Source organism: Salipiger sp. CCB-MM3 (genome assembly GCF_001687105.1).
Taxonomy (GTDB): Bacteria; Pseudomonadota; Alphaproteobacteria; order Rhodobacterales; family Rhodobacteraceae; genus Salipiger.
Genome location: NZ_CP014595.1, coordinates 725,573 through 1,616,186 on the forward strand (window position 1 = coordinate 725,573; position 890,614 = coordinate 1,616,186).

Below are 890,614 nucleotides of genomic sequence, written 5' to 3' on the forward strand. Positions count from 1 at the left end.
CGCCTCGAGCCGCATCGCCGCCTCGCCCTCGAAACTCTGCCCCTCGGCGCAAATCCCCAAGGCCGCCGCGAAAGCGTCAAACAGCCGCCCGGCGCTCGACGACAGCGGCGCGTTCACGCCGCGCTCGGCCATCTGCCGCAGCAGCGCCAGCGGCCGCCCCGGCAACAGGCATTCCGCCTCCGCCCCCAGCCCCGCCTGATCGAGCCGCATCACGAGGTTGCGCCAAGGCTCGCGGCTCGCCGCATCACCCCCCGGCAGCGGCGCGGGCCGCAGCCATCCACGCCGCTCGAAACCGTGATAATCGCCCAGCAAGAGCTCGCCGCCCCAGACCGTGCCATCGCTGCCCAGCCCCAGCCCGTCGAGCACGATCCCCGCCACGCGCCCGCCCGCCAGCGGCCAGAGGTTTTCGCCCAGACAGGCGGCGAGATGCGCGTGATGGTGCTGCACTTCGATCAGCGGCAGGCCGGTGGCGCGGGCGTGGAGGGAGGCGCGGAACTCGGGATGCAGGTCGCAGGCCGCCGCCTCGGGGCGGTGATCGAACAGCGCCGCATAATCCCGATCCGCCTGCAGAAACGCCTCCCATGTCAGCGCCTCGTCAAGCTCCCCTAGGTGATGCCCCAGCAGCGCAGCGCGGTTCTTCACAAGGCAGATCGCCGCCTTCATCTGCCCGCCATAGGCCACCACCTGCCGGTCCGCGAAGCCCTCGGGCAGCGGCAAAGTGCCCGGCACCCGCCCGCGCGCCCGGCGCAGCACAATGGGCCCCTGCGGCGTGATCCGCTCGACACTGTCGTCGAGCCGCCGGGCGATCTGCCGGTCATGCATCACGAAGGCGTCGGCAAAGCTTGAGAGTTTCTCGCGCGCCTCAGCATTGCCGATGACCTGCGGCTCCCCCGAAAAATTGCCCGAGGTCATCACCAGCGGGCGGCCCACCGCGGCGCAGAGCAGATGGTGCAGCGGCGTATAGGGCAGCATCCAGCCAAGCTGCGCCTGCCCCGGCGCCAACGCCTCGGGCAGGCTCTCCCCCAGCTTGGGCAGCAGCACAATCGGCGCGGCGGGATCTTGCAGCAGCGCCGCCTCCTCGGCGCTCGGGTGGGCGAACCGCTCCAGCACGTCGAGAGGCGCCATCAGCGCCAGCGGCTTGCCCGGACGCCGCTTGCGCCTCCGCAAGCGCGCCACCGCCTCCGCTTGCGTCGCATCGCAGCACAGATGAAAGCCGCCCAGCCCCTTCACCGCAAGGATCTCTCCCGCCAGCAGCGCCTTTGCCGCCAGCGCGACCCCATCGCCCAAAACCTCCGCGCCGCCGCGCTCAATCGAGAGCCGCGGCCCGCAGGCCGGACAAGCGACGGGCTGGGCGTGAAAGCGGCGGTCGCCCGGGTCCTCATATTCCGCGCGGCAGGCGTCGCAGAGCGCAAAGCCCGCCATGGTGGTCTGCGCCCGATCATAGGGCAGCCCCTGCAGGATCGTGTAGCGCGGCCCGCAGTTGGTGCAATTGGTGAAGGCATAGCCCTGCCGCCGGCCCGTGCCAAAGATCTCCGCCACGCAGTCTTTGCAGGTCGCGGCATCCGGCGCCACCCGCGTCTCGGCCCCCGCCGCCCCCGAGGCAGCGATGACAAAGCCCTCCGCGCGCCCGGACCAGTCAGAGACCTCGATCGTATCCACCCGCGCCAGAGGCGGCGCCTCATCGCGCAGCGCGGCCATGAAGCGCTCGAGATCGCCGCCGCAGGCCAGCACCAGCACGCCCTCGGCATCGTTGGACACTTCGCCCGAAACGCCAAAGCGCCGCGCCAGCGCCCAGACGAAGGGCCGGAACCCCACCCCCTGCACCTGCCCGCGGACCCGAATGCGCCGCCCGCTCATGTCTTCCTCTTGGCAAAAATATCCCGGGGGGTGCGGCGCGCAGGCGCCGCAGGGGGCAGCGCCCCCAAAACCCTCACCCCGCCGGACCTCAATGCACCGTGCAGACCATGCATGGATCGAAACTCCGCACCACATGCTGCACCGACACCGGCGTGTCCTCCGCCTCGCCCACCGGGCAGCCGACCAGCGCCGCCTCCACCGGCCCCGCCGCGCCGCCCGCGTCGCGCGGCGAGAAGTTCCATGTGGTCGGCGCGACGATCTGATAGCTGGCGATCTTGCCACCCTCAATCCGCAGCCAATGGCCCAGCGTGCCGCGCGCCGCCTCGACCAGCCCGACACCCGTGCCTGTACCTGAGCCCGCCTCGGGCAGCGTCCATGCGCCCATGAAACACGCCGCGGGGTCGAGCCGAGCCGCCCAATCCTCAAGCCAGATCTGCAACCGCGCGATCTCCAGCAGCCGCCCGGTGATGCGCGCCCGCACGCCGCCCTCGGCGGCCAGCGCCTGCGCCAGTGGATGGCCGTCCACCGCCTGCCGTGCCAGCGCGCCCACTTCCACCGGCTGCCCACCGAGGCGCGGCGCCTTGCACCAGCTGTAGGCCTCCTCGCGCATCTCTTCGTCGGGGGCGGTGACGCCTTGCGCCGGATGCGCCGCACCGCCCAGCATCCACGCGTGGCTGACATCCTCGACGATCTGCGCCGGATCGAACGCCGTGACCGCGCCGCCTTGCCAGACCCCGGCGCGGCTCACCCGGCCCGAAGGCATCGGATAGGCCCCTGCCGACAGATAGCGCCCCGGCCCGCGCCCAAGGCTGGCCAGATCGAGATCGCCTGCGATCTCGAGGAACAGCCCCGCATCGCCCGTGCTCCAGACGTCGAGATCGCGCAGCGAGGACAGGCCAACGAAGGCCTCCAGCGGCGCGCCAAAGAGGCTGGTCTCAAGAAACCGCCGGAACGCCCGCAGCAGCGTCTGGATGCGCACCTTGTCGCGCGCATCCGGCGCGCGGGTGACACCGCCGGGCTGGATCGCCAGCGTGTGCGGCCACTTGCCGCCCAGCATCCCGACGATGTGCAAAAGCCGCGCCCGCGCCTCCACCATGGTTTTGGCCGCCGAGCCCTCCATGGCCGTAAAGCGCTGCAGCGCGCGCTGGTGCCACGCGCGGCCCGCATAGGACGGGCGGCAGAAGTCGGGCATGAAGAAGAGATGAAAATGCGTCACATGGTCGGCCATATTCTCGACCCCATGCAGGATCGAGGCGGCCAGCGCCCCCTGCTCGGGCATCTCGGCGCGTCCCGCATCCGCCAGCGCAAAGGCCGCCGCCGCCGACTGGCTGATCGAGCAGATGCCGCAGATGCGCGGCGTCAGGGTCAGCGCGTCGCGCGGGTCCTTGCCGGGCAGCATCATCTCGAAGCCGCGAAACAGCGGCGAGTTGGCATAGGCCGCGCGCACTGCCCCGCCCTCGATGTCGAGCCGTATCTCCAGATCGCCCTCGACCCGGTTGAACGGGCCGACCAGAAGCTGTCGTTCACTCATCTCTCACTCACCCGCGGCACTTACTTGCGTTTCACCCGCAGCGTCGGCGCCACGCGGATGCGGTCGGAATGGGCGTTCACGTCGATCCGCTTGGGGGTGGCCGCCTTGCTCAGCGAGGCCAGCGCCATGAACCACGCCTTGGGCATGTCCGAGGGCAGCCCCACCGGGATCCCGGCGATGGTCGGCGTCTCGGTGAACGGATGGTTCGGCTCTTCGAACTCGGGGCTGGTGCAGGCGATGCAGGGATAGCCACCACGGGTGCACGACCCCTCGCCATTCCACGGGCGGATGTTGCAATCGCCCACCGCCTGCGTGCCGACGCAGCCCAGATGCTCCATCATGCAGCCCATCTCGGACAGGCTGCGGGCGCTAGCCTTATACTCATAGAACTCGTTCTTGGTGCAGCCGTGGTGCACCAGATGATCGGCGTAGAAGCGCGGGCGGCGGAACGGGTCGAGATCACCCTCACTCATCGCCTCCCCGGCGAGCAGCAGCAGCGTCTCGGTGACCCATGCCGGATGCGTCGGGCAGCCCGCCACATTGATCACCGGCAGGCCCGAGGCCGAGCGGAACGCTCCGGGCAGCGCCCCGCCTTCGAGCGTGCCATCCCATTGCAGGCCAAGCGCGCCCGCCGGGTTGCCGCCCGCCGCGGTGATCCCGCCGAAGGCCGCGCAGCTGCCCACCGCCACCACATGCCGCGCCTTGGGCGCCAGCGACTGCACCCAGTCGAGCATCGAGCGCCCAGTGCCTGCGAGCATGTGGTATTTGCCGGTGCCGCGCGGGCCGGTGACGATCGAGCCCTCGACGCAGAGCACGTCGAGCGGGGTCTCTCCGGCCTCGACGCTTTCAAGGATGCGCCGCGCCTCGGCGCCGGTTTCCAGCGAGAAGGACGGGTGCCACAGAAAGCGGATGCCCGCGTCGCCCAGCGTGTCAAAGACATTGGGGTTCTCGGCGCAGAGCAGCGACATGGTGCAGCCGCCGCAGCCCGCCGATTGCAGCCAGAGCACGTTCATTGCGGGGGCTCCCTCTTGTCTGCTGGCCTCTCTGCTGGCCCCTCCGCAGGCGCGTCCAGCGGCAGCTCCAGCCGGAACGAGCTGCCCGGCCCGTCCTCCAGCACCAGCCGCCCGCCGTGCTCCTGCGCGATCTTGGCGCTGATGGCGAGGCCGAGGCCGGTGCCCTGCCCCACGGGCTTGGTGGTGAAGAACGGATCAAAGATCGCCGCCCGCACCTCCTGCGGCACACCGGGGCCATTGTCGGACAGGGTGAGCAGCGCCCTGCCACCCTCGGTCGCGACGCGCATCACCAGTTCCGGCGCCGCATGGCCTTTCAAAGCGTCCATGGCGTTCTGCACGAGGTTCATGACGATCTGCTGCACATGACCGGGGGCGCCCCAGATCTCCAGATGCTCGGGCCCCTCGTAGCGCACGGCGATGCCGCTTTTCGAACCGCGCTCGACCCAGCGCGCGGCGACCTTGGCGGTCTCCACCAGATCAAAGCGCACACGCTCGCCCGAGCCATCCGCCGACAGCCGCCGCAGATCGGCGACGATGTCGCGCACCCGCTCGGCGCCTTCGCGGGCACCATGGATCGCCTCGCGCAGATTGCGCAGGTCGCGCTCCAGCTTCAGGTCTTCGCGCAGCGCCACAAGCTCTTCGCGCGTGGCCCCGGCCTGCACCCGCTCGAAATAGGTCTCAAAGCGAGTGACATATTTCTGCAGCGCATGGGTCGAGGCGTAGACAAAGCTGATCGGGTTGTTGAGTTCATGCGCCACCCCCGCCAGCAGACGGCCCAGCGTCGCCAGCTTTTCGTTGCGCACCAGCTGGCCCTGCGCTTCCTTGAGTTGCCGGTGCGAGCGTTCAAGCTCCGCATAAGCGCGGCGCAGCTCACCCAATGGCCGCCCGGTGAGCACCGCACCCACATAGCGCCCCCGATCCGACAGCCGCGCCGACAGCGCGATGTCGAAGGGCTGCGCGCCCGAGGGCGAGACCAGATCGGCCTCGAAAGACGCGGTCTCACGCGAGAGCCGCAGATCGGCCAGCGCGCCTTCGATCCGCGCCGCGCCCTCGGCGGTGAAAAGCTCGGCCACACGCCGCCCCGCCAGTGCGCCGGGCTCTGCCTCGGCAGCGCGCATGAGCGAGGCGCTGACCTCTTCGATCACCCCGTCGCGGCCGACCACCGCCATGATGTCGCTGACCGAGCCCAGCACCGAGCCGATGAAGCGCCGCGCCTCGTGCAGCGCTTCGTTCTGGCGCTCGAGCCGTTCCTGATATTCCACCAATTCGGCATAGGTCCGGTCGACCGCCGAGAGCACATCGCCCCAGCTGTCCTCGGTAAATCCGCCGCTTGTGGTATGGCTCTGGCCCATGGCGCCTCCTGACCTGACGATAGGGCCGGGTATCGGCGGCGGCAAGGGGCGCGCCGATCCCGGGGCGCGCGGCGGGTGGAGAGTGCGGGACCGCCTCCGGCGGGCGTATTTTCAAAGAGAAGAAGCGGGCGGCGGCGCGCCTCAGGCCTGCGCCTTCTCGCGTCCTGCCGAGAGCGATTTCACCGCCGAGGAGGCGATCACCTCGCCGGTGGCGGCAAAACGGTCGTGGTAGGTCTCGACCTTCGGCAGATCGTAGAGATAGTTGACCATCGCCCCGCCGGACTGGCGCTGACCGTTCTCGGACGTGTCTGCCCCGGCATGCACCGCATGCACCATGGCGCCATTGCCGAGGTGAAACCGCGCCACCGGATCGCGCGGCCGCCCGTCGCCGCGTTTGGCGGTCAGCAGGTAATGCGCGGCCAGCTGGCTCATCCGTTTGGCGTCCTGCGGATCGAAGGCGGTGCCCTGCTCGTCGAGCCAGGCCACCAGCCCCGGGATCGGCGAGAGCGTGACGAAGGTCTTCAGCCCCGGCAGCGCGCTGGAGAGATCCGAGGCCACCTGCTTGATCAGCGAATTGCCAAAGGAGATGCCCGCCAGACCCGGCTGGCAATTGGAGATCGAGTAGAACACGGCGGTGTCGGCGCTGGCCGCCTCCATAGGTTCGCGGTCCTCGCTGAGCAGCGCCTGCACCGAGCCGGGCACGCCGCGGGTCAGCGCCACCTCGACGAAGATCAGCGGCTCGTCGGGCATCGCCGGGTGGAAGAAGGCAAAGCAGCGCCGGTCCGGCGGCGCGAGGCGGCGGCGCAGATCGTCCCAGCTGTGGATCGCATGCACCGCCTCATAGGCGATGATCTTTTCCAACACATGCGCCGGGCTTTCCCAGCTGATCGGCCGCAGCACCAGAAAGCCGCGATTGAACCAGCTTTTGAACAGATGGCGGAAATCCTCGTCGAGCGCCTGCAATTCGGGCTCGTCGCGGCTGCGCCGCAGCAGGTCCGAGCGCATCCGCACCAGCCGCTCGGTCGCCCCGGGCACCATGTTGAGGCGGCGCAGAAGCTCGGCCCGCGGCGGCTCGGCAGCCCCCATGAACGCGCGGTAGCTGCCGCCCGAGGGCGCGGCCTCATAGGCGTCGAGCGCGCTGCGCAGGGCGGCGGCGTCGATGTTGAGCGCCGCCAGCCCGCGGAAGGCTTCGAGCTTTTCCGGCCCCGACATGCTGTCGTAGCGCTGCAGCACCTGCCGGGCGAGCGCGGTCACCACGCCCTCGCTGCGCGCCTCCAGCAGGTCCGAGACAAGCGTCGGCAACGGGCGCGGATCGCGGCGCAGGCGCGGCGCGGCGCCCATCCGGCGCTCGAAGATCGTGGTCAGCAGATCGGCAAAGAGACTCATGGCAGGCTCCTGCGGTTCTCTATCAGCGGTGCGTGCCCCCCGGCCCTGCCAAGGGTGCGCAGCGCCGCGCCGCAAGGCAAGCCTGTTCGCGCCAACGCCCCGCACACGCGGCACTCCGCCGCGCCGCACCCGCCGTTGCTGCCCGGCGCCGCTTTGCCCAATTCCTAGGCAGCGCGCCGCCTCCGGGCCATCCGGCGGGCGAATAGTGCAAGCTGGCGCCCGCCCACCGATTGCCCGAATCGGCGCATTCCTTACCGGTTGGTAAAAAAACCAAACAATGCACAGGGATGGATAAGGACCGAAGATGAAATTCACCAACACCTACGGGCAGATGACCCGCAGACAGATGCTGCTCAGCACCGGCGGGCTCGCCGCCCTCGCCAGCACCGGCCTCGCTGGCAAGCTGATGGCGCAGGAGCCGATCAGCGTTGCGGGCATCTACACGGTGCCGGTCGAGCAGCAATGGGTGAGCCGCATCCATGTCGCCGCTGAGGCCGCCAAGGAGGCCGGGCTGATCAGCTACAGCTTCTCGGAGAACACCGCCAACACCGATTATCCGCGCGTCATGCGCGAATATGCCGAGAGCGGCGCGCAGCTGATCATCGGCGAGATCTTCGGCGTCGAGCAGGAGGCCCGCGAGGTGGTGCTCGACTATCCCGAGACCGCCTTCCTCATGGGTTCGAGCTTCATGCCCGACGAGGATTATCCGAACCTCGGGGTTTTCGACAATTACATCCAAGACGCCTCGTACCTCTCGGGCATCATCGCCGGCGCGATGAGCGAGAGCGGCAATATCGGCATGGTCGGCGGCTTCCCGATCCCCGAGGTGAACCGGCTGATGCATGCCTTCATGGCGGGCGTGAAGGAAGTGAAGCCCGAGGCCACCTTCCAGGTCAGCTTCATCGGCTCGTGGTTCGATCCGCCCAAGGCCAAGGAGACGGCCTTTGCGATGATCGAAAGCGGCGCTGACATGCTCTATGCCGAGCGCTTCGGCGTCTCGGACGCGGCGCAGGAGAAGGGCGTTCTGGCGATCGGCAACGTCATCGACACGCAGGCCGACTACCCCGAGACCGTGGTCGCCTCGGCGCTCTGGGACTTCGGCCCGACGCTGGCGGCGGCACTGGCCAAGGTCGGCGACGGCAGCTTCTCGGCAGAGAACTACGGCATCTACAGCTTCATGAAGGAAGGCGGCTGCTCGCTGGCCCCGCTCGGCACCTTCGAGGGCAACGTCCCGCAAGAGGCGCTCGATCTGGTGGCCGAGAAGGAAGCGGCGATCAAGGACGGGTCCTTCACCGTAGAGATCAACGACGAAGAGCCGACCTCCTCCTGATGACACAGACACAAGAGGCGCAGGAGATCGTCCTGCGCCTTTCCGGCATCACCAAGCGGTTCGGCGCGCTCACCGCCAATGACGGCATCAACGTCGCGCTGGCGCGCGGCGAGGTCGTGGCGCTCTTGGGCGAGAACGGCGCGGGCAAGACCACGCTGATGAACATCCTCTTCGGCCATTACACCGCCGACGCGGGCACGGTGGAGGTGTTCGGCCAAACCCTGCCCCCCGGCCTTCCCGGCGCGGCGCTGGCGGCGGGCGTGGGCATGGTGCACCAGCATTTCACCCTCGCGGGCAATATGACGGTGCTGGAGAACATCCTGCTCGGCACCGAGCCACTGTGGCGCCCCAGCCTTGGGCGCGGCGCGGCCCGGCAGCGCGTGCAACAGCTGTCGCGCGATTTCGGCCTTGCGGTGCATCCCGATGCGCGCGTCGCATCGCTCTCGGTGGGCGAGCGGCAGCGGGTCGAGATCCTCAAAGCGCTCTACCGCGACGCCCGCATTCTCATCCTCGACGAGCCCACCGCCGTGCTCACCCCGCAGGAAAGCGAGGCGCTCTTCGAGACGCTGCGCAAGGCGGTGGCGCAGGGGCTGTCGGTGATCTTCATCTCGCACAAGCTGCATGAGGTCATGGCGGTCTCGTCGCGGGTGCTGGTGCTGCGTCACGGCAGGCTCGTGGGCGAAGTCGCCACCGCCAAGACCGACCGCCATCAGCTTGCCGAACTGATGGTCGGGGCCGAGATCACGCCCCCCGCCCCCGCCGAGGCCCGCCCCGGTGCCACGCTTATGAAACTGCAAGCGGTCTCGACCCCGGCGCGCGGCAACCGCACCGGGCTGCGCGGCGTCGATCTGGAACTCAGGGCAGGCCAGATCCTCGGCCTCGCAGGCGTCTCGGGCAATGGTCAGGGCGCGCTGGCGGACCTTCTGTCGGGCCTCGAGACGCCCAGCGCGGGCGTCATGGTTCTGGCCGATGAGACCGTCACCAACTGGTCACCGCAGAGCGCGCTCAAAGCCCGCATCGGGCGCATCCCCGAAGACCGCCACAAGACCGGCACGATCGCCGATTTCAGCCTCACCGAGAACGCTGTGCTGGAAAGCTATGCCGAGCCCCCGATGGCCCGCCGCGGCTGGATGGACTGGTCCGCCGCGCGCCGCGCCGCCGAGCAGATCATCGAGACCTACGACGTGCGCTGCCCCGGCCCCGACACCCGCATCCGGCTGCTGTCGGGCGGCAATATGCAAAAGCTCATCCTTGGCCGGGTGCTCGACGCGCAGCCGCGGATCATCCTCGCCAACCAGCCGGTGCGCGGCCTCGACATCGGCGCGGTCACCTATGTGCAAGAGCGTCTCATCGCCGCCCGCGACGCCGGTGCCGCCGTGCTGCTGATCTCAGAAGATCTCGACGAGGTGCTGAGCCTTTCGGATGTGGTGCGGGTGATCTGCGAGGGCCGCCTCTCGCCGGAATTCCCGCGCGGCAGCAAGACCCCCGCCGAACTGGGCCAATGGATGGCCGGACAGGGGTTCGACGATGCCGCCTAAAATAGCCCCCGAGATCCTTCCCGAGAATACGCGCCACCTCCCGCCTTCTTCTCTTTCCAAATACGCATATCCCGCGCCCTCCGCCCACGCCTCAGGCTGGGCAAAGGCACCCTTCATCAGAGCCCCCTATGCGCCTTGATCCCATCACCGCCCCCTCGCCCGCCCGCACTTTGGGGCTGCCCGCGCTGGCGCTCGGCGCCACGGTGCTGGTCGCCATGGGGCTGGCGCTCATCGCCGGGGCCGATCCGCTGGCCACGCTGGGGCTGATCATCAAAGGCGCCGCTGGCTCGAAATTTGCCCTGCTGGAAACGCTCAACCGCGCCACGCCGCTTATCTTCACCGGCCTCGCCATCTCGGTCGCCTTCCGCGCCAAGCTCTGGAACATCGGCGCCGAAGCGCAGCTCTACGCGGGCGCGCTGGTCACCGTGGTGATCGGCACGCAGCTTGGCCTGCCGGGGCCTCTCGCGCTGCCGCTCATGGCGCTTGGGGCCATTCTGGCAGGGGCGCTGGTGCTGCTCGGCCCGGTGCTGCTGAAGACACGGCTCGGCGTCGACGAGGTGGTCACCACGCTGCTGATCAACTTCATCATGGCGCTGTTCATCTCCTACCTGCTCGAAGGCCCGCTGAAGGATCCCATGGGCATGGGCTGGCCCAAGTCCCCAGCCCTGCCGCGCGACGCGCGCCTGCCGCGCATCGTCGAGGGGCTGCGGCTGCACTGGGGGTTCGGGCTGGCGCTCCTCTCGGCACTCGCGGTCTGGGTCATGCAGACCCGCAGCACGCTCGGCTATGAGATCCGTGCCACCGGCCTGAACCCGGAGGCGGCACGTTTCGCGGGCATTCCGGTGGGCCGCGTGCTGGTGAAGACCGCGCTGATCTCCGGCGGGCTCGCCGCGCTCGCGGGCTTTTCCGAGGTCGCGGGGATGAAGGGCAATCTCACCGCCGATCTCTCGCCCGGTTTCGGCTATACCGGCATCGTCGTCGCCATGCTGGCACTGCTGCACCCCTTGGGGGTCGTCGTCTCTGCGCTCTTCGTGGCGGGGGTCTTCGTCGGCGCCGACAGCATGTCGCGCGCCGCGGGCGTGCCGACGTACATTGCCGACATCCTGCTCGCCACGGCGCTCCTGTTCATGGTGCTGGCGATCCTGCTCACAAAAGTCCGGGTGGTGCGCGGATGACCGAGATCATCGACATTCTCATCTCCGCCAGCTTCTGGGCCGCCGTGCTGCGCATCGCCTCGCCGCTGATCTTCGCCACGCTCGGAGAGCTGATCTGCGAGCGGGCGGGCGTTCTGAACCTCGGCATCGAGGGCATCATGGTCTTTGGTGCCTTCGCGGGCTGGATGGCGGTCTACGCCGGACTCGGCCTCTGGCCCGGCGTGCTGGTGGCGCTGCTGGCAGGCATGGGGTTTGGTGCGCTCCATGCGCTGCTGACCGTGCCCTTCGGGCTGTCGCAGCATGTGGTGGGGCTTGGCATCACCATGCTCGCCACCTCCTCGGCCTATTACGCCTACCGCCTCGCCCTGCCCGAGGTCACCAGCCCGCCGCGCATCGACCCCTTCCAGCCGCTGCACATCCCGGTGCTGTCGGACATCCCGTGGCTCGGGCAGGCGCTGTTCTCGCAGACCGCGCTCACATGGGCTGCCTTCGGCTGCGCGGCGCTGGTGGCGCTGGTGCTCTACCGTACGCCGCTGGGCCTTGCGGTGCGCGCCGCCGGAGAGAACCCGCAGGCGGTCGAGGCGCAGGGGCTTTCGGTCGCCGCGATCCGCATGGGCGCCGTCATAGTGGGCTCCGGCCTGATGGCCGTGGGCGGCGCTTTCCTGACCATGTCGGCCTTCTCGTCCTTCTTCTTCGAGATGGTCAACGGGCGCGGCTGGATCTGCATCGCGCTGGTGGTCTTCGGTGCGTGGAAGCCGGGCAAGGCGCTGCTCGGCGCGCTGCTCTTCGCCGGGTTCGATGCGCTGCAGATCCGCCTGCAGCAGACGCCCATGGGACAGCTCGTGCCCTATCAGGTTTTCCTGATGATCCCCTATGTGCTGTCGATCCTCGCGCTTATCCTCATGTCGCGCCGGGCCGAGGTGCCCGCAGCGCTGATGACCCCCTTCAACCGCGGAGAGCGCTGAATGGCCACTTTCGACATCCTCGTCACCGGCGGCACCCTGCCGGACGGGACCATTGCCGACATCGGCATCACCAGCGGCCGCATCGCCGCCATCGGCGATCTTGCGGGCTCCGACGCAGGCGAGACGATCGATGCCACGGGTGACCTCGTGTCGCCGCCCTTTGTCGATCCGCATTTCCACATGGACGCCACGCTCAGCTATGGCACACCCCGGATCAACGCCAGCGGCACCCTGCTCGAGGGCATCGACCTCTGGGGCGAGCTGCGCGAAGAGGCGACCATAGACGAGATGGTCGCGCGCGCACTGGAGTATTGCGACTGGGCGGTCTCTCTGGGCCTTCTGGCGATCCGCAGCCATGTGGACACCACCCCTGATCACCTCAACACCGTGACGGCGATGCTGGAGGTGCAGGAAAAGGTGAAACCCTATCTCGACCTGCAACTCGTCGCCTTCCCGCAGGACGGCTTCTTGCGCAGCCCCACGGGGCGCGAGAACCTGATCCGCGCGCTCGACATGGGCGTCGAGGTGGTCGGCGGCATCCCCCACTTCGAGCGCACCATGGCGGACGGTGCCGCCTCGCTGAAAGAGCTTTGCGAGATCGCCGCAGACCGGAGCCTGCTGGTGGACATCCACTGCGACGAGACCGACGACCCCCTGTCGCGCCATATCGAGGCGCTGGCCTATGAGACACAGCGGCTTGGCCTGCATGGGCGGGTGGCGGGCAGCCATCTGACCTCGATGCACTCCATGGACAACTATTACGTGTCCAAGCTTCTACCACTGATCGCAGAGGCGGAAATCTCTGCCATCCCCAACCCGCTGATCAACATCACCCTGCAGGGACGGCACGACAGCTACCCCAAACGCCGGGGCCTCACCCGGGTGAAAGAAATGCAGGCCATGGGCATCCGCGTCGGCTGGGGACAGGACTGCGTGCGCGACCCGTGGTATTCGCTCGGCACCGGAGACATGCTCGACGTGGCCTTCATGGGGCTGCATGTGGCGCAGATGACCTCGCCGCAGGAGATGGCGCGCTGCTTCACCATGGTGACCGAGGAGAACGCCAAGATCCTGCATCAGGATGGCTACGGGCTGGCGGTCGGCAATATGGCCTCGCTGGTGGTGCTCGACGCGGGCGATCCGATCGAGGCACTGCGGCTTCGGCCCGACCGGCTCTGCGTGATCTCAAAGGGCAAGGTGGTCTCGAAACAGGCCCGCAACGACGCGCGCCTCGCCCTGCCCGGCCGCCCCGCCAGCGTGCGGCGGCGACACAAGGTTCCAACCTGAGCACGCGCGAAGCGCTGTCCCTGCGGGGACAGCAGCTTTCGCATGCCCAACGGCAGTGCCCACAAACGCAAAAAGGCACACGGAAATACGTATGCCTTCGGCGTATGGTTCATGGTGGCTGGTGCGTGAGTGGTGGAATGGCAGCCCGTAGGGGAATCGAACCCCTCTTTCCAGGTTGAAAACCTGGCGTCCTAACCGATAGACGAACGGGCCATTGCAACGCGACCGCCGAAAACTCTATCCGACGGAGAGGCTGTTGCGAACCTCATGAACCCCAGCTGACCCGGTCTCTGACCCCTGATTTTGTCTGTCCCCGCGGGGACAGAAACAAAACCAGTGGCAGCCCGTAGGGGAATCGAACCCCTCTTTCCAGGTTGAAAACCTGGCGTCCTAACCGATAGACGAACGGGCCGTGCCGGCTGGTGAGGGGCGTTCTAGTCAAAGCGCCCCCCCCTTGCAAGCGGAATTTTACGGTTTTTTGAGCCTCAGGTGATTTTTTCTCAAGCACCTGACAAAAAACAAAAATTCCTCTCGAAACTCATTTACCCTGCGGCAGGCGCGGCATCCTCCAGGCGCATCTGCACGGTGCGCCGCCCGTTCCACTCGTTGATCTCGAAACGACCCGCGAGGTGGAATCGTGCGCCCTTATGCTGGCTCAGCGCCTGCCCCATGGGCGTGTCGAAAGCGCCAAAGCAGATCGCGTCGACCTTGGCCCCCATGCCGTCCCCGGCAGTGATCTTGAGGTGCCCCGTGCCGACCTCCTTGGCAAAGAGGATCTGCGCATCGGGCATGGCAAAGCGCGGCCCCGGCGCGCCCGCGCCGAAGGGTCCGGCCTGCTCCATCCGGTCGCAAAGCTCGGTGCTGGCCACCCCGGGCATCATCAGCCCGTCGAGCCGCAGATCCGCCGCACCGCCCTGCCCCGCGCCCTGTTTCGCCAACAGTTCCGCCAGCCGCTCCATGGCCGCTTCCAGCTTGTCCTCGGCCACGGTGAGACCCGCCGCCATCTTGTGCCCGCCGCCCTTGATCAGCAGCCCCTCGGCGGCCAGCTTCTGGATGCTCGCGCCCAGATCGACGCCCGAGACAGAGCGGCCCGAGCCCTTGCCCTCGCCGCCGTCGAAGCCGATGACGACCGACGGGCGGTTGGTCATTTCCTTGAGGCGCGAGGCGACGATGCCCACCACGCCCGGATGCCAGCCCTCGCCCGCCGCCCAGACCAGCGGCGCGTCGAGCCCGCGCTCTTCGGCCTGCGCCAGCGCCGAGGCGCGCACCGCCTCCTCGACCTCGCGGCGCTCGGAGTTGAGCTTGTCGAGACGCTCGGCCAGCGCTTCGGCCTCATGCCGGTCGCGGGTGGCGAGCAGCCGCGCGCCAAGGTCGGCCTGCCCGATCCGCCCGCCGGCGTTGATCCGCGGCCCCAGCACATAGCCAAGGTGATAGGACGAGGGCGCCGTGTCGAGCCGCGCCACATCCGACAGCGCCACAAGGCCCGGGCGCTCGCGCCGCGCCATGACCTGCAGACCCGAGCGCACGAAGGCGCGGTTGACCCCGCGCAGCGGCGCCACATCGGCAACGGTGGCCAGCGCCACCAGATCGAGCAGCGACATGAGGTTGGGCCCGGGCGTGCCGGCCTCGCGCATCAGCCGCCCGCAATCGACCAGCACCATGAAGACCACGGCGGCGGCACAAAGATGCGCAAGCGCACCATCCTCGTCCTGCCGGTTGGGGTTCACCACCGCGACACAATCTGGCAGCGTCTCGCCGCCAAGGTGGTGGTCGAGCACCACCACATCGGCGCCCTTGGCCGCCGCGATGGGCTCATGCGAGAGCGTGCCGCAGTCGACGCAGATGATCAGATCATGCGCGCTGGCAAGCTGCTGCATGGCGGGCACATTCGGGCCATAGCCCTCGTCGATCCGGTCGGGCACATAAAGCGTCGCCTCCAGCCCCAGCTGGCGCAGCCAGTCGATGAGCAGCGCCGCAGAGCTGCCGCCATCCACGTCGTAATCGGCAAAGATCGCGATGCGCTCGCGCCGCTGCACCGCCTGCAGAATCCGCCCCGAGGCCTTTTCCATGTCGCGCATGCTGCGCGGGTCGGGCATGAGGTCGCGCAGTTTCGGCTCGAGAAACCCCGGCACCTCTTCGCCCGCCACGCCAAGCCGCGCCAGCACCGCGCAGAGCGGGCGCGGCAGATGAGTCATCTGCGCCAGCGCCTCGGCCTGCCGCTCGACCTCCACCGCCGGACCAACCCAGCGCCGCCCGGTCAGCGACTGCTCCACACCCAGATAGCTCATGCGCCCCTCGCGTCTTTTCATTCTGCCCGCAATCGGCCCCCTCGTAGCGCGAAACGGCGGGAAACGGAACGGGGCGCGCCTGCCCGGCGTCACATGGGCGGCACGGGCGCGGCGGCGTATTTGGAAAGAGAAGAAGCCGGGACCTCTCGAAAACGAAAAAGGGCCCGCGCCGCGAGCCCTCTTCTTCTCTTTGAAAATACGCAAATCCGGCGCTGGCCGGCCCGCGCTCAGCCCTCGAAGGGGTTGCGGTATTGCACGCGACGCACCGAGCCGGTCTTCGAGCGCATCAGGATGGTCTCGGTCTCGATCCAGCCCGGCTGACGCTTGATGCCCGACAGGATCGAGCCGTTGGTCACGCCGGTGGCGGCGAAGATCACATCGGCGGTGACCAGTTCGTCGCGCTTGTAGACCTTGTCGAGATCGGTGATCCCGGCCTTGGCGGCGCGGCCGCGCTCGTCGTCGTTGCGGAACAGCAGCTTGCCGTACATCTGGCCGCCCATGCACTTCAGCGCAGCGGCTGCCAGAACGCCTTCCGGCGCGCCGCCCGAGCCCATGTACATGTCGATGCCGGTGATCTCGGACTCGGCGCAATGCATGACCCCCGCCACGTCGCCATCGGTGATCAGCCGGATGCCGGCGCCGGTGGCGCGCACTTCGGCGATCAGATCTTCGTGGCGCGGACGTTCGAGGATGCACACGGTGATGTCGGTCATCGCGCAGCCCTTGGCCTTGGCCAGCGCCGCGACCCGCTCGGAGGGGCTCATCTCGAGGGTGACGGTGTCTTCCGCATAGCCCGGCCCGATCGCCAGCTTTTCCATGTAGACGTCGGGCGCGTGCAGCATCGAGCCGCGCGGGCCCATGGCGATCACGGTGAGCGCGTTCGGCATGTCCTTGGCGGTGAGCGTGGTGCCTTCGAGCGGGTCGAGCGCGATGTCCACGCCCGGGCCGTTGCCGGTGCCCACTTCTTCGCCGATGTAGAGCATCGGCGCCTCGTCGCGCTCGCCCTCGCCGATCACCACCACGCCGGCGATGTCCAGCATGTTCAGCTGGTCGCGCATGGCGTTGACCGCAGCTTGGTCCGCGGCCTTCTCATCGCCGCGCCCGATCAGGCTTGCGGAGGCGATGGCGGCCTGCTCGGCGACCCGGGCGAGGCCCAGCGAAAGCATACGGTCATTAAAATCTGTGGGAGCCGACATGGAGTCTTCCTTGAAAAATTTACCGTTGGGAAGGGTGTAGCGCGCGCGGTTGCCGAAGGGCAAGCCCGCTCGCGCTAACCGCCGCCGCGCAGGACAGCGCGGCGGCGGCTCGGTGTCAGCGCGGTATCAGCCCGGTATCAGCGGGATGACAGAGCGCTCCTTTGGGACGCAGAGCGCGGTCAGACTGCCTCGATTCGCAGCGCCACGGGGGTGCCATGCACCACGCCGGTCTCTGCCATCGCCGCGAGGGCCGAATCGAGCGATGCGCGCGTCGTCTTATGGGTCACGATCAGCACCGGCGCGGTGTCCGCGGTGGTGCTCTGCCCGTATTGACGCAGGCGGTTGATCGACACGCCCGCCTCGCCGAGCGCCGCGGCGACCTTGGCCAGCGCGCCCGGGCGATCGGCCAGCGCCATGCGCAGATAATAGGGTGCGGGCGTGGTGGCCTGCGCCGAGGGCGCCGCCACCAGCGCAGAGGCCGGGGCGCCGAAGGTCGACAGCCGGGTGCCGCGAGCAATGTCCATGACGTCGCCCATCACCGCAGAGGCGGTCGGCCCCTCGCCCGCACCGGCGCCGCGCAGCACGATCTGGCCCACGTCATCGCCCTCGATCACCACCATATTGGTGCCGCCTTCAAGCTGGCCCAGCGGCGAGGTCGCGGGCACGAGGCTCGGTGCCATCGACTGCTCGAGGCCGCGCTCGGTGAGGCGGCAGACGCCCAGCAGCTTGATGCGGTAGCCCATGTCGGCGGCCTGACGGATGTCGTCGATGGACACGCGGCCGATGCCTTCAAGCTCCACCGCGTCAAAGGCCACCTGCGTGCCGAAGGCGATGGACGACAGCAGCGAGAGCTTGTGGCCCGCGTCGATGCCGCCCACGTCAAGCTCGGGATCGGCTTCGAGATAGCCCAGACCATCGGCCTCGGCGAAGGCTTCCTGATAGGACAGACCCGCGCCTTCCATCCGGGTCAGGATGTAGTTGCAGGTGCCGTTCATCACGCCCATGACGCGGGTGATGCGGTTGGCGGCGAGCCCTTCGGTCAGCGCCTTGATCACCGGGATGCCGCCCGCCACGGCGGCCTCGAAGCGCAGCACCGCGCCGGTGCTTTCGGCCAGTTCGGCCAGCGCCTGACCGTGGTGGGCCAGCAGCGCCTTGTTGGCGGTGACCACATCCTTGCCCGCCTTCAGCGCGGCCTCGGTGGCGGCCTTGGCCGGGCCGTCCGAGCCGCCCATCAGTTCGACCAGCAGATCGACGTCGTCGCGCTTGGCCAGCGCCACCGGATCGTCTTCCCATGCGTAGTCGGCGAGCGAAACGCCGCGGTCCTTGTCACGGTTGCGCGCCGAAACCGCGCTGATCACGATCTTGCGGCCCGAGCGGGTCTGCAGAAGATCGGCCTTCTGCTGGACGATCTTCACGACGCCGGCGCCGACAGTGCCAAGGCCCGCAATCCCCAGGCGCAGAGGTTCAGACATATGCGGGATCCTTCTATCTTCGAAACGAGGTTTGTGGCTGTGATTTGGTGTGCGCTGCCTTAGCCGTAACGTCGCGGCTGTGCAACGGCGTCTGGCTGGGGAATGGCTGGGGAATGGACCGGAGAGCGGGCTGGTCTGGGCGGCGGCGGCGCGCTTGGCGGAGCGGCGGGGCGCGCGGGGCAAGCCTATTGGCCGGTCTGGTCGCCCGTCTGATCGCCCACCTGCTCTTCCGTCTCGGAGATGCTTTCGGTGGCGCTTGGGTCTGCGCTTTCGGGCGCGATCAGCAGATCCGTCCGCACGCCTTGATCCATGCGCGTGCGGGCGCTGGACTGGACCACATCGCCCTGCAGGCTGCTCGCACGGCGGCGCAGCGCTTCGGCCCGCGCCGAAACGGTCTCGGTCACTTCGGGCTCTGCGCGGATCGGCGCCGGGGCGGCAAGAAGCCCGGACAGAGGCACCAGATCGGGGAACGGCGCGGTGGCGACGCCGGGGCTCTGCGCGCCGTCGAATTCGGGAAAGTTGGTGCAGGCCACCAGCAGGGCGCTAAGGCAGATAGGCACGAGGCTGTACGAGAGCACGGGGCGCATGGCGGTAAGACGTCTTTCGCTGGACACTGTGCCCGTCTTGCCGCAAGCGGTGGCGCAGGGCAAGGGCACGGCGTATCGCGCTTGATCTGAACAACCGTTCAGATAATAGTGATCGCATGGCCCGTACCGCTGGATCGCATTCCGACATCACCGGGCCGCGGATCCGCGAGGCGGCGCTGCGGCTCTTTGCCAAGCACGGCTATGCCGCCGTTTCGATGCGCAAGATCGCGTCGGATGTGGGCGTGCAGGCCGGGGCGCTTTACAATTACATCCCCGACAAGCAGGCGCTGCTGGTCTCGCTGTTGAAGGGCCATATGGATGAGCTGCTCGAGGCGTGGCAGGCCGAGCCGCGGCCTAACGATCCGCTGGCGCGGCTCGAGGCCTTCGTGCGGTTCCACATCGGCTTCACCCTGCGGCACCCGGAGTCGATCTTCATCTCCTATATGGAGCTGCGCAATCTCGAGCCCGAGAACTTCGCGGTGATCGAGGCGCTGCGCGGGCGCTATGAGGCGGTGCTGGAAGAGATCCTGCGCGACGGGCGCGCCGCCGGACAGCTGTCGGTGCCGGATACGCGGATCGCCGCCTTTGCGCTGATCGCCATGCTGACCGGGGTCAACACGTGGTACCGCGAGGGCGGGCGCCTGTCGGAAGAGGAAGTGGCGACGCTTTACTGGGACATGGCGCGGAAGGCGGTGGGCGCCTAGGTCTGCCCCTGCCCCGCGGACCGGAGGCAGGAGACCGGAGACTGGGAACCGCCGCGCGTGTTCAGCGCGGCGGGGACAAAAGCCTTCGAAGGCTTTTACAACGTCCTTCGAAGGACGTTGGCCTTAGTCAGCCACCTGAATCGATTCGAGGTATTCGAGCAGCGCCACCATCTTGCGCGGCGTCGGCGTCAGCACCCCGTCGCCGGTGTCGAGCGGCAGTTCGTCCCCTTTCAGCAATTCGCCGAACTCGGGCATGCCGGGACCATCGAGATCAGCGCTCGTGTAGCCGTCGATCTTCGACAGCACCTCGGCGCGCGGAAAGCTGCCCCCGCGATGCGCGGCGATCAGCGTCAGATCCGCCGGCACCACCCCAAGATCGGTCGCCAGCGGGCCGTCGCCCTTGGCCGAGTTGCCATGGCAGGCCGCACAATATTCCACGAAGAGCGCCTGCCCGTCCGCCGGTTCCGGCATCGCGGCCTCCATGCAGGCGCCGAGCGCCAGCAGCGCCGCCGCGCCCAGTGCCCAGACCCGCGGTTTCAGCGGCGCGCCCGTGGTTTGATCTGTTATTTGGCCCGTAGTTTGATCTGTGGTTTCTGTCAGTTCGGTGCTCATCGGCGTATCCCTCGTCTTGCCTGTCGCCTCATGTCTCGCCCGCCGCGCCCGGCGGATCAAGGCCGCAGCGCCGCTTCGCGGGTCGACAGGCGGCGGGGCGACCTGCAACATGGCGCTCTGCGGTGGGGTGACATTCGCGCCGCGCCGGGCCAGTGTCGCGCGGAATCTGACGTTCCCGGAGATCCCCATGCCATCCCAAGCCCTCATCATGCTCGCAGCCGGGATCGGCATTCCGGTGCTCGCGGCGCTCAATGCGCGGCTCGGGGGCTGGCTGGGCTCGCCCGCGGCGGCGGCGGTGATCCTGTTCTGCGTGGCGCTGAGCGCCAGCCTGATCGTGCTCTTCTCGCTTGATCCGCGGCCCATCGCGCGCGCGGCGGATGCGCCCAAGCACCTGTTTCTTGCCGGGCTTTTCGTCGCTTTCTACGTGCTGAGCATCACCTATGTGGCGCCCACTTTCGGCGTCGGGCGGGCGGTGTTTTTCGTGCTGCTGGGGCAATTGATCAGCGCCGCGCTGATCGACCATTTCGGTCTGCTCGGCGTGAAACCCGCGCCGATCTCGGCGCAGCGCGGGCTTGGGATCGCGATGATGGCGGCGGGCGTTTTCCTCGCGCAGCGTTGAGCGCGCGGCTCAGCTTTCGGCGATGAAGGCGAGGCTGGCCGAGGTGATCGGCGCGCTGCGCCCGATCAGCGTCACCGAGGCGCCATTGTCGAGCGTCACCACCAGACCGCTGGAGCTTGCCACCTGCGAGGCGATGCCGGGCGCGGTGCTGCCGCTGTAGCTGAAGACGATGAGGTCTTCCTCCTCGTCGAAATCCTCGACGATCGCGCCATCTTCGAGCGTGAAGGTATCGGCCCCGGCACCGCCAAGCCCAATGTCACCTTCGCCGAGCATCAGCGTGTCGTCGCCGGTGCCGCCGATCAGCAGATCGCTCTCGCCATCGTCCTCATCCTCGTCCGAGCCCCAGAGCAGATCGTCGCCCGAGCCGCCGAGCAGCGTGTCGGCACCGGTGCCGCCTTCGAGCGTGTCGCCGCCACTGCCGCCTTCGGCGTAATCGTCGCCCGCCTCGCCCGACAGGCTGTCGGAGCCACCGCCGCCGCTGAGCACATCCGCACCATCGCCCGCCGCGAGAATGTCGCCGATATCGGTGCCGGTGAGCGTGTCGTCTCCGGACGTGGCGCCAGAGGTGGTGTCGTCGGAGGTGTCTTCGGTGGTCTCGTCAGCAGTGTCATCAGTGGCACCCGAGGTGCCGCTGTCCTCGCCCGCCGTCTCGTCCACTGTGTCGTCCGCCGCATCGTCCCCGATCAAGTCCGCGGGTGTGCCGGTCTCTTCGTCCGAAGTCTCTTCATCTGTGCTGTCTTCGTCGGCATCGGACGCATCCGCGTCGGTCGCGTCTTCGGCAACGTCGCCGGTGCTGTCGTCGGTGGTTTCTTCGGTGGGTTCTTCGGTGGGTTCTTCGGTGCTGTCGTCGGTCAGACCGTCTTCGGTGTCGGTCTCCTCCTCCACCGGCAGGATCATCCCATCGCCGAGGTCAAGCTCGTCGCTGTCGTCCGAGGTGTCCTCTTCGTCATCATCATCGCCCATGGGAAAGGCGACGGCGGCGAAGGGGAAAAGCGCCGCGAGCGCGACAAGAAGTTCCAGCGGCATGAAAGCGGCTCCAGAGGGTTAGTCCCCGGAACCCTGACGCTCAAAATTGACAAAAATCAGGCGGGGCCGCGGCCCCGCCGGGGTCTTCTCGCGGCGCTCAGAGCGGCACGAGCTGGCCGTCACGCATCTCGACCTGCCGGTCCATACGGCCCGCAAGTTCAAGGTTGTGCGTGGCGATCAGCGCCGAGAGCCCGGTCTCGCGCACCAGCGTCATCAGCGCGCCGAACACCCGGTCCGAGGTGGTCGGATCGAGGTTGCCGGTGGGCTCGTCGGCCAGCAGCAGCTTGGGCGCATTGGCCATGGCGCGGCAGAAGGCGACGCGCTGTTGCTCGCCGCCCGACATCGCGGCGGGGCGATGCGCCACCCGGTCCTGAAGCTCGACGCTGGCGAGCAGATCCTTGGCCCGCGCCTCGGCCTCGGCGGCGGGCACCCCATTGGCCAGTTGCGGCAGGGTGATGTTCTCGAGCGCGGTGAACTCGGGAAGCAGGTGGTGGAACTGATAGACAAAGCCCACCTCCTGACGGCGCACGATGGTGCGGCGGCGGTCGGACTTGCCGCCCAGCACCTCGCCCGCGATCGCGACCTCGCCCGCGTCGGCGGTGTCGAGCAGCCCGGCGATATGAAGCAGCGTCGACTTGCCCGCCCCCGAGGGCGCGACCAGAGCCACCACCTCGCCGCGCGCCACCTCGAGCGAGGCCCCGCGCAGCACCTGCACCTCATTGGGCGCGCCGCGGTTGTAGAATTTCTCGATGCCCGACAGGCGCAGAACGGGATCACTCATAACGCAGCGCCTCCACGGGGTTCATGCGCGCGGCGCGGCGCGCGGGAAAGATCGTCACGATGAAGCTGAGGCCGAGCGACAGCGCCATGGCGCTGAACACATCGCCCCACTGCAGCTTGGCGGGCAGCGCATAGATGCCGCGCACCGCCGGGTCCCAGACGCCGCCGCCCGCGACGTAGTTCACAAAGGAAAAGATCGGGTCGATGTAGATGGCGAAAAGGCAGCCCAGCACCACGCCCATGATGGTACCGATCACCCCGGTGAAGGCGCCGCAGATGAAGAAGACGCGCAGCACCGAGCCTTCGGTGAGGCCCATGGTGCGCAGGATGCCGATGTCGCGGCCCTTGTTCTTCACCAGCATGATCAGCCCCGAGACGATGTTCATCGTGGCGATCAGCACCAGCACCGAGAGGATCACGAACATCACATTGTCCTCGACCTCCAGCGCGCGCAGGAAGCCGCCCGAGGCGTCCTGCCACGTCCAGACCAGCGCCCCCTGCCCGGCGGCCTGCTGGATCGCCGTGGCCATGCCGTCGACCTGCTCGGGGTCTTCGACCATCACTTCAAGCTCGTCCGCCACGCCTTCGCGATTGAAATAAAGCTGCGCCTCCTCGAAGGGCATATAGGCGCGGGTGCGGTCGATGTCGTAGCGCCCGGCGGTGAAGATCCATGTCACCTCATAGGCTTTGACGCGCGGCGAGACGCCGAAGGCGGTCTTCACCCCGTCGGGCGAGATCAGCTTGATCTCGTCGCCCACATCCACGCCCAGTTCACGCGCCACGCCCGAGCCGAGCGCAATGCCCTCGCCAAAGCGCGCCAGATCGCCGCGGCCGGTCTCGGGATCGACGATGCGGCGGATGCCCTGCAGATCGTCCGCCGAGATGCCAAAGACCTCGATCCCGGCGTTGCGGCCATTGGCGTTGCCCATGACCTGCCCCTTCACCAGCGGTGCGGCGCGGGTGACGCCCGGCACTTCGGCCACCGCGTCGGCGCGCTCGGCGTAATCGGGGAAGGTGCGCGCGGTGCGGCCAAACTCATCCTCGCGCGCGGCGGCATAGACGGTGACATGGGCGTTCGAGCCAAGGATCGTATCGACGAACTCGGCCCGAAAGCCCGACCGCACGGCCAGCGTGGCGATCAGCGCAAAGACGGCCAGAGTGATGCCAATCAGGCTGATCCAGGTCATCACGCTGACCCCGCCCTCGGCGCGCCGGGCACGCAAGTAGCGCCAGGCGATCATCCATTCGAACGGGGCAAAGGGTGGCGGGGTACGGGCCATCGGCAATCTTTCCGGGTGATCTCTTCGCGGCGGAACCTGACCTCAACCCATGGCGGGGTCAATCCCTCGCTCCATGCTAGGGCTGCGCCGCGGCATATCCAGCACCGGTGCACATCCGCAGAAGTCCAGTGTTCGATTTTCAACAGACCCTGTGGGCGCAGGCCGAATTGCCGCGACGCAGCGCTTGCCCCCATGTTCAGGGCATCGAAAACGCAAAACCCCAGCGGAGTTATCCGATATGAAATCCCTTCTGCTTGCCGGCGCCGTCGCGCTCGCCCCGATCGCCGCAGTTGCAGCGCCCGAAAGCTATGTCTTCGACGCCAGCCACACGCAGATCGTGTTCTCTTACAACCACCTCGGCTTCTCGACCGGCTACGGCATGTTCGGCGGCTTCGAGGGCGAGATCGAGTATGACGCCGAAGACCCCGCCGCGTCGACCGTGACCACGTCGTTCGACGTCACCTCGATGATCACCGGCTGGCAGGGCCGTTACGACCACTTCATGAGCGAAGATTTCTTCGGCGCGTCGGACGACAAAACCGTCTCGTTCACCTCGAAGTCGATCGAAGTGACCGGCGACGACACCGGCCTGATCACCGGCGATCTGACGCTGAACGGCGTGACCAAGGAAATCGTACTCGACGCGGTTCTGACCCAAGCCGGCGAGCACCCGATGGAAGGCAAGCCGTGGCTCGGCTTCCACGCCACCACCACGCTGATCCGCTCGGACTACAACCTCGGCATGTTCGCCCCCTACGTCAGCGACGAGGTCGAAGTTGAGATCTCGGTCGAGGCGATGAAAGCCGAGTAATCCCTCATTCCGGCCTCCGCCCCGCGCGGGGGCCAGAACGGTAACGAGTGACGCGTCAAGATCGTTTTACCTGTACGCCCCCGGAGCCCACGGCTCCGGGGGTTTTCCTTGGCCCGTGCACCGCACGCGCAGGCTCTTGCCAGAACCCGGACGCTACGGCATATCTCCGGCCCATGACTGGACCTCGCTACACCCCGCTCGTTGCCTCCCTTCCCGAGACCGTGCCCTTCGTCGGCCCGGAAACGCAGGAGCGTGAGCGCGGCGCGCCCTTCCGCGCCCGCATCGGCGCCAATGAGAACGTCTTTGGCCCCTCGCCCCGCGCGATCGAGGCGATGCAAAGCGAGGCGGCGGAGATCTGGAAATACGGCGACTCGACCAGCTTTGATCTGCGCAACGCCATCGCCGCGCATCACGGCGTCGCACCCGAGAACGTCATGGTCGGCGAAGGCATCGACGGGCTCTTGGGCTATCTGACCCGGCTTGTGGTGGCGCAGGGCGATGCGGTGGTCACCTCCGACGGCGCTTATCCCACCTTCAACTACCATGTGGCGGGCTTTGGCGGCGTGCTGCACAAGGTGCCTTATCAGGACGACGCCGAGGATCTGCCCGCGCTGCTGGCCAAGGCCGCCGAGGTAGACGCCAAGCTGGTCTATTTCGCCAACCCCGACAATCCCATGGGCTCGTGGAAGACCGGCGCCGAGATCGCGGCGCAGCTGGATGCCGTGCCCGAGGGGACGCTGCTGGTGCTCGACGAGGCCTATGTGGAGTTCGCCCCGGACGGCACGGCTCCTAAGATCGACATCGAAGACCCGCGGGTGATCCGCTTCCGCACCTTCTCGAAGGCCTACGCCATGGCGGGCGCGCGTGTCGGCTACGCGCTGGCGGCGGCACCGCTCATTCGCGCCTTCGACAAGATCCGCAACCACTTCGGCATGAACCGCACGGCGCAGGCCGGGGCGCTGGCGGCGCTGGAAGACGGTGCATGGCTGGCGCAGACCATCGACAAGGTCGCACAGGCCCGCCTGCGCATTGCCGAGATCGCCAAGGACAACGGGCTGACCGCCCTGCCCTCGGCCACCAATTTCGTCGCGGTGGATTGCGGCGGCGATGGCGCCTTTGCCAAGGCGGTGCTGGAGGGTCTCGGCAAGCGCGGCGTCTTTGTGCGCATGCCCTTCGTGACCCCGCAGAACCGCTGCATCCGCATCGGCGCGGGCACGCCCGCAGACCTCGACGCGCTGGCCGAGGCGCTGCCCGGCGCGCTGGCAGAGGCGCGCGGCAGCAGCGCCGCCTGACCCCCGATCATCTGCACAAATTTTGCGCCGGAGTGTGGCAGCACTTCGCCGCGCAACGATTTGGAAACAAGTTTTGAGCAGCCTGATGCGTGACCCAAGGGAAGGTTGCGCTACCCTTCCTTTATTGACCTTTGTCTTTGTGCCCGTCTCCGACATGGCCCGTCCGAGGAACGCATCATGGCCCCCTATTCCGAACCGCCGCGCCCCGACTTCTTCAGCGCCAATCTCGTCCTGCTCTTTGTGGTGATCTTTTCCCTGCTGCTGCTTTTGTGGATCAGCTATGGCCTTGGAATCGCTATGATTGCCGGGGTTGCGATGAACCACGTGATCTCGGTGATCGACCATCGCCGCAATGGCAGCGAGACACCGCCGCAGACCTGAGCGCGCAGGCCATTTCGAAAAGAAAACGCCAGCCCGTAGGAACGGGCCGGCGCTCTGTATCTGAGAATCGCAGCGCTTGCCGCGTGTAAGGCTCAGCCCTTGGCGATCTCGGCCGCGGCGGCGGACATGGCGCCTTGCCCGTGCGGGATGCCCAGCGAGGTGAACCCCGCCTCCAGCACACCGAGCAGGCCAAGGATCATATGCGCGTTGACGTGGCCCATGTGACCCAGCCGGAAAAAGCCGGTGCCCGCGGGATCATCGGGCTCTGCCATGCCAAGACCAATGCCCAGCGTCACGCCCGCCTCGGTCTCGCACCATTTGCGCAGCTGTGCGCCATAGGGCTTGCCGAGCCGCAGCGCGGTGACCGCATGGCTGCGCAGCGCCCGATCCTCGATGTTCAGTGTCAGCGGACCGCCCTCGCCCCAAGCCTCTGCGGCGGCCCAGATCGCGCGCGCCAGCACCGCGTGGCGGTGCCAGACCTGTTCGATGCTCTCTTCGCGGATCATGTCGAGCGCGGTGCGCAGGCCGAACAGGTGATGCGTCGGCGCGGTGCCGCCAAAGTACTGATAGAAGAAATCGGGCGCGCCGCGCGCCGTCCAGTCCCAATAGAGGCTGACGCGCTTCATCTCGGCGCGCCGCGCCTCGGCCTTCTCGTTGAAGAAGACAAAGCCCAGACCCGGCGGCACCATCAGGCCCTTCTGCGAGCCGGTGACCATCACGTCGACGCCCCAAGCGTCCATGCGAAACTCTTCGACGCCCAGCGAAGCGACGCAATCGGCCATCAGCAGCGCCGGGTGGCCGGTGCTGTCCATCGCCGCGCGCAGGCTGGCGATGTCGTTGCGCACCGAGCTTGCGGTATCCACGTGGCTGACCAGCACAGCCTTGATCTCGCGCGCCGTATCCGCGCGTAGCGCCGCAGCGACCAGTTCAGGATCATAGGTGGATTTCGTGCCGAACTCGATGATCTCGGGCTCGACCCCAAGGCCGCGGGCCATCTCGGCCCAGCCATGCGCGAACCGGCCCGTCGCGGGCACCAGCACCTTGTCGCCCTCGCCCACCACATTGGCCAGCGCCGCTTCCCACGCACCGTGGCCGTTGGCGATATAGATCGCCACTTTGGCCACCTCGGTCTGCGCCACATAGCGCAGGTCGGGGATCAGCCCGGCGACCATCTCGACAATCGCGCCCTCGTAGATATTGGGCGAGGCGCGGTGCATCGCACGCAGCACCGCGTCGGGCATGACGGACGGACCGGGAATGGCCAGATAGGGGCGGCCGTGGGCTAGAGACATGGGGAAACTCCGAAAGCACCCCTTGAAATTCCGGGGCGAGAGCCAACCTAACGGCGGTTGCGCCGAGGTCAATCACCCCCGGACCGCAAGACGCGCGGCGCTTGCCAGCAGGGGCCTTAGCCCGTAAACCGCCGCCCGACAGCTACAGGAAGTGAGCAATGCTGACCAAGCTCTGGGAGAAGATCGAGAGCGCCGAGCGGCGTTTCCGCCGGTCCTTCGGAAAGGATATCTCGACGCCCCGCGCCCGGGCGCTGTCGAAACTGCACTACCATGTGTTCGACCACGCTTTCCTGCGCATGTTCTGGACCAACTTCTGGCAGCTCGCCCCCGGGGTCTGGCGCTCGAACCAGCCGACGCACGGGCGCTTCGAGAAATATGCCGCCATGGGCATCAAGACCGTGATCACCCTGCGCGGCGAAGAGAAATACGCCCATTATCTCTTCGAGAAAGAGAGCTGCGAGAAGCTTGGGCTGACGCTGCTGCATGCCAAGCTTTGGGCCCGCATGGCGCCCAAGCGGGAGCGGGTGATCGATCTGATCGACACACTGCGCAGTGCCGAGCGGCCGATGATCTTTCACTGCAAATCGGGTGCCGACCGCGCCGGTTTCGCCTCTGCCGTCTACCTGATGGTGTTCGAGGGCGTGCCGGTCGAGGAGGCGCGCAAGCAGATGGGCCTGAAATACGTCCACCTTGAATTCACCAAGACCGGTATTCAGGGTTACATTCTGGACACTTACGCCGCACGCAACCGGCGCGATCCGATCTCTTTCGAGGATTGGATCCGCACCGAGTATGATGCCAAGAAACTGCAGACGGGCTTTGACGCAAAGCGTCCGCCGGAAGAGATGGCATGAGCGCAGACAGTAGCAACAGCGACGTCACTGAAACCCAGCCGCCGCGCACCGCCAGCGGAAATTCGCGACACCTGCTGGTCTGGCTTGGGCGCAATTACCTGTGGCGCTACCGCTGGCAGATCTCCATCGCGCTGGTTTTCATGATTCTCGAAGGCTCGATGTTCGGCTTTCTGAGTTACATGATGAAGCCGATGTTCGACGACGTGCTGGTCGGTGGAAGCCGCGCCGCGCTGTTTGGCGTCGGGATGGCGATCTTTGCCATTTTTGCGGTCCGGGCCATCGCGAGCATCCTGCAGAAAGTGGTGCTGACGCGGGTCTCGCAGCTGACCGTGGCGGATATCCGCAACGATCTGCTGGCGCATCTCATGACGCTCGATGGCAGCTTTCACCAAAAATACGGCCCCGGCTATCTGATGCAGCGGGTCGAGGGCGACGTCGACTCGATCAACAAGGTCTGGCGTATCCTGATCACCGGCGCCGGGCGTGACGTGATCGCGCTGGTCTCGCTGTTTGGCGTGGCGCTGGGGATGGACTGGCGCTGGACGCTGGTGGCGATGATCGGCGTGCCGATCATGGTGGCGCCCTCGATCGTGCTGCAGCGCTACGTGCGCAAATACGCCCGCCGCGCGCGCGACATTTCGGCGGGCCTGTCGACGCGCCTCAACGAGGTGTTCCACGGCATCGTCCCGATCAAGCTCAACCGTCTCGAAGGCTATCAGGCTGCGCGCTACAAGGCGCTGACCAAAGAGCGCATCCGCACCACCGTCGCCTCCAGCCTCGGCCAGTCGGCGATCCCCGGGCTGATCGACATCATGTCGGGCATCGGCATCCTTGGCGTGCTGATCTACGGCGGGGGCGAGATCATCTCTGGCCAAAAAACCGTCGGCGACTTCATGGCCTTCTTCACCGCCATCGGCCTTGCCTTCGAGCCGCTGCGCCGTCTGGGCGCGATCAGCGGCACGTGGCAGATCGCTGCGGCCTCGATCGAGCGGATCAAGGAATTGCTCGACATGCAGCCCGAGCTGCGCGACCCGCCGCATCCCCTGCCCGCGCCGCAGGGCGTGCCCGAGATCGTGCTGGACGATGTGGCGCTGTCTTACTCCGGCTCTGCGGTTCTGCGCGGCACCAGCTTTACCGCCGAGGCGGGCAAGACCACCGCATTGGTGGGGGCCTCGGGCGCCGGGAAGTCCACCGTGTTCAACGTGCTCACCAGGCTTGTCGATCCCGAGACCGGCGCAGTCACCATCGGCGGCATGGGCACCGACGCGATGCGGCTGGCGGATCTGCGCGGCATGTTCTCGGTGGTCAGTCAGGACGCGCTGCTGTTCGAGGACAGCCTGCGCGAGAACATCCTGCTGGGCCGCGAGGATGTCTCGGAAGAGCAGCTTCAGGAGGTGCTAGAGGCGGCGCATGTGTCGGACTTCCTGCCGCGTCTGCCGCAGGGGCTCGACAGCCCCGCCGGGACGCGGGGCAGCAACCTTTCGGGCGGCCAGCGCCAGCGCGTCGCCATCGCCCGCGCGCTGCTGCGCGACACGCCCATCCTGCTGCTCGACGAGGCCACCTCAGCGCTTGATGCAGCGTCCGAGCAGGTGGTGCAGGCGGCGCTGGACCGGCTCTCGACCGGGCGCACCACGCTGGTCATCGCGCACCGGCTGTCGACCATCCGCAACGCCGACAAGATCGTGGTGATGGATGCAGGCCGCGTGGTCGAACAGGGCACACATGATGAGTTAATCGCCCGCGAAGGTGCCTATGCGCGGCTGCACGCCATGCAGTTCGAGGATGAACAGCCGGGCTGAGCCTCGCCCCCTGTCACCCACCGCGCGTCACGCCTATACTCTGGCTGAAAGATTCAGGTCCCAAAGCCTCGTGGCCGCAGCCTGCGGTGGCGAGGCAGTCACGACGGAGTTCCCATGACCGCCACCAATGGAACAGAGCGCAGCGTCCTGCGCGTCAGCGGCCCCGAGGCGCGCGACTTTCTGCAAAACCTCGTCACCAATGACCTTGGCAAACTCAGCGGCGGACTGGTCTATACCGCGCTGCTGACACCGCAGGGCAAGTACCGGGCGGATTTCTTCCTTGTTCCGCGCACGGATGGCTCGATCCTCATCGACGTGGCCGAACCGCTGGCCGCCGATCTGACCAAGGCGCTGACGCTCTACAAGCTGCGCGCCAAGGTCGATCTGGAGCCCACCGACATCACCGTCAGCCGCGGCACCGGCGCCGCGCCCGAGGGGGCCTTCGCCGATCCGCGCGACGCCTCGCTGGGCTGGCGCGGCTATGACGGGCAGCCCTCGACCGAGGCCGACTGGGACGCGCTGCGCGTCGCCGCCTGCGTGCCGGAAAGCGGTGTCGAGCTGACCCCGGATACCTTCATCCTCGAGGCCGGGTTCGAACGTCTCAACGGCGTCGATTTCAAGAAGGGCTGCTATGTCGGGCAGGAAGTCACCGCCCGGATGAAGCACAAGACCGAGCTGCGCAAAGGGCTGGCGACCGTCGAAGTGTCGGGCGGCGCGCCGGTCGGCACCGCGATCGAGTCCAGTGGCAAGCCGGCAGGCACGCTCTACACCCAGTCGGGCGGGATGGGCATCGCCTATCTGCGCTTTGATCGTGCGGATGGCGAGATGACCGCTGGCGAGGCAACCCTGCGCCGCGCCTCTTGAGCCGCGAGGCGATTGAGGCTGCGCTTGGCGCGTCCATCACCGGCAGCCGTGCCCTGCATGGCGGCGATCTGTCGGAAGTGGCGCTGGCCGCCCTCTCCGATGGCCGCCAGATCGTGCTGAAACGCGGCGCGCTGGTCGCCGCCGAGGCCCGGATGCTGCGCGCGATCACCGCCGCCGGCGCGCGGGCGCCGCGGGTGCTGGCACAGTCAGGCGATCTTCTCGCCATGGAGGCGCTGCCCGAGACCGGTGCCAGCCCAGCCGGATGGCACGCACTGGGGCGCGAATTGCGCACACTGCATGGCGCGCCGGGCGAGACCTACGGATGGCCGGAGCCCTACGGCTTTGGCGCCCTGCCCCTCGACAACGCGCCGCGCCCTGACTGGCCCAGTTTCTGGGCCGAGGCGCGGCTGCTGCCCTTCGTTCCGCATCTGCCCGCTGCGCTTGCCGCGCGGGTCGAGGGCCTTGCAGCGCGCCTGCCCGATCTGCTGCCCATGTCCCCGCCCAGAGCACTGCTGCACGGCGATCTCTGGACCGGCAACGCGCTCTTTATGGAGGGCGATGCGGCGCTGATCGACCCGGCTTGCTATTTTGGGCACGGCGAGGTCGATCTGGCCCTGCTGGAGCTTTTCGGCACGCCGCCCGCCGCCTTCTGGCAGGGCTACGGCGAGACCGAGCCCGGCCGCAACGCCCGCCGTCCGATCTACCAGCTGTTTCCGGCGCTGGTGCATCTGCGGCTCTTTGGGGGCGGCTATGCCGGGATGGTGCGCGGGCTTCTGGATCAGACGGGCTGCTGAAAACGCTTCTCCAGCCGCTCAGAACACGCACAGGCGCCAGCGCGGCGCATCAGCGCCCCTGACGCGGCGCTCATCCCCTCCCGCTGCGCTGACCAGCCACAGGCGCCCTGCGCGGCGATCTCTGCCTCGAAGGCCGCGATCAGCCGCCGAGCGAGCCCGCGCCGCCGCCATGAAGGCTCGACCCAGATGTGATCAAGCTGCGCGCGCAGCGCCGCCGAGCGCTCCTTGGGGCCTTCCGTGGAGCTTTCCTTGCGCCAGCGCCACATCAGAACCCCGCGCGGCACCGCCTCGGCGCGATAGGCCAGCAGGCGCGCGCCTTCGGACAGCGCAGAGGCGAAGACCACCTCGGGGATGCCTCTACCGCCGCAGGGCAGGCGCGGCGCCTGCACGCCGCGCATTAGACCCGCGAGCGCGGGAATATCGGCCTCGGTGCAGACGGTGATCGGGGGATGGAACATGAAAAGGGCCTCCTGGCTTTTGCGCCGGAGGCCCTTTGGATCATCTATAGCTCGCCCCCGGATCGCACGGGGACGGAAGTGGTCGGCGCGCGGGTTATGCGCGTTCCGAATACTCCATGGTTTCGGTGTTAACGACGATGTCCTCGTCCTGCCCGACGAAGGGCGGCACCGAGACGCGCACGCCGTTGTCGAGCACGGCGGGTTTGAAGCTGTTGGCAGCGGTCTGACCTTTGACGACCGGCTCGGTCTCGACGACCTTGCACACCACCTTCTGCGGCAGCGTCGCGTTCAGCGCCTCTTCTTCGTGGAATTCGACCACGATGGTCATGCCGTCCTGCAGGAACGGGCGACGCTCGCCGAGGATCTCGGCGTCGAGTTGCACCTGCTCGTAGGTCTCGGTGTCCATGAAGATCAGCTGGCCGGCGTCCTCATAGAGGAACTGCATGTCCTTCTGCTCGAGGCGCACGCGCTCGACCTTGTCCGCCGAGCGGAAACGCTCGTTCAGCTTGGAGCCGTTGCGCAGGTTCTTCATCTCGACCTGAGCGAAGGCGCCGCCCTTGCCGGGCTTCACGTGATCGACCTTCACCGCGGCCCACAGGCCACCTTCATGCTCGAGCACGTTCCCGGGGCGGATCTCGTTACCGTTGATCTTGGGCATGGTCAGAAAACTTTACAGTAAGGTTGAAGGGGTTTTGCGGCCTCCTATATATGGCCGGTTCGCCCCGTGCAAGACAACGTATCTCGTGTTCCCAACAAGCCGAGATATGCGCGAGATGCAACGACGCTATGCGTTTGTGATGTATCCGAATCGAATGGAATGGTCCATAACGCCGCGTACGCCAGAAAAGACAAGAGCAATAATCATAAAGGTCGAAAGATGAAGGATTTCGTGGACAGCACAGCCTACCATGCCGAACAAGGCAACCGCGCGCGGAAACTTTTCGCCGCTGTGGTTCTGGCTGCGCTCGACGATGCAATCGCCGATGACAAGAAATATGGCAACGGCCCCGAGCAGATCGCCCGCTGGGCACGCTCGCGCGATGGTCGTGAAGTTCTCAGCTGCGCCGGTATCGACCCCAACGAACGGGTTGTCTCGGGCCTGATGGAATTTGTGTCGAAAGGTGTTCGTACCTCTGTTGCGCTGTCGCGCGAAGAGAGCGAGCGTCGTCACGCAGCCGCAGCCGCGGAACAGGCCGAAGCCGCCTGATCCCGGTCCGGGGGGGTTCCCCCGAACAGTCGAAGGCGCGCCCCTGCCAGGGCGCGCCTTCGTCGTTTCCAAGCGCCGCATTGGCAAAAGCCCGCCGGTTTGGGCATTGCGCGCAGGCCAAAATCCGCACAACCCAAGGATGAAAAACCCCGCGCAGCTGGGCTGGCGGGGCTTCTTGATGTGGGTTTGTGCTGCGGATCAGTCGAGATCGGCACTCATGGCGATGCGCTGGATCTCGTTCCGCACCAGCTTGCGCAGATTGCGCGAGACACGCTCGCCAATCGCGCCCTGCAGTTCTTCGCGCACCACTTCGGCGACCAGCTTGCGCAGGGTCTCCTGATCCAAAGCCGCGAGCAGATCAGCCCCTTCTTCAACTTTCCGGGCCTCGGTCACGGGCTCCTGAATGGGCTCGGGTGCAGACGCCACCTCAGCCACCTCAGCTTCCACTTGCGCAGGCGCGGCAGCCTCTTCCGGTTCGGGCGCTGGAGCTTCCGCGCTCGGCGCAGCGGCAAGCTCTTCAGCCTCGCGGCGCAGGTTGCTCTGGCTGCGTTGCCAAACCGGGTTGCGCAAAATCTTTACCGGGCGGCGCGCCGACGGCTTCGGCATCTCCGGCACGTCGCTCGCAAGCTCCGGCTCAGCGGCGCTTTCGGCGTCGGGCTCTGCAATCTCGAGCTGAGGGGCACGCTCGGACGACGAGCGGCGGAAGGCAAAGGGCGCATCCTCTTCCTCGTCGAGGTCCGGCTCGCCGGTCACATCGGTCTCGAACGGGCGGTCGACAAGCTCGGGCTCGGGCATGGGACGGCTCGCCAGTTCGGCGTCGTCCTCATCAAGCTCGGCTTGCGGAGCTTGCGGGGCCTCTGCGACGGGCGCGGACTCAGGCGAGATCACGGGCTGGTGGCGGAAGATCGCCTCGGGGGCCGCCTCGCCGGTTTCCGGCTCAAACTCGGTGGTGCTGCGCGCGATCATCTCTTCAAGCTCGGCGATCTTGCGCGCCAGACTGCCCTCTTTCGGGGTGATCTCGGCGACCGGCTCGGGCGGGGTGGCGCGCGGCGTATCGCGCAGCTTTGCCGCAAAGAAATCGGCGATCGACGCGCCCTGATCTTCGGGCTCGTCCTCTTCTGCGACCTCGATGAAGGGGGCCTCTTCGGACTCTGCCATCTCCTCGGGCGCGGGCTCAGCGGCCAGCGGCGGTTCAGAGAGGGCTCCGGGCGCGAGAAGGCTGGACGGCAGCTCAGCGGTTTCGGGCGCGTCGTCGAGGTGCGCCTCCTCCGGCTCTTGGCGCTCTTCGGTCCGCACGGTTTCGAAAGAAGCGCGGCGCCACGCCGGGGTCGACGTCTCTTCTTCGGAAGGTCTCAGCCGACGGGTGAGGCGCATCTCGTCCGGTCCCGGTTCCTCGCTGAGGGCGGGATGCACCGGGGTCGCGGGGGTCGCGGCGGGCTGCTTGGGCTCGGCAGCCGCGTCGGGAACCCGTAGCGCGGGCGTCAGCACCAGCCGTTCGGGGGCCGCGGGCCGGGTTTCGGCCTGCGGTTGGGGCGCACGGGAATCCTCGGAAACCAGCCTCCGGATGGAGGAAAGAACGTCCTCGATTTCCACATTGGTCACGGGATCGGACATATGTTTACCACTCTTGCCTGTCCCTGAAGTGTAGACGCTGATCGCGGCTCCGACAACGGTCGAGCCACGATCAACGCGCCTGTGTGGCGGGCAAGCTTACTTGCCCATCGCCTTCAGGATGCGGTTCAGGTCTGCGCCCTGACGGGACTGGACCGGAGCGGTCTTGACGAGGTTGTAGTACTCGGCCGGGTCGTAACGCGGCACGTTCAGCGCGAGGTCTTCGGTGGTCAGCTGGCCCATCGCGTAAAGCACCGTATAGGCGGCGATGGTTTCGTCGACCACAGCCGAGATCTGCGTGTTGCGCGCGTCCAGCAGTTCCTGTTCGGCGTCGAGCACGTCAAGCGTGGTCCGGGCACCGAGGGTTGCCTCTTCGCGGGTGCCGCGGAAGGCGACGGTGGCGGCGCGGACCTGCTCGTCCGAGGCATCCCGCGCGGCCTGTGCGACACGCAGGTTGGCGTAGGCATTGGCCACGGTCTGGGGCACCGATTTGGTCAGCTGAAGCAGCGACGCACGGTTCTGGTCACGGGTCGCCATCGACTGGCGCTTGGCCGAGCTGAGCGCGCCGCCGCTGTAGATCGGGCCGCTGAAGTTCAGACCGACGGTGCCGCCGCGCGAGCTTGCCTCGCTGTCGAAGCTTTCGTCATAGCCATAGGTGCCCTGCAGCGAGACCGTGGGGCTCATCTGCGCCTGCGCGATGGCGATGCCGATCTCGGAGGCAGTCACCTGATGCTGCACCTGAATGATGTCGGGGTGGTTGCGCAGCGCGATGGCCTTGGCCTCATCGGCGGTGGCCGGAATGCGCGGCAGCGAGGCGGGCGACACGAGGTTGCCCGGCAGGCGACCGACCGACGCGCGGTATTCTTCGCGGGCCTGCGCCAGCGCGCCTTCGGCGGCGGCGAGCAGCGAGCGTGCCGCGGCGCTGCGCGCTTCGGCAGAGGCCACATCGGTGCGGGTCACTTCACCCACTTCGAAACGGTCGTTCGCGGCGCGGAGTTCCTCGCCGATCACCCGCACGTTGTTCTGGCGCAGGGTCAGGGTTTCGATGGCGCGGCGCACTTCCATGAAGGCCTGCACGCCCCGCAGAAGCACGTCCTGCTCGACCGAGACGAGGCCCGAGCGGGTCGCCAGCACGGCCTCTTTCGCGGCATCGACCGACAGGCGGTTGCTGCCGCCGTCAAACAGCGTCAGCGTCGCGCTGAGGCCGATCGAGGCGGTGTCGGTGGCCGAGCCGGTGCGTTCAAAGCCGGTGGAGAGGCTTTTGGTGGTGCCGTAGCTGCGGCTGATGTCGCCGGTCCATGCCACCACTGGACGCAGCGCCGCGATGGCCTGCGCCACATCTTCGTCTGCCGCGCGCAGCACGGCGCGGTTCTGCTCGAGCAGACCGCTGGTGTTGTAGGCACCGGCAAGCGCCTCTGCCAGAGATTCCGCCGAGGCGGGCATTGCAAGCCCTGCCGCGAGGCAGACACCGGTCATCCATGTCTTGAGCGTTTTACGCGCCATCTTCCTGCCCTCTCAATCCTTTGTCCTGCACCCCTGCCCTGCGGGTCAGAGTGCGAAGGCCACCTCTTTTTCGAACCCGGTCAGCACCGGTGCGGTGGCGTTAAAAGAAAACCGCCAGGTGATGGCTCCGTCGATCTTCCAGCCGACTTTTACCGTCCCCAGCGCCCCATCCATGAAAATACAGGCAATGCGCCCGCCGTCCTTGAGTTGCCCGGCAATGGTCTCGGGCAGCTGCTCGATCCCGCCTTCGATGACGATCGCATCATAGGGGCCGTGCTGCGGCGCGCCCTCGGCGAGCGGGCCGGTGTGCTGGATCACGTTGTCCGCATGTTCCATCAGCAGCGGCAGCGCTTCACCGGCAAGTTCCTCATCATCCTCGACGGCCACCACGGCCTCGGCGATGCGGGCGATGACCGCCGCGCTGTAACCCTGCGCCGAGCCGATATCGAGCACCAGATCGTCGCCATCAACGTTCAGCGCATCCAGCATCTTGGCGAAGGTTCGGGCATCCAGCACCACGCGTCCGCCACCAAGCTCGATATTGCGCCCCACATAGGCCGCATCCTTCACTTCGTCGGGGACGAAAAGCTCACGCGGGACACGCAGCATCGCGTCGATAATGGGAAATTTGGTGACGTCCGACGGACGAACCTGTGTATCAACCATCATACGGCGAAGGGCGACGAAATCGGTCATCCGCTAAACTCTTCCGTTCAGATATCCTGTCTAAGTTTTTGCCACAGTTGCCTCTGCGGGGCAATGACCGGCTGCCGACAAATGAATGCAGCAACGCCCGACTGTGGCGCGGGCGCTTCGAAAACAGGAAAATTCCGGCGCTTCGAAATGTATCGGGAAAAAATCGTTGGGCCAAGCGATCACGCCTGCGTGTGCCCGAATGCACATTGATCGGACGGGCCCGAAAGGCCCATCCGTCATCGCCCAAAGGCTACGCCCCTACTCTTTGCGCATTGCCTCTCCCGCGGCGCGACCGGCGAGAAACGCCTCGATCATCGAGCCAACCGGGGCCGAAGCGGGCACCGGGGTCACCGGCACGCGCGGGCGCACCGGCACGTAGAAAAGCAGCAGGGCCAGCACCAGATAGATGCCGCCAAACGCCAGCGCGGCATGGATCGTGCCGTACATCTCGACCAGCGTCAGCCAGCCTGCGATGGAAAGGAAAACTGCCGCGACGGCCAAACAGACCGCCCCGGCAATGTTACGGCCGGCCCGTGTCAGGCCGGCTCTCAGTCTTGCCTCGAACAGGGCGAACAAACGCGATTACCTCCGGCTGCCGATGTAACCGATCAGGAAGCCGACGGCGGCAGCAAGTCCGATGGCTTGGAACGGGTTGGCCTGAATCTGGCCGCGAGCGTCGTTTTCAAGCTGCGCCACGCGCATGCCCGCTTCGTGCAGGGCATCCTCGCCCTTGCCGCGCATCTCTTGCGCCTTGGCCTCACCGGCTGCCTTGTATTCGGCGCCGCGGCGCTTGCCGATGTCGCCGACCAGTTCCGCCAGCGCCGACACATCGCCGCGCAGCGTCTTGATCTGTTCGCTCAGCGCCTCGCTGTCGCTGGGGGCGCTGGGCTCGGGGGTTTTGGTGGTGCCGTTCGTCTTGGTTGCAGTCTGGGCCATGGGGACGTCCTCCGTCTGCGATTGCCTTTGATAAAGCAACACTGGAAGTCTGCGCGAAGTTCCGCTCTCCGCGCAAGTTTCCTTACCATGCGGCAGGCGATCTAGCCTTGCGCCATATCAATTTCGCCGCTCGCCCCTATGCTTACTCCCCCAATGCGATCCCCTCGCGGCGCGGATCGGCGCCCCCACGGAGCGTTTCGCCCACCGCAATGACGTGAAGCCCCGAGTTGAGACCGCGGAGCTCCGTCTCAAATCCGATCTCGCCCAATGGGGCCGCCAGCGCCTCGGCCTCGGTGCCCGCCTCGATGTCCATCGTGCCAAAACGGTTGAGCACATGCGGCGCCGCCACCGCGGCCTGCGGGTCCATGCCCCAGTCGATTTGGTTGATCACCGCCTGCGCCACATAGCCGATAATCCGGCTGCCGCCCGGCGAGCCCACCACCATCACCGGCGCGCCCTCTTGCATCACGATGGTCGGCGCCATCGACGAGCGCGGACGCTTGCCCGGCTCCAGCCGGTTGGCGATGGGCCGCCCCTCGTCATGGGTGGCAAAGCTGAAATCGGTCAGCTCGTTGTTGAGCAGAAAGCCCCGCACGAAGAGCCGCGAGCCAAAGCCGTTCTCGATGGTGGTGGTCATCGACAGCGCGTTGCCCTGCCCGTCGACGATCGAGATGTGGCTGGTCGAGGGAAACTCGATGGAGCGGTCATCGGCCCAGACCTGCGCGTGGTCCCACTTCGGCTCGCCGGGGGCCACCTCGGTCAGCGCGGTCTCGCCCGACAAAAGCTCGGCGCGGTGCTGCAGATAGACCGGATCCGCCAGCCCCTCGGTCGGCATCGGGACAAAATCGCTGTCCGCCATGTAGCGGCCCCGGTCGGCGAAGGCGAGCCGCGAGGCATCGCCGATCAGCCGCCATGCTTCGGCACTGTCCGGCCCAAGGGCGGCCAGATCATAGGGCTCGAGCATCCCGAGGATCTGCCCGACGGTCAGCGCGCCCGAGGATGGCGGTCCCATGCCGCAGACCTCATGGGCACGGTAAGGCACACAGACGGGCGCACGCTCGATCACGTCATACAGCGCCAGATCGGCGCTGCTGAGCTTGCCGGGGTTGCCCTCGGCCTCGCGCACGGTCCGCACGATATCCTCGGCGATCTCGCCGGTGTAGAAGGCGCGGCTGCCCTCTGCGGCGATGGCCTTCAGCGTATCCGCGTAGGGCTGGTTGGTGATCTTCTGCCCCGCCTGCAGCGGCGTGCCGCCGGGGAAGAAATACGCCTCGGTCTCGGGAAAGCGGCGCAGGCGCTCATCGTCGCCCGCGACCAGTTCGGCCAGACGCGGCGAGACGGCAAAGCCCTCTTCTGCCAGCGTGATCGCCTCGTCGAAGAGGCCCGCCCAATTCGCCGTACCCCAGCGCCGGTGCGCCTCTTCCATCAGGCGCGGCGTGCCGGGGGTGCCGACCGAGAGCCCGCCGACCACCGCGTCAAAGAACCCAAGAGGCGCGCCAGCTTCATCCTGAAAATGCGTCGGGCGCGCATCCAGCGGCGCGGTCTCGCGCCCGTCGAGCGTGGTCAGGCTCTGGGTCTTGGCGTCATACCAGACAAGGAAGGCCCCGCCGCCAAGCCCCGAGCTTTGCGGCTCGACCAGCCCCAGCACCGCCTGCACCGCCACCATGGCATCCGCCGCGCTGCCGCCCTCGCGCAGCACCCGCGCCGCGGCCTCTACCGCGAGCGGGTTCGCCGCGGCAACCATCCAGTCGTCGGCCTCGGTGGGCACGCCCTGCGCCTTGGCATCGAGCGCCGCCTGAGCCGCCGGAGAGAGCGTCTCGAACGCCGCGCCAGTGGTGGCCGCTTCGGGCGCAACGGCATCCGCCGCCTGCTGCGCCGCGAGGGGCCCGGAGAAGGGCGGCGCAAGCGTCAGCAGCAGGGCGGCAGCGAGACCGGCGGAATATAGGGTGGCGCGCATCGGGATCCTCCAAGCTGGGCGCCTGACACGTCATTTTGCATCAGCGCTCGATGAAGGATGGTATCGCGCGCGGCGCGTTTCGCAACCGCGCGCGGGTTATCCGCAGCAGGCTCAGCCCAGCGGCGCGACCTCGACCAGCGTGGTATGCGCCGAGCAGCCCTGCCCCAGCGACGAGGTCCCCTTGTCGCGGGTCAGCACGTTGGGGTTGCCATGCGGGTCAATGTTTTCCGACGCATCTCCGTACCACGCGCCGGTCGGCAGGGCGACGACGCCAAGCCGAATGTCATCGCTGACCACCGCCCGCGCCCGCACCGCGCCTCGGGCATTGCGCAGCATCACCAGATCGCCCGACGCAATGCCGCGCGGGCGCGCGTCCTCGGGGTGCATCAGCACCCGCTCGGGCCGCGCGTCTGGCTGATCGGCCAGCGCCGCCTCAAGCTGGCTGTGCAGTTTGTCACCCGGCTGCGGCGAGACGAGATGCAGCGGCGTCTGCGCGCTGGCCGTGCCAAGCCATTCGGTGGGCGGCAGCCAGACCGGATGCCCCGGACAATCGGCGTAGCCAAAGCTATCCACCGTCTCGGAAAACACCTCGATCCTGCCCGACGGCGTGTTCAGCGCGTGCCCCTCGGGGTCGGCGCGGAAGCGGGCAAGGAAGGACGGCAGCGGCGGCTCCTGCACGATCGGCAGCTTGACCCAGTTGCGCGCGCGCAGATCGTCAAATTCGGGCACCTCGATGCCCGCCTCGGCGCCGCTGGCGCGGTAGCCCTCGTAGAGATGGCGCAGCCATTCCTCGCTGCTGCGCCCCTCGGTGAAGCGCGCGCCCGCGTCCATCCGCTCGGCCAGCCCGGCGAATATGTCGTAATCGTCGCGCGCCTCGCCGACCGGCGGGATCAGCGCGGGCATGTTGAAGAGATACTCGTCGAGATCGGTGCGCCCGATGTCCTCGCGCTCATAGCTGGTGGTGGCCGGAAACACGATGTCGGCGCGCTTGGCGGTGGCGGTCCACCACGGCTCGTTGACGATCACCGTCTCGGGGCATTTCCACGCTTCATGCAGGTGGTTGAGATCCTGATGGTGGTGGAACGGGTTGCCGCCGGCCCAGTAGACGAGGCGGATGTCGGGATACGGCGCGCGCCGCCCGTTGAAATCATAGGGCACGCCGGGGTTTTCCAGCATGTCGGCGATCCGTGCCACGGGGATGAAGGTGCCGACCGGGTTCTGCCCCTGATCGAGCGTCACGCCGCGCAGCGATTTCATTGATTTGCCGATGCCGCCGATGGCGCCATAGCCATAGCCGACACCGCCGCCCGGCAGGCCGATCTGCCCGAGCATCGCCGCCAGCACCGCCGACATCCAATAGGGCTGCTCGCCGTGCTCGGCGCGCTGCAGCGACCAGGCGACGGTGATCAGCGTGCGGGTCGAGGCCATGCGGCGGGCCAGCGCGCGGATCGTCTCGGGGTCGGCGCCGCAGATCGGGCTGGCCCATTCCGGCGTCTTCGGCAGCCCGTCGCTTTCGCCCATCAGATAGGGGCGGAATCGCTCGAAACCGACCGAGTAGCGCGCGAGGAACGCGTGATCCGTCAGCCCTTCCTGCTCCAGCACGAAGGCCAGCGCCAGCATCAGCGCGGCGTCAGAGCCGGGGCGCACCGGCAGCCATTCGCAGCCCTCGGGCGCGTCGCGGCGCTGCGGGCCGATGTTGACGCAGCGCATGCCTTTATCGTGGAACCGTTCGAACCAGCTTTGCGTGTCGTGGCGGGTGATGCCGCCCATGCTCACTTGCGCGTTCTTGCGGTTGATGCCGCCGAACATCACCAGCGTATCGGTGTTCTCGGCGATGGTCTGCCAGCTGTCCTGCGAGTTGTAGAGATAACGCAGGAAGGGCACGCCGAAGACATGCGGCATGATCGCCTGCGCGCAGCCGGTCGAGTAGCTGCCGAAGGAGGCGACATAGCCACCGATGCTGTTCAGGAAGCGGTGCACCTGACTTTGCGCATGGTGAAAGCGCCCGGCGGAGGACCAGCCGTAGGAGCCGCCAAAGATCGCTTCATTGCCGTGGGTCTTGCGGATGCGGTCGATCTCGGCGGCGGCGATGTCCAGCGCCTCGTCCCACGGCAGTTCGACAAACTCATCGTGGCCGCGGCTGCTGCGGTCGCGGCGCTCAAGCCAGCCGCGGCGGATCGAGGGACGGGCGACGCGGCTGCTGTGATGCACGGCGGCGGGCACGGCTTGCGGGATGTCGCTGGGCTCGGGATCGCCCGTAAAGGGCGCGGTGCCGGTGATGCGGTCGCCTTCGGTCGTCACCTCGAAAGCGCCCCAGTGGCTGGTGGTGACGCGGGTCTGGCGCGCGGCGCGGGGGATGTCGTTGGCGGTCATGACGGCGGGCTCCAAAGCGAAGTGTCTTGGAGGCAGAGTAACACGATATGGCGCGGCAAATGACAAGGGAGGTCGGGCGGCGCGCGGGCGCTCGGTTCGGCTTCCCTGTGGGCAAGTCGCTCCCTTCTCGCTGCCGAGAGGCCCGGCGGTCACGGATCGTCGGACATCCGGGCGGCGGAGAAGTCGAAATCGAAATCCCCGGCCTCCTCTCCCTCCTCGGGCATGGCGGCGGCGGCGTCAAAGCCGCCTGCGAAATCCGCCGCGAAATCATCCGCCCCGCCGAGCGCCGGAAGATCGGGCAGCCCCGAAGCGATCTCGTCGAGCCCAAACTCCGCCGCCTCGGAGGGGGCAGGCGCAGCATCCACCATCGGCGATGCCGCCGGTGCGGAGGCCGCCTGGGCCGGTGCGGCCGGTGCCGCGCTCGCTGCCGCGCCCTGTCCTTTCGGCCAACTGAGGCGGATCGCCCGCATGCCGTTCATCTGGCCCAGTCGCCCGCCCGCCACCGGCTTTGCCGTCACCGGCGACGCCCCGGCGTAGAGCGTCACCCGGTCGAGTACGTCGGGCGGAAGCGGCAGGATATCCCCGGGCTTCAGCGCCTGCGCCTTGCCCAGCGGCATCCGCAAAGCCCCGAGCACCGCCCGCAGCTGCGCCGGCAGCAGCTCCATCTTGCGGGCGTTGCCGCCGGTTTCGGCCTCGGCCCCCGCGCGCTGTGCGCCCGGCCTTTCGGGCAGGAAGAGGCGCAGCCCCCCCTTGCGGCGGCCAAGCGCAAGGTCGATCTCGGCCCGGAAACCCAGATAGCCCGGCGCGTCCAGCAACATCCCTGCGGCGCGGGCATCTTCGAGCATCGCCCCAAAGCGGAACCCTTCGAGTTGCGCGCGCAAAGGGTGATCTTCCAGAAACCTTGGAAACCGCTCAAGCATCCCCTCAAGCAGTGGCGCGCTCATGGCAGCGTCGGTGGCGGTATAGGGGCGCGGATCGGCGGGCATCTGTGTGACCTGCAGCATGGTCTGCACCTCGGTCAGGCCGACCACCAGATCACGTTCCAGCGACACCAGACCGACCACGCCATCGGGGCCATAAAGAAGCACCAGCAGCGCATCGGGACGCAGCTGCGCCACAACGCCATCCTGATCGAAGTGATCGAGATCGACCGCCCGTGTGACCAGCGCGAGATCCCATAGCACATCGGCGGTGCGCGAGAGCGCCCGCCGCAGCGCCTTGGCGGGCGACATGGCGCGCGCCTCAAACGCGCGGCGCGCGGCGTCCGCCTTGCGGCTGAGGACATTTCCGGCCCCCATAGGCCCGGCACCCTCAGGCCCGGAACCCTGCGGCCCGGACCCAATCGGCGATCTAGCAGCATCCTGAGGTCTGTCGGCGTCTGGCATCTTCCCTTTCGGCCCGATCTGCGGCGCACTCCCGGCACCGCTTATGGGCCAAATTGGTTACCATCGGCTTTAGCCCGGCTTCAGCCGCAGCCACTATTGCGCCGCGATCGCCAGATCGGCGGGCAGGCTCACCCGGAAAGAGGCGCCGCCCCGCCCCGGCACATAGCTGATCTCGCCGCCCAGCCGCGTGACGATCTGCCGACAGATCGCCAGCCCGAGCCCCGCGCCGCCCGCCTTCTGATCGCTGACCCGGCTGAACTTTTCAAAGATGAAATCCTGCGCCTCTGCCGACACGCCAGAGCCGTTGTCGGTGAAATCGATGGCCAGCCGCGCGCCGGGCCGCACCGAGATCTCGAGCACCGGCTTTGCCGCGTCACAGTACTTGCGGGCATTGGCGACCAGATTGATGAAAACCTGGCTGAGCCGGTCAAGATCGGTGTGCAGCATGATCTGCTCCGCCGCAGGGTCGCGGCGTATCTCCAGCCGCGCGCCCGCCTCATCCGCCGCCGCCGCAGCCACCGCCCGGTCGAGCAAGTCCGACAGCAGGCCGCTGCGCAGGTTGAGGCTGACCTGCCCGTTTTCAAGCACCGAGAGATCCAGCAGATCATCGAGCAGCCGCGTGAGGCGGATCGCCTCGTCGTGGATGATCGAGGCGTATTTGGTCTTTTCCTCGGGCTTCATGCCGCCGGTGTCGCGCAAGATCTCTGAAAAGGCGCGGATCGACGTCATCGGGGTGCGCAGCTCATGGCTGATCTGGCTGAGGAAAGCATCCTTCTGCACCGACAGCCGGGTGAGCTTGGCGTTGGCCTCGCGCAGCTGCGCGGCGGTGCGCGCCAGTTCCTGAGACTGCGCCTCGAGCCGGGCCGAATATTCCATCATCTGCGCGGTCTCATCGGCCACGGCCATCAGGTCCTCGACCGAGACCGACATGCCGCCGACGATCTGCCCGACCATGGCGTGCGCCGTTGCCGCGCCCACCGACCCGGCCAGTTCGCGCTCGAGCGTTTCCAGAAACCGCGGCGTCACATCGGGCAGCGGGCCCCGAGCGCCCTGCCGCTCGGCCTCGCGCTCGAACAGCCGCTGCGCGTCGCGCGCGCCCAGGATGCGCTGCGCCATGATCATCAGATCCTCGCTCTGCGCGACGTTGCCGGTCCAGCTGCGGGGGGAGGTAGAATGCTCGAAGACATTGACGAATTGCGCCCCCTGCAGCCGTTCGATGGGCTGCGGGAAGCTAAGCAGCGAGGCGAGGACGAAACCGCCGGTGTTCAGCGTCATCGACCAGAAAAAGGCATGCAGCAGCGGGTCCATGCCCGACAGGCCGAACATGCCCTGCGGGCGCAGCCAGCCGATGCCGAACGGCCCGTCGAGCAGCCACGCCTCGGGCAGGAAGACCCCCGGTCCGAAGGACGGCAGGAACAAAGAATAGCCCCAGCAGCAGAAGCCGAGTAGTAGGCCGGTGACCGCCCCGAGCCGGGACCCGCCGCGCCAGAAGATGCCGCCCAGCATCGACGGCAGCACCTGCGCGAGCCCCACGAAAGAGACGAAACCGATGGTGGCCAGCGCCTCGCCCCCGCCCGACAGGCGGTAGTAGAGATAGCCCAGCATCACCACGCCGATGATCGACAGCCGCCGCGCCAGCAACACCACGTGCCGTACGTCGCCCGAGACCGTCGCGCCGGTCTGCGCAAAGCGCAGCCAGAGCGGCATCACCACATGGTTCGACACCATGGTCGACAGTGCGATGGCGGCGACGATGACCATCGAGGTGGCCGAGCTGAAACCGCCGAGGAACGACAGCACCGCCAGCCCGCCCTGCCCCTGCGACAGCGGCAGGGTCAGCACGAAGAGATCGGGGTTCGACCCCTCGGGCAGCAGATCGAGACCAATCACCGCGATCGGCACCACGAAAAGGCTGATCAGCCCCAGATAGAGCGGAAAGGCCCAGCTTGCGGTGCGCAGGTGGGTCTCATTGTCGTTCTCCACCACCAGCACCTGAAAGATGCGTGGCAGGCAGAGGAAGGCCGCCGCTGAGAGCATGATCACCCCGGCCCAGCGGCCGCCGTCGATGCGCCACTGGCCAAGTTCCGAGGCGTCGATCCGCGCCAATGTCTCGGTCAGCCCGCCGCCCAGTCCCCAGACCACGAAGACCCCGACCGCCAGCAGCGCGAAGAGCTTCACCACCGCCTCGACAGCGATGGCCATGACCACACCGTTGTGGCGCTCGTTGGCGTCGAGGTTGCGGGTGCCGAAGATCACCGTGAAGAGCGCCAGCCCGGCGGCGAGCCAGAGCGCGGTATGCCCCTGCCCATCGCCCGACGCCGGATCGCCCGCCGAGAAGACCTCGAAGCTGAGCGTCACCGACTGCAATTGCAGCGCGATATAGGGCGTGGTGCCGATGACCGCGAGGATGGTCACGCCCACGGCGAGCGAGTTGGACTTGCCATAGCGCGACGAGATGAGGTCGGCCACCGAGGTGATGCGCTGCGAGCGGCCAATGCGCACCAGCTTGCGCAGGATCCACCACCAGCCGACCAGCACCAGCGACGGGCCGAGGTAGATGGCAAGATATTCGAACCCGGTGCGCACCGCAGAGCCGACCGCGCCGTAAAAGGTCCAGGCGGTGCAATAGATCGACAGCGACAAGGTGTAGACCAGCGGCGAGCGCAGCCAGCGGGCCTGCCCGCGCAGGGCGATGCGCTCGGCGGCAAAGGCGATGACAAAGAGGAACAGCGCATAGCCAAGACAGACGGCGACCAGCGTGTTGAGCATCGCCTAGTCTCCCCCGTCTCCCGGCCCCGGACGCCCCAGCGCCCAGGCGATGCCCGCGGCAAACAGCACCAGCGCCAGCCAGACACCAAAGAGATAGACGATCACCGCCGAACTGCGCACGCCCTCGGTTGGGTCTTCCTGCCAGAGCAGCGGCACCAGCCACAAAAGCGCCCCCAGGAAGGGGAGCACGCGCGCCCCGTCCATCACCCGGCGGCGGCGATAGGATTGCCGCTCGAGAAAGACCGGCGGTGTGCCGCGGCGGGGCGCCTCTTCGCTCATGCCTCTTTCGGCGCGCCGCTCAGCAGGGCGCGCACCGTCTCGAGCATTTCGCTATTGGCGAATGGCTTTGACATGAAGGCGCTGACCCCTTCGCGTTCGGCCATCTCGCGGTCGCGGGTCTGGCCGCGCGCGGTCAGCATCAGCACCGGCAATTCGGCGGTGGCCGGATCGGCGCGCAGATCGCGCAGGATGTCGTAGCCGCTCTTTCCGGGCAGCATGACATCAAGGATCAGCAGATCGGGATTCACATCGCGCAGCCGGTCATTGGCTGTGGTGCCGTCGGAATGGGTCTCTACGTCGAGCCCTTCGCGCGACAGGATGAAGCTGATCGCTTCGATGATATTTGGCTCATCCTCGATCAGCAGCACGTGTTTGGACATGCACCCCTCTCTCCATGGCCCCAGCCACTCCCCTGCCCGGCGCCATGGTTTTCTCCCCCATGAGCTTTTGTTATCGCCAATGTTTCACCCCCTGTCAAAAAGAGACGCCGCCTAAAGCACCTGCTCCGCTGCGTCACCCAGAAGCGACGGCTCGCGCCGCGCCGGGCATTGGGCACGCGGACAGATACGGCAGGTGGCGCCCACCAGTTCGGTCTCTTCGCCGCCGCGCTCGGGCCCGGCCGGGGTGATCATCATATGCGCCTCGAAGATCGGGTCGCGGTTGGCCTGCGGCAGACCCGCGGGCTGCGCCACCGCCCAGGCCCGCACCGCGCCGCCCTGCCGCCCGGCAAGCCGCACCCGGCGCGAGAGCACCGCCATGGGGCGGCTGAGCGCCGGGAACAGCGGCCAGAGCGGGCAGTCGGCACCAAAGCGCGGGATCGGGAAATCCGGCAGCGGCTTGCGGAAGGTGAGCGCGCCCGAGGCGTCGCAGATCGCCAGCCCCACCGGGCCGCAGGCCGCCTCTGCGGGCAGCGCCGCAAGCCGCCGCATGGCCCGCGCCGGATCGCAGCCGAACCGTTGCAGCAGCGCCAGCGGGTCCGCCCCATCCTGCGAGACGGCCGCGAGCAAGGGCTTCAGCGGCAGCGCGAGCGCGTCCTCGGCATAGGTGGAAAGCGCCTGCCGCAGCAGGATCCGCGCATTGCCCGACAGCTCCGCCCCAAGCTCCTCTGCCAGCGTTTCGGGGTCTTGCCCCTTTTCCAGCGCCGCAAAGTGATAGCCCGCCGCCTCAAAGACGGCGGTCACCTCTTCCTGCGGCGTGCCGCTTTCGCGCGCCGCCTTGCCCTCGGCCTCGAGATAGCTGACGAGGCTGCGGCTGCTCTCTGCAAGCCGGGCGCTGTCTTCGTGGATGTTGCGGTGAAAGCGGCGCTGCCAGTCGGGGTCGATCGCCTCGGGCTCGTTGAGGATGGTGGCCGCCGAGCGGATCGCGGTGACGGTCGAGAGCATCTCGTGCAACGCCCCGGCAAGCTGCGGGTCATGGGCGAGCCGGTCGCTGAGGGTCTCGACGCTGCGCTCCAGCGTTTCGACACGGGCATGTGCCTCGGCCAGAAGCCGCGCCCAGCCGGGAAATCTCCCGGCGAATTCATCAACCCGGTCCAATTCCGCCGCGTTGCCACGCAGGGTGCCCGCCGCCTCGCGCAGCGCGGCAATCAGCGCGGCCTCTGCGCCCTCGGTCAGGATCGACGGTTCGACCTTGAGTATTTCCGCCAGATCGAGCAGCAATTTTCCGCCGATTCTGCGGCGATTGTGTTCGATCAGGTTGAGATAAGATGCAGAAATGCCCGCCTGACGTGCAAGATCGGCCTGTTTCAAGCCCAGAATCGTGCGTCTTTCGCGGATTCGACTGCCGGTCAGCGTATCGCGGGGCATAGTGGTTCCTGAACCCTTTCAAGGCCTTTCTGCGGCGCCAAATAAATTTCTTTACACTATACCCTAATGCTTTGTGCATTTGTTGACAAAAAAATCGTTAACTCAAAAGCAGTTGTTGCGTGATTTTCTTTCGTGGCCCGATACTGATTTTGCACGGGAATGTGTTTTGCGCCCTAGGGAAGAGGAGCCCGACGGCGCAAATATCCAAATGGGAGGAAATTCATGTCCAAGTCGACTCTGACACGCCGTGGCGTGCTGAGAACTGGTGCCGTGGCGGGAGCCGGTGTGGCCCTGCCGACGATCTTTACCAGCTCGTCCGCGTCCGCCTTCACCAATGAGCCCACCGGCGGTTCGGTCACCCTCGGCTTCAACGTGCCGCAGACCGGCCCCTATGCCGATGAAGGCGCCGACGAGCTGCGCGCTTTCGAACTGGCGGTCGAGCATCTGAACGGCGGCGGTGACGGCGGCATGCTGAACACCTTCAGCTCGAAGACGCTGGATGGCACCGGCATCCTCGGCAAGAAAGTCGAATTTGTCACCGGCGACACGCAGACCAAATCCGACGCCGCCCGCGCCAGCGCCAAATCGATGATCGAAAAGGACGGCGCGGTGATGATCTCGGGCGGCTCGTCCTCGGGCGTCGCCGTAGCCGTGCAGGGCCTGTGCCAAGAGGCAGGCGTGATCTTCATGGCGGGCCTCACCCACTCCAACGACACCACCGGCAAGGACAAGAAGGCCAACGGTTTCCGCCACTTCTTCAACGCTTACATGTCGGGCGCGGCGCTGGCGCCGGTGCTGGCCAAACAATATGGCACCGACCGCAAGGCCTATCACCTGACCGCCGACTACACATGGGGCTGGACGCAGGAAGAGTCGATCAAGGCGGCCACCGAGGCGCTTGGCTGGGAGACCGTGAACACGGTCAAGACCCCGCTCGCCCAGACCGACTTCTCGTCCTACATCGCGCCGGTGTTGAACTCGGGCGCCGACGTGCTGATCCTGAACCACTACGGCGGAAACATGGTCAACTCGCTGACCAACGCCGTGCAGTTCGGTCTGCGCGACAAGCTGGTTAACGACAAGAACTTCGAGATCGTCGTGCCGCTCTACTCGCGTCTGATGGCGCGCGGTGCGGGCGAGAACGTGAAGGGCATCTTCGGCTCCACCAACTGGCACTGGTCGCTGCAGGACGAGGGCTCGAAAGCCTTCGTGCAGAGCTTTGGCACCAAATACGGCTTCCCGCCGAGCCAGGCCGCGCACACCTGCTATGTGCAGACGCTGCTCTATGCCGATGCCGTGCAGCGCGCGGGCTCGTTCAACCCCTGCGAGGTTGCGGCGGCGCTCGAGGGCTTCGAGTTCGACGGTCTGGGCAATGGCCCGACCCTCTACCGCGCCGACGATCATCAGTGCTTCAAGGACGTTCTGGTGGTGCGCGGCAAGGAGAACCCGGAGTCGGAGTTCGACCTGCTGGAAGTGGTCGAGGTCACCCCGCGTGCGCAGGTGGAATATGCCCCCGATCACCCGATGTTCGCTGGCGGCAGCCTCGGGTCCTGCAACCCGGGCGCCTGAGCCCAACCAGACAGCGGGCCGCGTCGCGTTGCGCGGCCCCCATCCAAGCGTTCCCGGCCCCGCGCCGGGAGCGCCCGCACTTCCTTTGACCTGAAGGCCGGGACATGGACGCAATCATTCTTCAAATCCTGAACGGGCTCGACAAGGGCTCGGCCTATGCGCTGATCGCGCTGGGGCTCACGCTCATCTTCGGCACGCTCGGGGTGGTCAACTTCGCCCATGGCGCGCTCTTCATGATCGGCGCCTTCTGCGCCGTCACCCTCAACCGCATCCTGACCATGTCGCATCAGGTGGTCGACGAAAGCCGCAAGGACTTCCTCGGCAACCCGCTGAAGGTCGACGTGCCCTATGTGAACGACTGGTTCGGAGAGGCCGCGGGCGCCGCGATCATCGACTGGTCGGTGCCGCTCGCCATCCTCTTCTCGATCCCGGTGATGATCGCCATCGGTGTGATCATGGAGCGCGGGCTGATCAAGCATTTCTACCGCCGTCCCCACGCCGACCAGATCCTCGTGACCTTCGGCCTCGCCATCGTGCTGCAAGAGATCATCAAGTATTTCTATGGCGCCAACCCGATCCCGACGCCCGCCCCCGACGTCTTCCGCGGGTCTTTCGATTTCGGCGTGCTGCTGGGCTTTGATCCCAATGTGATCATCTACCCCTACTGGCGCCTCGTCTACTTCGGCTTCGCCGCGCTGATCGTCGGTGCCGTCTTTGCCTTCCTGCAGTTCACCACCTTCGGCATGGTGGTGCGTGCCGGCATGGCCGACCGCGAGACCGTGGGCCTGCTGGGCATCAACATCGACCGCCGCTTCACCATCATGTTCGGCCTTGCCGCCGCCGTGGCGGGGCTTGCGGGGGTGATGTACGCGCCGATCAATTCGCCCAACTACCACATGGGGATGGATTTTCTGGTGCTGAGCTTCGTCGTGGTGGTCGTCGGCGGCATGGGCTCGCTGCCCGGTGCGGTGCTGGCGGGCTTCGTTCTGGGCGTGCTCGAGAGCTTTGCGTCGATGAACGAGATCAAGTCGATCCTGCCCGGCATCGACCAGATCATCATCTACCTCGTCGCCATCATCATTCTGCTGACCCGTCCTCGGGGCCTCATGGGCCGCAAGGGCGTGATGGAGGACTAAGACCATGTTCGGACTTGGCAAAAAAGATACCACCGTCTTCGTGGTCGTCATCATTCTGGCGCTCTGCGCGCCGTTCATCCTCAACCCTTTCCCCACCGGCAGCTCGCTGGCGCAGTTCAACGCGGGCTATCCCGACCTGATGCAGCGCTTCGTGATCTTCGGCATCTTCGCCATCGGCTTTAACCTGCTTTTCGGCCTCACCGGCTATCTCAGCTTTGGTCACGCCGCCTTCCTCGGCATGGGATCTTACGCCGCGGTGTGGATGTTCAAACTGCTGAGCATGAACGTCATCCCGGCGATCCTGCTGTCGATGATCGTGGCGGGGCTGTTCGCGGTGGTGATCGGCTACGTCAGCCTGCGCCGCTCGGGCATCTACTTCTCGATCCTGACGCTGGCCTTCGCGCAGATGAGCTACAACCTCGCCTATTCGGTGCTCACCCCGATCACCAATGGCGAGACCGGCCTGCAGATCACCCTCGACGATCCGCGCATCCTGGGCAGTTCGGCCACCGCCGACGGCGGCATCCCGGTGACCAATCTCTTCGGGCTGGAGATGCGCAACTTCACCACGCTCGACATCGCCGGGTGGAGCTTCAACTTCTCGGTCGGCTACTACCTCTGCGCCGCCATCATGATCATCGCTTTCTATGTGGCGATCCGCATCTTCCGCTCGCCCTTTGGCATGATGCTGCGCGCGATCAAGTCGAACCAACAGCGGCTTTACTACACCGGCCTCAACGCCCGCCCCTACACGCTCGCCGTCTTCGTGATCTCGGGCATGTATGCGGGGCTCGCGGGCGGGCTCATGGCCTCGATGGACCCGCTGGCCGGCCCCGAGCGGATGCAGTGGACCGCTTCCGGCGAGGTGGTGCTGATGACCATCCTCGGCGGCGCGGGAACCCTGATCGGCCCGGTGCTGGGCGCGGGCTTCATCAAGTATTTCGAGAACATCTTCTCGAAGATCAACGACAGCGTGCTGCACGGCTGGTTCGCCTTCCTGCCCGACGGGCTGGAGAATTTCATCGTGACGCTTGTCCACCCCTTCGTGGGCAAGGGCTGGCACCTGACGCTGGGCCTGCTGTTCATGCTGGTGGTGATCTTCCTGCCCGGCGGGCTGGTGGAAGGCGGTCAGCGCATCGCGAAGGCGCTCAAGCGTGACAAACCCGAAGACAATGGCGCGGCCCGCAAGGCCAGCCAAGAACCCGCAGAGTAAGGAGGCGCAGATGGGCATTCTTGAAGTCAAAGACGTCAACAAGCGCTTCGGCGGGCTCAAGGCGCTGTCGGAGGTGAACCTCAGCGTTGCCGAGAACACCGTGCACGCCATTATCGGCCCCAACGGCGCGGGCAAATCGACCCTGCTCAACTGCCTCGTTGGCAAGCTGATCCCCGACACTGGATCGGTGCTGTTCGACGGGCAGTCGGTGCTCGGCCGCAAGCCCTTCGAGATCAACCAGATGGGCATCTCCCGCGTGTTTCAGACGCCCGAGATCTTCGGCGATCTGACGGTGATGGAGAACATGATGATCCCGCTCTTCGCGCGGCGGGACGGGGCCTACCGGCTGCACGCCTTCCGCTCCGTCGACAGCGAGGCGGAGCTGCGCAGCCGTGCCGAGGCCATGCTCGAGGACGTGAAGATGCTCGACAAGCGGCACATGCATTCGGCGTCGATGTCGCGCGGCGACAAGCGGCGGCTCGAGATGGCCATGTGTCTCGTGCAGGAGCCGCGCCTCTTGCTGCTCGACGAGCCCACCGCCGGCATGGCCCGCGCCGATACCAACAACACGATCGACCTGCTCAAGGAGATCAAGGAGAAGCGCGACATTACCATGGCGATCATCGAGCACGACATGCACGTGGTCTTCAGCCTCGCGGACCGGATCACCGTGCTCGCCCAGGGCACGCCGCTGGTCGAGGACAGCCCCGAGAACATCAAGGGCCACCCCAAGGTGCGCGAAGCCTACCTCGGCGAAGCGGCGTAAGGAGAGAACCAGATGAACGTCAGACCGGATTTTTCCAAGAACGCCAACATGGCCGAAACGGCCCCGGCCTTCCTGTCGGTGTGGGACATGCATTCCTACTACGGCGAAAGCTACATCGTGCAGGGCATCAGCTTCAACGTGCATGAGGGCGAGATCGTCGCCCTGCTTGGCCGCAACGGCGCTGGCAAGACGACGACGCTGCGCTCCATTGCCCGGCTCAACTCGCCGCAGGTCCAGCGCGGCGAGATCTGGCTCGATCACAAGCCGCTGCACACGATGTCCTCTTACGAGGCGGCGACCGCCGGGCTTGGCCTCGTGCCCGAAGACCGGCGGATCATCCCCGGGCTGACGGTCGAGGAGAACCTGCAACTGGCGCAGATCGCCCCGCCCATCGGCTGGTCGATCGAGCGGCTTTATGATCTCTTCCCGCGCCTCGGCGAGCGCCGCAAGCAGGAGGGCGTGACGCTCTCGGGCGGCGAGCAGCAGATGCTGGCCATCGCCCGGGCGCTGGCGCGGGACATCAAGGTGCTGCTGCTCGACGAGCCCTATGAGGGGCTGGCCCCGGTGATCGTCGACGAGATCGAAAAGACCCTGCGCCACATCAAGGAACAAGGGATGACCACGATCTTGGTTGAACAGAACGCAGTGCGTGCGCTGCAACTGGCGGACCGGGCGATCATCCTCGACACGGGCTCGATCGTCTTTGACGGCACCGCCGCCGAAGTGCTCGAGAACGAAGAGTTGCGGGCGGAATATCTGGCGATCTGAACGCCATCCGCCCCGGGCCTTCCGCGGAAGGCCCCGCGCGCGGGTCGATGGGGACCGGCCCGCGCGCATTTCCAATCAGGGCGCCTTATCCGGGCTGCTCCGGTTGCCGCAGACCCCTCGCCATAGAGCCTGCGATCTCTCCCGCCCCTCCGCCCGCACACGCGCCTCCGTGATCCGCTTTCACGCAAAGTGCCCTTGCTTTCGCCGCCGCAAGGCGCATCCTGCTCCGCAAAACAGGAGGAGACATCATGACGGACCCTGTCCTTCACGCCCCGTCCGAGGAGTTCGCCGAGAACGCTCTGATCGGCGCCGAGCAATACGACGAGATGTACGCGCAATCGGTTTCGGACCCGGATGGGTTCTGGGCCGCGGCGGCGCAGCGTCTGGAGTGGATGGCGCGGCCGACGAAGATCAAGAACACCTGCTTTGACTTCGGCAAGGTCGACATCAAGTGGTTCGAGGACGGCGTGCTGAACGTCGCGCACAACTGCATCGACCGCCACCTGCCCGAGCGCGCCAACCAGACTGCCATCATCTTCGAGCCCGACGAGCCTTCGGACCCGGCCCAGCACATCACCTATGCCGAGCTTTACGACAAGGTGAACCGCATGGCCAACGTCCTGCTCTCGCAGGGTGTCATGCGCGGCGACCGCGTCGTCATCTACCTGCCGATGATCCCCGAGGCCGCCTATGCCATGCTGGCCTGCGCGCGCATCGGCGCCATCCATTCCATCGTCTTCGCCGGCTTTTCGCCCGACGCGCTGGCCAACCGCATCAACGATTGCGGCGCCAAGATCGTCATCACCTCGGACACCGCGCCGCGCGGCGGCCGCCGCACCGCGCTGAAATCCAACACCGACGCAGCCCTCCTGCACTGCTCGGACAAGGTGCGCTGCCTCGTCGTCAAACACACCGGCGACCAGACCAGCTGGATCGACGGGCGCGATGTAGACGTGAAAGCGCTGATGGAAACCGCCGGCCCCGACTGTCCGCCGCGGCCGATGAATGCCGAAGATCCCCTTTTCATCCTTTACACCTCGGGCTCGACCGGCAAGCCCAAGGGGGTTGTGCACACAAGTGGTGGATATTTGGTTTACGCCGCCCTCACCCATGAGATCGTGTTCGATTACCACGAGGGCGACGTCTATTGGTGCACCGCCGACGTGGGCTGGGTCACCGGGCATTCCTACATTGTTTACGGGCCCTTGGCCAATGGCGCCACGACGCTGATGTTCGAGGGCGTGCCGACCTATCCCGACGCCAGCCGGTTCTGGCAGGTTTGTGAAAAACACAAAGTAAATCAGTTCTACACCGCCCCCACCGCGATCCGCGCGCTCATGGGCCAAGGTGACGATTTCGTAACCAAATGCGATCTATCCTCGCTCAAGCTGCTGGGCACCGTGGGCGAGCCGATCAACCCCGAGGCCTGGAACTGGTACAACGACAAGGTCGGTCAGGGCCGCTGCCCGATCGTTGACACCTGGTGGCAGACCGAAACCGGCGGCCACCTGATGACCCCGCTGCCCGGTGCGCATGCCACCAAGCCGGGCGCGGCGATGAAGCCTTTCTTCGGCGTGCAGCCGGTGGTGCTCGAGCCCACCTCGGGCGTCGAGATCTCCGAGCGTCCGACCGAGGGCGTGCTGGCGATCAAGGACAGCTGGCCGGGCCAGATGCGCACCGTCTGGGGCGACCACGAGCGTTTTGAGCAGACCTATTTCCAGCAGTACAAAGGCTATTACTTCTCGGGCGACGGCTGCCGCGCCGATGAGGATGGCGACTATTGGATCACCGGACGGGTCGACGATGTGATCAACGTCTCGGGCCACCGCATGGGCACCGCCGAGGTGGAAAGCGCGCTTGTGGCCCACGCCAAGGTCGCCGAGGCCGCCGTGGTCGGCTACCCGCATGCGGTGAAGGGTCAGGGCATCTATTGCTACATCACTCTGATGAACGGCATCGAGCCCAGCGAGGAGCTCAAGAAAGAACTCCGCACCTGGGTGCGCACCGAGATCGGCCCGATCGCCAGCCCCGACCTCATCCAATGGGCCCCCGGCCTGCCAAAGACCCGCTCGGGCAAGATCATGCGCCGCATCCTGCGCAAGATCGCCGAGAACGACTATGGCGCGCTTGGCGACACCTCCACCCTCGCCGATCCCTCGGTCGTCGATGACCTCATCGAAAACCGCGCCAACAAAGGGTGAGCCGTAGAACGGCCCTTATGTCTTGTGAAGGGTCCCTCCGGGGACCCTTTGCATTCTGTCTTAAATCCGCAGTTAACCCCTTTGCCGAAAACTCCCTAAAATCCGCCGGATCCTGCTGCCGTGCGCCCTGCGCTGTGCTAATCTAGGGCCGTGGGGACCGACAGCAGACGGAGCATTTCGATGCAGTTCACCGGTGTTCCCCAAGTGGTGGCACCTCTGGCCACCGGGCATCCCCTCGGCTTGCCCGGCGCCCCGGTCAGAACGGCCGAGGAGACCAAGGTGCAACCGGTCAAAGAGCAATCGACCACCGACACGGATCAGGGCGGCGAATATGGCGCCGACGGCCAGCCGCCCGCCAGCTTCTGGCGCAGCCTGACGGGAATGCCCGATCCCTCCAGCCATGTCGCGCCGCCCTCGATCATGCAACTGCGCATTACGGCCCTGCTCGAGGAACAGGCCGAGGCGCTGCTGAAGGAATTGCACGGCAAGGCGCTCGCAGAGGGGACCGTAAGCCGAGAGCCTGCGGAACCGGAGCGCAGCGCGAAGGCGTCCAAGGGCGCCACTCAGCGAGAGACCGACGCAGAAACCGAGGTGCGGCCCGACCTGCCGCAGCCGAAGTTCGCGGCGGGCTCAAACCCTCGCGGGGGTGCAGGGGCGCAAGAGCCTTCGATCCCTTCAGGCGAACCGGGGCGCGGCGCATCGGCGATCTCCGAGCCGCCCTCGTTTACCGCACCCGCCACGCACGAGAGCACCGTAGCCAAAGCCCCGCCGCGGCCCGAACGTCTGCCCGCTGTGCCCGACAAAACCGCCGAGCGATCCGCGCCTGCCCGTCCCAGCCCCTCGGGGTCCGAGGGAACAAACGGCACCGCCGGGCCGACCACCGGCTACGGCGCTGATTCGCACGGCACTGCACCCCACACGCCAGCCGAGAGTATGGCTTAGTCGCGACGCCAGAGGTTGAGCGTCGGCTCAGCTCACGCACCGCAGCGAAGATCGCGAACCCGTCATTTGCCGGCCGTCATGGCCGGTTTTCCCGCCTCGCCTCGCTTTTCATGCGCCAAAGCATGGCCTATAAGCGCGAAATCATCAGGCCCCGCAGAGACCGGGACCAGCATAACACCGGCGAGGACCGCATGAGCAAAGATAACCATGAAGCGGACGTGGCCTTCATCAAGGCCCTGGCAGAGCTTCTGCGCGAAAACGATCTGACCGAACTGCAGGTCAAGCGTGAATATGGCGAAGAGGACAGCCTGAACGTCCGCGTCAGCCGCGCCCTGCCGCAGGCGCCGGTGGCCGCCCCGGTCGCCGTTCCCGCCGCAGCTCCCGCGGCCGCACCGGCCGCCGCAGCCGCCCCCGCCGCTGCCGAGGCCGCGCCCGAGGATCCGGCCGCGCATCCCGGCGCCGTCACCTCGCCGATGGTCGGCACCGTCTACATGCAGCCCGAGCCCGGCGCGCCGGCCTTCATCTCGGTCGGAACACAGGTCAAAGAGGGCGACACGCTGATCATCGTCGAAGCGATGAAGACCATGAACCACATCCCCGCTCCGCGCGCGGGCACCGTCAAGCGCATCCTCGTCGAGGACGGCGCCCCGGTCGAATACGGCGCCCCGCTGGTCATCCTCGAGTAAGAGGCTGCCATGTTCGATAAAATTCTCATCGCCAACCGTGGCGAGATCGCGCTCCGCGTGATCCGCGCCTGCCGCGAGATGGGCATCGCCTCTGTGGCTGTGCACTCGACCGCGGATTCCGACGCCATGCACGTGCGCATGGCCGATGAAACCATCTGCATCGGCCCTGCCTCCTCGACCGACAGCTACCTGTCGCCGCCCGCGATCATCTCGGCCTGCGAAGTGACCGGCGCGCAGGCGATCCACCCCGGCTACGGCTTCCTGTCGGAAAACGCCCGCTTCGTGCAGATGGTCGAGGATCATGACCTCACCTTCATCGGCCCCACCGCCGAGCACATCCGGGTGATGGGCGACAAGATCACCGCCAAGGACACGATGAAGGCGCTCGGCGTGCCCTGCGTGCCCGGCTCGGACGGCGGCGTCCCCGATCTCGAGACCGCCAAGCAGGTGGGCCGCGACATCGGCTATCCGGTGATCATCAAGGCCACCGCCGGCGGCGGCGGGCGCGGCATGAAGGTCGCGCTCAACGAGGCTGAGATGGAGCGCGCCTTCCAGACCGCGCGTGCAGAGGGCAAAGCCGCCTTCGGCAACGACGAGGTCTATATCGAGAAGTACCTGCAGAAGCCGCGCCACATCGAGATTCAGGTCTTTGGCGACGGCAAGGGCAAGGCGGTTCACCTCGGCGAGCGCGACTGCTCGCTGCAGCGCCGCCACCAGAAGGTCTTTGAAGAGGCGCCCGGCCCCTGCATCACCCCCGAAGAGCGCGCGCGCATCGGCAAGGTCTGCGCGGATGCCGTGGCCAAGATCAACTACACCGGCGCGGGCACCATCGAGTTCCTCTACGAAGATGGCGAATTCTACTTCATCGAGATGAACACCCGACTTCAGGTGGAGCACCCGGTAACCGAGGCGATCTTTGGTGTCGACCTCGTGCGCGAGCAAATCCGCGTCGCCTCCGGCATGGACCTGTCGTTCACGCAAGAAGAGCTCGAGATCAACGGCCACGCCATCGAGGTGCGGATCAACGCCGAGCGTCTGCCCACCTTCGCGCCCTGCCCCGGCAAGATCACCCAGTATCACGCGCCGGGCGGTCTGGGCGTGCGCATGGACAGCGCGCTCTATCAGGGCTACTCGATCCCGCCCTATTACGACAGCCTCATCGGCAAGCTGATCGTGCATGGCCGCGACCGCAAAGAGGCACTGTCGCGCCTTGACCGGGCGCTTGGCGAGCTGATCGTCGATGGCGTGGACACCACGTTGCCGCTGTTCTCAGCGCTGCTGCAGGAAGAGGATATCCTCACCGGCAACTACTCGATCCACTGGCTCGAGAAGTGGCTGGCCAGCAAGCTGGCCGACGCCTGACCCGCACGTGAGAAGAGCGGACGCACACCATTTTGCGGCCCCTTCCCAGCTTTGGGGAGGGGCCGCATGACTCTGACACCCGAGATCCTGATGCAGGCCTATCGCGCAGGCATCTTCCCCATGGCCGAGCATCGCGACGACCCCGAGATTTTCTGGGTCGATCCGCGCCAGCGGGGCGTGATCCCGATGAAAGGCTTCCGCATCTCGCGCAGCCTTGCGCGGCGTTTGCGCAAGGATGACTACGAGGTCACCTTCGACCGCGATTTCGAGGGGGTGATCGACGCCTGCGCCGACCGGCGCGAGACGTGGATCAACTCGGAAATCCGCGCGCTGTTCACCGAGCTGCACCGCCGCGGCATCGCGCATTCGATCGAGGTCTGGATGGAGGGGGAACTTGTGGGCGGGGTCTACGGGCTCGAGATCGGCGGCGCCTTCTGCGGCGAGTCGATGTTCTCGCGGCGCCGGGATGGCTCCAAGATCGCGCTGGCGTGGCTCATTGACCTGTTGCGCCGTGCGGGCTTCACGCTTTTCGACACGCAGTTCCTGACCACGCATCTCGCCTCTCTGGGCGCGGTGGAAATCCCGCGGCACCAGTACCGGGCGCAGCTTGCCATGGCCTTGGAGGTAGCGCCCGATCTAGCCGGAACACCACTGGCCGCGTCAGGTCAGGAGGTGGTGCAGCGCAGCACCCAGACGTCGTAACGCTGGTGATCCATCGGATTGAGCGCAGGCGACGAGGCGATCATCCAGCCGCGAAAGGCCGGATCGGGCTTGCCCGCTTCACGGATGGTCAGGAAAGCAAAAGCGTCGCCCGCCCGATCCCCTTCGGGGTAGCGGCATTCGCCAAGCGCGATCTCGATGCGGCCAAACTGCGTGCTGTCGCCGCTGGCCAGTTGGATATCGGTGACCTTGCCGGTGAGCTTGTCGAGCCCGCGCAGCGTGGCGCCGGTGCCCGTCTCGGTGGCTTCCTGCTGCGCAGTTGCAGCGCCCGCGGCCGCAAGCCCCAGCGCCATGATCATTGCAAATACACGCGTCATTCACTGCCTCCGGCCACATATTTGAACAGCAGCGACATCAGGCTGACCGAGCCTTGCGTGTCGAGGATTTCATCACCCGCGCCATAATAGAAGGGCGAGCCGCCGGGGCTGATTTCGACGAAATTGCCGCCAAGCAGCCCCTCGGAAGAGATCACGATCGCGCTGTCATCGGGCACCTGCACGCCACCGTTCATCGCAAGCGTCATGTCGGCGCGGTAGGTTTCGGGATTGAGCGAGATGCCGGTCACCGAGCCCACTTTGACCCCGGCAAGCCGCACGTCGCTGCCCACCGACACCCCCTCAAGCGAGCGGAAAGAGGCGCTGAGCGGGTAGCCATCGGCGCCGCCAAAGGCAAAGCCCGTAGCGCTGACCGCATAGGCGCCAAAGGCGATGGCGCCGGCAAGCACCACGCCGCCGACCAAGACCTCGGTGGCAGTGTGCGTCATGGGGTTATTCCGGGCTCCATGCCTCGTAGTCCCGGCGCGGGGCCGGTTCCGGGCGGCGGATCGAGCCCTTGGGAGCGTAGGCCAGCGCGGTGCCGGTCAGGTTCTCGATATGGGGCTTTTCCCAGCTCTTGTGCGCCAGCGGCTTTTCCGTCGGCGGGTGCGGGAAGGTATGATGCAGCCAGCCGTGCCAGTCGGGGCTGACGCGCGTGGCCTCGGCCTCGCCGTTGTACATCACCCAGCGGCGCTTGCCGTCCTTGGTCTGGTAGAACACGTTGCCCTGCTCATCCTCGCCGACGCGCTGGCCCTTGCGAGAGGTATAGAGCTGCGTGTTCAGCGTTGCCCCGTTCCACCAGGTAACGGCCCGCAGCAGCGTGTTGAGAATGCCCATGGACGACTCCTCGCTTAGTCCTGACACGTGTATGACCAAAAGCGCCGCCGAGGTCCAGCCGCGACGGCGCGGGGCAACGGCTCAGGCCGGTGCCAATGCGGTCAATTCGATCTCGATCCGATATTTCGCATCGATCAGCGCCGTCTCGATCATCGTCGCCGCCGGAGGGTTGGCTCCGAAGGCTTCGCGCAGCAGCGGCCAGCAGGGCTCGAACTCGGATGCGTCGGGCAGGTAGTAGGTCACCCGCACCGCGTCGGCAAAGCTTGCTCCAGCCTCGGCCAGCGCCTTTTCGATGGTGGCCAGCGCCGCGCGGCACTGATCGACCACCGTGTCGCCCTGCCCCACCGTTCCAGCCACATGCACGAAACCGCCGGCGACCACCGCGCGGCAATACCCAATCTTCGCCTCGAACTCGCCGCCGGACGAAATACGCCTGATTGTCATGATCTGTCAGTCTCCATACCGGATGCGCGCGGCGATCCGGTCGGTTGCGGAATAGATGTGGAGATCCGTCCCCACGCCATCGCGCATATACCAATTGCCCGGCGCGTCCAGGGCCTGCCGCAATTCTTCGGCCAATGCGACATCCCACTCACCGCTGCAGGCATCAAGAGGCTCACGACCTGTGCCAATCGACGGGGTCTGCCGCCAGTCGCCGCCGAAGCGCTCCCACCATGCGCTGCCGACCCCCGAGGTCGGCGGGGTCTGGGCGATGCCGCCGCCGGTCCGAATGATCGCATAGGTGCAGCCGCCATCCATGGCATCGGCATAGGGTTTGCTGGCCAGCACCGCCTCGACCGGCAGGAGGCCACCAAAGAGCTTGCCCGCAAGGATGTCTTCATCCGAGGACGAAGGCCCCGCGCCTGCCGTGCCCTTGCCGCCGCCCTGCGTGTGCAGGCCCGCGCCCGCCATGGGCAGGCTGCGTGCTTCGGCCTCTCGGCCTGCGAAATAGGCGAACCACGCCCATCCCCCCAAAAAGAAGATGCCTGCCACGACGGCAAGCATCCTCAAAGCGTTCTGAACAAGCTGGGCTACGATCCAGGCCATGAACTGATACCGGTGTTACCTCATCACACTGCCTTACCCGGCCGACGCAGGTTCTTTCTTGGGATCTGCGTAGATCAGGAGCGGCTTGGCATCAGCATTGACCGATTCCTCGTTCACCACCACCTCGGTCACGTCATCCATGCCCGGAAGCTCGAACATCGTGTCCAGAAGGATACCCTCGAGGATCGAACGCAGGCCACGCGCACCCGTCTTGCGGGCAATCGCTTTCTTGGCGATGGCCAGCAGCGCGTCGTCGGTGAAGGTCAGCTGGCTGTCCTCCATCTCGAACAGGCGCTGGTACTGTTTGACCAGAGCGTTCTTGGGCTGAGTCAGGATGGTGACCAGCGCGTCCTCGTCGAGGTCTTCCAGCGTTGCGATCACCGGCAGACGGCCAACGAATTCCGGGATCAGGCCGAATTTCAGCAGATCCTCGGGCTCGAGGTCCTTGAACACCTCGCCGACGCCCCGCTCCTCGGGATCGCGGACATCGGCGCCGAAGCCCATGGCCGAGCCCTTGCCGCGCTGCGCGATGATCCGGTCGAGACCGGCAAAGGCGCCACCGCAGATGAACAGGATGTTCGTGGTGTCCACCTGCAGGAATTCCTGCTGCGGATGCTTACGGCCGCCCTGCGGCGGAACCGAAGCCACGGTGCCTTCCATCAGCTTCAGCAGCGCCTGCTGCACACCCTCGCCCGACACGTCGCGGGTGATCGAGGGGTTTTCGGACTTGCGGGTGATCTTGTCGACCTCGTCGATGTAGACGATGCCGCGCTGCGCGCGTTCGACGTTATACTCGCTCGCCTGAAGCAGCTTCAGGATGATGTTCTCGACATCCTCGCCCACATAGCCCGCTTCGGTCAGCGTGGTCGCGTCAGCCATGGTGAAGGGCACGTCAAGAATGCGCGCCAGCGTCTGTGCCAGCAGCGTCTTGCCGCAGCCGGTCGGGCCAATCAGCAGGATGTTGGATTTCGCCAGCTCGATATCACCGCTTTTCTGCGAGTGGTTGAGCCGTTTGTAGTGGTTGTGCACTGCCACCGAGAGCACGCGCTTGGCCTTCATCTGGCCGATCACGTAGTCATCGAGCACGTCGCAAATCTCGCGCGGCGTGGGCACACCTTCGGAGGATTTCAGGCCAGCGCCCTTTGTTTCCTCGCGAATGATGTCCATGCAGAGCTCGACACATTCGTCGCAGATGAAGACGGTCGGTCCCGCGATCAGCTTGCGTACCTCGTGCTGGCTCTTGCCGCAGAAGCTGCAATACAGGGTGTTCTTGCTGTCGCCGCCGGAGTTCGTCGCCATATCACACCTTTCCAGGCCTTTGGGTTTCAAGCGTCAGGGCCGTTGCCCCAACAAGGCCTATCGTCTCTGCCTAGTCCGGAAAGTCTAAGACAGGGCTTTCCGGTCCACAATGTCAAAATTGCCGCGCGCGGGATCGCGCGCGGCAAAGGGTAAAGCTTACGCTTCGTCAGTGCCGCCGCGCTTTTCGACGATCTCGTCGATCAGGCCCCAAGCCTTTGCGTCCTCGGGCGACATGAAGTTGTCGCGCTCGAGCGCCCGCTCGACTTCCTCGAGGGTGCGGCCGCAATGCTTCACGTAAATCTCGTTGAGGCGCTTCTTCAGCTTCAGCGTCTCTTCGGCGTGGATCATGATGTCCGTGGCCTGGCCCTGGTAGCCGCCCGAGGGCTGGTGCACCATGACGCGGCTGTTGGGCAGCGAGAAGCGCATGCCCGGCTCACCGGCGGCCAGCAGCAGCGAGCCCATCGAGGCCGCCTGACCGATCACCAGCGTCGAGACCTTCGGCTTGATGTACTGCATCGTGTCATAGATCGACAGGCCCGAGGTCACAACGCCGCCCGGGCTGTTGATATACATCGAGATTTCCTTGCTCGGGTTTTCCGCTTCGAGGTGCAGCAGCTGCGCCACGATCAGCGAGGACATCCCGTCATGCACGGGCCCCGAAAGGAAGATGATCCGCTCCTTCAGCAGGCGCGAGAAAATGTCGTAGGCCCGTTCGCCGCGGCTGGTCTGTTCGACAACCATGGGAACGAGGGTGTTCATGTATGTCTCAAAAGGATCTTTCATCGTCGCCTGCCTGCTGTGTCTTTTCCAAATGGTGCCTATCGCGCGCGCGTTAAGCGAGTCTTAGTATCGGGTCTGGGGGGCTGCAAGGGCCGGAGCAGCAATTCGCCGCCTCAGGCCCCGCCCCAGTCCTGCGGAGCCGCACAACTGTGCCGGCTGCATTCGAGTTCAAGTGTTACCTGTGTCAGTCCGAAGCGGGTTTGCATCTCGTCCTTCACAGCACGTTTTATGCCATCCGCCCGCGCCCATGCGCCCTCGTCGACCACCAGATGCGCCTGCAGCGCGGTGGTGTGCTCGTCGATCTGCCAAAGATGGGCCTTGTGCAGCCCCGCCACGCCGTCGATGCCCTGCGCCGCCTCAAGCACCGCCGAGGGCACCATATCCGGCGGGCTGCCCAGCATGAGCACGCGGATCACCGATCCGATCTCGGCCAGCGCCATCCACAGGATGTAGCCCGCGATCAGCAGCGTCACCAGCGGATCGACCCATGTCCAGCCGAAGAGCAGGATCAGCGTGCCCGCGAGGATCACCGCCAGAGAGCCCATGGCGTCGGCCACATTGTGCAAAAAGGCCGCGCGGATGTTCTGGCTGTCCTTCGACATCGCATAGGTCAGCATCGCGGTGATCACGTCGATGACCAGCGCGACCCCGGCGATCACGATGACCATCCAGCCGGTCACCGGCTCGGGCGAGAGGAAGCGCAGGATCGCCTCGATCATCAGGTAGATGCCGATGACGATCAGCGTGGTGTAGTTGATCAGCGCCGCCACCGTCTCGGCGCGGGCGTAACCAAAGGGCATCTCGGCATTCGCCGGGCGGCGCGCGATCTTGCGCGCCAGCGCCGCGATGACCAGCGAGATCGCGTCCGAGAAATTGTGCAGCGCGTCGGCGATCATCGCGAGGCTGCCCGAGAGGATCCCCCCGACGACCTGCGCGACGGTCAGCAGCATGTTCACCCCGACCGCGATCGCCATACGCGCGTCGCCAGCCTCGGGGTCTACATGGTGATGATGGTGGTGGTGGTGGTGACCGTGACTCATGCCTGCATCAGGGACCGCTGCGGTGCCGAGGTCAAGCAGATCACAGGCGCGCGCCGCTCTCGGTCGGCGCGTCCACATGCAGAACGCGGGTTATCTCGAAGCTGGGATCACGCCTGTCGCCCTCCGGAAACAGCCCGAGCGCCGCAGTCAGCGCCAGAAGCGCGGCGATACAGACAATCCAGTGGCGAAAATTCATGCGTCATCTTCCTTGGTCAGTTCTGCCCGGGGGCTGCCAAGGATATGGAGCGCGATGGCGCGATGACCAGACGAGGGCGGAAAAAGACGTAAGGACAAGGCCTCACGTTCGCGCGACCGCCCGATCAGATGGCACCGAAAGGGCCACGCCGATGTGGCCCTGTGACGGTCATCTTACGGAGAGTCAGCTCATCTCCTGCAGGCGGGCGACGTAGCGCGCCATCGTATCGATCTCGAGATTGACGCTGTCGCCAAGCTTCACCCCGCCCCATGTGGTCACTTCCTTGGTGTGGGGGATGAAGTTGATGCCAAAGACCGAGCCCTGCACCTCGTTGACCGTCAGCGAGGTGCCGTTGAGCGCGACCGAGCCCTTGGGCGCGATGAATTTCGCCAGTTCGTCCGGCGCGCGCAGTTGCACGCGGGTGCTGTCGCCCTCGTCCTGAATCGAGACCACCTCGGCCAGCCCATCCACGTGGCCCGACACGATGTGCCCGCCAAGCTCGTCGCCGACCTTCAGCGCGCGCTCCAGATTGACACGCTTGCCCTGCAGCCAGGTGCCAAGGTTGGTCTTCGACAGGGTCTCGGCGCTGATCTGCACGTCGAACCAATCATCGCCCAGCGTCACCACCGTCAGGCAGACGCCGTCGCAAGCGATCGACGCGCCGATCTCGATGCCCGCAGTGTCGTAGGAGGTGCCGATGCGCGCGGTCAGATCGCCCGCCTGCTCCAGCGTGCGGATTTCCCCCATGTCGGTGACGATACCGGTGAACATCAGCAGATCCTCTTATGACCCAAGGGCTCTGGCCACGGGCCTTATTTTGGTCAAACAATCACGATACGGAGAGCTGTCCGGCCAGTTGGCTGGCATCCCCGATGACGAGTAGGCCGATCCTTAACGAGTGCCCATGACCATGGCAACCGCAGAGCCCCACCCCGTACAGGCCGGGCGCGTCTTCCTGTTCCTGCAGGGGCCGCACGGGCCATTCTTTCATCGCCTCGGTGCCATGCTGCGCCGCGCTGGTGCCGAGATCTGGCGTGTTGGCTTCAACGCCGGCGACCGCGCCTTCTGGTTCGACGGTGCCAGCTATCTGCCCTTCACCGAAGCGCCCGAGGACTGGCCTGCGCATCTGCGCGGCCTGCTCGACGAAAAGCGGGTGACGGATATCGTGCTCTATGGCGACACCCGCGCGATCCACGCCGAGGCCATCGCCGAGGCGCGCCGCCGCGGGCTGCGCGTGCATGTTTTCGAGGAAGGCTACATGCGCCCCTATTGGGTGACCTACGAGCGCGGCGGTGCCAATGGCCATTCGCGGCTGATGGACATGGACGTGGCGGACATGCGCAGCGCGCTCGAGCGGTCCGACATGGAAGCGCCGCTGCCGCCCGGCCATTGGGGCGACATGCGCCAGCACATCTTCTATGGCGCGCTCTACCATTGGTTCGTGATGTTCCGGAACGGCGACTACCGCAACTTCCGCGCCCACCGCGATCTGCCTGTGGCGCGCGAGTTCCAGCTTTACCTCAAACGCCTGCTTCTGATGCCGCTGACACGGGTCGAACGCTTTGTCGAAAGCCTGCGCATCCGGCGCGGCGGCTTCCCCTATCACCTCGCGCTGCTGCAGCTCGAGCACGACTCGAGCTTCCGCCAGCATTCGCCCTTCGAGTCCATGTCAGAGTTCGTTGATCTGGTGCTCGAAGGATTTGCCAAAGGCGCGCCCGGACATCACCACCTCGTCTTCAAGGCGCATCCGCTGGAGAACGGGCAGGTTCCGCTGCGCCGGATGATCGCCGCCTCGGCGCGCCGCCTTGGCACTGAGGGCCGGGTGCATTTCGTGCCCGGCGGCAAGCTGGCGCAACTGCTGAACGACGCGCGCAGCGCGGTCACGGTCAATTCCACCGCCGGTCAGCAGGTGCTCTGGCGCGGAATTCCGCTGCGCACCTTCGGCCGCGCGGTTTACGCCAAACCCGAGTTCGTGTCGGAACAGCCGCTGGCCGAGTTCTTTGCTTTGCCGACCCGCCCCGACAGCCGCGCCTATAAGGATTACCGCCGGTATCTGCTTGAAACGAGCCAGCTTCCGGGCGGGTTCTACGCCTCTCGCGGGCGCCGCCAGTTGCTGCGGCAGGTGGTCGACATGATGCTCTCGCCGCATGATCCCTATGATGCGCTGCGCAATGGCACCGCGGCACCTCGGCAACAGTTGCGCGTGGTCCGCTGACGCCGCGCGAACCCCGGACTGGTTTTTGAATCCGGATTCTCGTACCTTACGCCAAAAAGCTCAGGCAGATAAGAACAGGTCGAGGAGACCGAGCAGTGAAACAGTCCCGCTCCCGATGGGCGAAATCCGCCGCCCTTCTGGCCGCAGTGTCGATTCTGGCATCCTGCGCCCTGCCCCGCGTCGGTCCCAACAAAGATGAAATTTACGCCGGTTCGGTGATGCGCGAGGGCGATGCCTTCGTCGTCAGCGTCAATGATCGCGTGACCCGCGCCACCGCCGTCGTCCCCGCCCTCGGCTTTTCCGAACAGTTCCAGAGCGCCGGTGTCGTCGGCTCCGACACGATCCAGCCCGGCGATACGCTGGGGCTGACGATCTGGGAGAACGTCGACGACGGGCTGCTTGCCGCCGCCGAGACCAATGCCACCTCGCTCGAGGAAGTGCAGGTCGACGGTTCGGGCTTCATCTTCGTGCCCTATGCGGGCCGCATCAAGGCCTCGGGCAACTCGCCCGAAACCGTGCGCCGCATCATCACCGACAAGCTTTCGGAACAGACCCCCGACCCGCAGGTCGAAGTGCGCCGCCTTGCCGGTGACGGCTCGACCGTGAGCCTCGTCGGCTCTGTCGGCGGTCAGGGCGTCTATGCCATCGAGCGCCCCACCCGCACGCTGTCGTCGATGCTGGCGCGTGCCGGCGGCATCACCATCCAGCCCGAGATCGCCCAGATCACCGTTCTGCGCGGCGGCCAGCAGGGCAAGATCTGGTTCCAAGACCTCTACAAAGACCCGCGCTATGACATCGCGCTGCGCGGCGGCGACCGTATCCTCGTCGAGGAAGACACCCGCGCCTTCACCGCGCTCGGCGCCACCGGCACGCAGGCGCGCGTCCCCTTCGAGACGCAGACGCTGTCGGCGGTCGAGGCGATCGCGCAGGTTGGCGGCCTCGTGCCCACCTCTTCGGACCCCACCGGCGTCTTCGTCTTCCGCAACGAGCCCGCGGACATCGCCAATCAGGTTCTGGGCCGCAGCGATCTGATCGGCGCGCAGCGCATGGTCTATGTGCTCGACCTGACCAAACCCAACGGCATGTTCATGGCGCGCGACTTCGTGGTGCGCGATCAGGACACGCTCTACGTCACCGAAGCGCCCTACGCACAGTGGAGCAAGGTGATCTCGGCGCTGACCGGCACGCTGACCGCCATCGCCACCGTCTCGACCGTGCAGGACGCGGTTTCGGGCGGCTGATCCGGATAAAAGCCCTGAATACATATAACGAGGGACAGGGCAGCGCCGGGGGAGAAATCCCCCGGCGTCTCTATGTGCGCTCCGCGGGTTTCTTCACCCAAGGGCGGCTGCGCCGCATGCTTGCGCAGGCGGGCTGGAGGCTGTCGCTGGGCACACCGGGGCCTGAAGATCACATCGGTGTCTGGGGTCAGTCACCCTATGCCGCACGCGGCGAGGCTTTGGCCGCAAAGACCGGCGCGCAGATCATCCGCATCGAAGACGCCTTCCTGCGCTCGCTGCACCCCGGTCGTAAGGGCGAGCCGCCGCTCGGCCTGCTGATCGACCGCAGCGGTGTGCATTTCGACGCCTCCCAGCCGTCGGATCTGGAGGTGCTTCTGGCCACCCACCCGCTCGACGATCACGCGTTGCTGGAACGCGCGCGGGGCGGCATGGCGCGGATGCAGGAGCATCACTTAAGCAAATATTCCGGCTTTGACCCCGGCGCGCCCGTGCCCGAGCCCGGCTATGTGCTGATCATCGACCAGACGCAGCGCGACGCCTCGGTCCGCGCCTCCGGCGGCGACCGCAACCGATTTCTCGAGATGCTCTACTGGGCGCAGGACGAAAACCCCGGTGCCCGCATCCTCATCAAGACCCACCCTGAAACCGCGCAGGGCCTGCGCGGCGGCCACTACGGACCCGAGGACGCGCAGGGCCGCGTCAGCCTGTGCGCCGATGCGGTCTCGCCTTGGGCGCTGCTCGAAGGTGCGGTGGCAGTCTACACGCTCAGCTCGCAAATGGGGTTCGAGGCGATCCTCGCCGGGCACAGGCCGCGGGTTTTCGGCACGCCCTTTTATGCGGGCTGGGGGCTGACGCAGGATGAAGCGCCGCTGCCGCGCCGGGGCCGCAGCCTGACCCGGGCCCAGCTTTTCGCCGCCGCCATGATCCTCTACCCCACATGGTACGATCCCTGCCGCGCGCAGCTATGTCCTTTCGAAGACGCGCTCGGGGCCTTCGAGGCGCAGACGCGGGCGTGGCGCGAGGACCGTCAGGGCTGGGTCGCCTCGGGCATGCGCCTGTGGAAACGCCGCCCGCTGCAGGGGTTCTTCGGCGGGCAGAAGGCGATGGTCTTTGCCGAAAGCGCGACGGCGGATAAGCACCGCGAGGAGGGCCGCCGCCATATGGCATGGGCGGGCAAGGCAAGCGGCAAGGAGGTGCGGGTGGAAGACGGCTTCCTGCGCTCGCGCGGGCTTGGCGCCGAACTGGTGCCGCCGCTGTCGCTGGTGCTGGACGATCTGGGTATCTACTACGATCCCACCCGGCCCTCGCGGTTAGAGGCGCTGATCACCGGCACGCCCGACCTGCGCCCCGATCAGCGCCTGCGGAGCGAGAAGCTGATCGAGCGGCTGACCGCGGGCGGGCTGACCAAATACAACCTCGGCACGCCGCCGCCCGCCCTGCCCGAGGGGCACCGTATTCTTGTGGTCGGGCAGGTCGAGGACGACGCCTCGATCCTGCGCGGCAGCCCGGACTGCCGCAGCAATGCCGATCTGCTCGCCCGCGCCCGCGCCGCCAACCCCGAGGCGGTGCTGCTGTGGAAGCCGCATCCCGATGTCAGCGCCGGATTGCGCCAAGGCGCGGTGGAGGCGCCCGAGCGATGGGCCGATGTGACCGTCGAGGGCGCCGACATGGGGGCGCTGCTGCGCGAGGTGCAGGAGGTCTGGACGATGACCTCGCTCACCGGGTTCGAGGCGCTGCTGCGCGGCGTGAAGGTGACGACACTGGGCGCGCCCTTTTATGCCGGTTGGGGGCTGACCCGAGACCTTGGTCCGGTGCCCGCGCGGCGGCTCTCAGGCCCGCGCCCCGACCTTGCCGCGCTGGTCCACGCCACGCTCATCGCCTATCCGCGCTACCGCGATCCGGTCAGCGGCCTGCCCTGCACCCCCGAAGTGATCGCCGAGCGGCTGGAGCAGGGCACGATCCCCCATCCCGGCCTGCCGAACCGCCTGCTGTCGAAACTGCAGGGCCTTCTGGCCTCGCAGGCTCACATTTGGCGCTGACGCGCCGGGCGCACCTTTAGCGCTGAAGCTCAGCGACGGGCCTTCAGCCCGTGCAGGCTGGCGGTCACTGCGAAAATCAGCGTCGCGGCGCAGACCATGCTCGGCCCCGCCGGCGTGTCGAAAAGCAACGCGCCCTGCAGCCCCGCCAACGCCGACACAGCGCCGATGCCCGTGGCCAGCAGCGCCATCGCCTCGGGCGTGCGGGCGAAGGGCCGCGCGGCGGCGGCGGGGATCAGCAGCATCGCCCCGATCAGCAGCACGCCCACCACCTTGATCGCCACCGCCACGGTCAGCGCTAGCGCCACCGTCAGCACCCGGCTCTCGAGCCGTGGGTCGATGCCGCTGGCATGGGCGAGATCGGGCGACAGCGTCGCGGTCAGCAGCGCTTGCCAGCGCCAAACCAGCAGCGCTAGTACCAGCGCCGCGCCGCCCCAGATCGCCAGCAGGTCGGACCTCGTCACCGCGAGGATGTCGCCAAAGAGATAGGCCGACAGATCAAGCCGCGCGCCCGGCACGAAGGTGATCGCAACAAGGCCGATCGCCAGCGCGCCATGGGCCAGCACCCCCAGCACCGTGTCGATGCCAAGACCGCGCTCGCTCAGCGCGCCGACCAGCATCGCCATGATCAGCGCCACTGCCAGCGTTCCCGCGAAAACCGGCAACGACAGGGCCAGCGACAGCGCGACCCCGAGGATGGCCGCATGGGCGGTCGCATCGCCGAAATTGGCCATCCGCCGCCACGAAACGAAACAGCCCAAAGGCGCCGCGGCCAGCGCAAGACCCAGCCCCGCCAGCGCCGCGCGCACAAGAAAATCGTCCAACATCAGTGCCCCGCGTGGGATTGGTGAGAGTGATCGTGGTGCCCGTGCCCGTGTTCGTGGTCATGATCGTGATCATGATCGTGGCTATGGCTGTGCTCGTGCCGGTAGAGCGCCAGCGCCCCATGCGTGCCCGTCCCAAAGAGCGCCCGATACTCCGCCGCCTGCGCGACGGTCTCGGGGTGGCCCTGACAGCAGACATGGCCGTTGAGGCAGACCACCCGGTCGCTCGCGCTCATCACCACATGCAACTCGTGGCTGACCATCACCACCGCGCAGCCGAGCCGCGCGCGGATTTGCTCGATCTGCCGATAGAAGGCGGCGGACCCGGGCTGGTCCAACCCCTGCGTCGGCTCGTCGAGCAGCAGCACCTCCGGACGGCTGAGGATCGCCCGCGCCAGCAGCACGCGCTGGAACTGCCCGCCCGAGAGCCCCGCCATGGGCCGGTCTTCGAGCGTGCCCGCCCCGGCCTCGTCCAGCGCGGCGCGACGCGCGGCGCGGTCCACCCGATGCGGCAGCGACAGAAAACGCCCGACGGTCAGCGGCAGCGTCGCGTCGATCTGCAGCTTCTGCGGCACATAGCCCAGCCGCAGCCCCGCCTTGCGCGTCACCTTGCCCGACTGCGGCTTCACCGCGCCGATGAGCGTGCGCAGCAGCGTCGATTTGCCCGAGCCGTTCGGCCCGACGATGGTGACGATCTCGCCCGGATCCACATGGAAATCCACGCCCTGCAGCACCGGGTGCTCTCCCAGCGTGACCTGCAGGCCGTTTGCTTCGATGAGGCTCACGCCGCAGCCTCACGGCAGAGCGGGCAAAGGCCCTCGGCCTCGACCACCATGCGCTCGAGTTCGAAATCCAGCCCTTCGGCGGCCTCGCGCACCGCCTCGCCGATCGCCTGCGAGGGCATCTCGGCTACCGCGCCGCAGGCGCGGCAGAGCAGGAAGGCGGGCTTGTGGCGCTCCCCCGGATGAGCACAGGCGACAAAAGCATTCAGACGCTCGATCTTGTGCGCGAAGCCGTTGCTCACCAGAAAATCGAGCGCGCGATAAACGGTGGGCGGCTGCGCGCCCTGACCCTCGCCCCGCAGGACATCAAGCAGTTCATAGGCCCCCATGGCCCGGTGCTTGCGCAGCAGAATTTCCAGCACCCGGCGGCGCTGTTTGGTCAGCGACAGCCCCTCGCGGGCGCAGGTCTCCTCGGCGGCCTGCAAAGCATGCTCGCGGCAATGTGCGTGGTCGTGCTGGGTGAACCCAAGCGCGTCGGAATGTACGGCCATGTCGCTTCCCCTGATACCAGTCTTGCCGAACGCGTGATCAAGCACGCGTCCGATGGGGGTTGATATGTTATAGTGTTCAAAGTATCAAGCCCGCCTATTGTTATGCTATAACATCTACACTCCCCGAATTCGAGACGCATGAGGCCCCGATGTACCGTTCCCTCCTCCCTGCCCTGCTGCTTGCCAGCCCTGCCTTTGCCGAAGTGCCGAAGGTGGTCACCGACATCGCCCCCGTGCAGGGGCTGGTGGCCAGCGTGATGGGCGATCTGGGCGAGCCGGAGTTGCTGATCCCGCCGGGCGCCTCACCGCACAGCCACGCGCTCAAACCCTCCGAAGCGCGCGCCCTGCAGAACGCCGATCTGGTGTTCTGGATCGGCGGCGAACTGAGCCCCGACCTCGGGCGCAAGATCGACTCGATTGCTGCGGATGGTGCCGCCGTCTCGCTGTTCGACGCCCCCGGCACGGTACATCTGCAGGCACGCAACGACGTGCTCTTTGCCGAGCCCGGCGCGGAGGCGCATGAGCATGGACATGAGGGCCATGATGAGCACGGTGACGACGACCATGATGAGCACGAGCACGACGAGCATGGTCATGACGAAGCGCATGACGACCACGATGAACACGAGCACGAAGCGGGCCACGCGCACCATCATGACGGCGACGATCCGCATGTCTGGCTGTCGGTGGACAACGCCACCACATGGCTGCCGCTGATCGCGCAGAAGCTGTCCGAGGCCGACCCCGAGCATGCCGACACCTATGCCGCCAATGCCGAGGCCGCTGCCGCCCGCATCGCCGAGGCGCGCGCCGAAGCCCAAGATCTGCTCGCTGGCGCCACGGATAAGAACTTCGTCGTCTTCCACGATGCGTTTCAATATTTCGAGGTCAGCTTTGGGCTGAAGGTCCTCGGTGCGATCTCTCTGTCGGACGCCACGGCGCCCAGCCCCGCGCGTCTGGATGCGCTGCGCGACGCACTGCAGGGGGCCGATGCCGCCTGTGTCTTTGCCGAGCCGCAGTTCGATCCGCGCCTCATCGCCGCCGTGACCGAAGGTGCGGATACGCCGGTGGCCGAGCTTGACCCGCTGGGCCAGACGCTCGACCTCGGCGCAGAGTTCTACCCGGCGCTGATCACGTCGCTGGCACAAAGCGTGGCCGACTGCGCAGCGCAGTAAGCTCCGCGCCCCGAAACGAAGCAGCCCCCTTTGCCTTGACGGCAAAGGGGGTTTTCCTTTCCATAAATCCCGACTAATTACCTTGGATAAAGCGCGAAGCGGCGGTTTTGAAAGCCGTGCCCCTCTCCTGCCGCGCGCCCGATCCAAGGAGTTCCCATGCGAGCCCGCCTTATCGATTTCAGCCGTCGCGGCTTTCTGGGCGGCGCTTTGGGCAGCACTCTTGTCGGGACGGGCAGCCTGCTCGCCGCGCCGCAACTGCGCGCGGGCGAAGACACGCTCCGCTTCGAGCATGCTTATGGAGAGACCGTGCTCAAGGCCCCGGCCCGGCGTGTCGTCTCGCTAGGCTATACGACGCAGGACAGCCTGCTGGCGCTTGGGATCGTGCCGCAAGCGATCCGCTATTGGTATGGCGATTACCCCCACGGCGTCTGGCCCTGGGCGCAGCCGCTTCTCGGAGAGGCAACTCCGGCGCTGATGACCGGCGAAGTGTCTATCGAAACCGTCGCTGGCCTCGCGCCCGATCTCATCGTCGCCATCGGCTCGGGCATCTCCGAGGCGGAATACGCACTGCTGTCGCAGATCGCGCCGGTGCTGATGCAGGCGCCGGAGTATCCGACCTATGGCATGCCCTGGGACGCCGAGTTGCTGATGATCGCCCGCGCGACCGGCACCGAGGCGAAAGCCGAGGCGCTGATCGCCAGCGTCGCGGACGGTTTTGCCGCCTTCCGCGACCGGCACCCCGACTGGCAGGGACAGACCGCCGCCTGCGCGGCACATGACGGCGGTCAGACGAGCGCCTTCACCGGCGGCGACGCCCGCGTGCAGTTCCTGCAAGAGATGGGCTTTCGCCAGCCGCAGGCGCTCGAGGCGATCAGCTCGGCCGACGGCTTTTACACCGCGCTCTCGCCCGAAGATCTGTCGCCGCTGGACGCGGATTTGCTGATCTGGCTCTCGAGCCAAGCAAAGGCCGCCGACCTCGCCTCTCTCGCCATGCGGCGGACGCTGCGCGCCAACGCCGAGGGACGCGAAGTGTTCTGCGGCGAGGTGCTGGCGGGCGCTTTGTCCTTTGGCAGCGTGCTGTCGATGCCCTTCGCGCTGGCCCAGCTTGAGCCAGAGCTCATCGCCGCACTTGACGGCGACCCCAGCACCGCCGTGCCGAGCGCGGCAAAGGCTGGTCTGCTCTGATGCTACGCCTGTTCGGGCTCTTGGCGCTGCTGCTGCTTGCGCTGGCTCTGGCGCTTTCGGTGGGCGCGCGGCCGGTCAGCCTCGCCATGGCGCTCGAGGCCTTGCACAGCTTTGACCCCACCAACCCCGATCACGTGACACTGGCCGCGATCCGCCTGCCGCGCATGGCCGCCGGGCTGATCGCCGGTGCGGCGCTGGGGATCGCCGGGACGATCATGCAGGTGATGACCCGCAACCCGCTGGCCGACCCCGGCATTTTGGGAGTGAACTCCGGCGCCGCCTTTGCGCTGCTGCTTGGCGCGACGCTGCTCGGCCGCTCAGATCAGGCCTCGGTCGCGCTGCTGAGCCTTCCGGGCGCGGCGCTGGCCTCGGCGCTGGTGTTCATCCTCGGCGGCGGGCTGCGCGGTGACGTCGGGCCGGTGCGGCTGACGCTGGCGGGCGCGGCGCTCAATGCGCTGCTGCTGTCGCTGGTCACCGCCATCGTGCTGATCCGGCAGGACACGCTCGATCTCTTCCGCTTCTGGGTCGCGGGCTCGCTGACTCAAGCCGCAAGCCGCCCGCTGGCAGAAATGGCGCTGCTCGCCGCTGCTGGCGGTGCGCTCGCGCTGGCCATGGCGCCGCAGATCGAGGCCCTCTCGCTGGGCTCGGCCCTGTCGCGCGGGCTGGGCACCAAGCCGCGCCGGGTTCAGACAGCGGCGCTGGCGGTGGTCACGCTCTGCACCGGGGCGGCGGTGGCCGTCGCCGGGCCGATCGCCTTCCTCGGGCTGATGGTGCCGCCGCTGGCGCGGATCGTCGCAGGCCATTCCCTGCGCCGCGCGCTGATCGCCTCGGCGCTGATGGGCGCGACGCTGCTGTTGCTGGCCGACACGCTGGGCCGGGTGGTGATGCCGCCCGCCGAAGTGCGCGCCGGGATCATGACGGCGCTGATCGGCGGCCCGGTCTTCATGTGGGTCGCCCGCCGCCTGCGCCCCGGAGCCAGCGCATGAAGGGCGCGCTGACCCTTGGCCTGCTGCTGCTTGCCGCCACGCTGGCTGCGCTGGCGCTTGGGCAGGTGCGCCTGAGCCCGGCGCTGCTCTGGCAGGGGCTGAGCACCGGCGAGGGACCGGGCGCGCTGGTGTTGGGCACGATCCGCGGCCCGCGGGTGCTGACCGCGCTTGGCGCGGGGGCGGTTCTGGGCATGTCGGGCGCGCTGTTCCAGAGCCTTTTTCGCAATCCGCTGGCGGCGCCCGACGTCATGGGCTTCACCTCGGGCGCCGGGCTGACGATCATCGCCGCCATCGCGCTTGGCCTCAGCCTGCCGCTGCCCCTGATCGCGGCGGGCGGCGGTCTCTTGGCGGCGCTTTTGGTGGTGGCGCTGTCGCACCGACGCGGCCATGCGACGCCGCCGCTGACGATGATCCTCGTTGGTCTCGGCGTCGGCTTTGTCGCCTCGGCGCTGTCGAGCTTTCTGCTCACACTGCTGCCGCACACCCAGGCCGCCGAGGCGCAGCGCTGGCTCACCGGCTCGCTGGCGGCGCGCGACTGGAGCCATGCACTGCAGGTCTGGGCGGTGGGCGGCGTTCTGGGCGCGCTGGCCTTGGCGCAGATGCGCAGACTGGCGGCGCTGCAACTGGGCGAGGACTTGGCGGCGGGACTTGGCCTGAGGGTCGGAGCCGCTCGGCTGGCGCTGGCGGGTACAGGCGTACTGCTCGCCGCGGCGGGCGTCGCGGTCGCCGGCCCCGTGCCCTTTGTCGCGCTGATGGCCGGGCCGCTGGGCATACGCCTTGTCGCTGCGCGCCAGCTCCATGCCCGGCTTCTGGCCGCGGCCGCCACAGGCGCCCTTGTGCTGGTGCTGGGAGACCTCGCCGCCCGCGCCGCCCTGCCCGGCATCCAGCTGCCCACTGGCGTGATGACCGGCCTTCTGGGCGCCCCCTATCTGCTCTGGCGCCTGTCGCGCGAAATGGAGAAAGGCGAGCTATGACCTCACCTGCCGCCCCCGCCTGCCTGCAGGCCGAGGCCCTGTCGCTGGGCTATGCCGAGCGCCCGGTCATCCGCGAGCTGTCGCTCGATCTGCCCCGCGGCGAGATGACCGCGATCCTCGGCCCGAACGGCTGCGGCAAATCCACCCTGCTGCGCGCCATGGCCCGGCTGCTGCAGCCAAGCGCCGGGCGCGTCCTGCTCGACGGCGAAGACATCCACCGCCGCGACACCCGCGCGCTGGCCCGCGAACTGGCGATCCTCCCGCAAGCGCCGATTGCCCCCGAGGGGATCACCGTTGCCGATCTGGTGAAACGCGGGCGGACCCCATGGCGCGGCCTCTTCACCCCATGGCGCGACGCGGATGCCCGCGCCTGCGCCGAGGCGCTGGAGGCGGTGCAGATGACCGCCCTTGCCGAGCGCCCGCTCAGCGAGCTTTCCGGCGGGCAGCGGCAGCGGGCATGGATCGCGCTGGTTCTGGCGCAGAGCGCGCCGCTGCTGCTGCTCGACGAGCCGACCACCTATCTCGACCTGGTGCATCAGATCGACGTTCTGTCGCTACTGCGGCGGCGCAACCGCGAGGCTGGGCTGACGGTGATCTCGGTGCTGCATGATCTCAACCTTGCCGCACGTTTCTCGGACCGGCTGGTGCTGCTCGGGCGCGCGGGGCTCGTGGCCACCGGCACGCCTTGGGAGGTGCTGACCCCAGCCAATCTGCAGACCGCCTTCGGCCTTGCCGCCCGCGTCGATCCCGACCCGGTGACCGGCACGCCGATGATCATCCCGCTCTGAGCCGAAAGGAGATCGCCTCATGGCCACCGCTTCCCGCGCCGTCTCATCGAGCCGTTTTGACGGCCCGCTTCCCGCGCAGTTCGTGCCGGATCTGCGTGCCCGCCTCGATGAATACGGCATCCCCTACGAGCACAAAGGCCGCCGCCTGAAGGTCAACGCCACCGGCGCCGAGGTTGCCTTGCGGCTGGACCGGCGCGGTTTCGATGTCGAGATCGCCGCCGATGGGGATGTGCCGCTGCACCAGTGGCGCGAGACGGTGAACTATATGCTCGACGAGCTGCTGCCCGATGCCGGTGCGCGCATGGCGTGGAGCGGCGTCGGCGAGGCGAAGACCCCGCCCAATTTCCACCTCGCCACGGTGATCGGCACGCGGCGCATCACACCGAACTTCCTGCGTATCAAGATGGCCTGCGACGGCATTGACGCACTCTCTGAAGGCGGGATGCATTTCTCGTTGCTGCTGCCCCCCGAGGACACGCAGCCGCGCTGGCCGGAACTGACCGCGCAGGGGCGGACGATCTGGCCCGATGGTGCCTGCGCCCTGCACCGCGCCGCCTATACGTTCGTCTGGCTCGATGCCGCGCGCGGGCGCTTTGCCTTCGACATTTTCGAACATGAGGGCGGGCGCACAACCAACTGGGCGCGGCAGGCGCAGCCCGGTGCCACCGTCGGCGTCATGGGGCCGGGCGGCGGCGATTTTCCGGTAAGCGAGCGGCTTCTGCTCGCCGGGGATGAGACCGCCCTGCCCGCCATCCGTCGCATCCTCGAAAGGGCACCCGCGGGCACTCAAGGTCGGGTGATGATCGAGACCGGATCGCAGGCCGACCGGCCTGAACTGGCCTGCCCTTCGGGCATGGACCTCAGCTGGATCCCTCGCGGCGCAGAGGGCGGCCTCGGCGCCGCACTGGCGCGGATCACCGAGATCGAGGATGGGCTCTTCGTCTGGGTCGCCGCGGAAAAATCCATCGTCCGCGCGGCGAAGGCGCAGTTCAAAGACCTCGGGCTTCCGCGCGAGCGTGGCTATTTCTCGGCCTATTGGATCAGCGGCTAAGGTCCGGTCCGTAAGGGCGCAGAGCGGGTCAGACCCCGCCGGTCCGCCCCGGGAACACCTCCAGCGCGACGCCCGCCTCTTCCAGCGCCGCGCGCACGGCGCGGGCGATCTGCAGCGCGGTCTTGCCGTCGCCATGCAGGCAGATGGTATCCACCGCCGCCGGAATGTGCTTGCCACTTTCGGTGATGATCGCTCCGGCCTGCACCATCTTCACCATGCGCGCAGCGGCCAGTTCGGCATCATGGATCACCGCCCCCGACAGCGCGCGATCAACCAGCGTGGCATCGTCGTTATAAGCGCGGTCGGCGAAAATCTCGCCCGCCCAGCGGCAGCCCAACTCCTCGACCGCCGCCTGCTGCTGCGTCGCGGCCAGCACCATGATGATGATCTCGGGATCGACCGAAAGCGCACCCTCATAGGCGGCCAGCGCCATGGCCTTGTCCTCGGCGCACATATTGGCCAGCGCGCCGTGCAGCTTCAGATGCCGCACCTTGCCACCCGCAGCCCCGGCCATCGCCTGTGCCGCACCCAGCTGGTAGGCGGTGAGATTGCGCAGACTGGCATGCGAAAGCTGCATCCGCCGCCGCCCGAACCCCTGCAGATCAGGAAAACCGGGATGCGCGCCGATGCCAGTGCCGCGTTCCGCCGCCAGCTTCATCGTCGCCGCCATGACGTCAGGGTCGCTGGCGTGAAACCCGCAGGCGATATTGGCCGAGGTGATCACCTCGAGCAGCGCCGCGTCCTGCCCCATGACCCAAGGGCCATAGCTTTCGCCCATATCCGCGTTGAGATCGACGCTGGTCATCCCTCTGTCTCCTTCTGTCAAAGCCTGCCCGGCTCAGTGGTCGTGATAGTCGCCGTTGGAAAACCCGCTGACCAGCTTGTGACTGAGCAGATCGGCCACATCCGCCGGGTCGCGCACCAGCGGCTCGATGCGGCGCGGCAGATCTCTGAGGGCCGCGCGATAGGCGCTCTCGGCGGCCAGCGCCTCGTCCATCGACACGAAGCTGAAGCGCAATTCGGCACCCGCTGGCGCCTGCGCCACGCGCGGCAGATCGGCGGGAATGACGGTGGCAAGGCGCGGGTAGCCCCCGGTGGTCTGGCATTCGGCCATAAGCACGAAAGGCGCGCCATCGCCGGTCATCTGGATATCGCCCGGTGTGATGATCTCGGACACTACCGAGAGCCCGCCGTCGACGCCGAAGGGAGCGCCATCCGGCACAAGCTTCACCCCCATGCGGTTGGCGCGGGAGTCGCGGGTGAATGTGGTCTCGCCCAACCGGCGGCGCTGCTCTTCGGGGAAGAGGCGGGTCTGCAGGCTTTCCACCACGCGCAACGCACCGCCCGAAAAACGGTCGTCCACCGCCAGCTTGCGCGCCACCGGTCCGCCTCTGTCGGCCCCGACCGGCAGCCGGTCGCCCGCCGCGACAGCCCGGCCCAACCCGGCGGTCAGATGCGCCGAGCGCGCGCCCAGCAGTTCCTCGGGCTCCAGCCCGCCGCCCAGCGAAAGATAACCATAGGCCCCCGATTGCACCGGTCCGATCTCGAGCACCGCGCCCTTGGGCAGAGAATGCGCGGCGTTCCACACCACTGGCGCGCCGTCGATGCTGGCCCGCATGGCACCGCCGGTCAGCGCGATGCGCAGATCGCAGCCCGCCTCGAACCGCCCGCCGACACCGCCCATCTCGAGCGCAGCTGTTTCGCCCTGCCCCAGCAGCGCCGCACCCTCGGCCAGCGCCAGCCGATCCATCGCGCCGCCGCGCGAGAGCCCAAAGGCAATCCAGCCCGGACGGCCGCCATCCTGCACGGTCACCGCAGGCCCTGCGCGATGCACGATCAATTCGCGGCTCATGGCAGATCCTCCCAGCTTGCGCCGCCTTCGGGGTCGTTCTGCATCCGGGCAAAGACCTCTTCGGAGACCTGCGGGAATTCCACCTCATCGCCGGGCGCCAAAAGGAAGGGCCGCTCGGCGCCCATACGGAACAACGGCGCCGCGGTCTGGCCCACATGGCGCCAGCCGGTCGGCGCGGTGACCGAGAAGATCACGAATTGCCGGATCGCCAGCACCAGCGCGCCCTTCGGCACGCGCGGCGTAAGTCCCTGCTGGCGCGGAATGTTCCACGTCTCGGGCAACTCGCCAAGATAGGGCTGCCCCGGTGCAAAGCCAAGCGCCGTCACCCGCACCCGCGCCGTCGACAGCGAGGTCACCGCATCGGCTGCGCTCATCCCCGCCTCGGCGGCGGCTTCGGCGAGTTGCGGCGCGAGCGTGCCGCCATAAACGGTGGGGATACGGTGCAACCGGCGGCCATGCGGCAGATCGGCCTGCAGCCAGTCGCGCGACGCCATGAGCCCGCGCAGCTTGCTCTCCAACGCGGCGTGGCTCAGCGCCAAGGGATCGAAGCGCAGATAGGCCGAGACCAGCGACGAGGAAATCTCTTCGACCCCCTCGGGCGGATCGCTCTCAAGCGCGGCTCGGAAGGCCAGCGCGGCGCGGTTGGCGGGCTCGCTCAGCTTGTCGCCGAAGCTCACCAGCATCCCGTCGATACCGGCGGTGCGAAGCAGAGGGTAGGACGCCATCAGGGCCAAATCGTCAGTCATGCGCCGGACGTTAGCGCAGCCACCGGCGGCTGCAACCGGCAATCCGCCGCCGCCGTGTCCGCGCCGCCCCGTTCGCTCAGAGACCGCCCGTCCGTGCCCATCCACCGTTCCTTTTGCGCGCGGCGCGGATTACACCTGAGCCCGAGGCAGACGACAGGAGAAAACGATGCGCAGACCAATCCTTCTTGCGCTGGCGCTGGCGGCGCTGGCCGGATGCGGCGCCCCCTCGGGCAGCAATGTCTGGGGCGCCCGCTATGAGGTCTTTGGGGTCGACGAAGGCGACATGCTGAAATTGCGCGGCGGGCCGGGCACCGGTTTCGACGTGCTGGCCGGGCTGCCGAACGGCACGGTGGTGAAAGTCTATGAATGCACGCAAACCGGCGGCACCCGCTGGTGCGAGGTCACGCTGGACCGCGACGGCGGCATGAAAGGCTATGCGTCCTTCGCCTATCTGCGCGAGCTTTGAGCGCGCACAGGACCGGCCGTAGAGCCTTCGTCTAGACGAAAATATCCCGGGGGCGCCGCGCCACGCGCGGCGGGGGCAGCGCCCCCCAGATCAAATAAGGATCAGTGCCGCGTCGGGTTGTTGAGCTCGCGCTCGGCGGCCTCGATGGCCTCTTCCACATCCTGCGGATCGGTCGAGGGCACGGCGTAGCTGCCGGTCATCCATTTCGCCAGATCCACATCGGCGCAGCGCTTCGAGCAGAACGGGCGGTACTTCGGGTCGGTCGGCTTGGCGCAGATCGGGCAGCTCATGACAGCATCCCCGGCTTCAGCACCTCGCTTAGCGGCACGCGCTCGCGCTTGCGCTGCAACTCCATGAGGCCAAGCTGGGTCCAGCCGGCAAGAATGGTTTCCGTCGGATCCTGTTTCAACGCCGCACGCAGCACCGATTCCACCTGACGGCGTTCCTTCTTCGGCATCGGGGCCAGATCGACGATGATCTGCCCGCCAAGCCCGCGCAGACGCAGCTGCCGGGGCAACTCGCGCAGGGCCGCGACATTGGCCTTGAGGCCCGCCGCGGGCGAAGTGTCCCCGCCGGTGTTGATGTCCACGGCCACCAGCGCGCGGGTCGGCTCGATGCTCATCGAGCCGCCACCGGGCAGCGGCACCAGAGGACGCGCCAGCGCCTCGATCATCTCGTGCACGTTGTGGCGCTCAAAACTGCCCGCCTCGGCGTCGACATCGCCTTCGTCCCACTCGCGCCATGCCAGCGCATGCGGCCCGTCGCCCTCGACCAGCACTTCGGCCTCGCCCGAGACGTCGGCCATCACCTGCTCGCAGAGCTGCGCCATGGCGGCGACATCTTCGGCGATCTCGTCGGGGTCACCTTCCGCGCAGGACGAGCGCAGGATCAGGCCGTTTTCGGCCTCTTTCGCTCCCGGCATCACCTCATGGGCGATCTCGAGCAGGCTTTCGCGGATGTCCTCATCCTTGATCCGGCGCGAGATGTTGAGCCCCGGCGCACCGGGCGTGACGATGGCGAAACGCGATTTGAAGAGCACGCGGGTGGTCACGGGGATCGCCTTGCCCGGCTCGGCAAAGCCGGTGACCTGCACCACCAGCGGCTGGCCCGGGGACAAGCCCTTCACCTGCCGCAGGAAGGCAGAGCCTTCGGGCGTGTCGAGGAACATCCCGCCCTGCCCCTTCATCGGACGCTGCGCGATGCCGCGATAGATGGTGCCGGGGCGCGCGTGGTCGCTGTCGATCAGCAGGTCTTCGAGCTTGCCATCGACGATCAGCGCCGCCGCTTCGGCCTCGCCGAGATGGTCGAGCGCAATGGTGCGTCCCTTCATGCGACTTCTCCGAACTTGTAGAGCGGGTATCCTGCGGCGAGCAGCAGGTTCGCGGTTTCCGCCAGCGGCAGGCCGACCACCGAGGTGAAGCTGCCGTTGATCCACGGGATGAACGCGCCAGCCATGCCCTGAATGCCGTAGCCGCCGGCTTTGCCCTGCCAGTCGTTCGACGCGAGATAGGCGTTCAGTTCCTCGTTCGAGAGGTCCTTCATCTTCACCTGAGTGACCACGTCGCGCTCCCACAGCTGGTCGCCGCGACGCACGGCAACCGCCGTGATCACACGGTGACGGCGCCCCGAAAGCTTGGTGAGGAACTCCGCCGCCTCGCCCGCATCCCGGGGCTTGCCCAGAATCCGGCGTCCCAGCGCGACAGTGGTGTCGGCCGAGAGAACGATTTCATCAGCGGTGGAGGGAATCGCCTGCGCCTTCTCGCGCGCGAGCCGCACGCAGTAAGGGCGGGGCAGCTCGCCCGGCATCGGATCTTCGTCGATGTCGGGCGGGCGGATATCGTCTGCTGTCACACCCAGTTGCGCGAGCAAATCGCGCCGCCGGGGCGAACCGGAGCCGAGAACGAGCTTCATGCGCAGACCTCGCAGGTCCGGCCCCGTGCAGCGGGAACCGCCATGAGTTTCGGGACCATGCGGCGCTTACTTGAAGCGATAGTTGATCCGGCCTTTGGTCAGATCATAGGGGGTCATCTCGACCTGAACCTTGTCGCCTGCAAGAACACGGATGCGGTTCTTGCGCATCTTGCCTGCCGTATGCGCGATGATCTCATGGCCGTTCTCAAGCTCGACCCGAAACGTCGCGTTGGGCAGGAGTTCCTTCACGACACCGGGAAATTCGAGCGTATCTTCCTTGGCCATGCTTTCTCCTGAAAATGCCGTTCCGCCTCTAGGTCGCGGAACGCGCATGGATATGCGCCCAATCGCGGCGTTTTTCAAGGGTGCAATTGCAGATTGTCGGGAATAGCCGTCAGCACAGCGCCCGCAATGCAACGGGGCCGTCGCGCCCGGACTGATCGTCCCAATGGGTGCGGTTCAGCACAACGCCATCGTTACGGACCCGAGCGACGGCGTCAAGGTCCACCTCGGCATAGGTCCAGCCAGCCTTGCCCAGCACCCCTTCGGCGATCACGCCGGTGGCAGGGAAGCCCGTGTCGGGCGGGCAGAAAACCCCGCCCATGCCGGTGTTGGTGTCCACCGCTTCGGACCAGTCGCAATCGCCCACGGTCGAGGCCATCACCGCGATGCACTGCTGCTCCAGCGCGCGGGCCATGGCACCGATGCGCACGCGGGAATAGCCGGCCTGCGCCTCGGTGCACGACGGCACCAGCAAAAGATCGGCATCGCGCAGCGCGCGGCCCAGCAGCGGGTATTCCGAATCGTAGCAGATCAAGATGCCGATCTTGCCCAGAGCCGTGTCGAAAAGCTGCAGCGGCGCGCCGCCCACCACGTCCCAATCCTCGCGCTCGAAGCGGGTCATAATCTGTTTGTCCTGAAACCCCATGGCGCCGCCCGGCGTGAAGAGCCGCGCGCGGTTCACCGGGCGCGGCCCGAGGGTGTCGTCAAAGACCGGCGCCGAGGCCGCGAGAATATGCGCGCCATATTTGCCCGCGAGATCCGCATGCAGCGCATCGACCTGCGGGATACGCTCGGAAATGGCGTGGAGCGACCCTTCGAGATCTGCCGCGGCCGCTGCCCCGGCGAGCGTGGCAATCTCCATCGCGCCATATTCGGGGAACACCAGAAGCTCGGCGCCCTGCCCCGCCGCCTCGGCCACCCAAGCCTCGATCTTGGTGGCATAGGCGTCCCAGCTGGTGAGAAAATCCATCGGGTAGGCGGCGGTGGCGATCTTCATTAGGGGGCTTCCGTGATGTGTGGGTGGGGCGCGTGATGGTGCAGGCTGGGAGGGGGCGCTGCCCCCGTCGCGCGCGGCGCGACTCCCCCGGGATATTTTTGCCAAGAGGAAGTGTCTAGGACGCGGCCTCTGGAGGCTGGCTGAGGTCGCGCAGCCAGAATTGCAGGCGGTGGTCGGTTTCCTCGGGCTGATCCACGTCTTTCCAGTTGAACCGGGCGGCAACGCCTTCGACCGGCGCGTAGCCGCGCTTTTTCCAGAACGGGTCGAGCGGCGCGTAATGCGGCGGGCGCAGCGGGTGATCGAGCGGGCGTTCGACGGCGCAGAAGGTGGACCATTTGCGGCCAAGGCTGCGGGCATGGGCCTCGCGCAGGTCGAAGAAGCGATGGCCGATCCCCTGCCCGCGGGCGCTGCGCAGCAGCACCGACTCGGCGCAGTAGAAAATGTCACTCAGCGCCAGCCCGATGGCGGCGAAGGGCGCGGCGAAATCACTGGCGTGATCCTCCATCGGCGTGCCGGTGGCGGCGCCGACCAGCTGCGTGCCCTCGAAGGCACCGACCAGCACCGCGCCTTCGCTCTGGCGGTAGCTCTCGAGGTAGCGCCGCTCGTAGTCGAGATCGCCGTCGTAGAGATAGGGAAAGTCCCGGAAGACGGTGATGCGCAGCCGGGCGACATCGTCGAGCGCGGCGTCGAGCGCCGCGCCGGTGAGGACCCGGACCTCGGTCACGAGACCTGCCGGATCCAGTCGGCAAGGTTATAGTAGGTGACCACGCGGGTGATCTTGCCGCCTTCGAGCGAGAAGAACGACCCGGCTGGCAGGCGGTAGGTCTGGCCCTTGGCCTCGGGCAGGCCCGCGTCGGTGTTGAGATAGGTGCCGTTCACGATGAACTCGGCGGCGGCGCGGGTGCCACCTTCGGCCTCGAAGATCACCATGTCGGTCAGCTGCTCGCGGTAGCAGTGGGACATATGGGCGCTGAATTCGGCGAATTTGGTCTTGCCCGAGCGGATCTGCCCTTCGTTCACGTGATGCGCGATATCCGCGGACAGCAGGTCGAGCATCGCCTCGGTGTCGCCGCCGTTGAACGCGTCGAAATAGGCCTGAATGGTTTCGGTGGCGGTCATTTTTCTCCCCATCGGGTCTTGAGCTTATCGTAGATCTGGTCGCGGGTCTGGCGGTAGGCGTTGAGCTTGGTCTCGCGGGTCTCGCCGAGCCCCGTGGGATCCATGATCGGCCAGTATTCCACCGTGAGATGAAAGAAGCGGGTGAGCTCCAGCGCGGCGCGCTGCGAGGCGGGCGACATGGCGACGATGAGATCGAAGCCCGAGAGCGTCTCGCCCATCTCTTCAAGCTCCTCGAAGCTGCGTGAGCGGTGCTTGGACAGCTCGACGCCGATCTCCTGGCAGACGGAAATGGCAAACCCGTCGATCTCGAGATCATTCACCACGCCGACGGACTGCACATAGGTGCCCTGCCCGTAGAGCTTTTTCATGATCCCCTCGGCCATGGGCGAGCGCACGGCGTTGTGGTCGCAACAAAACAGAACCGATTGCGGCAGTTTCGGCACCAGGTCAGCCCCCGAAATGCAGCACGCAGATAAGGGTGAAGAGGCGGCGCGCCGTATCTGTGTCGACCTCGGCCTTGCCCTCGAGCCGCTCCTGCAGGATGCGCGCGCCTTCGTTATGGATGCCGCGCCGGGCCATGTCGATGGTCTCGATCTGGCTGGGGGCGGCGGATTTCACCGCGTCGAAATAGCTTTTGCAGATCTGGAAGTAGTCCTTCACCACCTGCCGGAAGGGCGCCAGCGAGAGGTGAAACTCCGCCGCCGGATCGCCGCCCTCGGTAGAGATGTCGAAGACCAGCCGTTTGTCGCGGATCGACAGGCCAAGCGCATAGGGCCCCTGCGGCACCTCGCGGCCCTCGCGCGGGGGCAGCGTGAAGCTGTTTTCTTCCATGAGATCGAACATCGCAACGCGGCGCTCCTGCTCGATCTCCGGGGTCGGAGGCGGCAGGTTGGCGTCGTCCAGCTCGATACGGGCGATATGGCTCATGGGCGCGTCCTCGGCTTCGGCTCCGGAATCTGTAGCCAATGCGCGGGGATGGGGCAATGCGCCTTACGCCGGAGGCATAGCAAAGTCCTGCGCCGGAGGCGAAGTAATGTCCTGCGCCGGAGGCGTTGTGACCGCAGGCGCAACGATGCACCTGCGGCCAAGTTCAGCCGTTGAGTTTGCGCAGGCGCGCCGTCACCGAAAGGCCGTGCGCCTGCAGGCTCTCGGAGGTGGCCAGCACCTCTGCCGCCGGACCGATGGCGCGCAGCGCCTCGGGCGACATCTTGGCCAGCGTGGTGCGCTTGAGGAAATCGAGCACCGACAGGCCCGAAGAGAAGCGCGCCGAGCGGGCGGTGGGCAGCACGTGGTTCGGACCGCCGACGTAATCGCCGATGGCCTCGGGCGTCCACTGACCAAGGAAGATCGCGCCGGCGTGGCGGATCTGCTGCGACAGCGCCTCAGGGTCGGCGACGCAAAGCTCGAGGTGCTCGGGTGCCACGCGGTTCGACAGCGCGGCGGCCTCGGAAAGATCACGGCAGACAATCACCGCGCCGAAATCGCGCCAGCTGGCCCCGGCGATACCGCGACGTTCGAGCACCTGAAGCTGCCGTTCCACCTCCTCGGTCACGGCGCGGCCAAAGGCGGCATCCGGGGTGATCAGGATCGACTGTGCGCTTTCGTCGTGCTCGGCCTGGCTCAGCAGATCGAGGGCGATGAACTCGGGATCATTTTCCGCATCGGCGATGACGAGAATTTCCGACGGCCCCGCGATCATGTCGATGCCGACCTTGCCGAACACCCGGCGCTTGGCGGCGGCGACAAAGGCGTTGCCCGGCCCGGTGATCTTGTCGACCGGGGCGATGCTCTCGGTGCCATAGGCCAGCGCGGCGATCGCCTGCGCACCGCCCATGCGGTAGATCTCGTCGACCCCGGCGATCTTTGCCGCCAGCAGCACCAGCGGGTTCACCACACCGTCGGGCGTGGGCACGGTGATACAGAGCCGCTCGACCCCCGCCACCTTGGCGGGAATGGCGTTCATCAGCACCGAGGAAGGATAGCTCGCCAGCCCGCCCGGCACGTAAAGGCCCGCTGCGGCGACCGCCGTCCAGCGCCAGCCCAGAGTGGCGCCATCGGGATCGGTCCATTGCTGATCCTCGGGCATCTGCCGCACGTGATAGGCGCGGATGCGTTCGGCGGCGGTCTCGAGCGCGTCGCGCTCGGTCTGCGGCACCTGCGCGCAATAGCTGTCGATCTCTTCGGCGGTGAAGCGCAGCCCCGAAGCAGCCAATTCCAACCGGTCGAATTTCGCGGTCAGTTCGAGCACCGCCGCGTCGCCGCGCGCCCGCACATCGGCGATGATGCCGCCGACGGTATCGTCCACATCGGGGCTGTCCTCGCGCTTGGCGCTGAGCAGCTGGGCGAACTGCAGCTCGAAATCCGGCTCGGTGGTGTCGAGAAAGACGGGCATGGGCGATCTCCTTGTCGCGCCCGTGCTTAGAGACAAGCCGGGCGCGGCTCAAGTGGTGCGAGAGGGGATTCGCCCCTCTCCACGATGACGTGGATCAGCGAGTGACACATGCGAATCGCCTAATATGGGGAAATCGGCACGGGAGAGCCGATGTATTTTGGAGGAGCAAAGATGTTTAAGAACAATATTACCGCGCTCGGACTGGCGCTTGGCATGGCTGGGCTGTGCATGAGTGGCAGCGCCTCGGCGCAAAGCGCCGGAGAGACCGAATATATGAACGCCTGCGCCGCCTGTCATGGCGAGAGCGGCGTCGGTGACGGGCCGCTGGCGGAACTGATGACGGTCGATCTGCCGGACCTGACGCAGATCTCTGCGAACAACGACGGCGAATTCCCGATGCTTGAAGTCATCCAGATCATCGACGGGCGCAGCGGCATTCGTGGCCACGGGTATCCGATGCCGGTCTGGGGGCAGCGCTTCAAAGAGGCCCTGTCGGTCGAGATCGGCGCCTATGCCAGCGAGATCGTGACGCGAGGACGCATTCTCGCCCTCGCGCAGCATCTAGAATCAATGCAGCAGTGAGCCGCTGATCAGTCCTTGTGATCCGGCATCTGCCCCGAAATGGCGCGGTAGGGCCGGGTCACATCCTTGAGGCGCAGTTCCAGCGCCTCAACCTCGCAGCGGAGCGCACCGTCACCGGCGAAGGTCAGTTCGACATATCCCGCGCCATCCTCGCCGGGCTCGAAACCGACAGACAGCAGCGAGAGCACCGTGTCCTTGTCGTCGCGGCTGATTCCCTGTGCCGCCACCTTCAGCACGTTCTCGACCACCAGCAGCGCGCGGACCCGCTCGGGCGGGTCCTGATGCACGCCATCTTCGCGGCGCAGGCGATTCACCAAAAGCGCCAGCCGGTGGTGGCGCTTCTCCCATGCGACATCCGCGACGGTCAGAACCGCATCCTGCGCCAGCGCCGACAGCACCTGCAGATCCTCGGGGTCCATTGCCCCGAGGTTGAGGGGCTGGCCGCCCGCGTCTTCGAATTTTGCGTCCTCGGTCACTCGCCCTTCACCCGTTCGATCTTGGCGCCCACGCCGCGCAGTTTGCGCACCACGTGCTCATAGCCACGGTCGAGATGGTAGACTCGGCTGACCACCGTGTCGCCCTCTGCCGCAAGACCGGCAAGAATCAGCGACACCGAGGCGCGCAGGTCGGTGGCCATCACCGGGGCGCCCTTCAGTTTCTCGACACCGCGCACGCGGGCGGTGCCGCCCGACACGTCGATATTCGCGCCCATGCGCAGAAGCTCGGGCGCGTGCATGAACCTATTCTCGAAAATCTTTTCTTCCAGCACGCTTTCGCCATCGGCGGTGCAAAGCAGCGCCATCATCTGCGCCTGAAGGTCGGTGGGGAAGCCGGGGAACGGCTCGGTGGTCACATCGACAGCCTTCACCCGACCATTCTTGCGCGCGACCTTGAGGCCGGTGGGCGTTTCCTCGACCGCGATTCCCGCCTCGTCGAGCTTTTCGCAGAAGCTTTTGACCAGTTCGATCGTACCGCCGAGGCATTCGACCTCGCCGCCGCAAATCGCCGGGGCCAGCATATAGGTGCCCAGTTCGATCCGGTCGGTCACCACGCGGTGCGTCGCCCCGCCCAGCGTCTCGACGCCCTGAATCTCGATGGTGCTGCTGCCCTCGCCTTCGATCTGTGCGCCCATCTTGCGCAGGCATTGCGCCAGATCGACGATCTCGGGCTCGCGCGCCGCGTTGCGGATCACCGTTGTGCCCTTGGCGAGCGTGGCGGCCATCAGCGCGTTTTCTGTGGCCCCGACCGAGGCAAAGGGAAACTCCACGATGCCGCCCTTGAGGCCACCCGACGGCGCCTTGGCGTGCACATAGCCCTCGCGCAGATCAAGCTCCGCGCCCATCGCTTCCAGCGCTCTGAGATGCAGGTCCACGGGACGCGCGCCGATGGCGCAGCCGCCGGGCAGCGACACTTCGGCATGGCCGAATCGCGCCAGCAGCGGACCAAGCACGAGAATCGACGCGCGCATCTTGCGCACGATGTCATAGTCGGCGCGGGTCGAGGTCAGCGCGTGGCTCGACATGGCCAGCACCTGCCCGTCGTTCAGCGCCTGCACTTCCGCACCCAGCGACTGCAGCAGCAGCGTCATCGTGCGGATATCGGACAGCCGCGGCGCATTGGTCAGCGTCAGCGGCTGATCCGACAAAAGCGTCGCGGGCATGAGGGTGAGGCAGGCATTCTTCGCGCCGGCGATGGGAATCTGTCCCGATAGCGGGCCATTGCCCGTGACGACGATCGAATCCATTAGCTGTCCTTTTCACTGCTCGGCCCGTCTTCGGGCTTTTTGTCGTCTTTCGAGGCGTCGCGCGCCTTCGCCTGTGCCTTGCGCCGACCCAGATTCGCCTTCAGCGCCGCCTTGAGGCGGGCATCGCGGTCCTGTGCCGGGGATTTTTGGGGGCTCGTTTTGGGCTTCATGAACTTTCTTTACCGGAGAGGCAAAAAACCGTCCAGATTGCGCTTGCACCCCCCGGCGTTTGCCCTTAGACACCGCGCCACGCCACGAGGCACACCGACGCAACCTAGCGCGGACGCCTCGAAAGGCACACCGGCGCTGCTGTAGCTCAGAGGTAGAGCACTCCCTTGGTAAGGGAGAGGTCGAGAGTTCAATTCTCTCCAGCAGCACCACTTACCTCCCTGAAAATAGATGTTTTATTCTTAGGGCGCGCCGCGTGCGCCGCGCCGTCGATGGCGGGTCACGCTTTGCTATCCTTGAGTTAAAAACATGCCGCACGCCCCAAACGAGCGCCTGGAAGAATGCTCTTTCGCTCAAGCCTCTGACCGCGCGTGGTCCGCCCGATTGTTCAGCATCGCGGCGCAAGAGAGCTGCCCCCCTGCGCCGGGATCGGCGTTCAGCTGTAGCCAAGCCGCGCAGACATTTCCGCAAAGCTCGTGGTCTTGCCCGCCACGGTCCAGCGAACCACCTGACGCAGCGCGTCTTCATTCGCCTCGCCGACGCCAAGCCCCTCCAGCTTGTCCTTATGTGACGCGCGATGCACCTCGGCGCCGCTGAAATGGCTGAGGGTCACATCATCGGGCACATCGAAGGATTCGCGGAAGTAGTCCTCTTCGGAAACCAGCCGTTCCATCTGCAGAATCTCGCAGCCCGCCTCGAGCGCTTCGATATTAAATTGCATCACATGCGACAGCGCTGCCGCATAGGCCGCGTTCGGGAAGTTTCGCGGGATCGGCAGTTTCGAGAGCAGATGCTCGTCGAGAGTGACCATCTTGCGATAGCCCACCTGATCGCCGCCAAGCGTCTTTTTCACCCACCAGGCAAAGCAGCTGCGCACGTGGCGCACGGGCTCGCGGACGATGATGCGGTGCTTGACGCCATTGGCCAGACAGACCTCCCGCCCCTGCGGCGCACTATAGAGGCAATGTACGGCATAGACCCGCTTGCCCGAGGCCGCGCTCTGCTTCATCTCGGCCACGAACTGATCGACCGGCGTGTCCTCCTCGCCCACGGCACCGCCTTTGGCAAAGTTGCGGGTGCCGTGGCGCACCTCCGCATTCGGAATGCCCGAGAGAATTTCGCTGATCGTATGCGTCGCCGCAAAGCCGATGGAATCCGCGAGGATCATCTTGCTGCCCCTGCCTGTGCTGCCGTTTCCTTATAGACATGGGTAGCAGCCGCCGGGTCCGGACCCCAGCCGCCCACCGCAGAGCCGCGCCAGTTTGGCGCAAGAGCGCCACAGCACGCGGGCGCGCACAACGAAACAGGCGGCGCGAAGGCCCGCGCCGCCTGTGCGTGTGTTCGGCCAATGAGGCGTTTGTAGCGCCTCAGCCGCGCCGCTCGGGACGCCCCGGCACGCCATCATCGGCCAGCGCGCGATTGCGGTAGCGGCGGTCTTCGGTGACATCCGCTCCGAACCAGTCAGGCGGCGTGAAGGCCCCTGCCGCCTCTGCGCTGTCGAACTCGACCTCCACCAGCACCAGCGGCGCCAGCGTCCCGGTGAAGACATCAAGCTCGAACCCCGTTCCATCGGGCAGCGCACCCACATAACGTGTCTTTTCGAGCCGTCGCCCCTCGGTCGCGGGCCAGAGCGCCTCGAACTGCGCGGCGTCGATCTCGATCTCACGCTCCATGCGCACCAGCCCGCCTTCGGACTTCAGCGTCAGAAAGAAAGCCCCGCCCTTCTCGCGCAGGCGTAGTTCCACCGAGTCGCCCGCCTGCGTGACATAGCCCTGCCGGACCGGCTTTGCTTTCAGCTCCTCCAGCACCGGCAATTGCGCCACCAGAAACTTGCGCTCGATCTCCACGGCTTCGGTTGCGTCGGTCATTTCAGGACCCTCTTGCTCAATTCGTCATGCAGTGCCGTATAGGCCGCGCTGGCGGCGCTCGACGGCGCGGTCGCCATCACCGGCGCACGATGCACGCCCATGCGTTCGACATCCGAGGTGAAGGGGATGCTCGACTTCATCAGACGCTTGCCGTGCTCGGCGCGCATCTCGTCCATGGTCTCGCCATGCAGCGACTTCACCCCCTGCACCATCGAAAAGAACCCGTGCAGCTTTTTCGGGCTCAGGTCATGGTCGCGGAAGAACTCCTGCAACTGCTCGAACGTGCGCTGCGACAGGGTCGTGGGAATGACCGGCACGACGATCGCGTCGGACGCGCGAAAGACATTTTCGGAAAGGGTCGAGATGTTCGGCGGGCAGTCCAGCAGGATCACGTCGTAATCGCCCTTCACCGCCTTCAACGCCTTCTTAAGCCGCGAGCGCGAATTGCGCATGCGGGCGAGGAACACATCGAAGTCGCGGAAGGTCATATTGGCGGGCAGAATGTCGAGATTGTCGAAATCGCTGCCCCGGATCGCCTTGGTGAAGCGCTGCACGTCTTCAAAGAACTTCGCCTCGGTCAGCTTCTTCGAGGGTTTCACGCGAAAGTAGAAGCTCGACGCGCCCTGCGGGTCGAGATCGCACAGCAGCACCCGGCGGCCACCCTGCGCCAGCGCATAGGCAAGGTTCACCGAGGTCGCGGTTTTCCCGACGCCCCCTTTGTTGGAATAGCAGGCGATGATCTTCATTTCTTTCCTCCGTGAAACAGCTCGCGGAACGTCATTTGGGTCTCGGCACTGTTGAACGTCGCGAAGCTGCCGACGACCTTGGCGCGCTCTGCAAGCTGCCGCTCGTGCAGCACGAGGATCAGAGCGCCAACGCTTTGCGCCACCTGCAGGTTGCCGCTCTCGCCGCTGTCCTCGAGCCGCCTCAGGAAGTCGATAAGGCTGCCCTGCTGCACCGAGTAATCGTTAAAAAGACCAAGGTTGTCCTGCAGGCGCTTGAGCGGCTTGATCAGCTTTTTGAACGGCCCTGCGGGGAACAGCGGGCCGAAGAACTCCATGAGATAGCGCAGCTTCTTGCAGTGTATGCGCAGCTCATGCACCTCGTGGTCGGGCGTCGCATCATCAATCGCCTCGGCGATGGTGCAGATCTTGCGGTAGCGTTTCCAGATCAGCTTGCAGGCGAAATCATAGGCCGGAAGGTCCGCGCGTTCGCCGCGCTGCAACGCCTTGCGCTTGTGGAAAATCTTGCCAAGCGCGGTGATCTCCTTGCGGTAGCCGGTGCTGCGCAGATGTTTCGCCAGCCCCGCCTGCGCGGCGGTGCGTTCCTCGGCGAACAAGGCGAACATCCGGTCGAGCCCTTCGTGCAGGTTCGCCGGCAGCATAGTATAATAGGCATCCTTCTCGAGCAGGTAGACATCGAGGTCACGCAGCCGCCCGGTCGGTTCCATCAATGCCGAAAAGCGCGCTTTCAGCTCGGCGGTCTGCTCGTCCGCATAAACGCCTTTGAACAGGCTCAGCACCGAGCGGATTTTTCGCAGGGCGATGCGGTAGTCGTGCAGAAACTCGGTGTCGTCGTCGGCGATCACCCCGGCCTCATTGGCGCGCGCCACGGGAAGATAGGCGGCGATGATATCGCTGGCGGCATCAAAGGCCTCTTCCTGCCCGTCCATCGGCACATCGGGCTTGGCCACATAGGCCGACTGGCCGGGGAACAGCAGATCATAAAGCGCGCCGTCCTCCAGCGCTGCGCCGCCCAGCCCTTCGACCAGCTTCTGCAGCCGGGTCAGCGCCTTGTCATAGCCGCGCAGCCCCTGCAGGCGGGCGATCGTCACACGCCCCCCCTCAGCCGCTTCGAGCACCCACAAAAACGCCCGCGCCTGCGTCTTTTCTTCGTCATCGAGCAGCGCCAGCTCGCCCCGGCGCATTTCGCCCGCGCCCACCGGCAGCAGGCAGCGCAGCGGCGAAAGGTCCGACAGCGCATGCTTTACCGAGCCCTCGGAGAACTCGGCGACAAAGCGCCCCGCCCCCGCCGAAGACTGGCCAAGCACCCGCCCATCGGGCTCAAGCAATTCAAACTGCTCCGCCACTTCGATAAGCACACGGCCACTCAGGCGCAATTCCTGATCGAAGGTATCGCGGATCAGGAAGGCGCTGCTCGCCTCCTGCCAGCTAAGCTGGGGTTTAAGACCGCCCAGATCGGCGGCATCGACCAGCGATGCCCCCTCTGCGGCCATGTCGGGGAGGAGGTAAAAGGCACCCTCGCCTTGAGTCATCTGGATTTCTTTCCGGTCTTGCGCAGGTAATCCTCGATCAGCGTCTCGACGATCTTCTGCACACTGCGATCCTCTTCGATGGCGCGCATCTTGAGCGCCTTGAGTGTCTTGCTGTTAAGCCGCAGGGACGTGTTCTTCTTTTCGTCCTTGGGCTTGATTTCCTTGGTCTTCGCCATGGCTGATACCCGCTAAAAGTGACGTCATGATTTCACTTTGAACCAGCAAGCGCAACGCGATTTCCCGGCACTGGCGCAACGACAAAGCCATAGCGCTCTCCAAGCCGTGATCGCAGCCCGCCTCATGGGTGACACTTTCCCCGCAAAGGATTACATAAGCGCCTTGGCTGACACAGGAGATGCAGACCATGCGGAATCTTGTAGTATTTTTCGGGCTGGTGCTCGCCGCCGCCACCCCGGCCTCCGCGCAAAGTGACAAGGCGGCACGCTGCGAAACCTCGGCCAAGATGGTCATGGAAGCAGTGCAGGCGCGTAAGGACGGCATTCCGCAAAAGCGGACCGAGCGCGAATTGCGCCGGGCGCTGGATCGCGACTCGGGCGAGATGCTGGCGCAATGGATTTATTCGCTGCCCGAAAACCAGCTCACCCTTGATGTGGGCCGCAGCTGGGAACAGCAGTGTCTCTCGCAATGACGCCGCGCTGAGGCGCGCATGACGTGACCCGCACCCGCCCGCGTCGCCCTTCCGGTCGGCGCAGGCATCGGCTATCTGACAGAAACACCAACGCGCGTGCCGAGCCGCATGGACTCGGCCTCCCTCTGCATTGATACTCCGAGCATGAGTCTACCACCCGGCTTCCTTGACGAATTGCGCACCCGTACGAGCCTGAGCCAGGTCGTCGGTCGCAAAGTCATGTGGGACACCCGCAAGTCCAATCAGGCCAAGGGCGACATGTGGGCGCCCTGCCCGTTCCATCAGGAAAAGTCCGCCTCTTTCCACGTCGATGACCGCAAGGGGTTCTACTACTGCTTCGGCTGCCACGCGAAGGGCGATGCAATCTCCTTCGTGCGCGAAAGCGAGAACGTCGACTTCATGGAAGCGGTCGAGATTCTCGCCCGTGAGGCAGGCATGCAGATGCCCGCGCGCGACCCGCAGGCCGCGCAGAAGGCCGACCGCCGCAGCCAGCTTGCCGAGGTGATGGAACAGGCGGTGCGGTTCTTCAGGATGCAGCTGCGCACCGGCGCCGCCTCTGAGGCGCGCGCCTATCTCGACCGGCGCGGGCTGACGCAGCCGGTGCAGGACCGTTTCGAGCTTGGGTTTGCGCCCGAGGGTTGGCAGCACCTTTGGGACCATCTGCGCGGACAGGGTGTCGCCGAGGATCTGATCATGGCGGCGGGGCTGGCCAAGCCCTCGCAGAAGGGCCGCGCGCCCTATGACGTGTTCCGCAATCGCATCATGTTCCCGATCCGCGATGGCCGCGGCCGCGCCATCGCCTTTGGCGGGCGCGCCATGGACCCGCGCGACAACGCCAAATATCTCAACTCGCCCGAGACCGAACTCTTCGACAAGGGCCGCAACCTTTACAACCACGCGCCCGCGCGCGAGGCGGCGGGCAAGGGCCAGCCGCTGATCGTCGCCGAAGGCTATATGGATGTGATCGCGCTCAGCGAGGCCGGGTTCGAGGCGGCGGTGGCGCCGCTTGGCACCGCCGTCACCGAGCATCAGATCGCGCTGCTCTGGCGCATCGCCGACGAGCCGGTGATCGCGCTCGACGGCGACAAGGCCGGTCTGCGCGCCGCCTATCGGGTGATCGACACCGCGCTGCCGCTGCTGATGCCGGGCAAGGGGCTGCGGTTCGCGATCATGCCCGAAGGTCAGGACCCGGACGACCTGCTGCGCGCCAAAGGGCCGCAGGCGGTCAAGGCGGTGCTCGATCAGGCGCAGCCCATGGTGCAGCTTCTGTGGCGGCGCGAGACCGAGGACAAGGTCTTTGACAGCCCCGAGCGCAAAGCGGCGCTCGACGCGACGCTGCGCGCGGCGATCAAGCGCATCCAGCACCCCGACCTGCGCCATCACTACGGCAATGAGATCAAGGAACTCCGCTGGCAGCTCTTCCGCAGCAAGCGCAGCGGCGATGGCGGAAACGGAGGCGGCAACTGGGGCGGCAAATCCGGCCAGCGCAGCCCGTTCCGCAGCGGCCAGCGCACCCAGAAATGGGGTCAGGCGGTCACCATCGCCCCCAGCGCCGCGGCGAAATCCTCGCTGCTGGTCTCGGCTGGCGAGGCCGCAGAGACGCGGCTGCGCGAGACCGTCATCCTCGCCGTTCTGCTGCGCTACCCGGCGCTGCTGCCCGAGTTCGAAGGCCCGCTCGAGACCCTGCCCTGCAGCGATCCCGATCACGCCGCGCTGCGCGACCTGTTCCTGAGCGCAGGAACGACCGACCCGGAAATCCTTCAGGAAGACGCGGCGCAGAGAATCGGACCCGAGGCCCTTGATTCCCTCCTCGGGGCACGCCATGTGGCAGTGGTACCCTGCTTGCGACAGATCGGTGACGTTGAACTCGCCCGCCTTACGGTGGCCGAGGAATTCGCCAAGATCGCCGCGCAGGCGGGACTCGTGGCCGAACTCGCAGAGGCGCTGGAGGATATGGAGAGCCTCGCGGATGAAGCCCTGACCTGGAGGCTGGGACAGGCGGCACAGGCGCGCAATCAGGCGGTTATGAACCGTTCTGAAGACGATGTGGAATTCGAAACCGGGGCCAATGGGGCCCGGGTGGACAAAGAAGAACGCAGCGCTTTCGACGCGCTGCTGCAACAGATTCGCTTTTCCAAGGGTCAGAACTAGATGACCATTTAGGGAAACTGGAGGAAAAACGGGTACACGGGTGGCCGAATCATTTGATTCCCCCCATGATTCGCAGAAACGAATCACTTCACTTGCGCGAGTGCCGGCCAGAACCGGCCCCTCCCTTTGACGGAGCACTTCATGGCAGCCAAAGACAACGACGACGCCAAGCCGGAAACTCAGGACGACGCACATAGCCTCGACATGAGCCAGGCCGCGGTCAAGAAGATGATCGCCGAGGCGCGCGAGCGTGGCTTTATCACCTATGACCAGCTGAACCAGGTTCTGCCGCCGGATCAGGTCAGTTCCGACCAGATCGAAGACGTGATGTCGATGCTTTCCGAAATGGGCATCCAAGTCACCGAAGAGGACGAGGAAGCCGAGGAAGACGCGGACAAGAACAAGGGCTCGACCGATCTGGTCGACGCCTCCAAAGGTCGTGACGTCGCGCTGTCGTCGGGCGGCTCGGAAAAGCTCGACCGTACCGATGACCCGGTGCGCATGTACCTGCGCGAGATGGGCTCGGTCGAACTGCTGTCGCGCGAGGGCGAGATCGCCATCGCCAAGCGGATCGAGGCTGGCCGCAACACGATGATCGCGGGCCTGTGCGAAAGCCCCCTGACCTTTCAGGCGATCACCATCTGGCGCGAGGAACTTCTCAGCGAAGAGATTCTGCTGCGCGATGTGATCGACCTCGAGGCGACTTTCGGCAATCAGCTCGACGAAGACGGTGAGCTGAACGAGCCGGTGGTGGACGCCGGTGCCGGCGCTGGTGGCGAGGCCGCGCAGAAGCCCAAGAGCAACGAGCCCGAGCTCGACGCCGACGGCAACCCGATCCGCAAGGATGACGACGAGGACGAGGACGATCAGGCCAACATGTCGCTGGCCGCGATGGAGACCGCGCTGAAACCGCGCGTGCTCGAAACCCTCGATCTCATCGCTGCCGACTACGAAGCCCTGTCGGAAATGCAGGACGCCCGGATCAGCGCCACGCTGAACGAGGACGGCACCTTCTCGGACGCCGACGAAGCGCAGTACCAGAAGCTGCGCTCCGAGATCGTTGTGATGGTCAACGGCCTGCACCTGCATAACAATCGCATTGAGGCGCTGATCGACCAGCTCTACGGCATCAACAAGCGCATCATGTCGATCGACAGCGCGATGGTGAAGCTGGCCGATCAGGCCCGCATCAACCGCCGCGAGTTCGTCGCCGAGTATCGTGGCCGCGAGCTCGAGCCGAACTGGATGGACCGCATGGCCGAGAAAGACGGTCGTGGCTGGCAGATGTTCATCGAGCGTTTCTCGGACAAGGCCGACGAACTGCGCGCCGATATGGCGCAGGTCGGTCAGTATGTGGGCCTCGACATCAGCGAATTCCGCCGCATCGTCCAGCAGGTGCAGAAGGGTGAGAAAGAGGCGCGTCAGGCCAAGAAGGAAATGGTCGAAGCCAACCTTCGCCTCGTGATCTCGATCGCCAAGAAATACACCAACCGCGGGCTGCAGTTCCTCGACCTCATTCAGGAAGGCAACATCGGCCTGATGAAGGCGGTGGACAAGTTCGAGTATCGTCGCGGCTACAAGTTCTCGACCTATGCGACCTGGTGGATCCGTCAGGCGATCACCCGCTCGATCGCCGATCAGGCGCGCACCATCCGTATCCCGGTGCATATGATCGAGACGATCAACAAGCTGGTCCGCACCGGCCGTCAGATGCTGCACGAGATCGGCCGCGAGCCGACCCCGGAAGAGCTGGCGGAAAAGCTGCAGATGCCGCTCGAAAAGGTCCGCAAGGTGATGAAAATCGCCAAGGAGCCGATCTCGCTCGAAACGCCGATCGGCGACGAGGAAGATTCGCAGCTCGGCGATTTCATCGAGGACAAGAACGCCATCCTGCCGCTCGACAGCGCGATCCAAGAGAACCTCAAAGAGACCACCACCCGCGTGCTCTCCTCGCTCACCCCGCGTGAGGAACGGGTTCTGCGGATGCGCTTCGGCATCGGCATGAACACCGACCACACGCTCGAAGAGGTCGGCCAGCAGTTCTCGGTGACGCGCGAGCGGATCCGTCAGATCGAGGCGAAGGCGCTGCGCAAGCTCAAGCACCCGAGCCGGTCGCGCAAGCTGCGCTCGTTCCTCGACCAGTAAGCGCAAGGAGAGAGCCATGTCCTTCTGGTCACGTCTCTTTGGCGGCGGCGGTTCCGACACCGGCGCTGCCGCGCAGTCTCAGGCCGAAGCAGTGGAATACAAGGGGTTCGTGATTTTCCCCGAGCCGCAGCCGACCGACGGTCAGTTCCGCATCGCCGCCCGGATCGAGGGCGAGGTGAACGGCGAGGTGAAGGTGCACGAGTTGATCCGCGCCGATGTCATCCGCGACCGCGACGAGGCGGTCGCCGCCTCGCTGCGCAAGGCGCAACAGATGATCGACGAACAGGGCGCGCGGATCTTCAGCTGATCCCGCCTTCCAAGACTATAAAACGCCGCCCTTCGGGGCGGCGTTTTTGCGTTCCGGGCGATGCGACGAAGTTCACTCGCGCAGGTCCCGCCGCATTCGCCAGAGCCGGTGCAGCGCGAAGATCGCCACCAACAGCACCGGGAGCGCCAGCAGCAGTTCGGTCCGGTCCATATGACCCCAGAGGCGCCGGATCACCTCGCCGATCCCATGGCCGACCAGCACCATCACCCCTGCCCAAAGCAGCGCTGAAAGACAGGTCACCGGCAGGTAGAGTGCCGCCCGCAGAGAGGTGCCGGTGGCCAGCAGCACTGGCGAGACGGTGCGCATCCCGGGGATGAAGCGAAACACCGCCGCAAGCAGCAGCGGTCGCCCGAGCAGGCGCCGCGCCACGCCCTGCGATACCGGATGAGAGAGAATACGCAGCACCCTCGGATGCGCGCGGTAGCGCCGCGCGAGCAGGAAGATCAACACATCTGCCGTCCAGCCTCCGGCCCACGCGACCGCCAGCGTCGGCCATAGCGGCAGAAGGTGGTGATGCGCCAACAGGCCCGATGTCACGGCAACCGTATCGCCTTCGAGCGCGCAGCCCAGAAAGACGATGATCAGACCGTATTTGGCAATGAGCGCGTCGATCATTGCCGCAACCGCCTCACAGACCGTAGTCCGATACCATCCGCGCCAGCCCCTCCTCGAGCGAGACCTGCGGGCTCCAGCCGAGCAGTTGCCGCACGCGCGTGATGTCGAGAACGCTCGATTTCACCTCAAGGTCCGACGGTTTGCTCAAGAGATTGAGGCTGCGCCCGGTGGCCGCCTCCATGCGCGCGATCAGACCGTTGAGCGTTGTCCCCTCCCCGGCCCCGAGGTTCAGGCGGGTGATCTGCTCGGGCAAATCTCGGGTCACCACCTGCGACACCGCACGGGTGAAATCATCCATATGCAGATAATCGCGCGAGGTCTCGCCGCTGCCGTAGACGGTGAACTCCGCGCCGGTGGCCAGCGCATCCAGCAAGAGCCGCATCACCCCCCGCTCGCGTCCGGGCATCGCCGTGCCATAGGGGTTGCCGAGGCGCAGCAGGGTCAGGCGAAAGCCATGTTGCGCGGCGAGAAACAGCAGCGCGTTTTCCACCGATAGCTTGTGCAGCGCGTAGTACCCCTTCGGCTGCGGCTCGCGCGTCTCGGCAATGGGCAAATCCTCGGTGTCGCCATAGACGGCGGCGGTCGACAGATACACTAGATGCCCGCGCCAGCCCCGCGCCAGCAGCGCCTCGACGAAATCGGTCTGCGGCTCTGTCACCTCTCGGTTCAGCGCGGCGATGCTGTCGAACCTGCGCCGTGCGTCCGACAGACCCGCGCAATGCACGATGGTCGCCCCCTCGTCCCCCGGAGCCAGCCAGCCCGGATGCAGCGCATCGCTCACCTGCACATGCGGCAGCGCCGGTGCGCCCTCGGGCAGCGCGCTGCGCGAAATACCGGTGACCTCATGCCCCTCGGCATGCATGCGGCACAGGATTTCATAGCCCAGAATGCCCGCACAGCCCGTCACGTAAATGCGCATCGCAAATCCTTACCGTCGCCTCTGCGGCCTGCACCCTGCGCGGCCGCTTCCTGCCTTCCGGGATAAAGGCCGCCGCCTGCTCCGACAAGACGGGCCGCACAGACCGAGACGTATGGGCAAGCCCCCGATGCCGCGCGCGGCTTCACAGTTTCGCGGGCGTGACCCGATCCCCACGAAACCGCGCGAAATCAACCGGCAGGCCGCGCTTCTTCGCGCAGCGCCTAGCCGCGTGAATTCCGCTGCGTTAAGGTGCAGCCATAGTTTCGCGAAAGGACAGTTCATTGCGCCTTCGGCATCATTCCATTGCCCTGAGCCTCGCCCTGAGCGCCGCCGCCCTGCCGGCCTCTGCCTTCGAGACGCTCAGCTTTGCATTTCCCGGTCTGAGCGAGGACATGCAGACCCAGATCACCAATTATTCGCAGTTGGTGGCCACCAAATCCGAGGGCAAGACCGAAGGCCCCGATGTGATGGCCGCAGCTCTGTCCGACTATGGGATCATCGTCGAGACGCTCTATGCGTCCGGGTTTTATGGGCCCGAGGTGTCGATCCGCATCGACGGGCGCGAGGCGTCGGAGATTCCGCTGCTGTCCACACCGCAAAGCGTGAACCGTGTCGATGTGCTGGTGCGCCCCGGCCCGCGTTTTCAGTTTGGCCGCACCGATGTCACGCCGCTGGCGCCCGAGACCGATCTGCCCAGCGATTTCAAACCCGGCGAGCGCGCCAAGGCGACCACGATCACCAGCGCCGCGCAGGCTGCGGTGGATGGCTGGCGCAACGTCGGCTACCCCAAGGCAGAGCTGACCCGCGAAGATGTCACCGCCAACCACGCCGCGCGCCGCGTCGATGTGGATATGGGCGTGACCACCGGCCCGCGCCTACGCTTCGGACGGATCGACACCGATGGCACCAGCAAGGTGCGCACCGCCGCGCAGCGCCGCATCGCAGGCATGCCGACAGGCGAGATTTACGACCCCGAGGAGGTTGAGGACGTGGTTGACCGGCTGACCCGCACCGGTGCCTTCGCCACGGTCACCCTGCGCGAGAAAGACACGCCGAACCCAGACGGCACGCTGGATTACACGCTCGACGTGGTCGACTCCAAGCCGCGCCGCATCGGCTTTGGTGCCGAGATCAGCTCGCTCGAAGGTCTGTCGGTGACCAGCTACTGGTTGCATCGCAACATCTTTGGCGGTGCCGAGCGGTTGCGCTTCGATGCCGAGATCACCGACATCACCGACCAGAGTGACACGCTCGATTACACGCTGACCGGCAGGCTCGACGTTCCTGCCGCCGTCGGCCCGGACACCGACGCTTACTTTCAGACCGAGCTTCAGCACCTGCAAGAGCCCGCCTATGACCTCGACAGCATCGAGCTGACCACCGGTCTCACCCGGCAGCTGACCGACAATCTCTATACCGAGATCGGCATCGGCTATCTCTACTCGGAAACCACCGACGACCTTGGCGAGCGCACCTTCGAGCTGCTCACCCTGCCGGTCGAGGTGGAATACGACCGCCGCGATGACGAGTTCGATCCGCGCAAGGGCTACTACATCCTTGCCGATGCCACGCCCTTCCTGAACCTGCGCGACGATCCCAATGGCGCGCGGCTCTACGGCGATTTCCGCGGGTACTATGCCTTTGGCGAACGCCAGCGCACGGTGCTGGCCGGACGGCTGCAACTCGGCTCGGTGATCGGGCCGGACATCGACGAGACGCCTCCCGACTATCTGTTCTACTCCGGCGGCGCTGGCACGGTTCGCGGCCAGCCCTACCAGTCGCTGGACATCGACCTCGGCGACGGCGACTCGATCGGCGGGCGCAGCTTTGCCGGCATCTCCGGCGAGCTTCGGCAGGACATCGGCGAAAGCCTCGGCGCAGTGATCTTCTACGACGCAGGCTATGTCGGGCGTGACAGCACGCCCGGCGGCGATGATGGCGAATGGCACGCGGGCGCTGGCATCGGCGTGCGCTACAAAACCGGGATCGGCCCGCTACGTTTTGATGTAGCCATGCCCGCCGGTGGCGACACCGGTGACGGCGTGCAGATCTACCTCGGCATAGGACAGGCATTTTGACCCTTCTCAAGCGTTTTTCCCTGCTGCTGCTCCTGCCGCTCATTCTGGCGGCACCCCCTGCCCTCGCGCAGGAAGAGGATGAGGACAGCGGCGGCTTTCTCGAGCGTCTGATCGAGGACTCGCTCTCTGGCGCGGGCCGCGACGTTTCGATCACCGGGTTCCGCGGCGCGCTCAGCTCTGAGGCGACGCTGGAACGTATGACAATCTCGGATGACGAGGGGGTCTGGCTGGTGCTGGAGAATGCGACGCTGAACTGGCGCCGCACCGCGCTGCTGCGCGGCGCGCTGGTGGTCAACGAGCTGAGCGCCGAGCGGCTGGTGGTCGAACGCGCCCCGGCGGCGGGCGAAGAGGCCCCCGCGCCCGAGGCGTCGGGCGATTTCGCCCTGCCCGACCTGCCCGTGTCGGTAAACGTAGGCGAGCTGAGCATCGCACGCGTCGAGCTGGGCGCTTCGCTGCTCGGCGAGGAAGTGGCGCTTGAGGTCAACGGTTCTGCCCAACTGGCCGATGGCGAAGGCGAGGCCGACATTTCGATCAACCGCCTCGACGGGCCGCAGGATTCGCTGAAACTGGCCGGCAGCTACGCCAATGAGAGCGGCGCGCTGTCGCTCGATGTCTCGCTGGAAGAGGAGAGCGGCGGCATCGTCACCACCAAGATGGGTCTGCCCGGCGCGCCCTCGCTGAGCCTTGCGCTGCAGGGCGACGGCGAGCTTGACGATTTCACCGCCGATCTGCAGCTCGCCACCGATGGCGAAGAGCGCCTTGGCGGCCAGATCACCCTGCTCGGCAGCGCCGAAGAGGGCCGCCGCTTTACCGCCGACGTCTCGGGCGATCTGCGCCCGCTGCTGCCCGAGCAGCACCGCGAGTTCTTTGGCCCCGAGCAGTCGCTGCAGGTCGCGGGCCTGCAGGGTGCCGACGGGGTGCTCGATCTCGAAACGCTGGATCTGCAGACCGCCATGGTCTCGCTCACCGGCGCCGCGCGCATCGGTGCCGACGGCTGGCCGGAACTGCTGCAGCTTGATGGCGAGATCGCCTCGGACGACGGCAGCCCGGTGCGGCTGGCCATGTCGGGCGATGTGACCATGGTCGATCAGGCGACAATCAATCTCGACTACGATGCCTCGCAGGGTGAGGCCTTCACCCTCGACGTGATCGCGGAAGGCATCGACCGCCCCGACATGTCGCTCGAACGTGCCGATATCGCAGGCCGTGGCACCATCCGCCGCAGCGCGGGCAATTCGCTTCCGGGCGGGGTCGAGGCACAGCTGACCTTCGATGCCACCGGGCTCGATTTTGCCGACGCCTCCATGGCCGACGCCGCGGGCGAGGAGCTCAAGGGCGTCATGCAGATCGACTGGCAGGCGGGCGATCCGCTGTATCTGCGCCAGATCGACTTTGGCGGCGCGGGACTTGCGCTTGCGGGCGACGTGACCTTCTCGGGCATTGGCAACAGCGGCAACATCATCATCGAGCCCGACCTGCAGATGCGCGCCGAGGACATCGGGCGCTTTTCAGGTCTGGCCGGACGCGAACTTGGCGGCGACGCCAATGTCGCCGTCAAAGGCACGCTGGAGCCGGTCGCCGGGCGCTTCGACGTCACCGTCGATGGCCTGACCCGCGATCTTAAGACCGGCGTCGCGCAGGCGGACGGGCTGCTTGCTGGCGAGGTGGAGCTTTTCGCCTCTGCCGTGCGTAATGAAGCAGGCACCGAACTGCGGCGGCTCGACCTGTCGGGCGATGGACTCAAAGCGGTGGCCGAGGCCAAGCTGCAGACCGGTGGCAGCACCGGCAGCTTCGACATTTCGCTGCCCGACCTGTCGCTGGTCGAGGCGGATATGGCCGGCGCGGCCCAGCTTTCGGGCACGCTGACCGAAACCCCGGACGCCTATCTTCTCGATTTCACCGGCAGCGCACCGGGCGGCACCGACCTTGATGGTCTGCTGACCGCCAGCAAGCTCGAGGATGGCACCATCGGCAGCATCGGCTTTGAGGGCGATGCGGCGGCAGAGGATCTCGCCGCCTACGCCCCGCTCGCCGGGCGTCCTCTGGCGGGCGCAGTCGATCTGAACACAGATGTTACCTACATGCTCGACGGCGGCGCGATCGACGCGGTACTCGACGGCACTGTCGCCAATATCGAGACCGGCATCGAACAGCTCGACGGGCTGCTGACCGGCAGTGTCGATCTCGACGCCTCGGTGAACTACGACAGCGACCGCGTGCTGATCCGCGAGCTGACCGTCGACGGTCAGGCCGTGCAGGTCAACGCCGAGGGCGAGGTCTATACCGCCGCCCTGCTGGGCGGCACCCCCTCTGCCAATGCGGGCCTCAGCAACGCCAACTTTGACATTCGCCTGCCCGATATGTCGCTGATCCAGCCCGGCATCACCGGACCCTTCGCGGCCACCGGCACCCTGCAGGAAGAGGCCAACAGCTACCGGCTCGACATCGACGCCAACGGCCCCGGCGGCGTGGCGATCAACGGCCTCGCTGAAGCGGGCAAAGAGGCGGATGGCAGCATCGGCACCGTGTCGTTCGACGGCGACGTGGCGGCGGATGATCTGTCGGTCTACGCCGGGCTTGCGGACCGCCCGCTGGCGGGCGCGCTCGATCTAACCGCCGATGTGACCTACGACATGCAAAGCGGCGCCATCGACGCGGTGCTTGACGGCACGACCCGCGATATCGGCACCGGTATTGCACAGGTGGACGGGCTGTTGACCGGAACCGTCGATCTCGACATCTCGGCCGCCTATGACACCGAGAAGGTCGAGATCCGCCAGCTTGAGGTGAACGGTCAGGCGATCCGCGCCACCGCCGAGGGCGAGGTCTATACCGCGGCCCTCATGGGCGGCACCCCCTCCCCCGACGCGGGCCAGAGCAACGCGAGCTTTGACATTACCCTGCCCGACATGTCGCTGATCCAATCCGGCGTGACCGGCAGCGCCAATGTGAACGGCCAGCTGCAAGAGACCGATGGCACCTACCAACTCGACTTCACCGCCTCCGGCCCCGGCGAGACCACGGCGCAGGGCCGTGTCACCGCCGAGAAACTGGATGACGGCAGCGTCGGCACGGTGGCCTTTGACGGCAACGCCTCGGTCGCCTCGCTGGCGGCCTACGCGCCGCTGGTTGGTCAGCCGCTGTCGGGCGGCGTCAGCTTCGATGGCGATGTGTCCTACAACCTGCCCGACGGCAGCCTCTCGGCGAATGGGCAGCTCAACTCCAGCAACCTGCGCCTTGGCATCCCCACCGCAGATCAGCTTGTCGGCGGCGATGGCAGCGCGACGGTGCAAGTCACCCGCGACGCCAATGGCGTGCTGACCATCCAGCAGCTTGATGTGCAGACCGGCGAGGTCACCGCTTCGGCCTCGGGCAGCTACGGCGGCGAAGGCTCGAGCATCAGCTATGAGGTGGCGCTGCGCGACCTCGGGCTGATCGTGCCGCAGCTTCCGGGCCGCGCTACCGCGCAGGGCACGCTTGCGGCGAACGGCGGGCAGTACCAGTTGCAGACTTCGCTCACCGCGCCCGGCGGCACGCAGGCGCAAGTCTCGGGCAGCATCGCGCAGGACTTCGGCACCGCCGATCTGGCGATCACCGGCAATGCGCCGCTGGCGCTGGCCAATCAGGTCGCCGCGCCGAACCTGCTGTCGGGCAATGCCAATATCGACATGCGGCTCAGCGGGCCGCTGGCGGTGAACTCGCTGTCGGGCAATGTCACGGTGAATGGCGCGCAGGTGATCCTGCCCGGTCCGGGGCTCGAACTGACCGGGCTGAACCTCAACGCCAATGTCGGTGGCGGGCAGACCACGCTCACCGCCTCCACCGCGCTGGCCACCGGCGGGCGCATCGAGGTGAACGGCACCATCGGCATGAGCGGCAACTACCCGGCCGATCTGGCCATCGCGCTCAACCAACTGGTGCTGGAGGATCAGCGGCTCTATCAGGTGCAGCTTGGCGGCAACGTCAGCATCTCTGGCCCGCTGCTCACCGGGCCTACGATCGGCGGCGACATCCTCATCGACAACGCCGAGATCCGCATCCCCGAGACCGGCCTTGGCCCGAGCAGCCGTGGCTTTGTGCTGCACCACATTCAGGAACCCGCCGGATCGCGTATCACCCGCGCCCGTGCCGGGCTGCTGGACGAGGCCGATGGCGCTGACGGCGGGTCGAGCTATTCGATCCCGCTCGATGTGGTGATCCGCGCGCCGCAGCAGATCTTCGTGCGCGGTCGTGGTCTCGACATGGAGCTTGGCGGCGCGCTCCGCGTGACCGGCACCTCGAACGATATCATCACGCAGGGCCGGTTCGACCTGATCCGCGGCCGGTTGGACATCCTCGGCCAGCGCCTGACGCTCGACACCGCGTCCATGGCGCTGACCGGCGATTTCATCCCGACACTGGATATCGCCGCCACCTCGCAGGTGGAAAGCACCACCGTGACGGTCAGCATCACCGGGCTGGCGACCTCGCCCGAGGTCGATTTTACCTCCGACCCCTCGCGCCCCGAGGAAGAGGTTCTGGCGCTGCTGCTGTTCGGACGCGACCTGACCGAGATCTCTGGCTTCCAAGCGTTGCAGATTGCCGCGGCGATCAACACGCTGGCGGGCGGCGGCTCGGGCGCGGTGGACAACTTGCGGCAGGGCTTCGGGCTGGATGACCTTGACGTTACCACCAATGACGAGGGCGAGGCCGGGCTGCGCTTGGGCAAATACATCTCGGACAACATCTATACCGATGTCGAGGTGGATTCCGGCGGCGACAGCGCGGTGAATCTCAACATCAAGATCACCCCGAGCCTGAAGGCCAAGGGCAGCGTCACCTCGGATGGTGACAGCACGCTCGGCATGTATTTCGAGCGCGATTACTGAGCCGCGTCGAAAAAAAGCACCAAAAGCAAAGGGGCGCCCGCAAGGACGCCCCTTTTCGTTTCCAGACCGCATCGGGTTACGGGTGGTCTAAAGCGCCAGAGCCGCCTTCACGTCATCCAGCGTCACTGCACCCGGTGCGGCGCCCTCGCGCACCAGCCGCGCCGCCAGCGCATTGAACCAGTCGTTGCCCGGTGTCGGCACGCCGTGCAAACGACCCAAAAGAGAGACCTGCCCATTGAGGTAGTCGGTCTCGACCGAGCCCGCGCCGCGCGCGAGGCTCTGCGCGGTGGAACTGCCGACGCGGGTGACGCCCGGAACATCGACGATCTTTAGCTGCGCATCGCGCGCCTCATCGCCCTTGGCCGGGTCCGCCCAAGCGATCCCCGCCGCGGCAAAGACCGCCTCGGCTTCGGCCTTCAGCGCCGCGTTGATGGCAGCGGCGTCGGCCTCCTGTCCAAGCGCGGCGCCGACGATGTTGCTAAGGTTCATCAGCAGCTTGCCGTATTTGAACGTCATCACCCCATCGCGCACCGCCGAGGGAAAGCCAGCTGCCTCCAGCCGTGCCACCAGCGCCGCATCCGCATCATCCGAGCCCGAGGGATAGCGCCCCACATCGAAGGATCCGCAGACCGGCGCGCCGTAGCAGACCACTTCGCCGGGCTGCACGAAATCGGCAGGCAGCATCACGGTGACGCCATGCACATTGGGGAAGTAGCGCAGCGCCAGCCGCTCGTTCTCGACCCCGTTCTGGAAGCAGAAGATGTGCTGTCCCTGCGCCCCGGCCTCGCGCAGTTGCGCCAGCGCAGCCTCAGTGTGCTGGGTCTTCACGCACAGGATGATCACGTCATCCTCGCGCAGCCCCGCCTCCTGCGGCGTCGCCACACAGGGGAAATTGGCGTGACGCGGCCCTTCGGGCGTGCGCAGCGTCAGCCCGCCCGCCTTGATCGCCGCCAGTTGCGCGCCGCGCGCGATGCCGATCACATCCTCTCCGGCTTCGATCAGCGCGACGGCGAGCGTGCCGCCCACCGCGCCGACCCCAAGAATGACGAAGCGGCTCATTCCACCGCCTCGGCCAGCGGCAGCCCCCCGATCTGCGCCAGCAGCGTGACGATCTCATCGACGCCCTTGCCGTGCTTGACCTGCGCAAAGACGAAGGGCTTGCCCGCGCGCATCCGCGTGGCATCGCGCTCCATCACCTCGAGCGAGGCACCCACATAGGGCGCGAGGTCGGTCTTGTTGATGACGAGAATGTCGGACTTGGTGATGGCCGGGCCGCCCTTGCGCGGGATTTCCTCGCCCGCAGCGGTGTCGATCACATAGATGGTCACATCGGCCAGTTCCGGCGAGAAGGTCGCCGAGAGATTGTCACCGCCGCTTTCGATCAGGATCAGGTCGAGGTCGGGGAAGGTCTCGTTCAGCTCGGCGATGGCGGCAAGGTTGATCGAGGCATCCTCGCGGATCGCCGTGTGCGGGCAGCCGCCGGTTTCGACCCCCTTGATCCGGTCGAGCGGCAGGATCTGCTGGCGCATCAGCTCTTCGGCGTCTTCGCGGGTGTAGATGTCATTGGTCACCACGGCCATCGACAGCCGGTCGCGCAGCGCGCGGGCAAGGGCTGCGGTGAGGCTGGTCTTGCCGGCGCCCACGGGGCCGCCGAGACCGACGCGAAGGGGTCCGTTGGGGGAAGTCATGTCGTCTCCGTCACAATTGGTGTCACGATCTGAAGATACGGGAGTAGAGCGCCTCATGGCGCTGGCTGGCAATGTCCGAGACCGGGGAGAAGCCGCCGATCTCGTCGAGCGAGGCGGTCACCGCCTGCGCCGCCAATGCCTCGCAGAGCGGCGAGAGCGCGCGCACGACGCCCTGCCCCTCGGTCTGGCCAAGCGGGATCAGGCGGATGCCGGCGGCGGCAAGGTTCGAAGCGAAGGCCTGCAGGTAAAGCTGCGCGGCGGGCAGCAGCGGCAGGTCCAGCGCGCGCACCGCCTGCCCCACGGCGACCGGATAGGGCGCGGGCAGGATGTCCACCTGCCACAGATCGCGCACCGTGCTGGCAAAGGCCTCGCCCTGTTTCACCGTCTCGAGCCTCCGCTCGGCCGACGGCGAGAGCGCGGTGGCAAACTCGGCCAGTTCCGCCGCGTCGCCGCCCTGCGCCACCTGCGCGAGCAGCACCGCATCGCTCCAGCCCGCGCCGTGGCGCAGCACCGCCTCGAGCCAGCCCTGAAGCTGCGCGGCACTGGTGATGCGCCCCTCCTGCACCAAGGTCTCGAGCCCGTGCGAATAGGCAAAAGCCCCCACCGGGAAGGAGGGCGAGAACAGCTGGTGCAGCGTCAGCAGCGGATCAGTGGTCATGCGTGTGCGCGGAACCGTGAGAGTGGGACTGCTCGTGGGAGTGATCATGAGAATGATCATGCCCGTGGCTGTGCGCATGCGAATGGCTGTGAGAATGGCTATGAGAGTGGCTGTGCGAATGCCCCTCGGGGCCATGCGCGTGGGAATGGTCGTGGCCATGGGTGCGCCCATGCCCATAGGCGCCGCCCTCGGGGGTGAACGGTTCGAGCACCTCCTCCACCGTGGCACCGATATGGGCCAGCATGTCGCGGATCACGTGGTCGCGCTGGATCAGCAGCCGCGCCGCTTCGATCTGGCAAGGCGTGTGACGGTTGCCGATGTGCCATGCGAGGCGCGGCAGGTCGGCGCCGCTCACCGCCAGAAGCGGCTCTGCCGCCGCCGCGACGCGCACCGCCCGCCCATCGGTCAGCACGAAGGCGTCGCCCTCGTCGAGGCTTTCGGTATGCGCCAGATCCACAAGGAAGCTTTCTCCCTGATCGCTCTTCAGCACCTTGCGGCGCAGGAAGCGGTCTTCGTAGCTGAGCGTGACGCTCAGCGGTGCATCGGGATGCGCCTCGGACGCGGCGCCCTTCCGGGCGATCTCGTGGGACACGGGCAGTGCAGACGCGGGGGCGGGCGCGGGGGAGGTCATGGGAAGGCTCCGTCGGTCTTCAGGATTGCGCCAGCAACCTCGTCCCAACCGCCGGAAAAGGCAAGGCCACGCGCCGGGTTCTCCGGGGCGTGGCCTTGAGATGCCGAGTTCTGCAGCGCCCGAGAGGCGCCGAGACACTCAGAGATAGAAGACGTCTTGGAAGACGTGGCGCACGATGTCTTCGCGGCGGATGCCACGCTCGGCCAGCTGCTCGTCCGACAGACGCTGCAGGGCTTCGATTTTGCGCAGGCGCGGGTTCGATTCACCGATCGAGACAAGGCCGTTGCCGATGGCTGCGAAGAAACGCGAAAAGAACGGTGCTTGTTCGTTGCGTGCGGTTGCAGTCAGAAATGCCATTTGGAAACCTATCCTAGCTTCAGTGTTGGTTTCCTCCCTTGCCATCCAATTTAGGGCACCCCCCGCAGAACAACAAATGCTGCAACTGCATAACCGGCCTTCAAGCCATGCAGAGATCACAGATATTTTTGTTGCCGAGATCGCCCGCGAGACGAAGCAAAATAATTAGGCGCCCAAATGAGCGACAGTTTGCGAACGAAGCGTGGTTAAAATCCTTTAAGACACGGCATTTAGCTTTGGGCTGCCATGCGCGGGGGGAAAGGCTGCCCAGAATCTTGGCGATTTGCAAAGATGGGGATTTCGGCGCTGTCATGCGCGCGGCGCAGCCCTTGCGCGGCGGTCATGGCGTGAGTCTGCAGTCCTGATACGCCAAGCGCCGGCCCCATGGAAGGGACCGGCGCCAGCAAGTTTGGACCCGCCGCAGGACCGGCGGGATGCTCTCAGTAGAGGAAGTAGCGCTGCGCCATCGGCAGCTCTTTCGCGGGCTCGCAGGTCAGCAGCTCGCCATTGGCGCGCACCTCGTAGGTTTCCGGGTTCACCTCGACCTCGGGCAGCGCGTCGTTGAGGATGAGGTCCTTCTTGCCGATACCGCGGGTGTTCTTCACCGCCACGGTCTGTTTCGCGAGGCCCAGCTTGTCACGCAGCCCGTCGGCCTGCGCCGCCTCCGACACGAAGATCACCGCCGAGTTCTCGACCGAGCGGCCATAGGCGCCCCACATCGGGCGGGTGTAGACCGGCTGCGGCGTCGGGATCGAAGCGTTCGGATCGCCCATCTGCGCGCAGACAATGGTGCCGCCCATCAGAACCATCTCGGGCTTCACGCCAAAGAAGGCCGGGTTCCACAGCACCAGATCAGCGCGCTTGCCCTCTTCGATCGAGCCGATGTGCTGGCTGATGCCATGGGCGATGGCGGGGTTGATGGTGTATTTGGCGATGTAGCGGCGGACTCGGAAGTTGTCGTTGTCGCCGGTTTCCTCGGCCAGCTTGCCGCGCTGCTTCTTCATCTTGTCGGCGGTCTGCCAGGTACGGATGATCACCTCGCCGACGCGGCCCATGGCCTGACTGTCCGAGGCGATGATCGAGAAGGCGCCCATGTCGTGCAGGATGTCCTCGGCGGCGATGGTCTCGCGGCGGATGCGGCTTTCGGCAAAGGCCACATCCTCGGGGATCGACTTGTCGAGGTGGTGGCAGACCATCAGCATGTCGAGGTGTTCCTCGAGCGTGTTGGTGGTGAACGGGCGGGTCGGGTTGGTCGAGCTGGGCAGCACGAACTCTTCGCCGCAGATCTTGATGATGTCCGGCGCATGGCCGCCGCCCGCGCCCTCGGTGTGGAAGGCGTGGATGGTGCGGCCCTTCATCGCCGCGACGGTGTTCTCGACAAAGCCCGATTCATTGAGCGTGTCGGTATGGATCATCACCTGCACGTCCCAAGCGTCGGCGACGCTCATGCAGTTGTCGATGGTGGCGGGCGTGGTGCCCCAGTCCTCGTGCAGCTTGAGGCAGCAAGCGCCGCCCTTGATCTGCTCTTCCAGCGCCGCGGGCAGCGCCGCGTTGCCCTTGCCCGCGAAGGCAAGGTTCATCGGGAAGGCATCGGCGGCCTGCATCATCCGGCCAAGGTGCCACGGCCCCGGCGTGCAGGTGGTCGCCAGCGTGCCATGCGCCGGGCCGGTGCCGCCGCCGAGCATGGTGGTCAGACCCGAGTGCAGCGCGTCCTCGATCTGCTGCGGACAGATATAGTGAATGTGGCTGTCCATGCCGCCCGCGGTGAGGATGCGCCCCTCGCCCGCGATCACCTCGGTGCCCGGGCCGACGATGATGTCGACGCCCGGCTGGGTGTCGGGGTTGCCCGCCTTGCCGATCTTGGCGATGCGCCCGTCCTTGAGCCCCACGTCGGCCTTGTAGATGCCGGTGTGGTCGACGATCAGCGCGTTGGTCACCACGGTGTCGACCGCCCCTTCGGCGCGGGTGTATTGCGACTGGCCCATGCCGTCGCGGATCACCTTGCCGCCGCCGAATTTCACCTCTTCGCCGTAGATGGCGCCATTGCCGCCCTGCCCGGCCCCGGCCAGCGAAGCGGTGAGGTCGCGCTCGACCTCGATGATCAGGTCGGTGTCGGCAAGGCGCAGCTTGTCACCCGTGGTCGGGCCGAACATGGCGGCGTAGTCGCGGCGGGAAATCGTTGCGGGCATGTGGGTCTTCCTCGGATGGTCAGTTCGACAGCAGCGTGCGCAGGTCTTCGCTGCGACGCCGGGTAAGTTTGGTCAGGCAGGACACCTGCGCGATGGGTTGCAGCGAGCCGCCCTCGTAAAGCGCGCCTTCGGCTTCGCAGGCGGCGTCGCGGAACGGGATCCACGCGCGCTGTGCGTCGCGGACCTTGGCCATGAAGGCTGTGTCCCGCGCGTCCTTCAGCTGCGCATAGACGCGGTTCAGTTCGAGATCCGCCGCTTCATATTCGCCGCGGACGCAATCGCCCATTTCGATGGTGGTCTTCGCCTCGTTGCAGGCGGCAGATGCGGCGCCCGCCATGCCAAAGAGCAGCAGCGCCAGCGCGGCGGCCCTGCTTGCGGCGGGCCGAAATATTCCAGTTCGGTAATTTTTCTTGGTGCGGCAGCCTGCCGCAGGTAACGTACCCGTGAACTTAGTCATGGCCAGTCCCTCCTCCCAGCGATTTCACAGCAAGGAGCTCACGATGCGTAACAAGTTCTTTTCCACCCTGTCTTGCACGGTGCTCGTTTGCGGCGGCGCCCTTGCCGACGAAAGCGAGATCGCGCGCGGCGAATATCTCGTCCGCGGCCCCGCCGGATGCGGCAACTGCCATACGCCCTTTGGCGAGGCGGGCTTTGACATGAGCATGGAACTGGCCGGGCGGCTGGTCGAGGACAATCCGATGTTCACCGCTTATGCGCCCAACATCACGCCCGCCGGGCGCATAGCCGATTGGAGCGACGCCGAGCTTGCCCGCGCGATCCGCGAAGGGATCCGCCCGGACGGCTCGGTGATCGGCCCGCCGATGCCCTTTGCCATGTATCGCGATCTGGGGGATGCGGATCTCTCCGCGATCGTCGCCTTCCTGCGCACGCTCGATCCGGTCGAGAACGAGGTTCCGGCTTCGGTCTACAACATTCCCCTGCCCCCGGCCTATGGGCCGCCGGTCGAAAGCGTCACCGCGCCCGCGCGCGGCGTCACGGTGGAGTACGGCGAATACCTCGCGCGGGCGGTCAGCCATTGCATGGAGTGTCACTCGCCGATGGGCGAGACCGGCCCGATGCTGGACGGCGACCATCTCGGCAAGGGCGGATTCGAATTCCACGGACCGTGGGGCAGTGTCACCGCGCCCAATCTGACCAGTTCCGAGGACGGGCTGGCGGGATACAGCGACGACGAACTGAAGGCCATGATCACCGAGGGCAAGCGGCCCGACGGCGCACCGATGCTGCCGCCCATGCCCTATGGCTATCTGGCGCGGATGACGGCTGAGGACCTCGACGCGGTGATCCTCTACCTGCGCAGCCTGCCGCCGCTGCCCGACGCCTGAGCGGGCGCTTTGGCAACGGTGCGGCGCGGCAACTGCCGAGCGCCGACCAAAGGGCCGCGCGAGGATATGACGACGGGCGATCAAGCGAGATCCCGGCTCACAGCTGCGCCCGCGCGGGCGCAGGTTTCGCAGGCGTCGTGGGTTTCACCAGCGACAGGCGCACTGGACCGCAGATGCCCATGGCGGCAGGTGCGGCGGGCCGGGCCATGGGCGCAAACGCTGCGCCCTGCTGGCGTGAGAAAGCAGCGAGGCTCTGCGCCATCTGCAGTTGCAGGGCGTAGAACTGCGCGGCATTGCGCATGGTGATCGCGGCCCAGTCCATCGGTGTCATGAAAAACATCGTCTCGCTCCCCTTACACAAAATCCCTGAACGTAGGGCCCGGCGCGCCTGTCGCGCCGCGCCTCACCAGCCCGAGCGCTGGCCCGGGCGGAACTGCGGCCCGCGGCGGCTCAGCCGTTTGCGGTTGCTGCGCGCCTTGCGCTCGAGCGGCGCGGAAAAGGCGGTGATCACCGTGCCCGCGGGAGCCCCCATCATCATCGCCTGACTGGCGCGCATCCATCCTTGGACAAAGGCCGGGCCTTTCTCTGCGGTCATGCGATACGCCTCGGTCGAGGGCACCGACCACATGCCGGCAAAGCCCAGCATCCTAAGGGCGATCACGCTCTGCGCCTCGGCGCTGAGCATCCCCAGTCGCATCATGCTTCCCGTTAGTGCCCCGAATGCCTCGAACATGGCCATCGCCCCTATGCTGAAAGATAAGCGCCGTTCAGAGCGCCCCCATGACGTGCTGGTTGAAACCGTAGATCTTGCGCGCGCCCGAGATCGGGATCAGCTGCACCTCGCGGCGCTGGCCGGGCTCGAAGCGCACGGCCGTGCCCGCCGCGATATCAAGCCGCATGCCGCGCGCGGCGGCGCGGTCGAAATCGAGCGCGGGGTTGGTCTCGGCGAAATGATAATGCGAGCCGACCTGCACCGGGCGGTCGCCGGTATTGGCGACCATCAGCGTGATCGCCTCGCGCCCTTCGTTGAGCGTCAGCTCGCCCTCTGCCGGAAAGAGCTCGCCGGGGATCATTTGCGGCCACCGCCATAGAGGCGATAGGCGCCATACGCCGCCGCGCCCAGCACCGCCACCGCGGTCAGCCAGCTTTCGGCGCCATGCGGATGCATATGGGCGCCCGGATGCGCGAAGGCGGGGGTGGCAAGCGGCAGCGCCATGATCGGAAGGAGGTATTTCATCGTCTCACCTGTGGTCTTTGTCGTGTTGGGTCGCCCGGTCAGGCGGCTATGTCCGCGGATCGGTCAGCGAATAGGATTGTGCACGGTCACCAGCTTGGTGCCGTCCGGGAAGGTGGCCTCGACCTGCACCTCGTGCACCATCTCGGGCACCCCTTCCATGCATTGCTCTGCGGTGATGACCTGCGCGCCCGCTTCCATCATCTCGGCCACAGACCGGCCGTCGCGGGCGCCTTCGACCACCGCGTCGGTGATCAGCGCAATCGCTTCGGGGTAGTTGAGCTTCACGCCGCGCGCGAGGCGCTTGCGGGCCACCTCGGCGGCCATCGCCACCAGAAGCTTGTCCTTTTCGCGGGGGGTCAGTTGCATGGGTCAGATCATCCAGGGTCTTGGGAGTTCGGCGCCCGACAGGCGCCGCAGTACAGGGCAAAGGTGACGGCGCAGCTCGAACCCGTCAATGGCGAGCATGCGCAGCACAATAAGATCGGGGTCGAGCGCCGAGACTCCGGCGGAAAACACCCCTTCGGTTTCGGGCAGCATCTCGCGCAGCGCCTCGACGCGCGCGCCAGCGCCGGGCGCGGCCAGAACAACCGTCGCCATGGCCTGCGCGCCGCGCGCGATGGCCGGATCGGCAAGCCGCGCGAAGGCATCGCCAAAAAGACGCAGCCGGTCGGCCCAGACCAGCTTGCCGCCGCGCCGGATGTCGATCCGGTCGGCGTGGCGCAGATCGGTGACGCGCTCGCCCATGGCGGCCCGCCCGAAGATCAGCGGCTCGCACAGCAAAAAGCGAGCATCCGGGGCCATCTCCACCGACAGCCGCCGGTCAAGCGCCGCGCCGTCGAACACGATGGTCTCCTGCGGCAGCCAGTCGAGCCGGGCGCCCGCCTCGATCTGCAGCCGCGTCGCCACCCGCCCAACCTCGCCGGGCAGCGCGCGGTAGACGCGCTCCGCCGCCTGCGTGGTCAGCGCCAGATGAGCGCCTTCGCGCGCGGTCGCCTCGATGTCGAAGGCATCGCCGCCGGTCACGCCGCCAGAGCTGTTGAGATAGACCGCCTGCAGCGCGTCCTGCGCGCGCGGGAACAGAAGTTTCGAGCTGCCGGACATGTGCAGATCGCCGATGACGCTGGCCGCGTTACGCCGCCGCGCGGCGATCCGGGCCTTCCCGCGCGCGCGGTTCGCCGAGCCCGCAGTCGGGGCACTTCCGGCGGCGCTCATCTGCGGCTGATCATAGGGAATGGACCTGTCCTCCGGTTGCCTCGCGGACCCTCTTTCAGGGCTTCGGAAACCACAAGCAATCGGCGCCCGAGCGGGCTGCCCCAAGCGCGCGCATGAGACGCAAATGCGCACTTTGAATGCGAAAATCTGACATCCGCACAAAATATGTACGAAACTGAATCACGCCCCATGAGGCCGCGTTCCATGCGCGCAGCGGTCCGGTTTAATGTCGAGCAGCGGCGTGCCGTCGACGCAATCGAGGCCGCGCACAACCAGCACCGTGCCCTCGCGCCGCAGCAGTTTCACCGAGGAGATGCCGATCGGATTGGGCCGCACCGGAGAGCGCAGCGAAAAGGTGCCACGGGTGCCGTCGCTGCCGCGCGGGCTCTGGGTCAGCAGGTCGCGGCGGGCGCGGTCGAGCCAGTAGAGCACCTGCAGCCGTTCGGCCCGCTCCACCCCGTCGAGCGCGGGCGCCCACTCGGGATCGAGCTCGATGCGGCACTCGGGGCCGTCGGGATCGCCCTGCCGCGGGCAATCGGCGCGGCTGGCAAAGGGTGTTCTGATGCGCCCGATGAAGCGCAGCTGCGCGTCCTGAGCAGGTGGCTGGTCTATCGCAGTTTCGCCCGGACGGATGTCATCCTCGGTGGATTGCCCGGTGGCTTGCTGGGTGGCCTGGCTCATTGCGCGTCCTTCCTTGCCGTCTTGCAAGGAAGGTAACGCGCGCGCCGTCAGCCCGCCAGTTCCGTCTTTTGCGCCGCGTCATAGGCGGCGACCACCTCTCGTGCGCGGGCGGTCAGGTCATCGAGGCTGCGCCCCGGCTTGTAGAGCCATGTGCCGATGCCGAAGCCTGTGACGCCCGCCGCCAGCCACTCACCCATGTTGCCCGCGCTGACACCGCCCACCGCATAGGTCGCCGTGCCCTCTGGCAGCACCGCTTTCATCGCCTTGAGCCCATCCGGACCGATCAGCGACGCCGGGAAGAACTTCAGCCCGTCCGCGCCGGTGCGCAGCGCGGTGAACGCTTCGGTCGGGGTCAGCACGCCGGGATAGCTGAGCATGCCCGCCTTCTTAGTGGCCATGATCACCCGCTGGTTCATGTCCGGCGAGACCACCATACGCGCGCCGATCTGCTGCAGGCGCAGCACGTCTTCGGGGGCAAGCACCGTGCCTGCGCCGATGATCGCCTGCGTGCCAAAGCCCTGCACCATGGCGGCGATGGAGTCGAACGGCTGCGGCGAGTTCAGCGGCACTTCGATCTTGGTGATGCCAGCGCCGATCAGCGCCTCGGTCACGGCGGGCGCTTCCTCGGGCGTGAGGCCGCGCAGGATGGCGATGATCTCGCGGGTCATGCTTGTGTCTCCTCTTTGCGGGCCGCCTTCAGCCCTTCCAGCGTCATGCGGTCGGCATCGGCGATGAGCACCGGCACCGCCTGCGCCTCGAGCGCTTTGCGGTAATGCGCCACCAGCTTGCTCGCCCCCAGAAGGGCGACGCTCGTGCCCAGCCAGTAGGGTTTCGCCGCCGAAAGCTCCATGCCGATCAGCAGACCCGAGAGCCGCGCGGCGGCCGCATCCGGCGACAGCCCGTGCAGCAGCCCCTCGGCGCGCAGGGTGAAAAGCTCTGCCGCGAACCCGGCGGGGCGGCCCATGGCCTGATCCACCGCCGCGGCAAAGGCCGCATCGTCCCAGCCCTGCCCCAGCCCGTGCCGCAGCACCGAGCGCTGACTCAGCAGCTCGAAGATCTCGCCGGTCATGAAGCTGCGGAACGAGATGATCTCACCCGCGCTCACATGCACCCATTTGCTGTGCGTGCCGGGCAGGCAGATCACCCCGTCGAACCGGGGGTTGAGCGCCAGAAAGCCCGCGACCTGCGTTTCCTCGCCCCGCATGACGTCGGCAGGGCTGTTTTGCGACACGCCGGGCAGGATGCGCACGTCGAGCCGGCTGTCCTCGGTGGGCACGGCGATGCCCTCGGCCGCTTTCGGCGGCGCGCAGGGGACCGAGAGATAGGGCGCTTCGATCCAGCCCTGCCGCGCTCCGGCCATGCCGCAGACCAGCACCGTGGTCCGCGCCTTGAGATCCGGCAGGAGGCTCAGGAGGGTCGGCTCGAAATCTTCGGGGGATAGGCGGCCCATGCCCGCGTCGCCCTCGACGCGCTCCAGCACCGTGCCATCCGCCGCCATGCGCCACAGGCGCAGGTTCGACGTGCCCCAGTCCACCGCGATCCAGTCGGTTGCCGCTGCGTCGGTCATGTGCCCTCCTCGGCCCATCTTGGAATGCCGGTTGGTGTTAGCGCCCGCCCCCGCGCGGTGCAAGCGCGGAGACCCGCAGAGCATATGGGGGCGCTGCCCCCGCCGCGCTGCGCGCGCCTCCCCCGGCGTATTTATGAAAGAGAAGAAGGCCCTAGAGCCAGCCCCAAGCGGTGGCCACCTCCCACAAAAGGCGCAGGGTGAGCAGCGCCAGCGCGGTGTTGATCGCCGCAAAGAAGGCGCGCTCGGGCAGCCAGCGCACCAGCCGGTGGCCGGACCACGCACCGAAAAGCGCCACCGGGGCGAGCAGCGCCACATGGCCGAGGCTACCCCATGTCACCTGCCCGGCGAGCACATAGGGCGGCAGTTTCATCCAGTTGATGCAGGCGAACAGGATGGCCGCGGTTCCGGCAAAGCGCATCTTCGAGAGCTTTTGCGGCAGGGTGTAGGCCTGAAACGGCGGGCCGCCGGCGTGGGAGACATAGCTGGTGAACCCCGCCAGCGCGCCCCAGAAGAGCCCGCGCGGCACATCGGCGGGGCGCGCGCGGCTGTCGCGCACCAAGCGCCGCCGCAGTGCGTCACCCAGGTAGTAGACGCCCACCAGCGCGACGAGCAGCTTGCCCGCCTCGGGCGGCACGCGGGAGATGCAGAGGAAGGCGAGCAGGATGCCCAAAGCGGCGGCCGGGATCAGGATGGTGAGGTTGCGGCGGGAAAACTCGCCGCGAAAGAGCCAGAGCGCGTAGAGATCGGCGAGGATATACATCGGCAGCAAGAGCCCCGCCGCGGCGGCAGGCGTGGTGAAGAGCGACAGGATCGGCACGCCGAGCATGGCGATCATCGGCAGCCCGCCCTTCGAGGCGCCGACGCAATAGGTGGCGAGCGCCGCTGCGATCCAGAACCCGCTGCCGTCGTCCATATTCTGCGTCCCCGCCGTCCTCTTTGCGCCGCCCTTTCTGGACATATCGGAGGGTGGGGGAAAGCAGAAAGCGCAGCGCCCGGCCCCATCAGCGCCTTGCCCCTACAGCACCCCCCGGCCCATCCAGCGCGGCATCAAAGGCTACGCTCGTGCCTTACCGTGCAAGGCTTGGATCGCGGCGGGCGGCAGAGCCCCGTCAGGCGGCGCGGGTCTGGTTGCGGCTGAGCAGCGGCACCGTCAGTTCGATATCCTCCTTGAGCGGGCGCAGCGGAGTCAGCCCCGCCTTCTCCAGATCGCCGTGATAGGCCTGTGCCGCTTCGAGAGAGCTGACTCCCTCGCGGACCACGCGGCGCATGGCGCGCATCATCAGCACCGGGTCTTCGCATTGGAAATCGGCGCGGCTGAAACTGGCGACGCGGGCACCGTGGCGTTCGGCCTGCGCGAGCCGTTCGAGGCAGTCGCGCGTCGTGCCTTCGCCGCAGCCGGTGAGGCCGAAGATGACCCTTGCCGGATCCCAATCCGCCAGTTCCTCCATCGCGCGAGGGCCGTGGTAACCGACCTCGATGAAGAGCGGGCGCTCCTTGCGGGCGATGCCCGAGAGGCTGCGGGTCAGCACGTCGTTGCGATAGGCGGCATACTCCGCCTCGAGTGTATCGACCGGGATCGGCGGGTCGGCGACGCGCAGGAAATGGCGCAGACCGATGGCGGTGGCCTGCTCGCGAAACTCAGTATAGGCGCGCAGCGTGGCATGGTCGATGTCGATATCATTGTAGAAATTCAGCGCGTAGAGCCCGAGGTTGGCCACCGGGCGCACGTTCTCGAGCCGTGAGGAGCGGAAAGGCAGCGCCGGAAACAGCGCGTAGCGCCCGCCGCGCACCAGCCAGATGTCGGTATTGTCGCTGAGCCGCACCGCCGGGGTGACGTTGGAGCGCGCGTAAATCCCCTCTTCGCTGAAGACCTCTGCGGAGGACAGCGAGGTCAGCACGATATCGGCCAGATCGCTTTCGATGACCCGCCGCATGTCGGCGCGGTAGTCCGGCGCGCTGCGCAGCCGCCCGTCAGGCAGGCGCCCGGCGGCCGAGCAGCCGCGGATCAGGTCGGCATCCTTGCAGAAGGTAAGGATGAAATCCCGCGGCCCGTAGCGACCGCGCGCGATCTTCGCCAGTTTCTCGTCGATCCGTCGCATGGCGCATCCTTGCCCGCTGCCCGTTGCGCTGGAGGATAACGGCAAAGAGGTTGAGCAAACGTCAACGACGCTGGATCGGAACGGCCGCTACACCGGCACCACATCCACCTGATGGGTGGTCACATGGCTGCCTTCCGACCGCAGCGAGCCACGCGTCGGCGCCACATCCGAATAGTCGCGCCCGTAGGCGACGGTGACGTGATCCGCCCCGGCGAGCATGTCGTTGGTCGGGTCGATCTCGATCCAGCCGGTCTCGGCCCCGCACCACGCCCGCACCCACGCATGCATGGCGTCGGCACCTTCGAGGCGGGGCTGGCCTTCGGGCGGCAGCGTGCGCAGGAAGCCCGAAACATAGCCTGCAGGAATGCCCACCGCGCGCAGCGCCGTGATCATCACATGGCTGATGTCCTGACAGACCCCGCGGCGGGCTCGGAAGGCCTCGATCGCGGTGGTGGTGACCTCGGTGGCCTCGGGATCGAAGGCGAAATCCGCATGCAGCCGCGCGCTGATCGCCTCGACCGCCGCCTGCGCCGACATCGCCTCGGTGACCGTCTCGCGCGCGAAGGCGGCGATCTCTGGCGCGGCGGGCAGACGCGGCGAGGGTCCGAGGAAATGATGCGGGCTCTCCGGGGCGATGCTGCGCAGCGCGGCGAGGTCCTGCGCCAGCGCCTGCCAGCTGCCCGACAGATCGAGCCCGGCGATGGGCCGCGCCCGGCGCACCCGGCCCGCGAAGGCAAAGGTGATCACGCTCAGGCGCATGTCGTGGGCCATCTCGCAGGTGGGATTGCCGAAGAAATCCATCCCGTCGCGACGCCAGTTTGGCGCGGGCGTGGCGCTGACCCGGCCCGAGATCAGCTGCTGGCCCGGCAGATCGCGCGGCAGCATGCGCAGCAGCGTCCGGCTGGCACCGGCAGGGCTCGCGTATTCGTAGGTGATCTTCAGCGAGATATCGTAGGTCTGAGACATGCCGCGCCTCCGTTGGCTGGGGTGTCAGCTGAGGTATTGCGCCGTCAGCGCGTGCGAGATCGCCGCCAGATCGCTGCGGAAGCCGCGCAGCCGAGCCGGGGTGATCTCTGCCGGTTCCGCCACCGCAAGCGCGGTGCGCAGCATCAGGATGCGCCGCCCCGCCTCTTCCATCTGATGTCCGCTGGCGGCGCGTATGCGCTCTTCCTCGGCCAGAAGCACATCCATCTGGAACAACATCGAACGCGGGTTGCCCGCGTCCAGCGCAAGCAGGTCGATCACCGTCTCGCGCGAGGTCTCGACCGAATAGCGGCGGCGGTGGGTCATCACGCTGTCGCCCACTTCGACCGTCAGATCGAGCCCGCCCTGCGGGGCTTTCGCATCGGTGAATGTGGCAAGGAAGGCCGCCATCTGATCCGTACGTTCCAGCGCGCGCCCGGCGGTGAGAAAGCGCCAGCCAAGGAAGCGGAACATGTTTTCGTGCACCAGACCCGAGAAGCCCGCGATGCGCCGCAGCAGCAGGCTCATGGCGCGGGCGGCATCGTCGCCGGGGTGGCAGCCTTCGGCGACCTCGCGCGCGGTGGCGGCCAGATCGGACAGCGCGTTCCAGCCGTCGGTGGAGAAACGGTCGCGCACCTTAGAGGCGCAGCCGCGCGAGACGTCAAAGAGCTGCAGCAGGCCCGGCGGAACCGGCTCTTCCGACGGATCGAGCCCGAAGCCTGCGAGGAATTTGGCGAGGCTTTCGACCAGCGGCAGCGCGTCGGGCCCGTAATCTTCGAGCCGCAGGTGATAGGCGCGGATCTGGCGCACACCGATCTCGGCGCGCTCGACGTAGCGGCCCAGCCAGTAAAGGTTGTCCGCGGCACGCGCGGGCAGCTGCGCGGGCTGGCGGCGCAGGAACGGCCCCTTGTCGCGCGGCGCAAGCGTCTCGCTGGTGACCGGGGCGTCGGCGGTGATCCAGACATCGGCGACCGAGCCGCCCGCCTGCATCGCCAGCGCGGTCGGATCGTCGCTGCGCCCGATGCGGGCGTAGCCGCCGGGCATCACCGTCCAACCCTCGGGCGTGCGGGCGGCAAACACCCGCACCACCATCGGGCGCGGCACCAGATGCCCCTCGACCATCGCGGGCGTGGTCGAGAGCGTCACCGCCTCTTGGCCCACCAGCCCCTCGCCCTCGCGCTCCAGCCACTCCGAGACCGAGCCATCGGCGCCGCAGCGGAACTGTCCGCCAAGCGCGGTTCCTGCATCTATGTCGAAGGGCAGCTTGGTGGATTGGGCCGGGCCGATCATCATGCGCTGCAGGTTGTCGCGCACATAGGCGCGCTCGGACGATTGTCCGCACCACCATGTGGCAATGTTGGGCAGTTTCAGCGGTGCGCCGGTCAGCGCCTCGCAGATGCGCGGCAGGAAGGCCATGAGCGCGCGCGACTCCAGCGCCCCGGACCCGAGGCAATTGACCATGGTGATCGCGCCCGAGCGCAGCGCCGAGACCATGCCGGGCGTGCCGAGCGCCGAGCTTTCGTCCAGTTCCAGCGGGTCGGCGAAACGCGCATCGAGCCGCCGCCACAGCACCGAGACCGGCTCGTCGCCTGCCACGGTCCGCACCTTGAGCTGCCCCTGCTTGACCGCCATGTCCTCGCATTCGAGCAGCATGAAACCGAGGTAGCGGGCGATATAGGCGTGCTCGTAGTAGGTGTCTGTGTGCTGCCCCGGTGTGAGGATGGCGACCCGGCCACCCTCATTCGCGCGCAGGTCGATCATCGCGTCGCGGAAGCTGCGGAAAAACCCCGCCAGCCGCTCTACATTGGCCTTGGGAAAGAGGTCGTGAAACACCCGCCCCGTCGCCATGCGGTTCTCCAGCGCAAAGCCTGCGCCCGAGGGGGCCTGCGTCCGGTCGCCCAGCACCAGCCACGAGCCGTCGGGCGAGCGGCCGATCTCGAAGGCGAGGAAATGCAGGAAATGCCCCGAGCGCGGCTGGATGCCCACCACCGGGCGCAGCCACTCGGGATTGCGCGCCACAAGGTCCGCCGGAAGGTGCCCGTCTTTCACCAGCTGCCCTGGTCCGTAGAGATCGGCCATCACTTTCTCGAGCAGTTCGGCGCGCTGTACGATGCCTTCCGAGAGCTTCTCCCATTCGCTGGATGAGATCACCACGGGCACATGGCTCAGCGGCCAGCGGCGCTCGGTCGAGCCCTCGCCAATGTGCTGACGGAAATAGACGCCGGTGTCGTCGAGATACTGATCGCCGCGCGCAAAGGCGCGGGCGCGTGTCTCGGCGCTCTGCCCGGCGAGGTGGCGGATCAGCGGCTGCCACGCGGGCCGCAGCGAGCCGTCGCGGCGCAACAGCTCATCGGCCACGCCCGGCGGCGGGCTGTAGCCTTGCAGAAGTTTCGCCACCCGTTCCGGCAGCGGCTGTGTCGTCTTTGCCTCCACGGCATCAGATCCCCGGCAGGCGGCGCAGATCGAGGGTCATCGGGAACTCCGGATGGGGCGTCTCGGGCGCGGGCCAATAGCTGCCCGGCGTGTGCCCCAGTTTCTCGAACCGGGCAAGCCTGCGTGCATCGGCCTCGTTGGTATTGACCGGGAAGGTGTCGTAATTGCGCCCGCCCGGATGCGCCACGTGATAGCGGCAGCCGCCCAGCGCCCGCCCGGTCCACGTATCGAAGATGTCGAAGGTCAGCGGCGCGTTCACCGGCAGCGTCGGGTGCAGCGCCTCGGCGGGCTGCCACGCCTTGAAGCGCACGCCCCCCACATTGACGCCCGAGGCCCCCGTGGCGGCCATTGGCACCTGCCGCCCATTGCAGGCGACGATGTAGCGGCCCGGCTCGGTCGCCGTCAGTTGCACTTGCATGCGCTCGACCGAACTGTCGGTGTAACGCACGGTGCCGCCGATGGCGCCGCGCTCGCCCAGCACATGCCAAGGCTCCAGCGCCTGCCGCAATTCTAGGTGCACGCCCTCGTAGTCGACCTCGCCCGCGAAGGGGAAGCGGAACTCGCGCTGCGCTTCGTACCATTCGGGACGGAAGGTGAAACCGTGATCGCCAAGGTCGCGCAGCACGTCGAGGAAGTCTTCCCAGACGAAATGCGGCAGCATGAAACGGTCATGCAGCGTGGTGCCCCAGCGCACCGGTTTGCCCTGAATGGGCGACTTCCAGAACCGCGCCAGCAGCGCCCGGATGAGCACCTGCTGCGCAAGGCTCATCTTGGCGTCGGGCGGCATCTCGAAGCCGCGGAATTCCACCAGACCGAGGCGTCCGGTGGGACCATCGGGGGAGTAGAGCTTGTCGATGCAGATCTCGGCCCGGTGGGTGTTGCCGGTCACGTCGATCAGCATGTTGCGCAGCAGCCGGTCGGTGAGCCACGGCAGCGGCGGCTCGCCCTGCCCCGGCGCTGGGAAATGCGCGAGCGCGATCTCCAGCTCGTAAAGACTGTCATGCCGCGCCTCATCGATGCGCGGGGCCTGCGAGGTCGGGCCGATGAAGAGGCCGGAGAAGAGATAGCTCAGCGACGGATGCCGCAGCCAATGCAGGATCATCGAGCGCATCAGGTCGGGGCGGCGCAGGAAGGGCGAGTCGTTCGGTGTCTCGCCGCCGACCACCACGTGGTTGCCGCCGCCCGTACCGGTGTGCTTGCCGTCGATCATGAACTTGTCGGCACCAAGGCGGCACTCACGGGCCTCTTCATAGACCGCGCTGGTGATCTCCTTGCAGTCCTCCCAGCTGTGCGCGGGGTGGATGTTCACCTCGATCACGCCCGGATCGGGTGCGACGCGGATCACATTCATCCGCGCATCATGCGGCGGGGTATAGCCCTCGATATGGATCGGCAGGCCCAGATCTTCGGCGGTCGCCTCGGCGGCGGCCAAAAGATCGAGATAATCTTCGAGATCCTCGACCGGCGGCATGAAGAGGCAGAGCCGCCCGTCGCGCGGTTCGATGGCGATGGCGGTGCGCACGGCGCCGCCCGCCGGGTCCACGCCCTGCTCCATGATCTTCTGCCGCCGCCCCACGTCGCGCGCTTCAGACACCGGCTGGCTGTGCTCGGGCGTCACCTCGGGCAGCATCGAAGCAGCCTCGCGCTCTTCGGCGGCGATGCGCTCCAGCTCTTCCATCAGCCGCGCGCGCCGGTCGGCCTGCGCCGCGTGGAAATCCGGCAGGTCGGTCTGCGGCACGCTGGGATCGGTGGGATAGACATAAGGATACGCCGAGGGCGGCACGAAGGGCAGCGCGCCCAGCGGCAGGCGGAAGCCTACGGGGCTGTCGCCGGGGATCAGGAAAAGATGGCCGCGCCGGGTCTTCCAATGTTCCGAGCGCCACTTGGGCCCCGTCGCCTTCGACTGCCAACGCTGCAGCGGCAGGATGAATCCCGCGGGCCGGTCGAGCCCTCGATTGAAGACGCGGGCGATGCGGGCGCGGGTCTCGGGATCCTTGAGCTTGGAATCCTCAGGCGTGACGTTCATCGGAAGGTCGGCTTCTTTGAGGATCCACTCCACCGGGTCCTCATAAGCGGGATGCACGTAGTCCCCTCCAAGCCCGAGGTTCTCGGCAAAGCGCGTCATATAGGCGTCGGCTTTCTCGGCATCGGCGCCGGTGGCGCTTTCCTGTGCGACCAGATCGGGGTTCTTCCACACCGGCTTGCCATCGCGCCGCCAGTAGAGCGAGAAGGTCCAGCGCGGCAGCGTCTCGCCCGGATACCATTTGCCCTGCCCGTAATGCAGAAAACCACCCGGCGCAAAACGCTCGCGCAGGCGGCGGATCAGCGTGTCGGCAAGCCCGCGTTTCTGCGGGCCGACGGCGGCGGTGTTCCACTCGGCGCTCTCGAAATCATCGATCGACACGAAGGTGGGCTCGCCGCCCATGGTCAGCCGCATGTCCTGCTTCTGCAGTTCAGCGTCCACCTCATGCCCCAGCTTGTCGAGCGCCTGCCACGCCTCGTCGGAGAAGGGTTTGGTGATGCGCGGGTGCTCGGCCATGCGATGCACCTGCATGTCGAAGGCGAACTCGGTCTGGGTGTCGGGCGGCGCGGAATATCCGCCGACGATCGGAGCGGCATTGCGGTAATGCGGCGTGGCGGCAAGCGGGATGTGGCTTTCGCCGGTGAGCAGCCCCGAGGTCGGATCGAGACCGATCCAGCCCGCGCCGGGAATATAGACCTCGCACCAAGCATGCAGGTCGGTGAAGTCGTGATCGGTGCCCGCAGGCCCGTCGAGGGAGACCAGATCGGGCTTCAGCTGGATCAGATAGCCCGACACGAAGCGCGCCGCGAAGCCGAGGTGGCGCAGGATCTGCACCAGCAGCCACGAGGTGTCGCGGCACGAGCCTTTGGCCAGTTGGAGCGTTTCCTCGGGGGTCTGCACCCCCGGCTCCATGCGGACGATATAGCCGATGTCCTGCTCCAGCCGCGCGTTCAGCCCGACGAGGAAATCCACTGTGCGCGGCGCGCTCTTTTCGATCTTGTCGAGATAGGCCTGCAGGCGCGGACCGGCCTGCTCGGGCGTGCGGTAGATCGACAGGTCTTCGGAGAAATCCTGCGAATACTCGAAGGGAAAGGCTTCGGCGCTCTCGTCGACGAAGAAATCGAACGGGTTGTAGACCGTCATATCGGCAACCAGATCGACCTCGATTTTGAACTCGGTCACCGGCTCGGGAAAGACGAAACGCGCCAGCCAGTTGCCGTAAGGGTCTTGCTGGTGATTGACGAAATGCGCCGAGGGCGAGACCCGCAGCGAATGCGAGATGACCCGCGTGCGAGAGTGTGGCGCCGGGCGAAGGCGAATGATCTGTGGCCCGAGGCTGACCGGGCGGTCGTATTTGTAATGCGTCAGGTGGTAGATGCTTGCCGTAATCGCCATTCGCAAAGGTCCGCTACGTGAGGGAAACTTCCCACACCTGAGCGGCTTGGCCGGTTATTGTAAAGCCTTGCGTGAGGCCTTGCGCCGGAGCGGACCGGCTGCTGTGACCGCACCGCCCGTTCGGCGGGCGCTGCGGCGGCATCGCTTAGGGCGGCATATCCGCGCCAGATCGCCGTCAGTTTACCCTCAGTTCACCGGCATCACAAAGACCTCGCGCACGTCGGCGCGCGGGTCCGCATTCATCGCGAAGATGACCGAACGCGCGATGTCCTCGGGCTTTAGCTTGTCCGGCTTGCCCTCGTCAAAGAACGGCGTGTCGACCATGCCCGGCGCGATAACCGTCACCCGCGCGCCCCACTCGCGGAACTCCTCGGCGAGATTGCCGCCGTAGCCATGCACGAACCATTTGCTCGCACCGTATACAGAGCCTTTGATATGCGTGCGCCCCGCCGCCGAGCCGGTCAGTAGAAGGTGCCCCCGATTCTTCACGAAATAGGCAGAGGCGGCCTTGGCGGTCCACAGCACACCCAGCACGTTGAGCCGCACCAGCAGCTCCCACTCCTCGGGGTCGCCCTTGCGCGTGCCTGACTGAGACAGCCCCATGCCCGCATTGGCGAAGGCCGCGTTCACGTCCCCGAAATGTTCGGCAAGCTTAGCCATCGCCTCGGTCTGCTCCTCCAGTGAGGAAGCATCGCCAGGCAGCGCCAACGCATATGCGCCGAGCTCTTTTTCGAGATCTGCCAATTTGTCAGCCGAGCGCGCGAAAAGCCCGACGTTCCAGCCATTCTCGACCGCCGCGCGGGCGGTTTCGGCGCCGATGCCCGAGGAGGCACCGGTGATGAAGAGGGTCTTGCGCGTCATGATTAATCCTCCCTTAGCAATTTCGTCTCACACTCAAAGTGCCGGCGGGCTCGCGGTGCGTTCAGACCGGCTGGGGCGCCCGGCGGGCTGATCGGCAAGCTAGGGCGTTTCACCGCCGCGCCCATGAACGCCGGTGCTGTGGCCGCCCGCCTTGAGGAACCGCTGGCGCAAGATCACGCGGCACCCGAACGGCGACCCGAGGCTGCCGGGAAACCGCCCGGTGGAACGATTTGCCGATGTCGGCGTTTTATTGCCGAGCAGCCTTTACTTGTTGACCAGTCAAGGAGACTTACGATGACCCGCCTCGCCGTGCTGACCGCCGCCGCTATCTGCAGTGCCGTTGCCGCCTATGCCGCAAACGAGGCGCTGTCCTCCGACGGCCCCACGGTGATCGAGATCGAAGTTGCTCCGAACGAACTGGCCGCCTGCAAGGCGCAGCTGAAACAGGTGGGGTCCATGCCCGCGGTGGCCGACGATGGCACGCCGCTCCTCTTCGGTGGCAATGATGACCTGCCGCAGGTGCGTTGCGTCGCTGACACCGTTTGATCGGACCCATTTCCGCATAACCACCTTCCCCGCGCTAGCCATGATAGGCACCACTTGCTAGGCAAGAAGCGCCCGGCCCAGTCTGATCGGGTGCGCTCGGGTGCGATCGGGCGGCCGCCCAAGCAGAGGGGAGCGCCATGCAGACAAGTTTTACCATCCAGACGAGCGGTCAGGGCCTCTATGAATTCACCCGCGACGTCGCCGCGTGGGTGCATGGCACCGGACTGCTGACCCTCTTTATCCGGCACACCTCGGCCTCGCTGCTGATCCAAGAGAATGCCGACCCCGAGGTGCGCAGCGACCTCACCGCCTATTTCCACCGCCTCGTCCCGCCCAGCACTGATCCTTCGATGCAGTATCTGACGCATACCTACGAGGGGCCCGACGACATGCCCGCGCATATCAAGGCCGCGATGATGCCCGTGTCGCTGTCGATCCCGGTGAGCGATGGGCGGCTCGGGCTGGGGAAATGGCAGGGCATCTATGTGTTCGAGCACCGCGAGCGGCCGCACCGGCGCGAGGTGATCGCCCATATGGGGCCGTGAAAAATCGCTCCGAAAGCGTCCCGGCAGCGGCGGATTTTACTTCTGCAGAACGTTTTCGCGGCATTTTCCCCACGGAAACCGCTTTTTCCACGCCCTTCATCTTGCGGGTGAAATTGACCTCTACCCAATTTCTGGGCGCTCCCCTATAGTGGCTGTGGATAAATGGGGGATAACCTCATACCTACGGCGGAACGAAGTGATGGGGGACTGCGATGCGCTGCCCGTTTTGTGGAAATATCGACACCCAGGTGAAGGACTCGCGCCCTGCTGAGGATCACGTCTCGATCCGCCGGCGGCGCTTTTGCCCGGCCTGCGGCGGACGGTTCACCACCTACGAGCGAGTGCAGCTGCGCGACCTCGTGGTGATCAAATCCAATGGCCGACGCGAAGATTTCGACCGCGACAAGCTCGAGCGCTCGATCCGCATCGCCCTGCAGAAACGCCCGATCGAGCCCGAGCGCGTCGATCAGATGATCTCGGGTGTGGTGCGCCGCCTCGAAAGCCTTGGCGAGACCGACATCCAGTCCAAGCAGATCGGCGAGATCGTGATGGAAACGCTGGCCCGGATCGACACCGTGGCCTATGTGCGCTTTGCCAGCGTCTACAAGAACTTCCAGGCTGCGGACGATTTCGACAAATTCGTCAGCGAACTGCGCCCCGGCGCCGCGTCTGACAAGTGAACAGCGCAAGGGTGAGAGCGCGCAGGTGACCGACGACGCCCGACACATGGCCCATGCCCTGCGCCTCGGGCGGCGGGGAATGGGCAAGTGCTGGCCCAATCCGGCGGTCGGCTGCGTGCTGGTGCGCGAGGGCCGTGTGGTCGGGCGCGGCTGGACCCAGCCCGGCGGTCGGCCCCATGCCGAGGCCATGGCGCTGGGTGATGCCGGGCCTCTCGCCAAAGGCGCCACCGCCTATGTCACGCTCGAACCCTGTTCCCACCATGGCAAGACCCCGCCCTGCGCCTCGGCGCTGATCGCCGCGGGCGTGGCGCGGGTCGTCGCACCGCTGGCCGACAGCGATCCGCGCGTCGCGGGGGCTGGATTTGAGATGCTGCGCCGGGCGGGGATTGAGGTCACCACGGGCGTCATGGCCGCAGAGGCGGCGCATGACCACGCGGGCTTTTTCCTCAAGACCGAACAGGGCCGCCCCTGGGTCACGCTGAAACTGGCGAGCAGTTTTGACGGGCGCATCGCCACCGCCACCGGCGAGAGCCGCTGGATCACCGGCCCCGAGGCGCGGCGCGCCGTGCATGGGCTGCGCGCCAGCCATGACGCGGTGATGGTCGGCGCAGGCACCGCGCGCTCTGACGATCCCGACCTAACCGTGCGAGGCTGGGGCGAAGTGCAGCAGCCGGTGCGGGTGATCGCCTCGCGGCTGATCGACGTGCCGCTGATGAGCCGTCTCGCCTCGACCGCGCGCGAGGTGCCGGTGTGGATCGTGCATGGCTCCGAGGCGGCAACGGAAACCCGCCGCGCCTGGAATAGCTGCGGCGCGACCTTGCTACAAAGCCGCGTCGCCGCCGGGCGGCTCGAGCCGAATGCGCTGCTGTCCGCGCTTGGCGCCAAGGGGCTGACGCGCGTGTTCTGCGAGGGCGGCGGTCAGCTTGCCGCGTCGCTGCTGGCTGCTGACATGGTCGATGAGCTGGTCGGGTTCACCGCCGGTATGGCGCTTGGCGCCGAAGGGCGGCCGGGCATCGGCGCGATGGGCGTCGACACGCTAGCCGAAGCGCCGCGCTTCCGGCTGGTGGAAACGCGGGTGCTGGGCAACGACGTGATGCACCGCTGGCTGAGGTAAAAGGCCGGGGGCGCTGCCCCCGAACCCCCCGGCGTATTTTGGGAACAATGAAAGCAGGGAGCGTGCGGGCCGGATCCGGCGCCTAGAGTCCCTTGGCCCTGTAGCTTTTGGCGACGCGGTCGATGGCGACGATGAAGCCTGCGGTGCGCAGATCGGTGACATCGTCGCGCCCGTGCCAGATCTCGCGCATCGACTGGTAGGCCGTGCGCATCGTGTCATCGAGGCCCGAGCGCACCAGCTCAAGCTCGTCGGCGCCGCGCAGGTAGCGCGCCTTGAACGCCGGATCGAGGTTCCAGGTCTCCCCAAGCGCGGTGTCGAGCCGTTCAAGCTCATCGACCACAAGCTGGTGCCGCGCCTCTTCCTGACGGCGCTGCATCCGGCCGAAGCGGATGTGGCTGAGGTTCTTCACCCATTCGAAATAGGAGACGGTGACGCCGCCCGCATTGGCGAAAAGATCGGGGATGATCACCACACCCCGCGTGCGCAGGATGTCATCGGCGCCGGCGGTGATCGGGCCATTCGCCGCCTCGATGATCAGCCGCGCCTTGATGGCGTGGGCGTTGGTGAGATTGATCACCCCCTCCAGCGCGGCGGGGATGAGGATGTCGCAATCCTCAGTCAGCACCGCGCCGCCATCGGCGGTATGGGTCGCATCAGGAAATTCCGCCAGCCCGCCGTGGCGCTGCATCCAGTCCTTCACCGCATCGACGTCGAGCCCCTCGGCATTGTAAAGCGCGCCGTCGCGTTCGATGATGCCGGTGACGATGGCGCCATCCTCTTGCGACAGGAACCGCGCCGCGTGCGAGCCGACGTTGCCGAGGCCCTGCACAATCACCCGCTTCCCCCCGAGACTGCCCGAGAGACCCGCCGCCGCCACATCCTCGGGATGGCGGAAGAACTCGCGCAGCGCATATTGCACGCCGCGCCCAGTGGCCTCGACCCGGCCCGCGATGCCGCCTGCGTTGAGCGGCTTGCCAGTGACGCAGGCGCGCGAGTTGATGTCCGTGGTGTTCATCCGGGCGTATTGATCGGCGATCCACGCCATCTCGCGCTCGCCGGTTCCCATGTCGGGCGCGGGCACGTTCTGGCTGGGATGGATCAGGTCGCGCTTGCAGAGCTCATAGGCAAAGCGGCGGGTGATCAGTTCGAGCTCATGCTCTTCGTATTGCGTCGGGTCAATCCGCAGCCCGCCCTTTGAGCCGCCGAAAGGGGCCTCGACCAGCGCGCATTTGTAGGTCATCAGCGCCGCCAGCGCCTCGACCTCGTCCTGATCGACCGCGATGGCGTAGCGGATGCCGCCCTTCACCGGCTCCATATGTTCCGAGTGTACCGATCGGTAGCCGGTGAAGGTCTCGATCTTACCGCGCAGGCGGACGCCGAAGCGGACCGTGTAGGTGGCGTTGCAGACCCGGATCTTCTCCTCAAGACCGGGCGGCAAATCCATCAGCGCCACGGCGCGGTTGAACATCAAATCCACGCTCTGGCGGAATGTCGGCTCGTTGGATGGCAAGACGTTCATCGGTTCTCCTCCTGACCAATGGCATCTGGCTGGGGCACGCCGGGGGCGTTCCCAGCCGCGTGGCGCAATCTGGGCGCTGAAACAGCCCGATGTGCCACCTCTTCTTTCTGAACGATTTCGCCTCCTCGCGAAACCGTCTGATAACCCTCAACCAAGCGATTGTTCTCGCTTTGGAACTGGAAATAGCGCGCGCTTTCGCTTTGTCCCCGACTCCACAGGGTAAGTCCCACTTTTGCCGCAAGACGCGCCGCATTTTAGCCATCATGGAGCGAAATACATTCCAACATTGTGTGGTGAGTACGAACGGCCCTGTATTTGCAGCGGTCATAACGAGGGTATTGAAGCATGGAAAAGCAGACTGCTTTCCGCCGGGCGCGTGCCGGGCGGTGCAGGAACCCTGTTGCCGCGCTGAAGCGCAGCACGGCGGGGTTCCTCCGTGACGAAAACGGCAGCTTGGCCTATATGGCCTTGGCGATGTCGCTGGTGATGATGGTGTTCGGCGGCATTGGCGTCGACATGATTTATGCCGAGCTAAACCGAACGAAAGTTCAGAACACCCTCGACCGCGCCGTTCTCGCCGCAGCCGATCTCGACCAGACGCTGGATGCCGAGGGTGTGGTTGCCGATTACATGGCCAAGATGGGCCTTGCCGACGCGCTGGTATCCTCCGACGTCGACGAGGGTCTCAACTACAAGACGGTGACCGCCGACGGGCATGTGGATATGCCCTCGCAGTTCCTCAAGCTTTTGGGCATCGCCGAAACGCAGGCCTCGGGCCATGCGCAGGCCAGCGAGCGTTTCAACAAGGTCGAAGTGTCGCTTGTGGTCGACATCTCGGGCTCGATGGAAAGCAACAGCAAGATGGACAACCTGAAGGACGCAGCGGGCGATTTCGTCGACACGCTGCTGGCGGACGGCAGCGAGGACCTCGTGTCGATCTCGCTGGTCCCCTACTCCGAGCAGGTCAACGCCGGCCCCGAGATCCTGAGCTATCTGCCGGTGAACTGGAAGCATGGCTATTCGCACTGCCTCGAGTTCTCCGAGGATGCCTTCGAAACCACCGAGATCGACCGCAGCATCACCTACGACCAGATGCAGCACTTTCAGTGGAACTATTCGGGCCAGAACTCGCTGACCGACACGGTCTGCCCGCGCTACGACTACGAGCGGATCACCCCGTTCAGCCAAGATGCCAGTGCGCTTAAGAGGCAGATCAACAAGCTGACCCCGCGCGCGGGCACTTCGATCTTTCTCGGGATGAAATGGGGCGCGGCGCTGCTTGATCCGTCGAGCCAGGACATCACCGACGGGCTGATTAGCGACGGCGAGGTCGATACGGTCTTTTCGGGCCGCCCGGTCGCCTATGACGACAGCGATGTGTTGAAGACCGTGGTTCTGATGACCGACGGCCAGCACGACCGCTCGTTCCGCATCCGCGACGGGTATTACAACTCGGAATCCGAATACGTTCACTGGAACAAGTACAATCTCTGGTACTACCTCTACCGGAACGTGGATTCCTACCAGCGCGGCAATTTCTATTACCAGAAGTATGACGCCGACACCGGCGACCGGCTGCTCGACAACATCTGCACCGCCGCCAAGGAAAAGGGCGTCATCATCTGGTCCATCGGCTTCGAGGTCGAAGACCACGGCGCCGACGTCATGGAAAGCTGCGCCTCCTCGCCCTCGCATTTCTTCCGCGTCGAAGGGGTGGAGATCGCCGAGGCCTTCTCGACCATCGCGCATACGCTCAACCAGCTGAGGCTGACCCAATGATCGGCTCTGTGAAAACTGCCCTGCGGCGCTTCCGCAGCGATGAGTCCGGCTCGATGCTCGTACCCTTCGCCCTCTGGACACCCTTCTTCCTCGGACTGGCGGTGGCCAGCGTCGAGCTTGGCACGGCGACCATGCGCCAGACCACGCTGGACCGCGCGCTCGATCAGGCCGTGCGTGAGGTGAAGATCGGCACCGGTGAGCAGTATACCTCGGACGAGATCAAAGAGATGATCTGCACCCGCGCGCCGATCCTGCCCGACTGCGCCGATACGCTGCAGCTGGAGATGATCGGTCTTGATATGCGCGAGTGGGAAGCTCCGCCGATGAGCGCCGATTGCGTCGACACGACGCTGTCCGTGACTCCGCAGCGCAACTTCGTAAACGGCGGCACGCATGAGACCATGTTGCTGCGCGCCTGCTACAAGTACCGCCCGATCAGCCCCGCCGGCATGTTGGCCGGTCACATGCACAAGGATGACGAAGGCTACACCGCACTGGTGGCCACCTCGGCATTCGTGCACGAGCCGATGTGAGGAGCGATGTCATGACCATCAAGAATTTGATCTTCAAGCGCCTGCCGCATCTGTCGCGATTTGCCCTCCGCAACGATGGCTATGTGACCCTCGAGGCGATGATCGTGCTGCCGGCACTGGTGCTGATCTTCACCGGCTGCTGGGTGTATTTCGACGTGTTCCGCCAGCAGGGTGTGAACCAAAAGGCCAACTACGTGATCGGCGACATGTTGTCGCGCGAGACGGACGAGGTCGACGCGACCTACATCGACAACAGCTACAACCTGCTCAAGGTGCTGACCCGCACTGGCGACGGCACCTATTCCGAAGAGCAGGTGTCGGAGATCTCGACCGAGGACACCTATCCGACCGACCTGCGGATCACCGTGGTGAGCTACAAGTCGGCCAACAGCAAATACTCGGTCGAATGGTCCGAGGCGCGCGGCGACCCCGAGCCGCTGACCGACTCGGACGTGCAGGACTATAGCGACCGGCTTCCGGTGCTGGCCGATGGCGCGCAGGTGATCATCGTCGAGACATGGGACGACTATTACCCGCTATTCCGGGTCGGCCTCGATGCCTTCACCATCCGCGCCTACAGCTTCACCCAGCCGCGCTATGCGCCGCAGCTTCTCTTTGCCGGTGAAGAAGGCGAGAACAACGGTTGGGGCAATGGCGATCAGGACGCTCCGGGCGGATCGCTGTGCAACAACAATGCAGAGAACGCCACCGACTGCGACAACTCGGATGGCTCTTACAACAACGAACCGACGTCGGGCCTCGACTCCTAAGGCCCGCCTACCCCACCCTCACCCATGGGAACGCCCGCCGCATCACGCGGCGGGCGTTTCGCTTTGCAAAGACCGCGGGAGCGCCGGTGTCCTGCCCGCGCTCCTGACTTCGAACCGCGGCAGTCCAGACAGAAAAAAGGCCGCGGCAGGTGCCGCGGCCTCAATCTTGAACCTGCCCTAAACCTGCGCCTCAGGGCTTAGACCTCGGGAGGGAGCTCTCCCTCGCGGCGCATGATCATCACCGAGAGGATATCGGCCATGGGCTTGGTGTCGCGCGCAGCGGTAACGCCGCCCACCGCGACCCGCTTGCCGGTGCGCCACCAGAGGCCCGGCAGCCATGCGCGCTGACCCGCCTCTTTCAGCGTGAGGGCAAAGCCATTCGACGGTTTCATCGCAAAGGCACCGCGGTCGACCTTGGCGACGTTTTCGATCCGCGCGATCACCGCGCCGGAACTGTCGGTCAGCGCCTCTTCGGTCAGCAGCAGCTCGCGCGAAGTGACCCGCCACATGATCTGCGCCACCCACAGGGCCGCGACACCGAGCACGATCAGGAACACCAGCCAGATCACCGCCGCCGGAGGCTGCGTCACCGCGAGATAAATCAACAGCAAGCCCAGCCCGGCCAGCGTGCCGACGCCGATCAGCCGCCGCGGCATGGTCGCCGAGGCGCGCGCGAGGATCTTGTCGTCGTGAGTGTCTTCCATGGGGTCTCCCTGCCTGTCTCCCTGCCCCGGATGCTGCGGATCCGGCCAGCCTCAGTCGCGCCGCGGATCGCGCGGGTAGACCCCGAGGATCTCGACGTTTTCTGTGAAATAATCCAGCTCATCCAGCGCCCGCTGCACCGCCGGATCATCGGGATGCCCCTCGATATCCGCGTAGAACTGCGTGGCGGTGAACGAGCCGCCAACCATGTAGCTTTCGAGCTTGGTCATGTTGACGCCATTGGTGGCGAAACCGCCCATCGCCTTGTAGAGCGCGGCGGGAATGTTGCGCACTTGGAACACGAAGGTGGTGATCATCCCATGATCGCCCCGAGGCGCGTGATTCGCTTGCGGCGACATCACCAAAAAGCGGGTGGTGTTGTTGCTCTGGTCCTCGATATGGCGCGCCAGAACGTCGAGACCGTAGATTTCGCCCGCCAGTTCCGAGGCGAGCGCGGCGATCTCGGGCTTGCCCATCTCGGCCACCTGCCGCGCCGAGCCCGCGGTGTCGGCACCGGTCAGCCGCTTGATGCCATGCTCGCTGAGGAAGCTGCGGCACTGACCCAGCAGCACCGTGTGGCTCATCGCCTTCTCGACCTTCTCCAGCGGCGTGCCGGGCATGGCCAGAAGGTTGATATGCACCCGCACAAAGGCTTCGTCGATGATGTGCAGACCCGAATGCGGCAGCAGCGAATGGATGTCGGCAACCCGCCCGTAGGTGGAGTTCTCGACCGGCAGCATGGCCAGATCCGCCTCGCCGCTGCGCACCGCCTCGATGGCGTCTTCGAAGGTGCGGCACGGCAGTGCCTCCATGTCCGGACGGGCGTCGCGGCAGGCCTGATGCGAATAGGCGCCAAGCTCTCCCTGGAAGGCAATGCGGTTGGTCATGTCAGTCTCGCGTCGTTTTAGAAACACTTGAGCCTTGTGGGCATTTGGTCGCGGCTACTATACCTTGCCAGAGGCCAAGGGAAGCCGTAGACCACTTTGCGACGGTTATCTTTCGACGCCCGGACCTGGGGAGGACACGCGAGACATGTTTGATACCATGACCTTGACCAAGATAGTGGGCGGCGTCTGCGGCACGTTCCTGATCTTTCTGCTCGGCGGATGGGTCGGCGAAAGCCTGTACCACGTCGGCGGCAGCCACGGCGAGGAAGTCGCCTCCTATGTGATCGAGGTCGAAGAGAGCGGCGGCGGCGGCGCAGAGGAAGAGGTCGACTTCGAGACGCTCATGGCCTCGGCGGACGCAGGCAAAGGCGAGCGGGTCTTCGGCAAATGCCGCGCCTGCCACAAGATCGATGGCAGCAACGCCACCGGCCCGCATCTGGACGGCGTCGTGGGCCGCGAGATCGACGCGGTGGACGGCTTCAGCTACTCCGGCGCGCTTGAGCAGGTCGGTGAGGTCTGGACCCCCGAGAACCTGTTCCACTTCCTCGAGAACCCTAAGGGTGTGGCGCCCGGCACCGCGATGTCCTTCGCTGGCCTGAAGAGCGCAGAGGACCGGGTGAACCTGATCGCCTATCTGGACTCGCTGGGCGGCTGAGCCGGACAGCCACGCTGAAACACGCTGAATTTCAAAGGCCACGGCAGCGCGCCGTGGCCTTTTTCGTTTTTCCCGCCTGCCCAGGCCAGAGGGGGCTCTGCCCCCGGCCGCTGCGCGGCCTCCCCCGGGATATTTTCGCCAAGAGGAAGAGGCAGATGAGCGCGGACCTGTGCGAACCCACAGGCACCCTCGCGCCGAAATCGCGGGCGCTCACGTAAACTCCAGCAAGTTCGGCTTGAATGTGGTCACACCAGACCCTTAGCTTACATCAAGCGACACATCTCATGTCGCACAGAACAGGGGAGACCTCATGATCCGGACGACGCGCCCTGCCGCGGCCGCCACACGCAGCCTCGATCCGACCGCCTTCCGCCCCCTTCTTGGCGCGCTGACCGCGCTGGGGATTGCCCTTGCCGCCCAAGCCGGCTGGGCGCAGGAGGCCAGCCCCGAGAAGGTCGAAGCCGCCGCCACCAGCGAGGCATCCGATCAGCAGATCATCACCTCCCACGGCTATTCCTACTTCGGCAATCTCGACTACCCGGCCGATTTCGACCATTTCGATTTTGCCAATGCCGACGCCCCCAAGGGCGGCGAGATCGTGCTTGGAGCCTCGGGCACCTTCGACAGCATGAACCCCTACTCTCGCAAGGGCCGCGCGGGCGCGCTGACCACACTGCAATATGACAGCCTGATCGAAAGCGCCGAGGATTCCGTCGGCCAGTATTACGGCCTGCTCGCAGAGAGCCTCGAATACCCCGAGGACAAATCGTGGGTGATCTTCCACATCCGGCCCGAGGCGAAATTCTGGGACGGCACGCCGGTCACCGCCGAGGACGTGGTCTATTCCCACAAGCTTTTCATCACGCAGGGCCTGCCGTCTTATGCCGCCGCCGTGGGCGAGATGGTGACAGACGCCGAGGCGCTGGACGAGCGCACGGTGAAATTCACTTTCAACACCGAGTTGACCAAGCGTTCGCGGATCGAGACCGTGGGTGCCACACCGGTATTCAAAAAGGCTTGGTTCGAGGAAGACCCGGAGAAGCGTCGCCTTGACGAGCCGCGTATGGAAGTCGCCGTCGGCTCTGGTCCCTATAAGCTCGACAGCTACGAGGTGAACCGCCGCATCGTCTACAAGCTGCGCGACGATTACTGGGGCAAGGACATCCCCTTCAACAAGGGTCGGCACAACTACGGCACGGTGCGCGTGGAATATTTCGCAGACCAGACCGCGTCTTTCGAGGCGTTCAAGGCGGGCGAGTATACCTTCCGGGTGGAAAGCGATCCGCGTCTCTGGGCCACCGCCTATGATTTCCCGCGCATCCAGCAGGGCACGGTGAAGAAGGAAGAGATCGCCGACGGCAGCCCGCCCAACCCCACCGGGTTCGTCTTCAACCTCGCCAAGCCGCAGCTCAAGGACAAGAACGTGCGCGAAGCGATCTCGCTGGCGTTCAACTTCGAATGGACCAACGAGAGCCTGCGCTACGGGCTCTACAGCCCGCGCTCGTCCTTCGTCGAGGGCACGCCGGTCGAGGCCAAGGGCCTGCCCGAAGGCAAGGAGCTTGAGTTCCTGCAATCGCTCGGCGACGTGGTGCCCGAGGATCTCTACACCACCGACGTGTGGACGATGCACGAGAGCGACCCAGAGGATCTGATCAGCCGCCGCACCCGCCGCGAGGCGACGCGCCTGCTGCAGGAGGCGGGCTGGACCGTGGGTGAGGACGGGCTGGCGCGCAACGAAGCGGGCAAGACGCTCGATCTTGCGATGATCATCCCGTCGAACATCGAAAGCTCGGTCGAAGCGATGCACGAGACCTATGTGCAGAACCTGCGCGCGATCGGCGTCAACGCCAGCTACGAGAAGGTCGATCCGTCGCAATACACGCTGCGCCAGCGCGAGCGCGATTACGACATGATCTATTCGAGCCGCTATGGCGCCTTCCTGTCGACGGGTGGCGGGCTGAGCCAGATGTATGGCTCGCGCGAGGCCGAGTTCTCGCTGTTCAACCCCGCAGGCCTTGCCAGCCCGCTGGTCGATGCGATCATCGCCGCCAGCTTCGAGGCCGGCAGTCAGGAAGAAACCGACGTGGCGCTGATGGCGCTCGACCGCGCGCTGCGCTACGAGTTCTTCATCGTGCCAGACGGCTATATCGCGGACTATTGGGTCGCCTATTACGACATGTATGAACATCCCGAGACCATCCCGCCCTACGATCTGGGCTATCTCAGCCTGTGGTGGGTGAACCCCGACAAGGAAAAGGCCCTCAAAGAGGCCGGCGTGCTGAACTGATATGGGCGCCTATATTCTTCGCCGACTACTGCTCATCATCCCCACGCTGCTGGGGATCATGATCATCAACTTTGCGCTGGTGCAATTTGTGCCCGGCGGCCCGATCGAACAGATCATCGCCCAGATCGAAGGTCAGGGCGATGTCTTCGGCGGCTTCTCGGGCGGCAATGGCGGCGCGCCCGACACCGGCATGAACGACATGGGCGCTGGCATGGGCGGCGGCGGCAACGAGAAATACGTTGGCGCCCGCGGCCTGCCGCCGGAATTCATCGAGAGCCTCGAAAAGGAGTTCGGCTTCGACAAGCCGCCGCTGCAGCGCTTCCTCGACATGATGTGGAACTACATGCGGCTCGACTTCGGCGAGAGCTACTTCCGCTCGATCTCGGTGATCGATCTGGTGCTGGAGAAAATGCCGGTGTCGATCTCGCTCGGGCTCTGGTCGACGATCATCGCCTATATCGTCTCGATCCCGCTCGGCATCCGCAAGGCGGTCAAGGACGGCAGCAGCTTTGACACATGGACCTCCGGCGTGATCATCGTGGCCTACGCCATTCCCGGGTTCCTGTTCGCGATCCTGCTGCTCGTGCTTTTTGCGGGCGGCTCGTTCTGGCAGATCTTCCCGCTGCGGGGGCTGACCTCGGACAATTGGGAGATGATGAGTTGGCCGATGAAGATCGCCGATTACTTCTGGCACATCGCGCTGCCGGTGATCGCCTCGACGATCTCGGCCTTTGCCACGCTGACACTGCTGACCAAGAACTCCTTCCTCGACGAGATCAAGAAGCACTACGTGATGACCGCCCGCGCCAAGGGTCTGACCGAGAGCCGCGTGCTCTATGGCCATATCTTCCGCAACGCCATGCTGATCGTCATCGCGGGCTTCCCGGCGGTGTTCATCGGCGTCTTCTTCTCGGGCTCGCTGATCATCGAGACCATCTTCTCGCTCGACGGGCTTGGGCGGCTCGGCTTCGAGGCAGCGGTGGCGCGGGATTACCCGGTGATCTTCGGCACGCTCTTCATCTTCGGCCTCATCGGTCTCGTTGTCGGGATCATCTCGGACATGATGTACGTTCTTGTCGATCCGCGCATCGACTTCGAAAAGCGGGAGGGCTGAGATGAGCTTTGAGCCCGATCCCCGCCTGCCCGACGCGAACGGCATCCGCCCGCAGCCCGAGCCCGCCGCGCCTGTGGCGCCGCAGCCGAAACCCGGCCGCTTTGCCCTGTCGCCGCTGAACCAGCGGCGCTGGCGCAACTTCAAGCGCAACCGCCGCGCCTTCTGGTCGCTGTGGATTTTCATCCTGCTGTTCGGCCTGTCGCTGTTCGCCGAGTTCATCGCCAACGACAAGCCGATCCTCGTCAGCTATCGCGGCGATCTGCGCATGCCGATCTTCAACTTCTATCCCGAGACGGCCTTTGGCGGCGACTTCCGCACCGAGGCTGCCTATCGCGATCCCGAGGTGCAGTGCCTCATCCGCACCGGCGGACTGGAGGAATGTTTCGACGACCCCGAGGGGCTGATCGAAACAGTCGACGGCGGCGGCACGCCCGAGGGCGATTTCGTCAAGGGCTGGAGCATCTGGCCGCCGATCCCCTACACGTTCAACACTCCCGTCGACCGCCCCGGCGCAGCCCCCCTGCCCCCGAACGGGCAGAACCTGCTGGGCACCGACGATACCAAACGCGACGTGCTGGCGCGGGTGATCTATGGCTTCCGCCTGTCGATCCTGTTTACGCTGGTGGTCACCGTGGTCTCGTCGATCATCGGGGTCATCGCGGGGGCGCTGCAGGGCTTCTTTGGCGGCTGGCTCGACCTCATCTTCCAGCGGCTGATCGAGATATGGTCGGCGACGCCATCGCTTTACGTGATCATCATCCTGTTCGCCATTCTGGGCCGAAGTTTCTGGCTATTGGTGTTTCTCACCGTGCTCTTCGGCTGGACCGCGCTGGTGGGCGTGGTGCGCGCCGAGTTCCTGCGCGCGCGCAACCTGGAATATGTGCGCGCCGCTAAGGCGCTGGGGGTCAGCAACTGGACCATCATGTTCCGCCACATGCTGCCCAACGCCATGGTGGCGACGCTGACCATGCTGCCCTTCATCGTCACCGGCACGATCAGCACCCTCGCCGGGCTCGACTTCCTCGGCTTCGGCCTGCCCTCCTCGGCACCGTCGCTGGGCGAGCTGACGCTGCAGGCCAAGCAGAACCTGCAGGCACCGTGGCTGGCCTTCACCGCCTTCACCGTCTTCGCCCTGATGCTGTCGCTGCTGGTCTTCATCTTCGAAGGCGTGCGCGACGCGTTTGACCCCAGAAAGACCTTCTCATGAGCGACAATATCCTCGAGGTCCGCGACCTGAAGGTCAGCTTCACCCAAGACGGCAAGCGCAGCCTTGCTGTCAAAGGCGTTAGCTTCGACATCCCGCGCGGCGAGACCGTGGCGCTGGTGGGCGAGTCTGGCTCCGGCAAGTCGGTCACCGCGCTCTCGACCGTTTCGCTGCTTGGGGACGCGGCACATGTCGAGGGGTCGGTGCGCTACAACGATCAGGAGATGATCGGCGCCGATCTCAAACGCCTCCGCAAAGTGCGCGGCAATGACATCAGCTTCATCTTCCAGGAGCCGATGACCTCGCTCAACCCGTTGCATACGCTGGAAAAGCAGCTGGGTGAGAGCCTTGCGCTGCACCAGGGGCTGACCGGCGACAAGGCGCGCGAGCGCATTCTCGATCTGCTCAACAAGGTCGGCATCCGCGACCCCGAAAGCCGCCTTTCCGCCTATCCGCACCAGCTTTCGGGCGGGCAGCGGCAGCGGGTGATGATCGCCATGGCGCTGGCCAACGGACCCGACCTGCTGATCGCCGATGAGCCGACCACGGCGCTTGACGTGACCATTCAGGCGCAAATCCTCGAGCTCTTGGCGGACCTCAAGACGGCCGAGCAGATGAGCCTGCTGTTCATCACCCACGACCTCAACATCGTGCGCAAATTCGCCGACCGGGTCTGCGTGATGAAAGACGGCGAGATCGTCGAGCACGGCCCCACCGCCGAGCTTTTCGCCAACCCGCAGCACCCCTATACGCTCAAGCTCATCTCGGCCGAGAGCACCGGCATCCCCCGCCCCGTAGAGGCGGGCGCGAAAGAGGTGGCGCGGGCCGACAACCTGAAGATCTGGTTCCCCATCCAGAAGGGCTTTCTGAAAAAGACCGTCGGCTATGTAAAGGCGGTCAACGACGCGTCGTTCTCGGTGCGCGCGGGCGAGACCGTGGGCATCGTCGGCGAGTCTGGCTCGGGCAAGACGACGCTGGCGCTGGCGATCATGCGGCTCATCCAGTCGCAGGGCGGCATCACCTTCGACGGGCGCGACGTGCGCGACCTCGCGACCCGGCAGCTGCGCAAGCTGCGCTCGGAGATGCAGATCGTCTTTCAGGACCCCTTCGGCTCGCTCAGCCCGCGCATGACGTGCGAGCAGATCATCGCCGAAGGGCTTGGCGTGCACGGCTCTCCCGATGGGCGGCCCGCGAAAGAGGTGGTGGCGGCGATCATGGCCGAGGTCGGGCTCGACCCGGCCACCATGCACCGCTACCCGCATGAGTTTTCCGGCGGTCAGCGCCAGCGCATCGCCATCGCCCGCGCCATGGTGCTGCGGCCCAAGCTGGTGGTGCTGGACGAGCCGACCTCGGCGCTCGACATGACGGTGCAGGTGCAGATCGTCGAACTGCTGCGCGAGTTGCAGCGCAAATACGATCTGGCCTATCTCTTCATCAGCCACGACCTGAAGGTGGTGCGCGCGATGAGCCACAAGGTCATCGTGATGAAGCAGGGCGACGTGGTGGAAATGGGCGACGCGGAGGAGATTTTCACCGCGCCTAAGACCGAGTACACCCAGAAACTGTTCAACGCGGCCTTCGAACTGGCGGGATAGCGCTGGCAAAAGGTTGCCCGGGGCGACCAGCCCCGGGCCGCGCCCGACCCTCCCTCGGGAGGGCGCATTTGCGATGTGGCGCACCACTCGGCCCTCGTGCGGGCCGACGCGATAAAGCGCTTTGCTTAACCGCTGGACTGCGCCCACCCGAGGGTCAGGCGCGGCCCTATGCACGACCTCAGATCGCCGAACTGTGGCCCGCCTTCGACAGTTCGTAAGCGTCGAAGCTGCGCGCCACCATGCGGGTCAGCGGGCGCGCGCCCATGGGGACAAAGAGCCCGTCCTCGGTGATCTCCAGCAGGCCATCGAACCGCGCGTTGGCGGCGCGATACATCTCGGCCAGCCCGCCCTCTTCCGCGCCATAGTCGCGCACCAGTTCTTCTGTCCGGATGCGGAAGTCGCACATCAGCATCTCGATCATCCGCGAGCGCAGCTTGTCCTCGCCACGGAACGTGTGGCCCCGCGTGGTCGAGAAGCGTCCCTCGCGGATCGCCGACACATGCACCGAGGTGGCGGGCGCATTCTGCGCAAAGCCCTGCGGGAAGCGCGAAATCGACGAGGCACCAACGCCGATCAGCACTTCCGACGTATCGTCGGTGTAGCCTTGGAAGTTGCGCCGCAGTTTGCCGGTCTTGCGCGCGATGGCCAGCCCGTCGTCGGGCACGGCGAAATGGTCGATGCCGATCTCGTCGTAACCATCCCATGCGAAAAGCTGCCGCGCGGTCTCGAAGAGGTCCAGCCGCTCATCCGGCGTCGGCAGCGCGTCCGAGGGGATCATCTGCTGGCGCTTGGCCATCCACGGCACATGCGCATAACCGTAAAGCGCCACGCGGTCCGGTCCGAGCGACAGCAGCTTTTGCACCGACTCGGTGATCTTGGTCTTCGACTGATGCGGCAACCCGTAGAGGATATCTGCGTTGAGGCTGGCGACGCCGCGCTCTCGGATTATCTCGATGGCGCGGCGGGTGACGTCATAGCCCTGCTCGCGCCCAATGGTCTGTTGAATCTCGGGATCGAAATCCTGCACCCCGATAGACGCGCGATTCATGCCGCCTGCGGCCAGCACGGCGAGCCGTTCGCCGTCGATCTCATTTGGGTCGATCTCGACCGAGAACTCGGCGTGTTCGGCAAACTCCGCGACCTCGCCGATCTTGTCGATCAGCGCGCGCATGAGGTCCGGCGTCAGCAGCGTCGGCGTGCCCCCACCCCAATGCAGACGTGAAAGTTTCACGCCGCGCGGCAACTGCCGTTTCAGCAGCTCAAGCTCGGCTTTCAGCGTCTCGACGTAGCTTTCCACCGGCCCCAGCGTGGCGGTGCCCTGCGTGCGGCAGGCGCAAAACCAGCAGAGCCTGCGACAGAAAGGCACGTGCAGGTAGAGTGAGATCGTGCCATTTTCCGGCACGCTTCCGATCCATTCGGCAAATCGATCCGGCGTCACATCCCCCGAGAAATGAGGGGCCGTCGGATAGCTGGTGTAACGGGGCACCTTGGCGTCGAAGAGGCCGAGTCGGGAGAGTTGTGTTCGCGTAATCATACGCGTAGGCTTACAAATATTCCCCTCCGCGAGACTTTGACGCAGATCAATAATTTGGAACCGGTATGCTGAACGAGAAAAGCCTCGCAGTCTCTCCTGATTGTAACGACTGTCCGATTCGCCATCGCGCCGTCTGTGCGCGCTGCGAGACGGACGAGCTCGAGCGGCTGGAAGAGATCAAGTATTACCGCAAGTTCGAAGCCGGGCAGACGGTGATCTGGTCCGGCGACCGGATGGAATTCGTCGGATCCGTGGTTTCGGGAATCGCCACGCTGACCCAAACGATGGAAGACGGGCGCACGCAAATGGTCGGCCTTTTATTGCCGTCCGATTTCGTTGGGCGCCCGGGGCGGTCCTCGGCTGCCTATGATGTGGTCGCCACCACCGATCTGGTGATGTGCTGCTTCCGCAAAACTCCCTTCGAAGAGATGATGACCCGCACGCCGCATATCGCGCAGCGCCTGCTGGAAATGACGCTGGACGAGCTTGATGCCGCGCGCGAATGGATGCTGGTGCTTGGCCGCAAAACCGCGCGCGAAAAGATCGCCTCGCTGCTGTCGATCATCGCCCGCCGCGATGCCTCGATCAACATGCGCGACGTCGGCGATCAGCTCGCCTTTGACCTGCCGCTCACCCGTGAGGCCATGGCCGATTACCTCGGCCTGACGCTGGAGACGGTGAGCCGCCAGATCTCGGCCCTGAAAAAAGAGGGCGTGATCGAACTTCAGGGCAAGCGCCATGTGACCATTCCGGACATGGGGCGCCTGCTCGAAGAAGCCGGGGACGATGCGGACGGCGGCGTCTTCGCCTGATCAGCTGCCCTCGAACACCGGCTCGAAGCCGCCCCACATCATCCGCTTGCCGTCAAAAGGCATGGACATCATCTCCTGCCATCGCTCGTCGCTTTCGAACGAGCCAAAGCAGCGGTCGGCGGTCTCCTTGTCGGGCCAAACCATCCAGCTAAAAACCACCGCCTCGCCCTCTTTGCGTTTCACCGCCATGGGAAAAGAGGTGTGCTCGCCGTCGGGCACATCGGCCCCCCAGCATTCGCGCATCTCGGTGGCACCATATTCCTTGAACAGCGTCCACGCCTTGCGGGCGCTCTCGATATAGGCCGCCTTGTTTTCCTGCGGCACCGGGGTGAGAAAGCCGGAAACATACGTCATGGGACATCTCTCTGTTGCGTGTGACCAGAGTAGGCGCATAATTAAGTTGATATCAACGTGAATGGAAAGATGAGCCAGAAACTGCCGATGACCAGCACGCTTGAGGTGCGTGACCGTTGCCTCTGCTTTCGCGCTCAGCGCGCGGCGCGGGCGCTGGGGCGGCGCTTCGATGCGGCGCTGAAACCGGTGGGGCTGACCAACGGGCAGTTCTCGATTCTGATGTCGCTGAACCGCCCCGAGCCGCCGCGCATATCCGATCTCGCGCCCTTCCTTGCCATGGACCGCACCACGCTGACCGCCGCGCTCAAGGTGCTGGAACGGCGCGGGCTGGTGGTGTTCGCGCTTGAGCCGGGCGACAAGCGCAACAAGCTGCTGCGTCTGAGCGATGCGGGCCATGCGCTGCTGATGCGCGCGCTGCCGCTCTGGAGGCAGGAGCATGACGCCGTCGATGCCGCGCTTGGCGAGATCGACCTAGACGCGTTGAAGGCGGCGCTGCTGAAGCTCGGCGAGGTCTGAGCCCACAGGCACAGAACGACCAAGTCTCCACAAGAAAAGAGCGGGCCCTCCCAGACCCGCTCTCCGGCGGCAGAGCCGCCTTCCGATCCCCCACGCAGAAGCCTCTTCTCCTTGGCCTCAATGCGCGAGGAAGACCGGTACCTCAGCCAGTTCCAGCATGTTGCGCGTGGCGCCCCCAAGGATCGCCTCGCGGAAGCGGGAATGGCCATATGCCCCCATCACCACCATATCGGCATCCACATCCTGCACGTGGCGGTTCAGGATGTCCGAGATGCGCGGCATCGTCTTGGTCAGCACGTCGATCTCGGCGTTGACGCCGTGGCGCGACAGATATTGCGACAGCATGCCGCCCGGGTCCGACCGGTTCGGGCCGTGCTGCGGCGGGTCGATGACCACCACATGAACCGTATCGGCGGATTGGAGGATCGGCATCGCCGCCCGCACCGAGCGCAGCGCTTCGGCGCTTTCGTTCCAGCCCAGCACCACGCGCTTGGGCTTGCTCGAAGGATTGATCGCCTGCGGCACCACCAGCACCGGGGCCTGACCTTCGAAAAGACCGCCCTCGACGATCGGCTCAAGCTCGACGCCGCGCTCTTTGCCGTAGGGCTTGGGCAGCACGACCATGTCGGCAAAGCGCGCCCGTCCGGCCACGTGACGTCCGATGTCGGCCAGTTGCGCCACGCCTTCCTCGATCGACCAGCGGCCCTCGATCTGGCCCAGCCGCACGCGCGCGGCGTTGGCAAGCTCTGCCGCATCCTTGGAGGCCCGGTCGAGCGTTTCCTGAAGAATGATCGCGTCGGCCCCGGCGTAGTAATAGCCGGTCTGGGTGCGATCCACGCCGAAGGCCAGAACCTCGAGATGGGCATCCCAGCACGCCGCAACGGCGGCTGCATGGTCGATGGTCGAATTCAGCAAGGATTCGTCCGTTACAACCGTAAGTATTGTTTTGTAGCCCATGTTCGTCTCCTTGGTATTGTCCGGAGAGCCGGATGGCGGCACTCTACCCCCGAGAGGCAATTCTCAGAATGACTTAAGGCAAGACTTCGCAGCCAAAGCCTTGATGCAGATCAAGGTTGGGCGGGGCCATTCACTTCACAACCCCGTCAGTCAAACCGCTCGCGCGGTCAACGAATCGTGCGAGTCAGACGAAGGGACGAACGATGCTGAATTATATCAAGCTCATCGTGCTGGGGGTCGTCGCAGTCTTTGCGCTGGTGGCCGCCAACTACGCACGAGATGTGGCTTACATGGTCAATGCGCTGACCATTTTCCTCATCGCGGCCGGTCTTTTCCTTTGGACCCTCCGCAATACCGACGAGCCGGTCCCCGCCAAGGTGCGGGAACTGAGTTATATGGATGATGTGGTGCGCGCTGGCGTGATTGCAACCGCCTTCTGGGGCGTAATCGGCTTTGCGGCAGGTGTTTTCATCGCCGCGCAGCTGGCGTTCCCCGCGCTCAACTTCGAATGGGCGCAGGGCCACATGAATTTCGGGCGGCTGCGGCCGCTGCACACTTCGGCGGTGATTTTTGCCTTTGGCGGCAACGCGCTGATCTGCACATCGTTCTATGTCGTTCAGCGCACCTCGGCGGCGCGCCTCTGGGGCGGCAACCTCGCGTGGTGGGTGTTCTGGGGCTACCAGCTGTTCATCGTTCTGGCGGCCACCGGCTACATCCTCGGCGCCACCCAGTCGAAGGAATACGCCGAGCCTGAATGGTACGTTGATTGGCTGCTGACCATCGTCTGGGTTGCCTATCTGCTGGTTTTCGTCGGCACGATCATCAAGCGCAAGGAACCCCACATCTATGTGGCGAACTGGTTCTACCTGAGCTTCATCATCACCGTCGCCATGCTGCACATCGTCAACAACCTGAGCATCCCCGTGTCGATCTGGGGCTCCAAGTCGGTGCAGGTGTTCTCGGGTGTGCAGGACGCGATGACGCAATGGTGGTACGGCCACAACGCCGTGGGCTTCTTCCTGACCGCCGGCTTCCTTGGCATGATGTATTACTTCGTGCCCAAGCAGGCCGAGCGCCCGGTGTTCAGCTACAAGCTGTCGATCGTGCACTTCTGGGCACTGATCTTCATCTACATCTGGGCCGGTCCGCACCACCTGCATTACACCGCCCTGCCCGACTGGGCCTCGACCCTTGGCATGGTGTTCTCGATCATCCTGTGGATGCCCAGCTGGGGCGGCATGATCAACGGCCTGATGACCCTCTCGGGGGCATGGGACAAGCTGCGCACCGACCCGATCATGCGCATGCTGGTGATCTCCATCGGCTTCTACGGCATGTCGACCTTCGAAGGCCCGATGATGTCGATCCGCGCGGTGAACTCGCTGTCGCATTACACCGACTGGACCATCGGCCACGTGCACTCCGGCGCGCTTGGCTGGAACGGCATGATCACCTTCGGCGCGCTCTACTTCCTGACGCCGAAACTGTGGAACCGTGAGCGTCTCTACAGCCTCAGCCTCGTCAGCTGGCACTTCTGGCTCGCCACCATCGGCATCGTGCTCTACGCCGCGTCGATGTGGGTCACGGGCATCATGGAAGGCCTGATGTGGCGCGAGGTGGATGCCAACGGCTTCCTCGTCAACAGCTTCGCCGACACCGTGTCTGCCAAGTTCCCGATGTATGTGGTGCGTGCCCTTGGCGGCCTGCTCTACATCTCCGGCGCGATTATCATGTGCTACAACCTGTGGATGACCGTTAAGCGGGCTCCGGCCATCGAGGCCGAGGCTGCCACGGCGCATGCCACTCCGGCCGAATAAGGAGGGCCGAAGATGAGCATTCTCGACAAACACGGGATCCTTGAGAAGAACGTAACCCTGCTGGCCATCTTCGCCTTTCTGGTGGTGACCATCGGCGGGCTGGTGCAGATCGTGCCGCTGTTCTACCTGGAAAACACCATCGAAGACGTAGAGGGTATGCGCCCCTACACCCCGCTGGAACTGGCCGGGCGCGACATCTACATCCGCGAGGGCTGCTATGTCTGCCACAGCCAGATGATCCGCCCGATGCGCGACGAGGTGGAACGCTACGGCCACTACAGCCTCGCGGCGGAATCGCAGTACGACCACCCGTTCCAATGGGGCTCGAAGCGGACGGGGCCCGACCTCGCCCGCGTCGGCGGCCGCTATTCGGATGAGTGGCACGTGGATCACCTGACCGACCCGCAGTCGGTGGTGCCCGAGTCCGTCATGCCCAAATATGGCTTCCTCTCGCACCGTCTGGTCGAGGGCGAGCACATGGGCGAGCTGATGGAAACGCACCGCATGGTCGGCGTGCCCTACACCGAAGAGATGATCGCCAGTGCCTCGGCCGACTTCCGCGTCCAGCACGATCCCTTCGGCGATATCGACGGGCTGATGGAGCGCTACGGCGAGACGGTGAACATCCGCAACTTCGACGGCGAGCCGGGCATCTCTGAGATGGATGCGCTGGTGGCCTACCTGCAGATGCTCGGCACGCTGGTCGATTTCTCGACCTTCACGCCCGACGCAAGCCGGTAAGGGGGACGCAATGGACACCTATTCCGCCCTGCGCCACTTCGCCGACAGCTGGGGCCTTCTGGCGATGTTCGTCTTCTTCGTGGGCATGCTGATCTGGCTTTTCCGGCCCGGCAGCAAGCACTCGCACGACAACGCCGCCAGCATCCCGCTGCGCAATGACGACGCTCCGGCCGCCGCGCGCGCGCCCGAAGCACCCGCCCAGAATTGAGGAGGCGAGGATCATGAGCGACAACAAAGACACCAAGAGAGACGATCTCGACTACGAAACGACCGGCCATTCCTGGGACGGCATCGAAGAGTACAACAAGCCTCTGCCGAAATGGTGGCTGATGGTCTTCTACGCCTGCATCGTCTGGGGCGTCGGCTACACCATCGCCTACCCCGCATGGCCGGGCGTACGCTCGGCCACGGCGGGCCTGCTGGGCTATTCGACGCGCGGTGCCGTTGCCGAGGAGATCGCCGAGCAGGAAGCCAAGCTCGCACCGATCAACGAGGAGCTTGCATCGGTCGAACTGACAGCGATCGCCGAGAGCCCCGAGCTGAACAGCTACGCGCAGAACGCCGGGGCCGCTGTGTTCCGCACATGGTGCGCGCAGTGCCACGGCTCGGGCGCGGCGGGCGCGGTGGGCTATCCCAACCTGCTGGACGACGACTGGCTCTGGGGCGGCTCGATCGAGGACATCCACTTCACGGTGACCCACGGCATCCGCAACGAGGATGATCCCGACGCGCGCTATTCGGAAATGCCCGCCTTTGGGCGCGATGGGCTGCTCGACCGCGAACAGGTCTCGGCTGTGGCGAACTACGTGATGACCCTGTCGGGCGAAGAGCCGCAGAACGCCGAGGCGGTCTCTGAAGGCGAGACGCTGTTCATGGACAACTGCTCGGCCTGTCACGCAGAGGATGGCACCGGCGACCGCTTCCAGGGTGCGCCGAACCTGACCGACGCGATCTGGCTCTATGGCGGTGATTACGAGACCATCTATGAGACGGTCTACAACGCCCGCTTCGGCGTCATGCCGAACTGGAACGCCCGTCTGTCCGAGGCGGAAATTCGCGCCGTGGCCAGCTACGTGCACGGGCTTGGCGGCGGCGAAGCCTCCGAGCAATAACCCTTAACGCGAAAACCTCCGGACCCGATGGCCCGGAGGCAGAACGCCGCACCCCGTCCTGTTCGCGCGTTTCCGGGGGGCGGCGTTCTTTTTGTGCGGTTTTTGTTGGGCAGGCCTCGTCCAAGCGAATTAACCCTCGCAATGTGTGACAACGCCCATTCCGCTCTTGGCAGGCCGAAATTTTGCACCGATCATCCGCAGCAGACCAAATCTTTGTTTTTTGACCCGCCGAGGTGCAATTTTCGCCTCGGGCAACACATCATGCGCCATACGCGACAGTTCCGAAGAGGGCGGCATATTTTCCATTCGCGCCGCTGTCATGAAAGTTTTTGAGTAGATTCCTAGCATTTTCATTCTCCTGATCACCGTGCTCTTGCCCCTCTCATATTGACCAAAGGGCAATTTCAGGCCAGTCAGGAACAATTCAGACATGTAAGATTGATTGACATATGGATTGGACCTCCCTGCCCCCTCTGCCCGCGCTGCGGGCTTTTGCCGCCTACGCAGAGACCGGCTCTGTTCAGCGTGCCGGCGCCGCGCTCAACGTCAGCCATGCCGCGATCAGCCAGCAGATCCGCAATCTCGAGTCCCATCTCGGGCTCGGGCTGCTCGACCGCTCGCGGCGCTCGATGGCGCTCACCGAAGAAGGCGCGCGTCTGGCGCAGGCGCTGAGCGATGGTTTTGGCCGGATCGCGCAGGAGCTTTCGGCCCTCACCGGTGCCGAGGCCGAGCGCCCGCTGATGATCACCACGACGCCCAGCTTCGCCTCGTCATGGCTGATGCCGCGGCTCGCGCGGTTTCGCGAGGCGCATCCCGAGATCAGCCTGATGATCGACCCTTCGGCAAAGGTCGCGCCGCTGGAACCGGGCGGCGTCGATCTGGCGCTGCGCTATGGCTCGGGTCAATGGCCGGGCCTCGAGGCGGAACTTCTGGTGGAATCCCCCATCGCGCTGGTCGGCTCGCCGCGGTTGGTGGGCGACCGCGAGATCAGCGATCCCTCGGACCTCACCGAGTACCACTGGCTGCAGGAGCTTGGCACCAATGAAGCCAGCGAATGGTTCTCGCAGTTCGGCATCGACCGCGACGCCCGCCGCGGCATCAGTTCACTGCCCGGCAACCTGATGCTCGAGGCGGCGCGGCAGGGCCATGGCATCGCCATCACCGCCCGCGTCTTTGCCGATGACGACATCGCCGCCGGACGTCTGCGGCTTTTGTTCGAGGACACACGCAAAAAGGGCTATTATCTGGTGATCCGCCCCGGCGTCATGCGGCCTCCGCTGCGCCTCTTCGCCACTTGGCTGCGACGAGAAGCCGCGAAAGCTAAGTGAAAGATATGTATATTGATGCATGTCAAAGTTCGAAAGCGGCCGCGGCGTCAGAACGGGCGACAAAGGCAGATTCGAACCGGAGTATGCACGGTGTCCGATACCCAACCAGGCGCGCCCTCTCTTTACGCGGCGCGCGAGCCGATCTTCCCCCGCCGCGTGCGCGGCCATTTCCGCAACCTCAAGTGGGTGCTGATGATCGTGCTTCTGGGGATCTACTACGTCACCCCGTGGATCCGCTGGGACCGGGGGCCCGAACTGCCTGATCAGGCGGTGCTGGTCGATATGGCCGGCCGCCGGTTCTTTTTCTTCTTCATCGAGATCTGGCCGCATGAATTCTATTTCGTCGCCGGCCTGCTGATCATGGCGGGCCTCGGCCTGTTCCTCTTCACCTCGGCGCTTGGGCGGGTCTGGTGCGGCTACGCCTGCCCGCAGACCGTCTGGACCGATCTGTTCATCCTCGTCGAGCGCTGGATCGAGGGCGACCGCAACGCCCGCCTGCGCCTGCACCGGCAAAAGAAGTGGGACGCCCGCAAGGTCCGCCTGCGCGTGACAAAATGGGTGGCATGGTTCCTCATCGCGCTCGCCACGGGGGGCGCATGGGTGTTCTATTTCACCGACGCCCCGACGCTTCTGGTCGATCTGGTGACCGGCAACGCCCACCCGGTGGCCTACACCACCATGCTGCTGCTCACCGCCACAACCTTCGCCTTCGGCGGCTTCGCCCGCGAGCAGATCTGCATCTACGCCTGCCCCTGGCCACGCATTCAGGCGGCGATGATGGATGAGGACACGCTCACCGTCGGCTATCGCGACTGGCGCGGCGAGCCGCGCGGCAAGCACCGCAAGGCCGAGGGGGCCGAGAACCTTGGCGACTGCATCGACTGCAATGCCTGCGTCAACGTCTGCCCCATGGGGATCGACATCCGTGACGGTCAGCAACTGGCCTGCATCACCTGCGCGCTTTGCATCGATGCCTGCGACGACGTGATGGCAAAGATCGGCAAGCCGCGCGGTCTGATCGATTACCTCGCCCTGTCGGACGAAACCCGCGAGCGCGAAGGGCACCCGCCGCGCGCCGTGTGGAAGCACATCTTCCGCCCGCGCGTGATCCTTTATACAGCGCTGTGGTCGCTGGTGGGCCTCGGCCTGCTCGTGGCGCTGGTGATGCGCCCCGAGATCGAACTGACCGTCGCGCCAGTGCGCAACCCCACCTTCGTGGTGCTCTCCGACGGGTCGATCCGCAACACCTACGACGTGCGCCTGCTCAACAAGCATGGCGAGGACCGCCCCTTCCAGCTCACCCTTTCGGATGATGCCAACCTGCAGATCACGCTCGAGGGCGAGGACGACGACACCGTTGACGTGCCCGCCAACGAGACGCACCTTCAACGGGTCTATGTGACCGCCCCTGCAGACACCTCCGAGGCTCAGGCCGAGCGCACCCCGTTCCATATCTGGGTCGAGGACCTCACCACCGGCGACCGCGCTGGCAAAGAAACCATCTTCAACGGACGGGACAACTGATGACCGAAGCTCAGGATAGTGGACGCAAGCTCACCGGCTGGCACGTGCTGGCCATCTTCGGCGGCGCGTTCGGGGTGATCATCGCGGTGAACATCGCGCTGGCGTGGAACGCCATCGCCACCTTCCCCGGCCTTGAGGTAAAGAACTCCTATGTCGCCAGCCAGACCTTCGACGTGCGCCGCGCCGAGCAGGAGGCGCTGGGATGGACCGCGCAGGCAGAATTGCGCGAAGAGGCGGTGGTGCTGCGCTTCACCGACGTCGACGGCCAGCCGGTGAAGCCCGCGGATCTGTCGGTCAAGCTGGGCCGGTCGACCCATGTGAAGGACGACCACACGCCCGAGTTCTTCTGGGACGGCCGCCAGTTCGTTGCCGCCGACGCACTCGACCCCGGGCATTGGAACGTCTGGGTCAACGCCCATGCCGACGATGGCACGCTCTTCGAGCAGCGACTGGAATTCTTCGTCAAGGACTGAGCCAATGACCGCCGCCCTGCGCCCGCAGGCTTCAGCCTGCCCCGCCTGTGTCGCCGCCCCCGCCGCCGAGGCGCTGGCCGAACGCGCGGGCGCAACCGAGGCCAAGCTGGCGCTCTCACTGCCCACCATCCATTGCGCCGCCTGCATGACGGCGGTGGAAAGCGCGCTCGAAGCCGCGCCCGGCGTGCACAGCGCGCGGGTCAACCTCAGCCAGAAACGCGTGCGCATCGAGGCCGCGCCCGAGATCACCGCCGCAGATCTGATCCCCGTGGTCGAGGCGGCGGGATACGAGGCGCATGAGCTTGACGCCGGCACGCTGGCCGCCACCGCCACCGACAAGGCCGGGCGCGATCTGCTGATGCGCCTCGCCGTGGCGGGCTTTGCCGCGATGAATGTCATGCTGCTGTCGATCGCCGTCTGGTCCGGCGCCGAAGGACCGACGCGCGATCTCTTCCACTGGGTCTCGGCGGCCATCGTGCTGCCGACCATCGCCTTCTCGGCCCAGCCCTTCTTCCGCAACGCTTGGACCGCGCTGCGCGCCGGGCATCTCAATATGGATGTGCCGATCTCGCTGGCGATCCTGCTGGCCATCGCCACCTCGCTCTGGGAGACCATGCTGTCGGGCGAGCACGCCTATTTCGACGCCGCCATCGCGCTGACCTTCTTCCTGCTCACCGGGCGCTATCTCGACCACCGCACCCGCGCCATCGCCCGCTCCGCCGCCGAGGAGCTTTCGGCGCTCGAAGTGCCGCGCGCCTGGCGCGTGACCGAGACCGGCGAAGAGCAGGTCGCCGCCAGCGAGCTGCGCGTCGGCGATCTCATCCGCGTGCGCCCCGGCGGCCGGATGCCGGTGGATGGCGAGATCACCGAAGGCACCTCCGAGCTGGACCGCGCCCTGCTCACCGGCGAGACGCGCCCGGTCTATGCCGAGCCGGGCAGGCAGGTCAGCGCTGGCGAGATCAACCTCACCGGCCCGCTGGTGATCCGCGCCAGCGCCGTGGGGCGCGACACCTCGCTGCACCGTATGGCCGATCTCGTCGCCGTGGCGGAATCCGGCCGCGAGAATTACACCCCGCTCGCCGACAAGGCCGCCAAGCTCTACGCGCCCGGCGTGCATATCCTGTCGGCTCTGGCCTTCCTTGGCTGGCTCGCGTGGTCCGGCGATCTGCGCGTGGCGCTCAATATCGCCGCGGCGGTGCTGATCATCACCTGCCCCTGCGCACTCGGCCTTGCGGTGCCCGCAGTCACCACCGCCGCCTCGGGACGGCTGTTCAAACGCGGCCTGCTGATCAAGGACGGCACCGCGCTGGAGCGTCTGGCGGATGTGGACACGGTGGTTTTCGACAAGACCGGCACGCTGACCAGCGGCACGCCGACGCTGACCAACCTTGATGCGTTCACCCGCCACGACCTGTCGCTCGCCCTTGCCCTCGCCGAAGGCTCGGCCCACCCGCTTTCCGCCGCGCTGACCCACGCCCTGCGCGCCGCTGGCATTCCCGCCGCCGAGGTCACCGGCATCACCGAAGTTCCCGGCTATGGCACGCAAGGTATCTGGCAGGGCCGCGAAATCCGCCTCGGCCGAGCCGCCTGGACCGGCGGCGGCCAGAGCGCCATGACCGCCAGCTGGCTGCGCGTCGGCAATGGCCCGGCGCAGGCGTTCACCTTCGAGGACAGCCTGCGCGCCGGGGCCGAAGAGGCGGTGCACGCGCTGAAGGAGGCGGGCAAGGAGGTGATCCTGATCTCTGGCGATGGCACTGCGGCGGTCGAAGCGCTGGCCCGCCGGCTCGGCATCCCTCAGTGGATTGCCGAGGCCTTGCCGCAGGACAAGGCCGCGCGGATCAAGGCGCTGTCCGAGCAGGGCGCGCATGTGCTGATGGTCGGCGACGGGCTCAACGACACGGCGGCGCTTGCTGTCGCGCATGTCTCGATCTCGCCGGCCTCGGCGCTCGATGCTGCGCGGGTCGCCTCGGACATCGTGCTGCTGGGCTCCTCGCTCGCGCCGATCCCCGGCGCGCTGGAGGTGGCAGGCAAGGCAACCCGCCGCATCCGCCAGAATTTCGCCATCGCCACATGGTACAATGTGATCGCCGTGCCGCTGGCCATCGCCGGGCTCTGCTCGCCGCTTATCGCGGCGCTGGCGATGTCGGCCTCTTCGATCACCGTGTCGCTGAACGCGCTGAGACTGAAAGCATCCCGATGAATATCCTCGCCTATCTGATCCCGATCTCGCTGATCCTCGGCGGTCTCGGCCTCGCCTTCTTCGTCTTCACAGTGAAGACCCGTCAGTACGACGACCCCGAAGGCGACGCGCAGCGCATCCTTTCGGGCAAATATGACGACCATCCAAAGCAGGACTGACCGCGCGCGTCACGAAGGCCCTGACGGGCCTGCCTCCGGCGGGCGTATTTGGAAAGAGAAGAAGAGCAGGACCCGCGTCCTTCTTCTCTTTTCAAATACGCCCGGGGGTGAGGCGCGCAGCGCCGAGGGGGCAGAGCCCCCTCACCTGCAGCCCGTCAGCCGCGCACGCTTTCATGCAGCAAGCCAGCCGGGCCGCCGGTGCCAAGATCGCCATAAGCGCGCATCTCGTTGCGGGTGAGCTGCCAGTCGGCATTGGCGTCGAAGGCCATGATCGCATCAAACGCGCCATCGCCAAAAGCCGCGACGATCTCCGAGCGGGTCAGCACGCCGTTGCGATCCAGATCCATCTGGCTGAAATAGAGCGCGCCCTCGGGATCGCGGTTCTCCGGCAGCACGTCCTCATAAACCTCATAGTCCCCGGCGAAGGCTGGTGCGGCGAGGCTGAGCAGAAGCGCGGGGGCGGTCAGGGCGGAAAGAAGGTTCATCGGCTGTCTCCATAAGCATGTGACATGCAGGGGCAAAGGACTTGAGTCTCAAACACCTTGGAGCTTAGCACGGTTCCGCCTCAGCCGTGCAGCATCATGTCCGCAGCCTTCTCGGCGATCATGATGGTGGGCGAGTTGGTGTTGCCCGAGACGATCCGCGGCATCACGCTGGCATCCACCACCCGCAGGTTCGAAAGCCCCCGGAAGCGCAGGTCCGCGTCCAGCGGCGCGCTCTCTTCGGTGCCCATGCGCACCGTGCCCACCGGATGGAAGATGGTGGTGCCCACCTCGCCCGCCGCGCATTGCAACTCCTCCTCGGTCTGGAACTGTGGCCCCGGCTTCAACTCCTCGGGCCGGTAGCGCGCCATGGCCTGCTGCGCCATGATCCGGCGCACCTGCCGGATGGCATCCGCCGCAACCCGCCGGTCGCCCTCGGTCGACAGGTAGTTGGGCGCGATCACCGGCGCTTCGCGCGCATCGCGCGAGGCCAGCCGCACCGTGCCGCGGCTTTCAGGGCGCAGGTTGCACACGCTCGCGGTCATCGCGGGGAAATTATGCAGCGGCTGGCCGAAGGCCTCGAGCGAGAGCGGCTGCACATGGTATTCGAGATCCGCCGATGCCAGCCCCTCCCGCGAGCGCGAGAAGGCGCCAAGCTGCGAGGGCGCCATGGACATCGGCCCGCGCCGCCGCAGCACGTAATCGAGCCCGATCTTGCCCTTGCCGAAAAGCGTGCTGGCCAGAGTGTTGAGCGTCTTGGCCCCGGTGAGCCGCCACGCGCAGCGCAGTTGCAGATGGTCCTGAAGGTTGCCGCCCACCTCGGGCGCGTCCAGCGCCACCTCGATCCCATGCTGCCGCAGATGCTCCGCCGGACCCACCCCCGAGACCTGCAGCAGATGCGGCGAGTTCACCGCGCCCGCCGAGAGGATCACCTCGCCTTCGGGACGCAGCTGATGGATCTGCCCGCCTCGCTCGTATTCGACGCCCACCACGCGCCGCTCCTCGATCAGCAGCCGCGTCACATGGGCGTTCGTCTCGACCTTCAGCCGGTCGCTGCGGGTGGTGCGCAGGAAGGCTTTGGCGGTGTTCATCCGCCAGCCGTTGCGCTGGTTCACCCGGAAATAGCTGACGCCCTCGTTGTCGCCGGTGTTGAAATCATCGACCCTCGGGATGCCCTCGGCCTCGGCGGCTTTGATCCAATCGTCAAGGATGTCCCAGTGCAGGCGCTGGTTTTCCACGCGCCACTCGCCGCCCGCGCCATGCGCCGCGCTTTCGCCCTCGACGTAATCCTCGGACTTGCGGAAATAGGGCAGAACGTCGTCCCAGCCCCAGCCCTGCAGGCCCATCTGACGCCAGCCATCGTAATCTGCCGCCTGCCCGCGCAGATAAAGCATGCCGTTGATCGATGAGCAGCCGCCCAGCACCTTGCCGCGTGGGTAGAGCAGCGAGCGCCCGTTGAGCCCCTTCTCCTCGGCGGTGCGGTAGCACCAGTCGGTGCGCGGGTTGCCGATGCAGTAGAGATACCCCATCGGGATATGGATCCAGTGGTAGCTGTCGCGCCCGCCCGCCTCGAGCAGCAGCACGCGGCGCCCGCCCTCGGCCAGCCGTTTGGCCAGCACGCATCCGGCGCTTCCCGCCCCGACAATCACATGATCGAACGCCATTTTCCCCTCCGCGACGGTCCCGCCTTCGGGCCTCCCTGCCCGCCTGAATTTATGTCAGGGCGTGCGGGGCCGGGCAAGCGACATAGGGAAGCAGGCTATGGGATCGCAAGCGATGGGGCCGCGCGGCGCAGGGCAGGCCCGCGCGGGATCACACCGGCAGCGCAGTGGTCTTGAACACGGTGCGCAGGGCAAAGCTCGACTGCATCTGCGCCACCCCCGGCAGCCGGGTGAGATACTGGCGGTGGATGCGGGCGAAATCCTCGGTGTCTTCGGCCACCACCTTCAGGATGTAATCCGCCGTGCCCGCCATGAGGTGACACTCCAGCACCGCAGGCACCCGCGCCACCGCCTTCTCGAAGGCCTCCAGCACCTCGTCGGCCTGCGCGCTGAGCCGGATCTCGACAAAGACCGTGCTCGCCAGACCCATCTTGCGGGCGTTGAGCAGCGCCACGTAATCCTTCACATAGCCCTCGGCCTCCAGCCGCTGCACCCGCCGATGGCAGGCCGAGGCCGAAAGGTTCACCTTCTCCGACAGTTCCGCGTTGGACATGCGCCCCTGCTTTTGCAGCGCACGCAGGATACGGCGGTCGGTGTCGTCGAGGGTCATGCTCAGGTCTTTCGAAAAAATCGGGCTTGGGTCGAAGATTCTCCCCCCAATAGCGATTTGGTCGCGGCAAATCAGCAAGGAAATTGCACGGCCAGAGGCGCATCCTCAAAGCAGGATAACGCGCCCGAAGGGGCCGGAAGGAGGAGCTAGCATGAAAATCGGTTGCCCGACAGAGATCAAACCGCAGGAATTCCGCGTCGGCCTGACGCCCAATGCCGCGCGTGAGGCGGCGGCGCATGGCCATGAGGTGATCGTGCAGCAGGGCGCCGGGCTCGGCGCAGGCTTCACCGACGAGGATTACACCGCCGCCGGTGCCCGCATCGCCGCCACCGCCGAGGAAATCTGGGCCGAGGCCGAGATGATCGTGAAGGTGAAAGAGCCGCAGGCGGTCGAGCGCAAGCAACTGGGACGCGGCCAGCTGCTCTTCACCTATCTGCACCTCGCCCCCGATCCCGAGCAGACGCAGGACCTACTGGCCTCCGGCGCCACCTGCATCGCCTATGAGACGGTCACCGACGCGCGCGGCGGGCTGCCGCTGCTGGCGCCCATGTCCGAGGTGGCGGGCCGTCTCGCGCCGCAGATGGGCGCATGGTCGCTGCAGAAGGCCAACGGTGGCCGCGGCGTGCTGATGGGCGGCGTGCCCGGCGTCGGCCCGGCCAATGTGCTGGTTCTGGGCGGCGGCGTCGTCGGCACCCATGCGGCGCGCATCGCCGCGGGCATGGGTGCGGATGTAACCGTGCTCGACCGCTCGCTGCCGCGTCTGCGCCAGCTCGACGAGACCTTCGGCGGCACCTTCAAGAACCGCTACTCCACCGAAGGCGCCGTGGCCGAACTGCTGACCGAGGCCGACATGGTGATCGGCGCAGTGCTGATCCCCGGCGCCGAAGCGCCGAAACTGGTGAGCCGCGGGCAGCTGTCGACCATGAAGCCCGGCGCGGTGCTGGTGGATGTGGCCATCGACCAGGGCGGCTGCTTCGAGACCTCCAAGGCGACCACTCATCAGGACCCGGTCTATACCGTCGACGGCATCCAGCATTACTGCGTCGCCAATATGCCCGGCGCGGTGCCGCGCAGCTCGACGCTGGCGCTCGGCAATGCCACGCTGCCCTTCATGCTGGCGCTGGCGGGCAAGGGCTGGCGCGTGGCCTGCGCCGAGGACCCGCATCTCGGCAACGGGCTCAACGTGCACGACGGCCAGATCACCAATGCCGCCGTCGCTCGCGCGCTGAACCTGCCGCTGCAAAGCACCGAAAAGGCCATCGCCGCCTGATCACGCCGCAAAGACAAAAGAAGGGCGGGCCCCATCACGGCGCCCGCCCCTTCTTCTCTTTGAAAATACGCCCAGGGAAAACAGGCCGGGGAAGCTGCCGCAGGCAGCTGGGGGCAGCGCCCCCTCACGCTCCAGCTTTCAGAGCACCACGATCCCAGAGTGCTTTGCCTTATGCTCCGGCTCCACGTGGATGGTGACACGGCAGCCCTCAATGGCGTCCTGCAGCGCGTGTTCGATCCGGTCGCAGATGTCATGCGCCGCGACCACGCTCATCTCTCCCGGCACCACCAGATGGAACTCCAGAAACACCGCCTGCCCCGCCCGGCGCGAGCGCAGGTCATGCGCCTCGACCGCACCCTCGGCATTGGCCGAGATGATCGTGCGCATCTCCGACAGGTCTTCCTCGGGCACCGCCTCATCCATCAGCCCGCCCACCGACGAGCGGATCACCTGCCAGCCCGACCACAGGATGTTGACCGCCACCAGCGCCGCCAGCAGCGCGTCGAGCCAGAGCCAGCCGGTGAGCACAGCCGCGCCCACGCCAAGCGCCACGCCCGCCGAGGAGAAAACATCGGTCAGCAGATGCTTGCCATCGGCGACGAGCGCGGGCGACTTCAGCTTGCGCCCCTCGCGCAGCAGCACCCAGCACCAGACCGCGTTGAGCACCCCTGCCGAGAGGTTGATGATGAGCCCCAGCCCCGCCTGCTCGATCGGCGCGGGCTCCTGCCACGCGCCCCAAGCCTCGCGCAGGATCAGCACCGCCGCGACAACGATCAGCACCCCTTCCAACACGGCGCTGAAATACTCGGCCTTGTGGTGGCCGAAAGGATGATCCTCGTCGGGCGGCTGCGACGAGATATGCACCGCCATCAGCGCCGCCAGCGCAGTGGCCACGTTCACGATGCTTTCCAGCGCGTCCGACAGCAGCGCCACCGAGCCGGTCAGCCACCAGGCAAGCGTCTTGATCGCCAGAACGAGAATACCGACGAATACGCTGCCAATGGCGATTTTCACGCTGCGGTTCATGACGAGTCTCCGGGGGGTTGGTCCGGGCGATTTACAAAGCCGCTCAAAGGGCCGCAACCCGCATATGGCGCGTGGCAGCCGGATGCATGCTGCTATGCATCCGGCGCCGTGGCTGGCGCCCTCAGCCTAGGGTCGCTTCAGGGTTATTTCTTCAACGCGTCGCGGATCTCGATGAGGATATCTAGCTCCGAAGGGCCAGTTTTCACCTCGGGCGCCACCTCATCGGGCTTTTCGGCAGCCGATTTGATGCGGTTCACCATCTTCACCAGCATGAAGACCACGAAGGCGATGATGAAGAAGTTGATCACCGCCATCAGGAAGCTGCCGATGGCAAAGACCGAGGCCCCGGCCTCCTGCGCTGCCGCCAGCGAGGCATACTCGCCGCCGTCCAGCGCGTAGAACCAGCCCGAGAAGTCGATGCCGCCGGTGAAGAGGGCGATGATCGGGTTGAAAATGTCGCCCACCAGCGATTTGACGATCGCGGTGAAAGCGGCGCCGATAATGATGCCAACCGCCATATCCATGACGTTGCCCTTGGCGATAAAATCCTTGAATTCCTGAATCATGTCTCGTGTCCCTCTGGCCCGCCAATCGCGGGTGTCCTGTTCGTTACCGGTGCCAGAGGTTGCATAGATGGCGCGATGACGCCACGGAAAATGCGCCGCGTGCACGGCACGGCGCACACCAATGCGCGCCCTGCCCTTCTTCTCTTCAAAAATACGTCGGGGGTGAGCCGCGCAGCGGCGAGGGGGCAGCGCCCCCTCCCCTTAATATCACGCCGCGAATTACCCCGGCAGCGCGCCGGTCAGCACATAGCGCAGGATCGACACCACCTCGCCCGGTGCACGCGCCACCGCCAGCGCCGCGGCGTCGACCTCCTTCAGCGCGTGGTCATGCTCGGGCTGCTGCAGGATGATCAGCGACTTGCCCAGCGCTGCGGCGTAGCCCGCATCGAAGGCGGCATTCCACTGTTTGTATTTCTCGCCGAAGCGCACAACCACCACATCGGCGTCGGCGATGGCCTTGCGGGTGCGGATCGCGTTCACCTGCGCGCCCTTGCGGTCGTGCCAGAACTTGCTCTCCTCGCTGCCGAGGATCGACACGCCGCAATCGTCGCTCGCCGCGTGATCGGTGACCGGGGCGCTGAAGGTCACGTCCAGCCCCTGCGCGCCTTCGATGATCTGCTCGCGCCAGTCGGTGTGAATTTCTCCCGAGAGATAGACGTTGAGGCCCATGCCGCTTTCCTTCCGTGTGCGTCCTTGCCGCGCAACCTATGCACTGCAGGGCATATGACAACCGCAAAGGACCGGCGGCAGATGGCGACAGATGTCAGAACTCGTGCCGGTAAGAGACCCCGAGCTTCTGCTCCTCGCCGAAATCATTGTCGATGTAAGATCCGAAGAGCGCCACCGTGTCGTTCTCGCCAAGGTGATACGACAGCCCCGCGCCCAGCGAGACACCTTGAAAATCATCCGATCCGCGGGTGTAGATGCCGCCCGAGAGGAAGGTCAGCCGCTCATTGAACGGGCGGATGCCGAAGAGGCCCACGTAGCCGCTGTTGTTGCTGACCTCAACGTTGAAGGTTTCCTGTAAGGCAACATCGGTTACCGCCACTTCCCCCTCGCTGTAGGTGTAGCCGAAGGGAGAGAACAGCTGCCACTTGCCGGTCTTGAGGCCCATGGCGGTCAGCGGCACGAAGCCTCCCAGCGAATAGCGTGTCTGCACCGAACCATTGTCGAACTCATTCTCCGACGCCGAGAAGGTCAGAATGGCGAAGGAAAAGAGATATGAGGCACCGATCGACCACTGCCCGCTCTCCGACACCCGCGCGTTCAGCTTGGTCACCGGACCGAAGGCCAGCGAGCCCGAGATCGACAGCTCGTCAGAGTAAGAGACTCCGGCCTTGGTGGCGATCTTCGTGGGATCTTCGGGGTTCTTTTCCTCCTGCGCCAGCGCGGGCGCTGCGAGGCTAAGCAAAAGCAGGCAGGCACAAAGCCCCGCGCGATATCGGCTGGTTGGAAAATCCAAGGCGCTGTCCTTTTGAAATATGCTCAAAAATACCGCGCCAGCCCGCTGCAGGCGTTGAAAAGGCCGTGACGCTCAACCTCATAGTATACGCGCGAATTTTTGCGGCAAGCACCAGTTTTAGGAGAGTAGTCCACCGCGCGCACCACCGCTTACAGGCCAGTTGCGGGCCGAAGAGTCAAAAGAAAACCGGCCGACGCAGAAGCGCCGACCGGTCGGTCTTTGTCAGGTGAGGCCTAGGATCAGCCGTCGATGCGGATCTTGGCGTTGGTGGGATCGTAGGGGCTGTCTTCGGTCACCTCGGCGTCCCAAAGCTTGCCCTGCATCTTCACCTTCAGCTTGGTGCCCGCAACCGCCTGCTCGGGCTTCACATAGCCCATGCCGATCGACTTGCCGAAGGCCACCGAATAGCCGCCCGAGGTCAGACGCCCGACGCGGGTCTCGCCGTCGAACAGCGCCTCGCGGCCCCAAGGATCGGCGTCTTCCGGCCCGTCGATCAGGACGGTGACGCATTTCGAGCGCACGCCCGTCGCTTCCATCGCGGCCTTGCCGGCGAAGTCTTTCGACAGGTCGATGAAGCGCGGCAGGTCCGCCTCCATCGGGGTGGCGTCGCGGCCAAGCTCGTGGCCATAAGCGCGGTAGCTCTTCTCCTGACGCAGCCAGTTCTGCGCGCGGGTACCAACCGGCTTGAGCCCGTGCTTCTCGCCTGCGGCCATCAGCTGATCCCACAGGTAGAGGCCCATCTCCACCGGCACGTGCAACTCCCAGCCAAGCTCGCCGGTATAGGCGACGCGGATGGCGCGGACCGGGCACATGCCCAGCTCGATGTTGCGCATCGACAGCCACGGGAAGCGCTTGTTGCTGAGCACGGTTTCCGGCTCGGCATCGCGCACCAGCTCGTTCAGCAGATCGCGCGACTTGGGGCCAGCGACAGCATAGACCGCCCATTGCGTGGTCACGTCCTGAATGTGGAAATAGCCCTGATCGAAGCCGAAGTCCTCGGCAGCCTTGAGCAGGAAATCCTCATCGTAGGCGTGCAGCGCACCGGCGCTGACGAGATAGTACTCATCCTCGGCCAGACGCACGATGGTGTATTCGGTGCGGGTCGTGCCCTTGACCGACAGCGCGTAGGTCAGGTTGATCCGCCCGACCTTGGGCAGCTTGTTGCAGGTCAGGTGATCGAGGAAGGCGGTGGCGCCGGGGCCCTTGACCACATGCTTGGCAAAGGCGCTGGCGTCGATGATGCCGACACCCTCGCGGATCGCCTTGGCCTCTTCCATGGCGTATTGCCACCAGCCGCCGCGCCGGAAGCTGCGGGCGTCATGGTCGAAATTGTCATCGGCGTCGAGCGGACCATAGTAGTTCGGACGCTCCCAGCCGTTGACGCAGCCGAACTGCGCGCCAAGCGCTTTCTGCCGCTCGTAGGCGGGGGCGGTGCGCAGCGGACGGGCGCGCGGACGCTCTTCGTCGGGGTGGTGCAGGATGTAGACGTGCTCGTAGGCCTCCTCGTTCTTGGCCACGGCGTAGTCGGTCGTCATCCAGTCCTGACCGTACCGCTTGGGATCGAGGCTGCCCATGTCGATCTCGGCCTCGCCCTCGGTCATCAGCTGCGCAAGGTAGTAGCCCGCGCCGCCCGCGGCGGTGATGCCGAACGAGAACCCCTCGGCCAGCCACATGTTGCGCAGGCCGGGTGCCGGGCCGATCAGCGGGTTGCCGTCGGGCGTGTAGCAGATCGGGCCGTTGAAATCGTCCTTCAGGCCCACCGTCTCGGAGGTCGGGATGCGGTGGATCATGCTCATGTACTCTTCCTCGATCCGCTCGAGATCGAGCGGGAAGAGGTCGGCACGGAAGCTGTCGGGCACGCCGTATTTGAAGCAGGCCGGGGCGCCAAGCTCATAGGGGCCGAGGATCCAGCCGCCGCGCTCTTCGCGGACGTACCATTTGGCGTCGGCATCGCGCAGCACCGGGTGCTCGGGGTTGCCCGCCTTGCGGTATTCGACCAGCGCCGGATCGGGCTCGGTGACGATGAACTGGTGCTCGACCGGGATCGCCGGGGTCTTGATGCCCAGCAGCTTGGCGGTGCGCTGCGCGTGGTTGCCGGTGGCGGTGACCACATGCTCGGCCTTGATCACCACGGTCTCGTCGGTGGAGATGAGGTTGCCACCCTTCTCGGCGGTCTTGGTGACGGTCACCTCCCAGTGATCGCCCTTCCACGCGTAGCCGTCGACTTGCCACTTGCGTTCGATCATGACGCCGCGCTGACGCGCGCCCTTGGCCATCGCCATGGTGACGTCGGCGGGGTTAATGTAGCCGTCGGTCGGGTGATAGAGCGCGCCGAGCAGGTCGTCGGTGTTGACCAGCGGCCAGCGCTCCTTGATCTGCGCGGGGGTCATGAACTCATAGGGCACGCCGCAGGTGTCTGCGGTGGTGGCATAAAGCTCGTATTCGTCCATCCGCGCCTGCGTCTGGGCCATGCGCAGGTTGCCGACCACCGAGAAACCGGCGTTCAGCCCGGTCTCTTCCTCGAGCGTCTTGTAGAACTTGATCGAGTAGTCGTGGATATGCGTGGTGGCATAGCTCATGTTAAAATAAGGCAGCAGGCCGGCGGCGTGCCAAGTCGAGCCCGAGGTCAGCTCGTCACGTTCGAGCAGCATCACGTCGGACCAGCCCGCCTTGGCGAGATGGTAGGCAATTGAGGTTCCGACGGCACCGCCGCCAACCACCAGGGCTTTCACGTCTGTCTTCATTTATCCGCATCTCCCGCAGGCATTTGCCGGATCCATAGCGGGCGATGCTGCAGCGCCGAAGGATCGCCCCGACTTTCCATGGTTGGAAAGCGACATGCGAAGCGAAGGGGGCGCTGCCCCCTCGGCGCGGCGCGCCTCACCCCCGGGATATTTTCGCCAAGAGGAAGGGAACTTTCCCGCCATCTCCTTGGTTTGGGGGCTGTTACCGCCTTCGCCGGCAGCCCGGAGCGATGTTTTCAAACCGCCCGATTCCCGGGCAGCGGCCGTGCACACGCGATTTCACGCGCATTTGCGTAAGGGGGGGGCTTTTTTGCTCGCCCGTCCGGCCTTATAAGACCCCGGCCTTCGCTCGCAGGGAGTCGAGGGCCAAAATGCGTATTTCTGGGGCGGGACTACTTAATGTTTGGACTGGACAGACTCATGGGCGCCTTCTCGGCGGACATGGCCATCGACCTCGGCACGGCGAACACGCTGGTCTACGTGAAAGGTCGCGGGATCATTCTGTCCGAGCCGTCGGTTGTGGCCTATCACGTCAAGGACGGCGTCAAGAAGGTGCTGGCCGTTGGCGAGGATGCAAAGCTGATGCTGGGGCGCACCCCCGGCTCGATCGAAGCGATCCGGCCGATGCGCGAAGGCGTCATCGCGGACTTCGACACAGCGGAAGAGATGATCAAGCATTTCATCCGCAAGGTGCACAAGCGCTCGACCTTCTCGAAGCCGAAGATCATCGTCTGCGTGCCGCATGGCGCCACGCCGGTGGAAAAGCGGGCGATCCGCCAGTCGGTGCTGAGCGCCGGCGCGCGCAAGGCCGGGCTGATTGCCGAGCCGATCGCCGCGGCCATCGGTGCGGGCATGCCGATCACCGATCCGACCGGCAATATGGTCGTCGACATCGGCGGCGGCACCACCGAGGTGGCGGTTCTGTCGCTGGGCGACATCGTCTATGCGCGCTCGATCCGCGTCGGCGGCGACCGTATGGACGAGGCCATCGTCAACTATCTGCGCCGTCAGCAGAACCTTCTGGTGGGCGAAGCCACCGCCGAGCGGATCAAGACCTCGATCGGCACCGCGCGCATGCCCGACGACGGGCGTGGCAGCTCGATGCAGATCCGTGGCCGCGACCTGCTGAACGGCGTGCCGAAGGAAACCGAGATCAGCCAGGCCCAAGTGGCCGAGGCGCTGGCCGAGCCGGTGCAGGCGATCTGCGAGGCGGTGATGTCGGCGCTTGAGGCGACCCCGCCGGATCTGGCGGCGGATATCGTCGATCGCGGCGTCATGCTCACCGGCGGCGGCGCGCTGCTGGGCGATCTCGATCTGGCGCTGCGCGAGCAGACCGGTCTTGCCGTCTCCATCGCCGAAGAGAGCCTGAACTGCGTGGCACTCGGCACCGGCAAGGCGCTCGAGTACGAAAAGCAGCTGCAGCACGCGATCGATTACGACAGCTGATCGCTTTGCGGACGGCTGCGACTGCGGCAGAACTGTTGGAGGGCGCGCGGCACGGCTATGCGCCCTCCTCCGCGGCCTGTAGGACACAGGCTCCGAAGGCGGCTCCAAGGCACGCTCCGGCGTGAAGAACATGGCGAAGAACGGCAGCAATGGCGAAGACTATTCCGGCCCGCTGAAGCGCCTGCTTCTGGCGGTGCTGATCCTGTGCCTTGCGGGGCTGTTCATCCTGTGGCGGATCGACAGCCCGCGGGTCGAACGCTTTCGCGCGCAGGTGATCGACACGGTGATGCCGGGCTTCGACTGGGCGATGGCGCCGGTGACCGGCGCAGTGAAGATCCTGCGCGACTTCCAATCCTACCAGCGCATCCACGAGCAAAATCAGGAACTCCGGCGCGAATTGCGCCAGATGACCGCGTGGAAAGAGGCGGCGCTGCAGCTCGAGCAGGAGAACGCCAAGCTGCGCGACCTGAACAATGTGCAGCTTGATCCCCGTCTGACCTATATCACCGGCGTGGTGCTGGCCGACAGCGGCTCGCCGTTCCGGCAGTCGGTGCTGATCAACGTGGGCTCGCGCGATGGCATCGTCGATGGCTGGGCCACGATGGACGGCATCGGGCTTGTCGGGCGCATCTCGGGCGTCGGCAATAACACCGCGCGGGTGATCCTGCTCACCGACGCCACCAGCCGCATCCCGGCGACGATCCAGCCCTCGGGCCAGCGCGCCATGGTGGTGGGCGACAACAGCGCCAACCCGCCGATCGACTTTCTCGAGAACCCCGATCTGGTGAAGCCCGGCGACCGTATCGTCACCTCGGGCGACGGCGAGGTCTTTCCACCGGGCATCCTGATCGGACAGGTGGCGCAGGATCCGGGCGGACGTCTGCGGGTCCGGCTCGCCGCCGACTACGAGCGGCTGGAGTTCCTGCGGGTGCTGCGCGACCATGGCGCACGCCGGGTGAATGCCCCCTCTGGGTTGATCCTGCCCGAGCATCCGCCCGAAAGCCGCGCCCCCGAGGCCGAGACCGATCCCACCGTGCCGCCGCTCAGCGACGTGCAGGAGGACGGGGCGGAGGCCGGAAATGGCTGAAAGCAGCCGCCCGGCCAAGGTCTGGATGATGCGCGCCACCTTTGTCGCACTGGCTTTTGCGCTGATCTTCTACCATCTGCTGCCGCTTGACCTCATGCCCGCGAGCTATGCCGGTCCCGACGTGCTGACCGCCCTGTGCTTTGCCTGGGCGCTGCGCCGGCCTGACTATGTGCCCGCGCTGCTGGTGGCGGCGGTGATGCTGCTGGGCGATCTTCTGTTCCAGCGCCCGCCCGGTCTCTGGGCGCTGCTGGTGCTGATGGCCACGGAGTTTCTCAAGTCCCGCGACCGCCCGCGCCGCGAAACCACCTTCTTGCAAGAGTGGATCGCCGTGGCGGTGGTGCTTGCGGTCATCACGATCCTGTTCCGGCTGGCGCTGGCCCTCTTGATCGTGCCCGAGGGAACGTCTTTCCTAGCGCTCATGCGATACGCCATGACGGTGATCTGCTATCCTTTGATCGTCCTGCTGTCGCAGGGGCTGTTCGGCGTCCGCCGCATGGCGCCGGGCGATTTCGACCACGCGGGGAGGCCGATGTGAAACGCACCCAGAAGGACAGCGCCGACAGCTGGCGCAGGATTTCGCGCCGCGCGCTGCTGCTGGGCGGCGCGCAGCTTGGTTTTGCCGGGATGCTCGGGCTGCGCATGCACCACATGCAGGTCGATCAGGCCGATGAGTTCCGCCTGCTGGCCGAAGAGAACCGGATCAACATCCGCCTGATCCCGCCGAGCCGGGGCCGCATCTTCGACCGCAAAGGCAAGGTCGTCGCCGAGAACACGCCGACCTACCGCATCACCATCGTCCGCGAGGATGCCGGCGACGTCGAGGATGTGATCGCCAAGCTCTCGGCACTGGTCGAACTGGACGAGGACGAGCTTAACCGCGCGCTGGCCGAGATGCGCCGCTCGGCGCCCTTCCTGCCGATCACCATCGCCGACCGCGTGAGCTGGGAAGCAATCAGCCGCGTCGCGGTCAATGCCCCCGCCCTGCCCGGCGTCACGCCCGAAGTCGGCCTTTCGCGTTTCTATCCGCAGCACGGCAACTTCGCCCATGTGGTGGGCTATGTCGGCCCGGTCTCCGAGCGCGATCTTGCCAAATATGAGGACCCCGAGCCGGTGCTGCGCATCCCGCGCTTCCAGATCGGCAAGGTTGGGGTCGAGTCGAAATACGAGGAACAGCTGCGCGGCAAGGCCGGTGCTAAGCGCGTCGAAGTGAACGCCGTGGGCCGCGTCATGCGCGAGCTTGACCGCCGCGAGGGCGACAGCGGCGCAGACATCCAGCTGACCATCGATGCCGATCTGCAGGACTATGTGCAGGCTCGTCTGGGGCATGAATCCGCCTCCTGCGTGGTTATGGACGTGGAAAAGGGCGATCTGCTGGCGATTGCCTCGGCCCCCTCTTACGATCCCAACAAATTCGTGCGCGGCATCTCGGTGGGCGACTATTCGATCCTACGCGAGAACGATCACCGCCCGCTGGCGTCGAAAACCGTGCAGGACGCCTACCCGCCCGGCTCGACCTTCAAGATGGTCACCGCGCTGGCGGCGCTCGAGGCTGGCGTGCTCTCGCCCGACGACACGGTCTGGTGCCCGGGTCACATGGAGGTCGGCTCGCGCCGGTTCCACTGCTGGAAGCGCCGCGGCCACGGCCACCTGAACCTCGAACAGGCGCTGCAGCAAAGCTGCGACGTGTTCTTCTACGACGTGGCTTTGAAGGTTGGCATCGACCGTATCGCCGACGTCGGGCGGCGGCTGGGCCTTGGTGCCTCGCCGGATGTGCCCATGTCGGCGGTCACCTCGGGCATCATGCCCGACAAAGACTGGAAACAGCGTGAGCGCGGCAAGGGCTGGCTGATCGGCGATACGGTCAACGCCTCGATCGGACAGGGCTTCGTGCTGACCTCGCCGCTGCAGCTGGCGATCATGACCGCGCGCATCTCGACCGGGCGCGAGATCCACCCGCGGCTGGTGAAGACAATCGACGGCGTCGAAACCGAAGTTGTCGGCGGGCAGGACCTCGACATCAACCCCAACCACCTGCGCTGGGTACGCAAGGGCATGTCGTCGGTGATGAACACCTCCCGCGGCACCGGCTATCGCTCGCGTTCGGTGGCCGAGGGCTACGAACTCGCGGGCAAGTCCGGCACGGCTCAGGTGCGCAACCGCGTGGTCAGCAACGAAGACGTGCCATGGGTCGAGCGAGATCACGCGCTCTTTGTGGGCTATGGGCCGGTCAACGCGCCGCGCATCGCGGTCTCGGTCGTCGTCGAACACGGCGGCGGCGGCTCCTCGGCGGGGGCCCCCATCCTGCGCGATGTGGCGCTGCAGGCGCTCTATGGCGGCACGCCGCCGCTTGATGCCTACCCTTCGTCCGACCACGAGAAGATCAAGGAACTGCAGGAACGGCTCGATCGCGAGCGCCGGGAACGCGCGGAACAGGTCCGGGGGCGCGCGTGAGCTATCTCGAATATAACGTCAAGACCACGCCCACGGGCTGGCGCAAGGTCCTCTATATCAACTGGCCGCTGGTGATCCTGCTGACCGCCGTGGCCTGCGTCGGCTTTTTGATGCTCTACTCGGTGGCGGGCGGACGGCTCGACACATGGGCCGAGCCGCAGATGAAGCGCTTTGGCCTCGGCCTCGCGGCGATGTTCGTCGTCGCGATGGTGCCGATCTGGCTCTGGCGCAACCTGTCGGTGCTCGCCTACCTCGGCTCGCTGGCGCTGCTCGTGGCGGTGGAACTTTTCGGCACCGTGGGCATGGGCGCGCAGCGCTGGATCGACATCGGCTTCATGCGGCTGCAGCCCTCCGAGCTGATGAAAATCTCGCTGGTGATGGTGCTGGCGGCCTATTACGACTGGCTGCCGCTGAAGAAGACCTCGCGCCCCCTCTGGGTGTTCTTGCCGATCCTGCTGATCCTCGCACCCACCGGGCTGACGCTGATCCAGCCCGACCTCGGCACCGCGCTGCTGCTGATGATCGGCGGCGGTCTGATCATGTTCCTCGCCGGGGTACATTGGGCCTATTTCGCGGTGGTGATCGCCGCGGGCGTGGGCACGATCTACACGGTCTTTGAGTCGCGCGGCACCGATTGGCAGCTGCTCAAGGACTATCAGTTCAAGCGCATCGACACGTTCCTCGATCCCTCGACCGATCCGCTTGGCGCGGGCTATCACATCACGCAGGCCAAGATCGCCATGGGCTCGGGCGGCTGGACCGGGCGCGGCTTCATGCAGGGCACCCAGTCACGGCTAAACTTCCTGCCCGAAAAACACACCGATTTCATCTTCAACACGCTGGCCGAGGAGTTCGGCTTTGTCGGAGGCATGTCGCTGCTGACGCTCTACGTGCTGATCCTGCTGTTCTGCATCTTTGCCGCGCTGCGCAACCGCGACCGCTTCTCCTCGCTGCTGACGCTGGGCATCGGGCTGACCTTCTTCCTCTATTTCGCGGTCAACATGTCGATGGTCATGGGCCTCGCGCCGGTGGTCGGCGTGCCGCTGCCGATGGTCAGCTATGGCGGCTCGGCGATGCTGGTGTTGATGATCGCCTTCGGACTGGTACAGAGTGCCTGTATCCATCGGCCCCGCTGAGAACTATCAAGGACTTCCATGACCACCACCATCCTCTTCGCCGCCCCGGAAGACGCCTGGGACGCCTATCGCGCGCCGCTGACCGAGGCGCTGGACGCCACCGGGATCGACTACCGCCTCGCCCGCGACATTCCCGCCGAAGAGGTCGATTACGTGGTCTACGCGCCCTCCTCGGGCCTGACGGACTTCACGCCCTTTCCACGCCTCAAGGCGGTGCTGAGCCTCTGGGCCGGGGTCGAAAAGATCGTCGGCAATCCCAAGCTCACCGTGCCGCTGGCGCGGATGGTCGATGACGAAGGGCTGACTCAGGGCATGGTGGAATATGTCACCGGACATGTGCTGCGCCACCACCTTGGGATGGACGCGCATATCGTGAACCCGGCGCATGCCTGGGTGAACAAGGCGCCGCCACTGGCGCGCGAGCGTCCCGTCACGGTGCTGGGCCTCGGCATGCTGGGCCGCGCCTGCGCCCGGCAACTGGCGCAGATCGGCTTTCCGGTCACCGGCTGGAGCCGAACCCCGCGCGAGATCGAAGGCCTGCGCTGCCTGTCGGGCTCCGAGGGGCTGAGCGAGGCACTGGCGGGCGCGCAGATCGTCGTCACGCTGCTGCCCTTCACCCCGCAGACCGAGAACACGCTGGGGGCCACAGAGCTTGCGCAGCTGGCGGAGGGGGCCTGCATCGTCAACCCCGGCCGCGGCCAGCTGATCGACGACGAGGCCCTGCTGGCAGCGCTGGACAGCGGCCGTTTGGGCCACGCCACGCTCGACGTGTTCCGGATCGAACCGCTGCCGCAGGACCATCCGTTCTGGGATCACCCCAAGGTCACCGTCACGCCGCATATCGCCGCCGAGACGCGCGCGGACTCGGCCTCGCGGGTCATCGCCGAGAACGTGCGGCGCGGCGTCACAGGCGAGCCCTTGCTGCATCTTGTGGACCGGGACGCGGGATACTGATAAGGCGCGGCGCATCTGAACTGGAGATGCTGCCGCCATGCCCCTGCCCGAGACCTTCGATCGCTCGCTGAAGATCGCCCCGTCCATCCTGTCCGCCGATTTCGCCAACTTCGGCGCCGAGATCCGCGCCGTCGAGGCGCAGGGCGCCGACTGGATCCATGTCGATGTGATGGACGGGCATTTCGTCCCCAACCTCACCTTCGGCCCGCCGCTGGTCAAAGCGATCCGCCCGCATATCTCGACGGTGATGGATGTGCACCTGATGATCGCGCCGGTGGATCCGTACATCGAGGCCTTCGCCGACGCCGGTGCCGACATCATCACCGCCCATCTCGAAGCGGGTGCACACACCCACCGCACGCTTCAGGCGATCCGCGCCACCGGTGCCAAGGCGGGACTCGCGCTCAACCCCGGCACGCCGGTCGAAGCTGCCGCCCCGCTGCTTGATCTGTGTGATCTCGTCTGCCTGATGACCGTGAACCCCGGCTTCGGCGGGCAGAAGTTCATCCACAGCCAAGTGGCACAGGTGCGCAAACTGCGCGAGATGATCGGCGATCGCGAGATCCACATCGAGATCGACGGCGGTGTCGATCCCAGCACAGCGCCGCTGGTTTTCGAAGCTGGCGCCGATGTGCTGGTCGCAGGCTCTGCCGTGTTCCGCGGCGGCTCAGTCGAGAACCCCGCGCCCTACGGCGAAAACATCCGCGCCATCCGCGCCAGCGTCGGCGCCTGAGCCGTCTTCTCGAACCTCCCGCTGGCGGCGCGCTCCGGCCTGCCTCCGGCGGCGATATTTACTCCAAAAGGAAGCCCGAGATTCGCTCCTTCCTCTTGGCAGAAGTATCCCGGGGGGAGGCGCGCAGCGCCTTGGGGGCAGAGCCCCTCTCCTCTCTGACCCTCTATCGGACATAAAAAGGGCGCCGCGATCTCTCGCAGCGCCCTTTTTCGTGCCTGGCTTTCAGAGCTCAGTGCCCGCCGAGGATGCCCGTACGCACGTGATAATCGGCGGCCAGCGCATAATCGGGATCGTCATCGCTGTCGACCACCAGATGCCCGGCCTTGGTCAGCAGGCGGTGGCAGTCGCGCGACAGGTGGCGCAGCTGCAGCTTCTTGCCCGCGGCTTCGTATTTCGCCGCCAGCGCCTCGATCGCCTGCAGCGCCGACTGGTCGACCACGCGGCTGTCGGCAAAATCTACGATCACCGACTTGGGGTCGCCGTCGACGTCGAAGATCTCGGCAAAGCCATCGGTCGAGCCAAAGAACAGCGGGCCCTGGATCTGGTAGACTCGCGCGCCCTCGGGCGTGGTGTAGCTCTTGGCATGGATGCGCCGCGCGTTGTTCCACGCATAGGCCAGCGCCGAGACGATGACGCCGACGACCACCGCCACCGCAAGGTCTTCAAAGACCGTCACCACGGTCACCAGCACGATGACGAACGCGTCGGTCAGCGGCACGCGGAACAGAATGCGCAGCGAGTTCCACGCGAAGGTGCCGATCACCACCATGAACATCACGCCAACAAGCGCTGCCAGCGGAATGATCTCGATCAGCGGTGAGGCGAAGAGGATGAAGGACAGCAGGAACAGCGCCGCGACAATACCGGCGATGCGGGTGCGTCCGCCGGAGTTCACGTTGATCATCGACTGGCCGATCATCGCGCAGCCGCCCATGCCGCCGAAGAAGCCGGTGACCACATTGGCGGTGCCCTGCGCGATGCACTCTTGGCTGGCGCCGCCGCGCTGGCCGGTCATCTCGCCCACGAGGTTGAGCGTCAGCAGGCTCTCGATCAGGCCGATCGCCGCAAGGATCACCGCGTAGGGCAGGATGATGTGCAGCGTCTCCAGATTCAGCGGCACCGCCGGAATGTGGAACGGCGGGAAGCTGCCCTCGATCGAGGCCATATCCCCCACCCGCGGCACATCGAGGCCGAAGGCGATGACGATGGCAGCGGTCACCGCGATGCCCGCCAGCGGCGCGGGAATGATCTTGGTCACCTTGGGCAGCAGCCAGATGACCGCCATGGTCAGCGCCACAAGCGCCAGCATGGTCCAAAGCTGCAGACCCGAAAGCCATTCGCCGGGCGACACGCCGGGCTGCGCGGTGCCCGGCACCTTGAACTGGGTCAACTGCGCCATGAATATCACGATGGCCAGCCCGTTGACGAAGCCGAGCATCACCGGATGCGGCACCAGACGGATGAACTTGCCCCAATGCAGCGCCCCGGCGATGATCTGCAGGATGCCCATCAGCACCACGGTGGCAAACAGATATTCGATGCCGTGATCGGCGACCAGCGCCACCATGACCACAGCAAGCGCCCCGGTGGCCCCCGAGATCATCCCCGGACGGCCCCCGAGCACTGCGGTGATCAGACCGACGAGGAAGGCGGCATAAAGGCCGACCAGCGGGTGCACCCCGGCGACGAAGGCAAAGGCCACCGCCTCGGGCACCAGCGCCAGCGCCACCGTCAGCCCCGACAGCACATCGGTGCGGATCTGGGCGGGGGTGAGCCGAGTGGTTGGCGAGAGGCTCAGGTCGGGTTTCGAAATGCGGCTGGCGTATCGCGCCAGGAGGGCTTTGGCCATGGAGAGCTATCCGTTCAAACTGTTGCGCGCGGCCTTGCCCATAAGGCACCTCGGCGCATTTCGCCACCCGCGCGCGCGATTTTTCACCAGATGAACGAGGGATGATGCGGATGCGCCAGCGGATCTCGCGCCTCGCGCGAGTGTGAGCCCGTCAAACGGGCAATCCTCGGCCCGCGCCACATGTTGCCCCCACAGGGAGGTCACGTTGCGTCAAGGAGTATCCCGTGAACGAAACCCTCCTTCTGGTCATCGCCGCGCTGATCGTCGGCCTGTCGAAAGGCGGGCTGGCCTCTGCCGCCGCCATCGCGGTGCCGATGCTGGCGCTCTTCATGAGCCCGGTGAAGGCGGCGGCGACGCTGCTGCCGGTCTATATCGTCACCGACTGGATCGGCGTCTGGCTCTATCGGCACAATTACTCCAAGCGCAACCTCGCCATCCTGACCCCGTCGATCGTCCTCGGCGTCGGCATCGCGACGCTCATCACCCCCTACACGCCCGAAAGCGTGCTGCTGCTCTTCACCGGCGCGATCGGCCTTTGGTACTGCCTGCGCACATGGTTCGCGCGCGGCAGCGGCGAAAAGGCCGAGCCCCGCGTCGCCCCCGGCGTGTTCTGGGGCGCCACCACCGGCATCGCCAGTTTCATCACCCACAGCGGCGCGCCGCCCGCGCAGGCCTATCTGTTGCCGCAGCAGCTTCCGAAGCTGCAGTTCGCCGGGACTATCGCCATCTCCTTCGCCGTGGGCAATCTGGTGAAACTGCCGGCCTATTACGCCATCGGCCAGCTTGACGGGCTGAACTGGGGGCTGATCGCCGGGCTGGCGGTGGCGGGGATCATTGGCACCATAGCGGGCCGCAAGCTCACCGCATGGCTGCCCGAGGCGCTCTATATGCGGATCATTCAGGGCTTTCTCTTTCTGCTCTCAGTGATCCTGCTGTTCCGCGGCGCGCGCGAACTCATCGCCTGAGCCGAGCCCCCTTTTCTTCCGCGCGCCGCCAAGGCAGGCTGCGCCCGAAAGGAGAGCAGGCATGACGCAGACGATGATCGGAGTGATCGGCGGCTCGGGGGTCTATGACCTCGACGCATTGGAAGACCGCGCGTGGGTCACCGTCGAGACGCCTTGGGGCGCGCCGTCGGATCAGGTGCTGACCGGCACGCTGGCGGGCGTGAAGATGGCGTTCCTGCCGCGGCACGGACGTGGCCACCGTCTGTCGCCCTCCAGCGTGCCCTATCGCGCCAATATCGACGCGCTGAAGCGGCTCGGGGTGACCGATGTGATCTCGGTCTCCGCCTGCGGCTCGTTCCGCGAGGAGATGGCGCCGGGCGATTTCGTCATCGTCGATCAGTTCATCGACCGGACCTTCGCGCGGGACAAAAGCTTTTTCGGCAGCGGCTGCGTGGCGCATGTCTCGCTGGCCCATCCCACCTGCGCGCGGCTCGGCGCCCATGTGCTGGCCGCCGCCATCGACGCCGGGATCACCGTGCATGACGGCGGCACCTATCTGGCGATGGAAGGGCCGCAGTTCTCCACGCTGGCGGAGTCGCGGATGTACCGCACGCAATGGGGCGCGGATGTCATCGGCATGACGAATATGCCCGAGGCCAAGCTCGCCCGCGAGGCCGAGCTTTGCTATGCCTCGGTCGCCATGGTCACCGACTATGATTGCTGGCACGAAGAACACGGCGCGGTGCAGGTCTCGGACATCGTCAAAGTGCTGCATGGCAACGCCGAAAAGGCGCGCGCGCTGGTCTCGCGCCTGCCCGCGCTGCTGGGCACCGAGCGCGCGCCCTGCCCGCATGGCTGCGACCGGGCGCTCGAGCATGCGCTGATCACCGCCCCGGATGCGCGCGATCCGGCGGTGCTGGCAAAGCTCGACGCGGTGGCGGGGAGGCTGCTGTGAGCTTTGATCTCTGGCTGACCTTCGTCGCGGCCTCGACCGCGCTGCTGCTCATCCCCGGCCCGACGGTGCTGCTGGTGCTCAGCTACGCGCTCTCCAAGGGACGGTCGGTCGCGCTGGCCTCGGCGGCGGGCGTGGCGCTGGGGGATTTCACCGCCATGTCGCTGTCGCTGGCGGGGCTTGGCGCGCTGGTGCTGACCTCGGCCATGCTCTTCACCGCGCTGAAATGGCTCGGCGCCGCCTATCTGGTCTGGCTCGGGATCAAGCTGCTGCGCTCCGCCCCCGGCGCCGGGCTGCGCCTGCCGCACACCGAGATCACCGCCCGCGGCGTATTCCGCCATGCCGCCGCGGTGACCGCGCTCAACCCCAAGAGCATCGCCTTCTTCATCGCCTTCGTGCCGCAGTTCGTCGACCCGGGCGCGGCGCTTTTGCCGCAGTTTGCTTTGCTGATCAGCACCTTCGTGACACTTGCCGCGCTGAATGTGCTGGCCTATGCCCTCGCGGCGGACCGGCTGCGCCGGATGATCGACCGCCCCGCCGTGCTTGCATGGATCACCCGCTCCGGTGGCGCGGCGCTGATCGCCATGGGAGTGCTCACCGCAACGCTGCGCCGCGCCGCCTAAGGCCCGACAGGAACCGACGACCGATGAAACCGCCCAAGAGCATCCCCGACTATATCCGCACCATCCCCGATTACCCGCATGCGGGCATCCTGTTCCGCGACGTGACGCCGCTCTGCGCCGACCCGCAGGGGTTCCGCCTCGCGGTGGACCAGCTTGCGCTGCCCTTCACCGGGCAGAAATACGACAAGGTGCTGGGCCCGGAAGCGCGCGGCTTCCTGCTCGGCGGCGCGGTGGCGCATCAGCTTTCGGTGGGCTTTGCCGCGCTGCGCAAGGCGGGCAAGCTGCCGCCGCCGGTGATCTCGCAAAGCTACGCACTGGAGTATGGCGAGGCGACGGTCGAACTCTCCGAGCATGCGATCACCCCGGGCGATCAGGTGCTGCTGGTCGATGATCTCATCGCCACCGGCGGCACCGCCGAAGCGGCGGTCTCGCTGGTCGAGCGGCTTGGCGGCAATGTCACCGCCGCCGCCTTCATCGTCGATCTGCCCGACCTCGGTGGCCGCAAGCGGCTCGAAGCGATGGGCGTGACGGTGCACACGCTCTGCGCCTATGAGGGTCTCTGAGCGCCTGCCCGCGCGCCTGGCCCGCGCGCTCGGGTCTTCTTCTCTTTAAAAATACGCCGGGGGTGAGCCGCACAGCGGCGAGGGGGCGGCGCCCCCTCTCTACACCCCTGCCGCCACCGACCGCTCCAGCGCCGGGTAGCGCAGCGCCAGCGTCAGCCCGCGCGCAAGGAAAGAGACCTGAAACGCCAGCCACAGACCGTGGTTGCCCATGGGGCCAAGGCTCAGCACCAGCACCGCGGCATAGATCAGCGTCGAGACCGCCATCATATTGCGCATGTCCCCGGCCCGTGTCGCGCCGATGAAGATGCCGTCGAACATGAAGGCCATGATCTGCAGCACCGGCGTCGCCACCATCCACGGCAGGAAGGCCAGCGCCATGCTGCGCACCTGCGGATCCACGGTCATCAGGCTGACGAGCGCGGGCCCGCCGACCCAGAACACCGCCGAGAGCAGCAGCGCAACGAGGCTGCACCAGATCGCCGCCAGTTGCGCGCCGCGGCGCAGCCGCGCCAGATCGCGCGCGCCGACTGCCTGCCCGACCAACGCCTCGGCGGCAAAGGCAAAGCCGTCGAGCGCATAGGTGGTGATCAGCAGGAACTGCATCAGCACCTGATTGGCCGCCAGCGTCACATCGCCAAAGCGTGCGCCGACGAACATGAACGAGACCATAATGCCCTGCAGCATCAGCGAGCGCAGCAGGATGTCGCCGTTGAGCGCCGCCATGTGACGCAAGCGCGCCGGATCGAAGACCCGCGCCCGATTGCGCCAGCCCGCGCCGAGAAACCCGTCGCGGCACAGCCAGATGCCAAGCGCCAGCCCGGTCCATTCGGCGGCGAAGGTGGCGATGGCCACGCCCTCCACTCCCATATGCGCCCAAAGCACCAGCGCCACGTCGAGCACCACATTGACGAGGTTCATGCCCAGTTGCAGCGCCAGCACCGCCCGCGTCCGCTCCTGCGCAATGAGCCAGCCGGTCAGCCCGTAGATCGCCACCGCGGCGGGGGCCGACCAGATGCGGATCTGCATATAGCTGCGCGCCATGGCTTCGACCTCTGCCGAGGCTGGCGACAGCGCGAAGGCGCCGCGGAAAATCAGCGCTTGCAGCGCGATCAGCAGGACCCCGCCCGCAAGGCCGATCAGCAGCGAGCGGGCCAGCAGCGCCGAGACCTCGCAGGCGTCATTCTCGCCCCGCGCCTGCGCGGTCAGCCCGACGGTGCCCATGCGCAGAAAGCCGAACACCCAATAGACCGACGACAGCACCACCGCGCCCACGGCGACGGCGGCGATCGGCTCGGGCTGCGGGATCTGCCCGACCACTGCCGTGTCCACCGCGCCGAGGATCGGCACGGTGATATTCGACAGCAGGATCGGCACGGCGATCTGCAGCACTCGGGAATGGCTCAGCGGGGGCGCCTTGGGCGTGGCTTCAGCGGTCATGATGGCGGATCGCTAGCACCTGCGCGCGGCGGGCGGAAGGGGCCATGACCGCGCAGAGCGAGCGCAGCTGAGGCCCCGGGCGCGATGCGCCCTCAGCCCTCGCTCAGCCCTCGTCCCACGGCATCAGGAAATGCCCGACCGCCTGCACGATGGGCCGGTCGCGGTTGTCCTGCCACGCTTCGGCGTGGACCGAGGCGTAGCGCCGCCCCGAGCGGGTGACCCGGGCGCGCGCATAGGCATCGCGCGGCAGACCGGGACGCAGGTAATCCGTGGTGAAATCGATGGTCTTGGGCAGGCGCGGCAGCCGCCCCTCTTCGAGATCGCCCAGATCGAGGCGCCCCGACTCGACATCGTCCCAAAGGCTCATCCAGCTCAGCGTGATGATTGAGGTCACCTCGAGAAAGGCCGAGGTCACCCCGCCGTGCAGCGCCGGAAGGTCGGGGTTGCCGATGAGCTTCTCATCGTAGTTGAGCACGCCGGTCAGTTCGTCGCCGCGACGGTCGAAGGTGATGCCGAGAAAATTCACATAGGGCACACCGCCCGCCAGCGCCCGCAGCGCGGTGTCGCGGCGCTGCTTGACCACCTGCACAGGTTCGGGACGGGACCGGCTCATGAGCGCGCCTCGCGCAGCTGCGGCACGGTGAAGGTGCCGGTGGCCATGGCGACCGGGTTCTCTTCGTCCTCGTCCAGCGCCAGCGCGCGCACAAAGGCGACCGAGCGGGTCACATGATGGCATTCGGCGCGCGCGGTGATCCCCTGCCCCGGCGTCGCGGCACGCAGATAGTCGATGCGCAGGCTGATCGTCGCCGTGGCGCCCGCAACCAGCGGATGCGCCATGACCGCGGCACCGCCGCAGGTGTCCATCAGGGTCGAGACCGCGCCGCCATGGATCACCCCGGTTTCGGGATCGCCCACGAGCTGCGCGTGAAACGGCATGTGGATCTCGGCGCGGCCCTCACCCAAAGCGGTGATCCTCAGCCCCAGCGCCCGCGCCTGCGGCAGACGCTGGATCAGCGCCTCAGACTGGGTCAGATCCTGGGCCAATTCCCGGACCGGTTCCGCGCCCGGCTCTTGCTTGGTGGACATGCCGAATTCCTTTCCGTCTTGCGTCTTTATGCGGCGGCGCGCCGCCCATCGCAAGGCGCCCCCTGCGTGGCCCCATGCGCGGCCCGTGCGCGGCTCATGTGCCGGGTGCCGCTGGCTGTCACCGGGTGCCATTGCCCTCGCCGCAGTGCCGCATTACCTTTCCGGTACGTCAGGAGGACCCATGAGCGAGACACCTCTCAGCTTCAAGGACATGTGCGCGCGCTTCGACGTGACGCCGCGAACCTTGCGCTATTACGAATACATCGAGTTGCTCAGCCCCGAGCGCGAGGGCCGCTCGCGCTGGTATGGCGCCCGCGAGATCGCCCGGATGACGCTGATCCTGCGCGGCCGCAAGTTCGGCTTCCAGCTCGAAGAGATCCGGCAATGGCTGCAGATGTACGAACGCGAGGGCACCGAGGCGCAAATGCGCACTTGGGTGGAGATGGCCGACCGGCAGTTAACCCAGCTTACAGAACAGCGCGCGCAGCTCGAAGAGGCCATCGACGAGCTCAAAGCGCTTCGGGATCTGACGGCCCGGCAACTCGGCGAATAACCCGAATCAGGTAAACAGCGCGATCTGAACCGCTTTGGCTGTTTCGCCCGATGACACATTCCGGGCTTCGCATGGCTGAATCCCCTCTCAACCAGAGAAAGAAAATTCCCGCTTCGGTCGCGTGACCTGTAAGGAAGTTACGTAAATCCAAAAATGACGCCGCGTCCCGGTCTCAAAAGGATAGGGGGCAGTTGTAGGATTGTCATGAAAGGCGCAGGTCACCCGTCATCTTGACGCGAAGTGAGGTAGAAGACCTGACATGAGTGACGACCAACTTTTGACCATCCGCGAAATGTGCGACCTCTTTGAGGTGACCCCGCGGACCCTGCGTTTCTACGAGCAGAAAGAGCTGCTCTTTCCCATCCGTGAGGGACAGAAACGTCTGTTTACCCGGCGCGACCGCGCCCGGCTCAAGCTGATCCTGCGCGGCAAGCGCTTTGGATTCAGCCTTGAGGAAATCCGCCAGCTTCTGGAGCTCTATGACAAGGGCGACCAGCAGCGCACGCAGATCGCGCGCAGCCACGAGATCGGTCAGCAACGTCTCGCCGACATGATCCGTCAGCGCGATGACCTGTCGATGGCGATCGAAGAGCTGAAAGAGCAACTCGCCTGGGGAGAGCGGATGCTCGGGGAAATGGAACAGCGCAAGGCCGGCTGATCCCGCAAGGATCACGGCAGGCCTTGGCGGACGGGAGGAGGAGACCCGATGCCAGGGACATATCAGGGCGCAACGCCCGCCATGACCGCCCCGGATGCGGATCCGCTATGCGTCGCTTGCGACGGGCCGCGGATCCACCGGGGCGGTTTTGTATTTGGCATAGTTTTGCGTCTGGCATAGCGGGCCGCTTGCCCACCGCCCGCGCCACGACCGCCCGTGAGCACCATCAAGCCGGAAACCCCAGTAAGCCGTAAGTACCAATCGCGCGCGGTTCCAGCGCCCACCGGTCCCCCCTCGGACGCGCGCGCCTGCGGGCTATGCCCCTCGATCCGGCGCGAGATCCTCCGGGTGCCAAGGCCCATTGCCGCTGGACGCCGCGGCTGTGGAATGAAACGCTACGGCCAAATGCCCATTCCGGCAAGGACAGCTGACCATGCCGAAACGCTTCCGCCTCACCCGCCGAGTGCCGCTGGCGATGACCGAGGACGGCTACCGCGGGTTGCGCAGCTTCGCCGCTGCCGCCGGGCTCGACGAGGGCGAGGCGCTGTCGTTCCTCTTTGAAAACTTCGACAGCGTCACCGACAGCGAGGTACTGGCGCATCGGCTGCGGCTGTTCAATTCCGAGCTCGAGGCGCGCAAGCGATGAGGCCCTTGGTGTCGAGGGTCTTGGTGTCATTCCCGCGAAACCTCCGACCCGCCGCTTACTCCCCGCAAGGAACCGGGGGTTTCATACCCCCGGACCCCCGTGGGATATTTGTACCAAGAGGAAGCGGAACGACCGCTTTCGGGTCCACATCACGAGGGACTGCATCCGGTCCGCCCCACCTTCGCAGAAGCTAGAACGCTTGCGAGGGTGGGGCTTCCCCTTGGACGGCCATCGGCTTCCCAGCCTGTACCGCGATCCCAAGCTACCGCGAGGATGGTTAAGACGAAGTTATGCCTAGATGAGACAGCCTGCTTCCTCTTGGCGTAAATATCCCGCGGGGGTGCGGGGGCGCGAAGCCCCCGCTCCGACACGCCCCACCAGACCAACGGAAAGAGACGACGCATGACCATCAAGCTCTACTGTTTCGGAGAATCCGGAAATGCCTATAAGGCGGCGCTGCCACTGGAACTCTCCGGGCTGGACTGGCAGCCGGTAAAGGTGGATTTCTTTTCCGGCGAGACCCGCGGCGGCACGTACCGAAGCGAACTCAACGAGATGGGCGAAGCGCCGGTGATGATCGACGGCGATGTAAAGCTCAGCCAATCGGGGGTGATCCAGACCTATATCACCGAGAAGACCGGGCGCTTCGGCGGCACCACGCCCGAAGAGGCCCGCGAAGTGCTGCGCTGGCAGTTCTGGGACAATCATAAGCTCAGCAGTCAGGCCGGGATGACGCGCTTTTTGATGAACTTCCTGCCGCCGGAAAAGCGCCCGACGGAGGTGATCTCTTTTATGCAGGCACGCCTCAAGGCCGTCTACGACGTGCTGAACACCCATCTTGCGGGCCGCGACTGGATCGTTGGTGCCGGGCCGACCCATGCCGATTTCTGCTGTTGCGGCTATCTGTTCTACCCCGAGCCCTTCGGCTTCACCCGCGCAGACTGGCCCGAGATCGACCGCTGGCTCAGCGGCATCGAAGCTCTGCCGGGCTGGAAACATCCCTATGATCTGATGCCCGGCTCGCCTGCCGACAGGGCGTAAGGTCGCAAGCGCCCCCTCAGGGTACGTCGCCCCGGTGAATAGCCCGCGCTATAGGGGGCAGACTCAGGGGACATGCAATGAGGTGCCCGCCCTCAGAGCACCCCCATAAGGACCGCGCCGCCCCAAAGGATCAGCAGCGCTCCGGCCGCCTTGCTGACCAGATCGCCGCGCGGCAGGTATTTCTCTGCCGCGACCCAAAGCGCCAGCCCGACGATCCAATAGAGGTTCATGATCCCGCCAACAAAGAGCAGCGCCATCAGAAACCAACAGCAGCCGAGGCAATAGGTGCCATGCGATATCCCCATCCGCAGCGCCCCGATAGCGCCGGGGCGGCGGTGGGCGGTGAGGAACTCGGCCGGGGCGCGGCAATGGTTCAGACAGCTTTGCTTGAGCGGCGTGAACTGGAACACCCCAGCGGCGATCAGCAGCAGCGCGCCGGCGGTGCTGCCCGTCAGCGTCATCATCGACACCAAACCCTGCCGCTCCAGAGTCCATTGCGCAAAGGCGGCGATGGCGCTGAACACCCCCCAGATCAGCAGATACCCCGCGACAAAAGCGGCGGCCCTGCGCGGCACCGCCTGCGCGGCGACGCCCCGGCGCCCCAGTGCCGCGTAGAGCAGCACCACCGGTGCCACGCTGGGCAGCATCATGGCGATCATCATCACCCACCACATGAGGAAGACCAGCAGCGCATAGCCTACGGACCAGCCCCCCGCTGCGCCGCCCATCTCCATACCCTGGACCATTCCCTGGCCCGGCATCGTCGGCGGCTCTGCCGCGCCCGCGCCTTCGGGGGCGCCGGGCATGTCGTTCATGCCGGGCATGTCGCGTGTCGAGGGCATGTCGCCCGGCATCGCGGGCATCTGCTCAGTGCCGCCCATACCGGTCATCTCGATGGCGCTCATCTCCATGCCAACGCCAAAGAGCGTGTAGAGCCCCGCCAGCACGAAAAGCACCAGCAGCAGCATGGCAACGATCATGCGGTCGCGCCGCAGCAGGCGCTCCGCGAGGCCGGTATCGGTCATCGCTCGGGACCTTTCGGATGGCTGATCCTCAGGGTGCAGATCGACGTGCCAACCCTCAGGCGGCGTCGAGCACCCCCTGCCCGGTCATATGGATCTCGACCATATGCACGTGACTGTCGGTGGTGTTGCTCAGCCTGATCTCGCCGCTGGTCTTTGTGGTGCCCTTGCCGATCTCGGCGACGCGGAATTCAAACCCATGCGGCAAGTCGATGCGGGCGCGGTGCTCGGCCCCGGTCACCGGATTGGTGATCGGCCCGGCCTCGGTCTCAAAGACACCCGGCACCGAAATGCTGCCCTTGCGCGCCGCCATATCCATCGACAGGGAAATCGGCTTCACCAGCGTCTCGAGCTTATGCGGCGCCATCGCCGAAAAGACCCACCACATGGTGGCCATCTCTTCGGTGTCCTCGCCCGTCATGATCTTGAAGAGCGCATCGCGCTGTTCGGGGCTGGCGGCCTCGTCGACGATGATCTGCATCTTGCCATCGCCCTCGTGGATCGGGCCGGGCCATTGCACCACCATCGCAGCCTTGGTGCCGGAAAGATCGACACTGCCGAAATGGCCAGAATCGATCGCGAAGGCCGCCACGGCCTCGCAATTGCCATGGGTCGGCAGCGACATGAACTGGCACGGGCAGCCGGTCGCGCAATTGCAATTGGCGAGCTCAACGCCATGAATTTCCCAAGGGGTCATGCTTTCCTCCTCCAAATTCTCTGAAACGAATGTCTTGGAAAACGGAAAAGTCGGAAAAATACATGCTCACTCTAGCATATTATGGGGCCTGCGCCGACCGCCCTCCCCCAGCTGACACAAAAAGGGACAGCGCCGCGCGCCGTCCCTTCTTCTCTTTCCAAATACGCCGGGGGTGAGGCGCATCGCGCCGAGGGGGCAGCGCCCCCCTCTCCCCGCCCAAGATCAGCCGCCTGCGAGCGCCTCTTCGAAAGTGCGCAGCCCGGTGCGCGGAGCCTGAACCAGCACCGCCATATTGCCCGGCTTATGCTCGTTGCGCAGCATCTTCATATGCGCCGCCGGGATCTCGTCCCAGCCGAACACTTCGGACATGCAAGGGTCCAGCCGCCGCTCGATCATCAGCTTGTTGGCCGCCGAGGCCTGCTTGAGATGGGCGAAATGCGAGCCCTGCAGGCGCTTCTGGTGCATCCACATATAGCGCACGTCGAAAGTGCAGTTGAAGCCCGAGGTGCCGGCGCAGATCACCACCATGCCGCCCTTTTTGCACACCAGCGCCGAGACCGGGAAGGTCGCCTCGCCCGGATGTTCGAACACCATGTCGACGCTGACGCCCTTGCCGGTTATCTCCCAGATCGCCTTGCCGAACTTGCGCGCCTCGGCGAGCCATTCGTTGTACTCGGGCGTGTTGACCTTGGGCAGCTGGCCCCAGCACTTGAAGTCGCGCCGGTTGATCACCCCTTTGGCGCCCATGGACATGACGAACTCGCGCTTGTCCTCGTCCGAGATCACCCCGATGGCATTGGCGCCCGCGGTGTTGATCAGCTGGATAGCATAGGATCCAAGACCGCCGGACGCGCCCCAGACCAGCACGTTCTGGCCGGGCTTGAGCTCATGCGGGTGATGGCCAAAGAGCATCCGGTAAGCGGTGGCCAGCGTCAGCGTGTAGCAGGCGCTCTCTTCCCAGGTCAGGTGCTTGGGGCGCGGCATCAGCTGCTGCGCCTGCACGCGGGTGAATTGGGCGAAGCTGCCGTCATGGGTCTCATAGCCCCAGATGCGCTGACTGGGCGAGAACATCGGATCGCCGCCGTTGCACTCCTCATCGTCGCCATCGTCCTGATTGCAGTGGATGACCACCTCGTCGCCAACCTTCCAGCGGGTGACCTTGTCGCCCACCTTCCAGACGATGCCCGACGCGTCCGAGCCCGCGATATGATAGGGCTGCTTGTGGCCGTCGAACGGGCTGATCGGCACGCCAAGACCGGCCCAGACGCCATTATAGTTGACGCCCGCCGCCATCACGAGAACCAGCACCTCGCCGCTGTCGATCTCCCACGTGTCGACCACCTCCTTCTGGAACGACTGATCGGGCTCGCCGTGACGCTCGCGGCGGATCGCCCAAGCGTACATCTGCTTCGGCACATGGCCGAGGGGCGGCATCTCGCCGATCTCGTAAAGGTCCTTCTCCGGCGCGTCGTAGGGCGCGATCTCGGTCTTGCTGTCCAGCGCCATCATGGCCTCCTTCCTCACTCCAGCCTGCCCCGCGCTGCAGTGCAGAATCGCGGGTCTCTGCTCACCGGAATACAGATCACCGCGCAACTTTGCAACTTCTGTTATCTCTATTGAGTAATTTTATGTCGCGATGGATTTTGCTGTTTTCTCACCGCCTTCGCGCAAAGCCCATGTATACTTGTGCGGAAGCGGCGCTCCGCCGGTCGCCAGCCCCCGGTTGTTGCGACGCGGCGTCACCGCCGCGACGCAGCGAATTGACGAGACATTTTATTTCTCATATCCACATCACTGCGCAAGAAGATTGCCATCTGGATTCGCGCCGCCATGGGAGGACGACATGACCGACACTGCAAGCCGCCGCCAGCCCGACCGGCCCTGGCTGATCCGGACATACGCCGGACATTCCACCGCCGAGGCCTCGAACGCCCTTTACCGGTCGAACCTCGCGCGCGGTCAGACCGGCCTTTCGGTGGCCTTCGACCTGCCCACCCAGACCGGCTATGACAGCGATCACGTGCTGGCGCGCGGCGAGGTCGGCAAGGTCGGTGTTCCGGTCTGCCACCTTGGCGACATGCGCACGCTGTTCGACCAGATCCCGCTCGAACAGATGAACACCTCGATGACGATCAACGCCACGGCGCCTTGGCTGCTGTCGCTGTATATCGCGGTGGCCGAGGAACAGGGCGCGGATGTCGCGAAGCTGCAGGGCACGGTGCAGAACGACCTGATCAAGGAATACCTCAGCCGCGGCACCTATATCTGCCCGCCGAAACCCTCGCTGAAGATGATCGGGGATGTGGCCGAGTATTGCTATACCCATGTGCCCAAGTGGAACCCGATGAACGTCTGCTCCTACCACCTGCAGGAAGCGGGCGCGACGCCCGAGCAGGAGCTGGCCTTCGCGCTGGCCACCGCCTGCGCGGTGCTTGATGAATTGCAGCCGCGCGTGCCGCCCGAGGATTTCCCCGCGCTCTGCGGCCGTATCAGCTTCTTCGTGAACGCCGGCATCCGTTTCGTCACCGAGATGTGCAAGATGCGCGCCTTCGTCGATCTCTGGGACGAGATCCTGCAAGAGCGCTACGGCGTCGCGGATCCCAAGTTCCGCCGCTTCCGCTATGGCGTGCAGGTGAACTCGCTTGGCCTGACCGAGCAGCAGCCCGAGAACAACGTCTACCGTATCCTGATCGAGATGCTGGCGGTGACGCTTTCGAAAAAGGCCCGCGCCCGCGCCGTGCAGCTTCCGGCGTGGAACGAGGCGCTTGGCCTGCCCCGGCCTTGGGACCAGCAGTGGTCGATGCGGATGCAGCAGATCCTCGCCTATGAGACCGATCTTCTGGAATTCGACGATCTCTTCGACGGCAACCCGGCGGTCGACCGCAAGGTCGAGGCGCTGAAGGACGGCGCCCGCGCCGAACTGGCCAATATCGACTCCATGGGCGGCGCCATTGGCGCGATCGACTATATGAAGTCGCGGCTGGTGGATGCCAATGCTGACCGTCTGGGCCGGATCGAGCGGAACGAGACCGTGGTCGTCGGCGTCAATCGCTGGACCGAAGGAGAGCCCTCGCCACTGGTGGGCGAGGATGGCGGCATCATGGTGGTGGATCCGGCGGTGGAAGCGCAGCAGATCGCCCGGCTGAACGATTGGCGGGCGGCGCGCGATGCCGCCGCTGTCGACAGCGCGCTGAGCGAGCTGCGCCGTGCCGCCGCCGCTGGCGAGAATATTATGCCCGCCTCGATCGCCTGCGCCAAAGCGGGCGTCACCACCGGCGAATGGGCTCAGCAGATGCGCGCTGTCCACGGCGAATTCCGCGGCCCAACCGGCGTGGCGAAGGCGGTGTCGAACCGCACAGAGGGGCTGGAGGACATTCGCGCCGCTGTGGATGCGGTCAGTGACCGCCTCGGTCGCCGTCTGCGTTTCCTTGTCGGCAAGCCCGGTCTCGACGGCCATTCCAACGGCGCCGAGCAGATCGCCTTCCGTGCGCGGGACTGCGGAATGGAAATCGATTACGAGGGTATTCGGCTAACGCCGCAACAGATTGTCGAGCATGCGCGCAATGGCGCCCATGTCGTCGGCTTGTCAATTCTCTCGGGAAGTCACATTCCGTTGATTGAGGATATGATGCGGCGGATGCAAGACGAGGGTCTGGGCCATATTCCAATTGTGGTAGGCGGCATCATTCCGGACGAGGATGCGCGCCGCTTGACGGACCTTGGCGTCGCCCGCGTCTACACGCCTAAAGACTTCGAACTCAACGAGATCATGAAAGATATCGTCGCGTTAGCCGACCCAAAGCGTGTTGCCGCGGAATAACATTTAGCGTATCCGGAACCTTGCAAGAAATAGACGCTGTTCATCCAAAGGATGAGCAGCCCATTGCCTGTTTCTAAAAAATATCCAATTGACACAAAGCTAAGACTTGCAGAAATGCTCCGGTTGCCAAATTTTATAGGCACAGAAAACGGAGACGAACGTGAATATTGACCTTGATACCCTGTCGAAAGATGAGTTGAAGCAACTCAAGGCGGATGTAGAAAAGGCTCTGGTAACGATTGACGCGCGCCGCAAGGCCGAAGCCAAACGTGCAGCAGAGCAGATCGCGAAAGAATTCGGATACTCGCTGGATGAAATCATCGCCGCGGGCGGCACCAAGGGCTCCAAAGGCGCCCCGAAATACGCCAACCCGGCAGACCCGGCCCAGACATGGACCGGCCGTGGACGCAAACCCAACTGGGTGATCGAAGCGCTTGACGAGGGCAAATCGCTCGAAGACCTCGCTCTCTGATGACCGTCCATATCGGAGCAAAGCCCGGCGAAATCGCCGAGACCGTCCTGATGCCCGGAGATCCGCTGCGCGCCGAATGGGTCGCGCAGACGTTTCTTGAGAACGCAGAATGCGTGAACCGGGTGCGGGGCATGTACGGATACACCGGAACCTGGAAAGGCAACCGGGTGAGCGTACATGGCTCCGGCATGGGTATGCCCAGCCTGTCTATCTACGCCAACGAGTTGATCCGGGATTACGGGGCAAAGACCCTGATCCGGATCGGCTCCTGCGGCGCGATGCAGGAAAAGGTCGCGCTGAGGGACGTCATCCTTGCGATGAGCGCCAGCAGCCTGTCCACCCCCTCGCGTGGTATCTTCCGCGAGTTGAACTTTGCGCCCTGCGCCGATTACGGCCTGTTGCGCGCCGCCGCCGATGCGGCAGAGCGCATGGGCGCCAACACCCATGTCGGCAACATCTACTCTGCCGACGTGTTCTATGACGAACGCCCCGATCTCAACGAGATCATGACCCGCCACGGGATCTTGGGCGTGGAGATGGAGGCGGCCGAGCTTTACAACCTCGCCGCCCGGCATGGGGTCCGCGCGCTTGCGGTGCTGACCGTGTCGGACCACCTGATGACGCATGAGGCGCTGCCGGCAGAAGACCGGCAAAGCTCTTTTGCGGAGATGGTCGAGATCGCACTCCACGCGGCGTTCGACTGAGACACCGGGCGGGGCAGAAGCCCCGCTCGTCTTCTCGCCACCCTACCCTCTTACAGACCGTGGCTTCCGTCGTAGCCGTTGCGCGCGGGCGGCTGCCAGCCGCGCAGCGCGTCCTTGGGCGCCTTGAGGATGTCGACCTCCAGCGGCGAGCAAAGCGCCGTGTCAGAGCTGTGCTCGGCGCTGCAATCGCCGCCCGGACAGGCGCTGATCGCGCCCAGCAGGTCGATCTCGGCAAAGAAGGTCAGCGTATCGCCGGGGCGCACCGGGCTGGCCTTCATGAAATACTGACCGGTGTCGCGGGTGAAACCGGTGCACATGAAGACGTTCAGCACGTCATGCACATGACGCGCTGCCTCTTCGGCGGACATGCCGGTCTCCGCAGCAAGCGCCCGCGTCAGGTTCGAATGGCAGCAATGGTGATATTGGCCGCCGCCGCTCAGCAGGTGATGCGTATGGGGATCGCAGCGCGTGCCGATCACATCATGCACCGAGCCGCCGAACTCATCGATGCCATACCATGCAAGGCTGTCCTGCACGATCGTCGCCATGGGACGCAGATAGGGGAAGCTGGACCACATGCGCTCGCCCACCGTCAGATGCGTGCCGTGCAAGGCGCGCGTCTTGCCGGAATAGAAGCGCTCGGAGAGGTCTTCGGCGTTCCAGATGTTGAGGTCCCCGACCTGCGGCGCGCCGACACAGCGCACGCGGAAAAAGCCCCCCGCTGGCACGCGGAAGCTGCAGGCTTCGCGCGGCGCGGCGACGATGGTCTCGACCAGCTCCGCCCGTTCGAGCGCTTGGCCGTAGAGCGCCATGTCAGGTACCGGCAGCGTCTCATTGGGATAGCAGACCACCGGCGGGATCGCACGGCGCGCTGCGGCGTCCTCGGGCGCGCTGACGGGGCTTGTGGCGGCTTGGGTCGGCGGTAATGTCATGGGCTCTCTCCTTTGCGCCAGATGGCCCTCTGGCCGCGCTCAGCGCAAGCCCCTCCTGCCGCGTCAGATCAGCCTTCTGCCATGCGCTCGGCCCCAGCGCTGCGCGGCGGCTGCAAGCGCCGAAGGGCGCGCAGCATCGGGCGCTCCACCAGCAGATGCGCCAGCACGCCCGCCAGTACGCCGCCACACACCAACACCAGCAGCGCCAGCCCGGGCGTCAGCCCCTGACCAAGCCCCAGAGCCGCCATCGTCCGCGCCGTCATGGCCAGCGCGATGCCGTGCACGAGATAGATGGCGTAGGAGGCGTAGGAGGCGTCGCCGAGAAAGACCATCCACCGCCCCGCCCGCAGCTTTCCCGCGCATTCACATGCCGCCAGACCGGCGATTGCAAGCGCCGCGAAGGCACCGAACAGACCCGTGCGCAAAGCCGAAGGGATCGCCGTGACGCCATAGGCGCCCAGAAGCCCGACACCGAAAAAGCCGAAAATGCCAACCAGCAGAACGCAGATCGCCGGTATCAAGGCAAGCCGGCGAAAGCTCCACGCGGCGCAGATGCCAAAGGCAAAGAGCAGATTGTGCGGCGCAAGCAGCAGGTCGACCGGATAGGCGCGGATTTCAAACGGCAGCGCGATCACAATCGCGGCCTGCCAGACTGCAAACACCAGCCCCCCTAGGCGCGGCGTGAAGATCACCAACGTAAAGAATGCGTAGAGCAGCATCTCGTGACTCAACGTCCACGCCTGCTCGAGCAGAAAGGGACTGCCATCAGGCAGAGGGACGAGCGATAGGGCGTAGAGAAATTGCTCTCGCGAGACCCTGTCCGCGCCAATGCCAGCGAGCATCAGCAGCGCGAGGCCGGACAGGATGCACCAGTAAAACGGCAAAATGCGCAGCGCCCGCTTTTGCATGAACCGCCCAGCTGCAGACCGGTCCCCGATATCGCGCCGGTGCAATAGCCACATGAGAAAGCCGCTCAGCACAAAGAAGAAGTCGACCCCGGCATATCCCATGTCGAACGCAGGGCTGACGATCTCTCCCGGCTTGACCCATCCCGGCAGAAAGAACGCATGGGCATGAAAGGCGACAACCGCAATGGCGGCAATCGCGCGACCAGCCTGCAGCGTCGTGAGCCTTTGGGCGCTGGGAACACACCCAAAGCCATTCCTCCCGTGTGCGCTATCTCGCGAAGGGTCGATGATCGCCTCCCGAAGTCTAATCGACCGGGTGAAATCATCTTCCGGCGCCAGGGCTGTACCTTGGGCGCCCCTACGCACATCAATTGCGTAGATTTGTTCAGATTTGGTTAACCGCGAAACAGCAGCCGATAGCCCTATCGGCAAACGCTGATGCGCCTTGCGTATCGCAAGCACTGTCCAATCAAATTGACGATCTCAGGGTGCGGCCTATGCCTGCGAACCGGGGCCCGGCTGACTTTCAGTCCGAAAGCAGCGCTCTGGCGTTTGTCCCTGCGGTCCGCGCGTGGTTGCGCCGCATTGGACGCAAATCCATTGGCTGTCTGCCGCGCTGCGCCGTTCGCGCCAGCGGCATTTGCGCGTCTCCCCATGCCGGTAATTGAACACCAGCAGCAGGATGATCGCGACGAGAAAGAGCCCCGCGAAGATCATCGGGGGCTCTTTTCGCAAATTCGTGTCGGGTGCAAAGCGCGCATGTGCCTTGAGCTAGCGCGCAAAGCCGCCGGAGGCCAGTCTGGCGACGGGTCAGGCGGCCTGATAATAGTCCAGCGTGCCCAGATCGGCGGTCGCGTCCTTCTGGGAGGCGTGCACCAGAGCGGGCTCGGGCTGGTAGTAGGCGAAGGCCTGCTCGAGCGCGTCGAGGGCTTCACGGGCGGCGGTGTCGGTCTTTGCAGCAGTCGCGGTCATTGCGTTCATCCTTGATCTCACGATCTCCTCCCGTCTGCCCTCCTAAATAGGTCTTTCTGCGCCGCAGCACACCCGCCTATCGTGCATGTGCGCCTTGCGCTCACTGCAAGCGTACGGGGCAATCGTAGGGCGCAAACGTAGGGCGCGTCACCCAAACCAAAGCGCCGCCCCCAAAAGGGAGCGGCGCCAAATCTTGTGCTGTCGCTGCGGATCAGACGTGCCGTTCCAGCATCATCTTCTTGATCTCGCCGATCGCCTTCGCCGGGTTCAGACCCTTCGGGCAGGTCTTGGCGCAGTTCATGATGGTGTGGCAGCGATAGAGCTTGAACGGATCCTCAAGCTCGTCGAGACGCTCGCCGGTGGCTTCGTCGCGGCTGTCGATGATCCAGCGGTAGGCGTGCAGCAGCGCGGCCGGGCCGAGGTAGCGGTCGGAGTTCCACCAGTAGCTCGGGCAGGAGGTCGAGCAGGAGGCGCACATCACGCACTCATAAAGACCGTCGAGCTTTTTGCGGTCCTCGATGGACTGCTTCCACTCTTTCTGCGGACGGTTGGTCTTGGTCTCCAGCCACGGCATGATCGACGCGTGCTGCGCGTAGAAATGCGTGAGGTCGGGGATCAGGTCTTTCACCACCGGCATGTGCGGCAGCGGGTAGATCTTCACGTCGCCCTTCACCTCGTCGAGGCCGTAGATACAGGCCAGCGTGTTGATCCCGTCGATGTTCATCGCGCAGGACCCGCAGATGCCTTCCCGGCACGAGCGGCGGAAGGTCAGCGTGGGGTCGATCTCGTTCTTGATCTTGATCAGCGCGTCCAGGACCATCGGACCGCATTTGTCCATGTCGAGGAAATAGGTGTCGACCCGCGGGTTCTCACCGTCATCCGGGCTCCAGCGGTAGATCTTGAACGCCCGCACATTGGTCGCGCCCTCGGGCTTCGGCCAGGTCTTGCCGGTGCGGATTTTAGAGTTCTTGGGAAGTGTAAATTGAACCATGTCTCTCTCCTATCGGACGAGGGCCGGCAGCCCCTCGGCTGCCAAGCAGGTCAGGGTCTCGGGTTTCGAGACGATATCGGTCACGACTTCGACCGTGCTGGCCGTGGGCCCTGTGACGCTGTCGGCGGCCAGCGCATAGATCTGCGTGGAGGACGCATTGTCGATCACGCAGTCCAGCGCCGGTTCCACCGGCACACCGGGGTACCTGTCGGCCACGACGCGAGCGACCGTGGATTTCGCGGCTTGCCGCGCAATCTGGTCCTGCGTCTGGGCCGAACAGGCCGCCAGCACAACAACAAGGCCAAGGGCTGCCCGCATCAGAACGTCCGTGCCTTCGGCGCGATCTTCTTCAGCGAGATGCCGCCCTGCTCTTCTTTGGTGAGCGGGTCCAGAACCACCGGACGGTAGCTCAGGTCGACCTTGTTGCCTTCGACGCGGCTGATCGTGTGCACACGCCAGTTCTCGTCGTCACGCTCGGCGAAGTCCTCATGCGCGTGGGCGCCGCGGCTTTCGTGGCGCGCTTCGGCGCCGACGATGGTCGCGATGGCGTTCGGCATCAGGTTGGTCAGCTCGAGGCTTTCCATCAGGTCCGAGTTCCAGATCAGCGAGCGGTCGGTGACCTTGATGTCGCCCAGCTTGCCGGCGATCTCGGTCATCTTCTCTTTGCCGTCCTTCAGCGTCTCGGAGGCACGGAACACCGCCGCATCCGCCTGCATGGTGCGCTGCATCTCGAGGCGCAGCTCGGCGGTCGGGATCGCGCCCGAGGCGTTGCGCACGCTGTCGAAACGGTCGAAGGCCTTGTCGATCTGCGACTTCGGCGCGGTCGGCACGGCGGACGCGCGGTCGATCACCTCACCGGCGCGGATCGCGGCGGCGCGGCCAAAGACCACGAGGTCAATGAGCGAGTTCGAGCCCAGACGGTTGGCCCCATGCACCGAGGCACAGCCGGCCTCGCCCACGGCCATCAGGCCCGGCACGACGGCGTTGGGATCCTCGGCGGTCGGGTTCAGCACCTCGCCCCAGTAGTTGGTCGGGATGCCGCCCATGTTGTAGTGCACGGTCGGCAGAACCGGGATCGGCTCTTTGGTCACGTCCACACCGGCGAAGATCTTCGCGCTCTCGGAGATGCCCGGCAGACGCTCGGCGAGCGCTTCTTTGGGCAGGTGCGAGAGGTTCAGGTGGATGTGATCGCCATGCTCGCCCACGCCGCGGCCTTCGCGGATTTCCATGGTCATGCAGCGCGAGACATAGTCGCGGGGCGCGAGGTCTTTGTACTGGGGCGCATAACGCTCCATGAACCGCTCGCCGTCCTTGTTGGTCAGGTACCCGCCTTCACCGCGGGCCCCCTCGGTGATCAGGCAGCCCGAGCCGTAGATGCCGGTGGGGTGGAACTGCACGAATTCCATATCCTGCAGCGGCAGCCCCGCACGGGCCACCATGCCGCCGCCGTCGCCGGTGCAGGTGTGCGCCGAGGTCGCCGAGAAATAGGCACGGCCGTAGCCGCCGGTAGCGAGCACAACGGTCTTGGCGTTGAACACGTGGAAGGTGCCGTCGTCCAGCTTCCAGCACAGCACGCCCTTGCAGACGCCGTCTTCCATCAGCAGGTCGATGGCGAAATACTCGATGTAGAACTCTGCGTTGTTCTTCAGCGACTGGCCGTAGAGCGTGTGCAGGATCGCGTGGCCGGTCCGGTCGGCGGCGGCGCAGGTGCGCTGCACGGCGGGGCCTTCACCAAACTCGGTGGTGTGGCCGCCGAACGGGCGCTGGTAGATCTTGCCCTCTTCGGTCCGCGAGAACGGCACGCCGTAGTGCTCGAGTTCATAGACCGCGGCGGGTGCCGAACGGGCGAGGTATTCCATGGCGTCGGTGTCGCCGAGCCAGTCGGAGCCCTTCACCGTGTCGTACATGTGCCACTGCCAGTTGTCGGGGCCCATGTTGGCCAGCGAGGCGGCAATGCCGCCCTGCGCCGCAACGGTGTGCGAGCGGGTCGGGAACACCTTGGAGATACATGCGGTGCGAAGGCCCTGCTCCGCCATGCCGAGGGTCGCGCGCAGACCGGCACCGCCGGCACCGACGACCACGACGTCATAGTCATGCGTCTCGTATTCGTAAGCTGCTGTCATTTTCGTTTTTCCTCGAGCCGCGAAGTCAGAGTGCCAGTTTCACCAGCGCGAAGAGCGCGCCCGCAATCATCGCCCAGGACAGGGCCTGCACCGCGACAAGCAGCAGCTTGCCGGTCGTGCCGTGGACATAGTCGATGAGGGCTTCGTCAATCTCGCCCTTGCAGTGTAGGATCACGACCACGGCGGTCAGCGCCGTGACGATCGCTGGGAAGGGGCGCGCGAAATAGGCCAGAACGTCCTCGTGGCTGCTGCCAAGCGCGAGGCCGAAGGTGATGACGAAGAGCGGAACAAGCACCACCAGCGCGGCCGAGGTGATGATAGCGTTCCAATGGTGGTGGGTGCCGGTGTGACCCGCGCCCAGTCCCTGCGCAAGTTTGCGGTCGGTCAGAAATCGCATGGGTCTCTCCTTACACCACGATGATGGTCAGCAGGGTCAGCACGGTGGCGCCGATGAACATGCCCCATCCAAGCTTTGTCGCGATCTCGACTTCCATGAGGTAGCCCAGATCCCAGATCACGTGACGCAGACGGCCCAGCATGTGATACCAGATTGCCCAAGTCGCCAGCAGCATCAGCAGATCACCGATGAAGCTGGTCAGAATGCCATCGACGACCGCAAAAGCTTCGGGGGAGGAGGCTGCGGCGATCAGCCAGCACACCACAAGAAACGCAAAGCCGAATGTCGCGATTCCGGTGATCCTGACCATGATGGAAGAGATCGACGTCATCTGGGGGCGGTAGTACTGCCCGATCATGAAGGGTGAAAGCGGGCGACTGCCCCGGTTCACATCGGCCATGGCTTGTCCTTTTCGGTTCCCTTGTGGGCGCGTTCTAGCGCCTCTTGCCCCGCTCTGTCACGCGGCACCAAAGCCCTTGGGGGTGTTTTTTCTGCCGAAAACCAAAAAATGATCGGAATATGTGATCACACCAGAAAAAGCGTGATCACATTTACGGCGCTAACAGCCGCAGGAGTGAGACTCGCCTTATTCCTAAGTATTTATGTCGGATTTCTGCGCCGCAGCGGCCCGACTCAGAGCCTTGCGCGGAATTCAACATGCGTCAGATCAGCGCGGGATCAGCGCCCAGTAATCGAGGTCCAGAAGCACCTCAGGGCGGTATTTTCCATCCTCGCCCTTCAGCGCGAACGGCGCCCCGCCCTTGGTTGCGACCAGCCGCAGCCGCAGCGCGCCGACACCCGGCGCGGCGGTCTCGGCGCGGTCCAGCACCTCGGACCAGACCTTGATGGTATCGCCCGCAAAACAAGGGTTTGCATGCGCGCCCCCGTTGAGCCCGACGATCATTTGCGCATTCGCCAGCCCGTTGAAGCTCAGCGCCCGCGCCATGGAGATCACATGCCCGCCGTAGATCAGCCGCTTGCCGTCTTCGCGGAAAGTGGCGTCGAAATGCACCTTGGCGGTGTTCTGCCACAGCCGCGTCGCCAGCATGTGCTCGGCCTCCTCGATGGTCACCCCATCGACGTGGTCGATCTGCTCGCCGATCTCGTAATCGCCCCAGCGGTGCGGCTCGCCCGCGAGGGTGAAATCGTAATTCGTAAAGTCGAGCCCCTCTGGGATCACCAGATCTTCGGGGGCCAGCACCGTCTTGAGGTCCGGCAGCACCGTCTCCGGCGCGGGGGCGTCTATGTTCTTTTTGCGCACCATCACCCAGCGGCAATAGTCCAGCACGGTCTCGCCGCGCTGGTTGGTGCCACGGGTGCGCACATAGACCACCCCCGATTTGCCGTTCGAGTTCTGCTTGAGCCCGATCACCTCGGACGAGGACCGCAGCGTGTCTCCGGCATAGATTGGCTTCAGCCAGCGCCCCTCGGCATAGCCAAGATTGGCCACGGCGTTGAGCGAGACATCCGGCACGGTCTTGCCAAAGACGATATGGAAGGCCGCCAGATCATCCAGCGGCGATGCGGGCAGACCAACGCTCCGGGCAAACTCATCCGAGGAGTAAAGCGCATGCCGGGCCGGGTAGAGCGCGTGATAAAGCGCTCTCTCCCCGCCCGAGACGGTGCGCGGCACGGCGTGGTCGATGACCTGCCCGATGCTGTAATCCTCGAAGAACCGTCCGGGGTTGGTCTTGGCCATCACTGCGCTCCCAGCTTCATGTCCGGCGTGTAGGGCGTGTCGATCTCCTTGGTGACGGCCTGACCGCAGCGCATGACGCCATTGGCGCTGTCGAAGGCATAAGTCGGGCTGCCGTGCAGTTCCCAGCCTTTGCTCAGCGCCTCAGAGACCTTGTGGCAGAAGGCCGAGGTGTCGTCCTCGGAGAGAAAGCGATAGATTTTCATGCGTGTATTCCGGAAGTTTTAACCAAAGGTGGGGTAGCCGAGCCACGTGTGGATCGCCCCGATGACAAGCAGCAGCACCACGCTCGCGGCAAGGAAGATCAGGTCTTTCTTGATCGGCCCTTTCGCGGGCGGCACCCATTCAGGCTCGGCACGGTTGATCGTGCTCATCTCGACCAGCGCCCAGATGCCAAGGCCGCCGAACAGCACGAAGGACGGCGTGTCGCCGTTCACCAGCAGGTGCGCGATGGTCCACAGCAGAAACCCAGTGAGCATCGGGTGGCGCATCTTGTAGAAAAGCGCGCCCTTCTTCGGTCCCGGCGAGGTGAAGTAGAGCGCCGCCAGCATCAGCAGGTTGTTGATGCCGCGCGTCGCCGAGGTGGGTCCATAGAAAGCGGCCTCGTCGGCCATGCGGTAGCCGAAGATCATCAGCAGCACGCTGGCAAAAAGGACGAGCGCAACGACGCCCTTGCCCTTGTCGCCCATCTTCGCCCGCGCCTCGGGGGCGAGGCGTTTAAACAAATGCGCCGCCCACCAGAGCGCGACGCCGAGAATCAGAAGCAGCATTGGGGGTCTCCTCTTGCCGGGTCTGTCCCGACCCTGCCCTCAAGCCCCCATGGCGGCAATGGCATCCGCCTTCGCCAGCACGGATTTCGCCGTGACCACATGCAGGTTCTCGACGATCTTGCCGTCGACGACGGCAACCCCCTGCCCCTCGGCCTCGGCGGCCTCGAAGGCGGCGATCTGCCGCTGCGCCAGTTCGATCTCGCCCTCGCTGGGCGCAAAGGCGGCATTGGCGATCTCGACCTGCGCCGGGTGGATCAGCGTCTTGCCATCAAAGCCCATGTCGCGGCCCTGCGCGCATTCGGCCTGCAGCCCCGCGTCGTCCTTGAAGGCGTTGTAGACGCCATCGACGATGATGCAGCCGCTCGCCTTGGCGGCCAGCAGGCACAACTGCAGCGAGGTGAGCATCGGCAGCCGGTCGGCGCGGAACCGCGCATTCAGTTCCTTGGCCAGATCATTGGTGCCCATGACCATGCCCGCCAGCCGCGGATGCGCACCGATGGCCGCCGCGTTGAGCATGCCCTTCGGCGTCTCCATCATCGCCCAGAGCGGCTTGTCGGTGAGTTTCGCCAGCGCATCGAGCTGCGCCGGATCCTCGACCTTCGGCAGCAGCACCGCGTCGCAGTCCATGGCATCCGCGGCCTTGGCATCGGCCTCGCCCCATTCGGTGTCGAGCCCGTTGATCCGCACGATCCGCGTCCGGAGGCCATAGCCCCCCGCGCCCAGCGCCGCGCCCAGCGCCTCACGCGCGGCGGGTTTTTCCGCCGGGGACACCGCGTCTTCCAGATCGAAGATGATCGCATCCACCGGCAGCCCGCGCGCCTTGTCCAGCGCCCGCTCTTTCGAGCCGGGGATATAGAGAACCGAACGGTAGGGCCGAAGCGCGAGATCCATGCCTTCCTCCATCAAGCAATAATCTTGCGCCAGTGATGCAATTCTTTTTCAAAAACTGCAAGCCCAATCATGCCGCAGCGCAGAAGACGTTTAAATCTCCAGAATTTTAACCGGACTCGGTCGCTTAACCAATCCTTTGGACATGCCGCGCAGGCTTTGAAGACAAGGCACTGACCTCGCGCCAAGGCGACGCGCCCGCCGTCCGCACGATACGTTCGAACGAAATAAGGGGAAACAAGATGACCCTATACAGACGCCTCCCGCTTTCTGGCCTTCCGCTTTCTGGCCTCCTGCTCTTGCTGGGCCTGCCCGCCGCTGCAGACCAGTCCGCCTGTGGCCCGCGCGATCAGATCGTCGCCCGACTCGCGGCGACCTATGGCGAGACGCGGCAGTCCATCGGCATTGGCAACAACAATGCGGTGATGGAGCTTTTCGCCTCGGATGAAACCGGCAGCTGGACGATCACGGTCACCGGCACCGATGGCGTCACCTGCCTTGTTGCCAGCGGCCTCGCCTTCGAGGCGCTGCACGAGCCGCTGCCTCCCGCGGACAGCGACGCCTGAAAACGCGATCCTCAAAAACCGAGCCTGCCCCCGCGCCCAACGACCCAATTCAGCCCGCCAAACCCTACCCCGCGCAGCAATTTCGCCGCGCACCTTGGCCCGCCGCCTTCGCCGCCTAGTTTCTGTGCAGAACTCTGTCATACTCGACGGGACGCCACGGAAAGGGAGCCGGAAGCGCCATGCTGACCCACAAATTTCTCACCGCCACCAGCCTTGCCGCCGCACTCGCCGCTCTGGCAGGTGCCGCACAGGCCGATATCACAGTCTCTTCGAAGATCGACACCGAGGGCGGGCTGCTCGGCAATGTCATCGCCCTCGCGCTCGAGGACGCGGGCCTGCCGGTCGAGCGGCGCCTGCAACTGGGCGGCACCCAAGTGGTGCGCGAGGCGATCCTCGCCGATCAGATCGACATCTACCCCGAGTACACCGGCAACGCCGCCTTCTTCTTCAACGAGGCCGACAGCGATGTCTGGAAGGATGCAGACAAAGCCCACGCCCGCGCCAAGGAACTCGATGCCGAGAATGGCATCACCTGGCTCAGCTCTGCCCCCGCCAACAACACTTGGGCCATCGCGGTCACCGGCCCGGTCGCCGAGGAAAACAACCTCTCGACCATGTCCGACTTCGGCGCTTGGATCGCGGATGGCGGCGAGGTGAAGCTGGCCGCCTCCACCGAGTTCGTCTCCTCCCCCGCCGTTCTGCCTGCAATGCAGACGACCTATGGCTTCGAGCTGTCCGAGGATCAGACGGTGATCCTGTCGGGCGGCGACACCGCTGCCACCATCCAGGCCGCCGCGCGCGGCACCTCGGGCGTGAATGCCGCGATGGTCTACGGCACCGATGGCGGCGTCGGCGCCACCGGCCTCAAGGTAATGGAAGACGACAAGGGCGTGCAGCCGGTCTATGAGCCCACGCCCATCGTGCGGGACGCCGTGCTCGAGGAATATCCCTCGATCCCCGACGTACTGAACCCGATCTTCGAAGGGCTCGACATGGAAACCCTGCAAGAGCTCAACGGCCGCATTCAGGTCGGCGGCGAGCCTGCCGAGGCCGTTGCGCGTGACTATCTCACGCAAACCGGGGTGCTGGACTGATCCTCGGTCGCAGCGTGCAGATGTCTGATGCCGGGCGGGGCCTGTCTCCGCCCGGCGTGCTCTTTGCCGGGATGGGTCTGGCCGCGTTGGCCCTGCCCTTCCTGACCCTGCGCGCCAACCGCATCGTCGCGGGCGATGGCGTGATGCTTTGGGACAGCGCGCCGCTCTCGCATGTGCTCCCCGGCCTGCTGGCGATGGCCGCCGGTCTCGCGCTCGGCATTCCCGCCTCTGCCCCGCTGCGCCGCTTCGGCGGTAGCCTGCTTGGCCTTGCCGGGCTGCTTTGGCTACTGGCGACCGGCGCTGGCGCGCTGCTGGTCGATGCCGGAGATCTGGCCCGCGTCTCGCCCGCCGCCGGGTTCTGGTGCTTGCTGCTGACGCTCATGCTGCTGATGGCCGACGCGCTGGCGCAGATGAAGCCCGGCCCCAAAGCCCGCGCCGGGCTGCTGATCTTGCTGCTGGCGGCCCTCGCCGCCGTGCTCTGGTCCGGCATGCTGTCGGATCTGTCGATCGCGCAGGAATACGCCAGCCGCCGCGATGCCTTCCGCTCCGCCACCCTCCGCCACACCGGCCTTGCCTTTGGTTCGCTGGCCGCCGCAGCCGCCACCGGCTTTCCGCTCGGCATCCTGTGCCATCGCCGCCCCGGCCTGCGCGGCGCGACGCTGCCGGTGCTGAGCTTCCTGCAAACCATCCCCTCGCTTGCCATGTTCGGCATCATGATCCCGATCCTCGGATGGGTCGGCAGCAGCTTTCCCGCCGCGCAGGCGCTCGGCATCGCGGGCATCGGCTTTGCCCCGGCGTTTCTTGCGCTGGTGCTCTATTCGCTGCTGCCGGTGGTCTCGAACACCGTCGCCGGGCTCGACGCCGCGCCACCCGCCGCCACCGAGGCAGCGCGCGGCATGGGCATGACCCCGGCCCAGCGTCTGTGGAAGGTCGAACTGCCGCTCGGCATGCCGGTGATCCTCGCCGGGCTGCGCATCGTGCTGGTGCAGAACATCGGGCTGGCGGTGATCGCCGGGCTGATCGGCGGCGGCGGCTACGGAACATTCGTCTTTCAGGGCCTCAATCAGACCGCCACGGACCTCATCTTGCTGGGCGCCGTGCCCACGGTTCTGATGGCGCTCGTCTCTGCCGTCGTCATGGACATCCTCGTGGACCTCACCCGCCGCACCCCGGAGCGCCCCGCATGATCGAGATCGACAAGCTCACCAAGACCTATGGCGAAACCCGCGCCGTCGATGCCGTCTCGATGACCGTCGAGACCGGCACGATCACCGCCATCGTCGGCACCTCCGGCTCGGGCAAGACCACGCTGCTGCGGATGATCAACCGGCTGGTCGAGCCCACCTCTGGCGAGGTCCGGATCAATGGCGAGCCCACCCACGCGCTCAAACCCCATATCCTGCGCCGCCGCATCGGCTATGCCATTCAGGGCCACGGGCTCTTTCCCCACCACTCGGTCGCGCGCAACATCGCCGCCGTCCCCGATCTGCTGGGCTGGCCCAAGGACAAAACCGCCGCGCGGGTCGACGAGTTGCTCACCCTCTTCGGCATGGAGCCCGCCGACTTCCGCGAGCGTTTCCCCGCCGAGCTTTCGGGTGGCCAGCAGCAGCGCGTCGGCGTCGCCCGCGCGCTGGCCTCGCGCCCCGACCTTCTGCTGATGGACGAGCCCTTTGGCGCGCTCGATCCGATCATCCGCACCCGCGCGCAGGCCGACCTCAAGGACATACAGCGCAAGCTCGGCTCGACGATCATGCTGGTGACCCACGACATGGACGAGGCGATCAGCCTCGGCGACCGGGTCGCGGTGATGGATGGCGGCAAGCTGGTGCAATACGGCCCGCCCGATGAGATCGTCGCCAGCCCCGCGACGCGCTTCGTCGCCGATATGGTGGGCGATGCCGAGCGGCCCATGCGGCTGCTGTCGCTGATCCCCGCCGCAGACCTGGCCGAGGACGGCCCCGCCGAGGGCAGCCCCCTGCCCGCCGGTGCCAGCCTGCGCGAGGCGCTGTCGGCCTGCCTCTGGAGCGGGCGCGAGGCGGTGCCGGTCGAACGTGAGGGCCAGCCCGCGGGCCGGGTCACGCTGGCCGCGATCCGGGCCCGTGCGGAGCGGCACGCGTGAAACCGGGGCTGATCCTGCGCGCGGCGCTCGTTCTGCTGCTGCTGGCATTGGTGCTGAAGCCCGGCCTCTTCGAGCCGGTCTTTGCGCCTTTCGCACCGGAAAACGGCCCGGTGATCTACACCCGCAGCTCGCTGCTGTCGCTCTCGCTGAGCCACCTTGGCCTTGTCGCCGCCGCCTCGCTGGCGGCCACGCTGGTGGCGGTGACGCTGGCGATCCTCGTCACCCGCCCCGCGGGCGCGGCCTTCCGCCCATTGTCGCGCACCATCACCAATGTCGGCCAGACCTTCCCGCCGGTCGCGGTGCTGGCGCTGGCGGTCCCGGCGCTCGGCTTCGGCGCCGGGCCGACATTGGTGGCGCTGTTTCTCTATGGGCTGCTGCCGATCTTCGAGAACGCCATGACCGGGCTCTCGACCCTGCCGCCCACCACCATGGAGGCGGCGCGCGGCATCGGGCTCGACCGGCGGCAACGTCTGCTGCGGGTCGAACTGCCGCTGGCCGCGCCGGTGATCCTTGCGGGCATCCGCCTGTCGGTGGTCATCGCCCTCGGCACCGCCACCATCGGCTCGACCGTGGCGGCGCGGACCCTCGGCGAGGTGATCATCGCCGGGCTGCTGACCAGCAACACCGCCTTTGTGCTGCAGGGCGGGCTGATCGTCGGGCTGTTCGCAGTGCTGATCTATGACGCGCTGGTGCAGCTTGAGAAGCATCTGGCCCGCCGCATGGGCCGCGGATGACCCCCGCGAAATAACAAGCGGCCCAACCGGCCATCTGACAAAAAGAATCGCCCATCTGCCTGTGAATGCGGCAAGTTGCACCCCCGGCCAGCCCCGATCACGTCGATGGGAAAGCCGCTTTGTGGCAAAAAGCATACGCTGGCATACATCCACCAATTCACTGAGATTTAACAACTTTATCGCAACCATGCCGCGTGGTCAGGCGGGGCGGCATGAAATTGCTGCCGCGCAGCGCCCTTGCGCGCCGGCGGCAGAGACCTTACGCAAACGTCGGACTTCACAAATGGAGCGGAGAACAGATCCATGGCCAGACCCAAGATCGCCCTCATCGGCGCGGGACAGATTGGCGGCACGCTTGCACACCTCGCGGCCCTGAAGGAACTCGGCGACGTCGTGCTCTTCGACATCTCGGAAGGCACTCCCGAAGGCAAAGCCCTCGACATCGCAGAGTCGGGCCCCTCGGAAGGCTTCGACGCCAAGCTCAAGGGCACCCAGGACTACGCTGACATCGCCGGCGCCGACGTCTGCATCGTGACCGCGGGCGTTCCGCGCAAGCCGGGCATGAGCCGCGACGACCTGCTGGGCATCAACCTCAAGGTGATGAAATCGGTCGGCGAAGGCATCCGCGACAACGCCCCCGACGCTTTCGTCATCTGCATCACCAACCCGCTCGACGCGATGGTCTGGGCGCTGCAGAAGTTCTCGGGCCTGCCCGCGCACAAGGTCTGCGGCATGGCTGGCGTGCTCGACTCGGCCCGCTTCCGCCACTTCCTGTCGGTGGAATTCGACGTGTCGATGAAAGACGTCACCGCCTTCGTTCTGGGCGGCCACGGCGACACGATGGTTCCCTCGGTGCGTTACTCGACCGTTGCCGGCATCCCGCTGCCGGATCTGGTCGACATGGGCTGGACCACGCAGGAGAAGCTGGACGCCATCGTGCAGCGCACCCGTGACGGCGGCGCAGAGATCGTTGGACTGCTGAAGACCGGCTCGGCCTTCTACGCACCGGCAACCTCGGCGATCGAGATGGCCGAAGCCTACCTCAAAGACCAGAAGCGCGTCCTGCCCTGCGCGGCGATGTGCGACGGCGAGTTCGGCCTCGACGGCATGTATGTGGGCGTGCCCACCGTGATCGGCGCCGGCGGCATCGAGAAGATCGTCAACATCAAGCTCACCAAAGAAGAGCAAGAGATGTTCGACAAGTCGGTCGCAGCCGTGAAGGGCCTCGTCGAGGCCTGCAAAGGCATCGACGGCTCGCTGGCGTAAGCCATCCGGCCCGCCCAAGGGCCAGAGCAGACAGTCCAAGCCCCGGCGCGTTCGCGTGCCGGGGCTTTTTCGTTGCGCCTCCCCTCAAATGACGCGGAGCAGAGCGGGCCATTTCGGTCCATTTAAAGCGTGATCCACAGCCAAAGCGCGACGATCCGCCGCTTCGCTGGCGCTTGACCTCCCCCCGCGCGCCGGGTGGCCAGCCATGCTATCCTGCCCATCAAACGGGCACCGCGCTGATTCCCGCGACGCACGGCGCTAACAGGATCCCACATTCCCGAGATTTGTGATCACGCTTTTTCCGGGCGTGATCACAACGGCGAAAAAATCTCGCAAATCTTCGCCGAAAGGCAAAAATCCCTTCGCGTGCTGCGATATGCGGGCGTATACCCACCCCGAAATCGCAGCAAGACGGGAAGAGTCTTCCATGAACATCCATGAATATCAGGCGAAAGCGCTCCTGCGCGAATACGGCTGCCCGGTTTCGGACGGCCGTGTCGTGCTCAGCGCCAACGAAGCCAAGACCGCTGCAGGCGAGCTCGACGGTCCGCTCTGGGTCGTCAAGGCGCAGATCCACGCCGGCGGCCGCGGCAAGGGCTCGTTCAAGGAAGCCGAAGCTGGTGAGAAGGGCGGCGTCCGTCTTGCCAAGTCGGTGGAAGAGGCGGCCGAAGAGGCCAAGAAGATGCTCGGCAAGACGCTGGTGACCCACCAGACCGGCCCCGCCGGCAAGCAGGTCAACCGCATCTACATCGAAGATGGTTCGGACATCGAGCGCGAGCTCTATCTCGCCCTGCTCGTCGACCGAGTGACCAGCCGCGTCTCCTTCGTCTGCTCGACCGAGGGCGGCATGGACATCGAGGAGGTCGCAGCCTCGACCCCCGAGAAAATCCTCTCCTTCTCCGTCGACCCGGCCACCGGCTACCAGCCGTTCCACGGCCGCCGCGTCGCTTTTGCCCTCGGCCTTGAAGGCGCTGCCATGAAGCAGTGCGTCAAGCTGATGGGCCAGCTCTACAAGGCCTTCATCGAGAAGGACATGGAGATGCTGGAGATCAACCCGCTGATCCTCATGCCCGGTGGCAGCCTCAAGGTGCTCGACGCGAAGCTCGGCTTCGACGGCAACGCCATGTACCGCCAGCCCGACATCGCCAACCTGCGCGACGAGACCGAGGAAGACGCCAAGGAACTCGAAGCCTCCAAGTACGACCTCAACTACATCGCTCTGGATGGTGAGATCGGCTGCATGGTGAACGGTGCGGGCCTCGCGATGGCCACCATGGACATCATCAAGCTCTACGGCGCAGAACCGGCCAACTTCCTCGACGTGGGTGGCGGCGCCACCAAAGAGAAAGTGACCGAGGCGTTCAAGATCATCACCTCTGACGACAACGTCAAAGGCATCCTCGTGAACATCTTCGGCGGCATCATGCGCTGCGACGTGATCGCCGAGGGCGTCATCGCCGCGGTGAAAGAAGTGGGCCTGCAGGTTCCGCTCGTCGTCCGCCTCGAAGGCACCAACGTGGAGCTCGGCAAGAAGATCATAAACGAGTCCGGTCTCGACGTGATCGCCGCCGACAACCTCTCCGACGGCGCCGAGAAGATCGTGAAAGCGGTCAAGGGCTGATGCGTCTGGGGGCGCTGCGGCGCTCCCTCCCCGGAATTTTGGCTGCGCCCGTCGCAGCGACAATAGGAGAACGCCACAATGGCAGTCCTCGTTGACGAAAATACCAAAGTCATCTGTCAGGGCCTGACCGGCTCGCAGGGCACCTTCCACACCGAGCAGGCCATCGCCTACGGCACCAAGATGGTCGGCGGCGTGACCCCCGGCAAAGGCGGCCAAGAGCACCTCGGCCTGCCCGTGTTCAACTCGGTCCACGAAGCCAAGCACGTGACCGAAGCCAACGCGTCGGTGATCTACGTGCCCCCGCCCTTCGCCGCGGACTCGATCCTCGAGGCGATCGACGCTGGCATCGAGCTGATCATCTGCATCACCGAGGGCATCCCGGTGCTCGACATGATGAAGGTGAAGCGCGCGCTGGTGGACAGCAAGTCGCGCCTCATCGGCCCGAACTGCCCGGGTGTGATCACCCCGGACGCCTGCAAGATCGGCATCATGCCCGGCCACATCCACAAGCGTGGCTCGGTCGGCGTTGTGTCGCGCTCGGGCACGCTCACCTATGAAGCCGTGAAGCAGACCACCGACATGGGCCTCGGCCAGTCGTCGGCTGTCGGCATCGGCGGCGACCCCATCAAGGGCACCGAACACATCGACGTGCTCGACATGTTCCTCGACGATCCGGAAACCGAATCCATCATCATGATCGGTGAGATCGGTGGCTCGGCCGAAGAAGAAGCCGCCGAGTTCCTCAAGGAGCAGAAGAAAAAAGGCCGCTGGAAGCCGACCGCTGGCTTCATCGCGGGCCGCACGGCCCCTCCGGGCCGCCGCATGGGCCACGCTGGCGCGATCGTCGCCGGTGGCAAGGGCGGCGCCGAGGACAAGATCGAAGCGATGAAATCGGCAGGTATCGTCGTGGCAGACAGCCCGGCGACGCTTGGTGAGGCTGTCATGAAAGCCATCAAGGGCTAAATAGCACTCAGCAGGGCGGGTCCGCCCGCCCTGCGCCCCCGAAAGTTCCGCTCAAGGGTTCCGACCCGCAGAGCATCCGGAGCATCATGACGGGGGCCTTTACCCAAGGCCCCCCTCCTGCTGCTTCAACGATCGGTCAGAAAGGAATGCGCGCGATGACGGATCAAGGCTCGAATGACCAGTTCCACGCCCTCAGCTTTATGCAGGGCGCGAACGCGGAATATCTCGAACAGATGTATGCTCGCTATGCCGATGACCCCAATGCGGTCGACGAGGCATGGAGCGAGTTCTTCAAACAACTTGGCGACGACGAGACCAGCGTGAAGGCCGAGGCGAAAGGCGCGTCTTGGGAGCGTGCCGATTGGCCGCCGACCCCGAACGACGACCTGACCGCCGCGATCACCGGCGAATGGCCGATGGTGCCCGCCGCCGAGGCAAAGGGCGCGGGCAAGAAGATCGCCGCCAAGGCCGCCGAAAAGGGCGTCGAGGTCACCGACGATCAGGTCAAGCGCGCCGTGCTCGACTCGATCCGTGCGCTGATGATCATCCGCGCGCACCGTATCCGCGGCCACCTCGCCGCCGATCTCGACCCGCTGGGCCTGCACGGCCGCGAGCCGCACCCCGAGCTCGATCCCAAGGCATACGGCTTCACCGACGCCGACATGGATCGCCCGATCTTCATCGACAACGTGCTCGGCCTGCAGGTCGCCTCGATGCGCGAGATCATGGGCGTGCTGAAGCGCACCTATTGCGGCACCTTCGCGCTGCAGTACATGCACATCTCGGACCCCGAGCAGTCGGCATGGCTGAAAGAGCGGATCGAGGGCTACGGCAAGGAAGTGAAGTTCACCCGTGAAGGGCGCCGCGCCATCCTCAACAAGATGGTCGAGGCAGAGGGCTTCGAGAAATTCCTGCACGTCAAATACATGGGCACCAAGCGCTTCGGCCTCGACGGCGGCGAGAGCTTGATCCCGGCGCTCGAGCAGATCATCAAGCGCGGCGGCGCGCTCGGCATCCAAGAGATCGTCTTCGGCATGCCGCACCGCGGTCGCCTGTCGGTGCTCGCCAACGTGCTGCAAAAGCCCTACCGCGCGATCTTCAACGAATTCCAGGGCGGCTCGTTCAAGCCCGAGGACGTTGATGGCTCGGGCGACGTGAAATACCACCTCGGCGCGTCCTCGGACCGCGAGTTCGACGGCAACAAGGTGCACCTGTCGCTGACCGCCAACCCCTCGCACCTCGAGGCAGTGAACCCGGTGGTTCTGGGCAAGGTCCGCGCCAAGCAGGACCAGCTCGGCGACACCGAGCGCACGCAGGTTCTGCCGGTGCTGCTGCACGGTGACGCGGCCTTCGCGGGTCAGGGCGTCGTGGCCGAATGCTTCGCGCTTTCGGGTCTGCGCGGCCACCGCACCGGCGGCACCATTCACGTCGTGGTGAACAACCAGATCGGCTTCACCACCGCGCCGCACTTCTCGCGCTCCTCGCCCTACCCCACCGACAACGCACTGGTGGTCGAGGCGCCGATCTTCCACGTCAACGGCGACGATCCCGAAGCCGTGGTGCACGCTGCCAAGGTCGCGACCGAGTTCCGCCAGAAGTTCGGCAAGGACGTGGTCATCGACATCTTCTGCTACCGCCGGTTTGGTCACAACGAGGGCGACGAGCCCATGTTCACCAACCCGATCATGTACAAGAAGATCAAGCAGCAGAAGACCACGCTGACGCTCTACACCGATCGCCTCGTCAAGGACGGGCTGATCCCCGAGGGCGAGATCGAAGACATGAAGGCGGCCTTCCAGTCGCACCTCAACGAAGAGTTCGAGGCGGGCAAGACCTACAAGCCGAACAAGGCCGACTGGCTCGATGGCCGCTGGTCGCATCTCGACGCGCAGAAGGAAGGCAACTACCAGCGCGGCGAAACGGCCCTGAAGGAAGAGACGCTCGCCGAGATCGGCACCGGGCTGACCACCGTCCCCGAGGGCTTCCCGCTGCACAAGACCGTGGGCCGTTTCCTCGACGCCCGCTCGAAGATGTTCGAAAGCGGCAAGGGCTTTGACTGGGCGACCGGCGAAGCGCTGGCCTTCGGCTCGCTGCTCACCGAGGGCTACCCGGTGCGCCTTGCCGGTCAGGACAGCACGCGCGGCACCTTCTCGCAGCGCCACTCGGGCCTGATCAACCAAGACAACGAAGACCGTTACTACCCGCTCAACAACATCCGCGAAGGTCAGGCCCGTTACGAGGTCATCGACTCCGCGCTGTCGGAATATGCGGTTTCGGGCTTCGAATATGGCTACTCGCTGGCCGAGCCCAACGCGCTCGTGCTGTGGGAAGCGCAGTTCGGCGACTTCGCCAACGGCGCGCAGATCATGTTCGACCAGTTCATCTCGTCGGGCGAAAGCAAGTGGCTGCGCATGTCGGGCCTCGTGTGCCTGCTGCCGCATGGCTACGAGGGTCAGGGCCCCGAGCACTCCTCGGCCCGTCTCGAGCGCTTCCTGCAGATGTGCGGTCAGGACAACTGGATCGTGGCCAACGTCTCGACCCCGGCCAACTACTTCCACATCCTGCGCCGCCAGCTGCACCGCAGCTACCGCAAGCCGCTGATCATGATGACGCCGAAATCGCTTCTGCGTCACAAGCTGGCGGTCTCCGAGGCCAAGGACTTCACCACCGGCTCCTCGTTCCACCGCGTCCTCTGGGACAGCGCGGAGTCGGGCGAGAGCAGCACCAAGCTGGCAGCCGACGACAAGATCAAGCGCGTCGTGATGTGCTCGGGCAAGGTCTACTACGACCTGCTCGAAGAGCGCGACGCCCGCGGCATCGACGATGTCTACCTGCTGCGGATCGAGCAGTTCTACCCCTTCCCGGCGATCTCGCTGGTCAAGGAGTTGGAACGCTTCAAGGGCGCCGAGATGATCTGGTGTCAGGAAGAGCCCAAGAACCAGGGCGCCTGGACCTTCATCGAGCCCAACATCGAATGGGTGCTGGGGCGTATCGACGCCACGCACAAGCGGCCGGTCTACGTCGGTCGCGCCACCTCGGCCTCGCCCGCAACGGGTCTGGCCAGCCAGCACAAGGCACAGCAAGAGGCGCTTGTGAACGAAGCGCTGACCATCGAAGGGAAATGAAGCGATGACGACCGAAGTGCGCGTCCCCACGCTGGGCGAATCCGTGACCGAAGCCACGGTGGCCACCTGGTTCAAGAAACCCGGCGATTCCGTCGCCGTTGACGAGATGCTCTGCGAGCTCGAGACCGACAAGGTGACCGTCGAGGTCCCCTCGCCCGTCGCTGGCGTGCTCGAAGACATCGTCGCCAAGGAAGGTGACACCGTGGGCGTGGACGCCCTGCTGGCCAATGTCGCCCCCGCTGGCGAAGCTGGCTCGACCACCGTCGAAGAGCGTCCCTCGGCCAAGGCCGAAGCGGCGCCCGCCGCCTCGGGCGGCGGCGAAGAGGTCAAGGTGATGGTCCCCACGCTGGGCGAGTCGGTCTCCGAGGCCACCGTCGCCACCTGGTTCAAGAAGGTCGGTGACAGCGTCGCCGCCGACGAGATGCTCTGCGAGCTGGAAACCGACAAGGTGTCGGTCGAGGTTCCCGCGCCCGCCGCTGGCACGCTGACCGCGATCCTCGCCGAGGAAGGCGCCACCGTTCAGGCTGGCGGCCAGCTCGCCGTGCTCGGCGGCGCATCGGGTGCCGCGGCCCCCGCCGCAGAGGCGCCGACGCAATACGACACCCCGCCCGCAGGCGACGCCAACGGCTCCAAGGACATCGAGGACGCTCCGGCGGCCAAGAAAGCCATGGCCGAGGCTGGCATCAGCCGCGATCAGGTTCAGGGCTCGGGCAAAGACGGCCGCGTCATGAAGCATGACGTCTCCGCCGCGCTTTCGGCTGCCAAATCGGCACCGGCTCCGGCCGCCCCGGCTCAGGCCAAGCGCGCCCCGAGCCCGGCAGAGGACGCCGCCCGCGAAGAGCGCGTCAAGATGACCCGCCTGCGCCAGACCATCGCCAAGCGCCTCAAGGACGCGCAGAACACCGCGGCCATGCTGACCACCTACAACGAGGTGGACATGACCGAGGTGATGGCGCTGCGCTCGCAGTACAAGGACCTCTTCGAGAAGAAGCATGGCGCCCGTCTCGGCTTCATGTCCTTCTTCACCAAGGCCTGCGTGCACGCGCTGAAGGAAGTCCCCGAGGTGAACGCCGAGATCGACGGCACCGACGTGGTCTACAAGAACTTCGTGCACATGGGCATCGCCGCCGGCACGCCGCAGGGCCTCGTGGTTCCGGTGCTGCGCGACGTCGACCAGAAGTCCTTCGCCGAGATCGAGCTGGAGATCGCCGAAAAGGGCAAGCGCGCCCGTGACGGCAAGCTCTCCATGGCCGAGATGCAGGGCGGCACCTTCACCATCTCCAACGGTGGTGTCTACGGCTCGCTGATGTCCTCGCCGATCCTCAACCCCCCGCAGTCGGGCATCCTCGGCATGCACAAGATCCAGGACCGTCCGATGGTCGTCAACGGCGAGATCAAGATCCGCCCGATGATGTATCTCGCGCTCAGCTACGATCACCGCATCGTCGACGGCAAGGGCGCCGTGACCTTCCTGGTCCGCATCAAGGAAGCCCTCGAGGATCCGCGCCGCCTGCTGATGGATCTCTGATCCAGCCCCGGGGCGCCCGCCAGACGCGGCGCGCCCCGAAAGACATTCGTCCCGCCCGGATCCCCGGATCCACGCATCCCCGGGCGGGACCCACAGCGCCGATATATCTGCGATGGAGGTCCCGATGAGCCAGCAGCTCCTGCTCCGCTACGACAGTTTCGACCGCACCCGCTTTGACGACGAGGCGGAAAACCGCGCCAACGCCGGGCTCACCCTGCTGCAGCTCTGGCTTGAGGACAGCGCGGCGCATTGGGCGCTTTTCTCCGTCAACGACATCGACAAGGCCAAGAGCTGGCTCAAGCAGGACGAGGCCCTCGGCCACGGTCCCGCCGTAGCGCATTTCCTGAGCACCGCCTGAGCCGCCGATGACGCCCGAACTTTTCGCACTCACCCTCGCCGCATTGCTGCAGGTCGCGCAGATGGCGCTCTATTCCGTGCTCGCGCAACGTCAGGTCGGCCGCGACTACGCGGTTTCGCCGCGCGACGAGGGCCGCGAGCTGAGCGGCCTTGCCGCCCGCGCGCAGCGCGCCATGAACAACCATTTCGAAGGGCTGATCCTCTTCACCATCGCCGTTGTGGTGGTGACCTATTCCGATCAGGGCGGCAGCGGCTCCGCGCTCTGCGCGCTGACCTATCTTGTCGCCCGCGTGCTCTATGTCCCCGCCTATCTCTACGGCTGGGCGCCGTGGCGCTCGCTGATCTGGGCGGTGGGCCTGCTGGCCACCGTGCTGATGCTGCTCGGAGCGCTGCTATGACCGCGCCCCGCCCCGCTCTTCGTCTAGAGAAAAATATCCCGGGGGACGTCCACCGCAGGTGGACGGGGGGCAGCGCCCCCGCCGCCCCCACCGCTTTCGAATATGCATGGATTGTGCATGCGATGTGCATGCCCCGTGCCCCCAGAATTACCCGATAGGAGACCCCAATGGCACAATACGACGTCATCGTGATCGGCGCCGGCCCGGGCGGCTATGTGGCCGCCATCCGCTGCGCCCAGCTCGGCCTGAAAACCGCCTGCGTGGAGGGCCGCGAGACCCTCGGCGGCACCTGCCTCAACGTGGGCTGCATCCCCTCCAAGGCGCTGCTGCACGCCTCGCACCAGCTGCATGAGGCAGAGCATAACTTCGCCAAGATGGGCCTCAAGGGCGCCGCGCCCAAAGTCGATTGGAAGCAGATGCTCGCCTATAAGGACGACGTGATCGGCCAGAACACCAAGGGCATCGAGTTCCTGTTCAAGAAGAACAAGGTCGACTGGCTCAAGGGCTGGGGCTCGATCCCCGAGGCCGGCAAGGTCAAGGTCGGTGACGAAGTGCACGAGGCCAAAAACATCATCATCGCCACCGGCTCAGTGCCCGCTTCCGTGCCGGGCGCAGAGGTCGAGGTCGACGAAAAGATCGTCGTCACCTCCACCGGCGCGCTGGAACTTGGCAAGATTCCCAAGAAGATGGTCGTCATCGGCGCTGGCGTGATCGGTCTCGAGATGGGCTCGGTCTACGCCCGCCTCGGCACCGAGGTCGAGGTGATCGAATTCCTCGACGCCATCACCCCCGGCATGGACGCCGAGGTGCAGAAGACCTTCCAGCGCATGCTGTCGAAGCAGGGCCTGAAGTTCACCATGGGCGCGGCTGTCTCCAAGGTCGAGACCAAGGGCGGCAAGGCCACGGTCAGCTACAAGCTGCGCAAGGACGACAGTGAGCACACCACCGAAGCCGACGTGGTGCTCTGCGCCACCGGCCGCGCGCCCTACACCGACGGGCTTGGCCTCGAGGCGCTCGGCGTGAAGCTGACCAAGCGCGGCCAGATCGAGACAGACGGCCACTGGCAGACCGCCGTGAAGGGCGTCTACGCCATCGGCGACGCCATCGAAGGCCCGATGCTGGCCCATAAGGCCGAAGACGAAGGCATGGCCTGCGCCGAGGTCATCGCCGGCAAGGCGGGCCATGTGAACTACGAGGTCATCCCGGGCGTGATCTACACCCACCCCGAGGTCGCCACGGTCGGCAAGACCGAGCAGCAGCTCAAGGAAGAAGGCCGCGCCTATAAGGTCGGCAAGTTCTCCTTCATGGGCAATGGCCGCGCCAAGGCCGTGTTTGCGGGCGAGGGCTTCGTGAAGCTGATCGTCGACAAGGAAACCGACCGCGTGCTCGGCTGCCACATCATCGGCCCGTCGGCTGGTGACCTGATCCACGAGATCTGCGTGGCGATGGAATTCGGCGCCTCCGCCGAGGATGTCGCGCTGACCTGCCACGCCCACCCGACCTTCTCGGAAGCGGTGCGCGAGGCGGCGCTGGCCTGCGGCGACGGCGCCATCCACGCCTGATCCCCTCGCCTGAGAAATGCAAAGGCCCCCGAGCACTGCTCGGGGGCCTTTTGCTTTGGGCTCCCCAAAAGCGAAACCGAAGGCGACCCGGAATTCGAACCGGAAAGCCACGGTTTCAACCTCTAATTGCCGCCACGTCACAGTGTCCTTGCCGGATCGTGAAAACGGGGAGTAAGCTCAACCTAGGAACGATTATTTCTCGCTATTTCGCGCCATCCGGACCCGATCTTTTCCGGTCATTCAGCAGGGAACCGATTTCATGTCCAAACTCGCCCTCACCTCCGCCCTGGCCCTCACCCTCGCCGCGCCCGCTGCCTTTGCGCAAAGCGGCGATCAGGATCTCTCGACAGCGGCCAGCGACCCGACAGCCTCTCTCACTGCATATGTGTTCCAGAATTTCTACACGTCGCAGTATCACGGGCTCGACGACGAAGACGGCAATAAGCTGCAATTCCGCATGGCGGTGCCCTATGAGCTGGGCGGCACCAGCAACATCTTCCGCCTGACCCTGCCCTATCTAACCAGCAGTCCCAGCGACAACACCGGCTTTTCCGACGCGACGGTGTTCAACCTGACCACGTTCAACCAAAGCTGGGGGCGTTTTGGCGTCGGTGCCGTTGCGCTCATTCCCAGCGGCGACGAAGACCTCAGCACCGAACGCTGGGGGCTTGGTCCGGCGGCGGGTTTCATCGCGCAGGCGAACTGGGGCATCTGGGGCGTGTTCAACCAGAACATCATCGACATGGGCGGCGACGCCGACCGCGATCCGGTCGACCTGTCGATCATCCAGCCCATCGTCAACGTCTCGATGGCTGACGGCTGGTCGGTTGGCACCTCGGATATGTCGATCACCTACGACTGGGACGCCGAGGAATGGGTGAGCCTGCCGCTTGGTGTGCAGCTCAACAAGCTGGTCACCATGGGCACCACGCCGGTGCAATTCGGCCTGAGCTACGAGTATAACTTCTACGACGACGGCAATGGCCCCGAGGACACCTTCGGCTTCACCATGAAGATCCTCGTCCCTTAAGCCCAGTGCCCTGAACCCTGAGCCCTGTCTGCTGCCCCGCGCCTACCAGAGCGTGGCGGCGGCCCGAGCGGGCCATTCGCGATCATAGGCCTCGCCGTCGGTGGCGCCCTGCGTCGCTTCGGCGAGGAACTGGCCGATGGTCGGCAGATCGGCGCTTTCGTCTTTGCCCGACCATGTGCCTGCCCGCATCAGCGCACGGGCGCATTGGGTGTAAATCTCGGAAATCTCGATGATCGCCACGGTGGCGGGCAGCCGGCCCTTCTTTTCGAAGCGTCCCCGCATCCCCTCGTCATCGGTCAGCCAAGCGGTGCCGTTCACCCGCACCACATTGGTGCTGCCGGGGACGAAGAACATCAGCGACACGCGCCCGTCCTCGACGATGTTGCGCAGCGAGTCTAGCCGGTTGTTGCCGCGCCAGTCGGGCATCGCCAGCGTGCCGGGGTCAAGCTCCAGTACCACCGGGCCATCGTCGCCGCGCGGCGAGCCATCGGTGCCACCCGCGCCGACGGTGGTCAGCACGCAAAGTTTCGACGCCTCGATCCAGCGCCGATAAAGCGGCGTCATCCGCCGCACCACCTTGTCCAGCGCCGCCCCCGCAGGCGTGCCGTAAAGCGCCTCGAGCCCTTCGATCGTGTCAATCCTGCGCAAATCCCGCCTCCTTCAGCAAACGGTCGGAGGCCGCCTCGACCTCGGCTTCGAGCTTGGCAAGAAACGCCTTGTTCGGCATCCCGGGCTCGATCACCGGCAGAAACTCCACCACCGCCGTGCCGGGCTTGCGGTAGATGCCGCGCTTGGGCCAGAACACACCGACATTGGTCGCCACCGGCACGCAGGCCTCGCCGCTTTGGCCATAAAGGATCGCGGTGCCCACCTTGTAAGGCAGCTTCACGCCGGGCGGCACGCGGGTGCCCTGCGGGTAGATGATCAGCTGTCCGGGGTGCTCTTCGGCGCTTTTCTTCACATCCGCAACCATCTTCGAGATCGCCGCCCCGCGCTTGCCGCGGTTGACCGGCACGCAGCCGATGCGGGTGGCATATTGGCCAAGGACCGGGGTGAACAGAAGCTCGCGCTTCATCACGAATTTGCCCGCGGGCACCGCGCCGAACAGCAAGATGATGTCGAAAAAGCTCTGGTGCTTGGCGGCGATGATCAGCTCGCCCTGCGGGATCGGGCCGCGAACCTCGCTCTTGAGGCCAACCATCCACGCCGCCGTCCAGCGCACCCAGCGGCACCAGCTGACGCAGGCGACGCGCGCACCGCGGCTTGAAAACAGCGCCCATGGAAAGAGCAGCAGACCGATCACCGCCATGGCGAAATAGGCTTGCCCGATGAATATCAGCGAGCGGGTCCATTGCAGCGCGTAGGCCATCAACTCAAATCTCCAAGCACCCGGCGCGCGGCGATCGCCGTCGCGGCAAAGGCCACTGCCGCCGTCAGCACGGGCACCAAGAGCGGGAACACCCAGTGCCAGCCAACGAAGGACAGGCCGGTCAGAAAGCCCGCGGTCTCATCGCTCGCAGGCATCAGCAGCAGCGCGCCGGTGCCGAGCGCCGCGCCCACCGCCGCGCCGCCAAGCGCCCGCAGGGTGAAGCGGCGCACGAAAGCGCGCGCGATATAGGCATCGGTGGCGCCGACCAGACGCAGCACGGTGATCACCTGCGCATTGGCGGCCAGCGCGGCATTGGCCGCCAGCGTCACCATCGCCGCCACCGCGCCCGCGATCAGCAGGATCGACACCGCGCCCAGCAGCCGCAGCCGCCCCGCAGCCGCCACCAGCGGGCGGCGCCAGCGGGTGTGGTCATCCAGAACCGCGCCGGGCACTTCGGCCTGCAGGCGCAGGCGCAGACCGGCGGGCTCGTACCCCTCGGCGTCCTCGATCACCTCGATCAACTGCGGCACCGGCAGATCGGCCAGCGGCAGATCGGGCCCAAACCACGGCTCGAGCAGCGCCTGCTGCTCCTCTTCGGTCAGCGCCCGCGCCGAGGCCACGCCCGGCGTCTGCGCCAGCAGCCGCAGCGCCGCCTCGGTCTGCTGCGCCTGTTGCCCCGCCGGGGCCGAGATGCGTACGGTGGAGGCGCGCGCCAGTTCCTCGCCCCAGCTGTCGGCGAGCCGCCCCGCCGCCAGCGAGAGCGCCAGCGCAAAGACCGCCAGAAACGCCATGGCGGCGGCGGCGAACAGCGTCAGCCGCGCGGTGAAGCCGGTCGGCGGCACGACCCGGTCCGCGCCTTTGTCGCCGTGGGTCAGCGCCCCGAGGGAATCCCGCACCAGCCTCACAGATCGGCCCCCGCGGCCTGCAGCCGCCGGTTCGAGATGCGCAGCACCCGCGCCTGCACCTGGCTCTTGGCCGAGCGGATCAGGCCAAGATCGTGCGTGGCGATGAGAATGGTCTTGCCCATCCGGTTCAGCTCCACCAGCAGCCGCAGCAAACGCTGCGACATTTCCCAGTCGACGTTGCCGGTGGGCTCGTCGGCAAGGATCACTTCGGGCGACATGATCACTGCGCGCGCCAGCGCGGCACGCTGCCGCTCACCGCCCGACAGTTCCGGCGGCAGCGCCTCGGCGCGGCTCTTCAGCCCGACCCATGTCATCAGTTCCACGAGGTTCTGCGTCAGATCCGGGCCACCCTCGCCCGCCACGGTCAGCGGCAGCGCGACATTCTCCGCCACCGACAGATGGTCGAGAAACTGGCAGTCCTGATGCACCACGCCGATGCGGCGGCGGCTCATCGCGATGGCGTCGCGGTCCATGCGCCGCACGTCCTCGCCAAACAGCCGCGCATGGCCGGAGGTGGGCACAAGCGCGCCGTAGCAGAGCTTCAGCAGCGTGGTCTTGCCGGCGCCCGACGGCCCTGTCAGAAAGTGGAACGACCCGGGTGCCAGCTGCAGCGTGAGCCCGCTCAGCAGCTCGCCCCCGCCGTAGCTGTAGGCCACATTGTCCAGTTCGATCACGCCCGCGCGCCCCCGGTAAAAACGATGCCCTGTTGTGCCCGAGCCGCGACGCAGTTGCAATCCGCCGTTCCCCGGGAAATTTGGCTTTCGCGCTCGCCCACAGCAACCTATTGTCAGCAAAGGGATGTGGCCAGAACAGATGGAAAGCTCAAGATAATATGCGGCTGATTTGCCCCAATTGCGGCGCGCAATACGAGGTGCCGGTCGACGTGATCCCAACCGGCGGTCGCGACGTGCAATGCTCCGACTGCGGCCACACTTGGTTTCAGCTTCACCCCGACGATGCGCCCGATGATCCGGGTAGTGATCTGGGCGATGATCTTTCCGGTGATCCGGTCGCCGAGAAGGCGTCGGCGGACGAGACGCAGAGCGCCCCGGCGGGTTATGACGATGCTCTGGACGACAGCGCCGAGCCAGCGGACTTGGGCGAAGCGCCCGACGAAGAGCCCGAGCACGCGGCGGAGGACGACACAGCGGAAGTCGACCATTCCGAGATCGACCACGCCGGGATCAACGAATTTGCCGCCGAACTGCGCGCCGCGCTCGCCGCGCGAGATGGCTATGACGTTGAAGACCGCCCCGCGCCGCAGCTAGAGGCACGCGCCGCAGAGCCGGTGCTCGACCCGCCGCTGCCCCCCGAAGAAGTTCCCGTGCCGCGCCGGCCGTCGCGCGCTGCCCGCGGCCTCGATCCGTCGGTGGCCGAGGTGCTGCGTCAGGAAGCCGCCCGCGAAGCGCGCCGCCGCACCGACGCCGATCCGCTGGAAAGCCAGCCCGAGCTTGGCCTCGGCGCGCCCGAGGAGGATGAGGCCGCCCGCCGCGCCCGCGACGCGCGCACCCATATGGCCCGCATCCGCGGCGACGCGCCGCTGAGCGGCGCAGAGGACATCGACCCCGACCTCGACCCGGGCACCGAGGAGGAGTCTGCCGCCGAGACGGCCCACGACCCCTTCGCCCCCGAACCTGAACATCCCGCGCTCGGCAACTCACGGCGTGAGTTGCTGCCGGACATCGAAGAGGTCAACCAGACCCTGCGCGTCTCCACCGAGCCGCGCCGAATGGAAACCGCACAGGGCCGCGCGCTCGACGCCGAGGAGGAAGAGCAACAGGGCAGCAACTTTGCCCGCGGCTTCGGTCTGATGCTGATCCTCGCGGTGCTGGCGGTGCTGATCTATGCGCTCGCGCCAGTGATCACCGGCGCCGTCCCGGCGCTCGCCCCGCTGATCGACCCATATGTCGCGGCGGTGGACGGCCTGCGGCTCTGGCTCGGCGGGCAGCTTGCCGCGCTGATCGGCTGAGGCGCCGCGCGCCCCTTCGTCTAGATGAAAATATCCTCGGGGGAGTTCGAGGGGGCAGACAGCCCCCTCGTTAACCGCCCTCGTTCAGCAGCGCGGACTTCGCGTCAGCCGCGGCCCTTCCACGGCACCAGCTTGCGCTCGGCCAGCCGCATCAGCATGTCGATGCCAAAGCCGATCACCCCGATCAGGATGATCCCCATGATCACGATGTCGGTCAGCTGGAACTTCGACGCGACCATGATCATCATCCCCGCGCCTTTTTCTGCAGCCACCAGTTCCGCGGCCACCACGGTGCCCCAGCAGACGCCCATGGCGACCCGCGCGCCGGTGAAGATATCGGGCAGCGAGTTGGGGATAATCACATGGCGCAGGATCTGCACCTTGCTGGCGCCCAGCGAATAGGCCGCGTGGACCTTCGAGATCTTCACCCCCGACACCCCCGAGCGCGCCGCGATCGCCATGATCCAGAGCGCCGCGAGGAACAGCAGGATGATCTTGCCCGCCTCGCCGATGCCGGCCCAGATGATCACCAGCGGGATCAGCGCCAAGGGCGGCACCGGCCGCATGAACTCGACAATCGGATCGAACCAGCCGCGGAACCAGTCCGAGAGGCCCATGGCATAGCCCAGCGGAATGCCGATCAGCGCGCCAAAGAAGAAGCCCGCGATCACCCGGAACAGCGACCAGCCAAGGTGCTCCCAGAGCGTGCTGTCGCGGTAGCCGTCGCGGGCGATCTCGACCAGCCTAGACAGCACCGCCTCGGGCGCGGGCAGCCAGATCGGCTCCATCTGCCAGCCCTTGGCGGGCTCAAAGTTCAGCGTGCCCTTGGGCGACATGCCGACACGGCCGAACTCGGTCATGACCTCTCCGCCCGGCGCAATGGGCGTGCCGTTGACCGCCACGATGGTGTGGCCCTCGTCGCGTCCGTACTCGTCGTTGCGGTCCACCCGCACCAGCCCCGAGCGCCACGCGCCGACGCTTGCCGCGTCATCCTTGGCCCAGCCGGTGCCGGGGTCGACCTCGGGGTCTTCGCTCTCCTCGCCCACCGGGAAGACGCGCACGGTGACGGTGGCGTCATCGGGCGCCACCCCCTCGGCTTCGGCGGTGTAGGTGAACGTGGCATCGCCCACGAACGGCCCCGGCGCATGCAGGAACTTCGGCACCCAAGTCGAGCCGGTGAACGCCCCCCAGAGCAGGAAGATGGTCAGGATCGAGATCACGCTGGCAATGCGGCTCGGGCGCACGGCGCTCTCGTCGCCGAAGGTCACGGTCTTGCGGGCGGTGAAATCGTTGAGCGCGCGGTGCACCAGCAGTTTCACCAACAGCCAGCTGACCACGAAGATGGCGATATAGAGGGCAAAGACGATCATGACGCGGCCCCCGCTTCGCTGCGGCCCATGATCTCTTCTTCCATGTTCCAGATCATTCCCAGAATCTCTTCGCGCGTGGTGGCGAACTCGGGGTGTTTCTTGACCCCGCGCAGGTCCTGCCCAGCGCCAAGCTCGGCAAAGGGCAGACGGTATTCGCGGTGGATGCGGCCCGGACGCGGCGCCATGACCAGCAGGCGCTCGCCCAGCAGCAGCGCCTCTTCGACCGAGTGGGTGATCAGGATGATCGTCTTGCCGGTCTCTTTCCAGAGCTTCAGCACGAGGCTCTGCATCTTCTCGCGGGTGAGCGCGTCAAGCGCCCCCAGGGGCTCGTCCATCAAGATCACGTCGGGATCATTGGCAAGGCAACGGGCCAGCGCCACGCGCTGCTGCATGCCGCCCGAAAGCTCGTAGACCGCCTTTTCCTTGAAGTCGCGCAGGCCCACCACATCGAGCAGGTGATCGACGTTGGCGCCGTAATCCCGCTCGCGCTGCCCAGCCATGCGCGGGCCAAAGCTGACGTTGTCGCGCACGTTCATCCATTCGAAAAGCGCGCCCTGCTGGAACACCATGCCGCGCTCGGCGGCGGGACCGCGCACGTCGTGACCATTGAGCACGATCTTCCCCTCAGTCGGCGCAAGAAAGCCCGCGACGATGTTGAGCAGCGTGGTCTTGCCGCAACCCGAGGGCCCCAGCACCGACAGCAACTCGCCCTGCGCGAGGTCCAGCGACACGTCCTTCAGCGCTTGCACCGAACTGCCATTGGGCAGGTCGAAGCGCATCGACAGGTTCTGGATGGATAATCCGCTCATGGTCCGCCTTTCGCAGCCTGGCGCTGCGGTTTGGGGCAGATGCCCCGTCTTGTATTTCTGTAAAGAGCGTCCCGGCGGCAGCCCCCCACCGCCGGGACAAAAGACCTGAGGGCCTTACATCGAGCCCGCCGAGGACAGCGGGCCGGTGTTCACATGCTCGGCGTAGCTGTCGAGCGAGGCGTCGATCGAGCCCGCCTCGACGAAGACATCCGCCACACCCTTCATGAACTCGGCAGCGGCGCCGCCAAGCCACTTGTCGGAAAGCTGGGTCTCGGCGTCGGGGAAGACGAAGGTGGCCAGCGTCTCGGCGGTGGCGTCCTCGTCCATGCCCGCGTCCTTGGCGATCACCGGCAGCATCTCCGCGTGGTTGGCCTCATCGGCCCACATGGCGTTCGCCTCGGCGGTCACCTTCAGGAAAGAGGACACGAGATCAGAGTTCTCGGCCACCCAAGACGCCGGGCCCGAGGTCACGTCGAACACAAGGATGCCGAGGTCTTCTTTCTCAGCCCCGGTCAGCAGCACGTTGCCGTGCTCGAGCATCCGGCGCAGCGAGCCGCCCCAGCCGCAGGCCATATCGACCGAGCCCTGCGCGATGGCCGCCGCGCCATCCGGCGGCGCCATGTCGACGATCTCGAGGCTGTCGAGCGGCACGCCGAAGTGGTCCATCTGCTTGAGGAAGCCATAGTGCGCGGCGGTGCCCAGCGGCACGGCGACTTTCTTGCCTTCAAGCTCGTCGGCGCTGTCCTTGTCGATCTCCAGATCGGAACGCACCACGCAATTGTCGTTGTCGGCATAGCTCACCGCGACGTCGAGCGCCTGCAGGTCCTGCCCCGCCGAGACGGCGACCACGAAGGGCGGCACGCCTTGGCTGACCGACAATTGCACGTCGCCCGAGGCCATGGCGGCGGACATCGCGGTGCCGGTGTCGAAGCTCACCCAGTTGATGTCGACACCCATTTCCTCTTCGTAGGTGCCCATCGCCTTGGCGTATTCGAAAGGCATCGGCCATTCGAGGAAATAGCCCACGGTGATGGTCTCGGCGCTGGCAGCGCCAGCCAGCAGCGCCGCGGCCCCGGCCGCCCCAAGCAGACTTTTCTTGATCGTCATCTGGTTTCTCCCGTTGTCCCGCCCCGTCTGTTCCCGCGAGGCATTTATTCGGCCCACCCCAAGGGGCGACCGGCTCGGCCCGATCCGAACGGAAATCCTCCGCTCAATCAATGGGCAATGCCCGCATATGCAGCACTGACCCTTGGTTCGCTCAAGGCCGCTGCTCAAAACGCAGGCACCAGCGGTCGGAATTTCCCCAATAAATTCGGCCCTTCGCGCCAACTGGCCTTAATCCGCGCGAACTGGCCTTACACATGGGTGAAATCTGGCACTAAGACTTCGCTGGACTTCGGGCGCATGTGCTAGCATCCCGCATCGCGGTTCATCGCCTCTTCGCGCCGCTCCGGCGCCCGATTTGTCAGGAGACACCCCATGGATGGCACCCTCACCCAGAACGACCTGAGCCACGTGGTCGAGGCCGACAAGGCCCACGTCTGGCACCACCTGATGCAGCACAAGCAGTTCGAGACCAGCGACCCCAAGATCATCGTCGAGGGCAAGGGCATGCGCGTCTGGGACCAGACCGGACGCGAGCAACTGGATGCGGTCTCGGGCGCTGTCTGGACGGTGAACGTGGGCTATGGCCGCAAGAGCATCGTCGATGCGATCTCCGAGCAGCTGATGAAGCTGAACTACTACGCCGGTGCCGCGGGCTCGATCCCCGGCGCGTTGTTTGCCGAGCGCCTGATCGAGAAGATGCCGGGCATGAGCCGCGTCTACTACACCAACTCGGGGTCTGAGGCGAACGAGAAGGCCTTCAAGATGGTCCGCCAGATCGCGCACAAGCGCTACGGCGGCAAGAAGCACAAAATCCTCTACCGCGAGCGCGACTACCACGGCACCACCATCGGCGCGCTCTCGGCAGGCGGCCAGTTCGAGCGCAACGCGCAATACGGCCCCTTTGCCCCCGGCTTCGTGTCGGTGCCGCATTGCCTTGAGTACCGCGCTGGCGATCAGGGCTGGGGCGATCTGTCGGGCGAGGCCTACGGCCAGCGCGCCGCCGACGCCATCGAAGAGGTGATCCTGCGCGAAGGCCCCGACACCGTGGGCGCGCTCTGCCTCGAGCCGGTGACCGCGGGCGGCGGCGTGATCGTTCCCCCGGCGGGCTACTGGCAGCGCGTTCAGGAGATCTGCCGCAAGTATGACGTGCTGCTGCACATCGACGAGGTGGTCTGCGGCGTGGGCCGCACCGGCACATGGTTCGGCTACCAGCATTACGGCGTCGAGCCCGATTTCGTGACCATGGCCAAAGGCGTCGCCTCGGGCTATGCCGCCATCGCCTGTTGCGTCACCTCCGAGCGCGTCTTCGACCTCTTTAAGGACGATGCCACGGACCCGATGAACTACTTCCGCGACATCTCGACCTTCGGCGGCTGCACCGCTGGCCCGGCTGCGGCGCTCGAGAACATGCGCATCATCGAAGACGAGAACCTGCTCGAGAACACCACCAACATGGGTGAGTATATGCTCGGCCAGCTCGAGGCGCTGAAGGACAAGCACGCCGTCGTTGGCGAGGCGCGCGGCAAGGGCCTCTTCCTTGGCGCAGAACTGGTGACCGACCGCGGCACCCGCGAGCCGATGGACGAGAAGCGCACCGCCGCCGTCGTGGCAGAGGTGGGCAAGCGCGGCGTCATCATCGGCATGACCAACCGCTCGATCCCCGGCTACAACAACACGCTGTGCTTCGCCCCGGCGCTGATCGCCACCAAGGACGACATCGACCAGATCGTCGAGGCCGTGGACGGCGCGCTCGGAACGGTCTTCGGCTGAAATGACCGACCATCGCATAAATGAACACGGGCAGCCCATTGGGTTGCCCGCCGAGGGTTCTTTTCCCCGCCCCTTCCCTCCGCACAAGCCGATGCAGGGCCGCACCGTCCGCCTCGAGCCCACCCAGCCCGCGCATGCCGCCGCGCTTTATGAGGCGCTCAGCAAGGACGAGAGCGGTCGCAGTTGGACCTACCTGCCTGGCAGCCCGCTAACCTCACTGGAGGATGCACAAAAATGGGTCGAAGCCTGCGCCGCCAGTCGCGATCCGCAGTTCTACACGCTTTGCGATGCCGATGGCACGCCGGTGGGAATCGCCTCCTACCTGCGGATTGACCCGAACAATGGCGTCATCGAAGTGGGTCATATCCACTTCAGCCCCGCCCTGCAGCGCAGCGCCGCAGCCACCGAAGCCATGTATCTGATGATGCGTAACGCCTTCGACGAGCTGGGTTATCGCCGCTACGAATGGAAATGCGACGCGCTCAACGCCCCGTCGCGCAGGGCCGCCGAGCGGCTAGGGTTCACCTATGAGGGCACCTTCCGGCAATCGGTGGTGACCAAGGGGCGGAACCGCGACACCGCGTGGTTCTCGATCCTCGACAGCGAATGGCCCAAGCTGAAGGCCCGGTTCGAGGCATGGCTCTCGCCCGCGAACTTCGGGGCGGACGGGCAGCAGATCACCCGCCTTAACGACATCTAAATACCTGAAAACAATAAAAAAGGGCCGCGAAATTCGCGGCCCTGATGCTCAGTCGAGCAGGAAAGATCAGCCGTTGACGCTGTCCTTCAGCGCCTTCGCGATGGTCATCTTGACCACTTTGTCGGCTTCTTTCTTGAACTGCTCGCCGGTGGCGGGGTTGCGCACCATGCGCTCGGGACGCTCACGGCAGTAGATTTTGCCCACGCCCGGAAGGGTCACGGCACCGCCGTCTGCAACTTCCTTGGTGATGATGCCGGTGATCGCTTCCAGAGCGGTCGACGCGGTCTTCTTGTCTGCGCCCATCTCTTCTGCCAGTGCGGCCACGAGTTGGGTTTTGGTCATCGGCTTCGCCATTTCATGGTCTCCTTGAACTGCCCGAGTACTTGGGCCCCATTGAGGTCACTTAACTCTATGTAGAGTCGAAACACAACGAATAGTGGCTTTTTGCAAGCGAAAACTACGCTATTTGCGCTGGAAAACGCCGGTTCAGAGGAAGGCTGTTTCGTCGAAGCTACGCAATTTGCGGCTATGGATCCTCTCAAGGGGCATTGAGCGGAGATGTTCCATGGCTCTTATCCCGATCATCAGGTGGCGCGCCACCTGAGTCTTATAGAAATCCGACGCCATTCCCGGCAGCTTCAACTCGCCATGCAGGGGCTTGTCGCTGACGCACAGCAAGGTGCCGTAGGGCACGCGGAAGCGGAACCCATTGGCCGCGATGGTGGCGCTCTCCATGTCGAGCGCGACAGCCCGGCTCTGGCTGAGCCGCTGCACCGGGCCGCGCTGGTCGCGCAGTTCCCAGTTGCGGTTGTCCACCGAGGCGACGGTGCCGGTGCGCATCACCCGCTTGAGGTCATAGCCGGAAAGCTGCGTCTCTTCCTCGACCGCATCCTCAAGCGCCACCTGAATCTCGGCCAGCGCCGGGATCGGCACCCAGACCGGCAGATCGTCGTCGAGCACCTTGTCCTCGCGCAGATAGGCGTGGGCCAGCACGAAGTCTCCAAGGCTCTGCGAGTTGCGCAGCCCCGCGCAATGCCCGACCATCAGCCACGCATGTGGGCGCAGCACCGCGATATGGTCGGTCGCGGTCTTGGCGTTCGACGGCCCCACCCCGATGTTGACCAGCGTGATCCCCGAGCCGTCCTTGCGCTTGAGGTGGTAGGTCGGCATCTGCGGCATCTTCGCGGTCAGCGGGATCTCTGTCTCGGCATCGGTGATCTCGACATTCCCGGTCGACACGAAAGAGGTATAGCCACTCTCGGGGTCCGCCAGTTGCGCCCGCGCGTAGGCTTCGAACTCGCTGACGTAGAACTGGTAGTTGGTGAACAGCACGTGGTTCTGGAAATGCGCCGGATCGGTGGCGGTGTAATGCGCCAGCCGCGCCAGCGAGTAATCCACCCGCTGCGCGGTGAACGGCGCCAGCGGCTCCGCCCCATCAGCAGCCGGGCGCGCCACGCCGTTGACGATGTCGTCATTGGTGGTGGTCAGATCCGGCACGTCGAAGACATCGCGCAGGATGAAGCTGCCCGCGCCTTCCTGCGGCACCGTCAGTTCGGGATAATTGGCGACCGCGAAATGCACCGGCATCGGCGTCTCCGAAAGGCCGATCTGTACCGGCACGCCGTGGTTCTCGAGCAGCAGGCCGATCTGCTGTTTCAGGTAATGCCGAAACAGGTCGGGCCGGGTGATCGACGTGGCATGGGTGCCGGGCTGCGAGACGTGACCAAAGCTGAGGCGGCTGTCGATTTTGGCAAAGCTCGTCGTGGTGATCCGCACCTCGGGATAGAACGCCCGATAGCGCACGCCGGGATGGCCCTCGGACATCGACGACAGGAACCGCTCCTTGAGGAACTCCGCGGCCTGCGCATAGAGCGCACAAAGCCGCTCGACCGCCGCCTCGGCATTGTCGAAAAGCTCGGGGCCCAGGGCCTCGGGGGAAACGATCTGCAATTTCGCCTGCATGTCCTGCATCTGCGGCTCCTTCCGCTATTTTGCCGGGCAGCGTGGCAGGAAGATGTGACGGGTTCAAGACCGGCTGAACCGCCCGCACCGGAACCGCGCCGCAGCGCCCGGCGTTCGCAGGCATGAGCCCGACGCCAGACCTCACCTATTACCCCGACAGCCGCCCCGGCATCCGCCGCAGGCGCTGTGGCCGCGGCTTTTCCTACACCGCTCCCGATGGCACCCGGATCGATGACAGCACCGAGCGTGCGCGCATCGGTGCTCTCGCCGTGCCCCCGGCCTATGAGGACGTTTGGATCTGCCCGCGGGCCAACGGCCACCTTCAGGCCACGGGCCGCGACGCACGCGCGCGCAAGCAATACCGCTACCACCCCGAGTGGACGGCATTTCGGGCCGAGCGGAAATACGGTCACCTCGCCATATTCGGGGCCGCGCTGCCGGGGGTGCGCCGGGCGATCCTCACGCAACTGCGCGAGCGCGATCCCGGAGACAAGGCCTTCGCCCTCGCCGCAACGCTGGCGCTGCTCGACCGCGCCGGGCTGCGCGTGGGCAATGCCGATTACGCCAAGGAGAACGGCAGCTATGGGGCCACCACTCTGCGCGGCACGCATTTGCGGCTCGACGGGGGCACTCTGCGGCTGAATTTCCCCGGCAAGGGCGGCAAGCGCGTGCGCAAGGTGCTGAAGGATCGGACGCTCGAGCGCGCGCTGTCCCGCCTCGACGACCTGCCGGGGCGCGCGTTGATCGCATGGCTGGATGAGGAGGGCGTGCCGCACACGCTGCACTCTGAAGAAATCAACCTCTGGCTGGCCGAGCGCACCGGCGACGCGCAGATCACCGCCAAGACCTTCCGCACATGGAATGGCAGCGTCGCGGCGCTGGAGGCCGCGCAGAGCGCCCAGAAGTCCAGCGCGACGATCAGCATCAAGACCATGGCCGAAGCCGCCGCCGAGCGGCTGGCCAACACGCCCACGGTGGCGCGCAATTCCTACATCCATCCAGAGGTGATCGCGCTGGCCGAGAGCGGCCTGCCGCCGCGGCTCGACAAAGCGCCAGAGCGCGCCGGGCTGCGCCGTACCGAAGCGCAGCTTTTGGCGCTGCTCGGCGGCTGAGCCTCAGCCGGGCCGCAGCCCGGTCTCGACCAGCATGCCGCGCCGTTTGGCCTCGTAGTAATAGCCCCGCGCGTACCAGCCGATCGCCCGGTCCTGACTGCCATCGGACAGCAGCCAAGCGCCGCGCAGGTATTTCACCCCATAGCGAAGGTTGGTGTCGGCATCGTAAAGATCGCTGGGCGCACCGCGAAACCCCATGCTGCGTGCGGTTGCTGGCAGAATCTGCAGCAGGCCGTAATAAGGCCCGTTGCGCGCCTCGGGATTATGCGTGCTCTCGCGGATGGCAAGCCGGTGCACCAGCTTTCGCGGCACCTCGTAGTAATCCGCCCAGCGGTTGATCGAGGCCCGCAGCTCTGGCGTCTCATTGGGATAGAGCGGCGGGTTGAAGCGCTGAACCGGCTGGGCCTCTTCCTGCTGCGCAGAGCAGGCGGCCAAAGGCGACACAAGCAGCGCAAGCACCGTCGCGCGGCGGGTCATTTCGGTCTTTCGGGACATGCGGGAATACCGGCTGTTTCACGACGGTGACTAATTAACGCGATCTTAAAGCGCTGCCTATCGCCAAGAGCGCCTGCCGTCGCGGCGCGGCCGCTCTTCGGCGAAAGCTTGCCGGCCCGCGGGGCACCTGACAGGCCTTGCCAAGCCCCGTGCCGCGCCCCAGTTTGCGCCGCATGACAGGAACACTCCTCACCCTCGGCCATGGCTATTGCGCATGCGCCCTTTCACGGCGCCTGCAGGCGCAGGGCTGGCGCATCCTCGGCACCCACCGCGACCCCTCGAAAGCGGATGACTTGCGGGTACAGGGCGTCGAGCCGGTGCTGTGGGAAGCCGCCGCGCTCGAGGCCGCGCTGGCCGAGGCCAGCCATGTGCTCGTCTCCGCAGGCCCGCGCGACGGCGGCGATCCGGCTCTGGCCGAAATAGGCTCCGCAATCAAGGCGCGCGCCGCCGATCTCACTTGGGTCGGCTACCTGTCGACCACAGGCGTCTATGGCGATCACGGCGGCGGCTGGGTCGATGAGGCAACGCCCCTGACCCCCAGCACCGCCCGCGGCAAGGCCCGCAAGCAGGCCGAGGAGGCGTGGCAAGCCATCGACGGGCTGGCGCTGCACATCTTCCGCCTCGCGGGCATCTACGGCCCCGGGCGCGGCCCCTTCGAGAAGGTAAGGCAAGGTACGGCGCGGCGCATCATCAAGCCAGGCCAAGTGTTCAGCCGCATCCATGTGGAGGATATTGCGCAGGTGCTCGAGGCGTCGATCCGCAAGCCCCGCCCCGGCGCAATCTACAATCTCTGCGACGATAACCCGGCCCCGCCAGAAGACGTATTGCTGCACGCCGCCGAACTGCTGGGCATGCCGCCGCCGCCCGCCGTGAACTTCGACGAGGCCGACATGAGCCCCATGGCGCGCAGTTTCTACGCGGAAAACAAGCGCGTGCGGAACGACCGCATCAAGCAGGAACTGGGCATCGAGCTTCTCTACCCGGACTATCGAAAAGGCCTCGCCGCCCTGCTCGCAGAGGAAAGCTGAGGCCTTCCTCTTGGCAAAAATATCCCGGGGGAGCCCGCCAAAGGCGGGCGGGGGGCAGCGCCCCCAACCACCAGTGCTCTCGCGTTAGCCGCGTCCACGGTAGGGCGGCACGCCCTGATCGGGGATCCACACGCCCTCAGGCATCGGCCCGGTCTGGTAGAAGACGTCGATCGGGATGCCGCCGCGCGGATACCAATAGCCGCCAATGCGCAGCCATTGCGGATCGAGAAACTCCGCCAGCCGCCGCGCGATGGAAATGGTGCAATCCTCGTGGAAGGCGCCATGGTTGCGGAACGCGCCGAGGTAGAGTTTCAGCGCCTTGCTCTCGACCAGCCATTGCCCCGGCACATAGTCGATCACCAGATGTGCAAAATCGGGCTGTCCGGTCATCGGGCAGAGCGAAGTGAACTCGGGCGCGGTGAAGCGCACGTTGTAGGCCACATCGGCCTGCGGGTTGGGCACGCGCTCGAGCTCCGCCTCTTCGGGCGAGGCGGGCAGGACTGTGGCGCCGCCGAGTTGCTTGAGGTTGCTGTAAATGCTGTCGGTCATTTCGGGATCTCCGGAAATGGAAATTCAGACGCCGCGCTTGTTGCCCCAGAGGAGCACATGCAGCTGCGGAAGGATGCGGGGCGTGAACCAACCGTCGGCGGTGGCACATTCGGTGAGCCACAGGAGGCGATCGGCGAGGCTTTGCGGGTCGACCGGCACGTCGGGGTCGACCTCAGGGTTGCCGGGCTGCAGGTAGAGCGGCAGATCGGGGTGACGGGCATGGGCGTCCTTCGCCCAGGCATAGTCAGCCTCGTCGAAGATGACGATCTTCATGACGGTTTGCCGCGCGCCCTGCCCCGCCTGCACGCAGTCCGCGAAGGCACTCCAGTCCACGGTCTCACCGCTCGAGGGCGGCTTGGGGCTGAGCACCAGCGTGTCGAGCCGCCCGAACCAGCCCCGCGCCACCGAGCCCTGCGTTTCGCAGGCAAAACGATAGCCCTCGGCCCGACCCATCTCGATCACCGGACCGAAGTCCTGAATCGCCGGATTGCCGCCGCTCAGCGAGACGGTGATCGGACGCCCGCCCGAAAGCCGCGTGACCTCGGCCCAGACCTCGGCGTCGCTCATCGGCGTCCACGTGTGGCGAAAGGCGCTGTCCACCGCGTGCAGACTGTCACACCAGCTACAGCGGTAATCGCAGCCACCGGCACGGACAAAAACCGTGGGCTCGCCGATCAGCGCGCCCTCGCCCTGGATCGTCGGGCCGAAAATCTCGGCAATGCGCAGACCCATGTCAGGCCGCCAGCGGCGCGGGCCGATATTCGGCCCATGTCTTCGGCGTTTCGCTGACCTTGACCGAGGCGGTCTCGGGCCAGCGCGCGGCGCACCACTCGTAGAAATGCCGAGCGAGGTTCTCGGCGGTGGAGGCCACGTTCAGCACATCGTTGAGATGCCGGTGATCGAAGCTCTCGTCGATATAGGCCTTGAGCGGCGCCAGCTCGTGATAGTCGCGCACGAAACCGTCGGCGTTCAGTTCGTGCGCCGCCAGCTCGACCACGACGATGTAATTGTGCCCATGCATCCGGGCGCATTGGTGATCTTCGGGCAGATGCACAAGCTGATGCGAGGCGGAGAAGTGAAACTCCTTGCTGATGCGATACATCACGCCTCCTCCCGCGCTGCGATGGCCTGCTGCCAGAAGTCCGGATCGGCGTAGATTGTGGGATCGGCGACGCCCGCCAGATGGAAGGCCTCACGACGCTCGACACAGGTGCCGCAGCGCCCGCAATGGGTCTCGCCGCCCTTGTAGCAGGACCATGTCTGCGCGAAGGGCGTGCCGTGCTTGGCGCCTTCGGTGACAATGTCGGCCTTGGTCCGCTCGACGAAGGGCGTGTAGAGCGACACATCCGCGTAACCGTCGAGCGCATGCCGCTGCATGGTCTCGAAGGCACGGGTGAAGCCGGGACGGCAGTCGGGGTAGATGAAATGATCGCCGCCATGCACGGCGGTAGCGACCGCCTCGTCGCCATTGGCCGCGGCAACGCCGAAGGCGATGGCCAGCATGATGGCGTTGCGGTTCGGGACCACGGTGATGCGCATGGTCTCTTCGGCATAATGCCCGTCGGGCACGTCGATGTCGGAGGTCAGCGCAGAGCCGGTGAGCGCGGCGCCGATGGTGCGCATGTCGATGCGGTGGAACGGCACGCCGAGGCGTTCGGCGGCGGCCTTGGCGAAGTCCAGTTCCTTGGCATGGCGCTGGCCATAGTCGAAGGACACAAGGCGGGTGAGGTCGTGCCGTGCTGCGACCATATGGGCGAGCGAGACAGAATCCAGCCCGCCGGAGCAGATAACGATAGTCTTCATGGTTTAACCCTTGTTTTGATGACCGGGTAGGCTGCGACCGGTGTGGGCGGGTCCATAAAGGCTCGGCTGCCATGGGGCAAGGGCTTTGGCGGCGCGGACACGGGAGCGTGCGCGCCGCCACGCGCGAGGCATGGCCGGGCCCTTGCAGGGTTGGGGGGCGCTGCCCCCGTCCGCTGGCGCGGACTCCCCCGGCGTATTTTGAAAGAGAAGAAGGACCTTTGCGGGGTCAGGCGCGCTTGTTCAGCACATCGACGCCGAGGGTGGTGAGGACTTTTTCTTCGATCTGCTCGGCGTTGAGACCCGCCGTGGCATACATATCCGCCGGGCTCGAATGGTCGATGAACGTGTCGGGCAGCACCATGGAGCGGAATTTCAGACCGTGGTCAAAGACCCCTTCGTCCGACAGAAGCTGCGCCACATGGCTGCCGAAACCGCCGACGGCGCCCTCTTCGATGGTGATCAGCGCCTCGTGGTCCTGCGCCAGTTGCAGGATCAGATCGCGGTCGAGCGGCTTGGCGAAACGGGCGTCGGCGACGGTGGGCGAGATGCCGCGCGCTTCGAGCTTTTCGCAGGCCTTCAGCACCTCGGCGAGGCGCGTGCCGAAGCTGAGGATGGCCACGGTCTTGCCCTCGCGGATCATCCGGCCCTTTCCGATGGCAAGGATCTCGGGCGTCTCGGGCATCTCGACGCCAACCCCCTCGCCGCGCGGGTAGCGGAAGGCGATGGGGCCCTCGTCATGCGCCGCAGCCGTGGCGGTCATATGCACCAGTTCCGCCTCATCGGCGGCGGCCATCACCACCATGCCCGGCAGATTGGCCATGAAGGCGATGTCATAGGCGCCCGCATGGGTGGCACCATCAGCGCCCACGAGGCCCGCACGGTCGATGGCGAAGCGCACCGGTAGGCGCTGGATCGCCACGTCATGCACCACCTGATCGTAGCCACGCTGCAGGAAGGTGGAATACATGGCGCAGAAGGGCTTCATCCCGCCCGCGGCGAGGCCGGCGGCGAAGGTGACGCCATGCTGCTCGGCGATGCCCACGTCGAACACCCGCTCGGGGAAGCGCTCGGCCATCAGGTCGAGCCCGGTGCCATCGGGCATGGCGGCGGTCACCGCGCAGACGCGGGGGTCCTGCGCCGCGAGCCTCGTCAGCTCCTTGGCAAAGACCTTGGTGTAGGCGGGCGCGTTGGACGGCGCCTTTTTCTGCTCGCCGGTGACCACATCGAACTTGGCGCGGGCATGGCCGCGGTCGGCGGAATGCTCGGCGGGGCCATAGCCCTTGCCCTTCTTGGTCAGCACATGGATCAGGATCGGCCCGTCGGCGCGCGCCTTGACCGCGCGCAGCACCGGCAGCAGCTGGTCCATGTCGTGGCCGTCGATCGGGCCAAGATATGAAAAGCCCAACTCCTCGAACAGCGTGCCGCCGACGGCCATGCTCTTGAGCATTTCCTTGGCGCGTTTCGCCCCTTCCCGAAACGGCGGCGGCAGCAGGCTCACCGCGCCCTTGGCGGCGGCCTTGAGATCGTGGAACGGCGCCTCGGCATAGAGGCGGCTGAGATAGGAGGACATGGCGCCGGTGGGCGGCGCGATGGACATCTCGTTGTCGTTGAGGATGACAATCAGCCGCTTGCCCAGATGCCCGGCGTTGTTCATCGCCTCATAGGCCATGCCCGCCGACATCGACCCGTCGCCAATCACCGCGATGGCATCGCCGAGGCCGGTCTCGCAGGCGCCGCCCAGTTCGCGCGCCATGGCAAAGCCGAGCGCGGCGCTGATCGAGGTCGAGCTGTGGCCCGCGCCGAAGGGATCATAGGGGCTTTCGGAGCGTTTGGCGAAGCCCGAAAGACCCTCTTTCATGCGCAGCGTGCGGATGCGGTCACGGCGTCCAGTGAGGATCTTATGCGGGTAGCACTGGTGCGAGACGTCCCAGATCAGCTTGTCGCGCGGCGTGTCAAAGACTGCGTGCAGCGCAACGGTCAGTTCCACCACACCCAGCCCCGCACCGAGGTGACCGCCCGTTTCGGACACAGCCGAAATGGTTTCGGCGCGCAATTCATGCGCCAGCCGGTGCAGCTCGTCGTCGGAAAGCCGCTTGAGATCAGCAGGAGTTGCCACGCGGTCGAGAACGGGCGTTTCGGGGCGGGAGGACATAGGGTGCACCTCTGGCGTCAATTGCTGCGGGAGATAACGAAGCGGGCTGCAGCCCGCAAGTTTTCCGCCCGGTCTGCATAGGGAGATAGTGCGTCACAGGCCTCGTCCACCAGATCCTGCGCGCGGCGCTTGGCGGCCTCCAGCCCAAGCAGCGACACGAAAGTGGCCTTGCCACGGCCCGCGTCCTTGCCGACGGCCTTGCCCATCATCGCGGCATCGCCCTCGACATCCAGAATGTCATCGGCGATCTGGAAGGCCAGCCCGAGCCGGTCGGCATAGGCCGAGACCGGCGCCGGGTCGACCTCTGCCAGCCGCGCGCCAGCCTCGGCGGACCAGCGGATCAGCGCCCCGGTCTTGCCGGCCTGCAGCGCGGTGATCTGCGCCAGATCGAGCGGCACATCGGTGCGTTCGGCGGCCATGTCGAGCGCCTGCCCCTTCACCATGCCACGCGCGCCCGCAGCGCGGGCCAGCGACAGCACCAGATCGGCGCGCACCTCGCCCGAGGGATGGCAGCGCGGATCGCTGACCAGCTCGAAGCCAAGCGACTGCAGCGCGTCGCCCGCCAGAACCGCGGTGGCCTCATCCCATTTGCGATGCACCGTGGGCAGGCCGCGGCGCAGGTCGTCGTCATCCATGCAGGGCAGATCGTCATGCACCAGCGAATAGGCATGCACCGCCTCGATGGCGCAGGCGGGCCAGATGGCATGGCCCTCGGGCACGCCATGCAGCCGCGCGCTCTCGAGCACCAGATAGCCGCGCAGCGCCTTGCCGCCGCGGGTGGCATAGCCCATGGCCTCGACAACCGGCAGCGCGTCATGCTCGTCCAGAACGGCCTCGAGATGCGCCGCGACCGACGCCGCGGCGCTGACTAGGGATTCGGCAAACATCGAGGCTCAGAGCCCTTCGACAGGCTTGGTACCCGCGGGCTCGCCATTCGCGTCGAGGGTGATCGCGGCGACCTTTTCCTCGGCTGCCTTGAGCTTTTCCTCGCAATGTTTCCGCAGCTCGCTGCCGCGCTGGTAGAGCGTGATCGACTCCTCCAACGGCACCTCGCCGCGCTCGAGCTGGGTCACCACCTGCTCGAGCTCGCCCATTGCCTGTTCAAAGCTCATCTCCGCGACGGGGGTCTCACTCATCTGCCTGCCTCGATCAATTCTTGTACATGCGCCCGGGCCGAGTCCGCGAGCGCGCGCAGATCATAGCCACCTTCGAGAACCGAGACCACCCGCCCCCGCGCGCTGCCCTGCGCGGCGCGGCACAGCTGCTGTGTGATCCAGCGAAAGTCTTCTTCGGTCCAGTTCAGCTCGGCCAGCGGATCGTCGGCATGGGCATCAAACCCCGCTGAGATGATGACCAGCTCCGGCTCGAAGGCCGCGAGCCGGGGGAAGACCTGTTCGGTGTAAGCGGCGCGCATCTCGGCCCCGCCGCTGCCCGGCGGCAGCGGGATGTTGAGCACATTGTCGTGACCCCCGCGCTCGGCCGCGGCCCCGGTGCCGGGCCAGAGCGGATATTGCTGCGAGCTGATCAGCAGCGCGCGGGGCTCGTCCCAGAGCAGCGCCTGCGTGCCATTGCCATGGTGCACGTCGAAATCCACCACGGCCACGCGATCGAGACCATGCCGGTCGAGCGCGTGTTTGGCGGCGATGGCGGCGTTGCCGAAAAGACAAAAGCCCATGGGCGTCTCGGCCTCGGCATGGTGCCCCGGCGGGCGGGTGGCACAGAACGCATTGCGCGCCTCACCCGCCATCACCGCATCCACCGCGCGCACGGCGGCGCCGACCGCGCGGCGCGCCGCCTCCATCGAACGTGGCGAAAGCCATGTATCCTCGTCGAGCCGGTGCAGGCCACTGCCCGGCACCTCCGCGACCAGACGGTCGAGGTAGCGCTGCGGATGGGCGCGCAGGATGTCGCGATCCTCGCAGCGCGGCGCGGCAAGGCGCAGCAGGTCGAGCCCCTGCAGCCCGTGCAGGACGTGATCGAGCCGGGCCACCTGTTCGGGGTGGCCCTCTGGCGTCAGGTGGTCAAGACAGTCGGCATGGGTGATCAGTGCGGTGCCCATCGCAGCCCTCCTCCGGTTGCAAATTCACCGCAGGAGACCGCGATTCCCCAGTCAGAACAAGGGGGCCAGCAAAAGAGAGGGGCGTCAGTCCGGCGCCAGCATGTAGCCCGCGCCGCGCACCGTCTGCAGGTAGCGCGGCTGTTTCGGATCGCTTTCGATCTTGCGGCGCAGGCGGGTGATTTGCACATCCACCGCGCGTTCCTGCGCCTGCCCTTTGTCGCGGCCCAGTTCCTCAACCAGCTTCGTGCGGCTCAGCGCCTCCCCCGGCTTGGCCGAGAAGATGCGCATGAGCTGGCTTTCCGTTGCGGTCAGTCGCACCAGATCGTCACCGCGCCACATCTCGCCCCGCTCGATATCATAGCGGATGGGGCCGAGCGTCAGCAGCTTGGGCTGGGCGGCATCGGTCACGATGGTTTCCGGCATCCGCCGCAGGATGGCGTTGATCCGCAGCAAAAGCTCCTTCGGCTCGAAGGGCTTGGCGAGGTAATCGTCCGCCCCGGCCTCGAGCCCGGCAATGCGGTCCTCGGTCTCGCCACGCGCGGTCAGCAGCAGCACCGGCGTCTGCCGCTCGGCGCGGATCGCGCGGGTGAAGCTGATGCCATCCTCGCCCGGCATCATCACATCCAGCACGATGAGATCGAAATCGAGCCCGGCCATGATGCGCCGCGCATGCGCCGCGTCACGTGCGGCACTCACGAGAAAGCCATTGCGGATCAGGAACTTCTGCAAAAGGCTGCGGATCCGCTCATCGTCATCGACGATCAGCAGATGTGCGTCGGGATCACTCATCCGCGGTTCTCCCGCAGCTTCTGGTACTGGCGCTGCATCTCGGGGTCCATCATCGCCTCGAGCACCTGCTTGAAGCCCGCCACGGCCTCTGGGCCGACCTGCCGGTAAGCGGCGCGCATCCGCGCGCGCTGCGCGTCGGAAAGCTGCTTTTCCAGCGCGTCGCCGGCCTCGGTCAGATAGAGGTGCCGCTCGCGTTTGTCGGCGCGGCCAACGCGGCTTTCCACCAAACCGTCCTCGACCAAAGTCCGCAGCACCCGGTTCAGCGACTGTTTGGTCACCCCCAGAATGGCCAGAAGATTGTTGACCGTGGTGCCCGGTGCGCAATGGATGAAATGGATGGCGCGATGATGCGCGCGGCCGTAGCTCAGCGTTTGCAGAATGCGGTCCGGATCGGCGGTGAACCCGCGATAGGCGAAGAACATCGCCTCGATCCCCTGCCTGAGCTGCTCATCCGTCAGATAGAGCAGGGATTCTCCGCCCTGAACCTGACTTGCCGTCGCGTCTGCCATCGCTCCCCCAAAAGTTCGTTTTCTGCACTTTAAGTCAGCGTTGTTGACATTCCAATAGCGAACTGTTAGCGAGTCGCAGTTTTTGCGCAACTTTATGCCCGGATCGGACGTAATAAACGCAATTTATGCAAAGCGCCCAATTGAAGGAGATGACCCATGGACGGAGCTTTCGACGATCGCGACGGCAAGATCTGGATGGATGGCCAGATGCTGGACTGGCGGGATGCTCAGGTACATGTCCTGACCCACGCGCTGCATTATGCAAGCTCGGTGTTCGAAGGGGAGCGCGCCTACAATGGCAAGATCTTCCTCGGCCACGAGCACTCGAAGCGCCTGCATTTCTCCGCCGGTGAGCTGGATATGCAAATCCCCTACAGCGCCGAAGAGATCGATGCCGCCAAAGATGCCGTGCTGAAGGCCAATGGTTTCACCGACGCCTATGTGCGCGCCATCGCATGGCGCGGTGCGGGCCAGGACATGGGTGTCGCCTCGGCACGCAACCCGGTGCGGCTGGCCATCGCGGCCTGGGCCTGGGGCAACTACTATGGCGACGCGAAGATGAAGGGCGCCAAGCTCGACATCGCGAAATGGAAGCGCCCGAGCCCCGAGACCATCCCGGTCCATGCCAAAGCCGCGGGCCTCTACATGATCTGCACCACCTCCAAGCATGCGGCTGAAGCCAAGGGCTGCTCGGACGCGCTGTTCATGGACTACCGCGGGTATGTGGCCGAAGCGACCGGCGCCAACATCTTCTTCGTCAAGGACGGCGAAGTGCACACGCCGCTGCCCGACTGCTTCCTCAACGGCCTGACCCGTCAGACGGTGATCAAGCTGCTGAAGGAGAAGGGCATCACCGTGCACGAACGCCACATCATGCCCGAAGAAATGGAAGGCTTCGAGCAGTGCTGGCTGACCGGCACCGCGGCAGAGGTCACCCCGGTGGGGCAGATCGGCGATTACACCTTTGAGGTTGGCGCGCTGACCCGCGACATCGCCGCGACCTACGAAAAGCTGGTCCGCTCCTGAGCGATCCAGCCGGGGCCCTGCGCCCCACCCCGGGTTTCGCATCCCGACCACGGCCCGCGCATCGCGCGGGCCGTTTGTGTCTCAACCCTTCCTGTATCAACCCTTAGTGTCTCAACTTATCTAGTGTCTCAACTCATCGCGCGCAGCATGGCGGTGTTGGACTGGATCACGGTGTTCAGCTCGACGATCCGCGCCAGCCGCGCCTCGATCTCGTCCTGCCCGGCATCCAATTGATCGACGATCCCCGCCAGCGAGTCGCCCGTGCCGGAGAGTGCCGCGCTTTCGATCTTGCACATCATGCGGGTGGAACTGAGGCCCGTGACATAGCGCTTCATGTCGAGCACCGAGCGGCCTAGGCGGGTCGCTTCGATCTCGACGACTTTCAGCGCGTCGATGGCCGCTTTCTGAAAGGCGATTTCTTCGGCGATGAGCGTCTCTTTATCGCGAAGCACATCCTCCTTGGCGGCGGCATGGCGCACATCCTCTTGGAAGATCGCCGACATTTCCGCCTGCAAGCTGCCTGCGTAGACGAGGAACTGCCCCTGCTGGATCGTGGTCAGCATACGCATGTAGGTGCTGTCCTCCCCTTCGACAAAGGCCCGCACCCAAGCCGCCATCTCATCGAGCATAGAGCCGTAGTTCACTGAGATCGCGCTGATCGGCCCGCCGGCGTTTTCGAGCCGCGAGGCGAGGATACGCATGTTCATCGGCACCGTGCGGATCGCCTTGATGATCTCGGTCATCCGGTCGGTTTCCTCGCGGATTTGCAGGATCGTCTTGGCCATCGTCATGAAGCGCTGCTGGCGCTGGCCCAGCTTCACGCCCATGCGCCGCGAACGCTCTTCAAGCTCCTGCGCCAGCGCGGCGGTCATGAAACCCTCGTAGGAGGTATAGCCTTCCTCGGCCAGCAGGGTGATCAACTGCTCCATGCTGCGCACGGGGCTGACGCCCTGTTCGGTCTCGCCCTCGCGCAGCTTTGCGTAAATCTCTTTCACCTTCTCGAGCAGGCCGCAGCAGGGCTTCACCCGCACCGAGATATAGCCGCCCTCGATCGGCCAGGCGACGGCGAGCACCCAGTAATAGCGCCCGTCCTTGGCCTTGTTCTTGACATAGGCGGCGACGTAATCCCCGGCCTTCAGCTTATCCCAATACAGCTGGAACACGCCTTTGGGCATGTCGGGATGGCGCACCACCTTATGCGGGGCGCCCTTCAGCTCCTCCCACATATAGCCAGAGATTTTGCGGAAGACGCTGTTGCCGTGGATGATCACCCCGCGCCCGTCGGTGCGTGAGAAGAACAGGTCCTTCAGCTCGAACGGCACCTCGCCGACATTGCTGTTGCGCGTCTGCGCGATGAGCTGGGAATCGTGCTGGGACATGGGAACCACGCGAGTTGGACAGCGACCGTTCTGCGCAGCATGACCGATGCGGGGTTTCCGAATGATGAAGAGCCGCGGAATTCCGCGGCTCTTCGAAGCTCTGTCTCTGCGTGATGCCTCAGCCCGGCGACATCCCGCGCAGGCGCTCGGACCGGCGGCGCAGCATCTCGACCGTCGCCAGAAGCAGGATCGAGATCGACACCAAGACCGTCGCAGCCGCAAGGATGGTCGGCGACAGCTGCTCACGCAGGCCGGTGAACATCTGCCATGGCAGGGTCTGCAATTCGGCCGAGCCGATGAACAGCACCACTACAACCTCGTCGAAAGAGGTGATGAAGGCAAAGAGCCCGCCCGAGATCACGCCGGGCAGGATCAGCGGCATCTGCACCTTGAAGAAGGTGGTCACCGGATTCGCCCCCATGTTCGCCGCCGCCCGCACGAGGCTGCGGTCAAAGCCCACAAGCGTCGCGGTGACGGTGATGATCACAAAGGGAATGCCCAGCACCGCATGCGCCAGCACCACACCGGTCAGCGTGCCGACGATGTTGATCTTCGAGTAGAAGAAATACATGCCGGTGGCCGAGATGATCAGCGGCACGATCATCGGCGAGATCAGGATCGCCATGATCGCGCGCTTGCCGGGCACATGGCTCTGGGACAGGCCGATGGCCGCCAGCGTGCCGAGGCTGACCGAGATGATCGTCGCCAGCGGCGCGATGATCAGCGAGTTCTTCACCGCACTGGTCCACTCGGGGTTGGTGAAGAAGTCACGGTAGTGCTTCAGCGAGTAGCCCGCCGGATCGAAGCGCAGCATCTCGGGCGTGAAGGTGAAGAAGTCCTGCGAGTTGAACGACAGCGGCATGATCACGAGGATCGGCGTGATCAGGAACACGAAGATCGCACCGCAGAGCACCCGGAAGCTGTAGTGCCAAAGCACTTGGTTCGCGGTCAGATAAGGCACCAGCGGCACGCGGTAGCGGCCATAGCCGATCCAGTAGATGAACCATCCGAAGAACCAGCCAAAGAGCGCGCCGACCAGCGCGCCTGAGACGCCCCCCGTGACAAAGCCGAGCACGGCCAGCACGATGATCAGCCCCCAGCGCACCAGCTTCTCTTGCTCCTTGGGCAGCACCTGCAGCGCCAGATAGGCGACGCCGGCCATCACCAGCGCGACGATGATGATGCCCAGCAGCACCGAGCCGTTGGCCGCGCCGATGAACACCCCGGCGAAGGCCCCGGCGGCGGCAACCACCGGGAGGGTGAAGTTGAGGGGTTTCTTGACGGCGGGTGTGAGAATGACAGCACTCATGTCGTTACCCCAGCTTCACGTTGTCGATGCCGACGATACGGTCGTAGGCCCAGTAGAGGATCAGAACCACCGCCAGCAGGATCGAGCCGAGCGCGGCCGCGAGGCCCCAGTTCAGCGAGGTCGAGATGTGGTAGGCGATCCGGTTCGAGATGAAGGTACCGGTGGTACCACCGACGATCTCGGGCGTGATGTAGTAGCCGATCGACAGGATGAACACGAGGATCGAGCCCGCGCCGATGCCCGGCACCGACTGCGGGAAGTAGACCCGCCAGAACGTCGTCCAGTCGGTCGCACCCAGCGACTTCGAGGCGCGCACATAGGAATGCGGGATCGTCGACATCACCGAATACATCGGCAGGATCATGAACGGCAGCAGGATGTGGGTCATCGCCACGATCGTGCCGAACTGGTTGTTGATCATGGTCAGGCGCCCGTCGTCCGAGACCAGCCCGATCCACACCAGCACGTCGTTGATGACGCCCTGTTGCTGCAGCATGATCTTCCACGCCGAGGTCCGCACCAGAAGCGAGGTCCAGAACGGCAGCAGCACGAGGATCATCAGCAGGTTCGCCTTGCGCGCCGGCAGGTTCGACAGGATGTAGGCCACCGGGTAGCCCAGCAGGATACAGCTGCAGGTGATCACAAGGCTCATGAACAGCGTGCGCTTGAACAGCATGATGTAGATGCGTTCGTTCTCGGGGCGGGCTTCGGCGCCCTCGGGCGTCAGCTTCATGTCCACCGAGTTGAGGAAGTACCCCGAGGTGTATTTCGGCGCGTAGAGCTTCAGCGTGCGCCAGATTTCCGGCTCCAGCCAGTCCTTGTCGATCTCGCCGAAGCCGTCCTTGAAGCCGACAGTCTCGAAATCGGGGCTGGCGACCAGCTGGTCGGCGGCCTTCAGCATGTCCGCATGGGGGCCGCTGTAGCTCGAATAATCATTGGCTGTGAGGTCTTGGTAAAGCGCGGTATGCACCGCCGACCAAGGCTCTTCCTCGAGCAGCGAGTCGCCCTCTTCGCGGTGGGTGTAATTGGCGAAAATCTCGTATTGCTCGGCGGTGCGCGGCAGCAGGTCTTCGACACCGTCACGCAGGGCGAACTTCGGCAGGCGGTCGCCCTTTTCCCAGGCGGCTTCCTTTTCCAGCCAGTCGTCCGAGCCCATCATTTCGGCCCAGGGCTGCGCCTCGTCCCAATTCTCGTCGAGGTCTTCGAACTGGTCCTGATAGACCTCGCCGATATCGTCGAGCCCGCGGCCCGACTTGCGGAACAGCGAGGACGCGCCGGTCTGCTCATAGTTCAAGCGGCTGCCGAGACGGGTGTGCAGCTTGCGTTCCGCCGCGACGAAAAGATCGTAATAGGCGTCTTCGAACACCTGATCGGACGGCAGCCCGGTGCCATCCCAGTCGGCCAGTGCCTGCGTCGTTTTGGGCATGGTGTCCGAGACGATCTGGTTCTCGACCGAGCGGAACAGCATGTCCCCGATCGGCGCGATGAAGGTGACCAGAACGAAGATCAGCAGCGGCGCGATCAGCGCCAGCGCCCGCATCTTCTGCACGCGCAAGGCCCGCGACAGGCTCTTTTTCAGCGGCGTGCCGTCGGCGGCCAGCATGGGCCCGTTGGCTTCTTTCTCCGGGACGTCGGTCGAAGCTGTCATCCTACCCCCTGCGGGTCTGTTATTCTTTGATTTTATATCTTTATTGGCAGAGAGGGGCCGCGCGGCCCCTCTCCATCATGCAACTGCGCTTATTGCGCGAGCCAGGACTGGAACTTCGCGTCGATGTCGTCGCGATAGTCGGCCCAGAACTCGTAGTTGTAGAGCAGCGTGTTTTTGGCGTTCTCCGGGTCGGTCGGCATGTGCGGCGCCATGTCGATGCCCAGTTCGGCGTGCTGGCCAACCAGCGGAGCCGAGGATTCGCGCGCCGGACCGTAGGAGATGTAGGCCGCCTGATCAGCCAGACGCTGGGTGTCGGTGGCGAACATCACGAAGTCCTTCACGCGCGCCAGAGCGGCATCGTCGAGACCTTCGGGAATGATCCAGCCGTCGAGGTCGAACACCTGCATGTCCCACATCATGGCGACCGGCTGGTCCTGCTCCTCGATCACCGAGAACAGACGGCCGTTGTAGGTCGAGCCCATGAAGACTTCGCCGTCAGCCAGCAGCTGCGGGGTGTCGGCACCGGCGGACCACCAGATCACGTCGTCCTTGATGGTGTCGAGCTTGGCGAGGGCCTGATCCTGACCTTCCGGGGTTGCCAGAACGTCGTAGATCTCATCCTTGGCCACGCCGTCGCAATAGAGCGCCCATTCCATGTTGTTGATCGGACGCTTCTCGAGCGAGCGCTTGCCCGGGTAGGCTTCGAGATCGAAGATCGAGCAGATGTCGGACGGCGGCTCGGTGCCTTCGGGCACCATGTCGGTGCGATAGCCGAAGGTGGTCGAATAGACGATCTGCGGGATGAAGCAATCCGACACGATCATGTCGCCAAAGTCATCCTCGGCCGAGGAGCCGTCGTCGCCTTCGGCGAGCAGGTCTTCGGGGTCGTATTCCATCGCCAGGCCTTCGTCGCAGAGACGGATGGCGTCTGCGGCCACGACGTCGACGAGGTCCCAGGTGATGTTGCCAGCTTCGTTCATGGCGCGCAGCTTTGCGACCGCCTCAGCCGAGCTCTCATCCCAAGAGATGTTCACCTCGGGGTGCATCTCTTTGTAGGGGTCGGCATATGCCTTGATCTGGCTCGTCTGATAGGCACCGCCCCACGACACGAGGGTCATGTCATCGGCCATGTCCTGCGCGGAGACGGCGCCAGCGGCAACCGTAAGCGCGGTCGTGGCCAGGAGGGTCTTGGTCAGTTTCATCTGGTACTCCCTAAAATGCCCGTTCTGTCTTGCGGCTCTGTGGCACGGGCACCCCGCCAGAGCCTTTCCGGTCCGCACCGCCCGCCCCTGCCGGAGGGGCGGCGCGGGCAGAGTCTCGTCAGTTGGCGTCGAGCGCGCGGCAGTCTTCGGGCAGCCAGCCGATCTCGATCTCGGTGCCCGGCGTCAGCCGCACCTGGTCCGGCGCGTTGCGCGTCTTGATGACGAACTCGCGGTTGCCGGCCACTTCCAGACGGGTGCGGAAAATGTCGCCCATGTAGATGAACTCAAGCACCTTGGCCTTGAGCGTATGGGCGCCTTCCTGCAGACGGTCTTTGTTGTATTCGACGCGCTCTGGGCGGATCGACACGCGGGTGCGCTCGCCGACTTTGGTCACATTGACCGGCTTGGCGTCGATCACCTCGCCGCCGTCGAGCTTGACCACGCAATTGTCGCCCTTGATCTCGGCGATGGTGCCTTCGAGCGTGTTGTTCTCGCCAATGAACTGCGCCACGAAGCTGTTCTCGGGCTGCTCATAAAGCTGGTCCGGCGGCGCAAGCTGCTGGATGCGCCCGTCGTTGAACACGGCGACGCGGTCCGACATGGTCAGCGCCTCGGTCTGGTCGTGGGTCACATAGACCACGGTGATCCCAAGGCGGTGCGCCAGATCGGTAATCTCGAACTGCATCTTCTCGCGCAGCTGCTTGTCGAGCGCGCCGAGCGGCTCGTCCATCAGCACCAGCTCGGGCTCGAACACCAGCGCGCGCGCCAGCGCGATCCGCTGCTGCTGACCGCCCGAAAGCTGCGCCGGGCGGCGACCGCCGAAGGCCCCCATCTCGACCATATCAAGCGCGTGCTTGACCTTGGCCTCGCGGTCCGACTTGCCGATCTTGCGCACCTCGAGCGGAAAGCTGAGGTTCTCGGCGACGGTCATATGCGGGAACAGCGCGTAGTTCTGGAAGACCATCCCAATGCCGCGCTTGTGCGGCGGGATGTTGTTGATCGACACGCCATCCAGCTTGATCTCGCCGTGCGTGGCTGTCTCGAAACCCGCCAGCATCATCAGGCAGGTTGTCTTGCCCGAGCCCGACGGCCCCAGCATGGTCAGGAACTCGCCCTTAGGCAGGCTCAGGTTCAGGTCTTTGACGACAAGTGTCTCGCCATCATAGCTTTTCTGCACGCGCTCGAAGGCGACGAATGCGTCGCTTGCTCCGGTATCTGGCAAATCCGGCTCCCCGTTGTGTGTTCCGCGGATTTTTCTCCGCTGTCTTGCGCAAGATAAAACCGCGTCGCGACCCGTGTTGCAACCGTGTAGCGGAAATCGCGAAGAGATTCGCCACCCTGCAGGACGTCTGGGCAGAAATGCGGCGCTTCACGGTACAAATTCGCCATCGAAAAAGTTCTCGCAGGTCGATCGTCCGAGCGATTCCCTGCGTCAGCCAACCGTCCAAACCGGCGAAACTGCCAATTTTGCGCGCAGAATCGCCCGAGATGCGGCTCAAGACCCTCGCGAACGCCCATTTCTGAGGCAGCGGCGCCAAATTCCCCGTCGAAACCTGCGAGGCACGAAGATCCGGCGCCGCTCCGCCATGAACCGCGGCGCCAGAGGCGCGTTTCAGCCCGCAGCCCCCCTTTCATCCGGGCCCATTGCGCGGCATCAATGGCGGACGCGCGCCGCGCCCACCCAGCAAGAAGGACCCCGCCGCATGTTCCTGCGCCCGTCCGAGCCTCACATCAGCGACACCGCCGGCCTGCTGGCCGCCACCGAAGAGCATCTGTCGCATCTGATCGCCTGCCCGACCGTCTCGAGCGAGAGCAATCTGGCGATGATCACCATGATGGCCGATTTCCTCGACCACCTCGGCGCGAAGGTCGAGATCTTCCGTGATCCCGGCGGCGGCAAGGCCAATCTCTTCGCCACCATCGGCCCCGACGTGCCGGGCGGCGTGGTTCTGTCGGGCCATTCCGACGTGGTGCCGGTGACCGATCAGGACTGGGCCAGCGATCCTTTCACCCTCGTCGAGCGGCAGGATCACCTCTATGGCCGCGGCACCTGCGACATGAAGGGCTTCATCGCCGCCGCGCTGGCGCTGGCCGAACCGGTCTCGAAGATGCAGCTCAAGCGCCCGCTGCACCTGTGCTTCACTCATGACGAAGAGGTCGGCTGCCTCGGCGCCCGCGCGCTGGTGCCCGAGTTGCAGCGCCTCGGCTATGCGCCGCGCATGGCCATCATCGGCGAGCCAACGGGCATGCGGCTGATCGAGGGCCACAAGGGCTGCTGCGAATACACCACCCGGTTCCACGGGCTCGAGGGCCATGGCTCGGCGCCGGATCGGGGCGTCAACGCGGTGCTTTACGCGCTGCGCTACACCAACAGGCTGATGGAACTGGCCGAGGCGCTGAAGGTGCGCGCGCCGCAGGGCAGCCGCTTTGATCCGCCGTGGACCACCGTGAACGTCGGGCGTCTCGCGGGCGGCGCCGCGCATAACGTCATCCCCGGCAAGGCCGAGATCGACTGGGAGATGCGCCCGGTGCAGCCCGGCGACGCCGCATTCGTCAAAGAGGCGCTCGCCCATTGCGTCGAGAATGAATTGCTGCCCGCGATGCGCGCTGTGCACCCGAACGCCGAGATCACCACCGAGGTGATCGGCGAGGTGGTGGGCCTGATGCCCCTGCCCGACAATGAGGCGCGCGATCTCATCTCCCGGCTCACCGGCAGCAATTCCGCCGACGTCGTGCCCTTCGGCACCGAAGCGGGCCTCTTCCAGCAGATGGGCATGTCGGTGGTGGTCTGCGGCCCCGGCGAGATTGCACAGGCGCATAAGCCTGACGAATTCGTCACCCGCGGCCAGTTGGCGCAATGCCTCGGTCTGCTCGAGGGCGTAGCTCAAAGCCTGCGCGCCTGAGCCGCCCCTTCCTCTTGGCAAAAATATCCCACGGGGGTGCGGGGGTGTGAAACCCCCGCTGCTGACCTCTCAGCCCACGCGCCACCCATCAAGCGCCTCGGGTACGACCAGCCGCGCCCCCGGCCTCAGCCGCGCCGCGATGCGCCGCAGATCGCTGGGATCAAAGCCGATACACCCGGCCGTCGGATAGCCCGGCCGCCGCCATTGATGCAGGAAGATCGCCGAGCCGCGCCCGGGCTCCGCCTCGGGCCAGTTCCAATCGGTGATCAGCACAAGATCATACAGCGGATCGGCACGGCGCAGGGTTTCATGGCTGGGCGCGAAAGGCGCTTCGACCAGTTGGTTGTAGGCCGGAGAGGCGACATCATCGCACCACAGATCACGCAGACCGATGGGCGTGGCCCAGGGCGCGGGCTGCGCCATGCGGTCGGGCCGATAGAGCATCGCAACGATCCGATGTACCCCCACCGGGGTCGCGCCATCGCCCTCACGCTTGCCGGCACGCACCCCGCCGCGCCCGATGACGCAGGGCCAGAGCCGCCCGTCGAACCGCAGTCCGGCGCGGGTCAGCAGCAGGTCCGAGGCGCTCACAGCAGGTGGCCCGATTTCGCGGCCTTGGTGGCAAGGTAGCGCTCGTTGAAGGCGTTCTCGCCCACCTTCAGCGGCACACGCTCGGCGACGGTGATGCCGCAGCGCTCCATCATCGCCATCTTGGCGGGGTTGTTGGTCAGCAGCCGCACCGCGCCAAAGCCCATCTTGCGCAGGATCTCGGCTCCGAGCCGGAAGTCGCGCTCGTCATCCTCGAAGCCGAGGCGGTGGTTCGCCTCAACCGTGTCGAACCCCTGATCCTGCAGCGCATAGGCGCGCATCTTGTTGGCCAGCCCGATGCCCCGGCCTTCTTGGTTGAGGTAAAGCAGCACACCCGACCCCTCGGCCCCCATCTGCGCCAGCGCCGCATTGAGCTGCGGGCCGCAGTCGCATTTCAGCGAGCCCAGAAGGTCGCCGGTGAAACAGGCCGAATGCAGCCGCGACAGCACCGGCAGCGAACGGTCCGGGCGGCCGATCTCGATGGCGTAATGTTCGTCCGAGCCATCCTCGGGGCGGAAGATGTGCAGCCGGGCGTTCTGTGCCGCGCGCAGCGGCACCTTGGCGGCGACCACGTGGTCTAGCCGCGCCAGCGTCAGCATGTAGGGTCCGGCGGGGTCGGCCTCGACCACGGTCAGGCATTCGCCCTGCGCAAATCCCTCGGGGTCGTCCAGCGGCAGGATCAGCGCGGCGGGCAGCAGCCGGGCCGATTTGACCAGCGTGATCGCCAGCCGGTGCAGCCCGGTATCGCCGCCGCGGCGGGTGGCGAGCGGGCCCTTCATCGGCTTGGCGAGGTCATCGGCGGGATCGGCGATCGCCTGCACCCAGTCCAGCCCCGCGTCCTGCGGCAGGATCACCCGCGCCAGATCGCCATCATAGGCCCGCGCTTTCAGCGTCTCGGCGCGGCGCGCGGTGACAGTCAGGTCAAGGTCCCCCGGCAGCGCGCGCAGCACCGCCAGCCGCGCCGCCGAGACCGTCTCGGCCGCGACCACCAGCGCACCGGCACCGCTGGCCGTGCGCAGGACTACCGGCACGCCCATGCGCAGATCCGCACGGGCGCGGGCGAGGAGTTCTCCGAGATCGGGCGCGAGGGTCATCTGCATCTTCCTGTCTTGGCCCGGCGGGCCGGGCAGAGGGTACACCCGGGCAGGCCCGCCCGGGAAGGCGCTGAAACAAAGCAGCTTCAATCCTGTAACAAAAGCCCGCGCGCAACACGAGAGCGTGACATTGCTGCAGCAAAACTTGTCTGTACGCCTCTGCGGTTACATGTGATCCACCAACACGAAGACGGAGAGGCAGATGGCCCAGATCAAGAATATCCTGCTGGTAGACGATGACGACGACCTGCGCGAGGCGCTGGCAGAGCAATTGGTCATGACCGAGGATTTCGAGGTGTTCGAGGCCGAGACCGGCGCCGCCGCAATGGCCCGCGCAAAGGAACAGGTCTACGATCTTCTCATTCTCGACGTCGGCCTGCCCGACACCGATGGCCGCGAGCTGTGCAAGCTGATGCGCAAGCAGGGGGTCAAATCGCCGATCCTTATGCTGACCGGCCATGACACCGATGCGGACACGATCCTTGGCCTCGACGCGGGCGCCAACGACTACGTGACCAAACCCTTCAAATTCCCGGTGCTGCTGGCCCGCATCCGCGCGCAGCTGCGCCAGCACGAACAGTCCGAGGACGCGGTTTTCACCGTTGGGCCTTACACGTTCAAACCCTCGATGAAGCTGCTGGTGACGGAAGACGATCGCAAAATCCGCCTGACCGAGAAAGAGACGAACATCCTCAAGTTCCTCTACCGCTCGACCGAAGGCGTGGTGCCGCGCGAGATCCTGCTGCACGAGGTTTGGGGCTATAACGCCGGTGTGACGACCCACACGCTGGAGACGCACATTTACCGCCTGCGCCAGAAAATCGAGCCCGATCCTTCGAACGCCCGAATTTTGGTCACTGAATCCGGGGGATACAGACTGGTTGCCTGACAAATCGGCGGAAATGTCACGTCCACGCGGTTTTCCGCCAACCCCGCCTCACTCGCCCATTGGTTGACATTGGACTTGGTGATAGGGTAACCTAGCCTTTCGGATAGGAGGCTGACTGGCCTCCTCGAAAGACACAGAGTTCCCGTTGCATGTGCGGGTTATCACATGCACCTCCCTGTTGGACCTGGCCGGGCTTTGTGCCCGGCCTTTTTTCATCACAAGCAGCGTCGCCGCTGCGCTTTCCCATCTGTAACTCTCGTTGACGGCATGCCGCCTTACTCCTGCCGGGCCGCTCTGGCTTTGTGATACACGCGGCGTGTAAGCCGTGCCGGAATCGGCGCTCCGGCTGCGGCATCCCCTCCGCGAAGCCGAAGCGCCCACAAACCCCGTCCGTTCCTTCCGTGAGCGGTGGCCGATCGGCTTGCACTTCCGATCTGTGCGGAAAATCGTTAACAAATCGGAAAAGTGACAGAAGATTCCCGGCTTTTCGCGCCGGCCTGTCTGCGGTGCTTGCCGTTGCCGCAACAGATGGTAGAAGCCCGGCGCCCCTGCCGGAAAGGACTGAGCTTGACCGACACGCCCCGACGCCTCGAACACCCGAGCATGAACGCACCGCTGCTGGATTGGTGGATGCGCGACTACGACCATGTCTTCGTCGTGCTCAACCCGTTCTTCAGCGTCCCCGGCTTTGCGCCGGATACTGCCGCTTGGGGGCCTTTGCGCAGCGAGGCCACCACGCAGCAAGAGCTTGAGGCGCTGATCGAAAGCCTTGGCGACGGCCAGCCCAACCAACCGCCCGACGCCTTCGACGAGATCATCAAGACCACCGGCCAGCCGATCCGCTGGGACATGGTGGCGCAGGCGCTTGGCGTCGCGGACTTCGAGCATTTTGCGCATATGGTCTGGCTCTGGGTCATCGGCGCGGAGCCGCCCGAAGCGGATGTGACGCTGATATCGCGCATCGCCCGGCACTGCCGCAACGAAGGGCTCTACAAGCCCGAGGAAGACTGGCTGCCGCTGGTGGTCGAGCCAATGCTGCTGCCCTATTTTGAGGCCCTGCGGCTCGATGAGGTGACGCTCTGGGACGAGACGCGAACCTCCTCGCTGGAGTGCCCGATAGACGCGTTCCACCGCGACGAGCCGCCCGTGGCACTGATGGATGCGCCGATCTCGGCGATCTCGGCTCCGGGGATGCTGCTTAGCTGGTCGCAGGATCAGGTGACCGGCCTGCTGGCGATGACCGAAGAGATGCGACAGAAGGCCGACCCCGCCCGCTTCCTCGAAGGCTTCTGGGCCGGCACCCGCACCTCCTCGCTGGTGCTCGACCCAACCCATGCGCGGACCCCTGCCCTGCTGCACTGAGCCGCACGACACCCGCCAATACAAAACGCCCCGACCGAAAGGCCGGGGCGTTCGCGTTTTCAGAGGTGGCCGAGGCCGCGGATCACTCCGCGGTCTCTTCCTTCTTCTCAGCAGAGATCTCTTCGCCGGTCTCTTGGTCGACCATCTTCATGGCGAGGCGCACCTTGCCGCGATCGTCGAAGCCCAGAAGCTTCACGTAGACTTCCTGACCTTCCTTCAGCACATCCGACGGATGGTTCAGGCGGCGGTTCTCGATCTGGCTGACGTGCACGAGGCCGTCGCGCTTGCCGAAGAAGTTCACGAAGGCACCGAAATCGACGATCTTCACGACCTTGCCTTTGTAGATCGAACCCTCTTCCGGCTCTGCCACGATCGAGTAGATCATGTCATAGGCCTTCTGGATGGCTTCACCGTTGGCCGAGGCGATCTTGATCACGCCATCGTCGTTGATGTCGACCTTGGCGCCCGACACTTCGACGATCTCGCGGATCACCTTGCCGCCCGAACCGATCACTTCACGGATCTTGTCGGTCGGGATCTGCATGGTCTCGATGCGCGGCGCGTGAACCGAGAACTCTGCCGCTTCGGTCAGAGCCTTGGCCATCTCGCCGAGGATGTGCATCCGGCCTTCTTTCGCCTGCGACAAAGCCTGCTTCATGATCTCGGGAGTGATGCCCGCGACCTTGATGTCCATCTGCAGCGAGGTGATGCCGTTTTCGGTGCCTGCGACTTTGAAGTCCATGTCGCCGAGGTGGTCTTCGTCGCCGAGGATGTCGGTCAGAACCGCATACTCACCGTCGTCTTCCAGCACGAGGCCCATGGCCACACCGGCCACCGGCGCCTTCAGCGGAACGCCTGCATCCATCATCGACAGCGAGCCGCCGCAGACGGAGGCCATCGAGGACGAGCCGTTGGATTCGGTGATCTCCGACACCACGCGAATGGTGTAGGGGAAGTCGGTCGGAGCGGGCAGCACGGCCTGCAGCGCGCGCCATGCCAGCTTGCCGTGGCCGATTTCACGGCGACCCGGCGAGCCAACGCGGCCCACTTCACCAACCGAATACGGCGGGAAGTTGTAGTGCAGCAGGAAGTTGCTGCGGAAGTTGCCGTGCAGCGCGTCGATGATCTGCTCATCGTCGCCGGTGCCCAGCGTGGTCACGACCAGCGCCTGCGTTTCACCGCGGGTGAACAGCGACGAGCCGTGGGTCCGCGGCAGAACGCCGGTTTCCGACACGATCGAGCGAACCTGATCGAGGGCACGACCGTCGATGCGACGCTTGTTCTTGACCACGTCCGAGCGCAGCACAACCGACTCGAGCTTCTTGATCGCCGAACCGAGGTTCGCGTCTTCAAGCTGCTCTTCGCTCAGTTCTGCCTTGATCGCTTCCTTGGCGGCCGACACGGCGGCGACGCGCGCCTGCTTATCGGTGATCGCGTAGGCTTCTTTCATCTTGGCTTCGCCAAGACCCTTCACCACGTCGAACAGCTCGGAGTAATCCGGTGCCTGGAAGTCGAAAGGCTCTTTCGCGGCGGATTCGGCCAGATCGATGATCAGGTCGACAACCGGCTGGATCTGCTCGTGCGCGAAGGTCACGGCGCCCAGCATCTCTTCTTCGGTCAGCTCGTAAGCTTCCGATTCCACCATCATCACGGCGTCTTTGGTGCCGGCGACGACGAGGTCGAGACGCTGCTCGGGGTTGTTGCGCAGCCCCTGCATGTCGTCGACGGTCGGGTTCAGCACGTATTCGCCATCGGTGTAACCGACGCGGCAGCCTGCGATCGGGCCCATGAAGGGCACGCCCGAGATGGTCAGCGCAGCCGAGGCAGCGATCATCGCAACGACATCAGGGTCGTTGACGAGGTCGTGCGACAGCACGGTGCACATCACCAGCACTTCATGCTTGAAGCCGGGGACGAAGAGCGGACGGATCGGACGGTCGATCAGGCGTGCGGTCAGCGTCTCTTTCTCGGTCGGACGCGCCTCGCGCTTGAAGAAGCCACCGGGCACCTTGCCCGCGGCGTAGTATTTTTCTTGGTAGTGAACGGTCAGCGGGAAGAAATCCTGACCCGGCTTCGGTTCCTTCGCGAAGGTCACGTTGGCCATGACCGAGGTCTCGCCGAGCGTCGCGATGACGGTGCCATCTGCCTGGCGGGCGACTTTCCCGGTCTCGAGGGTGAGGGTTTCCTCGCCCCACTGCATGGATTTCGTCGTTACGTTGAACATGTAGCGTATCCTGTAAGGGAGCACTCCCGGCCCTCCGGGTCTCCCGTTTGCATGGTGGCCCCATTGCCACCGCTCCCTATCCTCTTGCATGTGCCCGGGAGCCAAAGGCGTCACGTCTCAGATGGGGGGCGCATACATGAGAATCCGGCTTTTGGGAAGCAATAAGCGCGGAGCCGCCCGGACGGGCCATTGCAGGCCGACGATGACCCGGCGGGCCGCATCGGGTTTTCCTGCGCGGGCGTCAGGGGTTCCGTGAAATCGCTTCTGCAAATGCCTGAGGTACGCCTTGCCGCGCGAAATGACGCGCGTCAGATGTGGATGCGCCCTGCCGGAAACGCAAAACGCCCGCTCCAATGGAGCGGGCGCTGCGAATTCCGTATCCGGAGCGGATCAGCGGCGGATGCCGAGGCGCTGGATCAGGGCGGTGTAACGCGCCTCTTCCTTGCCCTTCAGGTAGTCCAGCAGCTTGCGGCGCTGAGCCACGAGCTTCAGAAGGCCACGACGCGAGTGGTTGTCCTTCTTGTGGGTCTTGAAGTGCTCGGTCAGGGTCGAGATGCGGCTGGTGAGGATAGCAACCTGAACTTCGGGCGAACCGGTGTCGCCTTCTTTGGTTGCGAATTCCTTCATCAGGCGGTTCTTTTCTTCAACGGTGATCGACATCGGGGTCTCCTTCAGGGTTAGAGGGATGGCACAAGCCGGGATGTCGTCCAGCAGGGCCCGTGGAGAAATCCGGCCCGCATGGCCGGATGCGGGCGTATAGGGCGATTCAGCGTAAAAGGAAAGCCCGAAGTTGCCGGGGCCGCTGTGGCTCACGTCCCCGCAAGATCGGGCGCGCCACCATTCAGCAGGGCGATACTGTCAAGCGTTGGGACAGCGTCGCTGGGCAGATGCGCAAGCACTTCGCCATCTACCACAAGCTCGGTCACCCCCGCCACCTCTGCGCTTTCACGAAGCTCCAACTCCGGCGCATCCGCATCCCCGCCCGCACCATCGTAGAAGACGATCAATTGATCTTGCGACGGATCGAAATCCACCAGTTCGGCCGCCGCCTCCCCGGCACTCCATTCGCCAAGGATAAAACCGTCCGCCCCGGCACCGCCGCTCGCCAGATCGCCCGCGCCGATCCAGAGCGTGTCGCTGCCCGAGCCGCCGTTGAGAAAATCCGCATCGTCCTGATCGTGCCCCCCGGCATCCGCCTCGACCCCCGACAGCAGGTCGTCGCCCCAACCGCCAAACAGCGTATCGGCGCCGCTTCCACCGATCAGCGTGTCATCGCCCTCGCGCCCCAAAAGCGCGTCCTGCCCTGCGCCCCCTAGGAGCAGATCGGCGCCAAGCCCGCCCTGCGCCTCGTCATCGCCCGCGCCCCCGTCGAGCGCGCCGCCACCGTCATGGGCAAAGAGCAGATCATCCCCCTCCGCCCCGCGCAGCACATCGCTGCCTGCGTCGCCGTGCAGCGTGTCATTGCCCTCGCCCCCCAGCACCGTGTCGTTGCCATCCCCGCCGAGCAGTTCGTCATCGCTGCCGCGCCCGTCGAGAAAATCCTCGCCCGCACCGCCGCCAAGAAGATCGGTCAGCGGCGTGCCAATCAGAATGTCCGCCCCGTCACTTCCCGCGTCGATACGGCCCGTCTCGATCTGGCTCGTCTCGATCTGGCCGGGATCACTCTGGCCCGTATCACTCTGCGCCGCGTTCCAATCCGTGTCGAAACTGGCGCTGACTTGGTCGAGCAGGCTGGTGTCCAGCGGCACATCCTCCTCGCCCCCTTCTGCGGGCCCTGAGGCCGCGTCATCGCCGCCGCTCTCGTCCGCGCCCTCGCCGCCCGGCGACGCGAAGATTGCCAGCGAGCCCAACAGCGCCATGCCCATTAGTCCGGTCAGAAACAGCATCCCTTAGCTCCCAAGGCGAGAAGCCGGAAGTCTGAGTGACACCCCGCGCGGTAACCAAGCGCATTCGCCCGCGAAGGTTAACGCGAGCGCTGCCAAATTTGCGGCTGCTGGCTGTAGGACACGTAAAGCGGGTGACGCGGATGGCCGTCCTTGGTCAGCCCAAGCACATGCAGATCCCCCGAAAGCACCCCCGCGATCTCCGCCCCGCGTCCCAGATGCACGCCATGCACGCCCCAGCCCGCCAGCGTCAGCCCCGCCTCGGCGTGCCAGCGCAGCAATAGCGCGTCATTCTCCGCACCCACCGGGGCGGGCGCGCGGCGCAGATCGGCGGGTTTGGTGGCGCGATAGCCAAAGAGATTGGCGATCCGCATGCCGCCGAAGCCAAGCGCCTGCGCGCGGCGCTGGCAGCGTTCGATGGTGGGATCGTTCTGCCGTTCGTCGGCGGTGGAGGGGTTGAGCATGATCCACAGCAGCAGCCCGCCCGGATGCGCCGGGTCCCAGACCCGCTCGAGCCCATAGCGATAGGCCTCGCAGGGCGAGTAGAGCGCCCGCGAGCGCATGCCGTTCTCTTCGTGCCGCCGCTCGATCATGGCGCCCTTCTGGCGCGCTTGGCGGCGCGGGACAAGTCCCCGCCCGGCTCACCGGCGCCGTTGACTTGCTCCGCATCGCGGCTCAGGGTCCGCCAAAGACCGAGACAGCAAGGACATTCCCCAGATGGACATCACCCGGATCGAAGCCGCCGCCGCGCGGCTCAAGGGCCACGCGCGCCGCACGCCGCTGCTTTCCTCCCCGTTTCTCGACGAGATCGCCGGGCGCCGCGTGCTGATAAAGGCCGAGTGCCTGCAGCACACCGGCAGCTTCAAGTTCCGCGGCGCGTGGTCGGCACTTTCGGCGCTCGATCCGGAGGTGCGTGCCAAAGGGGTGATCGCCTTTTCCTCGGGCAACCATGCGCAGGGCATCGCCGCCGCCGCCAAGGGGTTTGGCGTTCCGGCGGTGATCATCATGCCCGCTGACGCCCCCGCCGCCAAGGTCGCGGGCACCAAGGGGCTGGGCGCCGAGGTGGTACCCTATGACCGCGAGACCGAAGACCGCGACGCGCTTGGCGCGCAGCTCGCTGCCGAGCGCGGGCTGACGCTGGTCAAACCCTTCGACGAGCCCGAAGTGATCGCCGGACAAGGCACCTGCGGGCTGGAGATCGCCGAACAGGCCGCCGAGGCGGGCGTGACACAGGCCGACGTCATCGTCTGCTGCGGCGGCGGTGGTCTGACCTCGGGCATCGCGCTGGCGCTGGAGGCGAAGGCTCCCGGCCTGCGCGTGCGCCCCGCCGAGCCCGAGGGCTTTGACGACGTGAAGCGCTCGCTGGAGGCGGGCGCGATCCAGCGCAACGCCGCCATGGGGGGCAACATCTGCGATGCAATCGTCACGCCGCAGCCCGGCGATCTCACCTTCCCGATCATCAACCGGCTCTGCGGCCCCGGGCTGGCGGTGAGCGAGGAAGAGGCGCTGAAGGCGATGCAACTTGCCGTGCGCCACCTCAAAATCGTCGCCGAGCCGGGTGGCGCGGTGGCGCTGGCCTCGGCGCTCTTCCGCCCTGGGCAGATCGAAGGCGACGCGGTGATCTGCACCGTCTCGGGCGGCAATGTCGATCCGGCGATCCTCGCCCGCGCCCTTGCGCTGGACATCTGACGCGAAAGAGGCGCGGCCCTCCCCGGACCGCGCCCCTTCTTCTCTTTCCAAATACGCCGGGGAGCGCGAGGGGCTGGCCCCTCGCTATCTTCCAGACCTGCGCATCAATCCAATGCGTTCAGCCGTCGATCCGCCGCGCCTCGTCGAGCAGCATCACCGGAATGCCCTCGCGGATCGGGAAGGCCAGCGCAGCGTTCTTGCTGATCAGCTCCTGCTGCTCGGCGTCATATTCCAGCACCCCATGGGTGACCGGGCAGACCAGCGCCTCAAGCATGCGGCGGTCGAAGACAAAGGTCTCTTCGGCGGAAGCTTCACTCATTGAATCAGGTCCTCTTCACCGCCACGCAGGGCGAATTCGATCAGGGTCACAAGCGTTTCGCGGCGCGACGCCAGTCGCGGCGCCTCAAGCAGCGCCTGCTTTTCCTCGGGCACGAAATCCAGCAGCATCGACAGCGAATTGATCAGCAACTCGTCTTCCGCTTCCTTGAGCGTATCCCAATCCGCCGACAGGCCGCGCGCTTCGAAATAGCGGTCGAGCAGACGCAGGAAAGCACCGCGATCAAAGCTGTCATCGCTGTCGGCATGGGCGTCGAGATCATGCTCGAACCCGTTCCAGTCCACCTCGCAGCGGCGATAGGGCGTGAACCCTTCCACCTCTTTCTGGATGCGGAAGCGCGACAGGCCCGACAGGGTGATCATGTAGCGCCCGTCCTCGGTCTCCGAGAACTGCGTGATCCGCCCGGCGCAGCCGATGCGCTGCAGCGCGGGCGTTTCGCTTTCGTCGTGGCCCAGCGGCTGCACCATGCCAATCAGGCGTGTGTCGGTCTTCAGCGCGTCATCCAGCATCGCCAGATAACGCGGCTCGAAGATGTGCAGCGGCAGGCGCGAGCGCGGCAGCAGCAGGGCACCGGGAAGCGGGAAAACCGGGATCATCCCCGGGAGATCAGTTCGTCTCACCATGACCTGCGAGCTAGAGCGCCGCGGCGCTCAGGCAAATATCATCGAGCTAAGTTTACGGCGCCCGTTGAGAACAACCGGATCGTTCGGCTTCAGCGCCTCGAAGATGGTGAAAAGCTGCGCCTTGGCGGCGCCGTCGTTCCACTCGCGGTCGCGGCGGAAAAGCTCCAGCAACTGGGTCACCGCGTCTTCGGTCTCGCCATGGGCATAGAGCGCCTGCGCCAGATCGAAACGGGCTTGCAGGTCCGCCGGGTCGGCCTCGACTTTCGCGGTCAGTTCGGCGACCGGGCCGGCGTTGCTGGCCTGTTTGGCAAGCTCGATCTTGGCATGAGCTGCTTCCAGCTCAGGCGCTTTGGAGATCTCGACCGGCGCGCCGTTGAGCACGGCTTCGGCCTGATCGAGGTCATCGAGCGCGAGATAGCAGGACACCAGACCGGCATAGGCCTTGGCGTTCTGCGGGTCTTCTTCGAGGATCGCGGCAAAGACCTGCGCGGCGTCGGCAGCGGCGCCCTGCTCCAGCATCTCTTCTGCGGTGGCGATCGCTTCATCGAGCCCGCCCGACGCATCACCGCCCGAGGCCTGCACCACGCGGTCGATGAAGCTTTTCAGTTCCGACGGCGGCAGCGCGCCCTGAAAGCCGTCGATCGGCTGGCCCTTGTAGAAGGCATAGACGGTGGGGATCGACTGGATGCGCAGCTGACCGGCGATCATCTGCGCCTCGTCGACGTTGACCTTGGCCATCTTCACCGCGCCCTTGGCCTCGGTGACGGCGGCTTCCAGCGCCGGTCCAAGCTGCTTGCACGGGCCGCACCAGGGCGCCCAGAAATCCACGATCACCGGCACTTCCTGCGAGGCGTCGATCACCTCTGCCATGAAGTCGGCTTCGCTGACGTCCTTGATGAGATCGGCCTTGGGGGCCTCGGTCTTGCCCAGTTCCAGCATGCTGTGTCCTCCGCTGCGGCGGTTTGCTTGGCGTGTTACATGGCGCAGGCGGGGGCGCGATGCAAGGGCGCGGCCCCCTGCCCGCCGCCGCTCAGGCGTGGCGGGTCAGCTCTGCCCAGATCGGAAGATGGTCCGAGGCGCGCCGCGCAGCGCCCGACTGTTCGACCCCGGCGGCATGCAGCGTCAGGCTGCTGCCATAGGCCACGCCATCAAGCGCGACGAAGGGTCGCGAGGCGTGATAGCTGCGGCCCGGCAGGGTGAGTGTGAAGTCGCGCTCCCACGGCTCATAGCCGCGCACGTCCGACCATTCGTTGAAATCGCCGAAGATGGCCGCCTCGGCGCGCAGATCGCCCAAGTGATCCCGGATTTCCGACATCTGCTTGAGCCGGTAGCGGCGCAGCAACCCAAGGTGAGCGCCCACGACATTCACCCCCTCGACCCGCGCCATGACCGCGCCGCGTGGCTCCAGCCCGGGCAGTTCGATGCGCGCGGTCTGGGTGACCTCGAGCCCCCTGCGCACAAAGATCGCATTGCCGTGCCAGCCGAGGCTGACCTCGTTGCGTGCCAGCGGCACAACCTCATAGTCGGTCTCTTGCGCGATCAGAAAGCGCGGGATTGCAGCGGGGCGCGGACCAAGCCGCAGATCGGCCTCCTGCAGCACCACGACGTCGGCGTCGATCTGCCCCAAAACCTGCAGGATGCGCGCCGGATCGCGGCGGCGGTCGATCCCCATGGCCTTGCGGATGTTGTAGCTTGCGATCTTCAGCGGGGCACTCATACGGGTCTTCCTCAGAGGATTGGCGCCAGCAGCCGGGCGAACGGCGCGGCCAGACGGATCCAGCGCGGGTGTTCGCTCAGCGGCTTCTCCATGATGTAGGCGCTGGTGAAATCAGCCTCCAGCATCTTTGCCACCCGCTGCGCGAAACCCCGGTCAAAAATCAGTGCCATTGTCTCGAAATTGAGCCGGAACGAGCGGTTATCCAGATTGGCCGACCCGACGGCCGCGAAATCATCGTCCACGAGCACCACCTTTTGGTGCACGAAGCCGCCCTTGTAGCGCAGCACATCGACACCCGCGGCGCGCACCTCGTCGAAAAACGCGTGTGCGGCCAGCCACGGCAGGTAGTGGTCGATGCTGTCGGGCACCAGCACCTTCACGTCGCAGCCGCGCAGCGCGGCGCAGACCAGCGCCGAGAGCACATCTTGGTCCGGCACGAAATAGGGCGAGGCGATCCACACCCGCTCGCGCGCTTCGGCCATGGCGGAGATGAAGAACATCGCGCCGGTGTCCATGTCGTCGGCGGGTCCGGTGGGCAGCACCAGCCCGGTCAGATCCTCGGGCGCGCGGTCGGGGTGCCAATTGAGCTCTTCGCCGATGCTTTCCAGCGTGGCCCAGTGCCAGTCTTCGGCAAAGACCAGTTGCAACTGCGCCACCATCGGCCCGCGCAGGTGCAGATGCGTGTCGCGCCACGGCCCGAACGAGGGGTTCTTGCCAAGGTAGTCGTCCTTGACGTTGTGACCGCCGATAAACCCCTCGTGGCCGTCGATGATCACCGTTTTGCGGTGGTTGCGGAAGTTGATCTGAAAGCGCGAGGTGGGCCCCGGCGCATTCTTTGGATCGACCACCTGCACCCCCGCTTCGCGCAGCCGCGTCAGATAGCCGCCGGGCAGACCGTAGCTGCCGACACCGTCGAAGATCAGCCGCACCGAAACACCACGCTGCGCGGCGGCGATCATGTGGTCGGCCAGCTCATCCCCCAGATCATCGTCGGCAATCGTGTAGAATTGCACCAAAAGGTAGTTATGCGCCCGGTCCATGGCGGCAAAGACAGCGTCGAAGGTCTCGGCGCCATCGACCAGCAGATCTGCCGAGTTGCCCCCGACCACGGGCATCGCCGCCAGCTTCTCGAAAGAATGGTAGCGGGCCGGATCGCTGTTGTCGGGCGGATAATGCGCACAGAAGGCATCGAGCTCGCGGCGCACCCTGCGGCTGCTGCGACGGGTGATGCGGTAGCCGCGGAGTTTGTGCTGGCCGAAAAAGAGATAGGACGGCAGGGCGAACCACGGTGCCGCCAGCAGGAAGACGGTCCAAGCCGCTGCGCCCTGCGGCGTGCGCGCCGTCGAGACCGCGCGCCAGACGGCGTAGGCCACCGCCAGCGGCAGGAGCACCGCCAGAAAGACGGCAAAAATCGTGGTGTTGGAGCCCATGCGCGCTCTCCGCTGTTGCGCGCCGGAGAGTGTCTACCGGCCCGCCTCAACCAGAGCGCATCGCGAATTGTTCCGCAAGTGCCCGGCCTTGCAGCAGCCGGCCACGGAAATTTATCGCTTGGGTCTCAGGGATCGCCTCAGAGGTCGAAGGTGGCGAAGACCGGCGCGTGATCCGACGGTTTCTCCCAGCCGCGCGCGGTGCGCAGCACCCGCGAGCCGTGTCCGGCGCTCGCGATATCCGGCGTTGCCCAGACGTGATCGAGCCGCCGTCCCTTGTCCGCCGCATCCCAGTCGCGGGCGCGGTAGGACCACCACGAATAGAGCAGCCCCTCGGGGATGTCCTGCCGAGTGATGTCGACCCATTTGCCCGCGTCTTGCACCTGCGCCAGTTGCTCGACCTCGATGGGCGTGTGCGAGACCACCTTGAGCAGCTTTTTGTGGCTCCAGACGTCATCCTCACGCGGAGCGATGTTGAGATCGCCCACAAGGATGGACTTTTGCGGTGCCTCGGCGTGGAACCAGTCGCGCATCTCGGTGAGGTAGTCGAGCTTTTGCCCGAACTTCACGTTCACCTCGCGGTTGGGCTCGTCGCCGCCTGCGGGCACATAGAAGTTCTGGATGGTCACGCCGTTCTCGAGCGTCGCCGAGACATGGCGGGCATGGCCAAGCGCGGCGAAATCGCGGTCGCCGGCATCGACGATCGGCAGCTTCGACAGGATCGCTACGCCGTTGTAGCCCTTCTGCCCGCGCGCCACGATGTGGTGATAGCCAAGCGCCGCGAATTGCTCGAGCGGGATCTTCTCCACCGGGCTCTTGGTCTCCTGCAGGCACAGCACGTCCGGCCCTTCCTCGGCCAGCAGCTTGAGGACGATGGGCTCGCGCAGGCGGACCGAGTTGATGTTCCAGGTGGCAAGGGTGAAGGACATGAGGCGGGCTCCTTTTCTCGCGCGGAAAATGTCAGCCTGCCGGCACGGGCGCAACCCGGATCCCGGCGTTATGGCCCGCCCGGAGCATCCCTTTAGAGCACAAGCGCGAGGATCAGCACCGACAGGCACAAAAACCCGATGCCGGTGAGTTCGCGCCGCGTGATGCGCTCCTTGAAGAACAGCGCCGAGGCCATGAGCGAGAACACCAGTTCGACCTGCCCCAATGCCTGAACATAGGCGGCGGTCTGCAGGGTGAAGGCGGTGAACCACGACAGGCTTCCGGCCATGGAGGTGAGGCCGAGCCAGAGCGCTGTGCGCCGTGCCGCCCAGACGGCGGTGATCTGCCCCGGCTCGAAGACCCGCAGCCAGAGCGCCATGCCGATGGCCTGAGACACCACGACGCAGACCAGCGTGACACCGGCGCGCAGGACCGGCGCGGCCGAGGCGATCTCCAGCGAAGCGCCGCGATAGCCCACGCCCGACACCGCAAAGAACATCCCCGAGGCCAGCCCCAAGGCCACCGCCCGGCTGCCCATACGGCGCAGCAGCCCGCCCGGTCCCGGCGTGTCCGACAGCAGCAGCACCCCGACGAGGCCGATCAGGATCGCACCCCAACCGGCAGCCGAGATATGCTCTCCCAGCACCAAAAGGCCGAGCAGCGCGGTCTGGATCACCTCGGTCTTCTTGAAGGTGATGCCCACGGCGAAGTTGCGCTGCCGGAACAGCGCCACGACACAGACCGTGGCGAGGATCTGCCCCAGCGCGCCGAAAAGCGCATAGGCCCAGAACAGCGGGCTCAGATCCGGCCAGCCCTGCCCGGTTCCGATGAGGTACCCGCCGACCACCAGCACCGCCGCCGGCGCGGCATAGGCGAAGCGCGCAAAGGTCGAACTGGTGGCGGTGAGCGCGCCGCCGCTCAGCACCTTGTGCAGCATGAAGCGCAGGGTCTGAAAGAAGGCCGCGCTGAGGGTGACGATGATCCATAAATCCATGGCGTTGCCATGGCATGCGGCGAGAGGATTGACCATAGGTCAGCGCCGGAACGCGAAACGGGCCGGAGGTTTCCCACCGGCCCGTCGTGTGACAGCCAAATTCGACGTGTCGAATTTGCAAATCTCTTCGAAGAGATTTGCCCGGCCTCAGACCTCGCTTTTCAGCGCCTCTGCCAGATCGGTGCGCTCCCACGAGAAGCCGCCGTCGACGTCGGGCTCGCGGCCAAAGTGGCCATAAGCGGCGGTGCGCTCGTAGATCGGCTTGTTGAGGTCGAGATGGGTCCGGATGCCGCGCGGCGTCAGGTCCATGACCTTGGGGATCGCCCGTTCGATCGCCTCGGCAGCCAGATCGCCCGTGCCATGGGTGTCGACGTAGATCGACAGCGGCTTGGCCACGCCGATGGCATAGGACAGCTGCACCGTGCAGCGGTCGGCGAGCCCGGCGGCCACGACGTTCTTGGCCAGATAGCGTGCCGCGTAAGCTGCAGACCGGTCGACCTTGCTGGGGTCCTTGCCCGAGAAGGCACCGCCGCCATGCGGGGCGGCCCCACCATAGGTGTCGACGATGATCTTGCGGCCCGTCAGACCCGCATCCCCGTCCGGCCCGCCGATGACGAATTTGCCGGTGGGGTTCACCCACCATTCGGTCTCGGGCGAGATCCAGCCTTCGGGCAAGGTCTTGCGGATGTAGGGCTCGACGATGGCGCGGATGTCGTCCGAGCTTTGCCCCTCGTCGGTGTGCTGGGTCGAGAGCACGATCTGCGTCACGCCCACCGGCTTGCCATCCCTGTAGCGCACGGTGACTTGGCTTTTGGCGTCCGGTCCGAGCATCGGCTCGGCGCCGGTTTTGCGCGCCTCAGCCAGCCGCTTGAGGATGGCATGCGAGTAGAGGATCGGCGCCGGCATCAGTTCCGGCGTTTCGTTCGTGGCGTAACCGAACATGATGCCCTGATCGCCCGCGCCCTCGTCACGGTTGCCGCCGCCGGTCACACCTTGTGCGATATGCGCCGACTGCTCGTGCAGCAGGTTGGTGATCTTGACGGTCTCGTGGTGGAACTTGTCCTGCTCGTATCCGATATCTTTGATGCAGGCCCGCACGATGTCGGGAATATGCGCCATGTAATCATGCAGCTTTTCCTGATCGGTCAGACCGATCTCGCCGCCGATCACCACGCGGTTGGTGGTGGCGAAGGTTTCGCAGGCGACGCGCGCCAGCGGGTCCTCTGCCAGCAGCGCGTCGAGCACCGCATCGGAAATCCGGTCGCACACCTTGTCGGGATGCCCTTCGGAGACCGATTCCGAAGTGAAGATATAGTTCTGTCGGGACATAAGCGCTCCATTAGGTACCAGCTGTCACGCCAGGAAGCCGTTGTGACAGGGATATGAATATCTCTCGCTACGCCGCTGAGATAGCGGCGTCAATCCAAATTGCGGCGGCGCGGCCAGAAGGCCCACAGCATAAGCAGCGCCAGAAAGCCCAGAAGCGGCAGGTCTCCGGTGCGGCTGTAGAGCGTGGCGCGTAGCGGCGGCGGCAGACGGGCGTCAAGGAAACCTGCCTCATTAAGCGGCAGTTCCTCCAGCACCCGCCCTGCCCCGTCGATCACCGCCGAGACGCCGGTGTTGGCCGCGCGCACCATCGGCAGCCCCTGCTCGATCGTGCGGATGCGCGCCTGCGCGAGATGCTGGTACGGTCCCGAGAAGCTGCCAAACCACGCGTCATTGGTGATCTGTAGCAGCAGATCGGGTCGCGCAGCGGCGCGCAGGTCCTGCGGGAAAACCGCCTCATAGCAGATCAGCGGCAGCGCGTGGCCCATGGCCCCGCCAAGATCGAGCAATTCAGGCCCCGGCCCAGCAGCGTAGCCACCCTCGGCACGGGCGGCGAGGCCGCTGATGTTGATGCGCCGGAACAGCCACTTGAAGGGCATATACTCGCCGAAGGGCACGAGGTGGTGCTTGTCGTAGACCGCCTCGACCTTTGGCCCCTGAGAGATCAGCGCCAGCGAGTTATAGTAGTCGAGCCCCTCGCTGCGCTGGATGCCCAGAACCACCTGCGCGGGCAGCGCCGCATCGATGATGACCCGCAGCGCGTCCTCGGCGTTTTCCAGCAGCGTCGGCACGGCGGTCTCGGGCCAGACGATCAGATCGGGGCGCGGCAGGCCCTGTTTCGCCGGAGCGGCGGTGTAATCGACCTGCCGCTCGAAGAAGAGCGGGATGTAATCGCGGTTCCATTTCTGGGTCTGCGCGGCGTTGGGTTGGACGAGCCGGACCACGGGCCGATCCGCCAGATCCTGCAGCGGCGGCAGCAGTTGCGCGCCCCCGACCAGCAAAGCCGCCAGCACGGCCGCAGCGGCGCCTGCAGACGGAACCGCTCCGCGCAGCCCGTGCGCGGCCAAAGCCGCCAGTGCGAGCGTCACGAGGGTGAGCCCGTAAGAGCCGATCACAGAGACCCATTGAATGGCCGAGGTCGGCTCCCAGAGGTAGCCCACCATCGCCCACGGAAAGCCGGTGAACACAAAGCCGCGCAGCAGCTCCGCCAGCGTCCATGTCACCACCAACGCAAAGAGCGGGCGGCGCGGCGCCTGCGCAGCGCCCCAGAAGGCCACGCCCCAGAACAGCGCCAGCCCGGCGGCCATCAGCACCAGTGCGAAAGGCGCCATCCATGCGGTGGTCGCCGCATCCACCTGAAAGGGTTCGGTCAGCCAGTTCAGCGCCAGACCGAAATAGCCGGTCCCCGTCGCCCAGCCCACCGCGAGCGCGGCGCGGGGCGTGCGCTGAAGGGCAAAGAGCGCCATCGACAGCACCAGACCGGCAAGCGCCAGATACCAAAGGCCCCAAGGCGCCTGCCCCAGAGCCATCAGCCCGCCGCAGAGCAGCGCCGGGATCAGCCGCGCCCGACCGGTCAGCACGCGCAAACCAAGGGGCGCCGGATCACGCCGCCGCCCCAGTTTACACTCATCGGCTCCGGAAGCCCGCGTGTCAGCCACGCCCGGCCCCTGCTTCGCTGCCGTTCACCTGTTGCGGCGCCTCGGGCTTGACCGGAGGCAGCAGCGCCGGTGCGGGGGTCGCAATCGTGCCCTCGGGCAGCGGCGGACGCACCCGCAGCCGCTTGATGCGGCGCGGATCGGCGTCGACCACCTCGAAATCGATGCCGTCGGGATGGGGGATCACCTCGCCGCGCGCGGGCACATGCCCGGCCAGCATGAAGACCAGCCCGCCCAGCGTGTCGATCTCTTCCTCGTCGATCTCTTCGGGATCGGTGAGCGCCAGCCCGGTCTCGGCCTCGAATTCTTCGAGCGGAGTTTTGGCCAGCGCCAGCCAGCTGCCCGCCTTCTCGCGGAAGAAGTTGCGGCCCTCGGCGGTGTCGTGCTCGTCCTCGATCTCGCCGATCACCTGTTCGATCAGATCCTCGATGGTCACAAGCCCGTCGACCCCGCCGTATTCGTCGATCACCAGAGCCATATGGCGACGCTCGGTCTGCATCTTGGTGAGCAGAACCCCCAAAGGCATCGACGGCGGCACGAAGAGCAGCGGGCGCAGCATCTTCTTCATGTCGAAGTCTTCGCCGTGGCCGTTGAACCCGTGCAGCAGGGCAAAATCCTTGAGGTGCACCATGCCCACGGGGGTATCGAGCGTGCCGGAATAGACCGGCAGGCGGGTCATGCCGCTGTCGCGGAACACCGCCACAAGCTCGTCCTGGGTGAGGGTGTCTGGCACGGCGACGATTTCCGCCTTGGGAATCACCACATCCTCCACGCGCATACGGCGGAGGTTCATCATGCCATGCGTCGGCCGCTCATGGGCTGCCAAGATATCCTGCTCCGGATCGCCATCTTCATCCATGCCATTGGCACGGTTAGAGAAAATGCGCTTAAAAAAGCCCGGAGGCCGTTCTATCTGCTCGTTTTCCTGCGCGCTGTGCGCTGCGTTAGACGAGTCGTCGTTATCTCCCATCGGTCCTTGTGATCCTGTTTCTCTCAGATGTCAGAGGAATATGGGTCCGCGATACCCATTTTGCCAAGTATTTCCGTCTCAATATTTTCCATCAGCGTCGCATCGCCGTCGCGCAGGTGATCATAGCCCAGAAGATGCAAGGTTCCATGAACGACGAGATGGGTCACATGCTCGGCGAAGGGCTTGCCCGCCGCCTGTGCCTCGCGCGCGCAGGTCTCATAGGCGATGGCCAGATCGCCAAGCTCGGTGGCAAAGGGCCCCGCTTCGGCCTCGGGCAGATCGGGGCTCGCGCCCTCGACCTCGGCGCCGCGCTCTTCGGAGGGCCACGAAAGCACATTGGTCGGCGTGGGCTTTTCGCGGAATTCGGCGTTCAACTCGGCGATACGGGCATCGTCGCAGGCCAGAACCGCGATCTCGAACCCATCGGGATCAAGCCCGAGGTGATCGAGCGCCGCGCGGGCCGCGGTTTCGGCGAGATCCTCGAGGCCCGCCGCCTCCCAGCGGTCGTCTTCAAGGATGGTGTCGGTGAGCTGTGCCATGGGTGACGCCTCTTGAGGGCCGGGGGCGCTGCCCCCGGACCCCCGGGATATTTTTCTCTAGACGAAGAGAGGGGACGGTTCAGGCCCCGCTTTCCGCGTCCTTGTCGTAGGCGTCGATGATCTTGGCCACAAGGGGGTGGCGCACCACATCCGCTGCGGTGAAATAATTGAAGCTGATGTCGGGGATGTGGCTCAGCAGACGCTCGGCATCGCGCAGACCCGACTGCACGCCGCGCGGCAGGTCGACCTGACTGCGGTCGCCGGTGATCACCATGCGGCTGCCCTCGCCAAGACGGGTGAGGAACATCTTCATTTGCATGGTGGTGGCGTTCTGCGCCTCGTCGAGCACGACGAAGGCATTGGCCAGCGTGCGGCCGCGCATGAAGGCCAGCGGCGCGATCTCGATGGTCTTTTCTTCCATCATCTTCGCCAGCTGCTTGCCGGGCAGGAAGTCGTTCAGCGCGTCATAGAGCGGCTGCATATAGGGATCGACCTTGTCCTTCATGTCGCCGGGCAGATAGCCGAGCTTCTCGCCCGCCTCGACCGCCGGGCGGCTCAGGATGATCTTGTCGACCTGTCCGGTGATGAAGAGGTTCACGCCGACGGCGACGGCGAGATAGGTCTTGCCGGTGCCCGCCGGGCCGATGCCAAAGCCAAGCTCATGCTCGAAGAGCGCGCGCACATAGGCCTTCTGCGCATCGGTGCGCGGCTCGATGAGCTTCTTGCGGGTCTTGATCTCGACCTTGCCGCCCGAGAACATCTCGAGCTGGCTTTCCGGCTCGCTCTCCTCGGGGGCGAGACGGAACTCGCGGTCGATGTCACCGCGGCCGACGCTGCGGCCCTGTTCGAGCCGCTGGTAGAGGGCGTTGAGCACCTCGCGCGCGGCGTCCTGCGCTTCGGCCGGACCGTGTAGCGCCAGTTGGTTGCCACGGCGAAGAATCTGCACGCCGGTGCGGGTCTCGATGTCGGTGAGGTTTCGGTCGTATTCGCCGCACAGATCGATGAGGAGGCGATTGTCCGGGAATTCCAGGATGGCTTCGGTCAGAATGCCTGTGTTCACGCATGTCTCCTGCGCTTGAGTGCATCTTCATGGTGCCAAGGCGTGGGGGCTCAGGTCAAGCAGCTTTGGCCCGACACCGGGAGGAAAGAAGCAAAACGGCCGCGCGGTGAGCACCGCGCGGCCGTTGGCATTGGTATGTGGGAGCGCCGCTCAGAGCGGGTCTCCGATCACCGAAGTGGCGCCCTGCTTGAAGTCGCCGGTGGCCACGGTCGGTGGGGCGACGCCGGAACAGACCGGCTTGCCGTATTTGTCGAGACGGCGGGCCAGATAGCCCTCGACACCGTCGTCGGCGATCCAGTTGTCGCAGCCGTCGGGATCGACCCAGACGCCCCAGCGAATCTGCGAAAGATCGTTGCGGTCGATCAGGTTGCGGTCGGCGCTCTTGTCCGGGCCGATCGGCACGTCACAGGCGGCGAGCGCAGAAGCGGCGAGGAGCCCAAAGGCGAGTTTTGCGAAGTTCATTCTGCCAGCCCCCTCAGCGCACGCACAGGATTTCGACGCGGCGGTTCTTCGCCATGCCTTCGGCGGTGCGGTTGCTCGCTACCGGATAATTCTCGCCATAGCCGCGCACGTCGATCACCCGCGCGCCGTTGGCATTGGCCACCGCCGCGACCGAATTTGCACGGTTCAGGCTGAGGCGATCATTGTAGGCATTGCTGGCCCGCGCGTCGGTGTGGCCGACGATGATGTAGCCAAAGGCTTTCGAGTCGCGGAAGAACTCCTCGAGCCGGTAGCGGCTCTGCGGATAGATCTTGTAGCTGTCGGTGGCGAAATACTGATCCGCCTTGAGCGTGCCGCAGATGTTGATCTCGTGGCAGACCGGGCGCCCGTCACGGGTCACGCGCGAGACCGCATAGCCTTCGGCGCCGTCGTCCATGACCCAGATCTCGCAGCCGTCAGGCGACAGCGAAATGCCCGGAATATACTGCTGCCCGCGGATCGTGCGGGTGTTCTGCGTCGAGATCACCGGAGTGTTGTAGCCTTCCGCGGCCGAGGCCGCCGGGGCGGCGATCCCGGTGAGGGCGAGCGCCGATACAGCTGCCACCCCCAGAACGCCGCGAAGGGCCTTGGAAAAGCGTTTCACCACAGCCTCTGTCCCCTTCAATCTGATACCCAATGAGACGAGGGGCGGCACATCCGGCCCTCCCCGCGCAAACCTATTACGGTTCGCGAGAGTATCAGCAATTTCTCGCCTGTGAAGGGAAAACCACCAGATATTGTGTCCGCAGCGACACCACCGGCGGCTCTGAGGCCGAACTGTCGCGGATCTGGGGTCAGTCAGACAAGTTAACCCGGCCCTGTGACAAAAATACGCCGCATTTTCCGCGCCGGAGGTGGCGGGCGATGCTTACAGCAATTCGCCCTTCAGCGAGTTGGGGCCAGACTCGACGATGCGCACCCGGCGCAGATCGCCCGGCTGCAGCCCCTCGCCCATCACATGCACCGCATGCAGATAGTCGGACTTGCCTCCCATCTGCCCCGGCAGGCGGCCCGGCTTTTCAAAAAGCACCCCGACCTCTCGTCCGACCATCGCGTCCTGAAGCGCGCGCTGCTGTTTGGTGAGCAAAGCCTGCAGGCGCTGCAGGCGGTCGTCCTTTTCATCCTCGGGCACCTGCGGGCGCTCTGCCGCCGGCGTGCCGGGACGTTCGGAGTATTTGAACGAGAAGGCCGAGCCGTATTGCACCGCCTCGACCAGATCGAGCGTGGCCTGAAAATCCGCCTCGGTTTCTTCCGGGAAGCCGACGATGAAATCCCCCGACATATGCAGATCGGGGCGCGCCGCGCGCAGCCGTTCGATGAGCTTGAGATAGCTCTCGGCGGTGTGCTGGCGGTTCATCCGCTTGAGAATCTTGTCCGAGCCCGCCTGCACCGGCAGGTGCAGATAAGGCATCAGCTTTTCGACCTCGCCATGGGCGGCGATCAGGTCATCGTCCATGTCGTTGGGATGCGAGGTGGTGAAGCGGATGCGCTCCAGCCCGTCGATCTTTGCCAGATCGCGGATGATCCCGGCCAGCCCCTTGTCGTGACCGTGGTAGGCGTTGACGTTCTGGCCCAGCAGGGTGATCTCGCGCACGCCGCGTTCGACCAGATCGCGCGCCTCGGCCATTACCCGCTCGGCGGGGCGCGACACCTCGGCACCGCGGGTATAGGGCACGACGCAGAAGGCACAGAACTTGTCGCAGCCTTCCTGCACCGTCAGAAACGCGGTCGGGCCACGCTTGGCCTTGGGGCGCGACTTCAGCTTCTCGAATTTGTCTTCCTCGGGAAAATCGGTGTCGAGCGCCTTCACCCCTGCCCCTGCCTTCGCCTCCATCTCCGGCAGGCGGTGATAGCTCTGCGGGCCGACCACCAGATCGACCATGGGCTGGCGCCGGATGATCTCTTCGCCCTCGGCCTGCGCCACGCAGCCCGCAACGCCGATCTTCAGGTCAGGCTTCTCGGCCTTCAGCCCTTTGTAGCGGCCCAATTCCGAATAGACCTTCTCGGCGGCCTTTTCGCGGATGTGGCAGGTGTTGAGCAGGATCATATCCGCATCATCGGGGCTCTGCGTCTCCACATAGCCCTGACCGCCGAGCGCTTCGACCATGCGCTCGCTGTCGTAGACATTCATCTGACAGCCATAGGTCTTGATGTAGAGCTTCTTGGGCTGGGACATGAGGGCGACTCCGGTTCCGCGGTTCAAGGCGTGCGCATACCGCAAACAGGCCCCGACTTGCAATGCATCCGCTTTTCCCCGACTGTCGCGAAAAACGCCGGGCAAAGAGCGGATGCAGTATAGCGGGTTGAATGAGGCGCTGAAACAGGGCGTGACCGGGTCGGGCAAGCGCCCACTGGGGATGATCTTCTGCGAGGATCAGACCGAGGTGAACACCACCGCGCGCCACCTGATGCAGCTTGGCTTTTCTCCGGTGCTGCTGTTCATGCCGCCGCATCTGACGCTGTCGCCGGATGTCGCCGAACGCACCGCACGTATCGATTTCGAGCCGCACCACCCCGGGGCCGTGCAGCGCGCCGTGAGCCGCGTCGCCGCCGCTGCGCCGCGGCGCTGGATGCACTACTGTTACAACGCCGAGTTCCTGTTCTACCCGTTCTGCGAGACGCGCAGCGTCGGCGAGATGCTCGCCTTCCACACCGAAGAGCGGCGCGATGCCATGCTCACCTATGTGGTCGATCTTTATGCCGGTGACCTGAAGCACGCGCCGGACGCGGTGTCGCTTGACGACGCATGGCTGGACCGCTCGGGCTATTACGCGCTGGCGCGCAGCGATGCGCCGCGCGGCGGGGCGCCCAAGGAGCGGCAACTGGATTTCTTCGGTGGTCTGCGTTGGCGCTACGAGGAGCATGTGCCGCCCGAGCGGCGCAAGATCGACCGGATCGCCCTCTTCCGTGCCAAGCGCGGGCTGGTGCTGCGCGAGGATCACACCTTCTCGGATGAGGAATACAACACCTACGCCTGTCCGTGGCACAACAACCTGACCGCTGCGCTGGCCTCATTCCGCACCGCCAAGGCGCTGAAACGAAATCCCGGCTCCAGCCACGACATCGCAAGCTTCCGCTGGCACAATTCGGCGCGTTTCGAATGGCACTCGCGGCAGCTGCTGGATCTGGGGCTGATGGAGCCGGGACAGTGGTTCTGAGCGTCAGTCGAACTCTTCCATGACGATCCGGTCTTCGGACACGCCGATCGACTTCAGCGCCGCGGCCATGTCATCCAGCATCGGGTCCGGCCCGCAGACATAGCAAACATCGCGATCGGCAGAAACCACGCCCGCAAGCAAGTCCGCGTCGATCTTTTCGCGGTGCAGCGGGCTTTGCTCTTCATCGGTGACGATGAAACGAGTGTCGAGCCCGGCCATCTGCTCGAAGCTTTCGCGCAGGATGATGTCGGCCTCGATCTTGTTGGAAAACACCAGCGTGTTGCCCGCAAGCGTGCCATTCTCGGCCAGCTTCTTGCGCAGGATGGCGATGAAGGGCGTGACCCCGGCGCCGCCCGCGATGAACACGCCATCCCCCTGGTCTTCGATCGCGCCCCAAGGCTCCTCGACCAGCACCGTATCGCCGGGTTGCATCTTGCCGATGCGCTCGGTCACCCCGTCATGGCCATCGGCGCTTTCGGGATAGGATTTGATGACGAACTCAAGAGCGCCTTCGCCGGGCAGCGAGGTGAAGGTGAAGGGGCGCTTCTCTTCGCGCCAGCCGTCACGGTCGAGCGCCATGTCGATGGCCTGTCCTGGGGTGAACTCCAGCCCCTCCGGCTTGTCGAACACCAGGTGGTGCACGTCGTGGGTCAGCGGCTCGATGGATTGCAGCGTAAGCTTGCGGCTCATGATGGGCCTCCTTTCTCGGTTACCCGAAAAACGCCCATGCCGGGCGCCAGGTTCCCGCCCAAAGCTTCGCCCTTCCCACCTTCTTCTCTTCAAAAGTACGCCGGGGTGAATTGGCCGCAGGCCAAGAGGGGCAGCGCCCCTCCCTTCACGTCAACTACGACCGCTCACTTCTTGCGCAGGCGGATCACCACATCGACCGACGCAATCTCGGCACCTTCGGGGGCCTGCGGCAGCTTCGAGATCACCAGTTCCTCCGACGGCGCGTCGGTCAGATGCCCCTCGCCTTCCCAGAAGAAATGCGGGTGGTCATGGGTGTTGGTGTCGAAATAGCTGCGATTGCCGTCGACGGTCACTTCCTGAATCAGCCCCGCTTCGCAGAAGGCGCGCAGCGTGTTGTAGACCGTGGCGAGCGACACGCTCTCGCCCTGCGACTGCGCCGCGGCGAAGAGGCTCTCTGCGGTGACGTGCCGATCTTTGCCGTCGCCGACGAGAAGCGCCGCCAGCGCAACGCGCTGCCGGGTGGGCCGGAGCCCTGCCTGGTTCAACCAGTCACTGCCTCTCTGGATGGCTTCGGAAGTCATTCGTTGGTCCGCTCGGCTGTCTGTGCCTGCCATATATAGAGGACCAGCCCCCCCTATTTCAAACGGAAAACCTACGTGCCAAGTGCGCGGGCCCCAACGCGCCGCGTCGACGCGCAGGCTTGCATGGCGCGGTTTCGCGGTGATAGAGGGGGCGCAACTTGACACAAAGGACAAAGGGGCGCGCCTGCATGGCCGACTATCCGACCAGCTTCGGCAAGGAAGATCTTCTGAAATGCGCGCGCGGCGAGCTCTTCGGAGAGGGCAATGCCCAGCTTCCGGCGCCGCCCATGCTGATGATGGACCGCATCACCGAGATCTCCGGCGACGGTGGCCTGCATGGCAAGGGCCACGTGGTGGCGGAATTCGACATCACCCCGGACCTGTGGTTCTTCGACTGCCATTTCCCCGGCAACCCGATCATGCCCGGCTGCCTCGGCCTCGACGGCCTGTGGCAGCTGACCGGCTTCAACCTCGGCTGGCGCGGCTGGCTGGGCCGCGGCTACGCGCTTGGCGTGGGTGAGGTGAAGCTGACCGGCATGGTGCGCCCGGATCGCAAGATGCTGACCTACAAGGTCGATTTCACCAAGGCCGTGCAGACCCGCCGCCTGACCATGGGCGTTGCTGACGGCATCGTCGAGGCAGATGGCGAAGTCATCTACCAAGTCAAAGACATGAAAGTCGCTCTCTCCGAGAGCTGAGAGGGAGGGTTCCCATGCGTCGAGTCGTCGTCACCGGACTGGGCATCGTATCGTCCATCGGCAACAACGCCGAAGAAGTTCTCGCCTCGCTGAAGGCGGGCCGCTCCGGCATCAGCGCCAACGCGCAGATGCAAGAGCACGGGTTCCGCAGCCAGATCGCCGGTGCGGTCGATCTGGACGTGGCAGAGCACGTGGACAAGCGCACCCTGCGCTTCATGGGCCCGGGTGCGGCCTATGCCCATATCGCCATGACGCAGGCCATCGCCGATGCGGGGCTTGAGGAGTCGGATGTGGTCAACCCGCGCACCGGCCTCGTCGCCGGGTCGGGCGGCCCGTCGACCTCGGCGCTGCTGACCGCGCATCAGACCGTTCTGAAGACCGGCGGCACCAAGCGCGTCGGCCCCTTCGCGGTGCCCAAAGCGATGTGCTCGACGATCTCGGCGAACCTGTCGACCGCGTTCAAGATCAAGGGCATCAACTACTCGATCACCTCGGCCTGCTCGACCTCGCTGCACTGTATCGGCAACGCCGCCGAGCAGATCATGATGGGCAAGCAGGACGTGATGTTCGCCGGCGGCGGGGAAGAGCTCGACTGGACCCTGTCGTGCCTCTTCGACGCCATGGGCGCGATGAGCTCGAAGTACAACGACACCCCCGAGAAGGCCTCGCGCGCCTTCGACGCGGGCCGCGACGGTTTCGTCATCTCGGCGGGCGGCGGCATCGTCGTGCTCGAAGAGTTGGAGCACGCCAAGGCACGCGGTGCCAAGATTTATGCGGAAGTGACCGGCTACGCCGCCACCTCCGACGGCCATGACATGGTCGCCCCTTCAGGCGAGGGCGGCGAGCGCGCCATGCGCCTTGCGCTGCAGACCCTGCCCGAGCACCGCAAGGTCGGCTACATCAACGCGCATGGCACCTCGACCCCGGTCGGCGACGTGGGCGAGATCGAGGCGGTGCGCCGCGTCTTCGGCGATGGCAGCACGCCGCTGGTCTCCTCGACCAAGTCGATGACCGGTCACAGCCAGGGTGCAACTGGCGCGCAAGAGGCGATCTATTGTCTGCTGATGTTGCAGAACGACTTCATCGCCCCTTCGATCAACGTCGAGACGCTGGACCCGGCGCTGAAACCCGCAGAGATTGCCACCAGCCTCGTCGAGAACGCAGGTCTCGATACGGTGATGACCAACTCCTTCGGCTTCGGCGGCACCAACGGGTCGATGCTGCTCAGCAAATATCAAGAATAACAGGCGAGAGACGGACATGGGCGAGCTTCTCAAGGGCAAGCGCGGGCTGATCATGGGGGTGGCGAACGACCGCTCCATCGCGTGGGGCATCGCCAAGGCGCTGCACGAGGCGGGGGCGGAGCTTGCCTTCACCTATCAGGGCGAGGCTTTCGGCAAGCGGCTGGAGCCGCTGGCGCAGAGCGTCGGCTCGGATTTCATGGTCGATGTGGACGTCACCGACGACGCCTCGCTCGACGCCGCCTTCGAACAGCTTGGCGCGCGCTGGCCGACCATCGACTTCGTGGTCCACGCCATCGCGTTCTCGGACAAATCCGAGCTGACCGGCCGGTTCCTCAACACCAGCCGCTCGAACTTCAAGAACTCGATGGACATCTCCTGCTACTCGTTCATCGAAGTGGCGCGCCGCGCGCATCCGCTGATGGTCGAGAACGGCGGCACGCTGCTGACGCTCACCTACGACGGCTCGATCAAGGTCGTGCCGAATTACAACGTCATGGGCGTGGCCAAGGCGGCGCTGGAATCGGCGACCCGTTATCTGGCGAACGACCTCGGCCCCGAGGGCATCCGCGTGAACGCGATCTCCCCCGGCCCGATGAAGACCCTCGCGGGCGCGGCCATCGGCGGCGCGCGCAAGACCTACAAGTTCACCGAGCAGAACACCCCGCTGCGCTCCAACGCGACGCTCGAGGCGGTGGGCGGCACGGCGGTCTATCTGGTCTCCGACGCGGGCGCCTGCACCACGGGCGAGATCCTGCATGTGGACGGCGGCTTCCATATCCTCGGCATGCCGCAGGCCGAGAACATCTGAGGCCCTGCCCTCTTTTGAGATGCAAAAGCCCGGCCATTGGCCGGGCTTTTTTCATTTCATCGAGCACTGAACGCCCGGAGCAAGGCGAAGCCGCCGGGCCAGCGCCTGCCCTACTTCATCGACCCCGTCTCGACGAACCGCTGGTGCCAGCTGAGCGACTCGTTCAGCAGTGTCGGTGCGTGCTTGCCAAAGGAGCCCTGCAGCGCCCGCGCATAGTAGTCCCGCAGCATCGGCTTGTAGTCGGGATGGGCGCAGCGGTCGATGATCACCCCGGCGCGCTGTCGCGGTGCCAGCCCGCGCAGGTCCGCGAGCCCGTGCTCGGTGACGATCACCTGCACGTCCTGCGAGATGTGATCCACATGTGCCACCTGCGGCACGATGGCAGAAATCTTGCCGCCCTTCGCCGTGGAAGGCGTCATGAAGATCGACAGATAGGCGTTGCGGGCAAAATCCCCCGAGCCGCCGATGCCGTTCTGGATGCGCGAGCCCATGACATGCGTCGAGTTGACGTTGCCGTAGATGTCCGCCTCGATCAGCCCGTTCATCGCGATGCACCCAAGGCGGCGCACCAGTTCGGGATGGTTCGAGATCTCCTGCGGACGCAGGATCAGCTTGTCCCGGTAGCGCATCGCATCATTGTTGAAGCGCTCCGCCGCATCGGGGCTGAGCGAGAAGGCCGTGGCCGAGGCCATGCGCAGCTTGCCCGCGTCCAGCAGGTCGAGCATCCCGTCCTGCACCACTTCGGTGTAGGCGGTCAGATCGTGGTAGGGCGAGTCCAACAGCCCCGAGAGCACCGCGTTGGTGACATTGCCCACGCCCGACTGAAGCGGCAGAAGGTTCGCAGGCAGGCGGCCATGCGCCACCTCATGGGCAAGGAAATCCAGCAGGTGCCCGGCAATGGCTGTGGCCACCGCGTCGGGCTCGGCGAAGGGCAGGTTGCGGTCCGGCGCCTCGGTCTCGACCACGGCGACCACCTTCTCGGGGTCGATGCGGAAATGGCGCTGGCCGATGCGGTCGTCGGGCCGCACCAGCGGGATCGGCACACGGTTCGGCGGCAGCGCGGTGCCATAGTAGATATCGTGCATCCCATTGAGCGCATCGCTCTGCCAGCGGTTCACCTCGAGGATCACCTTCTCGGCCTGATCGAGCCACGTCTTGTTGTTGCCGATCGAGCTGGAGGGGATCAGATCGCCATCGGCGGTGATGCCCGAGATTTCGACCACCGCAACGTCGAGTTTGCCGAGGAACCCTTCCCAGACCACCGGCGCCACCTGACTGAGGTGCATGTCCACATAGTTCATTTCGCCCGAGTTGATCTGCTCGCGGGCGATCGGGTCCGAGTTGTAGGGCATGCGAAACTCGATGCCATGGGCACGGGCCAATGCACCGTCGAGTTCGGGGCCGGTCGACGCGCCGGTCCAGACCTTCACGCGGAACGGGTTCCCGGCGGCATGGGCGGCATCAATCCGCGCGGCCAGCGCCGTGGGTACGGACTTTGGATAGCCCGAGCCGGTGAAGCCGCTCATGCCAATGGTCATACCGTCGTGGATCAGCGCCGCGGCATCCTCGGCGCTCATGGTCTTGGCGCGAAGATCGGGAAAGGCGATACGGGCGTGGGTGTTCATTTGTGCTCCTCCGCTGCGCGCCCCACCCGCCGCGCCGCAAGGGGCGCACGCCCGTGCCGCAGCGCCGGGGCGCCTTACCCACCATCTATGCAAGTCTGGCTCCGCCCTTCCAGACCGAGATCCGCCCTGCAGCCCGGATATGCACCAAGCGCATACCTTATGGCAAAAGCCATCACCTGAGCGACTAGCTCTTTGGGCGCGCGACAGCCTGCCTGCCCGTGACTTAGGCAAGACGGTCCCGCCGCGACGCCACGCAGCGACCACCCAAAGCGCATTCGTTGACACTATGCCGTCGCGCCGCTCAATTTGTACGGACTTTTGCAGGAGACCCACGCCATGGACACGCACAGCCGCTACGCCTCTCTGGGCTTCGACAGCACGAAGATCGGCTTTGGTCGGCGCTGCGGCATCGTCGTGGTGGACTTCCAGCGCAGCCTCACCGACCCCAGCTTTCCGATGGGCGGCGGCGCCCGCATCGACGCGGCGGTGGAGGCCACGGCGCGACTGCTGGCCCCGGCCCGCGCCGCCGGGCTGCCGGTGGCAAGCTGCGTGACCGGCTACAGCTCTGCCCGCGACGCGCTGCGCTGGAAGATCGCCGATGTCGAGAACTGGATCCTCGGCACACCGGGGTGCGATCTAGACCCGCGCATCCACGATCCGGCCTATGACACGCTGGTGATCAAGCGCGCGCCCTCGATCTTCTTCCAGACCGGCGTGTCGAGTTTCTTCACGCAAGAGGGCGTCGACACAGTGATCGTCACCGGCTGCGCGACCTCGGGCTGCATCCGCGCCTCGGTGATCGACGCCTTCTCGCATGGGTTCCGGGTGATCCTGCCCGAGGAGTGCAGCGGCGACCACGACGCGCAGACCCATGCCGCCAACCTCTGCGACATGGGAAGGCGCTATGCCGATGTGATGCCGCTCGCCGAGGTGCTGGCGCATCTCGAGAGCCTGCCGCAGGCGAAGACCGAGGCCCCCGTCCTGCCCTGATCTGCCCCTGATCGGACCTGCCCTGACCGCGCGCCGGTTCCAGTGGCCTCAGTGGCCGCCCGAAAACACCAGTGTCTGCACCGGCAGGAACAGCATCCGCAGCCGCAGCCCCGCCGCGTGCACGACGCCAATCGTGTCCACCACATGCAGGAAGACGCGCTTGCCGGTGCTCATCTCCTCATGTTCGAGCCGGTGGTGATTGTCGGTATAGAGCATCACGGTGCAGCTGCTGCCCGGTGGCACATTGGTGGGCTGATCCGAATAAAGCGGCTCGAGATAGACCAGCACGCTGCCCGGTCGCACGTCGTCCTGCGGATCGACAAGCCGATCCGAGGGACGCAACTGACCGGACGGAATCACGTCCTGCACTTCGGTCACCACCAGCGGAATGATGTCGAGCGGTTTGCTCATGCAGCCCATCTCTCCGACCATGCCGGGATGGATCACCTGTGCGGCGATCTGGTTGAACGCGCCCTGAAAGCGCTCCTTTCCAGCCTCGGTCGGCACGAAGATCCCCGCGGGCCGCGCAAGCGGGCTGATGAAATCCCCCACCTGCAGGGCCAGTTGCTCGATCCGCCCATCGACCCCGGCAGAGATCAGCGTCTTGTCAAACTCGGCCTTGGCCAGCGCCAGCTGCGCCCGCGCGCTTTCGAGCTTGGCGGGCAGCACCTCGTCGATCTGCTGCTGCGCGCTTTCCTTCTGCAGTTCGGCCGCCCGCAACTGCGCCTCGCGCTGATCGACGATATTCTCGTAGCGCTCGATCTCCACAAGCCGCACCGCGCTCGAGCCCTGATCGCGCAGCTGCTCGTTTCGTGCCAACTCTTCCTGCGCCTGAACCAAGGCCGCGCGCGCCTGCGCGATACCCGCGTCGGCCTGCGCCAAATCGGTCTGCGCCAGCTTCGCCGAAGCCTCGGTCTCGGCCAGCAGCGCCTGCGCCGCATCCACCTGCGCCTGTTGCGACAGCCCGTCGAGCCGCACCAGCGGATCGCCCGCCGACACCCTCTCATTGTTCTCGACGTAAATCTCCGACACCCGCCCGCTCACCTGCGGCAGGATCGTCACCGTGCGGAAGTAGGACGACACCGAGATGCTGGCGGGGTGATAGTAGAACAGCACGGTGATCAGCGAGACGGTGAGGAAAATCCACAGCGTCAGCCCCCAGCGCAATTCGTACCAGACCGAAAACAGCGTCAGTTCGTGCCCAAAGCGTTTGCCCTGCGCGTAGCGGCGATAGAGGTAGTCCGGCACGAGCGAGACCAGCGAACAAAGGATGGCTTCAAGCATGCTCAGCCCTCCCCGTCATGATGGCGGAAGGCCGGCTGTGGGGCGTCGCCCTCTGGGACATTCTCGTTGATGGGACGGCCGGCAAGCTTTGCCAAGGAGCGGGCGATGGACTGCAGCGGCGAGAGCATGTCTGGAAACTGAAAGCCCGCCACCAGAACCGCCGCGACCCAGAACAGGTTGTTGTGGGTGAACAGCGCCAGCAGCGCGAGGATCCCGACGATCTGCAACTGCGGATGGCTCGACTTATGCGCCATGCGCTCGGGGATCGAATGGAGCGTCAGATAAAGAACACCAAGGCCGATGATCAGCACGATCCCGAAGATCGCCATCGCCGTGAACAATACATCACTGCCATCCGCGCCGGCCACATATCCAGGAATGTGCTCCGGAGCCAATGGGTGGATCGCTTGTGACTCCACCGCCAACTCCATGAAAATTAATCAATTGCCTCACGATAGGCAGATTCGCGCGCCTGTCGTTAGCTTTTTCAGACCCGCGTGGAGATTGCCGAGGGAGGCGGCTCTGGCAGAGCAAGCGGCGCGCTGGCACGACCTCAGAGAAGGGGAGCTCTCGGGCGGATCGTGGCGCAAAGGGCCAGATGGACCTTGGCGAACGAACTAGGCGCTGCCGCCCTGGTATGAGTTCAAAGTCCGGATGTGCGCGCCAAAATACGCTACGCCTCGGCTGCCCATGGACAAAAGCCGATGCAAAACAATGCTTTGGGATTGATCAGTGGTACCCGCGGCCGGACTCGAACCGGCACGCCATAAAGGCTAGGGATTTTAAGTCCCCTGTGTCTACCATTCCACCACGCGGGCCCGCGCCCTCTGTGCCGGATTTCGGCACGCTTGGCCAGAGGGCGCGACGCAGCAGATCAGCGCGTCGCGGTCGCTCTCGTGACGTCATCAGCGATCAACTGAAGCTCTCCTTCCGGGCCGAAGCGCAGGTCGGACAGCGCGCCCATGAACGCCAGAAACGCATCCTCTTGCGCCATCACGCCGGGCTCGCAGGCCTTCCGCGTGGTGGCGAGCGGGCTGATTTCCAGCATGCCCTCTTCCGTCGCCCAAGTGCCGGTGAACGTGTTGCACCCGGCGCTGCCGCTCAGGGTGCCATCCTCGCCAAAGCTGATCTCGGGCGCCGGATCGGTGACCGGCGCGCCATCAAGCGTGGCCAAGGTCCATGGGGTGCCGGTCACCTCGGATGTCGTGGCGACCGTGCAATTGCTCAGGTCCTGCCCGGCGATGCGCATCATCGCGTCCTCGCCCTTGGTCCAGACGAAGGTTTCCGGGTCGTCGATCGACTCCAGCTTCACGCCAGAGGCCGCCTGCACCCGCGCCATGGGCATTTCCGCGCCACTATAGTGCAGCGTGCCGCTTTCGCCCTGCAGGGTCAGCGACGCCGCCCCTTCGTCGCAGGAAAGCTCCACATGCACCGGAAGTTCCTGTGCCGCCAGCGGCCCCGCCACAAGGCACAGCGCCATGATCGTCAAACCTCGCATCGGACGTCCTCCTTTGCCGCTATGGGCCGCCGCTCAGCCAGAGATTTCGGCCAGCCCGTCTTCTTTGACCGCCTGCATCGCAACATAGGTCGATGTGGTCGAGACATGCGGCAGGGTCGAAAGCTTTTCGGCCAGAACCCGCCGGTAGCTGCGCATATCCGAGGTGCGGACCTTGAGAAGATAGTCAAAATTTCCTGCAATCAGATGGACCTGCTCGATCTCGGGAATCGCCGCCACCGCCGCGTTGAAGGCGTCGAGAGAGCTTTCGCGCGTGTCGGACATGCGCACTTCGACGAAGGCCACATGGTCGAGCCCAAGTTGGATCGGGTCGAGAATGGCGCGATAACCACGGATCACGCCAAGGTCCTCAAGCCGCCGGAGACGCGCCTGCGTCGGGCTTTTCGACAGCCCGATGCGCCGCGCCAGTTCGGTGATCGACAGCCGCCCCTCCTCGGCCAGCGTGGTGAGAATCGCCCGGTCGAACCTATCGAATTCGTCCGTGACGTTTTGCATCGTGACTTCCATCATTTTCGGATCACTCGCCCCCTAGAAATACCCTTTTAAGGAAATTCGACTGCCAGACCTGCTGTATCTTAGAGCAAACGCCCGGAGAGAACCATGCCCTACGACACCCTGCACGACCTGCGCGCCGAAATGGATGCCGCCACCTATGCCGATGAGGCTCTGACCATTGCCCGCCTGCGCGAGCTTGCCGCGCTGAGCGAGGCCGACCGCGCCAAGATCGGCGCCCGCGGCGCAGACCTCGTGCGCGCCATCCGTGGCAGCGCCAAGCCGGGACTGATGGAGGTCTTCCTCGCCGAATACGGTCTCTCGACCGACGAGGGCATCGCGCTGATGTGCCTTGCCGAGGCGCTGCTGCGTGTGCCCGATGCCGAGACTATCGACGCGCTGATCGAGGATAAGATCGCGCCCTCGGACTGGGGCAAGCACATGGGCCGGTCGACCTCTCCGCTGGTCAATGCCTCGACCTGGGCGCTGCTGCTCACCGGCAAGGTGCTCGATCCGAACCAGCGCCCCGGCCCCGTCGGCCACCTGCGCTCGGCCATGCGCCGTCTGGGCGAGCCGGTGATCCGCAAGGCCGTGGGCCGCGCGATGAAGGAAATGGGCGCGCAATTCGTGCTGGGCGAGACCATCCAGAGCGCGATGAAGCGTGGGTCGCAGCAGGAGGCCAAGGGCTACACCTACAGCTACGACATGCTGGGCGAAGCCGCGCGCACCGAGCCCGACGCGCTGCGCTATTTCACCGCCTATGCCGACGCGATCCGCGCCATCGGCAAAGCCGCCAAAAAGGACGATCTGCGCGACAACCCCGGCATCTCGGTCAAGCTCTCGGCGCTCTACCCGCGCTATGAAGAGGCCAAGCATGCCGACGTGATGCGCGTGCTGGTGCCGCGTCTGGTGGAACTGTGCGAAATGGCCGCCCAGTCGAAGATCGGCCTCAACATCGACGCCGAAGAGGCTGACCGCCTCGCCATCTCGCTCGACGTGATCGAGGCGGCGCTGGCCGCGCGCAGCCTCGACGGTTGGGACGGTTTTGGCGTGGTGGTGCAGGCCTACGGCAAGCGCGCCAGCCAGACGCTCGACTGGCTCTATGCCACCGCCCAGCGGCTCGACCGCAAGATCATGGTCCGCCTCGTGAAAGGCGCCTATTGGGACATGGAAATCAAGCGCGCGCAGGTCATGGGCCTGACCGATTTCCCGGTGTTCACCGCCAAGCACAACACCGACATTTCCTACATCGCCAACGCCCGCAAGCTGCTGGGCATGACCGACCGCATTTACCCGCAATTCGCCGGACACAACGCCCACACGGTGGCGGCGATTCTGCACATGGCTGGCGATGACCGCGACAGCTTTGAATTCCAGCGTCTGCACGGCATGGGCGAGCGGCTGCACGAGATCGTCCACGACAAGGAAAAGACCCGCTGCCGCATCTACGCGCCCGTCGGCGCGCACCGCGACCTGCTGGCCTATCTCGTCCGCCGTCTGCTGGAGAATGGCGCCAACAGTTCCTTCGTGAACCAGATCGTCGATGAAAGCGTCGCGCCCGAGACCGTGGCCGCCGATCCTTTCGCCGCCAAGGATGATCGCACGCTCGCCCGCGGCCCCGAGCTGTTCCAGCCCGAGCGCGCCAACTCCGAAGGCTTCGATCTCACCGACCGACCCACCATCGCCCGTATCGAGGCGGCGCGCGCGCCTTTCGCAGGCCATGTCTGGCAGGCCGGCCCGCTGCTCGCCTGTGACGCGCCCGTGGGCGCCACCGAGGACGTGGTAAACCCCGCCACCCTGCAAAAGACCGGCGAGATCACATGGGCCACCCCCGAGACCGTCGCCGCCGCTGCGACCGCCGCGCAGCCGTGGAGCGCCTCGCCCGCCGAGCGCGCTGCGGTGCTGAACAAGGCCGCCGATCTCTATGAGGCCAACTTCGGCGAGTTCTTCGCCGTGCTCGCCCGCGAGGCTGGCAAGACCCAGCTTGATGCGGTCGCCGAACTGCGCGAGGCGGTGGACTTCCTGCGCTATTACGCGGCCCGCACCGAAGGCGCTGCGCCGCAGGGCGTGTTTGCCTGCATCAGCCCGTGGAACTTCCCGCTGGCGATCTTCACCGGCCAGCTCAGCGCCGCGCTTGCGGCGGGCAACGCCGTGCTTGCCAAACCCGCCGAGCAGACGCTGCTCATCGCCTATCGCGCCATCCAGCTTCTGCACGAGGCCGGGGTGCCGAAAACCGCGCTGCAACTGCTGCCCGGTGCCGGAGACGTGGGCGCGGCGCTCACCTCGAACCCGGCGGTGAACGGCGTCGCCTTCACCGGCTCCACCGAGACCGCGCAGATCATCCATAAGTCCATCGCCAAACATCTCGCCCCCGGCACGCCCTTCATCGCCGAGACCGGCGGGCTCAACGCGATGATCGTCGACAGCACCGCCCTGCCCGAGCAGGCCGTGCAGGCGATCGTCGAGTCGGCCTTCCAGTCGGCGGGCCAGCGCTGCTCGGCGCTGCGCTGCCTCTACGTGCAGGAAGACATCGCGCCGCATTTCATCGAAATGCTGAAGGGCGCCATGGATGCGCTCAACCCGGCAGACCCGTGGCACCTCTCGACCGACCTCGGCCCGGTGATCGACGCCGAGGCGCAGGACGGCATCGACGCCCATGTGCAGGCAGCCCGGGCGGATGGTCGCCTGATCAAACAGATCAGCGTGCCCGGAACCGGGTATTTCGTGCCGCCGACGCTCATCAAGGTAAAGGGCATCGACGATCTGGAGCGTGAGATTTTCGGCCCGGTGCTGCATGTCGCCACCTTCCGCTCGGAAGAGCTCGACAAGGTGATCGACGCGATCAACGCGCGTGGCTACGGCCTCACCTTCGGGCTGCAGACGCGGATCGACGACCGGGTGCAGCACGTCACCGAGCGCGTGCACGCGGGCAATATCTACGTCAACCGCAACCAGATCGGCGCCATCGTCGGCAGCCAGCCCTTCGGCGGCGAGGGGCTCTCGGGCACCGGGCCGAAGGCGGGCGGGCCGCTCTATGTCGACCGCTTCCGCGCGCATCCCGCGCCCATGGCGGGCGGCACTTGGAGCACTGATGAGGTTGCCGCCCGGCTGGAGGAGGCGCTGAAGACCGCTGGCTGCGCCCCCCAGCCCGAGCGCCGCGACCTGCCCGGCCCGACCGGTGAGGCGAACCAGTACATGACGCTGGCGCGCGAGCCGGTGCTCTGCATGGGCCCCGGTCAGGAGGCCGCCGAGGCGCAGGCCGACGCGATCCGCGCGCTTGGCGGCGTGGCGATCACCGCGCACGGCAAGGTCGCCCCCGAAACGCTGGCCACGCTGAGCGGCATCTCTGCGGCGCTCTGGTGGGGCGATGCCGGTGCGGCCAGCGCCTACCGGCAGGCGCTGGCCGGACGCGAGGGCCCGATCCTGACACTGATCACCGGCGCCCCCGACAAGGGCCACGCCCGCGCCGAGCGTCACGTCTGCATCGACACCACCGCCTCGGGAGGCAACGCCGCGCTGCTCGGCGGCAATATGTAAAAGCAACGGGCCGCCCTTCGGGGCGGCCCTTTTCCTGCGCACCGCGGTGCCAGCGACGATCCGCCCTCGAGATCCGCCCTTGACGCCGCCCGCCGCCGCGTCACTCTTTGCGCGATGTTTCCGATCCGCGATCACAACCCCTCGGGCCGCACGCCCTATGTCACCTACGGGCTGATCCTCGCCAATGTGGCGATCTTTCTCAGCTATTGGGGGCTCTTCGGCGATCCACGCGCGCTCAACGCCTTCTTCGACCGCTGGGCGCTGTTCCCGGCGCATATTGCCGAAGGCTATGGCTACAGCGGCATCCTGACCTCGATGTTCCTGCATGGCGGGCTGATGCACCTGCTGGGCAACATGCTGTTCCTGTTCATCTTCGGCGACAATATCGAGGACGCGCTGGGGCATGTGCGCTATCTGCTCTTCTATCTCGCCGCGGGCGTCGCGGCGGCGCTGCTGCAATTCGTCGCCGATCCGACCTCGACCGTGCCCACCGTCGGCGCCTCGGGCGCCATCGCCGGGGTGATGGGCGCCTATCTGCTGATGTTCCCCAAGGCGCGGGTCGATATCCTCATCATCCTGATCATCATCTTCAAGGTGCTGCCCGTGCCCGCGTGGCTGCTACTGGCGGTGTGGTTCGGCATGCAGATCTTCAGCGGCATCGGCAGCGCCGGGGCCGAGGGCGGCGTCGCCTATTGGGCGCATGTGGGCGGTTTCCTCGCGGGTATCGCGATGATCGCGCCGGTCTGGCTGGCGCGCGGCGGCCCGGCCTTCTGGAGCCGCACCCACGGCACCCCTCCCCACCCCGAGGCACGCTATGTTATGAGCCGGACGCATGTCCCGCGCGCCGGGCGCCGGAACAATGGAAGCGGAAGGAAGGGTCCATGGTCACGTCACTGAACGATCCCGCATTCAAAGACGGCCCCGTTAGGGTCACCTGCCACTGCGGCGCCTGCGAGCTGTCGGTGACGCTGGTCGATGGGCTGAGCACCGCCCGCCGCTGCGACTGCTCCTTCTGCCGCCGCCGCGGCGCGCCCGCAGTCTCGGCGCCGCTTGATGGCGTGACGGTGGTGAAAGGCGCGGACCGGCTGACGCTCTACCAATTTGGCACCAACACCGCGCAACACTATTTCTGCTCGGTCTGCGGCATCTACATGTACCACCGCCGCCGCTCGAACCCCAATGAGTATGGCGTCAATATGGGCGCAATCGACGGCGTGAACCCGTCGCAATACGAGATCCCCTGGACCGATGGGGTCAACCATCCGTCCGACCGCTGAGCGGGCGGCAGGTGCCGGACCGCCTCCGGCGGGCGTATTTGGAAAGAGAAGAAGCGCAAAGAAAAAGGGAAGCCGTGCGGCTCCCCTTTCATTGTTCCGATAAATACGCGGCGCGGCGTCAGATTTCGCGGATCACCTTGGCAAAGGGATCGAAGATGTTGTTGCTGGCGCAGAGGATCGAACCGGTTTCCATCGGGTCCTGATCTTCGCGCACGCCCTCGACCATCGCCCCGGCTTCGAGCGCAATGAGCGAGCCCGCGGCGATGTCCCAGATGTTCAGCTCACGCTCCCAGTAGCCGTCGTAGCGGCCCGCGGCCACATAGGCCAGATCGAGCGCCGCCGAGCCCCAGCGCCGCACACCGGCGCATTCCGGCATCAGGCGGGCAAAGTCCTTCAGCGTGGCGGGAAGGGTCTTTTTGGCGGCAAAGGGCACGCCGGTGGCGAAGATCGCCTCGATCATCCGGTGACGGCCCGAGACGCGCAGGCGGCGCGAGTCGTTGAGCCATGCGCCAGCGCCCTTCTCGGCGTAGAACATCTCGTCCTTGGCCGGGTCAAAGACCACACCCGCGACGATCTTGCCCTTGTGCTCGAGCGCGATGGAGATCGCCCAATGCGGCAGCCCGTGCAGGAAGTTGGTGGTGCCATCCAGCGGATCGACGATCCAGCGCCGGGTCGGATCCTCGCCGTCTTGACCGCCGCCCTCTTCACCCAGCCAGCCGTAGGTCGGGCGCGCGCCCAGAAGCTCTTCTTTGAGAATCTTCTCGGCGGCGATATCGGCGCGGGACACGAAATCGCCCGCCCCTTTCATCGAGACCTGAAGGTTTTCGACCTCGCGAAAGTCCTTGACCAGCGAGCGGCCCGCCTTGCGCGCGGCCTTGATCATGATGTTGAGGTTGGCACTGCCCTGCATGGCGATGGTTCCCGGAATTGGTTCAAGCCGCGCGTATACGCGGCTCGCCGGAAAAAGCCAAGCCACTAAGGGCCCCTTCAGAGTCCCTATCTGCGGCCCTCCCCGGTGCCGCCCGTTATTGGTAGGCGACGCCCTTCTCGCCGACCGGCGCATAGGCGCGCGGCAGGGGCACCGCAGCGGCGCGCGGCGCCACATAGTTGGCCGGGTTGTAATAGGTGCCACCGGTGGGCACGTCGCACCAGATCTGCCCGCCCGCAATCACCGGCTGCTTGCCTTGGGTGCACATATTGGGGCCGGGATAGGCTTGAATGAGCGGCTGGTCGCTGCCGCCGACGGCAAAGCCCGCCTGACCGGGAAGATACATATCGCCCGGATAGCCCTGGCTGCCGGCCATAACCGTGCCCGCCGAAATCGTCACCGCCGCCAGCGCGGCACAAAGCTCGAGAACTCGCATCTTATTCCTCACACACGGAAAATCCGGACTGCTTTAGGGTCAGGCTAGCATCGGCGGAGAGCAAGTCAAACTTTCGCCGCATTTTACCGAAGCACCCGCGCATAGGGAAACAATCCGGTCAGAGCGCACTCGTTGGCACCGCTTTGCGGACATTCGAACAAAGCCAACGCACGCAAAAGGAAACCGGCCGGCGCATCGCTGCACCGGCCGGCTCCCCATCGTGCCGCTTTGGATCACTCCGCGGGCGGCAGCTCAACAGTGACCGAAGGCACCCCGTGGCGGGCGCGCAGCCCGTCGCGGTAGATCGCCTTGAAGAGGCCAAAGCACATCAGCAGCATCACCACCGAGAAGGGCAGCGCGCCGATGACCATGGCGGTCTGGATCGCGGTCAGCCCGCCGACCAGCAGCAGCGCCCCGACGACGACGCCCAGCGTGACGCCCCAGAAAATGATGTGGGGCCGCGCCTTCGGACCTTCGTCGCCCGCTGCGTTGATCGTGTTGACGATCAGCACCGCCGAGTCCGCCGAGGTGACGAGATAGGTCATCAGCAGGATCACGATGATCACCGCCATGCCCCAGCCCAGCACATCGCCGAGCATGATGCCGGTCATGGTGAAGATCTTGCCGCCATCGGTGGAGGCGAAGATCGCCCCATCGGCGAGGCCCGAAAGCTCCATGTCGATCGCCGTGCCGCCCGCGAAGGAGAACCAGACGAAGCACATGATCGACGGCACGATCATCGCGCCTAGCACGAACTCGCGGATGGTGCGGCCGCGCGAGATACGGGCGAGGAACAGACCTACGAAGGGCGCGAAGGCCACCCACCATGCCCAGTAGAACACCGTCCAGGCGCCCTGCCAGCCCGAGAGCGCGTCACCGGTCTCGGTGCCATCGGGGCGGTAGACGGTGAACAGCATCTTCGGCAGCGCGATGATGTAATCGACCATACCCATGAACAGCGCCTGCAGGCCGAACCATGTGGAGCCGAAGATCATCAGGAAGGCGAGCAGGAAGATCGACAGCGCCATGTTGAGGTTCGACAGCCACTTGATGCCCTTGCCCACGCCCGACAGCGCCGAGAGCGTCGAGGCCCCCATGATCACCACCAGTGCCACGACGATGCCCGCCGGGGAGGCGTTGCCCTCTTCGGTCACCAGCCAGTCGCCGATGCCGATCTTGCTCATGCCCGCGACGAACTGCTCGACGCCGAAGCCCAGCGTCTGCGCCACGCCGAGGATGGTGGCGATCACCGCCACGATGTCGACTAGGTGGCCGAGCGGGCCAGAGAGCGCCTTGCCGAAGAGCGGCGTCAGCGACGAGCGGATGGTCAGCGGCAACCCGCGACGATAGGTGAAATACCCCAGCGCCAGCCCGGCGATGGCATAGGAGGACCACGCCGAGAAGCCCCAATGCAGGTAGCTGTACTTATAGGCGTTCATGAAGTTGTTCATGCTCTCGCCGTCGGCCAGCCCCTGGATCACCTCGGGGTTGTTGCGGAAGTGGTAGATCGGCTCTGCCACCGCCCATGTCAGCATGCCGACGCCGATGCCCGCGCCGAACATCATCGAGAACCACGAGAAGTTGTCGAACTCCGGTGTCTCGTCGTCATGGCCCAGCTTCAGCTTGCCCGCCGCCGGCCAGGCCGCCAGCGCGAGGCAGACGATCACGAAGAAGGCCATCACGTAGATGTACCACGTGGCGAAGTTGGCGAGGATGAAGGTGTTGAGCCCGCCAAGCACGTTTCCGGCCTGATCGGGGAAGGCGACGGCCCAGAGCACCAGCCCGCCCACGGCGAGCTTGGAGGTCACGGTCACATCGAGCGAGAAGCCGTTGTAAAAGCCTTTGTCGGCGGTCTTGATCGGCAGATCTGAGAGGGGAGGTTCAATCTTTGCCATCGGCATGTGTCCCTGTTGTGCGGGCTTTGATGTCTCCCGGTCGTGGCGCCCTTTGAACGTCCGGGTTGGGCGCGCGGGTGGGCCGCGCGCCAGTTCTGTCACTGCGGCTTATTCGCCGCGCGGGAAACGCGCGTTTTCCTCGACCACGTTGAGGTCCATGTGGTTGCGCATGTAGCGTTCCGACGCCTTCTGCAGCGGCTGGAAATCCCACGGGAAATACGAGCCGTTGCGCAGCGCCTCGTAGACGATCCAGCGTTGCGCCTGGCTTTTGCGCACCTCTGCGTCGAAGCGGTCGAGATCCCAACGCGCATCGGCCATGGCGCTGAAATGCGCCAGCGTCTCGGCGTGCGCGGGATCGCCCGCGAGATTGGTCAGCTCATGCGGGTCGGCCTCTAGGTCGAACAGCTGATCGGGGTCGAGCGCGCAGCGGGTGTATTTCCAGCGCCCTTCGCGCAGGCAGACCAGCGGCGCGTAAGAGGCCTCGGCGGCATATTCCATCGCCACCGGCGTCTCGCGCGCCCGACCCTGCCCCAGCGGCACGAGGCTTTCGCCATCGGTCCAGGGGGTGATCTCGTCCATCGGCACGCCCGCCAGATCGCAGAGCGTCGGGCAAACGTCGATGTTGCTGACCGGAGTGTCGACCCGCCCCGGCATCATCTGCGGCGCGGCGATCATCATCGGCACCCGCGCCGAGCCCTCGAAGAAGGACATCTTGAACCACAATCCACGGTTGCCCAGCATGTCGCCGTGGTCCGACACCAGCAGGATGATCGTGTTGTCTTCCTGCCGGGTGCCGCGCAGCGCCTCCATGACCTCGCCGATCTTGTCGTCGAGATAGGAGATATTGGCGAAATAAGCCCGGCGCGAGCGACGCACATCTTCTTCGGTGATGTTGAAGCTGCGCCAGTCGTTGGCGTCGAAGATGCGCTTGGAATGCGGGTCGTGATCCTCGTAGGGGATCGGCCCGACCTCGGGCACGAGGTGCTCACAGTCCTCGTAGAGGTCCCAGTATTTGCGCCGCGCCACATAGGGATCATGCGGGTGGGTGAAGCTCACCGTCAGGCACCACGGGCGGTCATCCTTGCCGCGGCCAAGGTCGTAGACCTTGCGCGTGGCGTTATAGGCAACCTCGTCGTCATACTCCATCTGGTTGGAGATCTCGGCGACGCCCGAGCCGGTGACCGAGCCCATGTTGTGATACCACCAGTCGATGCGCTCGCCCGGCTTGCGGTAGTCCGGCGTCCAGCCGAAATCGGGCGGGTAAATGTCGGTGGTCAGCCGCTCTTCAAAGCCGTGCAACTGGTCCGGACCCACAAAGTGCATCTTGCCCGACAGGCAGGTCTGATAGCCCGCGCGGCGCAGATGGTGCGCATAGGTGGGGATCGACGAGGCGAACTCGGCGGCGTTGTCATAGACCCCGGTGCGCGAGGGCAACTGGCCGGACATATAGCTCGCCCGTCCCGGCGCGCAGAGCGGCGAGGCGGTATAGGCATTGCGAAACCGGGTCGAGCGCGCGGCCAGCGCCTTGAGGTTCGGGGCGTGCAGCCAGTCGGCGGGACCGTCGGGAAAGAACGTGCCGTTCAGCTGGTCGACCATGAAGATCAGAATATTGGGGCGGCCTTGAGTGCTCATTCGGGGCGCAGTCCTTTCCGTGTCATGGGGCGACACCCGGCAAGCGAACAGACCGGCGGGTCCGTCATCGCCACAGATCGCCCCCGGTCCCGCATAGGGCCAGGGTCGTGACGCGATCGCCTTTGGTGTCGTGATATAAGTTTCCGAGACAGTAGTTGACTTTTGCCCCGATGAACCGCGAAATCTGCTTATGTCTGATATTGGCAATTCTTATAGCACATTCAGCCGCTACAGCGCCGACCTCTGCCTCTTCCTTTTGGTTGCGCAGACTGGGCAGCTGTCGCGCGCGGCGGAGCTTGCCGGGCTCTCGCAGCCGCGGCTCAGCCAGCGCATGAAGGCGCTTGAGGAGTCTTTGGGCCAACCGCTGCTGCACCGCGAGCGGCGCGGCGTCAGCCTGACCCGCGCCGGGCAGGACCTGCATGATGCCATCGCGCCGCATCTCGGCGAGGCGGCCTCTGCCTTTGCCCGGCTGCAACGCCCGGCACGCCGCCGCACCGTGGTGATCGAGACCGATCTGGCCTTTGCCGGGCTACGCTTTCTGCCGGTCTTCCCCTCGCTCTGCGCCGCCTTCCCCGATCTCGGGATCTCGCTGCTGACCCGGCAGCTGCCCGACAGCGCCCCCGGCCCCGAGGTCGATCTGATGGTGCGGATGGAGACCCGGCAGCAAGACACCGAGGCCCTTCGCTGCCTCTTTCCCGAGCGGGTGCAGGCGGTCTGCAGCCCCGCCTTTCTGGAGCAGCACCCCGATCTCGCGCGACCCGACCAATTGCGGGCGCTGCCGCTGATCGAGCTGACCGCCGCGGTCAACGCGCCGTGGTTCACCTGGAGCAGTTGGCTGTCGCAGCTTGATCCCGGCGGCGCGCAGACACGCGGCGAGCGCATCAGCTTCAACAGCTACGATCACGTCATCCAATCAGCCGAGCGCGGCCTCGGCATCGCGCTGGGATGGCGCGGCCTCACCGACAGCCGGATCGAGGCCGGCACGCTGGTCCCTGCCCTGCCTGTCGAGTTGCAGAGCCCGCGCGGCTATATGGTGAGAATGCTGTCGCGCGCGCCCTCCAGCGAGGTGCGCGAGGTGTTCGACTGGATTTGCGCGCAGTTCGGCGAGTAGCCAAGCCGCGGCACCGGCTCAGTCCTTCTGGGCCGCGCCTTTGAGGATCCGGTCCGCCCGCCGCCGCACCAGCACGCTGCGCAGGTCGTGCATCGCCAGCAGCAGCGCATCGGTCACCTCGTCGAGGTCATCATCGCTGGCCTTCGACTGCGCCCATTGCGCGGTGACATTGAGCCCATCCACCGTGCGGTGAATGTCGTCGAGCGCCCGCCGCGCCAGCAGCGCCTGCCGCGCCTCCATCCACGCGGTGATCTCGGCGGTCTCCTCATCCGAGAGCACATGCTCGCCATGCGGCTTGATCTCGCCCTTGTTGAGATTGACCACGGCGATCTGGTCCATCTCGATGCGGCGCTGCCGGTTCTCGCCGTCCACGCGGAACACCATGGCCCCGTTGTCGCGAACCCGGTAGTAGAAGTCCGGCAGCGCCCCGTTCATCAGCTCAGCCCTTCGCAGAAGGCCGCGATGCGCTTGCACGCCTCGGTCAGCGCCTCATCCGAGGTGGCGTAAGAGATGCGGAACGCCGGCGACAGACCGAAGGCCGCGCCAAACACCACCGCGACGCCCTGCTCTTCGAGCAGCGCCTTGGCGAAGGCCTCGTCGTTCTCGATCTTGGTGCCACCCGCCGAGGTCTTGCCCAGCAGGCCGTCGATCGTCGGGTAGACGTAGAACGCGCCTTCGGGGGTCGGGCATTCGATACCGTCCACCGCGTTGAGCGCGTTCACCACCAGATCACGGCGGCGCTTGAAGACCTCGACCCATTCGCCAAGGAACTCCTGCGGCCCGTTCAGTGCCTCGACCGCCGCCCATTGGCTGATCGAGCAGGGGTTGGTGGTGCTCTGCGACTGGATCTTGCGCATCGCGGCGATCAGATGCTCGGGGCCGCCGGCATAGCCGATGCGCCAGCCGGTCATCGCATAGGCTTTCGACACACCGTTGACCGTCAGCGTGCGCTCGTAAAGCGCCGGCTCCACCTCTGCGGGGGTGCAGAATTCGAAGTCGTCATAGGCGAGGTGCTCATACATGTCGTCGGACAGCACCCAGACGTGCGGGTACTTCATCAGCACGTCGGTCAGCGCCTTCAACTCGGCGCGCGAATAGCCCGCACCCGAGGGGTTGGACGGCGAGTTGAACAGGAACCACTTGGTCTTCGGCGTGATCGCCGCGTCAAGCTGCTCGGGGGTGATCTTGTAGCCGCGCTCGGGCGCGCCGTCGATGAACACCGGCTCGCCCTGCCCCAGCTTGACCATATCCGGGTAGCTCACCCAATAGGGCGCCGGGATGATCACCTCGTCGCCCGGGTTCAACGTCGCCAGCAGCGCGTTGAACAGAACCTGCTTGCCGCCGGTGCTGACCGAGATCTGCGACGGCGTGTAGGTCAGCCCGTTGTCGCGCTTGAACTTGGCACAGATCGCCTGCTTCAGCTCGATGATGCCGTCGGGCGCGGTGTATTTCGTCTTGCCCGCGTCGAGCGCGGCGATGGCGGCGGCCTTGATGTGATCGGGCGTGTCGAAATCCGGCTCGCCCGAGCCAAGACCGATAACGTCCTTGCCCGCGGCCTTCAGCTCGTTGGCAAGCTGTGTCACCGCCACGGTCGGCGAAGGTTTCACGCGAGAGAGAGTGTCGGAAAGAAAGGACATTATGCCACCGTTTGTATTGCTGCGCCTCATGTCATAGGCTGCGGCCCGACACCGTTCAAGCGACTTCCCCTAGGTCGCGACAGGAGATGTCATGGAAGACGAGAACGACTGGTACGGCCCCGAGGCCGCAACCTTCGGCGACCGCCTCGCCGCCGCCCGCGAAGCCGCCGGGATGGAGCAGGAGACGCTGGCCAAACGCCTCGGCGTGCGCCTCAAGACGCTGCAAGGATGGGAAAATGATCTCTCCGAGCCGCGCGCCAACCGGCTGCAGATGCTGGCCGGGCTGCTCAACGTGCCGATGGTCTGGCTGATCACCGGCGAAGGCGACGGTGTTTCGGCCCCGGGCGAGGAAGAGCCGCAGATTTCACCCGACCTTGATGAAACGCTGCTTGAACTCCGCACGCTGCGCGGCGAAATGCGCGCTGCGGGCGAACGTCTCGGCCGCCTCGAGAAGAAACTGCGCAAGCTCTTGAAGGAAGGGGCGTGAGATGACGGCTCAGACAACCGGGGAAACCCATGAGCATCGGCTCAAGCGGCTGCGGATGCGCTCGATGCGCCGCGGCACCAAGGAAATGGATATCCTGCTGGTGCGCTACTGCGACGCCAAGCTCGACCAGATGAACGCCGCAGAGCTCGACGCTTTCGAGGCGCTGCTCGAAGAATACGACCCCGATCTCTATCAGTGGATCTCCGGCCAGCGCCCCGCGCCCGAAGAGCTGCGCCCGCTGATCGCCGACATCGCGCGCGTCGCCTCCGCTGGCTGATCTGCGAGCGGATCGGGCCGGGCCGGAAAGCGCGACATTCGCGCTTTTCGGCGCATCTGACTAGATTTAACGCATTCTTGGTCTTTTCCCGCCAGAACCATTGCTCATTCGGTACTGGCGGAGACGGTCATGAGCATTCACGCTTCCTTGGGAAACCGGCCGGTCACGGGCTTTGTGGCCGGCTATCTGGAAACCCTATCGCTGCTCGAGCGGCTGCACCGATTGCTGCTCGACGTGATCAAAGACGAGTTCGAGCGCGTCGGCATCCTAGAGATCAACGCGGTGCAGGCGCTGCTGCTGTTCAACATCGGCGACAATGAGGTCACCGCGGGTGAGCTGAAATCGCGCGGCTACTATCAGGGCTCGAACGTCAGCTACAATCTCAAGAAACTCGTCGAGATGGGCTATATGCACCACCAGAGGTGCGAGATCGATCGCCGCTCGGTGCGCGTGCGGCTCACCGATCAGGGCCGTCACATCCGCGATCTGGTGGACGAATTGTTCCGCCGCCACTCCGAAGGGCTGGAGGCGCGTCAGATCGTCGATCTCGAAGGGCTGGAGGATGTGAACACAGGTCTGCGCCGGCTTGAGCGGTTCTGGACCGACCAGATCAGGTACATCTACTAGGCTGGATGTTGGGGGCCCGGCGTTCGGTCAGCTCTCGCGATCAACTCTCGATCAACTCCAAGGCCCCTCGTCGCGGTCGCGCCGTTTGCGCGGCACCGGGCGCGGACGCCCCGCAACGCTCGGGCGGCTCTGCTCCTCACCGTCAAACTCGGCACCCGCGCCGGACCAATCGGCCGTTCCTGCCCCACGCGCGGCGCTGCTCTGCGGATGGGCGCTCTGACGAGGTCCGCCCTGCCCGAGGCCGCCCTGACCAAAACCACCCTGCGCCGCAAGATCCTTCAGCGCAGCGATCCGGTTCTCGGTCGCCGGGTGCGTGGCAAAGAGGTTGTCGCGCTTGTGCATATGCAGCGGGTTGATGATGAACATATGCGCCGTGGCCGGGTTCGCCTCGGCTCGCAGATTGTCGATCCGCGCCGCGCCGCGTTGGATCTGCCCCAGCGCCGAGGCCAGCCACAGCGGATTGCCGCAGATCTCGGCCCCCGCCTTGTCGGCGGCATATTCCCGCGTCCGGCTGATCGCCATCTGCACCAGCCCCGCCGCCATCGGCGCAAGGAACATCATGGCCAGCGTGCCCACCAGCCCCATGCGGTTCTCGTCGCGCGAGCCGCCAAAGAAGAAGGCGAAGTTGGCCAGCATCGAGATCGCCCCGGCAAACGTCGCCGTCACCGTCATGATCGCCGTGTCGCGGTTGCGGATATGCGCCAACTCATGCGCCACCACCCCGGCCAGTTCCTCGCGCGAAAGGCTGCGCATCAGCCCGGTGGTCACCGCCACCGCCGCATTCTGCGGGTTGCGCCCGGTGGCAAAGGCGTTGGGCTGCGGGTTGTCCATCAGATAGACCTTGGGCACCGGCAGCCCCGCATTGCGCGACAGCTGCGCCACCATCTCATGCAGGCCAAAGCGGTCGCCCGGTGCCAGCGGCTGCGCGCCATGCATGCGCAGCACCATCTTGTCGGAGTTCCACCACGAAAAGGCGTTCATCCCGCCAGCAAAGATCAGCGCGATCACCATGCCGGTGCTGCCCCCGATCAGATAGCCCAGCCCCATGAACAGGGCGGTCATCGCGGCCATCAGCAGGGCCGTCTTTGCATATCCCATGGATCACACTCCGCGCAGATGCTCTTGCGCCCGATATAGGGTCGCGGCCCCTGCGCGCCAAGCGCGGCCTAGCGCAGTTCCGTCTCTAAGGGACCCGGCAGCGCAGGCATGGGCACCAATTCGCCCACCATCATATCATTGAGCTCACGAAACAGCTTGCGCGTCATCGCGCGAAGAAAATCCTCGTAGCCCGCGGCGATCTCGACAAAAGCGCCCGGCCCGTGCCGCACCTCACCTTCGAAATATTCCACCACGCGCGGGTCCGAGCCCATCACCGCCAGCCCGTTCACCGTCACCCCCTCAAAGGGGAAATGGGTGTAGGCCTGCTGCGGACGAAAGCCGTCATTGGTGATACCATCGCCCGACACGTCGATCACCCGCCGCTCGCAAACCGGCGCGGTTTCCAGAATGCCCGCGCCAAATCCCAGCGCATAGCCCATCGCCGTGGGGTAGCGGTTGTAGCTGCGCGGCGCGCTCAGCAGCCGGACGACCGCAGCGTCGATCGACGCTTCATCGCTCAGCATCACCCAGTCCATCACAAGCTGCGACTGGTTGCGCCCGCTCCATTCATAGGCCGAAAGGGCGACGGTGCCGCCGCCCTCGAGGATCGCGCGCCGCACGTCGGGATCGCGCAGCGCGCCGGCCAATCCCTCTTTCTGCAGCCGGTACTCGCTGTCATCCACCGAAGAGGAGACATCGAGCGCCAAAAGCAGCGCCAGTCGGCAATGCGTCTGCTGCGCCAGAGCGCCGGTGCCGAAAAAGCCCAACCCGAGACTCAGCCCGAGGCTCAGCCCGACACTCAGAACGGCAGAGAGACGCACCCCCACCGGCTCGGCTCACCAGTGGCCGGTGTTGGGCATGCTCGCCCAAGGTTCGGCGGGGTCCTTCGCATCGCCCTGCTGCAGCAGCTCGATCGACACATTGTCGGGCGAGCGCACAAAGGCCATGTGGCCGTCGCGCGGCGGGCGGTTGATCGTCACGCCCGCGTCCATCAGCGTCTGGCAGGCGGCGTAGATATCGGGCACCGAATAGGCCAGATGGCCGAAGTGGCGCGAATCCGACGGCAGCCCGTCGTCGCCATCCCAATTGTAGGTCAGTTCGATATCGGCGGTGCCATCGTCCTGCTCGGGCGGGCAGAGGAAGACCAGCGTGAAGCGGCCCTTCTCGTTCTCGATCCGGCGGCGCTCTTTCAGGCCGAGCAGTTCGTAGAAGGCGATGGATTTATCGAGATCCTTCACGCGAACCATGGTGTGCAGATAGCGGATCGGCATTTCTTGCCCTTTCGTCTTAATCGTATGCTCTTCGAGTCGGGCCAAGGATCGTGGCCGCAGCCGGCGCTCTGTGGCAGGTCCGTCGCGGGACCGGCAAGGCGCATCCAGCACCCCGGCAGCCCGGCAAAGCACGCCGCGCCACGGACCACCGGCCGGAACCCGGGCCCGGACCAACAGGCTAGCAGGCCCGGCCCGCTTGTCGAGACTTCACATTCAGAAGCGCGACTTGAAGCCGAGGCTGAAAGACAGGGTTTCCGTTTCGAACCGGCTCACGTTGCTGTCCGAGCGCGCGCCGCTGATATTGAGCACCGGCATGAAGCCAGCGTAGTCGAGCTTGGTAAACGCGACGTCGACATCGGCGCGGAATGTCTTGTCTTCGCGCCCGCCCGGCACCGGCAGCAGAACGCTGTAATCGGGATAGTGGCTTTTGTAGGCGGACAGCGACAGATCAAGCTCGACCGGCCCCAAGGCTTCGGCAGGCGTATAGGCCAGCTGCGCGCCGCGCGTGGTGCGGGCGATCTGGCCATTGTCCGACTCGGCCTCGCCGCCCATCAGCATCAGCGTCACCTTGCCCGGCGCGCCGAAATCATGGCTCAGGCCCAGCTGTGCGCCGCGGGTCTGAACGTCGTTGAACTCGGTGTCCGCGTCGCTCTGCCCCTGCCAAGACACCCCGGCGATCAGCGCGCTGCGCGTGCCCACGGGCTGGATCAGGCTGAACGCCGCACGGCGGTAATCATAAGCGCGCTCGCCGCCCTGCCATGCGCGGCCAAGCGTGGCGCTCGCGCCCAGCACCGGCCCCGTGTCGCCGAGCCTTCGCCGGTGCTGCACGCCAAACTCCAGCGCCGACGACCCAAAATCACCGTTGTCCACATCCGGCGCCTTGTCCTGCGCCTCGGGGGTGAGCCAGATCCGCCGGACCGAGCTGAAACCACGCAGCCGGGTTTCGGACCGCGCATCGCGCTGGATCGCGTAGCTCAGCGCCAGTTCGCCCTGCGCCTCGGTGCCCGCAAGCGCCTGCGCCGAGGGCGAGAGGATGCCAACCACCGGCAGCCCGTCCACCGTGCTGATCTCTTCCGAAGCGCCGCCATTGACGTTCGACGAAGGCGCGATGCCCAGATTGGCCGACAACCGCAGCCGGGACGCGCCGCGCAGCGCCTGAAACTCGCGCCCTGCCCGCGCCTCCAGCGCCTCGCTCGGCGCCACCATCAGCGCCCGGCGCATCCAGATCTGCGACAGGAAATACCGCTCGTCGCGCGCATAGGCTGCCGCGATGACCCGCGCCGCCTCGTGTTTCTGCACATCGGTCTCGGCATAGCGCAGCGCCTGCCGCGCGGCCCGGCGGGCCTGCTCGGTATCCCCGCCCCGCAGCTCCGCCTGCGCGATGACGAAATGGCCATAGGCGTCTTCAGGATCGGCGCGCAGCAACAACCCCCCGAGCTCCGCCGCCAGTTCGAAATGGCCGAGCTGCACGGCCCGCAGCGCCGCGATGCGCAATTGCGCCGCGTTCAGGGTCATGCCGGCAAACGCAGAGGCGGCCTCGGAAGACACCGAAGCGGTTCTGTCCGCCGCGGCGGGATCGGCCAGCGCCCCATCCTGACAAGTCAGAAACAGGGCGCCGGAAACGGCAAGCGCCGCGTGGCGCAAGCAAGTCAGTAGCATCGTTGCGTCTTAATGATCTACAAGGCTGCAGATGTCTTCCCGCGCGCCGGATTTACCGCACTGGGTCAGGACGAACATGCCGACTTCTTTCACGTCGTAGTCGCCTTCTTCTCCAAAGAGCGAAGAGATCGACCACGAAAGCTCGGTATTGCCTGCCGCATAGGCTGCGCCTTCGCCGCCGAAGACACCGGAGAAGGTACCAGCGAGAGACTCGTCCTCGAATACGCCATTGCCTGCAAACTCACCGATCTCGTCGATCGTGCCTTCCTCAAGGATGATGTTGCTGGCACCGGTGATCCCACCGACCCCTTGTGGTTGGGCGTCGCGCGGATCGTACATCTTTCGATTCAGGATTTGTCCGTTGAGCGCGGCTTCCGCAAAATTGACATTTAGGAAAATCACGCCGGTCATCGGAACCGGCTGCCCCGGCTGGTCAAGTTCTGCGTAATCATCCGGCAGCGTGCCCACCGGTTTCAGGTCCAGACCCTCGCGCGTGACCACATTCGTCACCGCAGCATAGTTCCCGACGTAGGAAACCTGCCCCGAGGCCGGGTCGTTCTCAAAATCGGGCGGATCAAACGCTCCGACACGCCGGTAGTAGCCGTCCTGGAAAACCGTATTGAATTGGCCGCCATCCCCGACGGCCACAGCGGATACACTTCCGTCCGTGCTCATGCCCCCAAGCGCAAGGAAGAACCTATCAAGAGGGTCCTCCTGCACCGAGTAGGCCACATAATCTTCAAGACCCATCACATTGGTGAGCCGGTCATTGCGTTCATAGAGCGCACTGACAGGGCTGGAGTCCAATCCATTGATCTGAACGGTGAGCGCGCTCATGTCAGAGGCAAAGCTGAAGCTGGCCACCGCCCCTTCGATCTCCTCCATGGTCGTCGGAGTTCCGCCGATTACGTCATCGCCTCCTGCCGCGCCACCGTCGCTGCCGCCGCTCCCGGAGTCGCCATCGGTCCCGCCTTCGGTGCTGCCATCACCGGAATCGTCCTCATCCGACCCATCGTCGCTCCCTGACGAAGACTGACATTCCTGCAGCGGATTATCCCGGACACAATCATCATCGCTATCGCTGGTGGCCCCACACCCGGCCAGAAGCGCGGCAACAGCCGCAAAAACCCAAATCCGTTCCATTAACTTCTCCGAAACCCCAATACCTCGCTCGATTGCAATGACAATGCTGATATATTCAGCGCCATTCAACGCCATGATTCACCCAATATACGAGTTCTTAACAAAGTGAGGCAATTCTGCCGCCACAGCATCTCGGCCTGCAGACGCACCTCACCCCCACATCTGGGGGATTTTTCGCCGCAACCGCCCTAAACCTGCTTTGCCTCCGCGCCGTGATCCGCTATCTCCGAAGGGCACCACGACCAGCCCGGAGGCCCCATGCGCCAGTATCTCGACGCCCTGCGCACCGTGCGCGATCTCGGCACCCGTTCGACCGACCGCACCGGCACCGGCACGATCTCGTATTTCGGGATGCAGTGCCGCTATCCGCTGTCCGAGGGCTTCCCGCTGGTCACCACCAAGAAGCTGCACCTGCGCTCGATCATCCACGAGCTGCTGTGGTTCCTCGCCGGCGACACCAACATCAAGTATCTCAAGGACAATGGCGTCTCGATCTGGGACGAATGGGCCGATGAGAACGGCGATCTCGGCCCGGTCTACGGCCACCAGTGGCGCCACTTCCCCACCATCCGCGAAGAGATGGGCGACGATGGCGCAAGCCGCGTGCTGCTCGGCGAGGTCGACCAGATCGCGCAGCTGGTCGAGATGATCAAGACCACCCCCGACAGCCGCCGCCTCATCGTCTCGGCGTGGAACCCCGGCGAGATCGGCGAGATGGCCCTGCCCCCCTGCCACACGCTCTGGCAGGTGCGGGTGATCGGCGGCAAGCTGCACCTGCAGCTTTATCAGCGCTCGGCGGATATGTTCCTCGGGGTGCCGTTCAACATCGCCTCTTATGCGCTGCTCACGGTGATGCTGGCGCATGTCACCGGCTATGAGCCCGGCGATTTCATCCATTCGATCGGCGACGCGCATATCTACCTCAACCACCTCGATCAGGTAGAGACGCAGCTCGCCCGCGATCCGCGCCCGCTGCCGACGCTGAAGCTCGCGCGCGACGTGCCCTCGCTCTTCGACTTCAAATTCGAGGATTTCATCTTCGAGAACTACGATCCCGCCCCGGCCATCAAGGCCCCGGTGGCCGTCTGAGGCCCGCCCATGCTGACCCTGATCGTCGCCCGCGCCCGCAATGGCGCTATTGGCCGTGACAATGACATCCCGTGGTTCAAGCCCGAGGATCTCAAGATGTTCCAGCGCGAGACCTCCGGCGGCGCGCTCATCATGGGCCGCCGCACATGGCAGAGCCTGCCGGTCAAGCCGCTGAAAAACCGCCTGAATATCGTCGTCTCACGCGACACATCGCTGACCGAGCACGTCGTCGCCTCGCTCGATGAGGCGCTGAATTTGGCAAAATCCGAGGGCTACTTCCGCGTCTACGGCATGGGCGGCACGTCGGTATACGAGGGGCTGCTGCCCAAGGCCGACCGCCTGCTGGTCACCGAGGTCGATCTGGAGGTCGACGGCGCAGACGCCTTCTTCCCGGCTTTTGATGAGGCCGCGTGGCGCGAGCTGGGGCGGAAGGAACTGGGCGGAGACGGACCGCAGTGTGTGGTGCGGGAATTGGTGCGCTCACCCTAAGCCAAGATCACAACCTGCGCCTGGAACTATTTCGCCTTCATGCTCGCGCCGCGAATTCAGAGCTGAACTCGAGCCGCACCTCCGCTCGCAACGCTTTTTCGAAAAACCCCTAGCATGTCTCCATCACGAACCGTTGAAAATTTGACACCATCATCGGTCATCCTAATTCGGATGAGACGCAAATTATAGAAAACTGGCGCTCTACCTTCTACTGCCTGAATATCTATGGAAGCCGCGTCAGATATTGAAAACTTCAAGTTTCCCCAAAACTTCTTTATCGCCGATTCGAATTGTCCGCCCGCAGCTGCTTTCTGATCCACCTGTATACGCAACCGGCTCGCTAGCGTCTGCTCGTAGACCATCGCAACATACAATGGAGCGCCATCCTCCGGCCAACCACGATCGGAGATGCCGAGCTCATTTAGCCAAAAATCCGGCCTCTTCCGCCAATCATTTATAAGCAAGTTAATCAGACCATCGTCGGCGAAGCTTTGCGTAATAGCGTCTTCAAGATTTGCGGATGTGCGGGCCGAAACCTCAGCAACGAGATTCGCCTTTTCAGTTCCAGAGAGCTGCGCACCACCCGCGAACTCCACACCCGATTTCAACCTCATTTTCAGGTTAGCAGGGGCGTTGTGAATTTTATTCACGCCACTGACCGAGGCCAAAGTAAGTAGTTCACCTCCTTGCGGAAGCCAATGGAAAACTTGACCCAAGGAGGGATCATTCTTAGCGACAAAGCCCCGCTCAGTTAATGCGTTGCCCACCTTCATTTTAGCCGTACACCCGCAGACCAAAACTGATGCGGCCATCAATAGCACCAAAATCCTCATCGTATACTCCGCTTTTTGACGTAGTGCATTTGGCGAATTGTTTCTTAAATTAAGGTTAATGATGACCAATTGAAATCGAGGGGGCTATCATGCAACCCCCTCACCCCTTCAAATGCCGCGTCGGGTCCGGTGCCACGTCGGTCCGCACGATATCATTCTGAGTGTCGCCCCAGCGGGTCCGCTCTTTGCGGGCCTGCTCCTCGACCAGCTCCGGGCGCATGATGAAGTCCGACGTGTCCGGCCCGTCGAGCACTTTGGCCAGCCGGTAGTGCATGAAGGCGCGCAGCACCCGGTTGATGCGCCTCTGATAGCCCGGGCCCAGCGCCTTGAAGAATTTCACCACATCCGCGTCGAGCGCGATGGTGCAGCGCGTGCGCCGCAGATCGCGCCGGTCGGTCTCGCGGCAGATCGCGTGCCACTCGGCCGGACAGCCGCGGCGATCCCACATACGGTCGAGCAGATCGCGCTCGACCATCTCCATCGCGTCGACCGCGTACTGAAAGTGCATCCGCTCGGTCTTGGTCATCTCGGTCAGCTTGCGTCGCATGGGGGCTCCTGCGTGGATGTCTGCCTCCCACTGTTGCGCTGGGTGGTTAACGCCAGCCCAGCGCTCCGTGCGCATGGAATGTGCATGCGCTGTGCATCACTTGTGCCCCACTCATACGCGGCCCTCTGAGTCTGCCCGGCTGAGTCTTTCCGGCGCGGATTTCCCACGCGTCACCCACTCACCAAAGGGTTCCGAAATCTTTCAAACGTAAGCCAAAAATTGCCATCCCCCGCTCACGCGACGGCTGCATTTGGCCGAGACCCCATCCCGCTGGCGATTTTCGTGGTGGTTCCGCCACAGCACGTTCATGTGACCAACATGTGTGGATCAATCCGACCGAAAGTTTGGTTGTACCCTCAGTCACACGCTCCAGAGCGAGCTTGGACAACACATGATGAACCATAAAGAATATATGGAGCAGACCCGATGAAATTCGCAAAAATTGCCCTCCCGGCAGTCCTCGCCAGCGCAGTTGCAGTCCCCGCATTCGCCGGCAGCCTCGAGCCGACCGTCGTCGAGCCCGTCGTGACCCCGGCCCCCGTGCCCGTCGCACCGGCACGTGACTGGACCGGCTTCTCCGGCGGTATCCAGCTGGGCTACGGCTCGTTCGACACCGATGGCACGCCCGACGACTACGACGAGGCGATGACCTACGGCCTGAAGTCCTACTATGACTACGACTTCGGCACCTGGGTGCTGGGTGGCGGCGTCCAGTACGACTGGAGCGACGCTGACCTCGGCGCGGCTGGCGATCTCGACGGCATCCTGCGCGTTGGCGCACGTGCCGGCTACGACATGGGCGACACCATGGTCTACGGCACCGGCGGTTACGCCCGCGCTTACACCAGCGGCGGCGAGATCGACGGCGGCGACTCCGACGGTTACTTCGCAGGGATCGGCACCGAGACCTTCCTGACCGACAACTGGACCGTCGGCACCGAGCTCACCTACAACGAGTTCACCGACTTCGACGCAGACGACATGGAACTGAAAAACACCCAGTTCAACGTCTCGCTGAACTACCGCTTCTGATTGCGGACGTCTGAAGCTGCCAAGCTTTGGACGCGCGCCCGGCCTCTTTCCGAGGCCGGGCGTTTTCATTTGCGCGCGGCCTCCGCGCCGTTAGGGATTTCGTCATGAAGACGTTACACTCTTTTGCATGTGGCGCATGTTCTCGATTCCCCGCCGGGACGCCTGCATCCCGGCTGCTTTGGCCCTCGCATTCTGCGGGCTCGCTCTCTGCGGGTTTTGCCTGAGCGGCCAGCCAGCAGCGGCCGCCTCGCCCATCGCCGACGCGCTGTGCGAGCCCTCGGCACATATGACCAAGCGTTTGAAACGCCAGCAGGGTGCGTCCCTCGCCTCCACCGGCCTGCGCAGCCCCGACGAGGTTGTCGAGCTCTGGCTCGATGCGCGCGACAACTGGACCATGGTCATCAGCTACGCCTCTGGCACGTCGTGCATCGTCGCCATGGGCGCCCATTGGTCCAGCATCAAACCACAAGATCCGGCCTGATTCACAGCGTCATCCCCATGATGATGGGGTGCGGGGCTTTTCCCGCCCACTTCGCTCTGCCATACTCGGGTCCAATCAGAATCCGGGAACGAGCAGCAACCACATGGCAGACGATCTTCTCGCCGCGACCGAAGCCGCCTCTTACGACGCCTCCTCGATCGAGGTTCTCGAAGGGCTTGAACCGGTGCGCAAGCGCCCCGGCATGTATATCGGCGGCACCGACGAGCGCGCGCTGCACCACATGGTGGCGGAGATCCTCGACAACTCCATGGACGAGGCGGTGGCCGGTCACGCCAACCGCATCGAGGTGGAGCTTCTGGCGGATTACTCGATCACCATCCGCGACAATGGCCGCGGCATCCCGATCGACCCGCACCCCAAGTTTCCCGGCAAGTCCGCGCTCGAGGTGATCCTCTGCACGCTGCACGCGGGCGGCAAATTCTCGGGCGACGCCTATGAGACCTCGGGCGGCCTGCACGGCGTGGGCGCCTCGGTGGTGAACGCGCTGTCGGACTCGATGGTCGTGCAGGTGGCCCGCAACAAGGAGCTGTTCGAGCAACGCTTCTCGCGCGGCATTCCGCAGGGCCCGGCTGAAAAGATCGGCGCCGCGCCCAACCGCCGCGGCACCACCGTCACCTTCCATGCCGACGAAGAAATCTTCGGCCACCACCGCTTCAAACCTTCGCGCCTGCTCAAGATGGTGCGCTCCAAGGCCTATCTCTTCTCGGGCGTCGAGATCCGCTGGAAGTCCGCCATCGAGGATGGCGACACGCCGATGGAGGCGACCTTCCACTTCCCCGGCGGTCTGGCCGATTACCTGACCGAGACACTGGGCACGGCGAGCACCTACGCCGAGAAGCCCTTCTCGGGCACCGTCGACTTCCGCGAGAAGTTCAATGCACCGGGCAAGGTGGAATGGGCGATCAACTGGACGCCCTCGCGCGACGGCTTCATCCAGTCCTACTGTAACACCGTCCCCACCCCCGAGGGCGGCACCCATGAGGCGGGCTTCTGGTCGGCGATCCTCAAGGGCATCCGCGCCTATGGCGAGCTGGTGAACAACAAGAAGGCGGGCCAGATCACCCGCGATGACCTGATGACCGGCGGCTGCGCGCTGGTGTCCTGCTTCATCCGCGAGCCGGAATTCGTTGGCCAGACCAAGGACCGCCTCGCCACCACCGAAGCGCAGCGCCTCGTCGAAGGCGCGGTGCGCGACCACTTCGACAACTGGCTGGCCTCCGACACCAAATCGGCGGGCGCGATCCTCGATTTCCTCGTGCTGCGCGCCGAAGAACGCCTGCGCCGCCGTCAGGAAAAAGAGACCGCGCGCAAATCGGCCACAAAGAAGCTGCGCCTGCCGGGCAAGCTGACCGATTGTACCGCCAAGAGCCGCGAGGGCACCGAGCTGTTCATCGTCGAGGGCGACTCGGCGGGGGGGTCGGCCAAGGGCGCGCGCTTCCGCGAGACGCAGGCGCTGCTGCCGCTGAAGGGTAAAATCCTCAACGTGCTGGGCGCGGCCTCCAACAAGCTCAGCTCGAACGCCGAGATTCGTGACCTTTGCGAAGCGCTCGGTGTCGGCCTCGGCACCAAGTTCAACATCGACGATCTGCGTTACGAGAAGATCATCATCATGACCGACGCCGACGTCGACGGCGCGCATATCGCATCGCTTCTGATGACCTTCTTCTTCACGCAGATGCGCCCGCTGATCGACGGCGGCCACCTCTATCTCGCCTGTCCGCCGCTCTACCGGCTGACGCAGGGCGCGCGCCGCATCTATGTGGCCGACGACGCCGAGAAAGATGTGATGATGGCCAAGGGCCTGGGCGGCAAGGGCAAGATCGACGTGCAGCGCTTCAAGGGTCTGGGCGAAATGGACGCCAAGGACCTGAAAGAGACGACGATGGATCCGGCAACCCGCAAGCTGATCCGCGTCACCATCGACGAGGACGAGCCCGGCGAAACCGGTGATCTGGTCGAGCGGTTGATGGGCAAGAAGCCCGAACTGCGCTTCCAGTACATCCAAGAGAATGCCCGTTTCGTCGAAGAACTGGACGTGTAAGCGGGGGAATGTGCCTCGCCGCGTCCGCGACGCTGCGAAATGTGAGTGTAAATCTGTTGTTTTCCGAAGGCGGATGTCTCACCCTATGGGTGTAGACCTCAGACACGACCGGCGAGCCATGACCAAAACGATGCTTCTGCGCTTACAGATCACCAGCTTTGTACTGGTGCATATCCCGCTGATTGCCGTTGCGCTCTACGCCCTGAAAGACGGGGTGAGCGGCCGGCTGGACCTGCTGCTCGTGGCGCTTCTGGCAACCGTGGTCGCGGCGATTGCGATCTGGATGACCCTTGGCCGCGCCCTTGGCGACACGTCCCAGCCCGCTCAGAAGAGCGCGTAAACCAGCAGGGCGATCACGCCCAGCTTCACCGCGACGGCAAGGATCAGCCAGCCACGGTTCTCCGGAGCGAGCATTTCCTGCCAGAAGCTGCGCGGCTCTTCCTCGTCGAAAAGCCGGTTTTGGATCGCGTTGAACACCCGCGGCGGCGGGGCGACCTCATCAACGGGTCCGGCAAAGCCGATCAGGCGGCTCTCCCAGAAATCCATCTCGGCGCTGAGTTCGGGGTCACCGGCAGCGGCGCGCATGCCCTCGTCCTGCTCCTGCGGCGGCAGGAGCCCGAGGGCAAGTTCAGCAGCAAGTAACGACTTTTCCGAGATAGCCACGAAGTGACCCCCTAGTGCTGCGGCAGCGTACGCATCCCCTCTGACGTGCCATCGACTGTCCGTCGACTCTGACGCATCCTGAGCCGCAGCGCAATCATAGCGTTAAGGTCTGCCTGCCACGTCAGGCTAGGCAGAGCGGATGCAAGATGGCACCCTGTCACGATCCCTGCCTCTACATGGAGATGCCTGTGCGTTCTCTGGTGTTGATCGTAGCTTTCGTGACCTGCCTTTCCATCCCTGCGCAAGCGCAGGACACGGACCTTGAACTTGTGCTCTTGGCGGATGCCTCAGGCTCCATCTCTCACGAGGAGCTGCAGTTTCAGCGCGAAGGCTACGCCGCGGCGATCACCGATCCCGAGGTTTTGGCGGTCATCGCCGGGACAGCTTACGGCCACATCGCGGTGACCTATGTGGAATGGGCTGCCAATCAGGCGCAGGTGGTGGATTGGACGCTGATCGACGGACCCGAGGCGGCCCAAGGATTTGCCGCCGCCCTGCTGGACGAGCCGCGTCTGGCCTTCGGGCGCAACGCCATCGGTGCGGCGCTGCTCGAAGGGCTGCGGCAGATGGAGGAGAATGACATCGAGGGTTGGCGGCGGGTCATAGATTTCTCCGGCGACAGCGCCAACAACTGGGCAGGCCCCCCGATCGCCGAGGCCCGCGCCAAAGTGCTGGAGGCTGGCGTCACCATCAACGCCCTGCCGATCCTCAGCCCTGATGACCCCGGTCGCGCGCATGGCGGGCTCGAGGCGCTTTATGAAGAGCAGATCATCGGCGGCATCGGGGCCTTTGTGGTCACCGCCGCGACGCGGGGCAGTTTCGCCGAGGCGGTGAAGAAGAAACTCATCCTCGAGATCTCGGGTCTGCCTCCGGGCAATTTCGCCGTTGCGCGCCAAACCCCTTGAACACTTGCCGAAAAGCGGCTCAGTCTTTGGTCATGCGCCGCCTCACACAGTCCCTTCTCTGCCTCGTCCTGCTGCTGGGCCTCGCCGCCTGCGGCCGTCCTCTGACACCCAATGAGGTGGCCTTCCTGCAGGCCATGCAGGGCCCGCAGATCAATACGGGAAAGGTTCGCTTTCATGACGGCCTCGCCTCAAAGGCGGTCACCTTCGAGCGGCCCGTGCGTCCGCGCCTGACCTGTATGGAACGCATCTGGCCGCCGTCGAAAGGTGGAACCGTCACCGTCTCTCCGGCGGCGCTGACGCTGTTCAATCACATCTTCTACCGCGAGGATGTCTACCTCGACGACTATATGGCCAGCTACCCCGAGCGCCTGAACCTCTACGGCGCGATGCTGTTTGCCCATGAGATGACCCACGTCTGGCAATGGCAGAACCGCGCCCGCACCGGCTACACGCCGCTGAAGGCGGCCACCGAGCATCAGGTCTCAGCCGACCCCTATCTCTTCGATCCCGAGGGCAATGCGAGCTTCCTCAGCCACGGCTACGAGCAGCAGGGCGCCATCGTCGAGGAATATGTCTGCTGCCAAGTGCTTGACCCCAGCGCCCCGCGCACTTCGCGGCTGCGCGCGATGATTTCTAAGGAGATGCCTATCGGCGGGCTCGACGAGATACTCGACAAGGCCGATGTGATCATCCCGTGGAAAGGCGCCGAGACGCGCAACATCTGCCACTGAGCGCCCCCCAAAAACCCCCTGCCCGCGCAGCAAAAAGCGGGACCGAATGGGCCCCGCCGATCGTCGTTTTCGCTGCGGTCAGAGGTTGTTCTGCCACTCCGAGACCTGCTTTTCGGCCTCTTCTTTGGCGATCCCGTATTTCTTCTGGATCAGCCCGGCAAGCTGCTCACGGTTGCCTTTGGCCTGCTGCACCTCGTCATCGGTCAGCTCGCCCCATTGCGCGCGTGCCTTGCCTTTGAATTCCGTCCAATTGCCTTCGATCTGGTCCCAGTTCATAACCGGTCCTCCTGAGGTTGCTTATGGGAAAGAAACCCACGGGAAGAGTGTGCGGTTCCTGCATCCGCTGACGAAGTTTTCGTGACGGCAGGTGAGCGCCTATTCCGCGCGCTGCAGGCTGGTGAGATAGGCCACGAGGTCGGCAACCGGCTGCGTCGTCGCCAGATCATCCTCCAGCTTCACCTCATCCGTGCGATAGCTGAAGAAATCGCCATAGACCGGCATTGGGGACCCGTGGCTGACCAGAGGGTCGCGCCCGTCGATGCGTTTCACCACGCGCTCGAGCGGAAAGCTTCCGCCATTGGCGGCGCTCAATTCGCTCAGGTTCACCGGCTTGATCATCAGCACACCCGCCATCGGGCCATCGCCGCGCCCTTCGAGGCCGTGGCATGTTGCGCAATGCTTGGCGTATAGCGCCTGCCCCGCGTCGGCGTCCTGCGGTCCGGCGGCAACCGCACCCGCCATCAACAGCAGGGCGGCGGCGATCAGCGGTAGCGTCATGGCGACGGGATGGATCCGGGAACGGCTGCGCGCAACCACGCGGCTCTCTGCTCTGGGTCTGGCGATGAACATGGCGACCTCCTGTGACTGAGGACAGACTGCCCCGCCCAGAAGGTCGCCACCTTGATCGGCATCAAGCCGGGCTCAGATCACCGCCAGATGCGCATCGGGACGATCCGCCACCAACGGGAAGCGCGCCGGGCGCCCGTCACGGCGCAGCGCCACCTCCGGCGCACCCAAGCGGCCGATGTGGCTTTCGATCCGCAGCGGCTTACCGTCGAAGTTGGTAAGATCCATCGAGGCCCGTTGCGGCAGTTGCGCCAGCCAGCCGCGCAGCACCTGCAGGGCCAGCGCCTCGCCAATGCGCAGGTTCTGATGGCTCTCGGCCTGAAACTGCGCCCCGCTCGCGGCGGCGGACAGCGCCACATCGGCAGCCAGTTGGTCCGCTTCCACTGCCAGATCGAACCCGGGTGCAGGATCGGTCGCCATACGCAGGTGCGGCGCCGGACGGGTGTTGAAAAGCGCCTTGAACAGCGTCGAGAGCGCCCCGGCCACCACCACCTGCAGCGCGGCGTCGGAAGGGTGCCGCCGCAGGCCGCCCACCTCAAGCTCGGACAGCATGTAGGGCGCATTGGCCCGGCGCGTCTGCGCCTGTGCGGCGTTCCAGCGGGTCACCCAGTGCAGCAGGTTCGGCGCATAGGTCTGCAGATCTTCCGCCGCGCCGCGCAACTCGGGCGCGGTGCCTGCCGGAATTTCGTCGCGGCCAAGGATCGACGCCAGCCGCGCCGCCGTCGTGGCGGGCGGACTGCTGCGATCATCGCGGCCCCGGAGCCGCATCGCGGCCTCGAACGCCCGTTCGGCTCCCTCCGCCATGAGCGACAGAAGCCGCTGGGCACTCACCGGATCCTCGCTCCCCTGCGGCTCGAGCCCCGGATCGAACTCGCTGCCTCGGGCAAGAAGCATCAGCGCGGCATTGTAATAGACGCGGCAAGGATGGCTGTCCTGCATGCGGAACGCCAGATCGCGCGGTGTCACCAGCGGCGACATCGCCGAAGGCTCCGCCGTCGCCAGAGCAAGAGCTGCCCCCGATTGTGCGCCGATCCAGTCGACCCACGCCGACATCGGAGCCTCCGCATCCGGCGCGGCACCGGGCTCTGCCACAAGGTCCGGCGCACAGCGATCGATCCAGTGGAACAGCGACAGCGGCTGCCCGCCGGGGGCCGCCGGAGCAAGCGTCCCGCGATACATGCTGGCAAGCGTCAACTGACCTTCCCGGTTCAGCCGAAGCTGGCGCCGCCGCGCGCCGGGCTCACCGGGGGCGGCCGTGCGCCGCTCATGATCGTACCAGCTGAGGCTGCGCATCTCGCACAGAAGCTCATGCAGGGTGAACCGGGTGCGGCCATCGATCCAGATCGCGTGATGCGGGTCGGTCATCGCCGAGAACGGCGTGTCCCGCAGCAGCATCATGGCATAAAGCTCGGCCATCTCCGCAGCCAGTTCCGCCGAACCCATCTGAGGCGGCGGTGGCAGTTGCACGCAGGGTGGCACCGCGCCTTTGGGGCCGCGACCGCCCTCAATGACTTGAAAACGCTCTCTGTCGGTGTCGATTCGCCCAATCATCGCAAATCCCCTCTTCGGTGCTCCGCCGTGCAGGCGTTCTTGCTTTACTAAACGTAAACTAAATCTGCCGACGCAGCGTGAAGCAGGCGTGATTGGCACAAGATTTCGCAGTGACGCGGTCGTGAAATGTTAATTTTTGTTTTACTTCCCTAGGGCTGGGAGCGTGAAAACAGCACAAATTCCAAAACACCTATGGGTTTATTGGCGCAAACTGACTCGCCCTGCCCTAATTTCGAGCAAGTTTGAGGGCCTGTGCGGCTCTAGCCGCTGGCTTTTTGATGGTGCTGAGGGAAAAACTGGCGACCCCTGAAGGACTCGAACCCTCAACCTGCTGATTAGAAGTCAGCTGCTCTATCCAGTTGAGCTAAGGGGCCGCGCGCGACAGCGATAGCGCAAGTCGTCAGGCTTGCCCAGAGCCTAGCGGCCCTCGAAAGGAAGGCCCGCGGCTGACGTTGCACCGACGCCAGAGTGCGCAGAGCCGCTGCGGCGCGAATGCCGCGCCTTCGCACCGAAGCGGGTAGTGACCCAGCATTGGACTTGCCGCAAAGGCGCCTCTGGCCCAGCCTGCCCTGCACAATCGCACCATTACAGACGCGAGGCCGCAAATGTTCCGGTTCCTGCCCGTTCTGCTCGTGACATGCCTTGGCCTTATGGCCTGCACCAGCGCGCCGCCGCAGGTTCCCAAACGGATGAGTCTGGTGCAGCCCAGTTCGGCCTCCGCGCCGCTGGCGCAGATGACGCGGCGCTGGCAGGGCAGATCCGATGGCATGTCGGGGGTCCAGATCGTCGGCGATGGCATTGACGCGCTGGCGCTGCGCATTGCCCTTTCAGACCTCGCGCAGACCAGCATCGACGCGCAATATTACCTGCTCCACAACGACGTTTCGGGCGGCCTCTTTGCCGATGCGCTGCTGCGCGCCGCCGATCGCGGTGTGCGCGTGCGCCTGCTGCTCGACGATATGGACACGCGCGGCTATGACGCCGCGACCCGCGCGCTGGAGACCCATCCCAATATCGAGATCCGGCTCTACAACCCGTTCCTGCGCTCGCGCAGCAAGGCGCTGTCGGCGCTGCTGGAGTTCGGGCGCATCAACCGGCGGATGCACAACAAGTCGATGAGTTTCGACGGGCGGATCACCATCGTCGGCGGGCGCAACATCGGCGACGAGTATTTCTCGGCGCGCGAGGATTCCAACTACGATGACCTCGACCTGCTCGCCGCAGGCCCGGTCGTCCGCGAGGTCGGCAAGAGTTTCGACGGCTATTGGAACAGCCCCTACGCGGTGCCAGCCCTGGCGCTCATCACCACCCATGAGGATGATCTCGATCTCGCCACCACCCGCGCCCGTCTGGCGCAGCATGCTGAGCAAAGCCGCAACACGCCCTATGGCGCAGCACTTGCCGCGCGGATCGCGCAGACCAAACGCGCGCCCAGACCGCTCGAGCCCGCGCGCGCGACGCTGATCGCCGATCCGCCCGAGAAGGCCGCCGGAGACCTGCCCCCCGAGGCCACGCTCAGCGGCGCCATGCTGCCGCATATCGCCGCGCTTGAGCATCAGTTCCTCGTGGTTTCCGCCTATTTCGTGCCCCGCGACAGCGGCGTGGCGCTGCTGCACGGGCTGGAAGAGCGCGGCGTCGAGGTGACGGTGCTGACCAACTCGCTCGACGCCACCGACGTGCCTGCGGTCTACGCGCATTACACCCGCTCGCGGCCCGATTTACTCGACGCGGGCGTCGACCTTTGGGAATTGCGCGCCGAGAAGGAGCGCCCCGACCGGACTCTCTCGGGGCTCGGGCTGTCGCGCTCGGCGCTGCATGCCAAAGCCTTCGTTCTGGATGAGCAGAAGCTCTTCATCGGCTCTTTCAACTGGGACCCGCGATCGGTGCGCATCAACTCCGAGATGGGCATTCTGGTCGAGTCGCCGCGCCTTGCCACGCAGGCGGCACGCAACTTCAAGGCCATGCTGCCCGAGGCCGCCTTTCATCTGAGACGCGATGACCGGGGGGGCCTCGACTGGCTCGAGCATGACGAGGGCAATCGCTGGCGGCTTTATCGCAGTGCGCCGGTGCTGTCGCGCACCCGTGCCCTCACCGTGCCCATTCTAGCGGTGCTGCCGATCGGCGGGCAACTGTGATCCCGCGTGCGTTGACATGCCCTGCGGGATCGGTCCCACTGCGGGGATGACCCGCCAAGGACCTCCATGCCACCGATGAAGGACATCACCTTCCAGACGCTCGTTCTTGCGACCGTCTTCGTACTGGCGCTGGGGACGATCCTTGTGCTGGGGCGCGTGGTGCTGCTGCCCATCGTCACCGCGGCGATCCTCGTCTATCTGCTGGAATCCGCTGCCGCGGGCATCCGCCGCGTGCCGGTGCTGCATCTGCTGCCGCACCGCGTGCTGCGCCTGCTGCTGCTGGTCACCGTGGCCGCTCTGGTGCTGGTGCTGGCGGCGGTGATCTCGGCCACGGTGCGCGAGATCCTCGCCGTCGCCCCCAGCTACGAAGACAACCTGCGCAGCATGGTCGAAGGGCTTGCGGTGCAATTCCATTTCGAAGGCGACGCGCTCTGGGAAAAGATCAGCGACGAGACGCTCGGGCAGATCAACCTGCGCGCGCTGTCGCTGGCGGTGCTGGGCGGGTTTACCAACCTCGGCTCGGTGGTGCTGCTGGTGATCATCTATGCCGCCTTCATCACTGTCGAGCGCGGGTCCTTCCAACGCCGCCTTGCAGCTGCGCTCAAGAGCCCCGAGCAGACCGAGAACGTGCTGCACGTATTGGGCGCGATCAACGAGAAGATCAGCCGATACCTCGCCTATAAGACGCTGATCAACGTGGTGCTCGGCACGATCTCTTATGGGGTGCTCTGGGCCTTTGGCGTGGATTTCGCGCTGTTCTGGGCCGTGGTGATCGGGGTGCTGAACTACATCCCCTACGTCGGCTCACTGCTGGCGGTGCTGTTTCCCGTGGCGCTGTCGCTGGCGCAATTCGCCTCGATCGGGACGACGGTTGCGCTCTGCGCCGCGCTGACCGCGGTACAGGTCACGCTCGGCAATATCATCGAGCCGCGACTGATCGGGCGACAGCTCAATCTTAGCCCTTTCGTGGTGCTGCTGGCACTGGCGCTCTGGACGACCCTATGGGGGATCCCTGGCGCGATCCTTGCCGTGCCGCTGACCTCGATCCTCACCATCGTGCTGTCGAGCTTCGAGGCGACGCGCTGGCTGGCGCTGCTGCTGGCCGAGCGCGTCGACACGAGCGACATGCCGGGGCCGGCTGGACCGCAGTCCCAAAGCTGAGCCGCTCCTTTCGCCACAAGGCAGGCCGCAGGCCGGGCACAGGCAGGCGAGTGGCGGCGAGACTTTGTCGCGTTACCCGAGAGTTGACAGATGGCGGGGCCTCGGCGCACCGTCATGTCACCGGCAGCGGTATGTCGGATGACACTCAAGGATTTGCAAAATGTCTCATTGGCTCTGGTGGATTGTCATTGGTATCGCGAGCATCCTCGGCGGGATCATCGCACTGCTTAACCCTTTCGCCGCCTCGGTGGCGGCGCAGACCTTGGTGGCTTGGTTCCTGATCATCCTCGGCGTGATCCAAGCGATCAGCATCTTCCGCGTGACCCGCATGCGCGAGCGGCTGGTGGCCATCCTGCTGACCATCATCTACCTCGGCCTCGGCATCATCTTTGTGAGGGAACCGCTCGAAGGGCTGTTCTGGCTGACGCTGGTGGCCGCGATCATGTTCCTCGTGAGCGGCATCACCAAGGTGATCTATGCGTTTTCGGTGACCGACAGCCGGTTCAAGCTGGCAATGATCATCAGCGGCGCGGTTTCGGTGATCCTCGCGATCATGATCTTCACCGAATTCCCTTCTTCGGCGGCGGTGGTGCTGGGCGTACTTCTGTCGGTCGAACTGCTGTCGACCGGCGTTGCGCTGGTGATCTTTGGCTTGGTGCTGAAGGCGCACCCCGAGCTGCGCAAGAAACCCGTCTGAGCTCATAAGGGGCGGCGCCCTCGGCGCGGCCCCTTACCCCTCGCTGGGTCCCTACCCGTCGCTGGGCCCCTACCCCTCGCTAGGCACGGCCTCGACCTCGACAGGATAGCGCTGGCGGCAGATCGCCTGTGCCTGAGCGGCCTCGTGGCGCAACTGCGGAAGCTGCTGCTCGATCTCGGCGTCACGGGTGCGCAGCGCCTCGGCATTGATCGGCACCCGGCGCGTCACCGGCTCGGTGTCCCGCCGCCAGCAATAGTGCAGCCTGCCGTTGTAGCTGCCGCAGACGTCCCAGCGCATGCGGGTTTCCCAGTCGGTGCTATAGGTGAAGCCGCGCGCCAGATCCTTGGCGATGCGCGCGCGCTCGTTCAAGGCATCGCGATAGGGCTCCGCCGCATCGCGGTTGCACCGCTCGTAAGGCGTGCCGCAGGCCGCGAGGGCCACAAGGGGTATGAGAAACCACATACGCATAACAACAGCCTAGCGCCCTTCCCTGCATCGGTCGAGATCGACCTTTGCCGCAACGGAGAGTTGAGCCACACCATCGCGTGACCTATCTATGAGCGGATCGCATCGCGCAGGAGAAGAGACATGATGAAACCCGTTGCCCTGATCGCCGGTCTTTGTAGCGCTCTGGCCGCATGTAGCGAGGCCGAGACCAAGGCTGAGGACGACACCTGCGGCGCCACCGTCTATCAGACCCGCATCGGTCAGCCGGTTGAAGAGCTTGGCCTCACCGCCGGTGACAAGCTGCGCATCCTCGGCCCCGGTCAGCCGATGACGATGGATTTCCGCCCCGACCGTCTCAACATCGAGACCGACAGCACCGGCCAGATCATGCGGGTGTTCTGCAGCTGAGCGCCTGCTGCGCAAACCCGAGCTAACGCGGCTGACAACACATTGGTTCCGGGAAATATTTCCGGAACCAAGCTGACAATCTCACAGTTCCTTTACCGAAGACTGCGGCGCTGGCCGCAAGAAAAACAGTCATACGGAAGGGAAGAGTTATGCGTAAAGGACCCGTTATTGCCGCCGTTGCCGTGGCCGCTGTCGTTGTCGGCTTTGGTGCCTATATGATCGACTTTGACGTCACCGACGAAGGCGCCCTGCCCGACGTGGATGTGGCCGTCGAAGGCGGTGAAATGCCCGAGGTTGAGGCCGATGTGGGCAGCATCGATGTTGGTACCCAGGAAGAGACCGTTGAGGTGCCGGACGTCGATGTAGAGGTGGACACCAAGGAAGCTGAGGTGACCCTGCCGGATATCGACGTGAACCCGCCGGAAGACGACAACGGCTAAGCTCACACGGGCTTACCCCCCCTGCCCCCAAAGTAAGCCCCTTCCAGCACCGGCCGGAGGGGGCTTTTTCATGCGGCGCTGAAGCGCACCCTCGAAGCCTATCTTTTGCGCCGCTTCACGTTGCCGCCGCGCTGCCCCGGACGTCCCGCGGTCGACCGACCCTTGGAATTCACCGCCGCTTCCGACGCCGCCTCTACCGCCGACTGGCGCGCCAGAGGATCGTCGTGGATGGCCAGATCCACCGCCTCCAGCCGCTTCACCTCGTCCCGCAGACGCGCCGCTTCCTCGAACTCGAGGTTCTCGGCGGCCTTGCGCATCTCGGCACGCAGCCCCTCCAGCACCGTTTCGAGGTTCGAACCTTGCTGCTTGGGATCGATCTTCGCGGTGACGCGGTTCATGTCCACGTCGCCCTGATAGAGCCCGGCCAGAATGTCATCGACGTTCTTCTTCACCGTCGCCGGGGTGATGCCATGCTCTTCGTTGTAGGCGATCTGCTTCTCGCGGCGGCGCTCGGTTTCGGCCAGCGCCCGCTCCATCGAGCCGGTGACCCGGTCGGCATACATGATCACCCGGCCCTCGGCGTTCCGCGCGGCCCGTCCGATGGTCTGGATCAGCGAGGTCTCGGAGCGCAGGAAGCCTTCCTTGTCCGCATCGAGAATGGCCACCAGCCCACACTCGGGAATATCGAGCCCCTCGCGCAGCAGGTTGATCCCGATCAGCACGTCGAAAGCGCCGAGCCGCAGGTCGCGCAGGATCTCGATCCGCTCGATCGTGTCGATATCGGAGTGCATGTAGCGCACCTTGATGCCCTGCTCGTGCAGATATTCGGTCAGATCCTCGGCCATGCGCTTGGTGAGCACGGTGCAAAGCGTGCGATAGCCGTCTGCGGTCACCTTGCGGATTTCGTCCAAAAGGTCGTCCACCTGCATCTTCACCGGACGGATCTCGACCTGCGGATCCAAAAGACCCGTCGGGCGAATGACCTGCTCGGCAAAGACGCCGCCCGCCTGCTCCATCTCCCAGTTCGCCGGGGTTGCCGAAACAAAGACCGACTGCGGGCGCATGGCGTCCCATTCCTCGAACTTGAGGGGGCGGTTGTCCATGCAGGACGGCAGCCGGAAGCCATGCTCGGCCAGCGTGAACTTGCGTCGGTAGTCGCCCTTATACATGGCCCCGATCTGCGGCACCGAGACGTGGCTTTCGTCGGCGAAGACGATGGCATGGTCGGGGATGAACTCGAAAAGCGTGGGCGGCGGCTCGCCCGGCGCGCGCCCCGTCAGATAGCGCGAGTAGTTCTCAATACCGTTGCAGACCCCGGTGGCCTCCAGCATCTCGATGTCGAAATTGGTACGCTGCTCGAGCCGCTGCGCTTCCAGCAGCTTGCCCTCGGCCACCAGTTGATCGAGCCGCTGGCGCAGCTCTTTTTTGATATGAATGACCGCCTGCTGCATCGTCGGCTTCGGCGTCACATAGTGCGAGTTCGCATAGACACGGATACGGTCGAAGCTGCCGGTTTTCTCGCCGGTGAGCGGATCGAACTCGGTGATGCTCTCCAACTCCTCACCGAAGAACGACAGCTTCCACGCCCGGTCCTCAAGGTGGGCGGGCCAAATCTCGAGGCTGTCGCCGCGCACCCGGAACGCCCCGCGCGAGAAGCCCGCGTCGTTGCGCTTGTACTGCTGCGCCACGAGGTCGGCCATGATCTTGCGCTGGTCATACTCCTGCCCGGCGTGCAGGTCCTGCGTCATCGCGCCGTAGGTTTCGACCGAACCGATACCGTAGATACAGGACACCGAGGCCACGATGATCACGTCATCACGCTCGAGCAGAGCGCGGGTGGCCGAGTGGCGCATCCGGTCGATCTGCTCGTTGATCTGGCTTTCTTTCTCGATGTAAGTGTCCGACCGCGCCACATATGCCTCGGGCTGGTAGTAGTCGTAATAAGAGACGAAATACTCGACCGCGTTGTCCGGGAAGAAGCCTTTGAACTCGCCGTAGAGCTGCGCCGCCAGGGTCTTGTTCGGCGCAAGAATGATCGACGGGCGCTGCGTCTCCTCGATGATCTTGGCCATGGTGAAGGTCTTGCCGGTGCCGGTGGCGCCCAGCAGCACCTGACTGCGCTCGCCGTCATTCACCCCCTGCGCCAGTTCGGCGATCGCCGTGGGCTGGTCACCCGCCGGAGCGAACTCGGTCTGCATGCGAAAGCGGATGCCACCCTCGAGCTTTTCCCGCGTCCGCACGTCCGGCGCGGGGGAATGCATTAGGGCATCTGACTTGTCGGAATGGGCATAGGGCATGAACGGACCTCCGGGCGCCCGCAAAACGTGTCGCGCGGCGCGGCGGTTTCAAGGGGTGCCGGACCGGGCGGCGGGGACTCGGGCCTGCGGGCAAGGCATTTTCACGGAATGTTCCCTTTCTGCAGGCAAGACGCAAGGGGTCGAGAAGATTTGACGCAGTGCCGCGCCGCGATCTCTTGCCCTGGCAGCATAAATTCCCGATAACGCCAAAGAACGTCAGGAGGGATTTCATGCGCGCACGGATTTTCCAGCCGGCCAAGACGGCCATGTCGTCGGGCCAGGCAAAGACCAAAGACTGGTATCTCGAGTTCTTTCCCGCCTCGCCGCGCGAGGTCGATCCGCTGATGGGCTGGACCTCCTCTTCCGACACCCAAAGCCAAGTGCGCCTGAAGTTCGACAGCAAGGAAGCCGCGCTTGCCTATGCCGCCGAACACGGCATCGACGCGCAGGTGAACGAGCCCAACAAGCGCAAGCCCAACGTCCGCGCCCGCGGCTACGCCGAGAATTTCGCCGTCGATCGCCGCGCGGTCTGGACGCACTGATCTTGTAAATCGGGGCAAAGTTGTCTCGAAATCGGATCAAAGATCCCGCGAAGCCAAGCTTTGATCAAGATATAGGGCGCCCAACGGGCGCCTTTTACTACATGTTGCCTTTGGCGTTCACTTACGTCTGAAACCGTAAGCCGCCACAATACCACTCATTCCTCGAGTGCTGATGTAGGCTCTTCTGTAGTATCTTCATTGCCTTCTGACGCGCCTGCCGCAACGGAAGGGCTACTCTGCGAATTCTGATACGTTCTCCACCCGAATGAAACTGGGGTCCAAAGTACGACGGCAATACCCACGACACTCGCGACGAGCCCTACTGCCTTTGCGGTCCTGCTTTCGAAGACCCTGTCCAAGAAGATACCAAAACCGCGTGACGCTGTTTTCAGTTTTCCAGATGCGGCTTTGCGAATAACTTGATGAAAGAACCCGAGCTTACACAGTGTGGAATTGTGCATTCGGATGAACTCGTTGTTTTGAAAAGCTTGGAGCTCCTCCGCCCCGGAGAGAAAATGACGATGAATGCCACCGTTCAACTCCATCAAGCTGGTCATTTTGGGGTGCTTTGCGTAACCGGGTCCATATTTCCGGGACAGCATATCATTCAAGTTTATCCGGCGCTCAACCGGTATGACAGGTGCATCCGCTCCACCAAGGACGCGATATCTATGCTCCAGATGCTCAAAACCATAGGTCAAATTACGCATATTCCAATGCACCCAAAATTTGTCACGCCTGTCTCGAACAAAGCTGTAAAAGTCCCGAAGAAGCTTCAATTCAATTTCATCGAAGTTCTCCTGAACATTCTCCCTTTGAATACCCAGCTCCTCAGCGATAGCATGCGTGGAGAAACTGACAGTTTGCTCAGTAGCGAAATGGGTAACGCCGATTGAGGTAATGCGAGGGGATAGGCCTTCATTGTCATCATTCAGACTTTGACATGAATAGTGTACAATATAGAAATTTTCAGGTGACTTCTTCACTTGCGCGAAGAATTTGGAGCTGCGGGAGAAATCCATGCCGTTCCTTGCGATACTACTTCAAGCTGCCGACGTGACGCGCCGACACATTCACATTCGAGCCATGCTCTTTGGGAACATGCTTTCCCTCAAAATACATGCCTCATGAAAATTACAAACCCTCAACCTGAATTCCATTCTCGGCGAGCCAAGTTTTCCTCCAGCGCCAGTCCGGCAGATGTTGCTCCACCTTGATCCAGAAGCTGGCTGAATGATCCCGATGGTGAGCATGTGCCAATTCATGTACCACAACGTACTGGGCAATCCGAGGAGGCAGGAGGATAGCTTTCCAGTGGAACGAAACGCGGCCATCGGAACCGAAAGAGCCCCACCTGAAGCCAAGATCCTGAACTTTAACCTCTTGCACAGTCACACCCATACGATTGGAGAACTCGGCGACTTGCTTTTCGAACCATTGCTGAGCTCTCTGCGTATACCATGAGACGAAGATATCACGCCCCCGGTGGATAGAGTGGCGCCTCAGGCAGAACCTGCCGTTCTTAAGGCTGAGATCTACCAGCTGGCTTTCCACAAGGCGCAGTCGGTGGCTCCGGCCAAGGTACAAAAAGCCTTCACCCTCGACGAACTCCTTCATCGGAGCTCGCTGTTGCAGCCTGGCTTTCTCTTCCACCTTGGTATGGATCCAGACCAACTTCTCTTCGACGAAGCTCACCAGCTGTTCAGCCGCAACGGCTGACGGCGCCACGATCGAAAGGTCTCCGGAGCGTTCCACGGTAATCTGCATGGTTTTACGGCGATCACTGCGATGGACGTCGAAGGCAAGACCATCAATCTCCAGTCGATGCTCGCTCACTCGAGCGGGCTTTCCGCCGGTGCGGATTGGTGTCATGGGAAGCTTGGACATCAGGCCGCCCGCAGCTTGTCATCATTGGCTTTCGCCTGCTGCATCAGCTGATCAGCCAAGGCTTCCGCCTCATCAACGCCAAACCCTTGGATCTGCGCGTCGAAAATGACCTCAAAAATCTCTGATCTGAGATTTTCCTGATCCGCCATCTTGAAGCTGCTCCACAATGAGCGGTTCGCGCTGATTTCCTCGATAATTCGGTCCACCACAATCCGTGTCACTTCGTGCAATGCGCGAAGCTGATCGGCTGAGGTAGTTTGGTCTGCAGAGCTCGCCGCCAGGACCGTGCGGAGGAAAGGCAGATAAACCTCAGGGATCTCCGGGGTGGTTTCGTCAGGGTCGGTGGCTCCGCCTCGAAGCTCGTCGATGATAGCCTGCAACTGCTCGATGATCTGGTCCCACTGCTCGCCAAAGCCTTTCAGAATGTCGTTCAGTCGCTCCGACATCTTCCTGAAGCGAACTGGATCGGTTTCGAGGTTTTTGCGTATATGAGAACGGATCGCGTGTTCCATCTCTGATGCCTTCGCTCGGCCGCCTGCGGCATGCTCAACTTGATTTTCGAACTCTGCATCGGTCAATTGCACCGGCGGAATCTTCGGATCAATGCCGAGGGAAATGACGTGATCGTCGATCAGCTTCCGCACCTTGGCACCGACATCCGCCCCGATGACTGGCATGTCGCGATACCGATTGCGGGCCCGTGCCTGCAGATATGCAAGTCTCTTGGCGTCATGCACGAAGGGCAAGCCCTCAGGGCGTGGAAGGATGATCTCGAGCGACTTCAGGAAATCCTTTAGCTTGACGGTAAACTCCGCTCTGGCCTTCTCTGTGGAGAGCACCTGCAGACAGTCCTCGTCATTCGATAGATCATCAAGGCCGGCGCGCCGGAAAATGTCCACGACCCGAATATGCCGATCCTGAAGCACAGGGATCTGATCATTCAGACTGACCAAGGCCCCATCGATATCTTCATCGGAATAGGCTTTCAGAGCGGCTTTCAGGTGATGGGCGACGCCGAAATAATCGACTACGATGCCGCAGGTCTTCCCGAAACCCGTCCTGTTCACACGCGCGATTGCCTGGAGAAGCTCGGCTTCCCGGATGGAACGATCAAGGTACATAACCCCTTCGATCGGGGCATCGAACCCTGTCAGGAGCATCGACTTGACGATCAGGAAGGCCAGAGGGTCCGATTTCGTGGCGTCCTTATGGAACAAGGGCTTCTTGAAGCGCTTGATCCGGGTCTCCTGTGCAGCCCCCTCCGTCCAGTGCTTCCATGTGGCATCATCATTGTTGCCCCCCGACATGATCGCCGCAAACTCGATCTTTCCCAAGGTGTCGCGATACCGCCAAGCCTGCACCAACGCCTGGAGCGCGGCAGGCTTGGTGCAGAGCACCTCGTCATCCATCGCCTTGTCGTGGTCGGAGAGCGCGGCTGCCTCTGCCATCAACTCGTCGCGGGCAACAAGGAACGCAGCCTGATACCGGATCACCGCCGTGCGGCTGTAGGCCACCACCTGCGCCTTGTATCCGTTCGGCAAAAGGTTGGTCACGTAATGCCGCAGCATGTCGCGGGCCTTTTCCGCGATCAGGGCGGGGGCTTCGAGGATGTTGCCCTTGGTGGCGTATTTCTTGCGGATCGCTTCAAGTTCTTCATCCGTACGGCCACGGAACATATCCTCGAACAGACCGTCCAGCGTAGCGCCGTCCTTCACCGCGCCCTCGGCCGTCCGGCCTTCGTAGAGAACTGGCACCGTTGCACCATCGGCCTCGGCTTCCTTGATCGTGTATTTGTCGATGAAGTCACCGAAGATCTGGGTGGTACGCTTCTTCTCGCCCATGATGATCGGCGTGCCAGTGAAGCCGATACGGGCGCAGTTTGGCAGAGCGGCCAACAGGTTCGCGTGCAGATCGCCCGCCTGCGTCCGGTGCGCCTCGTCCACCACGACGACGATCGTCTCGTCCTCGTTCAGCACCTCGAAGGCCGGCCCCTTGGTGACCTCGGCCACGTCTTCGTCGGTCCGGTACTTCTGGATAGTGGCAAAAACGAGGCCCGGCCCCTTGCGCTTGGCCAGTTTCTTCAACGATCCATTGCTCGTCGCCATCTCGACCACATCACCCGACATGGTTGCCGTCTCCGACAACTGCCGCTGCAGGTCCTTGCGGTCGGTGACCATGATCACCTTGAACTTCCGTAGCGCCAGATCCGTCCTCATCTTGCGGATCATGAACACCATGGTCAGGCTCTTGCCCGAGCCTTGCGTGTGCCAAACGATGCCGCCACGGCGGTCATACTCGCCATCCTGTAGCCGCGTCTCGCCGCTGCGCAGCCGTTCCAGCGCGCGGTTCACGGCGCGGTATTGCTGATATCGGCAGACGGTCTTGATGGTCTGGCCGCCCACATTCATGAACAGCAGGTAATGCCGCAGGATATCCAGCAGATGCGCCGGGCGCAGTATCCCCGCGACAAGACGTTCCTGCTCCGACAGGCCCTTTTTGCCCAAGGTCTTGATCACGTCGTCTTCCGACCCCGTGCCATCCGGCCCCACAACCGTTTTCCACTGGCCGTAATGTTCTAGCCCCGCGCCAATGCAGCCCACGCGCGCCTGGTCGAAGCTGGTGGCGATCAGCAGCTGGACACTGGCGAACAGCGCAGGCGTGCCCTCGTTCTCCTCGACCTCCAGCGCGGCCTTGCGGGCGTTGTGATACCGGCGCAGCTGCTTGACCGCCTCGGCCAGCGGTTCGGGAATGGCGGGGCTTTTCGCCTCGACCACCACCACGGGGATGCCGTTCACCAGCAGCACCACATCGGGGATGATGAAACCCTTGCCCACGTCATGGCCGGGTGGGCAGTCGACGCGGAACTGGTTCGCGACGGTGAAGCTGTTGGCCCCCACGTCATCCCAGGCGATGTAGCGGATGGTCTGGCCGCGCCCGCCGTCCCATCCCGGCAGGCCCTCGACCGTCAGGCCCTTGAGCAGCAGTTCGGTGACCGCCTGATTGGCCTCCATCAACCCGCGATGGCCGTGGCGGGTGAGCGCGCTGACGGCCTCGGACAAGCGGGCCTCGTCGAGCCAGGGCTGGCCGTCCGGGCCGAGATTGATCGCGCGCAGACGCTCACGCAAGCAGGCCTCGGCAATGACCTCCTTAAAGCTGGTGCGGCCCGTCAGGGCGGGGTCATCCTTGCTGCCGGTCTGCGCGGTCCAGCCCATGGCGACGCATTGGTCGATGAAGGGTTTTTCGACATCTTTGTATTCGTGTCCCATGGGCAGACCCTTCGGTTACAACAGAGCGGTGACGGGCGTCCTGCCGGTGAGCAGGTCATCCATCAGGCCGGATTTTTGGAGGCGGAGCTTGTCGAGCAACTTCTGCTCTCGCAAGATCGCCTCATCCTGAGCGGAAAGGCGCCGCGCGATCTCGTCTTGTTCATCTCTCGACTTGGGCATTCCAATCGGAACTACTCGAAGCGCTCCAAGAGAGATTTCCATGAAAGTCGATCCTTTGACTTCCTTCATGATCGCATCTTGACCGCGCCGATGTCGAATTGCCCACATCAGGCAGGTTGCATTGACAGACGCCTTGGGTGCGATGCGAGCCGTACCCTGAGTGAGGTTTGCGCCGTCGAGATTGTCAGGCACAGGCAAGACTTTACCCAAGGTCGCCCTGATCGCGATAACCAACTCGCCCGCTCGAACTTCGGACCGACGATAGCTGCGAGCAATCCTTTCCGACGTGCAGAGCATGGTGTCTCGAACCAGTTCGTCCCCAGACATGTCGCCGGTGCGCACATAAGGAATGCCGCCTTCGATGTGAGGACCCGCTTGAACGATACCATAGGTGATATCGTGCTGGGTGTGATCACCCAACGGGAGCGCCTCCCACTCCTTCGGCAGCCAGCCGAGCGGGGTTTGTTTGTAGAGGTGGGGGGCCTCGGGCTGTGGGGGGCGGAGGTCTCCGTTGGCGTTGATGCCGCGGGTCAGCAGGTCATGCAGCAGCCCCTGCTTCATCGCCTTCAACTTGGCCACCACCGCCTCGGTCCCCCGTATCGCCGCATCCAACGTATCGAGGATCTCGGCGATTTTGGATTGCTCATCTAATGGAGGAAGCTCAATTGGGGTTGAAAGAAGGGCACCATTCGCAAAGTTGACCTGCGACTCCGCCATCCCTGTCGTTCGATCATGAATGTACTTTTGAGCCCGTGGTTGCGCGATCATTCCCGCAAGAATCTGCGGAACCACTCGGTCTTCTCGAGGTCGTAGACCAATCATTTTGCCGGAAACGATCAGCCGCTCTGGTTGTGTATCCACATGGCAGGTAACAGCGACGCGATGACGCGGACCAGCTTTGGTGACAAGAACATCACTCTGACGGACTGCCAAATGCTCCTGTCCCCAATATGCCTTTGGGAGAACTTTATGAGCGTACTCGTTCCAGCCACTCCAAGTGATCGCTGTGGTTTTCAGAACGCCCCATTCGTCAGACGAACTGATGTTACGCTCCTCACAATCGGGGCTCGGCCCCGAGAAATGACCATAAACAAGATCACCGACTGTCCATTGGCTCCAAGGCCCGACACTCTTAGACATACCCCAACCCCTTCAGGAATCCGGCCAGCTTGTCGGTGGCCTGCGCCCGTGCGCCTTCGATTTCGGTCAGGGTGACGCGATACTTGTCCCACCAGTTTTCGAAGGCCGCCACGATCTGCCCGCGCTGCGCGGCGATGTAGCGGGTCAGGATCTTCTGCATATCATCGTGGAGGATCGTCAGCAGCAGTTCCGCCGCGCCTTCCTCGGTCAGGTCATCGACGCCCTTGTTCAGCTCGGCGGTGAACTGGTCCTTCTTCGCCTTCAGGGTCTTCTTGACCTCGGCCAGCTCCTTCTTCCACGCCTTGATCTGCGCCTCGTCCACGGGATCGGCATCATCCTCTTCCTCCTCGCCCTCTTCGGGCTTGGCGGTCGCGGCCTTGATCTTCGCGTCCAGCTCGGTCTTTTCGGCCTCCAGCTCGGCGATCTGGGTGACGAAGCCGCCCATCAGGAAGCCGACCAGCTTGTGGTCCAGCGGGTTCTCCTTGTTGCCCTTGTCCTCCAGCGCGGTGACTATGGAGGTGCGCCATGCGTCGGCCACGCCCTTGGTCCCGCGCGCCATGAGGGTGAGGAAGTCGAAGCGCGACTGGTTCCAGAACTGCGCGATGATCCCGCGCACGGTGAACGGGTCCAGCATGGCGAGGCTTTCGAGCGTGGTCGAGAAGCTGGACAGAAGCTCGTCGCGCAGGGCGATCAGCGCGGTCGCGCTGTCATCCCCTGCCAGCGCGGTGATTTCATCGGTGTGGGCGTCCCACCAGCCGTTGAAATTGTCCCAGATCTCGGCCTCACGCGCCATGAGGCCCGCGTTGGTCTCAATGGCCGGTTTGATGTCGGCCTTGGCGGTGATCGTTGCTGCGAAGTCGAGGTAACTTTCGTCGCGCGGGGTCAGCATGTCCATCGGGTTCAGGCCGTGGGACTTGAACAGTTCGGCCTTGGCCTCGACCTCGGTCTTCGGGATTCCGCCGACAAGATGGGCGCGCACATCATGCGGTTCAGGCGGCGGCGCGTTGTCGGCGTAGCGGCGGATGTTCAAGTTCCAGTCGTTCTCTTTCAGCCTGTCGATATCGACGATGGTCGAGAAGCCGGGGATTTCGCGGTATTCCTCGAAGGTGGTGACGATTTTCTCGATATGCTCGGGCATCAGGTGGTTCTGCGCGCGGCCCTCGAAATATTCCCGGTCGGCGTTGATGAAGAGCACCTTGCCCCGGCGGTCGCCGGGCTTGCCGGAGATGAGCTTCGCACCGTCGTGCTTCTGCTGACGCAGGACGATGACGCAGGCGGGGATGCCGGTGCCGTAGAAGAGCTGCGGGCCGAGGCCGATGACCGCCTCGATCTGGTCGCGTTCGATGATCTTCTGGCGGATCTTGGCCTCATCGCCGCCGCGGAAGAGGACGCCGTGCGGCATAACCGTCGCGATCATGCCGCCGTCACGGGTGACGTGCAGCATGTGCTGGAGGAACATGAGGTCAGCCTTCTTCGAGCCGCGCGGGACCTCGTGGAAGAAACGTTCGGGGAACTTGGGCTCCCAGACGTAATTGCCGGACTTGTCCTTGTCTTTGGAACCCCAGTTAATCGAAAACGGCGGGTTGGTCAGGATCCGGTCGAAGCGGCGCAGTTCGCCATTCTCGACGTGCTGCGGCTCGCCCAAGGTGTCCTCGTTGCGCAGGTCGGGACTGCTCATCCCATGGAGCAGCATGTTCATCTTGGCGATGGACCAAACGGTGCCGGCGAATTCCTGTCCGAAGAGGTTGGCCTTGCTTCCGTCCTGACCGTTCTCGTCGATGTAATCCTTGGCCGCGATGAGCATACCTCCCGACCCGCAGCAGGGGTCATAGATGTCATGCTCGAGTGTCGGCTTCAAAAGCCGTACCATCATTCGGACGACAGATCGGGGAGTATAGAATTCGCCGCCCTTTTTACCGGCGGAATCCGCAAACTCCCCGATGAGGTATTCGTATGCAGCACCCAGAAGATCTGGGAACTCGAAGTCCTCGTTTCGAAGACGGATTTCACCGAAGTGGTTGATCAATTGCCGGAGTTTCTGATCGCTGATCTTGCTCTGACCGACCTTTCGGGTGAAATCGATGTGATCGAGGACACCTTCGAGAGCAATGTTCTCGGATTCAACACCGCCTAGTGCCTTGTTGAGCTTGTCGCCAATGTTTTCATGAGCTTCGTCGACGAGATAGCTGAAGCGAGATTGAGGGGGCACCCAGAATGCACCCGTCTTTCCGTACCAGACCTTATTCTCCGCATCCTGCGCAGCTTGTTTTTCGGGAACGCCATTTCCGATGCGTTTCTTGATAACGTCGCTTCGCGCCTGGTCGAATACGTCAGAGCACCTTTTCAGGAACAGCATTCCAAAGATGTATTCTTTGAATTCGGACGCGTCCATCTTCCCACGAAGAATATCGGCGGCGCTGAACAGGTGGCGCTCGAGTTGCGCAAGTGTCAAAGGCATTTATATTTTCTCGTCTAGTTTGCCCGCACCCTGAGGTATTTCGATGTCGAGGGCAACGGGCAAGCAGCGCGTCCGAAAGCGACGGTTGCAGTTTCGCACTGCCAAGAAACGCCAGAGTCTTCACGGCACCTGGTGAAGACCATGCAGGGCGAACGATTCTCCGGACACCTCTCGAAACACAACTTTAGCGAATGACCTGAGGTAAGCGCGCATCCCATGCGTTCTCTCGCGACCTTCCGCCGTACTGGGGGCCAGTCTTATCAGCAAAAAAGTCTGCCCCGGCACCTATGCGAAAACGTCACTCGAAGTCGCGAGTTGCCCCGGTCTCGTTGCGGAAAGCGCTCTTCGAATGAATCGAACCTCCCTGTTTTCGCAAGACTTTCTGCTTTTCACCCCTTGCGGGTGTACCTAAAGGGCCCCCTCCGAACACGCGCGTTCATCCTGCCCCCAATACACCCCGCCTGGCGCATCTTCGATGCAGCCGGAAGGGGACGTTTATGCACTGGACCTGAACATGCATCCTGCCACCCGCCCGCTTCGCACTCTCGTCGAAACATACCTGACCGCATTCCGTGCCGTGCGACACGGACCTGAACCAGCGCATTCCGAACCAGATGCGCCCTGTCTAACGAACTGGACAGCCGCGATGCGCGGCCGGGAGATCGTCCTCGTCGGCAGCGTCTCGAGGCACCCGCTCCTCGGCGACACAAGGATCCAGACATCGACCCTGATCTACGTTTCCCAGGACCGGCAGTGGGCCCGAACCCTATCGCGGTGGTATCGGCTCGGGGCAGCCTTCGTGCCCACTCTCCCAGCCGAGCATACGGGTGATCTTCTCCCAGGCTTCTTTGTCTCCATCGACGAAGGCATCATCAGCCTACCGCTACACATGGCCCTCAAGTTCACCGCACGGCGTCCGCAGGAGGTTGCGGACGTGGCCTTCAGGGCGGGCCTGGATGACCTCGTTCCCGAGCTGATCCGGCTCGCGAGGGCGTGGCCCAGTATGCCAAAAGAAATCTCCTTTCAAGGCGCTCAAGCCATTTAAAAATTTGAATTTTCTCACCTCCAGGCACTGACGGCGCAATTTTTTCCTCCTACGTCGCCTTCATCATCAAGGAGCGCGGCGAATGCCTCCCCTTCGCGAGCAGGACAAACAGGACACGACGACCAGCAGGTACCCAAAGGAGAGGCCATGACAGTATCGGAAAGTAGCTGACCCTGACGGGATACCTCGCGGCCGGTGCTGGGGTCTGAGCCCGAGGGCCCCTTCAGCGCAGGATGCGCTCCCATCCGACACAGCACGACATCACCTGACCGCAGTGCGGATCGGGACAGAGAAAGTCATGCCGAAAGGCAAAAGATTATGCAGAACGAACACCCGACACCCGAAAGCCCCCATACCTCCCGGACCGTCATGCCCCCTGCGGAAAGTACCTCCGCGAACGACGTGACCAACGAAATGACCGCAGACCCTCGGCGCTCCGCACGCCGCAAGCCTCTGCCGAGCCGCGCGAAACGCAAAATCCCGAAATCTTCGAAAGGGCACTTCGTCGGAGAGCTCGTCTTCAACCGTGGCGAAGTGCGCCAGCGTCTGGGCTTCGCCAGCATGACCGAACACAACGCCGCGCTATGCCTGATTTACCGGCCGGATTTTCTCGACATCGAAGAGCAGTTGGCATCGCTGCCCTTCATCCTCCCGAACGGGAAGGCCTCGCAGCACTTCTTTGACTTCCGTGTCACCTTTCGGGGCGGTCGCCGCATCTGCATCTCCGTAAAGCCCGAGCGCATCGCCCAGACTTACCTCTACCAGGCGACGATGGCCCGCATCAGGCAGGCGGCGATCGGCAGCATCTGTGACGACGTCCGAACGATCACCGAGCGCAATATCGATCCGGTTGAGTTGCACAACGCGAAACTTTTCCACTCGGCCCGCGATCCAGAGCCTCAGCTCGACGCCCAAATCCTCGACGGCCTCACGAAGATCGAGAGCCCCGTCAGCATTGGTGAATTCCTTGAAGGGCTCGGCATCGGGGCGCGCGGTTTCCGCAGCGTGGCCCGGGCAATCCGGTTCGGGCATGCGAAGCTCTTCACGAGGGAGAAGATCACCGGACCGACCCTCATCATCTGCGGAGAGACCTGCTGATGGCCGCCCCGTTCAAGAAGAAGGTCAAGGTCCTTCTCGAGAAGGACTGCGAGTTCCAGATCGGCGTGCGCAAGGGGCGCGTGCTGGAACTGCGTCCGGAGGGATATTTCGTCTTCTGGGAAGAATGGACCGACCCGGAAAGCGGCGAATGCCATGAAAGCATTGCAGGCATCTTCAGCTACGACGCGGTGGTGACCGAGAACAACTACGGCACCCTCAAGATCCTCAAGCGGCCTCTGGCCAAGCCATTCGACGCCAAGGCTGTCCGCCGTAGCCACCGCGTTCAGACCGAGATCGCCCGACAACGGTTCCGCAAGCAGTTCGTCCTTGCGATCCAGGACATGTTGGACAGAGGCCAACTCGAGCCGATCCGGGACGACTTTGGCGACAAGATTGTCAGCATCGTCGCCAAAGGCTCGCAGCGATATCGCGAGTATCTGGCCGCACAGTCCATGCGGGCCGCCAAGCGTGGAGGGACCAGGGTTCAGAAGCGCAGAAAAGAGAAGGAACGCGCCGCCGAATTCCACCAAGGCTTCAAGTCAGGCCACACGATGTGGAAATGGTACTGGCAGTGGAAGATCCACGGCGATGATGGCCTCTTCGATCAGTACCGTAACTGCGGTCGCTACAAGCGATATGACGACGAGACGGCCAGTTTCATCGAGCGGCAGCTCGACATGCTGTGGGATGACGAACGTCCGACGATCAAGTCTTTCGTGGAGAGCGTGCAGGCCGCGATCGATGCCGAGAACGATCGCCGGGAGCGCCTGCCCGTCCCCGCCCCCAAGCTCAAGCGCCCTGGCTACGATCATCTCGCCAGCAAGATCCGGGAACTTGCGCCAATCGACCATGCCCTGCGCAAACACGGACGAGACAAGGCGTACAAGGATCTTCACACGCTGGGGATGGGGATCGAGACCTCGAGGCTGCTCGAACGGGTAGAGGTGGATGAATACACGGTCGATCTTTTCGTCCTCATGCGGGACACAGGCCTCTTCGATCATCTGCCGGAGTCGATCAAGCAGGTGATCGGCTTGGACGGTAAGGCATGCAGGGTCACGCTCTCCGGTGCAATCGATGTTCACACCCGGTGCTTCCTCGCCCTGCAGATCGTGCCTCAGGCAACCGACAGTCCGCTCGCCCGGACGCTCGAGATGATCTACATGGACAAGTCGCCGATCGCCGATGCGGCTGGCGCAAAGTTCGGTTGGCCCATGTCCGGAGCCGCTGAGGCAATCGTCTTCGACCGCGGTGACAAATACATCACCGATGACGCATATGATATCCTTGCGGATCTAGGCATCACCAACCTCGGGGCTCCCGCGGGGAAACCATGGCTAAAGCCGTACATCGAGCGTGTTTTCAGGACAGTCCACAGTGACCTCCTGCTCCGCTTCTCGGGCCGCGCGTTCAGCAACGTGGTCGAGCGCGGAGAGAACGACGCTGGAGCACGTGCCACCCTGACCCTTGAGGCCTTTCTCTGCTGGCTCGTTCGATGGGTCGTAGACGCCTATCATACCAAACATCACACCGCCCTTGGCATGTCGCCGGCCAAAGCCTGGGAGAAAGCGAGCCGCGAATGCCCACCCCGATCGCTGACCAGCACTGAAATGCGCGAGGTCTTCGGCGTGAAGTCACGCCGCAAGCTCTCCCGGAAAGGCCTCCGGGTGCAGCATATCGACTACCAGTCCGACGCCGCTATGCAGACGTTCCTCCGCGAGAAGGTCAACGATGTCGAGGTCCTCCGCTGGGACGGCGACATCGGGGCCATTTCAGTACGTGCCGACAATGGCCCCTGGCACACCGTGCCCGCCTGCGACCCTCAATGGATCGGCAAGACGGATACGGATCTGCGGGTCTGGCTGGCAGAACGCGCAGAAGAAGATGAGGCCGAGCGTGTTGCGCGGCGCGATTTCATCAATGCCGCCAACGCAGAAGCCTACCGGCTGAAGCGCCTTTCCGGGCTGATCTCCCTTCCGCGGACCTCCGAAGATCTGGATGCCGAAGCGGTGCGCTTCATGCGCCATACCGATACCGCCGAGCGCCGTCACGCTGCCGGTCCGCATCGCCCGCTCCTGGGAGATCTCGATGGTGCAGAGCCCGCGAGCTTCGAGGGCGCGCATCCACACTTCCGCAACGACCCCGACGTCGAGGCAGACGTCCGAGACGACGACGATACAGACACCATGGAGTGATGCACATGACGACTCAGACCGGCGAAACCGCCCCGACCACCATTTCCCAGAAGACTAAGTGGCTGAAGGATCGCTACTGGCGGTTTGGCATGGAAGAGGTCATCGACGATCACCTTTTCGACCTTTTCGAGATCGATGACGACGGCGAAATGACCGCACAGCCGCGGATTGACCCGCTGACAGGGGAAAGCCGTGGTTTGATGGTTATCGGCCGCTCCGGCGACGGCAAGACCGCATTGCTGAAACGGACCCTCAGGACCAGCTCCGTACTGACCGAGATGACCGATCAGCAGGAGGGCAATACGCTCTACATCACGGTCCGCCCGGATGCCACGATCAAGAAGCTGGCTGAAGTCATCCTCGCCGCGACAGGGTATCAGCGCGTCGATGCCAAGCTTCGCTCTGCCGACGCCTGGGAGATGGTCATGCACCGCCTGTCCCTGGTCGGCGTCCAGCTTGTGGTGATCGATGAGTGCCACCACCTGTTCCGCCCCGGGGCCGGTCGCGACAAGCTTGGCGCTATCCAGTCCATGAAGCACCTTCTCCAGTCGGCGGGCGGCCTATCCATCATCATCGCCGGGGTCGCAGACCTGCGCGAAGCCATCCTCTCTGAAACTTCAGGAGAAACCTACCGGCGCCTGCAGGAGCTGGACCTCGACGATATTCGCCCCGGAAGCCGCGAAACTAAGGTCTTCGCCACAAATTTCCGGAAGTCCGCGGAGATCCTCGGCATCGAAGTCTCCGAGGGGGACGCCTTTGTCGAACGTATCCTGTTTGCCAGGAACGGGCAGATTGGTCGGAGCGTCGCTTTGGCCAAGGCGATCCTGCATGATGCCGTCACCCGGCGGCGTACCATGCTGTCACTTGAACGCGCCGAAGCGGTCTATCGCAAGAATCGGCAAGGTTCCGACATGACGCCCTTCCATGCGGCCGAATGGGGGACCGTGAAGCGGGAACTGGAAGCCATCGGGTGGAAGGCATGACGATGTTGCGTCCCGTACTCCAGTTCGACCCGACAGAGACCCTGACCTCCTACGCCGACCGTCTGTCGATGTTCCATACCGGTCGCGGTATGGAACGGCTTCTGCGTGACTGCGGGATCAACCACGAGCACTTCAGGGCCGGGCGCCCCGAAGCCATTGTACATTTCGCCGAAGCTACCGGCCACGGGTCGCCTGACCTGCAGCGAAACGCCATTCGTGTTCTCCAGCGCGGTGGCGAGTTTCGAGGTGAAGCGATCTCGAAACCGTTCCTGTCGCCTCAGGCAAAATGCTACTGCTCGGCATGTCTCGCGGAAGACGGCGGCCCCACAGAGTGGCGTTTCCGCCTGATGTGGGGCTTCCGTCACATTCATCGCTGCGACCGGCACGGGCTGTGGTTGTCATCGACACCCGAGGGCACGGCGACGAGTCTTCGGGTCGCGTTGAACGACGTGACCTTGGCAACGGCGCAGGAGCCTAAGGCTGAAGTCCCAGAGTACCTCTCGTGGCTCCGCGGCCGCGTTCATGGGGGTGGTGTCTCGGAGCCCCACTGGATGGCAAGCCAGACGCTGGAGCAGGTTCTGGCGGCCTCCGAGATGATTGGTGGCATCCTGCAGCACGGCCACAAAGTAACCCTGACGAAACTGTCTTCCGCCGAGTCCGAAGAGGCCACCGACATCGGGTTTTCCATCTACCGTGAGGGACCAGAAGCGGTCGAAGAAGCGCTGGACACAATCCGCCGGACGTCTCCTGCCACGGCGGTGCAGGCCGGGCCTCTCGCCTACTACGGCCGGCTTTTCGATTGGCTCGACCGCCGGGCCAACTCCATCGACCCCGGCCCGATCCGTGATATCTTGCGCGACCACATCGTGAAGCATTCGGCTGTGGAGCCCGGCACGACGGTCCTCGGTGTCGAGATCACCGAGCGGCGATACCACACCCTCTACAGCCTCTCCGATGCGGTTGGCATCGATCGGTCGCGGATGGCCCGCCTCCTCAAGAAACTTGGTGAAATCCCGGATGAGGCGACTGAGGTCGAAAGCGGGAACATGGTGTTTGACGCAGCAACAAGCGTTTCGCTCATCGAAGCGTTTCAGACGGCAGTTCCCCTGCGAGACCTCCCGGATTACCTGGGAACGACAAAGCGGCAAGTCGAAATCCTGTATCGCGAAGGTATCGTGCTGCCCTTGGTTCCGAGATCCGGCCGCGGATCGGTCCGCCACGTCGTTTTCGCCCGCTCCCACCTAGACGAACTCTTGAAGAAGATAGCCCGCTTGCCGATGTTGCAGCCTTCGAACGACGAAGGCTTCCACCCCATCTCCTACGCGTGCCAGCGTGGCGCGGGCCGGTTCGAACACCTGTTCATCGAGATTCTCGAAGGCAAGATCCCGGCGGTCCGACATCCCGACAGGACCGGAATCGGGTCCATTCTCGTCGAGGTCCAGCCCTTGGTTGCCACGCAATCCGCAGCCTGATCCTTCCCCGCAGAACGGATGATCAAGCCCGCTTCGGCGGGCTTTTCCTTTTTTATTTCCGAAACTTCGCGGGATCTTACCCTGATTTTCGCGAAATCTTTGCTCCGAGGTCAAAACGAGGAGAAATAAGCCATTGAAACTGTGAAGATTTTCACGCCATCTGGAGACAACTTTGCTCCGATTCACAGATCTGTGTAAGAGACACCTGAGTTTTTCCCGTGGAAGGCTAAGTTTTTCCCGGGATCTACATTTAGGGCGCCCACTGGGCGCCCTTTCCATATCTAGCGCATGCTTGCAAAGCGCGCGGCCAAGCGCATGATCCGGCGCAAGGATGCTTCACCCGAGGAGGACCCCGATGGCAGGCAAGGCTCTGAACAAGAATAACCTCCTCGAACTAGGTGCAGACACGCTGGCCGACCTGCTGCTCGAGGCGGTAAAGGGCGACGCGGCACGCCAGCGGCGGGTGCGCATGGCGCTTTCCGCCGACCTGGGCCCCGAGGCGATCACCGCCGACGTGCGCAAGCGCTTCGCCTCCATCCGCCGCGGCCGCAGCTTCATCTCCCGCAAGGCGCAGAAGAAGCTGGCGCAGGAACTTACGGAGCTGACGACGCTCGTCGAGACCAGCATCGCGCCCGATGCACCGGACGCGGCCTTCGATCTGCTCTGGGCGCAGCTGCAGCTCGCCGCCGGCATCCATGAGCGCACCGACGACAGCTGGGGCACCATCGGCGACGTCATGCGCGAGGCGATGGCGGCGATCAGTGAATTGGCTCCCAAGCTGAGCAAAGACCCCGAAGCGCTGGCCGACAGCGTCTTCGAGGCGATCTCGGACGATGGCTACGGTGCCTTTGACCATGCCGTACCCGCGCTGTCTGAGGCGCTCGGGGACGCGGGTCTGTCCCACCTCAAGGCGCTGGCCGAAGCGGCCTGCGAAGCGCCGCTGACCGATGCCGACCTCGCCCGCTACGATTTCATCTCGGACCGCGATGCCCGCGTCGAGCGCGCGCTTGCCGGGCGCAACCGCACGGCGGAGATGATCCTGCAGGACGTGGCCGACGCCGAGGGCGACGTGGACAGCTGGCTCGCGCAATACAGCCCCGAGCAGCTGACCTACTCGACGATCGCCCCCTCCGCCGCGACCCGGCTGCTGGCGGCGGGTCGCCCCGAGGACGCGCGACGTCTGATCGAGGCCGCCCTGCCCGGCGAAAGCGGCGATCCGTGGTTCGACACGCCCGAACTGGACGCAGCGCATTTCGCCTGCCTTGAGGCGCTCGGCCGGAAGGACGACCTGCGCGCCGCGCTCTGGTCCCGCTTCGAGCGGAGGCTCTGCCCCGACGCTCTGCGCCGTCACCTCAGGCTGCTGCCCGACTTCGAGGACATCGAGGCCGAGGATGAAGCGCGCCGGATCGTCCTCGCTTACCAACCGGTCGAGAAGGCGCTGGCCTATTGCCTGCAGGCCCCCGACCTGCCGCTGGCGGCTGACTTGATCGACGCCCGCAGCGAGGAGATCGACGGCGACGCCTATGAAATCCTCGCTCCGCTGGCCGACGCCCTCGCCCCCGGCCACCCGCTCGCCGCCGTGCTGCTGTGGCGCGCGATGATCGACTTCGCGCTGGGTAGGGCCCGCTCCGGGCGCTATGGCCACGCCGCCCGGCACCTGATGGACTGTGCCGCCGCGGACGCCGAGATCCTCGACTACGGCAGTCATCTGTCGCATGCGGACTACCTTGAAACGCTGCGCAAAGCCCATGCGAGGAAATCGGCCTTCTGGGAGCGCGTCGGGGACAGGTAGCGCGGCTAAGCCCATCTCTGCGCCATCCGCGGGCACAAGACAGACGAGACAGGGCGGGCGTAATAGGGCACACGCTCTGCCGCTCCGCTTGCAATACCCCCGCCTGACGGCTCCAACGCGCATGAAAGAGGGCGGCCCCGCCGGAACCGCCCTCTCGTATCAGGTCTCGAAGATCAGCGCGCGTCGCCGTTCTCCGCCTCGTCGATCATCCGCGCATCCTCGCGCAGTTCCAGCCACATCGCGTTCAGCACCGCAAAGAGCGCCGCCAGCGGCAGGCCAAGCATCCAGGCAAAATACCACATGGTCTTGTCTCCTTTCTCAATAGGCGCTGTGCGAGCTGGTCACGTCGTCTTCGGTGACCTTGCCCCAGAGCACTTTGTAGACCCATGCCGTGTAGGCGAGGATCAGCGGCAGGAAGATCACCGTCGCGACCAGCATCACAAAGAGCGTCAGATGCGAGGACGAGCTGTCCCAGACCGTCAGCGAACTGCGCGGGTCTACCGTCGACGGCAGGATGAAGGGGAACATGGTCAGCCCGACGCTGGCGATCACCCCGAAGATGCCGAGCTTCGACCACAGCAGGGTCGAGACCTCCATCCCGTCGCGCAGCCCGCGCACCGCCATGAGAATGCCCGCGAAGCCGAGCAGCGGCGCGACGATGATCCACGGGCGCTCCACATAGGCCATCAGCCAAGAGCCCTCGTGCAGCACATCCTTGAAGAGCGGGTTGGACGGGCCGTCGGTCACGATCTGAGACGTGATGTGGAACCCATCGATGCCAACGGCCAGCCAGAGGCCAGCCAGCGCGTAGCCTGCCGCGGCGATCAGCCCCGCGACGGTGCCGATGCGCTGCGCGCGGAAGGCGATCATGCCTTGGGTCTTTACCGACAGCCACGCCGCGCCATGCATGATCAGCATGGACAGCGACACCACCCCGCAGAGCAGCGCGAAGGGACGCAGGAGCCCGAGGAACTTGCCGTAGAAGGTGCCGTCATACATCGGCATCAGGTCTTCGGTCAGATGGAAGGGCACGCCCAGCAGCACATTGCCCACCGCCACGCCAAAGAGCAGCGCCGGAGCCGCACCGCCGACAAAGAGCGCCCAGTCCCAGCTACTCCGCCATTTGGCGCTGTCGCGCTTAGAGCGGTACTTGAAGCCCACGGGGCGCAGGATCAGCGCCGCGAGGATCGCGAACATCGCAAGGTAGAACCCCGAGAAGCTGACCGCATAGAGCGGCGGCCACGCGGCAAAGATCGCGCCGCCGCCGAGGATGAACCAAACCTGGTTGCCCTCCCAGACCGGGCCGATGGTGTTGATCACCACGCGGCGCTCGGTGTCGGTCTGTCCGACGAAGGGCAGCAGCGCGCCGACGCCCATGTCGAACCCGTCGGTGAGGGCAAACCCAATCAGCAGCACGCCCAGAAGCGCCCACCAGATCAGCCGGAGGATTTCGAAGCTGATAAGCTCATGCAAAATCATGACAATTACTCCGCGGGCATTTCGGCAAAGGGACCCTTGCCGTCATGGGTGCGCAGACGGTGCTCGTGGCGCGCCATCCATTTCTCGGTTTCTTCGACGTCTTCCTGCGGCCCCTTGCGGATGTATTTCAGCATCAGGCCCATCTCGACGATGAAGAGCACGGTGTAGAAGAGCGCAAAGCCCGCCAGCGTGAACAGCAGATCGCCAACGCTCAGGTGAGAGGCCGAGAGCGCGGTGGGTAGGATGCCGTCCACGGTCCACGGCTGACGGCCAAACTCGGCGACGATCCAGCCCATCTCTGCGGCGATCCACGGCATCGGGATCCACGCCACCGCGATCATCAGCGCCCAACGCGGGTAAGCGCCGCGGCGGAAGTTGCTGAGCACGAAGAAGAGGCCGGTCAGCGCGATGAAGGAGAAGCCGAGCGCGACCATGATACGGAACGACCAGAACAGCGGGAAGACGCCGGGCACCGTGTCATCTGCCGCCATCTTGATCTGCGCCTCGGTGGCCTCGCGCGGGTCATCCACATAGCGCTTGAGCAGCATCGCATAGCCAAGATCGGCGGAATGCGCCTCGAAGCTCGCGCGCACGTCCGCCGGGGTGGCGTCGCGCTGCTCGCGGATGGTCATCAGCTCGTCATAGGCGGTGATGCCCGAGCGGATGCGCGCCTCGGATTCAGCCACCAACTCGTTGATGCCGGGGATTTCCTGCGTCAGAGAGCGCGTGCCGATCAGGCCCATGACCCACGGGATATGCACCGCGTAATGGGTCTCGCGCGCTTCCTGATCCGGGAAGCCGATCAGGGTGAAGGGCGCGGGCGCGGGTTCGGTCTCCCACATGGCCTCGATCGCGGCGAGCTTCATCTTCTGCGTGTGGCTGGCCGAGTAGCCGGACTCGTCGCCCAGCACGACCACCGACAGCGAGGCGGCAAGGCCAAAGGAGGCGGCGACAGAGATCGACCGGCGCGCCAGTTCCACATGGCGGCCCTTCAGCATATACCAAGCCGAAACGCCCAGCACGAAAATAGACGCGGTGATGTATCCCGCCGAGACGGTGTGCACGAATTTCGCCTGCGCCACCTCGTTGAAGACCACCTCGAAGAAGTTGGTCATCTCCATGCGCATGGTCTCGGGGTTGAACTCCGCGCCCACCGGATTGACCATCCAGCCGTTGGCGATGAGGATCCACAGCGCCGAGAAGTTCGAGCCGATCGCCACCAGCCATGCCACAACACAGTGCGCCACACGCGACAGCCGGTCCCAGCCGAAGAAGAAGAGGCCGACGAAAGTCGCCTCAAGGAAGAAGGCCATCAGCCCCTCGACCGCCAGCGGCGCGCCGAAGATGTCGCCCACGTAGTGGCTGTAATAGCTCCAGTTCATGCCGAACTGGAATTCCATGGTGATCCCCGTGGCCACGCCAAGAACAAAGTTGATCCCGAACAGCGTGCCCCAGAATTTCGTCATCTGCCGCCAGATCGGACGCCCTGTCATCACATAGACCGTCTCCATGATCGCCACGAGGATCGACAGACCCAGCGTCAGCGGCACGAAGAGGAAGTGATAGAGCGCCGTCATTGCAAATTGCAGGCGCGACAGCTCGACAACATCGAGCTCCATGTCAGTACTCCTCAGGTTTTGCGGCCGGGCGGCGTGTGATCACGCGTGTGGTCCCCTGCCTCTCGGCCTGCACATTAAAAGTCGAGGTGGGCGGATACTCTTGACCAAGCGACACCTTTCCGGTGCCCTGCTACACCCGGCGATCGGGCCAGCGTTTTGATCTGCATCAAGTCCATCATATTTCTGGGATATATCTTTTCAGATCGATGACATGATCAGCAGCTTCAAGCTCTGCGCTGCGATGTGAGGCCGTGATGATTGACGCCTCCGGCAAGAATTCTCGTATGCCTGCAATGACTTGCCGCGCCATCTGCCCATCGAGCCCCTCGGTCGGCTCATCCAGCAGCAACAGCTTTGGGCGGCGCAAAATCGCACGCGCCAGCACCAGCCGCCTTGCCTGTCCGCCCGACAAACCGGCCCCGCCCTCACCCAAAGGTGAACGCACACCGCCGCGCGCGTCGATGGTTTCAGCAAGCTGCACAGCACCGAGCGCGGCCATCGCCTCTGGCTCGCTCAGACCGGGACGCGCCAGTGCGAGGTTCTCCAGAACCGTGCCCGACACCAAAGCCGCGCGTTGCGGCACGAGGGTCATCACCTCGCGCAGTTCCGGCTCTGCCCATGCCGCCAGCGGACGCCCCAGCAGCAGCACATCCCCGGCGGTGACCGGCTCCAGTCCGGCGATCACGTCGAGCAAGGTGGATTTGCCCAATCCCGAGGCCCCGCGCAGCGCCAGCATCTCGCCGGGGCGCAGTGCGAAGGAAAGATCATGCAGCAGCAGGCGGCTCCAGCCCGGCCGTGCGAGCGACAGATGCCGCAGGTCGAGCACCACATCCGCGGGCCCTTCCACGGCGGCGGCACGGGCCCGGGCCGCGCGCTCGGGCGGCTCGGCCAGCACCCGCTCGGCGGCGTCGCGCATCCGGCCGATCTCGGCCATGCCCCGGCGCAGCGGTACGAGCGTCTCGCCAAGCGCCAACGCCACGAAGACGCCGATCGCCGCCAGCGCCGGATCGAGGTCGCTGGCGCTCACCAGCCAGCCGCCCAGCACGAAGGCCAGCGCCACCACCAGCGTCACCAGCGCAGACAAAACCATACCGGCCCCGGTGTCGATGGCATCGAGTCGGTCCATCGCGCCCCGTGCCTCGGTCTCTGCCGCATCGAGCCCCGCCCGCCAGCGCGGCAGCGCGCCCTGCAGGATCGCCTCGCGGCGGCCTCGGAACAGGCCGATGGCGCGGCGGCGCAGGTCCTGCGAGGCGGTCTCGGCCCGCGCCGAAAGACCCAGCGTCGCGCGCCCGACCCGCCAGAGCACCACGCCGCCGCCCAGCAGATAGCCCGCCGCCACCGAGATCGCGACCGCATGCGAGGTCAGCGCCCAGAGCCCGAGGAACACCGCCGCATGGGTGACCAGCGCCGCCGCCACCGGCAGCGCCAGCCGCAGCACCACGCCATCGAGCGCGTCCACATCGGCGGTGATCCGGGTCAGCGCGGACGCCCCGCGCAGCCGCCGCAGATCCGCCACCGGGAACCGTTCGAGCCGCTGCAGCAGAGTCACCCGCAGCGAGGCCAGCGCGCGCAGCGTGGCGTCATGGGTCAGCAGTCGCTCGCCGTAGCGCGCCGCCGCACGGCCAAGCGCCAGCCCGCGCACCCCGGCGCTCGGGCGGAAGACGTCAAAGGCGATGCCGATACCGGCGATGCCCGCCAGCCCGGTGGCGGTGATGAACCAGCCCGACAGCCCCAGCAGCGCCGCGCCCATCAGCAGCACCAGCACCGCCAGCAGCGCGCCGCGCCACATGGCAAAGGGATGCGCGCGCCACAGCAGGCGCAGAACCTTCCAGAGCTTCAGCATGCGCCCGCCTCCAGATCAATGCGCTGCGCCATCGCCTCGGCCAGCACCGGGTCGTGCGTCGCGACGATCACCGTGCGGCCCTCGGCGGCCAGATCGTGCAGCACCTCGATGATCGCGGCCCCCGTCGCCGCGTCGAGATCGGCAGTGGGCTCGTCGGCAAGGATCACATCGGCGCCGCGGATCAGCGCCCGCGCCAGCAGCAGCCGCCGCGCCTCGCCGCCCGAAACCCCGGCACCGCTTTCGCCAAGCACCGTCTCGAGCCCGACCGGCAGCGCCTCCACGATCCGCTCGGCCCTTGCTCGGCGCAGCGCCTCCGGCGGCACATCGCCGTCCGGCGCGCCGCTGAGAAAGCCGCGCAGCGTGGTGTCCGGGATGTGCACCTGCTGCGGCACATAGGCGAGCCGCGCGCGCCACGCGTCGGCGCGCTCGCTGCTCAGGAACTCGCCAGCAACCCGCACCTCGCCGGCGCTCGGCACCAGCAGCCCGGCGATAAGGTCGAGCGCGGTGGATTTGCCCACCCCGCTCGGTCCGCAAAGCGCCAGCGAGGCCCCCGGACCGACCGCAATATCAGGCAGCGCTATCTCCTGCGCCCCGCGCTGCACGCGCACGCCTTGCAGCGCCACCGAGGCCGGGCCAGAAAGCGGCGCGGCGCTGCCTCCTTGCCCGAGCACGGCAACGCCGGGCGCGGCCGCGACCTGCGCCAGTTCCTCTGCCACCGCCTCGGCGGCGGCCTTGTCGTGCCACGCCGCAGCCAGATCGCGCAGCGGCTGAAAGAAATCCGGGGCGAGCAGCAGCAGAAAGAGTCCCTGAAACAGCGTCAGCTGCGGCCCGAACAGCCCCCATGTGCCGATGGTGATCTCACCAAGCAGCGAAAAGCCGACGTAGACCGCCACCATCGCCACCCCGAGCGCCGAGAAAAGCTCGAGCACCGTCGACGACAGGAAAGCCACCCGCAGCACCGCCATGGTCCGCTCGCGCAGCCCGTCGGCGCGGGCTTCGAACTCGGCGCGCGAGGCTTCGGCGGCGTTGAGCAACAGCAGATCCGGCAAGGCCGAGATGCGGTCGATCAGCAGCGTGTTCATCGCGCCCACCTCGACCATCTGCTTTTCGCTGGCGTCCTTGGCCGCCATCCCCACCAGCGCCATGAACAGCGGGATCAGCGGCCCGGCCACCAGCAGCACCAGCCCCGCCGCCCAAGAGATCGGCAGGATCACCGCCAGATACAGCAGCGGCAGCAGCCGCGCCCGCGCCATCGCGGGCCGGTAGCGGGTGATCCAAGGGCCCAGCACCGCCAGCTTCTCGGTCAGCAGCGCCGCCAGCGCAGCCGACGACGCACCGCCGCTGCGCAGCGCCTCGCGATCCAGCAGTGCCTGCCGCCGCGCATGGATGGTCTCGTCGGCGGCGGCATAGGCCAGCCGCGCCGCGCGCCGCTCGATCCCGGCGCGGAGCACCCCAAAGAGCGCAAAGGCCAGAGCCGCCCAAAGCGTGCGCGACAGCGGGGCTGCTTTGGCCCAGCCGGCAATGCCCCAAGACAGCGCCGCCGCCTGCGGCAGCCAGAGCGCCGCCGCAAAGGCCGAGAGCCGCGCCGCGCTGCGCAGGCGCCGCTGCGCCTCTGGCTCGAGCAGGTCTTCGGCCCGGGTCCGGTCGGTGTCGGGGGATTTTGCCATGACGGCTCCGCATCGAAATTCGCGTCGGCTCAATGAGATACATGCAGCGCATAGGTTTCAACCGCATTTGGCCCTGCGCGTCACTCTGCCGCCGCCCACTAGGTGCGAAGCGTTGCGCCCGTGGCACGGCCATGCGACTTTGGCCGCGCGCACCCCGCGCATCGCAGATTTTCGAAGGAGCCCGATCATGAGCGCACTGCAAGACGTCCTCGACGAGATCGATGCCGCGAACGCCAAGGATCCGACCCAGGAAGACGGGCGCCCGGCGGCGCAGATTTACGGCGAACGGATGAGCTCGGAACTGGCGCGGCTGTTTCCCGATGCGTCGGAAGTGTTGCAGATCGCGGCGCGCGGGCAGCATGTGGAGCGTTGGCTTCTGCCCCGCGACAGCTATCCGATGGACCGCCCCGGCTATTTCGCGTGGCGTAAGGAACAGGGCCGCCGACACGGTGCGCGGCTGGCGGGCATGATGTCCAAGGCGGGCTACCCGAGCGCCGAACAAGAGCGCATCGGCGTGCTGCTGCGCAAGGAAGGCATCAAGCGTGACGCCGAGGTGCAGGCGCTGGAGGACGTGATCTGCTTTACCTTCCTGAAGTGGTATTTCTCGCCCTTCGCCGAGGGCCGCGACGCCGACGGTCTGCAGCGCATCGTCGAGAAGACCGCGCTGAAGATGTCGCCCGAGGGCCGCGCCCGCGTGCTGGAGGAGTTCGACCTGCCCGAGCCTTTCGCAAGCGCCTTCCGCGACTAGCGGCCAAGCTCCTTCGAAGGAGCTTGCAAGAGTTTTCCAAAACTCTTGCGGCGCTATGTTCGAAGCCATCCGCAGCAGTGAAAAGACCGAGCCACATGACACGAACCGCGCTGATCGTCGCCCATGGCAGCCCCTCCGACCCCGACCCGCAGGAGGCCGCGCTGACCGAGCTTGCCGCCCGCGTCGCCGCCCGCCTGCCCGGCTGGCGCGTCGGCGGGGCGACGCTGGCCAAGGAAGGCGCTTTCGATGCGGCTGTGGCGGATCTCGGCGCGCCGTGGATCTACCCCTATTTCATGGCGCGCGGCTATTTCACCAAGAAGGTTCTGGCCGAGCGCGCTGCGCCTTTGGGCCTGCGGGTGCTCGAACCGTTCGGCACCGAAACCAGTCTTGTTGCGAGCGCCGCGCAGGCGCTGCGCCGCACGCTCTCCGAGAAAGGCTGGGACGCCGCGCAGACCACGCTTCTGATCGCCGCCCATGGCAGCGCGGTCTCGCGCACCAGTGCCGAGAGCGCCCGTGATTTCGCCGCCGCGCTCAAGGGCGCTCTGGGCTTTGCCGAGGCCCGCGCGGGCTATGTCGAAGAGCCGCCCTTCCTGCGCGATCAGGCCGAGGGGCTGGGACAGGCGATCTGCCTGCCGCAGTTCGCGCTCAACGCCGGGCATATGCTCGAAGACGTGCCCGAGGCGCTGAGCGAGGCAAGCTTTGAGGGTCCGGTGCTGCCCGCCTTCATCGACTGGCCCGAAACGCCCGAGCTTATCGCCCGCAGCCTCGAGCAGCAGGCGGCGCTGGCCTGAGGTTCAGCCGGTCTGCAGCAGCGCCTTGCGCAGCCGCCCGTGCACGCCCTTTTCCTGGTTCACCGACTGGGTGATGGCGAAATCCGCCGCCAGAGAGCACAGCTGATAGGCCTCGGTCTCGCTGATCTCCACGCGCTCGCGGATCATCGCGATCATCTGGCGCAGCGCGATCTGCAGCGCCGTGTCGAGACTGGCGTGGAAGCCCATCGAAATCAGCTCGGTCGGGGTCTCGGCCCGCGGCAGGTCGATGCGCTCGCCGGCGCCCTTGAGCAGATCGAAGCGGAAGGTGCCGGTCAGTGAGGTTTCCAGCGCGGTGATGCAGACCTCGCCATCGCCCTGACAGCCGTGGCCATCGCCGCAGGAAAAGAGCGCCCCCTCGGTGTGGATGGGCAGATAGAGCGTGGTGCCCTCGGTCAGCAATTTGAGGTCCATATTGCCCCCGTGCAGGCGCGGCTGGATCGAGGTCAGTTCGCCCCACTCACGCGGCGGCGCCACGCCCATGACCCCGAAGAACGGCGCAAGCGGCAGGGTCGCGCCCCATGGCAGCTTGCCCGTGCGCGCCTCGCGGTCGATGGGGATGAGCGTGACGGTGGATTGCGAGACCGGGAACTCTCCCGGCAGCGTTCCCGACGCCGGGCGCACGGCGTTGAACCCCCAGTCGGCGCCCAGCTCGATACGCGCGATCTCTACCTTCAGCACGTCGCCGGGCATGGCGCCCCCGATGGCCACCGGCCCGGTCAGCAGATGCGCCTGCCCTTTGATGTCGGCGGCGAGGATGTCGCGATGCGCGGGCGCCACGGTCATTCCCGAGCCCTCCGCGGGCAGCACCTCTTGGCGGCCCGAAAAGGTCTCGATGGTCACCCGGTCGCCCGGCGCCACATGCATCACCGGCGGCAGGTCGGACCAGAAGCGGCCCCAGTGGACGGTCTGCGGGGTGGCGGCAAGCGTGTGATCGGTCATGGAGACGGCCTTATATTTGAGACGGGTGCAGCTTTGCGGGGCAAAGCCGGAAGGTAAAGTGCCCATCTGCACACGCGCACCCTCTGCCCGGACTCAAGGCGAAGCCGCCGGGCGAGCGCTGGCCCGTCCCGGCGGGCTGGCGCTTTGTCTCCGGTGAAAACCGCTCGGGGGTCGTCCGGATTTGGCAGACATAAACGGCAGACCACCAAGAGTGCTGCGCCATCCCACGGGCCAGCGCGCGCCCGGCTCCCGTCGCGAGGCACTTTCCCCCCGCAATGCAAAAGAGCGGACCCGAAGGCCCGCTCTCTTTGTCTCGCAGGATGCTGCGCTCAGCTTGCCATTTCGGCCCGCTTCGCGGCCAGTTCGCGCTCTTTCTTGCGACCGAAGACCTTCATCACCACGACGAAGAACAGCGGCACGAAGAGCACGCCCAGCACGGTGCCGGTGATCGTCCCGCCAAGCACCGCCGAGCCCACCGCCTGACGCCCGCCAGCGCCCGCGCCGGTGGACAGCACCAGCGGCACAACGCCAAGGCTGAAGGCCAGCGAGGTCATGATGATCGGACGGAAGCGCTGCCGCGCCGCCTCTTTCACCGCAACCAACAATGGCTCGCCATGCTCTTCGTAGCGTTCGCGGGCGAACTCCACGATCAGAATGGCGTTCTTGCCGGTGAGGCCGATCACGGTCAGCAGGCCGACCTGGAAGAACACGCCGTTTTCGAAGCCGAACCAATAGGCCGCGCCCATGGTGCCGAGCACGCCGATCGGCATTGCCAGCATCACCGAGAACGGAATTGTCCAGCTCTCGTAGAGCGCCGCGAGGCAGAGGAAGATCGCCGCCAGCGACAGCCCATAGAGCAGCGGGGCTGAGCCGCCGGAGTCGCGTTCTTCCAGCGACAGACCGGTCCAGGCGATCTGGTAGCCCGGCGGCAGCTGGCTGGCGAGACGCTCGATCTCGGCCATTGCCTCACCGGTGGTCACACCCGGCGCGGGCGAGCCCTGAATCTGCATCGCCGGCACACCGTTGTAGCGGTTGAGACCCTGCGGGCCATAGGTCCAGTCTTCGGTGGTGAAGTTGGCGAAGGGCACCAGATCACCGTTCGCGTTGCGCACCCGCCACTTCTCGAGGTCCGAGGGGGTGGCGCGGCTGTCGGCTTCGCCCTGCACGTAAACGCGCTTGATCCGCCCGTTGTCGTTGAAGTCGTTCACATACTGACCTGCCCAAGCGATCGACAGCGTGTTGCCGACATTGGTCGGGGTCACGCCCATCGCACCGGCGGCACGCCAGTCGATGTCGAGATTGAACTGCGCCGCGTCTTCCAGACCCGAAGGACGGGCCGAGGCGATCAGATCGCTCTGCGCCGCCATGCCCAGCATCTGGTTGCGCGCGTTGAGGAGCTGTTCGTGGGTCTGACCACCCTGCGCCTGCAGGTAGAAGTCAAAGCCCGAGACGTTGCCCAGTTCGATCACCGCCGGCGGCACGATCGGGAAGACCATGGCGTCGCGGATGCCCATGAACGCCGGGAAGGCACGGCCCGCCACCGCCTGCACGCTCTGCGCGGGCGAGGGCCGGTCTTCCCAGTCCTTCATCCGCACAAAGGCCAGACCCATGTTCTGCCCCTGCCCCGCGAAGGAGAAGCCGACCACACCAAAGACCGAGTCGACTGCTTCCGCCTCATTCTCGATGAAATGGCTCTGCACCTGTTCCACCACGTCGAGCGTGCGCTCGGCGGTGGCACCGGTCGGGCCTTGGATCAGGGTCATCAGGATGCCTTGGTCTTCGTCGGGCAAGAACCCGGTCGGCGTGCTGTTGAACAGAAACACCATGCCGTAGCCAAGCGCGCCATAGACCACCAGCATCCTCAGCGGACGCTTGATGATGTGGCCCACGGTGCCAGCGTAGCCGCCGGTCAGCTTGTCAAAGCCCTTGTTGAACCACCCAAGAGGACCGCGCGCGTTCCCATGGCCGTGCTTGGGTTTGAGGATGGTGGCGCAGAGCGCCGGGGTCAGCGTCAGCGCGACCAGCACCGAAAGGCCCATGGCCGAAACGATGGTGATCGAGAACTGCCGGTAGATGATCCCGGTCGAGCCGCCAAAGAAGGCCATTGGCACGAACACCGCCGAAAGCACCAGCGCGATGCCGACGAGCGCGCCGGTGATCTGACCCATCGACTTGCGGGTCGCCTCGCGCGGGCCAAGGCCCTCTTCTTCCATGATCCGCTCGACGTTCTCCACCACCACGATGGCGTCGTCGACGAGCAGGCCGATGGCCAGCACCATGGCCAGCATGGTCAGCGTGTTGATGGTGAAGCCCGCCATGGCGAGGATCGCGAACGTGCCGAGGATAACCACGGGCACCGCCAGCGTCGGAATGATCGTGGCACGGATGTTCTGCAAGAACAGCAGCATCACGAAGAACACCAGCACGATGGCTTCCATCAGCGTCTTCTGCACCTCGTGGATCGAGATCTCGATGAACGGGGTGGTGTCATAGGGAATGACGTAGCTGACGCCCTCGGGGAAGAACTCGGAATATTCCTCGATCCGCTGTTTCACCCGCTCTGCCGTATCGAGCGCGTTGGCGCCCGACGCAAGCTGCAGCGCCATGCCCGAGGAGGGCTTGCCGTTGTAGCGCGCGATGGTCGAGTAGTTCTCGGCACCGATTTCCACCCGCGCCACATCCTGCAGCAGCACAAGGCCGCCGTCGGTTTCCGAGCGCAGCACGATGTTGCGGAAATCTTCGGGGGTGCGCAGCAGCGACTGCGCGGTGATCGTGGCGTTGAGTTGCTGGCCCTCGGGCGCGGGCAGCGTGCCGAACGCCCCGGCCGAGATCTGCGCGTTCTGCGCCGAGACGGCACTCACCACATCCGACGGGGTCATCTCGAAGGCCGAGAGTTTCGACGGATCGAGCCAGATGCGCATCGCGTATTGCGCACCAAACACCTGCGCGCCGCCGACACCCTCGATGCGGCTGAATTCATCCACGAGGTTGGAGTTCAGGTAGTCCGACAGGTCGGCCTGATCCATCGTGCCGTCGTTGGAGATGAGGCCAATCACCATCATGAAGGACGACGAGGCCTTCTCGACGGTCACGCCCTGCCGCTGCACCGTCTCGGGCAGCAGCGCGGTGGCCTGTGATAGTTTGTTCTGCACCTGCACCTGCGCCACGTCCGGATCGGTGCCCGACTCGAAGGTCAGGGTGATCGAGGCCGTGCCCGCCGAGGTCGACGAGGAGGTCATGTAGCGCATGCCGTCGAGGCCGGTCATCTGCTGCTCGACGATCTGCGTGACCGTATTGGCGACAGTCTCGGCCGAGGCACCGGGGTATTGCGCGCTGATGCGCACCGACGGCGGCGCGATCTCGGGATATTGCGCGATGGGAAGGTTGAGGATCGAGAGCACCCCGATCCCCATGATCAGGATCGAAATGACCCATGCAAAGACCGGACGGTCAATGAAGAAACGTGCCATCAGAAGGCTCCTTGTCCGGGGGTCACTCGGTCGCCGCGCCGGGGTCGGCGGCGGCGGTTTCGGTCGCGTCGCGCTCCTCGGGGGTCACGGTCTGGCCGGGGGCGATCTTTTGCAGGCCCGCGACGATCACGCGATCCCCGGCGTCCAGACCCTCGGTCACCACCCATGTATTCTCGAGATCACGCTGGATGGTGATCTGGCGGCTTTCCACTTGGTTGTCGGCGTTCACCACCATGGCGACCGGGCGACCGCGGCGGTCGCGGGTTACGCCTTCCTGCGGCACAAGAACGGCATCGCTGACGCTGCCCTGCGGCAGTTCGACCTGCACATACATGCCGGGCAGCAGGAAGTGATCGGGGTTGGGGAATTCCAGACGCAGCACGACCACGCCGGTCTGCTCGTTCACATGCGGCTCGGCGGCGGCCAGACGGCCGGTGTGCTCATAGACCTCGCCATCGGCAAGGCGCAGGCTGACCCGCGCCTCGCTCTCTTCGGCGGCGGCCTGCCCCGAGCGGCGCCAGCGCAGCATCTCGGCCGCCGATTGCGTCACGTCCACATTCACCGTGTCGAGCGCGCGGATGGTGGTCAGCGCGGTCGACTGACCAGCGGTGACCAGCGCGCCCTGCGTCGCGTCCGACAGGCCCACGACACCGGTCAGGGGCGCGCGGATCGTGGTGCGCTCGAGGTCGATGTTGGACGACAGAAGCTGCGCCTCGGCAACCTTCACCGCCGCCTCGGCAACGTCGCGCGCCGCCAACGCATCATCCAGCGTCTGCTGGCTGGTGACCGAGCGGTCGCGCAGTTCCTGCTGACGCTTGAGCTCGCGCTCGGCAGAGGCCGCCTGAGCCTGAGCCTGCGCAAGGCTGGCTTCCGCCGACGCCTTGGCCGCCTCATAGGTCGCCGGGTCGATGCGGTAGAGCGGGTCGCCGCGGCTGACGTCCGTGCCTTCGTCAAACAGGCGCTCGACGATGATGCCGCCCACCTGCGGACGCACTTCGGCCTCGCCCGAGGCCTGCACACGGCCCGGCAGTTTCGTGGTCAGCGTCACGTCCTGCGCCTCGAGGGTCACTACCGTGACCGGCTGCGGCGGGGCTTCGCCTTGCTGCTGCGCGGAAACGGCAGGCGCGAAGAAAACAGCGCCAAGCAGGGCAAGACGCCGCATCAGGCTGGAAGCGGGGCGGTTCGACATGGAAGGGCTCCGGAAACAAAAGAAGGCGCGTCTTGCGCGCAGGTCCTGAATCGCGATAAGGAAACGCATCCGTTTTGTAAAGCGCCCAGATGTGCCAGTGATACGATTTAGAATGCCTGATGTGACCCAAGGACACCAATGACCGATTCGAGCACTCCCGCCGACGACGAGTCCGCACCGCGCCGCCGTGGCCGCCCGGTTCAGATGGACCAGAAAACCCGCGAGGAACTGGTGCTGTCGACGGCGACCCAGATGATCGCCGAGCATGGGCTGGAAGACGTCTCGGTCGCCGCGATCGCGCGGCAGGTGCATATGTCGAAACGGACGATCTACACGATGTTCGACAGTCGCGAAGAACTTCTGGGGGCCTGTTTCGCGCGCATCGGGGCGCGGCTGTTCCGCAGCCGTGACAGCGAGAACGCCGGTGCGCCGCTGGAAGAGCGCCTGCGCCATCTGCTCACGCTGAACGAAGAGCCCAGCCTCAACGCCGCGCCGCTGGAACTGCTGCGCGCGGTGATCACCTCGGCCCCCACCTACCCCAAACTGGCGTGCAGCATTCTCGAGAGTGGCGCGCTGACGCTGCGCCGCCATATCGCGCGCGAACTGGCCGATGCGGCGGAAGCGGGCGAACTGGCGCTAAAGCCCGAATGCTATGAGCCGGCGGCGGAGATGTTGATGGACATGGCTTTCGGCAATGGTCTGCATAAGCTGCTCGACCCCGCGCGCTATTGCTCGACCCCAGAGGTGCGCGCCGCGCGCCGTGACCGTGCCATTGCCTTGTTCCTCGACGGGGCCCGACCGCGCTGACCCTCAGGGCAGCGAAGGCGTGAAGCGGGCGCTCAGGCGATTGGCGGCACCGGGATAGGTCAGCCGCACCTCGGTCACTGTCTCGCCCTGCCGCCAAGTCCGGCGCTCCATCACCAGACAGGGGCTGCCAGTCGACAAATCCAGCAGTTCCGCCACCCGCGCCGACGCGCCGACCGCGGCGATCGTGTGCTCGGCCTCGCTCCAAGGGATGTGGCGAAGCAGCCAGACACCGGGCGCCAGATCGGTGAAACTCTCGGCCTCGGCATCCGGCGCCACTTCAAGATTGATCACCCGGTCTTCAAGGCAGAACGGTGCCTCATCGGCATAATGCAGACAGGTCAGCGCCAGCACCTGCGTGCCGGGCTCGACCCCAAGCTCGTCGGCCTCGGTCGCTTTCGCGGCGCGCAGCACCCGCGCCACCACCTCGTGGCGGTAGGCGGCCCCCTGCGCGGTGACCTCGTCCTTGATGTCCTTGATCTCCAGAACCGCATTCTGGCTCTGCTGCGGCATGACGATCGAGCCGGTCTTGCGCCGCCGCAGCACCAGCCCGGCGTTGGCAAGCTGGGTCATGACCTTGTTCACGGTCATCCGCGAACACCCATACTCCAGCCGCAACTCCTGCTCGGTGGGCACGCGGTGGCCTGGAGGCCACGCACCAGAGAGGATCTTACCCTCCAGATCGCTGCGAATGCGCTCGTGCAGCGATTGTCGGGAAGCGCCCTCCTTGATCATCCGCGCCCCTCCCTCAGACCAGCGTCGAGGCGCCGCGGTCGAGATAGGTGTCGAGGAACTGCTCGAGCCGCGGATGGCGCGGCTTGGCGAACGCTTTCGACGGCGCATCGGTGAACAGCAGCTTGCCCTGATCGAGGAAGCTGATCTGGTTGCCCACCGTGGCGGCAAAGCCGATTTCATGGGTCACCACGACCATGGTCATCCCCTCGGCGGCAAGGCTGCGCATCACGTTCAGCACTTCGCCGGTAAGCTCGGGGTCGAGCGCCGAGGTGGGCTCGTCGAACAGCATGATCTTCGGCTCCAGCGCGAGCGAGCGGGCGATGGCCACGCGCTGCTGCTGGCCGCCGGAAAGCTGGCTGGGGTAGTGCCCGGCGCGGTTCTCGAGCCCCACCTTGCGCAGCTGCACCATGGCCTTCTCTTCGGCCTCGGCCTTGCTCATCTTGCGCACCCGGCGCAGCGCGGCGGACACGTTGCCGAGCGCAGTCATATGCGGCCAGAGGTTGAACTGCTGGAACACCATGCCGATCTGCGAGCGCACCTTGCGCAGCTCGTTGGCGCTCTGACGCTGGCGCTTGCCCGCGCCGTCGTAGACGAAGCCGAGCGGGCTGCCTTCGATGAAGATTGAGCCGTCGGTGGCCTCTTCAAGGAACGCCATGCAGCGCAGCAGCGTCGACTTGCCCGAGCCCGAGGGACCGATCAGGCAGGACACCTGCCCGCGCGGGATTTCCAGCGAGATGTCGTCGAGCACGGTCGTCGTGCCGAAGCGTTTCACCAGATGCTGAACGGAGATCGCGTTGTCGCTCATGCCTTGGCCAGCCTGTATCTTGAGAGTTTCTTTTCCGCGAGCCGCCCAAGCAGGCCCGCCAGTTCGACCAGCACCCAATAGACGAGCGCGATCAGTACCATTGCCTCGACGAAGGCATATTCCTGCGAGCCGATGGCACTGGCGGTCATTGTCATCTCGGGGACCGTGATGAGCGACAGCAGCGCCGTCTCCTTCAGCAGGATGATCGCCATGTTCACCGAGGGCGGGATCACCAGCAGCGCCATCTCGGGCAGCAGGATGTTTCGGATCACCTGCATCCGCGTGAAGCCAAGGCATTCCGCCGCTTCCACATGGCCCGGCGGCACCGACTGGTAACCGGCGCGGAAGATCTCGGCGAAATAGGCCGAGCCGTAGATGCTCAGCGCGATCAGACCCGCGGGCAGCGCGTCGAGCGACAGGCCAATGTAAGGGCCGCCGAAATAGAGCAGGAAGAGCTGCACGAGGAAGGGTGTGCCGCGGATCACTTCGATCGGCACGGTCAGCGCCTTGTCGATCAGCGTGCCGCCGTAGCGCCGCGCCGTGGCGATGATGAAGCCCAGCAGCGCGCCGGCCAGCGTGCCGACGACCCAGACGAAGACCGTCATCGCGATGCCGGAGATCAGCGCGTCCTGTTTCGACAGGATGACGTTGAAATCAAAACCCATCACTTGCCTCCCACGCCCGGAAGGCGACGTTCGAGCTGGCGGCCAGCGGTGGCGACCACGAGGTTGATGACGAGGTAGATGAGGCCGGCGCTGGCGTAAATCTCAAGCGGCATGAAGGTCGATGCCACGAGGTTCTGCGCCATGCGGGTCAGCTCGATCAGCCCGACCACCGAGACCAGCGACGACGCCTTGAGGATCAGGATCGCCTCGTTAATCAGCGCGGGCAGGGTCAGCCGCAGCGCGATCGGGACGCGGATGTGCCAGAAGGTCTGGCTCTTGGTGAAGCCCGCCATGTCGGCGCTTTCGACCAGACCGGTGGGCACGCCTTCGAAACCGCCGCGCAGGTTCTCGGCCTGATAAGCGGCGGTACAGATCGACAGGCCGATCACCGCGGTCACCATCGAGGGTATCTGAACCCCGATCACCGGCAGCAGGTTATAAAGCAACAGCAGCTGCACCAGCAGCGGTGTGCCGCGGAAGAAGGAAATGAAGAATTTCGCGAACCATTGCAGCGGGCGGATGCCCGAGAGGTTCGCTGCCGACAGCAGGATCGCCAGCGCAAGGCCGATTGCGATCGACAGCGCACTGACCCAGATGGTCATCAGCGAGGCTTCGAGCAGCAGGTTGAAGAGTTTCCAGCTCATTGTCCGGGATGGGCCTCGGGCTTGGCGTCAGGTGCGGGTGAAGAAAACCGGCTGAAAAAGACCGGCTGAAAAAGACCGGCGGTGGTCGGATGACCCTCCGCCGGTCAGGCCGAAAGGGCCGGCCCGCGTAGCACGGACCGGCAGGGAAAGCCTTAGATGTTGGGCTCGGTCACCGCGTCGGGCGTTTCGAAGGTCTGGCCGAACCACTTCTGCTGCATCTCGCCGAGACGGCCGTCGGCCTTCATCTTCAGCAGAGCTGCGTCGATGGCGTCCATCAGCGAAGCGTGGTCGTCGTCCTTCAGGCCCGGGAAGCCGAAGTAGGTCTTGGTGCCGAAGGGTGCGACCACTTCAAAGACCTCGGGACGCTGCTGCGCCACGAAGGCGATGTTCGGCAGCGAGTTGGCGACACCGGCGATACGGCCAGCGGCGAGGTCGGCATAGGCCTCGTTGAACGAGACGTAGTCCTTGGTTTCCGGTGCCGGGTCGAGCGTCGCGCCGAACTCTTCAAGCTGGGCGAGCTGCGCGGTGGCGTGGCCGGAACCGATGGTCTTGCCAGCGATGTCCTCGGGCTTGGTGATCGAATCATCCTTGGCCGATTTCAGCAGGGCGACGGTGGCCTCGGCGATCGGCGGAGTGAAGCGGTAGCGCTCCATACGTGCCTTGGTGATGGTTGCGGGGCCCGCGACCACGTCGAACTGACCCGCTTCGAGACCCGGCAGAACGCCAGCCCAGTCGAGGGTGATCCATTCGATCTCGACGCCCAGTTCTTCACCGATCGCGGCGAAAACGTCCATGTTGAGGCCCACGTGATCGCCCGCGTCGATGTAATCGAAGGGGGCGAAGGCGGTCTCGGTGCCGACCTTCATGACGCCAGCTTCCTTGATGCGAGCCAGCGCGTCCTGCGCTTGGGCCGCGACGGCCCCACCCATCAGAAGCGCGGCACCCGCCAGTGCGGAGATGACTTTGTTGCGCATATCCAGTAGTCTCCCTGTTGTCGGTCCCGGCCAGTTTGGGGGCTGGGTTCCGATTTTGACTAGACAAAAGGGACCACGCTGAGCCCCTGTGTCAATCCCTGCCGTTGGCCCTTCTCACGCGGGTTTGTGACAGGCAAGAGCAAGCGCCCAAAAATCAGGCACCTGCCCTTTGGTTACCGGGCCTCAAAGATCGAAGATCTTGCCCGGGTTCATCAGATTGGCCGGATCCACCGCGCGCTTGAGCGTTTTCATCAACGCCAGCGCCGCACCGTGTTCGGCCTCCATATAGCTCTTCTTGCCCAGCCCGACGCCATGTTCGCCGGTGGCCGTGCCGCCCAGTTCGATGGCGCGCGCGACCAGTTGGCCGTGCACCTTCTGCACCCGCGCCTTCTCTTCCACACTCTCGGGATCGAACAGCATCACGAGGTGGAAATTGCCGTCGCCCACATGGCCATGCATCGGCGCGACGATCCCTTCGTCCTGCAGCACCGCCTCGATTTCTGTCAGGATGCGCGGCAGTTCGGAAACCGGCACGCAGACATCCGTCGACAGTGAACTGCAGCCGGGCCGCAGACCACGCGCGGCATAAAGCGCCGAATGCCGCAGCGCCCAGGCCTTGGCGTATTGCTCGGGCGTGTCCACCGGATGAACCTCAGCGCCATTCTCATCGGCCAGCGCATCGAAGGTGTCACGGTCGGCCTCCACTTGGCCTTGCGACCCGGCAAGATCGACCAGCAGCGTCGGCTGCTCGGGCAGCGAGACCTTGTTGTAGGCGTTGATCGCCTTGACCTGCAGCGTGTCCATCAGCTCGATGCGGTTCAGGCACAGGCCGAACTGCAGCGCCTCGACCACGGTCTGCGTCGCCGCCTCGATCGAGGCGAAACTGTAGAGCCCGGCCTTCGACGCCTCGGGGATGCCGGTCAGGCGCAGGGTCAGCTCGGTGATGATCCCAAGCGTGCCCTCTGCCCCGATGAAGAGATGCGTCAGATCGTAGCCCGACGAGGATTTCCGCGCCCGCCCGCCGGTGCGGACGATCTGCCCGTCGGGCAGCACCACGGTCAGCCCCATCACCAGATCGGCCATAGTGCCATGGCGCACCGTCATCGTTCCCGACGCGCGGGTCGAGGCCATGCCGCCAAGCGTGGCATGGGCACCGATGTCGATGGGCAGAAAGAGCCCCGTCGCCCGAAGGTCTTCATTCAGGCGCTGCCGGGTGAGCCCCGCCTGCACGCTGCAATCCATGTCCTCGGGGCTGACGCGCAGCACCTTGTCCATCGACGACAGGTCGATGCAGAGCCCGCCTTGGGTGGCGTTCACCTGTCCCTCGATGCAGCTGCCCGCGCCGAAGGGCACGATCGGGCAGCCATGGGCGGCGCAGATCCTGACCGCCTGCGCCACCTCTTCCGTGCTCTGCGCCATGAACACCGCGTCGGGCAGCGCCGCCGGATGCCAACTGTCCCCTGCCCCATGCTGCGCGCGAACCGCCTCGCTGCGTTCGATCCGGCCCGGAAAGGCTGCGTCTAGTTCGGCGAAGGCGGTCTCGTGCTGTGTCACCCCAGGATCCCCGGCAGGTTGAGTTGATGCTCGCGGGCGCAGTCGAGAGCGATCTCATAGCCCGCATCCGCATGCCGCATAACGCCTGTCGCAGGGTCATTCCAGAGCACCCGCGCCAGACGCTTGTCGGCCGCCTCGGTGCCGTCGCAGCAGATCACCATGCCGGAGTGCTGCGAGAAGCCCATGCCGACGCCGCCGCCGTGGTGCAGCGAGACCCATGTCGCGCCCGAGGCGGTGTTGAGCAGCGCGTTGAGCAGCGGCCAGTCAGACACCGCGTCCGAGCCGTCCTTCATCGCCTCGGTCTCGCGGTTCGGCGAAGCCACCGAGCCGCTGTCGAGGTGATCGCGGCCAATGACGATCGGCGCCTTCAGCTCGCCATTGCGGACCATCTCGTTGAACGCGAGGCCCAGCTTGTGACGCAGCCCGAGGCCGACCCAGCAGATGCGCGCAGGAAGACCTTGGAACGCGATGCGCTCGCGCGCCATGTCGAGCCAGTTGTGCAGATGCGGATCGTCGATCAGCTCTTTCACCTTCTGGTCGGTCTTGTAGATGTCCTCGGGATCGCCCGAAAGCGCCGCCCAGCGGAACGGGCCGACGCCGCGGCAGAACAGCGGACGGATGTAGGCGGGCACGAAGCCGGGGAAGGCAAAGGCGTTGTCCAGCCCCTCTTCCAGCGCCATCTGGCGGATGTTGTTGCCGTAATCCAGCGTCGGCACACCGGCGTTCCAGAAGTCCACCATCGCGGCGACATGGTCGCGCATCGAGGCTTTGGCGGCCTTGGCCACGCCCTTGGGATCGCTCTCTTGCTTCTGGCGCCATTCGGCAACGCTCCAGCCCTTGGGCAGGTAGCCGTGCACCGGGTCATGCGCCGAGGTCTGGTCGGTCACGATATCGGGGCGTCCGTTCGGCATCGGCTCGCCCGCCTGCATGCGGCGCACCAGTTCGGGGAAGACATCGGCGGCGTTGGCGATCAGCGCGACCGACTTGGCCTCGCCCGCCTTGGTCCAGCGGTCGATCATCTCGAGCGCCTCGTCCAGCGAATGGGTCTTCTCGTCGCAATAGCGGGTGCGGATGCGGAAGTCGGCGCGGGTCTCGTCGCATTCCACCGCAAGGCAGCAGGCCCCGGCCATCACCGCCGCCAGCGGCTGCGCGCCGCCCATGCCGCCAAGGCCGCCGGTCAGGATCCACTTGCCCTTGAGGTTGCCGTCATAGTGCTGGCGGCCCGCTTCGACGAAGGTCTCATAGGTGCCCTGCACGATGCCCTGCGCGCCGATGTAGATCCACGAGCCCGCGGTCATCTGGCCGTACATCGCCAGACCCTTCTTATCGAGCTCGTTGAAGTGATCCCAGTTGGCCCAATGCGGCACGAGGTTGGAGTTGGCGATCAGCACGCGCGGCGCGTCGGGATGGGTGCGGAACACGCCCACGGGCTTGCCCGATTGCACCAGCAACGTCTCGTCCTCTTCGAGCTTCTGCAGCGACGCGACGATCTGGTCGAAGTCGTCCCATGTCCGGGCGGCGCGGCCAATGCCGCCATAGACCACCAGTTCGTGCGGGTTCTCGGCCACATCGGGGTGCAGGTTGTTCATCAGCATGCGCATCGGCGCTTCGGTCAGCCAGCTTTTCGCGGTGATCTCGGTGCCGGTGGCGGGATAGACGTCGCGCTGGTTGTGACAGGGGTTGGTCATGTCAGTGTCCTCTAATCGGCCGGATTACTTGGCAAGCGAAGGCGCCAGCGCCTCGATCCGGTGCAACAGATCGGAAAGCGGGGCGCGGAGCCGCGCCGCCTTGGTCTCGTCATAGGCATAGGGGGCCACCTCGCTCTCGAGATGCGTGTCCTGCGCCAGTTCCATCTGGATGGCGTGGAACCCCTCTTCGGGGCGGCCGTAGTTGCGCGTCGTCCAGCCGCCTTTAAAGCGGCCATTGAGCGTGGAGGTGTAGCCCTCGGCAGCGGCACAGACCTCGGCCACCGCCGCCTCGATGGCGGGATCGCAGGTGGTGCCCCCGGCGGTGCCGATGTTGAAATCGGGCAGCTTGCCGTCGAACAGGAACGGGATGTGCGAGCGGATCGAGTGGCAGTCGTAGAGAATCGCCACGCCGTGCTTCGCCCGCACCCGCTCCATCTCGGCCATCAGCGCCGCATGATAGGGCGCGTGAAAAGCGTCGCGGCGGGCGGCAATCTCGGCCTCGTCCGGCTCTTCGAGCCAGATCGGCGTGCCGTCAAAATCGGTCAGCGGTACAAGGCCCGTGGTGTTCTGGCCGGGATAGAGGCTGGCGCCATCCGGCGGGCGGTTGGCGTCGATCACATAGCGGTGGAAGGTCGCGCGCACCATGGTCGCACCGGGCAGCAGCCCTTCGTAGAGCGTGTGGATGTGCCAGTCGGTATCGCTCAGTTCCTGCCCGCGCGGGGTGAGCTTGCGAAAGATCTCGTCGGGCAGATAGGTGCCGGTGTGCGGCAGCCCCAGAACGATGGGACTGTCGCCCCGCGTGACGGTGACGGGTTCGTTTCTCACAGCGCTTCCTCCAGATCCGCAGCCACCAGCAACGCGCCCGAGCGCACCAGCGCAGCCCCTTCTTCGAGGTCGGGCGCGAGGTAGCGGTCATTCTCCAGCGGCGCGACGCGCGTGCGGATCTTCGCGACCACCCGCGCCAGACGGTGCGAGGTCTTGAGCGGCGCGCGGAAATCCACGCCCTGCGCGGCACACAGCGCCTCAACCCCAAGGATCACCGACAGGTTGCGGTTCATCAGACCAAGGCGGCGCGCGCCATGAGCGGCCATCGACACATGGTCTTCTTGGTTGGCAGAGGTCGGCGTGCTGTCGGTCGAGCAGGGATTGGCGAGATGCTTGTTCTCGGACATCAGCGCGGCGGTGGTCACCTCGGCGATCATATAGCCCGAGTTCAGCCCCGGCGCGGGCGTCAGGAAGGGCGGCAGATCGTGGTTCATCGCCGGGTCGACCATCAGCGCCACGCGGCGCTGCGCGATGGTCCCGATCTCCGAGAGCGCCAGCGCGATCTGGTCGGCGGCGAAGGCGACCGGCTCGGCGTGGAAGTTGCCGCCCGAGACGATGTTCCCCGGCCCCAGCACCAGCGGGTTGTCGGTGACCGCGTTGGCCTCGATCTCCAGCGTCGTCGCGGCGTAGCGCAGCAGGTCGATCGCCGCGCCCGCCACCTGCGGCTGACAGCGGATGCAATAGGGATCCTGCACGCGGGAGTCGCCCTCGCGGTGGCTCTCGCGGATCTCCGAGCCCTCCATCAGTTCGCGGATGCCCGCGGCGACCTTGATCTGCCCGCGATGGCCGCGCAGCGTGTGGATCTCGGCACGGGTGGGCGCGGTGGAGCCCATGATCGCGTCGGTGGTGAGGCTGGCGGTGACGATCGAGGTCTGTGCATTGCGCCAGCCCTCGAACAGCCCGACCAGCGCCAGCGCAGTGGAAAACTGCGTGCCGTTGATCAGCGCGAGGCCTTCCTTGGGCCCCAGCACCACCGGCTCCAGCCCGGCCTTGGCCAGCGCCTCGGCGCCGTGATGCACAGCGCCCTCAAACTCCGCCTGCCCTGCCCCAAGCAGCACGGCGGTCATATGCGCCAGCGGCGCCAGATCGCCCGACGCGCCGACCGAGCCCTGACAGGGCACCACCGGGGTCACGCCCTTTTCGAGCATCGCTTCGAGCAGATCGACCGTCTGCACCTGCACGCCCGACGCGCCGCGGCCGAGGCTCAGCAGCTTGAGCGCCATCATCAGGCGCGTGGTGGCGCGGGGCAGCGGCTCACCGACGCCACAGCAATGCGACAGGATCAGGTTGCGCTGCAGCGTTGCCGTATCCTCGGGCGCGATCTTGATCGAGGCGAGCTTGCCGAAGCCGGTGTTGACGCCATAGATCGCCTCCGACCCGGCGGCGGCATCGGCGACGACCTTGGCCGAAGCGGCGATGGCCGGGCGCGCCGCGTCATCGAGACGGGCGGGCGCGTCGGTGCGCCAGAGCTGTTCAAGCTGCGCCAGCGTGGCGGCGCCGGGGGTGAGGATCATGCGTGGCCTCCAAAGATACGGGCATGAAGCGGGTTGAACCCGATGCGATAGGACAGCTCTGCGGGGCTGTCGGTGTTCCATATACCAAGATCGGCGCGCTGACCGGCGGCAATGCGGCCCCTGTCGGTCAGGCCAAGCGCCTTGGCCGCATTGACCGTCACACCGCGCAGCGCCTCTTCCGGCGTCATGCGAAAGAGCGTGCAGCCCATGTTCATGGTCAGCAACAGCGAGGTCAGCGGCGAGGTGCCGGGGTTTGCGTCGGTCGACAGCGCCATGGGCACGTTGTGCGCGCGGAAGGCCGCGACGGGCGGCGCCTGCGTCTCGTGGATGGCGTAGAAAGCGCCGGGCAGCAGCACCGCCACCATCCCCGCCTCTGCCATCGCCGCGGCGTCGGCCTCGGTGGCGTATTCCACGTGATCGGCCGAAAGCGCGCCGTATTTGGCCGCAAGCTGGATGCCGCCTTGATGCGACAGCTGCTCGGCGTGCAGCTTGACCGGCAGGCCCAGCTTTTGCGCCTCGGCAAAGACCGGCTCCATCTCGGCGGCGGAAAAGGCGATGCCCTCGCAGAAGCCGTCGACCGCATCCACCAGCCCCTCGGCATGAGCGGCGCGCAGGGTCGGCAGGCAGATCTGCGCGATATACTCGGCCTTGGTCCCCTGCCACTCGGGCGGCAGCGCGTGGGCACCGAGGAAGGTGGTCACCACATGCACCGGGCGCAGCTCGGCCAGCTTGCGCGCGACGCGCAGCAGCCGCAGCTCGGTGTCGCGGTCGAGGCCGTAACCCGATTTGATCTCCACCGTGGTCACGCCTTCGGCCAACAGCGCGTCGAGCCGCGGCAGGGATTGCGCGATCAGCGCGCCCTCGTCCGCCGCGCGGGTGTGGCGCACGGTCGAGGCGATGCCGCCTCCGGCGCGGGCGATCTCTTCGTAGCTGGCGCCTTCGAGCCGCATCTCGAACTCGCGGGCGCGCGAGCCGCCGTAGACGAGGTGGGTGTGGCAGTCGGTGAGCGCGGGCGTCACGAGGCGCCCTTGGAGGTCAGTCACCTGCCAAGCCGCATAGGCCTCGGGGAGGTCGGCCATAGGCCCGACCCAAGCGATGGTCTCGCCGTCGATGGCCACGGCGCCGCCTTCGAGCAGCCCATAGCCCTTCTCCCCTTCCAGCGTCACCAGAGTCCCGCCGCGCAGCACCTGTTGCTTTGTCATCTCGATTCTCCCGGTCGTTGCGCCTTTATGTCTATACAATTGATCACCTGTCAATCGAGCCGTTGGGAAAAGCAGGACGCAAGCGCCGAGGTGCTCAACAACCAAGCACCACGCGAGACGGGCGGACAGGCGCCTCACTCACACCTCTTCACTTTAGAAAAACTAAACCAATGCGCAGCCCCACCCCGCTTGTCCAAAACCCCGCCAAGCGACATTCTCGCTGCATCTTTCGCTTGCCAGAGGACTTCCCATGTCGCGCCCCGACCAGCTCAAACTCGGTACGTTCGTCTATACCTTCGGCTTCCACCCGGCGGCCTGGCTGCACCCGGGCAGCGACGTGCATGGCGCCAACGACCTGTCGCACCTGAAGAAGGTCGCGCAGATCTCTGAGGCGGCAAAACTGGACTTCATGTTCTTCGCCGACAGCCCTGCCGCGGCCATTGGCGATCCCGCCGCCCTCGCCCGCCAGCCCACCAAGATGAACCGCTTCGAGCCGATCACCGCGATCACCGCGCTGTCGCAGCACACCGAGAAGCTGGGCTTCGTCGCCACCGCCTCGACCTCTTACTATGAACCCTACAACATCGCGCGGCTCTACGCCTCGGCGGACCATATGTCGGGCGGGCGGATGTGCTGGAACGTAGTGACTTCGGACCATGACGAGACCGGCTACAACTACAACCGCGAGGGGCTGCCGCCGCATTCCGAGCGCTACGAGCGCTGCGAGGAGTTCGTCGATGTGGTCTTCGGCCTGTGGGACAGCTACGAGCCCGATGCGCTGCTGCTCGACCGCGACAGCGGCATCTACCACGACCAGCACAAGCTCCATGAGCTGAACCACCACGGCAAGCACTTCCAGGTGCGCGGCCCGCTCAACATTGCGCGCACCCCGCAGGGCCGCCCGGTGATCGCGCAGGCGGGCGGGTCGGAGCCCGGCATGGAACTGGCCGCCCGCACCGCCGAGATGGTGTTCTCGCTGGCCTCCAACATCGACAAGAACCGCGCCTTCTATGCCAATGTGAAGGGCCGGATGGCCAAATACGGACGGCATGAGGACGATCTGAAGATCATGCCCGGCATTGTCATCAACGTCGGCGAGACCGAGGAAGAGGCCAGAGCCAAAGAGCAGCAGCTTGTCGACCTGATGCACCCGGACGTCGGGCTGCTGATGCTGCAGGAATTCCTCGAGGCGGACCTGCGCGGCGTCGATCTCGACAAGCCCTTCCCGATGGAGCGGATGCCGGAGAAGGCCAAGGGCTCGAAGGCGCTCTTCGACGAGTTGAAGGAGTTCGTCACCCAAGGCCACACGATGCGCGAGCTGATCACGCATTATGCCCGCCGCCACACCGGCAACGGGCTGACCGGCACGCCGACGCAGATCGCCGATTTCATGCAGGAATGGTTCGAGACCCGCGCCGCCGACGGTTTCATCCTTATGTTCCCCACCCTGCCCTCCTCGCTGGAGGATTTCACCCGGCTGGTGGTGCCCGAACTGCGCCGCCGTGGGCTGTTCCGCGAGGAGTATGAAGCCAGCACCCTGCGCGGCAATCTCGGCATCTCGGAGCCCGCCAACCGCTACACGCTGGCCCGCGCGGCGGAGTGAGCCACAGACGGTGGACCGGGGCTCTGCCCCGGACCCCGAAGTATTTTGTGAAAGATGAAAGGATACCGCGCGGGGCGAGGAACCAAATCACCGCCTCGCGGTTGAGGGGCATGATCCCATATTCGAGACCTTGCATTACATGAATCGCGCGCCCAGCCACGATCCCGTTCTCCGAGTCAGCGCAGCGATCCTCGCCGGTCTCGCCCTGCTCGTCGGCCTCAAACTCGCCGAAGACATCTTTGCACCGCTTCTGCTCGCCATCACCGTCGGCGTGATTTTCGCGCCGGTGGTGGACCGGCTCGCCAAATTCGGCCTGCCGCGCGGCCTCGTGGCCATCGCGCTCATTGTGCTGATCTTCTTTGTCGTCATCGCGCTCGGCTTTCTGGTCGAACCCTATGTGACCTCGGCAATCGACCGCATCCCCACGGTGAAATACGAGATCCGCAAGTTCCTCTTCGAATATCGCGACCTCATTCGCGGCATAGACGAGGTGGAGCAGGCGCTTGGCGCGGCCAAGGAAAAGAGCGACGAGGCCGGGGGCATGCCCACGGTCAGCGATGCGCTCTACCTCGCGCCGGTCATCGTTGCGCAATCGCTGGTGTTCTTCGGCGGGCTGTTCTTTTTCCTGCTGACGCGCTGGAACATCTACAACTGGATGTCGCGCCGCATCGGCGACACCACCACCACGGCGGTGATGCTGGATCGCTTCTGTTCCGCCGAGAACGCGGTCTCGCGCTATTTCGCGACGATCACCGCGATCAACATCGGCCTCGGCTTTGCGGTCACCGGCGGGCTGATGGCCATCGGCATGTCCGGCGCGCCGATCTGGGGCATCGCCGCGGCACTGCTGAACTTTGTGCTCTATGTCGGGCCGGCGGCGATGGCGGCGGGGCTGCTGCTCAACGGGCTGGTGGCCTTTGACGGGCTGATGAGCTTTGCGCCCATGGCGATCTATCTCGCGCTCAACATGTGCGAGGCGCAGTTCGTCACCCCCGGCCTCGTCGGCAAGCACATCCAGATCAACCCCTTCATGATCTTCGTGTCACTGGTGTTCTGGCTCTGGCTCTGGGGTCCCTTGGGCGGCATCGTCGCCATCCCGACCACGGTGATCGTGCTCAACCTCTTCAACATCCTCGGCGAAGGCCGCCGGACCCAGAGCGCACGGCGTACACCGGACTGAGCGCCCCCTGCTGAGACCGCCCGTGCTGGCGGTAGACAGGGGCTAGGTGCAAAGAATGCTTTGAGAAAAGCGCCGGATGAGTGATCATCATCCGGCGGAGGAGACGCGCCCCCGGCCGGAGGCCACCGTAGATCCTGCGTGGCCCCATTTATGTCGGGTGTATCCGGTGAGCATTGCAGCACATCCTATTCCGTTCTGGCTGGTCATCGTCATTCTTCTGTTGGCCCTGCCCGCCTGCGCCTACGCGGGCTTTCGCTTCGGCAGTTTCGAGTTGCGCCGCCACGCGGCGGGCGATGCCAGCGTTCCGCTCGCTGGCGAGGCCTCTCTTGGTGCGCTCCTCGCGCTGCTGGGCCTTCTGCTTGGCTTCACCTTCAGCGCCACATTGAACTGGCGCGAGGCCAGCACCGCCGCCGTGGTCGAGGAAGGCGCGGCACTCGGCACCGCCTTCCTGCGTGCCGATCTTCTGCCCGAGGGCGCGGGCCGCCCCCTGCAGGAGGCGCTGCTGGAGTACACCCGCACGCGGGTCATCCCGGCGGGCCACCGCGCCACCCGCGCGCAGATCGACGCGGTGCTTGCCCGCTCCGCCGAGGCGCAGGCCAAACTCTGGCCCGCGGTCACCTCTGCGCTGACCCCGGACGTGCCCGGCCCCGTGCAGACCTTCGTTGCAGGCGGCGTGACCGAAGTGCTGGACGCGCACAGCCGCCGCGTGGCCGCTGCCTCAAAGTCGATCTCGGTCGGTATCTGGGGGCTTCTGGCCTTTTCGGCCGGGGCGGGCGTCTTCATCCTCGGCAACCGCACCGCGCTGCAGGGGCGCCGCCTGACGTGGCGCACCATGGTGTTCTCGCTGGTGCTGACCAGCGTTCTTGTCACCATCAACGATCTGTCCCGCGCGTCGGACGGGTTCACCACAGTGCGTCAGGACGCGATCCTCGCGACGATCGCCGATATGGAAGCCGCGCTTGGCGGCGCCGCCTTGGCCAGCGCCCGGCAGCCTTGAGGAACCGGTAACCCTGAGACTTTGGCCCCGAGACAAGAGAAAAGGCTCCACCCGGGGAAGGTGGAGCCTTGGTAGGGCCCGGGCCACATGAGGGAAGTCGGGACAGGTGGCAGCCCGGGAACAGGGACAGGACTGATCGTGCGTCCTTGCATCCCCAACACCCCGGAAAAAGAAAGGTTCCGCAAAAAGTTCAGTTTTTTTCGGGAAGTGCGTCCGGCGTCTCGGGGGCAGCCTCTGCGCGCTTCTCAGCGGCTGCTTTTTCTGCTGCCTTGCGCGCCGTGAGCACCCGCAAAAGCTCGGTATTGAGCTGCGCGCCCAGCAAGGTCACCAGCGCGCTGATGTAGAACCACAGCAGCAGGGCGACCACCGCACCAAGCGAGCCGTAGACCTCGTTGAGCCGGTCGAAGTTGCGCAGATAGCTGGCCAGCGCGAAAGACCCGAAGGCCCATGCGATCACCGCAATCGCCGCCCCCGGCGTCAGCCAGGGCATGCGCGAATGACGCTTGTTGGGGCCGAAGCGGTAGACAAGCGCCACGGCGAGATAGACCACGCACAAAAGCACGATCCATTTCGCCCCTTCCACCGCGATCTCGATCGAGGTGGGCAGCCCGACAAAGGCCAGCGCCACGGGGATCACCACCACCGCCGCGAAGGCCAGCAGCGCCACCAGCACCAGCAGCGCGGTCATCCCGTAGGCGACGACGACGCGGCGCACGGGGTTCATCCGATGCGGCGCCTCGGTCACCGTGTTCAGCCCGCGGATCAGCGCCGCGACCGACGCCCGCGCCGACCAGATCGCCAGCACGATCGACAGGATCGAGGCCCATTGCAGCGTCGAGCGGTTGGTCGAGATGAGCTGGGTAATCTGCGTGTCGATCAGCTGATAGGCGACCTCGGGGATCATTTCCGTGAGCAGGTCCATCTGCTCGGAAATGGCGATCGGATCGGCCCAATAGCCCCAGATCGCGATCACCGCCGCCATCGCCGGAAAGATCGACAGAAAAGCGTAAAAGGCCACACCGGCGGCAATCAGACCGAGGTTACGCTCGTCCATGCGCTGCCATGTGCGCCAGAGCGCGTGCAGCCAGCCGCGCAGACCGACAAAGCGCAGATGCAGTCGATCCTCTTCGGAAGAAGCGCGCTTTTTCTGTGTGGAAGGGCTGGAGGAGGTGCTCTGCGTCATGCGGGCAACCTGCGCAGAAGCCGCCGCAACGTCAATCCACGGCAAGCGCATGGCGCGTAAGAAATGGGCAGCCGTGGCAGATAAACCGAACCTTAGGCCCTGACGGCTATCGCTGCGGCAGTCCGCCAAAGCCGAGGCTGCCCTTGCCCATGTCACGCCCCTCCCGCCTGCGCTGCCTTCTGGCCTCTCTGCTCTGCCTCAGCGTGCCCTGCCCCGGTCTGCAGGCGGCGGACCAGACGCCGGATTTTGGCCCGGCCCTCGTGCTGCGGCGCGGCCCCGAGCCACCCGCCGCTTCTGCCAGCGCGGCGCCGGACCCCCGCGTGGTGGTGCGCGACGATGCCGGTGGGCCGCTGCGTCCGCGGCTGCGACAGGTGCAGCGGCTGCGCGCGCAAGGCGCGCGGGTCGAACTGCGCGGGCGCTTCTGCAACTCCGCCTGCACACTTCTGCTTGGCGCGGGCAATGTCTGCGTCTCGTCGCAAACGCAGTTCGGCTTTCACGGCCCGCACTATCTTGCCGGAACGATGAGCGCTGATCGCTTCGACCATTGGTCCACCCGCATGGCAGAGACCTACCCGCCCCCGCTGCGCGGCTGGTTCCTGTCTCGCGCACGCTTTGCAGGCCCGGTCCCGCTCACACTCACCGGGGCCGAGCTGATCGCCATGGGGGTCGCGCCGTGCTGACCGGGGATCGCAGCGCCGCGGGAACCACGCCCAAGGCCGCCGCGTTTACCGGATGAACCCCGATGGAGGCTGCGCCGGTGCCGGAACAACGCAAGATCTGTGTGATTCTGAACGAACATTCCGGGGACCACCCCGACAAGCAAAGCCGCCGAAAGACGCTCAACGCGCTTTTCGAGCGCTACGGGCTGGAGGCTGAACTGATCGGTCTGACCCCCGAGAAATCCATTCTCGACACTGCGCGCAAGGCCGCGAACAACGGCTGCGGCATCCTTGTGGCCGCGGGCGGCGACGGCACCATCGGCGCGGTCGCCACTGCCGCCCATGAGGCCGGTGTCACCATGGGGGTGATCCCGCAGGGCACGTTCAACTATTTCGCCCGGGGCCTCGACATCCCCGAGGAACCCGAAGGCGCCGTCGCGGTGCTGGCCACGGGCCGCATGCGCGAGATCAGCCTCGGCGAGGTCAACGGCGAGGTGTTCCTCAACAACGCCAGCCTTGGGATCTATCCGCTGATCCTGCGCACGCGCGAGGGTGTCTATCAGCGCTGGGGCCGGTCGCGCGTCGCCGCCTATTGGTCGGTGATCCTCGCGCTCGCCGGCTTCCGCCACCCGCTGCGCATGGAGGTCACCGTGGATGGCCGCAAAAGCCGCATCCGCACGCCGCTCGCCTTCGTGGCCAACAGCGCCTATCAGCTTGACCAGTTCAATCTCGACGGCGGCGATGCGATCCGCGACGGGGATTTCGTGCTCTTCACCTCCAAAGGCAGCAGCCGCTGGGACCTGATCCGCGCCTCGGTGCGCCTCGCCATGGGCAAGGCGCAGAAGGGCGAGGAGTTTGGCTTTGTCACCGGGCGCGACATCACGCTGCGCACCGATCGCCCGCGCGCGCTGGTCGCCCGCGATGGCGAAAAGGAACTGATGGAGACCCCGATCCGCTTCTGCCGCCGCGAGGCACCGCTGCGCGTCATGGTCCCGTCCGACAATACCCCCACCGAGAATACCCCGACCGAGAATACCCCGACCGAGCAAACTGCGGCATGACCCGACTGATCCACATCTCTGACCTGCATTTTGGCCGCGACGCGCCCGAGCTTCTTGATCCGCTGCTGCGCGCGGTCAACCGCGCCAAGCCAGACCTCGTTGCAGTCACCGGCGATTTCACACAGCGCGCCCGTCGCAGCCAGTACCGCGAGGCCCGCGCGTTTCTGCGCAAGCTGAGCGCGCCTTGGATGGCGGTGCCCGGAAACCACGACGTCTCGCTCGACAATCTCTGGCTGCGCTTCGTTCGCCCCTACCGCCGCTACCGCCGGTTCATCACCGAAGACATGATGCCGGTGAAACAGCTGCCGGGGCTCACCGTCGTGGGCTTCAACACCGTCGACCGCTTCCGCTGGCAGCGCGGCAAGATCCGCTGGCTGCAGATGCGCAATGCCTGCCGCATCTTCTCGGAAAGCAAGGGGCTTAACGTGGTGCTCGCCCACCACCCGTTCGAACAGGATGCGGATGTGGACAAATCGCTGATGCGCGATGCCGATCAGGCGATCGAACGGCTGTCGGAATGCGGCGCGCATCTGGTGCTGTCGGGCCATCTGCATCGCTGGCGGACAGAGCCGTTCCTGTCGCGCAAACATGGCGCGCAGGTGCTTCAGGTGCATGTGGGCACGGGGCTGTCGACCCGGCGGCGCGGGCAAGAGAATGATTTCGCCATCCTCGATCTGCAGAGCCACAGCGCCGAGATCCGCCGCATGGTCGCCCGCCATGGCCATTTCGACGAGGCCGAGCGGCGGCTCTACCACTTCGGCGAGCAAGGCTGGGCGCGCGCCGAGGCCTGAGCGTGCCGCCTCGGAACCGCTGCGCCGCAGCGACGTTGGTCCGGCAAGAGCATGGCACACATGCGCCACCGTCAGGAGAGGCCGAGATGAGCCAAGAGACGCAAGACCGCACGCATCAACATGACGTCGCCCACCCGCATGACGTGCGCGCCGGGCCGGGCGACGCGGGCGCTTGGGATCGCCCGGCGCCCCTGCCCCGAGACCCCGAGCCGCGCAGCCGTGGGTGGAAATCGCTGGTCCTGTTCTGCGCCCTCGCGCTGGTCGCGCTGCTGATCATCAGCGTCTTTGGCGCGGCCCCCTGAAGGGGCCGCCTGACAGGGCCACCCGACAGAGCCTCCGCGCTCCTCAGATCACGCCCGCGACCATCAGCGGCACCAGCACCGCCGCCGCCAGCGTGACGCAGCCCACCGTCGCGAAGAGCCCATCCCGCACCAGCATCGCCGTGGCAAAGCACAGCACCGTCACGCCGAGGATCGACGACGAGAAGGGCACCAGTTCCAGAAACGGCATCGCCAGCCCGCAGAGCACGCAGATCAGCTGCAGCACCTTGCGCATCGGCCCCGAAGTCATCACCCGCAGGCGCCGTTTGGCATGTTTGTCGAGCCAGTCGCTCAGCTTCCGCAGCTTATCCATCGCCTTGCGCGCTTTGGCGCCGTCGAAACTGCGGCTCATCAAGAAATCGGGCAGCCACAGATAGCGCCGCGAGATCAGCATTTGCCCCGCGATGAAGGCGATGAGCAGGCCGCAGAACGTCGAGAACAGCGGAATCCCCGACAGCGGCGAGACCACCAGCAGCGCCGGCACCATCAGCGCCGGCAGGAACGAGCTTTCGCCAAAGCTCTCAACCAGATCGCGCAGCGAAACCTTATCGCCCGAGGCCGCGTCCCGCAGCCGGTCGACGATCTCGCCCACCGGTCGCGAGGATTGCTCGACGGGCGCCTCCTGCACCGCGCTGCTGCTGCTCATGTTGCGCCGTCCTTCGTCGCTAGCCTCGGTAAATGGTCACCCGGCAAACGCGAACGCCCACACTGCGGTTCCCCGAAAGGTTCCGCGGCGCGGGCCCCGCAGAGCGCGCCCAGCACGCTCATTCCGCCGCGTCGCGTCGCGGCAGCACCCAATCGGGGCGTGGGAAGTGGCAGGTGTAGCCGCCAGGATAGCGCACAAGGTAATCCTGATGCTCCGGCTCGGCCTCCCAGAAGTCGCCCACCGGCTCTACCTCGGTCACCACCTTGCCCGGCCAGATGCCAGAGGCCTCGACATCGGCGATGGTCTCCAGCGCCTCTGCCTTCTGCGCCTCATCGACGTAATAGATCGCCGAGCGATAGCTCATCCCCAGATCATTGCCCTGACGGTTCAGCGTGGTCGGATCGTGGATCTGAAAGAAGAACTCCAGCAGGCGGCGATAGGAGGTCTTCTCGGTATCAAACCAGATCTCAATCCCTTCGGCATGGGTGCCGTGATTGCGGTAAGTGGCGTTGGGCACGTCACCCCCAGTATAGCCGACACGGGTTTCGGCCACCCCCGGCAGCTTGCGGATCAGATCCTGCATGCCCCAGAAACACCCACCTGCGAGAACTGCGCGCTGCAAGCTCATGCCACATCCTCCACCTGATCGAGGTAAGCGCCGTAGCCCTCGGCCTCCATGTCATCGCGATGCACAAAGCGCAGCGAGGCCGAGTTGATGCAATAGCGCAGCCCGCCGCGGTCCACTGGTCCGTCGGGGAACACATGCCCAAGGTGCGAGTCGCCGTGAGTCGAGCGCACCTCGGTGCGGATCATCCCGTGGGTGGTGTCACGCAGCTCGGCCACATGCGCGGGCTCGACCGGCTTGGTGAAGCTCGGCCAGCCGCAGCCGCTTTCGTATTTGTCGGACGAGGCAAAGAGCGGCTCGCCAGAGACGACATCGACGTAGATGCCCGGCTCTTTGTTGTCGAGATACTTGCCGGTGCCCGGCCGTTCGGTGCCGTTTTCCTGCGTGATGCGATACTGCTCGGGATCGAGCGTCGCGATCACGTCGGGATTGCGTTCATAGGTCGCCATGGAATGTCTCCGCTCGTGGTCTTGCCTCTAAGATGGGGCCCGTTGCCGCCAATGCAAAGCCCCCCTGAACAAGCGCCTGACCAAGCGGCTGCCCGCCTGCCCGTCCCTGCGCCCATCCTTGACGGCGCCGATTGCCGTAAGGGCAGCCGGAACCGGCGCTCCGCCGCCGCCCCTGCCCCATGGGTTCCGGCAATCCCCCGCCGGTTGGCACCTGCGGTGCGGCCGCAGGGATCCGAACCCCGCCCTCGCGCATTATCTGCATGACCGGCGCCGTGAAACGCGCCATCGCAACCGACCAAAGGATGCTTAGGAGACCGCCATGACCCTGCGTTCCACCACGAAATTCGGCCTCGCCGTTCTCACCGCCGCCTCGCTTTCGGGCGCGGCCCTTGCGCAGTCTTCCGGCACCGAAGACCCCGCGACGCAAAGCGAGACGCCGCTCGCCAGCAATGAGATGACCGAAAGCACCGGCGCCAGCGGCTCGGGCGTGACCGACACCACGCCGACCGCGACCACCACCACCGCCGACCTCGACGCCGAGGTGCCGCAAAGCTACGGGCAGGTGATCTCCTCGCTGCACAACGCCGATCTGGCGATGGCCGACCCCGAGACCGTGACCGAAGCCACGCGGCTCAACATCCACGCGCTGAGCGAACTCAAGGGGCAGGCCAACGAAAGCGCCGTGGCACTGGATGACGCGCTGGCCGAGGCCGGGCCGCAACTGCGGGCGTTGCGCGAGCTGATGTCGGGCAATGACGAGCTGACCGCGCAACTGGACGCCGAAGGCTATGATGTGGACGATGTGATCGGGGTCTACGCGGGCAGCGACAGCATCGAGCTGCTGGTCGACGACCGCGACTGATCAGCGCCACAGAAATCCGCGCTTCGGCGCGGCCACCGGGACTTACCTCAAGAGCCCGGCGGCCCTCCATGCCCATGGCGTGGGGGGCCGATTTTTGCACCCGAGGCTCGCACAGGCACGCTGCAAACACCCCCGTTCACACACCGTGTGTCGCGATCCCGTGAGCGTCCTTGCGCCGTATCGCCCCGCTGCCCATCTTTCCCGGCAGGAGGCACGTACCAATCCTGTCAGAGCCTCCGGAACCAAGACCCTCGTGGGCGTCGGTGCCATCCCTCGGCACCGGCGCTTCCGGGTCCTTCAGAGCCCCTGCAACCGCATCGCCGCCCATCGCGCCGCGTCCCGCACGGTCTCGTCCGGATCGTCGCAGAGCGCCAGCGCAGAGCCCCGCAGATCCCCCCGCCCGGAATTGCCGATGGCATAAAGCACATTGCGCACGAAGCGGTCGCGCCCGATCCGCTTGATCGGCGAGCCGGAAAACCGCGCTCGGAACCCCGCATCGTCCAGCGCCGCAAGCTCGGCCAGCGGCGGCGCCAGCAGGTCCTCGCGGGCGTGATATTTCACCTCCGCCGCGCGCTCGGCAAATTTGTTCCACGGACAGGCCGCGAGGCAATCGTCGCAGCCGTAGATGCGGTTGCCCATGAGCGCGCGCAGGTCTTCATCCACCGGGCCGTGATGCTCGATGGTCAGGTAGGAGATGCAGCGCCGCGCGTCGATCTGATAGGGCGCGGGAAAGGCCTGCGTCGGGCAAGCATCCAGACAGGCCCGGCACGAGCCACAATGGTCGCGCTCGGCAGCATCCGCCGGCAGATCCAGCGTGGTGAAGATCGAGCCCAGAAAGAACCACGAGCCCAGCTCGCGGCTCACAAGATTGGTGTGCTTGCCCTGCCAGCCCAAGCCCGCCGCCTGCCCCAGCGGCTTTTCCATCACCGGCGCAGTGTCGACAAAGACCTTGATCTGCGGCGCATCGCCCTCGCGCCCCGCCGCGTCGATGAGCCAGCGCCCCAGCCGCTTCAGCCGCTTCTTCACCACGTCATGATAATCGCGGTTCTGCGCGTAGACCGAGATCGCCGCCTGCTCCGGGCACTCCAGCACCGCCCGCGGATCATGCTCCGGCCCATAGTTCTCGGCCAGCATGATCACCGACCGCGCCTCAGGCCAGAGCGCCGAAGGATCGCCGCGCCAATGGGTGCGCTCGGCCATCCAGCCCATCTGCCCGTGACGCCCCGCCTCGAGAAACTCCGCCAGCCGTCCGGCCGCCTCCGGCACATCCCACGGGCGGCAGATGCGGCAGGCGGCAAAGCCCACCTCCGACGCCTCCGCCAGCAGCCGTGCCTTCAGATCATCCAAGCGTCCGCCCTTCCTCTTGGCGAAAATATCCCGGGGGTGAGGCGCGCCAGCGCCGAGGGGGCAGCGCCCCCTCCTCGATGCCCCTCCCAACAAGCCTCGGTAATCCGGCCTCAGAAGTCGAGATCGGCGTAATGCGCGGGCTGCGGGAAGCCGGGGATTTGATCGGCGAGGATCGAGCGGAAGGCCGGGCGCGATTTGATCTTGGCGTACCAATCCTTCACCGCCGCCGAGCGGTTCCAATCCACGTCCGAGATATAGTCGAGCGACGACAGATGCGCCGCGGCGGCGAAATCCGCCAGCGTCATCACGTCTCCCGCCAGCCAGCGCCGGTGGTCGAGCAGCCACGCCATGTAATCGAGGTGATATTTGATCGCCTTGGCCCCGGCCTTCACGTTCTTGCTGTCGGGAAAGCCGGTCTTCATGATCTTCTTGTTCACCCGCTCGTAGAGCAGCTTCGAAGTGACCTCATTGTGGAACTTGTCGTCGAACCAGCCGACGAGGCGGCGCACCTCGTAGCGCGCATCGGGCGAACGCGGCAGCAGCGCGGGCTCGGGGTATTTCTCTTCGAGCCATTCGCAGATGGCGGCGCTTTCGGACATGGTCTTGCCGTCGATGCGCAGCACCGGGACCTTGGCCGCCGGGTTGCGGCGCAGGAAATCCGCGTCCTGCTCCCAGTAGCGCTCTTCGACCAGCTCACATTCGATCTTCTTTTCTGCGAGGCTCAGGCGGACCTTGCGGCAGAACGGCGAAAGCGGCACGTGGTAAAGCTTGGCCATATAAGACTGCGGCTCCGAATGCTGTGGGAAATCTCTCGCCTGTTTGCCGTGAAAGCGGCGGCGTTTCAACAGGGCATGAGGACACGGGCGGGTGATGGCCGGATGTGGCCCCGGTTGGGAGGCGGTTTCGGGGGCGCTGCCCCCGCCGCGCTCTGCGCGGCTCCCCCGGCGTATTTTTAAAGAGAAGAAGCCCCTGGCGGCGAAACCCTGCGCGGCGGCTTATTCGAAACAGGCCGCGCGCCCGTCACGGGCGATGGTGGCGGCGCCGTCGCGGATCTGCGCGGCGCGGCGCTGCACGAAGTTCGACGGGCGCGACGCCGAGCGGTCCTTGGGATCGGGCAGGATCGCCGCGAGCCGGGCCGCCTGCGTCGAGCTGAGATCGGCTGGCGCCACGCCGAAGTAATGCCGCGCGGCGGCCTCGACCCCGAAGACGCCCTCATCGAACTCGGCGACATTCATATAGACCTCGAGGATCCGGCGTTTCGGCCAGAGCGCCTCCATCAGCGGGGTGATCGAAGCCTCCAGCGCCTTGCGCGGCCAGCTGCGCCCCTGCCAGAGGAAGGCGTTCTTCACCACCTGCTGGCTGATCGTCGAGGCGCCGCGGTTGCCGCCCTCGGCGATGGCGGCGCGGATCGCCCGCATGTCAAAGCCCCAATGGGTGCAGAAATTCGCATCCTCGGCGGCGACCAGCGCGCGCATCATCACCGGCGCCACATCCTCGGCATCGACCCAATCATAGGCCACCGGCTGGCCGAGCCTGCGGCCCTCGCTCCACATGTAGAACGTGCCGGGCGGGTTGATGAAACGGTAGCTCAGCACCGCCAGCACGGTCAGCGCCACCAGCAGCAGCGCCGCCTGCACCGCGCGCCGCACCAGCCCGCCGAGGGGCTTTGACCGCGATGCGGCCCCGCCCGCCTTGCCGGGTTTGCCAGACTTGCCGGTCTTTCTCGATTTGCCTGCGGTGTTTTTTGCTGCGCGCGCCATGGCGCCAGACTTACACGTCGCGGCGGGCATGGAAAAGCATCTCGCGCATCCAGCAAAGGGAAACGCCCGGACCTATGGCCCGGGCGCTGCGATCTTTGCGATGGCGGTGGCGGTGGCGGATCACTCCGCCGGAACCGCCATGTCCTGCTCGATGCCCAGCGGGTGGGCGATTTTGTCGAGCATCTCGCGCGGGCAGACCTGCAGGAACTTGTCCTTCTCGGTCACCCAGTTCTGCAGGATGTCCAGCGCCTTGCGGCTGCCGGTCTCTTGCGCATGGCGCTCGACCATGCCCTTGAGTTCCGCTTCCCAATGCTCTTCGGCCACCGGGCAGGTCACGAGGCTCTCCATGTTCATCAGGTCGGGCGCCAGCCCTTCGGGATCATAGAGATAGGCCATGCCGCCGGTCATGCCCGCGCCGAAGTTGGCGCCGATCGGGCCGAGGATCACCGCAAGACCGCCGGTCATATACTCGCAGCCGTTGGTGCCGCAGCCTTCGACCACCACTGTCGCGCCGGAGTTGCGGACCGCGAAACGCTCGCCCGCCTTGCCCGCGGCGAAGAGATAGCCGTCGGTCGCACCGTAGAGCACCGTGTTGCCGATGATCGTGTTCTCGGACGCGGTGAGCGGCGACATCATCGGCGGACGCACCACGATGGTGCCGCCCGACAGACCCTTGCCCACGTAGTCGTTGGCATCGCCCGACACTTCCAGCTTCAGACCCGGAGCCGCGAAGGCGCCCAGCGACTGGCCGGCAGAGCCGGTGAGCTTCACGTGCAGGTGGTCGGGCTGCAGCGCGTTGCGCATGCCGAACTTGCTGACGATATGGCTCGAGGTGCGCGTGCCCACGGTGCGGTGCGTGTTCTGCACCGCGTAGGACAGCTGCATCTTCTCGCCGTCTTCGAGGAAGCGGCTGCCGTCGCGAACGATCTCGGCGTCGAGCGTGTCGGGCACCACATTGCGGCCCTTCGAGCGGTCGTAGACGATGTCGTCGGCCCCATCCACGCGGATCAGCAGCGGGTTGAGGTCGAGATCGTCGAGATGCTCGGCCCCGCGGCTGACCTGGCTCAGCAGGTCGGCACGGCCGATCACGTCGTTCAGCGAGCGCGCACCGATGGAGGCGAGGATCTCGCGCACTTCGGTGGCGTAGAAGGTGATCAGGTTCACCACCTTCTCGGCGTTGCCGGTGAACTTGTCACGCAGCTCCGGATCCTGGGTACAGACGCCCACCGGGCAGGTGTTCGACTGACACTGGCGGACCATGATGCAGCCCATGGCGATCAGCGCGGCGGTGCCGATGCCGAACTCCTCGGCGCCCAGCATCGCGGCCATGACGATGTCACGCCCGGTGCGCAGGCCACCGTCGGTGCGCAGCGTCACGCGGTCGCGCAGCTTGTTCATCGCCAGCACCTGATGCGCCTCGGTGAGACCCATCTCCCACGGCAGACCCGCGTATTTGATCGAGGTCGCCGGCGAGGCACCGGTGCCGCCGTTGTGGCCCGAGATCAGGATGACGTCGGCCTTGGCCTTCGCCACGCCCGCAGCGATCGTGCCGACGCCCGAGGAGGCCACCAGCTTCACCGTCACCTTGCAGCGCGGGTTGATCTGCTTGAGGTCGTAGATCAGCTGCGCCAGATCCTCGATCGAATAGATGTCGTGGTGCGGCGGCGGCGAGATCAGCGTCACGCCCTTGGTCGAATGGCGCAGCTTGGCGATCAGCTCGGTGACCTTCATGCCGGGCAGCTGGCCACCCTCGCCGGGCTTGGCGCCCTGCGCGACCTTGATCTCAAGCTCTTCGCAGTGGTTCAGGTATTCGGCAGTGACGCCGAACCGGCCCGAGGCCACCTGCTTGATCTTCGCCGAGGGGTTGTCGCCGTTGGGCTCGGGCACGAAATGTGCCGGATCCTCGCCGCCCTCGCCGCTGTCGGACTTGGCGCCGATGCGGTTCATCGCGACGTTCAGCGTCTTATGCGCCTCGGGCGACAGCGCGCCGAGCGACATGCCGGGGGTGACGAAGCGCTTGCGGATCGAGGTGATGCTTTCCACCTCTTCCAGCGGGATCGCATTGCCCATCGGCTTGAAGTCCAGCAGGTCGCGCAGGTGGATCGGCGGGTTGGCCCGCATCGCCTTGGAGTAGGTCTTCCACAGCTCGTAGCTCGACTTGTTGCAGGCCGCCTGCATCAGGTGCATCGACTGCGCACCCCATGCGTGGGTCTCGCCCGACTTGCGCGCCTTGTAGAAGCCGCCGATCGGCAGCACGTCGCGGCCACCCTTGAAGCCAAGCGCGTGCACCTCTTCCGCCTTCTGCTGGATGCCGTGCACACCGATGCCCGAGATCCGCGACAGCATGCCGGGGAAATACTCGGCGCACATGGCGCGCGACAGGCCCACGGCCTCGAAGTTGAGACCGCCGCGGTAGGACGAGATCACCGAGATGCCCATCTTGGACATGATCTTCAGCAGGCCCTGATCGATCGCCTCGCGATAGCGCGCGACGTTCTCGGTCAGCGAGCCGTCCAGCAGGCCGCGCTCGATACGGTCGGCAATGCTGTCCTCGGCCAGATAGGGGTTCACGATGGTCGCGCCGCAGCCGACGAGAACCGCGAAGTAATGCGGGTCGATACATTCCGCCGAGCGCACACCCAGCGAGCAGAACGTCCGCAGACCCTTCTTGGTGAGCCAGCTGTGCACCGCCGACGTGGCGAGGATCATCGGCATGGCGACCTTGCCTTCGCCCTGATGATGATCGGTCAGCACGATGTGGCCGCCGCCCGAGCGCACGGCATCCTCTGCCTCGGCCCGGATGCGGGCCAGACCGTCACGCAGCGCGCCCTCACCGGCACCGGCGGGGAAGGTACAGTCGATCTCGACCAGCCCGGCGTTGAAGTGCTGGGTCAGCTCGTCGAACTGCGCGTTGGCCACGAAGGGCGTGTCCAGAACGAGGATCTCGGTCTGCGCCGAGCTCTCGTCGAGCACGTTCTTGAGGTTACCGAAGCGGGTCTTCAGCGACATCACTCGGAATTCGCGCAGGCTGTCGATCGGCGGGTTGGTCACCTGGCTGAAGTTCTGGCGGAAGAAGTGGCTCAGCGGCCGGTACTTCTTGGACAGAACCGCAGACGGCGTGTCGTCGCCCATCGAGGCGAGCATTTCCTTGCCGTCCTCGGCCATCGCCGAAAGCGACTGCTCGAGTTCCTCGATGCTGTAGCCTGCCGCGATCTGGCGCTTGCGCAGCTCACCACCGGTGAACAGCGGCTTCTCGGCGACTTTGCCAAGGCTCTCGTCCAGTTCGGTGATCTTGCCGACCCATTCGCCGAAGGGCTGGCTGGCGGCCAGACGGTCCTTGATCTCGGTGTCGTGGTAGAGCTTGCCCTCTTCCATGTCGACGGCGATCAGCTGGCCCGGGCCAAGCGCGCCCTTTTCGCGCACCGTCGACTCGTCGACCGGCACCATGCCCGCTTCGGAGCCCGCGATCAGCAGCCCGTCGCCGGTGACGACATAGCGCATCGGACGCAGGCCGTTGCGGTCGAGACCGCCGCAGACCCAGCGGCCATCGGTCATCGCCAGCGCGGCGGGGCCGTCCCACGGCTCCATCACCGAGTTGACGTAGGAATACATGTCGAGCCACGCCTGCGGCAGTTCCACCGCCTGCTTCGACCACGCCTCGGGGATCAGCATGGTCTTGGCCATCGGCGCGTTGCGCCCGGCGCGGACCAGCACTTCGAACACCGCGTCCAGCGCGGCGGAGTCCGACGCCCCATGCGCGATGATCGGCTTGATGTCCTCGGCCATCTCTCCGAAGGTCGCCGAGGCCATGCGGATCTCATGCGACTTCATCCAGTTGGTGTTGCCCTTGATGGTGTTGATCTCGCCGTTGTGGGCAAGCATCCGGAAGGGCTGCGCCAGCCACCATTGCGGGAAGGTGTTGGTGGAATAGCGCTGGTGGTAGATCGCGAAGGCAGACTCGAACCGCTCGTCCTGCAGGTCCGGGTAGAACACGGCGACCTGCTCGGCCAGCATCATGCCCTTGTAGATGATCGACCGGCACGACAGCGACGCGATATAAAGCCCGTTGATGCCCGCGGCAGCCGCAGCCTTCTCGATCCGGCGACGGATGACGTAAAGCTCACGCTCAAAGGTTTCCTCGTCCACGCCCTTGGCGTTGGAGATGAGGATCTGCTCGATCTCCGGGCGCGTCGCATTGGCCTTCTCGCCAAGGCACTCGACGCTCACCGGCACGTGGCGCCAGCCGTAGATGTAGTGCCCCATGCGCAGCACTTCGGTCTCGACGATGGTCCGGCAGGTCTCTTGCGCGCCAAAGTCGGTACGCGGCAGGAACACCTGACCCACGGCCATCAGCTCGCCCTTGCGCGGCGCGTGGCCGGTGCGCTCGATCTGATCGTAGAAGAAGCTGACAGGGATCTGCACGTGGATGCCCGCGCCGTCGCCGGTCTTGCCATCTGCGTCCACAGCGCCACGGTGCCAGATCGCCTTCAGCGCGGTGATGCCCGCCTCGACAACCTTGCGCGACGGCTTCCCGTCGATGGAGACAACAAGGCCGACGCCGCAGGAAGAGTGTTCATGCTCTTCGCGGAACAGGCCGTTCTCCTCCATCCACTTGCGCTTGGCTTCCTCTGCGGCAACCCAGTTTGCGTCGAAAGTGGTCATGGCTTAGCACCTCCATGGAAGGCCGCGCTGCGGCCGGGATACGTGGCTGGCGCGCGAGGCGCCGAATGAGATGGCGCGGGACCGCGCCGGAATGAAGTTGCGGCTCAGGCGCCGCGGGTCAGTCGTGCGGCTCAGGCGCCGCTGACAAGCTCTTGCGGCTCAAGCGCCGCTGACGTCCGAGCCGAATTTCTTCAGCGTCTCGACGCGGGTGTATGTCGGGTGGCCCCCGGAAAGCGCCCAGCTGTCCGGCTTTTCGTCCGAGAAGATTTCGCTCTTCATCTCGAACCCGTTGCCGTCATCCAGAAGCCCGAGGCAGACCTCGTACTCCCCTGCCCCGTCGACCCCCTTGTCGTAGCGGTACCAGAGCACCGAACCGCAGGTGCCGCAGAAGTGGCGCGAGGCCCAACTCGAGCTGCGGAAGCTGCGGATCGCCTCGGCCCCCTCGATCTGCATCGCCGCCTCGGGCACGTTCACCGCGAACAGCGCGGATCCGGCCCAGCGGCGGCACTGCTCGCAATGGCAGACGCCGAAATTGCCGAACTCGGTCACGGTGAAGCGCACCGCGCCACAGAGGCAATGTCCGGTCTTCTGCGTCATGCTCCGATCCTTTTCTCGGCGAAGGTCGGCAGGGCTGACCTTTCTTTGCGGCTCTCTTCGGGGGCTGCACGCCCCATGCGTATGGATTGTGCATGGGATGTGCATCGGTTGTGCAGGGCTTACTCGGCGGCGATCGCCGCGAGCTTGTCGAAGTCCTTGAGCACGTGTTCGGCGCAATCGCGGCCGTCACGGATCGCCCAGACCACGAGGCTTGCGCCACGCACGATGTCACCCACCGCATAGACGCCCGGAAGACCGGTGCGGCCCGAGGTGAACTCGGCTTTGATGGTGCCCCAGCGGGTCACTTCCAGCTCGGGCGCGCCCCACAGCGTCGGCAGCTCTTCCGGCTCGAAGCCAAGCGCCTTGATCACCAGATCGGCGGGCTCTTCGTAGTCGGCACCCTCGATCACTTCGGGCGACTGGCGGCCCGTTGCATCAGGCAGGCCAAGGCGCATCTTCTGGACCATCACGGCCTCGACAGACGCATCCCCCTTGAAGCCCTTGGGCGCGGTCAGCCATTCGAACTGCACGCCTTCTTCCTCGGCGTTGGCGGTCTCGCGCTGCGAGCCCGGCATGTTGGCACGGTCGCGGCGATAGAGACATTTCACGCTTTCGGCGCCCTGACGGATCGCGGTGCGCAGGCAGTCCATGGCGGTGTCACCGCCGCCGATGACCACGACCTTCTTGCCCTTGGCGTTCAGCTCGCCGCTTTCGAACTCGGGCACGGTGTCGCCGAAGTTGGCGGTGCGGTTCGAGGCGGTGAGATAGTCGATCGCCTTGACGATGCCCTTGGCACCCGCGCCGGGGCCGCGCAGGTCGCGCGACTTGTAGACGCCGGTGGCGATGATCACCGCGTCATGCTGATCGCGGATCTCGTCAAAGCTCATGTCCTCGCCGACGTTGCAGTTGTAGACGAAGCGCACGCCGCCGTCCTCAAGCTGCTTGATACGGCGCATCACCACGTCTTTCTCGAGCTTGAAGCCCGGAATGCCGTAGGTCAGCAGGCCGCCGCCACGGTCGTAGCGGTCATAGACTGTGACCTGCACGCCCGCGCGGCGCAGCATGTCGGCGGCCGCAAGGCCGCCGGGGCCCGCGCCAATGATGCCAACGCTTTCGTCACGTTCCGAAACCGGCGCGGCGGGCTTCACCCAGCCCTGCTCCCACGCGGTGTCGGTGATGTATTTTTCGACAGAGCCGATGGTCACGGTTCCGTGACCAGACTGCTCGATCACGCAGTTGCCTTCGCACAGACGGTCCTGCGGGCAGATGCGACCGCAGATCTCGGGGAAGGTGTTGGTGGCCTGGCTGATCTCGTAGGCTTCTTCCAGACGGCCGGTCGCGGTGAGGCGCAGCCAGTCGGGAATATTGTTGTGCAGAGGGCAGTGCGACTGGCAGTAGGGCACACCGCATTGGCTGCAGCGGCTCGCCTGCTCCTCGGCCTTGGCCTTTGCGAACTCAGCATAAATTTCGTCGAAGTCGTGGCTGCGGACACTGGCCTCCCGCTTCTCGGGCATGTCGCGCTCGATCTTCACGAATTTCAGCATGGGTTGCTTTGCCATGATGCCTTGTCTCCAAGCAAATCAATCGGTCGGGCTTCATTACAGAAGGTCGAAACCGAATAAAAGTCAGACATACTGACCTATATTGATAAAAATTTGACTGAAGGCGTCTCGCGCACCCATTCTTGATCAAAAAATAGGTCCGAAACCGGACCAATTTCACTCTTTCCCCCTGAAAACCAAGGGCCTATAGCGGAAGAGGTTATTTCAGCGGAGACCAGAGTATATGCCCCTGTCTCAACTTATTCTCCTCGCCCTGATCCAGGGCATTACCGAGTTTCTCCCCATTTCCTCCTCCGGTCACCTGATTCTTCTGCCGAATCTCACGGGCATGGACGATCAGGGGCAGGTCATCGACGTGGCGGTCCATGTGGGCACGCTTTTTGCTGTGGTGCTGTATTTCTGGTCAGACGTGAGAACCGGTCTCGCGGGTGTGCCGCGGATGCTCACCGGCAAGATCGACACTCCCGGCTCCAAGCTCGCCTTCCTGCTCGCGGTCGCCACTGTGCCGGTGATCCTGATCGGGCTGATCCTCAATCTCACCGGCCTTTCGGACATGCTGCGCTCGGTCGCGGTAATCGGCTGGACGATGCTGGTCTTTGGCATCGTGCTGTGGTGGGCCGACCAGAAGGGCCCGCAGATGAAGACCGAAGAGGATTGGAACCTTGGCGACGCGATCAAGCTGGGCCTCTGGCAGGCCGTCGCGCTGATCCCCGGCACCTCGCGGTCGGGCATCACCATCACCGGCGCGCGGCAGATGGGCTACACGCGGCACGACGCCGCCAAGATCTCGATGCTGATGTCGATCCCCACGATCTTCGCCTCTGGCGTGCTGCTGGGCGCAGAGGTGGTCGGCACCGCCGACGCGCAGGCTGCCAAGGACGGCGCCATTGCCGCCGCCTTCGCCTTCGTCTCTGCCCTGCTTGCGCTGACGCTGATGATGCGGCTGCTGCGATCGGTCAGCTTCACCCCCTATGTGATCTACCGCGTGATCCTTGGGGTCATCCTGCTGGTCTACGCTTACAGCTGAGCCCCTGCCCCTGATCCTTCCCCCTAAACCCTGCCCCCTGAAAATGGGGAGCCCCGGAGTTCGGGGAAACTCCGGGGCTGTTGACCTACCCGGGACCGGCGGGGGAGCCGGCAGGGACAGATAATGGGCACGTCAACCTCGCTCGTCTTCACAGCTGCGCGACGGCGCGATAACTTGCAGCTAATTCAGGGTTTTCCGCCTTTGCAACGAACGGGTTGTGTCCGCGCGGATTCCCGCCAAGGTCGAGTCGCCCTAACGGCGAAAACCCGCCGATAGAGTGACTTCAGACGCGATGATAAGGACTTCCGGCCAGAATCGAGGCTGCGCGGTAGAGCTGTTCTGACAGCATCACCCGCACCAGCATATGCGGCCAGACCATCTGCCCGAAAGACAGCGCCATATCCGCCTCGGCCCGCAGTGACGGGTCAATCCCGTCCGCACCGCCGATGACGAAGGCCAGATCCCCCACCCCCTGATCGCGGAAATCCGCGACCTGCCGGGAGAAGTCGGGGGAGCTCATCAGCCTGCCGCGCTCATCCAGCACACACAGTTTGGCCCCCGAAGGGATCGCCTTGCGCAGCAGCACGGCTTCGGCGGCCATACCGCCGCCCTTGCGGTCTTCGACTTCTGAAACGCTCACCGGGCCGAGGCCAAGCGCCCGCCCGGTGCGGTCGAACCGCTTAAGATAATCGTCAATAAGGTCGCGCTCGGGGCCAGACCGAAGCCGGCCCACGACGCAGAGATGCACGCGCATGAACGCTCCGGATCAGGTCGCGCTCTGGGTCACCTTGCCCAGCGGCATCCACATCTTCTCGAGCTGGTAGAACTCGCGCACTTCGGGGCGGAACACATGGACAATCACATCGCCAGTGTCGATCAGCACCCAGTCACCGGTCTCTTCGCCCTCGGTTTTGGCAAGGACGCCCAGCTCGTGTTTCAGATCCTCGGCAACCTTCTCGGCGATCGAAGCCACCTGCCGCGAGGAGCGCCCCGAGCAGATTACCATGTGATCGCAGACAGAGGTCTTGCCGCGCAGGTCGATCTGCACGATTTCCTCGGCCTTGTTGTCGTCGAGAGACTTGAGGACGGCGGCAAGGATCTGCTCGCTCGTGACCTCGGTATGGGGCAGTGCCGTCATGGGCATCCCCGCATCAGCGGCACCAGCCGCATCGGCAGTAACAGACAGGACAGTGTCCTCCTTGGTTGCGCGCGCCGAATGTAACCCCGGCGCAGGGCATGCTCTAAAGATAGCATCGCGGGGCCGTTTTCTCAACGCCGCGGCGAAAGACAGCCCTTTAGACAAGGCAGCCGCCTGAATCAACGATGAATCATCAGCGGAATTGGCGGGGCGCCATGCGCCCCGCGCAAGCCGACTCAGCGCGCGTCACGCGCCCCAGGGGATCCAGACGGTCTGCACCTCGGTCGCCGCCTCGAGGAAGGGCTCGCCCTCCCCCGCCGCCGCGGACCAGTCGCGCGCCTTGCCGTCGTTGACCCATGTGCGCTTGAGGTTGCCCGCAGCGCCCGCCTCGATGGCTTTCGACAGGTCCGACGAGGAAAAGCTCCACACCGCCTCCACATCCATGTGGCTGGCAAGGGTCGAGGCAAGCTCTTCATGCGGACCGGTCAGGATGTTGACCACCCCGCCCGGCAGGTCCGACGTGTCGAGCACCTGATAGAAATCCGTCGCCGCCAACGGGAAGGGCTCGGAGGCGACCAGCACCACGCGGTTACCCATAGCGATAGCGGGCGCCATCACCGACACCAGCCCCAGCAGCGGCGCCTCGTCCGGGCAGAAGGCACCGATCACACCGGTGGGCTTGCGCAGAGCCAGCGCGGTGCCGCGCAGCGGGACGGGCTTCACCGCACCCTCGTATTTGTCGGCCCAAGCGGCATAGGTGAACAGCCGGTCGACCGAGGCCTCGACCTCTGCCGCGCCTCCCTTGCCGCCGGTCATCGCGTCGATCCGCGCCGCGAACTCGCCCGCCCGCGCCTGCAGGTTCTCGGCGATGAAATAGATCACCTGCGCGCGGTTGTGTGCCGTGGCCGACGACCAGCCCGCCGCCCCCCGCGCCGCCTCGACGGCGTTGCGGATGTCCTTGCGCGACGAGATCGGCGCCTGCCCCAGCAGACGGCCCTTCTTGTCGTAGATGTTCTGCGCGTAGCCCCCATCGGGCCGCGCCTGCTTGCCGCCGATGTAGAGCTTGGCTGTGCGGTCCACATCCTGCGGCTCGGCGCTCTCACCGGCGAAGGGCTCAACCTTCTTCAGCGCCTTCGCCTTGCCCGCCGGCCGCGTGTAGGCGCCAAGCCCTTCCCAGCCGCCCTCGCGGCCAAAGCCGCTCTCGCGCAACCCGCCAAAGGGCGCCGCCGCATCGAACATATTGCTGCCGTTGATCCAGACCACCCCGGCCTCGAGCTTCGGCGCCACGTCGAGGGCGGTGTTGATGTTTTCCGACCAGACCGAGGCCGCGAGGCCATAGCGCGTGTTGTTGGCGATCTGCACCGCCTCGGACGGGGTGCGGAAGGTGGTCGAGACCAGCACCGGGCCGAAGATCTCTTCCTGCATCAGCAGCGATGCGGGCGAGAGACCCGTCACCAGCGTCGGCGCGATGAAACAGCCCTCGGGCGCGGCGCAACCGGTGTAGACCTCGCCCTCACCCGCGGCCTTCTGCATCAGCGCCTCAATCCGGCCCTTCTGCTCGGGATCGACGATGGCGCCGATGTCGATGCACTTGTCGAGCGGATCGCCAAGGCGCAGCTTGTCCATCCGTGCCTTGAGCTTGTCGTGGAAGCGCTCGGCGATGCCCTCCTGTACCAGCAGGCGCGAGCCCGCGCAGCAGACCTGCCCCTGGTTGAACCAGATGGCGTCCACCAGCCCTTCGACCGCGCTGTCGAGGTCTGCGTCTTCAAAGACCACATAGGCCGATTTGCCGCCCAGCTCGAGCGTCAGCGACTTGCCGCTGCCCGCGGTGGCGGCGCGGATCTTGCGCCCCACCTCGGTCGAGCCGGTGAAGGCGATCTTGTCGACCTCGGCGCCGGTGATCATCTCGCCCACGGCACCGTCGCCGGTGACGATGTTCACGACGCCCTTCGGCAGCCCGGCCTGCTGGCAGAGATCGGCAAAGCAGAGCGCGGTGAGCGAGGTCCACTCGGCGGGTTTCAGCACCACCGTATTGCCCATCGCCAGCGCCGGAGCGATTTTCCAGGCCAGCATCAGCAGCGGGAAGTTCCACGGCACGATCTGGCCGCAGACGCCCAGCGCCTCCCGCCCCGGAAGCTCCGCGTCCATCAGCTGCGCACAGCCCGCGTGGTAGTAGAAATGCCGCGCCACGAGCGGCACGTCGATGTCGCGGCTCTCGCGGATCGGCTTGCCGTTGTCCAGCGTCTCCAGCACCGCCATCAGCCGCGCATGTTTCTGCAGCAGCCGCGCCAGCGCATAGAGGAAGCGCGCCCGGCCCTTGCCGCCCAGCTTCGCCCAGCCCGGCTGCGCCGCGCGCGCGGCTTTCACCGCTGCGTCGACGTCGCCCTGCGTGGCCTGCGTGACCTCGGCCAGCACCTCGCCGGTGGCGGGGTTGCGGCTCTCGAAGGTCGCGCCCGGCTTGGTGAAGCCGCCGTCGATATAGCAGCCAAAACGCGAGCCCTGATCGACAATCCAAGTCAGCGCATCCGCGGCGCTCTCGGGGGCCGGTCCGTAGTCCATGCTCTCGAAAATCTCTTTCACGCCCATGTCATTGTTCTCCAAATACGCAGACGCGCCATCAGCTCGTGGCGTGGCGCCAGGAGGCCGAGTAGGCCCCGGTCACGTGGTGTTCCAGCTGGCGCTCGATGTCGCCCAGCAGCGAAGAGGCCCCGAAGCGGTAAAGGTCGGGCTGCAGCCAGCGGTCGCCCAGCTCTTCCTTGACCAGCGCCAGATAAGTCACCGCATCCTTGGCCTTGGAAATCCCGCCCGCAGGCTTGTAACCGACGCGATAGCCGGTCTCTTCGAAATATTCGCGGATCGCCCGCATCATCACGAGACTCACGGGCAGGGTCGCGTTGACGCTTTCCTTGCCGGTCGAGGTCTTGATGAAATCGGCGCCCGCCATCATGCAGACCATCGAGGCGCGCGCAACGTTCTGCAGCGTGCCCAGCTCGCCGGTGGCGAGGATCGCCTTAACATGCGCCTCGCCGCAGGCCTCGCGGAAGGCGCGCATCTCGTCATAGAGCGCCTGCCAGTCGCCGGTCAGCACGTGACGGCGCGAGATGACGATGTCGATCTCCCGCGCGCCCGCCTTCACGCTCTCGGTGATCTCGGCAACGCGCAGATGGAAGGGCGAGAGCCCCGCCGGGAAGCCGGTGGAGACCGCGGCCACGGGAATGCCGGTGCCCTCCAGCGCCGCGACGGCGGGGGCGATCATATCGTGATAAACGCAGACCGCGCCGGTGGTCAGCCCTTCGAGCCCCAGCGCCTCGAGGATATCGGCCCGCACCGGCTGGCGCGCCTTGGCGCAGAGCCGCGCGACGCGGCCCGGCGTGTCGTCGCCCGCCAGCGTGGTCAGGTCGATGCAGCTGATGGCGCGCGCGAGCCACGCCGCCTGATAGTCCTTCTTCACCGAGCGGCGGCCCGGCAGCGTCGCGGCGCGGCGCTCGATCGCCGAGCGGTTGGCGGTGCAGCGCATGACCACATCCATATCGAGCGGCATGCCGGGGTTGCGCGGCTCGTGAACCTGCGGCAGCAGGCGGGTCTCGTCTCGGGTCATCGTGTCAGACATGGATCACATCCTCCGGGATGAAGGGTCGCATGAGCCTCTCCTGCGGGCAAGCTGGCGCAGGAGCGGGCCGGGTCAGCGGATACGGTTGGACAGCCAGCGCAGAAAACCGTTCTTCTGCGGGCGCAAAAGTTCAAGGTGCAGGATGCGCGGTTTCGGCGCGTCGGACCAGATCAGTTCCGACGCCTCAAAGACGCGCTTGTTGAATTGCGGCGGCAGCACGTAGAAATTCACATCCGACTGCCACAGCGCCTCGCGGAAGGCGGGCTGGTCGATCTTCATCCCCGAGGCGAGATAGCGGCGCACCCAATCGTCAAAAAAGGCGTCGGTGCGCGGCGTCTTGCGATAGAGCAGCACGCCGCAGTTGATCTCGGGGAAGCTCTCGGGCAGGTCGAGTTCGATTTTCTTGAGGTGCCGTTTGCGGTGCCACAGGATCACCTGCGCGCCGCAGAGCTCATACTTGCGCAGCAGCCCGAACATCGGGCCAAGATCGCTGCGGATGATCGTGTCGTTGTCGAGATAGAGGGTCTCGTCATAGGGCGACTGCGAGAGCAGCTCAATTTTCGGACGTTTCATCCCCTCGGGGATGATGAACCCGGCGTCGAAGCCCGAGGTATCATCCCCCTCCTTGCACCAGATCGCCGTCTCGATTTCCGGGTTCCAGCGCTTGACGCTCGCCGCCGACCGCCGCGCGACATCGACATGCTCGCGGCCCCAGGCGGTATAGATCACTCCGCGGCGCGGCGCGGTCTCATTTTGCGTCATGCAAACCTCCGATACTGCTGGGGGACATAGGGCTTTGGCAACGGTCTGTAAATCCGCCGCCCCGCGCTGACCCTGCGGCAGTGCAGGGGCCACCACGCCGCGCCATTGCGTATTTGGAAAGAGAAGAAGCGGGAGACCGCCAAGGGCCCATCCCTTCTTCTCTTTAAAAATACGCATGGCGAAAGGCTGCCGCCCCGCGGCCGCTTGCCATTTCCCGGCGCCGCGGCGACACCTGCAGGCAAGGAGGACAGAACCATGATCGCCATCATCTTCGAGGTCATCCCCGCAGCGGGGCGCAAGGATGACTATCTCGACATCGCCGCCGCCATGCGCCCCATGGCCGAAGAGATCGAGGGGTTCATCTCGGTCGAGCGCTTTCAGAGCCTCACCAACCCCGGCAAGCTTCTGTCGATCAGCTTTTTCGAAGACGAAGCGGCGGTGGCGCGGTGGCGCAGCCTGGCCGAGCACCGCGGCGCGCAGAAGGCCGGGCGCGAGGGGATTTTCGCGGACTACCGGCTGCGGGTGTGCCATGTGCTGCGCGATTACGGCATGGAGGACCGGGCCGAGGCGCCGCAGGACAGTCTCGCCGTGCACGGCTGAGGCAGACATGAAAACGCGGGCCAAAAGGCCCGCGTCTCGCTTTTCAGAGTACCCGCGCTCAGACGCCAGATTTGATGATCGCCTCGGCGAGGATCGGCACGGTGGTCTCGTTCAGCCCGGCGATGTTCAGACGCGAGTCGCCCACCATGTAGACACCGTGGTCGCGGCGCATGGTCTCGACCTGCTCGGGCGTGGCACCGAGGCGCGAGAACATGCCGCGGTGCTGGGCGATAAAACCGAAGCGGTCGGAACCCGACAGGCGCTGCAGCTCCGACGCCAGTTGCTCGCGCAGGCGCAGCATCGACAGGCGCACCGCTTCGAGTTCCGCCGCCCAATCGGCGCGCAGCTCGGGATCGGCCAGAACCATCGACACCAGACGCGCGCCGTGATCCGGCGGGAAGGAATAGTTCTGACGGTTGAGGTAGTTCAGCGTGCTCTGGTTCAGCTTCTGCGCGCCAGCATCCTTGGCCACCGCCATCAGCAGGCCGGTGCGCTCGCGGTAGATGCCGAAGTTCTTCGAGCAGGAGGCGGCGATCAGGCACTCGGGCACCGAGGAGGCCACGAGACGCACGCCCGCCGCATCCTCTTCCAGCCCGTCGCCAAAGCCCTGATAGGCGATGTCGATCATCGGCGTGCCCTCTTTCTCGAGCAGCAGTTCGGTGACCGCCTTCCACTGCGCGAGGTTGAGGTTGGCGCCGGTGGGGTTGTGGCAGCAGCCGTGCAGCAGCACCACGTCCCCCGGCATCACCTGATGCAGGTCGGCGATCATGCCGACGAAATCGACGGCGCGGGTCTCATTGTCGAAATAGCGGTAGGGGACGATCTCGAGCCCCATGTGCTTGAGGATCGACAGGTGGTTCGGCCAGGTCGGGTCGGACACGAAGACGCGGGCCTTGGGGTTGGCCTGCTTGATCATGTCAAAGCCCTGACGCACCGCGCCGGTGCCGCCCGGCGTCGCTGCCGCGGCCACAGTCTCACGCGGGACGGCATCGCCCAGCACCAGCTCGATCATAGCGTTCGAGAAAGCCGGATCGCCCGCCAGACCGGTATAGGCCTTGGTGGTCTCACTCTCCCAGAGCTGCTTTTCCGCGGCCTTGATGGCATGCATGACGGGCGTGTTGCCGCTGGCGTCCTTGTAGACGCCGACCCCGAGGTCGATCTTCTGCTCCCGCGGGTCTTCGCGGTAGGCCTGCATCAGCATCAGGATCTTGTCGGCGGGTTGCTCTTTCAGAGTCTCGAACATCAGTCCTCTCCGGTGGCGACGGGCAGCGTGGGGAATTGCCCCCACTCGCTCCAGGACCCGTCATAAAGGGCATGGTCGGTCTTTCCCATGCGTGTCAGGGCAAGGCTCAGGATCGCCGCGGTGACGCCCGAGCCGCAGGTGGTGATCGCGGGTTTGCTCAGATCGACCCCGGCGGCCTCGAAGGCGGCGCGCAGCGCATCGGGCGCCTTCAGCGTCTGATCGCCATTGAGCAGCACCGAGAAAGGCACGTTCTTCGATCCGGGGATGTGCCCCGCGCGCAGACCCGGCCGCGGCTCGGGCACGGCGCCGCGAAAGCGCTCGGCGCCGCGGGCATCGATGATCTCGTGATCGCGCAGCTTGGCAGCGGCAGAGACCTGCGTGACATCCTTCACCAGATGATTCTGGCGGCGCACCATCATGTGGCGGTCGCGGATGATGGGCGGCAGGTCCTCGATCTCGCGGCCCTCGGCCTGCCATTTCGGCAGACCGCCGTCGAGCACCGCGATATCGTCATGGCCCATAAGCTTGAACAGCCACCACACGCGGGCGGCGGAAAACAGGCCAGCGCCATCGTAGACCACGATCTGATGGCCATCGCCGACGCCCAAGGCGCGCATCCGGGACATGAACTTGTCCACCGGCGGCACCATATGCGGCAGCTCCGAGCGCAGGTCGGAAATCTCGTCAATGTCGAAGAAGCGCGCGCCGGGAATATGCGCGGCCTCATATTCGGCTTTCGGATCGCGGCCCGAGCCCGGCAGGTACCAGCTCGCATCGAGCAGGCGCAGGTCCGGGTCCTTCAGGTGGCGCGCCAGCCAGTCGGTCGACACCAGCGTCTTGGGATCGTCACTTGCCATCACCTCTCCCCGGGGCAGTCAGCATCGTGTCGTCTCTAAGGTGCTCGCCGCGGACTGGCAACCCTGAGCCGCCCGGCCCCGCGAGTTGCTGGGCTTCCCGCGTCTCAGCCACGCTCCTTGAGCAAACGCTGTTTCTGGCGGTTCCAGTCGCGCTTGGCCTCGGTCTCGCGCTTGTCGTGGTTCTTCTTGCCCTTGGCGATGCCGATCTTCAGCTTCACCACGCCCTTGTGGTTGAAATACATGACCAGCGGCACGATCGTCATGCCCTTGCGCTGGGTCTCGTTCCACAGCCGGGCCAGCTCTTTCTTTGAGACCAGCAGCTTGCGGCGGCGGCGTTCCTCATGCGGGAACATGGCGCGGGTGTAGGGCGCGATATAAGAGTTCACCAGCCACAGCTCGCTCTCTTCCACCGCGGCGTAACTCTCGGCGATGTTGGAGCTGTTCTCGCGCAGGCTTTTGACCTCCGAGCCGGTGAGCACGATACCGCATTCGATGTCGTCCTCGATCGCGTAATCGAAGCGCGCGCGCCGGTTCTCGGCGATGATCTTGTAGTTCGGGTCGGACTTCTGCTTGGCCATGATGGGTGCACATAGGGTCTGAGGGGCGCTCTGTCCATATGGTGCCGCGCTAAAGGGCCTCTGGCAGGACAGTCTCGAAGTGCGGAAAAGAGGGGGGGCGCTGCGCCCGAGCCGCTGCGCGCCTCTCCCCCGGGATATTTTCGCCAAGAGGAAGACCGCGCCGCTTCCTCTTGGCAAAAATATCCCCGCCGGAGGCTCTGGCGGCACCGCAGGCGCGGGGTCGGGCGATGGCGCCGCGGAGGCCGCAAGAACTTGCTCCTTTTTTCAGCGGTGCTAACAGAAGAGGCAAGACGCGCGCGAAGAGCGGCCGCTTTGCGGTTCCGCCCCGCCCGGCGCGCCAGTATCGACAGGAGAAAGACCCATGCCAGAGGACCGGCAGATGCAGCGCTATCCCCGCAATATGATTGGCCACGGCCCCGACCGCCCCGACGCGAAATGGCCCGGCGGCGCGAAGATCGCAGTGCAATTCGTGCTCAACTACGAAGAGGGTGGCGAGAACAACATCCTGCATGGCGATGCCGCCTCGGAGGCCTTCCTGTCGGACATCGCCGGCGCGGCGCAATGGCAGGGCCAGCGGCACTGGAACATGGAGTCGATCTATGAGTACGGCGCCCGCGCCGGGTTCTGGCGGCTGCATCGCCTCTTCACCGGCTATGATATCCCGCTGACCATCTATGGTGTCGCCACGGCCCTCGCCCGCTCGCCCGAGCAGGTCGAGGCGATGAAGGACGCGGGCTGGGAGATTGCCTCGCATGGGCTGAAGTGGGTCGAGCACAAGGACATGCCCGAGGAGGAGGAACGCGCCGCCATCGCCGAGGCGATCCGCCTGCACAGCGAGGTCGTCGGCGAGGCGCCGCGCGGCTGGTACACCGGGCGCTGCAGCGCCAATACCGTGCGTCTGGTCGCCGAAACCGGCCAGTTCGACTATGTCTCCGACACCTATGACGACGACCTGCCCTACTGGCTCGAGGGGGACGGTCGCGACCAGCTGATCATCCCCTACACGCTCGAGGCCAACGACATGCGCTTCGCCACCTCGCCCGGCTGGATCGAGGGCGAGATGTTCTACACCTACCTCAAGGACGCGTTCGACACGCTGATCGTCGAGGGCGAAGCGGGCAAGCCTGCGATGATGTCGGTGGGGCTGCACTGCCGGCTCATTGGCCGCCCGGGCAAAATGGCCGGGCTCAAGCGGTTCCTCGACTACATTGGCGGTTTCGAAGGGGTCTGGACCCCGACCCGGCTGGAGATCGCCGAGCATTGGGCCAAGACCCACCCGCCGAAGAAGGGCCCGCGCCCGTCGACCATGGACCGCGAGACTTTTGTCGGCACCTTCGGCGGCATCGTCGAGCATTCGCCTTGGGTCGCCGAGCGCGCCTTTGATCTCGAGCTTGGCGCCGCACATGACCGTCCGGCGGGGCTGGCCAACGCCCTCGCCCGCGTGCTGCGCACCGCCAGCCACGAAGAACGGCTGGGCGTGCTGCAGGCCCACCCCGACCTCGCAGGCAAGCTCGCCGGGGCCAAGCGCCTGACCGAGGACAGCACCGCCGAACAGGCCAGCGCCGGGCTCGACGCGCTGACCGACGCCGAGCGGGCGCGGTTCACCGAGTTGAACACCGCCTATGTGGACAAGCACGGGTTTCCGTTCATCATCGCGGTGCGCGACCATGACAAGGCGGGCATCCTCGCCGCCTTCGAGCGGCGCATCGCCAATGACACCGAGACCGAGTTCGCCGAGGCCTGCCGGCAGGTCGAGCGCATTGCGCGCCTGCGGCTGGAGGCGGTGCTGTGAGCGTGATGTCCCCGTCCCGCACCTACGCCTTTCCGCCCGCCGGAATGCCCCCGCGCGAGGATGACCCGCATGGCGCGGCGGTCTTCACCACCGCCTATGCCTTCATCCCGGCGGGCACCATGCGCGACATCGTCACCTCGCTGCTGCCGGGCTGGCAGCAGGCCCGCGCGTGGATCATCGCAAAGCCGCTCTCGGGCTTTGCCGAGAGCTTTGCGCAATATGCGGTCGAACTGGCCCCGGGCGGCGGCAGCGACGCCCCCGAGCCCGACCCGCAGGCGCAAGCGGCGCTGCTGATCACCGAAGGCACGGCGCGGCTGACTGTTGCCGGAGAGACCTTTGATCTGCGCGCGGGCCATGTGGTCTACCTGCCGCCGAGCTCGGGCTGGACGCTGTGGAACGCTGGCGAGACGCCCTGCAAATTTCACTGGATCCGCAAGCGCTGGGAAGCGGCGCCCGGTGTGTCGGTGCCGCCGGTGATCGTCACCCATGACGACGAGGTGCCGGTCAACTGGATGAAGGGTTGCGAAGAGCTTTGGGGCACGCAGCGCTTTTTCGACCCCGAGGACATCCGCCACGACTTTCACGCCAATATCGTCACCTTCGGCAAGGGCGGGCGCATCCCCTTTGCCGAGACCCATGTGATGGAGCACGGGCTTTACGTGTTGGAGGGCCGCGCGCGTTACCTGCTCAATCAGGACTGGGTCGATGTCGGCCCGGGCGATTTCATGTGGCTGCGCGCCTTCTGCCCGCAGGCCTGCATCGTCGATGACAGCGCGCGCTTTCGCTACCTGCTCTACAAGGACGTCAACCGCCACGTCTCGCTGGCCCCGGTAGGAGCGGCACGATGAAAGGGATCGCCATCAAGCCGCTGACCGCCGAAGCCTTTGCTCCGTTTGGCGAAGTGCTGGAGATTAAGGGCGCGCCCGACAAGATCATCAATCAGGGTCTATGCGGGCGGCATCACGACCGCGCCGAGATGGACTTCGGTCCCGGCGGACGTGCGGGCATCAGCCTTTTCGACGCCGAGCCGCGCGCCCTTCCCTACACGCTGGCCCTGGTCGAGCGGCACCCCGAGGGCAGTCAGGCCTTCCTGCCCATGCATCAGAACGAATGGCTGGTGATCGTGGCCGAGCCCGGCGCGGACGGCAACGCGGCACCGGGGGCGATCCACGCCTTCCTCGCGGCGCCCGGACAGGGGATCAACTTCCACCGCGGCACATGGCACGGGGTGCTGACGCCGCTGCATGCGCCCGGGCTTTTCGCCGTGGTCGACCGGATCGGCGAGACGCCCAACCTTGAAGAACACTGGCTGGAGGAGCCGCTGCTTATCACCCGGGGCTGACGCGCCCCAACGCCCCGCGCAAACGCCCGGTAGAGGCGGCGGGTCATCTCATGACCTTGGAAAGAGGGAGACTATGGAATGACTGACGCAACCGCCGCCAAGGGCCACCCGATCGGCACGCCCGAACAGCTGAGCGACCCCAATTACATGCCGCCGCTCGGCAAGGCCGTGCCGCTGGGGCTGCAGCACGTGCTGGCGATGTTCGCCTCGAACGTCACCCCGGCGATCATCATCGCCGGGGCTGCGGGCTTCGGCTACGGCTCGAACAGCCCCGATTTTCCCAATATGATTTACATGATCCAGATGGTGATGCTGTTTGCCGGGATCGCCACGCTGTTCCAGTCCATCGGCTTCGGCCCGGTGGGCGCGCGGCTGCCGATCGTGCAGGGCACCTCTTTCGCCTTCCTGCCGGTGATGATCCCGGCGGTGGCCGGACAGGGCGTTGCGGGCATGGCCGGGCTGATGACCGGCATCGTGATCGGCGGGCTGTTCCACTTCTCGCTCGGCTTCATCGTCACCAAGATCCGCCACGCGCTGCCGCCGCTGGTCACCGGGCTTATCGTGCTGATGATCGGCCTCGCGCTGCTGAAGGTCGGCATCCAATATGCGGCGGGCGGTGTGCCGAAGCTGGGCACGCCGGAGTTCGGCAGCCTCGCCATGTGGCTCCCGGCGCTGGTGGTGATCATCGTGACGCTCTGCGTGAAGTTCTTCACCCAAGGGCTGCTGTCGCTCTCGGCGGTGCTTGTGGGGCTGGTCGCGGGCTATCTCGTCGCCTTCTTCATGGGGCAGGTCAGTTTTGCCAGCGTCGGCAATGCGCCGGTCTTCGAGCTGCCCATGCCGTTCCGCTGGGGCATCGAGTTCAATGCCGCGATCATCATCGGCATGTGCTTCATGGCGATCATCTCGGCGATTGAGACCGTGGGCGACGTCTCGGGCATCACCAAGGGCGGCGCCGGGCGCGAAGCGACCGACCGCGAGGTTGGCGGCGCGACCTTCGCCGACGGGCTGGGCTCGGCGGTGGCGGGTGTTTTCGGTGGGCTGCCCAACACGTCCTTCAGCCAGAACGTCGGGCTCATTTCGATGACCGGGGTGATGAGCCGCCATGTGGTGACCATCGGCGCGCTCTTCCTGATCGTCTGCGGGCTGGTGCCCAAGGTCGGCGCCGCGGTCTCGACCGTGCCGATCAACGTGCTGGGCGGAGCGGTGATCGTGATGTTCGGCATGGTCTGCGCGGCGGGGGTCAATATGCTGTCGGAGGTGGTCTGGAACCGCCGCAACATGGTGATCTTTGCGATCTCGCTGTCGGTCGGCTTTGGGCTGCAGCTCGAGCCTTCGGCGCTGCAGCACCTGCCCCAGACGGCGCAGGTGCTGCTGACATCCGGCCTTCTGCCGGCGGCGGGCCTGTCGATCGCGCTGAACCTGCTGCTGCCGCAGGACATGCACTAGGACCTCGGCCCAGGCGGTGCGCTCAGTCGCGCCGCCCCCCGTACTGCCCGTCGTGCCGCCAGTCCCGCTTCCAATCGCGGTTCCAATCGCGGTTGCGATCATGGTCGCGCACGGACCGAGCGCCAGCCACACGCCAGCCCGATGTCTCGAGGCATTGCACCGAGAAGGCGCGCTCGCGGTCATTGCCGACGCGCACATCGCTTTTGCAGCGATCCGGCAGCGCTTCGGTGCGCACCGCCGCGCTGCGCAGGCAAGAGCGCAGCATCACCTCGCCGCGCGCGCCACGAACCTCCCGCGCGCAGGTCCCGGGCAGCACGCCCCGAACCTGCGGCCCCGGCTGCTCGAACTGATAAGGGCGCGGCAGATAGGGGGTGGGATCCGCGGCGTGGATCTGGGCCCGCTCTTTGTCGCGCTTCTTGCGGTCTTTCTCTTTCTCGCGCGCGTCGGCCCGCGCCTCACTGACCGCCTTGCCGATCATGTAGACGACAGCGGCGGTGCCCAGCACTTTGGCCACGTCCTTTGCATCGGCGGCCCGGGCGGAGGCTGCGGAAAATCCGGTGACGACAAGCGAGCCGGCAAGAATGGCGGCGATGAACTTCCTGGACATGGGCTGTCTCCTTCGGGGATGAACCTGGGGGCTAGCACGGCAGGTGCCGCGATCGAGCCAACCCTCGGCCTCACCCGGCAAAACAGGCAATATCCCTCCGATGATATCGGATATCCGCCGCCTATCCGTCTGGGGCTATTGAATTGCCGCCGCGGCGCGCTCAGTCTTTGGGTATGAAAACGCCGCTCCTTGCCCTTGCTCTTCTCGCCTCGTTCGCCGCCTCGGCGGCGCAGGCCGACTGCTATGCCGAGTACAAGGCAAAACAGGACGACCCGCTGCGTCTGCAGTATGGGATCGCACTGCTCCCCACCCCCGAATGCCCGACGAAGAACACCGCCGCCGCGCAGCTTGAAATCCGGCTCGACCGGAACGGCTGGACGCTGCTGAGCATCGTCGGCCTGTCGGAACAGGAGCCCTCGGACAAGAAGAAGAAAAATGCCGGTGACTTCTACCTCCGCTACTGACGCGCGCCGCACCGGCGGGCGGATCGTCACCTTCGGCATCGTCGCCATCGTCGCATTGCTGGCTTTTGCGGGCGGCCTCTTGATGCTCACCCTGCCCGACGGCAACGCCTTCAATGCCCGCGTCGAGCGCATCTTTGTCGAGCAGGACCTGACCGCGCAGGCCGAGGTCAAGCTGCTGGAGATCCTTGCCCAGTCGGGGACCGCCTTTGCCGACACGCTGGCGAGCTATCGCATGGTGATCTTCGTGCTGCTGATTTTCGCCGCGGCGATGCTGGTGGCGGCCTTGGTGTTCCTTGTCATGCTGGCGGGAATGAACCGCCGCATGGCGCAGATCGAGCGCTCGGGCATTCAGGTCAGCTCGCTGATCATCAGCCGCGAAGAGAATATGGTCTATCTCAACACCATGGGCTTCAAGTTGACGGCGGCGATGATCGAGACGCTGTCGGTGCTGGCCGAAGCCCGGATGGACGACGAGATGCTGACCGGCGCGCAGATCGAAGCGGTGATCTCGGGGCGCGATGCGAGCGATTGCGAAGAGGCGGCGGGCGCCACCCGCATCAAGCGGCTGCGCGACGGGCTCGGCAACCAGATGGTGAGCGAGCTTTTGGTGCGCAACATCGCGCGCAAGGGCTATCATCTGGCCATCGACAAGGACGTGATCGAAGTCGTCTAGGCCAAGCTTCCTCCACCCATAGTCACCAAGGCAGGTCGGCGGAAAACCGACCACCGGCAGCCGTTTGACCGGCCAAAGCGCGGCGCAGCTAGATTGCACGTTTAGGTTGCGATACACTCCGTAGACCATCACCGATGGCTTACCCGCCTGCCCCCCGGACTTCCCGGCAGCGTTTTTCGGCAGCGCGGATCATTTGAGACCCCTGCGGGCCGGTTTTTGGAGCCCGCGCCACGCCCGACCACGGTCCGACCGTGGCGCACGACTTTGCAACTGAGCGGAGGCTCTCATGGCACTCAAGGAAAAATTCACCGAAACCGACTGGGCTGCGGTTCTCGAGGCACCGATGCTGGCGGGTCTCGCGATCACCGCCGCCGATCCCGGCGGTCTCATCGGCGCGGTACAGGAAAGCGCGGCCATGGCTGGCTCGCTGAAGGATGCCTCGACCGAGGATGGCACCGGCACGCTCGCCGCAGAGGTGGCCGAGGCTTACAAGACCTCGGAGGGCCGCTCGGCGGCGCTGGACGGGGTCAAGGCGCTGGTGAAGGGCAAGAAGCCGCCCGAGATCACCGATGCTGCCGTCGCGCGGCTGAGCGAGATCCTCGGGTTGATCAAGACGAGCGCCCCCGAAGAGGCCCCCGCCTTTGCCGAGTTCCTTGTCGAGACCGCCACCCGCACCGCCGAAGCGGCGAAGGAAGGCGGCTTTCTCGGCTTCGGCGGCGAGGCGGTGTCGGAGGCCGAGAAGAAGACCTTGGGCGACATCAAAGCCGCGCTTACCGGCGGCACCGCAACCGTCTGACGCCCGGGTCTGAGTTCGCATAGGCGGCGCGGATCACCCGCGCCGCAGCCGGGATAGCAGTGCCTGCGAGGGCTCGCCGGTCACCGGCAGCCCATTGCGCGCCTGATAGCCTTGGATCGCCGCCTCCGTCTTGCTTCCCAGCACCCCGTCGGGCGTACCCGCGTCGAAGCCCGCGCCGGTGAGGCGCCGCTGCAACTCACGGCGATCGTCGATGGTCAGCCCATAGCGGTCGGGCGGAAAGCCGCCGCGCAGCGGACCCGCGCCCAGCAGACGGTCCGACAGGTGGCCCACGCCGATCCCGTATTTCTGCGCGTTGTTGTAGCGCAGGATGACGTTGAAGTTCCGATAGACGAGGAACGCCGGACCAGCCGCGCCCTCGGGCAGCAAGAGCTTGCCCGAGCCAGACGGGATCGAGCCCCCGGACGCGGGACGCACGCCTGCCGAAGTCCAGCCCGCGCCGCTGCGCGTGCCGCCCGCCATCGAGGCGCCGCCCGCAGGCAGCACCACTTCCAGACCCCAGGGCTCGCCACGCCGCCAGCCGCTGCGCGACAGGTAGTTGGCGGTGGAGGCCAGCCCGTCCGTCGGATCGTCGGACCAGATGTCGCGCCGCCCATCGCCGCGGAAATCCACCGCGTAGCTCTGGTAGGTGGTGGGAATGAACTGCGTATGGCCCATGGCCCCCGCCCAACTGCCGGTCAGCTGCGAGGGGCTGGTGTCGCCGCGCTGCAGGATGCGCAGGGCAGCCAGCGTCTGCGCCTCGAAGAACGCGCCGCGCCGCCCCTCGTAGGCCAGCGTCGAACAGGCAGAGATCACCGGGATATTGCCGCGCCGGGTGCCATAGCTGCTTTCCATCCCCCAGACCGCGCAGACCACATGCGGCGGAACACCGTAGCGCGCCTCGATCTCGCGCAGCACGCCCATGTTGCGGCGCAGTTCAGCCCGGCCTTGCAAGACCTTCTGCTCGCTTGCGGTGATCGCGAGGTAATCCTCGAGCGTGCGGGTGAACTCTGTCTGGCTGCGGTCCCGCTCGATCACGCCGGGAAGAAAGCCCGCAGAGCGGAAGGCCGCATCGAACGTGCCGCCAGAGATGCCCTGCGATTGCGCGCGACCGCGGAAGGCGGCGACCCACGCATCCCAGCCGGGATTGGGCTGGGGCAGCAGCATCGGATCAAGCGGCGCATCGGCACTGGTGTAGCCGCCCCCGCCGCCGCCACAGCCGGCGAGCAGCGCCATCGCGCCGCCGGTGAAAAGAAAATTCCGTCTGGTACTGCCCAGTCTGGTACTGCCCATCTGCCCGCTCCGCCTCTTGTGTGCTTTACGTGAAGAGTGGCGCGCGCCACCCCATCCGGCAAGGGGCGGCGCAAGATTTCGGCAAGGCCCTGCCGTCAGCCTCCCGCGACCAGCGCCTGCAGCTTGCCGAGCGCCCGGTCGTAGTCCTCTTGATAGTTGATCAGCCCGGCGTAATCGCCGCGCGCATCGAACAGAAGCACCATGGCCGAATGATCCATCGTGTAACCGCCATCGTCGAGCGGCACGCGCCGGGCGTAGATGCGGAACGCCTTGAGCGCCTTGTCGATATCCGCGCGAGACCCCGAGACCCCGCGCACCTCGGGCACCCATGACACATAGTCGCGAAGCTGCTCGACCGTATCGCGCTCGGGATCGACAGTGACGAAGAAGACGCGCAGCGCAGCGGCGTCACTGCCCAGCCCCTCCTCCCATGTGGCGATGTCTCCCAAGGTCGTCGGGCAGACCTCGGGGCAATGGGTGAAGCCGAAGAACACCGCCGAGGGCGCGCCCTTCAGGCTGTCTTCGGTGAAAGCGCTGCCGTCGGTGGCTGTCAGTTGGTAGTCACCCCGCCCGAGCGACGCGGTGACGTCCTGCTCGAGCCGCGGCGCAAGCACACGGACCCACAGCAGCACGATGAGGGCCAGCAGCACCAGCCCCCAAAGCGCCAGACGGATCGCGGAAATCCCTGATTTTGTCATGCCGCAGCCCTCACCCGCCGTGCTTCATCTGGCCTTGGCCGTGAGCACTGCCGTGGCCCATACCGCCCTTGGCGTTGGGCGCGCCGATCGCCAGCGGAACCTCGATGCTGCCCGCCTTTTCGAACGTCAGCGTCACCGCCACGGTCTCGCCCTCGACCAGCGGCTGCTTCAGTCCCATGAGCATCAGGTGATAGCCGCCGGGCTTGAGCTGCACCGTCTCACCTGCGGCGATGGGCAGACCATCCGCCAGTTCGCGCATCTTCATCACCTGCCCGTCCATCGCCATCTCGTGGATTTCCATATGATCCGCCATTTCGGGCGCGACGCTCGCGGCGATCAGCCGGTCATCCTCGGTGCCGGTGTTGGTGACGGTGAAAAACCCTCCACCAACTGGCTGGTTGGGCAGAGAGGCGCGCGAGAACGGGTTCTCGATCACCAGCGCGCCAAGCTCGAAACGCGCCTCCGCAGGGACGGTGGCGGACATCTCGCCCTGTTTCATCTGGTGGGTCATCTGGCCTTCGGCATGGGCGGCACCGGTTGCGAGAACGGCAAGGCCAAGGGCGGCAATCAGAGTGGTCTTCATCTTCGGTCTCCTTGCGCGCGCGGACGCACCGCTGCCTGCGCATGATCAGGGGCGAGGGCATCCCTCGCAAAATCGGGGAAATCTGGCTCAGCGCGCCCCGAACAGGCAGCGCGCGATCAGACGAGGACCGGGGGTGCTCGGGGTGAGCGATGCGGATCGCCGCGCTGCGGGCGTGTCGCCAGATCGCGCAGGACACGCGCGTTGATGGCGCGGGCGATCCGCTGCGCCGGGCGATCCGACGCGATGCGCGGTGCCTCGGGCAGCAGATGGCAGACCGGACAATGATGCGCGTGGTGATGCGTCCCTTCGCCGTCGCAGATCTCGTCCAGCGTCCCGCCCATGGCGAGATAGCTCTCAAGCGAGGCTTCCTGCACAACCTCGGGCGCCATGCGGGCCGCGAAGACGACGCTCGCCAAGGCCACCGTCAACACGGTGGCGAACAGCATGAGGCGATGGGCGAGCGCGCGGGTCATGGCGACATGTAACGGGGTTTCTTCGCGCTTGGAAAGGGACGTGGCGTCGCATATGCAGGCAACCACAAGCGCAATGGCCCTGACCCTGCGATAACCCCGATTAACCTTACGTTATCTTTTGTCCGACTATCTGGCTTCGTGTAAGCTTTGTTTTAACGGTGCTGCCGCGTGCCTGCAGCGCCCGCCATCAGGAGCGCGCCCTGCCGCGGCTGCAACCCGCCCGGCCTTGAAGGCGTTGACCCGACCATGACCACCGAAACGCCCGCCCGCCGGACCAAACACCCGGCCGAAAAACCCTCGCCCCGGACGTTGGGCCGGATGATGGGCGTGGTGCGCAAGGACCGCATCGCGCAGGTGATCCGCGAAAAGGGCTTCATGTCCTCTGCCGATCTCGCCGAGATGTTCGGCGTCTCCGAGATGACCGTGCGCCGCGACCTCAGCGATCTGGAAGAACGCGGCGATCTGCGCCGCACCCACGGCGGCGCCATCCTCAGCGAAACCTGCCCGCCAGAGCCCGCGCCCGCGCCCTTCTTCAGCGATCGGCAGCGCGAGAATGCCGAGGCCAAGGCGCGCATCGCCCGCAAGGCCCTGTCACTGGCCCGCCCGCAGGAGATGGTGGCCCTCGATATCGGCACGACGGTGCTGGAACTGGCGCGTCTGATGGTTGGCGATCCGGCGCGGCGCATCTTCAGCAACAACCTGCGCGTCGCGGCGCTGGAGACGCGCGCCGAGGTTTACATGCTGGGCGGCAAGATGCGGCCCGCCGCCATGTCACTGGTCGGCCCGGTGACCATGGAGCAGGCGGGCAAACTGTGGTTCGACGTGGCGTTTCTGGGCGTGTCCTCGATCACCGAGGGCGGCATCTTCGACTTCTGCATCGAGGATGCCGAGATCAAGCGGGTCTATGCCGCGCGCGCCTCGCGCTGCGTGGTGCTGGCCGATCAGAGCAAGTTCGACGTCAACGCGCTGGTGCAGGTGGCCGGGCTCGAACGGATCCACACGCTGGTCACCGATGCGGCCCCGACCGGCGCGCTCGCCGAGGCGCTGCAGGCCGCCGGCGTCGAGGTGATCGTCGCCGGCTGAGCGCTTCGGGATGTCAGTCGCGGAAGCCCGGCGAGGTGACGTCAAGCTGGCGTTTGATGCTCTCAAGATGCATCCGCGCGCTTTCGGGATCGCCCTCGCGCATCAGCTTCGCGGTTTTCTCCGCAAGTTCTTCTGAGACCGGGATCAACGGGCGGCCCGAGCTCATCGCCTTCAGCTGCACCTCGGCGGCGCGTTCGAGGTAGTAAAGATCGTCCCACGCTTCGGCGATATTGGGCGCGCAGACCATGACGCCATGGTTGCGCATGAAGATCACGTCGGCCTCGCCCATGGCCGCGGCGATGCGGTCGCCCTCGTCATTGTCGAGCGCGAGCCCGTTGTAATCCTCATCCACCACGGTGCGGCCATAGAATTTCAGCGCGGTCTGACCTGCCCAGACCAGCGGCTCGCCCTCGATCATCGTCAGGGCGGTGGCATTGGGCATATGGGTGTGAAAGGCGGCACCGACGCGCGGGTGCTGCTTGTGCAGCCGGGCGTGAATGTAAAAGGCCGTCGCCTCAGGCTCCCCCTCCCCCTGCAGCACATGCCCGTCGAAGTCGCAGATCAGCAGGCTCGAGGCCTTGGCTTCGGCAAAGGCATCACCGAGCCGGTTGACCAGAAAGAGGTCGGGATGGCCCGGAACCACAGCCGAGAAGTGATTGCAGATACCTTCTTCGAGCCCGTAATGCGCCGCCATACGCAGCGTAGCGGCCAGATCGACGCGGGCCTGCTGGATCTCATCGGTGTCGAGATTCACGTTGCGCAGCGGCGCCGGGGCAGAAGGTTTCAGCATCTCATGGGCCATGGGGGCAGTCCTTTCCTTAAAGTCAGGCGGAAGGTGAGCGGCGCCTTCCGGTTTGTCCAGCGAGGGTAGACCTGTTCCGCCCGGATCGGGGGGATGGAATGCCCGAACGCGCTAAATTTTCGGCATTCAGTCATACTGCTTGCAGCCAAGGCCAAGGCGGGCGCAGACATGAAAGACGCCAGCCCGACCAGGCGGGCTGGCGTGATCGATGCAGAGCCATTGCGCGGCAATGACGGTTCAGATCACTCCGCCGTCAGGAAGGGCAGCACCTCAGCCTCGAACGCATCGCGCTTGGTCAGGTTCATGGCGTGGCCGCCTTGCGTGAAGATCACCAGCTTGGACCCCGGCAGGCGCTCGGCGAGCCGTTCAGACTGCGCCACATCCACCAGCGCATCATCCTTGCTGGCGACCAGCAGAATGCCCTTGCCGTCGAGCTGTTCGGGCAGGCGGAAATCGCGCAGCGCGCCGATGCGGTGGGTGATATTGGCGGCGCCTTGGAAATGCGCCACGGCATGGGCCTCTTCGGCGGCGATCTTTTCGGGATGTGCGGCGATCCAGAACGGCGGGTAGAGGAAATTCATCTGCAATGCGGCAAAAGCCTCGAGCCCCTGCCCCGCCAGCGTCGCCAGCCGGATGTCGAAGCAGCGCGCGGTATGGGCGTCGATCTCGGGCCAAGCGTTGATCGCCACCACCCGCTCGACGCGGCGTTGCGCGCGCGCGGCCAGATCGAAGCCGACCAGCCCGCCAAGCGCGTGCCCCATGAGATCGAAGCGATCGACCCCGGCCGCGTCGCAGACCTCGAGCACGTCGTCGGCCATATCCGCGATGGTGGTCGGACCAAGATCGCAGGCATTCGCGCCGGTGCCGCGCTGATCGTAGAGAATGAGATCGAACTGCGGCTTCAGCGCGTCCAGATGCGGCGTCCAATAGCCCTGCGCCCCGCCGAGCCCCGAACACAGAACAAGCGTGCGGGCGCCCTCGCGCCCGCACCGAAGATGGGTGAATTCCATTACTTGATGACCGCGACCGTGGCGATCTCGACCAGCGCGTCGGGCTTCACAAGGCCGCACTGGATGCAGTAGCGCGCCGGCTTGTCGCCCGGGAAATAGGTGGCATAGACCTCGTTCACCGCCGCGTAGTTGGCCCAGTCGGTGACGAAGATATGGTTCATCACCACGTCGTCCATCGTGCCACCCGCCTTTTCGACGACGGACTTGATGGTCTCGAGCACATGCTTGGTCTGCGCCGCCGCGTCGCCCACGTGCACGACGTTGTTCTCCTTGTCGAAGGGCAATGTGCCCGACACATAGACCACCCCGTCGGCCAGCACGCCCGGCAGATAGGGTGCGAGCGGCTTGCCGGTGCCTTCGGGGATCACGGGAGTCTTAGGCATTCGAGAGTTCCTTTTCTTCCTTGGAGATAAGCGCGGCGCAGAAGTCGTCGGTCTTGGCGACCCAGCCGAAGAAGGTGGCGACGTTGTAGACCGAGGCCTTCTGGATGAAGTCCGGGCCGAGGTGGTTGGTCGCATCCTCGAGCATCAGGCAGTGGTACTCGAGATGGAACGCATCGCGCAGCGAGCTTTCCACGCAGACGTTGGTGGCGATGCCGGTGAAGACCAGCGTCTTGATTCCGCGCGAGCGCAGCGCGCTGTCGAGGTAGGAGTTGAAAAAGCCCGAGTAGCGCGGCTTGGGGATCAGCAGATCGCCCTCCTGCGGATCAAGCTCGTCGATGATGTCATAATCCCAGCCGCCCTTGGCCAGAAGCTGACCCCAAAGCTCGGGGCGCTTCTTCATCGTCTTGATGGCGTTGGATTTCTTGACGTTCGGCGAATCCGGGCCACCGGCCTCGACATAGGCCGGATCCCAGCCGTTCTGCAGGAAGGTGACCAGCACGCCCGCGTCGCGGCAGGCCTTGGTGACCTTGCAGATGTTCTCGATGCACGAGCGCGCGCCCGAGACGTCGAAACCGGCGAGGTCGACGTAGCCGCCCTTGGTGGCATAGGCGTTCTGCATGTCCACCACGATCAGCGCGGTGGTCTCGGGATCGAAGGGGAAATTTTCGGGTTGGGCTGTAACGTCCATTTTCTGCCTCATGCGGGTTCGGAGACCTGAACCGACTTGCGGCAGGCCATGAGCGGCTGAATCTTGGAGCCGAAATCTTCGACGCCCTGCACGAAATCGTCGAATGTCAGCAGAACGCCGCCGGTGCCGGGCACTTCTGCCACTTCGTCGAGCATCTTGGCGACGGTTTCATAGGACCCCACCAGCGTGCCCATGTTGATGTTCACCGCCGAGACGGGGTCGGACATCTGCCGCACATTGGTGTCGGCGCCCGATTTCGTGTCGGCCGCGCTCTGCAGGCCAAGCCACGCCAGCGCCTCTTCGTCGGCCCCTTCCTTGTAGAGCTCCCACTTGGCGCGGGCCTTCTCGTCGGTCTCGTCGGCGATGATCATGAAGAGCGCATAGGTCGACACGTCGCGCCCGGTCTTGGCGATGGCTTCCTTCAGTCGCTCGGCATTGGGCGCGAAGGCCTGCGGCGTGTTCACCCCCTTGCCAAAGCAGAAGTTGTAGTCGGCGTATTGCGCCGAGAAGGCCATGCCCGCGTCGGACGAGCCGGCGCAGATCACCTTCATGTCGGCCTGCGGCTGCGGGCTGAGGCGGCAGTCGTCCATCTGGAAGAACTCCCCCTTGAGATCGCTCTTGCCGGTCTCCCACAGATCGCGCAGCACCTGCGCATACTCGCCAAGATACTTATAGCGGGTGCCGAAAAACTCGTCGCCCGGCCACATGCCCATCTGGCTGTACTCGGGCTTTTGCCAGCCGGTCACCAGGTTCACCCCGAAGCGCCCGCCCGAGATCGAGTCGATGGTCGAGGCCATGCGCGCAACGATCGCCGGCGGCATCACCAGCGAGGCGGCGGTGGCATAGAGCTTGATCTTGCTGGTGCAGGCCGCGAGCCCGGCCATCAGCGTGAAGCTCTCAAGGTTGTGGTCCCAGAACTCAGTCTTGCCGCCAAAGCCGCGCAGTTTGATCATGGTGAGCACGAAATCGAGCCCGTATTTCTCGGCGCTCAGCGTGATCTCCTTGTTGAGCTCGAAGCTCGGCTTGTACTGCGGCGCGGTCTCGGAGATGAGCCAGCCGTTGTTGCCGATGGGAAGAAATACCCCGATTTCCATGCGTGCCTCCATGTGCGGACAGATGTGGGCCGGCTTGCGCGCCGGGCTGTCACCATGAAGATTTTTTTGACCAAACGGTAAAATAAAAATCCACGCATTTCCGTCCCGCATGCATGAATGCGCTCAAGATACAGGCAGTTTCGGCGTCAGGCGCCAAAAGCTGATCATAATATGTATCGCGGAAGCGGGTTTCCTTGCGCGCCCAACGCTCAGGGTTCGCGGGGCACAAGCCACACGAAGACCTCCGCGAGAGCGAAGCTTTGTGGTGTCGAAATGTGTGAGGGTATTTGGAGGCGAGTACCGGAATCGAACCGGTGTACACGGATTTGCAATCCGCTGCGTCACCACTCCGCCAACTCGCCGGGGGTGTGGCACTCCATAAGTTTCTTACGGAGTGCCGTCAAGCAGGTTTCCGAAGCGATGCGCGGCTTTGCTCCGGCACTTCGCGTCAGCCCAAAGCGGCGGGAGCCAGATAGCCGAACCGCTCCATCACCGCAGCGCAGTTCTTCTGCACCAGCCCCGCCACCTCGGGGGCCAGTTCGGCGCGGGCAGCGTCGTTGATATCGGCCCGCATGTGGCGATTGACGTGGTCGAACGTATAGAAAGTGTCGACCTTGCGGGTGCCGATCACCCGGCCAGCCGCATCGGTGATCCGCTCCTTGCTTTGCAGGCAGAGGCCCTGCGTCGCATTCGGAGCGAGACCGCAGAGGTCGAAGACCTCGTCGACACATTGGCGGAAATCACCAACCATATCTTCCAGCCGCACCACCTTAAGCGGCAGCCCGCGCTGTTCGAGCCGCAGCAGGGTCTCGCCGAAATAGCGGTAGAGTTCGAGGATCTTGGTGGGGTTGCCGCCACGGGCCATCATACTCTCGCAGATGCCATAGGGATCGCGCACGAGGCCAATGAAGCGGGCGCCGGGGTAGATGCGGTCCAGATCAGTGGCGAGGCCGATGTTGTAGTTCATCACCTTCAGCACCATGCGAGCACGCCCCGAGGGGACAGCCGGACCAAGCCCCTGCGCGGCCAGCGCGCGCTTGAAGCGCCGCACTTCGGGCAGGTTCCGTTCCGTGGCACGGGCCAGCTCGCGGGCGATCCACGCCCGATCGCGCGGACGCAATGGTCCCGGTGCCCGGCGCGGGTTCATGATGTCGCCGCTGCGCAGAGCAGTGGGCAAATAGCCCGCGAGGGTCTTTGCCGTGGCGCCGCGCAGCGCCGGTTTGGGGCGCAGCACCTCGTGCATCTCGCCGTCGGGCCAGATGGTATCGGGATGCGAGCGCAGCGCGTTGAGCAATTGGTTGGTCCCCCCGCGCTGAAGGCCGAGGATGAAGATGGGTGCACTGTCGGTCATCTCATGCCTCCCCTGCCCCGCTCGCGCGGGCACCAGCACCCAGCTCGACGTATTGACCCAGCAGCGCGCGCGCGGTCTGACGAATGTCGTAGTCGCGGGCAACGGTGCGCAGGGCATTCACACCGAGGCGACCGCGCATGTCTGGGTCCGCCGCCAGCGCTTCGAGCGCAGCGCCAAGCGCATCGCGGTCGTCGACGTCAAAGAGCATGCCATTTTCCCCATCCAGGACGAAATCCATCGCGCCGCCGGTGCGCGCGGTGACGCAGGCAAGCCCAGAAGCACAGGCCTCCAGCAGCGCATTCGACAGTCCCTCGCGCGCCGAGGGCAGCACAAAGACATCCACCGCGCGCAGCAGATTCGGCATGTCGGCCACATGACCCAGCATCCGCACTCCGGGCTGCTGCATCAGTGCCTCGGGGATCTCGTCCGCATTGCCGAAGGTGGCCTGATAGCCGCCGCCCGAGACGCGGTTCGCCCCGGCGATCGCCAGCGTCGCCTGCGGAATGCGTTCGCGGATGTCGGACCACGCCTCGAGCAGCAGCGGCAGGCGCTTCTGCGCCGCGAGCCGCCCGGCAAAGAGGAACAGCGGCCCGGACGGCAGACCAAAGCGCAAGCGCAGCGTGTCCTTCTCGACCTGCGTGCGAGCCGGGCGGAACCGCTCGCCGTCGACGCCATTGGGGATGAAGCGCAGCTTGCTTTCCGGAATGCCAAGCTTGGACAGTTCGGCCTCTATCTCGTGGCTCACCATTGGAAAGCGATCCACCGCACGCCCCAAATACGCGAGGCGGCGTCGCCCGAAAGGCTTTCGTGCAATCTTGGTGGCCTCGCCGCCGCACATTGGCTTCGACAAAAGCGGCGCGCCGGTGAGACGCTTGCCGAGCGCCCCCGCCAGCGAGGGCGTGAACATCGAATGGCAATGGATGACGTCCGGGTTCAACTTACGCACCATGCGCGCCGCCCCCAGAACGAACCCCACACCTGTGACCGGCTTGCGCATCGCGATGCGGCGCACTTCGACACCGTCGATGGTTTCGCTTGCTGCAAGGCCGGGATAGCGGCGCGTCAGGATATAGACCTTGTGACCCTGCGCGGTCATCAGACCCGCAAGCTGAGCCACCTGTTTTTCCGCCCCACCCACGATCGGATGGTAGGACGAGATGATCATGCAGATCCGCAGCGATTGGCCCGCAGCGGGCTCGGCAACGCCGGGTTTTTGCGGCAGCGAGGAAGATGAGCCGATCATTGTCCGCCCTCCGACGCCGTCTTCCCCTGCTCCACGACGGGAAGCGTGGCCGTGCCTGCGGTCAGGCTCGACAGCAGGTCCACCCATTTCGCCACCATGGTTTCCTTGTCGAACAGGGTCACCGCGCGGTGCCTGCCAGCCTCGGCGTATTGCTCGCGCAGGTCGGGGTCTTGCAGAACGCCCTCCAAAGCCTGCCCGAGCGCGCCCGTGTCGCCAGCGCTCACCAGCCGACCGCTGATCCCATCCTCAAGCGCATCCGAACAGCCATCGACATCCGTCGAGATACAGCAGCACCCGCTGGCCATGGCTTCGAGCAGAGTGATCGGAAGACCCTCCCAATGCGAGCTGAGCACATAGACGTCGAAGGTCTGCAGGGCGCGCACCGGATCGGACTGCCATCCCAGCATTTTGACGCGCTCTGACAGGCCTGCGGCGGACAGCGCCTGCGCAACCTCGCGCTCCATGCGGCCCTCACCGGCCATAACGAATTGAACATGCGGGTGGCGCGCCACGACGTCGCGCAATGACTGCACATAGTCGAGCGGGGCCTTCTGCGGCTCCATCCGCCCCATCCAGCCGACCACGGGCCGATCCGGATCGAGCCCCAGCGCGGCGCGTGCCGCTGCCCGATCTGTGGCGGGTTTGAAGCGCGCCACATCGACGCCGGTCCGGATCACGCTGATCCGGTCCGCCGACATCAGCTTGGCGGTCAATGTTTGCTGCCGGGCATATTCGGTGAGCGTCACGATGTGTCCGCCGAACCCTCGCGCGGCAAAGTCGAGCGCCCAGTAAAGCGGAGCCTTGGCCCCCTGCACCCGGCGCTGGAACGGCATCGAGGCCTGACGATAGACCACCGGCCGCCCGGTCAGCCGCCCCGCAGCGCGGCCGATAAAGCCGGATTTGCTGCCATGACAGACGATCACATCCGCCGCGTGCTCGCGGCTTGCCGAGACGACGCGGCGCAACACGCGTGCGTCTCCGCGCGGATCTATACTGTAGCGGGCCATCTCGACCGGCTCTGCGCCCAGCCCCCGCTTGGCCAAATCAGCCGCATAGGCTTCGGCGTTTTCAGACAGGCAAAGCGTATGAGACCGCACCCCGATCCGTCGGAGTTCGGTCAGTAGAAGCTTGTTGTAGAGGGCAATGCCACCTGTCGACTTCGTCAAGGCGAGTAGACTGATCTGTCGCATGGGAATCCACGAATAAGAAACAAAAAGACTTTAGTGTTCAAAAATCCGCGCCACGGGTGGGCTCCGGCGGAGGTGTTGATTCGGCCTCAAATGACCGTCACCACCGCGTCTGCACGCGACGCTTGTGACGATTATGCCGCAGCGCAACGGCACCGAACAGGGCTAACTGGGGGCGCGCCTAAATTTTAGGCAAGTAGCTCCCGGCATTTTTCCGCGTCTTCCGGCCTCTGATCAATTTGGGTCCATTACGTGAGGTTAACTTAACGTTAACGTACAAAACACATTCAAACTCAACTGTCTCTGTACCGACACACTGCGAATGGTCGCCGCAATTGGACAGAATTCCGCCATTTTTAGCCCCTGATCGATCGCTTTGATCGGCCTGAAATCCCGATCTGAGCGGGAAACCCCGCTCCGGGGGTCGGCGGAAATTCACTCAGTAACCACGGGGAAACTTTCAAGAGCGATGCGTCTTGGGGCGTCTGGAGCTATCCAATTAGCACCGCAAGAAGACACTCACACACAACATAAGACAGAAAGTCGGGACACAGGTACACATGGTAGTAGAAAATTCGGAACTCCTTGCGTTTGAGGGGGCGCAAGGGTTTGGAGCAAGTGCGACCGGGGGACGTGGTGGTGAAGTTGTTAAAGTTACAAATCTGAACGACTCCGGCGAAGGTTCTTTGCGTTGGGCTCTGGAAGATTTGGATTATCCGCGCATTGTAGTTTTCGAAGTTGGCGGACAAATTGACCTCGAAAGCCAAATCCAAATTAACGGTGATGTAACCTTGGCAGGCCAAACGGCCCCGGGTGGCATCACGGTCACCGGCGCGCGCCTGCGCGTGGTGGACAGCAACGTGATCATCCGCGGCATGACCGTGCGTCCGGGTGATGAAACCGATGGGCAAGACCCCGATAGCCGCGATGGTGTCTCCATCGGCAAGTCGGGCGAGACCGTCGAAAACGTTATTCTCGATAGCAACTCGCTGAGCTGGTCGATCGACGAGGTCGCCTCGACCTGGGGCGCGCCCAGCAATATCACGATCTCGAACAATATCGTCGCCGAGGCCCTGCAGGACTCGATTCACCCCAAGGGTGACCACAGCATGGGGATGCTGATTGGTGACGGGAGCTCGAATATCAGCATCATCGGCAACCTGTTTGCCAGCAACCAGTTCCGCAACGCGCTCGTGAAGGATGACGCCAAGAACATCGAGTTCATCAACAACGTCATCTACAACTGGGGCCAAGAAGGCCTTGTCGTTGCCGAAGCGTCCACCGTGCATGTGATCGGCAACGTTTTCATCAGAGGTCAAGACACCGACGGCCGTGAAGCGATCCGCTTCATCGGGAATGACGGCGGCGCCGCCTACTATGTGCTCGACAACGACGGTGACATCGGCGGCACCAACACCGGCGAGATCGTCAGCGATTTCGTCTTCGATCCGGCCACGACCGAAGTTCTGTCCTCGGGCGCCGTGGTTGACTGGGTGCTTTCGAACGTCGGCGCACGCATCGATGGCGAATTGAGCGAGATCGACCAGCGGATCATCGACACCGTGCTCAACGACACCGGCAAGATCATCGACTCGCCTGACGAAGTGGGTGGCTATGGCGACGGCTCGCAGACCGCGGCGCTGACCGATACCGACGATGACGGCATCCCGGATTTCTACGAGTACATCATCGGCTCGGACGCCAAGACCGCCGATGCCCAACTGGACGCCGACGGCGACGGCTATGCCAACATCGAGGACTACATCAACGGCCTGCTCGACGGGTTTGATGAGACCACCGATGGCGGCAACACCGGCACGGAGACCGGCGACAAGACCGAGGAAGATGGTGACGACACGGCCACCCTGCTTCCTGAAACCGGCGACAACACCGGTGCGGCAGTCGGCACCGTGATCACCCTCGAGGCCGAAGACCTCGTGCTTTCCGAAGGCTTCGCCGTTAAGAGCATCGGTCCGGCATCGGGCGGAACGGTGATCCAGAACAGCACCGGCGAAGCCCAAACCGCATCTTATGCCTTCGACGGCGATGCGGGCGTCTACGCGCTCACGCTGAACTACTTCGACGAGAACGATGGCGTCAGCACCCTGCGTGTCCTGATCAACGGCGAGGAAGTCACAAGCTGGGATTGGGATGCGGAGCTTGGCAGCAGCAACGCCGACACGTCGACGCAGACCTCGAAGCTGATCGACGGGCTGGAACTGCAGGCGGGCGATGTTCTGTCGCTGCAGGGCGTGAACGACTCCGGCGAACCGCTGCGCATCGACAGCCTCAGCCTCGAGATGACCGGCACGCTCGACTCGGGCTCGACCGACAGCGATCTTGACGCAGGTACTGAGATCGGCACCGGAACCGAGACCGGGACCGAGACTGGCAACAGCGACGCCATCGGCACCGTGATCAGCTACGAGGCCGAAGACCTCGACCTGTCCGACGGTTTCGCGGTGAAGAAGATCGGCCCCGCCTCGGGCAATGCCGTGATCCAGAACCAGACCGACGAGGCGCAGACCGCGTCCCTCGACTTCGACGGGGATGCTGGCGTCTACGACCTGACCGTGAACTACTTCGACGAGAACGATGGCGTGAGCTCGCTCAGCGTTCTGGTCAACGGTGAGGAAGTGGCAAGCTGGGACTGGGATGCCAAGCTGGGCAGCAGCAACGCCGACACGTCGACGCAGACCGCGAAGCTCATCGAAGGGCTGGAACTGCAGGCGGGCGACACTGTCACCCTGCAGGGCATCAACGATGCACGCGAACCGCTGCGCATCGACAGCCTCAGCCTCGAAATGACCGGCACCCTTGGGTCCACCGGCTCCACCGGGTCCACGGACACCACCGAAGAGGTCGATCAGCCGGTGGCCAACACCGCTGAGTGGGTCTTCATGGAAGCCGAGGAGTTCGTCTTCGACGCAGGCGTGCGCAAAGGCTTCAAAGTCGCCAGCCTGATGGCGGCGTCCGGCGGCGAGGTTCTCAGCGCTGCGGGTGATGCCGAAGCCTCCGCCGACTTCGAGGGCACCTCGGGCACCTACGACGTGGGCATCGACTACTTCGACGAAACCGATGGCGTTTCCTATCTGGAATTCCGCGTTAACGGCGAAGTGATGGACGCGTGGCACTGGGACGCCGACCTTGGCGACAACCTCGCGAACAAGTCCACGCTGACCCGTCATGTGATCGAGAATGTCGATATCGACGCGGGCGACCAGCTTGTCCTTGCCGGTTACGGCGACGGCGGCAGCGAGCCCCTGCGTATCGACGCGCTCGAATTCATGCCGAGCGACACAGTCCTGGGCTGAACCAGGCAAAGCTGTCGAGCAGCTTCTGGCCGGGCGGTGCGCTTCCTGCACCGCCCGGTTTTTCATGTCGGGCTGGGGTCAGGCCCCCGCGGGATCGCCGCGCCCAACGCTTTCGTAATCGCTAAAGCCCGCGGCCAGCGCATCCTCGTAGGTGTAGATGTTGCGCAGGTCCGCCATCCGCGGCGTCGACATCTTCTTTGCGAGCACCGAGAGGTCCAGCGCGCGGAACTCGTTCCACTCGGTGAGGATAACCAGCAGATCGGCGCCCTCGGCCGCCGCGTAGGGGTCTTCCTCCCAGGTCACGCCCGGCAGCAGCGCCTCGCCTTCGCGCTTGCCCTGCGGATCGACCACCGACACCGAGGCCCCGCCGCCGACCAGCGACGGCACGATGGTCAGCGCCGGCGCGTCGCGCATGTCGTCGGTGTTGGGCTTGAAGGTGACGCCCAGCACCGCGACCTTCTTGCCGTTGAACGAGCCGTCGCAGAGGTCGAGCAGCTTGTCGGTCATCCGCCGCTTGGTGTCCTCGTTCACCTTGATCACCGTCTCGACGATGGAGATCGGCGAAGCGAACTCCTGCCCGATGCGGGCCAGCGCCTTGGTATCTTTCGGGAAGCACGAGCCGCCGTAGCCGGGGCCAGCGTGCAGGAACTTGTTGCCGATGCGCCCGTCGAGCCCCATGCCTTTCGACACGCTTTTCACGTCCGCGCCGACCTTCTCGCAAAGCGCGGCGATCTCGTTGATGAAGGTGATCTTCGTCGCGAGGAAGGCGTTGGCGGCGTATTTGATCATCTCGGCGCTCTCCAGATCGGTGGTGACGATCGGGAAATCGCGCAGGTAGAGCGGGCGGTAGATGTCTTCCATCACCTTGGCGGCGCGGTCGGTCTCGACGCCGACAACGACCCGGTCTGGCTTCATGAAATCGTCGATCGCGGCGCCCTCGCGCAGGAACTCGGGGTTGGAGGCGACGTCGAACTCAAGGTCCGGATTTGCGGCGGCGACCACCTGCTGCACCTTGCGGTTCGTCCCCACGGGGACGGTCGATTTCGTGACCACGACGATGTAATGATCGGCGGTCTTGGCGATCTCTTCGGCGGCGGCCATGACGTAGGTAAGATCGGCATGACCATCGCCGCGGCGGGTCGGCGTGCCGACGGCGATGAACACCGCCTCGGCGCCATCGATGGCCGACTTCAGATCGAGGATGAACGACAGTCGCCCGGCCTCGACGTTCTTGGCCATCAGCGTGTCGAGCCCCGGCTCGTAGATCGGCACCTCACCGCGCTCCAGCATCTCGATCTTGCGCGGGTCCTTGTCCACACAAACCACCTCGTGGCCGAAGTCGGAAAAACAGACGCCAGACACAAGCCCCACGTAGCCGGTGCCGATAATCGCAATTTTCATTTCGGGTAATCCTCAAAGAACAATCAATATTTACGGTCTACTGCGACAAAGTCACAACTCAAAGAAGAAACGCGGAGCGGTGCCCGTTTCGGCAAATGCCGCCAAAGTTTGAGCATTGGACAGGCAGAAACGAGCGCATCGCCTCAGCGGCTCAGAGATGCTTCATTCGGGTGTAGAAGGGTTTCACCAGCGCCCACTCAGCCTCGCCGAGCCGCGGATACCGCGCCTTCAGAAGACGCCGCCGATGCAGCAGCGCGGTGAGCGGGGATATCTTGAACGGCAAGGTGCGCCGCATCCCGAAAAGCTCGTGCAGCATCAGCATCTGCAGATCGAAGGCGAGGCGAAACCTTCGGTCGCGGCGCAATTTCAAGAGCCAAGGCCAGTCCAGCGCGGCCTCGTCCTGCAGTTGCTCGCGCAGCGGCAGAAGGTAGCGCAGGCTGATGCCCCCGCGCGCAAGGCCGGAGTGATGCAGCATGTCGTGGCTGACGTTGATCAGCAGCCGGAAAGAGGGGTCAGGAATGTAGAACCGCAGCCCGTCCCGCTCGCAAAGGATCCGCCGCCTCTGCCAGTCGTCGCCCGAAAGGAACCGCGCGATGTCCTCTTGCAGCCCAGCGTGCAGATCGAGCGTTCCGGCATAGCCCTCTTTCCAAAAACACCCCGGAGAATGCGCATATTCGCTGTCTTCGAGGCACTCGAACCCGGCCTCTGCCAGAAGGCTTTGCGCCTTGGCGGCCTCGTCGCGCTCGACCACCATGTCGACGTCGATCATCAGCCGGTAAAAGCTGGCGGGATCCTCCTGCAGCGCCATCTCGCTGGCGCCCTTGATCAGCGTCGGGACAATTCCGGCGCCATTGAGCAGCGCGGTGATTTCAGACACCAGCGCCCAGAGGCTGAGGTTGCGCTGACAGTTGAGCGTGTCGATCTCGCCGAGATAGGCCATGGCCTCGGGCTCGGCGGCGCTTGCAGGCACCTCGCGCAGTCGGTGAAACAAGGCGGGGGTGACAAATTCGTCGTTCGCCGTGCGGATGAGATCGGCCCAGTTCGGAGCCCGTTCCTTCAGTTGCTCGACGTCCCCCTGAAGAATGCGGCCGAGCGTTTCGAGGGGAGAGGAGGCCAGAGCGCCTGCTTTCATGTCCTTCTCCAATACCAATAAAAATGGAGGCTAACGCCGTTACGCGCGCAGAAAAAATTGCGCTCGAAAGAATATATGAAAAATCACTTAGACAAAAATCACTTACCAAATTGAATTCAGAACTCACGACCTCCGTAAGATCAGATCACTCTTCGCAGAACCGCGACACCACTTCGAGCGCGCGCGGCAAATCGGAATAGGTCAGGCGACCAAACTTCGCACCGTGCAGACAGGCCGCCATGGCCTCAAACACATCGGGCGACATGGCGTCTTCTCCTGACCACGCGGCGCGCAATAGCGCCCCAAAGACGTCGGACAGGCTCAACTCACTGATCGAGGCTGGCCCACTCTCCTGCCGGTCCAGCACCAGAATCCAGCCCGCCTTCATCCAGCTGCTGTCTCCCGTCAGCCCCACGTAACGCACGCTCAGCGCGTCGGGTCTGAGATGCTGCGCCGCACCGTCGATCTCATCGCGGCGATGCTCCAGCAGCCGCCACGACCCTTCTTTCAGAGTCACCGGAAACGGCAGCGCGCCAAGTTTCCCGGTCTGCGACATCACCACGATGTCGTCGCTCTGCAACCGGAACCCGGCAGGCTCCAGCGCCGTCGCGAGGGTGCTTTTCCCCGCTCCGGCATCACCGAGCAGCAAAAGGCAGCGCCCAGCCCTTTCGAGCTGCGCCGCATGCAGCATCACATGATCGGTGTGATCAAAGAGGACCTCGGTCATCTTGATCTTCAGAAGCGGCACCGCCTCATGCGGAGCCACCCAGTCAATGTCTTCATCGCGTCGCCCGATGCCGATAATTCCGGCACCGTCGTTGGCATCGCGCTGGATCACCACATGGTCATCACCGCGCCGCGGCGCGGTGGCGAGATGCGCGAAACTCGGCATGAGTGCGTCGCGCAGGTCTGCGTCCTCGAAGGCGAGCACCACACAAAGCCCGGCCAGTTCGAGTGTTTCGCAACAAGCGACCCGTGCAGGACCCTCCGAGGTGGACAAAGCCTCGAGCGCGCCGATCTGCAACAAATCGCTGAGGATGCCGCCGTCTGGGACGTCGGCGGCATCCGGTCGCACGGTCGTAACGCCGAGCTCGAACCCGGCCCAAGCCTCTGCCACCGGGGGTGTGGCTGAAAACAGAAGTTCCTTCTCTGGGACCAAGAGAAGATGCTGGCTGTTCACTTCAGCCAGCGTGACCCCTGCTGCGGGGAGGACGAAAAGGTTTTCACTCAACGAAATACGTCAGATTAAAGAAAGTAAGACCTAAAGGCCGGGAAATCGGCCTTCAGCGGCTCAGTGGTAGTCACCACCGTGCTTTTTCATCTTCATCTTCATCTTGTGCTTATGCTTGTGCTTCATGCCACCCGAACGGAAGATGCCACCGGCATCGGCCTTCATCGAGGTGGACAGAAGTGCAGTCACTGCCAGCGGCGTAACGGCGGCATACTTGCCCGCCTTGCCCAGCAGCTCGCGGCGGCCCGGGGATTCCAGGGACTCACCTTGGGTGGTCTTATCCGTCATCGTTAAAAACTCCTTTTTACAATGAGTCGGACTATAGCCCAGCGAATGGGGTCTGCCAATTATCTTTAACCACGAGTTAACCTACGAATCTTCGGAATCTTTGTGACGCTAGAACCGCCCTCGGCTTGGCATCACCAAGAGTTGTGATTTTATCAAAATAAAACAGATATTTGACTTAATCCTGCCGGTTCGCCCCGTGACAAGGGCGCGTCAACATACCGGCGCAGGGCGCCCAAGTTTAATGCTAATTGATGTTGCAGGCCCTAGCCGAAAGTCGCCTAGCTTACTCTGCTTTAAGCCAAGCCACGCCATCGCGCTCCTAGTCGGCTACCCCTTACGGTGATCCGCCTTCAGCTCAAGATAGTAGCGCTCACAAGGCGCAGCCATTGACTCGGGCGCCCGCCGCGAAAAAGTGGAGAATACGCCACCGGATTGAGCCAGCGCCAGAAGCCGAAGGGCGATTGCGATGACGCCAGACAGAAAGATCTTGCTTTGGCACCATCCAGGCCACAAGACATGCTATATTACATTTATTGTCTTATACATTTTTGTAGGAGTTCATTGATGCGCACCGCTCTGGTCACGGGCTCTTCAGGCTTCATTGGGTATCACCTTTGTCAACGACTGCTGGAGGACGGGTTTCGCGTAATCGGCATTGATAATCTCTCCGACTACTACGATGTGGGGCTCAAACGGCGGCGGCAGGCGATGTTGCTGCAATCGCCGGGGTTCAGCGTCATCAACCAGTCCATCGAGACCGAAGGTTTTCTGGGCGAGGTCTTTGAACGGGAACGCCCCGATGTGGTGGTGCATCTGGCCGCGCAGGCTGGTGTCCGCCACTCTTTGACGGACCCGCGCAGCTACCTTTGCAGCAACATGCGCGGCACTTTCGAGCTGCTCGAAGCCGCGCGAGCCACAAAGCCCGCTCATATGCTTCTGGCGTCCACCTCCTCGGTCTATGGCGCCAACGAGACGATGCCCTACTCCGAGACGGATCGCACTGATCACCAGATGTCCTTCTACGCCGCCACCAAGAAGGCGACGGAATGCATGGCGCACAGCTATGCCCACCTCTACGATCTGCCAGCCACGATGTTTCGCTTTTTCACGGTCTACGGCCCGTGGGGACGCCCGGACATGGCGCTCTTCAAGTTCACCAAGGCGATCCTCAACGGCGAGCCGATCGACGTCTACAACCACGGTCACATGATGCGCGACTTCACCTATGTCACCGATCTGGTGCAGGGCATCCGTCTGCTCATCGACGTGGTGCCCGAGCGTCCGGAAGAAGGTGTCGTGCCGGTCGAAGACTCGCTCTCGCCCGTGGCCCCGTGGCGGGTGGTGAACATCGGCAATTCGCAGGCCATCCCGCTGTCCGAATTCATCTCGGCCATCGAAGAGGCCACCGGCCTGCAGGCTTTGCGCAATCCGATGAACATGCAGCCCGGAGACGTGCCCGCGACTTGGGCCGATGCCTCGCTGCTGCATGAGCTGACCGGCTACCGCCCGCGCACCAGCCTTCGTGAGGGGGTTCAGGCCTTCGTCGACTGGTACCGCGACTATTACGACATCGCGGGCTGGCCCGGCACCTCGCTCAACTCAGGTGACCTGCGCCGTATTTCAGGATGACCGGAACGATCAGATCCTCCTCATCCTCGAGGTGACGAGACAGCAACCGCTCGAACCGCAGAAGCTCGTCCCGGTATCGACCGGTCTCAAGCTGGCTCTGTAGCACGCCGTTCGCGGCCCCGATGAAGCCGTCGATCAACCCGTCCAGCGCGTGGTGATCGCGGTCCAGAATGTCGAAACCTGCCTGCAGCCGAGGATCGAACCCCTGCAGCACGGGAAAATAATGCGTGTCCTCGATCTCGTGATGCCCGTGCAACTGCTGCACCAGCATCCCGCCCTGACGCGACAGCCGCGCCTGCAGCGCGGCCGTCTCCATTCTGGCATCCATCTCCGCCTCGGCGTCACGGCGCAGACCGTCCATCAGCCGGCGGAACATCAGATGCCGGTCGAGCCAGAAGGACACCAGCCCATGAAACTGCGGGTGATGCTCCCACGTCTCGCGCGGCAGGCTGTGCAAGAGCACGCGCAGCGCCTCCGGCAGGCCGTCACGCTCTTTCAGTGACAGCGCATCGCGCATGCTCTTCGGGGTGCTGTCGTCCTTGCGGGGCACGGGACCTCGTCATCAAGGGCCCTTCGGGGCCGTTACCGCAGCACGTGTACCGCACAATGAGCATGGCGCACCACCAGCGTCGCGGTGGAGCCGAGGAGATAGTCGCTCATCGCGGGCTGATGCGACGCGATGACGATCAGATCGTGACCGTTCTCCTTGGCGTACTCGAGGATGGTCCGACCGGAATGCCCTTCGACCACCAGCCCTTTGCCCTTCGGCAGGTCGGCCGCCATGCCCTGCAGCTCCTTCTCCACCGCTGCGCGGGACTGCACCAGATAGTCCGGCGGCATGTAGGTGGCCGCGTAGCCCGGCACATGCTCCATGACGTGCAGCAAGGTGATCTGCGCCTCGGGCGATGCCAGAGCACGGGCAACCTCGATTGCCTTCTTCGATTTGGAGTCGCTGTCAAACGCGATGGGCACGAGAATGTTCTTATACATGCGAGGCCTCCTTTACTGACCTGCCGCGATCTTGCGCCCCTCGAACGTATAGCGCCTTGATACAAATCATCTCGCGCTGCCCCTGATGCCAACACATTTCGGGCACAATTGGCCCCTATCCCTGTTGGCGGGCTGCAGTATGCGCCGCCTCTCCAAAAGCCTGACGCTAACCAAGCCGGGCCGCGACGGAGAGCGCCCGGCCTCCTTGGATCCGCGTCGATCCGCAAGGAGCGCTGGCTGACCCGAAAGAACGGTCACCCTCGCCTTGCAGAACGGATTTGCCGCCCGCGCCGCGCTGGTGGCACTTGGAGGAGCGCGCCCATGCGATACCTGATTGCTGAAACCACTTGGAAAATGATGAGCCTCAGCCACGCGCTGGCCCAGACCGGCACCCTGCTGACCAGCTGCGAAGCCGCAGAGGACATCGAGGAATTTCACCGGATCGGCGCCCATGACCTGCTGCTGATCGATGCGGGCGTGCTGCGCCAGCAGACCACGCTCACCCGGCTGCGCGAGTTGAACCCCGAGGTGCCGATCGCCCTGATCGCCCGCGGCGCCGATGGCGCGCAGATCGCCACATGGCTCATGGGGGGCGCCGACACGGTGCTTGCCGAGGATACGCCCGCCGATGAGATCATCGCCCGCCTAGGCGCGGTGGCGCGGCGCGCGCATGGCATCTCGGTGCCGGTCTCCGACTGCGGCCCGCTGCGGATCGACCTTGAAAAGCGCCGCGTCCATATGGGCGCTGCCGTTCTCTCGCTCTCGCCCAAACTCTACGAAATCCTCGAATTTCTCGCGCTCCGGCCCGGACGGCTTGCGACGCGCGAGAAGCTGATGAGCCATGTCTACGGCTTCGAGAATGAACCGGCGCCGCGGGTGTTCGACGTCTACATGTGCAACCTGCGCGCCCATCTCGCCTCGCTCGAAGGCGCGCTGACCATCGACACGGTGCGCGGCGAAGGCTACCGCCTGCGTGTCACCGAGCGCCGCAGCGACACGCGAACCATCGCTGCCTGAGCCAAAACGTGTGAGGTGACGGCGTCAGTAGACCGCCGACACCTCGTACATCACCGGCTCGAAGCTGCGGCAAAGGTCGTTGAACCGCCGGTTCCACGCCCGCATCTCGTCGCTGCGCAGCATGGCCTGAAAGTCTTCGCGCCGCTCCCATTGCGAGTAATTGGCGATCCGGGTCTGCGCGTCGTTCACATGCAGGCCCGCCCCGATGAAACCGGCCTGTTTCGAGATGAACCCGGCATAGGCCTCTTCCAGCGCCTCGAGCAAATCCTGACAGGTGCCGGGGCTTGTCTCGAAGGTGGTGATGACCGTCTGGGCGGGGCTTGGATGGCTGATTGTGGGCATGGGCTCTCCTCCTCTGCCCGGGCCAGTGTGCCAGAAAACCCCATTTCGCCAAAGCCTTCCCTTCAAAGGCCGATCCTGTGGCCACAGCGCGCGGAAACCGGCCTGCAGCGCCAGAAAAGGGGGCGCATTCGTATCGCGGACCTGTTAGGCTCTGCGGCAAAACACCGATCACCGCACGGATAGACCGGAACAGGCATGAGCAGTCCCCGAATTGACGAGACGCTGCGCGAGCAGCTCCTCTCGCGTCCCGACATGATTCTCGACGACCGCGATCTGATGCAGGCGCTCATCGCCTCGAATGAGAGCGCCATGGGCAGCAATATCGTCGACCTGCGCGGGCTGGCGATGGAGCGGCTGGAGACGCGGCTCGATCGCCTCGAAGACACCCACCGCAGCGTCATCGCCGCCGCCTACGAGAATCTCGCGGGCACCAACCAGATCCACCGCGCCATCCTGCGCATGCTGGACCCGGTGGATTTCGAACCTTTCCTGCGCGATCTCAACGGCGAGGTCGCCGCGATCCTGCGCGTCGACGTCATGCGGCTGGTTCTGGAGACGGGCCACCCCGATGACACGCGCACCGTCAGCCGCCTTGGCGATGTGCTGTCGCTGGCCGAGCCGGGCTTTGTCGCCAGCTATCTGACCGAGCGCACCGACGCACCGCTGCGGCAGGTCACTCTGCGCCAGCTTGGGACCGGAGACAGCCGCATCTATGGCCCCAAGGCCGACTGGATCCGCTCCGAAGCCTGTCTGCGGCTTGATTTCGGCCCGCGCCGCCTGCCCGGCCTGCTCGTCATGGGCTCGGAAGACAGCAATATGTTCACCCCGCAGCAAGGCACCGATCTTCTGGCCTTCTTCGGCGGCGTCTTCGAGCGCACCATGCGCCGCTGGCTGTCGTGAGCCTCGCGATCACACCCGCTGCGCGCGACGCGCTCGAGGGATGGCTGGATCATGCCCGCGCGCTGAAGAACGCGTCAGAGAACACCATCACCGCCTATCGCGCCGATGTGGCGGAGTTCATTACCTTCCTCACCCGCCACCATGCCGAGCCTCAGGGACTGAAACCCCTCGCCCGCGTCACCACGCCCGACATGCGCGCCTTCATGGCGCATCTGCACGCAGGCGGCGCCGCACCGCGCTCCATGGCGCGCAAGCTGTCGGCGGTAAAGAGCTTCTACCGCTGGCTGGCCGAGCGCGAGGGGTTCGAGCCCACCGCCGTGCTCTCGGCCCGGGCACCCAAGTTCCAGAAGAAACTGCCGCGCCCACTGACCGAGGATGCCGCCCGCGCGATGATCGACACCGTCGAGATGCAGGCCACCCAAGGCTGGATCGGCGCTCGCGACGCGGCGGTGGTCACGCTGCTCTACGGCTGCGGGCTGCGGATCTCCGAGGCGCTGGGGCTGACCGGCGCCGACTGGCCCTTTGGCGAGTCGCTGCGCATTCTCGGCAAGGGCGGCAAGGAACGCATCGTCCCGGTCATCCCGGTGGCCCGCCGCGCGGTCGAGACCTATTTGCAGGTCTGCCCCTTCGAAATCACACCCGAGAGCCCGATGTTCCGCGGCGCGCGTGGCGGCAAGCTGAACCCGCGCCTCATTCAGGCGGTCACCGAAAAGGCCCGCATGCAGCTCGGCCTGCCCGCCAGCGCCACCCCCCACGCCATGCGCCACAGCTTCGCCACACATCTGCTCTCTGCGGGCGGCGATCTGCGGGCCATTCAGGAACTTCTGGGCCACGCCTCACTCTCGACCACGCAGGCCTACACCTCGGTCGACAGCGTGCATCTGATGAAGGTCTATGAGGCGAGTCACCCCAAGGCCCGCTAGCCTATTGCCCCGCCATCGCTGCGCGCGCAGAACAGGGGCATGACTGGACCTGACACTTCCCTCGAATCGCCGTTCTGGGCCGAAGGCAAGCGCGTGGCCGGGGTCGACGAGGTGGGCCGCGGCCCGCTCGCCGGCCCGGTCGTCGCCGCCGCCGTGATCCTCGATCCCGCGCTGATCCCCGCTGGCCTGAACGACTCCAAGAAACTCACGCTCAAGCGCCGCGAAGCGCTGGAGCCGATCATCCGCGCACAAGCCATGGTAGGGCTCGGCGTCGCCTCGGTGGAGGAGATTGACGAGATCAACATCCTGCAGGCCACCTATCTGGCCATGCGCCGTGCCGTCGCGGCTCTGCCCCAGAAACCCGACCATCTCCTGATCGACGGCAACCGTCTGCCCACCGATCTGCCCTGCCCCGCCACCCCTGTGGTTAAGGGAGATGGTAAGTCTGTGAGTATCTCGGCCGCATCCATCATCGCCAAGACATGGCGCGACGCACTGATGCGGGACTTGGCGCAACACCACCCGGGTTATGGCTGGGAAACGAACGCTGGGTACGGCTCAAAAAGCCACATGCAGGCGCTCCGAGATTTCGGTGTGACCCCACACCATAGAAGATCCTTCGCCCCCATACACAATATCTTGTATCAAGACGGAAACGTAAGGTCCTGATTTAAAAAAACAAATTGACCCCGATTCGCCATTCCCGCATTTTATCCCCAATCCAAGAGCGCAAAAATGCGCCGGGGCAGAGGCAGAGAATGACAGCGATGACCAAGACAAAGGGCGCAACTGCGCTCCCACTCAACACGATTCTTTCCGGCGACTGCATCGAGCAGATGAACGCCCTGCCGGAGGCGTCGGTGGACCTCATCTTCGCCGATCCGCCATACAACCTGCAGCTGAAGGGTGATCTGCATCGCCCCGACAACTCGCGGGTCGATGCGGTCGATGATCACTGGGATCAATTCGACAGTTTCGCCGTCTACGACCGGTTCACCCGCGCGTGGCTGAAGGCCGCCAAGCGGCTTCTGAAGCCCAACGGCGCGCTCTGGGTGATCGGGTCCTACCACAACATCTTCCGCGTCGGCGCGGCGCTGCAGGACGAGGGCTACTGGATCCTCAACGACGTCGTGTGGCGCAAGTCCAACCCGATGCCGAACTTCCGCGGCAAGCGCTTCACCAACGCTCATGAGACGATGATCTGGGCGTCGAAGAGCGAGGGTGCCAAATACACCTTCAACTACGAGGCGCTGAAGGCGCTGAACGAAGGCGTTCAGATGCGCTCGGATTGGGTTCTGCCGATCTGCAACGGCGGCGAACGCCTCAAGGACGCGAATGGCGACAAGGCGCATCCGACGCAGAAGCCCGCCTCGCTGCTGCATCGCGTGCTGGTCGGCTCGACCAACCCCGGCGATGTGGTGCTCGACCCGTTCTTCGGCACCGGCACCACCGGCGCTGTGGCCAAGATGCTGGGCCGCGACTTCATCGGTATCGAGCGCGAGGAAAGCTACCGCGAGGTGGCACAAAAGCGCATCGATGCCATCCGCCCGTTCGACCGCTCCTCGCTGGAAGTGACCCGCGCCAAGCGCGCCGAGCCGCGTGTGCCCTTCGGCCAAGTGGTCGAACGCGGCATGCTCAGCCCCGGCGAACTGCTGGTCTCCTCCTCCGGCAAAAGCGCCAAGGTCCGTGCCGACGGCACGCTGGTGGGCGACACCGTGAAGGGCTCGATCCATCAGGTCGGCGCGCAGCTCGAGGGGGCCCCCTCGTGCAACGGCTGGACCTACTGGCACTTTAAGCGCGAAGGCAAACTGGTGCCGATCGACGAGCTGCGGCAGCAAATCCGCGCCGAGATGGCCGACCGGGCCAACTGAGTTTCCGAGATACCATAAAGGTTTGACGACCGCCGGTGCCTGCTGCGGCAGGCACGACCTGGCCCCGCCTGCGCTTCTGCGCGGCGGGGCATTTTTCATCCGGTCCCGCGCATTGGCAGCAGGAAAATCGCATCAATCCGCGCGATCTCGAAGAGTTTGTTTACCCCACGCTGATAGCGAAGACCCGTCCGGCGCGACGCGCCATGTCTTGACGGGAATGGGTGATGAGCAGGTTTTCGATCCGCGTACAGTTGCTGATCCTCGGATCAGCCTTCATGTTCCTGACACTGGCGGTCGCCATCGCCTCATGGCTCATTCAGGCGCGCATGTCAGACAGCCTCGACTTCGGCAATGATCTCAGGCGGCAGACCTCGGTGCTGATGGCGGCGCAGGGGCGGATCGATCATGCCGGCACGGCGATTCTGCATTTCGAACACAGCGGCACCGAACCGCTGGACGATTTGCGGGCCGATCTTCTGTCGCTGCAGACACTTATCGATGATTCAAGCAGCGCGTTCCTCGCCCCGGACTCGCGCGAAGCGCGCCGCCCAGAGATGCTCACGCGGCTGCAGACGGTGGCCGCGACGGCCACCTCGCTGGTGCCCCAGATCGACACGCTGACCATCCCCGGCTTCACCATTTTCGAGCGGGATGCCCATATCAGCACCGTCCTTCTTCCCACGCTCGACAAGGCGCGCACAGAGATCAAAGAGATGCGCGATGCGCTGCGCACACAGGCCGAGCGCGCCGACAGCATGGCACGGACCGCGATGGATACCGGCTTCCTATTGCTGATCGGCGCGAATGGTCTGGCCGTGACCCTGTCGCTGATCTGCGTCGTGGTCTTCGGCAAACTGCTCGCGCGCCCTTTCCAAACCGCGGCCCGCAGCGTCGAGCGCATTGCCCAGCAGGACTTCGAGACCGAGATCGAAGGGCTCGATCGCGGCGACGAGGCTGGTTCCATCGCCCGCAACCTCGAGGCGCTGCGCGACCGCCTGCAGCAGGCCGAAGCCGACCGTGCCGAGGAGCAGGCCGCCAACGACCAGAGGCTCGCGCTTTTCAGCGCCCTTGGTGACGCCATGGGCGGGCTGACCCGCGGCGACACGGATCATAGGCTCGACGCGACCGACTGGCGTCTGCTGGGCGACAGCGCCGTGCGCCTGTGCGAGAATTTCAATGCGCTTGCACAGGGCATCAGCAGCCTTGTCGCCTCGCTGCGCGCCTCCACCGACACGGTCCAGCGCAACTCTCAGGAACTATCTTCCATGTCGCGCGAAATGTCCCGGAGATCCGAGGTGCAGGCCGCCACGCTCGAGGAATCCGCCGCCGCGCTAGAGCAGCTCTCGTCCAGCGTACGCGCCGCCGCAGAGCGTGCCGAAGATGCCGACCGCCGCGTGGGCGAAGGACGCCGCCGCGCCGAGGAAGGCGGCGCGGTGATGGAAAAGGCGCTGACGGCCATGGGCTCCATCGCCGCCTCTTCCGACCAGATCACCCAGATCATTGGCGTGATCGACGACATCGCCTTCCAGACCAATCTTCTGGCGCTCAACGCGGGCGTCGAAGCGGCCCGTGCCGGAGAGTCGGGCAAAGGCTTCTCGGTCGTCGCCTCGGAAGTCCGCTCTCTGGCACAGCGCGCTTCAGAGTCGGCAAGAGAGATCAAAGCGCTGGTGTCCAACAGTTCGCAGCAGGTGAAGGATGGCGGGCATTTGGTGGAGCAGACGGGCACCGCGCTCTCGGACATCGTGCGCAATGTCAGCGAGGTCTCGGATCTGGTCGCAGAGATTGCCACCGCCGCCAAGGAGCAAGCGGCGGGACTGCAGGAAATCAACGTGGGCGTGGCCGAACTGGATAAGGTCACGCAGCAGAACGCCGCGATGGTTGGCGAGACCAGCACCGCAAGCGACCAACTCAGCAGCGAAGCGGAACGCCTCTCCACGCAGCTCAATCGTTTCATGGGCGTCGAAGCTGCGGAAACTCAGGATGTCACGCCGGTGGCAGCGCCCATCGAAAGCTTCGAGCCTGCGCCGCCTTCGGTTCCGGCTTCCCATTCCCAGCCCGCGCCGAAGCGCGCCATCGCGGGCGATGACGTGAGCTGGGAAGAGTTCTAAGGCGGGGCCTTCTTGCGGGTCTCTGCGGACCGGGCTGAGCGGCTCTGACGCCGCCGCGCCTCAACTGCGTGGCGTGCCTAACGCCACAGGCAAAAGCGACTGCGCCAGTGGCAGTGGCAGTGGTAGGGGCAGAGGCAGAGGCGCCCAGATCAGCCGATTTGACCACGATTGGTGCCGACCTGTCCCCGGTGCAGCAAGAGGTGATCGAGGATGACACAGGCCATCATCGCCTCGCCTACCGGCACCGCGCGAATGCCGACGCAGGGATCGTGACGGCCCTTCGTGACGATGTCGGTTTCCTCGCCGTCCACGGTCAGCGTCTTGCGCGGCGTCAGGATCGAAGACGTCGGCTTCACCGCGAAACGCACCACCACGTCCTGGCCGGTCGAGATCCCGCCCAACACGCCGCCCGCGTGGTTCGAGCTGTAGACCGGCCCATCCGGCCCCATGGTGATCTCGTCGGCATTGGCCGAGCCGGTCAACGCAGCCGCGGCCATACCTTCACCGATTTCCACACCCTTCACCGCGTTGATCGACATCATCGCCGCCGCCAGATCGGTGTCGAGCTTGCCGTAGATCGGCGCGCCCAGCCCCGCGGGCACGCCGCGCGCGACCACCTCGATCACCGCGCCGACGCTGTCGCCGGACTTGCGCAGACCGTCGAGATAATCTGCCCAGCCCCCGGCGGTTTCGGCATCGGGGCACCAGAACGGGTTGCGCGCGATCTCCTCCCAGTCAAAGCGCGAGCGGTCGATCATCTCCGGGCCCATCTGCACCATGTAGCCGGTGATCGACACGCCCGGCGCCAGCTCGGCCAGCGCCGCCCGCGCCAGTCCGCCCGCAGCCACCCGCGCCGCCGTCTCACGCGCCGACGAGCGCCCGCCGCCGCGATAATCGCGGATGCCGTACTTCTGGTAATAGGTGATGTCGGCGTGCCCGGGACGGAACTTGGCCGCGATCTCGGAGTAATCCTTGGACCGCTGGTCGGTGTTCTCGATCATCAACTGCACCGGCGTGCCGGTGGTCTGCCCTTCGAAGACGCCGGAGAGGATTTTCACCGCGTCGGGCTCGCGCCGCTGGGTGGTGTATTTGTTCTGCCCCGGCTTGCGCAGGTCCAGCCAGCTCTGCAGCGTGGCTTCGTCAATCTTCACGCCGGGCGGGCAGCCGTCCACCGTCGCGCCAAGCGCCGGGCCATGGCTTTCGCCCCATGTGGTCACACGGAAGAGATGGCCGAAAGTGTTGAGGCTCATGGGGATGTCTCCTGTGTCGGGCCGCGGGGTCTGCTCGCCAAGCCTGTTAGGCCAGCGCGGCCCCTGTCTCAAGGAATTTCCGCAACAAACAGAGACACAGGACGACACAGGAAGACACTGGGCACCGCGCGCAATTCCCTTGTCAGAGGCCCCGACCCCGGCTAGGTCTGCGCTACCTCGGGGTGCCGCGCGATCCGCGCCGGCTGAGATGCGACACACGCGAACCCGTTGAACCTGACCCGGTTAACACCGGCGGAGGGAAGGTCACGGCCCAAGGCACCGCGCGCCCCGGCCCATCTTGCCCTCTCGCCGCAAATTTGGAGGATGCCATGAAGGCCATCAGTTTTGCAGCGGGATGTCTCTTTGCCAGCACGGCGCTGGCGCAAGAGCCCGTTCTGACCGTCTACGCAGGCGATTACGTCGTCTCGGAATGGGGCCCCGGCCCGAAGATCGAAGAGATGTTCGAAGGGCGCTGCGGCTGCGATCTGCAGTTCAAGCCCGGCGACCTGCTGCCCCGCCTGCTGCTCGAAGGTGACCAGACCGAGGCCGATGTGGTCTTTGGCCTCAACACCGATGTGACCAAGAAGGCCCGCGAAAGCGGCCTCTTCGCGCCGCATGGCGTGGACCTCTCGCCACTCACCCTGCCGATCGACTGGACCGACGACACCTTCCTTCCCTACAACTACGGCGAGACGGCCTTCATCTACGACACCACCCGCCTGTCCGAGCCGCCCACCAGCTTTGCCAAGCTGCTCGACGCGCCGGATGATCTGAAGATCGTCATCCAAGACCCGCGCAGCTCGATCTCGGGTCTCGCGATGGCGCTCTGGGCCCAAGCGGTGTTTGGCGATGAGGCCGAAGACGCCTGGCGCAAGCTGGCGCCGAAGATCCTCACCGTCACTAAGGGCTGGTCGGAAAGCTACGGCCTTTTCACCGATGGCGAGGCCGACATGGTGCTGAGCTACACCACCTCTCCCGCCTATCATATCATCGCCGAGGAGGATCACACCAAGAAGGCGCTGATCTTCCCCGAGGGCAATTATTTCATGGTCGAACTGGCCGCGAAACTTGCCACCAGTGATCAGCCGGAACTGGCGCAGGACTTCATGGATTTCATCCTGACGCCCGAGTTCCAGCAGATGATCGCCACCGGCAATTGGTCCTTCCCCGCCGCCCTGCCGCATGAGGACTGGCCGGAAGGGTTCAAAGAGCTCGAACTGCCGAGCAAGGTGCTGTTCTACTCCGAGGACGAGGCCGCCGCGCTGCGGGATGAGGCGATCGAGGCATGGCGTCGCGGCCTCTCGCAATAATCGCGGCGCTTGCCGCGGGCGGGCTGGTGCTGGCACTGGTGCTTGGCCCAGTCGCGGCGGTGCTGGCGCGGGCTGGTGGCTGGGGCAGCCTTGGCCCCAGCGACTGGCAGGCACTGCGCTTCACGCTCTGGCAGGCCTGTCTTTCGGCGCTGTTCTCGGTCGCGCTGGCGATCCCGGTCGCCCGCGCGCTGGCACGACGGCGCTTTCCGGGGCGCGGGCTGCTGATCTCGCTTCTGGGTGCGCCGTTCATCCTGCCGACGATCGTGGCGGTGCTGGGGCTGCTGGCGGTCTTTGGTCAGAACGGCATGGTCAACGTGGCGCTGCGAGGGGTCGGACTGCCCGCCTTCAGCATCTACGGCCTGCACGGCGTGGTGCTGGCGCATGTGTTCTTCAACCTGCCGCTGGCGACCCGGCTGCTGCTGCAGGGCTGGCTGGCGATCCCCGCCGAACGCTTTCGCCTCGCCGCCTCGCTGGGGCTCTCGCCATGGGCGATGCTGCGCACGCTCGAGGCGCCCATGGTGCTGCGCATCGCGCCCGGGGCCTTCGCGGTGATCTTCGTAATCTGCCTGTCGAGCTTTGCGGTGGCGCTGACGCTGGGCGGCGGCCCGCGCGCCACCACGGTCGAGTTGGCGATCTATCAGGCGGTGCGCTTTGATTTCGACCTCGGCCGCGCGGCGCTGCTGTCGGTGATCCAGCTGGCACTGGCGCTGGCGGCGGGGCTGGTCGCCCTGCGGCTTGGCACCGGCGGCGGCTTTGGTGCGGGGCTCGACAGGATGGTGACCCGCTGGGACGGGCGCGCAGGGCTCTCGCGGGCGGCGGACATCGCGTGGATCGCCCTCGCCGCGCTCTTCCTGCTGACGCCGCTCGGCATGGTGGTGGCGCGCGGCCTGCCCGGGCTGGTGCAACTGGGCGCCAGCAGCTGGGAGGCGGCGTGGAATTCGCTGACCGTGGCGCTGGCCTCGACGCTCCTGTGCCTGCTCTGGGCGCTGCCGCTGTCCACCCGCTGGGGCGAGTGGCTGGGGCTCGTGGGCATCGCCGTCTCGCCGCTGGTGCTGGGCACCGGCCTTTTCCTGATCGTCCGCCCCTTCGCCAATCCGCTGTCGCTGGCGCTGCCCGTCACCACTTTGGTGAACGCGCTGGTCGCCCTGCCCTTCGCGCTGCGCATCCTGCGGCCAGAAGCCGAAGCTGTGCGCGCCGATTACGGACGTCTGGCGCAGGCCCTGGGGCTGACCCCGCTCGCATGGCTGCGCCTTGTGCTGCTGCCGCGGCTCCGCCGACCGCTGGGCTTTGCCGCCGGGCTCACCGCCGCGCTGTCGATCGGCGATCTCGGCGTCATCGCCCTTTTTGCCGACCCCGACCGCGCGACGCTGCCGCTGCAGGTCTACCGGCTGATGGGCTCCTACCAGATGCAGGCCGCGGCAGGCGCGGCGCTCTTGCTGCTGCTGTTCAGCTTCGGGGCCTTCTGGCTCTGCGACCGGGGAGGCCGCGCCAATGCTGACACTTGAGGCCCTGCGCTACACCGAGGGCGACTACAGCCTTTCGGCCGACCTGTCGCTGGCGCCCGCACGGCGCGTGGCGATCATCGGCCCCTCGGGCGCGGGCAAGTCGACGCTGCTCGACCTGATTGCCGGGTTCCTCGCGCCCAAGGCGGGCCGCCTGCTCTGGCAGGGTCAGGACATCACCGCGACGGCGCCCGACAAGCGCCCCGTGGCCATGCTCTTTCAAGAGAACAACCTCTTCCCGCACCTGAGCCTCGCCCGCAATCTGGGGCTGGCGCTGCGCCCCGGCGGCGGGCGGCTGACCGCGGATGAGCGACGCAAGGTGGACGAGGCGCTCGAGCGCGTCGGCCTCGGCGGGCTCTCGGCGCGCAAGCCCGGCGCGCTATCGGGCGGGCAGCAGAGCCGTGCCGCACTGGCGCGCGTGCTGCTTCAGGCCCGGCCGATCCTCGCGCTGGACGAGCCCTTTGCCGCGCTCGGACCCGCGCTGAAGGCGCAGATGCTGGAGTTGGTGCAGGAGGTGGCGGGCGAGCTGGGCGCGCTGGTGCTGCTGGTCAGCCACGACCCGCAGGACGCCCGCCGCTTCGCCGAAGAGACGGTGCTCGTGGCTGATGGCGTGGCGCATCCTCCGGTGCAAACGGACGAGTTGTTCGACGCCCCGCCAGACGCGCTTCGGGCGTATCTGGGGCTTTAGCGCAGCGCCCCCCCAAAGCAAAAGGCCCCGCCAGACAGCGGGGCCTTTCCATTCACATCAAGCGAAGATCACTCCGCCTTGTGCTTGAGCGGGCGCCAGATGCGCTTGTTGGTCAGATAGAGCAGCACCGACAGCAGCGTCAGGAACAGCACCCCGACAAAGCCTGCCTGCTTGCGCGCCATCATCTTCGGCTCGGCGGTCCACATCAGGAAGGCCGCGATGTCCTGCGCCTCGTGGTGCAACTCGTTCGAGTGACCATCGGCAAACTCCACATCCTCGCCCATCAGCGGCGGGGCCATGGCGATCCAGCCGGTCGAGAACGCGTGGTTCTCGTAGAAGGTGGTGCCAGCCTCTTCCTTGGTCTCGCCGGTGTAGCCGGTGAGGATCGAGGCGATGTATTCGGCGCCGCCCATGCCGTTGAACAGCTGCGACAGGCCGGTGCCATACGGGCCGTGGAAGCCTGCACGCGCCTTGGCCATCAGCGACAGGTCGGGCGCGCCGACGCCGTTGTTGACCGGGAAGTGGTCGGTCGGGGTCGCCGGGCGGTAGTCCTCCAGCTCTTCGTCGAACACTTCGAAGTTCTGCGCCGCATAGGCGCGCACCTGATCCTCGGGCAGGCCGGGGCCGCCTTCGTCACCCAGGGTGCGCAGCGGCACGTAGCGCAGACCGTGACAGGCCGAGCAGACCTCGGTGAAGATCTGCAGACCGCGCTGCAGCTGGGCCTGATCATAGGCGCCGAAGGGACCTTCGAAGGAGAACGAGAAGTCCTCGACGTGGCCACCCTCACCGGCAGCAAAAGCGCTGCCGGCTGCAAGGCCGAGGGCCGTGACGGCGGAAAGGGCAAGTTTCTTGAACATGACTCTTGGGTCCTTTCTCTTACTCGGCCGGGGTGGACGCGGTCGCGCCCTTGTCCGAGGACTTGCCGTAATGCGCCTCGAAGTCTTCCTCGATGGTCGCGGGCTGCGGCAGCGGCTTTTCGATCACGCCCAGAAGCGGCAGGATCACGAAGAAATAGCCGAACCAATAGGCCGCCCCGATCAGCGAGAAGCTGGCGTAGGGCTCTTCCGCGGGCATGGCGCCAAGCCACATCAGCGCGATGAAGTCGATCACCAGCAGCCAGAACCACCACTTGAACTGCGGGCGGTACTTGCCCGAGCGCACCGAGGAGGTGTCGAGCCAGGGCGCCAGCGCCATCGCGATGATCGCGCCGAACATCGCCAGTACGCCGAAGAACTTCGCATCGACGATACCGCCGGTGATGAAGGAGGCGATCTGAACGACCCAGACTTCCGAGGTGAAGGCACGCAGGATCGCGTAGAACGGCAGGAAGTACCATTCCGGCACGATGTGCGCGGGCGTCGCCAGCGGGTTGGCCTCGATGTAGTTGTCGGGGTGGCCAAGGTAGTTCGGCATGAAGCCGACGATGGCGAAGAACACGGCAAGGATCACCGCCAGAGCGAAGAGGTCCTTGATCACGTAATACGGCCAGAACGGCACGGTGTCCTTCTCGGCATCGGCCTTCGACGTGCGGCGAACCTCAACACCCGTGGGGTTGTTGTTGCCGGTTGTGTGGAAGGCCCAGATGTGCACCGCCACCAGCGCCGCGATGACGAAGGGCAGCAGGTAGTGCAGCGAGAAGAAGCGGTTCAGCGTGGCGTTGTCCACCGCCGGTCCGCCCAGAAGCCATGTCTGGATCGGCTCGCCGATGAACGGGATCGCCCCGAAGAGGCCGGTGATCACCGTCGCGCCCCAGAAGGACATCTGTCCCCACGGCAGCACGTAGCCCATGAAGGCAGTGCCCATCATCGCGAGGTAGATCAGCATGCCGATGATCCAGGTGATCTCGCGCGGGGCCTTGTACGAGCCGTAGTAGAGCCCGCGGAAGATATGCGCGTAGACCGCCACAAAGAACAGCGACGCGCCGTTCATGTGCAGGTAGCGCAGCATGTAGCCGCCGTTCACGTCGCGCATGATATGCTCGATCGAGGCGAAGGCCATGTCCACATGCGGCGTGTAATGCATCACGAGCACGATGCCGGTGATGATCTGCAGCGCCAGACAGAAGGTCAGGATGATCCCCCAGATCCACATCCAGTTCAGGTTCTTGGGTGTGGGGATCATGATGGTGTCGTAAAGCAGACCGACGATCGGCAGGCGCTTGTGCACCCAGCGTTCGCCACCGGTCTTCGGTTCGTAGTGATCGTGCGGAATTCCAGACATGAGCGCCTCCCCTTAGCCCAGCAGGATCGTGGTCTCTTCCACGAAGGAAGCCACGGGAACGTGAAGGTTCTGCGGCGCCGGGCCCTTGCGAATGCGGCCAGCGGTGTCGTAGTGCGAACCATGGCAGGGGCAGAACCAGCCTCCGACGCCGCCCGCAGTATAATCACCGGCATTGCCCAGAGGCACACAGCCAAGATGCGTACAAACGCCCATCATGACCAGCCACTCGCCCGCCTCGTCGAGGGTGCGGTTCTGGTCGGTGGCATCGGCTCCGGCGGCGACGTTCTCGTTTCGCGCCTCGGTGTCGACGAGCTGATCCATGGTGACCGAGCGGGCTTCCTCAATTTCCGCTTCGGTCCGGCGCCGGATGAACACCGGCTTGCCGAGCCATTTGACCGTAAGCTGACTGCCGGACTCCACCCCGGACACGTCAACACGGATGGTGCTCAACGCACGGACGTCCGCCGACGGGTTCATCTGGTTGACCAGCGGCCAGACGGCCGCGCCAGTGGCGACTACGCCGGCACCGCCGGTGGCATAGAAGAGGAAATCTCTTCTGGTGCCTTCGTGATCTTCTGCTTGTGACACGGGGTCTTCTCCATTCCTCAGAGGCCGGTTTCGCGGCCGGCCGACACGCAGATAAGGCCGCGCAAGAACGCAGCATTTCCATAGGCTGTATTATCGGCCCGCCCATCGTCCGTAAAGCAAACATAACAGTCACATCCATCAGAGTGCCGATGTGTCGCGGTTGAAACCCTGCCACAGCGGAAGATATTAGCCAGTTAAGAGATGTTCCCCAAAATGGAGGCAAGGCCATGAAAGCCCTGATTCTGCCCACCACGCTGCTTGGTCTCGGCCTCGCCGCACCCGCCTTCGCGCAAGACTTCGAAGCCTCGGTCTACACCGGCTGGCAAACCGCGCCGCACAGCCGCATCACCGGCGAGTATCCCGGCACCGGCGCCGATTTCGACGAGCTGATCGGCTGGGAAGGCAAATCCTTCGAGATGCCCCCCTACTGGGGTCTGCGCGGCACTTGGTGGCAAAACGACACCTTTGGCTGGGCGCTCGAATTCACCCACGCCAAGGTCTATGCCAATGAGGACGACCGCGACGATGCGGGCTTCTCGACGCTGGAGTTCACCGACGGCATCAACATCCTGACCGTCAACGCCATGCGCCGCTGGCCCGAGCAGTGGGGCAAGCTGACCCCCTTCGCCGGTGCAGGTCTTGGTGTTGCAGTGCCGCATGTCGAAGTGGCCACCACCGGCGGCACGGATGATACCTTCGAGTATCAGTACACCGGCCCGGCCGCGCGCCTGCTTGCTGGCGTAAGCTATCCGATCAACGACACGTGGTCGGTCTACGGCGAGTATCAGTTCACCTACTCGTGGAACGAGGCCGATCTCGACCAAGGCGGCACGCTGAAGACCGACATCAAGACCAACGCGCTGAACGTCGGCCTGTCGATGAAGTTCTGATCGGCACCATGCCATCGCGGAAAAGACAAAGCGCTCCCCTCGGGGAGCGCTTTTGCTTTGGGGTGGCACCGGGGCCGGAAGAGCCGCCTTAGCGCTTCTTCACGAACTCGGTGCGCAAGACCAGACCCTTGATCGTGTCGTGGCGACAGTCGATCTCTTCGGGATTGTCCGTGAGCCGGATCGAACGGATCACCGTGCCCTGCTTCAGCGTCTGCCCCGCGCCCTTCACCTTCAGGTCCTTGACCAGCACCACCTGATCGCCATCGGCCAGCAGGTTGCCCGCAGCGTCACGCACCTCGACCACCGCAGCCGCAGCCACCTCGGAGGCGGGCTTCCACTCGCCGCTGGCCTCGTCATAGACCCACTCTTCGTCTGTGGCCATCTTGGCCTCCCTGCTCAGTCCCGCTCAGTCGGGCGCGCTGCCGCGCATACGTTTCTTCGGAAGCATGATCACCACCGCCACGAGATAGGCCGCACAGAAGAGCGCGAGGGTGATCCATGCGTAGGTCAGCACCGCAGCGCCGACAAATGCCACACCGACCAGCACGTATTTGACGTTCTGGCGCGAGATGCGCGTGGTCTTGAACGACCACGTGGGCACGCGGCTGATCATCGCCAGCCCGGCCAGCACCAGCCAGCCTGCCAGCAGCAGATCGGGGAACATCGGCCCGGCACCGAGCCCGAAGCTGAGATACATCGGCAGCATCGCCAGAAGCGCCCCCGCCGGAGAGGGCACGCCGGTGAAATAGGCGTTGTCGTGATCCTTGTCCTCGGACTTGCGCATCACGTTGAACCGCGCAAGGCGCACCACCGCGCAGACCGCAAACACCAGCACCGCGATCCAGCCGAAGCTGCGGCTGTCTTCCAGCGCCCATGTATAAAGCAGCATCCCCGGCGCCACGCCGAAGTTGAGGAAATCGGCGAGGCTGTCGAGTTCGGCGCCCATGCCGCTTTCGGACTTCAGCGCCCGCGCCAGACGTCCATCCAGCCCGTCGAGCACCGCCGCCAGCAGGATCAGCTGCACCGCCAGTTCGTAAGACCCCTGCAAACCGAAGCGGATCGCGGTGAGACCGGCGCAGATGGCCACCACGGTCAGCACGTTCGGCAGCAGTTGGATCAGCGTCACCTTTTCGGCGGCGCGGACCTTCGGATCCTCTGTCGGCTTCTGATCATTCATTCAGGGGCTCCCCAAGGTCGGCAATGACGCTCTCGCCCGCGATCATGGTCTGGCCGATGGCAACCTGCGGCTCCACCCCCTCGGGCAGATAGACGTCCAGACGCGAGCCGAAGCGGATAAGACCGAACCGATCGCCACGGTTCAGCCGGTCGCCGTCCTTCACCCACCACATGATACGCCGCGCCACAAGGCCTGCGATCTGCACCACTGCGATCTCGCGCCCGTCCTCGAGGCGGATGCGCAGCGCGTTGCGCTCGTTGTCCACCGAAGCTTTGTCGAGCGAGGCGTTGAGGAACTTGCCGGGGCGATAGGCCACCGAGACGATCTCGCCCGTCGCCGGGGTGCGGTTCACGTGACAGTTGAACACCGACATGAAGACCGACACGCGAGTCAGCGGCGCATCGGGCATGCCCAGCTCCGCCGGCGGCACGGCGGGCTCGATCAGCGACACCACACCGTCGGCGGGCGAGACCAGCAGGCCGGGGCGCTGCGGCACCACGCGCTCGGGATCGCGGAAGAAGTAATAGCACCAGACGGTGAGGCCGACGCCGATCCAGCCCAGCGGGTCCCAGATCAGGAAGAGCACCACGGTGATCGCGGCAAAGATGCCGACGAACTTGCGTCCCTCGGGGTGCATCGGTTTGATGAACGTGTCGCGCATCCGCATGGGGAGGCTCCCTCTTGGCTGGGATTTCGGGGGTGCAGGCAGCTAAGCGCAAGCGCGCCCGCGTGCAAGCCCTTTGGCAACCACGGGGCGCACGGTCAGGCGAGGCTGGCGCGGTCAGGCCTCGGCGGCCATCGGGTCGGTCGCCTGCATCGCGGGACGCTGGGAAAACGCGTCATACCATTCGGCCAGCGCCTCGCGCCCGACGCGCCACTTGCGGGCGTCATGGCGGAAATCGAGATACCCCAGAGCACAGGCGACCGAGATATGCCCCATGTCCACGCGCCCGGCGAGATGGCTCATCCAGCGCGTGTTGAGCGCGTCGAGCGCGCGGCTCACCTTGCTCCACTGGCCTTCGATCCATTCCATCGAGACCTGCTCACGCGGGCGGAAGCGTTCCTCGTAGATGATCAGCACGGCGGCATCCATGATGCCGTCGCCAGTGGCCTCAAGCGTCAGCGTGTCCCAGATGCGGCTCTCGGGATAGAGCCCGGCCTCGGCGCGGGCATCGAGAAAGCGGCAGATCACCCGGCTGTCGTAAAGCGTCGGCCCGTCGGCACGCACCAGAGCGGGGATCTTGCCCACCGGGTTGGCCGAGACCAGCGCGGGATCAGGCGTCAGCGGAGAGGCGGTGACCTGCACCATCTCGACATCCTCGTACTGGCCGGTTTCATGCAGCGTCACCAGCACCTTACGGACAAAGGGGGACGGTCCGGCCTGCAGCAGTTTCATCGCAGATCTCCTTGCGCGGTTCTCGCTCCGGAGCCTAGCGCGCTGGCCGCGAAAGGAAAATGGCGAAGGCGGCGATGCGCCGAAATGCCCACCGCCCTTGGCCGAGACGCCCCTCGCCAAGGGCGCATCAAACGCAAAACGGGGGGCCGAAGCCCCCCGCCTGCTGCCCGAAGGCAGACGTCCTAATGGACCGGCAGATTACATCATGCCGCCCATGCCGCCCATGCCGCCCATGTCGGGCATGCCGCCGGCCGGCGCGTCTTTTTGCGGCTTGTCTGCCACCATCGCTTCGGTGGTGATCAGCAGGCCAGCAACCGAAGCTGCATCTTCCAGTGCGGTACGCACGACCTTCGCGGGGTCGATCACGCCGAACGAGAACATGTCGCCATATTCGTCGGTCTGAGCGTTGTAGCCGAACTTCAGGTCTTCCGATTCACGCACTTTGCCTGCGACGACCGAGCCGTCGACACCGGCGTTCTCGGCGATCTGGCGCAGCGGAGCTTCCAGAGCCTTACGCACGATGGCGATACCGGCGTTCTGGTCGGAGTTCTCGCCAACCAGACCTTCGAGGGTCTTGGCGCCCTGCACCAGAGCGGTGCCGCCGCCGACGACGATGCCTTCCTGCACGGCTGCGCGGGTGGCGTTCAGAGCGTCGTCCACACGGTCCTTGCGCTCTTTCACTTCCACTTCGGTCATGCCGCCGACGCGGATGACAGCAACACCGCCTGCCAGTTTGGCAACGCGTTCCTGCAGCTTCTCGCGGTCGTAGTCCGAGGTGGTTTCCTCGATCTGGGTGCGGATCTGAGCGACGCGCGCTTCGATCTCGGCTTTCTCACCGTGGCCGTCGACGATGGTGGTCTCGTCTTTGGTGATGTTCACGGTCTTGGCGGTGCCAAGCATGTCCATGGTCACCGACTCGAGCTTCATGCCGAGGTCTTCCGAGATCACCTGGCCGCCGGTCAGGATCGCGATGTCCTGCAGCATGGCCTTGCGGCGGTCGCCGAAGCCCGGTGCTTTCACGGCTGCGATCTTCAGGCCGCCGCGCAGCTTGTTGACCACGAGGGTCGCCAGCGCTTCGCCTTCGACGTCTTCAGCAATGATCAGCAGCGGCTTCTGCGACTGGATCACCTGCTCGAGCAGCGGGACGAGCGGCTGCAGCGACGAGAGTTTCTTCTCGTGCAGCAGGATCATGCAGTCGTCGAGCTCTGCGATCATCTTGTCGGCGTTGGTCACGAAGTACGGCGACAGGTAGCCGCGGTCGAACTGCATGCCTTCAACAACGGTGGTCTCGGTCTCGAGGCCTTTGTTCTCTTCGACGGTGATGACACCCTCGTTGCCGACCTTCTGCATCGCGTCTGCGATCTGACGGCCGATTTCGGCTTCGCCGTTCGCCGAGATGGTGCCGACCTGAGCAACTTCGTTGCTGTCGTTGACCGGGCGTGCAGCTGCCTTGATGGCTTCGACGACTTTGGCGGTTGCCAGGTCGATGCCGCGCTTGAGGTCCATCGGGTTCATGCCCGCGGAGACGGCTTTGACGCCCTCTTTCACGATGGCCTGAGCCAGAACGGTCGCGGTGGTGGTGCCGTCACCGGCTTCGTCGTTGGTGCGGGAAGCGACTTCCTTCACCATCTGCGCGCCCATGTTCTCGAACTTGTCTTCCAGTTCGATTTCCTTGGCCACGGACACACCGTCTTTGGTGATGCGCGGTGCGCCAAACGACTTGTCGAGCACAACGTTGCGGCCTTTCGGGCCGAGGGTCACCTTCACCGCGTCGGCGAGGATGTTCACGCCTTTCAGCATGCGCGAGCGGGCGTCGGTATCGAACTTCACGTCCTTTGCAGACATCTGCGAGTTCTCCTAAATCTGTATTGAGGTCAGGCGTATCGGGCCCGCAGGCCCGGAGCGATCAGCGGATCAGGCCGCCTCGGTGATGCCGAGGATGTCCGATTCCTTCATGATCAGCAGCTCTTCGCCGTCGATCGACACTTCGGTGCCGGACCATTTGCCGAACAGCACGCGGTCGCCGGATTTCACGGCCATCGCGATGAGCTCGCCGGAATCCTTGCGGGCGCCTTCGCCGCAGGCAACGATTACGCCCTCAGCGGGCTTCTCTTTTGCGCTGTCGGGGATGATCAGACCGCCCTTGGTCTTTTCGTCGCTCTCAACGCGGCGAACCAGCACGCGGTCGTGAAGCGGTTTGAATGCCATCTTCGAGTCTCCATAGCTCAAAGGTTGTCCCTGTAGGCCCCCGCTGATAGCCAGACGGCGTCTGACCCGAGAGCCATTAGCACTCACCCTTGTGGAGTGCTAACGAGGCATAGCTAGGCAGGCCCACGTTTTGAGTCAACACTCCCGTCCGAGAAAATTTCATGACACCCGGCAGAGCGCATCGACCCGCGCCCGAGACATGTGCACGGCCCGGCGCTCTCGCAAGGCAAGCCACGCAGGCCATGGCATATCTCCGCCGAATGTGGTGACCTGACTGAGATCACAGAATCGAGACCCACATGGCCATTCCCTACGCGCCGATCTCGGCGCCCTCCCCGCTGCAGCAGCCGCCGCACGACAATACCCGTGGCTTCCTGTTCATGGCGCTCGGCTTTTTCGGCTTCGGCATCACCGACATGCTGGCCAAATTGCTGACCGAACATCTGCCGCTGATGCAGGTGATCTGGTTCCGGCAGTCGGGCCTGTTCATCGGGGTGATGGTCCTGCTGATGATGCGCGGCAGCCATATCCTGCGCACGCCGCACCCGGTGCTGCAGATGCTGCGGGGGGTGATCGCTCTGAGCTCGGCCGCCTGTTTCATCATGTCGCTGCGGTTTGTCGGACTGGCCGATGCCACCGCGGTGACCTTCACCGCGCCGTTCATCGTCACCGTCTTCGGCGCACTCTTGCTCAAAGAGCCGGTGGGGCCGCGCCGCTGGGCCGCGGTGATCACGGGCTTCATTGGGGTGCTGGTGGTGATCCGTCCGGGCATGGGCGTCTTTCACCCGGCCATCGGCTTTGCCTTCATCGCGGCGCTTTTCTTTGCAGCCCGGCAGCTTCTGTCGCGCTACCTCAGCGGTGCGGACAGTATTGCCACGACGGTCAGCTACACCTCGCTCACCTCGTTCCTGCTGTGCTCGGTGCCTCTGGTCTTCATCTGGCAGACCCCGCCCAGCCTTGGGGTCTGGGCCATGTGCCTGATCATCGCCACGACGGCGGGCCTTGGCGAGTTCCTGATCATCCGAGGGCTCGACGTCGGTCAGGCCGTGGTGATGGCGCCGGTGCAATACACGATGATCATCTGGAGCACCCTCTACGGCTTCCTCGTCTTCGCCGATCTGCCCGATTTGTGGACCTTCGTCGGCTGCGGGATCATCATCGCCTCGGGGCTCTACACGCTCTACCGAGAGCGCGTGCTGGCCAAGCGCGCGAAACGCGCCGCCGCCGCCGCACAGGCAGAATTGCAAGCCACGCCAAGCGAGGCCTAAGCAGACGGCCCGAGGGGCGGCGTCACTCCGCCGCCTCTTCCTCCCAACTGCCCGCCCAATGCACCAGCCCCTCGCGTCCCGCATCGGTCAGATCGTAGACCCCCACCCGCACGCGGGTAAACCAGCCATAGTGATTGTCGGCCATCAGCCGCGTCGCCACTTTGACCCCGGTCGCCGCCACCACATCCCTGCCCCGGCTCTCGCCGGCCTCGATCAGGAACGCCGCACAGCGCAGCGCGTCCTGCCGGTAGCCGGTGACGATGCCATGCCGCGTGGCGCCGCCGTCGTTGGGATCGCCGGTGATCCGCCGAAACTCGCGCAGCAGCTTGGCCTGCCCTGCCTTGCTCTTGCGCGGTGCATAGGGGCCCGGATCGCAATGCACTTCGGCGCGCCCGTCCTTGACGGTGATGAACCCCAGCCCGAGCCGCCGGCACATGGCCAGATTGTCCTTCAGCGCCCGCCGCGCCGTGCGCCCGCCGGGTTTTGGCACCGCGATATAGACCAGATCGGACAGCCGCAGCCGCGCCAGCGCCTGATGAAACAGCGCCAGCGTGATCTTCAGCTTCAGCTCGACGATCACCGGCGCTTCGTCACCGCGCACCGCCACGAGGTCGGCCGCGCCCACCTCGCCCTTCACCTCATAGCCCTGCCGGACCAAAAGCGCCTTTACCGGCGCATAGAGTTCACTTTCCCGCAACATGGCCGCCACCATCGCCCCGCCGCTTGCCGCTGGCAAGCCGCTGCCCTAGCCTGCCCCGGTTCCGCGTTCCCCGTGAGGTAGCCCCCGCATGTTCCGTCCGCTCATTGCCCTGCTCCTGATGCTCGCGCCCGCCGCGCTCCATGCCGCCTGCGAAGGCAGCGATCTGCGCGGCACGCTCACCGAGGCCGAACAGGCCGAGCGCAGCCGGATGCTGGCCGAGATCCCTTTCCCGGCGGGAAACCATTGGCGCGCCACCCGCGGCGATGAGGTGATCCATCTGATCGGCACCATGCATCTTGGCGATCAGCGCCTCGACGGGCCGGTGGAGCGCCTCGTGCCGCTGGTCGAGAGCGCCAGCACGCTGCTGCTGGAGATGACCCGCGCCGATGAAACCCAGCTGCAGCAGGCGCTGGCGGCGGATCCGGGGATGCTGACGCTCAAGGACAGCAGCCTGCCCGACCTTCTGCCCGAAGAGACGTGGCAGGCGCTGGCCGAGGCGGCGCGCGACCGCGGCATCCCGGCGATCCTCGCCGCAAAGTTCCAGCCTTGGTACCTGTCGATGATGCTCGCCACGCCGCCCTGTGCCATGGCGCAGCTGCAGGGCAAGACCGGGCTCGACAAGCGGCTCGAGGATCTGGCCGAGGGTGCGGGCGTGCCGACCCGCGCGCTCGAAAGCTATGACACGGTGTTCCGCCTGTTCAACGCCGAGCCGATCGAGGAACAGCTCGAAATGCTGCGCACCGGCATCCTCGACACGAAAACCGCCGAAGACCAGTTCGCCACCATGTTCGCCGCCTATTTCGAAGAGGCCCATGCCGACACGCTGGTGATCTCTCGGCTGATCGCCCGCCGGGCCCTGCCCGAGGCCCCCGCCGAGGTCGACAAGATGATGGATGAAACCGAGGCGCAGCTGCTGGTCGCCCGCAACCACGCGTGGATCCCGGTGCTGCTGGAGGCTGCAGAGCAGAGCGAGGAGCCCGTGGTGGCCGCCTTCGGCGCCGCGCATCTGGGCGGCACCGAAGGGGTTCTGAACCTGCTGGCGGATGAGGGGTTCAGCCTCACCCGCGAGGCGTTCTAGGCCGCCAGCCCGCGCCCTTTGAGCAGCGCTTCGACCCCGGGCATGCGACCGCGGAACGCGGTGTAAAGCTCTTCGGCCTCGACCGAGCCGCCCTTCGACAGGATGAACTCTTCGAGCTTCGCGGCGGTCTTGGGATCGAAGGCACCGCCCGCTTCCTCGAAAGCGGCAAAGGCGTCGGCGTCCATCACCTCGGACCACATGTAGCTGTAATAGCCCGAGGAATAGCCGTCCCCCGCGAAGACATGGGCGAAATGCGGCGTGGCATGGCGCATGGTGATCGCCGAGGGCATGCCGATGCTTTCCAGCACCTGCGCCTGTTTCGCCATCGGATCATCGGCGGCCTTGCCCGAATGGAACTCCAGATCGACCAGCGCCGAGGCGACATATTCCACCGTCTGGAAGCCCATGTCGAAGGTCGCCGCCGCCAGCACCTTGTCGAGCAGCGCCTTGGGCATCGCCTCTCCGGTCTCGGCATGGGTGGCAAACTCGGCCAGCACCTCCGGCACCTCCAGCCAGTGCTCGTAAAGCTGGCTCGGCAGTTCCACGAAGTCGCGCGCCACCGAGGTGCCCGAGACCGAGCCGAACTCCACATCCGACAGCATCTGGTGCAGCGCGTGGCCGAACTCGTGGAACAGCGTGCGCGCGTCGTCATAAGACAGCAGCGCCGGCTTGCCCTTGGACGGCTTGGCGAAGTTGCAGACGTTGATCACGATGGGTGCCTTCGTGACCGGGCGCTTGGCCTGGCTTTGCATCGCCGAACACCATGCGCCCGACCGTTTCGAAGCGCGGGCGAAGTAATCCCCGATGAACACCGCCAGATGCTCGCCGTTCCGCGTCACCTCCCACGCCCGGCAATCGGGGTGGTAAAGCGGCTGATCCAGCGCTCGGAACTCCAGCCCGAACAAGCGGTTGGCGCAGGTGAAGGCCGCCTCGATCATCCGCTCCAGCTGCAGGTAGGGCTTCAGTTCCGCCTCATCGAGATCATGCAGCGCGCGGCGCCGCTTCTCGGCATAGTAGCGCCAGTCCCACGCCCGGAAATCATCGTTGACCCCATCCTCGCGCAGCATCTCTTCCATCTGCGCCTGATCGGCCATCGCCGCGGCGCGGGCGGGCTGCCAGACCTGCATCAGAAGCTCGCGCACCCGCTCGGGGCTACCCGCCATCTCGGTCTCGAGCTTGTAGGAGGCGAAATCGGGATAGCCCAACAGCGCCGCGCGCTCTTCGCGCAGTTTCAGCACCTCGGCGGCGATGCCCCGGTTGTCGGTCGCCCCGCCGTTCTCGCCGCGCGAGGTCCATGCTCGCCACGCTGTTTCGCGCAGGTCGCGCCGGGGCGAGAACTGCAGGAACGGCACGATGAGCGAGCGCGACAGGGTGATCACCGGCCCGTTATGCCCGCCAGCCTCGCCCGCCGACCGCGCGCCATCGACGACAAATTCGGGCAGCCCCTCGAGATCAGCTTCGGTGAGCGGCATCACCCAATCAGCCTCGTCCTTCAGCAGGTTCTGGGTGAACTCGGTGCCGAGCACCGCAAGCCGCGACTTCACCTCTTTCATCCGCTCCGCCTCGGGCCCGGTGAGCGCGGCCCCTGCGCGCACGAACCCGCGGTGGGTGAGCATCAGCACCCGCGCTTCTTCGTCCGTGAGCCCCAGCGTATCGCGCTGCGCCCAGAGGTCCCGCACCCGGCCAAAGAGTGCCGCATTCGAGTAGATCGCCGAGCTATGCGCCGCCAGCTTGGGCGAGAACTCCCGCTGCAGCGCCTGCCGCGCCGCGTTGCTGTCCGCGCCCGCCACCGAGAAGAACACCGACAGCACCTTGTCGAGCGCCTCGCCCGCGCCCTCCATCGCCTCGATGGTATTGGCAAAGCTGGGTGCCTCGGGAGTGTCGGCGATCGCCTCGATCTCGGAGAGATGCGCCGCGAGCGCCTCGTCAAAGGCCGGGGCGAAATCCGCGTCGGAGATACGGTCGAAGGGGGCGAGGCCGAAGGGCGTGTCCCATTCGGCAAGCAACGGGTTGGTCATATGCAGACTCCTTTTGCAGCGAAGCTATGACCTTCGCCCGCCGCCTTCAATGGGGCTGGCGGATGCCTCCGGCGGGAGTATTTTCGGAAAGATGAAAGCCGGGCACCGCGCTGGCGCCTTCGTCTAGATCAAAATATCCCCGCCGGAGGCTCCGGCACCTGCCACCGGCGGCGCCCTCAGGGCCGCTCGCGCAGCCGCGCCTCGAGGTGCCGCAGCAGCAGCGACAGGGAAATGGTCAGCGTCAAATAGATCAGCGCCACCACATTGTAGGTCTCAAAGTAGCGAAAGTTGCCCGCCGCGGTGACTTTGCCCAGTTGCGTCACATCCAGAACCCCCAGCACCGAAACCAGCGAGCTGTCCTTGACCATGGCGACAAAATCATTGCCCAGCGGCGGCAGGATGGTGCGGATCGCCTGCGGCAGCACGATCAGCCGGAACACCTGAAAGCGGCTCAGCCCGAGCGCCTCGGCGGCCTCGATCTGCCCTTCATCCACCGACAGCAGCCCGGCGCGGAACACCTCGGCGATGAAGGCCGAATAGCCGATGGTCAGCGCGAGGATCGCCCGCCAGAGCAGCGAGAAATCCCGCACCCGGATTGGCTCGATCCCGAGCTGCCCGGCCAGCCAGTTCCAGCCCGCAACCAGCCCCGGCGCCAGCACGAAGGCGACATAGAGCAGCAGCACGAGGATCGGGATTCCGCGCAGGATTTCCGTGTAGAACCGCGCGATCTGACGCAGCACAAGACTGCCCGAGAGCGACATCAGCGCCACGCCCATGCCGATGAGCGAGGCCAGCGCAAAGCCCACCAACGTGACGAACAGGGTGATTTGCACGCCCTTCAGCAGCGTCTGCAGCACCTGCGCCTGCACCTCGCTGGTCAGCACCGCGCCATAGGCCAGCACCCCCAGTACCCCGGTGACCAGCAGCCACCAGGGAAAGTCTTTCTTCGCCTGCGGTTTCATGCAGCGCGGGCCGGGCTCATTCGCCCATCTTATAGTCGAGGAACCATTTCTTGTTCAGCGCCTCCAGCGTGCCATCGGCGCGCATCGCCTCGATGGCCGAATTCACCGGCGCCACGAGGTCCGAGCCCTTGGGGAAGATGAAGCCGAAATCCTCGGTCCCGAGCTTCTCGCCGACGATCTTCAGCGCGCCCTCCGAGGAGGCCACATAGCCGTCACCCGCGGTGCCATCGGTCAGCACCAGATCGATATCACCCACGCGCAGCGCCTGCACGCTGGCGCCGAAGGTTTCGAAAAGGGTGATGCGCGGGGTCTGCTCATCGCCATCAAGCACATCATAGACGCCGACGTAGAAGGGCGTGGTGCCCGGCTGCGCGCCCATCAGCAGGTCTTCATCGGCGGCAAAAGAGGCGGCATCGTCGAAACGATCCTCATCGCCGCGCACCAGCATGACCATTTCCGAGCGCATGTAGGCTTCGGAGAAATCCACCATTTCGGCGCGATCCTCGCGGATGGTGATGCCGGTCATGCCGATGTCGAACTGCCCCTCGCTCACCGCCGGGATCATCGCATCCCACGAAATGTTCTCATACGCGACGTTCATATTCAGCCGCGTGGCGATCTCGGCCATGGCGTCATATTCCCAACCGATCGCCTCGCCACTTTTGGGGTCGACGAACTGCAGCGGCGGATAGGCGTTCTCGGTGACCACCACCACCTCGCGGCCCTGAAGATCGGGCAGGTCCTGCGCCAGAAGCGGCGTGGCGGCAAGCAGCGCGGCGGCAAGCGCCGAGGCAAACGCAGGGACGGCATGGGTCTTAAGCATCGGGAAACCTCTCGGGAATTTGGTGTGGCGCCAGTATGGCGCGCGCCCTTCCCTTGGCAAGACCGGCGCGCCGCGCCCGCCGTGGGGTCAGCTGCCGCCGCCGCAGACCGGGCAATCGCTGCGCGGCTTGACGGCGATCTTGCGGGTCTCGCCCCAGAGCGCGTCATAGATCAGCATCTCGCCGCGCAGGGGCTGTCCGGCCCCGGCCAGCAGCTTCACCGTCTCTACCGCCATCATCGCGCCGATGACGCCCGGCAGCGGCCCCAGCACCCCGGCCTGCGCGCAGGAGGGCGCCAGCCCCGGCGCCGCGGCCACCGGAAAGACGCATTGATAACAGGGCGCGCCATGGGCCGGGTCGAAGACCGAGATCTGCCCCTCCCATTGGCTGAGCGCGCCCGAGACCAGCGGCTTGCCCTGCGCCGCCGCCACGCGGTTCACCAAATAGCGCGTGTCCGTGTCGTCGGTGCCATCGAGGATCAGATCGTAGTCGGCAATGAGATCCTCGGCGATGCCGGGATCCATGCGGCGGTGATAGGGTTTCACCGTCACATGCGGGTTCTGCGCCTCCATCGCCGCCTGCGCCGAAAACACCTTGGGCATGCCGATGCGCGCGTCGGTGTGGATCACCTGCCGTTGCAGGTTGGCGTTCTCGACGAGATCATCGTCGATCACCCCGATCGTCCCGACACCCGCCGCCGCGAGATACTGCAGCGCCGGCGCCCCGAGCCCGCCTGCGCCGACCACCAGCACCTTGGCCCCGCGCAGTTTCTTCTGCCCCGGCCCGCCCAGTTCGCGCAGCACGATATGACGGGCGTAGCGCTCAAGCTCGGTGTCGGACATGCGACCGGGCTTGGCGGGCACCTCAGCGGCCCGCGCCGCCTCGCCCGCCTGCGCCCGCGCCTTCACCCGGCGCAGCACCAGCGCATAGGCCAGTCCCAGCGCCACGAAACCGCCAAGGATCAGCCAGAGCGCCGGGCTGCCGCCGGTCAGCTGCCGCAGACCGTGGCCCTCGGGCAGGGCCACCTGGATCATCAACACGATCACATAGAGCAGCCCCAGCATGTAGAGCCGCGCCGTTTTGGAAGCCCCGAGCAGATGCCCCAGCCCCCAGATCGCCGCGCCGATGCCCAGCACCAGCAGCATCAGCGCGTGCCTGTCGAGCCAAAGCCGCCCTCGCCGCGCACCGTCTCCGGCAGGCTTTCGACCAGCTCAAAAGCGCTCTGCACCACCGGGGCCACGATCATCTGCGCGATGCGCTCGCCATGGGCCACGGTAAAGCTCTCCTGCCCGGCGTTCATCACGATCACCCCAAGCGGGCCGCGATAGTCGCTGTCGATGGTGCCTGGCGTGTTCGGCAGGGTGATGCCATGCTTCAGCGCCAGACCCGAGCGCGGGCGGATCTGCACCTCAAAGCCCTCGGGGATCGCCATGCACAGCCCCGTTGGAATGAGCGCGCGCGCGCCCGGCGCCAGCACGACCTCGCCCCGGTCGGGGAAATTCGCCCGCAGGTCCGCGCCCGCCGCCCCAGAGCTGGCATAGTGCGGCAGCCCCAGTTCCCGGTCCGCGCCCTCGTCCCACATCATCGCCACAGAAACCACGGCTCATCCTTTCCTTGTCGCGGCGCTGCCCGCTCCCGGGCCAGCACCTTCATTGTTCCCAAAATACGCAAATCTGCCGCCTCCGGCCCGCGCTCAGGCCAGTCTTTAGCTCAGCCCGCCAGCGCCCCGGCAATTCGCTCCGCCAGCCGCGCCGCCACCGCCCGCTTGCCCATGCGCGGCCAGTCCTCGGCGCCAGTTTCGGAAATCAGCACCACGGCGTTTTCGCTGCCGCCCATGATGCCGGTCGCCGGAGAGACGTCATTCGCGACGATCCAGTCACAGCCCTTGCGGGCGCGTTTGGCGGTGGCATTCTCGACCACATCGTCGGTCTCGGCGGCGAAGCCCACCACCAGCCCGGGCCGATCCTCGGTCATCTGCGCGACCTCGGCGAGGATGTCGGGGTTCTCGGCGAACTCCAGCGCGGGCAGTTTCCCCGCCTGTTTCTTGATCTTCGAGTTGGTCTCCGTCGCCATGCGCCAGTCGGCCACGGCGGCGGCAAAGATCGCGGCATCGGCGGGGAGCGCGGCCAGCACCGCTGCCCGCATCTCGCGCGCGGTCTCCACTTCGATCACTTCGACGCCAGCGGGGCGCGGCGCATCAGCGGGACCGGTGACAAAGACCACCTCGGCCCCGAGATCACGCAGCGCCTCGGCAATCGCCGTCCCCTGCGCGCCCGAGGAGCGGTTGGCGATGTAGCGCACCGGGTCGATCGGCTCATGGGTGGGGCCGGAGGTAACCAGCACCCGGCGCCCCTTGAGCGGGCCATCCGACAGCGCCGCGTCGATCGCCGCGAGGATTTCCATCGGCTCGGCCAGCCGCCCCGGCCCGAACTCGCCGCAGGCCATGTCGCCATCATTGGGGCCGACCACGCGCACGCCGTCGCCCTGCAGCAGCCCAAGATTGCGCTGCGTGGCGGGGTGCTGCCACATGCGCACATTCATCGCGGGTGCGATCAGCACCGGCGTGTCGGTGGCAAGCAGCAGCGTCGAGGCCAGATCGCCGGCCATGCCCTGCGCCATCTTCGCCATAAGGTCCGCCGTCGCCGGAGAGACCACCACCAGATCGGCAACGCGGCTGAGCTGGATATGCCCCATCTCGGCTTCCTTGGTGAGATCGAAGAGATCGCGGTGGACCTCCTCCCCCGCCAGCGCCGAGACCGAGAGCGGCGTGACGAACTCTTCCGCCGCCCGCGTCATCACCGGGGTCACCGAGGCGCCGCGCTCGCGCAGGCGCCGGATCAGTTCCAGCGACTTATAGGCCGCGATACCGCCGCCGATGATCAGAAGTATCCGCTTGCCGGAAAGCATGCTGCCGCGCCCCTCGCCCATCGGGGCCGCCTGCCCCGCTTTCGGCCCCAAGTGTTAGAGGCCGCGCCGGGAAAACTCAATCCGCCCGCGCCACCTCATCACAACGCGGCTCAGTTGCTCTGTGGCATCTGGAAGTCTTCGCAGGGATCGTCGCGCTCTGCCGGGGCCGCGTCCTCGACCAGATCGAAGCTGCCATCGGGCGCATCCATCCCCTCGGCATCGCCGGAGGTCTCGCCTTGTCCCAGCGCGGCCACCGTGACCTCGCCCGCCGCGCGCTCCACCAGCGCCGGGGCACCCCAGTCGCGGCGCGCATGACCATTGCCGGTGATCACCACCACCGGGCCGCCAAGGTCGGCATAGGCACTGAGCGCGGTCTCGGCCAGCCGCGCATCACGCAGGCGCTGGATGTCGACCATCATCGGCAGCATCTCGATCGGCAGGGCGTCGCAATGGGCGGCCATCTGCATCTGCTGCCGTGCCGCCTGCTCGTCCCGCTCAAGCGGCTCATCGAGCCCATAAAAGCCCGCACTCGGCCCGAACACCTCGGCCAGATCGCGATCCCGCACCGCGCGCGCTTCCTCGCGCGGCAGTTCCGCGCCGAAGATTTTCGCCTCGGGCGCCGCCGCAAAGATCGGGTAATACATGGAAAAATCCGGCCAGCCGCTGTCGTTCCACGCCAGAGCCGATTGCAGCGCCGCTTCGTCGCGCATGAGATCGGGCGTCACCTGCGCGGCCTGTTCGGCGGTCAGCATCTCAAACACCAGCGCCACCGGCTGGATCTCTGCAACCAGTTCAGCCTGACGCGCATGGTGGGCCGGGTTGTCGTGAATTTCGCCCAGAAACACGACGTCCGCCCCGGTGAGGGCGGACAGGTCGCCCTTGGTGGGCGTCTCCTGCCCCAAGAGCGGCGCAGGCAATGTGAAGGCCAGTAAGGCCGGGAGGGCAAGGGCTCGCATCATGCGAGGAAGTGTTGCACCTCTTGCGATTGCCCTTCAAGCGACTTGCGCATCTTGGCGAAGGCCGCAGCCTCAAGCTGGCGCACCCGCTCTTTCGACAATCCCAGTTCCTGACCAAGGCTTTCCAGCGTCCGGCTCTCGTCACGCAGCTTGCGCTCGCGCACGATGAACCGTTCGCGATCATTCAGCGACGTGAGCGCAGACACAAGCCATTCGCGCAGTTGTGCATTGTCGAGCTTGCCTTCGACGAGCATCGAGCTTTGCTCGCCCTCGTCTTCCAGCGTGTCGATCCACTCGCGGCCATCTTCATCGGTGCTCTGCGTGGCGTTGAGCGAATAGTCAGACCCCGACAGGCGGCCTTCCATCATCTCGACGTCATGCAGCGGCACGCCGATCTCGGTGGCGATCATCTCGCGCAGCTTCACACGATCCACCGCTTCGCCGCGGGCCGTCGCCTCGCGCTCGAGCCGAGCCTGAACGCGGCGCATGTTGAAGAACAGCGATTTCTGAGAAGAGGTCGAGCCGGTGCGCACCATCGACCAGTTGCGCATCACATAGTCTTGGATCGAGGCCTTGATCCACCAGACCGCGTAAGTCGAGAAACGGACGCCGCGGTCGGGGTCGAATTTATCGGCGGCTTTCATCAGGCCAAGGCCCGCTTCCTGAACCAGATCGTTCATCGGCGCGCCGTAGCGCTTGAACTTCGCCGCCATCGAGATCGCGAGCCGCATGTAGGCGTTGATCAACCGGTGCAGGGCCTGCTCGTCGCGCTGGTCTCGCCAAGCATATGCGAGCCGCAATTCCGTCTCGGCATCAAGCAGTTCCGCTTTCATAGCGCGACGCGAGAGAGTCTGGTCGTTAAAGCTGGTGTCCAATGCCATGAGAGGCCCCCGTTGGGTTCGGCCGGCGGCGCCAGCCTTCCGTTTCTCTTTGGTGTAATAACGTCGCGTCCCGGCATTTGGTTTCCGAGAAAATTGCACGAGCGAAGATCCGCACCTCCGAACCGCCGGATTCAGCGGGTTAGGGACGTCACACAGGGGCGCAGCATCCTTTGGCCCCGCGATGACGCAAGGGCAAAAAGCAGCCCATCAAGGCATTGGAATCGCTCGCGAACCCCAAGGCTTCATAGGTATGGGCGGGGGCTGTTTCCTCCGCCGTTCCATTGCACTTAGGTGGGTTGCAGAAAAAACACGTGGCAAGCGGGTTTCCACCGCCAAACCGGCGATCCTCCGCGCGCCAGCGCTCCAGAAGTGATCGTGCTTAACCAAACCTAAACATCTGATCCGACAAGCTCTCCGTAACAGCGAGCGGCCAGCGAGGGGGGATGCCATGGCGGCCTGCGCCTATACCGTCGCCTTCGACGGGGTCGAGGCGCGCACCGTCGAGGTTCAGTGCGCGGTAACCCCCGGCGTGCCGGGGTTTGCCATCGTCGGCCTGCCGGATAAGGCCGTGTCCGAGGCGCGCGAGCGGATCCGCGCGGCGTTGCAGGCGCTCGCCATCGCTCTGCCGTCCAAACGCATCACCGTGAACCTCTCACCTGCCGATCTGCCGAAAGAGGGCTCGCATTTCGATCTGCCCATCGCGCTCGGCCTGCTGGCCGCGCTCGAGGTGATCCCCGCCGATGAGCTCGCCACCGCCGTTGCCCTCGGCGAGCTCAGCCTCGATGGCACGCTGGTCGCCGTGCCGGGGGCGCTGCCCGCCGCCCTGACCGCCGCCGCAGAGCAACGCAGCCTGCTCTGCCCGGCAGCCTGCGGCCCCGAGGCTGCCTGGGTCGAGGCCTGCCGCGTGCTCGCCGCCGCCAGCCTCTCGGAAGCGATCCGCCATTTCACCGGCGCCGGACCGCTGGAGCCCGCACGCCCCGGCGCTGCCGAAACCGCTGCCCCCGGTCCTGACCTGCGCGACGTCAGCGGGCAGGAGCGGGCCAAACGCGGGCTCGAGATCGCCGCCGCCGGGCGTCACCACCTGCTGTTCACCGGCCCGCCCGGTACTGGTAAATCCATGCTGGCGCGGCGTCTGCCCGGCCTGATGCCGCCGCTCAGCGCCGCCGAGGCGCTGGAGACCGCGATGATCCGCTCGCTGGCCGGGGAGCTTTCAGAGGGACGGCTCTCGATGGTGCGCCCGTTCCAGCAGCCGCATCACACCGCCTCGATGGCGGCGCTCACCGGCGGCGGACGTGGCGCGCGCCCCGGGCAAATCAGCCTCGCCCACAATGGCGTGCTGTTCATGGACGAACTGCCGGAGTTCCCGCGCAACGTGCTCGACGGGCTGCGCCAGCCGCTCGAAACCGGCGAGATCACCGTCTCGCGCGCCAATGCCCATGTCACCTACCCCTGCCGCTTTCTGCTCGTCGCCGCGGCCAACCCGTGCAAATGCGGCCACGCTGGCGATCCGGCCCGGGCCTGCTCACGCGCGCCGCTCTGCTCGGAGGACTATCTCGGACGCATCTCCGGCCCGCTGATGGACCGCTTCGATCTGCGCCTCGAGGTGCCGCCGGTCACCATCGAAGAGATGGCCCTGCCGCCCGGCGGCGAGGACAGCGCCACAATCGCCGCGCGTGTCACCGCCGCCCGCGCCCGTCAGGCCGCGCGCTATGCCGGGCACCCGAGGCTGCGCACCAATGCGGATGTCGACGGACGGCTGCTCGACGAGATCGCCGCCCCCGACGCCGAGGGGCGCGCGCTGCTGTTGCGGGCCGCAGAGCGTTTCGGCCTGTCGATGCGCGGCTATCACCGGGTGCTGCGGGTGTCCCGCACCCTCGCCGACCTCGAAGGCACAGAGGCGATCCGCCGCCCGCATGTGGCCGAGGCGTTGAGCTACCGGCTGGTCTCGCGCAGCACGCCCTGAACGAACACCGCCGCGCGGCGCAGCGTGGCGCGCGCCTCGGGCAGCCAGCCGTCAAACACCGGCCATGCGTGCGGGGCGGCGGGATGGGTCTCGACCTCGACCGCCGCACCTGCCGCGCGCAGCCGGGCGGCCATGCGGCTGCCGTCGTCGGCAAGGATCTCCGTCTCCGACCAACACAGGCGCACCGGCGGGCAGCCGGGAAACGCGCCATAAAGCGGCGACATCCGCGGGTCCTGCCGCGCAGCGCTTCCTGCAACGATCTCGACCAGTTCCCCGATGCGCCGCGCCGGCAAAAAGGGGTCGCGCGCCGCGTTGCGTGTCAGGCTCGCGCCGGTCATCGCCAAATCGGTCCAGGGCGAAAAGACCACCGCCCCCGCCGGAGCGCTGCCTTGCCCGCACAGATGCGCAAGCAGGCAAAGCGCCAGCCCGCCGCCCGCCGAATCCCCGGCCAGAGCGATCTGCCCCGGCCCGTAGCCCAGCCGTTCCAGCCGCGTCCATGCGGCGCAGGCGGCCTCGAAGGCGGCGGGAAACGGCGCATGCTGGGCCAAAGGATACTCGGGCGCGCAGACCTCGACGCCGGAAAGTTTCGACAGCCGCGCCATCACCCCCTGATGGGTGCGCGGGCTGCCGGAGATATACCCGCCGCCATGTAGATAAAGGATCACCCGCCGCGGCGCGCAGGGCCCCGCGCTGATCCAATGCAGCCCGCCCGGTCGCCGCAGGTGGAGCAGCAGCGGCGGTTGCCGCATCAGCCGCGGGGCGTGAGCGGCGAGATCGCGCTCGGCCTCTTCGGGGCCCAGCGTCCTTGCCAGCCGCCGCTTGGCGACCAGCCGCAATCCCAAATTGAGCGCCTCGAGTTGCAGGCTCATCTCGCAGCCTCCACCAAGACGCCCCGAATTGGCGGGCCGCCCTAGGCCGTTCCGATCAGCCGCATTTGGCCTCGATCGCCTCCCAAACCTTGGCGGCGACATTGATCCCGTCGAAGCGCTCAAGCTCTTGGATGCCGGTGGGCGAGGTCACATTGATCTCGGTCAGCCAGTCCCCGATCACGTCGATCCCGACGAAGACCTGCCCCTTTTCCTTCAGCACCGGGCCGATAGTGGCGCAAATCTCGCGATCGCGCTCGGTCAGCTCGACCTTCTCGGGCCGGCCGCCCACATGCATGTTCGAGCGCACCTCGCCTGCCGCCGGAACGCGGTTGATCGCCCCCACCGGCTCGCCGTCGACGAGAATGACCCGCTTGTCGCCCTTGCTCACCGCCGGAAGATATTTCTGCACGATGAGCGGCTCGCGCGAAAATCCGGTGAACAGCTCATGCAGCGAGCTGAGGTTGCGGTCGTTCTGATCGAGGCGGAACACCCCCGCGCCGCCGTTGCCGTAAAGCGGCTTGAGGATCACGTCACCATGCCGCTCTTTGAAGGCCTTGATGGTCCCGAGATCACGCGCGATCGTGGTCGGCGGGGTCAGTTCGGGGAAGTTGAGCACCAGCAGCTTTTCGGGAAAGTTGCGCACCCAGAACGGATCATTGACCACCAGCGTACCCGGCGCGAGACGGTCGAGCAGATGCGTCGTGGTGATGTAATGCATGTCGAACGGCGGGTCCTGCCGTAGCCAGACCACATCCACATCCGCCAGATCGACAGCCTCTTTCGGGCCCAGCACCGCCGGCTGCTCGGCAACGCGCTGGACGGTCATCCAATGGCCGCGCGCGGTGATCCGGCCTTCTTCGTAAGCAAGGTCATCCGGCCCGTAGTAGAACAGCTCGTGGCCACGCGCCTGCGCCTCTTCGGCAAGGCGGAAGGTGCTGTCGGCATTGATGTTCACGGACCCGATCGGGTCCATCTGAAAGGCAATTTTCATGGCGGTCTCCGCGCGTGACTTTCGCCATACATGGCGCAGCCACGCCCGAGGCGCAATGCCAGCCCGGTCCGGCTTGGCCTCAACACCCGCCCCATCGCCTGCTCAATGCGCTCAACCACATCAGCAGCTTCGGCATGACAGAGACGCCGCAAGACGCTGCTCACGGGCCGATGGCGTTTTCGATGACCCGCAGCATGCCATGCCGATTGAGCAAGGCCACATCGAAGCGCATATCGCTCAGCGCGCCACGGGGCTGCGTGCCAACAAATTCCTCGGCCGTTTTTTGCAGGCGCCGGATTTGAGGCCAGCGCAGATGCTCGAGCGCCTGATCGAAACTCCAGCTGGCCTTCACCTCGACAAAGACAAAACCCTCGCCATCGCCAAAGATCAGGTCAATCTCGCCGCTCCGGCCGCGCCAGCGCCGGCGCAGCAGCGGATAGCCCCGTCGCTCGAAGTCGCGCGCCACCTGATCCTCCGCCGCAAGACCCGCATGATAGCTGACCTCGCCGCGGGTGCGGCGCCTGCAGGCCTCTGCAGGCGCAAGGCGGGCACCGTTCGGCACAGCGCGCGCCGCGCGGGGCACCACCGGGGCGGCAAAATCAAACTCCATCTGAGACGCATGCAGTGACATTCACACCCCGAATTTATCCTACCCTACCCGACCGATTTCGCCCCAACACAGCTCTGTCAACCCGACGCTATTCGGCGTCCTTCGAAAGCGTCAAAGCAAGCTGGTAGACCGGTCGCCGCGCAATCCCATGTTTCTGCGCCACATGGTCCGCCGCATCCCGCACCGACATCTCGCCCAGCACCTCCTTCAGATCCTCTTCTAGAACAGAGTCGCTAATTTTTTCCGAATCCCCCTTGCCGATCAGCACCACGATCTCGCCCTTCGGCGGGGTCTCGGCATAGGCCTCGGCAAGCTCGTCCAGCGTGCCCTCGCGCACCTCTTCGAACTTCTTGGTCAGCTCCCGGCAGACCGCCGCGGGCCGGCTGCCGCCAAGCGCCAGCGCCGCATCGGCGAGCATCGCCCCGAGCCGCTTGGGGGATTCGTAAAAGGCCAGCGTCGCCTTCTCCTGCTTCAGCGCCGCCAGCGCATTGCGGCGGGCACCCTTGGCGTTGGGCAGGAAGCCCGCAAAGAGAAAACGGTCGGTGGGCAGCCCTGCGACGGTCAGCGCGGTGATCACCGCCGCGGCGCCGGGCGCCGCCGTCACCGCGATGCCCTCGGCCCTTGCCGCGCGCGCCAGATCGAAGCCCGGGTCCGAGATCATCGGCGTGCCCGCTTCGGAGGCATAGGCCAGCGACTTGCCCTCGGCCAGCATCGCCAGCAGCCGCGGCCGCATCTTGCCGCCATTGTGGTCGTGGTAGGCGAGGCAGGGGCGCTCGCCCAGCGGAATGCCGTGGATTTCCATCAACCGCTTGAGACTGCGCGTATCTTCCGCCGCGAGCACATCCGCGTCGCGCAGCGTGTCGAGCGCGCGCAGGGTGATGTCGCGGGCGTTTCCGATCGGCGTCGACACGAGGTATAAACCCGGCGCCAAACCGCTTCTTTCGGGATTCATCACTGGACCCGGTCCTTTGCTGCTCTATGATTGCCCTCAAATGCTCATGGTGAATTACGCCATGCGCGTCAACGAGGGAGCCAGCCACCAATGTTCGCCGTTTTCGCCCGCGCCCGCAAGGCGCTGCGCCCGATGACCGTGCTCGCGACTGCCGCGCTGCTCGGTGCTTGTGACGTCTCGACGATGACCGATCTGAGCTCCGCCAGCAGCGGCGGTCCCAGCATCAACCCCGGTGAGACGGTGCGCGTGGCGCTGCTGGTGCCGCAGTCCGATCCCGCGGCCGCCGCCGTGGCGCGCGATCTGGAAAACGCCGCGCGACTGGCGATCGCCGATCTTGGCGGCGCGCAGATCGATCTGGCGGTCTATGACACCGCAGGTCTGCCCGCGCAGGCCGCGTCTCAGGCCCAGCGTGCGGTCGACGACGGTGCACGCATCATCCTCGGCCCGCTGCGCGGCGAGACCGCCGTCGAGGCCTCCAAGGTGGTTGCCGACGAGGGCGTCAACGTGCTGTCCTTCTCCAACAACGCCTCCATCGCGGGCGGCAATCTTTTCATCCTCGGGCCGACCTTCACCAACACCGCCGACCGGCTGATGGGCTACGGCACCCGCCGCGGCATCAATTCGGTCGCCGTGCTCTATTCGCAGGACGTGCCGGGCGAGTTTGGCCGCACCGCGATCGGTCAGGCCGCCGCGCGCAATGGCGTCTCGGTGGTGGCAGAGCAGCCCTATCCGCTCAGCGTCGAAGGGGTGACCAACACCGCGCAGCAGATGGGCAACATCATCGGCAGCTCCGGCGCGCAATCGGTGTTCATCACCTCGGATGCGACCAATGCCGCCATGCCGCTGCTGCTGCAGATCATGCCCGAGTCCGGCGTGAACCCGGCCACCACCCAGTACATCGGCCTGACCCGCTGGGATGTGGCGCCGCAGCTCTACAGCTACCCCGGCGCCGAGGGGGCGTGGTTCGCCATGCCCGATCAGAGCATGCAGCGCAATTTCAACGCCCGCTACCGCGCCGCCTATGGCGCCGAGCCGCACCCGCTCGCCGGTCTTGCCTTCGATGGCATCGCCGCGGTGGGCGCATTGGTGGAACAGGGCCGCAGTGACGCCCTCACCGGCCGCGCCCTCACCCAGTCCGCTGGTTTCCAAGGCACGGGCGGTGTATTCAGGCTGAAATCGGACGGCACCAACGAGCGTGGGCTCGCCGTCGCAACCATCCAGAACAGCCAGGTAACGATTCTTGACCCTGCCCCCTCCAGTTTCTCAGGCGCCGGTTTCTGAAACACACGAAGCTCTGACGGGCGATCTGCCAGACGATCTGATCGCCCCGGCCACCGAGATCTTCGACATCGCGGGCCTGCGGGCCCGGGTCTTCGCCGCTCTCCCCGAAGAGGGCGGCGAAGGCGCTGTTCGCTCCGCAGTGGTGAAACTCCTCTCCGCCGCCCGCGACGAGAGCCGCGCCACCATCGCCCGGCTGTTTGCCGAGCAGCCGCACAATGCCTTCCCCGTCACCCATGCCTACACATGGGTCACCGATGGCATGGTCCGCATCTGCTTTGACGTCGCCACGCAATATCTGCACCGCAACCCCAACCCCACCAAGGGCGAGCGCCTCTCGGTGCTGGCGGTGGGCGGCTATGGCCGCGGCGAGATGGCGCCCTTCTCGGACGTCGACCTGCTGTTCCTGACTCCGCATAAAATCACCCCCTGGGCCGAGAGCGTCATCGAGTCGATGCTCTACATGCTGTGGGATCTGAAGCTGAAGGTCGGCCATGCCTCGCGCACGGTGAAAGACTGCCTGCGGCTCGGCGGCGAGGATTTCACCATCCGCACCGCCATGCTCGAGCATCGCTATCTGACCGGCGAGAAGACCCTCGCGGACGAGCTGGAACAGCGCCTCTGGGACGATCTGTTCAAGGGCACCGAGCGCGCCTTCGTCGCCGCCAAGCTCGAAGAGCGCGACGCGCGGCACCGCAAGCAGGGTCTGCGCTATGTGGTCGAGCCCAACGTCAAAGAGGGCAAGGGCGGGCTGCGCGACCTGCAGTCGCTCTACTGGATCACCAAATACATCCACCACACCGACGACACCGAGGATCTGGTGCGGCTCGGCGTGTTCAGCCCCGAGGAATACCGCACCTTCTACAAGGCCGAAGAATTCCTCTGGGCCACCCGCTGCCACATGCATCTCGCCTCGAACCGCGCGGTCGAACAGCTGACCTTCGACATGCAGGTCGAAGTGGCCGAGCGCATGGGCTACACCGACCGCGGCGGACGCCGCGCGGTGGAGTGGTTCATGCAGGATTATTTCCGCCACGCCACCTCGGTGGGCGACATCACCCGCATCTTCCTCACCTCGCTGGAGGCCGAGCAGCAGAAGGACGCGCCGCTGCTGCTGCGCATGTTCAAGCGCGGGCCCAATGTGAAGGACGGCTATGAGGTGGTGCACAACCGCCTCGCCATCGTCGATCCGGTCGCCTTCCTGTCGGACAAGATCAACATCCTGCGCTTCTTCGAGGAAGGGCTGCGCACCGGCCTCTTGCTGCATCCCGACGCCATGCGTCTGGTGAAGGCCAACCTGCATCTCATCGACGACGAGATGCGCCATGACCGCGAGGCGCAGCGCATCTTCATGGATCTGCTGCTCAAGCACGGCAACCCCGAACGCTCGCTGCGGCGGATGAACGAGCTTGGCGTGCTCGCCGCCTTCATCCCCGAGTTCGAACCGATCGTGGCGATGATGCAGTTCAACATGTACCACAGCTACACGGTGGACGAGCACACCATCCAATGCATCGGCAACCTGTCGCACATCGAGCATGGCGAGATGGTCGAGGACCTGCCCGTCTCCTCCGAGATCCTGCGCGAGGGGCTGAACCGCAAGGTGCTCTACACCGCGCTTCTGCTGCATGACATCGGCAAAGGGCGCGACGAGGATCACGCCGTGCTGGGCGCGCAGATCGCCCGCAAGGTCGCCCCGCGCCTCGGCCTCACCAAGCAGGAAAGCGCGACGGTGGAATGGCTGGTGCGCTATCACCTGCTGATGTCCGACATGGCGCAGAAACGCGACATCGCCGACCCGCGCACCGTGCGCGATTTCGCCAAGGCGGTGCAAACGCGCGAGCGGCTCGACCTGCTGACCGTGCTCACCGTCTGCGACATCCGCGGCGTCGGCCCGGACGTGTGGAACAACTGGAAGGCGGCGCTGCTGCGCGCGCTCTACCGGCAGACCCGCCGCGGGCTCGAGGACGGCATGGAGGCGCTCAACCGCGAGAACCGCGGCGCCGAGGCCAAGAAGGCCCTGCGCGAGGCGCTTGCCACATGGGAAGCCAAGGACCTGCGCACCGAGACCAGCCGCCACTACGAGGCGTACTGGCAGGGGCTGCATGTCACCGCGCATGAGGTCTTTGCCCGCATGCTGCAGGACATTCAGGATGACGAGATCAAGATCGACATCCACCCCGACGAGGACCGCGACGCCACCCGCGCCTGCTTTGCCCTGCAGGATCATCCCGGGATCTTCGCCCGGCTCGCCGGGGCGCTGTCGCTGGTCGGCGCCAACGTCGTGGACGCGCGCACCTTCACCTCCAAGGACGGCTACGCCACCGCCGCCTTCTGGATTCAGGACGCCGACGGCACGCCCTACGACGAGGCCCGCCTGCCCCGCCTGCGCGAGATGATCCGCAAGACGCTGATGGGCGAGGTCAAACCGCGCGAGGCGATCGAATCCCGCGGCCCGCTGAAGAAACGCGAGCAGGCCTTCAAAGTGCCCACCTCGATCAGCTTCGACAACGAGGGCTCGGACATCTATACGATCATTGAGGTCGACACGCGCGACCGTCCGGGGCTGCTCTACGATCTGACGCGCACCCTGTCCGAAAGCCATGTCTACATCGTCTCGGCGGTCATCGCGACCTACGGCGAGCAGGTGGTCGACACCTTCTACGTGAAGGACATGTTCGGGCTGAAGTACTTCACCCCATCCAAGCAGAAGATGCTCGAACGCAAGCTCCGCGCCGCCATCGCCGCAGGCGCCCAGCGCGCGGGGGTGTGAGCGGAGCGGGCCGGGGGAGCGCCTGCCCGTGGGATGGCGCTGCCAACCTGCGGCATGCGCGCTTTATCTTGGCCATCTCCGCAGGAGGCCCGAACGCTGCATAGCGGTGAAAAAACGCCAGCCCGCCGGGACGGGCAGGCGCTCGCCCGCCGCGCTGCGCGCTTGTTCCGGGCAAATCCGGGCAAACAAGCCACCCCCAAAAGCAAAAGAGCGGACCCGAAGGCCCGCTCTTTCGAAACTCTTGGCAAGGCTAAATCCCTGCCTAAACCGGCTTACACCAGTTCCAGGTTCACCGCCGACTCGCGGCCGTCACGGCCTGCTTCGATGTCGAACGACACTTTCTGGTTGTCGGCCAGGCCGGTGAGGCCCGAACGCTCAACAGCCGAGATGTGCACGAAAACGTCTTTCGAGCCGCCATCGGGTGCGATGAAGCCGAAGCCTTTGGTGGTGTTGAACCACTTGACGGTACCAGTTGCCATGGTTGTATTCCTCTATCTGTGTCGCCCACAAAGCGCAGCGACTTGGCGTCTCAACGTCGAATGCTGAGCCGTAGAGGAATCAGGAAACGAAATTCAGTAGCGCGCTGTAGATGCGCTGTTGCGGCGGAAATTGCAACGACCAATATCGTGTCATGCATTCTGCGCGCCGTTCGTCGCCGATCTGCCGCGCATGACCCCTCGTCATCGCCAGCATTGACTTTTCCGCCGATTGGCCCCATTTAGCCCCTCGTGATCGCCGGTTCCTTACCGGCCGGGGCCCAAGGCTCCGTGCCTGCGATGCCAGTTTTCCCGCGTTGGGTGTCCTGACCTTCAGGGCCTGATGTCGCGAAGGGGCTCTCGCGATCGCCGCAGCGGGGCAATCCGGCCCCCGGTCCGATCGCAACCCCTCCCGTCGCAGCCCGACACGTTCTTTGCGCCTCTCGCCGCCTCCCTTTGTGCCAGAGACGCCTCCTCCTCTCATACCTCCATGGGACAGCGGCCCTCAGACGGCCCTCCCGAAAGGACATTCATGACATTCGACACGCTGGGGCTCCGCCCCGCCCTCCTCGCGCGCCTTGCCGATCAGAACCTGACGGACCCCACCCCGATCCAGCAGCGCGCCATTCCCGAGGCGATGGCTGGCCGCGACGTGATGGGCCTCGCCCAGACCGGCACCGGCAAGACCTTTGCCTTCGGCCTGCCCATCGCCGATGCGCTGCTTGGCAGCAACACGCGCTGCGCCCCGAAATCGGCGCAGGCGCTGATCCTTGCCCCGACCCGCGAGCTGGCCGCGCAGATCCACGACACGCTGTCGTCGGTGCTGAAAGACGCGCACCTGCGCCTGACGCTGGTCGTTGGCGGCAACTCGATCAACGTGCAGTCGCGCAAGCTGGAAAAGGGCACGCATCTGCTCATCGCCACGCCGGGCCGTCTCATCGACCTGATGGACCGCGGCGCGCTGAAGCTCGACCAAGTCAGCCATTTCGTGCTCGACGAGGCCGACCAGATGCTCGACCTCGGCTTCATCCACGCGCTGCGCCGCATCGCCCGCGACCTGCCCAGCCAGCGCCAGACGCTGCTGTTCTCGGCCACCATGCCCAAGCAGATGAACGAGATCGCCAGCGCCTATCTCAACGATCCGGTGCGCATCGAGGTCGCCCCTCCGGGCAAGACCGCCGACAAGATCGAGCAATCGGTGATCTTCGTCGAAACCCCCAAGCGGATCGAGACCCTCACCGGGCTGCTCGACGATCACCGCGACGAGCTGGCGCTGGTCTTCTGCCGCACCAAGCACGGTGCCGAGAAACTCTCGCGCAAGCTCGACCAGGCCGGTTTCGCCGTTGGCGCGATCCACGGCAACAAGAGCCAGGGCCAGCGCAACCGCGCGCTCGATGCCTTCCGCAAAGGCGAGATGCGCGTGCTGGTGGCCACCGATGTGGCGGCCCGCGGCATCGACATCCCCGACGTGCGCCACGTCTACAACTTCGACCTGCCGAATGTGGCCGACAACTACGTGCACCGCATCGGCCGCACCGCGCGCGCCGGTCGTGATGGCCGCGCCGTCAGCTTCTGCGGCGTCGAAGAGATGGGCGATCTGCGCGGCATCGAAAAGCTGATCGGCCAGCAGATCACCACGCTCGGCGGCGAGCGCCCGGCAGAGCCCGCAGGCGGCCAGCGCCGTGGGCGCGGCGGCAATGGGGGCGGTCAGGGCCGTCCCGGCGGCGGCAAATCCGCGGGCAAGCCCGGCGGCGCGCGCCGCTCGCGCGGAGGCCGCGGCCGTCGCAGCGGCGGTGGTGGCGGCGGCAACCGCGGCAGGGCGCATGCCTCGGCCTGATCTGGCCCACCTCTAGGAAACACGAAAAAAGGCGCGGAGACCCTCCGCGCCTTTTTTGTTTGAGAAGCTCGTGCGCCCGGCCCTAGCCTTCGCTCATCGCCTCATACATCGCGTGCAGAATCTCGTGGCCCATCTCCGGCCCCCCAAGGAAGGTCCGGTCCCGCAGCTCGGTCTTCTGCTCGCCCTCCGCGGCCTCATAGACCACGGCACCGTCCTTGATCGTCGCCAGCACGTCGATCTCGGCCAGCGTCTCGGGGTCCACCGCCATCGGGTCGTCCGACAGGATCACGAAATCCGCCCGCTTGCCCACTTCGATCGAGCCCTTGCTGTCCTCTTCGAAATGCTGCCACGCGGGCCAGATGGTCAGCGCCTTCAGCGCGTCCATCACGCTCACCCGCTGCGCAGGGCCAAGGATGTCGCCCGAGCGCGTGCGCCGGGTCACCGTGGCCGAGAGGATCCGCATGCTGTCGGGAAAGGCCACCGGCGCATCGTGATGCGAGCCGAACATCATCCCGCGCTGCCGCACCCAGCCGGTGGGCGAGATATTGTCGGCATTCACCGGCCCCACGGTATGATCGCGGTGCCAATCGCCCCAGTAATAGGTGTGCATGGGAAAGAGCGAGGGGAAGATGCCCAGCTTCTGGATGCTGTCCACCTGATCCTCGCGCAGGAACTGGCCGTGCACCAGCACCGGGCGGTTGGTGGGCGCCCCGTATTTCTCTTCCGCCGCGGCAATCGCCGCGATCAGCATGTCCGACGCGCCTTCGCCATTGGCATGGGTGAGGATCTGGTAGTCGTGGTCAAAGCACCAATCCACCGCATCCGCCACCTGCTCTTCGGTGATCGCCGCATAGCCCTTGTAGCCCGGCGGGTAATCCCCGACCGGATCGTAATAGGGCCGGTCGCGCAGCGCGGTGAACCCCTGCGGCGAGCCATCGATGGTCAGTTTGCAGCCACCCACCCGCACGTGGCCGTCATACTCTTGCGAAACGTTCGCCTCGATGAAATCCCGCGCCTCCAGCACATCGGGAAAGGCCACCACGTCGATCGGCAGATCTCCCGCCGCATCCACCGCCCGCAGCGCCTCGACATTGCCCGCGCTCGAGCGGCCCTCCTGCCCGGTGGTGTAGCCAAAGCTGGCCCACATCTCGGCCCCCGCCTTGGCGAAGGTCTTGAACCCCTCCGGCCCAAGCTGCCCCAGCAGCGGCACCAACGTGCCAAAGAAGGCGTATTCCTCGAGCACCCCATTGGGCCGCCCGTCCGCGCCGCGGCGGATCACCCCGCCCGGAGGGTTTTCCGATGCCTCGGTGATCCCGGCGATCTCGAGCGCCTTGGAGTTCGCCACGCCCAGATGGCCCGACTGATGGATGATCAGGATCGGCACCTCGGTGGACACCGCATCCAGATCGTCGCGCGTGGGATGGCGTAACTCGGCCAATTGCGCGTTGTCATAGCCAAAGCCGATGATCAGGTTCACCGCCTCCACCGCCTCGCGGTTTTTCTCGGCCCAGTCGCGCAGCCCCTGCTGCAGGCTGGCGACATCGGTCACATCGCCGTCGGGCGGCGCCAGCATATTGGCCGAAAGCGCCTGAATGCCTCCCAGCACCACATGCCCGTGGCTGTCGACAAACCCGGGCAGCATCGCCCGACCGCCCAGTTCGAACATCTGCGTGGCCTCGCCCTTCAGCGCCGAGACCTCCTCCATGCTGCCTACCGCAACGATCTTGCCATCCAGCACCGCCACCGCTTCGGCGCTGGGGGTCGCATCGTCGATCGTCAGGATCGGGCCACCGGAATAAATCGTATCGGCACTCTCCTGCGCCGCACCAAGCCCCGGCACCAGCGCCGTGGCGAGCAAAAGCGCCGCGCTGCCCACTGTCGTCCGCATCAAAAATCCCTCCTGCAAATCTCTCACGCCCGCACGCTAGGCCAAGACAACACCCTCACCTTGACGTGGCGCAAGGCAAGGTAACACAGAGAGAATTTCTACCCTAAGGAGAATGCCGCGGCGAAGCCCAAAGGATCACCCCCGGCGCAGGTCGCCCACCTCGCGCCAGAACAGCGGCGTCAGCAGCACATAGACGGTGATCATCTCCAGCCGCCCAAGGTACATGGCAAAGGCGAGGATCAGCTTCACCGGATCGCTCAGCGTGGCGAAATTCCCCGCCGGTCCGATGATCGGCCCCACGCCCGGCCCGACGTTGGCCAAAGCGGTCAGCGCGGCGCTGGCCGAGGTCGAGAAATCCAGCCCGAAGAAATCCAGCACGATGGTGAAACCGCCAAAGGTCAGCCCGTAGAACATCATGAAGGTGATGACGCTTCGCATCGTGTCCTCGTCGACGCGCATCCCCTCGTAGCGGATCGCCACAACCGCATGCGGCGCGCGGATCATCTGCATCTTGGCCCGCAGCGCCCGCACGAAGAGCAGCCAGCGCATTGCCTTGGCCCCGCCCGCGGTCGAGCCGGTGCAGCCCCCCGCCGCGGTCAGCAAAAAGAAGGCGACGGCGGCAAACGGTCCCCAAAGCGTGTAATCGGTGGTGGCATAGCCGGTTGTCGTGACCACCGAGACCACGTTGAACGCCACCGCAGTGGCCGCCTCGAACGGCCCCCAGCCCTTGGCGATCACCAGCCAGAGGCTCAGCACCGCGATCGCCACGACCAGCCCTTTGATCAGCCCCTCCACCTGCTCGCTGCGCAGCGCGCCGCGGTGCACCACACGCACGTACCAGGCAAAGGGCAACGCCCCCAGCAGCATAAAGATCGTCCCGGTCCACTGCAGGAACGGGCTGGTGAAATGCCCGAAAGAGGCGTCATAGCCCGAATAGCCGCCGGTCGAGAGCGTGGTCATCGCATGGGTCATCGCATCGAAAGGCCCCATGCCGCCCACGAGGTAGAGAAAGCCGCAGACCGCCATCAGCGCCAGATAGATGCCCAGCGTGGCCGAGGCGAAAGAGGCGGCGCTGCGCAACTCCTTCTCGCCCTTGTCCGAGCTTTCGGTGCGAAACAGCTGCATCCCGCCCACCTGCAGCATCGGCAGCATGGCGATGCCGGTGACGATGAAGCCCACGCCGCCCACCGCCTGCAGCAGCGCCCGCCACAGGATGATGCCATGCGGCGTGTCATCCAGTCCGCTCATCACTGTCGAGCCCGTCGTGGTGATCCCCGACATCGCCTCGAACACCGCATCCACTGGCGACAGACCCCATTGCCACAGCGGCACCGCCCCGGCGACGGCGGCAGTCACCCAGACCGAAGAGGTCAGCAGAAAGGTGTGCAGCCGGTTCAGGTCGAGAAACTCTGACCATGTCGAGAGGCTCACCCCGACGCCCACCATGCCAACCAGCGCCGCCGAGATGCCAAAGACGCCCGCGGTCTCGGGAAACAGGATCGCCACCACCCCCATCAGCGCCGCGAAGAAGACGCAGACCAGCCCGTTGATGAAATAGATGAAGCTCATGACGGCACTCTCTCGATTGGCCGGCGCGGCGCTGCCGCCGCGTCGACCCGAAAGCCATGTGGCGAAGTCGAGAAGAATTCAACTCGACTTTTCATTCCCGGACAATCCGCATCTCGGCTGTCGCGCCGCCCACACCCTCGGCAAGCCCCCGCGTATGCATGGTTTGTGCATGGGATGTGCATGGATTGTGCCCCCTTCCTCGGGCGTCGCCGATGGTCTACCTCTGGCCCCTGCGAACATCTCGAAGGGCGCTCAAAATGAAACCCATCCGCCTGATCTCGGGCATCCTCACGGTCGGCTTCTGGACGCTGGCCAGCCGCGTCCTTGGCGTTGCGCGCGAGATTTTCATTCTCGCCTATATTGGCCCCGGCCCGGTGATGGATGCCTTTGTGGCCGCCTTCCGCCTGCCCAATATGTTCCGCCGCTTCTTTGCCGAAGGCGCGTTCAACGCTGCGTTTGTGCCAATCTTTTCAAAGAAATACGAGGGAGAGGAAGACCCTCTGAAATTCGCCAGCCAAGCGATGAACGGCCTTGCTTTCGTGCTTCTGCTGCTCTCGGCGCTGGCGCTGATCTTCATGCCCGCGCTGGTCTGGGCCACCGCCGGAGGCTTCGCCGCCGACGCCCGGTTCGACATGACGGTCGGCTTTGGCCGTATCGTCTTTCCCTATATCTTCTTCATCTCGCTCGCCGCCCTGTTCTCGGGCGCCCTCAACGCCACCGGCCATTTCGCCGCCGCCGCCGCAGCCCCGGTCCTGCTGAACGTCTTCGTGATCCTTGCCATGCTCGCCGGTCAGTACCTGAATGGCGATATAATCCAATGGCTTGTCTGGACGATCCCACTTGCTGGTGTGGCTCAGTTGGCGCTTGTCTGGGTGGCTGCCGAACGCGCCGGGATCAAGCTGCGCCCCGGCCGTCCGCGCTGGAACGCCGACATGAAACGACTGGTCCGCGTCGCCGTTCCCGCAGCCCTCGCGGGCGGCGTGATGCAGGTAAACCTTCTGGTCGGCCAGCAGGTCGCCTCGAACTTCGAAAAGGCCGTGGGCTGGCTCTATGCCGCAGACCGGCTCTACCAGCTTCCGCTGGGCGTGGTCGGCATCGCGGTCGGCATCGTGCTGCTGCCCGATCTGTCCAGACGCCTCAAAGCACAGGACGATGCGGGTGCGCGCCATGCTTTCTCGCGGGCGGGAGAGCTGTCTCTGGCACTGACCGTGCCCGCCGCCGTGGCGCTGGTGGTGGTGCCCCTGCCCATCGTCGCGGTGCTGTTCCAGCGCGGCGCGACGTCGATGGCCGACGCGCAGGCCATCGCCTTTGCCGTGGCCATCTACGGCCTCGGTCTACCCGCCTTCGTGCTGCAAAAAGTGCTGCAGCCGCTGTTCTTTGCCCGCGAAGACACGCGCACCCCGTTCCGCTACGCGCTGTGGTCGATGGCGGTGAACGCGGTCCTCGCCATCGGTCTCGCCCCCGTTCTGGGCTGGTACGCGCCCGCCATCGCCACCACCTGCGCGGCGTGGACAATGGTGGCACAATTGGCGTGGGGCGGGCGCAAATTGGGCGACGTGGCGCGGTTCGACACGCGTTTCCGCACCAGAATTCTGCGCATCTGTCTTGCCTCTGTCATCATGGGCGGAGTTCTTTGGGGAACCATGTTGGCGCTTGGGCCGTTCCTTGAACGAAGCTACTGGCGGAGCCTTGCCCTTGTCGGCCTGATCCTTGTCGGAATCCTATCTTATGGGATTGCCGGACAGGCGGTCGGGGCGTTCCGTCTGTCCGAGTTCCGCACCGCTTTCCGCCGCAAGGGCTAGTACATGACGCTGACACCGCTAATCACCGCCGCCGAGGGTTTCCCCGCCCTCGAGCAGCTGTGCAATGACGCGCAAGACGAGCTCGTGATGAGCTTTCGCATCCTCGATCCCCGCACCAAGCTACGCACCCCCGAACTCCGCGCCAAAGGTCTGGAAAACTGGGCCGATCTACTGGCGGATGTGGCGCGGCGCGGCGTGAAACTGCGGATGATCATCTCTGACTTCGACCCGGTCTTCACCTCCACGCTGCACCGCAACGCATGGCGCTCCGCCAGCGCCTTTGCCGAGCGGCTGCAGGGCGAGGACGCGCAGATCCTCTGCGCGCCGCACGGGCAGAACGCTGGCTGGCTGTGGCGCATGGCCATGCGCGGCCCCATCGCGCGTCACATGGAGAAGCTGCGGCAGGAAGAGGAGGCCACCCTTACCCCGGTGCAGCGCACCGTGCTGAAGGGCGCGGTCGCTTTGCGCCCGGTGACCATCCACCAGAAATTCGCCGTCGCCGACGGAAAGGCCGCAGTGATCGGCGGGCTCGACATCAACGAGCGCCGCTTCGACACCCCCGAGCATGACCGCCCCGCCGACGAGACGTGGCACGACGTGTCGATGCGGGTGGATGATGCCGATTTCGCCGCCGCGCTGCGCCATCATTTTGGCGAATGCTGGAATGCCGCGCTGGATTGCGACACGCCCTGCCTGACCGGACGCACCGAGCGGTTCGACACCGCCAAGAAACCGCAAGCGCCCGCCGATCTGCGGGTGGTGCGCACCTTCTCGGCGCCCTGCAGCGGCCCTGCCCGGCTCTCGCCCCGCGCCGCGATCACCGAGCACGAAAAGGCCGTGATCGGCATGATCGGCGAGGCCGAGCGCTATATCTACATCGAGACGCAATTCCTGCGCCATCGCCCCGTCGCCGAAGCGCTGGCCAAAGCCGGTGAGCGCAGCGGTGAGCTGCAACTGGTGGTGCTCATGCCCTCCTTCCCCGACCGGGTGCTCTATGAGGGCAACGACGGCTGGGACACGCGCCACGGCCACGCCCTGCAGACCGAGGCGGTGGACCGTGTGTCAAAAGCCTTCGGAGACCGCGCCGCCTTTGTCTCGCCGGGGCAGCACAGCGAGTCGCCCGAGGATATTCCCGATCTGCTGGGATCCGGCCCGATCTACGTACACTCCAAGGTCACGCTGGTGGATGACCGCGTCGGCCTCGTGGGCTCGGCCAATCTCAATGGCCGCTCGCTGCGCTGGGACACCGAGGCGTCGGTGATGTTCCGCCGCTCGGACGCGGTGGAAGATCTCCAAAGGCGTCTGGCCTCGACATGGCTGGGCGACCACCTCAACGGCCATGACCGGGTGAGCGCCCGCACGTGGCGGCAGGCGGCGCTCGCCAATGCCGCGCATCCGCCGCAGGATCGCGAGGGATTTGTGCTGCCCTACCCTCAGGCCGAAGGGCGCAAGTTCGCCAAATCGCTGCCGGTGCTGCCCGCCGATATGTTCTGATCAGCGGCGCTGCCGCAGGCGCTGGCGCAGCCGAGCCCAGCCACCGGGCACCAGAACGACGGTCAGCAGAAAGCCCGAGGCAAAGCCGCCAAGGTCCGCCACCCAATCGAGGCTGCCGCCAAACAGCAGGCCGAACAGCAACTGAATTCCCAGCAGGATGCCGATCAGCGAAAAGGCCCGCGCCTGCTGCGCGCCCAGTTGGCCAAGCCGCAGCCACAGCAGGTAAGTGAAGCCGCCAATCAGCCCGTAGACCGGCGGGAACGCCCCGATCAGCGGCACCGGCGTGCTGACGAAACCATAGGCCAGCGCGCCGCCAAGGCTCGACGCCGCAAGGATCGCCAGCGTGCGCCAGCTTCCCAGCGCCTCGCCGACCATCTTGCCAAGCGCCAGCAACATGACAGCGGCAAACAGCGCATGGCTAAAGCTCGCATGCACGAAGGGATAGCTGAAGAAGCGGATCACATGCTGCGCCGGAAACTGCCCGGTCGACAGCATCCAGTGCCAAATCTCGCCCGAGAAGGCGAAGCGTTGCAGCGCATCAAGCCGCCAGCCCACCGCGCCGGGCCCGCCGACGAGGCCGCGCGCGCCGAGCGAGAAGGCCGCCTCGACCCCCACGATGACCACGGCCAGCCCGACGATCACGGGCGGCAGCGAATTGAACGGCGAGACATTATGCTGGTGCGCCATGGTGGCCTCTTTCTTGACGGCATGTCGGGCCATGGGTAAGCCAGCCCAGACCGAATTTCCAGACGGAGGAAGCCCATGTCCGACGCGGGCGACATCAATTCCGCTTTCACGCCGCGTGTGTTTTCCGGCATTCAGCCCTCGGGTGGGCTGACGCTGGGCAATTACCTTGGCGCAATCAAGCGTTTCGTCGACATGCAGGACAGCGGGATCGAGACGATCTACTGCGTTGTCGACATGCATGCGATCACCGTCTGGCAGGATCCCGAGGCGCTGCGCAAGCAGACCCGCGAACTGACCGCGGGCTATCTTGCCGCAGGGCTCGATCCCGACAAATCCATCCTCTTCAACCAGAGCCAGGTTCCGGGCCACGCCCAGCTCGGCTGGATCTTCAACTGCGTCGCGCGGCTTGGCTGGATGAACCGGATGACCCAGTTCAAGGACAAGGCCGGCAAGAACGCCGAGAAGGCCTCGCTGGGGCTTTACGCCTATCCCGCGCTGATGGCCGCCGACATCCTGCTCTACCACGCCACGCACGTACCGGTGGGCGAGGACCAGAAACAGCACGTCGAGCTGACCCGCGACATCGCGGCGAAGTTCAACCACGACTACGGCACCGAGTTCTTCCCGATGACCGAGCCGGTGATCGAAGGCGCGGCCACCCGCGTCATGAGCCTGCGCGACGGGTCCAAGAAGATGTCGAAATCCGATCCCTCGGACGCCTCGCGCATCAATATGACCGATGACGCCGACGCCATCGCCAAGAAGATCCGCAAGGCCAAGACCGATCCCGACGGGCTCCCGTCCGAGGTGAAGGGCCTCGACGGCCGCCCCGAGGCGCGCAACCTCGTCAACATCTACGCCGCCCTCGCCGGGCAAAGCGTCGAAGAGGTGCTGACCATGGCCGGTGGCAAGCAGTTCTCGGAGTTCAAGCCGATGCTGGTGGATCTGGCAGTCGACAAGCTGGCGCCGATCTCCACCGAGATGGCCCGGCTGATGCAGGATCCGGCGCAGATCGACGCGATTCTCGCAGGCGGCGCCGAGCGCGCCCGCAAGATCGCCGATCCGATCCTGCAGCAGACCTATGAGATCGTCGGCATGGTCGGCGCCAAGGCCTGATCCATCGCCCATACCGACAACCAAAGGCCGCCCCCCGCAGGGCGGCCTTTTGCCTTTGCCGCCTCCGCTGGAACGCCGACTGCGACAGCGGGGCCACACCCGTGCTACACTTTCCGCATCGGCTCGGACTTGAGGGAGGACCAGCGCGATGACACTCACCCCCGACCGCACATGGATCGCCTGGACCGGGATGGAGACCGACCTGATCTTCAACCACGGCGTCGAGCTGCCGCATTTCGCCGCCTTTCCGATGATCGACGAGACCGAGGGCCGCGCCCGACTGCGCGGCTACGCCGAGGCGCTGATCGCTATCGGGCGCGAGACCGGTGCTGGGATGATCCTCGACACGCCCACTTGGATGGCCAACCCCGACCGCGCCGCACCGCTGGGCTATACCCCCAAAGACCTCACCCGTGTCACCCAAGAGGCGGTGGCGCTCCTGCGCGAGATGGCCGCGCGCCATCTCGATGTGGCGACGCGCATCAGCGTGCAGATCGGCCCGCAGGGCGACGGCTATCAACCGGGCATGTCTGCTGCTGAGGCCTCCGCCAGCTATCACGGGCCGCAAATCCGTGCTGCGGCCGAGGCCGGTGCCGATATGGTCAGCGCCTACACGCTGGGCGCCGCCGGAGAGGCGATTGGCATCGCCAAGGCTGCCGCCGAGGCGGGCATCCCTGCGCTCATCGCCTTCACCGTGGAAACCGACGGACGCCTCGCCGATGGCTCGTTGCTGTCAGAGGCCGTGCAGCGCCTCGCTGGCGCGACGGACCCAGAGGCGATCATGGTCAATTGCGCCCATCCCGACCATATCGTCAATGCCTTCGACGGCGGCGAATGGGAGACGCATCTGGCGGGCATCGTGGCCAATGCCTCGCGCCAGAGCCACGCGGAACTGGACGCCTGCGACACGCTCGACGACGGCGATCCCGAAGAGCTTGGCGCGCAGCTGGCCGAGCTGCAGCGCAGCCATCCCGCCCTGCGCGTGCTCGGCGGCTGCTGTGGCACCGACCTGCGCCACCTGCGCGAGATCGCGCGGCAGGTCTCGGGCGTCTCAGCCTAGCGCGATCCGCGCCGCCAGCCGCAGCGCGTGGCTGCGGTCCTGCGCCGCCACCGGCATCACCGGATCATAGGCGGCGCGGATCAGCGCGCCGATCTCCGGGCGCAGCACCACGCGCCCATCCTCGAGCCGCCCCAGCGGCGAGCGCGCGGCAAAGGCGCCATTGCCCCATGTCAGCATCACCTGCGCCACCTGCGCCAGCGCCAGATCCTCGGCAGGCTGCGCCGCCAGCGCGCCGTCCATGCACAGGAACACGAAGGCCGCCTTGATCGCGCCGCTCTCGTCAAAGCGGAACACCCGGTATTGGTTGGCCCCGCTCTGCTGCAAGCGTTCGACCATCTCGGGCAGCCCGTCGATCATCCGCCCAAGGTCCGGCAGCTCCAGCAGCTCGGCCCAGTCGCGGAAGAAAAAGACCATGACGTTGGCCCCAAGCTCGGGGTCATGCTCGGCCATCTTGTGGCCCGACATGGCGCAGACCGCCTCGAAGGCGCCCTTCACCACCGACAGCGTCGCATCCTCGACACCGAACACGATCGGCACCAGCGGCCGCCCCCAGCGCGCGCAAAGATAGCTCCCGTCTTCGCGGGTAAACAGCGCTTCGACCTCCGCCGCGTCCATGGCTCGCCCCTTCTTCTCTTTGGCAAATACGCATAGCGCGGCGCCCGCCACGCGGCGCTCCACCTGCCACGCTGGGCGCGCCCGCGCAAGATGTTCGCTCAAGTCAGGCGCGGGATCAGCCGTCGAAGAGCGTGCCCTGCCCCGGAACCTGTGGCCGCGGCACCGGCAGCCCGAGGTGATCCCACGCCCGCTGCGCCAGCATCCGCCCGCGCGGGGTGCGCTGGATCAGCCCCTGCTGCAGCAGATAAGGCTCGATCACCTCTTCCAGCGCGTCGCGGCTTTCCGACAGCGCCGCCGAAAGCGTCTCGATGCCCACCGGCCCGCCGGAGTAATTCTCCGCCATCAGCGTCAGATACCGCCGGTCGGCGCCATCAAGGCCCAGCTGATCCACCCCAAGCCGCGTCAACGCCCCGTCCGCCAGTTCGCGGGTCACGACGCCATCGCCCTCGACCACGGCGAAATCCACCACCCGGCGCAGCAGCCGCCCGGCGATCCGCGGCGTGCCGCGGGCGCGGCGGGCGATCTCGCGCGCGCCTTCCGGCTCGGCCCGCACACCCAGCTTGACCGCGTTGCGGCTGACGATCTCGTTCAGTTCGTCCTCGGTGTAGAACTGCAGCCGCGTCGGGATGCCGAAACGGTCGCGCAGCGGCGTGGTCAGCAGACCAAGCCGCGTGGTCGCCCCAACCAGCGTGAAGGGCTGCAACTCGATCCGCACCGTGCGCGCCGCGGGCCCCTCGCCGATCACCAGGTCGAGCTCATAATCCTCCATCGCCGGGTAGAGCACCTCTTCCACCGCCGGGTTGAGGCGGTGGATCTCGTCGATGAAGAGCACGTCGCGCGCCTCGAGATTGGTGAGGATCGCCGCCAGATCACCGGCCTTGGCCAGCACCGGGCCGGAGGTCATGCGAAAGCCCACCCCAAGCTCGCGCGCCATGATCTGCGCCAGCGTCGTCTTGCCAAGGCCCGGCGGCCCGTGAAACAGCGTGTGGTCCATCGACTCACCGCGCGCCCGCGCCGACTGGATGAACACCCGCAGGTTGGCCCGCGCCTCGGCCTGACCGATGAAATCGCCCAGCATCTGCGGGCGCAGCGCGCGGCCCTCGTCCTCGGGCAGCGGCTCGGGGCGCAGGGTGGGATCGCTGTCGACCATCGCTTAACCTTTCGGCGCCAGCAGCCGCAGCGCGGCGCGGATGAGCGCGGAGGTCTCCGCCTCCGGGTCCTCGCCCGCCGCCTGCGCCACCGCCGAGGCGGCCTCGCTCGGGCCATAGCCAAGGTTGCTCAGCGCCGAGAGCGCCTCGGACTGCGCCGAGGCATTGGGCCGTGCGGCAGGCGCCTTGCGCGGCGCAGCGGCGGCGGGGGACGGCGCGGGATCATCCTCGATCACCACATCATCAGCCGAGGCCACCTGCCCCGCGCCCATGGCCATGACCATCGGCGCCTTGTCTTTGAGTTCGTTGATCACCCGCTGCGCGGTCTTCGGACCAATGCCCTTGGCCGCCTTGATCGCCGTCCAGTCGCCAAGCGCGATGGCGCGGCTCACGCCGTCGGGCCCCAGCGCGCCGAGGATCGCCAGCGAGGCCTTCGCCCCCACGCCCTGCACCGACATCAGCAAGCGGAACCATTCCTTTTCCACCAGCGTGGGAAAGCCATAAAGCTGCAGCAGGTCTTCGCGCACCAAAAGGTCGGTGTAGAGAGCCGCCGCTTCGCCCGGCGCCAGCGTCGCCAGCACCCGATCCGAGCAATAGACCACATAGCCCACGCCGCGCACGTCGATCAGCGCGTGATCATCGCCCTTGTAGTCCACCCGTCCGGCGATCCGTCCGATCATGCTTTCACCTTCATTCTCTGCGCGCCCTGATGATGCGCGTGGCAGATCGCGATGGCCAGCGCATCCGCCGCATCGGGCCCGTGGATGACCACGCCCGGCAGCTGCATCTTCACCATGTGATCGACCTGTGTCTTATCCGCATGGCCGACGCCGACCACCGTTTTCTTCACCGTGTTGGGGGCGTATTCGCCGATCTCCAGCCCAAATTGCGCGGGCACCAGCATGGCGATGCCGCGCGCCTGACCGAGCTTGAGCGTGCCAGCGCCGTCGCGGTTCACGAAGGTCTGCTCCACCGCCGCGATCTCTGGCTGCCAGCGATGCAGTACATCGGTCAATTGCTCGTGCAGGGTGAGCAGACGCGCCGCCAAAGTGCCCGGCCCCGAATCGCATGTGCCGTTGGCGACATGCCGCAAACGGCTCCCGTCGGCCTCGATCACCCCCCAGCCGAGGTGCCGAAGGCCCGGATCGATTCCGATGACCCGCATTCCATCACTGCCCGTTGTTGTTTTTCTACCACGCAGTTAGCACGAAACGCGAACATCCGCCAAGCCCTCGCCCCTGCGCATTTGCCCGCGCACAGAGCAGTTGCGTCCGCCACGCCACGGCAGAGGCCCAAAGACGACAGTTTGGCGTCGGAACGCGCCTCAATCAGCCCAGAAAATAGGCTAATTTTCAGGCCTTTCGCTCAATTTGCTTGCTATGTGAAAACTGCAGCCCACCCATGCGTTTTTCACTGCTTGTGGCAGCTGCTGACCGGATCTATCTGGCGATTAGATTTCAGGCACTTTAAAAACTTCATGACAAGGACACTGACCTATGGCTGTCTATGACTACTCGCGCGACGCATCCGGCGCCGCTGGCCTCGCAGGCCGTATCGGCAACGTCTTCGTTTCCGGCTTCGCTCCCGTCGCCGACGAAACTCCGCGTTCGGCTGGCCTCTTCGCAACCCTCTTCGGCATCGTCGCCGAGTGGAACGACGCTCGTCTGACCCGCAAGAGCCTCGAAGCTCTGACCGACCGTGAGCTCGACGATATCGGCCTGACCCGTGGCGACATCGCTGCCATCGCACGTCGCCGCTGATAACATGATTTATCAAGCGCAAAGGCCGCGGTCCTGAACGGGACGGCGGCCTTTCCTATTTGCAGGATATGCGCAAGCGGCTCCAATGACCGCCAACTCTTGTCGGCGTTTTAGCCCAGCAGAGCCTGCAGCCCGATCCCGATCCACAGCGTGACCGGATCGACCCCCAGCACCCATGCTCCCAGCTTGTCGGCAAAGCTGCCGTCGGACAGACGCGCCAAATGCTCGGCGTAATGATCCGAGCCGAGATTGGCGAGCATCACGCCTTTGAACACCAGAAACCCAAGGATCGTCAGCAGCAGCCCGCGCAGGCGCACCGGCGAAATGCGCCGGATCGGTCGGTGCTCGAACACCCCGTTGCGATTGATCTTGGTGACATAGCCCTGTGCCAGTTTCCGGTGCTTTTGCGCAACCGCACGCTGACGACGCTCGAAACTCTTGAGAGCGCTTTCCATACCGCGGAACCCCTCTAAACAAACAAATACGTGGCGTATTTGCTCTCAAAGCGCGGCAAAATTTAGGCTAAAAAGCGGCGATTACGCCGCTTTTCGTTCACGAAGGCTTGCGCAGGGTCAGGGTCACCCATTCGCCGATCTCGTCGCGGCACACCAGATCGACGCCCGCAGCGGCATAGGCTGCGATCACCTCGTCGGCCTGACGGATCAGGATGCCCGAGAGGATCGCACGCCCGCCCGGTGCCAGATGCGCCGACATATCGGGCGCCAAATCGATCAGCGGCTGCTTGAGGATATTGGCGAACACCAGATCATAGGGCGCGCGCGCGGCAAGCTCGGGGTGGCCGAAACCGGCGGCTTCGACGCAGATCACCTTGCCAGTGAGGTCGTTGGCGCGCACGTTGGCCTCGGCCACTTCCACCGCGACCTCGTCGATGTCCGACACGATCACCGGGTTCGGCCAGATGCGCGCGGCGGCCATGCCCAGAACGGCGGTGCCGCAGCCGATATCCGCCACATTCTGGCCAACCATACCCTCGTTCGACAGCCGGTCGAGCGCGCGCAGGCAGCCCAGCGTGGTGCCGTGGTGGCCGGTGCCAAAGGCCATGGCGGCCTCGATCAGCAGCGGCTCGGCGCCTTCGGGGATCTTGTCGGCGTCATGCGAGCCGTAGACAAAGAAGCGCCCGGCCTCGACCGGGGTCAGCTCACGGCGCACCTTGTCGACCCAATCCTGATCGGGCACTTCCGACACCACGAAGGGCGCCGCGCCATAGGCCGCCGACAGCAGCGCCAGTTCGACATCGCTCGGCGGCTCGAGGAAATAGCCGCCCACTTCCCATGTGCCACTGCCGTCTTCGATCTCGAAAACGCCAACGCCCGTGGGTTCGGGTTCAAGATCTTCGATGGCCTCGCCCAGGGCCTCGGCAGCGGTCTTGTCGCTCAGCTTGGTGAAGGCGGTCCAGGTCTTGGCCATGTGATGCTCTCCGTTCAGGGTTGGCCTGCCCGATAGCGCGTTTGCCGCTGCAGCGCCAGCCTTGCCGTGCAGGGCCGGCGGGCGCTTTGGCAGCTCACTCGGCGGGCTGCGGCGGCAGGCGCGGGGCAAAGATCGTCTCGTAGCCCGGGCTCGGATGGCGCGGGATCATCAGCGCCAGCGACAGCGACACAAGCGCCATGCCCGCCGCCAGCCCGAACACCGCCCCCGGCGAGATCATCCAAAGATATCCCAGCGCGAAGGGCAGGAAGACCGCCGCGATGTGGTTGATGGTGAAGGCCACGGCGGCGGTGGGCGCGATGTCTCCGGGATCGGCGATCTTCTGGAAATAGGTCTTCAGCGCCAGCGCGAGCGCAAAGAAGATATGGTCGATCACATAGAGCACCGAGGCCAGCACCACGCCCCAGTGGAACCAGTAGAGCCCGCCATAGGCCAGAAACACCAGCACCAGCCCGGCGTATTCAAACAGCAGCACCCGCCGCTCGCCAAAGCGGTGCACGGCTTTGCCCAGCATCGGTGCCAGCGCCATATTGGCGCAAAGGTTGATCAGGTAAAGCGCCGTCACCTCATGCACGGCAAAGCCAAAGCGCTCGACCATCATGAACCCCGCGAAGACCACGAAGATCTGCCGCCGCGCGCCCGACATGAACTGCAGCGCGTAATAAAGCCAGTAGCGGCGGCGCAGGACGAAGGATTTGCGCTGCGGGTTCGGACTTTCGAACTGCGGAAAGGCCAGCGCGCAATAAAGGGTGATCACCAGCGTCAGCCCGCCCGAGACCATGTAGACGAAATTGTACGAAAGATCGAAGGCTTCCCACGTCATGACGATGGCCACATAGGCGATCAGCGTCGCCCCCGAGGCCGCGGCCAGCAGCCAGCCCAGCATCTGCGGCGCGCGATCCTTCGGCAGCCATTGCAGCTGCAGCGACTGGTTGACCGTCTCGTAGTAGTGAAAGCCGATGGAACTCAGCAGCGTGACGATCAGCAGGCCGCCCATGCTGGGGAACCACGCCGTCACCGCCGTCGCCACGCCCAGCAGCGTCAAAGCCAGCAGCGCCAGAACCTGCTCGCGCATTAGCAGCAGCACGAGGATCACCCCAATGGCGAGGAACCCCGGAATTTCGCGCACCGTGTGCAGCCAGCCGATGTCGGAGCCATCGAACTGCGCCGCCTCGATGACGAAATTGTTCAGCAGCGCCGACCAAGTGGCAAAGCTGAGCGGCATGGCAATCGCCATGAGGAAAAGCAGCGTCACCGGGCGCCGCCAGAGCGGCAACTCCCGGGCCTGCCCCAAGGGCACGATACGGGTCATGACCCTGCGATAAGCACTTTCCCGCAGCTTGGCGAGAGGCAACCGGCCCGCCCGTCAGCTTTCCGAGAAGCGGTACTCAACCTCCGAGAAGCGATCGCGCGGGAAGACATAGAGAAAGCGCAGCCCCTCGGCCCCAGCCACGGTGCCATGCTCGGCGTCCGCCGGGATGAAAAGCGCCACATTCGGGCCGATCTCATGGGCAGTGCCGTCGATGGTGACGATGCCCGAGCCGGCAAGGCCGAAATACATCTCGGCCGGCCCATGACGATGAGGCTTCAGCGTGCCAAGCGCGCCAAACTCGGCGATGCCCATGACCATTCCCGCGGTGGCGGTGCGATCCGCACAGAAGAGCGTGCGCCAGCGGACCGTCCCGAAGGCGGGATCCTCGCCGCCCTCAAGCGGCGCGTGGTCGGCGTTGGCGACAACCGGAATGCCCGAGAGGGCGGCGGTGACGAGCATATCTTGCAGAACGGTGGTCATGTCGGACACTCCGCAAAGGGGCACATGCGCGACCCTCCGCCAAGCGCGCGCGGGCGTCGCGCCAGAAAGCGACCGTGATGTCGCAGCCAGACAGCGCGCGGTGATCTGGATCAAGGCGATCACATTCCACGCATGCGATTTGATGGCACCCCGAGGAGGAGGACAGCCATGGAACTCGTCGCACTGGTCGATGTGATCGGCGAAGGCCCGACCGCCGCGCTCTTCGGCCTGATCACCGGCACGGTCTTTGGCATCGCCGCGCAGCGCTCGCGCTTTTGCCTGCGCGCGGCGGTGGTCGAATTTGCCCGCGGCAGCATGGGCGACAAGCTGGCCGTCTGGCTGCTGACCTTCTCGACCGCGCTGGTCTGGGTGCAGGGCGCGCAGCTTTTGGGCCTGTTCGATGCCGCCAATGCGCGCATGATGGCGGTGCCTGGTAGCTGGTCGGGAGCGATCATCGGCGGGCTGATGTTCGGCGCGGGCATGGTGCTGGCCAACGGCTGCTCGGGGCGGCTCTTGGTGCTCGCTGCGACGGGCAACCTGCGTTCGGTGATCTCGGGGCTGATCTTCGCGGTGGTGGCGCAGATGTCGCTCTCGGGGCTCCTGTCGCCGTGGCGCGACCGGCTCGCCGCGCTATGGATCACCGAGGGCGGGCGCAATATGAACCTGCTGTCGGCGCTGCATCTGCCGCGCGCCTCGGGGCTGATCCTCGGCCTCGCCATCGCGCTTCTGGCGCTGGAACTGGCGCGGCGCAACCGCATCGGCCTGCCGCGTCTGGTCTTTGCCTCCGGCGTCGGCTTTGCCGTGGCGCTGGGGTGGGTGCTGACCTTCGCGCTGTCGAATGTCGCCTTCGAGCCCGTGCAGGTGGAAAGCGCCACTTTCACCGGCCCCTCGGCGCATACGCTGATGGTCTTTCTCGAGCGTCCGGCAGTGGTGGATTTCGACATCGGGCTGATTGCCGGGGTCTTTGCGGGCGCATTGATCGCCGCCGCTTGGGGGCGGGAGTTGAAGCTTCAGGGCTTCGAAGGCCCCACCCCGCTGCGCAACGCGATGATCGGCGCGGCGCTGATGGGCTTTGGCGGGATGCTGGCGGGCGGCTGCGCCATCGGCGCGGGGGTCACCGGCGGCTCGATCTTCGCCGGGACCGCGTGGCTTGCGCTGTTTTGCATGTGGATCGGCGGCATGACCACCGAGATGCTGATGGGCGGGCGGCGCGCCAGCGCACCCGCCTGAAGCTCAGCTCAGACCCATTTCGCCAGTGGCGGCAGGCTCATCAGCACCGCGTCGGGATCATGGCCGGTGGCGAGGCCGAACTTGGTGCCCCGGTCGTAAACGAGGTTGTATTCGGCATATAGCCCGCGATGCACGAGCTGCGCGTCTTTTTCCGCCTCACCGAATTCCATGCCCCGGCGCTTCTCCACCAGCGGCAGATAGGCGGGCAGGAACGCCCGACCAATGTCCTGCGTGAGGGCGAAATCCGCCTCCCAGTCGCCAGTGTTGCGGTCGTCCATGAAGATGCCGCCGACGCCCCGCGCGCGCTTGCGGTGCGGGATGTAAAAATACTCGTCCGCCCAAGCCTTCAGCTCGGGGTAAAGCGTCTCGCCATGCGGATCGAGATGCTCTTTCTGGGTGGCATGGAAATGCGCCGTGTCCTCGTCATACTCGAGGCAGGGGTTGAGGTCCGAGCCGCCGCCGAACCACCACGCGCCGGGGGTCCAGAACATGCGGGTGTTCATATGGACCGCGGGCGCATGCGGGTTCTGCATATGTGCAACAAGGCTGATCCCCGAGGCCCAGAAGCGCGGGTCGGTCTCGATACCGGGCACGCCGCGCGCCGCCATGGATTTCTGCGCCGCCTCGCCCAGCGTGCCGTAGACCGTCGAGACGTTGACCCCGACCTTCTCGAACACCCGGCCCCCGCGCATCACGCTCATCAGCCCGCCGCCCGCGTCGCTGCCATCTTCGGCGGTGCGGGTGGTCGGCGTCACGGTGAAGCGGCCCGCCGCGTGATCCGAAAGCGGCCCCGAACCATGGCTGTCCTCCAGCCCCTCGAAAGCACCCACGATCTCGTCGCGCAGCGCGCGGAACCAATGCGAGGCGCGTGTTTTGCGCTCGTCGAACACGTCGGTCATGTCGTCCCCCCTGCCCGGCTCAGTGCATCGGCGCGCCGACCGGGTCGATCAGCGTACGGCCACCGTCGACCGTCATGATCTGGCCGGTCATAAAGCCCGAGGCCTCGGACGCAAGGAACTGCACCGCTTCGCAGACCTCGCCCGGCCCGGCGATGCGGCCTGCGGGCGTGTGCTTTTCGATCTCTTCGCGGTAGCCGGGATGCTCCTTGAGGATGTTCTTCAGGCTCGAAGACATCAGCGAGCCGAAAGCCACCGAGTTCACCCGGATGCGCTGCTCGGCCAGCGAGACCGCCATCGAGCGGGTCAGCTGATCGAGCGCGGCGACCGACACCGAATAGCCCAGCAGATGCGGGTTGGTGCGGCAGGCGGCGATCGACGAGATATTGACGATCGTCCCGGCGCAGCGCTCTTCCTCGTTGCCCTCCGCTTGTTTGATCATCCGCTTAGCGACGATCTGGCTGAGGCGCATGGCGGGCACGAGGTTCTGCCCCAGCATGGTCTCGAGCGATGCATCTTCGCAGTCGAGCACATTGGTGGGCAGGATCTGCCGCGCGCCGTTCACCAGAATATCCACCCGGTCATAGGCGTCGAGCGTCGCCGACAGCAGGTTGGCCAGCGTCAGCTTTTCGCGCAGATCACCGGCGAAGTAGCGCATGGTGCTGTCTTCTTCGGACTTGCCGCATTCCTTGGCCAGACGGCCCTCGTCCATGTCGGCGAACATGACGTTGGCGCCGCGCGCCGCGAAGTGCCGCGCGATTGCGAGGCCCACGCCATTGGCGGCACCGGTAACGATGGCAGTCTTGCCTTCGATGGAAAAACTCATGGGAATCCCTTGGATGTTTGCGCCACGCTAGCCGCGATCAGCGCCCCGGGCGAGAGGCATGTAGAATCTTGAACCGCGCATCCCCGGCGATTTCGTCGGAATTGCGGAAGCGTTCGGCAAGGCGGGTCTCATAGGGCAGATGCCGGTTGGCCACCAGCCACAGCTGCCCCGAAGGTTTCAGCATCCGCGCCGCCGCGTCGATGAACGCCTGCCCCAGCGAGGGCTCGGCCTTGCGCCGGTTGGTATGGAACGGCGGGTTCATCACGACCGCATCCAGCAGCGCGGGCGGCGTCCAGTTCAGCGCGTCGGCCCAGTGGAACTGCGCGCGCGGGTCGGTGACATTGCGGCGCGCGCAATCGAGCGCGACCAGGTCGGCCTCGACCAGATGCAGCGTGCCGATCTTTTCGCGCGTGAGGATGCCGTTCGCCAGCCCGCCCCAGCCCGCGCCCAGATCGGCGACATTGGTGCCCAGCTTCTGCGGCAGCGCGGCCAGCAGCGCCTCGCTCGCCGGGTCCGGCCCATCGGCCGAGAACACGCCCGGCGCCGTCCATTGGCCGCCCTCAAGCTGCGCCGGACCGCGCGCCCAATCGGCGAGCGCGTCGGTGGCGGCGAACCAGAAGCTCTTGCCATGCGCCTTCGAGACCTGACCGGTCACCTCGGTGCGCTTGCGGACAGCCTTCAGCGCGGTGTCGATGCCGTCGATCTTCTGGCCGTCGACAACCACCAGACCACCCTTGGCGGCGGCACAGGCCTCGGCGATCCACGTCTCGGCGCGGTCGCGGGCGCGCGGCAGAAAGACGATGGCGGCGGCGAACTCTCCCTCGGGCGCGGTGGCGACATCCCAGCCACGGCGCTCCCAAGCGGCGAAATCGGGGGCAGAGCGTTGCACAACCGTGCAGCGCTCACGCGGCAGGGCGCTGGCGTCGAAATCGCCGGGCGCGCCGAGCAGCAGGATGCGCCCTTCGGAGGGCAGGTCAAGACCTCCCTCAAGCGCGAAACTCAATCGGGTATCAGACATGGTCGAGCCGCCGGATCGGGCGGATCACTCCTTTTCCATGGTGCATTGCAGCGGATGCTGGTGGCGCCGGGCGAAATCCATCACCTGACCCACTTTGGTCTCGGCGATCTCGTGGCTGAACACGCCAACGACGGCGACGCCCTTTTTATGGACGGTCAGCATCACTTCGAACGCCTGCGCGTGAGTCATGCCGAAGAACCGCTCGAGCACATGCACGACGAATTCCATCGGCGTGTAGTCGTCGTTCAGCAGCAGCACCTTATAGAGCGGCGGGCGTTTGGTTTTCGGCTTGGTTTCGAGCACGACATCTGCGCCGCCCTCACCATCGCGAGGGTCGTTCGGGTCGGTCATGCGGGTTTTATGGGCCGTGACGGATTGGATCATCTCAAGGACGCTTTTGCTTTGCGTGTGCTTTGCGGTTCCGGCTTTGAAGGGTCTATATAAATCCAAGCAGCCCCGGAGGAAAGACCCGCGGCCCCAAGAGGCGTCATTATGGACAGGAAACTGCAAACAATCGCGTTCGATGCCGACGATACGCTCTGGCACAACGAACGCTTCTTCAATCTCACGCAGGAGCGATTCGCCGATCTTCTGGCCGATCACGTGGCGCGAGACCACCTCGACGCGCGGCTGCTGGAGGCCGAAAAGCGCAACATCGGCCACTATGGCTTTGGCGTGAAGGGCTTCGTTCTGTCGATGATCGAGACCGCGGTGGAAGTGACCGAGGGCCGCGTGCCCGGCACGGTCATCGGGCAGATCCTCTCGTACGGGCAGGACATGCTGGCCCATCCGATCGAGCTGCTGCCGCATGCACAGGACGCGGTCGAGGCGCTGGCCCCCGATCACCACCTCGTGCTGATCACCAAGGGCGATCTGCTGCATCAGGAGCGCAAGTTGGCGCAATCAGGCTTGGGCGAGATGTTCGACCGGGTCGAGATCGTCTCGGACAAGCAGCCGCAGACCTACGCCCGCATCTTCGCCGCCTGCCCCGGCGGCCCAGAGGCCGCGATGATGGTGGGCAATTCGCTCAAATCCGATGTGAACCCGGCGATCCGCGCGGGCAGCTGGGGTGTCTTCGTGCCGCAGGATCTGGCGTGGAGCCTCGAGCATGACGACCGCCTCGACCACCCAAGATTTCGAGAGATTCCCCATTTGGGCGCGCTGGCACAATTGGTCCACGCGATTGGCTGAATAAGTTTGCACAATTTTGCCTTAATCGCCTCTCTAGCGGCCAACTGCCTGATAGAACGCAATATATGGGAAATCACATTCAGGAAAATTGCGGAAAATCAAGGCACTGCAGGCTTTATTTTTTAAGCATCCCGTGCTAGCGTTTCCCCAAACTAGAACAGTTGGCCACCGGAAAACCGGGGCGAGAGGCAGAAGAGGCGAGTATCGTGACGGGACGGCGCATGTGGCGACCGGGCCGAGCAGGCCTGTATATTTTTACACTCATCTGGCTCACCTTGGTGGCCCCGCTGGGCGCTTGGGCTGCACCCTACGCAGCGCTGGTGATGGATGCGAGATCAGGCGAAATCCTGTTTTCGGAGAACGCCGAAACCCGGCTACACCCCGCATCGCTGACCAAGATGATGACGCTCTACATCGCCTTCGAGGCGGTGGAGCATGGCGAGATCAGCCTCGACACCGTGGTGACCATCTCGCGCAATGCCGCAGCAGAGCCGCCCTCGAAACTGGGCCTGCGCTCCGGGCAAAAGATCAAACTTCGCTACCTGATCCGCGCCGCCGCCGTGAAGTCGGCCAATGACGCCGCCACCGCCATCGGCGAGGCCATCGAAGGGTCGGAAGCCGCCTTTGCCCGCCGGATGAACCGCACGGCCAAGGCGCTGGGGATGACCCGCACCACCTACAAAAACGCCCATGGCCTGACCACCGAGGGCCATCTGTCCACCGCCCACGACATGGCGATCATGGGCCGGCACATCCTCTACGATTATCCCGAATATTATAACCTCTTCTCGCGCCGCACGACCGATGCCGGCATGCGCGAAGTGGCCAATACCAACCGTCGCTTCCTTGCCGCCTACCAAGGCGCCGACGGCATCAAGACCGGCTACACCCGCGCCGCGGGCTTCAACCTCGTCGCCTCCGCCGAGCGCGGACGCGAGCGCATCATTTCCGTGGTCTTCGGCGGCACCTCCACCGCCGCGCGCAACGCCAAAAGCGCCGAGCTTCTGAACCTCGGCTTCAAGCGCGCCAAGACCAACGTCGCCCTGCGCCGCCCGGCCAAGCCTTCCTATATGGGCCGTATCGGCAATGACATGATGGTGGCCGATGCCGATCCCAATGATTCGGGCCTGCGCGGCAAGTCGATCCGCGTCGCCGCCGCCGCCGTGCCCAAAAGCCTGCGTCCGAAGCTACGTCCCGGTGTAAGCGGCACCGATGTCGCGCCGCTGGTGGCCGGGGTCGAGGATGACATCGCCAACGTTCTGGAGAGCGTACAAGTCGCCAAGGTCGAGCCGACGGTGGCCGTCGCTCCCGAAAAGATCGACGTCGCGCAGGTCGACCAGCCCGCCGCCGAAACCGCTGCCGTCGAAGCCGCCATCGCCATCGCAGAGGGCGACACGGGGATTGCGCCCGACGCCTCGATTAAGCCTATGCGCCGCCCGCAGCAGATGCTTCTGGCCAGCGCCTCCGAGCCGGTGAGCCTCGAGACCGCCGCCATCGCAGAGCCCGACACGCAGGAAGTCGTCACCCGCGTGTCGACCTCGGGCGGGCGCCACTGGGGCATCAATGTGGGCCGCTATCCCAGCCGCTATGCCGCCGAGAAGATCCTGCTGAAAACCGCGCTGATGGAGACCGCCACGCTCGACGGCTCGCTGCGCAAGGTGGTCGACCGCTCCAGCGGCTTTGACGCCAACTTCATGGGGCTTTCGCGCGAGACCGCCGATCTTGCCTGCCGCCGTCTGCAGGCCCGGCAGGTCACCTGCTTCATGATCGGGCCGAGCTAAGGCGCCGCCACATCTCACGAACAAAAAGAAACCCCGGGACATTCCCGGGGTTACTTTTTGCGCGCCGCAAAGAGCATCCAAGCCCCCTGCCCCAAAAGCCGTATGCCAGAAACGACAAACCCCCGAAGGCCAGGCCCCGGGGGTCGTCAATTTCTTCTGTGTCGGAAGGTCAGCTGGCTGACCTCACGAGCAAGATCTCAAAGGCGAACCTTAGAGGAGACCTTCGCGCTGAGCCTTCTTGCGCGCCAGCTTGCGGGCGCGGCGGATGGCTTCGGCTTTCTCGCGAGCTTTCTTCTCGGACGGTTTCTCGAAATGCTGCCGGAGCTTCATTTCGCGGAAAACGCCTTCGCGCTGCAGCTTCTTCTTCAGGGCGCGGAGCGCCTGATCGACGTTGTTGTCGCGAACACTAACCTGCATGTGGTTTTCACCACCTTTCTAAGTTTGAGTTGCAAGGAAATTGCAGGAAGCCGGTCTATAGCAAGGCTTGCCAATCTTGTCTAGACTCCTACCCATTAAGTCAAAGGAGAGGCCCCATGAGTGAAGATATTGCCGGGCGCCTGCTTGATGCGGCGCTGAACCATGTCGCCTTCGACGGCTGGTCCGAGACGACCTTCCGCGCGGCGGCAAGCGATGCCGGGGTGGACCCGGTGGTGGCCCGCGGGCTCTACCCGCGCGGCGCGGTGGACATGGCGATCGCCTTCCACCGGCGCGGCGACGAGGCTATGTCCCAGCGCCTCAAGGAGATTGACCAATCCGAGATGCGCTTCCGCGACCGTGTGGCGCTCGCCGTGCGCACGCGGATCGAGGCGGTGGACGACCGCGAGGCGGTGCGCCGCGGCACCACGCTCTTTGCGCTGCCGATGTATGCCGCCGATGGTGCCAAGCTGATCTGGGGCACCTCCGATCGCATCTGGACGGAACTCGGCGACACCGACCGCGATTTCAACTGGTACACGAAACGCGCCACGCTGAGCGCGGTCTATTCCTCGACGGTGCTCTACTGGCTGGGCGATGATTCGCTCGACAATCACGCCACGTGGGAATTCCTCGACCGCCGGATCGAGGATGTGATGCGCTTCGAGAAGACCAAGGCCAAGGTCCGCGCCACGCCGGTGCTGGGCAAGGTCTTTGCCAGCTCGGAAAAGATGCTCGGCAAGGTCCGCCCGCCGCGTAACATCCGCAACGGCCTGCCCGGCGGCTGGACCGCGCCGCGCTAAGCGCCGCTCCACCGCCGGACGACAGCAAGACAGGACAAGACATGACCGAGACAATGCGCGCCGTGGAAATCTCGCAGCCCGGCGGCCCCGAGGTGCTGCGCCTGACCGAGCGCCCCGTCCCCTCCCCTGCCCACGGGCAGGTGGTGATCCGCGTGGCCTATGCCGGGGTCAATCGCCCCGATGCGCTGCAACGCGCGGGCAGCTACGCGCCGCCCCCCGGCGCCTCGGACCTGCCCGGCCTCGAATGTTCCGGCGAGGTGGTGGCCACCGGCCCCGGCGTCAGCTGGCCCGCCGTGGGCGATGAGGTCTGCGCCCTGCTGCCCGGCGGCGGTTATGCCGAATATGTCGCCACGCCCGCCGCGCATTGCCTGCCCGTCCCGGCGGGCATGGGGCTGCGCGAGGCGGCCTGCCTGCCCGAGACCTTCTTCACCGTCTGGAGCAACGTCTTCCAGCGCGGCGCGCTGCAGGCGGGCGAGCGCTTCCTCGTGCACGGTGGCTCGTCGGGCATCGGCACCACCGCGATCCAGCTTGCCAGCGCCTTCGGCGCGCGGGTCTTCGCCACCGCGGGATCGGCCGACAAATGCGCCGCCTGCGAAAAGCTCGGGGCCGAGCGAGCGATCGATTACCGCGAAGAGGATTTCGTCGAGGCGCTGCGCAGCGAAGGCGGTGCCAATCTGATCCTCGACATGGTTGGCGGCGACTACATCGCGCGCAGCGTCAAGGCGCTGGCCGACGAAGGCCGCCTCGTGCAGATCGCCTTTCTGCAAGGGCCCAAGGCCGAGCTGAACTTCGCGCAGGTGATGATGCGGCGGCTGACCATCACCGGCTCCACCCTGCGTCCGCAGAGCGATCTGGCCAAGGCGCGCATCGCGGACGCATTGCGCACCCATGTCTGGCCGCTTTTGGAGGCGGGCCGCGTCGCGCCAGTGATGGACTCCGATTTCCCGCTCGCGCAGGCCTCGGACGCCCACGCCCGCATGGAAGGCTCGACCCACATCGGCAAGATCGTCCTCAAGGTCGCCTGATCCACAGACCCCACGAGCCGGGCGAGCGCCTGCCCGCCCGGCCCCCGCTCACGCCACCGCGCGGCGGTAGAAGTGCCAGCTGGCGTGGCCCAGCAGCGGCAGCACCACCATCAGCCCCAGCAGCAGCGGCAGCGAGCCCAGCACCAGCAGTACCGCGACCACCGCGCCCCAGCAGAGCACCACGCGCGGGTTCTTTTGCAGCACATGCACCGAGGTCATCACCGCAACCGGCGCGCCCACGTGCCGGTGCAGGAGCAGCTGGAACGACACCACCGAGACCGCCAGCGCTACCAGCGCGAACACAAAGCCCACGCCGCAGCCCAGCACGATCATCCACCAGCCGCCCGAGGTGTTGAACACATCCGACAGGAAGGCCCCGAGGCTTTGGTGAAGCGCCGGCCCCATGGTCGCCAGATGGATGAAATGCGCCACCAGCATCCACGCGCAAAAGAGCGCGATCAGATAGAGCCCCATCACCAGCATCGCGCCAAAGGCGGGCGAGCTGAGCACCGAGAAGGCGTCGCGCCACGTGGCCTCCAGCCCCATCTCGCGCTTGCGGCTCATTTCATAAAGCCCGACCGCCGCCATCGGCCCGATCAGCGCAAAGCCCGCCGCCATGGGGAACAGCAGCGGCAGCAGCGCCTGATGAAATGCCATGCCCATCAGCAAAAGCCCCATCACGGGGTAGATGAGCACGATGAACAGCACGTCGCTGCGGCAGGCCTTGAAGTCCTCCCACCCGGCGCGCAGCGAGTCGGAGATGTCCGACATCGCCATGGTCCGCACCCGGCGCGGCGTATGGGCATGATCCATGCCCAATTCCCGCGTCGAGGCAGAAACATGCGAGCCCGCCGCCGACAACTGCTGCGCAGCCCAGCTGAGCGGGTTTCCGATCGTATGAGGTGTCTGTGCCATGAGCCTCCTCCCTTGGCGTCGCGCGGTGCGCCAATCACAGGTCCGGCCATGGCACGCGCCGAGGGCCGGACGGATCGGCCGCGCGTGTGTGGACCAAGACTAGCACGAAAAGGCCCCTCTGCGCATCACGAGCCTGCGACACCCGCAGCAGCCCCCTCTTGCGCCCGCCTCGCCCCCGTCGCAGGGTCTGCCGCAAAGCCATCAAGGAGGAGACCCCGATGACCGCAACAGCCCGCACCGTCATCATCGAGGAAAACGGCGGCCCCGAAGCGCTGAAGCTGGCGGACTGGCCCATCGGCGAGCCCGGCCCCGGCCAGATCCTGATCCGCCACAAGGCCTGCGGCCTCAACTTCATCGACTGCTACCAGCGCTCTGGCCTCTACCCGCTGGACCTGCCGCATGCGCTCGGCATGGAAGCCTCGGGCGTGATCGAGGCGGTGGGCGAAGGCGTCACCCATCTCGCCCCCGGCGACCGCGCCGCCTATGCCGCCGCCCCTCCGGGCGCCTATACCGAGGCGCGGGTGATGTCCGCCGCGCAGGTCTGCAAGCTGCCCGACGACATTTCCTTCGAAGAAGGCGCGGCGATGATGCTGAAGGGGCTGACCGTTCAGTATCTCTTCCACCGCACCACCCCGCTCAAGAAGGGCGACACGGTGCTCTTTCATGCTGCCGCCGGCGGGGTTGGCCTCATCGCCTGCCAATGGGCGAAATCCGAAGGCATCCGCCTGATCGGCACCGCCGGGTCGGACGCCAAATGCCAGCTTGCGCTCGATCACGGCGCCGATGCCTGCATCAACTACAGCACCGAGGATTTCACCGCTCGCACCCGCGAGCTGACCGACGGCAAGGGTGTCGACGTGGTGATGGATTCCATCGGCGCCTCCACCTTCATGGGCTCGCTCGACTGCCTGAAGCCGCTTGGCATGATGATCTCCTTCGGCAATGCCTCGGGCCCGGTCGAGGCGTTCAACCTCGGCATCCTCGCGCAGAAGGGTTCTCTGAAGGTCACGCGCCCCACCCTCTTCGCGCATATCGCCGACCCCGCCGCCTGTCAGGAGATGGCGGCGATGCTGATGGGCAAGGTCTCGTCGGGCGACGTGAAGATCCGCATCGACCAGCGCTTCCCGCTGGAGGACGTCGCCGAAGCGCATCGCGCGCTCGAAGCCCGCAAGACCACTGGCCAGACGATCCTGACGCTGGAGTGAAGGCGCCCGGCGCCTTCGGCTTGCTTCCGGGCGCATGGCGAGAAAAAGAAAACGGCGCGGGTCCCCCCGCGCCGCTCTCAAGTCTACCGAAGCCGCAGCCCCGAGAGATCAAGCCTGATCAGGCGATCTCGACCAGCTCGATGGCGAAGGTCAGATCCTTGCCCGCCAGCGGGTGGTTGGCGTCGAGCGTGACCTCGGTCTCGGTCACTTCCGCCACGGTCACCTGCACCACCTGACCGGTGGGGGTCTGCACCTGCAGCGGGGTGCCCAGATCGAGCGGGATGTTGTCGGGGATCTCGGTGCGCGGCACGGTCTGGCGAGCTTCGGGCTGCATCGGGCCGTAGGCTTCGTCCGAAGTGACCTCGACGGTCTTCTTCTCGCCGACGGTCATGCCGGGCATCGCTTTGTCGAGGCCGGGGATGATCTGGCCCGAGCCCACTTCGAACTCCAGCGGGTCACGGCCTGCGCTGGAATCAAAGGTGGTGCCGTCGTTGAGCGTGCCGGTGTAATGAATACGAACGGTGTCGCCGGTCTTGACCTGCGTCATGGGGTGTCTCCGATCTTTTGGGAAAGTTCTGTGGATGGGACGAGGCCGCCTGTCGCAGCGGGTGCTCGTTTGCTCTCCCCTCTAACCTAAGCATCCTGCCCGGGGATTGCAAAGAGGATGTCCGAACCGCCCGCAGCAGCCCCAAAGCGCCGGAAAATTCGCCCTTCCGACAGCTCCCTGCCCATGCCACCCTGCGCCGGATTGCGAGGAGGACCGTATCACCCATGGCACAGGCAGAGATGACACCGGCAAAGATCACCACCTGCGTCTTCGACGCTTATGGCACGCTCTTCGATGTCGCAGGGGCCGCCCGCGCCGCCGCCGAGGCGCCCGGACAGGACCGGCTCGCCGCGCTCTGGCCCGCGCTCTCTGCCGACTGGCGCCGCAAGCAGCTGGAATACAGCTGGCTGCGCGCGATCACAGGGGATCACTGCAGCTTCTGGCAGGTGACGCAGGACGGGCTCGACTGGGCGATGGCCCGTCATGGGCTCGAGGATCCGGGCCTGCGCGAAACCCTGCTCGGCCTCTACTGGCAGCTGCCTGCCTACCCCGAGGTGCCGCAGCTTCTGGCCAGCCTCAAGGCCCGCGGCCTCGGCTGCGCCATCCTCTCCAACGGCAGCCCCGACATGCTGGACGGGGCCGTCTCCAGCGCGGGCATCGCCGAGCATCTGGACGCCGTGCTCTCGGTCGAGGAGGTGGGCATCTTCAAACCCGCGCGCCCGGTCTACGACCTCGTCGGCACACACTTCGGCACCGAGCCCGCGCAGGTGCTCTTTGTCTCGTCCAACGGCTGGGACGCCGCCGGGGCCGCCGCCTACGGCTTTGTGACCGCATGGGTGAACCGCGCCGGCGAGCCGATGGATTGCCTTCCCGGCCGCCCGCACCATGTCCTGCCCGACCTCACCACAATCCCGGAGCTTCTGTGATGCCCGAATTCACCACCTCCGACGGTCTTTCGATCCATTACACCGACGAGGGCCACGGCCTGCCGCTGCTCTGCCTCGCCGGGCTGACCCGCGACGGGCGCGACTTCGACTATCTCGCGCCGCATCTCGATCCCGCGAAAGTGCGCCTGATCCGCATGGACTACCGTGGCCGGGGGCAGTCGGACTGGACCGATCACGCCAGCTACACCATCCCCATCGAGGGGCGCGACGCGGTGGAACTGCTCGATCACCTCGGGCTGAAGCAGGCGGCGATCCTCGGCACCTCGCGCGGCGGGCTCATCGCCATGCTGCTGGCCGCCATGGTGAAGGACCGGCTGCTGGGGGTCGCGCTCAACGACATCGGCCCCGACATCGGCAGCGAAGGGCTGGCGGTGATCAAGGATTACATCGGCAGAAACCCCGGCTGGAAAAGCTACGACGAGGCCGCGGCGCAGATGGCGCAGGGCATGACCGCCTTCAAGGACGTGCCGCCGGGGCGCTGGATGGACGAGGTGCGCAAGTTCTACCGCGAGACGCCGGAAGGTCTGCAAATCCAGTATGACCCGCGCCTGCGCGACGCGGTGCTCGAGGCCGGGGCGCAGCCGGTGGCCGACCTCTGGCCGCTGTTCGACGCGCTGAAGGGCCTGCCGCTTTGCGCGCTGCGCGGCGATGGCTCGACGCTGCTGACGGCTGAGACCTTCGCGGAAATGAAGCGCCGCCGCCCCGACATGGTCGCCGCCGAGATCCCCGGCCGCGGCCATGTGCCCTTCCTCGACGAGCCCGAGTCGCTCAGCGCGCTGACGCGCTGGCTGAAGATGCTGAGCTGAGGGTCAGCGGGCTCAGGTCAGGTTGAACACCCGGCTCGGATGCAACTCGCCCGCCTTGAAGATGCCGACAGCGACAGGCTTGCCCTCGAAAGAGGCCCAGGCCTCGTCGCCGTATTCGGCCTCACCGGGGATCACCATGCCGGGGTTGCCGTTGCGCAGCTTTGCGGCGCCCTCGGGCGTGCAGCGCAGCTCGGGCAGATCGGCCAGCCCCACCTCGGTCGGCAGCAGCTTGGCATCCAGTTCCGGCGTCTTGGCCAGCGCGTCGATCTCCTCGACCGAGATGCCGTCCTTGGCCTCGAACGGGCCCGACCACTCGCGGCGCAGCCACAGCACATGGCCGAAGCATCCCAGCGCTTCGCCCAGATCGCGGGCGATCGAGCGCACGTAGCCGCCCTTGCCGCAGACCATCTCCAGCTCGACGTGATCCGCATCGGGGCGCGACAGCATGATCAGCGACTCCACCCAGAGCGGACGCGCGGAAAGCTCCATCTCCTCGCCGTCGCGGGCACGCTTATAGGCGCGCTCACCATCCACCTTCACCGCCGAGAACTGCGGCGGCACCTGCTGGATGTCGCCGACGAACTGGTGCAGCGCTTCTTTGATTTCCTCATCCGAGGGACGCTCGGCGCTCTCGCGCAGGATCTCGCCCTCGGCGTCATCGGTGTTGGTCGCCTGCCCCAGCCGCACGGTGAAGCGGTAGGCCTTCATCGCGTCGGTGATATAGGGCACGGTTTTCGTCGCCTCACCCAGCGCCACGGCCAGAACGCCGGTCGCTTCGGGATCGAGCGTGCCCGCGTGCCCGGCCTTCTTCGCCGCCAGCGCCCAGCGCACTTTGTTGACCACCGAGGTGGACGTCATGCCGGCCGGTTTGTCGACGATCAGCCAACCGGAAATGTCCCGACCCTTTTTGCGTGCCATGTCTGCCCCCGAGTGGTCCTGAGTGATGCTGCGTGCTGCTGAGGCGCGCCTGCTAGCAGGGCGCGCGCCCCCGAGTCAATCTGGTGCCTGCACCCTCCCCCATGCATGGCGCGCGTATGCATGGATTGTGCATGGGATGTGCATGCATTGTGCCCCCCTCTCCGGGCCGGTTCCCTTCCCTCCGGCGATGCCCTTCGATAGGGTCGCCGCGACCATCTGAAAGGGCCTTCACATGCAGATCGCAGACCTCGGCGACATCCGCCTGCACTACCGGATCGACGGCCCCGAAGACGGCGCGCCGCTGGTGTTGGCAAACGCCCTCGGCACCGACCTGCGGCTGTGGGATCCGCTGCTCCCGCATCTGCCCGAGGGCCTGCGTATCCTGCGCTACGACATGCGCGGACACGGCCTCTCGGACTGCCCGGAGCCGCCTTATTCCATGGGCGCTCTGGTCCGCGATGCCGAACGACTGATGGAGCTAACCGGTTTCAAAGACGCGGTTTTTCTCGGCCTTTCGCTGGGCGGCATGGTCGCACAGGGGATCGCGGCAAAGCGCCATGACCTTGTGCGCGCGGCGGTCTTGTCGAACACCGCCGCCAAGATCGGCACCCGGCAGATCTGGCAAGCCCGCATCGCCGAGGTGGAAAAGCGCGGCGTCACGGCGGTGGCGGATTCGGTGCTGGAACGCTGGTTCACCCGCCGGTTCCGCGCCAGCCCCGAGTTCCGCCCGTGGCACAACATGCTGACCCGCACGCCCACCAAAGGCTATATGGGCTGCGCCGCCGCCATCGCGGGCACCGATTTCATCACCCCCACCTCCGGCCTCCGCCTCCCCGTGCTCGGCATCGCCGCCAGCGAGGACGGCTCCACCCCGGCCGATCTGGTGCGCGAGACGACCGACCTGATCCCCGGCTCGCAGTTTGCGCTGATCCGCGGCGCCGGGCATCTGCCCTTCGTCGAGAAACCCGCGGAATATGCGAAGGTTCTCAGCGACTTCCTGAAATCCCAAGGCCACATCGGGGGGCACATCTGATGGCACAGTTCCTGTTGATCCACGGCGCGGCGCATGGCGCATGGTGCTGGCGCGACGTGATCCCGGCGCTGGCCGACCGAGGGCATGAGGCCCGCGCCATCGACCTTCCCGGCCACGGCGAAGACACCACCCCGCACCAAGAAGTGACCCTGCAGAGCTACGTGGACGCGATCACCGCAACCCTGCGCGAGATCGGCCAGCCGACGATTGTCGTCGCCCATTCCATGTCCGGCGTTCCCGCCACGCAGGCCGCCGATCTGCACCCCAAGCTTTTCGCCCGCCTCGTCTATCTCTGCGCCTTCCTGCCCGGGGATGGCGACAGCGTCACCAGCCTCAGCCGCGCGTGGCCGGACCAGCCGCTGAACGAGGCGATCCGCCGCGACGAAGGCGGCGTGACCTTCCACTTCGACCCCGCAATGATCCGCGAGAAATTCTACCACGACTGCCCCGAGGCGCTGGTGAAACGCGCGGCCCGCCATCTGACGCCGCAGCCGATCCTCACCCAGAAACAGCCCGTCACACTGACGGGCCGCGCCGAACAGGTGCCGCGCAGCTACATCGTCTGCGCGCAGGACGTCGCGGTGCCGCCCGATCACCAGCGTTCCATGGCGTCGGTCTTGCCAAGAGAGGACGTCTACGACATGAGCAGCGCGCATTCGCCCTTCCTGTCCGACCCTGACGGCCTCGCCGCTCTTCTGGACCGTATCGCCCGGAGCTGACCCATGTCCGCCACGCCTTTCGACAGCACCCATCTGCACCGCCTCTTTCCAGCCGGAGACCTCGCGAAACTCTTCTCCGACAGCGCCGAGATCCGCGCACTGATGATCGTCGCCGGGACGCTGGCGAAGGTGCAGGGCGAGGCAGGGCTGATCCCCGAGACCGCCGCCAAGTCGATCCATCGCGCAGCGCTCGAGTTGCAGATCGATCCCGCCGGGCTGGCACAGGCCACCGCCGCTTGTGGAAATGTGGTGCCGCCGCTGCTTGAGGCCTTTGCTTCGCTGATGCAGGCCCCCGACTACGCGCAATATCTTGGACAGGGCGCACGCCCCGAGGACCTGCAGGATTGCGCGCTGGCGCTGCGTCTGCGGCAGGTTCTGGCGCAGTTCGCAACCAGCCTCGACGGGCTTGATGGCACGCAGGACCTGCGGGAGGAACTCCCGGCGCTGCGGGACGCCCTGCTCTGCGTCAGCTTGGGTGGTGAGAACGCGGAAATTCTGCGGCCCGCACTTGCCGAGGCGCTCAACCTCGGCGCGCAGGGCTGGGGCGCGGACCGGCGGCCGCTGCGTGATCTGGCGGACTGGGGCGCACGGCTGGTCCAGACGCTTACGGCGGGCACACCGGACGATGCCCCGCTCGCGGCGCTTGCCGTCCAAGTCGGTGCCCTCTCAACCGCGCTCGGCCAACAAAGCCCGGAAAACGCACGGCCTGCACCAGTGCAGCGCCATCTGGAAAGCCTCACCCTGCCGCAACTCCTGCTCGCCTGCGGCGCGGCCATGCGGCGGGCGCATGCGTTTGCCGAAACAGCTGGCAAAACACCACCTGTGGGAGAGTAATCCCCGCGCAGGACTTGCGAGACTTGGCCATTCGCAGTACCAGAAATCGACCCGCCAGACGGTTTTCCCGCTCAAGCTAGGTTCCGGCCCGCCGCACACTCGTTTTCTGCGGCGGTTGCCCTATATTCTCATTGTTATCTTAAAGAGGCCTAAGACAGGTGACCGAAGACACGCTCAGCCCCCCGCCCGAGGAAATGGCAGACAACGCGCGCAACGCCGCGGCTTTCCTCAAGACGCTGGCCCATGAGGGCCGGCTTATGATCCTGTGCCATCTCGGTTCGGGAGAGCGCTCGGTGGGCGAACTCGAAGCCCTGCTCGGAATGCGCCAGGCCGCGGTGAGCCAGATGCTCGCGCGTCTGCGCGAAGAAGGGCTGGTCAACACGCGCCGCGAAGGCAAGACGATCTATTACAGCCTCGCCACCGAAGACACCGCGCGGGTGATCGGGCTGCTCTACGAGATTTTCTGCGCGAAAAGCGACTGCTGAACGCCGGGCGGAGCGCTTTTTTCAGCCCTCCGCCTCTTCCTCCTGCCAATCCCACGGACGCGCGTAGTGGCCAAGGCATTGCGTCACAGCCGTGTCGCTTGCCCCATTGCGCTCTAGCCGCGCGACCAGACCGCGGCGGCGATCATCCTCGACGTAGGAGACGCGCGCCGACACCCCATCGCGCTCCAGCGCCGCGTCATAAACGCGGGTGATGGCCTGCTTTCGCAACTCGGGCTTGAAGACCTTGCCGACACCGGTCTTGGGCAGCTCGGGCAGGATTTCCAGATATTTGGGCCAAGCGGCACGCTCGTGGATGTGCACGCGCGCATGGGCCAGAAGGTCCTCTTCGGTGACCTCCGCCCCCGCCACCAGTTCCACATAGGCGCAGGGAAGCTCGCCCGCGTGATCGTTCGGCTCGCCAATCGCGGCAGCCACCGCGACCGCGGGGTGGCGCATCAGCGCGTCCTCGATCTCGGCGGGGTCGATGTTGTGCCCGCCGCGGATGATGATGTCCTTGGCGCGTCCGGTGATCCAAAGATAGCCCTCTTCATCGAGCCGCCCCAGATCGCCGGTCCGCAGGTAAACGCCGTCGTGGTAGAGACCCTCGTTGCGCTCTGTGTCGGTATATGTCCCGCCCGGAATGACACCGGGGTTGGAGACGCAGATCTCGCCGATTTCGTCGACGCCACATTCGCGCGGCCCGGCGTCGGTCTGCTGCACGATCTTGACCTTCGTATAGGGCAGCGCAAAGCCGACCGATCCGACCTTTTTCACCCCTTTTGGCGGGTTCACCGAGACAAGACAGGTCGCCTCGGTCAGCCCGTAGCCTTCGCAGATCGTCACCCCCGCGGCGCTTTCAAAGCGCTTGAAGAGTTCCGGCGGCATCGGCGCCGACCCCGAGAAGGCGTATTCGACGGTCGAGATATCCGCGTCCGCCTTCCGCTGCATCAGCGCAGAAACGGCGGTGGGCACGGTGATGATGAAGGTGATCTTCCAGCGCGCGCAGAGCTTCCAGAAATTGTCGAACACCCCCTCGCCGCGGTAGCCCGCGGGCGTCGGCAGCACCATATGCGCGCCTGAGGCGATCGCCGACATCACCACCACCTCAGAGGCGAAGACATGGAACAGCGGCAGCGGGCACATCACGTTGTCGGTCTCGCGGAACAGCAGGCGCGAGCCGAGCCAACCGTTGTAAAGCATCCCCGACAGCTTGTGCTGCGCGACCTTGGGCATGCCCGTGGTGCCGCCGGTGTGGAAATAGGCGCTGACCCGATCCCCTGTGGCCGGGACGAAGGTGAGCTCCGTCGACTGGCGCCGCATCTCCTCGTGAAAGCAGCGAATGTCGGCGTGATGAATGTTGAGCAGCTTGGGGCGCAGCAGCGGCACCAGCCAGCGCTTTGGCGCGGTGAGGTAGCGGTTAAGATCCACCTCAAGCACGGTGACCACCCGCGGCGCATGGCGGCAGGCCTCGGCCAGCTTCTGCGCGATATCGGTCTTGGGGAAGGATTTCAGCGTGACGACAACCCGCGCCCCGGTCTCGCGCAGGATCGCGGCGATCTGCTCAGGCTCAAGCAGCGGGTTGATTGGCGCGACGATCCCGGCAGTGGCCCCGCCTAGCAATGTCACCAACGCCTCGGGGCAGTTGGGCAGCACCATGGCGACGACATCGGTCTCGCGGATGCCCAAGCTGCGAAAGAGGTTGGCCGCCTGATTGCTGCGCTCGAGCAGCTGCGACCATGTGAGGGTCGTCGCCGGGTCGGTTGGACCAGACTGCAGTTGGAAACTCATCGCCGGACGGTCCGCATAACGCTCTGCGGTCTGCGCGAGGCAGGCGTGCAGGGTTTCCGGCAGGGTCCGCTCGGACCACGGTTTCTCGGCCTCGATCGCGTCGCGATCGGCTGGCGTGATGAATTGCATCACCGCAATCCTCCTCCCCTCGCGGTGCCGGCGCGATGCGCCGGAACACCAGTTTCAAGCGTGGGAAGAGCGACCTCCTCCCGCAAGGGCTGCGCCAATAGCACGGCTCCTGCGGGTCGCAAAGCCCACAGTTACGCCACGGCAGGATTACTCGGCGGCAACACCGTCGGTGAACTGCAGCCGCGCCAGCCGCGCGTAAAGCCCGCCCTCGGCCACCAGCGCATCATGCGCACCCTGCGCGACAATCCGACCGTGGTCCATGACAACGATCCGGTCGGCCTTCTTCACCGTGGCCAGCCTGTGCGCAACGATGATGGTGGTCCGCCCTTCGGCCAGCGTATCCACCGCCTGCTGCACGGCCCGCTCGCTCTCGGCATCCAGCGCAGAGGTCGCCTCGTCGAGCAGCAGCACCGGCGCGTCGCGCAGGATCGCGCGCGCGATGGCCACGCGCTGCTTCTGCCCTCCCGAAAGCATCACGCCGCGCTCGCCCAGCCACGTGTTATAGCCGTCGGGAAGCCCCGTTAGGAAATCATGCGCCGCAGCGGCACGGGCCGCCGCCTCGACCTCGGCATCGGAGGCATCGGGGCGCCCGAAGCGGATGTTGTCGCGCGCCGAGGCGGCGAAGATCACCGGGTCCTGTGGCACCAGCGCGATGTGCTGGCGGAAGGCATTTCGGCTCATCGCGTCCACCGGCACACCGTCGAGCAGCACACGCCCGCCATCGGGATCATAGAACCGCTGGATCAATTGCACGATGGTGGTCTTGCCAGCGCCCGAAGGGCCGACGAGCGCCACCGTCTCACCCGGTTTGATGGCCAGATCAATGCTGTCGAGCGCCTTGACGCCGGGCCGCGCCGGATAGGTAAAATCGACGCTGTCAAAGGTGATCTCACCGCGCACGGTCGAGGGCACGGGCAGCGGCTGCGCCGGGTCGTTCACCGTATCCTCGGCCTGCAGAAGCTCCACCAGCCGCTCTGTCGCCCCGGCAGCGCGCTGCAACTCGCCGAAAATCTCGGACAGCGCCGCCACGGCCCCCGCGACCATCACCGAGTAGATGACAAATTGCACCAGCGCCCCGGCGCTCATCTGCCCGGCGCGCACATCAATGGCCCCGGCCCAGAGCACGCCGACGACGCCGGTGAACACCAGAAAGATCACGATCGCGGTCATCAAAGAGCGGGTCCAGACGCGGCGGCGGGCGGCGTCGAAGCTCTTTTCGGTGACCTCGGCGAAAGCCTCGCGGCTGATCGCTTCATGGGTGTAGCTCTGCACCGTCTGCACCGCCGACAGCGCCTCGGCGGCATTCCCCGACGAAGCCGCGATCCAGTCCTGGTTCTCGCGGCTGAGTTTGCGCAGGCGGCGGCCCAGCGTGAGGATCGGCACGATCACCACCGGCACGATCAGCAGCACCATGCCGGTGAGCTTGGCCGAGGTGAACAGCATCAGGGTCAGCCCGCCCGCAAAGAGCAGCAGGTTGCGCAGCGCGATCGACACCGACGAGCCGATCACCGACAGGATCAGCGTGGTGTCGGTGGTGATCCGGCTGAGCACCTCACCGGTCATGACTTTTTCGTAGAAGGCGGGCGAGAGGCTGATCACCCGGGCAAAGACCGCCTTGCGGATATCGGCCACCACGCGCTCTCCCAGCCGCGTGACCAGCCCGTAGCGCAGCGCGGTGCCAATCGCCAGAAGCGCGGCGATCCCGAGCGCCGCCATGAAGTAGCGGTCCAGCAGCGCGCCATCCTCGACGCCGAAATTGTCGACCACCCGGCGCACGGCCAGCGGCAATGTCAGCGATACGGTGGCGGTGGCGATCAGCGCGAGGATCGCGGCAACCATCAGCCCCCGATAGGGCCGCATGAACGGCCACAGGGCGGCCAGAGAGCCGAGTTTACGGGATTTCTCACGATCGTCCTGCACGGTGGCAGCCGGGTTTCCGTGGGCCATGGCCCCTCCTTTGTCTGCAGCACGGTATTGGGCCTGCAGGCGCCCCCCGTCAAGCGACGCGCGCCACGCAAAGACATGACGACAGCCGAAAGACGGGCCGATACATTCATTTTCCGGGGAGGGGATGGAGCGGGCGGCGGGAATCGAACCCGCGTCATTAGCTTGGAAGGCTAAGGTCTTACCACTACACAACGCCCGCGTAGTGGGCGGAGAGATATTGCAACCGATCGGCCCGGTCAACCGCCCCCGCGCGGCTTTTGCAGGATGCCGCCACGTTTTGTGGTGATCCGTTCCGGGGGCCGCCGCGTATCAAAGGGGTACAGCGCAAAAGGACCCCACATGCAGACGCTCATCCTCTACGCCGTGACCGCGGCCGTGTTCCTCGGGCTCGACATGCTCGGGCTGCGTTACCTGATCCGCCCGGTGTTCGAGCGTCACGTCGGCCACCTTCTGGCAGAGCCGTTGCGCCTCGGCCCGGCTGCGGGCTTCTATCTTGCGTATGTCGTCGGTGTGCTGTTCTTCGTCTCGCTGCCCGCCCTGCGCGACGGGGCACCGCTGCAGGCGCTCTGGACCGGCGCGTTGCTCGGGCTCATGTGCTACGGCACCTACGAGATGACCAATTTCGCCACGCTCGCCGACTGGAGTTGGGAGCAGGTGATCGCTGACTGCCTCTGGGGTGGTGTGCTGACCGGCGTCTCGGCTTGGATCGGCGTCGCGGTGATCTCGGCAGTCTTCGGGAAATAAACTGAAGCCCTCCCGTTGGGGGGAGAACCGGGAGGGCTTCAGCCCGCGAGGCGTTCCGTGAGTCGCAGCGCCAGCGGATAGGGCAGGACACGCAAAAGCTTCAACACATAGGTAAAGCGCTTCGGGAAATGGATTTCGAAGCCACGCCCTGCCATGCCCTTTGCGATGTCGCGCGCAGCCTCTTCGGGCTCGATCATCGCGGGCATGTTGAAATCGTTCTTGTCGGTGAGACGGGTGCGCACGAAGCCGGGGCAGACAAGCCGAACGTCAATCGCCGGCGCAAGTTCAACCTTCAGCGTCTCGGCAAGGTTGATGATCGCGGCCTTCGTCGCAGAATAGGCCTGTCCCTTCGGCAGCCCCACGTATCCTGCGACCGAACCGAAGAGCACCAATTGCCCGCCCTCTTTGAGCACTTTCGGCGCGCTCTGCGCCACCAGCAGCGTGCCGGTCACATTCACCTGCACCAGTTTGGCGGTCTTTTCGCGGTCCAGATCGACGACCCGCGCCGGATCGTAGAGCGCGGCGGTACAGACCATCGCGTCAAGGCTCTGGCCCAGTTGCGCCACGGCAGCGTCCAGTGTGTCGGGCTCGGCAAGGTCAAGCGGCAGCACCTCGGCGCCGCCGCAGTCCTCCGCCAGCTTGCGCAGCGCGTCCTCGTCGCGGGCGGAAAGCACCAGCCGCGCGCCCTGCCAGGCAAGCTCATGCGCCAGCGCCGCGCCGATGCCGGAGCTGGCGCCGATGATCCAGATGCGTTTGCCGTCAAAGGAGCTGGACATGGTCATCCCCGCCTAGATGCGGAACAGCGGCTGCAGCAGCCGCGGGATCATTGCGTGGAACCGCAGCGGCGCGTCGGTCGCGGCAAGGCAGATGCAGGGCGCCTCGTCCCCGGCCATCGGCTGGTGATCCACATCGTCCTGCGCCACCTCGACATCGCCGACGGCAAAGCGGCCCTCGCTGTCCGAAAAGCTGCCCTGCAGCACCAGCGTCAGTTCCAGACCATGGTGGCCGTGCTCGGGAACGGCGCGGCCGCGCGGGATGTAAAGCAGGCGCAGCGAGCCCTCCTCGTCGGCGCTGAGGATCTGCTGGCGGATGCCCCCGCCCAGCATCTTCCAGCGCGGCGGCTGCCCTTTCAGCGCCTCCATAACAGGAGCGGGAAAGACACCAGACCCGCGCTGCGGCGGTGTGGGCGTCGGCGTCGCGTCAAGCGCGGCGAACAGGCGGGCGCGGGCGTCGCTCGACACATCGGCGGGCGCGAGCCCGTCAAGCAGAGCGCCGCCCACGGCGGCTTCGGCTTCGACAACGCTGCGGCAGTCATCGCACAGCGAGACATGCGCCGCGATCACCACCGCGAAAGGCTGCGGCAGCGTCCCGGCGGCATAGGCGCGAAGCATCTCCTCGGGGATATGATGGGTGATCTTGCTCATTGCGGTCTCAGGTCAGTGAGGTCACGCCGCAGGCGGTCGAGCCCGAGGCGGATACGTGATTTGATCGTCCCCAGCGGCAGGCCGGTGATCCGGCTGATCTCGCTGTGGGGCAGCTCTTCCATATACGCGTGACGCAGCGCCTCGGTCTGCTCGGGGCTGAGCTTCTCCAGCGCTTCGCGCAGCTGCTGCGATTCCTGTTCAAGCGCGAGGATCTGCGGCGCATCGGGCTCGCCGCTCTCGGGCTCCTGCATCAGTTCGGGCTCGGGCAGCGGTTTGCGGCGGTAAAGGTCGATCTGGCGGTTGCGGGCGATGCGATAAATCCACGCCGAGGCTTCGGCGCGGTGCGGATCGAATTGCGCGGCCTTGTTCCAGACCGACAGCATTACGTCCTGCACCACATCCTCGGCGCTGCCATCCCGCAATCCGCCCCGCATCAACATCGCTTTGAGCCGGGGCGCGAAGAAATCGAACAGCCGCCCGAACGCCTCGCGATCACGCTGATCGCGCACGGCCAACAGCCAGCGCGTCTGTTCGGAGGTCTCGGTAGGCGTCACACGGGTCTCCTTTTTCGGCGTGCCGCTCACCGCAACAGAGACGACGCCGTCGGTATCGAAGGCGTCGGATGGGTCGTGCGATATGAGGCGGCCATCAAGAGACATGTAGGGGTTACGCTGCGGGATGCGACCCGGATCACCGCCGGTCTGAATTTTTTCGCGAATTTTTCGCCCCGCAGCGATGCAGGCGCCCGAAAGCCGACACGCACGGTGGCGACCACTTCTTGGCGCACACAAAAAATTCCCCTCGCCTCAAGTCTTTGGTGATCCATTTCAAAGACCCGTGCGTAACATATTCAAGTTTACCTAAGTCCGCGGGAGGTTTGCGTGGCCCTTGACCTGTCTTTTGGAGTTCCCCAGCGCGTTGCCGTGATCGGCGGCGGCATCTCGGGTCTCGCCACAGCATGGCTTTTGTCGCAGCGCTGCCGCGTGACGCTTTATGAGGCCGCGCCGCGCCTTGGCGGCCATGCCCGCACGGTGACGGCGGGGCTCTATGGTGATCAGCCGGTAGATACGGGCTTTATCGTCTTCAACTACGCCAACTACCCTCATCTCACCGCGCTCTTCCGCGATCTCGACGTGCCGGTAGAGCGCAGTGACATGAGCTTTGGCGTTTCGCTGCATGGCGGGCGGTTGGAATATGCGCTGCGCTCGGGCAATGCGCTGTTTGGCCAGCGCAGCAATATCGCACGCCCCGGCTTTTACGCGATGATCCGCGACATCCTGCACTTCAACCGCCACGCCGAGGCCAAGGCCGAGAGCCATCCGCATCTGTCGATCGCCGGACTGGTCGAGGCGCTGGGGCTGGGGAACGCCTTCCGTGACCGCTATCTCTATCCGATCTGCGGCGCGATCTGGTCCACGCCCTCGGCCAAGATCGGGGATTTTCCGGCGCAGGCGCTGATGCGCTTTCTGCGCAACCACGCGCTTTTGTCCGCCGGGAACCAGCACCAATGGTGGACCGTCTCGGGCGGCTCGCGCAGCTATGTCGAGCGGCTGACCGCGGCGCTTGAGGCGCGGCAGGTCTCGCTGCGCCCCGGCACCCCGGTGTTGCAGGTCGAGCGGGACGAGAAACACGCCACGGTCATGACCGAAGGCCATGCCCCCGAGCAGTACGATCAGGTCGTTTTTGCCTGTCACGCCGACATGGCCCTGTCGCTGCTCGCCGAGCCAAGCAGCTCCGAGCAACGCGCGCTGGGGGCGGTGAAGTTTCAGGACAATCACGCGGTGCTGCACCGCGACACCCGCCTGATGCCGCAGCGCCGCCGATGCTGGAGCTCGTGGGTGTTCCGGACCGAGCCGGGCACCCCGCCCGATCAGCCCGTTGGCGTGACCTATTGGATGAACCGGCTGCAGAACATTCCCGACAGCGATCCGATGTTCGTCACGCTCAATCCGCAGCGCGATATTCCCGACGAGTTGGTCTACGACCGCAACACCTTCCGCCACCCGGTGTTCGACACCGCCGCGCTGGACGCGCAGAGCCGCATTGCCGCGCTGCAGGGCAAAAACCGAAGCTGGTACGCGGGAGCGTGGCTGCGCAACGGGTTCCACGAGGATGGCTTTGCCAGCGCGGTGCGCATCGCCCGGCAGATGCTGCCCGCGCCGGTGGCCGCATGAGCGAAAGCCTCGCAGACAGATTGGGCGCGGGCGAGATGCTGCATCTTCCGGCCCGCGTGACCCACGCACGGCGCGGCGGCATCCGCCATGCCTTCGTCTATCGCGTGGACTATCTGCTGCTTGATCCCGATGCGGTGCGCCCCCCGCGCCTGTTCTCGCGCAACCGCTTCAACCTCTTCTCGCTTTATGATCGCGACCATGGCGGCCCGCGCGGGGATGGCACCGGTGCCGCATGGGCGCGGCGCGTCTTTGCCTCGGCGGGGCTCGAAGGCGTGCGCGTGGCACTGCTGATGCAGCCGCGCTTTCTGGGCTATTGGTTCAACCCGGTCTCCTTTTGGCTTGCGCTGCGCGGCGACCGGCTGCTGGCGGTGATCGCCGAGGTGAGCAACACCTTCGGCCAGCGCCACAGCTACCTTTGCCATCACGCCGCCTTTGCCCCGATCTCTCCAGAGGATGAGTTGACCGCCACCAAGGTCTTTCACGTCTCACCGTTCCAAGATGTGCGCGGCACCTATCACTTCCGCTTTTCGATCACCGGGGCCGCCGCCGCGATCGGCATCCGCCAGATCGACGGCAAGGAAGGCCTCAAGGCCACAATGTCCGGTGACTTCTCTCCCGCCGGATCGGCCCGCCTGCTGCGCAGCGCGCTGCGCCGCCCGGGTGGCGCGATGCGGGTGATTATGCTCATCTACTGGAATGCACTACGTTTAAAATTGAAGGGAGCCGAATACCGCAAGCTCCCCGCACCGCCCGATCACGAGGTCAGCCGATGAACCTGCCCATCTCCGCGATGATGAAACGCCGCTTTCTGTCCACGCTCGAACAGATCGAGCACGGCCGCCTCACCCTGCTGACGCCCGAGGGCGAGCGGCATCATTTCGGCACCACCGGGCCCGAGGCGGATCTGCATATCCTCGACTGGTCCGTGCTGCCTGCGCTTGCCGCACGCGGCGAGGTCGCCATGGGCGAGAGCTATATCGCCGGTCTCTGGCACAGCAGTTCGCCCGAACGGCTGCTGCGGCTGGCGCTGGACAATCTCGATGCCTTCGAACGCTATGTGACGCCCGGCCCCCTCGCCCGGCTCAAGTTCCGGATGATCGACCGGGTGCTGCGCGCCAACAGCCTCAAGGGGTCGTCGCGCAACATTCAGGCGCATTACGACGTGGGCAACGAGTTCTATCAGCTCTGGCTCGATCCGGGGATGACCTACTCATCCGCGCTGTTTGCCGAGGGCGAAGGCGACACTGCACTGCCCGAGGCGCAGGACCGCAAGTACGACCGCATCCTCTCGCGGCTGAGCGACAGCCCCTCGGTGCTGGAGATCGGCTGCGGCTGGGGCGGCTTTGCCGAACGCGCCGCGCAGCAGGGGCGCAAGGTCACCGGCATCACGCTCTCGCCCAGCCAGAAAGGCTATGCCGATGCGCGGCTCGACGGGCGCGCCGACATCCGGCTGCAGGATTACCGGGCGGTGCAGGGGCGCTACGCCAACATCGTCTCGATCGAGATGATCGAAGCGGTGGGCGAAAAATACTGGCCGGTGTATTTCGCCGCGCTGAAGGACCGGCTGGCCGAAGGCGGCCGCGCGGTGCTGCAGGCGATCACCGTGCAGGACGCCGAGTTCTCGCTCTACCGCAAGCGCACAGATTTTATCCGGCAGCACACGTTCCCCGGTGGCATGCTGCCCTGCAACGCGGTGCTGACCCGCGAGGCCGCCAAGGCCGGTCTGGAGCTGCGCGAGAATTTCGCCTTTGGACAGCACTACGCCCGCACCTGCCGCATCTGGCGCGACAACCTTCTGCGTCAGCGCAAGCGGATCGAAGGGCTGGGCTATGGCGAGAGTTTCCTGCGCAGCTGGCAGTTCTATCTCGATGCCTGCGCGGCCACCTTCTCGACCGGGCGCACCGATGTGGTGCAGGTCGAATTGCGTCACGCGGGCGAGGCCTGACCCGCGCGGCGCGCCGGAATTTACCCTGCGGGGGCCGTATTTTCGCCTCACTCCATAACTAGCGATGACTCAACCCGCAGGGCCCCGCCCTGCCGTGGTTGATGAATGTCACAGTCGCGAGTCGCGCCCTATTCACGGAGCCTGAAGATGTTGTCCAAGATCGGAGCCTCCCTCCTTCTCCTCGCCGGAGCCGCAGCGCCGCTTGCCGCCGCCGAGCAGGAAGTACTGATGACGGGGCTGAGCTACTTCCCCGAGGATATCTATGTCTCGGTCGGCGACGTGGTTCATTTCGTCAACGCCTCCGAGGTGCCCATGTCGGCCACCGCCAGCGATGCCAGCTGGGACACCGGCGTTCTGCAGCCGGGCGAGGCCTATGCGCTGGAAGTGACCGATGGAATGCAGGGCGCCTTTGGCGACACCTACACCGCCGACAATACCGCCGCGGGCGTCATCGACTATGTGAACCCGGCCCCGCTGGAGCTGGAAAACAACTACTGATCCTGCGCGCGACCGGGCTCAGATCGGCTCGATCAGTTCTGGCCCCTCGGCGCGGTTCGAATTCACCTTGGGATCGACACGGTACATCCGCAGAGTGCCTTCGGGCGCCGCCTGCATAAGCGTTGCGGCGCCGTGCCCATCCTCGCCCAGCCACAGGCCCCAGTCCTTTTTCGAAAGGATCACCGGCATCCGGTGGTGCACCTTGGACATTTCCTCGCTCGCCGCGGTTGTGACGATAGCGCAGGTGCGGAAGGCCTGACCCTCTCCTTCCCAGTCCTGCCAAATCCCGGCGAAGGCCAGCAGGTCGTCCTCGGCCGGAGTGATGTACCACGGCAGGCGGCGGCCATCCTCGGTCTTGGTCCATTCGTAGAAGCCGCTGGCTGGCACGATGCAGCGCCGCGCGCGGCAAGCGGCACGGAAGGCGGGTTTCTCGGCAATCGTCTCGGCCCGCGCGTTGATCAGCAGCGGCCCGTCGTAAGGCGCCTTGTACCAATGCGGCAGAAAGCCCCAGCGCATCGCCCCAAGCAGCCGCGTCCCGCCGTCCGAGCGCACCACATGCACATCGTTGGTCGGACAGACGTTGAAATTCGGGACATGCGGCAAATCATTGCCGGGCATGGCCTCGAAGATCTTGGCCATGGCATCATCGGGAAGGGTGACTGCAAAACGTCCGCACATGGGGCTCAGAGTAGCGCGCCGGACGGGGCGCGCCAGTGCTTCAGACGTCGCGCCATTCGCCGGGAGGAATATCGTCGAGCGTCCATGTGCCGATCGCCCAACGAACCAGCCGCAGGCAGGGCAATCCCACATGCGCCGTCATCCGCCGCACCTGCCGGTTGCGCCCCTCGGTGATCTTGATCTCGAGCCAGCTGTCGGGCACCGATTTGCGAAACCGTACCGGCGGATTGCGCGGCCAGAGGTCGGGCTCGGGGATGCGCCGCACCTGCGCCGGGCGGGTCATCCCGTCCTTCAGCTCCACCCCTTTGCGCAGCTGCGCGATTTGCTCGTCGCTCGGCGCGCCTTCGACCTGCACGAGGTAGGTCTTGGGCTGCTTGAACTTCGGATGCGAGATCCGCGCCTGAAGCCGCCCGTCATCGGTCAGCACCATGAGCCCCTCGCTGTCGCGGTCGAGGCGGCCCGCGGGATAGACGCCGGGCACTTTCACATAGTTCGACAGCGTCTCGCGCGGGCTGCCCTCGGTGCCCTTGTCGGTGAATTGCGACAGCACGCCATAGGGTTTGTTGAGCAAGATCACGCGGGCCATCAGCCATCCCTCCGGGCAGCGAAAAAGTCTTTCAGCAGCGCCTCTGCCTCGGGCGCGGCGAGCCCGTCGTAGACCTCGGGCACATGGTGGCATTGCGGATGGGCATAGACCCGCGCGCCCTGCGCCACCCCGCCCGACTTGGGGTCGGATGCGCCGTAGTAAAGCCGCCGGATCCGCGCGAAGGAGATCGCCGCGGCGCACATCGGGCATGGCTCCAGCGTGACGTAGAGATCATGCTCAGGCAGCCGCTCGGACCCGAGCGCGGCGCACCCGGCGCGCAGCACGAGGATCTCGGCATGGGCGGTGGGATCGTTCAACTCGCGCGTGCGGTTGCCCGCCGTGGCCACGACCTCGCCTTTGGGCGAGACCAGCACGGCGCCCACCGGCACCTCACCGCGGGCGGCGGCGGCGCGCGCCTCAGCCAGCGCCAGATCCATATGACTGCGAAAACTCATGAGCGCCGGAGTAGCGCGAAGCGCGGCGCTTGGCGAGTCGGCTTCCCCCGGCGCGGGGGATGCAGTATGCGAGGATTCATGAGCAAACCCCCGTCGCGCCCCGCCAAACCCTCCGGCCCCAAGTCCCGTCCCAGCACGGGCGCGAAGGCTGGCCCGAATTCTGGCCTGAAATCTGGCCCTAAATCTGGCCCTAAGTCGGACTTCAAGTCCGGCCCCAAGTCTGGGGCGAAACCCGGCTACAAAGCCGGGCCGAAGGGGGATTTTGACGGCAGCGCGCGCGGCGGGAAACCGGGCGCAAAGCCCTTCGGCAAACCGAGCGGGAAACCCGGCGGCAAACCGAAAGGCCGTGGCATCGTGCAAGACGAGGCAAGCTATGGCGGTGGCCCCAAGGCGGGCCCCAAATCCGGGGCGAAGTCTGGGGCAAAGTCTGGCACCAGACCGCCCCCGCGCCGCGGCACCAAGGCAAGCGCCAAATCGGGCCCGGCCAGCAAGCCGGCACAGGTCCCCGCGGCTCCGATGGTGAGTGAGGATGGTCGCATCGCCAAGGTGCTGGCGCGCGCGGGCGTTGCCAGCCGCCGCGAGGCCGAGAAGATGATCGAAGAAGGCCGCGTCTCGGTGAACGGCAAGGTGCTGGAAAGCCCCGCGCTGAACGTCACCGCCAAGGACCGGATCACCGTCGATGGCGTGCCGCTCGCCCCGCCCGAAGCCCCGCGCCTGTGGCTCTATCACAAGCCCGTCGGGCTGGTGACCACCACCAATGACGAGAAGGGCCGCGAGACGATCTTTGACAAGCTGCCCGAGGATCTGCCCCGGGTGATGAGCATCGGGCGTCTCGACCTCAACTCCGAGGGCCTGCTGCTGCTGACCAATGACGGCGGCATCAAACGCCAGCTTGAACTGCCCTCGACCGGCTGGCTGCGCAAATACCGCGTGCGGGTGAACGGCGCGCCGACCGAGGACATGCTGAAGCCGCTGCGCGCGGGCATCGTGGTAGACGGTCAGGCATTCCAGCCCATGCAGGTGACTCTCGACCGGCAGCAGGGCGCCAACGCATGGCTGACCGTTGGTCTGCGTGAAGGCAAGAACCGCGAAATCCGCCGCGCCATGGCCGACATCGGACTGACGGTGAACCGACTGATCCGCGTCTCTTACGGGCCGTTCCAACTCGGCGAGCTGAAAACCGGCGAGGTGCAGGAACTGCGTCCCAAGGTGATCCGCGATCAGCTTGGCCTCGAAGGCGCCAAGACCGAAAAACCCGTGCCGACTCGGACCCGGCGCAAGGGACCGCCGAAAAGCAGGCAATAGGGCACCCAGCGGGCGGCTTCGCCAAAAAGCCGCCCACATCGCCTTAAGACGCCGTTAACGCTGGACTAAATTTCACGTATTGGGCCGGAATGCGCCCTCATTTCGCCCGCTTTCGGCGGCAGGTTGGGTGGCATGAGCACACTACTCGCCATCATGATCCTTGCCGCCACCACGTTTCTCCTACTTGGGAACCTCCGGGGTGTGGCAGCGGACACTTATCAGGCGCTGGCGGGAGCCACCGCCCGGACCCGTGACCGTGGACTGCTGATCCCGAGGCTGGCCTTCGCCGCCCTCTGGCTGCTGATCTTCGTGCTCGGATATTTCTGACCCCGCGACGCAGCCGCCAGACGGCAGACCAAGGACCCCTCCCCTCACGCAGCCTCGCCCGGCCTTGAACGGACCACGGAACATCCTCATGGCAAGACCCTCACGCAAACGCAGACAGAGCGCTTCCTCCGGGCCGCTGGATTCCGGCTTGGGCGTGCTGATGCTTGCCGCGTTCCCGCTGCTGATGCTGCTGTTCCAAGGGCGTCCGGAAACCACCTTCACCGGCCTGCTGATGCTGGTCATCTTCGCGCTGGCGGTCTGGCTGATCCACCGCGGCACGAAGATCGCCCGCGCCTTCGAGGCGGCAGAGACGGCCAAAGCACCCCGCCTGCCGCGCAAGATGCTCGGCTCGGCGCTGCTTGGCCTTCTGGTGGTGATTCTCGCGGGCCATCACTTCGTCTCGCTGCCGGTGCCGCTGGGTCTCGGCGTGCTGGGCTTCGGGCTGGGTGTCGCGGCCTTCGGCAGAGATCCGCTCACCAGTAAACAGGCCGCGGTGGAAGAGGACATGCCGCATCTGCGCACGCAAGAGACGCTGGACCGTATCGACGCCGCCATCGGGCTCGCCGTCGCGGATGTGGCGGCCCTCAACGATGCCGAGCTTAGCCGCAGGGCCGAAGCCCTGCGCAGCGGCGTCATGGGGTTGATGCAGGCGATTTCGCAGGACCCGCTGGCCGCACGACGCCTGCGCAAGCCCGTGGCCCGCTTTCTTGAGCTTCTGAGCAAGGAAAACGCGCGCCTGATCGAAGCATGGGGCACCAAGGACCGGATGAAGGCGCGCCGCCGCTATCTGGCGCGGCTCACCTCGCTGGGCGAGGCCTTCGAAGAGCGTCTGCGCAAGGCCGGAACCGAGCAGGGCCGCGATGCCTATGATGTCGAGGCAGACCTCCTCTGGAACCGCATGGTCGACAAGAACGCGGCCTGAAACGCCAATGTGATGGCCATGTTGTGCCGCTTGGTATGACTTCTCCCCAAACAAGAGCCGACCCAAGGGAACTCCCCCCTAGCAAGTGACCATCTAAGCGCATAAGTTCTTGGTGAACCGAGAGAGCTTGCGGGGGGCACCATGACCGACAAGGGCTTACGCAAGGTGGCCTATGTGCTGCTGATCGTGCTTCTTTTCGGAGTTACTTCCGGCTGGCTGGGAGGGCTCTGACCTTGGCACAACGCTACGGCGGCAAGTACAGTCCCGACGGGTCTTCCGACGATGCCGGCACCACCGACGAACGGCCGCTCTATCACGGAGCGAAGGTCGATCCGGTGGGCGCACGCTCGAATGTGCTCTTCGCCCCCCCGATCGTGCTGGCCGCGACCTCGCTGAACGATGGCGCTGCGGGGCTGGCTCTGGGCCTTGTCGGCGCGGGCATCCTGCTGCTTGGCGCGTGGCTGCTGCGCGATGGCCTGCGGGCGCAGGCCGCCTATGACGAGCGCAAGATCGCCCGCCGCCCTTCGATCCCGAGAAAGCTTTTCGCCGCAGCCTGCGCGGGCGTCGGGATCGGTCTCGCGGCCTTCAAAGCCGATCCGGGCCTTGTGGCACCGGTGCTCTATGGGCTGTCCGCTGCCGCGCTTCACGTGGGCGCCTTCGGGCTCGACCCGATGAAGCACAAGGGCATGGAAGGCATCGACACGTTCCAGCAGGACCGTGTCGCCAAGGTGGTGGACGAGGCAGAGGCCTATCTCAACGCCATGGAAGATGCGGTGCGCCGCGCGGGCGACCGGCAGGTCGAGGCGCGCGTGCAACGCTTCCACGCCAAAGCCAAGGACCTCATCCGCACCGTCGAAGAGGATCCGCGCGATCTGACCGCCGCGCGCAAATATCTTGGCGTCTATCTGATGGGCGCGCGCGACGCGGCGGTGAAATTCGCCGACATCTACAGCCGCACGCAGGATCGCGGGGCCAAGTCCGATTTCATGATGTTGCTGACGGACCTCGAGGAGAGCTTCGGCCAGAAGAACCGCAAGCTGCTGCTCGACAATAATGCCGACCTCACGGTCGAGATCGACGTGCTGCGCGACCGCCTTCAGCGCGAAGGCGTGCGGCTCAAAGAGCCTGAATGAGAGACAGATACGGAGGAAGTCCGATGTCCGAGAACGTAAGAGCCAAGGCCCAGCAGGAACTGGCTATGGTGGAAGAGGTGAATGCTGTGATCCTGCCCGACCCCAAGCCCGCGGATGAGGTGGAAAGCTATGAGGCCGCCTCGCCCGAGGTGACCGAAGAGATCCGCGCCCGCATGGACGAGATCGACATGGGCGACACCCAGTCCATCGTCTCCTTCGGCTCGGCGGCTCAGGCCGAATTGCAGGAGATCAGTCAGGCGATGCTGGCGGACGTGCGCAACAAGGACGTCGGCCCCGCGGGCGACAGCCTGCGCAACATCGTCACCACGATCCGCGGCTTCTCGGTCTCGGAACTGGATGTGCGCCGCAAGCGCAGCTGGTGGGAAAAGCTGATCGGCAAGGCCGCGCCCTTCGCCAAGTTCACCGCCCGCTACGAGGAGGTGCAGGGCCAGATCGACGGCATCACCGACAGTCTGCTGAAGCACGAGCACACGCTGCTCAAGGACATCAAATCGCTCGACCTGCTCTACGACAAGACGCTGACCTTCTATGACGAGCTGGCGCTCTACATCGCTGCGGGCCAGAAGAAGCTAGAGGAACTCGACGCCAACGACATCCCCGCCCGCGAAGCCGCCGTGGAGGCCGCCGCAGAGGATCAGAAGGTGATGAAGGCGCAGGAACTGCGCGACCTGCGTGCCGCGCGGGACGATCTGGAACGCCGGGTGCACGATCTCAAGCTGACCCGGCAGGTGACCATGCAGTCGCTGCCCTCGATCCGGCTGGTGCAGGAAAACGACAAGAGCCTCGTCACCAAGATCAACTCGACGCTGGTCAACACCGTGCCGCTCTGGGAGACGCAGCTGGCGCAGGCAGTGACCATCCAGCGCTCATCCGAGGCCGCCGCCGCCGTCCGCGACGCCAACGATCTGACCAACGAGCTGCTGACCTCCAACGCCAAGAACCTGCGCGACAGCAACGCCGCCATCCGCACCGAGATGGAGCGCGGCGTCTTCGACATCGAGTCGGTCAAACAGGCCAATGCCGATCTGATCGCCACGATCCAAGACAGCCTGCGCATCGCCGACGAAGGCAAGGCGCGCCGCGCCGCCGCCGAGAAGGACCTGCAGCAGATGGAAGCCGAGCTGCGCGACACGCTGGCTTCGGCCAAGGCGCGGTCGACCGGCACCGGCGACAACGCCGCCACTTCGGTTCCAGCGGGGTCGTGACCATATGCGGGGTTGGGGTAAAAGTGTACTGAGCATCTTGGTTTGCGCGGGCCTCGCGGCCTGCGATAGTTCTGCCCTGGCTCCGCGCAGCACCGAAGTGCTGCCGCAGTCGCGCCCCTCCGGGCTCAAGCCTCGCGAGGCTGAAACCCCGGGCGCGCCGCGGCAATCCCTGGCGAGCTACGATCTGGAGGTCTATTACGCCCGGGTGCAGGCCGATCTGCTGTCACAGGGTCTGCTCCGCACCGACGGCGGCGGACCCGACACGCCGGTCACCGACACCATGCTGATGCGCAATTTCGAACGCATCGCTCTGGCCGAGGAATACGCCCGCGGCCAAGGGCTGAAACCCTCACGCGGCGAGCTTGGCCGGGTGAAGAAATGGCTCAAGCCGGTGCGCGTCTCGGTCGAGTTCGGCGACCATGTTCCGGCGGAGCAGCAGGTCACCGACCGCAACCAGCTCAGCCAATACGTCAGCCGTCTTGGCCGGATCACCGGGCATCCGATCTCGATGACCACCGGCAATTCGAACTTCCACGTTCTGTTCATGTCCGAGGACGATAAGAAGACCATCGCCCCGCGCATCAAACAGCTGGTGCCCGATGTGAACCCCACGGCGCTGGCGGTGTTCAACGATCTGCCGCGTGAGATTCACTGCCTCGTCATCGCCTTTTCCGACGAGCCGGACGGCTATGCCTACGGTCAGGCCATCGCGGTAATCCGCTCCGAGCATCCGGATCTGCTGCGCCGATCCTGTATCCACGAAGAAGTGGCGCAGGGGCTGGGGCTTGGCAACGACAGCCCGCAGGCCCGGCCCTCGATCTTCAATGACGACGACGAGTTCGCGCTTCTCACCTCGATGGACGAGATGCTGCTGAAAATCCTTTACGACCCCCAGCTCAAACCCGGCATGGATGCCGCCACCGCGCGGCCGATCGTGCAGGATCTTGCCGCGCAGATGACCGGCGGCAGCGGGCCAAGCTGAGCTGAGGACAGGCGACAACAGGAGATGATCATGGGAATTCTGGATTTCCTCTCGGGGCAGTTCATCGACGTCATCCACTGGACCGACGACACCCGCGACACGATGGTCTGGCGCTTCGAGCGCGAGGGCCATGAAATCAAATACGGCGCCAAGCTCACCGTGCGCGAGGGGCAGGCAGCGGTTTTCGTGCACGAAGGGCAACTGGCGGATGTGTTCACGCCGGGTCTCTACATGCTCGAGACCAACAACATGCCGATCATGACCTCGCTGCAGCACTGGGATCACGGCTTCCGATCGCCCTTCAAATCCGAGATTTATTTCGTCAACACCACCCGCTTCACCGGGCTGAAGTGGGGCACGAAAAACCCGATCATCTGCCGCGACCCCGAGTTCGGCCCGGTGCGCCTGCGCGCCTATGGCACCTATTCGGTGCGCGTGTCGGACCCGGCGAAATTCCTCGTCGAGATCGTCGGCACCGATGGCGAGTTCACCAGCCACGAGATCAGCTTCCAGATCCGCAATATCATCGTGCAGGAGTTCTCGCGGCTGATCGCCTCTTCGGGCATTCCGGTGCTCGACATGGCGGCCAATACGCAAGAGCTGGGCAAGATGCTGGCCGAGGGCATTTCGTCGACCATCGCCGAATACGGCCTGTCGCTGCCCGAGCTTTACATCGAGAACATCTCGCTGCCCGATGCGGTCGAAAAGGCGCTCGACAAGCGCACGTCGATGGGCGTGGTGGGCGATCTTGATGCCTATACCCGCTTTCAGGCCGCCGAGGCGCTGGGGGCCGAGGGCTCTGCCGCCGGTCAGGCCATGGGCACCGGCTTTGGCGCGGGCATGGGGATGGCCATGGGCGGCGCCATGACCGGCGCGCAGGCGGGTCCGTGGGGCGCGCGCCCGCAGCAGACCGCTGCCACCGCGCCGCCGCCTCCCCCGCCGCCGGTGGAACATGTGTGGCACGTGGCCTCGGGCGGCCAGACCAGCGGCCCCTTCTCCAAGGCCAGGCTCGGACGCATGGCGACCGAGGGCGAGCTGACCCGCGACAGCTATGTCTGGACCCAAGGTCAGGACGGCTGGAAACGCGCCGAGGACGTAACCGAACTGGCGCAGCTCTTCACCGTTCTGCCACCGCCGCCTCCGGGCGTCTGATCGCACGGGAGGCTACCGGGAAGGAGGCGGGCAGCACCGCCTCCGGCCCCGCTTGGCCCAGCAGCGCCGGGGCAAGGCAGGCATCGGCGGGAAATTTGACCGACGGGTCGGGCACCGCCGGGAAGGGCCGCGCGGGCGGCACCTGCGAGGCCACCAGCAGCCGACCATCGAGGCAGAGGTCCTGCGCCGCATTGCCGATGTTGAAGCCGAAGCCGTCCTGACCGCAATCCGTGCCGAACCCATCCATGTTCCACGCCTGCGGCATCAGGCTTTGCGGGCCGAAAACCTCGAAGGCGTTCTGCTGCGGCAAGAAGGTGAGCGACCATGTGGTGTCTTCGGTCTTCATGCCGAGCGCCCAGCGACCAATCGGCTCGCCCTCGTGGTAGCCCTCGACGACGAAGCACTCCACGTCCTCGCCAAAGACACGCTCGCGCTCTGCAAGCGCCGCGTCGATGGCCAGCGCGCCGCGCATCTCGTAACCGTCGCCGCCCTGCCACTCGAACCGCCAGGACAGGTCGGCGGCCATGGCCGCGCCGCTGTAGAGCGCAAGCCCGAGGACAGCCCCGGCGCATGTGTTCAGTCCTGTCATCACGGTCTCCGGCATCTCTGTCCCCGGCACCCTAGCCTTGGAGCTGCACGCGAGAAAAGCGCCTGTCGCGAAGTTGTGTGCGCAAGCCCCTGCGCCCGCAGCGCATCGGGCAAACGCTTGCCCGAAAACCGGTTCCCTCTCCCGTCCCATCCGCCTAGGGTGGCGCTGCCGGAAATGGCGGATCTGGAGGCACTTCGGGCATGAACGAAACCCACCGATTTCCCTGCGAGCAATGCGGCGCCGACTACCGGTTCGATCCGTCGACGAGCGAATTGGTCTGCGATCATTGCGGCCACAGCCAGAAGGTCGAATCCACGGGTCCATGGGAAAGCGACATCCGCGAGCTGGATTTCCGCGCCGCGATGGACAACCTGCTGCCGCTTCAGGAGATGGAGGACCTGCGGGTCACCCAATGCCCGAACTGCGGCGCCGAGGTCGAGTTCGATCCCGACACCCATGCCACCGAATGCCCGTTCTGTGCCACGCCGGTCGTCGCCGACACCGGCACCCACCGGCAGATCAAACCCAAGGGCGTGCTGCCCTTCGCGCTTGACGAGAACGCCGCGCGCGGCGCGATGAACGACTGGCTGGGGCGACTTTGGTTCGCCCCCAATGGCCTCAAGGAATATGCCCGCAAGGGCCGCAAGATGCAGGGCATCTATGTGCCCTACTGGACCTTCGACGCCCATACCCGCTCTGCCTACAGCGGCGCGCGCGGCACGGTCTATTATGAGACGCGCACGGTGATGCGTGACGGCAAGCGCCAACAGGTGCAGGTCGCCAAGGTGCGCTGGACCCCGGTGCGCGGGCGCGTTGCGCGCTTCTTCGACGACGTGCTGGTGCTGGCCTCGAAGTCTCTGCCGAAGAAATTCACCGATGCGCTGGAGCCGTGGGATCTGAGCCGGCTCGAACCCTATCGGCCCGAGTTCCTCGCCGGATTCCGCGCCGAGGGCTATCAGGTCGATCTCGACGCAGGGTTCGTCGAGGCGCGGCATATCATGGACCGGCAGATCACCCGCGACATCAAGTTCGACATCGGCGGCGACCAGCAGCGGATCACCTCGGTGGACACACAGGTGTCGGAAGTGACCTTCAAGCATGTGCTGCTGCCGGTCTGGCTGGCGGCCTACAAGTTCCGGGGCCAGACCTACCGCTTCGTGGTCAATGGCACCACCGGGCGGGTTCAGGGAGAGCGCCCCTGGTCGATATGGAAAATCGCGCTGGCCGTGATCATCGGGGCAATCGTCGCGGGATTTGTCGGCTACATGCTGTCGCAATCGCAGGGCGACGTCAGCTTCAGCATGCCGACAGGCTATTGAGCGACGCCCTCCGGACGCGCTAGGTATAGCGCTAACAAGACCAAGAAGATCACCGACGAGGGAGTGAGAGATGATCCTGTGCTGCGGAGAATCGCTGATAGACATGCTGCCCAGAACCAGCACCGGCGGAGAGCCCGCCTTTGCGCCGGTTGCGGGCGGCGCGGTGTTCAACACCGCCATTGCGCTCGGCCGACTTGGCGCGCCTGCAGGCTACTTCGGCGGCATCTCCACCGATCTTTTCGGCAGCATCCTCGCCGATGCGCTGACCGCCTCCAAGGTTGACCACAGCGCCTGCCCGCGCTCTGACCGACCCACCACGCTGGCCTTCGTAACGCTGGTGGATGGTCACGCGCGCTACGCCTTCTATGACGAGAACACCGCCGGGCGGATGCTGTCGGAGGCGGACCTCCCCGCGCTGGACGGTGACACCGAGGCGCTGTTCTTCGGCGGCATCAGCCTCGTTTCCGAGCCCTGCGCCGACACTTATGCCGCGCTCTGCGCGAAGGCGGGCGACCGGGTGGTAATGCTCGATCCCAATATCCGACCCGGCTTCATCAAGGACGAGGCGCGCTACCGCGCCCGGCTTGCCGCCATGCTCGCGCGGGCCGACATCGTGAAAATCTCCGACGAGGATATGGCATGGCTCGGCACCACGCCCGAGGCGCTGATCGAGGGTGGCAGCACGCTGGTGCTGGAGACGAGGGGTGCCGAGGGGGTCCATGCAGTCAGCGCCCAAGGGAGCCTCGAGGTGCCCGCCACACGCGCCACGGTAGTCGATACGGTGGGCGCTGGCGATACGTTCAACGCGGGCCTTCTGGCCGGGCTCAGCCGCGACGGGCGGCTGCGCCGAGACGTCCTGCGCAGTACCCCGCTAGAGACGCTGCGCCCTGCCGTCGCGCTGGGTGCGCAGGCGGCGGCGGTGACCGTCAGCCGCGCCGGGGCCAATCCGCCATGGCTTTCGGAACTGGAGCCGCAGGCATGAGGGCGCTGATCCAGCGCGTCTCGGAGGCGAGCGTCACGGTAGAAGGCGCGGTCATCGGCGAGATCGGCCCGGGCCTGCTGATCCTGATCTGCGCCATGCAGGGCGATACCGAGGCACAGGCCGACAAGCTGGCGGCAAAGATCGCCAAGCTGCGCATTTTCCGCGACGAGGAAGGGCGAATGAACCGCTCGGTGCGTGACACAGGCGGTGCGGCACTGGTGGTCAGCCAATTCACCCTCGCCGCCGACACGCGGAGCGGCAACCGCCCCGGCTTTTCCAGCGCGGCCGCCCCCGACGACGGCCAGCGGCTTTACGAGTACTTCGCCGGGCGCATCGCCGCCGAGGGCATCGCCACCGCCACAGGCCGCTTTGGCGCCGATATGAAGGTGGCGCTGATCAACGACGGGCCGGTAACGATCTGGATCGACAGCGAGGGCTGAGCGGCGCGCTCAGAGGTCGCTGCCCGCCACAAGCGTGCCCTGCAGAAAGGCAAGGTCCAGCTCGGTGCGCGCCAGCGCGAAGCGGCTGGTGATCTCGGCCTCCTGCGCATCCAGCGCCCGCTCCAGCGGCCCCAGAAGCTGCGCCGCATGGCCCCTGCCCGCGCGGTAGTCGCGCAGTGCCAGCGCCGCCACTTCAGCCGCGGCGGATGCCTGCGCCGCCGCAGCCGCAGCCTCGGAGCGCAGCCGATCGCGATCCCGCGCAAGGCCGCCGATTTGCATCTCCGCTTCCGACCCTGCCGCCCGCTCCGGCCATTGAACCTGCAGCGACGGGGCACCCCAGTCACCGGCCTCGGCCCCTTCGCCTGCATAGCCCGCCGCCTCTTCCAATGCATCGAGCTCCTCGGCAGAGCGGCGCAGCTGCAGCCCTTCCATGTGGGCATGCGTCCCAAGGCGCTGCCGCGCCTCCTGCTCTGCGCGCGCGGCCTGCGCCTGCATCAGCGGCAGCGGCACGGCACCGACCATCTCACGCAAGGCACCCGCGCCCGCGACGCCGCCAAGCCGGCCATCCGCCATGGCGACCAGCTCGCGGCGCGCGTCCGCTTCAGCCTCGCGGGCCTGCGCGAGACCGCGGCGCACGTCCGCCACCTCGGCGCGCAGTTGGGCAAGCTCGGAGGACATCAACTCACCCGAGGCAACCGCCTGCGAGATCGGCCAGTCCAGCCCCGCAAGATCGCGATAGCTGGCCTTATAGAGCGCGGCACGCGCCCGCGCCTCCTCACCGGCCAAATGCTGGCCGAGCGCCTCATGCACGTGGACGTTGGCCTCTTCCGCCAGCGCCAGTGCCGCCGTTTCGATCTGCGCCTGTGCAAGGTCGCGCTCTGCCAGTTTGCGCGAAGTGTCGAACCGCTCGGGCCGCGCTATGATGCGCGCGGACATATCGCGCAGAGCGCCCAGCGACGCACCGCGCGCGAGCTCGGGCAGCCAGCTCAATTCCTCGGTCTCTCCGCGCAGCGGCGCGAGGCGCAGCTCTGCCTCGGCACCGAAAGCAGACCCCTGCAGCACTGCCGCCGCAACCGCCGCATAGGGCGTACCGGGCACGAGCGCCGAGGGGCGCTGCGCGAGCTGGGTCATCAAATCCGCCCCGTCCGGCTGTGCGCGCAGGCCGAGCGCAGGCGCAGCGGCGGCGACGCTGGCCGTGTAGGGCTGCGACGCCGGAGCGTCCGCGCCATAGGTTTTCATGCATGCGGGCAGGAGCGCGACAAGCGCAAGACCTCCGACCCAATGGAAAGACGATCGTGCCATCTTCCCCTCCCTCTCAACTCGAACACTCGCAAACCGGCCACGGCAACGTGCCGCACCGCTTAGGGGACCGACGGAAAGCGAAATCACCTTCGAAAGACCCGGCGAACGAAAACCTCACCCGGCGCGGCACCCAAGGGGCGCACGCCATTGCTTCGTTCTGCCGATGATCACACCACTCTGCCTGTCACGGGCCACTCGTCCAGATGGTGAACGGCAGCCTCTTACCCTGCATTCAGGCGTATCTTATTTTCGCCTTATTTCCCAGACGCCGAGCCTAGGGGCCCGGGAGATTGCGCAAATTTGAGAAAGCGGCGTTGCTGGAATGTCGCGCCGAGTGACGCCAAGGCGACACAGGACAGCGAGGGTAGCGCTCACATAAGAGTAAGCGCCCCTAGACAGTCGAAGACGGCGCGAGTCGCTTCAGGTCAGCAAAGGGGCGATCACCGGATGCTTGCGCGGGGCGCGGCATAGGGTGAGCAGAAGATCGGCAAGTTCCGGTTCGTCCACACGTTTCGCCGCGGCCTTGGGGCTGAACCACTTGCGCTTGCGTTGCTTGCGCTCTTTCCAGTCGCGCTTCAGCGTCTCGACGATCATTGGATAGACCCTGACCCGGCAACGCAGCGACGCGCCACAGTCCAGCCGTTTGGGGTAATGGTAATGGCCGATCAGGTCCTTCCCGACGAAGCCCTTCGCCCCGGCTTCCTCGAGCGCTTCGATCTCCGCCGCGGCCCAAGGCTTCTTGCCGTCCATCTCCCAGCCCTTGGGCATCACCCAGCGACCGGAATCGCGCGAGGTGACCATCAGAATCCGGAGATTGCCTTTCTTGTCCCATTGCAGGGGAAGTGCTGCGATTTGCTCACCACGTGAGGACATTAAGTCGGAAGCCTTTCGGGGAAACCCGTGCGTGTTATCCAAGAAAGGTAAAGCTTCTGTGACGTTCGGCAACGCGCGCCGTACAAAATGCGTCACGCAAGCCAAGCAGATATGCGTTTGGAAAAACGGCCACCCTGAAAACACCAAGGCCACCGCAATGCGGTGGCCTTGGTGTTTGCCATTCCCTGGTGGGAAGTGGCGGACCGAGGAGGATTCGAACCCCCGACCCCTTGATTCGTAGTCAAGTACTCTATCCAGCTGAGCTATCGGTCCGTCTGCGGCGGGGTTTAGAGTTTGTGCGGAGGATACGCAAGAGAGATTTTCGAAAAACTTCCAAACTTACCCCAAGTCACCCGTAGGAAGGCGAATTTCGAAGCAGGTGCCATGCTCGTCAGAGCGCAGGAGCTGCAGTTTTCCGCCGTGATTCCGCACCAGCTCCGCGACGATGGCGAGACCGAGACCCGCGCCGCCCTTGCGTGCGCCGCCCTGAAACGGCTGGAACAGGTGATCGCGTGCTTTTGGCGGCAGGCCGGGGCCCGTGTCGGTCACCTCGATCACCCAATCCTCGTCCTCGGCGCGGGCGGACACGGCAATTTCGCCCTCCTCACCCGAGCCGGTGATCGCCTGACGAGCGTTGCGCACCAGATTCGCGATGGCGCGATAAATCTGCTCGGGATCGCCGCGCACCTGCATCGACGCGGGGATGTCCTCCGACAGGCTGACCTCATGGTCGCCGATCGCAAGCCGCTCGGCCTCGAGCACCTCGCTCACCAGTTCGGCGAGGTTGAAATGGGTCAGCAGCGGCGCGGGCTCCTCGGCTTTACCAAAGGCTAGCGTGGTCTCGCACAGCGAAACGGCGCGGGTGATCGAACTGACCAGCTTGGGCGCCATACGCTTGACCGTGGGGTCTTCGGACATCTCAATGCGGTCAGTGAAGAGCTGCGCCGAGCTGAGGATATTGCGCAGGTCGTGACTGACACGCGCCACAGCCCCGCCAAGCTGCGCCAGCCGCTCTTTCTGACGCAGCGACTGCGAAAGCTGCGTCTCCAGAGATTTCAGCGCCTCCTCGGCTTCGCGAATCTCGCGCACTCCGGCAGTGGGCCTGATGATCCGGCGCGCATCCTCGGGGTCTTCGGCGTAGCGCTGCATGTGGCCGACCACGCCCTTGATTGGCTTCATCAGCAGCGCCCGCACCGCGAGGAACAGCAGCACCGCCGTGACGATCGACATCATCGCCGAAAACAGCAACACGCGCAGGCCGAACTCGATCATCGCCGTGCGCAGCGGCGCGCTGTCCATAGTGACCTCGATCAGCTCGCCGCCATCGTCCTTGGGATAGCCCAGCACGCGGATCAATTGCGGCGTGGTATCGGCCAGCGTCACCAGCGCGTCTTTCATCAGAATCAACGGACCGGCCTCGCGCAGATCATAGCTGGCGTCGACAGACCCGGGCATCGGCGAGGATAGTGCCAGCTCGCGCCGCTCGTCGCGCTGCAACACCACGTTGTAGACCCCGGCATTTTCCAGAAGCTCTGCCTCCAGTTCCGGCGCCAGCACGTCATCGGCCAGAAGCGCCAGAGAGGCGATCTGCGCCCGTTCCAGGTGGTCGTTGAGATAATCTTGCCGGAATCGCGCCACCGAGGGCACGAAGATCAGCACTTCGGCCAACATCACGAACACCGTCGTGAGCACTAGGAAGCGGCCGGAGAGCGAATTGAACATGGAGTGCAGTCTTTGGCCTTCTGGGGCGGTCAGGGAAGCAGACGCTGAACTGTTCGTGTAACAGCCTTGACCGTGCGGTTTTCAAACAATCTGGGTGTGAAATAGGATCCGGCAACCCGTTTGTTAAGCTCCCCCATCGTCGGATAGGGCGCGACCATGCCTGCCAACTGACTGATTTTCACGCCTGACGAGAGCGCCAGCGCCCAAGTGGAGATCAGATCCCCCGCCTGCGCGGCGACAATACTGGCCCCCACCGGGCGGCCTTTGTGGACCATCACCTTGATCAGCCCGACCGTCTCGCGCTCAGCAATTGCACGGTCATTGTGCTGCACCGCCTCGCGCAGCACCTCGAGCTTGTCGCCGTAGCGCTGACGCGCCTCCACCTCTGTCAGCCCCACATGCGCCAGCTCCGGCTTTGTGTAGGTGGCGCGCGGGATATGGCTGTCGCTGGCCCTGGCTGGCAGGCCGAAAAGCGCCGAGCGGATGACGATGCCCGCGTGATAGCCCGCCACATGGGTGAACTGCAGCCCGCCCGCCGCGTCGCCAATGGCGTAGACCTTGCGATTGCTCGTCCGTAGTCCTGCATCCACCGCGATCCCGGTTTTGCTGGTCTCGATGCCCGCGACATCCAGCCCCAATCCTTCGGTATTCGCCCGGCGTCCCGCCGCCACCAGAAGATGCGAGCCGGTGAGTCGCTTGCCGCTCTGCAGGAGCAGCTCAATGGCGCCACCGTCGCGGCGCGCCTCGCTCACGGTCTCGCCTTCGAGAATCGTCACCCCCTCGCTGCGCATGTGGTCGAGCACGATGGCCGCCATTTCGGGATCCTCGCGCCCCAGCGCCTTTGCCCCCTCGACCACAGTGACCTGCGCCCCGAGCCGTCGGAAGGCCTGCGCCATCTCCATGCCGATCGGACCGCCGCCGAGGATCAGCAGATGAGAAGGCAGATCTTCGATGTCCCAGAGCGTCTCATTGGTGAGATAGGGCACATCCTCGAGCCCCTGCACCGGCGGCACGAAGGGCGAAGAGCCGGTGGCCAGCACAATGCGGCGCGCGCGGATGCGGTGAGCCCCCGCCTCGACCTCGCGCTCGGAGATAAATCGCGCGTGCGCGCGGATGACCCGCACGCCCAGCCCCTCGAACCGCTCCTGCGAATCGACGGGCGCGATCCGCGCGATGGTCTGCCGCAGGTGCGCGCGCACGCGCAGCCAGTCCACACGCGCCGGAACCACATCCACCCCGAAGGCCGCCGCCTGCCCCGGCGCATGCGCCTGCGCGGCCGCAGCGATCAGCGCCTTGGACGGCACGCATCCGTAGTTGAGGCAATCGCCCCCCATCTCACCGCGCTCGACGAGCACCACCTTGGCCCCCATCTGCACGGCGCCCGCCGCCACCGACAGCCCGCCGGACCCGGCACCGATGATCAGCAGGTCGGTCTTGATCTCTTCCATGGCACTCATACTCCCTTGCGCGCACGCCAAGCGCGCAGAACGATGGGCAAGGCCGCCAGCGCGGCGAGCCCCATCAGCGGCCCGATGACCTGCGGCGCCCACAACAGGCTGAGATCCGGCGTCTCGCCCCGGTCGAAGACCGAGCCGACGCCAACCCCGATCGAGGTGAAGACCAGCGCGCCGGGGATGATTCCCAATGCCGTGGTCCAAGCAAAATTGCCCAGCCCCACGCCCACCAGAGCGGGCAAAAGGTTGGCGACGAAGAAAGGCACCGCGGGCACCAGCCGCAGCAGCAGCAGCACGCTGATCTCATTTTCGCGCAAGGCATCGCGCAGGCGCCGGATGCGCCCCTCGGAGGCGTCCAGCTTTGCCGCGAGCGTCTGCCCCAGCCCCGCCCGCGCCGCGAGGAAGATCGCGATGGCGCCAAGGCTGGCGGCGATCACATTGAAGGCCGTGCCCGCCCAGAGCCCGAAGAGGAACCCGCCGGTCACCGAGGCCACCGCCGCACCGGGCAACGAGAACGCCACGATGGTCACATAGGCGGCCACGAATCCCCCGGCCATCAGCAGATAGTTCTGATCCCGCAGCGCCAGCAGCGCCGCGCGATTCTCGGCCAAGGTCTCGAAACTGATGTAGTCACGCAGAGTCACCGCGCCGATCACCGCCACTAAGGCGATAAGCGCGAGCGGAAGGTGACGCCAAGGGCGCGCAGCTGAGCTGTCACGGGTCTGCTTCGGATCTGTCATGTCCCTAGAATGGCGTTTAGAATCCCTGACGCACAGCCCGATCACGCCGCCTTGATCGGCGGTGACGTCGGCGGCGGGCTTTCCCCGGCCCCCGCGCACCATGATACACCCCCGAAAGGGCCCGCGCAGGAAATGTTGCGACGCGCATAGGATAGAGGTTTGACACGCGGCCCGGTCATGCCTATAGCACGGGCCTCGAATGACCCGGCCCAGCGAATCCGCTTTGGGCCGTCTGTGATGTAAGCTCATGCTGTCAGCGACTGGCACCTCGGGCAAGCGCCGCAGGCAGCAATGAGACCATTATGTGAGACAGGCCTCGACAGAGGCCCGACCAGACGGAGAAGAGCGCGATGAAACGCACCTTTCAGCCTTCGAACCTCGTTCGCAAGCGCCGCCACGGCTTCCGGGCCCGGATGGCGACCAAAGCCGGCCGCGCGATCCTGAACGCGCGCCGCGGCCGCGGCCGCAAGAAGCTCAGCGCCTGAGCCGAGCGCTCTGCCCATGGCGGAGCGGAAGCACAAGACACCGGCCAAGGCCGCTTCGGGACAGACCGAAGCGGCCTTTGCGCTTGGCGTCCGTGCGAATGGTTCAGACGCGGCCCCAGACATGAGCAGTCCTGCCAAGGACAGCGACACGCCCAAGCTCGAGGTCCTGCGCAAGCGCAGCGATTTCCTCGCGGCGGCGCGCGCGCGACGCCAGCCGGTGTCGTCCTTCCTGCTGCAGGCACGCTATCGCGATGACGGCACCCCCGGCATCCGCGTTGGGTTCACCTGCTCGAAAAAAGTCGGCAATGCCGTCGCCCGCAACCGCGCCAAGCGCCGGCTGCGCGAGATCGCACGGCTGAACCTGCCGCAACTGGGCAAGCCCGGTTGGGACTACGTGCTGATCGGACGCGCGGGCGCCACCGCCGAGCGCGATTTTGCGGCGCTGCAGGACGATCTGGGCTACGCGCTGCGCCGAATCCACGACGCATCTGGCCCCAAGCCCCCTCGCAAGCCGCGCCACAAGAGCGAGGCATGAGCCCGCTCGCCCATATCGCCGCCCTGCCCGTGCGCGCCTACCGGCTGGTGTTTTCGCCTTGGGTTGGCCATGGCTGCCGCTTCCAGCCGACCTGCTCGGCCTACGCCATGGAAGCCCTCGAAAAGCACGGCGCGTTTAAGGGCTCTTATCTGGCGATTCGCCGCATTCTGCGCTGCCACCCGCTGGGCGGGTCCGGCATCGACAACGTACCTGACTGAGGCCGCCCATGTTCGACGATGACGCCGACGACATCCACCCGCTGTTCTACGGCGCTCCGAAGAGCACCGAGTTCAAGAAGCTGCGCAAGCGCATCGTGCAGAACACCCGCGAGGCGGTGGAACACTACGGCATGATCGAGCGGCGCGAGGATGGCACCATGCCCAAATGGCTGGTCTGTCTCTCGGGCGGCAAGGACAGCTATACGCTGCTGGCGGTGCTGCACGAACTGAAATGGCGCGGCCTGCTGCCGGTCGAGATTCTTGCCTGCAATCTCGATCAGGGCCAGCCGGGCTTTCCGGCGACGGTGCTGCCCGAGTTCCTCGAAAAGATGCAGGTGCCGCACCGGATCGAGTATCAGGACACCTATTCGGTGGTGATGGATAAGGTGCCGCAGGGCCGCACCTATTGCGCACTCTGCTCGCGCCTGCGCCGTGGCAACCTCTACCGGATTGCGCGTGAGGAAGGCTGCTCGGCGGTCGTGCTGGGCCATCACCGCGACGACATTCTCGAGACCTTCTTCATGAACCTCTTCCACGGCGGGCGCCTCGCGACCATGCCGCCGAAGCTGGTCAACGAAGAGGGCGATCTCTTTGTCTACCGCCCGCTGGCGCATGTGGCCGAGGTGGATTGCGAGAAATTCGCCAAGGCGATGAACTACCCGATCATTCCCTGCGACCTCTGCGGCTCGCAGGACGGGCTGCAGCGCCAGCAGGTGAAGCAGATCCTCGATGGTTGGGAAAAGAACTCGCCCGGTCGCCGTCAGGTGATGTTCAAGGCGCTGACCAACATCCGCCCGTCGCACATGATGGACCCCAAGCTTTTCGACTTCGCCGGGCTGATGCGCGACATGAACAAGCGCGCTCCCGATGCAGACGACGGAATTCCCGACCTGCGTTAAGCGAAGCCTTACTCTCTTGCGCTAGGCCTTTCCCCGTCTCTGAAGATGCAGGGGGCGGGCCATGCCGCCGGTTATCACTCACAAGATCGCCTATCTCCGCAGCGCGCTGCAGCGCTGGTCGCTTGGGCGGCATATGCTGGCGTTCATCCCGGCGCTGTCGCTGGCGGGCTACTGGCTGGGCGGAGAATTGGCGCTTCTCGGTGTCGCGCTGACCCTGCCGCTGGTCTACGGGCTGGTCTGCAGCACCGAAGGGGCGCAGCGACACCCGGCACGGCGCAGTCTCGGGCAGGACCTCGTCAGCATGGCCGCCGCGCAGGATTTCGCCCAGCACAGCTTTGAACAGGCGCGCGCCGCCGAGATGCACACCGCCTGCCTTCTGTTCGAGGCGGAAGGGATAGAGACGATCTCGCGCCGCATGGGCGAGGATGTGGCAGAAACCCTGCGCGTGCTCCTGCTGCGGCGCCTGCGTCAGGCGCTGCGTCCCGAAGACACCGCCATGCGGATCGGCGATTCCCGGTTCATGGTGCTGATCGCCCCCGGGCTGCGGCTCGACCTTGAGGCGCTGATCGCCCTTTCCGACCGCCTCCAGCGCATCCTCGAAGAACCGGCTGTGACTGACAGCGGGCTGCATTATCTCTCTGTGGCCATAGGGTTTTGCGGCTCGGCACGGCTGCGCCCAGGCGCCGATGGCGCGGATATGCTCGACTGTGCGCAGGCCGCGCTGCGCGAGGCTTCGGACAATGCGCCCTCGGCAATCCGCGCGTGGAGCGAAGGCATGCGCTCGGAGCGGCGCGCCCGCACCGAACTGCTGACCGAGGTCGAGGCGGCGCTCGCGAAAGGACAGATACAGCCGTGGTATCAGCCGCAGTTGTGCACCTCGACCGGCGAGATCAGCGGCGTCGAAGCGCTAGTGCGCTGGATACACCCGCAGCGGGGCATCATCCCCCCTGCCCAGTTCCTAGAGGCCCTGCACGAGTCGGGGCGTATGGACCAGCTTACCGAAACCGTCCTTCACCACGGCCTGACGGCCCTTAGGGACTGGGACGCACAGGGGGTGTTGATCCCTCGCCTCAGCATCAACTTCTCGGATGTGGAATTGCGCAACCCACGTCTTGTCGATCGGCTGAAATGGGATCTCGACCGTTTCGGCCTGCCGCCAACACGGCTGGGAATCGAGGTGCTCGAAACCGTGATCGCGGAAAGCCCCGAGGGCATCATCCCCCGCAACATCATGGAGCTATCGCGGCTCGGCTGCCGGATCGATCTTGATGATTTCGGCACCGGCCATGCCTCCATCGCCACGCTGCGCCGCCTCACGGTGCATCGGCTCAAGATCGACCGCAGCTTCGTGGCACGGGTTGACCGCAGCGAAGACCAGCGCCGGATGATGGCCGCCGTGCTGGGCCTCGCGGACCGTCTGGGTCTCGAGACTGTGGCGGAAGGCGTGGAAAGCAGCGGCGAACACGCGCTTCTGGCCCAGCTTGGCTGCGATCATGCGCAGGGCTTTGGCATCGCGCGGCCCATGCCCGCCGCGCAACTGGCCGATTGGGCGATGGCGCATGCAGAGCGTATCGCCGCGGCGCAAAAACTGGGGCGCGGCCCCGCCTGAGCGCTCTCCGGCAGCCCGGCACCCACCATAAAAACCGCCACTTGGCCCCCGCAACCCTCGGCGGCGCTTCGGCCCGAGCGGACAGGATGCCCCGGATAACGCCACGCTCCAACACTGGAATAGGTCACAAAGCCCCTTGCAGGGTATGAATCAGCTTGACCTTTGGGGGTCTGCCCTGTTGAACCCGGCTTTGACTTTCCAAGGACAGGTGGCAGTCTCTCGCATGGACAATCAGAACAAGAATCTGCTCATCGCAACAGCGCTGAGCTTCATCGTGATCCTCGTCTGGTTCCTGCTCTTCCCCCCGCCGGAAGCGCCGGTCGACGAGACCGCCCAGACCACCGAGCAGACCGTCGAGTCCGCCGAGGGCGTGAGCACCCCCGCCGCAAACGGCAGCGCGCAGACCGCGCCCGCCGCTGGCACCTCGGCTCCGGCCGAAGCGACCGTCGACACCGCGCGCGTCGACATCGACTCCCCGGCCTTCGTCGGCTCGATCGCCCTGACCGGCGGCCGCATCGACGATCTGAGCCTGCGCAACTACCACGAAACCAATGACGAGAGCTCGCCGGTGGTGAAGCTGCTCGAACCCGTGGGCAGCGCCAACCCCTATTACGCCGTTTACGGCTGGGCGCCCGGCAACGGGCTGCAGGCTGGCGACGTGCCCGGCCCGAACACCGAGTGGACCGTCGAAGACGGCGAGACGCTCGGCGCGGACAGCCCGGTCACCCTGCGCTGGGACAGCCCCTCGGGCCTGATCTTCCGCCGCACCTTCGCGGTGGATGAGCAATTCATGTTCGACGTCACCCAGTCGGTCGAGAACCCCACCGACGCTGAAGTGGCCGCCGCGCCCTATGGCATTCTCGCCCGTCACGGTGAACCCTCGGATCTCAAGAACTTCTTCGTGCTGCACGAAGGCGCCATCGCGATGACCGACGGCACGCTCGACGAGAACAAGTATAAGAAAATCCGCGACTTTGATCCCACCGCAGACGCGAGCACCCTCGCAGAGACCTATCAGGTCTCGGAGAACGGCTGGATCGGTTTCACCGAGCACTATTGGGAAACCGTGCTGATCCCCGACAATGGCACCAGCTACCGTCAGGCGATCAAATACAACGAAGCGCGTGACATCTATCAGGCCGAAGTGGTCATGCCGACGCAGACCATCGCGCCGGGCGCCACCGCCGAGGTCTCGACCCGCATGTTCTCGGGTGCCAAGGTCTGGGAGATCATCAACGAGTATCAGGATCAGGGCGTCGACCGTTTCGTCGACAGCATCGATTGGGGCTGGTTCTTCTTCCTGACCAAGCCGATCTTCTGGCTGCTGCACCACATCCACCAGCTGATCGGCAACATGGGTCTGTCGATCATCGGCCTGACCATCCTGCTGAAAGCGATCCTCTTCCCGCTGGCGTATAAATCCTACGTCTCGATGGCGAAGATGAAGGAACTGCAGCCGCAGATGGAAGAGATGAAGAAGAAGGCGGGCGACGACCGTCAGAAGCTTCAGCAAGAGATGATGGCGCTCTACAAGCGCGAGAAGGTCAACCCGGCCTCGGGCTGCCTGCCGATCCTGCTGCAGATCCCGATCTTCTTCTCGCTCTACAAGGTGATCTTCGTCGCGTTCGAACTGCGGCACGCGCCCTTCTTTGGCCCGTTCCAAGACCTTTCGGCGCCCGATCCTACCTCGCTCTACAACCTGTTCGGCCTGCTGCCCTGGGCGGCGCCCGAGCCGGGCACGACGCTGGCGATGATCTTCATCGGTATTCTGCCGATCCTGCTGGGCATCTCGATGTTCCTGCAGCAGAAGCTGAACCCGGCGCCCGCCGACCCGGCGCAGAAGATGATCTTTGCGTGGATGCCTTGGGTGTTCATGTTCATGCTCGGCGGCTTCGCCTCGGGTCTGGTGCTCTACTGGATCACCAACAACACGATCACCTTCACCCAGCAGTACATCATCATGCGCAGCCATGGGGCGAAGCCTGACGTGTTCGGCAACATCAAATCCGGCTTCAAGCGCAAGCCCAAGGACGCGAAGTCGGACGGAAAATGAGCGCGAGCGTCACCCAGATCTGGCGCCACCCGATCAAGGCCCATGGCCGCGAGGCGCTGGATCGGGTGACGCTCATCGCTCACCACTGCCTGCCCTTCGACAGGGCTTGGGCGGTGGCGCATGAGAACTCTGCTGTCGACGGGTCCGAATGGGCCCGTTGCGGCAATTTCAGCCGGGGCGCCAAGGCGCCCCGGCTCATGGCCATCAGCGCCGAGCTGAACGAGGCGGCGGGCACCATCACCCTGCACCACCCGGACCGCCCCGATCTGACCGTCAATCCCGACCGCGACGGCGATGCTTTCCTTGACTGGGTGCGCCCGCTGATGCCCGAAGACCGGGCGCAATCGGCGCGGCTGGTTCGGGCGCAGGCCCGTGGCATGACCGACGCCCCCTTTCCGTCGATCACCCTGTGCAACATGGCCTCGCACCGCGCGGTCGAAGCGCAGATGGGTCAGCCGCTGTCGATCCACCGCTGGCGCGGCAACATCTGGCTGGACGGGCTGGCACCGTGGGAGGAGTTCGACTGGCTTGGCCGGCAGGTGAAGATCGGCTCTGCGATCTTTACCGTGCGCGAACGGACCGGCCGCTGCGCCGCCACCACCGCAAACCCCGAGACAGGCCAGCGCGATGCGGATACGCTGGGCGCGCTGCGGCACTGGGGGCATACGGATTTCTCGGTGCAGGCCGAAGTGACGACAGGCGGCGAGATCGCCCTGGACGACGAGGTAACTCTGCTGTGACGACCCCCCTTCCCTTTCCCATCGCCGAAGACCCCGATGACGCTGCCCGCGAGGCGGCGCGCAAGGCCTTTGCCGGTGACGTGCAATTCCTCAAGGGCGTGGTCGCCATGGACGGGCTGCCGCCCGACGACCGCCCCGAGGTCTGTTTTGCCGGGCGTTCCAACGTCGGCAAGTCGAGCCTGATCAACGCCCTCACCGGCCGCAAGGGCATTGCCCGCGCGTCGAACACGCCGGGCCGGACGCAAGAGATCAACTTCTTCACGCTGAACGAGAGCCATTATCTCGTCGACCTTCCGGGCTATGGCTTTGCCAATGCCCCTGTTGCAGTGGTCGAGAAATGGCAGCGCCTGCTGAAGCAGTATCTTTCTGGCCGCGTCTCGCTGCGCCGCGCCTTCGTGCTGATCGACGCGCGCCACGGGGTGAAAGCGGTGGACGAAGAGATCATGGATCTGCTCGACAAATCCGCCGTGACCTTTCAGGCCGTGCTGACCAAGACCGACAAGCTCAAGGCCAAGGACCTCGACAAGATCCTGAGCCAAGTGCGCGAGAAACTGTCGAAACACCCCGCCGCCTACCCCGAAATCGTGCTCACCAGCTCTGAAAAGGGCGAAGGGATTCCGACGCTTCGCGCGATCATTCACGGACTTTCCTGAGATTCCCCTTCGCAAATCCTGACGCAGGGTCTAGTTCTCTGCGGGACGAGAGACGTTTCCCGCATCGAGGATGCACCACAAGATGAAGAAGCAGACGATGAACCGAGACTGGATCACCACCGCCCGCACCCTCAACGAAGCCCTGCCCTACCTGCAGCGCTATACGGGCGCGATCGTGGTGGTGAAGTTCGGCGGCAATGCCATGGGTGACACCGACGCCATGGCAGAATTCGCCCGGGACATCGTGCTGATGCGTCAGGTCGGGGTGAACCCGGTTGTGGTGCACGGCGGCGGCCCGATGATCAACGACATGCTGGCCAAGCTGAACATCAAATCCGAGTTCAAGCGCGGCAAGCGGGTCACCGATCAGGCCACCGTCGAAGTGGTCGAGATGGTGCTCACCGGCCTCGTGAACAAGCGCATCGTGCAGGCGATCATGGATGAGGGCGGGCGTGCCGTCGGCCTCTCGGGCAAAGACGATGATCTCATCGTTTGCGAAGCGGATGATCCGGAACTGGGCTTTGTCGGCCGCCCGGTCGAGTGCAACGTGCAGGTGCTGCATGATCTCTTCAAGGCAGGGATCATCCCCGTTGTCGCGCCCGTCGCCACCGGCATGGATTATCTCGAGACCTTCAACGTCAACGGCGACACCGCCGCTGGCGCGCTCGCGGGGGCGCTTAAGGCCGATCGCCTGCTGCTGCTGACCGATGTGTCAGGTGTGAAGAACAAGGCGGGCGAGGTGGTCACGCAGATGACCCCCGAGGATGTCCGCGCAATGACCGAGGACGGCACCATCGCCGGCGGCATGATCCCCAAGACCGAGACCGCGCTGAAAGCGGTCGAGGAAGGTGTGCGCGCGGTGGTCATCCTCGACGGGCGCGTGCCCAACGCCTGCTTGCTGGAGCTTTTCACCGAGCATGGCGCAGGCTCGCTGATCCGCCGCGCCGATCTGGAACCGGTGCGCCCACGCGAGTGACCCTCGCAAGGATCGGCGAGGCAGCGCGGGCCGAGGGGCTGGCGCTGCGCGGCGCGTTCCATCCATCACAGGGCGACGCCGCGCCGGATGGCTGCGGCACGCTCCTCCTGCTGGGGCCCGACGAGCCGCGCTTTTGGCCGATCTTCTCGGGCTCCCCCGAATACCGTGACCGCACTCCCGACCCGATGGACCGCTGGTCCAAGCGGGTAATCGGCGCGTTGGCGCAGAGGTTTGGCGGGGCGGCGATCTTTCCCTCCGACGGGCCGCCCTACCCGTCGTTCCTGAACTGGGCAAAGGCCAGCGGCTCCGCCTTCACCGCGCCGCCGGGCATGCTCGTCCACAGCGAGGCGGGGCTGCTGATCAGCTACCGCGGGGCCATCGCCCTGCCAGAACGGCTCGCCCTGCCTGCTGCCCCCTCAGAAAGCCCCTGTGCGCCCTGCGCGAGTCCCTGTGTCGAGGCTTGCCCCGTTGGTGCCCTTGGCGACGGCACGCCCTATGACGTGCCCGCCTGCCAAGCCCATCTGCGCAGCGACGAAGGCGCGGAATGCCGGAACCATGGCTGCCTCGTGCGCCGCGCCTGCCCGCTGTCCGCGACCCTGCAGCGCGAGCCAGAACAGGCGGCTTTCCACATGGCGAGCTTCATGGGAAACTGGCATGAGGCGGAGGGATCATCATGAAACGGCTCATTCTCATGCGGCATGCCAAGTCCGACTGGTCGGTGGGCACGCCGGATCACGCGCGCCCGCTCAATGACCGTGGACGGCGCAGTGCCGAAGCGCTTGGCGACTGGCTGCGCACCGAAGACATCCTGCCTGATCAGGTGCTCTGCTCATCGGCGGCGCGGACACGCGAAACGCTCGACCTGCTGCATCTGGGCGATCTGCCCACACGCTTTGAAGACCGGCTCTATCTTGCGGGCCCTTCGGCGTTGCTCAAGAGCCTGCAGGCTGCCACTGGAGCAACCGTGCTGATGCTCGCGCATAACCCCGGCATCTGCGATTTCGCCAATGCCGTTGTCGCGCGCGGCCCCAACCACCCGCGATTCGCCGACTACCCGACGGGCGCAACCTTGGTGGCGGATTTCGACATCGACGACTGGGCGGATGCGCGTTTGGGCAAGGCGACGAGCCACGCCTTCACCATCCCGCGCGAATTGGTCTGACCCTGCACGCGGGCCCCACGCGGGCCAATGGGCAGTCCTGAAAATAAAGCGCCTGAAAATAAAGTGGCGCCCGCGATCCCCCTCCCAAAGGACCACGAGCGCCCCTGTAGCCGGTCACGGTTTGAAGGGACCATTCGAAAGGTCCGGGTCAGCCATATCAGATCGCGCATCCTCCCACGCAACGATCCGAACGCGGGCGACACTCGGACGACCTTTCGCGGATCGTCCCCTCATGAAACCGGCACAGATTGCATCCGGTCAGAGACCGGAGGAGCCGCCGTGCGACTCCGTGTCACAGAACGTAACACAAATGATAAAAAAACGAGCCCCAAAATTAATGGGACTCGCTGAAATAATGCAGATTTTTTAGGCGTTAGTGCCCAAGGATCTGGCTAAGGAACAACTTCGTGCGCTCGTGCTGCGGATTGTTGAAGAATTCCTCGGGCTCGTTCTGTTCGACGATCTGTCCGGCGTCCATGAAGATGACCCGATTCGCGACCTGACGGGCGAATCCCATCTCGTGCGTGACGCAGAGCATGGTCATTCCCTCTTCGGCCAGTTCGACCATCGTATCGAGCACTTCCTTGATCATCTCCGGGTCGAGCGCCGAGGTGGGCTCGTCGAACAGCATGATCCGCGGCTTCATGCACAGCGAGCGGGCGATGGCCACACGCTGCTGCTGCCCGCCTGAAAGCTGGCCAGGATATTTGTTGGCCTGCTCGGGAATCTTCACCTTCTCGAGGAAGTGCATCGCCGTTTCTTCCGCCTGTTTCTTGGGGATCTTGCGAACCCAGATCGGCGCCAGCGTGCAGTTCTCGAGGATGGTCAGATGCGGGAAGAGGTTGAAGTGCTGGAAGCACATGCCGACCTCGGAGCGGATCTTGTCGATGTTCTTGAGATCCGAGCTCAGCTCGATCCCGTCGACCATGATGCTGCCCGCCTGATGCTCTTCAAGGCGGTTGATGCAGCGGATCATCGTCGATTTCCCCGAGCCCGAAGGCCCGGCGATGACGATCCGCTCACCGCGGTAGACGGTCAGATCGATATCGCGCAGCACGTGGAAAGTCCCGTACCACTTGTTCATGTTCGTGATCTGGATGGCCACCTCATCGGAGACCTTCATCTGGCTGCGATCGACTTCGCGTGTTGCAAGTTCAGACATGTTGGTCTCCTTAGCGGTGCTCTCTGCGGAGCTTTTTCTCGAGGAAGAGCGAATAGCGGCCCATGCTGAAGCAGAAGATGAAGAAGCACAGACCGATAAAGACGAAGAGTTCCCAGTAGACACCGTTCCAGTCGGTGGTCGCCCGGATCGAGTTGGACAGGCCGATGGGATCCAGCAGGCCGATGAAGACGACCAGCGTGGTATCCTTGAACAGGCCGATGAAGGTGTTCACGATCCCCGGGATCGAGATCTTCAGCGCCTGCGGCAGGATGATCAGCCGCATGGATTTCCAGTAGTCCAGACCCAGCGCATCCGCGGCCTCATACTGCCCTTTGGGAAGGGCGGCGAGACCACCGCGGACCACCTCGGCGATATAGGCGGCCGAGAACAGGGTAACCATGATGATGACGCGCAGCATCAGGTCAAAGTTGGTGCCCGGCGGCAGGAAGTAGTTCAGCAGCAGCGAGGCGGTGAACAGCCAGACGATCAGCGGCACGCCGCGGATGATCTCGATAAAGGCCACCGAGAACTTGTTGATGATGAACATGTCCGACTGACGCCCCAGCGCCAGCAGGATGCCCAGCGGCAGCGACAGGACGATGCCCGACACGCCGATGATCGTGGCCAGCATGAAGCCGCCCATGTTCTGCGTCGGCACGCTCTGCAGCGCCAGCGGTAGCACCGAGGCGAGACCCGATGCCAGCGGACCGGCCACGAAGAGCCAGTAGAGCACCGGAACGATGATGGTCAGGATCACCGCGCCCAGCGAGCCGATCTTCGGCGCGGCGAAGGTCATGATCGCCCAGCCGATGACGAAGCCGAGGATGGCCGCGATCGGCCCCCAGAGCGATCCGCCCCAGAGCAGCCAGAACAGCGCGAAGGGCGCAAGCGCGGTCACCCAGAGCGCCTTGCGCGGCACCGAGCTGAACAGCACCGGCGCGACCGCCGCGAGGAACAGCAGGAAGGCGAGGATCGGGCGCCAGTAGAGGTCTTTGGGATAGAAGCCAAAGATCAGCTGCGGCCAACGCTCGGCCAGCACCGCCCAACAGGCCACCGAGGCATCGGCCCCGTAGAGCTCGTCGCGGATGGCGCGACATTCACTGAGGCTCGAGGCATCCCAGATGCCGCGCAGGGCCCAGGGCAGCAGGTGGCTCAGGGCAGCATAGATGACCCAGAGCGAGAGCAGGGTGAGCAGGATGTTGAGCCAGCCGGAGAACAGGTTCTCGCGGATCCATTTCACCGCACCGACCTGCGTCAGCGGCGGGTCCTGCTGGTCAATCATCGAGTCCCGGACATAGGCGACGGTTTGTGCGTGTGTATCGCTCATGTCACCGCTCCTTCAGCTTCACGGAGGAGTTGTAGATGTTCATCACGCCCGAGATCAGCAGGCTCAGCACCAGATAGAACAGGCCCAGCAGCAGCATGCCTTCCAGCTCACGGCCGGTCTGGTTAATGGTGATGCCGCCCAGGGTCGAGCGCACGTCCATGTACCCCACGGCGATGGCGAGCGAGCTGTTCTTGGTCAGGTTGAGGAACTGCGAGATCAGCGGCGGGATGATCACCCGCAGCGCCTGCGGCAGGATCACGAGGTTCATCGTGGTGCCCGGACGCAGACCCAGCGCATAGGCGGCCTCGGTCTGGCCTTTCGAGATGGCGAGGATACCGCCACGCACGATCTCGGCGATGAACGCGCCGGTGTAGAGCGACAGCGCCAGCCACAGGGCGATCAGCGAGTTGCGCAGATGCACGCCGCCGTCGAAGTTGAAGCCGCCCAGTTCAGGCTTGTCGAGAGATGCGCCCAGCAGAAGCAGCACCACGATCACCGGCACCAGCACCGAGGCGATCTGGAAAGGCAGCGTCATGGGGCGTTTGCCGGTTGCTTCCTGAATATGGGTCGCGCGCGTGCCAAGCACCTTGGCACCGACACCCCCGGCGATCAGTACGGCGAGGATCAGCAGCCAGTCCCAGACCGAAGAGGTGGGGATGACCTCTCCGCCCTCACCTGCCTCAGCGCCACCCGAGGCGTCTGCGGCGGTGGAGGTGGCGTCATTGTTCTGGCCGGTCTGCACACCGGCCCCGCCGGTGGCGATGCGGCTGGCGCCATAGGTCCCGGCCATATTGGTGCTCGGGCTCGCGGCTGCGGCGGGCGCGGGCGCTTCGGGCGCGGCAACCTCATTGCCCCCCAGCGAGCGGCTGAACACCACGTTCGGGATATAGACCCCGCGGTTGGTGATCGCGACGCTTTCGCCCAGAATCATGGAAGACCCGTCTTCGCCGCGGAAGTCCCGCGGTGTCGGCATGGATTCGGTCATCAGCGCGAAGATCAGCACGATCCACAGCAGCAGCGGCACGTTGCGGAAGCCTTCCACGTAGACCGCAGTCAGGCGCGAGACGACCCAGTTGTTCGACAGGCGCAGAACGCCCGCGATTACCCCCAGCACGGTGGCGAGGGCACAGCCCAGCACGGCCACCAGCAGGGTGTTCAGAATGCCCACCAGCGCCGCACGACCGTGGGACATCTGGTTGTTGTAGTCGATGAGCTGCTGGTTGATGTCATAGCCTGCAGGCTGGCCGAGGAAACCGAAGTCGAAATCCTTGCCCAATGCCTCGAGGTTATGGATCGTGTTCGAAATCAGCCACGACAGCAAAAGCGCAATCAGGATCATTGCCACCACCTGGATGGTCATCGATCGATAGCGCGTGTCGAAAATGAGCTGACTCAGCCGGAAGCCTCGCTCCGGCGGATCCGTCATGGTCGCCATAAATGTCTCCCCGGACATTTGCTGTGTGGGCTACCGCAGCGGTTGATCCGCCGTCCGTCCCCTCACGCAAACGCGATATTTTTCTTGTTTAGGTGGAAAGGGGCGCAGGTTTCCCTGCGCCCCTCGCCGTAGTCGATCTTAGCGGAACGGCGGGCTGTAGAGCAGGCCACCTTCGGTCCACTGCGCGTTCAGACCGCGCGACAGGCCGATCGGGGTTGCTTCGCCGATGTTCTTCTCGAAGAGTTCGCCGTAGTTGCCGCCCGCCATGATGGCGCGCTTGGCCCATTCTGCGTCGAGGCCGAGCATCGCGCCCAGTTCACCTTCGGTGCCGAGCAGACGGTTGATCTCGGGGTTGTTCGTCGGAGCCGAGGACAGCTCTGCGATGTTTGCCGAGGTCACGCCGTATTCTTCAGCGGCGACCAGTGCGTTCAGAGTCCAGCGAGCGATGTCGCCCCACTCGTTGTCGCCGTGGCGAACCAGCGGGCCGAGCGGCTCTTTCGAGATGATTTCCGGCAGGATCACGTGATCGGCCGGGTTCTCGAAAGTGGCGCGGGTCGCTGCGAGGCCCGAGGCGTCGGTGGTGTAAACGTCACAGGCGCCAGCCAGATACTGCTGCTGCGCTTCGGCGTTGGTCTCGATCGGAACCGGCTCGTAGCTGATGTTGTTGGCGCGGAAGAAGTCCGCGAGGTTCAGCTCGGTGGTGGTGCCGGTCTGGATGCAGACGGTGGCGCCATCGAGTTCTTTCGCCGAGGCGATGCCCAGCGACTTCGGTGCCATGAAGCCCTGACCGTCGTAGTAGTTCACGCCGACGAATTCGAACTTCAGGTCGACATCGCGCGAGAAGGTCCAGGTGGTGTTACGCGCCAGAACGTCGATCTCGCCCGAGGCCAGCGCGGTGAAGCGGGTCTGGCCGGTGGTCTGGGTGAAGGCAACCTTCATCGGGTCGCCCAGAACGGCTGCGGCGAGCGCGCGGCAGTACGCCACGTCGAAACCCTGCCACACGTTGTTTGCATCGGGTGCCGAGAAACCGGCCAGACCCGTCGACACACCGCACTTCAGCTCCCCGGCCGCTTTCACGTCGTCCAGGGTCGCAGCACCTGCAGCGCCAGCCACGAAGGCGGCAGCCGTCAGAGCGCCCAGAGTTACGGTTTTTTTCATGTTAACCTCTTCCTGTTGCCCGGCCCCTTGTGGACCGGCTCTTGATCCTTGCTGGATCGGTTTGTGCAGCCAGGGGCTCCCTCCCTGTGCTGGGGGGAGTTTGGGAGGAAACTTTCGGCAAGGTCAAGCCGGTGCGGCGCGAAAAAGGCATGCAAATGCCTGCATCTTACGCAACGACTCGGGAAGAGATATACGTTTAGGCAGTACCGCAGAGGGCAAAGAAGCGGTGCGCGTGCAGAAAGGCATCGCGTTTGATCTCAGCGGCTTCCGTGGCCTCTTCGTCCTCGCCCCAGAGTTCCGCCTGAAAGCTCTCGTCCAGTCGCGACAGCGCCCAGATTTCCTCGGCGTCATGCGCCTTGCCGGTGGCGGCGAATCCCAGCACCAGCGAGCCGGTGAGCGCCACGAGATCGTGGAAGGCGGCCAATTCGAACGGACTGAGCGCATGGGTACGCTCGCGCAGCACCCGCAGCGCGGGCTCGGGCTGCGGCGCATGCATCAGCCCCTGCCGCGTTTCGAGCCGCGCGCCAAGCTCGCGCTCGGCCCAATCGAGCAGCGGGTCCCATTGCGCCTGTTGGCGCTGGACCAGCACGTCGGGGCTGTCGGCGCGGTAGCACAGCAGATCGCTGTCGCCGTATTCGGCCAGCATGTCCGCCACATCCGCGTGCTGCGTCGCCACCTTGTCGATGGCACTGTTGGCGGTGCGCGTGAACGGCATGGTGGTGGGGGCGATCTTTTCGTCCTGCGCGCGCCATTCCTCGGCCATGGCCTCGGCGATGGCGCGGCTCGGCACCACCAGTGCGGCCTTGCCCGGCGTGCGCAGCGGGCGCCCGTCGAGATGCACAGAGAAACCGCCCTCGGCCTCTTCGACCGTGGCGTCCTTATAGAAGCGGCGGGGGGCCCATTCGCTCATGCGGCTTGGCTCCAGAGTTGGTCCAGCAGCGCCGGAAGCGCGCGGATATCGTCGATGATGCTGCGCGCCGAGGCAAGGCGCGCGCGGTCGTGATAGCCCCAGCTGACGCCGATCCCGTGGATCCCGGCGGCGGCGGCCATATCCATATCAAAGCTCGTGTCGCCCAGCATCACCGCGTCGCGGGCATCCACGCCGGCTTCGGCGAGCGCGGCCTGCAGCATGGCCGGATGCGGCTTCGACGGGTGATCGTCAGCGCACTGCTGGGTGACAAAGAGGCTGCGGATGCCGTGCCCGTCGACCAGCTTGTCGAGCCCGCGGCGCGACTTGCCGGTGGCGATGCCAAGCAGCCATTCGGGCCGCGCGTGCAGCGCCTCCAGCATCTCGCGCACATGCGGATAGAGCGGCGAGCTGACCGGCGTGCCCGATTGCGCGCGCAGGCGCATGTAGGTCGTCTTGTAGCCCTCGACCATCGCCTCGACGGTGCGCGCATCGGCCTGCGGTGCCAATTGCGCCACGGCCACCGGCAGCGACAGGCCGACAATGCCGAGAATCTCTTCGCGACTCGGCGTCTCGATCCCGACCTCGGCAAAGGCGCCGCGCATCGACGCGAGAATATCCGCCTGACTGTCGACCAGCGTGCCGTCGACATCGAAGATGATCAGTTTCAGGTCCATCGCTCAGTGCAGCTCTTCGAAGGGATCGTCCGCCGCCAGATCCTCGGTCCAGCCGAAGGTCTCCCAGCTTTGCGTCATATGCTCGGGCAGCGGCGCAGTGACGGTGACCGGCTTCTTGGTCACCGGGTGCAGGAAGGTCATCGAGCGGGCGTGCAGATGCAGCTTCTTCGAGATGATGCCGCCAAGTTGCGCGCCCCAGCCATCGCCAAGGTTTTCCTGACCGGAGCCGCCGTATTTGCCATCGCCGATGATCGGATGGCCGATCTCGGCCATATGCGCGCGCAGCTGGTGGGTGCGCCCGGTCACGGGCTCCATCGCCACCCAGCTTGCCCGCCCCGCAACACGGTAGAGCGTGGCATAGAGCGTATGGGCGCGCTTGGCGCCGGGGGTGCTGTCGATCTCGCGCGGGTGGATGGCGCGCATCTTCTCGCCCTCGCCGCCCTTGCCGTGGCCGCCAGCCTTCACCAGCCCGTATTTGATCTCGCCAAGGTAGGGCGTCGGCACACCGGCCACCAGCGCCCAGTAGATCTTGCGCGTTTCCTTGTGGCGGATCGCGGCGGTGAGCGCCTGCGCCATCTCGCGGGTGCGCGCCAGCAGCAGCACGCCCGAGGTGTCCTTGTCGAGCCGGTGCACAAGGCGCGGCTTTTCTTCGAAGCCGAACTTCAGCGCCTCGGCCAGCCCGTCCACATGGCGTGTCTGCTTGCTGCCGCCCTGCGTCGGCATCCCCGGCGGCTTGTTCAGGGCGATGATGTGATCGTCCTTCCACAGCACGCAGGACTGGATCAGCTTGCTGTCGGCCTCTGAGACCTTGGGCTTTGCCGGGGCGGTCTTGGCCATTTCCTCGGGCTCGGGCAGCGGCGGCACGCGCACCTGATTGCCCACCGCGAGGCGGGTCGACGCTTTCACCCGGCCACCATCCACGCGAATCTCGCCCTTGCGGCACATCTTCTCGATGCGGCCCTGCGGCACATGCGGGAAGTGGCGCTTCATCCAGCGGTCGAGGCGCTGATCGCCATCGCCCGGCCCCACGGTCACGGTCTGTACTCGGCTCATGCGAAGAAACTCCTGGTCAGCAGCAGCCCGGCAAAGAGCGCGGCAAGAGAGACGGCCACCGAGGCCGCCACGTAAATGCCTGAAAGCGCGATATCTCCGCGCTCGTAAAGCGTTGCGAAGTCAAGGGAAAACGCGGAAAACGTGGTAAAGCCTCCAAGCACGCCGGTCATCAGGAAGGGCGCGAAACGGTTGGCCGAAAGATTGCCCAGCAGCACCACGATGACGCCCATGGCGAAGGAGCCGACGATGTTCACCGTCAGCGTGCCCCATGGGAATCCCTTGCCAAGCAGGCGCGCCATGGCAAGCCCGGTGAGATAGCGCCCGCTGGCACCCAGCGCTCCGCCGAGCGCGACCTGTAAAACCGTGAGGATCATGCGCGGGAAATGTCCTGCATGTGGGGAATTGTCAAGTTTCCGGGCCACTGCGCATAGAAGGGCGCGCTGCCGCTGCCCGGCAGGAAGAGGGGGCCCTGCCCCCTCGGCGCTGCGCGCCTCACCCCCGGGATATTTGCGCCAAGAGGAAGATCAGGGATTTCGCTCGCGGCGCAGCTTTTCGAAATAGTCGACGCGCTTTTTCAGGTCGCGCTCGAAGCCGCGCTCGACCGGCGCGTAGTAGCTGCCGCGGTCCATCGCCTCGGGGAAGTAGTCCTGCCCCGAAAAGCCATCGTCGGCGTCATGGTCATAGGCGTAACCGCTGCCATAGCCCTGATCCTTCATCATCGCGGTCGGCGCGTTGAGGATATGCTTGGGCGGCATCAGCGAACCGGTGCGCTTGGCGGCGCTTCTGGCGGCCTTATAGGCCACATAGGCGGCATTGGATTTCGGGGCCAGCGCGAGGTAGATCACCGCCTGCGCCAGCGCCAGTTCGCCCTCGGGGCTGCCCAGCCGCTCATAGGTCTGCCAGCTGTCGATGCAGATCGCCTGCGCCTGCGGATCGGCCAGACCGATGTCCTCGACGGCCATACGGGTCAGGCGCCGGGCAAGAAAGCGCGGGTCCTCGCCGCCCTCCAGCATCCGCGCGAACCAGTAGAGCGCGGCATCCGGGTCCGAGCCGCGCACCGCCTTATGCAGCGCCGAAATGAGGTTGTAATGGCCATCGCCGCTCTTGTCGTATTGCGCGGCGCGGCGCATCAGCCGGGCCGAGAGCGCCTCGGGGGCCAGCGGCGCGTCGACCTTCCACGCCATGATCTGCTCGATGAGGTTGAGCAGCGCGCGGCCATCGCCATCGGCCATCTCGAGGAGCGCCTCACGGGCGGCGGCATCGAGCGGCAGGCTGCGGCCCAGTTCCCGCTCGGCGCGCTGCGCGAGGCTTTCGAGATCGGCATGGCCCAGCCGCTCGAGCACCAGCACCTGCGCGCGCGACAGCAGAGCCGCATTGAGCTCGAAGCTTGGGTTCTCGGTGGTGGCCCCCACAAGTAGGATGGTGCCATCTTCCATATGCGGCAGGAAGCCGTCCTGCTGCGCCTTGTTGAACCGGTGAATCTCGTCAACGAAGAGCAGCGTGCCCTGCCCGTTGGCGTGGCGGTGGCGCGCCGCCTCGAACACTTTGCGCAACTCGGGCACGCCGCTGAAGATCGCGCTGATCTGCACGAAATGCAGGTCCGTGGCATCGGCCAGCAGCCGCGCGATGGTGGTCTTGCCCACCCCCGGCGGCCCCCAGAAGATCAGGCTGGAGAGCGCCCCCGACGCCAGCATCACGCCAAGCGGCGCTTCGTGGCCGAGCACCTGTTGCTGGCCGATCACCTCGCCCAGCGCCTTGGGGCGCAGGCGGTCCGCCAGCGGGCGCGGGCCGGACTGTGCGGGCGTCGCAGCCCCGGAGGGGTCGTCGAATAGATCGGCCATCTGTGTCAGCCCCTCCCATGGCCCTGTTCAGCTTTTGCCGCGTCAGGCCCTGAAGCGCAGCGAGATGCGGCCATTGCCGCGCTGCGCGTCGATCTGGATGCGCGGCGCCGCGTCTTTCAGCAGACCGTCCACATCGCCGGGCAGCGCGATCTGATGGCCGTTCACCGCCCGCAGCAGATCCCCGCGCTGCAGGCCGATCCGCGCGCCCCATGGGCCGGGATCGACCACCACGACGCCGTCGCTCCCCGCAAGCGGCAGGCCAAGCTCGGTCTGCACCGCCGGGTTCAGCCGTGCCAGCGTCAGCCCCGGCAGCACCGCCCGCTCGTCCAGCGTGACGCGCTGCTGCGGCGGCTCGTCGGGCGCGGCGATCATCGCGACCTTGGCTTCTTTCTGCGCACCGTTATGAAGATAGGTGATCTGCGCCTTATGGCCCAGCCCTGTCACCGACATGCGGTAGAGCATCTCTGCCGGCGTGTTCACCGGCTGGTCGTCGACCTCCAGCACCACATCCCCCACGTCGAGCCCGGCCTTGGCGAAGGGGCTGGCCTCATGCAGCTCCGAGATCAGCACACCGCCGGGCAGCCCCATGCCAAGGCTTTCCGACAGATCCGCATCCACGCTCTGCCCGGTCATCCCGGCCCAAGGACGCTCGAAGGAGGTGTTGCCCGCTTCCGCCTGTTCGACGAATTGGCTCACCAGCGCCGAGGGGATGGCGAAGCCGATGCCGTTCGATCCGCCTGAGCGGGTGAGGATCGAGGTATTCACGCCAATGAGCTGGCCTTTCACGTCGATCAGCGCACCGCCGGAGTTGCCCGGGTTGATCGGCGCATCAGTCTGGATGAAATAGCCGCGCGCATTGCCGGTGGCGGTGCCCGAGCGGGCGAGGCCCGACACGATGCCCGAGCTGACGGTCTGCCCCACGCCGAAAGGGTTGCCGATGGCCAGCGCCAGTTCGCCCACCTCGACGGAATCGCTGTCGCGCAGCGGCAGGAAGGGCATGCCCTTGGCGCCGTCGAGCTTCAGAATCGCCAGATCGGCTTCCTCGTCGGCCAGCAGCACCTCTGCGTCATATTCGGCGCCATTGTTGAGCACCACGCGGATGTCGGTCGCCTGCCCCACCACGTGGTAATTCGACACGACGATGCCGTCCGCCGACAGGATCACCCCCGAGCCCAGCGAGTTCTGCACCCGTGGCCGCCCTCGGAAATCGCTGAACAGGTTGCCGAAGAGCGGATCGCCCGCGAAGGGGCTTCGCGCCTCGACCACGCGGCTGGCGTAGATATTGACCACCGCCGGGGTCGCCTTTTTCACCAGCGGCACGAAGGAAAGGGAAATCTCCGCCTTGCTCTGCGGCACCCTGGTCTTGGCCGGGGTTTCGGCAAGCGCCGGCACGGCTGTGAGGGCAAGGCTGAGGGCGGGAACGATCAGGATGTTTCGCAGCATGTAGCGGTCCTCCAGTACCTCTTGGGATATGTCGGGCGGATCTTTGGAATGCAAGTCACGCCCCGGTGCGCGACCCGTGCGCTTTGCGTGTGCGAGGCGCGGCCAAGACCGGAGCTGCTAAGACTGGAAATGCCGCGCGCGCCGTGTCAGAAGCCGCCGCGTCAGTCATTGGAGTGCCCTCATGCAGATCGTCTCGCTCATCGCCCGCCCCGGCACGCTCGATACCGCGCTGGTCGACAGCCTGCGCAACGCCTTCGGCGGCGGCCCCGTCACCGTGCTGTCGGATGGCGAAGCGGCGGAATTCCCGATCGAGACCGCGCCCGGCAACTTCGAAGAGGTGCGCGCCTCGCTCGCCGATCAGGCAGACGTGAACCTGCTGCCGGGCGAAGGCCGCCGCAAGAAGATGCTGCTGGCGGATATGGACAGCACGATGATCCAGCAGGAATGCATCGACGAGCTGGCCGAGGAAGCCGGCGTCGGCGCGCATGTGAAAGAGATCACCGCGCGGGCGATGAACGGCGAGCTCGACTTCGAAGGCGCGCTGACCGAGCGGGTGGCGCTGCTGAAGGGCCTGTCGGAGAGCGTCATCAACAAGGTGCTCGAGACCCGCATCACGCTGATGCCGGGCGGCCCTGCCCTCGTGGCGACGATGAAGGCCAACGGTGCCTATGCGGCGCTGGTCTCGGGCGGGTTCACCGCCTTCACCGGCAAGGTGGCGGCGCAGGTTGGCTTCGACGAGGACCGCGCCAACACGCTGCTGGTCGAGGACGGCAAGCTCACCGGCATCCCGGCACGGCCCATCCTCGGGCGCGAGGCGAAGGTGCAGGCGCTGGAAGAGATCACCGCGCGGCTCGGCATCACCGAGGCCGACGTGCTCGCTGTGGGCGACGGCGCGAATGATCTGGGGATGCTGGGCCGCGCCGGGTTTGGCGTCGCGCTGCATGCCAAACCCTCGGTGCAGGCGGAATGCGCGCTGCGGGTGAACCTTGGCGATCTGACCGCGCTGCTGTTCCTGCAGGGCTACGCCCGCGAAGAGTTCGCGGGCTGAGAGCTGGGAGGAGGGGGCGCTGCCCCCTCGCCGCTGCGCGGCTCACCCCCGGCGTATTTTCAAAGAGAAGAAGAACCCCGCGGTCACGCCGCGAAGAGCGTGTCCAGCGGCCGGATTTCCCCGGTGAGATGGCCTGCGAAATTGCGCAGCTCGGGGTTGAGGAAGCGGTGCACGTCGGGATGCGCCGGGTCCGCCACGCCAAGCCGCACCAGCAGCGCGGCCATCACGCATTCCGCCGCGCGCGTGGCGCCGTCGATGATCTTGACCGCAACGCCCAGACCGCGCTCCGGCAGGATGGCGACGAAATAGCCCTCCGCCCCGGTCTTGATCGCCAGCGGCTCCAGCGCGGCGCGCATGAGCAAGGTGCAGGCGCGGCCTTCCCCCGCCACCAGATCGGGATAGGCATACATCGCCTCCACCAGCTGCGCCCCGGCGCGGCTGAGCGTATCGCCGCGCGGCTGCGCGCTGGCGAACCACGCCATGGCCCGCGCCATGCCCGCCATCGTGGTGGCGTGGTTGGGGGCCGAGCAGCCGTCGATGCCGAAACAGGGGCTTACCGCGCCGGTCACCTCCTCGAAGGCATCGCGCACCGCCACCTGCACCGGATGCTCTGGCAGCACATATTCGGGACCGGCCCCCAGATACTGGCTGAGCGTCAGGAAGCCCGCGTGCTTGCCCGAGCAGTTGTTGTGCAACTGGCAGGGGCTTTCGCCCTCGCGGATCATCTGCAGCTTCAGAGCCTTGTCGCGGCTCGGCTGGGCGCCGCAGCGCAGGTCCGCCTCCGACAGTTCCAGATCCGCCAGCCACGCTTCGACCGCCGCCACATGGATCGGCGCGCCCTGATGCGAGGCGCAGGCGAGCGCCAGCTGTGGCGGGGTCAGATGCCATGCCTCGGCGGCCCCCGAGGCGACCAGCGGCAGCGCCTGAATCATTTTCGACGAGGAGCGCGGATAGACCACCGCATCCGGATCGCCCCAAGCGTGTACGATGCCGCCGGAGGCGTCACAGATCACCGCGTGGCCCATATGCAGGCTTTCCGCGAGCGGCCCGCGACGGACCTCCACCAGAGGTACGGCGGCGGTGATGGGCTCTTGACGCATGGGGGTCCTCACAAACGAGCGATAATCTGCCATCGGGGCTTTCTCGCCCCGCGTGTTTCGGTCTATTGTCCCGCCGTCGAGCACGAATGGTCGCGCCGGTCAAGGGACCGGAACAGGTTGGAGGCGCGCCACACATCTAGAGGCAAGCACGGCTGGAGGCTGCAGGTATGAAGTCAATTCTCGGTGGGGTTCTGGGCGCAGCGATGGCGCTGACCGCAACGGCGGGTCTCGCGCAGGAAGAAAGCACCAACCGGGTGAATGCGATCACCGACTGGTCGGTGTTCGAAGGCAACAGCCCGCGCGAATGCTGGGCGGTGACCACCTATAAGGAAAGCGTCAACACCAAGGACGGCCGCGTCGTCTCGGTGAAGCGCGGTGATATCCTTCTGATGGTCTTCTACCGCCCCGAGGCCAATGTGATGGGCCAGGTCGCCTTCACCGGCGGGTACCCGTTCGCGGGCGGCTCGACCGTCGAGGCGAATGTCTCGGGCGAGACCTTCGAGCTCTACACAGAGGGCGAATGGGCGTGGCCGGCCACGCCGCAGGACGATGCCAAGATCATCGCGGCGATGAAGCGCGGCGCCGATGCCACGCTGACCGCGCGCTCGAGCCGTGGCACGCAGACCAAGGACACCTTCTCGCTGCTGGGCTTCACCGCCGCGGTCGAGGATGCGGAGAAGCGGTGCACCAACTAAGCCGGTAGCGTGGAAGTATTTGGAGAAAGATGAAAGGCACCCCGAGGCGCTTTCATCTTTCCGAAAATACTCAAATTCCGGCGCCGCCACGCACACGCCGGTTGAAATTTCAGGAGCCATCCACAGATGAGCTTCACCGAGGGAACGCGCCTGCGCGTTCCCTTTGACTTTTTGCAGGCGAATCCTGTATGGAGAGGCCTTCTTTTTCCGAGGATGACGAGATGACCGCCAGCGCGCCGATCACCCAGGACGTGGTGACGATCCCCCGCAAGCAGCCCGAAGAGGGCAAGGTGAACCTGATCGGGCTCACCCGTGACGCCCTGCGCGCCGCCTTGATCGAGGCTGGCACGCCGGAGAAACAGGCGAAGATGCGGGTCGGCCAGATTTGGCAGTGGGTCTATCACTGGGGGGTCCGCGAGTTCTCGGCGATGACCAATCTCTCCAAGGATTACCGCGCCCTGCTCGACGAGAAATTCGCGATCTCGCTGCCCGAGATCGTCTCGAAGCAGGTCTCGGCGGATGGCACGCGCAAATATCTCGTGCGCATCGCGGGCGGGCATGAGGTCGAGGTGGTCTATATTCCCGAGGAAGATCGCGGCACGCTCTGCATCTCCTCTCAGGTGGGCTGCACCCTCACCTGCTCTTTCTGCCACACCGGCACGCAAAAGCTGGTGCGCAATCTCACCGCCGGCGAGATCATCGGTCAGGTCATGCTGGCGCGCGACGATCTTGGCGAATGGCCCGAGCCGGGCACCGGCACCGGCGAGAGCGGGCCGCGCCTGCTGTCGAACATCGTGCTGATGGGCATGGGTGAGCCGCTCTACAACTTCGACAACGTGCGCGACGCGATGAAGATCGCAATGGACGGCGAGGGCATCGCCCTGTCGCGCCGCCGTATCACCCTTTCCACCTCGGGCGTCGTGCCGGAGATCGCCAAATGCGCCGAAGAGATCGGCTGCCTGATGGCGGTCAGCTTCCACGCCACCACCGACGAGGTGCGCAACAAGCTGGTGCCGATCAACAAGCGCTGGAACATCGAAGAACTGCTGAACGCGCTGCGTGAATATCCGCGGCTGTCGAACTCAGAGCGCATCACCTTCGAATATGTGATGCTCAAGGATGTGAACGACACCGATGCCGACGCGCGCCGTCTGGTGAAGCTGATCTCGGGCATCCCGGCCAAGATCAATCTCATCCCGTTCAACGAATGGCCCGGCGCGCCCTACCAGCGCTCGGACTGGGAGCGGATCGAGCGGTTCGCCGACATCATCTACAAGGCTGGCTACGCCTCGCCGATCCGCACCCCGCGCGGCGAGGACATCATGGCCGCCTGCGGTCAGCTGAAGTCGGCCACCGAGCGCGCCCGCAAATCGCGCAAGCAGATCGAGGCCGAAAGCGGCATCGGCGGCGCGGCTTGACTTACCTGATTTAATTAATCAGGATTGCCTCACCCAGCCAGTCCCGTCTCCGGGACAGCCCGGATCGACGGCCCCATCGGGCGACTGGCTGGGAGAGGTTCCATGCGACATGAACGGTTCGACCGGGTGGCATTGCGCCCCGCGGAAGCGCGGGTGGTGCGGCTGCTGAGGCTGTGGCGCGAGAATGACGAAGCCACCGCGCAGCTCGAATTGCGCGACGCGCTCGGCTTCACGCGCGCCCGCGTCTGCCTGCGCGCCTTGGGTGATTTCGCGAATTTGCTCACCACGCACGGATGGCATGCCCCGCTCATCCTCGCCCCGGACGCGACGGGCCTCTCCGACGATGAGCGCGCCATTGCCCGCTTCGTGCTGACCGCCACGGAGCAAGACCGCGATCTGGCGCTGGCCGAAGCCACCATGCTGGTCACCCCATCCATATTCTGACGCTGACCAACGCCGCCGAGCGTCTTGGCCTGCCGCTGCTCTGCGAGGAATGCCGCGCGCGCCTCGATTGCCGCCTGAACTGATCCCCATCACGGAAGCGTGCCAAGTGAAAGCGCGCCCTTGACCTTCCAGTGACTGGAAGCCCTATGTTGTGAGGCGACCAAGATTGGAAGGAGTCGCATCATGGCCGACGGAAGCCTGCGCTTCGAAGTGACGAAGATGACCTGCGGCGGCTGCGCGGGACGCGCGCAGAAGGCGCTGGCCGGGGTCGAGGGCGTCACCGACGCCTCGGTGAACCTCGCAACCAAGATGGCGCATGTGGAAGGCAGCGCCGGGGTGCCCGCGCTGCGCGCGGCGCTGGACAAGGCGGGCTACCCTGCCGGCGAGTCGACCATGCGCCTCGGCATCGAGGGCATGAGCTGCGCCTCCTGCGCGGGCCGCGTCGAGCGGGCGCTGGCCGATGTGCCCGGCGTGCTCTCGGCGACTGTGAACCTCGCCAGCGAGACCGCCGAGGTGAAGCTGCTGAACGGCTCCGCCGAGGCCCCGGCGCTAATCCACGCGGTCGAAGGCGCGGGCTATAAGGCCAGCCTCGCCAGCGACGACAGCGCCGAGCAGGAAGCCCGCAAGAGTGCCGAGCAAACGGCACTGAAACGCGATCTGATCGTTGCCGCCGTGCTGACCGCGCCGGTGTTCATTCTGGAGATGGGCGGCCATTTCATCCCCGGCTTTCACGATCTGATCGCCGGAACGATCGGCATGACCACCTCCTGGCTGATCCAATTCGTTCTGGTCACCGCGGTGCTGGTCTGGCCGGGCCGGCGGTTCTACCAGATCGGCCTGCCGCTGCTGCTCAAGGGCGCGCCGGACATGAATTCTCTGGTGGCGCTCGGCACATTGGCGGCTTGGCTCTACTCCACCGTCGCGCTCTCCCTGCCCGGGCTTCTGCCCGAGGGCACGCGGGCGGTCTATTTCGAGGCGGCGGGCGTGATCGTCACGCTGATCCTGCTGGGCCGCTTCCTCGAGGCGCGCGCCAAGGGCCTCACCGGGGCGGCGATCAAGCGGCTGGTCGGGCTGAAACCCTCGACCGCCCGTGTCGAGCGGGAGAACGAGATCACCGAACTGCCCATCGCCGAGGTGGTGCAGGGCGATGTGCTGCACGTCCGTCCGGGCGAGCGCATTGCCGTTGATGGCGAGGTGCTGACCGGGCGCTCTTATGTCGATGAGAGCATGATTACCGGCGAGCCGGTGCCGGTGGAGAAATCGGACGGTGCCACGGTGGTTGGCGGCACGGTCAACGGCGCGGGCGCGCTCAGCTTCCGGGCCACCGCGGTGGGTGCCGACACTATGCTGGCGCGGATCATCGCCATGGTCGAAGAGGCGCAGGGCGCCAAGCTGCCGATCCAAGCGGTCGCCGACAAGGTGGTGATCTGGTTCGTGCCAGCTGTCATGGCCGCCGCCGCGCTCACCTTCCTTGCGTGGCTGATCTTCGGCCCCTCCCCTGCCCTGACCTACGCGCTGGTCGCCGGGGTCTCGGTGCTGATCGTCGCCTGCCCCTGCGCCATGGGGCTCGCCACGCCGACCTCAATCATGGTCGGCACCGGGCGCGCCGCTGAACTGGGTGTGCTTTTCCGCAAGGGTGACGCGCTGCAGCGGCTGGAAAGCGTGGGCATCGTCGCCTTCGACAAGACCGGCACGCTGACCGAGGGGCGACCCGAACTGGTGCGCACAACCGCCGCGCCGGGCTTTGACGAGGGCGACGTGTTGCGCCTTGCTGCCAGCGCCGAACAAAGCTCGGAGCACCCGATCGCGCGGGCGCTGGAGCGGGCCGCCGAGGGCACCCTGCCACCACAGGCCGAGGAGGTCGAAGCCATCGCGGGCCACGGCCTCAGTGCGCGCGTCGAGGGGCACCGCGTGCTGGTCGGTGCCGCGCGGCTGATGGCGCGCGAGGGGATTGACCTTGGCGCGCTGAGTGCTGTCCATGACGAGATCGCCGGGGCCGGGCAAACGCCGGTGCTGGTCGCCATCGACGGGCAGATCGCCGGAGCGCTGGCCGTGGCCGACAAGGTCAAACCCGGCGCCAAGGCCGCCATCGCCAAGCTGCACGACATGGGGCTGAAGACCGCGATGATCACCGGCGACACCCGCGCCACGGCGCAGGCCATCGCCGCCGAGCTGGGCATCGACCATGTGGAGGCCGAGGTGCTGCCTGAGGGCAAACGCGATGCGGTGCGGGCGCTGCGCGACGCGCATGGCGTTGTGGGCTTCGTCGGCGATGGCATCAACGACGCCCCGGCGCTGGCCGAGGCCGAGGTCGGGCTCGCCATGGGCACCGGCACCGATGTCGCCATCGAAAGCGCCGATGTGGTGCTTGTCTCGGGTGAAACGCGGGGCGTGGTCGAGGCCGTGCACCTGAGCCGCGCCGTGCTGCGCAACATCCGGCAGAACCTCTTCTGGGCCTTCGGCTACAACGTGGCGCTGATCCCGGTGGCGGCTGGGGTCTTTTACCCGGCCTTCGGCACGCTGCTTTCGCCGATGCTGGCGGCGGGCGCGATGGCGCTTTCGTCGGTCTTTGTTCTGAGCAACGCGCTGCGTCTGCGCAGGCACGCCCCGGCCATGGCGCCGGAGCGTGCCGCGCGCCCGGCGCAGTCTGCCGCACCGCAGGAGGCCGAGGCATGAATATCGGAGACGTGGCCACCCGCGCCGGGCTGCCGCCCAAGACCATCCGCTATTATGAGGATATCGGCCTCGTGACGCCACACCGAGGCGCCAACGGCTACCGCGCGTTCACAGAGCAGGACGTGCACAAGCTGGCCTTCCTCGCCCGCGCGCGGACGTTGGGCTTTACCATCGAGGACTGCCGCGCGCTGCTGGCACTCTACGAGGACGAAAGCCGCGCAAGCGCCGAGGTGAAGCATATCGCCGAGGACCATCTGGCGCAGATCGACGAGAAGCTGGCGCAGTTGCAGCAGATGCGCGACACGCTGGCGCATCTCGTCCACGCCTGCCACGGCGACGACCGCCCCGATTGCCCGATTCTCAGCGATCTGGCCTCGGAGCCCTGCAAAGCACCGTCCGAGCCCTAGGGTGCTTGGGTCTCGAGCTCCAGTAGCGCCCGGCGGGTCGCCTGCCAGACCGGCATCACCGCGTCGAGGCTGCCCACCGGCAGCGTCTCGCTCGACCGGGCGCGCTCTTCCTCGACGCGCAAGGCGGCGTGCAGGGCGCTGGCACCAAACACCGCCGCGGATCCCGCGATCCGGTGGACCTTCTCGGCATAGCGCGTCGGGTCGATCCCGGCGCGCATTTCCTTCGCCAGTTCGCGCAGGCCGTCTTCGGTCTCGGACACGAAACGGTCGCGCAGCGAGGCGAAAAGCTCTGCCCCAAGCGTCGTCGCCGCGGCGTCGAGCGCCACGTCATCCAGCACCGGGGCGTCCCGCCGCCCCATATCCTCCGCGCCCTGCGCCTCGGGGAGCGGAGCAGCAACCGGGGCAATGCCCGCGATCGCTTCGGTCAGCGCGCGCCATGTGATCGGCTTGGTCAGGGTCACCTTCATGCCCGCCTCGCGGAAGCGCGCGATATCGGCGGGCAGCGCATGGGCGGTGAGCGCGACGATGGGCGTTTCGGCGTTCGGCCCGCCCCCGGCGCGCAGACGGCGCGTGGTTTCGACACCATCGAGGCCCGGCATCGAAATATCCATCAGCACGAGGTCAAAGGGCTCTTCCGCCGCGATCTTCAGCCCTTCTGCGCCGTCGCGCGCCTCGATCACCGTATGCCCCATCTTGCGCAGCATGGCGTTCGCCACGAGGCGGTTCACCGGATTGTCCTCGACCACGAGGATGCGTGAAGGGGCCATCTGAGGGTTCTGCACCAGGGCTGGCGGCAGCGCCTGAAGCGGCGCACGTTCGGCGGGCAGCGCAACGCTGAAGCGCGTGCCCATCCCCGGCGTGCTTTCGACCGAGACCTCGCCTCCCATCGCATTGACCAGCCGCCGGACGATCCCCAGCCCTAGCCCGGTGCCCTCGGCCGCACGCATGTAAGAGGAGTCGAGCGTCACGAAATCCTCAAAGATGCGCTCCTGCTGGTCCTCAGCGATGCCGATGCCATTGTCCGCCACCTCGAAATGCAGCGTACCGGTCCGGTCGGGACAGTCCAGCGTGAGGTGAATTTCGCCATTCTCGGTGAATTTGATCGCATTGCCCATGAGGTTGACGAGCACCTGCCTCAGGCGCGTCGGGTCCCCCATCATCAGCGGGCAGCCCCCTTCGGGCAGCGAGACTTGCAGCATGTTGCCGCGCGCCGCCGCCGTGGGCCGCAGCACGTCCACCACTTCGCGTGCAAGCTCCACCGGATCGAAGGGCGCGCGGGCAAAGCTGAAACGCCCGGTCTCCAGCCGCGTATGATCGAGCACGTCGTTCACATGCTGCAAAAGCACATCCCCGGCGCGGCGCAGGATCTGCAGATATTCGCGCTGATCGCGGTTCAGTTCCGTTTCGGTCAGCAGTTCCAGCGCACCGATCATACCGTTCAGCGGCGTGCGCATTTCGTGGCTCATGATGGCGATGAAATGCGCTTTGGCCTTTTCGCCCTCAACCGCCTTGTCGCGCGCCTCGACCAGTTCTTCCTCGGCGCTGATGTCGCGGGTGATGTCGCGGAAATAGACCGCGCGCAGCATATCTCCCTCATGCTCCGTCTCGGTCACCGAAAGCTCCATCGGGTAGCGCGTGCCATCGGCGCGCAGCCCCTCGCAGCGCACCCGGCCTCGCCCGGCATGTCTCGAAAGGGTCAGATCGCGCGCCTCCGGGCTGCCGGGCGGGAACAGCAGTTCAGAGGCGGGACGGCCCAGCGTCAGATCGCGGCCATGGCCGGAAATGCATTCCGCCGCGCCGTTGAACTGCAGAATTCGCCCCGCGCCATCGGTCACCACGATCCCATCGAGCGCCGTCGAGACCACCGCTTCGAGCCGGTGATTGGCGCGTGCGCGCCGCTGCGCCTGATCGCGGGCCACATGCATCAACTGCCAGAGCGCCACCACGCCGAGCGCAAGCGCCAGCACGAGGATCAGGGCCATTCCCGAAAGCCGCACCAAAGAGTTCATCACCTTGCGCCGCTGGGTGTCGGACGCCGCCGAGAACGCCCGTACCCCCGACAGAGAGACCTCGCGGATCGCCAGTCGCACCGGTTCGGCCCGCACCCGGAGCTCTGGCAGCGCCGCCAGCAGGTTTTCCTCGGGGCCGTCGATCAGCGGCACGGTGTCTTGCAGAAACTCGCGCACGGTGCGCATCGGCCCTTCTGCGGTGGGCGTGTTGACGATATCTGCGTAGAGCGCGCCGCGAGAGATCGTCTGGTACCGGCTGTAGAAAATGTCGAACGCCAGCCGCAGCGCCTCTGGGTCGGTATAGCCTTCGGGTTTATCAAGCTCGGCCTGCAGGCTGCCGAACTCCACCTCCATCTGCGCCAGAGACCACTGGCCGTTGTCCGAGTTGGCCGTGGCGAGCCCTTGAATCTGCCGCGCCGCGTCCACCGTCAGCAGCACCAGCGCGGCAAGGCACAGCACGATGAAAGGCGCGCTCAGCGCCGCCCAGCGTTTCCGGTTCGGCAGGCTGCTGCCGGATGAAGGGTCGCTCGCGTCGCTCACGGTTCGATTTCGATCCTTCGCAATTGCCAGATGCTGCGAGAGAAGATGATCTCGCTACGATACTCGGGATTGTCGTCATAAGGATAGACCACCCAGAGCGGCCCCTTGTCGCGCACGCTCATCGGCTTGCCGTTGCGGGCCCATGCGATGATCGGCCCATCGGGTTCGGCATCGCTGACCGGGATCTCGACCCAATACTCGTTGATCGCCACGGCACGGAGACTGCCATCTGCGACCCCAAGCTCTTCGAGCAGCCGATGCAGCGAGACCCCGGTGAAGGTCTGCTCTCCCTCAGTCCAGATCGTCTCGGTGGTAAAGCTCGTCTCGCCAAGTTCCTTGAGCATGGGCAGATCGAAGGACGCCCCCTCGGGCACGTTGGAGACCGACAGCGGCCCATCCACGGTCAACAGCACCGGGCCGCTTGGTGTGCGCAGCGTCTGCGCCCAAGCGGTCGAGCCGGAAAAAGCCCCGGAAAACAGGCAAACGAACATCAAAACCACCCAGCGGCACATCAGTGGCCAACCTCCTTGCGAACTTCGTTGCCGGTCAATATCATACGTCGCTGTTACCCAAGCGCAAAGACGTACCAGATTGCCAGTGCCCAAACTAGTTTTCGAAACTAAGCGGTAAGACTTTTGCGCCAGAACTTGCTTGCTGCAAGCAGAGGTCTTGGCAGGAGGACACATGCGTATTCTGGTCGCTGATGACCACGATCTCGTCCGCGAGACGATCGCCGCCTTCCTCCGCTCGGAGGGTATCGACGAGGTGTTCACCGCCGCAACGCTGGACGAGGCGATCGCGCTGGTCGAGCGTGGGCTGACCTTCGATCTGATCCTGCTCGATTACAACATGCCCGGCATGGCTGGCCTTTCGGGCCTTGATCGGATGCGTGACGTCTGCGGCGGCGTGCCTGTCGCCCTGCTCTCGGGCACCGCCACCGCCGATATCGCGCAGGCTGCGATCCGCTCGGGCGCCGCCGGGTTTATTCCCAAGACCCTGCCGTCCAAAACCATCGTCAGCGCCGCTCAGGTGATGGCGGCGGGCGAGATTTTTGCCCCCTACAGCTTTATGACGCAGGCCCCCGACGGCAAGGCCGCCGAACTGACCCCGCGCGAACGCGAAGTGCTGCGCGGGCTCTGCGAGGGCAAATCCAACAAGGAAATCGCCCGCGACCTCGATCTGCAGGAAGTGACCATCAAGCTGCATGTAAAGACGCTCAGCCGCAAGCTGGAGGCGCGCAACCGCACCCATGCGGCGATGATCGCCAAAGAGCTGAACCTGGCCTGAGCGGCGCGCTGCGGGGCTCTGCGCCCTACACCCGCGCCCTAAATCCAGCCGCCCTAAATCCAGCGCAGACGGCGCAGGATCAGCAGCTGCAGCCCCACGACCACCGCCAGACCGCCACAGAACATCCAGAAGGCCATGGGCTCGCCCGCGCCCGGCATCCCCGCGACGTTGATGCCAAAGAGCCCCGTGAGAAAGCCCAGTGGCAAGAACAGCGCTGACAGCACCGACAGCATATACATGTTGCGATTGAGCCGGTCCGACAGTTGCCCCGCAAGCTCGTCGCGCACCAGCGCCATCCGCTCGCGCATCGCATCCGCGTCTTCGACCACACGCTCGATCGCGTCCAGTTCCTCTTCCATCTGGCGCAGGTCGTCGGCTTCGAGCCAATCGGGATGGCTGGTTTGCAGCACCTTCAGCGCGTCGCGCTGCGGCAGCAGGTAGCGGCGCAGGATGATCGCACGGCGGCGCAATTCGACCAGTTGCTGACGCATGGCGTCATGGGTCTCTTCCAGCACATCCTCTTCAAGCTGGTCAGCCTCCTCCTCGATGCCGCGCCAGAAGGATTCGATCCGGTAGGTCAGCCGCTCGACCAGCAGAGACAGGAATTCCGCGCAATCCTTAGGTCCGCCCCCAAGCTCGAGCGCCTGAGCGATATCGTCCACCGCCCGCACCTTCCGGCGCGACAGGCTGACGATGCGCTGCTGGTCGATCCAGAGCCGGATCGAGACCATGTCCTCGGGATCGTCGCCCTCGATCGTGTTGATCCCGCGCAGGATGACGATCAACCCGTCGCCAATCCGCGTGATGCGCGGCCGGGTCTCTTCAGCGACCAGCGCGTCGATGATCGTCGGATCGAGATACGAGAGGTTATCGACGATCCATCCCGGCGCATCCGCGTGTGAGGCTTTGAGGTGAACCCAGCCCAAAGTCTCGCTGCGCAGCACCTCGGGGGCCTCAGCGGGCGTGAGTCTGCGCCCGGCGGTGGGCCCGTCGAGGACGAATCCGGTTTCGATAAGATCTGCGGGGCGCGGCACAAGGTTTTGCATGGCAAAAATGTACATTGGGCGCCGCAAAGGGCAAGTCCCGGCAGGTCATGAAATGTTACTTAAATTTCATGCAGTTGTCGCGTCACCGCCACCTTCCCCTCGCCTCTGTTCATTTTCGCACAGTGTCCGGCTCTTTTTTGGAAACCCCGGGGTTTTCGAACTAATCTTCACGAAAATGGACAGGCTAAAACTAAACTCGATAGTTCAATTGCCCCTATTTTGTGCGGTTTATGAACTCATTGGGATTTGCGTGCTCACTTTCAAGTGCACGCTTTCGCGATCTTCTGTGAGCGTTCCCGTGATTTGCTAAATGGCCGTGGAATAACGATTTATCACTCATCCCGAAACGAAACGGGACGCGGCGACGCCTGACGCCACCGCTGATCCAGGAGTAAAAAGGAACGTCGTTATGAAAACTCTTATCGCATCCGCCCTCGTTGCCACTGCCGCTCTGACCGGCGCCGCTTCGGCTGCTACCGCTACCGCAGCTCCCGCACAGAAAGAGCTGCAGCAGCTCGTGCCCGGCACCAACCTGTCCGGCCTGAGCGACGCCGAGCTCATCTCGGTTGTGCAAACCGTGGATGACCTCGACAACGCCTCGCAGAAAGCAGCCGTCGCAAAGGCGCTGATCGAGACCCTGAATTGATCGCCTGCCACGCCCTTCGCGGCGTGAGCACGCAGACCAGACGGATGGGCCAGCCGCTCTGACCGGCCCGTCCGCCAAGCCCCCCCGCGCCCAAACGCGGATCAAAGCACAATGGCATCGCAGAATGCCCGCTTCAAAGTTACGGAAGGAACCTCCCATGAAAACGCTTATCGCATCCACTCTCATCGCCACCGCAGCCCTGACCGGAGTTGCCTCCGCAGCCCCCTCCGCCGCCGCAAACGCCGCGCGCGTGATCGAGGCGAACGTGCCGAACGCCGACCTCTCGGGCCTGAGCGACCAGCAGATCGTCGCCGTGGCGCACACGCTGCAGCAGACCGAAGGCGCAGCCAAGAAAATCGGCGTGACCGAAGCGCTGATTCAGTCGCTGAACTGAGCTCCGCCGGCCGCGGCTTGAGGGCCGCGCCCGCACAACTTCTCAGCACCAGACGCAACGCGCCCCCGCAGAGCCCTGCGGGGGCGCAGTTGTGTTTGAGGCCTATCAGTCCCGCGACGATGTGGCCTGCGCCCTGAGCCGCCCGCAGCGCTCCCCCCGCGAAGGCGGCCCGGCACACTATACTTCACCAACGAAAAAGGGCCGCCCAGAGGCGGCCCTTTCCCGATCTGCTGCCCGGCGTAGGTGCCGGGCGCGCGTTCATCACTCGAGGATTTTCGAGACGACGCCCGAACCCACGGTCCGGCCACCTTCACGGATGGCGAAACGCAGGCCGTCTTCCATCGCGATCGGTGCGATCAGTTCGACGGTGAACTTCAGGTTGTCGCCCGGCATGACCATCTCGGTGCCCTCGGGGAGGGTCACGGTGCCGGTCACGTCGGTGGTGCGGAAGTAGAACTGCGGACGGTAGTTCGCGAAGAACGGCGTGTGACGGCCACCTTCTTCCTTGGTCAGGATGTAGACCTCACACTCGAACTTGGTGTGCGGCTTCACCGAACCCGGCTTACACAGAACCTGACCACGCTCAACGCCTTCACGGTCGATGCCGCGCAGCAGGGCGCCGATGTTGTCGCCTGCTTCACCGCGGTCGAGCAGCTTGCGGAACATTTCCACACCGGTACAGGTGGTTTTCTTGGTGTCGCGGATGCCGACGATTTCCAGTTCGTCGCCGACGTTCACAACGCCACGCTCCACACGGCCGGTCACAACGGTGCCGCGGCCCGAGATCGAGAACACGTCTTCGATCGGCATCAGGAACGGCTGGTCAACGGCACGCTCCGGCTGCGGGATGTACTCATCCACAGCAGCCATCAGTTCCTTGATCTTCTCTTCGCCGATTTCCGGATCGCGGCCTTCCATTGCGGCCAGAGCCGAGCCTGCGATGATCGGAATGTCGTCGCCCGGGAAGTCGTACTCGGACAGCAGCTCGCGGACTTCCATTTCCACCAGCTCGAGCAGTTCCGGATCGTCCACCTGGTCGACCTTGTTCAGGAACACGACCATGGCGGGGATACCCACCTGGCGGCCCAGAAGGATGTGCTCGCGGGTCTGCGGCATCGGGCCGTCAGCTGCGTTCACAACCAGGATCGCGCCGTCCATCTGCGCCGCGCCGGTGATCATGTTCTTCACGTAGTCGGCGTGACCGGGGCAGTCCACGTGTGCGTAGTGGCGTGCTTCGGTCTCGTATTCCACGTGCGCGGTCGAGATCGTGATGCCGCGTGCTTTTTCTTCCGGCGCGCCGTCGATCTGGTCGTACGCACGGAAGTCACCGAAGTATTTGGTGATCGCTGCGGTCAGCGTGGTTTTGCCGTGGTCAACGTGACCGATCGTGCCGATGTTGCAGTGCGGTTTGCCGCGCTCAAACTTTTCCTTTGCCATCTTTACAGACGTCTCACCTCTAGGGGGTCGACTGCGACCCGGTTTCGCATCGCGGGCCGTTTATTGAGTCGAGAGCAGAAAATCAAGCGTCTGTTGACAAATGGCGGCTTCGAAGCGCGGTTATTCGGTCACGGTTTCGCGCTCTCGGCCAGCCTTGGCCGATGTCGCAGCGGCAATTTCGGCCTCCTACCCCGCGCCCGGACGCTCCTGCGCAGCGGTTTCGGCCTCCGTGTTGGCCGCCGCGAGACGCGCTTCCGCCGCATCCTGCGCCGCCTCGCCGCCGAACCAGCCCTGCGCGCGCAACTCGCGGCGCATCCACATCTCGATCTGCAGCGCCGCATTGGCCGAGAGGTTGCGCATCTGCTCGGCCTTCGACTGGGTCAGCCCAGAGCCCGCCAGCGTTTCGGGGGTGATCGCCTCCATCACGGTGATCTGCTCGGGCGTGTCGTTGAGCTTTTTCTGCGCCGCATCATCCCAGATTGTCACCTTCAGGATCAGCGCCGACTTGGGGCTGAACACCAGAGGCACGCCGGGCTGGGCCAGCACATAGCCTTCGACGCTGGTGCCGATGTGATAGTATTTCTCGCCGCCCTGCCGGTCGAAGCGCTCCTCGATGGCGTGATCCACCGCGGCTGTCCATTCCTCGGCGCTGGCCTCGCGCGACAGCGGTCCCTTGACGATGTTGGGCGCCACCACCTCGGAAAAGCCGAGCTTGAAATTGCCCAGCGGCTCCGCCGGTTTCTCAAGATTGCGCTGGCCGTTGGCGCAGGCGGTGAGCCCGAGAAACATGGCAAGGGCGGCGGCAAGGCGGAACATGGTCGAACTTTCGGCAAACACTGGGGCCCGAGGGATAGCCCGACGGCGGCGGCGCTGGCAATCTCCCGGCTTTGCCGTGGCCCTCGGCGCACCTATCTTCTGCTAAGAGGTGTGACATGATCGAAACGTCGTCCGAACCCCAAAGCCCCGCACCGCTGCCGGTGCGCGCGCCGCTGGTGACCGAACCCTTGGGCATTCTGGCCAGCCTGCGGGCGGCGCGGCGCAATCTGCTGGCGATCATCCCCGACCTCGCGACCCGCACGCCGATGGTGTCGGGCCGTACCGGCGCGCGCTGGCATATGCTGATGGAGCCGGGCGCGATCCGCGAAGTGCTGCTCGAACGGCTCGACGACTACCCTAAGTCGATGGTCACCAAGAACCTGCTGCGCCCGGCGATCGGCGAGTCGATGTTCGTCGCCGAGGGCGCGCAATGGCGCTGGCAGCGGCGCGCCGCCGCCCCCGCCTTCTCCGCCCGCAATATGAGCAACCTCGGCCCGATCATGGCCGGCGCGGCGGACCGGGCGGCGCAGCGGATCGCCGCACAGCAGGGACGCGCGGTCGACCTCTACGAAGAGATGGTCACCACGACCTTCGACGTGATCTCGGAAGTCACCTTTTCCGGCGGCGAGGCCTTTGCCCGCGACGCGGTGCATCGGGCGATCGACGGCTATATCGCCGAGGCCGGGCGGATCTCGCTGTTCGACGTGCTGGGCCTGCCCGATTGGGTGCCCCGCCCGGGGCGCATGCGCTCGGCGGGCGGGCTGACCGAGATGAAGCGCGTGGCGGATGCCGCCATTGACGACCGCGCTGCCCGTGGACCGCGCGAGGTGCCGGACCTGCTGGATTTGCTGCTGGCCGGCGAGGACCCGGAAACCACGCGCCGCATGAACACCGCCGAGCTGCGCGACAACCTGCTGACCTTCATCGTCGCCGGGCATGAAACCACGGCGATCACCCTGTCGTGGGCGCTCTACCTGCTGGCGTTCGATCCCGAGGCGCAGGAGCGCGCGCGGGACGAGGTCATGGCGGGGGTCAGCGGCGGTACCGCCAGCGCCGCCGAGGTGGCTGAACTGCCCTATCTGCGCCGGGTGATCGACGAGACGCTGCGGCTTTATCCGCCCGCGGGGATCGTCTCGCGCACGGCGCAGGTGCCGGACGAGCTCTGCGGGCGCGAGATCAAGCCCGGCGATACGGTGATGATCCCGATCTACGCGCTGCACCGCAGTCATCGCCTGTGGGAAGATCCAGACGCTTTCCGGCCCGACCGCTTTCTGGAAAAGCCGCCGCGCTACGCCTATCTGCCCTTCGGCGACGGGCCGCGGATCTGCATTGGCGCGGCTTTCGCACTGCAGGAGGCGCTGATCGTGCTTGCATCGCTGCTGAAGCGCTTTCGCTTCAGCGCCGTCGAGGGCCGCGCGCCGGAGCCGGTGATGATCCTCACCTTGCGCCCCGAGGGCGGCGTGTGGCTGGAGGCCGAACCGCTCTGACGCCGCGCCTCCGGCACGCTTCGGATATGCGCATTTGGAAAGAGAAGAAGCCTTGGGAACTTCGGTCCTTCTTCTCTTCGGAAAATACGCTGGGGGTGAGGCGCGCAGCGACGAGGGGGCAGCGCCCCCTCTCTTTCTCAGTCGCGGTTGGCGCCGGGCACCCAGAGCACATCCGCCGCGCCGCCATCATTGGACATACGCGCGGCGCAGAAGAACCAGTCGCTGAGCCGATTGAGATAGGTCACCGCCGGGCGGTTCACCTCCTCCAGCGTGGCCAGTTCCACCGCGCGGCGCTCGGCGCGGCGGGCGACGGTGCGGCACTGGTGCAGGAAGGCGGAGGCCGCCGTGCCGCCGGGCAGCACGAAGCTGCGCAGCGGTTCGAGCTGGGCGGTCATCGCGTCCATCTCGGTCTCGAGCCGGTCGACCTGCGCCTGCGTCAGGCGCAGCACCGGGTAGCCGGCCTCGGCGTCCTTGGCCATATCGGGGCGGGCAAGGTCGGAGCCGAGATCGAAAAGATCGTTCTGGATGAGCGCGAGTTTCGCATCCAGCGCCGGGTCCGCGTGCAGCCGCGCCAGCCCGACCACCGAGTTCAGCTCGTCCACCGTGCCATAGGCCTCGACCCGCGGCGCGAATTTCGGCACGCGCGAGCCATCGACCAGCGCCGTGTCACCCTTGTCGCCAGTGCGGGTGTAAATCTTGTTGAGCACGACCATTCAGCTTCTCCGGATCAGCACAAAGACGAGGATGAGCACCACCGCCGCAAATTGCGCGATGATGCGCCAGCGCATCGCCTTGTTGGCGTATTTCTTGTTGAAGGCGCCTCCCTTCGCGAAAGAGCCGATGCCGAAGAGCAGAATGCCCACGACCGCCATCATCACGACGGCAACGACCAGAAACAGCGGGTCATCGCGCATGGATTTGCCTCCCTATCCTCTTGCTTCCCACATAGCCGGTTCGCGGCCAAAAGCGAAGGCGCGCGGCTGCGACCTTAGCGCGCTCCACCGCGCCTCCTGCAGTTAGCGGGTGCGTTCGATGATCCAGTCGAGCAGGCGCGACGGCAGCAGGCGGCGCAGCGTGCCCATGATGTGGGTCGGCGTGGTGACATAATAGCGCGGCGCGGGATGATCGCTCTCCAAGGCGCGGATCAGCTTTTCGGTGACCGCCGAGGCGGGCAGCTCGAATGTGTCCTCTTGCGGGGCCGCATAGAGCCGCTTGCGCAACGAGCCTTCGTATTGCGCGCGGCGCGGGCTGTCCTGCCAGTTCACCCAACGCTCGAAATGGGGGACGGAATTGGCGCGGATCTTCGAGGTGATCGGGCCGGGCTCGACGAGGATCACCTTGATCGGCGTGTCCGACATCTCGATGCGCAGCACGTCGGTCAGCCCTTCGAGCGCGTGTTTGGTCGACACATAGGCCCCGCGCCACGGCATTGGCACCAGCCCCAGAACCGACGAGCAGTTGATGATCCGCCCGTGCCCCTGCGCGCGCATCACCGGGATCACCATGCGGGTCAGCGTGTGCCAGCCGAAGAGGTTGACCTCGAAGATCTCGCGCAGCGCGCCGGTGGGCAGATCCTCGAGCGCCCCCGGCACCGCGTAGGCGCCATTGTTGTAGAGCGCGTCGAGCGTCCCGCCGGTGGTCGCCAGTACCTCTGCCAACGCCGCCTTCATCGAGGCCTCGTCGGCATAGTCGAGCCGCGGGCTCTCGAAGCCTTCGGTCCGCAGCCGGGCGCAATCCTCTTCGCTGCGGCAACTGGCGAACACCCGCCAGCCACGGGCGCGCAGCCCGCGGGCCGCCGCAGCGCCGATGCCCGACGAGCAGCCGGTGATCAGAATGGATTTTCGGGATTCTGTCGCAGCCTGTTCGGTACTCAATGCCATACGCCGGTCTCCTGTTCGCAGAGACCGGGATAGGCGAGGCGGGCGGGGGCTGCAATCGCTGGCGGCTCACTCCGCCGCCTCAGGTCACAGCCTTAGTTCACCGCCTCAATTTACAGCGGCGGCGAGATAGGCGTCATACATCCAGCCAGCGGTACCGCCATCTTGCGCCTGCAGCTTCACCCAGCCATCGCCGGGATCGCTGAGCACCTCGACGCGGTCGCCTTCGCCGAGCTGACCGACGACGCTGTAGCTGGTGCCCGGACCATAGCGCAGGTTGACCCGGCTGCCGGTGACCTTGCGCAGATCCGCGGGCGTCTCAGGCTCGGCGCTTTCGGGCTCGAAGCTGGCCGCGATGGGTTTGTCGGGCACTGCCGCCAGCGCAAGGTCCATGCTCTTGGCTGTCGCCGCCGCCCCAGTGACCTTCGCCTCGGTCACAGTCGCCTGCGATTCGGCGGGCCCCACATCGGTGAGCGAGGCGGTGCTGGCGCGGGTCACCTCAGGCTCAACGGCGGCGTCTGCTGAAGCTGCGGGCAGAGTTTCGGCCTCGGCTGCGCGGACCATCATCGGCAGATCGACACCATTGGTTCCGGCGGAGAATTCCGCGCCTCCGGACATTGAATACCAAGCCCAGCCCAGAAGGCCAAAAGTAAGCACCATAAGGCGTTTCATGCTGAAATCTCCTGAACAGAAAAGGGCTGGCTGAAAAAGGCCGCTGGCGCACCGTTCCAATACTCGGCGTCACGCTCAGCATAGCCGATTTGCGCGCTCGCCTTAAGCGGGAATCTGGAAAAATCCGCTCTGAATGGAATTCGCGGTGCGGATCGCTTGCCCGCGCTTTTCTGCGCGGGTATCACAATATGCATGAACGATATCGTCGATGACCCCAACATGAACCCTCGTAACGTGGCAGAGACCCTGCGCCGGGCAATCGGCGAGCGGTACCTGACCTATGCTCTGTCGACGATCATGAACCGGGCGCTGCCAGACGCCCGTGACGGGCTCAAGCCCGTGCATCGTCGTATCCTTTATGCAATGCGCCGGCTGCGACTTAGTTCCAGCGGAGGCTTCCTGAAGTCGGCAAAAATCTCCGGCGACACGATGGGGGATTTCCACCCGCATGGCGACGCGGCGATCTATGACGCCATGGCGCGCCTCGCGCAGGACTTCACCATCCGCTACCCGCTGGTCGACGGTCAGGGCAACTTTGGCAACATCGACGGCGATAACCCGGCGGCCTCGCGTTATACCGAGGCGCGGATGACCATCATGGCCGAGGCGCTGCTGCAGGGTCTCGACGAGGACGCGGTGGACTACCGCCCGAACTACGATGGCCGTCTCGAAGAGCCCGTGGTGCTGCCCGCCTCCTATCCCAACCTGCTGGCCAACGGCTCGTCGGGCATCGCGGTGGGCATGGCGACCAACATTCCGCCGCACAACATTGGCGAGCTGATCGACGCCAGCCTGCATCTCATCAAGTCGCCGAACGCGCTGGACGAGACGCTGCTGCAATATGTGCCCGGTCCCGATTTCCCCACCGGCGGGGTGATTGTCGAGTCGCGCGAGAACATCGCGCAGGCCTATGCCACCGGACGCGGCTCGATCCGCCTGCGCGCGAAATGGGAGGTCGAGGACCTTGGCCGCGGACAATGGCAGGTCGTGGTTACCGAGATCCCCTATCAGGTGCAGAAGTCCAAGCTGGTCGAGCGGCTGGCCGAGTTGATCCAGACCAAGAAGGTGCCGATCCTCGCCGACATCCGGGACGAGAGCGCCGAAGACATCCGCATGGTGCTGGAGCCCAAGAGCAAGAACATCGACCCCGATCTGCTGATGAACCTGCTGTTCAAGAACAGCGATCTGGAGATTCGCTTCTCGCTCAACATGAACGTGCTGATCGACGGCGTGACGCCAAAGGTCTGCTCGCTGAAAGAGGTGCTGCGCGCCTTCCTCGATTTCCGGCGCGACGTGCTGTGCCGCCGCTCGCGGCACCGGATGGAGAAGATCGACCACCGTCTCGAGGTGCTGGAAGGGCTGATCATCGCCTTCCTCAACCTCGACCGCGTCATCGACATCATCCGCTATGATGAGGACCCCAAGGCCGCGCTGATGCGCGAGGACTGGGGCCGCAAGACCGCCCGTGCCACCTCCGAGGCCGATTACGTCTCCCCTGCCCCGGTGTCGGGCGAAGACGAGTTCGGCCTGACCGAGGTGCAGACCGAAGCCATCCTCAACATGCGCCTGCGCAGCTTGCGCAAGCTCGAAGAGATGGAACTGGTCGCCGAGCGCGACAAGCTGATGGAAGAGCGCGCCGGTCTCGAAGACCTTCTGGCCAGCGAAGACCTGCAGTGGAAGCGTATCTCGGGCGAATTGCGCGAGGTGAAGAAGGCCTTCACCAAGGATCTCGAGCGGGGTGCGCGCCTCACCGCCTTCGCCGAAGCGGGCGAGGTCGAGGAAGTGCCGCTGGAAGCGATGATCGAGCGCGAGCCGATCACCGTGGTCTGCTCGCAGATGGGCTGGATCCGCGCGATGAAGGGCCACATCGACCTGAACTCGGAACTGAAGTTCAAGGACGGCGACGGCCCGCGCTTCATCTTCCACGCCGAGACGACGGACCGCCTGCTGGTCTTCGGCTCGAACGGGCGCTTCTACACGATCTCTGCCGCCAACCTGCCCGGCGGGCGCGGCATGGGCGAGCCGCTGCGGCTGATGGTCGATCTGCCCAACGAGGCGCAGATCATCGACATTTTCGCGCATGTGCCGGGCCGCAAGCTGCTTCTGGCCTCCTCTGCCGGGGACGGCTTCGTGGTGCCCGAGGCGGATGTTCTGGCGCAGACCCGCGCGGGCAAGCAGGCCCTCAACGTCCGAGAGCCCGCCTTCGCCAAGATCTGCAAGCCAGTGACGGGCGACGCGGTGGCCGTGGTCGGCGAGAACCGCAAGGTGCTGGTCTTTATGCTCGACGAACTGCCCGAGATGGGCCGGGGCAAGGGCGTGCGCCTGCAGAAGTACAAGGATGGCGGCCTGTCGGACCTGACAACCTTCACGCTGGCCGACGGCCTCACTTGGAAGGACCCGGCCGGGCGCACCCGCACCCAATCCGACCTCAGCGAGTGGATCGCCAAGCGCGCCACCGCGGGCCGTATGGCGCCGCGCGGCTTCCCGCGGGACAATACGTTCACCTGATCTGCCACGGCAGGCAGGGCTGAAACCTCAAACAAGGGGCCGCCTTCGGGTGGCCCTTTTGCCGTTTGGCTCCGCTGAAAGCGACCCGACGCCCCCTCTGAACCAAGGTCTGCGAATCAAGTTTCGGCCCGTCCTAAGCCTGATCAGGCACCAACTCAGCCCATCGCCTATTTTTTGTGCAGAACGCCAACACGCGCGAAACGCGTTTCCGACCGTTCGAATTTCCGCCGCGACATCGCGCTGCTCCGCGTCCACACAAGCGCGCTAACGCAGCGGCGTTTTGGCACGCTTGGCCAAATTGGCACTGTTTCCCTCGCGTTCACTTCGCTATCACCCCACGGGAGAACCAGAAGTGCCGTGCTTGCTGCGGCGAAACAAAGGGAGTGATCCGCTCATGAAGGTGCTTGTGCCCGTGAAGCGCGTGATCGACTACAACGTGAAAGTCCGCGTGAAAGCGGACGGCACGGGAGTCGATCTTGCCAACGTCAAGATGTCGATGAACCCGTTCGACGAGATCGCCGTCGAAGAGGCCATCCGCCTCAAGGAAGCTGGCAAGGCCGAGGAAGTGATCGTCGTCTCGATCGGCGTCAAGCAGAGCCAGGAAACCCTGCGCACCGCGCTGGCCATGGGAGCTGACCGCGCCATCCTCGTGACCGCCGCCGATGACGTGCACACCGACATCGAGCCCCTCGCCGTCGCCAAGGTCCTCGCCAAGATCGTCGAGGAAGAGGCCCCGGGCCTTGTCATCATGGGCAAGCAGGCGATCGACAATGACATGAACGCCACCGGCCAGATGCTCGCGGGCCTTCTGGGCTGGGCACAGGCGACCTATGCCAACTCGCTCGACGTCGAGGGCGATGCCGCCACCGTGGCGCGCGAAGTCGACGGCGGCCTGCAGACCATCAAGGTCGGCCTGCCGGCGATCATCACCGCCGACCTGCGCCTCAACGAGCCGCGCTACGCGTCGCTGCCGAACATCATGAAGGCGAAGAAAAAGCCGCTCGACGAGAAGACCGCCGCCGACTTCGGCGTCGATGTCTCGCCGCGCCTCGAGATCGTCAAGACCTCGGAGCCCGAAGAGCGCGCTGCCGGCATCAAGGTGGGCTCGGTCGACGAGCTCGTGGCGAAACTGAAAGACGCGGGGGCACTCTGATGGCTGTTCTTCTTCTTGCAGAGATCAACGACGGCGCGCTGGCGCTGGACGCAACCGCCAAGGCGGTGAACGCCGCGGCGAAACTGGGCGACGTAACCGTTCTGGCCGCGGGCGCTTCGGCTGCAGCCGCCGCCGAAGAAGCCGCCAAGATCGACGGCGTCGCCAAGGTGCTGGTCGCCGAGGACGCGCTCTACGGCCACCGCCTCGCCGAGCCGGTCGCGGCGCTGATCGTCTCGCTCGCCGGTGAGTATTCGCACATCGTCGCCCCGGCCACGACCGACGCGAAGAACATCCTGCCGCGCGTTGCCGCGCTGCTCGACGCGATGATCCTGACCGATGTGACCGCCGTGGTCGACGCCGACACTTTCGAGCGTCCGATCTACGCCGGCAACGCCATCCAGACCGTGAAGTCGAAGGACCCCAAGAAGGTCATCACCTTCCGCACCTCGACCTTCGAGGCCGCCGCCTCCACCGGCTCGGCTTCGGTCGAGACCATCGGCGCAGGCGACAACCCGGCGCTGTCGGAGTGGGTCGAGGACAAGATGGCCGAGAGCGATCGTCCGGAACTCACCTCGGCGAAGATCGTCGTCTCGGGTGGCCGCGGCGTCGGCTCGGAAGAGGACTTCGCGCTGATCGAAAAGCTCGCCGACAAGCTCGGTGCCGCAGTGGGTGCGTCGCGCGCCGCCGTGGACTCTGGCTTTGCCCCGAACGACTGGCAGGTCGGCCAGACCGGCAAGGTCGTGGCACCGGACCTCTACGTCGCGGTCGGTATCTCGGGCGCGATCCAGCACCTCGCTGGCATGAAAGACTCCAAGGTGATCGTCGCGATCAACAAGGACGAAGAAGCGCCGATCTTCCAGGTCGCCGACTTCGGCCTCGTCGCCGACCTCTTCGAGGCCGTGCCGGAACTGACCGACAAGGTCTGAACCGCACGCTCGTCTTGAGACCAAAAGCTTTGCGAAAGGCCCGCCCCCAACGGCGGGCCTTTTTGCATCCACCTTAAACGCCATGAGCAGAGCCCGTGCACAGATGCACCCGCGCTGTGCGCGCGGGCGGATTGTGTCGTCACGGCGAGAGCGTAGGTATGGGGCAAGGCACGGCCCTCCTCCCCTCTTGGGCTGACCCAATCCAATTTTATCCGGAAGGACACCCTCATGGCTCTCAAGCTGAAGATCATCCTCGGCTCCACCCGCCCCGGCCGCATTGTGCCCATCGTCGGCAAATGGGTCGAAGACCTCGCCAAGCAGCAGAACGGTTTCGACGTCGAAGTCGTCGACCTCAAGGAAATCGACCTGCCGCTGCTCGACGAAGCTGGCCACCCGCGTGCGCAGGCCTATGAGCACGAGCACACCAAGAAATGGGCCGCGAAGGTCGCTGACGCGGATGCCTTCATCTTCCTGACCCCGGAATACAACAGCTTCCCCTCGGCTGCGCTGGTCAACGCCATTCAGGCGCTCGCGGTGGAATGGGAGCGCAAGGTCGCAGCTGTCGTCAGCTACGGCGGCGTTTCGGGCGGCATGCGCGCCGCGCAGGAACTGCGCCAGCTGCTGGTCAACATGAACGTCATGGCGCTGCCGCAGTCGGTGCCGGTGCCTTTCGTGTTCAACTACATCGGCGAAGACGGCGTGCTGCGCCCCGACCAGCCCGTGGTTGATGGCATGGCTGGCATGTTCAGCGAGCTGGCCGCTTGGGGCGAAGCCCTCAAGCCCGCCCGCGCCAAAGCGGCCTGAGCCCTTTTCCCCATTCCCGGCTCAGACCCACAAACGCCCGGCCATTGGCCGGGCGTTTTTTGTTGCCGTGAAGGTCTGGCGCGGGCCCGGCCCGCGCTGGGGACTCAGCTCGACACCTGCTCGCGCAGGATCGAGGCGGTGAGCGAGATCATCAGATAAATGCCCGAGAAGATCAGGAACGCCAGAATGGTGTTCTCGAAGCTGCGCGGGTAGCTCGGATCCTCAGAGGCCACCGGCTCGACCGAGGTGGTCAGGTATCGCGCTTGGCTGTCGGCATCGCGCCGCGCCTGCTCCAGCCGCTCGAGCGCGGTTTGCAGCATCAGATCGCGGGTCGCCAGATCGGCCTGCGCCAGTTGGATCTGCACCGCCTTCTCGGCCAGCGAATCCTCGCCCGTGGTGGCGGTGTTCATCTGCGCATTGAGGTCCTCGAGCAGCGCCTCGAGACGGCGCACGTCACCGCGTGCGCCCTCGACACGGCTGCTGTTGGGGCGGGCGTTGTCGAGCAGCGCCTGCAGGGTCAGCCGCTTCTCCTGAAGCTGCACTTCGATGTTGCTGATCTGCGTGCGCAGTGCCGCGATCCGGCCTTCGGGGTCGATCACAGACCCCTGCTGCTGCAGCCGCACCAGCTTTTCCTGCGCATCCTGACGGTCGGCCTGCGCCTCCTCGAGGCCCACCTCGGCGTCGGTCACCGCGTTCGAGCGCTTGCGCAGCGACAGGTTGTCCACGCGGTCCTCGGCGTATCCGATCAGCGCCCGGCTAAAGCGCGCCGCGGTCTCGGGATCGGCGGCTTGGATCTCCATCTTCACCACACCCTCGGTCGGGTCATAGCCGATGTCGATATTGCGCTCGTAAACGGCGAAGGCGTCCTCGGTCGAGGCATCCTCGTCGAGCCGCTGGATGGGGTCGATCCACGCTTGCTGGTAATGCGACCGGAAGCCCTCGTCGCGGTCGAGCCGCAGCATGGCATCCTTGGACATCAGGTAGCTCTGCACCGCGATCGCATCCTGATTGGTGGCGAATTGCGTGCCTGAGAACAGGCTGCCCATGGAGGAGGCCGAGTTTTCGGCCTTGAGGATCAGGAACTCGGACTTGGTGGCATACATCGGCGTAGCGACGACATAGAAATAGTAGCCCGCGATCAGCGTCGGCAGCAGCACGAAGAAGGCCAGCCGGGTCAGCAGCAGCGCCATCTTCTTGCGGCGGCGCTTGGCCAGCTCCTGCTGGATCTTCATGATCTCGGCGGCGCGGCGCTCCGCCGGGCTGGCGGTCTGCGTCGACGGCAGGTTGGTCTTGCCCGCCGGAACGGTCTGCGGCAGCTGGGTGCCGGGCTTGCGCACATCGGGCTGCACGGCGGGCACAGCGGCCTGCGCGGCGGTGCCGCCACCGCCGCCCTGCCCTGCGCCACCGGCAGCCGTCTCGGGCACCACCAGTTCGAGCATGGTGCTGCGGCGGAACGGATCGATCCCGCGGGCCCGCAGCAGGCGCACCGCGTCATAGTCGGAGGCGGGCTCGAGCCCATGCTTCTGCGCCACCCGGCGCGCGAGCCGCAACTGGCGACCGGTCAGCCCTTCGCTGCGGATCGCCTCGATATCGGTGGTGCCGGACTTCGGCGCGGCGTCGGACGGCGTCTGCGCCTTGGACTCGCCGGACGCGGTGTTGGCGAACCGCGGCAGCCCCTCAGGCTTGGCCGGGGCGGCCTCGGGCATCTCCTCGGAACGCGCGGCTGCGGCGGTGTCGGGGCGGCGGATGCGGAATTTCTTAGCCTTGGGTTTCATAGTCATAGAGCTTTTTCGCTTCTTCCAAGGTTTCAAACTGGTGCAGCTTGCCGTCCATCAGGACCGCCGCCTTACGGGCAAATTTCTCGAGGATCGCTGGCTGGTGCGAGACGATCACAATGGTTGTGGTCCGCAAACGTTCGGCGAGGATCTCGCCGGCCTTGCGGTTGAACTCGACGTCGGTCGAACTCGGCATCCCCTCGTCGATGAGATAGATGTCGAAATCCAGCGCCAGCATCAGCGAGAAGGTGAACCGTGCCTTCATCCCCGACGAATAAGTGCCGATCGGCTGGTCGAAATACTCTCCGAGCCCACAGAGCCAGCGGCAGAACGCCTCGACATACTCGGGATCAAGCCCATACATCCGGGCGATGAACCGAGCGTTCTCCCGCGCCGAGATCTTCGAGATCACGCCCCCCATGAAGCCGAGCGGGAAGGACACGCGCGACGTGCGGCGAATCTCGCCCTCATCGGGCTTTTCCAGCCCCGCCATCATGCGGATCAGCGTGGTCTTGCCAGTGCCATTGGGCGCGAGGATGCCGACGCTCTCGCCGAGCGTCACTTGAAAGGACACACGGTCGAGGATCACCTTGCGGCGTTCTCCGGTCCAGAAGGACTTGCTGACCATGTCGAACTCGATCATCACCCACCCCTTTCGAGCGGCCTGCATACTACGGCCCTCGGGTTACGTGACGGTTATTTGGCGAATTAGGTCAGATTATGACCAAAATTTGCAACAACGCCATTCCATCTATGTCACTGATCCCGAAACCACATAAATCCTCGCCATCTGCGTGCGCAAACCTTGGTCGAATCGCGCTTTAAGCCCCTGACGAAGCATGTATGGTTCGCCTAGAACGAAGGACGGCAGGAGCCCATAGCGCATGAGCTACACACTTGGCCTCGCGACCATGGACAACAGCGCGGCCGCGCTCTTTCACGAGGGGCAGCTCGTCGCCGCCGTAGAGAATGAGCGCCTGAGCCGGATCAAGAACGATGGCGGCTTCCCTTGGCTGGCGATCGACGAATGCCTCACCATGGCGGGGATCACCGCCGCCCAGATCGACCATATCGCCGTCTATTGGCAGCCGTGGCGCCTTGCCACCCGCGGCTTCGGCACCCTGCGCAAAATGGCGGGCTCGCCGCATGCGCGCAGCGCCATCGCGGCGCGGGCCCGGCAGATGTTCGTCAGCGCGCCCGACACGCCCGATGGCGAGGTTTCCGGTTCGTGGAGCGACCTTTTCCGCCTGCGCCGCCTGCTGCGCGACCGCTTTGGCCCCATCGCGGCGAAGATCAGCTTTCACGACCACCACCTGTGCCACCAGCTTTACGCCGAGGCGATGCGCGACTGGGATGATTTCGTCTCGCTCTCCTACGACGGCGGCGGCGAAGAGAACTCGACCGTGCTGCATGTGGTGCGGGACGGAAAGCGCGAGATGATCTCGCGCCACCGCTGGCCCAATTCGCTCGGCCATTACTACAGCGTGTTCACCGGCTACCTCGGCTTCAAGATGCTCGAGGGCGAATACAAGATGATGGGGCTCGCGCCCTACGGCAAACCGGTCTATCGCGATGCCCTGCGGGAACACGCGCTGCGCCTGCTCCCCGGCGGCCGCTACGCGCTCAACACGCGGCTGTGCGACTATCACGCCGCGCTGAAGGGTATCTTCCCAGAGGAGATGGAGCGGCATTTCGGCCCGCGCCGCGCGCTGGATGCCGAACCCGAGCAATGCCATGTGGATCTGGCGACCTCGGTGCAGCAGGTCCATGAGGATGCGGTGGAGCATCTGCTCGCCCCGCTGCGCGACAGCCACCCCGATCTGCGGCGGCTGGTCATTTCGGGCGGCTGCGCGCTCAACGTCACCGCCAACGGCAAGCTGCTGGCCAAGGGCGTCTTTGACGAAATCATCATCCCGCCCGCCCCGCATGACGCTGGCTGCGCCATCGGCGCGGCGATGGCCGATCTCGCCGCGCGCGGGATCAGCGCCGCACCAGAGCCGGTGCGCGCCCCCTATCTGGGCCGCGGCTACAGCGTGCCAGAGATCGAAAGCGCCATCGGCGCCGCGGGCCTGCCAGTGCCGGATGCGCTGCCAGAGGATGCGCTGGTGAGCAATACCGCGCAGATGCTGGCCGACGGGCTGGTGATCGCGTGGTTTCAGGGCCGCAGCGAGTTCGGCCCCCGCGCGCTGGGATCGCGCAGCTTCCTTGCCGATCCACGCCGCGACGAGATGCGCGAAGAGCTCAACCGCAAGATCAAGAAGCGCGAGATCTTCCGCCCCTTCGCCCCGAGCGTCGCCGAGGAGGCCGCCAGCACCTTCTTCGAGATCGACCAGCCCAGCCCCTATATGAACATCGTCGCCCGCGTGCGCGACGACAAAGCCGAAGCGATTCCGGCAGTGACTCACGTGGATCAAACCGCCCGCGTGCACAGCGTTTCGGCGGCGGCCAACCCGCTTTATCACGCTCTGCTCACCCGCTTTGGCGAGCTGACCGGCGTGCCGGTGCTGCTCAACACCTCGTTCAATATCCAAGAGCCCATCGTGCACAGCCCCGCCGACGCGCTGGCCACCTTCCGCGCCTCCGGCGTCGATGCGCTGGTGATCGGCCCCTATATCGTCACCCGCGAGGCGCTGGAATGACCGATCCCGACCTCTTTCTCAGCATCGACTTCGAAGATTTCGCCCATGATCTGAAACGCGATCTGGGGCTGTGGGAGACCGGGCCGCTGCGCGGTGACGCGCTTTGGGCCGGGTATGAAAGCATTGATGGCTTTCTGCGCGACCAAGGCGTGCGCGCCACCTTCTTCTGCACCGGGATCATCGCCGACCAGCTGCCCGACCTGATCGGGCGCATCGCCGGGGACGGGCATGAGGTCGCCTGCCACTATTATTTCCACGACGAGCTGCGCAGCCAGTCCGCAGAAGAGGTCGAGCGCAACCTGCAGCGCGCCAAGGCCGCGCTGGAGCAGGCCGCCAACGCCCCGGTGCAGGGCTTCCGCGCCCCCAAGTTCCGCATCGAGAAGTCGGACCCGGCGCAATACCGCGCGGTGGAGCGGCACTTCACCTATGATTCCTCGTTCTTTGCCGGAAGCCGGGGCGAGGTCCGCGCCTTTCGCAAGCGCATGGGGCTGACCACGCTGAGACTGCTGCCGATCTACTCGGCCCCGCCCTTCGAAGGGCTGCCAGAGATGAAGCTCGGCGGGTCCTATCTCAAACTCTTCCCCGCCGCCTTCGCCGACCGGCTGCTGTCGGGCTGCGAGAACGCAGGTCTGCCGCCGCACATCTATCTGCATCCCTATGAGTTCACCGCTGGCGGGGAGTTCCTGCTCAGCCGCGCCGAACGCGCGCCGCTGGGCCGCCGCAGCGCCGCCTATTGGGGCCTGCGCCAGCACCAGTGGAGCACCATCGGCAACGCCGGGCTGAAGTCCAAGCTCGACCGCATCTGCCGCCGCCTCGGGCTCTATGGGCGGCTCTGCGACCACCTTGAGGCCGCCGAGGTCACCTAAGCGGCCCTGCTACTGGCGGCACTGGCCGCCAACGCCTACCTCTGTGCCATGTCTCAAAGCCTCAGCGCCCTTCACGCCCGCATCGCCGCCTGCCGCCTCTGCGCCGACCGCTTCGCCGCCACCGCCACCCGCCACGCGCCGCGCCCGGTGCCATGGTTTCGCCCCGGCGCGCGGCTGCTGATCGCCGGGCAGGCACCGGGGATGCGGGTGCATACCTCCGGACGGCCCTTCAACGACCCTTCGGGCGACCGGCTGCGCGCGTGGCTCGGGCTATCGGAAGAGGAGTTCTGGGATCAGAGCCGCATCGCCATCGTCCCCATGGCCTTCTGCTTTCCCGGCTATGACGCCAAGGGCGCGGATCTGCCGCCGCCGCCCATCTGCCGCGCCACATGGCATGATCCGCTGTTCGACGCGCTCGGCCCGCTGCCGCTGCGGCTCTACGTTGGGGGCCACGCGCACCGCTATCACCTCGGCACGAAACGCGGCGTCACCGAGACCGTGGCGGGCTGGCGCGCGCACATGCCGGACGCCTGCCCCTTGCCCCATCCGTCTTGGCGCAATACGGCTTGGCTCAAACGCAATCCGTGGTTCGAGGACGAGCTTCTGCCGGTCCTGCGCGCCCGTGTCCGCGAGGTACTGACATGACCACCACACCGCTCGACGCCGCCCTTACCGCGATGGAAGCCGCGCCCGAGGACGACAACGCCCGCCTGCGCTTTTACGAGCGCCTCGCCGATGGCGAGCTTTATCTGCTGCTCACCAAGGAAATCGACGGCGCCCAGATCGAACCCGAGCTTTTCGACCTCGGCGATGCGCGCTTCGTGCTGGTCTTCGACCGCGAAGAGCGTCTGTCGCAATTCGTCGGGCGTGCCGCGCCCTATGCCGCGCTCTCAGGCCGCGCCGTGGCCAATATGCTCGCGGGTCAGGGCATCGGGCTGGCGGTGAACATCGAGGTTTCCGAGGCCTCCACCCTGCTGCCCCCCGAGGCGGTGGACTGGCTGGCGGCAACGCTTGGCCACGGCCCTTCGGAAAGCGAGGCGCGCATCGAGGAAGTGTCGCAGCCCGGCGGCCTGCCCGAGGCGCTGCTGCAGGCGCTCGACACCAAACTGGCCACCGCTGCGGGGTTTGCCCGCTGCGCATGGCTGGCGGGTGCCAGCTATGAGGGCGGCGGGCGCGGGCATATCCTCGCCTTTGCAGGCACGCTTCCGGGTGCCGAGGACGCGCTGGCGCGCGCGGTGAACGAGGCGCTGGTGTTTTCCGGCATCGAGGCCGGGGCGCTCGACGTGATCTTCCTGCGCGACAGCGATGAGCTTGCCGCCAGCCTCACCCGCGTCGGCCTGCGCTTCGACCTGCCACAGATCGAAGAGCCCGCGCGCGTGGAGCGCATCGCCCCCGGGTCCGACCCCGACAGCCCGCCGATCCTGCGCTGAGCCTCAGGCGCGTCAAAGGCGCCCGCTACAGACCAAGCTCCTCGCGCAGCGTCGGCAAGGTGTCGCCGGGCGCGGGGCGCGCCTCCCAGACCGCGCGACCGATGGCCCGCGCGAGGCACAGGCTCGCGGCGTGGCCGATCTGCGCCAGCTGCAGCGAAGGTTCGATCAGCGCCTGCCGTCCGGTGGCGCAGGCGAAAACCAGATCGCCATCCATCGGCGAATGTGCCGGGTGAATGGCCCGCCCGATCCCGTCCTGCGCCGCCACCGCCATGCGATGCGCCTGTGCCTTGTCGAGCTGCGCATCCGTGGCGACCACCGCGATCGTGGTGTTCCCGAGCGCCGCCATCGCTCCGACCTTGCGGCTCTGCGGCATGTCGTGAAAGCCCTTCGCCGGCTCGGTGCCGAGACCGCCGAACTCGTCGCCCACCTCGAAGGGCGCGGCCCAGAAATGCCGCCCCGAGGGGGTCATCACGCTGCCCATCGGATTCACCGCCACCAGCGCGCCGACGGTGATACCGCCCTCCAGCACCATCGAAGCCGAGCCCAGCCCGCCCTTGTGCTGCGCGGTCTGCGCGCCGCAGCCCGCCCCGCGCGAGCCCAGCCGGAACTCGGTTCCGGCATTGGCCAGCGCCTGCCGCCCCAGCGCGGGATAGGGGTTCACCCCCCAGTGCTTGTCGCCACCGTTGAGCAGGTCGAAGAGGATCGCCGCGGGCACGATCGGCACGCGGGCCGAGAACACCTCAAAGCCGCGCCCTTCTTCGTGCAGCGCATCCATCACCCCCTGCGCCGCCGCCAGCCCGAAGGCGCTGCCGCCCGAAAGCACCAGCGCATCCACCCCCGGCGCGGTCTTGTCAGGCGCCAGAAGATCGGTCTCGCGCGTGCCGGGCGCGCCGCCCATGACCGAAACGGAGGCCACCATCGGCGCCTCTGCGGTCACCACCGACACGCCGGACTTGAGCAGCGAATCCTCGGCATTGCCGACCCTGAGGCCGGGGACATCGGTGATCAGATTGAGGGGACCGGGTCGCATGAAACCACTCCTTGCAGCCACTGGTTGATAATTTGCTGCGCTGCAGCAAAAAACAAGGGCGCCCGCTGTCGCAGGCGCGCCTTTGCGTATTTTGCGAACAATGAAAGGCCTTATGCCGCCGATGGCCTGCTGAAAAGGGCCAGTAATAAGCGCGCCGGTCCGTCTTCTTCTCTTTCAAAATACGCTGGGGGAGTCGCGGCGCAGCCGCGGCGGGGGCAGCGCCCCCACCGACGCCACCTTCAGATGCAGCGCCCGCCGTCCACTTCCATGCACACGCCGGTCACCAGCGAGGCTTCGTCCGAGCACAGGTAAAGCGCCGCGTTGGCCAGATCCTCGGGGGTCGAGAAGCGCCCCATGGGAATGGTCGAGAGGAACTTCTCGCGCATTTCCGGCGTGTCCTCGCCCATGAAGCTCTTGAGCAGCGGCGTGTCGCCCGCCACCGGGTTCAGCGCGTTCACCCGCACGCCGAAGGGGGCCAGTTCGATCGCCATGGCGCGCGTCGCGGTGATCATCCAGCCCTTCGAGGCGTTGTACCAGTTGAGCTTTGGTCGCGGCGAGACGCCCGCCGTCGAAGCGATGTTGAGGATCGCGCCCGCGCCGCGCTCTTTCATCCCCGCCACGAGCGCACGGGAGGTCAGATAGACCGATTTGCAGTTCACCGCCCAGACCTTGTCGAAATCCGCCTCGCTGATCTCTTCCATGAAGCCCGGCAGATGCGTCACCCCGGCGTTGTTCACCAAAATGTCGACCCGGCCCAATTCGGCCCCGGCGCGCACCGCCATCTCCTCGACCGAGGCGCCGTCACCCACATTCACCTCATGCGCCACGCCGCCGAACTCGGACGCCACCTCCATGGCCCCCTCCATATTGATGTCGGCGACCATCACCCGCGCGCCCTCTGCCGCGAAGCGCCGCGCGATGCCCGCACCAAAGCCCGAGCCCGCGCCGGTCACGATGGCGGTTTTCCCGTCCAGTCTCATTCCTGTCTCCTCCCTCAAATCCTCAACCGCAGGCTCAGCCGTGATGCGCCGCCACTGTCTTCAGCACCGAGAAACCATACAGCGCCTCGAAGCCCTTCTCCCGACCGTGGCCGGACTTACCAACCCCGCCGAAGGGCAATTCGACCCCGCCCCCGGCGCCGTAGTTGTTCAGGAAAACCTGCCCGGCCTTCAGCTTCTTGGCGAGCCGCATCTGCCGCGCGCCGTCGCGGGTCCAGACGCTGGCGACGAGCCCATACTCGGTGCCATTTGCGATACGCAGCGCCTCGGCCTCGTCGTCGAAGGGGATGATCACCTGCACCGGGCCAAAAACCTCGTCCTGCGCCAGCGCGTGATCCGCCGGAACAGGGCCATAGAGGCAGGGCGCCACGTAGTGGCCACCCTCGGGCAGCCCCTCGGCCAGCCGCGCGCGCGCCAGCACCGGCAGGTCGGCGCCTTGTTTCAGGAACCCCTCGACCCGGCGCTTCTGGGTTGCGTTGATCAGCGGGCCGATGTCGCGGTCCTCCATGGCGGGGCCGACGAGTTTCGCTTCATAGGCGGCGGCCATGCGGCTCATCACCTCGTCCAGCACCTCGCGCTGCACGAGGATGCGCGAGGAGGCCGAGCAGGTCTGCCCGGCGTTCTGCAGCCCGGCATTCACCAAGAAGGGCAGCGCCGCATCGAGATCGGCATCGGCAAAGACCAACTGCGGGGATTTGCCGCCCAGCTCCAGCGTCACCGGGATCACATTGTCCGACGCCGCGCGCTGCACGGCGGCGCCGGTGGCGACCGAGCCGGTGAAGCTCATGTGCTGCACGCCGGGATGCGACGACAGCGCCGCCCCCGCCTCGGACCCCAGCCCCGGAACCACGTTGAGCGCCCCCGCCGGAAGCCCCGCCTGCTGCGCCAGATCGGCGAAATGCAGCGCCGTCAGGCAGGCGTCTTCGGCCGGTTTCAGCACGCAGGCATTGCCCATGGCGAGCGCCGCACCGACCGAGCGGCCGATGATCTGCATCGGGTAGTTCCACGGCACGATATGGCCCGTGACCCCATGCGGCTCGCGCAGGGTGTAGACCGTGTAGCCGTCCAGATAGGGAATCGTCCCGCCGTGGATCTTGTCCGCCGCGCCACCGTAGAACTCGCAGTAGCGCGCCAGCGCCACCGCATCGGACCGCGCCTGACTGAGCGGCTTGCCCACGTCCTGCGCCTCGATCCGGGCGAGCATGTCGACATTCTCGAGCACCAGCAAACCGATGCGGGTGAGGATGCGCCCGCGCTCCAGCGCGGTCATCGCGCCCCACTCCCCGTCGAGCGCCGCCTGCGCTGCGGCCACGGCCTCGTCGATCTCTGCCTTGCCGCCGCGGGCGATGCGTCCGATCTCCTCGCCCGTGGACGGATCGCTCAGCGGCAGCGTGTCCGCGGTCTCGCGCCATGTGCCGCCAATAAGCACGCGGGCGCTGTCAAAGGGGCTCCCCTCCGGCATCGTCATCTCCTCCCATCTCCGGCCCCGGCAATCGCGGCGCCGCCTCCATGAGAGATTTGGTATACCAGTGCTGGGGATTGTCAAACACGTCGCTTGTGTCGCCGCGCTCGACGATCTCGCCTTCGCGCATCACCAGCACCCGGTCGGTGATACCGCGCACCACCGAAAGATCATGGCTGACGAAGAGATAGCTGAGGCCCCGCGCGCGCGACAGATCCGCCACCAGATCGAGGATCTGCGCCCGCACCCGCACGTCGAGCGCCGAGACCGCCTCGTCGAAGATCACCAGCTCGGGCTCGATGATCAGCGCGCGGGCGATGGCGATACGCTGGCGCTGCCCACCCGAGAATGCGTGGATCGGTGCATCGGCGTGCTCTGGCTTCAGCCCCACGGCAGTGAGCGCTCCGGCGATGGCCGCCTGCCGCGCCGCGCCTTTCGGCGGGTCCGGCAGCAGGTGGAAGGGCTCGGCGATGATCCGGCCGACGCTGTGGCGCGGGTTGAACGAGCCATAGGGGTCCTGAAACACCACCTGCACGCGGCGGCGTATCACGGGGTCGGGCTTTCCATGCGAGAGGATCGGCTTGCCGTCGAGGGTGATCTGCCCCTCTTGCAAGGGCTCCAGCCCGAGGATCGCGCGGCTGAGCGTGGACTTGCCGCAGCCCGACTCGCCCACGAGCCCGACCCTTTCGCCGCGGCGAATGTCGAAGCTGACGCCTTTCACCGCGCGAAACTGCCCGCGCGGCGCGAAAAGGCGCTGGCGCGGCAGCGGGTAGGCGCGAACCGCCTCCGCAACGCTCAGCATCGTCTCGCCCGCCGTGACCGGCGCAAGCTCGGGCTGATGCCGCGACGCCTCGAAGAGCTGCCGGGTATAGGGATGGCGCTGCTCGGTCAGGACCTCTCGCGTGGGGCCCTGCTCGACGATGCGTCCTTCGTTCATCACCGCGATCCGGTCGGCCATGCCCGCCACCACCGCAAGATCATGGGTGATCATCAGCAGGCCCATGCCCTCCTCGCGCACCACCCCGGTGAGCAAATCGAGGATCTGCGCCTGCGTGGTCACGTCGAGGGCGGTTGTGGGCTCGTCGGCGATCAGCAGCTTGGGGCGCAGCGCGATGGCCATGGCGATGCCGACGCGCTGGCGCTGGCCGCCGGATAGCTCATGCGGGTAGCGCGTGGGCGGGATGCGCGCAGGATCGAGCCCAACGCGGGCCATCACCTCGGCGGCGCGGGCGCGGGCGGCGTCGCGCGGCATGGCCTTGTGGATCAGGATCGTCTCCATCACCTGATCGCCGATGCGCTGGACCGGGTTGAGCGCGGTCATCGGCTCCTGAAACACCATCCCCACCTCGCGCCCGCGCAGGGCGCAGAGATCGCGCTCGGGCAGGGCCAGAAGGTCTTGGCCCTGCAGCAGCAGCTGGCCAGAGGTCTCGGCCCGCTCGGGCAGAAGCCCGATGGCCGCAAGCGCGGTCATCGACTTGCCGGAGCCGGACTCGCCGGTCAGCGCGAGGATCTCGCCGGGCTGCAGGCGCAGCGAGACGCCCTGCAGGATGGGGGTTCCGCCGATGGAGAGAGTCAGGTCGCGGGTTTCCAGCAGCGCCTGTGCTGCCTGCCGGACCGGGGGCGCTGCCCCCGGACCCCCGGGATATTTTCGCCAAGAGGAAGAAACGGTCATGCGCGCGAGGGCCTCAGGCGGGGGTCGAGGGCGTCGCGCAGCCCGTCGCCGAGCAGGTTGAGGCCGAGCACGGTCAGCACGATGGCGAGACCCGGAACGATGGCCACATGCGGCGCCAGCGCCACCATGGTCTGCGCATCGGACAGCATACGGCCCCAGCTGGGCACCGGCGGCTGCGCGCCGAGGCCGACGTAGGAGAGGCCGGCCTCTGCAAGAATTCCCAGCGAAAACTGGATGGTGCCCTGCACGATCAGCAGGTTGGCGAGGTTGGGCAGGATATGCTCGAAGCTGATGCGCGGCGCCCCTTTTCCGGCGACGCGGGCGGCGAGAATGAACTCGCGGCGCCAGAAGCTCAGCGCCGCGCCGCGGGTCAGACGGGCGAAGACCGGGATGTTGAAGATGCCGATGGCGAGGATCGCGTTGAGCGCGCCGGGGCCGAAGATCGCGGTGATCAGGATCGCGATGACCAGCGAGGGGAAGGCGAAGATCAGATCATTGGTGCGCATCACCAGCTCGTCGAGCCAGCCGCCCTGCCGCGCGGCGGCGGCAAGGCCCAGCGGCACGCCGAGACCCATGCCCAGCCCAACCGCCACCAGCGCCACCGCCAGCGAGGTGCGCGCGCCGGTCATGATCATGCTCAGCATGTCGCGGCCAAGGTGATCGGTGCCCAGCAGATGCGCGGCCGAAGGCGGCTGCAGCCGGGCGGCGATATTCACCGCCTCGACGTCGCCAGGGGTCCAGAGGAAGGACAGCAGCGCCGCGCCCGCGAAGGTGAGGGTAAGCGCGGCGCCGAGGATCAGCGAGGGTCTCATCGCGCGCGCCTCAGTCTTGGATCGACCAGCGCATAGGCCATGTCGGTCAGGAAGTTCACCGCAATCACCGCGAAGACCAGCAGCATGACCACCGATTCGACCACGATGAGGTCACGCTGGGTGATCGACTGGAATATCAGCCGCCCGAGGCCCGGCAGGAAGAACACCTGCTCGATGATGATCGCCCCCGCCAGCAGAAAGGAGAACTGCAGCCCGAGGATCGTCAGCACCGGAATGAGCGCATTGCGCAGCCCGTGCCGCCACAGCGCCTGCCGCCGCGACAGCCCCTTGGCACGGGCGGTGCGGATGAAATCCTCCGACAGGATGTCTATGAGAGAACTGCGCATGATCCGCGCGAGGATCGCCGCCTGCGGCAGCGCCAGCGCCACCGCCGGAAGGGTCAGCGATTTCAGCGCCAGCAGCGGGTCGTCCCAGCCGGGAAACCCGCCCGCGCTGAACCAGCGCAGCTTCAGCGCAAAGAGCAGCACCAGCAGCATGGCGAACCAGAAGTTGGGGATGGCGATGCCAAGCTGGGTGGCGCCGATGACGCCGGCATCGCCCGGCTTGCCGCGGCGGGCGGCAGCGTAAATCCCGGCGGGGAAGGCGATGAGCACCGAAAGCGCCAGCGCATAGAGCGCCAGCGGCAGCGACACGATGATCCGGTCCGCCACCATCTGCGCGACGGGGGTGCGATAGGTGTAGGAGGTGCCGAAATCGCCCGAGAGCATGCCGCCGAGCCACGACAGGTAGCGCTGCCATTTCGGCAGGTCGAGGCCAAGCTCGCTGCGCAGCGCCGCCACCGTATCGGGCTGCGCGTTCATGCCCAGCATGTAGCTGGCCGGATCACCCGGGGCGACCTCGACCACAAGGAAGATGACCAGCGACGCCGCCAAAAGCGAAAGCGCCAGCGCGGTCAGACGTTTGAGCGCATAGGCAAGCATGGGGGCACGTTATGCGGCAGGCAAGGCGCGGTCCAGCGGTCGCGCGCTCATTGCTGGATCAATTCCAGCGGGTCGTAGCCGAAGCCTCTGCCCCATGCCACATGCGGCAGGCTGTCGGGTTTGAAGCGCAGCGCCTGCATCTCGTCGCGGGTGACGAAACGGCGCTCGGTCACCACGCCCTCGGGGTCTTGCCAGCCGTGGTCGATCACCCCGGCGGCGATGCGGCAGCGAAAGAAGATCTCGACCTGATGAAAGCCGCTCTTGGGGTCATGGAACTCGTTCACCAGACAGGGCGGGCCGACCTTCACCTCCAGCCCGGTTTCCTCGCGCAGCTCGCGGGCGAGGTTCTCGGGCAGCGAGGCACCGGGTTCGACGCCGCCGCCCGGGGCGCACCATAGATCGCTGGTGCCGCCGGGCCATGCGTTGACCAGCAGCAGGCGGTCCTCGTGCAGCAGCACGGCGCGGGCGGCGAGACGGGGAGATTTCTGCATGGGGCTGCCTGTCCTTTTGCCCCTTTCATAGGGCCGGGCGGGCGCGTATCTCAAGCGCCGAGCCCGCCCCGCCCTCACATCACCATCGAAAGGTCCCTGCCCCGTGCTCGATCTGTGCTTCCAAAACGCCCGCACCCTGCGCCCCGAGGGCTGGAGCGATGCGCCGCTCTCCATCTGCGGCGGGCTGCTGCACGCGGGTGCGGCGGGCAAGCCGGTGGACCTGTCGGGCTTTGAGGTGCTGCCGGGCATCGTCGATGCCCATGGCGATGGGTTCGAGCGGCACATGGCACCGCGACGGGGCGCGCTGCGCGAGCGCGAGAGCGGTGTGCTGGCCTGCGCGTCGGAACTGGCCGCCTGCGGCATCACCACCGCTGCGCTGGCGCAGTTCTGGTCGTGGGAAGGCGGGATGCGCGGGCCGGAGTTCGCCGAGGAGGTCTTTGCCGCGGTCTCGGAGGTGGCGCCGACCGTGCCCGTGGACCTGCGCCTGCAACTGCGGCTCGAGACGCATTTCCTTGATGGTTTTGCCGGGGCCGAAGACGCGGTGGCGCGCTGGGGCATCTCTTATGTGGTGTTCAACGACCATCTACCGCACCAGCGGCTGGCGGAGGGCCGCAAGCCGCCGCGGCTCACCGGGCAGGCGCTCAAGAGTGGCCGCAGCCCCGAGGCGCATCTGGCGCTGATGATGGGTCTGCACGAACGCGGCGACGAGGTGCCGGGCGCGCTGGATGCACTCGCCACCCGTCTGGCGGCGCGCGGCGTGACCATGGGCAGCCATGACGACCGCACCGCCGGAGGCCGCGCAGACTGGCGCAACCGCGGCGCGCGCGTTTCGGAATTTCCCGAAACGGTGGAGGCGGCGCAGGCGGCGCGCGAGGCTGGCGATTTCATCGTGCTGGGCGCGCCCAATGTGGTGCGCGGCGCGAGCCATGCGGGCAATGTCTCGGCACTTGATCTGGTGGGCATGGGCCTGTGCGACGCGCTGGCCTCGGATTACCACTACCCCGCCCCGGCGCGCGCCGCGTGGCGCTGTGTCGAGCTTGGGCTGCTGGACGAGGCGGCGGCGTGGCGGCTGGTCTCGGAAGGGCCGGCGCGGCTGCTCGGACTGACCGACCGGGGCCGGATCGAGGAAGGGCTGCGCGCCGATCTGATCATCCGCGAGCAGGCGACGCGGCGCATCGTGGCGACCCTCGCCGGGGGGCGCGTGGCCTATATGTCGGGGGATGTGGCCGGTCGCTTCTTCAGCTGAAGCGCCCGCCTTGGTGCGTCAAAGGGCTCAGCCGCCGCGCACGATGCGGTTGACGTGGCCCATCTTACGGCCCGGCTTGGCCTCGGCCTTGCCGTAGAGGTGCAGCGCGGTGTCCGTCTCGCGCAGCAGTTCGGGCACGCGGTCCATATCGGCACCGATGAGGTTTTCCATCTGCACGTCGCTGTGGCGCGCGCCGTCGCCCAGCGGCAGGCCCGCGACCGCGCGGATGTGCTGCTCGAACTGGTCGACGGTGCAGCCGTTCTGCGTCCAATGGCCCGAGTTGTGCACCCGCGGCGCGATCTCATTGACCACCAGCCCGTCGGGGCAGACGAACAGCTCGACGCCCATGACGCCGACGTAATCGAGCGCATTGAGGATACGGCCCGCCAGCAGAATGGCGTCCTGACGGTGCGCCGGGGTGAGACGCGCAGGCACGGTGGTGGTGCGCAGGATGCCGTCGCGGTGCACGTTCTCGCCGGGATCGAAACAGGCAACCTCGCCGTCCACGCCGCGCGCGGCGATCACCGAGACCTCATGGCTGAACTCGACGAAGCCTTCGAGGATTGACGGCGCGCCCTGCATCGCTTCGAAAGCGTCCGCGGCATCGTCCTTGGACTTGATCCGCGCCTGGCCCTTGCCGTCGTAGCCGAAGCGGCGGGTCTTGAGGATGCCCGGCGTGCCGATCAGCTCCAGCGCGTTGTTGAGATCCTCGGCAGTGTCCACGGCGGCGAAAGGCGCGGTGCGCAGCCCGAGATCACGCAGGAACTCTTTTTCGGTCATCCGGTCCTGACTGACCCGCAGCGCCTCGCGGCCGGGGCGGATCGGGCGCAGCGCCTGCAGCGTGTCGAGTGCCTCGGTGGGGATGTTCTCGAACTCATAAGTGATCACGTCCACCGCTTCCGCAAAGCGGGTCAGCGCCGGTTTGTCGTCATAGGCGGCGGTGGTCACCGCATCGGCCACGTGACCGGCAGGAGGCTGGGCGCCCGGCTCGAAGATATGCGTGCGATAGCCGAGGCGGCTGGCCGCGACGGAGAGCATCCGTCCCAGCTGTCCGCCGCCGAGAATGCCGATGGTTGCACCTTGGGGAAGAGCGTCAGACATGGGGGCCTCCGTTGCGCGGTTCGGGGTTTTGCCGCTTTTCCTGCGGATTGGCCCCGCTTGCAACACCCGTTTGCATGGAAAGCGGAGGCAAAACGCGCCGACGCCCGGAGCAAGGCCGCAGGCCGCCGGGCGAGCGCCGGCCCGTCCGGGCGGGCTGGCGCTTGATCACCCAAGAGCACCGGAACGATATCGCGCGGACGTGGCAGCCATAAAGCGCCGACCTCAATCATTGCAGCGCCACCCCACGGGCCGACGCTCGCCCGGCTCGTTCTACTGAAAGCTCAGTCCCGCACAGGCTCTTCGGGGATCGAGTCCGACAGCGCCTGCCGCCAAGCATCGAGCCGTTCGGCCAGCGCCGGGTCCTGCAGCGCAAGGATGCCCGCCGCCATCAGCCCGGCATTGGCCGCGCCCGCCGCGCCGATCGCCATGGTCGCCACGGGAAAGCCGCGCGGCATCTGCAGGATCGAATAAAGGCTGTCGACACCCGAAAGCGCCCGCGTCTGCACCGGTACGCCGATCACCGGCACACGGGTTTTCGAGGCCATCATTCCCGGCAGATGCGCCGCACCCCCAGCGCCCGCGATGATCACCTGCAGGCCGCGCCCGGCAGCCTCTTTGCCGTAGGTCCACAGCCGGTCCGGCGTGCGGTGGGCCGAGACGATCTTGACCTCATAGGCCACGCCTAGCTCGTCGAGCATCTGCGCCGCTTCCTGCATCGTGGGCCAGTCCGACTGGCTGCCCATGATGATCCCGACCTTCACCTCTTCCGACATCTTCTGCCCTCATTGCCTGCGGAAAGCGGCACTATAGCCGCCCTGCCCCCGGTGTCCATGCGTCAGGCCCGCCCCCGCCTCTCCCTGCGCGCGCTCTGGGCAACGCGGTGAAAAGCATGGGCCTTCTCGTCAAAACCTCTGCGCGCGATTTGGTCCTGTCACCGGCGCGTGCCAAGCTGCCGCCAGTAGACGGGGAAACTCGGGGAAAAGGAGAGAGCCATGAAAGTCGGAATCGTCGGCGCGGGCATGGTCGGCTCGGCAGCGGGCTATGCACTGGCGCTGCGCGGCGGCGCGAGCGAGATCGTTCTGGTGGACAAAAGCGAGGCGCTGGCCCGCGCGCAGGCCGAGGACATTGCCCATGCGGTGCCCTTCGCCAGCCCCTGTCAGGTGCGCTCGGGCGGCTACGAGAAGCTGGACGGCGCCGAGATCGTCATCCTTGCCGCGGGCGTCGCGCAGAAGCCCGGAGAGAGCCGCCTGAGCCTGCTGTCGCGCAACGCCGATGTCTTTGCGCAGGTCATCGAAGGCGTGCAGAAGGCGGCGCCCAAGGCATTGCTGCTGGTCGCCTCGAACCCGGTGGACGTGATGACCGAAGTGGCGCTGCGCGCCTCGGGCCTGCCGACCGGGCAGGTGATCGGCTCTGGCACGATCCTCGACACCGCGCGCTTCCGCTCGCTGCTGGGCGGGCAGCTGGGGATCGCGGCGCAGTCGGTGCATGCCTATGTGCTGGGCGAGCATGGCGATTCAGAGGTGCTGAGCTGGGCTTCGGCGCGCGCCGGGGCGCTGTCGCTGGACGAGTTCGCCGATCAGGTGCGCGCGCCGATCACCGATGCGGTGCGCGCCGAGATCGACGAAGCGGTGCGCCGCGCCGCCTATCGGATCATCGAGGGCAAGGGCGCCACATGGTATGGCATCGGCGCGGGTCTGGCGCGCATCGTCCATGCGGTGCGCGACGACCAGCGGTCGGTGCTCTCGGTCTCGGTGGTGACGCCGCAGGTGGAGGGGGTGGAGAATGTCGCGCTCAGCCTGCCGCGCGTAGTGGGCCGCGATGGTGTGGTCGAGACGCTCATGCCCGCGCTCGACCCGGGCGAGGCCAAGGCGCTGCGCGCCTCGGCGGAGATGCTCAAGGAAACCGCTTTGGGGATCAGTTGATCGGTTGATCGGCTGACCCCCGGCGCTTTTCCCGTGCCGGTCAGGCCCGGCCGTATGCCTCGGCGATGGCGATCTGCAGCGCCTCGCCCGCCGTCTTGCCAGCCCATGCGATGAGCTGGAAGCAGGGGTAGTAGCGCTCGGAGGCCGCCACGGCGCCGCCGATCATCGTGTCGATCTGCTCGGCGCTGGCCACCTGACCCCCGGCCAGAACCAGACCGTAGCGGTAGACCATCAGCTTGGCGTCAGGCCAGTAGCTGAAGGCGCCCGCCCAGCACTGGTCGTTGACGCTGTTGAGACCGGTGTAAAGCTCGGGCAGCGAGTCCTCTGGCGGCTCCATCTCGAAGCTGCAGATCATCCGCAGCGTCTCGTCATAGGGCGACCATGCCAGCGTGATCGAATAGGTCCGCCACTGGCCCTCGACCGCCATGGCGATCTGATCTTCGGCCACGCGGTCGAAGTCCCATTCGTTATGTTCGGCGAGGGTCTCGACGATATCGATCGGGTGAAGTTCTTCGCCCAGAAATTCTTCGGACAGTGCCATGCGCCACCTCTTATGGTTGTAGCTTTGGGGCTCGGCAGCGTCCCTAAAGCTAGGTGCCTGCTCTAGAGATTTGGGGGCAACCCCTTGTCTCTTACTACATATGGTGCCTGTGGCGCGGCGTTCATGTAAAGCGAAATGTTCGCGACACCCGCAATAAGTTGTGGAGTGATCTGTTATTTAATCAAGATGAAGCGTCCCCACATGTGGGCAAGCTTGGGGAGTCGCGAGGCCGCGGGAAGCAAGGTTGCGAGTCTTTTCAGACAGATGACTCCGGCGCGGGCCCTGTGGATGAAATCGCGGTCAGACGTGTGCGGTTCGGGGAAGAAACCCAGGCGTTCCGCGGGCTGGCGGAGCCGGGTTTTGCGTATTTTGGGAACAATGAAGGCTGCGCGGGGCCGAGGCCCGGCGGGTTTTGAGTATTTGGGGAAAGATGAAGGTCCGGGCGGGCGCTCAGGACAACGGCTCAGGACATGGGCGCGGGGCCGGCGCAGGCTGCGAGGACTGGGGCGGCGGCCTCGGCGGGGACCACGGTGAAATGCTGCTCGAGCAGCCGCGCGCCGCCCGCCTCGAGCGCCATGGTCCAGGCGCCCTCAACCATCTCGTAGGGATATTCGAAGGTGAAAAGGCTCAGCCCCGGCGCGCCGGGCACGGCATTGGTGACCCAGCTTTCCCGCTCGATGGCGCGTGATCCCATGGGCGGATGGGTGACCACCACGCGCAGCGCCATGGGCGGCGCGTCGTCGGCGAGCATGAAGCGGATGCCGAAACTGATCCCAAGGGCGGCGGGCACGACCGCGGTGGCGACGTCTATGCGTCGGCCCGGCTCGACGAGGTTGATCACCCCCTGTTCGGTCTCCGGCGCGGGGCGCGCGCCCTCGGCGGTGATCTGGCAGATCACGCCGCGCTCGAGCAGCTGCATCGGCGCGGTGGAAAAGCTCTGCCCGGCCATCTCGGAGGATCCGGCAAAAGAAGGGCCGGCCCCGGCAAACGCGGGACCGGCCAGCAGCAGAAGGAGCGCGAGATGGCGCATCAGCCGATCGCGGCGGCTTTCACGTCATCGTCGATGTAAGGCACATATTGCGCGAAGTTCTCGGCGAACATGCTGACCAGCTTCTCGGCCTGCGCGTCGAAGGCCTCTTTGTCCGACCAGGTGCGGCGCGGATCGAGCAGCAGTTCGGGCACGCCCTCGACCGAGACCGGCACTTCGAAGCCGAAGTTCGGGTCCTTGCGGAACTCGGCCTTCGCCAGCGAGCCGTTCAGCGCCGAATGCAGCAGCGAGCGGGTCGCTTTGATCGGCATGCGGTGGCCGGTGCCATAGGCGCCGCCGGTCCAGCCGGTGTTGACCAGCCAGCAGGTCGCGCCGTGCTTAGCGATCTTGTCGCGCAGCAGGTTGCCGTAGGCTTCCGGGCGCAGCGGCATGAAGGGCGCGCCGAAGCAGGTCGAGAAGGTCGGCTGCGGCTCGGTCACGCCACGCTCGGTGCCCGCCACCTTCGAGGTGAAGCCAGAAAGGAAGTGGTACATCGCCTGCGCCGGGGTCAGCCGCGCGATCGGCGGCAGCACACCAAAGGCGTCGCAGGTCAGCATGATGATGTTCTTCGGATGACCACCAAGCGCGGTGGACGACGCGTTCGAGATATACTCGAGCGGGTAGGCGCAGCGCATGTTGGCGGTCAGGCTGTCGTCCTCGAAGTCGAGCTCGAAGGTCTCTTCGTCGAAGACCATATTCTCGATCACCGTACCGAACTTCGAGGTGGTCGCGTAGATCTCGGGCTCGGCCTCGGCCGACAGGTTGATCGTCTTGGCGTAGCAGCCGCCTTCGAAGTTGAAGGTGCCGCGGTCGGACCAGCCGTGCTCGTCGTCGCCGATCAGCACGCGCTCGGGGTCAGCCGAGAGGGTGGTCTTGCCGGTGCCCGACAGGCCGAAGAAGACGGCGGTGTCGACCGGGTTGTTCGGCGCGTGGTTGGCCGAGCAGTGCATCGCCATGATGCCCTTGAGCGGCAGCATGTAGTTCAGCAGCGTGAAGACCGACTTCTTGTTCTCGCCGGCGTATTCGGTGCCGCCGATGAGGATGGTCTTCTTGTCGAAGTTCAGCGCGATGACGGTGTCGGACCGGCAGTCATGCTTCTTGGGGTCGGCCTTGAAGCTGGGGCAGTTGATGACGGTGAAGTCGGCGATGAACTCATCCAGCTGCTCGCGCTCGGGGCGGCGCAGCATGTGGCGGATGAAGAGGCCGTGCCATGCCAGCTCGGTCACCATGCGGACCTTGATCGAATGCGCCGGGTCGGCGCCGCCGGTGAGGTCCTGAACGTAGTAGTCCTTGCCCTTCATATGCTCGAGCATATCGGCGTGCAGCACGTCGAACCCCTCGGGCGACATGGCGCGGTTGTTTTCCCACCAGATGTTGTCTTCCACCGAGGGGGTCTTGACCACATGCTTGTCCTGCGGCGAGCGGCCGGTGAACTTGCCGGTGGTGACGTAGAAGGCACCGCCCTTGCCCAGCGTGCCTTCGCCGCGCTTCAGGGCAGCCTCGATCAGCGCGGGCTCCATAAGATTGTAATAGACATTGCCCAGCCCTTCGATCCCTTGATCTTCAAGCCGGAATTGCGGGTTCACCCGTCCAAATGTCATCTGCCAAGCTCCTGTAGCCGCGATAATCGGCGGCGGTAGTCAATCGGGGCGGCGCATGGGAGGCCGTCCACCGGCAGCGCCCGCCACCGGTAACAGTGGCTTTAACATGCTGGGAACGGACAAGAACAGGACGCATCCATTGAGTTAGCGCAACCAAAATAGCTTTAGCGTTAGCACCCGGTTCGGCTAGCGTTACCATCGGTCAGCGACATGGCAGTTGCGCGCGATGGGTGAGACATTTTAGCCATTCGTTACGCAATTTCCGCTGCAATTAAGTCGCAGCTCTGGACTGATTCGCCGTGGGGGATTGTTGCGCAATCCGAAACTCCGCATAGTGCGCGGAAAAAGAAGGCTTTTACAGAGCAGTACAAGGATGAAGTGCTATGTCTAAAATCGCCCTGGTGGACGATGACAGGAACATCCTGACATCCGTGTCCATGACACTCGAGGCGGAAGGGTTTGAAGTCGAGACATATAATGACGGGCAATCTGCGCTGGATGCGTTCAGCAAGAAGATGCCCGACATGGCCGTTTTCGACATCAAGATGCCACGTATGGACGGGATGGATCTGCTGCAGCGCGTGCGTCAGAAGTCGCGCATGCCGGTGATTTTCCTGACATCCAAGGACGATGAGATCGACGAGGTGCTCGGGCTGCGTATGGGCGCCGACGACTACGTCAAAAAGCCGTTCAGCCAGCGCCTTCTGGTCGAGCGGATCCGCGCGTTGCTGCGCCGTCAGGAGGCTCAGGCTGGTGAGGTGGTAGGGGACACCGAAGAAACCAAGCTGATGACCCGCGGCTCGCTGACCATGGACCCGCTGCGCCACTCGGTGAGCTGGAAAGGTCAGGACGTGTCGCTGACCGTGACCGAATTCCTGCTGCTGCAGGCGCTGGCGCAGCGTCCGGGCTTCGTCAAATCGCGCGACCAGTTGATGGACGTGGCCTATGACGATCAGGTCTATGTGGACGACCGCACGATCGACAGCCACATCAAGCGGCTGCGCAAGAAGATGCGGACCGTTGATGCGGATTTCTCCGCCATCGAAACCCTGTACGGTATCGGGTATCGTTACAACGAAGAGTAACCGATGGCCCTGGCCGAGAGGATGTTGATGCGCGACGAAAAGTCGGGCGAGCGACCGGACGCCGATGTTGTGCTGGGCGACGATTGGGTCGCCCCGGACAGCACGGTCGAGAAGGAATTGCGCGACAGCCGGGCCCGCCGCTCGCTGTTCTCGCTCAACCGCTCGCCGCTCACGCGCAAGATCATCACCTTCAACCTCATCGCCCTGAACGTGCTGGCGGCGGGGATTCTCTGGCTCAACTCGTCGCGTGACACGCTGGCGCTGCAACGCGCCGACGCCACGCTGGCGCAGGCCGAGATGATCTCGCATATGTTCGAACTGCAGCTGCCCGAGGGCGCTCCGGTCAGCCTCGGCACGTCCGATGGCGTCGACGTGGCGGCCACGCTCGACGGGCTGAACCTGCGGCGCGGCGCGCAGGTCATGGTCTTTGACAGCGGCAATTTCCTCGTCGGTGAGGTGAGCGGCCCGCCCGCTGCCAGCGCTCCCGCAGGGCGTGAAACCATCATTTCCGACTTCCTCGACCGGCTCTGGCGCGGGGTTTCGGGCTTGTTCGCCTATTTCCGGGAAGAGACCGCTCTGGGTCTCGAAGATCAGCTGCGCCAGCAACTGGAGGCGGGCGATCCCGCCGTGGCGCGGGTGGAGGCCAGCACCGGCACCATGGCCGAGACGCTGTTCACCGCCTTCGCGCCCATCGTGCAGTCGGGCAATGTGATCGGCAGCGTCGCCCTCGTGGCGCCCGCCCCCGAGATCGACACAGCGGTTGGCGCCGAGCGCGAGCGCGTGCTGCAGATGTTCGTCATCGCCACCTTGGTCTCGATCGGCCTCAGCCTCGTGCTGGCCTCGACCATCGCCAACCCGATCTCGGACCTCGCCGATGCCGCCGAAATCGGCCGCGACCGCAACAAGTCGCAGGGCAATTCGCGCCGTATCCGCATTCCCGACCTGACGGCCCGCCCCGACGAGATCGGTCGCCTTTCGGGCGCGCTGCGCGGCATGGTCGCCGCTCTTTACGACCGGATCGACGCCAACGAACAATTCGCCGCCGACGTCGCGCATGAGATCAAGAACCCGCTCGCCAGCCTGCGCTCGGCCATCGGCAGCCTGCGCATCGTCAAGAAAGAAGAGCACCGCGACAAGCTGCTCAACGTGATCGAACACGACGTGCGCCGCCTCGACCGGCTGGTGTCGGACATCTCCAACGCCTCGCGGCTCGATTCCGAGCTGGTCAAGGAAGAGGAGCAGGAGTTCAACCTTCTGGAGATGCTGGGCAATCTCAGCCAGTTCCTTGGCGAGGACGCGCGCAAGAAGGGCATCGAGTTCATCGCCGACCTGCCCGAGAAGCCGATCCCGATCAACGGGCTGGAGCCGCGTCTGGCGCAGGTCTTCGTCAACCTGATCACCAATGCGATCTCCTTCTGCGAGGATGGCGATGCGATCCGCGTCTGGGCCCGCCGCCGCGACAACCGCGTGCTGGTGGTGGTCGAGGACACCGGCCCCGGCATCCCCGAAGAGGCGCTGCAGAAGATCTTCAAGCGCTTCTATTCGCAGCGCCCAGAGAACGATTTTGGAAACAATTCGGGCCTCGGGCTCGCCATCTCCAAGCAGATCGTCGAGGCGCATGGCGGCGTGATCTGGGCCGAGAACATCCGCCCGACCGAGGCCGACATCACCTCGGAGCCGCTTGGCGCGCGTTTCGTCGTCGGCCTGCCGATCTGATCCCATGACGCCCCCAGAGCCGATCATCCTGCACGCCACCGCAGTGGCGGTCGCAGGACGGGCGCTGCTGATCCAAGGCCGCTCAGGCGCAGGCAAATCCGGGCTCGCGCTCGAGATGATGGCCCGCGGCGCACGGCTGGTCGCCGATGACCGCGTGGTGCTGACACTCGAGGATGGCGTCCTCTGGGCCGCCCCCCCTGCCCGGCTGGCCGGGCTGATCGAGGCGCGCGGGCTTGGCATCCTGCCCGCCGACCATCTGCCCCGCGCCGAGGTGGCCGCACTGCTCGATCTCGATACCCCAGAGACCGAGCGCCTGCCGCAACGCCGCGAAATCATGCTGCAGGGGCGAAATCTCCCCTTGCTTCACAATGCCGCGCATCCCTATTTTCCCGCAGCGCTCGTTCAATATCTGAAGGGTGCAGCAAGGGATCCCTCGTGATGTCCGCAGTCATGGATGACTCGCCCAAAGCGCCCCAGCATGTGGTGCTGGTCACCGGCCCGTCTGGCGCCGGGCGCTCCACCGCGATCAACGCGCTGGAGGATTTCGGCTTTGAGGCGATCGACAACATCCCGCTCGGGCTGATCCCACGGCTTCTCGAAGGGCCCGCGCTGAGCCGTCCGCTGGCGCTTGGCGTCGACATCCGTAACCGCGATTTCACCGTCGAGGGGCTGCTCGGCCTGCGCCGCGCGCTCGACGGGCAGCCGCTGGTGCAGGCGCAGCTGCTCTATCTCGATGCCGCGCCCGAGGTGCTGGCGCGGCGCTATTCCGAGACCCGCCGCCGCCATCCGCTGTCGCCCGACAGCGCCTATACCGATGGCATTGCACGCGAACTTTCCCTGCTCGAGCCCGCGCGGAGCGCCGCCGAGATCCTGATCGACACCTCCGAGCTCAGCCCGCACGATCTGCGCGCGCAGCTTGCCGGATGGTTCGCGCAGGACGAGGCGCAGCAGCTTGCCGTCTCGGTGCAGAGCTTTTCCTACAAGCGTGGCCTGCCGCAGGGGCTCGACACGGTGTTCGACTGCCGCTTCCTCGACAATCCGCACTGGGTGCCCGAACTGCGTGCCAAGACCGGGCTCGACGCCGAAGTGCGCGCCCATGTGCAGGCCGATCCGCGCTTTGCGCCGTTCCTCGAAAAGATCGTCGATCTGGCACTCTTCATGCTTCCGGCCTGCACTGAAGAGGGCAAGGCGCATCTGTCGTTCGGATTTGGCTGTACCGGTGGGCAACATAGGTCGGTCATGGTGACGGAAACCGTCGCGCGCGCCCTTGCGGACCGGGGCTGGCAGGTGTCAACTAGGCACCGGGAACTCGAGCGCCGCGGCCAGACCGCCAAGGGCGTGGCAACTGGAACGGACGAAAGGTCGCAAGCGTGATCGGCATCGTGATCGTGGCGCATGGTGGACTGGCGAAGGAATATCTCTCCGCCGTAGAACATGTGGTCGGGGTACAGCCCGGAATCATGGCGATCTCGATCGAGGCCGATCACGATCGCGGCAAGAAACAGGCCGAGATCTGCGCCGCTGCGGACAGTGTCGACACCGGTGGCGGCGTGGTTCTGGTGACCGACCTTTTCGGCGGCTCGCCCTCCAACCTGAGCCTGCTGGCCTGCCAGCCCGAGAACCGCCGCATCCTGTACGGGATGAACCTGCCCATGCTGATCAAGCTCGCAAAGACCCGCCAATTGCCGGTGCCCGACGCCGTGCGCGGCGCGCTCGAGGCGGGGCGGAAATACATTGACAGTCAGAACGTCAAACCTGATGCCGTCTGAGGCCGCGCAACGGCCAAGCAATCAAGAGATCCACTATGAGTGATACATCGGTTCGCCGCGTGCTGAACATCGTCAACGAAAAGGGCCTGCACGCCCGCGCCTCCGCCAAGCTGGTCGAGGTGGTCGAGGGGTTCGACGCCCATGCCGAAGTATCCAAGGACGGCATGAGCACCGGCGGCGACAGCATCATGGGGCTTTTGATGTTGGCAGCTTCCAAGGGAAGCTCTATTGAGGTCGAGACCTCCGGTCCGGACGCTGCAGCCCTCGCCGACGCGCTCGAGGCGCTGGTGGCGAACCGGTTCGGCGAGGACAACTGACCCCCAGGTGGGTGCATGAAGGAACAGGGGCGGCACATGCTCGACAGCCATGAGGCGACGGCCAATCGGGGGACATCCGTCACCCCGGCCCATGCGCCTTATGACAAGCGCAAGCTGAGCTACGCCAACACGTTCACCAACCCGTGGAAGGCCAACACCATCCGCGCGCTGGAATGGCTCACCGGCAAAATTCCCCTCATCCGCCTCGTGCGCAAGTTTGAACGCGTCGGTGTGCCCGACGGGCAGGCCTTCTGGCCGCAGGCGCTGAAGATGATGGGGATCGAACTGCGGACCCCGGCAGAGCAGATCGCGCGCATCCCCGCCTCCGGCCCGGTGATCGTTGTGGCGAACCACCCGCATGGGCTGGTCGACGGGATGATCCTTGCCGAACTGATCGGCCGTGTGCGGACCGACTATAAGATCCTCACCCGCTCGCTGCTGACCGGCGTCGAGGAGATCGGTCAGTTCATGATCCCGGTGCCCTTCCCGCATGAGGAAACCGCGCGCGAACAGAGCCTTGAGATGCGCGCCACCGCCATGGACCACCTGAAGCGCGGCGGGGTGATCGCGCTCTTCCCCTCGGGCGTGGTGGCGGCATCGGAGACCCTTTTTGGTCCCGCCATCGAGGCGGTCTGGAACCCGTTCACCGCCAAGATGATCCAGCGCTCGGGCGCCACCGTGGTGCCGATCTATTTCCCCGGACAGAACAGCCGCGCCTATCAGATGGCCAACAAGCTCTCGCCCACGCTGCGGCAGGGTTTGCTGATCCACGAGGTGATGCACGCGTGCGGCAGGCCGCAGGCCCCCGTCGTCGGCGCGCCGATCAGCCCCGACGAGGTGCGCGGCTGGACCGGCAATCAGCGCGAATTCGTCGCCTGGCTGCGCGAGAAGACACTGGCGCTGAAGGGGCGGTAGGTCCCTCGCGCGGCGCGGCTACGCAGGCCGCAAGAGAGGGGGGCGCTGCCCCCTCGCCCGTTCCGGGCTCACCCCCGGCGTATTTTCAAAGAGAAGAAGCGGCGGGCCTCAGCGCAGCTGTCTCAGCGTGTGGGCACCGGCTCGTCGCCGCGGTAGTCGTAGAAGCCGCGTTTGGTCTTGCGGCCCAGCCATCCGGCCTCGACATATTTGGTCAGCAGCGGACAGGGGCGGTATTTGGTGTCGGCCAAACCGTCGTGCAGCACATTCATGATCGCAAGGCAGGTGTCGAGCCCGATGAAATCCGCCAGCTCCAGCGGGCCCATCGGGTGGTTCGCCCCGAGCTTCATCGCCATGTCGATCGAGCGCACATTGCCGACGCCTTCATAGAGCGTGTAGACCGCCTCGTTGATCATCGGCACGAGGATGCGGTTGACGATAAAGGCCGGGAAATCCTCGGCGGAGGCCGCGGTCTTGCCCAGCGTTTCCACCACTTTCAGGCAGGCCTGATAGGTCGGCTCGTCGGTGGCGATGCCGCGGATCAGCTCGACGAGCTGCATCACCGGCACCGGGTTCATGAAGTGGAAGCCAAGGAATTTCTCGGGACGGTCGGTGCGCGAGGCCAGCCGGGTGATCGAGATCGACGAGGTGTTCGACGTCAGGATCGTATGCGGCAGAAGATGCGGCAGCAGACCCTCGAAGATCTTGCTCTTCACCGCTTCCTGCTCGGTTGCGGCCTCGATCACCAGATCGGTTTGCGCCACTTCGACGGTGTCGAGCGTGGTGCTGATCTTGGCCAGAGCGGCGTCGCGCGCCTCTGCGCTGATCTTCTCGCGGCTGACTTGCCGGTCGAGATTGCGGGTGATCAGGGCCAGCGCCTTGTCCAGCGCCTCCTGACTGACGTCCGACAGGCGCACCTCATAGCCCGACAGCGCCATGACATGGGCGATGCCATTGCCCATCTGTCCTGCGCCGATGACACCGATGCTCTTGATTTCCATGGGACCTACCCCGCTTTGATGCGCGGCAACCTTATGCGCCCGCGCCCGCCGGCTGCAAGCGGGGGCCGGGCAATTTTTGCGCGGTTTTTCTCATTAGCAAATTGTTGGGGCGCGGGGCGGATGCTGTGCCCCGGGTGAATGGGAATCAGAAATGGGGGGCGTCATGTCCTATGCCGAATCCGTTGAGGGTGCGCTTGAGTATTTCCCCTGCCGCTATGGCCGGTCGCGGACCCTGTTTCGCGGGCCGAAGCGCGAGGTGCAGGCGCCTTATGTGGCGTTTCTGGGCGGTGCGGAAACCTTCGGGCGTTTTGTGAGCGAGCCCTTCGCGGCGCAGGTGGAAGCCGCGCTGGCCGAGGGCGGCCTGCCGCACCCCTGCGTCAACCTTGGTGCGGTCAACGCGGGCATCGATCTCTATCTCGGCGATCCGGCGGTGATGGCGCTGGCCGATCAGGCCGAGATCAGCGTGCTGCAGGTGATGGGCGCGCAGAACATGTCGAACCGCTTTTACGGGGTGCACCCGCGGCGCAACGATCGCTTCCTGCATGCCTCCGACCGGCTGCAGCAGCTCTACCCGGAGGTGGATTTCACCGAGTTTCATTTCACCCTGCACATGCTGGGCCGGCTGCGCGAGATCTCGCAAGAGCGGTTTGCCGAGGTCACCGCCGAGTTGCGGCTCGCTTGGGTGGCGCGGATGAAACATCTGCTGACGCTGCTCGGCGGGCGCGTGTTGCTGCTCTGGGCTGCGGGCCATCCGCCGCCCGACACGCATGTGGATCGGCTTGCCCCCGCGCCGCTGTTCATCGAGCGCGGCATGATCGAGGCGCTGCGGCCAAGGGCATCGGCGGTGTTGGAATTGACGCTGCCGGAGGAGGTGCTGGCGGGCGAGACCGAGGGGATGATCTTCGCCGATTTCGAGGCCGCCGCCGCGGCAGAGGCGTTGCGGCCCTTGGGGCATGCGCAGATCGCCAAGGAGCTGACGCCGGTGCTGGACCGGCTGCTGCGCTGAGGCTGGGCTGGGCTGGGCTGGGCGAGCCAACTCTCTTCGAAGAGAGTTGCAAATTCCTTGCCAAGGAATTTGCCCCGGCGCCGCACCTCCGCGACAGCCCCTTTTACATCTCCGCGTCATGCGCGGCGTGCAAGCTCGGTCTGACACCTCTCTGAATTTGCGCCGGATCAAGGCGCATGCCGATCTCGCGTGCCATTGGAGACGCCATGCAGCACATCGTTCCTCCCTCCCCCGCGCAACGCCCCTCCCAATGCCCCGCCCAGAGCCCAGCCCAGAACCCGGCCCAGTGCCAAGCCGATGCATCCGCAGCCGACCGCCATGGCGGCATCGACCGGGCGTTTCACGCGGCGCTGGCCAATGCCACCGGCGGGCTCTCTCCCATGGGCCTTGCCACGGCGTGGTTCGACTGGGCGGCGCATCTGGCCGGATCCCCCGCCAAACAGGCGGCGCTGCAGGAAGAAGCGATCTCGGGCGCGGCGCGGATGATGCAAAACGCGGTGGGCTGCGCGCTGGGGACCGCGCCTTTCGCCCATGCTGCGCTCAGCCGCGACCGGCGGTTCGCCGATCCCGAATGGCAGCACTGGCCCTTCGATCTCGCCGCCCGCTGCTTTCAGCTGACCGAGGCGTGGTGGGACTGCGCCACCACCGGCGTGCAGGGCGTGAACCCGCGCCATGCGCAGCTGACCAATTTCGCCGCCCGGCAATTGCTCGACGCGGTGGCGCCGTCGAATTTCGCGCTGACCAACCCCGTCGTACTGCGGCGCACACAGGAAGAGCGCGGCGCCAACCTGATGCGCGGGCTGCACAATTACCTAGAGGATCTGTCCGTCTGGGCGCAGGGCGAAAAGCCCAACACCGGCGGTTTCAAGGTCGGCGAAACGCTGGCGGCGACACCCGGCGAGGTGGTGCATCGCTCGCCGCTGATGGAACTTATCCGCTACACGCCGGTCACCGAGAAGGTCCACGCCGAGCCGCTGCTGATCGTGCCCGCGTGGATCATGAAATACTATATTCTCGATCTCTCCGAGCGAAACTCCATGGTGCGCTACCTGACCGGGCAGGGCTTTGAGGTTTACATGATCTCTTGGCTCAACCCCGGCGCGGCGGAAGCGGAGATGGGGATGGAAGACTATGTGCGGCTTGGCATCTTCGACGCGCTCGACGCCATTGGCCGCGCGGTGCCGGGCGAGCGGGTGCACGCTGCGGGCTATTGCCTTGGCGGGACCCTGCTGTCGATTGCGGCGGCGGCCTTGGCCCGTGAAGGACGGCAGGAGCGGCTCGCCTCCCTGACGCTACTGGCGGCGCAGGTGGATTTCACCGAGGCTGGCGAGATCACCCTCTTCATCGACGACAGTCAGGTCGCCTTTCTCGAGGATACGATGGCGCAGCAGGGCTATCTGCGATCCGACCAGATGGCGGGAGCCTTCCAGATGCTGCGCTCGGTGGACCTGATCTGGTCGCGGACCATCCACGATTACCTGTTGGGCGAGCGCGCCCCGATGATCGACCTCATCGCGTGGAACGCCGACACCACCCGGATGCCCGCGAAGATGCATTCGGAATACCTGCGCCATCTCTTCCTCGAAAACCGCCTTGCGCTCGGCCAGTTCGAGATCGGCGGCGATCCGGTGGCGCTGGAGGACGTGCATCTGCCGGTCTTCGCCATCGGCACCGAGAAGGATCACATCGCGCCATGGCCCTCGGTCTGGAAGGTAACGCGCTTCTTCGACGGGCCGATCACCTTCGCGCTCACCAGCGGCGGGCATAACGCGGGCATCGTGTCCGAACCCGGCCACAAGCACCGCCACTACCGGATCGGAGAGATCTCGCTGCATGCCGCCGACCGCGAAGATTGGGTCGCAGCGCAGCCGGTGAAGCAGGGATCTTGGTGGCCGGAATGGACGCAATGGCTCGCCAAGCGCGGCAGCGCGCGGAAACGAACGGCGGGACCGTGTCCGCTGCCCTCGCTCGGCGCGGCGCCGGGCAGCTACGTCTTCGGCTGACGCGAAACGAAAAGGGGCGCCGTCCGGGAGCCCCAAGAGAGGCGGGGGCTGCTCCCCGCCTCAGATGCTGTGTCCCCGGAAATCAGCCGGGGAAGAAGGGCAGCTTGCCGCCAAGTTCCGCAAGACGTCCCCAATGCGCGCGATAATCCTCGCTGGCCTTCTGGTAGAAGGCGCTCTGGATGTGCATCAGTTCCGCCGGGGTCTTGCAGTGCAGCATCGCATGCTGCGTCGAGACATCCTCGCGCACGCGCTCGGCGGTGAAGCTCTGCATTTCAGCACCGATGTCGAGCATCGTGTCGACGATCGCCGTGGCGGCATAGGGCTCGAAATTCCAGCTCAGACGGAACTCGCGCTCGCTGGGCGCGGCCGTGGCGGCGGCGGGTTTTGCGGCGGCAGGTTTCGCAACAGGTTTGGGGGCGGGCTTCGGGGCAGAAGCCTTCACCACAGAGGGTCTGCTGGCCGCGGGTTTCGCAGCTGCAGCGCGCGGTGCCGGTTTCGGCGTTGCGGGCTTGGGCGATTCGGCGGATTTGGCCGTGCGGCGCGGCGCGGCGCGCGGCTTCGGCGCGGGTTTGGCGGCCGGTTTGGCAGGGCTCGCAGCCGGGGTCGGCTCCGGAGCGGGCGCTGCCGCGGTCTCGGCCTTGGGGGCCTCTTTGGGGGCCTCGGGCGCTGCTGCGGTCGTGGGCTTCGGCGCCTCAGGTGTCTCTTTTACAACGGAAGTTGTCGTCTTGGCGTCAGACGCGGCGGCGGCCTTCACCGGGCTGCGGCGGCGGGTCGTGCTGCCCCGCGACGTGGTCGACTTGGCACGCGTGGTGGTCTTGCGGGGGGTCGAATTATCCATGTCTGGGCTCCTTCCAAGCAGGATAGTACAGGCCCACCCTTACCACAGGTGAGGCCCGAGCGGGACGCTGCACGTCCCGCTCAGGGCCAATTTGTCACAGGCTGCTCTGCAATGCAGCAATGCTCTCCTTCAGGATGTCCGCAACCCGGTCGATCATCGCCTCATCCATGATCAGCGTCGGCGAGAGGATCAGGATATTGCCCAGAGGCCGCGCGATGAGCCCGCGCTTCTGCGCTTCGCGGGCGATCCGCAGGCCGATCATCTCTTCGGGCGCGAAGGGCTCTTTGGTCTCTTTGTTCTTCACGAACTCGATGCCCATCATGAAGTGGCTGCCGCGCACTTCGCCGACGATGTCGAACTCTTCGAGCTGGCGCAGCAGCCCCTCGAACCGCTTGCCGGTCACCTGCACACGCTGCGGGATCTGATCCCGTTCCATCAGCGCGATATTGGCGAGCCCCGCGGCGGCGGCGGCGGGATGACCCGAATAGGTCATGCCATGGAAGAACATGCCGCCGGGCCCCGAGATCACCTCGTGGATCTCGTCCGACATGATCGTCGCCGAGAGCGGCTGATAGCCCGAGGTGAGCCCCTTGGCCGTGTTGATGATGTCGGGCTGCACGCCGAAGACTTCCTTCGAGGCGAAGAAATGCCCGAGCCGGCCAAAGGCGGTGACCACCTCGTCGGTCACATATTTGATGTCATGCGCACGGCAGATCGCGGCCATCTCGGCGTGATAGCCCTCGGGCGGGACGATGACGCCGCCCGCGCCCATGATCGGCTCTGCCACCATGCAGGCGATGGTCTCGGCGCCGTAATGCGTGATCGTGTCAAGCAGGTCCTGCTTGAGGGCTTCGAGGAATTCCGCCTCGGTCATCTCGGGTGCCTCGCGCCACTGGTGCGGGCAGCGCAGGTGGTGCACCCATTCCCCGGATTTGCCCCAGCCCTCGGAGTAGCCGGGCGTGGTCATCGCGACGGTGAGGTTGGTCGAGCCATGGTAGGCCCCATGGCGGCACAGGATGCGCTTCTTCTGCGGCTGGCCAAGGCGGTTGTAGTAATGGTGCAGGATGCGGATCGCGGTCTCATTGGCGACCGAGCCGGAATTGCCGAAATGCACCTTGTTAAGGTTGCCCGGCGCCAGTTCCGCAAGCTTCACCGCCAGCGCTGCAGCAGTGGGATGGGTGAAATTGTAAAAGGTCGAGTAGAAGTCGAGCGTGTTCAGCTGCTCGGTGATCGCGTCGATGATCTCGGTCCGCCGGTGTCCGGCGTTGACGCACCACAGCCCGCCGATGCCGTCGATCAGCTCGTTGCCCTCGCTGTCGCGCACCATGGCGCCCTTGGCACTGACGATGACCGTGCGCGCGCCCGACTGCTTGAGCGCGTTCAGGTCGGCCCAGCTCTGCACGAGGTTGGTGTCGGCGGTGAGCACGCCATCGGTGGAAATGTCGAGATCGAGCGACATGGGTTAGACCTCCCTGAAGTCCTGAAGTTGTGTAGAGCGAAGACCGGGCGCGATAGGCGTCCCGACCTCGGCGATGAGCAGCGTTTCGGCGGTTCCGGCGCTGGCGAGGGGCCGCGCGTCCGGTCCGGCGATCAGGGACTCTCCGCCAAAGGAGAGCCCGGCATCGGTGCCGCAGAAATTGACGTAGGCAATCGTCACACCCACTTCGGCCGCGCGCGCAGGCACGAAGACGCGGGACACATGTTCGAACCCAACCGGGTTCGCGGTCGGCACAAGGATCAGCTCGGCCCCGCGCTCCGCCAGCGCCTTCACATGCGCGGCAAACTCGACGTCGTAGCAGATCAGCATGGCGGCGCGCAGGCCTTCCAGCTCGAACAGGCAATAGTCGGAGCCGGGCGCGAAGCTGGCCTTCTCCATCGGCCCGAACAGCTGGATCTTGCGGTAGTGGCCCAGCTCGGTGCCATCGGCGTCCCAGCAGGTGGCGGCGTTGTAGACCAGATCGCCGTCACGTTCGGCCCAACCGACGCAGAGCCCGCAGCCCGCCGCGCGCGCAAGGCCCGACAGGCGCACGCTCCAGTCGCCGCCGCGGGGCTGGGACAACGCGCCATGCAACTCGGGCTGGTTGTAACCGGGCAGGAACAGCTCGGGCGCGACGAGCATCCGCGCCCCCGCCGCCGCAGCTGCCTCCAGCTGGGCACCGAGGCGGGAGATCCCCGCCTCGATGTCGCCGCCAATGGGCGGCCCCTGATAAAGGGCGAGCTTCATCGTCACTTCTTCAGGTTGGTCCAGATCGCGTCGTACATCTCCTGCACGTCCTGCGCGCAGGCCTCCACGAAGACACCCTTCACGTCCGCAGGCGGGTTCGACTCGGGCGAATTGGCGACCTCGGGGTCGAGGAACTCTTCGACGCCCTTCACGCCCGCGGTGTATTGCGCGTAATTGGTGACCGCCGCGGCATTTTCGGGCTCGAGCAGGAAGTCCATGAACTTCAGCGCGTTCTCGCGGTTCGGCGCGTCCTTCAGCAGCACGACGTTGTCCATCCAGACGATCATGCCCTCTTTCGGGAAGACATACTCGATGGGTGCGCCCTCGGCGCGGGCCTTGGCCGAGAAGCCCGACCAGATCATGCCAGCCGCCGCATCGCCCGAGACCAGCACGTCCTTGGCGACGTCAGAGCCGAAGCTCGCCCAATCGGGCTTGGCGGCCTGCACCAGCGCGTTGAGCGCCTTCAGCTGCTCGCGGTCCGAGCTGCACTGCGGGATGCCCAGATAGAGCGAGGCCAGCGTCAGCGTCTCGCCCGAGGTGTCGAGCACGTTGATCTTGCCCTTCAGTTCCGCCGGTGGCTCGAAGATCAGCGACAGGCTGTCGAGCGGGCCGTCATAGACCTCTTTGTTCACCGAGAAGGAGGTCGAGCCCCACTGATAGGGGATCGAAGACTTGCGGCCCGGGTCGAAGTCGACGTCCAGCCACTTGTCTTCGATGTTGCCGAAGTTGCTAAGCTCGCCCGGCTCGAAGGTGTCGAGCATGCCCTCGTCGCCCATGATCTTGACCATATAGTCGCCGGGCACGGCCAGATCGTAGCTGCCCATCTTGCCCGCCTTCAGCGCCGCCAGCAGCGCCTCGTTGCTGTCGAAAGTGTCCATGGTCACTTCGACGTCATACTCCTCGGCGAATTTGTCGAGCAATTCCTGCGGGATGTACTCGAACCAGTGGTAGAGCGAGAGCTTGCCTTCGGCGCTTGCGCCGGTTGCCAGCGACAGCGCCAGCACGGATGTGGTGAGGAAGGTCTTCATGTCAGGATCTCCGCTGTTGGTCTGTTGGATGTTTTCTTGATTTTTATCGTTTCGATTGCCCCGCCCGCCCGATGATCCAGGAAAGCGTGACGAAGACCACCGAGACCCCCAGAAGCAGGGTCGATATGGCCATGATGTTGGGCTTGATGCCCTGTTTGACCGATCCAAAGATCGCCGTGGGCAGAGTCTCGACCCCTGCGCCTTTGACGAAATTCGTGATCAGGAAGTCGTCGAGCGAGATAATGAACGCCAAGAGGAACCCCGAGAGGATCCCCGGCACCATCAGCGGCAGCAGCACCAGCCGGAACGCCTTCCAGGGGGTGGCGTAAAGGTCCATCGCTGCCTGCTCGTACATGTCCGGCACGCTCTGCATCCGCGCCGAGATCGGCAGATAGGCAAAGGGGATGCAAAACACGACATGGGCGAGGAAGATGGTCAGCAGCCCGGTCTGAAAGCCGATGGTGATGAAGAACACCAGCGAGGCCACGGCGGTGACGATCTCGGGCACCATGAGCGGCAGGTTGATTAGCGCGAGGCTGGCGGTCTTGCCCTTGAAGCGCCCGGCCCGGTTCATCGCGACGGCGGCGGCGGTGGCAATCAGCGTCGCGCAGATCGCCGCCCCGATGGCGATGGTAAAGCTGTTGATCGCCGCGTCGCGGAACTTCGGCGCCTCGGGGCCGGTGAAGACATCCACGTACCACTTCAGCGAGAAGCCGCCCCAGCGGGTGATCGAAGTGCTGTCGTTGAAACTGTAGATCGCGACGATCACCAGCGGCGCATAGAGCACGAAAAGGCAGAGCCATGTGATCGCGCGAAAGCCGGTGAAGCGGCGCAGGTCGACGGGTTTGGCCATCAGAACGCCCCCCCGAGTTGCATGCGGAGGGCCGCGCCCGACCCTGGGAGGGCGCTTTGCAACGACTGTGGCAGGCGCTTTATCCCGTAAGCCCGAACGCTCTGCGAGCGGCAAACGGCATCGCAAGATGCGCCCTCCCGTGGGGAGGGTCGGGCGCGGCCCGGGGCTGGTCGCCCCGCGCCAAGAAGACGGACAAGTTGCACCAGAGCCGCCATCACCGCTCCCCCTTCGTCTGCGCCCGCGCGTGGATCAGCAGCACGCCCATGACGATGGTCAGCAGGATCATCGAGGCCGCCGCCCCGAACGGCCAGTTGCCAGCCGCGCCCTTGAACTGCTCTTCGATCAGCGAGCCGATCATGAAGGTTTTGGCCCCGCCCAGCAGGTCCGGCGCAAGGAACGCCCCCAGCGACGGCACGAAGACGAGGATGCAGCCCGCCACAATCCCCGGTTTCACCACCGGCAGGATCACCAGCCGCAGCGTCTGCCAACTGCTGGCGTAAAGATCCGCCGCCGCCTCCGACAGCGAGAAGTCATAGCGCTCCACCGCGGCGTAGATCGGCAGCACCATGAACGGCAGGTAGCTGTAGAAAAGCCCCAGCTGCACGGCGAAATTGGTGTTCACCAGCGCCAGCGGCGCGTCGATGACCCCCAGCGCCAGCAGAAACTCGTTCAGCGGGCCGGTATCGCGGATCAGGAACTTCATCGACACCGTGCGGATGAGCAGGTTCACCCAATAAGGCACGGTGATCAGGAACAGCCAGACCGAGCGTTCCTTGGCCGCGCGGGTGGCGATGAACCACGCCGTGGGAAAGCCGATCAGCAGGCACAGCACCGTGGCCAGCCCCGCCTGCCAGATCGAGCGCCAGAAGATGCCGATATAGGTCCACTCGATGCTCGGCGGCTCGTCCCCGAACAGCCCGCGATTGAGGAAGAACTGATCGTAGGCGGCCCATGTGAATTCCCAGATGACGCCGCCGCGGAACTCTTTGGTGAGGAAAGAGTAAACCGCCATGATCCCCACCGGCATCACCAGAAAGATGCCGATGAACACCCACGCCGGAAGCAGCAGCTTCGGCCCGTTGCCCTTGTAGATCTCGGAATTGGAAGCGCCCGCCGGCGCGCCGCCCGCCATCAGTCCGACAGCAGACGCGCCGCGCCTGCCTCGATCTCGATGCCCACCTGCGCGCCGCGCTCGGGAATGACACCCGCGCCGTTCTGCACCCGCAGCACCAGCGCCTCGCCATCCGACAGCCGGGTGTGCAACTGCGTGTCCGTGCCGAGGTAGACGTGATCCTCGACCGTGCCCTGCAACTGCCCCTGCCCCGCCGCGCAGAGCCCCAGCCGTTCGGGCCGCAGCGACAGATGCCCCTGCCCCGGCCGCGCGCCCAGCGCCGCCGGGCAGGCCAGCGCGGCGCCACCCGGAAGCAGGATCTCGGCCCGGTCCTCGAAGACATGCTGCACGGTCACGTCGAGCAGATTGGTCTCGCCGATGAAATCCGCCACGAAGCGGTTCGACGGCGCCTCGTAAATCTCGCGCGGGGAGCCGATCTGCTGCACATGACCCGCCGACATCACCGCGATGCGGTCGGACATGGTCAGCGCCTCTTCCTGATCATGGGTGACGAAGACGAAAGCGATGCCGGTCTCGCGCTGAATCGCCTTCAGCTCGCTCCGCACCGCCTGCCGCAGCTTCAGATCAAGCGCCGAAAGCGGCTCGTCGAGCAGCAGCACCTTGGGCCGCGGTGCCAGCGCGCGGGCCAGCGCCACGCGCTGCTGCTGGCCGCCCGAAAGCTGGCCGGGGCGGCGCTCGGCGAATTGACCAAGTTGCACCAGTTCGATCACCTGCTTGGCGCGGGCACTGGCGTCCGAGCCGCTCCAGCCTCGGCGCTGCAGGCCGAACATGACGTTCTGCAGCACGGTCATATGCGGAAACAGCGCGTATTGCTGGAAGACGGTGTTCACCTCGCGCTTATGGGGTGGCAGCGGCGCGATATCCTCGCCGTGCAGGCGGATGGCCCCTTCCGAGACGTCCTCGAACCCGGCGATACAGCGCAGCAAGGTGGTCTTGCCGCAGCCCGACGGGCCGAGCAGCGTGAAGAACTCGCCCTCCCCGATCTGCATCGACACGCCATGCAGCGCGGTGAACGTGCCGTAGTGCTTCACCACGTTGTCGATCTCGACCGCGTTTGCCGTCGGTGAAGTTGCGTCCACAGGCATCGAATCTCCTTGCCTATACCCCCGGTTTCTGGAGGATCACGCTAAGAACTGGCCGATCAGGGGGTATATACCCCCAAGGAGGTATGATGCTGCAGCTGCCGAACTCCGCCGAGGCCCATCTGGGGCGCACCATCGCGGCCCTTGGGGACGAGGATTTCCCCGCCGCTCTCTACTTGTGGTTGTCGCGCAGCTTCGAGATCGACAACACCACGATGCTCGCCTATTTCCAGTCCCGAAAGCCACAGGTTCTGTTCACGCAGTCGCGCGAAAAGCGGGTGCATGAACGTCTGGAAGAGGATTATCTTTCAGGGGCTTACCTGCTCGACCCCTTCCACGACCTGCACGTGCGAAAGGTCCCCGCCGGGCTCTATCGGCTGCGCGACATCGCCCCCGATGCCTTCCTGAGAAACGAGTATTTCGCGGCCTATTACCAGCGCACCACACTGATCGACGAGATCGCCTATGTGGCTTACCCGGCCGAGGGGGTATCCGTGCATGTCTGCCTTGGGCGCGACGCCTCTTCGAGGCAGAGCTTTTCCGCACGCGACCTGGACTATGCCCAAAAAATAGCCCCGATTGCCTGCGGATTGTGCGAAAAGCAATGGTCGAGCCTGTCGTCCTCTGGCGACTACACCGACGCTGCCGTAACCGGGCGGCTGATCGCCTCCCTGCAGAGCCGACACGGCATCAGTCTCAGCCCGCGGCAGGCCGAAGTGGCGCTGCTGATCCTGCGGGGACACAGCACCGTGTCGATTGCCCTGCGGCTGGAGATCAGCCCGCAGACGGTGAAGGTCTTTCGCAAGCAGCTCTACCGCAAATGCGGCATCTCCTCTCAGGGCGAGCTGTTCTCGCTGATCCTGCCGCTGCTGTCGGACTAGGCGGGCTGGGGCTGCGGAAAGAACACTTCGGCGGTCTTCATGCCGGGCAGCGCCTGCATCCGGTCGATCCATGTCGCCATGGATGCCGAGGGGGTGACACCGGCCTTCTCGAGCCACTGGACATACCCCCAGATCGCGCAATCGCCGAGGCCCGGCGCTTCGCCGTGGAAGAACGGGCCCTCGCCGAGCAGCCGGTCAAAATTCTCGCGGTCGGTCTCGTAGCGCCCGGTGAGCCATTCCACCGCCCCATCCGGAAAGCTGTCCCCGTGGGGACGCCGTGCCTCGGTCAGCTGCGGCAGGCACATGCCGATGCGGTTGGCCTCCCACATCAAAAGCTCCGCGCCGCGGCGCAGCCCCTCGGGGCTTTCGCCCCCCAGCACGCGCCAGCGCGACGCGATCTCGAGCAGGATCGCGCCCGATTGGGTGAGCGCCGCATCCTCCAGCACCAGCGCGGGCACCTGCGCCAGCGGACTGGCGGCAAGGAACGCAGGCGGGCGGGTCTCGGGCGCGGCCCAGATGTCGACAAAGACCGTCTCATGCGCGATCCCCGCCAGTGAGAGCGCCAGCGCCACCTTGCAGGCATGGCCGCTGTCGGGGTGGCCGTAGAGGGTGATCTGCGTCATGTCGGTCATCCTGAGTTTATCCGCGCCCAGTGTCTGCTGTCCCCGCGGGGACGGTCAAACGCTGTTTGGTGCCTCCCCCGATCACAAAGCTTGATGATCCCCCTGCCGGTGCTGGTTTCTCTTGACTGGACTGCGATTTGAGGGCGTGGTGCGCGCCGTCCCGCAACAGTTTCTTAACGCCCCTTGCGGCGTGCCTCTGGAGGCGCTGCATGACCATCCACGACCCCGCCGCCGAGCTGCGCGCCAACACCGCCGTGCCCTTCGAGGAGGCGCAGGCGATGCCGGTCTCGGTCTATACCTCCGAGAGCTTCCTCGCGCTCGAAGAGGCGCATGTCTTTGCCAAAAGCTGGCTTTGCGCGGGCCGGACCGACGCGCTGAAGGCGCCGGGCGATTATCTGACGATGGAGATCGCCGGCGAGCCGATCCTCGTGCTGCGCGACCGCGAGGGCGACCTGCGCGCCATGTCGAACGTCTGCCGCCACCGCATGTCGGTGCTGCTGGAGGGACGCGGCACCACGCGGGTGATCACCTGCCCCTATCATGCGTGGAGCTACAACCTCGACGGCACGTTGCGCGGCGCCCCGGCGATGGAGCTCAACAGCAGCTTTTGCAAGGACCAGACCCGGCTTCCCGCCGTGCGCTGCGTCGACTGGAAGGGCTGGATCATGGTCACGCTCGACCCGGATCTGCCCGAGCCCGCCGAGAGCCTGCCCGAGATGGACGATCTGGTGGGCTATCTTTGCATGGAGGACTACGTCGAGACCTTCCGCGAAGAGCACCGCTGGGACACCAACTGGAAGATCCTCGCCGAGAATTTCATGGAGAGCTACCACCTGCCCATGTGCCACGGCGGCACCATCGGCGGGGCGGTGGATCTGCGGAAGATGACCTGTCCGGAGGGATTTGCGGGGTTCAACTACCACCACATCCTGAAGGACGATTCGATCGCCCTGTCGATCGCCCACCCAAGCAACACCGAGCTGCAGGGCGACGAGCGCTACCGGACGTGGCTGCTGTCGGTCTACCCCGCGCTGCTGATCACCCTGACGCCGGGCTATTTCTGGTATCTCAGCCTCACGCCCGACGGGCCGGGGCACGTGAAGATCCTGTTTGGCGGCGGGCTGCACCCGGATTTCGTCGCCGATCCCGAGGCCGCCGCGCATTTCGAGGCGCTGAAGGGTCTGCTCGACGCGGTGAACGACGAGGACCGGGGCTGTACCGAACGGGTGTGGAAAGGCATGCAATCGCGCTTTGCCAAACCCGGCGCGCTGTCGCATCTCGAACGGCCGAACTTTGAGTTTGCGCGGTGGATCGCGGGGAAGATCCCCGAGAAGAGCCCCGAAGAGATCCCGGCGGCTGGCTGAGACCGAGAGGGCGGACCGGGGGTTTCACACCCCCGGACCCCCGTGGGATATTTTCGCCAAGAGGAAGGGCGGGGCTTAGCCCTTGTTGGTGACGTTTTCGGCGAAGGATTTTTCGAAGGCGGCTTTCTGTTCGGGGGTCGCCGCGTCTTGCTGGGCGCGCCACGCGTCGTAGGGCATGCCGTAGAAAATCTCGCGGGCTTCGGATTTGCTCATCTCGATGCCGCGTTCATTGGCCGCCTCTTCGTACCAGCGCGACAGGCAGTTGCGACAGAACCCGGCGAGGTTCATCAGATCGATGTTGGCCACGTCGGGGCGGTCTTCCATCAGATGCTGGCGCAGGCGGCGGAAGGCGGCGGCTTCAAGCTCGATGCGGGTCTGGTCGTCCATTTTGGTCTCCTCTCAAGTCAGTCGGGCGCGCGGGACAGCGCGGTCTTCAGCAGCGGTGCCAGCCGGGCGGCCCAATCGGCCTGATCTTCTTCGCGTTCGATCAGATCGTTGCGCAGTTCGATCAGCGTGTTGTGGCGGCCATGGTTCAGCGCGTGCTGGTGCACCGAATCCCCCGGCAGATGGCCCGGATAGGGCTGGTTGCGTCCCACCACCAGATCGGGCTGCGCGGCGAGCAATTCAAGCAGCGCGTCCGACAGCCGCGCGTCCCATGCGTGCAGAATGCCCACATGCCACGGGCGCGGCAGCCGCCCGCGCAACTGCGGCGTGAAGGAATGCACCGAGACCAGCGCCGCCTCGGGACGGTGCTCAAGCAGGCTTTCGACCGCGTCGTGATAGGGCCGCCAATAGGCTTCGATGCGGCGCGCGCGTTCCTCGGGGCCGGCGTGGCGATTTCCGGGGATCACCGAGCCATCATAGAGCCGCATCAGCAGCGTGGGATCGTCCTCGCCGCGGTTGGGATCGATCACGAGGCGGGAAAAATCGCTCCAGACCAAGGGGCTTTCCAGCGCCTCGGCAAGCGCGCGGGCGACTCCCAGCGCGCCTATATCATAGGCAATGTGGCGCGCCATGTCGGCCTCGGGCAGCCCGAGGGTTCCCCCAAGCTCGTCCGGCACGGTATGTGTCGCGTGATCGCAGGTGACCACGAACCTGCCTTTCCGCTCGGCGCCTTCGATATGGTAGGGAGTATGGGTCATGATCGCTTTGCACTTTGCCGTCATCTCTGGCGTGCCATGTCTAGATCAGTTGCGCCGCGAAGGGAATTCGACAATAAAAGGCGCAGCTGTTAGCGATAACCGAACCGTTGCGGGTGGTGGATGGTTTAACTTTGAACCACTACGCTGAGTGAGAATACGCAACTCCACAGCAAAGCGGCCCGCCGGGTCGCGGCAGGAGGTCGAGGAGTTCCAGATGAGACGTTTGCGCAAAGTGAAGATCGTGGCCACGCTTGGCCCGGCGAGCAACACCTACGAGATGATCCGCACGCTGCATGAGGCCGGGGCCGATGTGTTCCGCCTGAACATGAGCCACGGCAGCCATGAGGACATCACCAAGCTGCACCGCGCCATCCGGCAAGTGGAGAAGGATCTGGACAGCCCGATCGCCATTCTGGCCGACCTTCAGGGGCCGAAGCTGCGCGTGGGCGAGTTCGCCAATGGCTCGGAAGATCTGGAATGGGGCGCGACCTTCCGCTTCGACCTCGACGAGACGCCGGGCACCGAAAAGCGCGTCTGCCTGCCCCACCCCGAGATCTTTCAGGCGCTTGGCGTCGGCGCGCACCTGCTGGTGAACGACGGCAAGATCCGCATGCGGGTCGAGGAATGCGGCGAGGATTTCGCCAATTGCGTGGTCGAGGCGGGCGGCACCATCTCGAACCGCAAGGGCGTCAACGTGCCCGACGTGGTGCTGCCGCTGGCGGCACTGTCGGAGAAGGACCGGGCCGATCTCGAGTTCGCCGCGGCGCTTGGCGTCGACTGGCTGGCGCTGAGCTTTGTGCAGCGTCCCGAGGATGTGGAAGAAGCGCGCAAGCTCTGCGACGGGCGGGCCGCGATCCTGTCGAAGATCGAGAAGCCCTCGGCGGTGAAGGCCTTTGACGAGATCCTCGCGGTGTCCGACGGCATCATGGTGGCGCGCGGCGACCTGGGCGTGGAACTGCCGGTGCAGGCAGTGCCGCCGATCCAGAAGCGGCTGATCCGCAAGTGCCGCGCCGCGGGCAAGCCGGTGATCGTCGCGACGCAGATGCTCGAATCGATGATCGAGAGCCCGATGCCGACCCGCGCCGAGGTTTCGGACGTGGCCACGGCCATCTACGAAGGGTCCGACGCGGTGATGCTCTCGGCCGAATCCGCCGCCGGGCAATATCCGGTCGAGGCGGTGACCACGATGAACAACGTGGCGATCAGCGTCGAGAAGGACCCGACCTTCACCGAGGTCATGGAGAACTCGCGCAACATCGCCCGCAACACCGTCGCCGACGGCATCGTGGCGGCAGCGCGCGAGATCGCCGAGACCGCCAATGTGAAGGCGATCTGCTGCTTCACCTCCTCGGGCACCACCGCCGCTCTGGTGGCGCGCGAGCGTCCGCGGGTGCCGATCATCGCGATGACCTCGCTGCGCGGCACGGCGCGGCGGCTGTCGCTGACATGGGGCACCAACTGCGTGATGACCGGCGAGCTTGAGCGCTTCAAGCAGGCGGTGGTCAATGCCGCGCGCGCGGCGCGGGCGCAGGGCTATGCGGGGACCGAAGACAATATCATCGTGACCGCGGGCGTGCCCTTCAACATGTCGGGCACAACCAACATCCTGCGCGTCGCCCCCTGCGACGAGCGGCTGATCTATTCGACCGATCCCGAGTAAGCGCAGTCACGGTCGTAACTCACCGATGAACTTTCGCGGCGCGCGCCCCTCCCGGCGCGCGCCGCTGCGTTTTGATCTGCGCCGCCGCCGCGCTAGACTCTGATCGGTGCCGGCAAAGGCATGTGTCCGTTTGATCAGTTTCGCGAAAGGCCGCAGCGGCGTGACCCCAGATCAGTTCCTCGTGCTTGGCCTGCTGCTTGCCGGGTTCGGCTTGCCGTTTCTGGTGGCCGCTTGGGCCGAGCGGCGGCGGCCATGGGCCGGGGCTCTGCTGCTGGCGCTTGGCATTGGCTTTGTGCTGCATGCGCAGGTCTCGCGCCCCGGCGGCTATGGGCTTGCCGAGATCGAAGACGCGCTCTATGGCGTGATTGGCGCGCTGATCCGCTGACCGCGCGCCGCCCCTTCCCACCGATAAGGGCTTGCACCGCAGCCCGCTCCCGCCTATAGGGGCGCCTCTAACCGCGCGGCCGGCTCCTGTGGCATGCCGAGTCGCGCTGAACGCACTTCGTTAAGGAGACGAAAATGCCCAAGATGAAGACAAAGTCGAGCGCCAAGAAGCGCTTCAAGGTCACCGCGACCGGCAAGGTCGTGGCTGGTCAGGCCGGCAAGCGCCACGGCATGATCAAGCGCACCACGAAGTTCATCCGCGACGCTCGCGGCACCACCACGCTGTCGGCTCCCGACGCAAAAATCGTCAAGGGCTACATGCCCTACGACCGCTGAACAAGGAGTTCTGATCCATGGCACGAGTCAAAGGTGGTGTAGTCACCCACGCCCGTCACAAGAAGGTCATCAAGGCAGCCAAAGGTTACTATGGCCGTCGTAAGAACACCTTCAAGGTTGCAGCACAGGCCGTCGACAAGGCGAACCAGTACGCGACCCGCGACCGCAAGAACCGCAAGCGCAACTTCCGCGCTCTGTGGATCCAGCGTATCAACGCTGCCGTTCGCGCGCATGACGAGGCTCTGACCTACTCGAAGTTCATCAACGGCCTGAACCTGGCTGGCATCGAAGTTGACCGTAAAGTGCTGGCGGATCTCGCCGTGCACGAGCCGGAAGCCTTCAACGCCATCGTTGACCAGGCGAAAGGCGCGCTGGCCGCCTGATAGGCGCCAACGGCTGAGTTTCGAAACGCCGCTCCTTCGGGGGCGGCGTTTTCTTTTGCGCTCTCGCTGGGCTGTGACCTCGGCCCTTTACCTCGGCCTGTGACCTGTTATGGGGGCTCCGCCCCCGCCGCGCGATGCGCGGCTCCCCCGGGATATTTTCACCAAGAGGAAGAGCCGCGCGCCCCTGCCCTTGCGCAGAGCCCGCGCAGCCGGTACTGCACGACCCCGAAGAGATGCTCGGAAGAGGCCCCGAATGGACGACCTGCGCGACAAGTATATCGACCTGATTGGCAAGGCGGCGGATGAACCCGCGCTTGAGGATCTGCGGGTGCAGGCCGTTGGCAAGAAGGGCGAGATCAGCCTTAAGATGCGCGAGCTGGGCAAGATGAGCCCCGAAGAGCGGCAGGTCATGGGACCGAAGCTCAACGCGCTGAAGGATGAGATCAACGCGGCGCTCGGCGCCAAGAAGGCGGCGCTGGCGGATGCGGCGCTGAACGAGCGTCTGCAGGCCGAATGGCTGGACGTCACCCTGCCGGGGCGCAACCGCCGCGTCGGCAGCATCCACCCGGTCAGCCAGGTCTGGGAAGAATGCACCGCGATCTTTGCCGACATGGGCTTTGCCGTGGCCGAAGGCCCGCAGGTCGAGACCGACTGGTACAATTTCGACGCGCTGAACATCCCCGGCCACCACCCGGCCCGCGCCGAGATGGACACGTTCTATATGCACCGTGCCGAGGGCGACGAGCGCCCGCCGCATGTGCTGCGCACCCACACCTCGCCGGTGCAGATCCGCTCGATGGAAGCGGGCGGCGCGCCGACGCGGATCATCTGCCCGGGCCGCGTCTACCGCGCCGATTACGACCAGACCCACACGCCGATGTTCCATCAGGTCGAGGGGCTTGCTATCGACAAGGATATCTCGATGGCGAACCTCAAGTGGGTGCTGGAAGAGTTCTTCTCGGCCTATTTCGGCCGCTCGGTGAAGACCCGTTTCCGCGCCTCGCACTTCCCCTTCACCGAGCCTTCGGCCGAAGTGGACATCCAGTGCCAGTGGAAAGACGGCTCGGTCACCGTGGGTGAGGGCGACGATTGGCTGGAGGTTCTGGGCTCGGGCATGGTGCACCCCAAGGTGCTGCAGGCGGGCGGCATCGATCCCGACGAATGGCAGGGCTTTGCCTTCGGCATGGGTATCGACCGGATCGCCATGCTGAAATACGGCATCCCCGACCTGCGCGCTTTCTTTGATTCCGATCTGCGCTGGCTGCGGAACTACGGTTTCGCCTCGCTGGACGTGCCGACGCTGCACGGCGGGCTGTCGCGCTAAAGCGCGCTGCTTGGCAGGACCAGAGGGCCCGGTGCACCAGCGCCGGGCCTTTTCCTTTGCCGGCGGCGCGCCATCTTCTGGCCCATGAAGCTGTTCAACCACGCCAATCGGCAGCGCAACGCCGACACGCGGCGCGTCTACGCGCTTTTCGAGATTGCCCACACGCTCGTCGATTTCGGCGCGGCGGTCTGTTTCACCATCGGCTCTGTGCTGTTCTTCTGGAAGCAGTATGAAACCATCGCGATCTGGTTCTTCACCGTGGGCTCTGTGCTGTTCATGGTGAAGCCCACGCTGCGGCTGGCGCGCGAGATCAAGCTCTGGCAGATGGGCAAGCTGGAGACGCTGGCGGAGCGGGAAAAGGGCGGCTAGCGCCGCGAGGCAAGCCAGGCGAGGCGCACGAAATTGCGCTCGACCAGCGCCATGGCGGGCGCGCGGGCCCCGGCGGAGCGGATCGACAGATCGGTCTCCATCAGCATCGACAGCGCGTCTTCGAGCCGGTCGGCGTTCCAGCCCGAGGCCTGACGCACCATACGGTCGCGGCGCGGGCCGAAGAGCGGCGGGCGCAGGCGCTGCACGCCCGCTTGCGGGCCGCCCTGTGCCGAGGCCAGCGTGTAGAGCACGCGAAAGTGGCGCATGGCCATGATCAGCAGCGTCACCGGTGCCACGCCCTGCCCTTCCAGCCGCTGCATCAGCGGGCCGATCTCGGGCGAGCGGCCCTCGGCCACCACATGCAGGATGTCGTCAAGCTCTGCCTCGATGGAGGCGGGCGCGCAGGCGGCGACCTCCTCTGGCATCAGCGGCGCGGGATCGTCGAGCTTGTAAAGCGCGAGCTTTTCCAGAACCTGCCGGAAGTCGCCCGGCTCCAGCGCGCGGGCCAGATGATCGAGCGCATCGAAGGCGGCGCGATCAACCTGGGTGAGCCCGGCCTTGGTCAGCGCGGCCTCGATCTCGTCGTGGCCCGGAGGATCGGAGTAGATGCCGATGGCCAGCGCCTCGGGCGCGGCCTCGAAGAGCTTGCGCAGGGCGGATTTGGCGGTGAGCTGGCCCGCGGTGACGATGATCTGCGCGTCGCCGGGGCGCCAGTCGGTGAGCGCCGCGCCCATGATTTTGGCCAGCCCGTCGGTCGCCTCTTCCACGAACACCACGCGCGGGCCGGGGAAGAACCCCTGCGCCTTTACCGCGTCGAGCAGCATCGCGGGATCCTTGCGCAGATCACCGCCCGACATCCGCGTGAGCCGCATTTCCGCCTCGGCCTCGGGACCGACCAGAGCGGCGATCACCTCCTGCCGGCGATGGGCAACGCGCATGGCGTCCTCGCCGAACAGCAGCACGCCGGACCGCGTGGGATCCGGCTTGCGGAAGAAGGCCTGTGCGTCGCGCCCGGAAAGCTTCATTGCGGCAGGTCTGCAGCGACCAGCATCAACCGGTCGATCACCCGGTCGGCGAGCATGATCATCAGCCGCTCTTCGGCGTCGCGCTCCGAGGCCTGCGTGGCCGCGGTCGAGCCGGTGGTGGAATAGCCGGTGAAGGACGAGGTGGAGCCTTCGGTCAGCGTCTCGGCGCTGGCCGTGTCGCGCAGTTTGAAGCTGGCGTCGCCGACCAGACGGATGCGGGTGGTGTTGCCGTCAGCGAGCGAGCCCTGCCCGGCGCTTTCGGTGCGGATCGTCGTCTCGAGCTGATAGGGCGCGCCGCTTGGCGCGCGGCCCAGCCGCTCCTCGATCCGGCGGTTGAAGAGATAGGCGTTGGGGCTGTCCGGATCGCTCAGCGCGATCTGGCCGAGCAGCGCCTGCCCGCCCCCCTGCGGCCCGTAAACCGGGGTGAATCCGCAGCCCGCGAGCGCAAGCGCGCCGCAGGCTGCGAGAAAGGTTCGACGATTAGGCGACCACATTGACGATCCGGCCCGGCACCACGATGAGTTTCTTCGGCGCGGCCCCTTCGAGGGTCCGCACCACAGCATCATGTGCGAGGACGAGTTTTTCAATCTCTTCCTTGGGCATGTCCTTGGGAACGGTCAGTTCTCCGCGGCGCTTGCCGTTGACCTGAATCGGCAGGGTCACGCTGTCTTCGACCAGCATCGCCTCGTCGGCCTTGGGCCAAGGCGCGGTGGCGATCAGCCCTTCGCCGCCGAGCAGCTGCCAGACTTCCTCGGACAGGTGCGGGGTCATCGGCGACATCAGCTGGGCCAGAACCTTGGCCGCTTCGCGCTTGGCCGCGCCGCCTGCCTTGGATTTGCCCAGCACGCCGGTGAAGGCATAGAGCTTGGCGATGGCCGCGTTGAAGCCGAAGCTTTCGACGCCCATGGTCACATCGTGGATCGCCTTGTGCATCTCGCGCAGCAGGGCTTTGTCTTCTGCGCTCTCGGGCGCGTCCGACTCGGCGATCTCTGCGGCGATGCGGTAGACCCGTGCGAGGTGTTTGGACGCGGCCTCGGCCCCCGAAGCGGTCCATTCCACGTCACGCTCGGGCGGGCTGTCCGACAGCACGAACCAGCGCGCGGTATCGGCGCCGTACTGGCCGATGATCGCGACCGGGTCGACCACGTTGTTCTTGGACTTGGACATTTTGGCCGAGGGGATGATCTCGACCTCGGTGCCGTCCGCAAGGAAGCCCTTGCCGTCCTTCAGTTCCACCGCCTCGGGGTAGTGGTAGACCGGGCGGCCTTCGGCGTTGCGCGTCTGATAGATCGCGTGGGTCACCATGCCTTGGGTGAAGAGCGCGTTGAACGGCTCCTTGCTCTTTTCGGGCAGGTGGCCGGTGATGTGCATCGCGCGGGCGAAGAAGCGCGAATAGAGCAGGTGCAGGATCGCGTGCTCGATGCCGCCGATATATTGATCGACGTTCATCCAATACTCGGCCTCGGCCATGTCGATGGGCGTCTCGGCGCGCGGCGAGGTGAAGCGGGCGAAGTACCAGCTCGAATCGACGAAGGTGTCCATCGTGTCGGTCTCGCGCCGCGCCGGGGCACCACAGGACGGGCAGGAACAGTTACGCCACGAGGGGTGACGGTCGAGCGGGTTGCCCGGCACCGAGAAGTCGATCGGCGTGCCGTCTTCGTCGTAGGGCAGCGCGATCGGAAGGTTTTCCTTCTTCTCGGGCACCACGCCGCAAGCCTCGCAATGAACCACGGGAATCGGCGCGCCCCAGTAGCGCTGGCGCGACAGGCCCCAGTCGCGCAGGCGGTATTTGGTCACGCCTTCGCCGATGCCTTTCGACGCGCAGAAGTCGACGGCGGCGTTGACGGCCTCTTCGCCGGTCTGCACCTCTTCCCCGGCGACGAGACGGGTGTAGCGCACCTTCTCGGTCTTGGCGGGAACGAAGGGCTCTGCTTGGATGTCGATCTCACCCTCGAGCGGCACGAAGGTTTCGACGATCGGCAGGTCGTATTTGCTGCAGAAGTCGTGGTCGCGCTGGTCGTGGCCCGGGCAGCCGAAGATCGCGCCGGTGCCGTAATCCATGAGGATGAAGTTGGCGATATAGACCGGCAGTTCCCAGCTGTCGTCGAACGGGTGACGCACCTTGATGCCGGTGTCGAAGCCACGCTTCTCGGCCTTCTCCAGCTCTTCTTCCGAGGTGCCCATGCGGCGGCACTCGGCGACGAAAGCGGCAAGCTCGGGGTTGCCCTGCTCCAGCTCCTTGGCGAGCGGATGGTCCGGCGAGATGCCGACGAAGGACGCGCCGTGCAGCGTGTCGGGCCGGGTGGTGTAGCACTCGATCTTGTCGAAGCCCTCGGGGGCATTGAGCGTGTCGAAGGAGAACTGCAGACCGCGCGAGCGGCCAATCCAGTTCGCCTGCATCAGCTTCACCTTGGCGGGCCAGTCATCGAGCGTGTCGAGCGCGTCGAGCAGCTCGCCCGAGAAGTCCGAGATCTTGAAGAACCACTGGGTGAGTTCCTTGCGCTCCACGAGCGCGCCCGAGCGCCAGCCGCGACCGTTCTCGACCTGCTCGTTGGCGAGCACGGTCATGTCGACCGGATCCCAGTTCACCACGGCGTTCTTGCGGTAGACGAGCCCCTTATCGAGCATGTCGAGGAACAGCGCCTGCTGCTGGCCGTAGTATTCCGGATCGCAGGTGGCGAACATGCGCGACCAGTCGAGGCCAAAGCCCAGCGGCTTCATCTGCTCCACCATCGTGTCGATGTTGGAATAGGTCCAGTCCTTGGGGTGACCGCCCGAAGCCATCGCGGCGTTCTCGGCGGGCATGCCGAAGGCGTCAAAGCCCATCGGGTGCAGCACGTTGAAGCCGTTCTGCTTTTTGTAGCGGGCGATCACGTCACCCATCGTGTAGTTGCGGACGTGGCCGATGTGGATGCGCCCCGAGGGGTAGGGGAACATTTCCAGCACGTAGTATTTCGGCTTGTCGGCCGAGCGGGTGGCCTTGAAGGTCAGGGCCTCTTCCCAGGCGGCCTGCCATTTCGGCTCGATCGTGGCGGGGTCGTAGCGCGACATAATCTGTTGTCCCTCAGAGCGGATGGGGTCGGTGCGGATGGGTCTTGCCGGGTGATAGGGCAGGCCCCGGCGGGCGTCCAGTGCCCTCTCCCGGCTGGCAGCGGCTGACGGCGACATTTCAGCAACCTCTTGGCGTCAAAAGACCCATAAGCGGCGTTTCACGTTGGTTCGCGTTTCGCCGCGTGGAAAAGTGCCACCCGTTTAGGGACCGATGACCGACGACCATGAAAATACTTTGCATTCACCAGAATTTCCCCGGCCAATACAAGCACCTCGCCCCGGAATTGGTCCGCCTCGGCCATGAGGTCACCGCGCTGACCCCGAAGGTCAAAAAGCCGACGGTCTGGAATGGCGTCAAAGTGATCCCCTATGAGATCCGCGGCAGCAGCACCCGCGGCATCCACCCCTATCTCACCGATTTCGAAACCAAGGTGCTGCGCGGCGTCAGCTGCTGCAACGCGGCGCAGCAGCTGCGGCAGAGCGGCTATGAGCCGGATGTGATTCTGGCCCACCACGGCTGGGGCGAGAGCCTGTTTCTGAAGGATGTCTGGCCCAAGGCGCGGCTGGGGCTCTATTGCGAGCTTTACCATCTGACCACGCCGGAGTTCATCGACTTCGACCGCGAGTTCAGCAAACCCGCCTCGCTGAGTGAAGCGCAGCGCATCCGCATGAAGAACCTCAACAACCGGATGCACGAGGAGGTCATGGACGCGGGCATCAGCCCCACGGGCTTTCAGGCGGGCACCTTCCCCGAGCGCTGGCAGGATAGGCTGACCGTCGCCCACGATGGCATCGACACCGATCTGGTGGTGCCCAATCCCGATGCGCGGCTGGATCTCGAGGGCGGCACCGTGCTGACCCGCGACGATGAGGTGATCACCTTCATCAACCGCAACCTAGAGCCCTATCGCGGCTATCACGTCTTCATGCGCGCCCTACCCGAGATCCTGCGCCTCCGCCCGAATGCCCATGTCACGCTGATCGGCGGCGACGAGGTGAGCTATGGTGCCAAGGCCCCGGGCGGGAAGAGCTGGAAGCAGATCTACATCGACGAGGTGCGCGGCCAGATCCCCGATGCCGATTGGGCGCGGGTGCACTTCCTTGGCAGGGTGCCCTACGACCGCTTCCTTGCGATGATGCAGGTGAGCCGGGTGCACGTCTATCTGACCTACCCCTTCGTGCTGAGCTGGTCGCTGCTTGAAGCGATGAGCGCCGGCTGCGCCATCCTCGCCAGCGACACCGCGCCGGTGCGCGAGGCGCTGACCGAGGGGGAAACCGGCTGGATGGTGGATTTCTTCGACCGCGACGCGCTGGTCGAGCGGCTCTGTACGCTGCTCGACGATCCCGAGACCCGCGCCCGCCTTGGCGCCGCGGCCCGCGCCCATGTCCGCGCCCATTACGATCTGCGCAGCCATTGCCTGCCGCGCCACGTCGACTGGGTGACCCGGCTGGGAGAGATGCAGCCGCGCCCGCCGCGGGACTGAGGCACCCCGCCCACGATCAGCCCTATGCAAAAGAAAAGGCCCAGAGCGTTCTCCGGGCCTTCGTAATCTGCTGAAGGGCTGCCTCAGATGCGGCTGTCGACCGCGCGGATTTGCCGTGCGCGGGTCAGGATCGCATCTTCGACCGCATGCACCGTAGAAGCGCTGGCCGGACCCGAGCGGGTCATCAGCGCGACATTGAGCGACCGCGCGTCCAGCGCCGGGTCCGAGACGAGGATCGTCGCGCGATAGGCGGTGCCGCCGCCCGGCGGGGTGCCGTAACCGGTGGTGATCACCCCGGTGAAAGGATCGACAGATTCGACCGGCAGGAAGTCCAGAACTTCGAGCGAGGCGTTCCAGATGTATTTGTTCACCGCGCCGACTCGGCCCGCATCGGGCTTGGACTTAAAAATGTCCCAAACGGTCGACTCAGGCGCGCCGCGCCCGTTGTAGACATCCGCCTCCATGATCTCATCTGCCGAGCGGGTCTGTACCGTCTGCGTGGATGTCTGCTGGCTGCAGGCCGTCAGCCCGAGCACCACCGCTGCCAGCGAAAGCCCCTTCGCAAACCGCTTATATTCCATGAAACCAAAGCTCCTGACCGTCCGGTTGGTTGCCCCTGCATACTCGTCGGCACCGCGTATCACAAGCGGTCAATCCCGGGCCCGCCAAAGCCCGCTCCGGCACCGGCAGCGCCTTGAAAGGTCCGTGATATTTTTGTGGCAATTGCGCATCACTGATTTGCTTGATGGGGCCCTGCCCGCACCTGCGGGTTGCCAGGTCGGCCAGCCAAAGCGCATAGAAGCTCCCATCAAGGCCGGGCTACCCGGATTGGTACGTGCCTTAGAACACATGAGGGAAACAATGAAAAAGATTCTGTTTGCTTCCACCGCGCTGGTTGCAACCGCAGGCGTCGCCGCGGCAGAAGTCACGATCTCGGGCTACGCCGAGATGGGTATCTACAACCCGGGTGAGACCACCGACCAGGCGAACGACGAAGCTCAGTTCTTCACCGACATCGACCTGACCTTCACCATGTCCGGCGAAGCCGACAACGGCCTGGTCTTCGGTGCGAACATCGACCTCGACGAAGCCGACAACCCCTTCTCGGACCCGTGGGATCAGGGCGGTGAAGCTCTGTTCGTGTCCTACGGCGGCGCAACCCTGACCATGGGCGACACCGACTCGGCATACGACAAAACCGTTCCCGAGATGAACCTCGGCGGCGCAGGCTCGCTGGCTGACGACGAAACCATCCACGCTGGTTTCAACGACGGCGCAGAGTTCGACGGCGGCGTGAACGGCTCCGACGGTCAGATCGCTCGTTTCGACTACGCTTACGACGCGTTCACCTTCTCGGTGTCGGCTGAGCAGATCGCAGACGGCTCGAAGCCGGAAGACGTTGGCCGCGCAGACTCCGGCGAGACCCTGTGGTCGGCAGGCGTTGGCTACTCGGCAGAACTGTCGGGTGTCGACCTCTCCGCAGGCCTCGGCTACCTGAAGCTCGACGAGTGGGCCGAAGTGTGGGGCCTCGGCGTCACCGCAGGCTTCGCAGGCGGCTTTGAAGTTGGCGCGACCTACAGCGACATCGACGGCGAAGACGGCTTCGTTGACGATGGCGAGCACTGGGGCCTCGGCTTCGGCTACTCGATGAACGCCTTCTCGATCGGCGTGAACTACGGCAAGTACGACTGGGACGACGCTGGCGAAGCAGAAGGCTACGGCCTGGCAGCCAACTACGATCTGGGCGGCGGTCTCGTTGCACAGCTCGGCTACGGCTACAGCGAATTCACCGACGGCTCGGACGACGACACCTGGTCGCTCGGCCTGGCAATGTCCTTCTAATCTCTCCTGAGATTAGTCTGATAGGGAAGAGCGGGCTTCGGCCCGCTCTTTTCTTTTGCGCCTGCACCGGGCAGAACGGGCGCAGCGCATCTGAAGACGAGACATCCCCATGCTGCCACTCTCGGCCGCGCGTACGGCCAGCCTGCTGAACTCGGTCCGCCCCGCCCTTGCCAAAGGCAAATTCGGCGAGGCCCGCGCAGCGCTGGAACAGGTGCTGGCCTTGGAACCGCGCCGCGGCGATCTCGCCTTCCAACTGGCTCAAATCTGCTATCAGCAGGGCGACCGCGACGCCTGTCTCACCCATCTCGACCGAGCCGTCGAGCTTGCGCCCGATCAGCCTCAGGTCACCGCCCTTGCGGTCGAGCGCTACCGCGCCCTCGGCCGCCCCGAGCAGGCCCTCGCAGCCTATGACCGGCAGATCGCGGCTGACCCCAAGGCGATCAAGCCGCGCGCGGACAAGGCCCACTACCTGCAGCTCCTGGGGCGGTTCGACGAGGCCGAGACGATCTTTCGCGCGTTGATCAAGCGCCACCCCAATGCCGCCGAGCTTTACCGGATCTTCCTTGCCAGCAAGAAACTGAACCAGGGCGATCCGCTGCTGCGGGCCATGGAAAAGCTCTGGGCCCGCAGCGATTTGCCGGACGCGCAGCGGATGCATCTGGGCTTTGCGCTGGCCAAGGCGATGGAAGAGACCGGCCAGACCGCCAAGGTCTTTGGCTACCTGCGCCGCGCCAACGCGCTGCAGGCCAAGGCCGCGCCCTTCGACAGCGCCGCGCAGGCCCGCGAGTTCGCCGCCGTGCGCGCCGCGCAGGAGGGGCTCGCGCCCGGCGCGCCCGCCGAGCCGGACCTGCGCCCGGTCTTCGTCACCGGCATGCCGCGCTCGGGCACGACGCTGGTCGAGCGCATTCTCGGCGCCCATCCCGAGGTGACGGCGGGCGGCGAGCTTGGCCACGCGCTGAAGCTGGCCTATGGGCATTTCGGTGCCGGCGAGCAGATGCGCCGCCTCGCCGACGAGCCCCCCGCCCGCGTTGCCGCCTTTGCCGAGCAATACCTGCGCCTCGCCGCGCGCGACAGCGGCCGCCGGAGCGGCGTGATCACCGACAAGTCGATCCTGTGCCACCTGATCTTCGGGCTGCTCGACCACGCGCTGCCCGGCGCGCGCATCGTGGTGGTGCAGCGCGATCCCCGCGACATCGCCCTGTCGATCTACAAGAACCATTTCGCCACCGGCAGCCACCGCTACGCCAATGACCTGCCGCTGATCGCCACCGCGATCCAACGCTTCCGCGCCAATGTCGCCCATTGGAAAGACGCGCTGTCCGGGCGCATCCACGAGATTCGCTATGAAGATCTGGTCGCCGATCCCGAGCCGCACACCCGCGCGCTGGTGACGGCTGCGGGTCTGCAATGGGATGAGGCCTGCCTGTCGTCGCATGAGGCGTCCGGACAGGTGAAAACGCTCAGCGTCAGCCAGGCGCGGCAGCCGATCTATCGCGGCTCGGCGCAGGCGTGGAAGAAATACGAAACCGAACTGGCGCCTTTCATCGAGGCCTGGGGAGAGGAACCATGGGACTGAACGACATCAAGACCCGCATCGCCAAAGCCGAGCGCGACGCAGGCAGAGCCCCCGGCTCGGCGCAGCTGATCGCGGTCAGCAAGGTGCAACCGAACGCGCGCGTCGAGGCGGTGCTGGAAGAGGGCCACCGGCTCTTCGGCGAGAACAAAGTGCAGGAAGCCGCAGGCAAATGGCCCGCCTTCCAAGAGCGTTTTCCGGACGCCAAGGTGCATCTCATCGGCCCGCTGCAGAGCAACAAGGCGCGGCAGGCGATGCAGCTTTTCTCGGCGATCCACTCGCTGGACCGGCCCAAGCTCGCCACCACGCTGGCGCGGCTCGCGCAGGAACTGGGCAGCTGTCCCGATCTCTTCGTGCAGGTGAACACCGGCGAGGAAGAGCAAAAGGCCGGCATCCTGCCCGCCGAGGCCGACGCCTTCATCAAAGAGGTGCGCGATCTCGATCTGCCGCTGAAGGGGCTGATGTGCATCCCCCCGGTCGATGAGACGCCGAGCCTGCATTTCGCCCTTCTGGCCAAGATCGCCGAACGCAACGGGCTCGACGGGCTGTCGATGGGCATGAGCTCGGATTTCGAGCAGGCGATCGCACTTGGCGCTACCCATGTGCGCGTAGGCTCGGCGATCTTCGGCGAACGCGACTACAGCTGAGCCCCTGCCCGGCGCCGCCATGGCTCCGGTGGACGGCCTGCCTCCGTCGGGGATATTTGAACCAAGAGGAAGCAAGGCGTCTTCCTCTTGGCGAAAATATCCCGGGGGGTGAGGCGCCTCGCGCCGAGGGGGGCAGCGCCCCCCCTGCCGCCTTTCCGCCCCGGCGCAGCCAGAGGAGATGTCGCCATGGCAATCCCAGTCGAGACCTTCTTCCTGCGCCCCGACGGGCAGGGCACGCTGCAGGCACGCATTCAGCAGATGGTGGCCGAGGGCGTGCTTTCAGGCCGCTTCCGGCGCGGCGAAAAGCTGCCCTCGACCCGCAAGCTGGCGGCGCATCTCGGGGTCAGCCGGATCACCGTGGCGCTGGCCTATACCGAACTTCTGGCCTCGGACTATCTCACGTCGCGCGACCGCTCGGGCTATTACATCTCGGAGGGCGCGCCAGAGCCGCCGGACTTCCCCGAGACGCCGCGCGCCGAGCGCGTCGACTGGCAGCGCGCCATGGGGCGGCGTTTCGCCGCCGGTGCGGTGCCCGAGCGGCCCGCCGACTGGGCGAGCTACCGCTATCCCTTCATCTACGGTCAGGCCGATCCAAAGCTCTTCGATCACGCAAACTGGAGACTCTGCGCGGTGCAGGCGCTGGGGGCGCGGGACTTCGGCGCGCTGACGCAGGATTACTATGACCGCGACGATCCGCAGCTGGTGGAATTCCTCGCCCGTCAGACCCTGCCCCGGCGCGGCATTCAGGCCCGCCCCGAAGAGATCCTGATCACCCTGGGCGCGCAGAACGCGCTGTGGCTGGCCAGCCAGATCCTGCTCAGCCCCGAGCGCCGCGCCACGGTCGAAGACCCCTGTTATCCGGCGCTGCGCGTGCTGCTTGATCAGACCGGCTGCGCCCGCAGCGCGATTGCCGTGGACAGCGAAGGCCTGCCGCCCGAGGCGGTGCCCGAGGGCACCGATGTGATCTTCACCACACCCAGCCACCAATGCCCCAGCGGCGCCACGCTGCCGCTGGCGCGGCGGCGCGCGCTGCTGGAGCGGGCGCGCGATCTGGGCGCGGTGGTTGTCGAGGACGACTATGAGTTCGAGATGGCCTATCTGCAGCCGCCCACACCGGCGCTCAAGAGCCTCGATGGCGATGGCCGGGTGGTCTATGTGGGCAGCTTTTCGAAGTCGCTCTTTCCCGGTCTCCGGCTGGGGTATCTCGTCGGCGCCGAGCCCTTCATCCGCGAGGCACGCGCTCTGCGCGCCTCGGTGCTGCGCCACCCGCCCGGCCACATCCAGCGCACCGCCGCGCATTTCCTGAGCCTTGGTCACTATGACAGCCTCGTGCGGCGAATCGGACGCGCGCTTGGCGAAAGGCGGCAGGTGATGGAGGCCGAGATCGCCCGCAACGGGCTGGAGATCGCGGGCGTCGCGGCGCATGGCGGCTCGTCGTTCTGGATGCGCGCGCCGCGCGGCGTCGATACCAAAGCGCTCGCCGCCGAGCTGCAGCGCGAGAGCGTTCTCATCGAGCCCGGCGCGCCGTTCTTCCAGAGCCCGGATGCGCCGCGAAACTTCTATAGATTAGGCTATAGCTCGATCCCGTCGGAGCGCATCGCGCCGGGGCTGCAGCGCATTGCACAGGCGCTTGCACGTCCCCGCAGGGAGGGCTAGGGCTTTGCCCCATGCGGACCATTCGTGATTACCAGTTCACCGAGCCCCGGGACCGGGGTGCCAGCGTCGCCATCGGCAATTTCGATGGCGTGCATCTTGGCCACCGCGCGGTGATCGAAATGGCCCGCGAGAAGGGCAATGGCGCGCCCTTCGGCGTGCTCACCTTCGAGCCGCACCCGCGCGAGTTCTTCGCCCCCGATGCCCCGCCGTTCCGGCTGATGTCGGCCAAGGCGCGGGCCTCGCGGCTGGAGAAACTGGGTGTTGAGCGGCTGTTTGAGCTGAATTTCAACGCCGCGCTGGCCGCGCTAACCCCCGAAGAGTTCGCCCGCGACGTGCTCACCGAGGGTCTGGGTCTGAGCCATGTGGTGGTGGGGGCCGATTTCTGCTTTGGGAAACACCGCAAGGGCAAGGTGAGCGACCTGCAGCGTTTCGGTGCCGCGATGGGCTTTGGCGTGACCGTGGCCGAGATTCTGGATCAGGACGGCGCGCAGATCAGTTCCACCGCGATCCGCAAGGCGCTGACCGAGGGCGACCCGCGGTCGGCGGCGGCGCAGCTTGGTCACTGGCACCGGATCGAGGGCGAGGTCGGCGGCGGCCAGCAGCTGGGCCGCAAGCTGGGCTACCCCACGGCCAATATGTCGATTGACGGGCTGCACCCGCCGCGCTTCGGCGTCTATGCGGTGCTGGTCGATGTGCTCGACGGGCCGCATAAGGGCAGCTACCACGGCGCCGCCTCGCTGGGCGTGCGGCCTATGTTCGGCGTCAACAGCGCCAACCTCGAAACCTTCCTCTTCGATTTTTCCGGCGATCTTTACGGCGCGACCCTCTCGGTCGGTCTGGTCGAGTTCCTGCGCCCCGAGTTGAAGTTCGACGGGCTCGACGCGCTGGTGGCGCAGATGGATCTCGACTGCGCCGAGGCGCGGCGCATTCTGGAGGCGCTATGAGCGACCCGATCGACCGCAAGGGCCTCGCGCCGCGCTTCTGGGAAAGCAAACCGCTGAGCAAACTCAGCGAGGCCGAATGGGAAGCGCTCTGCGACGGCTGCGGCAAATGCTGCCTCAACAAGCTCGAGGACGAAGAAACCGGCGAGGTCGCGCTGACCTGTGTCGCCTGCCGTCTGCTCGACGATTCCAGCTGCCGTTGTTCACAATATGAAATCCGGCACCAGTTCGTGCCCGAATGCATCGTCCTGCGTCCCGACAATATCGACGAACACGCCTATTGGATGCCCCAGACCTGCGCCTACCGGCTGCTCTGGGAAGGGCGTCCGCTCTATGACTGGCACCCGCTGATCTCGGGCGATCCCGAGACGGTGCATGCCGCTGGCGTGTCGATGCGGGGCCGGACCGTCCCCGAGTTCGAGGTCGGCGAGGACGATTGGGAAGACCACATTATCGAGGAGCCCACCTGAATGTTCTTTGCCTCCGACAATTCCGGCCCCGTTCCTCCGCAGGTGCTGGACGCGCTGACCCGCGCCAACACCGGCCATACGCTGGGCTACGGAGCCGACGTGCTGTCGATGCAGGTCGCCGAACGCATCCGCACGCTTTTCGAGGCGCCCTCGGCGGCGGTCTATCTGGTGCCCACCGGCACGGCGGCCAACTCGCTGGCGCTGGCCTGCCTCTGCCCGCCCTACGCCACGGTGTTCTGCTCGCCGGTGGCGCATATCCACGAAGATGAGTGCAACGCGCCCGAGTTCTACATGGGCGGCGCCAAGCTGACGCTGGTGCCGGGCGAGGACCGCATGACCCCCGAGGCGCTGCGCGCAGCGATCGAGGGCGAGCAGAACCGCGGCGTGCATGGCCCCAAGCGCGGGCCGGTTTCGATCACCCAGCTTACCGAGAAGGGCAACTTCTACACGCTCGAAGAGCTGCGCGCGCTGACCGCCGTGGCCCGTGAATATGGGCTGCCGGTGCATCTCGATGGTGCGCGCTTCGCCAATGCGGCGGTGAAACTGGGCGCCACGCCCGCCGAGATGAGCTGGAAGTCCGGCGTCGACATCTGCGTCTTCGGCGGCACCAAGAACGGGCTGATGGGCGTCGAAGCGGTGGTGATCTTCGATTCCGAGAAGGCGCAGGAGTTCGAATACCGCCGCAAGCGCGGCGCGCATCTCTTCTCCAAGCACCGCTATCTGGCGGCACAGATGGATGCCTATCTCGAAGGCGATCTGTGGAAGGATCTGGCCGAGCGCGCCAATGCCCGCTGCGAGCAGCTGGTGCAGGGGCTCGAGCAACTGGGCGTGACGGTACTGACCGAGAGCTATGCCAACATGGCCTTCGTTGAGATGCCGCGCGACGCGCATCGCAAAGTGCAGGCGGCGGGGGCAACCTACTACGTCTCGGGGGATCTGGAAGGCGACGGCGGCGAGCTGCTGACCGGGCGTCTGGTCTGCGACTGGTCGCTGGAGCCCGAGGACGTCAGTGCCTTCCTGAGCGCTGTGCGCGAGGCGGTCTGATCCGCAGGCCACGGCCCTAGGGGCCAAGGGCGAAATTGCTGGGAAGACATCTGCAAGAGCCTTCGAAGGCTCTTGCCTCAGTTCAGCTGGAAGTGCAGCTCGTAGCTGCCGTCGATGAACGCCCCGAAGAGATCGGGAATATCCGGGTGCTCCACCGGTTCGCCCGAGTAATCGGCGATGAGGTTCTGCTCGGACACATAGGCGACGTAGAAGCTCTGATCGTTCTCGGCCAGCAGGTGGTAGAACGGCTGCTCGCGGCTCGGGCGCGCCTCTTCGGGAATGGCCTCATACCACTCCTCGGTGTTGCTGAACTCGGGGTCCACATCAAAGACCACACCCCGGAATGGGTGCTTGCGATGGCGGACGACCTGGCCCAGATGATATTTCGCGCGCTGTGTGTGCATGGATACCTCTGAGAACAATTTTTGACATTTTTTGGGCAACTTGTCCAACGCCGAGCCCCATTTGCTCGGAAACACACTGTGGCCTGCGGGCCGACAGTTCGGCGGCAAACCGCCGTGTTGGCCAATTCCCGCGCACGCCCCGGAGTTCCCGGGATTGAAGGAATTGTGATTCCAACGGGGCCGGCTTTGAGCTAAAATAATCGTCAATAAAAGACAAAAAACACCACAAGAGCAGAAAAAGCGAGAGGCAGATGAGCAGATGGCTTCGCGCGGCGGCACTGGTTCTATTGGCCGCGTCCTGCGGAGGTGGCGGTGCCGGACGGGCACCGAACAACCTCGAGGACGCATGCGCCATCATCCGTGAGCGCCCGAATTACATCCGCGCCTTCCGTGCCGCCGAACGCAAATGGGGCGTTCCGGTACATGTGCAGATGGCGACGATCTATCAGGAAAGCAAGTTCATCTCGGACGCGCGGACTCCGTTCCGCTATGCGCTCGGGGTGATTCCCTATGGCCGGCAAAGCTCGGCCTATGGCTACAGTCAGGCGCTGGACGGCACCTGGGACGAATATGTGGAAGCCACCGGAAAATGGCGCGCCGACCGCGATGACATCCGCGACGCGACCGACTTCATGGGCTGGTATATGTCCGGAAGCCGCGACCGGCTGGGCATCAGCCTGCGCGACGCGCGCAACCAGTATCTCGCCTATCACGAGGGCCGCACCGGCTTTGCCCGCGGCACCTATAACGGCAAGTCTTGGCTGATGCGCGTGGCCGAGGACGTGGGCAACCGGGCGGTGGTCTATGAGGTGCAGCTCGCCAACTGCCGGCAGGCGCGCCGCTGGTAAGCGGCTGCGGCCCTCCCCTCGAAACTGAAAAGGCCGGGCGCTCTGCCCGGCCTTTCGCTTATTTCACTCGGTTCACGTCGAACACCGAGTTGGGCAGGTTCTTATCGGCGAGCGCGCCCAGCACCACGGTGGTCTTGGAGCCGTTTCCATCGGTGATCACCCATTGCCGCAGCTGCACCGGGTTGCCGGTGAACTTCATCTGGATCGAGCCGCGGTCGGGGTGCTCGGGGTCCTGCGCGGTGACCGTGGTGGCGGTGCCGTCATAGCTGTGGCCGGTCACCATCCCCGCGCGGCCAAGGTTGACGTTCTTGGCGAGAATGATCGACAGCGGCGTCTGGCTCAGCGGGTAGGTCTCGGGCTGGCCGCCCAGCTTCTTGTCGAAGACATAGACCGCCCCCGCCCAGGCCAGAACCAGCGCCTGCTCGGGCGGCTTGTATTCAAAGCGCACCTTGCCCGGCCGCTTGATCGAGATCGTGCCGGTAGAGATCGAGCCGTCGCCATTGATCTGGGTGAACTGGCCCTGCGCCGACTGGATCGAATTAAGGTATTGCGACACCTCGCCCAGCGAGAGCTTCTGCGCCGCCGCCGGCAGCGTGGTGAGCACAAGCGCCGTGAGCGCGGCGATGAAAGTGCGGATCATTCCGTTTGGTCCTCTTGCTCGGGGTCTGCCATCCATATCGCACGCCCCCTTGGTGTTATGCGATAGCAGGCAGGCGTTGCAGCCTATCTAGGGCGCCCGGACGCGCGATCAAAGGCTTGCCGGTGCCCCGCCGCCCCGAAACGGCGTCACTTCGCCCAAACCCGCGCTCCGGCCTGCAGTCAGGCCCACAGCGTAGCTCGAAAAGGGGGCTCCGCCCCCGCGCGCCCCTGCGGGCCACGCTCCCCCGGCGTATTTTGGAAGAGAAGAAGACCAAGAAAGAAGCCCGGGAGCGCACACCCCCGGGCTTCTTCTCTTTTCAAATACGCATGGCGCGCCAGACGGGCCAGCGCAGCGCCTCTTATTGCTCGGGCACGAGGATCTCGCGCTTGCCGACGTGGTTCGCCGCCGAGACGACGCCCTCGTCTTCCATCTGCTCCACAAGCCGCGCGGCCTTGTTATAGCCGATGCCGAGCTTGCGCTGGATGTAGGAGGTCGAGCACTTGCGGTCCTTGATGACGATGCCCACCGCCTGATCGTAGAGCGCGTCCTCGCCATCGGTGTTGCCGCCGGTGTTGAGCCCGAGAACCGCGTCGATATTGTCGGCCTTCTCCTCGTCGGGGCCCTGCACCACGCCCGAGACATATTCCGGCGGGCCGAAGGCCTTGAGGTGGTTCACCACCTCCTCGACTTCCTCGTCCGACACGAAGGGACCGTGACAGCGGGTGATACGCGCGCCGCCCGCCATATAGAGCATGTCGCCCATGCCCAGCAGCTGTTCGGCGCCCATCTCACCAAGGATGGTGCGGCTGTCGATCTTCGAGGTCACCTGGAAGGAGATCCGGGTCGGGAAGTTGGCCTTGATCGTGCCGGTGATCACGTCCACCGAGGGGCGCTGCGTCGCCATGATCAGGTGGATGCCGCTCGCCCGCGCCATCTGCGCAAGGCGCTGGATGCAGGCCTCGATTTCCTTGCCCGCGACCATCATCAGGTCGGCCATCTCGTCGACGATGACCACGATATAGGGCATCTTGCGCGGTTCGAACTCTTCGGTCTCGAACACCGGCTCGCCGGTCTCGTCGTCAAAGCCCGTCTGCACGGTGCGCTTGAACATCTCGCCCTTGCTGAGCGCCTCGGCGACGCGGCCATTGTAGCCGTCGATGTTGCGAACGCCCATCTTCGACATCTTGCGGTAGCGGTCTTCCATCTCGCCCACCACCCATTTGAGGGCCACGACGGCCTTCTTGGGGTCGGTCACAACAGGGCTGAGCAGATGCGGGATGCCGTCATAGACGGAAAGTTCCAGCATCTTGGGGTCGATCATCACCAGACGCAGATCCTCGGGGGTGAGCTTGTAGAGCAGCGACAGGATCATCGTGTTGATCGCCACCGACTTGCCCGAACCGGTGGTGCCGGCGATCAGCAGGTGGGGCATCTTGGCGAGGTTGGCCACCACCGCGTCGCCGCCGATGTCCTTGCCGAGCGCCAGCGGCAGGCGCTGGTTGCCGTCACCGTAGTCGCGGCTCGAGAGGATCTCACGGAAGGACACCATCTCGCGCTTGTCGTTCGGCAGTTCGATGCCGATCACCGAGCGGCCGGGAACGGTCGAGACACGCGCCGACAGCGCCGACATCGAGCGGGCGATGTCATCGGCAAGCCCGATGACGCGGCTGGCCTTGAGGCCCGGCGCGGGTTCCAGCTCGTACATGGTGACCACGGGGCCGGGACGGACCGAGACGATCTCGCCCTTCACGCCGTAATCGTCGAGCACCGTCTCCAGCATCCGCGCGTTCTCTTCCAGCGCCTCGTCGGACAGAACGTGGCGCTCGATGTTCTCGGGATTGGCCAGCAGGTGCAGCGGCGGCAGTTCATAATCCACCGCCTTGTCGTCGAACCCGAGACCGGGCTGCGCCTCTTCCTGCGCGCGGCGCGAGGGCTGCATCGGCTTGGGCTCGGCCTTCTGCACCACCTTCTTGGGCTGCATCACCGGGATCGCGGGGCGCGGCGCCTGCATCTGCGCCGGCTCTGCCGACCAGCTTTGCACGTCGTAGCCGTCGTCATCCGCGTCATCGCCGTCGAACTGGTCCTGCGCGGAGGCATCGTAGCCGCCATCATCATAGCCAGCATCGTAGGTCTGCGCCTCATAGCCGTCGGCGTAGTCTTCCGCGCCGTAGCTCTCTGCACCGTAGGTCTCGGCGCCGTGGTCATCCTCGGCATAGCTGGGCTTGGCATAGGCTTGACGGGCCGGCTGGGCAGGTGCGGCGGCGCGAGGTTGGGGCTGCGCGTCGAACGCGGCAGGCGCCTCGTCACCGTAATCGTCGAAGTCGCGGTAGTCGTCGAAGTTGTCCGCCTCATAGGGGTCTTCGGCATGGGTAAAGGGCGCGGGGCCAGCGGGCTGCGCATAACCCTGCGGCTGCGCCGTGTACTCGGCCCGGTGCTCGGGCGCCTGCGGCACCGCGCGCGATGCGGTCAGCGGCGGCTCGGGCGGCAGTTGCTCGGCGGCCTGCGCGGCAGTGAGCGGCGGCTCGGCGCGCAGCATCTGCGTCGGCTTGTAGATCAGCGGCTGCGGGCCACGGCCCCGGCCCTTGGTCAGCGGCTTGCTGGGATCCTCGGAGCGGCTTGCACCAAAGGTCGGCGCAATGCCCCGGCGGCGGGTCTTCACCGCATGGGCGATCTTGGCACGGATACGGTCTTCGCCGGTGTCGGGTTCCACGGGGAGCAGCTCCACCTCGTCGTCATAATAGTCGGGCTCGGGCTCGGCGCGGCGGGTGATGCGCGCCAAAAGGCCGGGCTTTTTGGCGGGCTCGGGCGCGGCGCGAGGCGGCGCAACAGGAGCAACCGGGGCGGGCGCCGGAGTGGCGGCCTCTTCCCAAGCCTGCATTTGCGCGTAGGCATAGGCGTCATCCTCGTCGAGCAGCTCGGGCTCTTCGGGCTCAAGCTCCAGCGGCGGCGGCGTGGCACGGCGCACCCGCGAGCTGCTGCGCTGCGGAGCCGGGGCCGGGGCGGGCGCAGGGGCGGGCTCTTCGACATAGTCCTGCGCATAGGCATGCTCGGGCAGCGCGTGGTCATCTTCGGCATAGCCATCCTGCGCAGCCGCCCAAGCCTCGGCCTCGGCAGCCTCTTCGGCGCGGCGCGCGCGGCGGTCAGAATGCGCGGCCTGCGCGCGCTGCGCGGCCTGCATCGCCCCGCCCGCACCCCGGCCGAGCAGGCTCAGCAGCGAGGCGTAGGACATGATCAGCCCGACCAGAAGGAAGCGACCGATGCTCTGCAACTCGTCCTTGGTGAAGCCCAGAACGAAGGCCCCAAGCGCCAGCAAGCCGACACCCAGCAGGACCGTCAGCAGCTTCAGACCGAAACCGGCGCTGAGCGGCAGGATGCCAAGCGCGGTGCCCATCATCATGTCGCCGAACAGCCCGCCAAGGCCGAAGCTGTGGGTCCATTCCGGCCCGGTTTCCAGCCCCGCGGCATAGATCGAGGCCAGCGCGATCCAGATCGGCGCAAAGACCACGCGCGGCAGCGCGCGCTCGTCGCCGCGATGCAGGGCAAGGCGAACGCCCCAGACCAGCAGCACCAGCGCGAGACCCCAGCTGCCCAGACCGACGATCATGAACAGCGGCGCAGAGACCGAGGCACCAAGACGGCCCAGCCAGTTCTGCACCGGAGCATCGGTGGCCGACAGCCACGAGGGATCATCGGGCGTGTAGGACCCGATCATCGCCGCCGCCAGTAGGCCAAGGACAATCAGGGCCAAACCGCCAAGCTCCTTGCCCCGCTTCTCGATTGCGGCCTGCATGTTGCTGTCGAAGAGCGGGTCGCGCCCTTTCACCTGATATGCCATTGCCTCGCCTCGTTGTTTTTTCTTATTGCCCGTACAGGCAGTCCCGGATGCGGGTCAGCCCCTGTTCGGTCTCGTCACGGCTCGCCACAAGGGCGACCCGGATGAACCCCTTCCCCGGATTTCCATCCGCGGTGTCGCGCGACAGATAGGCGCCGGGCAGAACCCGCACGCCGGTTTCCTGCCAGAGCTTCAGCGCCGCCGCTTCGCCGTCTTCGACCGGAAGCCACAGGAAAAATCCTGCCTGCGGCGGCATATAGCCCGGCACATTGCCAAAGATGCGGTCCGCCAGCTCGAATTTCTCCAGATAAAGCGCGCGGTTCTCTTCCACATGCGCCTCGTCGGCCCAGACCTGTTCCGACACGCGCTGCACCGGTAGCGGCAACGGTGCGCCCGCAAAAGCGCGGTGCTGCTTGATCCGGCGCAGGCTCTCGGGGCCACCGGCCACGAAGCCAGAGCGCAGGCCCGGCAGGTTCGAACGCTTGGACAGCGAGTGAAAGATCACCACCCGCTCGGGGTCGGCGCCCATCTCATGCGCCACCTGCAGCGCGCCCACGGGGGCCTCGCCACGGTAGATCTCGGAATAGCACTCGTCGGCGAGAATCTGGAAATCGTGCTTTTCGCCAAGCGCGATCAGCTCCTGCCAGTACTCACGGCTCGCCACCGCGCCCTGCGGGTTGGCCGGGGAACAGATGTAGATCAGCGCCGTGCGCGCCAGCAGGTCCTCGGGCAGCCCCGCGATATCCGGCAGATGGCCGGTTTCGGCGGTGGCGTTCACATAGACCGGCTCTGAGCCGACCGAGAGCCCTGCCACGGCGTAGACCTGATAGAAGGGGTTCGGCATCAGCACGACCGGCTGCTGGCCGTTCTTCGTCTCGGGGCAGAGCGCCATGGCGGCGTTGTAAAGCCCCTCGCGCGTGCCATTGACCGGCGAAAGCTGGGTGTCGGGGTCGATGTTCACGCCGTAACGGCGCGCCACCCATGCAGCGATGGCCGCGCGCAGTTCGGCGGTGCCGTCATTGGGCGGGTACTTGCCGAACTCCTGCACGGTCGCGGCCAGCACCTCTCCGACGAAGGCCGGAAAGGGGTGCTTGGGCTCGCCGATGGTCATGTGAATGACCTCACCACCCGGCTCGAACGAGTCGATGAGCGCCCGCAGGCGCGGGAACGCGTAAGCCGGAAGGTTCGAAAACCGTTCGGGGAACATGCCAGTACTGCCTCTATGGTCCGGGATCGTATACGCCCCGTTTTGCCGTAAGGATACGCAAGGCGGTACGCTTCGTCTACCGGAACTCCACGTGGTCAAAGCGCTGTGGCGCGAATGCCGCAGCGTAGCAAAATTTTTCGCGACTGTCTCGGGCTGCCGGGATTTCGATCGGGAGTTCCAAAGCTTAGCCCCCCTGCCCCGCCGCTCGCTCTGCTCCTGCGCTGGCTCTGCCGGGATGTGCCGCGGTGTCTTACATGCGCGCTGCAGCCGCGCTACGAACGGCGGGACACAGGCAGGAGAGCAGCATGAGCACCGCGGGAACACCAGCGTTCAAACTGGCGATACCCTGCACCGCGATCGCCGCCGCCGTTTGGCTCGGGCTGGCGCCGCCGGAGGCGCTCACAGTCGAGCAAGGCCGCATCCTCGGCATCGTCCTGATCACCCTGTCGCTCTGGGGCACCTCGGTGGTGCCGGGATATCTGGCCAGCCTCGTGTTCTTCACAGCGCTGCTGATCCTTGGGCTGGCACCGCCCAATTTGGTGTTCTCGGGCTTCACCTCGACGGCCACTTGGCTGATCGTCTCGGGCTTCGTCATCGGGGCGGCGATCAGCACCTCTGGCCTAGCGGCGCGGCTGGCGCGGGGACTGGCGCCCGCGCTCACCGGGTCTTACGCGCGGCTGCTGAGCGGCCTGATGCTGATCTGCATGGCTCTGGGCTTTGTCATGCCTTCCTCGTTGGGCCGGGCGGTGCTGCTGGTGCCGATCGGCATGGCGCTGGCGGACCGCGCGGGCTTTGCCAAAGGCTCCACCGGGCGGATCGGCATCGCGGTGGTGCTGACCGCGGGCTGCAACCTGCCCAGCTTCGCCATCCTGCCCTCGAACCTGCCGAACATGGTTCTGACCGGGGCGGCTGACACGATCCTCGGGGTGCATCTGGGCTATTTCGAGTATCTCGCTCTGCACTACCCGGTGCTGGGGCTGGTGAAATCCGCTGTGGTGGTGGCGCTGGCCCTGAGGCTCTTTCCCGCAAGAACCGGCATGGCGCTTGCGGGCACCTCGGACGAAATCGGCCCCGCGCCGACCCAAGACCAACGCCGCCAGCAGATCCGCGTGGCGCTGGTGCTGCTGGCCACGCTGGCGCTGTGGATGACCGACCGTCTGCATGGGGTCAACGCCGCATGGGTGGGCATGGGCGCGTCGATCCTGCTGCTGCTGCCCAAACTCGGTGTGGTGAGCCCGCCTGCGTTCAAACAGGCGGTGGATTTCGGCATGCTGCTCTTCGTCGCCGGGGCGCTGGCGCTTGGTGCGGTGGTCAACAGTTCGGGGCTGGGCTCAGTGATCGGCACGGCGCTGCAATCGGTGCTGCCGCTGCAGCCGGGGCGTGATTTCCTCAATTTCCTGTCGCTGGGCGGTATGGCGATCCTGACCGCGATGCTGACCACCAACCCCGGCGCCCCGGCGGTGCTGACCCCGCTGGCACCAGATCTCGCGCAGGCCAGCGGGCTTGGGCTGACCACCGTGCTGATGACGCAGGTGATCGGCTTTTCGACGATGGTCTTTGCCTATCAGGTGGCGCCGCTGGTGGTCGCCATGCAGCTTTCGGGCGAGAAGCTGTCGCATCTCGCCCGATTCCTCGTGCCGCTGGCGGCAATCACCATCGTGATCCTGCTGCCGCTCGACTATCTGTGGTGGCGCCTGCTGGGCTGGTTCTGAGCCTGCCCGTGAAAAGGCGCGTCAGGAGCCGCGTCAGGCGAAATAATCGCACAGCATCCGCGTGTAGATCGCCTTCAACTGGCCGATCTGCGCCACCTCGACGTTCTCATCCACCTGATGCAGCGTCTTGCCCACGAGGCCGAACTCGACCACCGGGCAATGATGCCGCATGAAGCGCGCATCCGAGGTGCCGCCCGTGGTCGACAGTTCCGGCGTGCGGCCGGTCTCGGCCTCCACTGCCTTTGCCACGAGATCCGACAGAGCCCCCGGCGGGGTGAGGAACGCCTCGCCCGAGATCTTGATCGCAACCTCGGTGCTGGTGCCGAACTCGGCATCGACCTTGGCCGCCTCGTCGCGCAGCCACTCCGACAGCGACGCGCCGGTGTGGGTGTCGTTGAAGCGGATGTTGAGCGTGGCGCGGGTTTGCGCGGGCACCACATTGGTTGCGGGGTTGCCGGTGTCGATGGTCACCACCGCCAGCGTGGTCGGGTCGAAATGGTCGGTGCCCTCGTCAAGCACATGGCTCGACAGCCGGTCCATCAGCCGGGCCATGGCGGGCATCGGGTTCAGCGCGCGGTGCAGATAGGCCGAGTGCCCCTGCTTTCCGGTCACCGTGAAGAAAGCGTTCATCGAGCCGCGACGACCGATCTTCATCATGTCGCCCATCTCTTCGGGGCAGGTCGGCTCGCCAACGATGCAGATCGACATGCGCTCGTCCTCGGCGGCCATGTAGTCGAGCAGCGCCGTCGTGCCGTCGACCGCATCGCCCTCTTCGTCGCCGGTGATCGCCAGAACGATGGCACCCTCGGGCGGGGTCTCTTTCACGAAATCCACGGCGGCGGCGGCAAAGGCGGCCACCCCCGACTTCATGTCGGTGGCGCCGCGCCCGTACATCACGCCGTCCTTCACCTCGGCGCCAAAGGGATCGACGGTCCAAGCGGCAAGATCGCCCACCGGCACCACGTCGGTATGGCCGTTGAAGCCAAAGCTCTTGGCATGCCCCTTCTCGCCCCAGCGCGCGAAGAGGTTGGCGACGCCGCCCCGGTCGACGCGGGTGCAGGCAAAGCCCGCATGCTCCAGCAGGCCCTGCAGCAGCACCAGCGCACCGCCCTCTTCGGGCGTGACCGTCGGGCAGCGGATCAGATCGGCGGTCAACTGGACAGGATCGAGGGGCTTGGGGTCGGTGGTCATGGGCGCATCTCCGGGCAATTTGCCTCTGGCTACCCCGAGGTCGCGGCGCGTGCAAATGTGATGAAAAGGCCGCAGCGCGCCACGCCGCCGGCGGCGGGCGGCTGACGGCGCAGCGGCAGCGGTGCTAGCTTGGGCCAAAAGCCCCTTTGGCATGGTCGCACGCGGCGACCCCGCAGGGACAAAATTGCGAGGCACCCCCAAGCATGAGCAGCCCCGGATGAGCTGGATCGCCATCGCCTCGGACGAGGCGCGCTGGATCGACAGACCGGCCTTCGCCGCCGCGCTGGACGTGCCCGGCGGGCGCATGGAGCGCGGCACGCTGCTGCTCGAAACACGGCTTTCGCCACAGGCCAAGCCGCAAGTTCTGATGTCTTATGAACGCGGCTTCCCGCTGGCGGCGAGCCTTTCGGTCCAGGTCCTGCCCAGCGGCAGCATCGTTCTGGTGACCAGCCGGGAGGGCGAGATCTTCCACACGGTGATCGCCCACCCCGGCGATGGCCGCGCCGAAACGCTGCGGCTGACGCTGGCATGGGACGCGCCGCGCCGCTGGGCCCGGCTGAGCGTCGAACGCCCGGAAAGTGGCACGATCGAGCTGCGCGAACTGGCACCGCCCCCGCCGCCCTTCTATGAGGACCTGAAGGCACTGACGCTGCATCCCGAGCTTTGCGCCATCGCGCCGGACCTGCTGTTCTTCGCCCTCTCCGACGAGATCGAGCCGGTGGGCCCGCTGCCGACGCTGGCGGGCTCGACCCCGATCGCGACGCCGAACGGCTATCGCCGTCTCGAAAACATCCGGCGCGGCGACAGGGTGCTGACCGGCGACGGCCGCGCAGTGCCGGTGCTGGAAACCGTGCACCGGCTGGTGCCCGCGCGCGGCTCTTTCAGCCCTGTGCGTCTGCGCGCGCCCTATCTTGGGCTGCAGCGCGACATCCTCGTGGCGCCGCACCAGCGCCTGCTGATCGGCGGCTCGGAGGTGGAATATCTGTTCGGACGCGAAGCGGTTCTGGTGCCCGCGCACAGCCTGACCCACGGCTTTGCCGGGCAGGCCGAGGATTGCGGGCCGCTGCTGTGCTACCACCAGCTTCTGCTGCCCGCGCATGACACGCTGCTCGCCGCCGGGCTGGCCGCCGAAAGCCTTTACGTGGGCAGGTTGCGCCGCGATCCGGCGCGGCTGGCGGCCTCGCTGTTGGCGGGGATGCCGCGCGATACCATCCCCGAGCAGCACCGCGCCGGGCATCAGGTGCTTGGCCCCTTCGAGGCGGTGACGCTGGTCGAGGCGCGCGCGGCCTGAGAGGCGCCTTGCGGGGATGCGGTTTATGGGGGCGCTGCCCCCGCCGCGCAACGCGCGGCTCCCCCGGGATATTTCCATCTAGACGAAGCGGCGGGCGGGCGCGCACGCGGGCTTGGAACGGCGCAGAATGGCGATGACGCTGGCCGCGGCGCGTGCTACGGCTGCGGCATGAGCAAACTGCCTTCGAAAGCCGAGATCCTCGACTGGATCATGGCGCACCCGACCCAGACCGCGAAACGTGACATTGCCAAAGCCTTTGGCATCAAAGGGGCTGCGCGGATCGACCTCAAGCGCGTCCTCAAGGAGCTTGAGGCTGAGGGGCATCTGGAAAAGCGCAAGAAGACCTACCGCGACCCGGACCGGCTGCCGCCGGTGACCGTGCTGCAGGTCAAGGCGCCCGACGAGAACGGCGACCTTTTCGCGCAGCCGCTGGAGTGGCACGGCGAGGGCGTCGAGCCCGCGGTGCTGCTGGTGCCGCGCGCCACCGACCCGGCGCTTGGAGAGGGTGACCGCATCCTCGCCAAGCTGCAGGTGGTGCATGAGGAAGATCACAACTACGAGGCGCGGCTCATCCGCAAGATTGGCGTCAGCCCGCGCAAGATCGTCGGCATCTTCCGCAAGGGCCCCGAGGGCGGACGCATCGTGCCGATCGACAAGGGGGCCGACAAGGAATGGCTGGTCGGTCCCGACGCCATGGCCGGCGCGCAGGAGGGCGAGCTGGTCGAGGCCGAACAGGCCGGGCCGCGCGCCTCGCGCATGGGTCTGCCGAAGGCGCGCATCGTCATGCGCCTTGGCGATCCTTCAGAGCCGAAGGCGGTCTCGCTCATCGCCATCCATCAGCACGGCATCCCCGACGCCTTCCCGCCGAAAGTGCTGGAGGAAGCCGACCGCATGAAGCCCGCGGGCCTCAAGGGCCGCACCGACCTGCGCGAGCTGCCGCTGGTGACCATCGACCCGGCCGATGCGCGCGACCATGACGATGCCTGTTTCGCCGAGGCGGACGAGGACCCGAAGAACCCCGGCGGCCATGTGATCTGGGTCGCCATCGCCGATGTGGCGCATTACGTGCTGCCCGGCTCGGAACTGGACCGCGAGGCCAAGAAGCGCGGCAACTCCAGCTATTTCCCCGACCGGGTCGTGCCGATGCTGCCGGACCGTCTGTCGGGCGATCTGTGCTCGCTGCATGAGGGCGTGCCGCGCGCCTGTATCGCCGTGCGCATGGTGATCGACGCCGAGGGCAACAAGCGCAGCCACAGCTTCGTGCGCGGGCTGATGCGCTCGCCCGCCTCGCTCAACTACGCCGAAGTGCAGCAGGCCATGGACGGCCAGCCCAACGACAAGACCGGGCCGCTGCTCGAGGATGTGATCCGGCCGCTCTATGCCGCCTATCACGCGCTGCGCGACGCCCGGAACCGCCGCCAGCCGCTGGATCTGGAACTGCCCGAGCGCAAGATCGTGCTGGGCGAGGATGGCACGGTGACCTCGGTCAATTTCGTTGACCGGCTGGACGCGCATAAGCTGATCGAAGAGTTCATGGTGCTGGCCAATGTGGCCGCCGCCGAGACGCTGATCGCCAAGCGTACGCCGCTGCTGTTCCGCGTGCACGAAGAGCCGCCGGTCGAAAAGCTCGACGCGCTGCGCGAGACGGCGCAGGCGGCGGGGCTCAACCTTGCCAAAGGACAGGTGCTGAAGACCGCGCATCTCAACAAGCTGCTGCATGACGCGGCGGGGCGCGAGGATGCGGAACTGATCAACCTCGCCACGCTGCGCTCGATGACGCAGGCCTATTACAACCCCGAGAACTTCGGGCACTTCGGCCTCGCGCTGATGAACTACGCGCATTTCACCTCGCCGATCCGGCGCTATTCCGACCTCATCGTGCACCGCGGGCTGATCTCGGCGCATGGCTGGGGCGATGACGGGCTGTCGCAGACCGACATCGAGCGGCTGCAACAGACCGCCGAGCATATCTCGGACACCGAGCGGCGCTCGATGATGGCCGAGCGCGACACCACCGACCGCTATCTCGCCTCTTACCTGTCCGAACGTGTGGGCGCCGAGTTCGGCGGGCGGATCAGCGGCATCGCCAAATTCGGGGTCTTCGTGAAGCTCGACGAGAGTGGCGCCGACGGGCTGGTGCCGATCCGCAACCTCGGGAACGAATTCTTCCACTTCGACCGCGAGGCCGGCACGCTGATGGGTGCCGACACCGGCACGCTGATCACGCTGGGCCAGCGGGTGCGGGTGAAGCTGGTGGACGTGACGCCGGTGACCGGCGGCATCGGGCTGGAACTGCTGGAACTGGCTGGCGAGGCGGTCGAGGCACCGCGGCATCGCAAGCCTGCGGGCTACGGGCGGTTCAAGAAGACACCCGGTGGCAGAGGCAGCGGCAAGGGACCCAAGGGCAAAGGCCCGGCGCGGCGCAAGGATGTGGCCGAGCGCAAGAAGAGCGCCAAGACCGCGCGCAAGGTCAGCCGCACGCGCAAGACCGAGCGCTGACGCAAGAACAAGAACTGACGTAAGGGCGCGGCGGCCTACATCCCGGCAAAGGCGGGATCATGCCCGCCGCGCCTTTGCCTGCTTCGCAAATCATGCATTTCGCGGTAGCCTTCTGCTCATAAAAAAACGAGCAGCAGGTGACCCCATGAAACCGAGCCTTTTCGGCCTCGCGCTGTGCCTGACGGCGAGTCAGGCCGCCGCCGACCGACTTGCCGACTTTTCCGCCCCCCTTGCCTCGCAGCGTCCCGCGCCGCGCCCCGCCGCCTTTGATACGGTGCAGGTGGTGCCCAAGGCCACGGTCGACCGCGAGTATCTGCACTGGCTCGACGGGTTCCGCAGCCGCGCCCGCGCCGAGGGGATCTCGGACGCCACGTTGAGCGCCGCCTTTCGCTCGCCGCATCTCGACACCGACGCGCTGGCGAAGATCAACAATCAGGCCGAGTTCACCAAGACGCTGTGGAGCTATCTGGAGTCCGCCGTCTCCGAGAGCCGGATCGAGAATGGCCGCGCCGCGATGATCGCCCATGACCAGTTGCTGCGGCAGATCGAGGCGCGCTACGGCGTCGACCGGCAGGTGGTGGTGGCGATCTGGGGCATGGAAAGCGCCTATGGCAGCCACCGCGGCACGCATCCGGTGATCCCCGCGCTGGCGACGCTGGCCTATGGCTCGCGCCGCGGCAAGTTCTTCGAGGGCCAGCTCATTGACGCGCTGCGCATCATCCAACACGGCGACACGACGCCCGAGAAGATGACCGGCAGCTGGGCCGGGGCGATGGGGCACACGCAGTTCATCCCCTCGTCTTACCGCGCGCTTGCGGTGGACTGGACCGGCGATGGGCGGCGCGACATCTGGTCGGACGATCCCGCCGATGCGCTTGCCTCCACCGCCAATTACCTCGCCGAGAGCGGCTGGATCCACGGCCAGCCGTGGGGCGTCGAGGTGCAGCTGCCGCAGGGCTTCGACTATGGGCTTGCCGATGGCGACGCCGCGCGGATGCCTTCGGATTGGGCGCGGCTCGGCGTGGTCGGTATGGACGGCCAGCCGGTGCGCGACTTTGGCACGGCGCGGCTGCTTTTGCCCGCCGGCCACAAAGGCGCGGCCTTTCTGACCTTCAAGAACTTCAAGGTGATCTCGCGCTACAACGCCGCCGACGCCTATGTGATCGGCGTCGGCCATCTGGCGGACCGGATCATGGGCGGCGCGCCGATCCTGTCGGACTGGCCGGATGACGAACGCGCGCTGACCAGCGGCGAGCGCAAGGAGTTGCAGATGCGGCTCAAGCAGGCGGGCTTCGATCCTTCGGGCGTCGACGGGCGGATCGGCCCGATGACCATCAAGGCGCTGCGAGACTATCAGCGCGCGGTGGGTGTCGTGCCCGACGGCTACGCCTCGCTCGAGGTGCTGCGGCGGCTGCGCTAAGTCAGTTGCAGCCCGCCTTGAGGCAGGCCCGACGTAGGGTCTCGATCTGGCGTTTGCGCGGCTCGGGCCAGAGATTGGCGCCGCAGGGATCGGTGATCAGCACATAGCGGTCACCCTCGCGCTTCAGCAGCGCCGCCAGCTTGCCGCTGGCGGCCTTGCCGCACCAAGGGCCGAAACACACAGAACGGAGTGTGATGCGGCTGTCGAAGGGCCGCGTGAACCCCTCCTTGCCCAAGGCCCAACCCCAGATGCGCGCCGGAACCTCGCCGCCGTGACGCGGCACCGGGCCGGTCTCCAGCATGCCATTGACGGCCAGCCAAGACGACTCGCCCTCCGCCGCCGCGCGCACATCGCGGGCCACGTCGGGCGAAAGGCATTTCAGCGCCAGCGCGGGGCTGGCGGCGCAGCACATCAGCGCCAGCAGCAGCGTGCGGATCACAGCTTATCCTTGAAGGCGGCGATGACCTGCTCATAGACCGCGCGTTTGAACGGCACGATCTGATCCAGCACCTCATCGGCGGGCAGCCAGCACCATTGCGAAAACTCAGGATGTTCGGTGGCGATATTCACCTGATCGTCGCTGCCCTGAAAGCGCAGCAGATACCATTTCTGCTCCTGCCCCTTGTAGCGGCCCTTCCAGATGCGCGGCACGATGTCATGCGGCAGATCATAGGCGATCCAGCCGTCGGTCTCGGCCTCGACGGTGACCAGCGATGGGCTGACGCCGATCTCTTCTTCGAGCTCGCGCAGCGCCGCCTCGCGCGGCTCCTCGCCCTTGTCGATGCCGCCCTGCGGCATCTGCCAAGCCGGAACCTCGCTGTCGATGCGCTGGCCGACGAAGACATGCCCCGCAGCATTAGCGAGCATGACCCCGACATTGCGGCGGTAGGGCAGCGCGGCGATCTCTTCGGGGCTCATGGTCTTCATCGGCGACTCCTTGGTGTGTGGCCGCACGCTATCGCCGGACAAAGCGTTTTGAAAGGGCAGCCGGGCGCGTGCATCCAGCGAAGGGCCAAAGCAAAAGGCGCGCCCCAAAGGACGCGCCTTTCGTCTCGCCCGAGGGGGCGGATTACTTGTCGGCGGCCTGAGCCTGCTGCATCAGAGCGGCTTCGTCGCCCAGAACGCTGAGGCCCTTGAGGATGTCGATCGCATAGGCCAGCTGGTAGTCGTCCTGACGCAGCTGTGCCGCTTTCTCGGCCTTGGCACGATCTTCTTCGATCTGACGGATCTCGTCCTCGGTCAGGCTGTCGTTGTCCAGCGCGCCGCGCAGATCGGCCTCGGAGCGGCCAAAGACTGCGGGGCCGTCCTCATCGCTCTCCGGCTCGGGCGGACGCTGCTCGACGACGATGTCGGGCGAGACGCCAAGCGCTTGGATCGAGCGACCCGAGGGCGTGTAGTAGCGCGCGGTGGTCAGGCGCATGGCGCCATCGCCACGCAGCGGCATGACCGTCTGAACCGAACCCTTGCCGAAGCTCTTGGTGCCGACGACCACGGCGCGGCGGTGATCCTTCAGCGCGCCAGCCACGATCTCGGATGCCGAAGCCGAACCGCCGTTGATCAGCACCACGATCGGCTTGCCTTCCGAAAGGTCGCCCTCGGTGGCGTTGTAGCGGTCGCCGTCGGAGGCGTTGCGGCCACGGGTCGAGACGATCTCGCCCTTGTCGAGGAAGGCATCGGCCACTTTGATCGCCTGCGTCAGCAGACCACCGGGGTTGTTGCGCAGATCGACGACGATGCCGTTGACCTTGTCCATGCCGCCAGCGGCCTCGACCTCTTTGGCGAGCCCTTCGGCGAGGTTGGGATAGGTCTGATCGTTGAAGGTGGTGATGCGCAGCACCACGGTGTCGCCTTCGAGGCGCGAGCGCACGGCGGTCAGGGTGATGGTGTCGCGGATGATCGAGATATCCATGGGCTCTTCTTCGCCCTCACGCACCACGGTGATGACGATCTCGGAGCCAACCGGCCCGCGCATCTTGTCCACCGCCTCGTCGAGCGACAGGCCCAGAACCGACTCGCCGTCCACATGGGTGATGAAGTCGCCCGCTTCGACGCCAGCCTCGTCCGCCGGCGTGCCGTCCATCGGCGAGACGACCTTCACGAAGCCGTCTTCCTGCGTCACTTCGATGCCAAGACCGCCAAACTCGCCGCGCGTCTGCACGCGCATGTCGGCGGCATCGTCCGGCGGCAGGTAGCTGGAGTGCGGGTCGAGCGAGGTGAGCATGCCGTTGATCGCCGCCTCGATCAGCTTTTTATCGTCCACTTCGGTCACATATTGCGCACGGATGCGCTCGAAGATGTCGCCGAAGAGGTCGAGCTGCTCATAGACGGAGGTGTTCTTTTCGGCCTCCTGTGCAAGCAGCGGGCCGACAAATTGCGTCGTCGCCACAACGCCTGCCACGGTGCCGCCCACTGCGGCCATCAGAAACTTGTTCATCCTCAGATCATCCCTTGTCGCTGGCGAACCATTCTAGCGGGTCCACGGGGGCGTCGCCCTCTCTTACCTCTATATACAGGGTTTCCGTGCGTCCAGCGCCGGAACCTTCACGTGACAGTGACGCGCTGTCAGATGCCGCATCGCCCATCAACCCCACCGGCGCGCCCTCGGGCAGGATCTCGCCGGTTTCGGCATAGCTCTCGTCCAGTCCCGCCAGCACGAACAGCAGGTCGGGCTGCGGCTCGAGAATGGTCACCAGCCCGTAATCGAGCAGCGGGCCAGAGTAGCGGACGGTGGCGGCGGTGGGTGTGGTGACCAGCGCCTGCGGCAGGGTCGCGATCACGACGCCGGGGCGTTTGACCCCCGCCGCATCCGCCTCATTCGCGCCGCGCAGCACCTGCCCGCGCACCGGCAGTTCCAGCGCGCCCTTCTGCTCATCCACCGGCGGCAGCGAGTTCGGCGCCTCGTCCGAGGTGATCTGCGCCAGACCGGAAGCGAACCCATCGAGCGTCTCGGTGGCCGAGATCAGGATCGCGGTGCGCACCGGATCCTCGGTGAAGCGTTTCGGCAGATCGGTGCGGTCGGCCACGGCCTGACTAAGCTCGGTGCGGGCCTGCTGCACGCCTGCCAACCCCTCGCGCAGCGTCTGCGCCGCGTTTTCCTGCAGCGCGCGCAACTCGGCGACCTCGTTGAGATCAGAGCGCAGCGCCTTGGCCTCCTGCGCCAGTCCCGGCGTCACCGAGGCCAGCAGCATCCCCGCCCGCGCCGAGCCCACCGGCCCCGCCGGATGCAGCAGCGCCTCGGGGGCGGCGGTACTGCCGAGGCTCGACAGCGCACCGAGAAGCTGCGCGATCTCCTCATCCTGCGCCGCAAGACGGCGGCTCAGTTCGGTCTCACGCACGGCGGCCTCGCGCAGCCCGTCGCGCAGCGCGGCGAGCCCGTCCTCATAAGCGGTGACGGTCTGGGTCAGTGCCCGCACCCGGTCGCGCGAGCCTTCGGCGGCATCAAGCTGCACCGAGGCTTCTTCCAGCGCCCGCGCCGCCGCCCGTGCGGCATCGCCGGGGGCCTGCGCCAGCGCAGGGCTCGCCAGAAGGCAGAGGATCAGCGCGGCGGCTCTCATTTGTCGATCAGGCTCTTCCCGGTCATCTCTTCGGGCTGCGGCAGGTTCATCAGCTGCAGCAGCGTCGGCGCGACATCGGCAAGGATGCCGTCATGCACCGTCGCACCCTCGGGCCCACCGAAGAGGATCACCGGCACCGGGTTCGTGGTATGCGCCGTGTGCGGCCCATCGGTCGCGTCGTCCCACATGGTCTCGCAGTTGCCGTGGTCGGCGATGACCACCATCGCGCCGCCGACCTTCTCGAGCGCCGCGACCACCTTGCCAAGACCCTCGTCCACCGCCTCGCAGGCTTTGATCGCCGCATCGAGATCGCCGGTGTGGCCGACCATGTCGGGGTTGGCGAAATTGGTGACGATCAGGTCATAGCCCTTCTCGATGGCATCGACGAAGCGTTCGGCCACTTCGGGCTCGGACATCTCGGGCTGCAGATCATAGGTCGCCACTTTCGGCGACTTAGGCATGAAACGGTCCTCGCCCTCCTCCGGGGTCTCCTTGCCGCCGTTGAGGAAGAAGGTGACATGCGGGTATTTCTCGGTCTCGGCGAGGCGGAACTGCTTGAGCCCCTGCTTGGCCACCCATTCGCCCAGCGTGTTGACGATCACCCGCTTGGGGAAGGCGGTGGTCATGTACGCGTTGTGCTTGTCGGAATATTCGACCATCCCGAGCAGCGCCGAAAGCTCGGGCGTCTCACGCTCGAACCCGTCGAAGTCGGGCGCCGCGATGGCGGCGAGGATCTCGCGCGCGCGGTCGGCGCGGAAGTTGAGGCAGAAGAAACCGTCGCCCGCCTTCAGCCCCTCATAGCCGCCCACGACGGTGGCGGGGATGAACTCGTCGGTCTTGTCCTTGGCGTAACTCTGGCTGACGGCGGTCACGGCATCGGGCGCGCTCTCGCCCTCGCCCTTGATCATCGCGTCATAGGCCGTCTCGACGCGCTCCCAGCGGTTGTCGCGGTCCATGGCATAGTAGCGGCCGATCACGGTGCCGATGCTGGCGCCTTCGGGCAGGCTACCCGCAAGGTCCTTCATGAACCCCTCGCCTGACTTCGGCGCCACGTCGCGGCCATCGGTGATCGCGTGCAGCACCACCTCGAGCCCCTGATCCACCAGCAGCTTCACCGCCGCCTTGATGTGCTCGATATGCCCATGCACGCCGCCATCCGAGACCACGCCCATCAGATGCGCGCGGCCGCCCGCGGCTTTCACCGTGGCGGCGAAGTCCAGAATGGCCTCGTTCTTGAAGAAGGACCCATCCTCGATCGACAGGTCGATCTGGCCCAGATCCATCGCCACCACCCGGCCCGCGCCGATGTTGGTGTGACCCACTTCCGAGTTGCCCATCTGGCCCGACGGCAGGCCCACGTCCGGCCCGAAGGTGATCAGCGTGGCATGCGGGCAGGTTGCATAGAGCTTGTCCATGGTCGGCGTCTTGGCCAGCGCCGGGGCGTTATACGCCGTCTCGTCGCGCAGGCCCCAGCCGTCGAGGATGGTCAGGACAACGGGTTTCGGAGTGGTCATGCTGCAACGCCCTCATGCTCTCAATGTCACGAGCGGTGTAGCAGCCCGGCGCGGCGATGTGGAGAGCCGCCGCGCCGAGAGGCTCAGCCGAAGATCAGTTTCGGCACGAAGAGCGAGATCTGCGGCAGGTAGGTGATCAGCAGCAGCACGATCACGTTGACCACCACGAAGGGCCAGACCCCGGCGATGATCTGCGTCACCGGTTTGCCCAGCGTCGAGGAGGCCACGAAGATGTCGAGCCCGAACGGCGGCGTGATCATCCCCAGAGAGATGTTCAGCGTGACGATCATGCCAAAATGCACCGGGTCGATCCCCAGCGATTGCGCCACGGGAAAGAGCGGCGGCACAAGGATCAGCATGGCCGAGTTCGGGTCGATGAACATGCCCGCGATGAAGAAGCACAGGTTGGCGACCATCAGGAAAGTGATCCAGCCCGCGTCCACCGAGTCGAGCAGCGAGATGATCCCGTTCGGCACCTGCGCCAGCGTCACGAAGAAAGAGATCAGCCCGCCCATCGCCAGCAGCACGAAGATGATCGCGGTGTTGATCGCGCTGCGTTCGGTGATGGTGAAGAGGTCGCGCCACGTCAGGCTGCGCAGGATGACCGCCTCGACCACGATGGCATAGACCACGCTGACCGCCGCTGCCTCGGTCGGGGTGATGATGCCTGAGTAGATGCCGCCCAGAATGATCACCGGCATCCCCAGCGCCCATTTCGCCTGCCAGATGGCACAGAGCCGCTCGGACCACGGCATGCGCGGCTCGCGGGTGACGCCGCCCTTGCCCGCTTCCAGCCAGACAAAGAGCGCGAAGGCGAGGCCGAGCACGATGCCCACCGCCAACCCGCCCGCGAACAGCCGCGAGATCGACGTGCCGGTCATCCAGCCGTAGACGATGAGGGTGATTGACGGCGGGATCAGCAGCGAGGTCTCGGCGCTGGCAACCAGCAGGCCAAGGCTGAACTTGTCGGAGTAGCCTGCCCGCTTCATCTCGGGGTAGACCATCCGGCCCATGGCCGCGACGGTGGCCGGGGCCGAGCCCGAGACCGCGCCGAAGGCCATGGAACCGCCAACCACCACATGTCCGATGCCGCCGCGGGTGTGGCCGACGAGGGCCTTGACCACGTTGACCAACTGCGCGGCGATCTGCCCGGCGCCCATCAGGTTGGCGGCAAAGATGAAAAAGGGGATGGCCAGCAGCGTCGTATGGTCGATGCCGCCGACGATCTTCTGCACGATCGCCGGGTCGGGCAGGCGCGCGTAGAACATCTCTTTGTAGGCCAGCGCGGGCACACCGAGCACCAGCAGCATCTCGAACCCGGTCAGCAGCAGCGCGACCGCAAGGAGGATGATCAGGATCAGCATCACTCAACCTCCGCCTGCGCCGCGAAGCGGTCGATCACGCCAAAGAGGCTCAGCCCGTAGCGCAGCGCCAGCAGCAGAAAGCCGATGACCGGCGCGAGGTAGATCAGCCCCATCGGAATGCCGAGCGTCGGCGAGGTCTGGCCGGATTTGAGCACGAACTCAACCATCTGCACGCCCAGCCACGCCACATAGAGCGAGAACAGCAGCCCGACCGTGTCGATCAGGCGCAGCAGCCAGCGCCGCGCGCCCTCGGGCAGCTTGTCGCGCAGGTTGGTGATGCCCACATGCTTGCCCCGCTCCAGCGCGAGACCGAGCGCGAGGAACACCAGAAACAGGTTCATCAGCCGCACCGCTTCCTCAATCCAGGCAAAACGGCTGGCCATGGTGCCGCCAAACTCGCGCATTACCACCGAGCCGAAGAACAGCGCCACCATCAGCAGGAACAGCGCCACAAGGATCGTGCGCTCGACCCTTCGCAGCAGGTTGAGGAATGTCATGGGCGATCTCCGGATGCGGCTTGCAAAGAGGCGCCCGGAGAACCGGACGCCTTGTAAGGTCTTGGAACTTCTGGATGTGCGCCGAGGCGCAGGGGGCTCACTCGGCCGCCGCCTCCTCGTAGGCCGCGAGCAGCGCCGCGCCGGCATCACCGGCCTTGGCGAGATAGGCCTCGGAGGCCGGGCCCCAGGTCAGCTCGCGCAGCTCGGCGCGCTCTTCGGGCGCTGCAACGCGCACATTGGTGCCAGCCGCTTCGATCACTTCGAGCGCCTCGGCAACCGCCGCTGCCTTATGCGCGGTCAGCTCGGGGATCACCTCGGCAAAGGCACCTTCGATCACGTCCTGATACTCGACCGGCAGGCTGTCCCAGAACATCGGATTGAACAGCACCACATCTTCCATCGCGCCGTGATCGGACACCACGAGGTTCTCCTGCACTTCGTAGAACTTCATGTTCTTGATGGTGTCGAGCGGGTTCTCTTCGCCGTCGACGACGCCGGTCTGCAGCGAGGTGTAAAGCTCGCCGAAGGGCAGCGCGATGGCCGAAGCGCCAAGCGCGTTGAACTGTTCGATGAGGATCGAGCTGTCCATCACGCGGAACTTCTGGTCGGCAAAATCGGCAAGGTTGTCGAGCGGCTTGTTCGAGGTGAACTGCTTCTTGCCGTTGGGCCAGAGCATCAGCGCCACCATGCCCTTGTCGGCGAAGGTTTCCAGCAGCGCCTGACCGAAGGGACCGTCGCGCAGGGCCTGCGCCTCGGCGGCATCCTCGGGCAGCAGATAGGGGATATCGAGGATCGAGACCGCCGGGTTGAAACCGCCGAGGAAGGCGGCGGGGGCCACGGTGCCCTCGATGGTGCCAAGCTGCACGCCTTCGTTCATCTGGCGCTGGTTGCCCAACTGGCCCTGCGGGAAGATCTGCAGTTCGACCGCGCCACCGGTCCGCTCTTTGACCAGCTCCGCCACCTTCTCGAGGTGCACGTGACGGCTCTGCGCCGTGCTCTCGAGATGGCCGATCTTGGCCACGAATTCCTGCGCCGAGGCGGCACCGGAAACAAGCGAAAGGGCGAGCGCGAGCGCGGCGCCGGCAAAGCGGGTCGTGACCATACGGGTGTTCTCCAGAAATTTTCGACGGCACTAGCTACCGGGCGGAGCGGGCGCAAGTCAAAGTGAACGCGCTGTGAGCGGCAGCGGTGGCGCGTAGCAGGTCGGCGGTGGGCAGTTTTTGGGCAGAGTTTTCGCGCTAAGATAAGCCCACGCATCCCCCGGCCAGAAAAAAGCGGCCCGCTTGCCAGGAAACGGGCCGCAGTCGGATGCACTCCCCTCTCAAAAAAGTGCACCTAGCTCAGTGAAGGCGCCTCAGCCGCGACAGCGGTCCTGCGATGCGGCAGCCCGGCGGCGGCGCCTTTGCAACATTATGCTGGACGGCCAGCCACTTCTCGCATTGCTCGACCAGCGCGCAGCCGCGGCAGGCGGCCACCATAACCTCGTAATCCTCGGCCCTCAGACGTCCCTCGCGCAGCGCCACGCTGAGGTTGACGCCCATGACCCGTGCCACGCTGCGGGTCATCCAGAAATGCCGCGCCGTGTCTCCAAGCATCGCTCACACCTCTTGGACGAGTTCACCCTGCAACGCCGCGAAAGTGCGGCTGTTCACGCAGTCCTCGGGGCAGGCCCGCGGCGCATCGCCCTCGGATCCGGCCTCCATCGGTTCGAGATGACCAAGCCAGCGGTCACAGCCCTCGGCCCAGAGGCAGCCCCGGCAACGCCCGACCATCGCGGCCCAGTCGCTCTGCGGCAGCAGCCCATGATCCTGCGCCGCCACCAGATCAACGCCGGTGGCGCGGGCCATCCGCTGCACGCGCCAGAAATGCGCGCGCTCATCACCCAGCGGCATCGGGCGCGGACCGCGTTTCATGCAGGCAGAGATCATCGCCTTACCTCCCTGCAAGCTGCTGGAAGAGATCGGCGTTGCGGCAATAAGAGGGCGTGGCCTCGGCCTTGCCCTTCTGCGCCGCGATCCAATGTTCGCAGGTATCGGGATGGGTGCAGCCGGTGCAGGCAAACACCGCATCCTCCAGCGCGCTGAAGCTGAGCTTGCCGCGCATCATCTGCTCTTCAAGATCGACCCCCACAGCGCTTGCCATATGGTCGACCAGCGCGGCGTGGCGTTTGAAATCCCTTGCTCCGGGCATGGCATATCTCCCCGTTGTTCGGCCCTGATGGCCGTTTCCTCGGGGTGATCCTATCAAAGGCTGCCGCTGCCGCCCTTGATGCACATCAACGTCAGACCCCGCCGCCGGCCTGAACCGCCGCGACAGTGCGGCGCACGGCGTCGATTCGCGCGGAATTCGGCGGATGGGTGCCGAGGAAGCGGTTGCCGGGATCGGGCAGACGCTCGAAGAACCGGGCACCGCGGATCGGATCGAAGCCCGCGCGCATGGTGATCACCGTGCCCAACTCGTCCGCTTCCAGCTCATAGTTCTTGGTGAACGTGCGCGCACCGACAGAGGCGCCGAACTCTTCGGCGCTGCGCACCGAAGCCTCGTCGGCACCGGTCATCGCGGCGATGCCCGAGAAGATGATCGCACCGATGGCGGCATCTTCCTGCACCCGGTCGAGATGGCCAAGAATATGATGCGACGCCTCATGCCCCATGACGAAGGCCAGCTCGTCAGCATTCTGCGCCTCGCGGATCAGCGCGAGGTTGAATGCCAGCACCGGGCGGCCCTGACTGTCGCGGGTCTGAAAGGCGTTGGGTTCTTCGTCCGGGCGGTCGTCGACCACGATCAGGAAGTCGCAGTTCGACCCTTTGTAAGAGATCGACCGGCACTGCTGCTCGGCCACCGGCTCGACGCGGTCCACCACGTCGACGAATTGCTGCGCCGCGCGCGATCCGGTCCCGGCAAGCGGATCGCCGCCCCCGGGCACCGACGAGATCGGCACCGCCGTACAGGCAGAGATCAGGACAAACAGAAGGGGCAGAATTCGGCGCATGTGGCGGCTCGCTCCGGGTCTGGACATAAGGTCACGATAGGGGCCACCGGCGGGGCGCGCCAGTGCAGCCGTCAACAGATGGCAGCATTGTGCCTTAAACGTATCGCCCCAATGCCGCCGGCTCCATGCAGGCTGGGCTTTGCACCGCTCAAAGGCCTGCCCAGCCTCGCTTACGCAAGTTTCCGTGACGCGACCAAAATTCCGGATTGTCTGCCGATGCATTACGCGTCTAGGCTGAGACCATGTTCAGTATCGAGCACGAATTCGACGCCACCGTTGTGACCCTCGTGGACGAGGGCGAACCGCATCTTCAGGAAGACGTGGTCGTCTCGAGCTTTGAGGAATGCGTCACGGTCGAGCAATATGACCCGCGCACCGACAAGGTGAATAAAATCACCCTTTCGATGACGCAGATGCGCGACCTCGCCGCCGCGATCAGCCTTCCCGAGGGCGTCTATACAAGGCAGGGCAGCGACACCGACGAGTGATCAGCCCTCGACCCGGAAGGCCTTGTCGCGCGACGTCGCGCCGCGGATCAGCGTCAGCCGGGATTTTGGCACCCCCAGCGCCTTTGACAGCAGCTTGACCACAGCGTCATTCGCCTTGCCGTTCTCCGGCACGGTGGTGACATAGACGCGGATCTGCCCATCCTCCTCGCGGACCTCGTTGCGCGAGGCCTTTGGGGTCACGCGGACCTCCAGCACCGCCCCGGGCGCGGCGAGATGGGTGAGGTCGGGTTTGGCCATGACGGGGGCTCCTCGCAGCTTTTCCGCTCTTCCTATCAAGTCATCGCGCCGGGCGCATCCCGCGCCACACCCGGGCTCGGCGCGCATCGCAACCGGTTGAAACCGCGCCGCCAAAGGCAGACATAGGAGGCGACTGAACGAGGAGACGGCGATGCCCACCCCCAATCCGCAGGCCATGGACTTCCTGCTCAGCCGGCGCTCGCGCCCGGCCAAGACCCTGACCGGCCCCGCACCCGACCGCGAGGCGCTGCTGCCGCTGCTCACCGCCGCCGCGCGCACGCCGGATCACGGCAAGCTGGAGCCGTGGCGCTTCATCGTGCTGGAGCGCGGTGCGCTCGACCGGCTGGCAGCTGCCGTCGGCCCGCGCGCAGAGGCGCTCGGCGTGGACCCGGATCAGGCCGCAAAGGCACGCGCCGCCTTCGCCGACAGCCCGCTCTGCGTGGCGGTGATCGAGGTGCAGAAAGAAAGCCCGAAGATCCCGCCGCTCGAACAGACCTATTCCGCCGGTGCCGTCTGCCTCGCGCTGCTCAATGCCGCGCTGGCCTCGGGCTGGGGGGCCAACTGGCTGACCGGCTGGGCCTCGCATGACCGCGGGTTCATTGAGGAAACGCTGGGGCTCGCCGCAAACGAAAGCGTCGCAGGCTTCATCCATATCGGCACCGAAACCTCGGCCCCGCCGGAGCGCCCGCGCCCCGACCTAGACGCGATCACCACATGGATGGACGCATGATCCCGGCGTCTTTCCTCGCCGCCATAGGACAGATCGGCGACGCGCGCTTCCGCTCGGTGCTGATCAAAGGGCTCGGCCTGACGGTCGGGCTCTTCGTGCTGATCTATTTCGTCTTCGTCACCGCCGTGGGCTGGCTGGTGGGCGACACCGTTACCCTGCCGTGGATCGGCGATGTGACATGGGTCGACACCGCGATCAGCTGGGGCGCGGTGCCGCTGATGCTGCTGCTGTCGGTGGTGCTGATGGTGCCGGTGGCCTCGGCCATCACCTCATTCTTTCTCGACGACGTGGCGCAGGCGGTCGAAGACCGGCATTACCCCGCGCTCGGCCCCGCCATGGAAGTGAGCTGGGGCGAAGCGCTGCGCGACACGCTGAGCTTTCTCGGTGTGATGATCGCCGCCAACCTCGTGGCGCTGGTGCTCTACGTGCTGTTTGCGCCCTTCGCGCCCTTCATCTTCTGGGGGCTGAACGGCTTTTTGCTGGGGCGGGAATATTTCACGCTGGCCGCCATGCGCCGGGTCGGGCGCGAACAGGCCGCCGTGCTGCGCCGCCGCCATCTGCCGACGATCTGGGTCGCGGGCGTGCTGATGGCGCTGCCGCTTTCGGTGCCGCTGGTGAACCTGCTGATCCCGATCCTCGGGGCGGCGACATTCACCCACATCTATCACCGGATCCACGGCGAACGGCCGGTAGGCTGAGGGCTGAGGGGCTGGCGGCTCAGTCGCCAGCCGTCACCGGCGGCCCCATGCGGTTGAACATCCAGCTGTCGATGTCGCGCACGCTGATCATCCCGCTGAGAATGATCGAGGCGAAGATCGCCCATAGCACGGCAGAGATCCCCGTGGTGATCCATGCCTTGCGCTTGAGGTTGTGCACCTCCGGGCTGCCCGCGTGGGTGCCCGGCACCACCTCGCCGACGTCGCCTTGGGTCTTCAGCCGCAGGGGAATCACGCACAGGAAGGTCATAAACCAGATGACTGCGAAAAGAACGATGCCCGATGTGATCGCCATGATGCGCCCTCAGACCTGTTCCAGCTCGACCAGCGTGCCCTGAAAATCCTTGGGGTGCAGGAACAGCACCGGCTTGCCATGCGCACCGATCTTCGGCTCGCCATTGCCCAGCACCCGCGCGCCCTGCGCCTTCAGATGATCGCGGGCTGCAAGGATGTTATCCACCTCGTAGCAGACATGGTGAATGCCGCCCGAGGGGTTCTTGTCGAGGAACCCCTTGATCGGCGACTCGTCTCCCAGCGGATAGAGCAATTCGATCTTGGTGTTGGGCAGTTCGATGAACACCACCGTCACGCCGTGGTCCGGCTCATCCTGCGGCGCGCCGACCTTTGCACCCAGCGTGTCGCGGTACATCGCCGAAGCCGCCTCCAGATCGGGCACGGCAATGGCGACATGGTTGAGACGACCGATCATGACACTCTCCCTCGAATCCTCGCGTCGCCCGGTTATCGCGCGCCCGAGCCCCCTGCCGCAAGCGGGTGCGTCCATTAACCGCCCATTAGCTACGGCGCGTCAGGATGGCCAAGACCACCAGTGAGTATCTGCGATAGTGCCAGCAGCGAGCGTGACCTAGAGGGACAGTGACTATGAGCGACAACCATGAGTGCCAGCCATGAGTGCCAGCCATGAGTGACAGTGACCGCCTCCCGCCACAACCTCCCCGCCCCACCGCGACCCGACCGTTGCTGGGGATGACGCTGCTGGCGGTGGAAGACAGCCGCTATGCCTGCGACGCATTGCGCCTGATGGCGCTGCGCAGCGGGGCCCGCATCCGCCGCGCCGATTGCCTGCAGGCCGCGCGCCGGCACCTGTCTCTCTACAGGCCGACCATCGCCGTGGTCGATCTTGGCCTGCCGGACGGGTCGGGCGCCGAGCTTATCAAAGACCTCGCCGAACAGAGCCCGCGCCTGCCGGTCCTGCTGGGCACCAGTGGCGATCCTTTCGCCGAACCCTTGGTCGAGGCTGCGGGCGCGGACGGGTTCCTCGACAAACCCCTGCACAGCCTGCTGCACTTCCAGAACGCCATCATCGCGGCGCTGCCGCCCGGTCGCCGACCCGGCGGCATCAGGCTGGTGCCCGATGATCCGATCCGCCCTGATCCTCTCGCGTATCAAGACGATATCGCCCATGCGGCAAGCCTGCTCGACGGGATGCCAGCGCCGCAGCTTGCCGATTATCTGGCGCAATTCCTTGGCGGTTTGGCACGCAGCGCGGGGGATGCCGCGCTCGAGAGTGCCGCGGCGCATCTTGCCGAGGCCCGCTCAGAAGAGCGCCCGGTGGAGAGCGCATTGGCCCATTTGGCGCAGGTCCTGCGCGAACGGCTCGACAGGCGCATGGCGATCTGAGGTGATCGCGGGGAACCCCCGCCCCTCTTTCCGCGTTGCTGGGCCGAACACCTAGCCACGGAGCTAGTCACTCAGCCACCTGCACGCGGAGAGCCCCATGACCTCGATCTACGACGCCATCACCAAGGACCATGAACACCATCGCACTCTGCTGGACCGCATCGACAAGACCGAGGGCGACAGTCCCGAGCGGCGCGAAGCTTGGGGAGAGTTCTACCGCGAGATCAAATCCCATTCCGCCGCCGAAGAGGAAGAGTTCTACTCGGCTCTGATGAAAGAGACCTGGGGTCAGGACGCCGCCCGCCACTCAGTGCATGAGCATGCCGAGATGGATGAAATCCTCGAAGAGCTGAACGAGATGGATATGTCCTCTTCGGGCTGGCTCACCCGTTTCCGCACGCTCAAACATGATTACGAGCATCACATGGAAGAGGAAGAGGACGAGGTTTTCACCCGCGCCCGCAAGGTCGTCGGTGAGGAAGAGAACGACGCCTACGGCAAGCGGTTCCTCACCCGCAAGGAAAAGGAACTTGGCCTCATCGAGAAGAAGAAGGCCGATCACCTCGAAGACTGAACGCAAGTCTTTGAGGCGCCATTCGGGGGTGTGACTGAGCCAGCCCCTTTGAAGTGGTCCACCCACGAAGCCTGAAATCCGATAGGATTTCGGCGAACAGGAGGACTACGGAATGGCTGGAAAGCGTGAGAAGCCGGAAGACATTGTCACCAAGCTGCGTCAGGTCGAGGTGTTGCATGGCCAGGGCCTGTCGATGGCCGATGCGGTGCGGCAGATCGGGATATCGCAGCATACCTTTTACCGGTGGCGGAAGCAGTATGGTGGGATGAACCGGGCACAGTTGTCGCGGCTGAAGGAACTCGAGAAGGAGAACCTGAGGCTGCGGCGGGCGGTATCTGACCTGACGCTCGAGAAGCTGATCCTGACCGAGGCTGCCCAGGGAAACTTCTAAGCCCTTCGCGCCGCCGCGAATGCGTGGAGCATGTGCGCCAGACACTCGGCATCTCCGAACGCCGGGCCTGCCGGGTGCTCGGCCAACACCGCTCCACGCAGCGCAAGCCACCACAGGGCCGGGAAGACGAGGCGCGGCTGACCGCCGACGTCATCGATCTGGCCCGGGAGTATGGCCGCTACGGCTACCGCCGGGTCGCCGTGCTGCTGCGGCGTGCCGGCTGGCAGGTGAACCACAAGCGGGTGGCGCGCATTTGGCGGCGCGAAGGGCTCAAGGTCCCACACAAGCAGAAGAAGCGCGGCAGGCTCTGGCTGGACGATGGCTCTTGCGTGCGGCTGAAGCCCGAGCACCCCAACCACGTCTGGTCCTACGACTTCGTGCAGGACCGGACCAGTGACGGCCGGACCTACCGGACGCTCAACATCCTCGATGAATATACGCGGGAGGCGTTAATGATCCGTGTCGACAGGCGACTGAACTCCACCGATGTCCTGGACGCCCTGACCGATCTCTTCATCCAGCGCGGCCCGCCGCGGTTCATCCGGTCCGACAACGGCCCGGAGTTCATCGCGCAGAAGGTGCGCGACTGGATCGAGTTGGTGGGGGCGAAGACCGCGTACATCGAGCCGGGGTCACCCTGGGAGAACGGTTATTGCGAGAGCTTCAACAGCAGGTTCAGGGACGAACTCCTCAATGGCGAGGTCTTCTACTCGTTGAGGGAGGCGCAAATCCTCATCGAACAATGGCGAAAGCACTACAACACCGCTCGGCCGCATAGCGCTCTTGGATATCGGACACCGGCACCGGAGACTTTCATCCCCATAGATCGAAGGCCGACCATGCATTAGCATTTAACCCGGACCACTCGATGGGGTCAGCTCAGCAAGGAAAAGGAACTTGGCCTCATCGAGAAGAAGAAGGCCGATCACCTCGAAGACTGAACGCAAGTCTTTGAGGCGCCATTCGGGGGTGTGACGCTGCGGCGTCGCGCCCCTTTTTCGTGTACGATCTGCATTCAAGCTGTTCCATTTTTGTTCGCAATGCCGCACAACGCGCAAATGCGCCATGCAAGCCACGAAAGCCGCGTGACAAGGGGGCGTCTGGAAGGCTATATTTCGGTAATGACACAAAGCGCAGCGCAACATTTGTCCGAGTTTCTGGGGGATGATCGGTTTGGGACCGTCATGGCGGATCCGCCGTGGCGTTTCACCAATCGCACCGGAAAAGTCGCCCCCGAACACAAGCGCCTTGCGCGCTACCCCACGATGACGCTCGAGGATATCTGCGCACTGCCGGTGGCCGACCACCTGCAGGATATGGCGCATTGCTATCTTTGGGTGCCCAACGCGCTGCTGCCCGAAGGCCTGCAGGTGCTGAGTTCCTGGGGCTTCGAGTATAAGTCGAACATCGTCTGGCACAAAATCCGCAAGGATGGCGGCTCTGACGGGCGCGGCGTGGGCTTCTACTTCCGCAATGTGACCGAGCTGTTGCTCTTCGGCACCCGCGGCAAGAACGCGCGGACCGAAGCGCCGGGCCGCCGTCAGGTCAACATGATCCAGACCCGCAAGCGCGAGCATTCGCGCAAGCCGGACGAGCAGTACGAAGTCATCGAGAGCTGCTCGAAAGGCCCGTATCTGGAGATGTTCGGCCGCGGTGTGCGTGAGGGTTGGACGGTCTGGGGCAATCAGGCCGACGCCGACTATAAGCCGACGTGGAAGACCTATTCCTACAACTCGGGCGTCGCGGCGGAGTAATCCGCGGCGCGACGCGAGCCGGGCGAGCGCTGGCCCGTGGGGTGGCGCTGCGACGGCTGTGGTCTGCGCTTTATGCCAGCCAAATCCGCGCGACCCCCGAACGCCGTGCTGAAATGACAAAGCGCCAGCCCGTGGGGACGGGCCAGCGCTCGCCCGGCGGCCTTCGGCCTTGTTCCGGGCGGATCAGCACTTCGATCCCAGAAAAATCCGGCCCCTAGCCCTGAAGGATCGCGTCCGGCAGACCGATCAGCACCAGCGGGCAGGGATTGCCGACGCCGCGGCGCACGCGTTCTTCGAGCTTTGACCAATGGGTGGTGGCGGTGCCGAATTTGTCGGCGACGAACTTGCGCGCAAAGGCTTCGGGGAACGTCATGCCCTTGGCCACCTGCGCCTCGACCGCAGCGCGCTGCTTGGCGGTGCGATCGCCGATGCCGAGCCGCTGCAGGTCTTCTTCCGACTGCAACCCGTTCGCTTCCAGCCAGCTGCGGATGCGCGGCAGCATGCGGTCCTGCAGCGTCGAGCCACGCGTCACCACGATCCCCAGCGAGATCGCCGACTGCGCGTGCAGACGCTGGAAATTCTCGAGATCGCGGTCGAAGAAAGGGTCCTTGTTGTTCCACTCGATCTCGAGCGCCAGCCGCCCAGCCCCGGCGCGGCGCACGTGGTCGATCTCATGCGAGATCGAATCGCGCTCCACACCGTCGACGATGGTCTGCACAAGGAAGTTGTGCTTCTCCCAGCCACGGGCGCTGAGCGCGCGCCGCAAGCGCTGGGTCTGCCCCGACTCGCCGCCGCCACCGGCGATCAGCTCGGAAAGTTCGATACTGAACTCCGAAAGCGTCTCGACCAGTTCGGCGGTTTCTTCGGGGAAGTCGACGCTCAGAATCGCCGCGGCATGGTTGCGCACTTCGACATCGAAGCCGCGGGATCTGAGCGTCTCGAGCATCTGGATCACTCCTGCGGGATGACCCGCAGCGACAGTTCCATCAGCTGGTCCGAGCTGGGCTCGGAGGGGGCCTGCATCATCAGGTCTTCGGCGCGCTGGTTCATCGGGAACATGATGACCTCGCGGATGTTCTGTTCATCCGCCAGCAGCATTACGATCCGGTCGATACCCGCAGCGCAGCCACCGTGCGGCGGAGCGCCGTAGTGGAAGGCCTGATAGAGCGCGCCGAAGCGGCTCTTCACTTCTTCCTCGCCGTAACCAGCGATCTCAAAAGCCTTCAGCATGACGTCGGGCTTGTGGTTCCGGATCGCGCCCGAGACCAGCTCGTAGCCGTTGCACGCAAGGTCGTACTGGAAGCCGCGCACGTCGAGCGGATCGCCGTTGAGCGCGTCCATCCCGCCCTGCGGCATCGAGAACGGGTTGTGCTCGAAGTCGATCTCGCCGCTCTCCTCGTCCTTCTCGTAGATCGGGAAGTCGACGATCCAAGCAAAGGCGAAACGGTTCTCGTCGGTCAGCTTCAGCTCGGCACCGATCACGTCGCGCGCCTTGCCCGCCACACGCTCGAAGCTCGAGGGCTTGCCGCCGAGGAAGAAGGCCGCGTCGCCCACATCCAGACCAAGCTGCTGCCGGATCGCCTCGGTGCGCTCGGGGCCGATGTTCTTGGCGAGCGGGCCTGCAGCTTCGATGCCTTCGCCCTGATCGCGCCAGAAGATGTAGCCCATGCCGGGCAGACCCTCTTTCTGGGCAAAGGCGTTCATCCGGTCGCAGAACTTGCGCGAGCCGCCGGTGGGCGCGGGGATGGCGCGGACCTCGGTGCCTTCCTGCTCGAGCAGTTTGGCGAAGATCGCGAAGCCCGAGCCGCGGAAGTGCTCGGAGCAGTCCTGCATCTTGATCGGATTGCGCAGGTCGGGCTTGTCGGTGCCGTACCACAGCGCCGCGTCCCGATAGGAGATCTGCGGCCATTCGGAGGGCGCATCAACGTTCCGGCCACCGCCGAACTCTTCGAAGATGCCCGCGATCACCGGCGAGATCGTGTCGAACACGTCCTGCTGGGTGACAAAGCTCATCTCCATGTCGAGCTGGTAGAAGTCGGTGGGCGAGCGGTCGGCGCGCGGGTCCTCATCGCGGAAGCAGGGCGCGATCTGGAAGTATTTGTCGTAGCCCGACACCATGATCAGCTGCTTGAACTGCTGCGGTGCCTGCGGCAGCGCGTAGAACTTGCCCGGGTGCAGACGCGACGGCACGAGGAAGTCGCGCGCGCCTTCGGGCGAGGACGCGGTGATGATCGGCGTCTGGAACTCGCGGAAGTTCTTGTCCCACATCCGGCGGCGGATCGAGGCGACCACATCCGAGCGCAGGGTCATGTTGCGCTGCATGCTCTCGCGGCGCAGGTCGAGGTAGCGATAGCGCAGGCGGGTCTCTTCCGGGTACTCCTGCTCGCCGAACACCATCAGCGGCAGTTCGTTCGAGGCGCCCAGCACTTCGATCTCGCGGATGAACACCTCGATCTCGCCGGTGGGCAGCTTGGGGTTCACCAGCTCGGGATCGCGGGCTTTCACCTCGCCGTCGATGCGGATGCAATATTCGGCGCGGACCTTCTCGACATCCGCGAAGGCGGCGCTGTCGGGGTCACAGAGAACCTGCGTGATCCCGTAGGTATCGCGCAGGTCGATGAACAGGATGCCGCCGTGATCGCGAATGCGGTTCACCCAACCGGAGAGGCGGACGGTTTCGCCGACGTTGGCGTTGGTCAGATCTGCGCAGGTATGGCTGCGATAGGCATGCATGGGTCTTGCCCTTCGGAAACTGCTGGAAAGTTAGGCGCCGATACACCGCTAGAGCGTGGGGAAGTCAAGGGACGCCACTTGGATTTGCCATATTTCGTTCGTGTTGTAACGTCTGGGAACCTTTTTTCGATTCCAAACGTTTTCAACCGTTTTCAAACAAATCCGAGTTAAGGGGGTCTGATTATGTGGGTATCCATACTCGAAAGAATGTTGAAACGGCTGATCGTTGAGGGTCGGCTGAAGATCACGGCCCCCGACGGAGCGCTGCATGAGTTCGGACCGGGGGGCGGCCCCGAAGCCGAGGTCACGATCACCGACACGTCGATCATCAAGGATCTGTGCCAGCATCCGGTGATGGCGCTTGGCGAGGGCTATATGGATGGCCGCATCGACTGCCCGCCGCATAAGCTCTACGATTTCCTCGCGCTGCTGATCCGCAATCAGCAATCCGGGCAGATGCCCTCGTGGTTCGTTGCGATGGACAGGATGCGTGTGGGGCTGCGCGGGCTCGAACAGCGGAACAACCCGCTGCGTTCGCAATCGAACGTTCAGCACCATTACGATATCTCGGATGACCTCTACCGGCTCTTTCTCGACGAGGACATGCAGTATTCCTGCGCCTATTTCCGCGACCCGGAGATGAGCCTTGAGGACGCGCAGCGCGCCAAGAAAGACCACATCGCCCATAAGCTGCTGCTCAAGCCGGGCATGAAGGTGCTGGATATCGGCTGCGGCTGGGGCGGCATGGCGCTGACGCTGGCCCGCGACTACGGCGTGCATGTCACCGGAGTCACCCTGTCAGAGAACCAATTGGCCACCGCCAAGCAACGCGCCGAAGCGGCGGGACTGGCCGATAAGACCGAGTTCCGTCTGCTCGATTACCGCAAGATCGAGGACAAATTCGACCGCGTGGTCTCGGTCGGCATGCTGGAGCACGTGGGCTTCCCGCATCTGCAGGACTATTTCGCGAAGGTGCAGGACGTGCTGAAGCCCGATGGCGTGGCGCTGATCCACTCCATCGGCCACACTGCGCCGCCGGTGCCCACCTCCCCTTGGATCGACAAGTATATTTTCCCGGGCGGCTATATCCCCAGCCTGTCGGAGGTCTCTGCCTCGATCGAGAAATCCGGTCTGTGGGCGGCTGATGTCGAGGTGCTGCGCGGCCACTATGGCCCGACGCTCAACCACTGGCGGCGGCGTTTCGAAGCGGCGCTGCCGAAGGTGCGCGAGATGGGCTATGACGAGCGCTTCATCCGCATGTGGCGCTTTTACCTTGCGGTCTGCGAGGCGGCCTTCGAGGAGACCCGGCAGGGCGTCTTCCACCTGCAGATCGCGCACAAGCAGTATGCCGTGCCGACGACGCGCGACTATCTTTACGGCCACGACGCGCAGGAACTTCTGCACGCCGCGCAGTGACTCCGCGCCGTCTTCGGCCTTGGGAGCATCTTGCCTAACCGGGCGGGATGTTTCGCTGATTCCGCACATCAGACCCCGCCCCTGAAAAGCTGGCGACATGACGCCGCGACACCTGCGATGTCGCGCGGCTGTCACCGAGTTTTGCTCTGAGGAGGAAAACAAGGCGGATCTGGGGTTGCGTGGGCAAAGCTTCTGTCTATAACGCACGACAATTTGCGGGGAGCGGCGACTCCGTCGCGTGCTGCCCCCTGCCCGACCGTGATCGACATGACATAAAGGTGCCCCCATGCCTAAAAGAACCGATATCAAATCCATCATGATCATCGGAGCGGGGCCCATCATCATCGGGCAAGCCTGCGAATTCGACTACTCCGGCGCTCAGGCCTGTAAAGCGCTGCGCGAAGAGGGTTACCGGGTCATTCTGGTGAACTCGAACCCGGCTACGATCATGACCGACCCCGGGCTCGCCGATGCCACCTACATCGAGCCGATCACCCCCGAGGTCGTCGCCAAGATCATCGAAAAAGAGCGCCCCGACGCGCTGCTGCCCACCATGGGCGGTCAGACCGGCCTCAACACCTCGCTCAAGCTCGAGGAAATGGGCGTTCTGGAAAAATTCGGCGTCGAAATGATCGGCGCCAAGCGCGAAGCCATCGAGATGGCCGAAGACCGCGCGCTGTTCCGCGAAGCGATGGACCGCATCGGCCTTGAAAACCCGGCGGCGACCATCGTCACCGCCCCCACCAAGCCCGACGGCAAGGCCGATCTCGACGCTGGCGTGCAGATCGCGCTCGAGGCGCTTGAAACCGTCGGCCTGCCCGCGATCATCCGCCCCGCCTTCACCCTCGGCGGCACCGGCGGCGGCGTTGCGTACAACCGCGAAGACTACATGCATTACTGCCGCTCGGGCATGGATGCCTCGCCGGTGAACCAAATCCTCGTCGACGAGTCGCTGCTGGGCTGGAAAGAGTTTGAGATGGAGGTCGTCCGCGACAAGGCGGACAACGCGATCATCGTCTGCGCCATCGAGAACGTCGATCCCATGGGCGTGCACACCGGCGATTCGATCACCGTGGCCCCGGCGCTGACGCTGACCGACAAGGAATATCAGATCATGCGCAACGGCTCGATCGCCGTGCTGCGCGAGATCGGCGTCGAGACCGGCGGCTCAAACGTGCAGTGGGCGGTGAACCCCGAGAATGGCCGCATGGTCGTGATCGAGATGAACCCGCGCGTGTCGCGCTCCTCGGCTCTGGCGTCCAAGGCCACCGGCTTCCCGATCGCCAAGATCGCGGCGAAGCTGGCCGTGGGCTATACGCTGGACGAGCTGGACAACGACATCACCAAGGTGACTCCGGCCTCCTTCGAGCCGACCATCGACTATGTTGTCACCAAGATCCCGAAATTCGCCTTCGAGAAGTTCCCCGGATCCGAACCCTATCTCACCACCGCGATGAAATCGGTGGGCGAGGCGATGGCGATCGGCCGGACCATCCACGAATCGCTGCAAAAGGCGCTGACCTCGATGGAATCGGGCCTGTCGGGCTTTGACGAGGTGGACATCCCCGGCGCCCCCGAGAAATCGGCAGTGATCAAGGCGATCAGCCAGCAGACCCCCGACCGCATGCGCACCATCGCGCAGGCGATGCGGCACGGCCTGTCGGATGACGAGATCCACGGCGTGACCATGTTCGACCCGTGGTTCCTCGCCCGTATCCGCGAGATCGTCGAGGCCGAAGAGCAGGTGCGTCAGAACGGTCTGCCGACCGATGCCGAGGGCCTGCGCGCGCTGAAGATCATGGGCTTCACCGATGCCCGTCTCGCCGCGCTCACCGGCTTTGCCGAGAAGGATGTGCGCAAGCGCCGCACCGAGCTTGGCGTCGTCGCCAGCTTCAAGCGCATCGACACCTGCGCCGCCGAGTTCGAGGCGCAGACGCCCTATATGTATTCGACCTACGAGATGCCCATGATGGGCGAGGTGGAATGCGAGGCGCGCCCCTCGGACCGCAAGAAGGTTGTGATCCTCGGCGGCGGTCCCAACCGCATCGGCCAAGGCATCGAGTTCGACTACTGCTGCTGCCACGCCTGCTTTGCGCTGACCGACGCGGGCTATGAGACCATCATGGTCAACTGCAACCCCGAGACCGTGTCGACCGACTACGACACCTCGGACCGCCTGTATTTCGAGCCGCTGACCTTCGAGCACGTGATGGAAATCCTTCGCGTCGAGCAGGACAATGGCACGCTGCATGGCGTCATCGTGCAGTTCGGCGGCCAGACCCCGCTGAAGCTGGCCAATGCGCTCGAGGCAGAGGGCATCCCGATCCTCGGCACCACGCCCGACGCCATCGACCTCGCCGAAGACCGCGAGCGCTTCCAGGCTCTGGTCAATCAGCTTGGCCTCAAGCAGCCGCGCAACGGCATCGCCTCGACCGACGCACAGGCGCTGGCCATCGCCGATGAGATCGGCTTCCCGCTGGTGATCCGCCCCTCCTACGTGCTGGGTGGCCGCGCGATGGAAATCGTCCGCGACATGGCACACCTCGAGCGCTACATCGCCGAGGCCGTGGTGGTTTCCGGCGACAGCCCGGTGCTGCTCGACAGCTACCTCTCGGGCGCCATCGAGCTTGATGTCGACGCGCTCTGCGACGGCGAGGGCGTGCATGTGGCGGGCATCATGCAGCACATCGAAGAGGCTGGCGTGCACTCGGGCGACAGCGCCTGCTCGCTGCCGCCCTTCTCGCTCTCGGCCGAGACCATCGACGAGATCAAGCGTCAGACCGAGGCACTGGCCAAGGCGCTCAACGTCGTGGGCCTGATGAACGTGCAGTTCGCCATCAAGGGCGGCGAGATTTACCTCATCGAGGTGAACCCGCGCGCCTCGCGGACCGTGCCCTTCGTCGCCAAGGCAACCGATAGCGCCATCGCCTCGATCGCCGCGCGCATCATGGCGGGCGAGAAGCTCTCGGCCTTCCCGCTGCGCGAAGCCTATCCGGCAGATGCCGATTACGACACGGCGCTGCCGCTGGCCGATCCGATGACGCTGGCCGACCCGAACATGCCGTGGTTCTCGGTGAAGGAAGCGGTGCTGCCCTTCGCCCGCTTCCCCGGCGTCGACACGATCCTCGGGCCGGAAATGCGCTCGACCGGCGAAGTCATGGGCTGGGACCGCTCGTTCCCGCGCGCCTTCCTCAAGGCACAGATGGGCGCAGGCACGCATCTGCCGACCGGAGGCGCGGTATTCATCTCGATCCGCGACGAGGACAAGACCCCGCAGATGATCGAGACCGCGCAGACGCTTGCCGGCCTCGGCTTCAAGATCCTCGCCACCGTCGGCACCGCCAGCTTCCTCAAGGACGCGGGCATCACCTGCGAGGTGGTCAAGAAGGTCTACGAGGGCCGTCCGAATGTGGTCGATCTGCTGAAGGATGGCGGCGTGCAGCTGGTGCTCAACACCACCGAAGGCGCGGCGTCGATCTCGGACTCGCGCGAAATCCGCTCGGTCGCGCTCTATGACAAGATCCCCTACTACACCACCGCCGCAGGCGCCCACGCCGCTGCACTGGCGATGAAGGCCCGCGAAGAAGGCGAGCTGGTCGTGAAGTCGCTGCAGGCGTAAGCCAGCGGGATCAAGGTTCTGAAAGGGGCGGGAGTTTTCCCGCCCCTTTTTTTGTCCCACCGCAGCCGGGCGAGCGCCTGCCCGTGGGGTGGCGCTGCAAGGCCGGAGCTGCGCGCTTTATGTCAGCCAGATCCGGACGACATGCGAGCGTTGCTTGACGATGAAGAAGCGCCAGCCCGCCCCGCGCGCCAAAGGCGCGTGACACTGCAATTTGCGCACCTACGGTGCGACGGGCAGGCGCTCGCCCGGCGGCTTCGCCTTGACTCCGGTCGGGCTCACACCCCGAGATAGCGCTCCGCGACCTCGCCTTTCACCTCGGCGAACACCCCGTCCCAGACGGATTTCCCGCGCTCAAGGATCACCGCGCGGTCGGCAACTTGCGCCAGTTCCGCCAGGGCCTTGTCCACCACGAGGATCGACAGGCCGCTCTCGCGCTTGAGCACCGCCAGCGCGTCCCAGATTTCCTGCCGCACCAGTGGCGCAAGCCCTTCGGTCGCCTCGTCCAGCACCAAGAGCCGCGGGTTGGTCATCAGCGCACGTCCGATCGCCAGCATCTGCTGCTCGCCCCCCGAAAGCGTCCCCGCCACCTGCCCGCGCCGCTCGGCAAGCCGGGGGAACAGCGCCTCGACGCGCGCCTGATCCCACGCGCCAGGGCGCGCCGCGGCGATGAGGTTCTCGGTCACCGAAAGATCGCGGAAACAGCGCCGCCCCTCGGGCACCAATCCCACCCCCAGCCGCGCCACCCTGTGCGAGGGCAGTTTCGCGATGTCCTGCCCGGCAAAGCGGCGCGTGCCCCCGGCGGGCATCATCCCGCACAGGCAGCGCACCGTGGTGCTTTTGCCCATGCCATTGCGGCCCATGAGCGCGAGCACCTCGCCCTCTTCGATCTCCAGCGACACCCCAAAGAGCGCCTGCGAAGCCCCGTAAGAGGCGGTGATGTCGTGCAGTTCCAGCAGGCTCATGTGGCATCCCCCAGATAGGCGTCACGCACCTCGGGGCTGCGGCGGATCTCATCGACCGTGCCGGTGGCGATGATACGCCCGTAGACCAGCACAGAGATGCGGTCGGCGAGGGCAAACACCGCGTCCATGTCATGTTCAATCAGCAGGATCGGCGCCTCCGCGCGCAGGGCCGAGAGCACGCCGGTCAATTGCTTGGAGCCTTCGCCTCCCAGCCCCGCCATCGGCTCATCCATCAAAAAGGCCTTGGGCTGCAGGGTCAGCGCCACCGCGACCTCAAGCTGGCGGCGCTGGCCGTGGCTCAACTCGCTGACCACGGTGGCGGCGTGATCGGCCAGCCCCATGCGCTCGAGCGCGGCCATGGCCCGGTCCCTCAGCTCGGCCCGTTTCAGCGCAGGCCGGAAGAACCGATAAGGCGAGCCCGTCGCCCCCAGCGCGCCCAAGAGCGCGTTCTGCAGCACGGTGTCCTCCATCGCCAGCGCCGAGACCTGAAAGGTCCGCGCCAGCCCCATGCGCGCGCGGGCCATGGTGCTGAGCCCGGTGACATCTCGCCCGAGGAACTGCACCGTGCCCTCATCGGGCACGAGATTGCCCGAGAGCTGCTTGATCATCGTCGATTTGCCCGCGCCATTGGGGCCGATCACCGCGTGGATCTCTCCGGGGCGCAGGTCGAGCGTGATGCCGTCCGAGGCGCGCAACGCGCCGAAGGATTTCACCAGCCCGCGGGTTTCCAGAACCGGCTCAGTCATGCGCCTTCCCCCGCCCGACCAGCAGCCCGACGAGGCCACCGCGCGCAAAGAGCACCACCGCCAGCAGCAGGATGCCCAGCCAGATGTGCCAGAACTCGGACATATCGCCGAGGAAATGCTCCAGCATCACAAAGACCGCCGCGCCGACCACCGGACCGAACAGCCGCCCGACGCCGCCGAGGATGATAAAGACCATGATCTCGCCGCTCGTCTGCCAGCTGAACATCGTCGGGCTGACGAAGCGGTTGAGATCGGCGAAAAGCGCCCCCGCCAGACCGGTGATCGCGCCGGAGATCACAAAGCCCACCAGCCGCAGGCGTTTCGGGTCGAGGCCCACCGCACGCACCCGCTCGGGGCTCTGCCGCGCCGCGCCAAGCGCGAGGCCGAAGGGGCTGCGCGCCAGCAGATGTGCGCCGAAAAGCACCGCGCAGAGCACCGCGTAGCACAGGCCGAAGAACTGGATCGGATCGAGCGTGTTCAGCCCCGGAAAGCCGTTACGCACGTAGATCGACAGCCCGTCCTCGCCGCCATAGGCGCTCCACGAGATCGAGAAGAAGTAGAACATCTGCCCGAAGGCGAGCGTGATCATGATGAAGTAGACGCCCGAAGTGCGCAGCGCCAAGAGGCCGATGAGCCATGCCGCCAGCGCCGAGGCCAGAACCGCCACCAGCCAGATGAAGGGCATCGAGGTGGAGCCTTCGAACAGGAACGGCCATTCGAACATCGGCTCGTAGTTCTGCACATGGCTGGCGAGGATGCCCATGGCATAGCCGCCGATGCCGAAGAAGGTGGCGTGGCCAAGGCTCACCAGCCCGCCGATGCCGAGCGCGATGTTCAGCCCCACCGCGGCCAGCGCGAGGATTGCGGCGCGGGTCGCCAGCGTGATGGTAAAGGGCTCGCCCATGACATGCGCCGCCAGCGGCACGAGGCCGAGCGCCAGCAGCACCACCGCGCCGAGGATACGTTCGCGGCTCATGATTTCGCTCCGAAGAGGCCGGTGGGTTTCCAGACCAGCACCGCCGCCATCAGCACGTAGATCGCCATCGAGGCCAGCGCCGCCCCGGTCTGCGTGGCGGCGGCGGGGTCCATGAACAACCCGAAAATCTGCGGCAGGAAGATGCCGCCCAGTGTATCCGTGAGCCCGACGAGGATCGCGCCGACCAGCGCCCCTTCGATCGAACCGATGCCGCCGATCACGATCACCACGAAGGCAAGGATCAGCACCGGCTCGCCCATGCCCACCTGCACCGACTGGATCGCCCCCACCAGCGCGCCCGCCAGCCCGGCGAGCGCCGCGCCGAGGGCAAAGACCAGCGTGTAGAGCCGGGCGATGTCGACGCCGAGCGCGGCGATCATCTCGCGGTCGTTCTCACCGGCGCGGATGCGGATGCCGAGCCGCGTGCGGGCGATCAGCCAGAACAGCAGCGCGGCCACCACAAGGCCCATGCCGATGATGAACAGCCGGTAAAGCGGGTATTGGATGCCGCCCGGCAGGGTGACCGGCCCCGAAAGCGCCTCGGGGATATCGAGATAGAGCGGGAAGGATCCGAAAATCCAGCGCGTGCCTTCCGAGAAGATCAGGATCAGCGCGAAGGTGGCCAGCACCTGATCAAGGTGGTCGCGATCATAGAGCCGCCGGATCACCAGCCGCTCGACCATTGCGCCCGCGGCGGCGGCGGCGGCCAGAGCGGCAACCAGCGCCAGCACGAACGAGCCTGTGGCGGCTGCGGTCGCGGCAGCGGTGAATGCGCCGACCATGTAGAGCGAGCCATGGGCGAGGTTGATCAGCCCCATGACGCCGAAGATCAGCGTCAGCCCGGCGGCCATGAGAAACAGCATGACGCCGGATTGCAGCCCGTTCAGCACCTGCTCGGCGATGAGGATGGGGGTCATTCTTTAGTCCGTCTCAGGTCAGCGGCGGGCCGTGGTCCGCGCGCCCGGCATAGGTACCGAGATGTACCAAGGTCGGGCGCGGCCCACCCCGGATCGCTCCGAGGGGCCGCGCCCGGCAGGGTCACATCTTGCACTCATCCTCATAGGCGTGGCCGCGATCCTCGATCGCCGTGCCGACGATCTTGTTGGTGAGGATATCGCCTTCCTTCACCACCTCGCGGACATAGATGTCCTGAATCGGGTGATGGCTGGCCGAGAACTCGAACTCACCGCGGACCGAGGCGAAATCGGCCTCTTCCAGCGCCGCGCGGAAGGCGTCCTTGTCGCTGACCTCTGCCTTATCCAGCGCCGAGAGCAGCAGCAGCGCGGTGTCATAGCCCTGCGCCGAATAGAGCGACGGCAGGCGGTCGTATTTGGCCAGATAGGCCTCGACGAAATGCGCGTTGCTCTCGTTCTCGAGGTCCTTGTTCCACGAAGAGGTGTTCTTCACGCCAAGCGCCGCGTCGCCCACCGCCTGCAGGATGTTCTGGTCGAAGGAAAACGCCGGACCGATCAGCGGCAGTTCCACGCCACTGTCGGCATATTGCTTGAGGAAAGAGATCCCCATACCGCCGGGCAGGAAGAAGAACACGCTGTCTGCGCCCGAGGCGCGGATCTGCGCGATCTCGGCGGCATAGTCGGTCTGGCCGAGTTTGGTGTAGACCTCTCCGGCCAGCTCGCCCTCGAAGAACCGCTTGAAGCCGTTGAGCGAATCTTTCCCGGCCGGGTAGTTCGGCGCGAGGATGAAGGCGTTCTTGAACTCGGCGCTGGTGGCATAGGCCCCCGCCGCCTCGTGCAGGTTGTCGTTCTGGTACGACACCGAGAAATAGTTCGGGTTGCAGCCGCGGCCCGCCAGCTGCGCCGGTGCGGCGTTGGTCGAGAGGTAGAACAGCCCCTGCGCCGTCGCCGAAGGCACCACCGCCATAGCAAGGTTCGACCAGACGATGCCGGTCAGCACGTCGACCTTCTCCGACTGGATCATCCGGTCGGCGATCTGCACCGCCACATCGGGTTTGCGCTGATCATCCTCGACCACCACTTCCAGATCGTCGCGGCCCGCTTCCTCGATCGCCAGCATGAAGCCGTCGCGCGTGTCGATGCCAAGGCCTGCGCCGCCGCCCGAAAGCGTGGTGATGAGCCCGACCTTGGTCTCGGCGGAACCTGCCGTCGCGCAGGCGACGAGCGCCGCCGAGGCGAGAAGCTGTTTGAGCATGGGTATCTCCCTGTTGTCCCTTCGGGCGGCCTCTTGCGGGCTGCCGTTCTTGATTGCGGCCAGTCTTGGACAGACGTCGGGGAAAGACAAGTGCGCGTGAACGCGGCGCGCGCGTCAAGGCGGGATCGTTGCACCGGCGCGCCCGAAACGCCCGAAATACCCGGAGGCGCAGCCCGATCCGCCGCTTGCCAGCTTCGTTTGGATGCGGGATGACTTGCGCATGTGCGAGACACCTCCAGACAGCGCGCCGCGGCTGCGGCTGCGCATCCTCTTCGGCACCGACGCCATGCTCGGCCCCGGCAAGGCCGACCTGCTGGAGCATATCCGCGAGACTGGCTCGATTGCCGCCGCGGGCCGTGCCATGGCCATGAGCTACAAGCGCGCGTGGAGTCTCGTCGAGGAAATGAACCATGCGTTCCGCGACCCGCTTGTGGCCAGCAGCCGCGGCGGCACCAAGGGCGGCGGCGCGCATCTGACCGAGACCGGCGAGGAGGTGCTGGCCAACTATCGCGCGCTCGAAGAGACCATTGCCGAAGCCGGGGCCGACCGGATCGAGACGCTGCAGAGCCTGCTGCGTGGGCAAGACGGTCCGTCCGATATTCCCGAAGGGAAATAACGCTTGCCCGGGCGGTCCTCGATTGCGATATGTTTTGCCGAACATATCAGGCCTTCAGGATTTTCCCCTATGCCCTTTTCCCGATATTTTGCCCGCCTCGCGGGGTCTGCCCTGCTTGCCAGCCTGCCCTTTGCGGCGCAGGCGGATGAGGTGACGGTTTTTGCCGCCGCCAGCCTGAAGAACGCGATGGACGAGATCAAAGCCGCCTATGAGGCCGGATCAGACGACAAGATCACCGTTTCCCTCGCCGGGTCCTCGGCGCTGGCCCGGCAAATTCAGCAGGGCGCGCCCGCGGATATCTTCATCTCGGCCAATGAGCAGTGGATGGACAAGCTGGAGGCCGAAGGGCTGCTCGAGCCGGGAACGCGCAGCGACCTGCTGCGCAATTCGATCGTGCTGATCGCGCATGGACATGACGCCGCCACGGTCGAGATCGGCTCGAGCCTCGACCTGCAAGCGCTGCTTGATGGCGGGCGGCTTGCGATGGCGCTGGTCGATGCGGTGCCCGCGGGCATCTACGGCAAGGCCGCGCTGGAAAGCCTCGGGATGTGGCAGCAGACCGCCCCCGACGTGGCACAGGCCGACAATGTGCGCGCCGCGCTGGCGCTGGTCTCGACCGGGGAGGCGCCGCTCGGCATCGTCTATGCCACCGACGCCGCCGCCGACGACAACGTCAGCGTGATCGGCACCTTTCCCGAAGACAGCCATCCCCCGATCATCTACCCGGTCGCCGATATCGCCACCCGCGACACGCCCGCCGAGGCGGCCTTCCTCGACTATCTGCACGGCCCCAAGGCCCGCGCCGCCTTTGAGCGGCAGGGCTTTGTCATGGCCGGTCCTGCGAAGACAGGCGGCTGAATGGATTGGCTCGGCCCCGAGGAATGGCAGGCGGTGCAGCTTTCGCTGCGGGTCTCCTTCTGGGCCACGCTGGGTGGGCTGCCGCTGGCGGTGTTCACCGCCTACGCACTGGCGCGCTGGCGCTTTCCGGGCCGCCAGTTGCTCAACGGGCTGGTGCATCTGCCGCTGATCCTGCCGCCCGTCGTGACAGGCTATCTGCTGCTGCTGACCTTCGGCACGCAGGGGCCGGTGGGCTCGGTGCTGAATGAGATCGGCGTGGTCTTCGCCTTCCGCTGGACCGGCGCGGCGCTGGCTGCCGGGGTGATGGCGTTTCCGCTGCTGGTGCGCGCCATCCGCCTGTCGCTGGAGGCGGTGGATCCCAAGCTCGAACAGGCTGCGGCAACGCTGGGCGCGCCGCGCGCGTGGGTCTTTGTCACCGTCACCCTGCCGCTGATCGCCCCCGGTATCATCGCCGGAGCGGTGCTCGGTTTTGCCAAGGCGATGGGTGAGTTCGGCGCGACGATCACCTTCGTGTCGAACATCCCCGGCCAGACCCAAACCCTGCCCTCGGCGATCTATGCGTTTCTGCAGGTGCCCGGCGGCGAGGGCGCGGCGCTGCGCCTGGTGGCGGTCTCGGTCGCTGTGGCGATGTCGGCGCTGCTGCTGTCGGAATGGCTGGCGCGGCGGGCCCAACGGCGGGTGGCGGGCGCATGACGCTGTCGGTCGCCTTGCAGCACAGGTTCGAGGGGTTCGAGCTCGACGCGCGGTTCGAGGCCCCGCCGGGGATCACCGTGCTGTTCGGACGCTCGGGGTCGGGCAAGACCACCATCGTCAACGCCGTCGCCGGTCTGCTGCGCCCCGAGGCCGGGCGCGTGGCGTCGGGCGATCTGGTGCTGATGGACAGCGCGCAGGGCCTGTGGCTGCCGCCGCACCGCCGCCGCATCGGTTACGTGTTTCAGGAAGGGCGGCTGTTTCCGCATCTCACGGTGCGGCAGAACCTGCGCTACGGCCAGTGGTTCGCGCCGCGGGGCGCCTCCCCGGCCAGCTTCGACACCGTGGTCGAGATGCTAGGCATCGGGCCGCTGCTGTCGCGCCGCCCCGGCGCGCTCTCGGGCGGTGAGAAGCAGCGCGTCGCGATCGGACGCGCCCTGCTGTCAGCGCCGCGCATGATCCTTGCCGACGAGCCGCTGGCCTCGCTCGACGAGGCCCGCAAATCCGAGATCCTGCCCTATTTCGAGCGGCTGCGCGACGCCGCGTCGGTGCCCATCCTTTTCGTCAGCCATTCCGCCGCCGAAGTCGCACGGCTCGCCACCACCGTCGTGGCGCTGGAAAAGGGCCGGGTGACGCGGCAGGGCCCCGCCGCCGAGGTGCTGGGCGATCCGGCGGTCACCCCGCTCGGCGCGCGGGCCGCTGGCGCGCTGCTCACCGCCCATGTGGCCTGTCACCACGAGGACGGGCTGACCGAACTGCGCGCGGGCGACACGCCGCTGCTGATCCCGCGCCTTGGTGCCGCGCCGGGCACGCGGGTGCGGGTGCGCATCGCGGCGCATGAGGTGATCCTGTCCCGACAGCGCCCAGAGGGCCTTTCGGCGCTCAATATCGTCAGCGGCCGGGTGCATGAGATCCGTTCGGGCGACGGGCCGGGCATGATGGTCTCGCTCGACACCGGCGCCGGACGCATCCTTGCCCGGATCACCCGCCGCTCTGCCGAAGCGCTCGGTCTGGCGCCGGGTGTACCCTGCCACGCGGTGATGAAAAGCGTCGCCGTCGCGCCCGAAGACATCGGCGGTCCGGCGCGAAAGCGAACGCCATTGTCGTAATCCATCCCTCGGGTTAGCATTCACCTGTGTAAAAGGTGATTTTGTAATGATGGATTTCCGGGAGGAGTTCTCCCCGGCCCCCGCGTGCGATCTTTCACCCGCGCATGAGTTGGTCCGGGCCCTGCGGGATGCGATCTCGCGAAATCGGTTCAGCCCCGGTTTGCGGCTGAACCTGACCGAGCTTGCCGAGACCACCAGTTTTTCACGTGAATCAATCGAAGCCGCGGCGCTGCTGCTAGAGGACGAAGGGCTTGTAGCCCGCCTTACGGCGACCGACGTCAAAGTGCGGGCGATTTCGGAAATCCACGCACGCAACGCCCATTTCCTGCGCGAGCAGACCGAGGTCGCGATCCTGCGCCGGGTCGCCGAGATCGCCGACACGGCGCTGCTGACCGACCTGCGCGAGCAGATCATGCGGCAGAAGCTGGTCAGTGCCCGCGGGCCGCAGGACCTGCTGCGCCTCGACGACCGGTTTCACCTGACGCTGTGCGAGGCCGCTGGCTATGGCAGTCTCTGGCCGCAACTGGAGCGCTGGAAGCGCTGCACAGATCGGGTGCATTTCACCATGGGCACCTATGATTCCTCTCCCGAGGCCGCGATCGAACAGCATGCCGCCATCGTCGATTGCCTCGCCATGCGGGACGGCGACGGCGCGGCGGCGGCGATGCGCTACCATCTGCAGCAGGCGAAGCGGCTCTTGGCGGAGTTTCTGCACGACGAGACCAAGCGGCCTGACCCCACTTAAGCCGCACTTACCTAGCCCTGTGGCGTCATCCCCGGGCGCGCCTTGAAACGCTTCAGCCCAAGCGCGCGCTCGCGCAGGATGATGGCGATGCCCGAGGCGATCACCACCGCCGAGCCAAGCAGCATCAGCGGCGTCGGCATCTCGCCAAAGACCACGTACCCGATGAGAATGGCAAAGAGGATCGACGCATAGTCGAACGGCGCCAGAAGCGCCGCCTCGGCGCCCTTATAGGCCGAGGTCAGGCAGATCTGCGCCACCCCGCCCAACAGCCCCGCGCCGATCAGCATGGCCGCCTCGGTCGGGCTTGGCATCACCCAGCCAAACGGCAGGGTCAGCAGCGACAGCCCCGTCGCGGTCAGCGAGAAATAGAACACGATGGCCGAGGTCTGTTCGCTCTGCACCATGCGGCGGATGTGGATCTGCACCAGCGCCCGCAGCACCGCCGCGGTCATCACAAAGCCGATCCCCCAAAGCACCGCCGGGCTCACCTCAGAGACGGTCAGCAGCGGCGCCATGACGATGGTCACGCCCAGCAAGCCGATAAGAACCGCCGAGGTGCGGAAAAGCCGGATCTTCTCGCCCAGAAGCAGCGCCGCGAAAAGCACGGTGAGCGGCGATGCGGCATAGCCGAGCGCAGTCACTTCGGGCAGCGGCAACAGCCCCAGCGCGGCGAAGGTACAGCCCATGGCGCCGACGCCGACAATGCCGCGCAGGAAATGCGCCATTGGGCTCGCGACCCGCAGCCCCGAGCCAAGATCTCCGCGCCACATCAGCCAGCCGAGGATCACCGGAATGGCGAAGAACGAGCGGAAGAACACCGCTTCGCCCGTGGGCACCTGCTCCGAGGCGGCCTTGATAAGTGCGGACATGATGACAAAGAGCACCACGGAGGTGAGTTTCAGCGCAATGCCGCGCAAGGGGGACATGAAGGACTCCGCGGCGACGCGCCGAAAGAATAAAATCCTGCGCAGACTGGCCACTGGCGCCCGGAAGGTCAACCTGCGGACGGGCCCGCAGACCCGTTTAGTACGGTCTTATCCACCGGTCTCGAGGCAATGGCGCCGGAACGCCCGCTTGAGCATGTCGAGTTCTGCCCGCAACAGCGACATCTCGGCCCGGAAGTCGCTGCCCAGAGCCTCGCCGGCGATCAGCGTGAAACTGTCGAGCATCTGGTCCGAGCCTGTTTCGCGGATCATGAAGGTCTGCACCCCGTCGCCCACCGCTTCGACCGGCACCGGCACATCCAGCGCCCATTGTCCGGGCGCGCCCATGGCGGCCAGCGTCACACCGCGCACCGCCGCCCCTTCGAGAGTGACCGAAATCTCGGGCTGGCCGTCCGCCGGACCGCTCAGCAGCCCCTGCCATATCCCCTCGCGAAAGCGCGTCTTGGTCAGCGTGTAGTCACTCATCTGCATCCCCGGCTCATAGTTCCGCCCGCGGGCGTCGGCTGAAGGTGAGGTCCCGCAGGATCACCTCGTTCATCTCCGGCCCTTCGAAGATCAGGTCAAGCCACATGGCATCGACCCGCTTCTCGTTCAGCCGCGTATAGGCAAGGTCGAACTCGACGTTGATCTCTTCGGCGTTCAGCGGCAGTTCCCGCACGACCTGCTCGGTGTTCGGCCCGTGACGGATGTTCAGCCGTGCAAAAAGCTCCAGCGGCTTTTCCATCTCGGCGATGGTCTCAACCCGGAGCAGATGCCGCCGGGTGAGCCCCTCGCAGGCCTCTTGCGGCAGGGTCACCGCCAGCGACAGATATGAGCCACGAAAGCGGAACACGTCGAGCCGCAGCCCGTAGGGCGCAAGATCGGATTCGCGCAGGTTGCGGATCTGGCGCAGCGTGATCTCTGAACGCGGACAATCGTGAAACAGCGTCGCCTCTTCGCCAAGCGGTGCCTTGCCGGGCACCGAGGCGATGCCGGGCTGCGGCAGCGGGCCGCGCCAAAGCTCGGGCCGCCATGCCCAGTCGGCATCCGCCGGGCGCGGAAAGCTCTGATTGCCGATCAGCGGCAGCGCCAGCCGTTCCTCGGCCACGTAAAGCAGCCTGTCGAGTTGCTGGCGCAGGCGGCGGGCCGCGCCGCGCAGGTTGCGCAATTCGGAAAGCGGCGTGTCCGGCGCGGCGGCGGCGGCCCGTGTCCAGCGGCGCAGAACGATCGCCTGCAGCGCGCGGCGCGCCAAGCGGCTGCTGGTCTTCTCGCTCATCTGCCCTGTCCCATAGCGTCGCGTCTCCTTGGCCCCGGTGCCGGGGCAACTGCCCGCGTTGTTATGGCAAATCCCGAAGATCGAATAAACGGGGGCGCTGCGCGTGACCGGCTCAGCGTTGCGCGGTCGCCTCGGGGCTGAGCGCGGCGATCCGGGCGCGCACGGCCCGCAACATCCCCGCGCCGTCCGAACCAGCCAAGGCGCTGCCCTTCGGCGCATAAAGCGCGAGGATCACCAGGCGACCGTTCTGATGGAAAGCCCCGCGCCAGTAACGCGGATCACCCGCGTCGAGCATCCGGTTGCCGCCTGCCGCAAGATGCACCAGCGACAGACCGTCCCGCACGCCGCCACCAGAAATCTCTGACTGGCCCGCCTCGGCGGCCATGACCTCGGGCGATGGCAGGCGGCGCCCGGCGCCCGCCGGGCCGATGGTCACCGTCAGCATCATCGGCTCGACCACCGCGCCTTCGCCGCCGCTCAGGATCTGGCACGAGGCAAGCAGCGCAAAGCCCTGCCCTGCCCGCCGCTCGAGCGTGACCGGGTCGATGCAATAGCCTTCGGGCCCCGCAACAACGATGGCGCCGCCCTCGAACTGCGCCTGCCGGAGCGGCGTCGGCGGGGTGCCGAGCTGCCCTTCGCAGGCAGCCAGAAGACCCGCCGCCAATATCAGCACAGAGGATCGCCAGCGCCGGGCGCGGGGTTTTGCGGGGCTCAAAATCATCCCCTTGGGTTAGCGAAGCCCCTGCGAGTGCACAAGAATGAAAGCCCGGAGTTCACCTTCACGTCACGCGCCCGGGAATTGACAGAATCCGCCGCGCGCTGGAAACTTGGCAAAAATCGGACAACCAAAGTGTTTCGCTCGACCATTTTTCCAATCAGAGCCGCGATATTGGGCTCGCTCACCGACAATGACGCGCCGCGGCATAGATCGCGGCACGGGTCACAGCGATGAGCTATCGCCCCTTCGTCATGCTGACCGCTACCGCCCGCCGCCCCGAGCTTTGGCGTCTTGCCCTTGGGATTTGCGTCGCGATCGCGGTGAGCTTTGTGCTGGGCCAGATGCTCTTTGCCATCGTCACGCTTTTCCTGCCGCCGGGCAGCGACAGCGCGCTGGCCGATGCGATCCGCCGCGCCGATGCGCCAGCGGGAATGCTTTTGCTGCTGGCCTCGATGGTCACCATGGGCGTCGGGGCAATCGCCGCGGCGCGGGCGCTGCACGGGCGCAGCGCGATCACTCTTATCGGCCCGCCGCCCGTGGCGCTTCATCAGTTCATCCGTGTCGGGCTGGCGGCGGGCGCGGCGGCGCTGGTCGCGGCGGCGGTCACCATCTGGGCACAGAGCACGCCATTGAACCCGGGGCTCGCGCCGCTGCGCTGGCTGGCGCTGCTGCCGCTGACGCTTCCGGCGATCCTGTTGCAGACCGCCAGCGAGGAATTGTTCTTTCGCGGCTACCTGCAAACCCAGCTTGCCGCGCGGCTGCCGCAGCCTTGGGTCTGGCTCTGCCTACCTTCGGCGCTTTTCGCGCTGGGGCACTACGCGCCCGGAACCTATGGCAGCGCGGCGATCTATGTGGCGCTCTGGGCCTTTCTCTTTGGCCTTGCCGCCGCCGATCTGACGGCGCGCTCGGGCACGCTGGGTCCGGCGATGGCGCTGCATTTTGCCAACAATCTTGTGGCACTGGCGCTGGTTGCGCCCGAAGGGCAGATGTCGGGCCTTGCGCTGATGCGCTGGCCGTTTGCGCTGGATGACACCGCGATGCTGATGCGGATGCTGCCGCTTGATCTGATCACCCTGCTGATCACCTGGCTTGCGGCGCGGTTGGCGCTGCGCCGCTGAAGCCCCGGCTCCCCCCGACCAGCGTGGAAAGCAGGCCGTGATTGCATTTCCCTTGCCGCTTGCTTAAGTCAGCGCCAACCCAAAGCCCCTGACGCCGCAGGGCACGCTCGGAAAACAAGGGCAGCACCGCAATGAACTGGATCACCAACTACGTCCGTCCCCGGATCAACTCGATCTTCTCGCGCCGCGAGGTCCCCGACAATCTGTGGACCAAATGCGATTCCTGCGGGACGATGCTGTTTCACCGCGAGGTGACGGACAATCTCGGCGTCTGCACCAACTGCAGCCACCACATGAACATCACCCCGCGCGCGCGCTTCGACGCGCTGTTCGATGGCGGTGTGTTCAACGAGGTCGCCGTGCCCGAGCCGATCGCCGATCCGCTGCAGTTCCGTGATCAGAAGAAATACCCCGACCGGATGAAGGCCGCACAGCGCTCGACCGGCGAGAAGGACGCGATGCTTGTCGCCTCCGGCGAGATCAACCGTACCCCGGTGGTGGCCTGCGCGCAGGACTTCACTTTCATGGGCGGCTCCATGGGCATGTATGTCGGCAACGCCATCGTCGCCGCAGCCGAGGAAGCGGTGAAGCTCAAGCGCCCGCTGATCCTGTTCTCTGCCGCCGGTGGCGCGCGGATGCAGGAAGGCATCCTGTCGCTGATGCAGATGCCGCGCTCGACCGTGGCGATCCAGATGCTGCGCGAGGCGGGCCTGCCTTATATCGTCGTGCTGACCCATCCGACCACAGGCGGCGTCACCGCCTCTTACGCGATGCTGGGCGACGTGCAGATCTCCGAGCCGGGCGCATTGATCTGCTTCGCCGGTCCGCGGGTGATCGAGCAGACCATCCGTGAAAAGCTGCCCGAGGGCTTCCAGCGCGCCGAGTACCTGCTCGAGCACGGCATGCTCGACCGGGTGACCGACCGCCGCGAACTGCGCGGCGAGCTGACCACCATCCTGCGCATGCTGATGGGCATGCCGCCCGCCGTCGCGGGTGATCTGCCCTCGCCCGCTGCCGACGCGCCTGCCGAAGCCGCGCCCAAGGCAGAGGCCAAAGCTGACAAGAAGAAGAAATCCGCCAAGTGACCAGCGTGAGCAGCGCCGCCAGTTCCGACGCCATCCTCGACCGGATGATGTCGCTGCATCCCAAGATCATCGACCTCACGCTCGACCGCGTCTGGCGGCTGCTCGAGGCGCTGGACCATCCCGAGCGCGCCCTGCCTCCGGTGATCCACCTTGCCGGAACCAACGGCAAGGGCTCCACGCAGGCGATGATCCGCGCCGGGCTGGAGGCGCAGGGCAAGCGCGTGCACGCCTATGTCTCGCCGCATCTCGTGCGGTTCCACGAGCGTATCCGGCTGGCGGGTGAGTTGATCTCCGAAGACGCGCTGAGCGCCGTGCTCGACGAATGCTGGGAGAAGAACCAGCGCGCGCAGATCACCTATTTCGAGATCACCACTTGCGCCGCGCTGCTGGCATTCGCCCGCACGCCCGCGGATTACACGCTGCTGGAGACCGGCCTTGGCGGGCGGCTCGACGCCACCAATGTGGTGGAAAAGCCCGCGCTGACGATCCTCACGCCGATCTCGCTCGACCACCAGCAGTACCTCGGCGAGACCCTTGCCGAGATCGCCGGTGAGAAAGCCGGTATCCTCAAGCGCGGCGTGCCCTGCGTCGTCGGCCCGCAGCCCGAGGAAGCGATGGAGGTGATCGAGGCCCGCGCCGCAAAGCTCGGCGTGCCGCTGCTGGCGCACGGCCAGCACTGGCATGTGACCGAGGAACGCGGGCGGCTGGTCTATCAGGACGAGACCGGTCTTCTGGACCTGCCGCTGCCGAACCTGCCCGGACGCCATCAGCTGGCCAACGCCGGCGCGGCGCTGGCGGCACTGCGCCACCTCGGGTTCGGCGAAGAGGCCTGCGAGGCCGCCGTCACCTCGGCGGATTGGCCCGCGCGAATGCAGCGCCTCACCCATGGCCCGCTGCTGAAAGCGGCACCACTGGCCGAGCTCTGGCTCGACGGCGGGCACAACCCGGCGGCTGGCGAGGCTCTGGCCGAGCACCTGACGCGGATGCCGCGGCGGCCCACGCATCTGATCTGCGGCATGCTGAACACCAAGGATGTGGGCGGTTACCTGCGTCCGCTGGCGCGCGTTGCCGACAGTCTCACCGCCGTGTCGATCCCCGACGCCCCGGCGACGCTGGAGGCCGAAGAGACCGCACGCGCCGCACGCGCCTCCGGGCTGCGCGCCCATGCCGCTGCGGATGTGCCCGCTGCCCTTGCTGCGATCACCGCCGAAGAGCCCCGCGCGCGCATCCTGATCTGCGGATCTCTCTACCTCGCGGGCACGGTTCTGCGCGAAAACGGCTGACGTAGAGGCACCATTGGTGGTGGTGCGAGAAAAATGGACTCTTAGGGTTCGTTTAACCAACTATATCTTGACGGATTGTTTCCCGCTCCCCTAGGATTAGGGTACAAGGTTTAGCTTCACCACAATCTGCGCGGTGCGAGCGACGGGACAGACAGAGCGTTACGGGACGGCGCTGATCCAAGCCAGCGCTACAGGGACAGGATTGGCGGCATCGACCATCTGATGCGGCTTACCACCGACACCTCTGCCTTGCCCACGGCCCCTTACTTGGGCCGGAAGTGGAATTTCTATCGCAGGCAGAAGACTTTATAAAACGAGCAGTATTGAAGGGTCCTTCGGGACCCTTCTTTTTGCGTTGTGCTAGGAAGCGACCGGTCCGCGCGCCTCAGTCGATCGGCTTGCCCCAGTCCGCATCCTGCATCTCGCGCAGGCGGCTTGCGGTGCGCTCGAACTCGAACGCGCCCGCGCCCTCCACATAGAGGCTCTCGGGCTCGTCCACCGCGCTGACGATCAGTTTCACCTTGGCCTCATAGAGCGCATCGATCAGCGTGACGAAGCGTTTCGCTTCATTGAAATTGCCGCGCCCGAGCCGCGGGATGTCCTCGATCACCAGCACCCGCACCGCATCCGCCAGCGCAAGATAATCCGCCGGGCCAAGCGGCTGGCCGCAGAGATCGTAGAAGCGCGCGCGTGCGACGCCGTTCCAATAGCGCGGCAGTTCGACCTTGCGGGTCTTGATGTGCAGCGTCAGCGCCTCTTCGTTGCCGTGGGTCAGCTCATGCCAGACGCGGTCGATCTCGGCGCGGGTCTCGGGGGTGACGGGGCAGAAATAGACCTGCGCCCCCTTCAGCCGGTCCTGCCGGTGGTCTTTCTCGGAGGCAAGCTCGCGCACCTCGAGCCGCGCTTTGATCAGCTTGATGAACGGCAGGAAGAGTTGCCGGTTGAGCCCGTCCTTGTAAAGATCATCGGGCACCCGGTTCGAGGTGGTCACCACCACCGTCCCCGCCGCGAAAAGCTGCTCGAACAGCCGACCCACCAGCATCGCATCGGCAATGTCGGTGATCTGCATCTCGTCGAAGGCCAGAACCTTCACCGCGTCCGAGACCTTCTTGGCCATCGGCACCACCGGATCCTCGACCCCCTGCTCGCGCAGGCGGTGCAGCTCGCTCTGCATCTCCTGCATGAAGGCATGGAAGTGCACCCGGCGCACCGGCACATGCAGGCTGTCGACGAAGAGGTCCATCAGCATCGACTTGCCGCGTCCGACCCCGCCCCAAAGGTAGAGCCCCTTGGGCGGCTCCGGCTCCTTGCGGCGGAACAGCGATTTCTTCACCGGCTTGGCAAGCTCGGCACGGATGCGCTCGAAGTGCGGCAACGCCTCTTCCTGCGCCGGGTCGCGCAGAAGGTGGCCATCCGCCACACGCTCGTCGTAGAGGTCCATCAGCGTGGTCATAGAAGCGCCATAGCGCGCCGCAGCACGATTGTGTAGAGGCCGCGAAACCCTGCCAACCCATTGCCCACACATCAGGCAACGTGATGCCACAAATCACGAAAGCCGAATTGACCCTGCGTTCAAATGCCGCGAGGGTGCCGCGGTGCAGCAGGAGCCTCCCCACATGACCCGCACCCCTCTTTTCACGCCCGTCCTCGTGGTGGGCTGCCTGATCATTCTGATCTCTTTCGCGATCCGCGCCAGCTTTGGCGTGTTCCAGATCCCGATCGCCGAAGAGTTCCACTGGCCGCGCGCCGAGTTCTCGCTGGCCATCGCCATCCAGAACCTTGCATGGGGCATCGGCCAGCCGATCTTTGGCGCGCTGGCCGAGAAGATCGGCGACCGTAAGGCCATCGTCATGGGCGCGGTGATCTATGCCGCGGGCCTCGTGCTGTCGAGCTTTGCGGTCAGCCCGCTGCAGCATCAGATGTACGAAGTGCTGGTGGGCTTTGGCGTCGCGGGCACCGGCTTTGGCGTGATCCTCGCCGTTGTGGGTCGCGCCTCCTCGGATGACAACCGCTCGATGAGCCTTGCCATCGCCACCGCGGCAGGCAGCGCCGGGCAGATCTTTGGCGCGCCGGTTGCGGAATGGATGCTCAGCATGATGAGCTGGCAGGAAGTGTTCCTCGTGTTCACCGCCGCGATCCTTGCGGTGCTGCTGTTCCTGCCGCTGATGCGCGCGCCCGCGGCAAGCAAGGCCGAGATCGAAGAGAGCATGGGCACCATCCTGAACCGTGCGTTCCGCGACCCCTCGTTCTCGCTGATCTTCCTCGGCTTCTTCTCCTGCGGCTATCAGCTGGCCTTCGTCACCGCGCATTTCCCGGCCTTCGTCACCGAGCTCTGCAGCCCGATCGCCGCCGGAAGCGTGCTGCACAACATCGGGGTGACCACCACCTCGGCGCTCGGCGCGGTGTCGATCGCGGTGATCGGCGTGGCCAATGTGGGCGGCACGCTGCTGGCCGGTTGGGCGGGCAAGCGCTGGCCGCGCAAGTATCTGCTGGCGATGATCTACACCGGGCGGACCATCGTCGCGGCGCTGTTCATCATGCTGCCCATCACCCCGGTCAGCGTTCTGGTCTTCTCGGTCGTCATGGGCGCGCTGTGGCTGGCCACCGTGCCGCTGACCTCGGGCCTCGTCGCGCATCTCTACGGGCTGCGCTACATGGGCACGCTCTACGGCATCGTCTTCTTCAGCCACCAGCTTGGCGGCTTCCTCGGCGTCTGGCTGGGCGGGCGGATGTACGACATCTACGGCGACTACACGCTGGTGTGGTGGATCGGCGTCGGTGTCGGCGCGCTGAGCGCGGTGCTGCATCTGCCGGTGCGCGAGAGCCCGCGTCTTGCGGCGACGCAGCCGGCCTAAGCCCCAAGCAAACGCCGAAGCGGGCCGCTCAGGCCCGCTTCATCGCCGCATCATGATCGGCCATAAGTGCCGCCAGTTCACGCGCATGCGTGTGCGGCAAGCCATGCCATGCGTCGGGAATAATGTCCTGCTCGACCCGCGGGTTCCACGCGTCGAGCTGTTCAACCGCCCCCGCACGCACCATCCGGTCCTGCGCCCCCCAGATCGCCATCACCGGCACGCTCAGCTTCGCGATACGCTGGTGCACCGCTTCCTGCGGCTCCTGCAGACAGCCGCGCAGGCTCGACAGGACCGAGCGTATGAAGCCGCGCCGCTTGAGCTCATCAAGGTGCAACTGGTCGATCTCGGGCACTTCGCTGCGATTGTCAGAGCCCTCGATCACGTTCTGCCGGTGCGCCTTGGGAAACACCATGTGGAACAGCCAGCTGCCGCAGATCGGGTGCTGCAGCGTCCAGTCGACCATCGAGGAGAGATCCGATTCGATGCCCGCAGGCGCGACCAGCACCAGACGCGACACGCGCTTGGGGTTCTCGGCGGTGAAGGCCGACGCCACCACCGCGCCAAGCGAATAGCCCAGCATGGTCATCGGCCCCTTGAGGTCGAGCACGGCCAGAAGCTCTTCGAGCTGCTGCATCAGGAAGGCCGGGGTCTGCGCTCCGCGCGGACGGTCGGAAAAGCCGCGTCCGTAAAGATCGTAGATCAGCACGCGCTTGCCCTGCGCCACCAGATGCCGGGTCAGCGCGTGGAACACCGCCGATGGCGCGGTCAGCCCGTGAATGCACACAACCAGCGGCCCATCCTCGGGCCCCTGCAACTGATAATGCGTCCGGCCATGGCTGAGACGGACGCATTTGCCCGGCGCCTGCGAGCGGCGCAGATCAGTGAGCGGTCGGCGGCGAAGCTCGGCGACGACCGGCAAAGCGGCGATGACGGGAATCGCCGCGGCGATAACGCCAAGGGTGTAGCTCATGCGGCATCGCGCTCCGGCAAGAGCCCGTGGCCGACCAGACAGGCCGCAAAGCCTTCGGGTCCACGGAACGGATGCACCTGCCAGCCGCGCGCGGCGGCGGCGGCGATATTGTCGTCGCGATCATCGGTGAACAGCAGCTGCTCGGGTGCAACGCCGGTCTCAGCCTCGAGCCTTGCGTAGATCTCGGCATCGGGCTTGGTCACGCCCATGTAGCCCGAGATGAACCGCTGATCGAACTCCGACAGGAAGGGATAGACCTTCTGCGCCACCTCGAAGGTGCCGATGCCGAAATTGCTCAAGGCAAAGACCGTGACGCCACGGGCGCGCAGCGTCCGCAGGATCTCGACAGAGCGCGGAATCGCCGGGCTCGCAAGCTCGATCCAATTGTCGTGCCAATGGCGGATCTCGTCCCGCCACCGGGGGTGGCGCTCGGCGAGGGCATAGACTTCGTCGTGAAAGTCATGCCCTGCGTCGACGCGCTCGTTCATCTCGTGCAGATCCACCTCAGAGAACATGGCGCGGCGCCTGTCCTCTCCCATGAGGCGATCAAAATATCGTTCTGGCTGCCATTCGATCAGCACATTGCCGATGTCGAAGACGACGGCTTGGATAGTCATTTCCTAGTCCCCTGCAGCGCGTACCTCGCGCTCTAGCGAATTTAGGAAACGGCTTCGGTCGTTCTTTGTAAAGCTTTTGACTTTCCCGCCTGAGTAGAATGGATCCGAAGCGCGGATATCTTGCATCAGGTCACGCATCGCCAACTGCGCACCGATGTTGCCGGAGGTGAAAATCTCGCCATCCGGGCGTAGCACCCGCGCGCCGCCCTCGATGCAGCGCGCCGCCAGAGGAATGTCATTGGTGACAACGACATCGCCCTTGCCTGCACGCTCGGCGATCCATTTGTCGGCCTCATCCGGTCCGGCAGAGACGGTGACCACCTGCACCAGCGGGTTGCGCGATGGACGCAACCCGCCATTGGCCACGAGCACCATCGGCAGGCGATGGCGGGTCGCCACGCGCTCGGCCTCTTCCTTCACAGGACAGGCATCGGCGTCGATATAGAGCGTCACCCCAGCAGCGCCTCGGCATGGAAGGCGACATGCTCTTCCATGAAGGACGAGACGAAGAAGTAGCTGTGGTCATAGCCCTTCTGAATGCGGAAGCTGCCCTCCTGCCGCCTCAGAGCCATCGCCTCGGCCAGCGCCTCGGGCTTCAGCAGATGCAGGAACTGGTCATCGCCGCCCTGATCGATCAGCACCGGCCCGTCAAAGCCGGTCCCGCGCATCAACAGGGTCGAATCATGCTTGGCCCATGCACTCTCGTCCTCGCCGAGATAGGCGCCCAGCTGCTTGCGGCCCCAGTCGCTCTGCGTCGGGTTGGCGATCGGCGCGAAGGCGGACACCGAGCGGAAGCGCCCAGGCAGGTTCATCGCCAGCGTCAGTGCGCCATGGCCGCCCATCGAGTGCCCGGTGATGCCCTGCCGCTCCATATCCAGCGCGAACTCGGAGCCGATCAGCGCGGGCAGTTCCTCGGCCACGTAGTCCCACATGCGGAAATGCGGCGCCCAGGGGTCTTGGGTGGCGTTGACGTAAAAGCCCGCGCCCTGCCCCAGATCATAGGCCTCGTCATTGGCCACGCCCTCGCCGCGCGGCGAGGTGTCGGGGAAGACGAGCGCGATGCCCGCCTCGGCGGCCCAGGCCTGCGCCCCGGCCTTGGTCATGGCGTTCTCATGGGTGCAGGTAAGGCCCGAAAGGTACCACAGCACCGGCACCTCCATGTCCTTGGCCAGTTCGGGCAGGAACAGCCCGAAGGTCATGTCGCAGCCGCAAGCCTCGGACGCATGGGTATAGACGCCCTGCGTGCCGCCGAAGCAGCGGTTTTCAGATTTGGTTTCCATGGCGGTACTCCTGTTTGACGCAAGGGCTACCGTGCCGGGCGTCGCTGGCGCAAGGCCGACGAACGTGGCGCAGGCGGCACTGCGTGCTCAGGGATGCACCCAGGCGATCACCGCGCTGACGGTGAGGATGCTGGCGGCTGTGGAAATCAGGATCGCCGCCGAGACCCGCTGCGGCGCGATGCCGTAATGCTGGGCGAGGATAAAGACATTGCCCGCCACCGGTAGCGCCGAGGCCGAGACCATCACCGCCGCCTGATAGGGGGTGACCGGAAAGACGAAATAGGCCGCCAGCGCCACAAAGCCCGGATGCAGCACCAGCTTGCAAAAGCTGATCCAGCCCGCCACCGCCAGCCGCTCGGCGCTCTTGGTGGCCAGCGAGGCCCCGATGGCGAACAGGGCACCCGGCGTAGCGGCATTGCCCAGCGTGGTGAGGAAGGATTCCACCGGCGCGGGCATCGGCAGGCCGCTGGCCGAGACCGCCAGCCCCGCCACGATCGACACGATCATCGGGTTGTTGATTAGCCCGCGCGCCACCGTGCCCAGCAAGGCCGGCGACAGCCCGCCGCCGCGCGCCCCCGACACGAGGATCACCAGCAGCGAAGAGAACACGATCAGATCGACCGACAGCATCAGGATGATCGGGCCCACCGCCTCTTGGCCCAGCAGCACCGCCAGCATCGGCACGCCGAGAAAGCCGGTGTTGCCGATCGAGGCCGATTGCGCCTCGATCGCGGTGGTCTGCACGTCCTGCCGCCGCAGGAATCCCGCCACGGTCGCCACCGAATAGACCGCCGCCGTGCCCAGCAGATAGGCCGACGCGACATTGGGATCGAAGATCTCGGAGAACGACAGCGTCGCGGAGAAGCGGAACAGCATCGCCGAGAGCGCGAAGTAAAAGACGAAGCGGGTGATCGCCGCCACCGACTCTTCGGAAAAGAACCGCACTTTCGCGGCCCCGTAGCCGAGGCCGATCAGCGCGAAGAACGGCAGAACCTTGAGAAGGACGGCAATCATGAACGAGGGTCAGCGGGCGCGGCGGGCGCTCAGACCTTGCCCTCGAAGTCCTTATGCACGTAGCGCGCATCGCAATAGGGGCATTCCACAACGCCGGTCTCATGCGAGACCGAAAGCCAGACGCGCGGGTGGCCAAGCGCCCCCTCGCCGCCGTCACAGGCGATGCGGTAGCTGTCGACGAGCTTGGTCTCGGGCGCCTCGGTGGTCATGCTCCGGTTCCCTTTTCACTGGCTTTGCACTACCTGCGTTATGAGACAAGTCACGCACAGGAGCAAGGCGCATGAGCGACGACGCGATCCGCATCGAAGGGCTGACCAAGACCTACGCCGGGGGCAAACAGGCGCTCAAGGGCGTCGATCTGAACGTGCCTCAGGGCTCGATCTTCGGCCTGCTCGGCCCCAATGGCGCCGGCAAATCGACGATGATCAACATCCTCGCGGGGCTGGTCACGAAAACCGCTGGCAAAGTCTCGATCTGGGGCTGGGATCAGGATCGCAACCCGCGCCAGTCGCGCGCCTCGATCGGGGTGATGCCGCAGGAATTGAACCTCGATCCCTTCTTCACCCCGCGCGCCGCGCTCGAGGTGCAGGCCGGGCTTTACGGCGTGCCCAAGGCCGATCGCACCACCGATGAGATCCTCGAAATGGTCGGGCTGGAAGACAAGGCCGAGGCCTATGCCCGCACCCTCTCGGGCGGGATGCGGCGGCGGCTCTTGCTGGGCAAGGCGCTGGTGCACCATCCGCATATCCTGGTGCTCGACGAGCCCACCGCCGGGGTCGACATCGAACTGCGGCAGATGCTCTGGCGCAACGTCCGCCGTCTCAACCGCGAGCGCGGCATGACCATCATCCTCACCACTCACTACCTCGAGGAAGCCGAGCAGATGTGCGACGAGATCGCCATCATCAACCACGGCGCATTGGTGGCCCGCGACAGCACCGCGAACCTGCTGGGCGGGATCGACGCCAAGACCATGGTGATCACCCCCGAGAGCATGCCCGAGACCCTGCCCGAGGCGCCCGGCATTACCGCCGAGATCCGCGACGGCGGGCTGATCGCGCTCAGCTACCGCAGCCGCGAGACCTCCGCCGAAGACGTGCTGGGCCTCGTTCGGGCGCATGGCATCAGCCTGCGCGACGTGCGGACCGAGCAGGCCGACCTCGAAGATGTCTTCCTCGAACTGACCCGCAGCCGCCCCGCTGCCTGAGCGCTGTTCCTGAGACGCCTCCGGCGGGAGTATTTGCGGAAAGATGAAAAGGCGGCACCGATCCAACGGCGCCGCCCTTTTGCGGTCTGGGGTCTTCCCGGCCTGGCGTCTTCCCGGTCAGGCTTCTTCTCTTTGAAAATACGCCCGCCGGAGGCGGTCCGGGAACAGCCGCCCGTGCCGACCTGCCAGAATAGAGCGCCTCAGCCCTTTTCCAGCATCCGTCCCAGCGGACGGCCCGCAAGGATATGCACGTGCAGATGCGGCACTTCCTGCACCCCGTCGACACCGGCGTTGGAGATCATCCGGAAGCCATCGGCGGCGACGCCCTCCATCTCGCAGACCTTGCCGATGGCGCGAGTGTAATCGACGATCTCGGCGTCCGAGGCGTTTTGCGCGAAATCGTCGTAGCAGACATAGGCGCCCTTCGGGATCACCAGCACATGCGTCGGTGCCTGCGGGCGGATGTCGCGGAAGGCGAGGCTGTGCTCGGTCTCGAGTACGGTGCTGTTGGGGATCTCGCCGCGCAGGATCTTGGCGAAGATGTTCTGGTCGTCGTAGCTGTAGGCCATGGGTGTCCTCTATGGGTTGCTCAGTCGCAAAAGAGTTGTTCGTCGGAGGCGATCGCCCGGGCTGTCTCGGGGGCGACCGACAGGAATTGCACCAGCGCGCGCACCTGCGCCTCGAAAGGATCCCGCTCGCGCAGATGCAGGTGGCCCGGAAGATTGGCGTCGCGCAGCTGATCGCTTTCGTGTTCGATGTCGTTGCGGATGGTGGGGATCAGCCGCGCCATGGCCGCCTCGGAGGTGCGTTCCCCGGCCAGCCCGATGCGCGTGGCATGGCCCGCAAGGAAGGCGTCCGAGAACTGGCAATCAAGCTGCAGCAGCCGCGTCACCGCGCGGTCGCGGCAGAAATCCTCGATCAGATCGAGGCTGCCGGGGTCGATGCAGACCACCATCCTCTCTTCGCCGAAGTAATCGAAGAGCATGCGCATCAGCGCCCGGCGGTGGCGGTGGCGCTTGTCCATGGTCGACTGCACGCCCCCCAGATCGGGCAGCGGGCAGCTTTCCTCGTTGAACAGGTAATCGACGCAGGGCAGCGTGGTCTTGTCGCGGATATGCCCGATCAGCCGTTTCGCCACATGCCACTTCTTGCTGACCACGATCAGCAATTCGCGCTCGCGCCCCAGCGAGCTTTCGGTTTCCCAGAAGCGCGGCGCGAACCGGCGGCCGATGCGCCCCTTGTCGGTGAGGAAGCGATAGAGCGAGCGGCCTTCGTCCGAGACCCGGAACTGCGCCCCTTCGGTGGCGTAGAGCACCCCCAAGCGCCGCCGCAGATCCTGCGCGTCAGGGCTGATCTTGCGGGCAAAAAGGAAGTCCTGCGCCAGCAGCAGATCATAGTGATCGTTATAGAAGGTGACCGGCATCCCGTAGTCCGAGAACATCAGGAAGGTCAGCGTGCGGCTGTCGATCTCGCGCTCGGGCACGAGGTGGCGCACCAGCGTCTGAAAGAAGGTCTCGTCGGGGATCCAGGTGCTGCGAAAGAAGCGCATGACGTCAGGCCGCCCCGCGATGAAGCTCTGGATCGCCTCCACCGTGCGCCGCCGCAGACACCACCATTGCGAGCCGATCATCACCTCTAGATCGGCGGGGATCCGGCGGGTCAGCCCCAGCCGCTTCTGCGCCTCGAACATCGCATAAAACCGGCGTTTCTGCGTGCGCTCGTTGAACATGTGGCGATAGATCAGCCGCTCTTCCTTCCAGCCGGTCTTGATCCAGTCGGATTTGAAGAAGTCGAAGCTTTCGATGTAATCGGCCTCGCGCGCGTCCAGAAACTCATGCGCGTGCTGGGCCGATTTGATCGCCATGCAATCGCCCGAGAGCATGTAGAAATGCGTCGCCCGTGGGAAAGCCTCAGTCGCCGCCTCCAAAGCGTTCAGCGTGGCCTGCACCAGCGACCATTCCCCCCAGCCGCATTTCACCCGCCGCCGCGCGAAGGTCACGTTGGGATCCTCGGCCAGCGCGTCGCGGATCTTCTGGTAGTCGGCCAGCGGCGCGCGCGCATCGAAATGGATCGCCATGCAGTCGCCAGCAGCGGTCAGGCTCTGCGCCTGCTTGATGATCGCATCCGGATCCTTGTGGCACAGCAGTATGAAGGCAATCTTCGCCAAAGGATGAGGTCCGCCCAAATTTCGCCTGCTTCTTCACCTTTACCCCGGCGAAGACATTGAACAGGCCGATGTCTTTTGCTTTTTTGCATGTCCATGGAGCCTGCGACAAGCCGGGCCGAGGCGGGGAGAGAGAACAATGGGGTTTCCGGGCACCTGGATGACAGAGAGCGAGAGCATGATCTACCGGGTCGTGCCGAAATGCGCCTGCTCGACCATCGGCCAGATCATGTATTACTCGGACCACGGCGCGTTCTTCGACGGCGACATCCATGACGCCGAGCGCGGGCTGCACAAATGGAACCGCGACGAAAGCCAGAACCCGATCAAGGCCAATGTGAAGACGCGCAACGCCCCCGCCTTCACCTGCGTGCGCAATCCCTACACGCGCATCCTGTCGAGCTTCTTCGACAAGATCTGCGGCGTCCAGCGCAACGGCAACCGCTACCGCGGCAATATGGTGCCGATGCTGGTGCAGAAATACGGGATCGAGGTCGGCGGCGAGGACGGCAAGGAAGAGTTCGACCAGATCCGTTCGTTCCGCCGGTTCCTGCTGTTCGCCCGTGACAGCATCCGCTGGCGCCGCCCGATGGAGCCCGACATTCACTGGTCGTCGGTCTCGGGTCATGTGTCGACCTTCATCGTCAATGGCGGGCGCTACGATCAGATCTTCTGGACCGAGAAGTTCAACGAGGGCATGCAGAGCGTTCTGGACAAGGTGCAGACGCGGCACCCGGTCGACCTTTCAGCGATCCCCCGCTTCAACGAATCCGAAGGCCATGGCCCGAAGCGCGCGCATCCGGTCGAGGATTATTTCGACGATCTGTCGATGCATCTCGTCTATGAGATCTACAAGCGCGACTTCGATCTCTTCCGCTATGATTTCGAGAACCCGGCGAACAAGCTGCCGATCGGCGAGATCGACCTCGACGAGGTGCATGCCAAGCTGGGCGACTGAGGCTCAGGCGCCCTTGGACGCAGGTGCGTCGGGCGCGATCCCCAGATAGCCAAAGACCGCCGGGCGCAGCCGCGCCTCGATGGCCGCAAGGTCGCAATCCTCGGCAAACAGCGCCGCATGCACCATGCCGCGGCACAGCGCCGAAAGATCGCGCGCGGCGACCTCGGGCTGCGGCACCGCGAAATGCGTGAGCAGGGCCACCATCGCGGCGTCCACCCCGGCTCCCGCCGCGCAGACATCCGGGCCGAGCGGCAGCTGCATCTCTGCCTTTTCCAGCTCGCGCGACAGCACCGGCGCGCGGGCATGATGGCGGATCGAGGCGTGCAGCACCGTCCGCGCCGCCTCGCGCAGGTCCAGATCATGCGCCGCCGCGACGGCCTGTCCCATATCCTCGAAGAACTGCGCCTTCTGCCGCCGCACCAGTTCCGCAAGGATCGTCTCCTTGTTGGGGAAATACTGGTAGAGTGTGCCGATGCTCACCCCCGCCCGCTCGGCCACCGCATTGGTGGTCAGCGCGCCGATCCCGCCCGCCTCGAGAATCTGAGCCGCCGCCGTCAGCATGGCCTCGACCGAGGCGCGCGACCGGGTCTGACGCGGTGATTTTCGGGGGGATAGCGCGGCGGCTTGGGTCATGGCGGAATGCGAGTATGAAACCTGAGGGAATGCTCGCATTCTATCGCAGCCCAAAGCTCGCACAAAGGAAAACCGCCATGTCCGCCTACTGGAAAGGCCGCAAAGTTCTGCTGACCGGCGCGACGCGCGGCATTGGCCGCGCCATGGCCGAAACGCTGGTCGCCGAAGGGGCGACCGTGCTTGGCGTTGCCCGGAATACCGCCGCGCTGGAGGAGATGACACGCAGGCTCGGCCCGCGATTCGACGGGCTGGAGGCGGATCTCGGCGATCCCGAGATTCCGCGCGGCGTGGTGAACTGGGTGGCCGATGCGCATCCCGACTGCTCGGTGCTGATCAACAACGCGGCGGTGATGAGCCACCCGCTGCTCACCGACAGCGGCAACCACGACGTCGGCATCGAAGAAGAGGTGCAGATCAACATGATCGCGCCGATGCAGATCGCCACCGCCCTGCTGCCCCGGCTTGCCGCGCAGAAAGGCGCGCGGATCGTCAATGTCACCTCGGGACTGGCGGTCGCGCCGAAAACCGATGCGCCGATCTATTGCGCCACCAAGGCCGGGATGCGCAGCTTCACCCGCAGCCTGCGCTATCAGGCCGAAGATGCCGGGCTGCACATCGGCATTTGCGAGGCGCTGCTTCCGGCGGTGAACACCTCGCTGTCGCGCGGCAGGGCCGAGCGCAAGATGCCCGCGCCCGAGGCCGCCGCTGCGATCCTTGCCGGAGCCGAGGCGGGCAAGGCGGAGATCTGGATCGGCAAGACCAAGCTGCTGCGCCGGGTGATGCGCCTGTCGCCCGCGCTGGCCCATGGCCTCATGCGCCGCATCGAGGCCTGAGCGTCAGCCCTCAAGCTCCTGCGACGGAATCATCGGAAAGAACTCTCCCGACGACCATAGCCCGAACCAGCGCGCGCCCTCATGCTCGTGATGGGCGCCAAGCTCGACCAGCCGGTAGAAACTCTTGCGGTCGATCAGCGCCTCGAGGTTGGCGCGCACGTGGATATAGGGCGACGGCTCGCCGCTTTGCGGATCACGCACCACGCGGATCGGGTGCTCTGGCCCGGCCACGGCGAAATCGCCCACATGGGTCTGAAAGGTCAGCACCTGATCGGTGCCCGCGCCTTCCGCTTCGAAGTCGATGGCGACGAAAGGCGCGTCATCGACGGTGATCCCGACCATCTCGACCGGGGTCACGAGGAAGTATTTCTCGCCGTCTTTCCTCAAAATCGACGAAAAAAGCTTCACCAGTTCGAAGCGTCCGATTGGCGTTCCGAGGTAAAACCACGTGCCGTCACGGGCAATTCGCATGTCGAGATCGCCGCAGAACGGCGGATTCCACCGCTCCACGGGCGGCAGCCCACGCCCCGAAGCGGCGCGCGCTGCAGCAGCTATGCCCTCGGCAGAGGGAGTCACGTAATTTTGTGTGCGCATTACTTTTGCCATTTTCCACCCCCGCGATACACTCGCTTCGTAAAGGATTTACGCAAGGGAGTCTCCCCCATGGCCGAAGACCTGGTTGCCGAGATCGAGGCGCTGGAAGAAAAGCTCGCCGAAGCCAAGACGGCGATCACCCGGCGCTTCATCGGACAGGAGAGGGTCGTGGACCTGACCCTTGCCGCATTGCTCTGCGGCGGTCACGCGCTGCTCATCGGCCTGCCCGGCCTCGGCAAGACGCGTCTGGTGGAAACGCTCTCGACGGTGATGGGCCTCAACGGCAACCGCGTGCAGTTCACCCCCGATCTGATGCCCGCCGACATCCTGGGCTCGGAGGTGCTGGAAACCGCCGCCGACGGCAGCCGCGCCTTCAAGTTCCTACAAGGGCCGATCTTCTGCCAGCTGCTGATGGCCGACGAGATCAACCGAGCCTCGCCGCGCACCCAGTCGGCGCTGCTGCAGGCCATGCAGGAGAAATCGGTGACCATCGGCGGCGAAACCCGCACGCTCGATCTGCCGTTCCACGTGCTCGCCACGCAAAACCCGATCGAGCAAGAGGGCACCTACCCGCTGCCCGAGGCGCAGCTTGACCGTTTCCTCGTGCAAATCGACGTGGCCTATCCCGACCGCAAGACCGAGAAAGACATCCTGCTCGCCACCACCGGCACCGAAGAGGCACAGGCGCATCAGGTGTTCGATCCCGCCGCGCTGATGGCCGCGCAGCACCTTTTGCGGCGGATGCCCGTGGGCGATGCGGTGGTCGAGATGATCCTCGATCTGGTGCGCGCCTTCCGTCCCGGCGATCCCTCGGCCTCGGCCCGTGTGCGCGACACCGTGGCATGGGGCCCCGGCCCGCGCGCCGCGCAGGCGCTGATGCTCACCGTGCGCGCGCGCGCACTGCTGCAGGGGCGTCTCGCGCCCTCGCCCTCGGATGTGATCGACATGGCCCGCCCGGTGCTGGTCCACCGCATGGCGTTGACCTTCTCGGCCCGCGCCCGCGGCGAGGATCTGGGCGCGATCATCGACGAGGTCTGCGCCACGCTCACGCCCTCCGAGGCTGCGGCTTGATCACGCCCATTGCCCAGCTCCGGCAGAGCGCACAGGAAGAAGCCAGTCGCTTTCCCGCGCTGCTCGCAAGGGCCGAGCATCTGGCGGGCACCGTTCTGCTGGGCGAACATGGCCGCCGCCGCTCGGGGCTGGGGGATGACTTCTGGCAATACCGCCCGCTGCGCCCCGGCGACACCTATCGCAGCATCGACTGGCGGCGTTCGGGCCGTGGCGACGAGCAGTTCGTGCGCGAGCGCGAATGGCAAATCGCGCAGAGCGTGCAGCTCTGGGTCGATACCGGCGCGTCGATGCGGTTTTCGTCGAACAAGGACCTGCCAAGCAAGGGCGACCGCGCCCGGCTGATCGCGCTGTCGGCGGCCATCCTGCTGATCCGCGGCGGCGAGCGTGTGGGGTTCACCGGCTGGTCGCTGCCGCCGCGCAACGGTGATGTGCAGATCCTCCGGCTCGCCGAGGCGATGAGCGAAGACGGCACCGAGGATTATTCCGAACCCGAGGCGCGCGGCATGATCCCCCACGCCCGTGCTATGTTCGTCTCGGATTTTCTAAGCGATCTGGCCCCCGTCGAGGCGGCGCTGACCAAGGCCGCCGACCGCGGTGTGCGCGGTGTGCTGCTGCAGGTGCTCGACCCGTCGGAAGAAAGCTTTCCGTTCAAAGGGCGCACGATTTTCGAAAGCGTCGGCAAGACCTTGGCGCATGAGACTCTGAAGGCGGGCGACCTTCGCGAGCGCTATCTGGAACGGCTGGCCGAGCGTAAGGCGCGGCTTGCACATCTTGCCCGCTTAACGGGTTGGCAGTTTTTATGCCATCATACCAGTGACAGCGCGCAGAACGCCCTGCTGTGGGTGTACCGCGCGATGGACGGAGGGCACGGATGACCGTTCTCGGCCCCCTGGGCTTCACGGCCCCTTGGTTGTTGCTTGGATTGCTGGCCCTGCCGGTGCTCTGGGTGATCCTGCGCGCGGTGCCGCCCGCACCGATCCGCCGGCTGTTTCCCGGCGTCGTGCTGCTGCTGGGTCTCAAGGATGACGATCAGGTCACAGACCGCACGCCGTGGTGGCTTTTGCTGCTGCGGATGCTGGCGGTGGCCGCGGTGATCATCGGCCTCGCCGGGCCGATCCTGAACCCCGAAGACGACGCGCAGGCTGCGGGCACCGGGCCGCTGCTGGTGGTGATGGATGCCAGCTGGTCCTCGGCCTCGGATTGGCGCGCCCGCGAGGCGGCGCTCGACGCGCTGCTCGCACGGGCCGAGCGCGAGACACGCCCCGTGGCCATCCTGCGCCTGACCGAACCCGAGGCGCCGCAGTTCCAAGAGGCCGCCGTGCTGCGCAGCCGTCTTGGCGGCCTGCAGCCCGAACCCTGGGAGCCGGGCGACGCCCAGACCTCCCGCGCCATGGCGCTGCTGCCCGAGGAGGATTTCGACAGTTACTGGATGTCCGACGGGCTGGCACGCGACAGCCGCGAGCCGCTGCTGAACGCGCTGATGGATCACGGGCAGGTCACCGTCTTCGAAAGCCCGCGCAACCTCACCGCCCTGCTGCCCCCCACCTTTGCCGACGGCAATGTGCAGATCACCGCGCGCCGCCTGCATGGCGGTGCGGAACGCGAGATCTCGATCGCCGGGCATGGGCTCGATCCGGCGGGCAACCCCGCCGTTCTGGTGCGCGCGCCGCTGACCTTCGAGGATGGCGCCACCGAAGGCACGCTCGACCTCTCGCTGCCCGCCGAATTGCGCGCCCGCATCACAAGGTTCGAGATCGACGGCGCCCGCAACGCCGGCGCGGTCAGCCTGCCCGATGACAGCCTGCGCCGCCGCGAAGTGGCGCTGATCGCTGGCAATGAAAACCGCGAGGGGCTGGAGCTGCTGTCGCCGCTCTACTACCTGCACAAGGCGCTGGAGCAGGATGTCGATATCCTCGACGGCGCGCTGACCGACGTGCTGCCCGCCAATCCCGACGTGATCGCGCTTGCGGATGTGGCCACGCTCAGCCCCGCCGAAACCGACGGGGTCACCGAATGGCTGCAGAGCGGCGGCACGCTGCTGCGCTTCGCCGGGCCGCGCCTCGCCGCCTCCAACCTGTCGCGCGACCGCGAAGACCCGCTGATGCCCGTGCGCCTGCGCGCGGGCGGGCGCTCGGTCGGCGGCGCGATGAGCTGGGGCGAGCCCAAGACATTGGCTCCCTTCCCCGCTGGCAGCCCGTTCGAAGGGCTGCAGATCCCCGAGGATGTCAGCGTCACCAGTCAGGTCATGGCGCAGCCTGATCCGACGCTGGCCGACCGGGTGATCGCACAGCTCACCGATGGCACTCCGCTGGTCACCCGCAAGCGCGTCGGCGCCGGGCAAGTGGTGCTGTTCCATGTGACCGCCAATGCCGAATGGTCGACGCTGCCGCTCTCGGGTCTCTTCGTGCAGATGCTCGAGCGGCTGGCGATCTCGGCCATGCCCGCCACGCCCGAGCCCGCCGACCTTGCAGGCACCATGTGGCAGCCCCTGCGCGTGCTCGACGGCTTCGGCGCGGTCACCGACGCGGGCACCCTGCCCGGCGTCGCGGGCGAGACGCTGCTCACCGATCCGCTCGGCCCCGAATTGCGCCCCGGCCTCTATCAGGGCGAAGAGCGCAGCCTTGCGCGCAATGTCGTCACCGCCGAGACCGTGCTGCAGCCCGCCACTTGGCCCGACACGGTGCCGGTCGAAGGGCTGAGCCGCCCGCAGGAAACCCCGCTCGCGGGCTGGCTGCTGGCCCTCGCCATCGCGCTGCTTCTGGCCGATGTCATCGCCTCGCTGGCGCTGTCCGGACGGCTGCGCGGCGCCCGGCCCAGCAGCACCGCCGCCGCCGTGCTTCTGGCGCTGGCACTCGGTGCGAGCTCTGCGCCCGGAACCGCGCAGGCCCAGCAAAGCCAGCGCAGCAGCGCCGAGGCGGACGCCTTCGCCGAAGCCGCCACCGGAGAGCTGACGCTGGCGCATGTGATCACCGGCGATACACAGGTCGACGATCTGGCGCAGGCCGGGCTGCGCGGCCTGTCGGACACGCTGTTCTTCCGCACCTCGGTCGAGCCCTCCGATCCCATGGCGGTCAATCTCGAGACAGACGAACTGGCCTTCTTCCCGCTGCTCTACTGGCCGATCGTGCCGTCGCAGCCCACGCCCTCGCCCGCCGCCTATGCCAAGCTCAACGAATATCTGCGCTCGGGCGGGATGATCCTCTTTGACACGCGCGACGCCGATGTGGCGGGCTTTGGCGCCGCCTCGCCCGAGGGCCGCAAGCTGCGTGAGATCGCCGCACCGCTCGACATTCCGCCGCTGGAGCCGGTGCCGCAGGACCATGTGCTCACCCGCACCTTCTATCTGCTGCAGGATTTCCCCGGCCGCTACACCAGCCGCGACGTCTGGGTCGAGGCCGCGCCGCCCGATGCCGAACTGATCGAAGGGATGCCCTTCCGCAACCTCAACGACAATGTCACCCCGGTGGTCATCGGCGGCAACGACTGGGCCGCCGCATGGGCGGTGGACCCGCGTGGCAACCCGCTGGTGCGCATCGGTTCGGGCTTTGCTGGCGAACGTCAGCGCGAGATTGCTTACCGTTTCGGGGTGAACCTCGTGATGCATGTGCTGACCGGCAACTACAAATCCGATCAGGTGCACGTCCCGGCTCTGCTCGACAGGCTCGGCCAATGATGCGCGCGGCATTTGGGACAATGAACAGGCAGGCTTCATGACCGGCGAAATCGTCTTCGACCCGCTTCTGCCCTGGCCGCTGATCGCCGGGCTTGGCGTTCTGGCGCTGGCCTCGGTGCTGCTGGCGCTCTGGCGCGGCATGCCCGGCTGGGCGCTGCGGCTCTGCGCCGGGCTGGTGCTGGTGGCGGCGCTCACCCAACCGTCGTTTCAGGAAGAGGACCGCGCGCCGCTTTCGGACATCGTGCTGATGCTCGAAGACCAGAGCGCCTCGCAGCGCCTCGGCGACCGGCTGGAGACCACCTCCGAGGCCGCCGATGCGATGGAAGCGCGGCTCGCCGCCCGGCCCAACACCGAAGTGCGGCGGATCACCGTGCCCGACGGCGATGGCGACAGCGGCACGCTGCTGATGACCGCCCTGTCGGAGGCGCTGGCCGAAGAACCACGCGGCCGCATCGCCGGTATCTTTCTGCTGTCGGACGGGCGGCTGCACGATCTGGAACGCGCGCCCTCGCTCCCCGCGCCTTTGCACCTGCTGCTCACCGGGCGCGAGACCGACTGGGACCGCCGGTTGATCGTCAAGAACGCCCCGGCCTTCGCCATCCTCGGCGAGCCGGTCACCCTGACGCTGCGGGTCGAGGATGATGGCGCCGCGCCACGGGAAAGCGAGACGGACCTGCAGATCTCGGTCGACGGCGCCGAGCCCGAAAGCTTCCGCGTGCCGCTCGGTCAGGACATCGAACTGCCGGTCACCCTGCCCCATGGCGGGCTCAACGTGATCCAGTTTACCGTGCCCGAGGGCGCGGGCGAGCTTACCGACCGCAACAACACAGCGCTGGTGCAGATCAACGGCGTGCGCGACCGCCTGCGCGTTCTTCTGGTCTCAGGAGAGCCGCACTCCGGTAGTCGCACATGGCGTAACCTGTTGAAATCAGACAGTTCCGTCGACCTCGTTCACTTCACCATCCTGCGCCCGCCTGAAAAGCAGGATGGCGTACCGGTGACCGAACTCTCGCTCATCGCCTTCCCGACGCGCGAGCTCTTCCTCGAGAAGATCGAGGATTTCGACCTGATCATCTTCGACCGCTACAAGCGCCGCGGCATCCTGCCCGCCATCTACCTCGACAACGTGCGCAACTACGTCGAGAACGGCGGCGCCGTGCTGGTTGCCGCCGGCCCCGATTTCGCCAGCGCCGACTCCATCTATCGCTCGCCCCTGTCCGAGATTCTGCCCGCCGAGCCCACCGCCCGCGTCATCGACGAAGGCTACCGCCCGACGGTCACCGAGCTTGGCGAACGTCACCCGGTCACCGCCGGGCTCACCGGCGCGGACAGCTGGGGCCGCTGGATGCGGCAGGTCGAAGTGACGCCGAACGAGGGCGCCGAGGTGGTCATGTCCGGCGCCGAAGACCAGCCGCTGCTGGTGCTCGACCGGGTCGGCGAGGGGCGCGTGGCGCTCATCGCCTCGGATCAGGCGTGGCTCTGGTCGCGCGGCTTCGAGGGCGGCGGTCCGCAGCTCGACCTGCTGCGGCGTCTGGCGCATTGGATGATGAAAGAGCCCGAGCTCGAAGAAGAGGCGCTCTGGGCCGAGGCCACCGGCCAGTCCATGCGCATCATCCGCCGCACGCTGGAAGAGGGCGTCGGCGCGGTCACCGTGACCCGCCCCGATGGCACCGAAGAGCAAGTGCCGCTCGAAGAGGTTTCGCCCGGACGGTTTGAGGCGATCTATCAAGGGCCGGAAATCGGGCTCTATCGCCTCAAGGAAGGCGAGCAGGAAGCGGTCATCGGCCTCGGACCGGCGGCACCGCGCGAGTTCGAGCAGACCATCGCCAGCGGTGAGGCGCTGCAGCCGGTGGTGGATTCGCTGCGCGGCGGCGAGGCCCGGATCGAGGAGGGCCTGCCCAGCATCCGCACGATCAGCGCCGGACGCCCCGCCGCCGGTCGCGGCTGGATGGGCATCACCCCGCGCGAGGCGTTCGAGACCATGGATGTGACCCGCATTCCGCTGCTTCCCGCGTGGCTGACGCTGCTGCTGGCGGCGGGCTTCATCGTCGGCGCGTGGCTGCGCGAGGGCCGGCGCTGATCAGCGCAAATCGAGCGGCAGGCGGGTTTCACTCCAACCATCGATCAGGCAGCGCGCGCGGATGTAGACGCGCGCTGTCCCCGCGGGGACAGCGACACCGGACAAGCTGCGGGTGAAGGGCTGCTCGGTCTCATGCGGATGCGCCAGAACGCGGGTGCCGAGCACGGTGCCCGCCTCATCCTCGATCCGCCAGCCGTCGGCGTAATGCTCCCAGCCGGTATCGGGATGGGCCAGCGTGACCGCAAAGCTCCAACCCTCCCCCGCGCGGCGGGCTTCGGCCTTCAGCACCTCGGGGTCAGCGGCGGCAAGCGGCGTCGCCGCAAGACTGAGCAGCAGGACACAGATCGGTTTCATGCGCGGCAGTATGGCACAAATCTCTTCGAAGAGATTTGCAAAAGCCTTCGAAGGCTTTTGCCTACTCGTCTTCAGCCGCCAGCAGCACCTCGCGCGACTGCGAGGTGAACTCGCGCCGCAGGATCACACCAAGCGTGACCACCGCCGCCACCACCAGCGGCCAAGCCCCCAGCAGCCATGCCGAAGATCCGATGCCGAAATAGACCGAGCGCAGCCCGCGATTGTAGCTGCGCGCGGCAAAGATATTGATCTCGGCGGCCTTGGCGGCGCGGGCGTAGGCGGTGGCGCTGTTGTCGTTGGGCGTGGCGCCCATCATCACCGAGCAATAGCCGAAAAGCCGGTTCGACCAGACGAATTTCAGGAAGGCATTGGCCGCGAACACAAGGATCAGCAGCAGCTTGGCTTCCCAGACGATCGCCGGGGCATCACCGCCCGCCGAGAGATCCTCGGCGACGCCGCGCACCTGCTCGGGATTGCCCAAAAGCGCGAAAATCCCGCCGATGGCGATCATTGAGGTGGAGGCAAAGAACGCGGTGCTCTGCCGCAGGCTGCCGACGATCTGCGAGTCGAAGATGCGCGGCTGGCGGGTGACGAAATGCTTCATCCACTGACGCCGGTAGCGCGCCATCAGCACGGTCACCGACGGGCGGCGTTTGGGCGGGTTCTCGATGAACCACGAGCCGCCCAGCCAGCAGATCAGCAGCAGCGCCACACCGGCGAAATCAACCGGCGAAAACGAGGTGAGCGTGTCGAGCCAAGGACCCATGGTCAGAACGGCTTGGTCACGACCAGCCACAGGATGGCGATCGTGCCGACCACGCTGATCTCGTTGAAGATGCGCAGGAACATATCCGACTCGCGGAACTCGCCGCGCTTGGCGCGGCCGACCAGAACGCCGGTCCAGACGTAATGCGCCGCCAGCAGCACCACGAGGCCGATCTTGGCGTGCAGCCATGCCGGAAAGCCCCAGAGCACGCCAAGCCAGATCCCGGTGATCACCGCGATCACCGCCAGTCCCGCCGAGAAGCGGTAGAGCCGATAGGTCAGATCGCCGAGCGGGCCGAAGGCGCCGGTCGTGGCGTAATCGCGCTTCCAGTAAATCAGCGCGCGCGGCACGGCGAAGATGGAGGTCATCCACCCCATGACGCAGAGAATATGTATGATCTTCAGCCAGTCCATGGGTTTACCTGCTACCATTCCCGCGCGCCGCGCAAGGGGCGCAACGCGGCTCTGCAAGGGCTGTGGCAAAATCTCTTGGCCTCGGGTGGAATTGGTTATATGAGTTTACCAATTCGAGGAGGAGGACCCCGATGGAGATGCCAGCCCCCAATGCCAGCATCCTCGCCCGCAAGGCGCGGATCGTCGCGCGCCTGCTTGAGGTGCTGCCCGCCACTGCGGTGATCTCGGAAGAAGCCGAAACCCGCGCCTATGAGTGCGACGCGCTGACCGCCTACCGCTGCCCGCCGCTCTGCGCGGTGCTGCCGTCGAGCACCGAAGAGGTCTCGGCGGTGCTGAAGATCTGCCACGAAGAAGGCGTGCCGGTCGTGCCGCGCGGTGCGGGAACCTCGCTCGCCGGGGGCTCGCTGCCCACCGCGGATTCGGTGATCCTTGGCGTGGCGCGGATGAACCAGGTGCTCGAGACCGATTACGCCAACCGGGTGATCCGCGTGCAGACAGGCCGCACCAACCTTTCGGTCAGCGGTGCCGTTGCCGAAGAGGATTTCTTTTACGCGCCCGACCCCTCGTCGCAGCTGGCCTGCGCCATCGCGGGCAATATCGCGATGAACTCGGGCGGCGCGCATTGCCTGAAATACGGGGTCACCACCAACAACCTGCTGGGCGTCACCATGGTGCTGATGGACGGCACGGTGATCGAACTGGGCGGCGCGCATCTGGATGCGCCGGGGCTGGACCTCTTGGGCGTCATCTGCGGCTCGGAAGGGCAGCTTGGCGTGGTCACCGAGGCCAGCCTGCGCATCCTGCGCAAACCCGAGGGCGCGCGCCCGGTGCTGATGGGGTTCGCCTCGAACGAGGTTGCCGGGGCCTGCGTGTCGGACATCATCAAGGCGGGCGTGCTGCCGGTGGCCATCGAGTTCATGGACCGCCCCTGCATCGAGGCCTGCGAGGCTTTTGCCCACGCCGGGTATCCGATGTGCGAAGCGCTGCTGATCGTCGAGGTCGAGGGCTCGGAGGCGGAGATCGCCGAACAGCTGGAGAAGATCATCGAGATCGCCGAGCGCCACAACCCGGTGGAGCTTCGCGAGGCCAAGGACGAGGACGAGGCGGGCCGCATCTGGCTGGGCCGCAAATCCGCCTTTGGCGCCATGGGGCAGATCAACGATTACATGTGCCTCGACGGCACGATCCCGGTCTCGGAACTGCCCTTTGTGCTGCGCCGCATCGGCGAGCTGTCGCAGCAGTTCGGCCTGAAGGTGGCCAATGTCTTTCACGCCGGCGACGGCAATATGCACCCGCTGATCCTGTTCAACGCCAATGAGGAAGGTCAGCTGCAGCTCTGCGAGCGGCTCGGGGCGGAAATTCTGAAGCTTTGCGTCGAAGTCGGCGGTTGCCTGACCGGCGAGCATGGGGTGGGGATCGAGAAGCGCGACCTGATGCACACGCAATACGCGCCCGCCGATCTTGAGGCGCAGATGGCGGTGAAGGATGTCTTTGACGCGGGCTGGCTGCTGAACCCCGCCAAGGTCTTCCCGCTGGACGCCTCGGAAGCGCGGCGCAGCGCGGCTCTGGCCGCCGAGTGAGCACGCCCAGAACGCACTAAAAAGCGGGGGCCAGCCCCCGCACGCAGGACCAAGCGGGGGCCAGCCCCCGCACCCCCGGGATACTTCTGCCAAGAGGAAGATGCATGAGACCTGAGACCGAGGCAGAGCTTGCCGAGGCCATTGCCGGTGCGAATGGCGCCCTGTCGATCCGTGGTGGCGGCACGCGCGCCATCGCCATGGCGGAGGGTGAAGCATTAGAGACCGGCGGGCTGAGCGGCATCACGCTTTACGAGCCCGGCGCGCTGACGCTGGTGGCCAAAGCGGGCACGACGCTTGGCGAGATCGAAGCCGCGCTGGACGCCGAAGGCCAGCGACTGCCCTTCGAGGTGCCGGACCTGCGCGCGCTGCTGGGGCGCACTGGGGAAACGACCATTGGCGGCATCACCGCTGCCAACGCCTCGGGGCCGCGGCGCATCGCCTCGGGCGCTTGCCGCGACTTCCTGCTTGGCGTGCGGTTTGTCGATGGCGCGGGCACGGTGGTGTCGAACGGCGGGCGGGTGATGAAGAACGTCACCGGCTATGATCTGGTGAAGCTGATGGCGGGCAGCCATGGCACTCTGGGCGTGCTGACGGAACTGAGCTTCAAGGTGCTGCCCCGGCCCGAAACCTCGGCCACGCTGGTGCTGCAGGGGCTTTCGGATGCGGCGGCCGTAGCGGCCATGTCAAAAGCGCTCGGCTCGCCCTTCGACGTGACCGGCGCGGCGCATGATCCCGCCGCCGGGCAGACGTCGCTGCGCATCGAGGGGTTCGAGAAATCCGTCGCCTACCGGCTGGAGCAGCTGCGCGCGCTTTTTGCCGATACTCCGGACGATGTGGCCGAAGACGGTGCCGCGCATTGGGCCGGGATCCGCGATGTGGCGCCGCTGCAGGGCCGCGCCGGGGATGTCTGGCGCATCTCGTGCAAGCCCTCCGACGCGCCGGACCTGGCCGCGACGCTTGGCGCTGAGGCGCTGCTTTACGATTGGGGCGGCGGGCTGATCTGGGCGCTGATGCCCGAGGGCACGGATGCGCGCGCGCGGCTGGGAGCTTTCGCGGGCCATGCCACGCGCCTTCGCGGCAGTGGGGCCGCCCCTGCCTTCCACCCCGAGCCGGCGCCGGTCGCCGCGCTGAGCGCCGGGCTGCGCGCCCGCTTTGATCCGCGCGGGGTGCTCAACCCCGGCCTGATGGCCTGAGCCGAGGAAGAGACATGCAGACGAATTTCACCCCCGAGCAGCTGCGCGATCCGGCCATCGAGCGCTCCAACGAGATCCTGCGCTCCTGCGTGCATTGCGGATTCTGCACCGCCACCTGCCCGACCTACGCGGTGCTGGGCGATGAGCTCGACAGCCCGCGCGGGCGCATCTACCTGATCAAGGACATGCTCGAGAACGAGCGGGTGCCGGACGAGAAGACCGTCAAGCACATCGACCGCTGCCTGTCGTGCATGTCGTGCATGACCACCTGCCCTTCGGGCGTGCATTACATGCATCTGGTGGACCATGCCCGCGCCTATATCGAGAAAAACTACACTCGCCCGTGGCACGACCGGGCGCTGCGCTGGGTGCTGGCGCGGATCATCCCCTATCCCACCCGCTTCCGCCTCGCGCTGGCGGCGGCCAAGCTGGGCCGACCCTTTGCCGCGTTGATCCCCGACGCGCGGCTGAAGGCGATGCTGGAGATGGCCCCCAAGCGCATCCCGCCGGTCAGCCGCAATGACGATCCGCAGAGCTTTGCCGCCACCGCGCCGCAGCGCAAACGCGTGGCGCTGATGACCGGCTGCGCGCAGAAGGCGCTGAACACCGACATCAACGACGCCACCATCCGGCTGCTGCGGCGGCTTGGCTGCGAGGTGGTGGTGGCCAAGGGCGCGGGCTGTTGCGGCGCGCTCACCCATCACATGGGGCGCGAGGCCGAGGCGCATGGCTCTGCCGAGGCCAACATCCACGCGTGGAAGGCCGAGATCGACGGCGCGGGGCTGGATGCCATCGTCATCAACACCTCGGGCTGCGGCACCACGGTGAAGGACTATGGCCATATGTTCCGCAATGGCCCGCTGGCCGCGGCGGCGGCAGAGGTGTCGGGCAAGGCGATGGACATAAGCGAGCTGCTGCGCGATCTGGAGATCCCCGCCGAGATGTTGACGAGCGCGCCGAAAGACCTGCGCGTGGCCTATCACGCCGCCTGCTCGCTGCAGCATGGGCAGAAGGTCAAATCCGCCCCCAAGGACCTGCTCAAGCGGGCCGGTTTCGAGGTGGTGGAACCCGCGGACAGCCACCTGTGCTGCGGCAGCGCCGGGACCTACAACCTGCTGCAGCCGGAGATCTCGCAACAGCTGCGCGCCCGCAAGGTCGCCACGCTGGAGGCGAAAGCGCCGCAGGTGATCGCCGCGGGCAATATCGGCTGCATGATGCAGATCGGCTCGGGCACCGGCGTGCCGGTGGTGCATACGGTGGAGCTTTTGGACTGGGCCACCGGCGGGCCGAAACCAAGGGCGCTGGCCGAAGCGGACTGAAGCCCGGACTGAGGACCGGCCGAAAGCGGCACTGCGCCCAAATTTCGCCTCAGACGTTCCCTAGCGTGATGGGGCGAACAGGGAGTCACCGGCGTGAAATACCTTATTGCGCTGCTCTTGCTGCTGGCCATGCCGGCCTTTGCACAGAGCGGCGGACTCTTCTCCATGGAAAGCCGCGAGGATGGCCGGGGCTGGGAGGCCGTCGGTCGGCTCGAGATCGGCGGCAAAGCCTTTTGCACCGGCGCGCTGATCGCCCCTGACCTAGTGCTCACCGCGGCGCATTGCCTGTTCGACGCCAGCACCGGCGCCCGTGTGCCGGTCGAGCAGATCCAGTTCCTAGCGGGCTGGCGCAATGGCCGCGCCGCCGCCTATCGCCGGGTGCGCCGCGCGGTGGCGCTGGAGGATTATGATTTCATGGCCCCCGCCAGCCCCGAGCGCGTGCGGCACGACGTGGCGGTGATCGAATTGCAGCTGCCGATCCGCAACAGCGCCATCGCCCCTTTCGGCCTTGGCCCGCTGCCCGAGGCTGGTGACGAACTGGGCGTGGTGTCTTACGCGCATGACCGCTCGGAGGCGCCCTCGCTGCAGGACTATTGCGGCGTTCTCGACAAGCAGGACAGCATGCTGGTGCTCGATTGCTCGGTGGATTTCGGCAGTTCCGGATCGCCGGTGTTTTCCTTTGCCGAAGGCACGCCGCGCATCGTGTCAGTGATCTCGGCCAAGGCGCAGGCGGGCGGCGAGCCGGTGTCTCTGGCCACCGGTCTTGATACGCCTCTGGCGCGGCTGCGCGGGGCGCTTGACGAGGACGACGTGTTCAACCCGCTCAGCGCAGGCAGCCGCCGCGACACCGGCGCGAAGTTCATCAAACCATGAGGCTGCGTTTCCTGCTGACAGCCGCCCTGATCGGCCTGCCCGCGCTTGCGGGCGCGCAATCTGGCTCGGAAGGGGGCGGCGCCAATTTCGACGTGCTCGACCGGCGTGGCGAGTTGCTTGGCTGGGAGGCGGTGGGCCGGGTCGAGGGCAAGGACTCGATCTGCACCGGCGCGCTGATTGCGCGCGACATCGTGCTGACCGCCGCCCATTGCCTTTATGAGGAAAACGGCGCGCCGCGCCCGCCCGAGAGCCTGACCTTTCGCGCCGGCTATCACCACGGCACGCAGATCGTCGCGCAGCGCGTGCGCCGCTGGGTGACGCCGGAGCGCTATGCAAGGCGCGCCAAGCCCAGCCATGAGATGGTGGCGCTGGATGTGGCGCTGCTGAAGCTCGAGGCGCCGGTGACCATCGCCGAGGCCGATCCCTTCCGCCTGCTCGATCACGCGCCCGACGGCAGCGAGGTGACGGTGCTTTCCTACGGGCAGGGTCGTGAGGAGGTGCTCTCGCGCGAGCCGTCCTGCGCCATCACCGCGCATTACGCCGACGACGTGCTGGGGTTCGACTGCGATGTGACCTTCGGCAGTTCCGGCGCGCCGGTCTTTTACCGCGACAACGGGCGGCTGCGCATCCTGTCGGTGATTTCGGCGTCCGGGATTTCGGCCTCTGGCGGCGCGACCGCCTTCGGTCCCGGTATCTCGGCGCTGGTGCCCGCGCTGGCCGCGCGGCTGCGCAGGGAGGACGCGCGGCCCGTCGTCAGCAGCGGCGCGCGGCGCATCACCGTGGGCGGCGGGCGCGAGGGCACCGGGGCCCGCTTCGTGCGGCCCTAGCGGCGTTTGGCAGACCGGCTAGCGAGGGTCTTGAAAGCGGCAAAATCCCTCCCCATCTGAAGGTTACCGGGGCGCCTGAGACAGGGCTCCGGCCAACCTAAGCGCCTGTTCCCCAAGGAAAGGCGCGACTTGATGGTATCGCTCAACGGAGGATTCCCATGCGACATTTCGATCTTGCCCCGCTCTATCGTGCCACCGTCGGTTTCGACCAGATCGCCGACATGATGGACCGGGTTCTGGCCAGTGACGTGGCCCAGCCCAGCTACCCGCCCTACAACATTGAAAAGACCGCCGACGATGCCTACCGCATCTCGATCGCCGTGGCCGGCTTTGCCGACGAGGATCTGTCGGTCGAGGTGAAGGATCACGCGCTGGTGGTCTCGGCCAAGAAGTCCGACGAGGGCGAAGGCCGCAGCTATCTGCACCGTGGCATCGCCACCCGCGCCTTCGAGCGCCGCTTCACCCTTGCCGATCACGTGCGTGTCGAAGGCGCGACCCACGAGAACGGCATGCTGCACATCGACCTGCGCCGCGAAATTCCCGAGGCGCTGAAACCGCGACGCATCGCCATCGCCCGCCCACAGCGGACCGAAGCGATCGAAAAGGACGTGGTCGACAGCAAGTCGGTGAACTGAGCACCGCATTCTGACGTATTGAGGCCCCGGTGGACCCACCGGGGCCTTTTTCGTGTTCTGGCGAGCGGGCACTCTGGCCGCGGCCTAAATCTCCAGCCAGATCGGGCGGTGATCGCTGGCCCGCTGCACCCGCGCCGAACCGGATCCGTCGATCTCATCCTCAAACGCGTCATGCGCGATCCCCGCGTCCACGACCTCTGCGGCCAGTGCTGGCGAGACGGCGAAATGATCCAGCAGCAACGGCCGGTCCCGCACGTTGTCGACAAAATCGTCAAACCGCGCGGTGAACTGCAGCGCCGGAGAGACATGTCTCAGGATCGGGTGCTGAAAGATCAGTTCCGGGTAGAAGGTGCTTCCAAGCACGATGTCCGCGATATTGTGAGACAGATATTGCCGCTCGAAAAAATCGGGGCCCGGGCCGTCGTTCCAATCGCCGGTGACGATCACCCGCTCGTCGCCATTCGCCTTGATGAGCTCATCGAGATAGGTTCTCAGGCGAAAGCCTTCCGCCGCGATCCGCCGCCGTGCCTTCATCGCCGCGGCAATGAACTCCTGCCGCCGCGCCGGATCGTTGAACAGCACCTGCCCGTTGTGCACATATTTCGATTTCGTATGCAGCACCACGATCCGGAAGGGCACGCCCTCCGCCGGTTTCACATCCACCACCATTGGCACGCGGGTGAAATCATAGGGCTGCAGCAGCAGGTCGCCATCCACATCCGCCCGCCACACGTCTTCCAGCGCCAACGTGAGCGGATCGGTGGCATGGTCGATGATCTCGGCAGCACCGCCCAGCTTGCGCAGCACATAGAGCTTCTGCGCCCCGCCCGCCTTGCCGATCAGCGCCTCGTAGAGCGGCACACCACCCTCAGACAGATGATCGTCGAGAAAGAGCTGCATCTCCTGCGCGGCGCTCGGCCCTTCCTGCACGCAGAGGATATCGGGGCTGGTGCGCCGGATCACCCGCGCGACCTTCTCGGCCACACGCTGCGCCTCCTCGGCGCTCAGCGACCCGCTCCCCCATCTGGGCTCGTGATTCCCCGAGAACCAGTTGTTCATCCATTCGATGTTCCAGTTCATCACCTTCATCACGTCCGCTCCCAGATATGACGGCAAGATCGCTGCCATAGAACGATGGCTTTATGGCAGCGCTGTGAACCCGGATGCGTCACGCCACCTGATCCTGCAGACGCGCGGGCGTCTCCGCCAGCATAGCGCCGCTTGCGGATCCGGGCGACTCTTCACCCACCTGCAGGATCACCGCGCCCGCCCGGTGCCGGGTCTCGACCATTTGGTGCGCCTGCACGATCTGCGCGAGGGGAAAGCGCGCGCCGATCACCGGCGTCAGCTGCCCCGCGCGCCACATGTCCAGCAGGGCCTCGAGAGCGGCGCGGCTGTCTCCGCTGACATGAAGCCGGAGCCGCGGGCCGCCCGCGAGCTTGGCGCGCAGCAAATGCCACAGCTCACGCAGGCCGAAGTTCAGCGGCAGGAACAGCCCCTGCGGCGCAAGCAGGCGGCGGCTGCGCGGCCAGTCCAGCGCGCCCACCGTGTCAAAGATCAAATCGAACCGCCCGCCAGGGCGGTCGCGGGTGTAATCCAGCACCTCCGCCGCGCCGAGCCCCATGAGCAGCTCTCTGCGCCCCGGCCCCGCCACGGCGGTGACCTCGGCCCCCAGCGCGGCGGCGATCTGCACCGCATAGGCTCCGACCCCGCCCGAGGCCCCGAGGATGAGCACGCGCTGGCCGGGCTGCACCCGCGCCACCTCGCGCAGGAACTCCAATGCGGTCAGCGCGCCGAACGGCAGCGCCGCAGCAGCGTCATAGCCCATGCCCTCGGGGATCGGCACCAGCGCGCCGCTGGCCTTGGCAAGCGCGTAGTCGGCGTGCCCGCCGTGGCCCAGCACCGCCAGCACGCGCTGCCCCACGGCAAAGCCCTGCACCCCCGCGCCCAGCGCGACGATCTCGCCCGCCACATCCGAGCCGGGCACCAGATGGCGCGGCTTCCAAAGGCCCGCCACCAGCCGCCCGATCAGCGCCAGCCCGCCGGGAAACGCCGCCGCGCGCAGCCGCCAGTCGGCGGTGGTGACAGAGGCGGCATGGACGCGGATCAGAACCTCCCCCGGCCCCGGCACGGGGCGCGGCAGATCTTCGACACGCAGGGTTTCGACGGGGCCATAACGGCGGGCGGTGACGGCTTTCATGACGGGCTTTCCTTGAAGCGAGATGCGATGAGACGAGATGCCCGCAAGTTACCCGCTGCGGTGACGCATGAATATTGACCCATATCGCAGACACCCCATACAAATACGCATGGATTGGCAGGGATTGCGTTTCGACTGGAACCGGCTGCGGGGCTTTCTGGCCACCGCCGAGGAAGGCTCGCTCTCCGCGGCGGCCCGCGCGCTGGGGATGAGCCAGCCGACGCTGGGGCGGCAGGTGGCGGCGCTGGAGGCAGATCTTGGCCTCACGCTCTTCGAACGGCATGGCACCGGGCTGCAGCTGACCGAGGCGGGCCTGCAACTGGCCGAACACGCGCGGGCCATGGGCGAAGCGGCAGAGCACCTGTCGCGCGTCGCCTCGGGCCAACAGCAGCAGATCGCGGGCCATGTGACGATCACCGCCTCCGAAATTTACGCCGGCTGGCTGCTGCCGCAGGTGCTGCCGCAGATCCGCGCCGCCGCGCCGGGGCTGACCATCGAAGTGCTCGCCTCCAACGCCATCCGCGACCTCAAGCGGCGTGAGGCGGATATCGCCCTGCGCAACGCCCGCCCCGAACAGCCCGACCTCATCGCCCGCAAGATCGCCGAGGATCGCGGCAGCTTCTACGCCACAAAGGCCTATCTCGCTAAGCTGCCGCCGCTCAAGGCGCTGCCCGATCTCGCGGCAGCCGAATTCATCGCCTTCGAGGATCCCGGCCCGCATATGAGCTTTCTGAAGGGCCTCGGCATCCCGGTCACCGAGGCGAATTTCCCCCTGATCAGTTCCAGCCACCTCGTGCACTGGGAGATGACCCGCGCCGGTCTCGGCATCGGTGTCGGCCCGCTTGGCCTCGGCGACGCCGACCCGCGCCTGAGCCGCGCCCTGCCGGATCTCGAGATCCCATTCCCGGTCTGGCTGGTCGCGCACCGCGAGGTGCACAGCTCCCGCCGCATCCGCCTCGTCTTCGACCTGCTGGCCGAGCTGATCCCGCCGCTGCTGCGCAGCCCCTGACGCTTCTTCTCTTTAAAAATACGCACGGCCCGATCTCCCCACGTCGCGCCGCGCATAACAAAGGCGCCGCACGGTCTCCCGCACGGCGCCCTTCAAGCTCAACAAGACGCCGAATCAGTCGAGCTTGAAGCTCCAGAAGAAGGTCTCGCCCGAGCTGTCGTCGACACCGTCATTGTCGGTCGAAACATAGGCGGTGCCGTCCTCCGCGATGGCGAGGCCTTCGACCTTGTCGACCACATAGCCGCCCCAGCCCTTGAGGTCGGGGATCAGGTCGCGCACCTCTTCCTTGCTGACCACCGGCAGGTCGCCACCGAGCGGGGCCGCCACCATCTCTGCCAGCGGGATGCGATAGACCTTCTTGGTCACCGCAGCGGCACCGATCTGGTTGTCACGCTCCACCACATAGACGAAATCGCCATGCGCGGTGATCTCCGACAGTCCGACCCAGCCCTTTTCGGGCGCGGCCTTGGCATAGAGCACGGCGCCCCATTCCTTGGTCTCGGGATTGTAGGAGACAAGCTTCACGTGGTTTTCCGGATCGCCCGTCCACTCGCGCTGCACGGCCATCCACAGCGTGCCATCCACCATGGTGATGCCCTCGAAGCCAAAGCGCTTCTCCTGCGCCAGCAGCTCTGCCGGAAGGCCGACTTCCTCTTCGATCTCCCCCTCGGCGCTCACGTGGTAGAGCGCATGCGGGATCAGCTTCGCGGTATTGCCCTCAGAGGCGAGCCAGAAGCCCCCCTCGCCGTCGAGCGTGATCCCCTCGAGGTCGAGCTTCTGCGCCGGACGGCCCGCGCGGGTCACGTCGAGTGCCTTGGTGATGCGTGCCGGTTTCGACGAAGGGTCGATGGTGAAGATGCGCGGCTGAAAGCCGTAGAAGCTGTCGTTGACCGCGTAGACCATGCCGTCATCGCCCGCGACCATGCCCGAGATCGCGCCCCAGCCGATCAGTTCATCCGCGCCTTCAGAGGTCAGCGTCGGGTACATCGCCGCGCCCTCGGCATACTCGTAGATCATCACATGGGCGCGCACGCCGCCGTCTTCGATCAGGTCTTCTTCGTTGGCGGTGACCAGCAGGTTGCGCTGCGGGATGGCCACGGCACCTTCGGGGGCGATGCCCGAGGGCAGCATCTGCTTCAGCACCGGGGCGGCAGGGTCGGTCATGTCATAGACCCCGGCGACCGAGCCGCGCTCGGAGAGCAGGATCATATAGGGCGTGCCGTCAAAGGTCGCGACCTCCATACCCTCGGGCTCGGCACCCTTGGCGTCCGAGCGCTTGTCCGGGTAGTGGCCGACCTGAACCACCGCGTGTTCGAAGGCGTTGCCGCTGTCGTAAACCTCGGTGCCGTCTTTGTTGAAGACGGTGAAGCTGCGCGAGCCGCCGTCCATGTCGCCCTCATTGGCGATGGCGAAGTGCTCGTCATCCAGCCATTGCACCGAGTCGGGCTCGCGCAGGCGGCCTTCCTGGCTCTCGGTGAAGATCAGCGCGCCGCGCTCGTCGGTGGCGTCGATCTCGGTCAGATCCGTGCTGCCCGCCGAGAAGTGGCTGAGCACCTCCCCCGATTTGTTCAGCACCACGATGTGGTTGTTCTCTTGCAGGGTGACCACGATCTCACCGGCGCCGTTCACGTCGACGAACTCGGGCTCGGGGTCTTCCGGCACGATCTCGGCAAGGCCGGTGACATCCGCCTTCACAAGGCTGTCGCATTGCGCCGCGCCATCCACCACGTCGAGGATCGCCACATAGCCCGCAGGCATCTGCGGCACCCGGCCATCGCCGGCGTCTTCGTCACGCTCGTTCTCGATCGCCACGGTGACAAAGCTGCCGTCCTTGGACAGCGCCACGCTGTCGGGCTGGCCGCCAAGGTCACACGCGCCGACGATCTCGCCGCTCTGCATGTTCACCATCTCGAGCTTGCCCGAAGGCGCCGTGTAGCTCTCGGAGGTGTTCACACCCACAAAAGCGGTGTCGCCCGCGACGGCCACCGAGGTCGGCTCGCCGCCCATCTCGATGTTGCCCAGCGGCTTCGGCGCGCGCGGGTCGGTAATGTCGATACGGCCGATCACGCCCAGCGGGCTGTCGGTGTAGACCAGCGTGTTGCCGTCTTCCGAGGCATAGATGATCTCGGCCGAGGTCACGCGCGCACGGTCCTCGCCCTCGGCCATGTTCTCGGGCGTGGCAAAGCTTGCAATGCGGTTGAAATTTATCTCGGCCTGCGCGGCACCGGCGAAAAGCGCCAGCGCCGAGGTGAGGCACAGCGTGCGGATGGTCATGTGACGTCCCCCTGTTATCGGTCCGCACCGCCATGGGGCCGCAATGTAACGCGCGCGTGATGTCCGTATGACGCCTTGATGACGCTACGGCAAATACCTGCCTACCCAGCCTCTCGGAAGGCCCTCAAAATGCCGAAGAATCAGGCTACGCCTTGGGGAATTAACAACAATTAATGGGTGCGGCGCGGCGCCCCGTTCCATGGCTCGAGTCTTGGCCCTAAACTTTTGAAGTCACGAAGGAGATTTGATGTGTCGATTGCATTTCCCATCCCGCCTTTGGCCTGCTTTTCCAGCCTCCGGCAAACGGCTGCCGCATTTTCGGCATTTATCGCGCTTTCGGGGATCGCCGTCCCCGCTTCGGCGTCGGAAACCCTGCTCACGGTGATCACCGCAGAGGGCGTGGAAACCGCGCTCGACCGCGAGGCGCTGGAAGCGCTCCCGCAGCATGAGTTCAGCACCGAAACCCAATGGACGTGGGAAGAGCAGAGCTTCAGCGGCCCGCTGCTGATCGACGTTCTGAAAGAAGCGGGTCTGCCCGATCCGGCGAACGGCGGGATGATCGAGTTTGTCGCCGACGACGGCTATCACGCGAAGATCGACCTGACCGAGAACGCCCAATATCTGACCGACGCCTATCCGATCGTCACCACGCGGGTGAACGGCGAGCCCTTCCCGCTCGAAAACAACGGCCCGCTTTGGGTGATGTTCCCCTACGATGAACACCCCGAGTTGGACATCGAGCCGGTGCACAATATGACGGTCTGGCAGCTTCTGCAGATCGTCCAACTGGCAGAATAAAGCGGGCAGAGTGAGGGCGCGGCACGCGCGCCCTTGCTTGCGTCAGTCTCCGGTCACGGCCCGGCAGAGCGGGCTGCTGACCTCGGCCAGCCCGTCGATCACGTTGAAATGATGCAGGCCCGGGTCGATCACCACGTCGCAGTCGCCCCCGCTCCACGCTTCGCCCAACCAGCGCGCCTGATCGAGAAACACCGGACGCTCGTCACCGCCCACCCAGACCGTCACCGGCACCTGCGGCGCGGGCTGGTGGATGGGGCTCTCGGCCTCGGCCTCCGCCGCATCCAGCTTCAGCCCGGCGTTCATGTCGGTCTGCATCAGCGGCGCGAGGTCCGAGAGCGGCGAGATCGGCACCACGCCAGCGATCCGCTCGGCCACCGGGGCAGGCAACAGGCCCGGCGCCAACATCCGCGCGACCAGATGGCCCCCGGCGGAATGCCCGGTAAGACGCAGCGGTCCGGCCACTTCGCCCGCCGCCACGGTGACCGCAGTGGCGATCTGCCGGGTGATCTCGCTGATCCGCACCTCGGGGCAGAGGTCATAAGACGGCATCGCCACCGCCCAGCCCTGCGCCAGCGGTCCGGCGGCCAGATGCGACCAGACCGAGCGGTCGAACTTCAACCAGTAGCCGCCATGCACAAAAACCACGAGCCCGCGCGGCGTGCCCTCGGGCAGGAACAGATCGAGCGCCTGCCGTTCGCCTTCGCCATAGGAGAGGCTGCGCAGCCGCCCCGCAGCCTGCATCTCGGCCCGAAAGACCTCCGCCGCCGCCGACCAGCGTGGCGGGTAATCCGCCGCCCCCTCGATATGAGCTGCATTGGCATATGCGTCGCTAAGGTCCATCGTCTTTCTCCGTTCTCGTACTAGACTCGGGAATAACAGATGCACCGACCTCCGCAGCAGAAAACGCGGCGGAGCGCGACACGAACCAAGGAGGCTCCCATGCTCGACCAGACCACCAACCTTCCCGGGCTGCTGAAGGATCCCACGCTGCTCGAGACCCGCGCCTTCGTGAATGGCGAATGGATCACCGGCGCCGACGGCGAGTTTGACGTGACCAACCCCGCGCGCGGCGACGTGATCGCCAAGGTCGCCGACCTCAGCCGCGCCCAGATCGCCGGCACCATCGACGGCGCCTACATCGCGCAGAAAAGCTGGGCGCAATGGACCGGCAAGGAGCGCGCGCAGGTGCTGCGCAAATGGTTCGACCTGATCATGGAGAATCAGGACGATCTTGGCACCATCATGACCGCCGAACAGGGCAAGCCGCTGGCCGAGGCCAAGGGCGAGATCGCCTATGGCGCATCGTTCATCGAGTTCTTTGGCGAAGAGGCCAAGCGGGTCTACGGCGAGACGATCCCCGGCCACGCCCGCGACAAGCGCATCATGGTGCTCAAGCAGCCCATTGGCGTTGCCGCCTCGATCACCCCGTGGAACTTTCCCACCGCGATGATCACCCGCAAGGCCGGTCCGGCGCTGGCGGCGGGCTGTTCCTTCGTCGCGCGCCCAGCCTCGGAAACCCCGCTGTCGGCGCTGGCACTGGCGGTGCTGGCCAAGCGCGCAGGCATCCCGGCGGGCGTGTTCAACGTGGTGCCGACCTCCTCTGCCTCGGAAGCGGGCAAGGAGTTCTGCGAAAACCCCAAGGTGCGCAAGCTGACCTTCACCGGCTCCACCGAAGTGGGCCGCATCCTGCTGCGGCAGGGTGCTGATCAAGTGATGAAATGCTCGATGGAACTGGGCGGCAACGCGCCCTTCATCGTCTTTGACGACGCCGATCTCGACGAAGCGGTGCAGGGCGCCATCGCCTGCAAGTTCCGCAACAACGGCCAGACCTGCGTCTGCGCCAACCGCATTTACGTGCAGGCCGGGGTCTATGATGCCTTCGCCGAGAAGCTCGCCGCCGAGGTGGCCAAGCTCAAGGTCGGCGACGGGCTGGAAGAGGGCACCGATCTTGGCCCGCTGATCACCTCCAAGGCGATCGACAAGGTGCAGGAGCATATCGCCGACGCCAAGGAAAAGGGCGCCAAGGTTATCCTCGGCAGCGAGGCGCATGAGCTGCAGGGGCAGTTCTTCGGCCCGACCATCGTCACCGGCGCCACGCGCGAGATGAAATTCGCCACCGAAGAGACCTTCGGCCCGCTCGCGCCGCTGTTCAAATTCGAAAATGAGGACGAGGTGATCGAGATGGCCAACGACACGATCTTTGGCCTTGCGTCCTACTTCTACGCCAACGACCTGAGCCGCGTGTACAAGGTCGCCGAGGCGCTGGAATATGGCATCGTCGGCGTCAACACCGGCCTCATCTCAACCGAGCTTGCCCCCTTCGGCGGCGTCAAACAGTCCGGCCTCGGCCGCGAGGGCAGCCACCACGGCATCGAGGATTACCTCGAGATGAAATACGTCTGCCTGAGCGTCTAAGCCCTGCGGGGAAGCTGCCTGCTTCCTCTTGGCGAAAATATCCCGGGGAGTGTGAGGGGCAGCGCCCCTCACCAGCCTCGAGTGGACGCCGCGGAACGCTCCACGTGAAACAGCGCTCTTGCCAAAACCGCCTGCCCGCCGCATCTTCGGCAGCGGGCAGGCGATGGCGTCGCCGGTGCCGCTTGGCACGCCCTGTCACCGGGTGAGTTCCCATCATCCAAAGACACAACCGTCCTGAACGCCGGGACCTTGCTTTGTCTCTGCGGCAGGGTCGGGTTCCGCCCCTCCGCATCCAAAGGAGGGCCATATGGACCACCAAGTGAACACCCGCCCCGCCAGCTACCGATTCCACAACGGCGAGAAGGCTCCGCTGCCCTTCGCGCCCGAGGAATATGACGCCCGGCTCAACGGGCTGCGCGCTGAGATGGCGGCGCAGGGAATCGACGCCTGCGTGCTCAGCTCGATGCACAATATCGCCTATTACTCGGGGTTTCTCTATTGCAGCTTCGGGCGGCCCTACGCGCTGGTGGTCACCGCCACCGAGAGCGTCACGATCAGCGCCGGCATCGACGCTGGCCAGCCGTGGCGGCGCTGCCATGGCGATAACATCACTTATACGGACTGGGCGCGGAACAACCTGTGGCGCGCGGTGCGGCAGGTCACCGGCAGCGGCAAGGTGATCGGCTATGAGGGCGATCATTTGACGCTGGCGCAGAAGGCGCTGCTCGATGAGTTCCTCACGCCGGCGCAGAGCCGCGATATCGCCCCCGCCACCATGCGCCAGCGGATGATGAAATCCCCCGCCGAGATCGCGCTCATCCGCCATGGCGCGCAGGTCGCCGACATCGGCGGCTATGCCATCCGCGAGGCAGTGCGGGAGGGCGCGCGCGAGATCGATATCGCCATGGCCGGGCGCGACGCGATGGAACTGGAGATCGCGAAGCGCCTCCCGGATGCCGAGTATCGCGACACATGGGTGTGGTTCCAGTCGGGGCTGAACACCGACGGCGCGCATAACCCGGTGACCGCGCGGGCGCTGCAGCGGGGCGATATCCTCTCGCTCAACTGCTTTCCCATGATCTCGGGCTATTACACCGCGCTCGAGCGCACGCTGTTTGTCGGCGAGGTCGACCCCGCGTCCCTTGCCATCTGGGAGGCCAATGTCGCCACCCACGAGCTGGGCCTGTCGCTGCTGAAGCCGGGGGTGAGCTGCGCCGAGGTGACACATGCGCTCAACGGCTTCCTGTCAGAGCGCGATCTGCTGCAATACCGCACCTTCGGCTATGGCCACAGCTTTGGCGTGCTGTCGCATTACTATGGCCGCGAGGCCGGGCTGGAACTGCGCGAGGATATCGACACCGTGCTGGCGCCCGGCATGGTGGTCTCGATGGAGCCGATGCTGACGATCCCCGAAGGCCAGCCCGGCGCGGGCGGCTACCGCGAGCACGACATTCTGGTGATCACCGAGAATGGCGCTGAGAACATCACCGGCTATCCCTACGGCCCGGCGTTCAACGTGGTCGGCTAGGCTCTGGTCCGGGGGGGCGCTGCCCCCTCGGCGCTTGCGCGCCTCACCCCCGGGATATTTTCGCCAAGAGGAAGTAGGACGCGCGGGCCGTGCAGCGGCGGAGCTTGGGTTGTTTTGCCGCCAGACGGTTGATTTTCCTGCGCCGACAGGTCACCTGAGGAGGAGGCGCACCGCGCCTGCGCGCCGCATCATCAGGAGAGCCCAAGTGACCTATGTGAAATGGACCTTCATCGTGCTCTTCTGGCTGCTCGTCGGCGCCTTCCTGCATTACACGCTGCCGCAGCACGACATCGCCCGCATCACCGACACCTACGAGAAGCGCGAGACACCGGGTTCGGTGAACCGCTGGTTCTGGAGTCAGGCGGGCAGCAAGAGCGCCGCCGCAACCGGCGGGCGCGACGTGTTCTTCATCCAGACCCGTCTGGCGAACGACAAGGTGATGGTCTACCGCAACGAGGACACCAGCTGGGGCTGGCCGCCCTATTTCAAGTTCGACACCTCGAACCTGCAGGCCGAGGCCAATGACCTGCGCTCGGGCGCGGCAGATCCGCAATGGGTGGCGATCAAACATTACGGCTGGCGCAACGAGTTCCTGTCGATCTACCCCAACGCCGTCTCGATCCGGCCGGTCGATGGGCCCGACGTGCGCATCATTCCTTGGACCAACATCATTGTGCTGACGCTGCTGGCGGCCTTCGCATGGGCGGTCTGGGTGCGCTGGCGGCGGTTCCGCCGCGCCCGGATCGACCCGGCGCTCGAAGAGATGGGCGACAATCTCGACGAGGCCGGCGGGCGCATCCGCGGATTCTTTGGCGGCAAGAAGAAGGGCTGAGACCCGCCTTGCACAAGGCTCGCACCAAGGGGCTTTCGGCTCTAAGGTGTCTTAGATTGCGCCGAAACAAAGCCTAAACAGGAACGGAGGCACCGCCATGGGGTTCACCCAAGCCGTAAAGACCTGCCTGAGCAAATATGTGACTTTCTCGGGCCGCGCCGCGCGCTCGGAGTTCTGGTGGTTCGCGCTCTTCGTCTATGGCGGCGGGCTGCTGCTGGGGCTGCTGGATCTGGCGCTCTTCGGGCAGACCACCACCGTCACCACCGAAACCAGCGCCGCCGTATCGTCGCAGACGCAATTCGCGCCTTTCTCGTCGGTCTTCGGGCTGCTGGTGGTGCTGCCCTACATCTCGGTCACCGTCCGGCGGCTGCATGACACCGACCGCAGCGGTTGGTGGTACTGGCTGGCGCTGATCCCGCTGATCGGGATCATCGTCCTGATCGTCTGGCTCGCATCGAAGGGCACGCCGGGGCGCAATCGCTTCGGTGAAGACCCCTTCGGAGCCGTCGCACCGCCAAACTGATCAAACCAGCCTGATCAAACCTGTCTAAGTGTCTAAGGACGCTCAGGCGGTGCCGGTGGCGCGCAGGATCTGCGCCCAGACGCCGGGCACATCGTAGATCGTCCATTCGCGGCGCAGGCCATCGGGGCCGAACTCCACCTGCGTCATACCAAGGATATGCACCGGCGCGCCGGTGGGGGCGCCGAAAGCGCCATGCCCGTCATGAGTGCCGCTGAGCGACCAGCGCAGGCAGGCCCGCGGCGGCGACAGCGGGTCTTCTGCGCCGAGCGCGTGGTCTACCTCGAACCGCGCCGAGGGGAAGGCCGCGCGCAGCCCCAGCCAGAAGGTCTCGGCCTCGCGCGGGCCGCAGCCGGTCTCCGCGCCGGGAAGAAAGAGCTCGGCGGCCGGATCATACTCCTGCGCCATCACCGCCAGTTCGCCATTCATCACCCGCTCCAGCAGATCGGTCAGCGCCGCGCCCCACGGGCTGTCGTTGCCGCGCGCGGTATAGCGCGGCGGGTAGGTCTCGCGCGGCGCGGCGGCCAGCCGCCAGCGGGCGCCTTCGAGCATATCGACGCCGATCTGCCGCAGGATCGCCGCCTCGTCGCGCAGCACCCATTGCTCGTGCAGCTGCCCTGCCACGCAGTGCCGCTCGGTCATCTGGGTGAACTGCACGCGCGCGCGCGACGGAGGGCCGTAGAGCCCCGCCCCGTCGTGCCGTGCGGTGACGTGACACCGCTCGGCGGCGACAAAGGCGTTCTGCGCCGTCGCCTGCCAGAGCCGCTCTTCGGGGAGCAGGCGCGCACCGCTCAGCGCCGCCGCCCGCGCCGCCAGATCCGCGCCCAGCACCTCGGGTTCCACAAGCGCGCCGAGCGCTTCGTGCGAGATCACCTCGGGCGCCAGATACTCCGCGAGACGGTCGAGCCGCCGGGCCTCGTCGAGATCGCCGGTGAGCGCGGAGAGATAGGCGGCCACATCCGGCCAGCGCGTATCGAACCCGGCGAGAAACGGCACACTCAACGACTCCCGTAGTAGAGGCCAACCACATGTTCGGCCTCAGCAAAAAACAACCACCGCGAGACAAGCACGCCCGCCACATGCGAGACAAGGGAAATGAGGGCCAGCAGATGCAGCGCCGCGCCGGGCAGGGAAAGCAGCAACAGTGCGAGCAGACCGGCCAAGGGCAGCAGTACCGCCAGCAGCAGCGCGATGATCCGCAGCTTCAGCGCATGGCGGCGGGCGACCACAAAGACCATCTCGCGGGTGAGGTAATTGCCGCCCGTATGCGGCGCAAAGAGCGCGCGGGGCGTGCCCTGCGGCTCTAGGCCGGTGGCGCTGGCAAGGGTGCTGGCGCTGCGCGCAAAGCGGCTGTCGCCGTCGACCCACACCCAGACCTGCAGTGCGCCGGTGAGGGTCAGCAGCACCAACGCCGCGAGCAGCTGCCCCGCCAGCAAGGCGCCGCCCGCCAGCGCATAGCTAAGAAACAGCGCCGGGGTGGAGCGGTGGTGCCAGCGCGGCACGGTTTTGAGTTGCGCATAGATCATCGCGGTCGCGGTGACGGTGGCCAAAGCCGCCAGCGCGGCAAGCCAGCCGAGCGGCAGGACCGGGGTGCCGATGAGCAGCGTCAGACCATAGCCGCCGCCCAAGAGCAGCGTGATCACCGCCGCCCAAGCCTCGCGCGAGAGCCAGCTGCTGCGCCATTGGCTGAACGCCTTGAGCGCGCGCTCACGGTGCCCCAGATGAAAGGCCGAGGCGGCGAGCCCGGCAAGCGCCAGCGCATAGGCCAGCGCGAGGAAGGCGAAGGCGGTCCAGCCGCTGGGTGGCGAGAGGTCGATGCCGAGCCAGAACAGCAGGCCAAAGCCGAGACCCGAGAGAGTGGTGAAGACCAGAAGCGAGGGCGCCGGATGCATGGTCAGAGCCTCGCAAGCGTGCGGTCGATCCAGCCCAACAGGCCGCGCGGCTCTTCGGCCACCGGCGCGAGGAAGGGCGCCAGCACGTCCACCTCGCCCTGCCACGCATCGCGCGGGCGCGGCGGCAGGTAGCGGTTGACCGGCTTGGTGCCCTGTTCGGGCATCAACTCGATCCCGCCACGTTCCTCGACCAGCAGGCTGACCTCGCTTTCGGGGTCGGCAAGATCGCCGAAATGCCGCGCCCCGGCCGGGCAGGTGCGCACGCAGGCGGGCTCGCGGTCCTCTTCGGGCAGGGTCTCGTTGTAGATGCGGTCGACGCAGAGCGTGCATTTCTTCATCACCCCCGCCGCCGGGTCCATCTCGCGCGCGCCATAGGGACAGGCCCAAGCGCAAAGCCCGCAGCCGATGCAGTCGCTCTCGTTGACCAGCACGATGCCATCCTCGACCCGCTTGTAGCTGGCCCCGGTGGGACAGACGGTGACGCAGGGCGCATCGGCGCAATGCAGGCAGGACTTGGGGAAATGCACCAGCTGTGTGGGACCGGCCTCGGGCGTCACCTCATAGCTGTGCACGCGGTTGAGGAAGGTGCCCGAAGGATCGGCACCATAGGGGTCCTGATCCGACAGCGGGCTGGGCTGGCTCTGGGTGTTCCAGCCCTTGCAGGCCACCACGCAGGCGTGACAGCCGACGCAGGTATCAAGGTCGATCACGAGGCCGAGTTGTCTGTGCGTGTGGTCGGGGTGGTCTGTCATGATCCGGCGTTTCGTCTGAGTGGCGGGCGAGGGACCGGGGCGCTGCCCCGGACCCCGGGATATTTGGGTCTAGACGAAGCGCCTAGGCGGGCCGCCAGAGCGGCGGAAATGCGGGCTGCGCTTCGGGCGGCGGCGGCGTCTTTTCCAGCCGGACGCGCAGGTCGAACCATGCCGCCTGACCGGTGACCGGGTCGGAATTCGACCAGCGGCGACCATCACCGCGCTCGGGCAGAAGCTCGGGAATCAGGTGATTGAGCAAAAAGCCCTTGGTGGCCTCGGGTGCCGCCGCATCGAGACCCCATGCGCCCTTGCGCTTGCCGATGGCGTTCCACGTCCAGACCACCCCCTCGCTTTGCGCCTCCATGCGGGCGGCGGGCACGGTGATCTCACCATGGGCGGAGATGACGCGCAGCCAGTCGCCTTCGGAAAGACCCAGCTCGCGCCACCAGACACCGGGGACATAGAGCGGGTTCACCCCGTGTATCTGCCGCAGCCACGGGTTCTGGCTGCCCCAGCTGTGATACATCGCCATGGGCCGCTGGGTGATCGCATGCAGCGGATACTCGGCCGGATCCTCAAAGCCCTCCGACAGCGGCGCGCTCCACGTCGGCAGAGGCTCCATGGCGGCGGCAATGCGCGGGCGCAGCGCCTCGGGAGGCTGCCGCGTGCCCTGCCCTTCGGCGGCGCGCTGGAAGCGGCGCAGCGGCTCGGACCAGAGCTGCACCAGATAGGGCGCGGGCGTTTCCAGCAGGCCGGTCGCTACCGCCCAATCCTGATAGGCGCGGTTCCACGGTTTGTAATAGGCGGCCTCGGGCGGCACCGGGATGCCGTGCACGCCGCCCTGCGCGATATAACTGTCCAGCTGCGCCGCATTGGGCGTGCCGCGCCCGTCCTGCAACCCGTGCGGCCCCATGCGGAACCCCGCGAGCGGGCCGATGCCGGGCTTACGCTCGTGGTTGGTGATGTAATCGGCGTAATCACCATAGACCGGCGCGCCATCCTGCCACATGCCCGGCAGGCCGAGCCGGGCGCCGAGATCCAGCAGCACCGACTGGAAGGGACGCACATCGCGATCCGGCGCTACTACCGGCCAGCGGATCGCGTCGGCGGCCATATCCGGCTCCGACACCGGGCGGTCGAGCAGCGAGATACAGTCGTGCCGTTCAAGATAGGTGGTGTCGGGCAGGATCAGATCGGCATAGGCGACCATCTCGGAGCGATAGGCGTCCGAGTAGATGATGCGCGGGATGAGATAGTCGCCCTCTTCGTCCTGCGCGGTCAGCATCTCCATCGTGCCGGCGGTGTTCATCGCCGAGTTCCACGCCATGTTGGACATGTAGAGAAACAGTGTGTCGATCCGGTAGGGATCGCCCGCCACCGCATTGGCGATGACCATATGCATCATGCCGTGCACCGAAAGCGGCGCCTCCCAGCTGAACGCCTTGTCGATGCGCAGCGGGGCGCCCGTCTCGTCTACCGCCAGATCCTCGGGGCCGAGCGGATAGCCCAGCGGCGGGCCGTCCAGCGGCTGGCCGGGGCGGGCCTGCGCATGCGGTCTGGGATGGGCCTCGGGCGGTTTCGGATAGGGCGGCTTGAAGCGGAAACTGCCCGGCGTCTCCACCGCGCCAAGAAGGCTTTGCAGCAGATGCAGCGCGCGGCAGGTCTGGAACCCGTTGGAATGCGCCGAGACGCCGCGCATCGCGTGCATCGCCACCGGGCGTCCCGGCATCGTGCGATGCGCCCGACCGCGAAAATCTGTCCACGGCTGGTCAAGCTCCACCGGGGCCTCGAAGGCGGCGCGTGCGAGTTCGGCGGCCAGCCAGCGGATGCGCTCGGCGGGCAGACCGCAGCGCTCGGCCACAGCCTCGGGCGCGTATTCCGGCACCATGTAGCGCGCCGCGATCATCTGCATCACCGAACGGTGGGTGATCCCGGCGCGGCGCAGATGGCCGGTCAGCTTGGGCTCCACCCCTTCGGCATCCCAAGGCGCGGGGCGACCGGTCTGGGCGTCGATCACCTGCATCCGCCCCTCGGCGTCGCGCAGAAAGAGGCCGTAGTTTTCGGACTTCGGATCGCAGTCCACCAGCACCGGCGCGTTGGTGAAATGCGCGAGGAACTGCAGGTCGATCCGCCCGGCCCGCAGCAGCTCGTGCGCCAGCGACAGGATCAGCAGCCCGTCGGTGCCGGGGGTGATGCCGACCCACTCGTCGGCGATGGCGCTATAGCCCGAGCGTACCGGGTTGATGGACACCACCTTGGCGCCGCGCGCCTTGAGCTGCGACAGGCCCATCTTGATCGGGTTGCTGTCGTGATCCTCGGCCACACCAAACAGCAGCAGCAGCTTGGCGTGCTCCCAATCGGGGCTGCCGAACTCCCAGAAGCTGCCGCCCAGCGTATAGATCCCCGCCGCCGCCATATTGACCGAACAAAAGCCGCCGTGCGCCGCGTAATTGGGCGTGCCGAACTGCTGTGCCCACCAGCCGGTGAGGCTTTGCGACTGGTCGCGCCCGGTGAAGAAGGCGAGCTTTTCGGGCGCCGTCTCGCGCAGCGGTTTCAGCCAGTCCACGGCGGTCTGCAGCGCCTCTTCCCAGCTGATCTCCTCGAATTCGCCCGATCCGCGCGGACCCACCCGGCGCATCGGCGCGCGCAGCCGCGCCGGAGAGGTGACCTGCTTGAGCCCCGCCGCGCCCTTGGCGCAGAGCACCCCGCGATTGAGGTGATGATCGCGGTTGCCCTCGATATAGACCGGCGCGCCGTCCTTGAGATGCACGTCGATCCCGCAGCGGCAGGCGCACATGTAGCAGGTGGTTTTGCGAATCTCGTCCGAGATCCGCGGAGAAGTGTCGAGCTGCCGTTCGGTCTGCGCCATGCGGGTCCAAGCTGCGGGTAAAATGCGTTGCCTGACACGACGCTAGGGCACAGGCCCCCATCCTGACCAGAACTTTCCCGATCACCGATCCGCGACCGGCGAAGCGGCGCCCGAAGCGGTCAGCCGACGGCGAGCGCAGCCTCGGCACCCTCGGAGGGCGCGGTCTGAGACGCCTGCTGTCTGCGGGCCACCTGTTCGTGCAAAAGCTCGGCGACGCGCGCGCCCCATGCGTCCCAGTTCAGCCGCTGCTCGTATTCGGTGCGGGTGCTGCGCGTCAGATCCGCGTAGCGTCCGGGCGCATCGAGGCAGCCGAGGATCCGCGCGGCGAACTCTTCGGCGCCACTGCCCGGCGGCAGCGCAAAGCCGTTGATCCCATCGCGCACCGGCACGCCGCCGATGCGCAGGCACAGCGAGGGCACGCCATGCGCCGACGCCTCACAGAAGGCGAACCCGTAGCTTTCGAAGCTCGGCATCACCACGAAATGGGCGCGGGCGTAGAGCTGCTGGAACAGCTCCGCCTGCGCGGGCACGGATTTGTCGAGCTGCGGGTGCACCTCCACATGCGGCGGGGCGCTGCCTTCGGGCGGCACGCAGCCGATCACCGTCAGCCGCGCGTCGATGCCGCGTGCGCGCAGCAGCGCGGTGACCTCGAGCGCCAGCGGCCCGCCCTTGGCCCACCAGTTGCGCCCGACCAGCAGCAGATGCACCGGCTTCGAGCGCGAGATCGCCCGCGGCGCCGGAGCCGGAGGCGGCGCGATATTGGCGCCCCAAGGCACCAGCTGCGCCTTGTCGTCAGGCAGGCCATAGCGCGCCTGCGCCGCGTCCATCAGCCATTGCGACGGCCAGAGCAGCAGGTCGGCGCGGCGAAAGACCTCGGCCTCGGCGCGCTCGACCCAAGCGTCGAACAGCCGCCCGCCGGGGATCAATCCGGGGTGGGCCTGCCCGATCTCCGAGCAGCGGTAGACGCTATGCGTGGCATCGGAGGTGTAGGCGACCGTCATCGGATAGGGCAGCCGCAGGTCTTTCAGGGCCTGAAACGCATAGGCCCCGAAGAGCACATCGAAACGCTCGCGCCGCAACGCCGCCTCGATATTCCGCGCCACCACCGAGGACAGCGCCATCTGTGCCCGCCACCGCAGCCGCAAGCTGAGAGCGTCGGGCAGGCGCAGGATCGCGCGGCGCAGCGGTTCGGCGGCGCCCCAGCCGGTGGGCAGGATGGTCACCTCTCCGGCGTGGTCACGCAGCGCATCGTGAATCCGCGCGTTGCCGCCGGAATAGAGGTTCCGGTCGAGCGGCGAGAAATCACTCAGATAGGCGATCTTGAGAGCGCGTTGGGCCATGGGTCTCGTTCTACACGTCAGCCGGATATCCCCCAAATCCTGCGCGAACAATCGGGCGTTACCGCGGCGCTATGGGAACAATCCGGTGACTTTTGCCGAGATTGAATAAACCCCGGCGCCGCAAAACATCTCCCCCCGGCCCAAGCTCCGCCACGATTGTGCCAATTCTGCCAGCTAGAGCAGGGCAAGGCCCCGGTGGCAGGCGACAGCGCCACGCGGGACTGATATGTTGAGCGGATGGTCTTGCGGCATGGGGGTGCCGCCCGTCCCTGTCCAGAGTAAGCGTTTCACGAGCATCGCGACCCGGTATGCCCAACCCTCTTGCCTTTCTGATGCTGGCGCTCTGGCCGATCGTGACGATTGTGCTGTTCCGCCGCATGGCGCCCGACCGGGCGCTGATCCTGGCATTGCTGGTGGGCTATCTGTTCCTGCCCGAGCCGCCCGCAGTCTTCGACCTGCCGATGTTCCCGCCGTTGACCAAGCACAATATCCCGGCGCTCGCCGCCTTTGCCTTTTGCCTCTGGCGTTATGGCATGCCGGGCGGGCTGCTGCCGCAGTCGATGATGGGGAAGGTGCTGCTGATCACCTATGTGGTCTCGCCGGTGATGACCGTGGTGACCAACACCGAGCCGGTGTTCTTTGGCCAGATCGGCCTGCCCGGGCTGGGCATCAAGGACGCGGTGGCGCTGGTGCTGCAACAGTTCCTGATCGTCCTGCCCTTCCTGCTGGCGCGGCAGTTCCTCGTGCAGGGCGGCTCGCAGCGGCGGCTGCTGGTGGCGCTGATCTGGGGCGGGGTGGTCTATACGCTGCCGATGCTGATCGAGCTGCGCATGTCGCCGCAGCTGAACAACTGGGTCTACGGCTATTACCAGCACCTCTTTGCCCAATCGGTGCGCTCTGACGGCTACCGGCCTGTGGTGTTCCTCTACCATGGGCTCTGGGTCGCTTTCTTCATGATGACCGCCACCGTCTCGGCCTGGGCGCTGTGGCGAACCGAGCGCAACGGCAAGATGCTAATGATCGCGCTGTGGCTGACGCTGATCCTCGTGCTGGCGAAATCGCTGGGGGCGCTGATCTTTGCCATCGTGCTGATCCCCTCGGTGCTGTTCCTGAGCCGCTTGGGGCAAATCCGCGTCGCCATCCTGATCGGCATGGTCGCGATCACCTATCCGGTGATGAAGGGCACGCATCTAATCCCCGAAGAGCGCCTGCTCACCCAGATCGCCAAGATCGATCAGGAACGCGCCTATTCGCTCGACTTCCGCTTCGACAATGAAAACACGCTGCTCGAGCGCGCCTACGAGAAACCCGTCTTCGGCTGGGGCAGTTGGGGGCGCAACCACATCCTCGATCCGGTCAGCGGCAATATCCTGACGGTGACCGACGGGCGCTGGATCATCGTCATCGGCGTCTATGGATGGGTCGGTTTCCTTGCCGAGTTCGGGCTGATCCTGCTGCCGCTGATCCTGCTCTGGCGCGAAAGCACCGCCGCGAACGAGGATATCATTACCCCCTTCATCGCGCCTTTGTCGCTGCTGCTGGCGATCAACCTCTCGGACATGGTGCCCAATGCCACGCTCACGCCGCTCACATGGCTCGTCGCAGGCTCGCTCACCGGCTATGCCGAGGCGCTGCGCGCCGGGCGGCTGAACCGCGCTTCGGTCGAGCAGTCGCGAGCGCTGAAATGGCAGTCCATTCTCTGACCTGATGCCCAAGCTCGCTGTGATGTCCTCCTCCCGTAAACCCCGCGTTCTGGCCATCGCCGAGGCCGCCAACCCCGAGTGGGTCAGCGTGCCGTTGGTCGGCTGGTCGCTGGCCGCTGCGCTGCGCGAGGTGGCCGAGGTGCATCTGGTCACGCAGGTGCGCAACCGCGAGGCACTGCTGCGCGCCGGGCTGACCGAGGGCCGCGAGTTCACCGCGATCGATTCCGAAGCCTTCGCCCGCCCGATGTGGAAGCTCGCCGAGGCTTTGCGTATGGGCGAGGGCAAAGGCTGGACCATGGTGCAGGCGATCAGCGCGCTGAGCTACCCGTGGTTCGAGCGGCTGGTCTGGCAGCGCTTCGGCGCCGAGATCACCGCGGGCGAGTGGGACATCGTGCACCGCATCACCCCGCTCAGCCCCACCACCGCCTCGCCGCTGGCCGGACGCTGCGCCGGGGCCGGCGTGCCCTTCGTGCTTGGGCCTCTGAACGGCGGCGTGCCATGGCCCAAGGGTTTCGACGCCGAGCGGCGGCGCGAGCACGAATGGCTGAGCTACCTGCGCGGCGCCTACAAGCTGATGCCCGGACGCGGCGCCACGCTGCGCCACGCCAGCGCGATCCTCGCCGGCTCGCGGCACACCGCCTCGGAAGTGCCCGCGCGCCATGCAGGCAAGCTGGTCTACCTGCCCGAAAACGCCATCGACCCCGCGCGGTTCAACAAGCGCGCCACCCCCGCGCCGGGCCCGCTGCGCGCGGCATTCGTCGGGCGGCTGGTGCCCTACAAGGGACCGGACATGCTGCTCGAGGCCGCCGCGCCGCTGCTGCGCGACGGGCGCATGGTGCTCGAGATGATCGGCGACGGGCCGATGCGCGCCACGCTCGAAGCGCGGGCGGCGGATCTGGGCATCGCCGATGCGGTCACCTTCCACGGCTGGCTCGATCACCGCGCGGTGCAGGATGTGCTCTGCCGCTGCCACCTGCTGCCCTTCCCCTCGATCCGCGAGTTCGGCGGCGGTGTTGTGCTGGAAGCGATGGCACTGGGGGTGGTGCCGATGGTGGTGGATTACGCCGGCCCGGGCGAGCTGGTCACGCCCGGCACCGGCTTCACGCTGCCCTGCGAGGATCGCGCCGGGATCGTCGCCGCATTTGCCGCCGCGCTCGAGCGGCTGGCGCGCGACCCCTCGGGACTGCCAACCATGGCCGATGCGGCGCGCGCGCGCGTCGAGCAGAGTTTCACATGGAGCCGGAAGGCGCAGCAGATCGCGCAGGTTTATGAGTGGGCTCTGCAGGGGCGCCCGGGTGCGCCGCCGGACCTCCTGTGACCGCCTCGGGCTGCCACGAGATGATCCGCGCCGGAACCCCGGCCACCACCGCCCCGGCGGGCACATCGCGCGTAACCACCGCATTGGCGCCGATCACCGCGTGATCGCCCACGGTCAGCGGTCCGATCAGCTTGGCCCCGGCGCCCACGTCCACATGCCCGCCCAACGTCACCGCCCCGGCCAGCGTGACCTGATGAAAGAGCAGGCAGTTGACCCCGATCACCGCGTCCGAATGCACCACGATGCCCTGCGGATGCGGCATCCGCAGCCCGCCGCCGATCTCGGTGCCCAGATGAATCTCGCATTGCGTGATGACCGACCAGACCCGGTGCACCAGCACCCAGTATTTCGACGCCAGCTTGCCAAACACCCCGCCCCGCGCCCGCGCGGCGCTGTAACGGCGGAGGGCGCGCAGCAGCTTCTGCCCCGGATCCCAGACCCCGCGCAAATCCTCGCGCGTCCAGTCCGGCACCTGCGCCGAAATCCTCTCACCTGCCATGACGGCCCCACCCCACTCAAACGCCACAGGTCTGCCCGACCAGCCGACATTCTTGCCCTCGGCTCGCAGTTTCGCAACACTTATGAGGCTAGGATACCCTTAGCCGCCTTTTCCTTTGCAGCCCGGACAGCGCCGCCGCTATAGTCGGCGCTGTGTTCATGCGGGGCTCATGCGGGGGCGTGAGGCGAGTATGTCATTGTCGAGACCCGGTTTTCTCATGTCAGAACCCGCCCCACTTTCCAATGCTGCACCGCCCGGACCGGGCGCGCCACAGCCGCTGCACACTCCGATGCCCTACCGCCCCGACATTGACGGGCTGCGCGCCGTCGCGGTGCTGGCGGTGGTGCTTTATCACTTCGGCCTGCCATGGCTCGGCGGCGGCTTCACCGGCGTCGACGTGTTCTTCGTGATCTCGGGATTTCTGATCGGCGGCATCCTCTGGCGCGAGCATGAGGCCGAGGGGCGCATCCGCCTCGGCGCCTTCTACCTGCGCCGCTTCCGCCGCCTTGCCCCGGCCTTCTTTGCCATGGCGCTGATCACCGCCGCGCTTGGCGCCGCGCTGCTGCTGCCCTTCGAGTTCCGCGAGTTCGGCAAGTCGCTGATCGCCGCCACGGTCTATCTGTCGAATGTGCTCTTCTACAAACAGGCGGGCTATTTCGACACGGGCGCCGAGATGAAGCCACTGCTGCACACGTGGTCTCTGGCGGTCGAAGAGCAGTTCTATCTTTTCCTGCCGCTGCTGATCGCGCTGCTGTCGCGGCACCGCCAAGTGCTGCTGATGGCGCTGGTGGCGGTCTGGGGCGCCTCTCTGGTCTCGTCGGTCCTTGCCACGCCCAGCCATCCGGGCGCGGCCTTCTACCTCTTCCCGTTCCGCGCGTGGGAGCTTTTGTCGGGCGTGCTTCTGGCGATCTGGGGGCTGGAGACCGGGCGCGTCTGGCGCGGCCGCGCGGCGCTCAGCTGGGCCGGGCTGGCGCTCATCGCGGTAAGCGTGACGCTGATCCCGGCCGGGCCGATGTTTCCCGGATTGCTCGCCCTGCCGCCGGTGCTGGGCACGGTGCTGTTGATCGCCAATGGCACCGGCGCAAACCCGGTCAACCGCGCGCTGTCGCATCCGGTGGCGCTGTTCTTCGGACGCATCTCCTACTCGCTCTACCTCTGGCACTGGCCGGTGGTGACGCTGTCGCTCTACCTGCGCGGCAGCTACAGCGGCCCGCTCGAGGCCGCCGCATGGATCGCGCTGTCGGTGGTGCTGGCGTGGCTCTCCTGGCGCTTCATCGAAATGCCCGTCCGCCGTGCCCGCCTCGCCCCGCCGCTGGTCTTCGGCGGCACGGCGCTGGCCTCGGCGGCGGCGCTGGCGGTGGGCGGCTGGCTCTATCTCGGCGACGGTCTGGCAGAGCGGTTCGGCCCATCGGTGCGCCCGCATATCGCCGCCTCGGCGGATTTCCTGCAGGACTGGAGCCGCTGCACCACCCCTGAAAGCGGCCCGCTCATGGGGATCGAGACCTGCCCGATCGGCCCGGAAGGCGCGCCGCAGGTGCTGGTCTGGGGCGACAGCCATGCGCGCGCCTTCAAAGAGGGGCTCGATCTGGCCGCGCATGAGGCCAATGTGTCCGGACTGATCATCTGGCGCGCGGGCTGTCCGCCGCTCTTTGGTCTGCGCAAGAGCGAGAGCGCCGCCACCCCGGCGCAGGATCACGCCTGCACGCAGGCCAATCTGCAGATCCGTCAGGCGCTTCCCAGCCTCGACAGCCTGCAGCGCGTGGCGCTGATCGGACGCTGGACCTATTACGCCCATGGCAGCGGCATCGGCCTCGACGCGGGCAATAGGATCACCGTCACCCCCACCGATGCGCCGACCCCCGCCGGGGTGCCGCAGGCCAGCATCCTCGCCGAGGCGGAACGCACCACCGTCGCCGAGCTGCGCGGCCTCGTGCCCGACGTTGTGGTGCTGCGCCAACCGCCCGAGATCCCGGGCTACGACAGCCGCCTCGCCGCGCGTGAGGCCGCCCACGCGGGCTGGCCGCTGGCCAAGACCCCTGTCACCGCGCCGGACGTGCCGCGCAGCGCTCTGGCGCAGCGCAGCGCCGAGGCAGAAGCGCCGTGGCGCGCCATGGCCGAGGCCGGACAGATCCGCTGGATCGACACATGGCCCCGCTTCTGCGACGCCGAGGCCTGCCACGCGCTGCACGATGGGCAGGGCTGGTATTTCGACAACAACCACATCACCAACGCCGCCGCGCTGGCGCTGCGCGATCTCTTCGGCCCGATCTTCGGCACCAAGGTGGCCGGGCTGTGAGCCATCCGCTGACCGAAACGCTCTGGGATGCCGTGGTCATCGGCACCGGCATCGGCGGCGGCACGCTGGGGCGGGCCTTGGCCGAGGCGGGACAGAAGGTGCTGTTCCTCGAACGCGGCCCCGCCGGGCAGCGCAGCGCCCGCAACGGCCTGTCCGAGGTGTTCATCCCCGAGGCGCGGCTGGCGCGCGGGCTCTGGCCCGAGCCGCTGCACGCCACGGTGGACGGGGTGGAAAGCTCCTTCTACGCGCCGCTCGGGGCCGGGCCGGGGGGCAGTTCGGTGTTCTACGCGGCCACGCTGGAACGGCCCGAGCGGCACGATCTCGACGATCTGCCCGGCCTGCCGCATCCGGCGGGCGGCTGGCCGGTGGGCTTTGACGCTATGCGCCCATGGTACGACCGCGCCGCCGGGCTCTACCATATCCACGGCACTCCCGATCCGCTCTCGCCCGAGCCGCCTTTGCCGCTGGAAGTGCCGCCGCCGCTCACCAGCACCGAAGAGGCGCTGATGGAGGCGCTGCAGCGCGCCGGGCTGCATCCCTACCACGCCCATACCGCCATCGCGCGCACGCCCGATTGCCTCAACTGCCTCGGCACCAAATGTCCGCGCCACTGCAAGATGGACGGGCGCTCCGCCGGGGTCGAACCGGCGCTGAAGACCGGCAATGCCATGCTGCTGGACCGGGCCGAGGTGACGCGGCTGCTGGGATCGGGCGACACGGTCGAGGGTGTGGAACTACGCCGCGACGGCGAGACCCATGTGGTCCGCGCCCGCAGCTACGTGCTGGCCGCCGGGGCGCTCAACTCGCCGCGCCTGCTGCTGGCCTCGGCCTCCGAGGCATGGCCCGAGGGGGCAGCCAACGGCTCGGGCCTCGTCGGGCGTAACCTGATGTTCCACCTCAACGAGATGTTCGCGCTCTGGCCGCCGCGCGGCACGCCCGACGCGGGGGCGACCAAGGCCATTTCGCTGCGCGATCTCTACCACGCGGGCGGCACCCGCATGGGCACGGTGCAGGCCATGGGCATCCGCGCCTCTTATGGCGAGATTGTCTTTTACCTCAACCGGATGCTGGCCCGCTCAAAGCTGCGCCACCTGCCCGGTGCGTCGCAACTGACCCGCCTGCCCGCCGCCATTGCCGCGCAGCTCTTTGGTCACGCGCAGATCTTTGTCGGCCTGCTCGAAGACCTGCCCTATCCCGAGAACCGCGTGACCTATGATCCGGCGCAGCCGCAGCGCCTGTCGATCGACTACACGCTGCATCCCGAACTGCTGCAGCGCCGCCGCGCATTTCGCCGCGCCATCAGCCGCGCCCTGAAAGGCCAACGGCGCGCGTTTCTTGGCGTCGCGCCAGAGCTGAACTTCGGCCATCCCTCCGGCACGCTGCGGTTCGGCACCGACCCGGCCCGCTCGGTGCTGGATGCCGAGTGCCGCGCCCATGGGCTGCGCAACCTGCGCGTGGCCGATGCGTCTTTCATGCCCAGTTCGATGGGGGTGAACCCCTCGCTGACCATCGCCGCCAACGCCCTGCGGGTGGCCGACTCGCTGCTCAAGGAGCCCCGCCGATGACCCAGCTTCGCCCCTCCGAAGGCATCGCCGTGATCACCGGGGCCGGATCCGGCCTTGGCCGCGCCATGGCGATTGAGCTGACCCGCCGCGGCTTCACCGTCGCGGGGCTTGGCCGCCGCCGCGCCGCGCTGGAGGAAACCCGCGCCCGTGCCGAGCCGGGGCGGTTCCACCTCTTCGCCTGCGATGTCTCGAACCCGGCAGAGGTCGATCAGGCCTTCGCCCGCATCCGCGCCGAGCTTGGGCCCGTGGTCTTGCTGATCAACAACGCCGCCAGCTACCCGCGCCGCGATGTCCTAGACGAAAGCGCGACGAGCTTCATGCAGACCGTCGGCACCAATCTTGGCGGAACCATCGCCTGCAGCCGCGCCGCGCTGCAGGACATGGTGGAGAGCGGACGCGGACGCATCCTCAACGTCGCCACCTTCGCCGATCTCGCGCCGCTGCCCGCGGCCTCGGCCTATTCCGTCTCCAAAGGTGCGGCGCGCATCTTCACCCGCGCGCTGATTGCCGATCTGTCGGACCGTTTCCCGCAGATCGTCATCGGCGACTGGATGCCCGGCATGCTGAACACGGCCATGGGCATTCCGGACGGGATCGCGCCCGAGCAGGCGGCGCGCTGGGGCGTGGCCTTGGCGCTCGACGCCGATCCGGCACTGACCGGCGCCGTGTTCGAGATGGACCGCGAGGTGCTGCCGCCGCGCGGCCTGAAGGGCAAGCTGAAGGATGCGCTGCGTCTGCGCCGGCACCGCCCGCGCCGGATCACGCCCTAGGCCTGTTTCGAGAACAGCCGCAGCAGCAGCGCCCGCACAGTCTGCCCCGGCACGATCGCAAGGCAGCGCAGGTAGCGCAGGCCCAGCCGCCGCGGGTTGCTTGCCGCGCGCCACAGCCATTCCAGCGCCATCTGCCGGGTCCATTCCGGGGCCCGCGCCTGCGTTCCGGCAAAGAAATCCAGCCCTGCGCCGATCCCGGCAAAGCCGACACCGGGTGCAAGCCGCCGTCCCGCCGCGCCAAAGATTTCCTGCTTGGGCGCGCCCAGCGCGACAAAGCACAGGCCCGCACCGGCAGCGGTGATCTCATCGAACACCGCCTCGGCCTCGGGCCCTTCGGGATCAAATCCCATGGGCGGCGAAATCGTCGCGACGACGCTCAGGTCCCGCACCTCGCGTTCGAGGAAGCTTTTCGCGCGCGACAGCGCCGCAGGCGTGCTGCCGACAAGCGCCACACCGACGCCCAGCCGCGCGGCGATCCGCGCCAGCGGCAGGATCGCGTCCGAGCCCGGGATCAGCTCGACCGGACGCCCCGCAAGCCGCGACATCCAGACGATGGGATTGCCGTCGGCCACAACAAAATCCTGCGCCGCATAGGCGGCACGGAACGGGGCGGATGTGCGCAGTTTCACAAGATGGTCGAGGTTGATCGTCGCCAGCGCAAAGCCCTGACGCTGGGCGAGCCTTTCGGTCACCCGCGCCTGCAGCGCGGCCCAGGTCGGCACGTTGACCGCCACCCGGTATCCGGCAATCTTGAATTCCATGCGCGGATCCATCGGCGCGTCTTATCCCCTGTGGCCCGGGCTTGGCTCTCGCCTCTGGTCTCGGCGCGAACCCTGCCGCAAGCCGCATGGGTATCCTAGTTGCCGGTGCCAATTTGCCCGCGACCGTGGCCGCCGTGCCGCACCCGCAAAGCAAATCCGCCGATTTCCCGGCAAAGCGGCAAACTCTCCTGCAACGCGCCGAATTTCGGTCAAATTTCTCTGGTGAATGAGCGTGACGTCGTTTTCATGATCCGTAACCAGGTTGCCGAATGATGCTGTTTCCCGTCCCCCGCCCCGCGCAATGCGCCGGTGCGCCCCGCCGCTTGGCAGGGTGCCGATGACGGGACAGGTCGCCCTTCTCGGCTGCGGCTTCGTGGCGGATCTCTACCTGCGCTCGCTGCAGGCGATGGCGGGCCTCACTGTGCACTCGGTGCATGACCGCGACGCCGCCCGCCTGAGCCGTTTCTGCGCCCATTGGCAGCTGCGCGCCGAGCCGGACCTGCAGGCCTTCATAAACGCCCTGCCCGCCGACTGCATCGTGCTCAACCTGACCAACCCGGCAGAGCATTACGCGCTGAACCGGCGGCTGCTGGAGGCCGGGCACCACGTCTATTGCGAAAAGCCCCTCGCCATGGAAATCGAACAGGCGCGCGCCTTGCACGCTTTGGCCGCAGAGCGGGGCGTGATGCTGGCCTCGGCGCCCTGTTCGGTGCTGGGCGAGGCGGCGCAGACGCTAGGCCACGCGCTGCGCGAAGGCACCGCAGGCACGCCGCGCGCCATCTACGCCGAGCTTGACGACGGTTTCATCCCGCAGGCGCCCTATCAGGGTTGGACCAGCGAGAGCGGCGCGCCATGGCCCTATGAGGACGAATTCCGTGTCGGCTGCACACTGGAACATGCGGGCTATTATCTGACGTGGCTGATCGGATGGTTCGGCACGGTGCGCAAGGTTGTCGCGGCCTCTGCCGAAGTGCTGCCCGACAAGGCAGGCCTCGGCCCGACCGCGCCCGACCTTTCCGTCGCCACGCTGTTCTTCGAGAACGGCCCGGTGACCCGGCTCACCTGCTCGATCGTCGCCAGCCATGGCCACGGCATCCGCATCTTCGGCGACCGCGGCGTGCTCAGCTGCGAGGCCTCGTGGGACAATGCCGCCAAGGTGAAATTCGCCAAGCGCGGCACCCTGCGTCGGCGGCTGGTGGAAAGCCCCTTCCCGCGCCGCATCCGGCTGAAACAGCCCACCCACCCCAAGGTGAAACGCTGGGGCGCGGCGGCGATGAATTTCATGCTTGGCCCCGCCGAGATGCTGGACGCGCTGCGCGAGAACCGCCCGTGCCGCCTGTCGGCGGAGTTCGCGCTGCATCTGACCGAGGTCACGCTGGCGATCCAGAACGCCGGCGAAGACGCAGGCGCGCAGGCGATGACCACGCGCTGCGCACCGCTGGAGCCGATGCCATGGGCGCGCTGAGCAGCCAGACGGCGGGCGCGGGCACGGCGCGCATCCTGCTCACCGGCGCCACCGGCTTCGTCGGGCGCGCGGTGCTGGCCGAGGCGCGCGTACAGGGGGTCGAGCTGGTCGCGGTGCTGCGCGCGGCCCCGCCCGAGGGCTGGGCGCAGATGAAAGGCGTCACGCTCTGCCGCGCCGATCTGTCGGATCCCGCCTGCGTATCCGAGCTGCGCAAGGCCGCCGAGGGCTGCAGCGCGGTGATCCATGCCGCCGCACATCTGGGCGGCGATGCCGAGGCGGTCGAGGCAGCCACCATCGACGGCACGCGGCATCTGCTACAGGCGCTCGACGGGCTGCCGCTGCACCTCGTGCTGGTCAGTTCCATCGCCGTCTACGACACCGCGCGGCTCTCCCCCGGCGACGCGGTGACCGAGAAGCTGCCGCTCGAGGCCGTGCAGACCGCGCGCGATCCCTATGTCGCGGGCAAGCTGGCGCAGGAGGATCTCTGCCGCGCCTCCGGGCTGCCGCTGTGGATCCTGCGCCCCGGCGCGATCTTTGGCGAGGGGCGTACGTGGAACGCCCATCTCGGGCCGGCGCTGGGGCCGCTGCTGATCCGCGTCGGCACCAAAGGCGAGCTGCCCTTGGCCCATGTCGGCCATGTGGCCAAGCGCCTGCTGCAGGCGGCGCGCCGCGCTCCCGGCGCCACGCAGGTGCTCAATATCGTCGATCCCGACCGCCCCGACCGTACCCGCTTTCTGCGCGCCCATGCGGGGTCGGGCTGGCCCAAGCTGGTGCTGCCGCTGCCGTGGCCGCTGTGGCTGGCGGCGGCGCGGATCCTGTCGCCGCTCAGGGCGCATCTGCCGGGGCTGCTGCGCGTCGCTCCGCTGAAGGCGCGGATGATGCCCCTGCGCTACCCGGACCGCGCGCTTCTATCGGCGCTTGGCCCGCTCTCGCTGCCCCGGTTTGAGACGCTGATGGCCCGCGCGTTGCAGGAGGGCCGCGAATGAGCCGCCCCAAGCTGGCCTATCTCACCGGCGAATACCCCCGCGCGTCGGATACCTTCATCCAGCGCGAGGTGGCGGCGCTGCGCGCGATGGGGCACGAGGTGCTGACCTGCTCGATCCGCACCACCGGGGCCGAGCATCTGGTGGGCCCAGAGCAGCGCGCCGAACATGCCCAGACCTTCAAGGTGCTGGAGGCCTGCCGCGCGCCGCTGCGGCTGCTGCGCGCCCATGCCCGCTGCCTGCGCAGCCCTTCGCGCTACCTGCGCGCGTTGGCGCTGGCGTGGCGGACGGCCCCCAAGGGGCTGAAGGGCCGCGTCTACAACCTCATCTATTTCGCCGAAGCGGGGGTGCTCGCCGACCATCTGGCAGCGGCGGGCGTGCAGCATCTGCACAACCATATCGCCAAGGCCTCCTGCACCGTCGCGATGCTGGCCTCCGAGCTTTCGGGCATTCCCTACAGCTTCACCATCCATGGCCCCGACATCTTCTTTGAGCCGCACCACTGGCGCATCGACGAAAAGACCCGCCGCGCCCAGTTTGTCGCCTGCATCAGCGCCTATTGCCGCGCGCAACTGATGTGTTTCGCCGATGCCGCCGACTGGCCCAAACTGCGGATCGTGCATTGCGGCATCGACCCCGAACGCTATGCCCCCGCCGCGCAGAGCGGGCAGAGCCTGCTTTTCGTCGGGCGGCTCGCCGGGGTGAAGGGCGTGCCGGTGCTGCTGCGCGCGCTGGCGGATCTCGCCCCGCGCCATCCCGACCTGCGCCTGCGGCTGATCGGCGACGGGCCGGAGCGGGGCGCGCTCGAACGCAAGGCCGCCGAACTGGGCCTTACACAGCGCGTGGAGTTCCTTGGCTACCGCTCGCAGGCCGAGGTCGCCGAGGCGCTGAGCGCCGCCGACATCTTCGTGCTGCCAAGCTTCGCCGAAGGCGTGCCGGTGGTGCTGATGGAGGCGATGGCGGCGCAGCTTCCCGTGGTCACCACCCGCATCGCCGGGGTGCCGGAACTGGTGGAGCATGGCGCAAGCGGCCTGCTGGTGCCGCCCGGAGAGGCGGGCGCATTGGCCGCCGCGCTCGACAGCCTGCTGAGCGATCCCGACGCGCGCCGCCGCATGGGCGCCGCGGGCCGCGCCAAGGTGATCGCCGAGTTCGACATCAAAACCGAGGCCGCCAAGCTTTCGGCCCTCTTCAGCGAGGGCTCGGCATGAGCGAGGTGGACGTGGTTCTCATCGGCCGCAATGAGGGCGTGCGGCTGGTCGCGGCGCTCGGCTCGGTGCAGGGACAGGCGCGGCAGTTGGTCTATGTGGACAGCGGCTCGACCGACGGCAGCGTCGAGGCCGCACGCAAGGCCGGGGCGCGCGTTGTCCAGCTCGACCTTTCCACGCCCTTCACCGCCGCCCGCGCCCGCAACGCGGGATATGCCGCGCTGGACGATCCGCAGCTGGTGCAATTCATCGACGGCGATTGCGCGCTCGTGCCCGGCTACCTGCAGGCTGCTCGCGCCCATCTGCGGGCCAACCCGCAGATCGGTATGGTCACCGGCTGGCGCTCAGAGATCCACCGCGACGCCAGCCTCTACAACCAGCTCTGCGACGTGGAGTGGCGCCGCCCGGCGGGCGAGATCCTCGCCTGTGGCGGCGACATGATGGTGCGCGCCGAGGCTTTTGCCGAGGTCGGCGGCTTCGATCCCACGGTGATCGCCGCCGAGGATGACGAGTTCTGTACCCGCCTGCGCAAGGCCGGGTGGACGCTCGAACGCATCCCCCACGAGATGACCCGCCATGACGCCGCGATGACCCGCTTCTCGCAATGGTGGCGCCGCGCTGTGCGCACCGGCCACGGGTTTGCGCAGGTCGGCCATCTGCACCCCGAGTATTTCACCACAGAGCGCAAGCGCGCGCTGGTCTATGCGCTTGGCCTGCCGCTGCTGCTCCTGCTTGGCCTGCTGATCGTCGGGCCGCTGGCGCTGCTGGTGCTCGCCGCCTATCCGCTCAACTGGGCCCGCACCGCGCGCGGCCTGCGCCGCGAGGGGCTGCCCGTCCCCGAGGCACGCCGCCACGCGCTGCTGCTCACCCTTTCGAAGTTTCCCAATCTCGTCGGCATGGCCACCTACCATTGGCGGCGCCTGCGGCAGGCACCGATGCGCCTGATCGAGTATAAGTAAGGACCCCCGCCATGCCCCAACCTTGGTCAAAGCCGCAACCCATTCGCGTCGGCCTCATCGGCGCAGGCTATATCGCAAGCTGGCACGCCGATGCGCTGGCCGCGACCGAGGACGCGGTGGTCGCCGCCGTCTGCGACCTCTCGCAGCCCGCCGCCGAAGGGCTGGCGCTGCCGCATGGCGCGCAGGTCTTCGGCACAGTCGAGGCGCTGATCGAAAGCGGTGCCTGCGACGCGGTGCATATCCTCACCCCGCCGCATCTGCATGCCGCCTTGGCGCAGCAATGCCTGAAGGCCGGGCTGCATGTGCTGGTGGAAAAGCCGGTGGCGGTGAGCCTTGACGAAACCCGCGCCATCGCCGCCGCTGCCGAGGCGGCGGGCAAACGCTTTCACCCCGGGCACAACTTCCTTGGCCTGCCCTCTTATGTGCGGATGAAAGAGGCGCTGCGGGCGGGCGATTATGGCCGCGTCTCGCAGGCCGAGATCAGCTGGGCGCTGCCGCTGGCGCCGCTGCGCTCGGGGCCTTTCAACCTGTGGCTGCTGCGCGAGCCCAAGAACTTGCTGCTGGAACTGGGGCCGCATCCCTTCGCCTTCGCCGTCGATCTCTTCGGCCCGCTCGAGGTGCTCTACGCCGAGGCGACGAAACCCGTCCCGCTGCCCGGCGATGATCCGCGCCCGCAGGGTTTCCGCATCCTCGCGCGCGCAGGCGGTGTCGAGATCACCTTCAGCCTGTCGATGGTCGAAACGGTCGATGACCGCTCGGTCACCCTGCGCGGCTCCTCGGGGCGGGCGCGGCTCGACTATGCGGCCGACACGCTTGTGGTGGACCGCGAGAACGCCTCGGACCTCATCGTGAACCCGCTGCGCAGACAGGTGGACCTCGGCTGGCAGCATCTGCGCGAAGGCCTGCGCAACGCCGCCGTGCAAACCGCCTCGCTGAACCAGAAAGGCCCCTATGCGCAAAGCTTCCGGGGCATGTGCGCGGCGGTCTATGGCGCGCTGGCGCGGGGCAAGCCGCAGGACGCCCGCTTTTCCGCCGAGAGCGCGGTGCAGGTGATGCAGGCCATCGACGCCGCCATCGCCAAGCTGCCGCCCGAGGCGCTGGAGGTGAAGGCCCCCGCCGTGCAGAGCCGCAAGCCGCAGCCCACCGCCATGGTGATCGGCGGCACCGGCTTTATCGGGCGCGCGCTGACCCGCAAGCTGGTGGCAGAGGGCCACGACGTGCGGGTGCTGTCGCGCGGTCGCCATGGCCCCTTCCCCGATCTGCCCGATCAGGTCGAGACGGTGGGCGTCTCGCTGCATGATCTCGATGCGCTGACCGAGGCGATGCAGGGCATCGACGTGGTCTACAACCTTGCCCGCTCGCTGGAAAAGACATGGGCCGAGGCGCTGGTGAACGACGTGGGTGTCGCCACCCGCATCGCCATGGCCTGCGAGAAAGCCGGGGTGAAGCGCCTCGTCTACACCGGCACGATCGCCAGCTACGATATGTCCGATCCGGGCGTGCAGATCACCGAAGAGACCCGCTTTCCCAAGGATATGTCGGACCGCAACCTCTACGCCCGCTCCAAGGCCGAATGCGAACGGCAGTTGATGAAGCTGCACCGCGAGCGCGGCCTGCCCGTCACCATCGCCCGCCCCGGCATCGTGGTCGGCCATGGCGGGCCGCTGCAGCACTGGGGCATCGGGCGCTGGCATGGCGCGGGCGCGGTGCGCATCTGGGGGCCGGGCAAGAACATCCTGCCCTTCGTGCTGATCGACGATGTCGCCGAGGGGCTGATGCGGATGGGCGAACATCCCGGCGCGGTGGGCGAGAGCTTCAACCTCGTGGGCGAGCCGATGCTGAGCGCCCGCGACTATTTCGACGCGATCCACGAAACGCTGGGCGCGCGCATCCGCGTCAGTTCAGGCAACCTCAACGTCTTCTACGCCAGCGACGCGGTGAAATACGGGCTGAAGAAATACGCGCTGCGCAAGCGCGGGCTGGTGCGCCCCTCGCGCGCCGACTGGCAAAGCCGGGCGCATTTCTCGCCGTTCGTCAACGACAAGCCCAAGCGCGTGCTCGGCTGGCAGCCCGAGGCGGATCGCGCCGTCTTACTTGAAAAGGCGATCACGCAGGCCAATCTCTTTGGCTTCTAGGCACGCCGAGTCGGCCTCATGGGGCTGCCACGGATCGTGAACAATCCCCGCAATTTCACCTCATTCTTGACCGAATCGAATGGTGTTCTGGGGACGAAGGTAAATATCGAGTGCGCGCGCCGGGGCCCAGCGGCCCCAGCGAGACAAGGCAGGACAAAGAGCGGTATAGTTCCACGGCAGGTGCGAGACGCGCCGCCGGAACGGATCCGGCAGCGCCCCTGCCCGTGCGGTGCGGAGAGACGAGTATGGTAGAACGCCGGAGATTCCGCCGTCGGAAGCGGAGCGAAGAGACGCCGGAGGATCCCCCGATCCTTCCGCTCGAGCGCCGTGAAGAGCGTCTCGCCCGCCGCCGTGCCGACCGCGACGCCGAAGAGGCCCGTGCCGCCGCGCAGGTCCGGGTACGCCGTCAGGCCGAAGAGGCCGAACGCGAGCAGGCCGAGAGAGAACGGGCCGCGCAAGAGCAGGCCGAACGCGAGCAGGCCGAGATGGAGGCTGCGCGGCGCGAGCTTGCCAGCCTTCGGCCCACCGCTCCTGCTGCCTCTGCCGAACAGCTTGCCCCCGCTCAGACCGTTCCGCCCGCTGCGGAGGCACCGGCCCGCCCGCCGCGCCGCGCCGTCACCCGGCGTCCGGCACCGCAGGCCACGCTGCTGTGGGATCAGCTTCCGGTCTTCGAGATCGACAGCGATCATCTCGAACGCAACCGCATCATCACCGCCAACCGCGAAGATCCGGCCCATGCCGCCTTTGACGTGCTGCGCACGCGGCTGACGCAGGCGCTCGCCGAAAACGGCTGGACCCGCGTCGGCATCACCTCGCCCAGCAAGGGATGCGGCAAGACTTTCACCGCCGCCAACCTCGCGATCAGCCTGTCGCGGCAGGAGGGTCTGCGCGCCATGCTGATGGACCTCGACCTGCGCAACCCGTCGCTGCACAAGGCAATGGGCGTCCGCGCGCCGGGCTGCATGGGTGCGCTGCTGCGCGGCGCGATCTCGCCCGAGGCGCATCTGATGCGCATGGGAGAGAACCACATCCACGCCGGGCACGACATCGCCTTCGGCTTCAACGAGGTGATCGAGCCCTATGCCGCCGAACTGCTGAACGCTCCGGCCACCGCCGAAGTGCTGACTTCGATCGAGGCGCGGCTGCAGCCGGATGTGATGCTCTTCGACCTGCCGCCCGCGCTTTACTACGACGACGTGCTGGCCTTCCGCCCGCAGATCGACGGCGTGCTGCTGGTGGTCGGCGGCGGCATCACCACCGAGCGCGAGATTCGCGAGGTCGAGCGCAGGCTCGGCACCTCGACGCCGCTGCTGGGGATGGTGCTGAACAAGGCCGAGGGCACGGAGCTCAAGAAATACCAGTATTGAGCGTGCCGCACTGCCAGCACTGACCCAACGAAAAAGAGCCGGGCGATCCCTCGCCCGGCTCTTTTCACATCCGAAAACTCAATCGTGGGCGGATCAGGCCCCGACGCGCGGCAGGAACCGCTCGATCAGCGGCAGCCGGTCGCCCAGCACGCGCAGGATGCCAAAGATCAGCGCCGCCAAGGCCAGCAGCAGCGCCACGATCCCCAGCCCCTTGCGGCGGCGGTCGCGGCGGGTCTTCACCGGCGGGATCGCCACCACAGGCTGCACGCCCAGCACCCGCTCCATCTGGCTGGCGGTGCGCAGCGCGGGGTTCATCATCTCGGCGACAAAGCCGGTGATCAGCCCGGCAAAGAGGCTGGCAATGGCACCCACGGCCACCAGCTTGCGGCGGCTCTGCGAGGCCGCGACCTCGGGCACCAGCGCCGTTTCCAGCACTTCGAAACGGTCCGACTGCTGACGATCCTCGAGCATCTGGCCCATCTCGGCATCCGCCTTGCGGCGGGTGATGACGCTGTATTGGTCCTGCAGTTGGGTGCGCTCGCGCTCCAGCCCGTTGAGCGTACGCTCGACCTCGGGGGCGCGGCGGATGGTGTCCTCAAGCGAGGCGATGCGCGCGGTGATCAGCTGCTTCTGCTCTTGCAGCAGGGCCAGCTGACGGGTCAGCACATCTTCGCGCTGCCGCGAGGAATTGGCGTCGAGCGCAACGATGTCCCGGTCGAGATCGAGCTTGTTGTCCTCAAGCGTCGCCAGTTGGTCCCGCATCGCGGCAAGGCCCGACGGCAGCGCCTCGGAGTTCTTCTGCTTGAAGTCGGCAATACGGGCGTCCATCGCCTCGATCTGCGTCTCGACCCGCGCTTCTTCAGCCTCGAAGAAGGCCAGCGCGTCGCGGGCACGCGTCTCACTGCGGTTGCGCGACTGGTCGATCACCGACTGCATCAGCTCATTGGCCAGATCGGCGGCCTTCTGCGGATCATCGAGACGCACAGTGATCATCAGCCCCGACGGCATGCGCGGCTGGCCATAGGCCGGGTTGCCCGACTGGATCTCTTCGATCGTGGCGGCCTTGCGCATGTTAAACACGCGCTCGTTCACCGTCATATTGGGGATGTTGCTGAACAGGTTATGCTTTTCCATGATCCGCACGAGGTTGTCGCGCGACATGATCCGCTGCTCGATCAGCTGCACCCGGCGCGAGGCATCCTCGGACACGGTGGCGGGGTTGGTCGTGGTGGGCGCGACCTGCGCGTCTTCGATCTGAACTACTGCCGTCGCCTCATAAAGCTTGGGCTGATTCAGCGCGAAGAACACGGAAATCCCGGTGCCCAGAACGAACACCAGAAAGATCAGGCCGAAGCGGCGGCGCAGTGCGGACAACACTTCGTCAAACGATTGGAACTGGTTCATAAACTACACTCCCGCAAAGCGCCCCCGCTGTGCTCGAAAAGCGGTGCCCCGCGCTGGCAGAAACAAACAAGGGCCAGCGGCAAAGACGCCTCTTTCACGTCACAAATTACCGAAGATGCCCCGTTTATGCCACGTTTATTCGGGGCGTTTTGGGAAACACTTCGTGTCCAGAACCGGGATCACGAACACATTTAGGTCATAAAGCGAGGGATTTCCGCGCATCAGCGGTGCGAAACGGCGCATACGGACAGAATGAGGCCCAATTCGGCGATCTGAAGCATTGGAAATAGGGTGCCGCGCCCTAGCCCCATTTCCGCCACCATTCGCATCCGAGGATCAGGAAGCAGCGATTCCATCGCCTCAAATCCGAACAGGCTGCGGGTCAGCGGGTATTGCGCCTTATAGGCGGCTTCCTTAGCGCTGAAGATCCGCACCCCAGCGCGTTCGAAAGGCAGCGGGCTGAGGCGGGAAAGCTCCGGCACGCTGGCGATCGCCGGAATGAGCCGCGGCTCCATCGGCGCATCAAGTTCGAGGTCGATGCCAAGCGCGCGCCAGTCTTGCGCCCGCGCCGCCATCGCAAGGCAGATGCCCCCGGCATGGGTGATGCTGGCCACCACCCCGCCCGGCCAGACCGGCGCGCGGTCCTCGGCCTTGGGGATCGCCAGATCCGGCAGGCCAAGCTGGCGCAGGGCCGCCCGCGCCGCGAGCCTTCCCCCGGCGAACTCCGCCCGTCTGGCGGGCACCGCGCGGGACATCGCCTCGCGCTCGACGGGGTAAAGCTCCGACAGATCTTCGGTCGGCTCCGAGACCGCCCAGACCACCCCCTCGGGCAGCGCCACGCGGGTCAGAAGGTCGCGAAGATCGGCGGCCCCGGCCATCTCAGGCGCTGCGCCGCGCGCGCATCTCGCGCCGCCGGGCCATCGCGTCGGACCGCGCGCGGGCGCGTTCGTTCATCGGCTGTGCCGGAGCCGCATCGCTGGCCGTCTCGGCGACGGGCTCGGGCGCAACCGCTTTCGCCGCCGCAGGCGCCGGGGCTGCGACCCTCGGGCGCGGCGCTTTGCCCGAGCCGGAACCGGTGCCCGAGCCGGAGCCAAGACCGGCGACACGCCCGGCCAGATCCTCCAGCACCGGGAAGCGGAAGATATCGGTGATCGACAGCCCCCGCGCGCCCAGATCGTCGCGGATCGCGCGATGCGCCTGAACCGCCAGCAGCGAATGGCCGCCCAGCTCGAAGAAATTGTCGCGCCCCGAAATCCCCTGCACGCCCAGCACCGCCTGCCAGATCTCGGCAATCGCGGCCTGCACCTTGCCGGTATCGGCGGCACTGGCTTGATCGGGCGCGGCACTGGCTGCCGCAGGCTGCGCGGGCGCGGGCGCGGCCGGACGCGGCGCGGCCACAGGCTTGCGCGCCACCGGCGCGGGCAGCGCCTTGCGGTCGACCTTCTTGTTCGGGGTCAGCGGGAAGCTCTCCAGCGCGACGAAATGCGCCGGCACCATGAAGGCAGGCAACCCCTTGCCCATCTCGGCCCGCAGCGCCGCGTCGTTCACCGGCGCGGGCGCGGTGTAATAGCCCACCAGCCGCAGATCGCCGGGCGTATCTTCGCGCGCGACCACCACGGCCTGCGCGATGCCCGGCTGCGCCTCCATGACCGCCTCGATCTCGCCAAGCTCGATCCGGTAGCCGCGCAGCTTCACCTGGTTGTCGACGCGCCCGATAAAGTCGATCCGCCCGTCCATGCGCCGCCGCACCAGATCGCCGGTGCGGTACATGCGGCCTGCGTGGAACGGGTTGGACACGAAGCGCTCGGCGGTGAGTTCCTCGCGGTCCCAATAGCCGCGCGTCACACCCTCGCCGCCGATCCACAACTCGCCGGGCACACCCACGCCCACCGGCTGCTGCGCCTCATCCAGCACGTAAAGCTGCTGGTTCGCCAGCGGCAGGCCGATGTTCACCACACCCTCGGCGGCGCGCGCATCCTCGGTCGAGGACCAGATCGTCGTCTCGGTGGGCCCGTACATATTGGTCACCGAAGCGTCGGTGATCCGCCCGAACTCCTCGACCAGCGCGCCGGGCAGCGGCTCGCCGCCAAGGAACAGATGATCCACCTTCGACAGCGCAAAGCGCGCCTCGTCGTTCATCGCGATCATCCGCGCCATCGAGGGCGTGCACTGCATATGGGTGACCCCATGGCGCAGAATCTGCGCGGCGATCGAGAAATCATCCTCGGCCAGTTCCGGCGCCACATTCGCCCGCTTCACCACCTCGGCCAGCGGCTTCAGCCCCTCCAGCACCCTATCCACGGGGATGCCATAGTCGATCAGGCAGGCGATCTCGCCCACGCCGATGCGTTTGAGCTGCTCGGTCCGTTCCAGCGCGTCCTCGACCGTGCCGAAGAGCCCGCTTTCGTTGAAATACCGCTCGAAGGCGAAATCCAGAATGGCCTCAAGGTCGTCCGGCTCCAGAATGTCGAGGTCCAGATCGAAGGCGTTGTTCACCCCTTTCGGGCGTTTGAACGCCGGGAAGGCCCATGCGTATTGCTTGATCAGCGCCGCCGCCGACCGCAGGTATTCGCGCATCGGGCCGCGGGCGATCTCGCGCGCCTCGTCACGGGTGTCTGCAACAAAGCTGTGCAGCATCAGCGTGACGGTGAAATCCTTCGGATCGCGCCCGGCCTCGCGCAGCGCCGCATGGTAGAGACGGATCATCTCGGCCACATCGTCGATGCTCTGGCCCAGCAGGTGGGTCAGCACGTTGCAGCCATGGGTGCCCGCATCCTTCCACGTCTGCGGGTTGCCGGCGACGGTCAGCCAGAGCGGCAGGTCTTTCGACACCGGGCGCGGCTGGGTCACTACGTCGAACATCGAGCCATCCTTGCGCGGGAACGGCACGGGCTTGCCGGACCACAGATCCCGAATTTGGGAAATATTCTCGATCACGGCGCGTTTGTTGTCCGGCGGCGTGTTTTCGGGCCGCAGCACGAAGTCATCGGGCTGCCAGCCCGAGGCCAGCGCCAGCCCTGCCCGGCCGTTGGTCAGATTGTCGATCACCGCCCATTCCTCGGTGATCCGCGCCGGGTGGTGCAGCGGCGAGACGACCGACCCTGAACGCACGGCCAAATTCTCGGTCACTGCCGCCACCGCAGCGCCGGTCACCGAGGGGTTGGGATAGGGCCCGCCGAAGGCGTGGAAATGCCGCTCGGGCGTCCAGACCGCGCAGAACCCGTGCTTGTCGCCGAACTTCGCGCCCTCCAGCAGCAGCCGGTATTTGTCACGACCGACGCCATCGTCATTGCCCCAATAGTAGAGCGAGAACTCCATGCGCTGGTCCGACAGCGGCATCGGCCCGTTCGAGATCAGCCCGCGATCCTCGTCCGAGGTCAGCACCACCTTGAAGCCGCGCGCCAGCGTGTAGAACAGCTCCAGCACCGAGATGTCGAAGCTGAGGCTGGTCACGGCGAGCCATGTCCCCGCGGGGACATGCGGTACCACCGCGTCCATGCCGGTGAAGAAGTTCACCACGTTGCGCTGTTCGACCATCACCCCCTTGGGCGTGCCGGTCGAGCCGCTGGTGTAGATCAGATAAGCGATATCCTCGGGCGCGCTGGTCGTCTCGGGGCGCGCGGCGGGGGCCTGCGCCAGCCGCGGATCGGCGTCGAGCAGCAGCAGATCCGCGCCATGTTCGGGCAGCGTTTCCGCCAGCGCCGATTGCGTGACGATCACCGGGGCGCGGCTGTCCGAGATATAGTGCTGCAGCCGGTCCGCCGGATAGGCGGGATCGAGCGGCAGATAGGCCCCGCCCGCCTTGAGGATCGCCAGCGCGCCGACAAGCAGATCGACCGACCGGCGGGTACAGAGCCCCGCCACGACGCCCGGCCCCACCCCCATGCCCTGCAGCACATGCGCCGCGCGGTTGGCCCGCGCGTCAAGGTCGGCGTAGCTCAGGCTCTGCCCCTCAAAGACCAGCGCGACGGCCTCGGGGCTGCGCGCCACCTGCGCCTCAAAGGCGCTCTGCATGGTCAGGCTGCGGTCATGCTCCACCCCGGTGGCGTTCCACAGGTCCACCACCATGGCGCGCTCGGCCTCGGGCAGCACCGGCAGTGATGCAGGCTGCGCGCCTTGGGCCAGTTGCGCGGCGATCAGTTCCAGCCGCGCGGCGATCAGTTCGGCCTGCGCCGGTCTGATCCGCCCGGTGTCCGCATGCAGCAGCGCGCCGCCCGCCGTCTCCTCAACAGTCAGCACGGTGCCGGGGATCATCCCGCCCGCAAGGCTCAGCCCCAGATGCGGCACCTGCGGGGCCCCGGTCAGTTCCGGCGCGCGGGCGGGCAGGTCTTTTGCGAGCCCCTTGCGCTTGCGCGCCTCGGCGATGGCCTCGGCCATCTGCGCCTGCAGCGCCGCCGCATCGCCGCTGGCCTCGACCCGCAGCGGCACCCAAGGCAGGATGATGCCGCTCAGCGCGAGGCTGTTCAGCATGATGCCCGAGACGGCGATGTCGCAGGCCCCATGCTCGTCATGCCGCGCGGCAAAGGTCGCGACGGTGGCAGCCAGATCGGCCTCGCCCAGCGACAGCGGGCGGCTGGTGATCTCGCCCGACGCCTTGCCCAGCCCCGGCATCTCGAAAGGCCGCAGCGTCGCGAGCTTGCCGCGCCAATGCGCCTCATGCGGCGCGACGGTGCGGATCGCGGTGTCGATGCGGGCGCGGTCCTCGGCGGGTAGCGCCTGCATCGTGCCGCCCGGCGTGCCGACCAGCGCCACGGGGGCCAAAGCCCCGCAGGGATAAGAGAAATGCGCCAGCCGCAGCGCGCCACTGCCGCAGGCCACGGTCAGATGGTCGTCGGTGGCCTCGAGGATCTCGCCCGGCGCGCCGCGCCCTTCGATCCCCTTGGCCGTGCCGACGTTCCAGAAAGCCCCGTTCGAAAACACCTTGGGCATCGACAGCGGGTTGAAATACCCGCCGTGATCCAGCGCCCGCACCAGCCGCGCCAGATCGGTGGCGGGCTTGGTGAAATCCAGCAGACCATGCCCCGCAGGCCGGTCGGCCAGCGCGTGATAGCTGCGCAGCGACAGATCCTGCAGCACCCGCTTCAGCCCGTGTGCAAGCTGTTCGATCACCGCGTCGAAACTGTCGATCCCGGCCTCGAAGGCCTTTGCGTTCAGCGTCAGCGCCGTGTCGCTGGCCGAGATGTCGAAGCCGCGCGCGGCAAGGATATCGCCCTCGTCGACGCCGCCCTCGATCATGTGCCAACTGATGCCGTGGCGGGTCTCGCCCTCGATCAGCGCCCAGACCGGCGCGTTGAGCCCGGCGTGGCGCGGCAGCGGACCATCATGGAAGTTCACCGCGCCCTTGGCTGGCAGCGCCAGAACAGCGGCGGGAATAATGTCCAGATTAGAGATCGACAGCAGATAGTCGAAACCGCGCGGCAGGCGGGCCTCCAGCCCGGCACCGGGGGCGACGGTCGCCAGCCCAGCGGCCTGCGCCCATGCCGTGATCTCGGGATTGCGGGTCACCACGGCTTTGATCTCGTGCCCGGCCTGCAGCAGCTTGGCGCCGCAATGCACCAGCAGGGATTCATTGCCGATCACGACAGAGGAAAACTTGGCCATCACGTTCACTCCACTTTCGCCGCTCTGCGGGCTGTCCCCGCGGGGACGGCGCGGGCCGGTCCGGGCCGGACCAGTGCCTTTAGGTCATGCCACGCGAGGTCGCGCAGGAAATGCGGCGGATCGACCCGCGGTTTGCGCTGCAGCACCCGGCGCAGCCGCCACATGAGCCCGCCCGCCAGATGCGCCAGCGTCGCCGCCGCCGCATAGCCGCGCCCGCGGGTCTTGGAAAAATAGTGCCAACGGCTGTCGAGCCAGAAACCGGGAATCCGCGACCAGCGCTTCATCCCCGTGGAGACCGAGCCGATGTGCATCACCTCGCTGCCGCGCACGTAGTGGGTTGCGTGTCCGGCGCGGGCGGCGCGCAGACAAAGCTCGGTTTCCTCGAAGTAGAGGAAGAAGGCCTCGTCAAAGAGGCCGATCTGATCCAGCACGCTTTGCCGCATCATGATCGAGGCCCCGGCCAGCCAGTCCACCGCCTGTGTCCCCGCGGGGACAGGCATCGGCACCACCTTGCGCCGCAGCAGCCGCGAGACCGGGCCAAAGCGGATGGCGCCTTCGAACTCGGAGGCGATCGACGGGAAGCGGAAGGCGGTCATATGCGCCGCGCCATCCTCGCCATGGATGTAGCTGCCGGCAAAGCCCGCCTCGGGATGCGCCTCGAGATGCGCCAGCAGCGCGCGGATCGCCTCTGGCGCGGGGAAGGCATCGGAGTTCAGCAGATAGACGTAGTCGGGGCGGCTGCCATCGCTCAGGCCAGCGCGGATGCCGATATTATTGCCCGCGCCGAAGCCGCCGTTGCGCTCCGAGCGGATCAGCCGCAGCGGCGCGCCCTGCGCCCAGGTTTCGGTATCGAGCGCCTGCTTCATCACCTCGTAAGATCCGTCGCCGCTGTCGTTGTCGACGATCACAAGCTCGGCCCGCAGCCCGTCCATCGCGCGCAGCGCCGCACGCACCGAGCGCAGGGTCATCTGCGGCGTGCGGTAGTTGAGCGAGACGATGAGGACGCTAGGCAGGTCAGACAGGTTGGACATGGGTGGCCCTACTCCGCCGCATGGGGGCTGGCGAAGGGCAGCACGGCACTGCCGAGGTGGCCCGCTTCGGCCTCGGCGATGGCCTGCCGCATCTGCGCCGCCAGCACCCGCACATTGGGCTCCAGCACCATGGAATCATGGTCGCCCGGCACTTCATGCACCGCCACATGCGGCACGAACTGCCGCCAGTCGTTGTCCTCCAGCACATAGGCGCGTTCAGAGTTCACCATGCGGCCGCCGCCGACCCGCCATTTGCCGACCAGCGGCGGGCGGTAGAGCACGAGGTTGCCCTGCCACGGCCGCACCTCATAGCGCGCCACGGCGGCAAGGAAGGCGGCCTCGATCTCGGCATTGTGGAAGGCGTGCTGGGTGGCGGTCTCTGCGCTGGTGCGGCGCTTGGCGATCTCCCAGCGGATGCGGTTGCGGGCCCAGATCAGCGGGTAAAGCGCGCCCTTGGCCCTGGCCTCCTGCCATTGGATGCGCAGCCGGTCGGCGCGCTCCAGCGGGCGGCGCGTGGGCAGCGGCGTGTCGAGCAGGACGCAGAGCGAGACCTCCTCGCCCATCGCTTCAAGCTGGCGGGCGATCTCATAGGCGGTGATGCCGCCGCCAGAGAAGCCGCCGACCATATAGGGGCCTTCGGGCTGCACCTGCCGCATCTCGGCGATATAGTCGCGGGCCGTCGCTTCGATGCTGTCATGCGGGGCCTCGCCGCCGTAAAGCCCCTTGGCCTGCAGGCCATAGAACGGACGGTCTGCGCCCAGCAGATGCGCGAGGTGGCGCAGGTTGAGCACATTGCCGAACATCCCCGCCACGAGGAAGAAGGGCGTGCGCGGCCCGCCCTCGCCGTTGTGCATCGGCACCAGATGGGTGAAGCGGCGCTCGGGCGCGGCGGGTTTTGTCGCGCTCGTGTCGCCCATATCGCCGCTGTGCCCGGTCTGCGCGGCGATGAGCGCGGCGCATGTGCGGATCGTCGGCGCCTCGAACAGCACGGAGATCGGGAAATCGACGCGGAAGGCCTTTTTGACCATGGCAAAGAGCCGCACGGCGATCAGGCTGTGGCCGCCGAGGTCAAAGAAACTGTCTTCGGCCCCGACGTTCTGCACGCCCAGCAGATCCTCCCAGAAGCCCGCCAGCGTGCGCTCGATCTCGCCCTCGGGCGCGACGAAATCGCCGTCGAGCTGCGGGCGGTCGAACTTCTGACCCTCGGCCTTTTCGGCGGTCGAAGCGGCGGTCTGCCGGGTCAGCTGATCCAGATCCATCGACGAGACCACCACCTGCGGCAGCCCAAGCTGCAGCGCGCGGGCAAAGGCCTCGACCCCTTCGGCGGGCAGGATGCCCTGGCTGAGGTTGTGGGCGAGCCGTTCCTCGGCGGCAGAGAGCGGCTGCGCGGCGCTGCCCTCGTCAACCTCAAGCTCGGCGGCGGTGAGCCGCGGCGGGCTCTGCAGCAGATCGGGCGAAGCGAGGCGGCGGATCGTGAAGCCCGAGATTTCCATCAGCACGGCGCCATCGGGGGCGCAGAGCGTGACGTCGAAACTGGCGGTCTCGGCCTCGGCGCGGTTGCCTGCGGCATTGCGCACCCACGAGACGATGCGATCCGGCAGTGGCGCGTGCACGCGGACGCGGGCGTAAGAGACGGGCACCCACAGATGCGTGGGCTGCCAGCCCTCGATCAGCTCCATCGCCCAGCCGGTGGCGATGTCCAGCAGCGCCGGATGCAGCAGGCAGCCGTCCTGCGCCGCCTCGGGCGCAAGCGACAGCTCGGCGATGCCCTCGCCCTGCCCCAGCGCACGCGCGTCCAGCACCTTCCAACGCGGCCCGAAGTCAAGCTGCACCTCCTGCGCGGCCACCAGCTTGCTGCCCTGAGGCGCGCGCATCGGCGCGGCGCAGCGGGCGCGGATGGCCGAAAGATCAAGCAGTGCCGGGCGCGCCATGGGCAGCAGCGCCAGCGTGGCCTGCGCGGTGAGCGCAAAGCCGCGGCGCCCGCCCAGCGTGGCATCGGCCAGCACTTCGAAGCCATAGCCTTCGTCCTTGCGGGTCAGGCGCAGGCGCATGTCCCGGCTGCCGCCCTCGCTCACCCGCAGCGGGCGCAGGAACGACAGGTCGCGAATCTCGAAAGGCTGTTCCTCGCGCTGCGCCTTCAGCGCGTGGGCGGCAAGGGTCAGATAGCCGGTGCCGGGCAGCAGCGCGTTCCCGGCGCGGGTGCGGTGCTCGTCGATGATCCAGTCATCGGCAGAGAGCGTGCTGGTGAAGAGACGGTTGCCATGGGCGTCGAAGGTGGCATCGCCCAGCAGCGGCAGGCCGGTGGGCTCGACCGGCGGCTCGGGCAGATCGCCGCTGCGCGCGGCCACCGCCTCGGCGGCCATGCCGACCTCGTTCCAGATGCCCCAATTGATCGCGGTGACCCGGGTCTTGCCCCCGGCGCGGGCCTCGGCGAAGGCGTTGAGATAGGCGTTGGCGGCGACGTAATCCACCTGCCCTGCGGGCGCGGTGACGGTGGAGGACGACGAGAACAGCACCATCCAGTCGCAGGCACCATCGGGGAAGACCTCGCCCAGCACCTGCGTGCCGTGGATCTTTGGCGTGAAGACATCCTCGACCGAGGCGGACGTCTTGGTCAGCAGCGGCGCGTCGTCGATGACCCCGGCGCCGTGGATGACCCCGGTGATCCGGCCAAAGCGCGCCTCGGCGGCCTCGCGCACCGCCTGCAGTTGCGCGCGGTTGCAGACGTCGGCGGCGATGACCAAGACCTCGGCCCCGGCCTCTTCCAGCGCCTGCACCGCGCGGATGCGGCGGGCGAGCGGATCCTGCGGCGCGTGGCGGGCGAGGTAGTCGGGCCAGTCCGCGCGCGCGGGCAGCGCACGGCGGGCGACGAGCACCAGCTTGGCGCCATGTTGGGCGAAGGCCATGCCCAGCGACAGGCCAATGCCGCCGAAACCGCCGGTGAGCAGATAGGTGCCCGGCCCCGGCTGCGGCGCACCTTCCGGCAGCGGCACCGGCTTCATGGCGCATTCGAAACGGCGTCCGCCGCGCAGCGCGGCGCTGGCATCCTTGGGCTCGGCCAGCAGATCCTCGAGCACCAGATCGGTCAGCTGCGTGAAGGCGGCCTCGCGCGCCGCCTCGGCCTTGCGGCGGGTCAGCAGCCCGCCCTGCGCGGGCTCTGGCAGCATCAGATCCAGCGTCAGCGCGCTCACCCCCGGCAGTTCGCGCGGAATGACGCGGGCGGGGCCGGCGATGGTCGCCTTGCCGGGATGCACGAAGGCCTCGTCCCGCAGCTTCGCCGCGCCGGTGGTCAGCACCGTCAGCGGCAGCGGGCGCGGCAGGTTTTCCTCGGCGATGGCCTGCGCGAGAAAGAGCAGCGAATAGAACCCCTGCTCCTGCACCCGGTGAAAGAAGCTGGAGCCGGGGCGATGCCTCTCGCCCTCGGTGACCAGCCAGAAATGCGCGATGCGGGTCGGCACATGGCCGCGCAGGGACAGGTCCTGCAGCAGCAGATCATAGCCCTCGCGCCCGCGCTCGGGCGGCAGGATATAAGAGCGGTCGGACAGGCGCGTGAAGGCATCGCCGGGGCGCACCTCGATCACCTCATGCCCGGCGGCGCTGAGACGCGCGGCGCAGCGGGCGGCGAGCCCGGCCTCGTCCATGAACATCAGCCAGACCTGCGGCTCTGCACTGGCGAGGTCGTCGGTCACATCGACCGGCGTCTCGGCGGCGCGCGGCCGCCAATGCGGTGCCCAGCCCCAGCCCGAGATGTCATCGCTGCGCATCAGGAACTGCGGCGCGCTGGCGGTCTGCGCCTTGCCCGGCGCGATGAAATAGGGCGCGCGCTGGAAGGCATAGCTGGGCAGCACCACGCGATTGCGGCGGGCATCGCCCCAGACCTGACCCCAGTCGATCTCTGCGCCCAGCGCCCACAGGCGGCCCAGCACTTCGAACATGAACCTGTCGTCGCCGATCTGCTCGTCAGGATGGCGCAGCGAGCTCAGCACCTGCTGACCCGGCACATCGGGATGCTGGCGGGCCAGCGACGACAGCGCCTTGCCCGGTCCGACCTCGAGGAAGACACGGTTCTGCGTCTCGGCCAGCGTGGCGACACAGTCGGCGAAAAGGACGGTGCCGCGCAGATGCTCGACCCAATAATCGGGGCTGGTGGCCTCTGCGTCGGTCATCCACGCGCCGCTGCGGTTCGAGGTCAGCGGGATCTGCGGCGGGCTGAGGTCGATGGAGCGCAGATAGGCGCGGAACTGATCAAGGATCGGCTCGAGCATGCGGCTGTGCGCGGCGATGTCGATGGCGATGCGCTGGCAGTCGATGCCCTCTGCTTTCAGTCTCTGTTCAAGGGATTTCAGAGCCTCTGCGGGGCCAGAGGCCACCGACAGCTCGGGCGCGTTGACCGCACCGAGATCGAGATCATCCCCAAGATAGCCCTGCAGCTTTTCCGCCGGAAGGCTGACCGAGAGCATGCCGCCCGCGGGCACCGTGTCAAAGAGCCGCCCGCGCAGATGCACGAGGCCGATGCAATCTTCAAAGCTCATCACCCCGGCGATACAGGCGGCGGTGTTCTCGCCCATGGAATGGCCCGAGAGCGCGGCGGGGGTGATGCCCCAGCTGATCCAGAGCTTGGCCAGCGCCACCTCGCAGATCAGAATGAGCGGCAGCTGCAGCGATGGCTTTTTCAGCGCCTCATCGGCGGCGGCTTTGGCGTCGGGCTTGGGCAGCCAGAGCGCGCGGATGTCAGCATCGGTGATCTCGGCAAGCGCGGTCAGGCCGCGATCCATCCAATCGGCGAAAACAGGCTCTGTTTCGTAAAGATCGCGCGCCATCCCGGCGTATTGCGCACCGCCGCCGGGGAACAGGAAGGCCACGTCGGGGCGATCAAGCACGCTATGCGAATGCACGCGGCGGGGGCTGTCTTCTTCGAGCAGGCGCGCCGCTTCTTCATGGTTTTCAGCGACGACGATACGGCGCTTTTCAAAGGCGCGGCGGCCCTCTTTGAGCGTGAAGGCCACATCGGCGAGCGGCTGCTCGGGGTGGGCGCGCAGATGCGCGGCGAGGCGTTTCGCGTTCTCGTCCAGCGCCGCCTTGCTGCGCCCCGAAAGCGTGAGGATCTGGAACGGCCAGTCGCTGGCTTCGGACGCGGGGCGCAGCGGCGCCTCTTCCAGCACCACATGCGCATTGGTGCCGCCGACGCCCAGCGAGTTGACCCCGGCGCGGCGCGGATGGTCGCTGCGCTGCCATGCGGTGAGCCTGTCGTTCACCACAAAGGGAGAGTTTTCGAAATCGATGGCCGGGTTGGGAGCCTCGAAGCCCAGCGAGGGCGGCATCTGCCCGTGATGCAGCGCCAGCGAGGTCTTGATCAGGCTCGCCACACCGGCGGCGGTGTCGAGATGGCCGATGTTGGTTTTGACCGAACCGATGCGGCAATGGCCCTGTTTAGAGCCGCTTTCCGAGAAGGCCTGCGTCAGCGCGGCCACCTCGATGGGATCGCCCAGATAGGTGCCGGTGCCGTGGCATTCGACATACTCCACCGTGTCGGCACTGATGCCCGCCACGGCCTGCGCCTCGGCGATGGCTTGGGCCTGACCGTCCACCGACGGCGCCAGATAGCCCGCCTTGCCCGCGCCGTCGTTGTTGATGGCAGAGCCTTTGATCACCGCCCAGATGTGATCGCCGTCCCGCTGCGCATCGGCCAGACGGCGCAGCACCACCACCCCGGCGCCAGAGCCAAAGACCGTGCCCTGCGCGCGGTGGTCGAAGGCGTGGCATTCGCCGTCGGGCGAGAGGATCTCGTTCTCGCGGTAGAGATAGCCGCGCATCTGCGGCAGTTCGATCGTCACCCCGCCCGCCAGCGCCATGTCGCATTCGCCGTTGAGCAGCGCCTGCACGGCGAAATGGGTGGCGACAAGCGAGGTGGAACAGGCGGTCTGCACATTGACCGAGGGCCCGTGCAGATCGAGCACATAGCTGAGGCGGGTGGTCAGGAAGTCCTTGTCGTTGCCGGTATGGCGCAGCAGGAACATGCCGGTGCTGTCGACCAGATCGGGGTTCGAGCACAGGTTGACGTAGAAATAGCTGCCCATGCCGACGCCGCCGAAGACGCCGACCGGCCCTTCGAAATTCTCGGGCACGTGACCGGCGCTTTCCAGCGCCTCCCATGCAGTTTCAAGGAACTGCCGGTGCTGCGGATCCATGATCGCCGCGTCTTTGGGGGCAAAGCCAAAGAACTCGGCGTCAAACATCTCGAAACCGTCGAGCGGCGCGCCGAAGGGCACATAGTCGCGGTGGCGCAGCAGACCCGGATCCTCGCCCGCGGCGCGCAGTTCCTCTTCGGTGAAGCGGCGGATGGAACGGCGGCCTTCGCGCAGGTTGTCCCAATAGGCGGCAATGTCGGCGGCCCCGGGAAGATGCGCGGCCATGCCGACAATGGCGATGTCCGTCTCGGCGCCGGGGTTGGCCGAGGTCCGTGCAATGTCGTGCTGAACGTCCAAAACCAATCCTCACTCGCAAACCCGCGACATCCCGCGTGGTAAAGGCCGAATACGGAGAAAATTGGGCGCGAATTGGCGTGCCCGGCCCCCATCCGGCAACAAACCACGCCCTGTCGCGCCACTGTCCCTGCATCGCACCTTAGCAGTGCCCGCACCGCCTGTCTGCGCCCCAGCAGATGACCTAGCCGGATGACCCGGCGGGTCCCCGAACGGAGACTCAGGCCCCGGACGCCACCAATGCGCTGATCGCGGGCCAGTTGAGCGCCGCCGCCAGCAGCGCCAGAGCCGCGCCAAGCAGCGCGAAGCACAGGTCATGCAGCGGGTCCCAGACGCCCATGCGGCGCGCCAGCCAGACGACCACCGGATAAGACAGCAGGAACGCCGCCCCATAGCCCAGCAACGCGCCGATCAGCCCATAGGTTTCCAGCCCCACGAGAATGCAGCCGATCATCAGCACCGCGCGCGCCAGCGCCAGCACAAAGAAGCTGCGGCTGTCGCCTGCCGCCAGCGCCGCCTGATCATAGGTCTGCACAACAATCTGCGGCATTTGCATGCAGGCGATGATCACCGTCACCGCGCCCGCCGCCAAATAGCGTTCGTCATACATCAGATCGACCAGCCAGTGGCCGCTGACGGCAAAGCTCGCCACCAGCACCAGCAGCGGGCCGGTCACGGCAAAGCGCATCTTGCGCAGCCGCAAAAAGTTCTCGCGGCTCTTGCGTGGCGGAGTCTCGCGATAGATCGGAATGAGGATCTTGCGCGTCACCATGCCGCCGAGGAGCATCGGGAAGGAGGCGAGGAAATAGCCGATGTTGTAGACGCCAAAGCGCTCGAGGCTGAGGTATTTGCCGATCAGCAGCTTGTCGCCCTGACTGAAGAAGAAGCCGCAGACCGTCGACAGGAAGATCCACTTGCCGAAATTTACCAGTTCAGCCCGCGCCTCGGGCTCCCAGCGGAAGCGGTTGCGCCCCCCGGCCAGCAGCAGCGAATTGGCGATAAGCTCGAACAGCGTGCTGAGCAGCCCCGACACCACCAAGGCCCAGACCGATCCGGTGGCCCATGCCAGCAGCACCGCGCTGCCGACACCAACCGTTTGCGTGCCAAGCTCCAGCAGCGTGACCCGGCCCAGCATCAGATGGCGGTTCGCGGTGTCCATGCGCGTGGGCCGGAAGCCCGCGATCAGCAGCGCCAGCCCGGCAACGGGCAGAAACTGCATCAGCTGCGGCTCGTCGTAGATTTGCGCCATCGGCCATGCCAGCGCGCAGGCGGTCAGCCACAGGCCGATGCCGCGCAGCACCTGCAGCGTCCATGCGGTGTCGAGGAAGTCGCGGTCGTCGCCGCGCTTGCTTTGCAGGATCGCCGGGGTGACGCCCACATCCGAGAATTGCACCAGCCCCATCAGGAAGACCGAGACCAGCGCCATGAGCCCGAAAGCCTCGGGGAACAGCAGCCGGGTGAGGATCAAGTTGCCGCCCAGCCGCAGCGCCTGCGAAAAGCCGAAGCTGCCGACGGTCAGCACCGAGGAGCGCAGGGCGCGGGCCGAGAGGGAACTGCCCGAAAATCTTTGCCAGATCGCCGTGCTCATCGCCCGCGGCTCCATTCTGGTGCGCGTTGCGGGGTCAGCCGGACCATCAGCGCGACGCCCGAATAGACCGCAAAGCCCAGCGGGTCGCGCAGCGCCATCCGAAGCTTGCCGCCCGCGCCGAAGGGCAGCTTGTCGTCGTTGCGCAGCAGCCGCGGGAACAGCGTGCCGACCTGCGCGACGCCCGCATCCTGACGGCGGCGCACGCGGATCAGCGCCGCCAGCCCCTCGGCGATCGGCCACTCATAGGTGGCGGGCACGGCGCTGCGCTCGGCGGGGGTGAAGCTGAGGCGCACGAAGGTATCGTCCGAGATGATGTCGGGAAACTCCTGCCAGCGGGCACGGCCCTCGGCATTGACGGCAAAGACACCGCAGCCGGGCACGCCGCGCGCCATGAAGGGCACCTGCCGCCAGATCCGGGCATAGGCGCGGGCCGCCCAGCCCTCGCCGGTGATCCGAAGCGTGCCGCTGGCATAGCGCGCGCCCGGCCCGGCGAGCGCGTCCTGCAGCTGCGCCAGAAGCGGCGGGCTGACGGTGACATCGGCATCGAGATAGACCCGCAGCCTGCCCCGCGCCGCCGCGTCACCGGCGTTGAGCGCGCCGAGCTTGTCGCCCTTTGAGATCTCGATCACCCGCAGGCTCCAGCCACGCGCCTCGGCCTCGGGCACAAGCGCCCGCGCCTGCGCCGCGGTGTCGTCACGGCAGCCATTTGCGATCACCACAATCTCGGGCGGGGCGGCGGCGGTCCAGTCCGAGGCCAGCAGCGCCCTCAGGCAGCGCGCGATAACCGCGCCTTCATTGCTGGCTGGCAGAATGACGGAAAGCGCCGGATTGCCGGGAAGAGAAGACTCGTGAACACTCATGATCCGTACCAAGGACGCCACACATCAGCACTTCCTGCACCGTGGCAGGGTGGAATTGCCAGTCAACTGTGGCCAAAGAATGATCATAAGCAAGTGTAACGTGTTCACCGGCGGATTCGTGGATCCTCTGGGAGAGTTGGGGGGACGAGTGCCGCAGAAACTTCGGATCGGGTATCTCGTGCCCCAATTCCCGGGGCAGACGCATATTTTCTACTGGCGCGAAGTGCGCGCGCTCGAGGCGATGGGCCACGAGGTGCATCTTCTGTCGACGCGGCTGCCGCCGACCGCGCTGATCGCGCACAGCTGGTCGCAGGATGCGATCGCGCGCACGACTTACCTTGGCGAGGTCCGACCGCTCAGTGCCGCGGGCGCGCTGGCCAAGCTGATCGGACGCGGCCTGCCGCGTGACCTGCTGCGCGAAGGCCCGCGCTTTGCCCCGGATATCGCCGTGACGCTCTCGGCCGCCGAGACCCTGCGCGCCTATTGCGAAGAACATTCGCTCGATCATGTGCATGTGCACAGCTGTGGCCGCGCCGCGCTGGTGGCGACGCTGGCCCGGCGGCTTGGCGGTGTGCCCTATTCGCTGACCCTGCACGGGCCGCTGTCGGATTACGGCCATGGCCAGAAGATGAAATGGCGCGGCGCGGCCTTTGCAACGGTGATCACCCATCGCCTGATGGATGAGGTCCAGAGCCAGTTGCACGGGCATCTGCCGCCGCATATGGAAATCCGGCCGATGGGGGTCGATACCGAGATCCTGCGCCGCGAGACGCCCTATGAGCCGCCGCAGAAGGGCCGCCCGATCCGGCTGTTCTCTTGCGGGCGGCTCAATGTGGTGAAGGGCCATCAGGACCTGATGTCGGCGATTCGCCAGCTGCTGGATCAGGGCGTCGACGTGCGGCTCGAGATCGCCGGCGAGGATGACGCGGGCGGCACCGGCTACCGGCAGGTTCTGGAGGCACATCTGCGCAAGCTGCGGCTGCAGGACCACGTGAAGCTGCTGGGGGCGATCGACGCCGGTGAGGTGAAGGAGAAGCTGCTGGCGGCGCATGTCTTCGTGCTGGCCTCGTGGCACGAGCCGCTTGGCGTGGCCTATATGGAGGCGATGGCCTGCGGCGTGCCGGTGATCGGCACCGATGCGGGCGGCGTGAACGAGCTGATCGAGGCGGGGCACACCGGCAAGCTGGTGCCGCCGAAGGATCCGACGGCGCTGGCGCGGGCGATCCGCGATCTGGCGCAGAACCCCGAGAGCGCCGAGCGTTTCAGCGTGGCGGGCCGCGCCCATGTGGAGGCGCATTTCCGCGCCAGCCTCGGGGCGGAAACGCTGGTCCGCGAGATCCGGCGGTCCCGCGGCGGGCAATAGCCTTCGAAGGCTATTGCAAATCTCTTCGAAGAGATTTGCGGCTCAGAGCCCCGAGGTCGGCAGCTCGGTTTCGGGCGCCTCTTCGAAGGACAGCGTCTCGATGGCAAAAAGCGTGATGCGGTCGCGCGGCCCCTCGGCCAGCAGCCGCCCCTGCGCGTCGCGGCTGAACGCATAGTCACCCCGCGCGCCCGGCAACAGCGCATGATCCTGCCCTGCCCCGCCGTGCAGCTTGTCGCTGCCGCCGCCGGAGACCAGCACATCATCCCCCGCGCCGCCCAGCAGGATATCGGACCGCTCGGACCCTTCGAGCCGCGCGCCTTCCGCATCGGCGCGCAGCATCAGCCCATCTTCGAAAGTCCCCGCCGCGCGGTCTTCCCAGCCGGTCGGCCCCGAGGCGTTGTAGCTCATCAGCATGTCCCAGCGCGGGTTGTCGTCGTCGAGATGGCGCAGCGCGCCCCAGCTGCCCCATTGCGAGGCGGGGGCCACATCGACAAAGGCATTGAACAGCGTGCCGCCCGCGTTCACCCAGCCGCTCAGCAGTTGTTCATAGAGCTTGGCCATCTCGGGCGTGTAGCTGAATGCCTCGAAAAAGGCGGTCAGCCGCTCGTCCTGCACCCGCTCGGCCTGCGCCGCCGCATGGGTGCCGCCCTCATACATCACCAGCCGCAGCCCCGCCTTTTCGGCCACCTCGGCATGGTAGGGAAAGATCTCGCCGGTCAGTTCCGCCAGCGCGCCGTCCTGCAGCGCCATGGCCACTGGCAGCATGGCCGCGTCGAACCTGTGCCGTTTGACGTATTCGCGCAGGGCGACCCGGCGCAGCCCCTGCGCCTCGCCGTCCTCCTGCGCCTGCATCTCGGCGCGCGACAGCCAGTCCTCGATCTGAGCCGCCATCTCCTCGCCGCCCAGTTCATAGCCGAAATAGCCGGTCACCGCGTAGGCATCGAAGCTTTCGGCGGGCTGATGACCGAGCGCGAGATAGGCCAGCGGCGCGGTGAGGATCTGCTCTTCGAGGCCCGGCCAGCCGGTGTGGGTCGAGACCACCCGCACGAGACGGTCCTCGGCCTCGTCGCCATAAACCTCTGACCAGATGTCCATCACCTGCGCCGCACGCAGCCCGTAGAATTGGATCCAGCCCGATTCCGAACGGCCCCAGCGCGCCTCGGCCTGCTGCGCCGCCCAATGCGCCTGCGGGAAGACGAAGTTCCAGACCTCGTTGGAATATTCCACATAGGCCTTGAGCCGCGGGTCGAGCCGCGCCTTCACCAGTTCGGCGAAGCGCCGGACGTACTCGTCATCGGCCATATGCGGCAGGGTGAACCAAGGGTCGGCGCCGATCTCATTGGCCAGTTCGATCATCACCTCGGGCGGCACGCCCCAAGCGGTCCATGTGTAATCGCTGCTGCGCGGGCGGTCGTCCCAGCCCATCACCGGCGAGCCGTTGGTCATCATCCAGTCCATGAACCGCAGGCTGCGCAGATCGTGGATGCGGGCCAGCCAATGCGGGTTGAACAGCGCCCCGGCCTCGAAGATCTGCATCTGATCCTCGCGCACCACATGGATGTCGTGGATCGGATCGTCGGGATCGGTGGCCGAGATCGAAATGCCCACCGACCCCTCGCCCGGCGCATAGTCGAAGAGCGCGCGGCCTTCTTCCATCCGCACCCGGCTGGCGCGCCCGGTGATCTGCAGATCGCCCTTGCCCTGCCAGAGCACCACATAGGTGCCGCGCAGCGATACCGCCGCCTCGGGCTGATCGGTCAGCAAGAGCGCCTCGAGCCGCTCGACGCCTTCGGGAATGCGCAGCGGCCAGCCGTTCTCGTCCAGCACGCCCTGCGCCCGCAGCGCCGCGATCTCGACCCCGCCCCATTGGCCGGGCAGATGGCCGATCCACTCGCGCGCCGATTTCATCAGGTCGACAAAGGGCATCTGGGTGGACCAATCCGACAGCCCGTTGAGCCCCATGGCCAGCGCCGGGTCTCCCTCGGGGCGCGCGCCGGGATCGGGCAGCGCAAGATCCGGGCGCTGCGGCAGCGGTGCTTCTGGAACGGCCTCGGGCGTGGTCTCGGGGGCGGTATCGGCGGCGGCGGTCTGGGTCTGCGCCTCGGGGGCCTCCGCGGCGGCCTTTTGGCGCGGCGCAAGGTCCGAGACCGTCTGCCAGACCTGCTCGGCAATCTGCCCATAGGCGGCGGTGATCTCGGGCGCGATCTCGGGTGGCGGCACATAGGCCGCGGGCGGCGGCGCGCCGTAAAGCGCGCTGTAGCTGACCATGGCGGCGAGGAAATACAGAGACGGCGTACCATGCGGCGCGTCATCGACGTAGAGCGCCTCGACCGGCAAATCCTGCAGCAACCCGCCATCGCCGAGCAGACCGGCGATCACCCGCGCCACCGGGATCAGATGCAGGTCCTGTTCGGGCCGTGCGGCGCGCAGCTTGTCCAGCAGATCGTCATACCAGACGCCGTAGGTGCCGAGCGTGAAGTCGTGGTACTTGCGCAGCCCGCGCGCCGAGGGCGGGTAATCCCCGGCCACCGAGGCCATGTCGGGCCAGCCTTCATAAACCCAGAGCGGCGTGCCGGGGGCATGCCCCTCGATCCAGTCGGCCACGGTGAGAATCGCATCCAGCGGACTGGTGTTGCCGGGATTGTTGCCCGGATAGGGCGCGTCGGCGGCCTGATATTGCAGGAAGTTCGCCGGGGTGATCAGCACCGCATCATAGCCCGCATCCCCGAAACTGCCACGGCCAGGGTCCCAATTGTTGGCGACGCCGGGAATGCTCCAGTTCGGTTCGGGTGGCAGCCCGTCCGAGAAGTCGCGCAGAAAGCCCCATTGCCCGTCGAGCGCAAGCTCGCCCCCGCCCGCTTCGGCCAGACGGCTCAGCCAGTAGGGCGTGTTGCTATGCGCCTCCTGCCCGAGGAAATGCACGAGGGAATTGCCGAACACATAGACCTCGCGCTCTTGCGCAAGCGCGGCAAGCGGCCAGCCAGCGGCAAGAATGGCCGCCTTCAACAAACGCCGGAACATCAAACTCCCCCGAACAAAATACCTTTGCTCAACCATATGGGCAGCCTGCGCCGCCACTCAAGCGGCCTGCGCGCTGGCGCTGCGCCGCAGCGTAACTTTCCGGCGCAGAGTGGGATTTTTGCGGTTTTCATTTCGGGCTTCGTGCGTATAGTCGCGGCCATGATGACACTCGGCCATATCCCCGCAGCAGCACGTGCCCTTGGCGCGGTGCTTGCGCTTGGCCTGCGTCTAGTCCTAATCCGCCTCTGAGCGCGCATCTCGGCGCGACCGCTCAGAGGAGGACCGTTTCGCGCCGGCGAACCCTTTCCAGGACGACGACTCAAGAGATCCGAAAAATGACCGACCAAGCCAAAGACCGCGTGTATATCTTCGACACGACCCTCCGTGACGGCGAGCAGTCGCCCGGCGCGACCATGACCCATGACGAAAAGCTCGAAATCGCCGAGCTGCTCGATGATATGGGTGTCGACATCATCGAGGCGGGCTTCCCGATCGCTTCCGAGGGCGACTTCCGCGCCGTCTCGGAGATCGCCGAACGCTCCAAGAACTCGGTGATCTGCGGCCTCGCCCGCGCCCAGCTCAATGACATCGACCGCTGCTGGGAGGCGGTGAAACACGCCAACCGCCCGCGCATCCACACGTTCATCGGCACGTCGCCGCTGCACCGCGCCATTCCGAACCTCACCATGGACGAGATGGCCGAGCGCATCCACGATACGGTGACCCACGCGCGCAACCTCTGCGACAACGTGCAATGGTCGCCGATGGATGCCACCCGCACCGAGCATGACTACCTCTGCCGCGTGGTCGAGATCGCCATCAAGGCGGGCGCCACCACGATCAACATCCCCGACACCGTGGGCTACACCGCGCCGGTGGAATCGGCGGAACTGATCCGCATGCTGATCGAAAAGGTGCCGGGCGCCGACGAGATCGTCTTTGCCACGCACTGCCACAACGACCTTGGCATGGCGACGGCGAACAGCCTTGCCGCCGTCGAAGCCGGTGCGCGGCAGATCGAATGCACGATCAACGGCCTTGGCGAGCGCGCGGGCAACACCGCGCTCGAAGAAGTCGTCATGGCACTGAAAGTGCGCGGCGACATCATGCCGTTCGAGACACATATCGACACCCGCAAGATCATGCATATCTCGCGCCGCGTCGCGACGGTCTCGGGCTTCCCGGTGCAGTACAACAAGGCGATCGTCGGCAAGAACGCCTTTGCGCATGAGTCCGGCATTCACCAGGACGGCATGCTCAAGAACAAGGAAACCTTCGAGATCATGCGTCCCGAGGACGTGGGTCTTGCGGGCACCTCGCTGCCGCTCGGCAAGCACTCGGGCCGCGCCGCGCTGCGCGCCAAGCTCAAGGATCTCGGCGTCGATGTGGGCGACAACCAGCTCAAGGACATCTTCGTGCGGTTCAAGGATCTTGCCGACCGCAAGAAAGAGGTCTTCGACGAGGACATCCTCGCGCTGGTGACGGCGGCGATGACCGATGGCGCCGATCACCTTGAGATCGTCTCGCTCAAGGTCGTCTGCGGCACCGGCGGTCCGGCTGAGGCGACGCTCGAGATGGAAGTGGGCGGCGAAGAGAAATCCACCGTGATGGAAGGCGACGGCCCGGTCGACGCCACCTTCAAGGCGGTGCGCGCGCTCTATCCGAACTCGGCCCGGCTGCAGCTTTATCAGGTGAACGCGGTGACCGAAGGCACCGACGCGCAGGCCACGGTCTCGGTGCGTCTGGAAGAGGACGGCAAGATCGCCACCGGCCAGTCGGCGGACACCGACACGGTCTATGCTTCGGCCAAGGCCTATGTGAACGCGCTCAACCGCCTGCATGTGCGCCGCAGCAAGACCGGCAGCGATCAGAAGGAAATCAGCTACAAGGACGTTGGCTGAGCCATCGCCCCTCGCTGAAGATCAGAAGATCGCGCCGCCCCCTGCGGCGCGATTTTTCGTTTGGGGGCTTCCTTGTGGCTGGCGAGTTGCCCCGCCCGGAATCAAGGCGAAGCCGCCGGGCGAGCGCCGGCCCGTCCCGGCGGGCTGGCGCTTTGTCAGCGGTGCGATACGGATTGAGGTCGCAAGGGTCTGGCTGGGATAAAGCGATGACCTCGTAAGGCTGCGCGCCATCCCACGGGCCAGCGCGCGCCCGGCTACCGTCTGCTATTCCCGAATCTCGTCCGGAGCGACGCCCCACATGGCGCTCTTGGGGGCCCAGCCCTCATAGCCGCCCGCCGAAAGCTGGCACCACTCCGCGTTGCAGGCCTCGAGCTGGGCGATCACGCCAAGCGCCAGTTTCGCCTCGACCGGCGTTTCGGGATCGGGCTGGGCGTGCAACTCCAGCATGTCTTCCTCGACCAGCACCGTGCGCACGCCCGAGAGCAGCGCATAATGGATCCAGCCGCCCGCGCCGTCCTTGTCGCGCACCCGGCGCCAGTGACCGTATTCGGCGACGATCTCCAGCGGCATATCGCGCCGCGTGTAGACCCAGTCGATGCGGTGGGTGAGCGACGGGCCGCGCCGCGCGTTGCCCTCGCTGGTCTTGAGCGAAACGTAGCGCGGCAACGGAAGGTTGGTGACCGGCCCGCGTTCCTCGGCCGCCTGTGCGACCGCCGGTGTGACCGGGCCGCAAAGCAGGGCGGCAAGCAGCCCCGCCAACACAGAAGTCCTGACCATCGTGTCTGTCCTGCTCGAGATTTTCCGCCGGGGTTCTTGTGCCCCGTGCATGCATGGGACACTGTGCCAAAGCGCAGAGCGTAAGGAAAGGGAGGCCCCACCCGCCATGCCGCAGAAACGCCTGACTGTTGTCGTCACGCGACGTTTGCCAGAGGCGGTCGAAACCCGCCTGAGCGAGCTTTTCGACGTCAAACTGCGAACCGAGGACATCCCGATGACTCGCGCAGAATTGACCGCCGCCATGGCTGAGGCCGATGTGCTGGTGCCCACACTGACCGATCAGATCGACGCCGGGCTGATCGCGCAGGCCGGTCCGCGGCTTAAGCTGATCGCCAATTACGGCGCCGGGGTCGATCATATCGACGTCGAGACCGCGCGCACCCGTGGCATCATGGTCTCGAACACCCCCGGCGTGATGACCGATGACACCGCCGACATGGTGATGGGGCTGATGCTGGCGGTGATGCGCCGCATGCAGGAAGGCCTCGCCACCATGCAGGAAGGCAATTGGGCCGGCTGGGCGCCGACCGCCTTCCTCGGCACACGGCTGGGCGGCAAGCGCCTGGGGATCCTCGGCATGGGCCGCATCGGGCAGGCGGTGGCGCGCCGCGCCTCGGCCTTCGGGATGCAGATCCATTATCACAACCGCCGCCGCCTGCGGCCGGAGATCGAAGAGGGCCTCGAGGCGACCTATTGGGAGAGCCTCGACCAGATGGTGGCGCGGATGGACGTGATCTCGGTCAACTGCCCGCACACGCCCTCGACCTTCCATCTGCTCAACGCGCGGCGGCTGCGTCTGATGAAACCCTCGGCGGTACTGCTCAACACTTCGCGCGGCGAGGTGATCGACGAGGCCGCGCTGACCCGCATGCTGAAGGCGGGCGAGATCGCCGGGGCCGGGCTCGACGTCTACCAGCACAAAATCCGCGGCAACCCGGAACTGGTGAACATGCCCAATGTGGTGATGCTGCCGCATATGGGCTCGGCGACGCTGGAAGGCCGCATCGAGATGGGCGAGAAGGTGATCATCAACGTCAAGACCTTTGCCGACGGGCACCGCCCGCCGGATCAGGTTGTCCCGGCGATGCTCTGAGACAGAGAGACAAGGAATAGAGATGCGAGTTTTGGTATTCGGCCGCACCGGTCAGGTGGCCCGCGAGTTGCAGCGCCGCGCACCCGTTGTGGCGCTGGCACGGGATGAGGTCGACCTGACCGACCCGAAAGACTGCGCCGAGGCCGTGCGCGCCGAGGCCCCCGATGTGGTGATCAACGCCGCCGCCTATACCGCCGTCGATCAGGCCGAAACCGACGAAGAGACCGCCACGCTGGTCAATGGCGCCGCGCCCGGCGCGATGGCCAAGGCCTGCGCCGATCTTGGCATCCCCTTCGTGCATATCTCGACCGATTACGTCTTTGACGGCGCGGGCGATGAGCCCTTCCTCCCTGACGCCCCCACAGCCCCGCTGGGTGCCTATGGGCGCAGCAAGCTGGCGGGCGAAGAGGCCGTGCGCGCCGCGGGCGGGCCGCACGCGATCATCCGCACCTCTTGGGTGGTGTCGGCGCATGGCAAGAACTTCGTGAAGACCATGCTGCGGCTCGGCGCCGAGCGCGACCGGCTGACCATCGTCGCCGACCAGATCGGCGGGCCGACCTGCGCCGCCGATATCGCGGTGCTCTGCCTCGCCGCTGCCGAGCAGCTGATCGAGGCGCCGGAAAAATCCGGCACCTATCACCTCTCGGGCGCACCCGATGTGAGCTGGGCCGATTTCGCCCGCGAGATCTTTGCTCAGGCCGGGGTCACCTGTGAGGTCGCCGATATTCCCTCCTCCGAGTTCCCGACCCCGGCCAAGCGGCCCGGCAACTCGCGGATGGACAATAGCGCCACCGTGGCCGCCTTTGGGCTGCCGCGCCCGGACTGGCGCAACGGGCTGGCGGATATCCTGCGCGAGTTGGAGAGCAAACCGCAGGACGCCTGATCGGCGGGGTCTCAGGGCCCACTCAAGTTCATGTAAAAACGGGGAGAATGTCCGCTTTTCGGCCATCTTCCCGCACCTCTTCTGCCGCCGCTCTGCGCGATTGTGGCGTCATCGCATGGGTGGCGGAAGAAGAGTGAACCATGGAACCGACATATGACATCGTCCCGTCCTCTTGGCGGGCCGGGGGCATGGGCAACGGCGTCCAGTCCCTGAACCTTGAATTCGCGCAGGCTCATGATCTTGCGCTGGTCGATGCCGGCATTGCCGTCGGCAGTTTTGGCTACGGTATGACCGATCCGCGCGACGCTGCGCGGCTCACCCTCATGCCCGAAACGGAGGCCGAGCAATTTTACGGCCTCGAATATGATGCGCTGGCCCACGAGCGGGCCGAGCTGACCACCGGTCGCAAGTCGAAGCTCGCGCTGTTCCGGCTAGAGGCCGACGGCAGCGTGCGCGGGTTGCGCAACGCCGCGATCAGCCTTGGCTATATGCCGGACCGCAATGAGGCGGGCGACGACAAGGACTCGCATGGGGCCACCGACCAAGGCGGCTATGGCGAAAGCTGGCGCATCGGCTGGACCGAGCGGCTGCCCGAGATCATGCAGCTTTCGGTCGATGGCCCGCTGGAGGATATGGGTCTGGACGCGACCGGCCATGTGCCGCGCGCCCCGGTCGAAGACCCGCTGTCCCCAAGCGCAAGCGTGCTCTCGACCGAGGCAGGCACCGAGATGCTTGCCGCCAGCACCGCGCCGACATTTTCCGCCGCGGCGCGGGATCTGATGCTGCGGTTCCTCGACGAGGATGCGGACGAGCCGGATACCTTCGATTTCTCGGGCGCTGCTGGGGGTCGGAATGGCGTGCAGACCGCTTCTGGCCCTGCAGCCCAGTCTGATACCGAGCAGACACATTCCGAGATGATGGCGCAGGAGCTTCAGTTTATTGAAAGCCAATACGCCGCGCTTCACGGTGCGCTGTTTGACGGCGACTCGCCGGTCGACTTCGGCGCGCATCACGGCCAGTTCGATGGCACTTCCGATGCGCACGCACCAGAGGCGGCGCATCACGGTGTGTCTTGGCTGGATTGGCTGCATTCGGATGTGGGCGGAGGCTTTGCCTGACCGACTCCACCGGAGACGCCATCAAAGACGTACAAAGCGCCATGCCAGCTCTGTCTTGAGACTGGCATGGCGTTCGGGTCAGGCCGCTTCCTTCATCAGCAGCGCCGCTTCGCGCGCGCTGAGGTTGCGGCGTGCGTGTGTGCCATAGAGACAGGGACGCTCGGCAATGCCCGGCAAAAGGCTCATGAGCCGCGCGCGATCATCGTCGCACAGGCTCGAAAGCGCCGTATTGGCGGGATGGAAGCTCTCCGTCTCGACGCCATTGGCAAAGACGATCTCATGCCGTGGCAGCAGCAGATGCACATAAGTCACCTCGCGCTGCCCGATGTCCCGGCGGATCGTGCTGCCGTTGACCAGATGTTTGGCGGCCACAAGAACTTCGTCGGTGTTGAACAGCGCCCGCGCCACCGCGCCGCGGATCAGCATCCGATGCTCCGGCGAGACGAGAAACTCATCGTCCGGGCGCTCGATTCCAAAGGCGCCCGCACGGATGAGCACCGGGCGCAGATCGGGCATCACATGCAGGCGCGCGCCGCTCATCCTGCGGCTGCCGACCCAATGCACTGGCTGAATGCCGTCGTCCTTGGTCTGCACGCTGTCGCCCTCGCGCAGATGCTCGACCGCGACAAGCCCGCGCGGCGTCAGGATGCGCGTCCCCGCCGCAAAGCAGATCACCCCGCCCTCGTCCGGGCGCGCGCGATCGCGCCGGAAACTCGGCTCGAGCGTATTGTGGACGACCCACATGTCCTTGTCGCGCGGCGGTATCTCTCCGACGAACATCAACAGAGGCCGCGAGCTGTCCGCGACCTCGATCTCTGTCACCGTGTAGCTTTTCAAGCCGTCCGTGACGACAAAGCTGGACTCCGGCATGACCGCGCCGCCGGTTTGGCGCGGCGCGGATACATCGCTTTGTGAAGTCTCCGGATGTGCCCGGCGTTCCGCCGATTGATCCGTCATGGCTTCGCTCACCAACCGGCGCACCATCTGCGCCGCCCGCTTGCGAAGCTCCGCTTCCCCATCTTCCCGGTCAAACACATCGGGACCCGAGGGTCCCGCGACCTTTACTAACTCACCACACCAAGCCCAAGCGGCCCCAACTTGCAGGGCCGACGGAGGCGCGGCCTTCAGGCCGTCTATGCGCGTCTGTGACCAAGAGATGACGAACGTGCCACGATAGGCCGTTGTCATGTCCTGAAATCCTGCTCTCGTTTGTTTTTATACACTACAAAATAGCAATCTCGGGCTTGCCCATCCAGCCTGTTGAGAGAGCGCCGAGGCCCGGAAGCTGACTCATTTTGTGTCAATTTCTTGCCGGGGCGGAATGCGGTTTCCCGCAAAACAACCCGAAGCAGCATAAGCGTCGCCTGACCGACATGGCGCGGAGGTGGGCGCTTCGGCGCGTTGATTCTGCTTTCTCCTCGCCCCCCCCAGCGCGATCCGGCACGCAAGCCATGCCGCCCGAGGTTGGACAAGCCCGCATTTGCGGGCTAACACGCGCGCAGGTCACAACAGGGAAGATCATGCCCGAAACCCCGTCCGACATCGCCCGCGCCGTCCTCGCCACCGAGACCGAAGCGCTGACCCGGCTCGCCGACGAGCTGCCCGCCGATTTCGACGCGGTGGTCGATCTGCTGCTGCACATCCGGGGCCGCGTCATCGTCTCGGGCATGGGCAAATCCGGCCATGTGGCCGCGAAGATCGCCGCCACCCTCGCCTCCACCGGCACCCCGGCGCAATTTGTGCACCCCGGCGAGGCCAGCCACGGCGATCTGGGGATGATCACCTCGGCGGATGCGGTGATCCTGATCTCCAATTCCGGCGAGACCCGTGAGTTGGCCGATATGATCGGCTATTGCGCCCGCTTCTCGATCCCGATGATCGCGGTGACGAAACGCGCGGGCAGCACGCTGGCCAGCGCCGCGCAGCATCTGCTGCTGCTGCCCGACGCGCCCGAAGCCTGCGCCATCGGCATGGCCCCCACCACCTCGACCACCCTGTGTATGGCGCTCGGCGATGCGCTTGCCGTGGCGCTGATGAGCAACCGTGGGTTCGGCAAGGAAAGCTATGCGCATTTCCACCCCGGCGGCTCGCTCGGTGCGGCGCTGCTGCGGGTCTCGGCGGTGATGCACAAGGGCGACGAGCTGCCCGTGGTGCGCCCGGAAACTCCGATGAGCGAAGCGCTGGTGACCATGTCGCAGAAGGGCTTTGGCGTCGCTGCGGTGGTCGAGGGCGGCAGCCTGAGCGGCATCATCACCGACGGCGACCTGCGCCGCAACATGGAGGGGCTGCTGGAGCGCCGCGCCGGCGATGTGGCGACCCCCGGCCCGCTCACCACGCGGCCGGAGATGCTGCTTACCGAGGCGCTTGGCATCCTCAACGAGAAGAAGCGCACGGTCCTTCTGGTGGTTGACGAGGCCGGGCAACTGGTCGGTCTGCTGCACATCCATGACGCGCTGCGGGCGGGCGTGGCCTGATCCTGCCCTGACCTCGTGCTGCCGGCTCTCCGGCTCTGACCGCGCTACTCGAACAGATGCAGCACCAGTGGCGCGAGGATGCCCGTCAGCACCGCGTTCATCCCCATGCCGATGCCCGCAAAGGCCCCGGCGGTCGGATGCACCTGCAACGCCCGCGCGGTGCCGACGCCATGCGCGGCAACACCCGTTGCAAAGCCGCGCGCACGCCAGTCGCGCAGCCCCAGCGCATTGAGCATCGGCGTCACCGCGATCGCCCCGATCATCCCGGTCAGCAGCACCAGCACCGCGGTCATCGCCGGATCGCCGCCGAGCTTTTCCGAAATGCCGATCGCCACCGGCGCGGTGGCCGATTTCGGCGCCAGCGAGGCCAGCAGCTGCCCTTCCGCCCCCAGCGCCTTTGCCAGCCCAAGCGCCGAGACCACCGCCGTCAGCGAGCCTGCCAGCAGCGCCAACGCCATGGGCAGCGCGGCCTTGCGCACCCGGCGCAGGTTGGCGTGCAGCGGCAGCGCCAGCGCCACCGTCGCCGGGCCAAGCATGAAGTGGACGAATTGCGCGCCTTCGAAATAGGTCTCATAGGGGGTGCCCGTGGCCATCAGCAGCGCGCCCAGCAGGATCACCGAAAGCATCACCGGATTGAACCACGGCTTGCCGCGGCTGAGCCGGAAGATCCGGTCGGCGATCCAATAGGCCACCAGCGTCGCCGTCAGCCACAGCAGCGGGCCGCTTTCGAGATACGACCAGACGAGAAGCGGATCGGTCATGCGTCTTCCTCCTCGTCGGTATTGCCGGTGAGCCGCGCCACCCACTCGAAGGTCAGCGCGCCGACGCAGATCGCCAGAAGCGTCGATCCGATCAGCGCCGCCCCCAGCGCCAGCGCATTGGACGACAGCTCGGAGAGCCGCGCCACCGCGCCCACGCCCACCGGCACGAAGAGCAACGAGAGGTTCTGCAAAAGGAAGCTCGCCACCGGGCGGATCAGCTCAAGCAATTTGGGCGACAGCACCATGCCGACGACCAGCGCCACCATGGCCAGCACCGGGCCGGGCAGCGGCAGGGAAAACATGCGGGAGAGGACTTCGCCGCCGAGCTGAAACAGCAGCAGCGCGATGATTCCGGTGACAATGGCGGGCACGTGACTTGTCCTCGTGAGTGTATTGCGTGCCGCTGCGTTAGGGGGAACATCCGCTCAAGTCGAGAGCGCGGCCGCCTTCGGCCACCGAAACTGCCCATGACGGCATCAAGATGCCTCCGCGATGACCAAAGCGCCGCGCTGCCCCTCCTTCCTCTTGGCGAAAGTATCCCGGGGGAGTCCGCGCAGCGGACGGGGGCAGAGCCCCAAAAACGCAAAAGGCCACCCGCGCGGGTGGCCTTCTGATCCGGTCTCCGAAGAGACGGTGGTGCCGCTGAAGGGACTCGAACCCCCGACCCCATCATTACGAATGACGTGCTCTACCAGCTGAGCTACAGCGGCACTGGTGGGCGGCCTCTTAGCACCGGGGCCGCCCTAGGAAAAGGCCTATTTTGCCTTCTCAGGTTCGGCGTTCTGGGCCGGCTCTTCAACGGTCTCGGCGTCCGGCACATCCGGGCGTTTCTCCGCGTCCGTGCCAGCGGTCTCGACCGGCGGTTCAGCCGGCGTTTCTTTTGGGGCCTCCTGCGTCGGGGTCAGCACTTCGGGCGCCTCGGGCTCTGCGGTCGGCTCGTCGGTCTTGTCCTCGAGCGCGCCGATGATCAGCGGCAGCATCTCTGCGCCCGCCGGGGCCACGTCGGAATGCGGCGGGTTGCGCCAGCTCAGCGTGTCGAACCCTTCGCAATTGTCGCAGACCGGCACCCATTCGGCGTGCACGTGGTGACACTTGTCGCAGACCCACTGCGGGCCTCGCGGCGCCACCAGCGCCTTGGCCAGCCAGCCGCGCACCACCTGCTCGCCAGCGCCCTCGCCCTTGGCGATCGCCGCCATGACGGTCAGCACGCGGGCATCGGGCTCGGTTTCGGCGAGGTTGCCCACGGCGCGGCGCGCCTCGGGGAAATCCTCGGCGGCGAGCGCAAGCTCGGCCTTCAGCAGACGGGTTTCGCGGTGGTCAGGCTTGACCGAGGTCAGCGTGCCGAACCGCTTCATCCGCGCCTGCGGCGTCTCGTCGGGGGCGATCTCGGCGAAGGCGGCGGCAAGGTCCGGATGCGGCTGCACCGACCATGCCTTCTTGAGGATGCGGGCGGCGAGCTTGGGCTTTTCCTGCGCAATGTAGGAGCGGGCCGCCATGGAGGCACCGGGGATGAGGTCCGGCGAGCCTTTGGAGGCAGCGATGGCCGCCTCGCGGGCTTCGATCGGCTTGTCCTCATCCATGATGTCCTTGGCTTCCGACAGCGCCAGCACCGCGTCGCGGCGACGGTAGATGTCACGCGGCAGCGCGCCGTGCTTGAGCTTGGCCGAGAGCGTTCTGCGCGCGCCCTGCCAATCGTGCTTTTGCGCCTGAAGCTGCAGCAGAACGTCCTGAATTTCCTCATGCTTGGGCTTCAGCGCAAAGGCGCGTTCCGCCAGCTTGAGCGCGGTGTCGGTGTCGCCCTTCGCCAGCTTCTGCTTGAGCATGCCGCGGATGCCGACAAAGCGGGTCTGCTCGTTGGTGATGAGCTTTTTGTAGACCTCTTCGGCCTTGCGCGTGTCCCCGGTCAGCTCGGCCGCCTGCGCGGTCAGCAGATGGGTGACTTCGGGCTTGTGCAGGTAGCGCTCGGCCTTCTGCGCCTTGGCCATGGCCAGCTTGCCCTCGCCCGAGGCCAGCGCCAGCAGGCCTTCGGACATGGCCTGATAGCCTTTGCGCTCGCGGTTGCGGTCGAAATAGCGCGACAGCGCGGTGTCATCGCCGTTGATGAACTTCAGGATCGCGATGAGCAGCGACACCAGTTTGAAGACCACCCACAGCACGAAGACCAGCACGATGGCGGCGATCACCGACTGCAGCGGCCCAAGGGTGAATTCCATTCCGCCGGCGGTGATCTGCACCCCGCCCTGACTTTCCATCAGGTAGCCAGCCCCAAGGGTGAGCGCCGCGACGGCGGCGACGAAGAGAACGATTTTCAGAAGTGACCAAAGCATGAAAACGAGCCCTTACCCTCAGTTCTGGTTCAGAGTTTGTGCGACGGCATCGGCCCCGTCGAGTGCGGCCTTGCGCTTCTCGGCGCTGGCGACCCAGTCCGAGAGTTCTTGTTGCGCGGGTTCCGGCAATGCCGCAACCTCGCTCAGCACCGCGCCAAGATCGCCCGAGCGCAGCGCCGCTTCGGCGCGCGACAGGACGGCATCGGGATCGTCGCCCGCGCGCGGCTCTACCGAGCGCGCGCCAAGCTGATTGGCAAAGAAGGTGGCAACGCGGCTGGTGGTGTCCTCATTGGTCGCCTCGGCCCGGCGCGCCGCCGAAAGCGCATCGCGCGCGGCGGGCGGGAAGTCGGCCTCGAGCGCCGAAAGCGTCGGCACACCGTCACCCGCCGGGGCGCTCAGCCCCTCGGGCACATCGACACCGTTTTCCTGCAGCGTGGCCAGCGCCTCGGCATAGGGGGCCCCGTCGCGCAACGCGGTCTCGATATCGGCCAGCGCCGAGCGCGACTCGGCGGTCAGCGCCTGATCCGAGGCGGCTTCGCGGGCCTGCATGGCCTCCTGCGTCATCTGCTCGACCTCGGCGCGCTGCGTCTCGATCGCGGTGCGCACATCGGCCAGCGCCTTTTCATAGGCCGCCATGGCCTCGGGCGAGACCGATTCCGAAAGCCATTGGTTCTGCATGTCCTCGATCCGGGTCTGCAGCTGCGCCACCTGCTCGCTCAGCGAGGCGGCACTGCCCTCGGCATTGGCCATGCGCTGGCCGAGATCGACGGCGGAGTTCTCCAGATCGGTGAGGTCGATGCCGCCAACCTGCGAGGCGGTGTCCTCGAGCGTCGCGCCAAGCGCGTCGATCTGCTGGGACTGATCGGCCAATGCGGCGCGGGTCTCTTCCTCGAAGGCGCCGGAGGCGTCGCCAAAGGGGAAGGTGCCGGACTGATAGGCCGACGCGCCCCAGCCGAGCGCCGCGGCGATGATGCCGCCGACGACCATGGGCACGAAGCCGCCCTTGCGCTCGATCACCTTCTCTTGGATCACCTGCGGCGGCACGGTGGCGGCGGGTTCGGGCGAGACAGGCTCGCGCGCCATCGGGTCGGAGGCGGGGTCGATCCGCTCTTCCTCGACCACGACAGTGTCGGCACCGGCGGACCCCAGTGTGTCCTCGGCCTGCGCCGGTGTGTCCTCATCCGCGTCAAGTTCGACCGCTTCGCCCACCGAGTGGATGGATTCCATCGAGTTCGCCGGCTCATGCGCGACCGTGTCGTCTTCGTTCGAGACAGCCAGCGTATCATCGCCAGAGAGCGGATCGCCTTCACCGACGGTATCGGCCTCGCTCAGCGTGTCGTCACCCTCGGCCCGCTCCGTATCGGCCCCGGCAAGACTGTCGTCCGCATCCGCATCTTCGGTATCGTTGGTGGCAGCGTTCTGCACCTCGGCGGCCAGCGTGTCGTCGCCCGTGGATGCGGTCACGCTCTCCTCGGAGGTCTCACCCTCCGAGATCTCGCTTTGGGTGGGCTCGGTCTCGGGCGTCAGGCCCTCATCCCGTTCCGTGTTTTCATCGACGCCGGTCTTTGGCTTCTTCTCGTCGGCCACGCGGTCCACCCTTTCAATCTGTCGCGCGCGGGTCCCTGCCGGACCCTGCGTCACGTTGATAACTTTCCACAGACCCGGCGCGCTCTACAAGCGGTCGCGCGCATTCTAGAAGCTTTCCCACCGACTTACGCATCAGCTGCCCCTCGGGTCGCGAAACAATGTCTGAGTCGAGAACATAGTGGCCAGAGCAAGCTCCGGCCACCTCTGCGCTCATGTATGCGGCGAAAAGCGGCGCGGTTGCGCTAACGGCCGCTACGGCTTCCACAAAAATCCGGGCAGTTCGCGGTGAAAAAAGCGGCACTACCACCGGAAGCCTGCCCTGCAGCGCGGCAATCGCCTCGGCGGTCAGCGGGCGAGTCGGCTGGTCGTAGATCACCGCCTCAAGGCAGGGTTGGCCCGCCGCGCCCAGCCGGGCCGCCAGATCGCCGCGCGCATGGGTGCCGCGCAGATGCAGAAGCTGGCCGCCCGGCGCGTCGGCGAGGATCGCCGCAAGCAGCGACTCGGCATCGCCCCCGGCCACGCGCGGCACCATGCCCAGATCACGCGCCGCCCGCGCCGTGGCCTCACCCACCGCATAGCACAGCGGCAGCGGCGCCCCGCCCAGTTCGGCATAGGCGCGCACACCGTTGGCAGAGGTGAAGATCAGCCCGGTGATCCCCTCCATCTGCGGCAGCGGGCCCGTAGGCTCGACCTCGATCAACGGGCTGATAACGGGGGTGAAGCCGCTGATGCCCTCCTCGGCCAGCTCCTGCACGAACCGCTCGGAGGCCGCGCGCGGGCGGGTGAGCAGCAGGAGAGGCTGGGTGTCGGGCATCCTTGCTCCTGTATTCAGAAGGGCTGGGATTGTGGCAGCGTTTCTGTGGTGGTAGCTGCAAGAGCAAAGGGATGCAACGGACGCGCTGATGGCTGAACTGACGATCCTCGGGCTGGAAAGCAGCTGCGACGACACCGCGGCGGCGGTGCTGCGCGGGCGGGAGATCCTGTCTTCGGTGGTGCTTGGGCAGGCCGAACTGCATGCGGCCTTTGGCGGCGTGGTGCCCGAGATCGCCGCCCGCGCCCATGCCGAGAAGCTCGATCTGGCGGTGGAACAGGCCTTGGTGCAGGCCGGTGTGCCCGTGGGCGAGCTTGACGCCATTGCCGTCACCTCCGGCCCCGGGCTGATCGGCGGCGTGCTGTCGGGCGTGATGATGGCCAAGGGCATCGCCGCCGCCACCGGCAAGCCGCTCATCGGGGTGAACCACCTCGCGGGCCATGCGCTGACGCCGCGGCTGACCGATGATCTGGCCTATCCCTATCTGATGCTGCTGGTCTCGGGCGGGCACTGCCAGTTCCTTGTGGTGCGCGGCCCGCAGGAGTTCACCCGGCTTGGCGGCACCATCGACGACGCGCCGGGCGAGGCGTTCGACAAGACCGCACGCCTGCTTGGCCTGCCGCAGCCCGGCGGCCCTTCGGTCGAGGAAGAGGCCCAAAAGGGCGACGAGAAACGCTTCCGCTTCCCAAGGCCGCTGCTCGACCGCGAGGGCTGCGATCTGTCCTTCTCGGGTCTGAAGACCGCACTGCTGCGCATGCGCGACAAGCTGATCGACGAACAGGGCGGGCTGCACGCGCAGGACCGCGCCGATCTTTGCGCCGGGTTTCAGGCGGCGGTGCGCGACGTGCTGGCCGAGAAGACCAAGCGCGCATTGCGGCTCTATCTCGAAGGCAATCCCGCCCAGCCCGCGCTTGCCGTGGCGGGCGGTGTCGCGGCCAACAAGGCTCTGCGCGGGGCGCTCGAGAGCCTGTGCGACGCGCATGGCGTCAGTTTCACCGCGCCGCCGCTGCGGCTGTGCACCGATAATGCCGCGATGATCGCCTATGCGGGCGGCGAGCTTCTGGCGGCGGGCGAACGCTCGGACATGACGCTGGCCGCGCGCCCGCGCTGGCCGCTCGACAAATCGGCGGCCCCGCTTCTCGGCTCGGGCAAGAAAGGCGCCAAAGCATGATCGGCGTGCTTGGCGCTGGCGCGTTCGGCACCGCTCTGGCCGTGGCGCTGGCCCGTGATGGCCGCAAGGTGATGCTCTGGGGCCGCAACGCCGAGACGATGGCCGAAATGGCCTGCACCCGCCAGACCGCGCGCCTGCCCGGCGTAACCCTGCCCGAAAGCATCGAGATCACCGCCGATCTGCCGCGCACCGCCGAAGCCGAGACGCTGCTTCTGTCGGTGCCAATGCAGACGCTTTCCGCCGTATTGGGGTCGATCGAGAGCTCTCTCGAAGGGCAAAAGCTGGTCGCCTGCTGCAAGGGCATCGATCTGGCCACCACCACCGGGCCCAGCCATGTGATCGCCCACGCCAAGCCCGACGCCCTGCCCGCAATCCTCACCGGCCCCAGCTTTGCCGCCGACATCGCGCGCGGCCTGCCGACGGCGCTGACGCTCGCCTGCGAGGACGCCGAGGCTGGGCTGGTGCTGCAGCATGTGCTCTCGACCAAGACGCTGCGGCTCTATCGCAGCCTCGATGTCACCGGGGCCGAGGTTGGCGGCGCGCTGAAGAACGTCATGGCCATCGCCTGCGGCGCCTGCATCGGCGCCGGTCTGGGCGACAGCGCCCGCGCCGCGCTGATGACCCGCGGCTTTGCGGAGATGACCCGCCTTGCGGTGCACCTGGGGGCGAAACCAGAGACGATTACGGGGCTTTCGGGCCTTGGCGATCTGGCGCTCACCTGCACTTCGGACCTGTCGCGCAACTATCGCTATGGCCAGTCGCTGGGCCGCACTGAGGGTTTCGATCCGTCGGTGACGGTCGAGGGCGCCGCAACCGCACGCGCGGTCACTGCGTTGGCCACGCGCGAGGGGATCGCCATGCCGATCTCTGCCGTTGTCGCCGGTCTGACCGAGGGACGCGTTACCATTGCCGAAGCTCTGGATGAGCTTCTTTCCAGACCCCTGAAGGAGGAATGACCATGCTCGTCGCACTTATCGCCAAGGACAAAGCCGGTGCCCTGCAGATCCGCAAGGACACCCGCGCCGAACACCTCGCCTATATCGAGCGCACCGGCGTGGTCGCGCAGGCCGGTCCGCTGCTGGATGATGCGGGCGAGATGGCGGGCAGCCTGGTGATCCTCGACGTCGAGGATATGGCCGCCGCGCAGGAGTGGGCCGACAAAGACCCCTATGCGCTCGCCGGTCTGTTCGAGAGCGTCACCCTGACCGCGTGGAAAAAAGTCATCGGCTGAGGATGCTGCGATGAGATACTGGCTCTTCAAGTCCGAGCCCTCGACCTGGTCATGGGATGACCAGGTCGCAAAGGGCGAGGCGGGCGAGGAATGGGACGGGGTCCGCAACTATCAGGCCCGCAACTTCATGCGCGAGATGGCGCTTGGGGATCGCGGCTTTTTCTACCATTCGCAGAAGGAGAAGGCCGTCGTCGGCATCGTCGAGATCTGCGCCGAGGCGCATCCCGACAGCAAGGCCGATGACCCGCGCTGGGAATGCGTGGACATCAAGGCCATCGAGAAACTACCCACACCGGTGACGCTCGACGAGATCAAGGGCGATCCGGCGCTGTCCGAGATGGCGCTGATCAAACAGTCGCGCCTGTCGGTGCAGCCGGTGACCGAGGCCGAGTTCCAGCACATCTGCGCCAAAGGCGGCCTGAAGGCCTGATCCCGCGATTGCCGCTAGGCAGCACGCCCGCTTTGCGGCAGGCTTCCCGCGACAGCGAGGGAGGCCTTGATGGACTTGATCAGCGTGATCGTCGCGGCATTGGCTGGCTGGCTCTTCGGCGCGGGCTGGTACATGAGTCTATCGAAGCCTTGGCTCGCAGCCTCTGGCATAGAGTGCGACGCTTCGGGCAAGCCGAAGAACGGCAGCCCCCTGCCCTTTGTGCTATCGGCCATCGCGATGCTGCTGGTGGCGGGCATGATGCGGCACATCTTTCATATGGCGGGCATCGCCAGCCCCGGTGCCGGTCTGGTCGCGGGGCTGGGCATCGGCCTTTTCTTCATCGCGCCGTGGATCATGATCAACAACGCCTACGGCCAGCGGCCCTTCAAGCTGACGCTGATCGACGGCGGCTATGCGACTTTTGGCTGCGCGGTGATCGGGCTGGTGCTCGGTCTGTTCTAGGCGGCCTGCCCGTCTAGGCTGCTCGCAGGGCATGAGCCCACGGGGATCCGATATCGAGATTGGAAACGGAAAAGGGGCCCGACGCATCGCCGGACCCCTTGCCACCCCACGCGCACTCCCACAGGCGCTGCGGTGAAACCAGATCCGACCTTCTGGCCGGACCCTCAAAATGCCATCGCAAAGCGACTCTGGCAAAGGCGAACTGTCTAAAATCCAGCGCTCCTATGCGCTCAGCCGTAGACCGCCTCTTTGCCGAAATGCTTGACCAGCAGGTAATAGACCACGGCGCGGTACTTGTTGCGCTCGGAATGGCCATAGGTCTCGACCACCGAATGGATCGCATCCATCAGCTCCGGCCCGTCGTCGAGCCCAAGCTTCTTGATCAGGAAGTTGTCTTTCACTGTTTCCAGTTCGTGATCCTGACTGGAGGCGACGGTCGAGGCATCAGCGTCATAGATCGACGGGCCGCAGCCGATGGTGACCTTGGTCAGCAGATCCATGTCCGGCTCGACACCGCATTTGCTGCGCAGGTCCTCGGCGTATTTTTCGATCAGATCGTCTCTCTTGCCCATGTCGCTCTCCCAAAGGACGTGTTGCACCGGGCCACAGCAGCCGTTTCCCGGCAAGACCGACTATAGTCAGGCGGCATTGTTGAAAAAAAGGAGAAAATTTTCTCCTCCTCCCCGCTCCTTTAGGCGGGAACCTGCGGCATTTTGCTTTTTTTCGTGACAAATGCGTAACGTCGCCCGCAGCATAGACCCTAGGGAAAGCATCTGCCAAAGAGCCCCGGCCAACAGGGGGCGCAGACGCGGCCTCAGAAAAATCATACCGGGGAAATCCAATGGCAACTGAGACGTTTGTCGTCGCCTACGAGAACAAGGAAGGTGATGACGGCCTGCTCGACTATGCGATCGCGCGGGCCAAGAAGGACAATGCGGCATTGCTGCTTGTCCATATTCTGGAATGGTCGCCCTACAAGTTCCTCACACCGCAGGAGCTTGAAGAGCGGCACGGACGGCGCAAGGAAGAGTTGAAACGCGCGCAGGAGGTCATCCTCGATCCGGCGATGGCCAAGGTGAAGGACGCCGGGCTCGAGGTCGATTGCCGCATCCGATACGGCTCTGTGGTCGAACTGGTGGCAGAGATCGCCACCGAGGCGGAGGCCTCGATGATCATCGTCGGCCGCTCCGGCACGCAATCCATGACGGCGCGCATCTTTGGCTCGGTCCCTCTGGGGCTGGCACAGATTGCCACCGTGCCAACCGTCATCGTGCCGTGAGCCGAAGGAGACCTCTCATGTCCATAAACCAAAACATTCTTCGTGCCGCTCTGCTGCCTGCGACCGCGCTGCTTGCCGCCGCGCCTGCACAGGCTCAGGAAGAGGCGCACAGCATCGACGCCGCGATCAACGAAGCGGTCGGCAATCTCACCGGGCCTTTCGTCAGCTTTATCTTCTCACCTTTTCCCGGCACGTCCTTTCCGTGGATCGTGCTTTGGCTGGTGATCGCTGCGACCATTTTCACGCTCTATTTCGCTTTTGTTCAATTTCGATCCTTCCCGCATTCCATCGCGCTCGTCTCGGGCAAATACTCCGATCCGAACGACGCGGGCGAGGTCAGCCATTTCCAGGCCCTCGCCACAGCGCTTTCGGGCACCGTCGGCCTTGGCAATATCGCCGGTGTGGCGGTGGCCGTCTCGATCGGCGGCCCCGGCGCGACATTCTGGATGATCCTCGCTGGCCTGATGGGCATGGCGTCGAAATTCACCGAATGTACGCTGGGCGTGAAATACCGCAACGAATACCCCGACGGCACCGTGTCGGGCGGCCCGATGTACTATCTCAGCAAGGGGATGACAGAGCGCGGCTTCGGCTGGCTCGGCAAGATCCTCGCGATCTTCTTCTCGATCTTCTGCGTGCTGGGCGCGCTTGGCGGCGGCAATATGTTCCAAGCCAATCAGGCCCATGCGCAGATCGCCAATATCGTCGGCGACTATCCGGGCTGGATCACCGGCGTGATCTTTGCCGCGATCGTCTTTGCGGTGATCATCGGCGGCTTGAAAAGCATCGCGCAGGTGACCGAGAAAGTCGTGCCCTTCATGGGCGTGCTTTATGTCGGCACCGCGCTGATCATCCTGCTGATGAACTTCGACAAGATCGGCTGGGCCTTCGGTCAGGTGTTTGACGGCGCGTTCACCGGTGCCGGTGTCGCGGGCGGGCTTGTCGGTGCGCTGATCCAAGGCTTCAAACGCGCTGCCTTCTCGAACGAAGCGGGCGTCGGCTCGGCGGCCATCGCCCACTCGGCGGTGCGCACCAAAGAGCCGATCACCGAAGGTTTCGTGTCGCTGCTCGAGCCCTTCATCGACACGGTGGTGATCTGCACCATGACCGCGCTTGTGATCATCATCACCGGCGTCATGCAGATCGACCCCGAGACCGGCAATTACATCTGGAACGCCGATCTGGGCCGTGTCGAAACCATCGGCGACGTCTCGGGCGTGGCGCTGACCTCGGCGGCCTTCGGCTCGACCATCTCGTGGTTCCCCTACGTGCTGGCGCTGGCGGTGATCCTCTTCGCCTTCTCGACGATGATCTCCTGGAGCTACTACGGCCTCAAGGCGTGGACCTATATGTTCGGCGAAGGCAAGGCGCAGGAGCTGATCTTCAAGGTGATCTTCTGCATCTTCGTGATCATCGGCGCGGCGATGAACCTCGGCCCGGTGATCGACTTCTCGGACGCCGCGATCTTCGCCATGGCGCTGGTCAACATCTTCGGCCTCTACTTCCTGATGCCGATCGTGAAGGGCGAGCTGACCAGCTACAACGCGCGGCTGAAGTCCGGCGAGATCAAGCGCTACGCGTAAGACCTCCCAAAGCTTAGGGACGGGGGCGCCACAAGGCGCCCCCGTTGTCTTTTGCGAGCGATCACTTCGCCGCCAGCAGCTCCGGCACTTCGAGCAGGATGAACTCGTTGTGCGCCGCTTCGCCCGGCGTGCGGCCGCCCGAGAATGGCAGGTTGTTGTCGTTGGCGACCAGAATGTGGCTCTCGTCCACGGCAATCACGTCCTCGATGGTGAAGAACGGGAAGCTAAAGGTTTCTCCGCCAGCGCCCATACTCGGCAGCGCTTTGGCGCCCGGATCGGCGATGTTCAACAGGTCGATCTGACCGATGCGGCGGATGAAGCCCTCACCGTCGGTCTGGCTCATGTCGACCAGCACAATGTTTTTGACCTTGGCGGGGTTGGGGTAGCAGTCCGAAGTGTCGCTTGCGCCCTCGGCGCAGGCCTGCGCCATGTCGCCCTCGCCATTGTCGCGCTCGATGACCAGCGCGCGGGTCTCGTCGATGAAGTTGAAATCGCCGATCGCGGTGGCGCCTTCGGCAAGCTGGAACTTCACGGTCTCGCCGGTCCATTCGCCTGCTTTAGGGTCGAAAGCGATGACCCGCAGGAACGGGCCTTCGGTCTCGCCGCCCTCGATCAGCACCGGCTTTTCCAGCATCGCCCAGAGCAGATCCGTGCCCGGCTGCAGCGCCATGCCCTCGTAACCGCCCGAGCGCTGCACCTGATAGTCGTTGCCCGCCTTGGCGGGGACGAAGACGCTGTAGGTGTCCGGCCCGTGCAATTCCTTGCCATCGAGCTCGGTGGCGAAGACCTCTTTCACCACACCGTCAAGACCGGCGCGGATGATATAGGGGCCGAACTCGTCGCCGATCCAGACCTCGCCGTCCAGCACCTGAATCGACTCGGTGTCGAAATCGGCGCCGGTCAGGTAGCGGCTCTCTGTGCCTTCATAGGCAATGCGGAAGGGCACCTTATGGTCGGGGTCAGACAGGAAGACGGTCTCGCGGCGCTCGACGTTGCCGGTCTCGAAATCCGGGGCCATCTTGTGAAAGAACAGCAGCGCGTCGGGCGAGTTGCGCTTCGAGCCAAAGCCGTTGTCGGTCAGCGTGTAGAAGCTGCCATCCTCGGCGCGGGTCATGGCAAAGCCCGACATGCCCTGCACCGGCTGGCCGATGAACGGCAGCGAGATGCCGGTGCCGTGGTTGCCGTAGTTCTTGCCGGTGTTGCCTTCGACGCTCATCGCCTGCGCGTTGCGGACGGCGCCGGTGAACTTGCCCGACAGCCATGCATCGCGCGGCGCATCCGCCGGCGGCTCGACCAGCGACAGGGCGGGCAGGTAGGCGTGACCGGCGAGCTTGGCCGGGAAGACTTCCTGAGCCGTGGCGGGCGCGGCAAGCGCGCTGGCGAGGGCAAGGACGGACAGCGAAAGGCGCATCATGTATCTCCTCAGGGATGCTGCAATGCGCCGCTGCTACCGCCCTTGCGTAAAGCTCACGTGGCCGTGATGTGACGCCGGGGTGAAAGTGGAGAGCCGGGTGAGCGCCTGCCCGTGGGGTGGCGCTGCGCCTGTTGAGGACTGCGCTTTATCTCGCCAAATCCGTGTGACACCCGAACGTTTTGCACAGACGACAAAGCGCCAGCCCGCCGGGACGGGCAGGCGCTCGCCCGGCGGCCTACGGCCTCTGCTCCGGGCTCAATGACGCAAAATAATCCAAAAGCAAAACGCCCCACCAAATGGCGGGGCGTTGCAAAAAGCCTGAAACAGGCTCGAAATCAGTAGCGGTAGTGCTCGGGCTTGAACGGGCCTTCCGGCGTCACGCCGATATAGGCCGCCTGCTCGGTCGAAAGCTGGGTCAGCTTGGCACCGACGCGCTCGAGGTGCAGGCGCGCGACCTTCTCGTCGAGGTGCTTGGGCAGGATGTAGACCTTGTTCTCGTACTGGCTGCCGTTCTTGTAGAGCTCGATCTGCGCCAGCACCTGGTTGGTGAAGGAGGCCGACATCACGAAGCTCGGGTGGCCGGTGGCATTGCCGAGGTTCAGCAGGCGGCCCTCCGACAGCAGGATGATCTTGTTGCCCGAGGGCATCTCGATCATGTCCACCTGGTCCTTGATGTTGGTCCACTTGTGGTTCTTCAGCGAGGCCACCTGGATCTCGTTGTCGAAGTGACCGATGTTGCCGACGATGGCCATGTTCTTCATCTCGCGCATATGCTCGATGCGGATCACGTCCTTGTTGCCGGTGGTGGTGATGAAGATGTCGGCGTCGGCGACGACGTCCTCCAGCAGCACCACCTCGAAGCCGTCCATCGCCGCCTGCAGGGCGCAGATCGGATCGGCCTCGGTCACTTTCACGCGCGCACCGGCACCGGCCAGCGAGGCCGCCGAGCCCTTGCCCACGTCGCCATAGCCGCAGACCACGGCGACCTTGCCCGCGAGCATCACATCGGTGGCGCGGCGGATGCCGTCCACGAGGCTCTCGCGGCAGCCGTATTTGTTGTCGAACTTCGACTTGGTGACCGAATCGTTCACGTTGATCGCCGGGAAGGGCAGCAGGCCCTTCTTCTGCAGATCATACAGGCGATGCACGCCGGTGGTGGTCTCTTCCGAGACGCCCATGATCGCGTCGCGGGTCTTGGCGAACCAGCCCGGGCTCTGCTCCATGCGCTTCTTGATCTGCGCGTGGATCACCTCTTCCTCTTCCGAGGTCGGCACACCCAGATCCTCGCCCGCCTCGGCGCGCGCGCCCAGAAGGATGTAGAGCGTGGCGTCACCGCCATCGTCGAGGATCATATTCGCGCCTTCGGCGAACTGGAACGAGCGGTCGAGATAATCCCAATGCTCTACAAGCGTCTGGCCCTTCACGGCAAAGACCGGCGTGCCGCCCGCGGCGATCGCTGCGGCGGCGTGGTCCTGCGTCGAGAAGATGTTGCACGAGGCCCAGCGGACATCCGCGCCGAGCGCCTTCAGCGTCTCGATCAGCACGGCGGTCTGGATGGTCATATGCAGCGAGCCAACGATGCGCGCGCCCTTCAGCGGCTGCGCTTCACCGAATTCGGCGCGGCAGGCCATCAGGCCCGGCATCTCGGTCTCGGCGATATCAAGTTCCTTGCGGCCGAACTCGGCCAGCGCGATGTCCTTGACGAAATAGTCTTCAGCCATGTTCCGGCGCTCCAATTGAAATCTCGGGATCATTGAGCGAGGTAGCATCCCTTGCGATACCCCGCAACGTGGATCACTATCCACGGCAAACCTAAGGCTAACCCGGACCCTGTTCCGGAGCAGAGCCGGACATGCGGCAGGCACTTTGTGAACCAGATACATCCCAGCAACCAGTATGGACGCTACTGCGTGCCCGCCGGACTCGAGGCGCGCCCCGCCGCCAAAGCGGTGCTGGCGGGCGGCGTCTATGAGCCCGAGACCATCGCCTTCATGCGCGCCCACGCAGGCGGCGGCGACGTGATTCATGCCGGAACCTTCTTTGGCGATTTCCTGCCCGGCGTCGCGGCGGCACTGGCCCCGGGCGCGATGCTCTGGGCCTTCGAGCCCAACCCCGGCAGCTGCGCCTGCGCGCGTGAGACGATTGCGCTCAATGGGCTGCAAAATGTCACGCTGACAAACGCGGGCCTGTCGAACCGCGAGGCAGAGATGCTCTTCCGCACCCATGACGCGGCGGGCGCAGCGCTCGGCGGGCTGTCGCATTTCACCGATGCGCCCGGCCCCGGTGTCACGACGGTGCAGACGGCGATGCTGGACTTCGCCATTCCCCGCGACCGCAAGGTCTCGATCCTGCAACTGGATGTGGAAGGCCATGAGAAACAGGCGCTCAAGGGCGCCTATCACCTGCTGCACCGCTGCAAACCGATCCTGATCCTCGAAAACCACGGCAATGAGACATGGGTCCAGCGCAGTTTCCGCGGCCTCGGCTATGAAAAGCGCGGCAAGCTGCATGGCAATTTTGTCTACGCCACAACCGATCTGACTGTCTGAAGATGCCCCCCAAATCCAAACAGCCCCGCGCCTGGCAGCGCATGCTCTCGGGCCGCCGCCTCGATCTGCTCGATCCCACGCCGGTGGACATCGAGATCGAGGACATCGCCCATGGCCTCGCCTTCGTGGCGCGCTGGAACGGCCAGACCCACGGCGACTACCCCTATTCCGTGGCCGAGCATTCGCTGCTGGTCGAGACCCTGTTCTGCCGCCTCTGCCCCAATGCGACGCCTGTCGAAAAGCTCTTTGCGCTGCTGCATGACGCGCCGGAGTATGTCATCGGCGACATGATCTCGCCGGTGAAGGCGGCGGTGGGGCCGGGTTACAAGGAGCTCGACAAGCGGCTCCAGGCGGCGATCCACCTGCGCTTCGGCCTGCCATCGGCGCCGACGCTGCGGCTCAAGAGGCAGATCAAAAAGGCCGACAACGTCTCGGCCTGGATGGAGGCGGTGCAAATCGCCGGGTTTTCCGAAGCCGAGGCGTCGCGCTTTTTCAAACGCCCGGATGCGGATCTGATCGCGGGGCTCGACATTCACCTGCGCCCGCCGGTCGAGGTGCGCCGCGCCTATACCGCGCGCCACGCAGAATTGCTGGCCGAGCTGTGAGCGCTCCGGCCTCTGTCCGCCGCGCCGGTGCGCTGGACGCACGGCCCATGGCTGAGCTGCTGAACGAGGTGATCGCGCAGGGCGGTACAACCGCGATGACACGGCCCGTCACCGGAGCGGAGCTGCGCGCTTGGATGCAGACCGAGCGCGCCATTTGGCACATCGCCGAGGATACGAGCGGCGCGCTTCTGGGCTTTCAAAGGGTCGAGCCGCACCCCAAGCATGGCGCGTATGTGGCGCAGATCGCCAGCTTCGCGCGTCCGGGCCGCACGCGGCTCGGCATCGGCTCGGCGCTCTTCGAGGCGACACGGGCCGCCTGCCGCGCCGCCGGATACCGCTGGATCAACGCCGAGATCCGCGCCGACAACGAAGGCGGGCTGATCTACTATCAAAGCCGGGGATTCGAGACATACGGCCACATTCGAGACTATCGTCTCGACGACGGCACGTGTGTCGACAAGCTGCTCAAGCGCTACGACCTTTGAGCCCGATCACTCCGGTTCCAGATCGGCGCGCACCCCCGGCGGCGGCTGCGGCACAAGCACCAGCGCCCCACCTGCCGAAATGACGCAGCTCATCTCGTCGCTGCGCGTCAGCAAAAGCGTGTAGCCGCCGCTGTCCTCCGAGCCCCAAAGCTCGAAGAGTGTTTCGGGCGATTGCAAACCAAACGCGATCTGACGCTCGCCGAACTCGCTTTTCAGCCGCTCCACCAGCGCCGCACGCGGCAGGCAGCTTGGCACCTGCGCCTCGCCCATGGGTGGGCCCAGCGCCGCCGCGCCGAAGATCAGACTTGCGGTGAACAGACGTTTGTACATGGGGTCCTCCTTCCCGCCGGAAGGAGCGCCGCCAGTGCCGGTGTCCGACCGGCTTCACATGTCGGGAATGCTTTATCTTACCACAAGTGAAGAGAAAAATCGCCACACATCGGATCGAGCCGCGACACGACTTCGTGTCTCGCTCAAACCGCTTCGGCAGCCCCTTCCTCTTGGCAAAAATATCCCTGCCGGAGGCAGCGCCCAAAGGGCGCTTTCCTCACTTCGGCGAGCGTTTCGCGAGAATGCGCTGCAGCGTCCGGCGGTGCATGTTGAGCCGCCGCGCGGTTTCCGAGACGTTGCGGTCGCAAAGCTCATAGACCCGCTGGATGTGCTCCCAACGCACCCGGTCGGCGCTCATCGGGTTCTCGGGGGGGGCGGCAGGTCGTCGCCCTTGGACAGCAGCGCATTGGTGATGTCGGTGGCGTCGGCGGGTTTCGACAGATAGTCGGTGGCGCCGATCTTCACCGCGGCCACGGCGGTGGCGATGTTACCATAGCCGGTCAGCACCACGATGCGGCTGTCGGGGCGGCGCTCGCGCAGCACTTCCACCACGTCGAGCCCATTGCCGTCCTCCAGCCGCAGGTCGATCACCGCATAGGCTGGCGGTCGGGCGGTGGCGATGGCCTTGCCCCCGGCCACGGTTTCGGCGGTTTCGACCTCGAAGCCGCGTTTCTCCATGGCTTTGGCGAGACGCTTGAGGAAAGGCTCGTCGTCATCGACAAGCAACAGCGAGCGATCGTCGCCCAGATCGTCTTGTGAAAGTTCCGCCACGGCGGCCCCCGTGTTATCCATCGGCAAATATCGCCGTATGAGAATTTCTCTTATCCCGCCCGAGGGATGCGGTCAAACCAAGGCGGCTCACATGTGGTCGATAAAGCACGCGGCCCGCTCGGAGAGCTGCTCCGGCGTCACGTCGCGGCGGACATAATCGACAAAGCCTTCCCCCGGCAGCACGAGGTAGGTGAAGGCCGAATGGTCGACGAGATAGAACTCTTCGTCGGGGTCGTTGATCTTGTAATAGACCCTATAGGCCTTGGCCGCCGCATCGACCTGCTCTGGCGTGCCGCTCAGGCCGATCATCTTGTCGTGGAAGTTGGTGACATAATCGCCCATCACTTCGGGCGTGTCGCGCGCCGGATCGAGGGTGATCATCGCGGGGGTCACCGAATAGCCCGCTTCGGCCAGAAGATCCGTCGCCTCGGCGTTGCGCGCATTGTCCATCGGGCAGACGTCCGGGCAGAAGGTATAGCCGAAATAGAGCAGCGTCGGCTCGGTGATCACATCGGCATCGCTCACCGTCTCTCCGGCTGCGTTCAACAGTTCGAACGGCCCGCCGATGTCGCCCGCCACGGCCCCGGCGCGGCACTGCGCGAAACGGTCGTCGCCGCGGCCCCATTGCGTGGCGACCCACATTCCGGCGCTCAGCGCGATAAGCCCGCCAGCGGCGGCGATGGCGACGATCGGTGCGGTTTTCATGTGGCCTCCCTGAACGATCCCGTCCCGGCGGCAAAGCCCGGACCCCGGGATCGCATTGCAAATCCCCGCCTCAGACCTAACAATTGCCGGCAGAGGATCAAGACACGAAAGCAAGGGCATGAGCCAGACCGACCTGAACGAACCCGGGCAGGCGCTGCTCTGGACCGAAGAGCGCAGCACCTTCATCCGCCTGCGCACGATGATCCTGCTGCGCTGGGTGGCGATCTGCGGCCAGATTGCCGCGCTGGTGGTGGCGCAGTCGATCTATGACCTGCAGCTGCCGCTGGGCCTGTGCTACGTCGCGGTGGGCATCTCGGTGATCGGCAACCTCGTCGCCAGCCTGATCTTTCCAGAAACCAAACGCCTGTCGGAAGCCGAGAACTTCCTGATGGTGATGTTCGATCTGCTGCAGCTGTGCTTCCTGCTCTATCTCACCGGCGGGCTGAACAACCCTTTCTCGGTGATGGTGCTGGGGCCGGTGACCGTCTCTGCGGTGATGCTGTCGCTGCGCTCGACCATCGTGCTCAACGTCACCGCCTTTGTGCTGATCTCGGGCATGGTCTTTGCCAATGTGCCGCTGCACACATTCGACGGGCAGGTGCTGCAGATCCCCGATCTCTTCGTCTTTGGCCAATGGGTCGCCATCGCCATCGCGCTGGTGTTCCTGTCGGTCTATTCGCGCCGAGTCACCACCGAGATGAACGCCATGTCCGACGCGCTCAATGCCACGCAGATGGCGCTGTCACGGCAGCAAAAGCTTAACGATCTGGGCGGCGTGGTCGCCGCTGCCGCGCATGAACTGGGCACGCCGCTGGCCACCATCAAACTGACCTCGGCGGAACTGATCGATGATCTCGACGACCGACCGGACCTGCAGGAAGACGCGCGGTTGATCCGCGAGCAGGCCGACCGCTGCCGCGACATCCTGCGGTCCATGGGCCGCGCCGGGAAGGACGATCTGCACCTGCGCAGCGCGCCGCTGAGCGAAGTGCTGCGCGAGGCCGCCGAGCCGCATGAGAACCGCGGCAAGACCATCGAGCTTGAGCAGATCACCGGCACCGAGGGGCCGATGCCGCAGGTGCTGCGCCGCCCCGAGGTGATCCACGGGCTGCGCAACCTCGTGCAGAATGCGGTGGATTTCGCCCGCAGCCGGGTCTGGATCGAGACCGGCTGGAACGAGCGCAGCATCACCGTGCGGATTATCGACGACGGGCCGGGCTACCCGCCGCATCTGCTTGGCCGCATTGGCGAGCCGATGATCCGCCGCCGCCGCTCGGAGGCCGAGCGCAAGGCGCGGCCCGAGTATGAGGGCATGGGGCTCGGGCTGTTCATCGCCAAGACACTGCTGGAACGCTCCGGCGCGGAACTGAGCTTTGCCAATGCCTCCGATCCCAATGCCCCCGAGCCGCCCGGTACCCGCCGCGGAGCCGTGGTCGAACTGGTCTGGCCGCGTGAGGTGATCGTTGTGCCTGAGCAGGACCTCGGCGCGATGCTTGGCGAGAACCCCGTGTTCGAGCCTTGAGGCCTGCGGCAGCGGCTCTGAACCGGCGTCATATCCGCCGAGAATTAACGGGTTATTAACCAATCTTCCCATAGGCATAGGGGACGACCTGCCTTGAGGAGATCGTCATGACCCCGTCCGTCGCATTGGCCATCGGACTCGGTGCCGGAGGCGCGGCCTTCCTCGGCTCACTCCTGCTGCCCAAATCGCGGCGTGCGAGTGACGTTGACCCGATCGCCAGAAACAGCGCCGACACGGAAATCCTGCTTGTGGACGGCCAAGTCGCCGATATGACCGGCGCGGCGCGGCAGATGCTCGACTGCGAGCCGAACGAGGATCTGGACTGGCCCACGCTGATCCGGCACCTCGAGCCGGTCTTCGGCCCATTGCCGGAGCAGCCGCCGCACACACCGGCCAGCGTCGACTCGCCGCTCTTCCCCGAGGCGCGGCTCTCCATGTTCCCCGCCAAGGATTCCCTGCGGCTTTCGGTGCAGGCGGATTACCTCGCCGCCGGGCATCAAATCCGTCTGCGGCTCGATCAGGCGGAAATGCTTCGGCTGCGGCGCGCCATGGCGCTTGTGCCCTGCCCGATCTGGCAGAGCGACACATTGGGTCAGGTCAGTTGGTTCAATCCCGCCTATGAGGATGTCTGCGCTCAGATCGGCACCGCGCCCGATGGTCCCGCGCCCTTCGAGCTTGCCGCCCCCGATGGCAGCGACACGCGCCGCAGCCGCACTGCCGTCGGTCCGCGCGGCGACCGCGCGCAGCTTTGGTACGAGGTGCAATCGCACCGCACCTGCGACGGCTGGCTGCATGTGGCGACGAATATCGACGCGGTCATTCATTCCGAGGTCACCCAGCGCAACTTTCTACAGACCCTCACCCGCATCTTCGCGCATCTGCCGATCGGCCTTGCGGTGTTTGACCGCGAGCGCCGGCTGGCGCTGTTCAACCCGGCCCTGATCGATCTTGTGCATCTCGAGGCCGAGTTTCTCAGCACCCGGCCCAATTTGATGAGCTTCTTCGACGCGCTGCGCGAGGGGCGCATGATGCCCGAGCCGAAGAACTACCAAAGCTGGCGCGAACATCTTTCCGAGGTGATCGCCGCCGCCGCCTCGGATCTTTACGTCGAAACATGGGAATTGCCCTCCGGCCTGACCTACCGGATCACCGGGCGCCCGCATCCCGACGGTGGCATCGCCTTCCTGTTCGAAGACATCAGCTCCGAGATCTCGCTCACCCGGCGCTTCCGGCGCGAGATCGAACAGGCGCATTCGGTGCTCGATCAGTTCGAAGATGCGGTCGCGGTCTTCTCCGATCACGGCACCCTCAGCCTGTGCAATGCCGCCTACCGCACGCTTTGGGACGATGACCCCGACAGCCGTGTCGCCGATCTTTCGGTGGCCGAGGCGACCGCGCGCTGGCAGGCGCTCTGCGCGCCCAGCCCGGTCTGGGGCGACATTCGCGATTTCGTCCTCTGCCTGCGCGAACGCGCGCCATGGGAAGCCCACCTTCGGCTGTATACCGGGGGCGGCCTGCTGTGCCGCGTCGCGCCGATGGCCGGCGGTGCGACGCTGGTCCGCTTTACCCCCGAGGACACCGGCGCCGCCGCGCCCGCCTAACCTCTGGATGTCGCTTGCGCGTGCGGCTGGCGAAGGTATCTTCGCGCCATGACGACCCGCGCCCTGTCCCTGCCCTCTTCCGACGCAACCTGCGCGCTGGCCGCCTCGCTTGCGCCGCGCCTGCGTCCCGGCGACGTGCTGCTGCTCGACGGCGGCATCGGCGCCGGAAAAACCCATTTCGCCCGCTGCCTGATCCAGTCGCTGCAGGAGGATCCCGAGGATGTGCCCTCGCCCACCTTCACGCTGGTGCAGGTCTACGACGTCCCCACGGGTGAGCTCTGGCACACCGATCTCTATCGCCTCTCCGACCCCGACCAAGTGGTCGAACTGGGTCTCACCGAGGCCTTCGAAGAAGCGATCTGCCTCGTCGAATGGCCCGACCGGCTGGAGGACCTGACCCCCAAGGCCGCGCTGTCGCTCAGCTTCGAGGTCACCGGCGACGACAGCCGCCGGGTGACGCTGAGCTGGCAAGACCCGCGCTGGGATGCGCTGCTGGAGGCTCTCGATGCGTGATTTCCTGCGCGCCGCCGGGTGGGAGGCTGCCGCGGCGCAGCCGCTCGCCGGGGATGCTTCGACCCGCCGCTACACGCGCCTCTCGATGGGCGGGCAAACCGCCATCCTGATGCAAGACCCCGACGGCGACGTGGCGCTCTTTGCGCGGCTCGCGCGGCACCTCACCTCGCTCGGGCTGAGCGCGCCGCAGGTTCTGGCCGAAGCCCCCGGGCTGCTGCTGCTCGAAGACCTTGGCGACGGTCTCATCGCCCGGCTCGCCACCGATCCGCAGAGCGAAAAGCGGCTCTATCTCTGCGCAACCGACGCGCTGATCGCCCTGCACCGCCACGCAGCCCCCGCCGATCTTCCGGTGGCGGATGCGGCGCATCTGTCGGGCATCACCGATCTGGCCTTCGACGTTTACGCCGCCCGCGCTGGCGCGCCCGTCGATGCCGCCGTCCGCGATGCCGCCATCGCCTGCCTGCGCGCGCTGATCGAGACCCACGCGCCAGAGACCGAAGTGATGATCTTGCGCGACTATCACGCCGAGAACATCCTCTGGCTGCCCGACCGCGACGGTGCCGCCCGCGCTGGCCTGCTGGACTTTCAGGACGCGCTGCAGGGGCACCGCGCCTATGATCTGATCTCGCTGATCGAGGACGCGCGGCGAGATGTCTCGGAAGACACCGCCCATGCCTGCATTCGTCACTATATCGCGGAAACCGGCACGCCCGAGGCGCCCTTCCGCACCGCGCTGGCGCTGCTGGGGGCGCAGCGCAATCTGCGCATCCTCGGCGTTTTCGCGCGGCTGGCGCAGGTCCGCCGCAAACCCCATTACATCGACTTGATCCCCCGGGTCTGGGCGCATCTGCAGACCGATCTGGCGCATCCCGCGCTGACCGAGTTGCGCGCCCGTCTGGCGCCGCTGCCCGCGCCGACCCCTGCGATCCTCGAAAGGCTGAAATCCTGATGCCTGACGCCGTCATGCTCTTTGCCGCGGGTTTCGGCACCCGCATGGGTGCGCTGACCGCGGACCGTCCGAAACCGCTGATCGACGTGGCCGGAAAGCCGCTGCTCGATCACGCGCTGGCGCTCTGCGCGCATCTGCCGACCCGCGTGGTCAACGCCCATTACCGCGCCGAACAGGTCGAGGCGCATCTCGCCGGGACAGGCGTGCACGTCTCTGTCGAGCGGCCCGACATCCTCGACACCGGCGGCGGGCTGCGCCACGCGCTGCCGCTGCTGGGGCAGGATCCGGTCTTCACGCTCAACACCGATGCGGTCTGGGCCGGGCCGAACCCGCTGCGCCTGCTGGCCGAGGCGTGGGATCCCGCGCGCATGGACGCGCTGCTGCTCTGCGTGCCGCTGGGGCAGGCCGTGGGCCGCAAGGGCGGCGGCGATTTCACCATTTCCGGCGACGGGCATCTCAGCCGCACGGGCGATCACGTCTACACCGGCGGGCAAATCCTCAAGACCGAGCTGCTTGCCGAGATCCCCGAGGATGTCTTTTCGCTGAACCTGCTGTGGAACCGGATGAACGAAGCGGGCCGCCTGCACGGGCTGAGCTATCCCGGCCATTGGGCCGACGTCGGCCACCCCGAGGGCATCACCCTCGCCGAAGAGATGCTGGCCCGATATGTCTAAGCCTGCCATGTCTGAACCCGCCTTGTTCGAGCCTATTGAGGGACCCCGCGTCTATGGCCTTGCCTGCGGCGTCGACTTCCCTGCCGCGCTGGTCGCCGGGCTGCGTGCCCGCATGGCGGGCCGCCCGCCCGAGGAGATGGCCAAGGTCGAACTGATCCTCAACACCAGCCGCATGGCGCGGCGGGTGAAGGCGATCTTCGATCAGGGCCCCGCGACCTTGCTGCCGCGCATCCGGCTGCTGACAGACATGGCCGACCCCGCCGCCCTGCGCGATCTGCCTGCGCCAGTGCCGCCGCTAAGGCGCAGGCTGGAGCTGACGGGACTGGTGTCGAAACTGCTCGACGCCCAGCCCGATCTCGCCCCCCGCGCCGCGCTTTTCGATCTGGCCGACAGTCTCGCGACGCTGATGGACGAGATGCAGGACGAGGGCGTCTCGCCCGACGAGATCGCCGCGCTGGACGTCAGCGACGAGTCCGGCCACTGGCAGCGCGCGCTCAGCTTCCTGAACATCGTGCAGCGCTATTTCGAGCAGGGCGAGGAAGCGCCCGACACCATCGCGTTCCGCCGATATGCGCTGGAACAGAGACTGAAAAGCTGGGAAGAGCGCCCGCCCGAGCACCCGATCATCCTTGCCGGGTCCACCGGCTCGCGCGGGGGCACTCACCGGCTGATGTGCGCGGTCTCGAAACTGCCGCAGGGCGCGCTGGTGCTGCCGGGCTATGATTTCGACATGCCGGGCCCCGTTTGGGGCGGGCTGACCGACGCGCTTTCCGGCGAGGACCACCCGCAGTTCCGCTTTGCCCGGCTGCTGCACGAGCTGGCGCTCGATCCCACCACCCTGCCCCATTGGGAGGGCACCAAGCCCCCCAGCCCCGCGCGCAACAAGCTGGTCTCGCTCGCGCTTCGCCCCGCGCCGGTCACCGATCAATGGCGCTCGGAAGGCGTGCATCTGCCCGATCTGCCCGAGGCGACACAGGATGTGACCCTGCTCGAGGCCAATTCGAAGCGCGAAGAGGCGATGGCCATCGCCCTGCGCCTGCGGCAGGCCGCCGAGGACGGCGTGACCGCCGCGCTGATCACCCCCGACCGGATGCTGACGCGGCAGGTGACTGCCGCGCTCGACCGTTGGGACATCCTGCCCGACGACAGCGCCGGCATTCCGCTGCAGCTGACCCCGCCGGGGCGCTTTCTGCGGCAGGTGGCGGCGCTGTTCCAGCGCGACCTCACCGCCGAGAGCCTGCTGTCGCTGCTCAAGCACCCGCTGACCCACAGCGGCTCGGAGCGCAACAACCACCTGCGCGCCACGCGAGAGCTGGAACTGCATATCCGTGACCAAAGCTGGCCCTTCCCGCAGGCGCATCTGATCACCGCATGGGGCGAGGCCGCGGGCTTTCCGGACTGGGCCGCCTGGGTCGCCGAAACCTTCTGCCATCCGCCGGTGAGCGGCAAGCGCGCGCTGGCCGATTGGCTGGCGCATCACCGCGAGCGGGCCGAGGCGATCGCGGCGGGTCCCGAGATGGGCGAGTCGGAGCTTTGGAAAGAAGGCGCGGGTCGCAAGGCGCGGCAGGTGGTCGAAACGCTCGAAGGCGAGGCCGCCCATGGCACCGACCTGTCGGCGCGCGACTATGCCGACCTCTTTGGCGCGGTGCTGGGACAGGGCGAGCTGCGCGACCGCGACGCGCCGCATCCGCGCATCCTGATCTGGGGCACGCTCGAGGCGCGCGTGATGGGCGCCGACCTGCTGATCCTCGGCGGGCTGAACGAGGGCAGCTGGCCGGAAATCCCCGGCGCAGACCCTTGGCTCAATCGCCGGATGCGGCACAAGGCGGGTCTTTTGCTGCCCGAGCGGCGCATCGGTCTGGCCGCGCATGACTTCCAGCAGGCGGTGGCGGCGAAAGAGGTCTGGCTGACCCGCGCGCTGAAATCCGACGATGCCGAGACGGTGCCCGCGCGCTGGGTCAACCGCATGATGAACCTGATGAACGGCCTGCCCGCCCGCCACGGCCCCGAGGCGCTGAAAGACATGCAAAAGCGCGGTCGCCACTGGCTGGCGCTGGCGCGGCAGGTCGAAGCGCCGATCAGAACGCCCTCCGCCGCCCGCCCCTCGCCGGTGCCGCCGGTCGCGGCGCGTCCGCGCCAGCTGTCGGTCACCGAGATCAAGACGCTGATCCGCGACCCCTATTCGATCTACGCCAAGCGCGTGCTGCGGCTGCGCCCGCTCAACCCGCTGCAACGCGCGCCCGATGCGCTGCTGCGGGGCATCCTCATTCATCAGGTGTTCGAGGAATACGTGCGCGAAACCGTCTCTGATCCGGGGCTCCTGAGCCCTGACGCGCTGCGCACCAAGGCGGCGGAGGTGATCGGCGATCCCGAGGTGCTGCCCTTCCCGGTCACCCGCCACGTCTGGCAGGCACGCATCGGGCGCATCGCCGAGTGGTTTGTGCGGACAGAAAAGGCCCGGCAGGCGCTCGCCCGCCCGGTGCATTTCGAGGTGCGCGGCAGCAGCGACATCCCGGCGCTTGGCTTCACGCTCAAGGGCACCGCCGACCGCATCGACATCGACGAGCGCGGCAACGCGCATCTTTACGACTATAAGACCGGCGCCGCCCCCACCGCCGCGCAGCAAAAGAACTTCGACAAACAGTTGCTGCTCGAAGCCGCCATGGTCGAGCGCGGTGCCTTCGAGAATCTGCACCCGCGCCATGCCGAACGCGCCGTGTTCGTGTCTGTATCGGCCAATCCGAACGAGGTGGAGGCGCCGCTGGACGAAGTGCCGCCGCAGAAGGTCTGGGCGCAGTTCGAGACCCTGATGGGCCGCTGGTTCGAGCCCGATCGCGGCTATACCGCCCGCGCCGCCATGCTCAGCGAGAATGATTTTTCCAACTATGACCACCTCTCGCGCTTCGGCGAATGGGATGTGATCGACGCCGCCGAACGGGAGATGCTGGAATGAGCCGCAACGAGGCCAGCGAAAAGCAGGTTGAGGCGGCCCGCCCGGATGCCTCCACATGGCTCGCCGCCAACGCGGGCTCGGGCAAGACCCGCGTGCTCACCGACCGGGTGGCGCGGCTGCTGCTCGACGAGGTGCTGCCCGAGCACATCCTGTGCCTGACCTACACCAAGGCCGCCGCCACCGAGATGCAGAACCGCCTGTTCCGCCGCCTCGGCGCTTGGGCGATGCTGGACGACGATGCGCTGATCGCCGAGCTGCGGCAACTGGGGCTGGAAGGCGCGCTGCCGCCCGAACGGCTGCGGCAGGCGCGCACACTCTTTGCCCGCGCCATCGAGACCCCCGGCGGCTTGCGCATCCAGACCATCCACTCGTTCTGTGCGAGCCTTTTGCGGCGCTTTCCGCTCGAGGCCGGGGTCTCGCCGCAGTTCACCGAGATGGAGGACCGCTCGGCCGAGATGCTGCGCGCCGAGGTGCTGGAACGCATGGCCGAGCGGCACGCGCCGCTGGTCGAGGCGATGGCGCCGTTCCTTGGCGAAGAGCCTGAATCGCTGCTGGCCGAGCTCTGCTCGCGCAAAGCCGCCTTCCTGCCGCCGCGCGAGCCTCAGGACATCCGCGCGCTCTACGGCCTGCCCGAAGAGATGGACGAAGACGACGTGCTGTCGCAGGTCTTTCTGGGCAGCGAAAGCGATCTGATCGCCCGCGTGCTGCCGATCCTCAAGGCCGGGAAAAGCACCGACCAGACCGCCGCGAAGAAGCTGGAGCGTTTCACCGGACCGGACGTGCCGGGGATGCTGGCGCTGGAGGACGCGCTTCTGACGCAGAAGGGCACGGTCAGCAGCCGCATGGCCACCAAGGCCAGCAAGGAGGCGATGGGCCCCGACTGGCCAAAGCTGGAACAACTCGCCGAGCGGGTCGAAAGCGCACGCGAGAGCCGCCTCGCCTTTGATGCGGTGAAGCGCGAGATCACCCTGCACCGTTTCGCGCAGGTCTTCCTGCCCGAGTACGAGCAGGAGAAAATGCTGCGCGGCTGGCTCGATTTCGACGATCTGGTGATCCGCGCCCGTGACCTTCTGGCCGACGACCGGGTCGCCGATTGGGTGCTCTACCGGCTCGACGGCGGCATCGACCATATTCTCGTGGACGAGGCGCAGGACACCAGCCCGGTGCAATGGCAGGTGATCGAGCGGCTCGCCCGTGAGTTCACCGCAGGGGAAGGCGCGCGCGGCGACGTGCGGCGGACCATCTTTGTGGTGGGCGACAAGAAACAGTCGATCTACTCGTTCCAGGGCGCCGACCCGCGCGAGTTCGACCGCATGTGCGACGATTTCGCCGAACGGTTGAAGGACACCGGCGCGCCGCTCTCGCGCATGATGCTGGAGTATTCCTTCCGCTCCGCCGGGCCGGTGCTGAAGCTGGTAGATGCCACCTTCGAAGGGCGCGAAGAGTCGGGGTTTTCCCCGGATCAGAGACATAAGGCGTTCAAATCCGAGATGCCGGGCCGGGTCGATGTCTGGCCGCATATCTCGCCGGTGAAGGACGAAGAGGACGACACCGAGTGGTTCGAGCCGGTGGACCGCATCGGCGCGCAGCATCACACGGTGGTGCTGGCCAATCGCATCGCCGGGTTCATCGCCGACACCATCGGCACACCGCTGCCAGTCGAGATCGGCTTTTCTGGGGAATATAAGGCCCGCCCGGCCCATGCGGGCGATTTCCTGATCCTCGTGCGCCGCCGCGGCACGCTCTTTACCGAGATCATCCGCGCCATCAAGGCGCGCGGCCTGCCCATCGCCGGGGCCGACCGGCTGAAGGTCATGTCGGAACTGGCGGTGAAGGACATCGGCGCGCTGCTCGCCTTCCTCGCCACGCCCGAGGATGATCTCTCGCTCGCCACCGCGCTGCGCTCGCCGCTCTTTGGGCTGACCGAGAAGGCGCTTTTCGACCTCGCCCACACTCGCAAGCCGGGCAGCTACCTCTGGGTCGCGCTGCGTGAGCGGCGCGAGGAGTTTCCCGCCGTGCTGCAGGTGATGGACGACCTGCTCGGCAAGACCGACTTCCTGCGCCCCTATGATCTGATCGAACGCATCCTCACCCGTCACCGCGGGCGGCAGAAGCTGCTCGGGCGTTTGGGCGAAGAGGCCGAGGACGGGATCAACGCGCTCTTGCAACAGGCGCTGGCCTTCGAGCAGAGCACCGTGCCCTCGCTCACCGGGTTTCTCGAATGGATGCAGTCCGACGATCTCGAGATCAAACGCGCCCCCGACAGCGCCGGGGCCCGCATCCGGGTCATGACGGTGCATGGCTCCAAGGGCCTCGAGGCGCCGATCGTCATCCTGCCCGACTGCGCCCAGCCCACCAAGACCATCCGCGAGCGCCTGCTGCCCTCGGGCGAGGGTGAGGCGTCGGGCATGGTCTGGCAATCCAGCGCCGCGTCGCAGCCGCAGGTGCAATCCGAGGCGCTCGACCGCGCCAAGGCCGCCGCCGAGCGCGAGCGGGATCGGCTGCTCTACGTCGCGCTCACCCGCGCCGAGAAATGGCTGGTGGTGGCCGCCGCCGGCAACCTCGGCAAGGACGGCAGCGCGTGGTTCGATCAGGTGCAACAGGGCATGGAGCGCGCCGGGGCCGAGACCACCGGCTACGATTTCGGCCGCTGGGGCACGGGCGAGGGTCTGCGGCTCGGTCAGGCCGACTGGTCCCACCTGCCCTTCGAGCGCGTCGAGGCGCAGGTGCCGGTGCTGCCGGATCTGCCGCCGCATCTGAGCGTCCCGGCACAGAAACCGGATCCCCTGCCCGAAAGCCGCTCGCCCTCGGACCTCGGCGGCGCCAAGGCACTGTCGGGCATGGAGGGGCTCGACGAGGAAGAAGCCAAGCTGCGCGGCACGGTGCTGCACCTGCTGCTCGAACATCTTGCGCCGCTGCCCGAGGCCGCCCGCGCCGAAGCGCTGCCGCATGTGCTGACCCTCGCCGAAGAGTTGCCCGAAGACACAGAGAGCGTCGCCGCAGAAGCGCTCGCCGTGCTCGCCGCCCCGGCGCTGCGCGCGATCTTCGAGGGCGAGGCGCTGGCCGAAGTGCCGATATCTGCCGAAATAGAGCCTGTGGGCCGCATCCATGGCGTCATCGACCGGTTGCTGGTCACACCCGAGAAGGTGATCGCGCTCGACTTCAAATCGAACCGCACCGTGCCCGGCGCCGCAGCGGATGTGCCCGACGGGCTGCTGCGCCAGATGGGGGCCTATGCCGCCGCCTTGACGCAGGTCTTTCCCGGGCGCAGCATCGAGACCGGGCTGATCTGGACCGCGACGCAGGAGCTGATGGTCCTGCCACACGATCTTGTGTCTGCCGCCCTCGCCAGAACTACGCCAACTTGACGACTCCCCGGGGCGTGCCTACCTTCGCGCTCCGAGCGATAAAGCTGCCAAACCCGCAAGGAGACCCCAATGGCCACCGTCCCCGTCACCGACGCGACCTTCGACGAAGAAGTGAAGAACTCCGACATCCCCGTTGTGGTGGATTTCTGGGCCGAGTGGTGCGGCCCCTGCAAGCAGATCGGCCCGGCTCTGGAAGAGCTGGCCGCCGAGTATGAAGGCAAGATCAAGGTTGCCAAGGTCGACGTCGACCAGAACCCCAACACCGCCGCAATGATGGGCGTGCGCGGCATCCCCGCGCTGTTCATCTTCAAGGACGGTCAGGTGATCTCGAACCGCGCCGGCGCGGCCCCCAAGGCCTCGCTGCAGAGCTGGATCAACGAGTCGATCTAAGCCGTCCCGGCACTCTGAGATAGAAAATGCGCCTCCCAAGCGGGGGCGCATTTTTCTTTGGACTGGATCCAAAGGAGAGCGAGCGCCTGCCCGTGGGGTGGCGCTGCAGCCTCCGAGGTCTGCGCTTTATCCCGGCCAAGCCCGGACGATCTTCGAGCCTCTAGCGAGGACAGCAAAGCGCCAGCCCGCGGGGACGGCGTCGTCCATCGAGCTTGAACCGATGGCGCCACAATGAACGACCGCTCGCCCGGCGGCCTTCGGCCTTGATTCCGGGCCGATCAGCGCCCGAACACCCGCGCCGCCAGCGCCTGCACCCCGGCCCATCGCCGCGCCTGCGCCACCCCGCGATCCTCGGCGCGCGCGGGAAGCCCCCACCATTCCGCCAGCACCCGGTTGCGCAGCAAAAGCTGCACCGAAGGGTCATCTGAGCCCACCAGCCCGTAACCCTCGAAGAACCCCGCCAGCGCTGCGTCGGGCAGCACTTCGCCCGCCGCAATAGCCTCCTTCGGCGTATGCAGAATGGCGTAATCGGTCAGCAGCCGCGCGATGTCATGGCCCACCGGCACCACGCGCCCGCCAGCAAAGTCGAGCCCCCAGCAGCGCGTCTCGTCCAGCACGAGGTTGCGCATGTGCAGATCGCCATGGGTCTGCGCGGTCAGCGTCTGCCTCCCCTCAAAACGCGCCTGCTCTGCGCAGAGAGCCTCGGCGCAGGCAAGAAAGCGCTCCGGCTTACCCACCTGCCGCGCGCCCGTGGCCACCTCCTCCATCACCGTACCCAGAAAGCGGATCGTGTGCTTGGGCTGGAACACGCGCGCCTCGCCCGGCAGCGCGCGGTGATAGCTGCCAAGCCACGCCCCGGCCCGCCGCAACAGCGCCGCCTGCCGCGCCAGCGGCGCGCCCTCCAGCAGCGTCGAAAGCGGCTCTGCGGCGACATAGTCCATCACGCTCGCCTGCGCCTCGAGATCGACCGCCAGCACCGCGGGCACCCCCTCGGCAAAGCCCTCCTGCGCGGCCAGATGCGCGGCGATCTGCGTCTCGAACTTGTCTGGATCGACCGGCCGCGCCTGATGTTTCAGCACCAGTTGCCTCCCGTCCGGCCCGATCATCCGTAACAGCACCCGTGCCACCCGCGCATCCTCGCGCCGGGCCAGCGGCACCGCGCGCCACGCAGCGGGAGACAGCCCGATCTGTTCGGCAAGAGACGGCCACTGCGCCAGCGCCGCCGCCGCCAAATCCCCCGCGATCATTCCCATTCCGTGCCCCCTGCGTTATCTGCCCCCACAACGGCAGCGCCTTGCGAGGGGAAGTTCCAGCCCCCATATGGCGCCCAGCATGAAAGGAAAGACAATGTCCGATCAGGAATTTCCGGGCTGGCACGGCACCACGATCATCGGCGTCCGCAAGGGCGGCAAGGTGGTCGTCGCGGGTGACGGGCAGGTGAGCCTCGGCCAGACCGTCATCAAGGGCACCGCGCGCAAGGTGCGCCGCATCGCCCCCGGCGGTCACGAGGTGGTTTGCGGCTTTGCAGGCTCCACCGCCGATGCCTTCACCCTGCTCGAGCGGCTGGAAGGTAAGCTCGAACAGTCGCCCGGCCAGATGCAGCGCGCCTGCGTCGAACTGGCCAAGGACTGGCGCACCGACAAATACCTGCAAAAGCTCGAGGCGATGCTGATCGTCACCGACGGCAAGGATCTCTACGTGATCACTGGCGCCGGCGACGTGCTCGAACCCGAGCATGACATCGCCGCCATCGGCTCGGGCGGCAATTTCGCGCTCGCCGCCGCGCGCGGGCTCTACGCCTATGAAGACGACGCCGAGACGATTGCCCGCACCGCCATGGCCATCGCCTCCGACATCTGCGTCTACACCAACGGCAAGCTGACCGTTGAAACCATTTCGGCCTGAAACAGAGCCTGAGACAGAGCCTGAAAGGACGACCATGACAGACCTGACCCCCCGCGAGATCGTGTCAGAACTCGACCGCTTCATCATCGGCCAGAAGGACGCCAAGCGCGCCGTGGCCGTGGCGCTGCGCAACCGCTGGCGCCGCAAGCAGCTCTCGGCCGACCTGCGCGACGAAGTCTATCCCAAGAACATCCTGATGATCGGGCCGACCGGCGTCGGCAAGACCGAGATCTCGCGCCGCCTCGCCAAGCTGGCGCGCGCGCCCTTCATCAAGGTCGAGGCCACCAAGTTTACCGAGGTTGGCTACGTTGGCCGCGACGTCGAGCAGATCATCCGTGATCTCATGGATGCCGCCATCGCCCAGACCCGCGAATGGATGCGCGAGGACGTGAAGGCTGCGGCGCATAAGAACGCCGAGGAGCGCGTGCTGTCGGCCATCGCCGGTGAGGACGCCCGCGAGGGCACCCGCGAGATGTTCCGCAAGAAGCTGAAGACCGGCGAGCTCGACGACACGGTGATCGAGCTTGACGTGGCCGAGACCGCCTCGCCCTTCTCGGGCATGGAGATCCCCGGCCAGCCCGGCCAGAACATGGGGATGATGAACCTCGGCGACATCTTCGGCAAAGCCTTCGGCGGGCGCACCACGCGCAAGAAGATGACCGTGGCGGAGAGCTACGAGGTGCTGATCAGCGAAGAGGCCGACAAGCTGCTCGACGACGAGCAGGTGAAGCTGGCCGCGCTGGAGGCGGTGGAGCAGAACGGCATCGTCTTCCTCGACGAGATCGACAAGGTCACCGCGCGGCAGGAAGCCCGCGGCGGCGACGTCAGCCGCGAGGGCGTGCAGCGCGACCTGCTGCCGCTGATCGAGGGCACCACCGTCAGCACCAAGCACGGCCCGGTGAAGACCGACCACATCCTCTTCATCGCCTCGGGCGCCTTCCACATCGCGAAGCCGTCGGACCTGCTGCCCGAACTGCAGGGCCGCCTGCCGATCCGAGTGAACCTGCGGGCGCTCACCGAGGAAGACTTCGTGCGCATCCTCACCGAGACCGACAACGCACTGACGCGCCAGTACACCGCGCTCATGGCCACCGAGAAGGTCACCGTCACCTTCACCGAAGGCGGCATCAGCGCGCTGGCAAAGATCGCCGCGGAGGTCAACGAGAGCGTCGAGAACATCGGCGCGCGGCGGCTCTACACGGTGATGGAACGGGTGTTCGAGGAGCTGAGCTTCGCCGCCCCCGACCAGCCGGACACGGAAGTGACCGTGGACGAAGTCTTCGTCGAGAAACACCTCGGCGAGCTGACCCGCTCGACCGACCTCAGCCGCTACGTGCTGTAAGACAGGCGCGCGGGGGCCCGCCCCCCGCGTCGCGCCTATCAGTGGGGGGCCAGCCCCCCACACCCCCCGGCGTATTTTCAAAGAGAAGAAGCAGGGCGCGGTCCTTCCTTCTTCTCTTTTTCAAATACGCCCGCCGGAGGCGTCCGGCCTCTACCGCATCTCCCCGGCGGCGGGTATGTTCGCGCCAACACCGCAAGGAGGAGACCCGCGATGAAACGCTCCCACGTCAATGAGATCCTGCGCGCCAGCGAGGCGTTCATCCGCAGCCATGGCTACGCGCTGCCGCCTTTCGCCTATCTCACCCCGGAAGGGCTGAAGGCCTCGGAGAACGGTGAGATCAAGCGTCGGCGCATGGGCTGGGACGTCACCGACTACGGCGGCGGGAAATTCGATGAGCTTGGGCTCTTTCTCTTCACCACCCGCAACGGGCTGAGCAGCGATCTTGGCCAGCGCAGCGCCATGCTCTACGCCGAGAAGATCATGATCTCGCGCCAGAACCAGCTGAGCCCGATGCACCGCCATGACCTCAAGGTCGAGGACATCATCAACCGCGGCGGTGGCACGCTGGTGCTGGAGCTTTTCGCGGCCATGCCGGAGGGCGAGATCGACCGCGATGCGCAGGTCACGGTGCTCTGTGACGGGATGGAGCGCAGCCTGCCCGCGGGCGGCCTTCTGAAGCTGGCGCCGGGGGAGTCGGTGACGCTCTTTCCGACCACCTGGCATGCCTTCTGGGGCGAGGGCAGCGACGTGCTGATCGGCGAGGTCTCGACGGTGAACGACGATCTGACCGATAATATATTTGCCGAGCCGCTGGGACGGTTTTCGGACATTGAGGAAGACGTGGCACCGCTGCACCTGCTGGTGTCGGATTACGACGACAAGCTCTGAGCCAGTCTCAGGTCGCGCGCCAGAGGCCCTAACTCAGGCCATCCACCAGCGTTCTGCCATGCGCGAATCGTCCATTGCGCGCATGGCGCCAACGCGCGCAGGCGTCGCGATGCGGGCCGAATGCGCCTGCAGGTGATTGGCGTACATCGGCAGGATCAGCCCGCCCTCGTCGCGGCTGAGCCGCTGCATCTCGGCGTAAAGCTCGGCGCGGCGGGCGCTGTCGAACTCCGCCCGCGCCTCGCGCAGCAATTGCCCGAAGCGCCCGCTGCCGCCGCGCGTGGCGTTCCACGGCGCGCCTTCGGTGAGCACGGTGGAAAACGCCCAATCCTCGGTGGCGCGGCCAGACCAGCCACCGGCGCGGAACCCGGCGCTGTCGCGCGGCCATTGCGTGTCCGAGGGCAGAACCCGCAGATCGAGCGTGATACCCGCCTGCGCGGCGCTGTCGCGGTACAGCTCGGCAGCCCGGCCCGCGCCATCAAAGGCAGCCTCCGACACCAGCATCGGCAGCACGGCACCCTCGTGCCCCGCCTGCGCCAGATGCCAGCGGGCGCGCTCTGGATCGAACGCCTGCGGCTCGAGCGCGGCGAAATAGGGGTTGGCGGGACCGATCGGGCTGTCCTGACCGATGCGGCCGTGGCCGTGCAGCACCTCGGCGACCATCGCCTCGCGGTCCACCGCCGCCTTCAGCGCCTGTCGCAGGTGCGGATCGGCGAAGGGCGCGAGATCGGTGCGCAGGGCAAAGCCGTAGTGCTGGTTGCCCGCAAGGCTTTGGACCGTGAAGCGCGGCTCGGCTTGCAGCGCGGCCAGCTCGGCGGCGGGCAGCCGGTCGATGGCGTCGACACGGCCCGAGCGCAGCGCCTCCAGCCGCTCTTGCGGGTCGTTCAGCGCGAGGAAGTCCACGCCATCGAACCAGCCCGCGCGACCGTCCTTATAGTGCTCGGCCACACGGCGGCCGATGAACCGGCGGCCGGGCTCGAAGCGCTCGACCCGGTAAAGGCCGGTGCCGATGCCGCGCGTCATGGCCTCGGTGATCTGCCCAGCGGGGTAGATCAGCAGGTGATAGTCGGCCATCAGATAGGGAAAATCGGCATTGCCGGTGGCCAGCGTGAACTCGACCTGATGCGGTGCGGTGGCGCGCATCTCGTCGATCTCGGCCACGATGGGCCGCGCCGGGGATGCGGCGTCGCGGTGCAGCGCCAGCGAGGCCAGCACGTCTTCGGCACCGAAGGGTTTGCCATTATGGAAACGCACGCCGGGGCGCAGGTCGAAGGTCCAGACCCGGGCGTCGGAGGAGGCGCGCCAGCCTGTGGCCAGCTCGCCGCGCAGCGCACCATCGGCGCCCACTTCGGTCAACGTGTCAAAGACCGCGCCCTGCGCCGCGGCGGCCATGAAGCTGCCGCTGTGGGTGCGCGCATCCCAGCTGTCGGTGCCGCGCGCCCCGCCGAGGGCGGCGCGGAAATACCCGCCGCGCGACGCCCCCGCCACGGCCCCTGCGCCAGCCAGACCCGACGCGCCGAGGACGGCGGCGGCGAGGGCCGATTGCAGCACGCGGCGGCGGCGGATGACGGTCATGGGCGGCGGCGCTCCTGAGGCGGGTGAAACTTGCGCTCAGCACTCTGCACCTCTGCCTGCCTTGGTGCAACAGTCCCGCGGTCAAACCTGCGACAGCGGCACGCGGCGCGCGCGGATTTCAGGCAGAGCGGTCGCGCCGCCCCCGCGCCACCCCGGTCAGGATCCGAAGCCGCTGGCGAGACTGTCGAGCGAGGCGATCTGGTCCATCACCCGCACCAGTTCGGCGCTGATGCCGGGCTCAGAGAGCGCGTGGCCGGCGTTGCGGATCATCCGCAGCTCACCGCCCGCCCAAGCCTGCGACAGTTCCCACGCGCGGCGCGGCGGGCAGATCATGTCGTAGCGGCCCTGCACGATGACACCGGGAATGCCGCGCAGGCGCTCGGCGTTGTTGAGGATCCAGCCGTCTTCCTCGAGGAAGCCCGCGTTGACGAAATAGTGGTTCTCCAGCCGGGCGAAGGCGCGGGCGTATTCTGCCGGAGCCTCGCCGCCATGGCCGTTGGAGTACACCGAGGCCAGCGCGTTCTCCCAGCTCGACCAAGCACGGGCAAAACGCACTTCCTCGCGCAGGTCGCCCGAGAACAGCCGCCGGTGATAGGCGCCGATGAGGTCGCCGCGTTCCGCTTCGGGGATCAGCCCCTCGAACCGCGCCCATGTCTCGGGCCAGAAATGCCCCGCGCCGCCGCCGTAGAACCAATCGAGCTCGGCCTGCGTCATCATGAAGACGCCGCGCAGCACGAGGTTGCGCACGTGCTCGGGGTGGCTGATCGCATAGACCAGCGAGAGCGTCGCGCCCCAACTGCCACCGAAGACGATGAACTTGTCGATCTCGAGCAACTGGCGAATGAGCTCGATGTCGGCCACGAGGTGCCACGTGGTGTTGTTCTCGACGCTGGCATGCGGCGTGGAGCGCCCGCATCCGCGCTGATCGAACAGCACCACGCGGTAGACATCAGGATCGAAATAGCGGCGCATGGCAGGGCTGCAGCCGCCGCCGGGGCCGCCATGCAGCACGATCACGGGAATCCCTGCCGGATTGCCACATTGCTCTACATAGAGCTTGTGCCCGTCGCCCACGTCGAGCATGCGCTGGTCGAACGGGTCGATCGCGGGATAGAGATGTTGCACTGCGCTCTTTTGGCCCGGGTATTTGTCCATGGAACCTCTATATTGGCTGTTGAGCCCAAAAGGAAACGGGATACCGAAAATATGACCCTGACCGTCGATCCGTCCGAAGTCGCCAAGTTCGAAGCCATGGCGGCAGAATGGTGGGACCCGAACGGAAAGTTCAAGCCGTTGCACATGATGAACCCGGTGCGTCTCGATTATATCACGACGCAGATCGCGGGCGAGTATGATCGCGACCTTTCCGCGCCGCGTCCCTTCGAAGGGCTGCGCATCCTCGACATCGGCTGCGGCGGCGGGCTTCTGTGCGAGCCGATGGCGCGTCTCGGGGCCGAGATCGTCGGCGTGGATGCCGCCGAGCGCAACATTCCGGTGGCGCAGACCCATGCCGAACAGTCGGGGCTGGAGATCGACTATCGCTTCTCCACCGCCGAGGCGCTGGCCGAAGCGGGCGAGCAGTTCGACGTGGTGCTGAACATGGAGGTGGTCGAGCATGTGGCCGATCCGCAGGCCTATCTCGATGCCTGCTGCGCGCTGCTGAAGCCCGGCGGGCTGCACCTGTGCTCGACGATCAACCGCAACGCCAAGAGCTTTGCCATGGCCATCGTCGGTGCCGAATGGGTGATGCGCTGGCTGCCGAAGGGCACGCATGAGTGGAACAAGTTCATCACGCCGGACGAGCTTTACGAATTCATGCGCAAGGCTGGGCTGACGCCGGTGGACCGCAAGGGCTATGTCTTCAACCCGGTGAGCTGGCGCTGGTCGATCTCGGACCGGGACCTGACGGTGAACTACGTCACGGCGGCGCTGAAACCCGAGAGCTGAGGGAAGGCCCGGCGCGGAATCAAGGCGAAGCCGCCGCGCAGCGCCTGCCCGCCCCCTGGGCAGGCGCTTTGATTGCCTTCCTAGCCGTACGACCGTATCAGTCGATGGTGCCATAAATGCCTGCACCACCAATGTAGCAGCGCCTCCCCACGGGCAGGCGCTGCGTGGCTCGTGTTGAACGCTTCCTTACTCCGCCGGGCGCCGTGCGTGGGCCGCAAGTTCGGCCTCGGCTTCGGGGTCGATGTGCAGATCGTCGATCACCACACCGGCCGTCGGATCGCGGTAGACGTCCATGTCGATCTGACCCTCGGTCTTGGCGACAATCGCGGTGACCACCGCGTCGCCGGTGATGTTCACCGCGGTGCGGATCATATCCATCAGACGGTCGACGCCGAGGATCAGCGCGATGCCCTCGATCGGCAGCCCCACCTGCCCCAGCACCATGGTCAGCATCACCATGCCCACGCCGGGCACACCCGCGGTGCCGATGGAGGCCAGAACCGCCATGCCGATCACCGTCAGATAGCCGCCGACGCCAAGGTCGATGCCGTAGACATTGGCCAGAAACACCGTGGCCACGCCCTGCATGATCGCCGTGCCATCCATGTTGATCGTCGCGCCGAAGGGCACGGTGAAGGACGCCACCGAGTTGTTCACCCCCATCCGCTCGGTCACCGCACGCAGGGTGACGGGGATCGTCGCGTTCGACGAGGCGGTGGAGAAGGCGAAGATCTGCGCCGGGCGGATCTTCTTCATGAACATGATGGGATCGAGGCCCGAGAAGACCTTGAGGTAGAGCATCAGCGTCACGAAGAGATGCAGCAGCAGCGCGCCCACCAGAACCGCCACATAGGTGATCACCGGAAGGAAAAGCCCGATGCCCTGCTCGGTGAAGGTTTTCGCGATCAGGCAGAAGACGCCATAGGGCGCAAAGGCCATGACAACCTCGACCACCTTCATCATCAGCTCGTTCATGTATTCGCAGGCATCGACGAACCCTGTCGAACGCTCGCCCAGCATCAGCGCGGCCATGCCCAGAATGATGGTGTAAAAGATGATCTGCAGCATCTCGCCGCTGGCGAAGGCCGCGACCGGGTTGCGCGGCACGATGGCGGCGAAGGTCTCCCAGACCGTTGGGGCGTCCTTGCCGGTCACGCCCGAGGTGTCCACGCCCTCGATGGTAAAGCCGCTGCCCGGTGCCACCACCAGCGCGATGATGATCGCCACCGCGATGGCCGTGCCGGTGGTCAGCAGGTAGAGCCCGAAGGACTTGCCGCCGACGCGGCCAAGAATGCGGATGTCGCCGATCCCGGCCACGCCGCAGATCAGCGAGAAGAACACCAGCGGCACCACCAGCATCTGCAGGGCATTGACGAACATGCGCCCCACCATGCCGAAGAAGCCGCCGACGACGTGCTCGTTGATCCAGCCGATCTGAAGAAGGTTGAGGATGACGCCCAGTGCGAAACCGGCACCCATGCCGATCATCACCTTGGTCGTCAAAGAGAGTTTCTTGCTGGCAGTGCTCATTCCGGCCTCCATATGTCGCTGCTCTATTCTTTCGAATAGGCGGACCCGGAGGCGAAAAATCTGACGCTAGGTTAAGAAAAGGTGAACAGGCACTGCCGGGTCACCCTCAGATTGCATAGTTTTTCGGCGAATTTCCACATAAACCCTGACGCAAGGTCAGCCAGGCGGGTCAGTCGGCCTCGAGCTTGAGGCGCAATTCGCGCAGCACAGGCAGCGCCGCGCGCACTTTGTCGGCCCCCAGATCGCGCACCATTTCCGAGATCACCGGCGCCATGGCCGCCAGCGCCGCCTCGCGGGCGCGATTCCCGGCGGGGCTGATCGAGACCATCTTGCGCCGCGCGTCATCCCAGTCGGGCCTGATGTGCACATAGCCCGCTATCTCGAGCTTGGTGAGCGTGTTGGTCATCGCGCCGCGCGTCACGTGGAAGCTGCGCGCCAACTGCGCCGGGCTGCGTTCCCCCTGCACCCTTGCGAGATGGTTGAGCACCGAGAAATGCGAGATTTCCATGCGGTTCGGCAGCACGCGGGTCAGCCGGTTGCGCAGCAGCTGGTCAGCGGTCAGCAGCTCGCTGAACAGCGAGATGGCGAGGGCGTCGGCGGGCGAGCTCATACCGCCCGCCCCACGCCTGACTTGCACGGCACCGCACGCCCGCTTGCGGGGGTCTGCGCCGGAAGGGCCGGCGGCCTGATATGCAGCGATGCCTTTGTCATTTCCCGCCTCTATCAGCCAGCGAGCAGCGGATCGAGCTTGCCCGCGCGTTCCATGGCGTAAAGTTCGTCGCAGCCCCCCACATGGGTCTCGCCCACAAAGATCTGCGGCACGGTGCGCCCGCCATTGGCGCGCTGGGTCATCTCGGCGCGGCGCTCGGGTTCGGCGGCGACGTTGATTTCGATAAACTCTGCGCCCTTCTGGTTCAGCAGCCGCTTGGCGGCGACGCAAAAGCCGCAAGTGGGGGTGGTGTAGATCTCGATCGGTTTCATACGCGTTTCCCTTTCCGGCTGACTGGCAGCCCATCTTTCAGGGATTTAGGTATCCTTTGCAACGCGCGCCAGTACCGAGACCACGACCTGTGCCGCCCCTGCCTCTTTGCAGGCCAGAGACGCTGCGGAAAGCGTCGCCCCGGAGGTCATCACATCATCGACCAGCAGCACGTTGCGGCCCCTGAGCGGGACGCGGTTGCGTGGGTCGGCGACGATCGCGCCCTCGAGCGTGGCGAACCGCGCGTCGCGCCCCTTGCCATCGAGCGACGGGGTGGCGCGGCGCCGCAATAGCGCGTCCGGCACGTGCTGCAGCCCCAGCAGCCCGCCCAGAGCCACGCCAAGCAGCGCGGATTGATTGTAGCGCCTGCGCAGGTGGCGGCCCAGATGCAGCGGCACCGGCACCACCAGCGCATCATTGGGCACCCGCCCCTGCAGGCGGCGCGCCATCCAGACCGCGGCGGGGCGCGCGATATCATGGCGGTCGCCATGTTTGAGCATCAGGACCAGCTTTCGGCCATTGTCCCGATACAGCAGCGCCGCGCTGCCATGCGCCCACGGCCTACCTTCTGCACGGCAGCTGTCGCAGATCTCGGCCTGCTGCGAGTGCCCCGGCAGCGGCGCGGCGCAGAGATCGCAGCAAAGCCCGCCAAGGAAGGGCGTGTCGCGCCAGCACGGCCCGCAGAGCCCGTGATCGCTTTCGACCAGCCCGCCGCAGAGCAGGCAGCGCGGCGGATACACCAGCGCCAGCGCGCCGCGCATCAAGGTTTGCAAGTGCTCGCGCCGCATCCTATCAACCTTTCATGTCCAGCCAGCCCAATCGCCCGACCGACAGACCGGCCCCGCAGCTCATCGACCGCGCCGCGCTTGCGCAGCACCGGGCCCGCGCGCGCCGTTCGGACGATCTGCGCAGGGCGCTGTTTCTGCATGAGGCCGCGCGCGATGAAGCGCAGGATCGGCTCATGATGGTTAATAGAGAGTTCAAATCTCCGGCCATCGTCACCCCCTACCCCGAGGTCTGGCAGGGTCTGCTGCCCGGCGCAAAGATCATCCCCGATGACGATGTGCTCGATCTTGAGGTCGGCGCGCATGATCTGGTGATCCACGCGCTGGCGCTGCATTGGGCCAACGACCCGGTGGGTCAGCTGATCCAATGCCGCCGCGCGCTCAGCGCCGACGGGCTGAACATCACGCTGGCTTTCGGAGGCGAAACGCTGGCGGAACTGCGCGCCGCGCTTGGTCAGGCCGAGATCGAGATCAGCGGCGGGCTTTCACCCCGCGTCCTGCCCATGGGCGAAATCCGTGATCTGGGGGCGCTGCTGCAGCGCGCGGGGCTTGCCCTGCCGGTGGCCGACTCCCTGCCGCTGGATGTCAGCTATTCTTCGGCGCTGCACCTCATGCGCGATCTGCGCAGCATGGGAGAGAGCAACGCGCTTGGCGCCCGGCTGCGCCGCCCCACCCGCCGCGCGGTGTTGCTGCGCGCCGCCGAGATCTACGCCGAAACCTACGCCCGCGAGGACGGTCGGCTGCGCGCCACCTTCGAGCTTGTCACGCTGACCGGCTGGGCACCCGACGAGAGCCAGCAAAAGCCGCTGCGCCCCGGAAGTGCGGCGCATCGTCTCGCTGACGCGCTCGGCGCGAGGGAAACCCCGCTTAAGGATTGAATCATTCTAAATTCGCGTTACCTAGCGCGTGACTTTGAGGGAACAGAACGCATGAACGACATGACCCCAGGCCCGATCCGTCCCGCCCAGGCCCCCGCCGACCACCCGGCGCTCCCACGCGAAAAAGTCGGAATCCTGCTCGCCAACCTCGGCACGCCCGATCACTACAGCTATTGGCCCATGCGCCGTTACCTGTCCGAGTTCCTCTCGGACCAGCGTGTCATCGACTATCCGAAGTGGAAATGGCAGCCGCTGCTGCAGTTGATCATCCTGAGCAAACGGCCCTTCTCCTCGGGCGCAAACTACAAGTCGATCTGGAACGAAGATCTGGGCGAGAGCCCGCTGATGACGATCACCAAGGCGCAGACCGCCGCCATCGCCGAGACGATGAAGGCGCGCTACGGCGATCAGGTTATGGTCGATTTCTGCATGCGCTACGGCAACCCTTCGACCAAATCCAAGGTCAAGGCGATGACCGAGGCGGGCTGCCGCAAGATCCTGTTCTTCCCGCTCTACCCGCAATACGCCGGCGCGACCTCTGCCACCGCAAATGACGCCTTCTTCAAGGCGCTGATGGACGAGCCGTGGCAGCCCACCGCCCGCGTCGTCGATCCCTATTTCGAACACCCGGCCTATATCGAGGCGCTGGCGCAATCGGTCGAACGTGCCTATGCCGCGAAGGAGCAAAAGCCCGAGATGCTTGTGGTGTCGTACCACGGGATGCCCAAACGCTATCTGATGCAGGGCGATCCCTATCACTGCCAGTGCCAGAAATCGACGCGGCTGCTGCGCGAGCGGCTCGGCTGGGACAAGACCGAGATCCGCACCACCTTCCAGTCGGTTTTCGGCCCCGAAGAATGGCTCAAGCCCTACACCGTGGAAGAGGTCGCGCGGATCGCCAAGGACGAGGGCAAGAAGCGGATCGCCGTGATCGCCCCGGCGTTTTCCGCCGATTGCATCGAAACGCTCGAAGAGATCAACGAAGAGATTCGCGAGAGCTTCGAGCATGCGGGCGGCGAAGAGTTCACCTATATCCCCTGCCTCAACGATGATGCCGCGCATATCGAAGCGCTGAGCACGGTGATCGACGAGAACCTGCAGGGCTGGCTGAAGTAAGCGCGGTCGCGCGGCGCGGCGGGATCACCGCCTGCCGCAGCCCCGCATCCCGTACCAAGACATAGAAAAAGGCGGCGCAGATGCGCCGCCTTTTCCTTTATCAGCCGTGACTTAGGGTCAGTCGGTCGACGCGGCTGCTGCCACGACGGCGAGCAGGATCAGCGGGATCACGATGCCAGCCGACGAGGACGATGCCTGGGTCTCTTCGACCACGACGACGGGTTCCATGACCACGTCATCCTTGGCATAGGAACCGGCCATTGCCGAAGTTGCGGAAGCTGCGAGCGCGGCGGCGAGCGCGAGTTTTTTCATATTATCCTCCAGATAAACGCCTGCCGCGGTCGTCTGAAAATTGTCCACGGCAAGCTCCAAGACTTACCTCGTGCACAATGTCTAAGCAGTAATCCGCCGATATTGCAAACCCAAGTTAATGATCAGTTTTTTCGGCTTCTTTCCCTGTGGTCAAATCAGCAACACTTGCGTCCCGACCTGAGCCATCTCGTAAAGTGCCTCAATGTGCTCGTTGTATAGGCCGATGCAGCCGTTCGACGAGCGACGCCCGATCTTGCGCGTGTCATGCGTGCCGTGGATCCGGTAGTAGGTCCAGCTCAGGTGCAGCGCACGGGTGCCAAGCGGGTTGTCCGGGCCCGGCGGCACGTAATCGGGCCACTCGGGGTTGCGCTCTTTCATCGACGGCGTGGGGCGCCAATCGGGACTCGGGTCTTTCAGAACCACCTGCGTCCGGCCCTTGCGGGTCAGATCGTCGGTCAGCGGAACCGACGACGGATAAAGGTGATAGGTGCCGTTCTGTTCCCAGAAGTGCAGAGCCCGCGACGAAATATCGACCAGCACCGCGCCCTTGTTCAGGTTGCTGAAGTAGGGCTGCCAGTCGAGCGTGCGGAAGCTCGAGATGTTGTGGCGGATGACCTTCGAGATATCGCCTTCCATCTCAACCGTGCCGGACCCGTTGTAGCTCTGTGCGAGCGCGGGGCTCGCCGCCGCCCCCGCAAGCGCAGCCGACCCGGCAAGGAAGGCGCGACGCGAATATGGTGTCTTTGCCATGGCGTGATTGTCCTCTCGAGCCACGTTAGTGAAATATGCTTTTGACAGCTCGCCAGACTTACGTCCGAGAGCCGCTGCAGGTTCCCCATGATATGGCGGCGTGGCCGCAGTCGCAAATCAAACGGCAGTGTGTATGGGCGATCACATGCATGTGGGTTTGATCCGATGCCCCCGGCGGGCTATGTGGTGAACGCAATAGCAAAACACGTGGGACGCGAAGGCCAGCCAACATGAACAGACGCACGTTTCTCCTGCTTTCCTCCGGATTTCTAGCGGCGGCCTGTGCGTCGTCGGTGGCACCGCCGCAACTCGGCCCGGATGGCAAGCCGCTGCCGCGCGTCTACCGCATCGACGATAAGGACTCCGGCAAGATCGAGTACAACATGCTCGATTCGGTCAACGCGCTGCGTCAGGCGCGCGGTGTGCCCGCGGTGCAGCTGAACTCCAAGCTCAACGCCGCCGCCGCCACCCATTCGCGCGACATGGCGGTGCAGAACCGCCCGTGGCACTTCGGCTCGGATGGCTCCTCGCCGATCGACCGCGTGCAGCGCGTCGGTTACGCCGGACGTCTGCTGGGCGAAAACATCTCCGAGACCTATGAGTCGGAGCTCGAGACCCTCGCGGCATGGATGGAAGACGCGCCGACCCGCGACGTCATCCTCGACCCAAGCGCCCGCGAAATGGGCTTTTCGTGGTTCCAAGAGCCGGGCGGCAAAATCTGGTGGACCATGGTGATGGGCGCACCAGACCTCGCGCCGACGCCGGGCACCCTGACCGCCGGTCTTTGATCGGCAGCCTCTGAGCGCCACGACAGATTGAGTGACAGGCCGTCCCTTGGGGCGGCCTTTTGCTGTTTGGGACTTTCTTGCTCGCTTGCGGTGCTTGCTTCCACAGTCACACAGTCTGAGTCCGAGATCGTAAAGGGATCTAAGTTTCCTCTCAATCGACCGCGATGCACTTCTAAAATTCGACATAAAAGTGGCGCCAAGCCTCAAGCCTGTGCAGCCTGCCGCCTTTAGCCCCTGAGACAGGCCAAGACCCGCCCAGAGCGGTGCCCTTTTCTTGACAGGCAACAACTGCCGCCAAAAATCAAAGCTAATTCTTATTTTAGGTGCCTTCATGAGCGAAGCAGACATTAAGCCCGTTCGAAAAAGATATCACGCGCTCGACAGCGGCCGAGCGATCATGCTCCTCTTGGGAATACCTTTTCATATCTCTGAAATGTACCGCATATCAGGAGGTTGGGTCATAGATTCCGGCGAGCAATCTTTCCTCGCCAGCCTGATCACTGCAGTGGTTCACTCGTTTCGCATGCCCGGATTTTTCATTCTGGCCGGTTTCTTTGCCGCGATGCTCCTTGATCGCCGAAGCCCAAAAGATTGGATGAAAAATCGACTCACGCGGCTCCTGATCCCGCTCTTAGCCTCGCTTCTTGCTCTCGGAGGGTGGGAAGTCTACTGGGCCAATCTCGGCACGGGCATGACCTCGGCTGAAGCCTTTGCGGATACGTTAACCACCTTCCCGTTCACGTGGGTCAATCACCGCTGGTTCATCGTGGTGTTGCTGGTCTACTGCTGCGCGATCGCACTCTACTACACAGTTCGAGCCTCTCTACCTGACAGGTTCCACTCAAAGATGCGCAGGCTATTCTGCCACCCGTTCGCCGTGCTGGTCTTCCTTCCCCTCGTAGCGCCGTTTGCTGGCATTGTGTTGGCCAAGGTCTTGGGAAATGACATCACCGGACCCTACTTGAGAAATATCGTCAGCTACGCCCCGCTATTCTTTGCGGGAGCCGTGATTTTCCAAGATCGGAAGCTCTATGACGCGATTTTCCAGCCCGGAGCTATTCAGCGACTCTTGGCGGTTCTCCTGCTGCTGATCTACTGCCTCACCTACTTCGCGTTCTACAAAGACGGATTGGGAAGTGGTTGGACAAAAACGGCGGCAACCGTGGTTCATCTTGCTGCCTCAGGGATCGGAGGAGTCCTGATTTCTTCGCTTTTCTTTTTCTATATTTTCAAGTTCTTCGACAAGCCGAACCCCATTATTCGCTACTTCGTCTCCGGGTCTTTGGTCATGTATCTGGCCCATGAGGCGTTCTTCAGACCGATGGGCGTCATTTTCCAAACCATCTCCTTCTCGGCAGAACTCGAGATGCTGATCATCAATGTCCTGACCCTCGTCGGCGTGGTTCTCACATTCGAGATTGTACGGCGGTACGCGGTGACCCGGTACCTGTTCAATGGTGGCTCGATCAGTCCGCCGCTTCCAGATCATATGATCCTGACATCCAATTTCAGAGCCGACATCGCGAAAAAAGCGGCAAAGGCCTAGACGGCGCGCCGGCGACCTCCCTCCCTGCGCTAGCCGTGTTCGCTACGAAAAAGGGCCGCCCCATTGGGCGGCCCGTCGAATGTCTTCACACGCCCCTGTCAGGGCATGATCAGAATCGGTGTCGGATTGTCGGTGCGGATCATCGAGTAGATGTCTTCCATCTCGCGGTCGGTGACGGCGATGCAGCCCCACGTCCAATCCCAGATGCCGTTCTGATAGGCGGCCGGGCGTCCGTGAATGAAGATGTCTCCGCCCGGACTCTTGCCGAGATACCGGGCCTCGGCGCGGTCGGCAGCGTTGGGATAGTCGATCCCGAGACTGAGGTGGAAGCGTGAATTGGGATTGCGCCGATCAATGAAATAAAGGCCCTCTGGCGTCTTGCCGTCGCCCTCGACCTTCTTGTCGCCCTCCGGGTTGAACCCGAGGCCGACGTTATAGACCTTCATGATCTGGTCGTGATGCAGAAGATACATCTTCCGCGCGCCCTTATGCACGACGACATGAGTCACTGCTGGACCACGGTATGTCTTGAACCGCGATTCTGGCTGCCCACCGCCACAGGCAGCAAGCAGCAACACTGCCGCCAGCACCATTAAGTGCCTGCCAATATACATCTTGCCTGTCCACTCGTTCTTTTTATGCCGCAATGATAGCTCACGCAGCGGCATCGCGATAGGTGGAGTTAGCAAGAATTGATCGAAGTTCCCGACAAATAGCCGCCTTACTTAGCGCAGGCTGAACCCGGCGACGAGTTCCACGTGGGTCGACCAGCGGAACTGATCCACCACCCGCAGCCCGTCGAGCGCATAGCCCGCGCGCAAGAGCGCCGCCGCATCGCGGGCGAAAGTCACCGGATTGCACGAGACGAACGCGATCCGCGGAATCCGCGCCTCGCAAAGCTGCGCCACCTGCGCTTCGGCCCCGGCGCGCGGCGGGTCGATCACCGCGGCGTCGAATCGCGCCAGCTCCTGCGGCAGCAGCGGATTGCGGAACAGATCGCGCGCTTCGGTGGTCACATGGCGCAGGCCCTGCGCGTGACGCCAGCCGTGGTCCAGCGCCTGCGTCATCGCCTTGTCGCCCTCGACCGCATGCACCCGCGCGGCCTCGGCCAGCGGCAGCGCGAAAGTGCCGCATCCGGCGAAGAGATCGACCACATGGCTCGCGCCCTGCACATAGCCGCGCACGTCCTCGAGCAGCGCGGCCTCGCCCTGCGGCGTGGCCTGCAGGAAGGCACCCGGCGGCGGCGCCACTTCGGCGCGGCCCATCTTCTGGTTCGGCGGGCGGCGGGTCAGCACCACGTCCTCCCCCCATGCGATACGGGCGCAATCATAGGCGCGGGCAAGCTCCGAGAGCGACTGCTGCATCTGCGCGTCGGCCTCCTTGCCGCCCTTCACCACCACATCAAGCCCGCCGAGGCTGGTGGTCACCAGCACCGAAAGCTCCCCCTTGCGGCTGGCGCCGAGCACCGCCAGCGCCTCGACCATCGGCAGCGCCGCGGTGAGCCGCGGGTCAACCACGCGGCAATCGGGCACTTCGACGATGACGTCCGAACGCTTGCGGTGAAAGCCGACCTGCGCGCCCTTCTTGGTGCGGCGGGCCGAAAATCCCGCGCGGCGGCGAGTCGCCTCGGGCGATGTGGCGATCTCGCGGAACTCGGTCTCGATCCCATGCGCGGCCAGCGCGTGGCGCACCACGCCTTGCTTCCAGTCGGCGACGAAATCCGGCCGCGCGTGCTGCAACTGACAGCCGCCGCAGCTTTTCGCGTGGCGGCACGGCGCGCTAACCCGCATCTCCGAGGGCGTGACGATACGCGGCGCATCCATAACGCCGCCGGTGATCTCGCCCTCGACGGTCTCGCCGGGCAGAGTGCCGGGCACAAAGGTGGGACCGGCGGCAATGCCGTCGCCCTGATGCCCGAGCCGTTCGATTGTGACCTGTTCCATAGCGGCGTCATGCCCTCAAACGGGGCCGCCGCGCAAGCACGCTATTCCGCCGCTTCCTGCGGGTCGATCAGCCCGCCGCTCTGCCGGTTCCAGTAGCGCGCATAGAGACCGTCCTGCGCCAGCAGCGCATCATGCGTGCCCTGCTCGGCGATGCGGCCTTCATCCAGCACCACGATCCGGTCCATGCTGGCAATGGTCGACAGGCGGTGCGCGATGGCGAGCACCGTCTTGCCCTCCATCACCCGCTCCAGCGCGCGCTGGATCGAGGCTTCGACCTCGGAATCAAGCGCCGAGGTGGCCTCATCCATCACCAAGATCGGCGCGTCCTTGAGGATCGCGCGGGCCAGCGCGATGCGCTGCCGCTGCCCGCCCGAGAGTTTCACGCCGCGCTCGCCCAGATGCGCATCATAGCCGGTGCGGCCCATGTGGTCGCGCAGGTTCTGGATAAAGCCATGCGCCTCGGCCTTCTCGGCGGCAGCGATCACCTCCTCCATGGTCGCGCCCGGACGGCCATAGCGGATGTTGTCCAGCGCCGAGCGGTTGAACATGGCGGTCTCTTGCGTGACCATGCCGATCTGCCGCCGCAGGCTCTCTTGCGTGACATGCGAGATGTTCTGCCCGTCGATGAAGATCCCGCCCTTTTCCGTGTCGTAGAGCCGCAAAAGCAGCGCCACGAGGGTCGATTTCCCGGCCCCCGAGGCCCCGACGATGCCGATCTTCTCGCCCGGCGCGATGTTCAGCTCGATATGTTCGACGCCGCCCTCCTCGCGGCCATAGGCAAAGCCCGCGTCGCGGAACTCGATCCGCCCCTGCGGTACCGCCAGCGGCTGCGCATCCGGTGCGTCGAGCAGCGTGTGATCGGGGGTGATGGTGCGGATGCCGTCCTCGATCTCGCCGATATTGGCGTAGATGCCCATCAGCGTGAAACTGACCCAGCCGGTCATCTGGCTGAGCCGGATCGCCACGGCACCGGTGGCCGCGATGTCGCCTGCGGTGACGAAGCCACGCGCCCAGAACAGCAGCGCGCCGCCGATCAGCACCACCGGCAGCGTGCCCGCCAGCGCCATTAGCCAGAAACGAAAGGCCGAGGCGACGGTGCCGAAGGAGATGAAGCGCTCGCGATAGGTCGACATGGCATCAAGCGCGGCCTGATCCTCGAAATCGTCATGGGCGAAGAGTTTGACCGTCTTGATGTTGGTCACCGTGTCGACAAGCTGCCCGGTGACCATCGCCCGCGCCGCCGCCCGCGCCTTCGACCGGACCCGGATGCGCGGCATGAAGAAGCGCAGCAAGAACCCATAGGCGATCACCCAGACCACCAGACCAATAGCGATGCGCCAGTCGATCGAGCCCACCAGCCAGATCGAGCCGATCACCGAGGCCAGCGCAAAGAGCACCGCCTGCACCACCTCGGAGATCACATCGTTCAGCGCCCGCGCGGTCTGCATCTCTTTTTGCGAGATGCGCCCGGCGAAATCATTGTCGAAGAAGGTGACCGAATGGCCCAGCGTGTAGCGGTGCACGCGGCTGAGGATCAGGTTGAACACATTGGGCTGCATCAGCACCGACTGCACATAGGCCGACAGTCCCGCAATGCCGGGCCGCACCGCGATGAAGAACACCGCGCAGAACAGCAGGAACGGCCAGTGCTCGGCAAACACCGTCTGCGCCGAGCCGCCAAGCGCGCGGTCGATCACATCCCCCAAAAGCTTGGCGGTGATCACCTCGAAGGCCCCGCCAAGCGCCGAGAGCAGCGCCGCCGGGATCAGCACCGGCCATGCGCCCTTCAGCGCCCACATGACAAAACGTCCCAGCGTCTGCGGCGGCGGCGTATGGGCGCGGGAAAACGGGTCTATGATGTCGGAAAGGCTCATGCGGGCCCTCTCCTTTGCTTGGGTCTTTGGTGGATCAGGCGGGGCCTTGCTTGTCGGGATCAAGAAATCCACCCGACTGGCGCGCCCAGAATCCAGCATATAGGCCACCTTGGGCCAAAAGCGCGTCATGTGCACCGTCTTCGACGATCTTCCCGCCGTCCATCACCAGAATGCGATCCATCGCGGCAATGGTCGAGAGCCGGTGCGCGATGGCGATCACCGTCTTGCCCTCCATCATGCCGTAAAGCGTGTCCTGAATGGCGGCCTCGACCTCTGAATCCAGCGCCGAGGTCGCCTCGTCGAGGATCAGGATCGGCGCGTCCTTGAGGATCACCCGCGCCAGCGCGATGCGCTGCCGCTGCCCGCCCGAAAGCTTCACGCCGCGCTCGCCCACATGGGCGTCATAGCCGCGCCGCCCCTGCCCGTCTTCAAGCGCGAGGATGAACTCATGCGCCTGCGCCTGCCGCGCCGCCGCGATCATCTCGGCCTCGCTGGCCTCGGGGCGGCCATAAAGCAGGTTCTCGCGCACCGAGCGGTGCATCAGCGCGCTGTCCTGCTGCACCATGCCGATCTGCCGCCGCAGGCTGTCTTGCGTCACACATGTGACATCCTGCCCGTCGATCTCGATTTTCCCCGATTCAGGGTCGTAGAACCGCAGAAGCAGCTTCACGAGGGTCGATTTACCGGTGCCCGAGCGGCCCACCAGACCGATCTTCTCGCCCGGATGGATGGTCAGGCTGATGCGGTCGAGCCCGCCCTGCCCGCGGCCATAGTGATGCGACAGATCCCTAACGGCGATCTCGCCCTGCTCCAGCCGCAGCGGCTTGGCGTCCGCGTCATCCACCAGCGTGATCGGCTGGGCGATGGTCTCCATCCCCTCGGCCACCACGCCAAGCTGGCGGAAGAAGGTGGTCAGCGCCCACATGATCCAGCCGGTCATCGCGTTGAGCCGCAGGGTCAGCGCCGTTGCCGCCGCCACCGCGCCGGTGCTTGCCTCGCCCTGCATCCACAGCGCCACGGCCCAGCCGACCACACCGACGATCAGCAGCCCGTTGAGGATCATCAGACCAAGATCCATCACGGTATAGAGCCGCATCTCGGCCTGAAACGTCTGCCGCGCCTCCTCGATCGCCTCCCTGGCGTAGTCCAGCTCCTGCCGGTCGTGGGCGAACATCTTCACTGCGTGGATGTTGGTATAGGCATCGACCACGCGCCCGGTGACGAAGCTGCGCGCATCCGAGGCGGCCTTGGACGCGGGGCCGACGCGGGTGATCGTCCAGCGCATCAGCACGCCATAGAGCCCCAGCCAGATCAGCATCGGGATCACCAGCCGCCAATCGGCATCGCCCAGCAGGATCACCGCGCCGATGACATAAGAGACCGAGAAGGTGATGGCGTCGAAGACCTGAAACACCGCCTCGCCCGCTGCGGGCGGGGTCTGCATGATGCGGTTGGCGATGCGCCCGGCGAAATCATTCTCGAACCAGCCGATCGACTGGCGCAGCACCTGCTTATGCGCGCGCCAGCGCACCAGAGTGCCAAAGTTCGGCATGATCGCATTGTTCAGCAGCAGCACGTCCAGCGCCTGAATGAGCGGGCGCAGGAACATGATGAACAGCGCCAGCGCGATCAGCTGCCCGCCATGGGCGTCCCAGACCTCGGCAGGCTCGCCGCCAAGGATATCGACGACCCAGCCCATGGCCCAGATCAGCCCGATCTCGACCGCCGCCACCACGACCGAGAGCAGCGCCGTCCAGACGAAGACACGGCGGAAGGGCCGCGCATACTCCAGCATGAAGGGCAGCAGCTTGGTCGGGGGCCGGTCCGTCTGCGGGTGGTCCACATAGGGATCGACCATGCTCTCGAAACGGCGAAACATGGGTCAGGTCCTGTACTTTGACCAAAGGTCTAGGTCAGGCCTTACAGGAACACCATGACGGAAAAACTTGCCAGTGCGAGCGCCATCGCCCTTGTGAACCAGCGCCAAGCCGCCGGGGTGGCCAGAAGATAGGTCAGCAGCGCGCCCGCCGAGGTCCAGAAGAGACAGCAAAAGAGGTTCAGACCCGAAAACGCCGAGCCCAGCCGCAACGCCTCGCCCACCGGTCCCAGCGCCGATGGGTAGGCCGAGGCCGCCGCCAGCGCCACCGCCCAGACCTTGGGGTTCACCCACTGAAAGAGCGCGCCTTCGATCAGCGTCATCGGCCGCGCCGCCTCGGCCTTCTTGCGGCGCTCGGCGGTCCAGAGGCCCCACGCCATGTAGAGCATCCATGCGCTGGCCGCGATGCGCAGGGCGAACTCCAGCCGCGGCATCTGTTGCAGCAGCGCGGCGATGCCGAGCCCGGTGAGACCGGCGGTGATGCCGACCCCCAGAACCACGCCAAAGAGATGCGGCAAGGTGCGTTTCACGCCAAAGCGCGCGCCCGAAGCGGTCAGCAGGATGACATTCGGCCCGGGCGAGAACAGCCCGAAGAAGACAAAGGCATAAAGCGGGTCGAGGGTCATGCAGTGCGCTTACTCGTCAGACAGAAGTTCCGCCTTGGTAAGCGTGAAACCCGACGCGATCCAGCGTTTCTCGGCGGCACGCAGCGCCTCACCCAGTTCCGGGCCCTTGAGCGCGGGCATCAGATCGCGTGCGGTGAGCGGAAATGTCGCCGCCGCGCCGACGCCCAGCGCGCTGAGATCCGGCTCTGACACGGGCATCTCGAAACTTGCCGCGCGCAACAGCAGCACATCCTGCCCGGTCTCTGCCCCATGTCTGTAGGCAAGCTCTGCCGGGCCCTGCATCTCGCCGATCAGGCTTTGTAGAGTGTGAAGCTGCTTTTGCTGCGCTTTGGACAGGCGCAGATCAGGCTCTGCGGCACCAAGACAGGCCAGCCGCCGCAGCGCGTCAGGCGCGACGAGCAGCCTTTGTTCCTCGGCCACCAGCGGGCCGAGAGCCTTCGCGCTCGCGCCCGGCAGGACATGGGCCAGAACGCCCACCTGCGCCATCACCGACACTGCCGCCACCGGATCGGGCGCGGACAGAAGGCGCAGCATTTCCTGACCAACGCGCTCGCGCGAGAGCGTATCGAGACCATCGAGATTGCCCGCGATCCCGGCCAGCGCCTCGGGGTCGAACCCCTGTTCAGGATCGCCATACCAAGCGGAAAAGCGGAAGTAGCGCAGCGTGCGCAGATAGTCTTCGCGGATGCGGTCCGAGGCCTCGCCGATAAACCTCACACGCCGGGCGCGCAGGTCGGAAAGCCCTTGCAGAGGGTCGATCAGCCGCCCCCGCGCATCGGCGTAGAGCGCATTCATGGTGAAGTCGCGCCGCGCCGCGTCTTCCGCGATATCGTCCGAAAACCGCACCACGGCGCGGCGGCCGTCGGTTTCCGTATCGGCGCGGAAGGTGGTGATCTCATGGCCGATGCCATCTGCCACGACGGTGACCGTGCCATGCTCGATGCCCGTGGGCACCGGCTTCAGCCCTGCACCCTCGGCCAACTCCACCACGCGTTCGGGCCGCGCGTCGCTGGCGATGTCCACATCGCTCACAGGCACGCCCATCAGCGCGTTGCGCACGCAGCCGCCCACCACATAGGCCTGATGGCCGCCCGCCTCGAGCATCCGCAGCACCGCCTGCGTCGAGGCGCAGGTCAGCCATTCGCCGGACACTGTGGTGTCGGCGGGCGTCATGCCATGCGCTCCGCCAGCCCGCGCAGCATCCGCGCCGTGGCGCCCCAGATGTAATAGGGACCGTAAGGCACCGTCCAATAATGCCGGGTGGTGCCGCGCCAGCGCCGCCCCTGAATGGCGTAATTGTCCAGCTTGGCGATATGCTCGAACGGCACGCGGAACACTTCGGCAACCTCGCCGGGCTCCGGCACAGGGTCGAAATCGCGCATGATGAGACCCAAAACAGGCGTCACCTCAAAGCCGGTCACGGTTTCATGCGCGGGCAGGCTACCCAGCACATCCACCCGCCCTTCGGCCAGCCCGACCTCCTCGCGCGCCTCGCGCAGGGCGGCGGCCACGGCGTCTTCGTCACCGGGATCGACCTTGCCACCAGGAAAGGCAATCTGGCCGGGGTGGTGCTTGAGCCGCGAGCTGCGCTTGGTCAGCACCAGTTCCAGCCCCTGCTCGCAGGCGACAAATCCCGCGAGGACACCGGCGGGACGCAGCTTGCGCCCCTCCGGCAAAACCGTGCCCGGGTTCAGATCGAAATCGGAGGACACGCCGGAGGTTTCCTCCAGCGCCCGTTTCAGCAGATCGATCTGATCCCGGACGCGGCTCACTTCTTGGCCTCGAAGCCGACCGTTTCCGGGTCAAGCTCGTAATGCGCGCCGCAGAACTGGCAATCGGCGGTGACGATCCCGTCGTCGGTGGTCATCTTCTCGATGTCCCGCGCCGAGTAGATCGACAGCGACTGGCGCACGCGATCTTCCGAGCAGGTGCAGCCGAAGCGCACGGTCTGTGCGTCGAACACCCGCGGGCCTTCCTCGTGATAGAGACGCACCAGCAGGTCGGTCGGCGGCAGGTCGGGGCCGATCAGTTCCAGCTCGTCCACCGTGTCGAGGTGGAAGTTCACGCGGCGCCAGTTTTCACCGTCGTCATCGTCACCAAGCAGGTCCTCGGGGCGCAGCACGCCTTTGTCACCGCTGCCACCCTCACCATCGACGAGCGGCTTGGCGAAGGGCGAGGCCTTGGGCATGTGCTGCAGCATCACGCCGCCAGCACGCCAGTTCGACGTGCCATCGGCCTGCGGCACATTGCCGAAGTTCAGCTCAAAGCGGGTCGGGATCTGCTCGGACTGGGCGAAATAGCTCTCGGCACAGCGCGCCAGAGCACCGCCCGCCAGCGGGGTGATGCCCTGATACGGCGTGGTGCCCTTGCCCTGATCGATGAGCACGGCGAAATAGCCGTCCTCGAGCTGCTCGAAGGCGGGGGCACTGGTGACCTGCTCGCGGTCGAAGCTGGCGTAGGCGCGCAGCCGGGCCGGTTCGCCCTCTTTCTCGGGAGCGTAGTAATCCGTGGCGATCATCCGCACCGCGCCGCGGGTCTGCACCTGCAGCGACAGCTTCCAGCGCAGCTTCATCGTCTGGCCGATCAGCGCGGTCAGCAGAGTCATCTCGGCGATGAGCCCTTCGACGGCCTCGGGATAGTCATGTTGGCTCAGGATTCCGCTCAGCACCCCGTCAAGCCGCGCCACGCGGCCCCGGATGTCGGCGTGATCCAATTGGAATGGCAGGACGGTATCGTCCCAGGCAAGTTTGCTGCCGATGGTCATGGGGTTTCCTTATCTGCCGGATCTTGGCATATCGGCCCCATATAAGCAGCAAAAACACGGGAACCAAGGGGGACCGATGACTGCACGATACGGCGAGCCGCCCGAATCCGGTCGGCATTACACGCTGCGCCCCGGCGCTTATGCGATCCTGCCGCGCAACGGGGCGGTTCTGGTCACCCATCAGGCAGAGCCATGGCCCGAGTACCAGCTTCCGGGCGGCGGCATCGACGCCGGTGAGTCGCCCATCGCCGCGCTGCACCGCGAGGTTTTCGAGGAAACCGGCTGGCGCATCGCCCGTCCGCGCCGCCTCGGGGCGTTCCGCCGTTTCACCTTCATGCCCGAATACGATCTCTGGGCCGAGAAGCTGTGCATCATCTATGCAGCGCATCCCGTCCGCCCGCTCGGCCCGCCCAGCGAGCCGGGGCATGAGGCGGTCTGGATGAACCCAGAGCTTGCCGCCGAGATCCTCGGCAATCCCGGCGACCGCGATTTCCTGCGCCGCGTTCTGGTCTGAAATCCAAGGGTTCGGCCCGGACTAGTGCCTGTATCAGAGCCTGTGTCAGAGCCTGTTTCAGGGCATTTCGAACTCCAGCAGCGCGGCCGAGACATCGTCGTCGAGCCGCGCGCCCGCGACAATGCGCTGGGTCAGCCGCCAGAAGAGATCGTCGAGAAACTCGGTGCCGCGACCGCCCCCCGAGCGCACCAACGCAAGCAGCCCCTCCTGATCGAGCATCCCGCCACCCGGCAGCAGCGCCTCGGTGAACCCGTCGGAATAGAGCAGCAGGCGATCGCCGGGCGATAGTTGCAGCTGCAACCGCTCGTAGCTCGCGCCGGGGATCAACCCCACCGGCAGACCGCCATGACCGACGAACTCGGCGCTGCCATCGGCGCGCAGCAGCAGCGGAGGCGGATGCCCCGCCTGCACCAGATCGACCCTGCCCTTGTCGAGATCGGCCACCGCATAGGCCATGGTGAGATACTCGGCGATCCCGGGATCTGCCGCCAGACGCTCATTCATGCGCCGCGCCACCTCCTCCGGGGCGCGAAAGAGCGTGCCATGCACGATGCGTTCCAGCGCGATGTTCTGCTCGGGAAAGTCGCCGCCCAGCAGTCCGGCAATCCGCGCGGTCATCAGCGCCGAAGTAATGCCATGACCCGACACGTCGATGCTGTAGAGCCCGACGCTGCGCTCGCAATGAGAGAAACTGCCGACCAGATCGCCGCCCACATGCCCGCAGGGTTTCAGCAGCAGGCTGACTTGCGAGGCCCCGATGCGCCTTGCACGCCGGGGCACCAGCGCCTCTTGGATCAACCTTGCCTGCTGCAGATCGCGATCCACCGCGTCATAGGCGGCCTGCAGATGGCCCAAGGTCGCCGACAGCTGCCGCTGCATCTTCAGGATCCGCGCGCCAGCGTTGATCCGGGCGCGCAATTCCGCGGCATTCACCGGCTTGGTCAGGAAATCATCCGCCCCGGCGTCCAAGCCGCGCGCGATCTCGGCCTTGTCGCTTTTTGAGGTGAGCAGGATGAAATAGCCGTAGCGATCGCCGCATTGCGTTCGGAAGTGGCGACAGAGGTCCAGCCCGTCCATCCCCGGCATCATCCAATCCGACAGCACCGCATCGGGGCGGCTTTCGGCGCAGATGCGCAGCGCCTCGGCCCCATCCTGCGCCTGCCAGACCTCAAGCCCCCAGCGTTCGAGCATAGAGGACAGGATCTTCAGCTGCAGCGGACTGTCATCCACCACAAGAACCCGACGGATCGGAGCCTCACCACTTCGATCCTCGAGGTTTTCCGCCAGATAGGGAGACACCGTATTTCCTTTGTAGACCCGCCTGCGCGGCAAACCCTAAAGCCCCGGTGTTAACGCCCTGTTTCACCTGACCCGCCGAGATCGAAACACTTCGTTCAGTTTTTGCTGCGAGCCTTTGCGGACGGAGGTGCATGGATGACCGACAGACCCGAGGGCGCCGCGCGACAGGCGGCTGCGCCCACCTTGATCGACTGGACCCGCGCTGCCGAGTTGCGCAGAGAGGTGGGGGGCGATGATTTTGATGAGATCGTCGCGCTTTTCCTGCGCGAGGTGCAGCGCGTTCTGGATGCTCTGCCTGCCCAAGCCTCGGAAGTGCCCGACCTTGCGGACAGGCTGCATTTTCTCAAAGGCAGCAGCCTGAACCTTGGGTTCGCGCGGATGTCGGCCCTGTGCGAAAGCGGCGAGCAGGCCGCCACCACCGGCAAAGGCGATACTGTCGACCTATCGGCGCTGCGCGACTGCTTTGCCCGCTCACGGGCGGAATTTCTGGATCAGCTTGCCGTGCGGCTGGTCGCGTGAAACGAACGGCCAGCCCAAGACGCCCAGCGCGCCCACATCATGTGACGACGAGTCAGATGACAAATTGCGCCAGAACCTCATCGTCGGTGATGTCGCGATAGGCATAGCCATGCGCGTCCAGCTTGCCGAAAAGCGCGTCGAAATTCTTCGGATCGGCGGTCTCGATCCCGATCAGCACCGAACCGAAGTTGCGCGCCGATTTCTTCAGGTATTCGAACCGGGCGATATCATCCTCGGGACCAAGGAAGTTCAGGAAATCCTTCAGCGCGCCGGGACGCTGCGGCAGGCGCAGGATGAAGTATTTCTTCACACCCGAGTAGCGCAGCGCCCGTTCCTTGACCTCCGGCAGACGCTCGAAGTCGAAATTGCCGCCCGAGGTGATGCAGACCACGGTCTTGCCGCGGATCGCCTGCCCCAGATCCTTCAGCGCATCGACCGAAAGCGCCCCCGCAGGCTCGAGCACCACACCCTCGACGTTCAGCATCTCGAGCATGGAGGTGCAGAGCCGGTCTTCGTTGATGGTCAGCGTGTTGGCAACGCCGACCCCCTTCAGCACCTCGAAGGTCTTGCTGCCGATCTGCGCCACCGCCGCGCCGTCGGCGAAATTGTCGACCGCCGCCAGAGGCACCGGCTTGCCCGCCTCGAGCGCTGCGCGCAGGCAGGCCCCGCCCTGCGGCTCGACAAAGGTATAGTGCGTGTCGGTGCCGAAATAGCTCAGCAGGCCGGAGCCAAGCCCGCCACCGCCGACCGGGATCACCAGATGATCGGGCACGCGGCCCAACTGCCGTTCGATCTCAACCGCCACGGTGGCCTGCCCCTCGATCACGTCCTGATCGTCGAAGGGCGACAGGAAATGCCCGCCGATCTCGGCACAATAGCCCTGCGCCGCCTTCAGGCATTCGTCGAAATAGTCCCCGATGAGGCGGATCTCGACATTCTCGCCACCGAACATCCGGGTCTTCTGGATCTTTTGCTGCGGCGTGGTCACCGGCATGAAGATCACGCCGCGCTTGTCGAACTGGCGGCACATATAGGCGACGCCCTGCGCGTGGTTGCCCGCGCTTGCGGCCACAAAGGTCTCGACATCGGGGCGCTTGCGCATGGCGTTGAACGCGCCGCGCAGCTTGTAGCTGCGCACCGGGCTCAGATCCTCGCGCTTCAGCCAGATGTCGGCGCCGTGAAGCTGCGACAGGTGATCGTTGCGCAGAAGCGGCGTCTCGGGAAAGACCGAGCGCATTTCTTCTGTGGCGGCGCGGGCGTGATCGAGAAACTCATCCATGCCCACCGACTTGGCGCATCGAAGGCGTTTGCGCAAGCCTCCTCAGACGCTGCAGTTTCGGTCAGTCGATCGGCCGCCCCTCGATGAAATGGCCGTAAAGCGAGGTGAGGATCGAGATGCCGATCATCGTGGCGAACCAGTTGATCACCAGCCCGTAGACCAGATTGATGATCGAGCCCGCCGTATCGTCGATCAGCGCCGGCAGCTCGACCAGCAGCGAGCCGCCGATCACCACAAGCGCCAGCGTGATCACCGCGCCATCGTCGTCCTTGGTGGCCTTCCACGCATCCTTGAGGCTCAGCCGCTCGCCCACCGCAGCGGCAGGCAGGATCAGCCCGAGGCGGAAGAACAGATAGCCGCCCAAGCCCACCAGACCGAAGACGAGGATCGGCGCCAGCCCCGGCAGTCCCGCGCTGATCAGCGCCACCGGGATCGCCGCGACCATGAGCCCGAGAAAGATCACCAGCCCGATCATGATCGACCGCCCGAAGTAGCCGAGAATCTCGCCGCCATGCCAACGCGGCAGCCAGCCGCGCGGCGTCTCTCCGGTCAGCACGAAGCGGTGCCATGCCACGGCGATCCAGAGGCTCGCCAGCACCGCCAGCACCACCAGCACCAGCGCCGGAACGCCGATCACATTCACCGGCCCGCCGGAAGCATCTGCCTGCATGGGATGCAGATAGGTGGCGATCTGACTGGCCACCTGCACCAGATAGAGCACCAGCGAGACGCGCAGCGCGGTGCCCAGATTGTCGATCACCATGCGCAGGGAATGCAGGAAAATCCGCCAGCCCTTCATCAAAAACCCCACCTTTTCGAAATTCACCCGGCGATCGCTAGCATATGGACCCCGCAGGTCAACGGGCGATCCTTGCCCCCGATGATAAAAGGCAGTAATGCGCGAAGCCAGTTCATACGTGAGGGAATGTCCATGTCCGCGCCCAAGAAAGTCGTCCTGGCCTATTCCGGGGGCCTCGACACCTCGATCATCCTGAAATGGCTGCAAGCCGAATACGGCTGCGAGGTTGTCACCTTCACCGCCGATCTCGGTCAGGGGGAAGAGCTGGAACCCGCCCGCGCCAAGGCAGAGATGCTGGGCGTGAGTGAAATTTACATCGAAGACCTGCGCGAAGAGTTCGTGCGTGATTTCGTCTTCCCGATGTTCCGCGCCAACGCGCTTTACGAGGGGCTCTACCTGCTGGGCACCTCGATCGCCCGCCCGCTGATCTCCAAGCGCCTTGTCGAGATCGCCGCCGCGACCGGTGCCGATGCCGTCGCCCATGGCGCCACCGGCAAGGGCAACGATCAGGTCCGCTTCGAGCTGGCCTGCTACGCGCTGAACCCCGACATCAAGGTGATCGCGCCGTGGCGCCTGTGGGATCTCACCTCGCGCACGAAGCTCATCGACTTCGCCGAGAAGAACCAGATCCCGATCGCCAAGGACAAGCGCGGCGAAGCGCCCTTCTCGGTCGATGCGAACCTTCTGCACACCTCCTCCGAGGGCAAGGTGCTGGAGAACCCCGCCGAGCAGGCCCCCGACTACGTGCTGCAGCGCACCGTGCCGGTCGAGCAGGCGCCGAACGAGCCCGAGTATATCGAAGTGACCTTCGAAAAGGGTGACGCCGTGGCGATCAACGGCGAGGCGATGTCGCCCGCGACGATCCTCACCAAGCTCAACGAGCTGGGCGGCAAGCACGGCATCGGCGTTCTGGACCTCGTGGAAAACCGTTTCGTCGGCATGAAGTCGCGCGGCATCTACGAGACCCCGGGCGGCACCGTGCTGCTCGAAGCGCACCGCGGCATCGAGCAGATCACGCTGGATTCCGGCGCCGGTCACCTCAAGGATTCGATCATGCCGCGCTACGCCGAGCTGATCTACAACGGCTTCTGGTTCTCGCCCGAGCGCGAGATGCTGCAGGCGCTGATCGACAAGAGCCAAGAGCACGTCAGCGGCACCGTCCGCCTGAAGCTCTACAAGGGCTCGGCGCGCACCGTGGCGCGCTGGTCGGATCACTCGCTGTACTCCGAGGCGCATGTGACTTTTGAGGATGACGCCGGTGCCTACGACCAGCAGGACGCGGCGGGCTTCATCCAGCTCAACGCCCTGCGCCTGAAGCTGCTGGCCGCGCGGAACCGCCGCCTGAAAGGCTGAGCCCTTTCCCAGCGCTGACCCGAATGATCCCCGCCGGACATGCCTCCGGCGGGGATATTTTTTCCAAGAGGAAGATCACAAGCTCCGCTGCTTCCTCTTGGTCGAAATATCCCGGGGGAGACGCGCGCAGCGCGGCGGGGGCGGAGCCCCTTTCTTCCATAGGTACGCCCCCGCCTCCCGCTCCGCCGCACACTGCGGTAGGCTCGCCCGCGCAGGCGGAGGGCACGACATGGCAGAACTTCAGGAATTCATCGACGCACAGGCGCAGGTCTGGCCGCAGGTGACGCGCGAGCTGCGGCAGGGGCAGAAGGTCACCCATTGGATCTGGTGGGTGTTTCCGCAATTGGCCGAGCTCGGCCGCTCTCCCCGCGCGCGCCATTTCGGTCTGCGCGACGCCGCCGAGGCACAGGCCTATCTCGCGCATCCGCTGCTCGGGGCGCGGCTCGAGGAATGCGCGGGGCTGCTTCTGCTTCATGAAGGCAAGACACCCGAAGCGATCCTCGGGCCGGTCGATGCTTTGAAGGTGCGCTCCTGCATGACGCTGTTTGAGGCGCTGCCATCCGCGCCCGGCGTCTTCGCCGAGGTGCTCGACACGCTCTATGAGGGCAGCCGCTGCCCGGTGACAAGCGCCGCACTGGCAGGCTGAAGCGGCAGACACATCATTCTGAAGAACAAATAAAAAGTCCTGAAGGACAAATAAAAATGGCCGCTTCCGGTCACGACACCGGAAGCGGCCAAGGACGTGCAAAGGTGGGGATACGCAAGCACGCCCTTGCAAGGGGACGCCGGACAAGCCGCGATTGTGCGACCAAAGCCCGCGTCCGATCCCGAATTTCAAACCGTTTTTATTTACCGTCTTGTTCCGTGGCCCACTGCGTCAACTTGCACCACACATCTTAATAAAACCTAAGACGCGGCAGACCTCGGGCGGCTCAACTCGTACCGTTACCCTTACGCCGTCCAGCAACCCACAGGAGCAAAGCGGGCTATTTCGCACGGCGCTTTCCTATACACGCAGGGCTCACACGGTGAGTTTCAGCGGCTCGAAGTTTTTTCTACATTTTTTGTGAATCTTTTTCGGGCGCGTGTTTGCCAGCCCCCGCAAGGCTTGGCGGGGGCGCTACGGAACACCCCCGCCGCGCTACGCTCAGAGCGCCTCGGCGCGGAGCCGTTCGTAGAGCGGCAGCGCCTCATCGGCGACCTGCGCCGCCTCTCCGGAGAGCTCGGGCAGCGGCCCTTCGGCACCAGCAAAACCGGTCGAGCGATGCACCGAGCCATACCAATGCGGTGCCCAGACGCCGTCCTGCGCATGGCCGCCGGCGGGCCACGACAGCATCGCCGGATCGAAGCTGAGGCCGATGGCGGCGCACAGGCGGCGCAGCATGACCTCGGGATCGCGCCGGATGTCGGCGCTGTCGATCACCACAGGGCTTTGCCCGGCGGCGCGCATCTCGTCATAAAGCTCGGCCTGCTGGCGAAACCCCATGTCCTCGGCGGTGGCCGCCTCCCAGCCCTTGGTGAAACTGGCCACCACGCGCGCCGGGTGGCGGATCAGGAAGACGTTGACGCAGTTCGCCATGAAGCCACGCGGAATGCCGTCGATCATGTGCTGTACCATGTGCTTGTGGTACACATGCGGCTTGCCGCCGGGGATCGGCCCGAGCAGGCTCTGTGCCACCTCTTCGGCGCTCTCGGGGCGGCTTTGCTTGATCGCCTCGCCCATCGGATGATCGAGGCCCGTGAGCCGCAGGTAGGGGCCGTAAAAGGGCTCGTCCACCACGTGAAAATCGGCGCGATTGCCGAAGGAATACATCAGCGCCGTCGACAGATTGCGCGGCCCGGACCACATGGCCAGTCTCATTGGCAAAGCCTCACGGTTTCACAAGTTCCATATAAAGATCGCGGATGCGCTGTGTCACCGGGCCCATCTCGCCGCTGCCGATCCGCCGCCCGTCGATCTCGGACACCGGGGTCTGCGCGCCGAAGGTGCCGGTTAGGAAGGCCTCGTCGGCACCATATGTATCGACCAGCGAGTAGTTGCGCTCGTGGACGGGAATGCCATTGGCGCGGCAGAGGTCGATCACCTTCTGCCGGGTGATGCCGTTCATGCAATAATCGCCGGTGGAGGTCCAAACCTCGCCCTTGCGGACGATGAAGAAGTTGCAGGCGTTGGTGGTGTTCACGAAGCCATGCACGTCGAGCATCAGCGCCTCATCCGCGCCAGCCTTCTCGGCGGCGACACAGGCGAGGATGCAGTTGAGCTTGGAATGCGAGTTGAGCTTGGGATCCTGCGTCATCGGCAGACCGCGCTGGTGCGGCACGGTGGCAAGACGGATCGGGCGCGGGATCGAGGGCTTTGAATGCTCCATCAGGATCACCACGGTCGGCCCCTGCCGCGACAGCGCCGGATGCTGGAACGGGCGGGTCTTGAGGCCGCGGGTGATCATCAGGCGGCAATGCGCGTCGGTGCTCATACCGTTGGCCGCCTGCGTCTCATGAAGCGCGGCGATCAGCGCGTCGCGGTTCATGCCGATGTCGAGGTCGATGGCCAGCGCCGCCTCGAACAGCCGGTCGAGATGCTCGTCCAGAAAGCACCAGCGCCCGTCATAGAGCCGCAGCCCCTCCCATATGCCATCGCCCAGCATGAACCCCGAATCATAGACCGAGACCAGCGCCTCGGCTTTGGGTTTCAGCGTGCCATTGACCCAGATCTGGATCGTCTCGTTGCGGAGGTCCTCCTCCGCCTGATGCGTGGTGATCTTGTCCATGCAGGCACGCTAGGGCCGCCGCTGGCGAAGGGAAAGCCCCATGATGACCCCCCGTGATAAAGCCGCGAGATCAGGCCGTGCCGCGGAACAGTGGCTGTCACCAAGCGGTGAGCCGCGCGGATTTTGATTGATCGAACCGGCCCGCGCCCGCAGCCTGAGGCAAAGCGGAGGAGAGATCATGAAACGGCTGCTGATGAAATGCCTGCTGGGCCTTGCGCTGGCGGCGCCCGCATTTGCCCTGCCCGCGGCAGTTCGGGCCGGAGAGATCGTGGTCGCCGGCGGCTGTTTCTGGTGCGTCGAAGCCGATTTCGAGAAGGTGAAAGGCGTGCGCGAGGCGGTCTCGGGATATACCGGCGGGAGGACCGCCAACCCCAGCTACAAACAGGTCAGCGCGGGCGGCACCGGGCATTATGAGGCGGTGCGCATCATCTTCGATGACGCCCGCGTCTCGGCAGAGGAGCTTTACGCGCTGTTCTTCCGCTCGATCGACCCGACCGACGCGGGCGGGCAATTCTGCGACAGGGGTGAGAGCTATCGCACTGCAATCTTCGTCACTGGCGGGGCGCAGCGCGCCGCAGCGGAAACCGCGAAAGCTCAGGCGCAGGCCGCCTTGGGGAAAAAGATCGTCACCCCGATCCTGCCCGCGGGGCGCTTCTGGCCAGCCGAGGGCTATCATCAGGATTACTACAAGGGCGACAGTCTCGTGCTGACCCGCTTCGGCCCGCTCCGGCAGGCCTCTGCCTATAAGCGCTATCGCGAGGCCTGCGGGCGGGATGCCCGGGTGCGGCAGCTTTGGGGCAGCGCCGCGCCCTTTGCCGGGGGCTGAGGGGCTCTGCCCCGTCCGCTGACGCGGACTCCCCGGGATATTTGCGTCTAGACGAAGCCGAAATCGCTTAGAAGCGGTGCTCGGTGACGTCCTTGAGGTCGGGGATGACGTCGGCGGTGCCCTCGCGCATGACCATCAGCGCGGCGGCGCGCTGCGCCAGCTCGATCGCCGTCGCCATCGGCAGCGCCCGGTCGAGCCCGGCCAGCAGGTAGCCGGTGAAGGTGTCTCCCGCGCCGGTGGTGTCCACCGGGGTGACCGGCAGCGCGGCGAAATTGCGGCTCTCGCCGCTGTCGGTGTTGATCCAGCGGCAGCCCTTGGCGCCCAGCGTCACCACCACGTCGCGCACCGGAATACTCTCGATGCCCTGCCCCGTCGCCTCTTCGAGCTGCGCCGCCTCGACCTCGTTGAGCACCAGCAGATCGAGCAGCGGCAGCACGGCGGTCACCGCCTCGGCATCGAAGGGTGCCGCCGCATAGGCCACACGAAGTCCCCGCCGCGAGGCAATCTCGGCGGCCTCGCGCTGCAGGTTGGTCTCGTTCTGGAACACGAAGATGTCCTCGGGTCCGGCCTCTTCGAGACCGGCCTCGACCCGCTCCACCGACAGCGCGCGGTTGGCACCGGGGTGGATCAGGATCGAATTCTCCGCCTCGGCATCGAGCATGATGATGGCATGGCCGGTGGCCTCCTCGATCACCGCGATCTGCCGCGTGTCGACGCCATATTCGGTCAGCCGCTCGATCGCCCAGCGCCCATCGGGGCCGACCGCCCCAAGATGCACCACCCGCGCCCCGGCCCGCGCCGCAGCCACCGACATATTGGCGCCCTTGCCGCCCAGCCCGCGCGTCAGCCGGCTGGTCGCCAGCGTCTCGCCCGGCGCCAGCAGATGCGGCAGCCGATAGGTCATGTCGGCATTGATCGACCCGAGGTTGAAGATCGCCATGCTGCGCCCTGCCCTTTCATCTTTCTCAGAAATACTCCCGCCGGAGGCATCCGGCAGGAGTCATCAATGTGGATCAGCCGACCTTGCAGGCCGCCAGAACCGCCATGTTGAGGATGTCATTGGCGGTCATCGTCGTCGAGCAAATCTGGATCGAACTGTCGATGCCTGCGAGGATCGGGCCGATCACCGTCGCCCCCGCCATCTCCTGCATCAGTTTGACCGAGATCGAGGCCGAGTGCCGCGCCGGCACCACGAGGATGTTCGCCGGGCCGCTCAGGCGCTGGAACGGGTAGTTCTCTTGCGCGCGGGTGTTGAGCGCCACATCCACGGTCATCTCGCCTTCGTATTCGAAGTCGACGCCGCGCTGGTCGAGAACCATCGGCGCGCGATGCATCTTCGAGGCGCGTTCCGACACCGGATAGCCAAAGGTCGAGAAGGACACGAAGGCCACCCGCGGCTCGAGCCCGAGGTGCCGCGCGACACCCGCGGCGCGCTCTGCGATATTCGCCAGATCTTCGGCTTCGGGCCATTCATGCACCAGCGTGTCGCTGATCAGCACGATGCGGCCCTTGTGCAGCAGCGCGGTGACGCCCGCCACGCCGCTTTCGGCATCGGCGTCGAACACCTGATTGATCGCTTCCATCACATGCGCCGACTTGCGCGTCGCGCCGGTGATCAGACCGTCGCCATGGCCATGCGCCAGCAGCAGCGAGGCGAACACATGGCGATCGCGCGCCGCCAGACGGTGCACATCCTGCCGGTCGTAGCCCTTGCGCTGCAGGCGCTGGTAGAGAAACTCCTTGTAGGTCTCGAGGTGCTCGGTGTTGGCGGCGTTGACCACCTTGATCTCGCGCACCGCATCGGCAAGGCCGCTGGCCTCGAGCTTCTCTTTCACATCCGCCTCGCGGCCCACGACGATCGCCTTGCCGAAGCCGTTGCGCTGATACATGACCGCGGCGCGCAACACGCGCGGGTCGTCGCCCTCGGCAAAGATCATCCGCGCCTGCGCGGCCCGTGCCCGGCTGTTGATGCTGCGCAACACCGAGGCGGTGGGATCCATACGGCCCATGAGGCCCGCCTGATAGGCATCCATGTCGATGATCGGACGGCGCGCCGCGCCGGTGTCCATGCCCGCTTTGGCGACGGCGGGCGGAATGCGGTGGATGAGGCGCGGATCAAACGGCGTGGGGATGATGTAATCACGCCCGAAGGTCAGCGATTTGCCATAGGCCAGCGCCACCTCGTCCGGCACATCCTCGCGCGCCAGTTCGGCCAGCGCCTCGGCGCAGGCGATCTTCATCTCGTCGTTGATCGAGCGCGCGTGAATGTCGAGCGCGCCGCGGAAGAGATAGGGAAAGCCCAGAACGTTGTTCACCTGGTTCGGGTAGTCCGAGCGGCCGGTGGCGACGATGGCATCGACGCGCACCTCGTGCGCCTCTTCGGGGGTGATCTCGGGATCGGGGTTGGCCATGGCGAAAATCACCGGGTTGTCGGCCATGCTTTTCACCATGTCCTGCGTCACCGCGCCCTTGGCAGACACACCAAGGAAGACATCGGCGCCAACCATCGCCTCTTCGAGCGTGCGCAGCGAGGTGTTGGCCGCATGGGCCGACTTCCACTGGTTCATGCCCTCGGTGCGGCCCTGATAGATCACGCCCTTGGTGTCGCACATGATGCAATTGTCATGCTGCGCGCCCATGGACTTCAGCAGCTCGAGACAGGCGATGCCCGCCGCGCCCGCGCCGTTGAGCACGATCTTCACCTCTTCGATCTTCTTGCCCGAGAGATGCAGCGCGTTGATCAGGCCCGCGGCGCAGATCACCGCCGTGCCGTGCTGGTCGTCGTGGAAGACCGGGATGTCCATCTCTTCCTTCAGGCGCTGCTCGATAATGAAGCATTCGGGCGCCTTGATGTCCTCGAGGTTGATACCGCCGAAGGTCGGCCCCATCAGTTTGCAGGCCTTGATGAATTCCTCGGGGTCCTCGGTGTCCAGTTCGATGTCGACCGAGTTCACATCGGCAAAGCGCTTGAAGAGCACCGATTTGCCTTCCATCACCGGCTTGCCGCCGAGCGCGCCAAGATTGCCGAGACCCAGCACCGCGGTACCGTTCGAGATCACCGCAACGAGGTTGCCCTTGTTGGTGTAATCATAGGCCAGCTCGGGGTTTTCGGCGATTTCCTCGCAGGGCACGGCGACGCCGGGCGAATAGGCAAGGCTCAGGTCGCGCTGCGTGGTCATCGGCACTGTGGCCTGCACTTCCCACTTGCCGGGCGTCGGCTCGAGATGGAAGGCCAGCGCCTCTTCACGGGTGAACTTGGATTTCGACATGAGCGTGCTTCCCTCGACTATGAGCGGCGTTCCTCTTAGCGCAGGGGAAGGCTCTGCTCAACTGATTGCATTTCGCCTTTCGCCGCCCCTCGGGGCTTTGCTAAACCAGCACAAAGCAGCACTGGGGGACTACATGACGGCAGTCACGCCGATGATGGCGCAATATCTTGAGATCAAAGCGCAGTATCCGGACGCGCTCTTGTTCTACAGGATGGGCGACTTCTACGAGATGTTCTTCGACGACGCGGTGGCGGCGGCGGAAGCTCTCGACATCGCGCTGACCAAGCGCGGCAAGCATGCGGGCGATGACATCCCCATGTGCGGCGTTCCGGTGCATGCCGCCGAGGGCTACCTGCTGACGCTGATCCGCAAGGGCTTTCGCGTCGCTGTCGGCGAGCAATTGGAAAGCCCCGCCGAGGCCAAGAAGCGTGGCCATAAATCGGTGGTGAAACGCGACGTGGTACGGCTGGTGACCCCCGGCACGCTCACCGAAGAGTCGCTGCTGGAAGCGCGCCGCCACAACTATCTGGCCGCTTTGGGCCGTGTTCGGGACGATTGGGCGCTGGCGTGGTGCGATATTTCCACCGGCGCGTTTCACGTGATGCCCCTCGCCCGCGCCCGCATCGGTGCCGAACTGGCGCGGCTGGCCCCTTCGGAAGTGCTGGTCTCGGAAAGCACCGACGAAGATCTACGCCCGGTGCTGAGCGATCTCGGTATTTTTCCCACGCCGCTTGGGGCTGCGTCCTTTGACAGTGCCGGGGCCGAGGATCGCTTGAAGAGGCTCTTTTCCGTACAGACCCTCTCGGGCTTCGGCGCGTTCGAGCGGCCCGAGCTTTCGGCCATGGGCGCGCTGGTCGACTATCTCGACATCACGCAGAAGGGCCGCCTGCCGCTGCTGCGCCCGCCGCAGCGCGATGCCGTGTCGAACCTGCTGCAGATCGACGCCGCCACCCGGCGCAATCTTGAACTGACCCACTCGATGAACGGCGGACGCGCCGGGTCGCTGCTCTCGGTGATCGACCGGACGGTGACGCCCGGCGGCGCGCGTCTTTTGGAGAGGCGAGTTTCCTCTCCTTCGCGCAATCTTGACGTGATCGAGGGGCGGCTTCAGGCTCTGGACTGGGCGATGGGCGCGCCCGAGGCTCGGCAGCTGCGCGACGGTCTGCGCAAGGTGCCCGACCTCGACCGCGCGCTCTCGCGTCTCGGGCTCGACCGGGGCGGTCCGCGCGATCTGGCCGCCGTGCGCAACGCGCTGGCGCAGGCCGAAGAGATCGCCGAGACCCTAAACAGTGCCGAATTGCCCCCCTTGCTGGCCGATGCACGTGAAACACTCACCGGCCATGACGAGCTGATCGCGCTGCTCGAGGCGGCGCTGGTTGCCGAGCCGCCGCTGATGGTGCGTGACGGTGGCTTTGTCGCACCCGGCTACGACGCGCAGCTCGACGAGGCGCGCACCCTGCGGGACGAAGGCCGCGGCGTGATCGCCTCTATGCAGGCGAAATACGCCGAAATGGCCGGGGTGAACTCGCTGAAGATCAAGCACAACAACGTGCTCGGCTACTTCATCGAGACCACAGCGACCCACGCCGAAAAGATGATGTCGGCGCCGCTGAACGAGACCTTCATCCACCGCCAGACCACTGCCAATCAGGTGCGTTTCACTACCGTCGAGCTGACCGAGCTGGAGACCCGCATCCTCAACGCCGGCAACGAGGCGCTGGAGATTGAAAAGCGGCTCTATGAAAGCCTGAAAGGTGCCATTCTGGCCCGCGCGCCGCAGGTATCGGAGACCGGGCTGGCGCTGTCCGAGTTCGATGTTGCGCTTGGGCTTTCCGATCTGGCCAAGGCGCAGAACTGGTGCCGCCCGCAGGTCGACGACAGCCGCGCCTTCGAGATTGTCGCGGGCCGTCACCCGGTGGTCGAACGCGCGCTGCAGCAGCAAGGCGGCGCGCCTTTCATCGCCAATGATTGCGCCTTGAACGCCAATGGCGAGGGCGCATCGGTGACCCTGCTGACCGGCCCGAACATGGCCGGTAAATCGACCTATCTGCGGCAGAACGCTTTGATCGCCCTGCTGGCGCAGATGGGGTCCTATGTGCCTGCGGACCGCGCGCATCTGGGTGTGGTCAGCCAGATTTTCAGCCGCGTTGGCGCCTCGGACGATCTGGCGCGCGGGCGCTCGACCTTCATGGTCGAGATGGTCGAGACCGCTGCGATCCTCAATCAGGCCGACGACCGCGCGCTGGTGATCCTCGACGAGATCGGCCGCGGCACCGCCACCTATGACGGCCTGTCCATCGCATGGGCGACGCTGGAGCATCTGCACGGCGTGAACCGCGTGCGCGGGCTTTTCGCCACGCATTACCACGAGCTGACGCAGCTTGCCGCGAAACTCGAAGGCGTCGGCAATGCCACTGTCGCGGTGAAGGAATGGGACGGCGAGGTGATCTTCCTGCACGAGGTGCGCGAAGGGGCAGCCGACCGCTCTTACGGCGTGCAGGTGGCGCAGTTGGCCGGCCTGCCGCCCGCGGTGATCGCCCGCGCCCGCGACGTGCTGAGCGCGCTGGAGGAAGGCGAACGGGGCCGGACCTCGCCCAAGGCGCTGATCGACGATCTGCCGCTGTTCTCGGCGGCGGCGAAACCAGAGCCTGTTGCGGCACCGAAAGGCCCCTCGGAGGTGGAAGAGAAGCTGGCGACGCTGCTGCCCGACGAGATGACCCCGCGCGATGCGTTGCAGGCGCTTTACGATCTGAAGTCTCTGTTGAAGGGGTAAGCCGGACTCACGTGAAACATGCACTGCTGGTGGGTTCACGTGAAACGAAAGCCGGGTGGGCGACTGCCCGTGGGCTGGCGCTGCTACGATCGCGGTCTTCGCTTTATTCCCGCCAACTCCGGGCGACCTTCGTGCGTTTCACAAAGGCGACAAAGCGCCAGCCCGCCGGGACGGGCAGTCGCTCGCCCGGCGGCCTTCGGCCTTTGCTCCGGGCGGATCAGCGCAACGCCCCCAAAGAAAAACCCCCGGCCTCTCGACCGGGGGTTTTCCGTTTCTCACTGTAACGAAATCAGCCCTGCATCGAGCTGACGCCGACCTGCGCCGGACGCAGCAGGCGGTCGTAGAGCATGAAGCCCTCTGCCGAGACCTGAATGATCTCGCCCGCTTTGGTGCCGGGCACCGGCGCTTCGAACATCGCCTCGTGGTGCTTGGGGTCGAACTTGTCGCCCACTTCCGGGGTGATCGCCGTCATGCCGTGCTTGCTGAACACGTTCAGCAGCTCGCGCAGGGTCAGCTCCACACCTTCGATCAGCGCCTCTGCCGCCTCGGCCTCGCGCGCGGCGTTCAGCGCGCGGTTGAGGTTGTCGTAGACCGGCAGCAGGTCACGGGCCAGCTTCGAGCCGCCGTATTGCTGCGCCTCGCGGCGATCCTTGTCGGCGCGCTTGCGCGCGTTCTCGGCATCCGCCAGCGCCCGCATGAAGCGGTCTTTGTATTCGTCACGCTCAGCGCGCAGTTCGTCCAGCGCGATCGCCTCGTCGTCCATCTCTTCCATCTCGCTCGCGAGGGCTTCGGCCTCTGCCGCCTCGATATCGTCGAGAAATTCGTCTTTATTCGCGTCTGCCATGTCTAACCTCTAGCTCCGCTCAGCAATCAGCCTGCCGACCAGCTGTGCCGTGTAGTCCACGATGGGTACGATCCGCCCGTAGTTGAGCCGCGTGGGTCCGATGACCCCAACCGCACCGATTATCTTTCGATCCGCGTTCATATATGGAGACACCACCAGAGAGGAACCCGAAAGTGAGAAAAGTTTGTTCTCCGAGCCGATAAAAATGCGGACCCCGTCGCCTGCTTCGGCAAGCTGAAGGAACTCGGCGATATCCCGCTTGCGCTCGAGGTCGTCAAACAGCGAGCGGATGCGGTCGAGCTCTTCGACCTCGCTGTCCTGACCCAGAAGATTCGCCGTGCCGCGCACGATCAGACGGGCAGAATTGTCGGCGTCCTTTTCCCACGCCGCCATGCCGGTTTCGATCAGAGCCGCGGCCAGCGCGTCGATCTCTTGCCGCCGCGCGCTGATCTGCCGACCGATCTCGCCGCGCAGTTCAGACAGCGTCTTGCCCTCGATCAGCGCGTTGAGGAAGTTCGCCGCCTCGCGCATCGAACTTGGGGTCTGCCCCGGTGGCGGGGTGAAGAGGCGGTTCTCGACGTGACCATCGGCAAACACCAGCACCACAAGCGCGCGGTCATGGCCCAGCGAGACGAACTCGATATGCTTGACCGGTGCCTCATGTTTCGGCGTCAGCACCAGCGACGCACCATGGGTCACCCCCGAAAGCGCCGCGCCGACCCGGTCGAGCAGGCCGCCCACATCGTCGCTGCGGTTCGAAGTGGTCGCGTCCAGCGCCTCGCGGTCGGACATATCCAGATCGCGCACTTCCAGCAGCCCGTCGACGAACATCCGCAGACCCACCTGCGTCGGCACGCGCCCGGCGGAAACATGCGGGCTGTCGAGCAGACCGAGATATTCGAGGTCTTGCATCACGTTGCGGATCGTCGCCGCCGAGACCTTCTCGGACAGGCTGCGCGTCAGGGTGCGCGAACCGACCGGCTCGCCCGTCTCGAGATAGCTCTCAACCACGCGGCGAAACACCTCGCGCGAGCGATCGTTCATTTCATCAAGAAGACGGTTACCCTCTTTCATCCTAAACTCCGGCTGTTCAGGGTCATTAAAGGTGCCTCTCGCGCCCCGTCAATCGGGGTTGCGGCAAAGCATCTGCACCAGTATCCCGAGCGCGACTAGGATAAGAGGCACCGAATGAGACCTTCAGGACGAGATCTAAGTGATATGCGCGCCGTTTCAATCGAGACAGGTGTCACGAAACATGCCGAAGGGTCTTGCCTGATCAAAATGGGCGATACCCACCTCATCTGCACCGCCACGCTCGAAGAGCGCGTGCCGCCCTTCGTCAAAGGCTCGGGCCTTGGCTGGGTGACGGCGGAATACGGCATGCTGCCGCGCTCCACCGGCTCGCGCATGCGCCGCGAGGCGTCGAGCGGCAAACAGGGTGGCCGCACCGTCGAGATCCAGCGCCTAATCGGCCGGTCGCTGCGCGCCGGTGTCGACCGGGTTGCGCTTGGCGAGCGTCAGATCACCATCGACTGCGACGTGATCCAGGCCGATGGCGGCACCCGCTGCGCCGCGATCACCGGTGGTTGGGTCGCGCTGCGCCTTGCGGTGAACAAGCTGATGAAGGCCGGTATGATCAAAAGCGATCCGCTGACCCCCGTGGCTGCCGTGAGCTGCGGCATCTACGCCGGTCAGCCGGTGCTCGATCTTGACTATGCCGAGGATTCCGAGGCCGGTGTCGACGGCAACTTCATCCTGCGCGGCGATGGCCAGCTGATCGAAGTTCAGATGTCCGCGGAGGGCGCCACCTTCAGCCGCGATCAGATGAACAAGCTGATGGACCTCGCCGAAGCGGGCGTTTCGAAGTTGGTCGAGGCGCAACTGGCGGCCACCGCATGACCCGCAAGTTCACCGACAAGAAGCTGCTCGTCGCCACCCATAATGCCGGCAAGCTCGAAGAGATCACCGATCTGCTGAAGCCCTTCGGCATCGAGGTCGTGGGTGCCAAGGAGCTTGACCTTCCCGAACCCGAGGAAACCGGCACCACCTTCGTCGAGAATGCCCGCATCAAGGCGCATGCGGCGGCAAAGGCCACCGGCCTGCCCGCCCTCGCCGATGACAGCGGCATTTCTGTCGATGCTCTGGACGGTGCTCCCGGTGTCTATACCGCCGATTGGGCCGAAACCGGCAAGGGCCGCGATTTTATCATGGCCATGGGCAAGACCCATGACGCGCTGCGCCAGACCGGTGCCGAGCAGCCCTGGACCGCGCGTTTCAACTGCACGCTGGTTCTGGCTTGGCCCGATGGCACCGACGCGGTGTTCCCCGGCGTGATGGAAGGCCGCGTGGTCTGGCCGATGCGCGGCGACAATGGTCACGGCTACGACCCGATCTTTCAGCCCGAGGGCTATGAGATCACCTTCGCCGAGATGGGCAGCGACGAGAAAAACCGCATCAGCCACCGCGCCGATGCCTTTGCCAAATTCGTGAAGGGCTGCTTTGCCCAAGACGATGCCTAAGCCCGGGCCTGAAACCTGGCGTGAAGGAGGCTTCGGCCTCTACGTGCATTGGCCTTTCTGCGAGGCCAAATGCCCCTATTGCGACTTCAACAGCCACGTCGTCCGGTCAATCGACCAGACCCGCTGGGCCGAAGCGCTGAGCTCCGAGGTCCGCCGCTATGGCGAGATGACCTCGGGGCGTCATCTCAACTCAATCTATTTCGGCGGCGGCACCCCTTCGCTGATGGAGCCTGCCACCGTTCAGGCGGTGCTCGATGCCGCGCGCGAGCATTGGACATGGGCCAATGACATCGAGATCACGCTCGAGGCCAATCCCCGCTCTGTCGAAGTGTCGAAGTTCGAGGGCTTCCGCGAGGCGGGCGTAAACAGGGTCTCGATGGGCATTCAGAGCCTGCGTCCCAATGATCTGCGCCGCCTCGGACGGCTGCATGACGTGGATGAGGCGATTGCCGCGCTCGGCACCGCGAAGTCCGTCTTTGACCGGGTGAACTTTGACCTGATCTATGCCCGCGAAAACCAGAGCATTGCCGACTGGGAAGTGGAACTGCGCGAGGCGCTCGATCTCGCCGGCGATCACCTGTCGCTCTACCAGCTGACCATCGAGGAAGGCACGATGTTCTGGGAGCGCGCGCAGCGTGGCCAAATGAAGCATCTGCCAGGCGAAGACCTCGCCGCCGACATGTTCCTTGCCACACAAGAGATCACCGCCAAGGCGGGCTTTGCGCCCTATGAAGTGTCGAACCACGCGCTGCCCGGCGCGCAGTCGCGGCACAATCTGGTCTACTGGCGCGGCGGCGATTACGTCGGCGTGGGCCCCGGCGCGCATGGGCGCGTCACCGTGAACGGCGTTCGCCACGCGACCGAAGCATGGAAGATGCCCGGCGCCTGGATCGAAAAGGCCGAAGCCCGTCGCGCCGACAGCGTCTTCGATCCGCTCGATACGTCAGACATTATGACCGAGTTCGTGATGATGGGCCTGCGCCTCGCCGAAGGCATTTCGCTGTCGCGGCTTGGCCAGATCTCCCCGACGCCCCTGCCCGCTCAGAAGATCGCCGACCTTCAGGACATGGGCCTTCTGTGGCGCGAGGGAGATCTCCTTGGCGCCACCACCGAGGGGCGGCTTGTCCTCAACGGCGTGATTGCCGAGCTTCTCACCTCATGATCCACGTGGAACATACCCACAGGATCCTGTGCAGATCCGGCCGAGATCCTGTGGACAGATCTGATCGCGCGAGACAGGTGAAACACAAAAGGCCGAGCCACTATGGCTCGGCCTTCGTGTTTTCAGGGTGTTTTCCGGGTGGATCTGCCAGATCTAGAGGGATCTGAGCATCAAACCGCTACCCCTTGTTTCCTCAGTGAATATGCCTGCGGCGGTCGCGAGATCTCTCCACAGGATCCTGTGGAGATCTCTTCAGCGTGCCGCGCTGAGGATGGCGCAGAGCTTGTCGAGTTCCTCGAAGGTCCGGTAGCTGATCGTCAGCTTGCCATTCTCCTGTCCCGGCTGGTTCTGGATCGCGACTTTCATCCCAACAGCCGCCGAGAGATCTCCCTCAAGCGCGCGGGTGTCAGCGTCCTTTTCAGACCCTGCAAGGCTGGTTCGAGACGGGCTCTGCTCTTTCTGCGGCTGCGGCTTCGCAAGTTGCTCGGCCTGACGCACCGACAGCTTGCGGCGCACGATCTCCTTGGCGACCTCTTCGGGGTTCTCGGCCGTGACCAGCGTACGCGCATGGCCTGCGGTCAGTTGCCCCTCGACCACCATAGTCTGAACCGACTCCGGCAGGTTCAGCAGGCGCAGCAGGTTCGCGATATGGCTCCGGCTTTTGCCAAGCGCTTCGGCGATCTTTTCCTGCGTGTGTCCGAAACGGTTCATCAGCTGCTTGTAGCCCGCCGCCTCTTCGATCGAGTTCAGGTCCGCCCGCTGGATGTTCTCGATGATCGCGACTTCGAGCACTTCGATGTCGTCGAACTCGCGCACCAGCGCAGGGACTTCGTGAAGCTGCGCCATCTGCGCGGCGCGCCAACGACGCTCGCCCGCGACGATCTCAAACTCGCCTTCCGACCCCGGACGCGGACGGACGATAATCGGCTGGATGATCCCCTTCACGCGGATCGATTCCGCCAGCTCGTTAAGCTGGTCCGGCGTGAATGTCCGGCGCGGCTGATCTTTGTTGGGGAAGAGTTTCTCGATCGGGATCATGCGATCAGGTGTCCTTGGTGTCGTATCCGCCTCGGCCTCGGCAGGCCGGACGTCGACGTCGGACATAAGCGCCGAAAGCCCACGTCCGAGCCCTCGCCGCATTTCGCGTTTCTCTGCCATTTCTGCCCTCTCGTGACGTATTTTTTGGTTATGCCGCCATCTGCGCATTGTTGCGCAGCAGTTCCTCTGCGAGGGCGCGATAGGCCAGCGCACCCTTCGAATTCGTGTCGTAAGTCAGGACTGGGCACGCATAAGACGGCGCCTCGCTCACCCGCACGTTCCGCGGGATCACGGTGTTGAACACCAGATCACCGAGGTTGGCGCGCGCATCCTCTTCCACCATGCGCGACAGGTTGTTCCGCGCGTCGAACATCGTCAGCACAATCCCCTCGATCCGAAGGTCGGGATTGGCGCTCTGGCGCACTTCACGGATCGTCAGCATAAGCTGCGACAAACCTTCGAGCGCGAAGAACTCGCTTTGCAGCGGCACCAGAATGGAATGCGCCGCGACCATCGCGTTCACCGTCAGAAGGTTCAGCGAGGGCGGGCAGTCGATCAGGACGAAATCAAAGCCAAACTGGGCCATATCCGCCTGCCGCAGCGCATCATGCAGAAGGAAGCTGCGCTTTTCGTTGGCGACGAGTTCGATGTCTGCCGAGGCCAGATCAACCGTTGCCGGGATCAGCTGCAGGTTCGGCGTTTCCGTCGAAAGGATCATATCCGACAGCGGCGCGTCTTCGAGAAGCAGCTCGTACGCGGTGTATTCGCGCGCCTCAGGCTCGATTCCGAGCCCGGTGGACGAGTTCCCCTGCGGGTCGAGGTCGACCACGAGAACCTTCAAACCGCGCTCTGCCAGCGCCGCGCCGAGGTTGATCGTCGTCGTGGTCTTGCCCACCCCACCCTTCTGATTGGCAATGGCTACGATCTTGGCCGCGCCGGGCCGGAAGGTATCAGACATGAGTCGGCACTCCGATTTGCAAGACAACCGCATTGGGATCAGTAAGGCTTGTATGCCGTGTCAGTTTAAACTGCCACATCTTGCGTGCTTCGGCGATTTCTTTTTCCGCCTGCGCGCCCTTTGGGAAGAGCGCCATGCCGGTCTCGCTCAAGTGATGATCAGCGAAACCAAGAAGTTTATCCAAAGACGCCAGTGCCCGCGCGCTGAGCACATCGGCCTTCAGCGACGGGATCTCTTCGATACGGCGCGCTTCGACATTCGCCGTCGCACCCGTTTCCCGCAGAACCGTCCGCAGGAACGCGCATTTCCTCTGGTCGCTTTCCACCAGCGTGACCTTCATATCCGGTGCGAACTCGTCGCGCAGGATCGCCACGACCAGCCCGGGGAACCCTCCGCCACTGCCGAGATCCGCCCAATGCGCGGGTTTTTCCTGCGGAATCTGCCAGATCTGAGCGGAATCCACGATATGCCGCGTCCAAGCCTCGTCGAGCGTGCTTGGCGAAACGAGGTTGATCCGTGGATTCCATTTCTTCAGAAGGTCGGTGTAGTGCTCGAGGCGGTCCCATGTTTCACGTGAAACACTGAGACCGCCGCCAAGGTCCGGAAAGCTCATGCGCTGCGCGCCTTTTCGACGCGGCGAAGACGGATCAGCAGAAGCGACAGCGCTGCCGGCGTCATTCCATCCACTTTCGCCGCTTGAGCAAGCGTGGAAGGGCGAGCATGCGCCAGCTTTTGCTTCAGCTCGTTGGAAAGCCCTTCGATGCTCGCGAAATCGAAGTCTGCCGGGACCTGATAGGTCTCGTCCCGCTTCAGCGCTTCAACGTCGCGCTTCTGCCGATCAATGTAATTGGCGTAAAGCGCGTCCTTTTCCAGCTGGCTGCCGATCTCTTCGTCGATTTCCGTGAGATCCGGCACATGGGACCGGAGGAACTCCATCGCAATATCAGGGAAGGACAGCAGTTGGAACAGGCTGCGGCGTGCGCCATCAGCGTTCATCTTCAGGCCAAGCTCGGTCAATTCCCGCGGCGTCATGGTCAGATCAGAGAGAATCCCCCTGCCCTGCTCGAGCTTTTCGGACTTCTCAAGGAATGCCGCTTTGCGCGCTTCGGACACGCAGCCGATCTCGAGAGCCTGCGGAGTCAAGCGCTGGTCCGCATTGTCGGCCCGCAGCGAAAGGCGGAATTCGGCGCGCGAGGTGAACATCCGGTAGGGCTCGGTCACGCCGCGCGACGTCAGATCGTCGATCATCACGCCAATATAGCTGTCGGTCCGGCTGAAAGTGATCTCCTCGCGCCCCAAGCTTTGGGCGGCGGCGTTGAGGCCTGCCACAAGACCTTGTGCCGCGGCTTCCTCATATCCCGTTGTGCCGTTGATCTGGCCAGCGAGATAAAGGCCCGAGACAGCCTTCACCGAAAGCCGCAGGTCCAGCGCGCGCGGATCGACGTAGTCGTATTCGATCGCGTATCCGGGCTGCAGAATGCGCGCGTTCTCCAGACCGACGATCGAGCGAACATAGGCGTCCTGCACATCCTCGGGCAGCGAGGTCGAAATGCCGTTCGGATACACCGTGTGATCGTCGAGACCCTCGGGCTCGAGGAAGATCTGATGCGACTCTTTATCGGCAAAGCGGACGATCTTATCTTCGATCGAGGGGCAGTACCGGGGGCCAATGCCCTCGATATGGCCGCCATACATGGCGGATCTGCTCAGATTGTCGCGGATCAGCTCGTGCGTGCGTGCATTGGTGTGGGTGATCCCGCAAGAGATCTGCCGCGCGTAGGGCGCCTTCGACATGAAGGAGAAGAGCACCGGGTCATCGTCACCGGGCTGGCTTTCCAGAATGTCCCAATTGATCGTGCGCCCATCCAGGCGCGGCGGCGTGCCGGTTTTGAGCCGTCCGAGCGGCAAAGCCAACTCATCCAGACGTTCGGCAAGCTTCACCGCCGGCTTATCGCCCATCCGGCCACCGGGCCGCTTTTGATCGCCAATATGGATGACGCCACGCAGGAATGTCCCGGTGGTCAGCACGACAGCGCCGGCTTTCAGCTCGGATCCGTCGGAAAGAACCACGCCCTGCACGAGATCTCCCGACTTCAGAAGGTCGGTCACCTCGCCTTCCACGATCGAGAGGTTCGGTGCGGCTTCCATCTCGCGCAGCATGGCTTCGCGGTAAAGTTTGCGGTCGGCCTGCGCGCGCGGACCTTGGACCGCGGGGCCTTTGCGGCGGTTCAAAAGGCGGAATTGGATCCCGGCCTGATCCGCGACACGACCCATCACGCCGTCCATGGCGTCAATTTCGCGCACTAGGTGGCCTTTGCCGAGGCCACCAATCGCCGGATTGCACGACATCACGCCAATTCCGCCCCGAGTCAGCGTGACCAGAGCGGTGCGCGCACCAAAACGGGCCGCTGCAGCAGCGGCTTCGGTGCCGGCGTGACCACCGCCGACGACAACGACGTCAAAGTCGAGTTGTTTCACGTGAAACACTCCTTACTTACCCAGGCAGAAGCTCGAGAAGATCTTGTCCAGCAGATTTTCAACGTCGACGCGGCCGATCAGGGCTTCAAGGCGTCGAATCGAGACCCGGACTTCCTCTGCAGCGATATCATACCGCTCGGGTCCGAAATCAAGCAATTCCAGCGCGGTTTCAAGGGCTGCGCTGCCTTCGGCAAAGGCCAGCCGGTGACGTTCGCGTGTGGCAAGACCGCTGGATTGAACGCGCTCGGACAATGTATGGCCAATTTGCGCGACAAGCGCATCAATGCCCTGCCCCGTGCTCGCGGAAATCGCCTCGGCATCGCCGGAGAGATCTCCCTTGGACCGTCGGATGATGTCGCCGCCGCGCGGTGAGACATCCAAGGTTTCATCCGCTTCGAGCAGGAAAACCCTCAGATCTGCCAGTTCAGCGCGGTCGCGTGCGCGTTGGATGCCAATCTTTTCGACCGGATCCGCCGCTTCGCGCAAACCCGCGGTGTCGAGCAGCGTCACCGGGAGTCCGGCGATTTCCATGCGCACCTCGATCACATCACGGGTCGTCCCGGCGTGTTCCGAGGTGATGGCAGCGTCGCGACCGGCGAGCACGTTGAGCAGGCTGGATTTACCCACATTCGGACGCCCAACAATGGCGACCTCAAAGCCGCTGCGAATGCGTTCCGCCGCATCGACGCCAGCCAGTTCGCGGTCGACCTCGGATTTCACTTTCAGAAGCGCGGCGCGAACGTCGTCCGAGACGTCGACAGGCACTTCCTCGTCGGCGAAATCAATGGTGACCTCAAGCAGAGAGGCCGCGAAGATCAAATCCTCGCGCCAGGCTTCGACCTTTTGCCCAAGTGCGCCCGCAAAGACGGTCATCGCCTGATTGCGCTGGCTTTCGGTCTCGGCTTCGATCAGATCCGCCAGCGCTTCGACTTGTGTTAGGTCGAGGCGGTCATGCTCCAGCGCGCGCCGGGTGAATTCACCGGGCTCGGCCTGACGGATCCCGTCCATCGCGCCAAGCTCGCGCAGAACGGCACGCAGGATCGCGATGCTGCCGTGCAGATGAAATTCGACAGTGCGTTCGCCAGTAAAGCTTTTGCCCTCTTCGAAGACCAGAACCAGCGCTTCGTCGAGGATTTGCCCTGCCCCATCGGTCAGGCGGCGCAGCGCGGTGCGGCGCGGCGCGGGAATGTCGCCGCAAAGACGAGAACAGGCGTCCCATGCGGAGGGTCCGGAAACCCTCACCACGGAAACGCCTGCTTTGCCGACCGCGCTGGCAAGTGCGAAGATCGTATCCATCCCCGCCTCCTTTGCGGTTTATGTTTAACTGTTCATGGAGTCGAAGAATTCGCCGTTCGTCTTCGTCTGCTTGAGCTTGGAGAGCAAGAACTCGATCGCGTCCGTCGTGCCCATCGGGTTGAGGATACGGCGCAGCACGAAGGTCTTTTGCAGGTCGACCTTGTCGGTGAGCAGGTCCTCTTTCCGGGTGCCCGACTTGAGAATGTCGATCGCCGGGAAGACGCGCTTGTCGGCAACCTTGCGGTCGAGAACGATCTCGGAGTTGCCGGTGCCTTTGAATTCTTCGAAGATCACCTCGTCCATACGCGAGCCGGTGTCGATCAGCGCGGTGGCGATGATGGTGAGCGAGCCACCCTCTTCGATGTTCCGCGCGGCACCGAAGAAGCGCTTCGGACGCTGCAGCGCGTTGGCATCGACACCACCGGTCAGGACCTTACCCGACGACGGCACGACGGTGTTGAACGCCCTACCAAGTCTTGTGATCGAGTCAAGAAGGATCACAACATCTCGTTTGTGCTCCACAAGGCGCTTGGCCTTTTCGATGACCATTTCCGAGACGGCAACGTGGCGCGTGGCAGGCTCGTCGAAGGTCGAGGAGACAACCTCACCCTTCACCGAACGCTGCATGTCGGTCACTTCTTCCGGACGTTCGTCGATCAGCAGGACGATCAGATAGCACTCGGGGTGGTTCTTCTCGATCGAGGTGGCGATGTTCTGCAGCAGAACCGTCTTACCGGTCCGCGGCGGTGCCACGATGAGCGAACGCTGGCCCTTACCGATCGGCGCGACCAGATCGATGATGCGGGCCGATTTGTCCTTGATCGTCGGGTCTTCGATTTCCATCTTCAGACGCTCGTCAGGATAGAGCGGTGTCAGGTTGTCGAAGGCGATCTTGTGACGGGCGCGTTCCGGGTCTTCGAAGTTGATCGCAGAGACGTCGACCAGCGCGAAGTAGCGCTCTTCATTGTCGGGTGCTCGGATCTCGCCTTCGATGGTGTCGCCGGTGCGCAGCGAATACTTCCGGATCATCTCGGGCGAGACATAGATGTCATCGGGACCCGGCAGATAGTTTGCCTCGGGCGAGCGAAGGAAGCCAAAGCCGTCCTGCAGCACCTCAAGAACGCCGTCGCCGAAGATGGTCCAACCCTCATCCGCACGCTCGCGGAGAATTTGGAACATCATCTCGCCTTTACGCATGGTCGAGGCGTTCTCGATGTCGAGCTCTTCGGCCATGGCGAGGAGATCTTTCGGGCTTTGCGCCTTCAGATCGGACAGGTTCAGCCGTTCAGTGCTTTCGGCACTTGTCATGCAGTCCTCCGGGCCGCGGTCGGCCGTTCTTTGTCATGTCTTTCGGGAAGATCCCACCCGGACGGGTGTTGAGAGAATGCCTATCCCCTCCCCCCGTCGAAGTCAATTCCCGGCGGCGGGTCTGGGCGGGGCCCGGTCTCTCTCAATTTAAAGAAAGAAAAAAGAGAGATGATTTTGTTTTTAGGGGAGCCCCAGACCGGTGGATCAAATGGTTCAGGGGCTTTCGTCCACGTGGAGAGATCCTGTGGATAGATCTGCGGAGATCCCTTGGCGCAGTTTTGGAGGAATCGGCCTTTGGATCAACGCAGCAAGGGATCTCTCGGGGTTTTGCTTCATTGTGGAAAGATCTTAAACAGGTGGTCGTCCACGAGCTTCTCCACAGCGAGGAGTTTTCCAAACCCACAGACTCAGGAATCACCGTGGAACATCGTGAAACCGGAGAGATCTCCCCAGCCTTGAAACTGCGGACGATTTTCCCCAGAAGCTTCCTCTGACAAAGACCCAAGGCTGCGAACAGGTTTATCCACATGAGTCTTCCGCTCATCCTCGCCTCCGGCTCGCAAATCCGCGCCGAACTGCTCCGTGCGGCGGGCGTTTCCTTTGGAATCGAGGTCGCGCGCGTCGATGAAGAGTCGATTCGCGACTCACTTCTCGCGGAAGGCGCTCCGCCGCGCGATGTGGCCGACGCTCTGGCCGAGTATAAGGCGCGCAAAGCCTCCGACAAAAATCCCGGCGCGCTGGTGCTGGGCTGCGATCAGGTGCTGAGCTGCAACGGCACGCTCTATTCCAAGCCGCGCAGCCCCGAAGAAGCCCGCGCGCAGCTGATGGAGTTGCGGGGCCAGCGGCTCAGCCTGCTGTCGGCTGCGGTGATCTATGAAAACGCCGAGCCGGTCTGGCGCCATGTGGGTGTGGCGCGGCTGCGGATGCGCGAGTTTTCCGAAGCGTATCTCGACGACTATATAGAGCGAAACTGGGAAAGCCTGCGTAGCTCCGTCGGCGGCTTCAAGCTGGAGGAAGAGGGCGTGCGCCTGTTTGCCAGCATCGAGGGCAGTCATTTCACCATTCTCGGCCTGCCTCTGCTCGAGCTTCTGGCCTTTTTGCAGGTACGGGGGATCATTGCCGGATGACCGACCACAAGATTCCGCTCGCGGGCGTCATCGGCTCGCCCATCGCGCATTCCCGCTCGCCGCTGCTGCACGGCCACTGGCTGAAGCGCTACGGGCTGCCGGGGCATTACATCCCGATGGATGTGCCCGCCGCCAAACTGGCCGAGACGCTTCGGCTGCTGCCGCAGATCGGGTTCGTTGGGGTGAACATCACCATTCCGCATAAAGAGCGGGTGATGGAGATCGCCGATGTGGTTTCGGACCGGGCGACGCTGATCGGTGCGGCCAACACGCTGACCTTCCGCGACGACGGCAGCATCTATGCGGACAACACCGACGGCTACGGCTTTATCGAGAACCTGCGTCAGAGCGCGCCCGACTGGCAGGCGGCCAGCGGCCCGGCCGTGGTGCTGGGTGCAGGCGGCGCTTCGCGGGCGGTGATCGCCTCGCTGCTCGATGCGGGGGTGCCCAAGCTCTATCTCAGCAACCGGACCCGGACGCGGGCCGAAGCTCTGCGCGAGGATTTTGGCCAGCGCGTGCATGTGGTGGACTGGGTCCGTGCGGGCAATGTGCTCGAAGACGCGGCGACGGTGGTCAACACAAGCTCGCTTGGCATGGTCGGCAAGCCGGAACTGCGGGTGCCGCTGGATGGTCTGCGTCCCGGAACGCTGGTCACCGACATTGTCTATACCCCGCTCGAGACCCGGCTTTTGCGCATCGGGCGCGAGCTCGGCTGCACTTGCGTCGACGGTCTGGGCATGTTGCTGCATCAGGCGGTGCCCGGTTTTGAGCGCTGGTTCGGCAAGCGCCCGGTGGTCGACGCCGACGCCCGCGCCGCGGTGCTGTGATGCGTTTTCGCCTCGGCCTCACCGGCTCCATCGGCATGGGAAAATCGCAGACCGCGGCCTTCTTCGCCGAGGCGGGTTGCGCGGTCTGGGATGCGGATGCGGCGGTGCATCGGCTCTATGGCGTGGGCGGTGCGGCGGTGGCGCCGATCCAAGAGATCTTTCCGCAGGCAATCAAGGACGGCATGGTTTCACGTGAATCCCTGCGCGAAGTGATTGCTGGGGACCCGGCGGCGCTCAAGCGGATCGAAGAGATCGTGCATCCGCTCGTCCGGCACGACCGTGCGGAGTTTGCCGAAGGGAACGCGGGAAAAATCGGTGTCTTCGACATTCCCCTGCTGTATGAGACCGGTTCCGAGGCCGAGTTTGACGCGGTGGCCTGCGTGACCATCCCGGCAGATGTACAACGCGCGCGGGTTCTGACCCGTGGCACCATGAGCGCCGAGGACCTGGATCGCATTCTTGCGCGGCAAATGCCAAACGACGAAAAATGCGCCCGCGCGGATTTTGTGATCACAACTGACACGCTGGACCACGCGCGCGCGCAGGTTCAGGATGTGCTGAGAGAAATCGAAAGGCGGATCGATGCGTGAGATCGTTCTCGACACTGAAACCACTGGCTTCGAGCCGGAACAGGGCGACCGTATCGTCGAGATCGGCGCGGTCGAGCTTTATAATCACGTGCCGACGGGCAAGGTCTATCACCAGTACATAAACCCCGAACGCTCGATGCCGCAGGAGGCGTTCGAGGTGCACGGGCTGGGCGATGATTTCCTGCGAGACAAGCCTGTGTTTGCCAAAATCGTCGATGAGTTCATTGCCTTCGTCGGCACCGATGCCAAGCTGGTCATTCACAACGCCACGTTCGATGTGAAATTTCTCAATGCCGAGTTGAAATGGGCGAACCGACCGCAGCTTCCGAAAGATTGCGCCATCGACACGCTGATGATCGCGCGCAAGAAATTTCCCGGCTCTCCGGCGTCGCTGGATGCGCTCTGCCGCCGTTTCGGCATCGACAACTCTAGCCGGACGCTGCACGGCGCGCTGCTCGACAGTGAGATTCTGGCGGAAGTCTATCTGGAACTGATCGGTGGCAAGCAGCCGGATCTGGTGCTCGCGCCGGTGTCTTCGGGCCGCAATGCATCCGGCGGGGACGAAGAATGGCGTCCGCAGCGCCGGGCGCAGCCCCTGCCCTCGCGCCTGACCGAAGAAGAAAAGGCGGCTCACGCCGCCTTTGTCGAGAAACTCGGAGAAAACGCGCTGTGGTCGCGGGGCTGACGCCCCGCATCCAAGCTTAGGCGTCGAGCTTGCGCTCTTCGCCAGCCGCCGCAGCAGCCTGCTGACGGCGCGCGATCTCGTTGCGGTAAAGCGCGACGAAATCGATGGTCTCGAGGTTAAGCGGCGGGAAGCCACCGTCACGGGTTACGTCCGACACGATGCGGCGCACGAACGGGAAGAGCATCCGCGGGCACTCGATCAGCAGGAACGGGTGCAGTTGCTCTTGCGGCACGCCTTCGATGTTGAAGACACCGGCGTAATCCAGTTCGAGAAGGAACAGCATGTCGCCGTTCGACTTCGACTTGGACTCGACCTTCAGCTTCAGCACCACTTCGTACTGGTTCTCGGCCGAGCGCTTCTTAGCGTCGAGGTTGACCTGAACCTGAACGTCAGGCTGCACGTCGCCGCTGACACCTTTCTGCGCGAGGATGTTCTCGAAGCTCATGTCGCGCACGAACTGCGCGAGCACGTTCATCTTCACCGGTGCCGGGGTCTGTTCTGCGGCGGCAGCGCCGTTCTCGGTTGCTTCTTCAGCCATGGAAAGCTCCTGTTGGAATTTTGTATACCGAATAGCAGCCCGGGATAGGCGGCTCAATGCTTAGTCCAGCCTGACCCCGGGTGATTGGCACGTTTCGACGGGGGGACCTCGGTATAGTCGCCCTCGATCACATCATCTTCGCGCGGGCCGGGACGATAGCGTTCCGCTTGCGGCCCCTGATGCGCGCCGGGACCGGCCTGCGTGCGCGGCCCCTGCCCACCCATTTCAAAGCGCTGTACCTTGATCCGGGTCGAGATGAACCGCATCACCGCGTCGCGCACCGCCGGGATCAGCAGCGCGAACCCGCAGGCATCGGTAAAGAAACCGGGGGTCAGCAGCAGCGCGCCGGAAAACAGGATCATCGCGCCATGCGCCAGCGGCCGCGTCGGATCCTGCAGCTGCGAGAACGAGTTTTGCAGGTCAGACAACGCCCGCAGCCCTTCGCGCCGCACAAGCGCGGTGCCCAAGATGGCGGTCAGCAGCACGATCATCAGCGTTGGCCAGAGCCCGATAAGCCCCCCGACCTGAATGAACAGTGCAATCTCGATCAGCGGCACTGCGACGAATGCCAGAAAAAGCCACATGGCCTCACTCCTTTTTCGCTGAGCGTGCACCGGTAGACTTGGCGCCGCCCAGTGCCTACATAGGAAGGCACCGATGAATTTTCCATGTTTGCCCATGAGGTGCCGATGAATATGCCGATCGTCCAGCTGCTGGTTCTTGCCGCGATCGCGATCTTTTTGATCCTGCGCCTGCGCAGCGTGCTGGGCACACGCGACGGTTTCGAGAAGCCTCCTGTGCAGGCACCGGCCTCGCGCGATACCGCCCGCCGTGACTTCGAGGTGATCGAAGGCGGACCCGACCACGACATCATCGACCATGTGCCCGAGGGCAGCCCCTCGGCAGAGGCGCTGGCCAAGATGAAGGCGGCTGAGCCGAGCTTCAACGTCGGCGAATTTCTTGGCGGTGCCCGTGGCGCCTATGAGATGATCCTCATGGGGTTCGAGCGCGGCGAGGTCGAGGAACTGAAGCCTTTCCTTGCGCCCGAAGTCTATGACAGCTTTGCCGAGGTGGTCGAAAGCCGCCGTCAGCAGGGTCTGACCATTGAGGCCGAGTTTGTCGGCGTGCGCGAGATGACCCTCGCCGAAGCGACTTTTGACGAGGTCACGAAACTGGCCGAGATCACCGTGCGCTACACCGGCGAGCTGACCTCTGTGGTGAAAGATGCGACCGGAGCAGTCATCGAAGGCAGCCCAACTTCGGTGAAACGTCAGAAGGACGTCTGGACCTATGCCCGTAACATGGGTAGCGACGATCCGAACTGGCAGCTGGTCGCGACCGACGAATGAGGCGCGCGATCCGGGCGGCCGTGCTGACAGGAGCAATGCTGACAGGTGCCATGGCCGCTGCGGAGAGCGAAACCAGCTACGAGATCCTGAGCTTCGGCGATCTCGACGGATGGGCGACGGATGATCATTCCGCCGCCCTTTCGGTTTTTCTGAACACATGTGGCGACATGAACGATCCCGACTGGGGATCGCTCTGCGCTCTGGCCCGAGACACCGATGACGCGCGCGGCTTCTTTGAGTTGCTGTTCCGTCCGGTGCTGATCTCGGGCGCGCCCGAGGATGCCGAGGAAGAAGGCCATGACGGGCTGTTCACCGGCTATTTCGAGCCCGAGCTGAACGGTGCGCTGCAGCCGGACGAGCGCTATGCCTATCCGATCTACAGCCTGCCCCCAGAGATTGGCGAGACCGAGGGGCCGTGGCTGTCGCGCCGCGACATTCTCAGCGGCGACGTGATGAAGGATCGCGGGCTCGAGATCGCTTGGGTCGATGATCCGGTCGAGCTTTTCTTTCTGCAGGTTCAGGGCTCGGGGCGCATTCGTCTGCCCAATGGCCATCATCTGCGCGTCGGTTATGGCGGTGCCAATGGCCACCCCTACCGCTCCATCGGCAAAGAGCTGGTCACCCGCGGCACCTTCGATCTGCATCAGGTGTCGGCGCAGGTGATCAAGACTTGGGTGCGTGAGAACCCCGAGGCCGGGCTGGAGCTGCTCTATCACAATCCCTCTTACGTCTTTTTCCGGGAAGTCAGCGAAGTTCCGGCCGAGCTTGGCCCGCTTGGCGCGATGAACCGCTCGATCACGCCGCTGCGCTCGATCGCGGTCGATCCTGCCTATGTGCCGCTGGGCGCACCGGTGTGGATCGAGAAAGAAGGCGCCGAGCCCATGCACCGGCTGATGATCGCGCAGGACACCGGCTCGGCGATCAAGGGACCGCAGCGCGCTGATATCTTCATGGGTACCGGCGATGAGGCCGGGCGCCGTGCTGGCACGATGAAGGATCCGGGGCGGCTGGTGGTGCTGCTGCCGATCCAGCGCGCCTATGCGCTCTTGCCGGAGTCGGTGCTTTGAGCCGCCGAAAGCTGCGTCCCGACGAGGTGGAACTGTGGGAGATGGTGGCCCGCAGCGCCGAGAAGCTGCCCGGTCGCAAAGTGACGCCCGAGACCCCTGCCCCGAAGTCCGCGAAACCCAAGACCTCCAAGCTGCGCAAACCGCTGCCGCCGCCGCGCGATCCGATGGGCGATTTCGCCCTTGGGGCCCGCGCGCCGAGCCCGGCGGAACGGCATGATTTCTACGCCTCCACTTCGGACCGGCTGGCCAAGGACCCGGTGCGCATGGACGCCAAGGCCTTTGGCCGCCTGAAGCGCGGCAAGCTGCAACCCGAGGCGCGGCTCGACCTGCATGGCATGACGCTGGATCAAGCGCATGGCGAATTGGCGCGGTTCATCCTTGGCGCGCAGCTGCGCGGCTTTCGTCTGGTGCTGGTGATAACCGGCAAGGGCATGCGCGAGGACCCGCATGATCCGATGCCGCGCCGCCGCGGTGTGCTCAAGACGCAGGTGCCGCAATGGCTGCGGATGCCGCCCGTGGGCCAATGCGTGCTGCAAATCTCCGAGGCCCATATCAAGCACGGCGGTGGCGGGGCCTATTACGTCTATCTCAAGCGGCGGCGGTAACGCGGGCCGCCCGTCCCTCAGCCGAGGATCATCTCAGCGTGGTCGGCAAGATAGATGCGCAGCCACGGGGTAAACGCCTCTGGCTCTGCGGCGATGCGGGCGCGCAACGCATCGAGCGACAGCCACTCGGTCTGCATCACTTCCTCGGGGTTCGGCGCGGGCTCGACCCCTGCCCCAACCTCGGCGACATAGATCTCGACCACCTCATGCTCGGTCATGCCGCCCCCCACTTCGGCGCGGTATTCGACCTGCCCGCGGTGTTGCGGCTCCAGCGCCTTCAGCCCAAGCTCTTCATCGAGCCGCCGAATGGCGCAGTCGCGTGGCTCTTCGCCCCAATGCGGATGGGTGCAGCAGGTGTTCGCCCAAAGGCCCGGCGTGTGGTACTTCCCAAGGGCGCGGCGCTGCAGCAGCGTCTGCCCATCGCGCATGACAAAGACCGACACAGCCTTGTGCCGCAGCCCCTTGAGATGCACGTCGAGCTTGTCCGCCGGAGCCAGTTGGCCGTCGATCCAAGCGGGAATGTCCTGCGCCATGCCGCGCCTCCTTTCGAGGCGTCTGTTTCCTCTGCCGCGGCCGCAAGGTCAAGAAGCACGATTTCCTCTCGCGCTGGCATTAGGTCGCAGCGCATGGTGCAACAATGTGGTCTAGGAAGGTCTCACGGAGACGCGCAACGGGAGATGGTCATGAAAACCAAGATGATTTTGAGCTTTGCCCTGCTCGCTATGGCGGGCACCGCACAGGCCGAAGGCGATGTCGAGGAAGGCAAGAAAACCTTCGAACGCCGCTGCCGGGCCTGTCACATGATCCAGGATGACGCCGGTGAGGCGATCCAGCGCGGCGGGCGCACCGGTCCGAACCTTTTTGGAGTGGTTGGCCGCACCGCTGGCACCGAGGACGGCTTTCGCTATCGCGACTCCATCGTCGAAGCTGGCGAAAAGGGTCTGGTCTGGGACGAAGCGTCGCTCGAGGCCTACGTGCAGGACCCCAGCGGGTTTCTGCAAGAGTTCCTCGACGATAAAAGCGCGCGCTCCGGCATGACCTTCAAACTGCGCGAAGGCATGGAAGACGTTTACGCCTACCTCGCGACTTTCTCAAACTAAGCGGCACCGAGGCGGCATTGCGCCCGCGAACACACCGCAAATCAAAAGGGGCGCTCCGGTTGGAGCGCCCCTTCTTCTGTTCAGACCTTTAGATCACACGATCAGAAGGCATTTGCCGCGGCAACACTGCGCTGCGTGGTGGTCACGCCGCTGTTGACGATGCTGAGCAGCGTCTGCAGCCCTGCGAGCGGGCTTTCGGTCGCCAGAACCACGTCATCGGGGTAAATCTGGAATTTGCGCGCGGCGAACAATCCGTCGGCGCTGGTCAGATCGAAGGTGAACACCACCTGCTGCATATTCGGCGCGCTGCCGTCCGAGCGCAGTTGCCGCGGGGAATATTCGCGCAGCACCATGACGCCCTTGGGGTCGGCGCGCACATCATAGAGGCCGCCCATCAGCGACAGCGCCTCGAGCGCGTTCACCTCTTCCTTCGGGAAATTCACCACGGTCTGCCGCGACGAGGCGCCCATGCCGGTGAAGGTGCGGTCATCTTCTTCGACCACCACCGTATCGCCGGGCAGCAGCAGCGTGTTGTAAGAGCCGCTTCCCAGCAAGGTGTTGGCGGAAATCTCATAGGTGGCGCCCTGCCGCATCAGGCGCACCAGCGGGTTCTTCATCGAACTGCTGATCCCGCCTGCATCTGCGATGAGGCCGAGGATCTTATAGTTGCGCGAGGGCATCGCGTAGCTGCCGGGCGAGGAAACCCCACCCACCATCTCGACCGAATTGCTACGGCCCTGCGTCAGGCTGAGCTGCACCTGCGCGGTCGGCACGATCGCTTCGAGCTTGCTCTGGATGCGCTGCCGGGCCGAGTTCGGGGTCAGGCCGCGGATGAACACCTCATCCACATACGGCAGGAAAATCGCGCCGTTCGCGCCAACCTCGACATTGGGCATCTCGGTCGATTTCTCGGACGGGTTGGTCAGCAGTGAATTTTCCTGACTGTCCCAAATGCGGATGTTCACAAGGTCGCCGGTCTGGATGACGCTTTGGTTGGCGCCGGTCGAGGTGCCAAGCCAGTTGCGATCCATCTCGGGGCCGGTGCGCGGCCACGATGCAATCAGCGGCATATTGGCCCGCGTCACATCAATCACCTGAAAGCTGGGATATTCGGCGTCGGCCTCTGACAGAACCTCGGATTGCACGGCGGCGCCGCGAGGCAGCGAACAGCCTCCGAGAATGGCAACGCCAGCAACTAGGGCAATCAGGTTACGCGAGAGTTTCGACACAATGAGCTCCGGGCACTTCCGAGGGTTTCTAAACTTCCTGCCAAGGTGATAGACAGTTTCGACGCTTGGGAAAAGTCGCTTGCTGGGCAGCGCTCCCGAGGCTTGGCATTTCTTTGCGCGGCGTTGCGCAGTTGCTTGCGGAGAACGGACGGAAATGACGCTTTCGAAGCGGCTGCTCGACATAATTCTGGCGGCCTTCCTGCTGGTCTTGCTGTGTATTCCGATCCTGCTGATCTGCCTTGCGATATTGCTGCGCGATGGCCGCCCGGTGCTCTATCTGTCGGAGCGGATGAAAACGCCCGACGAAGGGTTTCGCCTCTGGAAGTTCCGCACCATGCGTCCCGACAGGGCTGACCGTGGCGTCTCTGGCGGTGATAAATCCGCCCGCATCACGCATACGGGAAAATTTCTCAGACGCTACCGGCTCGATGAACTGCCGCAGCTTTGGAACATTCTGCGCGGTGACATCAGCTTTGTCGGCCCACGCCCGCCGCTGCGCCGCTACACCGAGATGTTCCCCGAACTCTACGGCAAAGTGCTGCGCGCGCGGCCCGGCGTGACGGGGCTGGCCACCCTCGCCTTTCACCGGACCGAAGAGCGGCTGCTGGCGCCCTGCCGCGATGCGGATGAGACCGAGGCCGTCTATTGCCGCCGCTGCGTGCCGCGCAAGGCCCAGCTCGACCTGATCTACGCCCGCCGCCGCAGCCTGTGCTATGATCTCAAGCTCATGGCAGCGACGGTGATCAGGCGCATCTCGCTGCATTAGACGTCACTTCTGCAGCTGCGTCATCGTTACATAGCCGGTGGTTTCGCCCAGCCATTGCCGCGAGCCTAGGATCTCTCCGGACCCGTCCACCATGTAATAATCGACGAAGGGCTTGCCGTCCTCGCTGGTGCAGGCGGCGAGCATTTCCGTGACGCCGGCGCGGATGCGTCCCTGCGCAAGATCGACGCGTTCGTCGGGCTCGACGTTGCAGCGATAGCTGATCTCGCGGGTCACATCCTCGGCGGTGAGAAACCGCTGCACATAGGCGACATTGCCAATGCCGCGGCCCCGCACGAGCCGCAGCAGCGCATCTTCCTCGACCGACATCAGATCGCCGCCAAGCCCGCGGGTGCCGGTGATCATGCCGTGACGCAGGACGATGGCCTGTCGCTCGGCGGTCCCGTAAGTGCGATGCTCGCCATTGCGCTCGATCTGCGCGGCGATGGCTTCGGAATTGCGCGCGTTGATGCGCAGCAGGATCACCGGCAGGTCGGTCGCGGCAAGGGTCTGCGCGATCACCTCGTCGGTGAGCCCTTGGGGGCTTGCCGCGTCGGATTTCTGGAAGAAGCCGGTGTAGGCGGCTTCGAAGATCGGATCGCGCGTCTGGTCGTTGCCGCAGGCGGCCAAAGCGGCCAGCAGCCCGGCAAGAACACCGGCGCGGCGCAGGGTCTTGAAGCTCATCGCCAGAATCTCCCCCAGGATGCGGCCACATCGGGCTCGTGGTTTTCGCGAATGCGCTCGTAGAGCCGATCATCGATATTGAGCTTCGCACCGCCGTCACGCTGCACCGACCGCAGGGTGATCGTGCTGTCAGCGCGCGACGGCTCGCCGGTGCCGATGGCGACCGGGATGGTGATGAACAGACCCTTGTCGAACGACCCCTCGCCAAAGTCCTCGGACGACACATCGGTCTTCGTCGCGAAGGCGCCGATGCGCCAGCCGTTGACGAATTCGCGGGTGACCGTCAGCGTCGCACCGGAGTCGCCCGCGATGTAGCGCCCGACATCAAGCTGCGCGTTGTAGCCCTGACCGAAGTCGTAATAGGCCGAGACATGGCCGTTCACATGCGGGAAGCTGCGGGTGATGCCGCTGACCGGATCGGTGGTCTCATTGCCCTGCACGCCAAACAGCATGTCAAAGTCGCGCCGCTCCACATAGTTCACTTCGGCCCCAAGCGCGAAGCGGCTGTCGGCGGGTTTCCACAGCACCTCGGTCGAGGCACCGGCATACATCGGCTCGAGATAGCCAAGCGTCAGGCGGCCATAAAGCTCGGGCGCCAGCTTGCCGTAAAAACCAAGCGTCAGGCGCGGGATCGACGGATCGCTCTCACGGGCGAACTCGCCGTAATCGGTGCGCACGCGCGGCAGCTTGGATTCGTCCTCGCGGCTGATGTCGTCGAGGTTGCCAAAGATCTTCTTGTTGACTGAGCCGCTGAGCACGATGTTCGGCGTGATCTCATAGGTGCCGCGCAGGGACGCGCCAAGGTCGAGCCGCAGCGGGCCTTCGGGGTCGAAGGTGCTGTAGGCGTAATAGGGCGCCAGCGACCAGCGGAAGCGCGGATAGGAGTCGAGCGTCATCGGCGGCGTATTGGCAGAGGTGGCCTCGCCAAAGCGGGTGCGCGCCAGCATGTCGGTGGCGGCCTCATTCTCCAGCGCCTCGATATCCGAGCGACGCATTGTCACCGTCGAGGTCGGCATGCCGTTCTGCGAAGGGATGATGACGAATTCTTCGACCGAGGCGGGCAGCACGCGGCTCATGCTGCGCGCGGCGCGGCCAATCGCCTGCGCCGGAGCGCCGTATTTGTCGTTGCGCAGCCGCAGCGTCGCGCGGCGCGGCTCCAGCCGGAAGCCTTGCAGTTCGAGGTTGTCCCGCTCGAGGCTCTTCGCCAGTCGGGCTTCGGTCGAGGCTTCGGCAGTGGCAAGATCGCTGGCCCAGCCCAGATCGTTCACATCCGCGGGCTGGCGCGGCTTCACCGGGCTCGGCGCGCTTTCGATGCCGCCGGGCACCCCCAGCGTCTTGGGGTTCATCGGCAGCGTCACCTGCGCCCCCAGCGTGGTGCCATGGGCCAGATAGAGCGACAGCTGCGTGCCGCCGTCGAAGTGATAGTCGAGCCCGAGGTTGATCGGGCTGTTCTGTTCGAAATCCGCCCGCTCGCTTTCGGTGTCATAAGCGTCCGAGGAATATTCGATCTTGTAGGTAAGGCGCTTGTTCGGCGACCAGCTGATGCCGCCGAAGGGCGCGATATCGCCGCGGAACCAGCGGTCTGTGGTGGGCTGGCCGCCGGTGCCCAGCACCTCTTGCGAGCGTTCCCCAAAGCCACCAAAGCCGCCATTGCTCGCCAGACGGCCCCAGCCGAGGCCACCGGTGACTTGCAGACCGGGGTAAAGCGTCTTGGTCGCGACGATATATTCGCCGCTGTAGATGCCGGTGCCGATGAAGTCCTGCAGGCCGACAACCACCGAGGGGCGCCAGTTGCTCTCGGTGAGGATCTGGAAGCGCAGGTCGAAGCTGCGGTCATAGTAGACGCCATCGACCGAGGCCGGATGGTCGAAATCGCCAATGCCAGTGTAGCGGAAGGTGCCGATCATCCGCGGCATGATCTGGAAGCTGAGCGAGCCACGGTTGGCGGTGCCAATACGCCCATAGGTCAGGGCCAGCGTCGCGTCGGGCGCCATGTTCGCGTCCGGCATGTCGATGAGGCCCGGCAGGCCGTAAAGGTTGAAGCTCGGAACACTGTCCGCCCAGGCGATGCTCGAAAGCGCCGTCGCCCCGGCCAGAAGTGCCGCGATACCCGCCCGTCTTGCCATCCTGCCCTCACCTGCCCTTGAACTTGCCCTGACGTCTTTTGCCCAGAGCTAGAGCTTTCTCTGCGCTCTGTCCATTCATCCCGGCGGCGCAAAGCAGCAACTGTGGGATCCTCGGCACGTCGGGTTCAGCGGTCTGCGGGCTCTCTACGCGGCCTCTGGCCGCGGAAATTGTCCTCATTTGGAAGTTTTAAGGCAGGGGTAACCGCGCGCGCCTATTGCTGGTGTGGGGTGTTTGGAAGGTGGTGGATATGGCCGTCGACAGTAATGTCGCGCCAGTCATCATCAAGCGGAAGAAAAAGGGTGGCGGCCATGGGCATCATGGCGGCGCCTGGAAGGTCGCCTATGCGGATTTCGTGACGGCGATGATGGCTTTCTTCATGCTGATGTGGCTGCTCAACGCGACGACCGAGAAACAGCGCAAGGGGCTGGCGGATTACTTCAACCCAACGATCGCGGTGGCGCGGATATCGGGCGGCGGAGACGGGCTCATGGGAGGCGAGAGCACCTTTTCCGAGAACGTGCTGCCGCGCATGGGCACCGGCTCGACCTCGCTTCAGGCGACAGAGATGCATGCGGCGCGGGGCAGCGTGAGTTCCGGTACCGCCGAGCCCGATGCCGCCGAAGAGGCCGCGCTCGAGGAACTGCGGGACCGGCTCACCGGGCGTCATGGCGAAAGCATGGTCGATGACGGGCTGATGCGGCATGTGGTGACGCGGGTCACCGATGAGGGGCTGGTGGTCGAACTGTTCGAAACCGCCGATGCGCCGCTGTTCGAGCCTGACGGCAGCCCGACATATCTGCTGCAGCGGCTGTCGCAGATCATCGCCGGGGCGGCGGAAATGGTGCGCAACCCGCTGGCCATCGAAGGCCATGTGCCCGCCGCACCGATCGTTCTGGCACGGGATTCCTCGTGGGAAAGATCGGCGGACCGGGCCGGGCAGATGCGTGCGTTGCTGGGTCAGGCGGGGGTTCCGAAAGGGCGCATCGCGCGGGTTACCTCGCATGCGGACCGCGAGCCTGCGCGCGCCAACCCGATGGACCCGCGCAACGGCCGTATCGAGGTGATCTTCCTGCGACAGCGTTGAAGGGCCGGCTTCGGCTCTCAAGGTGGTTCACACGGAGCGCGCTGGCGAAGTCGTAGGGATTTTACCTGTTAGCGCGGCGTTAAACCCGCGCCCCTAGTCTCGGAGGGGACGGGAACAGGTGACAGCAGAAAGGCGCGTCTATGACCATCTCTTCGTCTCTCAACGCAGGTGTTTCGGGGCTTACGGCGAATGCCAGTCGGCTGGCGGCGATCTCGGACAATATCGCCAATTCCTCGACCTACGGCTACCGGCGGGCCGAAACCGAGTTCAACTCGCTCGTGATGACCGATGGCGGTCGCTCCTATACCGCGGGCGGGGTGATGTCTTCGAACATTCGGCTTGTGGATCAAAAAGGATCGCTCGTCACCACCAGCAATGCCACCGATCTTGCGGTGCGGGGCAGGGGGATGCTGCCGGTGGTTTCCGGCCCGCAGTATGAGGCGAGCCCCGGAGAGCCGGAGCTTTTGCTCACCTCGACGGGCTCCTTTCGCATAAACGAGGATGGCTATCTAGCGAATGAGGCCGGGTATTTCCTGCTGGGCTGGCCTGCGGACATCGATGGCACCATCCCGAACTTCCCGCGCGATACGGTGGATGGGCTGGAGCCGGTGCAATTCAGCCTGAACCTGCAGGGCGATCCGACCACCGCTGTTGAGATGAGCCTTAACCTGCCAGCCACCGCGACGATGGATGATTCCGACGGGGCCTCGGAAACCCTGTCGGTCGAGTATTTCGACAATCTCGGCGTGTCGCAGAATATCTCGATGACCTTTACGCCGACGGTTCCGGCGACCGGCATGTCCAACGAATGGACCATCGTGATGACCGACAGCGCCTCCGCCGGGGCGGTGATCGGCGAATATGTTGTGACCTTCGACGCCACGCGGGGCAGCGGCGGCACGATCAACGCGGTCACCACGGTGACCGGCGGGGCCTATAGTGGCGCGACAGGTCTGTTGACGGTCGATGTGGACGGCGGGCCGATCGTGTTCGACATCGGCGCCATCGGCGACAGCAACGGGCTCTCGCAGCTCTCCAACAGCTTCGCCCCCATTGCCATCACCAAGGACGGCTCGCCGGTGGGCAATATGGTCTCGGTCGAGGTCGACGAGAATGGCTATGTGAACGCGCTCTACGACAGCGGGGTCAGCAAGACGCTCTACCAGATCCCGCTCGCCGATCTGCCCAACCCCAATGGCATGATCCCGATGGACAACCAGACTTTCAAACCCTCACCGGAAAGCGGCTCCTATTTCCTTTGGGACGCGGGGGATGGACCGACGGGCGACATCAAATCCTTCGCCCGCGAGGAATCGACCACCGATGTGGCGCAGGAACTGACCGACATGATCCAGACCCAGCGGGCCTATTCCTCGAACGCCAAGGTGATTCAGACGGTCGCGTTATCCTTGGCGTTGGCGACGCTTTTGCCTGTGGAGATCTCTCCTTGGGTCGTGGCCAGGTTCATATTTATAGACTTGAGGGTCTGCAGCGCGACCATCGCGCCATTGTTCGTCAGTATGCTAGACATAGGTTTTCGTCCTTGGATTCGACGCTTTGCGCCATTTTGCCATCGGCCGCCGCAGCCCTGCCGCCGCGGCCCCTTCGGACGTCGTTCTGACGAAGCAGCCGGAGAGCCTGTCCCCCTGCGCCATCCACATGGGATGCTGTGACACGTTAGGCCTGCGTTCCTTAAGGCATCGCTAAACGCCGTGAGGATTTCGCCCCGGGTTCACGTCTGTTCACCTAGAGTTTTCTGTGAATTCTCTTTTGTGCGGTGGAACCGATCCGCGTTTTCTGCCCGGACGGACCGTAGATTTCCATATCGCTGAGCAGCGCCTCTGGCTGAGCGATGCGCGCCTTCACCTCTTGAAGCCCGCGAAGCGCCGCCTCGAGCAGCCGATGATTGCGTTTCAGCGCGGGCGCCAAAGTCGGGGTATCAAGCAGCGCCATGGAGTTGCTGGACAGATGCGAAAGCAAGGCCTCTTTCTGGCGCGCTATCTGATCGAGAGCCTCCAGGCGTCCACTCAGGATGGCATCGCGCTCACCTTGCAGCAAAGCGAGCAATGTTTCAGAAGTTGCTGCTGCGCGCCTAAGTTGCGTCAGCCGCGGAGATGGTCCCGTCATTCGCTGAGCATCTCTTGCGGCAAAATCTGCAGATTGTCCGCGATCTTTGTCGCGAACTCTTCGCGAAGATACGATGAAAATTGGCCTTCTCCGGCGCCACCTCCAAAGTTTCCGCGAGCGGAGAACGCCCCGGAAAATTGAAGCATCTGTGACACATAGAGGCGGTTAAGAAGTGCATTAGCGCCGCCCGCGCCAGCGACGGGAACTTCGGGCATAGTGGCATCCTCCGATCAAATGTCGTCTCGTAGGGGATATATAAAATGACTTCGGTAAAGTAATTGTTAGTTCGTGGCGTATATTTCTCCTTCAAGTTCTAGAGGGATATGAAGATGAAATCATCACCTGACCTTAGAAGTGTGCAAGTTGCTAAGAGGCCTCTTGAATTGAGTTTATCGCTGTCTAGAACCGAGGTTGGCTTGCTTCACACGTCAAGTGGTCTTCGGCAATTTAATGGTTTAGATGATATATTTTCGGGACTTGTTCATAATTATGGAGTTGAGGTGGTTGACGAGCGCAAAGAGGAATCGATCAACGCCGCAGCTGAGGGGCGCCCTAAAAATTGGTTGAAATATTTTGGACACGAACCTACATTGATTTATGATAGGGGGTATTTAATTAAAACTGCTTCGAGGAATTTAGTGGTTGGGTGCGGTATAAATGTTGAAATGCATTCAGATAAATTGTTCCATAACAGGGATGTTTTGGAAGATTTTGAAAGTCAAGGCTTAGAGTTTCGTGGTTCTGGGGTTAAGAAAGGCTTAAATTTCTTTGGTCTCTCGGATTTTGAAGGTCAGCAGGATCTAGACTTTGATTATTGGTCGTATCCGCAAATATTGCCTATAGAAGTTACTTACTTTATATTTGATAACCACATCATCTTAGGTGCGTATGAAGCTGAAGAGTGGATTTATTTCGTAACTGAAGGTGGGGAATTTTCGAATGGAGGTGAGAGTGATTGTGCTGCCGAGGCCCCTTTAAATATTAAATATATAATAGGTGAGGGTTTAGTTCAGGCGGGCGAAGACTCAAAAATTGCAAGACTCCATTCCGCTAAGCCTAGCGAGGGATATTCTAAATATCACAATTTTTCTTTCAAACTATCGAGAAAATATAATCCTAAACATGAAAGTAATACAGATAATTCAGGAAATCTGTTTATATGCCAAGCTAAGGAGGTGTACGACTGCAGTGATAAAGCAATTCTACAGGGTCCTGACGTTTTAGATAAGACTGGTCGGATCTTGAAACCTGGGAAGAGTCTCGCGAGCGGAGAAGTCTTTGGGTTAGAGGTAAAGCGTATAGTACCATTCATACCAAAGACGAGACCGGTTATCTTCAACTTAGACATGTCCAGTCAAATGACGCCTTTTGTCCAGGAAGCGATTGAACTTCGATCAATATTATTGAATGAGGCCGATAAGGAGTATGAGCAGGAGATGAAATTTCCTCATTCTATAGCTCATGAGGAAAGTGCTGGTAAGGAAAATGCTCGTGCCCAGTCAATCGATCAGATAAGTCGGGCGGATTTGAACTCGTCGGATACGGAAAGGTCTATCGAGGGGAGGAAATTAAAGAGTTCGCTGCGAGGGGATCGCATTGCACCGGTGCCAGCTAGCCATTCCGAAAAGAGCGTAACTTTCTCAAGTCCGATAGAATCTCTCTCCTTATTTCCAGAACTTGATAGTGGATACGCCAAACAGATCCAAGAGGGAATACATTCGGTTGCGTGGCAAAAATTGCCAAGGGACGCCATCCGAAAAGATAATTTTTATGGTCTTATGTTCGCGACACCGCGAATTGAATGCGAGGAGGACGGGCTGGAGTCAACGAACGTCAGCCATAAACACGTTATTGGGCGGAGACAGGGAGGCTCAGCCGATGTCATGAGCGCCAAAGATATCTTGGCCGCTCGGAACACCTCTGATCTGATCTCGGCACTCAAAGGCGATAGTCTTAAGCATATTGAAGCCTCCGATTATCCGAAATCCGACGCTTCGAATGCAATTTTCTCAAGAATAGTTCTGGTTCGGCAGGACCCAGCCAGCCTAGAAGGAGGTCTGCTTGGGCCTGTAGAGAGACCCGCCGAGCAGCTTGATACCTTGCAATCGCAGCGATCGGCGCCGGAGGCAGCGGAGAAGAAGCGAAGATTATCTGCAGATGTGGTCGGGAAAATCAGGACCGGGCAAGAAGCTCTTTTTGAAGAGCTCGTTTCAATGGATGCGAAGTCCAATGGTGTCCGTTTCGCGGAAGTGTCAATTCCGCCAGATCGTCCTTCGCGGACAGAGCCAGTGCTCTGGCGCGCAGGGCGAGATGGGGTTCTCGAGGATGCCACTGACATCCCTGCAGGAACGAAAGGACAAAAGAAAAGTGATGTTTGTGAGAGTGCGGTAACGTTTACCCCTCCGGCGCCCCAATTGAAAACCGAACGTTGGCAGAGGCCCGAACTGGGTCCCCGGCCCAGCCAAGAGGTTAGAGCGGGGCTGAAGGCACTTGTTCGGCGGCGCCAAATCGAAAATGTGAGAATGGATAAAGCCATACCGGGAGAGCCGCAGAGTGCGCGCGCAGAGACAGCTCCATTCAAGGCAAATTTTGTGCCGCGGCGACCCCAGCCAGCGGCGGCTTCAGCCTCGAATAGGGTACCTTTTGAGGTGGGGGGACAGCGCATAGCAGAAACAAGCGCTCCGGCTCGACAGCCGCGGGGCGTAGCGGCGAACTCATTTGACGAGCGCCCAAGCCCAGAACTCGGGCAACCCTTAGGTGCCGAAGAAATGGCTGACCCGTCAGTGGTGTTGTCAACTGCCTCTGCGCAAACCGAGACACGAAGCATCGCGGCGGCCAAAGAGGGGCATCCTGCGCCGAAAACCCAACCGCAGATTCGCCAGCTTGCCGAGGCGATCATTGGCGCGGAAGAGGGTAGCGTGGAATTGCAACTCGAGCCGGAAGAGCTTGGCAGGGTCAGTTTCAACGTGAAGCATTCCGACCAAGGAGTCACCTTGCATATC

851 protein-coding genes, 9 tRNA genes, 3 pseudogenes and 2 riboswitches (2 of these 865 cut by a window edge) are annotated in these 890,614 nt (G+C 65.7%); of the genes and pseudogenes, 375 read left to right on the plus strand and 488 right to left on the minus strand.

All coding sequences use genetic code 11. The features are described 5' to 3' along the window. The 5 genes from hypF to AYJ57_RS03550 all read right to left on the minus strand — a co-directional run. Positions 1–1,857: the 5' portion of a carbamoyltransferase HypF gene (hypF, locus tag AYJ57_RS03530; RefSeq protein ID WP_066101282.1), read on the minus strand. Its footprint begins 372 nt before the window's first position; the window shows 1,857 of its 2,229 coding nt (coding positions 1–1,857); its start codon is at positions 1,855–1,857; the stop codon falls past the left edge of the window. An 88-nt stretch (positions 1,858–1,945) separates the two neighbouring features. Further along, the gene (locus AYJ57_RS03535) at positions 1,946–3,388 is read right to left on the minus strand and encodes a nickel-dependent hydrogenase large subunit (RefSeq protein WP_066101285.1); all 1,443 of its coding nucleotides are present in this window, start codon (positions 3,386–3,388) and stop codon (positions 1,946–1,948) included. 20 nt (positions 3,389–3,408) lie between these two features. Beyond that, positions 3,409–4,401 carry a HupU protein gene (locus AYJ57_RS03540; protein WP_066101288.1) on the minus strand — a complete coding sequence of 331 codons (993 nt, stop codon included), beginning with the start codon at positions 4,399–4,401 and terminating at the stop codon, positions 3,409–3,411. Next, a complete protein-coding gene (locus tag AYJ57_RS03545; RefSeq protein WP_066101292.1) occupies positions 4,398–5,753 on the minus strand; it encodes a sensor histidine kinase in 1,356 nt (451 codons plus the stop codon). Before AYJ57_RS03545 ends, AYJ57_RS03540 begins: the two co-directional genes overlap by 4 nt. 141 nt (positions 5,754–5,894) lie before the next feature. Continuing rightward, positions 5,895–7,139, minus strand: a complete 1,245-nt coding sequence (locus AYJ57_RS03550; RefSeq protein WP_066101295.1) for a malonyl-CoA decarboxylase — start codon at positions 7,137–7,139, stop codon at positions 5,895–5,897. A 304-nt stretch (positions 7,140–7,443) separates the two neighbouring features. Between AYJ57_RS03550 and AYJ57_RS03555 the strand changes: the two genes are divergently transcribed. From AYJ57_RS03555 to AYJ57_RS03575, 5 genes are all read left to right on the plus strand, one after another. Further along, a complete protein-coding gene (locus AYJ57_RS03555) occupies positions 7,444–8,469 on the plus strand; it encodes a BMP family protein (protein ID WP_066101298.1) in 1,026 nt (341 codons plus the stop codon). Beyond that, positions 8,469–10,007 carry an ABC transporter ATP-binding protein gene (locus AYJ57_RS03560; RefSeq protein WP_066101301.1) on the plus strand — a complete coding sequence of 513 codons (1,539 nt, stop codon included), beginning with the start codon at positions 8,469–8,471 and terminating at the stop codon, positions 10,005–10,007. Before AYJ57_RS03555 ends, AYJ57_RS03560 begins: the two co-directional genes overlap by 1 nt. A gap of 128 nt (positions 10,008–10,135) precedes the next feature. Further along, entirely contained in the window at positions 10,136–11,182 is a 1,047-nt protein-coding gene (locus AYJ57_RS03565) for an ABC transporter permease (RefSeq protein ID WP_066101304.1), read from the plus strand. Continuing rightward, positions 11,179–12,126: an ABC transporter permease gene (locus AYJ57_RS03570; protein WP_066101307.1), complete on the plus strand. Its 948-nt coding sequence runs from the start codon at positions 11,179–11,181 to the stop codon at positions 12,124–12,126. The genes AYJ57_RS03565 and AYJ57_RS03570 overlap by 4 nt, the downstream gene beginning before the upstream one ends. After that, on the plus strand, positions 12,127–13,413 hold the full coding sequence (locus AYJ57_RS03575) for an amidohydrolase family protein (RefSeq protein ID WP_066101310.1): 1,287 nt from the start codon (positions 12,127–12,129) through the stop codon (positions 13,411–13,413). Between the two features lie 138 nt (positions 13,414–13,551). On the opposite strand, the gene AYJ57_RS03580 is transcribed toward AYJ57_RS03575, so the two are convergent. The 6 genes from AYJ57_RS03580 to AYJ57_RS03605 all read right to left on the minus strand — a co-directional run bounded on the left by AYJ57_RS03580 (position 13,552) and on the right by AYJ57_RS03605 (position 18,983). Then, positions 13,552–13,626: transfer RNA gene (locus AYJ57_RS03580), tRNA-Glu, on the minus strand. Positions 13,627–13,750: 124 nt separating this feature from the next. Further along, positions 13,751–13,825, minus strand: a tRNA-Glu gene (locus tag AYJ57_RS03585). A gap of 130 nt (positions 13,826–13,955) precedes the next feature. After that, entirely contained in the window at positions 13,956–15,701 is a 1,746-nt protein-coding gene (recJ, locus tag AYJ57_RS03590) for a single-stranded-DNA-specific exonuclease RecJ (RefSeq protein WP_066101313.1), read from the minus strand. Positions 15,702–15,928: 227 nt separating this feature from the next. Further along, the gene (gene glpX / locus AYJ57_RS03595; protein WP_066101316.1) at positions 15,929–16,897 is read right to left on the minus strand and encodes a class II fructose-bisphosphatase; all 969 of its coding nucleotides are present in this window, start codon (positions 16,895–16,897) and stop codon (positions 15,929–15,931) included. 179 nt (positions 16,898–17,076) lie between these two features. Continuing rightward, entirely contained in the window at positions 17,077–18,369 is a 1,293-nt protein-coding gene (locus AYJ57_RS03600) for a homoserine dehydrogenase (protein WP_066101321.1), read from the minus strand. A 185-nt stretch (positions 18,370–18,554) separates the two neighbouring features. Further along, positions 18,555–18,983 carry a hypothetical protein gene (locus tag AYJ57_RS03605; RefSeq protein ID WP_193789507.1) on the minus strand — a complete coding sequence of 143 codons (429 nt, stop codon included), beginning with the start codon at positions 18,981–18,983 and terminating at the stop codon, positions 18,555–18,557. An 89-nt stretch (positions 18,984–19,072) separates the two neighbouring features. Here AYJ57_RS03605 and AYJ57_RS03610 point away from each other — a divergent pair, with 89 nt between their 5' ends. Further along, positions 19,073–19,660 (plus strand): TetR/AcrR family transcriptional regulator, encoded by a 588-nt coding sequence (locus AYJ57_RS03610; protein ID WP_066101331.1) that lies wholly within the window; start codon positions 19,073–19,075, stop codon positions 19,658–19,660. Between the two features lie 123 nt (positions 19,661–19,783). Here the strand turns inward: AYJ57_RS03610 and AYJ57_RS03615 are convergent, their stop codons facing one another. Continuing rightward, positions 19,784–20,272 (minus strand): c-type cytochrome, encoded by a 489-nt coding sequence (locus tag AYJ57_RS03615; RefSeq protein ID WP_442974650.1) that lies wholly within the window; start codon positions 20,270–20,272, stop codon positions 19,784–19,786. 187 nt (positions 20,273–20,459) lie between these two features. On the opposite strand from AYJ57_RS03615, the gene AYJ57_RS03620 reads away from it, so the two are divergent. Further along, a complete protein-coding gene (locus AYJ57_RS03620) occupies positions 20,460–20,891 on the plus strand; it encodes a DMT family transporter (protein ID WP_066101334.1) in 432 nt (143 codons plus the stop codon). Between the two features lie 9 nt (positions 20,892–20,900). Here AYJ57_RS03620 and AYJ57_RS03625 read toward each other — a convergent pair whose 3' ends face one another. The 3 genes from AYJ57_RS03625 to AYJ57_RS03635 form a co-directional block, all read right to left on the minus strand. After that, positions 20,901–21,917 carry a calcium-binding protein gene (locus AYJ57_RS03625; RefSeq protein WP_066101337.1) on the minus strand — a complete coding sequence of 339 codons (1,017 nt, stop codon included), beginning with the start codon at positions 21,915–21,917 and terminating at the stop codon, positions 20,901–20,903. 97 nt (positions 21,918–22,014) lie between these two features. Then, a complete protein-coding gene (locus tag AYJ57_RS03630) occupies positions 22,015–22,698 on the minus strand; it encodes an ABC transporter ATP-binding protein (protein WP_066101339.1) in 684 nt (227 codons plus the stop codon). Continuing rightward, positions 22,691–23,977: a lipoprotein-releasing ABC transporter permease subunit gene (locus tag AYJ57_RS03635; protein WP_066101344.1), complete on the minus strand. Its 1,287-nt coding sequence runs from the start codon at positions 23,975–23,977 to the stop codon at positions 22,691–22,693. The genes AYJ57_RS03630 and AYJ57_RS03635 overlap by 8 nt, the downstream gene beginning before the upstream one ends. Positions 23,978–24,215: 238 nt before the next feature. Here AYJ57_RS03635 and AYJ57_RS03640 point away from each other — a divergent pair, with 238 nt between their 5' ends. From AYJ57_RS03640 to AYJ57_RS03650, 3 genes are all read left to right on the plus strand, one after another. Beyond that, positions 24,216–24,788 carry a YceI family protein gene (locus AYJ57_RS03640; RefSeq protein ID WP_066101346.1) on the plus strand — a complete coding sequence of 191 codons (573 nt, stop codon included), beginning with the start codon at positions 24,216–24,218 and terminating at the stop codon, positions 24,786–24,788. A 173-nt stretch (positions 24,789–24,961) separates the two neighbouring features. Next, positions 24,962–26,080 carry a pyridoxal phosphate-dependent aminotransferase gene (locus AYJ57_RS03645; RefSeq protein ID WP_066101349.1) on the plus strand — a complete coding sequence of 373 codons (1,119 nt, stop codon included), beginning with the start codon at positions 24,962–24,964 and terminating at the stop codon, positions 26,078–26,080. A gap of 177 nt (positions 26,081–26,257) precedes the next feature. Further along, complete coding sequence (locus AYJ57_RS03650) at positions 26,258–26,461, plus strand: hypothetical protein (RefSeq protein WP_066101353.1); 204 nt, start codon at positions 26,258–26,260, stop codon at positions 26,459–26,461. A gap of 92 nt (positions 26,462–26,553) precedes the next feature. Here the strand turns inward: AYJ57_RS03650 and AYJ57_RS03655 are convergent, their stop codons facing one another. Continuing rightward, complete coding sequence (locus AYJ57_RS03655; protein WP_066101356.1) at positions 26,554–27,753, minus strand: pyridoxal-phosphate-dependent aminotransferase family protein; 1,200 nt, start codon at positions 27,751–27,753, stop codon at positions 26,554–26,556. A 158-nt stretch (positions 27,754–27,911) separates the two neighbouring features. On the opposite strand from AYJ57_RS03655, the gene AYJ57_RS03660 reads away from it, so the two are divergent. From AYJ57_RS03660 to AYJ57_RS03675, 4 genes are all read left to right on the plus strand, one after another. Continuing rightward, positions 27,912–28,607, plus strand: coding sequence for a fused DSP-PTPase phosphatase/NAD kinase-like protein (locus tag AYJ57_RS03660; RefSeq protein WP_066101359.1), 696 nt, complete (start codon positions 27,912–27,914; stop codon positions 28,605–28,607). Beyond that, entirely contained in the window at positions 28,604–30,406 is a 1,803-nt protein-coding gene (locus tag AYJ57_RS03665) for an ABC transporter ATP-binding protein (RefSeq protein ID WP_066101362.1), read from the plus strand. Before AYJ57_RS03660 ends, AYJ57_RS03665 begins: the two co-directional genes overlap by 4 nt. A gap of 114 nt (positions 30,407–30,520) precedes the next feature. Continuing rightward, positions 30,521–31,270, plus strand: a complete 750-nt coding sequence (gene ygfZ, locus AYJ57_RS03670; protein ID WP_066101366.1) for a CAF17-like 4Fe-4S cluster assembly/insertion protein YgfZ — start codon at positions 30,521–30,523, stop codon at positions 31,268–31,270. Continuing rightward, positions 31,267–32,064, plus strand: a complete 798-nt coding sequence (locus tag AYJ57_RS03675; protein ID WP_066101368.1) for a fructosamine kinase family protein — start codon at positions 31,267–31,269, stop codon at positions 32,062–32,064. The genes ygfZ and AYJ57_RS03675 overlap by 4 nt, the downstream gene beginning before the upstream one ends. Here AYJ57_RS03675 and AYJ57_RS03680 read toward each other — a convergent pair. Continuing rightward, positions 32,049–32,522 carry a GNAT family N-acetyltransferase gene (locus tag AYJ57_RS03680; protein WP_066101371.1) on the minus strand — a complete coding sequence of 158 codons (474 nt, stop codon included), beginning with the start codon at positions 32,520–32,522 and terminating at the stop codon, positions 32,049–32,051. The two genes, AYJ57_RS03675 and AYJ57_RS03680, sit on opposite strands and share 16 nt — an antisense overlap. A gap of 94 nt (positions 32,523–32,616) precedes the next feature. Further along, entirely contained in the window at positions 32,617–33,180 is a 564-nt protein-coding gene (efp, locus tag AYJ57_RS03685; protein ID WP_066101374.1) for an elongation factor P, read from the minus strand. Positions 33,181–33,399: 219 nt separating this feature from the next. Here efp and AYJ57_RS03690 point away from each other — a divergent pair, with 219 nt between their 5' ends. Then, positions 33,400–33,729, plus strand: coding sequence for a DUF6280 family protein (locus AYJ57_RS03690; protein WP_066101377.1), 330 nt, complete (start codon positions 33,400–33,402; stop codon positions 33,727–33,729). 198 nt (positions 33,730–33,927) lie between these two features. Here AYJ57_RS03690 and AYJ57_RS03695 read toward each other — a convergent pair whose 3' ends face one another. The 12 genes from AYJ57_RS03695 to AYJ57_RS03750 all read right to left on the minus strand — a co-directional run bounded on the left by AYJ57_RS03695 (position 33,928) and on the right by AYJ57_RS03750 (position 49,043). Then, on the minus strand, positions 33,928–35,343 hold the full coding sequence (locus tag AYJ57_RS03695) for a hypothetical protein (RefSeq protein WP_066101381.1): 1,416 nt from the start codon (positions 35,341–35,343) through the stop codon (positions 33,928–33,930). A 96-nt stretch (positions 35,344–35,439) separates the two neighbouring features. Next, the gene (locus AYJ57_RS03700) at positions 35,440–36,843 is read right to left on the minus strand and encodes a TolC family outer membrane protein (protein ID WP_066101384.1); all 1,404 of its coding nucleotides are present in this window, start codon (positions 36,841–36,843) and stop codon (positions 35,440–35,442) included. A 45-nt stretch (positions 36,844–36,888) separates the two neighbouring features. Then, positions 36,889–37,539, minus strand: a complete 651-nt coding sequence (locus AYJ57_RS03705) for a protein-L-isoaspartate O-methyltransferase family protein (protein WP_066101387.1) — start codon at positions 37,537–37,539, stop codon at positions 36,889–36,891. Between the two features lie 258 nt (positions 37,540–37,797). Next, positions 37,798–38,040: a hypothetical protein gene (locus tag AYJ57_RS03710; RefSeq protein WP_066101389.1), complete on the minus strand. Its 243-nt coding sequence runs from the start codon at positions 38,038–38,040 to the stop codon at positions 37,798–37,800. A gap of 81 nt (positions 38,041–38,121) precedes the next feature. After that, positions 38,122–38,475, minus strand: coding sequence for a DUF883 family protein (locus tag AYJ57_RS03715; protein ID WP_066101391.1), 354 nt, complete (start codon positions 38,473–38,475; stop codon positions 38,122–38,124). 142 nt (positions 38,476–38,617) lie between these two features. Beyond that, entirely contained in the window at positions 38,618–40,432 is a 1,815-nt protein-coding gene (gene ggt / locus AYJ57_RS03720; RefSeq protein WP_066101393.1) for a gamma-glutamyltransferase, read from the minus strand. A gap of 111 nt (positions 40,433–40,543) precedes the next feature. Then, positions 40,544–42,805 carry a molybdopterin-dependent oxidoreductase gene (locus AYJ57_RS03725; protein ID WP_066106614.1) on the minus strand — a complete coding sequence of 754 codons (2,262 nt, stop codon included), beginning with the start codon at positions 42,803–42,805 and terminating at the stop codon, positions 40,544–40,546. A gap of 149 nt (positions 42,806–42,954) precedes the next feature. Next, positions 42,955–44,037 (minus strand): FliM/FliN family flagellar motor switch protein, encoded by a 1,083-nt coding sequence (locus AYJ57_RS03730; protein ID WP_083191264.1) that lies wholly within the window; start codon positions 44,035–44,037, stop codon positions 42,955–42,957. Between the two features lie 246 nt (positions 44,038–44,283). Then, positions 44,284–46,959: an ATP-binding protein gene (locus tag AYJ57_RS03735; RefSeq protein ID WP_066101399.1), complete on the minus strand. Its 2,676-nt coding sequence runs from the start codon at positions 46,957–46,959 to the stop codon at positions 44,284–44,286. A gap of 3 nt (positions 46,960–46,962) precedes the next feature. Further along, the gene (locus AYJ57_RS03740) at positions 46,963–47,238 is read right to left on the minus strand and encodes a hypothetical protein (RefSeq protein ID WP_066101402.1); all 276 of its coding nucleotides are present in this window, start codon (positions 47,236–47,238) and stop codon (positions 46,963–46,965) included. After that, complete coding sequence (locus AYJ57_RS03745; protein WP_066101405.1) at positions 47,235–47,618, minus strand: response regulator transcription factor; 384 nt, start codon at positions 47,616–47,618, stop codon at positions 47,235–47,237. Before AYJ57_RS03745 ends, AYJ57_RS03740 begins: the two co-directional genes overlap by 4 nt. Before the next feature lie 111 nt (positions 47,619–47,729). Then, positions 47,730–49,043, minus strand: a complete 1,314-nt coding sequence (locus AYJ57_RS03750; protein ID WP_066101408.1) for a helix-turn-helix domain-containing protein — start codon at positions 49,041–49,043, stop codon at positions 47,730–47,732. A 222-nt stretch (positions 49,044–49,265) separates the two neighbouring features. On the opposite strand from AYJ57_RS03750, the gene AYJ57_RS03755 reads away from it, so the two are divergent. From AYJ57_RS03755 to aat, 10 genes are all read left to right on the plus strand, one after another. Beyond that, on the plus strand, positions 49,266–50,612 hold the full coding sequence (locus AYJ57_RS03755; RefSeq protein ID WP_066101411.1) for a substrate-binding protein: 1,347 nt from the start codon (positions 49,266–49,268) through the stop codon (positions 50,610–50,612). Positions 50,613–50,716: 104 nt separating this feature from the next. Continuing rightward, on the plus strand, positions 50,717–51,748 hold the full coding sequence (locus tag AYJ57_RS03760; RefSeq protein ID WP_066101414.1) for a branched-chain amino acid ABC transporter permease: 1,032 nt from the start codon (positions 50,717–50,719) through the stop codon (positions 51,746–51,748). 4 nt (positions 51,749–51,752) lie between these two features. Beyond that, entirely contained in the window at positions 51,753–52,961 is a 1,209-nt protein-coding gene (locus tag AYJ57_RS03765; protein WP_066101417.1) for a branched-chain amino acid ABC transporter permease, read from the plus strand. Between the two features lie 10 nt (positions 52,962–52,971). Next, positions 52,972–53,727, plus strand: coding sequence for an ABC transporter ATP-binding protein (locus AYJ57_RS03770; RefSeq protein WP_066101420.1), 756 nt, complete (start codon positions 52,972–52,974; stop codon positions 53,725–53,727). A gap of 12 nt (positions 53,728–53,739) precedes the next feature. After that, entirely contained in the window at positions 53,740–54,495 is a 756-nt protein-coding gene (locus AYJ57_RS03775) for an ABC transporter ATP-binding protein (RefSeq protein ID WP_066101423.1), read from the plus strand. Between the two features lie 248 nt (positions 54,496–54,743). Next, positions 54,744–56,696 carry an acetate--CoA ligase gene (gene acs, locus AYJ57_RS03780; protein WP_066101425.1) on the plus strand — a complete coding sequence of 651 codons (1,953 nt, stop codon included), beginning with the start codon at positions 54,744–54,746 and terminating at the stop codon, positions 56,694–56,696. A 279-nt stretch (positions 56,697–56,975) separates the two neighbouring features. Beyond that, on the plus strand, positions 56,976–57,638 hold the full coding sequence (locus AYJ57_RS03785) for a hypothetical protein (protein WP_157373947.1): 663 nt from the start codon (positions 56,976–56,978) through the stop codon (positions 57,636–57,638). A 191-nt stretch (positions 57,639–57,829) separates the two neighbouring features. Beyond that, positions 57,830–58,324, plus strand: coding sequence for an acetyl-CoA carboxylase biotin carboxyl carrier protein (gene accB, locus AYJ57_RS03790; protein ID WP_066106616.1), 495 nt, complete (start codon positions 57,830–57,832; stop codon positions 58,322–58,324). A 9-nt stretch (positions 58,325–58,333) separates the two neighbouring features. Continuing rightward, positions 58,334–59,686, plus strand: a complete 1,353-nt coding sequence (gene accC / locus AYJ57_RS03795) for an acetyl-CoA carboxylase biotin carboxylase subunit (protein WP_066101431.1) — start codon at positions 58,334–58,336, stop codon at positions 59,684–59,686. A 66-nt stretch (positions 59,687–59,752) separates the two neighbouring features. Next, positions 59,753–60,388 (plus strand): leucyl/phenylalanyl-tRNA--protein transferase, encoded by a 636-nt coding sequence (gene aat, locus AYJ57_RS03800; protein WP_066101437.1) that lies wholly within the window; start codon positions 59,753–59,755, stop codon positions 60,386–60,388. Here the strand turns inward: aat and AYJ57_RS03805 are convergent. From AYJ57_RS03805 to AYJ57_RS03845, 10 genes are all read right to left on the minus strand, one after another. Then, positions 60,352–60,723, minus strand: a complete 372-nt coding sequence (locus AYJ57_RS03805) for a DUF2155 domain-containing protein (RefSeq protein WP_066101440.1) — start codon at positions 60,721–60,723, stop codon at positions 60,352–60,354. The two genes, aat and AYJ57_RS03805, sit on opposite strands and share 37 nt — an antisense overlap. Continuing rightward, positions 60,720–61,169, minus strand: a complete 450-nt coding sequence (gene mlaD, locus AYJ57_RS03810; RefSeq protein ID WP_066101443.1) for an outer membrane lipid asymmetry maintenance protein MlaD — start codon at positions 61,167–61,169, stop codon at positions 60,720–60,722. The genes AYJ57_RS03805 and mlaD overlap by 4 nt, the downstream gene beginning before the upstream one ends. A gap of 4 nt (positions 61,170–61,173) precedes the next feature. Continuing rightward, entirely contained in the window at positions 61,174–61,557 is a 384-nt protein-coding gene (locus tag AYJ57_RS03815) for an NADH:ubiquinone oxidoreductase subunit NDUFA12 (RefSeq protein ID WP_066101446.1), read from the minus strand. A gap of 81 nt (positions 61,558–61,638) precedes the next feature. Continuing rightward, on the minus strand, positions 61,639–62,001 hold the full coding sequence (locus tag AYJ57_RS03820) for a RidA family protein (protein ID WP_066101449.1): 363 nt from the start codon (positions 61,999–62,001) through the stop codon (positions 61,639–61,641). A 6-nt stretch (positions 62,002–62,007) separates the two neighbouring features. Further along, complete coding sequence (locus AYJ57_RS03825; RefSeq protein ID WP_157373950.1) at positions 62,008–62,550, minus strand: hypothetical protein; 543 nt, start codon at positions 62,548–62,550, stop codon at positions 62,008–62,010. A gap of 87 nt (positions 62,551–62,637) precedes the next feature. Then, on the minus strand, positions 62,638–63,903 hold the full coding sequence (gene clpX / locus AYJ57_RS03830) for an ATP-dependent Clp protease ATP-binding subunit ClpX (protein ID WP_066101455.1): 1,266 nt from the start codon (positions 63,901–63,903) through the stop codon (positions 62,638–62,640). Between the two features lie 156 nt (positions 63,904–64,059). Beyond that, a complete protein-coding gene (locus AYJ57_RS03835) occupies positions 64,060–64,686 on the minus strand; it encodes an ATP-dependent Clp protease proteolytic subunit (RefSeq protein WP_066101458.1) in 627 nt (208 codons plus the stop codon). Between the two features lie 110 nt (positions 64,687–64,796). After that, on the minus strand, positions 64,797–65,723 hold the full coding sequence (locus AYJ57_RS03840; RefSeq protein WP_066101461.1) for a cation diffusion facilitator family transporter: 927 nt from the start codon (positions 65,721–65,723) through the stop codon (positions 64,797–64,799). A 40-nt stretch (positions 65,724–65,763) separates the two neighbouring features. Further along, positions 65,764–65,919, minus strand: coding sequence for a hypothetical protein (locus AYJ57_RS25825; protein WP_157373953.1), 156 nt, complete (start codon positions 65,917–65,919; stop codon positions 65,764–65,766). 183 nt (positions 65,920–66,102) lie between these two features. Next, on the minus strand, positions 66,103–66,690 hold the full coding sequence (locus AYJ57_RS03845) for a riboflavin synthase (protein WP_066101464.1): 588 nt from the start codon (positions 66,688–66,690) through the stop codon (positions 66,103–66,105). Between the two features lie 133 nt (positions 66,691–66,823). Between AYJ57_RS03845 and AYJ57_RS03850 the strand changes: the two genes are divergently transcribed. From AYJ57_RS03850 to AYJ57_RS03860, 3 genes are all read left to right on the plus strand, one after another. Next, positions 66,824–68,134 (plus strand): capsule biosynthesis protein, encoded by a 1,311-nt coding sequence (locus AYJ57_RS03850; RefSeq protein WP_066101467.1) that lies wholly within the window; start codon positions 66,824–66,826, stop codon positions 68,132–68,134. A gap of 95 nt (positions 68,135–68,229) precedes the next feature. Further along, positions 68,230–69,375, plus strand: a complete 1,146-nt coding sequence (locus tag AYJ57_RS03855; RefSeq protein WP_066101469.1) for a polysaccharide biosynthesis/export family protein — start codon at positions 68,230–68,232, stop codon at positions 69,373–69,375. A gap of 74 nt (positions 69,376–69,449) precedes the next feature. After that, positions 69,450–71,414 (plus strand): capsular polysaccharide biosynthesis protein, encoded by a 1,965-nt coding sequence (locus AYJ57_RS03860; RefSeq protein ID WP_442974654.1) that lies wholly within the window; start codon positions 69,450–69,452, stop codon positions 71,412–71,414. A gap of 29 nt (positions 71,415–71,443) precedes the next feature. On the opposite strand, the gene AYJ57_RS03865 is transcribed toward AYJ57_RS03860, so the two are convergent. Genes AYJ57_RS03865 through AYJ57_RS03875 form a run of 3 tightly spaced genes read right to left on the minus strand, consistent with a single transcriptional unit; the run spans position 71,444 to position 73,508 of the window. After that, positions 71,444–72,238: a metal ABC transporter permease gene (locus tag AYJ57_RS03865; RefSeq protein ID WP_066101472.1), complete on the minus strand. Its 795-nt coding sequence runs from the start codon at positions 72,236–72,238 to the stop codon at positions 71,444–71,446. Beyond that, positions 72,238–73,020, minus strand: a complete 783-nt coding sequence (locus AYJ57_RS03870) for a metal ABC transporter ATP-binding protein (RefSeq protein WP_066101475.1) — start codon at positions 73,018–73,020, stop codon at positions 72,238–72,240. The genes AYJ57_RS03865 and AYJ57_RS03870 overlap by 1 nt, the downstream gene beginning before the upstream one ends. Further along, the gene (locus AYJ57_RS03875; protein ID WP_066101478.1) at positions 73,017–73,508 is read right to left on the minus strand and encodes a transcriptional repressor; all 492 of its coding nucleotides are present in this window, start codon (positions 73,506–73,508) and stop codon (positions 73,017–73,019) included. Before AYJ57_RS03875 ends, AYJ57_RS03870 begins: the two co-directional genes overlap by 4 nt. A 149-nt stretch (positions 73,509–73,657) precedes the next feature. On the opposite strand from AYJ57_RS03875, the gene AYJ57_RS03880 reads away from it, so the two are divergent. From AYJ57_RS03880 to AYJ57_RS03905, 6 genes are all read left to right on the plus strand, one after another. Continuing rightward, complete coding sequence (locus AYJ57_RS03880) at positions 73,658–74,683, plus strand: zinc ABC transporter substrate-binding protein (RefSeq protein ID WP_066101481.1); 1,026 nt, start codon at positions 73,658–73,660, stop codon at positions 74,681–74,683. 156 nt (positions 74,684–74,839) lie between these two features. After that, the gene (locus AYJ57_RS03885) at positions 74,840–75,868 is read left to right on the plus strand and encodes an ABC transporter substrate-binding protein (protein ID WP_083191142.1); all 1,029 of its coding nucleotides are present in this window, start codon (positions 74,840–74,842) and stop codon (positions 75,866–75,868) included. Then, complete coding sequence (locus AYJ57_RS03890; protein ID WP_066101483.1) at positions 75,868–76,854, plus strand: FecCD family ABC transporter permease; 987 nt, start codon at positions 75,868–75,870, stop codon at positions 76,852–76,854. Before AYJ57_RS03885 ends, AYJ57_RS03890 begins: the two co-directional genes overlap by 1 nt. Next, positions 76,851–77,828, plus strand: coding sequence for a FecCD family ABC transporter permease (locus tag AYJ57_RS03895; protein ID WP_066101486.1), 978 nt, complete (start codon positions 76,851–76,853; stop codon positions 77,826–77,828). The genes AYJ57_RS03890 and AYJ57_RS03895 overlap by 4 nt, the downstream gene beginning before the upstream one ends. After that, positions 77,825–78,616, plus strand: a complete 792-nt coding sequence (locus AYJ57_RS03900) for an ABC transporter ATP-binding protein (protein WP_066101489.1) — start codon at positions 77,825–77,827, stop codon at positions 78,614–78,616. The genes AYJ57_RS03895 and AYJ57_RS03900 overlap by 4 nt, the downstream gene beginning before the upstream one ends. 19 nt (positions 78,617–78,635) lie before the next feature. After that, positions 78,636–79,667: a siderophore-interacting protein gene (locus tag AYJ57_RS03905; RefSeq protein ID WP_066101491.1), complete on the plus strand. Its 1,032-nt coding sequence runs from the start codon at positions 78,636–78,638 to the stop codon at positions 79,665–79,667. 28 nt (positions 79,668–79,695) lie between these two features. Here the strand turns inward: AYJ57_RS03905 and AYJ57_RS03910 are convergent, their stop codons facing one another. Genes AYJ57_RS03910 through AYJ57_RS03920 form a run of 3 tightly spaced genes read right to left on the minus strand, consistent with a single transcriptional unit; the run spans position 79,696 to position 82,265 of the window. Continuing rightward, a complete protein-coding gene (locus tag AYJ57_RS03910; RefSeq protein ID WP_066101494.1) occupies positions 79,696–80,472 on the minus strand; it encodes a LamB/YcsF family protein in 777 nt (258 codons plus the stop codon). Between the two features lie 33 nt (positions 80,473–80,505). Beyond that, positions 80,506–81,519, minus strand: coding sequence for a biotin-dependent carboxyltransferase family protein (locus AYJ57_RS03915; RefSeq protein WP_066101498.1), 1,014 nt, complete (start codon positions 81,517–81,519; stop codon positions 80,506–80,508). Next, complete coding sequence (locus tag AYJ57_RS03920) at positions 81,516–82,265, minus strand: 5-oxoprolinase subunit B family protein (protein WP_066101501.1); 750 nt, start codon at positions 82,263–82,265, stop codon at positions 81,516–81,518. Before AYJ57_RS03920 ends, AYJ57_RS03915 begins: the two co-directional genes overlap by 4 nt. A 166-nt stretch (positions 82,266–82,431) precedes the next feature. Here AYJ57_RS03920 and AYJ57_RS03925 point away from each other — a divergent pair, with 166 nt between their 5' ends. Next, a complete protein-coding gene (locus tag AYJ57_RS03925) occupies positions 82,432–82,731 on the plus strand; it encodes an SH3 domain-containing protein (protein WP_066101504.1) in 300 nt (99 codons plus the stop codon). A gap of 101 nt (positions 82,732–82,832) precedes the next feature. On the opposite strand, the gene AYJ57_RS03930 is transcribed toward AYJ57_RS03925, so the two are convergent. The 10 genes from AYJ57_RS03930 to hisD form a co-directional block, all read right to left on the minus strand. Beyond that, a complete protein-coding gene (locus tag AYJ57_RS03930) occupies positions 82,833–83,021 on the minus strand; it encodes a DNA gyrase inhibitor YacG (protein ID WP_066101506.1) in 189 nt (62 codons plus the stop codon). After that, entirely contained in the window at positions 83,018–84,061 is a 1,044-nt protein-coding gene (locus AYJ57_RS03935) for a ribonuclease E/G (RefSeq protein WP_066101509.1), read from the minus strand. Before AYJ57_RS03935 ends, AYJ57_RS03930 begins: the two co-directional genes overlap by 4 nt. Further along, positions 84,058–84,642, minus strand: coding sequence for a Maf family protein (locus AYJ57_RS03940; RefSeq protein WP_066101512.1), 585 nt, complete (start codon positions 84,640–84,642; stop codon positions 84,058–84,060). Before AYJ57_RS03940 ends, AYJ57_RS03935 begins: the two co-directional genes overlap by 4 nt. A gap of 66 nt (positions 84,643–84,708) precedes the next feature. Continuing rightward, complete coding sequence (gene infA / locus AYJ57_RS03945) at positions 84,709–84,927, minus strand: translation initiation factor IF-1 (protein WP_005978431.1); 219 nt, start codon at positions 84,925–84,927, stop codon at positions 84,709–84,711. Positions 84,928–85,036: 109 nt separating this feature from the next. After that, the gene (locus tag AYJ57_RS03950) at positions 85,037–85,921 is read right to left on the minus strand and encodes a carbon-nitrogen hydrolase family protein (RefSeq protein WP_066101515.1); all 885 of its coding nucleotides are present in this window, start codon (positions 85,919–85,921) and stop codon (positions 85,037–85,039) included. A 115-nt stretch (positions 85,922–86,036) separates the two neighbouring features. Next, positions 86,037–86,645 carry a GNAT family acetyltransferase gene (locus AYJ57_RS03955; protein WP_066101517.1) on the minus strand — a complete coding sequence of 203 codons (609 nt, stop codon included), beginning with the start codon at positions 86,643–86,645 and terminating at the stop codon, positions 86,037–86,039. Then, complete coding sequence (locus AYJ57_RS03960) at positions 86,642–87,040, minus strand: ketosteroid isomerase-related protein (RefSeq protein WP_237220189.1); 399 nt, start codon at positions 87,038–87,040, stop codon at positions 86,642–86,644. Before AYJ57_RS03960 ends, AYJ57_RS03955 begins: the two co-directional genes overlap by 4 nt. Beyond that, a complete protein-coding gene (locus tag AYJ57_RS03965; RefSeq protein WP_066101522.1) occupies positions 87,037–87,483 on the minus strand; it encodes an arsenate-mycothiol transferase ArsC in 447 nt (148 codons plus the stop codon). Before AYJ57_RS03965 ends, AYJ57_RS03960 begins: the two co-directional genes overlap by 4 nt. Positions 87,484–87,487: 4 nt before the next feature. Then, a complete protein-coding gene (locus AYJ57_RS03970; protein WP_066101525.1) occupies positions 87,488–87,967 on the minus strand; it encodes a UPF0262 family protein in 480 nt (159 codons plus the stop codon). A gap of 163 nt (positions 87,968–88,130) precedes the next feature. After that, on the minus strand, positions 88,131–89,432 hold the full coding sequence (gene hisD, locus AYJ57_RS03975) for a histidinol dehydrogenase (protein WP_066101528.1): 1,302 nt from the start codon (positions 89,430–89,432) through the stop codon (positions 88,131–88,133). Between the two features lie 171 nt (positions 89,433–89,603). Here hisD and AYJ57_RS03980 point away from each other — a divergent pair, with 171 nt between their 5' ends. After that, positions 89,604–90,014 (plus strand): c-type cytochrome, encoded by a 411-nt coding sequence (locus AYJ57_RS03980; protein ID WP_066101531.1) that lies wholly within the window; start codon positions 89,604–89,606, stop codon positions 90,012–90,014. 8 nt (positions 90,015–90,022) lie between these two features. On the opposite strand, the gene AYJ57_RS03985 is transcribed toward AYJ57_RS03980, so the two are convergent. The 3 genes from AYJ57_RS03985 to AYJ57_RS26175 are packed head-to-tail and all read right to left on the minus strand — an operon-like array spanning position 90,023 to position 91,928. Then, on the minus strand, positions 90,023–90,490 hold the full coding sequence (locus AYJ57_RS03985) for a DUF2948 family protein (protein ID WP_066101534.1): 468 nt from the start codon (positions 90,488–90,490) through the stop codon (positions 90,023–90,025). Continuing rightward, positions 90,487–91,758: a UDP-N-acetylglucosamine 1-carboxyvinyltransferase gene (murA, locus tag AYJ57_RS03990; RefSeq protein ID WP_066101537.1), complete on the minus strand. Its 1,272-nt coding sequence runs from the start codon at positions 91,756–91,758 to the stop codon at positions 90,487–90,489. The genes AYJ57_RS03985 and murA overlap by 4 nt, the downstream gene beginning before the upstream one ends. Beyond that, positions 91,758–91,928, minus strand: coding sequence for a hypothetical protein (locus AYJ57_RS26175; protein WP_193789508.1), 171 nt, complete (start codon positions 91,926–91,928; stop codon positions 91,758–91,760). The genes murA and AYJ57_RS26175 overlap by 1 nt, the downstream gene beginning before the upstream one ends. Before the next feature lie 135 nt (positions 91,929–92,063). Between AYJ57_RS26175 and AYJ57_RS03995 the strand changes: the two genes are divergently transcribed. Continuing rightward, positions 92,064–92,138: transfer RNA gene (locus AYJ57_RS03995), tRNA-Thr, on the plus strand. Positions 92,139–92,362: 224 nt separating this feature from the next. Here AYJ57_RS03995 and AYJ57_RS04000 read toward each other — a convergent pair. From AYJ57_RS04000 to AYJ57_RS04020, 5 genes are all read right to left on the minus strand, one after another. Next, positions 92,363–93,094, minus strand: a complete 732-nt coding sequence (locus AYJ57_RS04000) for a hypothetical protein (protein WP_066101541.1) — start codon at positions 93,092–93,094, stop codon at positions 92,363–92,365. 199 nt (positions 93,095–93,293) lie between these two features. Further along, positions 93,294–93,794, minus strand: a complete 501-nt coding sequence (locus tag AYJ57_RS04005; RefSeq protein ID WP_066101543.1) for a CYTH domain-containing protein — start codon at positions 93,792–93,794, stop codon at positions 93,294–93,296. Further along, positions 93,791–94,540 (minus strand): ParA family protein, encoded by a 750-nt coding sequence (locus AYJ57_RS04010; RefSeq protein WP_066101546.1) that lies wholly within the window; start codon positions 94,538–94,540, stop codon positions 93,791–93,793. Before AYJ57_RS04010 ends, AYJ57_RS04005 begins: the two co-directional genes overlap by 4 nt. Continuing rightward, complete coding sequence (locus AYJ57_RS04015; protein ID WP_066101548.1) at positions 94,537–96,069, minus strand: CHAD domain-containing protein; 1,533 nt, start codon at positions 96,067–96,069, stop codon at positions 94,537–94,539. The genes AYJ57_RS04010 and AYJ57_RS04015 overlap by 4 nt, the downstream gene beginning before the upstream one ends. Further along, entirely contained in the window at positions 96,066–96,245 is a 180-nt protein-coding gene (locus tag AYJ57_RS04020) for a ribbon-helix-helix protein, CopG family (RefSeq protein WP_066101552.1), read from the minus strand. The genes AYJ57_RS04015 and AYJ57_RS04020 overlap by 4 nt, the downstream gene beginning before the upstream one ends. A gap of 179 nt (positions 96,246–96,424) precedes the next feature. Between AYJ57_RS04020 and AYJ57_RS04025 the strand changes: the two genes are divergently transcribed. The 4 genes from AYJ57_RS04025 (at position 96,425) to AYJ57_RS04040 (ending at position 101,321) form a co-directional block, all read left to right on the plus strand. Continuing rightward, positions 96,425–96,718, plus strand: coding sequence for a hypothetical protein (locus AYJ57_RS04025; protein ID WP_237220190.1), 294 nt, complete (start codon positions 96,425–96,427; stop codon positions 96,716–96,718). A 144-nt stretch (positions 96,719–96,862) separates the two neighbouring features. Next, a complete protein-coding gene (gene dnaG, locus AYJ57_RS04030; RefSeq protein ID WP_066106627.1) occupies positions 96,863–98,869 on the plus strand; it encodes a DNA primase in 2,007 nt (668 codons plus the stop codon). A 141-nt stretch (positions 98,870–99,010) separates the two neighbouring features. Next, a complete protein-coding gene (gene rpoD, locus AYJ57_RS04035) occupies positions 99,011–101,014 on the plus strand; it encodes an RNA polymerase sigma factor RpoD (protein ID WP_066101555.1) in 2,004 nt (667 codons plus the stop codon). Between the two features lie 16 nt (positions 101,015–101,030). Continuing rightward, a complete protein-coding gene (locus AYJ57_RS04040; RefSeq protein WP_066101558.1) occupies positions 101,031–101,321 on the plus strand; it encodes an HlyU family transcriptional regulator in 291 nt (96 codons plus the stop codon). Positions 101,322–101,393: 72 nt separating this feature from the next. On the opposite strand, the gene AYJ57_RS04045 is transcribed toward AYJ57_RS04040, so the two are convergent. Both AYJ57_RS04045 and AYJ57_RS04050 read right to left on the minus strand, forming a co-directional pair. Then, positions 101,394–101,957 carry a DedA family protein gene (locus AYJ57_RS04045; RefSeq protein WP_066101561.1) on the minus strand — a complete coding sequence of 188 codons (564 nt, stop codon included), beginning with the start codon at positions 101,955–101,957 and terminating at the stop codon, positions 101,394–101,396. 13 nt (positions 101,958–101,970) lie between these two features. Next, a complete protein-coding gene (locus AYJ57_RS04050) occupies positions 101,971–102,876 on the minus strand; it encodes an NAD-dependent epimerase/dehydratase family protein (protein WP_066101563.1) in 906 nt (301 codons plus the stop codon). A 281-nt stretch (positions 102,877–103,157) separates the two neighbouring features. Here AYJ57_RS04050 and AYJ57_RS04055 point away from each other — a divergent pair, with 281 nt between their 5' ends. Next, complete coding sequence (locus tag AYJ57_RS04055; RefSeq protein ID WP_066101566.1) at positions 103,158–104,954, plus strand: autotransporter assembly complex protein TamA; 1,797 nt, start codon at positions 103,158–103,160, stop codon at positions 104,952–104,954. Continuing rightward, positions 104,951–109,822: a translocation/assembly module TamB domain-containing protein gene (locus AYJ57_RS04060; RefSeq protein WP_083191143.1), complete on the plus strand. Its 4,872-nt coding sequence runs from the start codon at positions 104,951–104,953 to the stop codon at positions 109,820–109,822. Before AYJ57_RS04055 ends, AYJ57_RS04060 begins: the two co-directional genes overlap by 4 nt. A gap of 87 nt (positions 109,823–109,909) precedes the next feature. Here AYJ57_RS04060 and AYJ57_RS04065 read toward each other — a convergent pair whose 3' ends face one another. From AYJ57_RS04065 to AYJ57_RS04095, 7 genes are all read right to left on the minus strand, one after another. Further along, positions 109,910–110,881: a ketopantoate reductase family protein gene (locus AYJ57_RS04065; protein WP_066101569.1), complete on the minus strand. Its 972-nt coding sequence runs from the start codon at positions 110,879–110,881 to the stop codon at positions 109,910–109,912. After that, positions 110,878–111,510 carry an urease accessory protein UreG gene (ureG, locus tag AYJ57_RS04070; RefSeq protein ID WP_066101571.1) on the minus strand — a complete coding sequence of 211 codons (633 nt, stop codon included), beginning with the start codon at positions 111,508–111,510 and terminating at the stop codon, positions 110,878–110,880. The genes AYJ57_RS04065 and ureG overlap by 4 nt, the downstream gene beginning before the upstream one ends. A 22-nt stretch (positions 111,511–111,532) precedes the next feature. Next, positions 111,533–112,168 carry an urease accessory protein UreF gene (locus tag AYJ57_RS04075; RefSeq protein ID WP_066101574.1) on the minus strand — a complete coding sequence of 212 codons (636 nt, stop codon included), beginning with the start codon at positions 112,166–112,168 and terminating at the stop codon, positions 111,533–111,535. Further along, on the minus strand, positions 112,158–112,799 hold the full coding sequence (gene ureE, locus AYJ57_RS04080) for an urease accessory protein UreE (protein WP_066101577.1): 642 nt from the start codon (positions 112,797–112,799) through the stop codon (positions 112,158–112,160). The genes AYJ57_RS04075 and ureE overlap by 11 nt, the downstream gene beginning before the upstream one ends. 138 nt (positions 112,800–112,937) lie before the next feature. Next, positions 112,938–113,156 (minus strand): DUF1127 domain-containing protein, encoded by a 219-nt coding sequence (locus AYJ57_RS04085; RefSeq protein ID WP_066101580.1) that lies wholly within the window; start codon positions 113,154–113,156, stop codon positions 112,938–112,940. A gap of 440 nt (positions 113,157–113,596) precedes the next feature. Continuing rightward, the gene (gene ureC / locus AYJ57_RS04090; protein WP_066101583.1) at positions 113,597–115,345 is read right to left on the minus strand and encodes an urease subunit alpha; all 1,749 of its coding nucleotides are present in this window, start codon (positions 115,343–115,345) and stop codon (positions 113,597–113,599) included. A gap of 19 nt (positions 115,346–115,364) precedes the next feature. After that, positions 115,365–115,802 carry a lysozyme inhibitor LprI family protein gene (locus AYJ57_RS04095; protein ID WP_237220191.1) on the minus strand — a complete coding sequence of 146 codons (438 nt, stop codon included), beginning with the start codon at positions 115,800–115,802 and terminating at the stop codon, positions 115,365–115,367. 43 nt (positions 115,803–115,845) lie between these two features. Between AYJ57_RS04095 and AYJ57_RS04100 the strand changes: the two genes are divergently transcribed. Further along, the gene (locus tag AYJ57_RS04100; protein WP_157373956.1) at positions 115,846–116,691 is read left to right on the plus strand and encodes a c-type cytochrome; all 846 of its coding nucleotides are present in this window, start codon (positions 115,846–115,848) and stop codon (positions 116,689–116,691) included. Positions 116,692–116,788: 97 nt separating this feature from the next. Here the strand turns inward: AYJ57_RS04100 and AYJ57_RS04105 are convergent, their stop codons facing one another. The 15 genes from AYJ57_RS04105 to AYJ57_RS04170 form a co-directional block, all read right to left on the minus strand. Next, positions 116,789–117,031, minus strand: a complete 243-nt coding sequence (locus AYJ57_RS04105) for a hypothetical protein (RefSeq protein WP_066101589.1) — start codon at positions 117,029–117,031, stop codon at positions 116,789–116,791. A gap of 63 nt (positions 117,032–117,094) precedes the next feature. Further along, on the minus strand, positions 117,095–117,424 hold the full coding sequence (locus tag AYJ57_RS04110; RefSeq protein WP_066106634.1) for an antifreeze protein: 330 nt from the start codon (positions 117,422–117,424) through the stop codon (positions 117,095–117,097). A 34-nt stretch (positions 117,425–117,458) separates the two neighbouring features. After that, on the minus strand, positions 117,459–117,764 hold the full coding sequence (locus AYJ57_RS04115) for an urease subunit beta (protein ID WP_066101592.1): 306 nt from the start codon (positions 117,762–117,764) through the stop codon (positions 117,459–117,461). Beyond that, positions 117,761–117,928 (minus strand): hypothetical protein, encoded by a 168-nt coding sequence (locus tag AYJ57_RS26180; RefSeq protein WP_193789509.1) that lies wholly within the window; start codon positions 117,926–117,928, stop codon positions 117,761–117,763. Before AYJ57_RS26180 ends, AYJ57_RS04115 begins: the two co-directional genes overlap by 4 nt. Positions 117,929–117,991: 63 nt before the next feature. After that, positions 117,992–118,294 carry an urease subunit gamma gene (locus AYJ57_RS04120; RefSeq protein WP_066101594.1) on the minus strand — a complete coding sequence of 101 codons (303 nt, stop codon included), beginning with the start codon at positions 118,292–118,294 and terminating at the stop codon, positions 117,992–117,994. Positions 118,295–118,297: 3 nt separating this feature from the next. Beyond that, a complete protein-coding gene (locus AYJ57_RS04125) occupies positions 118,298–119,140 on the minus strand; it encodes an urease accessory protein UreD (RefSeq protein ID WP_066101600.1) in 843 nt (280 codons plus the stop codon). A 180-nt stretch (positions 119,141–119,320) separates the two neighbouring features. After that, positions 119,321–119,821, minus strand: a complete 501-nt coding sequence (gene tsaA / locus AYJ57_RS04130) for a tRNA (N6-threonylcarbamoyladenosine(37)-N6)-methyltransferase TrmO (RefSeq protein WP_066101602.1) — start codon at positions 119,819–119,821, stop codon at positions 119,321–119,323. Positions 119,822–119,868: 47 nt separating this feature from the next. Continuing rightward, positions 119,869–120,489: a 2-dehydro-3-deoxy-6-phosphogalactonate aldolase gene (locus AYJ57_RS04135; RefSeq protein ID WP_066101606.1), complete on the minus strand. Its 621-nt coding sequence runs from the start codon at positions 120,487–120,489 to the stop codon at positions 119,869–119,871. Beyond that, the gene (locus tag AYJ57_RS04140) at positions 120,486–121,388 is read right to left on the minus strand and encodes a 2-dehydro-3-deoxygalactonokinase (protein WP_066101609.1); all 903 of its coding nucleotides are present in this window, start codon (positions 121,386–121,388) and stop codon (positions 120,486–120,488) included. Before AYJ57_RS04140 ends, AYJ57_RS04135 begins: the two co-directional genes overlap by 4 nt. Before the next feature lie 151 nt (positions 121,389–121,539). Beyond that, a complete protein-coding gene (locus tag AYJ57_RS04145) occupies positions 121,540–122,301 on the minus strand; it encodes a sulfite exporter TauE/SafE family protein (protein ID WP_066101612.1) in 762 nt (253 codons plus the stop codon). 196 nt (positions 122,302–122,497) lie between these two features. Further along, the gene (locus AYJ57_RS04150; protein WP_066101615.1) at positions 122,498–123,487 is read right to left on the minus strand and encodes a hypothetical protein; all 990 of its coding nucleotides are present in this window, start codon (positions 123,485–123,487) and stop codon (positions 122,498–122,500) included. Positions 123,488–123,574: 87 nt separating this feature from the next. Continuing rightward, on the minus strand, positions 123,575–124,453 hold the full coding sequence (locus tag AYJ57_RS04155; RefSeq protein WP_066101619.1) for a transglutaminase family protein: 879 nt from the start codon (positions 124,451–124,453) through the stop codon (positions 123,575–123,577). A gap of 24 nt (positions 124,454–124,477) precedes the next feature. Further along, positions 124,478–126,883 carry a circularly permuted type 2 ATP-grasp protein gene (locus AYJ57_RS04160; RefSeq protein ID WP_237220192.1) on the minus strand — a complete coding sequence of 802 codons (2,406 nt, stop codon included), beginning with the start codon at positions 126,881–126,883 and terminating at the stop codon, positions 124,478–124,480. Between the two features lie 4 nt (positions 126,884–126,887). Beyond that, complete coding sequence (locus tag AYJ57_RS04165; protein WP_066101622.1) at positions 126,888–130,301, minus strand: transglutaminase family protein; 3,414 nt, start codon at positions 130,299–130,301, stop codon at positions 126,888–126,890. A 186-nt stretch (positions 130,302–130,487) separates the two neighbouring features. Continuing rightward, positions 130,488–131,162: an SDR family oxidoreductase gene (locus AYJ57_RS04170; RefSeq protein ID WP_066101626.1), complete on the minus strand. Its 675-nt coding sequence runs from the start codon at positions 131,160–131,162 to the stop codon at positions 130,488–130,490. Positions 131,163–131,456: 294 nt separating this feature from the next. On the opposite strand from AYJ57_RS04170, the gene AYJ57_RS04175 reads away from it, so the two are divergent. The 4 genes from AYJ57_RS04175 (at position 131,457) to ribD (ending at position 134,047) form a co-directional block, all read left to right on the plus strand. Beyond that, entirely contained in the window at positions 131,457–131,708 is a 252-nt protein-coding gene (locus AYJ57_RS04175) for a hypothetical protein (RefSeq protein ID WP_066101631.1), read from the plus strand. 137 nt (positions 131,709–131,845) lie between these two features. Further along, positions 131,846–132,253 carry a secondary thiamine-phosphate synthase enzyme YjbQ gene (locus AYJ57_RS04180; RefSeq protein WP_066101634.1) on the plus strand — a complete coding sequence of 136 codons (408 nt, stop codon included), beginning with the start codon at positions 131,846–131,848 and terminating at the stop codon, positions 132,251–132,253. A gap of 212 nt (positions 132,254–132,465) precedes the next feature. Beyond that, positions 132,466–132,933: a transcriptional regulator NrdR gene (nrdR, locus tag AYJ57_RS04185; RefSeq protein ID WP_066101636.1), complete on the plus strand. Its 468-nt coding sequence runs from the start codon at positions 132,466–132,468 to the stop codon at positions 132,931–132,933. A gap of 46 nt (positions 132,934–132,979) precedes the next feature. Beyond that, on the plus strand, positions 132,980–134,047 hold the full coding sequence (gene ribD, locus AYJ57_RS04190; protein ID WP_066101639.1) for a bifunctional diaminohydroxyphosphoribosylaminopyrimidine deaminase/5-amino-6-(5-phosphoribosylamino)uracil reductase RibD: 1,068 nt from the start codon (positions 132,980–132,982) through the stop codon (positions 134,045–134,047). 82 nt (positions 134,048–134,129) lie between these two features. On the opposite strand, the gene AYJ57_RS04195 is transcribed toward ribD, so the two are convergent. Continuing rightward, positions 134,130–135,566: a Glu/Leu/Phe/Val family dehydrogenase gene (locus AYJ57_RS04195; protein WP_066101643.1), complete on the minus strand. Its 1,437-nt coding sequence runs from the start codon at positions 135,564–135,566 to the stop codon at positions 134,130–134,132. 345 nt (positions 135,567–135,911) lie between these two features. On the opposite strand from AYJ57_RS04195, the gene AYJ57_RS04200 reads away from it, so the two are divergent. The 3 genes from AYJ57_RS04200 to AYJ57_RS04210 are packed head-to-tail and all read left to right on the plus strand — an operon-like array spanning position 135,912 to position 138,648. Then, positions 135,912–137,345 (plus strand): TadE/TadG family type IV pilus assembly protein, encoded by a 1,434-nt coding sequence (locus AYJ57_RS04200; protein WP_066101646.1) that lies wholly within the window; start codon positions 135,912–135,914, stop codon positions 137,343–137,345. Further along, complete coding sequence (locus AYJ57_RS04205; RefSeq protein ID WP_066101650.1) at positions 137,342–137,878, plus strand: TadE/TadG family type IV pilus assembly protein; 537 nt, start codon at positions 137,342–137,344, stop codon at positions 137,876–137,878. The genes AYJ57_RS04200 and AYJ57_RS04205 overlap by 4 nt, the downstream gene beginning before the upstream one ends. Before the next feature lie 11 nt (positions 137,879–137,889). Next, entirely contained in the window at positions 137,890–138,648 is a 759-nt protein-coding gene (locus AYJ57_RS04210; protein WP_066101653.1) for a TadE/TadG family type IV pilus assembly protein, read from the plus strand. 197 nt (positions 138,649–138,845) lie between these two features. Here AYJ57_RS04210 and AYJ57_RS04215 read toward each other — a convergent pair whose 3' ends face one another. Together AYJ57_RS04215 and AYJ57_RS04220 are read right to left on the minus strand one after the other, a co-directional pair. Next, on the minus strand, positions 138,846–139,352 hold the full coding sequence (locus tag AYJ57_RS04215) for a hypothetical protein (protein ID WP_066101655.1): 507 nt from the start codon (positions 139,350–139,352) through the stop codon (positions 138,846–138,848). A 51-nt stretch (positions 139,353–139,403) separates the two neighbouring features. Next, positions 139,404–140,237 carry a prephenate dehydratase gene (locus AYJ57_RS04220; protein WP_066101658.1) on the minus strand — a complete coding sequence of 278 codons (834 nt, stop codon included), beginning with the start codon at positions 140,235–140,237 and terminating at the stop codon, positions 139,404–139,406. Positions 140,238–140,382: 145 nt separating this feature from the next. Between AYJ57_RS04220 and AYJ57_RS04225 the strand changes: the two genes are divergently transcribed. From AYJ57_RS04225 to AYJ57_RS04245, 5 genes are all read left to right on the plus strand, one after another. After that, positions 140,383–140,892 (plus strand): c-type cytochrome, encoded by a 510-nt coding sequence (locus tag AYJ57_RS04225; RefSeq protein ID WP_066101662.1) that lies wholly within the window; start codon positions 140,383–140,385, stop codon positions 140,890–140,892. Positions 140,893–141,202: 310 nt separating this feature from the next. Next, positions 141,203–143,179 carry an extracellular solute-binding protein gene (locus tag AYJ57_RS04230; RefSeq protein ID WP_066101665.1) on the plus strand — a complete coding sequence of 659 codons (1,977 nt, stop codon included), beginning with the start codon at positions 141,203–141,205 and terminating at the stop codon, positions 143,177–143,179. A gap of 1 nt (position 143,180) precedes the next feature. Next, positions 143,181–144,293, plus strand: coding sequence for a microcin C ABC transporter permease YejB (locus AYJ57_RS04235; protein WP_066101668.1), 1,113 nt, complete (start codon positions 143,181–143,183; stop codon positions 144,291–144,293). Position 144,294: 1 nt separating this feature from the next. Continuing rightward, on the plus strand, positions 144,295–145,500 hold the full coding sequence (locus AYJ57_RS04240) for an ABC transporter permease (RefSeq protein WP_083191144.1): 1,206 nt from the start codon (positions 144,295–144,297) through the stop codon (positions 145,498–145,500). Next, positions 145,497–147,092 carry an ABC transporter ATP-binding protein gene (locus tag AYJ57_RS04245; protein WP_066101672.1) on the plus strand — a complete coding sequence of 532 codons (1,596 nt, stop codon included), beginning with the start codon at positions 145,497–145,499 and terminating at the stop codon, positions 147,090–147,092. Before AYJ57_RS04240 ends, AYJ57_RS04245 begins: the two co-directional genes overlap by 4 nt. Positions 147,093–147,270: 178 nt before the next feature. Here the strand turns inward: AYJ57_RS04245 and hemN are convergent, their stop codons facing one another. Further along, on the minus strand, positions 147,271–148,626 hold the full coding sequence (gene hemN, locus AYJ57_RS04250; protein WP_066101675.1) for an oxygen-independent coproporphyrinogen III oxidase: 1,356 nt from the start codon (positions 148,624–148,626) through the stop codon (positions 147,271–147,273). 65 nt (positions 148,627–148,691) lie between these two features. On the opposite strand from hemN, the gene fnrL reads away from it, so the two are divergent. Further along, positions 148,692–149,438 carry a transcriptional regulator FnrL gene (gene fnrL, locus AYJ57_RS04255; protein WP_066101677.1) on the plus strand — a complete coding sequence of 249 codons (747 nt, stop codon included), beginning with the start codon at positions 148,692–148,694 and terminating at the stop codon, positions 149,436–149,438. On the opposite strand, the gene AYJ57_RS04260 is transcribed toward fnrL, so the two are convergent. Continuing rightward, positions 149,439–149,792, minus strand: coding sequence for a DUF1428 domain-containing protein (locus AYJ57_RS04260; RefSeq protein WP_066101680.1), 354 nt, complete (start codon positions 149,790–149,792; stop codon positions 149,439–149,441). Positions 149,793–149,861: 69 nt separating this feature from the next. On the opposite strand from AYJ57_RS04260, the gene AYJ57_RS04265 reads away from it, so the two are divergent. After that, on the plus strand, positions 149,862–150,308 hold the full coding sequence (locus AYJ57_RS04265) for a MarR family winged helix-turn-helix transcriptional regulator (RefSeq protein WP_066101683.1): 447 nt from the start codon (positions 149,862–149,864) through the stop codon (positions 150,306–150,308). Positions 150,309–150,425: 117 nt separating this feature from the next. Here the strand turns inward: AYJ57_RS04265 and AYJ57_RS04270 are convergent, their stop codons facing one another. Then, positions 150,426–151,265 (minus strand): universal stress protein, encoded by an 840-nt coding sequence (locus AYJ57_RS04270; protein WP_066101686.1) that lies wholly within the window; start codon positions 151,263–151,265, stop codon positions 150,426–150,428. A 203-nt stretch (positions 151,266–151,468) separates the two neighbouring features. Between AYJ57_RS04270 and ccoN the strand changes: the two genes are divergently transcribed. The 4 genes from ccoN to ccoP are packed head-to-tail and all read left to right on the plus strand — an operon-like array spanning position 151,469 to position 154,935. Further along, positions 151,469–153,082, plus strand: a complete 1,614-nt coding sequence (gene ccoN, locus AYJ57_RS04275) for a cytochrome-c oxidase, cbb3-type subunit I (RefSeq protein WP_066101687.1) — start codon at positions 151,469–151,471, stop codon at positions 153,080–153,082. Positions 153,083–153,094: 12 nt separating this feature from the next. Further along, complete coding sequence (gene ccoO / locus AYJ57_RS04280) at positions 153,095–153,823, plus strand: cytochrome-c oxidase, cbb3-type subunit II (protein WP_066101690.1); 729 nt, start codon at positions 153,095–153,097, stop codon at positions 153,821–153,823. A 10-nt stretch (positions 153,824–153,833) separates the two neighbouring features. Further along, on the plus strand, positions 153,834–154,031 hold the full coding sequence (locus AYJ57_RS04285) for a CcoQ/FixQ family Cbb3-type cytochrome c oxidase assembly chaperone (protein WP_066101693.1): 198 nt from the start codon (positions 153,834–153,836) through the stop codon (positions 154,029–154,031). Between the two features lie 13 nt (positions 154,032–154,044). Further along, positions 154,045–154,935, plus strand: coding sequence for a cytochrome-c oxidase, cbb3-type subunit III (gene ccoP / locus AYJ57_RS04290; RefSeq protein ID WP_066101695.1), 891 nt, complete (start codon positions 154,045–154,047; stop codon positions 154,933–154,935). Positions 154,936–155,064: 129 nt separating this feature from the next. On the opposite strand, the gene AYJ57_RS25830 is transcribed toward ccoP, so the two are convergent. Continuing rightward, on the minus strand, positions 155,065–155,367 hold the full coding sequence (locus AYJ57_RS25830) for a hypothetical protein (RefSeq protein WP_157373959.1): 303 nt from the start codon (positions 155,365–155,367) through the stop codon (positions 155,065–155,067). A gap of 17 nt (positions 155,368–155,384) precedes the next feature. Here AYJ57_RS25830 and AYJ57_RS04295 point away from each other — a divergent pair, with 17 nt between their 5' ends. The 5 genes from AYJ57_RS04295 (at position 155,385) to ccoS (ending at position 160,618) form a co-directional block, all read left to right on the plus strand. After that, positions 155,385–156,263 (plus strand): LysR substrate-binding domain-containing protein, encoded by an 879-nt coding sequence (locus AYJ57_RS04295; protein ID WP_066101698.1) that lies wholly within the window; start codon positions 155,385–155,387, stop codon positions 156,261–156,263. Positions 156,264–156,353: 90 nt separating this feature from the next. Beyond that, a complete protein-coding gene (ccoG, locus tag AYJ57_RS04300; protein WP_066101700.1) occupies positions 156,354–157,787 on the plus strand; it encodes a cytochrome c oxidase accessory protein CcoG in 1,434 nt (477 codons plus the stop codon). After that, positions 157,787–158,260: a FixH family protein gene (locus AYJ57_RS04305; protein WP_066101704.1), complete on the plus strand. Its 474-nt coding sequence runs from the start codon at positions 157,787–157,789 to the stop codon at positions 158,258–158,260. Before ccoG ends, AYJ57_RS04305 begins: the two co-directional genes overlap by 1 nt. Before the next feature lie 4 nt (positions 158,261–158,264). Beyond that, entirely contained in the window at positions 158,265–160,460 is a 2,196-nt protein-coding gene (locus tag AYJ57_RS04310; RefSeq protein WP_066101707.1) for a heavy metal translocating P-type ATPase, read from the plus strand. Next, the gene (ccoS, locus tag AYJ57_RS04315) at positions 160,457–160,618 is read left to right on the plus strand and encodes a cbb3-type cytochrome oxidase assembly protein CcoS (RefSeq protein ID WP_066101710.1); all 162 of its coding nucleotides are present in this window, start codon (positions 160,457–160,459) and stop codon (positions 160,616–160,618) included. Before AYJ57_RS04310 ends, ccoS begins: the two co-directional genes overlap by 4 nt. A 155-nt stretch (positions 160,619–160,773) precedes the next feature. On the opposite strand, the gene AYJ57_RS04320 is transcribed toward ccoS, so the two are convergent. The 3 genes from AYJ57_RS04320 to AYJ57_RS04330 form a co-directional block, all read right to left on the minus strand. After that, positions 160,774–161,103 (minus strand): hypothetical protein, encoded by a 330-nt coding sequence (locus AYJ57_RS04320; protein ID WP_066101714.1) that lies wholly within the window; start codon positions 161,101–161,103, stop codon positions 160,774–160,776. 80 nt (positions 161,104–161,183) lie between these two features. Next, positions 161,184–162,764: a GMC family oxidoreductase gene (locus tag AYJ57_RS04325; protein WP_066101716.1), complete on the minus strand. Its 1,581-nt coding sequence runs from the start codon at positions 162,762–162,764 to the stop codon at positions 161,184–161,186. A 148-nt stretch (positions 162,765–162,912) separates the two neighbouring features. Then, positions 162,913–163,371 carry an Lrp/AsnC family transcriptional regulator gene (locus tag AYJ57_RS04330; RefSeq protein ID WP_066101720.1) on the minus strand — a complete coding sequence of 153 codons (459 nt, stop codon included), beginning with the start codon at positions 163,369–163,371 and terminating at the stop codon, positions 162,913–162,915. Between the two features lie 151 nt (positions 163,372–163,522). On the opposite strand from AYJ57_RS04330, the gene ald reads away from it, so the two are divergent. Continuing rightward, entirely contained in the window at positions 163,523–164,641 is a 1,119-nt protein-coding gene (gene ald, locus AYJ57_RS04335; protein ID WP_066101723.1) for an alanine dehydrogenase, read from the plus strand. Positions 164,642–164,779: 138 nt separating this feature from the next. Here ald and AYJ57_RS04340 read toward each other — a convergent pair whose 3' ends face one another. The 5 genes from AYJ57_RS04340 to AYJ57_RS04360 all read right to left on the minus strand — a co-directional run bounded on the left by AYJ57_RS04340 (position 164,780) and on the right by AYJ57_RS04360 (position 170,439). After that, entirely contained in the window at positions 164,780–165,667 is an 888-nt protein-coding gene (locus AYJ57_RS04340; protein WP_066101727.1) for a cation diffusion facilitator family transporter, read from the minus strand. A gap of 143 nt (positions 165,668–165,810) precedes the next feature. Then, positions 165,811–166,233 (minus strand): large conductance mechanosensitive channel protein MscL, encoded by a 423-nt coding sequence (mscL, locus tag AYJ57_RS04345; protein WP_066101729.1) that lies wholly within the window; start codon positions 166,231–166,233, stop codon positions 165,811–165,813. Positions 166,234–166,452: 219 nt separating this feature from the next. Further along, positions 166,453–166,902: a YtoQ family protein gene (locus AYJ57_RS04350; RefSeq protein ID WP_066101733.1), complete on the minus strand. Its 450-nt coding sequence runs from the start codon at positions 166,900–166,902 to the stop codon at positions 166,453–166,455. 94 nt (positions 166,903–166,996) lie between these two features. Beyond that, entirely contained in the window at positions 166,997–167,695 is a 699-nt protein-coding gene (locus AYJ57_RS04355; protein ID WP_217621106.1) for an outer membrane beta-barrel protein, read from the minus strand. A gap of 239 nt (positions 167,696–167,934) precedes the next feature. Then, positions 167,935–170,439, minus strand: a complete 2,505-nt coding sequence (locus AYJ57_RS04360) for a GcvT family protein (RefSeq protein ID WP_066101737.1) — start codon at positions 170,437–170,439, stop codon at positions 167,935–167,937. A gap of 399 nt (positions 170,440–170,838) precedes the next feature. Between AYJ57_RS04360 and AYJ57_RS04365 the strand changes: the two genes are divergently transcribed. The 7 genes from AYJ57_RS04365 to rpe all read left to right on the plus strand — a co-directional run bounded on the left by AYJ57_RS04365 (position 170,839) and on the right by rpe (position 178,246). Continuing rightward, a complete protein-coding gene (locus AYJ57_RS04365; RefSeq protein ID WP_066101739.1) occupies positions 170,839–171,885 on the plus strand; it encodes a rod shape-determining protein in 1,047 nt (348 codons plus the stop codon). A gap of 130 nt (positions 171,886–172,015) precedes the next feature. Next, a complete protein-coding gene (mreC, locus tag AYJ57_RS04370; RefSeq protein ID WP_066106645.1) occupies positions 172,016–172,972 on the plus strand; it encodes a rod shape-determining protein MreC in 957 nt (318 codons plus the stop codon). Next, positions 172,965–173,507, plus strand: a complete 543-nt coding sequence (locus AYJ57_RS04375; RefSeq protein WP_066101741.1) for a rod shape-determining protein MreD — start codon at positions 172,965–172,967, stop codon at positions 173,505–173,507. The genes mreC and AYJ57_RS04375 overlap by 8 nt, the downstream gene beginning before the upstream one ends. Next, positions 173,504–175,423, plus strand: a complete 1,920-nt coding sequence (gene mrdA / locus AYJ57_RS04380) for a penicillin-binding protein 2 (RefSeq protein WP_066101744.1) — start codon at positions 173,504–173,506, stop codon at positions 175,421–175,423. Before AYJ57_RS04375 ends, mrdA begins: the two co-directional genes overlap by 4 nt. After that, a complete protein-coding gene (rodA, locus tag AYJ57_RS04385; protein ID WP_066101747.1) occupies positions 175,420–176,559 on the plus strand; it encodes a rod shape-determining protein RodA in 1,140 nt (379 codons plus the stop codon). The genes mrdA and rodA overlap by 4 nt, the downstream gene beginning before the upstream one ends. 18 nt (positions 176,560–176,577) lie before the next feature. Further along, entirely contained in the window at positions 176,578–177,513 is a 936-nt protein-coding gene (locus AYJ57_RS04390; RefSeq protein ID WP_066101749.1) for a 2-hydroxyacid dehydrogenase, read from the plus strand. Positions 177,514–177,550: 37 nt separating this feature from the next. Continuing rightward, positions 177,551–178,246, plus strand: coding sequence for a ribulose-phosphate 3-epimerase (rpe, locus tag AYJ57_RS04395; protein ID WP_066101751.1), 696 nt, complete (start codon positions 177,551–177,553; stop codon positions 178,244–178,246). Between the two features lie 229 nt (positions 178,247–178,475). Here the strand turns inward: rpe and AYJ57_RS04400 are convergent, their stop codons facing one another. Beyond that, on the minus strand, positions 178,476–180,095 hold the full coding sequence (locus AYJ57_RS04400) for a SulP family inorganic anion transporter (protein WP_066101754.1): 1,620 nt from the start codon (positions 180,093–180,095) through the stop codon (positions 178,476–178,478). 224 nt (positions 180,096–180,319) lie between these two features. On the opposite strand from AYJ57_RS04400, the gene AYJ57_RS04405 reads away from it, so the two are divergent. The 4 genes from AYJ57_RS04405 (at position 180,320) to AYJ57_RS04420 (ending at position 183,177) form a co-directional block, all read left to right on the plus strand. Next, the gene (locus AYJ57_RS04405) at positions 180,320–181,060 is read left to right on the plus strand and encodes a sulfite exporter TauE/SafE family protein (RefSeq protein ID WP_066101759.1); all 741 of its coding nucleotides are present in this window, start codon (positions 180,320–180,322) and stop codon (positions 181,058–181,060) included. A 61-nt stretch (positions 181,061–181,121) separates the two neighbouring features. Further along, entirely contained in the window at positions 181,122–181,994 is an 873-nt protein-coding gene (locus AYJ57_RS04410) for an S-methyl-5'-thioadenosine phosphorylase (RefSeq protein WP_066101762.1), read from the plus strand. After that, on the plus strand, positions 181,991–182,614 hold the full coding sequence (locus tag AYJ57_RS04415) for a LysE family translocator (protein WP_066101765.1): 624 nt from the start codon (positions 181,991–181,993) through the stop codon (positions 182,612–182,614). The genes AYJ57_RS04410 and AYJ57_RS04415 overlap by 4 nt, the downstream gene beginning before the upstream one ends. 23 nt (positions 182,615–182,637) lie before the next feature. Then, positions 182,638–183,177: an adenine phosphoribosyltransferase gene (locus tag AYJ57_RS04420; RefSeq protein WP_066101767.1), complete on the plus strand. Its 540-nt coding sequence runs from the start codon at positions 182,638–182,640 to the stop codon at positions 183,175–183,177. 99 nt (positions 183,178–183,276) lie between these two features. Here AYJ57_RS04420 and AYJ57_RS04425 read toward each other — a convergent pair whose 3' ends face one another. The 3 genes from AYJ57_RS04425 to AYJ57_RS04435 form a co-directional block, all read right to left on the minus strand. Further along, complete coding sequence (locus tag AYJ57_RS04425; RefSeq protein ID WP_066101769.1) at positions 183,277–184,614, minus strand: MATE family efflux transporter; 1,338 nt, start codon at positions 184,612–184,614, stop codon at positions 183,277–183,279. A gap of 103 nt (positions 184,615–184,717) precedes the next feature. After that, on the minus strand, positions 184,718–185,227 hold the full coding sequence (locus tag AYJ57_RS04430; RefSeq protein ID WP_066101771.1) for a PaaI family thioesterase: 510 nt from the start codon (positions 185,225–185,227) through the stop codon (positions 184,718–184,720). Then, positions 185,224–185,700 carry a PaaI family thioesterase gene (locus tag AYJ57_RS04435; RefSeq protein WP_066101773.1) on the minus strand — a complete coding sequence of 159 codons (477 nt, stop codon included), beginning with the start codon at positions 185,698–185,700 and terminating at the stop codon, positions 185,224–185,226. Before AYJ57_RS04435 ends, AYJ57_RS04430 begins: the two co-directional genes overlap by 4 nt. A 181-nt stretch (positions 185,701–185,881) precedes the next feature. On the opposite strand from AYJ57_RS04435, the gene AYJ57_RS04440 reads away from it, so the two are divergent. From AYJ57_RS04440 to AYJ57_RS04455, 4 genes are all read left to right on the plus strand, one after another. Next, positions 185,882–186,253 carry a MerR family transcriptional regulator gene (locus AYJ57_RS04440; RefSeq protein WP_066101775.1) on the plus strand — a complete coding sequence of 124 codons (372 nt, stop codon included), beginning with the start codon at positions 185,882–185,884 and terminating at the stop codon, positions 186,251–186,253. A gap of 259 nt (positions 186,254–186,512) precedes the next feature. Next, on the plus strand, positions 186,513–186,911 hold the full coding sequence (locus AYJ57_RS04445) for a MerR family transcriptional regulator (RefSeq protein ID WP_066101777.1): 399 nt from the start codon (positions 186,513–186,515) through the stop codon (positions 186,909–186,911). A gap of 433 nt (positions 186,912–187,344) precedes the next feature. Then, the gene (locus tag AYJ57_RS04450; protein WP_066101780.1) at positions 187,345–187,557 is read left to right on the plus strand and encodes a hypothetical protein; all 213 of its coding nucleotides are present in this window, start codon (positions 187,345–187,347) and stop codon (positions 187,555–187,557) included. Positions 187,558–187,959: 402 nt separating this feature from the next. After that, complete coding sequence (locus AYJ57_RS04455; RefSeq protein WP_066101783.1) at positions 187,960–188,598, plus strand: glutathione S-transferase family protein; 639 nt, start codon at positions 187,960–187,962, stop codon at positions 188,596–188,598. A gap of 92 nt (positions 188,599–188,690) precedes the next feature. Here the strand turns inward: AYJ57_RS04455 and AYJ57_RS04460 are convergent, their stop codons facing one another. The 3 genes from AYJ57_RS04460 to ccrA form a co-directional block, all read right to left on the minus strand. Next, positions 188,691–189,623 (minus strand): DUF2182 domain-containing protein, encoded by a 933-nt coding sequence (locus tag AYJ57_RS04460; protein ID WP_066101786.1) that lies wholly within the window; start codon positions 189,621–189,623, stop codon positions 188,691–188,693. A 55-nt stretch (positions 189,624–189,678) separates the two neighbouring features. After that, a complete protein-coding gene (locus AYJ57_RS04465; protein WP_066101789.1) occupies positions 189,679–190,317 on the minus strand; it encodes a DUF1326 domain-containing protein in 639 nt (212 codons plus the stop codon). A 222-nt stretch (positions 190,318–190,539) separates the two neighbouring features. Beyond that, positions 190,540–191,823, minus strand: coding sequence for a crotonyl-CoA carboxylase/reductase (gene ccrA, locus AYJ57_RS04470; RefSeq protein WP_066101792.1), 1,284 nt, complete (start codon positions 191,821–191,823; stop codon positions 190,540–190,542). 337 nt (positions 191,824–192,160) lie between these two features. Between ccrA and AYJ57_RS04475 the strand changes: the two genes are divergently transcribed. From AYJ57_RS04475 to deoD, 3 genes are all read left to right on the plus strand, one after another. Beyond that, positions 192,161–194,137, plus strand: a complete 1,977-nt coding sequence (locus AYJ57_RS04475) for a protein meaA (RefSeq protein WP_066101795.1) — start codon at positions 192,161–192,163, stop codon at positions 194,135–194,137. Between the two features lie 160 nt (positions 194,138–194,297). Next, positions 194,298–194,609: an H-NS histone family protein gene (locus tag AYJ57_RS04480; RefSeq protein ID WP_066101798.1), complete on the plus strand. Its 312-nt coding sequence runs from the start codon at positions 194,298–194,300 to the stop codon at positions 194,607–194,609. Further along, positions 194,609–195,313, plus strand: coding sequence for a purine-nucleoside phosphorylase (gene deoD, locus AYJ57_RS04485; RefSeq protein WP_066101800.1), 705 nt, complete (start codon positions 194,609–194,611; stop codon positions 195,311–195,313). The genes AYJ57_RS04480 and deoD overlap by 1 nt, the downstream gene beginning before the upstream one ends. Positions 195,314–195,363: 50 nt before the next feature. Here the strand turns inward: deoD and AYJ57_RS04490 are convergent, their stop codons facing one another. The 13 genes from AYJ57_RS04490 to AYJ57_RS04545 form a co-directional block, all read right to left on the minus strand. Beyond that, the gene (locus tag AYJ57_RS04490; RefSeq protein WP_066101803.1) at positions 195,364–196,245 is read right to left on the minus strand and encodes an urea carboxylase-associated family protein; all 882 of its coding nucleotides are present in this window, start codon (positions 196,243–196,245) and stop codon (positions 195,364–195,366) included. Positions 196,246–196,313: 68 nt separating this feature from the next. Beyond that, positions 196,314–197,615 (minus strand): acyltransferase family protein, encoded by a 1,302-nt coding sequence (locus tag AYJ57_RS04495; protein WP_083191145.1) that lies wholly within the window; start codon positions 197,613–197,615, stop codon positions 196,314–196,316. Positions 197,616–197,648: 33 nt separating this feature from the next. Further along, positions 197,649–197,870, minus strand: coding sequence for a hypothetical protein (locus AYJ57_RS04500; protein WP_066101806.1), 222 nt, complete (start codon positions 197,868–197,870; stop codon positions 197,649–197,651). A 93-nt stretch (positions 197,871–197,963) separates the two neighbouring features. Next, on the minus strand, positions 197,964–198,125 hold the full coding sequence (locus tag AYJ57_RS26185) for a hypothetical protein (RefSeq protein ID WP_193789510.1): 162 nt from the start codon (positions 198,123–198,125) through the stop codon (positions 197,964–197,966). A gap of 211 nt (positions 198,126–198,336) precedes the next feature. Continuing rightward, on the minus strand, positions 198,337–199,116 hold the full coding sequence (locus AYJ57_RS04505; RefSeq protein WP_066101809.1) for a succinate dehydrogenase iron-sulfur subunit: 780 nt from the start codon (positions 199,114–199,116) through the stop codon (positions 198,337–198,339). A 9-nt stretch (positions 199,117–199,125) separates the two neighbouring features. Further along, complete coding sequence (locus AYJ57_RS04510) at positions 199,126–199,434, minus strand: hypothetical protein (RefSeq protein ID WP_066101812.1); 309 nt, start codon at positions 199,432–199,434, stop codon at positions 199,126–199,128. Continuing rightward, on the minus strand, positions 199,434–201,239 hold the full coding sequence (gene sdhA, locus AYJ57_RS04515; RefSeq protein WP_066101816.1) for a succinate dehydrogenase flavoprotein subunit: 1,806 nt from the start codon (positions 201,237–201,239) through the stop codon (positions 199,434–199,436). Before sdhA ends, AYJ57_RS04510 begins: the two co-directional genes overlap by 1 nt. Positions 201,240–201,264: 25 nt before the next feature. Next, entirely contained in the window at positions 201,265–201,636 is a 372-nt protein-coding gene (locus AYJ57_RS04520; RefSeq protein ID WP_066101821.1) for a succinate dehydrogenase, hydrophobic membrane anchor protein, read from the minus strand. A 10-nt stretch (positions 201,637–201,646) separates the two neighbouring features. After that, the gene (gene sdhC, locus AYJ57_RS04525) at positions 201,647–202,036 is read right to left on the minus strand and encodes a succinate dehydrogenase, cytochrome b556 subunit (RefSeq protein ID WP_066101824.1); all 390 of its coding nucleotides are present in this window, start codon (positions 202,034–202,036) and stop codon (positions 201,647–201,649) included. A 267-nt stretch (positions 202,037–202,303) separates the two neighbouring features. Beyond that, complete coding sequence (locus AYJ57_RS04530; RefSeq protein ID WP_066101827.1) at positions 202,304–203,335, minus strand: MaoC family dehydratase; 1,032 nt, start codon at positions 203,333–203,335, stop codon at positions 202,304–202,306. After that, complete coding sequence (locus tag AYJ57_RS04535; RefSeq protein WP_066101829.1) at positions 203,335–203,538, minus strand: DUF1737 domain-containing protein; 204 nt, start codon at positions 203,536–203,538, stop codon at positions 203,335–203,337. Before AYJ57_RS04535 ends, AYJ57_RS04530 begins: the two co-directional genes overlap by 1 nt. Positions 203,539–203,556: 18 nt before the next feature. Beyond that, complete coding sequence (locus AYJ57_RS04540; protein WP_066101832.1) at positions 203,557–204,102, minus strand: NnrU family protein; 546 nt, start codon at positions 204,100–204,102, stop codon at positions 203,557–203,559. A gap of 39 nt (positions 204,103–204,141) precedes the next feature. Then, positions 204,142–204,993 (minus strand): HpcH/HpaI aldolase/citrate lyase family protein, encoded by an 852-nt coding sequence (locus AYJ57_RS04545; RefSeq protein ID WP_066106651.1) that lies wholly within the window; start codon positions 204,991–204,993, stop codon positions 204,142–204,144. Between the two features lie 239 nt (positions 204,994–205,232). Here AYJ57_RS04545 and AYJ57_RS04550 point away from each other — a divergent pair, with 239 nt between their 5' ends. The 14 genes from AYJ57_RS04550 (at position 205,233) to AYJ57_RS04615 (ending at position 221,353) form a co-directional block, all read left to right on the plus strand. Continuing rightward, positions 205,233–205,556, plus strand: a complete 324-nt coding sequence (locus AYJ57_RS04550; RefSeq protein WP_066101835.1) for a hypothetical protein — start codon at positions 205,233–205,235, stop codon at positions 205,554–205,556. 179 nt (positions 205,557–205,735) lie between these two features. Next, the gene (gene osmF, locus AYJ57_RS04555; protein ID WP_066101837.1) at positions 205,736–206,650 is read left to right on the plus strand and encodes a glycine betaine ABC transporter substrate-binding protein OsmF; all 915 of its coding nucleotides are present in this window, start codon (positions 205,736–205,738) and stop codon (positions 206,648–206,650) included. A 20-nt stretch (positions 206,651–206,670) separates the two neighbouring features. After that, positions 206,671–207,837 (plus strand): ABC transporter permease, encoded by a 1,167-nt coding sequence (locus AYJ57_RS04560; protein WP_066101840.1) that lies wholly within the window; start codon positions 206,671–206,673, stop codon positions 207,835–207,837. Beyond that, a complete protein-coding gene (locus AYJ57_RS04565) occupies positions 207,834–208,769 on the plus strand; it encodes an ABC transporter ATP-binding protein (protein ID WP_066101843.1) in 936 nt (311 codons plus the stop codon). The genes AYJ57_RS04560 and AYJ57_RS04565 overlap by 4 nt, the downstream gene beginning before the upstream one ends. Then, positions 208,766–209,503: an ABC transporter permease gene (locus AYJ57_RS04570; protein ID WP_157373962.1), complete on the plus strand. Its 738-nt coding sequence runs from the start codon at positions 208,766–208,768 to the stop codon at positions 209,501–209,503. Before AYJ57_RS04565 ends, AYJ57_RS04570 begins: the two co-directional genes overlap by 4 nt. A gap of 303 nt (positions 209,504–209,806) precedes the next feature. Then, the gene (gene mdh / locus AYJ57_RS04575) at positions 209,807–210,769 is read left to right on the plus strand and encodes a malate dehydrogenase (protein ID WP_066101846.1); all 963 of its coding nucleotides are present in this window, start codon (positions 209,807–209,809) and stop codon (positions 210,767–210,769) included. Positions 210,770–211,196: 427 nt separating this feature from the next. Continuing rightward, a complete protein-coding gene (gene sucC, locus AYJ57_RS04580) occupies positions 211,197–212,390 on the plus strand; it encodes an ADP-forming succinate--CoA ligase subunit beta (protein ID WP_066101849.1) in 1,194 nt (397 codons plus the stop codon). Positions 212,391–212,468: 78 nt separating this feature from the next. Beyond that, the gene (gene sucD, locus AYJ57_RS04585; protein ID WP_066101852.1) at positions 212,469–213,353 is read left to right on the plus strand and encodes a succinate--CoA ligase subunit alpha; all 885 of its coding nucleotides are present in this window, start codon (positions 212,469–212,471) and stop codon (positions 213,351–213,353) included. Between the two features lie 155 nt (positions 213,354–213,508). Further along, positions 213,509–216,478 carry a 2-oxoglutarate dehydrogenase E1 component gene (locus tag AYJ57_RS04590; RefSeq protein WP_066101855.1) on the plus strand — a complete coding sequence of 990 codons (2,970 nt, stop codon included), beginning with the start codon at positions 213,509–213,511 and terminating at the stop codon, positions 216,476–216,478. Between the two features lie 4 nt (positions 216,479–216,482). Next, entirely contained in the window at positions 216,483–218,006 is a 1,524-nt protein-coding gene (gene odhB, locus AYJ57_RS04595) for a 2-oxoglutarate dehydrogenase complex dihydrolipoyllysine-residue succinyltransferase (protein WP_066101857.1), read from the plus strand. Positions 218,007–218,130: 124 nt separating this feature from the next. Next, positions 218,131–218,364, plus strand: a complete 234-nt coding sequence (locus AYJ57_RS04600; RefSeq protein ID WP_066101860.1) for a hypothetical protein — start codon at positions 218,131–218,133, stop codon at positions 218,362–218,364. A 7-nt stretch (positions 218,365–218,371) separates the two neighbouring features. Next, positions 218,372–218,761 carry an MAPEG family protein gene (locus AYJ57_RS04605; RefSeq protein ID WP_066101863.1) on the plus strand — a complete coding sequence of 130 codons (390 nt, stop codon included), beginning with the start codon at positions 218,372–218,374 and terminating at the stop codon, positions 218,759–218,761. Positions 218,762–218,928: 167 nt separating this feature from the next. Then, positions 218,929–220,323 carry a dihydrolipoyl dehydrogenase gene (lpdA, locus tag AYJ57_RS04610; protein ID WP_066101866.1) on the plus strand — a complete coding sequence of 465 codons (1,395 nt, stop codon included), beginning with the start codon at positions 218,929–218,931 and terminating at the stop codon, positions 220,321–220,323. 259 nt (positions 220,324–220,582) lie between these two features. Then, positions 220,583–221,353 carry a hypothetical protein gene (locus AYJ57_RS04615; RefSeq protein WP_066101869.1) on the plus strand — a complete coding sequence of 257 codons (771 nt, stop codon included), beginning with the start codon at positions 220,583–220,585 and terminating at the stop codon, positions 221,351–221,353. A 42-nt stretch (positions 221,354–221,395) separates the two neighbouring features. On the opposite strand, the gene AYJ57_RS04620 is transcribed toward AYJ57_RS04615, so the two are convergent. Genes AYJ57_RS04620 through AYJ57_RS04635 form a run of 4 tightly spaced genes read right to left on the minus strand, consistent with a single transcriptional unit; the run spans position 221,396 to position 224,301 of the window. After that, positions 221,396–222,001, minus strand: coding sequence for a pyridoxamine 5'-phosphate oxidase family protein (locus AYJ57_RS04620; RefSeq protein ID WP_066101872.1), 606 nt, complete (start codon positions 221,999–222,001; stop codon positions 221,396–221,398). Then, the gene (locus tag AYJ57_RS04625) at positions 221,988–222,722 is read right to left on the minus strand and encodes a lysophospholipid acyltransferase family protein (protein WP_066101875.1); all 735 of its coding nucleotides are present in this window, start codon (positions 222,720–222,722) and stop codon (positions 221,988–221,990) included. The genes AYJ57_RS04620 and AYJ57_RS04625 overlap by 14 nt, the downstream gene beginning before the upstream one ends. Continuing rightward, entirely contained in the window at positions 222,722–223,618 is an 897-nt protein-coding gene (locus AYJ57_RS04630; RefSeq protein ID WP_237220193.1) for a cell division protein FtsX, read from the minus strand. Before AYJ57_RS04630 ends, AYJ57_RS04625 begins: the two co-directional genes overlap by 1 nt. Before the next feature lie 5 nt (positions 223,619–223,623). Then, positions 223,624–224,301 carry a cell division ATP-binding protein FtsE gene (locus AYJ57_RS04635; RefSeq protein ID WP_066101881.1) on the minus strand — a complete coding sequence of 226 codons (678 nt, stop codon included), beginning with the start codon at positions 224,299–224,301 and terminating at the stop codon, positions 223,624–223,626. 158 nt (positions 224,302–224,459) lie between these two features. On the opposite strand from AYJ57_RS04635, the gene AYJ57_RS04640 reads away from it, so the two are divergent. Next, the gene (locus tag AYJ57_RS04640) at positions 224,460–225,596 is read left to right on the plus strand and encodes a zinc-ribbon domain-containing protein (protein WP_066101884.1); all 1,137 of its coding nucleotides are present in this window, start codon (positions 224,460–224,462) and stop codon (positions 225,594–225,596) included. A gap of 104 nt (positions 225,597–225,700) precedes the next feature. On the opposite strand, the gene AYJ57_RS04645 is transcribed toward AYJ57_RS04640, so the two are convergent. The 3 genes from AYJ57_RS04645 to AYJ57_RS04655 all read right to left on the minus strand — a co-directional run bounded on the left by AYJ57_RS04645 (position 225,701) and on the right by AYJ57_RS04655 (position 228,882). Next, a complete protein-coding gene (locus AYJ57_RS04645; protein ID WP_066101887.1) occupies positions 225,701–226,966 on the minus strand; it encodes an ABC transporter permease in 1,266 nt (421 codons plus the stop codon). Continuing rightward, a complete protein-coding gene (locus tag AYJ57_RS04650; protein WP_066101890.1) occupies positions 226,963–227,775 on the minus strand; it encodes an ATP-binding cassette domain-containing protein in 813 nt (270 codons plus the stop codon). The genes AYJ57_RS04645 and AYJ57_RS04650 overlap by 4 nt, the downstream gene beginning before the upstream one ends. Before the next feature lie 114 nt (positions 227,776–227,889). Then, positions 227,890–228,882: a taurine ABC transporter substrate-binding protein gene (locus tag AYJ57_RS04655; protein ID WP_066101893.1), complete on the minus strand. Its 993-nt coding sequence runs from the start codon at positions 228,880–228,882 to the stop codon at positions 227,890–227,892. Between the two features lie 372 nt (positions 228,883–229,254). Here AYJ57_RS04655 and AYJ57_RS04660 point away from each other — a divergent pair, with 372 nt between their 5' ends. Then, on the plus strand, positions 229,255–230,652 hold the full coding sequence (locus AYJ57_RS04660; protein WP_066101896.1) for an aminotransferase family protein: 1,398 nt from the start codon (positions 229,255–229,257) through the stop codon (positions 230,650–230,652). Position 230,653: 1 nt separating this feature from the next. Continuing rightward, the gene (locus tag AYJ57_RS04665; protein WP_066101899.1) at positions 230,654–231,352 is read left to right on the plus strand and encodes a GNAT family N-acetyltransferase; all 699 of its coding nucleotides are present in this window, start codon (positions 230,654–230,656) and stop codon (positions 231,350–231,352) included. A 66-nt stretch (positions 231,353–231,418) separates the two neighbouring features. Here AYJ57_RS04665 and AYJ57_RS04670 read toward each other — a convergent pair whose 3' ends face one another. Next, a complete protein-coding gene (locus AYJ57_RS04670; RefSeq protein WP_066101901.1) occupies positions 231,419–231,706 on the minus strand; it encodes an HU family DNA-binding protein in 288 nt (95 codons plus the stop codon). A gap of 132 nt (positions 231,707–231,838) precedes the next feature. Next, on the minus strand, positions 231,839–233,323 hold the full coding sequence (locus AYJ57_RS04675) for an AMP nucleosidase (RefSeq protein ID WP_066101904.1): 1,485 nt from the start codon (positions 233,321–233,323) through the stop codon (positions 231,839–231,841). 113 nt (positions 233,324–233,436) lie between these two features. On the opposite strand from AYJ57_RS04675, the gene AYJ57_RS04680 reads away from it, so the two are divergent. Continuing rightward, on the plus strand, positions 233,437–234,426 hold the full coding sequence (locus AYJ57_RS04680; protein ID WP_066101906.1) for a DNA topoisomerase IB: 990 nt from the start codon (positions 233,437–233,439) through the stop codon (positions 234,424–234,426). Between the two features lie 3 nt (positions 234,427–234,429). Here AYJ57_RS04680 and AYJ57_RS04685 read toward each other — a convergent pair whose 3' ends face one another. After that, a complete protein-coding gene (locus AYJ57_RS04685; RefSeq protein WP_066101909.1) occupies positions 234,430–234,903 on the minus strand; it encodes a lytic transglycosylase domain-containing protein in 474 nt (157 codons plus the stop codon). Positions 234,904–235,094: 191 nt separating this feature from the next. On the opposite strand from AYJ57_RS04685, the gene AYJ57_RS04690 reads away from it, so the two are divergent. Continuing rightward, positions 235,095–235,949 carry an SDR family oxidoreductase gene (locus AYJ57_RS04690; protein WP_066101911.1) on the plus strand — a complete coding sequence of 285 codons (855 nt, stop codon included), beginning with the start codon at positions 235,095–235,097 and terminating at the stop codon, positions 235,947–235,949. A gap of 84 nt (positions 235,950–236,033) precedes the next feature. Here the strand turns inward: AYJ57_RS04690 and queF are convergent, their stop codons facing one another. The 10 genes from queF to AYJ57_RS04740 all read right to left on the minus strand — a co-directional run bounded on the left by queF (position 236,034) and on the right by AYJ57_RS04740 (position 243,810). Beyond that, the gene (gene queF / locus AYJ57_RS04695; protein WP_066101913.1) at positions 236,034–236,498 is read right to left on the minus strand and encodes a preQ(1) synthase; all 465 of its coding nucleotides are present in this window, start codon (positions 236,496–236,498) and stop codon (positions 236,034–236,036) included. 24 nt (positions 236,499–236,522) lie between these two features. Continuing rightward, on the minus strand, positions 236,523–237,230 hold the full coding sequence (gene queE / locus AYJ57_RS04700; RefSeq protein WP_066101918.1) for a 7-carboxy-7-deazaguanine synthase QueE: 708 nt from the start codon (positions 237,228–237,230) through the stop codon (positions 236,523–236,525). Position 237,231: 1 nt separating this feature from the next. After that, positions 237,232–237,600, minus strand: a complete 369-nt coding sequence (gene queD / locus AYJ57_RS04705; RefSeq protein ID WP_066101921.1) for a 6-carboxytetrahydropterin synthase QueD — start codon at positions 237,598–237,600, stop codon at positions 237,232–237,234. Then, entirely contained in the window at positions 237,600–238,301 is a 702-nt protein-coding gene (gene queC / locus AYJ57_RS04710) for a 7-cyano-7-deazaguanine synthase QueC (protein WP_066101924.1), read from the minus strand. The genes queD and queC overlap by 1 nt, the downstream gene beginning before the upstream one ends. Before the next feature lie 226 nt (positions 238,302–238,527). Further along, the gene (dxs, locus tag AYJ57_RS04715) at positions 238,528–240,453 is read right to left on the minus strand and encodes a 1-deoxy-D-xylulose-5-phosphate synthase (protein ID WP_066101927.1); all 1,926 of its coding nucleotides are present in this window, start codon (positions 240,451–240,453) and stop codon (positions 238,528–238,530) included. Positions 240,454–240,470: 17 nt separating this feature from the next. Further along, positions 240,471–241,340 (minus strand): polyprenyl synthetase family protein, encoded by an 870-nt coding sequence (locus AYJ57_RS04720; RefSeq protein ID WP_066101930.1) that lies wholly within the window; start codon positions 241,338–241,340, stop codon positions 240,471–240,473. Between the two features lie 6 nt (positions 241,341–241,346). After that, the gene (locus tag AYJ57_RS04725) at positions 241,347–241,589 is read right to left on the minus strand and encodes an exodeoxyribonuclease VII small subunit (protein ID WP_066101933.1); all 243 of its coding nucleotides are present in this window, start codon (positions 241,587–241,589) and stop codon (positions 241,347–241,349) included. Further along, positions 241,586–242,512, minus strand: coding sequence for a histone deacetylase family protein (locus AYJ57_RS04730; RefSeq protein WP_066101935.1), 927 nt, complete (start codon positions 242,510–242,512; stop codon positions 241,586–241,588). The genes AYJ57_RS04725 and AYJ57_RS04730 overlap by 4 nt, the downstream gene beginning before the upstream one ends. Positions 242,513–242,596: 84 nt before the next feature. Further along, a complete protein-coding gene (locus tag AYJ57_RS04735; protein WP_066101937.1) occupies positions 242,597–243,301 on the minus strand; it encodes a response regulator in 705 nt (234 codons plus the stop codon). Beyond that, positions 243,298–243,810, minus strand: a complete 513-nt coding sequence (locus AYJ57_RS04740) for a MarR family winged helix-turn-helix transcriptional regulator (RefSeq protein WP_066101940.1) — start codon at positions 243,808–243,810, stop codon at positions 243,298–243,300. The genes AYJ57_RS04735 and AYJ57_RS04740 overlap by 4 nt, the downstream gene beginning before the upstream one ends. Before the next feature lie 156 nt (positions 243,811–243,966). On the opposite strand from AYJ57_RS04740, the gene AYJ57_RS04745 reads away from it, so the two are divergent. Beyond that, positions 243,967–244,836 (plus strand): branched-chain amino acid aminotransferase, encoded by an 870-nt coding sequence (locus AYJ57_RS04745; protein WP_066101944.1) that lies wholly within the window; start codon positions 243,967–243,969, stop codon positions 244,834–244,836. 128 nt (positions 244,837–244,964) lie between these two features. Here AYJ57_RS04745 and AYJ57_RS04750 read toward each other — a convergent pair whose 3' ends face one another. The 5 genes from AYJ57_RS04750 to AYJ57_RS04770 form a co-directional block, all read right to left on the minus strand. Further along, positions 244,965–246,215 carry a PAS domain-containing protein gene (locus AYJ57_RS04750; RefSeq protein WP_066101947.1) on the minus strand — a complete coding sequence of 417 codons (1,251 nt, stop codon included), beginning with the start codon at positions 246,213–246,215 and terminating at the stop codon, positions 244,965–244,967. Positions 246,216–246,333: 118 nt separating this feature from the next. Then, positions 246,334–247,524 carry an ABC transporter permease gene (locus AYJ57_RS04755; RefSeq protein ID WP_066101950.1) on the minus strand — a complete coding sequence of 397 codons (1,191 nt, stop codon included), beginning with the start codon at positions 247,522–247,524 and terminating at the stop codon, positions 246,334–246,336. Between the two features lie 4 nt (positions 247,525–247,528). After that, positions 247,529–249,172, minus strand: a complete 1,644-nt coding sequence (locus AYJ57_RS04760) for an ABC transporter permease (RefSeq protein WP_066101952.1) — start codon at positions 249,170–249,172, stop codon at positions 247,529–247,531. Positions 249,173–249,261: 89 nt separating this feature from the next. Then, positions 249,262–250,374 carry an extracellular solute-binding protein gene (locus AYJ57_RS04765; RefSeq protein ID WP_066101955.1) on the minus strand — a complete coding sequence of 371 codons (1,113 nt, stop codon included), beginning with the start codon at positions 250,372–250,374 and terminating at the stop codon, positions 249,262–249,264. A 118-nt stretch (positions 250,375–250,492) separates the two neighbouring features. Next, positions 250,493–251,596 (minus strand): ABC transporter ATP-binding protein, encoded by a 1,104-nt coding sequence (locus tag AYJ57_RS04770; protein ID WP_066101958.1) that lies wholly within the window; start codon positions 251,594–251,596, stop codon positions 250,493–250,495. A 481-nt stretch (positions 251,597–252,077) separates the two neighbouring features. Here AYJ57_RS04770 and argE point away from each other — a divergent pair, with 481 nt between their 5' ends. Next, positions 252,078–253,277: an acetylornithine deacetylase gene (gene argE / locus AYJ57_RS04775; protein WP_083191146.1), complete on the plus strand. Its 1,200-nt coding sequence runs from the start codon at positions 252,078–252,080 to the stop codon at positions 253,275–253,277. Positions 253,278–253,346: 69 nt separating this feature from the next. Here the strand turns inward: argE and AYJ57_RS04780 are convergent, their stop codons facing one another. Next, on the minus strand, positions 253,347–253,868 hold the full coding sequence (locus AYJ57_RS04780; protein WP_066101961.1) for a L,D-transpeptidase family protein: 522 nt from the start codon (positions 253,866–253,868) through the stop codon (positions 253,347–253,349). Then, positions 253,865–254,959, minus strand: a complete 1,095-nt coding sequence (gene ribA, locus AYJ57_RS04785; protein ID WP_066106659.1) for a GTP cyclohydrolase II — start codon at positions 254,957–254,959, stop codon at positions 253,865–253,867. The genes AYJ57_RS04780 and ribA overlap by 4 nt, the downstream gene beginning before the upstream one ends. Before the next feature lie 202 nt (positions 254,960–255,161). On the opposite strand from ribA, the gene AYJ57_RS04790 reads away from it, so the two are divergent. Then, a complete protein-coding gene (locus AYJ57_RS04790; protein WP_066101966.1) occupies positions 255,162–255,848 on the plus strand; it encodes a response regulator transcription factor in 687 nt (228 codons plus the stop codon). A 567-nt stretch (positions 255,849–256,415) separates the two neighbouring features. Then, the gene (locus AYJ57_RS04795; RefSeq protein ID WP_237220194.1) at positions 256,416–257,210 is read left to right on the plus strand and encodes a hypothetical protein; all 795 of its coding nucleotides are present in this window, start codon (positions 256,416–256,418) and stop codon (positions 257,208–257,210) included. Between the two features lie 82 nt (positions 257,211–257,292). Here AYJ57_RS04795 and pnp read toward each other — a convergent pair whose 3' ends face one another. The 4 genes from pnp to AYJ57_RS04815 all read right to left on the minus strand — a co-directional run bounded on the left by pnp (position 257,293) and on the right by AYJ57_RS04815 (position 261,910). Continuing rightward, entirely contained in the window at positions 257,293–259,434 is a 2,142-nt protein-coding gene (pnp, locus tag AYJ57_RS04800; protein ID WP_066101972.1) for a polyribonucleotide nucleotidyltransferase, read from the minus strand. A 390-nt stretch (positions 259,435–259,824) separates the two neighbouring features. Beyond that, positions 259,825–260,094 carry a 30S ribosomal protein S15 gene (gene rpsO / locus AYJ57_RS04805; RefSeq protein WP_066101975.1) on the minus strand — a complete coding sequence of 90 codons (270 nt, stop codon included), beginning with the start codon at positions 260,092–260,094 and terminating at the stop codon, positions 259,825–259,827. 149 nt (positions 260,095–260,243) lie between these two features. After that, the gene (locus AYJ57_RS04810) at positions 260,244–261,320 is read right to left on the minus strand and encodes a calcium-binding protein (protein WP_066101978.1); all 1,077 of its coding nucleotides are present in this window, start codon (positions 261,318–261,320) and stop codon (positions 260,244–260,246) included. A 77-nt stretch (positions 261,321–261,397) separates the two neighbouring features. Continuing rightward, the gene (locus tag AYJ57_RS04815) at positions 261,398–261,910 is read right to left on the minus strand and encodes a DUF1643 domain-containing protein (protein WP_066101981.1); all 513 of its coding nucleotides are present in this window, start codon (positions 261,908–261,910) and stop codon (positions 261,398–261,400) included. A 124-nt stretch (positions 261,911–262,034) separates the two neighbouring features. Between AYJ57_RS04815 and AYJ57_RS04820 the strand changes: the two genes are divergently transcribed. Next, positions 262,035–263,006, plus strand: coding sequence for a threonine ammonia-lyase (locus AYJ57_RS04820; protein ID WP_066101983.1), 972 nt, complete (start codon positions 262,035–262,037; stop codon positions 263,004–263,006). 118 nt (positions 263,007–263,124) lie between these two features. Here the strand turns inward: AYJ57_RS04820 and AYJ57_RS04825 are convergent, their stop codons facing one another. The 15 genes from AYJ57_RS04825 to miaB all read right to left on the minus strand — a co-directional run bounded on the left by AYJ57_RS04825 (position 263,125) and on the right by miaB (position 277,237). Then, the gene (locus tag AYJ57_RS04825) at positions 263,125–263,325 is read right to left on the minus strand and encodes a Trm112 family protein (protein WP_066101986.1); all 201 of its coding nucleotides are present in this window, start codon (positions 263,323–263,325) and stop codon (positions 263,125–263,127) included. Then, complete coding sequence (locus AYJ57_RS04830) at positions 263,322–263,966, minus strand: LON peptidase substrate-binding domain-containing protein (protein ID WP_066101989.1); 645 nt, start codon at positions 263,964–263,966, stop codon at positions 263,322–263,324. Before AYJ57_RS04830 ends, AYJ57_RS04825 begins: the two co-directional genes overlap by 4 nt. A gap of 27 nt (positions 263,967–263,993) precedes the next feature. Continuing rightward, entirely contained in the window at positions 263,994–264,905 is a 912-nt protein-coding gene (locus AYJ57_RS04835) for a thioredoxin family protein (protein WP_066101992.1), read from the minus strand. A gap of 91 nt (positions 264,906–264,996) precedes the next feature. After that, positions 264,997–265,683 carry an endonuclease/exonuclease/phosphatase family protein gene (locus tag AYJ57_RS04840; RefSeq protein WP_066101995.1) on the minus strand — a complete coding sequence of 229 codons (687 nt, stop codon included), beginning with the start codon at positions 265,681–265,683 and terminating at the stop codon, positions 264,997–264,999. A gap of 11 nt (positions 265,684–265,694) precedes the next feature. Continuing rightward, positions 265,695–267,113, minus strand: a complete 1,419-nt coding sequence (gene cls / locus AYJ57_RS04845; protein ID WP_066101998.1) for a cardiolipin synthase — start codon at positions 267,111–267,113, stop codon at positions 265,695–265,697. 137 nt (positions 267,114–267,250) lie between these two features. Next, positions 267,251–268,039, minus strand: coding sequence for an exodeoxyribonuclease III (locus AYJ57_RS04850; protein WP_066102003.1), 789 nt, complete (start codon positions 268,037–268,039; stop codon positions 267,251–267,253). Between the two features lie 92 nt (positions 268,040–268,131). After that, positions 268,132–269,031: a DMT family transporter gene (locus AYJ57_RS04855; protein ID WP_066106662.1), complete on the minus strand. Its 900-nt coding sequence runs from the start codon at positions 269,029–269,031 to the stop codon at positions 268,132–268,134. A 147-nt stretch (positions 269,032–269,178) separates the two neighbouring features. After that, positions 269,179–270,360 (minus strand): methionine adenosyltransferase, encoded by a 1,182-nt coding sequence (metK, locus tag AYJ57_RS04860; protein ID WP_066102006.1) that lies wholly within the window; start codon positions 270,358–270,360, stop codon positions 269,179–269,181. A 3-nt stretch (positions 270,361–270,363) separates the two neighbouring features. Further along, positions 270,364–270,412: riboswitch (SAM-SAH riboswitch) on the minus strand. 37 nt (positions 270,413–270,449) lie between these two features. Continuing rightward, the gene (gene lnt / locus AYJ57_RS04865; protein ID WP_335740009.1) at positions 270,450–272,015 is read right to left on the minus strand and encodes an apolipoprotein N-acyltransferase; all 1,566 of its coding nucleotides are present in this window, start codon (positions 272,013–272,015) and stop codon (positions 270,450–270,452) included. Then, entirely contained in the window at positions 272,008–272,982 is a 975-nt protein-coding gene (locus tag AYJ57_RS04870; protein WP_083191147.1) for a hemolysin family protein, read from the minus strand. Before AYJ57_RS04870 ends, lnt begins: the two co-directional genes overlap by 8 nt. A 23-nt stretch (positions 272,983–273,005) precedes the next feature. Further along, on the minus strand, positions 273,006–273,521 hold the full coding sequence (ybeY, locus tag AYJ57_RS04875) for an rRNA maturation RNase YbeY (RefSeq protein WP_066102009.1): 516 nt from the start codon (positions 273,519–273,521) through the stop codon (positions 273,006–273,008). A 79-nt stretch (positions 273,522–273,600) separates the two neighbouring features. After that, positions 273,601–274,581, minus strand: a complete 981-nt coding sequence (locus AYJ57_RS04880; RefSeq protein WP_066102013.1) for a PhoH family protein — start codon at positions 274,579–274,581, stop codon at positions 273,601–273,603. Between the two features lie 150 nt (positions 274,582–274,731). Then, positions 274,732–275,043 carry a hypothetical protein gene (locus AYJ57_RS04885; RefSeq protein WP_066102016.1) on the minus strand — a complete coding sequence of 104 codons (312 nt, stop codon included), beginning with the start codon at positions 275,041–275,043 and terminating at the stop codon, positions 274,732–274,734. Positions 275,044–275,056: 13 nt separating this feature from the next. Continuing rightward, a complete protein-coding gene (locus tag AYJ57_RS04890; RefSeq protein ID WP_066102020.1) occupies positions 275,057–275,668 on the minus strand; it encodes an OmpA family protein in 612 nt (203 codons plus the stop codon). Positions 275,669–275,929: 261 nt separating this feature from the next. Further along, positions 275,930–277,237 (minus strand): tRNA (N6-isopentenyl adenosine(37)-C2)-methylthiotransferase MiaB, encoded by a 1,308-nt coding sequence (gene miaB / locus AYJ57_RS04895; RefSeq protein WP_066102024.1) that lies wholly within the window; start codon positions 277,235–277,237, stop codon positions 275,930–275,932. A gap of 112 nt (positions 277,238–277,349) precedes the next feature. On the opposite strand from miaB, the gene AYJ57_RS04900 reads away from it, so the two are divergent. Beyond that, positions 277,350–278,219 (plus strand): hypothetical protein, encoded by an 870-nt coding sequence (locus AYJ57_RS04900; RefSeq protein WP_066102027.1) that lies wholly within the window; start codon positions 277,350–277,352, stop codon positions 278,217–278,219. Positions 278,220–278,222: 3 nt separating this feature from the next. Here the strand turns inward: AYJ57_RS04900 and AYJ57_RS04905 are convergent, their stop codons facing one another. Both AYJ57_RS04905 and irrA read right to left on the minus strand, forming a co-directional pair. Further along, on the minus strand, positions 278,223–278,909 hold the full coding sequence (locus tag AYJ57_RS04905) for an FAD-binding oxidoreductase (RefSeq protein ID WP_066102031.1): 687 nt from the start codon (positions 278,907–278,909) through the stop codon (positions 278,223–278,225). Between the two features lie 164 nt (positions 278,910–279,073). Beyond that, positions 279,074–279,490, minus strand: coding sequence for an iron response transcriptional regulator IrrA (gene irrA / locus AYJ57_RS04910; RefSeq protein ID WP_066102034.1), 417 nt, complete (start codon positions 279,488–279,490; stop codon positions 279,074–279,076). A gap of 188 nt (positions 279,491–279,678) precedes the next feature. Here irrA and fabA point away from each other — a divergent pair, with 188 nt between their 5' ends. The 3 genes from fabA to AYJ57_RS04925 are packed head-to-tail and all read left to right on the plus strand — an operon-like array spanning position 279,679 to position 282,240. Further along, positions 279,679–280,188: a bifunctional 3-hydroxydecanoyl-ACP dehydratase/trans-2-decenoyl-ACP isomerase gene (fabA, locus tag AYJ57_RS04915; RefSeq protein ID WP_066102038.1), complete on the plus strand. Its 510-nt coding sequence runs from the start codon at positions 279,679–279,681 to the stop codon at positions 280,186–280,188. 14 nt (positions 280,189–280,202) lie between these two features. After that, the gene (fabB, locus tag AYJ57_RS04920) at positions 280,203–281,432 is read left to right on the plus strand and encodes a beta-ketoacyl-ACP synthase I (RefSeq protein WP_066102041.1); all 1,230 of its coding nucleotides are present in this window, start codon (positions 280,203–280,205) and stop codon (positions 281,430–281,432) included. Positions 281,433–281,448: 16 nt separating this feature from the next. Continuing rightward, positions 281,449–282,240 (plus strand): enoyl-ACP reductase FabI, encoded by a 792-nt coding sequence (locus AYJ57_RS04925; RefSeq protein WP_066102044.1) that lies wholly within the window; start codon positions 281,449–281,451, stop codon positions 282,238–282,240. Between the two features lie 110 nt (positions 282,241–282,350). On the opposite strand, the gene AYJ57_RS04930 is transcribed toward AYJ57_RS04925, so the two are convergent. Continuing rightward, positions 282,351–283,865: an acetyl-CoA hydrolase/transferase family protein gene (locus AYJ57_RS04930; protein ID WP_066102046.1), complete on the minus strand. Its 1,515-nt coding sequence runs from the start codon at positions 283,863–283,865 to the stop codon at positions 282,351–282,353. A gap of 336 nt (positions 283,866–284,201) precedes the next feature. On the opposite strand from AYJ57_RS04930, the gene AYJ57_RS04935 reads away from it, so the two are divergent. Then, positions 284,202–284,855 (plus strand): isochorismatase family protein, encoded by a 654-nt coding sequence (locus tag AYJ57_RS04935; RefSeq protein WP_066102051.1) that lies wholly within the window; start codon positions 284,202–284,204, stop codon positions 284,853–284,855. Positions 284,856–284,903: 48 nt separating this feature from the next. Here the strand turns inward: AYJ57_RS04935 and AYJ57_RS04940 are convergent, their stop codons facing one another. From AYJ57_RS04940 to AYJ57_RS04960, 5 genes are all read right to left on the minus strand, one after another. Further along, positions 284,904–286,139, minus strand: coding sequence for an HlyD family secretion protein (locus tag AYJ57_RS04940; RefSeq protein ID WP_066102054.1), 1,236 nt, complete (start codon positions 286,137–286,139; stop codon positions 284,904–284,906). Positions 286,140–286,141: 2 nt separating this feature from the next. After that, positions 286,142–286,570 carry a hypothetical protein gene (locus AYJ57_RS04945; RefSeq protein ID WP_237220195.1) on the minus strand — a complete coding sequence of 143 codons (429 nt, stop codon included), beginning with the start codon at positions 286,568–286,570 and terminating at the stop codon, positions 286,142–286,144. Between the two features lie 302 nt (positions 286,571–286,872). Beyond that, a tRNA-Leu gene (locus AYJ57_RS04950) sits at positions 286,873–286,957 on the minus strand. A 56-nt stretch (positions 286,958–287,013) separates the two neighbouring features. After that, on the minus strand, positions 287,014–287,637 hold the full coding sequence (locus AYJ57_RS04955) for an META domain-containing protein (RefSeq protein WP_083191148.1): 624 nt from the start codon (positions 287,635–287,637) through the stop codon (positions 287,014–287,016). A gap of 33 nt (positions 287,638–287,670) precedes the next feature. Further along, complete coding sequence (locus AYJ57_RS04960; RefSeq protein WP_066106673.1) at positions 287,671–288,150, minus strand: Lrp/AsnC family transcriptional regulator; 480 nt, start codon at positions 288,148–288,150, stop codon at positions 287,671–287,673. 105 nt (positions 288,151–288,255) lie between these two features. On the opposite strand from AYJ57_RS04960, the gene putA reads away from it, so the two are divergent. The 3 genes from putA to AYJ57_RS04975 all read left to right on the plus strand — a co-directional run bounded on the left by putA (position 288,256) and on the right by AYJ57_RS04975 (position 292,961). Then, the gene (gene putA / locus AYJ57_RS04965) at positions 288,256–291,684 is read left to right on the plus strand and encodes a bifunctional proline dehydrogenase/L-glutamate gamma-semialdehyde dehydrogenase PutA (protein ID WP_066102059.1); all 3,429 of its coding nucleotides are present in this window, start codon (positions 288,256–288,258) and stop codon (positions 291,682–291,684) included. Between the two features lie 114 nt (positions 291,685–291,798). Then, on the plus strand, positions 291,799–292,581 hold the full coding sequence (locus tag AYJ57_RS04970) for a rhomboid family intramembrane serine protease (protein ID WP_066102062.1): 783 nt from the start codon (positions 291,799–291,801) through the stop codon (positions 292,579–292,581). After that, on the plus strand, positions 292,566–292,961 hold the full coding sequence (locus AYJ57_RS04975) for a GFA family protein (RefSeq protein WP_066102065.1): 396 nt from the start codon (positions 292,566–292,568) through the stop codon (positions 292,959–292,961). The genes AYJ57_RS04970 and AYJ57_RS04975 overlap by 16 nt, the downstream gene beginning before the upstream one ends. Positions 292,962–293,079: 118 nt before the next feature. On the opposite strand, the gene AYJ57_RS04980 is transcribed toward AYJ57_RS04975, so the two are convergent. The 4 genes from AYJ57_RS04980 to betC form a co-directional block, all read right to left on the minus strand. Further along, on the minus strand, positions 293,080–293,871 hold the full coding sequence (locus AYJ57_RS04980) for an inositol monophosphatase family protein (protein ID WP_066102068.1): 792 nt from the start codon (positions 293,869–293,871) through the stop codon (positions 293,080–293,082). A gap of 115 nt (positions 293,872–293,986) precedes the next feature. Further along, positions 293,987–294,325 carry a hypothetical protein gene (locus tag AYJ57_RS04985; protein WP_066102071.1) on the minus strand — a complete coding sequence of 113 codons (339 nt, stop codon included), beginning with the start codon at positions 294,323–294,325 and terminating at the stop codon, positions 293,987–293,989. A 233-nt stretch (positions 294,326–294,558) separates the two neighbouring features. Continuing rightward, the gene (locus AYJ57_RS04990; RefSeq protein WP_412093998.1) at positions 294,559–296,220 is read right to left on the minus strand and encodes a BCCT family transporter; all 1,662 of its coding nucleotides are present in this window, start codon (positions 296,218–296,220) and stop codon (positions 294,559–294,561) included. Between the two features lie 108 nt (positions 296,221–296,328). After that, on the minus strand, positions 296,329–297,852 hold the full coding sequence (gene betC / locus AYJ57_RS04995; protein ID WP_066102077.1) for a choline-sulfatase: 1,524 nt from the start codon (positions 297,850–297,852) through the stop codon (positions 296,329–296,331). Positions 297,853–298,042: 190 nt separating this feature from the next. On the opposite strand from betC, the gene AYJ57_RS05000 reads away from it, so the two are divergent. Further along, positions 298,043–298,963, plus strand: coding sequence for a LysR family transcriptional regulator (locus AYJ57_RS05000; RefSeq protein ID WP_066102080.1), 921 nt, complete (start codon positions 298,043–298,045; stop codon positions 298,961–298,963). Between the two features lie 18 nt (positions 298,964–298,981). On the opposite strand, the gene AYJ57_RS05005 is transcribed toward AYJ57_RS05000, so the two are convergent. Next, the gene (locus AYJ57_RS05005) at positions 298,982–299,398 is read right to left on the minus strand and encodes a hypothetical protein (RefSeq protein WP_066102082.1); all 417 of its coding nucleotides are present in this window, start codon (positions 299,396–299,398) and stop codon (positions 298,982–298,984) included. Then, positions 299,398–300,600 carry a pyridoxal phosphate-dependent aminotransferase gene (locus tag AYJ57_RS05010; protein WP_066102085.1) on the minus strand — a complete coding sequence of 401 codons (1,203 nt, stop codon included), beginning with the start codon at positions 300,598–300,600 and terminating at the stop codon, positions 299,398–299,400. Before AYJ57_RS05010 ends, AYJ57_RS05005 begins: the two co-directional genes overlap by 1 nt. A gap of 91 nt (positions 300,601–300,691) precedes the next feature. Here AYJ57_RS05010 and AYJ57_RS05015 point away from each other — a divergent pair, with 91 nt between their 5' ends. The 3 genes from AYJ57_RS05015 (at position 300,692) to AYJ57_RS05025 (ending at position 301,991) form a co-directional block, all read left to right on the plus strand. Then, on the plus strand, positions 300,692–301,087 hold the full coding sequence (locus AYJ57_RS05015; protein ID WP_066102088.1) for a helix-turn-helix domain-containing protein: 396 nt from the start codon (positions 300,692–300,694) through the stop codon (positions 301,085–301,087). Position 301,088: 1 nt separating this feature from the next. Next, positions 301,089–301,364 carry an FAD assembly factor SdhE gene (locus AYJ57_RS05020; protein ID WP_066102091.1) on the plus strand — a complete coding sequence of 92 codons (276 nt, stop codon included), beginning with the start codon at positions 301,089–301,091 and terminating at the stop codon, positions 301,362–301,364. 129 nt (positions 301,365–301,493) lie between these two features. After that, the gene (locus tag AYJ57_RS05025) at positions 301,494–301,991 is read left to right on the plus strand and encodes a MarR family winged helix-turn-helix transcriptional regulator (protein ID WP_066102094.1); all 498 of its coding nucleotides are present in this window, start codon (positions 301,494–301,496) and stop codon (positions 301,989–301,991) included. 51 nt (positions 301,992–302,042) lie between these two features. Here the strand turns inward: AYJ57_RS05025 and htpX are convergent, their stop codons facing one another. From htpX to AYJ57_RS26190, 5 genes are all read right to left on the minus strand, one after another. After that, complete coding sequence (gene htpX / locus AYJ57_RS05030; RefSeq protein WP_083191149.1) at positions 302,043–303,089, minus strand: zinc metalloprotease HtpX; 1,047 nt, start codon at positions 303,087–303,089, stop codon at positions 302,043–302,045. Positions 303,090–303,157: 68 nt separating this feature from the next. Next, complete coding sequence (locus AYJ57_RS05035) at positions 303,158–303,868, minus strand: DUF1194 domain-containing protein (protein WP_066106676.1); 711 nt, start codon at positions 303,866–303,868, stop codon at positions 303,158–303,160. Positions 303,869–303,925: 57 nt separating this feature from the next. Next, positions 303,926–304,360, minus strand: a complete 435-nt coding sequence (locus AYJ57_RS05040; protein ID WP_066102097.1) for a VOC family protein — start codon at positions 304,358–304,360, stop codon at positions 303,926–303,928. Positions 304,361–304,573: 213 nt separating this feature from the next. After that, complete coding sequence (locus AYJ57_RS05045) at positions 304,574–306,019, minus strand: hypothetical protein (RefSeq protein ID WP_066102101.1); 1,446 nt, start codon at positions 306,017–306,019, stop codon at positions 304,574–304,576. A 9-nt stretch (positions 306,020–306,028) separates the two neighbouring features. Continuing rightward, on the minus strand, positions 306,029–307,237 hold the full coding sequence (locus AYJ57_RS26190) for a hypothetical protein (RefSeq protein ID WP_193789511.1): 1,209 nt from the start codon (positions 307,235–307,237) through the stop codon (positions 306,029–306,031). Positions 307,238–307,420: 183 nt separating this feature from the next. Here AYJ57_RS26190 and AYJ57_RS05055 point away from each other — a divergent pair, with 183 nt between their 5' ends. Then, positions 307,421–308,251: a thymidylate synthase gene (locus AYJ57_RS05055; RefSeq protein ID WP_066102107.1), complete on the plus strand. Its 831-nt coding sequence runs from the start codon at positions 307,421–307,423 to the stop codon at positions 308,249–308,251. A gap of 9 nt (positions 308,252–308,260) precedes the next feature. After that, positions 308,261–308,740 (plus strand): dihydrofolate reductase, encoded by a 480-nt coding sequence (locus AYJ57_RS05060; RefSeq protein WP_066102110.1) that lies wholly within the window; start codon positions 308,261–308,263, stop codon positions 308,738–308,740. 56 nt (positions 308,741–308,796) lie between these two features. Here the strand turns inward: AYJ57_RS05060 and AYJ57_RS05065 are convergent, their stop codons facing one another. Next, complete coding sequence (locus AYJ57_RS05065; protein ID WP_066102113.1) at positions 308,797–309,573, minus strand: hypothetical protein; 777 nt, start codon at positions 309,571–309,573, stop codon at positions 308,797–308,799. A 100-nt stretch (positions 309,574–309,673) separates the two neighbouring features. Further along, positions 309,674–310,120: a BrnA antitoxin family protein gene (locus AYJ57_RS05070; protein ID WP_066102116.1), complete on the minus strand. Its 447-nt coding sequence runs from the start codon at positions 310,118–310,120 to the stop codon at positions 309,674–309,676. A 426-nt stretch (positions 310,121–310,546) separates the two neighbouring features. Here AYJ57_RS05070 and AYJ57_RS05075 point away from each other — a divergent pair, with 426 nt between their 5' ends. The 4 genes from AYJ57_RS05075 to AYJ57_RS05090 all read left to right on the plus strand — a co-directional run bounded on the left by AYJ57_RS05075 (position 310,547) and on the right by AYJ57_RS05090 (position 314,035). After that, positions 310,547–311,152 (plus strand): outer membrane protein, encoded by a 606-nt coding sequence (locus tag AYJ57_RS05075; RefSeq protein ID WP_066102119.1) that lies wholly within the window; start codon positions 310,547–310,549, stop codon positions 311,150–311,152. 136 nt (positions 311,153–311,288) lie between these two features. Beyond that, positions 311,289–311,633 (plus strand): hypothetical protein, encoded by a 345-nt coding sequence (locus AYJ57_RS05080; protein ID WP_237220196.1) that lies wholly within the window; start codon positions 311,289–311,291, stop codon positions 311,631–311,633. A 103-nt stretch (positions 311,634–311,736) separates the two neighbouring features. After that, complete coding sequence (parE, locus tag AYJ57_RS05085) at positions 311,737–313,695, plus strand: DNA topoisomerase IV subunit B (RefSeq protein ID WP_066102122.1); 1,959 nt, start codon at positions 311,737–311,739, stop codon at positions 313,693–313,695. Positions 313,696–313,813: 118 nt separating this feature from the next. Further along, the gene (locus AYJ57_RS05090; RefSeq protein WP_066102126.1) at positions 313,814–314,035 is read left to right on the plus strand and encodes a hypothetical protein; all 222 of its coding nucleotides are present in this window, start codon (positions 313,814–313,816) and stop codon (positions 314,033–314,035) included. Here the strand turns inward: AYJ57_RS05090 and AYJ57_RS05095 are convergent. After that, positions 314,020–314,358 (minus strand): hypothetical protein, encoded by a 339-nt coding sequence (locus tag AYJ57_RS05095; protein WP_157373965.1) that lies wholly within the window; start codon positions 314,356–314,358, stop codon positions 314,020–314,022. The genes AYJ57_RS05090 and AYJ57_RS05095 overlap by 16 nt on opposite strands. A gap of 182 nt (positions 314,359–314,540) precedes the next feature. Between AYJ57_RS05095 and AYJ57_RS05100 the strand changes: the two genes are divergently transcribed. Continuing rightward, positions 314,541–315,263 carry a DUF1194 domain-containing protein gene (locus AYJ57_RS05100; protein WP_157374124.1) on the plus strand — a complete coding sequence of 241 codons (723 nt, stop codon included), beginning with the start codon at positions 314,541–314,543 and terminating at the stop codon, positions 315,261–315,263. Between the two features lie 32 nt (positions 315,264–315,295). Beyond that, on the plus strand, positions 315,296–315,994 hold the full coding sequence (locus AYJ57_RS05105) for a hypothetical protein (protein WP_066102132.1): 699 nt from the start codon (positions 315,296–315,298) through the stop codon (positions 315,992–315,994). Between the two features lie 78 nt (positions 315,995–316,072). On the opposite strand, the gene AYJ57_RS05110 is transcribed toward AYJ57_RS05105, so the two are convergent. The 4 genes from AYJ57_RS05110 to AYJ57_RS05125 form a co-directional block, all read right to left on the minus strand. Then, positions 316,073–316,270, minus strand: coding sequence for a CsbD family protein (locus AYJ57_RS05110; protein WP_066102137.1), 198 nt, complete (start codon positions 316,268–316,270; stop codon positions 316,073–316,075). A 99-nt stretch (positions 316,271–316,369) separates the two neighbouring features. After that, positions 316,370–316,771 carry a c-type cytochrome gene (locus AYJ57_RS05115; protein ID WP_066106684.1) on the minus strand — a complete coding sequence of 134 codons (402 nt, stop codon included), beginning with the start codon at positions 316,769–316,771 and terminating at the stop codon, positions 316,370–316,372. Between the two features lie 144 nt (positions 316,772–316,915). Continuing rightward, positions 316,916–318,391, minus strand: a complete 1,476-nt coding sequence (locus tag AYJ57_RS05120; RefSeq protein WP_237220197.1) for a bromoperoxidase — start codon at positions 318,389–318,391, stop codon at positions 316,916–316,918. 297 nt (positions 318,392–318,688) lie between these two features. After that, positions 318,689–318,765: transfer RNA gene (locus AYJ57_RS05125), tRNA-Arg, on the minus strand. A gap of 231 nt (positions 318,766–318,996) precedes the next feature. On the opposite strand from AYJ57_RS05125, the gene AYJ57_RS05130 reads away from it, so the two are divergent. The 3 genes from AYJ57_RS05130 (at position 318,997) to AYJ57_RS05140 (ending at position 322,384) form a co-directional block, all read left to right on the plus strand. Next, positions 318,997–320,526, plus strand: coding sequence for a phospholipase D family protein (locus tag AYJ57_RS05130; protein ID WP_066102140.1), 1,530 nt, complete (start codon positions 318,997–318,999; stop codon positions 320,524–320,526). Positions 320,527–320,601: 75 nt separating this feature from the next. Then, positions 320,602–321,687 (plus strand): AI-2E family transporter, encoded by a 1,086-nt coding sequence (locus AYJ57_RS05135; RefSeq protein ID WP_066102143.1) that lies wholly within the window; start codon positions 320,602–320,604, stop codon positions 321,685–321,687. 160 nt (positions 321,688–321,847) lie between these two features. After that, positions 321,848–322,384 carry an HdeD family acid-resistance protein gene (locus tag AYJ57_RS05140; RefSeq protein WP_066102146.1) on the plus strand — a complete coding sequence of 179 codons (537 nt, stop codon included), beginning with the start codon at positions 321,848–321,850 and terminating at the stop codon, positions 322,382–322,384. Positions 322,385–322,453: 69 nt separating this feature from the next. Here AYJ57_RS05140 and AYJ57_RS05145 read toward each other — a convergent pair whose 3' ends face one another. Next, positions 322,454–322,852 (minus strand): excinuclease ABC subunit B, encoded by a 399-nt coding sequence (locus tag AYJ57_RS05145; protein ID WP_066102149.1) that lies wholly within the window; start codon positions 322,850–322,852, stop codon positions 322,454–322,456. A 120-nt stretch (positions 322,853–322,972) separates the two neighbouring features. Here AYJ57_RS05145 and AYJ57_RS05150 point away from each other — a divergent pair, with 120 nt between their 5' ends. Further along, on the plus strand, positions 322,973–323,239 hold the full coding sequence (locus AYJ57_RS05150; RefSeq protein ID WP_083191152.1) for an I78 family peptidase inhibitor: 267 nt from the start codon (positions 322,973–322,975) through the stop codon (positions 323,237–323,239). 149 nt (positions 323,240–323,388) lie between these two features. After that, the gene (locus tag AYJ57_RS05155) at positions 323,389–323,679 is read left to right on the plus strand and encodes a hypothetical protein (RefSeq protein WP_066102151.1); all 291 of its coding nucleotides are present in this window, start codon (positions 323,389–323,391) and stop codon (positions 323,677–323,679) included. Positions 323,680–323,777: 98 nt separating this feature from the next. Here the strand turns inward: AYJ57_RS05155 and uvrB are convergent, their stop codons facing one another. Continuing rightward, positions 323,778–325,976, minus strand: coding sequence for an excinuclease ABC subunit UvrB (gene uvrB, locus AYJ57_RS05160; protein ID WP_066102154.1), 2,199 nt, complete (start codon positions 325,974–325,976; stop codon positions 323,778–323,780). Positions 325,977–326,206: 230 nt separating this feature from the next. Here uvrB and AYJ57_RS05165 point away from each other — a divergent pair, with 230 nt between their 5' ends. Then, positions 326,207–326,518, plus strand: a complete 312-nt coding sequence (locus AYJ57_RS05165; protein ID WP_066102156.1) for an ETC complex I subunit — start codon at positions 326,207–326,209, stop codon at positions 326,516–326,518. A gap of 155 nt (positions 326,519–326,673) precedes the next feature. On the opposite strand, the gene AYJ57_RS25440 is transcribed toward AYJ57_RS05165, so the two are convergent. From AYJ57_RS25440 to AYJ57_RS05190, 5 genes are all read right to left on the minus strand, one after another. Further along, complete coding sequence (locus AYJ57_RS25440; protein ID WP_217621107.1) at positions 326,674–327,540, minus strand: hypothetical protein; 867 nt, start codon at positions 327,538–327,540, stop codon at positions 326,674–326,676. Between the two features lie 112 nt (positions 327,541–327,652). After that, positions 327,653–328,405: a M48 family metallopeptidase gene (locus AYJ57_RS05175; protein ID WP_083191153.1), complete on the minus strand. Its 753-nt coding sequence runs from the start codon at positions 328,403–328,405 to the stop codon at positions 327,653–327,655. After that, positions 328,405–331,671 (minus strand): type I restriction endonuclease subunit R, encoded by a 3,267-nt coding sequence (locus AYJ57_RS05180; protein ID WP_066102160.1) that lies wholly within the window; start codon positions 331,669–331,671, stop codon positions 328,405–328,407. The genes AYJ57_RS05175 and AYJ57_RS05180 overlap by 1 nt, the downstream gene beginning before the upstream one ends. A gap of 15 nt (positions 331,672–331,686) precedes the next feature. After that, positions 331,687–332,991 carry a restriction endonuclease subunit S gene (locus AYJ57_RS05185; RefSeq protein ID WP_066102163.1) on the minus strand — a complete coding sequence of 435 codons (1,305 nt, stop codon included), beginning with the start codon at positions 332,989–332,991 and terminating at the stop codon, positions 331,687–331,689. Then, the gene (locus AYJ57_RS05190; protein WP_066102164.1) at positions 332,984–335,449 is read right to left on the minus strand and encodes a type I restriction-modification system subunit M; all 2,466 of its coding nucleotides are present in this window, start codon (positions 335,447–335,449) and stop codon (positions 332,984–332,986) included. Before AYJ57_RS05190 ends, AYJ57_RS05185 begins: the two co-directional genes overlap by 8 nt. A gap of 514 nt (positions 335,450–335,963) precedes the next feature. Between AYJ57_RS05190 and AYJ57_RS05195 the strand changes: the two genes are divergently transcribed. The 6 genes from AYJ57_RS05195 (at position 335,964) to AYJ57_RS05220 (ending at position 344,034) form a co-directional block, all read left to right on the plus strand. Next, a complete protein-coding gene (locus tag AYJ57_RS05195; RefSeq protein ID WP_335740015.1) occupies positions 335,964–336,494 on the plus strand; it encodes a DUF6634 family protein in 531 nt (176 codons plus the stop codon). A gap of 318 nt (positions 336,495–336,812) precedes the next feature. Further along, positions 336,813–337,592 (plus strand): hypothetical protein, encoded by a 780-nt coding sequence (locus AYJ57_RS05200; protein ID WP_157373968.1) that lies wholly within the window; start codon positions 336,813–336,815, stop codon positions 337,590–337,592. Then, positions 337,592–339,787 (plus strand): DDE-type integrase/transposase/recombinase, encoded by a 2,196-nt coding sequence (locus AYJ57_RS05205; protein ID WP_066102173.1) that lies wholly within the window; start codon positions 337,592–337,594, stop codon positions 339,785–339,787. The genes AYJ57_RS05200 and AYJ57_RS05205 overlap by 1 nt, the downstream gene beginning before the upstream one ends. A gap of 5 nt (positions 339,788–339,792) precedes the next feature. Then, on the plus strand, positions 339,793–340,770 hold the full coding sequence (locus tag AYJ57_RS05210) for a TniB family NTP-binding protein (protein WP_193789512.1): 978 nt from the start codon (positions 339,793–339,795) through the stop codon (positions 340,768–340,770). Continuing rightward, positions 340,767–342,242, plus strand: coding sequence for a TniQ family protein (locus AYJ57_RS25445; protein WP_193789513.1), 1,476 nt, complete (start codon positions 340,767–340,769; stop codon positions 342,240–342,242). Before AYJ57_RS05210 ends, AYJ57_RS25445 begins: the two co-directional genes overlap by 4 nt. Before the next feature lie 355 nt (positions 342,243–342,597). Continuing rightward, positions 342,598–344,034: a DUF6880 family protein gene (locus tag AYJ57_RS05220; protein ID WP_066102180.1), complete on the plus strand. Its 1,437-nt coding sequence runs from the start codon at positions 342,598–342,600 to the stop codon at positions 344,032–344,034. Positions 344,035–344,207: 173 nt separating this feature from the next. On the opposite strand, the gene cydX is transcribed toward AYJ57_RS05220, so the two are convergent. The 5 genes from cydX to cydD all read right to left on the minus strand — a co-directional run bounded on the left by cydX (position 344,208) and on the right by cydD (position 350,642). Continuing rightward, a complete protein-coding gene (gene cydX, locus AYJ57_RS05225) occupies positions 344,208–344,336 on the minus strand; it encodes a cytochrome bd-I oxidase subunit CydX (protein ID WP_066102182.1) in 129 nt (42 codons plus the stop codon). A gap of 16 nt (positions 344,337–344,352) precedes the next feature. After that, positions 344,353–345,513: a cytochrome d ubiquinol oxidase subunit II gene (cydB, locus tag AYJ57_RS05230; RefSeq protein WP_066102185.1), complete on the minus strand. Its 1,161-nt coding sequence runs from the start codon at positions 345,511–345,513 to the stop codon at positions 344,353–344,355. 5 nt (positions 345,514–345,518) lie between these two features. Beyond that, positions 345,519–347,132 (minus strand): cytochrome ubiquinol oxidase subunit I, encoded by a 1,614-nt coding sequence (locus tag AYJ57_RS05235; RefSeq protein WP_066102188.1) that lies wholly within the window; start codon positions 347,130–347,132, stop codon positions 345,519–345,521. Positions 347,133–347,307: 175 nt separating this feature from the next. Continuing rightward, positions 347,308–348,975, minus strand: coding sequence for an amino acid ABC transporter ATP-binding/permease protein (locus AYJ57_RS05240; RefSeq protein WP_066102190.1), 1,668 nt, complete (start codon positions 348,973–348,975; stop codon positions 347,308–347,310). Continuing rightward, positions 348,969–350,642 (minus strand): thiol reductant ABC exporter subunit CydD, encoded by a 1,674-nt coding sequence (gene cydD / locus AYJ57_RS05245; protein ID WP_066102193.1) that lies wholly within the window; start codon positions 350,640–350,642, stop codon positions 348,969–348,971. Before cydD ends, AYJ57_RS05240 begins: the two co-directional genes overlap by 7 nt. A 187-nt stretch (positions 350,643–350,829) precedes the next feature. Between cydD and AYJ57_RS05250 the strand changes: the two genes are divergently transcribed. Next, positions 350,830–351,390, plus strand: a complete 561-nt coding sequence (locus AYJ57_RS05250; RefSeq protein ID WP_066102195.1) for a DUF4202 domain-containing protein — start codon at positions 350,830–350,832, stop codon at positions 351,388–351,390. 95 nt (positions 351,391–351,485) lie between these two features. Continuing rightward, positions 351,486–352,181 (plus strand): CbiX/SirB N-terminal domain-containing protein, encoded by a 696-nt coding sequence (locus tag AYJ57_RS05255; protein WP_066102198.1) that lies wholly within the window; start codon positions 351,486–351,488, stop codon positions 352,179–352,181. A 3-nt stretch (positions 352,182–352,184) separates the two neighbouring features. On the opposite strand, the gene AYJ57_RS05260 is transcribed toward AYJ57_RS05255, so the two are convergent. The 3 genes from AYJ57_RS05260 to AYJ57_RS05270 form a co-directional block, all read right to left on the minus strand. Further along, positions 352,185–353,141 carry an acetamidase/formamidase family protein gene (locus AYJ57_RS05260; RefSeq protein WP_066102201.1) on the minus strand — a complete coding sequence of 319 codons (957 nt, stop codon included), beginning with the start codon at positions 353,139–353,141 and terminating at the stop codon, positions 352,185–352,187. 329 nt (positions 353,142–353,470) lie between these two features. Further along, complete coding sequence (locus tag AYJ57_RS05265; RefSeq protein ID WP_066102204.1) at positions 353,471–356,611, minus strand: efflux RND transporter permease subunit; 3,141 nt, start codon at positions 356,609–356,611, stop codon at positions 353,471–353,473. 22 nt (positions 356,612–356,633) lie between these two features. After that, positions 356,634–357,773, minus strand: a complete 1,140-nt coding sequence (locus AYJ57_RS05270) for an efflux RND transporter periplasmic adaptor subunit (protein WP_066106696.1) — start codon at positions 357,771–357,773, stop codon at positions 356,634–356,636. Positions 357,774–357,938: 165 nt separating this feature from the next. Between AYJ57_RS05270 and AYJ57_RS05275 the strand changes: the two genes are divergently transcribed. Next, positions 357,939–358,607, plus strand: a complete 669-nt coding sequence (locus AYJ57_RS05275; protein ID WP_066102207.1) for a TetR/AcrR family transcriptional regulator — start codon at positions 357,939–357,941, stop codon at positions 358,605–358,607. A gap of 3 nt (positions 358,608–358,610) precedes the next feature. Here the strand turns inward: AYJ57_RS05275 and hutC are convergent, their stop codons facing one another. From hutC to hutI, 10 genes are all read right to left on the minus strand, one after another. Further along, complete coding sequence (hutC, locus tag AYJ57_RS05280; RefSeq protein WP_066102208.1) at positions 358,611–359,339, minus strand: histidine utilization repressor; 729 nt, start codon at positions 359,337–359,339, stop codon at positions 358,611–358,613. Positions 359,340–359,352: 13 nt separating this feature from the next. Continuing rightward, positions 359,353–360,144: an amino acid ABC transporter ATP-binding protein gene (locus AYJ57_RS05285; protein ID WP_066102210.1), complete on the minus strand. Its 792-nt coding sequence runs from the start codon at positions 360,142–360,144 to the stop codon at positions 359,353–359,355. After that, a complete protein-coding gene (locus AYJ57_RS05290; protein ID WP_066102212.1) occupies positions 360,141–360,809 on the minus strand; it encodes an amino acid ABC transporter permease in 669 nt (222 codons plus the stop codon). The genes AYJ57_RS05285 and AYJ57_RS05290 overlap by 4 nt, the downstream gene beginning before the upstream one ends. Next, positions 360,809–361,453 carry an amino acid ABC transporter permease gene (locus AYJ57_RS05295; protein ID WP_066102215.1) on the minus strand — a complete coding sequence of 215 codons (645 nt, stop codon included), beginning with the start codon at positions 361,451–361,453 and terminating at the stop codon, positions 360,809–360,811. The genes AYJ57_RS05290 and AYJ57_RS05295 overlap by 1 nt, the downstream gene beginning before the upstream one ends. Before the next feature lie 152 nt (positions 361,454–361,605). After that, entirely contained in the window at positions 361,606–362,427 is an 822-nt protein-coding gene (locus AYJ57_RS05300) for a transporter substrate-binding domain-containing protein (RefSeq protein WP_066102219.1), read from the minus strand. Positions 362,428–362,610: 183 nt separating this feature from the next. Then, on the minus strand, positions 362,611–363,981 hold the full coding sequence (locus tag AYJ57_RS05305; protein WP_066102220.1) for an FAD-binding oxidoreductase: 1,371 nt from the start codon (positions 363,979–363,981) through the stop codon (positions 362,611–362,613). Next, positions 363,978–365,669, minus strand: coding sequence for a urocanate hydratase (gene hutU / locus AYJ57_RS05310; RefSeq protein WP_066102223.1), 1,692 nt, complete (start codon positions 365,667–365,669; stop codon positions 363,978–363,980). The genes AYJ57_RS05305 and hutU overlap by 4 nt, the downstream gene beginning before the upstream one ends. Positions 365,670–365,693: 24 nt before the next feature. After that, a complete protein-coding gene (gene hutG / locus AYJ57_RS05315) occupies positions 365,694–366,494 on the minus strand; it encodes an N-formylglutamate deformylase (protein ID WP_066102226.1) in 801 nt (266 codons plus the stop codon). Then, a complete protein-coding gene (hutH, locus tag AYJ57_RS05320; protein ID WP_066102230.1) occupies positions 366,491–368,008 on the minus strand; it encodes a histidine ammonia-lyase in 1,518 nt (505 codons plus the stop codon). Before hutH ends, hutG begins: the two co-directional genes overlap by 4 nt. Next, positions 368,005–369,210: an imidazolonepropionase gene (gene hutI / locus AYJ57_RS05325; protein WP_066102233.1), complete on the minus strand. Its 1,206-nt coding sequence runs from the start codon at positions 369,208–369,210 to the stop codon at positions 368,005–368,007. The genes hutH and hutI overlap by 4 nt, the downstream gene beginning before the upstream one ends. Positions 369,211–369,460: 250 nt before the next feature. On the opposite strand from hutI, the gene AYJ57_RS05330 reads away from it, so the two are divergent. From AYJ57_RS05330 to AYJ57_RS05340, 3 genes are all read left to right on the plus strand, one after another. Beyond that, positions 369,461–370,813 (plus strand): LLM class flavin-dependent oxidoreductase, encoded by a 1,353-nt coding sequence (locus AYJ57_RS05330; RefSeq protein WP_066102236.1) that lies wholly within the window; start codon positions 369,461–369,463, stop codon positions 370,811–370,813. A gap of 139 nt (positions 370,814–370,952) precedes the next feature. Next, positions 370,953–371,993, plus strand: a complete 1,041-nt coding sequence (locus AYJ57_RS05335; RefSeq protein ID WP_066102239.1) for an AI-2E family transporter — start codon at positions 370,953–370,955, stop codon at positions 371,991–371,993. 166 nt (positions 371,994–372,159) lie between these two features. Beyond that, positions 372,160–372,990 (plus strand): bestrophin-like domain, encoded by an 831-nt coding sequence (locus tag AYJ57_RS05340; protein ID WP_157373974.1) that lies wholly within the window; start codon positions 372,160–372,162, stop codon positions 372,988–372,990. A 190-nt stretch (positions 372,991–373,180) separates the two neighbouring features. Here AYJ57_RS05340 and AYJ57_RS05345 read toward each other — a convergent pair whose 3' ends face one another. Then, on the minus strand, positions 373,181–374,173 hold the full coding sequence (locus tag AYJ57_RS05345; RefSeq protein WP_083191156.1) for a YihY/virulence factor BrkB family protein: 993 nt from the start codon (positions 374,171–374,173) through the stop codon (positions 373,181–373,183). 149 nt (positions 374,174–374,322) lie between these two features. Here AYJ57_RS05345 and AYJ57_RS05350 point away from each other — a divergent pair, with 149 nt between their 5' ends. The 4 genes from AYJ57_RS05350 to AYJ57_RS05365 all read left to right on the plus strand — a co-directional run bounded on the left by AYJ57_RS05350 (position 374,323) and on the right by AYJ57_RS05365 (position 376,986). Then, positions 374,323–374,853, plus strand: a complete 531-nt coding sequence (locus AYJ57_RS05350) for a hypothetical protein (protein WP_066102249.1) — start codon at positions 374,323–374,325, stop codon at positions 374,851–374,853. Between the two features lie 101 nt (positions 374,854–374,954). Further along, complete coding sequence (locus AYJ57_RS05355) at positions 374,955–375,893, plus strand: diacylglycerol/lipid kinase family protein (RefSeq protein ID WP_237220198.1); 939 nt, start codon at positions 374,955–374,957, stop codon at positions 375,891–375,893. Further along, a complete protein-coding gene (locus tag AYJ57_RS05360; protein ID WP_066102254.1) occupies positions 375,890–376,684 on the plus strand; it encodes a metallophosphoesterase family protein in 795 nt (264 codons plus the stop codon). The genes AYJ57_RS05355 and AYJ57_RS05360 overlap by 4 nt, the downstream gene beginning before the upstream one ends. 86 nt (positions 376,685–376,770) lie before the next feature. Then, complete coding sequence (locus AYJ57_RS05365) at positions 376,771–376,986, plus strand: hypothetical protein (protein ID WP_066102256.1); 216 nt, start codon at positions 376,771–376,773, stop codon at positions 376,984–376,986. A 43-nt stretch (positions 376,987–377,029) separates the two neighbouring features. Here AYJ57_RS05365 and AYJ57_RS05370 read toward each other — a convergent pair whose 3' ends face one another. From AYJ57_RS05370 to msrB, 3 genes are all read right to left on the minus strand, one after another. Next, a complete protein-coding gene (locus tag AYJ57_RS05370) occupies positions 377,030–377,650 on the minus strand; it encodes an exopolysaccharide biosynthesis protein (RefSeq protein ID WP_066102260.1) in 621 nt (206 codons plus the stop codon). 118 nt (positions 377,651–377,768) lie between these two features. Then, positions 377,769–378,278: a peptide-methionine (S)-S-oxide reductase MsrA gene (gene msrA / locus AYJ57_RS05375; RefSeq protein ID WP_066102262.1), complete on the minus strand. Its 510-nt coding sequence runs from the start codon at positions 378,276–378,278 to the stop codon at positions 377,769–377,771. Next, positions 378,275–378,724, minus strand: a complete 450-nt coding sequence (msrB, locus tag AYJ57_RS05380) for a peptide-methionine (R)-S-oxide reductase MsrB (protein WP_066102268.1) — start codon at positions 378,722–378,724, stop codon at positions 378,275–378,277. Before msrB ends, msrA (AYJ57_RS05375) begins: the two co-directional genes overlap by 4 nt. Before the next feature lie 319 nt (positions 378,725–379,043). Between msrB and AYJ57_RS05385 the strand changes: the two genes are divergently transcribed. Beyond that, a complete protein-coding gene (locus AYJ57_RS05385) occupies positions 379,044–379,586 on the plus strand; it encodes a hypothetical protein (protein WP_066102271.1) in 543 nt (180 codons plus the stop codon). Positions 379,587–379,883: 297 nt separating this feature from the next. Here the strand turns inward: AYJ57_RS05385 and queG are convergent, their stop codons facing one another. The 6 genes from queG to AYJ57_RS05415 all read right to left on the minus strand — a co-directional run bounded on the left by queG (position 379,884) and on the right by AYJ57_RS05415 (position 389,511). Next, the gene (queG, locus tag AYJ57_RS05390) at positions 379,884–380,933 is read right to left on the minus strand and encodes a tRNA epoxyqueuosine(34) reductase QueG (protein WP_066102274.1); all 1,050 of its coding nucleotides are present in this window, start codon (positions 380,931–380,933) and stop codon (positions 379,884–379,886) included. A gap of 110 nt (positions 380,934–381,043) precedes the next feature. Continuing rightward, positions 381,044–381,709: an FtsZ-binding protein FzlA gene (gene fzlA / locus AYJ57_RS05395; protein WP_066102277.1), complete on the minus strand. Its 666-nt coding sequence runs from the start codon at positions 381,707–381,709 to the stop codon at positions 381,044–381,046. A 219-nt stretch (positions 381,710–381,928) separates the two neighbouring features. Beyond that, positions 381,929–382,693 carry a monofunctional biosynthetic peptidoglycan transglycosylase gene (gene mtgA, locus AYJ57_RS05400; RefSeq protein WP_066102280.1) on the minus strand — a complete coding sequence of 255 codons (765 nt, stop codon included), beginning with the start codon at positions 382,691–382,693 and terminating at the stop codon, positions 381,929–381,931. Positions 382,694–382,813: 120 nt separating this feature from the next. Further along, positions 382,814–387,355, minus strand: coding sequence for a glutamate synthase large subunit (gene gltB, locus AYJ57_RS05405; RefSeq protein ID WP_066102283.1), 4,542 nt, complete (start codon positions 387,353–387,355; stop codon positions 382,814–382,816). 159 nt (positions 387,356–387,514) lie between these two features. Continuing rightward, positions 387,515–387,952 (minus strand): GFA family protein, encoded by a 438-nt coding sequence (locus AYJ57_RS05410; RefSeq protein WP_066102286.1) that lies wholly within the window; start codon positions 387,950–387,952, stop codon positions 387,515–387,517. A 119-nt stretch (positions 387,953–388,071) separates the two neighbouring features. Next, the gene (locus AYJ57_RS05415; protein WP_066102289.1) at positions 388,072–389,511 is read right to left on the minus strand and encodes an NAD(P)-dependent oxidoreductase; all 1,440 of its coding nucleotides are present in this window, start codon (positions 389,509–389,511) and stop codon (positions 388,072–388,074) included. Positions 389,512–389,737: 226 nt separating this feature from the next. Here AYJ57_RS05415 and AYJ57_RS05420 point away from each other — a divergent pair, with 226 nt between their 5' ends. Then, positions 389,738–390,541: an undecaprenyl-diphosphate phosphatase gene (locus tag AYJ57_RS05420; RefSeq protein ID WP_066102292.1), complete on the plus strand. Its 804-nt coding sequence runs from the start codon at positions 389,738–389,740 to the stop codon at positions 390,539–390,541. A gap of 283 nt (positions 390,542–390,824) precedes the next feature. Here the strand turns inward: AYJ57_RS05420 and rlmH are convergent, their stop codons facing one another. The 5 genes from rlmH to AYJ57_RS05445 all read right to left on the minus strand — a co-directional run bounded on the left by rlmH (position 390,825) and on the right by AYJ57_RS05445 (position 396,051). Next, positions 390,825–391,295 carry a 23S rRNA (pseudouridine(1915)-N(3))-methyltransferase RlmH gene (rlmH, locus tag AYJ57_RS05425; RefSeq protein WP_066102296.1) on the minus strand — a complete coding sequence of 157 codons (471 nt, stop codon included), beginning with the start codon at positions 391,293–391,295 and terminating at the stop codon, positions 390,825–390,827. A 12-nt stretch (positions 391,296–391,307) separates the two neighbouring features. Beyond that, entirely contained in the window at positions 391,308–391,679 is a 372-nt protein-coding gene (rsfS, locus tag AYJ57_RS05430) for a ribosome silencing factor (protein ID WP_066106702.1), read from the minus strand. 246 nt (positions 391,680–391,925) lie between these two features. Beyond that, positions 391,926–394,265, minus strand: coding sequence for an aldehyde dehydrogenase family protein (locus AYJ57_RS05435; protein WP_066102299.1), 2,340 nt, complete (start codon positions 394,263–394,265; stop codon positions 391,926–391,928). A 31-nt stretch (positions 394,266–394,296) separates the two neighbouring features. Beyond that, on the minus strand, positions 394,297–395,289 hold the full coding sequence (gene deoC, locus AYJ57_RS05440; protein WP_066102302.1) for a deoxyribose-phosphate aldolase: 993 nt from the start codon (positions 395,287–395,289) through the stop codon (positions 394,297–394,299). A gap of 72 nt (positions 395,290–395,361) precedes the next feature. After that, positions 395,362–396,051 (minus strand): putative nucleotide-diphospho-sugar transferase, encoded by a 690-nt coding sequence (locus tag AYJ57_RS05445; protein WP_066102305.1) that lies wholly within the window; start codon positions 396,049–396,051, stop codon positions 395,362–395,364. A 255-nt stretch (positions 396,052–396,306) separates the two neighbouring features. Here AYJ57_RS05445 and AYJ57_RS05450 point away from each other — a divergent pair, with 255 nt between their 5' ends. Next, positions 396,307–396,651 carry an antibiotic biosynthesis monooxygenase family protein gene (locus AYJ57_RS05450; RefSeq protein WP_066102307.1) on the plus strand — a complete coding sequence of 115 codons (345 nt, stop codon included), beginning with the start codon at positions 396,307–396,309 and terminating at the stop codon, positions 396,649–396,651. A gap of 58 nt (positions 396,652–396,709) precedes the next feature. On the opposite strand, the gene AYJ57_RS05455 is transcribed toward AYJ57_RS05450, so the two are convergent. The 3 genes from AYJ57_RS05455 to smpB form a co-directional block, all read right to left on the minus strand. After that, a complete protein-coding gene (locus tag AYJ57_RS05455; RefSeq protein ID WP_066102310.1) occupies positions 396,710–397,894 on the minus strand; it encodes an amino acid aminotransferase in 1,185 nt (394 codons plus the stop codon). Continuing rightward, positions 397,894–398,751, minus strand: coding sequence for a 3-mercaptopyruvate sulfurtransferase (sseA, locus tag AYJ57_RS05460; protein WP_066102313.1), 858 nt, complete (start codon positions 398,749–398,751; stop codon positions 397,894–397,896). Before sseA ends, AYJ57_RS05455 begins: the two co-directional genes overlap by 1 nt. A 104-nt stretch (positions 398,752–398,855) precedes the next feature. Next, entirely contained in the window at positions 398,856–399,329 is a 474-nt protein-coding gene (smpB, locus tag AYJ57_RS05465) for an SsrA-binding protein SmpB (RefSeq protein WP_066102316.1), read from the minus strand. 379 nt (positions 399,330–399,708) lie between these two features. Between smpB and puuE the strand changes: the two genes are divergently transcribed. From puuE to AYJ57_RS05485, 4 genes are all read left to right on the plus strand, one after another. Then, on the plus strand, positions 399,709–401,121 hold the full coding sequence (gene puuE, locus AYJ57_RS05470; protein WP_066106706.1) for an allantoinase PuuE: 1,413 nt from the start codon (positions 399,709–399,711) through the stop codon (positions 401,119–401,121). Between the two features lie 5 nt (positions 401,122–401,126). Beyond that, the gene (locus tag AYJ57_RS05475; protein ID WP_066106709.1) at positions 401,127–401,969 is read left to right on the plus strand and encodes a bifunctional allantoicase/(S)-ureidoglycine aminohydrolase; all 843 of its coding nucleotides are present in this window, start codon (positions 401,127–401,129) and stop codon (positions 401,967–401,969) included. Beyond that, entirely contained in the window at positions 401,966–402,463 is a 498-nt protein-coding gene (locus tag AYJ57_RS05480) for an ureidoglycolate lyase (RefSeq protein WP_066102319.1), read from the plus strand. The genes AYJ57_RS05475 and AYJ57_RS05480 overlap by 4 nt, the downstream gene beginning before the upstream one ends. Positions 402,464–402,541: 78 nt before the next feature. Continuing rightward, on the plus strand, positions 402,542–403,909 hold the full coding sequence (locus tag AYJ57_RS05485) for a uracil-xanthine permease family protein (RefSeq protein WP_066102322.1): 1,368 nt from the start codon (positions 402,542–402,544) through the stop codon (positions 403,907–403,909). Between the two features lie 22 nt (positions 403,910–403,931). Here AYJ57_RS05485 and AYJ57_RS05490 read toward each other — a convergent pair whose 3' ends face one another. Further along, positions 403,932–404,516, minus strand: coding sequence for a hypothetical protein (locus AYJ57_RS05490; protein ID WP_066102326.1), 585 nt, complete (start codon positions 404,514–404,516; stop codon positions 403,932–403,934). A 173-nt stretch (positions 404,517–404,689) separates the two neighbouring features. Here AYJ57_RS05490 and AYJ57_RS05495 point away from each other — a divergent pair, with 173 nt between their 5' ends. From AYJ57_RS05495 to AYJ57_RS05505, 3 genes are all read left to right on the plus strand, one after another. Further along, a complete protein-coding gene (locus AYJ57_RS05495) occupies positions 404,690–404,980 on the plus strand; it encodes a hypothetical protein (protein WP_066102329.1) in 291 nt (96 codons plus the stop codon). An 82-nt stretch (positions 404,981–405,062) separates the two neighbouring features. Continuing rightward, positions 405,063–405,653, plus strand: a complete 591-nt coding sequence (locus AYJ57_RS05500) for a hypothetical protein (protein WP_442974734.1) — start codon at positions 405,063–405,065, stop codon at positions 405,651–405,653. A gap of 286 nt (positions 405,654–405,939) precedes the next feature. Further along, the gene (locus AYJ57_RS05505; protein ID WP_066102335.1) at positions 405,940–406,449 is read left to right on the plus strand and encodes a hypothetical protein; all 510 of its coding nucleotides are present in this window, start codon (positions 405,940–405,942) and stop codon (positions 406,447–406,449) included. Positions 406,450–406,482: 33 nt separating this feature from the next. Here AYJ57_RS05505 and AYJ57_RS05510 read toward each other — a convergent pair whose 3' ends face one another. From AYJ57_RS05510 to AYJ57_RS05525, 4 genes are all read right to left on the minus strand, one after another. Next, on the minus strand, positions 406,483–407,682 hold the full coding sequence (locus tag AYJ57_RS05510; protein WP_442974735.1) for a lytic murein transglycosylase: 1,200 nt from the start codon (positions 407,680–407,682) through the stop codon (positions 406,483–406,485). Positions 407,683–407,834: 152 nt separating this feature from the next. Then, positions 407,835–408,437 carry an SCO family protein gene (locus tag AYJ57_RS05515; RefSeq protein WP_066102338.1) on the minus strand — a complete coding sequence of 201 codons (603 nt, stop codon included), beginning with the start codon at positions 408,435–408,437 and terminating at the stop codon, positions 407,835–407,837. 10 nt (positions 408,438–408,447) lie between these two features. Beyond that, the gene (locus AYJ57_RS05520; protein ID WP_083191157.1) at positions 408,448–409,020 is read right to left on the minus strand and encodes a copper chaperone PCu(A)C; all 573 of its coding nucleotides are present in this window, start codon (positions 409,018–409,020) and stop codon (positions 408,448–408,450) included. 116 nt (positions 409,021–409,136) lie between these two features. Next, positions 409,137–409,493 carry a DUF2946 family protein gene (locus AYJ57_RS05525; protein ID WP_066102341.1) on the minus strand — a complete coding sequence of 119 codons (357 nt, stop codon included), beginning with the start codon at positions 409,491–409,493 and terminating at the stop codon, positions 409,137–409,139. Positions 409,494–409,739: 246 nt separating this feature from the next. Between AYJ57_RS05525 and AYJ57_RS05530 the strand changes: the two genes are divergently transcribed. Next, positions 409,740–410,576, plus strand: a complete 837-nt coding sequence (locus AYJ57_RS05530; protein ID WP_066102344.1) for a DeoR/GlpR family DNA-binding transcription regulator — start codon at positions 409,740–409,742, stop codon at positions 410,574–410,576. 13 nt (positions 410,577–410,589) lie between these two features. Here AYJ57_RS05530 and AYJ57_RS05535 read toward each other — a convergent pair whose 3' ends face one another. From AYJ57_RS05535 to AYJ57_RS05575, 9 genes are all read right to left on the minus strand, one after another. Next, complete coding sequence (locus AYJ57_RS05535) at positions 410,590–411,378, minus strand: aldolase (RefSeq protein WP_066102347.1); 789 nt, start codon at positions 411,376–411,378, stop codon at positions 410,590–410,592. A gap of 242 nt (positions 411,379–411,620) precedes the next feature. Continuing rightward, positions 411,621–412,388, minus strand: coding sequence for a pyrimidine utilization protein D (gene rutD, locus AYJ57_RS05540; protein WP_066102350.1), 768 nt, complete (start codon positions 412,386–412,388; stop codon positions 411,621–411,623). After that, a complete protein-coding gene (gene rutC / locus AYJ57_RS05545; protein WP_066102353.1) occupies positions 412,388–412,771 on the minus strand; it encodes a pyrimidine utilization protein C in 384 nt (127 codons plus the stop codon). The genes rutD and rutC overlap by 1 nt, the downstream gene beginning before the upstream one ends. After that, positions 412,764–413,459: an isochorismatase family protein gene (locus AYJ57_RS05550; RefSeq protein WP_157373977.1), complete on the minus strand. Its 696-nt coding sequence runs from the start codon at positions 413,457–413,459 to the stop codon at positions 412,764–412,766. Before AYJ57_RS05550 ends, rutC begins: the two co-directional genes overlap by 8 nt. 8 nt (positions 413,460–413,467) lie before the next feature. Next, the gene (rutA, locus tag AYJ57_RS05555) at positions 413,468–414,553 is read right to left on the minus strand and encodes a pyrimidine utilization protein A (protein ID WP_066102358.1); all 1,086 of its coding nucleotides are present in this window, start codon (positions 414,551–414,553) and stop codon (positions 413,468–413,470) included. Between the two features lie 288 nt (positions 414,554–414,841). Then, positions 414,842–414,915 (minus strand) — tRNA-Cys (locus tag AYJ57_RS05560). Between the two features lie 86 nt (positions 414,916–415,001). Continuing rightward, positions 415,002–415,904, minus strand: a complete 903-nt coding sequence (locus AYJ57_RS05565; protein ID WP_066102361.1) for a sulfotransferase — start codon at positions 415,902–415,904, stop codon at positions 415,002–415,004. Between the two features lies 1 nt (position 415,905). Beyond that, the gene (locus tag AYJ57_RS05570; RefSeq protein ID WP_066102364.1) at positions 415,906–417,147 is read right to left on the minus strand and encodes a glycosyltransferase family 4 protein; all 1,242 of its coding nucleotides are present in this window, start codon (positions 417,145–417,147) and stop codon (positions 415,906–415,908) included. Then, positions 417,144–418,313 carry a glycosyltransferase family 4 protein gene (locus tag AYJ57_RS05575; protein ID WP_066102366.1) on the minus strand — a complete coding sequence of 390 codons (1,170 nt, stop codon included), beginning with the start codon at positions 418,311–418,313 and terminating at the stop codon, positions 417,144–417,146. The genes AYJ57_RS05570 and AYJ57_RS05575 overlap by 4 nt, the downstream gene beginning before the upstream one ends. Positions 418,314–419,125: 812 nt before the next feature. Here AYJ57_RS05575 and AYJ57_RS05580 point away from each other — a divergent pair. Next, positions 419,126–421,648, plus strand: coding sequence for a right-handed parallel beta-helix repeat-containing protein (locus AYJ57_RS05580; RefSeq protein ID WP_066102369.1), 2,523 nt, complete (start codon positions 419,126–419,128; stop codon positions 421,646–421,648). Between the two features lie 78 nt (positions 421,649–421,726). Here the strand turns inward: AYJ57_RS05580 and AYJ57_RS05585 are convergent, their stop codons facing one another. The 4 genes from AYJ57_RS05585 to AYJ57_RS05600 form a co-directional block, all read right to left on the minus strand. Continuing rightward, on the minus strand, positions 421,727–423,049 hold the full coding sequence (locus AYJ57_RS05585) for a UDP-glucose dehydrogenase family protein (protein ID WP_066102372.1): 1,323 nt from the start codon (positions 423,047–423,049) through the stop codon (positions 421,727–421,729). A 151-nt stretch (positions 423,050–423,200) separates the two neighbouring features. After that, entirely contained in the window at positions 423,201–424,181 is a 981-nt protein-coding gene (locus AYJ57_RS05590) for a nucleotidyltransferase family protein (protein WP_066102375.1), read from the minus strand. A 145-nt stretch (positions 424,182–424,326) separates the two neighbouring features. Beyond that, positions 424,327–425,412: a hypothetical protein gene (locus AYJ57_RS05595; protein WP_157373980.1), complete on the minus strand. Its 1,086-nt coding sequence runs from the start codon at positions 425,410–425,412 to the stop codon at positions 424,327–424,329. Between the two features lie 60 nt (positions 425,413–425,472). Beyond that, a complete protein-coding gene (locus AYJ57_RS05600; protein WP_066102380.1) occupies positions 425,473–425,700 on the minus strand; it encodes a hypothetical protein in 228 nt (75 codons plus the stop codon). A gap of 564 nt (positions 425,701–426,264) precedes the next feature. Here AYJ57_RS05600 and AYJ57_RS05605 point away from each other — a divergent pair. Then, on the plus strand, positions 426,265–427,329 hold the full coding sequence (locus AYJ57_RS05605; protein ID WP_066102382.1) for an NAD-dependent epimerase/dehydratase family protein: 1,065 nt from the start codon (positions 426,265–426,267) through the stop codon (positions 427,327–427,329). Here the strand turns inward: AYJ57_RS05605 and AYJ57_RS05610 are convergent. Together AYJ57_RS05610 and AYJ57_RS05615 are read right to left on the minus strand one after the other, a co-directional pair. Further along, a complete protein-coding gene (locus tag AYJ57_RS05610) occupies positions 427,295–427,879 on the minus strand; it encodes a hemerythrin domain-containing protein (RefSeq protein WP_237220199.1) in 585 nt (194 codons plus the stop codon). The two genes, AYJ57_RS05605 and AYJ57_RS05610, sit on opposite strands and share 35 nt — an antisense overlap. A gap of 32 nt (positions 427,880–427,911) precedes the next feature. After that, entirely contained in the window at positions 427,912–428,319 is a 408-nt protein-coding gene (locus AYJ57_RS05615) for a universal stress protein (protein ID WP_066102388.1), read from the minus strand. A gap of 321 nt (positions 428,320–428,640) precedes the next feature. Here AYJ57_RS05615 and AYJ57_RS05620 point away from each other — a divergent pair, with 321 nt between their 5' ends. Then, on the plus strand, positions 428,641–429,336 hold the full coding sequence (locus AYJ57_RS05620; RefSeq protein WP_066102391.1) for a winged helix-turn-helix transcriptional regulator: 696 nt from the start codon (positions 428,641–428,643) through the stop codon (positions 429,334–429,336). Positions 429,337–429,360: 24 nt separating this feature from the next. On the opposite strand, the gene AYJ57_RS05625 is transcribed toward AYJ57_RS05620, so the two are convergent. Further along, entirely contained in the window at positions 429,361–429,678 is a 318-nt protein-coding gene (locus AYJ57_RS05625) for an antibiotic biosynthesis monooxygenase family protein (protein ID WP_066102395.1), read from the minus strand. A 195-nt stretch (positions 429,679–429,873) separates the two neighbouring features. On the opposite strand from AYJ57_RS05625, the gene AYJ57_RS05630 reads away from it, so the two are divergent. The 5 genes from AYJ57_RS05630 to AYJ57_RS05650 all read left to right on the plus strand — a co-directional run bounded on the left by AYJ57_RS05630 (position 429,874) and on the right by AYJ57_RS05650 (position 435,480). Beyond that, the gene (locus tag AYJ57_RS05630; RefSeq protein WP_066102396.1) at positions 429,874–430,578 is read left to right on the plus strand and encodes a DUF484 family protein; all 705 of its coding nucleotides are present in this window, start codon (positions 429,874–429,876) and stop codon (positions 430,576–430,578) included. After that, a complete protein-coding gene (locus AYJ57_RS05635; protein ID WP_066102398.1) occupies positions 430,575–431,501 on the plus strand; it encodes a tyrosine recombinase XerC in 927 nt (308 codons plus the stop codon). The genes AYJ57_RS05630 and AYJ57_RS05635 overlap by 4 nt, the downstream gene beginning before the upstream one ends. 39 nt (positions 431,502–431,540) lie before the next feature. Continuing rightward, on the plus strand, positions 431,541–432,170 hold the full coding sequence (locus AYJ57_RS05640) for a ribonuclease HII (RefSeq protein WP_066102402.1): 630 nt from the start codon (positions 431,541–431,543) through the stop codon (positions 432,168–432,170). An 89-nt stretch (positions 432,171–432,259) separates the two neighbouring features. Then, on the plus strand, positions 432,260–433,372 hold the full coding sequence (locus AYJ57_RS05645) for a site-specific DNA-methyltransferase (protein WP_066102405.1): 1,113 nt from the start codon (positions 432,260–432,262) through the stop codon (positions 433,370–433,372). A gap of 224 nt (positions 433,373–433,596) precedes the next feature. Next, positions 433,597–435,480: a methyl-accepting chemotaxis protein gene (locus AYJ57_RS05650; RefSeq protein ID WP_066102407.1), complete on the plus strand. Its 1,884-nt coding sequence runs from the start codon at positions 433,597–433,599 to the stop codon at positions 435,478–435,480. 149 nt (positions 435,481–435,629) lie between these two features. Here the strand turns inward: AYJ57_RS05650 and aroC are convergent, their stop codons facing one another. Beyond that, positions 435,630–436,730 carry a chorismate synthase gene (gene aroC, locus AYJ57_RS05655; protein ID WP_066102410.1) on the minus strand — a complete coding sequence of 367 codons (1,101 nt, stop codon included), beginning with the start codon at positions 436,728–436,730 and terminating at the stop codon, positions 435,630–435,632. Between the two features lie 168 nt (positions 436,731–436,898). Continuing rightward, positions 436,899–437,008, plus strand: a riboswitch (TPP riboswitch). Between the two features lie 51 nt (positions 437,009–437,059). Here aroC and AYJ57_RS05660 point away from each other — a divergent pair. Genes AYJ57_RS05660 through AYJ57_RS05670 form a run of 3 tightly spaced genes read left to right on the plus strand, consistent with a single transcriptional unit; the run spans position 437,060 to position 440,230 of the window. Further along, complete coding sequence (locus AYJ57_RS05660; RefSeq protein ID WP_066102413.1) at positions 437,060–438,040, plus strand: thiamine ABC transporter substrate-binding protein; 981 nt, start codon at positions 437,060–437,062, stop codon at positions 438,038–438,040. Beyond that, positions 438,016–439,545: a thiamine/thiamine pyrophosphate ABC transporter permease ThiP gene (locus AYJ57_RS05665; RefSeq protein WP_066102416.1), complete on the plus strand. Its 1,530-nt coding sequence runs from the start codon at positions 438,016–438,018 to the stop codon at positions 439,543–439,545. Before AYJ57_RS05660 ends, AYJ57_RS05665 begins: the two co-directional genes overlap by 25 nt. Continuing rightward, complete coding sequence (locus tag AYJ57_RS05670; RefSeq protein WP_066106720.1) at positions 439,532–440,230, plus strand: thiamine ABC transporter ATP-binding protein; 699 nt, start codon at positions 439,532–439,534, stop codon at positions 440,228–440,230. The genes AYJ57_RS05665 and AYJ57_RS05670 overlap by 14 nt, the downstream gene beginning before the upstream one ends. Before the next feature lie 68 nt (positions 440,231–440,298). On the opposite strand, the gene AYJ57_RS05675 is transcribed toward AYJ57_RS05670, so the two are convergent. Genes AYJ57_RS05675 through petA form a run of 3 tightly spaced genes read right to left on the minus strand, consistent with a single transcriptional unit; the run spans position 440,299 to position 443,038 of the window. After that, positions 440,299–441,087, minus strand: coding sequence for a cytochrome c1 (locus AYJ57_RS05675; protein WP_066102418.1), 789 nt, complete (start codon positions 441,085–441,087; stop codon positions 440,299–440,301). Between the two features lie 19 nt (positions 441,088–441,106). Then, positions 441,107–442,450 (minus strand): cytochrome b, encoded by a 1,344-nt coding sequence (gene petB, locus AYJ57_RS05680; protein ID WP_066102421.1) that lies wholly within the window; start codon positions 442,448–442,450, stop codon positions 441,107–441,109. A gap of 12 nt (positions 442,451–442,462) precedes the next feature. Continuing rightward, a complete protein-coding gene (gene petA / locus AYJ57_RS05685) occupies positions 442,463–443,038 on the minus strand; it encodes a ubiquinol-cytochrome c reductase iron-sulfur subunit (RefSeq protein ID WP_066102424.1) in 576 nt (191 codons plus the stop codon). 227 nt (positions 443,039–443,265) lie between these two features. Here petA and AYJ57_RS05690 point away from each other — a divergent pair, with 227 nt between their 5' ends. Then, entirely contained in the window at positions 443,266–443,928 is a 663-nt protein-coding gene (locus AYJ57_RS05690; protein WP_066102427.1) for an outer membrane protein, read from the plus strand. 88 nt (positions 443,929–444,016) lie between these two features. Here AYJ57_RS05690 and AYJ57_RS05695 read toward each other — a convergent pair whose 3' ends face one another. The 6 genes from AYJ57_RS05695 to AYJ57_RS05720 all read right to left on the minus strand — a co-directional run bounded on the left by AYJ57_RS05695 (position 444,017) and on the right by AYJ57_RS05720 (position 448,709). Continuing rightward, positions 444,017–444,310 (minus strand): alkylphosphonate utilization protein, encoded by a 294-nt coding sequence (locus tag AYJ57_RS05695; protein ID WP_066102430.1) that lies wholly within the window; start codon positions 444,308–444,310, stop codon positions 444,017–444,019. Positions 444,311–444,334: 24 nt separating this feature from the next. After that, entirely contained in the window at positions 444,335–445,105 is a 771-nt protein-coding gene (gene pssA / locus AYJ57_RS05700) for a CDP-diacylglycerol--serine O-phosphatidyltransferase (RefSeq protein WP_066102433.1), read from the minus strand. After that, positions 445,098–445,772: a phosphatidylserine decarboxylase gene (locus AYJ57_RS05705; RefSeq protein WP_066102435.1), complete on the minus strand. Its 675-nt coding sequence runs from the start codon at positions 445,770–445,772 to the stop codon at positions 445,098–445,100. Before AYJ57_RS05705 ends, pssA begins: the two co-directional genes overlap by 8 nt. A 114-nt stretch (positions 445,773–445,886) precedes the next feature. Further along, positions 445,887–446,501: a glutathione S-transferase gene (locus AYJ57_RS05710; protein ID WP_066102437.1), complete on the minus strand. Its 615-nt coding sequence runs from the start codon at positions 446,499–446,501 to the stop codon at positions 445,887–445,889. 198 nt (positions 446,502–446,699) lie between these two features. Next, a complete protein-coding gene (gene groL, locus AYJ57_RS05715) occupies positions 446,700–448,346 on the minus strand; it encodes a chaperonin GroEL (protein WP_066102441.1) in 1,647 nt (548 codons plus the stop codon). A gap of 69 nt (positions 448,347–448,415) precedes the next feature. Then, positions 448,416–448,709 (minus strand): co-chaperone GroES, encoded by a 294-nt coding sequence (locus AYJ57_RS05720; protein WP_066102444.1) that lies wholly within the window; start codon positions 448,707–448,709, stop codon positions 448,416–448,418. A 299-nt stretch (positions 448,710–449,008) separates the two neighbouring features. Between AYJ57_RS05720 and AYJ57_RS05725 the strand changes: the two genes are divergently transcribed. Beyond that, entirely contained in the window at positions 449,009–449,977 is a 969-nt protein-coding gene (locus AYJ57_RS05725) for a DMT family transporter (RefSeq protein ID WP_083191162.1), read from the plus strand. A gap of 22 nt (positions 449,978–449,999) precedes the next feature. Here AYJ57_RS05725 and AYJ57_RS05730 read toward each other — a convergent pair whose 3' ends face one another. Continuing rightward, positions 450,000–450,677, minus strand: coding sequence for a DUF2161 domain-containing phosphodiesterase (locus AYJ57_RS05730; protein WP_066106728.1), 678 nt, complete (start codon positions 450,675–450,677; stop codon positions 450,000–450,002). Between the two features lie 88 nt (positions 450,678–450,765). Here AYJ57_RS05730 and AYJ57_RS05735 point away from each other — a divergent pair, with 88 nt between their 5' ends. Next, positions 450,766–451,755: a TraB/GumN family protein gene (locus AYJ57_RS05735; protein ID WP_066102447.1), complete on the plus strand. Its 990-nt coding sequence runs from the start codon at positions 450,766–450,768 to the stop codon at positions 451,753–451,755. Here AYJ57_RS05735 and AYJ57_RS05740 read toward each other — a convergent pair. From AYJ57_RS05740 to AYJ57_RS05775, 8 genes are all read right to left on the minus strand, one after another. Continuing rightward, entirely contained in the window at positions 451,752–453,773 is a 2,022-nt protein-coding gene (locus AYJ57_RS05740; RefSeq protein ID WP_066102450.1) for a M3 family metallopeptidase, read from the minus strand. The two genes, AYJ57_RS05735 and AYJ57_RS05740, sit on opposite strands and share 4 nt — an antisense overlap. Before the next feature lie 176 nt (positions 453,774–453,949). Continuing rightward, the gene (locus tag AYJ57_RS05745) at positions 453,950–454,735 is read right to left on the minus strand and encodes an amino acid ABC transporter permease (protein ID WP_066102452.1); all 786 of its coding nucleotides are present in this window, start codon (positions 454,733–454,735) and stop codon (positions 453,950–453,952) included. Positions 454,736–454,751: 16 nt separating this feature from the next. Further along, positions 454,752–455,558, minus strand: coding sequence for a transporter substrate-binding domain-containing protein (locus AYJ57_RS05750; RefSeq protein ID WP_066102454.1), 807 nt, complete (start codon positions 455,556–455,558; stop codon positions 454,752–454,754). 87 nt (positions 455,559–455,645) lie between these two features. Beyond that, positions 455,646–456,701, minus strand: coding sequence for a HesA/MoeB/ThiF family protein (locus tag AYJ57_RS05755; protein ID WP_066102457.1), 1,056 nt, complete (start codon positions 456,699–456,701; stop codon positions 455,646–455,648). After that, entirely contained in the window at positions 456,701–457,138 is a 438-nt protein-coding gene (dut, locus tag AYJ57_RS05760) for a dUTP diphosphatase (RefSeq protein WP_442974736.1), read from the minus strand. The genes AYJ57_RS05755 and dut overlap by 1 nt, the downstream gene beginning before the upstream one ends. Before the next feature lie 128 nt (positions 457,139–457,266). After that, positions 457,267–458,463 carry a bifunctional phosphopantothenoylcysteine decarboxylase/phosphopantothenate--cysteine ligase CoaBC gene (gene coaBC / locus AYJ57_RS05765; protein WP_066106730.1) on the minus strand — a complete coding sequence of 399 codons (1,197 nt, stop codon included), beginning with the start codon at positions 458,461–458,463 and terminating at the stop codon, positions 457,267–457,269. A 110-nt stretch (positions 458,464–458,573) separates the two neighbouring features. Beyond that, entirely contained in the window at positions 458,574–459,422 is an 849-nt protein-coding gene (locus AYJ57_RS05770; protein ID WP_066102462.1) for a ChaN family lipoprotein, read from the minus strand. Beyond that, positions 459,419–460,300, minus strand: coding sequence for an RNA polymerase factor sigma-32 (locus AYJ57_RS05775; protein ID WP_066102465.1), 882 nt, complete (start codon positions 460,298–460,300; stop codon positions 459,419–459,421). The genes AYJ57_RS05770 and AYJ57_RS05775 overlap by 4 nt, the downstream gene beginning before the upstream one ends. Before the next feature lie 448 nt (positions 460,301–460,748). Here AYJ57_RS05775 and AYJ57_RS05780 point away from each other — a divergent pair, with 448 nt between their 5' ends. After that, positions 460,749–462,263, plus strand: coding sequence for a YifB family Mg chelatase-like AAA ATPase (locus tag AYJ57_RS05780; protein ID WP_066102468.1), 1,515 nt, complete (start codon positions 460,749–460,751; stop codon positions 462,261–462,263). On the opposite strand, the gene AYJ57_RS05785 is transcribed toward AYJ57_RS05780, so the two are convergent. The 4 genes from AYJ57_RS05785 to rsmI all read right to left on the minus strand — a co-directional run bounded on the left by AYJ57_RS05785 (position 462,233) and on the right by rsmI (position 465,685). Next, positions 462,233–463,132 (minus strand): alpha/beta hydrolase fold domain-containing protein, encoded by a 900-nt coding sequence (locus tag AYJ57_RS05785; RefSeq protein WP_066102471.1) that lies wholly within the window; start codon positions 463,130–463,132, stop codon positions 462,233–462,235. The two genes, AYJ57_RS05780 and AYJ57_RS05785, sit on opposite strands and share 31 nt — an antisense overlap. A gap of 55 nt (positions 463,133–463,187) precedes the next feature. Continuing rightward, positions 463,188–464,123, minus strand: a complete 936-nt coding sequence (gene gshB / locus AYJ57_RS05790) for a glutathione synthase (RefSeq protein WP_066102474.1) — start codon at positions 464,121–464,123, stop codon at positions 463,188–463,190. Positions 464,124–464,283: 160 nt separating this feature from the next. After that, entirely contained in the window at positions 464,284–464,589 is a 306-nt protein-coding gene (locus AYJ57_RS26610; RefSeq protein WP_335740011.1) for a YraN family protein, read from the minus strand. 232 nt (positions 464,590–464,821) lie between these two features. Then, entirely contained in the window at positions 464,822–465,685 is an 864-nt protein-coding gene (rsmI, locus tag AYJ57_RS05800) for a 16S rRNA (cytidine(1402)-2'-O)-methyltransferase (RefSeq protein ID WP_066102477.1), read from the minus strand. Between the two features lie 90 nt (positions 465,686–465,775). On the opposite strand from rsmI, the gene AYJ57_RS05805 reads away from it, so the two are divergent. Together AYJ57_RS05805 and AYJ57_RS05810 are read left to right on the plus strand one after the other, a co-directional pair. Next, a complete protein-coding gene (locus AYJ57_RS05805; protein WP_066102480.1) occupies positions 465,776–466,966 on the plus strand; it encodes a penicillin-binding protein activator in 1,191 nt (396 codons plus the stop codon). Continuing rightward, a complete protein-coding gene (locus tag AYJ57_RS05810) occupies positions 466,926–469,736 on the plus strand; it encodes a [protein-PII] uridylyltransferase (RefSeq protein ID WP_066102483.1) in 2,811 nt (936 codons plus the stop codon). The genes AYJ57_RS05805 and AYJ57_RS05810 overlap by 41 nt, the downstream gene beginning before the upstream one ends. 272 nt (positions 469,737–470,008) lie before the next feature. Here AYJ57_RS05810 and AYJ57_RS05815 read toward each other — a convergent pair whose 3' ends face one another. After that, complete coding sequence (locus AYJ57_RS05815) at positions 470,009–470,215, minus strand: cold-shock protein (RefSeq protein WP_066102486.1); 207 nt, start codon at positions 470,213–470,215, stop codon at positions 470,009–470,011. Between the two features lie 79 nt (positions 470,216–470,294). Continuing rightward, complete coding sequence (locus AYJ57_RS26550) at positions 470,295–470,429, minus strand: hypothetical protein (RefSeq protein WP_257784697.1); 135 nt, start codon at positions 470,427–470,429, stop codon at positions 470,295–470,297. Between the two features lie 315 nt (positions 470,430–470,744). Between AYJ57_RS26550 and AYJ57_RS05820 the strand changes: the two genes are divergently transcribed. Further along, positions 470,745–472,049: a DEAD/DEAH box helicase gene (locus AYJ57_RS05820; RefSeq protein ID WP_066102489.1), complete on the plus strand. Its 1,305-nt coding sequence runs from the start codon at positions 470,745–470,747 to the stop codon at positions 472,047–472,049. A gap of 82 nt (positions 472,050–472,131) precedes the next feature. On the opposite strand, the gene AYJ57_RS05825 is transcribed toward AYJ57_RS05820, so the two are convergent. Then, a complete protein-coding gene (locus AYJ57_RS05825) occupies positions 472,132–473,937 on the minus strand; it encodes an amidohydrolase (protein WP_066102493.1) in 1,806 nt (601 codons plus the stop codon). Between the two features lie 135 nt (positions 473,938–474,072). Then, positions 474,073–475,506 carry a TrkH family potassium uptake protein gene (locus tag AYJ57_RS05830; protein WP_066102496.1) on the minus strand — a complete coding sequence of 478 codons (1,434 nt, stop codon included), beginning with the start codon at positions 475,504–475,506 and terminating at the stop codon, positions 474,073–474,075. A gap of 257 nt (positions 475,507–475,763) precedes the next feature. On the opposite strand from AYJ57_RS05830, the gene murJ reads away from it, so the two are divergent. Both murJ and AYJ57_RS05840 read left to right on the plus strand, forming a co-directional pair. After that, the gene (gene murJ, locus AYJ57_RS05835; protein ID WP_066102499.1) at positions 475,764–477,308 is read left to right on the plus strand and encodes a murein biosynthesis integral membrane protein MurJ; all 1,545 of its coding nucleotides are present in this window, start codon (positions 475,764–475,766) and stop codon (positions 477,306–477,308) included. 3 nt (positions 477,309–477,311) lie between these two features. Then, positions 477,312–478,802 (plus strand): phospholipase D family protein, encoded by a 1,491-nt coding sequence (locus AYJ57_RS05840; protein ID WP_066102502.1) that lies wholly within the window; start codon positions 477,312–477,314, stop codon positions 478,800–478,802. Here AYJ57_RS05840 and AYJ57_RS05845 read toward each other — a convergent pair whose 3' ends face one another. After that, positions 478,803–479,489, minus strand: coding sequence for a rhomboid family intramembrane serine protease (locus tag AYJ57_RS05845; RefSeq protein ID WP_066102505.1), 687 nt, complete (start codon positions 479,487–479,489; stop codon positions 478,803–478,805). It lies immediately after the preceding gene. 75 nt (positions 479,490–479,564) lie between these two features. On the opposite strand from AYJ57_RS05845, the gene trpS reads away from it, so the two are divergent. Both trpS and AYJ57_RS05855 read left to right on the plus strand, forming a co-directional pair. Next, positions 479,565–480,605: a tryptophan--tRNA ligase gene (trpS, locus tag AYJ57_RS05850; protein ID WP_066102508.1), complete on the plus strand. Its 1,041-nt coding sequence runs from the start codon at positions 479,565–479,567 to the stop codon at positions 480,603–480,605. A gap of 148 nt (positions 480,606–480,753) precedes the next feature. Beyond that, positions 480,754–481,665: a homocysteine S-methyltransferase family protein gene (locus AYJ57_RS05855; RefSeq protein WP_066102511.1), complete on the plus strand. Its 912-nt coding sequence runs from the start codon at positions 480,754–480,756 to the stop codon at positions 481,663–481,665. On the opposite strand, the gene AYJ57_RS05860 is transcribed toward AYJ57_RS05855, so the two are convergent. The 4 genes from AYJ57_RS05860 to ruvC all read right to left on the minus strand — a co-directional run bounded on the left by AYJ57_RS05860 (position 481,657) and on the right by ruvC (position 484,593). After that, a complete protein-coding gene (locus AYJ57_RS05860) occupies positions 481,657–482,280 on the minus strand; it encodes a hypothetical protein (protein WP_066102515.1) in 624 nt (207 codons plus the stop codon). The genes AYJ57_RS05855 and AYJ57_RS05860 overlap by 9 nt on opposite strands. Positions 482,281–482,395: 115 nt before the next feature. After that, positions 482,396–483,430 carry a Holliday junction branch migration DNA helicase RuvB gene (gene ruvB / locus AYJ57_RS05865; protein ID WP_066102517.1) on the minus strand — a complete coding sequence of 345 codons (1,035 nt, stop codon included), beginning with the start codon at positions 483,428–483,430 and terminating at the stop codon, positions 482,396–482,398. 3 nt (positions 483,431–483,433) lie between these two features. Then, on the minus strand, positions 483,434–484,108 hold the full coding sequence (gene ruvA, locus AYJ57_RS05870) for a Holliday junction branch migration protein RuvA (protein ID WP_066102522.1): 675 nt from the start codon (positions 484,106–484,108) through the stop codon (positions 483,434–483,436). After that, positions 484,105–484,593, minus strand: a complete 489-nt coding sequence (gene ruvC / locus AYJ57_RS05875; protein ID WP_066102525.1) for a crossover junction endodeoxyribonuclease RuvC — start codon at positions 484,591–484,593, stop codon at positions 484,105–484,107. The genes ruvA and ruvC overlap by 4 nt, the downstream gene beginning before the upstream one ends. A 331-nt stretch (positions 484,594–484,924) precedes the next feature. On the opposite strand from ruvC, the gene AYJ57_RS05880 reads away from it, so the two are divergent. After that, positions 484,925–485,188 carry a DUF1127 domain-containing protein gene (locus AYJ57_RS05880; protein WP_066102528.1) on the plus strand — a complete coding sequence of 88 codons (264 nt, stop codon included), beginning with the start codon at positions 484,925–484,927 and terminating at the stop codon, positions 485,186–485,188. Positions 485,189–485,298: 110 nt separating this feature from the next. Here AYJ57_RS05880 and AYJ57_RS05885 read toward each other — a convergent pair whose 3' ends face one another. The 4 genes from AYJ57_RS05885 to AYJ57_RS05900 all read right to left on the minus strand — a co-directional run bounded on the left by AYJ57_RS05885 (position 485,299) and on the right by AYJ57_RS05900 (position 488,426). Next, positions 485,299–485,643 (minus strand): hypothetical protein, encoded by a 345-nt coding sequence (locus tag AYJ57_RS05885; RefSeq protein ID WP_066102531.1) that lies wholly within the window; start codon positions 485,641–485,643, stop codon positions 485,299–485,301. Positions 485,644–485,740: 97 nt separating this feature from the next. Then, positions 485,741–486,616, minus strand: coding sequence for a 50S ribosomal protein L11 methyltransferase (locus AYJ57_RS05890; protein WP_066102533.1), 876 nt, complete (start codon positions 486,614–486,616; stop codon positions 485,741–485,743). A gap of 94 nt (positions 486,617–486,710) precedes the next feature. Then, the gene (locus tag AYJ57_RS05895; protein ID WP_066102536.1) at positions 486,711–487,946 is read right to left on the minus strand and encodes an MFS transporter; all 1,236 of its coding nucleotides are present in this window, start codon (positions 487,944–487,946) and stop codon (positions 486,711–486,713) included. 54 nt (positions 487,947–488,000) lie between these two features. Beyond that, positions 488,001–488,426, minus strand: coding sequence for a cupin domain-containing protein (locus AYJ57_RS05900; protein ID WP_157373983.1), 426 nt, complete (start codon positions 488,424–488,426; stop codon positions 488,001–488,003). Positions 488,427–488,594: 168 nt separating this feature from the next. Between AYJ57_RS05900 and AYJ57_RS05905 the strand changes: the two genes are divergently transcribed. Then, entirely contained in the window at positions 488,595–489,656 is a 1,062-nt protein-coding gene (locus AYJ57_RS05905; protein ID WP_066102538.1) for a YeeE/YedE family protein, read from the plus strand. An 8-nt stretch (positions 489,657–489,664) separates the two neighbouring features. Here the strand turns inward: AYJ57_RS05905 and hemF are convergent, their stop codons facing one another. The 4 genes from hemF to clpS are packed head-to-tail and all read right to left on the minus strand — an operon-like array spanning position 489,665 to position 492,747. Further along, entirely contained in the window at positions 489,665–490,555 is an 891-nt protein-coding gene (gene hemF, locus AYJ57_RS05910; RefSeq protein ID WP_066102543.1) for an oxygen-dependent coproporphyrinogen oxidase, read from the minus strand. A gap of 19 nt (positions 490,556–490,574) precedes the next feature. Then, entirely contained in the window at positions 490,575–491,378 is an 804-nt protein-coding gene (locus AYJ57_RS05915) for an SDR family NAD(P)-dependent oxidoreductase (protein WP_066102546.1), read from the minus strand. A gap of 37 nt (positions 491,379–491,415) precedes the next feature. Continuing rightward, complete coding sequence (locus AYJ57_RS05920; RefSeq protein ID WP_066102549.1) at positions 491,416–492,396, minus strand: class I SAM-dependent methyltransferase; 981 nt, start codon at positions 492,394–492,396, stop codon at positions 491,416–491,418. Positions 492,397–492,420: 24 nt separating this feature from the next. Continuing rightward, positions 492,421–492,747, minus strand: a complete 327-nt coding sequence (clpS, locus tag AYJ57_RS05925; protein ID WP_193789514.1) for an ATP-dependent Clp protease adapter ClpS — start codon at positions 492,745–492,747, stop codon at positions 492,421–492,423. A gap of 141 nt (positions 492,748–492,888) precedes the next feature. Here clpS and AYJ57_RS05930 point away from each other — a divergent pair, with 141 nt between their 5' ends. Beyond that, the gene (locus AYJ57_RS05930; RefSeq protein WP_066102555.1) at positions 492,889–493,587 is read left to right on the plus strand and encodes an HAD family hydrolase; all 699 of its coding nucleotides are present in this window, start codon (positions 492,889–492,891) and stop codon (positions 493,585–493,587) included. A gap of 221 nt (positions 493,588–493,808) precedes the next feature. After that, positions 493,809–495,368, plus strand: coding sequence for a D-alanyl-D-alanine carboxypeptidase family protein (locus AYJ57_RS05935; RefSeq protein ID WP_066102558.1), 1,560 nt, complete (start codon positions 493,809–493,811; stop codon positions 495,366–495,368). A gap of 210 nt (positions 495,369–495,578) precedes the next feature. On the opposite strand, the gene rpsU is transcribed toward AYJ57_RS05935, so the two are convergent. After that, positions 495,579–495,785: a 30S ribosomal protein S21 gene (gene rpsU / locus AYJ57_RS05940; RefSeq protein WP_007818122.1), complete on the minus strand. Its 207-nt coding sequence runs from the start codon at positions 495,783–495,785 to the stop codon at positions 495,579–495,581. Between the two features lie 116 nt (positions 495,786–495,901). Between rpsU and AYJ57_RS05945 the strand changes: the two genes are divergently transcribed. Next, on the plus strand, positions 495,902–496,585 hold the full coding sequence (locus AYJ57_RS05945) for a COQ9 family protein (protein WP_066102561.1): 684 nt from the start codon (positions 495,902–495,904) through the stop codon (positions 496,583–496,585). A gap of 41 nt (positions 496,586–496,626) precedes the next feature. After that, positions 496,627–497,610: an NAD(P)H-quinone oxidoreductase gene (locus AYJ57_RS05950; protein WP_066102564.1), complete on the plus strand. Its 984-nt coding sequence runs from the start codon at positions 496,627–496,629 to the stop codon at positions 497,608–497,610. Positions 497,611–497,658: 48 nt separating this feature from the next. Here the strand turns inward: AYJ57_RS05950 and AYJ57_RS05955 are convergent, their stop codons facing one another. Then, positions 497,659–498,525 carry a DUF2189 domain-containing protein gene (locus AYJ57_RS05955; RefSeq protein ID WP_066102567.1) on the minus strand — a complete coding sequence of 289 codons (867 nt, stop codon included), beginning with the start codon at positions 498,523–498,525 and terminating at the stop codon, positions 497,659–497,661. A 218-nt stretch (positions 498,526–498,743) separates the two neighbouring features. On the opposite strand from AYJ57_RS05955, the gene AYJ57_RS05960 reads away from it, so the two are divergent. After that, positions 498,744–499,730 carry a quinone oxidoreductase family protein gene (locus tag AYJ57_RS05960; protein WP_066102571.1) on the plus strand — a complete coding sequence of 329 codons (987 nt, stop codon included), beginning with the start codon at positions 498,744–498,746 and terminating at the stop codon, positions 499,728–499,730. Positions 499,731–499,848: 118 nt separating this feature from the next. Here AYJ57_RS05960 and AYJ57_RS05965 read toward each other — a convergent pair whose 3' ends face one another. Next, positions 499,849–500,277, minus strand: a complete 429-nt coding sequence (locus tag AYJ57_RS05965) for an FKBP-type peptidyl-prolyl cis-trans isomerase (protein WP_066102574.1) — start codon at positions 500,275–500,277, stop codon at positions 499,849–499,851. 224 nt (positions 500,278–500,501) lie between these two features. Here AYJ57_RS05965 and AYJ57_RS05970 point away from each other — a divergent pair, with 224 nt between their 5' ends. Next, positions 500,502–501,203, plus strand: a complete 702-nt coding sequence (locus AYJ57_RS05970; protein WP_237220200.1) for a haloacid dehalogenase type II — start codon at positions 500,502–500,504, stop codon at positions 501,201–501,203. Then, positions 501,203–502,030 (plus strand): alpha/beta fold hydrolase, encoded by an 828-nt coding sequence (locus AYJ57_RS05975; protein ID WP_066102577.1) that lies wholly within the window; start codon positions 501,203–501,205, stop codon positions 502,028–502,030. Before AYJ57_RS05970 ends, AYJ57_RS05975 begins: the two co-directional genes overlap by 1 nt. 12 nt (positions 502,031–502,042) lie before the next feature. Here AYJ57_RS05975 and truB read toward each other — a convergent pair whose 3' ends face one another. Then, the gene (gene truB, locus AYJ57_RS05980; RefSeq protein WP_066102580.1) at positions 502,043–502,948 is read right to left on the minus strand and encodes a tRNA pseudouridine(55) synthase TruB; all 906 of its coding nucleotides are present in this window, start codon (positions 502,946–502,948) and stop codon (positions 502,043–502,045) included. Positions 502,949–503,180: 232 nt separating this feature from the next. On the opposite strand from truB, the gene pcaD reads away from it, so the two are divergent. From pcaD to AYJ57_RS06000, 4 genes are all read left to right on the plus strand, one after another. Continuing rightward, complete coding sequence (gene pcaD / locus AYJ57_RS05985) at positions 503,181–503,981, plus strand: 3-oxoadipate enol-lactonase (RefSeq protein WP_066102585.1); 801 nt, start codon at positions 503,181–503,183, stop codon at positions 503,979–503,981. Continuing rightward, positions 503,981–504,700, plus strand: a complete 720-nt coding sequence (locus AYJ57_RS05990) for an alpha/beta fold hydrolase (RefSeq protein WP_066102588.1) — start codon at positions 503,981–503,983, stop codon at positions 504,698–504,700. The genes pcaD and AYJ57_RS05990 overlap by 1 nt, the downstream gene beginning before the upstream one ends. Positions 504,701–504,703: 3 nt before the next feature. After that, a complete protein-coding gene (locus tag AYJ57_RS05995) occupies positions 504,704–505,534 on the plus strand; it encodes a hypothetical protein (RefSeq protein WP_066102590.1) in 831 nt (276 codons plus the stop codon). A gap of 194 nt (positions 505,535–505,728) precedes the next feature. Continuing rightward, complete coding sequence (locus tag AYJ57_RS06000; RefSeq protein WP_066106741.1) at positions 505,729–506,019, plus strand: ArsR/SmtB family transcription factor; 291 nt, start codon at positions 505,729–505,731, stop codon at positions 506,017–506,019. Between the two features lie 21 nt (positions 506,020–506,040). Here the strand turns inward: AYJ57_RS06000 and AYJ57_RS06005 are convergent, their stop codons facing one another. The 3 genes from AYJ57_RS06005 to AYJ57_RS06015 all read right to left on the minus strand — a co-directional run bounded on the left by AYJ57_RS06005 (position 506,041) and on the right by AYJ57_RS06015 (position 510,082). After that, positions 506,041–507,936 (minus strand): acyl-CoA synthetase, encoded by a 1,896-nt coding sequence (locus tag AYJ57_RS06005; protein WP_066102593.1) that lies wholly within the window; start codon positions 507,934–507,936, stop codon positions 506,041–506,043. Between the two features lie 147 nt (positions 507,937–508,083). Further along, a complete protein-coding gene (locus AYJ57_RS06010) occupies positions 508,084–509,883 on the minus strand; it encodes an ABC transporter transmembrane domain-containing protein (protein WP_066102596.1) in 1,800 nt (599 codons plus the stop codon). Between the two features lie 125 nt (positions 509,884–510,008). After that, positions 510,009–510,082: transfer RNA gene (locus tag AYJ57_RS06015), tRNA-Gly, on the minus strand. Between the two features lie 140 nt (positions 510,083–510,222). On the opposite strand from AYJ57_RS06015, the gene AYJ57_RS06020 reads away from it, so the two are divergent. Continuing rightward, entirely contained in the window at positions 510,223–510,627 is a 405-nt protein-coding gene (locus AYJ57_RS06020; RefSeq protein WP_066102599.1) for a DUF2177 family protein, read from the plus strand. 38 nt (positions 510,628–510,665) lie between these two features. Here AYJ57_RS06020 and AYJ57_RS06025 read toward each other — a convergent pair whose 3' ends face one another. Genes AYJ57_RS06025 through AYJ57_RS06035 form a run of 3 tightly spaced genes read right to left on the minus strand, consistent with a single transcriptional unit; the run spans position 510,666 to position 512,605 of the window. Continuing rightward, entirely contained in the window at positions 510,666–511,403 is a 738-nt protein-coding gene (locus AYJ57_RS06025) for an SDR family NAD(P)-dependent oxidoreductase (RefSeq protein WP_066106743.1), read from the minus strand. 12 nt (positions 511,404–511,415) lie between these two features. Then, positions 511,416–512,051 carry a ChrR family anti-sigma-E factor gene (locus AYJ57_RS06030; protein ID WP_066102601.1) on the minus strand — a complete coding sequence of 212 codons (636 nt, stop codon included), beginning with the start codon at positions 512,049–512,051 and terminating at the stop codon, positions 511,416–511,418. Continuing rightward, entirely contained in the window at positions 512,048–512,605 is a 558-nt protein-coding gene (locus AYJ57_RS06035; RefSeq protein WP_066106746.1) for a sigma-70 family RNA polymerase sigma factor, read from the minus strand. Before AYJ57_RS06035 ends, AYJ57_RS06030 begins: the two co-directional genes overlap by 4 nt. A gap of 327 nt (positions 512,606–512,932) precedes the next feature. On the opposite strand from AYJ57_RS06035, the gene AYJ57_RS06040 reads away from it, so the two are divergent. The 4 genes from AYJ57_RS06040 to AYJ57_RS06055 all read left to right on the plus strand — a co-directional run bounded on the left by AYJ57_RS06040 (position 512,933) and on the right by AYJ57_RS06055 (position 516,668). Further along, positions 512,933–514,225, plus strand: a complete 1,293-nt coding sequence (locus AYJ57_RS06040) for an NAD(P)/FAD-dependent oxidoreductase (RefSeq protein ID WP_066102604.1) — start codon at positions 512,933–512,935, stop codon at positions 514,223–514,225. Further along, positions 514,222–514,998 (plus strand): DUF1365 domain-containing protein, encoded by a 777-nt coding sequence (locus AYJ57_RS06045; protein WP_157373986.1) that lies wholly within the window; start codon positions 514,222–514,224, stop codon positions 514,996–514,998. Before AYJ57_RS06040 ends, AYJ57_RS06045 begins: the two co-directional genes overlap by 4 nt. Beyond that, entirely contained in the window at positions 514,995–516,170 is a 1,176-nt protein-coding gene (locus AYJ57_RS06050) for an SAM-dependent methyltransferase (protein ID WP_066102608.1), read from the plus strand. Before AYJ57_RS06045 ends, AYJ57_RS06050 begins: the two co-directional genes overlap by 4 nt. A 147-nt stretch (positions 516,171–516,317) precedes the next feature. After that, positions 516,318–516,668, plus strand: a complete 351-nt coding sequence (locus AYJ57_RS06055; protein WP_066102610.1) for a hypothetical protein — start codon at positions 516,318–516,320, stop codon at positions 516,666–516,668. Between the two features lie 18 nt (positions 516,669–516,686). Here the strand turns inward: AYJ57_RS06055 and AYJ57_RS06060 are convergent, their stop codons facing one another. Genes AYJ57_RS06060 through AYJ57_RS06070 form a run of 3 tightly spaced genes read right to left on the minus strand, consistent with a single transcriptional unit; the run spans position 516,687 to position 518,387 of the window. Beyond that, positions 516,687–517,346: an SOS response-associated peptidase gene (locus tag AYJ57_RS06060; protein ID WP_066102613.1), complete on the minus strand. Its 660-nt coding sequence runs from the start codon at positions 517,344–517,346 to the stop codon at positions 516,687–516,689. 40 nt (positions 517,347–517,386) lie between these two features. Next, entirely contained in the window at positions 517,387–517,932 is a 546-nt protein-coding gene (locus AYJ57_RS06065; RefSeq protein ID WP_066102616.1) for an rRNA large subunit pseudouridine synthase E, read from the minus strand. Then, positions 517,932–518,387 (minus strand): nucleoside deaminase, encoded by a 456-nt coding sequence (locus AYJ57_RS06070; RefSeq protein WP_066102619.1) that lies wholly within the window; start codon positions 518,385–518,387, stop codon positions 517,932–517,934. Before AYJ57_RS06070 ends, AYJ57_RS06065 begins: the two co-directional genes overlap by 1 nt. A gap of 516 nt (positions 518,388–518,903) precedes the next feature. On the opposite strand from AYJ57_RS06070, the gene AYJ57_RS06075 reads away from it, so the two are divergent. The 7 genes from AYJ57_RS06075 (at position 518,904) to AYJ57_RS06105 (ending at position 525,434) form a co-directional block, all read left to right on the plus strand. Then, positions 518,904–519,692, plus strand: coding sequence for a pseudouridine synthase (locus AYJ57_RS06075; protein WP_066106752.1), 789 nt, complete (start codon positions 518,904–518,906; stop codon positions 519,690–519,692). Between the two features lie 132 nt (positions 519,693–519,824). Beyond that, positions 519,825–520,019, plus strand: a complete 195-nt coding sequence (locus AYJ57_RS06080; protein ID WP_066102622.1) for a hypothetical protein — start codon at positions 519,825–519,827, stop codon at positions 520,017–520,019. A gap of 88 nt (positions 520,020–520,107) precedes the next feature. Next, the gene (locus AYJ57_RS06085) at positions 520,108–520,941 is read left to right on the plus strand and encodes a hypothetical protein (RefSeq protein ID WP_066102625.1); all 834 of its coding nucleotides are present in this window, start codon (positions 520,108–520,110) and stop codon (positions 520,939–520,941) included. Positions 520,942–521,174: 233 nt separating this feature from the next. After that, positions 521,175–522,074: a 5-bromo-4-chloroindolyl phosphate hydrolysis family protein gene (locus AYJ57_RS06090; protein WP_066102626.1), complete on the plus strand. Its 900-nt coding sequence runs from the start codon at positions 521,175–521,177 to the stop codon at positions 522,072–522,074. A gap of 23 nt (positions 522,075–522,097) precedes the next feature. Continuing rightward, complete coding sequence (locus tag AYJ57_RS06095) at positions 522,098–523,300, plus strand: toxic anion resistance protein (RefSeq protein WP_066102628.1); 1,203 nt, start codon at positions 522,098–522,100, stop codon at positions 523,298–523,300. Positions 523,301–523,304: 4 nt separating this feature from the next. Then, a complete protein-coding gene (locus AYJ57_RS06100; RefSeq protein WP_066102632.1) occupies positions 523,305–524,282 on the plus strand; it encodes a DUF2927 domain-containing protein in 978 nt (325 codons plus the stop codon). Between the two features lie 30 nt (positions 524,283–524,312). After that, positions 524,313–525,434 carry an SPFH domain-containing protein gene (locus AYJ57_RS06105; RefSeq protein WP_066106754.1) on the plus strand — a complete coding sequence of 374 codons (1,122 nt, stop codon included), beginning with the start codon at positions 524,313–524,315 and terminating at the stop codon, positions 525,432–525,434. Here the strand turns inward: AYJ57_RS06105 and AYJ57_RS06110 are convergent. Continuing rightward, positions 525,400–526,023, minus strand: coding sequence for a hypothetical protein (locus AYJ57_RS06110; RefSeq protein ID WP_193789515.1), 624 nt, complete (start codon positions 526,021–526,023; stop codon positions 525,400–525,402). The genes AYJ57_RS06105 and AYJ57_RS06110 overlap by 35 nt on opposite strands. Before the next feature lie 200 nt (positions 526,024–526,223). Between AYJ57_RS06110 and AYJ57_RS06115 the strand changes: the two genes are divergently transcribed. From AYJ57_RS06115 to dtd, 3 genes are all read left to right on the plus strand, one after another. Next, positions 526,224–527,342 carry a TFIIB-type zinc finger domain-containing protein gene (locus tag AYJ57_RS06115; RefSeq protein ID WP_066102638.1) on the plus strand — a complete coding sequence of 373 codons (1,119 nt, stop codon included), beginning with the start codon at positions 526,224–526,226 and terminating at the stop codon, positions 527,340–527,342. Positions 527,343–527,412: 70 nt separating this feature from the next. Beyond that, positions 527,413–528,324 carry a carbohydrate kinase family protein gene (locus tag AYJ57_RS06120; RefSeq protein WP_066102641.1) on the plus strand — a complete coding sequence of 304 codons (912 nt, stop codon included), beginning with the start codon at positions 527,413–527,415 and terminating at the stop codon, positions 528,322–528,324. Beyond that, a complete protein-coding gene (gene dtd, locus AYJ57_RS06125) occupies positions 528,321–528,764 on the plus strand; it encodes a D-aminoacyl-tRNA deacylase (protein ID WP_066102644.1) in 444 nt (147 codons plus the stop codon). The genes AYJ57_RS06120 and dtd overlap by 4 nt, the downstream gene beginning before the upstream one ends. A gap of 9 nt (positions 528,765–528,773) precedes the next feature. Here dtd and AYJ57_RS06130 read toward each other — a convergent pair whose 3' ends face one another. From AYJ57_RS06130 to AYJ57_RS06155, 6 genes are all read right to left on the minus strand, one after another. Then, positions 528,774–530,066, minus strand: coding sequence for a hypothetical protein (locus tag AYJ57_RS06130; protein ID WP_066102647.1), 1,293 nt, complete (start codon positions 530,064–530,066; stop codon positions 528,774–528,776). 420 nt (positions 530,067–530,486) lie between these two features. Then, on the minus strand, positions 530,487–530,981 hold the full coding sequence (locus AYJ57_RS06135) for an NUDIX hydrolase (protein WP_193789516.1): 495 nt from the start codon (positions 530,979–530,981) through the stop codon (positions 530,487–530,489). Positions 530,982–531,135: 154 nt separating this feature from the next. Beyond that, positions 531,136–531,212, minus strand: a tRNA-Arg gene (locus AYJ57_RS06140). A gap of 66 nt (positions 531,213–531,278) precedes the next feature. Then, entirely contained in the window at positions 531,279–532,661 is a 1,383-nt protein-coding gene (locus tag AYJ57_RS06145) for a sensor histidine kinase (protein WP_066102652.1), read from the minus strand. 29 nt (positions 532,662–532,690) lie between these two features. After that, the gene (locus tag AYJ57_RS06150) at positions 532,691–534,109 is read right to left on the minus strand and encodes a dihydrolipoyl dehydrogenase family protein (protein ID WP_066102654.1); all 1,419 of its coding nucleotides are present in this window, start codon (positions 534,107–534,109) and stop codon (positions 532,691–532,693) included. 5 nt (positions 534,110–534,114) lie between these two features. Further along, the gene (locus AYJ57_RS06155) at positions 534,115–534,855 is read right to left on the minus strand and encodes a TVP38/TMEM64 family protein (RefSeq protein WP_066102657.1); all 741 of its coding nucleotides are present in this window, start codon (positions 534,853–534,855) and stop codon (positions 534,115–534,117) included. A 350-nt stretch (positions 534,856–535,205) separates the two neighbouring features. Between AYJ57_RS06155 and rpmH the strand changes: the two genes are divergently transcribed. The 11 genes from rpmH to AYJ57_RS06210 all read left to right on the plus strand — a co-directional run bounded on the left by rpmH (position 535,206) and on the right by AYJ57_RS06210 (position 544,185). Then, entirely contained in the window at positions 535,206–535,340 is a 135-nt protein-coding gene (gene rpmH, locus AYJ57_RS06160) for a 50S ribosomal protein L34 (RefSeq protein WP_066102660.1), read from the plus strand. Positions 535,341–535,461: 121 nt separating this feature from the next. Continuing rightward, on the plus strand, positions 535,462–535,875 hold the full coding sequence (gene rnpA / locus AYJ57_RS06165; RefSeq protein ID WP_066106757.1) for a ribonuclease P protein component: 414 nt from the start codon (positions 535,462–535,464) through the stop codon (positions 535,873–535,875). Next, complete coding sequence (gene yidD / locus AYJ57_RS06170) at positions 535,872–536,093, plus strand: membrane protein insertion efficiency factor YidD (protein ID WP_066102662.1); 222 nt, start codon at positions 535,872–535,874, stop codon at positions 536,091–536,093. Before rnpA ends, yidD begins: the two co-directional genes overlap by 4 nt. An 8-nt stretch (positions 536,094–536,101) precedes the next feature. Next, positions 536,102–536,992, plus strand: coding sequence for a tRNA 2-thiocytidine(32) synthetase TtcA (gene ttcA / locus AYJ57_RS06175; protein WP_066102664.1), 891 nt, complete (start codon positions 536,102–536,104; stop codon positions 536,990–536,992). 61 nt (positions 536,993–537,053) lie between these two features. Then, positions 537,054–538,601 carry a putative bifunctional diguanylate cyclase/phosphodiesterase gene (locus tag AYJ57_RS06180; RefSeq protein WP_066102667.1) on the plus strand — a complete coding sequence of 516 codons (1,548 nt, stop codon included), beginning with the start codon at positions 537,054–537,056 and terminating at the stop codon, positions 538,599–538,601. Between the two features lie 223 nt (positions 538,602–538,824). Further along, positions 538,825–540,654 (plus strand): membrane protein insertase YidC, encoded by a 1,830-nt coding sequence (gene yidC, locus AYJ57_RS06185; protein ID WP_066102670.1) that lies wholly within the window; start codon positions 538,825–538,827, stop codon positions 540,652–540,654. Continuing rightward, positions 540,651–541,394: an MOSC domain-containing protein gene (locus tag AYJ57_RS06190; protein WP_066102673.1), complete on the plus strand. Its 744-nt coding sequence runs from the start codon at positions 540,651–540,653 to the stop codon at positions 541,392–541,394. The genes yidC and AYJ57_RS06190 overlap by 4 nt, the downstream gene beginning before the upstream one ends. Then, on the plus strand, positions 541,391–542,047 hold the full coding sequence (yihA, locus tag AYJ57_RS06195) for a ribosome biogenesis GTP-binding protein YihA/YsxC (RefSeq protein ID WP_066102675.1): 657 nt from the start codon (positions 541,391–541,393) through the stop codon (positions 542,045–542,047). The genes AYJ57_RS06190 and yihA overlap by 4 nt, the downstream gene beginning before the upstream one ends. Positions 542,048–542,129: 82 nt before the next feature. Next, positions 542,130–543,023 (plus strand): acetylglutamate kinase, encoded by an 894-nt coding sequence (argB, locus tag AYJ57_RS06200; RefSeq protein ID WP_066102678.1) that lies wholly within the window; start codon positions 542,130–542,132, stop codon positions 543,021–543,023. Beyond that, on the plus strand, positions 543,020–543,700 hold the full coding sequence (locus tag AYJ57_RS06205; RefSeq protein ID WP_066102681.1) for a ferredoxin: 681 nt from the start codon (positions 543,020–543,022) through the stop codon (positions 543,698–543,700). The genes argB and AYJ57_RS06205 overlap by 4 nt, the downstream gene beginning before the upstream one ends. Continuing rightward, positions 543,697–544,185, plus strand: coding sequence for a SixA phosphatase family protein (locus tag AYJ57_RS06210; RefSeq protein ID WP_066102684.1), 489 nt, complete (start codon positions 543,697–543,699; stop codon positions 544,183–544,185). The genes AYJ57_RS06205 and AYJ57_RS06210 overlap by 4 nt, the downstream gene beginning before the upstream one ends. A 373-nt stretch (positions 544,186–544,558) precedes the next feature. On the opposite strand, the gene AYJ57_RS06215 is transcribed toward AYJ57_RS06210, so the two are convergent. The 10 genes from AYJ57_RS06215 to AYJ57_RS06260 form a co-directional block, all read right to left on the minus strand. Further along, entirely contained in the window at positions 544,559–545,347 is a 789-nt protein-coding gene (locus tag AYJ57_RS06215; protein WP_066102686.1) for an amino acid ABC transporter ATP-binding protein, read from the minus strand. A gap of 10 nt (positions 545,348–545,357) precedes the next feature. Further along, the gene (locus AYJ57_RS06220) at positions 545,358–546,674 is read right to left on the minus strand and encodes an amino acid ABC transporter permease (protein ID WP_066102688.1); all 1,317 of its coding nucleotides are present in this window, start codon (positions 546,672–546,674) and stop codon (positions 545,358–545,360) included. A gap of 1 nt (position 546,675) precedes the next feature. After that, the gene (locus AYJ57_RS06225) at positions 546,676–548,109 is read right to left on the minus strand and encodes an amino acid ABC transporter permease (RefSeq protein ID WP_066102692.1); all 1,434 of its coding nucleotides are present in this window, start codon (positions 548,107–548,109) and stop codon (positions 546,676–546,678) included. Between the two features lie 138 nt (positions 548,110–548,247). Beyond that, complete coding sequence (locus AYJ57_RS06230) at positions 548,248–549,267, minus strand: amino acid ABC transporter substrate-binding protein (RefSeq protein WP_066102696.1); 1,020 nt, start codon at positions 549,265–549,267, stop codon at positions 548,248–548,250. A gap of 196 nt (positions 549,268–549,463) precedes the next feature. Beyond that, entirely contained in the window at positions 549,464–550,177 is a 714-nt protein-coding gene (locus tag AYJ57_RS06235; RefSeq protein ID WP_066102699.1) for an ATP12 family chaperone protein, read from the minus strand. Next, on the minus strand, positions 550,174–550,851 hold the full coding sequence (locus AYJ57_RS06240; protein ID WP_066102702.1) for an HAD-IA family hydrolase: 678 nt from the start codon (positions 550,849–550,851) through the stop codon (positions 550,174–550,176). Before AYJ57_RS06240 ends, AYJ57_RS06235 begins: the two co-directional genes overlap by 4 nt. Positions 550,852–550,854: 3 nt before the next feature. After that, positions 550,855–551,904 carry an RluA family pseudouridine synthase gene (locus AYJ57_RS06245; RefSeq protein ID WP_066102704.1) on the minus strand — a complete coding sequence of 350 codons (1,050 nt, stop codon included), beginning with the start codon at positions 551,902–551,904 and terminating at the stop codon, positions 550,855–550,857. Next, positions 551,901–552,278 (minus strand): fluoride efflux transporter CrcB, encoded by a 378-nt coding sequence (crcB, locus tag AYJ57_RS06250; RefSeq protein WP_066102707.1) that lies wholly within the window; start codon positions 552,276–552,278, stop codon positions 551,901–551,903. Before crcB ends, AYJ57_RS06245 begins: the two co-directional genes overlap by 4 nt. A gap of 150 nt (positions 552,279–552,428) precedes the next feature. Continuing rightward, positions 552,429–553,745 carry a replication-associated recombination protein A gene (locus AYJ57_RS06255; protein WP_066102711.1) on the minus strand — a complete coding sequence of 439 codons (1,317 nt, stop codon included), beginning with the start codon at positions 553,743–553,745 and terminating at the stop codon, positions 552,429–552,431. A 42-nt stretch (positions 553,746–553,787) separates the two neighbouring features. Beyond that, on the minus strand, positions 553,788–555,188 hold the full coding sequence (locus AYJ57_RS06260; protein ID WP_066102714.1) for a trypsin-like peptidase domain-containing protein: 1,401 nt from the start codon (positions 555,186–555,188) through the stop codon (positions 553,788–553,790). Positions 555,189–555,369: 181 nt separating this feature from the next. Here AYJ57_RS06260 and serB point away from each other — a divergent pair, with 181 nt between their 5' ends. Next, complete coding sequence (serB, locus tag AYJ57_RS06265) at positions 555,370–556,236, plus strand: phosphoserine phosphatase SerB (RefSeq protein WP_066102717.1); 867 nt, start codon at positions 555,370–555,372, stop codon at positions 556,234–556,236. Positions 556,237–556,319: 83 nt separating this feature from the next. On the opposite strand, the gene AYJ57_RS06270 is transcribed toward serB, so the two are convergent. Next, positions 556,320–557,336 (minus strand): asparaginase, encoded by a 1,017-nt coding sequence (locus AYJ57_RS06270; protein ID WP_066102719.1) that lies wholly within the window; start codon positions 557,334–557,336, stop codon positions 556,320–556,322. 167 nt (positions 557,337–557,503) lie between these two features. Between AYJ57_RS06270 and AYJ57_RS06275 the strand changes: the two genes are divergently transcribed. From AYJ57_RS06275 to cueR, 5 genes are all read left to right on the plus strand, one after another. After that, positions 557,504–558,031, plus strand: a complete 528-nt coding sequence (locus tag AYJ57_RS06275) for an invasion associated locus B family protein (RefSeq protein WP_066102722.1) — start codon at positions 557,504–557,506, stop codon at positions 558,029–558,031. A gap of 221 nt (positions 558,032–558,252) precedes the next feature. Next, entirely contained in the window at positions 558,253–559,449 is a 1,197-nt protein-coding gene (rlmN, locus tag AYJ57_RS06280; RefSeq protein WP_066102725.1) for a 23S rRNA (adenine(2503)-C(2))-methyltransferase RlmN, read from the plus strand. 102 nt (positions 559,450–559,551) lie between these two features. Beyond that, entirely contained in the window at positions 559,552–559,893 is a 342-nt protein-coding gene (locus tag AYJ57_RS06285) for a hypothetical protein (protein WP_237220201.1), read from the plus strand. 183 nt (positions 559,894–560,076) lie between these two features. Then, on the plus strand, positions 560,077–562,569 hold the full coding sequence (locus AYJ57_RS06290; protein WP_066102729.1) for a heavy metal translocating P-type ATPase: 2,493 nt from the start codon (positions 560,077–560,079) through the stop codon (positions 562,567–562,569). Beyond that, complete coding sequence (gene cueR, locus AYJ57_RS06295) at positions 562,566–562,976, plus strand: Cu(I)-responsive transcriptional regulator (RefSeq protein ID WP_066102732.1); 411 nt, start codon at positions 562,566–562,568, stop codon at positions 562,974–562,976. Before AYJ57_RS06290 ends, cueR begins: the two co-directional genes overlap by 4 nt. Here the strand turns inward: cueR and AYJ57_RS06300 are convergent. Beyond that, a complete protein-coding gene (locus AYJ57_RS06300) occupies positions 562,973–565,525 on the minus strand; it encodes a hybrid sensor histidine kinase/response regulator (RefSeq protein ID WP_066102734.1) in 2,553 nt (850 codons plus the stop codon). The two genes, cueR and AYJ57_RS06300, sit on opposite strands and share 4 nt — an antisense overlap. Continuing rightward, positions 565,522–566,016, minus strand: coding sequence for a molybdopterin-dependent oxidoreductase (locus tag AYJ57_RS06305; RefSeq protein WP_066106760.1), 495 nt, complete (start codon positions 566,014–566,016; stop codon positions 565,522–565,524). Before AYJ57_RS06305 ends, AYJ57_RS06300 begins: the two co-directional genes overlap by 4 nt. A 193-nt stretch (positions 566,017–566,209) precedes the next feature. On the opposite strand from AYJ57_RS06305, the gene AYJ57_RS06310 reads away from it, so the two are divergent. Then, entirely contained in the window at positions 566,210–566,812 is a 603-nt protein-coding gene (locus AYJ57_RS06310) for a response regulator (RefSeq protein WP_066102737.1), read from the plus strand. A 53-nt stretch (positions 566,813–566,865) separates the two neighbouring features. On the opposite strand, the gene AYJ57_RS06315 is transcribed toward AYJ57_RS06310, so the two are convergent. After that, positions 566,866–567,873 carry a zinc transporter ZntB gene (locus tag AYJ57_RS06315; protein ID WP_237220202.1) on the minus strand — a complete coding sequence of 336 codons (1,008 nt, stop codon included), beginning with the start codon at positions 567,871–567,873 and terminating at the stop codon, positions 566,866–566,868. A 394-nt stretch (positions 567,874–568,267) separates the two neighbouring features. Here AYJ57_RS06315 and AYJ57_RS06320 point away from each other — a divergent pair, with 394 nt between their 5' ends. Beyond that, a complete protein-coding gene (locus AYJ57_RS06320; RefSeq protein WP_066102740.1) occupies positions 568,268–568,504 on the plus strand; it encodes a hypothetical protein in 237 nt (78 codons plus the stop codon). A 157-nt stretch (positions 568,505–568,661) separates the two neighbouring features. After that, positions 568,662–568,898, plus strand: coding sequence for a hypothetical protein (locus tag AYJ57_RS06325; RefSeq protein WP_066102743.1), 237 nt, complete (start codon positions 568,662–568,664; stop codon positions 568,896–568,898). A gap of 261 nt (positions 568,899–569,159) precedes the next feature. Here the strand turns inward: AYJ57_RS06325 and tuf are convergent, their stop codons facing one another. Both tuf and AYJ57_RS06335 read right to left on the minus strand, forming a co-directional pair. After that, a complete protein-coding gene (gene tuf / locus AYJ57_RS06330) occupies positions 569,160–570,335 on the minus strand; it encodes an elongation factor Tu (RefSeq protein WP_066102746.1) in 1,176 nt (391 codons plus the stop codon). Between the two features lie 186 nt (positions 570,336–570,521). Continuing rightward, a complete protein-coding gene (locus tag AYJ57_RS06335; protein WP_066102750.1) occupies positions 570,522–571,151 on the minus strand; it encodes a hypothetical protein in 630 nt (209 codons plus the stop codon). 116 nt (positions 571,152–571,267) lie between these two features. Here AYJ57_RS06335 and AYJ57_RS06340 point away from each other — a divergent pair, with 116 nt between their 5' ends. After that, the gene (locus AYJ57_RS06340) at positions 571,268–572,638 is read left to right on the plus strand and encodes a cytochrome P450 (protein WP_066102753.1); all 1,371 of its coding nucleotides are present in this window, start codon (positions 571,268–571,270) and stop codon (positions 572,636–572,638) included. Positions 572,639–572,775: 137 nt separating this feature from the next. Here the strand turns inward: AYJ57_RS06340 and AYJ57_RS06345 are convergent, their stop codons facing one another. From AYJ57_RS06345 to AYJ57_RS25840, 5 genes are all read right to left on the minus strand, one after another. Beyond that, a complete protein-coding gene (locus AYJ57_RS06345) occupies positions 572,776–573,351 on the minus strand; it encodes a cob(I)yrinic acid a,c-diamide adenosyltransferase (RefSeq protein ID WP_066102761.1) in 576 nt (191 codons plus the stop codon). Next, positions 573,352–573,552, minus strand: coding sequence for a twin transmembrane helix small protein (locus tag AYJ57_RS06350; RefSeq protein ID WP_066102764.1), 201 nt, complete (start codon positions 573,550–573,552; stop codon positions 573,352–573,354). A gap of 102 nt (positions 573,553–573,654) precedes the next feature. Next, the gene (locus AYJ57_RS06355; RefSeq protein WP_066102765.1) at positions 573,655–574,518 is read right to left on the minus strand and encodes an SDR family NAD(P)-dependent oxidoreductase; all 864 of its coding nucleotides are present in this window, start codon (positions 574,516–574,518) and stop codon (positions 573,655–573,657) included. 105 nt (positions 574,519–574,623) lie between these two features. Further along, positions 574,624–575,187, minus strand: a complete 564-nt coding sequence (locus AYJ57_RS06360; RefSeq protein ID WP_066102768.1) for an SH3 domain-containing protein — start codon at positions 575,185–575,187, stop codon at positions 574,624–574,626. Further along, positions 575,184–575,381, minus strand: coding sequence for a hypothetical protein (locus AYJ57_RS25840; protein ID WP_157373989.1), 198 nt, complete (start codon positions 575,379–575,381; stop codon positions 575,184–575,186). Before AYJ57_RS25840 ends, AYJ57_RS06360 begins: the two co-directional genes overlap by 4 nt. Here AYJ57_RS25840 and AYJ57_RS06365 point away from each other — a divergent pair. From AYJ57_RS06365 to AYJ57_RS06380, 4 genes are all read left to right on the plus strand, one after another. Beyond that, entirely contained in the window at positions 575,380–577,695 is a 2,316-nt protein-coding gene (locus AYJ57_RS06365) for a DNA topoisomerase IV subunit A (protein ID WP_066102770.1), read from the plus strand. The genes AYJ57_RS25840 and AYJ57_RS06365 overlap by 2 nt on opposite strands. Positions 577,696–578,089: 394 nt before the next feature. Next, positions 578,090–578,848, plus strand: a complete 759-nt coding sequence (locus tag AYJ57_RS06370) for an electron transfer flavoprotein subunit beta/FixA family protein (RefSeq protein ID WP_066102775.1) — start codon at positions 578,090–578,092, stop codon at positions 578,846–578,848. Continuing rightward, on the plus strand, positions 578,848–579,774 hold the full coding sequence (locus tag AYJ57_RS06375; protein WP_066102778.1) for an electron transfer flavoprotein subunit alpha/FixB family protein: 927 nt from the start codon (positions 578,848–578,850) through the stop codon (positions 579,772–579,774). Before AYJ57_RS06370 ends, AYJ57_RS06375 begins: the two co-directional genes overlap by 1 nt. A 228-nt stretch (positions 579,775–580,002) precedes the next feature. Next, positions 580,003–580,578 (plus strand): NADPH-dependent FMN reductase, encoded by a 576-nt coding sequence (locus AYJ57_RS06380; protein ID WP_066102781.1) that lies wholly within the window; start codon positions 580,003–580,005, stop codon positions 580,576–580,578. Between the two features lie 104 nt (positions 580,579–580,682). On the opposite strand, the gene AYJ57_RS06385 is transcribed toward AYJ57_RS06380, so the two are convergent. Together AYJ57_RS06385 and AYJ57_RS06390 are read right to left on the minus strand one after the other, a co-directional pair. After that, a complete protein-coding gene (locus AYJ57_RS06385) occupies positions 580,683–582,359 on the minus strand; it encodes a capsule biosynthesis protein (protein ID WP_066102783.1) in 1,677 nt (558 codons plus the stop codon). After that, entirely contained in the window at positions 582,337–582,996 is a 660-nt protein-coding gene (locus tag AYJ57_RS06390; RefSeq protein WP_066102786.1) for an ABC transporter ATP-binding protein, read from the minus strand. The genes AYJ57_RS06385 and AYJ57_RS06390 overlap by 23 nt, the downstream gene beginning before the upstream one ends. 241 nt (positions 582,997–583,237) lie before the next feature. Between AYJ57_RS06390 and AYJ57_RS06395 the strand changes: the two genes are divergently transcribed. Genes AYJ57_RS06395 through AYJ57_RS06410 form a run of 4 tightly spaced genes read left to right on the plus strand, consistent with a single transcriptional unit; the run spans position 583,238 to position 587,288 of the window. Next, positions 583,238–584,992: a carbamoyltransferase family protein gene (locus tag AYJ57_RS06395; RefSeq protein ID WP_066102788.1), complete on the plus strand. Its 1,755-nt coding sequence runs from the start codon at positions 583,238–583,240 to the stop codon at positions 584,990–584,992. Further along, on the plus strand, positions 584,989–585,858 hold the full coding sequence (locus tag AYJ57_RS06400; RefSeq protein WP_066102792.1) for a polysaccharide deacetylase family protein: 870 nt from the start codon (positions 584,989–584,991) through the stop codon (positions 585,856–585,858). Before AYJ57_RS06395 ends, AYJ57_RS06400 begins: the two co-directional genes overlap by 4 nt. Before the next feature lie 48 nt (positions 585,859–585,906). Next, entirely contained in the window at positions 585,907–586,503 is a 597-nt protein-coding gene (locus AYJ57_RS06405; protein WP_066102794.1) for a uracil-DNA glycosylase family protein, read from the plus strand. Further along, a complete protein-coding gene (locus tag AYJ57_RS06410; protein ID WP_066102799.1) occupies positions 586,500–587,288 on the plus strand; it encodes an SseB family protein in 789 nt (262 codons plus the stop codon). Before AYJ57_RS06405 ends, AYJ57_RS06410 begins: the two co-directional genes overlap by 4 nt. Before the next feature lie 25 nt (positions 587,289–587,313). Here the strand turns inward: AYJ57_RS06410 and AYJ57_RS06415 are convergent, their stop codons facing one another. The 7 genes from AYJ57_RS06415 to AYJ57_RS06445 form a co-directional block, all read right to left on the minus strand. Beyond that, the gene (locus tag AYJ57_RS06415; RefSeq protein ID WP_066102802.1) at positions 587,314–588,318 is read right to left on the minus strand and encodes a P1 family peptidase; all 1,005 of its coding nucleotides are present in this window, start codon (positions 588,316–588,318) and stop codon (positions 587,314–587,316) included. Between the two features lie 239 nt (positions 588,319–588,557). Then, the gene (locus AYJ57_RS06420) at positions 588,558–589,298 is read right to left on the minus strand and encodes an SDR family oxidoreductase (protein WP_066102805.1); all 741 of its coding nucleotides are present in this window, start codon (positions 589,296–589,298) and stop codon (positions 588,558–588,560) included. Between the two features lie 34 nt (positions 589,299–589,332). Then, complete coding sequence (locus AYJ57_RS06425; RefSeq protein ID WP_066102808.1) at positions 589,333–590,778, minus strand: aldehyde dehydrogenase family protein; 1,446 nt, start codon at positions 590,776–590,778, stop codon at positions 589,333–589,335. Beyond that, the gene (locus tag AYJ57_RS06430; protein ID WP_083191168.1) at positions 590,756–592,450 is read right to left on the minus strand and encodes a dipeptide ABC transporter ATP-binding protein; all 1,695 of its coding nucleotides are present in this window, start codon (positions 592,448–592,450) and stop codon (positions 590,756–590,758) included. Before AYJ57_RS06430 ends, AYJ57_RS06425 begins: the two co-directional genes overlap by 23 nt. Continuing rightward, a complete protein-coding gene (locus AYJ57_RS06435) occupies positions 592,447–593,262 on the minus strand; it encodes an ABC transporter permease (protein ID WP_066102811.1) in 816 nt (271 codons plus the stop codon). The genes AYJ57_RS06430 and AYJ57_RS06435 overlap by 4 nt, the downstream gene beginning before the upstream one ends. Continuing rightward, entirely contained in the window at positions 593,259–594,203 is a 945-nt protein-coding gene (locus AYJ57_RS06440) for an ABC transporter permease (protein WP_066102814.1), read from the minus strand. Before AYJ57_RS06440 ends, AYJ57_RS06435 begins: the two co-directional genes overlap by 4 nt. 47 nt (positions 594,204–594,250) lie before the next feature. Continuing rightward, positions 594,251–594,694 carry an NUDIX domain-containing protein gene (locus AYJ57_RS06445; protein ID WP_066102817.1) on the minus strand — a complete coding sequence of 148 codons (444 nt, stop codon included), beginning with the start codon at positions 594,692–594,694 and terminating at the stop codon, positions 594,251–594,253. Between the two features lie 103 nt (positions 594,695–594,797). Between AYJ57_RS06445 and AYJ57_RS06450 the strand changes: the two genes are divergently transcribed. Then, a complete protein-coding gene (locus AYJ57_RS06450) occupies positions 594,798–595,940 on the plus strand; it encodes an alpha-D-ribose 1-methylphosphonate 5-triphosphate diphosphatase (protein WP_066102820.1) in 1,143 nt (380 codons plus the stop codon). A 27-nt stretch (positions 595,941–595,967) separates the two neighbouring features. Here the strand turns inward: AYJ57_RS06450 and AYJ57_RS06455 are convergent, their stop codons facing one another. Both AYJ57_RS06455 and purE read right to left on the minus strand, forming a co-directional pair. Further along, positions 595,968–597,041, minus strand: a complete 1,074-nt coding sequence (locus AYJ57_RS06455) for a 5-(carboxyamino)imidazole ribonucleotide synthase (RefSeq protein ID WP_066102822.1) — start codon at positions 597,039–597,041, stop codon at positions 595,968–595,970. 281 nt (positions 597,042–597,322) lie between these two features. Beyond that, a complete protein-coding gene (gene purE, locus AYJ57_RS06460; RefSeq protein WP_066102825.1) occupies positions 597,323–597,814 on the minus strand; it encodes a 5-(carboxyamino)imidazole ribonucleotide mutase in 492 nt (163 codons plus the stop codon). Between the two features lie 219 nt (positions 597,815–598,033). Here purE and AYJ57_RS06465 point away from each other — a divergent pair, with 219 nt between their 5' ends. Beyond that, the gene (locus AYJ57_RS06465) at positions 598,034–598,963 is read left to right on the plus strand and encodes an L-lactate dehydrogenase (RefSeq protein WP_066102828.1); all 930 of its coding nucleotides are present in this window, start codon (positions 598,034–598,036) and stop codon (positions 598,961–598,963) included. Between the two features lie 40 nt (positions 598,964–599,003). Here the strand turns inward: AYJ57_RS06465 and AYJ57_RS06470 are convergent, their stop codons facing one another. The 3 genes from AYJ57_RS06470 to AYJ57_RS06480 form a co-directional block, all read right to left on the minus strand. Then, positions 599,004–599,504, minus strand: coding sequence for a YbjN domain-containing protein (locus AYJ57_RS06470; RefSeq protein ID WP_066102830.1), 501 nt, complete (start codon positions 599,502–599,504; stop codon positions 599,004–599,006). 463 nt (positions 599,505–599,967) lie between these two features. Next, positions 599,968–600,534, minus strand: coding sequence for a DUF3859 domain-containing protein (locus AYJ57_RS06475; protein ID WP_237220203.1), 567 nt, complete (start codon positions 600,532–600,534; stop codon positions 599,968–599,970). Next, positions 600,534–602,132, minus strand: a complete 1,599-nt coding sequence (locus AYJ57_RS06480) for a phosphoenolpyruvate carboxykinase (protein WP_066102836.1) — start codon at positions 602,130–602,132, stop codon at positions 600,534–600,536. Before AYJ57_RS06480 ends, AYJ57_RS06475 begins: the two co-directional genes overlap by 1 nt. 383 nt (positions 602,133–602,515) lie before the next feature. Between AYJ57_RS06480 and AYJ57_RS06485 the strand changes: the two genes are divergently transcribed. The 7 genes from AYJ57_RS06485 to AYJ57_RS06515 are packed head-to-tail and all read left to right on the plus strand — an operon-like array spanning position 602,516 to position 607,934. After that, positions 602,516–603,217: a response regulator transcription factor gene (locus tag AYJ57_RS06485; RefSeq protein ID WP_066102839.1), complete on the plus strand. Its 702-nt coding sequence runs from the start codon at positions 602,516–602,518 to the stop codon at positions 603,215–603,217. Between the two features lie 3 nt (positions 603,218–603,220). Continuing rightward, positions 603,221–604,933: a sensor histidine kinase gene (locus AYJ57_RS06490; protein ID WP_083191169.1), complete on the plus strand. Its 1,713-nt coding sequence runs from the start codon at positions 603,221–603,223 to the stop codon at positions 604,931–604,933. A 4-nt stretch (positions 604,934–604,937) separates the two neighbouring features. Continuing rightward, positions 604,938–605,372, plus strand: coding sequence for an HPr kinase/phosphorylase (locus AYJ57_RS06495; RefSeq protein ID WP_066102842.1), 435 nt, complete (start codon positions 604,938–604,940; stop codon positions 605,370–605,372). Continuing rightward, positions 605,372–606,307, plus strand: coding sequence for an RNase adapter RapZ (gene rapZ / locus AYJ57_RS06500; RefSeq protein WP_237220204.1), 936 nt, complete (start codon positions 605,372–605,374; stop codon positions 606,305–606,307). Before AYJ57_RS06495 ends, rapZ begins: the two co-directional genes overlap by 1 nt. Next, the gene (locus AYJ57_RS06505) at positions 606,304–606,702 is read left to right on the plus strand and encodes a PTS sugar transporter subunit IIA (protein ID WP_066102845.1); all 399 of its coding nucleotides are present in this window, start codon (positions 606,304–606,306) and stop codon (positions 606,700–606,702) included. The genes rapZ and AYJ57_RS06505 overlap by 4 nt, the downstream gene beginning before the upstream one ends. A gap of 35 nt (positions 606,703–606,737) precedes the next feature. Beyond that, on the plus strand, positions 606,738–607,019 hold the full coding sequence (locus AYJ57_RS06510; protein WP_066102848.1) for an HPr family phosphocarrier protein: 282 nt from the start codon (positions 606,738–606,740) through the stop codon (positions 607,017–607,019). Positions 607,020–607,055: 36 nt separating this feature from the next. Beyond that, on the plus strand, positions 607,056–607,934 hold the full coding sequence (locus AYJ57_RS06515) for a lysophospholipid acyltransferase family protein (RefSeq protein WP_066102851.1): 879 nt from the start codon (positions 607,056–607,058) through the stop codon (positions 607,932–607,934). 122 nt (positions 607,935–608,056) lie between these two features. On the opposite strand, the gene AYJ57_RS06520 is transcribed toward AYJ57_RS06515, so the two are convergent. Beyond that, the gene (locus tag AYJ57_RS06520; protein ID WP_066102854.1) at positions 608,057–608,932 is read right to left on the minus strand and encodes a 3-hydroxybutyryl-CoA dehydrogenase; all 876 of its coding nucleotides are present in this window, start codon (positions 608,930–608,932) and stop codon (positions 608,057–608,059) included. Positions 608,933–609,095: 163 nt separating this feature from the next. Here AYJ57_RS06520 and AYJ57_RS06525 point away from each other — a divergent pair, with 163 nt between their 5' ends. Both AYJ57_RS06525 and AYJ57_RS06530 read left to right on the plus strand, forming a co-directional pair. Beyond that, the gene (locus tag AYJ57_RS06525; protein WP_066106775.1) at positions 609,096–609,938 is read left to right on the plus strand and encodes a DUF6473 family protein; all 843 of its coding nucleotides are present in this window, start codon (positions 609,096–609,098) and stop codon (positions 609,936–609,938) included. 206 nt (positions 609,939–610,144) lie between these two features. Then, positions 610,145–611,941, plus strand: a complete 1,797-nt coding sequence (locus AYJ57_RS06530) for a PHA/PHB synthase family protein (protein WP_157373992.1) — start codon at positions 610,145–610,147, stop codon at positions 611,939–611,941. A gap of 82 nt (positions 611,942–612,023) precedes the next feature. On the opposite strand, the gene AYJ57_RS26590 is transcribed toward AYJ57_RS06530, so the two are convergent. From AYJ57_RS26590 to AYJ57_RS06565, 7 genes are all read right to left on the minus strand, one after another. Beyond that, a complete protein-coding gene (locus AYJ57_RS26590) occupies positions 612,024–612,779 on the minus strand; it encodes a phasin family protein (RefSeq protein ID WP_083191170.1) in 756 nt (251 codons plus the stop codon). A gap of 94 nt (positions 612,780–612,873) precedes the next feature. Next, positions 612,874–614,238 carry an aminotransferase class III-fold pyridoxal phosphate-dependent enzyme gene (locus AYJ57_RS06540; RefSeq protein ID WP_066102857.1) on the minus strand — a complete coding sequence of 455 codons (1,365 nt, stop codon included), beginning with the start codon at positions 614,236–614,238 and terminating at the stop codon, positions 612,874–612,876. 3 nt (positions 614,239–614,241) lie between these two features. Then, the gene (locus tag AYJ57_RS06545; RefSeq protein WP_066102860.1) at positions 614,242–615,003 is read right to left on the minus strand and encodes a carbon-nitrogen hydrolase family protein; all 762 of its coding nucleotides are present in this window, start codon (positions 615,001–615,003) and stop codon (positions 614,242–614,244) included. A 2-nt stretch (positions 615,004–615,005) separates the two neighbouring features. Next, positions 615,006–616,031, minus strand: coding sequence for an extracellular solute-binding protein (locus AYJ57_RS06550; RefSeq protein ID WP_066102863.1), 1,026 nt, complete (start codon positions 616,029–616,031; stop codon positions 615,006–615,008). 43 nt (positions 616,032–616,074) lie between these two features. Beyond that, a complete protein-coding gene (locus tag AYJ57_RS06555) occupies positions 616,075–616,884 on the minus strand; it encodes an ABC transporter permease (protein ID WP_157373995.1) in 810 nt (269 codons plus the stop codon). Between the two features lie 214 nt (positions 616,885–617,098). Next, entirely contained in the window at positions 617,099–618,016 is a 918-nt protein-coding gene (locus AYJ57_RS06560) for an ABC transporter permease (RefSeq protein WP_066102865.1), read from the minus strand. Continuing rightward, the gene (locus AYJ57_RS06565; RefSeq protein ID WP_066102868.1) at positions 618,016–619,101 is read right to left on the minus strand and encodes an ABC transporter ATP-binding protein; all 1,086 of its coding nucleotides are present in this window, start codon (positions 619,099–619,101) and stop codon (positions 618,016–618,018) included. Before AYJ57_RS06565 ends, AYJ57_RS06560 begins: the two co-directional genes overlap by 1 nt. An 83-nt stretch (positions 619,102–619,184) precedes the next feature. On the opposite strand from AYJ57_RS06565, the gene AYJ57_RS06570 reads away from it, so the two are divergent. Continuing rightward, the gene (locus AYJ57_RS06570; protein ID WP_066102872.1) at positions 619,185–619,979 is read left to right on the plus strand and encodes a helix-turn-helix transcriptional regulator; all 795 of its coding nucleotides are present in this window, start codon (positions 619,185–619,187) and stop codon (positions 619,977–619,979) included. Here the strand turns inward: AYJ57_RS06570 and AYJ57_RS06575 are convergent. Continuing rightward, positions 619,976–620,602 carry a glutathione S-transferase family protein gene (locus tag AYJ57_RS06575; RefSeq protein WP_066106785.1) on the minus strand — a complete coding sequence of 209 codons (627 nt, stop codon included), beginning with the start codon at positions 620,600–620,602 and terminating at the stop codon, positions 619,976–619,978. The genes AYJ57_RS06570 and AYJ57_RS06575 overlap by 4 nt on opposite strands. Positions 620,603–620,811: 209 nt before the next feature. On the opposite strand from AYJ57_RS06575, the gene AYJ57_RS06580 reads away from it, so the two are divergent. Beyond that, positions 620,812–621,966: an SRPBCC family protein gene (locus AYJ57_RS06580; RefSeq protein ID WP_066102875.1), complete on the plus strand. Its 1,155-nt coding sequence runs from the start codon at positions 620,812–620,814 to the stop codon at positions 621,964–621,966. A 75-nt stretch (positions 621,967–622,041) separates the two neighbouring features. On the opposite strand, the gene AYJ57_RS06585 is transcribed toward AYJ57_RS06580, so the two are convergent. Further along, positions 622,042–622,353, minus strand: a complete 312-nt coding sequence (locus AYJ57_RS06585; protein WP_066102879.1) for a DUF1244 domain-containing protein — start codon at positions 622,351–622,353, stop codon at positions 622,042–622,044. 17 nt (positions 622,354–622,370) lie between these two features. Continuing rightward, the gene (locus tag AYJ57_RS06590) at positions 622,371–623,108 is read right to left on the minus strand and encodes an N-formylglutamate amidohydrolase (protein WP_066106788.1); all 738 of its coding nucleotides are present in this window, start codon (positions 623,106–623,108) and stop codon (positions 622,371–622,373) included. A gap of 214 nt (positions 623,109–623,322) precedes the next feature. Here AYJ57_RS06590 and pyk point away from each other — a divergent pair, with 214 nt between their 5' ends. The 6 genes from pyk (at position 623,323) to AYJ57_RS06620 (ending at position 627,564) form a co-directional block, all read left to right on the plus strand. Continuing rightward, complete coding sequence (pyk, locus tag AYJ57_RS06595) at positions 623,323–624,768, plus strand: pyruvate kinase (RefSeq protein WP_066102881.1); 1,446 nt, start codon at positions 623,323–623,325, stop codon at positions 624,766–624,768. A gap of 160 nt (positions 624,769–624,928) precedes the next feature. Next, positions 624,929–625,153: a hypothetical protein gene (locus AYJ57_RS06600; protein WP_066106791.1), complete on the plus strand. Its 225-nt coding sequence runs from the start codon at positions 624,929–624,931 to the stop codon at positions 625,151–625,153. A 134-nt stretch (positions 625,154–625,287) separates the two neighbouring features. Next, complete coding sequence (gene rpmI / locus AYJ57_RS06605; protein WP_009504408.1) at positions 625,288–625,488, plus strand: 50S ribosomal protein L35; 201 nt, start codon at positions 625,288–625,290, stop codon at positions 625,486–625,488. Positions 625,489–625,505: 17 nt separating this feature from the next. Continuing rightward, complete coding sequence (gene rplT, locus AYJ57_RS06610; RefSeq protein ID WP_066102884.1) at positions 625,506–625,871, plus strand: 50S ribosomal protein L20; 366 nt, start codon at positions 625,506–625,508, stop codon at positions 625,869–625,871. Between the two features lie 253 nt (positions 625,872–626,124). Next, positions 626,125–627,195, plus strand: a complete 1,071-nt coding sequence (gene pheS, locus AYJ57_RS06615; protein WP_066102887.1) for a phenylalanine--tRNA ligase subunit alpha — start codon at positions 626,125–626,127, stop codon at positions 627,193–627,195. A gap of 84 nt (positions 627,196–627,279) precedes the next feature. After that, complete coding sequence (locus AYJ57_RS06620; protein ID WP_066102890.1) at positions 627,280–627,564, plus strand: YrhK family protein; 285 nt, start codon at positions 627,280–627,282, stop codon at positions 627,562–627,564. On the opposite strand, the gene holA is transcribed toward AYJ57_RS06620, so the two are convergent. Genes holA through leuS form a run of 3 tightly spaced genes read right to left on the minus strand, consistent with a single transcriptional unit; the run spans position 627,561 to position 631,640 of the window. Further along, positions 627,561–628,589, minus strand: coding sequence for a DNA polymerase III subunit delta (holA, locus tag AYJ57_RS06625; protein ID WP_066102894.1), 1,029 nt, complete (start codon positions 628,587–628,589; stop codon positions 627,561–627,563). The genes AYJ57_RS06620 and holA overlap by 4 nt on opposite strands. Next, positions 628,586–629,083: an LPS assembly lipoprotein LptE gene (gene lptE / locus AYJ57_RS06630; protein WP_066102897.1), complete on the minus strand. Its 498-nt coding sequence runs from the start codon at positions 629,081–629,083 to the stop codon at positions 628,586–628,588. Before lptE ends, holA begins: the two co-directional genes overlap by 4 nt. After that, positions 629,070–631,640, minus strand: coding sequence for a leucine--tRNA ligase (leuS, locus tag AYJ57_RS06635; RefSeq protein ID WP_066102900.1), 2,571 nt, complete (start codon positions 631,638–631,640; stop codon positions 629,070–629,072). The genes lptE and leuS overlap by 14 nt, the downstream gene beginning before the upstream one ends. Before the next feature lie 224 nt (positions 631,641–631,864). Here leuS and AYJ57_RS06640 point away from each other — a divergent pair, with 224 nt between their 5' ends. Continuing rightward, positions 631,865–633,124 (plus strand): glycosyltransferase, encoded by a 1,260-nt coding sequence (locus AYJ57_RS06640; RefSeq protein WP_066102903.1) that lies wholly within the window; start codon positions 631,865–631,867, stop codon positions 633,122–633,124. An 83-nt stretch (positions 633,125–633,207) separates the two neighbouring features. Here the strand turns inward: AYJ57_RS06640 and AYJ57_RS06645 are convergent, their stop codons facing one another. Further along, on the minus strand, positions 633,208–633,705 hold the full coding sequence (locus AYJ57_RS06645; protein ID WP_066102906.1) for a DUF3576 domain-containing protein: 498 nt from the start codon (positions 633,703–633,705) through the stop codon (positions 633,208–633,210). 280 nt (positions 633,706–633,985) lie between these two features. Between AYJ57_RS06645 and AYJ57_RS06650 the strand changes: the two genes are divergently transcribed. The 7 genes from AYJ57_RS06650 (at position 633,986) to AYJ57_RS06680 (ending at position 641,297) form a co-directional block, all read left to right on the plus strand. Further along, complete coding sequence (locus AYJ57_RS06650; RefSeq protein ID WP_066102908.1) at positions 633,986–634,966, plus strand: porin; 981 nt, start codon at positions 633,986–633,988, stop codon at positions 634,964–634,966. Positions 634,967–635,075: 109 nt separating this feature from the next. After that, positions 635,076–636,542, plus strand: a complete 1,467-nt coding sequence (locus AYJ57_RS06655) for a tetratricopeptide repeat-containing sulfotransferase family protein (RefSeq protein WP_066102911.1) — start codon at positions 635,076–635,078, stop codon at positions 636,540–636,542. Then, complete coding sequence (locus tag AYJ57_RS06660; RefSeq protein ID WP_066102915.1) at positions 636,533–637,186, plus strand: YggS family pyridoxal phosphate-dependent enzyme; 654 nt, start codon at positions 636,533–636,535, stop codon at positions 637,184–637,186. Before AYJ57_RS06655 ends, AYJ57_RS06660 begins: the two co-directional genes overlap by 10 nt. A 186-nt stretch (positions 637,187–637,372) precedes the next feature. Beyond that, a complete protein-coding gene (gene pdxR, locus AYJ57_RS06665; protein ID WP_066102917.1) occupies positions 637,373–638,842 on the plus strand; it encodes a MocR-like pyridoxine biosynthesis transcription factor PdxR in 1,470 nt (489 codons plus the stop codon). 11 nt (positions 638,843–638,853) lie between these two features. Next, a complete protein-coding gene (locus AYJ57_RS06670; protein WP_066102919.1) occupies positions 638,854–639,786 on the plus strand; it encodes a bifunctional riboflavin kinase/FAD synthetase in 933 nt (310 codons plus the stop codon). Further along, positions 639,783–640,253, plus strand: coding sequence for a YcgN family cysteine cluster protein (locus AYJ57_RS06675; RefSeq protein WP_066102922.1), 471 nt, complete (start codon positions 639,783–639,785; stop codon positions 640,251–640,253). The genes AYJ57_RS06670 and AYJ57_RS06675 overlap by 4 nt, the downstream gene beginning before the upstream one ends. Further along, complete coding sequence (locus AYJ57_RS06680) at positions 640,254–641,297, plus strand: threonine aldolase family protein (protein WP_066102925.1); 1,044 nt, start codon at positions 640,254–640,256, stop codon at positions 641,295–641,297. 77 nt (positions 641,298–641,374) lie between these two features. On the opposite strand, the gene hspQ is transcribed toward AYJ57_RS06680, so the two are convergent. Then, positions 641,375–641,701 carry a heat shock protein HspQ gene (hspQ, locus tag AYJ57_RS06685; RefSeq protein ID WP_066102928.1) on the minus strand — a complete coding sequence of 109 codons (327 nt, stop codon included), beginning with the start codon at positions 641,699–641,701 and terminating at the stop codon, positions 641,375–641,377. Between the two features lie 251 nt (positions 641,702–641,952). Here hspQ and AYJ57_RS06690 point away from each other — a divergent pair, with 251 nt between their 5' ends. Further along, positions 641,953–642,549 carry a transglycosylase SLT domain-containing protein gene (locus AYJ57_RS06690; protein WP_066102933.1) on the plus strand — a complete coding sequence of 199 codons (597 nt, stop codon included), beginning with the start codon at positions 641,953–641,955 and terminating at the stop codon, positions 642,547–642,549. Between the two features lie 58 nt (positions 642,550–642,607). Here the strand turns inward: AYJ57_RS06690 and AYJ57_RS06695 are convergent, their stop codons facing one another. The 3 genes from AYJ57_RS06695 to AYJ57_RS06705 all read right to left on the minus strand — a co-directional run bounded on the left by AYJ57_RS06695 (position 642,608) and on the right by AYJ57_RS06705 (position 648,228). After that, positions 642,608–643,189: a LolA family protein gene (locus AYJ57_RS06695; RefSeq protein ID WP_066102936.1), complete on the minus strand. Its 582-nt coding sequence runs from the start codon at positions 643,187–643,189 to the stop codon at positions 642,608–642,610. Between the two features lie 358 nt (positions 643,190–643,547). Beyond that, a complete protein-coding gene (locus AYJ57_RS06700; protein WP_066102938.1) occupies positions 643,548–647,024 on the minus strand; it encodes a DNA translocase FtsK in 3,477 nt (1,158 codons plus the stop codon). A 22-nt stretch (positions 647,025–647,046) separates the two neighbouring features. Next, the gene (locus AYJ57_RS06705; RefSeq protein WP_066102941.1) at positions 647,047–648,228 is read right to left on the minus strand and encodes an aminotransferase class I/II-fold pyridoxal phosphate-dependent enzyme; all 1,182 of its coding nucleotides are present in this window, start codon (positions 648,226–648,228) and stop codon (positions 647,047–647,049) included. 305 nt (positions 648,229–648,533) lie between these two features. On the opposite strand from AYJ57_RS06705, the gene AYJ57_RS06710 reads away from it, so the two are divergent. Further along, positions 648,534–649,940, plus strand: a complete 1,407-nt coding sequence (locus AYJ57_RS06710) for an SLC13 family permease (RefSeq protein WP_066102946.1) — start codon at positions 648,534–648,536, stop codon at positions 649,938–649,940. Positions 649,941–649,973: 33 nt separating this feature from the next. Here the strand turns inward: AYJ57_RS06710 and dapE are convergent, their stop codons facing one another. Continuing rightward, on the minus strand, positions 649,974–651,131 hold the full coding sequence (dapE, locus tag AYJ57_RS06715; protein WP_066102949.1) for a succinyl-diaminopimelate desuccinylase: 1,158 nt from the start codon (positions 651,129–651,131) through the stop codon (positions 649,974–649,976). A 217-nt stretch (positions 651,132–651,348) separates the two neighbouring features. On the opposite strand from dapE, the gene AYJ57_RS06720 reads away from it, so the two are divergent. The 3 genes from AYJ57_RS06720 to AYJ57_RS06730 all read left to right on the plus strand — a co-directional run bounded on the left by AYJ57_RS06720 (position 651,349) and on the right by AYJ57_RS06730 (position 656,341). Further along, a complete protein-coding gene (locus AYJ57_RS06720; RefSeq protein WP_066102952.1) occupies positions 651,349–652,422 on the plus strand; it encodes a Hint domain-containing protein in 1,074 nt (357 codons plus the stop codon). A 168-nt stretch (positions 652,423–652,590) separates the two neighbouring features. Next, positions 652,591–654,921 carry a ribonuclease R gene (gene rnr, locus AYJ57_RS06725; RefSeq protein ID WP_066102956.1) on the plus strand — a complete coding sequence of 777 codons (2,331 nt, stop codon included), beginning with the start codon at positions 652,591–652,593 and terminating at the stop codon, positions 654,919–654,921. Between the two features lie 145 nt (positions 654,922–655,066). Beyond that, positions 655,067–656,341: a lytic murein transglycosylase gene (locus AYJ57_RS06730; protein ID WP_083191171.1), complete on the plus strand. Its 1,275-nt coding sequence runs from the start codon at positions 655,067–655,069 to the stop codon at positions 656,339–656,341. A gap of 1 nt (position 656,342) precedes the next feature. Here the strand turns inward: AYJ57_RS06730 and AYJ57_RS06735 are convergent, their stop codons facing one another. The 12 genes from AYJ57_RS06735 to AYJ57_RS06790 form a co-directional block, all read right to left on the minus strand. Next, a complete protein-coding gene (locus tag AYJ57_RS06735; protein ID WP_066102958.1) occupies positions 656,343–656,780 on the minus strand; it encodes a hypothetical protein in 438 nt (145 codons plus the stop codon). Next, on the minus strand, positions 656,777–657,259 hold the full coding sequence (locus AYJ57_RS06740) for an RNA pyrophosphohydrolase (RefSeq protein ID WP_066106797.1): 483 nt from the start codon (positions 657,257–657,259) through the stop codon (positions 656,777–656,779). Before AYJ57_RS06740 ends, AYJ57_RS06735 begins: the two co-directional genes overlap by 4 nt. Before the next feature lie 151 nt (positions 657,260–657,410). Continuing rightward, positions 657,411–658,775: a S41 family peptidase gene (locus AYJ57_RS06745; RefSeq protein ID WP_066102962.1), complete on the minus strand. Its 1,365-nt coding sequence runs from the start codon at positions 658,773–658,775 to the stop codon at positions 657,411–657,413. Between the two features lie 7 nt (positions 658,776–658,782). Then, positions 658,783–659,895, minus strand: a complete 1,113-nt coding sequence (locus tag AYJ57_RS06750; RefSeq protein WP_066102965.1) for a murein hydrolase activator EnvC family protein — start codon at positions 659,893–659,895, stop codon at positions 658,783–658,785. After that, positions 659,892–661,409: a 2,3-bisphosphoglycerate-independent phosphoglycerate mutase gene (gene gpmI / locus AYJ57_RS06755; protein ID WP_066102968.1), complete on the minus strand. Its 1,518-nt coding sequence runs from the start codon at positions 661,407–661,409 to the stop codon at positions 659,892–659,894. Before gpmI ends, AYJ57_RS06750 begins: the two co-directional genes overlap by 4 nt. 83 nt (positions 661,410–661,492) lie before the next feature. Further along, positions 661,493–662,773 carry a TRAP transporter large permease gene (locus AYJ57_RS06760; protein WP_066102970.1) on the minus strand — a complete coding sequence of 427 codons (1,281 nt, stop codon included), beginning with the start codon at positions 662,771–662,773 and terminating at the stop codon, positions 661,493–661,495. Further along, complete coding sequence (locus AYJ57_RS06765) at positions 662,773–663,270, minus strand: TRAP transporter small permease (protein ID WP_066102973.1); 498 nt, start codon at positions 663,268–663,270, stop codon at positions 662,773–662,775. Before AYJ57_RS06765 ends, AYJ57_RS06760 begins: the two co-directional genes overlap by 1 nt. 97 nt (positions 663,271–663,367) lie before the next feature. Beyond that, entirely contained in the window at positions 663,368–664,372 is a 1,005-nt protein-coding gene (locus tag AYJ57_RS06770) for a TRAP transporter substrate-binding protein (RefSeq protein ID WP_066102976.1), read from the minus strand. A 238-nt stretch (positions 664,373–664,610) separates the two neighbouring features. Then, positions 664,611–664,865 carry a DUF6455 family protein gene (locus AYJ57_RS06775; RefSeq protein WP_066102979.1) on the minus strand — a complete coding sequence of 85 codons (255 nt, stop codon included), beginning with the start codon at positions 664,863–664,865 and terminating at the stop codon, positions 664,611–664,613. A gap of 3 nt (positions 664,866–664,868) precedes the next feature. Then, a complete protein-coding gene (locus AYJ57_RS26325; protein WP_237220205.1) occupies positions 664,869–665,198 on the minus strand; it encodes a DUF6455 family protein in 330 nt (109 codons plus the stop codon). A 4-nt stretch (positions 665,199–665,202) separates the two neighbouring features. Next, the gene (locus tag AYJ57_RS06785; protein WP_066102981.1) at positions 665,203–665,460 is read right to left on the minus strand and encodes a DUF6455 family protein; all 258 of its coding nucleotides are present in this window, start codon (positions 665,458–665,460) and stop codon (positions 665,203–665,205) included. Between the two features lie 91 nt (positions 665,461–665,551). After that, a complete protein-coding gene (locus tag AYJ57_RS06790; RefSeq protein WP_066102984.1) occupies positions 665,552–666,262 on the minus strand; it encodes a M48 family metallopeptidase in 711 nt (236 codons plus the stop codon). 242 nt (positions 666,263–666,504) lie between these two features. Here AYJ57_RS06790 and AYJ57_RS06795 point away from each other — a divergent pair, with 242 nt between their 5' ends. Then, positions 666,505–666,750, plus strand: coding sequence for a hypothetical protein (locus AYJ57_RS06795; RefSeq protein WP_066102986.1), 246 nt, complete (start codon positions 666,505–666,507; stop codon positions 666,748–666,750). Here the strand turns inward: AYJ57_RS06795 and AYJ57_RS06800 are convergent, their stop codons facing one another. Beyond that, the gene (locus tag AYJ57_RS06800) at positions 666,751–667,008 is read right to left on the minus strand and encodes a DUF167 domain-containing protein (protein ID WP_066102988.1); all 258 of its coding nucleotides are present in this window, start codon (positions 667,006–667,008) and stop codon (positions 666,751–666,753) included. Between the two features lie 151 nt (positions 667,009–667,159). On the opposite strand from AYJ57_RS06800, the gene AYJ57_RS06805 reads away from it, so the two are divergent. Together AYJ57_RS06805 and AYJ57_RS06810 are read left to right on the plus strand one after the other, a co-directional pair. After that, complete coding sequence (locus tag AYJ57_RS06805) at positions 667,160–667,738, plus strand: nitroreductase family protein (protein ID WP_066102991.1); 579 nt, start codon at positions 667,160–667,162, stop codon at positions 667,736–667,738. Continuing rightward, positions 667,735–668,436, plus strand: coding sequence for an EI24 domain-containing protein (locus AYJ57_RS06810; RefSeq protein WP_066106803.1), 702 nt, complete (start codon positions 667,735–667,737; stop codon positions 668,434–668,436). Before AYJ57_RS06805 ends, AYJ57_RS06810 begins: the two co-directional genes overlap by 4 nt. Before the next feature lie 19 nt (positions 668,437–668,455). On the opposite strand, the gene AYJ57_RS06815 is transcribed toward AYJ57_RS06810, so the two are convergent. Both AYJ57_RS06815 and mce read right to left on the minus strand, forming a co-directional pair. Next, positions 668,456–668,749 carry a DUF1467 family protein gene (locus tag AYJ57_RS06815; RefSeq protein WP_066102995.1) on the minus strand — a complete coding sequence of 98 codons (294 nt, stop codon included), beginning with the start codon at positions 668,747–668,749 and terminating at the stop codon, positions 668,456–668,458. A gap of 9 nt (positions 668,750–668,758) precedes the next feature. Then, on the minus strand, positions 668,759–669,163 hold the full coding sequence (gene mce / locus AYJ57_RS06820) for a methylmalonyl-CoA epimerase (RefSeq protein ID WP_066102998.1): 405 nt from the start codon (positions 669,161–669,163) through the stop codon (positions 668,759–668,761). Positions 669,164–669,375: 212 nt separating this feature from the next. Here mce and AYJ57_RS06825 point away from each other — a divergent pair, with 212 nt between their 5' ends. The 4 genes from AYJ57_RS06825 to AYJ57_RS06845 all read left to right on the plus strand — a co-directional run bounded on the left by AYJ57_RS06825 (position 669,376) and on the right by AYJ57_RS06845 (position 672,814). Continuing rightward, entirely contained in the window at positions 669,376–670,095 is a 720-nt protein-coding gene (locus AYJ57_RS06825; RefSeq protein ID WP_066103002.1) for a response regulator, read from the plus strand. Between the two features lie 97 nt (positions 670,096–670,192). Next, positions 670,193–670,669 carry a hemerythrin domain-containing protein gene (locus AYJ57_RS06830; protein WP_066103005.1) on the plus strand — a complete coding sequence of 159 codons (477 nt, stop codon included), beginning with the start codon at positions 670,193–670,195 and terminating at the stop codon, positions 670,667–670,669. 112 nt (positions 670,670–670,781) lie between these two features. Next, positions 670,782–671,908 (plus strand): IS3 family transposase gene (locus AYJ57_RS06840; RefSeq protein ID WP_157373999.1). Its coding sequence is split into 2 segments (ribosomal slippage): positions 670,782–671,046 and positions 671,046–671,908, totalling 1,128 coding nucleotides; the frame shifts between segments, so codons are not numbered across the junction. Positions 671,909–672,181: 273 nt separating this feature from the next. Continuing rightward, positions 672,182–672,814: an MT-A70 family methyltransferase gene (locus AYJ57_RS06845; protein ID WP_066103008.1), complete on the plus strand. Its 633-nt coding sequence runs from the start codon at positions 672,182–672,184 to the stop codon at positions 672,812–672,814. A gap of 214 nt (positions 672,815–673,028) precedes the next feature. Here AYJ57_RS06845 and AYJ57_RS06850 read toward each other — a convergent pair whose 3' ends face one another. Then, entirely contained in the window at positions 673,029–673,760 is a 732-nt protein-coding gene (locus AYJ57_RS06850; protein ID WP_066103011.1) for a BglII/BstYI family type II restriction endonuclease, read from the minus strand. A 5-nt stretch (positions 673,761–673,765) separates the two neighbouring features. Beyond that, positions 673,766–675,547, minus strand: coding sequence for an aspartate--tRNA ligase (gene aspS, locus AYJ57_RS06855; RefSeq protein ID WP_066103014.1), 1,782 nt, complete (start codon positions 675,545–675,547; stop codon positions 673,766–673,768). A gap of 183 nt (positions 675,548–675,730) precedes the next feature. Between aspS and AYJ57_RS06860 the strand changes: the two genes are divergently transcribed. Together AYJ57_RS06860 and carB are read left to right on the plus strand one after the other, a co-directional pair. Then, positions 675,731–676,963 carry an SAM-dependent methyltransferase gene (locus tag AYJ57_RS06860; protein ID WP_066103018.1) on the plus strand — a complete coding sequence of 411 codons (1,233 nt, stop codon included), beginning with the start codon at positions 675,731–675,733 and terminating at the stop codon, positions 676,961–676,963. Positions 676,964–677,249: 286 nt separating this feature from the next. Further along, on the plus strand, positions 677,250–680,582 hold the full coding sequence (gene carB, locus AYJ57_RS06865) for a carbamoyl-phosphate synthase large subunit (protein ID WP_066103021.1): 3,333 nt from the start codon (positions 677,250–677,252) through the stop codon (positions 680,580–680,582). A gap of 275 nt (positions 680,583–680,857) precedes the next feature. Here the strand turns inward: carB and AYJ57_RS06870 are convergent, their stop codons facing one another. The 5 genes from AYJ57_RS06870 to AYJ57_RS06890 all read right to left on the minus strand — a co-directional run bounded on the left by AYJ57_RS06870 (position 680,858) and on the right by AYJ57_RS06890 (position 685,435). Beyond that, entirely contained in the window at positions 680,858–681,544 is a 687-nt protein-coding gene (locus AYJ57_RS06870) for an ABC transporter ATP-binding protein (RefSeq protein WP_066103024.1), read from the minus strand. Beyond that, positions 681,541–682,290: an ABC transporter ATP-binding protein gene (locus AYJ57_RS06875; protein WP_066103027.1), complete on the minus strand. Its 750-nt coding sequence runs from the start codon at positions 682,288–682,290 to the stop codon at positions 681,541–681,543. Before AYJ57_RS06875 ends, AYJ57_RS06870 begins: the two co-directional genes overlap by 4 nt. After that, on the minus strand, positions 682,283–683,266 hold the full coding sequence (locus AYJ57_RS06880; protein WP_066103030.1) for a branched-chain amino acid ABC transporter permease: 984 nt from the start codon (positions 683,264–683,266) through the stop codon (positions 682,283–682,285). Before AYJ57_RS06880 ends, AYJ57_RS06875 begins: the two co-directional genes overlap by 8 nt. Continuing rightward, positions 683,263–684,183, minus strand: coding sequence for a branched-chain amino acid ABC transporter permease (locus AYJ57_RS06885; RefSeq protein WP_066103033.1), 921 nt, complete (start codon positions 684,181–684,183; stop codon positions 683,263–683,265). Before AYJ57_RS06885 ends, AYJ57_RS06880 begins: the two co-directional genes overlap by 4 nt. 121 nt (positions 684,184–684,304) lie before the next feature. Further along, positions 684,305–685,435 (minus strand): ABC transporter substrate-binding protein, encoded by a 1,131-nt coding sequence (locus AYJ57_RS06890; protein WP_066103036.1) that lies wholly within the window; start codon positions 685,433–685,435, stop codon positions 684,305–684,307. Between the two features lie 220 nt (positions 685,436–685,655). Here AYJ57_RS06890 and AYJ57_RS06895 point away from each other — a divergent pair, with 220 nt between their 5' ends. The 5 genes from AYJ57_RS06895 to AYJ57_RS06915 all read left to right on the plus strand — a co-directional run bounded on the left by AYJ57_RS06895 (position 685,656) and on the right by AYJ57_RS06915 (position 689,453). After that, positions 685,656–686,051, plus strand: coding sequence for a winged helix-turn-helix domain-containing protein (locus AYJ57_RS06895; protein ID WP_066103039.1), 396 nt, complete (start codon positions 685,656–685,658; stop codon positions 686,049–686,051). 69 nt (positions 686,052–686,120) lie between these two features. Further along, positions 686,121–686,909 (plus strand): molybdate ABC transporter substrate-binding protein, encoded by a 789-nt coding sequence (gene modA / locus AYJ57_RS06900; protein WP_066103042.1) that lies wholly within the window; start codon positions 686,121–686,123, stop codon positions 686,907–686,909. After that, entirely contained in the window at positions 686,910–687,602 is a 693-nt protein-coding gene (gene modB / locus AYJ57_RS06905) for a molybdate ABC transporter permease subunit (RefSeq protein ID WP_066103045.1), read from the plus strand. After that, positions 687,599–688,708, plus strand: coding sequence for a molybdenum ABC transporter ATP-binding protein (gene modC / locus AYJ57_RS06910; protein ID WP_066103048.1), 1,110 nt, complete (start codon positions 687,599–687,601; stop codon positions 688,706–688,708). The genes modB and modC overlap by 4 nt, the downstream gene beginning before the upstream one ends. Before the next feature lie 46 nt (positions 688,709–688,754). Then, entirely contained in the window at positions 688,755–689,453 is a 699-nt protein-coding gene (locus tag AYJ57_RS06915) for a GntR family transcriptional regulator (protein WP_066103050.1), read from the plus strand. Between the two features lie 11 nt (positions 689,454–689,464). Here the strand turns inward: AYJ57_RS06915 and AYJ57_RS06920 are convergent, their stop codons facing one another. From AYJ57_RS06920 to AYJ57_RS06935, 4 genes are all read right to left on the minus strand, one after another. After that, on the minus strand, positions 689,465–690,379 hold the full coding sequence (locus tag AYJ57_RS06920) for a DMT family transporter (protein ID WP_066103053.1): 915 nt from the start codon (positions 690,377–690,379) through the stop codon (positions 689,465–689,467). 108 nt (positions 690,380–690,487) lie between these two features. After that, positions 690,488–690,862, minus strand: a complete 375-nt coding sequence (locus tag AYJ57_RS06925) for a hypothetical protein (RefSeq protein ID WP_066106807.1) — start codon at positions 690,860–690,862, stop codon at positions 690,488–690,490. 13 nt (positions 690,863–690,875) lie between these two features. Then, positions 690,876–691,652 carry a DUF6478 family protein gene (locus AYJ57_RS06930; protein ID WP_066103056.1) on the minus strand — a complete coding sequence of 259 codons (777 nt, stop codon included), beginning with the start codon at positions 691,650–691,652 and terminating at the stop codon, positions 690,876–690,878. Positions 691,653–691,764: 112 nt separating this feature from the next. Beyond that, complete coding sequence (locus tag AYJ57_RS06935) at positions 691,765–692,325, minus strand: dihydroxy-acid dehydratase (protein ID WP_193789517.1); 561 nt, start codon at positions 692,323–692,325, stop codon at positions 691,765–691,767. A 275-nt stretch (positions 692,326–692,600) separates the two neighbouring features. On the opposite strand from AYJ57_RS06935, the gene AYJ57_RS06940 reads away from it, so the two are divergent. The 3 genes from AYJ57_RS06940 to AYJ57_RS06950 all read left to right on the plus strand — a co-directional run bounded on the left by AYJ57_RS06940 (position 692,601) and on the right by AYJ57_RS06950 (position 695,856). After that, entirely contained in the window at positions 692,601–693,488 is an 888-nt protein-coding gene (locus AYJ57_RS06940; protein WP_066103061.1) for a CPBP family intramembrane glutamic endopeptidase, read from the plus strand. Between the two features lie 131 nt (positions 693,489–693,619). Further along, positions 693,620–694,573: an acetyl-CoA carboxylase, carboxyltransferase subunit beta gene (gene accD / locus AYJ57_RS06945; protein ID WP_066103064.1), complete on the plus strand. Its 954-nt coding sequence runs from the start codon at positions 693,620–693,622 to the stop codon at positions 694,571–694,573. A gap of 44 nt (positions 694,574–694,617) precedes the next feature. After that, positions 694,618–695,856 carry a bifunctional folylpolyglutamate synthase/dihydrofolate synthase gene (locus tag AYJ57_RS06950; protein ID WP_066106810.1) on the plus strand — a complete coding sequence of 413 codons (1,239 nt, stop codon included), beginning with the start codon at positions 694,618–694,620 and terminating at the stop codon, positions 695,854–695,856. A 385-nt stretch (positions 695,857–696,241) separates the two neighbouring features. On the opposite strand, the gene zapE is transcribed toward AYJ57_RS06950, so the two are convergent. After that, a complete protein-coding gene (gene zapE, locus AYJ57_RS06955) occupies positions 696,242–697,309 on the minus strand; it encodes a cell division protein ZapE (RefSeq protein WP_066103067.1) in 1,068 nt (355 codons plus the stop codon). Positions 697,310–697,472: 163 nt separating this feature from the next. Between zapE and AYJ57_RS06960 the strand changes: the two genes are divergently transcribed. Then, a complete protein-coding gene (locus AYJ57_RS06960; protein WP_066103070.1) occupies positions 697,473–698,711 on the plus strand; it encodes an MFS transporter in 1,239 nt (412 codons plus the stop codon). 28 nt (positions 698,712–698,739) lie between these two features. On the opposite strand, the gene AYJ57_RS06965 is transcribed toward AYJ57_RS06960, so the two are convergent. The 6 genes from AYJ57_RS06965 to AYJ57_RS06990 form a co-directional block, all read right to left on the minus strand. Further along, positions 698,740–699,681, minus strand: a complete 942-nt coding sequence (locus AYJ57_RS06965) for an alpha/beta fold hydrolase (RefSeq protein WP_066103073.1) — start codon at positions 699,679–699,681, stop codon at positions 698,740–698,742. Next, positions 699,678–700,298, minus strand: a complete 621-nt coding sequence (locus AYJ57_RS06970) for an HAD family hydrolase (RefSeq protein WP_066103076.1) — start codon at positions 700,296–700,298, stop codon at positions 699,678–699,680. The genes AYJ57_RS06965 and AYJ57_RS06970 overlap by 4 nt, the downstream gene beginning before the upstream one ends. Before the next feature lie 3 nt (positions 700,299–700,301). After that, complete coding sequence (locus AYJ57_RS06975) at positions 700,302–700,751, minus strand: YaiI/YqxD family protein (protein WP_066103079.1); 450 nt, start codon at positions 700,749–700,751, stop codon at positions 700,302–700,304. Then, on the minus strand, positions 700,748–701,578 hold the full coding sequence (gene fghA / locus AYJ57_RS06980) for an S-formylglutathione hydrolase (protein ID WP_066103082.1): 831 nt from the start codon (positions 701,576–701,578) through the stop codon (positions 700,748–700,750). Before fghA ends, AYJ57_RS06975 begins: the two co-directional genes overlap by 4 nt. A gap of 87 nt (positions 701,579–701,665) precedes the next feature. Then, entirely contained in the window at positions 701,666–702,592 is a 927-nt protein-coding gene (locus AYJ57_RS06985) for an AEC family transporter (protein WP_066103084.1), read from the minus strand. A 29-nt stretch (positions 702,593–702,621) separates the two neighbouring features. Further along, on the minus strand, positions 702,622–702,801 hold the full coding sequence (locus tag AYJ57_RS06990; RefSeq protein ID WP_066103086.1) for a zinc-finger domain-containing protein: 180 nt from the start codon (positions 702,799–702,801) through the stop codon (positions 702,622–702,624). 71 nt (positions 702,802–702,872) lie between these two features. Between AYJ57_RS06990 and AYJ57_RS06995 the strand changes: the two genes are divergently transcribed. Then, positions 702,873–703,799 (plus strand): ABC transporter ATP-binding protein, encoded by a 927-nt coding sequence (locus AYJ57_RS06995; RefSeq protein ID WP_066103089.1) that lies wholly within the window; start codon positions 702,873–702,875, stop codon positions 703,797–703,799. Between the two features lie 200 nt (positions 703,800–703,999). Here the strand turns inward: AYJ57_RS06995 and AYJ57_RS07000 are convergent, their stop codons facing one another. After that, positions 704,000–704,368: a histidine triad nucleotide-binding protein gene (locus AYJ57_RS07000; RefSeq protein WP_066103092.1), complete on the minus strand. Its 369-nt coding sequence runs from the start codon at positions 704,366–704,368 to the stop codon at positions 704,000–704,002. 20 nt (positions 704,369–704,388) lie between these two features. Next, positions 704,389–705,966 carry a DUF5928 domain-containing protein gene (locus tag AYJ57_RS07005; protein ID WP_066103095.1) on the minus strand — a complete coding sequence of 526 codons (1,578 nt, stop codon included), beginning with the start codon at positions 705,964–705,966 and terminating at the stop codon, positions 704,389–704,391. 136 nt (positions 705,967–706,102) lie between these two features. Between AYJ57_RS07005 and AYJ57_RS07010 the strand changes: the two genes are divergently transcribed. Then, on the plus strand, positions 706,103–706,921 hold the full coding sequence (locus AYJ57_RS07010; protein WP_066103098.1) for a sulfotransferase family protein: 819 nt from the start codon (positions 706,103–706,105) through the stop codon (positions 706,919–706,921). 3 nt (positions 706,922–706,924) lie between these two features. Here AYJ57_RS07010 and AYJ57_RS07015 read toward each other — a convergent pair whose 3' ends face one another. Beyond that, positions 706,925–707,554, minus strand: a complete 630-nt coding sequence (locus AYJ57_RS07015) for a TetR/AcrR family transcriptional regulator (RefSeq protein ID WP_066103101.1) — start codon at positions 707,552–707,554, stop codon at positions 706,925–706,927. 77 nt (positions 707,555–707,631) lie between these two features. On the opposite strand from AYJ57_RS07015, the gene AYJ57_RS07020 reads away from it, so the two are divergent. Continuing rightward, positions 707,632–708,387 carry an SDR family oxidoreductase gene (locus AYJ57_RS07020; RefSeq protein ID WP_066103105.1) on the plus strand — a complete coding sequence of 252 codons (756 nt, stop codon included), beginning with the start codon at positions 707,632–707,634 and terminating at the stop codon, positions 708,385–708,387. Between the two features lie 3 nt (positions 708,388–708,390). Here AYJ57_RS07020 and AYJ57_RS07025 read toward each other — a convergent pair whose 3' ends face one another. Next, positions 708,391–708,981, minus strand: coding sequence for a DUF1285 domain-containing protein (locus AYJ57_RS07025; RefSeq protein ID WP_066103108.1), 591 nt, complete (start codon positions 708,979–708,981; stop codon positions 708,391–708,393). Positions 708,982–709,050: 69 nt separating this feature from the next. Here AYJ57_RS07025 and AYJ57_RS07030 point away from each other — a divergent pair, with 69 nt between their 5' ends. The 4 genes from AYJ57_RS07030 to AYJ57_RS07045 are packed head-to-tail and all read left to right on the plus strand — an operon-like array spanning position 709,051 to position 715,805. Beyond that, complete coding sequence (locus AYJ57_RS07030; protein WP_066103111.1) at positions 709,051–710,052, plus strand: AAA family ATPase; 1,002 nt, start codon at positions 709,051–709,053, stop codon at positions 710,050–710,052. Continuing rightward, positions 710,052–710,927, plus strand: coding sequence for a DUF58 domain-containing protein (locus AYJ57_RS07035; protein ID WP_066106812.1), 876 nt, complete (start codon positions 710,052–710,054; stop codon positions 710,925–710,927). The genes AYJ57_RS07030 and AYJ57_RS07035 overlap by 1 nt, the downstream gene beginning before the upstream one ends. Beyond that, positions 710,924–713,725, plus strand: a complete 2,802-nt coding sequence (locus AYJ57_RS07040; protein WP_066103114.1) for a DUF4159 domain-containing protein — start codon at positions 710,924–710,926, stop codon at positions 713,723–713,725. The genes AYJ57_RS07035 and AYJ57_RS07040 overlap by 4 nt, the downstream gene beginning before the upstream one ends. Before the next feature lie 37 nt (positions 713,726–713,762). Beyond that, positions 713,763–715,805, plus strand: a complete 2,043-nt coding sequence (locus AYJ57_RS07045) for a glutamine amidotransferase (protein WP_066103118.1) — start codon at positions 713,763–713,765, stop codon at positions 715,803–715,805. Here the strand turns inward: AYJ57_RS07045 and AYJ57_RS07050 are convergent, their stop codons facing one another. The 3 genes from AYJ57_RS07050 to AYJ57_RS07060 form a co-directional block, all read right to left on the minus strand. Continuing rightward, complete coding sequence (locus AYJ57_RS07050; RefSeq protein WP_066103121.1) at positions 715,806–716,159, minus strand: hypothetical protein; 354 nt, start codon at positions 716,157–716,159, stop codon at positions 715,806–715,808. Between the two features lie 61 nt (positions 716,160–716,220). Next, a complete protein-coding gene (locus AYJ57_RS07055; RefSeq protein WP_066103124.1) occupies positions 716,221–716,925 on the minus strand; it encodes a DUF599 domain-containing protein in 705 nt (234 codons plus the stop codon). A 2-nt stretch (positions 716,926–716,927) separates the two neighbouring features. Then, positions 716,928–717,338, minus strand: coding sequence for a CopD family protein (locus AYJ57_RS07060; protein WP_066103127.1), 411 nt, complete (start codon positions 717,336–717,338; stop codon positions 716,928–716,930). A gap of 131 nt (positions 717,339–717,469) precedes the next feature. Here AYJ57_RS07060 and AYJ57_RS07065 point away from each other — a divergent pair, with 131 nt between their 5' ends. The 6 genes from AYJ57_RS07065 (at position 717,470) to AYJ57_RS07090 (ending at position 723,765) form a co-directional block, all read left to right on the plus strand. Next, the gene (locus tag AYJ57_RS07065) at positions 717,470–718,918 is read left to right on the plus strand and encodes an FAD-linked oxidase C-terminal domain-containing protein (protein ID WP_066103130.1); all 1,449 of its coding nucleotides are present in this window, start codon (positions 717,470–717,472) and stop codon (positions 718,916–718,918) included. Between the two features lie 104 nt (positions 718,919–719,022). Further along, the gene (locus AYJ57_RS07070) at positions 719,023–720,111 is read left to right on the plus strand and encodes an FAD-binding protein (protein ID WP_066103132.1); all 1,089 of its coding nucleotides are present in this window, start codon (positions 719,023–719,025) and stop codon (positions 720,109–720,111) included. Positions 720,112–720,125: 14 nt separating this feature from the next. Next, positions 720,126–721,430 (plus strand): glycolate oxidase subunit GlcF, encoded by a 1,305-nt coding sequence (gene glcF / locus AYJ57_RS07075; RefSeq protein WP_066103136.1) that lies wholly within the window; start codon positions 720,126–720,128, stop codon positions 721,428–721,430. Between the two features lie 93 nt (positions 721,431–721,523). Beyond that, the gene (locus tag AYJ57_RS07080) at positions 721,524–722,303 is read left to right on the plus strand and encodes a trypsin-like serine peptidase (protein ID WP_237220206.1); all 780 of its coding nucleotides are present in this window, start codon (positions 721,524–721,526) and stop codon (positions 722,301–722,303) included. Beyond that, a complete protein-coding gene (locus AYJ57_RS07085) occupies positions 722,300–723,130 on the plus strand; it encodes a trypsin-like serine peptidase (protein WP_083191174.1) in 831 nt (276 codons plus the stop codon). The genes AYJ57_RS07080 and AYJ57_RS07085 overlap by 4 nt, the downstream gene beginning before the upstream one ends. A gap of 158 nt (positions 723,131–723,288) precedes the next feature. Next, the gene (locus AYJ57_RS07090) at positions 723,289–723,765 is read left to right on the plus strand and encodes an Hsp20 family protein (RefSeq protein WP_066103139.1); all 477 of its coding nucleotides are present in this window, start codon (positions 723,289–723,291) and stop codon (positions 723,763–723,765) included. 84 nt (positions 723,766–723,849) lie between these two features. Here AYJ57_RS07090 and AYJ57_RS07095 read toward each other — a convergent pair whose 3' ends face one another. Together AYJ57_RS07095 and AYJ57_RS07100 are read right to left on the minus strand one after the other, a co-directional pair. Further along, positions 723,850–724,854, minus strand: a complete 1,005-nt coding sequence (locus AYJ57_RS07095) for an endonuclease/exonuclease/phosphatase family protein (protein WP_193789519.1) — start codon at positions 724,852–724,854, stop codon at positions 723,850–723,852. 79 nt (positions 724,855–724,933) lie between these two features. Continuing rightward, positions 724,934–725,965, minus strand: a complete 1,032-nt coding sequence (locus AYJ57_RS07100; RefSeq protein WP_066103145.1) for an NAD(P)-dependent alcohol dehydrogenase — start codon at positions 725,963–725,965, stop codon at positions 724,934–724,936. A 109-nt stretch (positions 725,966–726,074) separates the two neighbouring features. Here AYJ57_RS07100 and AYJ57_RS07105 point away from each other — a divergent pair, with 109 nt between their 5' ends. After that, positions 726,075–726,974 carry a LysR family transcriptional regulator gene (locus AYJ57_RS07105; RefSeq protein WP_066103149.1) on the plus strand — a complete coding sequence of 300 codons (900 nt, stop codon included), beginning with the start codon at positions 726,075–726,077 and terminating at the stop codon, positions 726,972–726,974. 114 nt (positions 726,975–727,088) lie between these two features. Here AYJ57_RS07105 and AYJ57_RS07110 read toward each other — a convergent pair whose 3' ends face one another. Next, positions 727,089–729,248 carry an esterase-like activity of phytase family protein gene (locus tag AYJ57_RS07110; RefSeq protein WP_066103151.1) on the minus strand — a complete coding sequence of 720 codons (2,160 nt, stop codon included), beginning with the start codon at positions 729,246–729,248 and terminating at the stop codon, positions 727,089–727,091. A 249-nt stretch (positions 729,249–729,497) separates the two neighbouring features. Here AYJ57_RS07110 and AYJ57_RS07115 point away from each other — a divergent pair, with 249 nt between their 5' ends. Further along, complete coding sequence (locus AYJ57_RS07115; RefSeq protein WP_066103154.1) at positions 729,498–730,046, plus strand: molybdopterin-dependent oxidoreductase; 549 nt, start codon at positions 729,498–729,500, stop codon at positions 730,044–730,046. Positions 730,047–730,088: 42 nt separating this feature from the next. Here AYJ57_RS07115 and AYJ57_RS07120 read toward each other — a convergent pair whose 3' ends face one another. After that, positions 730,089–730,886, minus strand: coding sequence for an alpha/beta hydrolase (locus AYJ57_RS07120; RefSeq protein WP_066103156.1), 798 nt, complete (start codon positions 730,884–730,886; stop codon positions 730,089–730,091). A gap of 99 nt (positions 730,887–730,985) precedes the next feature. Between AYJ57_RS07120 and AYJ57_RS07125 the strand changes: the two genes are divergently transcribed. From AYJ57_RS07125 to AYJ57_RS07140, 4 genes are all read left to right on the plus strand, one after another. Continuing rightward, a complete protein-coding gene (locus AYJ57_RS07125; RefSeq protein WP_066103159.1) occupies positions 730,986–732,461 on the plus strand; it encodes an NAD-dependent succinate-semialdehyde dehydrogenase in 1,476 nt (491 codons plus the stop codon). 307 nt (positions 732,462–732,768) lie between these two features. Further along, on the plus strand, positions 732,769–733,989 hold the full coding sequence (locus AYJ57_RS07130; protein WP_066103162.1) for an aminopeptidase P family protein: 1,221 nt from the start codon (positions 732,769–732,771) through the stop codon (positions 733,987–733,989). Positions 733,990–734,194: 205 nt separating this feature from the next. After that, the gene (locus AYJ57_RS07135) at positions 734,195–734,821 is read left to right on the plus strand and encodes a DUF1523 family protein (RefSeq protein WP_066103165.1); all 627 of its coding nucleotides are present in this window, start codon (positions 734,195–734,197) and stop codon (positions 734,819–734,821) included. Between the two features lie 97 nt (positions 734,822–734,918). Further along, positions 734,919–735,344 (plus strand): DUF805 domain-containing protein, encoded by a 426-nt coding sequence (locus AYJ57_RS07140; RefSeq protein ID WP_066103169.1) that lies wholly within the window; start codon positions 734,919–734,921, stop codon positions 735,342–735,344. A 42-nt stretch (positions 735,345–735,386) separates the two neighbouring features. Here the strand turns inward: AYJ57_RS07140 and AYJ57_RS07145 are convergent, their stop codons facing one another. From AYJ57_RS07145 to AYJ57_RS07165, 5 genes are all read right to left on the minus strand, one after another. Next, on the minus strand, positions 735,387–736,337 hold the full coding sequence (locus AYJ57_RS07145; RefSeq protein ID WP_066103172.1) for a nuclear transport factor 2 family protein: 951 nt from the start codon (positions 736,335–736,337) through the stop codon (positions 735,387–735,389). 2 nt (positions 736,338–736,339) lie between these two features. Next, positions 736,340–737,233 (minus strand): dimethyl sulfoxide reductase anchor subunit family protein, encoded by an 894-nt coding sequence (locus tag AYJ57_RS07150; RefSeq protein WP_066103174.1) that lies wholly within the window; start codon positions 737,231–737,233, stop codon positions 736,340–736,342. A 2-nt stretch (positions 737,234–737,235) separates the two neighbouring features. Beyond that, positions 737,236–737,985 (minus strand): 4Fe-4S dicluster domain-containing protein, encoded by a 750-nt coding sequence (locus AYJ57_RS07155; RefSeq protein ID WP_066103177.1) that lies wholly within the window; start codon positions 737,983–737,985, stop codon positions 737,236–737,238. A gap of 82 nt (positions 737,986–738,067) precedes the next feature. Then, complete coding sequence (locus AYJ57_RS07160; RefSeq protein ID WP_066103180.1) at positions 738,068–740,854, minus strand: molybdopterin oxidoreductase family protein; 2,787 nt, start codon at positions 740,852–740,854, stop codon at positions 738,068–738,070. Positions 740,855–740,973: 119 nt separating this feature from the next. Next, the gene (locus tag AYJ57_RS07165; RefSeq protein ID WP_066103183.1) at positions 740,974–742,194 is read right to left on the minus strand and encodes a glycosyltransferase family 4 protein; all 1,221 of its coding nucleotides are present in this window, start codon (positions 742,192–742,194) and stop codon (positions 740,974–740,976) included. Positions 742,195–742,502: 308 nt separating this feature from the next. On the opposite strand from AYJ57_RS07165, the gene AYJ57_RS07170 reads away from it, so the two are divergent. Together AYJ57_RS07170 and AYJ57_RS07175 are read left to right on the plus strand one after the other, a co-directional pair. Next, the gene (locus AYJ57_RS07170; RefSeq protein WP_066103186.1) at positions 742,503–743,897 is read left to right on the plus strand and encodes a hypothetical protein; all 1,395 of its coding nucleotides are present in this window, start codon (positions 742,503–742,505) and stop codon (positions 743,895–743,897) included. 22 nt (positions 743,898–743,919) lie between these two features. After that, a complete protein-coding gene (locus AYJ57_RS07175) occupies positions 743,920–745,215 on the plus strand; it encodes a glycosyltransferase family 4 protein (protein ID WP_066103189.1) in 1,296 nt (431 codons plus the stop codon). Here AYJ57_RS07175 and AYJ57_RS07180 read toward each other — a convergent pair. Further along, positions 745,127–745,714 carry a serine O-acetyltransferase gene (locus AYJ57_RS07180; protein WP_157374009.1) on the minus strand — a complete coding sequence of 196 codons (588 nt, stop codon included), beginning with the start codon at positions 745,712–745,714 and terminating at the stop codon, positions 745,127–745,129. The genes AYJ57_RS07175 and AYJ57_RS07180 overlap by 89 nt on opposite strands. Positions 745,715–746,003: 289 nt before the next feature. Between AYJ57_RS07180 and AYJ57_RS07185 the strand changes: the two genes are divergently transcribed. The 3 genes from AYJ57_RS07185 to AYJ57_RS07195 are packed head-to-tail and all read left to right on the plus strand — an operon-like array spanning position 746,004 to position 750,345. After that, positions 746,004–748,010, plus strand: coding sequence for an acyltransferase family protein (locus tag AYJ57_RS07185; protein WP_066103191.1), 2,007 nt, complete (start codon positions 746,004–746,006; stop codon positions 748,008–748,010). Further along, positions 748,007–749,575 carry a GMC oxidoreductase gene (locus AYJ57_RS07190; protein WP_066103194.1) on the plus strand — a complete coding sequence of 523 codons (1,569 nt, stop codon included), beginning with the start codon at positions 748,007–748,009 and terminating at the stop codon, positions 749,573–749,575. The genes AYJ57_RS07185 and AYJ57_RS07190 overlap by 4 nt, the downstream gene beginning before the upstream one ends. Then, entirely contained in the window at positions 749,572–750,345 is a 774-nt protein-coding gene (locus AYJ57_RS07195; RefSeq protein ID WP_066103196.1) for an SDR family oxidoreductase, read from the plus strand. The genes AYJ57_RS07190 and AYJ57_RS07195 overlap by 4 nt, the downstream gene beginning before the upstream one ends. Here AYJ57_RS07195 and AYJ57_RS07200 read toward each other — a convergent pair. After that, positions 750,342–751,106 (minus strand): WecB/TagA/CpsF family glycosyltransferase, encoded by a 765-nt coding sequence (locus AYJ57_RS07200; protein ID WP_066106818.1) that lies wholly within the window; start codon positions 751,104–751,106, stop codon positions 750,342–750,344. The genes AYJ57_RS07195 and AYJ57_RS07200 overlap by 4 nt on opposite strands. Positions 751,107–751,443: 337 nt before the next feature. On the opposite strand from AYJ57_RS07200, the gene AYJ57_RS07205 reads away from it, so the two are divergent. The 6 genes from AYJ57_RS07205 (at position 751,444) to AYJ57_RS07230 (ending at position 759,220) form a co-directional block, all read left to right on the plus strand. Beyond that, positions 751,444–752,571, plus strand: coding sequence for a Gfo/Idh/MocA family protein (locus AYJ57_RS07205; protein WP_066103199.1), 1,128 nt, complete (start codon positions 751,444–751,446; stop codon positions 752,569–752,571). Beyond that, positions 752,559–753,557 carry an NAD-dependent epimerase/dehydratase family protein gene (locus tag AYJ57_RS07210; protein WP_066103202.1) on the plus strand — a complete coding sequence of 333 codons (999 nt, stop codon included), beginning with the start codon at positions 752,559–752,561 and terminating at the stop codon, positions 753,555–753,557. The genes AYJ57_RS07205 and AYJ57_RS07210 overlap by 13 nt, the downstream gene beginning before the upstream one ends. Then, the gene (locus tag AYJ57_RS07215; protein ID WP_066103205.1) at positions 753,554–754,762 is read left to right on the plus strand and encodes a glycosyltransferase; all 1,209 of its coding nucleotides are present in this window, start codon (positions 753,554–753,556) and stop codon (positions 754,760–754,762) included. The genes AYJ57_RS07210 and AYJ57_RS07215 overlap by 4 nt, the downstream gene beginning before the upstream one ends. Next, a complete protein-coding gene (locus AYJ57_RS07220) occupies positions 754,759–755,718 on the plus strand; it encodes a glycosyltransferase (protein WP_066103208.1) in 960 nt (319 codons plus the stop codon). The genes AYJ57_RS07215 and AYJ57_RS07220 overlap by 4 nt, the downstream gene beginning before the upstream one ends. Before the next feature lie 11 nt (positions 755,719–755,729). After that, positions 755,730–757,853, plus strand: a complete 2,124-nt coding sequence (locus AYJ57_RS07225) for an NAD-dependent epimerase/dehydratase family protein (protein WP_066103210.1) — start codon at positions 755,730–755,732, stop codon at positions 757,851–757,853. Between the two features lie 245 nt (positions 757,854–758,098). Next, positions 758,099–759,220, plus strand: a complete 1,122-nt coding sequence (locus AYJ57_RS07230; protein ID WP_066103213.1) for a CpsD/CapB family tyrosine-protein kinase — start codon at positions 758,099–758,101, stop codon at positions 759,218–759,220. A gap of 93 nt (positions 759,221–759,313) precedes the next feature. Here AYJ57_RS07230 and AYJ57_RS07235 read toward each other — a convergent pair whose 3' ends face one another. The 7 genes from AYJ57_RS07235 to AYJ57_RS07265 all read right to left on the minus strand — a co-directional run bounded on the left by AYJ57_RS07235 (position 759,314) and on the right by AYJ57_RS07265 (position 776,186). Then, the gene (locus AYJ57_RS07235) at positions 759,314–760,624 is read right to left on the minus strand and encodes a GumC family protein (protein ID WP_066103215.1); all 1,311 of its coding nucleotides are present in this window, start codon (positions 760,622–760,624) and stop codon (positions 759,314–759,316) included. Positions 760,625–760,845: 221 nt separating this feature from the next. Beyond that, on the minus strand, positions 760,846–761,502 hold the full coding sequence (locus AYJ57_RS07240; protein WP_066103218.1) for a 4'-phosphopantetheinyl transferase family protein: 657 nt from the start codon (positions 761,500–761,502) through the stop codon (positions 760,846–760,848). Between the two features lies 1 nt (position 761,503). Further along, positions 761,504–766,225, minus strand: coding sequence for a MupA/Atu3671 family FMN-dependent luciferase-like monooxygenase (locus tag AYJ57_RS07245; protein ID WP_066103221.1), 4,722 nt, complete (start codon positions 766,223–766,225; stop codon positions 761,504–761,506). A gap of 5 nt (positions 766,226–766,230) precedes the next feature. Next, positions 766,231–767,256, minus strand: a complete 1,026-nt coding sequence (locus AYJ57_RS07250) for a glycosyltransferase family 2 protein (RefSeq protein WP_066103223.1) — start codon at positions 767,254–767,256, stop codon at positions 766,231–766,233. A gap of 8 nt (positions 767,257–767,264) precedes the next feature. Further along, positions 767,265–773,669 carry a type I polyketide synthase gene (locus tag AYJ57_RS07255; protein ID WP_157374134.1) on the minus strand — a complete coding sequence of 2,135 codons (6,405 nt, stop codon included), beginning with the start codon at positions 773,667–773,669 and terminating at the stop codon, positions 767,265–767,267. Between the two features lie 289 nt (positions 773,670–773,958). Then, positions 773,959–775,326: an oligosaccharide flippase family protein gene (locus tag AYJ57_RS07260; protein WP_066103229.1), complete on the minus strand. Its 1,368-nt coding sequence runs from the start codon at positions 775,324–775,326 to the stop codon at positions 773,959–773,961. Next, complete coding sequence (locus tag AYJ57_RS07265; RefSeq protein ID WP_066103232.1) at positions 775,323–776,186, minus strand: glycosyltransferase; 864 nt, start codon at positions 776,184–776,186, stop codon at positions 775,323–775,325. The genes AYJ57_RS07260 and AYJ57_RS07265 overlap by 4 nt, the downstream gene beginning before the upstream one ends. A 148-nt stretch (positions 776,187–776,334) precedes the next feature. Here AYJ57_RS07265 and epsE point away from each other — a divergent pair, with 148 nt between their 5' ends. Further along, on the plus strand, positions 776,335–777,549 hold the full coding sequence (gene epsE, locus AYJ57_RS07270; protein WP_066103235.1) for an exopolysaccharide biosynthesis GT4 family glycosyltransferase EpsE: 1,215 nt from the start codon (positions 776,335–776,337) through the stop codon (positions 777,547–777,549). Positions 777,550–777,591: 42 nt separating this feature from the next. Here the strand turns inward: epsE and AYJ57_RS07275 are convergent, their stop codons facing one another. Further along, positions 777,592–780,570: a calcium-binding protein gene (locus AYJ57_RS07275; RefSeq protein WP_066103238.1), complete on the minus strand. Its 2,979-nt coding sequence runs from the start codon at positions 780,568–780,570 to the stop codon at positions 777,592–777,594. Between the two features lie 335 nt (positions 780,571–780,905). Here AYJ57_RS07275 and AYJ57_RS07280 point away from each other — a divergent pair, with 335 nt between their 5' ends. Then, on the plus strand, positions 780,906–782,471 hold the full coding sequence (locus tag AYJ57_RS07280; protein ID WP_066103241.1) for a 2-isopropylmalate synthase: 1,566 nt from the start codon (positions 780,906–780,908) through the stop codon (positions 782,469–782,471). A 264-nt stretch (positions 782,472–782,735) separates the two neighbouring features. On the opposite strand, the gene AYJ57_RS07285 is transcribed toward AYJ57_RS07280, so the two are convergent. After that, on the minus strand, positions 782,736–783,248 hold the full coding sequence (locus AYJ57_RS07285; protein WP_066103243.1) for an SH3 domain-containing protein: 513 nt from the start codon (positions 783,246–783,248) through the stop codon (positions 782,736–782,738). A 106-nt stretch (positions 783,249–783,354) separates the two neighbouring features. Between AYJ57_RS07285 and AYJ57_RS07290 the strand changes: the two genes are divergently transcribed. The 3 genes from AYJ57_RS07290 (at position 783,355) to AYJ57_RS07300 (ending at position 786,342) form a co-directional block, all read left to right on the plus strand. Then, a complete protein-coding gene (locus tag AYJ57_RS07290; RefSeq protein WP_066103247.1) occupies positions 783,355–784,341 on the plus strand; it encodes a 2-hydroxyacid dehydrogenase in 987 nt (328 codons plus the stop codon). A gap of 22 nt (positions 784,342–784,363) precedes the next feature. Beyond that, positions 784,364–785,224 carry a dTDP-4-dehydrorhamnose reductase gene (gene rfbD, locus AYJ57_RS07295; RefSeq protein WP_066103250.1) on the plus strand — a complete coding sequence of 287 codons (861 nt, stop codon included), beginning with the start codon at positions 784,364–784,366 and terminating at the stop codon, positions 785,222–785,224. A gap of 140 nt (positions 785,225–785,364) precedes the next feature. Further along, the gene (locus AYJ57_RS07300) at positions 785,365–786,342 is read left to right on the plus strand and encodes a hypothetical protein (protein WP_066103254.1); all 978 of its coding nucleotides are present in this window, start codon (positions 785,365–785,367) and stop codon (positions 786,340–786,342) included. Positions 786,343–786,420: 78 nt separating this feature from the next. On the opposite strand, the gene AYJ57_RS07305 is transcribed toward AYJ57_RS07300, so the two are convergent. After that, a complete protein-coding gene (locus tag AYJ57_RS07305; RefSeq protein WP_066103257.1) occupies positions 786,421–787,530 on the minus strand; it encodes a Hint domain-containing protein in 1,110 nt (369 codons plus the stop codon). A 332-nt stretch (positions 787,531–787,862) separates the two neighbouring features. Here AYJ57_RS07305 and AYJ57_RS07310 point away from each other — a divergent pair, with 332 nt between their 5' ends. Continuing rightward, positions 787,863–788,816 (plus strand): KpsF/GutQ family sugar-phosphate isomerase, encoded by a 954-nt coding sequence (locus AYJ57_RS07310; RefSeq protein ID WP_083191177.1) that lies wholly within the window; start codon positions 787,863–787,865, stop codon positions 788,814–788,816. Between the two features lie 44 nt (positions 788,817–788,860). Here the strand turns inward: AYJ57_RS07310 and AYJ57_RS07315 are convergent, their stop codons facing one another. The 6 genes from AYJ57_RS07315 to AYJ57_RS07340 form a co-directional block, all read right to left on the minus strand. Next, positions 788,861–789,577 carry an LrgB family protein gene (locus AYJ57_RS07315; RefSeq protein WP_066103263.1) on the minus strand — a complete coding sequence of 239 codons (717 nt, stop codon included), beginning with the start codon at positions 789,575–789,577 and terminating at the stop codon, positions 788,861–788,863. Further along, the gene (locus AYJ57_RS07320; protein ID WP_318246643.1) at positions 789,574–789,948 is read right to left on the minus strand and encodes a CidA/LrgA family protein; all 375 of its coding nucleotides are present in this window, start codon (positions 789,946–789,948) and stop codon (positions 789,574–789,576) included. Before AYJ57_RS07320 ends, AYJ57_RS07315 begins: the two co-directional genes overlap by 4 nt. A 263-nt stretch (positions 789,949–790,211) precedes the next feature. Then, positions 790,212–790,287 (minus strand) — tRNA-Thr (locus AYJ57_RS07325). A 45-nt stretch (positions 790,288–790,332) separates the two neighbouring features. Then, positions 790,333–791,904 (minus strand): heme biosynthesis protein HemY, encoded by a 1,572-nt coding sequence (locus AYJ57_RS07330; protein WP_066103266.1) that lies wholly within the window; start codon positions 791,902–791,904, stop codon positions 790,333–790,335. A gap of 18 nt (positions 791,905–791,922) precedes the next feature. Beyond that, positions 791,923–793,491 (minus strand): COG4223 family protein, encoded by a 1,569-nt coding sequence (locus AYJ57_RS07335; RefSeq protein WP_066106824.1) that lies wholly within the window; start codon positions 793,489–793,491, stop codon positions 791,923–791,925. Positions 793,492–793,504: 13 nt separating this feature from the next. Then, positions 793,505–794,305 carry a uroporphyrinogen-III synthase gene (locus AYJ57_RS07340; RefSeq protein ID WP_066103270.1) on the minus strand — a complete coding sequence of 267 codons (801 nt, stop codon included), beginning with the start codon at positions 794,303–794,305 and terminating at the stop codon, positions 793,505–793,507. 88 nt (positions 794,306–794,393) lie between these two features. Here AYJ57_RS07340 and tsaD point away from each other — a divergent pair, with 88 nt between their 5' ends. From tsaD to AYJ57_RS07365, 5 genes are all read left to right on the plus strand, one after another. Further along, positions 794,394–795,473 (plus strand): tRNA (adenosine(37)-N6)-threonylcarbamoyltransferase complex transferase subunit TsaD, encoded by a 1,080-nt coding sequence (gene tsaD / locus AYJ57_RS07345; protein WP_066103273.1) that lies wholly within the window; start codon positions 794,394–794,396, stop codon positions 795,471–795,473. Then, positions 795,470–796,429, plus strand: a complete 960-nt coding sequence (locus tag AYJ57_RS07350; RefSeq protein WP_066103276.1) for an NAD(P)H-dependent glycerol-3-phosphate dehydrogenase — start codon at positions 795,470–795,472, stop codon at positions 796,427–796,429. Before tsaD ends, AYJ57_RS07350 begins: the two co-directional genes overlap by 4 nt. 2 nt (positions 796,430–796,431) lie before the next feature. Beyond that, a complete protein-coding gene (locus tag AYJ57_RS07355) occupies positions 796,432–796,704 on the plus strand; it encodes a YciI family protein (RefSeq protein ID WP_066103279.1) in 273 nt (90 codons plus the stop codon). A gap of 10 nt (positions 796,705–796,714) precedes the next feature. Continuing rightward, positions 796,715–797,134, plus strand: a complete 420-nt coding sequence (locus tag AYJ57_RS07360; RefSeq protein WP_066103281.1) for an EVE domain-containing protein — start codon at positions 796,715–796,717, stop codon at positions 797,132–797,134. 69 nt (positions 797,135–797,203) lie between these two features. After that, positions 797,204–797,596 (plus strand): DUF1761 domain-containing protein, encoded by a 393-nt coding sequence (locus AYJ57_RS07365; RefSeq protein WP_066103284.1) that lies wholly within the window; start codon positions 797,204–797,206, stop codon positions 797,594–797,596. A 230-nt stretch (positions 797,597–797,826) separates the two neighbouring features. Here AYJ57_RS07365 and AYJ57_RS07370 read toward each other — a convergent pair whose 3' ends face one another. Then, positions 797,827–798,168 carry a DUF2853 family protein gene (locus AYJ57_RS07370; RefSeq protein ID WP_066103286.1) on the minus strand — a complete coding sequence of 114 codons (342 nt, stop codon included), beginning with the start codon at positions 798,166–798,168 and terminating at the stop codon, positions 797,827–797,829. Positions 798,169–798,437: 269 nt separating this feature from the next. On the opposite strand from AYJ57_RS07370, the gene AYJ57_RS07375 reads away from it, so the two are divergent. Then, on the plus strand, positions 798,438–798,875 hold the full coding sequence (locus AYJ57_RS07375; protein ID WP_066103289.1) for a universal stress protein: 438 nt from the start codon (positions 798,438–798,440) through the stop codon (positions 798,873–798,875). Between the two features lie 17 nt (positions 798,876–798,892). After that, a complete protein-coding gene (locus AYJ57_RS07380; protein WP_066103292.1) occupies positions 798,893–800,458 on the plus strand; it encodes an alanine/glycine:cation symporter family protein in 1,566 nt (521 codons plus the stop codon). 61 nt (positions 800,459–800,519) lie between these two features. Here AYJ57_RS07380 and AYJ57_RS07385 read toward each other — a convergent pair whose 3' ends face one another. After that, positions 800,520–801,869 (minus strand): esterase-like activity of phytase family protein, encoded by a 1,350-nt coding sequence (locus tag AYJ57_RS07385; RefSeq protein WP_066106826.1) that lies wholly within the window; start codon positions 801,867–801,869, stop codon positions 800,520–800,522. Between the two features lie 338 nt (positions 801,870–802,207). After that, positions 802,208–803,593, minus strand: coding sequence for an adenosylhomocysteinase (ahcY, locus tag AYJ57_RS07390; protein ID WP_066103295.1), 1,386 nt, complete (start codon positions 803,591–803,593; stop codon positions 802,208–802,210). Between the two features lie 147 nt (positions 803,594–803,740). Here ahcY and AYJ57_RS07395 point away from each other — a divergent pair, with 147 nt between their 5' ends. Genes AYJ57_RS07395 through AYJ57_RS07405 form a run of 3 tightly spaced genes read left to right on the plus strand, consistent with a single transcriptional unit; the run spans position 803,741 to position 805,511 of the window. Continuing rightward, positions 803,741–804,421 (plus strand): FkbM family methyltransferase, encoded by a 681-nt coding sequence (locus tag AYJ57_RS07395; RefSeq protein ID WP_157374015.1) that lies wholly within the window; start codon positions 803,741–803,743, stop codon positions 804,419–804,421. Between the two features lie 2 nt (positions 804,422–804,423). Then, positions 804,424–805,026, plus strand: coding sequence for an HD domain-containing protein (locus AYJ57_RS07400; RefSeq protein WP_083191179.1), 603 nt, complete (start codon positions 804,424–804,426; stop codon positions 805,024–805,026). Between the two features lie 47 nt (positions 805,027–805,073). Next, the gene (locus AYJ57_RS07405) at positions 805,074–805,511 is read left to right on the plus strand and encodes a GNAT family N-acetyltransferase (protein WP_066103304.1); all 438 of its coding nucleotides are present in this window, start codon (positions 805,074–805,076) and stop codon (positions 805,509–805,511) included. A 6-nt stretch (positions 805,512–805,517) separates the two neighbouring features. Here the strand turns inward: AYJ57_RS07405 and AYJ57_RS07410 are convergent, their stop codons facing one another. From AYJ57_RS07410 to AYJ57_RS07420, 3 genes and pseudogenes are all read right to left on the minus strand, one after another. After that, positions 805,518–805,841, minus strand: a complete 324-nt coding sequence (locus tag AYJ57_RS07410; protein ID WP_066103307.1) for a hypothetical protein — start codon at positions 805,839–805,841, stop codon at positions 805,518–805,520. Between the two features lie 217 nt (positions 805,842–806,058). Next, positions 806,059–806,633 (minus strand): annotated as a pseudogene (locus AYJ57_RS07415) (ActR/PrrA/RegA family redox response regulator transcription factor). 66 nt (positions 806,634–806,699) lie between these two features. Then, positions 806,700–807,317, minus strand: coding sequence for an SCO family protein (locus AYJ57_RS07420; RefSeq protein ID WP_066103309.1), 618 nt, complete (start codon positions 807,315–807,317; stop codon positions 806,700–806,702). A gap of 118 nt (positions 807,318–807,435) precedes the next feature. Between AYJ57_RS07420 and regB the strand changes: the two genes are divergently transcribed. The 8 genes from regB to trxA all read left to right on the plus strand — a co-directional run bounded on the left by regB (position 807,436) and on the right by trxA (position 819,287). Beyond that, positions 807,436–808,839 carry a sensor histidine kinase RegB gene (gene regB / locus AYJ57_RS07425; protein WP_066103312.1) on the plus strand — a complete coding sequence of 468 codons (1,404 nt, stop codon included), beginning with the start codon at positions 807,436–807,438 and terminating at the stop codon, positions 808,837–808,839. Between the two features lie 107 nt (positions 808,840–808,946). Continuing rightward, positions 808,947–810,440, plus strand: coding sequence for a PAS-domain containing protein (locus AYJ57_RS07430; RefSeq protein ID WP_066103315.1), 1,494 nt, complete (start codon positions 808,947–808,949; stop codon positions 810,438–810,440). A gap of 48 nt (positions 810,441–810,488) precedes the next feature. After that, on the plus strand, positions 810,489–810,953 hold the full coding sequence (gene tsaE, locus AYJ57_RS07435) for a tRNA (adenosine(37)-N6)-threonylcarbamoyltransferase complex ATPase subunit type 1 TsaE (protein ID WP_066103318.1): 465 nt from the start codon (positions 810,489–810,491) through the stop codon (positions 810,951–810,953). Then, a complete protein-coding gene (locus tag AYJ57_RS07440) occupies positions 810,946–811,902 on the plus strand; it encodes an aminoglycoside phosphotransferase family protein (protein WP_066103324.1) in 957 nt (318 codons plus the stop codon). Before tsaE ends, AYJ57_RS07440 begins: the two co-directional genes overlap by 8 nt. Beyond that, the gene (locus AYJ57_RS07445) at positions 811,902–812,576 is read left to right on the plus strand and encodes a nucleotidyltransferase family protein (protein WP_066103327.1); all 675 of its coding nucleotides are present in this window, start codon (positions 811,902–811,904) and stop codon (positions 812,574–812,576) included. The genes AYJ57_RS07440 and AYJ57_RS07445 overlap by 1 nt, the downstream gene beginning before the upstream one ends. Positions 812,577–812,598: 22 nt before the next feature. Beyond that, entirely contained in the window at positions 812,599–815,529 is a 2,931-nt protein-coding gene (gene addB, locus AYJ57_RS07450; RefSeq protein WP_066106830.1) for a double-strand break repair protein AddB, read from the plus strand. Further along, the gene (gene addA / locus AYJ57_RS07455) at positions 815,526–818,897 is read left to right on the plus strand and encodes a double-strand break repair helicase AddA (RefSeq protein WP_066103329.1); all 3,372 of its coding nucleotides are present in this window, start codon (positions 815,526–815,528) and stop codon (positions 818,895–818,897) included. The genes addB and addA overlap by 4 nt, the downstream gene beginning before the upstream one ends. A gap of 69 nt (positions 818,898–818,966) precedes the next feature. After that, positions 818,967–819,287 carry a thioredoxin gene (trxA, locus tag AYJ57_RS07460; protein WP_066103331.1) on the plus strand — a complete coding sequence of 107 codons (321 nt, stop codon included), beginning with the start codon at positions 818,967–818,969 and terminating at the stop codon, positions 819,285–819,287. A 278-nt stretch (positions 819,288–819,565) separates the two neighbouring features. On the opposite strand, the gene AYJ57_RS07465 is transcribed toward trxA, so the two are convergent. Beyond that, on the minus strand, positions 819,566–820,540 hold the full coding sequence (locus tag AYJ57_RS07465) for an aminoglycoside phosphotransferase family protein (protein WP_066103334.1): 975 nt from the start codon (positions 820,538–820,540) through the stop codon (positions 819,566–819,568). 94 nt (positions 820,541–820,634) lie between these two features. Here AYJ57_RS07465 and hslV point away from each other — a divergent pair, with 94 nt between their 5' ends. The 3 genes from hslV to AYJ57_RS07480 all read left to right on the plus strand — a co-directional run bounded on the left by hslV (position 820,635) and on the right by AYJ57_RS07480 (position 823,422). After that, positions 820,635–821,192: an ATP-dependent protease subunit HslV gene (hslV, locus tag AYJ57_RS07470; protein ID WP_066103337.1), complete on the plus strand. Its 558-nt coding sequence runs from the start codon at positions 820,635–820,637 to the stop codon at positions 821,190–821,192. A gap of 34 nt (positions 821,193–821,226) precedes the next feature. After that, positions 821,227–822,534, plus strand: coding sequence for an ATP-dependent protease ATPase subunit HslU (gene hslU, locus AYJ57_RS07475; RefSeq protein ID WP_066103340.1), 1,308 nt, complete (start codon positions 821,227–821,229; stop codon positions 822,532–822,534). 210 nt (positions 822,535–822,744) lie between these two features. Beyond that, positions 822,745–823,422 carry a D-lyxose/D-mannose family sugar isomerase gene (locus AYJ57_RS07480; RefSeq protein WP_066103343.1) on the plus strand — a complete coding sequence of 226 codons (678 nt, stop codon included), beginning with the start codon at positions 822,745–822,747 and terminating at the stop codon, positions 823,420–823,422. Positions 823,423–823,455: 33 nt separating this feature from the next. On the opposite strand, the gene AYJ57_RS07485 is transcribed toward AYJ57_RS07480, so the two are convergent. Further along, positions 823,456–824,994, minus strand: a complete 1,539-nt coding sequence (locus AYJ57_RS07485; protein ID WP_066103345.1) for an ABC transporter substrate-binding protein — start codon at positions 824,992–824,994, stop codon at positions 823,456–823,458. A 156-nt stretch (positions 824,995–825,150) separates the two neighbouring features. Beyond that, positions 825,151–826,149, minus strand: a complete 999-nt coding sequence (pip, locus tag AYJ57_RS07490; RefSeq protein ID WP_066103348.1) for a prolyl aminopeptidase — start codon at positions 826,147–826,149, stop codon at positions 825,151–825,153. Positions 826,150–826,200: 51 nt separating this feature from the next. Here pip and ubiG point away from each other — a divergent pair, with 51 nt between their 5' ends. Next, positions 826,201–826,941, plus strand: coding sequence for a bifunctional 2-polyprenyl-6-hydroxyphenol methylase/3-demethylubiquinol 3-O-methyltransferase UbiG (ubiG, locus tag AYJ57_RS07495; RefSeq protein ID WP_066103351.1), 741 nt, complete (start codon positions 826,201–826,203; stop codon positions 826,939–826,941). Positions 826,942–827,127: 186 nt separating this feature from the next. Here ubiG and AYJ57_RS07500 read toward each other — a convergent pair whose 3' ends face one another. The 4 genes from AYJ57_RS07500 to AYJ57_RS07515 all read right to left on the minus strand — a co-directional run bounded on the left by AYJ57_RS07500 (position 827,128) and on the right by AYJ57_RS07515 (position 830,211). Further along, positions 827,128–828,471 carry a dicarboxylate/amino acid:cation symporter gene (locus AYJ57_RS07500; protein ID WP_224902069.1) on the minus strand — a complete coding sequence of 448 codons (1,344 nt, stop codon included), beginning with the start codon at positions 828,469–828,471 and terminating at the stop codon, positions 827,128–827,130. Between the two features lie 169 nt (positions 828,472–828,640). Further along, positions 828,641–829,081 (minus strand): MarR family winged helix-turn-helix transcriptional regulator, encoded by a 441-nt coding sequence (locus AYJ57_RS07505; protein WP_066103357.1) that lies wholly within the window; start codon positions 829,079–829,081, stop codon positions 828,641–828,643. A gap of 113 nt (positions 829,082–829,194) precedes the next feature. Continuing rightward, complete coding sequence (gene grxC / locus AYJ57_RS07510; RefSeq protein ID WP_066103360.1) at positions 829,195–829,452, minus strand: glutaredoxin 3; 258 nt, start codon at positions 829,450–829,452, stop codon at positions 829,195–829,197. Between the two features lie 45 nt (positions 829,453–829,497). Further along, positions 829,498–830,211 (minus strand): ComF family protein, encoded by a 714-nt coding sequence (locus tag AYJ57_RS07515; RefSeq protein ID WP_066106834.1) that lies wholly within the window; start codon positions 830,209–830,211, stop codon positions 829,498–829,500. 41 nt (positions 830,212–830,252) lie between these two features. Here AYJ57_RS07515 and AYJ57_RS07520 point away from each other — a divergent pair, with 41 nt between their 5' ends. Beyond that, complete coding sequence (locus AYJ57_RS07520) at positions 830,253–831,113, plus strand: SAM-dependent methyltransferase (RefSeq protein ID WP_066103363.1); 861 nt, start codon at positions 830,253–830,255, stop codon at positions 831,111–831,113. A 51-nt stretch (positions 831,114–831,164) separates the two neighbouring features. Further along, positions 831,165–832,229, plus strand: coding sequence for a ferrochelatase (gene hemH / locus AYJ57_RS07525; RefSeq protein ID WP_066103366.1), 1,065 nt, complete (start codon positions 831,165–831,167; stop codon positions 832,227–832,229). Positions 832,230–832,346: 117 nt separating this feature from the next. Here hemH and AYJ57_RS07530 read toward each other — a convergent pair whose 3' ends face one another. After that, entirely contained in the window at positions 832,347–832,541 is a 195-nt protein-coding gene (locus AYJ57_RS07530) for a ferrochelatase (RefSeq protein ID WP_066106836.1), read from the minus strand. A 150-nt stretch (positions 832,542–832,691) separates the two neighbouring features. Further along, a complete protein-coding gene (locus AYJ57_RS07535) occupies positions 832,692–833,291 on the minus strand; it encodes a L,D-transpeptidase (RefSeq protein WP_066103369.1) in 600 nt (199 codons plus the stop codon). 230 nt (positions 833,292–833,521) lie between these two features. On the opposite strand from AYJ57_RS07535, the gene AYJ57_RS07540 reads away from it, so the two are divergent. Together AYJ57_RS07540 and AYJ57_RS07545 are read left to right on the plus strand one after the other, a co-directional pair. Beyond that, complete coding sequence (locus AYJ57_RS07540; protein ID WP_066103372.1) at positions 833,522–834,079, plus strand: CAP domain-containing protein; 558 nt, start codon at positions 833,522–833,524, stop codon at positions 834,077–834,079. A 331-nt stretch (positions 834,080–834,410) separates the two neighbouring features. Then, on the plus strand, positions 834,411–835,625 hold the full coding sequence (locus tag AYJ57_RS07545) for an acyltransferase family protein (protein ID WP_083191180.1): 1,215 nt from the start codon (positions 834,411–834,413) through the stop codon (positions 835,623–835,625). Positions 835,626–835,723: 98 nt separating this feature from the next. Here AYJ57_RS07545 and AYJ57_RS07550 read toward each other — a convergent pair whose 3' ends face one another. From AYJ57_RS07550 to hslO, 8 genes are all read right to left on the minus strand, one after another. Beyond that, positions 835,724–836,098: a L,D-transpeptidase family protein gene (locus tag AYJ57_RS07550; RefSeq protein WP_335739999.1), complete on the minus strand. Its 375-nt coding sequence runs from the start codon at positions 836,096–836,098 to the stop codon at positions 835,724–835,726. Positions 836,099–836,350: 252 nt separating this feature from the next. Then, entirely contained in the window at positions 836,351–837,568 is a 1,218-nt protein-coding gene (locus AYJ57_RS07555; protein WP_066103381.1) for a class I SAM-dependent RNA methyltransferase, read from the minus strand. Between the two features lie 41 nt (positions 837,569–837,609). Further along, positions 837,610–839,442 carry an ABC transporter ATP-binding protein gene (locus AYJ57_RS07560; protein WP_066103383.1) on the minus strand — a complete coding sequence of 611 codons (1,833 nt, stop codon included), beginning with the start codon at positions 839,440–839,442 and terminating at the stop codon, positions 837,610–837,612. 34 nt (positions 839,443–839,476) lie between these two features. Then, complete coding sequence (locus AYJ57_RS07565; RefSeq protein WP_066103386.1) at positions 839,477–841,321, minus strand: ABC transporter ATP-binding protein; 1,845 nt, start codon at positions 841,319–841,321, stop codon at positions 839,477–839,479. Between the two features lie 41 nt (positions 841,322–841,362). Continuing rightward, entirely contained in the window at positions 841,363–841,944 is a 582-nt protein-coding gene (locus AYJ57_RS07570; RefSeq protein WP_066103389.1) for a LysE family translocator, read from the minus strand. 9 nt (positions 841,945–841,953) lie between these two features. Beyond that, on the minus strand, positions 841,954–843,117 hold the full coding sequence (locus tag AYJ57_RS07575; protein WP_237220130.1) for a CCA tRNA nucleotidyltransferase: 1,164 nt from the start codon (positions 843,115–843,117) through the stop codon (positions 841,954–841,956). Next, the gene (locus AYJ57_RS07580) at positions 843,114–843,716 is read right to left on the minus strand and encodes a CoA pyrophosphatase (protein WP_066103392.1); all 603 of its coding nucleotides are present in this window, start codon (positions 843,714–843,716) and stop codon (positions 843,114–843,116) included. Before AYJ57_RS07580 ends, AYJ57_RS07575 begins: the two co-directional genes overlap by 4 nt. Further along, complete coding sequence (gene hslO / locus AYJ57_RS07585; protein ID WP_066103395.1) at positions 843,713–844,708, minus strand: Hsp33 family molecular chaperone HslO; 996 nt, start codon at positions 844,706–844,708, stop codon at positions 843,713–843,715. Before hslO ends, AYJ57_RS07580 begins: the two co-directional genes overlap by 4 nt. Positions 844,709–844,784: 76 nt before the next feature. Between hslO and AYJ57_RS07590 the strand changes: the two genes are divergently transcribed. Continuing rightward, a complete protein-coding gene (locus AYJ57_RS07590) occupies positions 844,785–845,222 on the plus strand; it encodes an NUDIX hydrolase (protein ID WP_066103398.1) in 438 nt (145 codons plus the stop codon). 57 nt (positions 845,223–845,279) lie between these two features. On the opposite strand, the gene AYJ57_RS07595 is transcribed toward AYJ57_RS07590, so the two are convergent. After that, positions 845,280–846,521: a PP2C family protein-serine/threonine phosphatase gene (locus AYJ57_RS07595; protein ID WP_066103402.1), complete on the minus strand. Its 1,242-nt coding sequence runs from the start codon at positions 846,519–846,521 to the stop codon at positions 845,280–845,282. A 135-nt stretch (positions 846,522–846,656) separates the two neighbouring features. On the opposite strand from AYJ57_RS07595, the gene AYJ57_RS07600 reads away from it, so the two are divergent. Further along, the gene (locus tag AYJ57_RS07600; RefSeq protein WP_237220131.1) at positions 846,657–847,040 is read left to right on the plus strand and encodes an Hpt domain-containing protein; all 384 of its coding nucleotides are present in this window, start codon (positions 846,657–846,659) and stop codon (positions 847,038–847,040) included. Between the two features lie 52 nt (positions 847,041–847,092). On the opposite strand, the gene ilvA is transcribed toward AYJ57_RS07600, so the two are convergent. Together ilvA and AYJ57_RS07610 are read right to left on the minus strand one after the other, a co-directional pair. Next, on the minus strand, positions 847,093–848,319 hold the full coding sequence (gene ilvA, locus AYJ57_RS07605; RefSeq protein ID WP_066106843.1) for a threonine ammonia-lyase IlvA: 1,227 nt from the start codon (positions 848,317–848,319) through the stop codon (positions 847,093–847,095). A 61-nt stretch (positions 848,320–848,380) separates the two neighbouring features. Beyond that, complete coding sequence (locus tag AYJ57_RS07610; RefSeq protein ID WP_066103405.1) at positions 848,381–849,118, minus strand: hypothetical protein; 738 nt, start codon at positions 849,116–849,118, stop codon at positions 848,381–848,383. Between the two features lie 132 nt (positions 849,119–849,250). Between AYJ57_RS07610 and AYJ57_RS07615 the strand changes: the two genes are divergently transcribed. Beyond that, on the plus strand, positions 849,251–850,471 hold the full coding sequence (locus tag AYJ57_RS07615; RefSeq protein ID WP_066103408.1) for an argininosuccinate synthase: 1,221 nt from the start codon (positions 849,251–849,253) through the stop codon (positions 850,469–850,471). Positions 850,472–850,700: 229 nt separating this feature from the next. Next, a complete protein-coding gene (locus AYJ57_RS07620; protein ID WP_066103411.1) occupies positions 850,701–851,117 on the plus strand; it encodes a DUF1810 domain-containing protein in 417 nt (138 codons plus the stop codon). A 501-nt stretch (positions 851,118–851,618) separates the two neighbouring features. Here the strand turns inward: AYJ57_RS07620 and AYJ57_RS07625 are convergent. Then, a complete protein-coding gene (locus AYJ57_RS07625) occupies positions 851,619–852,332 on the minus strand; it encodes a branched-chain amino acid aminotransferase (protein ID WP_066103414.1) in 714 nt (237 codons plus the stop codon). 10 nt (positions 852,333–852,342) lie between these two features. Beyond that, positions 852,343–853,239: a D-amino acid aminotransferase gene (locus AYJ57_RS07630; RefSeq protein WP_066103417.1), complete on the minus strand. Its 897-nt coding sequence runs from the start codon at positions 853,237–853,239 to the stop codon at positions 852,343–852,345. Positions 853,240–853,417: 178 nt separating this feature from the next. On the opposite strand from AYJ57_RS07630, the gene msrA (AYJ57_RS07635) reads away from it, so the two are divergent. Continuing rightward, positions 853,418–854,065 carry a peptide-methionine (S)-S-oxide reductase MsrA gene (gene msrA, locus AYJ57_RS07635; RefSeq protein WP_066103420.1) on the plus strand — a complete coding sequence of 216 codons (648 nt, stop codon included), beginning with the start codon at positions 853,418–853,420 and terminating at the stop codon, positions 854,063–854,065. A gap of 67 nt (positions 854,066–854,132) precedes the next feature. Here msrA (AYJ57_RS07635) and AYJ57_RS07640 read toward each other — a convergent pair whose 3' ends face one another. Further along, entirely contained in the window at positions 854,133–855,005 is an 873-nt protein-coding gene (locus AYJ57_RS07640; protein ID WP_066103423.1) for a ribokinase, read from the minus strand. Between the two features lie 73 nt (positions 855,006–855,078). Further along, positions 855,079–857,334: an NADP-dependent malic enzyme gene (locus AYJ57_RS07645; RefSeq protein WP_066103426.1), complete on the minus strand. Its 2,256-nt coding sequence runs from the start codon at positions 857,332–857,334 to the stop codon at positions 855,079–855,081. A gap of 133 nt (positions 857,335–857,467) precedes the next feature. On the opposite strand from AYJ57_RS07645, the gene mutS reads away from it, so the two are divergent. After that, positions 857,468–860,107, plus strand: a complete 2,640-nt coding sequence (mutS, locus tag AYJ57_RS07650) for a DNA mismatch repair protein MutS (RefSeq protein WP_237220132.1) — start codon at positions 857,468–857,470, stop codon at positions 860,105–860,107. A gap of 289 nt (positions 860,108–860,396) precedes the next feature. Here mutS and AYJ57_RS07655 read toward each other — a convergent pair whose 3' ends face one another. Then, positions 860,397–860,951: a nucleotide exchange factor GrpE gene (locus tag AYJ57_RS07655; RefSeq protein WP_066103431.1), complete on the minus strand. Its 555-nt coding sequence runs from the start codon at positions 860,949–860,951 to the stop codon at positions 860,397–860,399. A 9-nt stretch (positions 860,952–860,960) separates the two neighbouring features. Continuing rightward, entirely contained in the window at positions 860,961–862,025 is a 1,065-nt protein-coding gene (hrcA, locus tag AYJ57_RS07660; protein ID WP_066103434.1) for a heat-inducible transcriptional repressor HrcA, read from the minus strand. 114 nt (positions 862,026–862,139) lie between these two features. Between hrcA and rph the strand changes: the two genes are divergently transcribed. Genes rph through hemW form a run of 3 tightly spaced genes read left to right on the plus strand, consistent with a single transcriptional unit; the run spans position 862,140 to position 864,632 of the window. After that, positions 862,140–862,850 carry a ribonuclease PH gene (rph, locus tag AYJ57_RS07665; protein WP_066103437.1) on the plus strand — a complete coding sequence of 237 codons (711 nt, stop codon included), beginning with the start codon at positions 862,140–862,142 and terminating at the stop codon, positions 862,848–862,850. Beyond that, positions 862,847–863,470: an RdgB/HAM1 family non-canonical purine NTP pyrophosphatase gene (gene rdgB / locus AYJ57_RS07670; protein ID WP_066103439.1), complete on the plus strand. Its 624-nt coding sequence runs from the start codon at positions 862,847–862,849 to the stop codon at positions 863,468–863,470. Before rph ends, rdgB begins: the two co-directional genes overlap by 4 nt. Then, positions 863,463–864,632: a radical SAM family heme chaperone HemW gene (gene hemW, locus AYJ57_RS07675; RefSeq protein ID WP_066103442.1), complete on the plus strand. Its 1,170-nt coding sequence runs from the start codon at positions 863,463–863,465 to the stop codon at positions 864,630–864,632. The genes rdgB and hemW overlap by 8 nt, the downstream gene beginning before the upstream one ends. A 252-nt stretch (positions 864,633–864,884) precedes the next feature. On the opposite strand, the gene AYJ57_RS07680 is transcribed toward hemW, so the two are convergent. The 6 genes from AYJ57_RS07680 to rho are packed head-to-tail and all read right to left on the minus strand — an operon-like array spanning position 864,885 to position 871,710. Next, complete coding sequence (locus AYJ57_RS07680) at positions 864,885–865,790, minus strand: ParB/RepB/Spo0J family partition protein (RefSeq protein ID WP_066103445.1); 906 nt, start codon at positions 865,788–865,790, stop codon at positions 864,885–864,887. Between the two features lie 28 nt (positions 865,791–865,818). Continuing rightward, a complete protein-coding gene (locus AYJ57_RS07685) occupies positions 865,819–866,628 on the minus strand; it encodes a ParA family protein (RefSeq protein WP_066103448.1) in 810 nt (269 codons plus the stop codon). Next, positions 866,621–867,241: a 16S rRNA (guanine(527)-N(7))-methyltransferase RsmG gene (gene rsmG, locus AYJ57_RS07690; protein WP_066103451.1), complete on the minus strand. Its 621-nt coding sequence runs from the start codon at positions 867,239–867,241 to the stop codon at positions 866,621–866,623. The genes AYJ57_RS07685 and rsmG overlap by 8 nt, the downstream gene beginning before the upstream one ends. After that, complete coding sequence (gene mnmG / locus AYJ57_RS07695) at positions 867,238–869,115, minus strand: tRNA uridine-5-carboxymethylaminomethyl(34) synthesis enzyme MnmG (protein ID WP_083191182.1); 1,878 nt, start codon at positions 869,113–869,115, stop codon at positions 867,238–867,240. Before mnmG ends, rsmG begins: the two co-directional genes overlap by 4 nt. A gap of 3 nt (positions 869,116–869,118) precedes the next feature. Then, positions 869,119–870,402, minus strand: coding sequence for a tRNA uridine-5-carboxymethylaminomethyl(34) synthesis GTPase MnmE (gene mnmE / locus AYJ57_RS07700; RefSeq protein WP_066103456.1), 1,284 nt, complete (start codon positions 870,400–870,402; stop codon positions 869,119–869,121). Positions 870,403–870,426: 24 nt separating this feature from the next. Then, positions 870,427–871,710, minus strand: coding sequence for a transcription termination factor Rho (gene rho / locus AYJ57_RS07705; RefSeq protein WP_066103459.1), 1,284 nt, complete (start codon positions 871,708–871,710; stop codon positions 870,427–870,429). Between the two features lie 527 nt (positions 871,711–872,237). Here rho and AYJ57_RS07710 point away from each other — a divergent pair. The 4 genes from AYJ57_RS07710 to dnaQ are packed head-to-tail and all read left to right on the plus strand — an operon-like array spanning position 872,238 to position 874,939. Continuing rightward, positions 872,238–872,837 (plus strand): Maf family protein, encoded by a 600-nt coding sequence (locus AYJ57_RS07710; RefSeq protein ID WP_066103462.1) that lies wholly within the window; start codon positions 872,238–872,240, stop codon positions 872,835–872,837. Next, positions 872,834–873,664 (plus strand): shikimate dehydrogenase, encoded by an 831-nt coding sequence (locus AYJ57_RS07715; protein WP_066103465.1) that lies wholly within the window; start codon positions 872,834–872,836, stop codon positions 873,662–873,664. The genes AYJ57_RS07710 and AYJ57_RS07715 overlap by 4 nt, the downstream gene beginning before the upstream one ends. Then, positions 873,664–874,254 (plus strand): dephospho-CoA kinase, encoded by a 591-nt coding sequence (gene coaE, locus AYJ57_RS07720; protein ID WP_066103467.1) that lies wholly within the window; start codon positions 873,664–873,666, stop codon positions 874,252–874,254. The genes AYJ57_RS07715 and coaE overlap by 1 nt, the downstream gene beginning before the upstream one ends. After that, positions 874,247–874,939 (plus strand): DNA polymerase III subunit epsilon, encoded by a 693-nt coding sequence (gene dnaQ / locus AYJ57_RS07725; protein WP_066103468.1) that lies wholly within the window; start codon positions 874,247–874,249, stop codon positions 874,937–874,939. The genes coaE and dnaQ overlap by 8 nt, the downstream gene beginning before the upstream one ends. 16 nt (positions 874,940–874,955) lie before the next feature. Here dnaQ and secB read toward each other — a convergent pair whose 3' ends face one another. Together secB and AYJ57_RS07735 are read right to left on the minus strand one after the other, a co-directional pair. Further along, entirely contained in the window at positions 874,956–875,477 is a 522-nt protein-coding gene (gene secB / locus AYJ57_RS07730; RefSeq protein WP_066103470.1) for a protein-export chaperone SecB, read from the minus strand. Between the two features lie 53 nt (positions 875,478–875,530). Further along, positions 875,531–876,061 carry an FxsA family protein gene (locus tag AYJ57_RS07735; protein ID WP_066103472.1) on the minus strand — a complete coding sequence of 177 codons (531 nt, stop codon included), beginning with the start codon at positions 876,059–876,061 and terminating at the stop codon, positions 875,531–875,533. Between the two features lie 105 nt (positions 876,062–876,166). On the opposite strand from AYJ57_RS07735, the gene AYJ57_RS07740 reads away from it, so the two are divergent. From AYJ57_RS07740 to AYJ57_RS07750, 3 genes are read left to right on the plus strand one after another with little or no spacing between them, the layout of a single operon-like run. After that, a complete protein-coding gene (locus AYJ57_RS07740) occupies positions 876,167–876,826 on the plus strand; it encodes a Tim44/TimA family putative adaptor protein (protein WP_066106846.1) in 660 nt (219 codons plus the stop codon). After that, positions 876,823–877,893: a murein transglycosylase A gene (gene mltA, locus AYJ57_RS07745; protein WP_066103473.1), complete on the plus strand. Its 1,071-nt coding sequence runs from the start codon at positions 876,823–876,825 to the stop codon at positions 877,891–877,893. Before AYJ57_RS07740 ends, mltA begins: the two co-directional genes overlap by 4 nt. Then, on the plus strand, positions 877,890–878,498 hold the full coding sequence (locus AYJ57_RS07750) for a Smr/MutS family protein (protein ID WP_066103475.1): 609 nt from the start codon (positions 877,890–877,892) through the stop codon (positions 878,496–878,498). Before mltA ends, AYJ57_RS07750 begins: the two co-directional genes overlap by 4 nt. 17 nt (positions 878,499–878,515) lie before the next feature. Here the strand turns inward: AYJ57_RS07750 and idi are convergent, their stop codons facing one another. Beyond that, positions 878,516–879,031, minus strand: a complete 516-nt coding sequence (gene idi, locus AYJ57_RS07755; protein ID WP_066103478.1) for an isopentenyl-diphosphate Delta-isomerase — start codon at positions 879,029–879,031, stop codon at positions 878,516–878,518. Between the two features lie 150 nt (positions 879,032–879,181). Between idi and AYJ57_RS07760 the strand changes: the two genes are divergently transcribed. Beyond that, positions 879,182–879,598, plus strand: a complete 417-nt coding sequence (locus AYJ57_RS07760) for a c-type cytochrome (protein ID WP_066106849.1) — start codon at positions 879,182–879,184, stop codon at positions 879,596–879,598. 101 nt (positions 879,599–879,699) lie between these two features. On the opposite strand, the gene AYJ57_RS07765 is transcribed toward AYJ57_RS07760, so the two are convergent. Continuing rightward, a complete protein-coding gene (locus AYJ57_RS07765; RefSeq protein ID WP_224902189.1) occupies positions 879,700–880,827 on the minus strand; it encodes a polysaccharide biosynthesis/export family protein in 1,128 nt (375 codons plus the stop codon). Between the two features lie 154 nt (positions 880,828–880,981). Here AYJ57_RS07765 and AYJ57_RS07770 point away from each other — a divergent pair, with 154 nt between their 5' ends. Next, positions 880,982–881,593 carry a sugar transferase gene (locus tag AYJ57_RS07770; RefSeq protein ID WP_066103482.1) on the plus strand — a complete coding sequence of 204 codons (612 nt, stop codon included), beginning with the start codon at positions 880,982–880,984 and terminating at the stop codon, positions 881,591–881,593. 3 nt (positions 881,594–881,596) lie between these two features. Here the strand turns inward: AYJ57_RS07770 and AYJ57_RS07775 are convergent, their stop codons facing one another. After that, a complete protein-coding gene (locus AYJ57_RS07775; RefSeq protein WP_066103484.1) occupies positions 881,597–882,274 on the minus strand; it encodes a YjbF family lipoprotein in 678 nt (225 codons plus the stop codon). Further along, positions 882,271–884,400 (minus strand): YjbH domain-containing protein, encoded by a 2,130-nt coding sequence (locus tag AYJ57_RS07780; RefSeq protein WP_066103487.1) that lies wholly within the window; start codon positions 884,398–884,400, stop codon positions 882,271–882,273. Before AYJ57_RS07780 ends, AYJ57_RS07775 begins: the two co-directional genes overlap by 4 nt. Positions 884,401–884,648: 248 nt before the next feature. Between AYJ57_RS07780 and AYJ57_RS07785 the strand changes: the two genes are divergently transcribed. Next, positions 884,649–885,485 (plus strand): flagellar motor protein MotB, encoded by an 837-nt coding sequence (locus tag AYJ57_RS07785; protein WP_066103490.1) that lies wholly within the window; start codon positions 884,649–884,651, stop codon positions 885,483–885,485. A gap of 140 nt (positions 885,486–885,625) precedes the next feature. After that, positions 885,626–886,885 (plus strand): annotated as a pseudogene (locus tag AYJ57_RS07790) (flagellar hook protein FlgE); the annotation flags it as partial. Here AYJ57_RS07790 and AYJ57_RS26330 read toward each other — a convergent pair. The 3 genes and pseudogenes from AYJ57_RS26330 to AYJ57_RS07800 all read right to left on the minus strand — a co-directional run. After that, positions 886,879–887,016 (minus strand): annotated as a pseudogene (locus AYJ57_RS26330) (flagellin); the annotation flags it as partial. The pseudogenes AYJ57_RS07790 and AYJ57_RS26330 overlap by 7 nt on opposite strands. A 215-nt stretch (positions 887,017–887,231) precedes the next feature. Next, complete coding sequence (locus AYJ57_RS07795) at positions 887,232–887,612, minus strand: hypothetical protein (RefSeq protein ID WP_157374018.1); 381 nt, start codon at positions 887,610–887,612, stop codon at positions 887,232–887,234. Beyond that, on the minus strand, positions 887,609–887,827 hold the full coding sequence (locus tag AYJ57_RS07800) for a hypothetical protein (RefSeq protein ID WP_066103495.1): 219 nt from the start codon (positions 887,825–887,827) through the stop codon (positions 887,609–887,611). The genes AYJ57_RS07795 and AYJ57_RS07800 overlap by 4 nt, the downstream gene beginning before the upstream one ends. A 114-nt stretch (positions 887,828–887,941) precedes the next feature. Between AYJ57_RS07800 and AYJ57_RS25455 the strand changes: the two genes are divergently transcribed. Continuing rightward, on the plus strand, positions 887,942–890,614 hold the 5' portion of the coding sequence (locus AYJ57_RS25455) for a flagellar hook-length control protein FliK (protein ID WP_193789475.1). 249 nt of this gene lie beyond the right edge of the window; 2,673 of the gene's 2,922 nt are visible here — the first part of the coding sequence; it begins with the start codon at positions 887,942–887,944; its stop codon lies beyond the right edge, outside the window.

Excerpts from the sequence above, each read along its gene's own strand:
- AYJ57_RS03535 (WP_066101285.1), bottom strand. The coding sequence starts at position 3,388 with ATGAGTGAACGACAGCTTCTGGTCGGCCCGTTCAACCGGGTCGAGGGC.
- AYJ57_RS03540 (WP_066101288.1), bottom strand. The coding sequence starts at position 4,401 with ATGAACGTGCTCTGGCTGCAATCGGCGGGCTGCGGCGGCTGCACCATG.
- AYJ57_RS03545 (WP_066101292.1), bottom strand. The coding sequence starts at position 5,753 with ATGGGCCAGAGCCATACCACAAGCGGCGGATTTACCGAGGACAGCTGG.
- AYJ57_RS03550 (WP_066101295.1), bottom strand. The coding sequence starts at position 7,139 with ATGAGTCTCTTTGCCGATCTGCTGACCACGATCTTCGAGCGCCGGATG.
- AYJ57_RS03555 (WP_066101298.1), top strand. The coding sequence starts at position 7,444 with ATGAAATTCACCAACACCTACGGGCAGATGACCCGCAGACAGATGCTG.
- AYJ57_RS03560 (WP_066101301.1), top strand. The coding sequence starts at position 8,469 with ATGACACAGACACAAGAGGCGCAGGAGATCGTCCTGCGCCTTTCCGGC.
- AYJ57_RS03565 (WP_066101304.1), top strand. The coding sequence starts at position 10,136 with ATGCGCCTTGATCCCATCACCGCCCCCTCGCCCGCCCGCACTTTGGGG.
- AYJ57_RS03570 (WP_066101307.1), top strand. The coding sequence starts at position 11,179 with ATGACCGAGATCATCGACATTCTCATCTCCGCCAGCTTCTGGGCCGCC.
- AYJ57_RS03575 (WP_066101310.1), top strand. The coding sequence starts at position 12,127 with ATGGCCACTTTCGACATCCTCGTCACCGGCGGCACCCTGCCGGACGGG.
- recJ (WP_066101313.1), bottom strand. The coding sequence starts at position 15,701 with ATGAGCTATCTGGGTGTGGAGCAGTCGCTGACCGGGCGGCGCTGGGTT.
- glpX (WP_066101316.1), bottom strand. The coding sequence starts at position 16,897 with ATGTCGGCTCCCACAGATTTTAATGACCGTATGCTTTCGCTGGGCCTC.
- AYJ57_RS03600 (WP_066101321.1), bottom strand. The coding sequence starts at position 18,369 with ATGTCTGAACCTCTGCGCCTGGGGATTGCGGGCCTTGGCACTGTCGGC.
- AYJ57_RS03610 (WP_066101331.1), top strand. The coding sequence starts at position 19,073 with ATGGCCCGTACCGCTGGATCGCATTCCGACATCACCGGGCCGCGGATC.
- AYJ57_RS03615 (WP_442974650.1), bottom strand. The coding sequence starts at position 20,272 with ATGAGCACCGAACTGACAGAAACCACAGATCAAACTACGGGCCAAATA.
- AYJ57_RS03620 (WP_066101334.1), top strand. The coding sequence starts at position 20,460 with ATGCCATCCCAAGCCCTCATCATGCTCGCAGCCGGGATCGGCATTCCG.
- AYJ57_RS03625 (WP_066101337.1), bottom strand. The coding sequence starts at position 21,917 with ATGCCGCTGGAACTTCTTGTCGCGCTCGCGGCGCTTTTCCCCTTCGCC.
- AYJ57_RS03630 (WP_066101339.1), bottom strand. The coding sequence starts at position 22,698 with ATGAGTGATCCCGTTCTGCGCCTGTCGGGCATCGAGAAATTCTACAAC.
- AYJ57_RS03635 (WP_066101344.1), bottom strand. The coding sequence starts at position 23,977 with ATGGCCCGTACCCCGCCACCCTTTGCCCCGTTCGAATGGATGATCGCC.
- AYJ57_RS03640 (WP_066101346.1), top strand. The coding sequence starts at position 24,216 with ATGAAATCCCTTCTGCTTGCCGGCGCCGTCGCGCTCGCCCCGATCGCC.
- AYJ57_RS03645 (WP_066101349.1), top strand. The coding sequence starts at position 24,962 with ATGACTGGACCTCGCTACACCCCGCTCGTTGCCTCCCTTCCCGAGACC.
- AYJ57_RS03650 (WP_066101353.1), top strand. The coding sequence starts at position 26,258 with ATGGCCCCCTATTCCGAACCGCCGCGCCCCGACTTCTTCAGCGCCAAT.
- AYJ57_RS03655 (WP_066101356.1), bottom strand. The coding sequence starts at position 27,753 with ATGTCTCTAGCCCACGGCCGCCCCTATCTGGCCATTCCCGGTCCGTCC.
- AYJ57_RS03660 (WP_066101359.1), top strand. The coding sequence starts at position 27,912 with ATGCTGACCAAGCTCTGGGAGAAGATCGAGAGCGCCGAGCGGCGTTTC.
- AYJ57_RS03665 (WP_066101362.1), top strand. The coding sequence starts at position 28,604 with ATGAGCGCAGACAGTAGCAACAGCGACGTCACTGAAACCCAGCCGCCG.
- ygfZ (WP_066101366.1), top strand. The coding sequence starts at position 30,521 with ATGACCGCCACCAATGGAACAGAGCGCAGCGTCCTGCGCGTCAGCGGC.
- AYJ57_RS03680 (WP_066101371.1), bottom strand. The coding sequence starts at position 32,522 with ATGTTCCATCCCCCGATCACCGTCTGCACCGAGGCCGATATTCCCGCG.
- efp (WP_066101374.1), bottom strand. The coding sequence starts at position 33,180 with ATGCCCAAGATCAACGGTAACGAGATCCGCCCCGGGAACGTGCTCGAG.
- AYJ57_RS03690 (WP_066101377.1), top strand. The coding sequence starts at position 33,400 with ATGAAGGATTTCGTGGACAGCACAGCCTACCATGCCGAACAAGGCAAC.
- AYJ57_RS03695 (WP_066101381.1), bottom strand. The coding sequence starts at position 35,343 with ATGTCCGATCCCGTGACCAATGTGGAAATCGAGGACGTTCTTTCCTCC.
- AYJ57_RS03700 (WP_066101384.1), bottom strand. The coding sequence starts at position 36,843 with ATGGCGCGTAAAACGCTCAAGACATGGATGACCGGTGTCTGCCTCGCG.
- AYJ57_RS03705 (WP_066101387.1), bottom strand. The coding sequence starts at position 37,539 with ATGACCGATTTCGTCGCCCTTCGCCGTATGATGGTTGATACACAGGTT.
- AYJ57_RS03715 (WP_066101391.1), bottom strand. The coding sequence starts at position 38,475 with ATGGCCCAGACTGCAACCAAGACGAACGGCACCACCAAAACCCCCGAG.
- ggt (WP_066101393.1), bottom strand. The coding sequence starts at position 40,432 with ATGCGCGCCACCCTATATTCCGCCGGTCTCGCTGCCGCCCTGCTGCTG.
- AYJ57_RS03725 (WP_066106614.1), bottom strand. The coding sequence starts at position 42,805 with ATGACCGCCAACGACATCCCCCGCGCCGCGCGCCAGACCCGCGTCACC.
- AYJ57_RS03730 (WP_083191264.1), bottom strand. The coding sequence starts at position 44,037 with ATGTCGCCCGCCAAGGCGCTGCGGCGGGCGCTCTCGCGCACCGCCGAT.
- AYJ57_RS03735 (WP_066101399.1), bottom strand. The coding sequence starts at position 46,959 with ATGCTCAACACGCTGGTCGCCGTCTGTCTTGGCTATGCGCTGTTCCTC.
- AYJ57_RS03740 (WP_066101402.1), bottom strand. The coding sequence starts at position 47,238 with ATGAGCGAAGAGGCGCCCCGCCGCGGCACACCGCCGGTCTTTCTCGAG.
- AYJ57_RS03745 (WP_066101405.1), bottom strand. The coding sequence starts at position 47,618 with ATGTCCAAACACGTGCTGCTGATCGAGGATGAGCCAAATATCATCGAA.
- AYJ57_RS03750 (WP_066101408.1), bottom strand. The coding sequence starts at position 49,043 with ATGCCCCGCGATACGCTGACCGGCAGTCGAATCCGCGAAAGACGCACG.
- AYJ57_RS03755 (WP_066101411.1), top strand. The coding sequence starts at position 49,266 with ATGTCCAAGTCGACTCTGACACGCCGTGGCGTGCTGAGAACTGGTGCC.
- AYJ57_RS03760 (WP_066101414.1), top strand. The coding sequence starts at position 50,717 with ATGGACGCAATCATTCTTCAAATCCTGAACGGGCTCGACAAGGGCTCG.
- AYJ57_RS03765 (WP_066101417.1), top strand. The coding sequence starts at position 51,753 with ATGTTCGGACTTGGCAAAAAAGATACCACCGTCTTCGTGGTCGTCATC.
- AYJ57_RS03770 (WP_066101420.1), top strand. The coding sequence starts at position 52,972 with ATGGGCATTCTTGAAGTCAAAGACGTCAACAAGCGCTTCGGCGGGCTC.
- AYJ57_RS03775 (WP_066101423.1), top strand. The coding sequence starts at position 53,740 with ATGAACGTCAGACCGGATTTTTCCAAGAACGCCAACATGGCCGAAACG.
- acs (WP_066101425.1), top strand. The coding sequence starts at position 54,744 with ATGACGGACCCTGTCCTTCACGCCCCGTCCGAGGAGTTCGCCGAGAAC.
- accB (WP_066106616.1), top strand. The coding sequence starts at position 57,830 with ATGAGCAAAGATAACCATGAAGCGGACGTGGCCTTCATCAAGGCCCTG.
- accC (WP_066101431.1), top strand. The coding sequence starts at position 58,334 with ATGTTCGATAAAATTCTCATCGCCAACCGTGGCGAGATCGCGCTCCGC.
- aat (WP_066101437.1), top strand. The coding sequence starts at position 59,753 with ATGACTCTGACACCCGAGATCCTGATGCAGGCCTATCGCGCAGGCATC.
- AYJ57_RS03805 (WP_066101440.1), bottom strand. The coding sequence starts at position 60,723 with ATGACGCGTGTATTTGCAATGATCATGGCGCTGGGGCTTGCGGCCGCG.
- mlaD (WP_066101443.1), bottom strand. The coding sequence starts at position 61,169 with ATGACGCACACTGCCACCGAGGTCTTGGTCGGCGGCGTGGTGCTTGCC.
- AYJ57_RS03815 (WP_066101446.1), bottom strand. The coding sequence starts at position 61,557 with ATGGGCATTCTCAACACGCTGCTGCGGGCCGTTACCTGGTGGAACGGG.
- AYJ57_RS03820 (WP_066101449.1), bottom strand. The coding sequence starts at position 62,001 with ATGACAATCAGGCGTATTTCGTCCGGCGGCGAGTTCGAGGCGAAGATT.
- clpX (WP_066101455.1), bottom strand. The coding sequence starts at position 63,903 with ATGGCGACGAACTCCGGCGGCGACAGCAAGAACACCCTGTATTGCAGC.
- AYJ57_RS03835 (WP_066101458.1), bottom strand. The coding sequence starts at position 64,686 with ATGAAAGATCCTTTTGAGACATACATGAACACCCTCGTTCCCATGGTT.
- AYJ57_RS03840 (WP_066101461.1), bottom strand. The coding sequence starts at position 65,723 with ATGAGTCACGGTCACCACCACCACCACCATCATCACCATGTAGACCCC.
- AYJ57_RS25825 (WP_157373953.1), bottom strand. The coding sequence starts at position 65,919 with ATGAATTTTCGCCACTGGATTGTCTGTATCGCCGCGCTTCTGGCGCTG.
- AYJ57_RS03845 (WP_066101464.1), bottom strand. The coding sequence starts at position 66,690 with ATGTTCACCGGTATCGTCACCGACATGGGGGAAATCCGCACGCTGGAG.
- AYJ57_RS03850 (WP_066101467.1), top strand. The coding sequence starts at position 66,824 with ATGACCATGGCAACCGCAGAGCCCCACCCCGTACAGGCCGGGCGCGTC.
- AYJ57_RS03865 (WP_066101472.1), bottom strand. The coding sequence starts at position 72,238 with ATGTTGGACGATTTTCTTGTGCGCGCGGCGCTGGCGGGGCTGGGTCTT.
- AYJ57_RS03875 (WP_066101478.1), bottom strand. The coding sequence starts at position 73,508 with ATGGCCGTACATTCCGACGCGCTTGGGTTCACCCAGCACGACCACGCA.
- AYJ57_RS03880 (WP_066101481.1), top strand. The coding sequence starts at position 73,658 with ATGTACCGTTCCCTCCTCCCTGCCCTGCTGCTTGCCAGCCCTGCCTTT.
- AYJ57_RS03885 (WP_083191142.1), top strand. The coding sequence starts at position 74,840 with ATGCGAGCCCGCCTTATCGATTTCAGCCGTCGCGGCTTTCTGGGCGGC.
- AYJ57_RS03890 (WP_066101483.1), top strand. The coding sequence starts at position 75,868 with ATGCTACGCCTGTTCGGGCTCTTGGCGCTGCTGCTGCTTGCGCTGGCT.
- AYJ57_RS03895 (WP_066101486.1), top strand. The coding sequence starts at position 76,851 with ATGAAGGGCGCGCTGACCCTTGGCCTGCTGCTGCTTGCCGCCACGCTG.
- AYJ57_RS03900 (WP_066101489.1), top strand. The coding sequence starts at position 77,825 with ATGACCTCACCTGCCGCCCCCGCCTGCCTGCAGGCCGAGGCCCTGTCG.
- AYJ57_RS03905 (WP_066101491.1), top strand. The coding sequence starts at position 78,636 with ATGGCCACCGCTTCCCGCGCCGTCTCATCGAGCCGTTTTGACGGCCCG.
- AYJ57_RS03910 (WP_066101494.1), bottom strand. The coding sequence starts at position 80,472 with ATGACCAGCGTCGATCTCAACGCGGATATGGGCGAAAGCTATGGCCCT.
- AYJ57_RS03915 (WP_066101498.1), bottom strand. The coding sequence starts at position 81,519 with ATGAGCCGCGAATTGATCGTGCATCGCGCAGGGCCTGCGGTGACCGTG.
- AYJ57_RS03920 (WP_066101501.1), bottom strand. The coding sequence starts at position 82,265 with ATGACTGACGATTTGGCCCTGATGGCGTCCTACCCTCTGCTTCGCACC.
- AYJ57_RS03925 (WP_066101504.1), top strand. The coding sequence starts at position 82,432 with ATGCGCAGACCAATCCTTCTTGCGCTGGCGCTGGCGGCGCTGGCCGGA.
- AYJ57_RS03930 (WP_066101506.1), bottom strand. The coding sequence starts at position 83,021 with ATGAGCTGCCCGATCTGCGCCAAGCCGACCGACCCGAAGTACCGCCCG.
- AYJ57_RS03935 (WP_066101509.1), bottom strand. The coding sequence starts at position 84,061 with ATGAAGGGACGCACCATTGCGCTCGACCATCTCGGCGAGGCCGAAGCG.
- AYJ57_RS03940 (WP_066101512.1), bottom strand. The coding sequence starts at position 84,642 with ATGAAGCTCGTTCTCGGCTCCGGTTCGCCCCGGCGGCGCGATTTGCTC.
- infA (WP_005978431.1), bottom strand. The coding sequence starts at position 84,927 with ATGGCCAAGGAAGATACGCTCGAATTTCCCGGTGTCGTGAAGGAACTC.
- AYJ57_RS03950 (WP_066101515.1), bottom strand. The coding sequence starts at position 85,921 with ATGAAGATCGCCACCGCCGCCTACCCGATGGATTTTCTCACCAGCTGG.
- AYJ57_RS03960 (WP_237220189.1), bottom strand. The coding sequence starts at position 87,040 with ATGACCGCCACCGAAACCATTCAGGCCTATTTCGACGCGTTCAACGGC.
- AYJ57_RS03970 (WP_066101525.1), bottom strand. The coding sequence starts at position 87,967 with ATGAGCCATATCGCCCGTATCGAGCTGGACGACGCCAACCTGCCGCCT.
- hisD (WP_066101528.1), bottom strand. The coding sequence starts at position 89,432 with ATGCCCGTCTTTCTCGACACCACCGAGCCGGATTTCGAGCTGCAGTTC.
- AYJ57_RS03980 (WP_066101531.1), top strand. The coding sequence starts at position 89,604 with ATGTTTAAGAACAATATTACCGCGCTCGGACTGGCGCTTGGCATGGCT.
- murA (WP_066101537.1), bottom strand. The coding sequence starts at position 91,758 with ATGGATTCGATCGTCGTCACGGGCAATGGCCCGCTATCGGGACAGATT.
- AYJ57_RS26175 (WP_193789508.1), bottom strand. The coding sequence starts at position 91,928 with ATGAAGCCCAAAACGAGCCCCCAAAAATCCCCGGCACAGGACCGCGAT.
- AYJ57_RS04000 (WP_066101541.1), bottom strand. The coding sequence starts at position 93,094 with ATGATCCTCGCGGATTCCATCGGCTTTGCGGCGACGCATACGATCAGC.
- AYJ57_RS04005 (WP_066101543.1), bottom strand. The coding sequence starts at position 93,794 with ATGACCGACGCAACCGAAGCCGTGGAGATCGAGCGCAAGTTTCTGGTG.
- AYJ57_RS04010 (WP_066101546.1), bottom strand. The coding sequence starts at position 94,540 with ATGAAGATCATCGCCTGCTATTCCAACAAAGGGGGCGTCGGGAAAACC.
- AYJ57_RS04015 (WP_066101548.1), bottom strand. The coding sequence starts at position 96,069 with ATGACTCAAGGCGAGGGTGCCTTTTACCTCCTCCCCGACATGGCCGCA.
- AYJ57_RS04020 (WP_066101552.1), bottom strand. The coding sequence starts at position 96,245 with ATGGCGAAGACCAAGGAAATCAAGCCCAAGGACGAAAAGAAGAACACG.
- AYJ57_RS04025 (WP_237220190.1), top strand. The coding sequence starts at position 96,425 with ATGCAGACCATGCGGAATCTTGTAGTATTTTTCGGGCTGGTGCTCGCC.
- dnaG (WP_066106627.1), top strand. The coding sequence starts at position 96,863 with ATGAGTCTACCACCCGGCTTCCTTGACGAATTGCGCACCCGTACGAGC.
- rpoD (WP_066101555.1), top strand. The coding sequence starts at position 99,011 with ATGGCAGCCAAAGACAACGACGACGCCAAGCCGGAAACTCAGGACGAC.
- AYJ57_RS04040 (WP_066101558.1), top strand. The coding sequence starts at position 101,031 with ATGTCCTTCTGGTCACGTCTCTTTGGCGGCGGCGGTTCCGACACCGGC.
- AYJ57_RS04045 (WP_066101561.1), bottom strand. The coding sequence starts at position 101,957 with ATGATCGACGCGCTCATTGCCAAATACGGTCTGATCATCGTCTTTCTG.
- AYJ57_RS04050 (WP_066101563.1), bottom strand. The coding sequence starts at position 102,876 with ATGCGCATTTACGTGACGGGCTGTGCGGGCATTCTGGGCTATGAAATC.
- AYJ57_RS04065 (WP_066101569.1), bottom strand. The coding sequence starts at position 110,881 with ATGAGCCGCTTCGTCATTCTTGGGGTCGGCGCGGTGGGCGGCACGCTC.
- ureG (WP_066101571.1), bottom strand. The coding sequence starts at position 111,510 with ATGACTTCCCCCAACGGACCCCTTCGCGTCGGTCTCGGCGGCCCCGTG.
- AYJ57_RS04075 (WP_066101574.1), bottom strand. The coding sequence starts at position 112,168 with ATGACCACTGATCCGCTGCTGACGCTGCACCAGCTGTTCTCGCCCTCC.
- ureE (WP_066101577.1), bottom strand. The coding sequence starts at position 112,799 with ATGACCTCCCCCGCGCCCGCCCCCGCGTCTGCACTGCCCGTGTCCCAC.
- AYJ57_RS04085 (WP_066101580.1), bottom strand. The coding sequence starts at position 113,156 with ATGGCATTTCTGACTGCAACCGCACGCAACGAACAAGCACCGTTCTTT.
- ureC (WP_066101583.1), bottom strand. The coding sequence starts at position 115,345 with ATGCCCGCAACGATTTCCCGCCGCGACTACGCCGCCATGTTCGGCCCG.
- AYJ57_RS04095 (WP_237220191.1), bottom strand. The coding sequence starts at position 115,802 with ATGACTAAGTTCACGGGTACGTTACCTGCGGCAGGCTGCCGCACCAAG.
- AYJ57_RS04100 (WP_157373956.1), top strand. The coding sequence starts at position 115,846 with ATGCGTAACAAGTTCTTTTCCACCCTGTCTTGCACGGTGCTCGTTTGC.
- AYJ57_RS04105 (WP_066101589.1), bottom strand. The coding sequence starts at position 117,031 with ATGTTTTTCATGACACCGATGGACTGGGCCGCGATCACCATGCGCAAT.
- AYJ57_RS04110 (WP_066106634.1), bottom strand. The coding sequence starts at position 117,424 with ATGTTCGAGGCATTCGGGGCACTAACGGGAAGCATGATGCGACTGGGG.
- AYJ57_RS04115 (WP_066101592.1), bottom strand. The coding sequence starts at position 117,764 with ATGATCCCCGGCGAGCTCTTTCCGGCAGAGGGCGAGCTGACGCTCAAC.
- AYJ57_RS26180 (WP_193789509.1), bottom strand. The coding sequence starts at position 117,928 with ATGAAATACCTCCTTCCGATCATGGCGCTGCCGCTTGCCACCCCCGCC.
- AYJ57_RS04120 (WP_066101594.1), bottom strand. The coding sequence starts at position 118,294 with ATGCAACTGACCCCCCGCGAAAAGGACAAGCTTCTGGTGGCGATGGCC.
- AYJ57_RS04125 (WP_066101600.1), bottom strand. The coding sequence starts at position 119,140 with ATGAGCGCCGCCGGAAGTGCCCCGACTGCGGGCTCGGCGAACCGCGCG.
- tsaA (WP_066101602.1), bottom strand. The coding sequence starts at position 119,821 with ATGAGCCAGGCCACCCAGCAAGCCACCGGGCAATCCACCGAGGATGAC.
- AYJ57_RS04135 (WP_066101606.1), bottom strand. The coding sequence starts at position 120,489 with ATGACCCGCGAGATCATCGCCATCCTGCGCGGCCTCACGCCCGAGGAA.
- AYJ57_RS04140 (WP_066101609.1), bottom strand. The coding sequence starts at position 121,388 with ATGACCGACGCAGCGGCAACCGACTGGATCGCGGTGGACTGGGGCACG.
- AYJ57_RS04145 (WP_066101612.1), bottom strand. The coding sequence starts at position 122,301 with ATGGACGACGGCAGCGGGTTCTGGATCGCAGCGGCGCTCGCCACCTAT.
- AYJ57_RS04150 (WP_066101615.1), bottom strand. The coding sequence starts at position 123,487 with ATGCGACGGATCGACGAGAAACTGGCGAAGATCGCGCGCGGTCGCTAC.
- AYJ57_RS04155 (WP_066101619.1), bottom strand. The coding sequence starts at position 124,453 with ATGTCTCAGACCTACGATATCTCGCTGAAGATCACCTACGAATACGCG.
- AYJ57_RS04165 (WP_066101622.1), bottom strand. The coding sequence starts at position 130,301 with ATGGCGATTACGGCAAGCATCTACCACCTGACGCATTACAAATACGAC.
- AYJ57_RS04170 (WP_066101626.1), bottom strand. The coding sequence starts at position 131,162 with ATGACGCGCAAGACCCTCTTCATCACCGGTGCCTCCTCGGGCATCGGC.
- AYJ57_RS04175 (WP_066101631.1), top strand. The coding sequence starts at position 131,457 with ATGACCCGCCTCGCCGTGCTGACCGCCGCCGCTATCTGCAGTGCCGTT.
- AYJ57_RS04180 (WP_066101634.1), top strand. The coding sequence starts at position 131,846 with ATGCAGACAAGTTTTACCATCCAGACGAGCGGTCAGGGCCTCTATGAA.
- nrdR (WP_066101636.1), top strand. The coding sequence starts at position 132,466 with ATGCGCTGCCCGTTTTGTGGAAATATCGACACCCAGGTGAAGGACTCG.
- ribD (WP_066101639.1), top strand. The coding sequence starts at position 132,980 with ATGGCCCATGCCCTGCGCCTCGGGCGGCGGGGAATGGGCAAGTGCTGG.
- AYJ57_RS04195 (WP_066101643.1), bottom strand. The coding sequence starts at position 135,566 with ATGAACGTCTTGCCATCCAACGAGCCGACATTCCGCCAGAGCGTGGAT.
- AYJ57_RS04200 (WP_066101646.1), top strand. The coding sequence starts at position 135,912 with ATGGAAAAGCAGACTGCTTTCCGCCGGGCGCGTGCCGGGCGGTGCAGG.
- AYJ57_RS04205 (WP_066101650.1), top strand. The coding sequence starts at position 137,342 with ATGATCGGCTCTGTGAAAACTGCCCTGCGGCGCTTCCGCAGCGATGAG.
- AYJ57_RS04210 (WP_066101653.1), top strand. The coding sequence starts at position 137,890 with ATGACCATCAAGAATTTGATCTTCAAGCGCCTGCCGCATCTGTCGCGA.
- AYJ57_RS04215 (WP_066101655.1), bottom strand. The coding sequence starts at position 139,352 with ATGGAAGACACTCACGACGACAAGATCCTCGCGCGCGCCTCGGCGACC.
- AYJ57_RS04220 (WP_066101658.1), bottom strand. The coding sequence starts at position 140,237 with ATGACCAACCGCATTGCCTTCCAGGGAGAGCTTGGCGCCTATTCGCAT.
- AYJ57_RS04225 (WP_066101662.1), top strand. The coding sequence starts at position 140,383 with ATGTTTGATACCATGACCTTGACCAAGATAGTGGGCGGCGTCTGCGGC.
- AYJ57_RS04230 (WP_066101665.1), top strand. The coding sequence starts at position 141,203 with ATGATCCGGACGACGCGCCCTGCCGCGGCCGCCACACGCAGCCTCGAT.
- AYJ57_RS04235 (WP_066101668.1), top strand. The coding sequence starts at position 143,181 with ATGGGCGCCTATATTCTTCGCCGACTACTGCTCATCATCCCCACGCTG.
- AYJ57_RS04240 (WP_083191144.1), top strand. The coding sequence starts at position 144,295 with ATGAGCTTTGAGCCCGATCCCCGCCTGCCCGACGCGAACGGCATCCGC.
- AYJ57_RS04245 (WP_066101672.1), top strand. The coding sequence starts at position 145,497 with ATGAGCGACAATATCCTCGAGGTCCGCGACCTGAAGGTCAGCTTCACC.
- hemN (WP_066101675.1), bottom strand. The coding sequence starts at position 148,626 with ATGATTACGCGAACACAACTCTCCCGACTCGGCCTCTTCGACGCCAAG.
- fnrL (WP_066101677.1), top strand. The coding sequence starts at position 148,692 with ATGCTGAACGAGAAAAGCCTCGCAGTCTCTCCTGATTGTAACGACTGT.
- AYJ57_RS04260 (WP_066101680.1), bottom strand. The coding sequence starts at position 149,792 with ATGACGTATGTTTCCGGCTTTCTCACCCCGGTGCCGCAGGAAAACAAG.
- AYJ57_RS04265 (WP_066101683.1), top strand. The coding sequence starts at position 149,862 with ATGAGCCAGAAACTGCCGATGACCAGCACGCTTGAGGTGCGTGACCGT.
- AYJ57_RS04270 (WP_066101686.1), bottom strand. The coding sequence starts at position 151,265 with ATGGGCTACAAAACAATACTTACGGTTGTAACGGACGAATCCTTGCTG.
- ccoN (WP_066101687.1), top strand. The coding sequence starts at position 151,469 with ATGCTGAATTATATCAAGCTCATCGTGCTGGGGGTCGTCGCAGTCTTT.
- ccoO (WP_066101690.1), top strand. The coding sequence starts at position 153,095 with ATGAGCATTCTCGACAAACACGGGATCCTTGAGAAGAACGTAACCCTG.
- AYJ57_RS04285 (WP_066101693.1), top strand. The coding sequence starts at position 153,834 with ATGGACACCTATTCCGCCCTGCGCCACTTCGCCGACAGCTGGGGCCTT.
- ccoP (WP_066101695.1), top strand. The coding sequence starts at position 154,045 with ATGAGCGACAACAAAGACACCAAGAGAGACGATCTCGACTACGAAACG.
- AYJ57_RS25830 (WP_157373959.1), bottom strand. The coding sequence starts at position 155,367 with ATGTCTGAATTGTTCCTGACTGGCCTGAAATTGCCCTTTGGTCAATAT.
- AYJ57_RS04295 (WP_066101698.1), top strand. The coding sequence starts at position 155,385 with ATGGATTGGACCTCCCTGCCCCCTCTGCCCGCGCTGCGGGCTTTTGCC.
- AYJ57_RS04305 (WP_066101704.1), top strand. The coding sequence starts at position 157,787 with ATGACCGAAGCTCAGGATAGTGGACGCAAGCTCACCGGCTGGCACGTG.
- AYJ57_RS04310 (WP_066101707.1), top strand. The coding sequence starts at position 158,265 with ATGACCGCCGCCCTGCGCCCGCAGGCTTCAGCCTGCCCCGCCTGTGTC.
- ccoS (WP_066101710.1), top strand. The coding sequence starts at position 160,457 with ATGAATATCCTCGCCTATCTGATCCCGATCTCGCTGATCCTCGGCGGT.
- AYJ57_RS04320 (WP_066101714.1), bottom strand. The coding sequence starts at position 161,103 with ATGAACCTTCTTTCCGCCCTGACCGCCCCCGCGCTTCTGCTCAGCCTC.
- AYJ57_RS04325 (WP_066101716.1), bottom strand. The coding sequence starts at position 162,764 with ATGGCGTTCGATCATGTGATTGTCGGGGCGGGAAGCGCCGGATGCGTG.
- AYJ57_RS04330 (WP_066101720.1), bottom strand. The coding sequence starts at position 163,371 with ATGACCCTCGACGACACCGACCGCCGTATCCTGCGTGCGCTGCAAAAG.
- ald (WP_066101723.1), top strand. The coding sequence starts at position 163,523 with ATGAAAATCGGTTGCCCGACAGAGATCAAACCGCAGGAATTCCGCGTC.
- AYJ57_RS04340 (WP_066101727.1), bottom strand. The coding sequence starts at position 165,667 with ATGAACCGCAGCGTGAAAATCGCCATTGGCAGCGTATTCGTCGGTATT.
- mscL (WP_066101729.1), bottom strand. The coding sequence starts at position 166,233 with ATGATTCAGGAATTCAAGGATTTTATCGCCAAGGGCAACGTCATGGAT.
- AYJ57_RS04350 (WP_066101733.1), bottom strand. The coding sequence starts at position 166,902 with ATGGGCCTCAACGTCTATCTCTCGGGAGAAATTCACACCGACTGGCGC.
- AYJ57_RS04360 (WP_066101737.1), bottom strand. The coding sequence starts at position 170,439 with ATGAAGACAGACGTGAAAGCCCTGGTGGTTGGCGGCGGTGCCGTCGGA.
- AYJ57_RS04365 (WP_066101739.1), top strand. The coding sequence starts at position 170,839 with ATGTTTGGACTGGACAGACTCATGGGCGCCTTCTCGGCGGACATGGCC.
- mreC (WP_066106645.1), top strand. The coding sequence starts at position 172,016 with ATGGCGAAGAACGGCAGCAATGGCGAAGACTATTCCGGCCCGCTGAAG.
- AYJ57_RS04375 (WP_066101741.1), top strand. The coding sequence starts at position 172,965 with ATGGCTGAAAGCAGCCGCCCGGCCAAGGTCTGGATGATGCGCGCCACC.
- AYJ57_RS04390 (WP_066101749.1), top strand. The coding sequence starts at position 176,578 with ATGACCACCACCATCCTCTTCGCCGCCCCGGAAGACGCCTGGGACGCC.
- rpe (WP_066101751.1), top strand. The coding sequence starts at position 177,551 with ATGCCCCTGCCCGAGACCTTCGATCGCTCGCTGAAGATCGCCCCGTCC.
- AYJ57_RS04400 (WP_066101754.1), bottom strand. The coding sequence starts at position 180,095 with ATGGCCAAAGCCCTCCTGGCGCGATACGCCAGCCGCATTTCGAAACCC.
- AYJ57_RS04410 (WP_066101762.1), top strand. The coding sequence starts at position 181,122 with ATGACGCAGACGATGATCGGAGTGATCGGCGGCTCGGGGGTCTATGAC.
- AYJ57_RS04420 (WP_066101767.1), top strand. The coding sequence starts at position 182,638 with ATGAAACCGCCCAAGAGCATCCCCGACTATATCCGCACCATCCCCGAT.
- AYJ57_RS04425 (WP_066101769.1), bottom strand. The coding sequence starts at position 184,614 with ATGACCGCTGAAGCCACGCCCAAGGCGCCCCCGCTGAGCCATTCCCGA.
- AYJ57_RS04430 (WP_066101771.1), bottom strand. The coding sequence starts at position 185,227 with ATGAGCCGGTCCCGTCCCGAACCTGTGCAGGTGGTCAAGCAGCGCCGC.
- AYJ57_RS04435 (WP_066101773.1), bottom strand. The coding sequence starts at position 185,700 with ATGTCCACCAAGCAAGAGCCGGGCGCGGAACCGGTCCGGGAATTGGCC.
- AYJ57_RS04440 (WP_066101775.1), top strand. The coding sequence starts at position 185,882 with ATGAGCGAGACACCTCTCAGCTTCAAGGACATGTGCGCGCGCTTCGAC.
- AYJ57_RS04445 (WP_066101777.1), top strand. The coding sequence starts at position 186,513 with ATGAGTGACGACCAACTTTTGACCATCCGCGAAATGTGCGACCTCTTT.
- AYJ57_RS04450 (WP_066101780.1), top strand. The coding sequence starts at position 187,345 with ATGCCGAAACGCTTCCGCCTCACCCGCCGAGTGCCGCTGGCGATGACC.
- AYJ57_RS04455 (WP_066101783.1), top strand. The coding sequence starts at position 187,960 with ATGACCATCAAGCTCTACTGTTTCGGAGAATCCGGAAATGCCTATAAG.
- AYJ57_RS04460 (WP_066101786.1), bottom strand. The coding sequence starts at position 189,623 with ATGACCGATACCGGCCTCGCGGAGCGCCTGCTGCGGCGCGACCGCATG.
- AYJ57_RS04465 (WP_066101789.1), bottom strand. The coding sequence starts at position 190,317 with ATGACCCCTTGGGAAATTCATGGCGTTGAGCTCGCCAATTGCAATTGC.
- ccrA (WP_066101792.1), bottom strand. The coding sequence starts at position 191,823 with ATGGCGCTGGACAGCAAGACCGAGATCGCGCCCTACGACGCGCCGGAG.
- AYJ57_RS04475 (WP_066101795.1), top strand. The coding sequence starts at position 192,161 with ATGACCGACACTGCAAGCCGCCGCCAGCCCGACCGGCCCTGGCTGATC.
- deoD (WP_066101800.1), top strand. The coding sequence starts at position 194,609 with ATGACCGTCCATATCGGAGCAAAGCCCGGCGAAATCGCCGAGACCGTC.
- AYJ57_RS04490 (WP_066101803.1), bottom strand. The coding sequence starts at position 196,245 with ATGACATTACCGCCGACCCAAGCCGCCACAAGCCCCGTCAGCGCGCCC.
- AYJ57_RS04500 (WP_066101806.1), bottom strand. The coding sequence starts at position 197,870 with ATGATCTTCGCGGGGCTCTTTCTCGTCGCGATCATCCTGCTGCTGGTG.
- AYJ57_RS26185 (WP_193789510.1), bottom strand. The coding sequence starts at position 198,125 with ATGACCGCGACTGCTGCAAAGACCGACACCGCCGCCCGTGAAGCCCTC.
- AYJ57_RS04505 (WP_066101809.1), bottom strand. The coding sequence starts at position 199,116 with ATGGTTCAATTTACACTTCCCAAGAACTCTAAAATCCGCACCGGCAAG.
- AYJ57_RS04510 (WP_066101812.1), bottom strand. The coding sequence starts at position 199,434 with ATGCGGGCAGCCCTTGGCCTTGTTGTTGTGCTGGCGGCCTGTTCGGCC.
- sdhA (WP_066101816.1), bottom strand. The coding sequence starts at position 201,239 with ATGACAGCAGCTTACGAATACGAGACGCATGACTATGACGTCGTGGTC.
- AYJ57_RS04520 (WP_066101821.1), bottom strand. The coding sequence starts at position 201,636 with ATGCGATTTCTGACCGACCGCAAACTTGCGCAGGGACTGGGCGCGGGT.
- sdhC (WP_066101824.1), bottom strand. The coding sequence starts at position 202,036 with ATGGCCGATGTGAACCGGGGCAGTCGCCCGCTTTCACCCTTCATGATC.
- AYJ57_RS04530 (WP_066101827.1), bottom strand. The coding sequence starts at position 203,335 with ATGGCCAAGACCAACCCCGGACGGTTCTTCGAGGATTACAGCATCGGG.
- AYJ57_RS04535 (WP_066101829.1), bottom strand. The coding sequence starts at position 203,538 with ATGAAAATCTATCGCTTTCTCTCCGAGGACGACACCTCGGCCTTCTGC.
- AYJ57_RS04540 (WP_066101832.1), bottom strand. The coding sequence starts at position 204,102 with ATGCTGCTTCTGATTCTCGGCGTCGCGCTCTGGTGGGCGGCGCATTTG.
- AYJ57_RS04545 (WP_066106651.1), bottom strand. The coding sequence starts at position 204,993 with ATGGATCTCGCGCTTCGGCCCTACCGTTCGGTTCTCTATATCCCCGGC.
- AYJ57_RS04550 (WP_066101835.1), top strand. The coding sequence starts at position 205,233 with ATGACCCTATACAGACGCCTCCCGCTTTCTGGCCTTCCGCTTTCTGGC.
- osmF (WP_066101837.1), top strand. The coding sequence starts at position 205,736 with ATGCTGACCCACAAATTTCTCACCGCCACCAGCCTTGCCGCCGCACTC.
- AYJ57_RS04560 (WP_066101840.1), top strand. The coding sequence starts at position 206,671 with ATGTCTGATGCCGGGCGGGGCCTGTCTCCGCCCGGCGTGCTCTTTGCC.
- AYJ57_RS04565 (WP_066101843.1), top strand. The coding sequence starts at position 207,834 with ATGATCGAGATCGACAAGCTCACCAAGACCTATGGCGAAACCCGCGCC.
- mdh (WP_066101846.1), top strand. The coding sequence starts at position 209,807 with ATGGCCAGACCCAAGATCGCCCTCATCGGCGCGGGACAGATTGGCGGC.
- sucC (WP_066101849.1), top strand. The coding sequence starts at position 211,197 with ATGAACATCCATGAATATCAGGCGAAAGCGCTCCTGCGCGAATACGGC.
- sucD (WP_066101852.1), top strand. The coding sequence starts at position 212,469 with ATGGCAGTCCTCGTTGACGAAAATACCAAAGTCATCTGTCAGGGCCTG.
- AYJ57_RS04590 (WP_066101855.1), top strand. The coding sequence starts at position 213,509 with ATGACGGATCAAGGCTCGAATGACCAGTTCCACGCCCTCAGCTTTATG.
- odhB (WP_066101857.1), top strand. The coding sequence starts at position 216,483 with ATGACGACCGAAGTGCGCGTCCCCACGCTGGGCGAATCCGTGACCGAA.
- AYJ57_RS04600 (WP_066101860.1), top strand. The coding sequence starts at position 218,131 with ATGAGCCAGCAGCTCCTGCTCCGCTACGACAGTTTCGACCGCACCCGC.
- AYJ57_RS04605 (WP_066101863.1), top strand. The coding sequence starts at position 218,372 with ATGACGCCCGAACTTTTCGCACTCACCCTCGCCGCATTGCTGCAGGTC.
- lpdA (WP_066101866.1), top strand. The coding sequence starts at position 218,929 with ATGGCACAATACGACGTCATCGTGATCGGCGCCGGCCCGGGCGGCTAT.
- AYJ57_RS04615 (WP_066101869.1), top strand. The coding sequence starts at position 220,583 with ATGTCCAAACTCGCCCTCACCTCCGCCCTGGCCCTCACCCTCGCCGCG.
- AYJ57_RS04625 (WP_066101875.1), bottom strand. The coding sequence starts at position 222,722 with ATGGCCTACGCGCTGCAATGGACCCGCTCGCTGATATTCATCGGGCAA.
- AYJ57_RS04640 (WP_066101884.1), top strand. The coding sequence starts at position 224,460 with ATGCGGCTGATTTGCCCCAATTGCGGCGCGCAATACGAGGTGCCGGTC.
- AYJ57_RS04645 (WP_066101887.1), bottom strand. The coding sequence starts at position 226,966 with ATGATCGTCTTTGCCCTCTATATCGCCATCTTCGTGGTCAGCTGGCTG.
- AYJ57_RS04650 (WP_066101890.1), bottom strand. The coding sequence starts at position 227,775 with ATGAGCGGATTATCCATCCAGAACCTGTCGATGCGCTTCGACCTGCCC.
- AYJ57_RS04655 (WP_066101893.1), bottom strand. The coding sequence starts at position 228,882 with ATGACGATCAAGAAAAGTCTGCTTGGGGCGGCCGGGGCCGCGGCGCTG.
- AYJ57_RS04660 (WP_066101896.1), top strand. The coding sequence starts at position 229,255 with ATGGATGGCACCCTCACCCAGAACGACCTGAGCCACGTGGTCGAGGCC.
- AYJ57_RS04665 (WP_066101899.1), top strand. The coding sequence starts at position 230,654 with ATGACCGACCATCGCATAAATGAACACGGGCAGCCCATTGGGTTGCCC.
- AYJ57_RS04670 (WP_066101901.1), bottom strand. The coding sequence starts at position 231,706 with ATGGCGAAGCCGATGACCAAAACCCAACTCGTGGCCGCACTGGCAGAA.
- AYJ57_RS04675 (WP_066101904.1), bottom strand. The coding sequence starts at position 233,323 with ATGCAGGACATGCAGGCGAAATTGCAGATCGTTTCCCCCGAGGCCCTG.
- AYJ57_RS04680 (WP_066101906.1), top strand. The coding sequence starts at position 233,437 with ATGAGCCCGACGCCAGACCTCACCTATTACCCCGACAGCCGCCCCGGC.
- AYJ57_RS04685 (WP_066101909.1), bottom strand. The coding sequence starts at position 234,903 with ATGACCCGCCGCGCGACGGTGCTTGCGCTGCTTGTGTCGCCTTTGGCC.
- AYJ57_RS04690 (WP_066101911.1), top strand. The coding sequence starts at position 235,095 with ATGACAGGAACACTCCTCACCCTCGGCCATGGCTATTGCGCATGCGCC.
- queF (WP_066101913.1), bottom strand. The coding sequence starts at position 236,498 with ATGACCGACAGCATTTACAGCAACCTCAAGCAACTCGGCGGCGCCACA.
- queE (WP_066101918.1), bottom strand. The coding sequence starts at position 237,230 with ATGGGTCTGCGCATTGCCGAGATTTTCGGCCCGACGATCCAGGGCGAG.
- queD (WP_066101921.1), bottom strand. The coding sequence starts at position 237,600 with ATGTATCGCATCAGCAAGGAGTTTCACTTCTCCGCCTCGCATCAGCTT.
- queC (WP_066101924.1), bottom strand. The coding sequence starts at position 238,301 with ATGAAGACTATCGTTATCTGCTCCGGCGGGCTGGATTCTGTCTCGCTC.
- dxs (WP_066101927.1), bottom strand. The coding sequence starts at position 240,453 with ATGTCCTCCCGCCCCGAAACGCCCGTTCTCGACCGCGTGGCAACTCCT.
- AYJ57_RS04720 (WP_066101930.1), bottom strand. The coding sequence starts at position 241,340 with ATGTTTGCCGAATCCCTAGTCAGCGCCGCGGCGTCGGTCGCGGCGCAT.
- AYJ57_RS04725 (WP_066101933.1), bottom strand. The coding sequence starts at position 241,589 with ATGAGTGAGACCCCCGTCGCGGAGATGAGCTTTGAACAGGCAATGGGC.
- AYJ57_RS04730 (WP_066101935.1), bottom strand. The coding sequence starts at position 242,512 with ATGGGCACCGCACTGATCACCCATGCCGACTGTCTTGACCACCTGACG.
- AYJ57_RS04735 (WP_066101937.1), bottom strand. The coding sequence starts at position 243,301 with ATGAGTGATCCCGACGCACATCTGCTGATCGTCGATGACGATGAGCGG.
- AYJ57_RS04740 (WP_066101940.1), bottom strand. The coding sequence starts at position 243,810 with ATGGCAGACGCGACGGCAAGTCAGGTTCAGGGCGGAGAATCCCTGCTC.
- AYJ57_RS04745 (WP_066101944.1), top strand. The coding sequence starts at position 243,967 with ATGGACGGAGCTTTCGACGATCGCGACGGCAAGATCTGGATGGATGGC.
- AYJ57_RS04750 (WP_066101947.1), bottom strand. The coding sequence starts at position 246,215 with ATGTCCCAGCACGATTCCCAGCTCATCGCGCAGACGCGCAACAGCAAT.
- AYJ57_RS04755 (WP_066101950.1), bottom strand. The coding sequence starts at position 247,524 with ATGAGTGCTGTCATTCTCACACCCGCCGTCAAGAAACCCCTCAACTTC.
- AYJ57_RS04760 (WP_066101952.1), bottom strand. The coding sequence starts at position 249,172 with ATGACAGCTTCGACCGACGTCCCGGAGAAAGAAGCCAACGGGCCCATG.
- AYJ57_RS04765 (WP_066101955.1), bottom strand. The coding sequence starts at position 250,374 with ATGAAACTGACCAAGACCCTCCTGGCCACGACCGCGCTTACGGTTGCC.
- argE (WP_083191146.1), top strand. The coding sequence starts at position 252,078 with ATGTTCCTGCGCCCGTCCGAGCCTCACATCAGCGACACCGCCGGCCTG.
- ribA (WP_066106659.1), bottom strand. The coding sequence starts at position 254,959 with ATGACCCTCGCGCCCGATCTCGGAGAACTCCTCGCCCGCGCCCGTGCG.
- AYJ57_RS04790 (WP_066101966.1), top strand. The coding sequence starts at position 255,162 with ATGGCCCAGATCAAGAATATCCTGCTGGTAGACGATGACGACGACCTG.
- pnp (WP_066101972.1), bottom strand. The coding sequence starts at position 259,434 with ATGTTCAACGTAACGACGAAATCCATGCAGTGGGGCGAGGAAACCCTC.
- rpsO (WP_066101975.1), bottom strand. The coding sequence starts at position 260,094 with ATGTCGATCACCGTTGAAGAAAAGAACCGCCTGATGAAGGAATTCGCA.
- AYJ57_RS04810 (WP_066101978.1), bottom strand. The coding sequence starts at position 261,320 with ATGCTGTTTCTGACCGGACTAATGGGCATGGCGCTGTTGGGCTCGCTG.
- AYJ57_RS04815 (WP_066101981.1), bottom strand. The coding sequence starts at position 261,910 with ATGATCGAGCGGCGGCACGAAGAGAACGGCATGCGCTCGCGGGCGCTC.
- AYJ57_RS04820 (WP_066101983.1), top strand. The coding sequence starts at position 262,035 with ATGGACATCACCCGGATCGAAGCCGCCGCCGCGCGGCTCAAGGGCCAC.
- AYJ57_RS04825 (WP_066101986.1), bottom strand. The coding sequence starts at position 263,325 with ATGAGTGAAGCTTCCGCCGAAGAGACCTTTGTCTTCGACCGCCGCATG.
- AYJ57_RS04830 (WP_066101989.1), bottom strand. The coding sequence starts at position 263,966 with ATGGTGAGACGAACTGATCTCCCGGGGATGATCCCGGTTTTCCCGCTT.
- AYJ57_RS04835 (WP_066101992.1), bottom strand. The coding sequence starts at position 264,905 with ATGCTGGAACTGGGCAAGACCGAGGCCCCCAAGGCCGATCTCATCAAG.
- AYJ57_RS04840 (WP_066101995.1), bottom strand. The coding sequence starts at position 265,683 with ATGAGTGCCCCGCTGAAGATCGCAAGCTACAACATCCGCAAGGCCATG.
- cls (WP_066101998.1), bottom strand. The coding sequence starts at position 267,113 with ATGGGCTCCAACACCACGATTTTTGCCGTCTTTCTGGCGGTGCTCCTG.
- AYJ57_RS04850 (WP_066102003.1), bottom strand. The coding sequence starts at position 268,039 with ATGTCCTTCACCCTTGCCACCTGGAACATCAACTCGGTCCGCCTGCGC.
- AYJ57_RS04855 (WP_066106662.1), bottom strand. The coding sequence starts at position 269,031 with ATGGATTTATGGATCATCGTCACCCTCAGCGCGGCCTTCTTTCAGACC.
- metK (WP_066102006.1), bottom strand. The coding sequence starts at position 270,360 with ATGTCCCGACAGAACTATATCTTCACTTCGGAATCGGTCTCCGAAGGG.
- AYJ57_RS04870 (WP_083191147.1), bottom strand. The coding sequence starts at position 272,982 with ATGGGAGATAACGACGACTCGTCTAACGCAGCGCACAGCGCGCAGGAA.
- ybeY (WP_066102009.1), bottom strand. The coding sequence starts at position 273,521 with ATGGCACAGCTCACCGACACCATCCTTGAAGACGACCGCTGGGAGGCG.
- AYJ57_RS04885 (WP_066102016.1), bottom strand. The coding sequence starts at position 275,043 with ATGAACTTCGCAAAACTCGCCTTTGGGCTCCTCGCCGCTTCTGCGCTC.
- miaB (WP_066102024.1), bottom strand. The coding sequence starts at position 277,237 with ATGTCCCAGCCCAAGAAGCTCTACATCAAGACCTATGGCTGTCAGATG.
- AYJ57_RS04900 (WP_066102027.1), top strand. The coding sequence starts at position 277,350 with ATGCAGTATAGCGGGTTGAATGAGGCGCTGAAACAGGGCGTGACCGGG.
- AYJ57_RS04905 (WP_066102031.1), bottom strand. The coding sequence starts at position 278,909 with ATGAGCCGCAAGCTTACGCTGCAATCCATCGAGCCGCTGACCCACGAC.
- irrA (WP_066102034.1), bottom strand. The coding sequence starts at position 279,490 with ATGACTTCCGAAGCCATCCAGAGAGGCAGTGACTGGTTGAACCAGGCA.
- fabA (WP_066102038.1), top strand. The coding sequence starts at position 279,679 with ATGGCCGACTATCCGACCAGCTTCGGCAAGGAAGATCTTCTGAAATGC.
- fabB (WP_066102041.1), top strand. The coding sequence starts at position 280,203 with ATGCGTCGAGTCGTCGTCACCGGACTGGGCATCGTATCGTCCATCGGC.
- AYJ57_RS04925 (WP_066102044.1), top strand. The coding sequence starts at position 281,449 with ATGGGCGAGCTTCTCAAGGGCAAGCGCGGGCTGATCATGGGGGTGGCG.
- AYJ57_RS04930 (WP_066102046.1), bottom strand. The coding sequence starts at position 283,865 with ATGAACACCCACGCCCGTATCGCCTTTCCCGATCTTCGCGCCAAGACC.
- AYJ57_RS04935 (WP_066102051.1), top strand. The coding sequence starts at position 284,202 with ATGGACACGCACAGCCGCTACGCCTCTCTGGGCTTCGACAGCACGAAG.
- AYJ57_RS04940 (WP_066102054.1), bottom strand. The coding sequence starts at position 286,139 with ATGCTTGAAGCCATCCTTTGTTCGCTGGTCTCGCTCGTGCCGGACTAC.
- AYJ57_RS04945 (WP_237220195.1), bottom strand. The coding sequence starts at position 286,570 with ATGGAGTTGGCGGTGGAGTCACAAGCGATCCACCCATTGGCTCCGGAG.
- AYJ57_RS04955 (WP_083191148.1), bottom strand. The coding sequence starts at position 287,637 with ATGCGAGGTTTGACGATCATGGCGCTGTGCCTTGTGGCGGGGCCGCTG.
- AYJ57_RS04960 (WP_066106673.1), bottom strand. The coding sequence starts at position 288,150 with ATGCAAAACGTCACGGACGAATTCGATAGGTTCGACCGGGCGATTCTC.
- putA (WP_066102059.1), top strand. The coding sequence starts at position 288,256 with ATGCCCTACGACACCCTGCACGACCTGCGCGCCGAAATGGATGCCGCC.
- AYJ57_RS04970 (WP_066102062.1), top strand. The coding sequence starts at position 291,799 with ATGTTTCCGATCCGCGATCACAACCCCTCGGGCCGCACGCCCTATGTC.
- AYJ57_RS04975 (WP_066102065.1), top strand. The coding sequence starts at position 292,566 with ATGGTCACGTCACTGAACGATCCCGCATTCAAAGACGGCCCCGTTAGG.
- AYJ57_RS04980 (WP_066102068.1), bottom strand. The coding sequence starts at position 293,871 with ATGCAGGGCAGTGCCAACCTCAACATCATGATCAAGGCCGCGCGCAAG.
- AYJ57_RS04985 (WP_066102071.1), bottom strand. The coding sequence starts at position 294,325 with ATGCGAGTTCTCGAGCTTTGTGCCGCGCTGGCGGCGGTGACGATTTCG.
- AYJ57_RS04990 (WP_412093998.1), bottom strand. The coding sequence starts at position 296,220 with ATGGCAAAGATTGAACCTCCCCTCTCAGATCTGCCGATCAAGACCGCC.
- betC (WP_066102077.1), bottom strand. The coding sequence starts at position 297,852 with ATGAGCACTCAAGGCCGCCCCAATATTCTGATCTTCATGGTCGACCAG.
- AYJ57_RS05000 (WP_066102080.1), top strand. The coding sequence starts at position 298,043 with ATGTCTGATATTGGCAATTCTTATAGCACATTCAGCCGCTACAGCGCC.
- AYJ57_RS05005 (WP_066102082.1), bottom strand. The coding sequence starts at position 299,398 with ATGAACGGGGCGCTGCCGGACTTCTACTACCGGGTTCGCGACAACGGG.
- AYJ57_RS05010 (WP_066102085.1), bottom strand. The coding sequence starts at position 300,600 with ATGTCCTTTCTTTCCGACACTCTCTCTCGCGTGAAACCTTCGCCGACC.
- AYJ57_RS05015 (WP_066102088.1), top strand. The coding sequence starts at position 300,692 with ATGGAAGACGAGAACGACTGGTACGGCCCCGAGGCCGCAACCTTCGGC.
- AYJ57_RS05020 (WP_066102091.1), top strand. The coding sequence starts at position 301,089 with ATGACGGCTCAGACAACCGGGGAAACCCATGAGCATCGGCTCAAGCGG.
- AYJ57_RS05025 (WP_066102094.1), top strand. The coding sequence starts at position 301,494 with ATGAGCATTCACGCTTCCTTGGGAAACCGGCCGGTCACGGGCTTTGTG.
- htpX (WP_083191149.1), bottom strand. The coding sequence starts at position 303,089 with ATGGGATATGCAAAGACGGCCCTGCTGATGGCCGCGATGACCGCCCTG.
- AYJ57_RS05040 (WP_066102097.1), bottom strand. The coding sequence starts at position 304,360 with ATGCCGATCCGCTATCTGCACACCATGGTTCGCGTGAAGGATCTCGAT.
- AYJ57_RS05045 (WP_066102101.1), bottom strand. The coding sequence starts at position 306,019 with ATGCTACTGACTTGCTTGCGCCACGCGGCGCTTGCCGTTTCCGGCGCC.
- AYJ57_RS26190 (WP_193789511.1), bottom strand. The coding sequence starts at position 307,237 with ATGGCGTTGAATGGCGCTGAATATATCAGCATTGTCATTGCAATCGAG.
- AYJ57_RS05055 (WP_066102107.1), top strand. The coding sequence starts at position 307,421 with ATGCGCCAGTATCTCGACGCCCTGCGCACCGTGCGCGATCTCGGCACC.
- AYJ57_RS05060 (WP_066102110.1), top strand. The coding sequence starts at position 308,261 with ATGCTGACCCTGATCGTCGCCCGCGCCCGCAATGGCGCTATTGGCCGT.
- AYJ57_RS05065 (WP_066102113.1), bottom strand. The coding sequence starts at position 309,573 with ATGAGGATTTTGGTGCTATTGATGGCCGCATCAGTTTTGGTCTGCGGG.
- AYJ57_RS05070 (WP_066102116.1), bottom strand. The coding sequence starts at position 310,120 with ATGCGACGCAAGCTGACCGAGATGACCAAGACCGAGCGGATGCACTTT.
- AYJ57_RS05075 (WP_066102119.1), top strand. The coding sequence starts at position 310,547 with ATGAAATTCGCAAAAATTGCCCTCCCGGCAGTCCTCGCCAGCGCAGTT.
- AYJ57_RS05080 (WP_237220196.1), top strand. The coding sequence starts at position 311,289 with ATGTTCTCGATTCCCCGCCGGGACGCCTGCATCCCGGCTGCTTTGGCC.
- parE (WP_066102122.1), top strand. The coding sequence starts at position 311,737 with ATGGCAGACGATCTTCTCGCCGCGACCGAAGCCGCCTCTTACGACGCC.
- AYJ57_RS05090 (WP_066102126.1), top strand. The coding sequence starts at position 313,814 with ATGACCAAAACGATGCTTCTGCGCTTACAGATCACCAGCTTTGTACTG.
- AYJ57_RS05100 (WP_157374124.1), top strand. The coding sequence starts at position 314,541 with ATGCCTGTGCGTTCTCTGGTGTTGATCGTAGCTTTCGTGACCTGCCTT.
- AYJ57_RS05105 (WP_066102132.1), top strand. The coding sequence starts at position 315,296 with ATGCGCCGCCTCACACAGTCCCTTCTCTGCCTCGTCCTGCTGCTGGGC.
- AYJ57_RS05110 (WP_066102137.1), bottom strand. The coding sequence starts at position 316,270 with ATGAACTGGGACCAGATCGAAGGCAATTGGACGGAATTCAAAGGCAAG.
- AYJ57_RS05115 (WP_066106684.1), bottom strand. The coding sequence starts at position 316,771 with ATGACGCTACCGCTGATCGCCGCCGCCCTGCTGTTGATGGCGGGTGCG.
- AYJ57_RS05120 (WP_237220197.1), bottom strand. The coding sequence starts at position 318,391 with ATGATTGGGCGAATCGACACCGACAGAGAGCGTTTTCAAGTCATTGAG.
- AYJ57_RS05130 (WP_066102140.1), top strand. The coding sequence starts at position 318,997 with ATGTTCCGGTTCCTGCCCGTTCTGCTCGTGACATGCCTTGGCCTTATG.
- AYJ57_RS05135 (WP_066102143.1), top strand. The coding sequence starts at position 320,602 with ATGAAGGACATCACCTTCCAGACGCTCGTTCTTGCGACCGTCTTCGTA.
- AYJ57_RS05140 (WP_066102146.1), top strand. The coding sequence starts at position 321,848 with ATGTCTCATTGGCTCTGGTGGATTGTCATTGGTATCGCGAGCATCCTC.
- AYJ57_RS05145 (WP_066102149.1), bottom strand. The coding sequence starts at position 322,852 with ATGCGTATGTGGTTTCTCATACCCCTTGTGGCCCTCGCGGCCTGCGGC.
- AYJ57_RS05150 (WP_083191152.1), top strand. The coding sequence starts at position 322,973 with ATGATGAAACCCGTTGCCCTGATCGCCGGTCTTTGTAGCGCTCTGGCC.
- AYJ57_RS05155 (WP_066102151.1), top strand. The coding sequence starts at position 323,389 with ATGCGTAAAGGACCCGTTATTGCCGCCGTTGCCGTGGCCGCTGTCGTT.
- uvrB (WP_066102154.1), bottom strand. The coding sequence starts at position 325,976 with ATGCCCTATGCCCATTCCGACAAGTCAGATGCCCTAATGCATTCCCCC.
- AYJ57_RS05165 (WP_066102156.1), top strand. The coding sequence starts at position 326,207 with ATGCGCGCACGGATTTTCCAGCCGGCCAAGACGGCCATGTCGTCGGGC.
- AYJ57_RS25440 (WP_217621107.1), bottom strand. The coding sequence starts at position 327,540 with ATGGATTTCTCCCGCAGCTCCAAATTCTTCGCGCAAGTGAAGAAGTCA.
- AYJ57_RS05175 (WP_083191153.1), bottom strand. The coding sequence starts at position 328,405 with ATGTCCAAGCTTCCCATGACACCAATCCGCACCGGCGGAAAGCCCGCT.
- AYJ57_RS05180 (WP_066102160.1), bottom strand. The coding sequence starts at position 331,671 with ATGGGACACGAATACAAAGATGTCGAAAAACCCTTCATCGACCAATGC.
- AYJ57_RS05185 (WP_066102163.1), bottom strand. The coding sequence starts at position 332,991 with ATGTCTAAGAGTGTCGGGCCTTGGAGCCAATGGACAGTCGGTGATCTT.
- AYJ57_RS05190 (WP_066102164.1), bottom strand. The coding sequence starts at position 335,449 with ATGCCTTTGACACTTGCGCAACTCGAGCGCCACCTGTTCAGCGCCGCC.
- AYJ57_RS05195 (WP_335740015.1), top strand. The coding sequence starts at position 335,964 with ATGCATCCTGCCACCCGCCCGCTTCGCACTCTCGTCGAAACATACCTG.
- AYJ57_RS05200 (WP_157373968.1), top strand. The coding sequence starts at position 336,813 with ATGCAGAACGAACACCCGACACCCGAAAGCCCCCATACCTCCCGGACC.
- AYJ57_RS05205 (WP_066102173.1), top strand. The coding sequence starts at position 337,592 with ATGGCCGCCCCGTTCAAGAAGAAGGTCAAGGTCCTTCTCGAGAAGGAC.
- AYJ57_RS05210 (WP_193789512.1), top strand. The coding sequence starts at position 339,793 with ATGACGACTCAGACCGGCGAAACCGCCCCGACCACCATTTCCCAGAAG.
- AYJ57_RS25445 (WP_193789513.1), top strand. The coding sequence starts at position 340,767 with ATGACGATGTTGCGTCCCGTACTCCAGTTCGACCCGACAGAGACCCTG.
- AYJ57_RS05220 (WP_066102180.1), top strand. The coding sequence starts at position 342,598 with ATGGCAGGCAAGGCTCTGAACAAGAATAACCTCCTCGAACTAGGTGCA.
- cydX (WP_066102182.1), bottom strand. The coding sequence starts at position 344,336 with ATGTGGTATTTTGCCTGGATGCTTGGCCTGCCGCTGGCGGCGCTCTTT.
- cydB (WP_066102185.1), bottom strand. The coding sequence starts at position 345,513 with ATGATTTTGCATGAGCTTATCAGCTTCGAAATCCTCCGGCTGATCTGG.
- AYJ57_RS05235 (WP_066102188.1), bottom strand. The coding sequence starts at position 347,132 with ATGGAGCTCGATGTTGTCGAGCTGTCGCGCCTGCAATTTGCAATGACG.
- AYJ57_RS05240 (WP_066102190.1), bottom strand. The coding sequence starts at position 348,975 with ATGCTGAAGCTCTGGAAGGTTCTGCGCCTGCTGTGGCGCGCGCATCCC.
- cydD (WP_066102193.1), bottom strand. The coding sequence starts at position 350,642 with ATGGCAAAATCCCCCGACACCGACCGGACCCGGGCCGAAGACCTGCTC.
- AYJ57_RS05250 (WP_066102195.1), top strand. The coding sequence starts at position 350,830 with ATGAGCGCACTGCAAGACGTCCTCGACGAGATCGATGCCGCGAACGCC.
- AYJ57_RS05255 (WP_066102198.1), top strand. The coding sequence starts at position 351,486 with ATGACACGAACCGCGCTGATCGTCGCCCATGGCAGCCCCTCCGACCCC.
- AYJ57_RS05260 (WP_066102201.1), bottom strand. The coding sequence starts at position 353,141 with ATGACCGATCACACGCTTGCCGCCACCCCGCAGACCGTCCACTGGGGC.
- AYJ57_RS05265 (WP_066102204.1), bottom strand. The coding sequence starts at position 356,611 with ATGGCACGTTTCTTCATTGACCGTCCGGTCTTTGCATGGGTCATTTCG.
- AYJ57_RS05270 (WP_066106696.1), bottom strand. The coding sequence starts at position 357,773 with ATGCGGCGTCTTGCCCTGCTTGGCGCTGTTTTCTTCGCGCCTGCCGTT.
- AYJ57_RS05275 (WP_066102207.1), top strand. The coding sequence starts at position 357,939 with ATGACCGATTCGAGCACTCCCGCCGACGACGAGTCCGCACCGCGCCGC.
- hutC (WP_066102208.1), bottom strand. The coding sequence starts at position 359,339 with ATGATCAAGGAGGGCGCTTCCCGACAATCGCTGCACGAGCGCATTCGC.
- AYJ57_RS05285 (WP_066102210.1), bottom strand. The coding sequence starts at position 360,144 with ATGAGCGACAACGCGATCTCCGTTCAGCATCTGGTGAAACGCTTCGGC.
- AYJ57_RS05290 (WP_066102212.1), bottom strand. The coding sequence starts at position 360,809 with ATGGGTTTTGATTTCAACGTCATCCTGTCGAAACAGGACGCGCTGATC.
- AYJ57_RS05295 (WP_066102215.1), bottom strand. The coding sequence starts at position 361,453 with ATGAGCTGGAAACTCTTCAACCTGCTGCTCGAAGCCTCGCTGATGACC.
- AYJ57_RS05300 (WP_066102219.1), bottom strand. The coding sequence starts at position 362,427 with ATGCGCAACAAAGTCATCTCCGCACTGGCGGGTGCCGCGCTTCTGATG.
- hutU (WP_066102223.1), bottom strand. The coding sequence starts at position 365,669 with ATGACCAACCCCTGTCACAACCAGCGCGACGTCTATCCCGCCACCGGC.
- hutH (WP_066102230.1), bottom strand. The coding sequence starts at position 368,008 with ATGATCCTCACCCCCGGCGCCGCCACGCTGGCGCAGCTTGAACAGCTC.
- hutI (WP_066102233.1), bottom strand. The coding sequence starts at position 369,210 with ATGACAAAGCAACAGGTGCTGCGCGGCGGGACTCTGGTGACGCTGGAA.
- AYJ57_RS05330 (WP_066102236.1), top strand. The coding sequence starts at position 369,461 with ATGTCGCGCCCCGACCAGCTCAAACTCGGTACGTTCGTCTATACCTTC.
- AYJ57_RS05335 (WP_066102239.1), top strand. The coding sequence starts at position 370,953 with ATGAATCGCGCGCCCAGCCACGATCCCGTTCTCCGAGTCAGCGCAGCG.
- AYJ57_RS05345 (WP_083191156.1), bottom strand. The coding sequence starts at position 374,173 with ATGACGCAGAGCACCTCCTCCAGCCCTTCCACACAGAAAAAGCGCGCT.
- AYJ57_RS05350 (WP_066102249.1), top strand. The coding sequence starts at position 374,323 with ATGTCACGCCCCTCCCGCCTGCGCTGCCTTCTGGCCTCTCTGCTCTGC.
- AYJ57_RS05360 (WP_066102254.1), top strand. The coding sequence starts at position 375,890 with ATGACCCGACTGATCCACATCTCTGACCTGCATTTTGGCCGCGACGCG.
- AYJ57_RS05365 (WP_066102256.1), top strand. The coding sequence starts at position 376,771 with ATGAGCCAAGAGACGCAAGACCGCACGCATCAACATGACGTCGCCCAC.
- AYJ57_RS05370 (WP_066102260.1), bottom strand. The coding sequence starts at position 377,650 with ATGAGCAGCAGCAGCGCGGTGCAGGAGGCGCCCGTCGAGCAATCCTCG.
- msrA (WP_066102262.1), bottom strand. The coding sequence starts at position 378,278 with ATGAGCTTGCAGCGCGCAGTTCTCGCAGGTGGGTGTTTCTGGGGCATG.
- msrB (WP_066102268.1), bottom strand. The coding sequence starts at position 378,724 with ATGGCGACCTATGAACGCAATCCCGACGTGATCGCGACGCTCGATCCC.
- AYJ57_RS05385 (WP_066102271.1), top strand. The coding sequence starts at position 379,044 with ATGACCCTGCGTTCCACCACGAAATTCGGCCTCGCCGTTCTCACCGCC.
- fzlA (WP_066102277.1), bottom strand. The coding sequence starts at position 381,709 with ATGGCCAAGCTTTACCACGTGCCGCTTTCGCCGTTCTGCCGCAAGGTC.
- mtgA (WP_066102280.1), bottom strand. The coding sequence starts at position 382,693 with ATGGCGCGCGCAGCAAAAAACACCGCAGGCAAATCGAGAAAGACCGGC.
- gltB (WP_066102283.1), bottom strand. The coding sequence starts at position 387,355 with ATGACCACTTTCGACGCAAACTGGGTTGCCGCAGAGGAAGCCAAGCGC.
- AYJ57_RS05410 (WP_066102286.1), bottom strand. The coding sequence starts at position 387,952 with ATGACGCAGAAGACCGGACATTGCCTCTGTGGCGCGGTGCGCTTCACC.
- AYJ57_RS05415 (WP_066102289.1), bottom strand. The coding sequence starts at position 389,511 with ATGGCAAAGCAACCCATGCTGAAATTCGTGAAGATCGAGCGCGACATG.
- AYJ57_RS05420 (WP_066102292.1), top strand. The coding sequence starts at position 389,738 with ATGCCCCTGTCTCAACTTATTCTCCTCGCCCTGATCCAGGGCATTACC.
- rlmH (WP_066102296.1), bottom strand. The coding sequence starts at position 391,295 with ATGCGCGTGCATCTCTGCGTCGTGGGCCGGCTTCGGTCTGGCCCCGAG.
- rsfS (WP_066106702.1), bottom strand. The coding sequence starts at position 391,679 with ATGACGGCACTGCCCCATACCGAGGTCACGAGCGAGCAGATCCTTGCC.
- AYJ57_RS05435 (WP_066102299.1), bottom strand. The coding sequence starts at position 394,265 with ATGGGCGTGAAAGAGATTTTCGAGAGCATGGACTACGGACCGGCCCCC.
- deoC (WP_066102302.1), bottom strand. The coding sequence starts at position 395,289 with ATGTCTGACACGATGACCCGAGACGAGACCCGCCTGCTGCCGCAGGTT.
- AYJ57_RS05445 (WP_066102305.1), bottom strand. The coding sequence starts at position 396,051 with ATGACGCAAAATGAGACCGCGCCGCGCCGCGGAGTGATCTATACCGCC.
- AYJ57_RS05450 (WP_066102307.1), top strand. The coding sequence starts at position 396,307 with ATGATCGCCATCATCTTCGAGGTCATCCCCGCAGCGGGGCGCAAGGAT.
- AYJ57_RS05455 (WP_066102310.1), bottom strand. The coding sequence starts at position 397,894 with ATGTTCGAGACTCTGAAAGAGCAACCCGCCGACAAGATCCTGATGCTG.
- sseA (WP_066102313.1), bottom strand. The coding sequence starts at position 398,751 with ATGGCAAGTGACGATCCCAAGACGCTGGTGTCGACCGACTGGCTGGCG.
- smpB (WP_066102316.1), bottom strand. The coding sequence starts at position 399,329 with ATGGCCAAGCAGAAGTCCGACCCGAACTACAAGATCATCGCCGAGAAC.
- puuE (WP_066106706.1), top strand. The coding sequence starts at position 399,709 with ATGCAGCGCTATCCCCGCAATATGATTGGCCACGGCCCCGACCGCCCC.
- AYJ57_RS05475 (WP_066106709.1), top strand. The coding sequence starts at position 401,127 with ATGTCCCCGTCCCGCACCTACGCCTTTCCGCCCGCCGGAATGCCCCCG.
- AYJ57_RS05480 (WP_066102319.1), top strand. The coding sequence starts at position 401,966 with ATGAAAGGGATCGCCATCAAGCCGCTGACCGCCGAAGCCTTTGCTCCG.
- AYJ57_RS05485 (WP_066102322.1), top strand. The coding sequence starts at position 402,542 with ATGACTGACGCAACCGCCGCCAAGGGCCACCCGATCGGCACGCCCGAA.
- AYJ57_RS05490 (WP_066102326.1), bottom strand. The coding sequence starts at position 404,516 with ATGTCCAGGAAGTTCATCGCCGCCATTCTTGCCGGCTCGCTTGTCGTC.
- AYJ57_RS05495 (WP_066102329.1), top strand. The coding sequence starts at position 404,690 with ATGAAAACGCCGCTCCTTGCCCTTGCTCTTCTCGCCTCGTTCGCCGCC.
- AYJ57_RS05500 (WP_442974734.1), top strand. The coding sequence starts at position 405,063 with ATGCTCACCCTGCCCGACGGCAACGCCTTCAATGCCCGCGTCGAGCGC.
- AYJ57_RS05505 (WP_066102335.1), top strand. The coding sequence starts at position 405,940 with ATGGCACTCAAGGAAAAATTCACCGAAACCGACTGGGCTGCGGTTCTC.
- AYJ57_RS05510 (WP_442974735.1), bottom strand. The coding sequence starts at position 407,682 with ATGGCGCTGCTCGCCGGCTGTGGCGGCGGCGGGGGCGGCTACACCAGT.
- AYJ57_RS05515 (WP_066102338.1), bottom strand. The coding sequence starts at position 408,437 with ATGACAAAATCAGGGATTTCCGCGATCCGTCTGGCGCTTTGGGGGCTG.
- AYJ57_RS05520 (WP_083191157.1), bottom strand. The coding sequence starts at position 409,020 with ATGAAGACCACTCTGATTGCCGCCCTTGGCCTTGCCGTTCTCGCAACC.
- AYJ57_RS05525 (WP_066102341.1), bottom strand. The coding sequence starts at position 409,493 with ATGACCCGCGCGCTCGCCCATCGCCTCATGCTGTTCGCCACCGTGTTG.
- AYJ57_RS05530 (WP_066102344.1), top strand. The coding sequence starts at position 409,740 with ATGACCACCGAAACGCCCGCCCGCCGGACCAAACACCCGGCCGAAAAA.
- AYJ57_RS05535 (WP_066102347.1), bottom strand. The coding sequence starts at position 411,378 with ATGGCCCATGAGATGCTGAAACCTTCTGCCCCGGCGCCGCTGCGCAAC.
- rutD (WP_066102350.1), bottom strand. The coding sequence starts at position 412,388 with ATGGAATTCACCCATCTTCGGTGCGGGCGCGAGGGCGCCCGCACGCTT.
- rutC (WP_066102353.1), bottom strand. The coding sequence starts at position 412,771 with ATGCCTAAGACTCCCGTGATCCCCGAAGGCACCGGCAAGCCGCTCGCA.
- AYJ57_RS05550 (WP_157373977.1), bottom strand. The coding sequence starts at position 413,459 with ATGGACGTTACAGCCCAACCCGAAAATTTCCCCTTCGATCCCGAGACC.
- rutA (WP_066102358.1), bottom strand. The coding sequence starts at position 414,553 with ATGGAAATCGGGGTATTTCTTCCCATCGGCAACAACGGCTGGCTCATC.
- AYJ57_RS05565 (WP_066102361.1), bottom strand. The coding sequence starts at position 415,904 with ATGACCGACAGTGCACCCATCTTCATCCTCGGCCTTCAGCGCGGGGGG.
- AYJ57_RS05570 (WP_066102364.1), bottom strand. The coding sequence starts at position 417,147 with ATGATCGGCTCATCTTCCTCGCTGCCGCAAAAACCCGGCGTTGCCGAG.
- AYJ57_RS05585 (WP_066102372.1), bottom strand. The coding sequence starts at position 423,049 with ATGAAAATTGCGATTATCGGCACCGGCTACGTGGGGCTTGTGTCTGGC.
- AYJ57_RS05590 (WP_066102375.1), bottom strand. The coding sequence starts at position 424,181 with ATGAAAGCAGGCGCTCTGGCCTCCTCTCCCCTCGAAACGCTCGGCCGC.
- AYJ57_RS05600 (WP_066102380.1), bottom strand. The coding sequence starts at position 425,700 with ATGACGGATAAGACCACCCAAGGTGAGTCCCTGGAATCCCCGGGCCGC.
- AYJ57_RS05605 (WP_066102382.1), top strand. The coding sequence starts at position 426,265 with ATGCGCACCGCTCTGGTCACGGGCTCTTCAGGCTTCATTGGGTATCAC.
- AYJ57_RS05615 (WP_066102388.1), bottom strand. The coding sequence starts at position 428,319 with ATGTATAAGAACATTCTCGTGCCCATCGCGTTTGACAGCGACTCCAAA.
- AYJ57_RS05620 (WP_066102391.1), top strand. The coding sequence starts at position 428,641 with ATGCGATACCTGATTGCTGAAACCACTTGGAAAATGATGAGCCTCAGC.
- AYJ57_RS05625 (WP_066102395.1), bottom strand. The coding sequence starts at position 429,678 with ATGCCCACAATCAGCCATCCAAGCCCCGCCCAGACGGTCATCACCACC.
- AYJ57_RS05630 (WP_066102396.1), top strand. The coding sequence starts at position 429,874 with ATGAGCAGTCCCCGAATTGACGAGACGCTGCGCGAGCAGCTCCTCTCG.
- AYJ57_RS05640 (WP_066102402.1), top strand. The coding sequence starts at position 431,541 with ATGACTGGACCTGACACTTCCCTCGAATCGCCGTTCTGGGCCGAAGGC.
- AYJ57_RS05645 (WP_066102405.1), top strand. The coding sequence starts at position 432,260 with ATGACAGCGATGACCAAGACAAAGGGCGCAACTGCGCTCCCACTCAAC.
- AYJ57_RS05650 (WP_066102407.1), top strand. The coding sequence starts at position 433,597 with ATGAGCAGGTTTTCGATCCGCGTACAGTTGCTGATCCTCGGATCAGCC.
- aroC (WP_066102410.1), bottom strand. The coding sequence starts at position 436,730 with ATGAGCCTCAACACTTTCGGCCATCTCTTCCGTGTGACCACATGGGGC.
- AYJ57_RS05660 (WP_066102413.1), top strand. The coding sequence starts at position 437,060 with ATGAAGGCCATCAGTTTTGCAGCGGGATGTCTCTTTGCCAGCACGGCG.
- AYJ57_RS05665 (WP_066102416.1), top strand. The coding sequence starts at position 438,016 with ATGGCGTCGCGGCCTCTCGCAATAATCGCGGCGCTTGCCGCGGGCGGG.
- AYJ57_RS05670 (WP_066106720.1), top strand. The coding sequence starts at position 439,532 with ATGCTGACACTTGAGGCCCTGCGCTACACCGAGGGCGACTACAGCCTT.
- AYJ57_RS05675 (WP_066102418.1), bottom strand. The coding sequence starts at position 441,087 with ATGTTCAAGAAACTTGCCCTTTCCGCCGTCACGGCCCTCGGCCTTGCA.
- petB (WP_066102421.1), bottom strand. The coding sequence starts at position 442,450 with ATGTCTGGAATTCCGCACGATCACTACGAACCGAAGACCGGTGGCGAA.
- AYJ57_RS05690 (WP_066102427.1), top strand. The coding sequence starts at position 443,266 with ATGAAAGCCCTGATTCTGCCCACCACGCTGCTTGGTCTCGGCCTCGCC.
- AYJ57_RS05695 (WP_066102430.1), bottom strand. The coding sequence starts at position 444,310 with ATGGCCACAGACGAAGAGTGGGTCTATGACGAGGCCAGCGGCGAGTGG.
- pssA (WP_066102433.1), bottom strand. The coding sequence starts at position 445,105 with ATGAATGATCAGAAGCCGACAGAGGATCCGAAGGTCCGCGCCGCCGAA.
- AYJ57_RS05705 (WP_066102435.1), bottom strand. The coding sequence starts at position 445,772 with ATGCGGATGCGCGACACGTTCATCAAACCGATGCACCCCGAGGGACGC.
- AYJ57_RS05710 (WP_066102437.1), bottom strand. The coding sequence starts at position 446,501 with ATGAAACTGCTGCAGGCCGGACCGTCCCCCTTTGTCCGTAAGGTGCTG.
- groL (WP_066102441.1), bottom strand. The coding sequence starts at position 448,346 with ATGTCTGCAAAGGACGTGAAGTTCGATACCGACGCCCGCTCGCGCATG.
- AYJ57_RS05720 (WP_066102444.1), bottom strand. The coding sequence starts at position 448,709 with ATGGCATTCAAACCGCTTCACGACCGCGTGCTGGTTCGCCGCGTTGAG.
- AYJ57_RS05725 (WP_083191162.1), top strand. The coding sequence starts at position 449,009 with ATGGCCATTCCCTACGCGCCGATCTCGGCGCCCTCCCCGCTGCAGCAG.
- AYJ57_RS05730 (WP_066106728.1), bottom strand. The coding sequence starts at position 450,677 with ATGTTGCGGGAAAGTGAACTCTATGCGCCGGTAAAGGCGCTTTTGGTC.
- AYJ57_RS05735 (WP_066102447.1), top strand. The coding sequence starts at position 450,766 with ATGTTCCGTCCGCTCATTGCCCTGCTCCTGATGCTCGCGCCCGCCGCG.
- AYJ57_RS05740 (WP_066102450.1), bottom strand. The coding sequence starts at position 453,773 with ATGACCAACCCGTTGCTTGCCGAATGGGACACGCCCTTCGGCCTCGCC.
- AYJ57_RS05745 (WP_066102452.1), bottom strand. The coding sequence starts at position 454,735 with ATGAAACCGCAGGCGAAGAAAGACTTTCCCTGGTGGCTGCTGGTCACC.
- AYJ57_RS05750 (WP_066102454.1), bottom strand. The coding sequence starts at position 455,558 with ATGCTTAAGACCCATGCCGTCCCTGCGTTTGCCTCGGCGCTTGCCGCC.
- AYJ57_RS05755 (WP_066102457.1), bottom strand. The coding sequence starts at position 456,701 with ATGCTGCTGGTGCTGGGCATCGGCGCGGCGATCTGGGGGCTGGGGCAT.
- dut (WP_442974736.1), bottom strand. The coding sequence starts at position 457,138 with ATGTGGGACGAGGGCGCGGACCGGGAACTGGGGCTGCCGCACTATGCC.
- coaBC (WP_066106730.1), bottom strand. The coding sequence starts at position 458,463 with ATGCTTTCCGGCAAGCGGATACTTCTGATCATCGGCGGCGGTATCGCG.
- AYJ57_RS05770 (WP_066102462.1), bottom strand. The coding sequence starts at position 459,422 with ATGATGCGAGCCCTTGCCCTCCCGGCCTTACTGGCCTTCACATTGCCT.
- AYJ57_RS05775 (WP_066102465.1), bottom strand. The coding sequence starts at position 460,300 with ATGGCATTGGACACCAGCTTTAACGACCAGACTCTCTCGCGTCGCGCT.
- AYJ57_RS05780 (WP_066102468.1), top strand. The coding sequence starts at position 460,749 with ATGGCGGCCTGCGCCTATACCGTCGCCTTCGACGGGGTCGAGGCGCGC.
- AYJ57_RS05785 (WP_066102471.1), bottom strand. The coding sequence starts at position 463,132 with ATGAGCCTGCAACTCGAGGCGCTCAATTTGGGATTGCGGCTGGTCGCC.
- gshB (WP_066102474.1), bottom strand. The coding sequence starts at position 464,123 with ATGAAAATTGCCTTTCAGATGGACCCGATCGGGTCCGTGAACATCAAT.
- rsmI (WP_066102477.1), bottom strand. The coding sequence starts at position 465,685 with ATGAATCCCGAAAGAAGCGGTTTGGCGCCGGGTTTATACCTCGTGTCG.
- AYJ57_RS05805 (WP_066102480.1), top strand. The coding sequence starts at position 465,776 with ATGTTCGCCGTTTTCGCCCGCGCCCGCAAGGCGCTGCGCCCGATGACC.
- AYJ57_RS05815 (WP_066102486.1), bottom strand. The coding sequence starts at position 470,215 with ATGGCAACTGGTACCGTCAAGTGGTTCAACACCACCAAAGGCTTCGGC.
- AYJ57_RS26550 (WP_257784697.1), bottom strand. The coding sequence starts at position 470,429 with ATGCTGGCGATGACGAGGGGTCATGCGCGGCAGATCGGCGACGAACGG.
- AYJ57_RS05820 (WP_066102489.1), top strand. The coding sequence starts at position 470,745 with ATGACATTCGACACGCTGGGGCTCCGCCCCGCCCTCCTCGCGCGCCTT.
- AYJ57_RS05825 (WP_066102493.1), bottom strand. The coding sequence starts at position 473,937 with ATGCGGACGACAGTGGGCAGCGCGGCGCTTTTGCTCGCCACGGCGCTG.
- AYJ57_RS05830 (WP_066102496.1), bottom strand. The coding sequence starts at position 475,506 with ATGAGCTTCATCTATTTCATCAACGGGCTGGTCTGCGTCTTCTTCGCG.
- murJ (WP_066102499.1), top strand. The coding sequence starts at position 475,764 with ATGAAACCCATCCGCCTGATCTCGGGCATCCTCACGGTCGGCTTCTGG.
- AYJ57_RS05840 (WP_066102502.1), top strand. The coding sequence starts at position 477,312 with ATGACGCTGACACCGCTAATCACCGCCGCCGAGGGTTTCCCCGCCCTC.
- AYJ57_RS05845 (WP_066102505.1), bottom strand. The coding sequence starts at position 479,489 with ATGGCGCACCAGCATAATGTCTCGCCGTTCAATTCGCTGCCGCCCGTG.
- trpS (WP_066102508.1), top strand. The coding sequence starts at position 479,565 with ATGTCCGACGCGGGCGACATCAATTCCGCTTTCACGCCGCGTGTGTTT.
- AYJ57_RS05855 (WP_066102511.1), top strand. The coding sequence starts at position 480,754 with ATGACACTCACCCCCGACCGCACATGGATCGCCTGGACCGGGATGGAG.
- AYJ57_RS05860 (WP_066102515.1), bottom strand. The coding sequence starts at position 482,280 with ATGGACGCGGCGGAGGTCGAAGCGCTGTTTACCCGCGAAGACGGGAGC.
- ruvB (WP_066102517.1), bottom strand. The coding sequence starts at position 483,430 with ATGGTCGACAGCGATCCCACCCTGCGCCCCGAGCCGCTGCCCGAGGAC.
- ruvA (WP_066102522.1), bottom strand. The coding sequence starts at position 484,108 with ATGATCGGACGGATCGCCGGACGGGTGGACTACAAGGGCGATGATCAC.
- ruvC (WP_066102525.1), bottom strand. The coding sequence starts at position 484,593 with ATGCGGGTCATCGGAATCGATCCGGGCCTTCGGCACCTCGGCTGGGGG.
- AYJ57_RS05880 (WP_066102528.1), top strand. The coding sequence starts at position 484,925 with ATGGCTGTCTATGACTACTCGCGCGACGCATCCGGCGCCGCTGGCCTC.
- AYJ57_RS05885 (WP_066102531.1), bottom strand. The coding sequence starts at position 485,643 with ATGGAAAGCGCTCTCAAGAGTTTCGAGCGTCGTCAGCGTGCGGTTGCG.
- AYJ57_RS05890 (WP_066102533.1), bottom strand. The coding sequence starts at position 486,616 with ATGGCCAAGACCTGGACCGCCTTCACCAAGCTGAGCGACAAGACCGCT.
- AYJ57_RS05895 (WP_066102536.1), bottom strand. The coding sequence starts at position 487,946 with ATGACCCGTATCGTGCCCTTGGGGCAGGCCCGGGAGTTGCCGCTCTGG.
- AYJ57_RS05900 (WP_157373983.1), bottom strand. The coding sequence starts at position 488,426 with ATGACCACCGTTCTGCAAGATATGCTCGTCACCGCCGCCCTCTCGGGC.
- AYJ57_RS05905 (WP_066102538.1), top strand. The coding sequence starts at position 488,595 with ATGGAACTCGTCGCACTGGTCGATGTGATCGGCGAAGGCCCGACCGCC.
- hemF (WP_066102543.1), bottom strand. The coding sequence starts at position 490,555 with ATGACCGACGTGTTCGACGAGCGCAAAACACGCGCCTCGCATTGGTTC.
- AYJ57_RS05915 (WP_066102546.1), bottom strand. The coding sequence starts at position 491,378 with ATGAGTTTTTCCATCGAAGGCAAGACTGCCATCGTTACCGGTGCCGCC.
- AYJ57_RS05920 (WP_066102549.1), bottom strand. The coding sequence starts at position 492,396 with ATGTCTGATACCCGATTGAGTTTCGCGCTTGAGGGAGGTCTTGACCTG.
- clpS (WP_193789514.1), bottom strand. The coding sequence starts at position 492,747 with ATGACCGACCCGAACGACCCTCGCGATGGTGAGGGCGGCGCAGATGTC.
- AYJ57_RS05930 (WP_066102555.1), top strand. The coding sequence starts at position 492,889 with ATGGACAGGAAACTGCAAACAATCGCGTTCGATGCCGACGATACGCTC.
- AYJ57_RS05935 (WP_066102558.1), top strand. The coding sequence starts at position 493,809 with ATGTGGCGACCGGGCCGAGCAGGCCTGTATATTTTTACACTCATCTGG.
- rpsU (WP_007818122.1), bottom strand. The coding sequence starts at position 495,785 with ATGCAGGTTAGTGTTCGCGACAACAACGTCGATCAGGCGCTCCGCGCC.
- AYJ57_RS05945 (WP_066102561.1), top strand. The coding sequence starts at position 495,902 with ATGAGTGAAGATATTGCCGGGCGCCTGCTTGATGCGGCGCTGAACCAT.
- AYJ57_RS05950 (WP_066102564.1), top strand. The coding sequence starts at position 496,627 with ATGACCGAGACAATGCGCGCCGTGGAAATCTCGCAGCCCGGCGGCCCC.
- AYJ57_RS05955 (WP_066102567.1), bottom strand. The coding sequence starts at position 498,525 with ATGGCACAGACACCTCATACGATCGGAAACCCGCTCAGCTGGGCTGCG.
- AYJ57_RS05960 (WP_066102571.1), top strand. The coding sequence starts at position 498,744 with ATGACCGCAACAGCCCGCACCGTCATCATCGAGGAAAACGGCGGCCCC.
- AYJ57_RS05965 (WP_066102574.1), bottom strand. The coding sequence starts at position 500,277 with ATGACGCAGGTCAAGACCGGCGACACCGTTCGTATTCATTACACCGGC.
- AYJ57_RS05970 (WP_237220200.1), top strand. The coding sequence starts at position 500,502 with ATGGCACAGGCAGAGATGACACCGGCAAAGATCACCACCTGCGTCTTC.
- AYJ57_RS05975 (WP_066102577.1), top strand. The coding sequence starts at position 501,203 with ATGCCCGAATTCACCACCTCCGACGGTCTTTCGATCCATTACACCGAC.
- truB (WP_066102580.1), bottom strand. The coding sequence starts at position 502,948 with ATGGCACGCAAAAAGGGTCGGGACATTTCCGGTTGGCTGATCGTCGAC.
- pcaD (WP_066102585.1), top strand. The coding sequence starts at position 503,181 with ATGCAGATCGCAGACCTCGGCGACATCCGCCTGCACTACCGGATCGAC.
- AYJ57_RS05990 (WP_066102588.1), top strand. The coding sequence starts at position 503,981 with ATGGCACAGTTCCTGTTGATCCACGGCGCGGCGCATGGCGCATGGTGC.
- AYJ57_RS05995 (WP_066102590.1), top strand. The coding sequence starts at position 504,704 with ATGTCCGCCACGCCTTTCGACAGCACCCATCTGCACCGCCTCTTTCCA.
- AYJ57_RS06000 (WP_066106741.1), top strand. The coding sequence starts at position 505,729 with ATGGCAGACAACGCGCGCAACGCCGCGGCTTTCCTCAAGACGCTGGCC.
- AYJ57_RS06005 (WP_066102593.1), bottom strand. The coding sequence starts at position 507,936 with ATGCAATTCATCACGCCAGCCGATCGCGACGCGATCGAGGCCGAGAAA.
- AYJ57_RS06010 (WP_066102596.1), bottom strand. The coding sequence starts at position 509,883 with ATGGCCCACGGAAACCCGGCTGCCACCGTGCAGGACGATCGTGAGAAA.
- AYJ57_RS06020 (WP_066102599.1), top strand. The coding sequence starts at position 510,223 with ATGCAGACGCTCATCCTCTACGCCGTGACCGCGGCCGTGTTCCTCGGG.
- AYJ57_RS06025 (WP_066106743.1), bottom strand. The coding sequence starts at position 511,403 with ATGTCCAGCTCCTTTGACGGCAAACGCATCTGGATCATCGGCGCCAGC.
- AYJ57_RS06030 (WP_066102601.1), bottom strand. The coding sequence starts at position 512,051 with ATGAGCAAGATCACCCATCATATCCCCGAGGAGATGCTTCGCGCCTAT.
- AYJ57_RS06045 (WP_157373986.1), top strand. The coding sequence starts at position 514,222 with ATGAGCGAAAGCCTCGCAGACAGATTGGGCGCGGGCGAGATGCTGCAT.
- AYJ57_RS06050 (WP_066102608.1), top strand. The coding sequence starts at position 514,995 with ATGAACCTGCCCATCTCCGCGATGATGAAACGCCGCTTTCTGTCCACG.
- AYJ57_RS06055 (WP_066102610.1), top strand. The coding sequence starts at position 516,318 with ATGTTGTCCAAGATCGGAGCCTCCCTCCTTCTCCTCGCCGGAGCCGCA.
- AYJ57_RS06060 (WP_066102613.1), bottom strand. The coding sequence starts at position 517,346 with ATGTGCGGACGTTTTGCAGTCACCCTTCCCGATGATGCCATGGCCAAG.
- AYJ57_RS06065 (WP_066102616.1), bottom strand. The coding sequence starts at position 517,932 with ATGGCCCGCGTGATCTTGCTCAACAAACCCTATGGCGTGCTGTCGCAA.
- AYJ57_RS06070 (WP_066102619.1), bottom strand. The coding sequence starts at position 518,387 with ATGAGTTTTCGCAGTCATATGGATCTGGCGCTGGCTGAGGCGCGCGCC.
- AYJ57_RS06075 (WP_066106752.1), top strand. The coding sequence starts at position 518,904 with ATGGTGAGTGAGGATGGTCGCATCGCCAAGGTGCTGGCGCGCGCGGGC.
- AYJ57_RS06080 (WP_066102622.1), top strand. The coding sequence starts at position 519,825 with ATGAGCACACTACTCGCCATCATGATCCTTGCCGCCACCACGTTTCTC.
- AYJ57_RS06085 (WP_066102625.1), top strand. The coding sequence starts at position 520,108 with ATGGCAAGACCCTCACGCAAACGCAGACAGAGCGCTTCCTCCGGGCCG.
- AYJ57_RS06095 (WP_066102628.1), top strand. The coding sequence starts at position 522,098 with ATGTCCGAGAACGTAAGAGCCAAGGCCCAGCAGGAACTGGCTATGGTG.
- AYJ57_RS06100 (WP_066102632.1), top strand. The coding sequence starts at position 523,305 with ATGCGGGGTTGGGGTAAAAGTGTACTGAGCATCTTGGTTTGCGCGGGC.
- AYJ57_RS06105 (WP_066106754.1), top strand. The coding sequence starts at position 524,313 with ATGGGAATTCTGGATTTCCTCTCGGGGCAGTTCATCGACGTCATCCAC.
- AYJ57_RS06110 (WP_193789515.1), bottom strand. The coding sequence starts at position 526,023 with ATGACAGGACTGAACACATGCGCCGGGGCTGTCCTCGGGCTTGCGCTC.
- AYJ57_RS06115 (WP_066102638.1), top strand. The coding sequence starts at position 526,224 with ATGAACGAAACCCACCGATTTCCCTGCGAGCAATGCGGCGCCGACTAC.
- AYJ57_RS06120 (WP_066102641.1), top strand. The coding sequence starts at position 527,413 with ATGATCCTGTGCTGCGGAGAATCGCTGATAGACATGCTGCCCAGAACC.
- dtd (WP_066102644.1), top strand. The coding sequence starts at position 528,321 with ATGAGGGCGCTGATCCAGCGCGTCTCGGAGGCGAGCGTCACGGTAGAA.
- AYJ57_RS06130 (WP_066102647.1), bottom strand. The coding sequence starts at position 530,066 with ATGGCACGATCGTCTTTCCATTGGGTCGGAGGTCTTGCGCTTGTCGCG.
- AYJ57_RS06145 (WP_066102652.1), bottom strand. The coding sequence starts at position 532,661 with ATGTTCAATTCGCTCTCCGGCCGCTTCCTAGTGCTCACGACGGTGTTC.
- AYJ57_RS06150 (WP_066102654.1), bottom strand. The coding sequence starts at position 534,109 with ATGGAAGAGATCAAGACCGACCTGCTGATCATCGGTGCCGGGTCCGGC.
- AYJ57_RS06155 (WP_066102657.1), bottom strand. The coding sequence starts at position 534,855 with ATGACAGATCCGAAGCAGACCCGTGACAGCTCAGCTGCGCGCCCTTGG.
- rpmH (WP_066102660.1), top strand. The coding sequence starts at position 535,206 with ATGAAACGCACCTTTCAGCCTTCGAACCTCGTTCGCAAGCGCCGCCAC.
- rnpA (WP_066106757.1), top strand. The coding sequence starts at position 535,462 with ATGAGCAGTCCTGCCAAGGACAGCGACACGCCCAAGCTCGAGGTCCTG.
- yidD (WP_066102662.1), top strand. The coding sequence starts at position 535,872 with ATGAGCCCGCTCGCCCATATCGCCGCCCTGCCCGTGCGCGCCTACCGG.
- ttcA (WP_066102664.1), top strand. The coding sequence starts at position 536,102 with ATGTTCGACGATGACGCCGACGACATCCACCCGCTGTTCTACGGCGCT.
- AYJ57_RS06180 (WP_066102667.1), top strand. The coding sequence starts at position 537,054 with ATGCCGCCGGTTATCACTCACAAGATCGCCTATCTCCGCAGCGCGCTG.
- yidC (WP_066102670.1), top strand. The coding sequence starts at position 538,825 with ATGGACAATCAGAACAAGAATCTGCTCATCGCAACAGCGCTGAGCTTC.
- AYJ57_RS06190 (WP_066102673.1), top strand. The coding sequence starts at position 540,651 with ATGAGCGCGAGCGTCACCCAGATCTGGCGCCACCCGATCAAGGCCCAT.
- argB (WP_066102678.1), top strand. The coding sequence starts at position 542,130 with ATGAAGAAGCAGACGATGAACCGAGACTGGATCACCACCGCCCGCACC.
- AYJ57_RS06210 (WP_066102684.1), top strand. The coding sequence starts at position 543,697 with ATGAAACGGCTCATTCTCATGCGGCATGCCAAGTCCGACTGGTCGGTG.
- AYJ57_RS06215 (WP_066102686.1), bottom strand. The coding sequence starts at position 545,347 with ATGTCTGAACTTGCAACACGCGAAGTCGATCGCAGCCAGATGAAGGTC.
- AYJ57_RS06220 (WP_066102688.1), bottom strand. The coding sequence starts at position 546,674 with ATGAGCGATACACACGCACAAACCGTCGCCTATGTCCGGGACTCGATG.
- AYJ57_RS06225 (WP_066102692.1), bottom strand. The coding sequence starts at position 548,109 with ATGGCGACCATGACGGATCCGCCGGAGCGAGGCTTCCGGCTGAGTCAG.
- AYJ57_RS06230 (WP_066102696.1), bottom strand. The coding sequence starts at position 549,267 with ATGAAAAAAACCGTAACTCTGGGCGCTCTGACGGCTGCCGCCTTCGTG.
- AYJ57_RS06235 (WP_066102699.1), bottom strand. The coding sequence starts at position 550,177 with ATGAGCGAATGGGCCCCCCGCCGCTTCTATAAGGACGCCACGGTCGAA.
- AYJ57_RS06240 (WP_066102702.1), bottom strand. The coding sequence starts at position 550,851 with ATGGACCTGAAACTGATCATCTTCGATGTCGACGGCACGCTGGTCGAC.
- AYJ57_RS06245 (WP_066102704.1), bottom strand. The coding sequence starts at position 551,904 with ATGAGCCGAGTACAGACCGTGACCGTGGGGCCGGGCGATGGCGATCAG.
- crcB (WP_066102707.1), bottom strand. The coding sequence starts at position 552,278 with ATGATCCTCACGGTTTTACAGGTCGCGCTCGGCGGAGCGCTGGGTGCC.
- AYJ57_RS06255 (WP_066102711.1), bottom strand. The coding sequence starts at position 553,745 with ATGGCCGATCTATTCGACGACCCCTCCGGGGCTGCGACGCCCGCACAG.
- AYJ57_RS06260 (WP_066102714.1), bottom strand. The coding sequence starts at position 555,188 with ATGCTGCGAAACATCCTGATCGTTCCCGCCCTCAGCCTTGCCCTCACA.
- serB (WP_066102717.1), top strand. The coding sequence starts at position 555,370 with ATGCAGATCGTCTCGCTCATCGCCCGCCCCGGCACGCTCGATACCGCG.
- AYJ57_RS06270 (WP_066102719.1), bottom strand. The coding sequence starts at position 557,336 with ATGCGTCAAGAGCCCATCACCGCCGCCGTACCTCTGGTGGAGGTCCGT.
- AYJ57_RS06275 (WP_066102722.1), top strand. The coding sequence starts at position 557,504 with ATGAAGTCAATTCTCGGTGGGGTTCTGGGCGCAGCGATGGCGCTGACC.
- rlmN (WP_066102725.1), top strand. The coding sequence starts at position 558,253 with ATGACCGCCAGCGCGCCGATCACCCAGGACGTGGTGACGATCCCCCGC.
- AYJ57_RS06285 (WP_237220201.1), top strand. The coding sequence starts at position 559,552 with ATGCGACATGAACGGTTCGACCGGGTGGCATTGCGCCCCGCGGAAGCG.
- AYJ57_RS06290 (WP_066102729.1), top strand. The coding sequence starts at position 560,077 with ATGGCCGACGGAAGCCTGCGCTTCGAAGTGACGAAGATGACCTGCGGC.
- cueR (WP_066102732.1), top strand. The coding sequence starts at position 562,566 with ATGAATATCGGAGACGTGGCCACCCGCGCCGGGCTGCCGCCCAAGACC.
- AYJ57_RS06305 (WP_066106760.1), bottom strand. The coding sequence starts at position 566,016 with ATGTTCGTTTGCCTGTTTTCCGGGGCTTTTTCCGGCTCGACCGCTTGG.
- AYJ57_RS06310 (WP_066102737.1), top strand. The coding sequence starts at position 566,210 with ATGCGTATTCTGGTCGCTGATGACCACGATCTCGTCCGCGAGACGATC.
- AYJ57_RS06315 (WP_237220202.1), bottom strand. The coding sequence starts at position 567,873 with ATGTACATTTTTGCCATGCAAAACCTTGTGCCGCGCCCCGCAGATCTT.
- AYJ57_RS06320 (WP_066102740.1), top strand. The coding sequence starts at position 568,268 with ATGAAAACTCTTATCGCATCCGCCCTCGTTGCCACTGCCGCTCTGACC.
- AYJ57_RS06325 (WP_066102743.1), top strand. The coding sequence starts at position 568,662 with ATGAAAACGCTTATCGCATCCACTCTCATCGCCACCGCAGCCCTGACC.
- tuf (WP_066102746.1), bottom strand. The coding sequence starts at position 570,335 with ATGGCAAAGGAAAAGTTTGAGCGCGGCAAACCGCACTGCAACATCGGC.
- AYJ57_RS06335 (WP_066102750.1), bottom strand. The coding sequence starts at position 571,151 with ATGTTCCGCCTTGCCGCCGCCCTTGCCATGTTTCTCGGGCTCACCGCC.
- AYJ57_RS06340 (WP_066102753.1), top strand. The coding sequence starts at position 571,268 with ATGATCGAAACGTCGTCCGAACCCCAAAGCCCCGCACCGCTGCCGGTG.
- AYJ57_RS06345 (WP_066102761.1), bottom strand. The coding sequence starts at position 573,351 with ATGGTCGTGCTCAACAAGATTTACACCCGCACTGGCGACAAGGGTGAC.
- AYJ57_RS06350 (WP_066102764.1), bottom strand. The coding sequence starts at position 573,552 with ATGCGCGATGACCCGCTGTTTCTGGTCGTTGCCGTCGTGATGATGGCG.
- AYJ57_RS06355 (WP_066102765.1), bottom strand. The coding sequence starts at position 574,518 with ATGGCATTGAGTACCGAACAGGCTGCGACAGAATCCCGAAAATCCATT.
- AYJ57_RS06360 (WP_066102768.1), bottom strand. The coding sequence starts at position 575,187 with ATGAAACGCCTTATGGTGCTTACTTTTGGCCTTCTGGGCTGGGCTTGG.
- AYJ57_RS06365 (WP_066102770.1), top strand. The coding sequence starts at position 575,380 with ATGAACGATATCGTCGATGACCCCAACATGAACCCTCGTAACGTGGCA.
- AYJ57_RS25840 (WP_157373989.1), bottom strand. The coding sequence starts at position 575,381 with ATGCATATTGTGATACCCGCGCAGAAAAGCGCGGGCAAGCGATCCGCA.
- AYJ57_RS06370 (WP_066102775.1), top strand. The coding sequence starts at position 578,090 with ATGAAGGTGCTTGTGCCCGTGAAGCGCGTGATCGACTACAACGTGAAA.
- AYJ57_RS06375 (WP_066102778.1), top strand. The coding sequence starts at position 578,848 with ATGGCTGTTCTTCTTCTTGCAGAGATCAACGACGGCGCGCTGGCGCTG.
- AYJ57_RS06380 (WP_066102781.1), top strand. The coding sequence starts at position 580,003 with ATGGCTCTCAAGCTGAAGATCATCCTCGGCTCCACCCGCCCCGGCCGC.
- AYJ57_RS06385 (WP_066102783.1), bottom strand. The coding sequence starts at position 582,359 with ATGACTATGAAACCCAAGGCTAAGAAATTCCGCATCCGCCGCCCCGAC.
- AYJ57_RS06390 (WP_066102786.1), bottom strand. The coding sequence starts at position 582,996 with ATGATCGAGTTCGACATGGTCAGCAAGTCCTTCTGGACCGGAGAACGC.
- AYJ57_RS06395 (WP_066102788.1), top strand. The coding sequence starts at position 583,238 with ATGAGCTACACACTTGGCCTCGCGACCATGGACAACAGCGCGGCCGCG.
- AYJ57_RS06400 (WP_066102792.1), top strand. The coding sequence starts at position 584,989 with ATGACCGATCCCGACCTCTTTCTCAGCATCGACTTCGAAGATTTCGCC.
- AYJ57_RS06405 (WP_066102794.1), top strand. The coding sequence starts at position 585,907 with ATGTCTCAAAGCCTCAGCGCCCTTCACGCCCGCATCGCCGCCTGCCGC.
- AYJ57_RS06410 (WP_066102799.1), top strand. The coding sequence starts at position 586,500 with ATGACCACCACACCGCTCGACGCCGCCCTTACCGCGATGGAAGCCGCG.
- AYJ57_RS06415 (WP_066102802.1), bottom strand. The coding sequence starts at position 588,318 with ATGCGACCCGGTCCCCTCAATCTGATCACCGATGTCCCCGGCCTCAGG.
- AYJ57_RS06420 (WP_066102805.1), bottom strand. The coding sequence starts at position 589,298 with ATGAGACTGGACGGGAAAACCGCCATCGTGACCGGCGCGGGCTCGGGC.
- AYJ57_RS06425 (WP_066102808.1), bottom strand. The coding sequence starts at position 590,778 with ATGCCGGAGGGGAGCCCCTTTGACAGCGCCCGCGTGCTTATTGGCGGC.
- AYJ57_RS06430 (WP_083191168.1), bottom strand. The coding sequence starts at position 592,450 with ATGACCGTTTCTTCCTCTTGGCGAAAATATCCCGGGGGTCCGGGGGCA.
- AYJ57_RS06435 (WP_066102811.1), bottom strand. The coding sequence starts at position 593,262 with ATGAGACCCTCGCTGATCCTCGGCGCCGCGCTTACCCTCACCTTCGCG.
- AYJ57_RS06440 (WP_066102814.1), bottom strand. The coding sequence starts at position 594,203 with ATGCTTGCCTATGCGCTCAAACGTCTGACCGCGCTGGCGCTTTCGCTT.
- AYJ57_RS06445 (WP_066102817.1), bottom strand. The coding sequence starts at position 594,694 with ATGCAGAAATCTCCCCGTCTCGCCGCCCGCGCCGTGCTGCTGCACGAG.
- AYJ57_RS06455 (WP_066102822.1), bottom strand. The coding sequence starts at position 597,041 with ATGTCTGACGCTCTTCCCCAAGGTGCAACCATCGGCATTCTCGGCGGC.
- purE (WP_066102825.1), bottom strand. The coding sequence starts at position 597,814 with ATGTCGGAAGAGGTGAAGGTCGGGATCATCATGGGCAGCCAGTCGGAC.
- AYJ57_RS06465 (WP_066102828.1), top strand. The coding sequence starts at position 598,034 with ATGAAAGTCGGAATCGTCGGCGCGGGCATGGTCGGCTCGGCAGCGGGC.
- AYJ57_RS06470 (WP_066102830.1), bottom strand. The coding sequence starts at position 599,504 with ATGGCACTGTCCGAAGAATTTCTGGGCGAAGAACTTCACCCGATCGAT.
- AYJ57_RS06475 (WP_237220203.1), bottom strand. The coding sequence starts at position 600,534 with ATGCGCCATCTCGCGCTCCTTCTGCTGCTGGCCGGTCCCGCGTTTGCC.
- AYJ57_RS06480 (WP_066102836.1), bottom strand. The coding sequence starts at position 602,132 with ATGACATTTGGACGGGTGAACCCGCAATTCCGGCTTGAAGATCAAGGG.
- AYJ57_RS06485 (WP_066102839.1), top strand. The coding sequence starts at position 602,516 with ATGTCTAAAATCGCCCTGGTGGACGATGACAGGAACATCCTGACATCC.
- AYJ57_RS06490 (WP_083191169.1), top strand. The coding sequence starts at position 603,221 with ATGGCCCTGGCCGAGAGGATGTTGATGCGCGACGAAAAGTCGGGCGAG.
- AYJ57_RS06495 (WP_066102842.1), top strand. The coding sequence starts at position 604,938 with ATGACGCCCCCAGAGCCGATCATCCTGCACGCCACCGCAGTGGCGGTC.
- rapZ (WP_237220204.1), top strand. The coding sequence starts at position 605,372 with ATGTCCGCAGTCATGGATGACTCGCCCAAAGCGCCCCAGCATGTGGTG.
- AYJ57_RS06510 (WP_066102848.1), top strand. The coding sequence starts at position 606,738 with ATGAGTGATACATCGGTTCGCCGCGTGCTGAACATCGTCAACGAAAAG.
- AYJ57_RS06515 (WP_066102851.1), top strand. The coding sequence starts at position 607,056 with ATGCTCGACAGCCATGAGGCGACGGCCAATCGGGGGACATCCGTCACC.
- AYJ57_RS06520 (WP_066102854.1), bottom strand. The coding sequence starts at position 608,932 with ATGGAAATCAAGAGCATCGGTGTCATCGGCGCAGGACAGATGGGCAAT.
- AYJ57_RS06525 (WP_066106775.1), top strand. The coding sequence starts at position 609,096 with ATGTCCTATGCCGAATCCGTTGAGGGTGCGCTTGAGTATTTCCCCTGC.
- AYJ57_RS06530 (WP_157373992.1), top strand. The coding sequence starts at position 610,145 with ATGCAGCACATCGTTCCTCCCTCCCCCGCGCAACGCCCCTCCCAATGC.
- AYJ57_RS26590 (WP_083191170.1), bottom strand. The coding sequence starts at position 612,779 with ATGGATAATTCGACCCCCCGCAAGACCACCACGCGTGCCAAGTCGACC.
- AYJ57_RS06540 (WP_066102857.1), bottom strand. The coding sequence starts at position 614,238 with ATGTCGCTCGATCTCGACATTTCCACCGATGGCGTGCTCACCGCCGAC.
- AYJ57_RS06545 (WP_066102860.1), bottom strand. The coding sequence starts at position 615,003 with ATGAAGCTCGCCCTTTATCAGGGGCCGCCCATTGGCGGCGACATCGAG.
- AYJ57_RS06550 (WP_066102863.1), bottom strand. The coding sequence starts at position 616,031 with ATGAAGACCTTCCTCACCACATCCGTGCTGGCGCTGTCGCTGGCAACC.
- AYJ57_RS06555 (WP_157373995.1), bottom strand. The coding sequence starts at position 616,884 with ATGGCCAAACCCGTCGACCTGCGCCGCTTCACCGGCTTTCGCGCGATC.
- AYJ57_RS06560 (WP_066102865.1), bottom strand. The coding sequence starts at position 618,016 with ATGGCGGGCGGCGCGCCGGCGGGCGCTTCCAATTCCGAGATCTACAAG.
- AYJ57_RS06565 (WP_066102868.1), bottom strand. The coding sequence starts at position 619,101 with ATGCCTGTGGACGCAACTTCACCGACGGCAAACGCGGTCGAGATCGAC.
- AYJ57_RS06570 (WP_066102872.1), top strand. The coding sequence starts at position 619,185 with ATGATGCTGCAGCTGCCGAACTCCGCCGAGGCCCATCTGGGGCGCACC.
- AYJ57_RS06575 (WP_066106785.1), bottom strand. The coding sequence starts at position 620,602 with ATGACGCAGATCACCCTCTACGGCCACCCCGACAGCGGCCATGCCTGC.
- AYJ57_RS06580 (WP_066102875.1), top strand. The coding sequence starts at position 620,812 with ATGACCATCCACGACCCCGCCGCCGAGCTGCGCGCCAACACCGCCGTG.
- AYJ57_RS06585 (WP_066102879.1), bottom strand. The coding sequence starts at position 622,353 with ATGGACGACCAGACCCGCATCGAGCTTGAAGCCGCCGCCTTCCGCCGC.
- AYJ57_RS06590 (WP_066106788.1), bottom strand. The coding sequence starts at position 623,108 with ATGACCCATACTCCCTACCATATCGAAGGCGCCGAGCGGAAAGGCAGG.
- pyk (WP_066102881.1), top strand. The coding sequence starts at position 623,323 with ATGAGACGTTTGCGCAAAGTGAAGATCGTGGCCACGCTTGGCCCGGCG.
- rpmI (WP_009504408.1), top strand. The coding sequence starts at position 625,288 with ATGCCCAAGATGAAGACAAAGTCGAGCGCCAAGAAGCGCTTCAAGGTC.
- rplT (WP_066102884.1), top strand. The coding sequence starts at position 625,506 with ATGGCACGAGTCAAAGGTGGTGTAGTCACCCACGCCCGTCACAAGAAG.
- pheS (WP_066102887.1), top strand. The coding sequence starts at position 626,125 with ATGGACGACCTGCGCGACAAGTATATCGACCTGATTGGCAAGGCGGCG.
- AYJ57_RS06620 (WP_066102890.1), top strand. The coding sequence starts at position 627,280 with ATGAAGCTGTTCAACCACGCCAATCGGCAGCGCAACGCCGACACGCGG.
- holA (WP_066102894.1), bottom strand. The coding sequence starts at position 628,589 with ATGAAGCTTTCCGGGCGCGACGCACAGGCCTTCTTCCGCAAGCCGGAT.
- lptE (WP_066102897.1), bottom strand. The coding sequence starts at position 629,083 with ATGTGGTCGCCTAATCGTCGAACCTTTCTCGCAGCCTGCGGCGCGCTT.
- leuS (WP_066102900.1), bottom strand. The coding sequence starts at position 631,640 with ATGTCGCGCTACGACCCCGCCACGATCGAGCCGAAATGGCAGGCCGCC.
- AYJ57_RS06640 (WP_066102903.1), top strand. The coding sequence starts at position 631,865 with ATGAAAATACTTTGCATTCACCAGAATTTCCCCGGCCAATACAAGCAC.
- AYJ57_RS06645 (WP_066102906.1), bottom strand. The coding sequence starts at position 633,705 with ATGGAATATAAGCGGTTTGCGAAGGGGCTTTCGCTGGCAGCGGTGGTG.
- AYJ57_RS06650 (WP_066102908.1), top strand. The coding sequence starts at position 633,986 with ATGAAAAAGATTCTGTTTGCTTCCACCGCGCTGGTTGCAACCGCAGGC.
- AYJ57_RS06655 (WP_066102911.1), top strand. The coding sequence starts at position 635,076 with ATGCTGCCACTCTCGGCCGCGCGTACGGCCAGCCTGCTGAACTCGGTC.
- AYJ57_RS06660 (WP_066102915.1), top strand. The coding sequence starts at position 636,533 with ATGGGACTGAACGACATCAAGACCCGCATCGCCAAAGCCGAGCGCGAC.
- pdxR (WP_066102917.1), top strand. The coding sequence starts at position 637,373 with ATGGCAATCCCAGTCGAGACCTTCTTCCTGCGCCCCGACGGGCAGGGC.
- AYJ57_RS06670 (WP_066102919.1), top strand. The coding sequence starts at position 638,854 with ATGCGGACCATTCGTGATTACCAGTTCACCGAGCCCCGGGACCGGGGT.
- AYJ57_RS06675 (WP_066102922.1), top strand. The coding sequence starts at position 639,783 with ATGAGCGACCCGATCGACCGCAAGGGCCTCGCGCCGCGCTTCTGGGAA.
- AYJ57_RS06680 (WP_066102925.1), top strand. The coding sequence starts at position 640,254 with ATGTTCTTTGCCTCCGACAATTCCGGCCCCGTTCCTCCGCAGGTGCTG.
- hspQ (WP_066102928.1), bottom strand. The coding sequence starts at position 641,701 with ATGCACACACAGCGCGCGAAATATCATCTGGGCCAGGTCGTCCGCCAT.
- AYJ57_RS06690 (WP_066102933.1), top strand. The coding sequence starts at position 641,953 with ATGAGCAGATGGCTTCGCGCGGCGGCACTGGTTCTATTGGCCGCGTCC.
- AYJ57_RS06695 (WP_066102936.1), bottom strand. The coding sequence starts at position 643,189 with ATGATCCGCACTTTCATCGCCGCGCTCACGGCGCTTGTGCTCACCACG.
- AYJ57_RS06700 (WP_066102938.1), bottom strand. The coding sequence starts at position 647,024 with ATGGCATATCAGGTGAAAGGGCGCGACCCGCTCTTCGACAGCAACATG.
- AYJ57_RS06705 (WP_066102941.1), bottom strand. The coding sequence starts at position 648,228 with ATGTTCCCCGAACGGTTTTCGAACCTTCCGGCTTACGCGTTCCCGCGC.
- AYJ57_RS06710 (WP_066102946.1), top strand. The coding sequence starts at position 648,534 with ATGAGCACCGCGGGAACACCAGCGTTCAAACTGGCGATACCCTGCACC.
- dapE (WP_066102949.1), bottom strand. The coding sequence starts at position 651,131 with ATGACCACCGACCCCAAGCCCCTCGATCCTGTCCAGTTGACCGCCGAT.
- AYJ57_RS06720 (WP_066102952.1), top strand. The coding sequence starts at position 651,349 with ATGAGCTGGATCGCCATCGCCTCGGACGAGGCGCGCTGGATCGACAGA.
- rnr (WP_066102956.1), top strand. The coding sequence starts at position 652,591 with ATGAGCAAACTGCCTTCGAAAGCCGAGATCCTCGACTGGATCATGGCG.
- AYJ57_RS06730 (WP_083191171.1), top strand. The coding sequence starts at position 655,067 with ATGAAACCGAGCCTTTTCGGCCTCGCGCTGTGCCTGACGGCGAGTCAG.
- AYJ57_RS06740 (WP_066106797.1), bottom strand. The coding sequence starts at position 657,259 with ATGAGCCCCGAAGAGATCGCCGCGCTGCCCTACCGCCGCAATGTCGGG.
- AYJ57_RS06745 (WP_066102962.1), bottom strand. The coding sequence starts at position 658,775 with ATGAACAAGTTTCTGATGGCCGCAGTGGGCGGCACCGTGGCAGGCGTT.
- AYJ57_RS06750 (WP_066102965.1), bottom strand. The coding sequence starts at position 659,895 with ATGAGAGCCGCCGCGCTGATCCTCTGCCTTCTGGCGAGCCCTGCGCTG.
- gpmI (WP_066102968.1), bottom strand. The coding sequence starts at position 661,409 with ATGACCACTCCGAAACCCGTTGTCCTGACCATCCTCGACGGCTGGGGC.
- AYJ57_RS06760 (WP_066102970.1), bottom strand. The coding sequence starts at position 662,773 with ATGCTGATCCTGATCATCCTCCTTGCGGTCGCGCTGCTGCTGACCGGG.
- AYJ57_RS06765 (WP_066102973.1), bottom strand. The coding sequence starts at position 663,270 with ATGACATTCCTCAACCTGCTGCGAAGGGTCGAGCGCACGATCCTTGTG.
- AYJ57_RS06770 (WP_066102976.1), bottom strand. The coding sequence starts at position 664,372 with ATGGTCACGACCCGCTTTGCCGGCGCCGCGCTCGCGCTCGCCCTTTCG.
- AYJ57_RS06775 (WP_066102979.1), bottom strand. The coding sequence starts at position 664,865 with ATGCTTGGAGACACGGCGCGGCATTTCTGGATGACCCGCAGCGTGGCA.
- AYJ57_RS26325 (WP_237220205.1), bottom strand. The coding sequence starts at position 665,198 with ATGATCTCTGCCTGCATGAAACGCGGTCCGCGCCCGATGCCGCTGGGT.
- AYJ57_RS06785 (WP_066102981.1), bottom strand. The coding sequence starts at position 665,460 with ATGCCCGGAGCAAGGGATTTCAAACGCCACGCCGCGCTGGTCGACCAT.
- AYJ57_RS06790 (WP_066102984.1), bottom strand. The coding sequence starts at position 666,262 with ATGCGCCGAATTCTGCCCCTTCTGTTTGTCCTGATCTCTGCCTGTACG.
- AYJ57_RS06795 (WP_066102986.1), top strand. The coding sequence starts at position 666,505 with ATGTTCAGTATCGAGCACGAATTCGACGCCACCGTTGTGACCCTCGTG.
- AYJ57_RS06800 (WP_066102988.1), bottom strand. The coding sequence starts at position 667,008 with ATGGCCAAACCCGACCTCACCCATCTCGCCGCGCCCGGGGCGGTGCTG.
- AYJ57_RS06805 (WP_066102991.1), top strand. The coding sequence starts at position 667,160 with ATGCCCACCCCCAATCCGCAGGCCATGGACTTCCTGCTCAGCCGGCGC.
- AYJ57_RS06810 (WP_066106803.1), top strand. The coding sequence starts at position 667,735 with ATGATCCCGGCGTCTTTCCTCGCCGCCATAGGACAGATCGGCGACGCG.
- AYJ57_RS06815 (WP_066102995.1), bottom strand. The coding sequence starts at position 668,749 with ATGGCGATCACATCGGGCATCGTTCTTTTCGCAGTCATCTGGTTTATG.
- mce (WP_066102998.1), bottom strand. The coding sequence starts at position 669,163 with ATGATCGGTCGTCTCAACCATGTCGCCATTGCCGTGCCCGATCTGGAG.
- AYJ57_RS06825 (WP_066103002.1), top strand. The coding sequence starts at position 669,376 with ATGAGTGACAGTGACCGCCTCCCGCCACAACCTCCCCGCCCCACCGCG.
- AYJ57_RS06830 (WP_066103005.1), top strand. The coding sequence starts at position 670,193 with ATGACCTCGATCTACGACGCCATCACCAAGGACCATGAACACCATCGC.
- AYJ57_RS06845 (WP_066103008.1), top strand. The coding sequence starts at position 672,182 with ATGACACAAAGCGCAGCGCAACATTTGTCCGAGTTTCTGGGGGATGAT.
- AYJ57_RS06850 (WP_066103011.1), bottom strand. The coding sequence starts at position 673,760 with ATGCTCGAGACGCTCAGATCCCGCGGCTTCGATGTCGAAGTGCGCAAC.
- aspS (WP_066103014.1), bottom strand. The coding sequence starts at position 675,547 with ATGCATGCCTATCGCAGCCATACCTGCGCAGATCTGACCAACGCCAAC.
- AYJ57_RS06860 (WP_066103018.1), top strand. The coding sequence starts at position 675,731 with ATGTGGGTATCCATACTCGAAAGAATGTTGAAACGGCTGATCGTTGAG.
- carB (WP_066103021.1), top strand. The coding sequence starts at position 677,250 with ATGCCTAAAAGAACCGATATCAAATCCATCATGATCATCGGAGCGGGG.
- AYJ57_RS06870 (WP_066103024.1), bottom strand. The coding sequence starts at position 681,544 with ATGAGCCTGCTGGAACTGCACGACATCACCGCCTCTTACGGGGCTTCG.
- AYJ57_RS06875 (WP_066103027.1), bottom strand. The coding sequence starts at position 682,290 with ATGACTGAGCCGGTTCTGGAAACCCGCGGGCTGGTGAAATCCTTCGGC.
- AYJ57_RS06880 (WP_066103030.1), bottom strand. The coding sequence starts at position 683,266 with ATGAGCCGCGAACGTATCCTCGGCGCGGTGGTGCTGCTGGCGCTCGGC.
- AYJ57_RS06885 (WP_066103033.1), bottom strand. The coding sequence starts at position 684,183 with ATGACCCCCATCCTCATCGCCGAGCAGGTGCTGAACGGGCTGCAATCC.
- AYJ57_RS06890 (WP_066103036.1), bottom strand. The coding sequence starts at position 685,435 with ATGCTCAAACAGCTTCTCGCCTCGGCGGCGCTCGTCGCCTGCGCGACG.
- AYJ57_RS06895 (WP_066103039.1), top strand. The coding sequence starts at position 685,656 with ATGTGCGAGACACCTCCAGACAGCGCGCCGCGGCTGCGGCTGCGCATC.
- modA (WP_066103042.1), top strand. The coding sequence starts at position 686,121 with ATGCCCTTTTCCCGATATTTTGCCCGCCTCGCGGGGTCTGCCCTGCTT.
- modB (WP_066103045.1), top strand. The coding sequence starts at position 686,910 with ATGGATTGGCTCGGCCCCGAGGAATGGCAGGCGGTGCAGCTTTCGCTG.
- modC (WP_066103048.1), top strand. The coding sequence starts at position 687,599 with ATGACGCTGTCGGTCGCCTTGCAGCACAGGTTCGAGGGGTTCGAGCTC.
- AYJ57_RS06915 (WP_066103050.1), top strand. The coding sequence starts at position 688,755 with ATGATGGATTTCCGGGAGGAGTTCTCCCCGGCCCCCGCGTGCGATCTT.
- AYJ57_RS06920 (WP_066103053.1), bottom strand. The coding sequence starts at position 690,379 with ATGTCCCCCTTGCGCGGCATTGCGCTGAAACTCACCTCCGTGGTGCTC.
- AYJ57_RS06925 (WP_066106807.1), bottom strand. The coding sequence starts at position 690,862 with ATGAGTGACTACACGCTGACCAAGACGCGCTTTCGCGAGGGGATATGG.
- AYJ57_RS06930 (WP_066103056.1), bottom strand. The coding sequence starts at position 691,652 with ATGAGCGAGAAGACCAGCAGCCGCTTGGCGCGCCGCGCGCTGCAGGCG.
- AYJ57_RS06940 (WP_066103061.1), top strand. The coding sequence starts at position 692,601 with ATGAGCTATCGCCCCTTCGTCATGCTGACCGCTACCGCCCGCCGCCCC.
- accD (WP_066103064.1), top strand. The coding sequence starts at position 693,620 with ATGAACTGGATCACCAACTACGTCCGTCCCCGGATCAACTCGATCTTC.
- AYJ57_RS06950 (WP_066106810.1), top strand. The coding sequence starts at position 694,618 with ATGATGTCGCTGCATCCCAAGATCATCGACCTCACGCTCGACCGCGTC.
- zapE (WP_066103067.1), bottom strand. The coding sequence starts at position 697,309 with ATGACCACGCTGATGGACCTCTACGACGAGCGTGTGGCGGATGGCCAC.
- AYJ57_RS06960 (WP_066103070.1), top strand. The coding sequence starts at position 697,473 with ATGACCCGCACCCCTCTTTTCACGCCCGTCCTCGTGGTGGGCTGCCTG.
- AYJ57_RS06965 (WP_066103073.1), bottom strand. The coding sequence starts at position 699,681 with ATGAGCTACACCCTTGGCGTTATCGCCGCGGCGATTCCCGTCATCGCC.
- AYJ57_RS06970 (WP_066103076.1), bottom strand. The coding sequence starts at position 700,298 with ATGACTATCCAAGCCGTCGTCTTCGACATCGGCAATGTGCTGATCGAA.
- fghA (WP_066103082.1), bottom strand. The coding sequence starts at position 701,578 with ATGGAAACCAAATCTGAAAACCGCTGCTTCGGCGGCACGCAGGGCGTC.
- AYJ57_RS06985 (WP_066103084.1), bottom strand. The coding sequence starts at position 702,592 with ATGATTGCCGTCCTTCTCAAGGTTCTGCCGTTCTTCGCGCTGATCGGC.
- AYJ57_RS06990 (WP_066103086.1), bottom strand. The coding sequence starts at position 702,801 with ATGACCACCGAGGCGCCCGAGACCAAGCTCGTCGACAGCTACCGCATC.
- AYJ57_RS06995 (WP_066103089.1), top strand. The coding sequence starts at position 702,873 with ATGAGCGACGACGCGATCCGCATCGAAGGGCTGACCAAGACCTACGCC.
- AYJ57_RS07000 (WP_066103092.1), bottom strand. The coding sequence starts at position 704,368 with ATGGCCTACAGCTACGACGACCAGAACATCTTCGCCAAGATCCTGCGC.
- AYJ57_RS07010 (WP_066103098.1), top strand. The coding sequence starts at position 706,103 with ATGGGGTTTCCGGGCACCTGGATGACAGAGAGCGAGAGCATGATCTAC.
- AYJ57_RS07015 (WP_066103101.1), bottom strand. The coding sequence starts at position 707,554 with ATGACCCAAGCCGCCGCGCTATCCCCCCGAAAATCACCGCGTCAGACC.
- AYJ57_RS07020 (WP_066103105.1), top strand. The coding sequence starts at position 707,632 with ATGTCCGCCTACTGGAAAGGCCGCAAAGTTCTGCTGACCGGCGCGACG.
- AYJ57_RS07025 (WP_066103108.1), bottom strand. The coding sequence starts at position 708,981 with ATGCGCACACAAAATTACGTGACTCCCTCTGCCGAGGGCATAGCTGCT.
- AYJ57_RS07030 (WP_066103111.1), top strand. The coding sequence starts at position 709,051 with ATGGCCGAAGACCTGGTTGCCGAGATCGAGGCGCTGGAAGAAAAGCTC.
- AYJ57_RS07040 (WP_066103114.1), top strand. The coding sequence starts at position 710,924 with ATGACCGTTCTCGGCCCCCTGGGCTTCACGGCCCCTTGGTTGTTGCTT.
- AYJ57_RS07045 (WP_066103118.1), top strand. The coding sequence starts at position 713,763 with ATGACCGGCGAAATCGTCTTCGACCCGCTTCTGCCCTGGCCGCTGATC.
- AYJ57_RS07050 (WP_066103121.1), bottom strand. The coding sequence starts at position 716,159 with ATGAAACCGATCTGTGTCCTGCTGCTCAGTCTTGCGGCGACGCCGCTT.
- AYJ57_RS07055 (WP_066103124.1), bottom strand. The coding sequence starts at position 716,925 with ATGGGTCCTTGGCTCGACACGCTCACCTCGTTTTCGCCGGTTGATTTC.
- AYJ57_RS07060 (WP_066103127.1), bottom strand. The coding sequence starts at position 717,338 with ATGGACTGGCTGAAGATCATACATATTCTCTGCGTCATGGGGTGGATG.
- AYJ57_RS07065 (WP_066103130.1), top strand. The coding sequence starts at position 717,470 with ATGGAGATGCCAGCCCCCAATGCCAGCATCCTCGCCCGCAAGGCGCGG.
- AYJ57_RS07070 (WP_066103132.1), top strand. The coding sequence starts at position 719,023 with ATGAGACCTGAGACCGAGGCAGAGCTTGCCGAGGCCATTGCCGGTGCG.
- glcF (WP_066103136.1), top strand. The coding sequence starts at position 720,126 with ATGCAGACGAATTTCACCCCCGAGCAGCTGCGCGATCCGGCCATCGAG.
- AYJ57_RS07085 (WP_083191174.1), top strand. The coding sequence starts at position 722,300 with ATGAGGCTGCGTTTCCTGCTGACAGCCGCCCTGATCGGCCTGCCCGCG.
- AYJ57_RS07090 (WP_066103139.1), top strand. The coding sequence starts at position 723,289 with ATGCGACATTTCGATCTTGCCCCGCTCTATCGTGCCACCGTCGGTTTC.
- AYJ57_RS07095 (WP_193789519.1), bottom strand. The coding sequence starts at position 724,854 with ATGAAGGTGATGAACTGGAACATCGAATGGATGAACAACTGGTTCTCG.
- AYJ57_RS07100 (WP_066103145.1), bottom strand. The coding sequence starts at position 725,965 with ATGAAAGCCGTCACCGCCCGCCGTTATGGCCCCGTCGAAACCCTGCGT.
- AYJ57_RS07105 (WP_066103149.1), top strand. The coding sequence starts at position 726,075 with ATGGATTGGCAGGGATTGCGTTTCGACTGGAACCGGCTGCGGGGCTTT.
- AYJ57_RS07110 (WP_066103151.1), bottom strand. The coding sequence starts at position 729,248 with ATGACCATCCGCACGCTGTGCCTCACCTCGGCGCTGGCGCTTTTCGCC.
- AYJ57_RS07120 (WP_066103156.1), bottom strand. The coding sequence starts at position 730,886 with ATGGACCTTAGCGACGCATATGCCAATGCAGCTCATATCGAGGGGGCG.
- AYJ57_RS07125 (WP_066103159.1), top strand. The coding sequence starts at position 730,986 with ATGCTCGACCAGACCACCAACCTTCCCGGGCTGCTGAAGGATCCCACG.
- AYJ57_RS07130 (WP_066103162.1), top strand. The coding sequence starts at position 732,769 with ATGGACCACCAAGTGAACACCCGCCCCGCCAGCTACCGATTCCACAAC.
- AYJ57_RS07140 (WP_066103169.1), top strand. The coding sequence starts at position 734,919 with ATGGGGTTCACCCAAGCCGTAAAGACCTGCCTGAGCAAATATGTGACT.
- AYJ57_RS07150 (WP_066103174.1), bottom strand. The coding sequence starts at position 737,233 with ATGCATCCGGCGCCCTCGCTTCTGGTCTTCACCACTCTCTCGGGTCTC.
- AYJ57_RS07155 (WP_066103177.1), bottom strand. The coding sequence starts at position 737,985 with ATGACAGACCACCCCGACCACACGCACAGACAACTCGGCCTCGTGATC.
- AYJ57_RS07160 (WP_066103180.1), bottom strand. The coding sequence starts at position 740,854 with ATGGCGCAGACCGAACGGCAGCTCGACACTTCTCCGCGGATCTCGGAC.
- AYJ57_RS07165 (WP_066103183.1), bottom strand. The coding sequence starts at position 742,194 with ATGGCCCAACGCGCTCTCAAGATCGCCTATCTGAGTGATTTCTCGCCG.
- AYJ57_RS07170 (WP_066103186.1), top strand. The coding sequence starts at position 742,503 with ATGCCCAACCCTCTTGCCTTTCTGATGCTGGCGCTCTGGCCGATCGTG.
- AYJ57_RS07175 (WP_066103189.1), top strand. The coding sequence starts at position 743,920 with ATGTCCTCCTCCCGTAAACCCCGCGTTCTGGCCATCGCCGAGGCCGCC.
- AYJ57_RS07180 (WP_157374009.1), bottom strand. The coding sequence starts at position 745,714 with ATGGCAGGTGAGAGGATTTCGGCGCAGGTGCCGGACTGGACGCGCGAG.
- AYJ57_RS07185 (WP_066103191.1), top strand. The coding sequence starts at position 746,004 with ATGCCCTACCGCCCCGACATTGACGGGCTGCGCGCCGTCGCGGTGCTG.
- AYJ57_RS07195 (WP_066103196.1), top strand. The coding sequence starts at position 749,572 with ATGACCCAGCTTCGCCCCTCCGAAGGCATCGCCGTGATCACCGGGGCC.
- AYJ57_RS07200 (WP_066106818.1), bottom strand. The coding sequence starts at position 751,106 with ATGGAATTCAAGATTGCCGGATACCGGGTGGCGGTCAACGTGCCGACC.
- AYJ57_RS07205 (WP_066103199.1), top strand. The coding sequence starts at position 751,444 with ATGACGGGACAGGTCGCCCTTCTCGGCTGCGGCTTCGTGGCGGATCTC.
- AYJ57_RS07210 (WP_066103202.1), top strand. The coding sequence starts at position 752,559 with ATGGGCGCGCTGAGCAGCCAGACGGCGGGCGCGGGCACGGCGCGCATC.
- AYJ57_RS07215 (WP_066103205.1), top strand. The coding sequence starts at position 753,554 with ATGAGCCGCCCCAAGCTGGCCTATCTCACCGGCGAATACCCCCGCGCG.
- AYJ57_RS07220 (WP_066103208.1), top strand. The coding sequence starts at position 754,759 with ATGAGCGAGGTGGACGTGGTTCTCATCGGCCGCAATGAGGGCGTGCGG.
- AYJ57_RS07225 (WP_066103210.1), top strand. The coding sequence starts at position 755,730 with ATGCCCCAACCTTGGTCAAAGCCGCAACCCATTCGCGTCGGCCTCATC.
- AYJ57_RS07230 (WP_066103213.1), top strand. The coding sequence starts at position 758,099 with ATGGTAGAACGCCGGAGATTCCGCCGTCGGAAGCGGAGCGAAGAGACG.
- AYJ57_RS07235 (WP_066103215.1), bottom strand. The coding sequence starts at position 760,624 with ATGAACCAGTTCCAATCGTTTGACGAAGTGTTGTCCGCACTGCGCCGC.
- AYJ57_RS07240 (WP_066103218.1), bottom strand. The coding sequence starts at position 761,502 with ATGGCCGGGGCCGCCGATCTTCGCGACCTTCTGACCCGCGTGGCGCTG.
- AYJ57_RS07245 (WP_066103221.1), bottom strand. The coding sequence starts at position 766,225 with ATGGCCAAGTTTTCCTCTGTCGTGATCGGCAATGAATCCCTGCTGGTG.
- AYJ57_RS07250 (WP_066103223.1), bottom strand. The coding sequence starts at position 767,256 with ATGTCCAACCTGTCTGACCTGCCTAGCGTCCTCATCGTCTCGCTCAAC.
- AYJ57_RS07255 (WP_157374134.1), bottom strand. The coding sequence starts at position 773,669 with ATGGCCGCGCATCTTCCCGGGGCCGCCGACATTGCCGCCTATTGGGAC.
- AYJ57_RS07260 (WP_066103229.1), bottom strand. The coding sequence starts at position 775,326 with ATGAGCACGGCGATCTGGCAAAGATTTTCGGGCAGTTCCCTCTCGGCC.
- AYJ57_RS07265 (WP_066103232.1), bottom strand. The coding sequence starts at position 776,186 with ATGAGTGTTCACGAGTCTTCTCTTCCCGGCAATCCGGCGCTTTCCGTC.
- AYJ57_RS07275 (WP_066103238.1), bottom strand. The coding sequence starts at position 780,570 with ATGTTCCGGCGTTTGTTGAAGGCGGCCATTCTTGCCGCTGGCTGGCCG.
- AYJ57_RS07280 (WP_066103241.1), top strand. The coding sequence starts at position 780,906 with ATGACCGACCAAGCCAAAGACCGCGTGTATATCTTCGACACGACCCTC.
- AYJ57_RS07285 (WP_066103243.1), bottom strand. The coding sequence starts at position 783,248 with ATGGTCAGGACTTCTGTGTTGGCGGGGCTGCTTGCCGCCCTGCTTTGC.
- AYJ57_RS07290 (WP_066103247.1), top strand. The coding sequence starts at position 783,355 with ATGCCGCAGAAACGCCTGACTGTTGTCGTCACGCGACGTTTGCCAGAG.
- rfbD (WP_066103250.1), top strand. The coding sequence starts at position 784,364 with ATGCGAGTTTTGGTATTCGGCCGCACCGGTCAGGTGGCCCGCGAGTTG.
- AYJ57_RS07300 (WP_066103254.1), top strand. The coding sequence starts at position 785,365 with ATGGAACCGACATATGACATCGTCCCGTCCTCTTGGCGGGCCGGGGGC.
- AYJ57_RS07305 (WP_066103257.1), bottom strand. The coding sequence starts at position 787,530 with ATGACAACGGCCTATCGTGGCACGTTCGTCATCTCTTGGTCACAGACG.
- AYJ57_RS07310 (WP_083191177.1), top strand. The coding sequence starts at position 787,863 with ATGCCCGAAACCCCGTCCGACATCGCCCGCGCCGTCCTCGCCACCGAG.
- AYJ57_RS07315 (WP_066103263.1), bottom strand. The coding sequence starts at position 789,577 with ATGACCGATCCGCTTCTCGTCTGGTCGTATCTCGAAAGCGGCCCGCTG.
- AYJ57_RS07330 (WP_066103266.1), bottom strand. The coding sequence starts at position 791,904 with ATGCTTTGGTCACTTCTGAAAATCGTTCTCTTCGTCGCCGCCGTCGCG.
- AYJ57_RS07340 (WP_066103270.1), bottom strand. The coding sequence starts at position 794,305 with ATGCCCGACACCCAGCCTCTCCTGCTGCTCACCCGCCCGCGCGCGGCC.
- tsaD (WP_066103273.1), top strand. The coding sequence starts at position 794,394 with ATGGCTGAACTGACGATCCTCGGGCTGGAAAGCAGCTGCGACGACACC.
- AYJ57_RS07350 (WP_066103276.1), top strand. The coding sequence starts at position 795,470 with ATGATCGGCGTGCTTGGCGCTGGCGCGTTCGGCACCGCTCTGGCCGTG.
- AYJ57_RS07355 (WP_066103279.1), top strand. The coding sequence starts at position 796,432 with ATGCTCGTCGCACTTATCGCCAAGGACAAAGCCGGTGCCCTGCAGATC.
- AYJ57_RS07360 (WP_066103281.1), top strand. The coding sequence starts at position 796,715 with ATGAGATACTGGCTCTTCAAGTCCGAGCCCTCGACCTGGTCATGGGAT.
- AYJ57_RS07365 (WP_066103284.1), top strand. The coding sequence starts at position 797,204 with ATGGACTTGATCAGCGTGATCGTCGCGGCATTGGCTGGCTGGCTCTTC.
- AYJ57_RS07370 (WP_066103286.1), bottom strand. The coding sequence starts at position 798,168 with ATGGGCAAGAGAGACGATCTGATCGAAAAATACGCCGAGGACCTGCGC.
- AYJ57_RS07375 (WP_066103289.1), top strand. The coding sequence starts at position 798,438 with ATGGCAACTGAGACGTTTGTCGTCGCCTACGAGAACAAGGAAGGTGAT.
- AYJ57_RS07380 (WP_066103292.1), top strand. The coding sequence starts at position 798,893 with ATGTCCATAAACCAAAACATTCTTCGTGCCGCTCTGCTGCCTGCGACC.
- AYJ57_RS07385 (WP_066106826.1), bottom strand. The coding sequence starts at position 801,869 with ATGCGCCTTTCGCTGTCCGTCCTTGCCCTCGCCAGCGCGCTTGCCGCG.
- ahcY (WP_066103295.1), bottom strand. The coding sequence starts at position 803,593 with ATGGCTGAAGACTATTTCGTCAAGGACATCGCGCTGGCCGAGTTCGGC.
- AYJ57_RS07400 (WP_083191179.1), top strand. The coding sequence starts at position 804,424 with ATGCCCCCCAAATCCAAACAGCCCCGCGCCTGGCAGCGCATGCTCTCG.
- AYJ57_RS07405 (WP_066103304.1), top strand. The coding sequence starts at position 805,074 with ATGGCTGAGCTGCTGAACGAGGTGATCGCGCAGGGCGGTACAACCGCG.
- AYJ57_RS07410 (WP_066103307.1), bottom strand. The coding sequence starts at position 805,841 with ATGTACAAACGTCTGTTCACCGCAAGTCTGATCTTCGGCGCGGCGGCG.
- AYJ57_RS07420 (WP_066103309.1), bottom strand. The coding sequence starts at position 807,317 with ATGAAAACCGCACCGATCGTCGCCATCGCCGCCGCTGGCGGGCTTATC.
- regB (WP_066103312.1), top strand. The coding sequence starts at position 807,436 with ATGAGCCAGACCGACCTGAACGAACCCGGGCAGGCGCTGCTCTGGACC.
- AYJ57_RS07430 (WP_066103315.1), top strand. The coding sequence starts at position 808,947 with ATGACCCCGTCCGTCGCATTGGCCATCGGACTCGGTGCCGGAGGCGCG.
- tsaE (WP_066103318.1), top strand. The coding sequence starts at position 810,489 with ATGACGACCCGCGCCCTGTCCCTGCCCTCTTCCGACGCAACCTGCGCG.
- AYJ57_RS07440 (WP_066103324.1), top strand. The coding sequence starts at position 810,946 with ATGCGTGATTTCCTGCGCGCCGCCGGGTGGGAGGCTGCCGCGGCGCAG.
- AYJ57_RS07445 (WP_066103327.1), top strand. The coding sequence starts at position 811,902 with ATGCCTGACGCCGTCATGCTCTTTGCCGCGGGTTTCGGCACCCGCATG.
- addA (WP_066103329.1), top strand. The coding sequence starts at position 815,526 with ATGAGCCGCAACGAGGCCAGCGAAAAGCAGGTTGAGGCGGCCCGCCCG.
- trxA (WP_066103331.1), top strand. The coding sequence starts at position 818,967 with ATGGCCACCGTCCCCGTCACCGACGCGACCTTCGACGAAGAAGTGAAG.
- AYJ57_RS07465 (WP_066103334.1), bottom strand. The coding sequence starts at position 820,540 with ATGGGAATGATCGCGGGGGATTTGGCGGCGGCGGCGCTGGCGCAGTGG.
- hslV (WP_066103337.1), top strand. The coding sequence starts at position 820,635 with ATGTCCGATCAGGAATTTCCGGGCTGGCACGGCACCACGATCATCGGC.
- hslU (WP_066103340.1), top strand. The coding sequence starts at position 821,227 with ATGACAGACCTGACCCCCCGCGAGATCGTGTCAGAACTCGACCGCTTC.
- AYJ57_RS07480 (WP_066103343.1), top strand. The coding sequence starts at position 822,745 with ATGAAACGCTCCCACGTCAATGAGATCCTGCGCGCCAGCGAGGCGTTC.
- AYJ57_RS07485 (WP_066103345.1), bottom strand. The coding sequence starts at position 824,994 with ATGACCGTCATCCGCCGCCGCCGCGTGCTGCAATCGGCCCTCGCCGCC.
- pip (WP_066103348.1), bottom strand. The coding sequence starts at position 826,149 with ATGGACAAATACCCGGGCCAAAAGAGCGCAGTGCAACATCTCTATCCC.
- ubiG (WP_066103351.1), top strand. The coding sequence starts at position 826,201 with ATGACCCTGACCGTCGATCCGTCCGAAGTCGCCAAGTTCGAAGCCATG.
- AYJ57_RS07500 (WP_224902069.1), bottom strand. The coding sequence starts at position 828,471 with ATGAGCACTGCCAGCAAGAAACTCTCTTTGACGACCAAGGTGATGATC.
- AYJ57_RS07505 (WP_066103357.1), bottom strand. The coding sequence starts at position 829,081 with ATGAGCTCGCCCGCCGACGCCCTCGCCATCTCGCTGTTCAGCGAGCTG.
- grxC (WP_066103360.1), bottom strand. The coding sequence starts at position 829,452 with ATGAAACCGATCGAGATCTACACCACCCCCACTTGCGGCTTTTGCGTC.
- AYJ57_RS07515 (WP_066106834.1), bottom strand. The coding sequence starts at position 830,211 with ATGCGCGGCGCGCTGGCGCTGGTGTATCCGCCGCGCTGCCTGCTCTGC.
- AYJ57_RS07520 (WP_066103363.1), top strand. The coding sequence starts at position 830,253 with ATGTCCAGCCAGCCCAATCGCCCGACCGACAGACCGGCCCCGCAGCTC.
- hemH (WP_066103366.1), top strand. The coding sequence starts at position 831,165 with ATGAACGACATGACCCCAGGCCCGATCCGTCCCGCCCAGGCCCCCGCC.
- AYJ57_RS07530 (WP_066106836.1), bottom strand. The coding sequence starts at position 832,541 with ATGAAAAAACTCGCGCTCGCCGCCGCGCTCGCAGCTTCCGCAACTTCG.
- AYJ57_RS07535 (WP_066103369.1), bottom strand. The coding sequence starts at position 833,291 with ATGGCAAAGACACCATATTCGCGTCGCGCCTTCCTTGCCGGGTCGGCT.
- AYJ57_RS07540 (WP_066103372.1), top strand. The coding sequence starts at position 833,522 with ATGAACAGACGCACGTTTCTCCTGCTTTCCTCCGGATTTCTAGCGGCG.
- AYJ57_RS07545 (WP_083191180.1), top strand. The coding sequence starts at position 834,411 with ATGAGCGAAGCAGACATTAAGCCCGTTCGAAAAAGATATCACGCGCTC.
- AYJ57_RS07550 (WP_335739999.1), bottom strand. The coding sequence starts at position 836,098 with ATGTATCTTCTGCATCACGACCAGATCATGAAGGTCTATAACGTCGGC.
- AYJ57_RS07555 (WP_066103381.1), bottom strand. The coding sequence starts at position 837,568 with ATGGAACAGGTCACAATCGAACGGCTCGGGCATCAGGGCGACGGCATT.
- AYJ57_RS07560 (WP_066103383.1), bottom strand. The coding sequence starts at position 839,442 with ATGAGCCTTTCCGACATCATAGACCCGTTTTCCCGCGCCCATACGCCG.
- AYJ57_RS07565 (WP_066103386.1), bottom strand. The coding sequence starts at position 841,321 with ATGTTTCGCCGTTTCGAGAGCATGGTCGATCCCTATGTGGACCACCCG.
- AYJ57_RS07570 (WP_066103389.1), bottom strand. The coding sequence starts at position 841,944 with ATGACCCTCGACCCGCTTTATGCCTTTGTCTTCTTCGGGCTGTTCTCG.
- AYJ57_RS07575 (WP_237220130.1), bottom strand. The coding sequence starts at position 843,117 with ATGACGCCCGCCGACACCACAGTGTCCGGCGAATGGCTGACCTGCGCC.
- hslO (WP_066103395.1), bottom strand. The coding sequence starts at position 844,708 with ATGACCATCGGCAGCAAACTTGCCTGGGACGATACCGTCCTGCCATTC.
- AYJ57_RS07590 (WP_066103398.1), top strand. The coding sequence starts at position 844,785 with ATGACTGCACGATACGGCGAGCCGCCCGAATCCGGTCGGCATTACACG.
- AYJ57_RS07600 (WP_237220131.1), top strand. The coding sequence starts at position 846,657 with ATGACCGACAGACCCGAGGGCGCCGCGCGACAGGCGGCTGCGCCCACC.
- ilvA (WP_066106843.1), bottom strand. The coding sequence starts at position 848,319 with ATGGATGAGTTTCTCGATCACGCCCGCGCCGCCACAGAAGAAATGCGC.
- AYJ57_RS07610 (WP_066103405.1), bottom strand. The coding sequence starts at position 849,118 with ATGAAGGGCTGGCGGATTTTCCTGCATTCCCTGCGCATGGTGATCGAC.
- AYJ57_RS07615 (WP_066103408.1), top strand. The coding sequence starts at position 849,251 with ATGTCCGCGCCCAAGAAAGTCGTCCTGGCCTATTCCGGGGGCCTCGAC.
- AYJ57_RS07620 (WP_066103411.1), top strand. The coding sequence starts at position 850,701 with ATGGCAGAACTTCAGGAATTCATCGACGCACAGGCGCAGGTCTGGCCG.
- AYJ57_RS07625 (WP_066103414.1), bottom strand. The coding sequence starts at position 852,332 with ATGAGACTGGCCATGTGGTCCGGGCCGCGCAATCTGTCGACGGCGCTG.
- AYJ57_RS07630 (WP_066103417.1), bottom strand. The coding sequence starts at position 853,239 with ATGGACAAGATCACCACGCATCAGGCGGAGGAGGACCTCCGCAACGAG.
- msrA (WP_066103420.1), top strand. The coding sequence starts at position 853,418 with ATGAAACGGCTGCTGATGAAATGCCTGCTGGGCCTTGCGCTGGCGGCG.
- AYJ57_RS07640 (WP_066103423.1), bottom strand. The coding sequence starts at position 855,005 with ATGGCGATCTTCAACCTCGGGTCGATCAATGCCGACATGACCTATCGG.
- AYJ57_RS07645 (WP_066103426.1), bottom strand. The coding sequence starts at position 857,334 with ATGTCGAAATCCAAGTTCACCCGTGAAGAGGCGCTGGCCTTCCATCTC.
- mutS (WP_237220132.1), top strand. The coding sequence starts at position 857,468 with ATGACGGCAGTCACGCCGATGATGGCGCAATATCTTGAGATCAAAGCG.
- AYJ57_RS07655 (WP_066103431.1), bottom strand. The coding sequence starts at position 860,951 with ATGGCAGACGCGAATAAAGACGAATTTCTCGACGATATCGAGGCGGCA.
- hrcA (WP_066103434.1), bottom strand. The coding sequence starts at position 862,025 with ATGAAAGAGGGTAACCGTCTTCTTGATGAAATGAACGATCGCTCGCGC.
- rph (WP_066103437.1), top strand. The coding sequence starts at position 862,140 with ATGAGACCTTCAGGACGAGATCTAAGTGATATGCGCGCCGTTTCAATC.
- rdgB (WP_066103439.1), top strand. The coding sequence starts at position 862,847 with ATGACCCGCAAGTTCACCGACAAGAAGCTGCTCGTCGCCACCCATAAT.
- hemW (WP_066103442.1), top strand. The coding sequence starts at position 863,463 with ATGCCTAAGCCCGGGCCTGAAACCTGGCGTGAAGGAGGCTTCGGCCTC.
- AYJ57_RS07680 (WP_066103445.1), bottom strand. The coding sequence starts at position 865,790 with ATGGCAGAGAAACGCGAAATGCGGCGAGGGCTCGGACGTGGGCTTTCG.
- AYJ57_RS07685 (WP_066103448.1), bottom strand. The coding sequence starts at position 866,628 with ATGTCTGATACCTTCCGGCCCGGCGCGGCCAAGATCGTAGCCATTGCC.
- rsmG (WP_066103451.1), bottom strand. The coding sequence starts at position 867,241 with ATGAGCTTTCCGGACCTTGGCGGCGGTCTCAGTGTTTCACGTGAAACA.
- mnmE (WP_066103456.1), bottom strand. The coding sequence starts at position 870,402 with ATGGATACGATCTTCGCACTTGCCAGCGCGGTCGGCAAAGCAGGCGTT.
- rho (WP_066103459.1), bottom strand. The coding sequence starts at position 871,710 with ATGACAAGTGCCGAAAGCACTGAACGGCTGAACCTGTCCGATCTGAAG.
- AYJ57_RS07710 (WP_066103462.1), top strand. The coding sequence starts at position 872,238 with ATGAGTCTTCCGCTCATCCTCGCCTCCGGCTCGCAAATCCGCGCCGAA.
- AYJ57_RS07715 (WP_066103465.1), top strand. The coding sequence starts at position 872,834 with ATGACCGACCACAAGATTCCGCTCGCGGGCGTCATCGGCTCGCCCATC.
- coaE (WP_066103467.1), top strand. The coding sequence starts at position 873,664 with ATGCGTTTTCGCCTCGGCCTCACCGGCTCCATCGGCATGGGAAAATCG.
- dnaQ (WP_066103468.1), top strand. The coding sequence starts at position 874,247 with ATGCGTGAGATCGTTCTCGACACTGAAACCACTGGCTTCGAGCCGGAA.
- secB (WP_066103470.1), bottom strand. The coding sequence starts at position 875,477 with ATGGCTGAAGAAGCAACCGAGAACGGCGCTGCCGCCGCAGAACAGACC.
- AYJ57_RS07735 (WP_066103472.1), bottom strand. The coding sequence starts at position 876,061 with ATGTGGCTTTTTCTGGCATTCGTCGCAGTGCCGCTGATCGAGATTGCA.
- AYJ57_RS07740 (WP_066106846.1), top strand. The coding sequence starts at position 876,167 with ATGAATATGCCGATCGTCCAGCTGCTGGTTCTTGCCGCGATCGCGATC.
- mltA (WP_066103473.1), top strand. The coding sequence starts at position 876,823 with ATGAGGCGCGCGATCCGGGCGGCCGTGCTGACAGGAGCAATGCTGACA.
- idi (WP_066103478.1), bottom strand. The coding sequence starts at position 879,031 with ATGGCGCAGGACATTCCCGCTTGGATCGACGGCCAACTGGCTCCGGCG.
- AYJ57_RS07760 (WP_066106849.1), top strand. The coding sequence starts at position 879,182 with ATGAAAACCAAGATGATTTTGAGCTTTGCCCTGCTCGCTATGGCGGGC.
- AYJ57_RS07770 (WP_066103482.1), top strand. The coding sequence starts at position 880,982 with ATGACGCTTTCGAAGCGGCTGCTCGACATAATTCTGGCGGCCTTCCTG.
- AYJ57_RS07775 (WP_066103484.1), bottom strand. The coding sequence starts at position 882,274 with ATGAGCTTCAAGACCCTGCGCCGCGCCGGTGTTCTTGCCGGGCTGCTG.
- AYJ57_RS07780 (WP_066103487.1), bottom strand. The coding sequence starts at position 884,400 with ATGGCAAGACGGGCGGGTATCGCGGCACTTCTGGCCGGGGCGACGGCG.
- AYJ57_RS07785 (WP_066103490.1), top strand. The coding sequence starts at position 884,649 with ATGGCCGTCGACAGTAATGTCGCGCCAGTCATCATCAAGCGGAAGAAA.
- AYJ57_RS07795 (WP_157374018.1), bottom strand. The coding sequence starts at position 887,612 with ATGACGGGACCATCTCCGCGGCTGACGCAACTTAGGCGCGCAGCAGCA.
- AYJ57_RS07800 (WP_066103495.1), bottom strand. The coding sequence starts at position 887,827 with ATGCCCGAAGTTCCCGTCGCTGGCGCGGGCGGCGCTAATGCACTTCTT.